A 663,173-nucleotide genomic window follows, 5' to 3' on the forward strand; every position below is an offset into this window, starting at 1 on the left:
GTTGAATGCCATTGGGCCAGCGGACGGGGTTGCAAAATTGCCGATCCTCTGGCCCTTTTGCGTCCAGATTTATCGACGGACCAACCCAAGGAATTCCCCCATGCGCGCCATGCAAGTCACCGCCTATGATCAGCCGCTTAGCCTGCAAGACCTCAAGGTGCCGACGCCGGGCTCCGGTGAAGTCTTGGTTAAGGTTGAAACCTGCGGCCTGAACTTTGGTGATTTGCTGCTGATCAAGGGGACTTATCAGGAAAAGCCCGCCTTGCCGTTTACCTTGGGCATGGAATTGGCCGGAACGGTGACGGCTGTGGGCGAGGGGGTGCAGGGCCTAGCAGTAGGCCAGCGCATCGCGGCCTATAGCGGTTTTCACGGGTTGGCGGAATACGCTGTGGTGTCTGCTGACATCTGCGTGGCGATCCCGGACGAAATGAACGCGGTCGACGCCGCTGCCTTTCTGATTGCCTACGGGACCAGCCATGTCGCGTTGGAATATAAGGCGCGGTTGCAGCCCGGTGAACGGCTATTGGTTCTGGGCGCATCGGGCGGCGTGGGTCTGACGGCGGTTGAGCTGGGCAAGCTGATGGGGGCCGAGGTGATCGCCTGTGCACGTGGTCAGGCCAAGCTGGATATCTGCCGTGCTGCGGGCGCGGACCATCTGATTGATTCCGAAGTTGATGACATCCGCGAAGTCGTCAAATCACTGGGTGGTGCCGACGTGGTCTATGACCCGATTGGCGGTGATCAGTTCAAGGCCGCGATGCGCGCTTGCAACCCCGAGGCACGGTTGTTGCCGCTTGGCTTTGCCTCGGGCGAGGTGCCGCAAATCCCCGCGAATATCGTCATGGTGAAGAACCTGAATATCCTTGGCCTGTTCTGGGGCGGTTATAAGAAATTCAAACCCAAGGTGCTGACTGACAGCTTTAGAACGCTGATCGACTGGTATGTTGCGGGCAAGTTGAAACCCCATGTCAGCCATGTGTTGCCGTTGGAACAGGCGAACGAGGCACTGGACCTGCTGCGCACTCGCAAGGCAACCGGCAAGGTCATCGTGCGCGTGTCAGATTAAAGACCGCGCAGGGGCTGCCTGCGCAAGGATGCGCGGGCCTTTTGACGTTCGCGCAGAAACACGAACAACCCCGACCCCAAGATCAACGCGATGCCAACCCAGACTTCCCACACAGGCAAGTCGCCAAAGATCACCAGCCCCCAGAACACTGCCAGCGGCAGGCCGATGTATTCAAAGGGTGCCACGGTGGCAGCGTCGGCAATGCGATAGGCTTGGCTGAGGCAATAGCCGATTACGGCGGCGTTCAGGCCCAGACCCAAGAACACCCAGATGTCGCCCTGTGCGGGCCAAACCCACGCCCGCAGCAAGAACTGCATCGACGGGGCGCTGTCTTGCGTCGCAAAGCGGCCATCGCCTGCGAATAGGAAAAACCCGATCGAGACGACCAGAAACGTGCCCTGAATATAGATAGCCAACGCCGATGCCTTGCTGTGCACGCCAAGCTTGCGGGTCATCAGTTGGTTCAAGGCATAGGTCAGCGCCGCCACGACGGGCAGCAAAAGCACGAGCCGCGAGGCTTGCAGGCTTTCCGCATCGGCCCACGGACGCTGCATAATAATGACCCCTAAAAAGCCGACCGCCACGGCACCCAATCGCATGATGCCAACTTTCTCACCCAAGATCGGGATCGACAGCAATGTGATGAACAGCGGTGCCACAAAAAACAGCGCGGTCGCATCGGCCAAGGGCAGGGCAGCCAAAGCCAAAAAGAACGTCATATTGGCGATGACCACGAGCAAGCCGCGTAGCAGGTGCCAGTGCCACTGCGACGTTTTCAAAATGCGCCACCCGCCCTCGAGCTGAACAAGGGCAAGGCCGAACAGGATACCGATAAAGGCGCGTGCAAAGACGATTTCATGCAAAGGATAGCCGCCCGACAATTGCTTGATCAGCATGTCGTTGATCGAAATTGCGAACACCCCGGCAAAGATAAAAGCGATGGCTGCGCTGGACTGGCTGTGTGCATTTGCATTCATATCGAAGACCTATCAGCTATATGCATCCTGTCCAGCGTGTTTCCGTCTTGGCGCGCGCATTGTAACTGCGCTAGGCTGGTGGAAATATCGCCTCAGGAGGATACACCGATGCAAATGTCAGACACGCGCCAGATCGCCGCCACCCCCGAAGAGGTTTACGCCGCATTGCTGGACCCTGATATGCTGATCAAATGCGTGCCGGGTGCGACCGAAGTCACCGGATCGCCGGAAGAAGGCTTTGAGGCGACTGTGGTGCAAAAGGTCGGGCCGGTCAAAGCGACCTTTAAGGGCCAAGTCGTAATGTCCGAACTGGTGCCGGGGCAATCGCTGAAAATCAGCGGCGAGGGCAAAGGCGGCGCAGCGGGATTTGCCAAGGGCGGTGCAGATGTCCGGCTGTCGGCCAAGGATGGCGGCACCGAATTGACCTATGATGTGGAGGCCAAAGTAGGCGGCAAGCTGGCGCAGCTTGGCAGCCGGATCATTGACGGCTTTGCCAAGAAAATGGCCGATCAGTTTTTCAACAACCTGCAAGAAACCCTTGAAGGGCCAGTGGATTCGGATGCGGCGGACGGGGATGAGGTCGCGGCCGAGGCCCCAAAAAAGAAGGGGTGGTTCGGTCGGGAAAAGTCCTGAACTAACCCCCTGTTATCTCGGCCCTAATCAGTTTAGCTTTCGGAAAAATTATCCGGAGGCTGTGATGCCAGATATTGTCGAAATTCATAACTTGCGCAAAGCCTATGATGACGGGTTCGAGGCCCTTAAAGGGGTCACGCTAAACATCAAGAAGGGCGAAATTCTAGCCCTACTTGGCCCAAATGGCGCGGGAAAAACAACACTTATTTCAACGGTTTGCGGGATTACCACAGCAAGCGGCGGGTCGGTCAAAGTGGGCGGTCACGACACGGTTGCCGATTACCGCGCGGCCCGTACGATGATCGGTTTGGTCCCCCAGGAAATCAACCTGGAGCCGTTCGAGACGGTGATGAGCACCGTACGGTTTTCACGCGGCTTGTTTGGCAGGCCCAAAAATGACGCGGCGTTGGAAAAGATCCTCAAGCAACTGTCGCTGTGGGATAAGAAAGACACTCAGATCCGGGCATTGTCAGGCGGGATGAAGCGCCGCGTGTTGATCGCCAAGGCGCTTGCCCACGACCCGCGCGTGTTGTTCTTGGACGAACCCACCGCCGGCGTCGACGTCGAATTGCGCCGCGATATGTGGGAGATCGTGGCCGAGCTGAAAGCCGACGGTGTGACGATCATACTGACCACCCACTATATCGAGGAAGCCGAAGCAATCGCAGACCGTATTGGCGTGATCGCCCATGGTGAATTGCTGCTGGTCGAGGATAAAGACAAGCTGATGGCGCGCATGGGCAAAAAGCAACTGACCGTGCAACTGTCCAAGCCGATTAAGAAACTGCCCGCCAGTCTGACCTCTGACGCGTTGGTGCTGTCACCGAATGGCGAAAGTCTGATCTATACATATGACACACGCGCCGAACGTACGGGCATCACCAAGTTGCTGTCCGACGTGGCAGCGGCTGGTCTTGTGTTGACCGATATTGAAACGTCCCAAAGCAGTCTGGAAGACATCTTTGTGGATCTGGTAAAGGAGGATGCAGCATGAACTGGATCGCTGTTTCATCCATCTATAAATTCGAAATGACCCGCTTTTTCCGGACGATCACGCAAAGCTTTGTATCGCCGGTCTTATCGACATCGCTGTATTTTGTCGTCTTTGGTGCCGCCATTGGCAGCCGCATCCAAGAGGTCGAAGGCATCAGCTATGGGGCGTTCATCGTGCCGGGCCTGATCATGCTAAGCGTCATCACACAGTCGATTTCGAACGCGTCCTTTGGCATCTACTTCCCCAAATTTATCGGCACTGTGTTTGAGCTGCTGTCGGCGCCGATCAACTTTATCGAGATCGTGTTGGGCTATGTCGGGGCGGCTGCGACCAAGGCGCTGTTCATCGGGGTTATCATTCTGGGAACGGCGTTCTTCTTTGTCGATATCACCATTCAGCACCCTGTTTGGATGGTGCTGTTCTTGGTGCTGACCTGCATCAGTTTTGCCCTGTTCGGATTTATCATCGGGATTTGGGCGGGTAATTTTGAACAGCTTCAATTGGTGCCGTTGTTGATCATCACGCCGCTCGTGTTTTTGGGCGGCTCGTTCTATTCGATCTCGATGTTGCCGCCGGTGTGGCAGGTGATCTCGCATTTCAATCCGGTGGTCTATCTGATCTCGGGTTTCCGCTGGTCTTTCTTTGGGGCCGCTGATGTGCCGATTGTCACCAGCCTCTTCGCGATTGCTGGTTTCACCGCGCTGTGTCTTGCCGTGATTTGGTGGATTTTCCGCACCGGGTGGCGGATTAGGCAATAACTATCGTGAGGTCCTTCTTGTTTGGGAACGATACGCGTTCTACATGGAGGAGTATGAGAACATACATTCCCTTCCTGAAGTCGCATCCAATCGTTGCGGTCGTCCGTTTGTCTGGCGTGATCGGCGGTCGTGGCCGTACTGGCCTAACCGACGAAAGCATTGGACCCGTCCTTGAAAAAGCATTCCGTCGCGGGAAACCAGCGGCGGTCGCCCTCGAAATCAGCTCTCCCGGCGGGAGCCCGGTGCAGTCATCGTTGATCGGGGCGCGGATCAGACGTTCGGCAGCGGAAAAGAACATTCCCGTCATCGCCTTTGTCGAAGATGTGGCCGCTTCGGGCGGGTACTGGCTGGCCGCGGCGGCGGATGAAATTTATGGCGACCCAAGCTCAATCGTCGGCTCAATCGGCGTTATCTCGTCCTCCTTCGGAGTGAACGAACTGATCAACCGCCACGGCATCGAACGCCGCGTCTATACGGCGGGGCAATCGAAATCGATGCTTGACCCGTTCCGCCCCGAAAAGGCCGAAGACGTCGCGCGACTGAAAGCCTTGCTTGGCGATATTCACACCAATTTCATTGATCACGTTCAAGAGCGGCGCGGCGACAAGCTGGATACAGAAACGGATTTGTTCACCGGCGAAATCTGGTTGGCAAAACGTGCCACCGAATTGGGGCTGATCGACGGCATTGGCCACCTGCAGCCCATTCTCAAAGAACGCTTTGGCGACAAGGTGAAATTCGCACGCTACGGCAACAAAAAAGGTCTGTTGTCACGCTTTGGTGCGCAGATACTCGGCGACGCCGTTGACGGCATCGAAGAACGCGCTGCCTATGCGAAATTCGGCCTGTAAGTATGGTTCTTAAGATCGTCCTGCTGTTTCTGGTCGCAATGGGTGTCCTTGCCTGGTTTGGTAAAATGCACTGGATTGGCGGCAAAAGATTCAGCCAGTCAAAGTGTAAGTCTTGCGGTCGCTACCGCATCGGTAAAGGCCCCTGTGGCTGTGGGGGTAAAAGCGGATGATCATGCCATGGCTGCTAAGTATTCTGGGGCTGGTAATCCTGCTTTTGTCGGGTGACGCTTTGGTTAAAGGGGCGGTCAACCTGTCGCTGCGATTGGGCGTTCCTGCGTTGATCGTTAGTTTGACGATTGTCGCATTCGGCACCTCTGCGCCGGAACTGCTCATCTCGATCAAGGCGATATTGGACGATGCACCGGGCATCGCGCTTGGGAATGTGGTCGGGTCGAACACCGCCAATATTCTTCTGGTGCTTGGGGTGCCTGCGTTGCTGGCCACGATGCACACGTCTGAATGCAATACACGTAAGACGTATAATATGATGATCGGCGCATCGATTATCTTTATCTTGCTCGCCTTGCGTGGCGTGTATGATTTCTATGCTGGTGCCGTTTTGCTCGCTTGTCTGGCCTATGTCTTGTTCGACGCGGTTTGCGACACCCGCAAACACCGTCGCGATAGCAAAGGCGCGTGTCCAGCTGATATGGAAGAACCCGAAGGCGCGGACCCCGATATGCCGGGCTGGCGCATTGCTGTGTTCCTCGTGCTGGGTCTGATTGGTCTGCCCTTGGGCGCGGGCTTGTTGGTGGATAATGCATCGGTGATCGCGCGGGCATACGGCATCAGCGATACGGTGATCGGCTTGACCCTTGTTGCGATTGGTACGTCCCTGCCGGAACTTGCGACCACGGTCATGGCCGCGTTGCGCCGTCAGGCCGATGTGGCACTGGGCAATGTCATCGGATCGAACATGTTCAACCTGTTGGGCATCATTGGCGTGGCTAGCTTGGTAGGCCCGATTGAGGTTGATCCGCAGTTCATGCGCTTTGATTTCTGGGTGATGCTGGGCGCGTCTTTGCTGCTGATCCCCTTTGTCTATTTGCGAAAAGATATCACACGGGTTTGGGGTATCGTGCTTTGCGGACTATATGTGCTGTACTTGGGCGCTATTCTGATCTGAGAGAGGCCGCATGATGAAGACTGCATTGGTAACGGGTGCCGGTGCGCGGCTGGGCCGTGCTATGGCGCTGTATCTCGGTGGGCGCGGCTATGATGTGGCTGTGCACTACAATACGTCCTCCGAAGGCGCGGATGAAGTCGTTGCGGCGCTAGAGGCGATGGGCCAGCGCGGCGTTGCTGTTCAAGCGGACCTGCTGAACGAGGATGAAACCCAGAGCCTGTTTTCCCGCGCTGTGGCGGGTTTGGGCGCGCCGATTACGTGTTTGGTCAATAACGCATCAATCTTCGAATACGACAACGTCACGACCGCAACGGCCGAGAGCTGGGACCGCCACATCGGCAGCAACCTGCGCGCGCCGTTTATCCTGACACAAGCGATGGCCCAGCAGGGGCTTGCCCCGCTGGCCGACCAGAACGGCGAGCCGAAAGCGTGCGGGTTGATCGTGAATATGCTGGATCAAAAGGTGCGCAAGCTGAACCCGGAATTCATGACCTATACCATCGCCAAAATGGGGTTGTGGGCCATGACACAGACCACGGCACAAGCCTTGGCCCCTGCCATCCGGGTGAACGCCATCGGCCCGGGCCCGACGCTGCAAGGTGCCCACCAAACAGCTGAGACTTTTGCAAAACAGCGCGCGCGGGTCCTTTTGGCACGCGGCGCAAACCCCGAGGATATTACGGCTGCACTAGGCTATTTTCTGGACGCACCATCGGTAACAGGGCAGCTGTTATGCGCGGATGGCGGAGAGCACTTGGCGTGGAAGACGCAGGATGTACATGGGTTTGAGTAGACCAAACCGTGAAAGTTTTGCACTTTGTCACATACGTTTACAAATCTGTAACAAATAATGTCGTGTTTTCAGTAGTTTGGGAAGTGACGGCAGAAATGTGGCGCAATTACAGGCATTTGAGGGTGTGCCTAAAAAATAGGCGTTCGGTGGAAGTCTGCTGAAAACAAGGAAAAACACGGCTTCGCAGAAAGTTATCTGCAAGGTTATCCACAGGAGTCGGGGGTATGTTTCGTCTTGTCCCTGATCGCCAACCATTGCAGCACAGGACCTAGAGTTTAGCGAATCGATGACGGATAAATCTGAAACACCAAAGACCGGCTATGAGGTCATCCAAAGCTACCTGAAGACCATTGACGGGTCTCCGGGGGTGTATCGCATGCTGGATTCCGAAAGCCGGGTTTTATACGTGGGCAAGGCGCGCAACCTGCGGGCGCGGGTCAGCAATTACGCGCGGCCGTCGGGGCATTCGGGGCGCATCACGCGGATGATATCGAACACCGCGTCGATGATGTTTCTGACCACCAAAACCGAAACCGAAGCGTTGTTGCTGGAACAAAATCTGATCAAGCAGCTCAAGCCCAAGTTTAACGTTCTGCTGCGCGACGATAAAAGCTTTCCCAATATCTTGGTCACGGACGATCAAGACTATCCGCAGATCAAAAAGCATCGCGGCGCGAAGAAAGAAAAGGGCAGCTATTACGGCCCCTTCGCCAGCGCGGGGGCGGTGAACCGCACATTGAACCAGTTGCAACGGGTGTTTTTGCTGCGCGATTGTTCCAACGCGATGTTCGAGAGCCGGACGCGTCCCTGTTTGCAACATCAGATCAAGCGGTGCTCGGCCCCGTGCGTGGGCAAGATCAGCCCCGAGGAATACCAAAAAACCGTTCAGGACGCGCAGAAGTTTCTGAATGGAAAATCCACGGATATCCAAGGTCGGCTTGCCGCCGAAATGGCCAAGGCGTCCGAGGAGATGGAGTTTGAACGCGCGGCCGCCCTGCGCGACCGGATCAAGGCGCTGACACAGGTGCAGACGGCGCAGGGGATAAACCCGCAAGGGGTATCCGAGGCGGATATCATCGCCTTGCATATGGCGCAGGGGCAGGCCTGTGTTCAGGTGTTCTTTATCAGGGCCAATCAGAACTGGGGCAACCGCGACTATTATCCGCGTGTCGGCCCCGATGTGGACGCCGCCGAGGTGCTGGAGGCCTTTATCGGGCAGTTCTACGACACCCGCGAACCACCCCGTCAGTTGATCCTGTCAAACGAGGTCGAGAACATGGATCTGATGGCAGATGCCTTGTCGGGAAAACTGGGGCGTAAGGTTGAGCTCCTCGTTCCCAAGCGCGGCGAAAAGGCCGAGCTGGTCGATGGTGCGTTGCGCAATGCGCGCGAATCCCTTGCGCGCAAGATGGCCGAAACCGCGACGCAGGCAAACCTGTTGAAAGGCTTGGCCGAGGCGTTTGATCTGGACGGGCCACCCCAGCGGATCGAGGTTTATGACAACTCGCATATTCAAGGGACCAATGCCGTGGGGGGCATGATTGTCGCCGGCCCTGACGGGATGATGAAAAACCAGTACCGCAAGTTCAACATTCGCGGCGAGGACCTGACCCCCGGCGATGACTTTGGTATGATGAAAGAGGTTCTGACACGGCGGTTTAAACGGCTGCTGAAAGAAGACCCGGATCGCAGTCTGGGCATGTGGCCCGAACTGTTGCTGATTGACGGCGGGGCAGGGCAGGTCAGCGCGGTGGCGTCCATCATGCGCGAATACGGGGTCGAGGATATCCCGATGGTGGGGGTCGCCAAGGGCGTGGATCGCGATGCGGGTAAGGAAGAATTCTACCGCGTTGGCAAACGCCCCATGGCGCTGCGGCACAATGATCCGGTGCTTTATTTCATCCAGCGGCTGCGGGACGAGGCGCACCGTTTTGCAATCGGGACACACCGCGCCAAACGGGCCAAGGCCGTCGGGGCGACACCGTTGGACGATGTGCCGGGCGTTGGTGCTGCGCGCAAGCGTGCTTTGCTGGCGCATTTCGGATCGGCCAAGGCGGTGGGTCGCGCAAATCTAAACGATTTGTTGGCGGTCGACGGGGTTTCGCGCGCCTTGGCCGAGCGCATATATGCATTTTTTCATGAGGGCGGTTGACCAGATTGCAGGTTGGTTGCTGTATCTGCGGTGGGACGCTCCGCGGGGAGTTTATTTGGCAAAATGAAGAAGATATGTTGGTGCTTCCCCCCCGCTGGTTCGCGCTGTAGGGTGCGGATATGAAGTGGAATATTCCAAATACGCTGACGTTGTTACGTCTGATCGCTGCGCCCGGTATTGCGGTGCTGTTTTTGTTCTTGTCGCGGCCCTATGCCGACGCTTTTGCGATGTTTTTGTTCATCGCCGCGGCGGTGACGGATTGGTTTGACGGCTATCTGGCGCGCGCATGGAAGCAAGAAACAAAGCTGGGTGCGATGTTGGACCCGATTGCCGATAAGGCGATGGTGGTGATTGCGCTGATGGTGATCGTTGCATTTTCCAGCTGGTCGCCGTGGCTGGTGCTGCCTGCGACCGTGGTTTTGTTCCGCGAAGTATTCGTGTCAGGCCTGCGTGAGTTTCTGGGCGATGTTTCAGGAACGTTGAAAGTGACCAAGCTGGCCAAGTGGAAAACCACCGCGCAGATGGTCGCGATTGCGGTATTGTTCAGCCAGGGCGTTTTTGAGCATTACTTTGGTATCTCTGACATCGGGATCGATATGATTTCGGGGGAGCCGACAGGTATCGGGCTTGAGTATGAGCTGATCGGTCATGATATGGACCTTGAGATCTGGGCCGGTCGGGTCGGGTTGGTTCTGTTGTGGATTGCTGCCGCACTGACGGCGATCACGGGGATCGATTATCTGCGCAAGGCCTTACCGCATTTGACGGAGCCGAAGTAATGGACGTTCTGTATTTTGCCTGGGTGCGAGAACGGATCGGTGTTCCCCGTGAGCAGATCGACACGTCTGCCGCCACGGTGATGGATTTGGTGGCAGAGCTGCGGGCGCGCGAAGAACGTTATGCGTTGGCGTTCTCGGACCTTGCCAGCCTGCGGGTCGCCGTTGATCAAGAGCTGTCTGATTTTGATGCGCCACTGGTCGGTGTGCGCGAGGTTGCGTTTTTTCCACCGATGACCGGGGGCTGACATGCATATCTCGGTTCAGCAGGGGGCCTTTGATCTGGGTGCTGTGTCGGCTGAATTCGCAGGCGGTCACAAAGACATGGGGGCCATCGTCACCTTTACCGGCATCGTGCGCGACCTGCCCGATGATCCGTTGCAAGCGATGGAGATCGAGCATTACCCCGGCATGACTGAAACTGCGCTGCGTGGCATGGCCGAACAAGCGATAGAGCGGTTTTCGCTGGGCGACGTTTTGGTCATTCACCGGTATGGGACATTGGTGCCCGGCGAGATGATCATGATGGTCGCAACAGCTGCGCGGCACCGCAAAGACGCGTTCGAGGCGGCCGAATTTTTGATGGATTACCTGAAATCCCGAGCGCCATTCTGGAAACGTGAAATCACCAAAAGCGGTTCGGAATGGGTGGCGTCGAAAGACGAAGACGAGGACGCATTGGCCCGCTGGTGATCAGCTGGCCCGTTCGCGTTCGATAAAGGCACGCATTTCTTCGGCCTCTTGGCGTGCATCACGCAATCCATCCATTGCCGCGCGCAATTCCGCCTCGGTCTGGCTAAGCTGGTTGGTCAGCTCTGCCTCGCGTTGCTGTAGATAGGTGATCGCCTGATCGCGGGTTTCTTCGGCTTCGTGCAGTTCTTGGCTCATCCGGTCGAGTTCGGCCACATCGCCTGCGGCGACGCGTGTAAACCTGTGCAGCAGCCAATTGGCAAACCAGCCCAAGCTAAAGGCAACGAACAGGACAATCGCAGTGGCGATAATAAACTCGGTTCTGCTCATGCTACTTGCCTTCCTGCGTGGTCGTTGATGCGTCGGGATTTGTATCGCCTGTATCTTCGGCGTTTTCCAGCGCTGTTTCGCCTGTTTCGGGGCGGATCAGGCGGAACTCGATCCGACGGTTGGCTTCGCGGCCCTCTTCGGTGTTGTTAGGGGCAATCGGGTTCTCTTCGCCAAAGCCCTTTGCGACAAAGGATGCTGTGAGCACGCGGCGGGCGCGCAGTTCGTTCAGCACCGACTGGGCGCGCGACTGGCTCAGGGCAAGGTTCATTTCCTCGCGGCCCTGACTGTCGGTATAGCCTTGGACCTCTAGCGCGATACCGCCGCATTCTTTCAGGATCTCGGCGATCTGGTCCATCGTTCCCAAGGCGGAGGCGTCGATGGTCGCACTGCCCGGTTCAAAGGTGATCTTGCCCTTGGCAATCACGGCAGCAATTTGGGCTTCGCATTCTTCGGGGGTTGGCAGGCTTAGCACCGGGTCGAGCCGTTCCTGATAGACAACCGCCACATCGTAGTCTTGGCTTTCGCCCAGCTTTCCGGCCAGCAAGGTCGCGATTTGCGATCCGGCGTCGGGGTTGCCCGTGTTGCCCGTCACGCTGATGGTGTCGGGGCTGACGATCACGGTGCCATTTGCCAGCTTCGCCAGGGCATCAAGCCCGGACAACACCCGCGTGGGCCAATCACTGGGCAGCCCTTCGACGACGCGGGCGGCGGTATATACCTTGTCCGAGCCGAAGTTGGCCTTGGCATAGCTGTCGGCCAAATTGCGCAGCGCCTCGTTGCTGAGGCGGCCGCGCAGTTGCACATCGCCTGTGGGCGACAGGGTTGCGACGAATTCCGGCGGCCCAGCATTGGGGTCGGCTGCGACGGGCAGCTTGGCGGTCAGGGCGAAAACATCGGGGAGCGAGGTTTCAAGCTCTCCGATCACGCGGTCGAACAGCGCCTGATCGGCCCCTTCTTCTGCGATCAGGTGAATGTCGGCATCAACAAAGCTGACCGACCCGCCACCAATTTCGGCAAGCGCAGCAATCGCGGTTTCAACAGCATCGGCCCAACGGGGCGTTGGCACACCCATCCCCACGGTGCAGCGTTGCCCTTCGGGGGCCCCTGCGTTTACCGCCGCCGTCAGGATTTGATCGCGGGCGGCTTCGGTATCGGCGCTACAAGCGTCAAAGTCCGTCTCTTCTTCGCTGATCTGAAAACGCAGGGTAAAGGGCGTGATGACCGGACGGGGGGCCGAGATGTTCAGTGTCACGTTCAGGCCGGGCGGGGTCGCGCGGCGCAACTGGGTCTCAAGCCGCGCCTTGGCCTCCGCGCTGTCAGAGATCGCCGTGATAATCACCCGGCCTGCAGAGACGGATACCTTAGCGCGAGGCAGTTTCGCCATCGCCGATATCGCAAATCCAAACGCATCTTCCCAACCGTGCGGCGACGGGTAATTCGCGGATTCAAGGAAATCGGCGACATGATCCTTACCAGCCATCGCATTAAAGCTTTCGATGGCGGCGTCGCGGTCAGTGGTGGTCGGGATCAACCCGCTGATGGACACGCCGGAATCGTTGCGCAGAATTTCAGCCGAAAACCGCGGTGCAGCGATTGCAGCCTGCGATTCAACCGACATCAGATCAATCACACGGGCCGCATCAACAACCGTTCCAGCAGCGCTCAGCGCGTTAAAACGGACCACCTCGTTTGGCGCAGTCCCCGAAAGCGTTACCTGAAGCCCGTCTGCCTCGACCTCTGCCCATGTCATGCCTTGTTCATCCAACACGTCGCGGACACCGATTTCAGAATTGTCTTCGATCAGCGTGACCGAGAAATTTGCAGCAACCAGCGACAGCGTTGCTGCGACTGAAAACGTCAGCGCGATGATCAGAATGGCAGACAAACGCATAAGTTCATTTCTAGGATCGTTAATGTTAAACAAGGTGATACGCGGGGGGGCTGGTCTGTGCAATCAGGCCAGCAGCGCGGCTGCAAAAAATAGCAGCGGAATTATGCCGGTATCGCGGTTAACGTGAAACAGCTTCAACAATTTATCGTTATCGTTGATATCCAAGCCCCGTAATTGCCATGCCATATGCCAGCCCATCGCCCACGGGCCTGCAATCGCCAGCACCATCGCGAGGAAAGAACCATTCTCGCGTAGGGCAAAGATGACGGCGAGGCCCATCAATCCGACTGTGGCCGTCAAAAAACGGCGCATCCATTGTGGCGTTTCGTCGCCAAACAGCCGTGCCGTGGATTTGATCCCGATCAAGGCGTCGTCCTCGGTATCAAGATGGGCATAGATCGTGTCGTAAAAAAGCGTCCATGCGATGCCTGCCACATACAGCAGGACGGCAGGGGCCCCCAGCGATCCGGTGTGCGCAGTCCATGCGAGCAATGCGCCCCAGTTGAACGCGATGCCCAAGAACACCTGAGGCCACCATGTAAACCGCTTGGCGAAGGGATAGATTGCAACCGGTAAGAGCGCGAGAATGCCCAAGGCAATTGCGGCGGTGTTAAAGCTTAGCAAAATGCCAAAGGCGATCAGGGCTTGGGCGGCCATCCACGCAACGGCTCCTTTTACGCTGACCTGCCCAGACGGGATCGGGCGAGAGCGTGTGCGCGCCACCTGCGCATCAAACTCGCGATCGGTGATGTCGTTCCACGTGCAGCCGGCCCCGCGCATCAGCCACGCGCCCAAGGCGCAGCCAATGAAAATCCACAGATCAAACCAGCGCGGCTGTTGATCTGAAAGCATGGCCAGCATTAACCCCCACCAACAGGGCAGCAACAGCAGCCACGTTCCAATCGGGCGATCTGCACGGCTCAGCCGCAGATAGGGGCGGGTAAAACCCGGTGCAAAACGATCAACCCAGTTGCCAGCGACCGCATCTGCCACAGGTTCATTTTCGGTGCCATCTGGTACAGTTGGGTCGTCTTGCATATATCCGTGCCTATGAATGCGAAAATCAGACTTTATGTAGTGCATGCCTTGGGTCAGGGGCAATCGGTTCCTTTGGACAAGGCGCAGGCGCATTATCTTTTCGGGGTGATGCGACAGACCGAAGGTGCGCATGTGTTGCTGTTCAACGGCACCGATGGCGAATGGTTGGCGCAAGTCAGCCAAGCGGGCAAACGTGGCGGGGTTCTAACCTGCGTCGAGGCGACCAAGCCTTTGCAGATGCCGCCCGATCTGTGGTTGATCTTTGCGCCGATCAAAAAGGCGCGGACAGATTTCATTGTCGAGAAAGCCACAGAAATGGGCGCGCGACGGATTGTGCCTGTGCAGACCGATTTCACCAATTCGGGCCGTGTTCAACGCGAGCGGTTGCAGGCCCACGCGGTCGAGGCGGCAGAGCAATGCGGCGGGACATTCGTGCCGGAAGTGGCCGAGATGATCAAACTGGACCGCCTGTTGGATCAATGGACGCCGGAGCGGCCCCTGATGTTCTGCGACGAGGCATTGGTGGGACAAGACGCAGGGTTAGGCGCGGCAAAGACCGGACCATGGGGCATTCTGATCGGTCCCGAGGGCGGGTTTTCGGATCGCGAACGCACACGGTTGCGAGGGCTTGACTATGCGCAATCAGTTACCTTGGGGCCCCGTATCCTGAGGGCCGACACGGCTGCGGTTGCTGCGATGACAGTGTGGCAGCAAGTTCTGGGGGATTGGTCTTGAGCGTGAAACCTGTGTCGACCGATACCCAAGTGGGGGTTGCACACCCCCACACCCCCGTGGAGTTTACTTGGCAAAATGAAGGTGGAATGAAACCATGAGTTTTTTGCGCCCTGAGGCGAAAGCGGAGTTATGGCGGTGGCGCGAAGTTCTTGGCGGCGCGGCCGTTATCCTGCTGGGATTGTGGTTGGTTGCTGGCCCCGGTCTTTTGCTGGCGGTACCTGGATACGCGTTGATTGCGGGCGGCGTGGCGTTTGTCTGGCTGGGTGTGCAGCGGGTTCGGTTTCGTAAATCGGGCCATGGGGCCGGTGCCGTGCAGGTAGACGAAGGGCAAATTGCCTATTTCGGGCCCCTGACCGGCGGGATCGTAGCGCTGCGCGAGATGGAACGGCTGAGCCTTGTGCGTGGATCCTATCCGGCCCATTGGAAGTTGGAGCAGCCCGGACAAAATGCCGTGATGATCCCGGTCGATGCGGCAGGTACAGACGCGTTGTTTGATGCCTTTGCGGTTTTGCCGGGGTTGAAAACCGAACGGATGTTGGCCGAGCTTGCCGATGACAAGACGCTTTCGGTGGTGATCTGGGAACGACAATCAATGCGCCCCACAAGCACCCTGTTGCATTGACACCCCCGAGAATTCGAACCATCCCTAACGAACACTTGAATTAATTTTGCCCTGACACCTAGCGAAACAATCCCGGAGCCACCCCCTTATGTCTATCCCTCAATCCGGCGGCGGCCCGATCGAAAACCATGCACAGCTGGCGCAGTATCTAGCAGATGGCTGCAAGCCCAAAGAAGATTGGCGCATTGGTACAGAACACGAGAAATTCGGCTATAATAAAGAAACTCTTTTGCCGTTGCCCTATGAGGGGGCATGTTCCATCCGTGCAATGCTTGAGGGTTTGCGTGACGGTCATGGTTGGGCCCCCGTTGAAGAGGGTGGCAAGCTGATCGGTTTGGTCAAGGACGGCGCGAATGTATCGTTGGAACCGGGCGGCCAGCTTGAGCTGTCTGGCGCACCTGTTGAGACCATCCACGAGACATGTGACGAGGTAAACGTGCATCTGCGCGAGGTTCGCGATGTGGCGGACCGTATCGGCGCAGGGTTTATCGGGCTGGGCGCGGCACCTGAATGGACCCACGAGCAGATGGATCTGATGCCCAAGGGGCGTTACAAATTGATGAACGAATACATGACCAAGGTTGGCACGATGGGCCGGGTCATGATGCGCCGGACCTGTACCGTGCAGGTGAACCTTGATTTCGGATCAGAGGCGGACATGGTCCAAAAACTGCGCGTTGCCTTGGCATTGCAGCCGGTTGCGACGGCGCTGTTTGCGAATTCCCCGTTCTTTGAGGGCAAGCCAAACGGCCATAAATCCTGGCGCAGCCGGGTGTGGCGTGATCTGGACCCCGCGCGCACCGGCATGTTGCCTTGGGCGTTCGAAGACGGCATGGGGTTTGAGCGTTGGGTCGAATACGCGTTGGATGTGCCGATGTATTTCGTCTACCGCGACGGGCAGTACATCGACGCATTGGGGCAGTCGTTCCGCGATTTCCTGAAGGGCCAGCTGCCTGCATTGCCGGGTGAAATGCCAACGCTCAGCGATTGGGCGGATCATCTGACGACGGCCTTCCCCGAGGCGCGGATCAAGAAATTCATCGAAATGCGCGGCGCGGATGGCGGCCCTTGGCGGCGGCTATGTGCCTTGCCCGCGTTCTGGGTCGGCTTGATGTATGACCAAACCGCGCTGGATGGCGCGTGGGATTTGGCCAAGGGTTGGGATGCAGAGACGCGCGAAGGGTTGCGGGTTGCGGCATCTGTCGACGGCTTGCAGGCTGAATTCAACGGCGTGAAAATGCATGATCTGGCCCGCGAAGTCGTCGCGCTGTCCGAGCACGGGTTGAAAGCCCGCGCACGAACCGGTGCTGGTGGCATGGTCCCGGATGAGACGCATTTCCTGAACGCGCTGAAGGAAAGCATCGAGACCGGCAAAGTGCCAGCGGATGAGTTGCTGGACGACTACAACGGTAAATGGAATGGCGATCTAAGCCGGATTTACGCTGAGTATTCCTACTAAGGGACAGGGGCCGCAGGCAGCGTTGTCTGCGGTTTCGAGCCGAGGATGTGTCAGCGAATGTCTGTCCGCAATCGCGCCTAAGCTTTATTTGCGCCGATCTTGGGCTCGGTGCCTGCTCTGATCCGTTTGATGTTTTCGCGGTGCCGCCAAAAGATCAGCAGGGTCAAAATGACGCCGAGGATAAATGCGCTTCCGTAGCCGAGGATGACCAAAAAGATGGTCGACGTGGATGCCGCAGCAATCGCGCCCATCGACGAAATACGTGTGACCAGCGCGCCAATCAGCCACGCCAGACAGCAGGCCAGACCGGCGGGCCATGCCAGTGCCAAGATCACGCCAAGGAATGTCGCGACGCCTTTGCCACCTTTGAATTTCAGCCAAATGGGGTAGCAATGCCCGATCATTGCAGCCAGACCAGCGACCTGTGCGGCGTCTTCGCCAGCAAAGAAACGGGCCAGCAGGACGGCAACGGCCCCTTTGGCCCCGTCCAGGACCAAGGTCAGGGCAGCGGCGGTTTTATTTCCGGTGCGCAAGACATTCGTCGCCCCGATATTGCCCGATCCAATCGTGCGCAAATCACCCAAATTCATGGCGCGCGCCAATAGCAGGCCAAAGGCGATTGAGCCGATAAGGTAACCAAACACAGCCCAGAGAGAGAGCACGGCGAGCGATGAATCGATGATGGGCATAGTTACGAGGCCTTATAAATACATTTACCGGAAACATAGGTTTCCAAGACCTTACCCTGCATGCGCATCCCGTCAAAGGGCGTATTGCGCGATTTCGAGCGCAGGGTTTCACGGTCCATCACAAAGGGCGCGCCATCGTCAAACAGCACCAGATCGGCGGGCGCTCCGGCACTCAGGCGACCGCCCGGCAGGCCCAGCCGTTTAGCGGGGTTAAACGACAAGGCCCGCCACAGGGTCGCGATGTCCATCATATCGGAATGCACCAACCGCAGGGCGGCAGGCAGCAAAGTCTCGAGGCCCACGGCACCGGAGGCGGCTTCCTCGAACGGGAGACGTTTGGATTCCTCATCCTGTGGGGTGTGCATTGAGCAGATGATATCAATCAACCCAGAGGCAACAGCCTCGACCACGGCGATGCGGTCGTCTTCGTCACGCAATGGGGGCTTGAGCTTGAAGAATGTGCGGTAGTCGGCCACGTCGAGGGCATTCAACGTCAGGTGATGAATGCCAACACCTGCGGTAATATCCAGCCCGTTCTTTTTCGCACGCTCAAGCGCGGGCAGGGCGCGGGCCGTGGTGATTTGATCGGCGTGATAACGGGCACCGGTCATCTCGACCAGGGCGATGTCGCGGTCCAGCCCCATGCGTTCGGCCATCGGGGATACGGCGGGTAGCCCGCGCAGGGACGCGAACTTGCCCGAAGTGGCTGCCGCGCCTTTGCTGAGGATCGGTTCTTGAGGGTGGGCGATAACCAGCGCGCCCAGACTGCGCGCATAGGTCAAGGCGCGCGAGAATACTTTGGTGTCGGTGATGACGCGGTCACAATCGGTAAAGGCGATTGCACCTGCATCCATCAGAAACCCGATCTCGGTCATCTCGCGGCCTTCGCGGCCTTTGGTCAGGGCGGCCATGGGCACGACATTCACCGGTGCGGCCTCGTTCGCGCGGCGGGTGACAAATTCCAAAACTTCGGGGCTGTCGATTGACGGATCGGTGTCGGGGCGGGTGATCATCGTGGTGACACCGCCCGCCGCTGCCGCCAATCCGGCAGAGCGAAAGCTTTCCTTATGACGTTCGCCCGGCTCGCAGACCTTGACGCCCAGATCGACGATGCCGGGGGCCAGATATTTGCCGCGACAATCGACAATCGCGCTGTCACCGGGGATGGGCGCGTCTTCGGCCAATACGGCCGTGATCTGGCTGCCCTCAACCCGCAGGGTGCCGTGGGTCACAGTGCCCGCTTCGGGGTCGATCAGTTTCGCGTTCACAAAGTGCAGCATGACGTTACTATCTTTCACAAAGGGCTATCAGCCGATCCACACCATCATTGCTACGACGCCAAAGGCGACAAGCAGGGCAACGGTGGCCACGCGGCCGGACATTTTCGGATCAGGTTTGGGTTCTTTCACAGCAGCCACCATAGGATCAGGCCAAGCGCGACGATCAGCGCCAGCAGTATCACGGCCCCACCCGCGCGGCCACGTGGCGGCGTTGTGGGTGTCAGGTTCGGCACACCGGTATAGGGTTGTGCCGCATCGGCGGTCAGGGGCGGGGCCGCCATCGCGGGCTGTTCTTCGCCATAGGTGCCGATCAGCGTCAGGTCAGGCCCGATGTGCAGCGTGGTTTCAGCCCCGTCAAAGGCGGATGAAAACAGCAGTAGAACATAGCCTTCCAAGGCATCAAGGCGGGCGCGGTCCGCGCTAATCTGCGCCTCGGTCACGGTATAGCCGTCCATCAGATAGCGTGGCAGCCCCACGCCCGTTAGATCGGAGACGGCAAACAGTTCAGCCGACCCGGACGGCACGTCAAAGCCGACGAGATCGGAAATAACGGCCGATTTGTCATTCTCTTGCAACGTGCGGGCCATGGCATCGATAGGCCGGTTCACGGCGAACAGCCTGATCTGGCCATGCTCATGTGGGGGGATGGTAAGTGTTGTCATTGTTTTGCACCTTTATACGCGGTTGCCATCAGACTACATAAACTGGCGCTGTCCTGAACATATTCAAACCCTAGATGGGCGGCGAGGGCCGGATTGTCATCGCGTTCCTGCCGGATAAAAAACACCGATGGCGGGCTGGTCGGTTTGACATCAGGGGCAGTCTCAAGGCTGCGGGAAAACGCTTTGACGCGGGTTTCGCCCTTTTGCATACGAAAGAACAGCGCGCGGTGATTTGTCAGCGCATAGCGCGTGCGCGTCAGTTCAGCCCAGCGGTTCAGCCCTTTGACCAGCGACAAGACGACCAAGCCAATCACAACCGCCAACACCACAGATTGCGAGACCGGAAGGCTGTTATACGTGAGCAACACGCCACCTGCGATCACGGTGCCCACAGCGCCGATAAACGGCCCCAGTAGTTGAAAGTTGCGCAGGGAGATACGCGGAGTGGGCCGACCTGTCCAAAGCAGCTTTTCGTCATCCTCAAGCACATTTTGCCAAAAGTCATCGGTCATAGTGCTGCCTCTCGTGCGGCGGCGATCCGTGCTTTGGTCTCGCGCAGGTTTGGCACCAGCGGCAGGGTGATGCTTTGACGGTTGGGCAACCGCAAGGTGATCGACCACAGCGACAGTTTGCCGATGGCCGCGATATCGGTCAGCGCCAATTCCAACGGGGCGACAACATCGGGTTCATCGATGTAAAGCGCGCGATTGGTCAGACGCCAGACGGTTTTGCGGTTTGCGTACCAGATTTGAAACTCTTCAAAAATCCACATGTAAAACAAGGCGGTTATGGCCGAGACAACTGTCCAAGTCAGGACATCAAAGTACGGCAGGATCGGAGAGCAGACCAGCATCGTCAAAACCATCAACACGGCGGTGCGCGACACAAATGCGCCCCACGAAATGCGCCAGCTTAGCAATTCACGCTCGTCCGAGGGCGCGGCGGTCACGCGGCCCCCTTGCGGTGGTCGCTTAGGTTTTGGGCCAAAAGATCCATTGCGGCCATGCGCACGGCGACGCCCATTTCGACCTGATCCTGAATGACGCTGCGGTTAATATCGTCAGCAAGCGTGCCGTCAATCTCAACGCCACGGTTCATCGGGCCGGGGTGCATGACGATGGCATCTGACTTGGCGTGTGACAGCTTTTCTGCATCCAAGCCAAAGCGGTGATAATATTCACGCTCAGACGGGATGAAACCGCCGTCCATCCGTTCCTTTTGCAGGCGAAGCATCATCACCACGTCGACGTCTTTAAGCCCCTCTTCCATGTCATCGAACACCTCGACGCCGAATTCGCCGATTTGCGAGGGCATCAGCGTAGGCGGGCCGATCAGACGAATGCGGTTCTCCATCTTGCCCAGCAGCATGATGTTGGACCGTGCCACGCGGCTGTGGGCGATGTCGCCACAAATCGCGATGGACAGACGGTGCAACCGGCCCTTGGCGCGACGAATGGTCAGCGCGTCCAGCAGCGCCTGTGTCGGATGTTCGTGCCGCCCGTCGCCTGCGTTCAGCACAGCGCAGTTTACCTTTTGCGCCAGCAGATCAACGGCACCGGATTGCGGATGGCGTACGACCAGCAAATCGGGGTGCATCGCGTTCAGGGTCATCGCCGTATCAATCAGGGTCTCGCCCTTTTTGATCGAAGACGCCTGCATCGCCATGTTCATCACATCCGCGCCAAGACGTTTGCCCGCGATCTCAAAGCTGGCTTGCGTCCGGGTCGAGTTTTCAAAGAACATGTTGATCTGGGTCAGACCCTTGAGCGCATCGCTGTGCTTGTGAGGTTGTCGGTTCAGATCGGCATAGGTATCGGCCAGATCGAGCAGCGTTGTGATGTCATCTTGCGACAGCGGCTCAATACCAAGAAGATGTTGGTGTGCGAAACTCATAAGGCGACCCCACGCTATTTGTGGCGTTATAGGCGGCGGGGCGGGGCTGGGCAAGTCAACAGGCGGCCCATGTGATCGTGATGGAGGAATGGATTTAAGACCATTTGGAAGTTGGGATTTTTATTAGCCACGTCAGCGCGTAAGTTGGGACCATGGAATCAGTGGAATATCATCAGGCGCTCGCGCTTTTGCATTGGCAGATCGAACTTGGCGCGACCGAGTCGATTTGTGATGCGCCCGTCAACCGCTACGAAGTACCTGCCGCGGTTGAGAAACCAAAGGCGGCCAAGAAAGGCGACCCGCGCATTGTTCCAATGGCAGCGGGTGTTGATCCTGTGGCCGAGGCCACGCGTATCGCGGCGGGTGCCGGATCGCTGGAGGAACTGCGCGCCGCGATGGAGGGGTTCGAGCATTGCGAGTTGAAACGCGGCGCACGCAATATGGTATTCAGCGACGGGACACCGGGTGCGCGGGTGATGATTGTCGGCGAAGCACCGGGCCGAGACGAGGACCGCGAAGGTCGCCCCTTTGTCGGGCGCGCTGGGCAGTTGCTGGACAAGATGTTGGCCGCGATCGACATGGGCCGGTCTCATGGAACAGCACCAGTGTATATCACCAACGTGTTGCCGTGGCGGCCGCCGCAGAACCGCGACCCAAAGCCAGACGAGATCGCGATGATGAAGCCGTTTCTGGCGCGGCATATTGCTTTGGCCAAGCCTGAGGTTTTGGTGATTGTTGGCAATTGGTCGGCGCAGGCCTTGCTGGGCAAGCGCGGCATCACACGGTTGCGCGGCCAGTGGACCGAAGCGCAAGGCCTGCCCGCGTTGCCGATGTTTCACCCGGCTTATTTGCTGAGAAGCCCGGAGTTTAAACGCGAGGCCTGGGCGGATTTGCTAGAGCTGAAGGCAAAGTTGAACCGTGGTTGATCCCCTGACGCTTTTGGCCTTCGTGCCTGCCGCCTTGGCGCTGAACCTGACGCCGGGGGCGGATATGATGTTTTGTCTGGGGCAAGGCATGCGTTTTGGCCCTAAGGCATCCGTCGCGGCGAGCGCGGGTATTTCGCTAGGCGGTATGGTGCATGTCACGCTTGCGGGGCTGGGGTTGGGCGCACTGGTGGCTGCGGTGCCTTGGGCCTTTGACGTGATCCGCTGGATTGGGGTCGCGTATCTGTTGTGGCTCGCGGCGCAGACGTTTCGCGGGGGGCGGAATACCCAAACCGGTGCCGTGCCCCCATCCGCATTTCGCGGGGCCTTGATCGTCAGCCTGACTAACCCAAAGGTGATTTTGTTTGTGCTGGCCTTTGTGCCACAATTCGTGGTGCCCGAAGCCGGACCCGTTTTGATGCAATTCCTGATCTTTGGGGCGGTTCTGTCGCTTGGCGGATTTGTGATCAACGCCTTGGTCGGCGTGTTCGCCGGTGGTGTGGGGCGCAAACTGGCCAAAGGTGGCCAAGCGCTGCGCTGGATCAGCAGTGGCATATTCGTCGCACTCGCCGCGCGGCTAGCAGTATTGGAGCGGGCATGAGCCGTATCGATGAGAGCAAAGAGTTTATTCCCGTGCGCATTGCGGTTTTAACCGTTTCGGACACACGCGGCTTGGCGGAGGACCGGTCTGGCGATGTCTTGGCCGCGCGGATTTCCGAGGCGGGGCATGAACTGGTGCATCGCGCGATCATCCGCGATGAGCGAGCCCAGATCGCCGATCAGCTGCGCACATGGTGTGCGGATGACGCGGTTGACGTGATTATCAGCACGGGTGGCACGGGATTGACGGGCCGCGATGTCACGGTCGAGGCGCACCGCGATGTCTATGAGAAAGAGATCGATGCCTTCGGGACGATCTTTACCATTGTGTCGATGCAAAAGATCGGCACCTCGGCGGTGCAAAGCCGCGCGACCGCCGGTGTGGCCCAAGGCACGTATCTATTCGCGCTGCCCGGATCGCCGGGTGCTTGCAAGGACGCGTGGGATGAGATCCTGCTGAAACAGTTGGATTACCGCCACAGGCCCTGCAATTTCGTAGAGATCATGCCCCGTCTGGACGAGCATCAGCGGCGAAAATAGAAAAACGCTATTTTTTCTGCCCGCCGCGCGACGGAAAGCAATAGTGCATCCGTATCATAACTGTGATTTTGTATGTTTATTGGGTGGGTTACCATTGCGGCAAAGTGGTTTTGAGATCGGACAAAGATGCGTTTTCTAAGACAGAGTATGATTGGGTTGTTTCTGGCTGCGACTGCCTTGGGTCTGTTGGTGTTTGCTGCCGATATGATTGGCGGCGCTGTGCAAAAACGTATGGCTGACGCGCCGCCGCCGCAGGCCCCGCGTGAACGGGTTTTTTCGGTTAACGTGGTCCGAGCAACGCCGAGCGATGAAATACCTGTTTTAGAGAGTTTTGGGTCGGTGCAAAGCCGTCGCCAGCTTGAGCTGCGCGCGGCTGTTGGCGGTCGTGTGGTCGAACTTGCCCCCGAGTTTGAGGACGGCGGCAAGGTGCGCGCAGGTCAGGTTCTGGTCAGGCTAGACCGCGCCGATGCGCTGGCCGAGGTCGAGCGCGCCAAAAGCGATGTGCAGGATGCCGAGGCAGAGGGGCGCGACGCTGCACGGGCGCTGGAACTGGCCCGTGACGAACAAGCAGCCGCCGAGGAGCAAGCCGCACTGCGGACCCGCGCCTTTCAACGTCAAAGCGATTTGGCGGACCGCGGTGTAGGCACCGCGACTGCAACCGAAACGGCCGAGCTTGCAGCATCCAGCGCGCGGCAGGCCGTCTTGGCGCGTCGTCAGGTCGTGACCCAAACCGAAGCGCGCATTGATCAAGCCGCCAGCCAGTTGTCGCGCAGCCGGATCGCGCTGGCCGATGCGCAACGCCGTCTGGACGAGACAACAATTTCTGCGCCCTTTGACGGTACCCTTAGTGGTGCTTTGGTGGTGGAGGGGCGGTTGGTGTCGGCCAATGAACGTCTGGCCGAATTGATTGATCCGAACGATCTTGAGGTGTCCTTTCGTGTCTCCACCGCGCAATATGCGCGGCTGATTGATGTGGATGGTAACCTGATCAAGGCCGATCTTACCGCGACGTTGGATGTGGCCGGGCTGGACCTTGAGGCGATTGGCAAGATCACCCGCGCAAGTGCCGCAGCGGGCGAAGGGGCCAGCGGGCGGTTGATTTTTGCGACGTTGACGCAGGCACCGGGGTTCAAACCGGGTGATTTCGTGACGGTGCGCATCAGCGAGCCCGAGCTTAAAAACGTCATCCGCCTGCCCAGTTCGGCGCTGGATGCGCAGGCGCGTGTCTTGGTCGTGGGTAGCGAAAACCGGCTTCAGGCCGTGAGTGTCGAGCTTTTGCGCCGCGTCGGGGACGAGGTATTGGTGCGCGGCGATATCGCAGGTCGCGACGTGGTCGAGGCCCGTTCGCCACTGTTGGGGGCTGGTATCGCGGTCAAGCCGCTGCGCAAAGGGGCAGCCCCCCGCGAAGAAAACCCAATGGTCGCACTGACCGACGAACGTCGGGCCAAGCTGATTGCTTTTGTCGAGGGGAACACCCGTATGCCAGAGGCCGCCAAAGCACGCGTGCTGGCACAACTGGCAGAGCCACAGGTGCCCGCGCAAATGGTCGAGCGTCTTGAAAGCCGGATAGGGGGATAGGCGATGGCCCGCAGCATGTCGCGTAGCACCGGGGGCATCCTGTCCTATTTTGTTCGTCACAAGACGGCGGCGAACCTGTTGCTCGTCATGCTGCTGGTGTGTGGTGCCGCTGCCGCGCCAAACATGCGGGCGCAGTTTTTTCCTGATGTGGTTATCGATAATGTCAGCGTGACCACGGTCTGGAGCGGGGCTGGGGCCGAAGACGTGGATGGGGCCATCATTCAGGTGCTAGAGCCCGCGCTTTTGACAATCGAAGGGATCGAAAGCTCTGCGGCGGCGTCGCGCGAGGGGAGCGGGACGATCACGCTGGATTTCGAACCGGATTGGGATATGGCGCGCGCTGCTGCTGATGTGCAAACGGCCATCGACGCGATCACGACCTTGCCAGAAGACGCCGAAGACCCCGTTGTGCGGCGCGGTGTGTGGCGGGACCGGGTGACCGACGTGGTTATTACCGGCCCGATCAGCCCCGAACAGCTCGGCCGTTTTGCAGATGAATTTGTCACGCGGCTGTTTGCCGAAGGGGTGACGCGCAGCACGATCCAAGGGGTGGCATCGCCGCAAACATTGATCGAAGTGCCGTCCACCAAGCTGATCAGCTATGACATCACGATGTCGGAAATCGCCTCCGTCATCGCAGCCGAGGTTGATGCCGACCCTGCGGGCGATGTGACCGGCGCGAATGCGCGGGTCCGAACGGGCACAGCCAAACGCAGCGCCGAGGCGCTTTCCGGTGTGGTGTTGCGGACGAATGCAGATGGGTCGGCCTTGACCGTTGGCGATGTGGCGCGTGTGATCGAAAAAGGCTCCGACCGCGATGTCGGTTATTTCGTGGGGCAGGACCCTGCGATTTCGGTGCGTATTGACCGGTCTGATCGGGGCGATGCCATTGGCATTCAGCGGAGCGTCGAAGACGTCGCTGCCGAGATGGCCGTGATGCTGCCCCAAGGTGTCACGATCGAGCTGATACGCACCCGTGCCGAGGCCATTACCGGCCGTCTTGATCTGTTGATCGACAATGGGCTGGTGGGCTTGGCGCTTGTGGTGGGGCTGCTGTTTTTGTTCCTGAACGCCCGCACGGCGTTTTGGGTCGCGGCGGGTATTCCCGCGTCAATGGCGGCAGCGATTGCATTGATGTATGCGGGCGGGATCACCATCAACATGATCTCGCTTTTTGGGTTGATCATTACCTTGGGGATCGTCGTTGATGATGCCATCGTGGTTGGTGAACATGCCGATTACCGGCACAAGGAACTGGGCGAAAGCCCGTTGGTCGCGGCGGAGAATGCCGCGCGCCGCATGGCGCTGCCGGTGTTTGCGGCGACCATGACGACGATCATCGCGTTCTTTGGCCTGTTGGCCGTGGGGGGACGTTTTGGCAGTTTGATCGGCGATATCCCCTTAACGGTGATTGCGGTTTTGGCGGCGTCCTTGGTCGAATGCTTTTTGATCCTGCCCAACCACATGGCCCATGCCATGGCCGCCGGAGCCAAGGAACATTGGTACGATCTGCCCAGCCGCGTGGTGAACAAAGGCTTCCTCTGGGCGCGCGAAACCTTGTTCCGGCCGTTTATGGCGGGGGTGATTGCGGGCCGCTATGTGGTGTTGGCTGGGGTGGTGGCCGTGCTGGCATCGCAGGTTGCATTGTTTGTCCAAGGCGACGTCCAGTGGCGGTTCTTTAATGCGCCGGAGCGCGGGTCGGTTACCGGTAACTTTGCCATGGTCGAAGGGGCCACCCGAGAAGACACCTTGGACATGATGCGCGAGATGCAGCGCGCGACAGAAAGCTTGGGCCAAGAATACGCCGAGCGCTATGGCACGAACCCGATTGATTATGTGATTGCCCAAGTTGGCGGGAATGCGGGCCGGGGTTTGGACGGGGCCGATAGCAAAGACGCCGATCTGCTGGGCGGTATTTCGATTGAACTGATTGACGCCGATCTGCGCCCCTATTCCAGCTTTGCTTTTGTGGCCGAACTGCAAGACGCGGTTGTAAGCCACCCCTTGGCCGAAACGGTCAGCTTTCGCGGGTGGCGGTCTGGTCCCGGCGGTGATGCCTTGGATGTGCAGTTTTACGGGGCCGAGACGGATGTTTTGAAAGCCGCGTCAGAAGACCTGCAAAACGCCCTGCGCCGCTATCCCGAGGTCAGCGCGGTGCAAGACAATCTGGCCTATGATAAGGAAGAGCTGATCCTTGATTTGACGGCGCAGGGGCAATCGCTTGGCTTTACCATCGACACGCTTGGCCGCGCGCTGCGCAACCGCTTGGGCGGGATCGAGGCGGCAACATATCCCGACGGGCCGCGGTCTGCGACGATCCGGGTGGAACTGCCCGAGGGCGAATTGACGGCTGATTTCCTCGACCGTACCCAGATGCGCACGCCGAACGGGCAATACGTGCCGCTTGCCGATATTGTGAGCGTTGAGCGGCGCACAGGGTTCAGCACGGTGCGGCGTGAAAACGGGATCAGATTGATTTCGGTAACGGGCGATATTTCCGAAGACGATCCCGCCCGCGCAACCGAGATTACGACGGCCTTGCAAGAAGAAATCCTGCCCACCATCGCGTCGGAGCGGCAGGTTGAATTCCGCATCAGCGGGCTAAGCGAGCAGGAAAATACGTTTCTATCCGACGCCTTGACCGGGCTGATATTGGTTCTGACGGGCATCTATCTGGTGTTGTGCTGGGTGTTTGGCAGCTGGACCCGCCCCTTGGTGGTGATGTCGATCATTCCCTTCGGGCTGGTAGGCACCATCTATGGCCATGCCGTCTGGGATGTACCGCTGAGCATGTTCACCGTTGTGGGGTTGTTGGGGATGACCGGTATTATCATCAACGATTCCATCGTTTTGATTGGTACGATTGACGAATACGGCGAAACGCGCGGGGTGATCCCTTCGATCATCGATGGCGCGTCTGACCGGTTGCGGCCAGTCATGCTGACGACGCTGACCACCGTCTTGGGGATGGCCCCGCTGCTGTATGAGCAAAGCCAACAGGCGCAGTTCCTGAAACCAACGGTGATCACATTGGTTTACGGCCTTGGATTCGGGATGTTCCTCGTGCTGCTTGTGGTGCCTGCGTTGATCGCGGCGCAGCATGACATTTCGCGGCAGGTGCGGGCGATGCGGCGCGGTCTGGCTGCGCGGGCACCGGGTTTGCGCCTTGGTCTGATGGCGCTTTGGGCGGTGATGATCGGTTGGGCGGCGCTGACGCTGGGCTGGGCCGGTTGGCAAGGCAGCTTGCATCCGGTGCTGCTGTCGCTGGCACCGGGAATGGCTGCCATGTCACCACTTACGGCCGCATTGATCCTGTTTATCGGGGGCGCAGCGGTGTTGTCGTTGGGCGGGTATGTCGTGGGTGCTATCGTCTTCGCAGCGTCACAGCGGAAACGCCCCGCCTGATCAGCCGGGCGTACAGCCCTGAATATCGACCGCGTGTTTGCTGCCCAAAACCGTCATGCGAATATGCGCGCGGTTCAGGGCAATTGGCCCACCGGTCGAATGGGCCACATCAACCTTGGACGTAAGGGTGTTGCCGTGCCGCGTTGTGTCTGCTTCGCTGACCCATAAATCAGGGTGGCCAGTCTCAATCACGACCAGCTCCGGCCCGCCTGTATTTGGCAAGGTAATGGTTGTTTCCAGCTCAAGATCGCCATCGTTAAAGCGGATTGCGCAGGTGGCTTTGGCCACGCGGCCCTCTTTCGCGGTATAGGGACGCTGGGCAAGGGACGCGGCAATCGCAGGTTCTGCACGGGTTGCGTCAGTGTCGATCACGCCGTCCAGATGCAATTGCGCTGGCACGCAGACATCCAGACACACGCCCATATCGATTGTTGTCTTCAGGTGAACGGGGGCACCTTTCGTTGGAAGGGTGATAACCAAAGGCAAAACCACCTGATCCTTATAGCCAATCGTTGTCAGGTTTTCCACGCGAAACACGGTCGGGGTTGGCCATTCCACGGCGACGGCCGACAAGTTCTGTGATCCGGCCCAGTCGAAATGCGGCGGAATGCCCATATCACCGGGCGCGCGCCAATAGGTTTTCCACCCCGGGGCCATCGTCATTCGGATTGCTGCGACGCGGTTGCCGTCGGGCCGCACCCAGCCTTGCAGGATCTCGCCCTTGATAACATCCATGGCGGATGCCGGAAGCGGCGCAAGCAAAGCGGAGAGGATCAGCGGGATCAGTGTTCTTTTCATCCGCCTTTCATGGGCCAAAGGCGGATGCCTGCCAAGTCACTATTGTATTATGAAACGTTACAACGTGGCGGGGTTGAAAGGAACGGGACCACAGGCCATGCTGATCGGGCAGGATATTATCGGGGGTGAAAGAGGATGGAAATGGATCTTACGGGGCAATTGCTGGTGGCGATGCCTGGTATGGGCGACCCACGGTTTGATCATTCTGTCATCTTTATTTGCTCACATTCTGCCGAGGGGGCGATGGGGCTGATCGTCAACAAGCCCGCCCCTGATCTGAAACTTACAGATGTTTTGGACAAGCTCAGCGATGTTGAATTTAACGATACATCAGGCCTGGGCGTGCATTTTGGCGGCCCGGTCGAGACGTCGCGCGGTTTTGTTTTGCACAGCTCTGAATATCAATCGGTGTTGCACACCCTGAACGTCGCAGACGGGTTCGGGATGACTGCCACCCTTGATGTGCTAGAGGATATCGCCCGCGGCAAGGGGCCTGCAAAGGCCTTGCTGATGTTGGGCTATGCCGGTTGGGGCGAAAGCCAGCTTGAGAACGAGATCGCCCAAAATGGCTGGCTGACCTGCGATGCCAAGCGCGAGATCGTGTTCGATCTGCCGGACGCAGATAAATGGGCGGCGGCGTTGTCTTCGCTGGGGATTGATCCGCTGGGCCTGAGTTCGGCTGCGGGCCGTGCATAGCTAGCGCGGCGCGGCGGCGCGGCGCAGGCGGTCATTGATGGCCCTGCCAAGCCCGTGATCGGGAATGGGGGCCACGGCGATGGGTTTGCCCATCGCATCAAGCGCATGCAGATAATCGAACAGATTGGCCGCCGCTTGGGTCAGGTCACCGCTGGGCGACAGGTTCAGGTCGCCGGAAACTTCGCCGAAACCCAGCAAAACTTCACCCTCCAAGGCCGTTTGCGCGTTCAGGCGGACGTGGGCGGCAGGGGCGTAATGCGACGTCATTTGCCCCGGTGCGATAATCTCTGCGCCATCGGCGACGTCGATCCGCATGCCAAGGGCGGCTTCGATCGCCTCAATCGGCAGGCCCCCTGCACGCAGCAGAATGGGGGTATCTTGGGTCAGCCCGATGATGGTGCTTTCAAGCCCGACGGCACAGGGACCTTCATCGACAACAGCGTCAATGCGCCCGTCCAGGCCAGCCATCACATGGGCGGCGGTCGTTGCACTGATGCGTCCCGACGGGTTCGCGGACGGTGCAGCGATAGGGCCGTCAAACGCTTGCAAGATCGCGTGGGATGTCGGGTGGGCGGGCACACGCAGGGCAACGCTGTCGAGCCCTGCGGTGACGAGCGAGGACAGAGCGTGATCATCAGCCAATGGCAAAACCAGCGTCAGCGGGCCGGGCCAAAACGCGGATGCAAGGATTTGGGCGTTGTCAGACCAGATGCCATAACGCTGCGCGTCTTCAGCCTGTGCCAGATGCACAATCAGCGGGTTAAAGCTGGGCCGGCCTTTTGCTTCATAAATGCGGGCCACAGCCGCGCCATTGCGGGCGTCGGCGGCCAGCCCGTAAACCGTTTCGGTCGGCAACGCGACCAATCCGCCAGCGGCCAGAATCGTGGCGGCGCGGGCGATCCCTTGGGGGTCAGGCTGCAGTATATCGGTCATCTGTTCGCTCGAAGCCTTTGTGACGCTGTGTTTCGGGTTGCGGTGGCGGGCCAGTCACAGCATCCTTGCGAAACTGCCCCCGGTTTTATGTTTGAGGGCTTATCAGGTCGATGCTCTATTTGCCAAGCAGACGCGCACGCCCAAGGAGGAAATACGATGCCATACCGCGCCCCCGTCGAGGATTACAATTTTCTATTCAACCATATTGTCGGGCTTGAGGACGTGCGTGCGACCGACAAGTTTGCAGAGGCCACAGATGATGTGACCCGTGCGATTTTGGAAGAGGCGGGCAAGTTGTGCAACGATGTGATGGCACCCTTGCAAACCCCTGGTGATTTGCACGCGGCCAAGCTGGAAAACGGTGTCGTGCGCACATCGCCCGGTTATGGGGACGGTTTCAAGGCTATCGCGGAAGGCGGCTGGATCGGTATCAGTGCGGACCCTGAATATGGTGGCATGGGCCTGCCGTTGACCATGGCCAGCGCGGTAAACGAGATGATGAGCGGTGCCTGTCTGTCGCTGCAATTGGCCCCGTTGATGAGCCAAGGCCAGATCGAAGCGCTAGAGCACCACGCGAGCGACGCCATCAAAGAGCTGTATTTACCGAAGCTGATCAGCGGTGAATGGACCGGCACGATGAACCTGACCGAACCGCAGGCCGGATCGGACGTGGGCGCGCTGTCCTCCAAGGCTGAAGACAACGGCGACGGGACATTCAGCATCTCGGGCCAAAAGATTTACATCAGCTGGGGCGACAATGATTTCGCCGAAAATATCTGCCATCTTGTGCTGGCGCGTCTGCCCGGTGCCCCAGCGGGCACCAAGGGGATCAGCCTGTTTTTGGTGCCTAAGTTCCTGCCGAACGAAGATGGCAGTCTGGGCGCGCGAAACAGCCTCCAAGTCGTCAGTCTAGAGCACAAGATGGGCCTGCACGGATCGCCCACATGTGTGATGCAGTATGACAAGGCCGTCGGTTGGTTGGTTGGCCCTGAACAGGGCGGCATGGCGGCGATGTTTACCATGATGAACAACGCGCGGCTTGGTGTTGGTGAGCAAGGGATCGGCGTTGCCGAAGCGGCCTATCAACATGCGCTGTCCTATGCGCTGGACCGCAAGCAGGGCAAAAACATCCGGCCCGACGGGTCTGGCACCATCGTTGATCATGCGGACGTGCGCCGCATGCTGATGACAATGAAGGCCGAAACCTTTGCCGCGCGGGCCATTGCGGCCAGCTGTGCGGTGGCCATCGACATGACCAACGCCACCGGCGAGGCCGAGTGGAAGTCGCGCGCGGCCTTCCTGACCCCGATCACCAAAGCGTTCGGAACGGACGTCGGGATCGACGTGGCGCAGATGGGTGTGCAGGTGCATGGCGGCATGGGCGTGATCGAAGAAACCGGTGCGGCGCAGTTCTGCCGTGATGTCCGCGTGACGGCCATCTACGAGGGGACCAACGGCATCCAAGCGATGGATCTGGTTGCGCGCAAGATGATGGATGGCGGCGAGGCGGCGAACCGCTTGATGGACGAGATCGAAACCCACGCCGAAGCGGCACGCGATGCGTTCCCGAACATGGCGGATGCGGTTTGGCAGGCGACTGAAACGCTGCGCGAGGCCACAGAATGGTTGGTCGCCCAAGACAATATGGATACGCGTTTCGCAGGTGCCGTGCCATATCTTCGCGCTTTTGCGCGCGTGTTGGGGGGGCATTTGCACCTCAAGGCGGCCTTGGCTGACAAGGGCGGCCCGCGCGAAAAACTGGCGCGGTTCTATATCCTGCGTCTGCTGCCGGAACACGCGGGTCTGCTGGTGCATGCGCAGTCGGGCGCGGATGACCTGTTTGCCTTGACCACTGATGAGTTGGCCGCCTGATGACTGATATGAAACCTGTGGGCTTGCGCTATCCTTGGGATACACCGCCCGCTCATGATGAGGCGATCGAGGTCGCGCCGGGTGTTCTTTGGCTGCGCTTGCCCCTGCCGATGAAGCTGGACCACGTGAATGTCTATGCCTTTGACGAAGGCGATAGTTGGACAATCATCGACACCGGGTTTTCATCCAAGAAAGCCAAGGCCATCTGGGCTGACCTGATGGCAGGCCCTCTTGGGGGCAAGCCGGTTTCGCGTGTGATTGTTACCCACCACCACCCCGATCACATCGGGTTGGCAGGGTGGTTTCAGACTGAACACGGGGCAGAGCTGGTCACCACACGCACCGCTTGGCTGACGGCGCGCATGCTGACCTTGGACGCCCAAGAAACCCCGGCGGCCGAGACCTTGGCATTCTACAAGATGTCAGGGATGGACCGTGATCTGTACGACAAACGCGCGTCCGAGCGGCCCTTCAACTTTGCTGATATTGTTGATCCACTGCCCTTGGGCTTTACCCGGATCAAGCAGGACGACCAAATCACCATCGGCGGGCGCGTTTTTGACGTGCATATGGGCAATGGCCATGCGCCCGAACACGCGACGTTCTGGAGCAGGGATGACAATCTGGTTATTGCGGGCGATCAGATTTTGTCGTCGATCAGCCCCAATGTGGGTGTCTATGCCACAGAACCCATGGCCGATCCGATTGGTGAATGGCTGGAGGCCTGCGAACGGCTTGCCCCGATGAGCCGTGAAGATCATCTGGTGCTTGGCGGGCACAAGCTGCCGTTCACCGGATTGCCGACGCGTATGCGCCAGCTGATCGATAACCATCACGGTGCGCTGAAACGGTTGGTTAAATATATCGACACGCCGAAATCTGCCTCGGAATGCTTTCCGACCTTGTTCAAACGCAAGATCGGCGAAGGTGAATATGGTCTGGCCTTGGTCGAGGCCGTCGCACATCTAAGTCATCTGTATCAAACCGGTCTTGCCACGCGCGAATTGCGGGCAGAAGATGGGGCCTGGGTGTATCAGGCAACGGAACAAGCCAATGGATGATCTGATCAGAACCGCAGCCGAGGCCGCCGAAGCGGATGCCTTGCCACGCGTGCACGAGGTGCATTGCGATGAAACGCAACGCAATGCCGCCCAGCAAACGGTGCCAAAGGGCATGACAGACACGCCTGCGTCCAAGAAATCCCCTGCGCAATGGGCCTATGAGCGGGTCGTGCTGTACCTCAAGAATTTTGAAGAGCAGCTGGACGGGGACCAAGAGGTTGCAATGGGGTTCACGGGCGGCGACGCCGGCGTCTTGCGGATCGAAGGGATGGGGTATTTCGACCCTGATATCGTCACCTTTTACGGTCAGGACGGCGGGGGTGGACGGATGCAATTGGTGCAACACGTCAGCCAGTTGAACGTCGCCTTGCGTGCCTTGCCCAAGGCCAAGCCCGAAAAGCCCGCGAATCGGATCGGCTTTCGCCTGGTCGAGGATATCGAAGCGGATGCAGCCCTGACGCAGAGAAAAAACACGTAAGATCGTGTTCTTTGATATCGTGACATGCCCGCGCGAATGCAGTAACCACGTTTTCAAATTGGAACGAACACCAGTCAAAGGATTACGCAAATGGCCAAACACGAACACGGCTCCATGGATACAACGTCACAGGAAAAGACCTTTGACAACTTCATGAACTGGGTAAAATGGTCGTCGATTGTGATCATTGCTATCCTCGTCTTTTTGGCACTTTTCGCCCGCTAAGACCTTAGGCTCTTACCCGACAGGACGATAACTATGCGTATTTGGATGGCACTGGCCTGTGTCGCAATCGTTGCGGCATGTGCGAACGATACCGGCATTGATAACTCACCGGCCGAAGTTGCCGCTGCAGCCTATTCTGCGCCGGGCCCTAAATCACTGACATTGCTGACCATGGTGAACAACCGCTCGGGCGGCGGCGCGCATACGGCGCTGCTGGTGAACGGGTCGCAGCAGGTGATCTTTGACCCGGCAGGGTCGTTTCGCGACCCACGGGTGATTGAACGGGGTGATGTGCTCTATGGTATGTCGCCGAACTGGGTCGAGGCCTATAAATCCTCGCACGCCCGTAAAACCCACCACGTGCGCAGTCAGACCATTCAGGTGACCGAACAGCAGGCCGAACAGGTTCTAAAAGCGGTGATGACAAACGGGCAGGTCCCCGCGGCCTATTGCGCCAGCGCGACATCAAGCTTGCTGTCGGACGTGCCGGGTTTCGAAGAAATCGGCAAAACCTACTATCCCGCTAAGTTGTCCGAGAGATTTGCAGCGCTGCCAAATGTCACCACGACGCAGTACTATGAAAATGACGCAGGTCACGTGCTTGATGGTGTGCAGGCGGCCCTGTTAGCCGAGTAACCAAAGCAATCCATATAGCGTGGCACCGCCACTTATAATCGCCAGCAAAACGTTCTTGGTGATGATCCCCACAGTCAGCGCAACAGCAGCCGCCGCAAAGCGCGCGGGGTCGAACTGCCCGCCGGTTGCGGCGGGGGCGAACACTTGCGGGACCACCAAGGCAGGCAGAATGGCAACGGCTGTATAACGCAGATGGCGCAGCAGCCATGCCGGCATCTCGCGGTCGCCCACCAATCCGGTAAAGACAAAGCGCAAGCCAAAGCTGCCGATGCCAAGGGCGATGATCACAAACCACAATGTCCCCTTGTCGATCATCATGCTGCGCCCTCCGACCGGCGATCAAGCCAAAGTTCGGTTTGCGCACCGGCCATCATGCCGACCATCCCCGCCACGATCAAACCCAGCGAATAGGGCATGCCTGCCGTTGCTAACGATGCAACTGACGCGACCAGCGCCGCCATCACATGTGCAGGTGTGCGGAACATCGGCGCGATCATCGCCAGAAAGGTGATGGGCAGGGCGAAATCCAACGCCCAGCTGTCGGGGATTTGCGCCCCCACCAAGGCACCGATCAGCGTAAACAAATACCAAAGCGGTACAATCGGTGTCACGCAGCCAAAGAAATACGACATCCGCTGCGGCACGGTCATGTCCGGTTGTTTTTCGTATTGAGCCATCGAACAGACATAGGATTGATCGACCGTCAGATAGGCCGCAAAGGCACGTTGCCACAGCGGCGCTGCACCGATGTAGGGCGTCAGAGACGCGGAATACATCGCCATGCGCAGGTTCACCGCCAGCGCCGAGGCCAGAACAATCGCTGTTGGCGCATGTTCCTGCATTAGTTGCAGCGCGGTAAACTGCGCGGCACCCGCGATCACGACGACAGAAAACGCCAACGTTTCAAACACGCTCAACCCTGCCTCGGTCGCGAGAATGCCGAACAGGGATGAAAACGGAATGATCACCAAAACAAACGGGGCCGCATCGGCCAGGCCCTTGCGAAAGGCCGATTTCGTGGTGGTGATGGACATGCTTTACCCCTAGGCTATCCTCATATCCTTAGCCGTGGTCCGAAGGGGATGCAATTGCCTGTAAACAGTGACACCGACACCTATCTGATCGCCCCGCAGCCGGGGGCACCGCGCCTGACCCGTGCCGTCAAAGGGCGCGATCACACCGGGGCGGAATTGACCATCAATGTCGTCGAAGAACGCCCGCTCACGATCTTTCTGAATGCGCAGGAAATCGTGACGGCCATGACCATCGGCGACTACCCCGAATATCTGGCGCTTGGGTTCCTGCGCAACCAAGGCATGTTGCGCGACGGCGAGGAAATTACCCGCGTTGATTACGACGAAGATCTTGAGGTCGTCGTGGTTCGCACCGCCCGAAAAACCGATTACGAAGACAAGATGCGCAAGAAAACCCGCACAAGCGGTTGCGCCGTCGGCACGGTTTTCGGCGATATGATGGAGGGGCTGGAGGGCGTTAGCCTGCCCGCCACGCCGGTGCATACCTCGTGGCTTTACCGTCTAAGCGCGCAGATCAACCGCACACCCAGCCTGTATCTTGAGGCCGGTGCCATTCATGGAACGATTCTGTGTCAGGGTGATAAGCCCTTGGTTTATATGGAAGACGTGGGCCGTCATAACGCGGTCGATAAGATCGCTGGTTGGATGTTGTCTGAGAACGTGCGTGCCGATGACAAGATCCTGTACACTACCGGGCGTCTGACCTCAGAGATGGTGATCAAGACCGCGATGATGGGTATTCCGGTGCTGGCGTCGCGGTCCGGATTTACCGCATGGGGCGTTGAAATCGCGAACCAGGTTGGCCTGACATTGATCGGCCGGATGAAGGGAAAACGTTTCATCTGCCTCGCCGGAGAAGACCGCCTTGTGCGCGACGCTGACCCTGATTTGGTGGTGGATGAACCCAAACGGGCAGGGCGGAAGGGATCGGAATGAAACAACCACTTGGGGTTATTCTTGCTGGTGGGCAGGCCACGCGCATGGGCGGCGGCGACAAGGGGTTGCTGACGCTGGACGGGCGCACATTGCTGTCTCATGTGGTGGAACGCTTGTCGCCGCAGGTCGCGGAACTGGCGTTGAATGCCAATGGTGATGCGGCGCGATTTGACGGTCTTAAACTGACGGTTCTGCCTGACAGTATCGACGGTTTTGTGGGCCCCTTGGCGGGTGTCCTTGCGGGGATGGATTGGGCCGCTGAACGCGGTGCCGATACCATCGTCACCGCCGCTGCGGATACGCCTTTTTTCCCGGGCGATTTGGTGCCACGGTTGCTGCTGGCCAGCGAGGGGATGACCCATCCGCTGGTGTTGGCAGCAACACCGGACGACACGCGCGGAACTGCGCGGCATCCGACGTTTGGCCTGTGGCCCGTTGCGTTACGCGATGATCTGCGCGCGGCACTGAACGGCGGGCTGCGCAAGGTGGTGATGTGGACCCAACAACACGAGGGGCGCGAGGCATTGTTCCCCCACGAGGCCGCGTTTTTCAACGTCAACACGCCGGATGACCTGAAAACCGCCGAGGGCATGCTATGAGGGTTTACGGCGTCACGGGCTGGAAAAACGCAGGTAAAACGGGGCTGATGGAACGGCTGGTCGCCGAGATCACCGCGCGGGGTTTCAGCGTGTCGACGGTTAAACATGCGCACCACACGTTCGAGGTGGATCATCCGGGCAAGGACAGCCACCGCCACCGCGTCGCCGGTGCCCGCGAGGTTCTGCTGGCCTCGCGCAACCGCGTCGCGCTGATGCACGAACTGCGCGACGAGGAAGAACCGACGCTAGAGGCGCTGCTGGCGCGGTTAAGTCCCGTCGATCTGGTGTTGATCGAAGGCTACAAACGCGACGCTCACCCCAAGATCGAGGCGCACCGGACTGAGCCGGGCAACCCTTTGATCGCGCCGGGTGATGACACCATTAAGGCGGTTGCCAGCGACACCCCGCTTGACTTGGACCGCCCGGTTTTTGATTTGAATGATACCGTCGCGATTGCTGATTTCATTTTGGCCGAGGTCGGGCTGTGAGCGGTTTCGATACATTTGTGGTGATCGATTGGTCGGGTGGCAATGATACCGGTGCCAGCCCGCGCAAGGATGCGATCTGGGCCGGAGTGACCCGCAACGGGCAAGCGCAAGATCCGGTATATTTGCGCAACAGAACTGTGGCCGAGGCGTGGATCGTCGATTTGATCCGGGCCGAGCTTGAGGCAGAGCGCCGTGTGATGATCGGCTTTGATTTCCCCTTCGGCTATCCTGCCGGTTTTGCCGAGGCTTTGACCGGTTATGCGGACCCCCTTGTGCTGTGGGATTGGTTCGAGGCGCGGATCGAAGACAGCCCCGAGACCAACAACCGCTTTGATCTGGCGGCTGAGATGAACCTTGGGCTTGGCGATGGGGAAGGCCCCTTTTGGTTCAATGGTTTGTCCAACCGCGATATTCCCGGTTTGCCGCGCACAAAGGATGGATATGCGAACCAGTTTCCTGAGAAGCGGCAGGCGGAAAGCCGGGCCAAAGGCTCGTTTTCCTGCTGGCAGATGGGCGGGGTCGGGGCCGTCGGATCGCAGGTGCTCATGGGCCTGCCGGTGCTGTCGCGTCTGCGCAAACGGTTTCATGGAATGATCAACGTATGGCCCTTTGAACAACTTAAGCGCCCTGTAGCCTTTGTTGAGGTCTGGCCATCGTTGACGGTTGGTGACGCGCCGGATGGAGTGATCAAGGACGCGTGGCAGGTGCAAGAGCTTGCACGTCAGATGAGTGCATTATCAGATGCGGCATTGGCCGAAATGCTGGACGTGTACGCCCCCGAAGAAGGCTGGATTTTCGGGTTAGGTTTCGAGGACCGTATGAAATCCGCCCCTCCGCTGCGTAATGACTGCTTTGCGCTGCCGCCGGGTGTGCATTGGACGCCTGTGGACGAGGCGCTGTCGTTGCTGAGGTCCCGATTGTCGCCCGTGGTGTCGGTTGAAACCGTGCCGCTTGGTGCCGCGTTGGGGCGCGTTGTGGCGCAGGACGTGAGCGCCAAGCGCGCGAACCCGCCGCTGCCAAATACTGCGGTTGATGGCTATGGTTTTGCAGGTGGGCGGGGCGTTGGACCGCATGAATTGCCCTTGGTGGATGGCCGCGCTGCAGCTGGGGATGCGCCGGGAACCGTGCCAGGAGGGCAGGCCATCCGTATCCTGACAGGTGCCGCGCTGCCCACAGGCGTTGATACCGTGGTGCTACAAGAGGACGTCCGGATCGAGGGTGGTGCCGTGTTGTTCAACGGCCCGATCAAGCAGGGCGCAAACACCCGCAAGGCGGGCGAGGATGTTCTCCAAGGCCACGTTGTTACGCGCGCGGGACGTCGCGTTACCGCAGCCGACTTGGCGCTTATGGCGGCGACGGGAAATGATGCGCTGGAGGTCTACCAGCCGCTGCGGATTGGTGTCATTTCAACGGGCGACGAGATCGTGGAACCGGGCGCTGCCGCCTCTGAAGGGCAGATTTATGACGCCAACCGGCCGATGCTTTTGGCGCTGGCCCAGCAGTTCGGACATAGGGCCGTTGATCTGGGCCATGTCGGTGACGACCGCGCGGCGCTGCGCGCCCGCCTGAACGGTGCCAAAGGCCAAGTGGATGCGATCCTGACCAGCGGTGGTGCCTCTGCTGGGGACGAGGATCACGTATCAGCCCTGCTGGAAGAGGCGGGTGCGCTGTCGCTTTGGCGGGTGGCGGTGAAACCGGGGCGGCCCTTGGCACTGGGGATGTGGCAGGGCATGCCGGTCTTTGGCCTACCCGGAAATCCGGTCGCCGCAATGGTGTGCACGCTGATTTTCGCGCGGCCGGCGTTGTCCGTGATGGCAAGGCAAGAATGGACCACACCGCAAGGATTTGACGTGCCTGCAGCGTTTGAAAAACGCAAAAAACCGGGGCGCCGGGAGTTTCTGCGCGCGCGGATGCGCGATGGCCGGGTCGAGGTTTTCGCCTCGGAAGGGTCGGGCCGGATCAGCGGGCTAAGCTGGGCGGAAGGTCTGGTGGAATTGCCGGACGCGGCTGTGCATGTGCGCCCGGGCGATATGGTGCGGTATATCCCCTACGGATCATTCGGGATTTAGGGCGTTAGTCGAACGTCCCGGCCACACGGCCCAACAACATGAACGCACGCGCCGTGCGGGTTTCGGCAAGCGCCGAGATTTCACCGTCGGATGCCTGTGCCTCGAACCCGGAAAAGACGCGATCAAAGCGGCGCAGGAAATGATGTGCCGCATCGCGAAAAATCGGGTCTTGTTTCATCCGGGCATTGGTCAGGGCGAGGGACGACCGATCGCGCACCCCACCGAGGGCCGCGATGGTGCGCCCGCGCGCGCCTTGGGCAAATTCGCGCCAGACTTCGGGGCGGGCACGGTCTGGGTGCAGGTCGTCCATGTAAATGCCGTCATGGCTGAGCAGGGTCAGCACGTCTTGGGCGGCTTGCACCAATTGCGATGCGTTGCGGTCTTTCAATGCTTTGCGCAGGGCGGTGAAGCCTTCGGTATCTTCTGCCGTTTCCGGAAAGTTCAGCGCGCGAATGAAATCATCATGGGACAGTGCTGGCACCATATCGCTGGCTTGGGTGCCAAGCGCCAAAGTCGGTTGATCATCTGACTGTGCTGGCGCGGCGACGGGGGCCGTCGCACGTGGTGGTGCATCGCGGCGGGTTTGGAATGTGGCAAGGGCCGTTTCGGTCTTACGCGCGGCGGCGGCGATTTCGTCCAGCTTGCGGGTGACCGATGCATCTGTCTCAAAGGTTTTGCCGTGCTGCTGGGCAATATACGCTTGGCGAATGGCATCAATTGCAGCCTGTAAACGCTGGCTTTCTGTACGCATCACTCGGCTGGCACGCGCGGCGGTGGCCGCGACCCAAATCATCGCAAGCGGCATGAAAATGGCCAAGGTGGTCATTACGAACCTTAGGCCGCGATCACCGGTGTCCGGTGCGGTGTCAGAGGGTTGCATCAAAAAGAAGATGCCACAGCCCAACAGCCACAGCACACTCAGCGCAATGGCAATGACTTCGATGCTGGAAATCGCTTGGTCATTCGGACGTGAATAAACGCCAAAAGGGGTCGAGCGCGCGGGTTGGCGCTGCGACTTTGGTGGGGTGGCAGGCGTGGTATCGGTCATGTCGATTGCCCCGGATCAAGCGTAGATGATCTTGAGTACCTCATACGATTTTTCGCCTCCCGGTGTACGCACCGTGACGCTGTCGCCTTCTTCTTTGCCGATCAGCGCACGTGCAATGGGGGATTTGATGTTCAAAAGACCCTTTTCAATGTTGGCCTCGTATTCACCAACAATCTGATAGGTTTTTTCTTCATCGGTGTCTTCGTCCACCAATGTCACCTTGGCACCAAACTTGATAGAGCCGGACATTTTCGATGGATCAATAACATCCGCCAGCGAAATCGCGCCTTCAAGCTCTTTCACGCGGCCCTCGATAAAGGACTGTTTTTCCTTGGCGGAATGGTATTCGGCGTTTTCGGACAGATCACCATGTTCGCGCGCTTCGGCAATCGCCTTGATGATTGCAGGACGTTCAATCGTCTTCAGGTGCTTTAGTTCAGTTTCCAAAGCAGTGTGACCGGCGCGGGTCATCGGGATTTTTTCCATTGTGGTCGTCCACGCAATGAGGGTCACAGCCCCGGAGCGGATCCGAGGGTGCAACCGATTTAAATTAGCCCTTACCTGACCTAAACTGGCGCGTGATTGCAAGGGCCGAGTGCGCGTAGCTGCGCCAATGCGCGCTTATTCACCGTATTCAACAAGCTCGTATTCGATCCCGTCATTGTCGTGAAAGTAAAACCGCCGCCCCGGCTCATAGTCGGCATGGTTTTTAGTTTCGAATCCTTGCGCTTTGACGGCGGCCTCTGCTGCGTCCAAATCATCGACGACCACGCCGATATGATTAAGTCCCCCAATTGTCGTATAGCTGCTTGGGGCTGATTTCAGCCCCTCTTTCTGGGTATAAAGGGCGATATACTGGTCCTGCGTGCCGACATGGACGCTGCGGCCCCCGGCAATCGCATCGCCTTGCCAACGGACATGCCATCCGAAAATTTGAAGCATCCAGGCGGCGGTGTCATCGGGGTTTTTTACAGTGATATTTGCGTGTTCAATCTGAGCGGACATGGTGGGTCTTTCCTTGTTGTTGTGTTGACCCTGTTGTTTCTAATTTCTAAACCTAACTTTAGGTCAAGGGGTTATTTACGAGGGGAATTATGGCTGTAAATGATGGGTTATCTATTGGGGCGCTGGCGCGGCGCACGGGGCTGGCCGTGTCGGCTATCCGCTATTACGAGGCGCAAGGGCTGATCAGGCCGTGGCGTAATGCCGGTGGGCAGCGGCGATTTGAACGTGCGGATTTGCGGCGGCTTAGCTTTGTGATGATTGCCCAGCAGTTTGGTTTCACCCTGCCGCAGATCAAAACCGAGCTTGACCGTTTGCCCGGCGGGCGCACCCCGACCAAGGCTGATTGGGCGCGTATCAGCCAATCCTTTCGCGCCGGACTGGATCAGCGGATTGCCACATTGACCCGGCTGCGCGACGATCTGGACGGCTGTATCGGCTGTGGTTGCCTAAGCCTCAAAGCCTGCGCGCTCTATAATCCCAAGGACAAGGCGGGCGAAAACGGCCAAGGGCCGCGCTATCTTATGGGCGACCCGCGGGTCTGATCCATTTCGCGTTGCGAAACATTATGACGGCTGGCGCATTATATTGTTACGAAACTGTCGCGACCCTTCATTTTAACGTCGTGTCGCGATTGCAAAGCAAGCCATGCTGGTTTAGCCAAATCCAAACCCATTTTCTGCCCGAAGAGGAGCCCCAAATGGCCGAAGTTGAACGCGAAGCAATGGAATATGACGTCGTTATTGTTGGCGCTGGTCCTGCAGGCCTGTCAGCCGCGATCCGGTTGAAACAACTGGATGCTGACTGCAACGTGGTTGTGCTGGAAAAGGGCTCCGAAGTCGGGGCGCATATCCTGTCGGGTGCCGTATTGGACCCGATCGGTCTGGACGCGTTGATGCCGGACTGGAAAGAAAAAGGCGCGCCGATCAAGACCAAGGTCAAGGAAGACAACTTTTACATGTTGGGCGAGGCGGGCAAAATCCGTGTGCCAAACTTCCCCATGCCGCCGCTGATGAACAACCACGGCAACTATATCGTGTCGATGGCGAATGTTTGCCGCTGGATGGCCGAGCAGGCCGAAGAAATGGGCGTCGAGATTTTCCCCGGTATGTCCTGCTCCGAACTGGTCTATGGCGAGAATGGCGAGATCAAAGGCGTTGTTGCTGGCGAGTTTGGGATCAACCCCGATGGCACCAAAGGCGACAATTACGAACCCGGCATGGAACTGCACGGTAAGTATGTCTTCCTGTCCGAAGGTGTGCGCGGCAGCCTGTCCAAGCAGGTGATCGCGAAATACGATCTGGATGCCGGTAAAGAGCCGCAGAAATACGGCCTTGGCATGAAAGAAATCTGGGAAATCGACCCGGCCAAGCACAAAGAAGGCACCGTGACGCACACGATGGGCTGGCCTTTGAACAGCAATGCCGGTGGTGGTTCGTTCATCTATCACATTGAAAACAATCAGGTCTATGTCGGCTTCGTTGTGCACTTGGGGTATAAAAACCCGCATGTGTTCCCCTATATGGAATTCCAGCGTTTCAAACATCACCCGATGGTCGCCGAGCTGCTGAAAGGCGGCAAACGCGTGGCGTATGGTGCGCGCGCGATCACCGAAGGTGGCTATCAGTCGATGCCCAAGATGGTCGCACCCGGTGTGGCGCTGCTGGGCTGTTCCGTGGGTATGGTCAACGTGCCGCGCATCAAGGGCAACCACAACGCAATGCTGTCCGGCAAAGCGGCCGCCGAAGCGGCGTTCGCGGCCATTCAAGCAGGTCGTTCAGGCGATGAACTGTCTGAGTATGAAGCAGACGTACGCAGCGGTGAGATCGGCAAAGACCTGAAAAAAGTACGCAATGTCAAACCATTGTGGAGCAAATATGGCCTGATGACATCGCTGGCCGTGGGTGGGTTCGATATGTGGACCAACACGTTGGGCTTTTCCCTGTTGGGCACAATTGGCCACGGAAAATCCGATGCCGAGGCGACCGAGAAAGCCAGCAAGCACAAAAAGATCGACTATCCCAAGCCCGATGGCAAATTGTCCTTTGACCGTCTGACCAACGTTGCGTTTTCATTCACGAACCACGATGAAAACCAGCCTGCGCATTTGACATTGAAAGACCCGTCCATACCGGTTGATGTGAACCTGCCGGAATATGCTGGCCCGTCTGCGCGCTATTGCCCCGCGGGCGTGTACGAGTTCGTCGAGGAAGAGGGCAAAGACCCGCGCTTTGTCATCAACTTCCAAAACTGTGTGCATTGTAAAACCTGCGACATCAAAGACCCGTCGCAGAATATCGTTTGGACCACGCCACAAGGCGGCGACGGCCCGAATTATCCAAACATGTAAACCAATCTCTAACGTAATGATGAAAAGGCGTGCTTCGGCGCGCCTTTTTGCCTTTGGAAAGGGCCGATTGTCGCTCACGCCTGCGTGCGCCGCCGCGGGGTGCCATTGCGCCTGAGGGTGAACGTGATAGCGTTAAACAAACAAGATAAGGCCTGAATATATGATCCGTAATCTGTTGTTTTCTGCCAGCGTCATCGCTGTGGGTGTCGTCGGCGCACTGCCTGTGGGCGCGCAATCGGTGTCGGGTGCGTATCTGGCCGGGCGTCATGCTGCCGTGCGCAGTGATTTTGCCGAAGCCGCCGATTATTATGGCCGTGCGTTGGCGCGTGACAGTATGAATGTCGAGCTGCTGGAAAGCACGATCCTTGCCTATCTGTCTTTGGGTGACATCGCCAAGGCGGTTCCCTTGGCCAAGGTGCTAGCGGCAAACAACCAAACCTCTCAGGTCGCGCATCTGGTGACCACCGCCGACAATGCGCAAAGGGGTGATTACGAAGGGTTGCTGGCGCAAACAGGCGACAGCGCGGGCATTGGCCCTTGGGTCGATGGGTTGGTCAAGGCGTGGGCTTACGTTGGCAAGGGCGACATGACCCAAGCCGTGGCCGAGTTTGACAGCCTAAGCCGGGAACCCGGGATGCAGGGTTTTGTGATGTATCACAAAGCACTTGCACTGGCGTCGGTCGGTGATTTTGAAGGGGCCGAGCGTATCTTTGCCTCGAACGAGGCAGGGGCCGCAGGGAATACCCGTCGCGGGGTGATCGCGCGCGCCGAAATTTTGGGCCAGCTTGATCGCAACGCCGAGGCGCTTGCGCTTCTGAACTCCAGTTTCCGGGGGAGTACGGACCCCGAGCTTGAAGCACTGATTTCGGCGCTGGAGAGCGGGGAGCCGGTCAAGTTCACACAAATCAATGATGCCAAAGCGGGCATCGCCGAGGTGTTCTTTACCTTTGCGGCGGTGTTGCGCAGTGAATCGGCGGGCGATCATTATGTGCTGCTATATGCGCGGATCGCGCGCTATCTGAACCCTGATCATATTGACGCGTTGTTGCTGACTGCCGATTTGCTTGAAAGCCTTGGGCAATATGATCTTGCGATTGCCGAGCTTGCAAATGTCCCCGCCAGTGATCCGGCATATCACGCGGCTGAACTGGGCCGCGCGGCGGCTTTGCGTCGATCGGGTAAACCCGGTCGCGCGATTGAGGTCCTGCAACAATTGACGCGCAGCCACGGTGAACTGCCGTCTGTGCATTCCGCCCTTGGCGACGCGCTGCGTGCAGAAGACAAGTTTGACGAAGCGATTGCAGCCTATGATATGGCGATCACCAAGACGTCAGAGACGAACCCGCAACGCTGGGTTTTGCTTTACGCGCGCGGCATATCGGAAGAACGCAGTGGTGATCTGAAAGACGCCGAAGCAGATTTCCGCGCTGCGCTGGCGATCAACCCCGACCAGCCGCAGGTGTTGAATTATCTGGGCTATTCCCTTGTTGAGCAGGGGCGCAATCTGGACGAGGCGCTGAACATGATCGAGCGCGCTGTCGCGGCCAGCCCGGGATCGGGCTATATCGTCGATTCACTGGGTTGGGTTTTGTACCGCCTTGGCCGCTATGAAGAGGCCGTGTCGCAGATGGAGCGCGCGGTTGAGCTGGTTGCCGTCGATCCTGTGGTGAACGACCATCTGGGGGATGTCTATTGGGCCGTTGGCCGCGAACGCGAGGCTGAATTCCAATGGCGTCGGGCGTTGTCCTTTGTCGATCCGCAAGACACCGACAGCGAGGCAGACCCCGACCGTATGCGCCGCAAGCTTGAGATCGGTTTGGACGCCGTGCTGGCCGAAGAAGGCGCAGACCCGTTAACCAAGGTTTCGGCGGACTGATGCGCACAAACAGTGCCGCATTTGGTTCAGCTGTATCCGAACCAGCTTGGGCCAAGATCAACCTGACACTGCATGTGACCGGCCAGCGATCCGACGGGTATCATCTGTTGGACAGTCTGGTTGTGCGCGCCGCCGTTGGTGACACGCTGAGCGTTGCCGCCTCATCCGAATTGGAGCTGTATGTCGACGGCCCCTATGCCGACGCGGCCCCCTTGGATGACCGCAACCTTGTGATCCGCGCGGCGCGGCTGCTTGATCCGGATGGCACGCGGGGCGCGCGGTTGCTGTTGACCAAGGTGTTACCGGCGGCGGCAGGCATCGGCGGTGGGTCTGCGGATGCGGCGACCGCGCTAAAGCTGCTGAGCCATCACTGGGACATTCCGTTGCCAAAGGATGTCGCCAGCTTGGGTGCTGATGTGTCCGTCTGTTTGCACGATGGCCCCCAGCGTATGCGCGGCGTCGGAGAGTTGCTGACACCAGTGCCGCCGCTACCGCCCTGCTGGCTGGTTCTGGTGAACCCGAATAAATCCGTGTCAACGCCCGACGTCTTTAAACGGTTGGTATCGCGGCACAACGAGCCGATGCCCGACAGCATTCCAGCCTTTGATTCTGCGCAAGGGTTTGCCGCGTGGCTGTCGACGCAGCGCAACGATCTGGAACAGGCCGCGCTTGGCGTTGTGCCTGACATCGCCGCCTGCCTTGCCGCGCTGGATGATGCGTTGCTGGCGCGTATGTCAGGATCGGGGGCGACCTGCTTTGGCCTATACGCTAGTGAACAGGCTGCAAACCACGCGGCTGGCCGGATTGACCACGCGCATCCTGATTGGTGGGTTACTGCGGCCGAAGTCCTTAGGTGAGACGCGCCACGACATAGTCGGCGAGGTCATGCAGCATTCCACGCAGCGGGTGATCGGGCAGTGCGTGCAAAGCGTCCTTGGCCTGTGCCGCCCATGCCATGGCATCGGCGCGGGTTGCCGATAGCGTGTCATGCTTGTTCAGTAGGGCAAGCGCGTGGTCCAGATCGCCGTCTTCCTGACGCCCTTTTTCAATCGTCCGGGTCCAAAAGGCGCGTTCTTCGTCGTCTGCCTTGGCGATGGCTTTGATCACGGGCAGGGTCAGCTTGCGTTCGCGGAAATCATCGCCAACGTTCTTGCCGGTCGCATTGGCGTCGCCTTGATAATCCAGCAGGTCATCTGCGATTTGAAACGCGATGCCCAAGGCATCACCATAATCATACAGCGCCTTGATCTGGGCTGCAGGGGCACCGGCCATAACGCCGCCGACCTCGGTCGCCGCCGAAAACAGGGCTGCTGTCTTTCCCCGCACGACTTTTAGATAGACGGATTCGTCGGTGGCCAGGTTTTGTGCTGCCGTCAGCTGTAGCACCTCGCCCTCGGCGATGGTCGCGGAGGCGTTGGACAGGATCGCAAGCACGCGCATGTTATTCGTTTCGGTCATCAACTGGAAACTGCGCGCAAACAGATAGTCGCCCACCAGCACCGATGATTTGTTGTCCCACAGCAGGTTCGCCGTGGGGCGCCCGCGCCTCTGACCGCTTTCGTCGACAACATCATCATGCAGCAAAGTGGCCGTGTGAATAAACTCGACAGTGGCGGCAAGGTGGATGTGATAGGGGCCGTCATAGCCACAGATATGGGCCGCCGCCAAGGTCAGCATGGGGCGCAGACGTTTGCCGCCTGCCTCGACCAGATGCGCCGTTACTTCGGGAATTCGGGGCGCATGTTCGGAGGCCATGCGATCGCGGATCAGATCGTTGACCGCTGCCATGTCGGCAGCAAGATAGCTGGCCATCTGGTCATGCGGTTTTTGACTTGCGTCGTTCTTCATTTACATGACCCCATCTGAAGGCTCGACAATCTTGCGCGATTGCACTTACATCTCTGTTATGAAGGAACTTTTGCGCACGACCGACCCGACGATCATTGCTTTTGCCAGCGCCCTTCTTCAGGGCGAGGATATAGACTGCTTTCCTTTGGACGTAAATATGAGCGTGCTTGAAGGCGGTATCGGGATTTTCCCGCGCAGGTTAATGGTTCACGAGGATAAGCACAGCGCGGCCCTGCGGGTGCTGCGGGATAACGATATTCCCACCGGTTTGCCTGACTGACCCCGTGCAAAGTTTTCCCACCGATGAATTGACCCACGATGCCTTTTTAGGCGGTAAAGTGCATCTTTGGCAGCCGCGCAAAGGGTATCGGGCGGGCGTCGACCCCGTTCTGCTAGCAGCAACTGTACCGGCGACACCCGGTCAACGTGTGCTAGAGCTGGGCTGCGGTGTGGGGGCTGCGTCACTTTGTCTTGGGGCGCGGGTGTCGGGGCTATCGCTAACCGGGGTCGAGGTTCAGCCAGCCTATGCCGAATTGGCGCGGCGCAATCATTCGGAGTTCGAGGTGATCGAGGCCGATCTTGCCACGCTGCCCTTACCCCTGCGGCAGCGGCAGTTTGATCACGTATTGGCGAACCCGCCATATTTTGACCGTGCTGCATCTATCGCCTCGCAGGACAGTGTACGCGAGACCGCATTGGGTGAACAAACCCCGCTGGCCAAATGGGTCGAAATCGCTGCCAAACGGCTGGCCCCGAAAGGGCAGGCGCATTTCATCCATCGGGCGGAACGGCTTCCGGATCTGATCCGCGCCTTGCCACATGATATGGGCAGCATCGAGGTGCTGCCGATTGCCCCGCGCATCGGACGTATGGCAGAGCTGATTATCTTGCGGGCGCGCAAATCGGGCCGCGGGGCTTTTCGGCTTTGTGCGCCTTTGATCATGCATGAAGGGGCAGCGCATGTTTCTGATGGTGACAGCTATGTCCCCGCGATCCGCGCTGTTCTACGCGAAGGCGCGGCGCTGCCATTCTAGGCATCAACCAGCCGATAATTCGACTTGTTCGTAAACTTGCTGCGCCGCCGCGTGACAGGTGATTTTTTTCGTGGTTCACTCGGAAGACGCAACCCAACAAAGGAGAGTTAAGTGGCATTTGACGCACATCTTGAAGCTTTGAAGCGGAAACACATGGCGGTAAGCAACGCTGTAGAGGAGGCACAACGCGCGCCGGGCATCGACGATCTGAAAGTTGCGACGATGAAGAAAGAAAAGCTTCGATTAAAAGAAGAAATTGTCAGACTAACCGCTTAAAAACTTAAGCCAGACTTACCACAGCTGGCGCGCGCCGAGAATAGAGCGCCGCCAGCGATCAGGCAGCCCCCCATCAGGTGGCCCCACCGCATTTATCATTCACATCATTGGCTGAAAGAACGGGGTTTTGGGGCCATTCCCGCGATTTTCTATGCCGTAGGGCGGCCTGCTAAGAGACCCAAAACATTCACGTTATCTGGGTGGTCGCGCGATGATCGGCATAGCATCTGCGACGTCCGATGTCTTGCTGATCTCGTCTATCATCCATTGCCTGAACGCCACGATTTGGGGGCGGTCTTGGGCTGATTTGGGGCATAGAAACCAAAACCGCGCACCGGTGGCCAGCGCGGCGTTATAGGGCGCGACCAGCCTGCCTTCGACCAGATCCTTGATGACCAGCGCACGCCGTCCCATCACCACACCGACGCCTGCGAGCGCTGCATCTGTTGCGTGGTCCGCTTGCGAAAACCTTGGCCCTAGGGCATCGGGCGGGGCAAGACCCATCGCCGCGAACCAGGTGTTCCAGTCCACCGGCGGGTCCAGAAAGGCAATCGAATCATCCACGATCAAGGGGGCGTTCCGCAGGCTGGCCGGTGTCGGATAGCGCGCGGCCATTTCCGGGGTCATGACCGGCGTCACCCATTCATCAGCGAGGGGCAGCGCATAAAGGTCCGGATCAACGGAGGACCCAAATCGGATCGCCACATCAATATTGTCACGGGCCAGGTCCACTTTGCGCAGGGACGCAGAAAACCTCAGCTCAATCTCTGGATGGGCTTGGGCAAAGTCAAAAAGCCGTGGTGCCAGCCACTTTGCCGTAAACGCGGGGCCAGCGGTCACCGTAAGCGATTGATGGTCTTGGGTACGCTGTGCGGCGCGCCACGCGGCGGCCAGCGTTTGAAACCCGTCCGTGGCCCCCGGTGCAAGGGCAATGCCTGCCTCTGTCAGCTCGACAGCGCGATTGAGGCGCCTAAAAAGCGGCGCACCGAAATGTGCCTCAAGCGATTTGATCTGAAAGCTTAGCGCGGCTGGCGTGACGTTAAGCTCTGCCGCTGCCGCTGCGAACGACAGGTGTCTTGCTGCGGCCTCAAAGGCGCGCAAAGCGGTTAATGGTGGCAGGCGGTCAGTCACATCAATTCAATTTTTCTTAAGTGAAGCAAAGAAAGTCTCGTTTGTACAATGTGCAGTATAGGACCATCTTAAGGAAAGAACAGAAATTCTTGATCTCAGGAGGCTGGAAATGATCGAAGCGACAACAAACCGCGCAGCACGTAATGCAATGGAAATGGCACACCGCGAACGGGCGCGTGCAACACTTGAGTTTTGGGGGTGGCTTTTCAGGTCGGCTGATAAAACCAGAACTATCTAAAAAGAACGCAAAAAGGCCAGCGCATCGTGGCGCTGGCCTTTCGCATAATATCGAGCGGTCACATTACGTGAGGTACTGCGCACCGTTCGCTGTGATGGTGGAGCCGTTGATAAAGCTGGCGTCATCTGAGGCCAAGAACACAACCGCGCGTGCGATGTCTTCTGGCTCACCCAATCGTCCGGCCGGGATCTGCGCAATAATCGATTCGCGCACTTTTTCAGGCACGGCCATAACCATGTCCGTGGCGATATAGCCCGGGCAAATCGCGTTAGCGGTGATGCCGGCGCGCGCGCCTTCCTGTGCAAGGGATTTCACAATGCCCAGATCACCCGCCTTGGTCGCGGCATAGTTTACTTGTGCAAACTGACCCTTTTGCCCGTTGATCGAGCTGATGACCACGATACGACCGAACTTGCGTTCCCGCATGCCGGGCCAGATCGGGTGAATGGTGTTGAAGACGCCGGTCAGGTTGGTGTCGATCACCTGATGCCATTGCTCGGGCGTCATTTTATGAAACGGTGCGTCGCGCGTGATACCAGCATTGGCAACGACAACTTCGATCGGGCCAAGGTCCGCTTCGACCTGTGCAATGCCTGCCTTGGAGGCGTCATAATCCGCGACGTCCCATTTATAGGTCTTGATACCGGTGCTTTCGGTGAATTTTGAAGCGGCTTCATCATTGCCAGCATAGGTGGCAGCGACGTTATATCCGGCATCCTTGAGTGCGGTTGAAATGGCGGCCCCGATTCCTCGGCTACCTCCGGTCACAAGTGCGACACGTGACATGGTTATCCTTTCCCTTGCGGCAATGTTATTTCGTTTGCGATAACAATTTCGTAATTTTATTACGTGCTGAATTGATAGGACATCACATACAGGCTTTGCAACCGTTTTGGCCGGGATTTGGGAAATGATTTAGATGGGAAGTGCACGGCGCATGGGGACGCGCCGTGCCAGTGTTTATTAGGGGCGTTCAAGACACATTGCGACGCCCATACCGCCACCGATGCACAAGGTGGCAAGACCCTTTTTGGCACCGCGACGCTGCATTTCGAACAACAGGGTGTTAAGGATTCGCGCACCAGAAGCGCCGATAGGGTGGCCAATCGCAATGGCACCGCCATTCACGTTTACGATTTCCGGATCCCAGCCCATGTCCTTGTTCACGGCGCAGGCTTGCGCGGCAAAGGCTTCGTTCGCCTCGACCAGGTCCAGATCCTCTGGCTTCCAGCCCGCTTTTTCGAGCGCTTTGCGGGATGCGTAGATGGGGCCGGCACCCATGATGCTTGGGTCCAGACCAACGGTTGCGTAAGACGCAATGCGCGCCAAGGGGGTGATGCCCCGTTTTTCAGCGTTGTCCGCAGACATCAGCAGGGCACCAGCGGCACCATCGTTCAGACCCGAAGCGTTCGCCGCGGTTACGGAACCGTCCTTGGTGAAAGCGGGGCGCAGTTTTTGCATCGCTTCCATCGACGCACCGTGGCGAATGTATTCATCGCTATCGACAACCGTCTCGCCTTTGCGTGTTTTGATCGTATAGGCCACGATCTCATCCGCGAATTTACCGGCTTTTTGCGCGGCTTCGGCCTTGTTCTGGGAACGGACGGCGAATTCGTCTTGTTGATCGCGGCTGATTTGCCATTTTTCTGCGACGTTTTCAGCGGTCTGGCCCATGTGATAGCCGTTGAATGCATCCCACAGACCGTCTTTGATCATGGTATCAATGAACTGCAGATCGCCCATTTTTTGGCCGGGGCGCAGGTTTTGTGCGTGGGGGCTCATCGACATGTTTTCCTGGCCACCGGCGGCCACGATGTCGGCGTCGCCCAGTTGAATGTGTTGAGCGGCCAAGGCAACAGCGCGCAAACCGGAGCCGCACACCTGGTTAATGGACCAAGCGGCGGATTCGATGGGCAAGCCCGCGTTCACATGAGCCTGACGTGCGGGGTTTTGCCCCTGTGCTGCGGTGAGAACCTGACCCAGAATGGTTTCGGACACTTCAGATGCGTCAATCCCTGCGCGTGCCACAATCTCTTTCAAGACGGCCGCGCCCATGTCGTGGGCTGGTGTATTTGCAAAAGATCCGTTGAAGCTGCCTACGGCTGTACGCGCCGCGGATGCGATGACAACATTCGTCATGTGTATTTCCTCAGGTTATTGACCAAAGGGGTACCTCTCGCAGAGCATCTGCGATCCCCTAGCCTTCTACGGTCTGATATACTGCATCGCAGCACAAGCGGCAATCTTGACGTGTTTAACCTGATTTTTCGACTTCGGGATTGATCGCCCAATAGGGCCGTGTGGTCGGCCCGCCGAACAGATACCCTTGTTGGCAATCGACCCCTAGCTGGCGCAACGCTTCGGAATCATCCTCGTTTTCGACCTGTTCTGCGACCGTGACCATGTCAAAGTTCTCGGCAATCGATACCATGACCGTGATCAATGCGCGGTTTTCGGCGTTTTTAGAGATTCCGCGCGTGAACTGTCCGTCAATTTTCAGGATGTCAAAGTAAAGCTCTTTGAAATAGCGGATGGCAGTATAGCCAGAGCCGAAATTATCCAAGGCAAAGCAAACACCCTGATCCTGCATACGGTTGATAAAATCTGCAACAAGTTCCGGCATGAGCATTGCCGATTGTTCGCTCATCTCAAGGATCAGGCGTTCGCCGATTGTGGGATCGCGCGCAAGCCACCTGTTCATCATGCTGGTCCAGGCCCTGAACCCGATCGACCGCGCGGACATATTGATTGAAACGCGCAAATTCGGGTTGTGTTGCAGCGCCATCATTCCGGCGCGCAGGGATAGAACATCGATTTCGCGGCCAAGCTGGGTTGTTTCGACGATTGGCATAAAGTCGCGCGCTGGAATAACGCGGCCGGTTGCATCCAGCAAACGAATGAGCCCTTCGTAAAATGCGATACTTTTGCTGGTCACGTCGCGTATGACGGGCTGGTATGCCATCAACGTCTGCTTGTGTTCGACCGCCTCTCGCACCATCGAGATCGTCGTTTTATCGCGCTGTGTCACCGCATATTGCAGCGGATTTTCCCCACCCCGGGGGAGGTTGGCGAAGCGATGTTTGGACCGCTGTTGCACGTGGCAGGTTCCTTTGCCCTAGGTTCAGGGGCGTTAGTGCATGATATTTCCATAAGGGCGGGTTAAACGACTAATGAGAGAATATTTTTACAGATAACAGCCAAGCTGGTGTTGCCAGCTGGAAAAGGATGAAGATGCATCGTTGCGATTGGGCCGGCCCGGAACAAATCTACCTTGATTATCATGACACTGATTGGGGTGTGCCCGAATATGATAGCCGTGCGCTGTGGGAAAAACTGGTGCTCGACGGGTTTCAGGCGGGGCTTAGCTGGATCACAATCCTTAAAAAACGAGAGAACTTTCGCGAGGCCTTTGCTGGGTTTGACCCCAATGTGATCGCAGATTGGGGCGAGGCCGAGGTTGAAACATTACTGCAAAATCCCGGAATCATCCGCCACCGTGGCAAGATCGAAGCGACGATCACCAATGCGCGAGTTTGGCAGAAGATCGAGGCTCGGGAAGGGTTTGATACGTATCTGTGGAACTACGTCGGCGGGTCGCCTTTGCAAAACCGTTTTGCGTCTCAGGCCGATGTCCCGCCGTCGACGGCACTGTCCGCGCAGATATCAAAAGACCTAAAGAAAGAAGGCTTCAAATTCTGCGGCCCTACAATCGTTTACGCGTTTATGGAGGCCGTGGGCATGGTGAACGATCACCTTGTCACCTGCCACCGACACGACGTGGTCGCGTCGATGACAAAGGAATAAGGCAAAGCCTTAACCGCGTTATTTTGCTTTTCTGGCCTGCGCAAATGACAGCAGCCGTTTGCTGCTTTCATCCCACAAATGCAGGCGCGCGTTTGCAAAGCTTTCTCGCAGTGTCAGGGTGTTGATCTGCGCCAACGCGTTATGATCGCGCAACACTTCGGGCAGGCGATAGAACGGAATGCGGCTGTACAGGTGGTGCACGTGATGGATGCCGATATTCGCGCTCAGCCATTGCAAAGGTGCAGGAAGCTTGTAGTGGGAACTGCCGTTTAGCGCCGCCTCGTGAATGTCCCATGTGGGGTCTACATCCCATAGGGTGGTTTCAAACTGATGCTGAACGTAGAACAGCCAGACGCCAGCGGTTGCCGCCAAAAGGGTCGTGGGCAAGAAAATCAGCAAGATTGGCTTGATGCCGCCAAAGTAGAAAACGATCGACAGCGCAACAAGGATTGCCGCGTTGGTGCACATTGCGCTGACCCAATAGCGGGCGTGCTTGGTCAGCCCCATGGGAACCCGTTGTTGGATAAAGAACAGGTACAGCGGCCCCAAGCCAAACAGCACGAGCGGATGGCGATACAGGCGGTAATACAGGCGCTTTTTCGGGGTAAGTGCGCGGTATTCGGCAACAGTAAGGGTGTCGATATCACCAATGCCGCGGCGCGTTAGATTGCCTGACGTACTATGGTGCATCGAATGCGAACGTTTCCAGACATCATATGGTGTCAAAGTCAGAACGCCCAGAACACGGCCCAGCCAGTCGCTCAGGGATCGGTTTGAATAAAATGCATAGTGGCCGCAATCATGTTGAATTGCGAACAGGCGCAGCAAAAACGCCGCGTTGCAGACCGAGATAGCGAGGGTCAGCCAAGGCGTGATGGACAATGATGCCCACGCCAAAGACCACAACGCGATAAATGGCACGACCGTTACCGCCAGCTCGAAAGTGCTTCTTACAGCATCGGGATCGCGGTAGTTCGAAAGGACCTTGATCCAGTCGCGCGCCGGAATGGCGTTCGCGGATTGCCCGAAAACTTTGGAATCGTCGTTCATATGCCTGCTTTTCTTATTATTTTCCCCGCCGCCTTGATAAACGAATGTGCGATTTAGACAACGCATAAAAACTGGACGTATATACGGTGCAGCCCCAAGGGATACCTATTGCTACTTTGGCGCAGTAGCAGGGCAGTCCCTAACGCCGGCGACCGTAAGGGTTATTTGGCTAATACATCGTTAATTTGATGGAAAATCGGATCGATTGGGGTGGGCGACTACGTCAAAGTCGCCTTTGGCCCCATATTCAAACTTCTCGCATTGACTCCGCGCTGAACCCTCGTATAAGCGCGGCTTCATTGGTGTTGGTGGACCCTGCAAGGGGAACCCTGTCAGGCTTTATGCCAGAGGACAACGCCCTTTACCGCCCGCAAGGGCCATAAAAAGGAGAACAGCCGTGACTAAACGCACCGCTGCCAAGCACAAAATTGACCGCCGCATGGGCGAAAACATCTGGGGCCGTCCTAAATCCCCAGTAAACCGTCGCGAATATGGCCCCGGCCAGCACGGTCAGCGCCGCAAGGGCAAGATTTCCGACTTCGGTATTCAGCTGCGCGCCAAGCAAAAGCTCAAGGGCTACTACGGCGACCTGACCGAAAAGCAATTCCGCCGCATCTACGGCGAAGCCGAGCGTGTAAAAGGCGATACAGGTGAAAACCTGATTGGTCTGCTCGAGCGTCGTTTGGACGCGGTTGTGTACCGTGCCAAGTTCGTTGCGACTGTTTTCGCTGCGCGCCAGTTCGTGAACCACGGCCATGTCAAAGTGAACGGCAAGAAGGTTAACATCCCTTCCTACCGCGTAAAAGAAGGCGACGTGATCGAAGTACGTGATCGTTCCAAGCAGATGACAGCATTGCTGGAAGCCACTCAACTGGCCGAGCGTGATGTCCCTGATTACATGGACGTCGATCATTCCAAAATGACAGCAACATTCGTGCGCACCCCAACTTTGGGCGATGTACCTTACCCTGTCGTGATGGAACCGAACCTCGTGGTCGAATTCTACGCGAAGAACTAAGGTTCCTCGCATATCTATTGCCAAGGGGCCGCGCTGGAGAATACCGGCGCGGCCCTTTTCCGTTTGATCAAGGTGCAGGCGTCGGGCATATCGCAAGTGACGCAGGGCCAACATCATAGGTGGCGCTGATTAGGGTGCGGGTCTATGGTCCGCCCGACAGGAGATTTAACAGATGACAACCGCAATTCGTCCGCAGCCCGGCATTATGGACATCGACCTTTACCAAGGCGGGGCGTCGCATGTGGATGGGCTTGATAACGTGATCAAGCTTAGCTCGAATGAAAACCCGTTGGGGCCATCCGAGGCCGCGATCAAGGCGTTTCGCGATGCGTCCTATGATTTGCATCGATATCCGACGTCTGATCACAGCCGTCTGCGTCAGGCGATTGCAGCTGTTCACGGGTTAGATGCGGATCGCATCATTTGCGGTGCCGGTTCGGACGAGATCATTGCCTTTCTTTGTCAGGCGTATTCCGGCGAAGGCACAGAAGTGCTGCACACCGAACACGGGTTCGGCATGTACCGCATTTCCGCCCTCGCGAACGGGGCGACGCCGGTCGAGGTTAAGGAAAACGAGCGGGTCACAGATGTGGATGCGTTGCTGGCGGGCTGCACTGACAAAACCCGGCTGGTGTTCATCGCCAACCCCAATAACCCCACAGGCACAATGATCGGCCTAAGCGAGATTGAGCGGCTGGCGAATGGCATTCCAAAGAAGGCCATTCTGGTGCTTGACGGTGCCTATGCCGAATATGTCGAAGGGTATGATGGCGGTGCGGCGCTGGTTGATGCGCATGAAAATATCGTGATGACGCGCACGTTTTCCAAGCTTTACGGCTTGGGTGGTTTGCGCGTCGGCTGGGGCTATGGGCCCGCGCATATCATTGAGGTGCTGAACCGCGTGCGGGGGCCATTTAACCTGTCCCAAGCTGCTGTAAATGCTGCCGAAGCCGCGATAAAGGATGTCGATTATGCAGACCACTGCCGGATCGAGAATGCGCGGTGGCGGAACTGGATGGCGGACGCTTTGGCTGAAATCGGCGTGCCGTCGGATGTTTCCTGTGCCAACTTCATCCTCGCGCGGTTCAAATCAAAATCAGAGGCCGAGGCCTGTGATGAGTATCTGAAAACCCAAGGGCTCATCGTGCGTCGCGTGGCAGGCTACAAACTGCCAACCTGTCTGCGGATTACCGTGGGCGATGAAAGCGCGTGCCGCCGTGTCGTTCATGCCATCCGCCAGTTTAAGGGCGATTGATATGCCTGTGATTTACAACAAAGTCGCCCTGATCGGGCTTGGCCTTATCGCGTCCTCAATGTTTTGGGGGATGAAGCGGGCCGGACTTGCCGGAACCGTGTCGGGCTTTGCCCGCAGTGCTGAAACCCGCGACACGGCGCGCGAAATTGGCCTGTGTGACGAGGTTTGTGATTCTATTGCCAAGACCGTCGAAGATGCGGATTTGGTTGTGCTCTGTGTTCCGGTCGGTGTCATGGGGTCCGTCGCGGCCGAGATGGCAGGCTTTTTGAAGCCGGGCTGTACGGTCACCGATGTGGGATCGGTCAAGGCGGATGTGATCGCCCAAGTCGGGCCGCTTTTGCCCGAGGGCGTGCATTTCATTCCGGCACACCCTTTGGCGGGGACAGAACATTCCGGCCCGCGCAGTGGCTTTGCGGAACTGTTTGATAACCGCTGGTGCCTGTTGGTGCCGGTGCCAGACAGCAACGCCAATGCGGTGTCGCGCTTGCGGAACCTTTGGGAGGGTCTGGGTGCCAATGTCGAGGAAATGGATGCAGAGCATCATGACCTTGTCTTGGCCGTCACTAGCCATGCCCCGCACCTGATCGCCTACACGATGGTGGGTGTCGCAGATGATTTGCGCCGCGTGACCGATAGCGAAGTTATCAAATATTCCGCCGCTGGTTTTCGGGATTTCACCCGGATTGCAGCGTCTGATCCGACCATGTGGCGCGATGTGTTCCTCACGAACAAGGACGCGACGCTTGAGATTCTTGGGCGGTTCACGGAAGAACTCTTTGCCCTGCAACGCGCCATTCGCACGGGGGATGGCGACCACTTGCACGCTTATTTCACCCGCACACGTGCCATCCGCCGCGGTATCATTGAGGCGGGGCAAGATACGGACGCCCCGAACTTTGGTCGCCAACCGGCCAAGAAATGATCCGCTGGGCATGTATATGCCTTTTGCTGTCCGGCGCAGCCGTGGCAGGGCCAGACAGATCGCTGCGTCCTGTATTGCGCGGTAATATTCTGACGCTTGAGCCATCTGGTAGCATCCGGCCCAACCTGCGCGCTGATGTGACTGAAACCGCAATCACGCGTGATAACGGGATCGTGGTATCGCTGCGGCCCAACTTGCGCAGCAGGCGCGTTGAAAAACAGGCTCAAACGCAGCGCGCATTGCTGGCCAAAGGGGCGGTGTGCGGTGACATCGCAATTCAAGGCAAGGCAATTGGCCGCGTGAAACCCAAGCTTAGGGGCTGTGGGATCGATAATGCCGTGCAGGTCGAATCGGTTTCAGGTGTCAGGCTAAGCCAGGCGGCAGTGATGGATTGCACCACAGCAACGGCCCTTAAGGGGTGGATCGAAGGATCGGCAAAGCCCGCCTTTGCCAAAAAGGGTGGGCTGCGGGGGTTGCGTGTGGCCGCGCATTACGCCTGCCGGACGCGGAACAATCTGCCGGGCGGCAAGATATCGGAACACGGGCGCGGCCGCGCCATTGATATTTCGGCGTTCCAACTACACAGCGGTGCCGAGGTGACCGTGCTGAACGGTTGGAACGCTGCCCAAAGCAGGAAAGCGATGCGGCGCGTGCACAAGGGGGCCTGCGGGCCGTTCGGCACCGTTTTAGGCCCGAACGCCGACCGGTTTCATCAGGACCATTTCCATTTTGATACGGCCCGGTATCGCAACGGATCTTACTGCCGGTAACCCTAGCGCAGGATAATGCGGGGCGCGCGGCCCAGCGGAATGAATCCCATCGACATGCGCCCTTCGTTAAAGCTGAGCGTGAGGTCGAGGCCCGTTGTCTTGCCGGTCATTTGCGCCAGCCCTTTTAGCATTTGTTCGGCCTGTGGGCGCATATTGGGCGGCAGGTATCCGGCACTTTCCACCATATCCAGCAGGGCGGGCCAGTTCTCGGCCTTCACGGCCAGCTCGCCCCCGATGAGTCCGTCTTCGTTCACGGTCAAATCACCGGTGGCCAGAATTTCGATGTCGCCCCAAGTGACATGCGCGCGCTTTAGATCGATCACGCGGGGCTGCGGGCGGCGGCGCTCAAGCGCGCGACGGTCCCACATGCTGTCAAAGGTGACTGTCAGATCGGCGGTGAAAGCGTCAAATGTCGCCGGCCAGTCGTCGGACAACCCCACAAAACTGCGCGAAGACGTGCCGGGGGCAAGGTTGTCTGCGTTCATATTCAGCGCATAAACCGGCGTGTTGGCCGCTTGCTGGATCATCGTCAAATCAATCGTGTCCGCTGCAACGATACTGTCTGATCCCTTATCCAGCGACCATGCGCCACCGGACAAGCCTAGGCTTTCCAACTGCAGCGACGTGCCGGGGCGCAGGCGTAAATCAGCGACGGCCTTTTTCGCGGTCAAGGTGGCGCGCAAATTTGGGTTGGCCAAAGTGATCGGTGTTTCCGGCAGCGCCACGGTGACATATCCCGGCCAATAGGTCGGCGTTGAAATATCCAGCCGGTCCATGCTGACCGCGACGCCCGTGGTAGGGTCCGCAACAGCGACATCGTTCAATCGGCTGTGCAAGCGCAGGGGGAAGCCAAGTTTTTGCACATCTTTAACGTCAGCCTGCCAGCCCAAGCCACGGCGCGCATCCAGCCATTTGACAATGCCGCGCTGCATACCGGCAGAGGCAATCGCCCACCACCCGCACCAGATAACGGCGACAACAACGACTATTCCGATCAGCTTGCCCATGGCGACAAAAACCTTATTAACACGACAGATGAACCCGCTTTAACCATGCGGGAGACAAAGGACCAGTAGGATGGAAATGTGGGTGTTCGGATACGGCAGTTTGCTGTGGAAACCGGGGTTTGACGTCGCGGAAAGCGTGATCGGCCGCCTGCCGGGATATGCCCGGTCGTTTTGCATGCGCTCGATCCACCATCGCGGCACGGTTGATCATCCGGGCTTGGTGCTGGCGCTTGATGCGATGACAGGCAGGGCGTGCGATGGCATGGCGCTGCGCGTCGCACCGGGGCAAGAGGAACAGACGCTTGAATACCTGCGCGAACGCGAACTGATCTCTTCGGCCTATGTGGAAAAAACCCTTGATGTTCAGTTGACGGACGGGCGTACCGTTGCGGCGTTGGTCTATGTGATTGATGCGGATCACGACCAGTATTGCGGCGGCATGCCCTTGGAAGAACAGGCCCAAATTATCACAACCGCTGTGGGGGGCATGGGCCCCAATACGGAATATTTGTTCAACACGGCCAGCCACCTGTCGCAAATCGGGCTGCATGACGCGTCGCTCGAGTGGTTGCACAACCGTGTGAAGCAGCTTTGCGCATAAATCCTTGGCATAATGGTCGGGGTTGGGTGTAAGGTACCACAATAGAAGCACAAAAGTGTCAGGATCAATGAGGCATGGCGCAGTCAGACCGCGAGTCTAAACCACAATTTTCCCAGCCGGTACGGCAGATTACGTTGATGCTGATCGCACTGGGGCTGACCGGGGCGGGTGCGTTTTTGGCACTGCCCAGCGTCTTGCCCATTTTTGCCGCAAACCCCTATCTGAATGGCGTCATTATTGCGGTGTTTTTCATCGGTGTGATCGCCTGTTTCTATCAGGTGTTACAACTGATCGGATCGGTGCGCTGGATCGAAAACTTTGCCTCGGACGCGCCGGACCCTGATACGGTTGCCCCGCAGTTGCTGGCTCCGCTTGCATCGCTTTTGCGCACACGCGGCGCACGGATGCAGGTAAACGCGACATCAACCCGATCGATCTTGGATTCGGTAAGTACCCGCATAGACGAGGCGCGCGAAATTACGCGCTACATCGTCAACATGTTGATCTTCCTTGGCCTTTTGGGGACCTTTTACGGATTGGCGACGACTGTTCCGGCGGTGGTTGAAACCATTCGCAGCCTCGCCCCGCAAGAGGGCGACGGTAGCACCGATATGTTCGCGCGGCTCATGACCGGACTTGAATCGCAACTGGGCGGTATGGGCGTTGCCTTTGGGTCGTCCTTGCTGGGCTTGGCGGGGTCGCTGGTTGTCGGACTGCTCGAACTATTCGCAGGGCACGGCCAAAACCGGTTCTATCAAGAACTGGAAGACTGGCTCAGCTCGATCACGCGGATCGGTTTTTCAGCCGGGGAAGACGGCCCTTCAGATCAGGGTGCGGTCGCAGGTGTGCTGGACCACATTACCGAACAGATGGACACGTTCCGAGAACTGATCGGCCAGTCGACAGAAAGCCAGATGGCTTTGAACACGCGTCTCGGGATGCTTGCCACGGCCGTTGGGGCGCTGACGGAACGCAATACGCAGGGCGACATAACCAACGACAGCCTGGACCGGATCGCCAAAGGCCAAGAACGCATGATCGCAGTGCTGGAAGGGCAAGAAACCGACGATCAGGTTGATGCCGAAAGCCGCATGCGCCTGCGGTCGATCGACGTTCAGATGCTGCGGATACTCGAGGAAATCTCGGCCGGGCGGCAAGAAACGATGGCCGAGCTGCGCAAAGATATCTCCTTGCTGGCCAAGGCGCTGTCCGCACCGCGCGCCCCAGAACCACGCCGCATGCGCAGCCCGGATAAGCCCACGTCCGAGGACAGCTAGGATGGCGCTTTCCCGACGCTCAGGATCACGGTTTCAATCCTCCATCTGGCCGGGTTTCGTCGATGCGATGACGGGGCTTTTGCTGGTGCTGATGTTTGTGTTGACCATTTTTATGGTACTGCAAGCGGTGCAAACCCAACGGATCAGCGGACAGGAAGACGAATTGAATTCCCTCTCGGGTGAGGTCGCTGCCCTTGCGCAAGCCCTTGGGATGGAACGCCAGACCAGTGCCGATCTTGAGGCACGGGTGGGGGCGTTGAACGCTTCGCTTACATCGGCTCAGGATCGGGCGGCAGAGCAGGCGGCGTTGATCGCATCGCTGACATCAACCGCGCAAGCGCAGGCCGCGCAGTTGCAGGATGCGCAGGCACAGATCACGTCGTTCGAGGCACAGGTAGCGAGTTTGCTGTCGCAACGCGACGACGCGCAGGCGCGTGTCACCTCGCTTGAAGGTGAACAAGCCGATTTGCTCAGCGCGCAAGAGGCGCTCAACCTTGCTTTGGCTCAGGCGCGCAGCGAAACAGATGCGCAGGCCGAAGCGGCACGGCTGGCCGCTGCGCGCCGCGAAGCGCTGGATGCACTGGTTGCCGATCTGCGCGCCCGCAATGCCGACGTGCAGTCGCAACTGGCCAGTGCAGAAAAGGCCAATGCCGCAGCCCTCGCACAAGCGGAAGCTGACCGGTTGGCAACCGTTGATGCGCTGTCAGATGCTGAAGCTGCCAAGCTGGCAGAGGCCGCAGCGGCAGAGTTGCTGCGGGCCAAGTTGCAGGATGCGGATGCAGAGCTAACCGCCATGACGCTCGCGCTTGAGGCGCAGCGCAAAGATGCCGAAGACACGTTGACGTTGTTGGCCGCCGCCCGTGCCGCCGAGGCCGAATTGAATGCGCAGCTGGATGCGTCCGAAGCGGCGCGGCAGGAGGCCGCTGCACAGGCCGCCGCGCAAATGACAGATGCAGAAAAGCGGGCCGCACTTTTGGCGGTGGCGCGGACTGCGTTGACCGAGGAGCAAGAGATCAGCGCCAAAGCGCAGCGTCAGACAGAATTGTTGAACCAGCAGGTCGCGTCCTTGCGTGGGCAGTTGGGTGAATTGCAGGCCTTGCTGGATGACGCCGTGGCGCGCGATGCCGCGAAAGAGGTGCAGTTGCAGTCGCTTGGATCAGACCTGAACACGGCATTGGCCCGCGTCGCCGCCGAAGAACGCCGCCGCGCGGAGCTGGAAGCCGCTGAACGCAAGCGCCTGGAGGCAGAAACGAAAAACCTTGAGCAGTATAGATCAGAGTTTTTTGGCCGCCTGCGTAATCTATTGGGCAATCAGGCCGGCGTGCGTATCGAAGGGGACAGATTTGTATTTTCGTCCGAGGTGTTATTCCCGCCCGGGGCCGCCACGCTGTCGGACGATGGCCGGAATGAAATTGCCAAGGTCGCAAGCATCCTGCGCAATGTAGCGTCAGAGATCCCACCCGAGATCGACTGGGTCATTCGGGTGGACGGTCACACCGACAACCAACCGCTTTCGGGGCTGGGGGAGTTCGAGGACAACTGGGAACTTAGCCAAGCCCGCGCTTTGTCCGTGGTGAAATATATGATCAACTTCTTAGGGATATCGCCGAACAGACTGGCCGCAAACGGGTTCGGACAATACCAGCCCGTCGCGACCGGTGATACCGAAGAAGCCCGCGCACAAAATCGCCGGATCGAGCTGAAGTTTACCGAAAAATAGAGTTACCGGACGTCGATTTGGACCGTCTCGTGACCCAGGGTATCTGTGCCGCGCATCAGGGTCACTTCGCCGCTATAGCTGCCCATGGGCCAAGGTTTGCCCCGGCGCTTTTTACCGATAGCGCGAAAGGATTGTGCCTGTGTCTTGGTCAATGTGACGTCATCCGCGATTACCACGCCTTGGGGGCCGGTGATCGACAGTTTTAGGATGTCGCCGGGTTGGCTGCCAAACAGATACCCCCAAATCACCAAGGCGGGCGCATCGGTCGGCAGTGTCTGCGCATCGACTGTACCGGCTTTGATGTCATCAAACGTAGGGATTTCCCGCGCAAATCCGGCACCGATCAAGCCACCGGGCCGATAGTCTGGGCGATCCTTCCACAGGTTGCTGTCGCCCGGGGTGGCGCAGGTCGCGATGCCATCGGGGTCAAAGGGATCAATCACCTTGCCATCTTTGCGCACGGACAGGTGCAGATGCGGGAATGCGGCCTTGCCGGATTGGCCCACAAAGCCCAATTCCTGCCCCTGCCACAGCTGTTGGCCAAGTTTTACAATCACCGACCCCTTTTTCAGGTGGCAATATTGGGTTTCCCAACCGTCCCCATGATCAATAACCACGCCGTTTCCACATTCACGGCCAGTAATGTCATCTGCGTGGGCAGCGGAATAGCTGACATCGTCCATACCGTCCCGCACGCCTTTAACACGCCCGGCGGCGCTGGCTAAAACGCGGATGTTACGCCTGATATCGCGGCGGCTGGTCAGGGCAAAATCGGTGCCTTTGTGACCGTTATAGCTGAGCGTGGAACAGGTGAAATCCGAGGCGACGGGCGACGGGTCGCTGTCGACATATTGCTGAATATAGCAGTCAGTGGCGAGATCGCAGTCGATGGGCAATGAAAGCAAAAAGGCCTCTGCCAGCGCGGGGCTGGCAGAGGCCATGGCGAGGCTGAGCGCCGCGCCGGTTAGCTTCATTCTGCCGTTAAGAGCGGCGGCTTGTTTCCTGTCAGCTTGGGGTTTTCTGCCCCCAGAACCGTCAGGTCCAATTCGCCTTTCTTGACGCCAACTTTGACGACACCACCCTTGGCCAATTTGCCGAACAGCAATTCTTCGGCCAGCGGCTTTTTGATGTATTCTTGGATCACGCGGCCCAAAGGACGTGCACCCATTTTCGCATCATAGCCTTTGTCGCCCAGCCATTCAGCGGCTTTGGTGGACAGCTCAATCGTGACATTGCGGTCCATCAATTGTGCTTCAAGCTGCAGAACAAACTTCTCGACCACACGCATGATGACTTCTTTGGGCAGTGGCGCAAAGCTGATCACGGCATCCAGACGGTTGCGGAATTCCGGCGTGAACGTCCGCTCGATTGCGGCAGTGTCCTCTCCGGTGCGGCGATCACGGCCAAAGCCGATTGCCTCTTTCGCTTGTTCGGATGCACCCGCGTTGGACGTCATGATCAGCACAACATTGCGGAAATCGACAGTCCGGCCATTGTGGTCGGTCAGCTTGCCGTGGTCCATCACCTGCAACAGAATGTTGTAGACGTCCGGGTGTGCTTTCTCCATCTCGTCAAGCAACAGCACGCAATGCGGGTGTTGATCGACGCCGTCGGTCAGCATGCCGCCCTGATCAAACCCGACATAGCCGGGAGGGGCCCCTATCAACCGCGAAACGGCGTGCTTTTCCATATACTCGGACATGTCAAAGCGCAGCAGCTCTACACCCAGGGTGTCGGCCAATTGTTTTGCGACCTCGGTTTTACCCACGCCGGTTGGACCCGCGAACAGGTAGTTCCCGATGGGTTTTTCCGGCTCGCGCAGACCCGCACGGGCCAGCTTGATCGCTGACGCCAACGCATCAATCGCTTTGTCTTGACCGAACACAACACGCTTAAGCGATGCTTCGAGATCCTTGAGGACTACAACATCGTCTTTCGACACGTTCTTAGGCGGGATGCGGGCGATTTTGGCGACCACAGCCTCGACCTCTTTCGTACCAATCGTTTTGCGCCGCTTTGAGGCGACGACGAGATGTTGTGCGGCCCCGGCTTCGTCGATCACATCGATGGCCGAATCCGGCAATTTGCGGTCGTTGATATAACGGTGTGCCAGTTCCACAGAGGTACGGATCGCGTCAGCAGTGTATTTGACCGAATGGTGATCCTCGAAGTAAGGCTTGATACCGCGCAGAATTTTCACCGCATCTTCGACAGACGGCTCGTTTACGTCGATCTTTTGGAAACGACGTGCAAGGGCGCGGTCTTTCTCAAAATGCTGGCGGAATTCTTTGTAGGTTGTTGAACCCATGGTGCGCAGTTTGCCGCCCGCAAGCGCAGGTTTCAGCAAGTTAGACGCATCCATTGCGCCGCCTGATGTCGCGCCAGCGCCGATGACGGTGTGAATTTCGTCAATAAACAACACAGCGTTTTTATGCTCTTCAAGCTCGGTTACGACGGCTTTCAGACGCTCTTCGAAATCACCGCGGTAGCGCGTACCGGCCAACAGGGCCCCCATGTCGAGGGAATAGATGGTGGTTTCGGCAAGCACTTCGGGTGTTTCGCCCGCAACGATTTTGCGCGCCAGACCTTCGGCGATGGCTGTTTTACCAACGCCCGGATCACCGACCAAAAGTGGGTTGTTCTTGCGGCGGCGGCACAGCACTTGAATGCACCGCTCGACCTCGGCTTCGCGGCCGATCAGCGGATCAATGTCGCCTTCGCGCGACTTGGCGTTCAAATCCACGCAATATTTCTCAAGCGCGGTTTCTTTCTTGTCGCCGTCGGTCACGCCTTGGGTTTCTTCCTCGTGTTCGGGGGCACCCGAGACAGAGCGTGGTTCACCGAATGCAGGGTCTTTTGCCACGCCATGGGCGATGAAATTCACCGCATCATAGCGGGTCATATCCTGTTCTTGCAGGAAGTAGGCGGCGTTGCTTTCGCGTTCGGCAAAGATCGCGACAAGCACGTTCGCGCCGGTCACTTCGGTGCGGCCCGAGGATTGCACATGGATCGCGGCGCGCTGAATAACCCGCTGGAACGCAGCGGTTGGCACGGCCTCAGAACCGTCGATATCGGTCACCAGATTGCTCAGGTCCTCGTCGACGAATTCAACGAGGGTTTCGCGCAGTTCCGTCATGTTGACCGAACAGGCTTTCATGACTTGAACCGCATCTGGTTCATCAATCAGGGCCAGCAGCAAATGTTCAAGCGTTGCAAACTCGTGCTTGCGCGCGTTTGCTAGCGCCAAAGCGGAGTGGATGGCTTGTTCTAAAGTAGACGAGAATGAAGGCACGGGCGTGCTCCTTTTCGATCTGTGTCGGTTCGGTGCCTACGGGATAGGCGTACCTGAGCCGAACATGGCCTCATAGTATTAGAGTTTGGTTGATCATGGCAAAGCTTCAAGGCTTTTTTGTAGTATTCTCGTCACAATTAACGTGAACGGGTGGTTTTGACCATGATTGCGGCGCTCAGAACCTGTCTTTGCGGGCGCGAATTTCAGCAAACACATCAGTGTCGGTGGCGTTTACCATTCCCAGTTGTGCGCGAATGCCCGGATCGGCGGGGCGCAAAAACGGATTGGTTTGAAGTTCCGTTGAAAGCGTCGAGGGCACCGTCGGCACGCCATCCTTGCGCGCCTGATCGATTTCTCTTGAACGAGATATAAGTGCCTGATTTTCAGGATCAACCGTTAACGCAAATTTTGCGTTTGATTGGGTGTATTCGTGGCCTGAGCAAACGATGGTATCTGCGGGCAGTTTCATCAGCTTTTGCATGCTGTCCCACATCTGCGCGGGCGTGCCTTCGAACAGGCGACCACAGCCAAGCGCCATCAGGCTATCGGCGGTAAAGACGCATTTCGCATCAGGGACATAAAGCGCGATATGCCCGACCGTGTGGCCAGAAACGTCCATCACTTGCACATCATGGCCCGCGAATTGGAAGGTTTCACCGTCGTTGAGCGCATGATCCAGCGCGGGCAGACGATGTTCATCTGCTTTGGCCCCTAAAATACGTGCCGGATGTTCGGCGGTCAGATCAGGTACCCCTTGGATGTGGTCGGGGTGGTGGTGGGTCAGCCAAATCTCCGACAACGTCCAGCCAAGTTCCTTTAACTTGGCTGAGATGGGGGCGGCTTCGGGCACGTCGATCAGCGCGACTTGCCCGCTGTCTTGCTCGCGCAACAGAAAGGCATAATTGTCCGACAGGCAGGGAATGGTCACAAGATCGAATGGCATTAGGTGGCTCCTGTCTGGGTGGTTTAGTTAATAGTAGCTGGCGCAGACTGGGGGGCAAGGGGATAACGGGCGATCCGGCGGCAAGGGTTTATGTGTCCGAACTGCGCGGGAATTGAATCGGGGGTGCCATGTCTCTTTTGCAAATGAACGGTTCCGGCTAAGGTCCGACCATCAGCTCCGTCAAAAGGCTCGCCTCATGCATCTTGATGTACAAGATTTGCGCAACTTTTATTATCGCAGCGCGCTTGGTCGTGCCGCGCAGTTCTCGTTGCGCAGCCGTATGCTCGAGCTGTGGCCCGAAGCGAAGGGTCAGACCGTGGTGGGTTTCGGCTTTGCGGCTCCGTTGCTGCGGCCCTATCTGGCGGATGCGCGCAGGGTGATGACCCTGATGCCCGGCCCGCAAGGGGTGATGCCGTGGCCGGCTGGAATGGCAAACACATCTGTCCTGACCGAAGAAACGCTTTGGCCGATTGAAACAGGCCATGTGGACAAGCTGGTTTTGCTGCACGGGCTAGAGACATCGGACAGGCAGGGTGATCTGCTGGAAGAATGCTGGCGCGTTCTGGGGCCGGGGGGCAGGGCGCTGTTTATCGTGCCCAACCGCGCGGGCCTGTGGGCGCGGCGTGATCTTACGCCGTTTGGCTATGGGCGGCCCTATTCGCCCGGCCAGCTTGAGACGCAGTTGCGCAAACACCAGTTTCTGCCCGAACGCCAATTGGGTGCCCTATATCAAATGCCGTCACCGCGGCGCATCTGGATGCGATCCGGCAAGCTGTTCGAGAAAGTCGGCAGACATGTCCCGACAATGATGGCGGGGGGCGCCGTCATGGTCGAGGTCACAAAACTGGTCTATCCGCCCAAGGGCAAAGTGGAACGCCGCGCCGCGCGCCGGTCGATCCGCGTGCTTGAAGGGGTCGGGTCGCCAATCGTCAAACCAGTGTGAGAAATACACGTACTGGTTAAAGGGCTGGCTAGAATCGTTTCCAAATGGTTAATGGTGCTGCACCCTTGTGGATAGGGCGGTTTGACACGGGTCAAAGCGTCGCAGTTCATGAGGGCGCTAAGAATAAGGGGCGGTTTCCGGTCAGAACCTCACTATACTGTGTTGCGGGTCGCAAACCTGTCTGCTACATCGGCCCTGATTTTGACGTCTTGGGTTAATTCAAGCCGCGCCAACACCCCGGTGACGCGAGTTATTCGCATATCCGGCACTGACGTACGAGAGGATGGACGTGTCCGAAACAGCATCGATCTCTACAGGTATCGCAAAGCGCTATGCGACTGCCGTGTATGAACTGGCCTCTGAGGCCAAAACCCTTCCACAGATTGAAAAAGATCTTGATGCGCTGCAAGCCTCTTTGGCTGACAGCGAAGATTTCCGGGACCTGATCCATTCGCCGATCTACACGCGCGAACAGCAGGCTTCCTCGATCAGCGTCATCGCTAAAAAGATGGGCCTGTCTGATACAATGTCTAAAACGCTAGAGCTCATGGCAAACAAGCGTCGCTTGTTCGTTATGCCCCAGCTGATCCAGAACCTGCGCGAGATCATCGCGGTGGAAAAGGGCGAAGTCACCGCTGACGTGATTTCGGCCAAGGCGCTTACCAAAGCGCAATCTGATAAATTGTCCAAGTCGCTTGCTGCGACAACCGGCAAAAAAGTAACGTTGAATGCGACTGTTGATGAATCCCTCATCGGTGGTCTTATCGTCAAAGTGGGCTCTAAGATGATCGACACGTCGATCCGCGCAAAGCTCAATTCCCTCCAGAATGTAATGAAAGAGGTCGGATAAATGGGTATCCAAGCTGCAGAAATTTCTGCGATCCTTAAGGACCAGATCAAGAACTTTGGTCAAGAAGCAGAAGTCGCCGAAGTTGGCCGCGTTCTGTCCGTTGGCGATGGTATCGCTCGTGTTTATGGTCTGGACAACGTCCAAGCCGGCGAGATGGTCGAATTCCCCGGTGGCATCATGGGCATGGCCCTGAACCTTGAAACCGACAACGTTGGTGTTGTTATTTTCGGTTCCGACCGTGACATCAAAGAAGGCGACACAGTCAAGCGCACCAACTCCATCGTGGACGTGCCAATCGGCAACGGCCTGCTGGGTCGTGTTGTTGACGGTCTGGGTAACCCCATTGACGGCAAAGGCCCCATCGCATCCACCGAGCGTGGCCTTGCAGATGTTAAAGCCCCCGGCATTATCCCACGTAAATCGGTTCACGAACCAATGGCGACAGGCCTCAAGTCTGTTGACGCGATGATCCCTGTTGGCCGTGGCCAGCGCGAATTGATCATTGGTGACCGTCAAACTGGTAAAACAGCCGTCGCACTTGACGCGATCCTGAACCAACAGCAAGTCAACGCCGCCGCTGGCGACGACGAGAGCAAGAAAATGTACTGCGTGTACGTTGCGATCGGTCAAAAACGTTCGACTGTTGCCCAGCTTGTTAAAAAGCTCGAAGAAACCGGCGCGATTGAATATTCCATCGTTGTTGCCGCAACCGCGTCCGAGCCTGCACCAATGCAGTACCTCGCACCGTACTCTGCGACAGCCATGGCGGAATTCTTCCGCGACAACGGCCGCCACGCTTTGATCATCTATGATGACTTGTCCAAGCAGGCTGTTTCTTATCGTCAAATGTCCCTGCTGCTGCGTCGTCCACCCGGCCGCGAAGCTTACCCAGGTGACGTTTTCTATCTTCACTCCCGGTTGCTTGAGCGTTCCGCAAAGCTGGGCGATGCGGCTGGTAACGGCTCGTTGACTGCTCTGCCGATCATTGAAACCCAAGGCGGCGACGTTTCGGCGTTTATTCCAACCAACGTGATTTCGATCACCGACGGTCAGATCTTCCTTGAAACCGAACTGTTCTACCAAGGCATCCGCCCTGCTGTGAACACCGGTCTGTCGGTTTCGCGCGTTGGCTCCTCGGCTCAAACCAAAGCAATGTCTTCTGTTGCTGGTCCGGTTAAACTGTCCTTGGCTCAGTACCGCGAAATGGCGGCCTTTGCTCAGTTCGGTTCCGACCTTGATGCGTCCACACAGCAGTTGCTGGCCCGTGGTGCACGTCTGACAGAACTGATGAAGCAGCCACAGTACTCCCCACTGACCAACGCCGAGATCGTCTGCGTTATCTATGCGGGTACAAAGGGTTTCCTTGACAAAATCGACGTTAAAGAAGTCGGCCGCTTTGAAGCTGGTCTGCTGGCGCACCTGCGCAGCAAGCACGCTGATCTGATGAAAGACATCACCGAAAACGATCGCAAGGTTAAGGATGAGCTGGAAGACAAGATCAAAGCTGCCATCGAATCTTTCGCCGCTGACTTCGCTTAAGGGAGGGAAGGCACATGCCAAACCTCAAGGACCTAAAAAATCGGATCGCGTCGGTGAAAAACACCCGCAAGATCACGAAAGCTATGCAAATGGTTGCCGCGGCGAAACTTCGCCGCGCGCAGGAAGCTGCCGAGCAGTCACGCCCCTACACAGAGCGTTTTAACGCTGTGATGTCGCGGCTGGCCGCGTCGGTAGGTGGATCGGATTCCGCGCCCAAACTGCTTAGCGGTACAGGCGAGAATAAGGTACACCTGCTGGTGGTCATGACCGCAGAGCGCGGTTTGTGCGGTGGTTTCAACGCCAACATCGCAAAGCTTGCCAAAATCCATGCCCGCCGTCTGATTGACGCGGGCAAGGAAGTCAAAATCTTGACTGTTGGTAAAAAGGGCCGCGACAGCATTCGTCGCGAGTTCGCCAAGAACTTGGTGGGTCACGTTGACCTGACCGAAGTTAAGCGTATCGGTTATGCCGACGCGCAAGGCATCGCAAAAGATGTGCTTGGTCGCTTTGACGCGGGTGAATTTGATGTCGCAACGATCTTTTATGCAAAGTTCGTGAACGTCGTCAGCCAGACCCCAACGGCGCAGCAGATTATCCCTGCCTCCTTCGTCACCGAAGAAGGCGCGGGCGAGGTGACAACATTGTTCGACTACGAGCCCAGCGAAGAGGCCATCTTGGCCGACCTGCTGCCGCGCGGTGTCGCAACAGCGATCTTCTCGGCTCTGCTGGAAAACGCGGCTTCTGAACAGGGCGCGCGGATGTCTGCAATGGACAACGCGACACGTAACGCCGGTGAGATGATCGAAGATCTGACCATCGAGTACAACCGTTCCCGTCAGGCCGTCATCACCAACGAGCTGATCGAAATCATTTCCGGCGCGGAAGCGCTGTAAGGTATTGGAGAAAAACGACATGGCAAACGCAGTCGGCAAAATTACACAAGTCATCGGCGCCGTCGTCGATGTGCAGTTCGAGGATCACCTGCCAGAGATCCTTAACGCTGTAGTAACAGACAACCACGGCAGAAAGCTGATCCTCGAAGTGGCTCAGCACCTTGGCGAAAACACAGTGCGCACCATCGCGATGGACGCGACCGAAGGTCTTGTTCGTGGCCAGAAGGTTGAAGACACAGGCGCGCCGATCTCGATCCCCGTGGGTAACTCCACTTTGGGTCGCATCATGAACGTTGTAGGCGAGCCTATCGACGAAAAAGGCGAAATCGTTTCGACCGAGCGTCGCTCGATCCACGCGGATGCGCCCGAGTTCTCCGAGCAGTCCACAACATCCGAAGTTCTGGAAACAGGCATCAAAGTTATCGACCTTTTGGCCCCATACGCCAAAGGTGGTAAAATTGGTCTGTTCGGCGGTGCTGGTGTTGGCAAAACCGTTCTGATTATGGAACTGATCAACAACATCGCCAAAGTGCACTCTGGCTACTCGGTTTTTGCCGGTGTGGGCGAGCGTACACGTGAAGGTAACGACCTTTACCACGAGATGATCGAATCCAACGTTATCAACCCTGATGACCTGGAAAAATCGCAAGTGGCACTGGTGTACGGCCAAATGAACGAGCCTCCAGGTGCGCGTATGCGTGTTGCCCTGACAGGTCTGACATTGGCCGAACAGTTCCGCGACCAATCCGGTACAGACGTTCTGTTCTTCGTCGACAACATCTTCCGCTTTACACAAGCAGGTTCCGAAGTTTCGGCTCTGCTTGGCCGTATTCCTTCGGCGGTTGGCTACCAGCCAACACTGGCGACCGACATGGGTGCCATGCAAGAACGTATTACATCGACCAAATCCGGTTCGATTACATCGGTGCAAGCCGTTTATGTTCCTGCGGATGACCTTACCGACCCTGCGCCTGCGACATCGTTTGCGCACCTTGACGCGACAACCGTTCTGGACCGTTCGATTTCGGAAAAGGGTATCTACCCTGCTGTTGATCCGCTTGGTTCGACTTCGCGCTTGATGGACCCGTCCATTGTTGGCGAAGAGCACTATAACGTTGCCCGTGACGTCCAAGGTGTTCTGCAGCGCTACAAGTCGCTTCAGGATATCATCGCGATCCTCGGCATGGACGAATTGTCAGAAGACGACAAACTGGCCGTGGCCCGTGCTCGCAAGATCGAACGTTTCCTCAGCCAGCCTTTCGACGTTGCCAAAGTATTCACCGGCGCCGACGGCAAGCAGGTTCCTTTGGAAGAAACAATCCAGTCGTTCAAGGCTGTTGTTTCGGGTGAATACGATCACCTGCCCGAAGGTGCTTTCTACATGGTTGGCGGCATCGAAGAAGTGAAGGCGAAAGCCGAAAAAATGGCGGCAGACGCCGCTTAAGGAGCGCTGACAATGGCAGACACAATGCAATTCGACCTCGTTTCGCCAGAGCGGCGGCTGGCCTCGATGCAGGTGACGGCCGTTCAGATTCCTGGGTCCGATGGGGACATGACAGCAATGCCTGAGCATGCCCCTACCATCACCACGTTGCGCCCCGGTGTGCTGCGTGTTGAGGGCCCCGGAGGTGCTACGGAATACGTTGTGACCGGCGGTTTTGCCGAAATCTCAGCCAATGGTGTGTCGGTTCTTGCCGAACGCGCCGTGCCCAAGGGTGACATGACCCAAGAGCATCTGGACGAGATGATGGAAGAAGCCAAAACAATGTACGCGACGGCCAAAGACAACTTTGTCAACGAGCCGGGCCCTGTTGATGACGCAGCCAAGCTGTTGTCTGACATGGTCGCCCTTGGGGATCACATCGGGTTGTCGAGCAAGCAACCTAACCTCTGATCTTCTGATCGCATAAAAATGATTAAAGGGCCTCGCAATGCGGGGCCTTTTCTATTTCAGATGATAACACTAAGCTTAGCTAACCTATTGGATTATCAAGCTAAGGCGAAGTGGCACTGCATGAAACGGATGGATGGAAATACTGTAGGCGTCGAAAGCGGGGACACGTTGCTTTTCTCGGATTTCGAAGATGGCGGCGAGATGTGGACCGGCACTGGCGAACGTGAACGCCGCCAACGTATTTTCTTTTCCACGCCGTTTAAATCACCCCCAACCGTTCATGCAGCACTGTCCTTGTGGGATGTTGATGCCGGTACGGTGATGCGCGGTGATTTAAGCTCTGAAAATATTGCGGAAGAGGGTTTTGATCTGGTGTTCAAAACGTGGGGTGACACGCGCTTTGCCCGTGCAAAGGTTTCGTGGCTTGCGATCGGGCCGTTGCCCCGCGAGGATGATTGGGACCTTTACTAAAGGCCCCAACAGTCGCCCGCCCGCTTAGTTGGGGTTGTACATACCGTCATAGATCGGTTCGAGGGATTCTGCGTCAAACAGCGACGACACAGATGTGCCGTTCCAGATGTTAAGGATCGCTTGGGCAAAGATCGGTGCCGTTGGCACGATCCGAATGTTTTCGGCCTGTTTGACGGCATCGGTCGGCTGGATGCTGTCGGTGATGACCAGCGATTTCATGACCGAATCCTTGATCCGTTGAACGGCAGGGCCGGACATGACGCCGTGGCTGATATAGGAATGTACTTCCTTGGCACCGGCTTCCAGTAGTACTTCGGCGGCCTTACAGAGGGTACCAGCCGTGTCGCAGATGTCGTCGACGATCAGACATACCTTGTCAGTAACATCCCCGATCACGGTCATTTCTGACACTTCGCCGGCTTTCTCGCGGCGCTTGTCGACGATGGCGAGGGGAGAGTTGATGCGTTTGGCCAATTCCCGGGCGCGCGCAACGCCGCCCACATCGGGCGAGATGACCATCAATTCGTCCATGCGATCCTTGAACTCGTTCTTGATATCAAGGGCAAACACCGGCGACGCGTAAAGGTTATCCACGGGGATGTCGAAGAACCCCTGAATTTGCGCGGCGTGCAGGTCCATCGTCAGGATGCGTTCGATGCCTGTGCCGACCATCATATTCGCCACCAGCTTGGCTGTGATGGGGGTGCGGGCCTTGGTGCGGCGATCTTGGCGGGCGTAGCCAAAGTACGGCAGGACAGCCGTGACACGTGCCGCAGACGACCGGCGCAGCGCGTCGGCCATGACCAGCAGTTCCATCAGGTTGTCATTGGCAGGGTTCGATGTCGGCTGGATGATGAACATATCCTCGCCGCGGACGTTTTCGAAAACCTCGACGAAAACCTCGCTGTCGTTGAACCGTTCCACCCGCGCATTGACCAACCCGACGTTCACACCGCGGTGCAGCGACATCCGCCGTGCGATCGCTTTGGCCAGTGGCATGTTAGCATTACCTGAGATCAGTTTCGGTTCGGTTGTTTGAGCCATGTGCAAAGAGTCCCCGGTTGCATAACATGTGACAGAATCGTGACGTTGACACCGCTTAACATGACCTTACGGTCTGGCAAAGCTACCCGGGACTGGATCGGAGACCTTAATGCCCCATATCGACTATTTTTTCGCGACTCTTTCGCCATATGCCTATTTGGCGGGAAACCGTCTGGAAGAAATCGCGTCAAAGCATAATGCGACGATTACCTATAAGCCGTTCGATCTGATCACGGTATACGGGCGTACGGGGGGGCAACTGCCCAAGGATCGCCATCCCAGCCGTCAGGATTACCGCGCGGTTGAACTGCCTCGTCAGGCCAAGAAATTGGGCATGCCGTTCAAGCTGCAACCGGCATTTTGGCCCACAAATGGTGCGCCGTCTTCCTATGCGATTATTGCAGCGCAAAACGAAGGTGGCGGTGATGTCGGAAAACTGTGTCAGTTGATCATGCACGCCGTCTGGGTCGAAGACCGCGATATCGCTCAGGATGACGTGGTGCGCGACTGCCTGACCAAGGCCGGATTTGACCCCGCGGTCGCGGACAAAGGAATGCTGCAAGCGGCCGACACCTATGCCCGCAATCTGGAAGAAGCGATGGACAAAGGCGTGTTCGGCGCGCCGTTCTATATCCTTGATGACGGTCAGAAATTCTGGGGCCAAGACCGCCTAGAAGACCTTGAAATGTGTTTGGATGGCCGTTTGTGACGCTTAAGACTTTTTCGCGCAGCTTTGGGCATGGGCCCCGCCGCGCATTGGCAATTCACTGTACGCTGGCCCATTCCGGCGCGTGGCGCGGCGTGTCCGAGGCATTGTCTGATGATATGACGCTGCTGGCCTATGACCTGCCCTCGCACGGGAAGTCAGGCGACTGGGACGGGCAGGGCAATGTGCATGACGTCGCCACCGATATGGCCCGTGCGCTGCTGACCGAACCGATGGATATCATCGGCCATTCCTTTGGCGCGACCGTGGGCCTGCGTCTGGCCATTGAAAGCCCCGAGCTGGTGCGCAGTCTGACCATGTTCGAACCGGTTTATTTCGCCGCCGCCCTGATCGATGATCCTGAACGCGTGCGCGCAGGTGATCGCAACAGCGCCGCCTTCAACGCCGCCTACGAGAGCGGTGACACGATGGGGGCTGCGCGCGTTTTCAACACCGGTTGGGGCGATGGCAGCGGCTGGGCAAAGACCCCCGAAAAGCTGCGTCAATACATGGCCGACCGCATCCATTATGTGCCGGCAAGCCAGCCGTTCCTGCGCGATGACAGCGCGGGTTTGCTAAAGCCGGGAATGTTTGACCGCGCCACCATGCCAGTGCTGCTGATGGATGGCGAAACGTCGGGCGATATGGCCTTTGCGATCAATGAATCCTTGGCCAAGCGGTTGCCGAATGTCACCTGCCGGACGATTGCAGGGGCAGGGCACATGGCCCCGCTGACGCATCCGGCGGCGGTTGCCGATGAGATCCGGACGTTTCTGGCGGAAACCTAGCGGTTAGAAATGCGAAAGAAACTGGTCGATCGCAGGTTTGCCGATTGACCAGTCGCAGACCAGCCGCGCGCCAAGGAATTCTTCGGGATCATCGCTCTCCAGCGATCCGTTCCAGATGTAATATTTGGCCCCTGCGTCATGCAGTTTTTGATGAATACGGCGCGGCCAGCTGGCGAAAATCATATTGGCATCTGGTTGGTGCAAGAACGTCGCCCCCGCCGCGCGCAACCCAGCGACAAGATGCGCCGCGTTGTCATTGGCCTGCTGTGCCATCGTCATCCACAGATCATCCTGCATGTAGCCGGCCATTTGCGCCGATAGATAGCGGTGCTTGGAAAACAGATGCGCCCCGCGTTTGCGGCGCAATTCGAATTCCCACGCTTTGGCGGGATCAAAGAACACCACCGCCTCGACACCCATGCAGCCGTTCTTGGTACCGCCAAAGCTGACAACGTCAACGCCCGCTTTCCATGTCATCTCGGCCGGGGTGCACCCCAATGCCACCAGCGCGTTGGCAAAACGTGCCCCATCCAGATGCACGGGCAGGTCATAGCCTTTCGCCACGGCCGTCAACGCGCGGATCTCGTCCAGTGTATGCACCGACCCGCGCTCGGTCACTTGGGTGATCGACACCGGCCCGCGCTGCGCGCCATGCACATTGCCGTCGGGGTGTTTTTCAATGGCGCGGCGCAGGGCGTCCGGCGTCATTTTGTCGTCCGTGTCAATCACGGTCAGTTTGGCTGCCCCTGCATAGAATTCAGGCGCATTGCATTCGTCTTCGTTGATGTGAGAGGTCGTTGAGCAAAAAATCGTTTGCCACGGTTGGGTATAGCAGGCCAGCGCCAGCGCATTGGCAGCCGTGCCGGTGGCGACCAGATATACCTCTGCCTGAGGGGCCTCAAACGCGGTGCGAATGGCGTCGCGCACCTCGTCCATGATCGCATCCTTGCCATAGGGCATCGCGTGCCCCTCGTTGGCCTGCGCCAGCCGCGCCATGATCTGCGGATGAACGGGGCCTGCGTTGTCAGAGGCAAAAAACATCAGGTCGGCTCCTCAATAATGTGATCTTCCCATTCCTCGAACGGGGTGTCGAATTCTGAAACGGTGTCATATTGCACCGAAATACCGGCGGCATGCACGCTGTCCGGATCGCCGGAAATCAGCGGATGCCAATCATACAGCGGCTTGCCCTGCCACAGCAGGCGATAGGCGCAGGTCAGCGGCATCCAATAGGCATGGGTGTCCAGATTTTCAGGCTTAAGCACGATGCAGTCGGGCACAAACTGATGGCGGTTTTCATAATGGGTGCAGCGGCAGGTGGAATCGTCCAGCAACCGGCAGGCCACGCGCGTCAAGGCGACCTCTTGCGTGTCCTCGTCCTCCAGCTTGTTCAGGCAGCATTTGCCGCAGCCATCACACAGTGCTTCCCACTCGGCGGGGGACATCTTGGCAAGGGGTTTTTTCTCCCAAAACCGTTTGGCCAAGCCTTTGGCGGCAATCGGATCGGTCATAGCGCGGCCAAAATGGCACGGGCCTGGGCACTGTCAGCATCCATTTGCGCGATCAGCGCATCAAGCCCGTCAAACTTTTCCTCGCCGCGCAAATGTTCAACCAAGGCAACAGATACATGCTTGCCATATAAATCACCCGAGAAGTCAAATATGAACGTTTCAAGGTTGGCTTTGTTTTCACCAAACATCGGTCGCACCCCAAGGCTGGCCACCCCGTGATAGCGGCCGGCTTGCGGCCCCTCCAGCACATCGACCAACACGGCATAGACGCCAAAGGCAGGCGGATGCAGACCGTCGATTGACATATTTGCCGTGGGATAGCCCAATTCGCGGCCCCGCTTTTCGCCGTGCAAAATGGGCCCTTCAACACGGTGCCAATGTCCCAGCATGGCGGCGGCCTCACGGGGTTTACCTGCCGATAATGCAGCGCGGATTGCGGTCGATGACACTGTGCTTTCGCCCTTGGCCATCAACGGGGCGACGGTCACCCCAAACCCCATCTCGGCCCCGAAATCACGCAGCATCTCGGCGGTGCCGGCACGTTTCTTACCAAAGCAAAAATCAGCGCCGATCACGACATGGCGCAAGCCCAACCCATCGACCAAAACATCTTTTGCAAAGCCGCGCGGGCTTAGCGCCGACAATGCCGCGTCGAACTGCAACTCATACAGCTTTTTCACCCCAAGCTTTTCCAACTGATGCGCCCGCGCTTCGGCACTCATCAAGCGAAAGTGCGGGGCAGAGGCGGCGAAAAACTCGCGCGGATGCGGCTCGAAGGTGACAACGCCCAAGGGGGCATCGGGGCAGGCATCACGGGCAAGGTCAATCACAGACCGATGCCCCAGATGTACGCCGTCAAAATTCCCGATCGCCGCCGAGGCCCCACGATCAGAAGTACTTACAAATTGATAATCTCGAATGATATCCATGGCCAAGGTCGTAGCCCCGTCTGACCTGACTGACAAGCGGCGGCCCTGCTTCTCTGGCTCAAAATATCCCGGGGGTGCGGGGGCTGGCCCCCGCCCGGCGCAGAATTTGCGAAACGGTCCTTAAACGACCTTGGTCGCGATCAGTCGAATTTACGCGATGGTGCCAGAACCGTTGCTTCGCCCACCAGAACCTTCTTGCCCTCAACGGCACAATGGCAGTCCAGCCTGACCCGGCGCTTGGCGACATCAATGTCGATCACCTTGACCTCGGCATATACCATGTCACCGGGGCGCACGGGGGCCAGAAACTTCAGCGACTGGCCCATGTAAACCGTGCCATGACCGGGCAGTTGTTCGCCAATCACGGCCGAGATCAGGCCAGCGGTCAGCATCCCGTGGGCGATACGCCCCTCAAAGATCGTGTCTTGGGCATAGTCGTCATCCAGATGCACCGGGTTCCGGTCGGTGGAAATCTGCGCGAACATTTCGATATCTTCGTCGGTCACCACCTTTTGCAGGTAGCGGGACATGCCCATTTCGATGTCTTCGATACAGATCGTTCCGCGCGGAAGGTTATCCAACATGCTACACCCTTCAAGTAATAAAGTGACGCGCCCAAGGGCGTTTGAGACACTTAATTACTTTGCAGGCGCAGAAAAGCAAGCGAAAAATGGCTTAGCGCAGGTGCCCTATGGTATAGGTCGGCGATGACATTTCTTTTTCCAGATAGCTGTTCAACGCCTCAGGATCTGGCTGGGTTTTGGTTTTCGTCTCGGTTGCAGCCAAACCGCCCGAGATGAAAAGCGAATCGATATCTTCGCCCATCGCCCCTTTGACGTCGGTTTGGGCACCATCACCGATGGCCAGAATATCCTTGTCGGAAATATCGCCTGCCACGGTAAACAGCCTGCGCCGCGCCAGATCATAGATGGGCGGGTGGGGCTTGCCAAAATACAGGCTCTCGCCGCCCATTTCGGTATAAAGTGCTGCAACAGCGCCGGCGCACCATTCACGCACATCACCGCGGTCCACCACGATATCAGGGTTTGCGCAAAGGAGCTTCAGGCCCTTTTGCTTAGCGTACAACAGCTGTGGGCGCAGCACGCTGGGGTCTTCCATCGGGTCAAACGGCCCTGTGCAAACGATCCCTTCGGCCTCTTCAAGTGGGACTTTGTTGATCGTCACGGGGTTTTCGAGAATGGCGATGGGATCAAAGAAATGTTTGTCCTGTGGCGGGCCAAGGTGCCAGATATTATTGCCCACGGTGCCACGGTACATTGCTGCACGTGCGGAATCGCCCGAGGTGGCGATGTCATCCCATGCATCATGAGGGACGCCAAACTCGGTCATCTGTTTTTCCACACTGGCGCGGGGCCGGGGGGAGTTTGTGACCAAAATCACCTTGCCCCCGCCCTTGCGGTACGCCTGAAGCGCTGCAACGGCATCTGGCAGTGCTTTGACCCCGTCATGGACGCAGCCCCACAGATCGACAAACAGCGCCTCGTAGCGGTCCGAGATTTCGAAGAGGTTGTTGATGATCTGGGTCATTTGGGGCGTTCCGATCTGCAATGTATTTTTACCGCAGAAAGCATACATACCAAGGCGGGGCAACAAGATGTGCGGGCCTTGGGGTCAGAGTGTCGCCAGATTATCCGCGATCTCGGTTGCGATAGCGTTGGCATCCACGCCGTCGCGTTCCGCCGAAACCCGCAAACCCAGAACGTCAGATTGATACCTGCGCGCCAAACTGCGTGGATCACGTGCCGCGCTAATGTCGCCAGCAGCCTGTGCCTGTTCAAACAGCTTCGCGAAAAGCTGCTCCATCTTTAACAAATGTTGGTTCGCCTCTTGGGCGAGGGGGTGATTGTGTGACTGAAGCTCCAACAGTGTTTTGGATAGCATACAGGCCTTGGCCGGGGCTTTTTCGTTGCCAATTGCCATGGCCGGAAAACGCTGTAGCGCCTCAAGGGGTCCGTATTCCTGGGCGAGTTGTTTCAGGCGGTCGGTCCCATCCGAGGCATATTTACCCAGTGCCAGCGCGAACAGGGCGTCCTTTGATCCGAACGCTGCGTAAAAGCTGCCGGGTTTCATTTTTAGTGACGCTTCTAGGTCCTTGAGGGACGTGCCCGCCCATCCGCGCTGCCAAAACAGATCGCGGGCGCGGTCGATAAGGTCGTTGCGGTCGTAGTTTGGTTTGCGTGGCATCAAATCACCTAATTTTGAATGATCACTCAATTATATACTTGAGTGATCGCTCAATAAAGCCTAAATGGACATAACCGACATAAATTAAAGGATGCCGCAAAATGACTTTCCCATCTCACGATCTTGAAACTGCCCCCGAAGCGTCCAAACCGCTGTTGGAACAATCGCAAAAGGCGTTCGGCCGTTTGCCCGGTCTGCACAAGGTTCTGGCCGAAAGCCCGCAGGCCTATGAAGGCTATCAGGTGCTGCACAAGCTGTTCACCGAAACCGATTTCGATGCCGAGGAACTGACCGTTGTTTGGCAGGCGATTAACGTCGAAAACGAATGCCACTACTGCGTTCCCGCCCACACTGGCATCGCGAAGATGATGAAAGTGTCCGGGGAGATTTCCGAAGCGCTGCGCAATGAAACACCGCTGCCCACGCCCAAGCTTGAGGCGCTGCGCACCTTTACGGTTCAGATGTTCCGTGAACGTGGCAATGTGACGGATGCGCAAATGCAGGCGTTCTTTGATGCGGGTTATGGCCACCGTGCGGTGCTGGACGTTATTTTAGGCATGGCGCAGAAAACCATGTCTAACTACGTCAACCACGTTGCACAAACGCCCGTCGATGAGGTGTTCAAACCCCTCGCATGGACCCGTGGCGATACACCGCTGAAGGTCTAATTTCAGTGATTTAGCTGCGCTAGATAAACAAAAGGCCCCTTCGATCCGAAGGGGCCTTTTGCGCTTAAGTCGTCGACATGTCTTTGATATCAGACCTTAAGGTTCGGGATGATCTGCTTTTTGCGGCTCATGATGCCGGGCAGAACGACCGTGTCGCCGGTGACTGTCGCGCCAAAGCTTTTCTCGGCCACGGATTTTGTCAGCTCGTTCGGGATCAACATTGTGGCTTCTTCGTTCAGGATATCGACCACAAACAGCAACACTTGATCGGCACCATCTTGGGTGGCCACGCCGGGCATTGCCGCCATCAAGGCGTCTTTGCGGTCCAGCACAGTCTTGGGTGACGTGGTTTCCAGAACCGAAACGCGGAACTGCTTGCCGCCAACTTCGTATTCCTTGCTGTCCATGCGCAGCAATTCAGCCTCGGAAAACGAAGAGACGTCGGATTTCGCGGCAAACATCTGTGCGGCATATTCTGCAATGTCGATGCCCAGATCCTTGGCCAGCGCATGGGCGATTGCCTTGTCTTCCTGCGTCGTGGTCGGGCTGCGGAATTCCAGCGTGTCGGACAGGATGCAGGTCAGCATCGCGCCTTTGATGTTTGTGGGCATCCGCGCGATGTCGTCGCCGATCAGCTTGTACATGATCGTGGCGGTGCAGGCCAACGGCTCCATCGTGATGCTGATCGGGCCTTTGGTCTCAAGCCCGCCCACCAGTTTGTGGTGGTCGATGATGGCCTTGATGTCCGCGTCATTGATGTTGTCGGGCAGCTCGGCTGGGTTGTTGGTGTCAACGATCACGACGGGCTGGTCGGCTTCGACGCCCGAAATGATCTGTGGCTTGTCCAGCTTCCAGTGGTCCAGCATGAACAACGCTTCGGTGTTGGGTTCGCCCAGCAGGGCGGGGGCGGCATCGACGCCTGCGACCTCGTTTAGGTACCACGCCCAGATGATCGGGCTGCCGGTGCTGTCGGTGTCGGGGGATTTATGGCCAAAAACAAGCGTTGTCATATGCGGTGTCCTGCAAAGGGGAGGGTTGGATTTTCGCGCCTTATAGGGGCAGGCCGTGCACTTGTCACCACCTTGAGCATCGCGCGTGTCTTGGGGGTTCTCAGCACCAATGGAATACTGCTAGCAATAGCGTCATGAGCACCCCGCGCGAAACCGACCTTTACCTGCCCGTGAAATCCTTTCTTGAGGATCAGGGATATGTGGTGAAAGCCGAGGTTGGTGCCGCCGATGTCGTCGCGATCCGGGGCGAAGAGCCACCTGTGGTGGTAGAACTGAAACTGGGGTTTTCGCTGGCACTGTTTCATCAATGTGTTGAACGGCTCAAGGTTAGCGACGATGTGTATCTGGCCGTCGCGCATAAATCCGGCAAACCGTTTTATAAAGCGGTCAAGGCGAACACCATGTTGGCGCGGCGATTGGGGCTGGGGCTGATGACCGTGCGGTTGTCGGATGGGTTGGTATCGGTGCATTGCGATCCGGGGCCTTATGCGCCGCGTAAGAACGCCAAACGCAAGGCGTCGCTGTTGCGGGAATTCGCCCGGCGGCAGGGTGATCCGAATGACGGTGGGCAAACGCGCGTCGGGTTGATCACGGCATACAGGCAAGACGCGTTAAAGCTGGCGATATACCTGTTCGAAGTTGGTGCCAGTAAAGGGTCAGACGTCGCCCGCGAGACCGAGGTAAAGCGCGCAACAGCCATGATGCGCGACAACCACTATGGCTGGTTCGAAAAGGTCGAAAAAGGCATCTATGGCATTTCGCCCGAGGGGGCCGAGGCCGTTGCGACCAGCGGCCGTGTTCTGGGGTCCGGCTGATAATGGCCGTTCGATCCGGCCCGTTACAATTTTTCACAACACAATGGTTGACTAGGGCAGGGGACATCCTTAGCTAAACGTCGTTAGCACTCACGGCTACTGAGTGCTAATGGCCGCTTCCTCGAACGGGGGAACGTGGCTTGGGAGAATAACTTTGAGCCTTAAGGAGCTGAAAGATGGCATTAAAACCGCTTCACGACCGCGTGTTGGTGCGTCGCACCGAAAGCGAAGAAAAAACCAAGGGTGGCTTGATCATCCCTGATTCCGCAAAAGAAAAGCCTGCTGAAGGCGAAATCGTTGCTTGCGGCGAAGGCGCACGCAAAGACAGCGGTGAACTGATCGAGATGGCTGTAAAAGCCGGTGACAAAGTTCTGTTCGGCAAATGGTCCGGTACCGAAGTCACGCTCGACGGTGAAGAGCTTCTGATGATGAAAGAAAGCGACATCATGGGGATTCTGTCCTGATCCTAGGGCAGACGGGTCATTTCTGACCCCTCACATGACGCTGACATCAAAACAAGAATTTAGGAGAAGACACTATGTCTGCTAAAGACGTAAAATTCGGGACCGACGCCCGTAACCGTATGCTCAAGGGTGTGAACATCCTTGCCGACGCGGTAAAAGTCACGCTGGGCCCAAAAGGCCGTAACGTGGTTCTGGACAAATCCTTTGGCGCACCGCGCATCACCAAAGACGGTGTATCCGTAGCCAAAGAAATCGAACTGGAAGACAAGTTCGAAAACATGGGCGCACAAATGGTCAAGGAAGTTGCTTCCCGGACCAATGACGAAGCAGGCGACGGTACAACAACCGCAACTGTTTTGGCCCAAGCCATCGTTAAAGAAGGCATGAAATCGGTCGCCGCTGGCATGAACCCGATGGACCTGAAGCGCGGCATCGACATGGCGACATTGAAAGTCGTCGAAGCGATCAAAGCAGCAGCACGCCCTGTCAACGACAGCGACGAAGTTGCTCAAGTTGGTACGATCTCTGCCAACGGCGAATCGGAAATCGGTCGTCAGATCGCTGATGCGATGCAAAAAGTCGGTAACGAAGGCGTTATCACTGTCGAAGAAAACAAAGGTCTGGAAACAGAAACCGATGTTGTTGAAGGCATGCAGTTCGACCGCGGTTACCTGTCCCCTTACTTCGTCACCAACTCCGACAAAATGACTGTCGAGCTGGAAGACGCGATCATCCTGTTGCACGAGAAAAAACTGTCCTCGCTGCAGCCAATGGTTCCTCTGCTCGAGCAGGTCATCCAGTCGCAAAAGCCACTGTTGATCATCTCGGAAGATGTTGAAGGCGAAGCGCTTGCGACACTCGTTGTGAACAAACTGCGCGGCGGTCTGAAAATCGCAGCGGTCAAAGCACCTGGTTTCGGCGATCGCCGCAAAGCCATGTTGCAAGACCTTGCAATCCTGACAGGCGGTCAAGTGATCTCCGAAGATCTGGGCATGAAGCTTGAGTCCGTTACAATGGACATGCTGGGTTCCGCCAAGAAAGTAACCATCACCAAAGACGAAACAACAATCGTTGATGGCGCTGGCGAAAAGGCCGAGATCGAAGCACGTGTTGCTCAGATCCGTAACCAGATCGAAGAAACCACTTCCGATTACGACCGTGAAAAGCTGCAAGAGCGCGTTGCCAAACTGGCCGGCGGTGTTGCTGTGATCCGCGTTGGCGGCATGTCCGAAATCGAAGTGAAAGAGCGCAAAGACCGCGTTGACGATGCATTGAACGCGACACGTGCCGCTGTTCAAGAAGGTATCGTTGTTGGTGGTGGTGTTGCCCTGGTTCAAGCCGGTAAAAAGCTTGAAGGTCTGACAGGCGACAACGCTGATCAAAACGTTGGTATTGCTATCGTGCGCAAAGCACTGGAAGCACCGCTGCGTCAGATCGCTGAAAACGCTGGTGTTGACGGTTCCGTAGTGGCCGGCAAAATCCGCGAAAGCGACGACCTGAAGTTCGGCTTTAACGCCCAAACCGAAGAATATGGCGACATGTTCAAATTCGGCGTTATCGACCCTGCCAAAGTTGTCCGCACCGCGCTGCAAGATGCAGCATCCGTTGCTGGCCTGTTGATCACAACAGAAGCCATGGTTGCTGATCGTCCGTCGAAAGACGGCGGCGCAGCAGGCGGCATGCCCGATATGGGTGGCATGGGCGGCATGGGCGGCATGATGTAAATCACGCCGTAGGGTTCACGAACCCTTCGCTGACAGAATTAAGGGGCGCATCGTTTGATGTGCCCCTTTTTCGTTGGCACGTGCCGCGCGGCTGGCCTAAGCAGTCGGCATGCGTATTTTCCTTTTGACCGCCCTTGTGATGATCGCCTTTGCCGCGAACTCTGTCCTGACGCGCTTTGCCATTGCAGGCGGGTATATCGACCCCACAGGTTTTGCCGTGGTGCGGGTCGTTTCCGGGGCTGCGATGCTATGTCTCGTTCTGCTGCTGCAAGGCGCGCGGGTGCAGCTATTAAACCGTCAACGTGCCTTTGGCGCGCTGACATTGGCGGTTTATATCATCGGGTTTTCGCTGGCATATCTGACGCTGGACGCGGGGCTGGGCGCGCTGATCTTATTCGGCGTGGTGCAAATTGCGATGTTCGCCCATGGCGCGCTGTTTGGCGTCACGCCAACGCTGCGCAAGATGATCGGGGCCGCTGTCGCCTTTGCCGGCTTGGTGCTGGTGTTGTGGCCCAGTGCCGCGGTGCAGGTCGATCCGCTTGGCGCGGTGCTGATGATCGCGGCGGGGTTGGGGTGGGCGGCCTATACGATTATCGGCAAGGGTTCGGCTGATCCGCTGGCGAACACCGCTGGAAATTTCCTGATCTGCGCGCCGATTGTGGCGCTGCTGATGCTTGTGCAACCGACGTTTTACACCCCGACGGGCCTTGCTGTCGGTATCCTGTGCGGCGCTGTGACATCGGGGCTGGGCTATGCGCTGTGGTACGCGGTTTTGCCGAAACTGATGCAATTTACGGCGGCGGTCGTTCAGCTTTCGGTGCCGGTGATCGCGATTCTGGCAGGGGCGGTGATCTTGGCTGAACCGCTTGATATCAAGGTGATCGTGGCGACCGTGCTTGTCCTTGGCGGGATCGGGTTGGCGGTCAGCGCACGATCAGCTCAAGCGGGTCGTAGCTGATCGGGGCATCGCCGAATGCGATATCAATCAAGCTGTCAGGTTTCACCCTAAGCTGCGCCATCTCGCCTTTCGTGACCCAACGCCTGTCCGACACGATATTTTCAATGTCCTGCCATGCGGGGTCGATCTGGGGTGATCCGATCACGGTGCAGCGGAAATAGAAATCGACCTGATGAAATCCACGTGTCGGGTCGTGGAATTCGTTCACCAGACAAGGCGCGCCCACATCAATCCGCAGGCCCGTTTCTTCAAACACCTCGCGGGCCAAGTTGTCGGGCAAGGATGCCCCCACCTCGACCCCGCCGCCGGGTGCGCACATCAGATCGCTTATGCCGTCAGGATAGGCATTAACCAGTAACAAACGACTTTCGTGCATAATCACAGCTCGTACCGCCAGACGCGGGCCATTTTTCGCCATTTCACGCTCTTTCCGTTATCGCTGCTGTCAAAGCATTTCACATGTCGGAATTTCAGTCTATCTGCACAGACATGAAAATCGTTCTCGCCCTCTTTATTCTGCTCTTCGGGTTCAGCGGTTGCGCATCTGCGCAATCTGATCTGGCGCGGGCCGGTGAGGGGCGCTGCGTTGTGCTGTTGCACGGGCTTGCACGCACCGAAACATCGTTCGCCGTCATGGAAGCCTCGCTGGAAAGCGAAGGCTACAAGGTCGTGCGCCCCGGCTATCCGTCGACCGAGGCCCCGGTAGAAGAGCTGACCCGTCGCACGTTGCCCGACGCGGTTGCGGCCTGCGGCACCGACAAGGTGGATTTCGTGACCCATTCCATGGGCGGTATTTTGCTGCGGCAATGGGTGTCTGAGGTTGGCGATGTGCGGGTCGGTCGTGTGGTCATGCTGGCCCCGCCCAATCAGGGGAGCGAGGTCGTCGATGCCTTGGGGAATATTCCGGCCTTTGACTGGATGAACGGACCTGCAGGCGCGCAAATGGGGACGGGTGAAAACTCACTCCCGCGAAGCTTGCCGCCGGTCACATTTGATTTGGGCGTGATTGCGGGCACCCAATCCCTGAACCCGTATTTCTCGTCGATCTTGCCGGGTCGTGATGATGGCAAGGTGTCGGTGAAATCGGCGCGGGTCGATGGTATGCGTGATTTTCTGATGCTGCCGGTCACCCATACATTTATCATGATGAACCCGACGGTGATTGCGCAGACGATGATTTATCTGGACACCGGCAAGTTTGACCGTTCGCTGACCTTTATCGATGCGGTGTTGGATTCAATTGGATGTCCCGAAGGGGGCTGTTTGCCGGGGGTTGATGATGTTGGACCTTGAATTAGTCGGGGCGAGAGTGCTGGGGGTTAGCGGTCTTGAGGATCGCCCCTTGTCCGTCTCAGGCGGGGTGATTGTGGACGCCGCACAGCCACGTCAGATTGATTTGAGCGGCTATATGATCCTGCCGGGTATCGTTGATGTGCATGGCGACGGGTTCGAGCGTCATCTGGCCCCACGTCGTGGCGCGATGAAGACACTCTCCGAAGGGATGGTCGCGGCCGAGGCTGAACTGGCTGCCAACGGGATCACGACCGCTGTGCTTGCGCAGTTCGTGAGCTGGGAAGGCGGGCTGCGCGGCCCTGAATTTGCCAAACAGGTGTTTGATGCGATGCGCAAAACGGCACCGGGGCTGGTCACAGACCTGCGCGGGCAATTGCGGTTCGAGACCCATATGCTTGATCTTTACGCAGAAATTCCCACGCTGATGCAGGAATATGGGCTGTCTTATATCGTCTTTAACGATCACCTGCCGCATGGGCGGCTGGCCGAGGGGCGCGCGCCGAAACGGATGGTGGCCCAAGCGCTCAAGGCCGGGCGCAACCCCGATGCACATCTGAAACTGATGCAGGAATTACATGGGAACCGCGATGCGGTGCCAGCGGCCTTGGATGATCTATGTCGCACACTGGCCGCTATAGGAATTCAGATGGGCAGCCATGATGATACTACCGCGCAAGGCCGCGCTGATTGGCGCGCGCGGGGCGTTCAGGTGGCGGAGTTTCCCGAAACATTAGAGGCCGCCGAAGCGGCGGCAGAAGCAGGTGACCTTGTGGTGCTGGGATCCCCGAATGTGGTGCGCGGCGGGTCGCATAACGGCAATGTGTCTGCCGTCGATTTGATCACAATGGGGATCGGCGCGGCCTTGGCGTCGGACTATCACTATCCGTCGCCCAGACGTGCTGCCTTCATGTTGGCCGACAGCGGCGTTTTGCCCTTGCAGGATGCATGGCGGTTGGTATCCGCCGGGCCCGCTGGGGTTTTGGGGCTGGCTGATCGCGGCGATCTGAGCCTTGGTAAAAGGGCCGATCTTGTGGTGCTGGATGCAAAAATGCGCCGTGTCGCCATGACGATGTCAGGCGGGCGCGTTAGCTATATGTCAGGCGATATCGCGCAGCGCTTTACCGCTTGATAATATTGACGTGGCCCATTTTACGGCCCGCTTTTACGTCCGTTTTGCCATATAGGTGCAGCGCTGTATCACGCTGTTTCGCCAGTTCTGGCACGCGGTCCATGTCGTCGCCGATCAGGTTTTCCATCACCACGTCGGCATAGCGGCTGCCGTCGCCCAAGGGCCAACCCGCGATGGCGCGAATGTGCTGTTCGAACTGGTCAATGGCGCATCCATTTTGGGTCCAATGGCCGGAATTATGCACCCGCGGGGCGATTTCATTCACGATAAACCCTTGCCGCGTCACGAATAATTCGACGCCTAACACGCCCACGTAATCAAGCGCGTTCAGGATTTTGGCCGCCATCAACACCGCATCCATCCGCAAGGATGCGGACAGCTTTGCAGGCACAGTTGTCGTGTGCAGGATGCCATCGCGGTGGACGTTCTCACCGGGATCAAAGCAGGCGACGTCGCCCGATGGGCTGCGGGCCGCGATGACAGAGACTTCGCTGGTGAAGTTGACGAACCCTTCCAAAACCGCAGGGCTGCCTGCCATATCATCAAGCGCCGTTTGCGCATCGTCGGCAGAGCGCAGCCGCGATTGGCCCTTGCCGTCATAGCCAAAGCGGCGGGTTTTCAGGATCGAAGGCGTGCCGATGGTTTGCATGGCGGCATCAAGGTCAGCGGCGCTGGCAATATCGGCAAAAGGGGCGACGCGCAGTCCCAGCCCCTCAAGAAAGGTTTTTTCGGTCAGGCGATCCTGACTGGTGCGCAAAGCCTCGCGGTTGGGGTGGATGGTGCGGATGGTTTCAATCACATCCAACGCTTCGGTCGGGATGTTCTCAAACTCATATGTGACGACGTCCACGGCATTGGCAAAGGCCTTGAGCGCGTCGATATCATCATAGCCTGCGGTGGTCACATGATGGGCAACATCTGCTGCGGGCGGGTTCGCGCCGGGTTCAAAGATATGCGTGCGAAACCCCAGACGTGCAGCCGCGACAGACAGCATACGGCCCAGTTGTCCGCCGCCCAAAATGCCGATGGTCGCACCGGTCGCCAAAGGATCAGTCATCAACAGGCTCCTGCGGGATAGAGGCGCTGAGCGCGTCGCGCCAATCTTCGAGGCGTTTTGCCAGCGCATTGTCCCCAAGCGCCAGAATACCAGCGGCCATCAGTGCGGCATTTGCTGCACCGGCTGCACCAATTGCCATGGTCGCAACGGGAAACCCGCGTGGCATCTGCAGTATGGAATACAACGAATCGACACCCGACAAAGCTTTGGTCTGGACCGGAACGCCAATGACCGGCACGCGGGTTTTTGACGCCATCATGCCGGGCAAATGCGCGGCCCCGCCAGCCCCTGCAATAATCACCTGCAATCCGCGATCAACGGCTGTTTTGCCGTAATCCCACAACCGGTCAGGCGTGCGATGGGCCGACACGATCTTGGCTTCATAGGCGATGCCCAATTCATCCAGCAGGTTCGCGGCCTCGCGCATCGTGCTCCAATCGGATTGAGAGCCCATGATGATACCGACGGGGGGATTTTCCATATTGGATATGCCTTTGCTAGGTCGCCTAAGAAGCGCGTACTATAGCCATCATAGGTGGGGTGGCAATCGGATCAGGCCGTAATATCGGGAGTAAGGCGATCTTCGATCTGGGCAATCAAATCTTTCAGGCGCAGCTTGCGCTTTTTCAGGCGTTGCAGCGTTAAGGCATCCGCCGTCCCCTTTTCGCCAAGCGCTTGGATGGCATCATCAAGATCGCGGTGTTCACGGCGGAAAACAGCAAGCTCGACGCGCAGAACGTCGTCGTTTTTCATCGACAGGTCAGTTGGGGCATTCATATGGCTAGGCGATTCTTCATTTGATCAGGTCTTATAACATAAGCGTTAGCCAATCATTGGCATAGCCCTTGCTTATGCCACGTCTGCTCCCCATATTTAGGAGGTAGGTCGCCGCTATAGGGGCCGCAATGACTGACTGTCGCTTGACTTAAGGACGTGTCTTATGACGAAATTAACACTAGCTTCGTACCCGCATATGCTGGGTTTCGAGCAACTGGAACGGGTGTTGGAGCGTACTGCAAAAGCAGGAAACGAAGGGTATCCCCCTTTCAACATCGAACAGACATCTGATTATAGCTATCGCATCACGCTTGCGGTTGCAGGATTTGCCGAGGACGATCTGTCGATCACCGTCGAAGACCGGCAATTGGTGATACGAGGCCGCCAAACCGATGGGCCGGATGACCGAATTTTCCTGCATCGCGGGATCGCAGCGCGGCAATTTCAACGGTCATTCGTATTGGCCGACGGGGTCGAGATTGGCGAAGCCTTGATGGAGAACGGTTTGCTTCATGTGGATCTAAGCCGTTCGAAGCCGGAAAAAGTAGTTCAGACGATTAAAATCAGAAAAGGGGAATAAAATGCACAATACAGAAACGCATCTTAAGGACCGGACCGTATACGTGAAAACGATTGCTGTCTCGGACCTGCCCCTTGAAGTGCGCGAACAGGCCGAAGGGCTTGAGCAGCTTTATGCGGTTCACGATGCAAAAGGTCAGCAATTGGCGCTGGTTGGCGATCGTAAGCTGGCGTTTAGCTTGGCCCGCGACCACGATTACGCGCCGGTGATGGTACACTAAACCCCATTGCTAACTGCACAAACGGAAGGGCCGCGCATCTGCGCGGCCTTTTCTATTTGTGATGCTGTGGTTAGGTATGCGGGAATGTATCTTGAGGTGCCGCGATGACTGAACCTGCAATAGCTGTTTTGCCCTATGGCAGCAAATTGGGAAAAGCGTTGGCAAACCGCAATCTTGACGATCTGGTTTGGCCGTTGGGCCGCCCCGAAAGGCTGGCACAGGGGACGGTGGCATCACTGGATGCAACAGATCACCTGATTATCTTTCCCAAAACCAACATGCATTTTCTGCCTAACCTAGGGACAAAGGCGCATATTTCGCCCCTTGTTGTTGAGCCGGCGATTATTCACGCGCGCCATTTATGGTGGTTGCGCTGGACCTATCGGCGTTTCTTTAAGGTCTTGGCGTTTCATCAAGAGCTTTTGGATCGCATTCCAAACGGGTTGTTTTTGGCTTTTGGAACGACTTGGGTGCCCGAATACAAAGAAATATCCGTCGCCAAAAACAAACATATGTCACTGATTGCCTCAGGAAAGCGCGACTATGAAGGGCATATTTTGCGCCATGACCTGGTTGAGTATGTTCAGAAAAAAGGTCTGGATGTGACGGTTCTGGGCAGGGGCTATGCACCGTTCGAGGCGAAAAGCGATGGGCTGGCCCCATACAGGTTCTCGGTTGTGATCGAAAACATCCGCGAACCAAATTATTTCACCGAAAAGCTGGTTGATGCTGTGCTGTGTGAGACGGTGCCGATCTATTGGGGCTGCCCGAATATCGGCGACTTTATCGATACGGATGGGATGATCATCTGCGACAGCTAAGAAGACCTCGAGCGCGCCGTCGAGGCCGCATCGGATGAGCAATATGAACAGCTTGTGCCCGCATTGCGTGCCGCAAAATCACAGGCTGCATCCTTTGCCGATCTTGAAAAACGCGCGGCTGAAACGTTGAAGGCCAGCCTGTAGCGGCTGGCCTTCTGAATTTTTAGCTCTACCAAGTCCGGTACGCTTAACCTTTAATCAGCCCCATGCTTTCCAGCTTGAGCAACACCTGATGGGCACAGTTGTCGACGTCGACGTTTTCCGTCTCGACGGCCAGTTCCGGGTTCTCGGGCACATCGTAAGGGTCTGAGATGCCGGTAAATTCCTTGATCTTGCCTTCGCGTGCCAGCTTGTACAGGCCTTTACGGTCGCGGCGTTCGCATTCCTCGATGGAGGTTTCGACGTGGATTTCCACGAAAGCGCCAAAGGCTTCGACGTCTTCGCGTACCGCGCGGCGTGTGGTGGCGTAGGGGGCGATGGGCGCGCAGATCGCGATGCCGCCGTTCTTGGTGATCTCGGATGCGACATAGCCGATGCGGCGGATGTTCAGGTCGCGGTGTTCTTTGCTAAAGCCCAGCTCAGACGACAGGTTTTTGCGGACGATATCCCCATCCAGCAGCGTGACGGGACGGCCGCCCATCTCCATCAGCTTGACCATCAAAGCGTTGGCGATGGTGGATTTGCCCGAGCCTGAGAAGCCGGTGAAGAACACCGTAAAGCCTTGCTTGTTCCGCGGCGGACGGGTGCGGCGCAGCTCTTCGACGACCTCGGGGAAGGAGAACCATTCGGGGATTTCCAGCCCTTCCTGCAGGCGGCGGCGCAATTCGGTGCCCGAGATATTCAGGATGGTGATGTCATCCTTGTCTTTAATCTCGTCAATGGCCTCGTATTGGGCGCGTTCCTGCACCCAGACCATGTGTTTGAAATCGACCATTTCGATGCCCATTTCCTCTTGATGCTCGCGGAACAGGTCCTGCGCATCATAGGGGCCATAGAAATCTTCGCCTTTGGAGTTGTTGCCGGGACCCGCGTGATCGCGACCGACGATGAAATGCGTACAGCCGTGGTTTTTGCGGATCAGACCGTGCCAGACAGCCTCGCGCGGGCCAGCCATGCGCATGGCAAGGTTCAGCAGGCTCATCGACGTGGTCGCGGCGGGGTATTTGTTCAGAACCGCCTCATAGCAGCGCACGCGGGTAAAGTGATCGACATCGCCGGGCTTGGTCAGGCCAACAACGGGGTGGATCAACAGGTTCGCCTGTGCTTCACGCGCGGCGCGGAACGTCAGTTCCTGATGCGCGCGGTGCAGGGGGTTGCGGGTTTGGAACGCCACAACCTTGCGCCAACCCATCTTGCGGAAATAGGTGCGCAGTTCATTGGGCGTGTCGCGACGCGCCTTGAAATCATAGTGAACAGGCTGCTGGATACCCGTGATCGGACCACCAAGATAGACGTTGCCCGCGGTGTTGTGCAGATAGTTCACGGCAGGGTGGGCGCTGTCGTCGGCCCCGAACACCTTTTCCGCCTCGTTCGCCTTGTTTGGCACCCAACGGTCGGTGACGGTCATGATGGCAAGAATAACGCCTTCCTGATCGCGCAGGGCGATATCCTGACCAATCTCAAGCCCTTCGGCGAATTTTTCGGACACATCCAGGTTGATAGGCATCGGCCACAGTGACCCATCCGCCAAACGCATGTTTTCGACGACGCCGTTATAGTCTTCTTCGGTCAAGAAACCCTTAAGCGGGTTGAAGCCACCGTTCATCAACAGCTCAAGATCGCAAATTTGGCGTGGCGTCAGGTCATGGCTGACCAACTCGCCCGCTTCCACTTTCAGCTTTTGCGCCGAATCGTAAGAGACATAAAGTTCGGGGATCGGAGCTAGGTTCGGCGTCTGCATATGAGTCTCTCAATATATTAGTACAAATGGCTGTTTTGCCGGGGTTTAGACCGGTGCGTTTGGCCTAATCAAGGCTTGCGGGCTTTTTGCGTTAAATTACGGACAGTAACGTGATTTTTGTTGCGAAACAGCAATTGTTTCCCAACAAACCATCACCAACCCGAAAGTTAGACGCCCTCTTTTACTTCAGCACCGTATCCCAAGGGCAACGACGTGTCTTTACCTTCGTCATCGCCGACCTCGGCGAGGAAACGTTCCGCCTCGAGCGCGGCCATACATCCCATTCCTGCGCTGGTCACAGCCTGCCGATATTTGTGATCGGTCAGATCGCCTGCGGCAAAAACACCGGGGATCGAGGTTTCGGTGCTGTCAGGTTTCGTGACGACATAGCCGCCCATGTGGGTTTCCAGCACATCTTTAACCAACTCATTCGCGGGGGCGTGACCGATGGCGACAAAGACGCCCTTGGCCGGAATGTCCGTGATTTCGCCGGTTTTGACGTTCTTGACCTTAACGCCTTCGACGCCGAGCGGCATGTCGCTACCATACACTTCGTCAAGCTGATGAAACCACATCGGTACGATTTTCGGGTTCTTCTCAAGACGGTCAATCAGGATTTTCTCGGCGCGCAGTTTATCGCGGCGGTGGATCAGCGTTACTTTCGATGCAAAGTTAGTTAGGAACAACGCCTCTTCGACAGCGGTGTTACCGCCGCCGATGACCACAATCTCTTGGTTGCGATAGAAAAAACCGTCGCAAGTGGCGCAGGCAGAGACGCCGAAACCTTTGAATTTTTCCTCGGTTTCAAGCCCCAGCCATTTCGCCCGTGCACCCGTGGCAAGGATCACAGCATCAGCGATATAGGTGGTGCCGCTGTCGCCCTTGGCGTGAAAGGGGCGGCTGGACAGATCAAGATCGTTGATGATGTCGCCGATAATCTCGGTACCCATCGCTGCCGCGTGCTCTTGCATGCGGATCATCAGGTCGGGGCCTTGAACTTCGCTGTCACCGGGCCAGTTCTCGACCTCGGTTGTTGTGGTAAGCTGGCCGCCCGGTTCAATCCCCTGAACAAGGATGGGGTTCAACATGGCGCGGCTGCCATAGACCCCGGCGGTATATCCCGCAGGGCCTGAGCCAATAATCAAAAGCTTGGTTTTGCGTGTCTCGGCCATGATAAGCCCCCTGAATTGAGTGATCAAAAATTGTTAAGCGTAATATAGCGACGCCAAGGAGGGCCTTAAACCCCATGATTACATAACGGTCGGTAACTGTTTGCTATTTCCCGGCGATGCAACGAAAAGCACGAACAGACATCAGAATCATATTGTTGCGTGCTGGCGAAAGAATATTGCGCCTTACTGCGTGGGTGTTATAACAATCGGAAATAAACTGGGGGTTTTATGGCGGGTACGCGGCTTGATCCGATCGACCGGAAAATTTTAGCCGAATTGCAGGCAGATGGTCGCATGACCAACGTTGAGCTTGCGAAACGTGTTGGCATATCTGCGCCCCCCTGTTTGCGGCGTGTGCGTACGCTTGAGGAAAGCGGATATATTCGTGGCTATCATGCGGATGTGAATGCACGCGATCTGGGTTTTGAAGTGCAGGTGTTTGCGATGGTCGGGCTTGCCAGCCAAGCCGAATCAGACCTGACCACATTCGAGGAAAAATGCCGCGGTTGGCCGCTGGTCCGCGAATGTCACATGTTGAACGGTGAAGTGGATTTCATCTTGAAATGTGTCGCACCAGATTTGTCGAGCTTTCAAAGCTTTCTCACGGGGCAATTGCTGACCACACCAAATGTTGCCAGCGTCAAAACCAGCCTTGTGATACGGCCTGCCAAGGATGAACCCGGCGTGCCCTTTGACGTGTTGGAAGATAGATTAAGCACTAGCCCCTAAAGAGGTTAACCCCTTAAGCGGACAGCGCCATGTCTGATCTGGCCGGCGCACGCGGGTGGCATAGCGCGCCAAAGTCAACTTCGCTTCGGATATGTGGAAACATTCCCAAAAATTGGTCGCGGTGACGTATTGGGACCTCGCGCAGAAAATCCATGCCAGGGTGGAATGTTTCAACGTGCAAGCCACCCACAGTGATGGTCGCATGATCCTCAAGGCAAAGATGGTACAGGCGGACGGGCGTCGGCGGCGTAATCTCGATCACATTCACACCATCAACCAGATCGCGCACCGACGTAAGCACTTCAGTCTGGGAGCCGTCGCCGCGCATGTCCAATGGCGTGTGCAAAATCCGTGCAGCGGGACCAAAGGTTAAGAAACCCGCGGGACGTCCCGCCCCAAGGCTGTCAGCCATGACCCGCACCAATGGCGTGCGCTGACCGGTATCAGCCGGTACGAATGAACTGGACCCGATCCAAAGCAGGGGTGCCGCAGTGCCATCGCTTTTCATGATCATGTCACCGGGGTGCAGGTCTTCGACGGGAATGTCCCCGTCGGTCGTGAGGACAGGGGACCCATGGGCAAAAGCAGCAAACGCGTTCTCAAAAACTGGCAGGGCAGGTGCCTGATCTTGACCGATAAACACAGTTCCATCGGCGCGCTTGGCAACGATTTCATAGCTTCGGCAAGGCTGTTTTATCTGCATTTTCGGCCCTCGTGTTAGGTAAGAGGTATAATAGCCTCGTGCGCTGATGTCATTAGAGAGCGAAATTCGTTTAGATACGATTGAGGGGGATGTGGTGTTCTGTATCATTGTGTCACTTTCGATTTAGGCATCGCATGGCTTAGGCCCGCGCGGGATCGCACGTTAAGAAATATGCATAAAATGGTGCTGGCTCTCGCCTTCGACCCCAAGGCAATTGCGCGGGGCGCAGTGCATTGGTGTCGAAGTACAGATGGCTTTTCAGCCGATGCGCCAAACCTTGATCCAACTGCGCCTTGCGCGGCGTGGGTGGTTTAGCGCCTTAGCGGGTGTAGTAACTTAGGCTGTCTTGCGCACAGGTTGGGGTGCAGTTCGTGAGGCAATAAAGGCTGCCCGGCGTGCACCGCGTGCCCAAGGCATTTGCGTTGTTTCTTTGGCTGCGGCAGCAACTACGGATTTGATAAAGCGTGTGTTCGTCTTCATGATCGTATCCCCTTCGATTGGTGGCGTCTGTTCGTTGGGATCAATATGCAAAGGCTTTTGGGCAGGGATAGGGCGTGAAAAAAGTTCTTTTTCTGCAATTGAAACGCCCGCAGTTAGATTTGTGACGATTTCGCCCCAATCGGTTTGATCACTATGTTTTGTAGGTGATTTCGTCGCCTGCGGTCGTCGGGCTGCGGATTGTCGAGGGCAGGGGGAGCAGAAACTGATGGGGTATCTGGCAAAACCATGGCAGGTATCCGCCGCATTTTCGTCAAATTGTTCCTGCTCAGAGGGTGATCGCCGCGATCAATCGACCATAGTCCGCTTCTTTTGAGTGAGTCGTGCGGCGGTAAGAATAGAATCGGTCGGGATCACCATAGGTGCAGTGGTGCGTCCATTCGGCATGGCCCACCCCTGCGGCGCGCAATCGGTTCAAGCCAAAGCCAGGCAGATCAAATTGCATGCGATCATCTGCGCCATTGGCGAAATATCGGGCATAGTCTGGATCTTCTGCAAGGAAATCCTCGATGAACTCGGGCCCGACCTCGTAGGCACGTTGGCTGATGCAGGGGCCGATGACGGCGCTAATGTTGGCGCGCTGCGCGCCCAGAGCCTCCATCGCTTCGACGGTGGCCGCCAGAACCCCATCCAGCGCCCCGCGCCAACCGGCATGGGCGGCCCCGATCACGCCTGCGTCACGGTCGGCAAACAGCACCGGTTGGCAGTCGGCCGTCAAAACCGAAAGCGCAATCCCCGGGGTGGCAGTGACCAAAGCATCCGCCTGCGGCTTTTCGTCAAGCGGCCCATCGACGGTGATCGCCGTTGCTGAATGTATCTGATGCACACCAACCAAATGGGTTTCTGGCACGCCCATGGCTTCTGCTACCCGGCCCCGATTGATCTGCACGATCTCGCGCTGGTCCGAACTGCCATAGCCGCAGTTCAAGCCAGTAAAGACGCCAGAAGACGCCCCGCCGCGGCGCGTGAAAAAGCCGTGTCGCAGGTCACCCAGACAATCGGATGTTAGAATTTCAAGTGTCATGGTTCCAATCCCGGTGGCGGTATCTGTGTCGGTGGATACACCCCGATTACCTTGAACAGGTTTCCCATTTCAGCCGGGTGCGTCAAGCGCCGATGTGCGGCAATATGCGCCTCAAGCGTGGGGCCGTCCATCGTCTTGGCTAAATCTTGCGCACGCTGCGTAATGCCAAGCCTTTCAAGGAAAACACCCTGTGGGGTCACGCGGGTATGCAGGGCGGGGGATACGGCTGCGGCCAACTGCTCAAAGTCGACATGCGCTGTCAGATCACTGGTGCCGGGGGCCGTCAGCGGGTTGGTCTTTTCATGGGCGCGAAGTGCTTGGAACGTATCCCCCAAGCTGCGCCAATCGCCATAGTCTATAATAAGGGCCGCCCCACCACGCGTGGCAATACGGGTCGAGAGTGCGTGCATGATCGGCGCAATTTGTGCGCAGTCTTCGATCAGGTCACCCTCGGCGGTATCGTCAAGGCGCTGGGCAAGGGCGGGTTGTGGCATGACCGGACCCAGCCCAAAGCTAAGTTTACCGTCTGTCACACCGATTTGCCGTTCGCGCCAGCCATCGCTGCCGCGGATGAATTGACGGATGGGCAATGCGTCAAAGAATTCGTTGGCCACCAGATAGAGAGGTTGATCGGGCAGAGCATCTGCGGCGTCGGCCCAACTGACCTTGTACCCTGCCAATGTGGCGGCTTGGATGTCGCGCAGTTTGGGCGATGCTTCGACCAGCGTAATCTGGGCCGCGTCAACAAAGCCGGGCACATTCCGGCTCGCGCGCAAGATGTCTGCCATCAACGTGCCGCGTCCGGGGCCCAGCTCGGCCAAGGTGAATCGCTTGGGCGCGCCTTGTGCCAGCCATGTCTGGGCAAGGCAGAGGCCGATCATTTCGCCAAACATCTGGCTGATTTCAGGGGCGGTGGTGAAATCGCCCTGCACGCCGAATGGATCGCGTGTGGTGTAATAACCATGGGTCGGGTGCAGCAGGCAGGTGGCCATGTATTCGTCGACACGCATGGGGCCATTGGCGTGTATCTGGGCCTTTATGTGATCCAGCAGGTCGGTCATATGGCGCGTCTGGCCCGCATGATGAAAAAGACCCCGACGGCGATCATTGGCAGACACAGGATTTGCCCCATGGTCAGGCCATAGCCGCCGATTTCCCAAGCAAGACCCAGCGGATTACCGGGGGTGATGAACTGCGCATCCGGCTGGCGGACGAATTCGACCATGAAGCGCGCGATGCCATATCCGGCCAGAAACGTGCCGCCGATCAGGCCGGGGGATTTCAAGGCCCCGCGCCGCCACGCCATGTACAATAGCAACGCGCCTAGGATCAGCCCTTCGAGCAGAGCCTCGTAGAGTTGCGAGGGGTGGCGGGCGCAGATACCAAGCACATCAGGACAGTCTTGTGCAGCAACGGTTGGGAATGGCACGCCCCATGGCAGATCGGTCGGGCGGCCCCAAAGTTCTGCATTGATGAAATTGGCCAACCGTCCCAAAAGCAACCCCGGTGCGAGACCAAGGGCCACCATATCACCGGTCGATATTTTGTTCAGACCGTGACGGCTGGTGAAGGCCAGCAAGGCCACGATGACGCCAATTGCGCCCCCGTGGAAGGACATCCCGCCCTCCCAAATTCGCAGGATCTGGAACGGGTTTTGCAGATAATAGGCAGGCTGATAAAACAGCACATAGCCAAGCCGCCCACCCAAGATCACACCCAGAATGACCCAGAACAGCAGGTCCTCGACCCGCTCTTTGGTCATGACGGGGGTCGCGTCTTTCCAATATTCGGGGTGGTTGACGGTGCGCACAACGATGCGCCACCCGATCAGGATGCCTGCAATATACGCAAGCGCATACCAACGCAGGGCAAAGGTCATGCCAAATAATGAAATCGAGAAAATCTCGGGCGATATATTCGGGAAGTCGATCATTGCGTTCATGGAGGCGATTGAGCCTGCCCGTGCGGCGAAGTCAACCTTGCGAGAACATGAATTGAACACCATATAGAGAGTAACCGCTGATCAGGAGAGACCAAAATGCAAACCCGCAATAAGATTTTCGACGATATTTCGCAGATGATGACCAATGCCATGGGCGTTGCACAAGGGGCCAAAACCGAGGCGGAAACCGCCATGAAAGGTATGATGGACCGTTGGCTGGCCGACCGGGATTTCGTGACCCGTGATGAATTTGATGCGGTACGTGCGATGGCGCAGAAAGCCCGTGAAGAGAACGAGGCCCTCAAGGCCCGTCTGGACGCGATGGAAGCCAAAGGCTAATCGCCGCTTTCAGTTCGGTTTGAATTCAGCAAAAGGCATCCGGATTTGCGTTCGGGTGCTTTGATTATTTTGTGGGCAGGGCGGTTTCGCGGCGTATCTGGTCCACATCGGCGCGCAAACCTTTGTTAACCATGAAATTTTTGTGACGTTATCCACAAATAACTGCGGTTATCCCCCAGCTTTTGCATCTATCCCCAGAAAAAGACTTGCCAGACCGGCATCATATGCGCACCATATCTTGTATAGGGTGTGGAAATATTCCCCACCCTATAGTGAACTCACCCAAGTATAGAGGTGCCATTGGTGCCGATATACCCAAGAAGATACGAGGTGGTAACATGGCCCTAAGCGAGCAATACCTTGACGACGAAATCCATCCCATCGACATCGTCGAAAATCTGGCTGCTTTCAACGACTGGGATTTTGACAGAATATCCGATGAACAAATCGCAATGGCTGTCGAGGGCCAGTGGCGGACGTATTCGATCACGCTTGCATGGTCTGCCTATGACGAAACGCTGCGGTTGATCTGTTCGTTCGAAATGGACCCACCAGCCGAAAAACTGCCCGAGCTGTATCATCTGTTGAACGATATGAACGATCAATGCTGGGCGGGTGCCTTTACCTATTGGTCCGAGCAAAAGACGATGATCTATCGCTATGGTCTGGTGCTGACAGGCGGGCAAGAGGCGTCTGCCGAACAGATCGACACGATGATTGGTGCTGCTGTTCTAAGTGCTGAGCGTTACTATCCTGCTGTTCAACTTGTGCTCTGGGGTAATCAAACGCCCAAGCAAGCGCTTGAGGTTGCCATTGCAGAGGCCTACGGCCACGCGTAAGTGTTGCCCCCAAATGTAAAAAATTGGGGGCTATCGCGATGAAATATACACGTATTGCTAAAGACGGCTTGGTTCTGCTGGGTTGCGGCAAGATGGGTTCGGCGATGCTGGCCGGTTGGCTGGCACGTGGTTTGCCGAAATCATCGGTTTGGGTCGTCGACCCTTATCCGTCTGACTGGCTGAAAGATCAGGGCGTTCAACTGAACGTCGATCTGCCTGCCGCACCGGCCGTCGTTCTAGTCGCTGTGAAACCGCAGATGATGGGCGATGCCTTGCCAACATTGCAGGCGATGGGCAACGGTAAGACCGTGTTCGTCAGCGTTGCAGCAGGGACCACAATCGCAACCTTTGAAAAAACGTTGGGGGCGCAAACGCCGATCGTGCGCGCCATGCCCAACACGCCCGCCGCCATCAGCCAAGGTATCACCGCCATTGTTGGCAATGATCACGTCGGGGCCAAGGGGATGGACGAGGCCGAAGAATTGCTAAGCGCCGTCGGCGATGTGGTTCGATTGGACGAAGAGGCGCAGATTGATGCGGTCACTGGCGTCAGCGGCTCTGGCCCGGCCTATGTGTTCCACATGATCGAAACCATGGCGGCTGGCGGTGTGGCCCAAGGGCTAAGCCCGGAACTGGCGTTGCAACTGGCAACCGCAACTGTGGCGGGGGCAGGGGCCTTGGCCAAAGCGGCAGACGAAGACCCCACACAATTGCGCAAAAACGTGACCAGCCCGAATGGCACCACACAGGCCGCGCTCGAAGTGTTGATGGATGAGGAAAACGGTTTTCCGGCCTTGCTAAAGCGCGCTGTCGCTGCTGCAGCTGATCGGTCGAGGGAGCTGGCCCGTGACTGAGATCAGCTTTGACGACTTTATGGCGGTGGATATCCGGGTTGGCACGGTGACACGTGCCGAACCTTTCCCTCAAGCGCGCAAACCCGCCATCAAGATGTGGATCGATTTCGGGCCTGAGATCGGCGAGCGTAAGACATCTGCGCAGATCACGGCCCACTATACGCCCGACGGTCTGGTCGGCACCCAAGTCATGGGAGTCGTGAATTTTCCACTACGCCAGATCGGGCCGTTCATGTCCGAGGTGCTGGTGCTGGGACTGCCTGATGAGACAGGGGAAATTGTGCTGACGCGGCCCGCGCAGCCTGTCCCAAACGGAGGGCGCATGCATTGACCAAACTCTTGATTGCCCGCCCCGCCCCTGACGAAGTGCGTGCCGCACTTGCTGATTTTGATGTGACATACCGCGATATCGACACGCCGATGTCGGCTGATGAAATGCGCGCGGCCTTGCGCGACTATGATGGTGTGCTGCCAACATTGGGAGACGCGTTTTCGGCAGAGCTGTTCGCACAGGTGGAAAGCCCGCGCTGCAAGATCCTTGCCAATTTTGGGGTCGGTTATAACCACATCGATGCGGCGGCCGCCAAAGCGAGCGGCGTTCAGGTCTCCAACACACCCGGTGCCGTGACGGACGCCACCGCAGATATCGGCATGACGCTGATGCTGATGACTGCGCGCCGCGCCGGCGAAGGTGAACGGTTGGTACGGTCCGGCGCGTGGACGGGGTGGCACCCGTCGCAGCTGTTGGGGATGCATTTAACGGGCAAGACCGTTGGCATCGTCGGCATGGGCCGGATCGGTCAAGCCGTGGCACAGCGTTGCCATTATGGGTTTTCGATGCCGGTGAAATATTTTAGCCGCAGCGCCAAGGACTTGCCCTATGAGGCCGAACATATCAGCGACCTAAAGGCGTTGGTCGCCGCCGTTGATGTGGTCGTGATTGCGGTTCCGGGGGGCGATGAGACGCATCACCTGATCAACGCCGATGTGCTGGCGGCGATGCAACCTCATGGCCTGCTGATCAATATTGCCCGCGGTAATATCATCGAAGAAAGCGCGCTGATTGACGCCTTGCAAGCGGGCGCAATCGGCGGTGCGGGTTTAGACGTGTACGAGTTTGAACCACAGGTTCCAGACGCGTTGCGCGCCTTGGACAACGTGGTTCTGTTGCCGCATTTAGGCACAGCGTCCCACGAGGTGCGTTTGAACATGTGGATGATGGCGGTCGATAATCTAAAGGCCGGTGTCGCAGGGCAAACGCCCCCGAACGCAGTTTAGCGCCCGACGGCCGCGCGCCAGTGACGGCGGCAGAGCGAGACATAGGTCTCGTTCCCGCCAATCTGCACCTGTGCACCCTCTTTGATGGCCTGTCCTTGTGCATCCTGACGGACCACCATCGTGGCCTTCTTGCCGCAATGGCAGATGGTGCGAACTTCGCGCATCTCATCCGCGAGCGCGAGCAACGTCGCCGAACCGGGGAACAACAACCCCCGAAAATCGACCCGCAAACCATAGCACATGATCGGCACGCCCAAGTCATCGACGGCGCGGGCCAATTGCCAAACTTGTTCTTCGCCCAAGAACTGCGCCTCGTCGATAAAGATGCAGGCGCAGGGGCCTGCCTCCAGACGAGTCTTGATCTTTTCAAACAGGTCTTCGTCGGTGCCGAATGTATCTGCCTCTTGGCCGATGCCAATGCGTGACGCGATACGCCCGTTGCCCGCACGATTATCAAATTGCGCCGTCAGCAAATACGGCACCATGCCGCGCTCCACATAGTTGTGGGCGGCTTGTAGCAGCACAGTGGATTTGCCTGCATTCATGGTCGAATAGTGGAAATAAAGCTTTGCCATGGGTCCCTTTACAGGCAGTCGGGTCGGGCGTTCAAGATGGGGTTGGCGAATTGGCGCGTTGGTGACTTGCGGTCACAAAAACCGTAGATATACGCCACGCTTACCCGTGGCGTTCAACCAGTACAGAGCCGACGGAATATCCAGCACCAAATGAGCAGATCAACCCGACATCACCTTCGGCCAGATCGCTGGAATATTTGGAAAACGCGATGATGGATCCGGCGGATGATGTGTTTGCATAGTCCTGCAGGATGTTGGGCTGTTCGCCTGCCTCTGGTGCGCGGCCAAGCACTTTGCGCCCGATGAAATCATTCATCGATTTGTTCGCCTGGTGCAGCCACAGCCGTTTCAGATCAGCGGCCTCGACGCCATCGTCCGCCATATGGCCCGCGATATGTTCCGCGACCATCGGCAGCACTTCCTTGAACACTTTGCGCCCGTTTTGCATGAACTGCATATCACGGCGATCCGCAACACCATCGGGGCGCGACCGGCGCAGGAAGCCGTTGTTGTTTCGGATGTTGTTCGAGAACTGCGTGGCACAGCGGGTCGATTTGATCTCGAAATAGGGGCCGGTGGCATCCTCGGCCCGTTCAATCAAAACGGCGGTTGCCACGTCACCAAAGATGAAGTGACAATCACGGTCGCGCCATTCCAGATGGGCGGAACAAATCTCGGGGTTCACGACCAGCGCCGACCGGATCGAACCGGACCGTATCATGTCGGCTGCGGCCTGAATGCCAAAGGTCGCCGATGAACAGGCGACGTTCATGTCAAAGGCAAAGCCGTTGATTTCCAACAGGTCCTGAATTTCAATCGCCACCGCAGGATACGCGCGTTCAAGGTTCGACGCGGCGCAAATCACCGCATCCACATCCGCCGCCGTCTTGCCCGCATCGGCCAGCGCCTTTTGCGCGGCGTCCAGTGCCATTTCGGCCATCAACCCGGGCTCATCATCCGACCGTTGACGCAACAGCGGGTGCATAATCTTTGGGTCCAAGATGCCGGTTTTGTCCATGACATAGCGTTGTTCAATGCCCGACGCCTTAACGATAAACTCTTCCGAGGAATGATCCTTGGCTGCAAGGGTGCCCGCCGCGATCTCGTCGGCGTGTTCGACATTATAAAGATCGGCATAGGCGTTAAAGGCGACAACCAGCTCGGCGTTGGTGATAACCTGATCCGGCGTGAAAATCCCGCTACCGGTAATGGCTGGTGTGTACATGATGAACCCTTTCTTGCAGACCACCGATAAAGCCTAAAACAAGCAGTAAGGTCAAGCTGAAGCGCCCCGCTTTGCGCCCGTATTCGTGATAAACGGTTGTCATATCGGGGGCTTGATTGCACTGTCGTCGAAACCCACCCAGACCGGAGCCGCCATGACCCTGCCATCGCCTGCCCGCCCCACGGGTAGGCGATTTATCATGGCTGGGCATGCCTTGGATAACACACATCATGGCAGCGGGCATAAAGTGGTTAGATCGATAGTTGCATCGCCTTCTCGCAGGCAGGCGATGCCCCTTGGATTACCCCTGCAGTGACTTCACGCCAATCTCGTCTTCGGCCTGTGCTTTGATCGCCAGCGCGGCCGCGTAAGAACCCGCAGCGGTCGTGAAATACGGGATCTTGTCATACAGCGCGATGGAGCGGATGGATTTGCTGTCTTCGACCGCTTGCGCGCCTTCGGTGGTGTTCATCACCAGATGGATCGCCTCGTCCTTCATCATGTCGGTGATGTCGGGGCGGCCTTCGTAGACTTTGTTGACGATCTGGCACGCGATATCGTGGGATGTCAGCCAATCGGCGGTGCCACGGGTCGCGACGATGGTAAAGTCTTGCTCGAGCAGGATACGCGCGGCGCTTAGCATGTCGTCGGTTTTGTCCATGTCCTTGATCGACAGGAAGGCACAACCGTTGCGGGGCAGCGGGTTGCCTGCGCCCATTTGCGCCTTGAGGAAGGCGCGGGGGAAGTCGCGGTCCCAGCCCATGACTTCACCGGTAGAGCGCATTTCCGGCCCCAGCAGCGTGTCGACACCGGGGAAGCGGGCGAAGGGCAGCACCGCCTCTTTCACCGAGAACCACGGCATGTTCGGGTCGGCCAGCGTCATCGGATCACCAAGCGGCAGCACGTCGTCATAGGCGGCATCGGCGTTATAGGGTGCCCGCAGCGGGAAGTTCGACAGCGGTTCGCCCGCCATAATCCGCGCGGCGATGGATGCGATTGCTGAATCCGTCGCTTTGGCCACGAATGGCACGGTGCGCGAGGCGCGCGGGTTGACCTCGATCAGGTAAATCTCGCCGTCTTTGATCGCGAACTGGATATTCATCAAGCCGACCACGTTAAGCGCAAGGGCCAGCGCCTTGGTCTGTTTTTCGACCTCTGTGATGATGTCGCGCGAGAGCGAATAGGGGGGCAGCGAACAGGCGCTGTCACCGGAGTGAACGCCCGCCTCTTCGATGTGTTGCATGATGCCCGCGACGTGGACGTTTTTGCCGTCGCACAGCGCGTCAACGTCCAGCTCGACCGCGCCGGACAGGTAGTTGTCCAGCAGCACGGGGCTTTTGCCCGAAACGACAACGGCCTCACGGATGTACCGCTCGAGGCTGGCTTGGTCGCGCACGATTTCCATCGCACGGCCACCCAGGACGTAGGAGGGGCGGATCACCAGCGGGAAGCCGATGTCGGCCGCGATTTCCAGCGCCTCGGCGTCGGAATGGGCGATGCCGTTGTGGGGCTGTTTCAGGCCAAGCTTTTTGACCAGATCGGCAAAGCGTTCACGGTCTTCGGCAAGGTCGATCATGTCGGGTGTGGTGCCAAGGATCGGGATGCCCGCATCTTGCAAGGCTTGAGCGATTTTCAGCGGGGTCTGGCCGCCGAATTGAACGATGACACCGTGCAGCGTGCCGTTTTCCTGTTCGACGCGCATGATTTCCATGACGTGTTCAAAGGTCAGCGGCTCGAAATACAAGCGGTCCGAAGTGTCATAGTCGGTCGACACGGTTTCGGGGTTACAGTTGACCATGATGGTCTCGTAACCTGCGTCGGTCAGCGCATAGCAGGCGTGACAGCAGCAATAGTCAAACTCGATACCTTGGCCGATGCGGTTCGGGCCACCGCCCAGGATCACGACCTTTTTGCGGTCGGACGGGCGCGCTTCGCATTCGACTTCGTCAAAGGCGGGGGATTCATAGGTGGAATACATATAGGGCGTTTGCGCCTCGAACTCGGCGGCGCAGGTGTCGATGCGTTTGAACACGGCCTTGACGCCAAGGTTCAGGCGGGCGCGGCGCACGTTGTCTTCGTCGCGGCCTGTCAGTGTCGCAAGGCGCGCGTCGGTAAAGCCCATCATCTTGAGCTGGCGCATGCCGGTTTCTGTCAGTGGCAGACCGTTGTCGCGTACGGCTTCTTCGGCCTCGACGATCTCGCGGATACGGGCAAGGAACCACGGGTCGAACATGGTAACACCGTGGATGTCCACATCGGACATGCCGTGGCGCATCGCTTGGGCGATGGTGCGCATGCGGTCGGGGGTTTGCTTGCTGATTGCTTTGATCAGGGCGGCCTGCTCGGGGGCACCGGGAATGTCGATTTCGTCAAAGCCGGTCAGGCCGGATTCCATCGATGCCAGTGCTTTTTGCAGGGATTCGTGGATGGTCCGGCCAATCGCCATCGCTTCGCCCACGGATTTCATAGCAGTGGTCAAATAGGGTTCGGAGCCGGGGAATTTCTCAAACGCGAATTTAGGGATCTTGGTGACGACATAGTCGATTGTCGGCTCGAAAGACGCAGGGGTGACGCCGGTGATGTCATTATCAAGCTCGTCCAGTGTAAAGCCAACGGCCAGCTTGGCCGCGATCTTGGCAATCGGGAAACCGGTCGCCTTGGAGGCCAGAGCAGAGGAACGCGACACACGCGGGTTCATTTCGATCACGACCATGCGGCCATCGGCAGGGTTCACGGCCCATTGCACGTTCGATCCGCCGGTTTCCACGCCAATCTCGCGCAGGACGGCGATCGAGTGGTTGCGCATGATCTGGTATTCTTTGTCGGTTAAGGTCAGCGCGGGTGCGACGGTAATCGAATCGCCCGTGTGTACGCCCATTGGATCGACGTTTTCGATAGAACAGACGATGATGGCGTTGTCGGCGGTGTCGCGCACGACCTCCATCTCGTATTCTTTCCAGCCCAGCAGGGATTCGTCTATCAGGATTTGACCCATCGGAGATGCGTCCATGCCCGAGCGGCAGAAGAATTCATAATCGTCGCGGTTATAGGCGACACCGCCGCCCGTGCCGCCCATGGTAAAGGCGGGGCGGATGATGGCGGGCAAACCGACATATTCAAGCGCCTCAAGCGCGATGGCCACACCCGCGGCAAGGTCTTTTTTGCCCGCAGCATTCTTGGGCGCGGTGACGATGGTAGCCTTGGGGTTTTCGATGCCCAGGCGATCCATCGCTTCGCGGAAAAGCTGGCGATCTTCTGCCATTTCAATGGCTTCGCGCTTGGCCCCGATCATCTCGACACCGTATTTTTCCAACACACCCATTTCTTCGAGGGCAAGGGACGTGTTCAGCCCGGTCTGGCCACCCATGGTCGGCAGCAGCGCGTCGGGGCGTTCTTTTTCGATGATCTTGGCGACGATTTCGGGGGTGATCGGTTCGATATACGTGGCGTCTGCCAGCCCCGGATCAGTCATGATGGTGGCGGGGTTGGAGTTGACGAGGATGACGCGGTAGCCTTCCTCTTTCAGGGCCTTACAGGCCTGAGCGCCAGAGTAGTCGAATTCGCAGGCCTGACCAATCACGATGGGCCCCGCACCAATGATCATAATCGATTTGATGTCGGTTCTTTTTGGCATGGTTCAGGCCCCCGGATATTTGCAAATTCTCCGCGTTATAGGCTTTGGGGGGAGAGGTGCAAGGGGGGATGGCTGCTATCTGGTCGGGTTTTGGTTTTGGGAATGGCTGATTGGGGCGCTGCCCCAAACCCCGGGATATTTAAGAGCCAGAGAAGGAGGGGCGTTTGGCCGGGCGGCAGCGGGCGTGTTTGAGTTTAGCTGTGATCCAAGAAGGCGCGCACTGAGGCCTCGAACGCACGGGGGTTTTCGGCGTGCAGCCAGTGGCCTGCGTTCGGGATTTTTGCGAAATGGGCATTGGGGAATAGGGATTTGATCAGGGGGCGGTATTCGGCTTGTACGTAATGCGACGCCGCGCCTGACAAAAAGAAGGTCGGGCCGTTGAACGGACCTGTGACGTTTTCGGGCCATCCGACGATTTGGGGCATCTCGGCCTCGAGCACATCAAGGTTCAGTTTCCATGCCTTGTTGGCCACGTCCAGCGATTGGGTGAAAAAGCTTTGCAATGCGGGTTCGACCCCGGCGGCGGCAAGCTGGTCTTGGGCGTCAGATCGGCGCGTGAGCGTGGAAAGATCAACGCTGCGCATGGCGTCGATAAAGCCCTGTTGGTTGTGATCATAGGCGACGGGGGCGATGTCTGCGACGATCAGGCGGCGCACCAGTTCCGGATGCTGAAAGGCCAGAACCATTGATGCCTTGCCGCCCATTGAGTGGCCGCACACATCCATAGGTGCGCCGATGTGGCGAATAAGTTCTGCCAGATCGGCGGCCATGTCGAGATAGGTGTGCGTGTCTGCGCGCGGGCTGTCGCCGTGGTTGCGCATATCAACGGTGATCACCCGGCGGGTGTCGGACAGCCGTTTGGCGATCACACCCCAATTCCGGCCAGAGCCGAAGAGGCCATGAACAATCAAAAGGGCGGGGGCATCTGTTACGGTGCCATATTCTGAGAAGTTAAGCATGGTGGGAGATTTAGGGCCATTGCGGCGGATAGACCAGAGTGTTTAGGATATCGAATGCTGAGCCAAAAAGACATTCGCAAGAAAACGCATGTGGTGCGCCGCCAGTTGGAATTGAAGCTGGGTGTGCGGGGCCGTGACCTGGAGCATACGTTACGCAAGGCGCGGCGTCGTTTGCCTGTCGCGATTCATACGCAGGCAAGCGCCTTGGCCGAGGCTGAATTTTTCGCGGAAAACCCGAAGATGGCGCGGCGTTTGGACGGGCGTGAGGCGCAGGCCGCGTTTGACAGCGTGATGACGCATTTGCGCGGCATTAATGTGGCGGAGGCCCGCAAGGATCGCATCCTTGGTGTCGCTGGGAACGTTGCCTTTAACCTGTTGCTCGTGGCGGCAGCGTTTATCGGTTTTCTTTGGTGGCGCGGTTACGTTTGACCGGCGTATTGCGCGTCAGTGACATGCTCTAGCCAGTCTACGGCTTTTCCGTCCAAGGCCTCTTGAATGGCAAGATGGGTCATTGCGCAGTCCGGTGCAGCCCCGTGCCAGTGTTTTTCGCCGGGCGCGAACCAGACGGTATCGCCGGGCCGCAAGGGTTTGATCGGCCCGCCGTGGGATTGGGCCAGACCGGCACCTGAAATCACCACAAGCGTTTGGCCCAAGGGGTGCGTATGCCATGCGGTGCGCGCACCCGGTTCAAACGTCACGGTCGCTGCGCGGATGCGGGCAGGGTCGGGGGCGGAGACGACGGGGTCAAGGCGCACATGTCCGGTGAAATAGTCTGGTGATCCTGCTTCGGACGGGCGGGTGCCTGTGTGCTTGATATCCATGGGGGCCTCTTTGTCATAGGAATGAGTATCGGAGGATCACGGCAGATCGCGCGAATTGCAAGGTGGATGATATGTGCCCCGGCGGCTGATGCGGCCGGGGCTGGTTTGATGAGGGTGAGGGGGCGCTGCCCCCGCCCTGACGGGCCCCCCGGGATTTAAGTCCATTTGGAAATGGAAGGGGGGGCAGAGAGGTTTAGAGGTTTGGGTAAATGGGGAAGCGGGCGCAGAGCGCTTCGACTTCGGCTTTTACTTTGGCTTCGACGTCGGCGTTGCCATCGGCACCATTGGCGGCAAGGCCATCGACGACTTCGATAATCCAATCGGCGACTTGGCGGAATTCAGCCTCGCCAAAGCCACGGGTTGTGGCAGCAGGGGAACCGAGGCGAATGCCCGATGTGATCGTTGGTTTTTCAGGGTCGAAAGGCACGCCGTTTTTGTTGCAGGTGATATGGGCGCGGCCAAGGGCCTTGTCCACGATGTTACCTGTCACGCCTTTGGGGCGCAAATCGACCAGCACGACATGGGTGTCGGTGCCATGGGTCACGGTATCAAGCCCGCCTTTGATCAACTGATCGCTCAGCGCTTGGGCGTTTGCGATGACTTGTTTGATGTATGTTTTGAACTCTGGTTGCAGCGCTTCACCAAAGGCGACGGCTTTGGCGGCGATGACGTGCATCAGCGGGCCACCTTGGATGCCGGGGAAGATCGCGGAGTTGAATTTCTTCGCCAGCGCCTCGTCATTGGTGAGGATCATGCCGCCGCGCGGACCGCGCAGGGTTTTATGGGTGGTTGTCGTTGCAACATGGGCATGGGGGAAAGGCGAGGGGTGTTCGCCTGCCGCAACCAGACCCGCGAAATGGGCCATGTCGACATGCAGATACGCGCCAACCATATCGGCGATCTCGCGCATGCGTTTGAAATCGATCTGGCGCGGGATGGCCGAGCCACCGGCGATGATCATCTTTGGTTGGTGCTCTTTCGCAAGCTCTTCGACTTGATCATAGTCGAGCAGGTTGTCCTGTTTGCGCACGCCGTATTGAATGGCGTTGAACCATTTTCCCGATTGGTTCGGCTTGGCACCATGGGTCAGGTGGCCGCCTGCATCAAGGCTCATCCCGAGGATGGTATCGCCTGGCTGCAAAAGAGCCTGAAACACGCCTTGGTTCGCCTGAGATCCGGAGTTTGGTTGCACGTTTGCAAAGCCACAGCCGAACAATTCCTTTGCACGGTCAATGGCCAGGTTTTCAGCGACGTCGACAAATTCGCACCCGCCGTAATAGCGACGGCCCGGGTAGCCTTCCGCGTATTTGTTGGTCATCACCGAGCCTTGCGCCTCCATCACGGCGGCAGAGACGATGTTTTCGGACGCAATCAATTCGATCTCGCTGCGCTGGCGGCCCAGCTCGTCTGAAATGGAGCCGAAAATGGCAGGGTCTGCTTGCGACAAGGATTTGGTGAAGAAACCGGACATTTGGTGTTCCTTTTGGAATGGGTATGAGTTGCGCGTTGTCTATCCCAAACCATTGACGGGGTGAAGGTCGTATTCCGTCGGACGGGACGACATAAACGGCAAAGCTGGTAGAGCGGTGGATAATGTGGTTCTTTCGCGTCAGAATATCCTCGATTGGAAACATGCACCGATGAAAATCGCCTTTACCGCCAGCCGCGCTGATGTCGCCCAAACCGCGTTGCACGCGCTGAGCAAGCGGTATGGCAATGTGCCCGCGGCCGAGGCCGAAGTGATCGTGGCGCTGGGCGGCGATGGTTTCATGTTGCAAACCCTGCATGACACGCAGGCGTTGAAAGTGCCGGTCTATGGTATGAACCGGGGCACCATCGGGTTTTTGATGAACGAATACACCGAGGACGCGCTGATCGAGCGGTTGAAGGCGGCGGAGGAAGCCGTGATTAACCCGCTGGTTATGGTCGCGACCCACGCCGATGGCACCACGTCCATGGGACTGGCGTTGAACGAGGTGGCGCTGCTGCGCGAGGGGCCGCAGGCCGCGAAACTGCGGATCAGCGTGGATGGGCGCGTGCGCATGGAAGAGCTGGTGTGTGATGGTGCACTTTTGGCGACGCCAGCAGGGTCGACGGCATATAATTATTCAGCACATGGGCCGATTTTGCCGATTGGGGCCGATGTGCTGGCGCTGACTGCTGTGGCTGCTTTCAGGCCCAGACGGTGGCGTGGCGCGCTTTTGCCGAAAACCGCAACGGTGCGGTTTGATGTGCTTGAGCCCGAAAAACGGCCCGTGATGGCCGATGCTGATGGCATTTCCCACCGCCATGTTGTGTCGGTCGAGATCAGATCGGACCCAGCGATTTCGCATAGCATCCTGTTTGATCCGGGCCACGGATTAGAAGAGCGGCTGATCAGCGAACAATTCACCTAAGGTCGGCTTTCCGCGGGAACTAAACCAGCGACCAGACGTTTGTGTGATGAGACGCGAAAGGCACCCTGATGGTGCTGGGAACGCCACTAAACATGATGGAGAACCGCTATGAATTGGGATACAGTCAAAGGCAATTGGAAACAGATGACCGGCAAAATCAAAGAGGAATGGGGCGACCTGACCGACGATGATTTGACCGAAGCCGCTGGCGAACGCGATCAGTTGGTTGGCAAAATCCAAGCCAAATACGGCGTGGCCAAAGACGAAGCCGAAAAGCAAGTCGACAATTTTTTGGCAAAGCATAACTAAGCCGATTTGAACGATGTGGAAAGGCGGTCCTTGGGGCCGCCTTTTTTATGCGCGGGGCCGTGATTTTTTAGATCAAGAAATACCGCGCGATGCCGTACACATAAAGCGCCGAAAACATCATGTTGAGGTATTTAAGCTGTGGTTCGGTCCGCAACCAACCACAGTAGACCCAAATCAGGCAAAAGGGCAGGCTGAACAGCATCGCTGCCAATTGCCACCCTTGTACCAGACTGATTGTGCTGAAAATGCCCAAGCCGACCGCAGTCCATTTCAACTGCTGTTCAAAGGCGGCAAGCCGTAAAAGTATCATCGTGAAAGCTCTCTGGAAACCAGCGCCGTGAACCCGGCGATCTGATGCGTTTTTGGTAGTCCAATGCGCTTAAGATCGCAATAACGGTTTTCCAGGGGTCGGGGGATTGGAAAATCCGGCGCTCACGGTGTAGCTTTGCGATGAAGATGCTTAGGAAGGGACCGATTTATCGTGACACCTTTTGGCTCAAAGCTTTGGCTTTTTGATGGTCCGGCGGTCACGGGTGCCGCAGGGTTCAAGTTTCCCACGCGCATGGCTGTCATTGAACTGCCGGGGGACGCCGGGCTGTGGGTTTGGTCGCCGGTTGCCTTGACGCAAGATATTCACCATGCTGTTGATGCCCTTGGGCCCGTCCGCCATTTGGTGGCCCCCAATACCTTGCACCATAGTTTCCTAGCGGAGTGGGCGGCGGCCTATCCTGGTGCACGGGTGTATGCGGCACCCAGCCTGACGGAAGAGGTTGCCGGAACGGCAATTCACTCAACGATCAGCGACGAACCCGAAGCAGCTTGGGCCGGCGCGGTGGACCATGTGATTGTGCGCGGAAACAAGATCACGACCGAGGTGGTGTTTTTCCATAGGGAGTCGGCGACGGTTTTGGTGACGGACCTTGTTCAGCAGATTCCACAAGGATGGTATCGCGGCTGGCGCGCAGTGGTGGCGCGCCTGGATATGATGACAGCCGCCGTTCCGTCGGTTCCGCGCAAGTTCCGTATGGCAACAACGGACAAAGATGCGGCGCGTGATGGCATTCGGCGCGTTTTGGAATGGCCATTCGAGCGCCTTGTGATGGCGCATGGTGCGCCGATACCGTCTGGCGGGAAAAAGGCGTTGCGGCAGGCATTTGACTGGCTCATGCGGTAGGCTTGGTTGCCTAACCGCTTTGTGCAAACAGCAAGGCGGCCCTCTCTGCCCTGTCTATTATTCTTTCGCGTATCCGATTGTCTGGAGCGCTGCTTTGATCTCGTCCAGAATGGCGGGGTCGTCGATGGTGGCGGGCAGTTTGAATGGCTCCCCATCCGCGATTTTGACCATGGTGGCGCGCAGGATTTTTCCGGACCGGGTCTTGGGTAGGCGGTCCACGACGAGCGTCAGTTTATAGGCGGCGACCGGGCCGATCTGGTCGCGCACCATCTGAACGCATTCGGCGGCGATCTCGCTATGCGGGCGGTTCACGCCTTTGGACAGGCACACAAAACCCATCGGGGCTTGGCCCTTCAGCGCGTCGCTGACACCGATCACGGCGCATTCCGCCACGTCGGGATGCGCGGCAAGGACTTCCTCCATCGCGCCGGTGGACAGGCGGTGCCCTGCGACGTTGATCACGTCATCGGTGCGGGCCATGATATACAGATAGCCATCTTCGTCGATCATACCTGCATCGCCGGTTTCGTAATATCCGGGATAGGTGGTCAGATAGCTTTTGCGAAACCGGTCTTCGGCATTCCAAAGCGTGGGCAAGGTGCCGGGGGGCAGGGGCAGTTTGATCGCGATGGACCCCAGCGTGCCTGCGGGTTGGGCATGACCGGCCTCGTCCAGAATTTGCACGTCATAACCGGGCATCGGTACGGTGGGCGATCCGACCTTGACCGGCAGCGCCTCGAGCCCGGCTGGATTGCCCGCGATGGTAAAGCCCGTTTCAGTCTGCCACCAATGGTCATAAACGGGCAGGCCCAGTTTTTCCTGCGCCCAGATAACAGTATCGGGGTCCGCGCGTTCGCCGGCCAAGTACAATCCGCGCAGGCACGAGATATCATATTTAGCGATTTCCAGCCCGTCCGGGTCTTCGCGTTTGACGGCGCGAATGGCGGTTGGCGCGGTAAAGAAACTGCGCACGTTATGTTCTTCGATGATCCGCCAAAAGGTGCCGGCATCGGGGGTGCCGACGGGCTTGCCCTCGAACACAATCGTCGTGTTGCCGTGGATCAGCGGACCATAGCAGATATAGCTGTGGCCCACGACCCAGCCCACATCAGACGCCGCCCAAAAGACATCGCCGGGATCGACGTTATAGATGTTTTTCATCGTCCAGTTCAGCGCGACCAGATGGCCCGCCGTGTGCCGTACGACGCCCTTGGGCGCGCCGGTGGTGCCGGAGGTATACAGGATATAGGCGGGGTGGTTGCCGTCGACGGGCACACAATCGGCGGGGGCAACGCCGTCTTGGGCCGCGTGCCAATCCAGATCGCGGCCTGCGATCATATCGCAGGGGGATTGGTCACGTTGCAGGATCATGCAGAAATCAGGCTTGTGATCCGCTTGCTCAATCGCGCTGTCCAACAGGGGTTTGTACTTAACGATACGGTTTGGCTCCAACCCGCAGGACGCGGCAAGGATCGCCTTGGGGGTGCAATCATCGATCCGCACGGCCAGTTCGTGGGCTGCAAAACCGCCAAAGACAACGGAATGCACCGCGCCGATCCGGGCACAGGCCAGCATCGCCTCCAGCGCCTCGGGGACCATGGGCATATAGATGATGACGCGGTCGCCTTTGGTCACGCCATTGGCCTGTAATGCCCCGGCGACTGCGGCCACACGGGTTTGCAATTCGGCGAATGTGATCTTGGTCTGGGTGCCGGTGATGGGGCTGTCGTGGATGATTGCCACCTGATCGGCGCGGCCGTTTTCAACATGGCGGTCCACGGCGTTATAACAGCCGTTCACCTTGGCCTCGGCGAACCATTCATACAGGCCGTTGCCCTTGTCGAACATCGCTTGGGTGGGGGGCTGATCCCAGTCAATCGCTTTGGCTTGGTCCAGCCAATAGGCCTCTGGATTGTCCTGCCAGTTTTTATAGGTGTCTTGATACCCCATGTGCGGCTCCCTCCCGTGATCGCTTGGTCCTTGTGTTAGGCCACAGTCGCAGGGCAGAGCAAGGTTCTTGGCAGGGCTAGGCGGCCATTGTGAAAGAAAGTTTACAGGTTTTGACAGGGGAACGTTGTAGGGATTTACAAACCACCGTGATAATTGATGTCGAAAACAGGCGCCTTTGTCGAATCTGTATCAGTATTGCGCAACCGTGCATCTAAGGTGATCCGTAGGGGCCGTATCCCACTGGCCCCTCGTCTTTAATCAAAGGTTTAGGACAATGGGTGACAAGATCGCCAACAAAAAGAAAAAGGCCAAAGCAGACGCGCGGCCTGCCAAGCAGCCAGTTGCAGCAATGGCTGATATCAAACCGGTTTTTGCAGCCAAGGGTGGTAAATCTGCAAAGTAACCCGGCCTGATTGATGGAATGCACGCCGCCCCAAACCGGGCGGCGTTTGTCGTTTCAGGCTTAACCGTATTCGGTGACCGGCGTGCCGGCAATTGCGCCGACGTTCAGCAAACCGCGCGCGGTAATCGACGAGGATACGATATGCGCGCGGTTGCCCATACCCATCAGGATCGGCCCGACCTCTAGGCCGCCACCCTTGATTTTCAATATGTTACGCACGCCCGAAGCCGCATCGGCATGGGCAAAGACCAGTACATTCGCGGCCCCTTCCATCCGGTTGGACGGCAACAGGCGGTTGCGCAGATCCGCATCAAGCGCGGTGTCGATGTTCATCTCGCCCTCGTAGCAGAAGTCGTGGTTGCCTTCGTCCAGCATGCGAATGGCAGCGCGCAGACGTTTGCCGCTGCCTTCACCTTGGTTGCCGAACTGGCTTTGCGAACAGAACGCGATTTTCGGCTCGATCCCAAAGCGGCGCACGTGGCGGGCGGCCCCAATAGCGATCTCGGCGATTTGTTCGGGGGTGGGGTGCAGATGCACCTGCGTGTCGGCGATAAACAACGGCCCGTCTTCGAGGATCATCAAAGACAACGCGCCATGCGGCCGTCTGCCGTCGCGGCCCAACACCTGTTCGATATAGTTCATGTGCCAGCGGAATTCGCCGAAGGTGCCACAGATCAGACTGTCGGCTTCCTCGCGGTAGACCATGACCGCGCCGATGGCGGTGGTGTTGGTGCGCATGATCGCGCGGGCAATATCGGGCGACACGCCACGGCGCGCCATCAGGTGGTGATATGTTTCCCAATAATCGCGGTAGCGCGGGTCGTTTTCTGGATTCACCAGATCGACGGTTTCGCCCAGCTTGATGGTCAGGCCGGCCTTTTCTATGCGCCGCTCAATGACCTCGGGGCGGCCAATCAGGATCGGGCGTTCGCTGGTTTCTTCGACCATGGCTTGGGCTGCACGCAACACGCGCTCGTCCTCGCCTTCGGCAAAGACGATGCGGCGGGGGGCGGCACGCGCGGCCTCGAATACCGGACGCATCAGGAGGGCAGACTTGAACACCGAACTGTCCAGCTTGTGACGGTAGGCGTCCAGATCCTTGATCGGGCGGGTTGCCACGCCGGTTTCCATCGCGGCCTTAGCGACAGCCGAGGATACCACCCCAATGAGGCGCGGGTCGAAGGGTTTGGGGATCAGGTAATCGGCCCCAAAGGTCAGCTGTTCACCCTGATAGGCCGCCGCAGCCTCGGCCGAGGTGGTGGCGCGGGCGAGGGCGGCAATACCGTCAATGCAGGCGATTTTCATCTCGTCATTGATGGTGGTGGCCCCCACATCCAACGCACCGCGAAAGATAAACGGAAAACACAGCACGTTATTGACCTGATTGGGGAAATCAGACCGGCCCGTTGCAATGATTGCATCCGGGGCCACGCTGCGCACAAGGTCAGGCATGATTTCGGGGGTGGGGTTCGCAAGGGCAAAAATAATCGGTCTGGGTGCCATTTTCTGCACCAGTTCAGGGGTCAGAACGCCGGGGCCGGAGAGGCCAAGAAACAGGTCGGCACCGCCAATCACGTCTTCCAAATTGCGCAGATCGGATTTTTGCGCGTATTCGGTTTTGATCGGGTTCATGTCGATCTCGCGGCCCTCGTATACCAGACCGTGAATGTCGCACAGCCAGACGTTTTCGCGTTTGACGCCGAGTTTCAGCAGCATGTTCAGGCAAGCAATGCCTGCCGCGCCGCCACCGGTTGAAACAATTTTGATGTCTTCGAATTTCTTTTTGGCCACGAAAAGCGCGTTCTTGACGGCGGCACCCACAACAATCGCCGTGCCGTGCTGGTCGTCATGGAAAACCGGAATGTTCATCCGCTCGCGGCAGATTTTTTCGACGGTAAAGCAATCGGGGGCTTTGATGTCTTCGAGATTGATCGCCCCAAAGGTGGGCTCTAGCGCGCAGACCAGTTCAGCCAGCTTTTCGGGGTCGTTTTCGTTCAGCTCGATATCAAAGCAGTCGATATTCGCGAATTTCTTGAACAGGACGGCTTTGCCCTCCATCACCGGTTTGGAGGCCAGCGCGCCGATGTTGCCCAAGCCTAAAACAGCGGTGCCGTTGGTGACCACACCGACCAGATTGGCGCGTGTGGTATAAAGTGCCGCGGTGGAAGGATCCGACTTGATCTCGAGACAGGCCTCGGCGACGCCAGGGGAATAGGCGCGGGCCAGATCACGACCATTGGCCAAGGGCTTGGTCGCGCGGATTTCCAGCTTTCCGGGTTTTGGAAAGGCATGATAATCAAGCGCGGCTTGGCGCAGGTTGGGCGCATCGGTCATAATTTTCGGTCCTTTTGGCGAATGGTTTAGCGTTAAACTATATTTTCAGCCGCGCCAACATGGCATTTGACGTGGCGTCGTAAAGCGATGGAAAAGGGGGCCAGCCCCCTTCGCGGCAAGCCGCTCATCCCCCGGAGTTTTTTTGGCAAAATGAACGGGAAAGGTTTTTATTCTTTTGCCATCGCAACTTTGAACAAAGCTTTTTATACTTTCGTGAACGGAGGCCCGATGACACAAGATTTACGAGATAAAGCCAGCGCAGTTCAGGCAAATGCTTATGCGCCCTATTCAAATTTCAAAGTGGGGGCGGCGCTGCGCGGGCTTTCCGGTGCGCTTTATGTGGGCTGCAATGTAGAGAATGTCGCCTATCCCGAGGGTACCTGTGCGGAAGCAGGTGCGATAGCGGCAATGGTGGCTGCCGGCGAGACAGAGTTTACCGAAGCCTACGTAATTGCGGGCAGCCCGATGCCGATCACGCCCTGCGGCGGGTGCCGGCAAAAGCTGGCAGAATTTGGCAAGGGCGATGCGCGTGTCACCATGGCTACGCTTTCAGGTGTGGAAGAGGTCATGTCGCTGGCTGAGTTGCTGCCGGGGGCATTCGGTCGCGCCCATATGGAAACGTAACGCATGGATGCGCGTGGAATTCTAGGCAAGCTGCGGCACCAGCAGTCGCCCGATCATGATGAATTGGTGTGGTTTGCGCGGGCTTTGGCCGACGGGCGCGTCAGTGATGCGCAGGCGGGTGCCTTTGCGATGGGGGTGTGTCAGGTCGGGCTGAGCGATGCGGGCCGTGTGGCGCTGACCCTTGCGATGCGCGACAGTGGTCAGGTTCTGTCGTGGGATGTGAACGGGCCGGTGTTGGACAAGCATTCCACCGGCGGCGTGGGCGATTGCGTCAGCTTGATTTTGGCCCCGGCCCTGGCGGCCTGCGGTGCTTATGTGCCGATGATTTCGGGGCGTGGGCTGGGCCATACAGGCGGCACGCTGGACAAGATGGAGGCCATTCCGGGCGTATCGACGCAGATGGACGAGGCGCAGTTACGGCAGATCATTGACCGGACCGGTTGTGCGATTGTCGGGGCCACCGGCGATATCGCGCCGGCGGACAAACGGTTGTACGCGGTGCGCGACGTGACATCGACTGTGGATAGCATGGACTTGATCACGGCATCGATTTTGTCAAAGAAACTGGCCGCCGGTTTGCAGGGTCTGGTGCTGGACGTCAAAGTTGGCAGCGGTGCGTTCATGAAAGATATTAAGCAGGCGCAGATGTTGGCCAATGCCCTGACCAAGACCGCCAATGCCAGCGGGTGCAAGACAACAGCGATCATCAGCGATATGAGCCAGCCCTTGGTGCCAAGCCTTGGCAACGCGCTGGAGGTGGCTGAAGTGATGCAGGTGCTGACGGGTCAAACCGAAGGCCCGATTGTTTCAGTCTGTGCGGCTTTGGGCGGTGTTTTGTTGGCCAATGCAGGCCTTGCCGACGACGTCGAAAAGGGCGCGGACGCCATTTGCCGCGCCATCCGAGACGGCCGCGCGGCCGAGCGGTTTGGAAAGATGATCACCGAAATGGGTGGGCCTGTGCAGTTTGTAGAAAACTGGACCCGTTTTTTGCCGGAGGCCACAATCATCGTCGCAATCCCAGCGTCGGAGGCTGGCTATGTGTCGGCGATAGATGGCGAGGCGTTGGGCATGGCTGTGGTGGCGCTTGGCGGTGGGCGTATGTTGGAAACCGACCAGATCAACACAGCCGTGGGGCTGTCGGAAGTGGTGCGGCTGGGGACAAAAGTGGCCAAGGGTGATCCTTTGGCCGTCATTCATGCGGTCCGGTCAGAGGATGCCGAAAAAGCGGCTAAAGCCGTGCGCAGTGCCATTACACTGTCGGACAAGCCTGTTGCATCCCCCGAGTTAATTATTGAGCGGGTAGGCTGATGGCACGTGCATTTTTGGTAGTGATGGATTCGGTTGGCATTGGCGGCGCGCCAGACGCTGATGCGTTTTTCAATGGTTCCGTGCCCGATACCGGGTCCAACACCCTTGGACATATTGCGCAGGCCTGTGCCGAAGGTCGCGCAGAAGAGGGGCGGTCCGGCCCCTTGAAGCTGCCCAATCTTGTATCATTGGGTTTGGGGGCGGCGACCAAGCTGGCCAGCGGGCTTGAGGTGGAGAGTCTGGCCGGAGAGGTCACCGGAACTTGGGGTGCCGCGACAGAGGTGTCGCGCGGTAAGGATACGCCGTCGGGCCATTGGGAGCTTGCCGGTTTGGTCGTCCCTTGGGAGTGGCATTACTTTGAGGATGTCAGCAATTCTTTTTCACCTGAGTTGGTGGCGCAATTGGCGGCACTGGCCGGGGTCGACGGAATATTGGGCAATTGCCATGCGTCGGGAACTGCCATCATTCAAGAATGCGGTGCCGAGCATATCGAGACCGGTTACCCGATTTGCTATACGTCAGCGGATAGCGTTTTACAGATCGCGGCGCATGAGGAGCATTTCGGCCTGGACCGGCTGATTGAGCTTTGTGCAAAGGTTGCGCCGATTGCCCATGAAATGAAGGTTGGGCGTGTGATCGCGCGCCCCTTTATTGGCGACGCCGAGACCGGATTTACTCGCACCGCCAATCGCCGCGACTTTGCCATTGAACTGCCTGCGCCTGTGCTGAGCAATTGGGTTCAGGGTGCGGGGCAGCGCGTCTATGCGGTTGGTAAGATCGGCGATATTTTTTCGATGTCGGGTTTTGACGAATTGCGCAAAGGGCCGGATGAAACCTTGATGCGGCATCTGGCGGATTTGGTCGACAGCGCGGTGGATGGCAGTCTGACCTTTGCCAATTTTGTCGAGTTTGACAGCCTTTATGGCCATCGGCGCGACGTGTCGGGCTATGCGCAGGCGCTGGAGTGGTTTGACGTCGAGATTGGCAAGATCAGGTCGAAACTGCGAGACGGGGACATTCTGGTTCTCACAGCCGATCATGGGAATGACCCGACATGGGTGGGAACCGACCACACCCGGGAACGCGTGCCGGTCCTGGTGGACGGTCTTGGCCAAGGGCATTTGGGGGTAATCGGGTTCACGGATGTCGCAGCGTTGGTGGCAGAGCATTTGGGCGTGAACGTACCAGACTAGCGTTGGATGGGGGCCAGCCCCCATCGTGGCAGGCCACGATTCCCCCGGAGTTTATTTGGCAAAATGAACCCAGAGGGCCGCGCTGTGGTTGCGGGTCGTGGCATTTCAAGGCAAGAGTCTGGGCAAGCAAAATGGAGAGCGCAGCTATGCCCGATACATCTGAACATCTTACCGTGGTGAACCATCCGCTGGTGCAGCACAAGCTGACCATCATGCGTGACAAGGAAACGCCGACAGCCGTGTTCCGTCAATTGCTGCGCGAGATTAGCCAGCTATTGGCGTACGAAGTGACGCGCGGCTTGCCGATGACCACAAAGCGGATCGACACACCGATGCAGCCGATGGATGCGCCCACGCTTGATGGTAAGAAGCTAGCATTGATATCGATCCTGCGGGCGGGCAATGGTTTGTTGGACGGCGTTCTTGAGCTGATCCCATCGGCGCGCGTCGGCTTTGTCGGGTTGTATCGCGATGAAGAAACGCTGAAGCCGGTGAAGTATTACTTTAAGGTGCCCGAAGGCATGGATGACCGGTTGGTGATTGCGGTGGATCCGATGTTGGCCACGGGCAATTCATCTGTCGCGGCAATCGACATGTTGAAGGAAGCCGGTGCCACCAATATCCGTTTCCTGTGCCTGTTGGCGGCCCCCGAAGGCATCAAGCGCATGCAAGAAGCCCACCCTGATGTGCCGATTGTGACGGCTGCGGTGGATGAGAAGTTGAACGAATTGGGCTATATCGTACCCGGGCTTGGGGATGCAGGGGACCGGATGTTCGGCACGAAATAATGACGTAAATGTGGTGCGGCCGCTATAGGGAGCTTTACTCTGACTAGGGGATGACGCATTATTTAAACTATATGTTGTGTTTTGGGGGCGCGGATGAAGTTTAGAAATGTTGTCGCAATCGCTATCGTTTTCGGAACTGTCAGCATCGGCGCAGTGCAGGCCCAGTCCTTTCGGGAGCAACCCAAAGAGTTTCCCCCGGCTTCCTATAAGGGCAAGCAATATGTGGACAGTGCCGGCTGTGTTTTTATCCGTGCTGGCATTGATGGGAATGTGACATGGGTGCCGCGTGTGACACGCAAGCGCGCTGGCGTCTGTGGTTTTAAACCGACGAATGTTGGCACTGCTATGGCGTCGCCCGCGCCGCAAGCGACTGGTGTCGCCCAGATCGCGTTAAATACGCCGTCGACGCAGGCGACCACCGTCGCTGTAAAACCGCGCCCCGTTCCCAAAATCCGCCGCGCCGCGCCGGTTGCTCAGCAGACAGCGCCGACCGTGGTGCGCCAAACTGCGGCACGTCCGGTTGTTGTTGCGTCGGTACCCCCTCAAACTGCTAGCGTCTGTCCCGACAGATCACCCCTTGCGCAGCGGTATATGGCCGGTGCCAAAATGCCCGTGCGGTGCGGCCCCCAGACAGAGCGGATTGCACCCGTACCGCCCCAAGCGACCCGCAAGACATCGCAGCGCAAAATGCCGGCAGGTACTGTGACGGTGACCCCGAACACCCGCATCGTCCCCAAGCACGTCGCGGTGAACCGCATCAACACCTACAACACCGTGCAGGTCCCGAAAGGGTACAAGCCAGTTTGGGATGACGACCGGTTGAACCCGAAACGGGCCGAGCAAACGCTTGCCGGTCGGGCGCAGATGAATTTGATGTGGACCAACACCGTGCCGCGTCGTTTGATCAACCAGTACACAGGGCAGGATGTGACGGCGAAAATGCCGTTGATTTACCCCTATACGTCGATTGATCAGCAACGCCTTGAGATGGGGAAAGTAACATTGTCCACGCGCGATGGAGTGGTGGTCAAGCGGGTCGTGCGAAACCGTGGTGTGGCCCCTGCCGTGCGCAGGCCAACCTATTCCAGCCGTTCTGCTGCCAAGTCCGATACTGCCGCCTCGGTGCCAACACGTAGTGGTGCCAGCGCTTATGTGCAGGTGGGGGTCTTTCAAAATGCGGCGAATGCGCAGCGGGCAGCCAAGCGTATTGCGGGCATGGGCATGGGCGCGCGCATCGGAAAATCAACGCGCGGTGGCAAGACCTATCTATCGGTTCAGGCCGGGCCATTTGCCAAAGCATCAGCGCCCCAAGCGTTGGGAAAGCTGCGTGGCAGCGGGTATGGTGACGCCTATATCCGCTAGGGCTTAGGTCTGATTTGAAACAAGTGGCCAGTCGGTGTTGATCCGGCTGGCCATTTCTTTTGCCCAAATCGCATAGATTTCAGGGCCGGGATGGAACCGGTCAGCGGCCATTTGTGTGGGGTCCAACGGCAGGTCGAACCCGATGTGATGCCAGTGCTTTTCAGCGGCAAGTGTTGTGGCCAAAGCCGCGTTAAAGCGGTCCGCCTGCCTGCCCAAGGTCCAGCGCAAGGGTTGTGGCAGGATCGGGAAAAGACCCAGCGGTGGCACGCCTGTCATATACACAAGACGCGGCGCAAAAAGCTGGTTGATGCGCGCCCGCAATGCCTGTTGGCGTTGCTGCCAAACCTTGAAGGGGACAGCATGGGTGACATCATTCACGCCCAAGGCCGTCACAACAATATCGAAGCGGGAGGGGGCTTGCCCCTCAAGATGTTTAAGGGTGCTGGCGGTCGTCGCGCCGGTTTTTGCAATCAAGCGCCAGTTGAGGGTGTAATTCTGCGAAAGCTCATTGGATAATTGGCCAGCCAATGCCTGATCTTGATGGGTGACGCCCACGCCCGCCGCAGATGAATCGCCCAATATGAGCACGGATAACGCAGGGCCGCTGCCGATTGTACCTTCTCTGGGGCCGCTTGCCTCGGGCAGTTGCAGGGCACGGGCGCGCACGGTGGCGGCTTGCATCAGCAACACAGGTGACAGGGCAATGCGTAGGCTCGTATCCAGCATGAGTTTCCTTTATCCGCCGCAGATGTTTTGCAGGCGCAGCCAATCGGCGTCATTGATCAACGGGGCAGTATCCTGGCCCGCCATTGGATCACCCTCGATCAAGGCCAATGTGGTTTCGCCAGTGATATCAAGCGCTTCTGCATAGGGGGTGCTGTGCAACCGTTCTTCATTGAAGCGCGCCAGCAGTTGATCGACCGGCGCAGGGGTGTCCTGCGCGGCCATCAGGATCTCGGCATAGCTTTTGAGGGCGGGTTCAGAGATTTCGCCGGTCGTCAGCAGGCGAAAGTTTTCGCGCAAGCTCAGGTCGGTCAGCATGTCCCGCAGCGGGTCGCTTTGTGCGCGTTTGACGACTTCGGACAGGATGAAACCGGCGGCAACATCAGGGGATTCATAGTCTTCGAATATCGTTTTGTTCAACACGATCAACCCGCCGGGCAGGTGGATGCTGTCACGGGTCATCGCGGGCAATACGGTCAACGGCCCCGCTGACAGTCGGGTGCCAAGCTTGGCCAGCGCGGTGCGGCCACGCGGATTGGAACAGGCCACACCGGAAACCCGTTCGATCTGGCGCAGCAATGACACCCCGATGGAGGCGCGTTTCACCTTTGGCACGACTTTCAGGGTGTGGTCCTGCATGGCACCGGGCAGCCAGAACAGCGCCAAGGCAACCACGGTAAAGATTGACCCCAACACACCGATCAGTCGCAAGCGACCGGGGTGCGGGCGGCCGCGTTCAACAGCGCGGCGCAGGGTTTCAATGGCGTCAATCATCTCGCTGTGGGTGTCTGCGATCTCGAGCGTTTCGGCCGGGTCGCCGTCGGGGTGAAATATCGCAGGCCGGATGCCGGGGTTTGCGCGGGCGACAGCGGCCAGCGACCAATGCGCAATGGCTTGGTCCTTCATGTCGGAAATCACCAGCGTCGCGTCCCCGATCGACACGATAACCTCGCGGCGTTGATCTTTGGGATCGGCACGCCAAAGGCCCGTCGCTTCGATGCGCGCGTATTTCGTTAGGGCCGTCATGAGCTGTGATATACTGCCTAGTTATTTTGCTGTACTTTAGCATTTGATAAGACTTGAGCAATGGGCTGCGCGGGTCAGCATGGTCCAATCGCGCCGGAGATCAACTTAATGGATGTAAAAACTGCGGTATCTGCCGACGTCCCCGTGATTGCGGCGTTGTGGCGCGAGGGGTGGATGCAGGGGCATGGTGCTGCGGCACCGAAATCCCTGATCCAGCAGCGCACGGCAGGCGAGTTTTTGACGCGGACCAAAGCGCATGTGCAACAGACGCAGGTCGCGTGGATTGATGGCCAAATGGCCGGGTTCTTTATGATCGAGGGCGACGAGCTGTATCAGTTCTACGTCGCGCCGGATTTCCAAGGGTCAGGCGTCGCGCGCGCGTTGATGGAAGAAGCGGAGGCCGCATTGGGTGACGGATTGAAATGGCTGGCCTGTTTGGTGGGCAATGACCGCGCGGCACGTTTCTATGAAAAGTCCGGCTGGGTTCTAGCCGCGACAGTTCCATATCAGGTCGAAACCGAAGAGGGGCCTCAAGTAATCAATGCGTGGCGCTTTGAAAAACGTCTAGGCGCGGCGCGCTAGAACGAAAAAAGGGCGGCACGACGCCACCCTTTTCTCTTAACATTTCCGAAGGGTTTAGCCTTCGACGCGTGTCAGGTTGATCTCGCCCACACCTACAGCAAGGTTTATGCCGTTTTGCGTGTTCACGCTTACTGGCTGCAGGGCCAATGTGTTTTCCGAACCACCGGTCATGACGTTTGCACCAAGGCCGACACCGAATGTCACTTCGGCAGATACGCCTTTGTACGAGCCGTTCAGGCCACCTTCGCTATACTCGGATTCAGTTGGTGCAAGAACAAGCCAAGACATCTGGCCGTTTTGCGTCTCGCCGATATCCAGACCCCAGCGGTTGATCTCGCCGACATATTTTTCGTCTGCTTGACCTTCTTCAACGGGGTTAAAGATACAGGTCAGTTCGCGGCTTGAGCCCACGATGAAACCGCTGCCGTCGCCAACATCGCAGCTTAGCGATCCGACCTCTGTATGATCCACTGTTTCGTTATCCGCAGCCAAGGCCGCGCCGCCAAACATCGTGCCAGCCAAGATTGCAGTGCTTAGGGTGAATTTCGAAATCCGTGTCATGTTATTCGCTTTCCGTCACTCGTTAAAGTGTCTGTTACTGAGTTATCAGGCAGCGAACTGTCGTCCGCGAGCGCCCTTCGTTACAGGGAGACAACGAGCGCGATCGCCGTTTGTTCCAAGGAATTTCAAACAGGTCTATGGGAACGGCGACCACTTGGGCCCGGCCGAACAGTGCATTGCTGTGATACGCAGACCAATCGCTAAAGCGTGGCTGCTTTCTTGCGCAGTTCGAATTTCTGGATTTTGCCAGTCGATGTCTTTGGCAGCTCTTGGAACACGACCTTTTTGGGGGCTTTGAACCCTGCCAAGGTTTCGCGTGCAAAGGCGATCATCGCAGCCTCGTCCCCGGTTTGGCCGGGTTTCAGCTCAACAAAAGCGCAAGGCACCTCGCCCCATTTGTCATCGGGTTTGGCAACAACGGCGGCAAGGTTCACATCCGGATGCCCCATCAGCACGCCTTCGATCTCGACCGAGGATATGTTTTCACCGCCCGAGATGATGATATCCTTGGCGCGATCAGCGATCTGCATATAGCCGTTCGGATGCTGCACCGCCAAATCACCTGAATGGAAATAGCCGCCTTCAAACGCATCTTTCGTGGCTTCGGGGTTCTTGAAATACCCTTTCATCACGGAATTCCCACGGATCATAATCTCGCCCTGTGTCGCCCCGTCTTTGGTGACTTGGGTCATATCGGGGTTCAATACGGTGATGTCCTCCATCATTGGCATCGGCACGCCTTGGCGGGCTTTCACGGCTGCGCGGTCTTCGCCTTGCAATGCGTCCCACTCAGCGCTCCACAGGCATTCGGTGACATGGCCATAGGTTTCGGTCAGGCCGTAAACTTGGGTGACGTTGAACCCCAACGCCTCAATCTTGCTTAGGGTCGCGGGGGCGGGGGGCGCACCGGCGGTAAAGACTTCGACAACATGATCGAACGCACTGCGTTCAGCGTCGGGCGCGTTAACAATCATGTTCAACACAATCGGCGCGCCGCCGAAATGGGTCACCCCTTCGCCTGCAATCGCGTCATAGATGGCGCTGGCAGTGATGTCGCGACAACAGACCAAGGTGCCGCCCAGCAGGGGCATCATCCACGCATGGTTCCAGCCGTTACAATGGAACAGCGGCACAATCTGCATAAAGACCGGACGCATCACCATACGCCAGCTGACAACGGTGCCCATCGTCATCAAATACGCGCCGCGGTGATGGTAAACGACGCCCTTGGGCCGGCCCGTGGTACCGGACGTATAGTTCAAGGCAAGGCTTTCCCATTCGTCTTGCGGCATGACCCAAGCATAGGCGGGATCGCCCTTGGCCAGCAGATCATCATAGGTCGGGTGCCGTCCGGTCGCGGGAAAACCGGCATGGGCGTCCGGGACTTCGATCAGGGTCGGCGGCGTGTCTAGTGCGGCACAGGCGGCTTCGGCTAAGTCGATAAACTGGGTATCAACCAGCGCGACCTTAGCCTCACCATGGTCAAGGATATAGGCGACGGTATCGACGTCCAAACGGGTGTTGATGGTGTTCAAGACGGCCCCGCAGGCGGGCACGCCGAAATGCGCCTCGGCTTGGGCAGGGATATTGGGCAAAATGGTCGATACCACGTCGCCGGGCAACACGCCCATATCCGCCAGCGCCGATGCCAAGCGGCTGCATCTGGCGTGATACTCGGCATAGGTCGTGCGGTGCGAACCATAGGAAACGGCCACAACATCCGGGAACACATGGGCCGCGCGTTGCAGGTGCGACAGCGGGCTAAGCGGCACATAATTGGCGCGGCACTTTTCCAATCCGTCTTCGTTTGTCATCCAACCCATGATGTATCCTTTGGCCTTGCGGTTTTTCTGCTTGAGTATTGCGCCAGTTGCGTAAAGTTAAAAGTATGAAACACAGCCAACCAAAAGATGATGTCGCACAACGCGCCGCGATAGGCGCGCAAAGGCCCGTGCAATGATCATCAGCCGTGGCCGCAATTACATCTTTGTGCACATCCCCAAAACCGGTGGCACGTCGCTGGCGCTGGCGTTGGAAGGGCGCGCGATGAAGGATGACATCATGCTGGGCGACACGCCCAAGGCGTTAAATCGCCGGAAGCGGATGAAGGATGTACCCGCGGCAGGACGACGGTGGAAGCATTCGACGCTGGCCGATATCGAAGGGGTGGTGACGCGCGACGAGATTGCGCAGATGTTCTGTTTCACCTTGGTGCGCAACCCGTGGGACCGGATCGTAAGCTATTATCACTGGCTACGCGGGCAGTCCTTTGATCACCCCATGGTCCGGCTTGCGCAACAAAGCAGTTTCGCCGCATTCCTTGAAACACCCGCGTTACAAGCCAGCCTGCAAAACGCCCCATATGGCAGCTATCTGCAAGACGGCGCGGGGGATGATCAGGGTAATCTGTTCATCCGGCTTGAGCATTTTACGCAAGACGCCCAGCCCCTTTTTGATCATCTGGGGTTCGAATTAACGCTGCCGAATGAAAATGCCTCTGACCGCGATGCCGCGTACCAAAGCTATTATACGGACGCGCTTTCGCAGATCGTTGCACGGATTTGTGCCGCCGATATTTCGCGGTTTGGCTACCGCTTCGAGGACGCGCATTAGCCCCAGCCAGCGAACCAGTACGATAGATGCAAAAACGGCCAGCAGTCACCTGCTGGCCGTATGTGTTTTAGATGTGCTGCCGATCAGGCGGCTTTGGCATCCGGTCCGAAGCGGCCATAGAATGTCTGACCTTTGTCTGCCATCTCGCGCAGCAGGGCAGGGCATTCGAAACGATCGCCAAACTTGGCCTGCAGCTGGTCACAACGTTCGGCGGCATAAGGTGCGCCGATGATGTCGAGCCAGCTGAACGGACCACCGGACCAAGGCGCAAAGCCCCAACCAAGGATCGCGCCAACATCGCCTTCGCGGATGTCTTCCAACACGCCTTCTTCCAACGCGCGCACAGCTTCAAGCACTTGAACGAACATCAGACGGTCCTGCACATCGCGCAGATCGGGCTGTTCGTCGGCCAGCGGGAACTTGTCGTGCATGCCCTTCCAATAACCCTGACGCTTGCCTTTCTCATCATAGTCAAAGAACCCAGCCTTGGCTTTGCGGCCCAGACGGCCCAGATCTTCCATCCAGAAAATCAGATCGTCGGCTTGGGACGCAGGATAGGCATTGCCCATCGCAGCTTTGGTCGCGCGGGCAATCTTGGCACCCAGATCAATGGAGGTTTCGTCGGTCAGTTGCACGGGCCCAACGGGGAAGCCCAGCAATTGCGCCGCGTGATCCACCAGCTGGGGTGCGACACCTTCGGTGATCATCCGTGCACCTTCGTTGGCATAAGGGATGATGCAGCGGTTGGCATAGAAGAACCGCGCGTCGTTCACCACGATGGGCGTCTTACGGATCTGGCGCACGTAATCGAGCGATTTGGCTACGGCACGATCACCGGTTTCCTTGCCTTTGATGATCTCGACCAGCAGCATTTTCTCAACAGGAGAGAAGAAGTGGATACCGATGAACTGATCCGCGCGTGAGGACGCTTTGGCCAGTTCCGTGATCGGCAGGGTCGAGGTGTTGGAGGCGAAAATGCAATCCTCGGGGATCACAGCTTCGACCTTTTTGGTCATCTCGGCCTTGACGGCAGGGTCTTCGAACACCGCTTCGATAATCAGATCGCAGCCTTTCAACGCGTCCAGATCGGTGGTCGCGGTGATCAGGTCCAAAGCGGCCTGCTTTTTCTCTTCGGTGGATTTGCGACGTGCAATGCCCTTGTCAAAGAAGCTGGCGGAATAGGCTTTGCCCTTGTCTGCCGCTTCTTGGGTTTGGTCGATCAGGACCACCTCGATACCGGCCTGAACCGATACCAGCGTGATGCCTGCACCCATCATGCCAGCGCCCAATACGCCCAGCTTTTTGACGCGTTGATCTGGCACACCTTCGGGGCGCACAGCGCCTTTTTCCAAGGCTTCCTTGTTCAGGAACAGCGACTGGATCATGGCGGATGACGATGGGTTCATCAGGATGTTGGTGAACCAGCGGGCTTCGATTTTCAGCGCAGTATCAAACGGGACCAATGCACCCTCATAGACGGCACTCAGCAACGCTTTGGCGGCAGGGAATGCGCCTTGGGTCTTGCCGTTGACCATCGCGTTGGCACCGACAAACGTCATAAAACCAGCGGGGTGATAGGGCGCGCCGCCGGGCATTTTATAGCCCTTGGCATCCCATGGTTTCAGGATGTCCGCGTCTTTTGCGTTCAATACCCACTCTTTCGCGGCGGCAACCGGATCGGCTACAACCTCGTCGATCAAGCCCGCAGATTTCGCCGCAGCAGGGGCAACCATCTTGCCTTCAAGCAAGAAGGGCGAGGCACCCATCGCGCCCAGCTTGCGTGTCAGACGGGTTGTGCCGCCCGCACCCGGGAAAATGCCAACCATGATTTCTGGCAGGCCAATGCGGGCCTTAGGATTGTCAGCGACGAAAATGCGATGTGTGGCCAGTGGCAGTTCCAGACCAATACCGGCAGCCGTGCCGGGCAGGGCCGACGCAATCGGTTTGCCGCCTTTATTGGTCTTTGGGTCCATACCAGCACGTTCGATTTTGCGCAGCAGGGCATGCATTTTCATGGTGCCGTCGAACAGGCCTTGGGCCGGATCGTCGCCCGCGTCTTCGCGCATTTTGGCCAGCAGGTTCAGGTCCATACCGCCCGCAAACGATCCTGCCTTGCCGGATGTGACAACGGCACCCTTGATGCTGTCGTCGGACAAAACGGTGTCGATGATCGCGTCCAGTTCGGACAGCCCTTCGATCGACATGACGTTCATGGATTTACCGGGGACGTCCCAGGTGATGATGGCGACGCCGTCGGCGTCCTTGGTCATTGTGAAATCGGTCATTTATCTCTCCCTGATTTGGAGTGTGTTACGAGCGCTGAGGTGTGTAATCAGCGAATTTTTCAAGCAGTGATCTGATCAAAGCAATCGTGGCCTCTGGGCCATCGGCGCAATCCTCTTCGCTTAGCAATATCCGTTTGAAGTCGTTGAAACTCTCGCGGTCAAAGCTGTCGCTGGGATCATTGCGATGCTTAAAGAACAGCGGCGGCGTGTTCTGATACAGGCGCACATAGGCCCCGCCGCGTTCTTCCTTGATCTTCAGATCTTTCAGCCCACGTCTTGTCGCCAATTCGGCGACAGCGTGGAACGGATGGGGTTGATCGCCCATTAGACCCGCTCGATTATTGTGGCGGCACCCATGCCGGATGCGATGCAAAGCGTGGCCATGCCGACTTCTTTGTCGGACCGCTCAAGCTCGTCCAGCAATGCGCCGATAATCATGGCACCGGTCGCACCCAAGGGGTGACCCATCGCGATGGACCCGCCGTTGACGTTCACCTTGCTGTCGTCGACGTCAAACGCTTGCATGAAGCGCATAACAACGGCAGCGAATGCTTCGTTAACCTCGAACAGATCGATGTCGCTGATCTTCATGCCGTTGTCGGCAAGGATTTTCTCGGTCACGGGCACGGGGCCGGTCAGCATGATCGTTGGATCGGTGCCGATCTTGGCTGTGGCGCGGATACGGGCGCGTGGCTTAAGGCCGTATTTCTCGCCGAATTCCTTGTTGCCGATCAGCACAGCCGCCGCACCATCAACAATACCCGAGGAGTTACCCGCGTGATGGATGTGGTTGATTTTCTCAAGATGCGGATACTTCATCAGTGCGATCTTGTCGAAACCGGGCATGACTTCGCCCATCTGCTGAAACGCAGGGTTCAACGACCCAAGCGACTGCATGTCGGTTTGGGGGCGCATGTATTCATCATGGCTCAGGATCGACAGGCCGTTCTGATCCTTGATGTCGATGACGGATTTGGCAAAGCGGCCTTCGTCCCATGCCATTTTTGCGCGTTGCTGGGATTTAACGGCCAGCTGGTCGGCTTCTTCGCGGGTGAAACCGTATTCGGTGGCAATAATGTCCGCCGAAATACCCTGCGGCACGAAATACTTTTCCATTGCCAATGTTGGGTCAACGGCAATCGCGGCGCCATCGCTGCCCATCGGCACGCGGCCCATCATCTCAACACCGCCCGCGATATAGGCCATGCCGGCCCCGCCTTTGATTTGGTTTGCGGCGAGGTTAACGGCCTCCATACCGGACGCGCAGAAGCGGTTGATCGCAAGGCCCGGAATGCGTTCGTCCAGATCGGACGCCAATACGGCAGAGCGCGCAAGACAACCGCCCTGTTCCATCACTTGGGTCACGTTGCCCCAGATCACGTCCTCGACCGCGTGACCTTCAAGGTTATTGCGGTCTTTCAGGGCGTTCAGTGTCAGCGCGGACAGGCGCAGCGATGTCAGCTCGTGCAGCGCGCCGTCTTTGCGGCCCTTGCCGCGCGGGGTGCGCAATGCGTCATAAATATAGGCTTCGGTCATTAGGTGTCTCCCTTTAAGTCAAGCGCGGTCAGCGGGGCTGCCGGGCATCAGGTCATACGGGGCTTTCCAGCCCGGTGTTTCGCTCAGACGCGTGAGCCACGCGTCGATATTGGGCCAATCCTTGCGGTTGAAGCCGAAAGGTTCGGGGTAATAGAGGTAGCCGCAGCAGCTCAGATCGGCGTTGGTGATCCCATCGCCCACGATCCAGTCGCGCCCCTCAAGATGATCGTTAAGCACGGCATAAGCAGCGGTCAGACGCCCCTGCATAAAGCCGATGACCTCTTTGGGTTGCTTGTCTGCGGGTAGGAAATTCATCAGAAAACGGGTCATGCCGGCAATTGAGCTAAGCTTGTGATTGTCCCACAGAACCCACCGCAGAATTTCGCGGCGTTCCGTGGAATCTTTGCCGCCAAACTTGCCGGATTTTTCGGACACGTAGTCTTGGATCACGCCGGATTGGGTCAGGCGGACATCGCCGTCGATCATCACAGGTGCTTCGCCCATCACATTTGTGGTGTTGCGATAGTCCGGCGTGCGCGTTTCACCGCCAAAGAAATCGACTTTGACCGGCTCCCAGGCAAGGCCTGACAGTTCCAGCGCAAGGGCTGCTTTGTAAGCGTTTCCGCTTTCTCCGAAGCAATGCAATTTGATGGTCATTTGAACCTCCCTAAGGTCGTTTTCTGTCTCTCTGGTCGACGTGGGGGTTTCACACCCCCACACCCCCGTGGAGTTTATTTGGCAAAATGAAATCAAAAGGTTTCAATTTTAATATCTTCTTAGTGGCTATCTTTTATCAAACAGACGCGCCGCAGGCTGGAGAGCTGAGCAGCGTGCAAAGTGAAACCCTGTCTCTTTCTTGGTTTAAACTAAGGTTGAGGCAGGGCCTTGCCGCCCGTTTCATTTTGCCAAGTAAACTCTCCCCGAAGGGTCGGTATCATCCTTTTTGCCGTTATTTTTTACGATCATCTATTTCGGCGTTAAAGAGCCGTAGGCGTGCTGTCAGATTTTCCTCGTTCATCACACTGTTGAAGTTTTCAAACAGAAACGACAGCGCTTCGCCTTCATCCAATCCCGCCTCGGCCGAGAATTTTTTGAGCCGTCTATAGCCGTCTTCGGTCATGGCGACGGGGAAACGGCGGGTAAGGCGAAAGCGTTTGGGCATCGGGAACCTTTCAAAAAGCATGAGGTGGGGTTGCCCCCACCTCGGGTAGCTTAGAAGTTTGCCGCGTCCAGCGCCATCACCGTATCCGCGCCGGTTTGGATGCGGGTCAGGTGCAGGGCGGTAGCGGGCAATTGGCGCGCCATGTAGTAGCGGCCCGTGGCCAGTTTGGTCTCATAGAAGGCGGCGTCGCCTGTGCCTTCTGCAAGCGCCTTTTTCGCGGCCAGACCCATTTTCGCCCACATGTAGCCCAAGCATACTTGGCCAAACATGTGCATGAAGTCAGTAGAGCCAGCCAAGGCGTTGTTGGGGTTTTTCATGCCGTTTTGCATGAAATACATGCCAGCGGCCTGCAGGTCCTTGCTGGCGGCTTTCAGTGGCTCAAGATAGGCCGCGTCGAATTCGGCATCTTGGCCTGCGTTTTCCTTGATAAAGGTTTTGAGCATATCAAAGAACGCCATCACGTGCTTGCCGCCGTCTTGCGCCAGTTTGCGGCCCACAAGGTCAAGCGCTTGAACGCCATTGGCCCCTTCATAGATCATTGCAATACGGGCATCGCGGGTGAACTGGGACATGCCCCATTCTTCGATATAGCCGTGGCCACCATAAACCTGCTGCGCCTTTACCGTCATGTCATAGCCGACATCGGTCAAGAAGCCCTTGATCACCGGCGTCATCAGGGACACCAGCCCGTCGGCGTCTTTATCGTTTGACCGGTGTGCGGCGTCGATCAGGTTTGCACCCCAGAGGATGAAGGCGCGTGCACCTTCGACAAAGGATTTTTGATCCATCAGGCTGCGGCGGATATCGGGGTGAACAATCAGCGGATCAGCCGGACCATTGGGGTTTTCGGTCCCTGTCACGGCACGGCCTTGCAGGCGGTCCTTGGCGTAGTCCAGCGCGTTTTGGTAAGCCACGTCGGCTTGGGCCAACCCTTGCATGCCAACGCCAACGCGGGCTTCGTTCATCATGGTGAACATGGCGCGCATGCCTTTATGCTCTTCCCCCAGCAGATAGCCGACAGCGCCATCATAGTTCATGACACAGGTGGAGTTGCCGTGGATGCCCATTTTCTCTTCGATGGAACCTACGGAAAGGCTGTTGCGATCACCAAGCGAGCCGTCTTCGTTGACCATAAACTTGGGAACGATGAACAGCGACACGCCTTTGATGCCTTCGGGGCCGCCTTCGATTTTGGCGAGCACAAGGTGGATAATGTTATCGGCCATGTCGTGATCGCCGGAGGAGATAAAGATTTTCTGGCCGGAGATTTTATAGCTGCCGTCTTCTTGGGGGGCTGCTTTGGTGCGCATCAAGCCCAGATCGGTGCCGCAATGCGGTTCGGTCAGGTTCATTGTACCGGTCCATTCACACGATACCATGTTCGGCAAGTAGGTGTCCTTTTGCGCATCCGACCCGTGGGCCAGAATTGCAGAGGCCGCGCCGTGGGTCAGGCCCTGATACATGGTGAATGCTTGGTTGGAGGCCGAGAACATCTCGCCCACGGCAGTGCCCATGACGTAGGGCATGTTTTGACCGCCGTATTGTTCTGGCATGTCCAGACCGGGCCAGCCGCCTTCTTTGACCTTGGCAAAGGCGTCTTTAAAACCGGTTGGCGTATAGATCACGCCATTTTCCAGACGGCAGCCTTCTTTGTCGCCCACGGCGTTCAGCGGGGCCAGCACTTCCGAGGTCAGCTTGCCAGCTTCCTCAAGAATAGCCGAGGTGAAATCGGCCTCAAGCTCGTCATAGCCTGGGATGGTCTGCTCGGTGACCTTTAGCACGTCGTGAAGTACGAATTGCATGTCTTTGATGGGGGCTGTGTAGCTAGGCATGTTGGTTTCTCCCTTGGGCGGATGTCTGAGTATCTGTTGCTGTTTATTCTGCCGCTTTGCGCGGGCTGTTGATTGAGGCGATCATCTTTTCACCCCATTTTAACTGGTTGCGCAAATCGTCGATGGCTTCGTTAATTTCGTCGCGCTGTGCCTCAAGATCGGCCAACCGATCGCGGGCGATGTCATAGGTGCGGGCCAGTTGTGTCTGTTGCTGGTCACCCATGTGATACAGGTCAAGCAACTGACGGATTTCTTCCAGGCTAAAGCCAAAGCGCTTGCCGCGGATGATCAGTTTCAACCGCGCGCGGTCGCGTTTGGTGAAAAGACGTTTTTGCCCGTGGCGTTCGGGAAACAACAGTTCCTTCGCCTCGTAAAAGCGCAATGTTCGCGGGGTCACATCAAATGTGTCGCACATCTCGCGGATGGTCATTGTTGTGGTGTTCATCTGTCGCTGCCACTCTCGCATCATAGGTCGTTCGAGACCGATTTGGGGGTTTCGAGGACGCATTACAACAGACAGTGTGGTTGACGTAGTAGTACGTCACGTCACTTTTAAGTTTACCTAAGGTAAATTAACGTCAACTTTTAAAATGATCGTCAAAAGGCCCACCGGTGTAGAGTATTTCACACGGGTGCGCATGTTTTGCGACAGAAATATCGGGCGGATTTGAGAGAGCTAGTACGGATGCTGCTGGCATGATACCGGTGCTAAGGGGCGACGCCTTCACCGGTGTTGCTGGCTACATGTCTTTTAGGGCATCTGCCGTGTCATCGCGCAGACGTTGCAGTTCGTCTATTGCGTCATCAAGTTGGGCACGTTGGTCTGCCAGTTCTAGCAATTGCCGGTCGGCGCTGACGACCCATGCGCGCATTTGTGCCTCGGTGCCTTCTTTTTCATAGATCAGCAACCACTGGCGGATGCCTTCCAGAGAGTAGCCGAATTTGCGGCCCCGCATGATCAATTTCATACGTGCAATTTCCCGTGGTCCATAGCTGCGGGACCGGCCATCGCGTTCGGGATGCAGCAATTCGATATACTCGTAATACCGCAAGGTACGCGGCGTTACATCGAACTCGGCACACATCTCCTTAAAGGTCAGGCGTTTCTCGGACATTGCTTTCTCCTTGGTTCGGGAAACTAAGCGCAAGCTGAGGCGAGCGCAACAGGCGGGGTTGCTCTTTGCGACGCGGATGGTTGATATATGCGCAAGGTTTATGAAAAGGGACTGACAAATGTCAGACAAAGCACGGATCGCCGGACAATTCATCTCAGCTTTGCCCTTTAGCGAGGCGCTGAACATGTCCCTCGAGGACCTAAGCGATGGCGTTGCGGTTATTTCGATGCCGTACGATTCCAAGCTTGTCGGGGACCCGCGCACAGGGGTTATCCATGGCGGGGCGGTATCGGCGCTGATGGACACCTGCTGTGGCGCTGCGGTGATGAGCCATCCCAGCAACCCCGGTGGCACCGCGACGATTGACCTGCGTATCGAATATTTGCGGGCGGCCAAACCGGGCCAAAAAATCACCACGCGCGCAGAATGCTATCACGTCACACGGTCCGTCGCCTTTGTGCGCGCGACTGCCCATGACGAGGAAGACGGAAGCCCGGTGGCAACGGCCACAGGCAGTTTTGTAGTAGAGGGTAAACGATGAGCGGACGTACCAAGCCAGAGACCGTTCAGGTCATCAAAAAGCGCCGTGACGGGGCATTGAATGCGTTGGTCAGTGGCGTGCCCTATATCAATTTTCTGGGCATTGAATTTGATCGTCGCGGGGATGAGTTAACTGCGATTTTGCCGTTTTCGGAAAAGCTGATCGGGAACCCGATCATCAAAGCCATTCACGGCGGGGCCACCGCGTCGTTTCTTGAGGTGACATCGATTATCACCCTCAGCTGGAGCTACCTTTGGGAAGACCTTGAATCCGGTGCGCTGGACGTCGACAAGATGGACAGCGAACATATGCCGCGCTTGCCAAAGACCATTGATTTCACCGTTGATTATCTGCGCTCTGGTTTGCCGCGCGACGCCTATGCACGGGCCACCATTAACCGGTCCGGGCGGCGCTATGCATCGGTTCATGTCGAGGCGTGGCAAGACAACCGTGCCAAACTGTTCGCGCAGGCGACAGGGCATTTCCTGATGCCGCACAATCGTGGCTGATCCCACGTCGCCTGCCGATGATCCTGTAGGTGTTTCGGGTAAAGCCGATGCACGCGCGGTGGTGACCCATCGGCGGGTTCTGAACATTGCCATTCCGATTGTGATTTCCAATGCAACGGTCCCGATCCTGGGGGCTGTGGACACGGGTGTTGTGGGGCAGATGGGCCTTGCGGCTCCCATCGGTGCGGTTGGCATCGGTGCCATTATTCTGTCAGCGCTGTACTGGATATTCGGGTTTCTACGGATGGGGACCGTCGGGCTGACGGCCCAAGCCGCCGGTCATGGCGACGATGCCGAGGTCGCGGCGCTACTGACTCGTGGCTTGCTGATCGGCGGGGTGGCAGGGCTGGTCGTTATCCTGCTGCAGATCCCGCTATTCTGGGCGTCCTTTCAGGTGTCCCCCGCCAGTGCAGAGGTGGAAGGTCTTGCCCGCTCGTACATGCAGATCCGCATCTGGTCGGCCCCTGCTGCGATTGCGATTTATGCCATCACCGGCTGGCTGATTGCCCAAGAACGCACCCGTGCGGTGCTGGTCATTCAGGTCTGGATGAACGGGCTGAACATCCTGCTGGACCTGTGGTTTGTTCTGGGGCTCGACTGGGGCGTCGAAGGGGTGGCCTTGGCCACGTTCCTTGCGGAATGGACGGGGGCCGCCTTGGGCCTTTGGTTCTGTCGCGCGGCCTTTGCCGTGCCAGCATGGCGCGATTGGCCGCAGGTGTTTGATGGCCCTCGCTGGGTTAATATGACGAAGATCAACGGGGATATCCTGATCCGGTCATTGCTGCTGCAAGCGATCTTTATCTCGTTCCTGTTCCTCGGATCAGGCCTTGGCGATGTAAAGCTGGCGGCCAATCAGGTGTTGCTACAATTCTTGATGATCACCTCATATGCGCTGGATGGCTTTGCCTTTGCAGCCGAGGCGCTGGTCGGGAATGCCATGGGCCGCAAGCAACGCGACATCTTGCGGCGCAGTGCGCTGCTGACCAGCGGTTGGGGCTTGCTGGCCTGCGTACTAATGACGGTCGGATTTGCGCTTGGCGGGGGCGCGGTCATTAAACTGATGACGACGGCCCCCTTGGTCCGGGCCGAGGCATTGGCGTTTCTACCCTACGTCATAGCGGTGCCGGTTCTGGGCTGGGCGTCATGGATGCTGGACGGGATTTTCATCGGGGCCACGCGATCGCGGGACATGCGCAACATGATGGTGGTTTCATTCGCCGTATATTGCGTTTGCGTGGCGGCTTTGCTGCCTATGCTGGGCAATCACGGGCTGTGGATTTCGCTGTTGATCAGCTTTGTCGCGCGCGGCGTGACGCTTGGGCTGCGCTATCCGGCGCTTGAGCGGGCCGCGGGGTAGCGCGTTTTCTTTGAAAGAAACGGTCCGGAATTTTTGAAAAATTCCGTCTCAGCCCGCTAGCAAAGCATTTACCGCTTCCGGCGGGCGGCCCATTACGGCTTTACCGCCCTTAAAGACGATAGGGCGCTCAATCAGGATTGGGTTGTCGGCCATGGCTTGCAGCAGAACCGCATCCTCACTGTCTTTGCTCAGCCCCAATTCTTTGAACCTTGCCTCGCCCTTGCGCATCATCTCGATGGGGCGCAGGCCAAGCGCGGTGGCTGCCGCTTTCAGCTCTGCCAGTGTGGGCGGGCTGTCCAAGTAGCGCCGAACGGTGACCTCAGCCGCAGCGGCCTCGATCAGCGCCAAGGTCTGGCGCGACTTTGAGCAGCGCGGGTTGTGCCATATAGTGATCACAGCCAGTCCTCGCGTTTGGTGCCCACGGCCTCCGCCACTGATGCAAAGCCGTCGCGGGCCAGCAGATGATCCAAGCCCCGCGCGATATCAGCGGCAAGCGACAGGCCGCCGTAAACCAAGGCGGTGTAAAGCTGAACGGCCGATGCGCCTGCGCAAATCTTGGCATAGGCATCTTGGGCCGATCCGATACCGCCCACACCGACCAGAGGGATATCGGTCAATGTCGATAACCGCGCCAAGACGCGGGTTGATTTCTCGAACAACGGCGCACCCGAAAGCCCGCCCATTTCATCGCGGTGCGGGCTGTGTAATCCGGCGCGGTCTAGGGTCGTGTTCGTCGCAATGATCGCAGCGACACCGGCCTGATTGGCCACGTCGGCGACATCCGCGATTTCGGCTTCGGTCAGGTCAGGCGCGATCTTCAGGAACACGGGTGTTGATCCGCGCACGTCCATCACGCCTGCCAAAAGTGCGGCCAGCGCTGCCTTGCCCTGCAAGTCGCGCAGCTTTTCGGTGTTGGGGGATGACACATTGACCGTCGCAAAATCTACATGATCGCGGGCTTGCTCCATCACGCGCGCGAAATCGGCGGCGCGGTCTGTGCTGGTTTTATTGGCCCCAAGGTTCAGACCGACGGGAATGCCGGGCGCGCGGTCGCGCAGACGTGCGCAAATCGCGTCCATCCCTTCGTTGTTGAACCCGAAACGGTTGATCGCGGCACGGTCTTCGGTCAGGCGAAACAGGCGGGGTTTGTCATTTCCGGGCTGGGGCAGGGGCGTGGCGGCGCCGACCTCGATAAACCCAAAGCCCGCTTTTGACAGCGGCGCAATCGCGGTCGCGTTTTTATCAAATCCGGCTGCCAGCCCCACGGGGTTGGGCAGCGCCATTCCGGCTAATGTGGTTTTCAGCCGGTCCGAGGTGACAGGCCCCGGCATAGGTGCCAGCCCCATCCGCAAGGCCGAGATGGCGAGGCCATGCGCCGCCTCTGGGTCAATCTGGCGCAGGGCGCGCAGGCCGATGGTTTCCGCGAAGCGTTTCATGCAAATTCATCCGTTATGGGCAGCGGTCCGCTGCGGATCAGCCGCGAGGTGATGACAGCGGCCTGACGGTGGACCACGGCCTGCTTGTAGCGGGGGTCTGTTATCATTTGCAAAAATGCATGGGCGTTGGGATAGTGGGCGATAAACATGATATCCCATGCTTCATCGCTGGGGCCGATCAACGTCGCCTCGAACTGACCGCGCCAGATGATGGACCCACCAACGTCAGCCAACACAGGGCCGCTTGCGGCACCGTAGTTCTTATAGGCTTCGCCACCGCTCAGCCCCTCGCCCGATAGCGCATGATCGCTTGGGTAATCGGCAACATCGCGCAATCGGACAAGGTTGAGCATGTTCAAAGGCGTGTCGCGGTCCAGCCCTTTAAAGGCATCAAATTGCGCGCGGTCAGGATCCAGATAATCGGTCACGCTGTTTCAAACCCCGCCGGAAATTGATGTGCGCCGTCGTGCAGGGGTAAAGGTTGCGCCCAAGCGACGTCGGACAATAAAAGATCGCGGTAGAGATGGGGGAATTCGGCACCGCCGCGCGACACCTCCCATTTCAGGGCGTCACCCAACCGGTCCGTTTCCACGGCAAGCAGGAATAAGCCTTCCTCGCCCGCGAAATGTTTCGCTGCCGTTTCGGCGGCTTGAGACGCGGTTGAGAAATGGACATAGCCATCGGCCACGTCAATCGGTGCGCCTTGGGTCTTGCCCGCGTTGCGCAGTGTTTGCCATTCGTCGCTACGAAAGATTTTGTATATCAACATGGATGCCGTGATGCCTTGGTGGCGGCAAACGGTCAAGACCTGTGCAGGATAGGGTGTCTTGTGCGCCTTGACCTTGGGGCAAGCCATGGTTGGTGCAAATGATCTTTGACAGATGGCAAGACGGAGGCCACGATACAGCATAATTACAACTCTAAGGGGACCACCATGAAACGATTCCTGACCGCCACCGCCGCGCTTGCTTTGACAGCGGGTGTTGCGCAGGCCGATTACAATCTGACCATTCTGCACACCAATGACTTTCACGCCCGGTTTGAGCCGATCAGCAAATATGATGGCCCGTGTTCATCAGATGACAACGCCGAGGGCAAATGCTTTGGCGGTACGGCCCGTTTGGTCAACGCGATCAAAGATGCCAAGGCGCGGACCAACAACTACATTCTGGTAGATGGCGGCGACCAGTTCCAAGGCTCGCTGTTCTATACCTATTACAAAGGCCAGATGGCCGCCGAGATGATGAACAAGCTGGGTTATGATGGCATGACCGTTGGCAACCACGAATTCGATGACGGCCCAGAAGTGCTGGCCGGATTTATGGACGCGCTTGAATTCCCGATCCTGATGTCCAACGCCGATATTTCCGCTGAACCGCTTTTGGCGGGTAAGCTGGCAAAATCAGCAGTGCTTGAGCGCGGCGGCGAGAAAATCGGCCTGATTGGTCTGACGACCGAAGATACGAGCGAACTGGCCAGCCCCGGTGAAAACGTGATCTTTACCGATTCCGTCGCAGCCGTGCAGGGCGAAGTCGATATGCTGACCGCACAAGGCGTGAACAAGATCATCGTGCTCAGCCACTCCGGCTATAGGGTCGATCAGATGGTCGCGGCAAACACCACCGGTGTTGATGTGATCGTGGGCGGGCATTCGAACACGTTGTTGTCCAACTCCAACGACCGTGCCGAAGGGGCGTACCCCACGATGGTCAACGAAACGGCCATCGTGCAGGCCTATGCCTATGGTAAATATCTGGGCGAATTGAACGTCACCTTTGATGACGACGGCAACCTAATAGAAGCATCAGGTGAACCTGTGTTGATCGACGCGGCTGTTGTCGAAGACGAAAGCACCGTGGCGCGCATCGCTGAATTGGCGCAGCCGCTGGATGAGATTCGCAACAAGGTCGTGGCCGAAACATCCGAGATGATCGAAGGTGATCGTTCCGTTTGCCGCGTTATGGAATGCGCAATGGGCAACCTGATCGCCGACGCGATGCTGGCCCGTGTGGCCGACCAAGGCGTGCAAATCGCGTTCCAGAACAGCGGTGGTATCCGGTCCTCGATCGACGCGGGCGAGGTTACTATGGGCGAAGTGCTGACGGTGCTGCCGTTCCAGAACACGCTGTCCACGTTCCAGGTGACGGGTGCGACCGTAATCGAGGCGCTTGAAAACGGCGTAAGCCAGATCGAGGAGGTCGCAGGCCGTTTCCCACAAGTTGCGGGCATGACCTATGCCGTTGATGCAAAAGCCGAAGTTGGCAGCCGCATCAGCGACGTGATGGTCGCAGGCGAACCGATTGATCCGGCCAAGGTCTACGGCGTTGTGTCCAACAACTACGTGCGCAATGGCGGCGATGGCTATGCGATGTTCAAGACAGCCGAAAACGCCTATGACTACGGCCCGGATGTTGCAGATGTCACGGCTGAATTTATCGCGGCGAACGGGGCCTACACGCCCTATGTCGATGGTCGCATCACGCTGAAATAATATAGTCTACACAAGTTTAAAGGCGCGCCATTTCGCGATGGCGCGCCTTTTTTTTGTGGGCGTTTCTGCCCCCTATGCTCAGGCTGAAAGCTCTGCCCGCAGCCACAGCAGATAGTCGTCGATACCTGCCTCATCCCGTTTACAATACGACCATTTCTGGTGCTTCTGAACCGTGATGAAACCGGCCTGTTTTAATAGGTCTAAATGCCTGCTGGCGGTTGGTTGCGCGACAGATAGCGCCTCTGCGATCAGTGTCATGCAAACGCCAAATTCCACAGGATCCGCCGACCACTGATCTCCAAAATGCTGCTGCGGCTCTGACAGCAGACGCAGGATTTTCATCCGCGTCTCACTCGCCATCGCTTTTATCTGTATTGATCTATTCATTTCACCATCATATCGTAAGTTAGCTAAATGACAATGTGATGGTGAAAGATGTGCCAATGCTGGAATTGCCGAATACATCAATCATTGACAATAATACGGTGAAATGGGGCGTCTGCGGCTCCGGCCCACCGCTTGTTGCGATCCACGGGACGCCGTTTTCATCGCAGGTCTGGCGCAGGATCATTCCGCAGCTGGCCGATCTAAGAACCGTCTACTTTTTTGATCTGGTCGGCTATGGGCAGTCCGAGATGCGCGAAGGCCAAAATGTATCATTGAGTGTGCAAAACCGGGTTCTGGCCGCACTTTTTAAGGAGTGGGGCATAAGCCGCCCCGACGTGCTAGCCCATGATTTCGGCGGCGCGACGGCCTTGCGCGGCTATTATATCGACCAGCTGCGCTATCGCTCTTTGACGATCTTTGATGCTGTGGCCATGGCCCCTTGGGGCTCGCCCTTCGTTCAGCATGTGCGCAAACACGAGGCCGCATTCGCTGGTATGCCTGACTATATGCACCGCGCATTGCTGGCGTCATATCTGCAGACCGCAGCCCATAATCCGCTCTCGAAAGAGGCGTTGGAAATATACAGCGCCCCGTGGCTCGGTTCGATAGGGCAACCCGCCTTTTATCGGCAAATCGCGCAGATGGACCAGAAATTTACCGATGAGGTTCAAGGGCTATATGCGCCGCTGGACTGTCCCGTCACCGTCCTGTGGGGCGAGAACGATGATTGGATTCCCTATGCAAAGGGGGAGGCGCTGGCCGGTCTGATCTCGGATCGCCCTTGCGTTCCGGTCAAGAACGCAGGGCACCTTGTTCAAGAGGACCGGCCGGAAGCTATCGTGGCTGCTGTGTTAAAGCAGATAATGCCGGCGCCGCAGTAACTTTATGCCCTGCAACGAAGGTTCATCAGCAGTATCGTGACCTAGTTACTTAGAGGCGGTTCATCAAAGCTGATCGTGCCCTCAAAGGCACCGTTACCCGTGGAGCTGGTGAAAACCAGTGGCGATGCTGCATCAATGACAAAGCTAAAGGTGCTACCCGTGCTCAACGCTTCTGACTGCCAAGATTCATCGGCCGCTTTTACCGTTCTTGAACCCTCGGAGTTGTTGGTAAAGTTGATTGTATCGCCGGCATCAACATAGGTGACAGCGGGAAAGAACGCCTGATCTAGAATCATAACGTCATGTGTCTGGGCAAGAACGGCAGTGCCGCTCGTTGCCAAAGTGAATGCTGCAAAGGCTGCGGCGGCCTTGCGAAAAGAAATAGGCATAGTGAATGCTCCTGACAGCGGCCCCACCCGGTTACAGTTAAGTATCGCTTAAAATGGAATTGTGACGGAAATAGGGCGATGTGTGCTGTTGCTCCTAAAGGTTTTCGCCCGTCTGGGTGGCGAGCCACGCCTTGAACGACCGCAGTGCAGCGGTTTCCACGCGATCCTCAGGCCAGACCAGATAATAATTACCAATGCTTTGTGTGGTCTGGGTCGACGCCAGAACCAACTGTTTCGTGCGCAAATAGGGATCAGCCGAAAAAGTGGGCAGCAAGGCAACGCCAAGCCCATGCACCGCCGCCTGCGCCATGGTCGAAAACTGGTCGAATATCATTCCGGACGGGGGGGCATCTGTGACGCCGAGTGCCTCAAGCCAACGCGCCCAACCCCTTGGCCGGGTCTCAAGATGCAACAGCGGAAAGCGCAGGATGTCGGCAGGGCTGTCCAGCGGCGCATCCAGCAATTCGGGCGCGCAAACCGGCACGACGGTTTCTGGCATCAGGTGCAGATAGGCCGCACCGGGCCAGTCTTCCTTGCCGAAATGTATGGCCGCATCAAAGGGACTGCTTTGGAATGAGAACGGGTTCAGCCGCGTGCTCAGGTTCACGGTGACCTCTGGATGGGCTTGGGCGAAATCGCGCAAACGCGGTGCCAGCCAATGCATGCCAAACCCGGGCAGGATGGCAAGGTTCAGCGCCCCGGCCATTGGGTTTGTACGTGCCGAAATAGACGCCTGCGCCAGCCTGTTCAGGATTTCGCGCACCTGAACGACATAACTTTTCCCGGCCTCTGTCAGCACCAACTGCCTGCCTTGCCGGTCCATCAATGCGACGCCAAGCTGGTCCTCAAGGGTTTTCAGTTGCCTGCTGATCGCGCTTTGGGTCAGGGACAGCTCAAGCGCCGCTTGGGTTGCGCTGCCCAGCCGTGCAACAGCCTCAAAAGCCAGCAACGCATTGATCGAGGGTAGAAAGCGACGTGGGGCTATCATATGACTAAAACTCATAAGGCTAGGATAAAGCAGCGATAGTATTCCGCGCCGGTTTTTGCAATAGTTCGCCCAAACCTACACCCCTTGGGAGGATACAGAATGAACGCCGAAGCCCCAGTTCTTAAGGCCAAAGACGCCCCAAACATGAGCAGCTTTGATTGGACGGACCCGTTCCGTCTGACCGACCAGCTGACCGAAGACGAACGCATGATCCAAGAGAGCGCGCGCGCCTATGCTCAAGAAAAGCTTCAGCCCCGCGTAATCGAAGCCTTTGCGAACGAAAGCACAGACCCTGCGATTTTCAAGGAAATGGGCGACATGGGCCTGTTGGGCGTCACAGTGCCTGAGGAATACGGCGGCTTGGGCGGTAACTATGTGTCCTACGGTCTGGTCGCACGCGAAGTTGAACGTGTGGACAGCGGATACCGGTCGATGATGTCGGTGCAGTCCAGCCTGGTGATGTACCCGATCTATGCATACGGGTCCGAAGCACAGCGCAAAAAGTACCTGCCCAAACTGGCAAGCGGTGATTTCATTGGCTGCTTTGGTCTGACCGAACCGGATGCCGGGTCTGACCCCGCAGGTATGAAAACACGCGCCGTGAAAACGGCAAATGGCTACAAGCTGATCGGGTCCAAAATGTGGATTTCGAATGCGCCGATCGCAGATGTGTTTGTGGTCTGGGCCAAGTCCGAAGAACATGGCGGAAAAATCCGCGGCTTCATCCTTGAGAAAGGGATGAAAGGTTTGTCCGCGCCAAAGATCGGCAACAAGCTGTCGCTGCGCGCATCGATCACTGGTGAAATCGTCATGGATAATGTCGAAGTCGGCGAAGACGCGCTGTTGCCCCATGTTGAAGGCCTCAAAGGGCCGTTCGGCTGTCTGAACCGCGCGCGCTATGGCATCAGCTGGGGTGTTCTGGGCTCGGCCGAGTTCTGCTGGCACGCGTCGCGTCAATATGGCTTGGACCGCAAACAGTTCAACAAGCCGCTGGCGCAAACCCAGTTGTTCCAGAAGAAACTGGCCGACATGATGACGGAAATATCGCTCGGGCTTCAAGCGTCCTTGCAGGTTGGCCGCTTGATGGATCAAGCCAATGCCGCACCCGAGATGATCTCGATCGTGAAACGCAACAACTGCGGCAAGGCCTTGGACATCGCGCGCATGTCGCGTGATATGCACGGCGGCAATGGTATCAGCGGCGAATACCAGGTGATCCGCCATATGATGAACCTTGAGACGGTCAATACCTATGAAGGTACACATGACGTCCATGCTTTGATCCTGGGCCGTGCCCAAACCGGCCTTCAGGCGTTTTTCTAAATTCGGAATGAGGGGGCTGTCTGCCCCCTCAAACTCCCCCGAGGATATTTTAAAGCCAGAGAAGAGCGGAAGAGGTTCCCTTTTCTCTGGCTCTTAAATATCCCCGCCGGAGGCACCTTTTGGAGGGGCCTTTGGCAAACTCGGAAGGGTGACAATGGACCGCGTACAGATTGTTCATGACAATTTCCTGCGTCGCGTTGCGGCGCAGGATTTTCCTGTTGGCGGGGCTGTGACCCCCGGGTTGGATAACGCGTCGGCTATTGGGCTGTATCGTGCGCAGGTTTTGTCCCGTGCGTTGGATCTGCAAAGCCGTGTGATGCAAGCAAATAAGCAGGGTTTTTATACCATCGGGTCCAGCGGGCACGAAGGTATGGCCGCCGTTGCCCATGCGCTGCGGCCCGATGATATTGCGTTTCTTCATTACCGGGATGCCGCGTTTCAGATTGCGCGGGCTGATCAGGTTGGCGGGCAGGACATGTTGCGCGACATGTTGTTGTCGTTTGCTTGTTCCTCGGATGATCCCACCAGTGGTGGGCGTCACAAGGTGCTCGGCAGCCGTCGCCTGATGATCCCGCCGCAGACCTCGACTATTGCCAGCCATCTGCCCAAGGCGGTTGGCGCGGCCCATGCGTTGGGGCTGGCCCGGCGTAATCCGCCTGAGCATCGATTGCTGCCCCATGATGGCATTGCGATGTGTAGTTTCGGGGATGCGTCGGCCAATCATTCTACTGCGCAGGGGGCTATCAATGCTGCCTGTTGGACTGCCGTTCAGGGTGTCCCTTTGCCTTTGCTCTTCGTGTGCGAGGATAATGGCATTGGCATTTCCACCAAAACCCCAACCGGGTGGATCAAGGCTTCCATGTCGGCGCGCCCCGGTCTTACGTATTTTGAAGCAGACGGATTGGACCTGTTCGCGGCCTATTCCGCTGCCAAAGCGGCGGCTGATTTCGTCCGCAAGCACCGCAAGCCTGCCTTTCTGCATCTGCGCACTGTGCGGCTTTATGGGCACGCGGGCGCAGACATCGCGACGAGTTATCTGCCGAAATCCGAGGTCGAGGCCGATGAGGCGAATGATCCGTTATTGCACAGTGTCCGTCTGTTGATTGATGCTGAAGCGTTGAATGCAGAAGAAGCACTGGCGATTTATACCGAAACATTGGGTGCCGTCGCAAAGGCTGCAGATGATGCGGTGACCCGCCCTCATCTGAAATCAGCCGCAGATGTGATGGCCAGCATTGTGCCGCCCAAACGCGCCTGTGCGCGGGTCAATGGCCCATCCGACGCGCGCCGAGCAGAGCTGTTCGGAGGTGAAATTAACCAGATGACGGCCCCGCAACCGTTGTCCAAAATCATCAACTGGGCGCTGCATGATCTGATGTTGGCCCATCCTGAAACGCTGATTATGGGCGAGGACGTGGGCCGCAAGGGCGGCGTTTACGGCGTCACGCAAAAGCTGCAATCGCGCTTTGGTCCGGCCCGCGTGGTGGATACATTGCTGGACGAGCAGTCGATCTTGGGATTTGCCATTGGCGCCGCGCATAATGGCTTTGTCCCGATGCCCGAGATTCAGTTCCTGGCCTATCTGCACAACGCCGAGGATCAGTTGCGCGGCGAGGCTGCGACCTTGCCGTTTTTCAGCAATGGGCAGTGGACCAACCCGATGGTGCTGCGCATCGCGGGGCTGGGCTATCAAAAGGGGTTTGGCGGGCATTTCCACAACGACAATTCCTTGGCCGTGTTGCGCGATATTCCGGGTATCATCATTGCTTGCCCTTCGACCGGTGCAGATGCCGCGATGATGCTGCGCGAGGCTCATCGTCTTGCGCGTGAAGAGCAGCGGGTCGTGGTCTTTGTTGAGCCGATCGCGCTTTATCCCATGCGGGACCTGCTGGAAGCTGGTGATGGCGGCTGGATGACGTCTTATCCCGAGACAGGCCAGCGCATTGGTTTGCACGACATTGGCGTACAGGGGGATGGCATGGATTTGGCAATCGTGACCTATGGCAATGGTCACTACCTTAGCCGGCAAGCTCAGGCCGATTTGGCTGCTCAAGGTGTGGCCGCAAGGGTGATCGACATGCGCTGGCTTGCCCCCTTGGCCGAAGATGCGATCATCGCCGCCATTGGCGACCGCCCCGTTCTGATCGTGGATGAATGTCGCCGAACAGGTGCCCAAGCCGAAGCCATCATGGCGCTGATGCAGGAACGCGGCGTTGCCCGTTTTGCGCGCCTGACGGCCGAGGATAGCTTTATCGCGACAGGCCCCGCCTACGCGGCAACACTTCCGTCACGCGAGGGTATCGTTGCTGCGTCAATGGCACTGCTGGAGGCGTGATCGGGCCTAATAAGTGCCCAGCTCTGCGCCAATCGCGGTGCGCAATGATACATCGGTGCTTTTGACCCGCGTGCCGTGTTTGCGATTGAAGAGCTTGAGTGCCAGTTGTTTTATCATCGCTCATGTTCCTTTTTGATCCACAGGCGCGCCGCCCTGAAATGCGTTCCCATTGGCGTAATCGCAGGGGGCTTCTTGCATCTGCAGATGCAGATCCGACCCCTTATAGGGATGCGCGCGGGCTAGTTTCTCATCTACACCAATCCCTAGGCCGGGGGCGGTAGGGGCGTCGATGAAACCGTCGTTGACGCGTATGCTCCCTTTGATCAGCTGATCGTGGAATGGCGTTTCGATGCATTCGCACATGAGGATGTTGGGAATTGAAACGGCAAGGTGGATGTTGGCGGCCCATTCAACCGGGCCAGCATAAAGATGCGGCGCAACTTGCGCATTATACACTTCGGCCATAGCTGCGATTTTCTTGGTTTCCCAAATGCCCCCTGCGCGGCCCAATGCGGGCTGCAAGATTGCGGCGGCCCCGGACCGCAACACTGGCGCGAATTCCGCCTTGGTGGTCAGGCGCTCTCCTGTCGCGATGGGGATGCCGACGCTACGGGCCACGACGGCCATTTGCTCGACCGCGTCTGGCGGGATCGGCTCTTCGTACCACAGCGGGCTATAAGGCGCGATGGCTTGACCTAAACGGATGGCACCGGCGGTCGTGAATTGCCCGTGTGTGCCAAACAGCAGATCGGCCTTGTCGCCCACTGCATCGCGGATGGCTTTGCAAAACGCGACCGACCGGCTGATGTCGGTCATCGCAGGCATATGCCCGCCACGCAGGGTGTAGGGACCGGCAGGGTCAAACTTAATCGCGGTATAGCCCCGTGCCACGCAATCAAGCGCGGATTCCGCGGCCATCTCGGGCGAGGTCCAGAAGGTCGCGATATCATGATGGGGCAGCGGGTATAGATAGGTATAGGCGCGCACGCGGTCATTCATCTTGCCACCAATCAGCGCATAAACCGGTCGGTCGCGGTCTTTGCCCAAGATGTCCCAACACGCGATTTCAAGCCCGGAAAACGCGCCCATCACCGTCAAATCAGGCCTCTGGGTGAAACCCGACGAATAGGCCCGGCGAAACATCAGCTCTATGTCTTCGGGGTTCTGACCTTGCATATGCCGCTCGAACACATCGGCGATCACCGCGCGCATCGCCTCTGGCCCGACCGAGGACGCATAACATTCGCCCCAGCCCACAATACCTGTATCGGTCGTCACCTTGACCAAAATCCAATACCGCCCGCCCCAACCTGGTGCAGGGGGTGCCGTTACAATCACATCCAAATCCTGAAGCTTCATTTTGCGGCCTTATCTTCCAAATGGATTAAAATCCCGGGGGTGCGGGGGCTGGCCCCCGCTTTTGGTGTGTGTGGGGGGGCAGCCCCCAATTGGCGATGTCATTACGGCAAAGGTGGCCGGGCTTGGCCCAAGACGCAAGCGTGAACCTACGCGAGATGAACCCTCACGCGTTAATCGATGGCGCGCGCCACCGCATGAAAATTGCCACAGCAATAAAGGTCAGCAGGACCGATAGTAGAAATGGCGCGCCGGGGAAATAATACGCCGTGTCGGGCGCGGTAAAGGCCGCAAATGTGCCAGTCATCACCAGCGGTGCGATTACCATCGCCAAGGCCGATGCTGAGGTCAGCACCCCTTGCAGTTCTCCTTGGGCGTTTTGGGTCACAGACTGCGACATGATCCCTTGCAAGGCGACAGGGATTACCCCGGCAACCGCCGCCATTGGCGTCAGGATCAAAACGGCTGTGCTGGATGTCACCACCGCGATCAAAAAGAACGTCACCACGCTAAAAACATATCCGAACAAAACGGTGCCGCGTTCGCCTAGCTGTTTCAGTACCGGGCGGATGATACCGGCTTGTACGATGGCGATGGATAGCCCGAACAGCGCAAGCGACCCGCCGATCATCGACGGGGACCAGTTGAACTGTGCCTTGCCAAAATAGCTCCAGACCGACGGATACACGGCAAAGGCGAGGTGATAGAGGAAGTAGACCAGCAACAGACGTTTGATACCCGGCAATTGGCCCAGATGCTTGACTGCGCCCAAGGGGTTGGTGCGGTGCCATGACAGGGGCCGCGCGTTTTCACGCGTTACGGTCTCTTTCAGCACGAACCAGCCAAAGGCGACGTTGCTGGTGGCCAGTACGGCGGCGGCCCAGAATGGTGCGCGGGTGCCGAACTCGGCCAGAAAACCGCCTGCGACGGGGCCCAATACAAACCCGATGCCAAATCCCGCACTCACCAGCCCAAAATTTGCCGCGCGGTCTTTCGGGGCGGAAATATCGGCCATATAGGCGCTGGCCGTGGCCGCGGTTGCCGCTGAAATGCCACCGATCACACGGCCCAAAAGCAGCAACCAAATCGACCCGGCCAGTGCCATCAACACATAATCCAAGGCCATCACTGTCAGCGAGGTCAGCAAGATCGGGCGGCGTCCGAACCGATCCGACAGGCTGCCGACCAAGGGGCTGAAAAGGAACTGCATAACTGCAAAGGTGGTTGCCAAAACCCCGCCCCACAGCGCTGCTTGGGATAGATCAGCGGCGCGGACTTCTTCGATAAGATCGGGCATGACGGGGATGATCAGGCCGATGCCCATGGCATCGATCATGACGGTCGCCAGAATGAATAAGGCTGCCGGTCGCACGAAGTCAGAGTGCCTGCGCGCGTGCAACAAAGGCTTGGGCATCAGCGGCGGCATGGCCCATCTGCTGGGCGGGGTCGAACAGGTCAGCTGGCAGCGCGGGGTAATCGGCGCGGGCCAAATCGCCCAGGGGCACCTGTTTGTCCTGCGCGTCGCGGCACAACCGTTTGGTCACGGCCTGCGCTTCGGGGCGTGGCATCAGCTCTGCCAAGGCAAAGCTGAGCGCCTCGGCGTGGATAAGACCCAGCCCGCCGGTCAACGCGTTGTGCATCTGAACCGGATGCGGCGCGACGCCATCGACCAAGGTTTTTGCATGGTGCAGGGCAGACGCAAGGCACAGCGCCAGTTGCGGCACCGCCATCCATTCGGCGAACCACGCTCCGCCATCGCGCTGGTGCTGATGGGCCGCAGCGGCCTGCAATGTGGCGCGTTGGCCGGTGAATTGATGGCCCAGTGCGATGATCGCCGACGGCCCAACGGGGTTTTGCTTTTGCGGCATGGTCGATGACGCGCCTGGCGCACCAAGGGCGATTTCCCCAATGCCGGTCATTGTCAAACCCACCATAGATTGCGCCATATGCGACAGTGCCGCCATGACCCGCCCTTGCCAATCCGCGATGCGCAGGATTGGGCCGCGATCAACGTGCCAGCTGCGTTTGGGGTCATTCAGGCCAAGCGCCTTGGCCAGTGCGGCGCGGGTTTCGGCGGCTTGGGGGCCAAGCGCAGAACCCGTACCTGCAGCGCCGGACAGAGAGACAAACAGAGATGTGGCGCGCAAGGCGTCCAGTTCCTCAATAGCGTCGATCAGTGGCATGCCCCATTCGGCCAGAACCGCGCCCCAGCTGGTGGGTGTGGCGTGCTGCCCATAGGTGCGCGCGGGCAGGGGCAGGGTTTTGTGATCCTCAGCCGCCGCCGCAAGGGATGCGACGAGGGTGCGCAGGTCGGCTTCGGCCAGCCCCAACGCCTGACGCAGGCGCAGCATCAGCGCGGTGTCGATGATATCCTGGCTGGTCGCCCCCCAATGCACGTGCTGCGCAAATTCGGGGGCCTGCATTTCGGCTCGGAACTGCGCCAGCAGTCCCGGTACGCTGACCCCGTTTTCGCCCGTGGATTTGGCGATGGCACCGGGGTCGACCTGAATTTCCAATGACGCACGGTGGATCGCCGCCGCGCTCATCTCGGGGATCACCCCAAGCGCGCCTTGCACCTTTGCCAGCGCCCCTTCGACCAGCAGCATCGCTCGGATCGCGGCGGTGTCTGAAAACAAGCGTCCGGCATCCCCCGTCGGGAAAAGTTGCGCATAAAGGGGGCTGTCGAAAACGCTGGCGGCCATGGGTTACCTCTTGAGGATCGTATCAATAATCTGCGCCAGCCCTTTGGGGGCAGCAAAGAACGGCGAATGTCCTGTCGACATCTCATAGACATCCGCGCTTGGCCAGTCTTTGGTCATGGTCACCTGATAGACGGGGGGAATGGTCCGGTCGTCCATACAGCGGATATAGCTGCGCCGTTTGGCGTCGGCGCGGCTGGTATCGGGCAGGGCGGCAGTCGTCGGGGCCACGGCCTGCGCGCATAATCTTGGGTTGGCAAAATCGGCGATACCATCGGGGCAGTCATTATAGAACAGCCCTGCAGTCATGGTTGGATCAAGTGTAAAGCTTTTGCCATCCTCGCACATCCGCACAGCAGGCATCAACGGCTGGCTGGGGGCCTGTTTGCGCATATCGGCCAGTGTCAGGCCGGGGGCGGCGACATAGGCGCAAAGATAAATCAACTGCGCCATCGCATCGGGGTTCTTTTGCGCGGCTGCACTGATCACAAAGCCGCCCATGGAATGGCCCAAGACAACGGTGTCTGGCGTGCATGCAGCCAGCACGGCATCTGCATAGCTGTCCAGCGTCACGTCATTCACGGGCGTCTGATCCGCCCCATGGCTGGGCAGATCAATGGCACGGGGGCTGTGGCCTAGCGCTGTCAGTTCGGGGATCAGATCGCGCCAGCACCATGCGCCGTGGCACGACCCGTGCACCAAAAGGATATCAGACATGTCCGACGCTTTTCAGGAAATCGGTCAAAACCTGCGCGTATTCCACCGGGTTCTCGACGCAGGGTAAGTGGCCGGTTTTGCGGATGATGTGGAATTTCGACCCCGGTATCAGATCAACGGTTTCGCGTACCAAATCGGGCGGGGTCGAGCCGTCTTCGGACCCTGCGATGCCCAGACATGGCAGTCGCAGACCGGCTGTGGGCGTGTAGAAATCCGTACCGGAAATCGCGGCAGAGCATCCTGCATAGCCATCCCGTTCCTGACGGGTCACCATGTTGCGCCACAGCTCAAGTTCCGGCGTGGCGCGGAAATCGGCGGCGAACCAGCGCTCCATGATCGTATCGGCAAGGCTTTCGATACCGTTTTCCTGCACGTCTTTGATGCGGCTGGCCCACATTTCGGGCGTGCCGATTTTGGCGGCAGTGTTGGACAGCACCATCGCGCGGATCAGGTCCAGCCGTTTGGTCGCCAGCCCTTGGGCGATCATGCCGCCAATCGAGAGACCGACAAAAACGCTGTCTTTGACGCCCAGAAAATCCATCAGCTTTTCGGTGTCCGAGACAAGCGCGCCCATCGAATATGGCGCAGGCGGACATGTCGAAAGACCATGCCCGCGCTTGTCAAACCGAATGATCCGCAGCCCCTTGGGCAGCAGTGGCAGGATCGGATCCCACAGGCGCATGTCGGTGCCAAGCGAATTGGCAAACACAACGGGCGCGCCATCATCGGGGCCATCGACGCGGTAATGCAGGCGGACATCGCCAGTATCAAAAAGCTTCATGGGGCAGGGTCCTTTTTTAGGTCACGTAAGGGTGGCAAGGGCGCGGGCGAACATATCGGCATCCACGTTCCCGCCGGAAATCGTAACGATGACATCATCACCTTCGATCTGATCGTGGCGGAACAGGGCGGCCGCAAGGGCAATCGCCCCGCCGGGTTCAGTGACCACCTTAAGTCGGTTGAACGCTTGGCCAACGGCCTGCAGCGCCTCGTCATCCGTGGCGACAAGGCCGGGGCCACACAGCCGTTGCATGATCGGAAAGGTCAGATCGCCGGGTTGCGGCGTGACAATCGCATCGCAGATCGACCCAGACGGCGCAGCATTCCGCACGACGCTGCCTTGGGCCAGTGACCGCGTGACATCATCAAAACCAGCGGGTTCGGCGGGGCGCACGCGCAGACCGGGGGCATCCGCCTCAAGTGCCAGCGCAATGCCCGAGGTCAGCCCGCCACCACCGCAACACACGACCACGTCAGCGGATGTGATGCCCAGTTCGGCGGCTTGCTGCGCAATCTCAAGGCCGGTGGTGCCTTGGCCCGCAATCACTTGCGGATCGTCATAGGGTTTGATCAGTGTTAATCCGCGCTCGGCGGCTATTTTCGCACCGATGGCGTCACGGTCTTCGGTTGCGCGGTCATACAGCACCACCTCGGCCCCGAGGGCGCGGGTGTTTTCGACTTTCAGACGCGGCGCATCGGAGGGCATGATAATAACGGCTGTCACCCCATGCCTTTGCGCGGCCAAGGCGACACCTTGCGCGTGGTTGCCGCTGGAAAAGGCGATCACGCCCTTTGCGCGGGTGTCGGGGTCAAGCGCCGACAAAGCCGACCATCCGCCGCGAAACTTAAAGCTGCCGGTGTGTTGCAGGCATTCGGGTTTCACCCAGACGCGGCGGCCCGCGATTTCATCCAGAAACGGCGAATTCAGCAGCGGTGTGCGGCGCGCGTGGCCGTCAAGCCGTTTCGCAGCGGCGCGGATCATCTCGATATTCATGTCATGGCCTCTATCCATTTATGCAGGGCAGCAACTGCTTCGGGTTCGTCCAGAAACGGGATATGCCCCCGCCCCGGTATGCGGCCCACGATCATATCAGGGCGACGTTTTTCCATCTCTGCCAAGGTTTCTTCGCTTAGCAGGTTGGAATTCAGCCCTCGAATACATGCCACTGGCAGCCCTTCAAGCGCATCGAAATAGGGCCATAAATCAGGCGACCGGGCGCTGAACGCTTTCGCCACCGCCTCGCGCAGGTGTTTGTCATAGGTGATCTTTAGGCCCGTATCGGTCTGGGTGTAGTGCTTAACCGCTTCGGCCATCCAGCGGCTGTCTGGCACGCCCTCGAAATCGGCGAACAGGCCGGGCATGGCCGCAGCCAGTTCGGCATGGGATTTAGCGGCAGGGTTCCGGCCAATGAACTGCATGATGTCATCCAGCCCCATCGTTTCGATATGCGGCCCCACGTCATTGAACGCGACGCCCAGCAGGCGGTCCTTTGCCCCCATCGCCAAGCCCATGGCGTTCAGCCCCCCGCGTGATGTGCCAAGGATCGCGACCTTGTCTAACCCCAGATGCGCCAACAGTTCCAACGCGTCGCGGCACTCAACGGGCGGCGAATAATGCGACCAGTCAGGATCGAAATCCGATTGCCCGCGCCCGCGATAATCCATCTTTATCAGACGATTGCCCGCCAGATGCGGCGTGACATAATCGAAATCAGCCGAGGTGCGTGTCAGCCCAGCCAAGCATAAGATCGGCAGGCCCGCGCCTTCGTCGGTGTAATATAGGCTTAGCCCGTCGGAAGAGGTGAAATGCGGCATCAGGCACCCGCCAACGCTGGAATCTCGCTAAGCTCTTTGAGGGTGTGCACGGGCGTCCATGGCACACGGTCCACAGGCTCTGCATTCCGGTTCACCCAAGCGGTGGTAAACCCGTAACCTGTGGCAGCGGCAGCATCCCAGCCGTTGGACGACACAAACAGTACCTCGTCTTTGGCGCAGCCGAAATGCTGGCTGACCAGATCATAGACCCGCGCGTCGGGTTTAAAGACGCCAACGCTTTCGACGGACAAGAGCGCATCCAAACTGTCCTGAACACCGGCGGACTTCACCGCACCTTCCAGCATTTCCGGCGATCCGTTCGACAAAATCGCGGTGTTCAGCCCGGCCGCTTTCAACTGACGCAGCATGGCGGGCACCTCAGGAAAGGCCTGAAGCTCCCAATACAGCGCCAACAGACGGGCACGCAGCGCCGGATCGCCGTCATGCCCTGTTTTCTCTAGGGTCCAATCCAAGGCATTTTGGGTCACCTCCCAAAAATCGACATGGGCATTTGCGACGGCGCGCAGCCATGAATACCCCAACTGCTTTTGCCGCCAATAGTCTGCAACCTCTGGCCAGCTGTCCTTGAGGGCTGCGAAATCCGGCTCGCTTGCGGCCTGACGTGCAGCAGCGGTTACATCGAATAATGTGCCATAAGCGTCAAAAACGCAGGTGGTGATCGGCATCCTACCCTCCCTTGGTATGTCCAAATCCAAGATTGGCACGGGCGGGGGGGACAGAAAAGGCCGAAAACTGGCCCAATAAGGGTTTACGCCAGCGCGCAGGCTTGAAACACTGGGCACCGAACCCCAGAGCACCCGCGCAGACACGCGGCCTCTTGCATTTATCCCCATCCAGATCGGAGAGTTTTATGACGCAGGTTAAATCCGGCGATACCGTTGCTATTCATTACACAGGCACGCTGCTGGACGGCAGCACCTTTGACAGCTCGGACGGTCGCGAACCGTTGGAGTTTGTGGTCGGTTCAGGCCAGATCATTCCCGGCCTCGACGTGGCGCTGCCCGGCATGGAAGTCGGCGACAAGAAAGTTGTCAAAATTGCCAGCGAAGACGCCTATGGCCCGCTGAACCCCGAAATGCGCCAAGCCGTGCCGCGCGAAGGTATCCCCGCCGATATCCCGCTTGAGGTTGGCACACAGTTGCAGATGCAAACACCCGATGGCCAAGCCATGCCTGTCATGGTGGTCGAAGTGGACGACGCGACCGTAACCTTGGATGCGAACCATCCTTTGGCGGGCAAAGACCTGCAATTTGATATCGAGCTGATGAAAATCGCCTAAGATATCCCATGCCAGCGCGGGCATCCTGCGCTGGCATCGCAAAATTCGTTTATTGCGACCCAAGCCAACAGGCACCTGTTCAAAAGAAACCGCTCGAACTGTGCGACGCAGCACAGTAAGCAGCGTCTATGAACCCAGATACCAGCTTTGATATATTCCTCGTCGCGACACCCGGCCTAGAAGACATGCTCTTGGCCGAGGTCGTTGAAAAAGGCTTTGCCAATCCAACGCTGTCGCCCGGTGGTGTGACGGTGCAAGGCGGTTGGCCCGAGGTCTGGCGCGCCAATCTGGAACTACGCGGCGCATCGCGTGTCTTGGCGCGGATCGGATCGTTTATGGCGTTCCATCTGGCACAGCTTGATAAACGCGCGCGCAAGTTTCCTTGGGCTGATGTGCTGCGCGCCGATGTACCTTTGCGGGTTCAGGTGACAACCAAAGCGTCCAAGATTTACCACGCCGGTGCCGCGACCCAGCGGATCGAAACAGCCCTGCGCGAAAGCCTTGGTGCGGCGATCTCACCCGAGGCTTCGCTGGTCCTCAAGGTACGCATCGACGATAACGTCGTAACGCTCAGCCTCGATACTTCGGGTGAATCCCTGCACAAGCGCGGCCACAAGGAAGCCATCGGTAAGGCACCGATGCGCGAGACCTTGGCCTCCCTGCTGCTGCGCCAAGCGGGCTATAGCGGAACCGAGACCGTGGTGGACCCCATGTGCGGATCAGGGACATTTGTGATCGAAGCGGCCGAGATCGCCATGGGCATGAACCCGGGCCGCAGCCGCAGCTTTGCCTTCGAAAGCCTTGCCAGCTTTGATCCACAAGCATGGGAGGAAATGCGCACCAAACCTCCGGTCGCAACTGACCTTCGTTTTTACGGATCAGACCGCGACGCAGGTGCCATCCGGATGAGCAAGGCTAACGCCGAGCGGGCAGGGGTCGCAGACGTCGTGCATTTTGAAAACCACGCCGCGGGCGAGCTGACCCCGCCTGACGGCCCACCGGGCCTCGTGATTGTGAACCCACCTTATGGCGGCCGCATAGGCAATAAGAAACTGCTGTACCCGCTTTATGGAACGCTGGGCCAAACGCTGCTGACCCGCTTCAAAGGCTGGCGTGTCGGCCTTGTCACGTCCGAACCAGCCTTGGCCAAAGCAACGGGACTACCGTGGAAACCCCAAGGCCCGGCGATTGCCCATGGCGGCATGAAGGTCTGGTTCTACCAAACCCCACCGCTACGCTAAGCGCGGCACCCTATTTCCAAATGGTCTAAAATCCCGGGGTCCGGGGCAGCGCCCCGGTCCACCAGTATAATCTGGTACGCCTTTACAGGTTTTCCGCCTGCGGCATCCCCAGAACATGAAATCCACCATCAACGCGAATAATCTCGCCCGTGGTGCAGGCCCCCGCATCCGACGCCAGATAGACCGCCGTGCCACCCACAGCGTCAAGCGTGGCGTTTGACCGCAACGGCGCGTTCATGTCGGTGTGCTTGTAGGTCTTGCGCGCCCCGCCGATTGCAGCACCGGCAAGGGTTTTCATCGGGCCGGGGCTGATCGCATTCACGCGGATGCCTTCGGGACCCAGATCATTAGCCAGATAGCGTGTCGCAGATTCCAGCGCCGCCTTAGCCACACCCATGACGTTGTAATTGGGCACAACGCGGTTTGACCCTTGATAGGTCAGCGTCATCAAGGTGCCGCCGTTTTCCACCATCAAGGGATGGGCGCGGCGGGCGATTTCGATGAACGAATAGGCCGAGATATCCAGCGAATGTTTGAAATTCGCACGGGACGTGTTCAGGAAACGGCCCGTAAGCTCGGATTTATCGGAAAACGCGATGGCATGGACAACGAAATCAATCGTCGGCCAACGTGCGCCAAGCTGTTCAAATGCGGCATCCAGGGACGCATCATCGGTCACGTCCACATCGACCATGAAATCCGACCCGACGCTTTCGGCCAGTGGTTTCAAACGCGAGCCAAAGGCCTCGCCCTGATAGGTGAACGCCAGTTCGGCACCGGCTTCAGCCATGGCTTTCGCGATACCCCAAGCGATGGAGCGTTCGTTCGCGACGCCCATGATCAGGCCGCGTTTTCCCTTAAGTAGATCTGACATCTGCTGTCCTTACTCTTTAAACTTGGAAAGGATCATCGACCCGTTGGTGCCGCCAAATCCGAATGAGTTGGTCATCACAGAATCCAGACCTGCATTATCAACCCGCTCCAGCGCGATCTCAGACGCGTCCAGCTTGGGATCCAGTTCGACCACGTTGATGGATTTGGCGATAAAGTCATGCTTGAGCATCAACAGACAGAACACGGCTTCAAGCGCGCCAGCGGCCCCTTGGGCGTGGCCCGTCATGGATTTGGTCGAACTCACCGGCGGCGTGCTGCCCTGGCCAAAGACGCGGCGTACCGCTTCGATCTCGCCTACGTCGCCGACGGGGGTCGAGGTGCCATGGGCGTTGATGTAGCCGACCTTGCGGCCTTCGGGCAGGGATTGCAGCGCCAGACGCATGGCGCGTTCGCCGCCCTCGCCGGACGGGGCCACCATGTCGTGGCCGTCGGACGTGGCCGCATATCCGGTCACTTCGGCATAGATCGTGGCACCGCGCGCCTGCGCGTGTTCCAATTCCTCAAGCACCAGCATGCCGCCGCCGCCCGAGATAACGAACCCGTCGCGGTTGGCGTCAAAGGCGCGGCTCGCGGTTTCGGGGGCGTCGTTATATTTGCTGCTCATCGCGCCCATAGCGTCGAACAGGCAGGACAATGTCCAATCCAACTCCTCGCCGCCGCCGGCGAACATCACGTCCTGCTTGCCCATCATGATCTGTTCGGCCGCGTTGCCGATGCAGTGCAGGGAGGTAGAGCAGGCGCTGGTGATGGAATAGTTGATGCCTTTGATCTTGAACGCCGTGCTCAGGTTGGCACTGACGGTCGAGGACATGCATTTAGGCACAGCAAACGGCCCGATCCGTTTGGTCGCACCAGTGTCACGCACCACGTTATGCGCGGTGAACAGCGCCGATGTCGACGGCCCGCCGGAACCCGCCACAAGGCCGGTACGCGGGTTGCTGATCTGGTCCTCGCTCAGGCCCGCGTCAGCGATGGCTTGGGCCATGGCGATATAGGCATAGGCAGCACCGGCACCCATGAACCGCAACGCGCGTTTGTCGATGTGATCCGCGACATTGATCTTAAGCGTGCCTGCAACACGGCTGCGAAACCCGTGTTCGGCCATTTCGGGGCTCGCAACGATCCCGCTGGTCCCTGCCTTGAGCGATGCAAGCACCTCTTCAGCGTTGTTTCCGATGGATGAGACAATCCCCAACCCTGTGACGACGACGCGGCGCATGGCGCACTCCCTTAGTCCTACTGGGCGTATCGCCCTCGTTTAGCGGCCCCCATGCAGATTGTGGGGCAAGGGGCCGCGTTGTTCTTTCGTTTGCCGCCAACATGGCGACAAATCAAGTCATCTCTCGGATCAGCTTTCCGACAGGGCGACTTTCATGTCTTTGACCATATAGATCACTTCGCCGTCTGCCTCGACAATGCCGTCGGCCACACCCATGGTCAGGCGGCGGGTTTGGATCGCTTTGGTGAAATCAATCTTGTAGGTCAGCATCTTGCGCTCGGGGCGCACCATGCCGGTCAGTTTGACCTCGCCCACGCCCAAGGCGTAGCCACGCCCCTGCCAGCCGCGCCAGCCAAGGTTAAAGCCGGTCAGCTGCCACAAGCCGTCAAGGCCCAGACAGCCGGGCATGATCGGGTTGCCGGGAAAGTGACAATCGAAAAACCACAGGTCCGGCGTGATGTCGAATTCAGCCGTGATATGACCCTTGCCATGCGCGCCGCCATCGGCGGACACATCCGTGATCCGGTCCATCATCAGCATCGGCGGGGCAGGAAGCTGTGCGTTTCCGGGGCCAAAAAGTTCACCGCGGGCGCATTTCAGCAATGCCTCTTTGTCGAAACTGGTGGGGTAATCGGCCATAATTCTGCGGCTCCTGCTGGCTATAATCAAAGTCGCGTTTGGTCTAGCATTGTGCCCGCTATGCCTGCAAGGGTTGTAGCGACATGGCCATTTCGGGTTTTTGTTTGAAAAGAGGGTGGTTTGCGCATTATATACATCCTTGAACAGACAATGAGTATGTAATGAACAAAGCGATGCAAGAGACCAGTTCCAAATGGCTCGCCACGGCGGGCCTGCGTCCGACACGGCAACGCATGACGTTGGCACAGTTGCTTGTGGGCGACGGTCATCATCGCCATGTCACCGCAGAAAGCCTGTTTGACGCGGCCAAAGGGCAGGGCGCTGCGGTATCGCTGGCCACGGTGTACAACACATTGCGCGCGTTCTGCGAAGCGGGTCTGTTGCAAGAAGTCACCGTTGACGGATCAAAAAGCTATTTCGACACCAACACCCACGACCACCCCCATTTCTTTTGGGAGGACGAGGCCCGCCTGACCGACGCACCGTCCGACCAGTTGGTGATCGCACAATTGCCCGACGCGCCCGAAGGCGCGGAAATCGCATCGGTTGATGTTGTGATCCGGTTGCGCCGCAAAAGCTAAACCGCTGGACGGTTCCTGCGGCGCTGCTTAGGCTGATGCAAAACAGCAGCGGGCGGGCAGATGCATCCTTTAGTTTCTCAAGACGATATCGACAGCTACCAGCGGGATGGCGTGGTGCTGATCAAGGGGCTGTTTGCCGATCACGTGGGCGCCTTGCGTGCAGGTGTCGCGCGGAACATGGAAAACCCCGGCCCCTATGCGTCAAACAACGACAAGCCGGGCGAAACCGGACGCTTTTTCGACGACTATTGCAATTGGGAACGGATTCCCGAATTCGCCCAAGTTATCCACGGGTCGGACGTGGCGCAGGTGGCAGCCGATCTGATGCAAAGCAAAACGGTGCAGCTGTTTCACGATCATGTGCTGGTCAAGGAACCCGGCACATCCATGGCAACCCCGTGGCATCAGGACGGGCCGTATTACTTTGTCGAAGGGCGGCAGAACGTCAGCTTTTGGTCGCCGCTTGATCCCGTGACCGAGGCCACGCTGCGCTGCGTTGCCGGATCACACCTGTGGGAAAAACCGGTGCTGCCAACGCGGTGGGTCAAGGGCGACGCATTTTTTGACCCCGCGCCCTATATGCCTGTCCCTGATCCCGATGCCGAAGCGATGGACATCCGCGAATGGCAGATGGAGCCGGGGGACGCCGTGGCGTTCAACTATGGCATCCTGCACGGTGCACGCGGCAACCAGTCAACCACCCGCAGACGCGCCTTTTCGCTGCGGCTGCTGGGCGACGACGCAACCTATACCAAACGCCCCGGCCCCACATCGCCGCCCTTTCCGGGGCACGATATGGTTCAGGGCCAACGCCTGAGGGAAGATTGGTTTCCGATGTTGATGGGGTGAGTGGGGGGCTGCGCGGACTTTCCTGCCTTTCGAACACTCCACCGCAATGTCAGGTTTAATACACACAGCGGATTTTAGTCACCGGAAAATTTCGGACATACTTCTCCACATTACTTCGCTGGCGAATGGTTTATTGTAGCAAAACGAACGCCAAATGGACACAACATCCTCTACCGAAAAAATCTCGTCTGCACGCGCCGTTATCTGACCAGCTCCGCATGTGATAACCTGTAAACTATCTGACGTTGCGCTGACCGGTCTCCAATAAGCACGCCAGTGCGCTTGGTGAGGCATATCACGCTTTTCGATGAGGCATTTCTCTTTGCCACCAGCGACTTGAACGTAAGATCCATCTTGCCGGGTCAAAGTGGCAAACGAATGTGGGCCAGACGCGTCTAGCTCCCTCAGAGCAGTTTCAACTTTTGAAAACCCTCTAACCTGTTCCGGTCGTTTCCCGTCAACTTTAAGGAGCAAAATCATGACGAACCTTTTCAGTTGTTTGTTTCCTTGCAGAAGATGGCTGTCTAGTACTGTCGGCTTTGACGATCAAGTCTGGTGCTTAAGTCGTTCAGCTCACATGATAAATAGTAGACATTTGTGCGCATCACAGCATCTGATACATTTGGGCTCGAAGCAGACCTTCGCCACTCTCACCTTCACACACCCACTTAAAACCACTGCCCCGGCTCTATCAGCCCCAGATCCAGCAATTGGCGTGAATGCCATTCAAAGGCGGCGGAGTTGTGCCATTTGAAGGTTTCGATGTCGAACGTGCTGCCGGGGTTCTTTTTCAGGGCTTTGGCGGTGCGGAACGAACAGACGGCAGCGGTGATATTGTGGTGCCACGGGCAGGAATAGGTATTATATTCCTCGTCATTAAACGTGTGATCGGCGCGGATGCGCAGGCCGGGCTTGGCGCGGAATAGCGAAATGCGGTCGATCTTGCGGCGGGCAGGGGGCACGTGCTCTTCAAAGCGCCAGCGCAAGCCGCCAAAGAAATCCAGCTGGCGTTCTTTTGGATGGTTTGACGGCGTGCCATCGGGGCGGGCCTGCGCGTAATAGCCCGAGCGGTCCAGATGGGCGAAATCCAGCGACACGGCGTCGGGTTGGGCCGTCAGATCATCGGCATATAGGTCGATCACATAGGACAGCATCGCATCGCGGCGCTCTTCGCTGTGAAAGGCCAGCATTTCGATGACATTGCGGGTCTCGCAAAACGGATAGAACAGGTATTCGGCGTTGTAGCAGTAATACAGCCATTCGCCGTTGGCGGCCTCGATCATCCGGTTGATCACCGTCTCCATCGCGTGGTCCTGGGCCATGGAATAATCCACCCGGATCACCAGTTCCTTCACATCGCGGGCCAGACCGAATTCCGCGGGCATGAAGGCGATGATCGTGGCAAAGCCCAATTGATGATGGTGGCGCAGGGCAGTGTCGATTTCGACGTCATCTTCGACCAGAACCATCGCAATCGGCCCTTGGGCCAGCGCGTCTTTGCCATCGGTCAGAAAATGATCAAGGCTGCGATAGTGCATGGGGACCTATTCGTTTATGCGATCCTTTCTAAATCAGCCAAATCGGCACGCATTGCAAGAGAACGCTGGCGCTGCTAGACCGCGATTTTGCATATCGTAACAACGGACCTTGCCATGACCGCGCCAAAAAAGCTGTTCATCAAAACCTATGGGTGCCAGATGAACGTCTATGACAGTGAACGCATGGCCGAGGCCTTGGGCGACAGCTATGTCGAGACCAAGACGGCGGATGACGCCGATATGATCTTGCTGAACACCTGCCACATCCGTGAAAAAGCCGCCGAAAAGGTGTATTCCGAGCTGGGGCGTCTGAAGCCGCTCAAGGCGTTGAACCCCGATCTGAAAATCGGTGTGACTGGCTGTGTCGCGCAGGCCGAAGGGGCCGAGATCATGCGCCGTCAGCCCGCCGTTGATCTGGTGGTCGGGCCGCAGTCGTATCACCGTTTGCCCGCGATGGAGGCCCGCGTGCGCAGTGGCCAAACCGCGCTCGACACGGACTTCCCCGAAGAAGACAAATTCGAAAAGATGAAAGGCCGTGGCAAAGCGGCCCGCGCGCCGTCTGCATTTTTGACCGTGCAAGAAGGCTGCGATAAATTCTGCGCCTTTTGCGTTGTTCCCTATACCCGTGGTGCCGAAGTTTCCCGCCCTGCGACGCGTATTTTAACCGAGGCGCGCGAGTTGGTCGAAAACGGCGTGCGCGAGATCACCCTGCTGGGCCAGAACGTCAACGCCTATCACGGGGCGGGGTCCGAGGGCGCGGATTACACGCTGGCCCGCCTGATCCGCGAGCTGGCCAAGGTCGAAGGGTTGGAGCGGATCCGCTATACCACCAGCCACCCCAACGACATGGATGACGCGCTAATCGCCGCCCATGGCGAGGTCGACAAGCTGATGCCGTATTTGCACCTGCCTGTGCAATCCGGGTCTGACCGCATTTTGAAACGGATGAACCGCAGCCACACCGCCGATAGCTATCTGCGCCTGATCGAACGCATCCGCGAGGCGCGGCCAGACATCGTGATGTCGGGTGATTTCATCGTGGGCTTCCCCGAAGAAACAGATGCCGATTTCGAGGCGACGATGGATTTGGTCCGCGAAGTCAAATACGGCTATGCGTATTCGTTTAAATATTCGACCCGCCCCGGCACCCCCGCTGCAGAACGTGAACTGGTCGATGCCGCCGTGGCCGATGAACGCTTGCAACGGTTGCAAGGGCTGATCACCGAACAGCAGCGCAGCATCCAGAATGCAATGGTCGGGCGCGATCTGTCGGTTCTGGTCGAAAAATCCGGGCGTGAAGCAGGGCAGATGGTCGGTAAGTCGGAATATCTGCATTCGGTCCATATTGATGATGCCACTGCTAAGGTCGGCGAAGTGGCCCGCGTAAGAATCGTCGATGCGAAAACCAACTCTCTCACCGCGGTTCAGCTGTAGATCACGCCATTGTCCGCAGTTTTGCAGTAAACCCTGCGGATAGGGCTGTATTGTAGCGCATTACGTCTGAAATTGCCCAAACATGGCCGAAATATGGCGCATGTTTCGGTTTTCAGCCTTCACAGGCTTAGTTTTACCTCCTATCCTCACCACATATAGCGAGGGGCCATGCCGCGTTGCGCAGCGATGGTATCTTTCGCGAAAGCATAAGTTAAAGAATAAAATAGGGAACGAGGGCTGTGTTACACACAATTTCCAAAGCACTTCGGCTGGTCGCGGGGGCATTTGTTGCCGTGGCTTTCGTACTGCAAGCGTCTGCCGCTGATGCACAAACACGATCACAAGCGGGCCGTGACAAAGGACAATACATACCGACAATCTGGGTCGACCCCGATGGCTGTGAGCACTGGGTGATGGATGACGGTGCCGAAGGGTACATGACACCCCACGTCAGCCGGCAGGGCATTCCTGTATGTCGTCGGGGCAATATGTGCGGTGTGATGAATACCGATCAGTTCTTTGCGACCGACAGCTACCGCATCAGCGCGCCGGGCAAGCAACGCTTGGCTGAATTCTTTCAGTCCACCGGTGCGATTTCCTATATCATCACCGGCCACACAGACAGCCGCGCCTCTGACGCGTATAACATGCGTTTGTCACAGAACCGTGCCAATGCTGTTGCATCCGTCGCGGCGCAAACCGGTGCGCGGATCGCAGATGTGAGGGGGTATGGTGAACGCATGCCCGCTGCATCAAATGGTACAGCGGCAGGCATGGCAAAGAACCGCCGTGTCGAGATTATCTGCATTCGCTAAGGGGATATGAAAGTGTTTAGAACGAAAATTATATTGGCAACAGCCTGCGCCTTTGGCCTGACAGCCTGCGCTGATGTTAGCGATGTTTTTGGTAAATCGGCCGATAAAACCTACGATGGCGGCTTTGATCGCAAGCATCTCAGCCAACTTCAGGCGGGCATCTGGGTGGATCCAAACGGCTGTGACCACTGGATCATCGATGACGGCGTCGAAGGGTACCTGAGCCAGCGATTGGATAAATACGGCAAACCCGTTTGCTCCGGCGTGGCGCAGCCCACATATACCGCGGGCGACTTTAAAAGCGGCTCGAAAATCGGGGATCCGAACTGATTTCTTGTCATAGATACATCAATTTGGGCCGGGGCGTTTACGCTCCGGCCTTTTTTGTCTCTAACCGGGGTATTCAACCTGCCCATAAGCCCCATATAGATAAACAGACACTTCAAAATAGGAATTGGCATTGACGTCCACCGATATCTCCCCCCCGTCTATGAACAGCGCGCGTTTGTTGGAATTCCAAGACAACCGTTTGCTGATTGATCTGTGCGGCGCATATGATGCGCATCTGGCCGCGATCGAAAAGACACTCGGCGTGCAGATTGTGCGACGGGGAAACCAGCTGTCGCTCATCGGTGATGATGATGCGACCGCGCGCGCCGAAACCGTCTTAAACGCGCTTTATGCACGTTTGGAAGGGGGGCGCACCGTCGAACCCGCCGATGTGGAAAGCATGTTGCGGATGGGCGATTCCGCCGCTGGCACAGGTGTGCGGGCGGGTGACCAGATCGAAATGCCGATATTGGACGGTATCGAAATCCAGACCCGCAAGAAACGGGTTGAGCCGCGCACGGCGGCACAAAAGGACTATGTCCAATCCCTGTTCGATAACGAACTTGCCTTTGGCATCGGCCCTGCGGGGACGGGCAAAACCTATCTCGCCGTTGCTGTGGGCGTGTCGATGTTCATCGGGGGACATGTCGATAAAATCATCCTGTCGCGCCCCGCCGTCGAAGCGGGTGAAAAGCTGGGGTATCTGCCGGGCGATATGAAGGACAAGGTCGATCCCTACATGCAGCCGCTGTATGATGCGCTCAATGACTTCCTGCCGGGCAAACAGCTTGCCAAACTGCTTGAGGATAAGAAAATCGAAATCGCGCCGCTCGCCTTTATGCGCGGCAGAACCCTGTCGAACGCCTTTGTGGTGCTGGACGAGGCGCAGAACGCCACGTCGATGCAAATGAAGATGTTCCTGACCCGTCTGGGCGAAGGGTCGCGGATGGTGATCACCGGGGACCGCACGCAAATCGATTTGCCGCGCGGCGTCCCGTCAGGCCTGCAAGACGCCGAACGCCTGCTGAAAACGATTCCCAAAATCAGCTTCAACTATTTCACTTCCAAAGACGTGGTGCGCCACCCGCTGGTTGCTGCGATTATCGAAGCCTACGAAGCAGATACCGGTCACAGCTGATGCCCGCCTTTGCTTTCATTTTGCCAAATAAACTCCGGGGGTCCGGGGGCTGGCCCCCGGTCCGCCCTTTATGAACGCGCTCGACATCGCGGTGGAAGATCCCCGTTGGCACGACTTAGGCCTCGAAACCCTTGCCGACCGTGCAATTACCGCTGCCCTGACGCATCTGACCATTGATCCGGAACTGGCCGAGGTTTCCATTCTGGCTTGTGACGATGCCCGCATTGCGGAGCTAAACGCCGATTTTCGCGGCAAGCCTCAGCCCACAAATGTTCTGAGCTGGCCCGCCGATGAGCGCGGCGCGGAGCATGACGGCGACAATCCGCTGCCGGTGGAACCCGACTTTGATGGCGCTTTGGAGCTGGGCGATATCGCGATTTCCTACGACACATGCGCGGCCGAGGCTGAAACGGCAGGGAAAACAATGGCCGATCACGTCTCGCATTTAACCGTTCATGGCCTGCTTCACCTTTTGGGCTACGATCACGAGCGTGACGCGGATGCAACGCTCATGGAACGGATCGAAGTCGAAATACTTGGCAAATTGGGCATTGATGACCCATATAGGGATCATGCAAGCGCCTAGCTTGCCTTAACAAATAAAGACAGGACCCGATGGGCGATACAGACGGATCATCTGAGGCGGCGCAGAGCGCGCGGTTCGAGGACGAATTTGACAGCATAGAAACCGTTGAAGAAGACGCACCAAAGTCAGGTGGTTTCTTTTCCCGCGTTATTGGCGCGCTCAGCGCGCCCGAGGCCCCCGAAGAGGACGATACCGTTTCTCCGCAGGCGGATCGGTTGTCGGCGCGCGGTATGATGAATCTGCGCCGCATGCGGGTGGATGACGTGGCCATCCCCAAGGCGGATATCACGGCGGTGCCCATTACATCGACGATGGACGAACTTGTGGCGGTGTTCAAAGACAGCGGTCTGACCCGTTTGCCGGTCTATGATGGCACGCTTGATACGCCGGTCGGCATGGCGCACCTCAAAGACCTTGCCTTGACCTATGGCTTTAATGCCAAGACGGATGATTTCGATTTACGCTCGATGCTGCGTCCGCTTGTGTTTGTGCCGCCCTCAATGACGATTGGCGTGTTGCTGACCAAGATGCAGGCGGAACGGCGTCACATGGCGCTGGTGATCGATGAATATGGCGGCGTCGACGGGCTTGTCACCATTGAGGATCTGATCGAACAGGTCATCGGCGAGATTGAAGACGAACACGACGTGGACGAAGGTAAAAACTGGACCCTTGAAAAACCCGGTTGCTACATCGCCCTAGCCAAGACCCCGTTGACAGATTTCGAGGCCGAGATCGGCCATTCCCTGACCGACCATGATGACGTCGACGAAGAGGAAATCGACACATTGGGTGGGCTTGTCTTTATGTTGTCGGGGCGGGTTCCCACACGCGGCGAAATCGTTGTGCATCCTGACGGGCCCGAATTCGAAGTGATCGACGCCGATCCGCGCCGTATCAAGCGCCTTCGGGTGCGTGTCTCCGGATCAGCGTAATGTCACCCCAAGCGGCTGCTTGGCTGCGTTTCGCGGCAGCTGTCGGGGCAGGGGCTGTGGCCGCATTTGGCCAAGCACCCTATGACCAACCGCTTTTACTGTCGGTGGGGTTGGTGGTCGCAATCACCCTGTTCCAACGTTGCGCGCGCCCAAGGCAAGCCGCTGCGATTGGCTGGGGTTTTGCCTTTGGCTATTTCCTACACGGCTGGGTCTGGCTGGTATCGCCTTTTATGGTCGATCCTGAACGATACGCGTGGATGGCCCCTTTCGCGCTGATCGGCATGTGTGGCGGGCTGGCACTGTTTTGGGCGGTGGCCTTTGCTCTGTCGCGCTGGGCGTCTGACCGCGTCTGGCCGCTGATTTTTTTCCTGTCCGCTGCCGAAATACTGCGGGGTTATCTGTTTACCGGCTTTCCTTGGGGCATGTTCAGCCAAAGCTTGGTCGACGTCTGGCCGGGTCAGGGGCTCGCCCTTATTGGCCCCTATGGCATGACGCTGGTCTTTGTCGCGGCTGCGGCTGTGTTTGTGCGTCCGGTACGGCCAGTTTTCACAAACCGCTTTGCACTGTTGGGTCTCCGCCTCGTGGTTCTGATGGCATTAACGGTTCCGTTCAGCACTGCGCCATCTGCCGTCACCGAACATACGGTCCGGTTGGTCCAGCCCAACGCGGCGCAAAAGGACAAGTGGGACCCCGTTATGATTACGGAGTTTTACGAACGGCAATTGGCCTATACCAGCGCTCCACCTGTGGAACCCTATGCCGCGCCTGACCTGATCCTGTGGGCTGAAACCGCGATCCCTTGGCCCTTGGACATGGCCGATGGGGCGCTCAGTCAGATCAGCTTTCACGCGGGCGGCACCCCGGTTTTTCTTGGGGTCCAGCGTCGCGACGGGATGCAATATTATAACTCAGCCGTTTTGCTGGGGCCATCGGGCGAGGTCATCCAGACCTATGACAAGCACCATTTGGTGCCGTTTGGCGAATATATCCCCTTTGGAAATGTCATGGCCAAATTCGGCATCCGCAGTTTTGCCGCACAGCTTGGAAACGGCTATTCTTCGGGTGTTGGTCCGGCACTGATCGATTTGGGCGGGCTTGGCATGGCATTGCCGTTGATCTGCTACGAGGCCGTGTTCGCGCGCGATGTGAACGGCGCACCAGAGCGCCCCGCATTCCTGATGCAACTGACCAATGACGCATGGTTTGGAAAAGGGCAGGGGCCGTTGCAACATCTGGCACAGGCCAGAATGCGCGCTATTGAGCAAGGCCTGCCAATGGCGCGTGTCGCCAATACCGGTGTGTCCGCGATGATCGATCCCAAGGGGCGGCTCACCGGCAGCCTTGCCCTGAATACGGCGGGCTTTTTGGACGCCGCTTTGCCGCAACCGCTCGTACCGACGCCTTATAGCCGGTTTGGAGAATGGCCGTTTTTGGTGGTGTTGCTGATTGGCTTGGGCTGCGCGCTCTTGTTACGGGATCGAAAGTAACTATTTGACCCTCACTACGGGCAAAGTTAAGTCCGATGCACCGGCCACAACGGCTTCCTGACGTGGCTATGAAATCTATTGGAGCACTACATGTCCCGGAAAAACTATACATTTACTTCGGAATCCGTTTCCGAAGGCCATCCTGATAAGGTGTGCGACCGTATTTCGGATGCCGTTTTGGATGCATTCCTGACGGAAGAACCCGAAGCGCGCGTTGCGGCAGAAACATTTGCCACCACCAACCGGGTCGTTATCGGCGGCGAGGTAGGCCTGTCGAACAAAGATAAGCTTCACGAATATATGGGCAAGATCGAAGATATTGCGCGCGCCTGTATCAAAGACATCGGCTATGAGCAGGACAAGTTTCACCACGCCACATGTGAAATCACCAACTTGTTGCACGAACAATCCGCCCACATTGCGCAGGGCGTTGATGCGTCCAGCGACAAGGAAGAAGGCGCTGGCGATCAAGGCATCATGTTCGGTTTCGCAACCACCGAAACGCCCGAATTGATGCCAGCCCCGATCCATTATTCCCACGCGATCCTGCGCCGTCTTGCCGAAGTGCGCAAAGATGGCACCGAGCCAACGTTGCGCCCTGACGCGAAAAGCCAGCTGTCGGTGCGCTATGAAAATGGCAAACCGGTTGGTGTGTCGTCGATTGTTCTGTCGACACAGCACGCGGATGAGACGCAAACAAGCGCCGATATCCGCGATATTGTTGAACCTTATATTACCGAAGTCCTGCCCGAAGGGTGGATCACGGCTGACACGGAATGGTGGGTGAACCCGACCGGCAAGTTCGTCATTGGTGGCCCTGATGGCGACGCTGGTTTGACTGGCCGTAAGATTATCGTCGACACCTATGGCGGCGCAGCTCCCCATGGCGGCGGCGCATTTTCTGGCAAAGACCCGACAAAGGTTGACCGGTCTGCAGCTTACGTCGCGCGCTATCTGGCCAAGAACGTCGTGGCTGCCGGTCTGGCTGAAAAATGCACCATCCAGCTAAGCTATGCGATTGGGGTGTCCAAACCGCTGTCGATCTATTGTGATACCTTTGGCGGCGACGCTGATGTCGCAGACTCCGCGATTGAACGCGCGATTGGCAAGATCATCGATCTGACCCCACGCGGCATCCGCGAGCATCTGCAACTGAACAAGCCGATCTACGAGCGCACGGCGGCTTACGGCCACTTCGGCCGCGCGCCCGAGGCCGACGGCGGGTTTAGCTGGGAAAAGACCGATCTGGTTGATGCGCTGAAAGCCGCGATTTAACGGCTGACGCGATAAGTCTGACCTAGTATGAAACGGACCGCTGACCCGATCAGCGGTCCGTTTTCGTTTGGGGCATATTGTCGTGGGCCCTTTGCCGTGGGCCGTTGCGTTGGCGCAGGTGTCACGCTAAAGGCAAGCGCATGACAGATCCGATACGCCCCCGCAGAAACTTCTATGGTCGCCTCAAAGGCAAATCCCTCAAGCAAAGCCAAAAGGGCTATATTGAGGAAGACCTTGATGCGCTGTCGCCTGGCCCCGTCGATTGGGAGGCCAACCCGTCACGCACGCCGCTTGATTTGCCCGCACTGTTCGATGGCAAACCCGTCTGGCTTGAGATCGGATTTGGCGGTGGTGAACACATGGTGCATCAAGCCGCCCAGAACCCGGATGTCGGGATCATCGGCTGCGAACCATACATCAACGGCGTTGCAATGCTGTTGGGAAAAATCCGGCGTGCCGGTGTCAGCAATGTTGCGATTCATCCCGGGGATGCCCGTGATATTTTTGATGTGCTGCCCGAAGCATCTATCGACCGGGCGTTTCTGCTCTACCCTGATCCTTGGCCAAAAACACGCCATCACCGGCGCCGCTTTGTCACGCCAGAGCATCTGGAGCCTTTGGCGCGGGTACTGAAACCCGGCGCGATCTTTCGCGTGGCCACGGACATCGAAGACTATGTGCGCCAGACGCTGGAACAGGTGCCGCGCCACGGTTTTGAATGGCTGGCCGAGCGCCCTGCCGATTGGAAAGAGCCGTGGGACGACTGGATTTCCACGCGCTATGAGCAAAAGGCCCTGCGCGAAGGCCGGGTGCCGCATTACCTGACGTTCCGCAAACGTTAAGCGTTGCGCAGCGGGGGCTGATTGCCCCCGGACCCCCATGGATATTTAAGAGCCAGAGAAGATAGGCCCCGCGGTTATGGACGGCACCTGCGGGCTGGTTTATGACGTCGGTCAGAATTCAGATTGAGGTTGCACCATGTCCAGTCACGCCACGCCTATTCCTATGACCTCGTCTGCTTGCGGCCCCTTGAGCGGGGTGGCCGAGGTGCCGGGGGATAAATCAATCTCGCACCGGTCGCTGATCTTGGGGGCGATGTGTGTGGGCGAGACGACGATTAGCGGTTTGTTGGAAGGCGATGATGTGTTGGACACGGCCCGCGCGATGCGTGCGTTCGGGGCCGAGGTGACGGATTTGGGCGGCGGCAACTGGTCGGTGCACGGCGTTGGTGTTGGTGGCTTTGCCGAGCCTGAGAGCGTGATCGATTGCGGCAATTCCGGCACCGGCGTGCGGTTGATCATGGGCGCGATGGCGACATCGCCGATCACCGCGACATTTACCGGAGATGCAAGTTTGAACGGGCGGCCCATGGCGCGGGTCACAGACCCGTTGGCATTGTTTGGTACGCAGGCCGTTGGGCGCAAGGGCGGGCGACTGCCGATGACCATCGTTGGCGCGGCGGAGCCTGTTCCGGTACGCTATGTGGTGCCAGTCCCATCGGCGCAGGTGAAATCGGCGGTCTTGCTGGCGGGGCTGAACGCACCGGGCAAGACTGTGGTGGTCGAGGCCGAGGCGACGCGCGATCACACGGAACGCATGTTGGCGGGATTTGGGGCCGAGATCACGGTTGAGGATACGGACGAAGGCCGTGTTATTACCTTGACCGGCCAGCCGGAGCTGCAAGCCCAACATGTGGATGTGCCGCGCGATCCGTCGTCGGCCGCGTTTCCGGTCTGTGCGGCGCTGATCGTGCCGGGGTCGGATGTCTTGGTGCCGGGTATCGGCCTGAACCCGACGCGGGCGGGGTTGTTCACCACGCTGCGCGAGATGGGTGCCGATCTGACCTATGAAAACGAACGGACTGAGGGTGGCGAGCCAGTTGCCGATCTGCGGGCCAAGTTTTCGCCTGATATGAAGGGTATCGAGGTGCCACCTGCGCGGGCCGCGTCGATGATTGATGAATACCCTGTGCTGTCCGTGGTTGCGTCCTTTGCCCAAGGCAAGACTATGATGCGAGGCGTCAAAGAGCTGCGGGTCAAGGAAAGCGACCGGATTGATGCGATGGCCAAGGGTCTGCGCGCCAATGGTGTTGAGGTTGACGAGGGGGCTGATTGGTGGGCCGTGACGGGGCTGGGCCATGGCAATGTTCCGGGTGGCGCGACCTGTGCCAGCCAGTTGGATCACCGTATTGCGATGTCCTTTATGATTATGGGCATGGCGGCGAATGCGCCTGTCAGCGTTGATGACGGTGCGCCGATCACCACCTCGTTCCCGATATTTGAGCCGCTGATGGCGCAGCTTGGTGCCAATGTGACGCGAGGCACGGCGTAATGGACGGCTTTACGGTTGCCATCGACGGGCCTGCGGCTGCCGGTAAGGGTACGGTGTCGCGCGCCGTGGCCGAGCATTTCGGCTTTGCGCATCTGGATACCGGGCTTTTGTACCGTGCCGTTGGTGCAAAGGTGCTTGAGGGGATGACGGCGGAAGAGGCGGCATTGACCTTGGTCGCGGGTGATCTTGAGAATGACCAGTTGCGCACAAATGCTGTGGCCGAGGCCGCCAGCCGTGCCGCCGCCATTCCGGAAGTGCGGGCCGCCTTGGTGGATTTCCAGCGCAGTTTTGCCATGCGCGCCGGTGGTGCCGTGTTGGACGGGCGCGACATCGGGACGGTGATTTGCCCCGACGCGCAGGTCAAACTGTTTATTACGGCCACGCCCGAGGTCCGCGCAGAACGCCGCTTTGCCGAACTGACGGCGAATGGGTTCGACGTCACGCTTGCTGATATTCTGGCCGAGGTCGAAGCGCGTGACTTACGTGACAGCACCCGCGCCGAGGCCCCGCTCAAGCCCGCCGAAGACGCCGTTGAAATGGACACATCGACCATGGACATAAACACCGCCGTGGCCCGCGCGATCGAGCTGATCGCTGCGCGCATGGTGGGATAGGCCCGCGGGGGCAAAGTAATTCCGCGACAATGGAACGGTATGAGAAACTGGCGCGTTCTTACAGTGAACGCCGCGATATCCGAGAACACGGCACACCGAATTATAAGGATCATCCCAATGAAAACCGCACAAGATTACCTAGATGCTGCCAATGCAGTTGTCCCGAAAATGGATGCTAAGGACGCGATTGCCAAACATGCCGAAGGCAACGGCGTGTTTATCGACGTTCGCGATTCATCTGACATTGCCAATAGCGGCACCATCAAAGGCGCGCACCGTGTGCCACGCGGCATGATCGAATTCCGCGCTGATCCGAAGGTGGAGGCGCTGTACAACCCGATCTTCCAAAAGGACGCCGAGATTTATTTGATCTGTGGCGCAGGCGGTCAGGCGGCGCTGTCGGGCAAGACTTTGCACGACATGGGCTATTCTAATGTGACCAACATCGGCGGCTTTGCCGGCTGGAAAGACGCGGGCGGCCCGACTGAGGCTTAATACAGCTCGGCTCAGCGCCCGCTTGGGGCGCTGAGAGCATCCAGTTTGTCGCCTTCATAGCCTATTGATGCATCTAGGTTTCGGTCGGGTCCTTTTCTCCCTTATGGGGAAGAAGGTAGGAAGCCATGATGGACGCTGATGTCAGGGGATACCTGACGCTTAACCACCCTTGCCATTCGCGGAAAACAGGCCTATACGCGCGACTGTCTAAGGGGCGGATACACGTTTCGGGCGCAATATATCAGGCAGGGTCGGTTTTATCCGGCCCTCTTTGCTTTGCGTACGGAATCCATCACGGATGACAATTTTAATCACAGACCGGCGGAGACAACCGCGCGGCCAGAAACCAAATGCTAAAGGAAAATCAAGCTACATGGCTATGAACTCAATGGAAGACTTCGAAGCACTTTTGGAAGAAAGCTTTGAAATGGACACGCCCGAAGAGGGCTCTGTTGTCAAAGGCAAGGTAATCGCGATTGAAGCGGGCCAAGCCATCATCGACGTAGGCTACAAAATGGAAGGCCGCGTCGAGCTGAAAGAATTTGCCGAGCCAGGCGAAGCTCCCAAAGTTGAAGTCGGCGACGAAGTCGAAGTGTTCCTTCGTCAGGTCGAAAACTCCCGTGGCGAAGCTGTTATCTCTCGTGAGATGGCGCGCCGTGAGGAAGCTTGGGACCGTCTGGAAAAAGCCTATGCAGCAGAAGAGCGCGTTGAAGGCGCAATCTTTGGCCGCGTTAAAGGTGGCTTTACTGTTGATCTGGGCGGCGCTGTTGCGTTCCTTCCCGGTTCGCAAGTCGATGTGCGCCCCGTGCGCGATGCTGGCCCATTGATGGGTCTGAAGCAGCCGTTCCAGGTTCTGAAAATGGACCGTCGCCGTGGTAACATCGTTGTATCGCGTCGTGCGATCCTTGAAGAATCCCGTGCCGAACAGCGTGCCGAAGTTATTGGCAACCTCACTGAGGGCCAAGAAGTTGACGGCGTGGTCAAGAACATCACCGAATACGGTGCGTTCGTTGATCTGGGCGGCGTTGACGGCTTGCTGCACGTCACAGACATGGCATGGCGCCGTGTGAACCACCCATCCGAGATCCTGACAATTGGCGAGACCATCAAGGTTCAAGTCATCAAGATCAACAAAGAGACGCACCGCATCTCCTTGGGCATGAAGCAATTGCAAGAAGATCCATGGGATCTGGTTGCTGGCAAGTACCCACTGGAATCCACGCACACCGGTCGCGTTACCAACATCACCGACTACGGTGCATTTGTTGAGCTTGAGCCCGGCGTTGAAGGTCTGGTGCACGTGTCCGAGATGTCTTGGACCAAGAAAAACGTACACCCCGGCAAGATCGTGTCCACTTCGCAAGAAGTCGAAGTCATGGTTCTGGAAATCGATGGTGCCAAGCGCCGCGTTTCCCTTGGTCTCAAGCAGACCATGCGCAACCCATGGGAAGTGTTTGCAGAAACACACCCTGAAGGCACCGAAGTCGAAGGCGAAGTCAAAAACATCACCGAATTCGGTCTGTTTGTTGGTCTGCCAGGCGACATCGACGGCATGGTTCACCTGTCCGACCTGTCCTGGGACGAACGTGGCGAAGACGCCATCCAGAACTACCGCAAGGGCGACATGGTTCAGGCTGTTGTGTCCGAAGTCGACGTTGAGAAAGAGCGCATCAGCCTCTCGATCAAAGGTGTTGGCGGCGACAAGTTTGCAGAAGCAGTGGGCGGCGTTAAGCGCGGTTCCGTTGTAACTGTGACAGTGACCTCCATCGAAGACGGTGGCATCGAAGTCGAATATGAAGGTATGAAAGCCTTCATCCGTCGCTCCGATCTGTCGCGTGACCGTGCCGAACAGCGCCCCGAGCGTTTCTCGGTTGGTGACAAGGTTGATGTTCGCATCACCAATGTTGACACCAAAGCGCACCGTTTGGGCGTGTCGATCAAAGCACGTGAAATCGCAGAAGAGAAAGAAGCAGTCGAGCAGTATGGCTCCTCTGACTCAGGCGCATCCTTGGGTGATATCCTTGGTGCCGCTCTTAAGGGCGACGAATAAGCCTAAGCGCTTAATTCACAAAATTACGGGGCCTCGCAATGCAAGTTGCGGGGCCCTTTTTCATGCGAATCGGGGTGGCCGTGTTAGGGGCTGTCAGGTGGTTAAGGATGGGTTTAATACCCTCAAAGCGTGATTATGGTGAAAAAATGACCATAAATCAGCGGGTTCGCGCCGGTAAATGCGCCAATGGTTGATTTGTGAGACTTCACGAACGCGTTGGAGTTGGTATAGTCAGCTGAATAATAAAACGCATCGCGGGGGAGAATATTACATGATCCGGTCGGAACTGATTCAGAAAATCGCAGACGACAATCCACATCTTTACCAACGTGACGTGGAAAGAATTGTGAATACCATCTTTGAAGAGATCACCGGCGCGATGGCCCAAGGGGATCGTGTCGAGCTGCGTGGATTTGGCGCGTTTTCTGTCAAGAAACGTGATGCCCGTGTTGGCCGGAACCCTCGCACTGGGGAAACAGTTCATGTAGAAGACAAGCACGTGCCGTTCTTCAAGACCGGTAAGTTGCTTCGTGATCGTTTGAACGGGAATTCCTAATGCGTTACGTCCGCTACCTTTGCATTGCGATCTTTGCCTTGGCATTGATCGCTGTCGCCTTGGCCAACCGGTCAATGGTGTCGCTCAGGCTGTTGCCAACAGAGGTGTCGGGCTTTTTCGCGATGAACCCCGAAATTAACGTGCCGCTGTTCATTGTGATTTTGGGCAGCATCATCGCTGGCCTGTTGGTGGGGTTCGTCTGGGAATGGATCCGCGAATATAACCAACGTGCCGAAGCCGCGCGTCAGGCCCGCGAAATGCGCCGTCTTGAGCGCGAGATTGCGCGCCTGAAAGGCGAGAAATACGAAGGCCAAGATGATGTTCTGGCCTTGTTGGATCGCGCCAGCTGATTATCTGTCTGTTCTGGCGACCCAAGGAAATTCAATGTCGACAAAAGTGCATGTAAAGTTCTGCGGTCTGCGCAGTGCGGCTGATATTGCCGCGGCTGTGGCGGTGGATGCTCGCTATGTCGGGTTTGTCTTTTTCCCCAAATCCCCTCGCAACGTCAGTTTTGAAGAAGCGACCGCGCTGGCGCTTGAGGTGCCTGACGGCATTTGCAAGGTCGCCCTGACCGTCAATGCCGATGATGCGTTTCTGGATGCCCTGCTGGCCGTTGTGCCAATCGATATGTTGCAACTGCACGGTTCCGAGACACCCGCGCGCGTGCGCGAGGTCAAAGTACGCTATGGCCTGCCAGTGATGAAGGCGGTGGGGGTCGCGGATGCGGGTGATCTGGATCAGCTCGATCAATACATGGCTGTAGCGGATCAGATATTGGTCGACGCAAAGCCGCCCAAGGGGGGCGATCTGCCCGGCGGGAATGGTTTGGCGTTTGATTGGCGTTTGATTGCCGGTCGTAAATGGCCCAAGCCGTGGATGCTGGCAGGGGGGCTGACATCCGAAAACGTGGCCGAGGCGGTGCGCATGACCGGCGCGCGTCAGGTTGATGTGTCATCTGGTGTAGAATCTGCACCCGGCATCAAAGACGCCGGGTTGATCGCGGCCTTCGGCCAAGCGGCGCAAAAGCCCGCGAAAGCTTAGATTTCGATCGGGTCGGCCTTGGCCAGCGCATCAAACTTCATCAGCGATGCGATCAGCGCTGGCATCTTATCCAGATAGATCATGTTCGGACCGTCCGAGGGCGCATTATCCGGGTCTTCGTGGGTTTCGATGAAGACCGCACCCACACCAATCGCGACCGCCGCACGGGCCATGACGGGCGCAAACTGACGTTGTCCGCCGCTTGATCCGCCCATGCCACCGGGTTGTTGTACGGAATGGGTCGCATCCATCACCACGGGGTAACCGGTTGCGGCCATCTGGGGCAGGCTGCGCATGTCGGCGACCAAAGTATTATAGCCAAAAGACGTGCCGCGTTCGGTCAGCATAATACGTTTGTTGCCCGTCGATTCGATCTTGGTCACGATATTGGGCATTTCCCACGGGGCCAGAAACTGACCCTTCTTAACATTCACGACCTTGCCGGTGTTGCCAGCGGCCAACAGCATGTCGGTTTGACGGCACAGGAAGGCGGGGATCTGTAAAATGTCGACGGCTTCGGCGGCGATGGCGCATTGCGCTTCGGTATGCACGTCGGTCAATACAGGCACGCCGTTGGCTTTGCCCACCGATTGCAGCACGCGCAAACCTTCTTCGATCCCCAGACCGCGCTTGCCGCCCAGCGAGGTGCGGTTGGCCTTGTCATAGCTGGCCTTGAACACATATTGCGCGCCAACGGCGTCGCAGGCTTCCTTCATCTGGCCGGCGATCATCTGGGCGTGCGTTTCGCTTTCCAACTGGCAAGGGCCCGCGATTACGGTCAACGGGCGATCATTCCCGATGACGACATTACCCACAGTGACTTGGATCATTTTGTTACCTGTTCCTTAAGGATCGACGCGGTCAGCGACAGCATGAGGTAGATGCCCGCAAAGATCAGGAATGTCAAAATCGTGTTCTCGAACTTGCGCGGATAAGAGGCCGATTGCGACGCAACAGGGCGCACCGCGATGGTCAGATAGCGGACCTGACGTTGTGCTTCGGTGCGGGCCTGTTCCATCTGCGTTTGCGAGGACTGCAACGCCATGTCCGCCGCTGCAAGGTCGGCTTGGGCCAGTTGCAAACTCACGGCTTGCTGCGCCAGTGAATTGGTGCCTTCGGTGGCATTGTTCATCCGCTCATTTAGCCGCTCAAGCTGCACGCCAATACGGCGCACGTCGCCTTTAACACCATCTACCTTGGCTTGATTAGGCCGTGGGTTGTCCATCAGGGCCGCCAGCTCAAGCTCTTTTTCAAGCAAAACCGTTTCATAGGTGCTAATCTGGCCGCGGATCGACGCAATTACCGCTTCGGGGTCCACGCCGTTTTCGACCTGTAGCTTGATCAACGCCTCTTGCGCGGCGCGTCGCTGGTCGACGGTTTGCTCATAGGCAATCCGCGCATCGCGCATCCCGTCTTCGCGTTTTTGCTGGGACAGCCCGTTCACGCGCTCTTCTGCATAGGTCAGCAGGTGTTCGGAATACACGGCCGCGACTTGGGGATCGGCGGCGATCACTTCCATGCGGATCATGCCTTCGGTGGGGTCGTAGCCGATTTTGACGTTCTTTTTATAGAATCTATACGCCTCTTCGTTCGACGCATCAGGGTCCAGCCGCTGGATCGGATCAATGCTATCCTGCGAGAAATGCGAGACGAACCCGACATCTTTGTTGAGGCGCAGCATCGCATCCTTGGACTGTAGATAGCTTTGGGTGGCGATACTGTCGGCCGAGTTCGCAAATTGCGTGGGCAGCAGCCCCCCCAAGGGACCAACCCCGCCGCCGCCTTCGTTCTGGATGATCAGGAACTGGCTTTCTGTGGCGTACATGGGGGTGGCGACGTTATAGAAATAGTAACCGCCCATGATCGTGGGCAGGCCGACGAAAAACATCAGACGCACCACAAGCAGCATCATTTTGCGACGGCGGCGACGGCTGATATCTGACTGAATGTCAGATATCTCGCGCATCCGACGTTCCATCGGTTTAACCTCGGTCGAGGGTAGGTTGCCAGCGCCACCGACGGGCACGGTTTGCGGCAGTTGGACCCGATCGGTGCCGGGGCTACCGCCGGCTTGTGGCACGACCAGCTCTAGCATGTTGGAACGTTGGAAGGGATCAATGCCCGCATCCCGCAGCAAGCGCACCGCGTCAAAATCCGAGGTCGGGGCCAGCCCGTGCTTCTGGGCCACGCGGCGGGCCATTCGCAACTGGCGGCCTGTCAGGCCTTCGCGACGGATCGCGTCGATGTCTTGTTCGCCCCTCACCTGAGTTGAGGAGGAAACCTCGCCCGCTTGTGGTGGTGTCCGGGGGGGCGTTGCCGCCGATGGTGTGGTCTGTGCGGCGGAAGGGGGCCCCGATGGTTTAGCGGTCGAAGGCGTCGCCTGATCCGCAGACGCAGCAGCAGATGCTGGCGCGGCTGATGGCTGCGTGGGCGTTGGCTTGGCAGGGCCTGCACTGACGGGGCGGCGGCGATCAACGGGTGCCTCGCCGTCACCTGACGGCGCGGCTTTGCTGGGGGCCGCAGCTGCCGGAGTGCTTCGCTTGATGCGAAATTTTCTAGCTTTGGGTTTCGTAGTCATAAACCTGCTTAGCCTCTTCCAGCGTGTCGAATAAGTGAAGCTTTCCGCCCAGTAGCACGCCAGCGGAGCGCGCATATTTCTCAAGCGTCTCTGCCTGGTGTGATACGATAATGATGGTCGTTGTGCGCAGCCGCTCTCTCAGGATTTCGCCCGCTTTGCGGTTGAACTCAACATCTGTTGTGCTCGGCATGCCTTCGTCGATCAGATAGATATCGAAATCCAGCGCCAGCAACAACGCAAAGGAAAACCGCCCGCGCATCCCGGCGGAATAGGTGCCAACCGGCTGATCGAAATATTCACCCAACCCGCACAGCCAGCGGCAAAAGCTTTCCACATAATCAGGGTCCAGCCCGTAAAGCCGCGCAATATAGCGGGCGTTTTCCATGGCCGAAACCTTGCCGACCACACCGCCCATAAAGCCAAGCGGAAAGCTGATTTTGCAGCCGCGCCGGATTTCGCCTTCGTCGGCTTTTTCCAGACCTGCCATCATGTTGATCAGGGTCGATTTTCCGGTGCCGTTTGGTGCCAAGATCCCCAACGAATTACCCAATTCCACACGGAATGACACATGGTCCAGAATGACCTTGTGCTGTGTGCCCGTCCAAAAGGACTTGGATACATTGTCGAATTCCAGCATGACTGCTCCGGTTGCGCCGAAAGATGTTGGCTCCTCCTTGTAGGCCGGAGGTATCGCCGTCACCTATCGGATGAATTAGGCCATATTATGTCGCATCGTGAAACAGATGTACAACCAAGACTGCCGTGCAGGACCCGCAGGTTTGCGTTTGCGGCGATCACAATTTGGCGCGCGGCTGTGTCTATATCTTCCGCACCCAGCTTTCGCTTCCGCTTGGCCTGACCCGCGACGGGGCAAACGTTAGTGGCCAATAATTACGGGATCGATACAGCGGTCCGTTTCGGTCTCAAGCTCAAGCGTGGTGTGGTGCAAATCAAAGCTTTGCAGCAGATGTGCCTTTATGGCTTTTCGCAGCACGCCGGCGTCGGTTCCTGTGGCAGCGACGATATGCGCGTCTAGCGCGTTGCCATGCTCTTGCATGATCCACAGATGAACATGGTGCACATCAATGACACCGGGCACCGCGCGCATCGCGGCAATGACATCTTCGGTTTCCATACCTGCGGGACGTGCCAGCATCAAAATGCGAGCCACTTTGGGCAGTTCCGTGGCCGATAGCCACAGAATGTAGCCCGCGATCATCAGTGTCACCAGCGGATCAACCCACGTCCAGCCGAACAGCAGAACCAGCGTTCCCGCCACCATGACCGCCACAGACCCCAAGGCGTCGGCAACATTGTGCACGAACGCCGCGCGGATGTTCACGCTGGATTTCGACGCGCGATAGGTCAATGCCGCTGTGCCCATATCAACCAGCAAGGCAAACCCTGCCACGGTAACGATAATCCACCCCGTAACCGGTTCGGGTTCGGCAAATCGCATGATGGCCTCATAGGCCAGATACAGCCCGATCACGATCAAGGTGGTATAGTTGATCAGGGCGGCCACCGCCTCGATCCGGCCATAGCCAAAGGTCATATCCGCATTCGCCGGACGTCGGGCAATTTTGCGGGCACCAAAGGCGATGATCAGCGAAATGGCATCGCTAAAGTTGTGCAGCGCATCGGCGATAAGCGACAGGCTGCCTGAAACCAAGCCACCAATGATCTGCGCCAGTGTTAGGCCAAGGTTAATCGCAACCGCTGCGGCGATTTTGCCGTCGCCTGCATCGGGGTCAACGTGGTGATGATGAGCGTGTGACATCGGGCGCTTTCTAAGGATGGGGATGGTCGGGGCAGGGCGTATCGGCGTCTGCGCAGCATTCGGTCAATAGAAACTGCGACATCTCGTTGATCGCGGCATGGGCGACAGCGGCACAGATGATATTTCGCCCCTGTTTTTGCTGCTGCACCAGACCTGCGGCGACCAGCAATTTCACATGATGGGTCAGCGTTGATCCGGTGATGGCCGATCTTTCGCCAAGCGCGCCAATCGTCAGCCCCTTTGGGCCAGCCCGCACAAGGGTACGCATCACGTGTAAACGTTGCTCGGACCCTAGGGCCGCAAAACGTGCAGCGGCAAGAGTGAGGTCGGAAGGCGGGGCCGGTAATGTTTCCATATTTTTAGAAGTATCGAAATAAGGCTCTGCGTCAAGGTCATTTCGACAAAGCTCGAAATGAATTTGCCCAACCAGATTGAAACCTGCGTTTACGCTGTTATCTCGGATATATGACTGACATCCGCCCCCAGCTGCGCGCCTGTACACTATGTGCTGACCGCTTTGCCCAGACGGCAACGGCGCATCGGCCCAATCCGGTGGTCTGGTTCCAGCCGGGTGCACGTTTGTTGATCGCGTCGCAAGCACCGGGGGTGCGCGTGCATGTGGCGAATACGCCGTTTTGGGATGCGTCGGGCAAGCGCCTGCGCGACTGGCTGGGGCTGGACGAATACGCATTTTACGACCGCAGCCGCGTGGCGATCATTCCGATGGCGTTTTGCTTTCCCGGCTATGACGCCAAAGGCAGCGATCTGCCGCCGCCGCCGATCTGTGCCAAAACATGGCGGGCAGGGGCCTTGGCAACCGTGCCTGACGTGCGGCTGACGGTGCTGATTGGCGGGCACGCCATGCGCTATCATTTGCCGGGTTTCACCACCGTGACCCAAGCCGTCGCCGATTGGCAAAGCCATCCGCCGGGCGTCTTTGCCTTGCCACATCCGTCTTGGCGCAATACCGGTTGGCTCAAGAAAAATCCGTGGTTCGAGGAAAACGTTCTTCCTGAGCTGCGTAAAGCTGTAAGGGATGTGATGCATGACTGACCCAACACCATTGGACACCGCACATGCCGCTATGATGGCGGATGATGGGGACGACGCCGCGCGTTTGCGTTTTTATGAACGTATGGCCGATGTGGAACTGTTCATGCTGCTTGAGGACGAGCCGGACGACGATCAGGTCAACCCGGTGTTGCTGCAAGATGCCTATGTTCTGGTTTTTGATCGCATCGAACGGCTGGCCGCTTATGTCGGCCATGCGGCCCCTTACGTGGCGCTGTCCGGTCGGGCCATTGCTGGTATGCTCGAAGGGCAACCGCTTGGCATGGCTGTGAATATGAATGTCGCACCGTCCGCCATTTTACTACCCGACACTGCGGTGGCGTGGCTGCGCGATACGCTGGCCCACACGCCCGGGCAGGTCGAGGCCAAGATCACCCGCGTCATCCCGCCCAAGGGGCTGCCCGAAACCCTGATCGCCGCGATTGATGCCAAGCTGGCCACCGCCACCGGCATGGCTGCGGGGGCATGGTTGGTCGGCGTCGAATACGAAGGCGGCGCTCGCGGGCATCTGCTGGGATTTGTCGGCGCGATCCCGCGTGCCCAAGATGCGCTGGTGCGCGCCGCCTCCGAAGCGCTGACATTCTCGGGGATCGAAGCGGGGGCCATGGACGTCGGATTTTTCGCACCCTCTGACCCGACTGTTGAAAAGCTGTCCAAGGTGGGCCTGCGGTTCGATCTGCCCCAGATGGAGCCGCTGCAAAAGACCCCCCGGATGGAGGCACCGGGGTCTGACCCGTCAAAGCCGCCGATCTTGCACTAGAGGTGATGCCATGAAGCTAGAGTTCACGTCAGATTTCGCGGGCCGTGAGTCCGAGATAGCACGGTTATGCACCGATAGCTTCACGGTGTCCGATAGTGTGGAAGAGGGCAGGATGGTGGGTCAACTCGCCCGCGACCTGCTGGTTGATACTCCGCGCGATGACGTGATCATGTGGGCGGCTTTGGAGGACAACAAAGTCGTCGGTTGCGTGTTCTTCTCTCGCCTGCGCTTTGATGGCGACGACCGAACGGTCTTCATCATGGCACCTGTGGCCGTTAAAACGGAATCCCAAAACATCGGCGTCGGGCAGAAAATGATATCGCGTGGGCTGGACGATTTACGCCAAAGAGGCGTTGATTTTGCCCTCTGCTATGGCGATCCGAACTACTATATCAAAACTGGCTTTGAACCGATTACCGCAGACATGGCGCAACCGCCGCTGCCGCTTAGCATGCCATTCGGCTGGCTGGGTCAGCGGCTGTCGACCAAAGGTGATTGGCCACTGGTCGGCCCGTCACACTGCGTGCCCGCGCTCCACAAACCGGCGCTTTGGTAACCCTTTGGCCCTACCTTGGGGCACCCCTGCGGCATAATTCCTAACGACAGATGGCACATTTGCGGTATCCTTTTGAGATCAAAGGAGGTCCGCCCATGTTGTTTCGTTTGATACTTGCCCTGTCGCTGCTGGCCCCGATGGCCCATGCGCAGATACATACGCGCACCCCCAGCCATTGCATCGCCTTGGCCGAGGCAACGCCGGGGATGGCATATCTGACCCTCGCCAATCTGCCCGATGTCGCGACTGAAACGGTGCATCTACACTACATCGCCCATGCCAGTTTCCTGATCCGCAGTCATGGCGGGCTGAATATGGTCACTGATTTCACCGGGTTCACGGGCACGCTGCCGATGATCCCCGATGTGGTCACCATGAACCGCGCCCATGAAAGCCATTTCACGCAATTCCCCGATCCCGCGATCCCGCATGTCCTGCCCGGCTGGGGTGAGTTTGGCCAAGGCATCGATCATTCCCTCGACTTGGGCGAGGTTCTGATCCGTAATGTTTCTACCGATATCCGGTCGCAATTCGCAGGGGTCGAGGTCAAAGGAAACTCGATCTTCATCTTCGAAATGGCAGGCCTGTGTATTGGCCATTTGGGGCATCTTCATCATGAACCCGATGCGGCCCAATATGCGGCGATTGGACGGCTTGATGTGGTGATGGCCCCGGTCGATGGTGGCTATACGCTTGATCTGCCCACCATGATCCGCATTCTAAAGCGCCTGAAATCATCGGTTGTGATCCCCATGCATTGGTTTTCGGATTTCGGACTAAGTGACTTTCTGGCGGCCATGTCGGACGAATTCACAGTAATCAACGTCGAAGGGCCCGCATTGCAACTGTCACGCGACCGGCTGCCGTCACAGCCCACGATCATGGTGCTGCGCCCGCAATATTTACGCAGTGACAATTAAGCAGCTTGCAAGTTTTGTGCGCCAGCGCGATCAATGCACCATGAAATTAAACGCCGCTGATCCCGCATTCGAGGCCGCCTTGCGCGCCGATCTTCCCTCCGACGTGTTTCGCCCCGTCGAGCCGCGATATCTGGAAGAACCCCGCGGCCTCTATACCGGGCAATCCGCCATTCTCGCGCTGCCCCGTGATGTGCAAGAGGTCGCAACCCTGATCCGCCATGCAAATGCCGCCCGTGTCGGCGTGATCCCTTACGGCGGCGGCACCGGGCTGGTTGGGGGGCAGGTCGCGGAACATGGCCCCGCCCCTCTGATCCTGTCGCTAGAGCGGATGAACAAGGTGCGTGCCGTCTATCCGGATGAAAACGTACTGGTGGCCGAGGCGGGTGTGATCCTCTCCGATGTTCAGGACGCTGCCGAAAACGCCAACCGGTTGTTCCCGCTCAGCTTGGCCGCCCAAGGGTCGGCCCGTATCGGTGGCAATCTTGCAACAAATGCCGGGGGCACAGGCGTTCTGCGCTACGGCAATGCCCGCGATCTGTGTCTGGGGCTCGAGGCAGTTTTGCCCGACGGGCAAATCTGGAACGGTCTGACGCGGCTGCGCAAAAACAACACGGGCTATGACCTGCGTCATTTGCTGATCGGGGCCGAGGGCACCTTGGGCGTAATCACGGCGGCCGCGCTCAAGCTGTTCGCGCGCCCTGCCAAATCAGGGACGGCGTTGCTGGTGGTGCAATCGCCCGCCGCAGCGTTGAAGCTGTTGTCGATGGCGCGGGATCAACTGGGCGAAATGGTCAGCGCCTTCGAGATTGTGAATAAGATGGGCTTTGATTTCCTTTCTGAGACCATGCCCGAAGTACGTCAACCGTTCGATATGCCGCCCGAATGGTGCGTGTTGATCGAACTGGGTCTTAGCGGCGATCTTGATCCTGCCACCTCGCTTGAAACCCTGTTTGAACACGCGATGGAAGCTGATCTGGTCACCGACGGGTTGATCGCACAAAGCCAACAGCAATCAGATGATTTCTGGGCAATCCGCGAAATGATCCCCCACGCAAATCGCAAGGTGGGCTCGATCTCAAGCCATGATATTTCTGTGCCGCTGGGGGCCATCCCCGAGTTTATCACCAAAGCCGGTGAAAAAATCGCGGCCTTGGGGGATTTCCGGATTAACTGCTTCGGCCATGTGGGCGATGGCAACCTGCACTACAATATCTTCCCGGTCATAGGAAAATCGCGCCAGGATCACGAAGCCGAGCGCGAACAGATCAAAACAACGATCCACGATCTGACCCACGCACTGGGCGGATCTGTCAGTGCCGAGCACGGTATCGGCCGTCTCAAGGTTAAAGACCTTGAACGCTACAGCGATCCGGCCAAACTCTCTGCCATTCATGCCATCAAAGCCGCACTAGATCCCAACGGCATCATGAACCCCGGCGCAATCGTCCCTGCACCGAACTGATCCGTATTCTCTGGCTTTAAAATATCCCGGGGGACGGCCCGCAGGGACGGGGGGCAGCGCCCCCAAACCTGCTACATACCGTCAAACGCACAAAGCGCGTGAACATCCATACCCATGGCTTCCAAACGCTTGCGCCCGCCCAGTTCCGGCAGATCAATGATAAACGCGCAGGACACGATTTTGCCGCCCAGCTTTTCGATCAACTTGATCCCCGCTTCGGCAGTGCCACCGGTGGCCAGCAAATCATCCACCACCAGAACCCGCTCACCGGGCTGGATCGCATCGTCATGGATTTCAACCGTCGCCTCGCCATATTCCAGGACATAATCCTGCGCGATGGTCTTGCCGGGCAGTTTGCCTTTTTTGCGGATCGGCACAAACCCGACCGACAATTGGTGCGCAATTGCCCCGCCCAGGATAAACCCGCGCGCCTCAAGGCCCACCACCTTATCAATCGCAATCCCGGCATAGGGATGCAGCATCTGGTCAATCGCCATGCGAAACCCGCGCGGATCAGCGAAAAGCGTGGTCACGTCGCGAAACATGATCCCCTCATGGGGGAAATCAACGATGGTGCGAATATAGTCCTGAACCTGTTTCATCTGGTTCTCCCAAAACCCTAAGGGCGGCGCAAAGGGTATCCCCTTCGTCTTCACCCTTTTAAAAATACTCATAACCCGGGCAGCCGGGCCTTGATCGGTTTAATGCTTAAATCACCCTGCCTGCAACCGCATCCAGTTTCGCCATCAACGTGGGGTCACGCATTTCGGGCTGCGTCAGGATCGCGTATTCCAGCGCGCGGTCACAACCATGGGGGCAGGCATCCCGCTCGGCTCCCAGCAGCGCTGGCAAACGCGCGACCATTTGGCGGCCCTTGTCGGCATTGCCCATCAGGGTCTGAATGATTTTGGTGACGTCCACTTCGCCGTGATCCGGGTGCCAGCTGTCATAGTCTGTGATCATCGCGACGGACGCATAGCAAAGCTCGGCCTCGCGGGCCAATTTCGCTTCGGGCATATTGGTCATCCCGATCACATCTGCGCCCCAGCTTTCGCGGTACATCTTGGATTCGGCCAGCGTCGAAAACTGCGGGCCTTCCATTGCCAGATAGGTGCCGCCCCGGTGCACATTGATACCAGCGTCCCGCGCGGCGGTTTCGCAGGCATCGCTTAGACGCGGGCAGGTGGGGTGTGCAACGCTCACATGGGCGACACAGCCGGTGCCAAAGAATGATTTTTCCCGTGCAATGGTCCTGTCGATGAATTGGTCCACGATCACGAAATCCCCCGGGGCCATTTCGTCGCGAAAGGACCCGCAGGCCGATACGCTGATCACATCCGTGCAACCCAACCGTTTCAGCGCGTCGATATTGGCGCGGTAGGGGACGGTTGATGGCGCATGCACATGTCCGCGTCCGTGACGCGGCAGGAACGCCATTTCCACCCCATCCAAGGTCCCGGTCAGGATCGCATCAGATGGCGCGCCCCACGGGCTTTCAACGGTCAGCCATTCAGCGCTCTCAAGCCCGTCAATATCATAGATGCCCGATCCGCCGATCACAGCGATTTTTGTCTTTGTCATGGGGAAGCCCTTGGATTGATTTACGGGCAGAGTATCAAGGATCACCGTGATGAAAACCCCGAAACCTGCGCCGCGCCGGGCTTGCGCACCCGCCCTGCCTTTTCTTCTGCTGTGCTTTGGTCTAGTGAGCGCGAAATAATACCCTATCCCTTACCCCGACTCCCAAATATGAAGGATGCCCCCATGGCGCGTTCCACGTTCCGCAGTTTCGCCAAGAACCTTAATGTGACCGACTTGCGCTGGATGCCCGGCGAGGGGCTGTCGCCGTCGCGTCTGCGGATTGAGCTGCTGTCGGGGCTGACTGTTGCCTTGGCCTTGGTGCCCGAAGCGGTGGCGTTTGCCTTTGTTGCGGGGGTTCACCCGCTGGTCGGTTTGTATGCTGCATTTTTGGTGGGGTTGATCACAGCGTTGATCGGGGGCCGTCCGGGGATGATTTCGGGGGCCACGGGGGCCTTGGCGGTTGTCATGGTGGCGCTGGTCGCTCAGCATGGTGTCGAATACCTGTTTGCCACCGTGGTGTTGATGGGCCTCATCCAGATTTTCGCCGGCGTGATGCAATGGGGTAAGTTCATCCGATTGGTGCCGCATCCGGTTATGTTGGGCTTTGTGAACGGCCTTGCGATCGTTATTTTCCTGGCGCAATTGGGCCAGTTCAAGGTGCCCGGCACAATGGTTGATACAGGCCACGGCATGGGCGGCGGTGAATGGCTGTCAGGCCAGCCCTTGATGCTGATGCTGGCGCTGGTGGCCGCGACCATGGCGATCATCTGGGTCATGCCGCGCATCACCAAGCTGGTTCCGGCACCGCTGGCAGGCATTGGTATTGTGGCGGCTGTGGTTATTGCCTTTGGTATGGACGTGCCGCGCGTCGGTGACCTTGCCTCGATCGAGGGTGGCTTCCCAACTTTCCACATGCCCTTTGGCGAAGGTCTTGGCCTCTATGGCACAGCGCTGGCCCCGTTCAATCTTGAGACGTTCTATATCATCCTACCCTACGCAGTAATCTTGGCCGCCATTGGCCTGATTGAATCGCTGCTGACCCTGAACCTTGTCAGCGACATGACCAACACCCGTGGTGGTGCCAGCCAAGAATGTATCGCCCAAGGCGTTGCAAATACGGTTACCGGCTTCTTTGGCGGTATGGGCGGCTGTGCAATGATCGGTCAGTCGATGATCAACGTGAAATCAGGCGGCCGGACCCGCGTGGCTGGTATCGCAGCTGCGGTATTCTTGCTGCTGTTCATCCTTGTAGGGTCTTCCATTATCGAGCTGATCCCGCTGGCCGCATTGGTGGGCGTGATGTTCATGGTGGTGATCGGGACCTTCGCGTGGAACTCACTTACCATCCTGCGCAAAGTACCGCTGATGGATGCCTTTGTTATTCTGCTGGTGACGGTTGTGACCGTCTACGAAGACCTTGCGGTGGCTGTGGTCGTCGGGGTGATCGTGTCGGCATTGGCCTATGCGTGGAACAACGCGCGGCGCATCCATGCCAAAACCTATACCACGCCTGAAGGGGCCAAGGTCTATCAGGTGCAAGGGCCGCTGTTCTTTGGGTCGTCCGAAGGGTTCGCAGAACTGTTTAACGTCCGCGAGGATCCGTCTGAGGTGATCGTGGATTTTGCCGATAGCCGGGTCGTGGATCAATCGGCGCTTCAAGCGATTGAGACCATTGCCGGGAAATACGAGGCGGCAGGCAAGCGGGTGCAACTGCGCCACCTCAGCCGCGATTGTCACCGTCTGCTTAAGAAAGCGGGTCACCTTACGATCGATAGCGACGACGATCCCGATTATCAGGTCGCCGTCAACTATCAGGTGCGCACCGGTATTCTGGGCGGTCACTGATCCGGCGTCACCGTTTTCTTTCAAAGAAAACGAACCGGAATTTTAAAAATTCCGCCCGCGCGTTAATCGTCCGGGCGGATTATTTCAAACACATCTGTGACTCGCGCGTAGTCGCGATAGCCCAACCGTGACAGCGGTTGATAGGTGGTCACGTCGAAACGGCCATCTTTGATGCAATCGTCGCGCATGTGCACGCCCACGACCTCGCCAAACACCACGAAATTGCTTTCGCCCTCGATCTTGACCATTTGCGTCATGCGGCATTCAAGACTGGCGGGCGCGTTTGCCACGCGGGCGCAGGCGATTTCATCGCATTCCGCCTTTTCAATGTCAGCGTGGCCAAATTCATCCGTCCCATGTGGCAGCGTCGCCGAAGACGCGTTCATCGCGTCGCGCATCGCATATTCTACAACATTCACGCAAAACACGCCGGTGTCGCGGATATTGGCCATGCTGTCCTTGGTCCCGTCCACATCGGCTTTGGTCCCGGTAGAGGCAAACATCACCTGCGGCGGCACATAGGCGACTCCATTGAAAAACGAATAGGGGGCCAAATTATCACGCCCTTGCGCATCACGGGTTGATATCCAGCCAATGGGGCGCGGAGTGACAATGGCATTAAACGGATTGTGTGGCAGGGAATGGCCATCTTTCGGGCGATAGAACATCAAACTCTCCTCAAGGTTTGCACCCATGGCTAGCGTCATGTTAGAGGCTTTGCTACCTCAAATCCGCCGACAGGGCCGCGATACGTGTACCAGATGAAACCAGAATCGGCGGCTGACCATTGGGAAGTCGAAGCACTTTATGACACATGCTTTGCCCCCGGTCGCGAGGCGTTGTCGTCTTACCGCCTGCGCGATGGCGTGCCGCCTGTTGTGGGGCTCAGCCATGTCGCACGCGATGCGGATGGCATTCTAGCGGGGGCGATCCGGTATTGGCCTGTGCGCATCGGGGCGGCTGACGCCTTGTTGCTGGGCCCCGTGGCCGTCCACCCCATACGTCAGGGCGAAGGATTGGGCGGTATGCTGATCGAAGGCAGCCTGAGCCAAGCCGTGCCATTGGGCTGGTCGCGGGTGATGCTGGTGGGCGATGCACCCTATTACAAACGGTTCGGATTTTCGCTGCTGGACCATGTCGTCATGCCCCCGCCGACCAACCCCGCCCGCGTCTTGGGCCGTGCATTGGTCGACGGCGCTTGGGACAGCATCGCCGGTGATGTCACCGCCTGGACACATTGAAACGGCACGCAGGTCGCACCACATCTATAGCGAACAGCCGGAGAGACCCTATGCAAATCGAAAGCGACCTGCCCAAGACCGTGGATGTCGAGGCGCGGCTTGACCAGCTTGCTGCGCGCTATAAAGGCGCGGGCGGGGTGGGCATTAATGTGCTGAACCTGATCGGCGGCAGTGCCGAAGGGTTGATCGACAAGCTGCCCGGTGCCGTGCGCCGCAATCTGGAAACCGCGACGATCAAAGCACTGGGTCAGGCGATGAAGGCCGCAACATCGACGCGGTCGATGGTGCCGGATCAGAAAAGCTGGCTGAACCAAGCGGTGAGTGCCGCGATGGGGGCGGCTGGCGGCGCAGGTGGTTTGCCCACGGCGCTGGCCGAACTGCCGGTGACCACGACATTGCTGTTGCGGGTGATCCAAGGGGTCGCAGTGGAACACGGCTTTGATCCGCTGGCCGAGAATGTGCAGTTTGATTGCGTGCAGGTCTTTGCCGCTGCCGGGCCATTGTCCGACGATGATGGTGCCGATCTGGGCTTTCTGTCGGCACGCATCGCGCTGAGCGGTCGGGCGATGCAGGCGGTGATTGCCAAGGTCGCGCCAAAACTGGCTGTGGTACTGGGGCAAAAACTGGCCGCGCAAGCGGTGCCTGTGTTGGGGGCCGTCGCCGGTGCTGCGACGAATTATGCTTATACCAGCTATTACGAAGACATGGCACATGTGCATTTCGGCCTGCGCAAGCTCGCGATTGACGCGGATATCCCGCACGAAGATCTGATTGACCGTTTCCGCGACAAGGTCGGGCGTAAACAGCTGCCGCAACGCCCTAAAGTCTAAACGCGCTAAATCCTAACGCCCGATGCTGCCCGGTGCGACGGTTGTGGCCTTGAGGATAGCAAAGCATTGCGTTCCCTTTGAAAGGCCCAATTCGGAAACGGCACGTGCTGTGACGCGGGCCAATAGCCGATCTGTCCCGGCACGCAAGGCAATGGCGGCACCGGGGCCATCACCGGGGTGAATATCCTCGACCTGAACCGGCAAGACATTCACGGAACTTAACCCTTCAGGGCGGGTGAGCGAGAGGATCACATCCTGCGCCAAAACCCGCAACCGCACCCGCGCGCCGATGGGGGCCTGAACCCCGGGCAATTCGATCTCACCGGCGCTGATCCGCAAGGTGGAAATGCCGTCAGTCCCGTGGGCAATGACATCGGCCTCGATCACCGCGCCAGCCTCGCGGACACCCAGTAGGGGGACAGCTGCGGGGTTGGACATCACCTCGAACAGCGGGCCTTGGGCTTGGACCTGACCGTTCTGGATCAGCACCAGCCGGTCGGCGAGGCGGGCAACCTCGTCCACCGCGTGGCTGACATAAAGGATGGGCAGGCCAAGCGGCCCGTCGCGCAGACGTTCGAGAAAAGGTAAAATCTCTTGCTTGCGGGGGCCGTCAAGGCTGGCAAGGGGTTCATCCATCAACAACATACGCGGATGGCTCAGCAACGCGCGGCCCAAGGCGACGCGCTGTTTCTGGCCGCCCGACAGGGTTGCCGGCGCACGGGTTTGCAGCCCCTCAAGGCCCAACAGGGACACCACGTCGGATAGCTCGGGCCCAACGCTGCCCTTGGGTGCATAACGCGCGCCGAACATCAGGTTTTGCGCGACGGATAGATGCGGAAACAGGCGGGCGTCTTGGAACACCGTGCCAAGGCGGCGCTTGTGGGGGGGGACGAAAATGCCACGGGACGTGTCCAAAAGGACTTCGCCATCGACGGCAATGGTACCGCTGTCGGGGCGTAGCAAACCGCCGACGGCGTTGATGACCGTGGTTTTGCCCGCACCCGACCGCCCGAACAAAGCGGTAATGCCGGGCCCCGCCTCGAGCGAGATATCAAGGGTGAATTCCGCAAAGCGGTGCGAAAGGGACAGCGACAGGGTCATGTGCCCGCGATCCTTGCAGCGACGCGGCGGGCCAGCATTTCCGACAATAGAACAGCCGATACGGCCACAGCACTTGCCATCAGCACCATGACCACCGCCTGCCCTTCACCACCCGGGATTTGCAACGCAGACCAGATGGCACTGGGCAGGGTCTGGGTCTGGCCGGGGATGTTGGCGACAAAGGTGATTGTCGCGCCAAATTCACCCATAGCCTTGGCAAAACCCATTACCGTTCCGGCCAGTATACCCGGCAAGATCAGGGGCAGGGTTACGCGGCCAAAGACCGATTGCCGCGATGCGCCGAGGGACGCGGCGGCTTCCTCAAGCTTGGGATCAACCGCTTCGATGGCAAGGCGCATGGCGCGCACCATCAGGGGAAAGCCCATGATCATGGCTGCCAGCACGGCGCCGGACCAGTGAAAGGCCAATTGCAGGCCGATGGCTTCGAGGGCGCGGCCAAGCGGTGCGCTGCGCCCAAAGGCCATGAGCAGTAGATAGCCGGTGACCACAGGGGGCAGGACAAGCGGCAAATGCACGGCTGCATTCAGCAGCGATTTCCCCCAAAAATCGCGCCGCGCCAGCAGCCACGCGACCCACAGTGCCAGCGGAATGGCCAAAACGGTCGCCCATATGGCCACCCGAAGCGACAGGCGTAACGCGTCCCATGCGGCGGCGTCGGGCGTCATGGGGCAGGCACCGGCGTAAATCCATAGCCGGCAAAAACAGCGCGGCTTGCAGGCGTTTCCAGGTGGGCCAGAAAGGCGGCTCCTGCCTTGGTCAATGCCGCTGCAGGATAGGTGATGGGGCTGTGCAGGTCGGCGGGTATTTCATAGGCGATACGCACATCGGGTTCGGCCAGCGCATCGGTGCGGTAGACGACACCCAAGGGCGCATCACCGCGCGCAACAAGGGCCAAGGCACTGCGGACATTGTCGGTTTCCGCCAAGTGATCCCGCAGGCCGTTCCACTGGCCGGTGGCCCGTAGCCATTCAGCCGCGTAAATTCCGGCGGGCACGGCATCGCGTTGTCCCATTGCCAGACGGCCGCCACCCAGAAAACCCGCGATATTCGTGGGATCGGGGACCGTTGTGGTGGATTTAGGGGCGATTAAGACCAAGCTATTGCCGAGCAAATCGATCGGGGCACCTTGGGAGGTCGGGCCGTTTTCAACCAGCCAGCCCATCCAGATAGGATTGGCCAGAATGACCACATCGGCCGGGGCACCGGCTGCCACTTGGCGGGCCATCGTGCCGGAGCCGCCGAAAGATAACGCAACCGGCGCACCAAAGTCATTGGCGACCTGATCTAATGCGCCGCGCAGGCTTGCGGCGGCAAATACCGTGACCTCTGCGGGCTGCGCCTGTGCCGTAAGCGGCACCAAAAACGCCAGAATGATAAGCAGTTTCTTGATCATTCCCGCACTATCCGCCAAGCCTATAACACACGCAAGGGGATCACTGGCCATAGTCGGCACAAGACAGTAGATAACAGAGGAAACACAGCGCCTTATTTCGAGACCAAGATGATCAAACAACTGCCAATTTCGCTGCAAGGTGCCCGCAAAGGCGAAGCCCGTTCGCAATTTGCCGCACTGTGCTATCGGATCCGGCAGGGCAAACTGCAGTTCTTATTGATCACATCGCGCAAATCCAAACGCTGGATCGTGCCCAAAGGCTGGCCGATGCATGCCAAAACACCCGAGGCCGCAGCCTTGCAAGAGGCTTGGGAAGAGGCGGGCGTTCGCGGGCGTGTTACGGGGGGCTGTCTGGGCGTCTATTCCTATGCCAAGGAAATGGGCGATGATACGTTGTTGCCGGTCATCGCGATGCTGTACCCGGTCGAGGTAAAGGTGAAGGCGAAACAATATCCCGAAGCGGGTCAGCGGCGTCGCGCGTGGATGTCGCGCAAGAAAGCAATGAAAATGGTCCGAGAGCCGGAATTGCGCCGCATGATCCGCGACTTCGACCCGCGTCCGGGCCTGCCTGACGCTTGAACCTGCCAGTGCGCGCACCATCTTTTATGTTATGCGTTGTTTATAATGACGAAAAAGGGCAAACTGCAGGAAGATGATCCAATTTACCTTGAAATGTGACCAAGACCACCGCTTTGACAGCTGGTTCAAATCAGCTGCGGCTTTTGATGCGCTGGCCCAGGCCGGGCATATCAGCTGCGCCGTCTGCGGGTCGTCGCAGGTCACCAAGGGGATGATGGCACCGCGGGTGTCGACCGGAAAATCGCAGATAGAGGCCGATCCGGTGGTGAAGGATGCCGCGACGACCCCGGTTCTTTCTGAGCCAAAAGGCGAGGTTGAGGCGGCCATTAAAGCCTTGCGCGAGAAGGTTGAAGCGACATCGGATTACGTCGGTGCTGATTTCGTTAAGGAGGCACGCGCCATGCATGCGGGCGACGCACCGGAGCGGTCAATCTATGGTGAGGCGCGGTTGGATCAGGCCAAAGAGCTGGTTGAGGAAGGCGTGCAATTGATGCCGCTGCCGTTTCGCCCCAAGCGGTCAACACAGTAGATTTATGCCACACGCCGGGGCTTTGCCCCGGACCCCAGGATATTTGTAAGCCAGAGAAGCAGCGGTGTGCTTGGGATCGGTGCGCGCGGGCTTGCTAAGGCTGACGCTTGCGCGTAAACCGCGCCGGAGTTTTGCAACGGGGGACCTATGCCTGTTCTGGTGATGAAATTTGGTGGCACATCCGTGGCCACATTGGACCGAATCCGCCGCGCCGCCAAGCGCGTCGGCGTTGAGGTGTCCAAGGGCTATGATGTGATTGTGATCGTATCGGCCATGTCGGGTAAGACGAACGAGTTGGTCGGCTGGGTGAACGAGACATCCCCGTTATATGACGCACGTGAATATGATGCGGTCGTGTCGAGCGGTGAGAATGTAACCGCCGGTCTGATGGCGTTGACGTTGCAAGAGATGGAAATTCCTGCGCGCAGTTGGCAAGGCTGGCAGGTACCGGTCAAGACGACCTCGGCGCATTCGTCGGCCCGGATCGAAGATATTCCGCCCGCGAATATCATGGCAAAGTTCGGCGAAGGTATGAAGGTCGCGGTGGTTGCAGGCTTCCAAGGGGTTAGCCCCGAGGGTCGGATTACCACGCTGGGGCGCGGTGGGTCTGACACGACTGCTGTCGCCTTTGCCGCCGCGTTCGACGCGGAACGTTGCGATATTTATACGGATGTGGATGGTGTTTATACCACTGACCCGCGTGTCAGTGCCAAGGCGCGCAAACTGGACAAGATCGCATTCGAAGAGATGTTGGAGTTGGCATCGCTGGGGGCAAAGGTTTTGCAAACCCGGTCGGTCGAGCTGGCAATGCGGTATAAGGTCAAGCTGCGCGTGCTGAGCAGTTTTGAGGAACAGTCAGACGAAGCTGGAACGCTGGTCTGCGATGAGGAGGAAATCATGGAAAGCAATGTCGTTTCAGGGATCGCGTTTTCACGTGACGAAGCCAAGATGACCCTGGTGTCTGTGGCGGACCGTCCGGGCATCGCGGCGGCCATCTTTACCGCGCTTAGCGAGGGCGGCGTGAACGTCGATATGATCGTTCAGAACATCGCCGAGGAAGGTCGCACCGATATGACCTGGTCTTGCCCTGTTGATCAGATCAAGCGCGCGGAAAAAGCCATGGATGCGGCCAAAGAAACTGGCGACATCAACTTCCATGAACTGATTGCTGATACGGATGTGGCCAAGGTTTCGGTGGTTGGCATCGGCATGCGCAGCCATACAGGCGTTGCGGCCAAGATGTTTCAGGTGCTGTCCAACGAGGGCATCAACATCAAGGTTATCACCACCTCCGAGATCAAGATTTCCGTGCTGATCGACCGCAAGTACATGGAGCTGGCTGTTCAGGCGCTGCATGATGCGTTCGAGCTGGATAAAGCTGCCTAAAATCTGTGCATCCTTGGGAACGGGGGCAGGGGACTGGCAGCTTTTGTGGTTGCCAGGCCTTTTCGTGACGTCAACGCTGGAAGACAAGCGTTTATGACAACAGGCGTTTCATTTCGCCATGGCCTGTGGTCTAAGCTGGCCTTGCGGAGGAGAAACTTACGATGGCCGATGGGTTTGAAACAGAAAGTCGCAAGCTGCTGGGGCGATTGCGCGATGCGATGGCCAGCGATGACGCAGGCCAGGCGCGGCTGGACAAGATCACACATCTGATTGCGACATCCATGGGGTGCGAAGTGTGTTCGATATACCTTTTCCGAGACGAAGATACGCTTGAGCTGTGCGCCACAGAAGGTCTGAAAGCCGACGCGGTACACGAAACGCGAATGAAGCTGGGCGAGGGTCTGGTCGGACGCGTCGCAAAGCGCAAACAGATCGTGAACACACCTAACGCGCCGCAGGCCCCCGGTTTCCGGTTCATGCCGGAAACAGGCGAAGAGATTTATTCGAGCTTTCTGGGTATCCCCGTGCAGCGTCTTGGCGAAATGCTGGGCGTTTTGGTCGTGCAGTCCAAAGCCGCAAGGGAGTTTTCCGCCGACGAAGTCTATGCGCTTGAGGTCGTTGCCATGGTGTTGGCTGAAATGACCGAGTTGGGCGCCTTCGTGGGCGAAGGGGCCGCAATGTCGGCCCGTCACAGCCAGCCGGTTCTGGTGCGCGGGACAGTCGGCCAAGAGGGCGTTGCAGATGGCCATGTCTGGCTGCACGAACCACGTGTTGTGGTGTCGAACCCTGTGGCAGACGACCCGGTTCGCGAAAAGGAACGCCTGAACGAAGCGGTGGATGAGCTGCGCGTCAGTGTCGATCAGATGTTGTCGATGGCCGGGGGCGACAAGGACCAGCGCCAAGTGCTGGAAGCGTACCGGATGTTCGCCAATTCCAAAGGCTGGATGCGCCGGATGGAAGAAGACATCGACCGTGGCCTGTCAGCCGAAGCCGCTGTTGAAAAAGAACAATCCTTGGCCCGGTCGCGCATCGGGCAGGCCAGCGATGCCTATCTGCGGGAACGGCTGTCGGATCTGGACGACCTGAGCAACAGATTGCTGCGTATTCTGACCGGGCAAGGGTCCGATACAGGGGCGGAAATGCCGGCTGACCCGATATTGGTCGCGCGCAATATTGGCCCTGCTGAGCTGCTTGAATACGGGCGGTCGTTGCGCGGGATCGTGTTGGAAGGCGGATCGGTTGGCAGCCACGCGGCAATTGTGGCGCGGGCCTTGGCCATTCCGTTGATTGTGCATGCGTCACATATCACTAACGACGCGCTGAATGGCGACCGGATCATGGTCGATGGCGAACAGGGTATCGTGCATTTGCGGCCTGACGAAACCGTGGCGTCTGCGTTTCGCGACAAGATTGCGATGCAGGCTGCGGCGCAGGAACGCTATGCCTCGATCCGTGATAAACGGGCAGAGACGCGGTGCGGGACGGTCGTGGGTCTTCAGATGAATGCGGGTCTGATGGCCGACCTGCCATCGCTTGAGGGGTCGGGTGCCGAGGGCGTTGGCCTGTTCCGGACGGAGCTGCAATTTCTTATCCGCAGTAAAATGCCCAAAAGGTCCGAGCTATCCGCGCTTTACGCGCGTGTCTTGGATGCGGCAAATGGGAAACGCGTCGTGTTTCGGACCCTCGATATCGGGTCGGACAAGGTGTTGCCCTATATGAAAGCTAATGACGAGCCTAACCCCGCTTTGGGGTGGCGCGCCATTCGTGTGGGCTTGGATAAACCGGGTATCATGCGCATGCAGTTGCAGGCGTTGATCCGCGCGGCAAATGGACGACCGTTGACGGTGATGTTCCCCTTTGTGGCGCAGTTCGAGGAATACCGTGCCGCGCGTGCCGAGATGGACAAAACGTTGGCCCGCGAGGCGCGGCTGGGGCACAAATTGCCCTCGCATCTTGAGGTTGGCGCGATGCTCGAGACGCCATCACTGGCCTTTGCGCCAAAGAAGTTTTTCGAGGAAGTTGAGTTTTTATCCATTGGTGGTAATGACTTGAAACAGTTCTTCTTTGCCGCTGACCGCGAAAACGAATTGGTGCGCCGGCGTTATGACACGTTGAACGTTAGTTTTCTGACGTTTCTTGAAGGTATCGTTGAACGGTGCCGTGAAACCGGTACGCCGCTTTCATTCTGTGGCGAAGATGCGGGTCGTCCGGTTGAGGCGCTGTGCTTTGCAGCGATTGGGATTACCAACCTGTCGATGCGCCCGGCGTCTATTGGCCCCGTAAAAAACCTGTTGCGCCGGTCCAATCTGGATGAGGTGCGCAAGGTGATCTATGAGGCGCGCGACCGCGGCGACCAATCGGTGCGGGCTGCGGTCATGGATTATTTGCGCCATCAAACGCCCGAGCCGCGTAAGCTGCCATAAGGTTTGCCCGTTAACCAAGTTCGTTAATTCTCATCCATCGCTTGAGCTTTTCTTGCGAGGGTATTGGATTTGCTGTGCTTTCTATCAAGCAGGTGCTGACTAACTGCGCGCACTTGACGGATGCGGGTTGAAAAGGGTCTGCTGACGGTCGTACGGGTGCCGATCACTGCGTGGGGGAGATTGACGCGCATGGCGGCTTTCCGGGCGATGTCGCGGCACCGCATGGTGCAAAAATGCAGGGGGGCTGGGCATCAACGCACCTAATTCGCGACGCGAGGCCATTGTAATTCGGTCCAAACCGCTCAGATATCACAGAACTGACAAGACGGAGCTTGCGATGAAGATGTTTTTGGCACGGCGCTTAGGAGCGGCTTTGATGGTTGCGGTCTCGGCGCAAGCCTTGTGGGCGCAAGAGGCTGACTTGCAACGCGTCCCAAGCGTGACGGTCGCAACGGCAACGCAGGCAGAGGTGGTGAACCGCGTGTCGATTTCTGGCACGTTGGAACCCTACCGCGAGGTGTTGGTCTATCCGCTGGTCACGGGCTTCCCAATTGAGGCGTTGATGGTGGACGTGGGCGCAGAAGTCGCGAAGGGCGATACATTGGCCCAGTTGAACGTCGACACGCTGAACGCGCAACTATCGCAGGCCAAAGCCGAATTTGCCCGCGCCGAAGCGGGTGTTCGCCAAGCACAAAGCCAGATAACGTCGGCCAAAGCCTCCGCCGCGCAGGCGCGTAGTGTTCTTGAACGTAATCAGCAGCTTGACCGGTCGGGCAACGTAACTCAGGCGGCGCTTGATCAAGCTGTTGCGAATAGTCAGACAGCTGATGCCGCCGTGGCATCGGCTGAAGACGGGCTTGAGGTCGCCAGGGCGCAGGTCTTGCAGGCGCAGGCGCAGTTGGACATTGCACAGCTGGATTTGGATCACGCCACGATCAAGGCCCCCACCGCAGGCATTATTTCGGCCCGCAACGCGCAGGTCGGCGCGATTGCCAGCAACAGCGCGGAGCCGTTGTTCCGCATGATCCAAGACGGCGTGATCGAAGTGCAGGCCGACGTGATCGAAACCGAATTGGCGCAGATATCCGTGGGCGACCCCGCGCAGCTTGAGATCCCAGGCGCAGGCACTGTTGAGGGCACCGTGCGGCTGGTCGCCCCGACGGTGGATGCCACCAACCGGCTGGGCGACGTGCGTGTGTCCCTTGAGGGGAGCAACATGTTGCGCACCGGGCTTTTCGCGGGGGGCTGGATCATCACAGACCGGCACGAGGGGCTGACTGTACCGACAACCGCAATCCTGACCGACGCCAAGGGCGATTATCTGCTTGAGGTGCGGGACAACACCTTGATCAGACGCGATGTCACTGCGGGGTTCATCTGGAATGATATCCGCGAGGTTATATCCGGTCTGGACGATGGGGCCGCTGTCGTCGCCCGCGCCAGTGCGTTTTTCTCGGACGGGGATAAGGTGAACCCGGTCCCGCAGAAGGTTGATGTAGAATGAATATGTCGACATGGGCCATCCGGTCCCCCGTGCCGTCCATGGCGCTGTTCTTGGTGCTTTGCGTGGTTGGTATCGTAGGGTTCTTACGGCTGCCGGTGACGCAATTTCCCAACGTCGACATCCCCATTGTGACGGTCACGATTGGGCAATCGGGGGCGGCACCGACCGAAATCGCGACCCAGATTGTCAAACCCGTTGAAAGCGCCGTTTCCGATGTCACGGGGGTCAAACATGTGACAGCCGTTGCGGCGGACGGCACCGCAACCCTGACCATCGAATTCGAGCTTGAGACCGACAGCGCCACCGCCCTGACCGACGTAAAAGACGCCGTTGCGGGCGTGCAGGGCGATTTGCCCGAAAATGCGACGGAACCATTGGTCAAGCGACTTGATGTGACCGGGCAGGCGATCCTGACCTACGCGGTGTCGGACCCGACGCAATCCATTCAAGAGCTGTCCTATTTCGTGGACGAGATCGTCGCCCGCGAGCTGCAGGTCGAAAAGGGGGTCGGCAAGGTGACCCGCATCGGTGGGGGCGACCGCGCGATTGAGGTTGAATTGGATCCGGATCGTTTGCTTTCCTTGGGATTGACCGCGACAAATGTGAACAATCAGCTGCGCCAGAACAACATCGATTTGGGCGGTGGGTCGGGTGATCTGGGCGGGCAGGAATATTCCATACGCGCCCTAGGCAGTGCCGATACCGTGGCGCAATTGGCCGCGACACCGATCACCACGTCGCCGGGCCGTACCGTGCGTTTGGATGATCTGGGCACAGTGTTCGACGGGTCCACCGAAACAACCAGCTTTGCCATGCTGGACGGGCAGCCTGTGGTCGCTTTTGGTATTTTTAGGTCCACGGGTGCCAGTGATCTGACGGCGGGGGATAATGCCAAGGAACGATTGGCCGAATTGGGCGAAGAATACCCGAACGCCAGTTTTTCGCTGATTGACGACGCTACCACCTATACCGAAGGCAATTACCATTCCGCGATGGATACCCTGTACGAAGGGGCCGCTTTGGCGATCATCGTGGTGTTCTTGTTCCTGCGCAATTGGCGGGCCACGATCATCACGGCGGTCGCCTTGCCGCTGTCGATCATTCCGACCTTCATGGTCATGCAATATCTTGGGTTTTCGCTGAACACGGTAAGCTTGCTGGGCATCACTTTGGTGACGGGCATTTTGGTCGATGACGCGATCGTCGAGATCGAAAATATCGTGCGCCATATCCAGATGGGCAAGCCCGCCTACGAGGCGTCCGAGGAAGCCGCGTCAGAGATCGGTCTGACCGTGATCGCGATCAGTTTCACCATCGTTGCAGTGTTTGCGCCGGTCAGCTTTATGTCCGGTATCGCGGGGCAGTATTTCAAGCAGTTTGGCCTGACGGTTGCCGTGGCGGTGCTGTTTTCGCTGCTGGTCGCGCGTTTGATTACGCCGATGATGGCCGCCTATTTCCTGCGCGACGGGATCGCCCCGGAGGAGGAAAAAGACGGCTTTCTGATGCGCCAATATATGGCGTTGCTGGGGTGGACCCTGCGCAACCGTACGGTGACCTTGTTGTTGGGGTTGGGTATCTTTGCTGCGTCGATTTTTTCGGCCACACTTTTGCCCACCGAATTCGTGCCGGCCTCGGACCAAGGGCGGTCGACGGTGTCGCTGGAGTTGCCACCCGGTTCGACGCTTGACCAAACCCGCGCAACAGGGCGCGAGGTGTCGATGATCCTTGGCCAGATCGACGAGATCACCAATGTGTTTGTCGAAGGCGGGACATCTTCGGACACCAAGGCGAATGTCGTCGTAAACTATGGGCAAAAAGACACGCGCGAGCGGTCATCCTTTGCCATTGAGGACGAGATGAAGGCGCTCTTGCAGGACATGCCCGACGTCAAGATCAACGTGTTGGCCGAGAACGGTCAGCGGGACATCCAGTTAAACGTGCTTGGCGATACCGAGGCGGCTGCGTCCGCCGCAGCGATTGAGCTGGCCAATCAGATGAACGGCCTGCCGGATGTTTTGAACGCCGCCACAACCGCATCCTTGGTGCGCCCTGAAATCCAGATCACGCCGCGCCCGCAACTGGCGGCGGAAATGGGTGTGACATCATCCGATTTGGCCAGCACGATCCGGATCGCAACCTTGGGCGAAACCGATAGCAATGTCGCCAAGTTTAACGCCGGCGACAGGCAAATCCCGATTTTGGTGCGCCTGAAAGAAGACGTGCGCAATGACCTAAGCCGCATGGCAGGGCTGCGCGTGGCGTCCACGACAGGCAGCCCTGTGCCCATTAGCGTTCTGGCGGATATGAAGCTGTCGTCCGGTCCCAGTACCATCGAACGCTATGACCGCCAGTACCGCACCAGTGTAGAGGCGGACCTGGCTCCCAGTGCATTGCTGGGCCCGGCGACGCAATCCGTGATGGCATTGCCGATTGCGATGGATATGCCCGAAGGAACCGCAATCCAAAGCGCGGGGGACGCCGAGGTGATGGGCGAGGTTTTCACTCAGTTCGGTCTGGCCATGGGCGCTGGTATCTTGCTGGTTTACGTCGTTCTGGTGCTGTTGTTTGCCAGCTTTGTCACCCCGGTGACGATCCTGCTGTCGCTGCCCTTGGCGATTGGTGGGGCGATCTTTGCGCTGTATCTGAACGGGTCGGCAATTGGCTTATCCGTGGTGATTGGTTTCCTGATGTTGATGGGGATCGTGACCAAGAACGCAATCATGTTGGTCGAATTCGCGATCGAGGCGATGAAGGACGGGGCCACGCGATCTGAAGCGATGCTGGAAGCCGGGCATAAACGCGCGCGGCCTATCATCATGACGACCGTGGCGATGACGGCGGGCATGGTGCCGTCGGCCCTTGCCATCGGGGCGGGCGGCGAATTCCGCGCGCCTATGGCGGTGGCGGTGATTGGCGGGCTGTTGCTGTCGACGATGCTGTCGCTGCTGTTCGTTCCGTCACTGTTCAGCGTGATCGACGGGCTTAAGGAACGGATTCGCTGGGGCTTGGTTGCTGTGCTGGGCGCAAACCGTCCGCGTGACGCTGCGTCTGACCCTTAAAGCGCGCACCATTTTGCAGCGTAAAAGAAATTTTAAAACAAAGCGCTAGGCGCGGCGGGTAATATTGCCTTTAATGACGGGTGTCTTTGTACGGACGTGCAAGGATACCCAGATTTTGAAAAAGGCCGTTTCACGTGACCCCATTTGTCTTCAACACCACCAAATCAGTCGTCTTTGAAAACGGTGCCGCCCTGCGCCTTGCCGAACTTGCGGGCGGGCTGCTGGGGCAGAACTGCCTGCTGATCACCGACCCTGGCCTGCGGGCCTTGGGCCTGTGCGATCCGGCGATTGCAGCACTGGAAACGGCTGGACACACGGTCACGATATTCGATGCGGTTGAGGCCGACCCATCCCGCGAAACATTGATGCAAGCGGTCGAGGCGGGCAGGGCGGCAGGCACCACCGGGGTGACCGGCTTTGGCGGCGGGTCGTCGCAAGACGTGGCCAAGCTGGTGGCGCTGCTGTTGGGATCAAACGAAGACTTAGACAGCGCGTGGGGCGTGGCACAGGCCAAGGGGCCACGGCTGCCGCTGGTCTTGATCCCCACGACCGCTGGCACAGGGTCCGAGGTAACGCCAGTGTCGATCATCACCGTCGGGGCCGAGGAAAAGCGCGGCGTGTCCTCGCCCGTGATCCTGCCCGATATGGCCATTCTGGACGGTGAACTGACTTTGGGCCTGCCTGCACATATTACCGCCGCCACAGGCATCGATGCGATGGTCCACGCGATCGAGGCCTATGCCTCGAAAAACGCGAATAACAATCCTGTCTCCAAGCTGCTCGCCCGCGAGGCATTGCGGCTGCTCGGGGCCAATATCGAGGCGGTCGTGGCGGATGGGTCGAACCTTGAGGCGCGCGGCGCGATGCTGCTGGGGTCGATGCTGGCGGGGCAGGCTTTTGCCAATTCGCCGGTCGCCGCTGTCCATGCGCTGGCCTATCCTATCGGTGGGACGTTCCATATCCCGCACGGGCTGTCGAATGCGCTGGTTCTGCCTCATGTGCTGCGCTTTAACGCGCCGGATGCTGGCACGCTATATGCCGAGATCGCCGCCGATGCTTTCCCTGAGCTGGCGTCGGTCGAAGGTACGCAGGCCCGCACGGCGGCCTTTATTGACGCGCTGGCGGACCTGTCGGCGCGTGTCGGGTTGCAGACCCGCCTGCGCGATGTGGACATACCCAAAGACGCTATCGACAAAATGGCAGCTGATGCCATGCTGCAAGGCCGTTTGCTGGTAAACAACCCGCGTGACGTGACCCAAGCAGATGCGCATACGATCTATACGGCGGCGTGGTAATGTCAGACCGCCCCGTCGCCCCAACCCGCGCTGATTTCAACGACTTCTACCCGCTGCAAACCCGCTGGAACGACAATGACGCCTATGGGCACATGAATAACGTCGTCCATTATGCGCTGTTTGATACGGCTGTGAACGGCTGGCTGATTGAACGCGGCTTGCTGGACCCGCTGACCAGCCCTGTGTTCGGATTGGTCGTGGAAACGGGATGTCGTTATTTTGGCGAAATGCAGTTCCCGGATCGCGTGACCGCAGGGTTGCGCGTTGCCAAACTGGGCCGCAGTTCCGTCCGGATGGAGCTGGGATTGTTCCGCAACGACGACGATACGGCGTCGGCCGAAGGGTTCTTTGTGCATGTCTATGTCGACCGCACGAACCACCGGCCAGCGCAATTGCCAGACGCCACTCGTGCGGCCCTAGAAAGCTTGCAATAGGCCGGCACCTGCTGGCCGCTGTCTGCCGGTGTTTGGGTTAGCCGGTTGCATCTTGTGCTTGTCCACATGTTATAAACCCGCGAATCACACCAATTTTCTGCTGTGCAGCAATTCATGCTGCGCCCGCATGTTGTGTTAATTATTGAACAACCGGAGCGTATTCCCCGTGGCCAAGAAGAAACGTATCGTCGTCAAAATCGGATCCAGCCTGCTGGCAAACGAAGAGAAGCTTACTTTGCGTTTTGCCTTTATCAACGGCTTGTTGGCGGACCTCGCCGAATTGCAGACCCAAGGCTACGATATCATTCTCACGTCCTCGGGCTCTGTCGCGTTGGGTCTGAACATGATCGGGAAACGCCCCGAAGACGCGGGCATTCTGGATAAACAGGCCGCCGCTGCTTGTGGTCAGCCGTTGCTGATGAATGCCTATCGTCAGGTTGCCTCGGAATATGACATGGGCGTGGCGCAGATGCTGGTCACCGTCGAAGACATGGAAGAACGCCGCCGGTTTTTGAACATCAAAAACACCATGCTGCGGCTGTTTGAAAACAACATCCTACCGATCATTAACGAGAACGATTCAATTGCGACGACTGACCTGAAGGTTGGTGATAACGACCGTTTGTCCGCGAAAGTGGCACAGATGATCGAAGCCGACCAACTGATCATCCTGACCAGCGTCGAAGGCCTGTATGACCGCGACCCTTCTGAGCCGGGCGCGCAGTTTATCGAAGAGATCGAGGACGTCAGCGAACATCTGGAATCCACCAAAAGCGTGAGCGAGCTGGGCAGTGGCGGCATGATGACCAAGATGCTCGCCGCGAACATGGCGCAAAATGCCGGGGTTGAAACGATCATTGCCGAAGGCTTGATCGAGGCACCGGTATCCTCCGTGTTGCGCCGCGAACGCCGTCACACGCGCTGCTTGGCACGTGACAAAACCGGATCGCCGCTGATGATCTGGCTCAGCAACCGTTTGCAAGTGGCGGGCACGCTTGTCGTATCCAACGCCGCTGTTGCCGCGATTTCGTCCAAAGAGCGCGGTCTGGCGCGCAATGATCTTGTGTCCATTCAGGGCGAGTTTTCTAAGGGTGATGTGCTGCACGTCTATGATGAAGAGGGCAACGAATTCGCCCGCGGCCTGACGAATTTCTCGTCCGAGGAAACGATCCTGATGGCACGCAACCCTGACATGCTGGTCGAAGACGTGATCGGCTATAAGACAAAAAGCGATATTATCGGGTCAGAAAACATCCTGATCCTCGAAGATCACCACCTGCAACTAAACGCGCCCATAGACGACGCGCAGCCGGTGATATCGGTCTAAACTCACCCTCCGGGCCTTGGCCCGTCTGCACCATTAAGATCACGGCGCGTTTGTCGCAAACTGGGCTAGACAAACCCCGCAAAAGTCGGGATAAGCCGACACGCATCAGGAACTGACCACCTTGATGGCAACACCGCGGCAACGCGGTCGAGGCGAGTTGGCGGAGTGGTTACGCAGCGGATTGCAAATCCGTGTACACCGGTTCGATTCCGGTACTCGCCTCCAATAAAATCAATGGGTTATGAATTTCTTTGCTCATTGGGTATCACCTCGGGTATCAGTTTCTCGTTCTGTGCTTGTTCTGTTCGGGGTCATTTGCGCTTTGCTGCTGCCTGCCGCGCGCGCATGATCTGACGGGCCTCACCCGCATATTTGATGATCATCTCTTTGGATGTGTGGCCGCTGTAGCTGGCGATTTCATCGTCCGTGCAGCCCGCCCACGCCAATTCCATCACGCCGCGATACCGCAAGGCGTGTTGGTCATAGGCCATCAGGCCTAACCGCTTACGTTCGCGCACCATGACACGGGCCATTGCATGGTAGTCCATCTTCGAGCCATCAGCGCGCGTCAGGATGTGGCGCGATGGGTGCGGCGCGAATCCCAGATCGGCCTTTGCGCTGTCCAGTGCGGCCTTGAGCGCAATCGTGCAGGGCAGTGAAAGAAAAGTATCTGTCTTGTTCTGCCGCAACTTGAGGGTATCGCCGTCATAGTCGCCCCATTGGAAGTCAACCCAGTCACCAGGACGCTGCACACTCCCCACGCCAATCTCAAAAATCAGGCGAGGCAATGGCGCACCCTCTTCCCGCATCTTTTCGACCGCCCAATCTGTCCACGGCAAATGCGGTTTCTTGCGGTCCTTCGGAACCCTCAAAGGCTCGATATCAATCGCGGGGTTATCTTTGCGCCAGCGCTTGCGCATCGCCATTTTGGATAACATGCTGATCGCGGTCGGGATGTAGTTGGCGAACCTGACCCGATGCCGGTTCTTTTCCATGGCGTCATAAATGTCGGCTTGGGTCAGGCGTGCCACGTCAGCGCGCCCTATCTTTTCGGTCAGATACTCAAAAACTTGCTCAAGGTCGCGCCGATAGCGGGGCGAAAAATCCCTCCATTTGTCGGTCTCACGCAGAGCGTCAATCAAAGCCCCCCATGACGTCTTTGAACCCGCTTTCTTCCCGCTGACGATCTCCCAGTACTGCTGATCAAACTCTGCCGTACCTTCTTCTGCCGTGATCCGCCCGAGATAGAACATCTTGCCGTTGACGCTCTTGCGCACATACCAACGGCCAGACGGATGCTGCCAAAGGTATTTCTTGCGCCGGCCTACCACTGAATTTGATCCCATAGCCCTGTCACATCTCCACCTGAAATTCGCTTGAGCGTTTCAGTATCCCAACGAACAACGCCCGGTGCAATTTCATGCCCGGGCGGGAGGTGACCTTCATCGACCAAAGCCTTGAACTCGTTCGTACGCAGGTCGAGCAAGCGGGCTGCGGTCGTCTCGCTGGCCATGATGGGGGTGTGGCGCGTCATTTTTCCGACCCCATTTCTTCTCCCACTTTGCGCCGCGCACCCTTTTGCGCTTTTACCGTGAATTGAGAGACATACTTTTCCCACGCGCCGCTCGGAATCTTGGGGTTACGCTGCCCCGGCGCGGTGTAGATATGATCCAGCATATCCTCGCGGATCAGATATCGGATGTTCGTCACGGGCAGACCTACACGCTCAGCCAGCTCCTTTGGTGTTTCGAGAGGTTTGGTCACGGCTCACCTTTCCGTTGGATTTCAGTTGAAAACACTGCAAGAGTGAACAGAAATGCTCACAACTCACCATAAGTGCAGCTTTATACACTTTTAGTTACCCAAGGTGCACCTTGTCAACAAACTTGTCTGGAATAGGCCTTCGCCTTCGAGAAATTCGCAAGAATAACGATCTGACCCAGCCTGTCATGGCTGCTGCAATCGATGTGTCCGATCGGACTTACAAGTATTACGAGCAAGAGAAGCGTGAGCTTCCAGCCCTAGCAGCGGTCAAGATTAGCGAAGGGTTCGGCGTTACCCTTGAATGGCTGCTGACCGGGCGCGGCAAGGTCCATAAGAGCGACGATCCCGAACTGGCTGAGGCCAGCGCCATCGCTGTCTTATCCGAGGCTGACCGGCGGGGAACAAACTTGCCTATAGCCAAGCTCGGCAAAATCATCGGCTTTGTCGCCGCGCAATCTGCGCAAACCGGCGAAACACCGGCACAGGTTGCCAGCCATTACTTTGACACGCTTTGAGCAGGAGAACCGTTATGACCGATACATATCAACCACTGAAGTCCTCAAAGTCGGACTTGGACCCTTGCGATCAAGAAGTGTTCACCTTCGCCCGCCAGATCGGCGTAGCGGGCGCGATTTCGCTTTTGGTCGGCGGCACTGGAATGATTGCGACATCAGGTCAGCCCGACTGGAACATCGCGCGGTCCCTTTACCTCGCGCTGGTCGTACTCGGTCCGATGGCCATCCTAATCGCACAGAAATTCCTGCGGATTTTGATGAAGCATCGGCACAGAGAGCTAAACATTTTCGACAACTAGCGAGCTGCAGACCTTTAGAAACACCTGCAGGGAAGATCGAATTCGGCCTATCATCTCTGCACGCAAATTTTGCACGCGCCAAGCAACTGATATCTTTGGGTAGTTAAAAGCGTGCACAAATTTTGATTTATGCACGGCAAGGCGTGGCAATGCTATCGTAAGGCCGCGCGAAGCTGTTTGTGGAAGTCCAAAGCCTCCGACTTCCGGACTTGGACACGTCGATCTTCGGTCAACGCCTCCCGCATTCGACGGTTCATAACCGTTTCTGTTTGCTTCGAATATTGGCAATAAAGATCAATGTGCTGATCCGTATGCAGTGCAGGCCACTTCTCAAGGTAGCTGGGCAAGATCACATAGGTCTCTGAAAAACTTGCCATACGAAACCCCTTTTCCGAACCTACGCCAATTTCCCATGGCACCCACCACGAGTCTTTGGTGGTACTTGAGACAACAGCGATCAACTGCTGGCACTCGTTCATCCGGCGAAGAAGATGGTCTGCGAGATCCGGGCCATCCTTGAGCAAAGCATCGTCAACTGTGTCCAAATATGTCTCTAGGCCGTTGGCTCTTACTCGGCGCGCGACTCTTTCTGCAAGTAATGAGTCTGTATTTTTGTGTGAAACGAAAACCTTGGCCATTAGAAGTTCCTAAATCTTTTTCTTCTCTGCCAATCGACGGAAGTGTGCGCCCGTCGCCGTCAACTTACATCCCCCCGAAAAAACAGCCGAGTGCCACATGTGCTCATGCTCCGTTGGCACAACTAGACCATGCCGATTACATTGCTGAAGCTCCCGATATATTCGTTCGTTGTCTGGCTTCACAGGAATATCCTTCAGCTTCTCCGCTTCCTCGCCACGATCAGGCTCAAACGATGGGTCAAGCGCAAAAACATGGGCATCTGTTGGGAAATATTTTGGAAGTCGCCGCAGGACCTCTTTTGGTACCTTCGGGCTGACTTCCCTGAGGAAAACGAAGCTTTGAACGTTGGCCTTATAGATCGGGCGCTGCTCCCAAGCTCCCAAGGTTTGGTCAACATGAGCATAAAGCGATGCGGGCGTCACTCGACCAAGTATGTCACTGGCCGCTCCACTAAGACCATCAAGCATAATATCAGTAAATTTGCCATGACCGTTGGCTTCCGCCGCAAATCCATCCTTGTGGCATGCAGTCAGTATTGTCACCCCATTCCCAATCACCGACACATTGCTTTTTCCTAGTCCCGGTACTTCCCCCGCAAAGCCAGATTGACAGCTATCAAGCAGAATAACAGTTGATTTGATCTTCGGGTGGGCTTCGTTCGCTTGCTGCAAAATGCCGCTGAGGCTCACCCCCCAATTAGGATTAGACCCATCCTGGGTGACTAAGAAACCGTTGTTGGTCTCATCATTCAAAATTCCATGACCAGCAAAATAAAGAAGAGCTGTTTCAGCTTCACCACTGAAAAGGTCAGAAATTGCCTCATGTAGATTCTTGCTCGTGATCGTCCCTTCGCTACTTATCATCCTCCGAACATCAAAATTCGGAGAGCCATCGCCGTTGGTTTCCAGCAAGGCAGCGAGCTCGATAGCATCGTTTACACAGCCGGTCAGTTCGTTTGGCGGATCATAGTCATCGATTCCGACAACAAGAGCTTTCTTCACTGGTCGCCTCCTACAGCCTATCCAAGAAAGAAACGATGTTAGCTTCCGTCCAATTATATATTCTCCTACCTGTGATGGGCGCGGGCAATGTAGTAAGGCGCTTTGAAGCGTCGCCATGACCGTGGATCAACATCAAGGGCACACCTTCATCTATGGCACACTTCAGCTCCCAAAGTTGTCCATCTGCCTTGGGCGTGTTCTTGGTGATGATTCCTATCATACCGGCACACCCTTTGATGCGCGCACGACAGTTCGTCTTCCATTGGGAAGACCATGGTTCCTTCACAGAATAATCTGTGAATTCAATGAAGTTCCTTGAGTTCTTCTTCTGGCCAACGAGAAAATCTCGAAGCACTCTGTCTTCTATTGCAAAACTAATAAAAACGCGCGCCATGTCGATTTTCTCCACAAATTATGGGGTCTTGTGAGCAAGCTACCACAAAATAAGCCATCCATTCAACCTAAGGGGATAATTCCATACACATAGAACACTTTGAATTCACAGGGCTCTTTGGCTGCCTTGCTCTACTGCTCACTACGCCGCTTTAGCTTCGCCGCTGTGGGGTCGTAGACGTAGCTGGAAATCGTCCCGTCCTTGATCCGCTCGACGGCCTCCTTGATCGCAAACAAGGGCACGAGAAACCACTCGCGCGGCACAACCGGCCGCCCGAAACGATCCATGATCTCGATCTCAAGCCGTGCAGGCTCAAAGATGCGATGGATCAGGTTTTCCAACTTCGTTCGGTTAATGTTGTAGAGTTCGTAGGTTGCCACGATCTCGACATTGGCCATCAAGAATGTCGGCTGAAGGTGAGCACCCGCGATGCGCTTTTCCACGCTCATGTTGGTCACGCCGATCTTATGCACCAGCTCTCGATTTTCCGCTACAAGCGGATGATCGGCCTTGCTGCGTAGCACATAGATCGTGCCGCTTGCCTCATCCCCGTCGATCGTCTGATCAGAGAACAAAGGACCGGCGGTCGGCTCGGTTATCCGTCTCCCTGCCTCGTCCTTGTTCAAGGCACGCTGAAGCGATCGCATGAGCATGTTGCTCTCGGTGCCGTTATCAAAGATCACTCGTAGGCGGGCGTCTGTGCGCCCCTGGTCGGTGATTGTCGTCTCGCCCTTATCCGCAACGTAGGCTTTCTGTCCTCCGACAATAAAAAAGCGCCCCTTCTCGATCTCAGCCTTCATCTCGAAAGGTCGCGTGTCACGTAGGCCGCTATCCAGCTCCTTCTGTACCTGCTCAAAGAGCGGTTTGAAGGAATCGAAGTCCTCGCATCTGTCACGGCTCGCAACTTCTTCAGCGGCCTTCTTCTCCGCGGTCGATCGAACGTGCTTCAGCTCCGTGATCGGGGGGGCTTCAACCTCGATCCCCAACTCGGCCAAAAGAGCATCATCGTCGAGCTCTTCCGCGTCAGCCAAGGGCACTTTGGCTGCGCCGGTCAAAAGCCCCGTCTCGTCCAAAGGTTCGACCAGCTCGCGGCATTCCTGAAGCTCACGAATGCGATCTAGTCGAACGGCGTAAAGGCGTTCGAAGATATCACGCTCTTCACCGTGCTGTGGCGCGGAACCATGTTCCTCGGCGAAGCGCTGAATCTCTTCAAAACCTGCAATGATGCGCTCTTCGCGTGGTGTGCGCGTGACGGCTTTCCTGGTTTCGACCTCGACGCCAAGCTCAGCCAGAAGTTCATCGTCTTCTTGAGTGAATTCTTTAGCCATTGGCGGCCTCCTGCTTCATGCGCACAAGGTAAGCCACGCCTTCGGCCATCTTCTTTTCCCAGGCGTCCGGCGAAGTGATGTCTGGCAAGCGCCCTCGCTCTTGCTTGAACTTTGCAGCGCGGCGCGCCAGATCACGCGCCTCTTCAGGAGAGAGCTGCACCTTCTTCGCTGAGATCACCGCCTGCACCTGCTTCAGACTTTCCTCGCTCATGGTCTTGGCGAGGATCGAATATGCTTCGCCGAACGGATTGATCCGGTCGATCAGGTCGATGTCGAGCTCACGCACGTCCATCGCAAATTTTCGCACACCGTCAATCAACGCCGTGTTGCCGCTCGCCTGCGCATCATCAGGATCGGAAAGCGCCACCTCCTTGGCCTTTTGAGTCAGGTTCAAGGCGGCGACCGCATGCTGGCGCACGGCCTCTTGATCCTCTGCATCGAGCTCGGGAAACTTCGCCCCGACGATTTTGCCCATGCGAACCTGCGTAAGCTCCTCGGGAACAATCTCTTCGTCAAAGAGCCCGCGCTCAATGGTCGTTTTGTCCTGAACAAAGGCGGTGATCACCTCGTTCAGGTCTTCGTCACAAATTCGGCGTGCGAATTCGCTTTTCGGCTCAGCAAGGCCTCTGATCTCCATCTGGATTTGTCCTGTGGCTGCATCAAACCCGACGTTCTCCTTGTTCGGATCATAGCCGCCTTCACCATAGTCAAACCCTTCGACAGGGCCGCTCGTCGGCGTCTTGGGCGTGAAGTTGAAACGCGGTGCTAGAACTTGCTCCATCAGCAGGCTTGCCGCGATGGCCTTGAGTGTATCGTTGACAGCCTCTGTTACGGCCTCCTCACCGGCATCGGGCTCCGCGATCAGGTTAGTGAAGCGCGCCTTCGTCTTGCCCTTCGCATCGCGGGTAGCGCGGCCGATGATTTGCACGATCTCGGTCAAGCTCGCACGATATCCAACGGTCAAGGCATGCTCACACCAGATCCAGTCAAACCCTTCTTTCGCCATCCCGAGTGCGATGATGATATCCACGTGGTCGCGGTCGTTCTTATGCGCCGGATCCTTCAGGGCGCTGGCCACCTTGTCACGCTTCGCCGCCTCATCATCGACCAGATCGGCAATGCGCAACACCCGGCCCTCTGGCGTCTCGACCAACTGGAAACCCGTCTCAGGGTCGAGGCCTTTCCACTCACCCAAGCTGTCGATTATGTGCTCGACCTCTTTGTGTTTGTCCTTGGTGCTTTCGCGCGAATTCACGTTCGGGATGTGGAGGATGGTTTTCTCATTCGGGTCCAGAACCTCCAGAATGCTGTCAGCATAGGACCCTGTGTAAAAGAAATAGCCGATATCGAGCGTCTTCAGATGCTCATATCCGTTGAGCTGCTCGTAGTAGGTGTAGGTGACCGTCTCAAACCGGGATTCATCCTCGGGGGACAAGACGGCTTCGGCGTCGCCCCGGAAATAGGACCCCGTCATCGCGACCAGATGAACCTTGTCGCGCGCAATGAACGTGCCCAGATGCGCGCCGAGCTTGTTGTCCGGATTGGCTGAGACGTGGTGGAATTCATCCACTGCAATCACCCGATCGTCAAAGGCCTCAATCCCAAACTTGTCTACGGCGAAGCGGAAGGTCGCGTGAGTGCAGACCAGCACCTGATCGTCGCTTTCCAGAAACCGCCCGACTGCGCCAACCTTGCCATCATCCCCGCCGGGGGCATTACACAGGTTCCATTGCGGCTCAACGTGCCAATCGGCCCAAAAGCCGAACTTGCTCAGCGGTTCGTCGTTGAAACTTGACCCGATCGACTTCTCCGGCACCACTACGATCGCCTGTCTCAGGCCCTGATTGCGCAGCTTATCGAGCGCGATGAACATCAGCGCCCGCGATTTCCCCGATGCGGGTGGTGACTTGATCAGAAGATACTGCTCGCCCCGCTTTTCAAAGGCACGCTCCTGCATAGCCCGCATGCCAAGCTCGTTCGATTTGGTCGAACCGCCGTTCTGGGCGTAGGTGACCGAAACGGAAGGGACATTTTTGGTCATTTTGAACTCTCCTCGCTTCCGTGGCTTGCAAAGCTAGGCAGAACGACTGCAACAGCTTCGATCTCAGGCTGGAAGGACTTGAGAGCTTTCTTAATCGCATTCGCGATTTGATCGTGATCATGCACGTCATCTACGGGGAAGAAGTTCTTTTTAAAAAATTTGGAGTACTTCTTCCCTTCGTCCGCCGCGCCCCGTTGGAACCCGATCCGTTTCAACCCATTTTCGCTCGCGGTTTCTTTGATCGCTTTGATCAACTCGCCCCGGAAGTCATGATCGCTGAGCGGGCCGACTTCCGCATAGAGCCGCACCTGCCCGCCGCCACCATCTCCATCGCCCGTCAGTTGTACCCACATGATCAAGGGAAACCCTGCCCACCAGTTCTCGCAGCCGTGCCAGTAGAACTCATCTTCACCCAGAGCATCGAACCAGCTCTTGGGCAAAAAGCTGAAAGCATTTGCATCTGAATGATTGAAGACGAAACTCTGTTTTCCGATGTCGATTACATCGCCATATTCCGGCTCTTCACCAAAAATGGCTTCACATGCGATGATAAAGTCGGTGCTTTTTCCATGTTCTACGACAAAATCCAGAACCCGGCGGTGATCGCGATAGAGCTGCCGAGCCAATTTTTCCATCGCTGCTTGTGTATCGCTCATGCCTGTGGCCTCCAAAATCACGTCCAAATAGTGCCGCAGGAAAGTTTCCACCTCAGGCGACAAGGGTATCCTCCCCGACAAGGCGATTTGATCCAACAACTCGCAGATCGTTGCGTATTCGATCGGCGCATATCTTTCATCCGCAGGGTCTTCGTCCCACAATGTAAGGAAAACGCCGCGAAGGGCGGTGTAGCTTTCTCCACCCATCAGAGATGTGTTCACGATATCCATATACCGCTTCAACTGGTTGCTGTGTTGGCCGCTGTCGAACTTATTCTCGATGATGAAGACCCAGCCGTTGCGTGGGCTCAGAACCAACAGGTCGATGTGCCGCCACTCCCTGCGTACCTCTGCATCCATCAAATCGGCCTGAGACACCTCCAAAGCCGTTGGGCGCAACATGCTGTCATGCCCCCGCAGCGCCTGCGAAAGAAATGCCTTTAGGAAAGTATCCCCAAGCCCGTGCGTCTCTTGCGGGCTTAGCAACCAGCCGAGAATGGCGGAGTGTCGGATTTCCATCCGTTCCATTCCCATGGTCTTGATCGGATTGAAACGGCTCAGGTGGCTTCGGATCGCATCGAGGTCAGCATTATTGACGAACAGGCTTTCCAGATCGTCCAGCGTCGGTATTTCAGCAACTTCTGTCACGCGCTCACCTTCGTTGTCATCTTGGTGTAGATCTCGGTGGTCGCCGCCTCCTTAACAATGTCGTTGCGGAAGCGGCGGCCTATGTATATGCGTTCTAGGACTTCGTCGTTGCGGTCGTGGGCGGCGCGGAGGTTTTCGGGCATGGCGTCGGGTTTATAAAGGTCGGCGATGGTGGCGGGGAAATGCGCCTCGCGGGCCAGCAGGATATCCTCGGCGCAAGCCGTCAGGTCCTCTTTGTTTTTCTCGGTCAGCCTGGGGACGGGAAAGGTATTCCAGCCGAGGGTGTTGGAATAGCTGAAATCGGTTCGCATCCGGACGCAGACCGTGCCGATCCAGACCCAGTGCAAGCGCGAGGCAATCAGCGCCATGTTCCAGAGTGGGGCGTCGTAAAGGGCGAATAGTTTGTTTGAGATAATCGTACCCTTGGGGAGTAAGCCACACGGTAGATAGTCACGATTTTCAGAGCTTATCGCCGCAACAGCGACAACCGTTTCGTCACCCGTTTGGCGTTTCTCGTCGAACCTATAAGGCCACTCCGCGCCTCGTTGCGTGGCAACCTTGGTACTCGAAGAACGCATTTTTTGCACTGCATCAAAGCGATTGGCCAGTGCCGGGATCGCCATGGCATCCTGAACGTCTTGGTCTTTCACCCAAATGCAGAAGCGTTGCTTGCCACCAATAAACTCGTCCGACCCCAACAGAGGACGAATAAAATGCGACTTTTGTGACGCTGACAATTTCAAATCGTGAACCTCGGTCGCAGATAGCAGGAGGTTCCCGCCATCGACTGGCTTACTGCCGAAAGTCATCTCATCGCAGCCATTTAACGGTTTACTCGCCTTCTGAACCGTCAAATCTGGCGCAGCCACCAAGTAAGCATTGATGTTCTCCACCTCTTTCATCACCGCCTCGCCCTCGGCGTTCAGACTATAAAGCCTGCGCGTCTGGTTCGTCATGTTCGACACGGCAATGATCGCCACGGTGACGCCCGCGTTATGACTGGCAAGGTTGGCCCATTTGAAGGATGTATGGGCAAAGGCGATATGATGTCCCGTGGCAAAGATCGCGGGCCAGAGGATCGGCACCTGTTGCCCCTGACAGATCGAATTGGTGGACACGAAAGCGGCGGTGCATTCGGTGTGCTGTCCAAAGTCAGCCGCCTTCATGAACCAGCCCGCCACATAATCCAGCGACTTCCAGCTTTTCACCCGACCGTCAAAGATCGCCTTCAGGTCTTCTTTCTGTTCCTTGCTCTGCCATGTGGAGCCAAGATAGGGCGGGTTGCCGCAGATATAGGTCTCGCCGCCCTCGTTCTTGAAATCCATTTGCGCCTGTTCCAGCGGGGACATGAACAGGTCATCCGCGCGGAACTTCACGGCCTTTGACGTGGGCGGACAGATGCTGAGCCAGTCCAACCGCAAGGCGTTGCCTTGGGTGATCCAGTTCTCTGCGTCGAGCGGCAAAAACGCCGCCAGCGCGTCCTTGTGTCCGCGATAGGTCACGTCGCACTGGTATTCCGCGATGATCAGCGCAAGACGGGCGATCTCAGCCGGGAAATCGCGCAACTCGATCCCGCGAAAGTTAGTGAGCGGGATTTCCGTGCGCCGATCGGGTTCGCCGGTAAAAGCGTTGATCTTGGCCTCAATGGCGCGCATTTCCTTATAGGCGATGACAAGGAAGTTGCCCGATCCGCAGGCCGGATCAAAGACGCGGATTTTCGAGATGCGTTTGCGCAGGTTGTCGAGTTTGCGCTTGTTGTCCCCCGACGCCTCAAGCTGGGCGTTCAGGTCATCAAGGAAAAGCGGGTTCAGCACCTTCAGGATGTTGGGCACAGAGGTGTAGTGCATCCCCAGTGCACCGCGTTCTTCATCATCCGCCACGGCTTGGATCATGGAGCCGAAGATATCAGGGTTGATCTTGGTCCAGTCGAGCGAGCCGATGTGCAGCAGGTAGCTGCGCGCGATCTTGGAGAATTTAGGGGCCTCGGTGCTGCCCGAAAACAGCCCGCCGTTCACATAGGGAAAGGTGTCGGCCCAACGGGGGAGGTTTGCGGTGGCGCGATCCTCGATCTTGGTGTTCATCGCGCGGAAGAGTTCCGAGATCACCTCATGCGTGTTCGCGCTGTCCTTGTCCGACATCTGGGTGACGGTGGCGGTGAAGAGATCCTCGCCATTCAGGATCGACGTGTCTTCGGCAAAGAACAGGAAGATCAGCCGCGCCATGAAGTGGTTCATGTCATGGCGGCGCTCAGCCGTGCCCCAATCGGGGTTGGTTTTTAACAATTCGACATAAAGGCGGTTCAGGCGGCCCGTGGCCTTGATGTCAAACGAGCTTTCGCGGATTTGCTTGACGGTCGAGATGCCTGCAAGGGGCAGAAAAAAGCCGAAGTGATCGGGAAAATCTTTGAAGTCGCAGGCGATGGTCTCGCCGCTGGTCAGGTCCTCGGCCTCTAGCGTCTGGCCATCTGTGGCGAGGATGAATTTCGCCTTTGCTTTGGAGGTGGCAGGGCTGGATTTAAGCGCCGCCAGAGTCTCAGACACGGTGCCCGCTGCGCAGGACTTCAGGTGGATGTTGTTCGTTTGCAGAACGCCTTCCAGGTCGGATTTGTTCGAGGTGCCGGAGCGAAGGCGTTTGAGCGTGGTCTCTTTGTTGCCGAAGGCGAGCAGGAAGGCATAGGGGAATTCGGCGGCATCAAAGGGCTGCCCGGCCAATGCTGAAATGGCCTCTTCGATTTCTACGGCGTTCATGCCTGCTCCCCCACTCAATCAAATTCTTATTTTTTGAAATAGTAACAGTCAGTTACAATCGCTGCATTAGAAAACGCGCATGTCGTGCGCTAGGCCCCCCATTTGCGCATGCAGGCCTACGGTGCGCCAGGTCCAAAACGCTATGCGTGCAGTCTGTCGTTCCGGGTGATTGAAAACGACACGCCCTCGCGCTGCTTCAGGCGGGCGACCATCGCCAGCAGATTGTCTGCGCGCGGGTTGCCCTTGGCGCTGAGCATACGCATCAGGCTCTTTGGGTCCTTGTCCATGTCTTGCGCCAAGGCCTCGAAGCCAACTGTGGCGTTCACGTAGTCGCGCAGCAGCACCTTGCCGGTTTCCAGATCATCGCTGAGCATCGCCTCAACGGCTTCGCGGAACAGACCCGCCCGAAACTCAGGATCACGCTCAGCGCGTGCTTTGATCGTGTCTTTGAAGTCTTTAGTCAGTGGCATGTCAGTCGCCTTTCTCTTTGCGGGCCTTGTAGTCGTCCCAATATGCTTTGGCCTGCTCTATATCCTTTGATTGGCGCTTCTTGGTTCCACCACAAAGCAGGATCACAAGCGTATCGCCGTCCTTGCCAAAATAGACGCGGTAGCCGGGGCCGAAAGTGATGCGCCGCTCTGACACGCCTTGCCCAACCGGCTTAACGTCGCCAAGGTTGCCGGTCTCGATCCGTGCAAGCGCCGTGCGCACCTTCAATGCTGCCGCCGTATCCAGACCATTGAACCAATCGTCGAACGGTGTTTTCCCCGCCTCAGTGACATAGACAACAAGCTTATTCATTGCGACCATTGGTGACATATACGTTACCATATGTCAATCAAATTTGCCACCTCAATGCGTCATCCCTCGGTCCATCTCGACCTCCCGCTCCGCTAACTCTGTCTCAACCTCTCTTCGGCGGCTTTCACTAATTTCAAGCTGGTCTCGAGTTGCGTGCGCAGCTTCCCGTAGTTCGAGCCCTCGCTCAACAAGCCGTGCAACGCAGCCACGGACGCCGTTTGCGATTGAATGAGCACTGACACGCAGGCGGCCAAACCATCCATCTGGCTCTGCATCCTGGTCGTCGAGCGTGCCTCTAACCCGCTCAATTCCTTTGCTGAGACCTCGCAGGCCGTCACCAACCGCTCGACGCAGGCGAGCAAGTCGCGTTCCAAGGCTGTCAGGGGTGTCGTCATCTACTGCTCCTCGATCTTGATGCAGGTCACTGATCTGCCGCCCAGCGTGCAGGTCCTCAGGCGCGTTATCGTCGGGTCCAGCACCAGCCATGTCCCGTCCTCCCTGTCGATCCGCGTCAGGCCCAAGTCCGTCATCTCCGAGTTGGCCAGCAACATCGTCCAAAGCAAGCTCGCGCCCATCATCGAGACGATCCCCAGCAAGAGCGTCCCCGTGATCAGCCAGGGCGAGATCGTCAGCCAGCTCTTGTTCTGCCGCAGAAAGGTGCGGATATCGCTCTCGATTGTAAGCTGCGCGTTGGTCGCAATGCTGTTCAAATCGGTCCTGAAGCTCTCGAGCTGGGATGCCATCGAGACGGCGTAGTCCTGCCGTATCGTGTCCAGTTCCGCGTTCAGCTTCTCGCTCAGCCGGGTCGGCTTGCCAGTCTTCATGGAAAATCTCTCCTTTCAAACGCCAGCGTTCGCCGGTGTCGGGGTCTTGGGCGGTCAGGTAGGCTTTTCCCGCACGGGGAATGTCGAAGCCCGCGTCTGTGAGGGCGTCGAGCATGCTGCCACGGTCGGTGATCAGACCGACGCTGACCTGATCCAGAATCCACGCATGTAACTCTTCGCGCCCCTGCGCGCGGGTTGGGGTCTCGATGGTGTCGCGGACCTCTTGGGTGCGCTCCAACTCCATCGGATCGGCCCAGCCGTGGCGCTGGTTCATCACGTCGCGCAGGCTGTCGAAGGCCTTCTCATAGCCGGGCGGTGCAATGTTTAGGCTGCGACCCGAGGTCAGCTCCAAGCGAGGCGTGCAGAAGTGAAGCTCGACGCGGCCTTCGTGGGTATGCCGGACCCAGAGCACCTCATATTGCTCGGGGTCCAGCCCCGCGAAGGCCAGACGCTCGAACTGATCCATGACTTCGGCCTGCTGCTCCTCGGTCGGGGCATCCTCGGCGGCAAAGCTGATCACGCCCGCGCGGTAGGTCCATTGGTGGCGGCTGGCGTCGATCAGGGCCTCGGTGCGGTCGGGGTTGCCGCGCAGGACCTCGGGCAGTGGGTCCCGGGTGACGGTTATAGGCTGGCCCTCGGCATCGCGGATCAGGTCGCGATTGCCGTCATAGGCCAGCACGCGCTCGGCCACGAGGTAGCCGACCGGCCCCGCGCCTGCGCCTTTGCCGTTGGGGAAGAATTTGATCAGCACCGCCGCGCCTCATCAAGGAGAGCAGCGAGCTGGCGTTCGATCACGACAAGGCGGCGCGCAACGGTCAGGGTGTCGAGGTCTGTGCGTCCGACCTTCAAGGCGTGGTTCAGCCAGCGGGCGATCTGGTTGAGATTCCCGCCGATGCGCCCAACGGCCAGCACAAGCGCCGGATCGATGCGGGGGATGGGCTTGCGGCGACGGGCTTCAGTGAGGCCCAATGCCTCACGCAGAAGCGTCGAAGCAGGCAAACCAGCGGCCTCGGCCTTGGCGCGCAGCTGGGCCTTCTCGGACGCGGTGCAGCGGAAGACGAAGGTCTCGTTCAGCGGCTCTTTGGCGGGGGCTTTGCCCGCGCCGGAGGGGTTCGAAGGGGAGGCGTGCCGCCCCTCGCAAGGTCCCGTGTCAGCAGCGCCAGCGTATGACATGGGTCGCCTTGCTGTTTGCTCTTCGGTCGGATCGGTCGTGGTCATGTTCTGAGGCCTGCGGCTTGGATTTGGTCCTGCGTCACCAGCTTTGAGGCGAGCAATCCGTCGATTTGCTTGGCCGTTATGTGTTTGCACATCGGGTTGCGATCACTAATCCAGCAAGCCAGCCGCGCTTGATGATCAGCCTGCAACGCTGCCGCCTTCTCTCGGTCTTCCGCTTGCTTCTCGACATAGGTCTGCCAGCGCCGTGACTGAAACCAGTTGTCGGAAAAGCAGACCTTGGAGCGGGTGAACCCTGCGCTGTCGGTGGCGTAAGCTTGGACGGCTAGCAACAAATCCTCCGGCCTGATCCCTTCCTTCATGGCCTCGTCGATCTGGACAAGGCAGGCCGCTTTGCCCCGCAACCGATCGGGCGGATATGCTGACAAAATCTTCTCAGCCTCCCCCGCCTCGCGCCCGCGCGAAGGCGGTTCTTTCTTAGGTTCAATGGTAAGGTTCCTGTCCCGATTTGAGACTACCCCCGTCTCACCCTTGGGACTTTTCCCCCGCTTTTTTGAGACGTTTCCCCCCGTCTCATTTTGAGACACAACCCCATCAGGAGCGCTGCCCCCACCCTTGGGGCGCGCGCTCGGACCAAAGCTAATGTCGAGGTGCAGCTCGTACTGGTTGGCACCGCGCCCGCCGTCGCCATCCCCACGGGCATGCCGCGTGACAAGGCCACACTCCTCCAAGGTGGCCATATGCCGAAACAGCGTTGCGCGGCCCATTTCGCATTCGTCCGCCAAACGCTGTGCGCTTGGATTGCACTGGCCGGTTTCCTTGTTGTGGAAGTCCGCCAGTTGAATCAGCACAATCTTGGCGGCGGGCTTGAGACCTTTGACGTTCGCAGCCCAGATCAGCGCCATGCCACTCATGGCTTTGAGCCTGCCAAAACACGAGTATCAGGTTCGTTTATTGTTCGACAAATGTCCTGATACTTTTTCGCCCCTAAGTTCTTGTTTTTGTGACGAAATACACTGGATTGCAAATCCGTGTACACCGGTTCGATTCCGGTACTCGCCTCCAAATTACCTCTCTAGACGAGCAGCCTACCTTCACTGCTTCCATTCAATTATTGCGCTAGATGCTTTGGCGGTGTCTAATTGGCTAAAACAAGGGCCTTTGCGGGTCCGAAACATGGGCAGGGCGATGGGCACAAGCACCAAGAATGATGTTGTCGCGACCTATCATGGGGTCGAGGTGTTGAGTGCGCCGCATCTTGGGCCGAACATGATCATTAATATGGGCTTAGGTAAGTATGAACGGCGGGAGGTTCTGTCTGCGCTCAAGTTCATCGAAGAAGGTGATGTCGTTGTCGAGATGGGGGCCGGTGCGGGGCTTGTGGGCGCTGCAGTTGCCAAAAATTGCGGGCCTGAAAAAATCATCTCGTTCGAGGCCAACCACAAGCTGATCACTTCGATTAACGCGCTTTATGAACATAATGGGATTGCGGACAAAATTGAGGTGCACAACCAGATTGTGATCTCTGATCCTGAGGCACCGCGGGCCGTAGATTTCTTTATTAGGGGCAATTTTCTGGGCTCTGGGATGACGATCACCAAGGGGATTGAGCGCGCTGAAAAGGTCTCGGTTCCGGTGGTGGCTTGGGCGACGATAAAAGAGCAATTCAAGCCGACGGTCTTGTTGATGGATATCGAAGGGGCCGAGCTAGAGTTTTTCCGCCATGCAGATCTAGGTGATATTCGCGTGATTATTGCCGAGCTGCATCGCCATATCTATCATCGCCCCGGCATGCGTGAAATCCGCGAAGGTATTGCTGCAAAAGGATTTATTGAGGACAGGGAGGCCTCGGGCGGTGGCGTGTTCGTGTTTACGGCAGTTTAACATTATACTGACTTGATAGCCGTAACCCTGCTGGAGAAAGCCTGCTGCGGTACACAGCCCGTAGCGCGAATATGCATCATTCTCAAATGAATTTGCTCAACTTCAAGTGAAACGGGCATCTTGGCGTTGCTGATAGGCTTGGGCTATGGCATTGCATACACCTATATATGAACGAAAGAGTTTAGCCGATGTCCGACTTTTCCGCCCGCCGCACGATGATGGTTGATACGCAGGTTCGCCCCTCTGATGTGACAAAGTTCCCAATCATCGATGCGATGCTGACTGTCGCCCGCGAAGATTACGTGCCCGCTGCACAGCGTGAAGCGGCGTATCTTGGTGAAAACCTGAACCTGGGCGAGGGGCGTATTCTGCTTGAGCCGCGGACGCTGGCAAAAATGCTGGACGCACTGGCCATCGGCAACGACGATCTGGTTCTCGATATCGGCTGTGCCTACGGATATTCAACGGCGGTGATCGCCCATATCGCCGAAGCTGTGGTTGCCGTCGAAGAAGACGAGCAGATGGCGAAAGAGGCACAGGAAACCCTCACAACATCCGGCGTGGACAATGCGATTGTGCACATGGGGCCATTGGTCGAAGGTGCGGCGAAGCATGGCCCTTACGATGTTATTTTGATCCAAGGCGGGATCGAGGTCGTGCCAGATGCGATTTTGGACCAGCTCAAGATCGGCGGCCGCATTGCCTGCATCTTTATGGAAGGTGTGCTGGGCGAGGTACGCATAGGATATAAGAGTGAACACGGCGTCAGTTGGCGCGCAGACTTTAATGCCGGTGCGCCGGTGCTAAGAGGCTTTGTTCGTGAAAAGGCCTTCCAACTTTGAGAGCATGAATTAACGGTCCCCGCGAATAGAGGGCCGGATTGAGGGAGTGGGTTTTGATGAGACAGGAAAAGCAAGCATACGGTTTGCGCCGTACATTTGCGGCAGGCGTGATGGGGATCGGTTTATTGTTCCCCGCCGCGTCTTGGGCCGAGACTTTGGCCGACGCTTTGGTGGGCGCCTATAATAATTCGGGTCTGCTGGATCAGAACCGCGCGGTATTGCGCGCCGCGGATGAAGACGTGGGCATCGCCAAATCGGCGCTAAAGCCGGTTGTGCAGTGGACAGGTACCATAACGCAGAACATTAACCGGTCGGTGAGCGCTGGATCCACGTTTGTCACTGCGGGAACCGTCACAAATACGGATTCGCTGACAACAACCGCCAACTTGATCGCATCGCTTTTGGTCTATGATTTCGGTGCCACACGCTATGGCATCGAAGCGTCCAAAGAGACGGTTTTGGCAACACGCGAAAATCTGGTCAGCGTTGAACAGCAAATCCTGCTGCGCGCCGTTGATGCCTACATGAGCGTGATCCAATCCCGCGAACTGGTGTCGCTGCGCGAAAACAACGTGCGCTTGCTGACCCAAGAATTGCGCGCCGCGCGTGACCGCTTTGAAGTTGGCGAAGTCACACGGACCGACGTCGCCCTAGCCGAAGCACAGCTTGCACAAGCCCGCAGCGGTCTGGCTGGCGCGCAGGGTGATCTGATCTCGGCAAAGGCCTATTTCAAGGTTGCTGTTGGCCGCGAGCCGGGCAACCTGAGCGCACCGCCCAGCTTGCCCAGCATCTCTGACATCAACACTGCCAAAGCATTGGCCGTGCGCCGTCACCCCGATATCTTGGCTGTGCAGCATCAGGTTGCCGCCGCCGAGCTGTTGATCCGCAGAAGCGTCGCCGCGATGGAGCCGCAGGTTTCCGTTCAGGGTTCCTTGGGCGTGACTGAGACATTTGATACGCCATCTTCGACCCGTAGCGGGGCGGTGGCGCTGCAGCTTAGCCAGACGATTTACCAAGGTGGGGCATTGTCTGCTGGCGTTCGCAAAAGCCAAGCGCAACGTGACGCGCAACGCGGCAATCTGCATGTGGTCGTCAAAGATGTCGAACGTGCGGTCAGTGACGCCTATGCGGGGCTTGCCGCCGCGCGTGCGCAGATCGAAGCATCCCAACGCCAAGTCCGCGCGGCAAGAATCGCGTTTCAGGGCGTGCGCGAAGAGGCCGCCTTGGGGGCCCGCACCACACTTGACGTGCTGGATGCAGAGCAATCCTTGCTGGACGCGCAATCCAGCAGTGTGACCGCGCAAACCCAGATTTATGTCGCGGCCTATTCGGTTTTGCAGGCGACAGGCCAGTTGACGGCCCGCAATCTAAAACTGCCTGTGCAGGTTTATGATCCCGCGGCCTATTACAATCTGGTCAAAGACAGCCCAGCCAAATTGTCTAAAGAAGGCAAGCAGTTGGACCGCATTTTGCGGGCGCTGCAAAAGGACTGACAATTTTGACGATGGTGTTGTGAGAATCTGCACCATCGCCTAAGTTGATTGTTAAGAATGAATGGTTAGTAGAAAATATGTCTGATGCTGTGTCCAACGCAGAGGTAGAGGATGTGCTGTCTTCCATACGCCGATTGGTGTCCGAAGACCGCCGCCCAGTGAGCAAGGTAACCCAAAGCGCTCCTTCGGAGGAGAAGCTGGTGCTGACCCCGTCGTTGCGGGTGTCTAACGACGCCCCCGTGGCTGATGCGCGACGCAAAGCTGACCCTGTTGACGTTTCGGGCCATGATAATGGCGCTCAGGGGGAGGGCGATCCGGTTTCAGCGGATACCGGTACCACGGATACCGCATCGCAATCTGACACCGTGACCAATTTCAAGCAGCGTTCCGACATCCTGAATCTTGGCGCGTCCGAACTGGTGGATGACAATGTGAAATCCAGCGGGTCCGACCGGTTAAGCGCCAAGATCGCCGCGCTTGAGACCGCCATTGGACGTATTTCTGACGGCTGGGATGCGGAAGAGCGTGAGGTAGACGATTTCATGTCACCTGAACCGCTTGCCATGGCTTGGGAAGACGATGTCGAGCTGGACGCCACCGGCGCGCCGATCGCCGCATCACAGAATGAAGAACCGACCGAGGCGACAGCTATGCGCGATGAAACAATCGTCGAGGCCGGATCATATGTGGAGGAGGAGGCTGCTGCCCCTCAGGACGCAGCCAAAGGTGCCACTACAGACGAGTATTTGGACGAGGACATGCTGCGCGAGATGGTCGAAGAGATCGTGCGCAAAGAGCTGCAAGGCGTGTTGGGCGAACGCATCACACGCAATGTACGCAAGCTTGTACGCCGCGAAATCCACCGCGCTATGACGGCGCAAGACCTCGAATAACGCTATCATCATGGTCTATGTATAAGGGCGGCATCTGCGGGGGCAGGTGCCGTTTTTATTTGCAACACGGATTTTGATGACCACCGTCGGGCGGCAATAAAAAACGCGGCCCAAGGGCCGCGTTTTTTAACACTGAAATCTTCAGGTTAATCAGGCTGCTTCGGCCTGTTGTGCCGCGTGGCGACGTTCTGACTCTTCACGAGACAGGGCAACAGATGTACGCACACCTTTACCAACAAAATCCATCAGGCCAGACACGACGCGTTCGTTCGGGTCGATACCGGCACAGCTCAACACTTCACGGCCGTCGCGCGAACGCGCCCAGCGTGCAATCTGCTCAGGACCATTGCCATATTTCTTGTCATCGGCAATTGCATCGTCCAATGCGGCCAGTACCACGGCAGCAAAAAGTTTGCGGGCACGGTTACCTTGCTCATTGTTAAAGGCAGTGCCATCAACGAAATCTTTCATCTCGTCGTCCTTTCTATTATTCTTGCTCTTGTCATTTAGGCGAGGCGTTCCTTATGACTGAAAGAGCGCGATTCGGATACACATATTTCGCATAGCACCTATGCGTCTTCTGCATGGCTCTTTGCGCTTTTGGCAGGCGCTTGGCTGCCTTGCGTGGCCAGTCCTTAGAAGATATAGGTCGCCTGAATTAATCTTCAACATTTTGCAATGGTGTCCCCACATGCCTAAGATCAATGGAAACGAAATTCGTCCCGGAAACGTGCTTGAACACAACGGTGGTCTATGGGCTGCGGTTAAGGTTGATCACGTCAAACCGGGCAAGGGCGGTGCCTTTGCACAAGTCGAGATGCGCAACCTGCGCAACGGGTCAAAACTGAACGAACGCTTTCGCAGCGCCGATAAGGTTGAAAAGGTCCGTCTTGAGCAGAAAGACCAACAATTCCTATACGAAGACGCCGGCATGCTGGTCCTGATGGACACGCAAACCTACGATCAGGTGCAGCTGTCGGCAGAGCTTTTGGGCGAACGTCGCCCGTTTTTGCAAGACGGTATGATGGTCGTTGTCGAGTATCACGAGGACGAAGCGTTGAACGCGTCCTTGCCACAAAAAGTGACCTGCAAGATCGTCGAGACAGAGCCGGTCGTCAAAGGCCAGACAGCGGCGAATTCTTTCAAGCCAGCGATCCTAGATAATGGCGTCAAAGTAATGGTGCCGCCGTTCGTCGGCCAAGACGAAGACATCATCGTGAACACCGAAACGATGGAATATTCCGAACGCGCCTAAGGCCCAGAATTGACCCCACGTCATGACTGCACAGTTTTGAAAAGCCTTGGGTCTTCCGGGGCTTTTTGCTGTCGCGGCATCGGGGTGCGGCACGCAGATCCCCGATATGGGGCGGTGTGTGTTGCCGTTCCGCAACGCTCTTTTCTCGTTAAAGGTGTGAACCTGCAGCGGGGTGCGGGGCGGTAAAACTATTCTTCCGCAGAACCAAGCTGTTATAGCTGTTTGGGGATATAGGGGGAATCATGTCAGACATCGTTGTTTTTGCCGCCAAAAAGATCATCACAATGGACATCAACCGGATGGAAGCGACCCATGTCGCCGTCCGTGGCGGAGAGATACTGGCCGTTGGCGACGCGACATGCGCCGACCAATGGGGCGCTGTGACCCATGATGACAGCCTGAAAGACGCGGTGCTGATGCCCGGCTTTATCGAAGGGCACGCGCATATGATGGCGGGTGCGATGTGGGAATATGCCTATGCGGGGTATCACGACCGGATCGACCCCAATGGCAAGCTGTGGCGCGGTATGGCCGATAATGATGCGGTGATTGACGGGCTGCGCGACTATGCCGAAACGCTGGAGGATGACGCCCCGCTGGTCGGCTGGGGCTTTGACCCGATTTTCCTGACGTCAGAGCGGCTGAGCAAAAAGCATCTGGATCAGATCAGCCCAACGCGGCCCATCGCGATCATTTATTCGAATTTTCATCTGATGTGCGTGAACTCTGCCGCGCTTGAGCTCGCCGGGTTCGATCAGACCACGAATGCCGAAGGCGTGATCAAAGGCGATGACGGCCAGCCCACGGGCGAGCTGCAGGAAATGGCGGCCATGTTCCCGGTCATGCGGCGCTTGGGGATCGATTTTCGAGGCCTAAGCCAGAAAGAAGCCTCCATTCGCGCCTATGCAGATGTGGCGCGCCGGGCCGGGGTGACCACGGTCACCGATCTGTATTCCCAGATGGAGGAAGACGACCTGACGACCATGCTGCGGGTCACCGGCGCGGATGATTTCCAACTGCGCATCGTTCCAGCATTGGGCGCGATGGAGGGGCCAAGGGCCATCGCTGATAAGGCGCAGGCCCTTGCCAAACGCAGCACTGACAAGCTGCGGCTGGGGGCGGTTAAATTGATGACAGACGGCGCGATCCAAGGCTGGACGGCACGGGTCAAAAGCCCCGGCTATGTGGGTGGGCAGCCCAATGGCATCTGGAACACCCCGCCCGAGATGATCTTTGCGCTGGTCGAAGAGCTGAACAGCCGTGGCATCCAGATGCATATCCACGTCAATGGCGACGAGGCTGCCGAGGTGACGTTGAACGCGATCGAGGCGGCGCTGCGCAAGAACCCTTGGGCTGGGCACCGCCATGTCCTTCAGCATTGTCAGTTGATGGGCCGCGACCTGTTTACGCGGGCCGCTGATATGGGCGTGTGCTGCAACATTTTTGCGAACCACGTCCATTACTTTGGCGATCAACACGTGGCACTGACCATCGGCAGCGACCGCGCTGAACGCATGGACGGGTCGCGCAGCGCGATTGATGCGGGCGTGAACATCGCGATCCACTCAGACGCCCCGGTCACGCCCATGGCACCGCTGTTCACCGCATGGTGTGCCGTGAACCGGCGGACGATGTCGGGGCGCACCTTGGGGGCCGCGCAATGCATCGACGTCGAAGAAGCGCTGTTCGCGATCACCATGGGGGCCGCCTATACGTTGAAGCTGGACAGCGAGATTGGCAGCATCGAGACCGGCAAGCGCGCGGATTTCGTGGTGTTGGGGGATGATCCCTTGGCCGTTGATCCGCTGACGTTAAAAGACGTCCCGATACTGGGAACGGTCTTTGGGGGCCGTGTTCACCTGCTATGAAGCCACGCCTGCCACTGACCGTAATCTCGGGCTATTTGGGCGCGGGTAAAACGACGTTGATCAACCGGTTGCTGGCCGAGGATCACGGGTTGCAGCTGATGGTGATGGTCAATGATTTCGGTGCAATCAACATCGACGCGGCACTGATTGCTGAGGCGGGCGAAGACACCATGACCCTGACCAACGGCTGCGTGTGCTGCACGATGGGGGCCGATTTGTTTATGGCCATCGGCGATGTTCTGGACCGTTCACAGCGACCGGACCATCTGGTGATCGAGGCGTCCGGTATCGCAGACCCCGCGCGCATTGCCCAAGTGGCGCAGGCAGAACCGGATTTGGCCTACGGCGGTATCGCGACCGTGGTCGATGGGCAAAGCTATGATGTCTTGGCCCGAGATGAGCAGATCGGCGCGCAGGTGGCGGGGCAGGTCAGCGCCGCTGATCTGGTGCTGGTCAGCAAGCTGGCTGCGCCCGATCCGGGGCTGGCATTGCGGCTGCAGGTGCAGTCACGGGCGTTGGTGGTCGATTTGGCGCAGGTGAATGCTGTGGCCCCGATCATTTTCGGCGTGGCCGAGCGAGCGGTGCCAAATGTATCGCTGGCCCAGCACGCCGCATATGTCGGGTGGAGCGATACCAGTGACGTAAGGCTGGAATACTCCGCGTTGATGACCAAGCTTGATGCGCGGCCCAAAGGGCTGTTCCGTTTCAAAGGGTTTGTCAGCCACGATGCATCCAGCGCTTGGGAAGTGCATTGCGTGGGGCCCAGCGTGAATGTGAAGCCGATAAAGGCAGCGCAGGAGACCCAGGTGGTCGGGATTGGATTGAAGGCCGAAATAGGGGCAGATGAAATTTCAGCGTGGTGGCACAGTTGACGCGCAGACGGAGTTTTTCAAAAACTCCGAGCCAAAATTTTTGAAAAATTTTGATCCCCGCCTTAGCCGTCTGTCACCATTGTGACGGTTGCGCCATCTGCCTGCATTGCTGCCTTCGCGCGGTCATAGCGCAGATAGGCCAACGCCTCGGTGCCCGCTTGGGTGAACACCGTGCCTGCCGGTTTGCCGTTCACTGAAATCTCGGTACCTGCATCGACAGGCGCGCTGATATGAACCTTGGCCAGCCCTTTGCGCAGCTCTGTTTTGTGCTTCATCCGCGCGGTGACTTCTTGGCCTACATAGCAGCCTTTGCGGAAATCAACGCCCTTCAGCCGTTCAAATCCCATCTCAAGGATAAAGCTGTCTGGCGTCAACTCGGCCCCGGTTTCGGGGATCATATACGCCACGCGCAGGGCGTCCCAATCCGTTGTATCATCGTTTTGTGGCGCATCGCGGTAGGCGCGCCAGCCCATATTCGGGTCGCGCGGATCGGCATAGCCATCGGCGGGCGCGTCACCCAGCCCACGGTGCACATGCAGGCCGGTGGCCTCGATCTTCACATCGGCGCGCAGTTTGTACATGTTCAGCCGTTGCACCAGCGCGTCGGCGCTGGCGTCTGTGACGTCCAACAACACGGCATCGCCGTCTGCGGACAAAAAGAAATCAACGATGAACTTGCCCTGCGGCGTCAAAAGCGCCGCGTAGATCGGCCCTTGGTCCAGCTTGGTAATGTCATTGGTCACAAGCCCCTGCAGAAAGCTGCGGGTGTCTGCACCGGAGAGTTTCAGGATGCGGCGGTCGTTCATATCGCGTTTCCTTGCATTTGATATCATGACATATATCAGGCCGACCAGAAGCCGAAAGGGGCAACCATGCCTGCGCCAATAACCGTGATCATTCCGACCTTGAATGCGGAGCACAGCCTGACCGGCTGTTTGACCGCGTTGATGGAAGGCGTCGATGCTGGCCTGATCTGCGAATTGATCGTGTCGGATGGCGGATCGCAGGACGCGACCCGGGTTGTCGCGGATGCGTGGGGGGCTGACATCATCGAAGGTGACGCATCGCGCGGCGGGCAATTGCGCCGGGGCTGCGCCAAGGCCAAGGGTGAATGGTTGCTTGTGTTGCACGCTGATACGCAGCTGGATCAAGGCTGGACCGGCCCGGTGATTGCACATCTTAAGGGGCGCAAGGCCGGGTGGTTTAAGCTGCGTTTTGACCGGGGTGGCTTTGCCGCGCGCTTTGTGGCGGGCTGGGCGCATCTGCGCAGCCTCATGGGGCTGCCTTACGGTGATCAGGGTCTGTTGATGCCACGGGCGCTGTACCAATCTGTGGGCGGATACCCAGACCAGCCGCTGATGGAGGATGTGGCAATGGCGCGGCTGCTCAAGGGGCAGCTGACCCGCATTGACTGTGCTGCGATCACATCGGCTGACAAATATCACAAGGCCGGATGGTTGCGCCGGGGTGGGCGCAATATCTGGACATTGATCCGCTATTTCGCAGGGGTATCACCGCAAAAGCTGGCCAAGGCCTACGCCAAATAGCGCGCCGTTGATCTAGCCGAACAACCGCTGTCCGATCCGTTGCAACAGGTTCGGCTCGGTTGGCTTTAGACCCTTCTCCAGCGCGCGCAACGCCCGTGAATTACGACCGTCCGAGATGATTTTGCCATCCTCGAACTGCAATCTGTACAGATCGGCATAGATGCCGCCACGGGCCAACAGCTCTTCGTGTTTGCCTTGGTCCATGATCTGGCCACGGTCCATCACCACGATCTTGTCTGCGCCACGAATGGTCGATAGCCGGTGTGCGATAACGATGGTGGTGCGCCCTTGGGACAGACGGTCCAACGCTTGTTGCACCACCTTTTCCGACTGGGCGTCCAGCGCGCTTGTGGCTTCGTCCAGCAGCAAGATTGGCGTGTTGCGCAGCAAGGCGCGGGCAATCACAACCCGTTGGCGTTGCCCCCCAGACAGGGCCGACCCGCGTGGGCCAACGCGGGTCTCAAGGCCATGCTCTAGCTTGGGCAGGAAATCAGCGACATGGGCGGCCTCAAGCACAGATTGCAATTCCGCATCCGATACGTTCTCGCGGCCCAAGACAATGTTTTCGCGCAGGGTTTCATCAAACAACAGGGCCTCTTGTGTCACCACAGAAAACAGGCCGCGCAGCGCGTTGATATCCATATCCTTCAGGGGCACGTCGCCAATGGTGACGGTCCCGGATTGCGGATCGATCAGACGTGTCAGCAGGTTAAAGATCGTTGATTTACCAGCACCAGAGGCCCCCACCAGCGCCGTCGTTTGCCCGGCTTTTGCGACCAGCGATAAATCATCCAACACCTTGGCGTCGCCATAGGACAGGCTCACGTTGCTTAGCACGATATCCGTAGATCCGGCAGGCGTGGCCACAGGGTTCTTGGGTGATTTCAACGTAACCGGCGCGTCCATCAATTCCTTGATCCGCTCAAGCGCTGCGGCGGCCGTTTGCCACAAACCACTGATGGCACCCAACCGGCGCAGCGGGTTAAAGGTGAACCCCATCGCGGTGAAAAAGGCCATGAACTGGCCGATGGTTTTGTCACCGGAAATAATCTCGGACCCGCCATAGAGGATCACGGCCATGAAACCGACGCCCGACATGATGTCGATCATGCCCGGAATGGCCGAGTTGCCAAAGGCGGCGCGGACTTCGGTTTTGACATATTTCTTGGTCAGGTCGCGGTATTGGCGCGATTGATACCGCTCAAGCGCGTTCAGTTTGATCTGGACAATGCCGTGGAACACTTCGTCCAACCGTGTCGACAGATGTGCGCCCAGATCGCGCGCCTCGCGGGACCGCGCGCGCACAAAACGTTGTGCAAGGGCTGCGGGCATGACCATCAACGGCACACCGATACAGGCCAGCAGCGCCCAAACCGGATCGATTGAGATTGCCACCCCGAGCAAGACAATCAAGCCGACCAGATCGCGCCCGGTGCCTGTGATGATCGCGCGCCATACATCATTGACCGCGTTCACATCGGACTGGACCCGCTGGATCAGAAACCCCGGTGGGTGTGCCTGATGAAACGCGCCGTCCTGCATCATCATGCGGTTCAGCATATCGATCCGCATATCTGCGGCGGAGGTTTGTGCGATCCGCGTCAAAAGCACCTTTTGCGCAATGCTTGCCACGGCGCGCAGCACGAAAATACCCACCAAGATCAGACCAACCCAGATCAGCGCGGATTCCTGACCCGCGACGAAAACCTGATCGAACATCGGTTGCATCAGTTTGGCCAACGCCCCAAGGGTCGCCCCTTCGATGGCCATGAAAACAACGGCCAATCCAAGCATCCAAATGTGCTTTTTCAGGTAATCGCGCCAAAGCCATTTCAGCAGCTCTTTGGAAGTATAGGTGACATCACTCATGAATGCGCCGGGGTCCTTTGGTCAAATATTTGACTGGTGTACGCAGCCCGGCGGGGCAGGGCAAGCATGACGGCCTGCTTTGGGTGGCGGATTGTCCGATTGACGCCGCGCCGCACGGGGATAAGTTGGCCCGGAATACTGTTGTTGAAAGGCGTATCGTTCATGTCATCCCGCACAAATCTATCGCATGGGCGCGGTTATCTCGCCATTCCCGGCCCCTCTGTCATGCCAGAGGCCGTGTTGAACGCGATGCACCGCCCCGCGCCCAACATTTATGCGGGTGAATTGGTCGATATGATGCCGCCGCTTATGCAAGACCTGCGCGACGTCGCCAGAACACAGCACCACGTTGCTATGTATATCGGCAACGGCCATGCAGCGTGGGAGGCGTCGCTTTCCAACGTCATCCGCCCGGGGGACAAGGTGCTGGTGCCTGCGACGGGGCGCTTTGGCATCGGCTGGGGTGAAATGGCGACAGGTCTGGGTGCCGATGTCGAGGTCATGGATTTCGGCAAACAATCCGCGATGGATCTGGACCGCATCGAAGAGCGCCTGAAAGCGGATACTGCACATGAGATCAAAGCCGTGCTGGCCGTGCATGTGGATACCTCGACCTCGGTTGTGAATGACATTGCCGGGGTGCGCGCCGCATTGGACAGCGCGGGGCATCCGGCGCTTTTGATGGCTGATTGCATTGCATCACTGGCCTGCGACCGCTTCGAGATGGACGCCTGGGGTGTCGATATCATGGTAACGGGCTGCCAAAAGGGGCTGATGGTGCCCCCGGGCGTCAGCTTTGTGTTTTTCAATGACCGTGCGGCGGCTGTGCGGGCATCCATGCCCCGCGTCAGCACGTTCTGGGATTGGGAACCACGCGCCAACCCCGACGACTTTTACCAATACCACTGCGGTACCGCCCCCACGCACCATATTTACGGCCTGCGTGCAGCACTGGATATGATCAAGGCCGAAACGATCGAGGCCGTGTGGGACCGTCACACGGTTCTGGCACGGGCCGTTTGGGCGGCCTGCGATGCGTGGGGCAGCGAAGGGCCGCTGGCGTTGAATATCGCCGACCCCGCCTTGCGCAGCCACGCGGTCACGTCGCTGCACCTAGAGGCGCCGCAGGCCACGCAACTGCGCGAATGGGTGCAGGAAAACATCGGCCTAACCTTGGGCATTGGTCTGGGCATGGCCGCACCGGGCAGTCCCGAAAGCCATGGTTTTTTCCGGTTGGGCCATATGGGGCATGTGAACGGCCAGATGATCATGGGGATGCTCGGTGGGATGGAGGCCGGGATGGCATCGCTCGGCATCAAGCGTGGCTCAGGCGCATTGGACGCCGCAGCCAAGGTGATCGGCGGGGTTTAACCCTCGCCGCTAATCGGCCGTTCTCTAGGCTGGCTGAGGCTATGCTTTTTGCGCATCCGCTAGAGCTAGGGGCAGCGCAGCGGCGAATGCATCGAGATCAGCGGGCGTGCCACAGCTGACCCGAATACAACGGTTTTGCGGGGCGGCAAAAGGCATGCGCACGAAGATGCCCCGCGCCACCAACCCATCAAGGACAGCTTTGGCAAAGGCCCCATCACGCCCGCAATCAATCGCCACAAAATTTGCCGCAGAAGGCAGCGGCGTCAGGTCGTTGTCGCGGGTAATCTCGGCGATCCGGTCGCGGGCGGTGGCGATTTGCGTTTTCACATGTGCAAGCCAATCGGTATCTTTCAGCGCCGCCAATGCGCCAGCCTGACCCGCGCGGTTCATGCCAAAGTGGTTGCGCACCTTGCCAAAGGCCGTGATCAGTTCAGGGGCGGCAATGGCATAACCGACCCGCGCACCCGCCAGCCCATGCACCTTTGAAAACGTCCGCATCCGTATCAGCCGCGGATCATCGGCATCCAACACGGGGGCGGTGCCATCCGGGGCGCAATCGACATAGGCCTCGTCCAACACCAACAGGCAACCCTTGGGCAGGGCCTCCATCGCCTTGACCAGATCAGCGCCCGAATGCCAACTGCCCATCGGATTGTCGGGGTTCGCCAGATATACCAGCTTTGCGTCGACTTCGGCAGCCTTGGCAAACAGCGCGTTTTGGTCCTCGTGATCGCCAAGATAAGGGACCTTGTGCAACACGCCGCCAAACCCTGCGACATGGTAATTAAACGTCGGATATGCGCCATCTGACGTGACCACCGCATCGCCCTGCGCCACCATCAGCCGCACCAAATAGCCCAATAGGCCATCAATGCCTTCGCCCACGATGATGTGGTCCGGGGCGATGCCGTGATGCGCGGCCAAGGCCTGACGCAAATCATAGCTTTCGGGATCGCCATACATCCACTGCTGCGTGGCCGCCATCGCCTCAACCGCGCGGGGCGAGGGGCCGAATACATTCTCATTCGCGCCCAACCGCGCGTCAAACACCCGGCCAGCGGCGCGTTCTTGGGTTTCAGGGCCCACAAACGGCACGGTCGAGGGCAGGGATTGGGCAAGCGGGGTAAGGCGAACATGTGTCATGCCACCCGATTACTGCATCCCTATCGGTCTGGGCAAGCATTGAAAAAGCAGCTCTGCGCCCCTAAGTAATAATCATTCGCAATTGGAGGCTCTATCATGGCCAAACTCACCCGACGCAGCTTTGTCGCAACAGCACTGGCTGCCAGTGCCATCCGTACGGTCCCCCTTGCCGGGACCAAGCTGGGCGGGCGGCGTATTCTAACGCTGGCCTATGATAAATCCCTTGGCATGATGCGGGCAGTTGAACGCTGGGTGCCGTAGCGTTTTGCTTTGCACGGGCGATGATATAGGTCCAGATGGTGAAAATTACCGGAGGAACCCATGGCTCGCGTCACAATCACCTATGAAAATCACATCGCCCATGTGCGCCTGACCCGCGCCGATAAAATGAATGCCGTGGATCAGGATATGATCGACGCAATCATCGCAGCCGGCAACGAAGTCGCCGCATCTGACGCACGGGTTGTTGTGCTGTCGGGCGACGGCAAAGCATTTTGCGCCGGCATCGACATCAGCGCGATGGGTGCGCTGGCCGGGGGCGATCCCAAAGAGCTTATGATGCCACGTACCCACGGTGATGGCACAACAAACCAATGGCAAGAAGTCCCGATGATCTGGACACGCGTTGGTATTCCGGTGATCGCCGCGCTGCATGGCAAGGTCTATGGCGCAGGGCTGCAACTGGCCCTTGGGGCGGATATCCGCATTGCCGCACCCAATGCTGAACTGGCGGTAATGGAGATGAAATGGGGCATCGTGCCCGACATGGGCGGCATGGTGCTGCTGCCTAAACTGGTGCGCGGCGATGTGCTGCGGCTGATGACCTACACAGCGCAGCCCATCGACGCGACGCAGGCCGAACGCTGGGGGCTGGTCACGCAGCTTGCCGATGACCCGCTGGCCGCCGCAATGGACCTTGCCGCGACCATCGCAGGCAAAAGCCCAAGCGCGATAAAAGCCGCAAAACGCCTGACAGCTTTTGCTGAAACGAACGGAGCCGATGAGGTGTTGCTTGAGGAATCCCGCGAGCAGGCCGAATTGCTAGGCCGTCCGCACCAAATGGAAGTGATTGCGGCTGAGTTCGGCAAACGCCCCGCTGTTTTCAAAGATTGAAAAATGGTCAGCCCCGCCTGAGCTAACAGACGGGGCTTTCCAAATGGACGATCTTCGCTTCCCAGCTAGGACCGCAGCGCTAAGATCACCGATCTTGGTTTCCAAATGGTAAAAAATCCTCGCCGAAGGCGTTAAAACTCTTTTGATGGTCCAGAAGAGAAGAATGCCTTCGGCGAGGATTTAAGTCCATTTGGAATAAAGACCCGTATTACCCCAACTCGGCCAAGCGATCCAAAGCGGCCTGAAGCTGGTCTGCTTCTTCCTGACGCGCGTCCAGATTCCCTTGGGCTTCGGCAACGACTTCGGCAGGGGCCGAGGCGGCGAATTTGGGGTTGTTGAGACGCCCCTTTAGGCCACCGATTTCCTTGCCCAGTTTATCCAGCGATTTTTGCAGGCGTGATTTTTCGGCGTCGATGTCAATTAACCCGGCCAAGGGCAGGCCGAAGGTCGCACCGGGGGCTGCGATGGATACGGTGCCTTTGGGAAAATCATCTGTCTTTTCGATGCTTTCCACCCGGGCTAGGCGTTTGATCATCGCCTCATTCCCATCCCAAGCCGCTTGGGCAGCGTCGTCCATCGAGGTGCAGAGCATCGGCACTTTGAGCCCCGCGGGCACGTGCATTTGTTGGCGGGCGGAGCGGATGGATTCAATCAGGCCGATCACCCAGTTCAATTCGCGGTCGGCATCTGCGTCCAGCATGTCAGCCACGGTATAGGTGGGCCAGTCGCCGTGGATCAGCATCTTGCTGCGCGCATCCGTGTTTTGCCACAGCTCTTCGGTGATGAAGGGCATGATCGGGTGCAACAGGGTCAGGCATTGGTCCAGCACCCATTTCAGGGTCTGGCGGGTTTCTGCGGCCTCTGGCGCGTCGTCTTGCAGCAGGGGTTTTGACAGTTCCACATACCAGTCGCAGACCTTGCCCCAGACAAAGGCGTAAAGCGCGTTGGCGGCATCGTTGAAGCGGTAGTTTTCAAGGGCGGCGTCGACTTCTTCGCGGACGCGGGCGGTTTCGCCGATGATCCATTTATTCAACGTGTGATCGACATCCGCGTGGCTGGTGTAGTTCACCGCAGGCACGTTATCCTCGAACACGCCGTTCATTTCCGCAAAACGGTGGGCGTTCCAGATCTTGGTGCCAAAGTTGCGGTAGCCCGCGATGCGCGCGGTATCGAGTTTCAGCGCGCCACCCAAGGATGCCATGGCGGCGTTGGTAAAGCGCAGGGCGTCGGCACCGTATTCGTCAATGATTTCCAGCGGATCGATGACATTGCCGACGGATTTCGACATCTTCTTGCCCTTGGCATCGCGGACGAGGCCGTGGAGATAGACGGTATCGAATGGGATTCTGCCCACGGTATCAAGCTGCATCATCATCATGCGGGCGACCCAGAAGAACAGGATGTCCTGGCCCGTGATCAGATCAGAGGTGGGGAAGTATTTTTTGTAGGCTTCGGTTTCTTCGGGCCAGCCGAGGGTGCCGATTGGCCAGAGGCCGGAGGAGAACCATGTGTCGAGGACGTCGGGGTCGCGCGTCAGTTGAACATAGAAACCGTCGGAGAAAAATTTCTCCTTGTCGGGGCCGTACAGTGGATATGTCGCGTTCCCATACCGATAAGCTGGTTGCCTATCAGATACCTCACGTGATTCATCCATGCCATCGAAGTAATAACCAACATCGACGTTATCCCCATAGTACTCTTCAGCTTTTGCTTTGACTGCCTCGAGTGAGGCCCCCACGAACTCTTTATAAGTTCGAATATTGTGGGCCGTACCGCTAGTATTCTTTGGTGTTGATAACAACTCCTCTTTGGTTGGCCCGTACCAAACCGGAATCTGGTGCCCCCACCACAACTGGCGCGAGATGCACCAGGGCTCGATGTTGTCGAGCCAGTTGTAATAGGTTTTCTCGCCGCTTTCGGGCATGATTTTGACGTCGCCATTGCGCACGGCATCCAGTGCGGGGCCGACGATCTGGTCGGTGTCCACGAACCATTGGTCGGTCAGCATTGGCTCGATCACGACCTTTGAACGGTCGCCAAAGGGCTGCATGATCGGTTTGTTTTCGACGTAGGGGATGAGCGCGGGTTCTTCGTTTTCGGCCTCATCAGGTGGGTTGTCACCCACCCTACGGGGGTTTTCTGTCATGACGGCGAGGCCTTCGGCGGTGATAGCCTCTACGACCTTTTTGCGGGCTTTGAGCCGATCAAGGCCACGGTAGTCTTCGGGCACAAGGTTCATCGCGGCGATCATTGCCTCGTCGAACTCCAGCTCTCCGTTCGCGATCTTTTGGGCGGTCGCGGCTTCTTCGGCATAGGGTTTTCCGTCGGCGCGCATGGCGGCCTTGGTGTCCATGAGGTTGTACATGGGGATGCCGTTGCGCTTGGCGACTTGGTAGTCGTTAAAGTCATGCGCGCCGGTGATCTTGACCGCGCCCGAGCCGAAATCCTTGTCTGGGTATTCATCGGTGATGATCGGGATCAGGCGGCGGTGCTCTTTGGGGCCAACGGGAATTTCGCAGAGTTTGCCGATGATGGGCGCATAGCGTTCATCGGACGGGTGCACGGCAACAGCGCCGTCGCCCAGCATGGTTTCGGGGCGGGTCGTTGCGATGGCGATGTAATCGCGGGTCTCGCGCAGGGTCTCGTTGCCGTCTTCGTCTTTTTCCACATATTCATAGGTGGCACCGCCCGCGAGGGGGTACTTGAAGTGCCACATGTGACCGGGGACTTCGATGTTTTCGACCTCAAGATCGGAAATCGCGGTTTCAAAGCGCGGGTCCCAGTTGACCAGCCGTTTGCCGCGATAGATTTTGCCGGCGTTGTACATGTCAACGAAGACTTTGATCACGGCGTCATGGAAGTTGGGCGAGTTTTCATGGCCCACGCGGGTGTCGCCGGGGGCACCGGACATGGTGAAGGCGTTGCGTGACCAGTCGCAGGAGGACCCCAGACGCTTGAGCTGGCCCACGATGGTGTCGGCGGTGGCCTCTTTGTACGCCCATGCGTGGCCGAGGAATTCTTCGCGCGTCAGGTCCGTGCGTTTAATCTGGCTTTCGGCGAGCTTGTTTTCGACGGCCAGTTGCAAGGCAATGCCTGCGTGGTCTTGGCCGGGCTGCCACAGGGTGTCGAAACCGCGCATGCGGTGCCAGCGGACCAGAATGTCCTGAAGCGTGTTGTTGAAGGCGTGGCCGACGTGCAGCGATCCGTTGACGTTGGGGGGCGGGATCATCACGCAATAGGTGTCATCACGGCTGGCATTTGCACCGGCTTTGAAGGCACCTGCGGTCTCCCATGCTTCGTACAAACGGGCTTCGGCCTTGGCGGCGTCAAAATTCTTATCAAGTGCCATGATCAGCGTCCTTCTTTAAACTTGATGATGATCTAGCGGAGCAAGGCGCAAAGGGGAAGGCTGGCGGGCGGAAAACTTGGGCGCGGGGGCCGACGTGGTGTTTTGCCGGTGGGCGGCTGGACATCAGGTTTTTCGGGGCTAATGTCGGCATCAACAGATGATGGATTTCCAAAGGATGCGCGCAGATGGATAAGTTCGGAAAAAGCCAGCCGGTCAAGCGGGTTGAAGATCTGCGGTTTCTGACGGGCGAAGGGCGCTATGTCGATGATATTGCGCCTGAAAATTCGCTGCATGCTTATTTCTATCGCTCGCCCGTCGGGCATGGGGTGATTGCATCGCTGGACGTATCTGATGCGCGCGAGGCCGATGGCGTACACGCGGTGCTGACCATTGATGATCTGGAAGCGTCTGGCATGGATATTTCCATGGATGGTGCAATTTTGAAAAACCGCGATGGCACGGACGGTGCCAAGCCGCTGCGCCCGATGCTGGCCAAGGGGCGTGTCCGCTTTGTGGGCGAACCGGTGGCCGTCGTGATCGCAGACACGCTGGATCAAGCCCGCGATGCGGCTGAATTGATCCTGCTGGATGTGGATGATTTGCCCACACATATGACGCTGGAGCGGGGCGGCGAGGCCCTGCACGAAGAAGCGCCTGATAATCTGGCCTTTGATTGGGGGCTGGGCGATGAAGAAGCCACGCAAAAGGCATTCGATGCGGCGGCCAAGACCGTCAGCCTTGATGTGGGCGACAACCGGATCATCGTCAATTCGCTTGAACCGCGCGGCTGCTATGCCGAGTGGGAAGACGGTAAGCTGCATGTGTCCAACAATGGCCAGGGGGTTTGGGTCCACAAGGGCAACCTGAAACGCGTTTTCGCGCTCGAAGACGAACAGGTGCGGGTGACGAACCCCGATACCGGTGGCGGCTTTGGCATGAAGGCGATGGCCTATCCTGAATATTTCTCGGTCGCGCAGGCGGCGCGGGTTGTGGGACGTCCGGTGCGCTGGATGTCGGACCGGACCGAGGCGATGCTAAGCGATAATGGCGGGCGCGATCTGACGTCGCTGGCGGAATTTGCCTTTGATGAGAATAACAAGATCACCGCCTACCGCGTCAGTACGAAATGTAACCTTGGGGCCTATAACAGCCAGTTCGGCCAACCCATTCAAGCGACCCTGTTCAGCCGGGTGTTGATGGGCGTTTACGACGTGCAGACCACATGGCTGCAGGTCGAAGGATATTATACTAACACGGTGCAGGTTGACGCCTATCGCGGTGCCGGCCGGCCCGAGGCGATCTATGTCTTGGAGCGTCTGATGGACCGCGCCGCGCGCGAGCTGGGCGTGGACCCATGGGAATTGCGCCGCATCAACTTTATCAAGCCGGACCAGTTCCCCTATACCTCTGCCACCGGCGAGACCTATGACGTGGGCGAATTTGACCGCCTGCTGACCCGCGCCGCGGTCGAGGCTGACCGCGACGGTTTTGAGGCGCGCAAGGCTGCGGATGCGGCCAAGGGGCTGCTGCGCGGGCAGGGGCTGTGCTATTACATCGAAAGCATCCTGGGCGATCCCTCAGAGGGCGCGAAGGTCGAGTTTAACGAAGATGGCACCGTGTTCATCTATGTGGGCACGCAGTCGAACGGGCAGGGCCACGAGACGGTTTATGCGCAGTTCCTGTCGGATCAGACGGGTATCCCAGCCGAGCTGATCCACGTGATCCAAGGCGATAGCGACTTGATCAAGCAAGGCGGCGGGACTGGCGGGTCACGGTCTGTGACCACGCAAAACACGGCGACATTGGCAACGGTTGCCAAGATGACCGAAGTCTTTACCGCGTTTCTGGCCGATGAAATGGGCGTGCCTGCATCCGAGATCAGCTTTGACGATGAACGGTTCCGCGCCGAGGGGTCCAACATGACACCCACAATGCTGGAGGTCGCCGATCTGGCCCGCGAAAAAGGCCGCGACGACCTGTTGGTACATCATGAACGCGCGACCTTGCCCGGGCGCAGCTATCCCAACGGCGCGCATGTGTCAGAGGTGGTCATTGACCCCGAGACGGGCGTGGTGACGGTGGACAGCTATACTGTGGTCGATGATTTCGGCAATCTGATCAACCCGATGCTGGCCGCGGGCCAAGTGCATGGCGGTGTTGTCCAAGGCATCGGGCAGGCCATTCAAGAGCATGTCGTCTATGACGAGGACGGCCAGTTGCTCACGGCGTCCTTTATGGATTATGCGATGCCGCGCGCGGCGGATGTGCCGTTTATCACGTTCAACTCTGAGCCCGTGCCCTCGACCGCGAACCTGATGGGGATGAAGGGCTGTGGCGAGGCCGGCACAGTTGGCGCATTGGCGGCGGTGTCGAACGCGGTGCAAGATGCACTGTGGGACCGTGGTGTGCGTCAGGCAGATATGCCGTTTACGCCGCATAAGGTTTGGGCGCTGCTGAAGGATCAGGCCATCGCGGCAGAGTAAGGTCGCGGTTTGGTTGGATGAAAGGGGGAGGGGGCGCTGCCCCCGGCCCTGACGGGCCACCCCCGGGATATTTTTGAGCCAGAGAAGCGGGCGGGCTATTTCACGATTTGCATGACGATGCAGGTGGTGGAGCCTGTGGCGTAGAGTTTGCCATCGTCGACGCCACGGATTTCGCCATGGGCGATGCCGGTGGAGCGGCCCACGTGGTCAACCGTGCCGATGCATTCGATCTGGGTGCCCAGTGGGATGGCGCGCAGAATGTTGATTTTATATTCGAGCGTTGTGTAGATCGAGCCGCGCGGGACCTTGGTTTGCACAGCGCAGGCCATCGCGGAATCGAGCAATGTGCCGTACCAGCCGCCATGCACCGTGCCCAAGGGGTTTGTCACGTTGAACTCGGGCGCACCGCGGAATACAGCGCGGCCTTCGGCAACTTCGTGAATGAGATAGCCCATGGTTTGGCCAATGGGCGGGCCGGGGTTGGTGCCATCCAGAATTTTCTGCATAAACTCAAGACCCGACAGCTTGAGCGCTTCTTCTCGGGGGAGCAGGTCTTGGGGGCAGTTGGCGACACGTGGCATAAAAAATCTCCGGCAGTTGCGTGCCGGAGAAGCTTGTTGAATTTGGAGGTCTAGGGCAAGACGTCTTTGGTCTTACGCAACGTCCGACAGGGTTGTTTGGGCTGTGACGTCCAAGGCGCGGCAGACGCTGCGGGTCAGCTCGGGGCGGTTGAGTGTGTAGAAATGCAGGTTCTCGACGCCCTCATCCACCAGCGCGCTGCACATCTCGGTGCACAGCGCAGTCGACAGTAGATCGTGGCGGTCATCGCGGATCGCGGTTTCAAAGGCATCGTCCAGCCAAGCAGGCACTTGGGTGCCGCAGCGTGTGGCAAAACCCCTTGCGGATTTCCAGTTGGTGATCGGCATAATGCCCGGTGTGATGGTTTTGGTGATGCCAGCCGCAGCGCAGTCATCGCGGAACCGCAGGAAGGTGTCGGCGTCAAAGAAGAACTGGGTAATCGCCTCGTCCGCGCCGGCGTCGAACTTGCGTTTAAGCCATTCGATGTTTTGCGCCTGATCCACGCTTTCGGGGTGCGGTTCAGGATAGGCCCCGACGCGCAGGGTGAATTTGCCCGTGGCGGCCAAAGCTTCGATCAGTTCGACACTGTTGGCGAAACCGTCGGGATGCGGGGTAAACACCTTGGCCCCGTTTTCAGGGTCGCCGCGCAAGGCCACAATATCGGTCACGCCGATCTCGGCAAAGCTGTTGGCGACTTCCATGGTTTCGGCCTTGCTGGCCCCGACGCAGGTCAGATGTGCGGCCACGGGCAGGCCCGAGGTGCGGCGCAGAACGTGGGCGGAATCATGGGTCAGATCGCGGGTTGTGCCGCCCGCGCCATAGGTGACGGAAAAGAAACGCGGTGACAAAGGGGCCAGTGCCTGCGCGGTGTCCCAAAGCCGGAACGACGCATCGACGGACTTGGGTGGGAACACTTCGAAAGAGACGGCGGGGCTGGGCATTTTTAGGTTCCTGTTCTGGCTTTCATGTCTTGTCGCACAGATTTAGTTGTGAAACAAACTCATAACTTTCATCTTCAACATGAGGAACGCCTCATATGCATATTGAGTTCCGCCATCTGCGTACCATTCAGGCCATTCATAAGGCAGGTGGGCTGGCGCGTGCTGCCGAGCAGATGAACATCACCCAATCGGCGCTGTCCCATCAGGTGAAGGGGCTTGAGGATCAAGCCGGGGTGGAGCTGTTTGTGCGGCGGTCCAAGCCGCTTAAGTTGTCGCCGGCGGGATTGCGATTGCTGAAGCTGGCGCAGCAGGTGTTGCCGCAGCTAGAGGCGGCACAGGCGGAGTTTATGGGGCTGCGCGCGGGCAGCACAGGCCGGATGCATATCGCGATTGAATGCCACGCCTGTTTTGAATGGCTGTTCCCGGTTCTGGAGCAGTTTCGCAAGCTATGGCCGGATGTAGATGTCGATATTCGCCCCGGTCTGGCCTTTGATGCCTTGCCTGCATTGCTGCGCGAAGAGGTTGATCTGGTGGTATCATCTGATCCCGAAGATTTACCCGGCGTCGAATTTGTTGAGCTGTTTGATTACAGCCCGGTGTTTGTCGCGGCCAGCACGCACCCGTTGGCCGCAAAGCCCTATGTCGAGGCGCAGGATTTTCGTGCCGAAACATTGATCACCTATCCGGTGGAGCGGACGCGCCTGGATGTGTTCAGTCAATTGCTGATCCCGGCGAAGGTCGAGCCACTGGCGATCCGGCAGGTGGAATTGACGGCGGTGATTTTGTTGCTGGTGGCGTCCAATCGCGGGGTGGCCGTGTTGCCGGACTGGGTGGTGCGCGAGGTGAAATACAGCAGCGATTATGTCACGCGGCCGCTGACCGAAAACGGGATCACGCGCAGGCTGTATGCAGCGGTGCGGCAGGATGATCTGGGCAAGCCGTATATGGAAAAACTGCTGAAGCTGGCGGGGCAAGAGGCGCGCAAGCTTCAGCAGAGCTAGGTATCGGGTGGGGATGAGCCCCACCCGACAGGCTTAGACAACCTTGACGATGGCCTTGCCGTTGTTGCCACCGGTCAGCAGATCCATGAACGCTTGCGGCGCGTTTTCCAGACCTTCGGTGATGTCTTCCTGGACGGCGATTGAGCCATCCGCCACTTTTGGTGCGACTTCTTTGAGGAAGTTGGGGAAGTTGCCCCAGTGGTTCGAGATGATAAAACCGTTCACGCTGAGGAAGTTCACCAAGATCGTGCGCCACAGTTTGGGGGCGGTCAGCGCTTCTTCGGCTGCGTTGGCACCCAAGCCACCGGCATTGTACCAAGCGATCATGCCGCAGATCGGGATGCGGCCATGGGGGTTCATCAGGGGCATCACTGCTTCAAGCACTTTGCCACCGACATTTTCGAAATAGATGTCGATGCCTTTGGGGCAGGCCTCTTTCAAGGCGGCGCGCAGGGATTTTGCATCCGGATAAGCGCGGTGATCCAGACATTCGTCAAAGCCGAAATGGTCTTTGGCCGTGGCGCATTTATCTGCACCGCCTGCGATGCCAACCACGCGCAACCCGTGCGCTTTGGCGATCTGACCGACCATGGACCCGACCGGGCCGGTAGCAGCCGCAACGACCAGCGTTTCGCCAGCCTTGGGGCGGCCATATTCCATCAGACCCTGCCAGCCGGTAAAGCCGGGCATGCCCAAGACACCCAGTGATGTGGTGATCGGGGCCTGTGCGGGGTCAACCTTGCGCAGCATTTTGGCAGGCTGCACGCCATGGGTGGACCAGCCGAACATGCCGAAGACAAAATCGCCCGGTTTGAAGTCGGGGCTGTTGGAGGTGATCACTTCGCCGACGGAACCGCCTTCCATGGTGCCGCCGATGGGCACGGGGGCGGCATAGGATTTAGCATCATCCATGCGGCCGCGCATATAGGGGTCAAGCGACATGTAATGTACACGCACCAGCACTTCGCCGTCGCCCGGCGTTGGTACGGCGGATTCCTCTAGACGAAAGTTATCGGCTGTTGGCGCGCCATCGGGGCGCGATGCCAAGACGATATGTTTCATTGTATCGGTCATTTCGGGGTCCTCCATTTAAATCCTCAGGGGTACCGTATCTGGAAACCCTAACGGCGCAAGGCGGGTTCAACTGGCACGTTGCGTCAGAGCGTTGTTTACCCTGACGGTCCTTTGACAATGAGGCCCTTGGCAATCTGGGCTTGCGGGCTTAAAGGGAGGGCTGATTGAATGAAGGGCGCGGAAAATGGTTGGCAGTGCAAATCTAAATATCATGATCAAGGCCGCGCGGCGCGCTGGCCGTGGGCTGGTCAAGGATTTCCGTGAGGTAGAGAACCTTCAGGTGTCCAGAAAAGGGGCCGGTGATTTTGTCAGCCGCGCCGACATTCAGGCCGAAAAGATCATCAAAGAAGAATTGATGGGCGCACGCCCGACCTATGGCTGGTTGGCCGAGGAAGGTGGCGAAGACGAGGGCCAAGACCCCACACGCCGCTGGATCGTTGACCCGCTGGACGGCACGACGAACTTCCTTCACGGTTTGCCGCATTGGGCGATTTCGATTGCGTTGGAGCACAAAGGCCAGATCGTTGCGGGCGTTGTGTTTGATCCGGCCAAGGACGAAATGTTCTTTGCTGAAAAAGGGGCTGGTGCCTGGATGAATGACATGCGTTTGCGTGTGTCTGGCCGTCACCGGATGATCGAATCCATTTTCGCCACGGGCCTGCCCTTTGCCGGGCGTTCCGATTTGCCTGATACCCTGCGTGAATTGGGGCGCATGCTGCCCGTCTGCGCCGGTGTGCGTCGCTGGGGGTCTGCTTCGCTGGATTTAGCCTATGTCGCTGCGGGCCGTTTTGACGGCTATTGGGAACGTCGCCTGAATTCCTGGGATCTGGCTGCGGGCATGCTGATCGTGCGCGAAGCCGGTGGTATGGTTGAACCGCTGAACCCGGCCGGTGACATCCTTGCCGACGGCGAGATCGTTTGTTCGAACGAGGCGCTGTTCAACGGATTTGCAAAAGTCGCACGCGGCTGATTGCGCTGCCGGGGGCGGGATGCCTTCGGCGAGGATTTAAGTCCATTTGGAAGACCGACGTTGATTTACCTATCAACTGATGGGGCGCGTTATTTGCGCTTCACCTTTGGGATATGGCTGCGCCGTGTTCGATAGGTTGCATCGGGGTGGGGCGGATGTCCTTGGGTCTGTGACCAGAACTGAGGCCCGCCCAAGCGCAGCCAGATCGGGATGGTCAGCACCACACCCACGATAAACCCGCCTGCATGCGCCCAATAGGCCACGCCGCCTGACGATGGGTCGGCACCGACGCCGCCGATGAATTGCATGCCCAACCACAGGCCCAGCATGATCCACGCGGGGATCGGCAGGATGCGGAAAAACACGATAAAGATGATTAGAACATCGACTTTGGCCTTGGGGTAGAGCAGCAGGTAGCCACCCATCACGCCCGCAATGGCCCCCGACGCGCCCACGGTCGGCACGCCCGACATCGGGGCCGAAATCACATGGGCCGCCGCCGATAAGATACCGCAGGCAAGATAGAAACCCAGATATCCCATATGGCCCATCTCGTCTTCGATGTTGTCGCCAAAGATATACAAAAACAGCATGTTACCGGCCAGATGCATCCAGCCGCCGTGCAGAAACATCGACGTTATGACGCCAGTATATCCGCCGCCCATGGTCACGCGTTCCGGCAAAAGCGCCCAGTTATAAAAGAAAAGGTTGATCGCCCGGGGATCGTTCATCAAGCTGACATAGCTTAGAAATACGCCGATGTTCACCGCCATCAGCAGGTAGGTCACATAGGGTGTGCGCCCGGATGGGTTATGGTCGCGGATTGGAAACATGACGCGACCCTTAGCCATCGCTGGGGCAGGGTCAAGAGTTTGGATGAGGCGGGGTATCGAATGACGATCACATGTTTGCATACGGGCCAAAGCCACGTGGACGGGTTCACCCGGCTTTTCGCCGCCGAAGGGTGGGAGGGCGCTGTCGAACATATCGTCCGCGACGATTTATTATCGCGCGCCCAGACCGACGGGACCGAGGCTGTGGCGGCAGATGTGGCTGCACTGATTGCGTCGTTTACGCAGGAGGACACGGTGCTGTGCACCTGTTCGACATTGGGCACGCTGGTTGAACGCTTGGGCGGCGACAACGTGTTGCGCATCGACCGACCCGCGATGGAGGCGGCCGCGTCATACCGGTCCGTGATGCTGGCGATTTGTCTGGAAAGTACGCGTGGCCCGAGTGTCGCGTTGTTTCAGGACTGCGCCAAAGGGCGCATGCCGGATGTCGTGTTTTGCGAGGATGCGTGGCTGTATTTCGAAGCGGGTGATATGCCCGATTTCAACCGTGCGATTGCGCAGTCGGTTGGGGCGGCCATGATTGCAGCGCCCCAGACGGACTGTATTGTTTTAGCGCAAGCGTCGATGCAGGGCGCGGCCCCCTATTTGATGGATATTGGCGTGCCTGTGCTGGCAACGCCGCCATTGGCTGTGCGGCGGGCAATCAAGATCGCCCGCCGGTAGACGTTTTATCCGGCAGCGCCCAGCAATTTTGCGTTGCCACCAGAAGCGGTGGTATCCACGCACAGATGCCGTTCGGCGCGGACATGGGCCGTATCCGGCAGGCCGCGGATCAAAGGCACAATCGGGCCGTCCCGTTTGGCCAGCGCCTGTTCGATGGCGCGGGCAGTTTCTGCGTCGCCCCACCACAGGATACCGCCATAGCTGGGCCCCTCCGCAAGAGATGCGATGTCGATCTGGCCTGTCAGTTCGAGCGTGTCGCCGCCAAGCGCGGAAACCGCGCGGGCCTGTTCGGTGGCTGTGGCTGTGCCCGGCCCCATGCACAACAATGCCGGCCGCGGCATTGAGCTGAGACGGTTCGTTTCGCCCGTGGGTCCGGGCAAGGTGACCGTGTCAATCACAGCGCCGATATGATCTGGCAGCTTTGGCAGGGTTGATTGCGACCCGCCCCATGTTTCATCGACCGATTTCATGTCTGGTACATCGAAACGAAGCAGATAGTTCGGACCGCCCGCTTTGGGGCCTGTGCCAGAAAGCCCTTCGCCGCCAAAGGGTTGAGAGCCGACGATGGCACCGATCTGGTTGCGGTTCACATAGATATTCCCCGCCTCGATCCGTTCAGAGACATGCTGCACCCGGTCATCAATGCGGGTTTGCAGGCCAAAGGTCAGGCCGTAACCGGTGGCGTTGATGTCATCGATCACCTTGTTCAACTGCGTGGATTTGAAGGTTGCGATGTGCAGCACGGGGCCGAAAATCTCGCGCTTCAGGTCCGAGATGCTGTCGATGCGGATCATGGTGGGCGGAATGAATGTGCCCTCGGTCGGGGCCACCGTTTCGGCAATCACACGACCCTCGGTACGGGCCGTGTCGATGTGGTCGGCGATGGTTTTGCGGGCGGCCTCGTCGATGACGGGGCCGATATCGGTCGAAATAGCCCAGGGGTTGCCCATGACCATGACCTCAATCGCGCCTTCAATCATCTCGATCAGCTCTTTGGCGATGTCCTCTTGAACATAGAGGCAGCGCAGGGCCGAACAGCGTTGCCCGGCGGATTGGAACGCGCTTTCCACGATGGCTTGAACGGCTTGTTCGGGCAGGGCGGTGCTGTCGACAATCATGGCGTTAAGCCCGCCGGTTTCGGCGATCAGCGGGGTGCCGGGGGCGCAATTATCTGCCATGGATTGGCGGATTTTCAGCGCTGTCGCGGTCGAGCCGGTAAAGGCCACACCATTTACCCGAGGATCAGAGGTAAGCGCCGCGCCCACATCGCCGCCGCCGGGCAGCAGTTGCAAGACATCGCGCGGCACGCCAGCCTCGTGCAGCAGCGATACGGCCAGAAACGCGATCAGCGGGGTTTGTTCAGCGGGTTTCGCCAGCACGGCGTTGCCAGCGGCCAAGGCGGCGCTGACCTGCCCACAGAAAATCGCCAGCGGGAAGTTCCACGGCGAGATGCAGGTAAAGATGCCAGCGGGCGGCACGTTGGTGGCTTGCGAGGCATAATAGCGCAAGAAATCAACGGCTTCGCGCAGCTCGCCAACGCAGTCGGGCAGGCTTTTGCCAGCTTCGCGGGTCAGCAGCGCAAAGATTTCGCCATAATGCGCTTCGAGCATATCAGCAGCTTTCAGCAGCACCTCTTGGCGGGTTTGCAGCGGGGCATCCCAGATCTGCGCCTTGTCAAAGGCGGTTTTCACATCGGCCTCTGATGCATTGCGCACGGTGCCGGGGCTGCGGCCAGCGGCGGCAGGGTTTTGCAAACGCACGGCTTTCTTTGGCTTTGCCTCGGCTGCGATCAGCGGGGTGGCGGCCCAGCGATGTGCTCTCCACGGGGCGCGGGCGGATTCAATCATATCCAGCGTGGGGGTGTGGGTCAGATCGAACCCCATCGAGTTACGGCGCGTCGGCTGGAACAGGTCGGGTCCGGTCGGGATTTGCATAGCGGCGTCGGACAGGTTTTCGAACGGGTCGGCCGCGACTTCTTCGGGGGACACATCTTCGTCAACGATCTGGTTCACAAAGCTGGAGTTCGCACCGTTTTCCAGCAAGCGACGCACGAGATAGGCCAGCAAATCTTTGTGTGCCCCCACAGGGGCATAAACCCGGCAATGGGTGCCGTGTTTTTCCATGACAATGTTATGGAGCGTTTCGCCCATGCCATGCAGGCGCTGGAATTCGAATTTTTCCTTGTCTTCCGCCATGTGCAAAACGGCGGCGACCGTATGCGCGTTGTGGGTGGCGAACTGCGGATAGATCCGGTCGGTCATGTTCAACAATTTGCGCGCATTCGCGATATAGGACACGTCAGTTGCGGCTTTTTGGGTGAAGACAGGAAAACCATCGACGCCTTTGACTTGGGCGCGTTTAATCTCGGTGTCCCAATAGGCCCCTTTCACCAGACGGACCATGATTTTGCGGTCGTGGCGGATGGCCATGTCATAGAGCGCGTCAATCACCACACCGGCGCGCGGGCCATAGGCCTGAACAACAACACCAAAACCCGCCCATCCGGACAACGCAGGCTCGGACAGCACTTTTTCGATAACATCCAAGGACAGACCCAGTCGGTCGGCCTCTTCTGCGTCGACATTCAGCCCCATGCCTGCGGATTTGGCCAGCAGGGCCAGCGCACGCAGACGCGGCACCAGATCGCGCATAACGGATGCTTCCTGTGCGACCTCATAGCGGGGGTGCAGCGCGGATAGTTTGACAGAGATACCGGGGTTTTTGCGGCTGTCCTTGTGAGTGCAGGCCACCGCAATGGCCGAAATCGCGCGGCTATAGCTTAGGTGATAACGCTTGGCATCGGCTTCGGTACGGGCCGCTTCGCCCAGCATGTCATAGGAATAGGTATATCCCTTTTTCTCCATGCCTTTGGCGCGTTCCATCGCGGCATTTATGTTTTCACCCAGAACAAACTGGCGGCCCATTTCCTTCATCGCGCGGCTGACTGCTGTGCGGATCACGGGTTCGCCCAGACGTTTGATCGCGGCGCGGATGTGGCGCACGGGGCCGGGCTGTTCATCATCCAAAACGCGCCCCGTCAGCATCAGCGCCCAAGTCGATGCATTCACCAGCGGTGATGTTGAATGCCCCATGTGGCGCCCCCAGTCTGAGGGGGCGATTTTATCCTCGATCAACGCATCAATGGTATCGGCATCAGGCACGCGCAACAGCGCCTCGGCCAGACACATCAGGGCCACGCCTTCATCCGTGGACAGGCCGTATTCAGCAAGGAATACTTCCATCAGGCCGGGGGCGGTGTGGTTGCGAATGGCGCGCACAATGTCAGCAGCGTCTTTGGTGATCTCTACCCGATCCTCAGGTGATAGCTGGGTGTTGCGGATCAGTTCACGCAGAACATGTTCCTGATCGGCGTAGGTGCCTGCATCGATCTGATGACGCAAAATCGGGGAAGAATCACGTGCCATTTTAGGCTCCTATGTTTAATTGGACTAGTCTAGCGCGCAATTTGAAGTAAGAGTGACTGATTGCCGGCATTTTGATAGGCAAACCGATTTAAAATTGGGTGTTCGACGTGACAAATGATGATTTCAAGATGGACCGCTTTGACGCGGCGATTCTAACGGTTCTGGCCGAAGACGGGCGGATTAGCATCACTGACCTTGCCAAGCGGATCGGTCTGTCGAAATCCCCCACTCAGGCGCGTCTGCGCCGGCTTGAGATTGCAGGCGTTATTCTGGGCTACCGCGCGCTGCTGGATCCGATCCGGCTGGGGCTTGATCACGTTGCATTTGTCGAGGTCCGCCTGAGCGACACGCGGGAAGTCGCGCTAAAGGCGTTTAACGCCGCCGTCCTTAAGGTGCACGAGATTGAACAGGTTCACATGATCGCGGGCAGCTTTGATTATCTGCTAAAGGTGCGGACCCGCGATATGGCGGCCTATCGGAATTTTCTGGGCGAAACGATCACCACGCTGCCCTATGTGTCGAACACATCGACCTATGTGGCGATGGAAGCCGTTAAGGAAATCATGCTCGCAGATGTGACTTGACTGAAACGGCGCTACTGCGGTTCACTGTCGTATGCGCCTTTCATTCGCCCTTGTTTTGATCTGTGGCCCTGCTTTTGCTGCCTGTCCCGCCCCGCCTGATATCGCAGGCGCGCTGACGCAGCTTTTTGAAAAATCCCGATCCGCCCGTGATTTCCAACAAGGGCAATCCCTATCAAACAAGATGTGGGAGGTGTGGTTGCGCGCCCCTGATGATGCCGCCCAAGAAGTGTTGAACCGCGGGCTGCGCAAGCGCGATGCTTTCGACTTTGTTGGCGCGCTGGCTGACTTTGATCGTCTGGTGACCTATTGCCCTGCCTACGCCGAAGGCCACAACCAGCGCGCCTATATCCTTTACCTGCGCGAAGACTATGAAAACGCGCTGGTTGATCTGGATATTGCCTTGAAACTACAACCTTTGCACGTCGCGGCACAGTCGGGCAGGGCGCTGACCCTGATGAAGCTTGGCCGCATCCCCGAGGCCCGCGCGCAGCTGCTAGTAGCCGTTGAAAATAACCCGTGGCTGTCAGAAGCAGCCCTTTTGGCCAAAGGCGCACCACTTGGACCGGTCGGAGAAGACATCTGACCATTTACACCGCCAAGAACCAAGCTATTGTGCGCGGCGTTGCGGGCGTGATGGAATGGTAGACATACCAGACTTAAAATCTGTTGGGCCTTGTGCCCGTGTGGGTTCGAGTCCCACCGCCCGCACCACTGTTCCTTGGCCTACCGCCTTCGGCTACTTGAGGCCGGTTTGCTTCTTGGGTTTCTCATCCTCTACGCCCTTCCCAGAATTAACGACCCGCTTGTGCAAAAGCCTATTGCGATCTTGGAAAAGCCGAACTAGCGTCCGCCCTTGAGTGTAGTCGGCGCGTTCTAAGGTCGTCAGCTACCAGAAATATTATCCGTCGGGGGGCCTTAGGGCTGAGAGGTGTACGCACCGACCCGTCGAACCTGATCCGGGTCATACCGGCGTAGGGAACGGGTATTCTGCGAATGACATCGCAGGCTCTTTCTTGCGTCCGTACGTCCCGCCCAAACGGAGACACGTGCGCAATGATACCCAAAACCCCCATCGCCCTGACAATCGCCGGATCAGATAGTGGCGGCGGTGCTGGCGTTCAGGCTGATATCAAGGCGATGGCGGCGAACGGTTGTCATGGTGCCAGCGTTATCACCGCCATCACCGCGCAGAACACGACGACCGTCACCGCCATCCACGAGGTGCCCGCTGATTTGGTGGCGGCCCAGATCGAGGCAGTTCTGTCAGACATTGATGTGCGCGCGATCAAGCTGGGCATGCTGTTTTCGGCCTCTATCATCGACGTGGTTGCAAAGGGCATTGCGGGGTTCGACGGGCCGATTGTGGTTGATCCGGTGATGGTTGCCAAATCGGGTGACACGCTGCTGCAGCGGTCGGCCATCGACGCGATGATCGACAAGATATTACCGCTTGCGACGCTGGTGACCCCCAACCTGCCCGAAGCAGCGCAGCTGTTGGGCGAGGCACCAGCCCGCACGGCAGATGACATGGCCGCGCAAGCGATGCGGTTGCTCGGCATGGGGCCCGGCGCGGTTTTGATGAAGGGTGGCCATACCGAGGGCAACACCTGCACAGATGTTTTGGTCGACGAAAGCGGCATCTTGGCGACGCTGGCCGCAGACCGGGTGGCGACGCGTAATACCCACGGGACAGGGTGCACCTATTCCGCGGCGATTGCGGCGAACCTGTCTAAGGGGTTGGAGCTGGACGTCGCGGTGTGGGTCGCGCACCGCTATTTGCAGGGCGCAATTTCAGCGGCTGACCAGTTGCAGATCGGCAAGGGGCACGGCCCCGTGCACCATTTTTACGGCCAGTGGTGATGGGGCAGATTACGATCATAGGCGCGGGCGTTGCGGGGCTATGCGTGGCTCGCGCGCTGTTGGATCGCGGGGCCGATGTCAGGGTGGTGGATCGCAACGCGGCGCTGGGCCGGCAGGCGTGTTCGTGGTGGGCCGGCGGCATGCTTGCCCCGTTTTGCGAGGGCGAAAGCGCGGAAGAACCCGTTGTGCGTCTGGGCCAAGAAGCTGCGGATTGGTGGGCGGCTCAATCAAGCGCCGTGCACCGCTGTGGGACGCTGGTTGTGTCACCGGCCCGAGACAGGGCAGACCTGAACCGTTTTGCACGCCGCACCCAAGCGTTTCGCGAAGTTGACGCGGATGAGATATCGCTGCTGGAACCTGATTTGGCGGGCCGTTTTACAAAAGGGTTGTTCTTTGAGAGCGAGGCGCATCTGGCCCCGCGCGCGGCGTTGGCACAATTGCGCGCGGGGCTGGTTGCGGATGGTACAGCGTTTGAGGTCGCGGATGCGGATCCGGATGATTTTGCGCAGCGCGGGTTAACCATAGATTGTCGCGGGTTTCAGGCGCGCGACGGGGTCTCTGACCTGCGCGGCGTTAAGGGCGAGATGCTGATCCTGTCCTGTCCCGAGGTCACACTCAACCGTCCCATACGCATGCTGCATCCGCGTGTGCCGCTGTATGTCGTGCCGCGCGGGGATGGTGTGTTTATGGTCGGGGCAACGATGATCGAAGCGGGCCATAGCCGCCGTATCACCGCCCGATCCCTGCTTGAAATGCTGAGTGCCGCCTATGCGCTCAACCCTGCGTTTGGAGAGGCGGAGGTGGTCGAGATCGGCGTCGATAGCCGCCCGGCCTTTCCAGACAACCTCCCCCGTATCAGCCGCAGGGGAAATCTGATCTGTGCCAACGGGCTGTACCGGCACGGGTTTCTGCTGGCCCCTGCGATGGCGCGGATGGTGGCCGAGCTGATTTGTGACAATAAAATACCGGAGATATTGCATGAAACTGCTGCTTAATGGCGAAGCGGTCGAGGTCGAGGTCGAGGCCGCGACCTTGGCTGACCTGCTGGAACGAACCGGCTTTGGCGGTGCCAAGGTTGCAACGGCGGTGAACGGCAGTTTTGTCGCCGCACCGGCGCGCGCCGGTCATGTCTTGGCCCAAGACGACCGCGTTGAAGTCCTCGCTCCGATGCAGGGGGGCTAGGGGATGCGTGATTTTTACGGCACGACGCTGGCCAACGGCCTGATGCTGGGCACGGCGCAATACCCGTCGCCCGCGATTTTGGCCGATGCATTCACACGCAGCGCGGCAAGCGTGGCGACGGTATCCCTGCGCCGCGAAAGCGGGCGGGACCGCGGGGGGCAGGATTTCTGGACCTTGGTGCAGGGCCTTGGCGTTCACATTCTCCCCAACACGGCAGGGTGCCATTCGGTGAAAGAGGCTGTGACCACCGCCCATATGGCCCGCGAAGTATTCGATACCAAGTGGATCAAGCTCGAGGTGATCGGCGAGGAAGACACCCTGCAACCTGATGTGTTCGGTTTGGTCGAAGCGGCGCGCATTCTGACCGAAGACGGTTTTCAGGTGTTCCCCTACACGACCGAAGATTTGGTGGTCGCGGATAAGCTGTTGCAGGCGGGATGCGAGGTTTTGATGCCTTGGGGCGCGCCCATCGGATCGGGCTTGGGGCTGAACAATGTTTTCGGGCTACGGGCCATGCGGGCGCATTTCCCGGATGTGCCTTTGGTGATCGATGCGGGTCTTGGGCTGCCATCGCAGGCCGCGCAAGCGATGGAAATGGGGTTTGACGCGGTATTGCTGAACACCGCCGTGGCCAAGGCGGGCGATCCTGCGGCAATGGCCGAGGCTTTTGCGATGGCGGTCAGCGCCGGGCAGCTTGCCCATGCCGCTGACCCGATGGAACCGCGCGATATGGCGAGCCCATCCACGCCCGTGATTGGAAAGGCGTTCCTGGAATGATGCTGGATCGGTTTTACCCCATTTTTGACAGTGCCGATTGGCTGGAACGTCTTGTGCCGCTTGGGATCAAGCTGGTGCAACTGCGGATGAAAAACGTCAGCCCAAAAGTGCTGCGAGACCATATCCGCCGCGCCAAAGCGATCTGTGCTGAGCATGGCTGTACGCTGGTTATCAACGATCATTGGCGTACAGCGATTGACGAGGGATGCACCTATATCCATCTGGGTCAGGAAGACCTTGATGATGCGGATATGGCAGCCATTCAAAGTGCAGGCCTGCGCCTTGGGATCAGCACCCATGACAAGGCCGAGCTTGCCCGCGCGCTGGATCTGCATCCCGATTATATCGCGCTTGGCCCGATATACCCCACGATCCTGAAACAGATGAAATGGCATCAGCAAGGTGTGGAAAAGCTGACGACGTGGCGCGCTGTAATCGGGGATACGCCGTTGATTGCCATTGGCGGCATGAACACCGATCGCGCGGCGGGGGCCTTTGCCGCGGGTGCGGATGTTGTGGCGGCGGTAACGGACATCACATTGAATGACAGCCCCGAGGCTCGGGTTCGCGCATGGCTGGTGGCGACACGATGAGCAGATATATCCGCCAAGAAACCCTTGCCGAGGTTGGCACTGCCGGACAGGCGCGCCTGCGCGCGGCTAGCGTGTTGATCGTGGGGGCAGGCGGGCTGGCCGCGCCAGTGCTTCAGTATTTGGTGGGGGCGGGCGTCGGGCACCTGACGCTCGTGGACGGGGATCACGTATCGCTCAGCAATCTGCACCGTCAAGTTCTGTTTCGCGAAACCGATATCGGCGCGCTGAAGGTTGACGCCGCAGCGGCAAGCCTGCGCCGTCTGAATGCTGAGTGTGAGATACAGACCGTTCCGCAGTCACTTGACCCCGCAAATGCGCCGCAGCTGGTGGCGGGTAGCACGCTTGTGCTGGATTGCGCCGACAGTTTCGCCGTCAGCTATATTCTGTCTGATACTTGCCGCGCGGCGGGTGTCCCGATGATCAGCGCGTCGGTGTTGGGGTTTGCGGGCTATGTCGGCGGATTTTGCGGCACGGCCCCGTCGTTGCGCGCTGTGTTTCCCGACCTGCCGGACCGCGCGGCCAGCTGTGCGACGGCGGGGGTCATGGGGCCAACGGTGGGGCTGATCGGGGCGGCGCAGGCGCAAATGGCGATTGCCTGTCTGATCGGCCAATCACCGTCCCCGCTGGGGCAATTGATCAGCTTTGACATGCACAGCTTTCGCACGGGCGGCTTTCGTTTTGATACCGCACCCGAGCCTGACGACGCGCTTGGCTTTATCGCTGCTTCGGACATATCGGCGTCTGACTTTGTCGTGGAATTGCGTGATGAGGCTGAGGCCCCGACGGCTATTGTGCCCTTCGCGCAGCGCATGACTGTGGCGCAATTCACCCAGCAAAGCGCTGCCCCAAAGGCGGGGGTGCGCGCCGTCTTTGCCTGTCGATCCGGTCTGCGGGCCTGGCAGGCTGCCACACATCTGCGGTCCTATTGGGCTGGCGAAATCTCCCTTGTTGCCGCTGGCGACACAGTACACTTCGAAAGGCAAACCACATGAAACTACCCTCGTTTACCGTCGCACTATCGCTGGCGGCATCCCCCTTGATCGCTGCTGATGAAATGACCGTGCTGCTGGATTGGTTCGTGAACCCCAACCACGGCCCCATCATTATTGCGCAGGAAAAAGGTTATTTTGCCGATCAAAATCTGGACGTGACGGCCATCGCGCCAGCCGACCCGTCCGACCCGCCCAAGCTGGTGGCCGCTGGCAAGGCGGATCTGGCGATTTCCTATCAGCCGCAACTGCACCTGCAAATTCACGAAGGTCTGCCCCTGAAACGGGTCGGCACCTTGGTGGCGACGCCGCTTAACTGTCTTTTGGTGCTGGCAGATGGCCCGATCAAATCCCCTGCGGATTTGGCTGGTAAAAAGGTCGGCTTTTCCGTGGGCGGCGTGGAAGAGGCGGTTCTAGGCGCGATCCTGCGCCATAACGACGTCGCGCCGGATGATGTTGAACTGGTGAACGTGAACTGGTCGCTGTCACCCTCGCTGATGTCTGGTCAGGTGGACGCGGTCATTGGCGCGTTCCGGAACTTTGAGCTGAACCAGATGCACATCGAAGAGATCGAAGGCACCTGTTTCTTTGTCGAGGAAGAAGGCCTGCCATCCTATGACGAGCTGATTTATGTCGCGAATAGCGACGGCATGGACAAGGATATGATCGCCCGTTTTCTGACTGCGACCGAACAGGCGACTCAGTATATCGTGAACAACCCCGAAGAAAGCTGGGCGCTGTTTTCCGGCACCTCGACTGAATTGCAAGACGAGCTGAACGCATTGGCATGGGCCGATACCATCCCACGTTTCGCGCTGCGCCCTGCCGCCATGGACGCCGGTCGCTATGCCGCATTCGAGACGTTTTTGAATGAAGCCGGGTTGATCCCAAGCCAGAACCCCGTGTCACAAATTGCCATTGATGTGACGGCTGACTGATGGCCCCCGATTATGGCAAAACCTTTGCCCATTGGCGGGCCAAGGCGGCAGGGCCGTGGCGGAACTATACCCACCATCCCTTTGTCGAAGGGCTGCGTGACGGGACGCTGCCGCGCCATGCGTTCCTGTATTATCTGGTGCAGGACTATGTCTTTTTGGTGCATTTCGCGCGGGCGTGGTCGCTGGGCGTGGTAAAGTCCGAAACGCTGGATGAGATGAAGGTTTGTTCCGCAACCGTTGATGCGCTCGTCAATCACGAGATGGCGCTGCATGTTCAAACCTGCGCCGCAGAGGGTATTGATGAACAGACGCTGTTTGACGCGGCTGAGGCGTCCGAAAACCTAGCCTATACGCGCTATGTGCTGGATGCGGGGCATCAGGGCGATTTCCTTGATCTGATGGCGGCATTGGCCCCTTGCGTGATGGGGTATGGCGAAATTGGTCTGCGCCTCTCGCGGGATAAGAACCCCGATACGCCTTATGTCGATTGGATCAACACCTATGCTGATCCGGATTATCAATCGCTCTGCGCATCGGTCGGCGCGATGATCGATGACGCTGTTGCGCGGCGCATCGGTGACCTTGCGACTTCCCCCCGCGCTGCTGTGCTGCAAAACCGGTTCACGACGGCCACGACGCTAGAGATCGGGTTTTGGCAAATGGGATTGCGCGGCCAATGACCGTGCCGCCGGGGATCAGCTTTGCAGGGCAGCACCACATTGACGGGCGGTTGTTGTTTGATGCCGATATCCAACTGCCCGGCGGCCAGTGGACCTGTCTGCTGGGGCGGTCTGGCGTGGGAAAATCCACCATTCTGCGGTTGATCCTTGATCTGAAAACAGGCGGGCAGTTTGCGGGTAGTATCGCGGCCACGGATGGCGCGGCGTTGGCGGGGCGTATCAGCTATATGGCGCAATCGGATCTGCTGCTGCCATGGCTGTCGGTGCTCGAAAATGTCGTTATCGGTGCCCGCCTGCGCGGTGAGGCTCCAGACACAGCCCGTGCCGCTGATCTGTTGGCACGGGTCGGGCTGGCAGATCACCTAGGGAGCAAGCCAAACACATTGTCTGGCGGGATGCGCCAGCGCGCTGCCCTTGCGCGGACCTTGTTCGAGGATCGCCCGATTGTGTTTCTGGACGAGCCTTTTTCAGCCCTTGATGCAGGGACGCGCGCAGATATGCAGGACTTGGCCGCCGAGGTTCTGCACGGGCGCACCGTACTTTTAGTGACCCACGACCCGTCAGAGGCGACCCGTTTGGGGCACCGGATTATTATCATGTCCGCCCAAGGGGCAACATGCTGGCCAGTGCCGGACACGCCAGCCCCGCGCGCTATTGACGACCCGCAAACCCTTGCCTGCCAAACCCGCCTGTTGGCACATTTACGCGGGGTCGCCGCATGAGGGGCCGCGACATTTTCATTGCGGTCTTGCTGGGGCTGGCGCTGTGGCAGGCCGTTGTGATGCTGACAAACGCGCCGCATTTCATCCTGCCTTCGCCGTGGCGCGTGGCGCAGGCGGCCTATCACAGCCGTGCAATCATTGCGGAAAACGCGTGGGTGACCATCGTCGAGGTTCTGCTTGGCCTGACGCTTGGCACCGTGCTGGGGGCGGCGACCGCGATCCATCTGGCGCTGTCGAAAACCGCAGAGCGGCTTATGCTGCCTCTTCTCGTTTTCACTCAAGCGGTGCCGGTTTTTGCGCTGGCCCCGTTGCTGACGCTTTGGTTCGGCTACGGCATGGGGTCAAAGATCGTGATGACGGTTCTTATCATCTATTTCCCGGTGGCCTCGGCCTTTCATGATGGTCTGACGCGTATTGATCGCGGCTATCATGATTTGTCGGTTACGATGGGGGCGGGAAAGTACCACTTTATGCGCCATGTCCAGATACCAAGCGCGCTGCCCAGCCTTGGTACAGGGCTGCGGTTGTCTGCGGTCTATGCCCCGATCGGGGCTGTGATTGGCGAATGGGTGGGCGCATCCAAGGGGCTGGGATATCTGATGCTGCTCGCCAATGGTCGCGCCAAAATTGATCTGATGTTCGCCAGTTTGATCGTGTTAGCCTGTCTGACTGTGGTGCTGCACATCGCCGTGGGCCGTGTGGCGGATCGTTTGACAAATTATGCCCACGGGTCCGGCCATCCTTAACGTGCTGCGCAAATCTGCTGTCTTGGCGGTTGTCGTTTCATGCCCAATGATCAATATGGCTTGATCTTGATAAGGTAGTTCTGATTTGAGCAATCACATGCAGATGTTTAGCGAAAACACTCAGCCAATCGGGCATACTGGCAGGGCTGCTGGGCATTTCGGTGAATGGTTGCAGGGGCGGCTTGGGCCGGACGGGCCGGTGGTTGTGATAACGATGACCTGCGATGTGCTTTATGCGCAAGCAACCTACACACCTGCCGCGGATTTGCGGTTGCACCATTCGGGCGTGGCTGCGGTGACCCAAGACCAGTTGAAAGCTTTGCTAGCCGCTGTTGGAAAGCCGCTGCGCGGTGATTTTAGCCTATCTGGAAATGTGGTGCCGGGCGTGGGGGCCGGGTCATCCACGGCCAGCCTGATTGCACTTGCGCGGGCGACGGGCGCGGATGAGGCGTTGCTTCCCGCGGCGTGTTTGCGGGTCGAAGGGGCGACGGATCCTTTGATGCTGTCCCAGCCGGATACGGTGCTTTGGTCCTCTCGTCGTGCGGAGATTTGTGGGGAGTTTAAGGCCCCGCCAAGATGCGAAATTGTCGGTGGCTATCTGGGCGATCCGATTAGAACCGATCCGGCGGATAGCGATTTTGCGGATATTTCTGACCTCGTGCCGCTTTGGGCGGATGCCGCAAACAGGTTTGACTTGGCCAAGCTTGCGGCGCTGGCCAGTGAAGCGGCTGATCGCACGACCCGTCTGCGCGGTCCAACGGATGATCCAAGCGCTGCACTCGCGGGGGAGTTGGGCGCGTTGGGATATGCGCGGGCGCATACAGGGTCAGCACGTGCGTTCATCTTTGCGCCGGGAACTGTTCCTGAGGCGGCTGAAACCGTATTGACGCGCGCAGGGCTGTCCGGCGCATTCCGGTTTTCAACGGGGTTAGATTGTTGACCTTTGCCGCCGCCCTATTGATCGGTTTTATGATCGAAGCCGCGCTCGCATGGCCCGCGCCGCTGTTTCGCTTGATCGGCCATCCGGTGACGTGGCTGGGGCGTGCGATCACCCTGCTTGAGGCGCGCATGAACGATGCCCGCCAATCTGTCCGCGCGCAAAATCTGCGCGGTGCGGGGCTGGTTTCTATTATCCTTGCGGGCACCGTTCTGCCGTGTATTTGGATCAGTTCCGTTCTGCCAGACGGATGGGCCGGCGTCGTGATCGGCGGCCTTTTGGCGTGGCCGTTCTTGGCCGCCAGATCGCTTTATGATCACGTGGTTGCCGTCGCTAAGCCGCTTGGCCGAGGGGATACGGACGCGGCCAGACATGCGGTGTCCATGATCATCGGACGCAATCCCGAAACCTTGGATGACGCTGCTATTGCCCGCGCATCTTTGGAAAGTCTGGCAGAAAACGCATCGGACGGGATCGTCGCGCCAGTGTTCTGGGGCTTGGTCTTTGGCCTGCCGGGGCTGGTGGGATACAAGGCGATCAACACGATGGATTCAATGATCGGGCACCGGTCCGAACGTTACGAGAATTTCGGAATGGTCGCCGCACGGCTGGATGATCTCGTCAACTTGATCCCCGCGCGGCTGACAGGGCTGCTTTTTGCGCTGTGCTCGGGTACGGCTTCCCATTCCTTTCGCGTTATGCTGCGCGATGCGGGCCATCACCGGTCGCCGAATGCAGGCTGGCCCGAATCCGCAATGGCGGGCGCGCTGAACGTGCGGCTGTCTGGCCCGCGGATTTATGGTGATAGAATAGCGGACGAGCCTTGGCTGAACGCCTCGGCCCCCGATGCGGATGCAGGGTCTATCGCGCGCGGGCTTACGCTTTACCTGCGGAGTATGGTTGGGCTTGCGGCTATCATTGCGCTGTTTGCGATTGTTTAAGGATCACGGAATGCGAGACCACGGCGGTAATATGGGCATGGCCATAGCGGAGTTTGGCGGCGATCCTGCGGATTGGATCGATTTGTCGACCGGTATCAATGCGGCCCCTTATCCCGTGGGACAGGTATCGGCGGCGGCATGGGCGCGGCTTCCTGAGCGGGGCAGTATGATCGGGCTTGAGCGTGCCGCGCAGCGGGCCTATCGCACGTCCCTTGATGTTGTGGCCGTGGCGGGGGCCCAAGCGGCGATCCAGTTGGTGCCGATGTTGAAACCCGTCGGGCGCGCCGCAGTTCTGACGCCGACCTATAATGAACACGCGGCGGCCCTGCGGTCAGGCGGTTGGGACGTGCACGATGTCACAGCGTTTGAGGCGCTTCAGGGGTATGACCTTGCCGTGGTGGTGAACCCCAACAACCCTGATGGCAATGTTTACACACCCGACGCCTTGCTGGCGCTTGCCGCGCAGGTCGGCCTGTTGATCGTCGACGAAAGCTTTGCCGACCCTGCGCCGGACATGTCATTGGCCAGCACGGCCCAAGACCTGCCCGAGAACGTGGTTATCCTGCGGTCGTTTGGGAAATTTTATGGGCTGGCCGGTGTGCGTCTTGGCTTTGTGCTGGGGACGCCGGCGGTGGCGGATAAGATCAGGGACATGGTTGGCCCTTGGCCGGTATCGGGCATGGCCATCGAAGTTTGCAAACGGGCGTTTGAAGATGACGCTTGGGCGGATCGGACGCGGGCACAGCTGCAGCGCGACGCTGACCGCCTTGATCTGTTGGCGCAAGATGCGGGATGGACCCTCGTCGGGGGAACACCCTTGTTTCGGACCTATGCAACACCGGACGCGGCCAAGGCGCAGCGCGATCTGGCCGCCTGCCATATATGGACCCGGATTTTTCCATACTCGGAGACATGGATACGGCTAGGCCTGCCCGGGACCGAGGCTGATTGGTCACGGCTTGAGGCGGCGCTGAAGACGTCCGCACCCGTCGCGACATAGCCTTTTATCGGTGCGGTGCTGCTGCAACGCTGGTCCCACGCCGCACTTCACATCAACAAATGCCGTAAGGGATTAAGCCGTTTACGCGGCTAACGTCACCGGATGTTCCGGTGCGGCAGCGTCGTTTTGTGCTGTCCGATGGCCCCGCGCCCATTCGGGGAGACAAGTCAAGACGCTTACTCATCATACCTGTTGACAATATGACCAAACTGTAAAAAAGTGAAGGCCAGCTCGCTTACTTCAGTAAAGCTGGCATTTTGGGAGGAGAGATAAAATGAATACGAACCGCCGCGTTTTTGTGTCCGGTCTTGCAGCCGCAGTGACACTGGCATCCACGTCTATCGTGCGTGCACAAGGCAAAGGTCTGATCGCAATTATCACACCAAGTCATGACAACCCGTTCTTTAAAGCCGAAGCCGTAGGTGCCGAAGCGCGTGCGCAAGAACTGGGATATGAGACCATCGTGCTGGTGCATGATGATGATCCAAACAAGCAATCCGAACTGTTTGACACGGCCATCGCCCGTGGCGCGGACGCGATTGTGCTTGATAATGCTGGTGCCGACGCAACTGTCGCCGTTGTAAAACGTGCGCTTGATGCGGGTATCCCGTCGTTCCTGATTGACCGCGAAATTAAGGAATCCGGTATTGCCATCAGCCAGATCGTTTCAAACAACTACCAAGGTGCGCAGTTGGGTGCCGAAGAGTTCGTGAACATCATGGGCGAAGAGGGCAACTATGTTGAGCTTGTGGGCCGCGAAGCGGACACGAACGCGGGCATCCGGTCCTCTGGCTATCACGACATCATCGACCAATACCCCGATCTGGTGATGGTCGCGCAGCAATCTGCGAACTGGTCCCAGACCGAAGCCTTTGAAAAGATGGAATCTATCCTGCAGGCAAACCCAGACATCAAGGGTGTGATCTGTGGCAACGACACGATGGCGATGGGCGCATGGGCCGCACTTGAAGCCGCTGGCCGCAGCGAAGTGATCGTTGTCGGGTTTGACGGCTCTAACGATGTGCGCGACAGCATCCTTGCAGGTGGTATCAAGGCGACTGTTCTACAGCCCGCGTACCGTCAGGCGCAGATCGCGGTCGAGCAGGCCGATCAGTATATTCGCACCGGGTCCACTGGCCTGGAAGAAAAGCAGCTGATGGACTGTGTTTTGATCAACGCCGATAACGCTGCCGATCTCGAGACTTTCGCGCTAAGCTCGTAACCAAAGAAGATAATCCATGAAAATATGGGGTCCGCCGCCGCAAGGCGGGCTCCTTCTTGGGGGAGTCCGCATGCGTCGCACGCTACACATTTCTGTTTTTCTGCTGAGTAGCCTTGTGGCGTTGGGCGGCTGTAAAATCGTTAAAAATCCCGATCCGGACGCGGCAGGTCAGGCCCAAGAGGCGCAGACTGATCAGGCCCGTATGGCCGCCTTGGCCCGCGAGATTTGGGAGCCGCAGGTGCTGCCAGCCGTTGCCGCGCTATTGGCACCGCTGGACGACGTGCGCGCCGCGCTTGCGCAAGATGTCGACGCTGCCGGTGCAAAATATGGCTACAAACCCGTGGGCGAGGCCAGCGCATGGAACTTTGGCGTGACCGGCACCGGGGTGATCGTCGAGACAAAGATGAAAAGCCGCGCGGCGAAGCTGCAGGTTGATACGGTTGGCGATGGCAAGGCGGATGTGACAATCCAGCTTGGTCCGATCATTCGCGGAACCGCCCTGCGCGACGCGATGTCGTTCCTGAGCTTTAGCGATTTCCGCGACCAGATCGAATTCGCAAAGCTGGCTGGCGGGTTGAACGCGATGGCCCATGAAAACCTGACCATCCCCACCGAAGACCCGATTGGGAAAACGGTCACCTTTTCCGGGATTTATACGTTCAAGGATGTCGAAACCCGCCCCGAAATTGTTCCAACCGACCTATCCTTTGGTGCGCCATGACTGCCCATGAGATTGGTCTTTCAATCCGCAGCGGCACCAAGGTGTACCCCGGTACGGTTGCGCTGAAGGCGGCAGATTTCGACCTGCATATGGGGGCGGTTAATGTCCTTGTCGGTGAAAACGGCGCAGGTAAGTCCACGATGATGAAGGTCATTGCGGGCGTTGAACAGCTGACGGACGGCAAGATTATTATCGACAACCAAGAGGTTACATTTCGCACCACAGAAGAGGCGGCGCGCAGCGGTATTGGCATCGTGTTTCAGGAGCTGAACCTGTTTCCAAACTTGACCGTTGCCGAAAATATCTTTGTGGCCCGCGAAAAGACCCGCGGCGGCGTTGATATCGACAAGGCCACGCAGCGGGCCAGAACCCGCGAGTTGATGAAGCAGCTGGAGCAGGACATTGACCCCGATGATCTGGTTGGTGATCTGCGCGTCGGTCAGCAACAGATCGTCGAAATCGCCAAATCGCTGGCCCATGACGCCCGCATTCTGATTTTGGATGAACCCACCTCAGCCCTGTCTGCCGCCGAGGTCGAGATTTTGTTTCGGGTCATTGCTGATCTTAAAAAACGCGGGGTCGGGCTGGTTTATATTTCGCACCGGTTGGAGGAACTGATCAAAATCGGCGACTATATCACCGTGCTGCGCGACGGTGTGATCACCGGCGCGCGATCCATGGAAGGGGTCGATATCGATTGGATCATCCACAACATGATCGGCGAAAGCGGCAAGGATTTTGCCAAGGAAATTGAACATCCCTTTGGGGATGAAGTATTTCGCGCCGATCACGTGTCGCTGCCCGGTGCAGGCGGTGATCTGGTGGTAAACGATGTGTCCATGTCCTTGCGCAAAGGCGAGATTTTGGGTGTTTACGGGCTGATGGGCGCGGGCCGGTCAGAGTTTTTGGAATGTGCGATCGGACGGCACCGCTATGCCACGGGAAGCTTTGCGATTGATGGCGTGCCCCTAAAGGAAAAAGGCGTCGCGGCACGGATCAGCCGTGGCCTTGCCCTGATCCCCGAGGACCGCAAGAACGACGGGCTGGTGCAAATTTTGTCGATCCGCGAGAACATGACGATGTCCAGCTTGTCACGCTTTACCAAGGCAGTGCACCTAAGCGTTGTACGCGAAAAGCAGACGGTCGCGGATTTTGTAAAACGCATGACGATCAAAATCGCATCCCCCGAACACGAGGTTTCATCCCTGTCGGGCGGCAACCAGCAAAAGGTGGTCATCGCCAAGGCGCTGATGACCGACCCGAAGGTGCTGCTGATGGACGAGCCATCGCGCGGCATCGACATTGGTGCAAAGGCCGAAGTGTTTCGCGTAATGCGCCAGCTGGCTGCCGAGGGGCTTGGTATCATCTTTGTTACCTCTGATCTGGACGAGGTCATGTCACTGTCGGACCGAATTCTGGTCATGTCAAACGGCCGTATCACCGGTGAATTCACCCGCGACGAGGCAACCAATGCCAAGCTTATCGAAGCCTCGGCTGTCGGGCACAAAACAGAAAATAAAAGTAAGGAACCCGTCTGATGGCTGATCAAACCACCAACATGTCATCATGGTCAGGATCGGATGCATTGCTTGTGCTGCTAAAGGCGCGGACGTTCATCGCACTGATTCTGGTCTTTGTGTTTTTCGCGCTGAATGCGCCTAATTTCATGTCCACCGCCAATATGGTGATCATGTCAAAACACGTGGCATTGAATGCGTTTTTGGCGATTGGCATGACCTTTGTCATTGTGTCGGGGGGGATCGACCTGTCGGTCGGGTCCATCGTGGGGCTGTGCGGTATGGTCGCGGGTTATCTGGTTCTGAACGGGATCGACGTCGGGCTGGGTTGGTCTATCCAGTTCAACACGTTCGAGATTTGCCTGCTGGTGATCCTTGTCGGGGTTGCGATCGGGGCCTTGAACGGGTTCTTGATTACGCAGCTTAACGTGGCCCCCTTTATTGCAACGCTGGGCACGCTTTATGTGGCGCGCGGTGCGGCGATGCTCAGCTCGGACGGGCGGACCTTTCCAAACCTGAACGGCAATCCTGAATACGGATCAGATACATTCCGCTGGATTGGGACGGGCGATATTTTCGGCATTCCGTTTTCCATTGCCTTGCTGATCGTTGTTGGATGTCTTGCCGGATATATCGCTGCGCGGACGCCGTTGGGCCGGCACATCTATGCTGTGGGCGGCAATGAACGCGCGGCAGGTCTTTCGGGAATCAAGGTCAACCGGACCAAGTATTTCGTCTATATTTTCTCGGGCTTCTGCGCGGCTTTGGTGGGGCTTATCATCTCGTCCCAGCTGGTTGCCGCGCATCCCGCGACGGGCGACACGTTCGAGCTGAACGCCATTGCGGCGGCTGTTCTGGGCGGCACGTCAATGTCTGGCGGGCGCGGGCGCATTATTGGAACGATCATCGGTGCTTTCGTGATCGGGGTGCTGTCGGACGGGCTGGTGATGATGGGGGTTTCGTCGTTCTGGCAAACCGTCATCAAGGGCCTTGTGATCATCGCGGCTGTGGTCATCGACCAAGCCCAGCAAAAGGTTCAGGCCCGTGTTGTGCTGCGTGCCCAAGCGGCCATGGATAAGTAGGGGGTTCGGATGAAGGGTGCATTGATCGGCTGCGGGTTCTTCGCGCAAAACCAACTTCATGCATGGCGAGACATCGACGGGGTCGAGATTGTCGCCCTGTGTGATCAAGACGCGGAACGCTTGGCGCAAACGGCTGCGGATTTCGACATTACGCGTACCCACAGGGATGCCGCCGAGATGTTTGCCAAAGGCGGGTTCGATTTTGTTGACATCGCCACCACGGTGCCATCGCATTTGCCGCTGGTGAAAATGGCGGCAGAGGCGGGCGTTCACATCATTTGTCAAAAACCCTTTGCCGAAAACCTGACGGACGCGCGCGCGATGGTGGCCGCTGCGGATGCGGCTAAAAAGACACTTATGGTGCACGAGAATTTCCGCTGGCAATCGGCCATTCAAGCAGCCCTTTATGTGGTGAAATCCGGATCAATCGGGGATCCGTTCTTTGGCCGCTTCAGTTTCCGCTCCGGCTATGATGTGTTTTCCGGTCAGCCCTATCTGGCTGAAGGCGCGCGTTTCATTATCGAGGATCTGGGCATTCATATTCTGGACATCGCCCGTGCCTTTCTGGGCGATGCGGATCGCATTGCCGCGACAACCAAGCGCATAAACCGCAACATCAAGGGGGAGGACGTCGCGACGATGTTGTTGACGCATAAGGGCGGGGCCACCAGCGTTGTTGATTGTTCCTATGCCACCCGCCGCAAACCGGAAACCTTTCCGCAAACCTTGTTAGAGATTGACGGCACCGAGGGCACGGTACGCTTGGATGCGGGGTATCAATTGACGGTGACGGGTAAGGAAACTCATAGCGTGGATGTGGCACCGCCCGTGCTGCCTTGGGCCCAAAAGCCTTGGCATAATATCCAGGAAAGCGTGCTAACAATCCAACAGCATTTCGTCGATTGCGTGTCCAAGGGCCGCGCGCCCCAGACATCGGGGGCGGATAACCTGCAAACGCTGGCCTTGGTCGAGGCTGCTTATCTATCCGCTGCTGAGGGCCGGACAGTACGGCTGTCAGAGCTTTGAGCGAGAACGCCATCCTATACGGGACCGACCAGCCTGCGGTGGCCAGCACGCCATTGGCCCGCGCGCCGTGGTCCTTTACATTCGAGGCGGGCAGCCTGCGCCATATCAAGCTGAACGGGGCAGAGGCGATCCGCAGTATCGCGTTTTTGGTCCGCGATCGCGATTGGGGCACCTTGGTGCCGCAGATCCAAGACGAGGTCACCAGCCAAACCGAAACCGCCCTGTGCATCGCATATACCGCCACATACGAAAGCGGCAGCGCGCAGTTGATCGTTGATATTGAGGTCGAAATCACCGAAGGCCGCTTGTCCATGCGCGCCGAGGGCATCACCAAGGGCGATTTTGAAACCAACCGCGCGGGCTTTACGGTTTTGCATCCTATCGACGGGGTGGCGGGGCAGCCTGTGCATGTCGGCCATAGCGATGGCACGATTGAGGAAGCCACCTTTCCAATGCTGATCGAGCCGTGGCAACCTTTCATGGATATCGTGTCGCTGACCCACACCGTTGGCAACAATTCTGTGACCTGTCGCTTGGTGGGCGACACATTCGAGATGGAAGACCAGCGGCAGTGGGGGGATGCCTCTTACAAGACTTATAACCGCCCGCTTGCGAAACCTTGGCCTTATCAGATCGCCGATGGTAACGGGTTGTCACAATCCGTGGTGCTCAGCATCGGCGCACCGTTGCCTTATGCCCCGGCCCGGTCAAAGGGGCACAAGGCGGCGAATGCCATTTTCCCCGATATGGCGCTGGTGCTCACGCCGGATGACGCGCGGCGGCTTGCGGCATCCCCCAGTGATCTGGACCGGGTAAATCCGCAGCGGTTGCTTTGCCATCTGGATATGGATCTGGGCGGGCTGGACGCGCAAGTACAGGCCTTTGCTGCGGCGCAACTGGCCTGTCCGGATGTGGTCTATGATCTAGAGCTTATTCTGGCCTGCGCTGATCCGCCCGCAGTTGAGCTGGGTGCGGTGGCCGCGCGGATGCAGGCCTTGGGGTTCGTTCCCGCCAGTGTGATGGTTTGCCCATCGGTTGACCGGCAGTCGACACCGCCGGGGTCGGATTGGCCAGATTGCCCACCGCTTGAGGACATCCACAATGCGGCGGCTGACCCCTTTCCCGACGTTGCGCGGGGTGGTGGCATGGTCAGCTTTTTCCCCGAGCTGAACCGCAAACGCCCGCCGTTGGAGACGCTGGATTTTGTCAGCCACGGGCTGTGTCCGATTGTCCACGCTGCGGATGATCTTTCGGTGATTGAGACATTGGAAACGATCCCCCACATTACCCGATCTGCACGGGCGATTTTCGGCGATATGCCCTATCGCATTGGCCCGGCCACGATTGCGATGCGGCAGAACCCTTATGGTGACCGGGTCATCCCGAACCCCGATGCACAGCGCGCTTGCATGACCGATGACGACCCGCGCCATCGCGGTCAATTTGGTGCGGCCTATGTTATGGGGCTTGCCACAGCGCTGGCGTCCGCGAATATCGCGGTCTGGACACCCGCGGCGGTCTATGGCCCGCGCGGTATCGGGGGCACGGACGGGGAAGGGGACGCGGATTGGCCCATCGCGCAAGCATTGGCGATGTTGGCAACGCTTGCCGGTCAGCGGGTAAAAAGCGCGCAGATCAGCGACGGCATGGCGCAGCTGTCCGTCGGCGATACCGTCGTCAGGGCCAATTTAACGCCTAATGATAACGGCGGTCTTGGCCCGTTCAGGTGGCAGGCGACGGGCGAGACCAGCGATTAGGTTTGGTTCGTGGATGAGAATTTGGAATCCGCACGGCTCAGGTGGTCTTCCAACGCGCGTTCCGTGCCGTCGGCATCGTTCGCCCTAAGGCGTTCCACGATAACCGCATGTTCGCTAAGCGTCGTTTCTTCGCGTCCCGACCACAGAAGCAACGAGGAATGGTATTCAAACAGCCACGTCAGCATCATTTCGGTGATCGCCTTGATCAGCGGGTTGCCGGTGATTTCAGCAAGCCTTGTATGAAAGGCGATATCGGCCTTCATAAAGGCGTCGGCGTCGCCAAGTTGCGCGCGCTGAAGCTCGATCAGTTCAGACAAATCATTGGCGTCTTTCGACGTGCATTTGGCGGCGGCAAGCCGGGCAGTGCCACGCTCAAGAATGTGACGGATGACTTTCAGGTGGTCGATGTTGGCCGGTTCGCTTGACAGCAGCAGCTTGGCGATGTCGTCCAACTGGCTGAACGCCACGCCAGCGGTCAGCGCGTTCACGCGGCTGCGGCCGCCGTGGGTGATGGTGATCAACCCCTTGCTTTGCATGGCTTGCAAGGCCTCGCGCACCGCTGGGCGCCCCACGCCAAACCGTTCCATCAATGTCCGCTCAGATGGTACAAAGTCGCCGGGGGCCAGCTCTCCGCTTGCCACCAGTTCGCGTAAACGTTCGAAAACCTGATCAGACAGCTTCAGCCGGACAATCTTACGGTCCTGAGCACCTTCTTTGTTCATGTCGCAACGCTTCCTTGTTAGGATATGCGCCAACTGTAAAAGTTATTCACTGGTGCTACAAGTGGATAGCTTTGGTGCCTTAGGTGATCCGTTCGATGCTGGCGGCGATTTCATCGGGCTCGAACACGCGCTTCCAGTCATCGCGCATGAGCACCGGTTTTCCGAACTCGATCGCCTTGTTGCACGCATCCGAGAATACGCCGTCGACCTCCTTGAAAATGACCGCGCCCAGAATGTTCATATGGCCGAGTAGGAAATCGCGTGCAGCTTCTTTGGGAACGCCGCGCGCCACCACTTCGTCCATGGCTTCGCGCATGATGTCCAGCAAGGATGCACAGACCGTTTCGGACAAGCCGGGTTCCAGCAGCGCCATTTGTTCAACGGTCACCCTGTGGGACCGCGCAACGGGTGCATAAATCGCTTTGCCAACGGCTTCGCCAAGGGCGTAATCGGCTTCGGGGCCCTGCATCAGTGCGTTTACAATACCTTGCTGTGCAGCCACCCCGCCAAAGTAATCCTTGCGGCCTGCCTCGGTTTTTTCGTCGTTAAAGATCGGGGGATGACAGGGGTGACTGACGAAATACGTGACATCATCGCGCTTGGGCAAATGACCGGCAAAGGGGGCAGCCGCATCAAGGCAGATGATCATGGCACCGGATTTCACCTTGTCGATGATGCCCGCAGTCACCTTGCCAATTGCCGTATCGGGAACGGCCAAAACGATCACATCGGCGTCTTTCAGGGCGGTATCAGGGTCTTGGCAGTCAAAGCCCAGCTCGGTCTTTAGCCGCTCTTTACCGATGTCGGAGACCTCGACATGGGCGGTCTGAAATTCCGTTGCCGCGAGGTTGCGCGACAAGCGAACCCCCATTTTTCCGCCGGCCCCAAATAATGCGATTTTCGTCACGCTCGTCCTCCCGAGAATATCGTAAGCGCCAATTCTACGCTGAATTAGCAACTGGTATAATAAGGTACTAAGCACACCGATAAGTCAAGAGCGTCGAGGACAAAATACGGGCGTGAAATCACGGCTGGCACCAAGGGGGGAATTGGGTCGTTTTTGGTGAGCGTCTTATGTGAGATTGCGCGGCTAAAGTGTGGGCGTGAGCGGTCTCATGCAGGCGCACGTAGCTGGGCGGCTACATGCCACCTCAGGATTTAGCGATTGATTGACGAGCCGGACTTTGATCCGCAACGCCGGGAACGAAACCCGCCCTGCGCCTATCAACTAGGTCGCAGGGCGCACCGTTTAGCGTGGCGGTGTTGCTGGTTCTGTTCCTGCCGTATTCATCGGGCACGTTTTCGACGCTCTGCGGTGATCGCGAATGCGTTGCGCGGTGCAGACCCATAGCTTGAACAGCAGTGCGACTATCGAGGTTGCAGCGGCACCACCAAGCCAGAAAACCAGCAGTCCCTGCCAAATGGGTTGATTGATTGCGTAAATACCGCTGGCGACAGCACCAAAAGCATATCCGATTGCGAGAACTATTACGTGTCTGTCCACTATTACCAATTATCCACTACTACCAACAAAACTCATTACACTCCCATCGTAATCCGGCGCGAAACAATCTCGCCTGATCTACTCGTCCATTCTCGTGCTAGGTGGGTCAGCGATCACGCCACCCTGAAATCTGGGCGGCGTTAATCTATCAGCCATATAACCCTGCTGAGAAGTGACGCGAAATTTATGAAAGCCCTTTTTTATTCGTCTGACTGTTAAAAGCTTCACATAAAAGCGTTCACTGGATCGTATTTTCGCATAATTTGCAGAATATTCAACCCATAATGGAAATTTTAGGTGCTGAGTATCGGTATGCGGATATAATCCTGTGGCACCCATGCGGTGGTCGGGTCGGCTCGAGCGCGTCGAAATTGGCATTATCGCGTAAATCGCAGCGCTAATGCCGATATCAAAGCGCAACTAATGGGGTATGATTGCATCATAAATACCAGCCCATGCGGGAATTTCAATCCTTTTCACGCCCAATTTCGGCCATAATTGCTTTTACAAACAATTCAGTTGAGGTTCAACCGGACATTTGTCAGGATTACGTTACGGGAGGAACGCCCGCCGGGCATTTTGGCGGGTTAGACGGGCCAAAAAAGCGGCTCGTAGAATTATGAAATCAACGGGAGGAAGACATGACAAAAGAAAATATGAAGCTGAACCGCCGGTCCATGCTGCGCGGCGCGGCTGTTGCGGCCGTCGCATCGCCAGCGTTTGTCGGCAAAGCGATCGCCGCGGGCGAGGTGACTTGGCGCGTTCAGGCGCATTGGCCCAAAGCATCCAGTTCGTTTACCGACAGCTTGGGCGTTGTCGCGTCGCAGCTTGAGGAAAAGACCGAAGGCGCATTCAAGCTGGAACTGCTGGGCGCGGGTGAGTTCGCCAAAGGACCCGACATTTATAACATCGTGCGCAAAGGCGTTGTGCCGATGGGGACAATCAGCCCGTCCTATATTGCCGATCAGGCAGAAGCCGCGACATTTGCCTACGGTATCCCCGGCACCCTTCGCCAAGCTTGGGAAATGGAACATGCGATCAAGAACCTTGGCGTCGAGGCACTGGTGAATGAGGACCTGAACGCAGACGGCGTGCATATGATGTGCGAAAAAGTCCTGCCGACGGAAATGGTTCTGTCCAAAAAGATCGAATCTGCTGCCGACTTCCAAGGCCTCAAGATCCGGTCCTCTGGCGCGATGCTGGATTATCTGGCCGCTGCCGGTGCGGCACCGCAATACATCCCCGGATCAGAGCTGTATCAATCGCTGAGCTCGGGTGTTGTGGATGGCGCGCATTGGGGTGCTGCCATTGGGGCGCAATCCATGTCGCTGTGGGAAGTGTGCAAATATCACTACAAACCGGTTCTGGCGCAAACCACCGACGCGTTCATCCTTAACCAAGAGGCGCTTGAGGGGCTGCCGGATGATCTGCGCAGCGCCTTGGTCGATACGATCACAACGCGGTTCTTCCTGCGGTCGGCCGAGTATCAACATTTCGAAGCGATTGCACTGACCGAAGGTGTGGCCAACGATGGCGTCGAAGTGATGCACTTGCCGGATGATGTGTTGGAAATGCTCGCGGCTGCCTCAGCGCAGATCCTCGAGACCGAAGGGCAGAAGGGCGAGAAAGCAGCAAAGGCAGCTGACATCTATCGCACGCTGATGAAGGATATGGGCTACGCCTAAGCCCCGTTTCCTGTAGCTTTGAAAAATAGGGCGGCGCGCATGTGGTGCGCCGCCCCCTTTTCGCACTAAAGGAGCATGCCGCCATGATGCAACTGGCCCGTACTATAACGCGTGTGAACCAATTTATCGGGCGATGGGTATCGCTGGGTGTCTTGGTGATTTTTGTCCTGCTTCTGGCGGATGTCGTGATGCGATATCTGGTGGGAAGCCCGACAATCTGGACAGCAGAACTGGCCACCTTGATCTTTGGTGTCTACGCGATCATCGGCGGCGGCTATCTGCTGACCGAGCGCGGGCATGTGAACGTCGATATCTTCTATGGTCGCATGACGCGCAGACGCAGGGCGTCGGTGGACATACTAACATGGCCGCTGTTTTTACTGTTTGTGGGCGTGTTGCTTTGGCAAGGCTGGGACATCGCGTCCGAGGCGATAGCCGATATGGAGCGGTCAAACTCCGTCTGGAAGGCCCCGCTATGGCCGACCAAAGCACTGATCCCCGTCGCCGCCATCTTGCTGTTGTTGCAAGGCATCGTGCGCCTGTGGTCAGACATCCGCGTGTTGCGTGGTTTGCCGATCCCCGAGGATGTGTTCGGTAAACCCGGTGATCCGGACCGAGATGAAATAAATACTCAGGAGAAGCAAACATGAGCGTCGAACTCCTTACCTTGCTGTTTTTCGGCGCATTGCTGTTGTTTTTGATGCTAGGAACGCCGCTGGCCTTTGTGCTGGGCGGTGTTTCGGTGGTGTTTTTGTACTTTGAGATGGGCACAATCGGTTTCTATCTGCTGGCCTCCAAGATGTGGGAGACGATGCAATCACCGACCCTGATGGCGGTGCCGCTTTTCGTGTTCATGGCGATTTTGCTGGAAAAATCGGGGGTCGCGAATGACCTTTACGATATGATGCACCAATGGTTTGGTGGCCTGCGCGGCGGCTTGGCCATTGGTACGGTTCTCATCTGCGTGATCTTTGCTGCCATGTCGGGAATTTCCGGTGCTGCTGTTGTGACAATGGGCACCATCGCGCTGCCCAAAATGCTAGAGCGGGGGTATGATAAAAAGCTCGCCCTCGGGGCCATTAATGCGGGGGGCGGATGGGGTATCCTGATCCCGCCCTCAATCTTGATGGTGCTTTATTCGCTGTTGACCGAAGTATCGGTCGGCCGTCTCTTTGCGGCAGGCATCGGGCCGGGGTTAACCCTGTTCGTGCTGGTGTCGCTGTACATCGGCGGGCGCTGCTGGCTTCAGCCGCATCTGGGGCCAGCCTTGCCCGTCGAAGAACGCGCCGATTGGTCGCAAAAGATCAGATCGCTCAAGGCGGTGATCCTGCCGATTATGATTGTTGTGATCGTTCTGGGTGCGATCTTTGGCGGTTTCGCCACCCCAACCGAGGCTGCGGCGATTGGTGTCTTCGGGTCGCTGGTTGCGACCTTGATCAATGGGCAACTGACTTGGAGGGTGCTGCACGACGCGTCGATTGCCACGCTCAAGCTGACCGCGTTGGTGATGTGGATCTTGTTCGCCGCACATGCGTTTTCGACAGCCTATACGGCATTGGGCGCGCAAAGCCTGATCTCTGATCTGATGGGCTATATTCCCGGCGGGCGTTGGGGCGCGCTGTTCTTTATGCTGGTCTTGCTGTTCTTTTTCGGGATGGTTCTGGACCCTGTCGGCATTATGCTGATCACCTTGCCGGTGTTTTTGCCCGTGGTGCGGGACGCAGGGTTTGATCCGATCTGGTTTGGCATCTTGTTCATCATCATGATGGAGGTCGGATATATGACGCCGCCCTTTGGCTTTAACCTGTTCTACCTCAAGGGGGTGGCCCCGCCCGATGTCACGATGGGCGACATCTATGCATCGGTGTTCCCCTATGTCGTGGTGACGCTGATCGGGGTCGCGCTGATCATCCTGTTCCCGGAAATCGCGCTGTATTTCCCAAGGCTGTTCTACGGCTGATCTGGGCGAAAATGCTTCTTGAGACTGAAAACGCCGGCCCGAGATAACTCGGGCCGGCGTTTTCATACGCCCCTATGCGACGTCCACACCGCTTGGTAAGAACCTGCGCCAGTCGGGGTGTCGCCCGGCGGCATAGTCCATGCCGATCTTGACCCAGTCGATATCGCCTGCTTGATGCACAGCAGTCGCGCCCACGGCACCATAACGCACATCGCGGGTACCTTCCTCGAACGCGTCGAGCGACTGCGCCCAAACCTCGCCATCCCAATGCAGGGTCATCTGGCGACGCAGGGGTTCGTATTCTGCGGTAAACAGCGTGCCAAACCCTTCAGCATAGCGATCCTGTTTCAGCGGGGCTTGGGTGAATTGACCCACGAGGGTGGCGGGCGCGGCCCCGTCGGACAAGACGCCGTTCAGGTGTTTTGACCGCTCAAACGTACGGGTAAAGGCACCGCGATCAGGCGTGCTGCCATCTGTCTGGTGGTTGGTGGCAACAAGGCGCGGCTGCACCTTGGCACCGCCACCAGCATACATCTCGACGCTCGCCGCCGCCCCCGATGCATCTGCAACCACTACGTTATAGGGCATGTGCGATGGTACGCGTTGTAAAACCCGCAAGGCCTGAGGAACTGTTTCACAGGTCTCGAGCACGTAGCGCAGGATCGTGGTGATGCCGAAACCGCGCCCGGTTTCCTGCCGCCCGCCATAGGCCAGCGCGATGCTAAGGCCCGCATCATTGATCCCGTCGGACAGCCCCCACAGAAATTCAACCATGCCCATGACGCGCCGACCGGTCCAGGCGCTGTGGAACAACAACCCTTCGTTCAGGTCGGGCGACAGATCGTAATTGCGCACAAGGCGGATGTCGTCGCGGGACGTGGCGACGGCCAGCGAACAGCCGCCAAGATAGCTGGGCGGGCACCATGTGGACAGGAACCGCGCCACGCGGTCCGATCCGCCAGCCAGCTTGGTCAGCTTGGCGTGTACGGGTGCAAGCTCTGGCATGTGCTCGCGCAATGCGGCCTCGCAGGCGGCGCGGTCGGGGCCGTTGTCGCCACCACGTGCGGTGAACCATGCCTCGTAAGCGGGCCAGGACCTCTGCCAACGGGCCGTCCATTTGGGGCCGGGGGTTGCTTCGCTGATGGCGTCAAAGGTCAGGGAATGGGTCACGTTATGCGCCTTTCATAGGCAAGTTAAGGAAGAACCGCACCATTTCGGCGCTGGCAACGGGGCCGTCGGGGTCGGTGTAGGAGCCCGTGCTGTCGCCGCCTGACCACGCGTGCCCAAGCCCGGCGATTGTCCAATGTTCCATCACGGCATGGCCTTCGGGGGATAGGGTCGTGCTGCGAGTGTAGGCGCGATTTTTGATGCTGCCATCGTCGACCACTTGCGCGCCAGTTGCGGCGTCTTCGGCGATATGCTGGCCGTTTTTCACATGCACCGTGGCATCAGCATCGCCGTGAAACACAATCGACGGGATCGGTTGCGTGTCATGGTTGCGGTTGCTGCCCGTGCCCATTGCGGCAAAGGCCGATGGCACGTCATGCGCGGCCTTATAGGGCAGGCCGGAATGGGCACCGATAGCGCTGAAAACGTCAGGATGGGTCTGTCCCAAAACAACCGACATCGCCGCACCGGCAGACAGACCCGCGACGAAAACGCGGCCCTTGGCCACGCCATGATCGGCCTGCATCTGACGCGCCAAACCGGCAAGGATCGCGGGTTCGCCCGCATCGCGCGTCTGGTCGCTGGTGGCATACCAGTTCCAGCAGGATTGCATATTCGCGCCGCGTGATTGCGCAGGGTACACCACGATCAGCCCGTGGGCATCAGCCAGCTGGTTCATTCCCGTCCCCTTGGCAAAATCAACGGGCGATTGTTTGCAGCCATGCAACATCATGATCATAGCCGCGGGTTTGCGCCCTTTCAGGTCAGGGATGTAAAGCCGGTAGTCGCGGGTGCCTTCGGGACACTCAAATGTAGCTGCTTCAAAACGCGCGCCCGGTGTCAGTGGCGGTTCTGTCACGTCTGCCGCCGTTGTGGCAGATCGCGCCATACCCGCGTTAAGACTGGCAAGCGTGTCGCGCAGGCTTCGCCCGACCCTCGGTCTCCCGAACGGTTTTTTCGAGGATTTTGCCATTTCATCCAGCGCGGCCATCCCACCACCCCGCAACGCGGTTTGTATGGTTTTTGTCGCATCCACCGGGTTTCCTGCGCGGACCAGTTTGGTCGCGCGACGCAGGGCAGACGTTAATTTATTTGTCATTTGGTTTCCTTAAAAGAATGAGACAGGGGCTAGCTGATCCGCGCGCCAAGGGCTTTTTTCACCTCGGGGCTGGCTTGCAGCGCACCCATCACATTGATTGAACCGATGGTGGCCAGCGCAAGTTCCGGTGTTACATCATCAGCGATCCGGGCAAGGCCCACGACCTTGATGTGCAGCAGTTCATTGGCGGCGCGCACAGCCTCAAGATCGGCGGCGGTATAGTCGCGCAGGCCCATTTCCATGGTGTGACGGTCAATCGATTGGGTCACGCTGTCGGACTGGTGATCCAGCTGCTTGCGAATGGCGGTGCGAATGAAATCGCTGCGGTTGGAATAGAACCCTTCCTGCACCAACAGATCGATCCGGCCCAGGTCGACAAAGCCCAGATTGATAGTGATCTTCTCGTTGTCCGGCATCTTGTCCCGGAGCTTTCTAACAGTGCTCATGATGTTTCTCCATCCATGTGGATGGTATATGGATGTCATCTGAGTTTTTGCAACCGGTGTTCAGGATTTAATGCTGGCTAGGCCAACATCCGCACAGCCATGCGCAGATCATCCCTGAACTGTGCGGTGGCGTCTGCTTTGGCCTGTGGGTCGGGTACGCGCAGCAGGTACGACGGGTGCAGGGTCAGCAGAACCGGCGTGCCGGATTGTGTGGCCTCGACCTTGCCACGACGGGCAAGGATTGCGTCGCGCCTGCCGGTCAGTGCTTCGGCGGCGGTGGCCCCCATGCCAAGGATCAGCTTGGGCCGCACTTGGGTCATTTCCGCGTTCAGCCACCAGCGGCAGTGGTCAATCTCTGACGTGTTGGGGCGCTGATGGATGCGGCGTTTGCCGCGCGGTGTGAATTTGAAATGTTTCACCGCGTTGGTGACATAGGCTTGCGTCCGGTCCAGGCCCGCCTGTGCTGCGATCTGATCAAAAAGCTGCCCTGCCGGGCCGATAAAGGGCCGCCCGCTCAGGTCTTCTTGGTCACCGGGTTGTTCGCCGACAATTATCAGCTTGGCCTCCATCGGCCCTTCGCCCGCGACGGCTTGGGTCGCGTTGCAATGCAGCGGGCAACGCGTGCAAGCGGCGATGGCGGCGGGTAACGCATCCGTCGGCCCGTCCCACGCCGATTGGTGCGCGGCCAGTTGCGCCTGAACCTGCGCCATGCGGGCAGGGGGCAGGGATGGGGCAGCTTCGGCCATCGCGCGGGCACGGGCTGGGGCGTCCGCGATCATCTGGGGGATGAACGCGGCCTCGGGCATGTTTTTCCAGTATTTCTTGGGCATCTCCGATTGCATGGCTTTGACCATCAACCGCGCAGGGTTGAAGATGTTTTGGAAATAAGTGATCCACAGTTGCTCGCTGGCGTCTTCGGGCAAGGCCGGTTTTTCTTGCCCCTCGCGGAACGACAGTTTCCCGTCTTCGAAAATCGCGCAAACGTCCGGTGTTAGAATGCGCCAATCCATATCGCTGAACCGTCGTACGAAAAAATCCGCCGTGGGTTCTACCGTGTGATAGGTCGGCTCGAACCACGCGGCAAAGGACCGGCGGGGGGCGTTGGGCTGACTGATCTCGCGGAAACGCACGAATGCCTTCATCTTGTGCTGGCAGCGATGCACGTTCTTTTCCATCGTCCGCAGGCGCGACAGGTCGGCATCGCCACGGTCTGTCATCAGATGCGGCGCGTCTTTCAGCCGCCAGAGAAACGCATAAAGCCGGGCAAAGCGTTCGGGATCGCTGTGCCAGACCACGCTGCTGGCCATGCTAATAAAACTGCGCGGCACGGTGACCTGGCGGTTTGGCCGCAGGGGCGTATCGGTGCCGAACAGATCAGGCGCGGTGGCGGTATCCCCCCACAAGATATCCTCGGGCCGGATGCCCGCCGCTAGAAACTTCCGTGCTGCGTCACGCCACGCCTGCGCTGTGCCGATTTGCGGCATGATCGCGCGGTGCATCAGAACAAGGTCAGCTGTTCAGGCGGCGGCGCGAAACGCGCGCGCAGGTCAATGCTGTCGGTCAGGCCACCGGGCGACCAACCGCCCGCCGTGACAAAGCTGCGCGCCTTTTTCATCGACGCGCCCATGCGCAACAAATCCTCGTAGCGCAGGGTGCGGTGGCGGCGGGTGGACAGAATGCGGGTGACAGTTTTCACCCCGAACCCCGGAACCCGCAACAACATCTCGCGGGTGGCGCGGTTAACGTCCAAAGGGAACACTTCGCGATGCACCAAGGCCCAGGCAAGTTTGGGATCAACCTCAAGATCAAGGTTCCCGTCGGCAGTCACTGACGTGATTTCGTCCAGCTGAAAATCATAGAAGCGCAGCAACCAATCCGCTTGATAAAGCCGGTGTTCGCGTTGCAACGGCGGTCGGATCAACGGGAGCTTTGAGGAACTATCCGGAATAGGCGAGAAAGCGGAATAATAGACGCGCTTGAGCTTATAGCTGGAGTAAAGCCGCGTGGACTGGCCCAAGATCGCGGCATCGTTCGACCCGTCCGCCCCGATGATCATCTGGGTCGACTGGCCTGCGGGGGCAAAGCGGGGCGGGCGTTTTCCGGTGTGGGACGTGTCCTTTGACACCTCCTTGCGCAGTCGGAAGTCGGCCATCGCCTTGCGGATCTGGTCGGGCTTTTTTTCGGGCGCATATTGTTGGACCGCGGCATCGGTCGGCAGTTCGACATTGATCGATAAACGATCCGCCAGCAGCCCGGCCTCGGCGATCAGTTCGGGGGCTGCATCGGGGATGGTTTTCAGATGGATATAGCCGCGAAAGTTTTCCTCGTGCCGCAGCTTGCGCGCGATCTGCACCATGTCCGACATCGTGGCATCCGGCGACCGGATCACGCCCGAGGACAAAAACAGCCCTTCGATATAATTACGGCGGTAGAATTCGATGGTCAGCTTCACCACCTCATCCACGCTGAACCGCGCACGGGTCACGTTCGAGGACGCGCGATTGATGCAATAGCTGCAATCATAAATGCAGAAATTGGTCATCAGGATTTTCAGCAAGCTGATGCAACGCCCGTCGGGCGCGTAGGCATGACAAATGCCGCTGCCTTCATTTGATCCCAAGCCCTTGCCATCGCGCGAGTCGCGTTTTGTCGACCCCGAAGAGGCGCAGGACGCGTCATATTTCGCTGCATCGCTTAGGATTGCGAGCTTTTGTTCTACTGTTTGCTTAACCATATGTTCACTATATGTTCTTATCGCTATAGTGTCACGCAAATAGGCCACGACGTGATGTCGCGGCCTATCAATTACGGCTCAATTTTCGGTGATTAGACCCAGGTGCGTTACGTTTCGAGGTTGGGGTACACGCGGCGCAAGGTTTCAATCAGTTTTTGGCTGCTGACCGGCTTTTTCACCACGCGGTCGTCGGGGCCCAAAAAGCTGATCTGATCCGCATCATAAGCGGTGATAAACACAAACGGGATATTGCGTTCGCGCAGGATGTCCGCAACCGGTTTGGAGGTTTTGTTATTCCCCAAATTCACGTCAAGAAAGGCAATGTCGATGTCGCCTTCGCGTGCCTTGGTTTTCGCGTCTTCAAGATGAATAGACGGGCCAATCACGTTAAAACCAATATCCTCAAGGATATCCGTCATCTCAAACGCCACAACGACCTCGTCTTCGACGATAAAAATATTCTGCGGTGTATTGCTCATTAGTTTGCCCGGTCTTCCGTATGTTCCGGCATTCTGAGATGCCATTTATATCCGTCAGGCCCGAAATCAGTTATGATTTCTCCGCCTGTTTCCATTTGCAATGCGCGGCCCGTGATAAAGCTGCCAAAACCGGTTTCACTTGGTTTTTCCGCAGCGGGTCCGCCTTCCTCATTCCAGTGGAGTTCTATAACTGAACCATCCGCAGTATCAGTTTGTTCCCAAGACAAATTGACGCGGCCGTCGGGTACGGACAGTGCGCCGTATTTCATGGCGTTGGTTGCGAGTTCGTAAAACGCCATCGAGAAGGATAATGCCTGCCGCGATGGCACCTCGACCTTGGGGCCGCTGAGCACGATGCGGCCGTTTCCGATTGGGTCTAGAACATCTGCGGCAACGGCACCGATTTCGGCGCGGTCCCACGATGTGCCGACCAATTTGGAATGGGCCAAGGCATAGGCATTTAGCCGTTGATCAATGGTTTCACGCAGCCCGCGTTGAATGCTCATCTTGCGCAAAGACTGGCTGACGATGGATTTGACCACGCTAAAGGCGTTTTTCACGCGGTGGTTCAGCTCGGCGATCAGGATGTTCTGCGCCTCGCGCAGGCGGCGTTCCTCGTCAATGTCGATAAGTGCTACCGACGCACCAATGCGGGTGCCGTTGGCGTCGATGACCGGCTTGCCGATGATGCGCATCCAGAACCGCGTGCCATCGCCCCGTTGGTAATTCACGTCGATCTCAGAATGCGCTTCGCCATCGCGGATAACGCGCGACAGGGGGTATTCGTGGCTTTCGACCTTGCGGCCATCTTCGTGGAAAGACACCCAGGCACCGTAGTCTTCGGTGTCTTCGGAATGTATAACCGGGTGGCGCACCATCTTTTCGACATGGCTGTTGCCATAGATGATCTGGCCGGTTTCATCCGCCATTACGACGCCGACCGGCACGGTTTCCATCATCGCCTCAAGAAAGGTCAGGCGAAGGGATTTGCTACCGGAGTTATCCTTGGCTTTTTCAGCTTCTATGGCTGCCAATGCGTCTTGCAGGTGCACAAGTTCTGCGGCCATCTCCTCAATAGATCGTGTAGGCATTTTATCCCCAGGCCCTTTCGCTGTGTTTCATGTGACATAAGGCGCGTTAACGATCTGTCCAACGCAATGATGGGCAAGTGGACCGAAAACGATACGTTTTTATCGGGCGTTTTCGCTAACTGACTGAAAGCGCCCGATATTCAATTTTCTAACTTGTAAAGACCCAAGCTGTTTTTTGCCCGCGCCACTGGTTAAAGCGGCGCGTGGCAATCAAATCTAAGGGTTGGATCGGATGTTTTAGGTGCGCACGCCCGCGAATCGTTCAGCCCATTCGTCACGCTGTTCATCGGTAATTTTGGCGAACAGAACCTCTGGAACGTCAAAGGCATGGCCGGGCGCAAGCTGGCCCAGTGCGGCGGGGACATCATCAGGCCATTGGGCATTTTCCACATGCATGCTTTCCAACATGCTGGCCGCGGCGGTCGGGATAAACGGTGCTGACAGCACCGCGTAAAGCGGGATCAGATTCAGCGCCAAACGTACTTGGGCGGCGGCCTTGTCGGGGTCGGTTTTGAAGGTGGTCCAAGGGGCCTCGGCCTGAAGGTATTCGTTGCCAGCGGCCCAGATCGCGCGCAGTTCGGCGGCGGATTTGCGGACTTCCATCGCCTCCATCGCGGTTTGATAGCGGGCGACGCGTTCGGTCAGGTCCGCGATCAGCGCATGTTCAGCAGGGCCGTATTCGCCTGCTGCTGGCACGTCTTCGCTGAATTTCGAGCGGCAGAATTTGGTGATCCGGCTGATGAAGTTGCCCAACACATCGGCAAGGTCTTTGTTGACGGACGCTTGGAAGTTTTCCCACGTGAATTCCGCATCGGATGTTTCCGGCGCGTGGGACAGCAGCCACCAGCGCCATGTGTCGGCAGGCAGGATTTCCAGCGCCTGATCCATAAACACACCGCGCCCGCGCGAGGTTGAAAACTGCCCGCCGTCATAGGTCAGGTAGTTGAAGGATTTGATGTAATCGACCAGTTTCCATGGCTCGTTGCTGCCCATGATCGTGGCCGGAAAGCTGAGCGTGTGGAAGGGCACGTTGTCCTTGCCCATGAACTGGGTATAGCGCACGTCGTCCGCACCCTTGTCGGTGCGCCACCAGCTTTCCCAATCGCTGCCTTTGCCTGCATCGACCCATTCTTGGGCGCAGGCAATGTATTCGATCGGCGCGTCGAACCAGACATAGAACACCTTGCCCTCCATCCCCGGCCAATCTTCGTCGCCGCGTTTGACGGGCACGCCCCAGCTTAGGTCACGGGTGATGCCACGATCCTGAAGGCCGTCACCATCATGCAGCCATTTCTTGGCGATGGATGTGGTCAGCACGGGCCAGTCGGTTTTCGAATTGATCCATTCGTCCAGACGGTTTTTCATCTGGGACTGTTTTAGAAACAGGTGTTTGGTGGCGCGCATTTCCAGATCGGTGGCACCGGACACGGTCGAGCGTGGATTAATCAGGTCTTCGGGGTCCAACTGCTTGGTACAGTTGTCGCATTGATCGCCGCGCGCATCCTCGAACCCGCAGTTGGGGCAGGTGCCTTCGACATAGCGGTCGGGCAGGAAGCGGCCATCGGTCTCGGAATAGATCTGGCGCTGCTCGACTTCTTCAATCAGGCCTTGGTCGTACAAAGCACCTGCGAAATGCTGGGTCAGCTTTTGGTTCTGGATACTGGACGACCGCCCGAAATGGTCAAACGACAGGCCGAACCCTTCGGCAATGCGCGCCTGAACCTCGTGCATCTCGGCGCAGTATTCTGCGACCGGTTTACCGGCTTTGGCGGCGGCCAATTCGGCGGGTGTGCCGTGTTCATCTGTGGCGCATAGGAACAGCACCTCTTGGCCGCGCGCGCGCAGATAGCGGGCGTATAGATCGGCGGGCAACTGGCTGCCCACAAGATTGCCAAGGTGCTTGATCCCGTTGATGTAAGGGATGGCTGAGGTGATAAGGTGGCGTGTCATGGTAAGGGGCCCCGAGAATGCTTTGGGATGTCTCTAACGCAGGGACGCGCCAAGGGCTAGGGGGCGTTGTTGCTGCTGCCGTCGCGCTGGCGGCGCATCAGGCGGCCAATGGTAAAAGACGTGCGCGGCGCATAGACATAAGGCGTGCGTTTGCGTGCCGTGGGGCGGGCGCGCATCCGGGTCAGGCCAAAGATCACCAAGACGCCATGGCCGACCGATATCATCGTGAACAAGGCCGCCGGGCCATAGCTGTCGATCAGCACCGACGCCAGATAGGGCGCAAAGATAGCGCCCACAGCAAACCAGAACATCAACGCGGCAGATAGTTCGACCCGCTCTTCGCTTGTAGCAAAGTCGTGGGCGTGGGCAGCGGCGACAGAATAGATCGGGAATGTGGTCAGACCAAAGAATGTCGCCGCGAAAAACACCGCTTGGGTGCCCATGCCTGCGGACATGACAGTGACGGCGCAGCTGACGATGGACGCGGCTGACAGCCAGATCAGCACCCAACGTCGGTCGAATTTATCGGCCAGCCAGCCAATGGGGAATTGTGCCAACGCCCCACCCAGAACAAAGGCCGACAGGAACCACGCGATTTGCCCAGCGCTTAGGCCGACCTCTTGACCATAAATAGGGCCGACCATGCGAAACGATGCGCTGGACAGCGCCGCGACAACCACCGCAGCGACGGCGAGGGGGGACCGGTCGATCGCCAGCCGTGGGCGCAGGCGCGGCTGCGCTGGTGTTTCGGGTTGCGGCAAAGTGGTAAGCGTTAGCGGGATCAGCGCGGCACAGCACAAGATCGCCAGCAGATTATATGATACATAGGATGCAGGGGCCAAAACGCCGATGATCATCTGCGCCGCCAGTGATCCGCTCATGTCGACGACGCGGTACGCCCCCATGGTGCGGCCCCGCGTTTCATTGGTGACTTTGGCATTCAACCAAGCCTCAACCACGGTATAGCAGCCCGCGACACACAAGCCCGATGCCACGCGCATCAGCGCCCATGCATAGGGATCAAGCACCAGCATATGGGCCATTAGCCCGATGGCACCCGATGCAGTGAACGCGGCAAAGGCGCGGCTGTGGCCGACGCTGCCCATCAGCCGTGGGGCCCACCAACAGCCAATGAAAAAGCCCACGAAATGCGCCGAGCCCAACAGGCCGATCTCTTGGTTGGAAAACCCGATCATGGTGCCTGAAAGAACGTCCAACGGCCCCACACCGCCCGATGACAGCTGTAGCAAGATAACGGACAGAAACAGGGCGGCAAAGGAAATGAGCAAACGCATGGTTTGTACTGTGTCGTCATACAATCGGGAAACCAACGGTCAAAACGACATTGCTTTGGAAAAAACGACGCAAATGGTGTTTTGTTGCGCAGTGCTGAAAATGCGCTTGCGATGGGGCAGTCGAAACGAGAGGGTGGCCCAAACCAAGACGGGGACAAATGGATGAAGATGAACAAACTGGGCCGCACAGATATTGAGGTGTCGGATTTCTGCCTTGGCTCAATGACATGGGGCACACAGAACACGCCCGAGGAAGGTCACGCACAGATCGACCGCGCCTTGGCCGCTGGCATCAACTTTGTCGACACGGCCGAGATGTATCCGGTGAACCCGATCAAGGCCGAGACCGTCGGCCTGACCGAAGAAATCATCGGCCAATGGATCGCGAAAACGGGCAAGCGCAAGGAATTCGTGCTTGCCACGAAACACTCGGGCGCGGGGGCCGCCCCGCGTGACGGTGCACCTATTTCGTCAAAGACGATCCGCGAAACCCTTGAGGGGTCGTTGAAACGTTTGCAGACCGATTACGTCGATTTGTACCAGTTTCACTGGCCTAATCGCGGCAGTTATATGTTTCGCAAGAACTGGGACTATGACCCGTCCTCGCAAAACCGAGCCGAGGTTGTCGCCCATATGGAAGACTGCATGGGCGCGCTTCAAGACGAGGTGCAGCGCGGCACGATCCGCAGCTTTGGCCTGAGCAACGAAAGCGCGTGGGGGTTGACGCAATGGGCCAATGCTGCTGAGCGCACAGGCGGGCCGCGCCCGGTATCGGTGCAGAACGAATATTCGCTGCTGTGCCGTCTGGCCGATACTGATCTGGCCGAAACCTGCCATAACGAAGACATCGGTTTGCTGTCCTTTTCGCCCCTCGCGGCGGGGATGTTGACGGGTAAATACCAAAACGGCGCGGTGCCCGACGGGTCGCGCATGGCGATCAACGGTGATCTGGGCGGGCGCAAATCCGACCGCGTGTTTGACGCGACAGCCGCCTATCTGGCCATTGCGCAGAAACACGGGCTGGACCCGACGCATATGGCGCTGGCTTGGGCACGGCAGCGGCCGTTTATGACGTCAATTATCTTTGGCGCGACGTCTTTGGACCAGCTTGATGTCGCCCTCGGTGCCATTGATCTGGAACTAAGCGAAGACGTCATGGCTGACATCGCTGTCGCGCATAAAGCGCATCCAATGCCCTATTAACCCGATCCAAAGGAGCAACCAAATGCCACTCACCATGAGCAAAGACGTGTTTATCACCTGTGCTGTGACCGGATCGGGCGCAACGCAAGACCGCAGTCACCATGTGCCGCGCAGCCCTGAACAGATCGCCAACAGTGCGATTGCAGCGGCCAAGGCGGGGGCAGCGGTTGTGCATTGCCACGTGCGGGATCCGGAAACCGGCGCGCCAAACCGCCGTCTGGATTTGTTCCGCGAAGTCACCGAACGCATCCGCGAGTCCGAGACCGATGTGATCTTGAACCTGACGGCGGGCATGGGCGGGGACATCGTCTTTGGCCCCACCGAACACCCGCTACCGCCCATCGAGGGGACAGATATGGCTGGCGCGTCGGAACGCGTACAGCACATCGCCGAATGCCTGCCCGAGATTTGCACCCTTGATTGCGGCACCATGAACTTTGCCGAAGCCGATTACGTCATGACCAACACGCCCGGCATGCTGACCGCGATGGGCCGGATGATGACGCATCTGGGGGTGAAGCCCGAGATTGAAGCCTTTGATACAGGCCATCTTTGGTACGCCAAGCAGTTGGTCAAAGACGGCGTGCTGGACAGCCCTGCCTTGGTGCAGCTTTGCATGGGCGTGCCATGGGGCGCACCGGATGATCTGAACACATTCATGGCGATGGTGAATAACGTGCCCGACGACTGGACGTTCAGTGCCTTTGGTCTTGGGCGCAACCAGATGGCGTATGTCGCGGCATCTGTGTTGGCAGGCGGGCATGTGCGCGTGGGTCTTGAGGATAACCTGTGGCTGGACAAGGGCGTTTTGGCCGAAAACTGGCAATTGGTCGAACGTGCGGGCACCATTGTTGAAAATATGGGCGCGCGGCTGATGACGCCCGCGCAGGTCCGTGAAAAGCTGGGCCTGACCAAACGAGCACCGAAGTGAAGCGTGCGCTGCTGGCGTTAATATTGCTGGCGGGCTGCGGGGCGCAGGGGCCGGCACTGAACGAAGGATACCGCGACCCGTCGGCATTGATCGGATCCACCAGCCGCTATGATGCGGTGCGGTTCAAAGGCACATGGGTTGTGCGCGGTAGCTTTGAGGCAGAGGCACCGGCGACGATTGCTCTCGTTGACAGCACCGGCGGGCCTGCCTTTCAGGTCTGTGATGACGGCGGCAGCTGCGATGCCCTTTGGTTAGCCACGTCCACAGGGCAGGGGCGTTATTCCCTGACCCGACCAAACGGCGAAACACAGTCGCTTTGGCTACTTTGGGTCGACGAAGGATTTCGTACCGCTGCTGTCGGCAACCCTGCGGGGGATTTCGGCTGGATACTGGATCGCAAGCCCACGGGCGGCGCGGACCGGGTCAAGGCGGCACAAGAGATATTGGATTTCAACGGCTATGACATCAGCCAGTTAAGGATGCGAAAATGACAAAGATTGCAGCAGTTATTGGCGGTGGTGTGATTGGTGGCGGATGGGCCGCGCGGTTTGCGCTGAATGGGTGGAACGTGCAGGTCTTTGACCCCGATCCCCAAGCCGAACGCAAAATCGGTGAAGTCATGGCAAATGCGCGGCGGTCGATGCCCGGCCTGACCGATGTGGCCTTGCCAGACGAAGGTGCGATCAGCTTTCACGACAGTATTTCGGACGCGGTGCAGGGCGCGTCGTGGATCCAGGAAAGCGTACCGGAGCGGCTTGAGATCAAGCACACGACTTTTGGTGCGATCCAACAGGCCTGTGATCCGGATGCGGTGATCGGGTCTTCGACCTCGGGGTTCAAACCATCCGAGCTGCAAGAGGGCATGGCGCGCCCGGATCAGATCATGGTCGCGCATCCGTTCAACCCTGTGTACCTTCTGCCGCTGGTCGAATTGGTGCCCGGCAATGGCATTGACGGACCGCTGGTGGACAAGGCCAAGGAGACCCTGACGTCGATCGGGATGTACCCGCTGCATTTAAAGAAAGAGATCGACGCTCATGTGGCGGATCGGTTCCTTGAGGCCGTCTGGCGCGAGGCCTTGTGGCTGGTCAAAGACGGCATTGCCACGACCGAAGAAATCGACAACGCCATCCGCTATGGTTTCGGTATCCGTTGGGCGCAGATGGGTCTGTTTGAAACCTACCGCGTTGCGGGTGGAGAGGCCGGGATGAAGCATTTCATGGCACAATTCGGCCCCGCGCTGAAATGGCCGTGGACCAAATTGATGGACGTGCCCGAGTTCAATGACGAGTTGGTCGATCTGATTGCGGGGCAGTCTGACGAACAGTCCGGCGCTTACGGCATCCGCGATCTGGAACGCATCCGTGACAACAATCTCGTGTCGATGATGCGGGCGCTAAAGCAGCAAGACTGGGGCGCTGGGCGGTTGATGAAAGCACACGAGGCGACGTTGCGGGCGGGCACCGTTTTGGCCGCACGGGCTGACGATATCGCAGACGCGAGCCAGCCTGTGTTGACCGTGCGCCGCGCTGTGCCGCTGGATTGGACCGATTACAACGGCCACATGACCGAGGCGAAATACCTGCAAGCCTTTGCCGATGCGACCGACCGGTTTATGGAGCTGATCGGCTGTGATGCCGACTATATCGCCTCGGGCGGCAGCTATTTCACCGCCGAAACCCATATCCGTCACGTGGATGAAGTACACGCCGGTGCGCTGATCGAAATACGCACGCGGGTGTTGATGGGGGCGGGCAAAAAGATGCACCTGTGGCACGAGATGTATGAGGGCGACCGGTTGCTGGCCACGGGGGAGCATTTCCTGCTGCACGTTAGCTTGCAAACGCGCAAGCCGTCTGACCCCAGCCCTGAAATAGAGGCGGCACTGGTGCGGTTCGCCCAAGGCCACGCGAGCTTGCCGATGCCAGAAGGCGTTGGCCGTTTTGTTGGTGCACCGCGTTGAAACGGGTTCTGATTACCGCCGGTGCCTCTGGCATCGGGCGCGCCATGGGCGACGCGTTTGCCGCGGCAGGGTTCGAAGTTTGGGTGACCGACACCGACCGCGCGGCGCTGGATCATTGTCCGGCGCAGTGGCATCACCGCTTGGCCAATGCCACCGACGAGGCCGCGATGGCGTCGATCATCGCCGAGATGGGGCATATTGACGTGCTCTGCGCCAATGCGGGGATCGCGGGGCCGACCGCGTTGATCGAAGACGTGGCACTGGATGATTTCCGCGCCTGCGTCAGTGTCAATCTGGAGGGCGCGTTTATCGCGGCGAAATACGCCGCACCGCTGATGAAGGCGGCAGGCAGGGGCGCAATCATCGTCACGTCGTCAACGGCGGGGATCTATGGCTATCCCAATCGCACGCCCTATGCGGCGGCGAAATGGGCGATGATCGGGCTGATGAAAACCCTCGCGATGGAGCTGGGACCGTTCGGCATTCGCGCCAATGCAATCTGCCCCGGCGCGGTCGAAGGCCCGCGCATGGAACGGGTGCTGAACCGCGAGGCTGCTGCCAAGGGAATGACCCGCGACCAAGTCTATGACGGATACGCGGCGGGCACATCGATGCGCAGCTTTGTCGAGGCGCGTGATATCGCGAACATGGCAGTATTTCTGGGATCAGACGGCGCACGGCTGGTATCGGGGCAGGTGATCGCGGTGGATGGTCACACGGAAAATCCCGATCCCAAGGTCTGATTGAAGGCTGGCACGCGGCAAAGAATAGCGCATAAGGTGCCGCATGACATTCGTATTGCCCGATCTTTGGATCCTCGTCACCCTTGCCGCCGCGATCTTTCAAACCGCGCGGTTCATGCTGCAAAAATATCTGGCGACAGCCACGCTGTCGGCGGCAGGGGCGACGTTTTCGCGGTTTCTATATTCTGCGCCGTTTATCGTCGGCGGGCTGGCGGCCTATCTGGGGGCCAGCGGCACGCAGCTACCGCAGATCGGGTCGGGGTTCTGGGCCTATGGCTTGCTGGGCGGTACGGCGCAGATATTGGCGACAGTCTGTGTTGTTTTGCTGTTCAAGCAACGCAATTTTGCCGTCGGTATTACCTTTAAAAAGACCGAAGTCATCCTGACCGTTCTGACCGGTTGGCTGATCTTGGGCGAAGGCGTGACGATCTGGGGCTTTGCCGCGATCGGATTGGGCGTTGTCGCGCTGCTGCTGTTATCCGCCAAGAAAGGTGAAAACGGTTTCCGTCTGCGCGATCTGGGGAACAAGGCGGCGGGCTTGGGCATTGCATCCGGCTTCTTGTTCGCGATTTCGGCGGTGACCTACCGCGGGGCGACATTGGCGGTTTTGTCGGACATGCCGGTGCTGCGGGCGGGGGTGACGCTTGCGGCCGTGGTGTGCATGCAGGCGGCTATCATGGCGGTGTATCTAAGGCTGCGCGAACCGGGGCAGATGAGCGCGGTTTGGCACGCGCGCAAGGTGGCCGTATGGATCGGGCTGATGTCCTTGGGCGGATCGCTGTGCTGGTTTATCGCCTTTACGCTGCAAAACGCGGCCTATGTCAAAGCGTTGGGACAGGTTGAGTTGATCCTGAGCGTTGCAGCATCCACACTGTTCTTCCGTGAAAGGATCACAAGGCGGGAATGGGCAGGCATGGCGATCTTGGTGGGGTCGATCCTGATGTTGGTGCTGATCACCTAAGGGCGCGGGCGGAATTTTCCAAAAATTCCGGTCCGTTTTCTTTGAAAGAAAACGATGCGCCGCGCGACGTTAACCCGTCATTGGCCGTCCACGCAGTCGCAGGAACAGGCTTTCCTCGTCGTTGTTTTTGAAGAACGGAACGGATTCTGGCGGGGTCAGCTCTTTTGCGCGGGCTTCCACCTCGGCCAGGACGACTTCGGTGATAAAGGGCATGTCGAAAGACCGCGCATCCGACAGGGCAACCCACTGCAAATGAGAAAGCTCGTCACAGGCGGCATCGAAATCATCAAGGTTCGTGGCCACATCATCGGCGTCGACCAAAAAGAACCGCGCATCAAAACGGCGGGGCCTGCCGGGGGGCGTCAGCGCGCGGAACACGAATTGCATGGGGGCGGCATTGGGCAGGTATCCGCGCTGTGCGAAGGTCTCCCAATCTGCGGGGGGCGTGCCCTGCCATTCGCCTTTTTCACCCAAGATAAGCCCGGTTTCCTCCCACAGCTCGCGAATACCTGCGACCGCTAAAGCATGCGCAAGGGACGCATCCGCATCTTCGGCCAGACGGTTTCGGCAGGTGTCGGGCAAGGGGCTGGCCAGTGGAATATGCGCATCGCCTACATCTAGCGCGCCGCCGGGAAACACGAACTTGTTGGGCATAAAGACCGCCTGCGCGCCGCGCTGCCCCATCAGGATACTTGGGTTTTCATGGCGGTCGCGGATTACGATTACCGTGGACGCGTTGCGGATCTGGCTTTTGTCGATGCTCATCTAGTGGCCCTTATTCTTGTACTCAGTCGGGCCGAAAAGCGTGCTGCGCGTTATTCGCGACCAAACCCGCCCATGCCCTTTGCCCATTGGAAACCAATCAAGGCCCCCTTTAGTCTGGGCAGAAGGTAGAGCGACAAGCCGACACAGCCAACCGCAAACATTGTAAACAGCGTCAAAGGTTCAGGGCGCCATGTCGCAAATACCACGTGCAGCATCGGGGCCATCAGGTGACCTACGATCAGAATGGTCAGATAGGCAGGGCCGTCGTCTGCCCGATGGTGAAAGAATTCCTCGCGGCAGACGGTACAGCTGTCATTGACCTTGAGGTACCCCTTGAGCAGGGGACCAGCCCCGCAGTTCGGGCATTTGCGTCGCCAACCGCGCAAAAGCGACGGGGCCATCATGCGCTGGTCTGTATCTGTGTGGGCAATATCGGTGCTGTGATCTGTCATGTTCTCAATCCTGATGCCCTACTCATATGCGGGCGTTTGGATGCAATTGAAAGGTGGCATACCCGTATTGCGTCGCGATGTCGCAAATTGATCCGTGAAAGTTTTTCACATTTTTTGCGACGGAAGTTTCCAGTCCCGACGTTTGACCCAGTATCACCACGCCAAAAGGGTGGGTGAAACTGAGATCACCAAAGGAAAAACAAATGACAAACCGAGCAAATTTCCAAATCGCATTGTTGACTGGCTTGATTGCCTTGGGCGGTACCGCCTTGGTGGCGCAGGAAACGCCAAAGCAGGATCGTTTTGTTCAACTGGATACAAACGGCGACGGTCAATTGACGCAGGAAGAAATGAAAGCGCATGCCGAGGCACGTTTTACCAAAGCTGACACAGACGGTGACGGCTTTCTGAGCGAGACTGAAATGCAAGCTGCCGCTGCAGAGCGCCGCACGGAACGTGCCGAGCGTATGCTGACCAAGCTGGACACAGACGGTAATGGTTCTTTGTCCGCAGACGAGCTGGAAGCTATGGGCAAAGGCAAAATGGGCAAGCGGTCCGGCAAAATGATGAAGCGGATGGATGCCGACAAAGATGGCAAACTGTCGATGGAAGAAATGACGGGCCGCCGCTCGCCAGAGAAAATGTTCGCCAAGCTGGATACTGACGGCAATGGCACCCTAAGCGCAGAAGAGTTCGAGAAAGCGCGGATGGGCGGCAAGCACGGTAAACACCGCAAGCATGACGATCATGGCAAGCGCCACGGCGACAAGTCCGAGTGATCTAGTGGCGCGGGCGCGCTTGAATGGTGCGCCCGCAGCCGTTAGCCCTAAGCTTATGAGCTTTGACGCCTCCATCGACGATATGGTCGACGACCCTAATGCCGCGCTTTTGGTGCGTTATGCAGAGGGCGACGAGGCTGCCGCGCGTTTGTTGACAGTACAACTGTCGCCGCGTGCGTTTGGCCATGCATTCCGGGTATTGGGCGACCGGGCCGAGGCCGAGGATGTGACCCAAGAGGCGCTGATGCGGCTGTGGAAAATAGCGCCGCAGTGGCGTACGGGCGAAGCCAAGGTTTCAACCTGGCTGTACCGGGTGGTGGCAAATCTATGCACGGACCGGCTGCGCAAGCGCCGCGGCGGTGTCCCGCTTGAGGATATCGCTGAACCGGCTGACCCCGCCGAGAGTGCCGAGGCCAAACTGCAACGCGGCGCGCGTGAAGATGCGCTTCAGACCGCATTGGGCGCCTTGCCGGAACGCCAAAGACAAGCGGTTGTGCTGCGCCACATCGAAGGTTTGGCCAATCCGGAAATCGCCGAGATCCTTGATATTGGGGTCGAAGCCGTGGAAAGCCTGACAGCGCGGGGCAAACGCGCTTTGACTGCTCTGTTGTCCGGACAGCGCGACGCATTAGGATATGATGATGACAAAACCTGACACAGATATGCTTGAGGCCCTGTTTCAAGATGCGCGGGCGACCCCGCCTGCCATGCCCGACGGGTTGATGGATAGGATCATGGCGGATGCCGTGGCGCAGCAGCCCAAGGCCAAGTCGGGCGGTTGGCGTGCCATCTGGCAGGCCATTGGCGGCGCACCTGCATTTGGCGGGTTGGTCACGGCGACGGCTGTCGGGTTCTGGATCGGGGTGGCCCCGCCCAGCAATCTGCCAGATATCGCGACGCAAATTATTACGGGAACGGAGTATGCATCGTTTGATGACACCTCGTTGCCCGACTTCTCAGCCTTTGGCTGGGACATTGAAGAAGGATAGACCATGGCATCGGAAAAGACAGGAAACGGCAGATGGATGCGGTGGGCATTGGGGCTTTCCCTTGGGGTGAACCTTTTGATTGCTGGACTGGTTGTCGGGGCGGCGTACCGCTTTGACGGGCCGCATGGCGGGGGCGGTAGCAGCATGCGCGCCTACGGCACCCCGTACATCATGGCGCTTGAGGACGAGCGCAGGCGCGATCTGTTCAAGGAACTGCGGCAAAACAAGCCAGCAGGTCATTTGACCCGGCGTGCCCGGCGCGCGCTTTACGAGGAAGTGGTGTCGGCCATTCGCGCGGAACCGTTTGACGTTGCCCGTGTCCGTTCGGCGCTTGATCAACAGGCCAACGCAAGTGTTGCGGTTCAACAGGCCGTGCAGGATGTGTGGTTGAAAGAGATCGAGACCATGGATGACGCCGCGCGCGCGGCTTATGCAGATCGCCTGCAAGATGTGCTGTCCCGCCCGCCCAAAAGACAATCGGACCGCCGCAAGCCACCAATCAGAGATTAAGCCGGTCAAGCGACCAATAGGCTTGCCAAACAGGGACAGGGCAAGGTACGCAAAGCGACCCGAACCGGAGGCTTTGCCATGACGCTTGAATTCCCTGAAGACGACACTGTTCTGGCCACTGCGCGCGCCTCGTCGGGGCGGCGGTTGATTGGGCTGGTTTCGCTTGGATTTCTGGGCATCTTCCTGATCTATGTGGCGTTCACGTCATCGCCGGGTTTGGGCTGGCAGCTGTTTTTGCTAGTTGCTGGTGGTGGCGCAATCTGGATGGCCGAGTTTATGCGCCGCGCGACCGAAGGCACGATAGAGCTGACGGCGACTGTGTTGCGCGGCAGCGATGGCACGTTGATCGCCCGGGTCGAAGATATCGAACACATCGACCGCGGCGTTTTCGCGTTCAAACCATCCAACGGTTTCTTGCTGCGTACAAAACCGGGCACAGGTACTGACCGAGTTTGGCGTCCGGGTCTTTGGTGGCGGATGGGCCGCCGGATTGGCATCGGCGGGATGACACCGGGCAATCAGACCAAATACATGGCCGAAGTTATTTCAACGATGATGGCCGTGCGTGACCAGCCGGACGAAACAGGCAGGCTCTAGCTGATCATCGCAAAACACTAGGACATGTGCCCAAGTGTCCCGCGCGGTGATGGATGATGACGCAGAAAGTGGGTCTGTAACCCAAAATCCCCCCACTAGCATTTATCCGGAATTAGAGATAAACATCTTGCACGGGTAAAATTTTGCAACTTAAAGCAATACCTTAACAGTTATGAGTTCTCAATTCTTCTATCGAGGAGTCCAGACATGCCCATAAATACGTTTCAAATGTATACGGCAGGTGCGCTCAATATCACTGGGTCCACGATAACGCTTTCTTCCTCGTACGATGATACGACGGATGTATTGCTTGAAATCAACGACGATGACAACGTTCTAGAGGGTGACCGGAACAGGAACGAAGACGGCGACGATAGGAACCAATTCGGGACGGTAACGGACTTGAACGGTAACTATATTTCCGGCGGATCGAACACGACGGTATACTCCGAATTCCAATATGAACTCACTGCATCAGATGGTACCCAAATCACGGTCTACTATATGGAGATGGATTCAAATCCGAATTCAACTTCTGGCGACGGCATTTTCATTGGGTATTTGCCATCCGCACCGCTCGTCCCAGGCGTAACTTATACATATTCATCGGCCAACACCGTCTCTGGGAACTCCCCCCAGTATGACGATATTGAAGGCGCTATTTGTTTTTCATCAAGCTCTTACATTCAGACGGACGAGGCAATCGTCCAGATATCTGAGCTTGAGCCGGGCATGCGCATCAGGACCCGTGACAATGGGTTTCAAAAGCTTCTTTGGGTTTACAAGCGCGTCATTTCCGAGGGTGAGATGGCCGAGAACCCGTGCTTGCGACCCGTGAAGATCAAAGCAGATGCATTTGGCCCCGGCAAACCGCGTCGGGACATGCGCCTGTCGCAACAGCACAGGCTGCTACACAGCGATCAGAACAACGAAATCCTATTTGCGCAATCTCATCTGCTGGTGCCGGCCAAAGGCCTTATTAATGACGATACCATCGCGATTGATCACGAGGTTTCAACGATCGAATACGTGCATCTTTTGTTTGATGCGCACCAAATCGTCTACGTGGATGGTATTGAGGCAGAGAGCTTTGCCTTGGGTAAATGGTCGTATGACAGTCTGACTGAAGAGGCGCGCGAGGAGATCAATACAATCTTCCCTGAGCTTTCCAGCGATGTGATGAAGCATTTCGAAACGGCTTATCCGACGCTTACCGTTAATGAAACGGTTGTGTTGCCATCAGTGTCTGCGTGACCTTGGTGGGCTTTGGCTGGGGGTTAGAAATGGCCATTTCTATCTGACAAATACCGCATGCCCGCCTAGTTTCCGCTGAACAGAACGCGGGGGGCATAGCGGGGGCGGGTGAAGACAAAGTTCATGATCTCCGGTTGGCCAATGCCGATGTTGAACGGCGGCGTGAACTTGGTCATCGTTTCGGTCACCACAATATATTCGTCGTCGGGGATGCTGGGCAGGCGGTCTGTCCATGCGGCGACGTCTGCGTTTGTCACGGCGGGCTCTGCTCCGCGTGCGCGGGACCAATGCACATAGAACCTGTTTTGTCTTTGGTCATACTGAAGCGAGGTGACCCGCAACGTTGATGGCCCCTCAGACTGGGTAACGTAATCCAAAAGGTCATGCGCGCCGTCCAGATAATCACCGTCGATGGGCAAGGTCTCGCGCGAGATCATATCGCCGATTGTATAGGCTGCTTTTTGGTTCAAGCTGTATTCTTCGTAGGTCTCGAAGATCGAAAACATCGCGGCATAAATCCACAACACCAGCGGCGTCAGGATCAACGCTTCCAAGGAGACGCTGCCGTCGTCTTGGCGGACGAAGCGGCGCAGGTTCGGGATGGCTAGGCGTCTCATACCCATTACCCTGGCTCCTGCACAAAGGCCGAAATGGCATACATGGCCGACTGACCCGATCCATCTGCCGCGAATTTGAACCCCAGACGCGACGTGGGAAGCATCGGATCAAATTTCAGGCACGCGCGTAGAACCATCAGGTCATGCTGCTGGCCAAGGCTAAAACCGCGCTCTGGCGTCACGGGTTCTGATCGGTCAATGCAGTCGATATCTGTGGGCAGTCTTTGAAAGTTACGCGGATCGACGCTGACCATTTCAAGGCGCAGTGTTTCGCTGCAATTCGGCAGGTTACCGGCCTTTTCGCAGATCAAATTTTTGATCTTTGCATGGTTCATCTCGGCGCGGGTGTTCAAACGCACATAACGTACGGCGTCCTCTAGCCCGCGGTTCAAATACACCTGACGCAAGGAATACAGGCTCATCTCGATCGAGGCGAGGAGGATGCCAAACATCAGCGGAAACAGGATCACGAACTCGATCATGAAAACCGCCCCGCTTTCATCTTTGCGAAAACGCCGGATGGATTTTTGCATGCGGCGGCTCATTCGATCAGCCTCAGTTGGTTGATCTGGCGGGCAATGGCGCGGAACGCTTCGGACAGTTCCACCCCGTCAACGTCAAAGAAATGGCTTGGCGACGAGGCGCAGTTGCGCATGACATCGGCCCCGTCATCGTTGCTATAAGGGTTGTCGTCGACCTCGAACCCGATCGTCCAGATCACAATGCGTTTTTCCTTGGCGGCGGTGCAGATGTCGTTCAGCAATCTGTTCCCGATCGACCGGTCGTATTTGCGCCAGTGGAAATCGTCGCGGTCCCGATAGGATACATATCTGTTCAGGTACCAGTTCAGATTGTACCTGTTCCATTGCACATATTCGCTGTCGCTGTTGTAGTAGCGGCCGGTGATCCGGTTGGAGGTAGCATTTTCGCCGTCGGTCATCAGGATGACGGTCTTGAGCGTTTCCACATCGTCGTAATCGACGGGGCGGCCTTGGAATTCACGGTCGATTTCACCTGCGGACACCAGCGAATTGCTGATCGTGCGGAAAGACGGGTCAAGCATGGCAGCGGCCCATTTCATCCCGATAAAGATCGACGTACCTGCGCGGGGCTTTAGATCATCGATCTGGTTTTTCAGCGACCGGCTGTTTTGCGAAAACGGTTTGATACGCTCATAATCGAAGCGTGGGCAGACGGTATCGTCGCGGTCATTGTTCCGACCATCATAGTTCCACTGAAAATGTTGGGCTTGGTCGTGCCACTTGTTCATGTCCAAGGCCGCATTTTTGAATTCGTCGTCGTCAAATTCAACGCAGTACGAAAAATCGTGTTTTTTGTACATTTTCATGCGGCTGGTAATCAGCGGACCAGCGTTCACATGTTCTGAATAGGGGATCAAGGATATCGAAATCAGGTCCTCGTTCTCGTCGCGCAAGACCGTGTCGACAAAGACCTTGGCCGCATCGCGCATGTCTGAGATGCGCGATCCTTGCGCCATCGACCCCGAGATATCCAGCACCAGCGAGATTTCGACATTTGCAACGCGCTCTTCGGCCTTGCTGTGGGCGGGGACGTCCAAGGTATCAAAGCCGAACTTGCGCAGGTACGGCGTGTCGAGCGGCTTGGTGGCATCAACTGTGACAGTGCGATAGTTCAACCCGTCGTCGACTGTGACCTTGGACAGATAATCCGTCATGCCCGATTTGGCGAAATAGTCTTTTACAACGTCTTCGGGGTCTAACGTCTGGTCCAGATCGGATGCCGCCAGAACAGCGCGATCCGACACGGCCTGAAGCTTTGAACGTTCAAGTTCGTGGCGCATAAAGTCCAACTGGATGCCGCCCACCATGATCATCATCAAGACCATGAAAAGCACCCAGATCGTCATGATCCCGTCTTCTTCGCGGGCAAAGCGCCCTGTTCGGGCGGCAATTCCATTTTGCAGCGTTTTCATCGTCAGCAATACAGGCGGCATTTCAAATCCCTTTTAACCCATTCGGCATCAGCGCATGTGTCCATACCGAAGGCCTTGTTCATTGTCATGTAGAGTTGGAACATGGCCCAAATGGGGCGGAATTTTCTGCAAATTAAGGCGATTTTGTGGGTTTCGGGGGCAAACAGGCCTGTGGAGGGCTATTGTTTCTAATTATAGCGCGCGGCGCTGCATCCCGTTTTTCGAAGAATTTGCACGAGAAAAGTTTTCATTATGCCTATTTTATATGCATATTTTAACCTTTGAGGGTTCTAAAATCACGTGGTCCGTGCTCAAGGTAGAGCTAGTGATATTTTACCTTAGGTCACATTGCCAAATAGGAGCACTCTATGACCCCCGTAAATGAACCCAGCTTTCGCGACAGTGTTGACATCATGTTTAACAGGGCCGTTGCCCTGATGGACCTGTCCCCCGGTCTTGAGGAGAAAATACGGGTCTGTAACGCGACCTATACCGTGCGTTTCGGGGTGCGTCTGAGGGGGCGTATACAAACCTTCACCGGATATCGGTCGGTCCATTCGGAACATATGGAACCGGTAAAAGGCGGCATTCGCTATAGCCTTGGCGTGAACCAGGACGAGGTTGAGGCGCTGGCGGCCTTGATGACTTATAAATGCGCGCTGGTCGAAGCGCCCTTTGGCGGGTCCAAAGGCGGGTTGTGCATTGATCCACGCGAATACGATGAAAACGAGCTTGAGCTGATCACCCGCCGCTTTGCCTATGAGCTAATCAAGCGCGACATGATCAATCCGGCGCAAAACGTACCTGCGCCCGATATGGGCACCGGCGAACGGGAAATGGCGTGGATCGCGGACCAATATAAGCGGATGAACACGACCGACATTAACGGGGTTGCCTGTGTGACCGGCAAGCCGATCAATGCGGGTGGTATTCAGGGCCGGACAGAGGCGACGGGCCGCGGTGTTCAATACGCGCTGCATGCGTTTTTCCGCGATGCCAAGGGCCTTGCGAAGGCAGGATTGGAAGGCAAGCTGATCGGCAAGCGGGTGATCGTTCAGGGTTTGGGGAACGTGGGCTATCACGCGGCCAAGTTCCTAAGCGAAGAAGACGGGTGCCTGATCACTGCGATCATCGAACGCGACGGCGGGCTGCATAACAGCGCTGGTCTGGACGTCGAGGCGGTTCATCAGTGGATTGTAAAGCACGGCACGATCAAAGGTTATCCAGACGCCAAAATGGTCGAAGACGGGGCGTCCTTGTTGGAGCAGGAATGCGACATTCTGATCCCTGCGGCGCTGGAAGGTGTGATTAACCTTGGCAATGCGGATAAAATCAAAGCGTCCCTGATCGTTGAGGCTGCGAACGGGCCCGTCACCGCCGGTGCCGATGAAATTCTGTGTGCCAAGGGCGTGGTGATCATTCCGGATATGTACGCAAACGCGGGCGGTGTGACGGTATCCTATTTTGAGTGGGTCAAAAACCTAAGCCACATCCGGTTTGGTCGCATGCAGCGTCGCAACGAAGAAAGCCGCCACCAGTTGCTGGTGGACGAGCTTGAGCGCCTAAGCTCGGACAGCGGTGTCGGTTGGCAGCTAAGCCCGAATTTCAAGGATAAGTACCTGCGCGGGGCGGACGAACTGGAACTGGTGCGTTCGGGGCTCTACGACACGATGGTTGAGGCCTATTGGTCTATGGCGAACATCTGGCACAGCCGTGATGATGTGACTGATTTGCGCACCGCCGCCTATCTGGTGAGCATCACCAAGGTTGCCGCAAGTTACCGCGCAAAAGGTCTATAGGCCGACGAGCGCCTAAAAGACTGTCGCGGACGGACCTGTCCGCGGCGCAAAATGCCCCCCATTGGTTTTCCGGCCATTGCACCTTTGCAATGGACTTGATTGAGTAGACCAAAGGCACTGTCATCACGGCAGATGAACTGGGGGACGTAATGCGGTTTTCAGGATTGCGCGTGCTGCGCGAAGGATTGACCGGAAACAAGGGATGGGCACCGCATTGGCGTGATGCCGAACCCAAGGCCGAATATGATGCGATCATCATTGGCGGCGGCGGTCACGGTCTCAGCACCGCGTACTATCTGGCCAAAGAGCACGGGCTTACCAATATCGCCGTCCTCGAAAAGGGCTATCTTGGCGGTGGCAACGTCGGGCGCAACACGACGATTGTGCGGGCGAATTACTTCCTTCAGGGCAATTCCGAGTTTTATTCCCATTCCTTAAAGCTGTGGGAGGGGCTTGAAGAAGACCTGAACTACAACGTCATGCATTCGCAGCGGGGGCTGATCAACCTGTTCCATTCCGACGGCCAGCGCGATGCCTTTGCGCGGCGCGGCAATAGCATGATCAACCAGGGCGATGATGCCGTGCTGCTGGACCGCGAAGGCGTGCGTAAATACCTGCCGTACCTCGATTTCGACAATGTGCGGTTTCCGATCTACGGCGGGCTGCTGCATCCGCGGGGCGGCACCGCACGCCATGATGCCGTCGCTTGGGGCTATGCGCGCGGCGCGTCAGATCGCGGTGTCGATCTGATCCAGCAATGCGAAGTCACCGGGATTGATATCGAAAACGGTCAGGTGCGCGGTGTGCAAACCACGCGCGGGCCGATCCGTGCCAAGAAGGTCGGCATTGTCGTTGCTGGCCGGTCTGGTCAGGTGGCGGCCATGGCGGGCATGCGCCTGCCGATTGAAAGCCATGTTTTGCAAGCCTTTGTCACCGAGGGGCTAAAACCCTGCATCGATCATGTGGTCAGTTTTGGCATGGGGCATTTCTATATTTCACAATCCGACAAGGGCGGTTTGGTCTTTGGCGGTGACCTGGATTTCTATGCCTCCTATGCCAGTCGGGGCAATCTGCCGATGGCTGAGCACGTGATGGAGGCGGGCATGACGCTGATGCCGATGATCGGCAAAGCCAAGGTGTTGCGCAGTTGGGGCGGGATCATGGACATGACGCCCGACGGCAGCCCGATCATCGACAAGACGGATACCAAGGGTTTGTTCATCGACTGCGGCTGGTGTTACGGCGGGTTCAAGGCGGTGCCCGGATCGGGGTTCAGTTTGGCGCATCTGATGGCAACTGGAAACCACCATGAGCCTGCGGCGAAATTCCGGTTGGACCGGTTCCGAACCGGGGTTGGTTTGATGGATGAAGAAGGCACCGGTGCGCAGCATAACCTTCATTAGGGGGTGTTGGTTGCGATGTCGGAATTGAGTATTTTTAAAAGGGTGAAGGGGCAAAGGCCCGTTCAGGGGGAGTTGGCATGAGACTGGACTGTCCGATTTGTGGGAGCCGCGACCGGCGCGAGTTTTATTATCAGGGCGATGCCGTGATGTTGGCGCGCCCCGCTGTGGACGCGGGGGCGGATGCTTGGGACAGCTATTTGCATTTGCGCGATAATCCGGCGGGTCAGACGCGCGATTTGTGGCACCACGAGGCGGGCTGCGGCGCGTGGCTGGTGGTGACGCGCGATACGGTGACCCACGCGGTGTCGGCGGTCGAGCTGGCGTCGGATGTAAAAGGGGCCATGGCATGAGGATCGCGGGGAAGGGGCTGATTGATCGGTCGAATACCGTCACATTCAATTTCGACGGGCGCAGCTATGACGGGTTTGCGGGGGACACGGTCGCGTCGGCCCTGTTGGCCAATGATGTGACCTTGATGGGGCGTTCGTTCAAATATCACCGTCCGCGCGGGGTTTTGACCGCAGGCAGTGAAGAGCCGAATGCGCTGGTCACGGTGGGCCGCGGTGCCGCAGCTGACCCCAATGTGCGGGCCACCATGCAAGAGGTATATGACGGGTTGCAGGTGCGCAGCCAGAACGCCTGGCCGTCTTTGGACTTTGATGTCATGGCGGTGAACAATCTGGTCTCGCCGTTTTTGGGGGCGGGGTTTTATTACAAGACTTTCATGTGGCCCCGCAAATTTTGGGAACGGGTCTATGAGCCGGTCATCCGGCGGGCGGCTGGTTTGGGGGGGCTAAGCGGTGCACATAACTCGGATACCTACGAGCGGGCTTTTGCGTTTTGTGATGTGTTGGTGATTGGCGCGGGGCCTGCAGGGTTGATGGCGGCATTGACTGCGGCGCGCGGTGGCGCGGATGTGATCCTAGCCGATGAAGACGCGCTGATGGGCGGGCGGCTGAATGCCGAGACCTATGAGATTGAGGGCAAGCCAGGTCATGTCTGGGCAGCCGAGGCTGTGGCCGAGTTGGCGGGGATGGACAATGTTCGGTTGATGTCGCGGACGACTGTGACCGGGGCTTATGATCAAGGTACATTTGGCGCGTTGGAACGGGTTGGTCACCATCATGGCATGCGGGACGAGGGCGCACCGCTTGAGTGTTTCTGGCGCATTGTGGCCAAGCACAGCATCTTGACCGCTGGTGCGTTGGAGCGGCCCATCGCCTTTCAGAACAATGACCGGCCCGGGATTATGACTGCAGGGGCAGTGCGTGCCTATCTGAACCGTTGGGGCGTGAGCCCCGGCAAAGCGCTGACGGTCTTTGGCAATAACGATGATGCGCATCGTACGGCACGGGATTTGGCTGAAGCGGGTGTGCGCATTGCTGCGGTGGTGGATAGCCGGACTGACGCTGATATTGAGGGGGATTTTCCGGTTTATCGCGGCGCGCAAGTGTTCAACACAAGTGGCGGTAAAGCGTTGGAGAGCATTTCCATCCGGACCGTCAGCGGCGTCGAAAAAATCCAGACCGATTGTCTGGCGATGTCGGGGGGCTGGAACCCGACGGTGCATCTGACCTGTCACATGAACGGGCGGCCCACATGGCGATCTGACATTCAGGCCTTTGTGCCCAGCGAAGGGACCATTCCCGGCATGGTCACGGCGGGGGCATGTAACGGTACGTTTTCGACCCATGGCTGTTTGGCCGAGGGGGCGCAGGTCGCGGGTAAGGTGCTGGAGATGCTTGGCAAGACCGTGCCCGATGTGGCATTGCCGCAGTCCGAGGATGCGCCGTACCGGATGGCACCGCTGTGGGCCGTTGCGGGCAAGGGGCGTGCTTGGTTGGATTTCCAAAACGATGTGAGCGTTAAGGACATCAAGCAGGCGGCGGTCGAAAACTTCCGCTCGGTCGAGCATATGAAGCGCTATACCACCCAAGGCATGGCAACAGATCAGGGCAAGAATTCGAACGTCGGGGCCTTGGCGGTGTTGGCCGATGCGACCGGGCGCGGGATACCCGAGACGGGGACGACGACATTCCGCCCGCCGTATTCTCCGGTCAGTATCGCGGCGATGGGGGCAGGTGCGCAAGGCAAGGGATTTGCGCCCGAACGGTTTACCACATCTCACAGTGCCAGCGTTGAGGCGGGCGCGCCGATGATCGAGGCCGGGTTGTGGTATCGCCCGAGCTATTTCCCCAAGCCGGGGGAAAGGACCTGGCGGCAATCTTGTGACCGCGAAGTAGGCTATGTCCGCAAGGCGGTCGGGGTCTGCGATGTGTCGACGTTGGGCAAGATCGACATTCAGGGACCGGATGCGGCGGCCTTGCTGGATTTCGTTTACACCAACATGTTTTCAACGCTCAAAGTCGGGCGCGTCCGCTATGGTTTGATGCTGCGCGAAGACGGCACCGTGATGGATGACGGCACCTGCGCGCGGTTGGGCGAGACGCATTTCGTGATGACCACGACAACGGCGGCGGCAGGTGCGGTGATGAAGCATCTGGAGTTTGTCGCGCAGTGTCTGCACCCCGAATGGCGGGTTGCGATGACATCGGTCACGGAGCAATGGGCGCAGTTTGCCGTGGCGGGGCCAAAGTCGCGCGACTTGTTGAACGGGGTCTTGGACGCGCCCATTGATAATGACAGTTGGCCGTTTATGGCGTGTGGCGACACGTCGGTTCTGGGCGTCAAAGGGCGGCTGTTCCGGATATCCTTCTCGGGCGAGCATGCCTATGAAATCGCCGTGCCAGCGCGATATGGCGAGAGCCTGTTTCGCGAGCTTGTGGCCCGCGCCCAAGGGGTGGGCGGTGGGGCCTATGGGGTGGAGGCACTGAATGTGCTGCGCATCGAAAAAGGCTTCATCACCCATGCGGAAATTCACGGGCGGACGACGGCCTTTGATGTGGGGATGGCAGGGATGATCAGCGACAAAAAGGATTGCATCGGCAAGGTGATGGCGGCGCGGCCAGGATTGGTTGCGGCGGATCGTGAGCGGTTGGTGGGGATGCGGCCCGTGGGGGCAGTAAAACTGCTAAGTGCGGGCGCGCATATTTTCGCCAAAGAGGCGGAAGCGGTGCGGGAGAACGATCAGGGCTATGTCACCTCCGTCTGTTTTTCGCCCGAGGTTGGCACCTATATCGGGCTAGGGTTCGTGAAAAACGGGCCAGAGCGTTACGGCGAGGTGATGCGCGTGGTGGATCATCTGCGCGAATTGGAAGTCGAGGTGGAAATCTGTCCGCCGGTTTTCTTTGACCCTGAGGGAGGGCGTGCCCGTGGCTGAGTTGAAAGCGAGAACAGCTTGTGGTGATGAACTGCCGCTTGAGATTGGATCGGTGGAACTTACCGAGCTTGATCTGGGGCCAGTGACATCGGTCATGGTGTGGGGGTCAGAGAAGGAGCTGTCCGCAGCGATGAAGGAAGCGCATGGGATGGCATTTCCAAAACCCAACCGGAGCAGCGGCAAGGATGCAACCCGCTGCATCTGGTTCGGGCGCAATCAGGCGCTGCTGATCGGGACTGCTGCGGATGCCGGTCTGCGGGACTACGCAGCGATCGTGGATCAAAGCGACGCGTGGTGTGCTGTGTCGCTCAGTGGTGAGGCGTCGGAGGATGTCTTGGCGCGGTTGGTGCCGGTGGATTTACGTCGTGCGCAGTTCAAACGGGGGCATACGGTGCGCACGCAGGTCGGGCATATGATGGCGTCTGTCACGCGGACAGGGCCGGACAGTTTTATGATCCTTGTCTTTCGGTCGATGGCGGCTACCTTGATCCACGAGCTGAAACAGGCGATGCAGTCTGTTGCTGCGCGCCGTGCATAAAGCGCCTGCCGCGGCGCTAGAAAGACTTGGAGACGTAGAATGAAGATTGTGACAGTTGCGATGATGGCCGGGCTTTTAACTGCTGGTGCCCCGGTTCTGGCGCAGACGGCGAAGGAGACCGATTGCGCCTATCAGGCGGATGTCGTCAATGCGGTACGCCAGGCGCGGCTGGCGCGGGTCAAAGAACGCAAAGTCGCAGCACATGTTCAGGATAATGCGCCAAGCTGGCCCGAGAAATATTCGGCGATCGTGCCTTTGGTGACCCCATGGGTTTACGAGATGAAAATGCGCGACGTCAAAGCCAATGATCTGGGCGCTGCCTGGAAAGAAATGTGTATGGGCCGATAGGCCTGATATCTTGGCTGAGGTCCCTTGGGGGCCAGCCCCATCGCCCTGACGGGCGATCCCCCCGGAGTTTACTTGGCAAAATGAAACAGCTGTTTCACGCAGTGGGTTCTGGACTCTGTCCATGCTGGGCCAATATATAGTGTTATGAGCCTGCCCCCTGGATTTTTAGATGAATTGCGAAGCCGTTCCAGCCTGTCACAGGTGGTGGGGCGCAAAGTCATGTGGGATGCGCGCAAGTCCAATCAGGGCAAGGGTGATATGTGGGCACCGTGCCCGTTCCATCAGGAAAAATCTGCCAGTTTTCATGTGGATGACCGCAAGGGGTTTTATTATTGCTTTGGCTGTCACGCCAAGGGAGACGCGATAACCTTTATTCGTGAAACCGAGAACGTGAGCTTCATGGAGGCGGTCGAGATTTTGGCGCGCGAGGTCGGGATGCCTGTGCCGAAACAGGACCCACGTGCGCAGCAGAAAGCCGATAAACGCACCCAGCTGGCCGAGGTGATGGAGCAGGCGGTTCAGTTTTTCCGCTTGCAGTTGCAAACCGGTGCGGCGGGTGCTGCGCGGGATTATCTGGCGCGGCGCGGGTTGTCTGCACAGGCGTTGGAGCGTTGGGAGATCGGCTTTGCTGCGGATCAGTGGCAGGGATTGTGGGATCATCTGAAGGCAAAAGGCGTCGAGGATGATCTGATTTTCGGCGCGGGGCTGGCCAAGCCATCGACCAAGGGCGGGCGGCCCTATGACACGTTTCGGGGGCGGATTATCTATCCGATCCGCGATGCGCGGGGGCGTGCGATAGCCTTTGGCGGCCGTGCCATGGACCCAAGCGATAATGCGAAATACCTCAATTCGCCCGAGACCGAGTTATTCGATAAGGGCCGCAGTCTGTACAACGTGAAAGAGGCGCGCACGGCGGCGGGGCAGGGTCAGCCACTGTTGGTGGCCGAAGGGTATATGGACGTGATCGCGCTGGTCGAGGCCGGGTTTGGCGCAGCGGTTGCGCCACTTGGCACTGCGATCACCGAAAGCCAGTTGCAGATGCTGTGGCGGATATCGCCCGAACCGATCATCACGATGGACGGAGATACAGCCGGCCAGCGTGCCGCATTACGTTTGATTGATCTGGCACTGCCATTGTTGGAGGCGGGGCAATCTTTGCGATTTGCCATGATGCCCGAGGGGCAAGACCCTGACGATCTGCTGCGAGCCCATGGTGCGCCGGCGTTGCAGCGGCTGTTGGATGGGGCCATGCCCATGGTGCGGCTGTTGTGGCAGCGCGAGACCGAAGGGCGCGTCTTTGACAGCCCCGAACGCAAGGCCGCGTTGGACAAGGCGCTGCGCGAGAAGATCAAACTGATCAAGGATCCATCAATCCGCAGTCACTACGGTCAGGAAATTAAGGACCTGCGCTATCAGCTGTTCCGGCCGCAACAGGCGAAAAAGGCGTTTACGCCGGGCGGGCGCAGCGGCGGGCAGGGGCGTTGGAACGCCACACCGCAGGGGCCATCGCCCAGTGCGAAGTCATCGATGTTGGTGACCGCCGCAGGGCTGGGCGCGACCGAGCATCTGCGCGAGGCGGTGATCCTTTGCGCCCTGCTGGAATGCCCCGAGCTGGTCGAGGAATTCGAAACCGGGCTTGCGGCGATGCAGTGTCAGGACAGCCATCACGGGCGGATCAGGGATTTGATGTTGCGCCACATGCATCTGGAGCCCGCAGCGTTGCGCGAAAAGATATACGGCGCACTGGGCGAGCAGACCCTTGAAAATATGCGGTCGCAACGCCACGTTGCAGTGACGCCGTGCATTAGGACCCCCGGTAATTCCGACATGACCCGAATGACCGTTGCCGAAGAGCTGGGCAAGCTGGAAGCCGTGCGCGGGTTGGATGCCGAGATTGCCGATGCCATGGAAGATCTAACCGGCGTCGCCGACGAAGGGCTGACGTGGCGGTTAAGTGAAGCGGCGCGAAATGCCGACCGTGCGCAGCGCAGCGGACAAGAAGATACGGCGGAATATGACATCGCGGAAAACGGTGCGCATATCAGCCGAGACGAGCGCAGCGCCTTTGACGCGTTGCTTGGGGCGATCCGTGGAAAGGGCGCTGAGGAAGATAAATGACCCCTGCGTGGCTTTTTCGCCGGGATGTTTAATAAAAAGCAGGGTAACGGGTTTAAGAATCGCCCAGAACCCCGCATGATTCGGAAAATTTCGAATCACTATGTGTGATTCGCTTATGTTCGCTGGAGGAAGCTTAATGGCCGCCAAAGATACTAATGAAGACGCTAAGTCTGACGATCAGGATGCCGGCCACTCGCTCGACATGAGCCAAGCTGCCGTCAAGAAGATGATCGGTGACGCCCGTGAAAAAGGCTATATCACCTATGATCAGCTGAACACGGTTTTGCCGCCCGAGCAGGTGAGCTCGGAACAAATCGAAGATGTGATGTCGATGCTGTCCGAAATGGGCATTAACATCATCGAAGACGAAGACGCCGAGGAAGAAGAAGCCAAGGGCGGCACGGATGTTGCCACCACGGACAGCAACCGCGATGTAACGCTGTCGGCCTCTACCTCGGAAAAGCTGGACCGTACCGATGACCCTGTGCGCATGTATCTGCGTGAAATGGGGTCTGTCGAACTGCTAAGCCGCGAGGGCGAGATTGCCATCGCCAAGCGGATCGAGGCAGGGCGCAACACCATGATCGCGGGGCTTTGTGAAAGCCCGCTGACATTCCAAGCGATTACAATCTGGCGCGACGAACTGTTGTCCGAAGACATTTTGCTGCGCGATGTGATCGACCTTGAGGCGACGTTTGGCACCCAGATGGGCGAGGAAGAAACCACGCCGGTTGTGCCCGTCGTTCCCGGAGCCGAGGCCAAGCCGGCCGAGGAAACAAGCGAAGTCGATGCAGACGGAAACCCGATTGCAAATGACGATGACGACGATGAAGATGAACAAGCCAACATGTCGCTGGCCGCGATGGAAGCCGCGCTTAAGCCACAAGTGCTTGAGGCGTTGGATATCATCGCTGACGATTATGTTCGTCTTAGCGAAATTCAGGACAGCCGGATTTCTGCGACCCTGAATGAAGACGGCACATTCTCGAAAAAAGACGAGGAAGAGTATCAGAAGGTTCGGTCGGAAATCGTTTTGCTGGTGAATGAACTGCACCTGCACAACAACCGTATCGAAGCGTTGATTGACCAGCTTTACGGCATCAACCGTCGCATCATGCAGATCGATAGTGCGATGGTGAAACTTGCCGACCAAGCGCGGATTAACCGTAAGGAATTCGTCGATAACTATCGCGGTTACGAGCTTGATCCGAACTGGATGGAGCGGATGTCCGAGAAATCCGGTCGCGGCTGGCAGATGTTCATCGAACGCTCGTCCGACAAAGTAGAAGAATTGCGCGCTGACATGGCCCAAGTCGGTCAATATGTCGGTCTTGATATCTCTGAATTCCGCCGCATCGTGCAGCAGGTTCAGAAGGGCGAAAAAGAAGCGCGTCAGGCCAAGAAAGAAATGGTCGAGGCGAACCTGCGTTTGGTTATCTCGATCGCCAAGAAATACACCAACCGCGGCCTGCAATTCCTTGATCTTATTCAAGAAGGTAACATCGGCCTGATGAAGGCCGTTGATAAGTTTGAATACCGTCGCGGTTATAAATTCAGCACCTATGCGACGTGGTGGATCCGTCAGGCAATCACCCGGTCCATCGCGGATCAGGCGCGCACCATCCGTATTCCTGTGCACATGATCGAAACGATCAACAAACTGGTCCGCACAGGCCGTCAGATGTTGCACGAGATCGGCCGCGAACCAACGCCCGAGGAATTGGCAGAAAAGCTGCAGATGCCTTTGGAAAAAGTGCGCAAGGTGATGAAAATCGCCAAGGAACCGATTTCGCTGGAAACACCGATTGGCGACGAAGAAGACAGCCAGTTGGGCGATTTCATCGAGGACAAGAATGCCGTGCTGCCGCTCGACAGTGCCATTCAGGAAAACCTCAAGGAAACCACCACGCGGGTTTTGGCGTCGCTTACCCCACGCGAAGAACGTGTGCTGCGGATGCGTTTTGGTATCGGTATGAACACCGACCACACTTTGGAAGAAGTTGGCCAGCAGTTCAGCGTGACGCGCGAACGTATCCGCCAGATCGAAGCCAAGGCGCTGCGCAAGCTCAAGCACCCCAGCCGGTCGCGCAAGCTGCGGTCGTTCCTGGATCAGTAAAACTGCATTTCAGAATTTTGCGTAAGGGGCGGGGTCATTACTTCGCCCCTTTTGCGTTGTAGGGCGGGCCGCGAACTGGGGCTGTAACCTTGGCGGAGGATATCCGCCACATGCTGACCTCCCGCGTATCAGACCCTTTCAAGCGGCAGATAGGGTTTTTTGGGGTAAACGGACTGGATGACATCCCCTGCCTTCACCATCCCTCCAGCCTTAACCACCGCCATAATGCCGGACTTTCGCACAATTTCGCCCCGCTCACCTTTTGACAATACGGCGGACAGAAGCCCCGGTTGAAAGTCATTGATCTGTTGGCAGGGGTTTCTTAGGCCCGTTACTTCAAGCTCTACCCCGTCGCCAAGCCGCAAAATGGTACCTCGGGGCAGCGCCAGTAGATCGATGCCGACGGTTGTAATGTTTTCGCCCAGATCAGCAGGATGCACGTTAAACCCTTTTGCGCCGACCTCCTCGAACAGCTCTGAATGGATCAGATGGACCTGTCGAAGGTTGGGTTGCGCTGGATCAATCGCAACACGAGAGCGGTGTTTTACAGTTCCCCCTAGATGCGCATCACCTTCGACGCCCAGGCCGTCGATAATGCGAATTTCAGAGACCACTTTTTTTGAAAAGTGGTGAACACTATCCTTTGCCACGGCAACGACTTTTCCGGTTAACAAAGCGCCTCCGATCTATGTCAAACTGAACAGACGAACATTCGCTGCCGTACCAAGGGATGTCAAATAGGGCCCAAACCGCCCGCCCACAGCTGCAAGGCACCAGTCACCGAGCTGTGATTTGTTATTTGTATCGCGGCACTATCTTAAAAGGAAAGCCGCTGAATAGGAGATGTCCAAATGCGTTCAATTCTTGCTGCCGTAATCTGCGCCACGGTGCCCTTCGCGGCCCATGCGCAAAGCTATGAGACGATCAACCGTTTGAATGTTATTCCGCTTGGCGGATCAAGCTTTGAGGTGATCGAGGCGAGAGGCGAAGGCCCGAGTGGTATTTGGTGCGCTGCGGCAAGCTATGCACAGGATCGGGTCGGGATGACCAATTCAACGCGGATATATATCAAGACCCCGCGCGGCCCGTCGATCAGCGGCGCGGGCAGTATCGGCGTTGTTTTCACCACCGACCCCAACGATCTGCCAAGCCCGCCACGGAAATCGTATTCCATCAGTGTCGACCAGCAAAGCATTAGCCTGACCATCGGGCATAGCATCCAGTATTGCAAAGATTACATTATCGAATTGAAAGACCTGTAAGGGATGGAGCCTGTTATGAAACGCAATATCGCAGCAGTCGTCATAGCCTCGGCGATGGCGGGCCCTTTGGCGGCCCAAGGGTATCCGGCAAACGGTGGGCTCGTGTTCACGCCACTGGAAAACGGCGTCCGGATCGAAGGCGACACGGGCCATGGTGCGCGCGGTATTTGGTGTGCCGCTGCGGATTATGCCCGTGATGAACTTGGTGCGCGCAGCGACCAAGACATCTATGTCAGCGCGCCGCAGGTTCGCGGGTTTGGCCAACCTAACGCTGTGTCATTTACGCTTGATCCTAAGGGGCTGACGCCGGTGAACGTGTTCATCGTTGGTCCATCGCTTAACCGACAGGGCTCGCGGCTGTCTGTGGGGCACGCGTTGTCGTTTTGCCCTGATCTGTACCTGCCCAGCCGCTGACCGGCGGTTGTCTGTACCAGATTGCGCGCCTAAGCTGCGCTGATGATTACCGAGTTTCAGATTTCGACCCGCGGGCAGGGCCTGTACGAGTTTACGGCCGACGTAGCGCGCTGGCTGAATACCTCGTCTGACGGGCTGCTGACGTTGATGGTGTGCCACACCTCTGCGTCATTGTTGATCCAAGAGAATGCCGATCCGGATGTTCAGCGCGACTTGCTAGCGTTCTTTAGCCGTGCCGTCCCGCGCGGCGATGATCCGTCGATGTCGTATCTTACCCATACCTTGGAGGGACCAGATGATATGCCTGCCCATATCAAGGCGGCAATGTTGCCCATCAGCCTGTCTATCCCCGTTCAAGCTGGGGTGATGATGCTGGGCACATGGCAGGGTATCTATCTGTTCGAACACCGCGACGCACCCCATGTCAGGCGCGTCGCGGCACATTTTGCGGCCTCTTAGCCCAGCCTCTTAGATCAGGGGTTTAACCCACTGGCATCAGATAGATTTCACGCACGGCAGCATGGGCCGGGGCCTCAAGCGCGTGCATAACAGCCGATGCGACATCATCGGGTTGCAGCTTGTCTGGCTTGGCCTCGTCAAAGAATGCGGTGTTCACCATGCCGGGGGATACCACCATGCAACGGCCACCCCATTCGGCCATCTCATCCGCCAGATTGCCTGCAAACCCGTGGATAAAGAATTTGGTCGCGCCATAGATCGATCCCTTGATATGGCGACGCCCTGCCGCCGAACCGGTCACGACGTATTGGCCGGTCGTTTTACGCAGATGCGGCATGGCGGCATGTGCGGTATAAAGCGCGCCCATCACGTTCAGATCGACCATGGATTTCCAATCCTCCGGATCGCCCTTTTCGGTGCCGCCCTGCGCTGTGCCGCGCCCGGCATTGGCAAACACGGCGTCCACTTGCCCGAACTTTTCCGCCAGCTTGTCCAGCGCATCCTTTTGCGCCTCGTAAGATGTGGCGTCGCCGGGCAGGGCGATCGCTTGCGCGCCAATCTCTGCCACCAGATCGTTCAGCTTATCTTCGCTGCGCGCGAACAATCCGACGTTCCAACCGGCCGCTGCGGCCGCCTTGGCAGTTGCGGCACCGATGCCGCTGGATGCGCCTGTAATAAATAGGGTCTTGGTCATGATGATCTCCTGAATTCTGTTTCGTTCCGGAGACAACGCACGGGACAGCTGTTGGGTTCATGCCACTTTTCAAAACACAACATTTAGCGATGTAATTCGCCCCTACCCAAAACCCTGCGGGTATCCTATAGTTCTAGACAAGAGGGTGAACAGCCCCACTATTGAGGCGGATCAGAAAATAAAGGGGAACGGCAATGCGCTGCCCGTTTTGCGGAAATATAGATACCCAAGTCAAAGACAGCCGTCCGGCAGAGGATCACGTGTCCATCCGCCGCCGCCGTTTTTGCCCGGCCTGTGGCGGCCGTTTTACAACGTATGAACGTGTGCAGTTGCGCGATCTTGTTGTCATCAAAAGCTCTGGCAAACGCGAAGACTTCGACCGTGACAAGCTCGAACGCTCCATCCGCATTTCGATGCAGAAACGCCCGATTGATCCCGAACGGATTGACCAGATGATTTCAGGCATCGTGCGGCGTCTGGAAAGCATGGGCGAGACCGACATCGGGTCCAAGCAAATCGGCGAGATCGTGATGGAGGCCTTGGCCCGCATCGACACCGTCGCCTATGTGCGGTTCGCAAGCGTCTACAAGAATTTCCAAGCGGCGGATGATTTCGATAAATTCGTTCAGGAATTGCGCCCCGACGTTCCGCCAGAAGAGTGACAACCGCAAACGACACTCGGTTTATGGCGCTTGCCCTGTCTTTGGGTAAACGGGGGGAGGGGGCCGTCTGGCCCAATCCCGCCGTGGGCTGTGTCATCGTGCAAGGCACCCGTGTCATAGGGCGCGGCTGGACCAAGCCCGGCGGGCGTCCTCACGCTGAAACCGAAGCTTTGCGCCAAGCGGGCAGCGCAGCCAAAGGCGCAACAGCCTATGTCACGCTTGAACCTTGCGCACACACCGGCAAAACACCCCCCTGCGCGCAGGCCTTGATTGATGCGCAGATCGCGCGCGTGGTCATTGCCTGCACCGATAGCGACCCGCGTGTAAGGGGCCAAGGGGTTGCGATGTTGCAAGACGCAGGTATCGCGGTCGAGGTCGGCCTGTCCGAGGATCAGGCCCGCGCCGATCACATCGGCTTTTTCTCAAAGGTGGATCAAGGCCGCCCCATGGTCACGCTAAAACTGGCCAGCAGCTTTGACGGGCGCATCGCGACTGCGACAGGGGACAGCCAATGGATCACAGCAGCCCCGGCACGTCGCTTGGTTCATGCCATGCGCGCGCGTCATGATGCGGTGATGGTCGGCGGCGGCACAGCGCGCAAAGATGATCCCAGCCTGAATGTGCGAGATCTGGGCGTCTCCCATCAACCGGCGCGCATCGTGATCAGCAAACATCTCGATCTGCCCTTGGGCGGCAAACTGGCGCAAACGGCGTCAGAAATTCCGCTGCTGCTGTGCCACGCGCGCACCGCCGATCCGCAACTGGTCAAGGCGTGGCAGGGCATCGGGGCAACCCTGATCCCTTGCGCCACCCATGCCGGTCAAATCGACCCGCATGACCTTTTGCAAAACCTAGGCACCCATGGCCTGACCCGGATCTTTTGCGAGGGTGGCGGCGGGCTCGCGGCCACCTTGCTAAACGCTGGCCTGGTCGACCGTCTCGTGGGCTTTACCGCCGGCGTCACGATCGGGTCTGACGGAGTACCTGCGATTGGCCCGCTTGGCATAACCCGCCTCGCCTCCGCGCCACGCTTTACGCTCCACTCGACCCAAACAATCGGCCCCGACGTGCTGCACATCTGGGACCGCACTCAAACCTAATATTCCAAATGGTCCAAAATCCCGGGGGTGTGGGGGCTGGCCCCCAATCCAACGCTTACCCCTTGCGCCACAAATGCGCTTTACTGGCAAAGACCCCCTGCAGCTTGGCCAGCAAACGGTTTGCCATACCGGGATGCGGCAGATCGCCATCGCGCAACCGCTCAACGACCATCTCAACAGGGCAGGCGCTGCCTGTGCGCGGATCAAAATAGCGCGGATAATCAATCAAACTCGCGTGAACCAAGCCTTCTAATGTCACCTTGGCGCGGCGGCGGGCGGGTACGTCCCCGCGGTCGTCCGTTAGGCCCCAGCCCGCATAAAACGGCGCGCCCAGTGTGACGACCTTGATCCCCCGCACCAGCGCCTCGAACCCTAAAAGCGAGGTCATGGTCCAAACTTCATCAACATGGGCAAGTGCTGCGATGGGGTCAGCATGGCTTAGCACGACATCCGCCAGATCAGTCGCATCAACAGCGCCGCTGCGCAGGCCAGCCTCGACATCGGGATGCGGTTTATAGAAGATCACAGCATCCGGATGCGCCGCCCGTACCGCCTGCAACAGCCCAAGATTGGTCGATACTGCGTCCGTACCGGTTTTGATCGACGCGTCATCCTCGACTTGGCCGGGCACCAATATGCGGTGGCCTTTTGTCAGCCCTTTTAGATCGGCAGCATTGCCAAGGTTATATTTGCTCAACCCGCTGGCACGCAACGCAGCGATCAAACGTTCGGCGCGCAGATGTTGATCCGGGCGCAGGCTCTGCCGCGTCTCGATCCACTTTTCCAACCGACTGGGCTGGCGAGGATCATAGTAAATGCCCAGATCATCACACACCAACGACAGGGGCGGTACCAGATCGGCCCCCAACCCGCGCGAGCGCAAGAAGCCGTCTTCGACCCGGATCGCGCCGTCATGATCGCTGCCCGCTTTGCCAGCCCACACCATCCATGGCTTGCCGGCCTCGCGTGCCCGCGCGGCGTCATCTTTGAATATGACCGGTGACCACGCGCCAAAGAACCGTTGCAGGGGGCGGCGTTTCCACAGCCGCATGGCAGATGCGGTCCAGCCCTTGTGATCCTCGCGCCACGCGCGGGTTTGTGCGGCCAATGTTTCGATGGCGGTTTCCAGATCGCAAAGCTGGTCGCGGTGCGGGTCGTACCATGTGGGATATAATATCATCGCCGCGGCAAACAGCTGGGCGCGGGTGAGAGTACGTTGGCGGCGTTGCACCGGAAATTCGTCATCCGTCAGGCCCCAGCCTGCATAAAACGGCTGGCCAAAGACGCGGGGTTTATGGCCGGCAAAGATCGCCTCGAACCCCATTTGCGACGACACGGTATAGACGCGCACCGCCCCTTCAAACAGGGCCCACGGGCTGATGGGGTCGCTGAGCAGCGTGATCCGGTCATTGGCGTCTTCTGGGCCGAAATGCCCGGCGCGGTATCCTTTGGCCGTCTCGGGGTGGGTTTTGATGATAATGCGCGCGCCGGGGTTTTCCTGCTGGGCAAACACCAGCATTTCCAAGAACCGAGACCGGTCAGCACCGGAGGCAGTCACGGACGCATCGCCGCGGGTCTGGTCGATCACCAGCACATAGCCGGGGTCTGGGGCGGGCAGGTCTGTGTCAAAGCCGCTGTATTTGGTCAGTTGCGCCTCGATCATGCGGGCGATGCAGCCGCGTGCGCGGTTCAGCAGGGCCGTATCATCCAGCGGATGGGTGGCCAGCAGGGTTTCCAGATCGGACGGGCGGGACGGATCAAAATGCGCTGCTTTGCTGTCGATCAGCAGTCCCAGCGGCGGCTCCCCTGCGCGGCCGGGAAACAACGAGCGCAGCAGCGCGTCCTCAACGCGCACAACCGGCACGTCACGTTTGGCGGCAACCGCAAGGCCGCGATGTGCGGTGGGGGAATTGCCCCAAATTGCAACGGCATCGCCCTTGCGGGGCAGGCCAAGATGGATGGAATATCCTGACAGCTGCAAAACCCGGCGCAGGCGTTTTTGCCGAAGAAACCCGCCATTATACACAAAAAGCCGCCGGTCCTGTTGAGGTCCGGCGGCGGGGCTGTCGTATATCTCAGGCCCTAAAGCCATTTTTGCGATCAGTTGCTCGAGGTAAGGTTGCTCAAGCTGTTGAGCGAGCCTGCAGGGCCAGTGATCGACGAGATGACTTTGCTCCACTGGGTGAATGGCGCTTCGGTAACGTAAAGCGTGTCGCCATCGCGGATCACAAAGTCGCGGGCCATGAACATGCCGTTGGGCTTGGTCAGGTTCAGCACGTAGATAAGGCGTTGCGCGCCTTGCAGATCGCTGCGGCCCAGAACCTGTGCGGCGACCTCTTGGGGTTCATTACGGAACACAAATACGCCCGTCGGATCGGCCGAGCGTGCATTCAGGCCGCCAACCTGCGCAATGCCTTCTAGCGCGGACAGGTTTTGCGATTCAAACGGCACCCGTTGTTGGGACCCGGTTGCACCAAGTGCGGTGAACGACCGTGTGTCTTCCTCGACCAAGATGCGGTCGCCGCCGCGCAGGGCGATGTCCAGTTCGGGGTGCTCGTACAAGTCTTCAAACCAGATTTTGCCACGTTGGCCGCCACGCAGAACGGTGACCTGCGCGATTTCCGGTGTGATGGAGACACCGCCGGCGCGTGCCAGCATGGTCGACAATGTGCGAGTTGGACGTTCAATGGCGTAAACGCCTTGCGCCCCCACCGCACCGATCAGGGATACTGTTGCCCCGTCGCCCGCAATGCGGCGCACTTGAACCTGCGGATCAGGTGTCTGTTCGGACAGGCGTTCGGTGATGATGCGGCGGATTGCTTCGGGCGAATTGCCTGATGCTTTGATGCGCCCGGCATAGGGCACAAAGATAAAGCCAGCGCCGTCCACTTGGACCTCTTCGAGCATGGTTGCGTTGCTGGCTTGGCTTGCCAGCAGGCCGTCATCGACGTTTTCCCAGATCGTCAGGCCCAGCGTATCACCGGCATTGATCGTGTCCGACCCGATTTGCCCTGCATTAATAAAGGCCTGGCTGAAACCCAATGCGGGGGTCACGGCGGTGGCACGGGACACGCGATCATTGACTTCGACAATGAATGCGTCGCCTTCGCGCTGCACGGAACCGGAAAATATTTGACGTTTATTAGGGCCAACTTGCGGCAAGCCACATGAAGATATCACGGCGATTGCCGCAAGAACTGCGATGGGACGTGCCCACCGAAAAGATACGGATTTCACTGCCCGGTCTCCTCGACCTATTCAAATTTCTGCCTCAAGATCGCCGATTGTTTCGACGTAATTTGGGACAACCTATCGCAGTTCTGATCAAAAAGCTACTGTTTGGAAGGGATTGGCCTAAGTTACAGCGCGCAACTGTTGCCGAGGGGCCGCGGTGCCCTGTTCCAGTGCGTCGTAAGGGTCGTGATCGGCCAGCATCATGTCCACCACTTGGCGCAATAACTGGGTGCGGCCGCGTGCGGCATAGAACCCACCAGGCAGCTGAGATGTTTCCAACAGATAGCGCCGGTAGTCCTTGTAGGCCTTGTTGTCGGGACGCGCAGCACCTGCAAAGAATTCATGCAACGGCTGATCGGATACAAATTCGGGCTTGGCATAGACGGCGTGGCCAAACACCTTAAGGGGGATACCCCGCCAAAGCACTTGCTGGCCGGCGGTGGAGTTCACAGTCACCCCCGTGCGCGCATCGTTCAGAAGTTGCGCCAGCTTGCCGCCGCGTACGTAATGCACGCGGTCTGACACGCCCAATTCGCGGGCGATGCGTTTAAGATCGCCGCGCACCGGCGTGCGGCCGTCTTCCAGCGGATGTGCTTTGACCACCAGATGATGATGGCGCGGCGCGCCGTTGGCAAAGCCTTCGACCACGAGACGCAGAAAATCTGACATTGTATCGAATTTGGAATGTTCCTGAAATGAACTGTCATGTTCCAACTGCAACAGGGCCAGATGATAGGGGAACCCGCCCAACCGGATACGCATTGTCGCAATCAACCGGTCCAAGGCCAGCACAGGCATCAGCAACAGCCGCTTGATATACAGGCTGAACTCTTTGGTGACCGGAATGCTGCGGTGGGGGCGGAAATTACGATAGTCGCCGTTCCGCGCCAGAATAAACCAGTGATAGAGCGCGCCATAGAACACATGCTGGCGCATGTCGCCCCAATGGCCGGGCGGCAAGGGGGCTTCCATATCGGAATTGGCCAGCGCCGCCTGCATCTGGTCGATGGTCATGTCCATCAGCCGCGAATTGCCGTTTGATCCGCCGCGTTCATAGGTGACCCAGTAAGGCCGCATATAGCCTTCCTCGAACACATGCACGGTCAGGCCGCGGGCTTTGGCCTCGGCCACGGCCTGCGCGTGGATAGGGCGCGTGTCGCCGTATAGCACAATATCAGTGACACCTTTGTCGGCGAGCAGTCCAACAAAGGTGTCTTTCCAGGCGTCTGCCTTACCCCGAAACGGGATATAGCTGGCCGGATGAAACCAGAATGCCCGGTCGCCTGCATTAAAACCCACACGCCACACCTCGGCCCCGGCAAGCCGGAGCATTTTTCCCAATCTGTTAAAGAAGGGGCCATGGGGACCTTGCAAAAACAAGAAAACCCTATGTTCTGAGGGGGCGGAATTCATCTCGGCTTTCGGTTCATACTGATTAACTCAGGTATATTCATTCAATTGGGGCTAAAATGGGGCGGCGACGCGGACTTGTCATGATCGGGGCGGGCGGCTAACTCCTTAGAGGATACAAAAAGGGCTGCGCATGTTTACAGGAATTATCACAGACGTCGGAAAAATCGCAACGCTTACGCAAGAAGGGGACCTGCGTGCGCGCATTGAAACCGGATATGACACAAGCCGGATCGATATGGGGGCGTCCATCGCCAGCGACGGCGTTTGCCTGACTGTCGTGGATCTGGGGCCCAATTGGTACGAGGTCCAGATTAGCGCCGAAACCGTCGAGAAAACCAACCTTGGCGATTGGAAATTGGGGCGGCGGGTGAACTTGGAACGGGCGCTGAAGGTCGGTGATGAACTGGGCGGGCATATTGTATCGGGCCATGTTGATGGCGTCGCCGAAGTGATCGCGATGCAGGATGACGGGGACAGCACCCGCGTTACCTTGCGCGCGCCGCTTGCCCTTGCGCGGTTCATCGCGCCCAAAGGATCGGTTGCGCTGAACGGTACCTCCCTGACGGTGAACGAGGTGAACGGTTGTGATTTTGGCATCAACTTTATCCCCCATACCAAAGAAGTGACGACATGGGGCGATGTGGCCATCGGCGACCGCATCAACCTCGAGATTGATACCTTGGCGCGTTACGTCGCGCGGCTGGCGGAAATGTCATGAGCGCGGGGATCGGCCATAACAACGGCCCCAGCATGGAGAGCGGCCATAAATGGCGCAGCTTTCAATGGCAAAAGGCCCGCGAAGCGGCAATGCCAAAGACGATCCCGCTGATGGTCGTGAAAATGCGCGTCAAACGGGCGCGCGAGCTGGGGTTGGATTACAAGGCTTATGCGGCAATCCGTCAGGCCACGGGGCGTGATATTCTGGCGCTGCTGTTTTCAAACAATGCGCTGCGGGTGGTGCGTGCAGATGCGCCGCAGATGCCGGTACGTCAGGCCGATGTGTTGAACACCGTTCAAGGGGCGCAAAAGCTGGCGCTGGTGCACCGTCCGCTTGTTCCTGCAACGATTGCTGGCGCGAACCCCGCGCTGGATTTTGCAGGTCAGGCCCCGAAGTTCACCGACAGTTGGTCCGACATGCGCGATCATCTGAATGATGCGGTGCAGGGCCGCAGGCTGGCCGGCGATCAAGTGCTGATCATCGGCGACACCGCGATTGAACGCGACTGGTCTGCCGCAAGCAAGGCTGCCGGGTATCTTGAGGCAGGGCGTTATTTCGGGGCAGGGGCCTAACGCGAGCACCTGCGCGCGGATGACGCGGCGGAATTGAGTTTATTTGGCAAAATGAAGCAGGGGCGTTGGTGCCCCTGCTCTAGCAAAGTCGCGTGTGGTGGGCTATGTGCCAGAACACGCGACACAAGAGGAATGCCCCATGCAATTTGAAACGCCCGGCCCGGTTGAAACTGAATTGTCATCGGCCATCTCTCCTATTGATGAGATCATCGAAGAGGCCCGTCAGGGCCGGATGTTTATTCTGGTCGATCACGAAGACCGTGAAAACGAGGGCGATTTGGTGATCCCTGCGCAGTTTGCCGATGCGGCTGCAATCAACTTTATGGCCACTCACGGGCGCGGATTGATCTGTTTGCCACTGACGGAAGCGCGGATTGATAAGCTGGGATTGCCGATGATGGCGGTCAATAACTCGGCCCGGCATGAGACCGCATTTACCGTGTCCATCGAGGCCCGTGAGGGCGTGTCCACCGGCATTTCTGCAGGCGACCGTGCGCTGACCGTGAAGGCGGCCATTGACGAAGATATTGGCCCTGCGGATATCGCCACACCGGGGCATGTGTTCCCCCTGCGCGCACGCGATGGCGGTGTGCTGGTGCGCGCGGGCCATACAGAGGCTGCGGTTGATATCTCGCGGCTTGCGGGGCTGCACCCGTCGGGCGTGATTTGCGAGATCATGAAGGAAGACGGCACCATGGCGCGGCTGCCGGATCTGGTTGAGTTCTGCAAAGAGCACGACATGAAGATGGGCACCATCAGCGATTTGATCGCCTACCGCCACAAACACGACAACCTGCTGGTTGAGCGCACAAGCCGCATGGTGACATCGGCCTATGGCGGCGACTGGAAGATGCAAATCTTTACCGACGAGATCAGCGGCACCGATCACGTGGTATTGTCCAAGGGCGATCTGACCACGGACGCGCCTGTGTTGGTACGCACCCACGCGATTAATGCGCTAGAGGATATCTTGGGCCTTGGTCCAAGCCCAGCAGACGAATTGCCCCGCGCGATGCAGATCATCGCCGACGAGGGGCGCGGTGCCGTGCTGCTGTTCCGCGACCCCGATCCGCGCCTGCGGTTCGAAGACGAGGAAGACGAGCGCCCCCGCACCATCAAACGCACCGGTCTGGGGTCACAGATCATGGCGACGCTGGGCCTGCACAAGCTGGTTTTGCTGACGGACAACCCCGACACGCGCTATCTGGGTCTGGACGCCTATGACCTGAGCATCGTGGGCACACGCCCCATCACAACGGAGTAATCCCAATGGTAGCTACAAATCACACCACATTGGTCACGCCGCAGTTTGACAAGCCCGTTAAGGTTTTGATCGTGATATCGCCCTATTATTCCGACATCGCGGATGGGTTGCTCAAAGGGGCCAAGGCCGAATTGGAAGCTGCTGGCGTTGAATGGGATGTGGTTGAAATGCCCGGCGCGTTGGAAATTCCCACCGCCATCGGCATCTCTGACCGCAAAAGCAACTTTGACGGTTATGTCGCCCTTGGCTGTGTGATCCGTGGGGAAACAACCCATTACGAGACCGTGTGCAACGACAGCAGTCGCGCGCTGCAATTGCTGGGCTTGCAGGGGCTGTGCATCGGCAATGGCATCCTGACTGTGGAAAATCACGAGCAGGCAGCCGTCCGTGCTGATCCAGCCGGGCAAAACAAGGGGGGCGGCGCTGCTGCTGCGGCCTTGCATCTGATCGCGCTCGCCCGTAAGTGGGGCGAAATTCGCAAAGACATCGGTTTCAAGCCCCGCTCGGATGAATATCTGATGGCGGGCGACAATGACGGACCCAAGACAGCATGACACCTACCGCCGGCCTTTCGGGCAATCAAAAACGCAAGATGAAATCAGCCTCGCGACTTTACGCGGTGCAGGCGCTGTTCCAGATGGAACATTCATCGCAAAGCTATGACACCGTGAAGGTAGAGTTCCTGAACCACCGGTTCGGGGCGACTTATGATGGCGAGGAAATGATCGACGGCGACATCCGCCATTTCTCTCAGGTGCTTGAGACGGCTGTGAACGATCAAGCCGCGATTGACCAGATGACCGACCGCGCCTTGGTTGCGAAATGGCCGATTGCGCGCATCGACCCGACATTGCGCGCCTTGTTCCGTGCCGCGGGTGCTGAGCTGCGCGATCAGGACACGCCGCCAAAGGTCGTGATCACCGAATACGTAGACGTGGCACGCGCGTTCTTTGAAGGCAGCGATGAGCCGAAATTCGTAAACGCGGTTCTGGATCACATGGCCCGCGAAGCGCGTCCCGAAGCGTTTTAATCCAAGTTTATGAAATCTGGTGCTGGCGCGCGTTCAGCGCGCTTGCAAAGTGTGACGGAACCACCACTGCCGTACCGTTGTATATTCCCGAGGACCTGTATGTACAGGTGGGCGCCAGGTAAAAGAACCAGGGTTCGAACAGAGCCAGCTCCCTCGGATTTGCTTAAGGCCACTGGAATGTAACTTTTACAAACAGGGCAGAACCGTCACAGCCAACAGGTAGGCCCGCGCTGGCCCCACGACAAGGGGCTATCTTAGCTGTCGCTCGGTTTTTCTATAAAACGGTAGCGTTCCAGCTCTTGCGGAAGCAGCACATAGATTTCATCGGGCGGGGTGACCAATGCATGCTGCATCACCAGCGGATCGATGCCCATGTCATCCAGATATGTCATGACTTCGCCCTGACCCCGCTGGATATCTTCCACCGCGACAAAGGCGGGCAGCAGCGTGCTTTCCCCGAAATAATGCTGGTGTACACCGACGGAGGCATCATCGGGAACGGTGCGACCTATCCCTGCCGCCAGCAAATAGGGGCAGGCGGAATAGCAGATATCGCCAGAGCGCAATGCCGTTGTCAGATCCGCATCGCGCAGATAGCGGCCCAGCAATAACGCGTCCTGCACTGACCCGCCGGGGGAGTTCAGGATCACGCCTTGAGGCTTGGGGGTAAGCTCGGCCAGTTGCTTCTCGATCCGGTCGGCATCGCCCGGTACGATGCCACCCTCCAGCAGCACCCTTTGCCCGCCCTCAACCACGGTCAGCGTCAACCGGTCGGGCAGGGGCGATGATGGCATGGGTTGGCCGCCGGGCGGCGCGCGGTCAGGACGGAATCGCCTTGTTTGGTCACCGGGGCGCACGGGTTCAGTCAGTTCCGGCGCGCGCGGGCCAAAACCGGGCAGGCGCAACCCGTCACGCAGGTCGCCCCAAAACAGCAACCCCGCCAACCCCAGTTGAAAGATCAGCACCCAAGCCAGCACCCTGCCAATCGGGTTGCGTTTGGGTGTGTCGGCCGTGTCGCTCATGATGATTTCAACGGGGTGACGCGGGGCGGGCTTTCGGTGGTGGCCTCCGCAATCTCTACCGTGCCTTTCATCGACGCTTCGACGTCACGCATGGCGTTCACGGCGGCGCGCAGCTCGGCCAGCGTCAGGGTTTCTTCGATAGATGTGCCTTCGCGCCCCTCGCGGATCGCGCCGTGGGTGATGGCAAGGATGAACACCAAAACGGCCGGCAACAGATCAATCGCGATGGCACCAGCCCAGGATGGCACAAAGTTGCGCGCGTATTTGATCACCGCATCGGCGCTGGAAATGGGGGTATAGGTCGTCTCGTTCGGCGGTGGCATGGCCAGCACGGCTTGCGCTGCGCGCTCCAATGTGGTGGCGCGTTGGGCCAAGACCTCAAGCACCGATGTGATTGTCGACGCCTGATTGCCGCGCTGCTCTTCTGAATTGCCGTCCAGCTCTGGCAGTACAACCGAAGCAGACAAATCCTGTGCTGCACGCTCAACCAAGGATGCAACGGAAAGCTGGCGCAATTGGGCGATCAGACCGGCAAGCCGCACGGCCTGTTCTGAAAACTCGACCGAACGCGCCTCAACCGGGCCGGGTTCAACCGTCAGCGCGCGCATCCGGCTGAGCAATTGGTTACCTTCGGCAAAGGCGGCCTCGACCAGCGGGGTTTGCGTGGCAATCTGCGCCTCAAGCCCGGCCAGTTCGGATGATTTTTGCCGCAACACCCGGAACACCGCCCCGCGCCCGGCAAGCCCGGACAGCCCGCCACTGGCTTCTTGCTCGCTCAGGTCTTCAAAACTTTGGCGGACGCGGGTCACGTCACGTTCCAGCCCTTGGGCGGACAGGGCAATCTCGTGGGCGCGTTCCAGCGATCCCTGATATTCCTGCACCGTGACGGCCAGATGCTGCTCGACCGCCGCCGAACCGGCAAGGGCCGCAGCATTCAGCCAACTGGACATCGCGATGATTGCAAATGACCCGAGGCCCATGGCCCCCAACAATCCGACCCGCGCCCGCGCGCTGCGCACAGCGGGAAACAGACGCAGCATGTAGGACCAGAACACAAAGATGCCGACAGAGACAGCGATGGAATAGGCAATCGCGGCAAAGGCCGACATCGCGCCATTGTCATCCAGCAAGGACGACACCCCTAGATAGGTATAAATCCCCGATGCCACGGCCAGAACACCCAAGGCCGTGCCGGAAAATGTATCCAGCCAGCTTAGATGCGCCTCAAGCTCTAGGGCATAGCGCGCCCCGCGCTGGTTGCCCGACGTATGGGTTGTTTCATCTGTCATGGATCGCCCCTTTATCACAGGCTCCAAAGATAGGGCGGCACAGCAAGATTACCAAGCCGCAAGGTCAGGACTTGCCTCATGTTCACCTATTGTTCATAGTTGCGCGTATGATGCTTGACGACACCAAACAACTTCAGCCCGGTCAAGTTCTGGCCCGCGGCGTGGCGCGCCACCTGTCTGCCCTTGGCTTTGTCTGCGTCGAGGAACTGGTCCCCACCCGCGGCCTGCGCGTCGATGTGATGGCCCTTGGCCCCAAGGGCGACATCTGGATCGTCGAATGCAAATCCAGCCGAGCTGATTTCATGACCGACAGCAAATGGCAGGGCTATCTTGAATGGGCAGACCGCTTCTTCTGGGCCGTTGATGCGGATTTCGACACAGATCTTCTGCCAGATAATTCCGGCCTGATCATCGCCGATGGCTACGGCGCCGAAGTCCTGCGCATGGGCGCGGAAACCCGCCTTGCGGCCGCCCGCCGCAAGGCCATGACCCATAGGTTTGCCACCCACGCAGCACGCAGGCTCCATCATCTGCGTGATCCACACATGACCCCGCATTGGGACTGATCTTGAATTCCAAATGGATTTAAATCCCGGGGGGCCGCGCCTTGGCGCGGTGGGGGCTGGCCCCCTTATCCCCGGCTCAACACGCTTAGCGCTTTTTGTTGCCGGCTTTACCGGCGCGGTGGGCCGCTGCCATGATTTCTTCGGCGATCTCTACAGCTTCGTCTGGCGTGAAATCCATCGGAATCTCAATGCCGCCCTCGGCTTCAATAAATAGCCGAACCATGCCTGCATCGGTCGGGCCGATTTGCAGATTTGCTTCGATGTCGCGTTCAGTGTCGATACCCATAGGTCCCTCCGAAATGTTGTCGCCAGCCCTAGCGCGGGTGCAGATGAAAGGCAAGTTTGGCCAAATAGGCCGTGAACACGAACAAATCAAATTCCCGCGTCTTAGGGTATTGCAATCTTTTTGCTTGGACGTTAGATCGGCGCAAGTGCCGCCTTAGCTCAGTTGGTTAGAGCGCCTGATTGTGGATCAGGAGGTCCCTGGTTCGAGACCAGGAGGTGGTACCATCCCCCCCCCTTCAGCTATTTAATAATGACCCTACTATTCGATATCGACGGTTTGTCGTAAATTTCCGCTTGTCCGGTCGAAAATCAAAATCTGATTATCTTGCGTCACAATGGCATACCAATCAGGGCCTTGGGTAAACGCCGTCGCTTTTTCACCGCTTGGCAGTGCGATCACTTCCGGTAAATCTGGGGCCGTACTCGAGAAGCGGATGACAAGCAGGCCAATCACGACTAGAAGGCCGAAAATCATTGTGGCGGTCAGCACCGTCACCAGTCTCCGCAGGAATTTGATGTTTGGGGGCTCGGAAGGATCAGTCATGTCGCACCGCCGTATTAGCTTTGTCATCGCGGACACACCGCCGCCGCGCCTTGATAAGGCGCTTGCCCGCGATGTGCCAGAGGATGCGAACCTGTCGCGCACCCGTTTGCTGCGGCTGATCACCGATGGGGCCGTGCAAATCGACAGCTTTGTCGTCACAGACCCGCGTGCACGTGTCATGGAAGGGCAGGAAGTCACCATCGACGTTGAAGAGGCCGAGGAAAGCCACATCGCCGCCGAATCCATCCCACTTGATGTGATCTTTGAGGATTCCGATCTGATCGTGATCAACAAACCTGCGGGCATGGTCGTGCATCCGGCCCCCGGCAGCCCGTCTGGTACCTTGGTCAACGCGCTGTTGGCGCATTGTGGTGATGATCTATCTGGCGTTGGCGGTATGAAGCGCCCCGGTATCGTGCACCGCATCGACAAAGACACCTCGGGCCTTTTGGTGGTGGCAAAATCCGACGCGGCCCATCACGGGCTTGCGAAACAATTCGAAAAACACACGGTCGAACGCTATTATCAGGCGCTTGTATATGGTGTGCCCGACGCCAATGACCCGCGCCTGCGCGGCGTCAAAGGGGCGAGCTTTGAGCCGGGCAATATCCTCAAGATGACCACGCAACTGGCGCGCCACCGCACCGATCGGCAACGTCAGGCGGTGCTGTTTCAGGGCGGTCGTCACGCTGTAACCCGTGCGCGGACGATCCACCGCTTTGGCAATCCTCCTGTGTTGGCGCTGATGGAATGCTGGCTGGAAACCGGGCGCACGCATCAGATCAGGGTGCATATGGCCCATGCGGGGCATTCACTGGTCGGGGATCAAACCTATGGGGGTAAACGCAAACTGCCCAAGGCGGCCTTGCCTGAAATCGCGTCCGACGCCGTGCGGGCCTTTCCACGGCAGGCGCTGCACGCTGCGGTTTTGGGGTTTGAACATCCCGTCACGGGCGAAATGGTCCGGTTCGAGGCCCCTTTGCCGCGCGATATGACGGAACTGCTGGAACTGGTCGGGCTGGCGCAGACGTAATCGTCACAAACTGCACGTCCGCGTGAGCATCGCCGTGTAAGCTTTCCTTCATTAAGATTAACGCCATATTAAGAAACTGACGATAGAGAGCACTTGAAATCAGTGTTAGCGCTCTCCATATCTATGTTAAGCCCAATAACATGGGCCCCTAAAACTAGGGAAAGGGACAAGAAAATGGCTAATTACGCAAATCTGCCAGCACCAACACCAGAGGGCGGTCTAAACCGCTACATGCAGGAAATCCGCAAATTTCCGCTGTTGGAACCTGAAGAAGAATACATGCTCGCCAAACGTTGGGTTGAGGAGCAAGACACCGAAGCCGCGCATCGGATGGTCACATCTCACCTGCGCTTGGCGGCGAAAATCGCCATGGGCTATCGTGGCTATGGCTTGCCACAGGCTGAAGTGATCTCCGAGGCCAACGTCGGTCTGATGCAGGCCGTGAAACGTTTTGATCCTGAAAAAGGTTTCCGTCTGGCGACCTATGCCATGTGGTGGATTCGCGCCTCGATCCAGGAGTATATCCTGCGCTCGTGGAGCTTGGTCAAACTCGGCACCACCTCGGGCCAAAAGAAACTGTTCTTTAACCTGCGTAAGGCGAAAAACCGTATTGGTGCGTTGGAAGAGGGCGACATGCGCCCTGAAAACGTTGCCCGTATTGCGACCGATTTGGGTGTGACCGAAACCGAAGTCATCTCGATGAACCGTCGTATGTCGGGCGGCGATGCGTCCTTGAACGCGACCGTCGGGTCCGAGGGCGAAGGCACCATGCAATGGCAGGATTGGCTCGAGGATGAAGATGCCGATCAAGCTGGTGACTACGCCGAACGTGACGAGTTGGAAACACGCCGCGAGATGCTGGCCGAGGCACTGGACGTGTTGAATGACCGCGAAAAGGATATTCTGACACAGCGCCGTCTGTCCGATGAAACCATCACGCTCGAAGATCTGAGCAGCCAGTATGATGTCAGCCGCGAACGCATACGCCAAATCGAGGTGCGCGCGTTCGAAAAGCTGCAACAGCGCATGCGCGAATTGGCCCGCGAAAAAGGGATGATGGCGAACGCCTAACGCCCCATCCTTGTCGAAAACGCGCCCCCGCATAGCCCCGGCTATTGCGGGGGTTTCTCATTCCCCCTCGTCTTGTCTGCCGATCCTGCCTAAACTGCGCCAAAACAGGAGGCTGGACATGAAAACATTGAACTGGGGCATCATCGGCGCGGCAAACTTTGCCTACGAACATATGGGGCCTGCGATCCATGCCGCGCGGGGCGCACGTCTTGCGGGACTCGCCACCTCTAGCACCGAAAAAGCCGAAGGTTTCAAGACTTTCGCGCCGGATATTAAGGTTTATTCCGATTACAGCGCATTGCTGGCTGATCCAGAGATTGACGCGGTCTATATCCCGCTACCCAACCACATGCATGTCGAATGGACCCTCAAGGCACTTGAGGCAGGAAAGCATGTGCTCTGCGAAAAACCGATGACGATGCAGGCGTCGGACTTTGACCAGTTAATCGCCGCACGCGACGCGTCAGGTCTGCTCGCGGCCGAGGCGTTTATGATCGTCCACCACCCGCAAATGATCCGCGCCCGTGATATCATCGCCTCTGGCAACATCGGCCGCGTGCGCCATGTTGGCGCGACGTTCTCGTTTTACAACGGGGATATGGATAACATCCGTAACAAACCCGAGGCAGGTGGCGGCGGGTTGCCCGATATCGGCATCTATACCTTTGGCTCCGTGCGGTTTTTGACAGGGCAGGAACCTCTCTCGATCCCTTACGCGAAAATCGACTACGAAAACGGCGTTGATGTCTTTGCCCAAGTCGCCGCAGAGTTTGACGGTTTTGGCTATTCCGCAACGGTGTCGATGCGCATGTTCCCGCGCCAGGAAGTGGTCGTTCACGGCGAAAAGGGCGTCTTGCGCCTAAGCTGCCCGTTCAATCCAACCGTTCATTCACAGGCCGAGCTGCACCTAGAAACGGAAAAGAATACAATCACCACGGAACGTTTCCCCGGCACAAATCATTATATTGAACAGGTCGAAGCCTTTGGCCGCTCGGTCACGACGGGCGCTGCCTATCCGTGCCCGCTCGAATTCAGCAAAGGCACACAAGCAATGATCGATATGGCCTATGCAGCACGCTAGGCCCAGGTAACCCGAGAGGAGGCGTAAAATGGCCGGAGGTTGGGCAAAAGACGGCGCAGTAAGCGAACAGATCGAGGCGTCGATCAACGACGAGCTGGCCCGCCTCAAGGCGCGCAAGTTACCGCAGGGCGAAAGCCGCACCCACTGCGCCGAATGCGAAGAGCCGATCCCCGAAGCGCGCCGCGCGGCATTGCCCGGGGTAAAGCTATGTATCGACTGTGTGAATGAACGTGACAACCGCCCCGAAACACGCGGCGGCATCAACCGTCGCGGCAGTAAAGACAGCCAATTAAAGTAAAACGAAAAAACGGGCCTCTGAATATTCAAAGGCCCGTTCAATACTTCACGTCTTTATTTCCAAATGGTAAAAAATCCTCGCCGAAGGCATTCTTCTCTTCAGCGCAGCATCCGCCTAGTCTTCCATCGCTTCCAATTCATCGATGAAGCCTGAAATCATCGAAAGACCCTTGTCCCAGAACGCCGGATCTGATGCATCCAACCCAAATGGGGCCAGCAGCTCTTTGTGATGCTTCGATCCACCGGCTTTCAGCATATCAAAATACTTGTCCTCAAAGCCCGGCTTGCCCTCGGCATAAACCGCATAAAGCGCGTTCACCAACCCGTCGCCAAAGGCATAGGCATAGACATAGAACGGCGAATGAACGAAGTGGGGGATATAGGCCCAAAAGGTCTCATAGCCGTCCATAAACTCGAACGCCGGTCCAAGGCTCTCGGCTTGTACGGACATCCACAGGGCGTTGATATCATCGGGGGTCAGCTCCCCACCACGCCGCCCGTCGTGCAGCTTGCACTCGAAATCATAGAACGCGATCTGACGGACGACCGTGTTGATCATATCCTCGACCTTGCCCGCCAGCAGAACTTTGCGCTCGGTTTTGGTCTTGGCATTGTCGAGCATCTTGCGGAAGGTCAGCATTTCGCCAAACACCGATGCGGTTTCGGCCAAGGTCAACGGCGTGGACGACAGCATTTCACCCTGACCAGCGGCCAGAACCTGATGAACGCCATGGCCCAACTCATGCGCCAGCGTCATCACATCACGCGGTTTGCCAAGATAGTTCAGCATCACATAGGGGTGCACATTGGTCACCGTCGGGTGGGCAAAGGCACCCGGCGCTTTGCCCGGCTTTACGCCCGCATCGATCCAGCCATCGGTAAAGAACGGTTTGGCAATTTCGCCCATGCGCGGATCGAACGCGTTATAGGCATCCATCACCATGCTTTGGGCGCGGTCCCAATCCACGATTTTGGGGTCTTCCATCGGCAGCGGGGCGTTACGGTCCCAGACCTGCATCACGTCCAGACCCAACCATTTACGCTTCAGCTCGTAATAGCGGTGGCTCAGCTTGGGATAGGCGTTGACGACGGCGTTCCGCAAGGCCTCGACGACCTCGGGTTCGACATCGTTGCTCAGGTGGCGGCCGGTTTGCGGGGTCGGCATGCCGCGCCAGCGGTCGATGACCTCTTTTTCCTTGGCTTGGGTGTTGTGAACCCTTGCAAAGGTTTTGATATTGCTTTGAAATACATCGGCCAGCTCGCGCGCGGCGGCTTCGCGAATCTCCCGGCCGGGATCGGTCAGCAGGTTCAGCACCCCTTCGATGTTCAGCGGCTCGCCATCGACCTCGAATTCCAGTCCAGCAATCGTTTCATCAAACAGGCGTTCCCATGCGTCGCCGACGACACCCAGATCATGCAGGAACTTTTCCAACTCATCGCTCAGCTGGTGATCCTTCATCGCACGGATGCGGTCGAACACCGGCTTATAGCGTGCAAGATCAGCATTCTGGGCCAAGAGCTTGCTCAGATGATCATCTTCCAGACGGTTCAGTTCCAGCGTAAAAAACACCAGTGGTGTGGTGAAATTCGTGATGCTTTCCTGCATGTCGGACATGAATTTGGCCCGGCCCGCATCGGTGGTGAGTTGATAATAACGCAGGCCCGCAAAGGACATGATGCGCCCGGCGATCTGGTTGATCTTTTCGTTGCGCAGCACGCAGTCCAGAAAACCCGCGGCGTCTAAATCTGCCAGCTTACCTTCATAATCAGCGGCAAAGCTGCGGCAGGCCTCCTCCAGCCAGTCCAGATCGCGCTTTAGTTCGGGCGCGTTTTCACCGGTATACAGATCATCAAGATTCCATTCTGGCAGGTCCCCGAAAGGAGAGGTGCCAGCACCAGCATTTGCATCACGGACGGGGAAGGGGAGTTGGAACATCATATACCTCTTTTTAACGTCTAAAGTACCTAGGCGCGCCACCGCGTCAAAGCAAGCGGGGCAGGCCCGCGATTAGCCGTAAATGCGCAATAACTCTTCCAGATCGGCCAATGTGTTGGCTTCTTGCAGGGGTTTATCCTGCCGCCACCGCAGCATGCGGGGAAACCGCAAGGCGACGCCGGATTTATGGCGCGGGCTGCGCTGGATACCCTCAAACGCGATTTCAAAGACGTGATACGGGGTGACTTTGCGCACCGGGCCGAACCGTTCGAGGGTATTTTTCCGCACCCAAGCCGTGATTTGGCGGAATTCCGCGTCGGTCAGGCCGCTATAGGCCTTGGTAAACGGGACCAGATCGTTGCCATTCCAGACGGCAAAGGTGAAATCGGTGAACAGATTGGCGCGGCGGCCAGACCCTGATTGGGCATAGATCATCACCGCATCAATCGTCAGCGGGTCCAGTTTCCATTTCCACCAATCGCCCTTTTTGCGCCCAGCCAAATAGGGGCTGTCGGCACGCTTGAGCATCAGCCCTTCGGCTTGTGCCGTGCGGGCATTGGCGCGGATCGTGGCCAGATCATCCCAAGTGGTGAAATCCAGCTGTGGCGACAAGCGCACCGGGGCCTCGGGTGGCAGGGTTGCGCAGGCGTTTTCCAACAGCGCCCGCCGCGCGGCAAAGGGCGTGTCGCGCATGTCCTGACCTTGCCATTCAAGTAGATCATAGGCGTGCAGCACCACAGGGGACTCGGTTAGCAGCTTTTTCGGCACGGTTTTTCGGCCAATGCGGGATTGCAGCGTATTGAAGGATGACGGGGTTGGTTGACCGGATGGCCAGACCAGCAGTTCACCGTCCAGCACGGTGCCATCAGGCAGGTAATCCACGGCGCGCGCCAATTCGGGAAAGCGGTCAGTCATCAACTCTTCGCCGCGGGACCAGACGAAATACTGCCCATCGCGCAGGATCAACTGGCCACGGATGCCGTCCCATTTCCATTCTGCGCGCCAATCTGATGTGTCGCCTAGGGCGTGCGGCGTGCCCTCAAGCCCGTAGGCCAGATAAAACGGATAGGGCCGCGAGGCGTCGGCAGAGGCATCTTCGGCGATGACAAGCGTGTGCCATGTGGTGTCGTCTGGGTGCCAGTTCCCCATCAGCCGATGTGCCAGCTCGGCCTCGGGTTTTTGGGTGGCACGGGCCAAGGCGCGGGTCATCAGTTTTTGACTGATACCAACCCGAAAACCGCCTGTAATGAGTTTGTTAAAGATAAACCGCTCTGTCCCGCCAAGCTGATCCCATGCGGATAGAACGAAGGCTTTGCGCGCGTCTTCGTCTTGGGTATAGACCTCGCGCAGTGCGGCGATCCATTCTGAAAGGGTGCGGGTGTCTTGGCTGGTGTTTGGCGGCAGGACGAGCGCGATGGTTTCGGCCAAATCACCAACGATGGAATAGCTTTCCTCGAACAGCCACAGCGGGATATTCGCCCGCTCAGCCGCCCATTCGCGCAGTTTGCTTGTGGTGACTGCGCGCTTAGGCCGCCGACCAGAGAACAGCGCGATGGTCCACAGCCGGTCGGTATCGGGCGCGTCCTGAAAATAGGTTGAAAGGGCAGCGACCTTGACGTTCGTCTTGGTGCTTTGGTCGATGGTGTTGAACAGTTGGGCAAAGCGTTTCATTCGCTGGCATCCTTGTCCAGGCTTTCTCCTTCGAACTGCGTCGGCACCACCTGCGCGTTCCAACCGTTAATATTCAAGTATCGGCTGAAGATATCCGTATAACCATGCGTGACATATATATTTTCAGCCTCTGTTTGTTTGATCGCTGACAGCAGTCCGTCCCAATCTGCATGGTCCGATATGACAAAGCCACGATCCCCTGCGCGCCGCCGCCGGACACCACGAATGGCCATCCAGCCGCTGGCAAAGGCCGTTTCTTGCGGGCCAAATTTCTTGGCCCATGCGCTACCCAATGCCGAAGGCGGGGCCAGCACGATTGCGCCGGGGTGGTCCTTGGGTTTCAGGTCCGCATTTGCCAATATCGTATCGGGCAGGCTGATCCCTTGGTCGCGCATCACCTGATTGGTGTTTTCCGTCGCGGTATGGGTCAGGATCGGGCCAATGTCGGGGTCCAGCATGGTCAGCAACCGCTGCGCCTTGCCCAAGGCATATGCGCCGAGGAAGGCGGTTTTCCCCTCGGCCGCGCAGGCCGCCCACCAACTATTGATCTCTGCGGCCACACTTGCTTGACCGGCCCAATGGAACACCGGCAGGCCAAAGGTACTTTCAGTGATAAAGTGGTGACATTTTATGGGGTTAAATGGCTCAGATAACCCGTCATCGACTACCTTGTAGTCCCCCGATGCGACCCAGACCTCGCCGTCTACTTCGACCCGTATCTGGGCCGAGCCGGGAACATGACCGGCAGGATGAAAAGACACGTCAGCACCACCGATCCGTCGTGTTTCGCCATAGGCGATGCCTTCGGCTGTGATGTCGCCCAAACGGTGACGCATGACGGGCAGGGCAGCATGGGTGGCCAGATAGCGGCCCATGCCCCACCGCGCATGGTCGGAATGGCCATGCGTGATCAACGCGCGATCCACGGGCCGCCACGGATCGATATAGAAATCCCCTGCCGCGCAGTAGATCCCGTTTTCGGTAAAGCTGAGAACCGGTTTTTTGGTCATCCAAGACAGATAGCGGCGTCTTGCGTTTTGAACAGGGGGCAGGCGAATGAAACGATTGTTGGATTTTCAAATCTGTTACAGATCAAAGCAATAGCGTGCAAAGATCATGTAGCACATGAATTTTAATCTTTTGCATTCCCAAGGAAAAGCCGCGCAATGTCATCTATCGCGGTGTCACGCAGCGCCGGTGTTTCCATCAAAATCTCATGCTCGGCCCCTTGGACCATCTGCAACTGACCGTTTTTCCAGTTTTCCATGCGTTCCTTGATCCGCCCGATGTGGACGATCCGTTCATTCGATCCAAGAAACGTTATGCAGGGCAGACTGGGCGCGGCGCGAAGCGATAGATGTTTGGTCTCGGTCAGTGCCTCGCGCAGCCAGACATAGCTGGGACCGCCCAAAGACAGATCCGGATGCGCGATAAGCTGGTCACGCATCATATCGTACATTTCTTCGTCGGTGGTAAGCATGTTGTCGTCAAACGGCGCGTCCGCGACGTATGGATTTAGGGACGTTCCCATCGGCAGACGGTGCCCCTGGCCGATTTTAGGCATCAGATGCGACAAAACGGTGGCGATCGGGCGCAAATGCGGGGCAATCCGGATGCCCCACATGGGCGCGGTAAAGGCAGCCGCTTGAACCGACAGCCCTTCCATCACGGCGCGCAGGCCGATGCAGCCACCCATCGAATGGGCAAGCAAAAAGAACGGGCGCGGCAATTGCAGCCCGCGTGCCGCGCGCATCAGGGCGGCGACGTCTTTTTGATAGTCGGAAAATACGTCGACATATCCGATACGCCGGTCGGGCAACATGCGATCCGCCAGCCCCTGACCGCGCCAGTCAATCGTAATCACAGCCAGCCCGCGTTTGGCGAACTCGGCGGCAGTTACCCCATATTTTTCAATGTATTCGGTCCTGCCGGGGAACAAGAGGACAGTGCCCCTTGCCCCTTCGGCAGGCCAATGTGCAATCCGCACGCGCTTACCATCAGAGGTGTCGACCCAATGGGCCACGCCAGTGTCCGGCCCCGGATGGATGTCGGTAAATAGCGGTGCGGAAACCAGGTTCATTAGGCCAGTACAGATGCCAGTTTCATGGCCATACCCATGTCGCCGTCGATCTTGAGCTTGCCGCTCATGAATGCGCCGGTTGGGTTGGTGTCGCCCGAAAGGATCGCCTGAAAGGTTTCCGCGTCGGCGGACAGGGTAACGTCTGCCGGCTCGTCTGCGGCACGCGCGCCGGCGGCGTCCATCATCACGCAGCCTTCGCCTTCGATGTCGAATTTCGCTGTGCCGTCAAAATCAGCGCCTGCCAGCTTTTCATTCAATACGGTTACCGCTTCGTTCAAAATATCACTCATAGTGGGCCCTTTTTTGGCAAATGGAGCCGTCACATCTGGAAAAGTGGCGGCAGCCTGTTACATTCAACATTGTTATGGTCAATCACATCGTCAACCTCAAACATACCGTAGCGGCACTTGGTTTGTTGGTGTTGCTCGCAGGTACATGTTTTGCGCAATCCGCCCCGTCACAAGCGGATGAGTTGCTGGAAAAACTGCGCAGCGCGCCTGCCGAAGAGGCCGCACGAATCGAGCGTGACGTTCAGGCCGCATGGCTGCGGTCCGGATCGGCGACGATGGACTTGCTGCTCAAGCGGGGGAGCGAGGCCTTGCGCGCCGGAGATACGAAGCTGGCGATTGAACATTTCACCGCCCTGACCGACCACGCACCAGAGTTCGCCGAAGGCTATCATCTGCGCGCACAGGCCTATTTTCATGCTGATCTATATGGCCCAGCGATTGACGATCTAGAATCAACTTTGACGTTTAACCCGTTGCAATATGATGCGATTTTCGGGTTGGGCGCGATCTTGCAAGAGTTTGGGAACCTGCGGTCCGCCGCGCAATTGTATCGCCGGGTGTTAGAGATTAACCCTCACCATGAAAACGCGCAAAAAGCGCTGGACGGGCTTCGGCGCGACGGCATCGGGCGCACAGTTTAACACGTCGGGAATATTCTGGTGACAGGCGAAGGTAGGGTCGTGGCCGTTTTAGGCCCGACCAACACGGGCAAAACGACATATGCCATTGAACGTATGCTGGCGCATCGCACGGGGATCATCGGTTTGCCGCTGCGGCTGCTGGCACGCGAGGTTTACGACCGCATTGTCGCGCTGCGTGGCCCCTCTGTGGTGGCATTGGTCACAGGCGAGGAACGGATCGTGCCGCCGCGCACGCAATATTGGGTCTGCACCGTCGAGGCGATGCCCGAAGGCATGGGCGCGGATCTGGTTGCGGTGGATGAAATCCAGCTCTGCGCCGATCCGGAGCGGGGGCATGTCTTTACCGACCGTCTGTTGCGGTCACGTGGCCTGCACGAGACGCTGTTTATGGGATCGGACACCATGCGTGGGACGATAGCGGCATTGGTCCCCAAGGCGCAATTCATCAAACGCGAGCGGATGTCAGAATTGACCTATGTAGGTCAGAAAAAGATAAGTAGAATGCGCCCACGTAGTGCAATTGTCGGATTTTCGGTTGAGAATGTATATGCGATAGCTGAGCTGATCCGCCGTCAAAAGGGTGGTGCCGCAGTGGTTATGGGGGCGCTGAGCCCGCGCACGCGTAACGCGCAGGTGGAAATGTATCAAAACGGTGAGGTTGATTATCTGGTGGCCACGGATGCCATCGGGATGGGGCTGAACCTTGACGTAGACCACGTGGCCTTTTCAGCTTTGAGCAAATTTGACGGTCGCCGCATGCGCCCCTTGGCCCCCAACGAGCTGGCGCAAATTGCCGGGCGGGCAGGGCGCGGGTTTAAAAGCGGGACATTTGGCGTAACCGGCGATGCCCCGCCGCTAGATGATGGCGTGGCCCAAGCCATCATGGACCACAACTTTACCCCGCAAAACAAAATCAACTGGCGCAACCCGTCGCTTCAGTTCGGGTCAATTGACCGGTTGATCAAGACGCTTGAGATGTCGCCGGATAACGAGCGTCTGTTCAAAGCGCGCGAGGCCGACGACCTGCGGGCGCTGAAAACACTGGGCGAGGATGCCGAGGTTATGGCGCGCTGCACGGACGGGCCATCGGTCAAGCTGTTGTGGGATGTTTGCCGGATTCCCGACTTTCGTGGTATAAGCCACGCAGAGCACGCGAGCCTGCTTGAGGTGATCTTTAACTACCTTCATCAGCGTGGTTCTATCCCGGATGATTGGATTGCGCGACAAATTCAGCGCATAGATCGAACCGATGGCGACATTGATGCGTTGTCCAAGCGACTGGCCTTTATCCGCACATGGACCTATGTCACCCAACGCAAAGGGTGGACGGGTGACGAAAACCATTGGCGAGACGAAGCGCGTGTCGTAGAAGACAGACTGTCGGACGCGCTGCACGAGCGTTTGACCCAAAGATTTGTAGATCGGCGCACATCCGTGCTTTTGCGCCGACTAGGACAGAAGGAAGCCATGGTGGCCGAAGTAAACGAGACCGGTGAAGTAACCGTTGAAGGCGAATTTGTAGGCAAGTTGGACGGGTTCCGCTTCCGGCAAGACAAAGGCGCTGGCGTCGCGGAAGACAAAACGATCAAAACCGCGTCATTGCAGGCTTTGGCCCCGCAATTCCATTTGCGTGCAGACCGTTTTTATAATGCACCCGATACCGAGATTGATTTCACAGAGCAGGGCGGCCTGATGTGGGGCAGTGCGGCTGTGGGCAAGCTGGTTGCTGGCCCTGACGCGCTGAAACCCGGGATCGAGGTTTTCGTTGACGATGTCGCGGGCCCGGAGGTCGCGCAAAAAGTGCAGCGGCGTTTGCAGCACTTTATTGATCGCAAAGTTGCCGCACTGTTCGAGCCGCTGGTCGCCTTGTCCAAGGATGAGGCGCTTACGGGTCTTGCCCGTGGCTTTGCGTTCCGCATGGTTGAAAACCTTGGGATTATTCCACGTGCTGACATCGCTGATGACGTCAAGGCGCTGGACCAAGACGCACGCGGTGCCCTGCGCAAGCACGGCATTCGCTTTGGTCAGTTCACCATCTTCATGCAAGCGCTGCTAAAGCCCGCGCCGACGCGCCTGCGCCTGGTGCTGTGGTCGCTGTCGAAAGGCCTGCAAGAATTTCCTGAATCGCCCCCACCCGGTTTGGTGACGATTCCGGTTGATGCCGGTGCCCCAGCGGGTGCCGATACCATGTCGGGCTACCGCAACGCTGGTACGCGCGCGATCCGCATCGATATGCTTGAACGTCTGGCAGATATGCTGCGGTCCGAGGATTCTCGCGGCGGGTTCGAGGCCAAGGCTGACATGCTGTCGATCACTGGCATGACGCTTGAACAGTTCGCAGCCCTTATGGAAGGGTTGGGCTACAAGGCCGAAAAGGCAGAGCGTACCAAGGTTAAACCCGTCGATACGGTGATGCCGCATGACGATTCCCCGTTTGCTGCCGGTACCGATGAAAATGCGGACACGCCCGTTATGGACATCGCCGCTGAACAACCCGCCGGCGGCATCGTTGCTGATCCAGAACCCGCGCAACCTGCTGATATTGTGGCTGAAACCGCGGGCATGATCGACGAAGGCATCGCGCCGATGATCTCGGAAGAAGCCGAAAGCACCGAAGTGTCTGACCACATCGGCGATACGGCCAAGGGCGAAACCCCGCAGGGCACAGCGCCCGACGCATCCCTTGCTGGGGCCGAGACAGAGGTGTTCTATATCTTCACATGGGGCCGTGCCCCCCGCGCCAATCAAAACGCGCGCCGTGGTGGTGGTGATCGTCCACAAGGTAAGGGCAAACCCGCCCAACGTGGGAAAAAAGGTGGCCCGCGCGGTGATAAAGGCGGCAATAAATCGCAGAACTTTAGCGCGCGTCCACCAAAAGCTGAAAAGCCTATCGATCCTGACAATCCCTTTGCTGCGGCCCTGATGGGTCTCAAGAACAAGTAATTGTCTGAAGCGGCCACAAAGCTGCGGCTGGATAAATGGCTGTGGCATGCGCGGTTCTTTAAGACACGATCACTGGCGGCGGCACGCGTGCAAGCGGGTGCCGTCCGGGTGAACGGCAGTGTCGCGCAAAAAAGGGCAACGATCATTGTGCCCGGTGACGTTTTGACCTTTGCGATGGGCGATGACATTCGTGTGATACAAATCGACGGGATCGGCACACGTCGCGGGCCAGCCCCCGAAGCGCAGGAACTTTATACCGATCTGTCCCCACCTGCGCCCAAGTCCAAGAAAAAACCGCCTGAAAATCCAGCTTTTGAGGGAAAAGGGCGCCCCAGTAAGCGCGATAGGCGTGTGCTTGATCTTTCTCGGGCGCGCCATCTTGAATGATGTGCTGCGCTGATTTAGCAATGCGCCAAATCCGTTATAAAAGATGACCCTATGACCTATATCGTTAACGACGCCTGCATTGCGTGCAAATATACCGACTGCGTCGAGGTATGCCCCGTGGATTGTTTCTATGAGGGCGAGAACATGTTGGTCATCCATCCCGATGAATGCATCGATTGCGGCGTATGTGAACCTGAATGCCCGGCCGATGCGATCCGCCCCGATACAGAGCCGGATATGGAAAAATGGGTCGAATTTAACCGCAAGTATTCCGAACTGTGGCCGGTCATCATCACCAAGAAAGATCCGCTGCCCGAGGCAGAGGAACGCGACGGCGAAGAGGGCAAGCTTGAGAAATACTTCTCTGAGGTGCCAGGCGAGGGCGGTTAAGCGATTCGCAAGACGCGCCATTGGTGGGTGAATTTGTCAGTTAATTGATGTAAAATACCCCTACGGCGCGATAATTTGATCAAGAACTGCCTTGCCATCGCTTTCGGTAGGGCCGTTTTTGTGGTATATTCTATCCAATGAACTTACATCTTTACCATCTCTCAACCACTTCGCTGCGGTTGAAATTGTAATTCTGAAGTTATGAATCTTAGCTGTCGGCCTTTTCGGGCCGGGCAGCTTTTGTCTTTGTGAAAAGACAATCTACCCCTGCGGGTTATGTCCCGCGACCAAGGAGCCATGTTTATGAGCAAGTCGAAAAAGCTAGATTTCCGCCCCAACGAATTCGTCGTCTACCCCGCGCATGGCGTTGGGCAAATCGTATCGGTCGAAGAGCAGGAAGTCGCGGGCATCACGCTGGAACTTTTCGTGATTGCCTTTGTAAAAGACAAGATGACGTTGCGCGTGCCAACCCACAAGGCGATCGAGATCGGGATGCGCGCGCTAAGCAGCCCTGACACGATCACCCACGCGATGAAAACCCTCAAGGGTAAAGCCAAGGTAAAGCGTGCCATGTGGTCGCGCCGGGCGCAGGAATACGAGCAAAAGATCAACTCGGGCGATCTGATTGCCATTGCCGAGGTCGTGCGCGACCTGCACCGCACCGATGATCAACGCGAGCAAAGCTATTCCGAGCGTCAGCTTTATGAAGCCGCACTTGAGCGTTTAACACGCGAAGTGTCTGCCGTTGCCGGTGGCGATGAATTGGCTGCTGCCAAGCAAATTGGTGACGTGTTGGAAAGCCGCGTCGCCGCCGCCTAACCGACCCGATCAAGCATTAAATAAAGCCGCGGCAGGTTTCCCTTGCCGCGGCTTTTGCTTGTCTGGCGTCAGGCCTGTTTCTTTTCCTCTTCCTCGATCCGGTTCATGAACGCGGTCTCGAGATCCTTTTGCAGTTCTTTCGCGCGGCTGACATAGGCCTTGTTCTCGCTCGGTGGAACACCGGGCCGCCACAGTGCCGCCAGTTCACGCACCGATGCACGGTCATGGCTATAGAACATGCGCTGCGCCTCTGCGGCCTCGTAATCGGACAGACCCAGATTTTCTAGCACATAGCGCCCCGCACGCAGCGAGCTGTCGAACATCTCGCGCACGATGTCATTGGCCCCGGCCTGATACTGAAGGTACACATCCGTGCGGTCATGGGCGCGGGAGACGATATGCAAATCGGGGCATTCCTTGCGGGCATAAGCAATCAGCTGAAGCGCTGATTTGGGGTCGTCCAACGCCACCACCAGCACCTTGGCATCGCGCAATCCGGCCTTGCGCAGGATGTCGGGGCGCGTCGGATCACCCAGGAACGCCTTGAACCCAAAGCGGCGCATCACGGCGATTGTTTCGGGGTTGTGGTCCAGCACCACGGTGCGAAAGCCCGAGGCCTGAACCAAACGGTTCACGATCTGACCGAACCGGCCAACGCCTGCGATGATAACAGTGCCCTGTTCGTCAATCTCATCGGCGACGATGGGGCCGGCCTTGGTGTCAAAACGTTTGCTGATCTGATCGTATAGAATGAACAACAGCGGTGTGATCAGCATCGACAGGGCGACCACCAGCAGCAGAACCTCTGCAACGTCGTTGGGCATCACGCCGGTCGCAACCGAGAAGCTGACCAGCACAAAGCCAAACTCACCCGCCTGCGCCAGCCCCAAAGCCAGCAACCACCTGTCGCGCCCGCGCAGTTGGAACAAGCTGCCCAAGCCAAACAGAATGATCCCTTTGACGATGATCACCAGCAGGGCCATGCCCATGATAATTACCGTATCTGCATAAAGCAGCTCAAAGTTGATGCCCGCGCCGACGGTGATAAAGAACAGCCCCAGCAGCAGTCCTTTGAATGGTTCAAGGTCGGTTTCCAGTTCGTGGCGGAATTCGCTGCTGGCCAGAACCACGCCCGCCAAAAACGCGCCCAATGCGGGGGACAGGCCGACAAGCTCCATCAGAAACGAAATCCCGACGACGATCAGCAGGGCAAGTGCGGTGTACATCTCGCGCAATTTGGCGGCGTGGATAAAGCGGAACACGGGCCGGGTGAAAAACACCCCCGTGATGATGATGCCCGCGATAGCACCGATGGTCACAAGGGTAATGCCCCAGCCGGGCAACCCCTGAATGAGCGAGATCGCGGCATAGGCGACCTCGGCCCCTTGGCCCACATGTTCGCCGCCGCCATGGCCCGCAGCCGCTGCCGCGTGATCATTCCCCGCGATTGAGATAGACCCGTCGGGCAAAACCTCAGCCGCCATTTTCGTGACCAAGAGCGGCAGAAAGGCAAGGATCGGGATCACCGCGATGTCTTGTGTCAGCAGGACAGAGAACACAGACCGCCCTCCGGCGGTTTGCATCAACCCCTTTTCCGACAGGGTTTGCAGCACGATCGCGGTCGATGACAGCGACAGTGTCAGACCGATTGCAATCGCCACACCCAAGGGTTGGTCATAGGCCATCGCAATGCCCATAAGTGCGGCTGCGGAGATCAGCACCTGCAAGCCACCAAGCCCCAACAAGCGATGCCGCATGTTCCAAAGGGCGCGGGGTTCCAGCTCAAGCCCGATCAGAAACAGCATCATAACCACGCCGAATTCCGCGAAATGCTGAAGGTCTTTCGTCTCGGACCCAACAAGGCCCAAGGCAGGCCCGATCAGGATACCCGCCGCCAGATAGCCCAGCACCGACCCAAGCCCCAACCGCGAGGCAATGGGCACCGCAATAACCGCAGCGGCCAGATAGATCGTGGCTTGGAACAGGAAACCTTCCATGGGATGTCTTCTTTCATAGGGCCGGTGGTTCGCCGGCTAGGGGGCGTTAGGTGGGCAGGGGTCCGTCATGCTTTAGTTGGTCCATAACGATCTGACTATGTACTTTCGCAACAGCGCCATGGGGCAGCAATACATCATGTATCAACCGGTTAAGGCTGGACAGGTCTGTGCAATAAACCCGCAAAAGGTAATCCGCATCCCCGGTCATGGTCCAGGCGCTCACGATCTCGGGTCGGGTGGCCAAAAGCCGCGCAAAGCTGGCCGAATGGTCCGGTCCGTGGGTGCCAAGATGCACTTGGATAAAGCCTTGAACCGCCAACCCCAACCGGATCGGGTTCAGCTTGGCACGGTAACCTTCGATATATCCTTCGCTCTCAAGCCGTTGGCGTCTGCGCCCAGCCTGTGAGGGTGACAGATGCAAGCGTTCGCCCAACTCCTGCGCCGTTAGATGCGCATCCTTTTGCAGGGCTTCCAGCAGGCGGCTATCTGTTTCGTCCAATGTCATGCGGGTTTCTCGCTTGGTTTTATCTCAATATGCGGGTTTCGCGCGTATACTTCCATAACATAGGTCATTTTTGCGCAAATCCAGCGGGGTTATGCCGATAGGTTGGGCAAAATATCCCAGCTATAGGAGAATCCCCATGGGTCCGTTTCCCCACGATGCAGAAAAGTCCCAGATCACAGATGAAAATCCGGCTGGTACCGATGGCTTTGAATTCGTTGAATTCGCCAGCGAAAACCCGCAGGAATTGCGCGACCTGTTTACGCGCATGGGTTATGCCCATGTGGCCAATCACAAAAATCAGGCGGTCGAACTGTGGCAGCAGGGTGATATCACCTATGTGCTAAACGCCGACCCCAACAGCTTTGCCGCGAATTTCGTGCAAGAGCACGGCCCTTGTGCGTCATCCATGGGATGGCGCGTTGTCGATGCGCAGCACGCATTGGCGCATGCGGTGTCGAAAGGGGCCACAGAATACACCGGGCCGGGCAAGGTTCTGGATGTCCCCGCCATCGAAGGGATCGGCGGCTCGCTGATCTATTTCGTGGATCAGTATTATGACACCTCCCCCTATAACGAGGAATTCGATTGGATCGCCCAGTCGAAACCGGCCGGCGTCGGGTTCTACTACCTCGATCACCTCACCCATAATGTGTTCAAGGGGAACATGGATGTGTGGTTCAAGTTCTACGGCGATTTGTTCAACTTCCGCGAAATCCGTTTCTTCGATATCGAGGGCAAGTTTACCGGCCTGACATCGCGCGCTTTGACATCGCCCTGCGGTCGCATCCGTATCCCGATCAATCAGGATCGCGACGAAAAAGGTCAGATCGTCGCCTATCTCAAAAAATACAAAGGCGAAGGCATCCAACACATCGCCGTGGGCGCGCGTGACATCTATGACGCCACAGACAAAATCGCCGACAACGGCCTCAAGTTCATGCCCGGGCCCCCTGATACCTATTACAAACTCAGCAAGGACCGCGTGAAAGACCACCAAGAGCCGCTGGACCGGATGAAAAAGCACGGGATCCTGATCGACGGCGAAGGCGTTATCGATGGCGGCGAAACGCGCATCCTGTTGCAGATATTCTCGAAAACAGTGATCGGTCCGATCTTCTTTGAATTCATCCAACGCAAAGGCGACGACGGATTCGGAGAGGGCAATTTCAAAGCCCTGTTCGAAAGCATCGAGCAAGAGCAGATCGACAGCGGCGAGTTGACATCAGCCTGATCAAAACCATTCGGGGCCGCACCTTACCGTGTGGCCCCATTGCTTCTCTGGCTCTTAAATATCCCGGGGGAGCCGCCGTAAGGCGGCGGGGGCAGCGCCCCAAAACTGCACCACCCTTAGCCGCGCGGCATTTTTAGTACGACGTCGCGCCCGCTTCTGCGATAGCGCAGCTCGCTCTCGCCAATGGCAGACACACGGCCCCCATCCAGACGGTCGCCAACGGTCACTTTTTGGTAGCGGCCATTGGCAAGCCGAACCAGCGCGCGGCGGCTGGACGGCTGGCCATATACCCCGATCAAGTTAATTTTGCGCAGCTTAATGGCGTTTTTAACCGTGGCTTGCTTGGCGACTGAGGCCTTTGACGGCAGATCGGGCTTTACAGTGCGCGGCACCAAAGACGCAGTCGTGGCCACTTGGGTGGGTTCAGGCGTGGCGCGTTCTGCACGCTGTACAATCGCTGAAAAACCTTTTGGCCGCGTATCAGGGCGCAGCGACGTTTCAATCGCATTCGGGGTGGCATTATTAAACAAGGGGACCGTTGCTAATGTTGGCACTGAGGGTCTTGCCGACGCTGCGGCAAGGGATGCTGATGCAAGCGACGCACGGGCTGACACCGGGCCCGCGAGGGATTCGGGCGTTTCTTGGGTCGCAGCGGCAGCAGCTTGTTGAAGGGATACGGGGCGCAATACCGGGCGCAGGCTGGCCAGTTCGTTGCGTGTGAGCCCGCCGAGGTTTGAACGCTCGTTGCTTTCGATCAACCCCTCTGGCCGCACCACGGGTCTGACCCCAAGCAGGGCCTGCCGTTGCGGCGCGTCGTCTGCGCTTTCGGGTGCTTGTGCACTGCGTATCACGGATGGGGGCGGCGCAACGGGGGGGCGACCTGCAATCACTTTGACGCCATCAGCATTCAACGCCCCCTCAGGGGTTGGAATGACCAAGCCGCTGTCATCCAGCGCAAATGTGGTGCCCGAGGGCGCGGGTGACGATGGTGCGAAATCCAATTCATCCCCGCCAAAAGATGCCAGCGCGGGCAGCGCGACCGCGTCGTTCGCTGTGCTGACCGGATCGATGCTGGTCATATACAGGTCATCAAGGGATACCATCGCGGGGACGGTCGGCGTGTCGGGTGCCAGCGGCCAGATGCCGGATGTGGCATATCGCGCTTCGATTTCTTGTTGGGACAGCGCGCGCGGTTCGGGCCGCTCTGGCACACGCAGCGCGTCGAGCACTGCGCCGTCTTCGTCCGTCAGGCTGCTGTCTAACGCGGCAACGCGTTCCTCGTCAGGTTGGGGCGTGGGGGCAGGTACCAATACGGCCTGCACTGCGGGTGGTTCGATTGTCGCTTCAACCGCTGGGGCGGTGACGGCGGGATCAGCGGCTTTAAGCGGTGCCGATGCGACGGCCGTGGTGTCACGGTTGGAAAACAGGCGCGACAGGGAAATGCCGTCGTCCAAGAACACCGACGCCCAAGCGGCGACGCCGGCAAGGAAAACCAGCAAGACGGCGGTCAGCAAAAGCCCAAGGAATCGCGGCTTGCCGCCCACGTCATTGGATTTGCGCGCGCCAAAGATCGTCATCTGTTCGGCTTCAGACGCGGGCTTGCCTGGGGTGTAGGGTACGTCCTTGACGGCGGTCGCGGTCGCGGTGGCTGGCTGGCGCTTTGTCCGCCGGCTCAGGAATCGAAGCTTTTTGAGCGAAGCTGCTTCATCCGCTGCCGTGCTGAGTGACCTGCTGTCCGGTACAGGGTTGGGAAAGATATCGGCGGATATTGCCGGTTTAGCAGCGGCCCTTTCCCCTGAAACCGGCGTGTAACCGGGCGGGGCAGGCATCGCTGTTGCGCCGCGCGTGGCGGCACCCGCAGATGGCGCTGTGGTCGATGGCGCGGTGGCCGCGCGGCGGCTTGCGAATGTAGTGGGTACAGGTGCGGGTTCTTCAGATTCTTCTGCCTCTGGGGCTTCTGGAACAGAGTCCGCCACAGGTTGCTGCGTCTCGGCTGGCTCAGCCTCTAGCTCCACCTCTGCCGCCGGCTCAGCTTCCTCTGGTGTGTCCGTTGGTGAGGTCTCTGCCTCATCGCCATCTTCATCCTCGGCCTGAGGATCGGACGCCTCCGCAACAGGCTCCGGCGTTTCTTCATCCTCCACAGGTGCTACGCCCGGACCAAGGACAACGACGGCATCCTCATCCGGTTCTACGGTATCTCCGGGCTCAAGCAGGGTTTCAGCCGCCTGCGTCTGGCCAAAAAACGGCTCGCCTTGAAACACATCGCTGTCAGGCTGCGCGACAAAACTTACGGGATGGAAACGGTGCGACGTTGCAAAGGCTTCGGCCTCGGCCAAGGTTTCGCGCGCCACGGCGGCGATATGTGTCTGCGTGCCGTCACTGCTGATATCAAATGCCAGATCTTCGACGGCATAGGGGGTTGCCCCTTCCAGCGCGCGGCGCGCTTCGGACAGGCGGTCTGCGTCGGAAAGATCAGGCGTCTCAAGCGTCATAAACTTGATCTGATCGTTGGGGATCAGCACCTTTGTCCGAACCCCGCCGGGTTCCAGTGCCGCTGCCGTTTTGCGCAGCATGGCCAGTTCGGCGGGCATGTCCTCGGCGTCAAAAGGCACATTGCCAATGCTATGCCAGCCCCCGGCAGAGCGGTGCAATAGCCTGATGCCATTGACGGACAGGGACAGTGCAAAATTTGGCTTCATATCGACGCTTTTTGACCGGGCGGTTGTGAGAGAAGTTTTAGCATGTACACGCTCATTAAAACAGAGCGCCTGAACTTCACCAAGATTATAGCAGTAGTTTGCCTATGGAAAGGGCCGCGGGGCGACGGGGCTTGCGGTATAGGCATTGGACCGCCAAACATTGGCTAGGATGAACTTATCAAACCAAAGGTTGAAATAATGCGAATTTTGCAATGGGTTGCTGTGATGTGGATCGCGTTGGCCACAGGTGCTGTGGCTCAAGACGGTGCGCGGGGAATCAGTGTTACCGGTGAGGGGGTCGTATCCATGGCCCCGGACATGGCGACAATCCGGCTGGGCGTGTCGGAACGCGCGGCGACCGCATCTGACGCCATGCGTCAAACTTCGGAAAAGGTACGCGGCATTCTGGATCAGTTGGACAGCATTCAAGTGGCAGGGTTGGATCGGCAGACCAGTGGCCTGTACCTGCGGCCCGTCTATGACAATCGTCCCCGCGAGGATAACGGTCCGGCCCAAGTGGTGGCCTATGAGGCGGGCAACACGGTCAGCATCACCGTGCGAGACCTAAGCAAGCTGGGCGCGCTACTGGACGCCGTGGTGGCTGAAGGGGCGAATAACTTCAACGGGTTGGAGTTCGGGCTGCAAGACAACGCCAAGGCCTTGATCGAGGCGCGCAAAGGTGCGGTCGCTGATGCGATGGCGCGCGCCAATCAGCTTGCCGATGCGGCGGGGGTTAAGTTGGGGGATGTCCTGCAGATGTCAGAATCCAGCCAAGGATACATGCCGATGGAAATGAAGGCGTCGCAGATGCGCAGTATGGATGTGCCAATCGAGTCAGGCGAGGTCAGCGTGCGCGCGCAGGTGAATATGCAGTTTGCCATCGCGCAAGACTAGACGCGCGATAACCATCTTTGAAAATGCAAAAGCGCCCGAAAGACGATTGTCCTTCGGGCGCTTTTTATTGTCGGTATCGCTAGATCAGCTGGTCGCTTTGGCCAGCGCCTGATCCAGATCCGCGATCAAATCATTTGCATCTTCGGTACCGATGGACACACGCACAACGTTCGCGCCCGCGCCTGCGGCCTCTTGCTGTTCCGCGCTAAGCTGGCGGTGCGTGGTCGAGGCCGAGTGGATGATCAGTGACCGTGTATCGCCAAGGTTGGCGACGTGGCTAAAGATTTCCAAGGCGTTCACCAGCTTGACGCAGGCGTCATAGCCGCCCTTGACCGCGAAGGTGAACAAACCACCAGCACCCTTGGGGCAGACGGTTTTGACGCGTTCGAAATACGGAGAGGATTCGAGCCCGGCGTAGGTCACGTAATCGACGCGGTCGTCGTTCTCGAGCCATTGCGCGATCTTCATGGCGTTTTCAACGTGACGCTCCATCCGCAGGGACAGGGTTTCGGTGCCCATCAACGTGTAATGCGCGGCTTGGGGGTTCATGGTCATGCCCAGATCACGCAGGCCGATAGCAATGCCATGGAAGGTAAAGGCAAGCGGGCCAAAGGTCTCGTGGAACTTGAGGCCGTGATACGCAGGCTCTGGCTGGCTGAGCGACGGGAATTTGTCGTTTGCGGACCAGTCGAATTTGCCTGAATCGACGATACAGCCGCCGGTGACGGTGCCGTTGCCGGTCAGATATTTGGTGGTCGAATGCACCACAAGCGTCGCGCCATGTTCAATCGGGCGGCACAGATAGGGCGTGGCAGTGGTGTTATCGATGATCAGCGGAATGCCAGCGTCATCGGCCACATCGGCGATGGACCGTACGTCCATGATATAACCGCCGGGGTTTGCAATCGCCTCGCCAAAGATGGCGCGGGTGTCGTCATCAACGGCAGCCTTAACCGCGTCAACATCATCGAAATCAACAAATTTACAGGACCATCCGAAACGCTTGATGGTTTGGCTGAACTGGGTGACGGTGCCGCCGTACAGACGGGTCGAGGCGATGATGTTCTTGCCGGGGCCCATCAACGGGAACAGCGCCATGATCTGCGCCGCGTGACCGGAGGAGCAGCAAACCGCGCCAACGCCACCCTCAAGCGTGGCAATGCGTTCTTGCAGCACAGCAACGGTTGGGTTGGTCAGGCGGGAGTAGATAAAGCCGACTTCTTGCAGGTTGAACAATGCGGCGGCGTGGTCGGCGTCGCGGAACACATAGGCGGTGGTTTGGTAGATCGGCGTCTGGCGCGCGCCAGTGGCTGGATCAGGCTTGGCCCCTGCGTGAATTTGCAGCGTGTCAAAGCCGTATGTTGGGCCGTCAGTCATGGTCATCCTCCCGTGGATTGTTTGTGAAAGAGATATTGGAATGGGCATTGCGGTACAAGTGATTGTACAGCGGTGGCGAGAGGAGACGGAATTTTCAAAAAATTCCGGCCCGGAAAATTCGAATTTTCCGTCGCCCGATGTGGGTCTAGCGCATCCAATAACCGTTGGATTTTAGACGGTTCCGGATCGCTTGTTCCTTGCGGGGCAAGTTGTCTTGGTCAAACAGCGCCCGCGCTTTCTGACCGCGCCCTTGATAGATCATCCGTTTGATCGGGTCGTGGCCTTTTAGGACCTTCTTTAACTTGTTCGGTGCCGCGACTGTCTCCAGAATATCAACCGCGCTTTGGCTTTCGCGCGCATACAGCAGGGGCAGAAACCTGTAGTGACAGCTTACGCTGCCGTCCAGCAAACCGCCGGGCAGGGTATCGCGCCCGCCGCCCAATGCGTGGATGACCAGTGGCAAGGCGACTTGGTCCAGCCACGGGTCAAAGCTTTGGGCGCAAAGCTCCTCCGGCGGCGTGTCGCGGATCGCCAGCGCATATTTCAAAAACTTGGCACCGAATTCATGCGGGCAGCGGTAAAAGAAAAAGCCGGCGTTGAAATAGAGGTATCTTTGCCAGTACTCGTCGGGTTGGCTGAGATCGAGGCTGCTTTCGAAATCCAGCTCAAACATGTCGTAAAGCGATTTCCACAGCCCCGTATATTGCGGCCCGTATAGCTGTGGCACCGGCCACGTGTTGGTCCGGCGCAGCGATGCGGTGGGGCGGTCAAAATCAAACGGAACTTGGGTGATATCGCCGGTGATCAGCGTATCGGTGTCGAAAAAGACAAAGGGTTCGCCTTTGGGCAGGGCGCTCAGCATCTCGATCTTGTTGCCATAGGGATAGGACGCACCGAAATGTTCCGAGTGAAACGGGATAATCTCAGCGCCCAAATCGGTCAGCGCGGTACGAATGTCATCGCTTTTGATATTGGGGTCGTTTGGCCATTGGTGCCCGGGTTGCGGTTCGGCCACCAGAAGACGTCCGCGAAAATCGGGGCTGCTGTGGCGCAGGGACGCGGCAAAAAGCAATGCTTCGTAAGCCAGACGGCCCTGTTGCCCGACGATGACGATATTAAAGTCCTGCGATGGGGCGGGGGTATTGGTCAACGCGCTGCCTCTTGCCATTTTGTCGAACTATAGGGGCAAAGGGCGTTTCGCAAAAGATGCCAAATAAATGCGGCGGTTACACCGCCCATAGCGGCGGGGTTTGACCCCATTGCGCATCTAATGTGAAAGTGGTGGGCGACCCTGGAATCGAACCAGGCGTGCGTCTCCGCGAGGGAGTTACAGTCCCCTGCCACACCTTGCGGCCTGTCGCCCACTTTCAGCCAGTGCATTGCACCGGATGTGAAGGCGTGATTACAAGCGGTCCTGATAGGCGTCAAGGCGAAAACCTAGGCGAAAGGCAGGGAAATGATCCTTGCAGCATATGATAGAGGGTCTGGGCATGAAAAAACCGAAGTGGGTCGTGCAAAAAGAGCAAGATAAAAAGGTCGAGGCGAACCAAACCGTGTGGTTGTTCGGCTTGCACGCTGTGCGTGACGCGCTGGAGAATCCCAAACGCGAGAAGCTAAAGCTGATGGTCACGCCAAATGCGCAGATCAAGCTGGAAGAGGCGATTGCAAAAGCGGGAATCGAGCCAGAGGTCGTGGACCCGCGCAAATTCCGCCCGCCGCTTGATCAAGGGTCGGTGCATCAGGGCGCTGTGCTTGAGGTCAAGCCGCTGGCATGGGGATCCTTGGCCGAGGTATGCATCGGGGCAGAGGCACCGCGGGTGTTGCTGCTGGACCGGGTCACCGATCCGCATAACGTTGGGGCAATCTTGCGCTCGGCCGAGGTTTTGGGCGCGTCTGCTGTGATCGGCATGCGCCACCACGCGGCCCCCGAAACCGGATCGCTGGCGAAATCGGCCAGCGGTGCCTTGGAGCGTCAGCCCTATCTGCGGGTGCGGAACCTGGCGGATTCGATCAAAGAGCTGCAAAATATGGGGTATTTGGTGCTTGGGCTTGATGGTGAGGCCGATGTGACGGTTGAGGCCGCATTGGAGGGCAAGCGGGATCGCCCCGTTGCGCTGGTGTTGGGGGCCGAGGGGCCGGGCCTGCGTGAAAAGACCAAAGAAACGGTGGATATGCTGGTGCGGATTGACGCAGATGGCGGATTTGGCTCGCTCAACGTCTCGAACGCGGCGGCAATCGCCCTATATGCGTCACGTCCGCACGGGTAACTCCGGCGCTAGAGGAAAGACGCAATGGCCTATCCAACAAAGATCGCAACCTGCTGTTTTTGCGGCAGCAAAGCGGCTTTGACGCTGGATGTGGGCCGCCACGAACTGTCCTGCGCGCAATGTGGCGCGCCGTTGCATGATTTAAAGAAAATTCCTGTTCCCAAGGCTAAAACCACGGGTGTCAGTGCGTCGCCAGCCGTGCAGCGCTTTCCGGCTGCGAAGCCTGTCAAACGGGCATCCAAACCGAAGGTGAAGCATTCGAAACGGCGTAAATCTTGGCTGAAAGAACTTGCCGGCGAGATTTTTGACGTTGTCGAAGACATTTTCGACTGAGGCGATGTCTCGGGCAGTGGGCGGTATTCTGCTCAAATCTTTAGGTTTTATTCACGGATTTGTTAGACGGTCTTTGAATAGCGCAAAGAGTTCTTACTTCATGTGTAAGGCGGCGGGTCTGGAACACCTGCTGATCTGTAACTGTCCCTCGTTCCATACCTTAGCGCCCTCGGACCTTTGTCTGACGGGCGCTCTTTTTTTCGCCCGAATCGGTGTAGATGTAGGCGATGATGTATTCAGATGCCCTTTTGAAAGACGTGCTGACCCGGACCAAGCGGATTGCGGTTGTCGGCGTGTCGATGAACCCCGTGCGCCCCAGCTATTTTGTGGCGCGTTATCTGTCGCTTAAGGGGTTCGAGGTGATTCCCGTGAACCCTGGCCACGCGGGTGAGACGCTGTTTGGTGCCAAGGTTGTCGCAAAGCTGTCTGACATCGAAGGTGATGTGGATATGGTCGATATTTTCCGCCGCTCAGAGGCCGTGCCCGAGATAGTAGACGAGGCGTTGGCGGTGTTTCCCAAGTTACAGACGATCTGGATGCAAATTGGTGTCGAACATGCCGAGGCTGCGGCCTTGGCAGAAGCGCGTGGGGTGACCGTGATCCAGAACCGCTGTCCGAAGATCGAATATCAGCGGCTGTTTTCCGAGTTGCGCATGGGCGGTTTTGCGACGGGGATGATCTCGAGCAAGCTGTAATAGCGTCATAGTGCCTGCGGCGGCGGGGAAGGGGGGCTTGCCCCCCAAGCCGAAATATCGGCTTTCCCCCCAGGATATTTAAGAGCCAGAGAAGCTTAGCGGGACGCTTTTTCTGCGATACCGCTTTGGTTTTGGCGGCGCGTGAGTTCATCCAGCACATCTGTGAGCGGGACATCGCGTGACGCGAGCATGACCAGCAGGTGGTAAAGCACATCGGCGGCCTCTGATGTGAGCGCTTTTTTATCGTCCTTCACGGCTTCGATAATGGCTTCTATTGCCTCTTCCCCGAATTTCTCGGCACATTTTTCAGGGCCTTTTGCCAAAAGCTGTGCGGTCCAACTGCTGGACGGGTCGGCGGTTTTACGGGCGCTGATGGTGGCGTAAAGGTCATCTAGGGTCATGTCAGCCTCATCGGGATGCCGGCGGCGGCCATATGTTGCTTGGCTTGCGCGACCGTATATTCGCCAAAGTGAAAGATCGAAGCGGCAAGCACGGCAGAGGCCCCGCCTTTGGTGACGCCGTCAACGAGGTGGTCGAGATTGCCAACGCCGCCCGAGGCAATAACCGGCACGCTGACCGCGTCGGAGATGGCGCGGGTCAGGGTGAGATTGAAGCCTTGTTTGGTGCCGTCGCGGTCCATCGAGGTGAGCAGAATCTCACCTGCACCTTTGGCGGTGACGAGTTTGGCAAATTCCACGGCGTCGATGCCTGTTGGTTTGCGCCCGCCGTGGGTGAATATTTCCCATTTGCCGGGGCTGACGGTTTTTGCGTCGATGGCGCAGACGATGCATTGGCTGCCGAATTGGTCGGCGGCGCGCGCGATGACATCGGGGTCAGCGACGGCGGCAGAGTTAAAGCTGACCTTGTCGGCACCGGCCAGCAGCAGGGCGCGCACATCGGCCACGGTGCGCACACCGCCACCCACGGTTAGGGGGATGTAGCAATGTTCAGCGGTGCGGGTGACCAGATCAAACATGGTGCCGCGGTTTTCATGGGTGGCATGAATGTCGAGAAAGCATAGTTCATCCGCGCCGGCAGCGTCATAGGCGATGGCCGCATCAACCGGATCGCCCGCATCGCGCAGGCCGACGAAATTCACGCCTTTGACCACACGGCCATCGGCGACATCTAGGCAGGGGATGATACGGGTTTTAAGCATGGGTATTCTTTAGATGGCGCATGTGCAGGTGGCAAGCGGCTGGAGGGCTGTCTGCCCTCCAGACCTCTCGAGGATTTTGAGCCATTTGGAACATCAGGCGAGCGCTTTGAGGGCTTCTTGGAGATTGATGGCACCATCGTAGAGCGCACGGCCAGAGATGGCCCCGGAGATGACGTTTGTGGCTTTGAGTGCTTTGAGGTCGTCAAGGGAGCTGACGCCGCCGGAGGCGATGACCGGGATATTGACCGCGCGGGCAAGATCGGCGGTGGCATCAATGTTTGGCCCGCCCATGGCCCCGTCGCGCAGGATGTCGGTGTAGATGATTGCCGCAACGCCTGCATCTTCAAAGGATTTCGCCAGATCAGTGACCATCACATCAGTCTCTTCTGCCCAGCCCTTGGTTGCGACGCGGCCATTGCGGGCATCGATTCCTACGGCAACTTTGCCGGGGAAGGCGCGGGCGGCCTCGCGGACCAGATCGGGGTTTTCAACGGCCACGGTGCCAAGGATGACGCGGGCCAGCCCCTTGTCCAGCCACGCTTCGATCGTGGCCATATCACGGATGCCGCCGCCCAGTTGGGCGGGAACATTGCAAGATTTCAAGATCGCTTCGACCGGGGCCGCGTTGACCGGAGTACCTGCAAACGCGCCGTTCAGGTCTACTAGGTGCAGCCAAGTGCAACCAGCGTCGACGAAAGCGCGGGCTTGGGCTGCGGGATCGTCATTGAAAACCGTGGATTTTTCCATGTCGCCATGTACAAGGCGCACGGCTTGGCCGTCTTTGAGGTCGATTGCGGGGTAAAGGATCATGTGGCTCGCCTTGGGTTGCGGGTGTTGGGAGGTGAAATCGCATGATGGGCGGAAATGTGCAACGCAGCAGGTGCGGCCCTTACGTCAACCTTGCCTGAAGAGACAAATATGCGCCAGACTATCCGCGTATCGGGAGGATATATCATGAAAAGAGTAATTTTGGCAGCGGCACTAAGTGTCATGGCAGCAGGCGCTGCGATGGCAGCGGATCCGGCTGTTGGCGTTTGGAAGACACAACCGGACGACGGGGCCTATGCGCATGTGAAAATGGCGCCGTGCGGCGCAGAAATTTGCGGCACGATGATGCGTACGTTTAACGACGAGGGCGAATATAAGTCGCCTAACCTTGGTAAACAGCTGGTCATCGGTATGGTGCCGGATGGCAAGGGCAACTATGCGGGCAAGGTCTGGCGGCCCTCGAACGACAAAATCTATATCGGAAAGATGACCGTCGCAGGCGATAACCTGAAGCTGTCCGGTTGCATTGCGGGCGGTTTGCTGTGTTCAAAGCAAAGCTGGAGCCGGCTTAAGTAAGCTGGGCTGCCGTATAGCGCACCCGGCCCCAGATAGCGGGCCGGTGCCGTAAACCTATGGTCGCCACTTCAAGAAGTTGGCGATCATACGCAAGCCGGTGGTTTGGCTTTTCTCTGGGTGGAACTGCATGCCCAGCATGGTGTCACGGCCAATCACGGCGGTGACATCGCCGGCGTAATCGACATGGGCCAGACGTTCGTCGGGGTTGGTCACGGCCATATGATAGCTGTGGACGAAATAGGTGTGATCGCCAGTGTTTATACCGTCGAAGACCGGGTGCGGATGGTCGATGATCAGATCATTCCAGCCCATATGGGGTACTTTGAGCGTGGGGTCGGCGGGGGTGATTTTGGTCACTTCGCCCTCGATCCAGCCCAACCCTTGGGTATCTTCGTATTCGCGGCCCCAAGAGGCCATTAGCTGCATGCCCACGCAAATGCCCAAGAAGGGGCGGCCTTTGACCTCGACTGCCTCGACCATGGCGGCGTAAATCCCGCTGTGCCCCTTGAGGGATGCCATGCACGCCGGGAACGCCCCGTCGCCGGGCAGCACCAGGCGATCGGCGCGGGCGACCACATCGGCGTCGGCGGTGACGACAACATCGCCTGCGTCGCCTTCGCGGGCCATCCGTTCAAACGCCTTGTGAGCGGAGTGAAGATTGCCGGATTCGTAGTCAATAATAGCGGTTAACATGCCCTACAGCGCGCCCTTGGTGGACGGGATATCGCCTGCCTTGCGGGTGTCGACCTCGACCGCCTCGCGCAGCGCACGGGCCACGGATTTGAACGCCGCCTCTGCAATGTGGTGGCTGTTGAGGCCGTGCAGCATATCAACATGCAGCGTGATGCCGCCATGGGTGGACAGCGCCTGAAAGAACTCGCGCACCAGTTCGGTGTCAAAGCTCCCGATCTTGGCCGAGGGCAACGCCACGTTCCAGATCAGAAACGGGCGGGCAGACAGATCAAGCGCGGTGCGCACCAACGCATCATCCATCGGCAACAGGCATGCGCCGTACCGGCGGATGCCACGTTTGTCGCCCAAGGCCTGAGTTAGGGCCTGACCCAATGCGATACCCACATCCTCGACGGTGTGGTGGTCATCAACATGCAGATCGCCCTTGGCCGTGATCTTCATATCAATCAGCGAGTGCCGCGCCAATTGATCCAGCATGTGGTCAAAGAAACCTACGCCAGTGTTGTTGTCATAGGCCCCGCTGCCATCAAGGTTAATCTCGACAGCGATCTGGGTTTCGGCAGTGGAACGGCTGATGGTGGCTTGACGCATTGGGAATTCTCCGGCTGTTGGTGCCCTTATAGCAGTGCGCGCGGCCACGCCAAGGCCTGCAAAACGGATTTGCGTGTCATAGGGGATTGCGGCCCTTTCCCTGCTATGACAGCGTGTTGGCATCGCAACCAGCCGAAGGCCTTTTCATGTCCACCTGCGTCTTTATCCAGATCCGGTGCCGCCCTGGCACAACTTACCGCGTTGCCGAAGAAATCGCCCTGCGCGAAATCCATTCAGAGCTGTATTCCACATCTGGCGATTTTGACCTGCTGATGAAGCTGTATATCCCCAAAGGGGAAGATGTCGGCGTCTATATCAACGATCATTTGCTGGATATCGACGGGATCGAGCGGTCTTTGACGACGATGACCTTCAAAGTATTTTGAAAACGCTGATCGCCATGTGTGTGGCGCTGTTATGTGCCACCCCGAGTTTTGCTGCCCGCACCTATGAAGGCGAGGAAGCCGCGGCTTTGCGCTGTGCCAATATGCTGGCCTATACGGCTGTGACGTTGGCGCGTGCGGATATGATCGACGAGGATCAAAAGAACGTCATGCTTAGCATCACCGTTCTGATCCTCGAACGCCATGTCACCGGTACACGGGCCGAAAAGAAGGCCGCGATGGGCATCGTGCGCGATCGGCGCGACATCGATGCCACGCTAGAAGATTATCGCCTGAATGCGGCCAAATGTTTGGTCCAGTTTCCGATTAATTAGACTTCACGGCGACGGATGCCTTGTTCGACGCGCGCATTTCCGCGCGGCAGATCGCGCGGGTAAACGTGTTTTTCACGCGCTGTGTCCGGTTCGCATTGGGCACAATCGGGGTGCCGACCGACACTGTGATCGCGATGTGATCATCCGCTTTCAACCCATATGACGTCTCTTCGATGCGGCGCTGGATTTCAGTTTCCAGCACCTCCCAATCGGGGAGCTCGGTCTCGCGGTTGATGCAAATGAATTGCCCGTTGCCCACGTAAGACATGAGCAGATGCTGGCTTTCGACGACGCTATAAATGCTTTCACCCAGATCAGACAAGAGCTTCGCAAAATCAGCCGAGGTCGTAGTCTCGTACACCTGTTCCGCGGAATCGAGCGACACGCAAAACACTTTGCATCCGTTCAAGGTTTTCCGGTCAAGTTGGGTAAGGTAGTTGCCCAGCGAAAAGGACAGGATCAGCCGGTCTACATTGGAGAAATACAGCTTTTCGGCCAGGTCAAAGGGGTGCGTCCCAATTGGATTTTCATCAGAAATATCAAGCGCGTCGATGGTGACCACAGTTTTCGCAGCTTCGCTAAGCCGTTCTGCAACGCGAATACGGTTATAGACGTCTTTCAGGTTAAACGGCTTCGAGATATAGTCATTCGCGCGCGCGGCAAAAGCGCTTTCGATCGAAACAGCATCGGTGCGGGCGGTAAGCATCAAGATCGGGGTCATGTCGTGGCCGGGCAGGGCGCGGATGCGGCGGCACAGCTCGATTCCGTCCATCTCGGGCATATCAACATCCAAGACAAAGCAATCAAACGGCTGCTTTTCAGATGCGATCAGTTCCAAGGCCTGAGGCCCACCAACGGCAGTGTGGATATCCGTTAGGTCGGCCAGCTCAAAAATCTCGGGGAACAATTCAAGAATGAATGGATCATCGTCTACCACTAGAATTTTCATGACTCGCCTCGTCCTTGATTTGCCGCTTTTGCATCGAATTTGACACAAGTGTTACTGGGTAGTGTCGACGCTAGATTTCAATCTAGGCAAGAATATGACAAAGGCCTGTTTTCTTACTGTTTTATAGGGCTGCTGTCGCCACGTAACCGGCCGAAGAAACATTCGTGCCCTACACATAGTGCATTATTTAACGGGGCCAAGAACGGGCGCGTTTTTCCGCCGATTGGTTCAGGGCATAGGGTGGCGGGCGGTTGCACGAACCAAAACCTGCGAGGCAGTGCACGGTGCATTTAGGTCCGCTGTACGGTTTCATTCTCACGTACCACCTATGGTCCGGCTGTGGGGAAGGGGGCGTTTCTGCGTCGAAAATATCTGTCGCTGAAAACACAAAGGCCGCCCGAAGGCGGCCTTGTTTTTATCTGCTGGGGTTGCAGAAACCAGTTGGAGCGGGCGAGGCGATTCGAACGCCCGACCCTAACCTTGGCAAGGTTATGCTCTACCCCTGAGCTACGCCCGCATCCTCTGGTAGGGCGTGAGATACCCATAGGGCGCTGTGTCTGCAAGAGGGAAATCAGCTTTGAATGCACTTTTTTCAAAGTTTTTTTCAGCGGTCGTTTTTGCGGCCTGTTAAAACAGTGCATGGCCCAAAAGCCCCAGGGCCGCGAAGGTGATCATGGCAATGTTCATCGCCATCCCAAGCTGACGCAGAATGATTTTCTGCGGGGTGGAGGCAAAACCAATGGCATGCAGCGCACGCCCCGCAACCAACAAGATGCCCAGTACATGTAGGGCCAGTGACGGTGCACCTGCCAGTTCGCTAAGCATCAAGAGGATCAAGGCCAACGGTGCATATTCGGCGCAGTTTGCTTGGGCGCGCATACGTTTCAGCAAGTTCTTGTCGCCGCTATCGCCAAGCGAAATGATGTTGGCGCGGCGATAGATAATAACGCGGATACTGAGGGTCAGAAAAATCAAAGCGGTTAATGCCGCGTAGATCGATGTGATTGGTAAGGGCATAAGAGATGTCCATTTGGGTCAGGTTCAAATGGTACTTTAGGGCAAAAACCGGTTTGCAAAAGGGTTTGCTGTTTATGTCGTCGGGCAGGGCCTGCATTCGGGTGAAGCTTGGGCATGAAAAAGGGGCCCCAACCGCCGTTGGAGCCCCTTGTATTTTAAGGCCTTACCTTAGTGGCTTGGCTGTTTGTCCCATTCTTCCTGCTTTGGCAGGGTTTCGAATGTGTGCTCTGGGGGTGGGCTTGGCAAAGTCCACTCAAGCGTATCTGCATATTCGTTCCATGGGTTTGCAGCCGTGCTCCGTGCGCCTCGGGTCAATGTGTACAAGATGACGCCGAAGAAGAAGATGAAGGATGCAAAGCTGAGGAACGCGCCGATCGAGGACCACAGGTTCCAGTAGGCAAATGCCTCTGGGTAGTCGATGTAGCGACGTGGCATGCCCTGACGGCCCAAGAAGTGCTGTGGGAAGAAGGTCAGGTTTGCACCGATGAACATCGCCCAGAAGTGCAGCTTGCCGGCCCATTCAGGGTACATGCGGCCCGACATCTTGGGCAGGTAGAAATAGATACCTGCAAAGATCGCGAATACAGCACCCAGCGACATCACATAGTGGAAGTGCGCAACCACATAGTAGGTGTCGTGGTAGTAGCGGTCGACGGCTGCTTGGGACAGAACGATCCCTGTAACCCCACCAACGGTGAAGAGAAACAGGAAGCCGAAGGCCCAAAGCATTGGCGTTTTGAATTCAATGGAACCGCCCCACATGGTGGCAATCCAGCTGAACACTTTGACGCCTGTCGGCACCGCGATGACCATGGTCGCAAGCATGAAATATGCCTGTTGGTTCAGGGTCAGACCGACTGTGTACATGTGGTGCGCCCACACAACAAAGCCCAATGCGCCGATGGCGATGATCGCCCAAACCATTGGCAGGTAGCCAAAGATCGGTTTGCGGCTGAACGTGGCGATGACGTGGCTGATGATACCAAAGCCGGGCAGAATGATAATGTACACTTCGGGGTGACCGAAGAACCACAAAATGTGTTGGTACAGTACCGGATCGCCGCCGCCTGCTGGGTCAAAGAACGCAAAACCAAAGTTACGGTCCATCAGCAGCATGGTGATTGCGCCAGCCAAAACAGGCAGGGACAGCAAGATCAGCCAGCTGGTGACAAAGATCGACCAGCTGAACAATGGCACCTTGAACAGGGTCATGCCGGGGGCACGCATGTTCAGGAAGGTGGTGATCATGTTGATCGCACCAAGGATCGAGGACGCACCGGATACGTGAACCGCAAAGATCGCGAAATCCATCGACATCCCACCCTCTCGGACGGACAGCGGTGGATACAGAACCCAGCCAACGCCGGACCCCAGCTGGCCATTGCCACCCGGTGTCAGAACCGAACAGATTGCCAGCGTTGTACCGCCGACATACAGCCAGAAGGACAGGTTGTTCATACGGGGGAACGCCATGTCAGGCGCGCCGATTTGCAGCGGCATGAAGTAGTTACCAAAACCACCGAAAAGGGCGGGGATAACCACAAAGAACATCATCAGGATGCCGTGACCGGTGATCAAAACGTTCCAGAGATGGCCGTTTGGCGTACATGTTGCCGAACTATCAGCAATAAAACGCGCACCTTCCATACACATGTACTGAACACCTGGGTGCATCAGTTCCAGTCGCATATAGATGGTAAAACAGACAGAAACAAAGCCAACGAGGGCTGAGACGATCAGATATAGAATACCGATGTCTTTGTGGTTCGTGGACATAAACCAGCGTGTGAAAAATCCACGCTCGTCGTGATGGTCTTGCCCGTGAATGGCTGCGTCGGCCATGCGGTGCCTCCTGAGATTGGTTGGTCAACCCACGCCCCGACAGGGAACGCGCGCTGGATTATCATTCGTTTTAGTGCGCCTTGCCCAAAGGGGCAATGGCCCCCATTGCCGCAGGGGCGGTATTTTCTCAAAAAAGCAAGCGCGTGGCAGGTAGGCCGGTTTTGGAATTCGCGGCTGTTATAACTGCGTTTTTCAGACCTTTCATCTGACAAGTAAGATGAAAGAAGTGAAACATATGTAAACTTCGGAATATCTTTTCCTCAAAAAGATGCTGCGTGCGCTATTTTACGGGGTGCGTGCGTGGCAACTTTGTGGGGAATGACCGTGGGTGGCCAGATATCGCTCGGGGAGTACTTCCCGCGAATCGAAAGCCTTATTCTTGGGTTTCGAAAACTGTCTCGAACGCCGCGCGCAATGCAACGTCGAGGGTATCCATCGTAACGGGCAACCCAAGATCAACCAGCGACGTGACCCCATGGCCGCTGATCCCGCAGGGCACGATGCCATCAAAGTGGCTTAGGTCGGGATCAACGTTGATGCTGATGCCGTGAAAGCTGACCCATTTACGCAACCGTATGCCGATGGCTGCGATTTTGTCTTCCGATATATTACCATTCGCCATCAGTGGTTTATCAGGTCGTTCGACCCAGACGCCAACCCGACCTTCGCGTATTTCGCCGGTGACGTTAAAGCTGTCGAGGGTGGCGATCACCCAAGCCTCAAGCTCTTGGACAAAGCGGCGCACGTCGCGGCCCCGTTTGCCCACGTCCAACATAACATAGACGACCCGCTGGCCCGGCCCGTGATAGGTATATTGCCCACCGCGGCGGGTATCATAGACGGGAAATCGATCAGGGTCAGTCAGATCATCGATTTTGGCCGAGGTGCCTGCGGTATAAAGCGCCGGATGTTCGACCAGCCAAATGCATTCGTCAGCCGTGCCCGCCGCAATCTGGGTCGCACGGTCTTCCATCCACGCCTCGGCGGTTCTGAAATCGTTCAAGCCATCAGAGATGATCCATTCCACCATTTTCAGCTGCTTTGCGCCCCGCTTTCGATTTGCATGATCAGGCGGCTGTCTTTTCCGCCATGATTTGCTGGATGACTTGGCCGTAGTTCTCGGCACCTTGTGCGCCGGTTACCAGATATTTGCCTTCGAACACCATCGCGGGCACGCCAGTGATTCCCTGACCCGTCCACGTGCCTTCAAGCTCGCGCACGGCATCTGCGTGGCTGCTGCTTTCCAAAACCTCGACGGCCTGCGCGCGGTCAAGGCCCACTTCTTCGGCGACGTCGGCCAAAACATCCAGATCAGACACATCACGCCCTTGGGTGAAATGCGCCTCGAACAGCGCCAGCTTCAACGGGTGCTGAAGGTTGTGTTCCTGGGCCCAGTGCAAAAGCTGATGCGCGGCAAAGCTGTTCACCATGCGGCTGTCGGGGGTAAAGTTGAAATCAATACCCAAGCCTTTGCCAATTTGCACCAGATGCGCGCGGTTCTGTGCTGACTGCTCGGCGCTCGCGCCGTACTTTTCCATAATATGCTCGGCCGTGTTCTGACCTTCGGGTGGCATCTGGGGGTTCAGCTCGAACGGATGCCAGCGAATGAAAGCACCCACACCGGTTTGCGCAAGGGCCTGTTCCAACTGACGATACCCGACAATGCACCAAGGGCACATCACATCAGATACGATGTCGATTTGCAGGGCAGGGGCGGTTTGTGGGGGCACATCATTGGGCACGGGGCATCACCTGTTTTAATTTCTAGCCCCTAAAGTCAGGTTTTGTGCCCGTATTTCAAGGGGGGCCGCCAAATTTAGGCTGGGGTGCCTGCAGAAAATGCCGTTGTTCAAAATGATGAGGATTGCCTCTTCACAAGGGGATCATCTTTGTCTAAACGAGCGACACCATCCATGGCGTGCGGTCGTGGCGGAATGGTAGACGCGCAGCGTTGAGGTCGCTGTGGGGTAACACCCGTGAGAGTTCGAGTCTCTCCGACCGCACCAATTCATCAGACCGTCGATCTAGACTGTTTGGGTTCCATGGTTGCCCTCTCGTAACTCCCCCAATTTCATTATTCGTCTGTGCGCAGCAGGTTTTCGATGCGCGCCGAAGCCGAATGCCATTTCGGAACCTTTCGCAGTTCCTTGGGTTGTCCAACTAGGCAAGCTTTGGAGAGTGATGATGACCGAGAAGAAAAATGTTCCCCCCACAACAACCGATGCCGGTATCAGGGTTCAAAGTGATGAACATTCACTGACCGTTGGCCCCGACGGTCCGATTGTGTTGAATGATCACTATCTTTTGGAACAGATGGCGAATTTTAACCGCGAACGTATCCCCGAGCGGCAACCCCACGCCAAAGGGTCCGGCGCGTTTGGGACGTTCGAGACGACCCAAGATGTGTCGCAATATACCAAAGCCAAGATTTTCCAGCCCGGTGCGAAATGTGACGTGGCGATGCGTTTTTCGACCGTTGCCGGTGAACGCGGCAGCCCGGACACATGGCGTGACCCGCGTGGTTTTTCCGTTAAAATGTATACCGAAGACGGCAATTTCGACATGGTCGGGAACAACACGCCGATTTTCTTTATCCGCGACCCGATGAAGTTCCAGCACTTTATCCGCAGCCAAAAGCGCCGCGCGGATAACAACATGCGCGACCATGACATGCAGTGGGATTTCTGGACGCTGTCACCAGAAAGCGCGCATCAGGTAACCTATTTGATGGGCGACCGTGGCATTCCCAGAACGTGGCGCGAGATGAACGGCTATTCCAGCCACACCTATTCGCTGATCAATGCCGAGGGCGAAAAATTCTGGGTGAAGTTCCACTTTCACACCGATCAGGGCGACGGCAATGCGTATTTAAGCCAAGATGAAGCCGATAAAATGGCAGGCATGGATGGCGACTACCACCGCCGCGATCTGTTCGATTCTATCCACGAGGGCAATTACCCCAGCTGGACCCTCAAATGGCAGATCATGCCCTATGAGGATGCCAAGACCTATGACATCAACCCTTTTGATCTGACCAAAGTTTGGCCGCATGACGACTATCCGCTGATCGAGGTTGGGAAGCTGACGTTGAACCAGAACCCCACCGACTTTCACACCCAGATCGAACAGTTGGCGTTCGAGCCGAACAATATGGTGCCGGGCATTGGCCTGTCCCCGGACAAAATGCTGTTGGCGCGCGGATTTTCCTATGCGGATGCGCACCGTGCCCGTTTGGGTGTGAACTATAAGCAGATTCCGGTGAACACGCCGAAATCACCAGTTCACAGCTACTCAAAAGATGGCGCAGGGCGGACCGTGCCGGTGGCCGATCCTGTCTATGCGCCTAACTCCTATGGCGGTCCGGCAGCCCAGCCCGAGCCGGGCGGCGAGGCCGGCCTTTGGCATGCTGACGGTGACATGGTGCGCCAAGCCTATACCCTGCGTCCCAAGGACGACGATTGGACCCAAGCTGGCATTCTCGTGCGCGAGGTGATGGACGACGATGCCCGCGAGCGTCTGGTTGGCAACGCGGCGGGCCATCTGGCTGACGGGGTTAGCGAAAAGGTTCTGGTGCGGGCGTTTGAATATTGGCGCAATATCGACGGCGAAATCGGTGACCGGATTGAAATCGCCGTTCGTGAAAAGATTGGCGGCGAATCCAAAGCCCCCGGTATGGCGTCGGCCAAAAGCATCGCCGGTTAATTTCGACCGCATTGAAAAACAAGAGAAAGCGGAGCCAGCAGGCTTCGCTTTTTCTTTTGCATCAAGGGTGTGAATGCACCTGCGTCTGGGTCTTCTCGCGAAGCTGCGATGTTGCAAGCCAGCTGAAAAAGATCATGCCAGCTGCCGTACCAAGGCACAGCGGAAGCCCGCCAAGTTGGTAGGTGAGCCCGGACAGCATCGTGCCAGTCAAACGGCCTGCGGCATTGGCCATATAGTAAAAGCCCACATCCATCGTGACCCGTTTTGCATCGGTAAAGCTGAGGATCAAAAAGGAATGCAGAGCCGAGTTTACTGCGAATATTCCGCCAAACACCAAAAGCCCCAAGATGATCGTTACCGTCAGCGGGGTGGAGGGCGTGGGCGTGATCCAGACGATGGCGGCCAGTAAGGCGGGGACCGCCATCAGCATGCCCACCCATATTCTGGCCTGCGCCAGAATTTCGGCCTCGCCGCGGGATGATGCGCGCAAGATGCGGGGGGCCCAGCCTTGGACAAAGCCATACAGGATCGTCCAGACTGCCATGAATGACCCGATCATAAAGAATGCGGCGCGGTTTCCGGCCTCGGACCCGTCAGACAACACCGCATAGAAATAGATCGGGATGCCGACGACGAACCACACATCGCGCGCGCCGAACAGAAACAGCCGTGCCAAGCTTAGCCAGTTGATGTTGCGGTTCTTGGAAAACACCTCGGAAAACTTCGCGCCCCTGCGCCCGACGGGCAGGCCTCTGGGCATGCCAAGTACGACACCGATCAGGATGATGAACAGGATCGCCGCCATTGCCTGCACCGCGGGGACAAAGCCAAGAACGGCCAACAGCGCCGCCCCCAGCAGGAAACCGAAGCCTTTGACGGCGTTCTTTGATCCGGTCAGCAGCGCGACCCAGCGAAACAACCCGCTACCGCCCGTCGGGGCAAGGATTTTCACCGCGCTTTTTGCGCTCATCTTGGCCAGGTCCTTGGCAACGCCGGACATGCCTTGCACCAGCATGACAAAAACCACGGACGCCGTGATGCCCCATGCGGGATCAAGCTGTGCCAAGGCCAGCAATGCAACGACCTGCAACGCAAGCCCCGCATAAAGCGTTTTGGTCAGCCCGAACCGCGCGGCGATCCAGCCCGCCGACAGGTTGGTTACGACCCCTGCGACTTCATACAAGACAAACAGATAGGCCAGTTGTACGGGCGAAAAACCGAGCGTGTGAAAATGCAACAACACCAGCATGCGCAAGGCACCATCGGTCAGCATGAAGGCCCAATATGCCGCCGTTACCGTGATATATGCTGCGAAACCTGCCGGACGTGTCACAGCTTGCCACCAACCATCAGGGCCACATCCACCAGCCGGTAGGCATAGCCATATTCATTGTCATACCACGCATAGATTTTGACCTGCGTGCCGTTCACCACCATGGTTGATGGCGCATCGATGATGCTGCTGCGGGTATCATTGGTGTAATCCGACGACACCAAAGGCCGTATTTCATAGCCCAAGATGCCTTTCAGCGGGCCATTGGCGGCAGCTTCGAACAGGGCGTTGACCTCCTCAACAGTGGTTTCGCGCGCCATCTCGAACACGCAATCGGTGATGGAGGCGTTTAGCAGCGGCACGCGCACGGCGTGGCCGTTCAGCTTTCCGGTCAGTTCGGGATAGATCAGCGTTATGGCTGTTGCCGATCCGGTCGTCGTAGGGATCAGGTTGGTCAAGGCCGACCGCGCGCGGCGCATGTCCTTGGCCGGGCGATCCACGATTGTTTGCGTGTTGGTCACGTCATGGATGGTCGTGATCGACCCGTGTTTAATGCCGATCCCCTCTAGCAGCACTTTGACCACCGGGGCCAGACAGTTTGTCGTGCAACTGGCTGCGGTCACGATGTGATGGGCGTCGGGCTGATAGACATCGTCGTTAACGCCGTAAACGATATTGGCAGTCGGGCCGTCTTTGACCGGGGCTGATACGATGACCTTTTTCACGCCTGCCGCAAAATACGGGGCCAGCTTGGCCTCGGTCTTGAACGCGCCGGTGCAGTCGATCACCACATCAACGCCGTCCAATGGCAGCTCAGACAGATTGCGGGTGCTGGTGACTGGGATGCGCGTGCCGTCGATGCTGATCGAATTGGCATCGGCCTCGAATTTGGCAGGCCAGCGCCCGTGGATGGAATCAAACTCCAGCAGATGCGCGTGCATGGCCGGATCGCCCACGGCGTCATTGATAAACGCGATCTTGGCACCGCGTTCCAGCAGCGGGCGCAGGGCAAGTTTACCGATCCGGCCTAGGCCGTTAAGTGCATAAGTCGTCATGATTTAGTCCCCTGTGGGTTTGGTTCTGCCGATGTCATCGACGTGTTTTTGCAAGGTGGCGCGGTCCAGCGCTTCGAACGACAGCGAGGTGAAGGCGCTGATCCGGTTGTGCAGCGCGCCATAGGTTTGCTGAAAGGCCAGACGTTTTTCGGCATCGGTCCCTTGGGCCTTTACCGGGTCTGCCATGCCCCAGTGGCCCGAAACGGGCTGTCCGGGCCAGGTTGAACATTCTTCGTTCGCGGCGTGGTCACAGACGGTAAAGACGAAATCCATTTTCGGCGCATCCGGCACTTGAAGTTCGCTGATGTTTTTTGACCGAAGGGGGCTGATATCATGCCCTTTGGACTTCAGCATTTCCACGGCAAACGGGTTCAGCGCTGATTGGTGTTTGGTGCCTGCGGAATAGGCGGTGAATTTGTCGCCAGCCATGTCGCGCAGAATGGTTTCGGCGAAAATCGACCGGGCAGAGTTGCCCGTGCAGATGAACAGGACGTTATACTTCTTGTCAGACATGAGAGAGATGCTCTTGAGAAGATCAGAAAATTGAGGCGGGCAAACGTCGGCACGCCCCCGACAGCAATCAAAAAACAGGTCCGAGACGACCTCTCGGGTGGCGTCAAGGTTCACGGAGTACAAAAGCCGCGTGCCATCGCGCCGCTGAGAGATCATGCCGGCTTGGGTCAGGGCGGCAAGATAGACAGACGCCGTGCTGGGCTTGAGGGTTAATGCTTGGGCGATTTCCCCCGCGGGCAAGGCATCAGGACAGCGCCGCATGAGCAAACGAAACACTGCCATCCGTTGCGGATGGCTGAGGGTCGAGAGGCGGTTTATGAGTGTTATTTCCATATTTCATGAATATTTAAAATAAAGAGGCAGAGTCAACCGATATGTGCTCTTTGAATGTGATAGTTTCATGACAGTTAGGAAGAGGGGGGCTCGCCATTCATGCACAGGCGTCGCCGAATGACGAAAGGCCCCGATCATTCCAGAGCGGGGCCTTAGTTGTGGTTAGTCGTCGTTGCGACTTTCCGCGATTGTTGGATAGAGCAGGTTGCGGAAAATCAGCCGCAGTGGCCCTCGGTTCGCGGGGGACTGGATCATCAACAACGCGATCATGTTTTCCTTGGGGTCGGTGTAATAGCCGGTGCCAGCAGCACCACCCCAATTGTAATCGCCAGCCGTTCCGAACGACGGGGCGTTGCCATCGTCCAGACGCACCGCATAGCCAAGGCCGAACCCGTACCCCGCGCCGGGTAGATAGTATTTGCCGGGCTTGATCCCCTTCAAGTGGTCCGAGGTCATCAACTGCACCGTTTTCGGTGACAACAGCCGCGTGCCGTTCAGCTCGCCTCCGTTCAGCATCATTTGCGCGAACTTGGCATAATCCTGCGCGGTGGACATCAAACCGCCGCCACCGGATTGGTTGGGTTTGCGCACACGCGGGTCGAACAGGGGGCTGCCGCCAAGCGTGCCTTGATCGGCAAAGGGTTCCGCGATGCGGTCAAAGTCAGCCTCGTCATCCACGTAGAACGCGGTATCGGTCATGCCCAAGGGATCGAAAATCCGCGCTGTCATAAAGTCTTCAAGGCTTTGCCCGGACACGACTTCGACCACGGCACCCAAGACATCCGTCGCACGGGAATATTCCCAAACGGTGCCGGGATCATGTTCCAACGGCAGGCTGGCCAGCAGGTTCGCCTGCTCGATCCCTGTGTTTTCCGCACTGGCGACTTCGGCCGCTTTATATGCCTCGCGGGCGGGGCCGGCCCCGAAAAACCCATAGGTCAGGCCGGATGTGTGGCGCAGCAAATCTTGCACCGTCATGGCCCCTTTGGCGGGGCGCGTGACCGCATTGCCATCTGCGTCTTTTTCACCTGTCACCACGGTCATGTTCTTAAACGCGGGCAGATAGGTCGCCACTGGGGCGTTCAGGATTAAGCGGCCTTCTTCAACCAGCATCATCGCGGCGACCGATGTGATGGGCTTGGTCATCGAATAGATGCGAAAAATGCTGTCCTCGGTCATCGCGTCGCCATCAGGCGTGCGTTTTCCCATGGCCGATAGATGCGCAACCTGACCGTCGCGGATCACCATAATCACCGCGCCCGGTGTCATGCCTTTTTCGATCAATGCGCCGAATGTTGCGTCCATCCGCGCCAGCCGCGCGGGGTCAAACCCCAGTTCTTTGGCGTCGCCGCGTGGCAAGTCTTGGGCCCAAGACCCCGTAACACTGGCCAGCACCGCAGCAATCGCAATTGCCCCGACCGACAGGCCTGATTTCAACCGTTTCATAATAACTCCTCCCAGATGTTATTGCCCGTTATGCGGACAGCATCAGGTTAGAAGGGGGGATTTACGGGTGGCAACCGCTGCAATGGCGATGACAGCGCCAAGATGTGTAATTGACGTACCGTAACTCTACTTAGGCGGTACTTCGGCAAACCTATGTCGTGGGGCCGCGCCGGGTGGGGCTACCCTGTACCAGCTTAGCCGCGCGACCAAAGCGTGCCGCTTTTCCCGCGTTCTAGCCCGTATTCAAACAGCTCAGTCATATAGGGCAGAGAAAACCGGTTGGACGGATCATAGACGATCCCTGATTTGGGATCGATCGATGTCACGAACAAGTCCAACCCGTTTGCGCGGGCAAACAAGCTGGTGGCGTTGATGGATGACAGGGCGCTGGCGCGTGCGAATGTCGTTAGCGCCTGCTGCGAGATCGCCAGCGGATTGCGGGCCACGGCGACAGGGGCAGGGTCAAGGGTGTTGTTGATCAGCAAATAAATCTCCCCATCGGGGAACTCACGATGGTGTGCGGTAGTAAAGGCAAAGGCCGGAATGGCCAGAAACTGCATATGAACGCCGCCGTCCACATGGGTTTCGCTATAGGTCACGCCATTTGCGGTGAATTTCAGATCGACCGGCGAAAACAGCCCCGGCAGCGCGGCCGAGGCCCGCATGATCGCCCGGAACAATGTATATTCGCCCGCCAGTGCAATTTCGCCCATATCCCAGACCGAGGCGCGCGCGGTTTCCAGTTCGGATGTCACAATGAACAGTCGCGACCCGCTGGCGTGCCGTGCCGCGACGCGGTCGATGAATTCAATCGGCGTCGACCGCGTGATCAACTGGTCCAGCTTGGTCGTGTCATACAGCGCCTGACGGAACAGACCATTAAAGGGACTGAACTTTACGATGTCCTCGGTGCCAAAATCGGTGAAAATGCGCTTTAGCTCAGCATCGACGGAACTGCCGATAAACCCAAAGGGCGCGATCAGCGCCCCGATTGAAATACCCGTCACGATGTCAAAGTCGGGGCGCGTACCGGTCGCTGACCACCCGACCATCGCGCCAGCCCCGAACGCGCCTTCTTCGCCACCGCTGGACAGGGCCAACACGCGCAGCTTGAGCCCGGCGGCTGGCTTTGCCAGATGGTCCTCCCATTTTTGCTGGCTGGCATCGGCGAACAAACGGAACCGCGCCAATGGATCGCGGTCAAGGGGCGGGCGCTTGATGGCAGCCCGCCGCGCTGTGCCGGAACAGGCCCCCAAAGCGGCTGTCGCCCCGAACCCCGCTAAAAGCTGCCGCCGGCCCAAGAAATTGGGCATTTCGCTCGAAGTGTTCATTTTGGCCCCATGGTTCGTCTGCGCAAAACTGCCTGCAAAGCCCGTGCTCCTTGCCTGCAGGTTTCAGTTTAAATGCAGCGCGCCGAGATTTGCAATGAACCGTCCAGCGATGAACGCGTTCAGGCGCTTTGTAAAATGCCCCCCGGTCTAGACGGCCAAGGCTTGAACCAGGTCCGCCTTCAAATCCTCAACATCTTCGATCCCGACTGAGACACGCAACAACCCTTCGGGAATGCCCGTATGCGGTTCAATCGTGTGGCGATGCTCCACCAGACTTTCGACCCCGCCAAGCGAGGTTGCACGGTGGAACAGGTTCAGCTTGCCAGCGACCGCCAATGCGGCGTCGGCCCCCCCCTTCACGACAAAGGACAACAGCGGCCCAAAGCCACCGTTCATGTGGCGCGCGGCGATGTCATGGCCGGGGTGCGCAGGCAGGCCGGGATAGAGCACGGCTTCCACCTGATCATGTTGGTCCAGAAATTCGGCCAGTGCTTGCGCGTTGCGCGACATTTCCCGCATCCGCAAGGGCAGGGTGCGCATGCCACGCACCAACAGCCATGCTTCAAACGGTCCGATAACCGCGCCCGCATCGTGACGGTCGGCTTTGATGTCGGTCCAGATCTGCGCTTCAGTATCATTGGTCGCCAACACACCCGCCAAGACATCCGAATGGCCGTTGATGCCCTTGGTCGCGGAATGCATGACAATGTCGGTGCCGGATGCCAGCGGCTTTTGCAACACTGGCGTTGCTGCGGTGCTGTCGACCATCAGCAACCCGCCAACGGCATGAACCGCCTTTGCGGCAGCTTCAACGTCCGTGACCCGCAACCATGGATTCGACGGTGTTTCGATCAAGACCAGCGATGGTTTGTACGCGGCGCAGGCAGCCTCAAAAGCGGCTGCATCCGATGCCTCCACCTCGTGCAAGACAATCTCGCGCCGGGTGCAGAAATCGCGCAGCCATTTGGTGGTGCCCCAATAAATCTGCGATTGCACCAGAACGCAGCCGCCATTGGGGACCGTGCGAAACGCCGCCGCAATCGCGGCCATGCCTGAGGGGAACAGCAAGGCCTCCGCGGCACCTTCAAGCTGCGCCAGAACGGTTTCGGCCACACGGACGATATCGCTTTGGTCGCGCAGATAGATATTGTCGGGGCGCAGCGGCGCGTATTCGGTGTCGCGCAAATAGGTGGTGGCCATTTGCAACGGGGGCACAACACCGCCGCTTTGCAAATCAACGGCTCCGGCGGCCTGTGCCGCGATGGTGGCTGGGTTCAATCGAGACGTATCAGACATGGCGCACGCCGCTCCTCAAAGATGACCTGTTTTCAATCCCCTACACCTAAACCGGACCCTTGTGAAACTGCCAGCCCGTAAATGAATGAACGCCACGTTCCCTTTCATTTTGCCCAATAAACTCCCGCCGGAGGCGCCCGACCCTCGCGCCACATGCCGCTTCTGCAGGCTCCAAACCCCTGTTGAGCCTTGTTCTTCAGCCCTTTGCGGTCTATGCCGCGCCCGAACCCTCACGCCCCTAGATAAAGGTATCACCACATGATTCCCCGCTATTCCCGCCCCGAGATGGTCGCAATCTGGTCCCCCGAAACCAAGTTCCGCATCTGGTTCGAGATCGAGGCACATGCCTGTGATGCCATGGCCAAGCTGGGCGTAATCCCGCAGGCCAATGCCGACGCGGTGTGGAAAGCCAAGGACGTTGAATTTGACGTGGCCCGGATTGACGAAATCGAAGCGGTCACCAAACATGACGTTATCGCGTTCCTGACCCATCTGGCCGAACATGTGGGCAGTGACGAGGCGCGTTTTGTGCATCAGGGCATGACATCGTCCGATGTGCTCGATACCTGTTTCAACGTTCAACTGACCCGCGCCGCCGACATCCTGATCGCAGACATGGGCCTGCTCTTGGCCGCGCTGAAACGCCGCGCGATTGAACATAAAGACACGTTGCGCGTGGGCCGCAGCCACGGCATCCACGCAGAGCCGACCACAATGGGTCTGACGTTCGCGCGTTTCTACGCCGAAATGGACCGTAACCTTGCCCGCCTGAAAACCGCGCGGGATGAAATCGCCACAGGTGCAATCTCGGGCGCTGTTGGTACATTCGCCAACATCGACCCCCGCGTAGAAGAGCACGTCTGCGAACAGCTGGGCCTGACCCCCGAACCGATCAGCACCCAAGTGATCCCGCGCGACCGTCACGCGGCGTTCTTTGCTGCCCTCGGTGTTGTTGCCAGCTCCATCGAAAACGTCGCCACCGAAGTGCGCCACATGCAGCGTACCGAAGTGCTGGAAGGGGCCGAATTCTTCTCGGCGGGCCAAAAAGGTTCGTCGGCAATGCCGCATAAGAAGAACCCTGTTCTGACCGAAAACCTGACCGGTCTGGCGCGCACCATCCGCATGGCTGTGATCCCTGCGATGGAAAACGTCACCTTGTGGCACGAGCGTGATATTTCGCATTCCTCGGTCGAGCGTGCGATTGGGCCGGACACCACCATCACCCTTGATTTCGCCCTGCACCGTTTGACCGGCGTGATCGACAAAATGCTGATCTATCCTGACAACATGCTGGCCAACATGAACAAGTTTAGCGGTCTTGTGATGTCTCAGCGGGTATTGCTGGCCTTGACGCAGGCCGGCGTCAGCCGCGAAGACAGCTATAAGCTGGTGCAGCGCAATGCGATGAAGGTCTGGGAAGAAGGCAAGGATTTCAAAACCGAACTGTTGGCTGACCCAGAAGTGTTGGCCGCGCTCAGTGTCGAGGAAATCGAAGAGAAATTCGACCTTGGGTACCACACCAAGCATGTGGACACGATCTTTGCCCGCGTCTTTAAAGACTGAAATATTGGCCGGTTAACCGACCGGCCAACGTGATTTACGATATTCCTTTGAGAATGCACCAAGCCATTGTACGCTTATGCTGCATCTCAAAGGAGTAGTATGATGAAACTTAGAATTGCACTTTCTGCAGTGGTCCTTGTGGCCCTTCCGGCGGTTGGCTTTGCCAAATGCGGATGGGAACAACATGCGATGTCTTGCGCCGAAGGCAGCGTGTATGACCCCCAAACGGCAAGCTGCGTAGCTGCGGCCACATCCTAGGCAACATGCAAAGTTGAACCCGCGCCGCTTTAATTGGTCTGCGCGGGTCTTAACATCCGACCCTCATCTGATCGGGAGAGTACGATGCGTGTCCTATTAATATCAGCCCTTGCAGCCGTTTTGCCTGGCAGCCTTTTTGCCAACGGGCCTGAACCGGCCGCCCCAAAGCCCACGGTCACCTGTGAGCAGGGCATGGTTTACGACAAGAAAACCAAGAAATGCGTTTCGGCGCAGGATAGCCGATTAACTCCGGACGACTTGTTTCAAACTGTTCGTGAATTGGCCTATGCGGGTGATTATGTGGGTGCGCAGATCATTCTCGCCGCGATGCCGCAGGACGATGACCGCACCCTAACCTATATCGGGTTTACCAATCGCAAGATGGGTAATGCCGCAGCGGGTATGGTGTTCTATACCCGCGCTTTAGCAGTTAATCCCGCCAATATTCTAGCGCGATCCTATATGGGCCAGGGCATGGTCGAGGAGGGCAATATCGCCGACGCATTGGAACAGCTGCGCGCGATCAGGGCCTATGGTGGCACCGGAACATGGGCCGAAACATCCCTGCGCACGGCCATCGCAACTGGACAGACTTTTAATTATTGAACGGGTTTTTATTCGTTCTTTGTTTATCTCTGACTGCCACAACGCTGACAGGCATTGTGACAGTCAGAGATGATATTTTATGAATGAACTCGCAACGTTAGGGCAAATTCAGCCGGTTCAGATGCCTAGACCAGGCATGACGGCAGGGCCCGGACTTACCCGGCGTGCAAAGGCCGCGATTGTGGTGCGCCTGCTGTTGAACGAAGGGGCCGATATCCCGCTTGAGGAATTGCCCGAGACGCTTCAGGCCAGCCTGACGCAGCAAATGGGGGCAATGCGGACGGTTGATCGCCACACGCTTGCCGCTGTCGTCGATGAATTCGCACAAGAACTGGACAGCATCGGCCTGTCGTTCCCGGGCGGGATTGCCGGTGCGATTTCGGCACTGGATGGCAAAATCAGCAAACAAACCGCTGAACGCCTGCGCAAGGAGGCGGGCGTGCTTGAGATGGGCGATCCGTGGGACCGGTTGCGCGGTCTTGAGGCGGCCAAGCTTTTGCCGATGATCGAAAACGAAAGCATCGAAGTGGCTGCTGTTGTTTTGTCAAAGCTCAAAGTCGGGCTGGCCGCTGAACTGCTGGGGTTGCTGCCCGGACCCAAAGCGCGCCAGATCACCTATGCGGTTTCCCTCACCAGCACGGTGACACCCCAAGCCGTTGAACGCATTGGCCTTTCACTGGCAAGCCAGCTTGATTTCGTGCCGGTTATGGCGTTCGACACAGGGGCGGTGGAAAGGGTCGGTGCGATCTTGAACTCGTCGACGACACTGACCCGCGACGATATGTTAAGCGGATTGGAAGAGACCGACGAAGGGTTTGCAACCGCCGTGCGCAAGGCGATCTTTACCTTCGCGAATATCCCGGGCCGGATCATGCCCCGCGACATTCCCGCCATTCTGCGCCGCGCCGACCAACCACAGTTGGTGATCGCCCTTGCCGGGGCAGAGGCGGCAGGGATGCAAACCGTCGCTGACTTCATCCTTGAAAACATGTCGGGCCGTATGGCGGACCAACTGCGCGAGGATATTACCGACGCAGGCACCGTAAAACCCGCCGATGCAGAGGAGGCAATGGCCGGTTTCGTCTCGGTCATTCGCGAGATGGAGGCGGAGGGCGACTTGCAATTGGTCGTTGAGGAGGAGGAAGACGCCTGATCATGCTTGTTGCTTGCGTGCGGTCGCTGTAAGCAGCACCACGCGATGCAGTCATCTGGCAGAGGTATATGGCCGATCCCAAGCTTCCCCCAAAAGATCCGCTGGCCCGCCGCACCGGTCACTATCTGACCAACGCGCTGATTGTCGGAATCATCAAATTCGCCTTGCTGATCCCCTTTCGGGCGCGGCTTGCGTTTGTGGGCTGGGTTGTGCAGCACATTATCGGCCCCGCCGCAGGATATCGCCGCCGCGCGCTGCAGAACGTTGCCATGGTCTGGCCCGATGTACCCGAAAAGCGCCGGAACGAAATTGTTGCGGGATGTTTGAACAACGTCGGCCGCACCTTTATCGAAAATTACTCGACCGATGATTTCCCTGCCCGCATGGCGCTAAACACCCCCCAAGGGCCCGGTTTTGAGGCCTTGGAGGCAGCCGCGAAAAAGGGGCAGGCGGTTATCCTGGTGACGGGGCATTTTGGTAATTACGAGGCGACCCGCGCCTGTCTGGTCGCACGGGGCTATGACATCGGCGGTTTGTACCGCGATATGAAAAACCCGTATTTTAACGCGCATTACGTAAAAACGATGGAAGCTTTTGGTGGGCCGGTTTTCCCGCAGGGGCGGCGCGGCACTGCCGGTTTCGTGCGCCATCTCAAGGACGGTGGGCAGCTTGTTTTGCTGTTCGATCAACATGTCTTTGGCGCACCAAAACTGGATTTTCTGGGCAAACCCGCCAACACGGCGCTTTCAGCCGCTGAGCTTGCCTTGCGTTATGACGCGCTTTTGATCCCGTTTTATGGGATCAGGCAGGCAGATGGCGTGTCCTTTGACGCAGTGCTTGAGGCACCAATCCCGCATTCTGATGCAACAACCATGACGCAAGCGCTGAATGACAGCTTGGCCGCGCGGGTAAAGGCGCATCCGGAACAGTGGTTTTGGGTGCACCGGCGTTGGCGCCCGAACGAAGATTAAAGTTTGTACGCGGTTATTTCACACGGGCGGCTGCCACGATGGGCCCCGCACCGCTTTGCTGAATAATCACAACGGCTGGCAGGCCGCCGTCGATCGGGGTGGTTAGGGTCAGCGGAGCATTCGCCGGCCAGTCGCCCAAAATCGACCAGTCTTTGGCGATGTTATGATAGGAAAAGGCGTGACCTGCGTTTTCACCGCGTTTGATATGGATTTTTTGCGCGGGGATGTATTGCAACAAGTTCACCGTGAACGGCCCCTTGGCACCGGGCAGCGTTTCGGCATTGATTTGCAAGCTATCGCCGCTCCGCGTCAGGGTTAGATCAACAAGTGCTGGATCATTTTTATGGTCAACGATGGCCTGGGCCACGGCCATGGGTTTGGCCCCCACGATATCCGTTATACCATTGATAATCATTTCGGGCGTATAAATCGATTTCCTGCCACCAGCCACTGCATAGGCCCGCTGGCGCGTGGCATGATCTGGGTCGCCAAACTGGTCCTTCCAGCCGATGTAATCCCAGTAGTCGACATGCAGCGCCAGCGCGATCACGTCGTCGCGCCCGGCAAGTTCGGCCAATATTTCATCTGCTGGCGGGCAGGAGGAACAACCTTGCGAGGTAAACAGCTCGACCACCACGGGGCGATCTTGGGCATGTACCGGTGCCGTACACGCAAGGCCCAAAACGAGGAGGGAGGAAAACAGGAATTTCATCGATCAGGCCACTTTCACAAGGTGGTTTTTTGTAGACCGGGTGCGAATTAATTACCACTCAAGCTTTGTTGAAGCGCTGTAACGTCAGGTTTTATCGAATTTGCGTCAATTTCTGTACACAATGGTATACAAAAGCGATTTACATGATGGATAACTGTTGAAACGCGCCGCGCAATACTGCATTTAGGCCCCAAGCCACCAATCTTATCAACCCACCGAAGGGAGCTTCCATGACCATTATTGTTGGGCAGGACACCGCCAAGACACGCAAGACGCTGACGTCAGGCGATCAATCTATCGCCTATTATTCGATTCCTGCCGCGCAGGAAGCCGGGCTTGGTGATTTCTCGAAACTGCCTGCTGCGTTGAAGGTGGTGTTGGAAAACATGTTGCGTTTCGAGGATGGTAAAACTGTCACCGTCGACGACATCAAGGCATTTGCCGAATGGGGTGCCAAGGGCGGCCAGAACCCGCGCGAGATTGCCTATCGTCCGGCGCGCGTTTTGATGCAGGATTTCACCGGCGTTCCGGCGGTTGTTGACTTGGCCGCGATGCGTGACGGTCTGGTTGCCTTGGGCGGCGACGCTGACAAGATTAACCCGCTGAACCCTGTTGATCTGGTCATCGACCACTCGGTCATGATTGACGAATTCGGTAACCCGCGCGCGTTCCAGATGAATGTTGACCGCGAATACGAGCGTAACATCGAACGCTATACCTTCCTCAAGTGGGGCCAGAAGGCGTTTAACAACTTCCGCGTTGTGCCCCCCGGCACCGGCATTTGCCACCAGGTGAACCTTGAATATCTGGCGCAAACCGTTTGGACCGACAAAGACCAAAACGGCGTCGAAGTTGCCTATCCTGATACGCTTGTGGGTACAGACAGCCACACCACCATGGTGAACGGCATGGCCGTTCTGGGTTGGGGCGTTGGCGGGATCGAGGCTGAGGCCGCGATGCTGGGCCAGCCGATTTCGATGCTGATCCCCGAAGTTGTGGGTTTCGAGCTGACAGGCCGCATGATGGAAGGCACCACCGGTACCGACCTTGTGTTGAAAGTCGTCGAAATGCTGCGCGAAAAAGGCGTGGTTTCCAAATTCGTCGAATTCTACGGCGAAGGTCTGGATCACCTGCCACTGGCAGACCGTGCGACCATCGCCAACATGGCCCCTGAATATGGTGCTACCTGTGGTTTCTTCCCGATTGACGGCGAAACCCTGCGTTACCTGCGTACCACGGGCCGCGAAGAGGACCGCATTGCGCTGGTCGAAGCCTATGCCAAGGAAAACGGCATGTGGCGCGACGCGGATTACGCACCAATCTATACCGACACGTTGTCGCTGGACATGGGCACCATCGTGCCTGCGATTTCCGGCCCCAAGCGCCCGCAAGATTACATCGCGCTGACCTCTGCGCACACCGCATTTGCGGATTACGTCAAAGGTGTCCGCGAAGGCAAAGATGCGTCACACGCTGCCGAGGTGCGTTGGGAAGGCGAGGGCGGTCAGCCAGAGCCACAGGATATTCCCGGCGACGAGGGCAACCACAAGCGCGGCTATGTGATGACAGACGATGGTCATTACCAGCTGCACGACGGTTCCATCGTGATCGCGTCGATCACATCCTGCACCAACACATCGAACCCTTACGTGATGATCGGTGCCGGTCTGGTTGCACGCAAAGCGCGCGCGCTTGGTTTGACCCGCAAGCCTTGGGTCAAGACGTCGCTGGCTCCTGGTTCCCAGGTTGTTTCTGCCTATCTTGAGGCCGCAAACCTGCAAGAAGATCTAGACGCCATCGGCTTTAACCTTGTTGGCTATGGCTGCACGACCTGCATCGGTAACTCTGGCCCGCTAGAGCCTGCGATCAGCAAGGCGATCAACGATTACGACCTGATCGGTACCTCGGTCCTGTCGGGTAACCGCAACTTTGAAGGCCGGATTTCGCCCGACGTGCGCGCCAACTATCTGGCGTCACCGCCACTGGTTGTGGCCTATGCGCTGGTGGGTGACATGAACGTCGATTTGGCGCATGCACCTTTGGGTCAGGATCAGGACGGCAATGATGTTTACCTGAAAGACATCTGGCCAACCACACAGGAAGTCGCTGAACTGGTTGAAAAGACCGTGACGCGCGAAGCCTTCCAAGAGAAATACGCCGACGTGTTCAAGGGCGACGAAAAGTGGCAGGCGGTCGAGACAACGGATGCCAAGACCTATGACTGGCCACCTGCGTCGACCTACGTTCAAAACCCGCCATATTTCCAAAACATGTCGCCAGAGCCGGGCGTGATCACCAATATCGAAGGGGCCAAAGTACTGGCCGTTTTGGGTGACATGATCACAACCGACCACATCAGCCCGGCTGGTTCGTTCAAGGAAACCACACCCGCCGGTCAGTACCTGCTTGAGCATCAAGTGCCCGTGCGCGAATTCAACTCCTATGGCTCGCGCCGCGGTAACCACGAAGTCATGATGCGTGGCACATTCGCCAACATTCGCATTAAGAACGAGATGCTGGATGGGGTCGAAGGCGGCTATACCAAGGGGCCCGACGGCGAACAAACGTCGATCTTTGACGCGGCAATGGCCTATCAGGATACTGACACGCCGCTCGTGATCTTTGGTGGTGAGCAATACGGTGCCGGGTCCTCGCGTGATTGGGCGGCCAAAGGCACAGCATTGCTGGGCGTCAAGGCCGTGATCGCCGAAAGCTTTGAGCGTATTCACCGCTCCAACCTTGTTGGTATGGGCGTTATCCCGTTCGAATTCACCAACGGCGACACGCGCAAAACTTTGGGTCTGACCGGCGATGAAACCGTTTCGATTTCCGGTCTGGATACGATCAAGCCGCTGCAAGAAGTGCCGTGCACGATCACAATGGCCGACGGTTCGGTCAAAGAGATCATGATCAAGTGCCGCATCGATACCGCGATCGAGATTGAATACATCGAACACGGTGGCGTTTTGCACTATGTTCTGCGCGATCTGGCCAAGTCTGCCTAATCGGTCTGAACGATACCTTTTAGAACGCCCGCCAAGCATCGCCTTGGCGGGCGTTTTACGTTCTAAACCTGTCTAAAATGGTGCGTATCTGCAGGAACCCGCCCATCCGACGACAAATAACAGATTACGCGTTCACAATTGTGATTTGGCCCAGCAGAGTGTTTGCTGCCAGCAGTTCGTTTGAACTATGAAGCAAAGTATTATTTCACGAGATGCTGACGCGCCGGTTTATCGGACTAGCTGTTGCTTATCAGGTTTCGGTCTTCGCAAACGAGGGGGGCGCATGGCGCGTTCAACATCAGACGGTTTTTTCAGGGGCTTGCGGGCTGCCGGCACTGCTGTGGCAATTGTCTGGGGCAGCTCGGTCGGTCATGCCGCGTCGCTGGGCGTGACCGGTATCGAAAAAGGGTCTGACCTTTACGATGCGGTGCTGGGCGGGTCGCTGCTGCGTGAACAAACCGCAGAAGACGCATCCCCATCGACCCAAGAACTGCTCGCCGCCGCGCAAGCCGACTATGCCAGAGTGTTGGCTGTGCTTTATGATCAGGGCTATTTCGCCCCTGTCATCAAGATCACTGTCGATGGCGTCGACGCGTCTGCCATCGCGCCCGTATCGCCACCTGCACAGATCAACCGCGCGGTGATCGCCATCCAGCCCGGCAAGAAATTCACCTTTTCCAAGGCCGATATCGCGCCTGTCGCCCCGGATACCGAACTGCCCGAAGGGTTCGCTGTGGGCCAGCCTGCGCGTTTAAGTATTTTGCAAACCACGGTCGAAAGGGGCATCACCGGCTGGCGCGACCAAGGGTACGCCAAGGCGGCTTTGACCGAACAACAGCTGACTGCGCGGGTCACCGACAGCACCATCAGCGCACGGTTGCGATTGGACCCTGGTCCGCGCCTACGCTTTGGCGCGCTGACGGTCAAAGGCGAAAGTGCGGTACGCCGCAACCGTATTCTCAAGATCGCCGGCCTGCCCACGGGCAAGGTATATTCCCAAGAACAGCTTGATCTGGCGGCCACAAGGTTGCGCCGCACCGGCGCGTTTAGTTCGGTCGCAATGATTGAGGCGGACCAGATCACGGCGCCTGACATTCTGCCAATCACTGCTCAAATCGCCGACGCACCTCCACGCCGGTTTGGCTTCGGGGCCGAGCTTTCCTCCCTCGAAGGGTTGAGCGTCAGCAGCTATTGGATGCATCGCAATCTGCTGGGCGGCGCGGAAAACCTGCGGGTCGAGGGCGAAGTATCTGGCATTGGCGGCAGTTCAGGTGGCACGGATTACCGGCTGTCGACACGGTTTGAACGCCCCGCGACCTTTAATGCCGACACGAATTTCTATGCCTTTGCCGAGATCGAACAGCTGGACGAGGAATTCTATTTTTCCCGTCAGCTTGATCTTGAGACGGGGATCGAACGGATCGCCAGCGCCGAGCGGACCTATACCTTGGGCGTGGGCCTGCGCACGGCGGAAACGCGTGATGCGTTCGGTACGCAAAAATACACGCTTCTGACGCTGCCCCTGACCGCCGAGCATGATTACCGCGACAACCGCTTGGACGCCAAAGACGGGTTTTATGCCAAGGCAAGCGTGACCCCGTTTGTTGCCCTGTCGGGATCGGCGAACGGCGTGCGCAGCTATGTTGATCTGCGCGGTTATAAAACTTTTGGCACCACACGCCCGGTGACATTTGCCCTGCGCGGGCAGCTTGGGTCGGTTTACGGGCCAACGTTGTCGCAGTCGCCGGCGGATTACCTGTTCTACTCGGGCGGGGGCGGCAGCGTGCGTGGGCAACCCTATCAGACGCTTGGCGTTGATCTTGGGGGTGGTAACACCGTCGGCGGGCGCAGTTTCGCGGGTTTGTCAGCCGAGGCACGCGTGGCCCTGCGCGACAAAATCGGCGTCGTGGCCTTTGTCGATGCGGGCTATGTCGGGTCCGAACAAGTCATTGACGGCTCGGGCCGGTGGCATTCGGGCGCGGGGATCGGTCTGCGCTATGCCACGGGCATCGGGCCGATCCGCGTCGATTTCGCAGTGCCCACATCCGGGCCCGAAACGGACGAAAATTTTCAGGTTTATATCGGCATTGGACAATCGTTTTGATCCATTTTTTGCGCAGCTTAATCTTCACCTGCATGATGCTTTTGGCCTCGGGGGTTGCCGCCCAAGAGGATGACAAAGGGTTTTTGACCCGCACCATCCAGAACGCGCTGAGCGGGGCGGGCCGGACAGTCAGCATCGATGGTTTTGCAGGCGCGCTTAGCTCGCGGGCGACATTCGATCAGATGACGATTGCCGACGATCAAGGGGTGTGGCTGACGCTCGAGGGCGTCGAGCTGGACTGGAACCGGTCTGCGCTGCTGCGCGGGCGGCTTGAGGTTCAAGCCTTGACCGCCAAGCGCCTGTCGGTGCCGCGTTTGCCCACGGCCCAAGACGACACATTGCCCGATCCTGAGGCGAAACCGTTCAGCTTTCCAACGATCCCTGATCTGCCCGTCGCCGTTGATGTGGCGAATTTCGAGGTGGCAGAGATTTTGCTGGGGGCACCTATTCTGGGCGAGACTGCGCAGATGAGCTTGCGGGCCACAGCGAAATTGAACGACGATGTGGCGACCATTGATGTTGACGCGGTGCGCACCGATGGCAAGCAAGGCGCGTTCCAGATTTCGGCAAATTTGAACCGCAGCGACAGATTGCTGGACCTTCTGATTAACCTCTCGGAAGAGCAACAAGGCATCCTTTCACGGTCCCTTAACATCCCGGGCGAGCCGTCGGTTGAGCTGACGGTTGCGGGGCAGGGACCGCTGTCGGATTTCAACGCTGATATTAACCTGTCGACCGATGGGGCCGCGCGTCTGGCGGGCCAGGTCAACGTGGCCGAACAAGGCGCGGCGGATAATCCCGATCGCCGTATTCAGGCCGATCTGCGCGGCGATGTGACGGCATTGATCCTGTCGCAATACCGCGATTTTTTTGGTGCCGATGTGGGGCTGACCTTTGATGCGGTGGTGCAGGCAGATGGCGGGTTTGAGGTCAGCGATTTCGCCCTGAACGCCCAAGCGGCGCGGCTGCGCGGCAAGGTCACCCTGAACAGCAACAAATGGCCAAGCGTGATTGATATTACGGGGACCGTGGCCGCGACGGATGGTGAACGTGTGTTGCTGCCTGTGGCAGGGGCCAGCACCTATGTCCGGCGCATGGATTTGGACGTTAAGTATAACGCCGATGATGGTGATGCGATCACGGCGGTGTTTGACGTGGATGGGTTGGCGACAGACGCGCTGGCCATTGATCGCAGCCGTCTGGATCTGACCGGAACGCTGGCGGAACAATCCGGCACGGTTGGGGCTTTCGACGGCGATGTGGGCTTTTCCACTTCGGGGCTGACCCTGACCAACGCGGCCATTTCCGAAGCTTTGGGCCAAACCCTAAATGGTCGCGTCAACATCGCCTATACTACCGGCCAGCCGGTGCAGATCAGCGGGCTTGATCTGGCAGGTGACGATTATGGCCTGTCGGGCGATGCCAGCATATCCGGCCCGGCTGACAAGTTTTTGACCCAGTTGAAGATGCGGCTTGAAGCCGATGATATAAGACGTTTTTCCGCCCTTTCCCGTCGTGATCTGGGCGGCGCGGCACATGTTGATCTTGCGGGGCAGATCAAGCCGCTGGATGGCATGTTTGATTTGAATATTAGTGGTTTAACGCGTGATCTGAAGGTTGGGATCGACCAAGCTGATGCCGTGCTGGTCGGTGAAACGACCCTAAGCGTTGCAACCTCGCGCGATGAGACGGGCACATTCATGCGGGATTTATCGCTTGAGAACGCGGCGCTGACAGCCACCGGCGGTGCGGAACTACGCAGCAATAATTCCCAAGCGCGGTTTATGGCCGAACTGACGGACATCGCGTTGATTGCGCCGCAGTATTCCGGCCCCGTGACACTAAATGTCAGTGCTGATCAAGACACCCGTGGTTGGACCGTCGATGCCAGCGCCGACGGCCCCTATGATACAACTCTTACGGCCAAGGGGTTGGCAACAGGGCCGAATGCGGTGCTTAACTTTGCCGCCGAAGTGCCTGAAATCAAAGATTTCGTTCCTGACGCACCAGTCGGGGGCAAGGTCATCCTAGACGGTATGGTGCGCCAAACGCCCGCAGGCTGGCAGGTCGATGCCAATGCCGCAGCGCCCGAGGATGTATCGGCCACGGTCAAGGGCTTGCTGACGCCGCTTGATATAGATTTCAAGGCAAACATCCCGCGCGTGCAGGCCTTTGCGCCGCAGGTGAGCGGCCCGCTGACCGCGACAGGTAATCTGAAGCAATCGGATGTGGGTTTTGTGATCGATGCACAGGCGTCGGGCCCCTATGCCGCGCAGCTTGCTGTGCAGGGTGCATTGACCCCGATGATCGATATTTCATTTGATGCGGCGCTGCCCGATGTGAACCGCGTGGTGCCACAGGTGAATGGCGCGTTGAATGCAACGGGACGGCTGCGCCAGACCGACAAAGGCTTCTTTATTGATACGTCTGCCACGGGCCCTTATGGCGCGCGGGCAATGGTTGAAGGCTTGGCAACCGGCCCTGAGATGTCGCTGACCTTTGATGTATCTGTGCCGGATGTGCAGCCTGTGGTGCCCAGTGTATCTGGCCCGCTGGCCGCCACCGGATCGATCCGGCAAACGCCGGATGGTATTGCGGTCGATACCAATGCAACCGGGCCATATGCCGCCCGCGCGTCGATCCAAGGGCTAGTGACCGGCGCGGCACCGGCATTAACCTATGATGTCACGATCCCCAACTTGGCCGCCTTGGTGCCCCAGTTAAACGGCCCGCTGAATGTCACCGGCACCGCACAGCAAGAGGATGCAGGCTGGCGGTTGAATACCAATGCCGATGGTCCCGCTGGCACGCAGGCGACAATTGCGGGCGTGGTGGGCAGCGATGGCACGGTGAACATCGATATCAACGGGAATGCCCCGCTGGGCCTGTCCGCCCCCTTTACCGCGCCGCGTATCCTGCAGGGGCAGGCGACATTTGATCTAAGCGTGAATGGCCCGCCGCAGCTGGGGTCGGTGACGGGCACGATCCGTACCTCGGATGCGTCCCTTTCTGCGCCAAACCTGCGGGTTGCGCTGCAAAATATTGCCGCCAGTATCGATATTGGCAACAACCGCGCGCAGGTTGATCTGTCGGCTGACAGTGTGGAGGGCGGCCAGATCACGGTCGGTGGCGCGGTGATCTTGACCGGGTCCATGACGGCGGATTTGCAGATTGCGTTGAGCAATCTGGTGCTGATTGATCCCTCACTTTATCGCACCTCGCTGAATGGGGCCTTGCGATTTACCGGCCCTCTGAGCGGCGGCGCGCGGATCGAAGGACAAATTGATGTGGGCGAAACCAGTGTGACCGTCCCATCGACGGGCCTGACCAGCATTGGTGATATCCCGCAGATCGAATTTATCGGCGCACCGGCTGATGTGATCGCGACCAGACATAAGGCCGGTTTGAACGGCGCTGACGCAGGCTCTGACGCGACCGAGACCAGCAGCGGGCCGGGCTATGCCATGAACGTGCAGATCAACGCGCCGAACCGGATTTTCGTGCGTGGGCGCGGCTTGGATGCGGAACTGGGCGGCAGCCTTTTGCTGACCGGCACCACCAACCGCATGATTTCGGCGGGCCGTTTCGACCTGATCCGGGGGCGGCTGGATATCTTGGGCAAGCGGTTCGATCTGACCGAGGGCGCGGTGCAGTTTCAGGGCGATCTGGTGCCTTATCTGCGCTTTGTCACCGCCACGACCACGCAAACCGGCGAGGTGCGGATTATCATCGAAGGCCCTGCGACATCGCCCGAGGTGTCGTTTGAATCGACCCCGGCATCGCCGCAAGACGAGGTGTTGGCGCAATTGCTGTTCGGGCGTAATATATCCGAGATTTCCGCCTTTCAGGCGCTGCAATTGGCCAATGCCGTCGCGACCCTTGCAGGCCGTGGCGGGGCGGGCGTGATTTCGAACTTGCGGGCCGGGTTTGGTCTGGATGATCTGGATGTGACCACCACGGACGATGGCGCAACCGCTGTGCGCGCAGGGAAATACATCTCGGATAACGTCTATACTGATGTGACGGCGGCGTCGGACGGGTCAGCAGATATTTCGATCAATCTGGACATCAGCAAAAGCCTGACCGCCAAAGGGACGGTCGGATCAGATGGCAATACCGGTATCGGGATATTCTTTGAAAAAGACTATTAAGTCAGGCGGTTACTGGCGCTGAAACTGCCAAATCTGCTTTGTTCAAACAGCAGCGCAGGCGCATTGAGGTCGGTGTTATACGACCCATGGGTGACCTGCCCCAAGATCACCGAATGATCGCCAGCGGGATGTACCGCGAATGTATCGCAGTGAAACGTGGTCAGGCACCCGCCGAGGGTCGGCGCGCCATTCGGCCCCGCGGACCAGTCGAACTGATCGAACCCGTCGCCATTTGCGGCGAAATGATCTGCCAAGGCTTGCTGATCTGCGCCCAAGATATGCACGGCGAAATGCGATGCTGCGGCAAAAGCATCATGGCGTTTTGACGATATCGCGGGCGACCACAGCACCAACGGGGGATCCAGCGAAACCGACGAAAATGAATTCGCGGTCATTCCCAACGGGCCCTGTGGCGTTTGAACCGTTACGACTGTCACACCTGTGGCAAACCGCCCAAAGGCGCGGCGCAGGTCTGCCGTGTCGTTCGTGGCGGGGTCAAAGTGATGCAAGCGATCTGTCATGACGCAGCGGTGCCACGGGCAGGCGCGATTGTCCAGACGACAAAACATCAGGGGCGGGGGTGCGTCGGGGCAGCTGTAACCAACGAAATATTAACTGTGACGGCTTAGCTGAATGGCGAACCATCGTTGGAACAGCCATCCAGTTGCTGAAGGGAACCGCGTGTCGATTATCGAAAAGTACCGTCTGGCCTTTGATATTTCCCCTGTGCCGATGCTCTTGGTTGCCAGCGATGGCAAGCTGCTGCTGGCGAATGACGATTTTCTAGAGCTTTTTGAATATACGATAGAGGAAATTCGCGAGCTTAGCGTCGAGGCGTTGGTGCCTGAATCGATCCGCGCCCATCATCCCGAACTGCGCAATGCCTATAGCCGCGCATCGACCAAACGCAGCATGGGTGCCGGGCGCGACCTGTATGGGGTGACCAAATCCAACAAGGTGATTCCGCTTGAACTGGGGCTTGAACCTGTCACCGACGGGGTTGAGACGATGGCACTGGTTGCTGCCATCGACATCCGGCATCGCAAAATCCACGAAGAACGGATGCACCGCGCAATGGATGCTGCTGCCTGCGCCATGGTGATGGTCGACGGGCGCGGCACAATCGTTTTCGTCAACAAAGCCGCGTCAAGGTTGTTCGGATACGAGGAAAACGACCTGCTGGGCCACACCGTCGAAATGCTGATCCCCGAAGAATTCCGCCGGGCCCATCCGGTTTATATCGAAAGTTTTATGAACAACCGCACGGAACGGTTTATGGGGCTGGGCAGGGACCTATTTGCGCGGCGCAGTGACGGCACCCGCTTTCCCGTTGAAATTTCACTGACCCCTGTTGATGCCCCCACGGGCACCTTGGTGATGAGCACGATCGTGGATTTGTCAGAGCGTGTGGCCGCCGCCGAGGAAGTCGCAGAGAAAAGCGCCGAACTGGCCGCCTTGAATGTCGAGCTGTCCCATTTCGCTTATAGTGCCAGCCATGATCTCAAGGCGCCTTTATCCTCAATCACCGGGCTTTTGACCCTATGTATCGAGGATTTGGACGAAGGGAGCATCGAGGACGTACGCGAGAACCTGTGCAAGGTCGTTGAAATCAGCCGCCGAAGTGCCAGCAAAGTCGAAGGTGTTTTGCAAATTGCCCGCGCGGGCCGCGATGGGATGCCTGCAACAGCAGTTTCGCTTAGCACGATTATTCAGGAAATCTGGGTCGATCTGACAGGCGATACCAGTGACACAGAACTGCTGCTTGATTTCACCCATCAAGGGCCGGTCGTGACTGAATTACCAACACTTAAGGTGATCGTCGAAAATATGCTGTCCAATGCGCTGCGCTATGTTGATGCGTCGAAACCAAAGCATCAGGTTTGCGTGAAAAGCGAACCCGATCCTTGCGGTGTTAAGATTTCTATTTCGGATAACGGCATTGGCATTTCGCAAGCGAATTTGCCCAAGGTCTTTCAAATGTTCAAAAGGCTGGATGACCGCAGCGGCGATGGTTTGGGGCTTTCGTTGGTCCAAAAACAGGTCGAACGGCTGGGCGGGTCGATTGATATAACCAGCGTCGAAGGGGACGGAACCACGATTACCTTTACCCTCCCAATCATGGAGCCTGCCTGTGACTGACATTCCGGTGGTCATTGTCGATGACAACGTAACGGATCGCTATATCGTGCGCAGGCGTTTGGCCAAGGCCGGTGGTTTTGGCAAGATATTCGAGGCGGATAACGGCGACGATTTTTTGGAGCAGCTCAAGAACGGCGATTTCCAGGCGGAGGTGCGAGACACCCCTTTGCTGATCTTGATGGACGTCAACATGCCGCGCAAAACCGGCTTTGAAACGATAGTCGAGCTTGAAAGCTTGATCGAGGCCGGTACCCAGCGACCAAGCATGGTTGTGATGATGCTGACATCCTCTAGCAACCCGCGCGATATGGAGCAGGCAGAGCAGCTGGCGTCGATCAACGGCTATGTTTTCAAACCCCTCGACGATGAAGGGGTCCATAAAATTCACGCGCTTTATCGCTGACCATTCGGCGGCTTGAGCATCGCTGACATGCCAAGGGGCACCCGATAAGATGCCCCTTGTGGTCTAGATGAATGATTTGGCGCGCCGCAAAAACGGCGTTAGCGGTTCATCCGGTTTTCGATCAGCTCGTCGACAACTTCGGGTTCTGCCAGCGTCGAGATGTCGCCAAGCGCGCCAAAGTCGTTTTCGGCGATCTTGCGCAGAATACGGCGCATGATCTTGCCGGACCGTGTCTTTGGCAAACCCGGTGCCCATTGGATCAGGTCGGGTGATGCAATGGGGCCGATTTCGGTGCGGACCCAATTGCGCAACTCGGTGCGCAGCTCTTCGCTAGGCTCTTCGTCCGCCATCAAAGACACATAGCAATAGATACCTTGCCCTTTGATATCATGGGGGTATCCGACGACTGCTGCCTCGGCCACCTTGGGGTGGGCAACCAGCGCGCTTTCGACCTCGGCCGTGCCCATGCGGTGGCCCGACACGTTGATCACGTCATCGACGCGGCCAGTGATCCAGTAGTCGCCGTCATCGTCGCGGCGGCAGCCGTCACCGGTAAAGTAGTAGCCTTTGTAGTCGCTGAAATAGGTCTTTTCGAACCGTTCATGATCGCCCCAAACGGTGCGCATCTGACCGGGCCAGCTGTCGGCAATGCATAGCACACCTTCGACGCCGTCCCCTTCGACAATCTCGCCCGTCGTGGGTTCAAGAACGACCGGTTCGATGCCGAAAAACGGCTTCATCGCGGCACCGGGTTTTGTGGCGTGGGCACCGGGCAGGGGGGTCATCAAATGGCCGCCGGTTTCGGTTTGCCACCACGTGTCAACGATGGGGCATTTGCCCTGGCCGACGACATAATTGTACCAGTTCCATGCCTCGGGGTTGATCGGCTCGCCCACAGTGCCAAGCAGTTTCAAGCTGCTTAAATCGCACCCTTCGACAAATTCAGCGCCTTTGCCCATCAACGCGCGGATTGCGGTGGGGGCGGTGTAGAATTGGTTAACCTTATGCTTTTCGCAGATTTGCCAGAAACGGCTGGCGTCCGGATAGGTCGGCACGCCCTCAAACATCAGCGTGGTCGCGCCATTGGCCAAGGGGCCATAGACGATATAGCTGTGGCCCGTGACCCAGCCGACATCGGCCGTGCACCAGTAGATATCACCGTCGTGGTAATCGAACGTAATCTCGTGGGTCATTGCAGCATAGACCAGATAGCCGCCGGTGGAGTGGACCACCCCTTTGGGCTGACCGGTTGAGCCCGAGGTATAGAGGATGAACAGCGGGTCTTCGGCGTTCATGGCTTCGGGCGCGAAGGTGTCGGCGGCATCCTTGGCCAGCGCTTTATAGTCGAAATCGCGCCCTTCGGTCCATGTCGTCTGACCACCGGTACGTTTGACGACCAAGCATTTAACGCTGTCCTTGCAATGCAAAAGCGCCTGATCGGCATTGGTTTTCAGCGGTGTGGCCTTGCCGCCGCGCGGGGCGTAGTCGGCTGTAATAACGACCTTGGCCTCTGACCCATTGACCCTTGAGGCCAAAGCATCGGGCGAAAACCCTGCAAACACGATCGAATGAATGGCACCGATCCGCGCGCAGGCGAGCATGGCATAGGCCGCTTCGGGGATCATCGGCAGATAGATGACAACCCGGTCGCCTTTGCCCACGCCCAAGTCGCGCAGGATATTGGCCATCTTGCAGGTCTGTGCGTGGAGTTCGCGATAGGTGATGTGTTGCGCGGCTTCTTCTGGGCTGTCGGGTTCCCAGATGATCGCTGTCTGATCGCCGCGGGTTTCAAGGTGGCGGTCAATGCAGTTGGCGCTGACGTTCAGCTCTCCATCCGCGAACCAGTTAATTTTCACCTGACCCAAGGTGAAATCCACATCTTTGACGGTCGAAAAGGGGGTCATCCAGTCAACGCGCTGCGCTTGCTCGCGCCAGAACCCGTCTGCATCCTCGATCGACGCCTTGTACATCGCGTCGTATTTTGCCGCGTTTACATGAGCACCCTCAGCCATTTCGGTAGACGGCGGATAGGTTTTGGCTGCATTGGACATCGTTTCCTCCCTCAAGGATCTTAACACTCAAATGACCGATTTAGCCTGACGGCTTGTCGGTCCTCCCGGGTCGGATCATAGCGGCAACTGAAAAGAAGGGAATAAGTATCTGTAATGGCGGGCTTTGTCTGTAAAGTTTTTTCCGTATCAGGCGGGTTTTTGTAAATTATCGACGGCTGCGCGGCAAAATCTTGCGGTTTTGCCGCCGATTACATGTTAACAATATCCGGTGGCTTTACCTGCGCAAGGGGCCGCGAAAACCTCAACCATGCAAACCATGTATGCTGGCAAGCGCGTGCTGGTGTTCTGGGGTTGGCAGACCTGCCATGGGCGGTTAATGTTTTCGCAAGCGGAACACATAGGTCCGCATCAAGGGAGAAACCATATGAACAAGCTTTTGAACGGCGCAGCTGTCTGCGCCCTGACTTTTGCATTTGCATCGCAAGCAGCCGCAACCGAATGGAACGCGTCGGTTTGGGGCAAGCGCCGCGCCTTTACCGAGCATGTTGAAAAAATCGCAGAGCTGGTATCGGAGAAAACCGGCGGCGAATTCACCATCAACGTCAGCTATGGCGGCCTGTCCAAGAACCGCGACAACCTGGATGGTATTTCCATCGGTGCCTTTGAAATGGCCCAGTTCTGTGCCGGCTACCATGCGGATAAAAACCGCGCGATCACCGTGCTTGAGCTGCCATTCTTGGGTGTAAGCAATCTGGAAGAAGAAGTCGCCGTATCCCGCGCCGTCTATGCGCATCCTGCCGTGACCAAAGAGATGGCACAGTGGAATGCACGTATGTTGATGACGTCGCCAATGCCGCAGTATAACCTTGTGGGCACGGGCGAGCCACGCGACACATTGGCCAAGTTTGACGGCATGCGCGTGCGCGCAACCGGCGGTTTGGGCAAAGCGTTCGAAGCTGTTGGCGCGGTGCCTACATCCGTGACATCGTCCGAGGCGTATAACGCGATGGAATCCGGTGTTGTTGACACAGTGGCCTTTGCCCAGCACGCGCATCTTAGCTTTGGCACGATTAACAAAGCCGACTGGTGGACCGCGAACCTGAACCCCGGCACCGTGAACTGCCCGGTTGTTGTGAACATCGACGCCTATGACGCGTTGTCTGACGCTGAAAAAACTGCGCTCGACAGCTCGGTCGATGAGGCGCTGGATCACTACCTTGCCAACTACGGCGAATTGCTGGCGCGTTGGGATTCCGTTCTGGAAGAAAAAGGCGTTGAAAAGGTGATGTTCGCACCTGAAGTCATCGCTGAATTCAAAGCCAAGGCTGCCGATCCTGCCCGCGAAGCATGGATCAAGGACATGGAAGCCCAAGGCATCCCGGGTCAGGAACTGTATGACCTTGTGATGACCACATTGGAAAAAGAGCGCGCCTCTAACTAAGGTGTGTCACGGGGGCTGCGCACAGGCGCGGCCCCTTTTTGCGTTTTATTCCCCGTTTTGAAAGGAAAGCATCATGGCCGGTTCCTCTGCCGTGCTCGAAGATGGCAGCTTGCTCAGCCGTCTCGACAAGGGTCTTTTGCGACTTGAAACTGCCTTTGCCCTCGCGTCGGGCATCGCGGTTTTTATGCTGATGGTGCTGGCCGTTTGGTCGGTGGGCGGGCGCAAATTTTTCGCGACGCCCTTGGCCGGTTATGTGGATTGGATCGAATTTGCCATGCCGCTGATCGCCATCATGGGGATTTCCTATACTCAGCGAAACGGCGGCCATGTGCGGATGGATATTCTGATCGGCCAGCTTAAAGGCCGCGCGCTTTGGGCGGCCGAGTTCTTTTCGGTGGTGTTGATTTTCATCCTGATGCTGGCGCTGATCTGGGGATCTTGGGCGCATTTCCAACGCAGCTTTGATTTCGCGGCACCGTTCTGGAGCAGGGATAGTTCGATTGATATCGGCCTGCCGATCTGGCCCGCGAAACTGATTGTGCCGCTTGCGTTCAGCGTCCTTGCCTTGCGATTGCTGCTGCAAATCTGGGGATACGGGCGCGCGTTCGTTTTAGGGCTGGAACGCCCCGTTGCTGTACCGCTGGTACAATCTGCCGCTGAACAGGCTATGGCCGAAGCTGAACATTTGGATGGGCGAGACTGATCATGGATTCTATTGAAATCGGCCTATGGGTTTCCGGCGGCATGTTGTTGATGGTCGTTCTTGGCATGCGCGTGGCCTTTGCTGCGGCATTGGCGGGGGTGGTCGGCCTTGTTTGGATATTTTGGGCCAAAAAGGGCATGCAATGGTCCGAGCTGGATTGGGCGCTGACGGTTGCGATCAAAACCGCAGGGCAGGTGCCTCATTCCAAAGTGTCGAGCCAAACACTAAGCCTGATCCCGACGTTCATCCTGATCGGGTTTCTGGCCTATTACGCGGGGCTGACCCGCGCCTTGTTCGAGGCCGCGAAACGCTGGATCGCGTGGCTGCCGGGCGGCTTGGCGGTTTCGACCGTGTTTGCGACCGCCGGTTTTGCCGCCGTGTCCGGCGCATCGGTTGCGACGGCTGCGGTGTTCGCCCGGATCGCTATTCCCGAGATGTTGGCCATCGGCTATAACAAGAAATTCGCGGCGGGCGTGGTTGCTGCTGGCGGTACATTGGCGTCGCTGATCCCGCCGTCCGCTATTTTGGTGATCTACGCGATCATCGTCGAACAAGACGTGGGCAAGCTGTTGTTGGCGGGCTTTATTCCCGGTGCGTTTTCCGCAGTGATCTATGCGATCTTGATCGTTGGTATTGCGACCATCTGGAAGAACGTCGGCCCCCCCGTGGGCGGTTTCACTTGGCGGCAGCGGTTTGAATCCGTGCCTGCGGCCTTGCCGATCTTTGCCGTTGTCATCATCATTATTTTCTTTGTCTACAACCCGTTTGGCGACGCATGGGGCACCCCGACCGAAGGTGGTGCCGTGGGTGCGTTCATCGTGTTCTTGATGGCGCTTTATCGCGGTATGCGCTGGACCGAGCTCAAGGACGCCTTGCTGGAAACCGCCAAGCTTACGGTGATGATTTTCACCATCATCTGGGGCGTTCTGATTTATGTGCGTTTCCTTGGCTTTGCTGATCTTCCCGGTGCTTTTTCCGATTGGATTTCCGGGCTTGAGGCGTCACCGACGCTGATCTTGATCTGTATCCTGTTGGCCTATGCCGTACTGGGCATGTTCATGGATGCCATCGGCATGCTGCTGCTGACCTTGCCGGTGGTGTATCCTGCGGTTATGGCGCTGAACGGGGGCGAATTTGTTTCGGCCGCGGACAGTGCGTTTGGCATGTCTGGCCCAATGTGCGCGATCTGGTTCGGTATTCTGGTGGTGAAAATGGCCGAGTTCTGTTTGATCACGCCACCCATTGGGTTGAACTGCTTTGTCGTCGCGGGTGTCCGCCCTGATCTAAGCGTTCAGGACGTGTTCAAAGGTGTCATGCCGTTCTTTGTCGCCGATGCTGTGACGATTGGCTTGCTCGTGGCCTTCCCGGCTATCGTACTTTGGTTGCCCTCACTCGCTGGCTAAACCGGCGCGTTGTTGTTCCCTGCTATCCTCGGGTTTGACCTGTTCTGCGGACAGGAAATGCCCGATGGTATGCAGGGGCTCAAAGTTCTCACAGATGACTTTGAACACCACCAAAAACGGCACGGCGACCAATGCACCTGCAATGCCCCACAGCCAGCCCCAAAACACGACCGTCAGAAACACCGCGACTGTGTTCATCTCAAGCCGCCGGCCGACCAGCCACGGGGTGACAATCTGCCCTTCGATCATGGTTAGCATCAAATAGCCCAACGGGGCGAGCAGGGCATAGCCAAGGCTGTCAAAGGTCACGATTGAAAAGCCGGCCACCAGCAACACGCCGCCAAACCCGCCGATATATGGCAAGAAGTTCAACATAAACGCGGCAATCCCCCAGATATAAGCCGAGGGCAGGCCTAGGGCGGTTAGGTACAGCCCGACGCAAATCCCAAGCCCTGCGTTGATCGATGCAATAGTCAGCAGATAGCGGGACACGCGTTTTTCCACGTCATACACAGTTTGCAGCGCACGTTTCTTGCCGGTCATGGTCGGCATGGATTGCACGAGCTTGAGGTAAAACATTTCCCCAGACGACAGCAGGAACAGCGCAAGGATCAAGATCACAGCCAGCGATGCGCCGGTGGTGCTGACGGTATCCATCGCCGTATCCAGCAGGCCGGGCTGGCGGACGACAACCTCTTTTGGGTCCTCAACACCGCCATTGCCGATTTTTTCCACCTCTTCGCTGGCCGACCGCATGTTTTCGACCGCTTCGCTCACACCGCTCAGCTTTTGTTTGATCTCGGTGCCCATTTGCGGAATTTCGTCGCTCCATAATGCGACTGTCCCGGCGGATAGAACCACGATCGACATGATGACCAGCGCGGTTGCCAGCACCAAAACGAATGCCGAAACCACATGGGGCACGCCAATGCGGTATAGGCCGCGCGATACCGGGCTAAGGGTCAGGGCAAGCAAAAAGCCCAGCAAAATCGGCAGGATAAGGTCTTTGGCAAAATAGGCCGTCACAAATAACGAGATCAGGACCAGCATTTGCAAAGAGCGCCGGATCGAGGGCAGGTGTTCCACAAGGTTTTCCAATGCATAGAGGATTACCGATCAAACGCCCCAACTGGGCAAAAGGTTCACGCCAGCGTGAGCGATTTTGCCCGCGCACCATATTCCCCCCTCGCGAAGCCCGCCAATCTGTGCTGATGTGCGCGTGAATGTCTGAATACGGAGAAACCACAATGCCCATCACGCCCCTCGGTCTGGACCCGACGCTTTGTTTTATCGGGGGGGCATGGGTGCCATCACTTGAGGCGGGGCGCGTGTCGCTGCTGAACCCGTCCGATGGGTCGCATCTATGCGAGATCGCGCGCGGTTCAGATGCGGACATCGACCGTGCTGTTCAGGCCGCGAGCGCAGCACTGGTGGGTGATTGGGGCCGCGCAACGGCTGCGGAGCGAGGGCGGGTTCTGGCTAAGATCGGGCAGGGCGTTCTGGATCACGTCGATGAACTGACCCAGCTTGAGGCGTTGGACGTGGGCAAGCCGCTGAAACAGGCGCGCGCCGATGTTTTGGCGCTGGCCCGCTATATGGAATTTTACGCAGGCGCTTGCGATAAATTGCACGGTGAAACGATCCCTTATCTGGATGGCTATACCGTCTATACCTTGCGTGAACCGCATGGGGTGACGGGGCATATCATCCCGTGGAACTATCCGATGCAGATCATCGGGCGCTCGGTCGGTGCCGCGCTGGCGATGGGCAATGCGGCCGTCTTAAAGCCGGCTGAGGAAGCCTGCCTGACAGCGTTTGCCTTTGCCCAGATCGCCCATGCCGCAGGGTTGCCAGCCGGTGCACTGAATGTGGTGCCGGGACTGGGGGCCGAGGCCGGTGCCGCGCTTACCCGTCATCCCGGTGTGCATCATGTATCATTTACCGGCTCGGTTGGTGTTGGGAAGTTGATCCAGGAAACCACGGCCCGCAATGTGGTGCCTGTCACGCTTGAACTGGGGGGCAAGTCGCCGCAGCTGGTGTTTGATGATGCCGATATTGATGCAGCACTGCCATTTTTGGTGAATTCAGGCATTCAGAATGCGGGCCAGACCTGCTCGGCTGCGTCGCGGATATTGGTGCAGCGCGGTGTTTATGATCGCGTCGTGGCGCAGATGGGCGAACGGTATAACGCGCTGCGCGTCGGGCCAGCCTTGGCCGATCTGGACGTCGGGCCGCTGATCTCGGCCCGGCAGAAAACCATCGTGGGCGGGTATCTGGACCAAGGCGACGGGCTTGAGGTTGTTGGCCGTGGGCAGATCATGCCCGACGCCCCCGAAAACGGTGCATATGTCGCGCCAACGCTCTTTGCCGGTGTCGCCCCTGATCATGTGCTGGCCCAGCAGGAGATATTCGGACCCGTTCAGGTGATCATCCCCTTCGATACCGAGGAAGAGGCCGTGCGCATCGCCAATGGCACAGAATTCGGCCTTGTCGCGGCGGTTTGGTCGCAAAATGGCGCACGTCAAATGCGGCTGGCCAAGCAATTGCGCGCCGGACAGGTGTTTCTGAATAACTACGGTGCTGGTGGCGGCGTCGAGCTGCCCTTTGGTGGCGTCGGCCTGTCCGGCCATGGCCGTGAAAAGGGGTTCGAGGCACTTTATGGTTTTTCGACATTGAAAACCGTCGCGGCGTTCCACGGCTAACCTGCCTGTGCGGTACGACCTAAAAAAAATCACTCCAATGTGGCGCGATCGACCGCGATCAAACCCAATTGCCGTGCGGTGCTTAGCGCCAAAATCGGGCTGTCCGGCCCGCCCGCACTGATCTGATATGCGCGCATCGCGGCGCGTGTCGGCGCATCGTAACTGCCTGAAACCGGACCTTTATATATGCCACGCGCCTCAAGCGCGCGCTGCAAGGTCTCGACGAATTGCGGTGTCATTTGCGCGGCGCAGGGGGTTTCGAACCAGTTGTCGATGCGGGGCTGTACGATCTGCTGCCGGGTTTCTGTGCGATAGATGGGAAAGGCCTGAACCTCTCCGGTTGAGCTAATCTGCGCCGGCTGGACCTGCACCTGCTCGGTCACGGTTTCAATCACAGCGGGGGAAACGGTGCGCCCCCAGCACGACCCCGGCTGTGCGCCTGCGGGGCCTTGGGTGGTTGCCTCGATCACGCCCGGCTCTGGCGGCGCGGTATCAGCCGGCGAAACATCGCAGCCGGACACCGCAATACAGCACAGTGCGCCCATGCAGCCCATCAACATGTTTGACCCTGAAATCACCTGTCTGCCCTGCCTTTACCGGTCTTGGGTTTCGTCGCAATCTAGCCCGTTTTTCCGGCGATGCCTAGCGCAATGCCCAAACGCTGCGGGTTTGACAAATACGTGCATGAACTGACGCGCAAAAGGGGGTGGCGAAGGGGGGCAGGGCTGGCTACATATACAGCGATATTTATTGCACAGGGGGTCAAGATGGCCAAAATCACCTACGTAGAACACAGCGGCACAGAGCATGTGGTGGATGTGGCCAATGGCATGACCGTCATGGAAGGTGCGCGCGACAACAATATTCCGGGGATTGAGGCCGATTGCGGCGGGGCCTGTGCCTGCTCGACCTGTCACGTCTACGTGGACCCTGCATGGGTCGACAAAGTACCGGCCAAGGACGACATGGAAGAAGACATGCTGGATTTCGCCTATGAGCCCGATCCAGAACGCTCGCGCCTTACCTGTCAGATCAAAGTCACAGACGCACTGGACGGTTTGCGCGTGCAGATGCCAGAAAAGCAGATCTGATGCTGGCGGGGGCGCGGCGTCAGCTGGCGCACCTGCCCAAAGGTTTCACACGCCACGCGCAGCGGCTGTTGTGCGTGGCGCTGATGGCGCTGGCACCCGGCTTGGCTGCGGCGCAAACCATTACTGCCGCACGCTATGCCGACCCGACGACGCGCTATGATCACGGCGTGCTGGGCGACGCCATCGAATGGGGCACGCTTGAGATCACGCTCGACGGTGGCACGACACGGCGCTTCATCCTGCCCGAAACACTGGTGTTCGAAGATACGGCCCCAAGGCTCGCCGATCTGGACACTGATGGTTCACCCGAAGTGATCGTGGTCGAAAGCAGCCTAACCGCTGGCGCGCGATTGACCGTCTATGGCCCCAACGGCCGCCTCGCTATGACCGACTACATAGGGCGCAAGAACCGCTGGCTTGCCCCCGTCGGTGCCGCTGATTTCACCGGCGATGGTCGGTTGGAAATCGCAATGGTAGTGACACCGCATCTTGCTGGCAGGCTTGACTTACTGGCCTATGACGGCAGCAGCCTGACCCTCATCGCACGCACCAGCGGCCTGACCAATCATCGCATCGGCGACCCGGATATCGCCGGTGGCATTCGCATCTGCCAAAACACCCCGCAGATGATTTTGGCTAAAATGCCGTGGCGTAAATCGGGGGACAGCGAAATGGTTGCGGTCAGCCTGTCCAACGGATCGCTTGAGGTATCACCGTTCAAAGAACCCTTTTCTCCCCAGAACGTAGAAAAAGCCAAAACCTGCGCAATCCACCCGGAATAGGCTCAGCCCCAGCTCATTTTCCAAATGGTCCAAAATCCTGGGGGTCCGGGGGCTAGCCCCCGGGCCGACACCGGATTACGTCAGCGCACGCCAGCCAATATCGCGCCGGTAAAACCCACCGGGCCAATCAACCGCTTCAACCATCTCATAGGCCCGCGCCTGTGCTTCGGCCAGGCTGTCGCCCCGCGCGGTCACGTTCAACACACGTCCGCCCACGGCGACGATCTGGCCGTCTTTCTCCGCTGTGCCTGCATGAAACACCATGTTGCGGCTGTCCTCGGGCAATGCATCCAAACCAGCGATCACGCTGCCTTTGTCATAGCTGCCGGGATACCCCAATGCGGCCATCACCACTGTCACCGCATGATCATCGGCCCAGTTCACTTTCATCTCTGACAGACGGGCTTCAGCAGCCGCATGCAGCAGGTCAAGTACCTGCGCACCCAGCCGCATCATCAGCACCTGACATTCAGGGTCGCCAAAGCGGGCGTTATATTCCACCAACCGTGGCGCGCCGTCTTTGATCATCAGCCCCGCATAAAGCACGCCTTGATAGGGCATCCCGCGTTTGGACATCACGGCCATGGTGGGGCGAATGATCTCGGCCAGGGCGCGTTCGGCGATTGCGTCGCTCAAAACCGGTGCGGGGGAATAGGCCCCCATGCCGCCGGTGTTGGGGCCGGTATCGCCGTCGCCCACGCGCTTGTGGTCTTGGGCGGTGCCGATGGGCAGCACGGTGTCGCCATCACACAGCACAAAGAATGATGCCTCTTCGCCGTCCATAAACTCTTCGATCACCACTTCGGCACCCGCATCGCCAAAGGTGCCATCGAACATCGTATCAACGGCGGCCAGCGCTTCGGCGTCGGTTTCGGCGATGATCACGCCTTTGCCAGCGGCCAGACCGTCGGCCTTGATTACGATCGGGGCAGGGTGATCGGCCAGATAGGCGCGCGCCGATGCGGCATCGGTGAAATGGCCATAGGCAGCAGTGGGGGCATTCGCGGCGTCGCAGATTTCTTTGGTGAAAGCTTTGGACGCCTCAAGCGCTGCGGCCGCTTTGGACGGGCCAAACACCAGAAAACCTGCGTTGCGCAAATCATCCGCAACACCAGCGGCCAGCGGTGCCTCGGGGCCGATGATTACAAAATCGATGCTGTTTTCATCCGCAAACCCGACCACGGCCGCACCATCATTGATGTCCAGGGTCGCGCATTCGGCAATTGCGGCGATGCCTGCATTGCCCGGTGCCACGATCAGCTTGTCGCATTTGGGATTTTGCAAAACGGCCCAGGCAAGGCTGTGTTCACGCCCGCCGCTGCCCAAAATGAGGATATTCATGAATGCGCTCCCTTGGCCTTGGTTGCTGCGCGTTCTAAGCTGGGACAGGTAAAGACACAAGCCGGACGCGAGCCCAGACACGAGCGCAGACCCAAAGGACACCCGCATGGACCTGATCGACGACCCTCGCGAGGGTCAAAACAGCCCCGAATTTACCGTGACCGAGCTTTCTGGCGCGATCAAGCGGGTGATCGAGGGGGAATTCGCCCATGTACGGATTCGCGGCGAGGTCGGGCGGGTCAGCCGCCCGCGGTCGGGGCATATCTATCTGGACCTCAAGGATGACAGTTCGGTGATTTCCGGCGTGATCTGGAAAGGCGTGTCCGCGCGGCTGGAAACCCAACCTGAAGAGGGGATGGAGGTGATTGCGACCGGGCGCATCACCACGTTCGGCGGGCAGTCCAAATACCAGATCGTCATCGAAGACATCAAACCGGCGGGCATGGGCGCGCTGATGGCGCTGCTGGAAAAGCGCAAGGCGGCACTGGCGGCAGAAGGGTTATTCGCACCCGAACGCAAACGCGCGCTGCCCTATTTGCCCGATGTGATCGGGGTCGTTACCTCGCCCTCAGGCGCTGTGATACGCGATATTTTGCACCGGTTGCGCGACCGGTTCCCGCGCAAGGTGCTGATTTGGCCCGTGGCCGTTCAGGGGGCGAAATGCGCGCCAGAAGTTGCGCATGCCATCGAAGGGTTTAACAAACTGACGCCCGGGGGGGCGATCCCGCGACCTGATTTGCTGATTATCGCACGCGGTGGCGGCTCGGTCGAAGACCTTTGGGGCTTTAACGAGGAAATCGTGGCGCGGGCTGCGGCCGCATCGGATATTCCCCTGATTTCAGCCGTAGGCCATGAAACCGATACAACCCTGATCGATTATGTGTCGGACAAACGCGCGCCGACGCCGACCGCTGCGGCGGAACTGGCGGTGCCTGTGCGCCATGAACTGGTCGCTTTGCTCGACGGTCAAGAAGCACGCATGACCCGCGCGCTTAGCCAAGGGCTGTTGCGGCGCGATCAGCGGTTGCGCGATATGGCGCGGGCCTTGCCACGGGCCGAAACCTTGCTGGATGGGCCACGTCAAAAGCTGGATGTTCTGGGCGGGCGGTTGGGGCCTGCGCTGACCGCTGGCGTTCAGAAACGCAAAGTGAGGTTGGCAGATATCTCGGGCGTGCTGCGCCCCGGTACGTTGACGCGCAGCTTGCAGTCTGAACAGCGGCGGCTGGCGGCATTGTCATCCCGGTTCCGGCCCGAGGCACTGGTACAAGATCACAAGCGCAAAGCCGATGCGTTTCAAGCGCTTGCGCTGCGTCTTTCAGTTGCGGGTCAACGTCAAACCCAAGGCTGGCGCAAGCAGATTGCGGGGCTGGACCGCTTGCATGAAATGCTGAGCTATAAATCGACCCTCGCGCGCGGCTATGCCGTGGTGCGCGGCGATGGCGGGTTGGTCACCACTAAAAAGGCTGCCCAAGACGCCACATCGCTTGAGATCGAATTCGCCGATGGCCGCATGCAAATCGGCGGCAAGGCGGGGCCGCGCAAGGCCGCGAAAAAACCGCCAGAGCAAGGCAATTTGTTTTAAGCGCCGATATTAGACGCCAATTCTGGGGCCGAGGCACAGCAGCTTTTCGTCGATATCTTCGGCCTCATATAGCTCGGTCGTTGCGGGGTCATTTTCGAACCGTGCGATCAGGCCTTGGGCGGATTTCTCGAATGTCCAACACTGCGGATCGGGGTTGTCGTCGTAGGTGAAACAAATCTGGCCATTGTCTTCGAACCACGACCCGGGCTTGCATTCGCCATCCAGAAACGACCATTCAACGCGGCGGTTGCTGAGATAGCGTTCAGCGCCATAGGCCTGACCATTGCTGTTGTAGAACAATGTTTTACCGCGGGTATACTCATCAAATTCCTGTGCCGTCATCGCGGTTTGCGCCGCCAGCGGGGTGGTGATGACAAGGGCAAGGGACATAAGCACATGTTTCATAGGCCAAGCTTGCCAGAAACGATGCGGCTGATCCAGCGGTTACGCGGTTTGTTGCCAGCGGGCGACACGCCGGTCCATGACGCGCCGCCAGATCGGCGGCACCAGCGCCAGCGCGGCCATCACCGGCAAGGATCGCGGCAAGATGGGCATGCTGTCCGGGGTGACCTCAAGCGCGGGAAAGGCGCGGGCAGGGCGCATGTGGTGGTCGGAATGGCGCGGCGCGTTCAGCATCATCGCGGATGAATACCATTGCGGTGCGTTCCAGCTGTGCTGGGGGCCAACGGGTTCGATACGGCCATCTGCACGGGGTTTTCTGCGCAACCCGTAATGCTGCACATAGTCGGACAGCAGCAATTGCATCTGCGCATAGGCTGCGAGGGCCAGCAGCTGCACCACACCGCCCCATCCGGCGATGATCGCGGCAATGCCGAGCGTCAGCGCGGCCCCTGAAACATAGCCCACATAGGGATGCGACCAGATCGGCAGCGCTGCGGCGCGCGCGCGATGCTTGGTTTCGGCGCGCAGGCCCGACGTGAATTCCCCTCGCAGCGCGCGCAGGGCGAAGGCATAGAACCCTTCGCCCAACCGGGCCGAGTTCGGATCGGCATCGGTGGCGACGTGAATGTGATGCACCCGCAGATGCGCGGAGACGTGATGCCCGTAGAGCAACGAACAATAGATCGCCGTACCGACGCGCCGGGTCCAGCGGTTGCCCGTGTGGATCAGCTCATGCGCGTTGGAGTTTGAGACCTGCCCAAAGTACATCCCCAAGCCTAGGAAAATCAGTACCTTATCCGTGGTGCCTAGATCGTTGCCCGCCAAGGCCCACACGCCCAATGGCAACAGCACAAAATGTGCGGCGGCCAAGGTCAGGCTGATGCCGCGTCCCGATGTATCACGCGCAGGGACGCGCCGCGTGATGCGGTCCAGCGCAAACACCAGCAGCGTGATCGACAGCAACGCGGCCAGCGGCCAGGCCCCGCCAAAAAGGCAGGCCAGCGCCAAAAGCACGGCGGGGGTCAGGCTGGCAATGGCGTACCAGATCATCAGGGCGGCTCCCTTTGTGGGTTACAAGTTTCTTATAAGCGAAATGCGGGCGCGCAAAAGGGTGCAACCTGTCACAAGCACCGCGCAAAGTATTAGGGAAGGGTCGCTTTTTGATTATGAGGGGCGGTGCAAGTTTGCTAGCTTAGCCGGAACATCAAGGTGAGGGGGCCGATATGGCATTGGATGAACACAAAAAATCGGGCGGCAAAGGCCCCGAAAAAGGCGTGTGGAAATCCGGCAAAGGCAAGGGGCGCACCCACACCAAAGGTCGCCAGTTGGATGACACAGCGTGGGATGAAGTGCGCGCGTTGTTGGGGGAAAAGCCCCGCCGCGCCGATTTGCTGATCGAACATCTGCACCTGATCCAAGACGCATATGGCCACCTGTCTGCCGCCCATCTGCGCGCATTGGCCGAAGAGATGCGGATGAGCATGGCCGAAGTGTACGAGGTCGCGACCTTTTATGCGCATTTCGATGTGGTGAAAGAGGGCGAGACACCGCCGCCTGCTTTGACAATCCGCATTTGCGATTCACTGGCCTGCGAAATGGCGGGCGCGCAAGCGTTGAAGACGGCGCTTGAGGATGGCTTGGATGCGACCGAGGTGCGTGTTGTACGCGCGCCCTGCATCGGCCGCTGCGATACGGCACCCGCGCTTGAGATCGGCCATAACTTTGTCGACAACGCAACCTTGGAAAAGGTCGAAGCCGTGATTGATGCGGGTGACACCCATGTGCATTTGCCCGATTACGAAGTGTTTTCCGATTATGTAGAGGCTGGCGGGTATGAAGCCCTCAAGACCCTGCGCAGCAGTGGAAATTGGGAAGCGGTACAAGACCAACTGCTTGAGGCCGGCGTGCGCGGTCTGGGCGGGGCTGGTTTCCCGTCGGGCAAAAAATGGGGCTTTGTGCGTGCAAATCCGGGCCCACGCTATATGGCCGTGAACGGCGACGAGGGCGAGCCGGGCACGTTCAAGGACCGCTGGTATCTGGAACGCGTGCCGCATCAATTCCTTGAGGGGATGCTGATCGCCGCATGGGCGGTCGAGGCGGAAAAAGTGTTCTTGTACATGCGCGACGAATATCCGCAGGTGCTGGCGCTTTTGCGGATAGAAATCGAGGCACTCGAAGACGCGGGACTGGTTGAACCGGGCTACATCGATCTGCGGCGAGGGGCGGGCGCCTATATCTGCGGCGAAGAATCCGCGATGATCGAAAGCATCGAAGGCAAGCGCGGTATGCCTCGCCACCGTCCGCCCTATGTGGCGCAGGTTGGCATCTTTGGCCGTCCGACATTGGTGCATAACATTGAGACATTGCACTGGGTCACGCGGGTGTGCCGCGAGGGGCCGCAAGTGATGAACAGCACGGAAAAGAATGGTCGCAAGGGGCTGCGCAGTTTCTCTGTCTCGGGGCGCGTGGCGAAACCGGGCATGTATGTCATGCCAGCAGGGTCCACCATCACCGACATCATCAGGGTGGCGGGGGGCATGGCCGTTGGTCATGTGTTCAAGGCGTATCAACCGGGCGGGCCGTCATCAGGTCTGTTGCCCGCATCGATGGCTGATATCGCGATGGATTTTGATGTGTTGCAAGAACACGGGTCGTTCATTGGCTCGGCGGCGGTTGTTGTCTTGTCCGAACATGACAGCGCCAAAGCGGCGGCACTGAATATGCTGCGGTTCTTTGAGGATGAAAGCTGTGGCCAGTGCACGCCCTGCCGGGTGGGCTGCGAAAAGGCGGTCAAGCTGATGCAAGCGGACCGCTGGGATCAACCGCTGCTTGAGGAACTGTCGCAAGCCATGGTCGATGCGTCGATCTGCGGGCTGGGGCAGGCTGCACCCAATCCGATCCGGTTGGTGATGAAGCATTTCCCCGACGAGGTATAGCGCCTTAGACCGCGCCGAACATGGCCGCGACGGATGAAGAGAATGGCTCATTCAGCGGGTCTGCACTTGCGGCTTGGTTGGTGTCAGCGGAACGACAGGAATGGTCGCAACTGCACAAGATTTACCTGTTCGTTACCATAGGATGACCATTCGTCGCAGAAAGTTGCATTTTGAAGGTCTTTGGGGCAATTTGGCGCTGAAACTTGCCTTGAATACGTCTCTTTGGCGAGAGTTACTTTGCGGAGATGTCGTAATAATGGTGACCCCCTTGCGCTTGGCCACATCCTACCTGCGCGCTGACAGGGGGGCAGGGCCAATTGCGGCGCTGTCATTTTGCGCGCGTGCCATTGTTCTTGCGCTGTGTTGCACAGCTTGGCTTGCGGTGCCGGCAGCGCAGGCATCGGACCGGCATCTAAACCTTGCCGCAGCGCCATATCCGCCCCTGACCACCGTCGCGAAAGACGGATATCTGGACCGTATCGTGCAAGAAGCCTTTGCCCGCGCGAGTATTGGGCTGACCTATCAGGCCACGTCGCCCGCGCGCGGATTAATGGGTAGCCTTACCGGCGAATTTGACGGCTACTTTGCCACGCCAGAGCTGGACGTTCCTATACTGGCCCCGTTGGTGCGTGTCCCCGAGCGGATTTATACCGGCAAGGCGGGCGGCGTGTATCTGCGCGACGACATCATGATGATGAACAAGGAGTACCTAAAATCGTACCGCGTTGGTTATGTCGAAGGCTGGAAACAGGCCGAGGATGATTTGCATGACGTTCCAGATACTTACGCGGCCGACAGCTCGGGCCGGTTGATGGACATGCTGATAAAGGGCCGCATTGATGTGGCTTATATGTATTTTTTGCAGGCACGCTATCAGGCCCAACAACATGAGGTTACGGGTCTCAAATTCTCGGAACACACCTTTGATACGGATCTGTTTATCCATCTAAGCGCAGAGCACGCTGATCTGGCGCTTGATCTGGCGACGGCGATCCGCCTGATGAAGGCGGACGGAACACTGGAAAATATTTTGGCCCCTGCAATGATGAAGTGGGGCCCGAAATGAAACTGCGCAGTTTTACAACGGGCATCAGGCGCGAAATCTGGCGGGCGATACTTGGCCCGATGCTGGGTCTGCTTATGGTGGCCTGCCTGCTGCCCTCGCTGATCTATTTCAGTATCGCCGAGGCGCGGCTGAAAGAGCGGGTTGATAATCTGGCCAATGCCACCTTGGCCACGATGCAAGACCACGTCTGGCAATACGACCTTGAGGACGCGCAGCAATTGCTGGACAGCTATGTGAAATTCGGGGCCGTCACGGGTGCCAAAGTGTCAGATGGCAAGTTTATCGATCTGACGGCGGGCACCTTGGGCGATAACGTGGCGGGGTATGTCCTTGAACTGCCGCTTTATGGGGGCGGGGAATCGGGTGATGTCGAAATCGGTACCTTGCGCCTCGAAGTCTCTAAATCCGAGATTTGGGAATTCATTTTGGTGCGTATCGCTGCCACCATTCTGACCTCGGCCATTTTTGTGTTTTTCACGGCATTTTTGACGTTACGATTGCTGGATCGAACCCTGTTGCAGCCGGTGCTTACCATCTCGGACACGCTCAAGGACCATTCGGGGGATTGGGGCGCGCTTAACATCGACTTGAATGACGGGCCGTCGCCGCGTGGGCGCGATGAACTGACGGGGCTTGTGGATGCGATCCACGGGATGCGTGATCAAATTTTATCCTCTCAAGAGGTGCTTGAGGCGTCGATGACCAAGTTGACCCATGTGGCGCTCTTTGCGCGGCTTGGCTATGCGACGCTTAACTCCACGCAAGACAGATTCACCGAATGCGACCCCGCCTTTGCCAGCGCTTTCAATATGACTGTCCCAGAGGTCCTTGACGTTGATGTGCGGGGCGAATTTTTGGGCACATTCCTACGGGATGAGGACCCTGAAAAATTGGCCTCTATCCGTGCGGTTCTTAACCAAGGGAAAATGTCCGAAGGGGTGCTGAAATTCACGTTAAAGAACGACGAGATACGGTATTTCAGACATATTGTGCAGCCTTATATTGATCAGGTGACGGGCGATGGCGTGCTTGAGATTATTATTCTGGACGTGACCGAGCAGAAGATCGTCGAAGAACAATTGCTTCAGGCGCAAAAGCTGGATGCGATTGGCATGCTGACGGGCGGGGTTGCGCATGATTTCAACAACTTGCTGGCGATTATCTCGGGCAATATTGAACTGACGCTTTTGGCGCTAGACAGCCCGCAAGAGCGCGAATTTCTGGAGGTGGCGCTATCGGCGGTGGGCAGTGGCGCGACATTGACCCAGCAATTGCTGTCATTCGCGCGCAAGCAACCGCTGTCGCCAACGCATTTTGATGCGGCTGAATTGATGCGGGATTCCAGCGCGTTGCTGGGGTCGTCTGTGGGCGAAGCGATTGATTTGGAAATCGTCGCGGATGACGATCTCTGGGGCACCTTTGCGGATCCGGAAAAGCTGAAGACGACGCTTTTGAATTTGGTGGTGAACAGCCGGGATGCGATGCCAGACGGGGGGCTGCTGACGATTGAGATCACCAATTGCAAACTGGACGAGGATTACGCCGCCAGCCATGTTGATGTGGTCCCCGGCGAATATGTGCGCATTTCGGTCAACGATACCGGCTGCGGCATGTCCGAAGAGACGATCCAACACGCGATTGAACCGTTTTTCACGACCAAAGGGGTTGGCAAGGGAACCGGGCTTGGCCTGCCGATGGCCTTTGGGTTCGCGAAACAATCGGGCGGCCATCTTGAGGTGTATTCCGAACTGGGGATCGGCACCTCGGTCAAGCTTTACCTGCCGCGTTCAGCCGAAGAAAACGCAACACTGGATGACCGCGAGCGGAGCAAACAGCGCCCGGATTTCACCGGGATGGTGGTGTTTTTGATCGAAGACAACAAAGATTTGCGCGCCATGTTCAAAACCATGCTCGTATCGATGGGCTGCGTCGTCCATGACGCCGAGGATGGGCCAGAGGCGTTGAGAATGGCGGAAACGCTTTCTGATGTTGATCTGATCCTAAGCGACGTGATCCTACCGCGCGGCATGGACGGTAACGAAGTGGTCAAACGCCTAAGCCCGCTGTACCCGAAGGCGGCCGTGATCTTTATGTCGGGCTTTAGCGAAAACTCGATCATTCAGAACGGGCGCTTGAACCCCAAGGTGACCTTGCTGCAAAAACCATTTGGTGCGGATGATCTGGTGAAGGCGATTGTTTCGGCGCGGGGCATCAAACGTAAATCGTCCAAAGAATAAGCCCTGAGCCCTATCAGAAAAGACGGAAATACCATGTCCGGATGCCAGTTCGATTGGGGCGATGGGCATAGAAATGGGCAATTCGGGCGGGTGCCCTTCCCTCTGGCCATATGAGCCTATAGATCATAGCAAACGCCTGACACTTTTCGCGGAGACGACGCTTGGCCTTTTTCAAGAAACTGAAAAGCAAACTGTTCAAATCATCGTCAAAGATCGACGAAGGCCTTGAGGCCATCGTTGAGGAAGGCGGCGCTGTTGACGCAGTCGAAACGATTGACGAACTGCCCGTAGATCAGGTGATGGACACGCCAGACATCGCGGTTGAGGCATTGCCCGAGGCCGTCGATGATGAACCCGCACCGCTGCCCGCTGATGTTCCGGAGGAGGAGGCACCAACGCCCGAACCCGTCCCGCTTCGTGAAACCATCCAGCCTGCGGTCACGGATTTGCCATCGCCCGCGCCAGCCAAGCCCGAGGCCGCAAAACCCAGCTTGATGGGCCGTTTGATGGGGCGCAGCGCTGCTGCACCGGTCGTGCGCCGCGTGCTGGACGACGAGATGCTCGAACAGCTCGAAGAGCTGCTGATCTCGACCGATATGGGCGTTGATACGGCGCTGCGCGTTACGGCAAACATGGCCGAAGGGCGCTTTGGCAAACGTTTGTCGGTTGAGGAAATCAAACGTCTGTTGGCGGCCGAGGTCGCGCGGATCATGGAGCCGATTGCCAAGCCCTTGCCGCTTTATGCGAAGACGCCACAAGTTGTGCTGGTTGTGGGCGTGAACGGGTCCGGCAAAACCACCACGATTGGCAAGCTGGCCAGCCAGTTCAAGGCGGCGGGCAAGAACGTTGTGATTGCAGCGGGCGATACATTCCGCGCCGCTGCTGTTGAACAATTGCAGGTCTGGGGTGACCGCGCGGGCGTGCCTGTGCTGACCGCAGCCCAAGGGTCGGACCCGGCCAGCCTTGCCTTTGATGCAATGGGGCAGGCCGAACGCGATGGCGCTGATCTGCTGCTGATCGACACGGCAGGACGGCTGCAAAACCGCGGCGACCTGATGGAGGAGCTGGCCAAGATCGTGCGCGTGATCCGCAAGAAAGATCCATCAGCCCCACATAACACGCTGTTGGTGCTGGACGCGACGACGGGCCAGAACGCGTTAAATCAGGTCAAGGTGTTTCAAGAGATTTCGGATGTCTCCGGTCTTGTGATGACCAAGCTGGACGGCACCGCCAAGGGCGGTGTTCTGGTGGCGCTGGCCGATAAATTCGGCCTTCCCATCCATGCGATTGGCGTAGGCGAACAGATTGATGATCTACAGCCCTTTGATCCACAGGAATTTGCGGATGCGTTGATGGGGTTGGACCCTCAGTGAATACTCTCAAGCGGGGCACATGCCCGTGACCGAATGGCTTGCCCAGATCGAAGGCACACCGACGGGGCATCAGGTGGCCCTCATGCTGGCGTTGCTGGCGGCATTTTTGCATGCGGTGTTTGGCGCGTTGCAAAAGGGGCGGCATGACCCGTGGCTGACGCGCGGCGCGATTGATTTTTCCTATGGCATGATGGCGGCCCCCTTTGCGCTGTTTGTCGTGCCTTGGCCCGAACCGCATATGTGGGTGATCTTTGCCGGCGCGTTTGCGATCCATGTCGTCTACAAAGTGCTGCAGGCATGGGCCTATACCAAGGGGGCCTATACCGTCGTTTATCCCGTGGTGCGCGGCACGGGGCCGTTGTTCACGGTGATCGGTGCCTATCTGATTTTCAACGAAAGCTTTACCCTGGTGCAGTGGATGGGCGTGGGGGTGCTGATGGCAGGCATTTTTGGGCTGGCGCTGTATAATATGATCTATCTTGTGTCCGAACGGGACACGTTGAACGTGGCGCTTGCGCTGGCGGTTCTGACCGGACTGTTCGTGGCGCTATATACAACCTTTGACGCCTACGGCATTCGCGCGACGCAAAGCCCGTTCACCTTTTTGGCGTGGTTTTTCATGATCGACGGGCTGGTGATGCCGGTTATCGCATGGCGGCGCTATGTGACCATGCCCAACCCGCCCGCGCTTGGCCCGCTGATGACACGTGGTGTCGCGGGCGGATTTGTGGCGTTCTTTAGCTTTGGATCAATCATGCTGGCCACGCGGCTGGATAAGGTGGGCGAGGCCGCAGTGCTGCGCGAAACCTCGACCGTGTTTGCGGCCGTCATCGGCTGGTTGGTCCTGAAAGAAACTGTAGGCCCGCGCCGTGTGGCGTTGATGGCATTGATCGCGGCAGGTGCCGTGATCGTCGAAATGGGCGGATAATTGGAGAGTAAGATGACCGAGAAACGCCAGATTAACCCGCTGCTGAAATCGGCCCTAGAGTTCGGGCCCGTGCTGATCTTTTTCGTGGCCTATCTGCGTTATAAGGATGATGTGTTCACGGTCTGGGGCACGGAATACAGCGGCTTTATCCTGATTACGGCGGCTTTTGTTCCGCTGCTGATCTTGGCCACCGGTGCGCTTTGGGCGCTGACTGGCAAGCTGAGCCGGATGCAGGTGGCCACGGTGATTTTGGTCACTTTGTTTGGCGGGCTGTCCGTCTGGCTGAATGACGAGCGGTTTTTTAAGATGAAACCAACCGCGATCTACCTGCTGTTCGGCGGTTTACTGGCCATCGGTCTGGCGCGCGGGCAATCCTATCTGAAATACGTGATGGAAGAAATGATGCCCCTACAAGACGCGGGTTGGATGATCCTGACCAAGCGGTTGATGTTCTGCTTTTTCGGGCTGGCGCTGGCGAATGAAGTGATCTGGCGTTTTGCCAGTACCGAAACATGGGTTTATTTCAAGACCTTTGGCCTGACGGCGGCGGTGTTTGCGTTTTTCATGGCGCAGGGCAAGTTGTTTCAAACTTACAGCATCGAACAGGACGAAACCTGACGCGCGCCCTGCGGCGCATCATTTGGTTTTGAACAAGGTCGATTGCGCGTCTTTATCGGCGCGGAAATCAGCACGTTTTTCCGCGTAAAGCGCGCGGCCTGCCTGCACGCCCTTGCGCGCGCCCATGAGGTCCAGCCAGCGGGCCATATGGGGTTTGTCATCCAGCGTTTGCTGCTGACCTTCCCACAGCGACGCCCAGCCCCAAATCGCGAAATCCGCGATCGAGATGAAATCGCCTGCGACGAATTCGTTGTTAGCCAGTTGCCGGTTCAGCACGCCGTATAGCCGCGCCGTTTCGCTGCGATAGCGGTCTTTGGCATAGGGGATATCGTTGGGCGGATCCATGTGCGGGGCGTATTTCAGGAAATGATGCGCTTGCCCCGCCATCGGCCCCAGCCCGCCCATTTGCCACATCAGCCATTCCTCGACCGCGATCTTTTCACGCTCGGTCGTGCCGCCGAACTGGCCGGTTTTGCGGGCAAGGTATTGCAGGATCGCACCGGATTCAAAAACCGAGATGGGCGCGCCATCGGGCCCGTCGGGGTCGACAATCGCGGGCATGCGGTTGTTGGGCGCGATCTTTAGAAACTCTGGCGCGAATTGATCGCCTGCGCCGATATTGATCAGATGGGTGGCATAGGGCAGGGCCATTTCCTCGAGCGCGATAGATATCTTCCAGCCGTTCGGCGTGGGCCAGTAATACAGATCAATCGGTGCGGACATGGCATAGGTACCTTTTAGATGCGGTGTTTGGCCCATACTGCCGGTTTCGGTGGCACCCGCAAGGGAAAGCGCGGCCTGCTATAACGCAGGCTGTTGACGTGGCGCGCGCACAGGCGTAGCAGATGTCGCGTGGCGATTTGTTACCGGATTGCGGGCCACGGGCAGGGCGACTTGCTGAAATACCGCTAAAAGGTCAGGATGAAAGCCCCCTTTCGCTTGACCGCGTCTGGGGTTTTTTTATGCCCGAACTGTCGGGCCGGAAGGATGATAAAGATGAGCAACGATTGGAAGCCACGCACCAAGGCCATTCACATGGGCACCCGCCGCAGCCAGTATAACGAACTGTCCGAAGCGATGTTTCTGACCCAAGGGTTCGTCTACGAGAGTGCCGAACAGGCCGAGGCACGGTTCCAATCGCTGGGTGATGATGAATTTATCTATGCGCGCTATGGTAACCCCACTGTGCGGATGTTCGAAGACCGTATCGCTGGAATGCTGGGATACGAGGATTGCTTTGCCTGCACATCCGGGATGGCGGCGGTTAACGGGGCGCTGACGGCGTTGCTGAAGGCTGGTGATCACGTGGTTGCCGCCCGCGCGCTGTTCGGCTCGTGCCTGTATGTGCTTGAGGACATCCTGGCGCGGTTCGGGGTTGAAATCACATTGGTTGACGGCACCGATAATGCGGCATGGGATGCAGCGATCCGGCCCGACACGCGGATGGTGTTCTTTGAAAGCATCTCGAACCCGACATTGGAAGTCGTGGACATGCGCCATGTGGTGGCCAAGGCCCATGCCGTTGGTGCATTGGTGTTGGCCGATGATGCCATGGCCACGCCGGTCTATTCCTATGCGCGGGAATGTGGGGCTGACATCGCGATCATTTCGACCACAAAACACGTGGACGGGCAGGGGCGTTTGCTGGGCGGTGCGATCTGCGGCACCAAAGACCTGATCCGCGGCCCGATCGAGGCCTATATGAAACACACAGGCGGGGCGATGAACCCGTTCACCGCCTGGACACATCTGAAAGCGCTTGAAACCATCGACCTGCGCGTGCGGGCGCAATCTGACGCCGCGCTGAAACTGGCCAATGCGCTGGACGGCCATCCACGCCTGCATGCCGTGCGCTATCCGACGCACCCGTCGCACCCGCAGCACGACCTTGCACTGACGCAAGCGCCGTCCGGCGGTACCGTTTTCGCGATTGAGGTAAAGGGCGGCAAAGACGCCTGTTTCAAGTTCCTGAACGCGTTGGAGCTGGTGACGATTTCCAACAACTTTGCCGATGCGAAATCGATTGCGACCCACCCGGCCACAACGACGCACCAGCGGTTGCCGCAAGACCAAAAAGACGTGTTGGGCATCACCGATGGCCTCGTGCGCATGTCAGCAGGGCTTGAGGACGTGGATGATCTGATCGCGGATATCAAACAGGCATTGGACCGCTCGGCGTAAAATTCGGACGCGGCTGCGCACTATTGTCAGCAGTTTCATGGAAACGGTACGGTGATTGCCCTATATAAAGTCCAGCTACCAAGGGGGGCTTATCATGAATGTCATCGCACCTGGGTCCACACAGCCTGACCGCGCGGCCGCCACGGCGGCGCTGGATACTTTACGCGCCTGGGCGGCAGCGGCCAGTCAATCGGAGATGGACGCGCTGGACCCTGCATTGGCGCGGCTGTTGACTAAGGTCGATGATTACCCCGAATTCAACCGCATTTACCCTGACGATTTCGCCGTTGGCGACAATTACAAGGCGACCTTGCCTGATTTGCAAAATGGCCCGTCCAGTCTGATCCGGGGGGCCAAACAGCAGATCCAGCACGTGGGAATTTCGAACTTCCGCCTGCCGCTGCGGTTTCACACCCGTGATAATGGCGATCTGACGCTTGAAACCTCGGTGACCGGATCGGTCAGCCTTGAGGCGGATAAAAAGGGCATCAACATGTCCCGCATCATGCGCAGCTTTTATAAACATGGCGACCAGACATTCAGTTTTGAGGTCATGGAAGCAGCGCTTGATGACTATAAAACCGATCTGGAAAGCTTGGATGCGCGCATTCAGATGCGGTTTTCCTTTCCGATGAAGATCGAAAGCCTGCGCTCTGGTCTGTCGGGCTACCAATATTATGACATCGCGTTGGAGCTGGTCGAAATCGCAGGTGTGCGTAAAAAGATCATGCATCTGGATTACGTCTATTCATCAACCTGCCCCTGTTCGCTGGAACTGTCCGAACATGCGCGCGCCACACGCGGGCAGTTGGCCACACCGCATTCGCAGCGGTCGGTGGCACGCATTTCGGTCGATGTGAAATATGACGCTGATTGCCTGTGGTTCGAAGACTTGATCGAGGCCGCGCGCCGCGCTGTGCCTACCGAGACCCAAGTGATGGTCAAACGTGAAGACGAACAGGCCTTTGCCGAGCTGAACGCCGCAAACCCGATCTTTGTCGAAGACGCGGCGCGCCTGTTCTGCGAACAGTTGCAAGCGGACCCGCGCATTGGTGATTTCCGTGTCGTGGCAAGCCACCAAGAAAGCCTGCACAGCCATGATGCGATCAGTATTCTGACCCAAGGCGACACATTTGCCGCCCAAAGCATCGACCCCAAGCTGTTCACCACGCTGTTTCACGTCGGGTAGATTCGCGCCCAAAATAGCCCAAGTTTTCACACTGCCCGCGTTTTGGGCGGTGTTTTGGTGCCTCTGTCGCATTTTTGGCAATCTTTATGCTGCGCTGCAGCGCAATCGGGATGCTGCTATGCAGAATGGTCAGTTCTCATTCCGACTGAACGCTATATATTGAAGTCAACAGAGCGTAACAGGCGGAAATGCCTAGCAAAGAAAGGTCTATCATGGCTTATAGCAGCACAATTTCCCACACCGGTGGCTTCTCCCTGAAAACACCATTTGCGGCAATCGGGGCATTCTTTGCCGCCATTGGTAACGCAATGATCGCAGCCAGCAGCAACTCTGCCCGCTTGCAAAAGGTTGAGATGCTGAACGCAAAATCCGACGCAGAGCTGGCGGAAATGGGCATCAAGCGCGATGATATCGTGCACCACGTGTTCCGTGACCTGTATTACATCTAAACAGGTTCACCACGGCAGAAAATGCGGCCCCGCTGACATCAGCGCGGGCCGTTTTCGTTTTCAGGTGTCCTGATCCTTGACACCGCCGCTTTGCCGCGCCAACGCTGCCCCTATGTTGGACATGCGACCAGTTGGATATGTGATCGGGCTTTTGCTTGCCGTGCTTGGCATCGCGATGATTGTGCCGATGCTGGTCGACATCGCCGAGGGGCGCGGTCACTGGCCCGTGTTTGTCGAGTCGGGATTGATTACCTTTTTAGGGGGCAGCATGATTGCGCTGGCCTGCGCCAATGGCGTCAAAGAAGGCCTGACAATCCAACAGACATTTTTGCTGACCACCGGCGTTTGGGTGATGCTGCCGCTGTTTGGGGCCTTGCCCTTTATGCTGGGCGCGACCGAGGCACGGTTTGTCGATGCGGTGTTCGAGGCGATGTCGGGCCTGACCACCACAGGGTCGACGGTTTTCACCGGCCTTGATGACCTGCCCAAGGGGCTTTTGCTGTGGCGCGGTATCCTGCAATGGCTGGGCGGGATCGGTATCATCGTGGTCGCGATGGTGTTCCTGCCCGAATTGCGGGTCGGTGGTATGCAGATCTTTAAATCCGAAGCGTTTGATACCTTTGGGAAAATCCTGCCGCGTGCTGGGCAGATCGCCAGCCAAATCTCGGTTATCTATGTCTGGCTTACCTTTGCCTGTACGCTGACCTATCTGGCGCTTGGGATGGAGCTGTTTGATGCGACGGTACATGCTTTGACGACTGTATCGACGGGCGGATTCTCGAACTATGACGCGTCTTTTGGTGCGTTCTCCGGGTCAGCCGAATATGCGGCATCGTTCTTTATGATCCTCGCGGCGTTGCCCTTTGTACGCTATGTGCAGCTGCTGAACGGTCACCCCATGGCGCTGCACCGCGATCCGCAGGTGCGCGGGTTTATCATGGTGGTGTTTGTGCTGGTGGTCTTGATCTTCATCTCGATCCAAGGGGTATTTCCGCAGCATTGGGAACAATCCCTGCGCGAAGCCCTGTTCAACATTACCTCTATCATTTCGGGCACGGGCTATGCTTCGGTGGACTATATGCAGTGGGGGTCGTTTCCCATCGCGCTGTTCTTTTTCACCGGATTGATCGGCGGCTGCGCGGGCTCGACCGCCTGTTCGATCAAGATTTTCCGCTATCAGCTGCTTTTCGCGTCGATCCGCGCGCAGTTGCAGCGTATCCGTTCGCCACACGGCATCTTTACCCCACGCTATGACGGGCGCCCGATCAGCGGCGATGTTATGATATCGGTGATGTCGTTTTTCATGTTCTTCACGCTGACGCTGGGCCTTGTTGCGGTTGCGCTTAGCATGACGGGTCTGGATTTCGTGACCTCGGTATCGGGGGCAGGGGCCGCACTGGCAAATATCGGGCCGGGTCTGGGCGATATCATCGGGCCTGCGGGCAATTTCAGCACGCTAAACGATCCGGCCAAATGGATCCTGACCGCCGCAATGTTGTTCGGACGGCTCGAACTGATGGCGGTTTACGTCATCCTCACCTTTAAATTCTGGAGAGCCTGATGGCCAAGACGACGACCGCGCAAACGCGCCCCTTGGGTGCGCAGATTTCGCATATGCTTAAGGATCGCGGGGTCGAGGTGATTTTTGGCATTCCCGGCGTGCACAATCAGGAAATGTACCGCGGGATCGAAGAATCCGGCCTGACCCATGTGCTGGCCCGCCACGAGCAAGGGGCCGGCTTTATGGCGGATGGCTATGCGCGGGCGACGGGCAAACCGGGTGTGGCCTATGTGATCACCGGGCCGGGGCTGTGCAATATCATGACGCCCATGGGCCAAGCCACCAGCGATTCCGTGCCCCTGCTGGTGCTGTCGTCTTGTCTGGATGAAACGGCGGCCCGCAAAGGCCAGTTGCATCAGATGAAAGACCAGCAAGCCGCCGCCGCGACCGTTTGTGACTGGTCCGAGGAAGCGCGCACCGCCAGCGCGGCCTACACGCTGATCGACCGCGCGCTGAGCGAATTTGCGACCCAGCGCCCCGGCGCAAAGCACATTCAGGTGCCCATCGGAGTGCTAGAAGCCTCAGCGCAGGGCCATGCCCCATCAGGGGACAAAACAACGCGCCCCTTGGGCCCAACGCCGCAGGATATTGCAAAGGTCTATGATCTCTTGATGGCCGCCAAACGTCCGCTGTTTGTTTTCGGCGGCGGGGCAAAGGGGGCTGGTGACGTGAATGCCCTGCTGCGTCGCACAGGGGCTGCGTCGTTCACCACCTACGCCGGTCGCGGCGTGGTGGCACCGGATGCGCCTTTGCACTTTGGGTCGACCTTGGCACGGCCCGGCAGCGCCGATGTGATCGCCAGCGCCGATCTGGTGATCGCCGTCGGCACCGAACTGGCCGAGGTGGATATTTGGCGCGCGCATTTGGGGCATACAGCGCCCTTGGTGCGGGTCGATCTTGACCCCACCGTGCTGACCGACGCTCAAAGCGCGCAGGTTCAGGTGCAAGGGAACGCCGCCGCGTTTGTGTCTGGCTTGTGCGAGATGAGTATTGATCGCCCTCGGTTGGGATGGACCCAGCAAGAGGTCGCAGCCGCACGCACGCGCTGGCGGTCTGAGATCAAGGCCGAGCGCCCCGGGCTGCTGCCGGTCATCGATGCGCTGAAAGCGGCGTTGCCCAAGGATGCGATGATCTATTCCGACATGACCCAATTTGCCTATGCCGCCAAAGAAGTGTGGGATATGGACGCGCCGGGCCATTGGCATCACCCCTATGGGTTCGGCACATTGGGCTATGCGACCCCCGCTGCCATTGGTGGCGCGATCGGGCGGCCTGATGCACCCACGTTGGCTATTATCGGCGATTACGGGTTTCACTACACCATGCAAGAGCTCGGCGCGGCGGTCGAACTGGGCCTGTCGCTGCCCATTATCCTGTGGGACAACGGCAAGCTGGGCGAGATCGAAGACAGCATGGTCCGTGCCCAGATCGCGCCCAATGCTGTGGTCGCGCATAATCCGGATTTCTGTAAATTGGCCGAGGCCTTTGGTGCCTTGTCGGTGGCCCCCAAGACGCTGAGTGATCTGCCAAAGGTGCTCAAAGAAGCGTTCAGCGCCGGTCGTCCGACGCTGATTTATCTGACACCTGCCATCACAGGCTAAGACGTTGTCTTTGAAGAAAACGGGCCGGAATTTTTGAAAATTCCGCGCCCCGTCGCGTGTGTTACTCCCAGCAGTTGACCAACACGGTCATGCCTTTGGCCTTTGCGCGCAAATCTTCGGGGTGCAAGGTGCCTGACCCTTGGGTCGTTTGCACGGCAATGCCTGCCTGTTGCGCAACATCGCTGATCTGCGCGGCATCAACGGCAAAGTTTACGTCCTCGGGCAGTTGTTGTGCGCCATCGTTGCGGGGCAACAGCATACCCAACACCTGACCATTGCTGTCAAAAACGGGTCCACCCGCATCGCCAGATTGCGCGACAAGTTCAAGCCTGACGACATTATCCTCGCCCTGCAATCCGCGCACATCGGCCAGCGCGCCGTATGTCACAGTCGCCGTGCCCAACACGCCCTTATAGGGAAAGCCGGCAACCGCGATTTCGGATTTCAGACGGGGCAAAAGCGGGTTGAACATCGCGACTTCCATCGGTGCCAAACGGTCGCTGGGTTTGAGCAGGGCAATGCCATTGGCGGTGTCATTCACAACCACGCTTAGCTCCGTTTCATCCTCCAGCGTCATGCGACCACAGTTCTGTACCGCTTGCGATGTGGTCGCGATAATCCCCGCACCATCGATGAAAAAGCCCGAGCTTGAGAGCTTGGGCAGGCGCACCTGTAGGCCGGACACCAGATCAATCGCCTGATCGTCCCCGCCACCCGCAGCTGCATCCAGCACGCCGGGGATGCGGGTAAAGCTTTGAGACAGCTCAGACATGACGCGGCGGCGGCGGTCTTCGTCACCTGCGGGCCAAACAAGGGTAAAGCCTTTGATCTCGCCGTCTTCCAGCGACACTTGGGTCTGGCTGATGATGCTGCCATTTTCCCCGATCAGTTCAAAGCTGTTGGATTTGCGTTCGCGCGGCCCGTCTTGGGGGATGATTTCCAAGGTTTGCATGATCTCGTAAAGACCGGCCAGCGTGTCTTGATCGCCAGCTTGGCTGATCAACAAAACACGTGCGTCGATGTCTCCGGTCGCGTTGTACTGCACAAACGGCGGCTCCAGCTTTTCAAAGGCCACAACCTCGGTGGGCAAGAGCATCTCGATACCCGCGTCCGCGTTGCTGACCCGTTTCAGGCCAAGCCCTTCAAGCACGGCGTTATATTGTTTGTTCAGCGCGGCACGTTGCAATGTGGTCAGCACGCCTGTGGGGTCATAGCCGTTGACGGCTTGCCAGTCGGACATCGACCCGCGCGTGCCGCGTCCGAATGCGCCGTCAATGGCACCGTCGTAGAATCCTGCCCATTGCAGCGCGATTTGCAATTGCTGACGCTCCTCGCGCGACAGCGCCCGCTCGCTGCGGCGTGCTTCCGATACCGTCTCGTCTACCGGTGGCGCGGGTTGGGAAACCTCTGCAACGGTGGGGGTCTCTTCGCTGACAGGGGGCAGGGTCGTCTCGGTAATGCGGGCTGTGGGCGCTTCGGCTGTCACTTCTGGCGCGACCGGGGCAATCAGCGGGATGTTCAGTACATTCGCACCGACCGGCCAGAACTGCTGTTGGAACCGGCTTGAGATTTGCACAAAGCTGTCACCGGGCACCAATCCCTCGCGGCGATACCGGCGCAGCAGCAGCTCTGCATCGTCGCGGCGATAGGGGCCCACGACAATCGCATACCAGCCACCGCCCAGCGAAAACCCGTTCACATCCTCGAGGTTGTTACTATAGGCCTGCGCCCGCTGGGTCGCGGCCGATAGGGTGGGCTGTGCTTCAACCTGAAGCCACACCACGTCGTTCGCGGATTGGGCCATCAAGGAATAAGGTGTCAGAAGTAGGGTGGCAAACAGGGCCGCGATCAATCGCTTCATGGTGAAATTGCTCTCGTGCATTTAAATTCAAAGCAGATAAACAGGAACGCGGGTAAAATGCCATGGCCGTTGGGTATGAAATCATCATAAAGCTGCCAATTGACCCTTGGCCGAGCGCGCCGTAGGAAAGGCGCGCAGTAGTAAAGGCTCTTATCCCATGTCCGACCCGGTTCAGCGTCCCCGTTCCTTTCAGGAAATCATCCTTGCTCTCCAAACCTATTGGGCGCGGCAGGGCTGTGCAATCTTGCAACCCTACGACATGGAAGTCGGCGCAGGCACGTTCCACCCGGCGACCACATTGCGGTCCTTGGGGACCAACCCGTGGGCCGCGGCCTATGTCCAGCCATCGCGCCGCCCGACCGATGGCCGCTATGGTGAAAACCCGAACCGCTTGCAGCATTATTACCAGTATCAGGTGCTGATCAAACCAAGCCCGCCCAACCTGCAGGAACTGTATCTGGGGTCGCTTCAGGCGATTGGCATCGACATGGCGCTGCACGATATCCGCTTTGTCGAGGACGACTGGGAAAGCCCGACGCTGGGCGCATGGGGCTTGGGCTGGGAAGTCTGGTGCGACGGCATGGAAGTGTCGCAATTTACCTATTTCCAACAGGTCGGCGGGCATGACTGCGACCCGGTATCGGGCGAGTTGACCTATGGTCTGGAACGCCTTGCGATGTATGTTCTGGGCGTCGATCACGTGATGGACATGCCGTTCAACAGCCCTGACGCGCCGATCCCGCTGACCTACGGCGACATCTTCAAACAAACCGAAGAAGAATTCGCGCGCTGGAACTTTGACGTAGCTAATACCGAGGTGCTGCTGGATCACTTTGTCGAGGCGGAAAACGAATGTAACGCGATCCTGTCGCAAGAGGCCCTTGACCCCAAAACCGGCAAACGCATCATCATGGCGCACCCGGCCTATGACCAATGCATCAAGGCCAGCCATATCTTTAACTTGCTCGACGCGCGCGGTGTGATCTCGGTCACGGAACGCCAGGCCTATATCGGGCGCGTGCGGACCTTGGCCAAAGCCTGCGCTGACGCGTTCGTTCAAACCCGCGCTGGCGGCTGGACCGAGGACGCAGCATGAACGGTAAAATTGTCGGGGGCGCTATCCTGGCCGCAGCGGCCATTGCGGGCATGACGCTCTATTACGTCCAAATCTACGGCTACTATCACGATGCGCCAACACCCGAAAACGGGGTCGAGTTGGTGTCGCTCTCAACAGGCCAGCCTGAACCCATCGCGACAGAAAACTTCCGCGCCATTGACGCGGACAGCTCTCCGATCCGGTATCGTGCTTGTTTCGATACCACGCTCAGCCTTACAACGCTGTCCGACACCTATGTGGCGACCGACAAGATCGAGCCACGCAATGCGCCGGGTTGGTTTGACTGCTTCGATGCCAAATCCATCGGCGCAGCACTTGACGCGGGCACCGCCCAGACGTTCCTAAGCCAAAAGAACGTCCACTTTGGCGTGGACCGGGTTGTCGCCATCACATCAGACGGCCACGGCTATATCTGGCACGAGCTGAACGATTGTGGCGAAAAATCTTATGATGGCACCGTTGTCGGCGAAACTTGCCCGGAACAGCCCAGCCAATAGGGCCTTCTCTGGCTCTTAAATATCCTCGCGCGAAGCGCAAAAAAAATCTTAGCCGTGCTATGTAATACGGCAACCGAAAGGTACCACTGATGCCCGACCTGCTGATTGAGCTTTTCTCAGAAGAAATTCCCGCCCGGATGCAGGCGCGGGCTGCGGATGATTTGAAAAAACTGGTAACGAACGGCTTGGTCGAAGCGGGGCTGACCTATGCCTCGGCCGCCGCGTTTTCGACGCCGCGCCGTCTGACCCTGACGATTGAAGGTATGCTGGACGCAAGCCCGTCGATCACCGAAGAACGCAAAGGTCCCAAGGCCGACGCGCCTGAAAAAGCCATCGAAGGGTTCTTGCGCGGTGCCGGTCTGACCCGCGACCAACTGGAAGAACGTGAAACGCCCAAGGGCAACATCCTGTTTGCGATGATCAAAAAGCCGGGCCGCCCCGCCGCCGAGATCGTGGCGGAGGTGCTTGAAACCACCATTCGTAACTTCCCGTGGCCGAAATCCATGCGCTGGGGCACCGGTTCCTTGCGTTGGGTGCGCCCGCTGCATTCCATCCTGTGCATCCTGACAGCCGAGGACGGCGCGCAGGTTGTGCCCATGAACGTCGGCGGGATCGAAGCAGGGGCCACCACGCGCGGCCACCGTTTCCTTGCGCCTGATACGATCACCGTCAGCAATTTCGACGACTACGCTGCCAAACTGAAACGCGCCTTTGTGGTGCTGGACCCGACCGAGCGCCGCGATGCGATCTGGCATGACGCGACCAATATGGCCTTTGCCAACGGGCTTGAGGTGGTCGAGGACGCCGGTCTGCTGGCCGAGGTCGCAGGGCTGGTCGAATGGCCCGTGGTGTTGATGGGGCGGATCGGCGATGATTTCCTTGATCTGCCGCCAGAGGTTTTGCAGACTTCGATGAAAGAGCATCAAAAGTTCTTTTCCGTGCGCGACCCCAAGTCTGGCCGGATTGAGCGTTTCATCACCGTCGCCAATCGCACCACTGCTGATGACGGGGCTACAATTCTGGCGGGCAATGAAAAGGTGCTTTCCGCACGTCTGTCGGACGCCAAATTCTTTTGGGAAAACGATTTGCGCATCGCCAAATCTGACGCGGGCATGCAGACATGGGTCGACCGTCTGTCGAACGTCACCTTCCACAACAAGCTGGGCACACAGGCCGAGCTGATCTCGCGCATGGAAGCACTGGCAGGCGAATTGGCCCCTATGGTCGGTGCCGATACAGACGAGGCCCGCGAAGCCGCACGGTTTGCTAAGGCCGACCTGTCGTCCGAAATGGTCTATGAATTCCCCGAGCTTCAAGGGCTGATGGGCAGCTATTACGCGAAAGCGGCGGGCAAATCCGACGCCATCGCAGCCGCCGCACAAGACCACTATGCGCCGCTTGGCCCGTCGGACGATGTGCCGACCGCGCCGGTTTCCATCGCCGTGGCATTGGCCGAGAAAATCGACAAGCTGACAGGGTTCTGGGCGATTGATGAAAAGCCGACGGGGAGCAAGGACCCCTTCGCCCTGCGTAGGGCGTCTTTGGGCCTAATTAGAAGCGCAAACGAAAATGAACTCAACTTAGCACTCTCAAGCATTCTGAAAGTATCGTTTATCAATGTGGCAAGGTCTCTTGCTATGACGTTTCAATGCGGCGCTCTGCTGGGCGAAGGCAATATCGCGCTCGTAGCTAGGGACAATGAGCCGAGGCCCGACGACACCTATATATATGGTCTCGATGATGTTGAAGAAATTCTATCAGACGGTAACTTCGTAGTATTGAAAGAGAAAGGCTCTGACTGGGAGGTCGACTTTAAGATATCGGCTCTTCACGATTTAGTCTCGGACCTCCTCTCCTTCCTCCATGACCGCCTCAAGGTTTACCTCAAAGACCAAGGCGTCCGTCACGACATCATCGATGCTTGCATTGCGATGGAGGGGAACGACGACCTAACCCTTCTGGTCAAACGCGCCAAAGCCCTTAGCGAAACGCTGAAAACCGACGATGGCGAAAACCTGATCCAAGGCTTCAAGCGCGCCAATAACATCCTGTCCCAAGCGGAAGCGGCGGATGGGGTCGAATACTCCTATGGTGCGGACATCAAATTCGCTGAGACTGACGAAGAACGCGCATTGTTCGACGCGCTTGATAAAGCCGAAGCACAGATTAATCCGGCGATGGCAGCGCAAGACTTTACAGCCGCTATGTCCGCCATGGCATCCTTGCGCGGCCCGATTGATGCGTTTTTCAATGCGGTTCAGGTCAATTCCGACAACAGCACCGTGCGGCGCAACCGGTTGAACCTGCTCAGCCGTATCCGCACCATCTGTTCCTCGGTCGCGGACCTGACCAAAATCGACGGCTAACAGTCTGCTTCTTTGGTCTGGCAGGGCGCATCAAGCCTTGCCAGACAACACCGAAAGCCTATGCTGCGGACAAACCAAAAAGGTGCCGCAGTGCAGAAAACGCCCATGACAACGCTGGTGACCCAGACCGCCCCAATCGCCACGGAAACCCATGGCGGGCGGGCAAAGTGTTTGCAACGTCTGGTGCGTCTTGATCTGCCGGTGCCGCGTACGGTCACGCTGCCCTTTAATGTGGTGCACGAGATCGCGAATGGCCGGATGCCGGATTTGCAGGCCGTTGCGGATGAATTTCCCAAGGGCGCGTTGCTCTGTGTGCGCCCGTCCAGCCAAGACCCTGATTGGGGCGGGCCGGGGGCGGTGTTGAACATCGGTATGAACGACGCCCGCTTCAAAGATTACTGCGACCGCATGGGCGAGGGGCCAGCATCTGCGCTTTATACGCGGTTCGTGCAATCCTATGCCGTCAACATTGCGCGGCTTGACCCTGATATGTTCGACGATGTGATCGGCGACGGGCGCGAGGCGTTGGAGCAGTCCTTGCGCGCCTACGAGCTTGAGACCGAAGAGGCATTCCCCCAAGACCGCGTAACGCAGTTAACGGCGGTGCTAAGCTCCATGGCCCGCGCATGGGAGGGGACGTCGGCACGGCTGTTGCGGCAGGCCAAAGGTGCGCCTGCTGATGCGGGTCTGGGGTTGATTGTGCAGGAAATGGCATTTGGCGTTGGCACGGGTCTGTGCGGGTCGGGCGTGTTGCAACTGGTCGACAGCGACACCGGGCTGCCGCAGATCACGGGTCGGTATCTAAGCCAGTCCCAAGGGCGCGACGCGTTGCAAGGCGATGCAGACGCGATGTATCTGACCCGCGATCCACGTGGGCCTTCGCTAGAGGAACACGCGCCGGAAGCCTTTGAAACGTTGAAGCAAAACGCCGAATTGATGCGGGTGCGGTTGCGTGCCGAAATGCAGTTGGAATTTGTGATCTCGGACGGAGAGCTGTTTATCCTTGACGGTGTGCGGGTGTCGCGGTCGTCGCGCGCGTCCGTCAGGATTGCGGTGGCGCTGGCCGAAGAAGGCATCATTTCGCGCGAAGAAGCATTGATGCGGGTGCAGCCGCGCACATTGACGGAATTGCTGCACCGGCAGGTCGATCCGCGGACCAAGCGGGATCTGATCGGGCGCGGCATCGCTGCAAGCCCCGGTGCCGCGACGGGTAAGATCGTGTTTAACGCAAATGATGCGCAGGCCAGTGCGGCGCGGGGCGAGAAATGTATCTTGGTGCGGCGCGAAACATCGCCCGAGGACATTCGCGGCATGCACGCGGCCCAAGCGGTGTTGACGGAACGCGGCGGGATCACTAGCCACGCCGCCGTGATCGGGCGCGGTATGGGCTTGCCCTGTGTTGTGGGCGCGTCGTCGATGACCTTTGATCTGGTCAAAGGGCAAATTACCGCCCCCGATGGTCGCGTGTTCAAAGCCGGTGACGAGATCACGATTGATGGCACCAAGGGCGAGGTTCTGGCGGGGGCCGCGCAGATGCTTGAGGCGCTGTTGGATGCCACGTTCCAAAAACTGATGGATTGGGCGGAAGATGCGGCGGATATCGGCATTCGCGCCAATGCCGACACCCCCGCCGATGCGCAGACGGCCCGGAATTTTAACGCCCATGGCATCGGGCTGTGCCGGACAGAACATATGTTCTTTGATCCCAGCCGATTGACCGTGATGCGCGAGATGATCTTTGCCGACAGCAGTGAAGAGCGCCGCGCGGTGTTAGAACGTCTGTTGCCGATGCAGCGCGATGATTTCATTCAGCTTTTCCGCATTATGCAGGGCCAACCCGTGTGCATCCGGTTGTTCGATCCGCCCTTGCATGAATTCCTGCCCGCCAACCGGTCAGGGCAGCGTGATCTGGCCGAAGCGTTGGATTTGCCCTTGTCTGACGTGATCCGCCGGATCGAGGCGATGTCGGAATATAACCCGATGTTGGGTTTGCGCGGCGTGCGTCTTGGGGTGACCGTGCCCGAGATTTACGAAATGCAGGCGCGCGCAATTTTTGAGGCGACGATCGAGGCGAGCCGCGATGGCGACCCAGTGGTGCCCGAAATTATGATCCCGCTGGTTTCGGCCAAGCGCGAGGTTGAACTGGTTAAGGCCAGTATCGACAAGATCGCCACGGATGTGCGCAACGAACGCGGTGCGAGTTTTACCTATCGTCTGGGGGTCATGGTCGAAACGCCACGTGCCGCCCTGCGGGCCGGTGAAATTGCGCCACATTGTTCGTTCCTCAGCTTTGGGACAAACGACCTGACGCAGATGACATACGGCCTAAGCCGCGATGACGCGGGGCGGTTCATGTCGACCTATGTGCAGCAAGGGGTATTCCCCGAAGATCCGTTCCATATGTTGGACCAAGACGGGGTGGGCGAGCTGTTGCAACTGGGCGCATCGCGCGGTCGGGCGGCCCAACCGGGCATCACTTTGTCGATCTGTGGAGAGCACGGCGGCAACCCCGAATCGATTGCATTCTGCCGAGAAGCGGGATTCGACTACGTTTCTTGTTCACCTTTCCGGGTTCCCGTGGCCAGACTCGCGGCGGCTCAACTGGCAATTGAACACAAGATAGGGTAGTTTTTAGAATTATCGCATCAATATGTGGTATTGTTGGGCGGTAAGTCGCGCAATTGCCGTGCTTAGGGTTTACGTAAGGGGCTGCATTGTCTAATCGGCGTCTCTGAAATTACCTGCGAGGCGCTCAATGCGTTATTCTACCTTCCTATCCCTTTGCGCTGCTGCAGCGCTGTCCATTTCGACACCATTGGCCGCTTACGCCAATTCTCAACAGGCCGAAACACTGGCCGAGATTGAGTCGAAAGGATTGCAAGCAGTCGGATCAGAGCGGCTGGAACGTATGATCGCAGAGAGTGCATCGGCAAACGAGATCGAATTTACCCGCAGCTGGCTGGCAGAGCAGCCAAAGGCATCTGGCGGTGAACAGTGGAAATGCTTGTCTGAGGCGCTGTATTTTGAGGCGCGGGGCGAGACGGTCAAGGGCCAGTTCGCTGTCGCCGAGGTGATCTTGAACCGCGTCAAATCCGATGATTTTCCCGGGTCATTGTGCAACGTGATCCATCAGGGAACGGGCAAAAAGTACCAGTGCCAGTTCACCTATACCTGCGACGGCTATGCCGAAGTAATTTCAGAGCCGCGCGCCTATGACCGCGTCAGCAAGATCGCCCGCGCAGTGCTTGACGGCAAAGTGCCATCGCTGACGGATGGGGCCACCTATTACCACACCACTGCCGTAAGCCCGCGTTGGTCGCGTGTCTTTACCCGCACTGCGAAAATCGGCGTTCACCTGTTTTACCGCGATGGCGTGCGTACCGCCTCTAACTAAGCGTTGGCCACCGTCGCCTTTGGGGTCTGGCCAGCCGCAACTGGCTTTGTTACATCCGGGCAAACGGTCTAGGATCGTGTTGACCGTCGAAACGTAAAGGCCCGCATGATGACCACCGACACAAGGCTTGCCTTTGCGCACCCGTCCGAGCGCGCTGCCGCCACAGCTGGGCCGGAACCGTTAGACCGCATTTCCCTGCGCGACCATATCGTCGAGGTCGAGATCGGCGCCTTTCAAGCCGAGCGCGGTGTGACGCAGCGCATATGCTTTAACGTCGTGGTCGAGGTGCAGCCGTTGACCGGCCCTGTGGACGACGACGTAGACCGCATTCTGTCCTATGATCGCGTGACCGAAGCCATTGCCCATGAATTGTCGGACGAACGGCTAAACCTGCTGGAAACCCTTGCCGAACGCGTGGCCGACCGGATTTTGCTGGAACGTCAGGCGATGCGCGTCTTCGTACGTATCGAAAAACTGGACCGGGGCCCGGGTGCCTTGGGCGTTGAAATTGCCCGCGCCCGCGACGATGCCCCCGACGCGCGGTCCGAAGCCGCCGAGGTGCCGCACCCCGAGCTGGTATATCTGTGCAATACCGCAATTACCTCGCCCTATCTAACCGGGTGGCTGGACCAGCTTGAACAGTTGGGCCGTCCGTTGATCCTGTGTGTTGGTGCGTCCGATACCCCCGCACCGCAAGTCGCGCATAAGATGGCGCAGCGGCGCATTGATTTGCTTGCGATTGAACAGAACGCATGGGTTTTGGCGTCCAAGGACAAGCGGTGCGTTGTTGTATCGACCCGCACGGAGCTGGACTGGGCGATGAAGAATGGCCAGACCAGCGTTTGGGCCCCGTCGAAAATCGTGTTGGACAGTGTTGATACCCCATCTGCGCAACCACGCGACGCAGTTGCCTTGGCCGCTTGGTTTGCCGCAACATTCGACGCGACCGAGATGCTGGTGTTCGGCAGTGACCTGCCCAAACAGGCATCCGTGCCCCTGCGCATGGTGGCTGTCGATCAGGAACAAATTTAGCGCCATGACCGATTATTTCAGACCGCTTGTTCAGATCGGGCCCGCACGGCCCGAAACGTCTGTGCAACTGGCTGGCGGTTGGGGCTGGTTTACCCATGTCGAGGTTCTGTCACGCGATGCGCCAGCGCAGGTGATCCCGGCAAATGAACTGCCCGCAGATGTGGCCCACCGCCTGACGGCACCACGGCCCCCCATTGCAGGCATGTCCTTGGATCGGCCCCGCATCATGGGCATATTGAACACAACGCCTGACAGCTTTTCCGACGGGGGCCAGCACGAGGGCGTCGCGGATGCTGTTACTGCCGGGCTGGCGATGGCGCAAGCGGGCGCTGACATCATCGACATCGGCGGTGAATCCACGCGCCCCGGCGCGCAGACCGTCCCGATCGAGGTCGAGATCAACCGCACCGCGCCCACCATAAGCGCCCTGCGCGCCGCCGGGCTGACCCAGCCGATCTCAATCGATACGCGCAAGGCGGCGGTTGCCGAGGCCGCCGTGGCCATGGGGGCCGATCTGGTGAATGACGTCTCTGGGTTTACCTATGACCCGGCCCTTGGCCCGTTTTGCCAAAAGCATCAATTGCCCGTCTGCGTGATGCATGCGCAGGGCGATCCTGAAACAATGCACCTGAACCCCAGCTATTCAAACGTGGTGCTGGACGTTTATGACGCGCTTGAGCGTCAGATTAGCATGCTTGAGATCGGCGGAATGGCGCGCAGCGCGATCCTTGCTGATCCGGGGATCGGGTTTGGTAAAAATCTGGATCACAATCTGGCGTTACTGTCGCGGATCAGCTTGTTTCATGCGCTTGGCACGCCGCTTTTGCTGGGGGTGTCACGGAAAAAGTTTATCGGTACGCTGGGCAATGCACCCGAGGCCAAAGACCGCACAGCCGGGTCAATTGGCGTCGCACTTGCAGGGTTGGCGCAAGGTGTGCAATTGGTGCGTGTACATGACGTGGCTAAGACCCGCCAAGCTGTTTCGCTGTGGCATGCTGCATATTCTGGGAGTATTTTATGACGAAGTTATTTGGAACAGACGGTATTCGCGGCACGGCCAATGTTCACCCTATGACCGCCGAGGTCGCCCTTAAAATCGGGGCAGCGGTGGGCCGCTATTTCAGCAGCAGCCGTGGCGGGGCACATCGGGTTGTGATCGGCAAGGATACGCGGTTGTCGGGCTATATGTTCGAGAGCGCGCTGACCGCTGGGCTGACATCATCGGGAATGAATGTTTTGCTGCTTGGTCCCGTGCCGACCCCTGCGGTCGGTCTTTTGACACGGTCGATGCGCGCGGATCTGGGTGTGATGATTTCGGCCAGCCACAACCCCGCCACCGACAACGGGATCAAGTTTTTCGGCCCCGACGGGTTCAAGCTCAGCGACGCGGTCGAAGCCGAGATCGAGCATCTGATCGCCAATGGTGTCGAGCTGATCCCCTCGGACAAGATCGGGCGGGCGAAACGGATTGACGACGGGCGGTTTCGCTATGTTGAGCGTGTGAAATCGTCCTTTCCGCGTCGCATGCGGTTAGACGGGCTAAAGGTGGTCATCGATTGCGCCAATGGTGCCGCGCACCGCGTGGCCCCCGAAGCGTTGTGGGAGTTGGGCGCGGAGGTCGTACGGATCGGGGTTGAGCCGAACGGCTTTAATATCAACGACAATTGCGGGTCGACGCACCCCGAACGGGCGGCGGCAGCCGTGATCGAGCATAAGGCGGATGTCGGCATCTGTCTGGACGGCGATGCGGACCGGGTCATCTTGATTGATGAAAACGGGAAAGTCGGTGATGGCGATCAGTTCATGGCGCTGATGGCGTCGCGTTGGGCCGCCGAAGAGCGGTTAACGAATAATGCGCTTGTGGCCACGGTCATGAGCAACCTCGGGCTCGAGCGGTTTTTGCAAGGCCAGGGCGTGCAATTGGAACGCACAGCCGTCGGTGACCGCTATGTCGTGGAACGGATGCGCGAAGGCGGGTTCAACTTGGGTGGGGAGCAGTCGGGTCATATCGTCATGACCGATCATGCGACCACGGGCGACGGGCTGATGGCGGGCTTACAGTTCTTGGCCGAAATGATCCGCTCGGGCAAACCATCGTCGGAACTGCTGAACAGCTTCGATCCGGTGCCGCAGCTCTTGAAGAACGTGCGCTTTGCCGCAGGGCAGACACCACTGGATGACGCGCAGGTCAAGGCGGCGATTGCACAAGCCGAGGCTGATCTGGCCGGGCAAGGGCGTTTGTTGATCCGCAAATCGGGCACAGAGCCCTTGGTGCGCGTGATGGCCGAGCATGAAGATGCGGCGCTAATGGCGCGGGCGGTCGATATGGTCGTCGACGCCGTGACCCAATCGGTACGGACCTAAAGGCGCGCAAAAGCGCATTCGATTAATTTGGGCGGGGTTGGGGCGGCGTTGTCGTGCCGGTTCAGACGGTTGGTCCGTGCCTCGCGTGCGGATGCCTTCGGCGAGGATTTTAGTCCATTTGGAATTAGGCCTGACGGTTGGTGAACAACCTGCGGAGCGCGCCGTATTGGCTGAGCGCGACGCCTGCCAAAATCAGGGCGAGGGACCAGATGAGCGAGGCGGGCAGGGGTTCGCCCAAAATCAGCGCGCCGAGGCAGACGGACCATACCGGGACTTGGTAGTTGACCAAGGACATGAAAACCGGGCCTGCGCTGCGGACCACCAAGACGCGCAGAAAATTTGCGGCGGCTGTGGGGATGAGGCCGAGAAATGCGAGCACGCCGAGGATCTTGGCGGACGGTAGCGGTGGTAGCCCTTCGATCAGGAATGCGAGGGGGATTGTGATGACACTGGCGATGACGAGCAGGATCGTCGCAAGGCCTATGGCGTCGACTTGGGGTAGGCGGCGCATCACGAGGGAGCTGAGGGCGTAGCAGCTCGCCGCACCGAGGCAAGCGAAGCGGCCAGCGGTTTCAAAGGCGGCCCCTGTGCTTTCGAACGCTTGGGAACCGATCAGAATGGTGACGCCGATAAAGCCGATGACGAAGCCAAGTGTTTTGCGCGGCGTCATTCGTTCGCCTTGCACGAAGAAATGCGCCAGCGGCAGAATGATCAGGGCAACGGCGGCCATGGAGACACCGGCAAAACCGGATGTCACGTATTGCTGACCCCAAGCCAGCAGGCTGAAGGGGACGGCAGAGCTGGCGGCACCGACGAAGATGAGGGCCGTGAGGTCTGTTTTGGTTGTCGAAACGGCGAAGAGATGGAAGCCGCGCAGGGACCAGATTGCGGCCATCACGAGGGCGGCGAGGCTGACGCGGCTGGCGGCGATCCAGAACGGGGGCATGCCAGTCAGCGCGATTTCGGTGACCATGAACGTCCCGCCCCAGATGAACGCCAGCAAGGCGATCATCACCCAGCTGCTGGCGGTGATGTTGGGGGCGTTATGCATGGGCGACCTTTGGTGGGCAAAGCCAAGCTTTCGTCGCGGACTTGGGACCTGCAATGACGTGTCGTTTTAATGTTGGCCCTGAGGGGCGCGGGTAGAAAGAAAAAGGCCCGGAGGAACACCCCCGGGCCTTTTGAATTTTAGTTCTTGGCTTTGTCGACCATTTTGCCTGCGGAGATCCACGGCATCATGTCGCGCAGTTTGCCACCGACGATTTCGATCTGGTGTTCGTCGTTGGAGCGACGCGATGCTTTGAGTGTGGGCTGGCCCACTGTGTTCTCAAGCATGAAGTCGCGCACGAATTTACCGGACTGGATGTCGCTGAGAACATCCTTCATGCGGGCTTTGGTTTCGGCGTATGGCAGGATGCGCGGGCCGGAAACGTATTGGCCATACTCGGCTGTGTTAGAGATGGAGTAATCCATGTTGGCGATGCCGCCTTCATAGATCAGGTCAACGATCAGCTTGGTTTCGTGCAGGCATTCGAAATAGGCCATTTCGGGCTCGTAGCCTGCTTCGACCAGTGTTTCAAAGCCCATGCGGATCAGTTCAACGATACCGCCGCACAGAACGGCCTGTTCGCCGAACAGGTCGGTTTCGCATTCTTCGCGGAAGTTGGTTTCGATGATGCCGGAGCGACCGCCACCGATGGCGGAGCAATAGGACAGACCGATTTCCAGCGCTTTGCCGGAGGCGTCTTTGTCCACGGCGACAAGGCACGGCACGCCGCCGCCTTTGGAATATTCGCCGCGCACGGTGTGACCGGGGCCTTTTGGTGCCATCATGATCACGTCAACGCCGGGTTTTGGTTCGATCAGGCCGAAGTGGACGTTCAAGCCGTGGGCGAATGCGATGGCGGAGCCTTCGCGGATGTTGTCGTGCACGTATTTTTTGTAGGTTTCAGCCTGCAATTCGTCGGGCATGGTGAACATGATGACGTCGGCCCAAGCGGCGGCTTCGGCGATGCCCATTGTTTTCAGGCCTTCGCCTTCGGCTTTGGCGATCGAGGCAGAGCCTTCGCGCAGAGCAACGACGAGGTTTTTCGCGCCGGAATCGCGCAGGTTCAGGGCGTGGGCGTGGCCTTGGGAGCCGTAGCCGAGGATGGCGACTTTTTTATCCTTGATCAGGTTAACGTCGCAGTCACGGTCATAATAAACGCGCATTGGGGCGTCCTTTCGGGTTCGTTGAAATCTGAATGTATTATAGCTGATGGATCGGGTGGTGCCATTGTCGGATTATGAGTTTATTTGGCAAAATGAAGATGGTAATGCGTGGTTTAGTAAGAATATGGAAAAATCATGCTTGATGATGAGGATCGGCGCATTTTGCGTCATTGGCAGGGCGATGCAGGGCTAAGCCCGGGCGAGTTGGCAGATCGGGTTGGGTTAAGCCCCGGCAAGGTCGCGCGGCGCATTGTGCGCATGCAAGAGGCTGGGATTGTCGAGGGTGTGGGCATGATCGTGGATTGGCCCGCCCTTGGCTATACCGTCGAAGTGTCATTGCGGATCACGCTGGATAAGACGCAAGGCAATGCGTTTGATGTGTTTCTGGTCGCGGCGCGGAAGGTATCAGAAGTGATCGAAATCCAGACGTTTTTGGGGCGCGTTGATGTGCGGCTGTCGATTATCGCCCGTGACATGGCCCATTATCAGGCGATTTACCGCGGCAAGATCCTGACCCTGCCGCATATCGCTGATATCGAGGCGTTGATGCATGTGGCGCGGATCAAATCGGACGAGGCGCTGCCGTTATGATTACGCTGGACGAGATTGATCATCACCTGATCCGGTCACTGGCGCGCGACGCGACGCAAAGTGCCGGGGCCTTGGGGCGGCATTTGGGGTTGTCGCAGCCGGCCACATGGCGGCGGATCAAACGGCTAGAGGATGCAGGTATCTTGCGCGGCAAGCGATTGCGGCTGAACCGCGAGGCGTTGGGTTTTGGCGTGACGGTGTTTTTGGGCGTCAAACTGGCCACCAAAGGGCGTGTGAGCCTTGAGGATTTCGAGCGTGCGGTCAGCGCGATCCCGGAGGTGCAGACGGTCGAGCATGTTTTAGGGCTTTATGATTACCGGTTGCGGGTTGTTGCGCGGGATTTGGCGGATTTTGAACGGGTCTTGCGGCGGCGGATTATGACCTTGCCGGGGGCAGGGGCGGTCGAGGCCAATGTGCTGCTGAGCGAAGAACGTCTTGCGGGGCCATTGGGCCTATAACTTTGGCAGGCGGCGCTGTATCTTGCGCCCAAAGGAAAAGGAGACCCCCATGCCAGCTTTGCTGAATACTGTTGACCCGCAAGGGCTTGAAGAATTCTCGGTCGTCTTTACCGACCGGTCGTTGAACCACATGTCGGCGGCGTTTCAAGGCGTGATGCGCGACATCAGCGCCATGCTGAAAGAGGTGTATAACGCCGATGCCGTGGCGATTGTGCCCGGTGGTGGGACGTTCGGGATGGAGGCCGTGGCCCGCCAGTTCGCCCGCAATGCCGAGGTGGTTGTCGTGCGCAACGGCTGGTTTTCCTACCGTTGGAGCCAGATCATCGAAAGCGGTGATCTGACCGGAAACACCACCGTTCTCAAGGCGCGGATGCAAGGTAACAGCACGCCTGCGCCCTTTGCGCCATGCCCGATTGATGACGTGGTCGATACGATCCGGACCCAAAAGCCGCAGGTGGTATTCGCGCCCCATGTAGAGACCAGCGCGGGCGTGATCCTGCCGGATGACTATATCACGCAGATGGCGGATGCTGCCCATGAAGTTGGCGCGTTGATGGTGCTGGATTGTATCGCGTCGGGCTGTGCTTGGGTTGATATGAAGGCGCTTGGCGTGGATGTGTTGATCTCGGCCCCGCAAAAGGGGTGGAGCGCGTCGCCCTCTGCCGGATTGGTGATGATGTCGGAGCGTGCCGTGGCACTGCTGGCCGAAACCAAATCGGACAGCTTTTCGCTCGATCTGGGTAAATGGCATAGCATCATGAAAGCCTATGAAGACGGCGGGCATGCCTATCATTCGACCATGCCCACCGATGCGCTGCGCGGTTTCCGCGACACCATGAAGGAAACCCAAGCCTATGGGTTTGCACGGCTGAAAGAAGCCCAGTGGCGTTTGGGCGAAGGGGTGCGCAAGATGCTGGCCGATCGCGGTGTGGTGTCGGTTGCCGCTGAAGGGTTTGGCGCGCCGGGCGTTGTGGTCAGTTATACCACGGACCCGTCGGTGCAAAACGGCAAGGCGTTCGCCGCCGAGGGGATGCAGATTGCCGCAGGCGTGCCGCTGATGTGCGACGAGCCCGATAATTTCCAGACATTCCGCTTGGGGCTGTTCGGCTTGGACAAGCTGTATGATGTGGATGCGACCTTGGCGCGTTTGGCACGCGTGGTCGATAAGGTTCTATAAAATCGGGGCGTTGCGGCGGGGCTTACCCTTGCCGCATGCCCAACCCCATCTCCATCAACATTTTGCGCACCGGGGCCATGGCGTATAGTGCATTCAGCCCTGTCGCGCGGGCATCGCGTGCAATCGGCGCGCTGGCCTGACTGGCGCGGTTCAGCAGATCAATGCCCCTCACCCGCAGCATAATGTCGGCAAAGCGCGCCTTGTGATAGGCATCCAGCATTTTCTGGCTACCCAGATCGGCTGGGTTTGCCTGCGCCAGTTCAAGCAGGGTCGCGACGTCTTGCAACGACATGTTCAGCCCCTGCGCGCCAATCGGGGGCATGACATGGGCCGCTTCTGCGATCAGGGCGATGCGTTCGCCGGACAGACGCGCGGCATGTTGGGTGATGATCGGCCAAACGTTGCGTGCGGTGGCCAACGTCAGCGGGCCGAACAAGTGACAGCTGCGCAGGGTGGCTTCGTCTGAAAATGCATCCGCATCCAGCGCCATGCGCCGCTTGCATTCAGCGGCGCTGTCCATCCAGACCACGGCAGAACAGGGCATCCCGTCACGGTCGGGCAGGGGCACCAAGGTGAACGGCCCGCCAGTGCGGTGGATTTCCGTCGATACATTGTCGTGAGGCACGGGATGCGTGACCGCGAAGACGACCGCGCTTTGTCCATAGCCGGAAGTGGTCACATCGATGCCCGCCGCCTCGCGCATGGGGCTGTTGCGGCCATCTGCGGCAATCACCAAAGGGGTTGTAATGCGGCTGCCGTCGCTAAGGCCGACGCGGGCCTCAGCGGTGCGGGTGAACAGGGATGTGGTGCCGGTGCCGGGGCGAAAATCGACGTTGGGCAGATCGGCCAACCGTTCAAGAAGCGCGCGGCGCAGCAGCCAGTTCGGGAAATTCCACCCGAAAGGCTGATCCGAAATCTCGGCCGCGTTGAATTCGCGGGTGACGCGGGGCTCCGCTTCGGCACCGCCTGCGTCGACAATCCGCATGATCTGCAAGGGCGCGGCGTGGTCCGCAAGATGGGTCCAGATGCCAGCGGCCTCAAGCACGCGGCGGGCCGGCTGCAGCATCGCGGTGGAGCGTAGATCGGCCCCGTCGGCATCGCCATCGGTGATCGGCGGGGTGGGATCAACGCAGATCACCTTGAAACCGGCGCTGCCAAAAGCCGCTGCCGCCGTTAGCCCGGCGATGCCGCCGCCCGAAATCAGAATGTCACAATCCATGGTCATCCCCGAAAGCTAGCCCGTGATCCGCCCAAGAAAAGTGCTTAGATCATCGGTGTGGAAATGAATGTGGTCCGCGGCCTCAGGCTCTGGGGCGACATGGACCGTGCCCATGCCCATGGCATGCGGTTCCGCCAGATTGCGCGGGTCATCCTCGAACATCACGGCCTTGGTGGTGTCCAGTTTGTCTGTGGTGAAAACATGCTCGAACGCGGCGCGTTCGGGTTTGGGCAAAAACTGAGCATGTTCAACGCCATAGATGGCATCAAATACCCCGTCCAAACCGCGCGCCGCGACCACGCGTTCGGCATAGGGCGCGGTGCCGTTGGTGAAAATAATGCGCCGACCGGGCAGGGCGCGGATGCGGTCGGCCAACAACGGGTCGGGCATCAGCGCGTCAAATGAAATATCGTGCACGTCGTGCAGATAGGGGCCGGGGTCCACGCCATGTTCACGCATTAACCCGGCCAGCGTGGTGCCGTAGCTGTGCCAGTAATGTTTGCGCAGATAATTGGCGCGGGCATGGTCCACATCAAGGGCGTTCATCACCCAACTGGTCATCCGCTGTTCGATCTGGTCAAACAGGCGGGCCGAGGGCGGGTAAAGCGTGTTATCAAGGTCAAAGACCCATGTATCCACGTGAGAAAAAGCGTGCTTTGGCATATGCCCTAGCTACGCTTCGTCGCAGCCATGCGCAAGATCGCGGGCTTGCGCAAATGGACGCGGGGGATAGAGTGCACCCAACCAAAATGAAAGTGACCCGATGAGCGCGCCCAGACCCGGACCGACAGATGCCTATGCCATGATCCTAGAGGCGATCGATTTGGGCACCTACAGGCCGGGGGATCGTTTGGTGGAAAGCGAGTTGGCGGAACGGTTCGGTGTCTCGCGCACGCCCATTCGCGAGGCATTACAACGGCTTGAGACACAATCATTGCTGGCACGCGATGGTCGCAGCCTGATCGTGGCATCGCTGGATCATAACCAAACGGCGGAATTGTATGTCGTGCGCGGAGAGCTGGAGGGGCTGGCCGCGCGGCTAGCAGCACGCCATGCCACCGTCGAAGAAGTTCGCGTGCTGCGCGATATGGTCGAGGCGGATAATGACCTGCGCGATGATCCGGCGGCATTGGCGCGGGCAAACCGACGGTTTCACAAACAAATTCATCTGGCGTCGCACAATAGATATTTGGTGCAGCAATTGGATTTGGTGCACCGATCCATGGCGTTGATGGCGACATCATCCCTCGCGGTCGAGGGGCGCGGTCACATCGCGCAGGCAGAGCATGACAAAATCGTGCGTATGATCGAACAGCGCGATGAGGATGGTGCGGACGAAGCGCTGCGTTTGCATATCTCGGTCGCCTTCACGACCCGCCTCAAGCAAGAGGCAGCGCGGCGCGAAGAAGAAGGTTAACCGGTGGGGGCAGGGCTTGCGAGCTTGGTCTTTTCGTCCGTTTTATGGGGTACGCCGTGTTCGGTTTTGTCCCAATAAAACGGGTGAAAGATGAATTCGTACAAGGCCTTATAAGCCGCGAATGTTCCTAGTATGAAATAAAACGGCAAACTGAACGACCAAGGTATCAAATGCCTGTGTTCTTTGCCGCGTACCGCGCAAAGCGCGATTGAGATGTTTATAAGCTCGGCAAAGATAAAGTAATAGAACAACCCCAAAAGCATTGGCGTGCCAAGGACGGTTTCGACCGGATGGGATAGGCCAATCAAGGTGACGCAAAGTGTCCATAACAGCGGCGCGCAGAGGAATTGGCTGACCGTTGCCAAGAACAGGATCTGCAGGCCGAGAAAACGCAGAAACCCCACCTGTTTGATCAGCTTGAGCGGTTGCCGCATGTGCACGCACCACGTGGTCAAAAACCCCTTGAGCCAGCGGGAGCGTTGTTTGACCCAAGGCCAAGCGCGAAAATTCGCCTCTTCATAGGTGACGGTGGGCAAAAGGTCGGTTTTGTAGCCGTGCCGGGCGAGCCTGACGCCCAAATCGGCGTCTTCGGTCACGTTATGGGCGTCCCAAGCGCGCAGTTCCTCAAGCGCGGTGCGGCGGAAAAAAAGCGTCGTCCCACCCAAAGGGACGATAAACCCAAGCCGCGCAATGCTGGGCAGAACAACCCGCCACCACGCGGCATATTCGATGGTAAAGCAGCGCGAAATCCAATTGGTGCGCGCGTTGTAATAGTCCAGCATTCCCTGAACACAGACGACATTCTTGGGCGCGTTGGCAAAATGGCTCACGACACGGTCAATTTGATCTACTTCGGGTGCGTCCTCGGCATCCCAAACGCCAATAATGCTGCCTTTGCAAAAGTCCAAAGCATAGTTCATCGCGCGGGGTTTTGTGCGCAGATTATTCGCCTGCGGCACCTCGATCACGTCAAACCAGACGGGCAGTGTGGTGCGCGCAATGGTGTCGCGGGTCATATCATCGCCTTCCTCAAGCACCAGCACGATCTGGAGCAGCGATTTGGGATAGGTCAGTTTTACAAGCCGCGTGATCAACGCCCCGGCGATTTCCTTTTCACGGAATAGGGGCACCAGCACGGACACATGGGGATGAAAATTACGACCCGGTTCGTGTGCCGGCGGGGGGCGCGGCGGAATTTTTTGCAAGAAGACATGGGTGAACAGGGCGACTGTGCGCAACGATACTATCATCACGCTGCTGCACAGGGCCCACAACAGGATCAGGGTAAAGCCCCAAGCCGGTTCCAACACCAACACGATGGCCATTAACGCGAGAATACCCATGGCCCATGCGCGCCGGCTTTTGGCATCTGCACGCCAGGTGCGGCAGCTTTCAATCGGGGGCACACGAATGGCCGCACGTTGGGCAAGCTCGGTACCGTAAAGCGCTGTAATGCTTTCGGAAATTTGTCTTTTGTCGGCGACCACTGGCAGCAGGCTAACCCCCGCACGGGTCAGCGATGGGGCGATGTTTTCAAATTGATCGGGATTGCTGATGGCGACCATGATCGTGTCGCCCAAGGATCGCCACGGCACGATGCCGTATATCAGACAGTCATGGGGATCCAGATGCTGCGCCATGGCGGGTTTTGGCGGGTCAACGGCTAGATCAATATGTTGCAGGTTATGTTGCGCGGCCAGCGCGGCGCATAGCTGTGCAGGGGAAATGGCACCGCTTGCAATCAGGCATTCGCCCAAAGGCACGTTCAGCCGTTCCTGATCTTGCAGGGCGCGCATAAGATCGGCCTGATCAATCGCGCCTGAGTTCACCAGTATCCGGCCCAACGGCAGCTGCGCTTGGGCAGGTGCCGCCGGTTCGGGCGTGGTAAATTGCAGATGTAGATCGCTCAACCGCGAATCCCCCTAGATACAAGGGGTCAGGATGCAGCGGGTAGGCTTAATCAGCCCTTAACAGCAGATAAACTAGGCGGTCTGAAGGTCGCGTTCGGCCATCGCAGCGGCAAAACGTTCAAACAGATAAAAGCTGTCTTGGGGGCCGGGGCTTGCCTCGGGGTGGTGCTGGACAGACCAGACAGGGCGGCCTTCCATGCGGATACCGCAGTTCGATCCGTCAAACAGCGACCGATGGGTTTCGACAACGCCATTTGGCAGCGACTGCGCATCAACCGCAAAGCCGTGGTTCATCGACGTAATCTCGACCTTGCCGGTTTCCATGTCTTTAACAGGATGGTTGGCACCGTGATGGCCGTGGCTCATCTTGGTGGTTTCGCCGCCCAGAGCGAGCGCAAGCATCTGGTGGCCAAGGCAAATCCCGAACACTGGCAGATCGGTTTTCGCAATGACTTCCTTGATCATCGGGACGGCATACACGCCTGTTGCCGCCGGATCACCGGGGCCATTGGACAGAAATACGCCATCGGGATTATGGGCCATCACGTCTTCATATGTGGCGGATGCAGGCAACACAGTCACGTCGCAGCCAGCCGAGGCGAGACAGCGCAGGATGTTACGCTTGGCACCATAGTCCACGGCAACAACCTTGTATTTTGCCTCGGTTTGCGGGGCATACCCGTCGGGCCAAGCCCACCGCATCTCGTTCCAGCGGTACGACTGGGCGCAGGTCACGTCTTTGGCCAGATCGGCACCTTCAAGGCCTGCAAAGCCGCGGGCCGCTGCGACCAATGCTTCGATGTCGAAATTGCCGTCAGGGTCATGGGCTAGGGCGGCATGGGGTGCGCCTTGCTGACGGATGGCGCGGGTCAGGCGGCGGGTATCGATACCGCCGATTGCGATACGGTCCCGGCTGGCCAGCCATTCGGATAGCGGCTGAACCGAGCGCCAGCTGCTGGGGTCGGTCGGCATCCACTTAACAACCATGCCCGCCGCGACCGGATCACCGGTTTCGTCGTCTTCGGGATTGGTGCCGGTGTTGCCGATATGGGGGAAGGTAAAGGTGACAATCTGCCCAGCATAGGACGGATCGGTCATGATTTCCTGATAGCCGGTCATGGCGGTGTTAAAACACAGCTCTGCCACGGTTTGCCCGGTTGCACCAAACCCCATGCCGTAGAAAATCGATCCGTCCGCAAGTGCTAGGCAGGCGGTCGGGCGGGTGGATACTGGCGCAGTCATGGGAGGGGCCTCCGAAGGCAGATAGGTGGGGCTAAACGGGTGCAATCTAAAGCCGTGGGCGGGCCGGGTCAATACCATGCGAAAAATGATATATCGTTTTAAAACAGTGGCTTACCTGAGGTCTGAACCATTGCCTGTTTTGTGGGAATTGTCTATGTTGGGCAGCTTACACCGCATTGGTCGAAGGACGATAGCAATGGAACTGCGCACACGCATCACGGACGCGATGAGACAGGCGATGAAAGACAAGGCCGCCGACCGGCTGTCTACGTTGCGTTTGATCAACGCTGCCATCAAGGACAAAGACATCGCTGCGCGCGCAGATGGTGGGGATGACGGTGTCGGCGACCCTGAGGTTCTGGCGATCCTTGGCAAGATGGCCAAACAGCGGATGGAATCGGTGCGCGCCTATGAGGAAGGGGGTCGTTTGGACCTTGCTGACCGCGAGCGCGAAGAAATTGCGATCATCGAAGAATTCCTGCCCCGTCAGTTGTCCGAGGAAGAAAGCGCCAAAGCTGTGGATGATGCCATTGCCGAAGTTGGCGCAACTTCGATCCGTGACATGGGTAAGGTGATCGGCCTGCTTAAGGGCAAATACACCGGCCAGATGGATTTCGGCGCTGTTGGCCCCAAGGTCAAAGACCGCCTGAGCTAAGCCCGCAGCAGCGCGCGGTTCAGTTCGTCAAACAGGGCGATCCGCTCTTCCTCGCTTAGGAATTTGCCGATCTCGACCTCACGCCCCTTGCCGCGCAGGGTGACATAATGGGGCACGGGGCCGTCTTTCTCGTATTTCGTGACAACCGTCCAATAGCGGTTGCAGTCCCATTCTTTGACATCGCCCTTTGGCGTGGTGTGGGTCAGGTGAACCGTGTCGTCGGTGAGGGTAAACACCTCCTCGATCTGGCGGGATTTATGGTTGCCTTGCAGGGCGAAATACATGCCCGCCACCGCCGCCAGCACAAAGGGTAGCAAGCCCCATAGCAGCGCTGTGCCCAGCAAGGGCAGCGTCGGGATCAGGATCAGCGTAAATGTCACCAGAATGAACGCGGCAAACCCTTTGGGCGGCAGTGACTGGTGCGGCCAAAGCCGCAATTCCTGCCGGTGGGCCGTTGGCGCAGTTTTCCATTCATAGGGCATGGGGCGGGTCCGGTTAGCCTGTGGTACATTCCTAATTTAGGGCAGATCGGGCACCAAACAATGCGACAGATTGCATCTGACCGGTCGGGAAGGGGTGTGGACCACTTCCAAGCAATGTTCAGCGCGGTTCGATCAGATCCCAGCGGTTGCCAAAAGCGTCGCGAAAGACGGCAACGGTACCATAAGGCTCATGGCGAGGCGTTTCTTCGAAGACCACTCCAGCGGCCAAAAGGCGCGCGTGGTCACCGGCGAAGTCTTGGGTTTCCAGAAACAGCCAGACGCGACCGCCACCTTGGTTGCCGATGGCCGCCCGTTGCGCAGCGTCCCCCGGCTGGGCCAGGATAAACCCCGTGTCGCCACCTGGTGGGGTGACGCGGACCCAGCGTTTGTGGCCTTGGTCCTCGTCTTGGGTCAGCTCAAACCCCATAACACCACAGTAGAATGCGATGCCTTCGTCATAGCTGGGAACGATCAGAGTGAGGGCGGAGAGGCGCATGGCACCTACTCCAACTCTACCAGCAGATCCTTGGCGTCGATCTGGCCGCCGGGGGTGACATGCACCGCTTTGACGACGGCATCACGTTCGGCGTGGATGCCGGTTTCCATCTTCATCGCTTCGATGGTCAGCAGCAAATCGCCCGCTTTAACGTGCTGCCCCACGACTGCCCCGACCGAAGCTACAACCCCGGGCATTGGTGCGCCGATGTGGTTGGGGTTGCCGGTTTCGGCCTTGGGCCGCTGTGCCGTGGTTGCTTTGACCAGACGGTTTGGCACACGCACGACGCGGGGCTGGCCGTTCAGTTCAAAGAACACTTTGACCTCGCCATCCTCGTTGGTTTCGCTCAGCGCTTGCAGGCGGATTTCTAGCGTTTTGCCGGGGTCGATTTCGGCGGTAATTTCCTCGCCCGGTTCCATGCCGTAAAAGAACGTGCGCGTGGGCAGGACCCGCACGGGGCCATAGGTGCGGTGGCGGCCCATGTAATCAAGGAACACCTTGGGATACATCAGATAGCCCGACAGATCGTCGTCTTCGATATCGACCCCTTCAAGCTGTTTTTTCAGGTCGGCGCGGGTTGCCTCAAGATCGGTGGGGGGCAGATGCGCGCCGGGGCGGTCGGTGTTGGGTTTCTCGCCCTTCAGGATCTTGTCGACGATGCTGGCAGGGAACCCACCCGGAGGTTGGCCCAGATTGCCGCGCATCATGTCGATGACACTATCAGGAAAGGACATTTCCGCATCGGGGTCTTCGACTTGGTCACGGGTCAACCCTTGGGACACCATCATCAGCGCCATGTCGCCCACAACCTTCGACGATGGCGTGACCTTAACAATATCGCCAAACATCTGGTTCACGTCAGCATAGGTCTTGGCGACCTCGGGCCAGCGGTCATCCAGCCCCATCGACGCGGCCTGCGCCTTGAGGTTGGTGAACTGGCCACCGGGCATTTCGTGCAGGTACACTTCGGAGGACGGTGCCTGCATACCGGTCTCGAATGCCGCGTATTCGCCGCGGACTTCTTCCCAATAGTTTGAAATCTCGCGCACTGCGCCCATCGACAGGCCAGTGTCGCGGTCGGTGTGCTTCAGCGCCTCGACAACAGAACCCAGCGTGGCCTGAGATGTATTCCCCGACAGCGCGTCCATCGCGCAATCGACAGCATCAACGCCCGCCTCGGACGCTGCCATGATCGTGGCGATGGCAACGCCAGCCGTGTCGTGGGTGTGGAAGTGGATCGGCAGGCCAACCTCGGATTTCAGCGCCTTTATTAGTACTTTGGCCGCGTTCGGTTTCAACACGCCGGCCATGTCTTTAAGACCCAAGACATGGGCACCGGCGGCTTTGAGCTCTTTGGCCATAGAGACATAATATTTCAGGTCGTATTTGGAGCGATCCGGGTCAAAGATGTCGCCGGTATAGCACACCGTGCCTTCGCAGATTTTGCCGTTATCAATCACGGCATCCATGGCCACGCGCATGTTCTCAACCCAGTTCAGGCTGTCAAAAACGCGGAAGACATCCACGCCTTCGGTCGCGGCGACGCGCACGAATTCTTGCACCACATTGTCAGGGTAGTTGGTGTATCCGACGCCGTTCGATCCGCGCAGCAGCATTTGCGTCATGACGTTCGGGATTGCGGCGCGCAGGTCGCGCAGACGCTGCCACGGGCATTCTTGCAAGAAACGATAAGCCACATCAAAGGTCGCACCGCCCCAGCATTCCATTGAGAAAAGCGTTGGCAGATTGGCCGCATAGGCAGGGGCCACCTTGATCATGTCATGGCTGCGCATCCGGGTCGCCAGCAACGACTGATGCCCATCGCGCATGGTGGTGTCAGTGATCAGCAATTGCCGCTGCTGGCCCATCCAATCGGCAACGGCTTGTGGGCCTTTTTGCTCTAGCAGGTTGCGGGTGCCCATCTGCGGCTCGGCATTTGGCGCGGGGGGCATGGGGGCACGCACGGTGGCGGCGGGGCGTTCAAAGCCCTTGGTTTCAGGATGCCCGTTCACGGTGATGTCGCCAATATAGGTCAGTACCTTGGTCGCGCGGTCGCGGCGCTTTTTAAAGGTGAAGAGCTCCGGCGTCTGGTCGATGAATTTGGTGTGGTAGGTGTTGTTGAGGAACGTCGGGTGCTTCAGCAGGTTCTCGACAAAGGCGATGTTGGTGCTGACGCCACGGATACGGAATTCGCGCAGGGCGCGGTCCATGCGGGCGATGGCCTGTTCGGGCGTTTGCGCCTTGGCGGTAACCTTGACCAGCAAACTGTCATAATAACGCGTGATCACGCCGCCGGAATAGGCGGTGCCGCCGTCCAGACGGATACCCATGCCGGTTGCCTCGCGAAAGGCGGTGATGCGGCCATAATCGGGAATAAAGTTGTTTTGCGGGTCTTCTGTCGTGATCCGCGTTTGCAGCGCGTGGCCGTTCAATTGCACATCCGCTTGGCTGGCTTTGCCCGTCGCTTCGGCGATGGTTTTGCCTTCGGCAATCAGGATTTGTGCCTGCACGATGTCGATACCGGTGACTTCTTCGGTGACGGTGTGTTCGACCTGAACGCGGGGATTTACCTCGATAAAGTAGAATTTGCCGTCATCCATATCCATCAGGAATTCGACCGTACCCGCACATTCGTAATTCACATGGGCGCAGATTTTGCGCCCCAATTCGCAAATCTCGGCGCGCTGTTCTTCGGTCAGATAGGGGGCAGGGGCGCGTTCAACGACCTTTTGATTGCGGCGCTGCACGGAGCAATCGCGCTCAAACAGGTGGTAAATCTCGCCGTGTTTATCGCCCAGAATTTGCACCTCGACGTGGCGGGCCTTGAGGATCATCTTTTCCAGATAGCCCTCGCCATTGCCAAAGGCGGCTTCGGCCTCGCGGCGGCCTTCAAGGACTTTTTCCTCAAGCTCTGCCTCGGAATTGATCGGCCGCATGCCGCGCCCGCCGCCGCCCCAAGACGCCTTGAGCATTAGGGGATAGCCCACTTCGGCCGCTTGTTTGCGCACCAGATCCATGTCGTCGCCCAAGACTTCGGTGGCGGGGATAACGGGCACGCCCGCCTCGACCGCGACGCGGCGCGCGCTGGCCTTGTCGCCAAGGGCGCGCATGGTTTCAGCGCGTGGCCCGATAAAGGTGATGCCGTTTTGTTCGCAGGCGTCCACGAAATCAGGGTTTTCTGACAGCAGACCATATCCCGGATGGATCGCATCCGCACCGCAGGCTTTGGCGACGCGAATAATTTCATCAATGCTCAGGTATGCCGCCACGGGTCCCAACCCTGCGCCAATCCGGTACGCTTCGTCAGCCTTGAAACGGTGAAGCCCAAGTTTGTCTTCCTCGGCAAAGACGGCAACTGTCTTTTTACCCATCTCATTTGCCGCGCGCATGATGCGAATGGCAATTTCACCACGGTTAGCAATCAGAATTTTTTTGAAGTCGGTCATCGGGCCTCGCCTTGGTTACGCTGACTGGGGCGCGGCCGGAGGGGCCGGGCCCGGGTTGGTTTTTGCGGCAGTGCAGCATAGTTGCGTTTGTTTGCCGCAAGGTGCAAGGAAGTTTATGCCTCCGGCGGGGATTTTAGGCCATTTGGAAACAAGTCGAGCTGCGCAAGATCGACAGGCTGAGGCAAATCGCGCAGTGTTTTACTGCCCATTTGGCCCATGTTTGCGATCAGATCCTTGGTAAAGATATCAATCAGGTGATCGATGCCTTGTGGCCCGAGGGCCGCCAACGCGTAGTGGAACGCGCGGCCCATCATCACGAAATCCGCCCCCAAAGACAAGGCGCGCAGAATATCGAGGCCGGTTTCAACGCCGCTGTCAAAGACGATAGGCAGGGTGGTGGCAGCGCGAATGGCGGGCAGCATATCGATAGAAGCCGGGGCCGCATCGAATTGCCGTCCCGCGTGGTTGGACACCCAAATGGCGTCTGCGCCGATGGCTTCCAGCGCGGTGGCGTCTTCAGGGCGCAGCACACCCTTTATGATGAACGGCCCCTCCCATGCGTCGCGCAGCCATTTGACATAGTCCCAATCCGGCGAGGTGCGCAGCAGATATCCAACATGCGCGGTTGAGGACAGGCCCTCGGTGCTGGTGCTTTTGTATTTATCGAGCATCCGCATATGGGGCATCCCGCGTCGTGCCATGCCCGCAGCCCAAGTAGGCCGCATCGCAACCTGCGCCATCAAGCGTGGCGTCAGACGGGGCGGATTGGTCAGGCCGGAGCGTGTTTGCCGTTCGCGGCGGCTGGCGACGGGGACATCGACGGTCAGGATCAGCCCGTTGAAACCTGCCGCTTTGGCGCGGTTCAGCATGTCGGTGCGAATGTCCGGATCGCGGGGCGGGTACATCTGAAACCACGCGTTTTCGCCAATATGGGGGGCAAGGTCTTCGGGGCTTTGGGTGGCGACTGTGGACAGGCAATAGGGGATACCCGCGCGGGCGGCGGCACGGGCCAGATGCCCTTCGGCATCGGGCCAGATCAGGCCGGACATGCCGATGGGTGCAATGCCAAAGGGCAGGGGAAAGTCGTTCCCAAACAAGGGGGTTGTCAGGTTGGGGGTGAATTCGCCATGCAATATCGATGGCATAAACCCGATGTGGTCCATCGACTGCCGGTTGCGCTGTTTGGTGGCCTCAGCCCCTGTGGCACTGTCCAGATATTCCCAGACGAATTTCGGGATACGCCGTTTGGCGCGGCGGCGCAGGTCAGCTAATTCAGGGTAGTTTGCGTGTAAATCCATGGGCGTATTTGCTCAGGGCGTGGGGCTATTGTCCAGCCGCCTTTTGCAAGGAAGGGGGCTGGATGGCACCGGATAATGGGGGCACCATTGCGCATATTCTTACCCAGAACATTTTGCGAACGTGTCTTTCATTTGGCGGTTTTGCGCGCTAGGTTATGGCCCATGAATGATTTCGACGAAATGGACGCCTTTGAGGGCGCATCTTTATCAGCGCGTGCCATGGCCGCGCGCCCGCAACCCTATCTGGACGGGCTGAACCCGGCACAACGCGCCGCCGTTGAGCAGATGGATGGCCCGGTGTTGATGTTGGCGGGGGCGGGCACCGGCAAGACCAAGGCGCTGACCGCGCGGATCGTGCATCTGATGAACACCGGTCGCGCGCGCCCGAACGAGATTTTGGCGGTGACCTTTACCAACAAAGCCGCACGCGAGATGAAGAACCGCGTTGGCGGCATGTTGGGGCAAAACATCGAGGGCATGCCGTGGCTGGGCACCTTCCACGCGGTTTGCGTCAAGCTGCTGCGCCGTCATGCGGAACTGGTGGGGTTGAAATCGAACTTTACCATTCTGGATACGGACGATCAGTTGCGCTTGCTCAAGCAGTTGATCAGGGCCGAGGATATCGACGACAAACGTTGGCCCGCGCGCCTGTTGGCGGGGATTATCGACGGTTGGAAAAACCGCGCGCTGACGCCAGAAAAGGTACCAAGTGCGGATGCGGGATTGTACAACCACCGCGGCACCGAGCTTTATGCGCAGTACCAAGCGCGGCTGAAAGAGCTGAACGCCTGTGATTTCGGCGATCTGCTGCTGCACATGGTGACGATTTTCCAGACCCACGAGGACCTGTTGAAGCAATACCAGCGCTGGTTCAAATTCATTCTGGTGGACGAATACCAAGATACCAACGTGGCCCAATATCTGTGGCTGCGCTTGCTGGCGTCGGGGCATAAAAATATCTGTTGCGTGGGCGATGACGATCAGTCGATCTATGGCTGGCGTGGGGCCGAAGTGGGTAATATCCTGCGGTTCGAGACGGATTTTCCCGGGGCTCATGTGGTGCGGCTGGAACAGAACTATCGGTCCACCCCGCATATTCTGGCCGCTGCATCCGGCGTGATTGCGGGCAACGAAGGGCGGTTGGGCAAGACGCTGTGGACCGAAGCGCAGGACGGTGAAAAGGTCCGACTGATCGGCCATTGGGATGGCGAGGAAGAGGCCCGCTGGATCGGCGACGAGATCGAATCCATGCAGCGCGGCACCCGTGATTTGCGACAGTATTCGCTGGACGATATGGCGATTCTTGTGCGTGCCTCGCATCAGATGCGCGCGTTTGAAGACCGGTTTTTGACCATCGGTTTGCCCTATCGCGTCATCGGTGGACCGCGCTTTTACGAGCGTTTGGAAATCCGCGATGTGATGGCCTATTTCCGCGTCGTGACATCGCCTGATGATGATCTGGCGTTTGAGCGGATTGTGAACACGCCCAAACGTGGGCTAGGCGACAAAGCGCAGCAGAATATCCAGAAGACCGCCCGTGAAAACGGCGTGAACCTTGTCGAAGGCGCTCGGATCTTACTGGCCAATGGCGGGATCGGTGGCAAGGGGGCCGCACAGTTGCGCCTGCTGATTGACGGCATCGAACGCTGGGGCGAGATGGCGCGTGGGCCGCGCATCCGCACCGAGATTGATGATAATTCTGTGATTGATGATGGCGCGCCGACCACCCGCTATGAATACGGCCCGCCCGAGATGAGCCATGTCGAGTTGGCGCAGGTTATTCTGGACGAATCCGGCTATACGGGGTTCTGGCAGAACGACAAAACGCCCGAGGCACCGGGGCGGCTTGAGAACCTCAAGGAATTGGTCAAGGCCTTGGAACAGTTCGAAAATCTGCAAGGGTTCCTGGAGCATGTCAGCTTGATTATGGACAATGAACAGGACGGTGAGGGCGAGAAAGTGTCGATCATGACGCTGCACGCCGCCAAGGGCCTCGAGTTCCCCGCCGTGTTCCTGCCGGGATGGGAGGACGGGCTGTTCCCCTCGCAACGGTCCATGGATGAAAGCGGTATCAAGGGCCTCGAGGAAGAGCGCCGCTTGGCCTATGTCGGCATCACGCGGGCCGAGGAGATTTGCACCATTTCATTCGCGGCGAACCGGCGGGTGTTTGGGCAATGGCAAAGCGCGATGCCGTCGCGGTTTATCGACGAACTGCCCGAAGAGCATGTGGAGGTACTGACCCCGCCCGGCCTTTATGGTGGGGGGTATGGTGCTGCCATGCCGAAATCCGACCTGCATGAAAAGGTCGCCGAGGCGAATGTCTACAATTCCCCCGGTTGGCGGCGTCTGCAATCGCGCAGCAATGATCGCGGGATGAGCCAGCCCAAGGAAACGCGCAATGTCACCATTGATATGGCGGCGGTCAGCAGTTTCACCATGGGTGAACGCGTGTTCCATCAGAAATTCGGATATGGCGCGGTGATCGGGATCGAAGGCGACAAGTTGGAGGTCGAGTTTGAAAAAGCCGGGATCAAAAAGGTCGTGTCGCGGTTTTTGACCGGATCGGACGACGTACCGTTTTAAAGGATTGGATCATGGGGCGCGGTCGATGCCACGCCCCATGAAGATGTCAGCGCAAGTTTAGCCCAGAACGGACGTCACGGCCTGATGGGTCGCGGTAACGACTTGGTCAGCCTCTTCTTTGGTCAGGCAGAACGGCGGGGCAAAGCCCAGAATGTCCCCTTGGGGCATGGCGCGGGCGATGACATTGCTTTGCTCTAGCAGTTTACCAGCGATCTGCGGCCCGATCTTGTCGGCGGCGGCATAGAAGGTGCGGCTGTCTTTATCGGCCACAAATTCGACAGCGCACAGCATCCCTTCGCCACGGATGTTGCCCACATGGGGGTGGTCGGCAAGGGCGGCGCGCATTTGCGTGTTCAGATATGTGCCGACGCTACCAGCGTTTTCGATCAATCCCAGCTTGTCGATCAATTCGAGGTTTGCCACACCCGCAGCGGCCCCGATGGGGTGTGCGGAATATGTCCAGCCGTGGCCGATGGGACCGTTCTCATCGGTGCCTTTTTCCAGCACTGCCCACATTTTGTCAGACACAATCGACCCGGACAGCGGCGCATAGGCCGACGTCAGGCCCTTGGCAATCGTGATCAGATCGGGGCGCATGCCATAGTGATCGGACCCGAACATCGTGCCCAAACGGCCAAAACCGGTCACAACTTCATCTGCAACCAGCAGAATGTCGTGACGGTCCAGCACCTCTTGGATGGCGGGCCAATAGCCGGCAGGGGGCGGTACGATGCCGCCGGTGCCCAAAACGGGTTCACCGATAAAGGCGGCGATGGTGTCGGCCCCTTCGGCGTGAATCATCGCTTCAAGTTCGGCCACGCAATGGGCGACGAATTCGCTTTCGCTTTGCCCCAGATCCTTGCGCTGGAAATAGAACGGTGCCTCGGTGTGAATCACCTGCGCGAGGGGCAGATCGAACTTCTTGTGAAACAGATCCAGACCCGTCAGCGATCCGGTCATCAGGCCCGAACCGTGATAGCCACGCCAGCGCGAGATGATCTTTTTCTTCTTCGGGCGACCCAGTATGTTGTTGTAATACCAGATCAATTTTACATTGGTCTCGTTCGCATCGGACCCGGACTGACCAAAATACACCTTGGACATGTGATCGGGCGCGCGGTCCATCACCATTTTCGCAAGGGTGATCGACGCCTCGGTGCCGTGGCCGACATAGGAATGGTAATAGGCGAGTTCCTTGGCCTGATCGGCAATCGCCTCGGCGATCTCGGGGCGGCCATAGCCGACGTTCACGCAGTACAATCCGGCGAAAGCATCCAGCATCCGGTTGCCATCGCGGTCCTCGATATGCACGCCGGAAGCGGTTTTGATCACGCGCTGTGGGATGTTGCCCCGTGCGAATTCAGCAAGATGGGTGGAGGCGTGAAAGAAATTCTCGCGGTCCCATTGTTCAAGATTATCGTTGTGTAGCATGATTTTACCCTTCGACTTTGGCGGCGCGCCGCCTGATGACATATGAAAGGAGCCAGTTGCACGCGCGGGGCCGGTAAGGGCCGGAGTGTGAGCAGAAAGGCTCCGCTCACCCAAGCAGCAGCGCGCAATGCCTTTATTGCCAAGGTAATATGCAGGTTTAACCACGGCTGACGGGCAAAACCAACAGATTTTTCCGCGGGTGTAGTTTTTTGGATCGGTGTTGGCCGGGGTTGCCTAGCAAACGTGCTGAACGGGGGTAGGGGGAAGCCGGCGCTGGCTTTCTGATCTGTTACCGGGTTCACTTGATTTTCCGCGGATTGTGAAGGTCAGGTTTGAGCCCCACATTGACATTTTTACCCAAAGACCAAACACATCACATATGAGAACCGAAAACACATGCTCCCATTGGATCAGCTCTTCCGGAAATGAAGGCAGCAGAGGGTCTCAGTCAGCCATATTTCCTTACTGGAGTTTCACTAAAACGACGATTGCGATTTGCGCACTGAAGTTGTGCGAAGATTCCGTGTTAGATTTGGATGCGCCAATTAAAGGCGCTGCCTATACATGTCGTCAACTTCTAGCGCATACATCCGGCCTGCCAGACTATGGCCAATTTCCGGAATACGGACGAGCAGTGCGCGCACATGAAGCTCCTTGGTCCCGCGAAAAAATGCTGGATTTGTCTTTGTCCAAAGGGATGCTATTCGAGCCGGAACAAGGGTGGTCTTATTCAAACATTGGCTACATGTTTGTCCGGGACATGATCGAAGATGCAACCGGGCAATCGCTTGGGCAGGTTGTTTCTTCCATGATCTGTAGGCCTTTGCACCTCGATAGCATTGAGTTTGCAGATACGCGTGAGCAGTTTACAAAACTACATTGGCACGCGGCTGCAAATTACGATCCTCTCTGGGTGTACCATGGTTGTCTTATTGGCAATGCGGCTGATGCCGCGCGCCTGCTTCACGGTTTGTTCTCAGGTGACCTGTTGCGGCGCGATACTCTGAGACTGATGATTGACACAAAGCTGCTTGGTGGCCCACTGCCCGGTCGGCCGTGGTCCCAATGCGGATACGCTCTGGGGCTTATGTCGGGGTCCATTGATGGTATCGGCCGTTCAATTGGCCACTCTGGAGCCGGACCGTTTTGCGTCAATGCCGTTTATCATTTTCCAGATGTAGATGACCCAATTACGGTTGCTAGTTTCACGGGTGGCATTGATGAGGGCAAAGCAGAGTTCGCAGCTGTAGCGCTCGTCCGATGAATGGCAGTAGTGTCCCGCACAGCAGACCCTACACCGACACATAAATGACGGGCTCAAAGCGAAACGCAGGGAATATGCATCCTCCAGATACAAGAACGGCGGTGCTTTGGGAGGAAAGCACCGCCGACTTTATCGACGTCTCCAATCCAATCGGGAGGAAAGGAGGAAGGAGACGTTTATAAAGGCCTTTGGTTTCAGGGAGGAGGAAGAAACCGCGGGCCTTTTACAGACACACATCCGGGAGGAAGCGTGTGTCCGATCTCAATTCATTTAGGCAGCGTTGCGGCCTGTTTCCAGAGCGATGCTGCGGATTTGCGAACGCGACATGCCGAGGTCGGCCAATTCGCGGTTCGACAAGGAGCTCAGCTCGTTGAAAGTGGCGCGATAAACACGAGCCTGCTTGCGGCGCGTGGCGATCATGGACATGACGGCGTTAAAGCGATCTGCCAGGGAAGGAGCGGTAGTTGCGTTAAGGTATGCCATCTCAGCACCTCTTTCATTTGATCTGCGTTTCGTTCTGTTGTGACCAATATGTAGGAAGATGCTGCACCTGCACAATAGACAGATCGACAATGCTGCTATGCAGCAAATGCATACGAAAAGTTGACGTAACGTCCTGAAAATTTGCGATAAAATAAAAAAATGGCGACGACACCAGGGAGGAGGAAGGTGTCGCCGCCTAAACAGAAACATCCGGGAGGAGGATGGATGCGTCTGGTCTTTCTGTTGGTTAGCGACTAGCGCTTTCCTGAAACCTTTTTGACCTAATTGCTGCATCTGCACAATAAAAAATTTTGCAATGCTGCTATGCAGCACAAACATTGCGGAAATGGCTAATTTTTAGGCGAAATTTGGCGGGTTTGCTGGCGATATGCGCAGTACTGTGACGCCCTCTTGTGATTTACGTAGAAACTGCCATGTCAAAGCTGTTGTTTAGAAGGAAAAGTCGATGCCGATCACCAAAGCCCAAGTCGAAGCGGAACTGCAGCGAGTCACCTTGCCGGATGGGAAATCCATCCTTGCGCATGATTTGGTCCGCGCTTTGACGGTTGAGGGTGATGCCGTCCGGTTTGTGATCGAGGCACCGAATGCGCAAGTCGCCGCGCAGATGGCCCCCCTGCGCGACGCGGCAGAGCAGGTGGTGAAGGCGATAAAGGGTGTGGGCACAGTTACCGTTGCCCTGACGGCCCACGGCCCGGCCCCCAAGGCACCGGCACCCAGCCTCAAGATCGGCGGCCATCCGAAGCCTCAAGACGGACCAACCAAACCGACGGGGGTAAAGCGTATTCTGGCCATCGGGTCCGGCAAGGGTGGCGTTGGCAAATCAACCGTCAGTTCCAACATCGCCGTGGCCTTGGCGCGGGCAGGGCGCAAGGTCGGGTTGTTGGATGCAGATATTTACGGGCCCAGCCAGCCGCGCATGATGGGGGTGAATAAACGCCCCGCGTCGCCGGATGGTAAGACGATCATTCCCCTGCACGCCCATGGCGTCACTTTGATGTCGATCGGCTTTATGATGGAAGAGGGTAAGGCCGTTGTTTGGCGTGGCCCGATGTTGATGGGCGCGCTTCAGCAGATGTTGGGGCAGGTCGAGTGGGGCGAGCTTGACGTATTGTTGGTTGATCTGCCGCCCGGTACGGGCGACGTGCAACTGACCCTTTGTACCAAGTCGGAATTGTCGGGGGCCATCATTGTGTCGACGCCGCAGGATGTGGCGCTGATTGATGCGCGCAAGGCCATCGACATGTTCAACACCCTCAAGACTCCCGTGCTTGGCCTGATCGAGAATATGTCGATGTTCGTTTGCCCCGATTGCGGGTCCGAGCATGAGATTTTTGGCCATGGCGGTGTCGCGGACGAGGCCAAGAAGATTGGCGTGCCGCTTTTGGGTAGTTTGCCCATTGATCTGGAAACGCGGCTTGCAGGTGACGCGGGTACGCCGATTGCAGCGGGCGATGGCCCGATGGCGCAGGCCTACGCCCGCATCGCAGACGGGTTGATCAAGGGCGGGATGGCTTAAGAGGGCCGTCGCCCCTGCAGGCGGTTATATTCGCTTTATAGCGCCGCGCATCGCCACTGATCCGCGTAACACCTCTATACCGTAAATTTTCTCACTTTATGGCTTCCGGTGATCCCCCTCGTGGGACTTCATGGGAATTATCGACGTGCCTGCTTTGCCGGCGGTCAGGTGATTCGGCCATAAGCCGCCGATTTGCATGAGAATTGATGTATTTACCCCTGAAAGCGGTTGCACAGTATTGCCTAATTCAAGAACAAGGCACGAACATTCCTTGTGGATAAATCTGAGGGTTTATTTTTATTGGGATTTGATGGGAAATTTTGGATCAATTCAGGTATCACTACATGTTGTGCCTAAATGTGAAGTTCTCCCATCATGAAGTGATATTTTGGCCTTAAAGATATCCTACATGTTGTTTTGTAACCCTGTGCAAAACCATATCCTGTGTCTTTTCCCAAAGAAAACTATAGACGCCCATGAATTCCCATGGCATCCCTAGTGCATCGGATGAGAACGAGACAAGGGGCACCAAACGACCCCATCGACCAAATAAAACTCTAGCAGGTTCATACAGGCACCTCGCTTTCATCAGACCAAGAATCCGGCGCGTGAGCGAGCAGACATCCCCCCAGGTGGCGCGCGCAGTCGGACTTCCCCGCAAAGCGGGACGGCGGCGGGTTGATCAGTGGCAGCAGATCAACCCGCCGTTTTTACATTTACCGCCGGGGAAACGAAATTTTAGGCGCAAGGCGCGTCATAGTCAGGGACACACACGTGAGCCGCAGGTTCAGAGGCGAAAGCCAACACAAGGTCGATACGAAGGGGCGGGTGTCTATCCCAGCCTCTTTTCGTCGTGTGTTGGAAGCCGGTGACCCGAATTGGCAAAACGGCGGCACGCCCGAGCTGGTAATCGTCTATGGCGACAGCCGTCGCAGCTATCTTGAATGCTATACCATGCAGGCGATTGACGAGGTCGACGATAAAATCGACGCGCTGCCGCGTGGATCGATGGAACGCAAAATGTTGCAACGTCTGTTCCACGGCCAATCTTTCCCGACATCTGTTGATGAAACCGGCCGTCTGGTCCTGCCTGCCAAACTACGCAGCAAAATTGATCTGGAAGGCGAGGCGTTTTTTATCGCTGCCGGTGACACGTTCCAGATTTGGAAGCCCGAAACCTATGAGACCGAGGAAAAAGCCCGCGAAGAAGAATGGCTGGATGACCTGCCAGAAGACTTCGATCCCATGGCCTTCCTGGACGGTAAGCCGGGGGCATAAGCGATATGACCGCTGCCTCTGATACCCCCTCAGCCCCTCACACGCCGGTTCTGCTACGCCCCCTTTTGGCAGCAGTTGCCCCCGTCACGGGGCGCTGGCTGGATGGCACATTTGGTGCAGGCGGCTATACCCGTGGTTTGATCGATGCCGGTGCGGATCAGGTAATTGCCGTGGACCGTGACCCGCTGGCCTTCGAAATGGCGCAAAGCTGGGCGGCGGCATATGGCGACAAGATCGTCATGCAGCAGGGCGTGTTTTCCAAAATGGACACCTATGCCCAAGACCTTGACGGGGTTGTGCTGGATCTGGGCGTGTCATCAATGCAGCTTGATCTGGCCGAACGCGGCTTTTCCTTCATGCGCGACGGCCCGCTGGACATGCGGATGAGCCAGCAAGGTCCGTCCGCCGCTGACATCGTCAACGAGGCCGAAGAAGAAACCATCGCGAATATTCTGTTCCAATACGGTGAAGAACGCGCCAGCCGCCGCATTGCCAAGTCGATTGTCCGCGCCCGCGAAGATGCGCCAATTACCACGACCTTTCAATTGGCAGGGCTGGTCGAGGGATGCTTGCCCCGTTCAAAACCCGGTCAATCGCACCCTGCGACCCGCAGCTTTCAGGCGCTGCGCATCGCGGTGAACAACGAATATGGCGAATTGTTCGAGGGGCTTATGGCCGCAGAACGTGCGCTGAAACCCGGCGGGCAACTGGCTGTGGTGACCTTTCATTCGGTCGAGGACCGGATGGTCAAACGCTTCCTTACGGCGCGTGCAGGGGCAGGGGGCAACGCCAACCGCTTTGCGCCCGAGGCGACGCACGTGCCGCCGCAATTCAAGATACTCAAACGCAAGGCCATCGGGCCTGACGCGCAAGAGCTCGAGGAAAACCCGCGCAGCCGGTCGGCCAAATTGCGGGTTGCCATTCGCACCGATGCGCCTGCCGGTTCGGTTGATGCTAAATCGCTCGGCATGCCCATGGTCAAAGGAATACAGTCATGAGAGCCGTGCTTTACGTTCTGACCACTTTGTCTGTCATTGGCTTGGCCTTTTGGGCCTACCGCGAAAACTATGCCACGCAACAAGCGCTCAGCGATACGGACGAATTGCGCCAGGAAATCCGCCAAGCCCATAGCAGGCTGGCGGTATTGCGTGCCGAATGGGCCTATCTGAACCGGCCAGAGCGTCTGCGCGATCTATCCGAGCTGAACTTTGACCGGCTGGGCCTGTTGCCGCTGCACCCCGATCAGTTTGGCGCGATTGATCAGGTCGGCTATCCGCCGCTGCCCGAACTGCCGCTGTTTGAAATCACCCAAGGCGTCGATGTCTCAACGATGGAGGCCACCGAATGATCCGCACACCGCTGCGTCCATTGGCCCGTATCCTTGAGGCCCGCCAAAAAGGCGAAAACCCCGACGCGATCGAACGTGAAAACACACGCATTCGCCATGAACAGATGCGCGACAGCGCCCGCCAGCGCGCCGAAGGGCGGTTGCTGGTGCTGGGCGTGTTCTTTTTCTGCGCCTTTACTGTTGTCGGCGCGCGTATGGGCGTCATGGCGACGACCGACCCGACAGAACCGCGCGCGGCGGCCCCCGGTTCCGTCATCTCGGCCACCCGTGCCGATATCGTTGACCGCAACGGCAACCTGCTGGCCACGAATTTTGAGACCCACGCGCTATACGCGCAACCGCATCACATGATTGATCCGGAACGCGCGGCGAAAAAACTGATGAAGGTGTTCCCGGATCTGGATCAGGAACGGCTGGTGCGTGATTTTACCGGGAAACGTAAGTTTCTGTGGATCAAAAAGAAAATCAGCCCCGAGCAAATGCAAGCCGTGCATGAAATCGGTGAACCGGGCCTGCTGTTTGCCCCGCGTGACATGCGTCTGTACCCCAACGGTGCCTTGGCCGCGCATATCATGGGCGGTGCCAGCTTTGGCAAAGAGGGCGTACACGGGGCCGAGGTGATCGGCGTTGCCGGTGCGGAAAAATACTTTGACGACTATCTGCGCGACCCCGCAAACGGAAACAAACCGTTGGAACTGTCGCTGGATATGACGGTTCAGGCCGCGTCTGAACGCATCTTGTATGGCGGCATGAAGCTGATGAACGCCAAAGGCGCGACATCGGTTTTGATGGATGTGCGCACGGGCGAGGTGATCAGCGCCGTGTCCTTGCCATCGTTTGACCCAAATGACCGCCCGCATGCGGCCATCACCGGGGACGCGTCGGACAGCCCACTGTTCAACCGTTCGGTCCAAGGGGTGTACGAACTGGGATCGGTGTTCAAGATTTTCGCCGCCGCACAGGCGATTGATCTGGGATTGGTGACGGCTGACACGGTTATTGATACCTCTGGCCCGATGAAAGTCGGCGGCTTCCGGATCGGTGAATTTCATAATAAAAACTACGGCGAACAGACGGTTACCGGCATCATCGTAAACAGCTCAAACCGCGGTTCGGGGCGTCTGGCCTTGCAAATCGGCGCAGAGCGGCAACAAGAATTCCTGAAAAGCCTTGGTTTCTTTGAACCCACCCCGTTCGAGATTGTCGAAGCATCAGGCGGCAAGCCCTTGCTGCCCAAACGCTGGGAAGAGCTAAGCTCGGTCACGATTTCATATGGGCACGGTCTGTCCTCCAGCCCCATGCATCTTGCCGCTGGATACGCAACCATTGCCAATGGTGGCCGCAAAATCGTGCCGACCTTGCTGAAACAAAATGGTCCAAAACTGGGCGAACGGGTGATGTCTGAACGCGCCGCCGCCGACGCCCGGATGATGCTGCGCGCCGTCGTGACCGAAGGCACCGCCAGCTTTGGCGAGGTGCCCGGCTATCAGGTGGGCGGCAAGACCGGTACGGCGGATAAACCCGGCCCCCGTGGTGGATACCTAGAAGACAAGGTGATCAACACCTTTGCCAGCATGTTCCCCGCGCATGATCCCAAATATGTGCTGATCGTGACCTTGGACGAACCTGTTGAAACATCGGGTGAAAAACCACGCCGCACGGCAGGCTGGACGGCTGTGCCCGTCGCCGCCGAGATGATCCGCCGGATCGCGCCCTTGCTGGGGCTTCGACCAACTGTTGAACCGGGCAGTGTCGCTGATATAACGCTGTCCAGCAGCAACTGATAAAAAGAGCGTCCCCCATGGGCACACAGGCCGTCCCCCTTTCTTCACTTGGTCTGACCGCGAGGGGAGAGGCCAACCCCGACATCACAGGCATCGCCGTGGACAGCCGTCAGGTCAAAGACGGGTATTTGTTCGCCGCTATGCCCGGCAGTACGGTGCACGGGGCCGAGTTCATTCAATATGCGCTGCGCATGGGCGCAGCAGCCGTGCTGACCGATGCCAAAGGTGCTGCGATTGCAGCGGATGTGATGGCCGACGCAGGCGTTGCCGTGGTGGTCACCGATGCCCCGCGCGAGGCGCTGTCACGCTCTGCCGCCCTGTGGTTTGGCGCGCAGCCTGCCACGATGATCGCAGTGACGGGCACGAACGGCAAAACATCCGTCAGCACTTTTGTCCGCCAAATCTGGATCGAAATGGGCCTGTCTGCCGTCAACCTTGGCACCACGGGGGTCGAAGGGGCATGGACCGCCCCGTTGGCCCACACCACGCCAGAACCGATCACCCTGCACCGTGCCTTGGCCGAAGCAGCAGCCAACGGCATCACCCATGCCGCGATGGAGGCGTCGAGCCACGGCTTGGACCAGCGCCGCCTTGATGGTGTGACGCTAAAGGCTGCGGGGTTCACGAACTTCACCCAAGACCATCTGGACTACCACGAGACATTCGAGGCGTATTTCGACGCCAAGGCGGGCTTGTTCTCGCGCGTGTTGCCCGAAGACGGCACGGCGGTCATCAACATTGACGATCCCAAGGGCGTCGATATGGCCGCCATTGCCCGTGCGCGGGGTTGCGATGTCATCAGCGTCGGTCGGGATGGTGGCGACCTGCATCTCACGGGCCAACGCTTTGACGCCACAGGGCAGGACCTGCGGTTCGACTGGCGTGGCAAAACCTATCAAAAGCGGCTGAACCTGATCGGCGGTTTTCAGGCCGATAATATCTTGCTGGCCTGCGGGCTGGTTATCGCTTGCGGGTCCAATCCTGCCGATGTGTTCGACACGATCCCGCATCTGACAACCGTGCGCGGCCGCATGCAGCTGGCCGCGACCCGCGACAATGGCGGGGCGGTGTTTGTGGATTATGCCCATACGCCCGATGCCATCGCCACGGCGCTTCAGGCGATGCGACCACATGTGATGGGCCGTTTGGTGGCGATTGTGGGCGCAGGCGGCGACCGTGATACGACCAAGCGCCCCTTGATGGGACAGGCGGCGGCGGAACATGCCGATGTGGTATTTGTGACCGATGATAACCCACGCTCGGAAGATCCGGCGCTGATCCGCGCGGCGGTGATGACCGGCGCACCGGACGCGACCGAGGTTAGCGACCGCGCCGAGGCGATCTTGCGCGGGATCGATGTCATCGGCCCCGGTGATGCCTTGTTGATCGCGGGCAAGGGCCATGAAACCGGGCAGATCATCGGCGATGATATCCTGCCCTTTGATGATGTGGAACAGGCCAGCGTTGCCGTTGCGGCACTGGACGGGAGACTAACATGAGCTTGTGGACAGCAGCAGAGGCAGCAAAGGCCACCGGAGGTCACGCAATCGGCGATTGGGCCTGCGATGGTGTGTCTATTGATACGCGCACAATCCAGGCCGGTGATCTGTTTGTGGCACTCAAAGATGTGCGCGACGGTCATGATTTCGTAGCAATGGCGCTGGAAAAGGGCGCAGGGGCGGCTTTGGTTAGCCACGTGCCCGACGGTGTGGCCGCTGATGCACCCTTGCTGATCGTTGATGATGTGCTGAAGGGGCTTGAGGCGCTTGGGGCTGCTGCCCGCGCCCGCACGCAGGCCAAAGTGGTCGCGGTAACGGGCAGTGTCGGAAAAACCTCGACCAAGGAAATGCTGCTGGCGATATTCGCGGATCAGGGGCGGGCGCATGCGTCAGTGGACAGCTATAACAACCATTGGGGCGTGCCGCTGACATTGGCGCGGATGCCGATGGATACCGAATTTGCGGTGATCGAGATCGGGATGAACCATCCCGGTGAAGTCTCTCCGCTGGCGATCCTGACCAAGCCGGACGTGGCCATGGTGACGACGGTCGCTGCCGTGCATCTTGAGGCGTTTGATAATGTCGCGGCTATTGCCGTTGAAAAGGCCGCGATCTTTGACGGGCTGGAACCGGGTGGCGTCGCCGTGATCAACGCCGACATTGAACATGCGGCGATCTTGATGGCCAAAGCCGTTGATTGCCGCCTGCGCGAGGTTGAGTTCGGCGAACACGGCTATCAGTTCAAATTGCTGGACGTGCAGGTTCAAGGCGATGTGACGGTTGTGCAAGCCGATGCCGATGGCACCCCGTTGCTGTTCAAGATCGGCACACCGGGGCGGCATTTCGCGATGAACGCCCTTGGCGCGCTTGCTGCGGCACAGGCGATGGGGGCTGATCTGGCGCTGGCGGCGGCGTCCTTGGGGCGCTGGACGCCATACAAGGGGCGCGGCGTGCGCGAGGTGATCCACTTTGATCCCGTCGAGACACAGATGACGCTGAACCTGATCGATGACAGCTATAACGCCAACCCGACCTCGATGGCCGCAGCACTTGAGGTGTTGGCCGCATCGGACGTGACCCATGATATTGGCCGTGTCAGCAAGGGCCGGCGGATCGCCTATCTGGGCGATATGAAGGAACTGGGCCCGGACGAGATCGCGCTGCACGCCGGGTTGGCCCATCTGGACGCGACCAAGAAGCTGGACGTGATCCATTGTGTGGGGCCGTTGATGCGGTCGCTTTATGATCTGATCCCCCCGCATCAGCGGGGCGAATGGGCCGAGACATCGGCGGAGTTGCTGCCCGGATTGGCAAGCCATCTGGACAGCGGCGACGTGGTACTGGCCAAGGGATCATTGTCTATGAAATTAGGCCTGATCGTTGACGCGATCCGTAAAATGGGCCATCCGGTGGAAAACAAAGAACAGGGCTAAGGCCCATAATATTTTGAGTGAGGACGCGCAAAATGCTCTATTGGTTGACCCTGCTGTCGGATGGCGGCGATTTCTTCAACCTTTTCCGCTACATCACGTTTCGGGCGGGTGGCGCATTTATGACGGCGCTGATTTTCGGTTTCCTGTTTGGCAAGCCGCTGATCTCGGTTCTGCGCAGACGTCAGGGTAAAGGCCAGCCAATCCGCGATGATGGCCCCGAGGGGCATTTTGTCAAAGCGGGCACGCCGACCATGGGCGGGCTGCTGATTGTGGGGGCATTGTTGACCTCGACGCTGCTGTGGGCCCGGTTGGACAATCCCTTTGTCTGGATGATCCTTTTCGTCACCATCAGCTTTGCCGCGATTGGATTTGCGGATGATTACGCCAAGGTCAGCAAGCAGACCGTGGCGGGTGTATCAAGCAAGCTGCGCCTTTTGCTGGGCTTTATCATCGCCGGTATCGCCGCTTTCTGGGCCGCACAGTACCACCCTGTTGATCTGCAAAACCAGCTGGCGTTGCCGGTGTTCAAGGACACGCTGATCAACCTTGGCTATCTGTTTATCCCGTTTTCGATGATCGTGATTGTGGGGTCTGCCAATGCGGTGAACCTGACCGACGGTCTGGACGGACTGGCGATTATGCCGGTGATGATCGCAGCAGGGGCTTTGGGCGTGATCGCCTATGCGGTGGGGCGGGTCGATTTCACCGAATATCTGGATGTGCATTATGTACCGGGGACAGGCGAAATCCTGATCTTTACCGCCGGTATCTTTGGCGGTGGCCTAGGGTTTTTGTGGTATAACGCGCCGCCTGCTGCTGTGTTCATGGGCGACACCGGTTCGCTGGCCTTGGGCGGCGCGTTGGGCGCAATTGCTGTCGCCACCAAGCACGAGCTGGTTCTGGCCATCGTCGGCGGGCTGTTCGTGGTCGAGGCATTGTCGGTGATCATTCAGGTGCTGTATTTCAAACGCACGGGCAAGCGGGTGTTCCTGATGGCCCCGATCCACCACCACTATGAGAAAAAAGGCTGGGCCGAGCCGCAGATCGTGATCCGGTTCTGGATCATCTCGTTGATCCTGGCGATGATCGGGTTGGCGACGTTGAAAGTGCGCTAGGCGCAGGCCGTTCGCATATTTTCGGGGGGAGGAGGGGGCCAGCCCCCATCGGCCTTTGGCCGATCCCCCCGGAGTTTATTTGGCAAAATGAAACGGCTTTAGAAGATGGACCAGCCCATGTCGCGGGCGAGGCTGGCCATGGCTTCGGTGCCCTTTTTCGAATTGCCATAGCGGTTGAGGCCAGGCGACCAGACTGCCACGCTGGCGACGCCGGGCACAATGGCAAGAATACCGCCACCCACGCCTGATTTGGCAGGCAGGCCGACGCGGTAGGCAAAATCGCCGGAGCCATCATAATGCCCGCAGGTCAGCATCAGCGCATTCAGCCGCCGGATGCGTTGGGGCAGGATCATCCGAGGCAGTTTTGTGGTTTCGATCAGGAAACGCCCCGACATGGCGAGCTGGCGGGCCGACATTTCGATTGCGCAGTGGTGAAAATAGGTGCCGAGGGTTTTGTTGGGCGTGTTGTTGAGATTGCCGCAGGAGGCAAGAAAATGCGCCAGCGCGAAATTGCGGTGGCCGTGGGCTTTCTCGGAACTGGCGACGGCGTTGTTGATGTGGATGTTGTCATCGCCCGCTGCGGCGCGGACGAATTGCAGGATTTCGGCCAGTGCTTCGCGGGGGAGGCGGCCGGTGAGGATTTCATCGGTGGTGACAATCGCGCCTGCATTGATGAAGGGATTGCGCGGGCGTCCGTTTTCCTGTTCGAGCTGGACGATCGAATTGAACGCCCTGCCCGAGGGTTCGCGCCCCACGCGCCGCCAGAGTTGGTCGCCCGAGCGGCCCAAAGCGATGGCGAGGGTGAAGACCTTGGTGATGGATTGCACAGAAAACGGCGTGTCGGCATCGCCTGCGGTAAACACCTCGCCATCGGGTGTGGTCACGGCGATGGCAAATTGCGCGGGGTCAATGTGGGCGAGTTCGGGGATATAGCTGGCTACAGCGCCCCAGTCATCATCGCGGCGCATGTCATCGTTGAGCTGGGACAGAATATCTGGCAGAGGGGACATATCAGGCTCCTAAGGCGCATTCAGGGGCATCGCTAGCAGGAGATCGGGCATGATACCAGTTCAGGGTTTGACGGGCGCACGGGTCGCTATTTTGGGCCTTGGGCGGTCGGGGCTGTCTGCGGCGCGGGCTTTGGTCGCGGGCGGGGCGGTGCCGGTCTGCTGGGACGACAACCCGGCGGCGCGTGAAAAGGCGCAGGCCGAAGGGTTTGAGTGTCTTGACCTGCTGAAGACTGGGGCCTTTGACGATGTGGCGCGTTTGATTGTCAGCCCCGGTATTCCGCATCTTTATCCTGCTCCCAATCCGGTGATTGTCGCGGCCCAAGATGCGGGCGTGGCGGTTGATAATGACATCGGGCTGTTTTTCCAAAGCTTTGCCACACAGAGCTGGGACAACTTTGATCAGATGCCCAAGGTGATTGCGATCACGGGGTCGAACGGGAAATCGACGACCTCGGCGTTGATCCATCACATTTTGCAGCATGCAGGGCGGCCCACGCAATTGGCGGGCAATATCGGGCGCGGTGTTTTGGATATCGATCCTGCGATCGATGGCGAGGTCGTGGTGTTGGAACTGTCAAGCTATCAGACCGATCTGGCGCGCAACCTGACGCCGGATGTGGCAGTATTTACCAACCTCAGCCCCGATCATCTGGACCGTCATGCGGGGATGGGCGGTTATTTTGCGGCCAAGCGGCGTTTGTTTGCAGAAGGTGGCCCGGATCGGGCAATTATTGGCGTGGACGAGGCGGAGGGGCGTTTTCTGGCCGGCCAGCTGAGCGAGGGGGCGGCGGATGACCGCGTGATCCGCGTGTCGGTGGATCGCAAGCTGGCGGGTTTGGGGTGGAATGTCTTTGCGCGCAAAGGGTTCTTGGCCGAAATGCGCAATGGCAAGCAGGTCGCATCGATTGATCTGCGCAAGGTTGAAGGCCTGCCGGGGGCGCATAACCACCAGAATGCCTGTGCCGCCTATGCGGCGTGCCGGACCTTGGGATTTGCGCCCAAGGTGATTGAGGCGGCATTCCACAGCTTTGGGGGGTTGCCGCATCGCAGCCAGACGGTGGGCGAGCTGCGGGGCATTCGCTTTGTGAATGACAGCAAGGCCACCAATGTGGATAGCGCGGTCAAAGCGGTTGCGGCATTTCAGAACATCCGCTGGATTTGTGGCGGGCTTGAGAAAGAGGGCGGCTTGGGCGATTTGGCCAAGCCGCTAGAGACCGTGCGCAAGGCCTATGTGATCGGGCGCGAGGCGGCGCAGTTTGCGATGAAACTGGGGGTCGAGGCCGAAGTTTGCGGCACCATGGAGGTTGCCGTGGCGCGCGCCGTGGCCGAGGCGGAGGCGGGGGATGTGATCCTGCTGGCCCCTGCGGCGGCGAGCTTTGACCAATATGACAGTTTCGAGCGGCGCGGGGATGATTTCGTCGCACAGGTGCAGAAGTTTTTGTGAGGTCGGATGGGGGCGCTGCCCCCGCAGCCCATGGCTGCGCCCCCGGGATTTTAGTCCATTTGGAAATTAAGTGCGTTTTGCGATGTGGCGGGCGGCGGCCATGCCCGATGACCATGCCCATTGGAAGTTATACCCGCCAAGCCAGCCTGTGACATCCACGGCTTCGCCAATGAAATAGAGGCCTGGCGTGGTCTTGACCTCCATAGTTTTAGAGGACAGCGCGTCGGTGTCGATGCCGCCAAGGGTAACCTCGGCGGTGCGGTAGCCTTCCGTGCCCGACGGGGTCATTTCCCAGTTTGCCAGCGTGTCGCAGAGGGTTTGCAGCCGGACATCGGACCAGTCGGCAAGGTTGCCGGTCAGGTCGAATTGGGTGGCGAGGTGGTCGACCAGCCGCGAAGGCAGGTGTTTGGCCAGTTCCGTCGTCAGGTTGCGGCGGCCATAGGTTTGGCGCTGGTCGCGGAGTTTGGCGAAGAGATCGTTTTGCGGCAGCAGGTTGAGGGTGATGGGGTCACCATCGTGCCAATAACTGGAGGCCTGAAGGACAGCGGGGCCCGACAGGCCGCGATGGGTGAACAACAGCGCCTCGACAAACGACGTGCCACCAGCGGTCACCCGCGCCGGAGTGGCGGTGCCAGAGATCGGGGCAAAGCGGGCATCTGTAAAGGTAAACGGCACAAGGCCCGCGCGGGTGGGCGTGACGGGAATGCCGAAGCTTTCAGCGATCTCGTAGGCGCGACCGGTGGCCCCCATCTTAGGGATCGATTTACCGCCCGAGGCGATGACCAGATGGGCGGCGGTGATTTTGGTGCTGGCGTCGGGCGTGGTCAGCGTCATCGCATAGCCGCTGTCGGTTTTGGTGATGCCGCCCAGCGTGCTTTGCAAGCGCAGATCCACGTGGGCCTGATCCATCAACCCGCGCAGCATGGCGACGATTTCCTTGGCCGAGGTGTCACAGAACAATTGCCCTAGGGTTTTTTCATGCCATGCAATGCCGTGGGCGTCGACGAGTTCAATAAAATCCCACTGGGTATATTTGGCCAATGCCGATTTGGGGAAATGCGGGTTGGCGCAGATGAAAGCATCAGCAGTGCAGTGCATGTTGGTGAAATTGCAGCGCCCGCCGCCGGAAATGCGGATTTTTTCGCCGGGGGCCTTGGCGTGATCGACCAGCAGCACCCGCCCGCCCGCATGGGCCGCGCACATCATGCCGGCGGCCCCGGCGCCAAGGATCACGGTATCATACTGCATGTACCGCGCTTTGCCTGAGGCGGACAGGGCGGTCAAGACCCAGACCCCATGGGCAGCTTTGCGCAGGCGACATGAAAACAGGCTAGCGCCGTTGGGCAATTCACGCTATGATTATAGGCAGACCCCGAAAAGGGGCGTGTTGAGGCAGTGTAAGGCAGTAACCATGACAGAAATGGTCTATGGCGCGGTTCCGGTACGGGACGGCGAACCCATTCTTCCAAAATGGTGGCGGACAATTGATAAATGGGGCATGTTCTGCATCCTCATGCTGTTTGCCGTCGGGATGCTGCTTGGCTTGGCGGCGTCACCGCCACTGGCTGCCAAAAACGGATTTGATTCCTTTCATTATGTTCAACGTCAGGCCGTGTTCGGATTTCTGGCGATTGTGGCGATGTTGCTGACATCGATGATGACGCCGACCATGGTGCGCAGGCTGGCTGTGATCGGGTTTCTGGTGTCCTTTGTGGCCTTGGCGCTGTTGCCGTTTTTCGGAACGGATTTTGGCAAGGGGGCAATGCGGTGGTATTCGCTGGGCTTTGCATCTTTCCAGCCGTCCGAGTTTTTGAAGCCCGGTTTTGTGGTTGTGTCGGCTTGGATGATGGCCGCCTCTGTTGAGATTAACGGACCACCGGGCAAGACATGGTCCTTTGCGCTGTGTATTTCGATTGTGTTGATGCTGGCGTTGCAACCCGACTTTGGTCAGGCCTGTCTGGTCTTGTTCGGTTGGGGCGTGATGTATTTTGTCGCCGGTGCGCCGCTGGTGTTGTTGGTGGGGATGGCCGGAATGGTCGTGGTTGCGGGCACCGTGGCCTATTCGAATTCTGAACATTTTGCGCGTCGGATTGACGGGTTTTTGTCGCCTGATGTAGATCCGCGCACGCAGCTTGGCTATGCCACGGATGCGATCCGCGAGGGCGGGCTGTTCGGTGTTGGTGTCGGTGAGGGGCAGGTGAAATGGTCGCTGCCTGACGCGCATACGGATTTTATCATCGCGGTGGCCGCCGAAGAATACGGGCTGATCTTGGTGATGGCCGTGATCATCCTTTATGCGGTTGTTGTGGTCAGGTCGCTGCTGCGGTTGGTGCGTGAGCGTGATCCGTTTACTCGTCTGGCAGGCACCGGTCTGGCGTGCATGTTTGGCGTGCAGGCCATGATCAACATGGGTGTTGCGGTGCGGCTGCTGCCGGCCAAGGGGATGACCTTGCCTTTTGTCAGCTATGGCGGGTCATCCGTGATTGCGTCAGGCATTGCCGTTGGCATGTTGCTGGCCTTTACCCGAACACGGCCACAGGGCCAGATTTCTGATCTGTTGGGCCGGGGGCGTGGCCGATGAATAAACGTGTTCCGCTGTTAACGATTGCTGCTGGTGGCACCGGGGGGCACATGTTCCCCGCGCAGGCCCTGGCCGAGGTGATGCTGGCGCGCGGCTGGCGGGTCAAACTGTCAACGGATGCGCGCGGCGCACGCTATACGAGCGGTTTCCCGGATTCGGTTGAAATTCAGCAAATCAGCAGTGCCACCTTTGCCCGCGGTGGGCTGATGGCCAAGGCGCTCGCACCGTTTCGTATTTTCGGCGGCGTCGTTGGTGCTGTCTTTGGCATGCTCCGCGACAGGCCGTCTGTGGTTGTGGGCTTTGGCGGGTATCCGTCGATCCCGTCTTTGACGGCCGCGTGGATTTTGCGCAAGCCGCGGATGATCCACGAACAAAACGGCGTTTTGGGGCGGGTGAATACGTTCTTTGCCAAACGCGTTGATGCGGTTGCCTGTGGCACCTGGCCTACGACCCTGCCCGAGGGTGTCGAGGGGTATCACGTGGGCAACCCTGTGCGCGCCTCCGTGTTGGACCGTGCCGGTGCCGGCTATATTGAACCGGGTGATTACCCGATGGAAGTGTTGGTGATGGGCGGCAGCCAGGGTGCGCGGATCCTAAGCGAAGTCGTACCGCCCGCCATTGCGCAGTTGCCGATGGACATGCTGCGCAATATCCGCGTCAGCCATCAGGCGCGTGACGAAGATGCGCAGCGCGTGTCAGAGTTTTATGCAGAGAACGGTATAAATGCCGATGTGCAGCCGTTTTTCCACGATGTGCCCCGTCGCATGTCAGAGGCGCAGTTGATTATCAGCCGTGCGGGCGCATCGAGCGTTGCCGACCTGTCGATCATTGGCCGCCCGTCGATCCTGATCCCCTATGCGGCGGCGACAGGCGATCACCAAACCGCGAATGCGCGCGGGCTGGTTTCTGCTGGTGCCGCTATTTTGGTGCCCGAAGACATGGCAGAGCCAGAGCGCCTGACCAAACAGATTGAGATGGTGTTGTCGAACCCGCCCGGCGCACAGCAAATGGCCAAGGCGGCCCTGTCAGCGGGCAAGCCTGACGCGGCAGAAGAACTGGCAGAAATGGTAGAACACTTGGGACATAAAGGATCCGCAACATGAACGCAGCCACCAAGCTTCCTACCGATGTGGGGCCGATCCATTTTGTCGGCATTGGGGGCATTGGCATGTCCGGTATCGCCGAGGTGTTGCTGAACCACGGCTACCGTGTGCAGGGGTCCGACCTGAAGGCGACCAAGATCACCGACCGTCTGGTCGAACTGGGCGCAACCGTGTTCGAAGGGCAAAAGGCCGAGAATATCCAAGGGGCCGAGGTCATTGTGATCTCCTCCGCGATCAAACCGGGTAATCCCGAACTGGACGCCGCGCGCCTTGCCGGATTGCCGATTGTGCGCCGCGCTGAAATGCTGGCCGAATTGATGCGGTTGAAATCCAACATCGCGATTGCGGGCACCCACGGCAAAACGACGACCACCACGATGGTTGCCGAATTGCTGGTGCATGGTGGCATTGACCCCACTGTCGTGAACGGCGGGATCATTCACGCTTACGGATCAAACGCGCGTATGGGGCAGGGCGAATGGATGGTGGTCGAGGCGGATGAATCCGACGGCACCTTTAACCGTTTGCCCGCGACCATTGCGATTGTGACCAACATCGACCCCGAACATATGGAACATTGGGGCGACTTCGATAAGTTGCGCCAAGGGTTCCTTGATTTCGTGTCTAATATTCCGTTTTACGGTCTGGCGATCTGCTGCATTGATCACCCCGAAGTGCAGGCGCTGGTCGGCAAGATCACTGACCGTCGCGTAATGACCTATGGGTTTAACGCGCAGGCCGATGTGCGCGCCGTGAATTTGCATTACAAAGCAGGTGTTGCGCATTTCGATATCCAGTTTCAGGCCGAAGATATCGTGATCAAGGATTGCACCCTGCCAATGCCCGGCGACCACAACGTGTCAAACGCCTTGGCCGCCGTCGCCGTGTCGCGTCACCTGGGTATGAAGGTCGAAGAAATTCGTACCGCCCTTGCCGAGTTCGGGGGCGTCAACCGCCGCTTTACCAAAGTGGGCGAAGTGGACGGCGTGACGATCATTGATGACTACGGCCACCATCCGGTCGAGATTACCGCCGTGCTAAAGGCCGCGCGCCAAGCGACCGAAGGGCGCGTGATTGCCGTGCACCAACCGCACCGCTACAGCCGCCTGCACCACCATTTCGAAGAATTCTGCGCCTGCTTTAACGATGCCGATGTGGTTGGCATTGCCGAGGTTTACGCCGCTGGCGAAGACCCGATCGAAGGGGCCAGCCGCGATGATCTGGTGGCGGGGCTGATCCGTCACGGTCACCGCCACGCCCGCGCTGTGCAAAGCGAAGACGACCTTGCCCGCCTTGTGCTGGAGCAAGCAGGGCCGGGTGACATGGTTGTCTGCCTTGGGGCCGGTACGATCAGCACTTGGGCCAACGGCTTGCCCGCTGCGCTGGAAGCAATAAAAAAGGGTGCGGCCTGAATGGCGCGCTTGCCCAAGTGTAGGGCGGTGCAATGACGCTGGCGTGGCTGTGTCTGATCTGGGTGTTCCTGTCAGCGACCGTCGCGACCTTGCCCTTGCGGATGCAGTTTATACCGGGTGCGATCCTGTTGGTCGCGGGGCTGGTGTTGATCGTTGTAATTGGTTTTGAAGTCGGGTTTGTTTTTAGTGTGATTGCTCTTGCTGCCTATGTGTCCATGTTCCGCAATCCTTTGCTGTTTCTGCTGGCAAAGCTGCGCGGACGTAAACCCGAGGTGCCAAGATGACCCTTTCCCTGACGCTTGCCTGTCTATGGGCTGTGATTGCGAACATCATCGCCATGACCCCCAGTTCGGATAACCATTGGCGCAATGCCTATGGCTTGATCGCGGTCGGTATCCCCATTCTGGGCTATGTCACGATGCAGCACGGGCCATGGATCGGCATGTTGGTGTTGGCGGCGGGGTGTTCGGTGTTGCGCTGGCCAGTCGTCTATCTGATGCGCTGGCTGCGGCGCACAGCGTTTCAAGGCCCCGCTGAATAACGTCTGACTGCGCATTCTGATCCGCGAGTGGCACGTTGGCCCCGTTCCAGAAAACCCGCCGGTTTGACGGCAGCCGAAAACAGCGATACCTCGCAAAGCATGACAGATATTTCATTTCCCGACATGCGCGGCAAGCTGACGCCGCAACGCCCGCTGAGCGATCTGACATGGCTGCGTGTCGGCGGTGTGGCGGATTATCTGTATCAACCTGCCGATGCCGATGACCTATCCGCATTCATGCGCGCACTGCCTGACACTGTGGCGGTGTTTCCGATGGGCGTGGGGTCTAATTTGATCGTGCGCGATGGCGGGTTGCGTGCGGTGGTGATCCGGCTTGGCCGTGGCTTTAACCAGATCGAGATTGACGGCGACCGCGTTGTCGCAGGGGCGGCGGCGCTGGACGCCCATGTGGCGCGCAAGGTGGCGGATGCTGGGTTGGATCTTACGTTTCTGCGCACAATCCCGGGCAGCATTGGCGGTGCCGTGCGCATGAATGCCGGGTGCTACGGCAGCTATACCGCTGATCATTTCGTGAGTGCGCAGGCGATTACGCGCAGCGGCGATCAGATCACGCTGACAGCGCAAGACCTTGATTTCAATTACCGCCAAACCACGCTGGACGATGGCTGCGTTGTCATTTCGGCCACGTTCGCGCCGCCAAAGCGCGATCCTGAAACGCTGCATGCCCGCATGGAAGATCAACTGCGCAAGCGCGATGAGACGCAACCGACCAAAGACCGCAGCGCCGGTTCCACCTTTCGCAATCCGGCTGGGTTTTCCAGCACTGGGCAGGCCGATGATCGCCATGATCTGAAGGCGTGGAAGGTGATCGACGACGCCGGAATGCGCGGGGCCACCTTGGGCGGGGCGCAAATGAGCCCCAAACACCCGAACTTCTTGATCAACACCGGTGGCGCAACTGCCGCAGAGTTGGAAGGATTGGGCGAAGAGGTGCGAAAAAAGGTTTACGATTCCAGCGGTATCACGCTAGAGTGGGAAATTATGCGTATCGGCGAAAAATAAACGCGCGAACGCTCAGGCACGGTGCCGCGTTGCGGCAAACTACATAATAAATAGGGTCAATAAGACCCAGTTAAAAAGGCACATTGAGTGGGCATGTCGAGCAGGACAGACCCGAAAGTGGTGGTATTGATGGGCGGCCCTTCCGCAGAGCGGGATGTGTCGCTCTCGACAGGGCGCGCCTGCGCAGCTGCTTTGCGGGACAGAAAATTCAACGTGATCGAGGTCGATGCAGGCCCCGATCTATACGCTGATCTGCGCGCCGCGTCCCCCGACGTTGTGTTGAACTGCTTGCACGGCCGTTGGGGCGAAGACGGCTGCGTGCAGGGCATCCTTGAATGGATGGGCATTCCTTACAGTCATTCGGGCGTGCTGGCCTCGGCGTTGGCTATGGACAAACAACGCAGCAAAGAAGTGTTCCGGTCTGCTGGGTTGCCGATTGTGGAAAGCATCATTGCCTCTGCCGCCGATGTGCGCGCGCGCCATATGATGGACCCGCCCTATGTCGTTAAGCCCAATAACGAAGGGTCGTCTGTCGGTGTCTATCTGGTCGATATCGAAAACAACGGCCCACCGCAGCTAGACGCGGATATGCCTGCCGAAGTTATGGTCGAACGTTTTGCTGCCGGTCGCGAGCTGACGACCACGGTGATGGGGGAACGCCCGCTGACGGTGACGGATATCCTGACCACCGGCTGGTATGACTATGACGCGAAATACAAAGAAGGCGGATCAACCCATGTGGTGCCCGCCGACATTCCCCAAGAGATTTTTGAACTGTGCATGGATTACGCCCTGCGCGCCCATAACGCGCTTGGCTGTCGCGGTGTCAGCCGCACGGATTTCCGCTGGGATGAAAGCCGCGGTGCCGAAGGTCTGATCCTGCTTGAGACAAACACCCAGCCCGGCATGACCCCCACATCGCTGTCGCCCGAACAGGCGCAGGCGGTTGGCATTTCCTTTGGCGAGCTTTGCGCCTGGATGGTGGAGGACGCATCATGCAATCGCTGATAAACCGCGTCAAACCTGCCAGAGCGCTCAAGTCTGATCCGGCCCCGTCCCGTTGGGCGTGGCGCATGCAGCGTTTGATGCTGACCCCCGCATTTCTGTTTGGTCTGCGCTTTGGTGTGCCGTTTTGCTTGGCGCTGCTGGCCGGTACGGTCTATCTGGCCGATGATGCGCGGCGCGGACGGATCACCGATGGCTATGCCAGCCTGCGGTCCAGCATTCAGCAGCGTCCCGAGTTTATGGTCAAACTGATGGCGATTGACGGGGCAGGGCCGGAACTGGCCGCGAATGTCCGTGCGGCGGTGCCGATTGATTTTCCCACCAGTTCCTTTGACCTTGATCTGGAAGCGATGCGGTCAACGATCATGCAATTGCCGGGCGTCCAGCAAGCAAGCTTGCGGGTAAAGCCGGGCGGGTTGTTGCAGATCGAAGTACAGCCGCGCGTTGCCGTTGCGGTTTGGCGCAACCAAGACGGTTTGGCGCTGATCGACGCAAGCGGCACTTATATCGGCCGATTGGCACATCGCACGGATCGTACCGACTTGCCGCTTGTTGCAGGTGAAGCGGCAAATGTAAGCGTTTCAGAGGCGCTGGACCTTTTGCGGGTTGCGGCCCCCTTGGGTGACCGTTTGCGTGGCTTTGTCCGCATGGGCGCGCGCCGTTGGGACGTGGTGCTGGATCGCGAACAGCGCATTCTGCTGCCCGAAACCGGTGCAATCCAAGCGTTGGAGCGCGTCATTGCGCTGGAAGGCGCACAAGAGGTTCTGACCCGTGATGTTGCGCGGGTCGACATGCGGTTGGCACAAAGACCAACCGTACAAATGAATAAAGAGGCCACCCAAGAATGGTGGCGCATCAGGCAAATTTCGGGACAGTAACGTTATGGATCTTTACGACAGTCAACGGTCGATGCGCCACATGCGCAAGCTTGCTATGCAGCGCGGCGTTGTGGCTATTTTGGATGTGGGTAGCTCGAAAATCGCCTGCCTTGTCCTGCGGTTTGACGGGTCCGGCCCCCTTTCGGACGAGGGCGAGATCGGATCGCTGGCCGGGCAATCCGGTTTCCGCGTCATTGGTGCTGCAACAACCCGTTCGCGCGGTGTGCGCTTTGGCGAAATCTGTGCGATGCAAGAAACCGAACGTGCCGTGCGTACAGCGCTTCAGGCTGCGCAAAAGATGGCGAACATCCGTGTGGATCACGTGATCGCCTGTTTCTCGGGGGCCGAGCCGCGCAGCTATGGCTTGGATGCGCAGATCGATCTGGAAGGGCAGGTCGTGTCCGAGCAGGACGTGGCACAGGTTCTGGCCAGTTGCGATGTCCCTGAATATGGCGAGAACCGCGAAGTGCTGCACGCGCAGCCCGTGAACTTTGCCATTGATAACCGGTCGGGCCTGTCTGACCCGCGCGGGCAGTTGGGCAACGCGCTGTCGGTAGATATGCATATGCTGACCGTCGATGCCGCCGCCGTGCAACATCTGGCGCATTGCATCAAACGCTGTGACCTCGAACTGGCGGGGATCGCGTCCTCGGCCTATGTGTCGGGCATCTCGTCGCTGGTGGAAGACGAACAGGAACTGGGCGCTGCTTGTATCGATCTGGGGGGCGGGTCCACGTCAGTGTCGATCTTTATCCGCAAACACATGATCTATGCCGATAGCGTTCGGATGGGCGGGGATCACATCACATCGGATATCTCGATGGGATTGCAGGTGCCGACCAACAATGCGGAACGGATCAAGACGTTCTATGGCGGGGTTCATGCCACGGGGATGGACGACCGCGAGATGATCGATATCGGCGGCGACACGGGCGATTATGAGCATGACCGCCGCACCGTGAGCCGTGCCGAACTTATCGGCATTATGCGCCCCCGGGTGGAAGAGATTTTGGAAGAAGTGCGCGCCCGTTTGGACGCGGCTGGGTTCGATCATTTGCCCAGCCAGCAGATCGTTTTGACCGGTGGCGGCAGCCAGATCCCCGGCCTAGACGGGCTGGCAAGCAAGATTTTGGGGCATCAGGTACGCCTTGGCCGTCCGTTGCGTGTGCACGGGCTGCCGCAGGCGGCAACAGGGCCGGGGTTCGCCTCGGCTGTGGGGTTGGCGCTGTTCGCAGCGCACCCCCAAGACGAATGGTGGGATTTTGACATTCCCGCCGACCGCTATCCGGCGCGGTCGCTAAAGCGCGCCGTCAAGTGGTTTAGAGACAACTGGTGATCGCAAGATGCAGTGCATCGGGCAAAATCCGGTAAGAATAGGCAAAAAAACGCCCAGATAGTGTGTCAAAACTGTGTTTTTTGGGTGACGCATGGCGTTAACCTCTATACGTTAGGGGCAAATTGAACGAATTAAATGCCCCGTAAGCGGGCAAACAATACAGGCGGATGGCACAATGACATTGAATCTTTCCATGCCCGGACAGGGTGACCTGAAACCCCGGATCACCGTTTTTGGTGTGGGTGGCGCAGGTGGTAACGCCGTGAACAACATGATCGAGAAGAACCTCGATGGTGTTGATTTCGTAGTTGCAAACACGGACGCGCAAGCGTTGCAACAAGCCAAGGCCGAACATCGCGTTCAGCTGGGCATCAAGGTTACCGAAGGTTTGGGTGCCGGGGCACGGGCATCTGTTGGGGCCGCCGCTGCCGAAGAAAGCATCGAACAGATCGTTGATCATCTGGCCGGCGCGCACATGTGCTTTATCACGGCTGGTATGGGCGGGGGCACCGGGACAGGTGCCGCACCGATCATCGCACAAGCCGCGCGCGAATTGGGCGTTCTGACCGTTGGTGTTGTGACCAAGCCGTTCCAGTTCGAGGGCAACAAACGCATGCGTCAGGCCGAAGAGGGTGTCGAAGCCCTGCAAAAGGTCGTTGATACGCTGATCATCATTCCGAACCAAAACCTGTTCCGTCTGGCGAATGAAAAAACCACATTCACCGAAGCGTTCTCCATGGCGGATGACGTTTTGTACCAAGGTGTTAAAGGCGTGACCGATCTGATGGTTCGCCCCGGCCTGATCAACCTCGACTTTGCTGACGTTCGCGCCGTAATGGACGAAATGGGCAAGGCGATGATGGGCACAGGCGAGGCCGAAGGCGAAGATCGCGCGATCCAAGCCGCCGAGAAGGCCATCGCCAACCCGCTGCTGGACGAAATCAGCTTGCGCGGTGCCAAGGGTGTCCTGATCAACATCACCGGTGGCCACGATCTGACCCTGTTCGAACTGGACGAAGCGGCAAACCGCATTCGCGAAGAAGTCGATCCAGACGCAAACATCATCGTCGGTTCCACGCTGGACACCGAACTGGGTGGCATCATGCGCGTCAGCGTTGTTGCAACCGGTATCGATGCGGTTGACGTGAATACGGAAATGCCTGTGCCGCGCCGGTCCATGTCGCAGCCATTGCAGCAAAAGGTAGCCGCACCTGCACCCGCAGCCGAGGAAGCCCCTCAGCCTGTTGCGGCGCAAGAAGAGTATGAAGACGAGCAGCCACAGCTATTTAAAGAGGCCGCGTCGGCTGACATGAACGATCAAGGCAACGATATCTTTGCCGAAGACGCAGCAGATGATCTGCCGCCCCCTGCCTACCGCCCCGAGGTTGCATCCTTTCAGCCGCGCCGCGACGATGTCCGTCACGAGCCGGAGCAAGAAGCGTTTGTGGCACCCCGTGCACCGGCCCCCGGGACACCATCGCCAGAAGCCCTCGCGCGTTTGCGTGCAGCTGCACAGAAAACACCTCCGGCACCGACACAGCAGCGTCCACAAGAGCAGCGCCCACAAGCGGCACCCGAGCAGAGCGAAAAGCGTTTCGGGATCAATTCGCTGATCAATCGCATGACAGGCCACAGCGAGCCAGAGGCGCAACAGCGTCCGGCACGCCACCAGCCACAAGTGCAAACACGGGCCTCGTCGGCGGCACCACAGCCACGCGATTCCCATGACGAAGATCAAGAACGCATCGAGATCCCTGCGTTCCTGCGCCGGCAGGCGAACTAAGACCACCAAGACGACCTTGTAAACGATCGGAAAGGCCACCCTTTGGGGTGGTCTTTTCGCGTTTTCAGGTGCGAATCCAAGGAATCAACGGGCCTGCACGGGACCGGATTCTTGTAACGTTTTACGAAAACCTGTGAGGATTTTTGATTAAAACCGATCACAGTTTAATTGGCTGGTGCTGATTGCAGACCCGTATTCAGTCAATAAAATAAGGGCTTGCCGCATTGTGGGCGCAATTGCGCCGAATTGTAACATTCATGTTTCAGACCGTAGCAATGATTGAATTGAGCATCCGGAACCCCGCCGATAGGAGATTGTTCACCTTACACAGACGATTTTTTGACCACTGGGGTTTCATTGTGCAGACAACGATAAAGACGGCAATCAGCTTTACCGGAAAGGGCCTTCACTCGGGCCTTCCCGCGACTGTGACGATCCGTCCGGCTGGCGCACATCATGGTATCTGGTTTTCCCGGTCCGATCTTGAGGTTGGTGATCGTCTGATTCCCGCACGTTGGGACGCCGTAAACCGGTCCCCCTTGTGTACCAAGCTTGAGAACGCATCTGGTCTGCAGGTGTCGACTGTCGAACATTTGATGGCGGCGATTGCAGGCTGCGGTATTCACAACGCCCTGATCGAGATTGACGGCCCCGAAGTGCCGATCCTTGACGGGTCGGCGGCCCCGTTTGTGCGCGGTATCATGCAACGTGGTGTGCGTGTGCTGTCTGCACCTGTCATGGCATTCGAAGTGTTGAAACCGGTCACCGTGACCGACGGCGACGCATCGGCAACGATTGCGCCCAGCGACACGCTGCGGATCGACTTTGAGATTGATTTCGTCGACGCGGCGATTGGCCACCAGCAAAAATCGCTGGTGATGAACAACGGTTCATTCGCGCGCGAACTTTGCGACAGCCGTACCTTCTGCCGCCAGGCCGATGTCGATACGATGCAGGCCAACGGTCTGGCCCTTGGTGGGAATTCCGGCGAAAACGCTGTCGTGTTTGACGGTGACAAGGTTGTCAGCCCGGGCGGTCTGCGCCATGCGGATGAACCTGTGCGCCACAAGATGCTGGATGCGTTGGGCGACCTTGCGCTGGCAGGGGCCCCGTTGATCGGCCACTATACTGGCGTGCGCGCTGGCCATTCGTTGACCAACACGCTTTTGCGGGCGTTGTTCGCAACCCCCGATGCCGTCCGCTTGGTTGAATGCGATACCGAGATGGCGCAGCAATTGCCGGGTCATGGCCTTGTTTGGGATGAAATTCCCGCGGTTGCCTGACCCCGACCTGTTGAAGAGTTGAAACTCCTCTTCAGCTTAGTTAATCCTATCTTTGAAAATCAGGTTGGCGACGGTAAGACTTTGTCTTGTGGATTTAATCATCGTTTTGTTGCGTGATCTATTGTGGTAGTCACATGCAAAGTCGTATCACAATGCGTGGCTTGAAAAATGAAGCGAGGGTGTAGGGCATGACAATTGCAAAGTCGCGCAAGCGGTTGATTGGTGCGGTGGTTGTGATTGCTGTGTTGGGTGCATGCGGCAACCAAAACACCGGTCGTTTGACGAACAGCTTTTTCAATCCCCAAGAAATCCCGCTGGAAACCTATAGCGCCGAACAGATTTACGAGCGGGGCGAGTTTGAACTGAACCGCAAACGCCCGGCCGAAGCGGCCGAATATTTCTCTGAGATCGAGCGGCTGTACCCCTATTCCGAATGGGCCAAGCGCGCCTTGATCATGCAGGCCTTTGCCTTTCACCAAGATCAGGACTACCCCAACAGCCGGTCCGCCGCGCAGCGGTTCATCGACTTTTTCCCCGATGATGATGACGCGGCCTATGCCAGCTATCTTCTTGCGCTCAGCTATTATGACCAGATCGACGAAGTTGGCCGTGACCAGGGCCTGACCTTTCAAGCGTTGCAAGCCTTGCGTCAGGTGATCGAGGTTTACCCCGACAGTGAATATGCACGCGCCGCCGTGTTGAAATTCGATCTAGCGTTTGACCATCTGGCGGGCAAGGAAATGGAAGTGGGGCGCTATTACCTGCGCCGTAATCACTACACCGCTGCTATCAACAGGTTCCGCGTCGTCGTCGAAGATTTCCAGACAACAAGCCACACCGCCGAGGCACTGCACCGCTTGGTCGAGGCATACCTGTCACTGGGCCTGACGAACGAGGCACAGACGGCGGGCGCGATCTTGGGCCATAACTACCAGTCTACGGAGTGGTATGAGGCCAGCTATAAGCTGCTCACCGGCAAAGGCCTGCAAATGCGGTCGTTCGGGGACAACTGGCTGACCGCTATTTATCGCCAAACGATCAAGGGCGAATGGATCTGACGGACGCGATCCTAGCGTCCCATACGGAAGTGGACCCATGTTACGCGGCCTAGACATTTCGAATATGTTGATCATCGACCGGCTGGAGCTTGCGTTCCAGCCGGGTTTGAATGTTCTGACGGGTGAAACCGGGGCCGGTAAATCGATCTTGCTCGATAGCTTGGGGTTCGTATTGGGCTGGCGGGGTCGTGCCGATCTGGTGCGCCAAGGTGCCGATCAGGGCGAGGTTACAGCATGGTTTGATCTGGGTGGGGATCACCCCGCCCATGCCGTGTTAGACGAAGCAGGCCTGCCCGGCGGCCCCGAGCTGATCCTGCGCCGGATCAACGCGTCGGATGGCCGTAAAACCGCATGGGTCAACGACCGGCGCTGTTCTGGTGAAGTGTTGCGGGCGCTGTCCGAAACATTGGTTGAACTACACGGCCAGCATGACGACCGTGGCTTGTTGGACCCCAAAGGCCACCGCGCAATTTTGGATGATTTTGCCAAGACATCGGGCTTGCGCGACAAGGTACGGCAGGCCTGGTCTGCGCTTGCTGCCGCGCGCAAGGCGGCGACCAAAGCCGCACAAGAACGCGATGCCATTGCCGCCGAAGAAGAATTTTTGCGCCATGCGGTGGCCGAGCTGGACAAGCTGAACCCCCAAGAGGGCGAAGAGGCACAATTGGATGTCCGTCGTCGTTCGATGCAGGGTGCCGAGAAAATCCGCGCCGACGTGGTGAACGCCTACGAGATGCTGGGGCAGGGCGGTGCCGAAACCCAGTTGGGCGATGCGTTGCGTTGGCTGGATGGTGTCGCTGATCGCGCTGATGGCACGCTCGAGGCACCGATGGCAGCGCTGTCACGGGCCATGGTCGAACTGGACGAGGCCATGGAAGGTGTCGTCGCTGCGATTGATACGATGTCGTTTAACCCGCTCGAGTTGGAAGAAACCGAAGAGCGCCTGTTCGCCATCCGGGGCCTGGCCCGCAAGCACGATGTCCAACCAGACGATCTGGCGGGTTTTGCCGATACATTACGTGGCAAGCTGAATGCGCTGGATGCGGGTGAAGTCGCACAGGCCGAGCTGGAAAAGGCCGTGCGCGAAGCGCAAAGCGCCTATGACGCGGCAGCTGATGCCCTATCAGCGGCCCGGTCCAAGGCGGCTGGCAAGCTGGACAAGGCGGTCGGCGCAGAACTGGCCCCGCTGAAAATGGAACGCGCCGTATTCCAGACCCAGATCACCCCCGAGGCCGCAGGCCCTGAGGGCCGTGATGCCGTGTCATTCACCGTGGCAACCAACCCCGGTGCCCCCGCTGGCCCCTTGGGCAAGATCGCATCAGGTGGGGAGCTGAGCCGCTTTTTGCTCGCGCTGAAGGTTGTGCTGACAAAGGGCCAAAGCGGGCTGACAATGATCTTTGACGAAATCGACCGGGGCGTTGGCGGCGCGACTGCGGATGCGGTCGGGCGCAGGCTGGCCGCGCTGTCGCAAGGTGGGCAGGTGTTGGTCGTCACCCATTCACCCCAAGTTGCCGCCCTTGGCGCGCATCACTGGCGGGTGTCCAAGGCCGTTTCAAAGGGCATGACACTCTCTACCGTCACGCCCTTGTCGGATGGCGAACGGGTGGACGAAGTTGCGCGCATGCTGTCTGGCGATACGATTACAGAAGCGGCACGCGCCGCCGCCCGTGTGCTCTTGGGCGATCAATTCGCAGCCTAAGGCACCAAGACAGGATGCGGGGGTTTTCCTAACGGCATCTGTGTCTTAGACAGGGTATAGCCTTTATCAAAAGTAGCCATGCCCGTGAACCCGCGCCCCTATCTGACCCAGCAATATGACGTCGCATGTATCAAGGCGCGATCTGGCTGGGACGTGTTGCGCGAAAAGGGCCCCGGCAAGATCACATTCTGGTTTATCGCCTTGGTCGTGGGCATCGCCGCAGGGTTTGCAGCGTTGTTTTTCCGCAAGGGAATCAACCTGATACAGGCGTTTCTTTACGGGACCGAAGACGTTGAACACCTGCACAGTTTTATTGGCAGTCTTGATTGGTATTGGGTCGTTCTGATCCCGACCATCGGGGGGCTAACCGTCGGGGTGATCTTGCATATTTTTACCCGCGATGCCCGTGTGCGCAGTGTCGGCGACGTCATCTTGGGGGCCGCGATGCATGATGGCAGGGTGGAAACCCGCGCCGGTCTTGCGTCGGCCTTGGCATCACTGATCACGCTAAGCACGGGTGGGTCCTCGGGGCGCGAGGGGCCGGTCGTGCACCTTGCGGGGGTTATCTCTACCCTGATCAGCCGCCGGATCAATGCCAGCGGCATCACGGGGCGTGATCTGTTGGGCTGCGCTGTGGCGGCGGGCGTGTCGGCCAGCTTTAACGCCCCCATCGCAGGCGCGCTTTTCGCGCTCGAGGTCGTGCTGCGGCACTTCGCCGTGCATGCCTTTGCGCCCATCGTCATTGCCTCGGCTGCGGGGACGGTCATCAACCGGATTGAATTTGGCGGTCTGACCGAATTTGCCCTGCCCACGGTCGGGGATGTGGCGTTTTACGCGGAATTACCGGCATTTTTGTTGTTGGGTCTGACCTGCGGGTTGGTGGCTGTGATCCTGATGCGCAGCATTTTCTGGGCCGAAGACATCGGCAACTTTATCCAAGAGAAATCCAAGCTCCCCCGCTATCTGCGCCCGGCTGTTGCGGGGGCGCTGTTGGGGTGCATTGCCCTTTGGTATCCGCATATTATCGGGGTCGGGTATGAAACAACGACCCGTGCCCTGGCGGGCAATATGGTGCTGAACGAAGCACTGGTTTTTGTCGTACTCAAGATCGCCGCGGTGTCGATCACCTTGGGGGGCCGGATGGGCGGCGGGGTGTTTTCCCCGTCGTTGATGCTGGGCGCACTGACGGGGCTGGCGTTCGGGTTGATTGCGACCAGTGTCTTTCCTAACGTGTCCGGTGTTACGTCGCTCTATGCCTTGGCGGGGATGGGGGCGGTTGCTGCCGCCGTCTTGGGCGCGCCTATTTCCACGACCCTGATCGTTTTTGAGCTGACCGGCGATTGGCAAACCGGTTTGGCGGTGATGATCGCGGTCAGCATGTCCACGGCCTTTGCGTCGCGCATCGTCGATCGCAGTTTTTTCCTAACGCAGATGGAACGGCGCGGGGTGCATTTGGCAGCAGGGCCGCAAGCCTATCTGCTGGCGATGTTCATGGCCGCGCGGATCATGCGCAGCCGTGATGATCCGGGTGCGGCAAATGACGATGTCTGCTGGGAGTTGATCGGCGAGGGCACATATATCGACGGCACCGCCACGCTTGAGGCGGCGATGCCGATCTTTGAGCAGTCCGGAAGGCCCTTTATTCCCGTCGTCACGCTTAAGGCTGATTCCCCGCCTGAACTGCTGGGCGCATTGTTCCATGTTGACGCGCTAAAGGCCTATAACCGCGCACTGGCCGAGACTGCCGCCGAAGAACACTCCTAAAAAGCCGAACCGGGGTAACCCCTTAAACTGTACCCATTTTGGATACAGTGCTTTGCCATGCATTCTATTATCCGCAGGAGGGCCGCAATGTCTGAAATATGGCGGGAATAAGGCTTAACAGATGGTTAATAACCGCGTAGCTTTGAGCCAAGGTTTTTCAGTGGAGATATTTTGATGCTTAGCTTGCTTTTATTACCGGCACTCGCCCTTTTTGGCGTGTCAGGCCTCGTTGATACCACAGAGGCAGAAGACGAGGATTTCGATCCTGCCGATCTGGATTTTGAAACGCAGACGGGCACTGGCGGTGGTGACCTTTTGAACGGCACCGGTGGCCTTGACCTTTTGGACGGGCTTGCGGGCGATGATACGCTGAATGGCTATGGCGATGACGACCTGCTGCTGGGCGGCACTGGCAATGACAGCCTTTCGCTGGGGGGCGGAGATAACCTGGCTTACGGCGATGATGGCGACGACACGATCAACGGTGGCCCCGGCGTCGATATCATGGCCGGTGGCAACGGTGCGGATGTTCTGACCGGTTATGGCAATAATGATGGCTTGGCGGGCGGAGAAGGCGACGATCTGCTGCGCGGCAATGCTGGCAACGATACCCTGCTGGGCAACAACGGGGCCGACACATTGGATGGCGGTTCGGGGGATGATGTTCTGCAAGGCAACTATGGCGACGATAGCATCGGCGGTTTTGGCGGCAACGACTCACTGACTGGTGGCCGGGGCGTTGACAGTCTTGATGGTGGCAGCGGCGACGATACGTTGTTCGGAAACCTTGGGGAGGACACGTTGCTTGGCGGCAAGGGCAATGATGTTCTGCGTGCCGGACCTGACAATGATCTGGCGAATGGCGGTTCGGGTACCGACGACATTCAAGGCAACGCTGGTGATGATACTGTCTTTGGTGGTCGCGGTGACGATACGCTGTCAGGGGGTATCGGCGCTGACTATGTTGCGGGGAATGACGGCAACGATGCGATCTATGGCAACGATGGAAACGACGGGCTGAACGGCGGCTCTGGCAACGACAGTTTATGGGGTGGCATTGGCGATGACACCCTCAGCGGCATGAAGGGCGATGATCAACTGGACGGTCAGGGGGGCAATGACTTGCTGAACGGCAATGTAGGGAATGATACCTTGCTGGGCGGCGGGTTGAACGACACGCTGAACGGCGGTGGCGGCAATGACGTGCTGGACGGCGGCACGCAAAACGACCTGCTCAGCGGTGGCGGCGGCAACGACAACATGACGGGTGGCAGCGGTGCCGATACGCTGAACGCCGGACCGGGCAATGATACGCTTGCCGGCGGAGACGGCCCTGACAAGTTGGCGGGCAACAAAGGGGACGATCTCATTGCCGGCGGATCGGGCAATGACGCGATCTTTGGCGGGCCGGGCAATGACACCATGTTCGGCAATGATGACAACGACTTTATTCTGGGGGGTACTGGCGCTGACAGCATTGACGGCGGTGCTGGAAATGACGTCATCCGCGGCTATGATTTTAACTTTGCCGGTGATGTGACAGGTACATCCGATACGCTGGCCGACACGATTATGGCGGGTGACGGCAATGACACGGTCAGCGCCAATAACGGCGACATTGTTACCGGTGGCGAAGGCGCAGACGTGATCAACGCCATCGGCTATGATCAGGTGGGCACAGAGCCCGTGATCGTGACTGATTTCGATCAGGCCGAAGACGGGTTGTATCTGCAAGAAACCCAAAGCTCCCCCGCCAAGTTCGCACCCGGCGATGGCACGTTCGAAATCCGCGCCGCGTCAAACGGCACGGACAGCGAGATCGTCGTTGAAGGGAATGTGGTGGTGATCTTGCAAAACACCGATGCCGCCGCCCTAAGCGCCGACACCAGTTGGTTGCTGAACGTCTAAACGTTTAAATCTGCTCGACGGTGACTTCGGGCAGGTTGTAAAAGGCAAGATGTCCTTTGATCTCAGCGACTTGGTCGCTGGGGTCTTCATATGACCACGCAACATTTTGCAACGTGCGGCTTTTGGTGACGACGGAGTAATAGGTCGCATCGCCTTTGTGCGGGCAATGGGTCGTCTTGTCGGTCTTGTCCAGAAAGGCCATCGCGATGTCACTGCGCGGGATATAGATCACCGCATTCATATCGCCTTCGCGCAGTTCAAGCGCATTCTTTGTTTCGGCCAGCACGGCACCACCGGCGCGGACTGTCCAGGTGCCATTGGCTTTCAAGATTTTGATATGGTCTGACATTCTCGGACCGGCCTCCCTAACGTTACAGCATTATGCGGCGCTCAGATCGGCGCAGTTGCAGCATCCAACCATAATTTTGCCTCAGGCGATAGGCGCGGCCCGATCTTTTCCGCGACGTCGCGGTGATAGGCATTCAGCCAGTCGCGCGTGGCGCTGTCCAGCATATCCGCGATAATCAACCGTGTATCTATGGGCGCAAAGCTGAGGGTTTCCCAATGCAGCATCTTGCGATGTGCGTCGCCGCCCGGCAGATCGGGCGCAGGGCGCACCACCAGCAGGTTTTCCAACCGGATGCCAAAGGCCCCCTCGCGGTAATATCCCGGCTCGTTGCTCAGGATCATACCGGGCATCAACGGCACCGTGCTGACCTTGCTCAGCCGTTGCGGCCCCTCATGCACGCTTAGATAGGCACCAACACCGTGGCCCAACCCGTGGTCGAAATCTTGTCCGGCCATCCACAGGGGCAGGCGGCCTATCGCCTCGATATCGCGCCCGGCAAGGCCCTGCGGCCAGCGCAGGCGGCTCATCGCGATCATGCCAGCCAGCACACGGGTGAACGCTTGTTTCGCCTCCAACGGGGCGGCACCGATGGGGATGGTGCGGGTGATGTCGGTGGTGCCGTCCAGATATTGCCCGCCAGAATCCAGCACCAGCAAGTGGCCGTTCTCTAGCGTGCTATCGGTTTCCTCGGTCACCCGGTAATGCATGATCGCGCCGTTGGGGCCGGTGCCCGCGATGGTCTCAAAGCTGATGTCCTGCAACGCGTTGTCCCGTCGGCGGCAGGCCTCAAGCTGCGCGACCACTTGCGTCTCGGTCACGCTGCCGGGCGCTTGGGCATCCAGCCAGGCCAGCAATTCAACCAGCGCCGCCCCATCGCGCAGATGCGCAGCGGCTGATCCTGCCACTTCGGCCTCGTTTTTGCAGGCTTTGGGCAGGGCGCAGGGATCATCGCCCCATGATGCACGGTCGCCTACGGCGTCAGCCACAGCAACCGGAACGGTGGTTTTATCCAACCGGACCGGCCCTTCGAGGGTTTTAAGATACCCCAGCAAGGCATCGGGTTTGTGTACTGTGACACTGTCGCCTAAATGATCGGTCAGATCGGCAACTTTCTGGGGCGCAACAAACAGATCAACCGCCCCGCTCCCGTGCAAAACAACAAAACCATGCACAACCGGATTGCGGGCAATGTCAGCGCCGCGGATGTTCAACAACCAACACAGGCTGTCAGGCAGGGTAATCACGGCCGCCGCTTCGCCCTTTTTACGCAGCTCTGCAGCCAAACGCGCGCATTTGTCGGCATGGGATTCGCCAGCGAATTCCAACGGGTGCACCTTGGCGGGGAACATGGGTGGCGCGGGCTGGTCCGCCCAAATCCGGTCCACCAGATTGGCACAGCGCCGCATCTCTATCCCGCTGCCCGTCAGCGCCGCCTCCAATTGCTCGATCTGCCCCACGGCATGCAACCACGGGTCAAACCCAACGATGCCGCCGTTTGGCAGCTCAGCGCGCAGCCATTCGGCCAAGGACACTTCGGGCCAAGCCACGGGGGTATAGACATCGGCCACCTGCGCCTTGACCTGCGTGCGATAGCGCCCGTCGATAAACACGCCCGCCACATCCATCAGCGCGGCGCAAAAGCCCGCCGATCCGGTGAACCCGGTCAGCCAGCTTAGCCGTTCATCATGGGGGGCAACGTATTCGCCCTGATGCGCATCGGCGCGCGGCACCAGAAAGCCGTCCAGCCCTTCGGCCTTCAATTCAGTACGCAATGCGGCCAAACGTGGCGGCCCCTGTTCAGGCCTCGATGTCACCTCAAACGATTGAAACATGACGCAAGTCCTTCTTCATTTTGCCAAATAAACTCCCCGCGGAGCGTCCCGCCGTCTCAGCTTGCGCGGCGCATGCCCATGACGCGGGCCCGTGCACGGGGATCGGTATCAAACAGCGCTGCCAGTTGTTCGGTCATGGCCCCGGCCAGTTGATCAACATCCGTAATCGTGACCGCGCGGTCGTAATAGCGGGTCACGTCATGGCCGATACCAATCGCAAGCAATTCAACGGCTTTGCGCTTCTCGACCATGGCAATCACATCGCGCAGGTGTTTTTCCAGATAGTTGGCAGGGTTCACCGACAGGGTGCTGTCATCGACGGGTGCGCCGTCACTGATCACCATCAAAATTTTGCGCGATTCGTGGCGGGCGATCATCCGGCGGTGTGCCCATTCCAGTGCCTCGCCGTCGATGTTTTCCTTGAGCAATCCTTCCTTCATCATCAGACCCAGATTGGGCCGCGTCCGTCGCCATGGGGCGTCGGCGGATTTATAGATGATGTGGCGCAGATCGTTCAAACGGCCGGGCTGCACGGGGCGGCCTTCGTTCAGCCATGCTTCGCGGGCTTGGCCACCTTTCCACGCGCGGGTGGTAAAGCCCAAAATCTCGACTTTGACGTTGCAGCGTTCCAGCGTGCGCGCCAGAACATCGGCGCAAATCGCCGCGATGGAGATCGGCCGCCCGCGCATAGAGCCGGAGTTATCCAACAACAACGTCACGCAGGTGTCGCGGAATTCGGTGTCTTTTTCCATCTTGAACGACAGCGGCGTGGTGGGGTTCGCCACGATCCGCGCCAGACGGCCCGCGTCCAGCGTGCCTTCTTCGAGGTCAAACTCCCACGACCGGTTTTGCTGTGCCTGAAGACGGCGTTGCAGCTTGTTGGCAAGGCGGCTCACGGCACCTTTTAACGGCTCAAGCTGCTGATCCAGATAGGCGCGCAGGCGTTCCAGCTCAGCGGGTTCGGCCAGATCTTCTGCGCCGATAACCTCGTCATTCTCGCTGTTATAGACCAGATAATTGGGATCCGCGTCTGACGCTTGCGGCGGGGCAGGTGGCTCCATCGGGGCGTCGCCATCGGGCATCTCGGCTTCGTCGCCCAGCTCTTGATCGGCCATGTCATCCATCGACACTTGCGCTTGGGATTCGTCTTGCTGTTGTTCCTGCGACTGCTCGGGCGAGGCTTCGGCCTGCTCGTCGTCGTCCTCATCCTGACCGGTGCTATCTGGGTCTTGCTCTTCTTCGGTGCCTTCTTCCTCGGCGCTGTCTTGGTCGTCGTCCGACTGATCCGGGTCGTCGCCCAGCTGGTCGCCATAGCCCAGATCAACGATCATTTTGCGCGCAAACCGAGCAAAGGCCGCCTGATCGTCCAAGGTCTCGTTCAAGGTCTCAAGCGTGCCACCAGCCTGATCCTCGATATAGCCGCGCCATAGTTCCATCGCCTCGGAGGCACCAGGGGGCAGATCGCGGCCCGTGGCCAGATGGCGGACAAGGTACCCGGCGGCGGTGGCCAGTGGCACATCGCTGGGCTGTTTGGCCTGATCGTATCCCTTGCGCAGGGCGTCGTATTTGATTTTGGCGTCGATATTGCCTGCGGTGCCGGGCATGTCGCGCGCGCCCACGGCCTCGCAACGGGCGGTTTCCATGGCCTCGTACAGATCGCGGGCCATGTCGCCATTGGGCAGGTATTTCGAATGGGTCTGGCCGTTGTGATAGCGCCGGTTCAACGCCAGCGCGTCAGCGGTGCCACGGGCTAGCAACACTTCGTCACGGGTCATGCGGCGGCTGACCTGCGGCAAACGCATCGCGTCGCCGGACATGCCCGAAGGATCAACGGAATAGGTGACCGTTACGTCCGGATCATGGGACATGACCTTGGTCGCTTCGGCCAGCGCCTTTTTGAACGCGTCGGCGGGGTTGTCGGAAGGTTTAGACATCTGGTTTCCCCATGGCCTGTTCTAAAGTGATATGCCCTGTTGCCAGTCGCGCCAGAATATCCACGTGAACATCTAACGCATCAATCACGGTATAATCGGTGGCGCGCCCATCAAAGGCAAGGTTCAGGTCGGTGCCTGCCAAGACAACTGCATCGGCACCGCGATCAGACACCAGCCGTGCGCCTGCGTCCATAAACAATGCACGTTGTTCATCGGTACAATGACCCGCGACGGCAAGATCCTGATAGCTTTGCGCCAAGTGTTCAATCTCGTCTTCTAGGGCCACTGCCTTGGTCTGGTGCAATTGACCATAAAGGCCCGTCTTCATCACAACCTTTGTCCCAAGAATACCCACCGTGCCGATGCCGCGCTTTTGGAAATAAGCATCTAACGGTGCCACCCCAGAGATCAGAGGCAGTGCCGAGATCGCTTGGGTTTCTTCAAAGCAAAAATGCCCCCCAAGCGAGGTAATCGCCACACAATCCGCACCTGCGGCTGCAAGTTGGTCAATCGCCTTGGCATAAACCTTGGCTTGGGCGTCCCTATTATCCGCAAGATTATTGCGGATCAGGGTTTGGACGTCGCCATGCGAAATGGTCAGTTGCAACGGGCCGCCCAAGGCTTGGGCAGCCGCAGTGAGCCGCTGGTAATAAACAACTGTTGCTGCAACTCCGATGCCGCCGATTAATCCGATGTGCATGGGGGCTCCTTTTGGGGTCACCCCAAGCTCACGCTGGCCGCTGATTCAGGCAGTTCTTCGTCGAACAGACGCTGATAGAACTCGGCAACCGTTTGGCGCTCAAGCTCGTCGCATTTGTTGAGGAAGGACAGGCGGAAGGCATAGCCGACGTTGCGGAAAATCTCGGCGTTTTGGGCCCATGCGATGACGGTACGCGGTGACATCACGGTGGACAGATCGCCGTTCATGAAGGCCGTGCGGGTCAGGTCGGCAACGGTGACCATCTGCTTGATCGTCTTGCGGCCCTTGTCGGTGTTGTAATGTGGGTTCTTGGACAGAACGATCTGGGTCTCGGCCTCGATCGACAGATAGTTCAGCGTGGCGACCAGCGACCAACGGTCCATCTGACCTTGGTTGATTTGCTGGGTGCCGTGGTACAGGCCCGTGGTATCGCCCAAACCAACGGTGTTGGCGGTCGCGAAAATGCGGAAATAGGGGTGTGGCTCAATCACTTGGTTCTGGTCCAGCAAGGTCAGCTTGCCGTCGACCTCAAGAACACGTTGGATCACGAACATCACGTCGGCGCGGCCTGCATCATATTCGTCGAACACGATTGCGGTCGGGTTGCGCAAGGCCCAAGGCAGGATGCCTTCTTGGAACGTTGTGACCTGTTTGCCGTCCACCAGTTTGATCGCGTCTTTACCGATCAGGTCGATCCGGCTGATGTGGCTATCAAGGTTGACGCGCACGCAAGGCCAGTTCAGCAGGCTTGCGACTTGTTCGATGTGGGTGGATTTACCCGTGCCGTGATACCCCTGAACCATAACGCGGCGGTTGTGGTTAAAGCCGGCAAGAATGGCCATCGTGGTGTCAGGGTCAAACTTATAGGTGCTGTCCAGATCGGGCACGCGGGATGTGCGTTCCTCGAACCCGTGAACGACCATGTCTGTGTCGATGCCAAAGACTTCGCGAACGGAGATCTCTTTGGTGGGTTTCGCGTTAAGATCCAATGAGGTCTCGGCCATGCTGTGTCGTCCTTCATAATCATACGCGCCTGCGGGTCAGGGCGGTTTCGTTAGGCAACATATCTTTCTTAAGCCTGAGGGAAAGGCCCAATTCGCATCTGCGGCAATGACAGCGCGCCGCATCTGCGCAGATAAGGGGATTTGGGGGCACGTCGTGCAAACCGCGCGCCGGTGGTTCATGCCAGACCACGGGCGCGCGGGTATAGATTTATTTGTCTTTGAAGTTGCGGCTGACTTTGATTTGGTCCCAAGCCCATACGACCTCTTGCAGCTGTTCTTCTTGGCTGCGGTCGCCGCCGTTCATGTCAGGGTGCAAGACCTTGATCAGCGCCTTATAGGCTTTGCGCACCTCGGGCTTGGTCCAGTTGTCCTTGGCCTCGAGAATCTCGATGGCGCGGCGTTCTGTCGGGGGCAAACGGCGGCCTGCGGCGGGGCCTTTGCCTGGATTTTGCGTGGCGTTTTTGCCCAGCACTTGATGAGGGTCTTCGATACCCAAACGGGCCCAGGCGCGTGCCTCGGGATCGCCAAGCGGCTTGGTTGTGCGTTCCCAAACTTTGTCCTTGGATTGCTGCGCGTTCAGTTCCGCCTCGGTGGTGCCGTCAAAGAAGTTCCACTTGAGGTTATATTCGCGCACATGCTGCTGGCAGAACCAGAAATAGTCGTCCAGCACATCCGGGGCCTTAGGCGCGCGGTATTTACCGGGCTCTTGGCATCCCTCGTGGGAACACAGCCGCTGCGATGTCTCGGATGCACCGGACATACCCCTGCGGCCACGGGGGTTTTTCTTTTTGGAGGACGACACGGACATGTCGAATCCAAAGGGATCAGGCTTGGGCATGATATGGACCTTTCCGACTCAGGACGATCACTCTAAAGATTGCAGCGCCAGATTGAAGGGGGCTTTGCGAAAAAATGTCAGTAACACAAGAAATTGCCGACCGTTTAGAAGCCGCCTTTGCGCCAACTGAATTGAATGTGGTGGATGATAGTGAAAGCCATCGCGGGCATGCGGGCTTTCAAGAGGGGGGCGAAAGTCACTTTAACGTAAAAATCAGGTCTGCAAAATTCAAGGGCTTGAGCCGGATTGCCCGCCACCGCGCTGTGCACGACGCCTTGGGGGCCGAGCTGATCGGCCGCATTCACGCGCTGGCGCTGGACCTCGACGTTTAGCCTATTTTAGGCTGGGGTGCCGTGGGGGCCGGCGCAGTGGGTTTCTTTGCGTCGTCCGCTTTTTCACCTTCACCGCTAACCGCATCGCCGTTTTGCGGGGCGGCTTTGGCTTCAGCTTTGTCTTGCACCGGTGCTTCGTCTTGCGGTGCGGGCAGCAGTTCGGGCTGAAACGCATCTACATCGCTTGCGTGCGGACGGCGGAACACCAGCACATTGCGCCATTCATTTTTGGTCCCGGTCAGGCCAGCACGTTCCGTGGATGGCAATGTTTCCGCGCGCTGATATTCCCATCCCTCGCTTGAAAGGCTGTTCATAAGGTCTTCTAATGCATGGGAAAAGCGGGCTTCGGCCCCTTTGACGTCTTTGCCCTTCAGGCCCTTTTTAGGCGCGGGAACGACTTTGTATTCGTAGCGGGGCATGACCGTCCTTTGGCGTTGTTTGAAGCGTCTTAGCCTATCAATAACTGCCGCACAACGTGTCGTGCAGGTTGAATTTACAACTTATCAGGCTGTGCTGGCGATCGTGTTACTTCTTCAACCCGATTTTACGTCCGGCACGTTCAGGATAGGGCAGGCTGCTGTGCGCCTGCTTCATTGCGTCAAGTTTGGACAGGATTGGTTGCGGCATCGGCGCGACGCGGGGGCCGGACTGATCAACGTGCAGGGTTAATGCCTCGCCCGTGGCGGCAAGCCAGCCGTCTTCGTGCCTCAGCTCGGTAAAGCTGTGAAACCGCTTTTCGTCATAATCCAGCAGTTGAAAGGTGCAATACGTCCGGGCACCTTCGTGCAATTCGCGCACATAGCAGATGTGGAATTCGGCGACATAGGTGGTGCAGCCCTGTTTTTGATATTCGGGGCCAAAGCCGATCTGCCCATAGGCATCATCAACGGCGTTATCCATGAGGACGGAATAATAGGCCATGTTCAAATGGCCATTAAAATCAATCCATTCAGGTTTCACGACCCGCAGCGATGACCGAAAAGGGGTATCCATCATAAAGCCTTTCAAAATATGGGGCTATGGGGGCGGAACGCGCCGTTTTCTTTCAAAGAAAACGGGCCGGAATTTTTGAAAAATTCCGCGCGCGCCGTCAGCCTTGCAGCTTTTTCGCTACGATTTGGTTTACCGCTTTCGGATTGGCTTTGCCGCCGGTTGCTTTCATGGTCTGACCGACAAACCAGCCGGCAAGTTTTGGGTTCTCGCGGGCTTTGGCAACCTGATCGGGGTTGGCGGCAATAATCTCGTCCACGGCGGCCTCGATGGCTGCGGTGTCTGTGACCTGCTTCATGCCACGCTCTTCGACGATCACGGCAGGGTCGCCGCCTTCGGTATACACGATCTCAAACAGGTCCTTGGCGATCTTGCCGGAAATGGCGTCAGACGCGATCAAATCGACCACACCGCCCAGCTGCGCCGGGGTGACGGGGCTGTCGTTGATCGTCTTTTCATCCTTTTTCAGGCGGCCGAACAATTCGTTGATCACCCAGTTCGCAGCCATCTTGCCGTCGCGGCCTTTGGCCGTTTCCTCAAAATAACGCGCGCTATCCAGATCAGCCGTCAAAACTGATGCGTCATAATCGCTTAGCCCAAAGTCGTTGATAAAACGTGCTTTCTTGGCGTCGGGAAGTTCGGGCAGGGTCGCGTTGATGTCATCGACCCACGCCTGTTCAATCACCAAGGGCAGCAGGTCGGGATCGGGGAAGTAGCGATAATCATGCGCTTCTTCCTTGGACCGCATGGAGCGGGTTTCCATCTTGTCGGGGTCAAACAGCCGGGTTTCTTGCATGACTTCACCACCGCCTTCAACGATGGCGATTTGGCGTTTGGCTTCGACTTCGATCGCTTGCTGGATAAACCGCATGGAGTTCATGTTCTTGATCTCGCAGCGGGTGCCCAGATGGCTGAAATCTTGGGTCGCTTGGTATTTTTCGTATTGGCCGGGCAGGCAGATCGACACGTTCACATCGGCGCGCATGGCACCCGATTGCATATCGCCGTTACACGTCCCCAGATAGCGCAGGATCTGGCGCAGTTTGGTCAGATAGGCAGCAGCCTCTTCCGGGCCACGGATGTCGGGCTTGCTGACGATCTCCATCAGGGCGACGCCCGTGCGGTTCAGGTCAACGAAAGACATGTTCGGGTCCATGTCGTGAATGGATTTGCCGGCGTCTTGTTCAAGGTGGATACGTTCAACGCGCACCAGACGTGCCGTGTTGTCACCCATTTCAACCAACACTTCGCCTTCGCCCACGATGGGGTGGTAAAGTTGGGAAATCTGATAGCCTTGCGGCAAATCGGGGTAGAAATAGTTTTTGCGGTCGAACGCGCTTTCGAGGTTGATCTGCGCCTTGAGGCCCAGCCCCGTGCGCACGGCTTGTTCAACACAGAATTCGTTGAGCGTGGGCAGCATGCCCGGCATGGCGGCATCAACGAAGGACACGTTGCTGTTCGGTTCGGCCCCGAATTTGGTAGAGGCGGCCGAGAACAGCTTGGCGTTGGAGAGCACCTGAGCGTGGACTTCCATCCCGATCACCAGCTCCCAGTCATGTTTGGCACCGGCAATTGTGCGGACTTTGGGGGTGTCATAGGTCAGGTCAAGCATCAGGGCACCTTTGGCATCTTGGGTAACATCGCTTGGTCATAAGACAGGGGGCGGGGTGCTGCAAGAGGGCGCTTGGCCATAGCCCGTCAATCACAGCGGATCGGACGGGCCGGGGCAGGTTGGGCGCGGCGATTGGTTGGTATGCGACTTAGACCCCTACACGCCCTATACGGCGTTTGCTTGCGGCCCGTTTTCAGTGAACACGATACGCTTGCCTGCGGCGATTTCGGATTTGAACAGACCAGCCATAATGCGCATGGCATCATCGCGACCGGCCGCTGCAAATTTACGCGGGGAGCTGATGCGCAGGTTGTTGTCGAACCCATGCGCCGCATGGGCCCAGACCATCGGGTGCAGTTCCGTCAGATGCTCGCGCACGATCCATTCGGTGCAGCCCGCAATCTGGGCCCGCACGCTGTCGGCCTTGTCGTTTCCGGTAAAGCCCTGACCGATGGTATTGGCGCAATAGGCGGCAAGAAGATTGGCGGTATAGGCGTCCGAATTGCGGCTTAGGATGTCGCGCAACCCTTCGATGAAAAACGGCAGGTCAAGGTTTGCGCAGGCTTCGTCATCGCAGGAAATAGCGTCAAACTGGACCCAAGTGTAACCGCCCGCACCCCAAATATGTTCTGTGCGCGCAGCGGTGCGCCGTGCCTCAAGCTCTAGCTGGGCATAGCTGCCGAACCAACGCGGCAACAGATGATTGCCCATGGCGCGCATCGGGCCGGGGTTCAGCGGGTTGAGGTTGATCAGATGCTCGTATTTATCGGCCACTTGTTCCTTGCGGTTGGCGGGGCCGTTGACTTGGGCGCAATGGGTGGCGGAAAGCAGGGGGCTGTTGGCATGGCGCGCCAGAAACGGTTCGATAATGTCGTCGGCGCGGGCAAGATGCGCCTCAAAAGCGTCGCGGTTGCGCTTGGGTACGTCCTTGTCCCAGCCGTTGCCGCGCCACGCCCAGCCGATATCGATATGGGCCTGCGCGACGATGCAGGCGACGATATAATCATCTGGATATTCTTCGAGCACATGTTCAAACGCTTCGATGCCGGTCAGCACTTCCTTGGCGACGCGGTGGTCGCTTTCGCGGATTGCATGTTCTGCGGCCAAGACCACATCGGCGCGCGCGCCAAAGGCGATCAGATCGGCGACCGGCATTGATCCCGTGGTTAAGGTGCCAGCAAGGTCGTATTTGCGAATGGCTTCGCTCAGCGCGGGCCAGTTTTCCTGACGTACCAGACGTTGCCCGGTTTGTTGAAAACCATCGCGTGCGCTTTCCTCGGCGGTGGGGTTGGGACAGTCGATTTTCAGCATATCCTTGAACGCGTCATGGTTGACTGTACTGGGGGTCTGACGGGCGCTGCGCGGCCGCCTTGGCGCGGGCGTTGCTTTTTCAGCAAATCCCGACTCCGAAAAGCCCGCAGCGGAAGGCATAGCGGCACTGTCTGCAGTGTCTTGCGACGTAAACGACGTGTTCTTGCGTTTAAAGAAGTTCATGATCTGCAGCATTTATTGTCCAATTTCCCGTTCGCCAAGCTTTGTTGGTCGCTTTGTATTGGAACAATCTGGTCTGAGATTCGGGCGCAATCATGGCTTTGCCAAGGTTCATCTGAGAATTATTTACATCTACAACGTGTGTTTTTGACTTATTTCGGGCAAGGTTTGAAACGGCCGAAAACGCAGGAAAACACATGGCTGGGCTGGCCGGACGGATGAAACGCAGGCCTTTGCGATGGGTGCAGCTGCGGGATGCCTTCGGCGAGGATATTTAGGAGCCAGAGAAGCGAGGGGTCATTGCCTGAGGCTGAAGTGATGGCGTTCGGTTTTAATGTCGCGGGCGTTCAGCGCATGCTCAAAGGTTTTGTGCGGTGGTGTTGCCTCGAACGGGATACGGAGTTTCCGGCCCGAGTTGAGAATCACCGTGGCGCGGACTGAAAAATCGAGCCGGGTATCGAGGCGGATATGGTTGATTTCTGACAGGCGGACCTGCGCGGTGCGGCGACCGCTATACCAGTCGAGGCTTGTTTCGCTGAGGCTGAGGCCCGCGGCGGGATTAACGATCACATCATAGAATGCGGGGAGGGAGCAGGCCCCGATAATACCGATGATCAACGGTGCCGCGTCAAGCATCACCCAAGCGTAGAGCAGCGCGGCCCAGATAATCACAAGAACGGCGACCGCAGGGGCGCTGCGCCCCTGCCGTTGGTATGTATAGCTCTCGGCCACTAGGTGCTGCCGCCAGATACACGTGTTCTCTGGCGGGCAGCGTACATCTGTTACGCGCCCCGTATGCGGGTCAGCATTTCAGTTGTGTCGCGTGAAAGGTCCGGTTGCGCGAGAATACGGTCGAGTTCGGTTTTGATCATGGCCTGACGGTCCGTGTCATAGCGTTTCCATGTCTGGAAGGCAGAACACATGCGCGCCGTGGTTTGCGGGTTCACCGGATCAAGCTTGATCAGCCAATCGGCCAGCAAGCGGTATCCTGCGCCCGACGCATGGTGGAACCCGGCGTGATGCGCGGCAAAGGCCCCCAACACCGACCGGAACCGGTTGGGGTTCTTCCAGTTGAAATCGGCATGTTTGGTGAGCGTTTCTACGACCTCGTGCGCGTCTTCAGGGTCGGCTTCCATGACTTGCAGGCCGAACCATTTATCCATCACCAGACGGTCTTTTCGCCATTGCGCCTCAAAGACTTGCAAGGCGGTGCTGCCTTTGCCCGCGCGGATAAGATTGGCCAAGGCGTTAAGCTGCTGGGTCATGTTATCGGCGGCGTCATATTGCTTTTGCGCCATGGCACCGTCGTCGGTGCGGGTCAGCAGGGATAAGGCGGCATTGGCCAGCGACCGTTTGCCAGATTGCGCGGCGTTGGGCTCGTAAGCGTCTGTCACGGTGTGGCGCATATAGAGCGTCGGCACCAGATTGGCATAGGATTTGGCCATCGCGTCGCGGGTGGCCTCGACCGCCGCATAGATGATGTCGGGGTCGGGTGTGTGGCCGTCTTCGGCCAAGGCGCGCGCCAGATCGGATTGCGAGGGCAGGCCCAGCATCAAAGCGCGGTAGGCGGGATCAAGATGTTCGTCACTGATGACGGAACGGATGCCTTTCAGCCAATCCTTATTGGGTTTCTTACCCTCAAGGATCATCGCGATCAGCGACTTGCGGGCCAAGATGCGGCCCTGTTCCCAGCGGTTAAATGGATCGGTGTCATAGGCCAGCAGATGCGCACGGTCGGCATCGCTTAGGTCTTGGGTCAGGACAACGGGGGCGGAAAAACCGCGCAGCACGGATGTGATGGGGCGGGTCCCGAGGTTGTCAAAGACAAAGCTTTGTTCGGCTTGGGTCATTTCGAGCACCACGGTCGGTTCAACCTCGTCGCCGTCTTGGTCGATCAGGCCAACGGCGATGGGCAACACGTGGGGCTGCGGGTCTGGCGTGGCAGCACTAGGCGGGGTGTGTTGTTTAAAGTTCAACGTCAGCTTGCCGTGATCCCAGTCTTCGGTCACCGACAGACGCGGGGTGCCGGCTTGGGAATACCAGCGTTTGAACTGCGTGAGGTCGCGGCCCGTGGTGTCTTCGAACACTTTCAGCCAATCCTCGATGGTGCAGGCCTGACCGTCGTGGCGGTCAAAGTAGAGATCAAGCGCATCTGAATAGGCTTTATCGCCGACCAACGATTTCAGCATGCCAATGACTTCGGCCCCTTTTTCATAGACCGTCGCGGTGTAGAAGTTGTTGATTTCCTGAAAGCTTGCCGGGCGCACGGGGTGGGCCAGCGGGCCTTGGTCTTCGGAGAATTGGCGCGCGCGCAGGTCGATCACATCACCGATGCGTTTCACGGGAGCCGAGCGCATGTCGGAGGTGAACTGGCTATCGCGGAAAACGGTCAGTCCTTCCTTGAGACACAATTGGAACCAGTCACGGCAGGTGATGCGGTTGCCGGTCCAGTTATGGAAATACTCATGGGCGATAATCGCCTCGATCCGTTCGAAATTCATATCGGTCGAGGTTTCGGGCGAGGCCAGCACAGCAGATGAGTTGAAGACGTTCAGCCCCTTGTTTTCCATGGCACCCATGTTGAAATCATCCACGGCGACGATGTTGAACAGATCAAGGTCATATTCGCGGCCATAGACCTCTTCGTCCCATTTCATTGAATCCTTCAATGCCTGCATGCCAAAGGCGCATTTGTCTTCGTCACCGGGGCGCACATAGAGGTTAAGTGCGACATCGCGGCCGGATTTGGTGGTGAAACTGCCCGGATGTGCCACCAGATCGCCGGCAACAAGGGCGAACAGATACGCAGGCTTGGGCCATGGGTCATGCCACTGGGCGCTGTGGGTGTCTGTGCTGACCGGGTTGCCGTTAGACAGCAGTACCGGATGCGGGCCGTTAACGGTGACGGTGAACACGGCCATCACGTCGGGGCGGTCAGGGTAATAGGTGATCTTGCGAAACCCTTCCGCCTCGCATTGGGTGCAATACATGCCGTTCGACATATAAAGCCCCTCAAGCGCTGTATTGCCGGTCGGGTCGATCTCGACCTCGGCCTCCCATAAAAACGGCCCATCAGGCACGTCGCAGGTCAGCCCCTCTGCGGTAAATTTGGGGGTGACGGGCTTGCCATCAATTTTTGCGCTGATCAGTTTCAGGTTTTCCCCGTTCAGCAAGAACGTGCGGTCGGTGGCATCGGGGTTAGGGCGAAAGGCGATGGCGCTTTTGACGCGGGTGATGTGCGGGTCAAGGTCAAATTGCAGCGAGACACTGTCGATCACAAAGCCGTAAGGCGTGTAATCGGCTAGGTATATCGTCTGGGGGGCGTCATCGCGCATGCTTTTTCCTTTATGTCGGAACTTAGTGTTCGGGTGGGACGTTAATCCTGCAACCACCCACCCGCAAGGCGGGAATGTGAAGCATTAACCGGAGAATGATCATGTCAGCACCCGACACAAATATCGACAAGCAAGAAAAGCAACATAAGCCAGCCCTATTGGGGATCAGAGGGGCCATGATATTTGGCGTCTTGATGGTGCTTTTGCTGTTGTTCTTTGTTGTGGACAACGGGCGCGAGGATATGGCGACTGAGGATACAGCGGTCGAACAAGACGCAGGTGCTGCGAGCGTGGATGCAACCGCCGATCCGGTGGGGACGACAGCTACCGACAGCAACTAAAACGCCTAAGTTTTAGGTGCCAGTTTGAGGGCGGGTTCTGGAGACGGAGCCCGCCTTTTTCTATGTCTGATCAAAACTGTTTTAGGGATCGCGTCGGGGCGGTGCGCAGGATTGGTAATATAATTTTACCAATACAGCTTGCCCAAGGGGGTGTTACCTCTTAAGAATTTGCCAAAGCGATTGCAGACGAAACCCAAGGAGCATTCAATGACCCAACGCACAGATAAGAACGGCTTGCAGGTCGCGGACGAATTGGTCCGCTTTATCGAGACCCAAGCATTGCCCGGCACCGGCGTGAATGCCGACAGCTTTTGGGCGGGTTTTTCTGATCTGGTGCACGGGCTAGGCCCCAAGAACCGCGATCTGCTGCAGGTACGAGAAGACATGCAGGCCAAGATCGACGCGTGGCACAAAGAACGAGCAGGGCAGGATCACGACGCCGAAAGCTATACCGCGTTTCTGCGTGACATCGGGTATCTGGTGCCGGAAGGGCCCGCGTTCTCAATCGATACGGCTGGCGTTGATCCTGAAATCGCGTCGGTGCCCGGCCCGCAGTTGGTGGTGCCGATTACGAATGCCCGCTTTGCCCTGAATGCCGCCAACGCCCGCTGGGGTAGCTTGTATGATGCGTTCTACGGCACCGATGCCTTGGGCGATCTGCCGCAGGGCAAAGGCTATGACGCGGCGCGCGGCGCACGGGTTGTGGCTAAGGCCAAGGCGTTTCTGGACGAGGCTGCACCGCTGGCGTCGGGCTCTTGGGCGGATGTATCGGGGATCGCGGTTTCGGACGGTGCTTTGGCCTTGTCAGGTGCAGGCACCCTTGAGGACGCGGCGCAATTTGCGGGCTACCGTGGTGCCGCGGATGCGCCGACGGCAATTTTGCTGAAGCATAACGGCCTGCATATCGAGGTTCAGATCGACGCGGATCACCCGATTGGCAAAACTGACCCTGCCCATGTGTCCGACGTCTTGATGGAATCCGCACTGTCCACGATCATGGATTGCGAAGACAGCGTTGCCGCCGTGGATGCCGAAGACAAGGTTGTTGCCTATGGCAATTGGCTGGGCCTGATGAAGGGCGATCTGTCAGAGACCTTTGAAAAGGGCGGCCAGCAGGTCACCCGCGCCATGAACCCCGATCGGGAATACACCGCGCCGGATGGATCGACGCTGACCCTCAAAGGGCGGTCGCTGATGTTGATCCGCAATGTGGGCCATCTGATGACCAACCCCGCCGTGCTGGACCGTGATGGTCTGGAAGTGGGCGAGGGGCTGATGGATGCGATGATCACAACGCTGATTGCGATGCATGATCTGCAAAAGACCGGCGGGATGCGCAATTCGGTCGCTGGATCGGTCTATGTGGTTAAACCCAAGATGCACGGCCCTGCCGAGGTCGCCTTTGCCGACGAGATTTTCACCCATGTCGAAAACACGCTTGGCCTGCCTGCCAACACCGTCAAGCTGGGTATCATGGACGAAGAACGCCGCACCTCGGCCAACCTGGCCGAATGTATCCGGGCCGCAAAATCGCGGGTGGCATTTATCAACACCGGTTTCCTGGACCGCACAGGCGACGAAATCCACACCTCGATGGAGGCGGGGCCAATGGTGCCGAAAGGCGAGATGAAGAACGCCGAATGGATCGCGGCCTATGAAGATCGCAATGTTGATATCGGTCTGGCCTGCGGCTTGCAGGGCCGGGCGCAGATTGGCAAAGGTATGTGGGCCATGCCTGACCTGATGGCAGCCATGATGGAGGCCAAGATTGGCCACCCCAAAGCCGGTGCAAACTGTGCTTGGGTGCCATCGCCCACCGCCGCGACCTTGCACGCGATGCATTACCATCAGGTCGACGTGCTGGCGCGCCAAGAAGAGATCAAAGCGGGCGGTCCCCGTGCGACGCTGGGCGCGCTGCTGCACATTCCGGTGCTGACCGGGCGCAACCTGTCCGATGCCGAAATCACCCAAGAGATTGAAAACAACGCCCAAGGTATCCTTGGCTATGTGGTGCGCTGGGTCGATCAGGGCGTGGGCTGTTCCAAAGTGCCCGATATTCATGATGTGGGCCTGATGGAAGACCGCGCGACCTGCCGGATTTCCGCGCAGGCGCTGGCGAATTGGCTGCATCACGGGGTGATTTCCGAAGATCAGGTGATGGCGGGGCTGAAAAAGATGGCCGCCGTTGTGGATGGGCAAAATGCGGGTGATCCGCTGTACCGTCCGATGGCACCAGGGTTTGACGGGATCGCGTTTAAAGCGGCCTGTGATCTGGTGATGAAGGGACGTGTGCAGCCGTCGGGCTATACCGAGCCTGTGTTGCACGCGCGGCGGCTTGAGTTGAAAGCCGCGCAAGGTTGACGGGACGGGAGCGAGGGGCCAGCCCCTCGCGCTCCCCGGAGTTTAATTGGCAAAATGAAAAGGGTTTAGGATGATGGTTTCCTTGGAGCAGGCGCGGATTATCATCGCGCAGACGTTTAAAAAGGGCCGCGAGATGGGATTCAAACCCTTGTCGGTCGTTGTTTTGGACGCGGGCGGCCATGTGCAGGCGTTCGAGCGCGAGGATGGGGCCGCACCGGGACGCTTTGCGATTGCCCATGGTAAGGCTTACGGCGCGGTGATGTTGGGCATGGCGGGACGTGCGCAAATGGCGCGGGCCGAGGCGCAAGCCTATTTCATGACGGCGGTGAATGGTGTTTTCGGGGGTGCGGTTGTTCCGGTGCCGGGCGGGATTTTGTTGCGCGGTGAAAGCGGTGTCGTGATTGGCGCGGTTGGTATCACGGGGGACACATCAGATAATGACGTCGAGGCCGGATTGGCCGGAATTGACGCCGCCGGGTTGACAGGGGAAGCCTAAAAATAGGGCTTTAAGGGGTGTTGAGGTCGTTCAAAGGACGCGCTAAGCTTTACGCTATTCGCTAGTTTGAGGCTGTAGCTGTATATGTCACGTCCTGTCGTCGGTATCATTGGCAATACAAGCCTTTTGAACGATCAGTACCCAATCCATGCCGCTGGCACGATGAACACTGTCGCGGTGGCACAGGTGTCGGGCTGTATGCCGTTGATTATCCCCAGTGATCCGGCGTTGGTGTCCGTGGATGAGTTGTTGGAGACCTGTGACGGTTTTCTGTTCACCGGCGGCCGCCCGAATGTCCACCCTGAGGAATACGGCGAGGCCGAGACCGAGGCGCATGGCACTTTTGACCGGGCGCGCGATGCGATTGCATTGGGCCTGATCCGCAGATGTGTCGACCGTGGGCAGCCGTTTTTCGGCGTGTGCCGCGGTTTTCAAGAGGTCAATGTCGCGATGGGCGGGTCGCTATACCCCGAGATTCGCGACTTGCCCGGGCGGATGAACCACAGGATGCCCCCGGATGGCACGATCGAAGAGAAATTCGAGCTGCGCCATGATGTGACCTTTACCCATGGCGGTATTTTCCACGATGTTTTGGGCGCGACTAAGGTGCGGACCAACACCTTGCATGGACAGGGGATCAAGGAACCGGGCGCACGGATTGTCATTGATGGTTTTGCCGATGATGGCACGCCTGAAGCGATCTATGTCAGGGGGGCTGCTGGCTTTACCCTTGCTGTGCAGTGGCATCCTGAATGGGACGCCGCCAATGACCCCGTTTCGCGCCCATTGTTCGAGCGCTTTGGCGCGGCGGCACAGGCGTGGGCCGAGGGCAGACGGCAGGGATTGTTGCAGTCAGCCTGATGCTTGGCGCGTGCGTTGGCCAAAACTGAAATCAAATGTATGACGGGGCGCGGGGGCGGCGGATGTGCGCCGCGAGCGCCAGACAAACCCGGGCGGGTTTTGATGGGGCCGCTGTAGCGGCGGGAATGCTGCGCCATGGCTGCCCGATTTGGCGGATTTGCGGCGGCTTTTGAAGCAAAGTGTCATCCTGCGCACGCCCCGTTTAAATAACAGGGTGCACGCAGGAGACAGGCGGGGACCGTGGAGTAATTAACCATGTCCAAAACGTAGCAGGATAATGGTTAACGAATCCTGAATCCCTTTTACATATGACCGCCGGTGATCTGGATGCACTGACCGTTGATGCTTTGCGATCCGGGACCGGTCAGCCATGCCGCAGCGGCGGACACTTCGGATACGTCAATTAACCGCTTGTGGGGATTGGAATTTACCATGATCGCACGGGCTTTTTCCTCGGAAATTCCAGCGCGTTCCGAGATTGAGGCCGTGTTGCGGGTGATGATCGGCGTGTCCACATAGCCGGGGCAAATCGCATTGAACGTATAGGGTTGGCCCATGTAATCCTCGGCCAGCGACCGTACCAGCCCGATCATGCCGTGCTTGGACGCGGAATAGGCGGCGGCACCGGGCAGCCCGCGCAAGCCTGCCATCGAGGATATCGCGATCACGCGGCCCCAGTCGGTTTCGCGCATGGATTTCAACGATTCGCGGATGGTTAGGAACGCGCCGTCCAGATTGGTCGACATCATATTGCGCCAGAATTCCATATCGGTCTTATGTACGGCTTTGCCTTCGGCGATGCCGGCGTTGGGAATGCAAATCTGGATCGGGCCATGGGCTGCAACGGCGGCGGCGATCTTGGCGACCACGTCTTCTTCATTGCGCACGTCCATTGCGATGCCGGTCATGTTCGGGCCTGCGACCTCGTCCAGCACCGCTTGGCGGCGGCCGGTAATGGTGACATGCGCGCCTTTCGCGGCAAGGTCTTGGGCAATCGCCAGACCGATGCCTGTGCCGCCGCCTGTGATAAATGCGTGTTTTCCGTTCAGGTTCATGGTGTCCTCCCTTTGAATTTCGACCATGCTGGCGGCAGGGTGGGGCAGGCGCAAGCCATGGCGCTTTGTCACGCAACGTCGCGGGACCAGAAAACGGGCTTTTAGCGCTAGCGGGGGGCAGAATGGGCCTTCTATCCGGGGCCACATCTTGTACTATTGGAACCCAAGCGGTACTGCTCAGCGTAATAATGTTGCGCCACGGTGGACGCAACACTGCAACACGGGGGATTCTGGATTGAAGATCGGGACGCCAAAGGAAGTATTTGAAGGGGAACGCCGCGTTGCGATGACCCCTGAGTCAGCGCTTCAGCTGCAAAAACTGGGTCATGAGTGCATGATCGAAACGGGTGCTGGTCTGGCATCAGGTTTCGACGATGCAGCCTATACCGCAGCAGGTGTAAAGGTCGTCAAAACGGCAACGGCACTTTGGAAAGCTGCCGATGTGGTTGCCAAGGTGCGCGTACCCGATGACGCAGAGATGAAGAAACTGCGCAGCGGTCAAACGCTGATCTCGTTCTTTAGCCCTGTCGCGGACGAAGCCAAAATGAAGGCGGCGGCCGAAAAAGGGGCCACCGTTGTCGCGATGGAAATGATCCCCCGGATCAGCCGCGCGCAAAAGATGGATGCATTGTCGTCTATGGCCAACATCGCAGGCTACCGTGCAGTGATCGAGGCGGGCAATAACTTTGGTCGCTTCTTTACCGGTCAGATCACGGCGGCGGGCAAAGTGCCCCCAGCCAAGGTTCTGGTGGTTGGCGCTGGTGTTGCCGGTCTTGCCGCGATTGGGACTGCGACCAGCTTGGGTGCGATCACCTACGCGTTTGATGTGCGGCCCGAAGTGGCCGAGCAGGTCGAATCCATGGGCGCAGAATTCGTTTACCTTGATTTCGAGGAAGAACAGCAAGACGGGTCTGCCTCTGGCGGCTATGCGTCTGTGTCTTCGCCGGAGTTCCGCGAAGCACAGTTGGCCAAGTTCCGCGAATTGGCCCCCGAAGTTGACATCGTGATCACCACCGCGTTGATCCCCAACCGCGAAGCGCCAGAGCTGTGGACCGAAGACATGGTCGCCGCGATGAAGCCGGGTTCGGTAATCGTCGATTTGGCGGCGGAAAAGGGCGGCAACTGCAAGCTGACCAAGATGGACGAAAAGTTTGTCACGGATAACGGCGTAACCATCATCGGGTATACTGATTTTCCAAGCCGGATGGGTACGCAGGCGTCGACGCTGTATGCGACAAACATCCGTCACTTGTTGACCGATCTGACGCCGGAAAAAGACGGTGTGATCAATCACAACATGGAAGACGACGTGATCCGTGGCGCGACGATTGCCCACGCAAGCGAAGTGACCTTCCCGCCGCCACCACCCAAAGTGGCAGCAATTGCGGCTGCCCCGAAAAAGGCACCGGTCAAAGAACTGACAGCCGAAGAAAAGCGCGCGGCTGAAACTGCAGCGTTCAAAAAGCAGACCAAGTCGCAGGTTACATTGCTGGCCATTGGCGGCGCGTTGCTGCTGGCGGTTGGTCTGGTGGCCCCGGCCAGCTTTATGCAGCACTTTATCGTGTTTGTTTTGTCGGTGTTTATCGGTTTCCAAGTCATCTGGGGCGTGGCGCACAGCTTGCACACACCTTTGATGGCGGTGACGAATGCGATCTCGTCGATCATCATTCTGGGCGCGCTGATGCAAATCGGATCCGGGTCCTTCTTGGTGATTATTTTGGCAGCTTTGTCGGTCTTCATGTGTGGGATCAACATATTCGGCGGCTTCCTCGTGACACGGCGCATGCTCGCCATGTTCCAGAAATCTTAAGGGGGCAGAGATCATGGATTTTGGTTTCACAACAGCGGCTTATGTTGTCGCAGCAATCCTGTTTATCCTGTCGCTTGGCGGGCTAAGCGGGCAGGAAAGCGCAAAGCGCGCGGTGTGGTACGGTATCGTAGGTATGGCTTTGGCCGTGGCTGCAACGCTGATCGGGCCGGGCTCTGGTTATTGGCTTTTGTCGATCATCCTGATCGCGGGGGGCGGTGCCATCGGCTATCAACTGGCCACCAAGGTGCAGATGACGCAAATGCCCGAACTGGTTGCTGCGATGCACAGCCTTGTCGGTCTGGCAGCGGTGTTCGTCGGCTTGATCGCACATTTCGAGATTGGCCGCGTCGGTGGGTTTATCGCGGATGGCGGTGACGTCAAAGAATTGGGCACTTTCGCGGCGTTGATCGCCAAGAAATCCGGTGTCGAGCTTAGCATCCTGCGGGTCGAGCTGTTCTTGGGCGTGTTCATCGGTGCGGTGACCTTCACCGGTTCCGTCATTGCCTATGGCAAGCTGGCAGGTCGCGTGTCGTCCACTGCGGAAAAACTGCCCGGCGGTCACATGCTTAACATCGCGGCGGCGGCTGTCGCTGTGCTGACGTTGATCTGGTACTTTAACACGGGTGGCTTCCTGCCGCTGTTGCTGATGACGTTGGCGGCCTTGTTCATTGGCTACCATCTGATCATGGGTATCGGTGGTGCGGACATGCCGGTGGTTGTGTCCATGCTAAACAGCTATTCCGGCTGGGCCGCGGCGGCAATCGGCTTTAGCCTTGGCAATGATCTGTTGATCGTTGTGGGCGCGCTGGTGGGTTCGTCGGGTGCGATCCTGTCTTACATCATGTGTAAGGCGATGAACCGGTCCTTTGTCAGCGTGATCTTGGGCGGCTTTGGTGGCCCTGCGGGCGAACAGATGGCCGTTGAGGGCGAACAGGTCGCTATCGAGGCTGACAGCGTTGCCACGATGCTGAACGAAGCGGATAGCGTCATCATCATCCCCGGTTACGGGATGGCGGTTGCCCAAGCACAGCAAGCGGTCAGCGAGCTGGTCAAAAAGCTGCGGGCCCAAGGCAAGAACGTGCGTTTCGCCATTCACCCCGTTGCGGGTCGTTTGCCGGGTCACATGAACGTGCTGCTGGCCGAGGCCAAAGTGCCCTATGACATCGTGATGGAGATGGACGAAATCAACGACGACTTCCCCAACACGGATGTTGCCATCGTGATCGGCTCCAACGACATCGTGAACCCTGCGGCACAAGACGATCCAAACAGCCCCATCGCCGGTATGCCGGTTCTGGAATGCTGGAAGGCCAAGAACGTGATCGTTTCCAAGCGCGGACAGGGCACGGGCTATTCGGGCATCGAAAACCCGCTGTTCTTTAAGGACAACACGCGGATGCTCTATGGTGATGCCAAGGCCAGCTTGGACAAGCTGCTGCCGATGATCGACTGATAGCTCAGTCAGGGTTGCGGCCCTGCTGATACCGATCTGAAACGCCCTGTCAGAAATGACGGGGCGTTTCGCGTTTGACCGCTGCGCCCCCTTTGGCGGGGTGTTGTTCTTCGCGCTTCGTGAATGACACGCGCAGAAATTGACGAAGCCAACGGGCCGTTCGCGCAACATGGCTGGAAATGACGCGGCGAGCTGTCAGGTGTTCTTTCCATCAACCAGTCGTGAAAGGACTTTCGACATGACCCGCCTGATTACCGATGCCCCGCTGTGGGTTTGGCCCCTTTTTGCGTTGCTCTTGCTTGTCGGATTACGTGCGCGGCGTGATCGCGAGGTTCCTGTCTTTATGATCTATGCCTTACCCCTGTTGAGCATTCTTTCCCTCCGCTCGATCTATGTGACGGGGGCAACCGGCTGGGTATGGGGTATATTCATTGCGGCATCCACTTTAGGGGCCGTGGCGGGCCACCGCATGCAAGAAGGGTGGGTGCTGGCGCGCACAGGCCGCACGGTCCACCTTGCAGGAGAGAGCGTGACCCTGCTGGTGATCATGACGCTGTATTGGTCGAACTTTGCAGGGGGCGTTTTGCGTGATCTCGCGCCCGAAGTATACGCCAACGCGGGGTTCCATGCGGCGCTTTCAGTGGTGTTGGGGTTGTTCTCGGGCAGCTTTCTGGGGCGTGCTTTTCGTGTTTGGCGCATGCCCTAAGCGCGCCAGCTTTCGGTAAGCCTTGCCGCTGCAAATCAACCACTGCCCGCCCCTCGCATCTGTCCAAAGGACTGGCGAGGGGCAGGTTTTCGTGGTCACCTAGCCGGTAAACTTTCGGATGGCGTTGTAAGCAGATGGCGGAAACACCATGCGAAGGGCCGCTTGGTATTCAACGGTACACCGTAAGGCGCTGGAACCATTCAATGTTTTTCTGTCTTTTGCCGCTGATTGTTGTATCTTGGCCCCAACTACCGTTTGGATGGACAAGGACACGGAATGGCTGCGATCAAGGATCATCCCCTGCGCTATGCGCTCAACAGCGAATTACACGCGCGCCCGTTCCCGTCGCTCAGCGCGCCGCAAGTCGCGGCCTATATCGCGCTGCGACCCCCGGGCGACGCGGCCACTCGTGACAGATCCGTTGATCTTGAACATCTCACGGCGCTCCTGAAACACTACGGCGCGCCGCTGCCCGCTGAACACGCCACTCATTACTATGGCCCCATGGGGAAATACGCGTTGAAGTGGGAACAGCACACAGAATTTGTCACGTACACCGTGTTCTCCGACCAGATCGGGGATCGCCCCTTTGACCCCGTTGAATTCGATGTCTTTCCCGCCGAATGGCGCAGGGGCCTGAACGCGGAGCGTATCACCTCGATCCTGCTGCGGCTGGTGGATCGGCCTGAAACCGACGATCAGGTCGCCGACGCCCTGCGCGACTGGTTCGTCCCGGAAAGCCTCGCTGTCGCCAATGTGCTGGACCATGCCGCCGTGGTGGCCAGCGATTTCCGCATCGATTCAGCTGGTCACATGCGCATGGCGGTCTTTGCCGCGCCCCAAACCGGTGAACGGCGTTTGGGGCGCATTGTCCAACGGATGTGCGAGATTGAAACCTATAAATCCATGTCGATGCTGGGCTTTGCCAAAGTGCGTGATTTTGGTGGGCAGTTGAACGATCTGGACACGCAGCTGAACAACCTGATGGCGGGAATGCGCGCGTCAGATGCGATGGCCGAAGACACCTTGCACAAGCTGCTCGACATCTCGGTGCAGCTTGAAACCCTGTCGGCTGAAACCTCCTACCGTCTTGGCGCGACCGAGGCCTATCAGGCCATCGTCAATCAACGCATTTCGGCGCTGCGCGAAACACGGTTTATGTCACGGCAAGGGTTTGATGAATTTATGATGCGCCGCTACGAGCCCGCCATGCGCACGGTCAAATCATCCGAGACGCGGTTGCAATCGATGGCGGCCCGGGCCATCCGCGCCTCTGAATTGCTGCGCACGCGGGTGGATGTGGAGCGATCTGCCCAGAACCAAGAGATACTGGCGAGCATGGACAAGCGCTCGGACCTGCAACTGCGCTTACAGCACACGGTCGAGGGGTTATCTGTGGTCGCGATCAGCTATTACGCCGTGTCGCTGGCCAGCTACATGCTCTATCCGCTGGCGGAACCCTTTGGCGTCAGCAAGGGCCTTTTAACGGCCCTCGCCGTACCAGTTGTTGTCGTATTGGTATGGGGAATGTTGCGACGCCTGCGCCGCAAAATCCAATAGCCGGTCAGCCGTGGGCAACACGCCCGGCAAAAGCACCGCGCAGAACAGCGTTCATGGCCAAGACGCCAACGCCGATCATCACGATCGCCAGGATCGCGGCCAGTGATAGGGTAGGGACGCCAGACAGGCCCGCGCCCAAGGTACAGCCACCCGCCAGTACACCACCAACGCCCATCAGCGCGGCACCCGCCATATAGCGGCCGGTCTGGGCGGGGCTTTCAAAGCTCTGCCAGCCGAACCCGCCAAAGCTCAGGCTGGCGATCAACGCCCCAACCAAAACGCCGCCTACAAGGCCGACACCAAAACCGGCCGGTATCGCGCTGCTTGCAACGACCCAAAACAGGCCTTCGGCAGCGGGAGATGTGAAAGACAGGCTTTCCATCGCAATGGGGTCAAATTCGTCGAACAGGATAAACCCGGTCCCAACCCACGCCAGTGGCGCTAGCAGACCGATGATGGCGGCCATGATCAAAGTGCCAACACCATTGCCCGACCGCAGTGCATAGACCAGCGCAGGCACGGCAATCACAGCGGTCCACAGCCAGGCACCACCGGGCAGGGCGGCAAGGCTGATGTTCTCACCCATGTCCACGGTCACGCGGCCCAAGGCCACACGCATAGGGGCCAACACGCCTTTCAGCGTGGCATGGGCAACAATGGCAAAGACGACGACGACCAGCGCGGCACGCAGGTTACCTGAGCCTGCCAGAATGGTCAGACGGGACACACAGCCACGGGTCAACACCATGCCCGCGCCAAAAATCAGACCGCCAATTACAATGGCCGCAATCGGCAGCTCTGCGATCATAAAGCGATGCTCGGCAAAACTAATCCAACCCATCGACACAGCTGCCTGCGTTCCAACAACGGCAAGGGCGAGGGCGGTCAACCAGACGCCCGCCGCTGAAACGCGATCTTCCCCAATCAGGGACCGACGGAAACAGAACTTGGTGATCTGGCCAAAGATGCCAAAAAGCACACCGATGATGATGGCAAGCAGAACAGATGCCTGCTGTGGCGTGGTATTTTCAAAACCGAATGACTCAAACATCGCCTGTTCCCCTTGGAAATGGAATAATTTCCCAATTGGCGCGAAAAATCTTTAATATCAAGCAATTCATATATGTAATATCACAGTGCAATCGGAACATTGTTCTGCAAGCGGCGCGATAAGTGGTCGTAATTTCCGCGCTGCGGCCAACTTGAACGCCTACATTCCAGCAAACCGGTACTTCAGCCTGATACTATCCTTATTCACCAAAGGAAAAAGGGAGGACCAACATCCCCCCTTCGCCCTTTCTTAAATACTCAAATCCACCATCAGCCCAGCAAACCCAAACTTGCGTCGGCTCACCGCCCCCGCAAGCGCGGATCCAACGCATCGCGTAAACCGTCACCAAGATAGTTCACACTCAGCACCGTCAGCGAAATCGCGATGCCCGGCAACAAGACCCGCTCGGGGAATTCCTGCATCCGGCTGACCGCATCCGACAACAGCTTGCCCCACGTGGGGAAGTCAGATGGGAAACCCACACCCAGAAAGCTTAGCGCGCTTTCGGTGATGATCGCGGTGGCCAGACCCAATGTCGCGGAGACCATGATGGGCGAGATGACGTTGGGCAGCAGGTGCCGCCGGATAATCTTGCCCGACCTTGTGCCGATGGACCGTGCGGCCAAAATGAACTCGCGTTCTTTCAATGCCAGAATATCGCCGCGCACGATCCGTGCGGTTTGCATCCAGGATGTCAGACCAATGATGCCGACGATCAGAATGAACATGCCACCTTCGGGGCCGAAACGGGAATTAAGCGGTTGGCGGAACAGTGTCACGGCCAGCAATGTCAGCGGCAGGATCGGCAAGGACAGTACCAGATCGGTGAAACGCATCAGCCAGAAATCAAGCTTTTTGAAGTAGCCCGAGATGACGCCAATCGCGGAACCGATGACCAGTGCCAGCGCCATGGCCAACCAGCCCACGGCCATCGACACCTGACCGCCTGCAATCATCTGCGCCATGATATCGCGGCCCAATTGGTCTGTGCCAAAGGGATGCGCCCAGCCGGCCTTGGCCTCGCTGTCGAACAACAGCTGATAGATGGGTCGCCAGTTCTTGTTGCGGATGTCCAGCGCCTTGGGGTCCACATCCCACAGGAAGGGGCCAAAGATTACCGCCAGCGTAATGAACAGCAAAAAGCCGCCACCGAACACAGCGCCTTTGTGTTTGCGGAACTGCTGCCAGACGTCGATCCACTGGCTTCGCGGTGGTTTGGACGGTTCTTTGTCAACCAGCGCACCAAAGGTTTCGATGTCAGCCTCGATGGGGCTTGCGGGAATGGCTTGCTCAGTCATAGCGGATCCTTGGGTCAAGCAGGCCGTATAGAACATCGGCAATCAGGTTAAACAGAACGATGAGGATGGCGAAGATAAAGGTCAGTGTCATCACCATCGGCAGGTCATTGGCGAACAGGGCGGTCAGCAGCAGCTGGCCGATGCCGTTCACCTTGAACACGCTTTCGGTGATGATTGCGCCGCCAAAGATCGCGGGCATGCCAAGGGCAATCACGGTCACAACGGGGATCATCGAATTGCGCAGCACGTGCACCATCACGACCGAGGATTCTTTGAGGCCCTTGGCCCGCGCGGTGCGCACGTAATCTTGGTTCAGGTTATCCAGCATGGCGCCGCGCATATATCGGCTGATCTGGGCCGTGGTTTGCAGTGCCAGCACCATGACGGGCATGATCATTTGCATGAACTGCACCTTAAAGCTGGCCCAGTCGGTGACCACATGGGTGGTATCATATATCGATGGCAACCAGCCAAGTGTGACCGAGAACACAACAATCAGAAGCGGGCCGGTAAAGAAGGGCGGGATCGAAAAACCGACCATGGTAATAAACGTACCTGCCTGATCGAACAGCGAATAATGCCGGTAGGCTGAATAGATGCCGATTGGAATGGCGATCAGAATGCCCACAATATAGCTTAGCCCAACGACCCAGAGGGTTTGCGGCATCCGCTGGACCACAATGTCCATGATCGGACTGCGGGTCTGCCAGCTGATGGCGCGCTGTACGGGGCGCACGGAACCGGAATCGGGGTCAATAAAGGTCGAGAAATTGGTATCCGGCAACCAGCCCAGCAGGAAGGTTTCGCGCGTCGCCCAGTCCAGGAACACCTGCGGTTCAACCCAGAAAAACTGGATCAGCCACTTGTAGTATTGCACATAGATCGGCTGACCAAGGCCAAGCGCCTCGCGCATCTTTTGTTTTACTTCGGGGGGCACGGTCAGGGGCACCTGTGCCATCGGGTCGCCAGGGGCAAGTTGGAGCAGCAGGAATATAACCATACTGATGAACAAAAGCGTCGGGATCGACAATAGCAGTCGTCGAATGGTGAAAGTCAGCATGCGCGGCGCCTTTGCAGGTCAGTCTGTTGTAGATTTAGTCTTGGTTTTTGGTCGGTACGAGAGAGGGGAGCGTAATACACGCTCCCCTCCAGAAGGAAAGTATTAATCCTTCATGCGGTACCAATCTGCGGCATTCCAAAGCTCGGAATCCCAAGTATTAAGCACAACGCCGCCCAAAGTGGTGGAAGCAGCGGATACACGACCACGGTCAACCAGTGGAACGATTGTCATGGTTTCTTTGGTGATGATGTCGTTCAGGCGCTTGGCGATTTCGCCACGCTTGGACAATTCACCTGTGCGGGACAGTTCGTCCAGCAGTGCATCATACTCTTCGTTACAGAAGCGGTTGATGTTCTCACCCTGCCATTGGCTGGATGGTTTTGGTTCGCCACCACAACGGTAGGCCGACAGATATGCCTGTGGGTCTGTGCCGTCAAAGTTGTTGGCGTACATTTCAACGTCCGCATAGAACTTTTGGAACGTGTCAGGCGAACCTGGGTCACCGCCAAAGAAGACCGACGCGTCAAGGTTGCGCAGTTCGACTTCGACACCGATTTGGTTCCACCAGTCTTTGATCAACGCTTGGAAATCCTGACGGACAGCGTTGGTCGAGGTTTGGTACAGAACCGACAGCTTAACGCCGTCTTTTTCACGGACACCGTCGCCATCGCTATCGGTGTAGCCTGCTTCGTCCAGCAGGGCCTTGGCACCTTCGATGTCTTGCGTCAGGCATTCGGTGTTGTCGGATGCATAAAGCGCAGGAGCAGGAACAAGGTTACAGGTCGGACGACCGGCCTGGCCATAGCCAACTTCAACCAGAAGTGGGCGGTCGATTGCCATGGAAAGCGCCTTGCGGACTTTGAAATCCGACAAGAATGGATGCGGGTGCATCACAGTCGAACGCTCGCCTTCGGGCAGGTCTGCCGACGGGTTGGTCATGTTCATCTCAAGACGCTCAACCAAGGTGCCGAATGCAGAGATAGGTACACCTTTGCCGCCTTCGGCCATTTTCGCCAACACGTCAGGTGCCAGTTGCATGTTCCAGGCGTAATCGTATTCACCGGTTTCCATAACCGCACGGCCCGCCGCTGTTGCGTCGCCGCCACCTTTGAAGGTCAGGGATGCAAATGCAGGTTTGTTGGGATCACGGTAGTTCGGGTTCGCAACCATCTGGATAACGTCGTTTGGACGGAAATCCGTAACCATGAACGGGCCAGTGCCGATCGGGTTAAAGTTGGCGTCGGTACATTCAGGTGCTTTTGCGCCCAAGCATTCTGCGAATTGTGCCGCTTGAATGATCGGGGATTGCGCACCCATGAATGGGCCGTATGGGTTTGGTTTGGCGTCGGTGAAGTTCACGGTCAGCGACAGGTCGTCGATGATGTCGATGCTTTCCACGCCGTCAAATTTGGATGCCTGTGCGCAACCGCCTTCGGGGTGCATACAGTATTCAGCAGTGAACTTGACGTCCGCTGTTGTCACTGGTGTGCCATCGGACCACAGCAGGCCCTCTTGCAGCTTCCATGTGATGGATTTCAGGTCTTCCGAAACACCACCGTTTTCAACGGTCGGGATTTCAGCGGCCAGATATGGAACCAACGCGCCGTTTTCGTCGTACCGGCCCAAAGGTTCAATCACGAGGCTCGCGGCCTCGAGGTCCTTGGTACCGCCCGACAGATATGGCGTCATGATCGAAGGCGCTTGCCAATAGATGATCTTGACCTCGCCGTCGCGTCCGCGCTCGCCTTCATGGGCGGCTGCGAATGCAGCGGGGGCAAGAGCCGTAAAGGCAACTGCACCCATCAAAAGGGTTTTCAACTTCATAACTTACTCCTTGTTGGGCACCGGTGATATCTTTGTTGGTGCCAGTCTTTTTGTTCGTCGGATGCCATTTTTTGACATGGCCGCGACTTTCTTATGATCGCGAAGGAAAGGTCAAGGGGACGAAACACAACTGTTCAATTAAATGTTCGTTACGGTTCGTCACATTGCGTTTCCTGTCGCGGGTGCCGCTATCGAAGCAGAATTTGCGCAAAATGCAAGCACTGAGAAAGCGCAAGCACGTGCGGGTCCTGTCCCGTTTGACACTGGGGGAAGAATGGTCTTAGCGTCTGCGGAACAATTACATCACCAGCGCTGGATACCCGAATGCTTGACGACAGCACATCTACACCAATTGCACAAATACAAGGGCTTAGGGTCGAATTTCAAACCCAAGACGGTCCTGTTTTGGGGGTCGAGAATGTAAGTTTCGACATCAATTCGGGTGAAACCGTTTGTGTGGTCGGCGAATCTGGTTCCGGAAAATCGGTATCGTCGCTGTCTTTGATGCGTTTGGTCGAGTTTGGCGGCGGAAAAATTGCTGGCGGTCGCCTATTATTTGAGCGCAAGGACAAGCCGGCCGTCGACCTGGCGCAGACCGATCAAGACTTGATGCGCGAAATTCGCGGCAATGAAATCGGGATGATCTTTCAAGAGCCGATGACGGCGTTGAATCCCGTCTTTACCGTGGGCCGCCAATTGACCGAAGGCTTGCGTTTGCACAAAGGCATGACCAAGGCCGAAGCCGAAGCCCGCGCATTGGAATTGCTGACCCAGGTGCGCATTCCCCAGCCTGACCAGCGGCTTAAGCAATACCCCCATGAATTGTCCGGCGGCATGCGTCAGCGTGTCGTGATTGCGATGGCCTTGGCCTGCTCGCCACGTTTGCTGATCGCTGATGAACCGACGACCGCGCTGGATGTGACCATTCAGGCCGAGATTTTGGCCCTGATCGACCGGCTGAAACGTGAAACCGGTACTGCCGTGATGTTCATCACCCATGACATGGCCGTTGTGGCGCAAATGGCTGATCGCGTGGTTGTTATGTTCCGCGGCAACAAGGTTGAAGAGGGCACCGTCGAGGAAATATTCGAGAACCCGCAGCACCCCTATACCAAGGCATTGTTGGCCGCGGTTCCAAAGCTGGGTGAAATGACCGGCAAAGCCTATCCCGAGCCGATGAAGCTGTTGGGCAGCAAGGACAAGGAAATCATGCCGATCAAAGGCACGACAGAAACCTTGCTGACTGTGAAAAACCTGACAACCCGCTTTCCGGTCAAGGGTGGATTTTTTCGCCGCACCATCGCCAATGTCCACGCTGTGGAAGACCTGTCTTTCACCATCAACAAAGGCCAGACCCTAAGCCTTGTTGGCGAATCCGGTTGCGGTAAATCCACTGCCGGCCGGTCGATCCTGCGTCTCGTTGAACCGCTCTCGGGCGAGATTGATATCGGGGGCAAGGATATCATGGCGCTCAATGCCCATGACCTGCGCGAAGCACGGCTAGATATGCAGATGATCTTTCAAGATCCGTTTGCCTCGCTCAACCCGCAAATGCAACTGTCCGATCAGGTCGCTGAACCGATCCACAACTACGGCACGCTTAAAGGTGCAGACCTGACCAAACGGATCGAAATGCTGTTTGACCGGGTCGAATTGCCCCGCAGCTTTATGCGCCGTTTCCCCCATGAATTGTCTGGTGGCCAACGCCAGCGCGTCGCCATTGCCCGCGCCTTGGCCCTGAACCCCAAGCTGATTATCGCGGACGAGGCCGTGTCGGCGCTTGATGTGTCCGTGCAGGCGCAGGTCGTGAACCTGATGCTCGAACTGCAACAAGAGCTGGAGCTGTCGTTCCTCTTTATCAGCCATGACATGGCCGTGGTGGAACGGGTCAGCCATCAGGTTGGCGTTATGTATCTGGGCCGCATTGTTGAACTGGGGTCGCGCCAGCAGGTGTTTGAAAACCCGCAGCACCCCTATACCCAAGCGTTGATGAAGGCCGTGCCCATCGCCGATCCACGCAAGCGCAAAAAGGAAAGCGAGCTGAACTTCAAGCCGATCCCGTCGCCGATCCATCCGGTCAGCTACACGCCCGAACCCTCCGTCTACAAAACCGTATCCCCCGGCCATCAGGTGCTTTTGACGGATAGCGGATACTAAAGGATCGCCCCATGGCTGAACGTATGACCCCCTTTGCGCTGATGGAAAAGCTGATCAGCTTTCCTACGGTGTCCCGCGATACCAATATCCCGCTGATCGATTGGGTGGCTGACTATCTGGCAAGCCACGGCATCGAAAGCCACCGCTATATAGACCCCGATCAACCCAAACACGCGCTTTTCGCCCATGTCGGCCCTTGGGTCGAAGGGGCGGTGGTCTTGTCGGGTCACACCGATGTGGTGCCCGTTGACGGCCAGCCATGGGACACCGACCCGTTTACCGTCGTTGAACGCGATGGCCGCTACTACGGGCGCGGTACTTGCGATATGAAAGGCTTTGACGCCCAGGCCATCTGGGCACTGGTCGAGGCAAAATACGCCGATATCAAACGCCCGCTTCAGATCGCGCTCAGCTTTGACGAAGAAATCGGCTGCACCGGTGCGCCCCCGATGATCCAAGCCATGCAACCGGTGCTGCCCAAGGGCGATCTGGTGATCGTGGGCGAACCTTCGATGATGCAGGCGGTCACAGGTCACAAGGGCGGCAGCGGCTTTAACACCCATGTGGTCGGGTTCGAGGTGCATTCATCGCTGATGCACACCGGCGTGAATGCGATCATGGCGGGTGCCAAGCTGATCGAATGGGCCAATGAAATGAACACCGAAAACTTTGCGCGCAAACCGTCCGAGCTTGCTGCGATGTTCGATCCGCCCTTTACCACCTGCCACGTAGGCCAGATTTCCGGCGGCACTGCCCATAATATCACGGCCAAGGATTGCTACTTTGCAATGGATTTCCGCGTGGTCCCGGGCGAGGATAAAGACGCTTGGGGCACCGCCTATCTGAAAAAGGTGCGTCAGGTCGAAAAGCAAATGCAAGAAGTCGTGCCCGAAACCTATATCGAAGTCACGCCGCGCTTTGACGTTCCCGCATTGCAGCCTGAAAAAGACGGGCTTGCCGAAACCTTTGTGCGCCAAATCACCGGCGACAATGCCAGCCACAAGGTCAGCTACGGCACCGAGGCCGGCCAATTCCAAGAAGCAGGCTACAGCGCTGTGATCTGCGGTCCGGGCGATATCGCGCAGGCCCATCAACCGAATGAATATATCGAAGTCTCGCAATTCGAGGCGGGACATCAATTCATGCGAGACTTGGTTGAACGTCTGAAATGACACAGATGGCCCCTCCCACGCTTTTCATTCCAAATGGAAATAAATCCCGGGGGAGGGGCCGCAGCGCGGCACCGGGGGCTGGCCCCCAACCCCGGTCCCTCACATATAGAACGCGCGCATGATGCAATTCCCCATCAACACCACGACCCCCATCACCTATCCCGGCCCGCACAGTACCCAAGCCGATTTTGTCGTTATCGGTGGCGGCGTGATCGGTGTCTGCACCGCCCTGTTTTTGGCGCGCGACGGTGGCAAAGTCATCCTGCTGGAAAAGGGCCGCATCGCGGGCGAACAATCCAGTCGGAACTGGGGCTGGATACGTCAGCAGGGCCGCGACCCTGACGAGATGCCGATCATGGCCGAGGCACAGCACCTTTGGCGCGAATTGGCAGGGCAAACCAACCTCGACATCGGTCTGCGCCAAGGTGGGATAACCTATTTCGCGGACAAGCCCAGCCATGTCGCCGGTTACGAAGAATGGCTGCCCCATGCGCGGGCCAATAACGTAGACAGCAAAATCCTGTCCTCTGCTCAGGTCAAGACGATGTTCCCCGGCATGTCTAAACCAGCCTTGGCCGCCTTGGTCACGCCGTCGGATATGCGCGCAGAACCATGGGTGGCTGTGCCTGCCTTGGCTGCCATTGCGGCGCGTGACGGGGTCGAGATCGTTGAAAACTGCGCTGTGCGCGCGCTGGATATCGCTGGGGGGTGCGTCGCTGGCGTGATCACCGAAACCGGCCGGATCAGTGCTCCGCAGGTGGTGCTGGCGGGGGGCGCGTGGTCCTCGATGTTCTTGCGCAATCACGGTGTCAGCATCCCGCAGCTTTCGGTGCGTGAAAACGTGGCGGCCACTGAACCCTTGCCCGAAATTTATGCAGGTGCCGCCGCCACACGAAAAGTTGCGTTCAGACGGCGCGAGGATGGCGGCTATACGCTGGCCCCGCCCGGCGCGCCGGATCTGTTCATTGGCCCTGACGCCTTTCGCAGTTTCCCCCATTATCTGACCCAGCTTAGGGCGAATCCCTTTGGCCAAGTGTTGTACCCTTACGGTCCCAAAGGGTTTCCAGACGCATGGGGCACCAAACGCCGCTGGCGCGGCGATGAAACCACCCCGTTCGAGGCGATGCGCATCCTGAACCCGGCCCCGAATATGCGCAAAATCAACCGGCTTTTGCGTAATTTTTCAGCACTCTTTCCCGATCTGCCGCCAGTCCGGCTCAAGGCTGCTTGGGCGGGTATGATTGATACGATGCCAGATATCGTGCCAGTCGTGGATCATGTGTCCGCGTTGCCGGGGTTAACCGTTGGCACGGGCATGTCAGGCCATGGGTTTGGCATCGGTCCGGGCATGGGGCGCGTCTTGGCGGCACTGGCCATGGGGCGCGATGTCGGGCATGATCTCACACGGTTCCGCCTGTCGCGCTTTAGCGATGGCAGCCCAATTGTTTTGGGCCCAAACGTTTAATTTTAGTACCGGAGTAACCATGCCGATCAAGAACCGCTTTGCCGAAACCCATGCCGATATTACCGCATGGCGCCGCCACCTGCACACGATCCCAGAGCTGCAGTTCGACCTGCCCAAAACCGCGGCTTTCGTGGCTGATAAACTCCGCAGCTTTGGCATCTCCGACATCACCACGGGCATCGCGCAAACCGGTATCGTTGCGGTGATCGAAGGGAAAACAAACACCTCCGGCCGCACCATCGGGTTGCGCGCCGACATGGATGCGCTGCCAATTTCCGAGGCGACGGGCCTTGAATACGCATCGACCCACCCGGGCAAGATGCATGCCTGCGGCCATGACGGCCATACGGCGATTTTGTTGGGCGCAGCACAGTATCTGGCTGAAACCCGCAATTTCGACGGCCGCGCTGTGCTGATCTTTCAACCCGCCGAAGAAGGCGGCGGTGGCGGCAATATCATGGTCCAAGAAGGCCTGATGGACCGCTGGTCGATCGACGAGGTATATGGATTGCATAATATGCCCGATTATCCGGTCGGCGAATTTGCAATCCGCAGCGGTGCCTTGCTGGCCTCGGCCGATGAATTTGACATCACCATCACAGGGCAGGGCGGTCACGCCGCCGCCCCGCACGAGGCGATTGATACCAACCTTGCTGCTGCTCATATCGTGGTTGCCCTGCAATCCATCGCCAGCCGCAATGTTGACCCGATGAAACAGGTGGTGGTGTCGGTGTGCACCCTGCGGTCTGACACCGATAGCCATAACGTTTTGCCGCAAACTGTGCGGTTGCGCGGCACGGTGCGTACGTTGGATGCAGGTATTCGTGATCTGGCCCAAGAACGGCTAGAGGCGATTGTGACCCACACCGCTGCCGCATATCAATGCAGCGCCGATATCACTTACGAACGCGGCTATCCCGTGACCGTCAATGCCGAGGATAACACCCATTTCGCCGCGGAAGCTGCCGAAAAAGTGACCCCTGGCGTGGACCGTGACACCCCGCCGATCATGGCGGGCGAGGATTTTTCCTATATGCTGAACCAGCGCCCAGGGGCCTATATCATGCTGGGCAATGGCGATGGCCCGACGGTCCATCACCCCATGTATAACTTTAACGACGATGCCATCCCCGCCGGTTGCAGCTGGTTTGCCGAGATGGTTGAAACACGACTACCCAGCGTGGGCTGAACTGCCCCCGCATCACAGATCAAAACCTCCCAAAAAGGACCTACAATGCCTGTTAAAAACCGCTTTGCGGAACTTCACGATGATATCACTGCGTGGCGACGTGATTTGCACGAACATCCTGAGATTTTGTTTGAAACCCACCGCACATCCGCGACCGTCGCCGAAAAACTGCGCGCTTTCGGCTGCGACGAGGTCGCCGAGGGTATTGGCCGCACGGGCGTGGTTGGCGTGATCAAGGGCAATTCAACCAAGTCGGGCAAGGTGATCGGCCTGCGCGCCGATATGGATGCGCTGCCGATCCATGAACAAACCGGCGTTGAATATGCGTCAAAAACACCGAACGCGATGCATGCTTGCGGCCATGATGGTCACACTGCGATGTTGCTGGGGGCCGCGCAATATCTGGCCGAAACCCGTAATTTTGACGGCACCGTCGTCGTGATTTTCCAGCCTGCCGAAGAAGGTGGCGGCGGTGGGCGCGAGATGTGCAAAGACGGCATGATGGAACGTTGGGGCATCCAAGAAGTTTATGGCATGCACAACTGGCCGGGCATGCCAGCGGGCAGTTTCGCCATCCGTCCCGGCCCGTTTTTCGCAGCAACCGATCTGCTTGAGATCGAAGTTGAGGGCCTAGGCGGTCACGCCGCCAAGCCGCACGAGACCATTGATACCATGGTGGTCACCGCCCAAATGATCACCGCGCTGCAAACCATCGTCAGCCGCAATGCTGATCCGATTGGCAATATCGTGGTGTCCATCACCTCGATTGAATCGTCGTCCAAGGCGTTCAACGTGATCCCGCAGCGGGTCAATCTGCTGGGCACCGTGCGGACGTTGTCAAACGATCTGCGCGATCTGGCGGAAAAGCGTGTGAGCGAGATTTGCGAAGGTATCGCTGCAACATTCGGGGCGACGGCCAAGGTGAACTACATCCGCAACTATCCGGTGATGGTAAACCATGACGAACAAACCGAATTCGCCGCCGATGTGGCGCGCGGTATTTCCGGTCAATGTGACGAGGCCCCGTTGGTGATGGGCGGCGAAGACTTTGCCTTTATGCTCGAAGAGCGTCCCGGCGCGTATATTCTGGTGGGCAATGGCGACACGGCGATGGTGCACCATCCGATGTATAACTTTAACGATGACGTTATTCCGGTCGGGTGCAGCTGGTGGGCAGGTCTTGCTGAACAGCGCATGCCAATGAGCTAAGTCATGCTTTGGGTGCGGGGGTTATCCTTGCGCCCAAATCATCTGATAGACCGCGTCGATCCCGTCAGCCTCGGCCTTGGCGCTAAAGTTTTCGATCACGTGCGCGCGGGCGACATCGCCTATCGCGTCAACCTTGCCATCTAGAATATCACAAGCGGCGCTTGCAGCAGCTTCTGGGGTGTCGACGATCATACCTGCGCGGCCTTTGGCGCTAAAGCTGCGGTAATACCCGGCATCATAGCCAATGAAGGGCACGCCAGATGCCATCGCCTCTAGCGGGACCATGCCATAACCCTCGTATTGCGGCAGTTGCACGACTAGCGACAGGCCCCGCATCAGCGCGGGCAGGTCTTGGGCCGGGATTTCGCCGGGGAACAGGATGCGGTCGGTCAGACCGGCGGCATTCACCTGATCCTTGAGCGTCGCAAGAAACGCGCGATGTTCGCGAGTGGCCTTGCCTAATACCAATGCGACCGCGCCGGGCTGGTCTGGCAGCAGATCAATCATCGCTTTGACAAAGTGGTTGGTGCCTTTTTCCGGGCGAATACGGCCAATGGTGGCGATGCCAGTGGTGCCGCCGTACCCCAAGGCTTGCCACGCCTCTGCCCGATCTGGGGCAGGATGAAACAGGGCGGTATCCACGCCGTGCGGCACCACGGCGCGGACATGGGGCACGAAATCGGCGGCTTTTTCGGTGGTGGCGATCACGGCATCCATGCGGCTGATCAACCAACGGGGATAGGCTGAATGCCGGCGCTGCGCAGCCGAGGTGAAAACGATTTTTATGGGCAGGCGCAGAACGTCGCGGGCCCAAAGGGCGGCGCGCATTTCCGTGTTGCGCCGCACATGCCAAATCGCGCCGTCGGTTGATGTGGCACGGGCCTGTTTTACGGTGATCGGATCAGGGCACCCGGGCAAGGGGCGGCCCACAAGCGCCAGATCATAACGATCCATCTGCGCGCGGATCACATTGGCGGCCGTCGCCGAGACGCCGGTGAAGTTCTTGTTAAAGTTGGTGACGAACAGCTTTTTTTTCATCCCGCGTCCAGCCCCAGAACAGAAATAAGCCGCGCGGCGATCCCATCAAGCTGATCATCTTGCGTCGCGACAAAGCGTTTGGCGGCGTCGGTCATCTTGGCTAAATCTTCAGGGGTCGACAGCAGCTTGGAAAGCGTTGCGGTCAGATCGTCGCTATCCTCAACGAGTTGCGCCGCCCCTTCGGTTTCTAGCTGGGCATAGGTTTCCGCAAACGCCGTGACATGTGTACCTGACAGAACTGCCGCACCCGCTTGGGCGACCTCGAACGGGTTATGCCCGCCGATGGGCAGCAGCGAGCCGCCCAAAAATACAATATCCGACATCGCATACCACAGGCCCAATTCGCCCAACGTATCGGCCAAATACACCTGCGCGCCGGGGGCGTCGCCGCGGCTGCGCCGGTTGCAGGTCAGGCCCGCCGCGGTCACCAGCTCTTCGACAGTATCGCCGCGTTCGGGGTGGCGCGGGGCAAGGATCAGACACAGGTCAGGGATTTCCGTTAACAACGCTTTATGCGCCTGCAAAACGGCGTTTTCTTCGCCGTCATGGGTCGAGGATGCAACCCAGACAGGTCGGTGCCCCAGTGCCGCACGGGCGTCAAACAGCGCGTCTTCCTCCACGGGCAGGGGGCCAGCCATTGATTTCAAATTGATGCCCCGCGCAACACGGTCTGACGGCGCGTGCATGCTGACCATTTTATGGGCCATTGCGTCGTTCTGGGTCAGGATTAGATCAAAGACACCAAACAGATAGCGCGCCATTTTCGGATGCTTGCGCCATGTCTCGACCGATTTGTCCGACAGGCGGGCGTTGACCAGCGCCATTTTCGCACCCGTCGCATGGGTCCGGCGCAGCATCTGCGGCCACAGTTCGCTTTCCACAAAGATCGCGGCATCAGGCTGCCAGTGACGCAAAAACAGTTTCAGCGGCCCGGGAGCATCAAGGGGGGCAAACTGATGCTGGGTGCGCGGCGGCATGCGTTGGGCCACCAGCGCGGCCGAGGTGGCCGTGCCTGATGTGATCAGAAACTGCGCGCGGGGTAAAATTATCCCCATACGTGTGATCAAGGCCAGCACGGACAGGCTTTCGCCGACGGAAGCTGCGTGCAGCCAGATCAGCGGGCCTGAGCCCTGACGGTCTTGGGTGGCATGCCCCAGCTTTTCATGGGCGCGGCGCACCGGCACGCCTTGTTCGCGCAGCTTGGCGGTTTGGGATCGCGCAAAGAACGGGACCAACCCCATGCTGGCAACGACCCATGCACGATAGAGAAAGGGGACAGACATGAGCCTGTCAGCCGCCTGTGTGGCTCATGTGGCGGGGCATTTGCCCGTCGAGCTTTTGGCGGGAATAATCGAAATCGTGGCCCTTGGGTTTCAGATTGATCGCCGCGCGAATGGCGTCTTTAAGCGGCGCGTCATCCTCGGGGTTATCGCGCAAGGGCGCGCGCAGATCGGCCACGTCTTCTTGACCCAGACACATGTATATCTCGCCTGTGCAGGTGATGCGCACGCGGTTGCAGCTTTCGCAGAAATTATGGCTAAGCGGGGTGATGAACCCGATTTTCTGGCCCGTTTCCTCAAGCCGCACATAGCGGGCGGGGCCACCGGTGTTTTCCAGCAAATCAGTCACCGTATAGTTGTCTTCATAGGCGCTGCGCACATCTTTGAGGGACCAATACTGGCCCAGACGGTCCTCGTTGCCCAAGTCGCCCATGGGCATCACTTCGATCCAAGTGAGGTCAATGCCGCGATCCGCACACCATGCGGTCATGCTGGGCAGCTCGGATTCGTTAAACCCTTTGAGGGCGACGGCGTTAATCTTCACCCGCAAACCCGCGGCCTGCGCCGCATCAATGCCGCGCAACACTTGGGGGAGACGGCCCCAGCGGGTGATGTCGGCGAATTTCTGATCATCCAGCGTATCAAGCGACACATTCACGCGGCGCACGCCCGTAGCATAGAGATCGGTCGCAAAGCGTTCGAGCTGGCTGCCATTGGTAGTTAGGGTCAATTCCTTGAGCGTGCCCGCGTCCAGATGACGGGTCATGCTGTCAAAGAAGGTCATGATGCCCTTGCGCACCAAGGGCTCCCCACCAGTGATGCGCAGTTTCTGCACGCCGAGATCAATGAAATTGGTGCACAGCCGGTCCAGTTCCTCGAGCGTGAGGAGCTCTTTCTTAGGCAAGAAATTCATATTCTCTGACATGCAATAGACGCAGCGGAAATCGCAGCGGTCCGTCACAGAGACACGCAGATAGGTGATCGCGCGGGCAAATGGGTCAATCAAAGGTGCATTCATACCCAATAGGTAAACATCGGCTCATCGCGGGGCAAGGGACAATAAGGTGATTGAAGCAGCACCAGCGGGCGGCTATCCAACACCCTATGAAACATTGTCTTATTCTTTGTACGATTTGCCTTGGGCTTTCTGCCTGTGGTGCGACGACAGAACGGCTGGGTCTTGGGTGGCCACGGCCGGATAATACGGCGGCTTTGCCGGAGCCTGCGGAGGTGGATCAAGCAACGTATGATCCCGTAACATCCGCGCCGCGCCCCCCCGCAGCGGCCCGCACAGCCGAAACATTGGACACTACAACCGCCGAACAACGCGCGGCAGCGGTCGCTCCTGCGGCGGCTGGGGCGCGTGTTTTGGGAACAACCGTTGCGTCGCTGGGCAGCGCGACAGAGCCGGGGCTGTGGATCAAGACCCCTTTGGTTCAAAGCGAAATGCAAGGCCGGGTGACGAACCCCGCAACGGGTAAATCATCCACTGTGATGCTGATCCCGATCGAAGGGCCTGTAACGGCAGGAAGCCGCATGTCCCTTGCCGCATTGCGTCTGATTGGGGCGTCGTTGACCGATCTGACCAGCGTCGAGATATCTACGTCAAACTAAATGCGAACGGAGCGTGATTGCCGCGAGGGGCGGGGGGCCAGCCCCCCGGACCCCCCCGGGATATTTATGAGCCAGAGAATGCGGGTTAGGCTTCGGGCGTGGTTTCAGTGTTTTCTGCTACAGCGGGCAGGTGGCGCGAGGCTTCCTTGACCGCGTAGGGTTTCATGTGGTGGCTGTTTTCATCAATGAAAAGTTGAGCGCGGGCGGGGTCATGGCGGCTGAGGTCGCGGACCCACCAAGCGATGGCCTTTTGCATGATACCGTTTTTGACCGGGAGATACCCTGCGGCCCAGCCCAAGATGCGGTCGCGCGCGGCCAGTTCCTCGGGTTTTGGATTGTTTTGCTTGGTCCAAGGCAAGGTCGCCACAAGGGCGGCGCGTTTGGTCCAAAGGTGATCCGAGGTTGTCCAGTTTTCGATCGTGTCGAGACGAGAGGGATCGGCGATCAGACGTTTTTGGATCGCCATGCAAACATGATCGGCGATGGCCCAGCTGTCAAAATCGGGTACCCAGCTTTGCAGCATTTGCCATGCGGCTTCGTCATCGGGGCGCAGGCGTGCTTGGGTCAGCAGTTTCGCGGCGGCAACGCGGGCCTCGAATATATCGGTTTGCCAAAGTGCATCGGCAAGGGTGATGCGGTCTGCCAGCTCCAGCTCGGCTCGCCATGTTTTGGTCAGCTCGTTTATGTCGGGATTGGTCACGCCCAGATAGGGGCGGTCAATCTTGTGATAGGCGTGCATCTGTTCAATGCGGGCCGGATTGGCAAGTGCGCTGAGTTGCGCCAGATAGGGCTCATGCATCGGGTGTGTCCTGAGTAATATATGTGGGCAAGCCGTCAATCGTGGTGTGATTGCGTTCGCCCCAATAGGTTTCAATCGCGCTTGCGCCTTTGTCGTCGGCCCATTTCTTGAGAACGTCGCGGTCGCCAGCGTGGTCGTAAAACGGCACGGCATAGCCGCAGCTTGTCTGCAGCATATCAACGTTCATGTCATAGATCTGCCGGGTGCCAAGTGCCGCCGGAAACAGATCTTGCAACGATGCGAAATCAGCGTCGCGGGGGTGTAGCGCCCGCGCGGTGCCATAGGCGCGCATGATCATCGGGCGTGTCTCGAACCCGCACCACATCAATGTCATGCGGTTGACGCGGGCCAGATGACCGGCCGTTTCATTTCCCGATCCCGTCATATTGCGCCAAATGATGCGGTTCGGCCCCAGCACGCGCAGGCTGTCCATCCCCTTGGGCGAGATGTTAACGCGCCCATCCTCGGCCGCTGTTCCGCAAAAGAACATGTGCTGCGCCTGGATAAAGTCGCGTTGGTCATCGCTGATGTGGTCGAACTGCTTGGCCATTATTCAACTGTCACAGACTTGGCCAGATTGCGCGGTTGGTCGACATCCGTGCCTTTGGCGATGGCAGTGTGGTAGGCCAGCAATTGCGCGGGAATGGCATACAGGATCGGTGCCAACGCATCGGCGACGGGGGGCATTTCGATCTGCGCCCACGTGCCCTCAGCGGCCTCATCAAGCCCCTTGCGGTCAGAGATCAGAATGACTTTGCCTTTGCGCGCCATCACCTCTTGCATGTTGCTGACGGTTTTGTCGAACAGGGTGTCCTTTGGGGCCATAACGACCACCGGCACGTTTTCATCTATCAAAGCGATGGGGCCGTGTTTAAGTTCACCTGATGCATAAGCTTCGGCATGTATATAGCTGATTTCTTTTAGTTTTAATGCGCCTTCGAGGGCGAGCGGGAACATCGCCCCGCGCCCTAAGAACAGCACGTCGCGGGCAGAGGAGAGTTTTTGCGCGGCATCGCGGATCGTGTCGTTCTGCTCAAGCGCTGTGTTGATCAGCGAGGGCATCGAGCGCAGCGACGACATGTGATCTGCAAACTGCTCTTGGGTGATGGTACCGCGATCAAATGCCGCTTTTAGGGTCATCAGGAAGAGGACTGTAAGCTGGCAGGTAAATGCCTTGGTCGATGCCACGCCGACCTCGACCCCGGCATGGATTGGCAAGGCCAGATCGCTTTCCCGTGCAATCGAGGATTCAGTGACATTGACGACCGACGCAATCTTATCAGCCTTGCCCTCACAATAGCGCAGGGCGGCGAGGGTATCGGCGGTTTCACCGGATTGACTGACGAACATGGCCAGCGTGCGGCCCGGAATGGGCGGTTCGCGGTAGCGGAATTCAGAGGCGAAATCGACCTCGACCGGTAGGCGCGCGATTTGTTCGAACCAGTATTTCGCAGTTAGACAAGCGTAGTAGGCCGTGCCGCAGGCGACCATGGTGATGCGGTCAAACTGTGTGAAATCCAGACCGGGGTCGGGCAGCGAAATGGTGTTATCGGCACTTACATAGTGGCTTAGGGCTTCGCCAATGACGCTTGGCTGCTCCGCGATTTCCTTGGCCATGAAGTGTTTATGCCCAGCCTTGTCGACGCGGGTGCTGTCCAGGCTGATGGTTTTGACGGCGCGGTTGGCGCGTGATCCATTTGCATCGAAAATCTCGACCGAGTTGCGCGTGAGGATCACGCGGTCGCCTTCCTCGAGATAGGTGATGCGGTTGGTCATCGGGGACAGGGCGATTGCATCGCTGCCCAAGAACATTTCATTGTCGCCATGCCCGACAGCCAGTGGCGCACCTTTGCGCGCGCCGATCATCAGGTCTTCTTCGCCATCGAACAGGAACGCCAAGGCAAAGGCCCCTTGCAAGCGGCTTAGCGTCTTGGTTGCCGCGTCAACGGGGCTTAGCCCTTGGGACATGTGGTGTTGGGTCAGCAGCGCAACGGTTTCGGTGTCTGTTTCGGTGACAAATTGGGCACCAAGTTCGGACAGTTCAGCGCGCAGTTCGCGGAAGTTTTCGATGATACCGTTGTGCACAACTGCGACAGGGCCGGCCTGATGCGGGTGGGCATTGGTGACAGAGGGCGCGCCGTGGGTGGCCCAGCGGGTGTGACCGATGCCAGACTTGCCAGCCAGCGGTTCATGCACCAACAAATCCGACAGGTTCACCAGCTTGCCCACCGCGCGGCGGCGGTCAAGGTGACCGTCATTAATCGTTGCAATACCGGCGCTGTCATAGCCGCGATATTCCAGACGTTTTAGCGCTTCAACAAGGATGGGCGCAGCTTCGTGCTGACCGAGGACCCCTACAATACCGCACATAATTAGCTGCCTCTCTGCTGTTTTGCCTTTTTGGCCTTTAACATTTCGAACAATTTCCGTGCCATGCCTGGTTTTTCAACCTGCGGTGCGCGCGACAGGGCCAAAGCGTCGGCTTCGACGTCGGATGTAATAACAGACCCCGACCCGGTCATTGCCCCGTCGCCAATATGGACGGGGGCCACCAGCATGGTGTTGGACCCGATAAAGGCATTCGCGCCGATATGGGTGTGGTGCTTCATCACGCCATCATAATTGCAGGTGATCGTCCCAGCACCGATGTTTGATTTTTTACCAATCGTGGCATCGCCGATATAGCTCAGGTGGTTGACCTTGGCCCCTTCGTCGATCTGGGCGTTCTTAACCTCGACGAAATTACCGATGCGGACATCTTCGGCCAGTTCGGTGCCGGGGCGCAGGCGGGCGTAGGGGCCGATAATGCCGCCGCGCGACACATGGCAACCTTCAAGATGGCTGAACGCGCGGATCGTGGCACCGTTTTCGATGGTCACACCGGGACCAAATACGACATTGGGTTCGATCACCGTGTCGCCGCCAATATACGTATCGCGGGCGAAATACACGGTTTCGGGGGCCATCAAGGTGACGCCGCTTTCTAGCATGGCGGCGCGGGTGCGCGCCTGAAACGCGGCATCTGCAGCAGCAAGATCAGCGCGGGAGTTTACGCCCATCGTCTCTGCCTCGCTACAGGTCACTGCCGTGGCTTTCAAACCGCGCGCGCGGGCGATGCTGATAATGTCGGTCAGATAGTATTCTTTGGAGGCATTGTCGTTTTCAACCGCATCAATGAGATCAAACAACAGCTCGGATTTACAGGCAACAACGCCGCTATTACATAGGGTTATGGCGCGTTCTTGATCCGTGGCATCTTTGAATTCGACAATCCGGTCCAGACTGTCACCTTGCATCACCAGACGGCCATAGCGCGCAGGGTCAGCGGCCTCGAACCCCAAAACAACCACGTCATTTTGCTTCAGCGCATCGCACATCGCCTCAAGCGTTTCGGGCTGAACAAAAGGGGTGTCGCCATATAGGATAATCGCTGTGCCTTCAAAACCCGATAGCGCCTCGCGGGCCTGTCCAACGGCATGGGCAGTTCCCAGCTGTTCCTCTTGCACAACGACTTGCGCATCTTCGTCAAACGCTTGGGCTGCAGCGCGCACTTGATCGGCCCCGTGTCCGGCAACGACAACCGTGCGGGCCGGCGATAGCGCGGCCCCGGAAGCCATGGCATGCTCTAGCAACGGTGCTTGGGCAACGGGGTGCAGCACCTTTGGTAGATCGGATTGCATCCGCGTGCCTTTACCAGCGGCCAGGAGGATGAGTGCGACTTCCATATAAATCTCTTTAATAAATTGACTGAGGGTCTCTTTACCTTGTTGGCGTTTATGCGCAAGGCTAGCGCCGATCAAAGATGATTTCGGCCTGCAACATGACTAAGCGAAGGAGCGCCGATGAAAACGGTTGTATTCGACCTGGACGGCACATTGGCAGACACCAGCGGTGATCTGATTGCAGCCGCCAACGCCTGTTTTCGCGACATGGGGGCAGGTGACCTGCTGGACCCGTTTCAGGATGCGGGTACCGCCTTGAAAGGCGGGCGTGCGATGCTGCGATTGGGGATGGACCGGCTTGAGCACGCAGACGGTGCCGCAATGATAGATCGGTATTATCCATTTCTCATTAAGGCTTATGGTGAAGACATCGACACGCATACGGTGCTGTATCCCGGCGCGATGGACGCCGTGGAGGCCTTGAAAACTGCGGGCTACCGCGTGGCGATTTGCACCAACAAACCCGAAGGCTTGGCGCATACATTGCTGACCCGTCTGGGCGTGCGCGACGCATTCGGGGCGATGTTGGGGGCCGATAGCTTGGCGGTGCGAAAACCTGACCCGGAACATCTGTTTGAAACGGCGCGGCGCGCGGGGGGGGACCCTGCGCAATGCTGTCTGGTCGGTGACACTGCCACAGACCGTGATACCGCCGCCGCGGCAGGTGTGCCCAGTATTCTGGTCACCTTTGGCCCCTCGGGCGAGGATATGGCCGCCCTCAAACCCGAAGCATTGCTGCACGATTACGCGCATCTGCCCGCCTTGGTTCCCAGCCTGATCGGGGAAATCTGAGCGCATGGAGGTGTTCAAAGGCAGCTTTACCCAGCAGGAACCCATTCCAGAAGACGCAATCGAGGCCGCCATCGCGGTGATGCGCCACGGCCGCTTGCACCGCTACAACACCGCCGGCGACGAAATCGCCGAAACAGCCCTGCTGGAGCAGGAATTCGCGGCGCTGGTGGGGGCGAAATACTGCGTGGCTGTTGCGTCGGGCGGGTATGCGATGGCGACGGCATTGCGCGCGGTGGGCGTGAAGCCGGGCGATCGTGTGCTGTCAAACGCCTTTACGCTGGCCCCTGTGCCGGGGGCGATTGCTGCTGTCGGGGCCGAGCCTGTGTTTGTGGATGTGACCGACGGGTTGGTCATTGATCTGGATGATCTGGCCAGCAAGCTGGATCAAGCGGATGTTCTACTGCTGAGCCATATGCGCGGGCATATCTGCGATATGGACGCGCTGATGGCGCTGTGTAACGCAGCGAACGTGACGGTGATTGAGGACTGCGCCCATACGATGGGGGCCGCGTGGGGCGGTGTCGCATCTGGGCGTCATGGCACATTGGGTTGTTATTCCTGCCAGACCTACAAGCACATCAATTCGGGCGAGGGCGGTTTGCTGGTCACCGATGATGCGGACGTGGCGGCGCGCGCGATCATGCTGTCGGGGTCGTATATGCTTTATGAAAAGCATCTCGCAGCCCCTCCGCCAGAGGCATTTGCAGAGATCAAATACGAGACGCCCAATATTTCGGGGCGCATGGATAATCTGCGCGCCGCATTGCTGCGGCCACAGCTGCGCGACCTGAACACGCAGGTGGCCCGCTGGAATGAGCGTTATTTTGCGGTCGAGAATGGATTGCGCAACACGCCCGGATTGACCGTGATCGAACGGGCGGCAAAGGAAAGCATCGTGGGATCGTCCATTCAGTTCCTGTTGCAGGGGTGGCTGCCTGAGAAGGTGCAAGAAGTGTTGGCCCGTTGCTTGGCCCGCGGGGTCGAGCTGAAATGGTTCGGCGCGGCAGAGCCGTTGGGCTTTACCAGCCGCTATGACAGTTGGCGTTATGCGCCCGTCGCGCCGCTGCCCCAAAGCGATGCCGTGTTGGCCGGACTGATCGACATGCGTGTGCCGCTGACCTTTAGCATCGAGGATTGCACGTTGATTGCGCGTATCATCCGTGAAGAAGTCAGCGCCGTATTCCAGCAGGCGTAAAAGGAAAAAGGGCGCTCGAAAGCGCCCTGATTTTACCGTTTTAGGTATGACCGCTTAGAACCGGATGGTGCCATGCTGACCCATATCGGGTTTTTCATCGGTGATCTGCGCCTTGGCTATCTCGTACAAGAATGACAGGCTGCCGCCTGTGGCCCAAACTTCGGCCTGCGACAGGTCAAAGCGCACCAGTTGCACATCATCGTCTTGACGCCCATCCTCGAACCACGCGCCTGCAACGGCTGACCACAATTCGTCCAGCTTGGCAGGGTCGGTGACGGCTTGCACCTTGCCATCAATGCGCGCGTATAGGTGTTCGTCATTGCTGATCACGACATATTCAGCCGACGCGCCCGTTTGCGCAGCTTTGGACAGATCGGTGCCATTGGCCGTGATGAACCACAGCACGTTTGCGTCCTTGTCGACATAATGGGTCATGGGAACAGCGCGTGCGCTGTCGGTGCCCAACATCCCGGTGCGGATGTCTTCGATGCGGTCCCAGAATTCTTCCTTCAACGTGTCGGCCATGGTAAATATTCCTTTATATTTTCTTTCCATGTCCAACGATCAAAGCGGCTTGGGGGTTCCCGCCAGCTTTAGATTTGCTTGACTGAATCATCTGGGGGTGTAAAGTAATGAACAACTGTTCAATAAACTCTGGGAGGGGTCCATGTTCAACGCCAGCATGAAATTTGATTTGGGCGACGATGTGAATGATCTGCGCGATATGGTGCATCGTTGGGCGCAAGAGCGGGTTAAGCCGATGGCCGCCAGCATCGACCAGAAAAACGAGTTCCCGCCCGAGCTTTGGGAAGAGATGGGCAGCCTTGGTCTGCTGGGCATGACTGTGAACGAAGAATTCGGCGGCACCGGCATGGGCTATGTCGCGCATACCGTCGCGGTCGAGGAAATCGCGCGGGCGTCGGCCTCGGTCTCCTTGTCCTATGGGGCGCATTCCAACCTATGCGTCAATCAGATCAGCCTAAATGGCACCGCCGAGCAAAAAGCGAAATTTCTGCCCGGTCTGTGTTCCGGTGCCCATGTGGGCGCGCTGGCCATGTCTGAACCATCTGCGGGCAGCGATGTGGTGTCGATGAAGCTGCGCGCCGAAAAGCGTAACGATCATTACCGCCTGTCGGGCAATAAATACTGGATCACCAACGGCCCGGATGCCGATACGCTGGTGGTCTATGCCAAGACCGACCCAGATGCGGGGTCCAAAGGGATAACTGCGTTCCTGATCGAGAAATCGATGAAGGGTTTCACAACCAGCCCGCATTTCGACAAGCTGGGCATGCGCGGATCGAACACTGCCGAGCTGATCTTTGACGATGTCGAGGTTCCGTTCGAGAACGTGCTGGGCGAAGAGGGACGCGGCGTGCGGGTTCTGATGTCGGGGCTTGATTATGAACGCGTCGTTTTGGCGGGCATCGGTCTGGGCATCATGGCCGCGTGCTTGGATGAAATCATGCCTTATATGGCGCAGCGCAAGCAGTTTGGTCAGCCCATCGGGAGCTTCCAGTTGATGCAGGGCAAGATGGCGGATATGTACACCGCGATGAATTCGGCCCGCGCCTATGTGTACGAGGTCGCCAAGGCTTGCGATCGTGGTGATGTGACCCGCGCGGATGCCGCGGCTTGCTGTCTTTATGCCAGCGAAGAAGCAATGAAGCAGGCGCACCAAGCGGTGCAAGCCATGGGCGGTGCCGGCTATCTGTCTGACAATCCCGTGGGCCGTATTTTCCGCGATGCCAAGCTGATGGAAATCGGCGCAGGCACCTCTGAAATTCGCCGGATGTTGGTGGGCCGCGAGATGATGGGATCGATGGCGTGATCCGGCTGGCTGCCGTCTTGGCGCTGGTGGCATCACCTGCTGTTGCGCAGGAATTGAAGTATTCGGACGCAAGTACGCAATCTTGTCTGGAAGAGGCCGAAAGCTATGGCGCAAAGATTGATTGCGCCGGTGCATCGGCAGGCCAGTGCATGGATGACACCCCCGGCGGACATAGCACGGTTGGAATGGGCGGCTGTCTAGATCGGGAACTGGCGTATTGGGATGGCCTGCTGAACAGCCATTACAAGGCGGCAATGACGCAGGCCAAAAACCTTGATGCCGACCGCCCCGCATCGATGAAAGATGTACCAGGTGCGGCGACCGCGTTGCGCGATATGCAGCGCGCCTGGATACCGTTCCGCGACAAGGCCTGCGGATACGAGGCGTCGCTTTGGGCGGGCGGCACGGGTCAGGGGCCTGCAACACTAAGCTGCCTGATGCAGCAAACCGCCAAACAGGCGCTTGTTCTTGAGCCTTGGGGCTAGGGGTGGTTGGCTCTTTACCCGGTTTGGATGACGATGGCGCGTGGGATATTCCTGCGCGGCTGAATATGGCGGCGCAATGTCTGGACCATGATGCGGGGCAAACTGCAATCATCGATCTGACGGGCGGCGCGCGTCGTGATGTAACCTATGGCAAGCTGTCCGAAATGGCCGATGGTTTGGCGCGGTTTCTGATGCCGCGTGTTCAGGCGGGTGCCCGTGTCGGCGTCTTGCTTAGCCAAAGCCCATGGTGCGCGGCGGCCCATCTGGCGATCTGGAAAATCGGCGCGATTTCAGTGCCTTTGTTCAAGCTCTTCAAGTATGACGCGCTAAAGTCGCGGGTGCTGGATGCGGGCATTAACCTTGTTCTGACCGATCCCGAGGGGCGCGATCTGCTGGGCGATCTGGCCGAGGCCTGGATGGCTGACAGCGTGGGTATTGCGGGTGATCCCATTCCCTATGCCAATACCGAAGCGGATGATCCGGCGGTGCTTATATATACCTCAGGCACAACGGGCAGCCCCAAGGGCGCGGTGCATGGGCATCGCGTGCTGACGGGTCATTTGCCCGGCGTATCGCTAAGCCATGATATTTTGGGCGCGCCGGATGATTGCCTGTGGACCCCCGCAGATTGGGCGTGGATCGGCGGGCTGTTTGATGTGCTGATGCCGGGGCTGGCCTTGGGCGTGCCGGTTGTGGCGGCGCGAATGGCTAAATTCTCGGCCCAAGACTGCGCGCGCATTATCGCCGACGGTGCCGCGCGCAACGTGTTCTTCCCGCCGACAGCGCTGCGTATGCTCAAGGCGGCAGGGGTGGATCTGCCCGGTTTGCGGTCCGTCGCATCGGGGGGCGAACCGCTTGGCGCGGAAATGCTGGCATGGGGGCAGGGCGCGTTCGGCCTCGCGATTAATGAATTTTACGGCCAGACCGAATGCAACATGGTGGCGTCCAGCTGCGGCAGCCTGTTCCCCGCGCGCCCCGGATGTATTGGCAAGCCCGTACCGGGGCATGATGTGGCCGTGATCGATGAAACTGGCAATCCCACGTCCGAAGAGGGCGACGTCGCGATCCGGCGTGGATCGGCGGCGATGATGCTGGGCTATTGGCATCGCCCCGACGCCACGGCCGAGAAATTTCGCGGCGACTGGATGGTCACCGGCGATCGTGGCATTTGGGAGGGCGAGTATCTGCGCTTTGTCGGCCGCGAGGATGATGTGATTACCTCAAGCGGGTACCGCGTTGGCCCGGCCGAGATCGAAGATTGCCTGCTGACCCATCCGGGCGTCGCGACCTGCGGCGTTGTGGGTAAACCCGATGCCCTGCGCACCGAAATCGTCAAGGCCTATGTCGTGCGCAAACCGGGCAGTGATGTGACGGGTGACGCCCTGCAAACATGGTGCAAAACCCGTTTGGCCAGCTATTCTTACCCGCGCGAGATTACATTTCTGGACGCGCTGCCCATGACCGTGACCGGCAAGGTGATCCGCAAAGACCTCAAAGCGCTTGCCATAGGCGAGCTGGCCCCATGACCGCCGCCCCCTTTAGCCACCCAAGGAGACCGACATGAAGTTGACCTCGCAGGCGTTGCCCTCATCCGAAGGCTTCAAAGCCAACGAAGCCGCCCATCTTGAAGCGTTGCAAACCGTGCGCGACGCATCTGACGCCGCCGCGTTCGGGGGTGGAGAGAAATCCCGCGCCCGCCATGAAAGCCGGGGCAAGATGTTGCCGCGTGAACGGGTGGCGAATTTGCTCGATCCCGGATCGCCCTTCCTTGAGGTCGGCGGGCTGGCGGCACATGGCCTTTATGGCGGGGCGGCCCCTTGTGCGGGCGTGATCGCGGGCGTGGGGCAGGTGCATGGCATCGATTGCATGATCGTGTGCAATGACGCGACGGTAAAGGGCGGCACGTACTTTCCGATGAGCGTCAAAAAACACCTGCGCGCCCAAGAGATCGCCGAGGAAAACCATCTGCCCTGCATCTATCTGGTCGATAGCGGCGGCGCGAACTTGCCCAACCAAGATGAGGTGTTCCCCGACCGCGATCACTTTGGCCGGATTTTCTATAACCAAGCGCGGATGAGCGGTAAGGGCATCCCCCAGATCGCCGTCGTGATGGGCTCGTGTACGGCGGGCGGTGCCTATGTGCCTGCGATGTCCGACGTGTCGATCATCGTTAAAGAACAGGGCACAATCTTTCTTGCCGGTCCGCCGCTGGTCAAGGCCGCGACCGGAGAGGTCGTAACCGCCGAAGACCTTGGCGGCGGCGACGTGCACACCCGTCTGTCCGGTGTGGCTGATTATCTGGCGGAGGATGACGCCCATGCGCTGGCCCTTGCACGCCGTGCCGTCGCGGGGCTGAACCGAGCTAAGCCCGCGACAGTGCAGTGGCAGTCAAGCGAAGAACCCGCTTATGACCCCGCCGAAATGCTCGGCGTGGTGCCTGCCGATCTGCGCACGCCTTACGATATTCGCGAGGTCATCATGCGGCTGGTCGATGGCAGCCGTTTCGACGAATTCAAAGCGCGCTATGGTGAAACGCTGGTCTGCGGCTTTGCCCATGTCAAAGGTTGCCCCGTGGGGATCATCGCCAACAACGGTGTATTGTTTTCGGAATCCGCCCAAAAAGGTGCGCATTTCGTCGAGCTGTGTTCGCAGCGCAAAATACCGCTGGTGTTCTTGCAAAATATCACCGGTTTCATGGTGGGTCGCAAATACGAGAACGAAGGCATCGCGCGGCACGGCGCCAAGATGGTGACCGCAGTGGCATCGACCAATGTGCCGAAAATCACCATGCTGGTGGGCGGGTCATTCGGCGCGGGCAACTATGGCATGGCCGGGCGGGCCTATTCCCCGCGCTTTATGTGGACATGGCCCAATTCGCGAATTTCCGTGATGGGCGGCGCGCAGGCGGCGGGGGTTTTGGCCACGGTTAAACGCGACGCGATTGAACGCGCTGGCGACAGCTGGAGCGCCGAGGACGAGGCCAAGTTCAAGCAGCCGACGATTGATATGTTCGAGGAACAGTCGCATCCGCTTTATGCTTCGGCACGGCTTTGGGATGACGGGGTGATCGACCCGCGCAAAAGCCGCGATGTGTTGTCGCTGTCGCTGCGGGCCAGTTTGAATGCACCGATTGAGGATACACGCTTTGGCGTGTTCCGGATGTGAGGGGATCGCTATGACCAAGACATTGCAAGAGATCGTCGATGCCAACCCAGACGCGGAAACATTCCGCTTTGGCGACAACCCGAAGCTCTGCGCGGATATCATCGCGCTGGTGCGTGCGGGCAAGAAAACAGCCACCTGCGAGGCCGCGTCGGCTTACGGCGCGGGCGGTGATGCCTACCCCGAGGTGGGCCGCCGCGATATCGCGCTGAATTGGGACGGCACGCCTGCCTTTATGATCGAAACAGTCGAGGTCTCGACCCGGCGTTTTAACGAAATGGACGCCGAGTTTGTTGCCGCACAGGGGGAGTTTCGTGATCTGAACGACTGGCGCGCCAGTTACGAGGCGTATTTCCATCGCACCTGCGGGTTCAAACCGGACATGAAACTGATGTGCGAACGCTTCACCTTGATCGAGGATTACGCCTGATGTTTGATACAATTTTGATTGCGAACCGGGGCGAGATTGCCTGCCGCGTGATGGAAACGGCCCAAGCGATGGGCGTGCGCTGTGTGGCGGTGTATTCGGACGCGGACCGAGGGGCGAAACATGTGGCGATGGCGGATGTGGCCGTACATATTGGCGGGTCGGCCCCGGCGGATAGCTATCTGCGTGGGGATGTGATCATTCAGGCGGCGCTGGACACAGGCGCGCAGGCGATCCACCCGGGCTATGGTTTTCTGTCAGAGAACCCCGATTTCGTCGACGCTGTCGAGGCAGCGGGTCTGGTGTTTATCGGACCATCAGCATCGGCGATCCGCGCGATGGGATTAAAGGACGCCGCTAAGGCGTTGATGGTAAAAGCAGGCGTGCCGGTTGTTCCGGGCTATCACGGGGCGGATCAGGACGATGCATTACTGGCAGCCGAGGCCGACAAAATCGGCTATCCGGTGTTGATCAAGGCCGTCGCGGGCGGCGGTGGCAAGGGCATGCGTCTGGTCGAAGCGGCGGATGGTTTTCAAGCGGCGCTGGATAGCGCGCGGTCCGAGGCTAAAACCGCCTTTGGCAATGCCGATGTGCTGGTCGAGAAATTCGTGACCAAGCCGCGCCATATCGAGGTGCAGGTGTTTGGCGATGGCACAAGCGCTGTGCATCTGTTCGAACGCGATTGTTCGCTGCAACGCCGCCACCAAAAAGTGATCGAGGAAGCACCAGCCCCCGGCATGACGCCTGAAATGCGCGAGGCCATGGGGCAGGCGGCAGTGACGGCAGCCGAGGCGATTGGCTATGCTGGTGCGGGCACCATCGAATTTATCGTGGACGGGTCCGATGGTCTGCGCCCCGACGGGTTTTTCTTTATGGAGATGAACACGCGGTTGCAGGTCGAACATCCCGTAACCGAGGCGATCACTGGCGTTGATCTGGTCGAATGGCAATTGCGCGTGGCGGCGGGGGAAAGCCTGCCAATGCGTCAGGATGAGTTGAGCATTCAGGGCCACGCCTTTGAGGCGCGGCTGTACGCGGAAGACGTGCCAAAAGGGTTCCTGCCCGCGACGGGGACATTGTCGCATCTGGCATTTGAAAAAGGTTGCCGTGCCGATAGCGGCGTGCGCGCGGGCGATACGATCAGCCCATTTTATGACCCGATGATTGCCAAGATCATTGTCCATGGACCGACGCGGGAAATCGCCTTGTCCAAGCTGCGGTCGGCGTTGAATCACTGCGAAGTGGGTGGCACCGTCACGAACCTTGCGTTTCTCGGGGCACTTGCAGGGCATGACGGCTTTGGCGCGGGCGATGTCGATACCGGGCTGATCGGCCGTGAGATCGACAGCCTGACCGTCGCGCCTGATGTGCAACCGCGTCACGCGGCGCTGGCGGGGATGGCGGCGTTGGGTTTGTTGGACCCGGCGGAGGATGCGGGTTTCACCTTGTGGCAACCTTTGCTGCGTCAGGTCGGTTTGACCTGGGGCGGCGAGGATCATCTGTTGAAGGTGCAGGTCATGTCGCCGCGTGAACAGATTTGGCAGATAGATGGCACCGAGGTGACTGCGCAGCGGGTCGGCGCCGGCTGGCAAGTTGGCGGGCAAACCGCAGCGTCAGTTGCGGTGCATCCGGGGCAGGTCACGGTCTTTGACGGCTACGGGCTTGTCTTTGATGTGATCGACCCGCTGGCGCGCGCTGCCGGTGGCCATGGTGATGGCAATCTGGTCGAGGCACCGATGCCGGGGTTGGTGCGCAGTGTTGATGCCGTTGTCGGGCAATCTGTTGCCAAGGGCGACCGTCTGGCCGTGCTTGAGGCGATGAAGATGGAGCACAGCCTGCTGGCCGCGCGCGATGGAGTGGTGGCAGAGGTGCTGGCCATTGCGGGCGATCAGGTCGAAGCGGGGGCGGCTTTGGTTCGGCTAGAGGCCGAAACCGAGGAAGGCACCGCATGATCACGCTGCATCACGCGGAACAGACCCGCTCCATGCGTACGCTATGGCTGCTGAACGAGCTGGACGTGCCGTTCGAAGTGGTCGTGCACCCGTTCGACAAATCCCTGCGCGATCCCGCCTATCTAGCGATTTCGCCCGCGGGGCGGGTGCCATCGCTGGAAATCGACGGGCAGACGATGTTCGAAACAGGGGCCATTGGCGAATATCTGTGCGAACGGTTCAGCTCGGACGGCCTTGGCCGGATGCCCGGATCAGAGGATCGCATGGCGTGGCTGACATGGATGCATTTCGCCGAAACCCTGTCGCAACATTGCGCAGCACTGACCCAGCAGCATATCGCCCTGCGCGATGACAGCATGCGCAGCCCGATTGTAATGAAGCTGGAAGCCGCTAGGGTGGTGAAATGCTATGATGCAATTGAGGCGCGGCTGGAGGGGCGCGATCATTTGCTAAGCAGTGGCTTTACGGCGGCGGATATCGGAGTGGGGCAGGCGGTCTATATGGCGCAACATTTTGCCAAACTGGACGCGCATCCACGGGTGGCGGACTGGTACCAGCGCATTTCAGGGCGCGCGGGTTTCCAGAAATCACTGCCCCAAGGGGCACCTTTGTTTGCGCAGTCGTTCTTTGAACCTTGGCCGATCGTGTGAGGCCAATGGCGTTACTTTGAGTTTATTTGGCAAAATGAAGGGGAGGGACGGAGATGAACAAAGGCGTTTGTGAGATATTCGAGGTGGGGCCACGCGACGGGCTTCAGAACGAGGCGCGCGAAATTCCGGTGGCCGAGAAGATTGCCTTGGTTGATTTGCTAAGTCGGGCGGGGTTTTCGCGGATCGAAATCGCCAGCTTTGTCAGCCCCAAATGGGTGCCGCAGATGGCAGGATCGGGCGAGGTGTTGGCCGGGATCAAACGGGCCAAGGGCGTCCGCTATGCGGCGTTGACGCCGAACATGCGCGGGTACGAGGATGCGGTGGCGGCGAAAGCCGACGAGATCGCGATCTTTGCGTCCGCCAGTGAAGGGTTCAGCCAGAAGAATATCAACGCCAGCATCGACGAAGCGTTCGAGCGTTTTGCCCCCATTCTGGAAGAGGCGCGTCATGTGGACATGCCTGTGAGGGGGTATGTGTCTTGCGTTATTGAATGCCCCTATGACGGGGCCATCGCGCCTGCGCAGGTTGCGGCTGTAGCGGACAGGTTGTTTGCAATGGGCTGTTATGAGGTGTCGCTGGGCGATACCATCGGGGCAGGGACGCCGGACACGATTGCAAAGATGTTGCTGGCGGTGCGCGATGTGGTGCCGGTTGGGCGGCTTGCGGGGCATTTTCACGACACCAACGGGCGGGCGATCGATAACATCGATGCGTCGCTGTCCATGGGGGTGCGTGTGTTTGATGCGGCCGTGGGTGGGCTTGGCGGCTGTCCCTTTGCCCCCGGTGCTGCGGGCAATGTGGCGACCGAAGCGGTGAACGCCCATCTGACGGCATTGGGATATGAAACGGGGCTGGATCAAGCATTGATCGAGGAAGCCGCGGCCTTGGCACGGCAGATGAGGAACGGTTGATGTTCGAGACGATCAAGATTGAAACGGGCCCGCGCGGGGTCGCCACGCTGACCCTTGCGCGGGAGGAAAAGCACAACGCCATGTCGGCGCAGATGATCGCGGAGCTGACACAGGCGGCGGCGCAGCTGGGCGCTGATGATGCGGTGCGGGTGGTTGTGTTGACCGGTGCCGGCAAAAGCTTTTGCGCAGGTGGCGATCTGGGCTGGATGCAAGCGCAGCGCGATATGGATGCCGCCACGCGGTCGGCCGAGGCAGGCAAGCTGGCCACGATGCTGGGCGCGCTGAACACGCTGCCGAAGCCGTTGATCGGGCGGGTGCAGGGCAATGCCTTTGGCGGCGGGGTTGGCATGGCGTCGGTCTGCGATGTGGCGATTGGTGTCGATACCCTCAAGATGGGGTTCACCGAGACACGGCTGGGCATCATTCCCGCGACTATCGGGCCATATGTGCTGGCGCGCATGGGCGAAGGGCGCGCGCGCCGTGTGTTCATGTCGGCGCGGCTGTTTGATGCGCAAGAGGCCGTCGATCTGGGGCTGTTGGCGCGGATCGTTCCGGCAAACGATCTGGATAGCGCAATCGAGGCTGAAGTCGTGCCGTATCTGTCTTGTGCGCCCGGTGCCGTGGCCGCAGCAAAGCAATTGGCACGCGATTTAGGTCCCCGCATTGACGCCGATGTGGTCGCGCACACCATCGCAGCATTAGCCGCAAGATGGGAGACCGAGGAAGCCGCCGAAGGCATTGGTGCCTTTTTCGACAAGCGCAAGCCAGCTTGGGCCTCGGGTTGATTTAACCGTGCATTAAGTTACGTCGCCCTTGAGCGGGAGTATTGAGGGAAATATCATGCGGATTTTGTTTACTGGCGGCAGCGGCAAGGCGGGGCGGCATGTGGTGCCCTATCTGATCGACCAAGGGCATCAGCTGTTGAATGTCGACCTTGAACCGCTGGATCACCCCGGCGTCGATAACCGCATTGCGGACATCACCGATGCGGGGCAGATGTTTGACGTGATGCAAAGCTATGCCAATCTGGCCGAGCTGGAACCGGGCAAGGGCATGCCTGCGTTCGATGCCGTTGTGCATTTTGCAGCGATCCCGCGCATTCTGATCCGGTCTGACAACGAGACATTCCGCGTTAACACCATGGGCACCTATAATGTCATCGATGCGGCGCTCAAGGCAGGGGTGCGCAAGGTGATCTTTGCCTCCTCCGAGACGACTTATGGCATCTGTTTCGCGGATGGAGAGATGAAGCCGCAGTATATTCCCATAGATGAGGAACACCCGACCGTTCCCCATGACAGCTATGCTATGTCCAAGGTCTGCAACGAGGCGACAGCGCGCAGTTTTCAGGCGCGGACGGGGGCCGATATCTATGGGCTTCGAATCAACAACGTGATCGAGCCTGATGAATATGCGCGTATTTTTCCCGATTTTATCGACGACCCCGACCAGCGTCGCCGCAATATATTTGCCTATATCGATGCGCGTGATCTGGGGCAGATGGTGGCGCGGTGTTTGGCGACCGATGGCTTGGGCTATGAGGTGTTTAACGTCGCCAATGACGACCATTCGGTGGACCGCACAACAGACGAGCTGATCCAGCACCATTATAAGGATGTGCCGAAAACCCGCGAGATGGGCCAAAACGAGACATTTTTCACCAATAAAAAGGCGCGCGATATGCTGGGCTTTGCCCCGGAGCACAGCTGGCGCGACTATGTCGATCCACCCGGAAAATAACACGCTGCACGTTTATTGATCTGACCGTGATCGCGCCATAATCGCGTCTGGAAATGGATGCTTCAAATGTGGCGGGTTCTGTTGACCCGGACGTAGCAGGGGGGTAAACCCCAATCAGTTGGGTTTGCCGCCTGACAGGTAAGGCGCATTGTCGCCCCCCATACGCAAAGGAGCTTCCCCTTGGACGAGATGATGCGGGAATACCTGCCAATCCTTATTTTCTTGGCCGTGGCCATTGGTCTTGGCCTTGTTTTAATGTTGGCAGCCGTGGTGATCGCGGTGCGCAATCCAGACCCTGAAAAAGTGTCGGCGTATGAATGTGGCTTTAACGCATTTGACGATGCGCGGATGAAATTTGATGTGCGGTTCTACCTCGTGTCGATTCTTTTCATCATTTTCGATCTCGAAATTGCATTTCTCTTTCCCTGGGCGGTCGCCTTTCAGGATGTGAGCATGGCCGGTTTCTGGTCGATGATGGTGTTCCTGGCCGTGCTTACCGCCGGCTTTGCATATGAGTGGAAAAAGGGAGCTTTGGAATGGCAGTAGCAGCCGCGGGGGCCAATACGGCCGGGATGGACCGTGATGTGGCCACCCAAAACCTGAACAAGGAATTGCAGGACAAGGGTTTTCTGCTGACCTCGACCGAGGATCTGATCAACTGGGCGCGTACCGGTTCGCTGCATTGGATGACATTCGGTCTGGCCTGCTGTGCGGTCGAGATGATGCACACCTCGATGCCACGCTATGACCTTGAACGCTTTGGCACTGCGCCGCGCGCTAGCCCGCGTCAGTCCGACTTGATGATCGTTGCGGGGACCTTGACCAACAAGATGGCACCGGCCCTGCGCAAGGTCTACGACCAGATGCCCGAACCACGCTATGTGATCTCGATGGGGTCCTGCGCCAATGGCGGTGGCTATTACCACTACAGCTATTCTGTCGTGCGCGGCTGTGACCGGATCGTGCCGGTTGACATCTACGTACCCGGCTGCCCCCCAACGGCAGAGGCGCTGTTGTACGGCATCATGCAATTGCAGCGCAAAATGCGCCGCACCGGCACAATTGTTCGCTAAGGGGCTGATATGTCAGAACAACTGAACGAACTTGGCGCGTATATCGAGGCAAAACGCCCCGATTGCATCTTGGGCTGGGAAATCGCCCATGGTGAGCTGAACATGGATGTGACCCAGGCCAATCTGCCGGGTCTGGTGGAATTTATCAAAAGCGATGCAACCTGCCGTCTGACGTCTTTGGTCGACATCACCGCTGTGGATTACCCCGGTCGGGCCAAACGCTTCGACGTGATCTATCACTTCCTGTCGATGTTCCAGAACCACCGCATTCGGCTGCGCGTCGCCGCCCGCGAAGAAGACATGGTGCCGTCTATTGTCGCCATCCACCCTTCGGCCAACTGGTTCGAACGTGAAGTATTCGACATGTTCGGCATCCTGTTCGCAGGGCACCCCGATTTGCGCCGTTTGCTGACCGATTATGGCTTCCGCGGCCATCCGCTGCGCAAGGATTTTCCGACAACTGGCTATACCGAAGTTCGCTATGACGAGGTTGAAAAGCGCGTCGTTTATGAACCCGTGTCCCTGGTTCAGGAATACCGCCAGTTTGATTTCATGTCCCCATGGGAAGGCGCTGAATACATCCTTCCGGGTGACGAAAAGCCGGAGGCCAAATAATGGGAGGCCTGTGGTGGTTCATTCTTTCGGCCCTGACAATCATCCCGATGGTGAAGATTTTGCCGTTTTTCGGCATCAACAAATATTGGTCCGTGGCCTGCGTGGTCCCCTTTGGCACGATTGCGTTGCTGTGGTGGGTGGGCCTAAAACTGACCGAGTTGGAGCGTAAATGATGGACGGCACCAAAGGTTTCGAAGACGCCCTGACCGGCGAACAGAAAATCCGCAATTTCAACATCAACTTTGGCCCGCAACACCCGGCGGCCCACGGCGTTTTGCGTCTGGTGCTTGAGCTGGACGGCGAGATTGTCGAACGTTGCGATCCGCATATCGGTCTGCTGCACCGTGGTACCGAAAAGCTGATGGAAAGCCGGACCTATCTGCAAAACCTGCCGTATTTCGACCGGCTGGATTATGTGGCCCCGATGAACCAAGAACACGCCTGGTGTCTGGCCATTGAAAAGCTGACTGGCGTTGTTGTGCCACGCCGCGCGTCGCTGATCCGCGTACTCTATTCCGAAATTGGCCGGATCCTGTCGCACCTGCTGAACGTGACCACGCAGGCGATGGACGTTGGCGCGCTGACCCCGCCGCTGTGGGGCTTTGAAGAGCGCGAAGATCTGATGATCTTTTATGAACGGGCCTGTGGTGCGCGTCTGCACGCGGCCTATTTCCGCCCCGGCGGTGTTCATCAGGATTTGCCGCCAGCCTTGCTGGACGATATCGAAACATGGTCGCATAAATTTCTGTCGGGCTTCATGGTCGACATCGACGAATTGCTGACCGAAAACCGCATTTTCAAGCAACGCAATGTCGATATCGGCGTTGTCAGTGCTCAAGACATCCAAGACTGGGGTTTCTCGGGCGTGATGGTACGCGGCTCCGGCATGGCATGGGATTTGCGTCGCGCAGAACCCTATGAATGTTATGATGAATTTGAGTTCCAAATCCCGACCGGCGTGAATGGCGATTGCTATGACCGCTATCTGGTCCGGATGGAAGAAATGCGCCAATCCACCTACATCATCCAGCAGGCGATCGCGAAATTGCGCGAACCCGAAGGGCAGGGCGATGTGTTGGCACGTGGCAAGATCACACCACCCAGCCGGTCCGCGATGAAGACCGATATGGAAAGCCTGATCCACCACTTCAAACTCTATACCGAAGGGTTCCACGTCCCCGCCGGCGAAGTCTATTGCGCGGTCGAAGCGCCGAAAGGCGAATTCGGCGTGTATCTTGTCGCGGATGGCACCAACAAACCCTACCGCGCGAAACTGCGCGCACCGGGCTATTTGCACCTGCAAGCGATGGATTACCTGGCCAAGGGCCACCAGCTGGCGGATGTCGCGGCGATCATCGGTACCATGGATATCGTCTTTGGCGAGGTTGACCGTTGATCGGACCCGCCATTTTCATTTTGCCAAATAAACTCCCGCCGGAGGCGCCTGCCGTCTCTGCCAGAACGAAAGCCTGATCTGATGCTGCGCCGTCTACACCCTGACCAACCGACAAGCTTTGCCTTTACCCCTGACAACCAGGTATGGGCCGAAGCGCAGATCACCAAATACCCCGAAGGCCGTCAGGCTTCGGCAATCATTCCACTGCTCTGGCGCGCGCAAGAGCAAGAGGGCTGGCTCAGCCGTCCTGCGATTGAACATGTGTCTGAAATGCTGGGGCTGGCCTATATCCGCGGTCTCGAAGTTGCGACGTTCTATTTCATGTTCCAGTTGCAGCCCGTGGGCGAAGTGGCTCATTTCCAGATTTGCGGCACGACGTCTTGCATGATTTGCGGTGCCGAAGACCTGATCAAGGTCTGCAAAGACAAGATCGCAGCCCAACCGCATCAAATCAGCGCAGATGGCAAATTCTCTTGGGAAGAAGTTGAATGTCTGGGCGCGTGTTCAAACGCGCCGATGGCCCAGATCGGCAAAGACTATTACGAAGACCTGACGACCGAAGGCTTCGCTACAATGATCGACGAGATGGCAGAGGGGAAAGTTCCTGTTCCCGGCCCTCAGAACGGTCGCTACGCGTCCGAGCCCTTGTCGGGTTTGACCAGCCTCACAGATCACGACAGCGGTAAAACCCAATATAACGCAAGCGTGCAGCTGGCGGTGGATATTGGCGATACTATCAAACGGATTGACGGGACCGAGGTGCCATTTACAGCACCTTGGCAAGGCAAAGCCGCTGGTAAGGTCTCCAAAAAAGCGACAGCACGCGATGATCAAATGCCCCCAAGCGGCCCCGATGGCGCGCAAGGCGGACGCACTGCGGCAGAAAAATCTGCACCGCGCAATGTTGGCGACAGCTCTGACCAAAAGTCAGAGGCACCGGGCGAAGCCAAGGGCGACAAGGCCATCGCCAAACCCGCTCAAGGCAGCGTCGCACCCGAACCCAAGACACCTGCGCCCAAACCCGGCATTGCTGTCTCGGCGGAAAAGAATGCTGATGCCATGGGCACCAAACCTGCAACTCTGGACGCCCCGCGCGGCGGTGCTGCGGATAACCTCAAGCTGATCAAGGGCGTCGGTCCCAAGCTTGAAAAGCTGGTGAATGACCTTGGTTTCTTCCACTTTGACCAGGTCGCAAGCTGGACAGCGGATGAGCTGGCTTGGGTGGATCAGCACCTTGCCGGGTTCAAAGGACGTGCGAGCCGTGATGGCTGGATTGACCAAGCTAAAAAGCTGGCCGCAGGCGAGGAAACAGAATTCTCGTCCCGCGCCAAAAAAGATGATATCTATAAAGGATAATTAATCATCTTGAATGGTATGAAGGGACGAACATGACAAGTTTAACGGAAAAAGAAGAGTGTAAACGTGGGTGCACGCGGTGGGGGGCTGGTATTGGCCTTGTTGCCGCTCTTTTGTTTTGGTTGGTTTTCGGCTGGGGCTTCTTCATGTCGTTGATCTTGGGCATCGTCCTGGGTCTTATCGCGTATTTCGTGCTTGTGACTATGTGGTGTAGCAAGGTCGTTGATGCACCTGCTCAAGCATCGGCACCAGCGCCTGCGCCGACACCCGCACCTGCAGCGCCGGTATCTGCGGCACCTGCATCCGGATCCCACGCCACTGCATCTGCCGATGTTGGCGGTGCCGCGTCCGAGGCCACAGCCGGTACATCTGCTGCCGCAGTGACAGAAAAGGCAGCGTTTTCAGGTGTCAAACCTAGCAAACCCTTGAAGGGCCAAGAAGAACTGGCCGCGCGCAAGGGGAGCTATAAATACGAGGCCCCTAAAGCCGAGAAAGCAGCGCCCAAAAAAGCAGCGACCAAAAAAGCACCTGCTAAAAAGGCCGCTGCGCCTAAGAAAGCCGCACCAGCGGCGTCGGCGGATATTCCTGCCGCAGCCGTTGAAAACCAGCCTGAGACCTTGACGCAACCACGGGCAGGTGGGGCGGATGACCTCAAGCTGATCAGCGGTGTTGGACCCAAGCTGGAACAGACCTTGAACGAACTTGGCTTCTATCACTTTGATCAGATTGCCAAATGGGGACCCGATGAAATTACGTGGGTCGATGCGCGGGTACGTTTCAAGGGCCGTATTCAGCGGGACAATTGGATGGCGCAGGCGGCAACCTTGGCCGCTGGCGGGGAAACCGAATTCTCTGCTCGCAAAAAGAAAAGCTAAAGCCTGATATGGTGCCTGACAGATGACCGAAGAAGAAAACATCGCACTTGCCCGCAAGGGTCGGATGGTGGCGTTGGTTATTGCAGGCACCATGTTGCTTTGGATCGCATTGCAATGGGCCGCGCCGTATTTCGGTTTGCCGGGGCGCTATGCATTGTTGTTTGATTTTGCGGCCCTAGCTGCCCTGATCTGGGCGATGGTGAATATCTACCAGATGCGCAAGGCCCGAACGGCCAGCCGCGACGGTTAAAAGAAAACGCGGTACGCCGCACAGGAATAGAACAGTAAGCGCAGCACGGCTGCGAGACATAAAGGCAAGCAATATGCTCCAGGATCAAGACCGCATCTTTACCAATATCTATGGTATGCACGACCGGACGCTGAAAGGCGCGCAGGCGCGTGGCCATTGGGATGGCACTGCGAATATCCTGAAGAATGGCCGCGAATGGATCATTGACCAGATGAAAGCGTCTGGCCTGCGTGGTCGTGGTGGTGCGGGCTTCCCGACTGGTCTGAAATGGTCCTTCATGCCCAAGGAAAGCGACGGTCGCCCCAGCTATTTGGTGGTGAATGCGGATGAATCCGAACCCGGCACCTGTAAAGACCGTGAAATTATGCGCCACGATCCGCACACGCTGATCGAAGGGTGTCTGATCGCCAGCTTCGCGATGCAGGCCAACGCATGCTACATCTACATCCGTGGCGAATATATCCGCGAGCGCGAGGCGCTTCAGGCCGCGATTGACGAGGCCTATGATGCCGGTCTGGTCGGCAAGAATGCCTGCAAATCCGGTTATGATTTCGACATTTACCTGCACCACGGGGCGGGGGCCTATATCTGCGGCGAAGAAACCGCATTGCTGGAAAGCCTTGAAGGTAAAAAAGGCATGCCCCGTATGAAGCCACCATTCCCTGCGGGGGCTGGCCTTTATGGTTGCCCGACCACAGTGAACAACGTGGAATCGATTGCCGTTGTGCCCACGATCCTGCGCCGTGGGCCCGAGTGGTTTTCGAGCTTTGGACGCCCGAACAATGCGGGCACCAAGCTGTTTGCGATTTCCGGCCACGTAAACAACCCTTGCGTCGTCGAAGAAGCGATGAGCATCGGTTTTGAAGAGCTGATTGAAAAGCATTGCGGCGGTATTCGCGGCGGCTGGGACAACCTCAAGGCGGTTATTCCGGGCGGGTCGTCCGTTCCGATGATCCCCGGCGCGCAGATGCGCGACGCGATTATGGATTTCGATTACCTGCGCGAGCAACGGTCCGGTCTGGGTACGGCGGCGGTGATTGTCATGGATAACTCCACCGACGTGATCAAGGCGATCTGGCGTTTGGCCAAGTTCTACAAGCACGAAAGCTGTGGCCAATGCACGCCCTGCCGCGAAGGGACCGGCTGGATGATGCGTGTGATGGATCGTCTGGTGACCGGCGATGCCGAACCGGCTGAAATCGATATGCTATTGGACGTGACCAAGCAGGTTGAAGGTCACACGATCTGTGCCCTTGGCGATGCGGCAGCCTGGCCAATTCAGGGTCTGATCCGCCACTTCCGCGACGAAATCGAAGATCGTATCAAGCACAAGCGAACCGGCCGCGTCAGCGCCGTCGCAGCGGAGTAAAAACACTATGGAAGCCTTCGCCACCTATAGCCACGCCATCACATCGCTTGCCCTTTGGGCACTGATCGTCAACGTATTGGGTATGATATCAATCCGTGGCCGCACGCCCGAGGGGCGCTGCGACTGTGGCAAGCCCAAGCGGAACTATGACGACCCTGTCTACCGCAGTGAACGCGCATTCATGAACGCCGTTGAAAACAGTGGCCCGTTCATCGCGGCGACGGTTGCGGCTATTTTGATCGGTGCATCGCCGTTCTGGGTGAACCTGCTGGCGTCGATCTTTATCGTGGCACGTATCGGGATGGCGGTTGTCCATATACGCACAACAAATCAGCCCGCGCGGTCGGCATGTTTTGCGACAGGGATGTTTTGCATTTTCGGGTTGGTGATTATGACAATCGTGGCGGCATTCTAGGCAGGGGTCGCGGGGTTTTATCCCTAGGCCATCATGTGTCGTCCGGGCAAACGTTGGATGATGTGGTGCCCCTCGCAAGATAGGAGACGGTGATGAAAGACATGCATCTGGCAGAATTGAACGTAGGCCGGCTTTTGGCCCCCACGGATGATCCGCGTGTTGCTGAATTCATGGACAACCTTGACCGGATCAACAGTTTGGGCAAACGGATGCCCGGTTTTGTGTGGATGATGGAAGGGTCGGGCGAGCCGGGCACCGGCAACACCGAGGCCAAGATAGGCGACGATCCCCAGCATGTGTCGAACCTGACCGTTTGGGAAGATGTCGAAACACTTGAGCAATTTGTCTGGGGGACGATCCACAAGCAGTTTTATGCCCGTCGCGCTGAATGGTTCGAGGTTTTGGGCAAGATGCATTTCGTAATGTGGTGGGTGCCAAAGGGCCACCAACCTACCCTAGAAGAAGCGTTGGCGCGTTTGGACCATCTGCGCGAACACGGCGACAGCGACCATGCTTTTGGCTGGGCGCATCTGAAACAGGCAACCCGTTGGCGCACCGACGGATGCCAGGCCATTGCGGCGGAGTAATAAGATGAGATTTTTTGTAATTGCTTTGACAATAGTTGCTGCTGTGGCCGGGTGCTCTTCCCGAGAGGACCGGATCGCGTTTGACGGCATATATTTCAATACCAAGCTAAGTAAAGTTGACGGTCAACGTGATGTATTCACGCTGTTGGTCAAGAACGCATCGCAGTCTATCGATGGTGCCCGAGAGGCGGCCCGCTATGACGCGACCTCCTATTGTGTGAACAACTATGGCAGTTCCGACATCGCTTGGGTCGTTGGCCCCGACAGCCCTGCCGATGATCTTGTCCTTGTTGATGATAGTTTGACCTTTTCTGGGTCTTGCCCTTCTTGATGGATTGCGCGACACACCGCATGCAAATGGCTGATTTCGGGATGTTATTGTATAACAACGGCGTCAGTTCCCATATGCAGAAGGGGCATTCTGCCCCCCTGCATGAGGAGAGTAAAATGCGTAACGTTTTAACTGCTGTATTATCTGTGGCGCTGCTGGCCAGCCCGGCTGCCGCCAAGCCTGCTTTGCGTGATGTGCCTGCCGTGGATGACGCGCTGCTGGATTTGGGCTTGGCCGACCAGATTCGCAAAGAGTGCCCCGATATTTCCGCCCGCTTTCTGCGCGCCATCAGCTATTTGAATAATATTCACCAAACAGCGAGAACCTTGGGCTATACAGAAGCCCAAATTGATGCATACCGGAAAAGCCCGGCGGAAAAAGCGCGTATGAAAGCCCGTGGCGCTGCATATTTAGAGGCAAATGGGGTCGATACTTCGGACCCACAAAGCTATTGTACGCTTGGGCGTGCAGAAATCCAAAAATCGAGCCGTATCGGTTCGTTACTGAGAGCGAAATAAGCATATGAGCGATATCCGCAAAATCATCATTGACGGTAAAGAAGTCGAAGTCGAAGGGGCGATGACGCTTATTCAGGCTTGCGAGGAAGTGGGCGTGGAAATTCCGCGTTTCTGCTATCACGAGCGGCTGTCGATCGCGGGTAACTGCCGGATGTGCCTTGTTGAAGTTGTGGGCGGCCCGCCCAAGCCTGCCGCATCTTGTGCGATGCAGGTGCGCGATTTGCGCCCCGGCCCCGAAGGCCAGCCGCCTGTCGTTAAAACCAATTCGCCCATGGTTAAAAAGGCCCGCGAGGGCGTGATGGAATTTTTGCTGATCAACCACCCGCTGGATTGCCCGATCTGCGACCAGGGCGGCGAATGTGATTTGCAAGATCAGGCGATGGCCTACGGCGTTGATTTCAGCCGCTACCGCGAACCCAAACGCGCGACCGAAGACCTTGATCTGGGGCCACTGGTCGAAACCCACATGACGCGCTGCATTTCCTGCACCCGCTGCGTGCGTTTCACCACCGAAGTTGCCGGTATTCACCAGATGGGCCAGACGGGCCGTGGTGAAGACGCCGAGATTACAGCCTATCTAGGTCAGACCCTTGATTCGAACCTGCAGGGCAATATCATCGATTTGTGCCCCGTTGGTGCGTTGGTGTCGAAACCCTACGCCTTTACCGCCCGTCCCTGGGAATTGTCCAAGACCGAATCCATTGATGTGATGGACGCGCTTGGGTCGAACATCCGCGTTGATACCAAAGGCCGCGAAGTCATGCGCATGTTGCCGCGCAACCATGATGGCGTGAACGAGGAATGGATTTCCGACAAAACGCGTTTCGTTTGGGACGGCCTGCGCCGCCAGCGTTTGGACACACCCTATATCCGTGAAAACGGCAAGCTGCGCAAAGCTGAATGGCCCGAAGCATTGGCCGCCGCCGCGGCTGCCATGAAGGGCAAAAAGGTTGCGGGCCTGATCGGTGATCTGGTTCCGGTTGAGGCTGCATTCGCGCTGAAGCAGCTGATCGAGGGGCAGGGTGGCGTTGTCGAATGCCGCACCGATGGTGCAAAACTGCCTGCTGGAAACCGGTCCGGCTATGTTGGTACCGCGACCATCGAAGACATTGATACGGCTAAGGCGATCATGTTGATCGGCACGAACCCGGCTGTTGAGGCTCCGGTTCTGAACGCCCGCATTCGCAAGGCTTGGGCTCGCGGCGCTGATATTGGCCACGTCGGCCCCGCCGCCGATCTGACCTATGATCACGCGCATCTGGGCAATGGTCCTGCGGTTCTGAATGATCTGCTGACACGCGATCACTCTGACGTTGCTGAGAAACCTTCGCTGGTAATCGTTGGCATGGGCGCTTTGGCCCGCGAAGATGGTGCTGCTGTTCTGGCCGCCGCGATGGCACTGGCCGAGGCAACGAAATCCGGCTTTATGGTGCTGCACACCGCCGCGTCCCGCGTGGGTGCAATGGATATCGGCGCTGTGACAGACGGCGGTGTTACCGACGTCGTGGCCGCTGATGTTGTCTATAACCTTGGTGCGGACGAGGGCGATGTGCCTGCTGGTCCTTTCGTGATCTATCAGGGCAGCCATGGCGATCGGGGTGCACATCGCGCCGACATCATCCTGCCGGGTGCCGCCTATACCGAGGAAGCCGGGTTGTTCGTCAACACCGAAGGGCGTCCTCAATTGGCGGCGCGTGCCAGCTTTGCGCCCGGTCAGGCCAAGGAAAACTGGGCCATCCTGCGCGCGCTGAGCGCCGAGATGGGCGCGACCTTGCCGTTTGATTCCCTGGCAGCCTTGCGCAAGGTGTTGGTGGCAGAGGTTCCTCATCTGGGCGATATCGATCAGGTTGCTGCAAACGACTGGGCCGCTTTGCCACAGGCCGAAATGGACAGCGCGGCGTTCCAGCCTGCGATTACCGATTTCTATCTGTCCAACCCCATCGCGCGGGCCAGCGAGCTGATGGCGGAACTTTCGGCGAATGCCAAAGCCCGCCGCGAAGCGCCCATGGCGGCGGAGTGAGGGTTTTGGGGATGATGATGATCCCTGTTATGATGGCCGGCTGCGAGGCGCAGGCCCCCATGGCAGAGGATTTCATTCCCGATTATCAGGGCGTGGAAACCAAATTGCTGGATGGTGATTTGGTGCAGTTTAACGTGGCCATGACCAAGGCGCGGTCGGCCGAGAATGTGGCGGACTATGCGGAATGCGCTGCGGCGCGGTATACCTTGATCCGGGGCTTTGGATTTGCCCGCCATGTGCGTACAAATGTTGAGATCGTGGGTGGCGTCTGGCACGCAGATGCTGTTTACACCATCTCGCCAAGCCTGCCACGGGGCTTGAAGACAATTGATGCCGAAGTGACCGTGCAAAACTGCATGGAACGCGGCATACCGACGGTGTGAGGACCTATGGCTGACTTCTTTTTTAACACCACGCTTGGCACGATCCTTCTGATCATTGGCCAGATTCTCTTGATCGTAGTGCCGTTGCTGCTGGCGCTGGCCTTCTTGATGTATGCAGACCGCAAGATCTGGGCGAGCGTTCAGCTGCGCCGCGGGCCGAACGTGGTTGGTGTGTACGGCTTGCTGCAATCCTTTGCGGATTTCGGCAAATACATCGTCAAAGAGATCGTGGTGCCCGCCGGTGCAGACCGGCCCGTATTTTTCATGGCCCCCATGGTCACTTTGGTCATGGCGCTGGTTGCCTGGGCCGTGATCCCGTTCAATGACGGTTGGGTGTTGTCCGACATCAACGTGGCGATCCTGTTTGTCTTCGCAGTTTCCTCACTCGAGGTATATGGTGTGATCATGGGCGGCTGGGCCTCGAACTCCAAATACCCGTTCCTTGGCAGCTTGCGTTCTGCGGCGCAGATGATCTCTTACGAGGTGTCTATCGGGTTGATCATCATCGGTGTGATTATCTCGACGGGTTCGATGAACTTTAGCGGGATCGTTGCGGCGCAAGACAGCAATTACGGATTGCTAAGCTGGTATTGGTTGCCACACTTCCCGATGCTGATCTTGTTCTTTATCAGTGCCTTGGCCGAAACAAACCGCCCCCCGTTCGATCTGCCGGAAGCGGAATCAGAATTGGTTGCGGGCTATCAGGTTGAATACTCCTCGACACCATTCCTGCTGTTCATGATCGGCGAACTGGTTGCCGTCGTTCTGATGTGCGCGCTGATCTCGTTGATGTTCTTTGGCGGTTGGTTGTCCCCCATTCCGGGTCTGCCCGATGGCATCTTCTGGATGGTCGCCAAAATGGGTCTGGTGTTCTTCTTCTTCTCCTTGGTCAAGGCGATTACACCACGCTACCGCTATGACCAGCTGATGCGTTTGGGCTGGAAGGTCTTCCTGCCGTTCTCGCTGTTCTGGGTGGTTTTCGTGGCCTTTGCGGCAAAATTCGAATGGTTCTGGGGTGTTTACGCACGCTGGACAGTAGGGGGCTGATCCGATGACAGACTACACCCGTCACGCCAAATATTTCCTGTTGCAGGATTTCTATCACGGTCTGAAGCTGGGCATTAAGTATATGTTCAAGCCCAAGGCGACGATCAACTACCCCCATGAAAAGGGGCCATTGTCGCCGCGTTTCCGTGGTGAACATGCCCTGCGCCGCTATGCCAATGGCGAAGAGCGTTGCATCGCGTGCAAACTTTGCGAGGCGGTATGCCCGGCGCAAGCGATTACAATTGACGCGGAACCGCGTGAAGACGGCAGCCGCCGCACAACGCGCTATGACATCGACATGACAAAATGCATCTACTGTGGCTTCTGTCAGGAAGCCTGCCCCGTCGATGCGATTGTTGAGGGCCCGAATTTTGAATTCTCGACCGAAACCCGCGAAGAGCTGTATTATGACAAGGCCAAGTTGCTGGAAAACGGCGACCGCTGGGAAGCCGAAATTGCGCGCAATCTTGAGATGGACGCACCCTACAGATGACCCAAACGCCCAACCCTTTTGAAGAAATGATGCGTCAGATGCAGGAAATGGCCAAAGCCTTTCCGGCGATGGATGCCTTTTCGACCAAAGGGTTCGAGGCGATGATGGGCAAGATGCCCAAAGACATGATGGAAACGCTGTTTGGCAACACGATGAACCCTGACGGGTTGGATGCCAAAACGCGGATGTTGCTGACGATTTCGGGCCTGACCATGCAGGGCGCGCAGAACGAAATGGCGCTAAGACAGGCTGTTGTGCACGCGATTGAAGCGGGCGCACATAAGCAGCAAGTGATTGAGACGATTGGACAGATGGCGGTTTTTGCCGGTATCCCCGCCATGACCCGCGCGATGCAAATTGCGCAGGACGTGCTGGATGACAAGGAAGGTGACGCATGAGCGTTTTTGCATTTTATCTTTTTGCGATCAGCGTGATTGCAGGCGGGCTCTTTACCGTGATCAGCCGTAACCCGGTGCATTCGGTACTGTGGTTGATTTTGGCCTTCCTCAGCGCGGCAGGTCTGTTCGTGATGTTGAACGCTGAATTCGTGGCGATGCTGCTGATCATCGTTTATGTGGGCGCGGTTGCGGTCTTGTTCCTGTTTGTCGTCATGATGCTGGACGTTGATTTCGCTGAGCTTAAGGCGGAAATGGCGCGCTATATGCCGCTGGGTTTGCTGATCGGGTTGATCGTTTTGATGCAATTCGTGATGGCTTTTGGCGCATGGGATGCCAACGCCGCCGCCGAAGGGCTGCGCACCCAAGTGGTTAGCGACGAGGTGCAAAACACTGCCGCTTTGGGTTTGATCCTGTATGACGAATATTTCCTGCTGTTCCAGCTGTCCGGCTTGATCCTGCTGGTTGCGATGATCGGGGCGATCGTCCTGACGCTGCGCCATCGTGGTGATGTGAAACGCCAAGACGTGGTTGCGCAGATGATGCGCGATCCGGCCAAGGCGATGAAATTGAATGATGTGAAACCGGGGCAGGGCCTGTAAGGGCTGCCCGAACAAGGATGTGATCCGATGTCGCGAACTACAATTGTTGTGTTGGTTGTCGTGCTGATCGTTGTTTTCGGCGGCTACAATATCATCGGATAACGGCTGGATAAGGGGCTAAGCCCCACCGCCAAGAACTAAAGAACGCCCGATCCGGGCAAAGAACCGAGGGACGACATGATCGGAATTGAACATTACCTGACAGTGGCGGCGACGCTTTTTGTCATTGGCATTTTCGGGCTATTCCTGAACCGCAAGAACATCATCATCATGTTGATGTCGATCGAGCTTATGCTGCTTGCGGTGAACATTAACTTCGTCGCGTTCTCGCATTTCTTGGGCGATTTGGTGGGGCAGGTCTTTACCCTTTTCGTTCTGACAGTCGCCGCTGCCGAAGCTGCGATTGGTCTGGCCATTCTGGTCTGCTTCAACCGCAACCGTGGATCTATCGCGGTTGAAGACGTCAACGTGATGAAGGGCTAAGATCATGGAAAGCATCATTCTTTTCGCGCCGCTTGTTGGTGCCTTGATCACAGGTTTCGGTTGGAAGCTGATTGGCGAAAAGCCGGCGCAATGGTTTGCAACGGCCATGCTGTTTCTGGCGGCTTTGCTAAGCTGGGTCGTCTTTCTGACCTTTGATGGTGAGACACAGCATATCCAGCTGCTGCGCTGGATCGAAAGCGGCAGCCTGTCGACAGATTGGGCGATCCGCATGGACCGGCTGACCGCGATTATGATGATCGTGATCACCACCGTGTCCAGCCTCGTGCATTTGTATTCTTTCGGCTACATGGCCCACGACGAAAACTTTAGCGACGCCGAGCCCTATCGCGCGCGCTTCTTTGCCTATCTGTCGTTCTTTACCTTTACGATGTTGATGCTGGTGACGGCGGATAACCTTGTTCAGATGTTCTTTGGCTGGGAAGGCGTGGGCGTTGCCTCGTATCTGTTGATCGGCTTTTATTACAAAAAACCCTCGGCCAATGCCGCCGCGATCAAGGCGTTTGTGGTCAACCGTGTCGGTGACTTTGGTTTCGCGCTCGGTATCTTTGGGCTGTTTTACCTGACCGACAGCATCAAGTTCGATGATGTTTTCGCCGCCGCACCTGAGCTCGCGAACACGACCCTGCATTTCTTGTGGGCGGATTGGAACGCGGCGAACCTGCTGGCATTCTTGTTGTTTGTCGGTGCCATGGGTAAATCGGCGCAACTTTTCTTGCACACTTGGTTGCCCGACGCGATGGAAGGGCCGACCCCTGTGTCCGCCCTGATCCACGCCGCGACAATGGTTACTGCGGGTGTTTTCCTTGTCTGCCGCATGTCGCCGCTGATGGAATTCGCGCCCGAGGCGATGATGTTCGTGACCTTTATCGGTGCGACCACTGCATTCTTTGCTGCAACTGTGGGTCTGGTTCAGACCGACATCAAACGGGTTATCGCATATTCGACCTGTTCGCAGCTGGGCTATATGTTCGTGGCGGCGGGCGTTGGCATGTATTCCGCCGCGATGTTCCACCTGCTGACGCACGCGTTCTTTAAGGCGATGTTGTTCCTTGGGGCAGGGTCCGTCATTCACGCGATGCACCACGAGCAGGACATGAACAACTATGGCGGTCTGCGCAAAAAGATCCCTTATACGTTCTGGGCCATGATGATCGGCACGCTGGCCATTACCGGTGTCGGCATTCCGCTGACCCATATCGGTTTTGCCGGGTTCCTGTCCAAGGACGCGATTATCGAAAGCGCTTGGGCCGGTGGCACATCCTATGCATTCTGGATGTTGGTAATTGCCGCGGCGATGACCAGTTTCTACAGCTGGCGCCTGATGTTCATGACCTTCTTTGGCAAGCCACGCGGTGACAAGCACACCCATGACCACGCGCATGAAAGCCCGATGGTTATGTTGATCCCATTGGGTGTTCTGAGCCTTGGTGCGATCTTCTCGGGGATGGTGTTTTACAACAGCTTCTTTGGTCATGCTGAAGATATCGGTGAGTTTTACGGTATTCCGATGGCCGAAATGGCTGCCGATGGTCACGCCAAGGTTGAGGGTGCCGAGGACAGCCACGCTGATGCAGGTCATGCTGACGCAGGCCACGGCGATGATGCCCACCACGGTGCCAGCTTTGCTGGTGCACCGGGCGAGGGCGCTTTGTTCTTTGGCCCTGAAAACACTGTCTTGGACGATGCCCATGCGGCCCCGACTTGGGTTAAGGTTAGCCCGTTTATAGCGATGTCGTTGGGTCTGCTGATGGCGGTATGGTTCTACATCTGGAACCCGAGTTTGCCGGGTCGTTTGGCGGCGAACCAACGCCCCTTGTACCTGTTCTTGCTGAACAAATGGTATTTTGACGAACTCTATAACGTGATTTTCGTCAAACCGGCCTCGGCCATCGGTCGTTTCTTTTGGAAGCGCGGCGACGGCAACATCATCGACGGGACGCTTAATGGCATCGCCATGGGCATTATTCCCTTCTTCACGCGGCTCGCGGGGCGTGTGCAATCTGGCTACATCTTTACCTACGCCTTCGCCATGGTGATCGGGATTGCGGTCCTTGTGACTTGGATGACGATGAGCGGGGGGGCAAACTAATGGACCATCACTTGCTTTCCATCATTACCTTTATGCCAAGCTTTGCGGCGCTGATCTTGGCCGTTTTCCTGCGCGGCAACGACGAAGCCGCGGCACGCAATGCGAAATGGCTGGCGTTGATCACGACGTCGGTTACCTTCCTGATCTCGCTGTTCATCCTGTTCGACTTTGATCCATCCAACACCGGCTTTCAGTTCGTGGACGAGGCGACATGGATCATGGGCCTGAAATACCGCATGGGCGTTGATGGCATTTCGATCCTGTTCGTGATGCTGACCACATTCATGATGCCATTGGTGATCGCCGCCAGCTGGAACGTGACCACGCGGGTCAAGGAATACATGATCGCCTTCCTGCTGCTGGAAACGCTGATGTTGGGCGTGTTCATGGCCTTGGACATGGTGCTGTTCTATCTGTTCTTCGAGGCAGGCCTGATCCCGATGTTCCTGATCATCGGTATCTGGGGCGGCGCGAACCGGATTTACGCGAGCTTTAAATTCTTCCTCTATACCTTCCTTGGGTCGGTGTTGATGCTGGTGGCCATGGTCGCGATGTATGCGGATGCGGGCACCACCTGTATCGGCGGTTGCGAGGTCAGCCTGCTGACCCACACCTTTGCCTCCGAGACATTCTCGATTGCCGGCATAACTGTGGTTGGCGGTTTGCAAACCATGCTGTTCCTGGCCTTCTTTGCCAGCTTTGCGGTGAAAATGCCGATGTGGCCTGTGCACACTTGGTTGCCGGACGCACACGTTCAGGCCCCGACGGCCGGTTCTGTTGTACTGGCCGCGATCCTGTTGAAAATGGGCGGCTACGGTTTCTTGCGCTTCTCGCTGCCGATGTTCCCGGTCGGGTCTGACGTTCTGGCCCCGCTGGTGCTTTGGATGTCTGCAATCGCGATTGTCTATACATCGCTGGTGGCGCTGGTTCAGGAAGACATGAAAAAGCTGATCGCTTATTCATCCGTCGCCCACATGGGTTTTGTGACGATGGGGATCTTTGCCTTTAACCAACAAGGCCTTGATGGTGCGATTTTCCAAATGGTCAGCCACGGCTTTATCTCGGCTGCGTTGTTCCTGTGTGTGGGCGTGATTTACGACCGCATGCACACCCGCGAGATTGACGCCTATGGCGGTTTGGTGAACCGGATGCCCGCCTATGCGCTGGTGTTCATGTTCTTCACCATGGCCAATGTTGGACTGCCGGGGACCTCCGGGTTTGTCGGTGAATTCCTGACATTGATGGGGATTTTCCAAGTGAACACCTGGGTGGCTGCGGTTGCGACGACCGGGGTAATTTTCTCGGCGGCCTATGCGCTGTGGCTGTATCGCCGCGTTGTCATGGGCGACCTGATCAAGGAAAGCCTGCGCACAATCACCGATATGTCGACCCGCGAGCGTTGGATTTTCGCACCGCTGATCGTCATGACCCTTCTTTTGGGCATCTATCCGGCACTGGTCCTTGATATTATAGGACCGTCAGTTTCCGCCCTTGTTGCTAGCTATGATACGGCCCTGGAGGCGGCAAATGCCGCTGTCCAGATGGCCTCAGAATAAAGGACCGCGCGATGATTTCCGCTGATCTGAATGTCATCCTGCCCGAAATCGTGCTGTCGCTTTTCGCGATCTTTGCGCTGCTAGGGGCGGTCTATACGTCAAAGGATAAAACCGGCACATTGCTGGTCTGGGCGACGTCTGTGGTGATGATCATGCTCGCGATCTGGATCGGCATGACCGGCACAGGCGAAACGCGCATCGCGTTCAACGGGCTGTTCATCGAAGACGGCTTTGCCCGTTTTGCCAAGGTGACGATCCTGCTAAGCGCCGCTGCGGTGCTGATTATGTCGAATGACTATATGCGCGCACGTGGCTTGCTGCGGTTTGAATACCCCGTGTTGATCGCGCTGAGCGTGGTCGGCATGATGATGATGGTCAGCGCGGGCGATCTGATGTCGCTTTATATGGGCCTCGAGCTGCAATCGCTGGCGCTGTACGTGGTTGCGTCCCTGCGCCGTGACAGCATCAAATCCACCGAAGCCGGCCTGAAGTATTTCGTTTTGGGGGCGTTGTCCTCGGGGATGCTGCTGTACGGTATATCGCTGGTTTATGGGTACGCAGGCACCACGCAGTTTGCAGGCGTGATGAGCGTTGCACAGTCAGGCAGCACGTCGCTGGGGCTGTTGTTCGGGATCGTATTCATGATGTCGGGCTTGGCGTTCAAAGTATCTGCCGTGCCGTTTCACATGTGGACACCTGACGTATACGAGGGCGCACCAACCCCGATCACGGCGTTCTTTGCCACCGCCCCGAAAGTGGCGGCGATGGGATTGTTCGCCCGCGTGATGCATGACGCCTTTGGCAATGCCGTTGCGGATTGGAGCCAGATCGTTGCGGTCTTGTCCGTATTGTCGATGTTTCTGGGCGCGATTGCAGCGATTGGTCAAACCAATATCAAACGTCTGATGGCCTATTCTTCGATTGCGCATATGGGGTATGCTTTGATTGGTCTGGCGGCTGGCACGCAATTGGGTGTCAAGGCGATGCTGGTCTATATGGCGATCTATGTGACGATGAATATCGGTACCTTTGCGTTTATCTTGAGCATGGAAAAAGACGGCCAACCCGTCGCAGATATTTCCGCGCTGAACATGTATTCCAAGCGCGCACCGGGTAAGGCGTTGGCCATGCTGGTGTTGCTGTTCTCGTTGGCCGGTGTGCCGCCGATGCTGGGCTTTTTCGCCAAATTCGGCGTGTGGCAAGCGGGCATTGATGCCGGTTTGATCTGGCTTGTCACGGCAAGCGCTGTCGCATCGGCAATTGGTGCCTATTATTACCTGCGCATCGTGTTCCTGATGTATTTCGGTGAAGAAGGCGATGATCGTCTGGACGGCGGTAAAAACGGATTGCTGACCGGATTCTTGATTGCCTCCGCTGTCACTATGGTGGTCGGTATCGCCAATATGTTCGGTGTCGAGGAAGCTGCCATCCGGGCGGCGGCGACGCTGGTCAATTGATCTGATGGTGGGGCCCGTGAGCGAGGGAGCCTCCGGCGGGGATATTTATAAGCCAGAGAAGCAGGGGGCGTCGTGGCCGGAAGGCTACGGTCGGCTTGTGTTTGAAACCCTCGATTCAACGCTGAGCGAGGCGGCACGCCGCGCGCCTGATCTAACCGGTCCGGTATGGATATCGGCCGAAGAGCAGACGGCGGCGCGTGGCCGGCGAGGGCGGTCTTGGGCTACGCCAAAGGGCAACTTTGCAGGTACCTTGATGATGCGCCGGATCGAAGCGCCGGGTGTTGCGGCCCTACGCAGTTTTGTGGCGTCATTGGCATTGCGGCGCGCCTTTGTCCGGGTGACGGGCGATGACGGGGCATTTACTTTGAAATGGCCAAATGACGTGCTGCTGAATGGTGGCAAAGTGGCCGGAATATTGCTTGAGAATATCGGCGATCATCTGGCCATTGGCATTGGTGTGAACCTTGCCCACGCGCCAAGCGCGGATCAGGTTGAACCCGGGGCCGTGCACCCTGTATCGGTGATTGGCGAGACCGGGCGGACGGTATCGCCCACTGCTTTTCTTGACGCATTGGCCGCCGAATATGCTGTGCTTGAGACACAGTTCCAGACCTTTGGCTTTGCCCCGATCCGCACGGCCTGGCTGGCCCATGCGGCGCGTTTGGGCGATGAAATTCTTGCACGGACCATGCGTGAGGAAACGCGTGGCGTTTTTGAGGATGTGGATGAGAACGGCAGTCTGATCTTGCGCACCCCTAAGGGGCGGGTGCCGATCACTGCAGCGGATGTATTTTTCTAAACACAAGGGAGGGTCGTTTTATGCTATTGGCGGTTGATTGCGGCAATACGAATACGGTTTTTTCCATCTGGGATGGGACGCAGTTCATTGGAACGTGGCGCACATCGACAGAATGGCAGCGCACGGCGGACCAGTATTATGTCTGGCTCAGCACCTTGATGAAGTTTCAAAAGGTCGAAGCCGATATCACCGATATGATCATCAGCTCGACAGTGCCGCGCGTTGTGTTCAACCTGCGGGTTCTGGCCGACCGGTATTTTCACACGCGGCCCATCGTTGTGGGCAAGCCTGAATGCAAGCTGCCGGTGGATGTGCGTGTGGATGCGGGCACTGCCGTGGGGCCGGACCGGTTGGTGAATACCGTTGCTGGATATGATCTGTTTGGTGGCGATCTGATTGTAGTGGATTTCGGGACGGCCACCACCTTTGATGTTGTCGACAGTGACGGGGCCTATATTGGCGGGGTTATCGCGCCGGGCGTTAATCTCAGCCTTGAGGCATTGCATAATGCGGCGGCGGCCTTACCTCATGTGGATATCTCCAAACCACAGGCGGTGATCGGCACAAACACTGTGGCCTGCATGCAATCGGGTGTTTTTTGGGGTTATGTCGGCCTCGTTCGTGAGATATGTGCGCGGATAAAGGCGGAGCGTGAGCGCGAAATGCGCGTGATCGCCACCGGCGGGCTGGCCCCGTTGTTTCAACAGGCTGTGGACCTGTTCGATGCCTACCAAGATGATCTGACAATGCACGGTTTGACCGTGATTTATAATTATAACAAGGACACCGCTTAATAATATGAGCAGCGAAAGATTGATCTATCTGCCCCTCGGTGGGGCAGGTGAAATTGGCATGAATGCCTATGTGTATGGATACGGGAAACCCGGCAAGGAACGACTGATTGTTGTCGACCTAGGCGTGGCATTCCCCGACATGGACACCAGCCCCGGCGTGGATTTGATCATCCCCGATATCGCCTGGCTGGAAGAACGCCGCAACCAGATTGAGGCGATTTTCATCACCCACGCACACGAAGACCACGTGGGCGCGGTTGCGCATACCTATGACCGTCTGCGCGCGCCGATCTATACGCGCAAGTTTACGGCGAACATCGCCAAGCGCAAGATGAGCGAATATAACCACCCCGATGACGCGGTAACGACCGTGGCACCGTGGCCTGCAACGACCACCGTTGGCCCGTTCACCGTTGGTTTCCTGCCGATGTCACACTCGATCCCGGAATCGTCATCGCTGGTGATTGATGTGGCCGGTGAACGTTTGATTCACTCGGGCGATTTCAAAATCGACATGACACCGGGTGTGGGCGAAGCCTATGACCCAGAGCTGTGGGCCGATGTGTCCAAGAATGGCGTCAAGGCGTTGATCTGCGACAGTACCAACGTGTTTTCGCAGCACCCAGGCCGGTCCGAAGCGACCGTTGGGCCTGAGATCGAAAAGCTGCTTGGCTCAGCCCAAGGCATGGTTGTCGCGACGACATTTGCGTCGAACGTTGCACGTGTGAAAACGCTGGCCGATGCGGGCGAGCGGGCAGGGCGTTCTGTCGTTCTGCTGGGCCGCGCGATGAAGCGGATGGTTGAAGCGTCGCTTGAAACTGGCGTGATGAAAGATTTTCCTGCGGTAATCAGCCCCGAGGATGCGCGCGGCGTACCACGGGAAAACCTGATGCTGCTGGTGACCGGATCGCAAGGCGAACGCCGTGCGGCGTCGGCCCAATTGGCACGCGGGAAATACATGGGTCTTGAGATGAAGGAAGGGGACATGTTCCTGTTCTCGTCCAAGACCATTCCCGGCAACGAGCGCGGCGTGATCAAAGTGATCAACGCGTTCTCCGAGATGGGCGTTGATATCGTCGACGACAGTTCCGGCCTGTACCACGTGTCGGGCCACGCCAACCGTCCTGATCTTGAGACGCTGCATGATGTGGTGAAACCACAGATCCTGATCCCGATGCACGGCGAACACCGTCACCTGCGTGAGCACGTGAAGATCGCCAATGGCAAAGGCATGAAGGGTGTTTTGGCCGTCAACGGCATGATGATCGACCTGTCTGGCAATGAACCCAAAGTCGCGGAATATGTCGACAGCGGGCGCACCTATCTGGATGGCTCGACGCAGATTGGCGCAATGGACGGGGTCGTGCGCGACCGTATCCGTATGGCGCTGAACGGGCATGTCACCGTTACCGTCATTCTTGACGAAAACGACGAAGCCTTGGGTGACCCGTGGGTCGATGCCATGGGTCTGCCCGAACATGGCCGGTCCAAAGCGTCGCTTGTCGAGGTTCTAGAGGCTGATCTGGGTCAGTTCATGGGCCGCGCCAACGCCAAGACATTGCGCGACGATGACAAGCTGCATGACGGGCTAAAGCGCGTCGTGCGCCAGTCGGCAAATGATGAGATTGGCAAAAAACCAGAGGTTACGATCGTGGTGAGCCGCCTAAGCTGATCGCCTGAAAACATTGCATTTGCGCCGCGTGGATCGTTTGATCTGCGCGGCGTTTTTGTTTGTGGGGGGGGGTAAGCTGAACGAAAAGGGGCCGAACGAAAAACGGGCGTAAGGTTCCCCTCGCGCCCGTTTTTCTCGAATGTTTGCCTGCGTTTAGTCGCGGCGTTCCGCAAAGCTGAGGCCGATAAACTCGGGGGTATGTTCACCCAAACCGACAACTTTGTTATCATTACGATTGTTCTGATTGCGGTTTTCGTTGCGGTTGTTTCCGCGTCCGCCGCGACGGTTTTGCTGTTGCTTGTCGTCTTGCGGTTTTTCTTCCGGCGTTGCTGCCTTGGGCTCTGGCTGCTTTTCGGCCTTTACCTCTGGCGTTGCTGCTGGTGCATCTGCAACGGCGGTTTCTGTCTCAGCCTTTGCCGCCTCAGGCTTTTTACGGCTGCGGCTCCGCGTGCGCTTGGGCTTTTCTGCCTTGGGCGCATCGTCTTGTGCTGCATCTTGAACCGCTGGTTTTTCTGTTTTCACAGGCTCTTGCGCGGCGTCATTGGCCGGTTTTGCAGGGGCTTTGTTGCCAAGCGGGTTTTCAAGGCGCGGAATCTCGCGCTGAACTAGACGTTCAACATCGGCAAGGTTCTTTTCGTCGCGTGGAACGCAGATCATGATCGCCTTGCCATCACGGCCGGCACGACCTGTGCGACCAATACGGTGCACATAGTCTTCGGCGTGGGAAGGCACATCGAAGTTATAGACGTGGCTGACCGACGGTACATCAAGACCGCGCGCCGCAACATCTGACGCCACAAGAAAGCGCAGATCGCCGTTCCGGAACCCTTCGAGGGTTTTTGTGCGTTGGCTTTGGTCCAGATCGCCGTGGATCGGGGCCGCGTCATAGCCGTGTTTTTTCAACGACTTGGCGACGGTGTCCACGTCCATCTTGCGGTTGCAAAAGATGATGGCGTTTGTGCATTTGTCGCCTTCGGCGTCAATCAACGCACGCAAGACATTGCGTTTTTCCGTTGCTTCGCGGTCCTTGCGGGACGCGGTCAGCATCAGAACGCCTTGTTCGATATTCTCGCCTGTGGTGGCCTGACGTGCGACTTCGACACGTGTGGGGTTCGACAGGAAGGTGTTCGTAATACGCTCGATCTCTGGGGCCATGGTGGCCGAGAAGAACAGCGTTTGTCGCGTGAAGGGCGTCATCTGGAAGATGCGTTCGATGTCGGGGATGAACCCCATGTCCAGCATCCGGTCAGCCTCGTCGACGACCATGATCTTAACGTCGGACAAGATCAGCTTGCCGCGCTCAAAATGGTCGATCAAGCGGCCCGGGGTTGCGATCAGAACGTCAACGCCTTTGTCGATCAGCTTGTCCTGCTCACCAAAGGATACGCCGCCAATCAGCAGCGCCTTGGTCAGTTTCAGGTGCTTTGTGTAGGTGTCAAAGTTTTCGGCAACCTGCGCGGCCAACTCCCGTGTCGGGCACAAAACCAAGCTGCGCGGCATGCGTGCACGGGCACGGCCACGGGCAAGCATTGTAATCATGGGCAGGGTAAAGCTGGCAGTTTTGCCGGTACCGGTTTGGGCGATTCCCAAGACGTCTTTGCCTTCAAGCGCGGGTGGGATTGCGCCTGCTTGAATCGGCGTCGGGGTTTCGTACCCGGCCTCTTCAATAGCTTTCAGTACTTTTGGATTTAGATTGAGATCAGTAAATTTTGTCATGTGTGTCCGATGGTAGCGGACATAAATCTCGGCCCGCGGCAGCATTCATGTCGGCCCGCATGGCCCAAGGGGCGGAGGGACTCCGCGACATGTTGTGCACCCATTAACAAAGACTCTGCAGCAGGTCAAATGGGTGCGCTAAACGCCTGTGTAATCTGGGAAATGCTGGCTAAGATGTGACACAAGGTCCAGTTCTACCTCACGTAGAAAGCCATGCTTAGCAAGACGTTTGCGCAGGGCAGGGCTGTCGGCACAAACCTCGTCAAAGAAAGCCCGCAAACCGGCTTCTCCGGCTTCGTTTTCGATCCGCGTGAAAAGCGCGTGCATGGATAACCCCCCTTTTTCGTGGGGTTTGTTGGGGGCCAGCGCGGGTCGGTAGCTGCCCTTGGTCACGCGGTAATGGTAGGCGGCGATCCAATCCTCCCATGATTTTGCATGGGCATGGGCCAAATCAATCCCGTCTTGCGGGTCATGGCAGTCCAACATTTCGCCGTCCTGAAACACGTTATGGATTCGGACGTGGATTTTCGGCAGCCCTGTACGCACGAAAACTTTGCCCGCCAGATGGCTTAGGAAGCCGCCTTTCACGTCCTTGCCATAGGTCGGGTATAGTTGGGCGGTGATCCGGGCGCGGTCTGGCCCGCTGGGGATGAACGTCTTGAACGCGGATGCGTTGCCCGACAGTTGCTCCATCGGGCGGATGCGTGTGGCGGGGGGATCGGCGGCGCGTTCGGCCAGAATTTCCGCAATAGGACGGTCGGCGACCAGATATTCGTCGACGTCCATGTGGATCAGCCAGTCCACCTCGGCCCGCTTGTTATAGGCGTGGGTGGCGTTGGCGGTCTGGCGCACTTGATGCATGTCGGGGCGGTCGCGCTTGCGTTGCTTCCAGTATTTATCGTCGCAGGTGATCACCCGGATCTTGGGGTGCGCGTCCAGATGTTCAAACGCCTGCGGGTTCGGGGCATCGAGATAGATATAAATGCGATGCGCGCCTGCCGACAGGTGATACGCGGCGAACTGCAAAATGTCGCGCGTGGGCGCAAGAATGGTCGAGGCGATGCCCCATGTCACGTCAGTCATGGGGCGAGTTTGCGGTGTCCAAGGTGCGCTGGCAAGCCAAAGCTAGACCATCATTTCCTTGGTCGCGGTCAGACGCACATCGGGATAATCACGGTCGACGCGGTCGATGTCCCATTGCAGACGCGTCAGATAAACGATGTCACCATCATGGTCATGCGCGATATGCTGTTTGTTGGCTTCGATAAATTTATCAACGGCTTGGCGGTCGCCGTTCACCCAACGGGCCGAGGTGAATTGTGATTGCTCAAACCGTACAGGCAGGCCGTATTCCAGCTCGATCCGGCTGGCGAGCACTTCGAACTGCAATTGCCCGACAACGCCCACAACAAAACCCGACCCGATGGATGGTTTGAATACCTTGGCGGCACCTTCTTCGGCGAATTGCATCAGCGCCTTTTCCAGATGTTTGGATTTCATCGGGTCGCCTGCGCGCACGCCTTGCAGCAATTCGGGCGCAAAGGACGGGATGCCGGTCACGCGGATCGCTTCGCCCTCGGTCAGGGTGTCGCCGATGCGCAATTGGCCGTGGTTGGGAATACCGATGATGTCGCCGGCCCAAGCTTCCTCGGCCAGTTCGCGGTCGGCGGCAAGGAACATCACAGGGTTGGTGACGGACATCACTTTTTTCGACCGCACATGGGTCAGTTTCATGCCGCGGGTAAAGTGCCCCGAGGCAAGGCGGACAAAGGCCACGCGGTCGCGGTGCTTGGGGTCCATGTTCGCTTGGACCTTGAAAACAAAACCGGACACGTTCTTTTCTTCGGGCAGAATCTCGCGGGGTTCGGCCTTTTGGATTTGGGGTTCGGGGCCATAGGTCGCGATGCCGTTCATCAATTCTTTGACGCCAAAGGAATTGATCGCAGAGCCGAACCAGATCGGAGTAAGCGATCCTTCGGCCATCAATTCGGCATCCAGCGGTGGCATCAATTCGCGGACCATTTCCAGGTCTTCGCGCAGTTTTTCCAACAGATCGGCGGGCACGTGTTCGGCCAGTTTCGGGTCATCCAACCCTTCGATGGCGATGCTTTCCGACACCTTGTTCCGGTCGGCACGGTCCATCAGTTCGAGCCGGTCGCGCAGGATGTCATAGCAGCCGATAAAATCGCGCCCGACGCCGATGGGCCAGCTGGCTGGGGTCACATCAATGGCAAGGTTTTGCTGAATTTCATCGATGATCTCGAACACATCGCGGCTTTCGCGGTCCATCTTGTTACAAAAGGTCAGGATCGGCAGGTCGCGCATGCGGCAAACTTCGAACAGCTTTTGCGTCTGGCTTTCCACGCCCTTCGCCCCGTCAATCACCATAACAGCAGCATCCACCGCCGTTAGCGTGCGATAGGTGTCTTCGGAAAAGTCCGAGTGACCGGGCGTATCGACGAGGTTAAACCGGAAATTCGTGTCTTTGGTCATGAAATCGAACGACATGGCCGATGCGGAGACCGAGATGCCCCGGTCTTTCTCCATCGCCATAAAATCCGACCGCGTGCGGCGTGCTTCGCCCTTGGCGCGGACTTGGCCCGCCATTTGGATCGCCCCGCCAAACAACAGAAATTTTTCCGTCAACGTGGTTTTGCCCGCATCGGGGTGCGAGATGATCGCGAATGTGCGACGCCGTGCGATTTCGGCGGGCAATGCGGGGCGGTTTGAGGGGGTATCTAACATGGATTGGCATATATCCATGCCCAGACATACGCGCAAGAGTGCGCACAGCAGCGGTTGCAGCTATTGTCTATGGCGTTCGCCGAAACGGGTGTAGACTGGTCTGGCGCAAGCAATAGGGAGAGTTCGAAATGGAGCTTAAGGAAATTGCCGACGCGCTGGTTGCGGGCTGCCGCACCGGACGCGAAGTTGAAAATCTAGATAAACTATATGCAGCCGATGCAGTTTCGGTCGAAGGCGCGGATCATGGAAATGGCCGCGAGACCAAAGGCCTAGACGGGATCAAGGGCAAGCACGCCTGGTGGGACAGCTCGATGGAGGTCACCCGCCAAGAGGTCAGCGACCCGATGCTGCATGGCGATGATCGTTTCGCAGTGATCTTTGACGTTGCGGCGCGCGACAAGGAAAGCGGCCAAAGCATGGAGATGAAAGAAGTCGCGATCTATCATGTCGCAGGCGGCAAGATCGTCCGAGAAGAGTTCTTTGGCTGACGGATCGCGCTTAGCGCATGCTGGCCTTGCGCAAAATTTCCGCCGCGTCGGGGCGGTTCAGCAGGGGTTCGCTGACATCCAAGCCGTCATGGCGACGGTCCGAATGGCCCGGGATCATGTCGCCCATGGCCTCGGTTAGCTCTTGCGGGAGCACGGGCTTGGTCCGGCTGTCGATCAGCATGGATTCTGCTGCGATCCCTTCGGCATAGATGATCTGGTGGCCGTCAAACAGCAGTTGGAAATAATCGACAAAGCCGCCATCCTGAACACGCACGGTATAGCCGTTTACCAGATGGCGCGCCTTGACCAGCAGCTCGGAACGGCCCGCGCCGATACTGTCTTCGCGTTGATAGATGAACAGGCGGTGATCGGGGCTGACGATCAGATCGTTGGCGTTGTTCAGGGTTCCGGCCGCGATAAAAATCGGGGCGAATTCGCCCACAGCGCGCACGGTGCTTTGACTGATCCAGCGCACCGCTTTGATTCCGTCGTCGCGGGTCAATACACGGTCACCGACTTTTAACTCTTCAATGGGGCGCTGTTCGCCGGACGCCATCGTAATATGGGTGCCGCGGGTAAAGGAAACACAAGCGACCTGCGCGAATTTCTTATGCGCGGTCACCGTATCAATGCCCACCAGCCGGTATTCGATCTGCGAGGACAATGCGCTGAACGGCAGGATATAGATTTCAGCGGCGTGATTGCTTTCATCCACCTCGACCAGAACAATCGCATCCGTTGTTTGCCCATCGGGGGTCATAAAGGTCAGGGCGCAATCCAGATAAAGCTGCGCACCGGCAGTACCAACCTCGGAATCAGAAGCGATTTTAAATGTTTGGGCGGCGGTCGTCAGCATCGAAAGGCGTTGCGGCTTTGACTCGTAGGTCAGCTCGTAAACATCATCGAGCAATAGTTCTGAGGCAAAGGAGATCGCATCACCCATATTGGCACCATCGGTCGCGACAAGCTGCGTTGCCCGGTAAACCGGAACGCTTTGTGGCGGGGATGGGCGGGTCGGTATCATCGGTGAATTATGCCTTTTTCGTGACGTTAATGTGCCTAGAATCCACTTTGCAATATGATTGTGGCGGCAACGGGTCAAGCCCGTGGTCATTTGCTGGCATTGGTCCCGTTAACGTTTGCTGGCATTGACCTAGTTAACAATGGTACGAGCGATCTGAAATCAGGAGGGACAAAACATGGATCTGGGAATCAAAGGTAAGCGCGCATTGGTATGTGCATCGTCCAAAGGCTTGGGATTGGGCTGCGCCGAGGCATTGGCCGAAGCAGGTGTTGATCTGGTGATGAACGCACGCGGCGGTGACGCGCTGCAGGCGGCAGCCGAGCGGATCAGACAGGATTACGGGGTCGAAGTGACCACCGTTGTCGCCGATATCGCCACGGAAGACGGGCAAAAAATGGTGCTGGACGCCGCAGGGCAGATCGACATTCTGGTCAACAACGCAGGCGGACCACCCCCCGGCATGTGGCAAGACTGGGACCGTGATGATTTTATCAAAGCGTTGGATGCCAACATGTTGGCCCCGATTGCGATGATCAAAGCACTGGTTCCCGCCATGATGGATCGGGGTTGGGGCCGTGTGGTCAACATCACCTCGCAATCCGTGCGCGCGCCAATCGGTGTACTGGGGCTCAGTAATTCGGCACGCACCGGCCTGACCGGCTATGTCGCGGGCACGTCGCGTCAGGTGGCGGGCAAGGGCGTGACCATCAACAACCTGCTGCCCGGCATTCACGCCACCGACCGCGCTGATGCGCTGGACGGCGCTGTCGTCAAGCAAAAGGGCATCACGCTGGACGAAGCACGCATCGAGCGGGCGCAAGGCATCCCTGCAGGGCGCTATGGCACACGCGGTGAATTCGGCGCGGCTTGCGCGTTCCTGTGTTCGCAACATGCGGGTTTCATTGTGGGTCAGAACCTGCTGCTGGACGGTGGCGCGACCAACCTGACGATGTAAGCCTTTGGCGGCAGCGGGGCCATCGGGGCACCGCTGCCGTTCCATCTGCAATTGCTACAGGCGATCACAATCACGACAGGCAAGATGTGACCAGATGGCGTGGGGCAGGTGCCTCGGTTAAGTTTTTCCAAAGCATCTGATTAAAGGTATTCCCCCAATGGCCCCCGTTATCCTCATCGCCGTTTTCGGTGCCATCGTCGTGGCCAGCCTGCTGGTCGCACCGCGCCGCGTGTCCATCGAAGGGTTCTTTGGCGGGGTGACGTCGGCGGGCCGTGCGCCCGGACTTTGGACATTGGTACTAAGCCAGGTCACCACATGGATTTTTGCCCGTTCGCTGATGAACGCGGCCATTTTGGGATATTACTACGGTATCGCGGGCACCTTGGCCTATGCGGCCTATTACGGATCGTTTCTGACGGGCGGCTTTATCGTGGACCGTCTGCGCGAAAACGGGTCAATGTCGGTGCAAGACTGGCTTGGCGGGCGGTTTGGGACGGCTGGTAATGGCTGCTATAATCTGGTCATCGCGCTGCGCCTCTTGTCCGAAGTCTTTGCCAACCTGCTGGTCGTCGGGCTGATTTTTAACGCCGTATTGGCAGGCAGTGGCACGACCGCGATCCTGATCGTCGCGCTTATGGGCCTTGTCTATTCCGCTTGGGGTGGCTTGTCTGCGGCGCTGCGCACGGACGTGTTGCAGATGCTGGTGTTTCTGGTCGTCTTTGGCGTGGCCTTTGTATTTCTGGTCGTCAGCCCCGGTTTCGATCTGGGCGCAGTTGTCACGGCTCCGGGCACAGCGGGCAGCTATAATGGCTGGGTTTTGCTGGCGGTGGCGTTGTTGCAGGTGTTCTCATACCCCGCGCATGACCCGGTGATGATGGACCGTGGCTTTATCGCCGACCGGGCCACGACGCGGCGATCATTCCTGCATGCGTTCTGGATATCGACGCTGTGCATCATCGGTTTCGGCTTTTTCGGCATTCAGGCCAGCCTTGTCGGGGCCGAATACGAGGGCGAATTGATCGGCACATGGGCCAAGATGTTTCCGGCTTGGGTCTTTGGTGCGTTGATGATTTCATTGCTTGTCTCGGCGCTAAGCACGTTAGATTCCGCGCTGGCATCGGCCGCACGGCTGGTGGTGGAAGAATTGAAACTGGCCCCGCGCAGCCTGAATGGCGGTCGCGCCGTGATGGTGGTCTTTATGGTCGCGGGTGCCGCGTTGACCTTGTGGGGGAATGCGACCCTGTTTGATGCGGTGGCCGTGTCTGGCACCGCGTCGATGTTCCTGACACCCGTGCTGATCGTGGGGCTGGTGACGGGCCGTCAGATCGCAAGCTGGTCCTATTTCGCGGCCTTTGGTGCGGCGATGTTGGGTGCCGTGGCCTATTTCGGGCGGGGCTGGGCCATGTTCGCCGCGATCTTGCCCGAGGGGCATAAATACGAACAATTGCTGGTGATCTGTCTGGTCGTTTTGGTCGCAGGCTTTGCGGCGGTGCTTGCGGGCGCGCGGCGAGGCTGATAGCGGTTTTCCGAGCGGATTGATCGGATAAGACAGCAGCCCATGACGGAAATTCAGCCTCGGCTTGAAATCAAAAACCTCAAGCGTAGCTATGGCGGGCGCCCTGTTGTGGACGACGTCAGCCTGAAAATCATGCCCGGGCAAGTGACCTGCCTGTTGGGGCCATCAGGTTGCGGGAAATCAACCACCTTGCGGATGATCGCGGGCGTTGAGATGCAAGACAGCGGCACGATCCATGTGGATGGCAAACTGATTTGCGACACCATGTTTCGCGTCCCACCAGAGCGGCGCGAAATTGGCCTGATGTTTCAAGATTTTGCCCTGTTTCCGCATCTTACTGTTGCTGGCAATGTCGGATTTGGCCTGAAAACCGACACCAAAGCCGAGCGCCGCGCGCGGATCGAAGAACTGCTGGAGCGGGTTGACCTGCTGCGGTTCATTGACGGTTATCCGCATCAGCTGTCGGGCGGCGAACAGCAGCGTGTGGCGCTTGCCCGCGCCTTGGCACCGCGCCCCAAGATTATGCTGATGGACGAGCCGTTTTCCGGGCTTGATAACCGTCTGCGCGATGACATCCGCGATGAAACGCTGGGTATTCTCAAGGAAGAGGGGACCGCCGTTTTGCTGGTCACCCATGAGCCTGAAGAAGCGATGCGCATGGCGGATGAAATCGCCCTCATGCGGGACGGCAAGATCGTACAGCAAGGCGCGCCCTATAATGTTTACACACGCCCGATTGATCGGGCTGCGGTCGCGTTTTTTTCGGATGCGAATGTATTGCGGGCCGAAGTTTCCGGCGCGCTGGCACACACGCCTTTCGGTCGGTTTCTGGCCCCCGGTGTTCCTGATGGCACCCAAGTCGACATTGTGTTCCGCCCCCAGCATGTTCGGATTGATTTCGACCGCGCTGGCAAAGGGCCATTGCCCACGGCGACGGATGGTACGGCGGCGCGGGCGGTGGTCGCGCGGGCGCGGTTTATGGGTAATGAAAGCCTTGTGGAATTCGTGATGGATCACGATGGCAGCACGCTTCGTGCGACCGTGCCGAACGTGTTTCTGCCCCCCGCCGGCGCGGTAATGTGGTTGACCGTCCGGCGTGACCGCTGTTTCGTATTTCCAGCAAGCTGAAAGGGGCCCCATGATGCAAACACTGATGGTGGAATTCGGCATGGGATCATCCTTGCGCCGTGCCGATTATACCCAGGCGGCCGAACGCGCGGTGCGCGATGCGCTGTGGCATAATTCGATCAATCTGGCCGAGCTGTTTGGCTTCGATAAATCCGCGATGAAAATCAGACTGGATGTGGGGGTGCAGCAGCCAGATCAGGTTGACGTTGATGTGCTGCGCGCGGTTTTTCCTTATGGGGATGTGACGGTGAATGTGCAACGCGGCGGCCTTGATGTTGCGCGCCCTGACGGGGATGGCAATCCGACGATCATGGCGAATGTGGCGCTGTCTGTGTCCTTTGATATGGAGCGTGCCGATGACTGAACAACGCATTATTATCGAGATGGGCATGGGCAACGATCTGCACGGCATGGATTACACCAAAGCCTGCGCCCGCGCGATTGAAGACGCGCTGCGCCATTCATCCTTGCCGCTGTTTGGCGTGTTGGACCTGCCTCATGACGCGATGCGCGTGCAGGTCACCGTGGCGGTGCAAGACCCCGATCAGGTGGATATCGACGCGTTGGTGGCCAAGTTGCCCCGCGGTCGCGCGCAGGTGCGGGCGGTTTTTGGCGGGCTGAACGTGCCCAGCGGGGACGAGGTGATTGTCGTCGCCCAAGCCAGTGTTGAGGCGTTTTTGCCCAAGCAGGATGGCTGGCGTTTGCGGGACCCGTCGTAAAAGAGTTTCTATGCCTTCGGCGAGGATTTTTTTCCATTTGGAATTACACCCGTGGGGTAAACAGCTCTGGCAGTGGGTCGGCATTTTCGATGAGGTCCAGGCGGAGCGCGATATTGTCGTTTTGACCTTCGTCCCAGCCTTTCAGAATCCAGCTGCGGGCGTGGTGTTGCAGGGACGCCGGGTGCAAGATCAGGCTGCGCAGGGTCGCGTCGGGGTTGTTATAGACGATCTTGAGCTTTTGGCGGGCGCGGATGGCGGCGCGCAGGATCGGTAGGTGCCCCATGCCGCGCGCGGCATTGGCAAAGGGGTGTTCGATCTGCTGCCAATCGCTGGTCGGTGGCGTGGTTTCCAGCGGCAGGCTTGCATCGATTTTGGCCGTCAGCGAGGTGGCCGCTGATTTCAGGGCAGGGTCGGTGGTTTCCAGCACAATGGCGAGGGCAAGCTGCAAGGCCTCGATCTCCGGATCGGTCAGGGTCAGCGGCGGTAGGGTCGTCGCGCGGGTAAGCCGGTAGCCTGCGCCGCGCGTGCCGGTCACGGGCACGCCCGAGGATTGCAGCCGCCCGATGTCGCGGTAGAGCGTGCGCAGCGACACGCCTTGCGCGGCGGCCAGATCCTCGGCGCGGTGCAGGGCGTAATCGCCCAGCGTGTCGAGCAGGGCAAAGAGGCGATTAGAACGGTTCATAGCGCTTTGTGGCATAAAATCGCGGGGTGGCCAAGGTAACTGCCAAAAAACTGTCAGTAGTTGGGGCGCGTTCGTTCTGATGACCTGAAAGGGGCGCAAATGCCTGTGTTCTGAGGTGTTTCCCACTTCAAGCCGGTCCCGGTCGCGCCTAAACAGAATGGGATTTGGACGCATATGGTGCGTTCGCCTGTTTTGGATGTGGAGAAAACTATGTTTAATAATATCGGCCTTCCCGGCCTTCTGTTGATCGCTGTTGTTGTGTTGGTCCTGTTCGGGCGCGGCAAGATTTCCAGCCTGATGGGTGAAGTCGGCAAAGGCATCACCAGCTTTAAAAAGGGCATTAATGAGGGCGAAGAAGACATCAAGAACGCCAGCGACGACACCGCCGAGCTGTCTGATGATGCGGCCGCTGTGACCGAGATCAAGACCGACAAGGACAAGGTATAACCTGCCATGTTTGATATGGGGTGGTCGGAGTTATTGGTCGTGGGCGTCGTGGCCTTGATCGTGGTAGGGCCCAAGGACCTGCCTGTCTTGTTTCGCAAGGTGGGGCAGTTTGTGGGCAAGGCCAAAGGCATGGCGCGCGAGTTTAGCAGCGCGATGAATGACGCCGCAGACGACACCGGTATGCGCGAGATTTCATCGGGGTTGAACAAGTCGCTTAAGGCGGCCACCAACCCGCTGGGCACCGCGATGGACGAGGTCAAATCGGCGACCAAATCCTTGACCAACATCGACCCGGACAGCGAGACCGGGAAACTGGCCGCCAAGCGGGCAGAAGACGCCAAAAAGATGCAGGCCGTGCGCGACCGTACCATTGCAGAGCGTAAGCAACGCGAGGCGAAAGAGGCTTTGGCCGCAGCGGATGCGGAAGTATCGAAGCTGGCCAAACCTGCCGCACCTGCAGCCAAGAAAGCCCCCGTCAAGAAAGCGGCGGCAAAGCCTGCTGCCGCGAAAAAAGCGCCGGCCAAAAAGCCAGCAGCCCCCAAAGCGGCTGCCCCGAAAAAGCCAGCGGCGAAACCGGCGGCCAAGAAACCTGCGGCGAAAAAGCCAGCGGCAAAAAAGAGTGACACATGAGTGCTTCTGACGATATTGACGACAGCGCTGCCCCGCTGATCGAGCATCTGGCAGAGCTGCGCACGCGGCTGATCCATTCCGTGATCGCGTTTATCATCGGCATGGTGATCTGTTTTACCGTTTGGAATCCGATATTTAACTTTCTGACGCACCCGCTGTGTTCGGCCATGGCCGAGCGGGGCCAAGAGGATTGCGGGCTGATCCTGATCAAGCTGCAAGAAGGTTTCTTTGTCGCGATTTCGATCTCGCTTTTGGGCGGGTTGGTTTTGGGCTTCCCCTACATCAGCTACCAGCTGTGGCGGTTTGTGGCACCGGGGCTTTATAAAAATGAAAAAGGCGCGTTTCTGCCGTTCCTGATTTCTAGCCCGTTGATGTTTTTCTTGGGCGCGGCATTTGCGTTTTATGTGGTCACGCCACTGGCGTTCGATTTCTTCCTTGGCTTCCAGCAAGCCGGTACTTTGGTGGGGGACGCGGGGCCTGATGGTCAGGGTATTGCCGCGATTGCCTTTCAGGGGTCAGCGCAGGAATACCTTAGCCTGACGATCAAATTTATCGTCGCTTTTGGCCTGTGTTTCCAACTGCCTGTGTTGCTGACGCTGATGGGCAAGGCCGGGTTGGTGAGCGCCGAAGGCCTGGGCAATGTGCGTAAATATGCTGTTGTTGGCATTCTCGTGCTGGCCGCTTTGGTGACGCCCCCGGATGTGATTACGCAGGTCATTTTGTTCGTCGTTGTGTACGGGCTCTATGAAATTTCGATCATGCTGGTCCGTCGTGTGGAACGTAAGCGCGAAGAGAAACTGCGCGCCGAAGGCTACTACGACGACGAAGACGAAGATCCGATGATGTCGGAGTTCGACGAGGATGACGACAAGTGATCGATGACCCGTTAGATCGCATTGCAGCGGCGCTTGAGAGGATATCTCCTGCGCCGCTGAAAGCCCCTGATTTTGATGCGGCCGGGGCCTTTGTCTGGCAGACCGGGCCGGATCATCTGGTGCCTGTGCCAAAGGTCAGCAAGATTGATCTGGATTTACTGGTGGGCGTGGACCGTGCGCGCGATACGCTGTTGGCCAATACGGTGCAATTCGCCGCTGGTTTGCCTGCCAATAACGCGTTGCTTTGGGGCGCGCGGGGCATGGGGAAATCCAGCCTTGTCAAAGCGGTACATGCCCATGTTCAGGCAACCCATGACGGGCTGCGCATTGTCGAACTGCAACGTGAAGATTTGCCATCGGTGGGCCGTTTGCTGGCCCATCTGCGCGACGCGCCGTATCAGTTTATTCTGTTCTGCGACGATCTGAGCTTTGGCAATGATGATGCGCAGTACAAATCGCTAAAGGCGGTATTGGACGGCGGGATCGAGGGGCGGCCTGATAATGTGGTGCTTTATGCCACGTCGAACCGCCGCCATCTGATGCCGCGCGATATGATTGAAAACGAACGCGGTTCTGCGATCAACCCAGCCGAAGCAGTCGAGGAAAAGGTTTCCCTATCTGACCGGTTCGGGCTGTGGCTGGGCTTTCATGCCTGCGACCAGCAGCAATATCTAGAGATGATCCAGGGCTATTGCGATGCGCATGGTGTCGAGATCGACCCGGCCACATTGCATGCCGAGGCCATCGAATGGCAGGCGACGCGCGGATCGCGGTCGGGCAGGGTGGCGTGGCAATATTTCGTCGATCTGGCAGGCCGTCGCGGCGTGACGTTGTAGTCACGCTTGCGCGCACAGGGCTAATCCTGAGGCGCTCGTTTACGCCTCAGAACTTTATATCAGTTCAGATAGGGCGATGGGTCCACGCTGTCAAAGCCGTTGCGCACTTCGAAATGCACGAATGCATCCTCGCCGCTACGTAGCTTGGCGATGGGCGCGCCTTTGGCCACGTTATCGCCCTTGGCCACGCTGACATCCGTGACGTTTGCGTAAACGGTCAGCAGGTTATCGGGGTGGCGGACCACGACGATTGGAACGCCTTCGGCGCTTTTCGTAATGGCGGCGACGGTGCCGCTATCGGCGGCCTTAACTGTTGTGCCGGGGGCCGCCTTGATGTTGATCCCCTCGTTTTTACCCTTTGAATAGGCGCGGATAATGCTGCCTTGGACCGGCGGCATCATGCGGCCTTGCGTTGCTGGCTTGGTGGTTTTGCCAACATCCGCCACGGGCTCTGCCGGTGCAGGGGTCGCTGCGGTGGGCTTGGGGGCAGGTGGTTCGGCCGGCGGCAAGGGTTTTGCAGCGCTCGGTGGCGTGGGCGTTGGTGATCCCGTACCGGGCAGCGTCGTGACCACCGGTGTGGCGGTTGCCGTTTGGGGTACAGGGGTTTCACGTTTTGGCGCGGCCTGTTGCGGGACGGGGATCAGTAGGAACTGCCCTTCGCGGATCGAGAAATCCGGCCCCAAGCCATTCCATTCGGCCAATGTTTCGACGGGTACAGCATAAAGGCGCGCGATGGTATAGGCGGTTTCGCCGCGTTCGACCCTGTGGCGTACAGGTTCGCGGCCCGTCTGTTTAAGAGGGTTCTCGCGGGTTTGTGCGGCTGGCAAGGCGGCCGTCTGTACGGCAGAGGATTCAGGCGCGCGGTTGATCGCACTGCCTGCAAGTGTCTGGATATCAACGGCCTGCGTGGTGATCGGGCCGGTGCCGGATGCACCTGTGGCGGGCGATGGTTCTTCGACGCGGGTTTCAAGGGCGATAATCTCGCCTTTGCGCAGGGGAATGTTGGGATCGATACCGTTAAAACGCGACAGGGCGTTCACATCTGTGCCAACCCGGCTGGCCACATCGGCCAGCGTGTCGCCGCGACGGGCCACCACGACTTGATAATTGGGATAAGAGATAACACCGCGATTGTCGGGTTGGGGTCTGACCGCCAATGCGCCGGTTGCAGCATCAGCGGTGGTGAAACCATCGCCGAAACCGCCGCGCAGATCATAATCAAGGGGGCGGTTACACGCGGCCAACAAAAGCGCACTGCTTCCTGCCAGAACCGTCAACCTAAGGGTTCGGGTCGCCATCGAATGGGTCATCTGCTCGTCCTCATGTCTTGCACGACGTGTCGTCTTCGGTCTCCATGTGGTCTGGAGTTACCCTGTCTATACAGCATTTAGCTGTCTTTGCCCATTCCTTCAAGCAAAGGGACAAAGCGCACCTTGCGCAGCTCGTCGTATTCAAGGCCGGTTTCGGTCTTTCGCACCCGTATCAGATGCTGGACGGCGTCGGACTGGCCGACGGGCACCACCATGATACCACCGATTTTCAACTGCGCGACCAAGGGGCCCGGGGGGTCCTCGGCGGCGGCAGTGACGATGATACGGTCAAAGGGGGCCTGTTCGGGCAAGCCAAAGCTGCCGTCGCCGACTATGGCCGTGATATTGGTCAGATCAAGCGCCTCAAAGATTTCGCGCGCTTCATGGACCAACCGGCGGTGGCGGTCGATGGTATAGACCCGCCGCGCTAGTTTGCTGAGGATCGCGGCCTGATAGCCGGAACCAGTGCCAACCTCGAGAACCTTATCGCGGGGTGAGACCTCGAGCGCTTGGGTCATCAGGGCCACAACGGAGGGCTGGCTGATGGTCTGACCGCAGGCGATGGGCAGGGGCATATCCTCGTAAGCGCGGGCCGCGAATAGACCACGGATAAACGGTCCGCGGTCGATCTGCTCCATCGCGTTAAGGACGCGCGCATCCGTCACGCCCTTCGAGCGTAATGCATATAGAAACTGCATTTTGCGTTCCGCGACCGAGATGTCCTCTTCGTCGTTCATGTGTTGAGGGCTTCCAGAGCGGCAAAGCTGTCATGGGCGGTAAAGTCCGCGCGCATGGGGGTCACGGTGATATAGCCGTTCAGGTTCAAGGCTGCGTCGGTATGGGCGGCGGTCGGTATCTGCTGGTCGGCCCCTTGGATCCACAAATAGCGCCGACCTTGGGGCGAGACATGCGGGGTGGTGGAAAAACTGGTGTCGCTACGGATGCCTTGCGGGGCGAGGCGGATACCTTGCACGTCAGCGGCTGCAGTGGGCGGAAAGTTAACGTTATAAAACAAACGGTAGCCGTCAGTATGCGCCGGCGTGGCGTCGAGAATGCGGCGGATCACATCCGCGCCATGCTCTGCTGCGGCCTCGAACGCGTCGTCAAGCACCCGGTTGGCGGGGCCGAAATATTGCGACATGGCAACGGCGGGGATGCCTTGCAGGGCCGCTTCCATTGCGCCGCCGATTGTGCCGGAATACATCGCGTTTTCAGCGGCATTATTGCCCCGGTTGACGCCGGACAGCACCAGATCGGGGGGGCTGTCCTTCATTGAATCGTGCAGGGCGGCGAGAACGCAATCGGCGGGGCTGCCCTCGACCGAAAAGGCGTGTTTGCCGATCCGTTCAATCATCATCGGACGGGTGTAGCTGATGCAATGGGCCACGCCGGATTGTTCATAGGCGGGGGCCACTGTCCACACTTCGCCCTGGGGGCCTGCAAGGGTGGTGGCAATGGCATGGAGCGTCTTGAGGCCCGGTGCGTGGATGCCATCATCGTTGGTAATTAGAATGCGCATAATATCCCCTTTGCGCCTTGATAAGCGAGGGATGTGGGCGCGGCAAGGCAGGAGCCTTCGGCGAGGATATTTTTAAGCCAGAGAAGCGGACAGAGCGGCCAAAATGTCAGCCGCTTGGGACTGTGGGCTGGACAGATCATCGCGGGATTCACCGGGGTGGAACCGTGCGCGGGTTGCCGTGGGCATGGGGGCCGGTGTCATGATGTGAACCTTGGGCCCGATTTTGGCGGCCTCGGACTGCCATGATCGGGCAAGGGCGATTTGGGCCGCTTTGGTGGCACCGTAGGTCCCGTAAAACTTGGACCCGACAACGGGATCGTCGAAAAACACTGCTTGGCCCGATTGCGCCAGCAAAGGCGATACATAGGTGATCAGAGTCGAGGTGGCAGTGATGTTGCAGGCCACGGATTTGGCCATGTCTTTGGCGTCGATATGATCCGTGGGGGCAAGGGGGGCTGCGTGGATCGCGCTGTGCATCCACAAATCAAGACTGCCCCACCGGTCGTAAATGCCACGGCACAGGGTCGCCATGGCATCGGCGTTTGTGATGTCCATGGGAGCCAAGGTGGCACTGCCGCCACGGGCTTGGATGCGGTCATCCAATTCCTCAAGCGCGCCGGTGGTTTTCGCCACGGCGATGATGTGATGGGTGTCGCACAGCGCTTCGGCCAAAGCAGCCCCAAGGCCGCGCGAGGCGCCTGTGATCAATGCAGTTTTTTGTGTCATGGGTGGGGATATGCGCGGGGGAATGCGCCGCGTCAAGGGGGCGCTTGGCACTGTGGTGCGTGGCCGTGCCCCGTTAGCCTTTGCGGTGGTAGGTAAAGGTCAGCCGCGCAAGGTGATCAATCGCTTGGGTGGGCAGGGGCGCGCCGATGGTCACGCGCAATGCACGGTTGGTTTCATAGACAAATTCGGTTGGATAGATGTCGCGCATTATGGCGGAGATCGTTGTTTTACAATCAACATACAGCGCAAGGGTTTGCGGTGCGCTGTCTTGCCAGTTCAGCCGCAGCGTGCTGCCTTGGCGCGGGCGCCGTGGCCGCCATGCCGGTTGCCCCCATTTGAGACTTTCGTCGAGGGGGCCCACATCTGCATCTTGCGCGGCCTTTAGAATAAGTGCGCGCATGTCGTTAAACTGATCGCGAACAGGGGCGGGCCAGGGGGCGAGCGTGCTGTCGAAAGGTGTGGTCATATCATCAGCTTGCACGGGGCGGGGCGGATGATCAAGCGTGGCTTTGGTTTATGAGGTCAGGGGGGCTGCCATCAAGACGCGGGCAGTTGCAGAACCTTGGCTTTTTGGCCGATGCCGACCACGATTGCGTTGTCGCTGATCGCGGCGACCGTGCCACCCGCAATCGGGTCGCCAATTTTAACCCGCTTGATCCGCCCGTTGCGTTCGCGGACCAAGGCACCGGGGTCGGCCAAACTGCCGAAAATCCCGATCAGGGACACGGCGGGCAGGGCGACCTTTTGCGTCGCGAGCGTCATTACTTTGGCCGGGGTTGGTGTGCCGGTATCATCTGTGGACATGTCAGCCTCTCTTGTTTCCCCGCGATCTGGTGGCGGGGTTTTCAAGCCTGTTAACAAAGAGGGTTCGGGGCAGGAAGCCACCCTGCCAGCGGCAAGCAAAGACCGGCCTACGGCGTCGGCAAAGCCTTGCCATCAGGGGAGACGCAAAAAGCGCAGGGGCTTTGAACCTCTGCGCTTTTGCTGTTGGTATTGGGCGGATATGCCTATTCGGCGGCGGGCTTCATCTCAAACCCTTGGTCAATTTGATCTGCCGGACGGACCGGGTAGTCACCGGTAAAGCACGCGTCGCAATATTGCGGGCATTTGGCGTTGCGGCCTTTGGCTTCGCCCACGGCGCGGTACAGGCCATCGATTGAAATGAACTTCAGGCTATCCACCTGTAAATGATCGCGCATTTCTTCTTCGGACATGGTCGCGGCGAGCAGTTTTTCGCGCTGCGGTGTATCGACGCCATAGAAACACGGCCATGCGGTGGGGGGCGAGGCAATGCGGAAGTGAACTTCCTTAGCGCCGGCATCAAGGATCATTTCCTTGATCTTGCGGCTGGTCGTGCCGCGCACCACCGAATCGTCGACCAAGATCACGCGCTTGCCCTTGATCAGCGCACGGTTCACGTTCAGCTTGAGCCGCACACCCATGTTGCGGATCTGTTCGGTGGGTTCGATAAATGTCCGGCCCATATATTGGTTGCGGATGATCCCCATGGCATAGGGAATGCCCGATTGCAGGCTGAACCCGATGGCCGCAGGGGTGCCGCTGTCAGGAACGGGGCAGACCAGATCGGCATCGACCGGGCTTTCCTTGGCCAACTCGCGGCCAATCGCCTCGCGGGTTTCATAGACGGATCGGCCACCCAGAATGCTGTCAGGACGGCTGAAATACACATGTTCAAAGATGCAGAACCGTGGCGCTAACCGGCGGAAGGGGAAATGGCTTTCCACGCCTTTGTCGGTGATCACGACCATCTCGCCCGGTTCAATCTCGCGGACGAAATCGGCACCGATGATATCAAGCGCGCAGGTTTCCGAGCTAAGCGCCCAGCCTTCACCGACCTTGCCCAGTACCAGCGGGCGCACACCCAAAGGATCGCGCACGCCGATCAGCTTGGTGCGGGTCATGGCGACGACGGAAAACGCGCCCTCAACCCGGCGGAGGGCGTCTTCCATGCGTTCAGGGATATTGCGCTGCAAGGAGCGGGCCATCAGATGGATGATGCATTCACTGTCCGAGGACGATTGGAAAATCGAGCCGCGTTCAATCAGCTCGCGGCGCAGGGCGTTGGCATTGGTGATGTTGCCGTTGTGGGCAATCGCCGCACCGCCCATGGCGAATTCGCCAAAAAACGGTTGCACGTCGCGGATCGCCGTCGGCCCCTTGTTGCCGGAGGTGGAATAGCGCACATGCCCGATGGCCAATTCGCCGGGCAGGGTTTCCATGATCTTTTGCGAGGTAAAGTTATCGCGCACATAACCAAAGCGGCGCGCGGATTGAAAACCGTCTGTCGGATCATAGCTGACGATGCCGCCGGCCTCTTGTCCGCGATGTTGCAGCGCGTGCAGGCCAAGGGCCACAAAGTTCGATGCGTCGGCGACACCGACAACGCCGAAAACCCCGCATTCCTCTTTCAGTTTATCGCCGTCATCGGCGTCTCGTAGATACGAGGTGTCAAAAGGATGTGCGGGAGGCATGATCTTGGACAACGGGGCAGCTCCGATTCCGGGAAGAAGACACGCACTATGTAGGCGCTTGAACGGAGCTTGTCACCCCGCTGTCACATTATGAGACGCCTAAAAGGGTGGCACAGTCGTGATATGGGGTGGGTCGCAACTTTTGCGTGTGGGAAGAGTGGTGGATGAGTACGGAACGAGCCTAAACGTCTGCCAATTCCGAAATCACGCCAAACGCGATCTCCCGCAGTGGGTCTCTTACTGCTGGATGGCAATTTGATCTGACGGGATACCAAGCCGTTTGAACGTTTGTGCATAACGTTCAACACATTGGCGCTTTGCTCCTTGGGTGTTTAGCTCAAAGTCGTATCGCCGTAGATATGCAGCATAGACAAGCGGGGCATCATTAATTGTAAAAAACTCCAGCAAAGTATCCCATAGCTCCCTGCAAACTGAATTTGGCGTTGCATCCGCAGGGAAAGTGCCGCGTTGAAGCGACGCGAGATAGCTCCGAAGAGTTTCATATTGTTTTGCACCTATTGCGTCTTCGAAGGAAAGCGAAGCCGATGATACGCCAACAACGGCGAACGGTAATGTTCTCGCAAAATCGACTGACTCGAATTTGTTATCGGCAAATTCCTTGTACAGAGATCTCTCAGTTTCGAAGGTTACGCTGATATCGATTCCATTCAGGAAGGGTTCATTGCGGTTAAGTGAACCACGGACTGAGAAAATAATCTCAGACGGCGCATCCGTTCCGGTGTCTATGAAACGCATCGCCACGTCATTGGATATATCTACGTCTTCGTTGGAATTAACGACCTTTGACATTACGCCAAGGGCAGTTTGCATGCTTGGCAATAACTCCAAAGCCGGCTGTAATGTCTCAAACGATAGGAGCGAAACTTGCTCACTGAAGTCATTGAAGGTTTCGGTTTGAACGAAAGCGGTCGAGTTCTTTTGAAGCCTCAATTGTGTGTTCAATACATTGTTGCTTGCGGTGATGGGGAAATTATCGGTTAGCACGCCGGAACGGGAAAGGTTGCCTGTTATGGTTGAATCCGTTGTGAAGAATAGAAAGTTCTTTTCGCTGTACGAAAACGACAGGATCGCCTTCTTCGCGATCTCGCGAGAGCCTGAGAGAATACTAAGAGTCAGAACATAGTTTCCGCTTTCCCCACCAAAAGCTCTGGTAACACTGTCGCGTAGAAAGCTCTTTAAACTGCTTTCGACACTCGGCAAATGTGGGGGGGTGTTTGGGATCTCACTGTCGACTGCATAGTCAACTTTATAAGATATTCGACCATAGGCTTCCCGGATGCCGGCATCTGACGTTTCGAACGCGGTTGTTTTATAGGGGAGCAGCAGAGAGGTCTGGGCATTTGCTGAAACAACGGGGATCAGGACACCAACAGCCGCTAAAAAAACTACCGATAATTTTTGAAGAAATCTCATATTTTACTCCATCTCAAAAAACCAAATCGACGAATTTACCCAAGATAATACATGAAGCTGTACGCATTTTGGAGAAATTTTTGCGAACTGATATCTTGAATCCTATCCAGCACCACGTCCGGTATGAATATGAACCTCCGTCCAGAGGGGCGTGAAAACTGGCCTCGGCCACATTGCGGAGATAGTGTGTGCGGCACATCTGCGTAGAACATTGAGGCTGCGGATGTCGGTTTTGCCACGCATCACGAAAGCTGACCAACCAAACCAGCACGCAAACACCAAGGGCCGCCCTTTTCACGGGGCGGCCCTTTTGCGTCGTCTAATTATATCAGGCGTTATTCGCCGCAGCTGCCGACGAGGGCTTCGTAACGGGACGTGATCCAGCCAAGGGCTTCTTCGGGGTTTTGCTCTTCGATCTGGCCGGTGAACTTGCCAAATACCTGGGCAGAGCGGCTTTCGTCGACGATGGTATAGGTCTGGCCGGTGATCACGGTGTCATAGACAAAGAACGCAATCGCCACGAGCAGGATGCCGCGCGCGACGCCGAACAGAAATCCAAACCCCTGATCAAGGCCGCCCAGCACCGACCGTTGCACCAGCGACGAAAACAGCGGGGTGAACAGGGACACCACGATCAAGGCGATGGCAAAGACGATGGCAAATGCGCCGATGATCGACAATTCGCAGCTGTCGGCCAGAAACTCGCCCACGACCGGGATTTCGGACACCAGCGGTTCGACTTGGGGCGCGAATAGAAATGCCACGACGGCGGCGGCGATCCAGCCGAGGATGGCCATCAGCTCGCGGACCAGACCGCGGCTATATGCCAAGAGCGCAGACAGGACGATGACAAGCGCCACAACCCCGTCAATGATGGTAAAACCTTCCATGATCGTTTTGCCTTCCTTGTGGGGGCGGTTAGCCAGCCCCGAATATTTCGCCTACAAATCCGGTTAGATCGCTCATGGTATTAAGCGTTATGCCGTTTTTGCCCACGGGTTTTCCCCCTGCGGGCGCAATGGCGCTGGTAAAACCAAGTTTTTGCGCTTCTTTCAACCTATTTTCCGTCTGGGTGGCGGGTCTTAGGGCACCTGACAGGCTTATTTCCCCGAAAACAACAGTTTCCGCAGGCAACGCTACGTCTTCGCGCGCGCTCAGCAATGCGGCGGCCACGGCCAGATCGGCGGCGGGTTCGGAAATCTTCATCCCGCCTGCCACGTTCAGATAGACATCAAGCCCGGCAAAGGGGATGCCGCAGCGCGCCTCGAGCACGGCCAGAATCATCGCCAGACGCCCGCCATCCCAGCCCACGACCGTGCGCCGCGCCTGCGAATGGGGCGAGGGCGCAACGAGGGCCTGTAATTCGCACAAAACGGGCCGCGTCCCTTCGATGCCCGCGAACACCACGGAGCCCGCAGCAGGTTCGCCGCGTTCAGAAAGGAAATGCGCGGAGGGGTTGGTAACCTCGGCCAGCCCTTGGCCGGTCATTTCGAATACGCCGATTTCGTCCGCGGGGCCAAAGCGGTTTTTGACGGCGCGCAGAATGCGGAACTGGTGGCCGCGCTCGCCCTCGAAATAAAGCACGGTATCGACCATGTGTTCGACGACGCGGGGGCCTGCGATCTGGCCGTCTTTGGTGACGTGGCCGACAAGGATCACCGACACGCCCGTGCGTTTGGCAAAGCTGGTCAGCTCATGCGCCGAGGCGCGGACCTGAGACACCGACCCGGGCGCGCTTTCGACATTATCGGCCCACATGGTCTGGATCGAATCGATGATTGCCAAATCCGGGCGTTCGGCCTCGAGCGTGGTCAGGATATCGCGCAGGTTGGTTTCAGCGGCCAGTTTCACCGGCGCATCCGCCAGCCCCAACCGCTGCGCGCGCATGCGCACCTGGGCGGAGGCTTCTTCGCCGCTGACGTAGATGGTTTTCAATCCGCTACGGGCAAAATGCGCGGCGGCTTGCAACAGCAGTGTGGATTTACCGATGCCCGGATCACCGCCCACCAGAATGGCCGATGCAGCCACCAGACCACCGCCCAACACGCGGTCAAGTTCGTCAATGCCCGATCGGCTGCGCGGTGGCGGGGATTCTTTGGTGCTTAGGTCGGTCAGCACCATGGCCGATCCGCGCTTGGCCCCCAGCGATTTGCTGGGCGGGCCGGCCGAAATGCCTTTGTCTTGCTCGATGGTGTTCCATTCGCCGCAACCATCGCAGCGGCCGGACCACTTGTTAAAACTGGCACCGCAAGACGTGCATGAAAATGTGACGGGAGATTTTGCCATGCGCCTTTTTGGCTGACAGCGCGGGCGAGGTCAAAGCAAAAACACAGGCTAGGTGGCGGCTTCTCGCGCGGATTGGATTTGCTGGGTTTTCCAACTGATCCAAAGGGACACCAGAATGCAGGCGGTGAAGAGATAAAGACCCCAAGCGACCTCGATCCGGCCAAAGCCGATGCCTTTGGCCAGCGTGATATAAAGCGCGATCAAAAACACATCTGCCATGGCGAGTTTACCGATGAATGCAAGCGCGGGCAGGACGTGGGGGCCGAGCAGGTTGAATTGCACCAAGGCCAGCCCCAAGGTTTTCAAGTAGGGGGCGATGAAGGCGAAGAATGTGACGACCAATGCCAGAAAGACGTCGGATGCCCAGAGCGCCCGCACCCCGCTGAAAACCGAGATTTCGGTTAGGCCAAACAGTGGAAGCACCCCCGCCCGCATCAGCGGTGCGGCCCAAGCGACGGGGTAGAGGATGAGCAAGGACAGGTTCAAGACGCGCAGCATGGGAGGGTTCTAAGACAGGAGGCGCGTGCGCGCCATTCGATTTTGCGATCTGCGGGGCGCAGATCGGGGCCTCCGGCGAGGATATTTAAGAGCCAGAGAAGAGGAAGGCCTGAAGTTGGTCGTCTTGGGCGGTGGCCATTTGGGCGGGTGTGCCGTGCCAGCGAATTTTGCCCTTGTCCAGCAGGGCGACCTGATCGGCGATGCTGTGCACGGTGGTCATATCGTGGGTGATGGTAAGGGTGGTCGCGTTTGTTTCAGAGACGATGTCGCGGATGAGGGTGTTGATGGTGCGGGCCATGATCGGGTCCAGACCGGTTGTGGGTTCGTCAAAGAAAATCACCGATGGGTCCGTGGCGATGGCGCGGGCAAGGCCGGCGCGTTTTTGCATGCCGCCGGAAAGTGTGGCGGGCAGGCGGTCGGCGACGTCGGCATCCAGCCCCACGCGGTCAAGCTTTTGCAGGGCGATGGCGCGGGCGCGTGCTTTGGGCATTTGGCGCAGCAGGCGGAAGGCCACATTTTGCCATATGGGCAGGCTGTCAAACAGGGCGGCCCCTTGGAACAACATACCAAAATCGTTGAGGAAGGCCTTGTGATCGAGTGGGGCGTTTTGGTGGGTGATGCTACCGCTGTCTGGGGTGACGAGGCCGAGGATGGAGCGCATCAGCACGGATTTGCCACTGCCGGAGGCACCGATAACAACCGTCGATTTTCCTTGCGGCAGGGTCAGGTTCACGCCGCGCAGGATGGGTTTGCCGTCGAAGGTTTTATGTATGTCGGTCAGGGTAATCATAGGGCAAAGATCAAGGCTGTGAGGATAAAGTTTGCCGCGAGGATCAGCACGGCGGCGGCCTCGACAGCGGATTTGGTGGCGCGGCCCACACCGCGCGCGCCGCGATCTGCGTGCATCCCGAAATAGCATCCCATGGTGGCGGCAATCATCCCGAAAGCGGCCCCTTTGATCAGCGACGACGCAATATCGAGGGGTTCGAGGAAATCGACGGTGTTACGCAGATAGGCCGTCGGGTTGAAGCCAAGCGAGCCGGTGGCCACTATATATCCGCCCAGAATGCCGATCACATCGCCCACGGCCACCAACAGCGGCACCACCAGCAGGGCGGCAAGCACGCGCGGCACTGTCAGATAGCGCATCGGATCGGTTGAAAGGGTGATCAAGGCGTCGAGCTGTTCGGTGACCTTCATCGTGGCGATTTCGGCGGCGATGGCGGCGGTGACGCGGGCGGCGACCATCAGGCCAACCAGCACGGGGCCGAGTTCACGGACCATGCCGATGGCGACGATCTGCGGCACGACGGCTTGGGCGTTAAAGCGCGCACCCCCTGCATAGATTTGCATGACCAAAGCACCGCCGGTGAACAATGCGGTCAGCCCCACGACAGGCAGCGACAGCCAGCCGATTTGCACCAGCGACGTCAGGAACTGCCCCAGATAAAACGGCGGGCGAAAGATGTGCAGTATGGCTGAGAACGCGAAAATCGTGATCCGGCCCAAAGCGGCGAGGATGCCAAGCACCACGCGCCCCAGTGCAGCAAGATAGGTCACGTTAGATACACACGGTCATAGCGCGCGCCAAGCGAGGTCAGGATTTCATACCCGATGGTACCTGCAAAACTGGCAATCGTATCAACGGATTGATGCTGTCCGATAAGCTGCAGGTGCGAGGGGGTATCTTCTAGCTCTGTGACATCGGCGGTGATCAGGTCCATCGACACACGGCCCACCACAGGCAGTTTGCGCCCGTCGTGGGTGAGGGTGGCACCGTTGCCCATGGCGCGGATCAGACCGTCGGCATAGCCGCCCGAAACGGTGGCAATCTGCGACGGGCGCGCTGCGGTCCAACCACAGGCATAACCGACCGAGGCCCCCTGATCCACATCGCGGACCTGAATGATAGGCAGGTCGAGGGTGACCACTGGCAGGGCGTCAATGAAGGGCAGGCCGCCATATAATCCGATGCCCGGACGGGTCAGATCGAAATGATAGTCGTCGCCCAGCAGTAGGCCGCCTGTCGCACTTAGGGACAAGGGCACCTCGACGCCTGCTGTCATCTCGCGAAAGATTTCGAGCTGGGCGGCGTTCATCGGGTGGTCGGGCTCATCGGCACAGGCCAGATGGGACATGACCATGGTGGGGTTCTGCGACAGGGCGATGTCGCGCAGCGCGCTCCATTCGGCGGGGTCCATGCCCAGACGGTTCATGCCTGTGTTCAACTGGATGCCAAAGGGGTGACCGGGCAGGGTTTCGACATGGCCGATCATCTGATCGACGGAATTGATCATCGGGGTCAGGTTGGCCTGACCAATCATATCGGCGTCGCCGGGCATGTGGCCGGAAAATATGTTGATGCGGGGGCCGGGGCCCAGCACATCGCGCAGGGCAACGCCTTCCTCGGCGACGGCGACAAAGAATTCGCGCGCCCCTTCGGCAGCCAGCACGGGGGCCACGCGGTCAATGCCCAAGCCATAGGCGTTGGCCTTGACGACAGCGCCGGTTTCGCACCCGCTTAGGCGGTTGAGCGCGTGCCAATTGGCGGCAAGCGCCTTGAGATCGATGGTAAGTTTAGCTGTTGTCATGGTTTTTGTTTCGACCGGATGCGCGCCCGCGTCAAGCACCTGCGCGTGTGTGCTGCGTGAAATAGCCCAGATTATGTTACATTGCCTTTGCGTGAACGAGCACAGGGTGCCGGCGGTTTCACCGCGCCAAGACATAAAACTGCAATGGTTGGGGTGATAAGCGGGCCAAAGAAACAGTGGGCACCAACCCTCAACCGGGTTCTAGCAGAGGCGGGCAATCTGACGAAAACGTGCCGCAGCGGCACTTCCGGGTTTGTCTTGCAAGATGCACCGAACCGGGTAGCTTGTTCCTGACAATAGTCAGGGCGCGGGAAAGTGCCCGATTTTACAAATGGGAGAAGTCACCGATGTTGATCAAAGGATCTAAATTCATTCCAGCTTTAACGGTTGTTGCAGGTGTTGCTGCGCCGATGGCTTGGGCAGAAAACCGCGTTGATACGCAATTGCCAAACGCGCCGGAACTGGCCGCGTATGGCGATATGGCGGTTGGCGTGCGCCAGATTGATCTGGTTCATGCCGATCAGATTAACATCCTGGCCATTGATCCATCGGCAGACAAGCCCGAGACATTGCCAACCTACGACCGCCCGCTAGCCGTCGAAGTTTGGTACCCTGCGGCTGATGGGGCCACCGGCGACACAGCATTCAAAGCATACCTGCGCGATGGCACAACCGAGGTTGCGCTGAACGGTCAGGCAATGCGCGATGCAGACCCGGCGGCAGGTGCGGCCTACCCATTGGTGATTGTATCGCACGGCTATCCGGGCAACCGCTTTTTGATGTCGCATTTGGCCGAAAACATCGCCTCCAAAGGCTATGTGGTCGCGGCGATTGATCACACGGATTCGACATATCGGACCAAGGCGGCCTTCGGATCGACATTGGTCAACCGGTCCTTGGACCAGTTGTTCGTGCTGGATGAAATGGCGCGGCTGTCCGCCGAAGACGGATCGTTCCTGAACGGTTTGGTTAACACTGATACCGCAGGCATCGTGGGCTATTCGATGGGCGGCTATGGGGCCATCATCACCTCGGGCGGGGGCGTGACCGAAGCGTCGGTTGCCTATAGCTGGGGCGGTCCACATGGCACCTTGGCGATCCATCAGGCCGGGTCTGAGACGCATAACGCATTGCCTGATCCACGCATCAAAACAGCCGTGGCGATTGGCCCATGGGGGATGAACACCGGGTTCTGGAACGCCGAAGGATTGTCGGGCATTAAAATTCCGATGCTGTTCATGGCCGGCTCGCAAGACATGACGTCGCTTTATGAAAAAGGCGTGCGCGCGATTTGGGAGAACGCCAGCAACACAAACCGCAGCCTGCTGACCTTTGAAAACGCGGGTCATAATGCGGCGGCACCGATCCCCGCGCCTGCGGAATCCTACCGTCATGACGAAGCACTAGGTTATAACGTGTCGGGCCATTACACCGATCCGGTTTGGGATCAGGCGCGCATGAACAACATCGCCCAGCATTTCGTGACCGCATGGATGGATAACCACCTCAAGGGGAACGAGGCGGCTGGCGAATACCTTGATCTGGTTGAAAACTCCAACGATGGCGTCTGGTCGATGAACGAAGACGGCACGCCAAAGGAAGACCACAGCTATTGGAAAGGGTTCGACAAGGACACTGCCAAAGGTCTACGCTTTGAGGTCAAAGCACCTGAGTAAACCTGAAAAGGAAAAGCCGATGATGCGACTGCGCATCATGTTTTCGCACGCTGCCGTCGCCTTATTGGCGGTGGCGTGCGGTGTTGGCGTGATCGCGCTGGCGATGTACGCCCCGGTCTGGGTTTGGGCGCTGGTCCCCTTGGGCATCGCCGCGCAGATGCTGAATGAATACAATCTGCACCGCTATGTGTTTCATCTGCCGCCGCCGACACGGCAGTGGGCGTTTGATCTGCTTTATGTCGCGCATTACGGCCACCATGATTTTCCCACAAACACGCGGCTGTTTTTCGTCCCGATCTGGGTCGCCTTGCCGATGTTGGTGGTGAACAGCTTGGCTTTATGGGCGGTGTTGGCGCTGCTTGGTGTCGCGCAGGCGCTTTGGATCGCGGTTGCCGTTGTGCCCGTGGGCGGGGTGCTGACGTTTCTGACCTATGAATGGTTTCACATGACAGCGCATTTGAACCTGCCCAAAACGCGGGTTGAACGCTATGTGACCACGCTGCATAACCAGCATCATTTTCGTGACTTCAGCAAATGGTTCCACGTCAGCCCCGGCGGCGAAGTGATCGACCGCGCAATGGGCACCGCGATTGACCGCGATGCTTTGAAACACCAGCAACGTATTGAGTTTATCCGAACCTTGGGTCTGCGCCCCGACGATCCGCGCCTTGTTGCGGCGCGGGGCCGGTTTGCGGCGAAATATAATCTATCAGACGCAGAAATTGCCCGCGCGGCGACGGTGTGATTCAGAGTTTAAACTGGGGGAGCAAGTAAGCTGACGATCAGAATTCCTGATCGTCGCCATCGTTGTTTTGCCATGGCTTCACCAAGTTGCCAAAGCGGGTAAAGCGCCCCTCAAAGCTGAGATCGACCGTGCCAATCGGCCCGTGCCGCTGCTTGCCGATCACAACCTCAGCGCGGCCGTGCAGGCGCTCCATCTCTTCTTGCCAGATCGCCATCTTGTCCAGCTCGTGATCGCCGGGTTTTTCACGCTCTTTGTAGTATTCTTCGCGGAACACGAACATCACGACATCGGCGTCCTGTTCGATCGATCCAGATTCACGCAAATCCGACAGCTGCGGGCGTTTATCTTCGCGGTTTTCCACCTGACGTGACAGCTGGGACAGCGCGATCACAGGGATGTCCAATTCCTTGGCAATCGCCTTGAGGCCCATCGTAATCTCGGAAATCTCGTTCACGCGATTTTCGTTTTTGCCGGTGCCGCGCACCAGTTGAAGATAGTCGATGATCAACACGTCCAGCCCGTGCGTCCGTTTAAGCCGCCGCGCACGTGCGGCCAATTGGCTGATCGGCAGGGCGGGCGTATCATCGATATACAGCGGGCAGGCCTCCAGCGCCTTGGCCGCATCCACGAAACGGCGGAATTCGGCTTCGGTCATGTCACCGGATCGGATTTGCTGCGATGGGATCTCTGACGCTTCCGACAGAATCCGCGCGGCAAGCTGCTCGGCGCTCATCTCAAGGCTATAAAAGCCCACAACGCCGCCATCTACAGCGCCCTCTGTGCCATCATGCAAGGTGCCGCGGCGATAGGCCTTGGCCACGTTAAAGGCGATGTTGGTGGCCAGCGACGTTTTACCCATCGAGGGACGACCGGCGAGGATCAAAAGGTCAGAGCGGTGCAAGCCGCCCAGCTTTTTATCCATATCAATCAGGCCGGTGGAGACGCCCGACAGGCCCCCGTCGCGCTGATAGGCGGCGTTGGCCACGTTAACCGCATCGGTGACGGCCTTAAGAAAGCTTTGAAAGCCGCTTTCGGTCTGGCCTTGCTCTGCCAGCTTATACAGCTGTTGTTCCGCTTCGACGATCTGCTCGCGCGGTTCTGACATGACATCGACCTGCGCGGCCTTGGCGGAAATATCACGGCCCAGCTGGATCAAATCGCGGCGCACTGCCAGATCATAGATCATCTGCGCATAATCACGTACCGCAAAGGCGCTGATCGCAGCACCTGCAAGACGCACCAGATAGGCGGGGCCGCCCAATTCTTTCAGCCCCTCGTCATCCTCCATAAACGCCTTGAGCGTCACGGGGGAGGCAAGGTTGTTTTTCGCAATCCGCGCGCTGGCAATTTCGAAAATGCGGGCGTGAACGGGGTCATAGAAATGCTTGGGTCCAATGATCGACGCCACGCGGTCATAGATGTCGTTATTGGTCAGAATCGCGCCCAGCAACTGCTGTTCCGCCTCGATCGAATGAGGCATGGTTTCAGGGGCTTGGACTGTCAGATCGTTGGTGTTGATGCTGGAAATCTCGTTCACGTACCTTGTACCCCACTGATTGCTGCCCCGAGCCTCGGACTTAACCGAACGGGCAGGGTTGCTGCAAATTGTATAACTTGTGGATAACCCTGCGCTGGCCGAATACTACAGGATTTTGCGGAAAAATATATATCATCTACCAGATAGAGTAAAAAAATCACGAATTTTTCCGCGCGTCCTGCCATTCCTTCGGCGCATTCAGGAATGCTTCAACCTCGTTTAAGGTTTCAGCATCGAATGCTTTTTGGGCTTTGGCCTCGGCCAGAACATCCCACCATGTGCACAGGCTGTGCAGGCTAACGCCATGGTCGCCCAAGGTCTTTTCGGTTTGCGGAAAGATGCCGTAATAAAAGATCACTGCCGTATGCGCGCAGGTGGCGCCGGTTTCCCGAATCGCGTCTACAAAACTGATCTTGGATCCGCCATCTGTGGTCAGGTCCTCGACCAGCAGCACGCGCTGGCCTTCGGTCATTTCACCTTCGATGCGAGCGTTCCGGCCATAGCCTTTGGGCTTTTTGCGCACATAGGTCATGGGCAGCGCCATCCGTTCCGCCACCATTGCGGCAAAGGGGATGCCCGCCGTTTCGCCGCCTGCGATATTATCAAACGCCTCAAATCCGGCTTCGCGCATCACAGTGACGGTCAAAAAATCCATCAAGGTTGCGCGAATGCGCGGATAGCTGATCAGCTTGCGACAATCGATATAGGTCGGGCTCGGCAAGCCAGAGGCCAGGGTAAACGGCTCGGCTGCGTTAAAATGCACGGCCTTGATCTCAAGCAGCATCCGCGCCGTCAAACGCGCCATTTCGGTCGAATCGGGATAGCTGGTCGGGATCATTTGGGTCTCTTCCTTCTGGGGTGGCCTATGGCTTCTCTGGCTTTCAAATATCCTCGCCGAAGGCATAAAGTCTATGCCAATGGCAGGTCAATCTAACGCGGCGCTCCAATTTAGCGGCATCATCGGATCAAATACAGTCACAGGCCCTTCGGGTGTGTCTATGTGGTCGGGATATGTGGCGGGCGTGCGGGTCAATGTCATGGTTTGGGTATTTGCGGGCAGGCCATAGAACGCGGGACCATTCAGCGATGCAAACCCCTCAAGCTTGTCCAGCGCGCCGTCTTGTTCGAACACTTCTGCAAGGATCGACATGGTGTTTGGCGCGGTAAAACACCCTGCACAGCCGCAGGGCAACAGTTTGTTGGCATCCGTATGGGGTGCCGAATCCGTCCCGAGGAAAAACCGCGTATCGCCCGAGGTCGCGGCTGTGCGCAGCGCCAGCCGGTGGGTTTCGCGTTTGGCGACAGGCAGGCAGTAGTAATGCGGCTTGATCCCGCCTGCGAGGATGTGATTGCGGTTGATGACCAGATGATGGGTGGTGATCGTCGCACCCAGATTTTCGCTGGCCGAGCGTACATAGTCAGCGGCATCCGCTGTGGTGATATGTTCCATCACCACTTTCAGACCCTGATGGCGCTTACGGATCGGATCCATGACGCGCTCGATAAACACGGCTTCGCGGTCAAAGATATCGACGGCAGGGTCCGTCACTTCGCCATGGGTGCACAGGGGCAGACCGATTTCTGCCATGCGCTCCAGTACAGGGGCGACCTTGTCGAAATCCGTCACACCGCTGGCCGAATTCGTCGTTGCGCCGGCGGGGTACAGCTTTACGGCGGTGATCAAACCGCTGGCATGGGCCGCCGCGACGTCGTCTGGATCGGTATCCTCGGTCAGGTACAGCGTCATCAGCGGCGTGAAATCGGCACCTTGGGGCAGGGCGGCCATGATCCGGTCGCGGTAGGCTGCGGCATCCGCCCCGCGCACGACTGGCGGCACGAGGTTCGGCATGATGATTGCGCGGGCAAAATGGGCAGCAGTATGCGGCAGTACCGCGCGCAGCATATCGCCGTCACGCAGGTGCAGGTGCCAATCATCGGGGCGTCGAAGCGTCAGTGTTTGTGTCATGGGCGATCAGCTACCACAGGGGTCTGATCCGCACCAGAGGGGCATGTAATTTACCGGACCAAAACCGGATCTGCGCTTACACTGCTTTTGACTCTTCGGCGCTGTCGTTCAAGGCGTCTGGCGTATCCGCATCTTGCTTGGGCGCAACTGCAGTATCTTCGGCATCGGTTGCGTTTTGTGCGGCTGCCTGCTGCTTGAGCTCGGCCTCAATCGCCCGTTGCTTGCGGGAAAAACGTGGCGCTTGCATCCGCGCATTCACATAACGGCAAAGATGGAGGATCAATGTGGTACGACCCTCTGCTTCTAACGTGCCCAATAGTGACTTCAAATATTTGCGATAATCACGCCGCGCGCGGTAAAGTTTGGCAAAGCTGAACGTGTTCAACTGGCCGTCGGCCGCAAGCTTCAGCAACGCTTCAAGTTGATCCATATGCAGCAGCTCGCTTTGAAGGGCGAGACCCATGTTTGGCATGCGCAGCTTGGTCACATTGGCGCGGGTGAACAGGGCGGCATGCATGGCATCCAGCGACACTTTGGGGTCATATAGAACAAAGGCTTGTTCGGCAGCATCCAGCATATCGGGCGCATAGCCAAAGCGTGACGTAAAATCGGTGCGGCGCATTTCGACAAAGCGATCATCCCATTCAGCGACCCGCGGGTCCAACGTCGCTTGGGGCTGGATCATCACGACCTGCGCACCCGGGGACGCTACCGAATAGGCCGCCGCGGCATAGCCACCGGGGCCAGCACCATAAAAAACAACCCGCTCGAATTTATCAAAAAAACCGTCGTCAATCAGCTTGTCGAAAAAGTCATAGACCGCCGGATCGCGAAACCATGTGTCGCCTTCGCTGGCGATACACAAATGCGACCAGCCATAGCTGCGTACCATTTCCCATCCCAACGGGTGCGACATCTCCGACAGGGCGCGCATGCCGTTTACGGTCTCGAATGTGACCAGCAAGGTGGGTTTGCGTTCCACAAAGATCGCGTAATGCTTATCGCCCAGGTTTTCAAAAAAACCGTCCTCGTCGGCCACTTCGGACACGGCGAGCAACCAGTCATCTTTTTGTAGGCCCGTCAGGGGGGCGTCGATCGTGAAGGGTGCGTCGATCATTAGTGCGTCCTCATTCGATTTAAGCGCGTGTTTTGCGTTGTTAACCAAAATTAGCGGTTCAATACGGCATAAATGCGGTAAATGCATGGGCATTTGGGGCAAAACTGGGCCCATTTCACCCTCGGAACGCGTACAGAAACCATGGTGAACAGGCCAGAGTTCAGGGGCCAAAACGGCCTTGGCTCTTGACCATAAGGCGACAGAATGCACCTTTGGTGGTCCAAGGGGGACGCCATGACAGATTTATCGTCGATCGACGCCGTACAAACCATGCTTGAGGGGCAGGGCTATGTGTGTGGCCGCGCGCTGGGCACGGTGGTTTTCCTAAGCCTGACCCTTGGCCGCCCGTTGTTTTTGGAAGGGGAGGCAGGCGTCGGTAAGACCGAGATTGCCAAGGCTCTGGCCACGGGGCTGAACCGTAAATTGATCCGGCTGCAATGCTACGAGGGGCTCGATGCATCGTCAGCCGTGTATGAATGGAATTTCCCGGCGCAGATGGTGGCAATCCGCACCGCCGAAGCCGCAGGCGATGCCTCGCGCAAGGCGTTAACGACCGAGCTTTTCAGCGATGATTTCCTGATCGAACGACCCCTGCTTGAGGCAATGCGCCCCGACGACCGCGGCGCGCCGATCTTGCTCATTGACGAAGTTGACCGGACCGATGCCCCGTTCGAGGCATTTTTGCTCGAGGCGCTCAGCGACTTTCAGGTGACGATCCCGGAACTGGGCACGATCAAAGCGCCCGAACCGCCCATCGTGATCCTGACCTCGAACCGGACCCGCGAGGTACATGACGCGCTCAAGCGCCGCTGCCTGTATCATTGGGTCGACTACCCTGATTTCGACCGTGAAATGGAAATCCTCGCGGCCCGCGCCCCCGAAGCCTCCACATCCCTCAGCCGCGAAGTGGTTGCCTTCGTTCAACAATTGCGCACCGAAGACCTCTTCAAGAAACCCGGCGTGGCGGAAACCATCGACTGGGCGAAATGCCTGCTGGCATTGGATGTGATCAACCTCAGCCCCGAGGTGATCGCTGACACCCTCGGCGCGATCCTCAAATACCAAGACGACATTGCCAAACTCCACGGCTCAGAGGCCAAGCGCATCCTCGACCAAGCCCAAGCGTCACTCGACCCCGCAAAATGATCTCTTGTCCTATTCCAAATGGAGATAAATCCTCGGGGGTTTGGGGGCAGACAGCCCCCATGACGTAACAATTATGGTCGAACTTCCTGAACTTGAGCTCCCCGATAACCCCAAACTTGCGGGCAACATCACCCATTTCGCCCGTGCCTTGCGCCGCGCAGGGCTACCCATCGGGCCGGGCCGCGTCATTGATGCTATTCGCGCGGTCGAGGCAGCAGGTTTTACCGATAAGGTCGATTTTTACTGGACGCTTCATGCCTGTTTCGTGAACCGCCCTGAACACCGCCGGGTGTTTGCACAATTGTTCCGGCTCTATTGGCGCGATCCGCGCTACCTTGAACATATGATGGCCGCGATGCTGCCTGCCATTCGCGGCGTGCAGGAAGACCGCCCCGCCCAAGCCGCGGAAAAACGCGCGGCGGAGGCGTTGCTGGACGGCGCGCAAGCCCCGCAGAGCGAGGGCGAGGAAAAAGAGCCGGAGGAAACACTGGTCGAGGTTGACGCCAGCCTGACCATGTCCACCCAAGAACGCCTGCGCACATTGGATTTCGAACAGATGAGCCTTGCCGAGATGGCAGAGGCCAAGCGCATGCTGGCGCGGCTGACCTTGCCGGTGAAACCCATGCTATCGCGGCGCAGCATGACCGCCCCTAATGGCCGCATAGACGTGCAAAAAACCATGCGGGCCGCCCTGCGGCGCGGGGGCGAGATGGACAAGCTGGCGTTTAAACAACCGCGCCCGCGCTATCCCAACTTGGTTGTACTTTGCGATATCTCAGGCTCGATGAGCCAATATTCCCGCGTTGTGCTGCATTTCCTGCATGCGGTCAGCAATGCCAAAGGGGCGGGCTGGGCCAAGGTGCATGCCTTTACCTTTGGCACGCAGCTGACCAACATCACCCGCCATCTGGCCACCCGCGATGTGGATGCCGCGCTCAAGGCTGCCGGCGCGCAGGCGCAAGATTGGGAAGGCGGCACGCGCATCGGATCTTGTATCGAGGCGTTTAACCGCGACTGGTCGCGGCGCGTGATGGGGCAGGGTGCCGTGGTGTTGTTGATCACCGACGGGTTGGATCGCGATAATCCTGATGATCTGGCGCGTCAGATGCAGCGGCTACACCTGACGGCGCGGCGGTTGATCTGGTTGAACCCTCTGCTACGTTGGGACGGTTTCGCGCCCAAGGCCGCGGGCATCCGCGCGATGCTGCCGCATGTGGACAGTTTTCGGGCGGGCCATTCCATTGCGTCGCTTGAAGAACTGGCAACCGTGATTTCCCGCCCCGATGATATGGGCGAGAAAGCACGGCTTGTGGGAATGATGGATTAGGCAAAGGTCTCGGCAAATGCACCACGATAGGTCGCGCTCAGCTCGGCCAGCGGGACTGTGACACCGCCAAGGCTCACTTGGTCACCGCCGAATTTACCGACGCTTTCCAGATGCAATCCGGCCTGAGACGCGGCTATCATTAGCGCCTCGGCTTGGTCAAAGTTGCAGGCGATCAGATAGCGTGCCTGATCTTCGCCGAACAAGGTTTGCGTGTCAGCGGAATCAAGCGAGACACCGATACCAGCCTCTTCGGCCAGTTCGAACGCGGCGAGGGCAAGGCCACCGTCGGACAGGTCGGTACAGGCTTTGATCATCTCGCGGTTGTTGCGGATGAATTCACCGTGGGCTTTTTCAGCGGCCAGATCGACCTTGGGTGCGTCGCCGTCGCGGCGGTTGAACACCTCTAGCAGCAGGGCAGATTGGCCCAAATGACCCTCTGTCGCGCCCAGAACCAGCGCCACATGGCCGTCGCGCACGTCTTTGCCGATGATGTCGTCGATATGGTTCAGCAGGCCCACAGCGCCGATTGTGGGCGTGGGCAGGATGCCTTTGCCGTCGGTTTCGTTATACAGCGACACGTTGCCTGACACGATGGGCATGTCCAGCGCCGATACCGCCTCGCTGATGCCTTTGATCGCGCAAACGAACTGGCCCATGATCTCGGGCTTTTCAGGGTTGCCAAAGTTCATGTTGTCGGTGGTTGCCAAGGGCAGGGCCCCAACAGCGCAAAGGTTACGATAGGCTTCGGCGACGGCCTGTTTGCCACCCTCGAATGGGTTCGCTTTGACATAGCGTGGCGTCACGTCCGACGTGAATGCGATGGCTTTGTCGGTGCCGTGCACGCGTACGATACCAGATCCCAGACCGGGGGTACGGGCGCTGTCGCCCATGACCATGGTGTCATATTGTTCGTAAACCCAAGCTTTGGACGCATAGTTTGGGCTGGCCAGCAGGGCGCGCAGCCCGTCAATCGGATCAATGCCCGGCACATCCGACAGCGGTTCGGCCGCAGGGGTTTCGACCCAAGGGCGGTCATATTCCGGCGCGGTGCCAGAAAGTGCTTTTAGCGGCAGGTCGGCTTTGACCTCGCCATTATGCACGATCAAGAAGCGGTCTTCTGCGATGGTTTCACCGACGATGGCAAAATCAAGGTCCCATTTGTCGAACACGGCTTTGGCTTCGGCCTCAAGCTCGGGGCGCAAGACCATCAGCATGCGTTCTTGGGATTCGGACAGCATCATTTCATAGGCGGTCATGTTCAATTCGCGGGTCGGTACCTTTTCAAGGTCCAGACGCACACCAAGGTTGCCCTTGTCGCCCATTTCCACGGCGGAACAGGTCAGGCCAGCAGCGCCCATATCCTGGATCGAGATCACAGCACCCGTGGCCATCAATTCAAGCGTCGCTTCCATCAGGCGTTTTTCGGTGAAGGGGTCACCGACTTGGACAGTGGGGCGCTTGTCTTCGATTGTGTCGTCAAATTCGGCCGAGGCCATGGTCGCGCCGCCGACACCGTCGCGGCCGGTTTTCGCACCAAGGTAAACGACGGGCATGCCGACGCCGGAGGCTGCGGAATAGAAAATCTTGTCGGTGTCGGCCAGGCCGGCGGCAAATGCATTCACAAGGCAGTTGCCGTCATAGGCCGTGTCAAAGCGGACCTCGCCCCCAACGGTTGGTACGCCAAAGCAGTTGCCATAGCCGCCGACGCCCGCAACGACACCATGCACCAGCTGGCGCGTCTTGTGGTGTTCGGGGGAGCCGAAGCTGAGGGAGTTCATCGCCGCGATGGGGCGCGCGCCCATGGTAAAGACGTCGCGCAGAATGCCGCCAACGCCGGTTGCTGCACCCTGATAGGGTTCGATGTAGGAGGGGTGGTTGTGGCTTTCCATTTTGAAAACCAGCGCCTGACCGTCGCCGATATCAACGATCCCGGCATTTTCGCCCGGCCCGCAAATAACCTGTGGGCCCTCGGTCGGCAGCGTGCGCAGCCATTTCTTGGAGGATTTATACGAGCAATGCTCGTTCCACATCGCCGAGAAAATCCCAAGCTCTGTAAAACTGGGTTCGCGTCCGATGATATCAAGCAGGCGCTTGTATTCTTCGTCGTTGATCCCGTGGCTTGCGATAAGTTCTGGCGTGATGGCTGGTTCGGTCATAGTGCGGATATCCCCCTAGCAGATATGGCGGTACTCTTAGAGTAAGGCTGGCGCGGGGAAAAGGCCAAAGGACCGTTGAGCCATAGCCAAAAAAAAGGCCGAGCATAAAGCTCGGCCAAGTCCAACAGGGAGGTATGAAGTGACAGCCCAAAGGCGTCGGTCTTCATACTGCCCAATTAGGTGGCACATCTGCACGGATCAAGACAGAAGTTTGAAAAATTCGGCATGCCCGCTATGCGAAAAACGCATAGCTATTCTGCGCGGCGGTCCCGCAGGTGTTTGCGGTGGGTGATGATCTCGTCTTGGACAAAGTCCTTGAACGCCGCGACACGCTTTGAGGCGCGTAATTCTTCGGGGTAGGCTAGAAATACCGGAACATCCGCCGACTCGGTATCGGGAAGAACCTGCACAAGGTCTGGGAAGTCTTCGGTCAGGTAATTGGGCAGAACGCCGATGCCCAAATGATGAATGACGCCCTGAAGCACCCCAAAGTAGTTGTTGACCGTCAGCATCGACCGGACGTCATGCATCATAAGCCGTTGAACAAGGGTCAAACCGGCATTTACCTGATCGCTTTCGGTGTTTTGGCAAATCAGGCGGTGTTCCGACATATCCTCAAGCCGTTGGGGTGTGCCGTGTTCGGCCAGATATTCGGGCGAGGCAAAAAGGCGCATCTTGATCATCATCAGCTTTTTGCGGACCAGATCAGCCTGAGAGGGTTCCTTCATGCGGATTGCGACATCGGCCTCGCGCATGGGCAGGTCCAGCACGCGTTCTTCTAGCATCAGGTCCACTTTGAGGTCTGGGTATTTCTCGTATAATTTGGGCAAGCGCGGGGCGAGCCATAGGGTGCCGAAGCCCGTGGTCGTGGTGACGCGCAGTTCGCCGAACACTTCTTCTTCGCTGTCGCGAATGCGGGCGGCGGCGGTGTCGAGCCGTTTGCTCATCGCGACGGTGGCATCGAACAACAGTTCGCCCTGTTCGGTCAGAATCAGGCCACGGGCGTGACGGTGGAACAGATTGGTGTTTAACTGTTCCTCAAGCCCGCGAATTTGCCGACTGACAGCGGATTGCGACAGGTTCAACTTATCACCGGCATGGGTCAGGCTGCCGGCATCTGCGACAGCGTGAAAAATCCTGAGCTTGTCCCAATCCATGAGGACTTCCTTTTTTAAGGATGATCTTTATCAAAGAGCACCGTTTTTGCGCCAAGTGCTCTTTAAAAACAACCCTTAGCAATGGTGCAGTGCAAACTAGCGCAGGAAAGATGAATATCCCATTGTTTATGTCGATTATTTCATCGTTTCGTCTAAGGGGCATCGGAAGACGACGCTAGACAGGTCAGCTTTTATGACCTAGATTGATGTAAATGGATCAATCGCTCGTACGGGAGGACGCGCTATGGGTACTCAAAAGATTTCTTTGAATGATCGGTTCGACTTGGAAAAGTCCCCCGTTTTGCTGAACGGTACGCAAGCGTTGGTGCGTATGATGATGATGCAAAAGGCGCGTGACCGGGCCGCTGGTTTGAACACCGCCGGATATGTGACCGGCTATCGCGGCTCGCCGCTGGGTGCCGTCGATTTGCAGATGGAGCGCGCGGCAAAACCTTTGGCCGAATATGACGTCTTGTTCGAGGCCGGATTGAACGAAGATTTGGCGGCGACAGCCCTTTGGGGCACCCAGCAGGCCGAATTGCGCGGTGAGGGTAAATACGACGGTGTCTTTGGCCTGTGGTACGGCAAGGGGCCAGGGGTCGACCGTTCGGGCGACGTCATGCGTCACGCCAATATGGCCGGGTCGTCCAAACATGGCGGCGTGCTGATGGCGATGGGCGATGACCACACCGGTGAATCCTCGACCGTGCTGCATCAATCCGAATGGGCGATGGTCGATGCCTATATGCCCGTGGTCAGCCCGGCAGGCGTGCAAGAGATACTGGACTACGGCATCTACGGCTGGGCACTCAGCCGTTTCAGCGGCCTTTGGGTCGGCCTTAAGACGATGAAAGACACGGTCGAGGCAACGTCGGTCGTGAATGGTGATCCGAACCGAATGAAATTGGTCACGCCGCAATTCGACATGCCAGAAGGCGGGCTGAATATCCGTTTGGTTGATACGCCGCATCTGCAAGAAGCGCGGATGATCGACCACAAACGCTATGCCGCCGAGGCGTTCAGCCATGCCAACAAGATGGACAAACGCATGTGGGGCAAGGCGGGTGCCAAGATTGGCATCGCGGCAGCGGGCAAAAACTGGCTGGACGTGATCCACGCCATGAGCTTGCTGAACATCGACGAAAACGAAGCCGAACGTCTGGGGATCACCCTTTACAAGATCGGCCAGACCTTCCCGTTGGACATGAAGGGTTTCCACGCCTGGGCCGAGGGCCTTGATCTGGTGATCGTGGTCGAGGAAAAGCGCAAGCTGATCGAGGTCCAGATCAAAGAGGCGTTGTTTTCCGACACCCATCGGCGTGTCTATGGGTGGCACAAAGGCGGCGGTGCCGGGATGGAGCATGGCGAAGAGCTGTTCCCGACCCGCGGCGCGCTTGACCCGATCTGGATCGCTGAAAAGCTGGGCGGCATCTTTATCGAAGAAGGCCGCAACACCGATGGCATCAAAGCCGGGATGGAGGCGCTGGACACAGCGCGCCGCGCCGATAACGCCGAAGATATCGCCGCGCGTGTGCCGTATTTCTGCTCGGGCTGTCCGCATAACTCGTCCACCAAATTACCGGATGGCAGCCGCGCCTATGCGGGCATTGGGTGCCATTATATGGTGCAATGGATGGACCGCGAAACCACAGGCTTCACCCATATGGGGGGCGAAGGCGCGAACTGGATCGGTGAATCGCGTTTCTCAACCCGTGAACATGTGTTCCAGAACCTTGGCGACGGCACCTATAACCATTCCGGCATTCAGGCGATCCGCGCCGCTGTCGCGGCAAAGACCAACATTACCTATAAAATCCTTTATAATGATGCGGTTGCCATGACCGGCGGCCAGCATAACGAAGGCGATCTGGACGCGCCGCGCATTGTCGCCGAATTGCAAGCAATGGGCGTACAGAACATCGCCGTGGTCTATGACGAGAAAGAAGACGTGGACCCGGCAGCCTTTAAGGGCGTTCCAATGTTCGAGCGTGCCGAGCTGCAAACGGTTCAGGAAAACTTTACCAAGCATAAAGGCGTCAGCGCCATCGTCTATATCCAGACCTGTGCGGCCGAAAAACGCCGCCGTCGCAAACGCGGGCTGTTTCCTGACCCCGACAAGCGCGTGTTTATCAATACGGATGTCTGCGAGGGCTGTGGCGATTGCGGGGTGCAATCCAACTGCGTGTCTATTGTCCCGGCCGAGACCGAGTTGGGGCGCAAGCGGGCGATTGATCAATCCTCCTGCAACAAGGATTTTTCCTGCGTCAAAGGGTTTTGCCCGTCTTTCGTAACGCTTGAGGGCGCGAAAATCCGCAAGGACCCGACGACCGAGGTGAAAATTCCCGATCTGCCCATGCCCACGCTGCCAGCGATTGATGGCACGTTCAACGTTGTGATTACGGGTGTCGGCGGTACTGGCGTTGTGACCATTGGTGCCGTGCTGGCACAGGCCGCACAGATCGACGGCAAAGGTGCCGGCATGATGGAAATGGCGGGCCTTGCTCAAAAGGGTGGTGCTGTGCACATCCACTGCCGTCTGGCCAACCGCCCCGAAGATATCAGCGCCATCCGCGTGGCAACAGGTGAAGCAGATGCGCTGATTGGTGGCGATCTTGTGGTGTCTGCGGGGACCAAAACGCTGGGCCTGACCCGCGCTGGGCGCACAGGCGCGGTGGTGAATTCGCATCAGATCATCACGGGCGATTTTACCCGCGATACCGAATTCCAGATGCCCTATGACCGCCTGACCCTCGCGCTTGAAGCACGGCTAAAGGACGACGTGGCGCTGTTTGATGCATCCGATCTGGCTAAGGCGACGCTGGGGGATTCGATATACTCCAACATGATGATCTTTGGTGCGGCGTGGCAAAAAGGGCTGGTCCCGCTGTCGCTAGAGGCGCTGCAAGACGCAATACGGCTGAACGGGGCCGCTGTTGAGCGGAACCTGAGGGCGTTCGAGCTGGGCCGCTGGGCGGTTTTACACCCCGCAGAGGCCGCGCAGGTCATAACGCCCAACGTGGTGCAAATGCCCAAAACGCTGGACGACCGCATTGCCTTTCGGATGGATCATCTGAAGGCCTATCAAGGCAAAGGACTGGCCAAACGCTATGCCAAGATGTTGGAGCCGGTCACGGACAAATCTCTGAAAGAAGCGATGGCCTTGGGCTATCACAAGCTGTTGTCTTATAAGGATGAATACGAGGTTGCGCGGCTGTTGAAAACAACCCGCGACAAGGTGAATGCCGAGTTTGATGGCGATCCCAAAATCACCTTTAACCTTGCGCCACCGATGCTGTCCAAGACCGGCGCGGATGGTCGCCCGATGAAACGTGCGTTTGGCGAATGGCTGGAAATGCCGCTTGCGGTGTTGAAACGGTTCAAGTTTCTGCGCGGCACGCCATTTGACCCCTTTGGCCGGACGGAAGAACGCCAGATGGAACGCGCGCTGATCAAGCAGTATGAGGCCGATATGAAAGACGTGCTGCCTAAACTGACGGACCAAACCCGCGATGCAATCGTCGCACTGGCCGAACTGCCCCTGCAAATCCGTGGCTTTGGCCCGGTGAAACAGGCGAACGAGGCCAAAGCCGCCAAACGTCGCGAGGAACTGCTGGCCGTGATCCACGCCGGGGGCACGACAACGTCCAAGGCGGCTGAATAACGGGTTGTCATCTGGCTGTCATGAAGGTGGTGTACGGCAGGGCCGTTATCCAAGAAGGAGCCTGAAATGGGTCAGCTCAAGCCGCTTTCTGCCCGCGAGATCAGTTATGCCTATTCGGCCCGCAGCAAACCGGGCCGAGCTTTTATCCGGTTGATGGAAAATTCTACGGGCAGATTGGGGCTGATCAAGCGCGCGTGGGGCTATGAGCAAGACATGGCGGCGGGTGGATGCTTTTTTGAAGTGATGGCGCGCCGCTATGGGCTGAGCTTGGATATCGCGGGCGGTGGCTTGGACAGTATTCCCGCCACGGGCCCGGTGATTTTTCTGGCGAACCATCCCTATGGCATTCTTGATGGCTTGATGCTGGGCCATATCATGTCGCGCACGCGGCCTGATTTTAAGATCATGGCGCATTCGGTTTTCAACCGCGCGCCGGATTTGAACCAGCATCTGCTGCCCATCAGCTTTGACACAACCAAAGAGGCGCTTGCGCTAAACCTGCACACCCGCAAGACCGCGCTGACGTATCTGGGGCAGGGCGGGGCCGTGGGTATCTTTCCGGGTGGGACGGTCAGCACCGGCGCTCGGCTGTTTTCGAAACCGATGGACCCAAGCTGGCGCAGCTTTACCGCGCGGATGATCGCCAAGTCACAAGCCGTTGTTGTGCCTATCTATTTCGACGGTCACACCAGCCGCATGTTCCAGATTGCCAGCCATTTGCACAGCAGTTTGCGCATGGGGCTGCTGATCAAGGAGTTCCGCAAACGCGTCGATACGCCCGTGCGTGTCGTGATTGGCGACCCGATTGGCAGAAACGTGCTGAACCCTTTGTCAAAAGACGCAAAAGCGATGATGGATTTCCTGCGCAAAGCCACGTATGACTTGTCTCCGGACCCGGGCAAAATTTTTGATCTGGGATTTGAGTTTGAAGATCGGCATCGCGCCGACAGGTGACGGCAAGAGAACATGGCAGTTGGTATTTTCGATTCGGGCCTTGGCGGGCTGACCGTTTGGGACGCTGTGCAGGCGCAGTTGCCCGATGTGGATTTCGTGTATCTGGCCGATAGCGCCCATGCGCCTTATGGCGTGCGGACGGCGGATGACATCTATAATCTGACGGTTGCCGCGACCCAGCGGTTGTTTGATGCGGGCTGTGATCTGGTGATTTTGGCCTGCAACACCGCCTCGGCTGCCGCATTGCGGCGGATGCAGGAATCGTGGGTGCCGTCGGATAAACGCGTTTTGGGTGTTTTCGTGCCCCTGATCGAGGCGATGACCGAACGCGAGTGGGGCGATAATTCCCCCCCGCGCGAGGTGAATTTGAAACATGTGGCGCTGTTTGCAACGCCTGCGACGGTCGCAAGCCGGGCGTTCCAACGTGAACTGGCATTCCGGGCGATCGGCGTTGATGTTGAGGCACAGGCCTGCGGAGGCGTTGTTGATGCGATCGAGGATGGCGATTTCATCTTGGCGGAGGCATTGGTGCGCAGCCATGTGGATGCTTTGCAGCGCAAGATGCCACATCCGCAGGCGGCCATTCTGGGCTGTACGCATTATCCGCTGATGGAGGAAACCTTTCGCGATGCGCTTGGGCCCGATGTCAAAGTGTTCAGTCAGGCCAATCTGGTGGCGCGCAGTCTGGGTGATTACCTGAAACGGCATCCCAATATGATGGGCACCGGCACGGGCGCGTTTCTGACCACGGGTGACCCCAAGAAAGTCAGCAGCCGCGCGACGCAATTCTTGCGACGACCGCTGACATTTCAGGCCGCATAACACTTTTACTTCTTTTCCAAACGGAACCCGACATATGTATAATATCGCAATTCTTGGTGCCTCTGGGTACACAGGTGCCGAACTGATCCGGTTGATCGCTGGACATTCATCCATGAAAATCAAGGCTTTGGGGGCGAACTCTAAAGCGGGGCAATCGATGGCCGAGGTGTTCCCGCATCTGCGCCATCTGGATCTGCCAGCGCTGGTGACCATCGACGAGATTGATTTTTCAGATATCGATCTGTGCTTTTGCGCATTGCCGCATAAAACCAGCCAAGAGGTCATTGCAGCCCTGCCAAAAGACCTGAAAATCGTGGACCTGTCCGCCGATTTCCGGCTGCGTGACCCTGAGGAGTATACCAAATGGTACGGCAACCCCCATGCCGCACTTGAGCAGCAGAAAGAGGCGGTTTACGGGCTGACCGAATTCTACCGTGACGAGATCAAGAAGGCGCGGTTGGTTGCTGGTACGGGCTGTAATGCCGCCACTGGCCAATTCGCGCTGCGGCCCCTGATTGAAAAAGGCGTGATTGATCTGGATGATATTATCCTCGATCTGAAATGTGCCGTTTCTGGTGCGGGTCGGGCGCTTAAGGAAAACCTGCTGCATGCGGAATTGTCCGAAGGGTATCACGCATATGCCGTTGGCGGGACGCACCGGCACTTGGGTGAATTTGATCAGGAATTTTCAGCCGTCGCTGGCCGCCCTGTAAAAGTGCAGTTCACCCCGCATCTGATCCCCGCCAACCGCGGTATTCTGGCAACCGTCTATGTCAAAGGCGATGCGCAGGTGATCCATGATACGTTGGCAGTTGCCTATGCAGACGAGCCGTTTATCGAGGTGCTGCCCATGGGCGAGGCCCCCAGCACGCGGCATATTCGTGGATCGAACTTTTGTCATATCAGCGTTGTGGCCGACCGGATCGAAGGGCGCACAATCGTGATTGCCGCGCTGGATAACCTGACCAAGGGGTCAAGCGGGCAGGCGTTGCAAAATGCCAATCTGATGTTAGGTATTGAAGAGACCGAGGGGCTGATGATGGCCCCGCTATTTCCCTGAGGGTGCATGAAAAGTCTTAAAAAGCAGCGTCGGATTCAGGTGATCGCAGTGGCGGTGGTGGCATTGGTGCTGTCCACCGTGCTGATCGGCTATGCGATGCGTGACGGCATTAACTTTTTTCGCGCCCCAAGTCAGGTGATTGCAGAACCGCCCGGCCCGAACGAGGTGTTTCGCATCGGTGGGCTGGTCGTCGAAGGGTCGCTGATCCGTGGCGACGGCGAGACAATCCGCTTTTCGGTGACCGATGGTGGGGCGATTGTTCCTGCGACTTATACCGGCGTTCTGCCCGATTTGTTTGAGGAAAACCAAGGGATGGTTGGCACGGGACGCTACATTAACGGCGTCTTTGAAGCGACTGAAATCCTTGCCAAACATGACGAAACATATATGCCCAAGGAAGTCATAGACGCGTTGAAAGACCAAGGCGTTTATGTGGAGCCCGAGAGCTAGGACCGAACGGACCGCTTTTCATACGTTAACGAAAGACCCTGCACCTTTGCGCCACTGAAACGCGCAAGGGGGTATGCAGATGAGCTCGGTCAAAGACATCGCAAGGGGCATCGTTGTCCGTGAGGGCGGCTTTGTGAACGACCCGGATGATCCGGGCGGGGCCACGAATTTTGGCGTCACGATCCACACAATGCGCCGCTTGGGTGTTGATTTGAACGACGACGGTGTGGTGGATCAGCGTGATCTGCACCGCCTGACGCAAGACGATGCCGTCGACATATTTATCCAACATTATTTCCATGCGCCCCAGATCGCAGGCCTGCCCGAGGCGCTGCATGCAAGCGTGTTCGATATGTATGTGAACGCCGGGGCCAATGCGGTGAAAATCTTGCAGCGGCTTTTACGGACCATGGGCTATGATATCGCCGTTGATGGCGCGCTTGGGCCGCAAAGCCATACTGCGGCCCATGACGCCTATGCGCGGGGACCAAAGGAAATGGTGGACGCCTACGGCATTGCGCGGCGGAACTATTATCTACGACTGGCCGATCAACGCCCCGCCAGTCGCAAATACGCGCGCACAAGGGCGGGGGGCAAAGGCGGGTGGATCAAACGGGCCGAGGAATTTATCGCCCCGAAATACCATCTGAGCCAGTCAGCATTCAGCGAAAGGACAGCGTCATGGGGGTGATCGACAAGGTGATCGGGCTGGTATTCGGCAACAGCGGCGAAATGGTGCGCGACACGGTCGAAGTGTTTCGCGAAAACGCCGAAAAAGGCGCGCAGCGGTCTGCGGAGGCACAGGATCAGGCGATGGCGCAATATGCCGCCGAGTTTGCGATTGAACGTAAGGGCGGGTTTGACCGCTTTATGGACGGGTTGAACCGGCTGCCACGCCCCGCGCTGGCGCTTGGCACGCTGGGGTTGTTTGTAACGGCGATGGTCGATCCGATCTGGTTTGTGGCGCGTATGCAAGGGATTGCGCTGGTGCCCGAGCCGTTGTGGTGGTTGCTGGGTGTGATCGTATCGTTCTATTTCGGCGCGCGGCATCAGGTGAAAACCCAGGAATTCCAACGTTCTATCGTGCGCACGATTGCGCAGGTGCCTCAGGTCGTCGGCAATATCCGGTCGATCAATGCCCTGCGCCACGATTCTGTTCAGGGGGCCGCGACCGGGGCGGATTCAGCGCTGTCCTTGGCGGTGATCGAGGATGCGGAAAACCCCGCGCTTGAGGATTGGCGCAAAGCAGCGGTCTAGCTGCGACGCTTTGCGCGCCAAGGGGGCGTGAATGGGCATGGCAAGGTGCGCGTTTGCGGCCTATAATGCGGCATGATTACAGAACTCGGACATTTCGCGCTTATCCTCGCCTTTGGCGTTGCCATTTTTCAGACGGTTGTTCCGCTGATCGGTGCCTATAAACGCTGGCCCGGCTGGATGGCCGCCGCCGAGCCCGCGGCTGGCGCGCAATTTGCCCTGACGGCACTGGCCTTTGGTGCGCTGATGTGGGCGTTTATCACCTCGGATTTCTCGTTGCGTTTGGTGGTGCTGAACAGCCATTCGATGAAGCCGATGTTGTATAAAATCAGCGGCACATGGGGCAACCACGAGGGGTCGATGCTGCTGTGGGTGCTGATCGTATCGCTGTTTGGCGCAATGGCCGCGTGGTTTGGCGGGAACTTACCGCAAAGCCTGCGCGCCCGTGTCTTGGCGGTTCAGGCTGCCATCGGCGTGGCGTTCTTTGCCTTTATTCTATTCACCTCGAACCCGTTTTTACGCCTTGCGACACCGCCCTTTGACGGGCAGGATTTGAACCCGCTGTTGCAAGACCCCGGTTTGGCCTTTCACCCGCCGTTCCTTTATTTAGGGTATGTTGGCCTGTCGATGACCTTCAGCTTTGCCGTTGCCGCCCTGATCGAAGGGCGCATTGACGCCGCATGGGGCCGTTGGGTGCGCCCTTGGACATTGGCGGCCTGGATTTTCCTGACTATCGGCATCGCGCTTGGGTCCTGGTGGGCCTATTACGAGCTGGGCTGGGGCGGTTTCTGGTTCTGGGATCCGGTTGAAAACGCGTCCTTTATGCCATGGCTTTTGGCGGCTGCATTGTTGCACTCGGCCGTTGTGGTGGAAAAACGCGAAAGTCTTAAAAGCTGGACGATCCTGCTGGCGATCCTTGCGTTTGGGTTTTCGCTGATCGGCACATTTATCGTGCGCTCGGGCCTGCTGACCTCCGTCCATGCCTTTGCCAATGATCCGGAACGCGGCGTTTTCATTTTGATGATTATGGCGTTCTTTATGGGCGGCGCTTTGGTGTTGTTCGCGATGCGCGCATCGGCGTTAGAGGCGAAGGGCGTGTTTAGCATCGTCAGCCGCGAATCTGCTTTGCTGGTGAATAACGTGCTGCTCGCTGTTGCGTGTTTTGTTGTTTTCATCGGGACGATGTGGCCGCTGCTGGCCGAGATGTTCTTTGACCGCAAGCTAAGCGTGGGACCGCCGTTCTTTAACGCGGCATTCACGCCCTTCATGGTACTGCTGGGGCTGGTGTTGCCCATCGGTTCGGCCATGCCGTGGAAACGCGCGCAGATCGGCCGTGCGTTGAAACCGTTGCGCTATGTTTTCGTGCTGGCGCTGGCGCTTGGCGGCTTGGCCTATGTGATCCAGACGGGCCGCAGCCTTTTGGGGCCGGTTGGCATGTTCTTGGGTGCCTGGATTGTGATGGGCACCGTGGTTGATCTGTTGGGCCGCACCGGGCGTGGGCAGGGGCGGTTGCGCCGCCTATTGCGTTTGCCGCGCGCTGATTGGGGCAAAATGACCGCCCATGCCGGGCTTGGCGTGACGATGGCAGGGATCGCTGGCCTGATGGCGTGGAACATTGACGATATTCGCGCCGTGCCCATTGGCGGGACAATCGATGTGGGCAGCTATACCGTTCAGCTTGATAATGTTGAGCGGTCTCAGGGGCCGAATTATGTGGCGACCACCGGCTATGTGACCTTGTTCCAAGACGGCAAAGAAATCGCACAACTCCGCCCCGAGAAACGGTTTTACCCCGTGGCGCAGATGCCCACGACGGAGGCCGCGATTGATTACAACCTGCTGCGCGACGTCTATGTGGTGATCGGGGATGAACAAGACACGGGCGGTTGGGTTATTCGGACCTATGTCAAACCTCTGACAAACTGGATCTGGATCGGCTGCGCGCTGATGGCCTTGGGTGGTTTGCTTAGCCTGACGGACAGACGGTTTCGGGTGGCTGCGGGGGCGGCCAAACGCGCAACAGCGGTGCCAGCAGAATGAGGGCGCTTTTGATTGCACTCATGTTGTTGGTCACGCCCGCCTTGGCGGTGCAGCCCGATGAAATCCTGTCAGATCCGGTGCTTGAGGAAAGGGCGCGCGATCTTTCCAAGGGGCTGCGCTGCCTTGTGTGCCGTAATGAGAGCATCGACGAAAGCAACGCCAGCCTTGCCCGCGACCTGCGGATATTGCTGCGCGAACGGTTGGTCGCGGGGGATAGCGACCAAGAAGCCGTTGATTTCATTGTTGATCGCTATGGCGAATACGTTCTGCTTAATCCCCCCGCGTCGGGGTCGACGTGGCTGTTGTGGGGGGCTGGCCCGCTGATGCTGCTGCTGGCTGCCGGGCTGGGCTATGGCTATTTGCGCGGACGATCGCGTGCCCCGGCACCGGATCAAACCCCGCTTAGCCCCGAAGAACAGGCCCGTCTGGACGAAATTTTAAAAAGGTAACGCGTGGTTTTACTGGTCCTGTGGGCAGCATTGGGTACAGTGCGCGCAAACCTGCAGATTGGACCTGACCGATGGATTACCAGACCTTAACCTTTGACCTGACCGACGGCCTTGCCGTTATCACGCTGAACCGTGCCGATAAGATGAACGCGCTGACCTCGCAGATGCGCGCAGAGATCGAACATGCCTTTACGCAGGCGGGCAAGCTGGCACGCTGTGTGGTTGTAACGGGGGCAGGGCGCGCGTTTTGTTCGGGCCAAGATCTGGGCGATAGCAACGGCGGCGCTGCCATGGATCTGGAGCGGACCCTGCGTGACGAATACGCCCCCATGCTGCGTGCGATTTCGAATTGCCCGGTGCCGACGATTGCCGCCGTCAACGGTGCGGCAGCGGGGGCGGGGGCAAACCTCGCGCTGGCCGCCGACATCGTGATCGCCACTGAATCGGCCTATTTCTTGCAGGCGTTTACCCGTATCGGTTTGATCCCGGATGCAGGCGGCACATACACATTGCCGCGTCAGATGGGCATGGCCAAGGCCATGGGGGCCGCGCTGTTCGCGGATAAGATCAGCGCCCGTCAGGCAGATAACTGGGGCATGATTTGGGAAGCCGTCCCCGACGCGGAATTTGACGGGCATTGGCGTGCCAAGGCGGCACAATTGGCCAGTGGCCCAACCATGGCCTATGCATCAACCAAGAAAGCCATCCGTGAAAGCTGGGATAACTCCTTTGAGGATCAACTGGCGTTGGAGGCACGCGAACAAGGTAAATGCGGCCAATCGCGTGATTTCAAGGAAGGCGTTATCGCGTTCCTGCAAAAGCGGATTGCCAAATTTGAAGGGCGGTAACTGCGACGCCTAAATCGAGCGTTCGATCAACAGAACGTCGTCTGGGCGCAGTGTAGGGCGCGATGTGCAGGCCACCACAGCCACCGCGACACCATCGGCCCACACCGTCTGAACAGAGCTGGACACCTTTTTCACCGTGATGTGCGGAGGTGTCTGGCCTTTGTTATAAATCACGGCAATCTGGTCGCAGTTTTGATGATTGTCGCGCACAAAAGACCCCTGCGGGCAGTTCTGTTTCAGCGCCTCAACCGATTTCAGGCTGGTCGCATTGTCCCACTGAAGATCGGCCTCTTTATCTAAAACTGCCATCGCTGCAATCCTCTGTCTCTTATTGTGGAATGCCTGCACGCCGTTGAAAATCTGCTCGATTTTCAGAAAAGACAGATGTGCGGCCCCCACCGATTTCCCCCAGTTTATTGGTGCCCGCTGATGTCGGTCAATCAAGTTCGCTAATTGTTCAATGTGGGGAAACAAAAGCACAGAACCGCCGCAGTCTGGGCGGTTTGGTTTCGAAATGTCGAAAAATGGATGGAAACAATCGGGGCGTGGGGGCGTGTTTGATCACGCGCGCTGCCTTGGGTTGATTCTAATTGAGCGTATTATGCGCCTATTTGGAGCATGGGCCGATCGCAATTCCGCTGGATGCACTGCAGGCGCAAAAAAAAACGCCCCGCCATATGGCGGAGCGTTAAAATCAAATTCGCGCTGATATCAGCGGTTTTCGATGTCGATGTAATCGCGCTTGTTTTCACCCAGATACAGCTGGCGTGGACGGCCGATTTTAAGCTGTGGATCGCTAATCTGTTCTTTCCACTGAGAAATCCAGCCAACGGTGCGCGCCAATGCAAAGATTGGCGTGAACATTGAGGTTGGAAAGCCCATGGCCTCAAGAATGATGCCGGAATAGAAATCGACGTTCGGGAACAGTTTCTTTTCTGCGAAATACGGATCTTCCAGCGCCTGTTTCTCAAGTTCTTTGGCAACTTGCAGGATTGGGTTGTTTTCAACGCCAAGTAGTTCAAGAACCTCGTCGGCGCTTTCCTTCATCACGGTCGCGCGGGGGTCGAAGTTTTTGTAAACGCGGTGACCAAAACCCATGAGGCGGAACGGATCGTTCTTGTCCTTCGCCCGTGCGATAAACTCTGGAATGCGGTCCGGCGTGCCAATTTCCTTGAGCATTTCAAGGCATGCTTGGTTCGCACCACCGTGTGCAGGGCCCCAAAGACAGGCGATCCCGGCAGCAATACAGGCAAACGGGTTCGCACCCGAGGAAGACGCCAAGCGCACAGTCGATGTGGACGCGTTTTGCTCGTGATCGGCATGCAGGGTAAAGATACGATCCATCGCGCGGGCGAGGATCGGATCAACCACATATTCTTCGGCAGGGACGGCGAAACACATGCGCAGGAAGTTCCCGGCATAATCGACATCATTGCGAGGATAAACAAAGGGTTGGCCGATGGTGTACTTATACGCCATGGCCGCGATTGTTGGCATCTTGGCGATCAGACGGATCGTCGCGACCTCGCGCTGATGCGCGTCATTGATATCTGTGCTGTCATGGTAGAATGCAGACATTGCGCCGACGACACCGACCATGATGGCCATTGGGTGCGCGTCACGGCGGAAACCACGGAAGAAATTAATCATCTGTTCGTGGATCATGGTGTGGTTGGTCACCAGATTTTCAAACTCTTCCAGCTTCGTTGGCGAAGGCAGCTCACCATAAAGCAGCAGGTAGCAGACCTCTAGATAGTGCGACTGGCTGGCCAGTTGATCGATGGGGTATCCGCGGTGCAGCAACACACCTTCGTCGCCATCGATGAACGTAATGGTGCTGTCACAGGCAGCGGTCGACGTAAAACCAGGGTCATAGGTAAAGACGTTCGCCTGCGCGTAAAGCTTGCGAATATCCATGACATCGGGGCCAGCCGTTGGGGAATGAATGGGTAATTCATAGCTTTTTCCGTCGATGGTCAACGTTGCTGATTTTGTACTCTCGGCCATGAAGTCCCTTTCTACCGTTGGCGGTGTGCGTTTTGCCCACCGTCCGGCACTTGCCTGAATTGGCGTGTGCGTTGTGTTATCTCGCGTTTGGTTGAGATTTGCTTAAGCATCCCTCAAACCGCTGCGTCCTGCAATCTGGCAAGGCTTTCATCACGACCCAAAACCAGCAACATATCAAATACCGATGGGGTAGCTGCCCGACCGGCAAGGGCCGACCGCAAAGGTCCGGCCAGTTTGCCAAATTTGGTATCATGTGCGGCGGCAAAGCCGTTCAGCGCGTCTTCCAGCGTTTCTCGATCCCAGTTAACATTCTGCAACTGCGGCGTCAATTCTCTCAGTATACCACGGGATACATCATCTAGATTTTTCGCCGCTTTTTCATCCGGTACGATGGGGCGACTGGTCAAGACAAACTGTGCTTTTTCAAGGAGTTCGGGGAAGGTTTTTGCCCGATCTTTCAGGCAATACATCGCCCGCTCCAGCCCATCACCTTGTTGCGACGTTAGGGCAGGAAGGCCCGCAGCACTCAGGTATGCCTCGATCTCTTGCCGCAACGCAGCGTCATCGGCGACGGCAATATGCTGGCCGCAGATATTTTCCAGCTTTTTAAGGTCAAACTGGGCAGGGCTTTTGCGGATACCGTCCAGATCGAACCATTCTTTTGCCTGCGCATCGGTGAAAAATTCGTCGTCACCATGGCTCCACCCCAGACGGGCAAGATAGTTGCGCATGCCAGCGGCAGGATAGCCCATGGCCTGATATTCCTGCGCGCCCAAGGCACCGTGACGTTTCGACAGTTTCTTGCCGTCAGAGCCATGAATCAGCGGGATATGCGCCCAAACCGGCACGTCCCATCCCATTGCATTATAAATCATCATTTGACGCGCGGCGTTGTTCAGGTGGTCATCCCCGCGGATTACATGGGTCACGCCCATATCATGGTCATCAACGACAACGGCCAGCATGTAGACGGGGCTACCATCGGAACGTAACAAAACCATGTCATCCAGCTGGTCGTTGCCGATCTTTACATCGCCCTGAACGCGGTCGTGAATGATCGTCTCACCACTTTGCGGCGCTTTGATGCGCACGACATAAGGCGCGTCAGGGTGGGTGGCTGGGTCAGCGTCACGCCAGGGCGAATGATACAGCGTGCTGCGTCCTTCGGCCTTGGCGGTGTCGCGGAACGCGGCGATTTCTTCTTGGGTCGCGAAACATTTATAGGCCCTGCCAGCGGCAAGCAGTTCAAGTGCGACCTCCGCGTGACGGGCTGCATTCTCGAACTGGCTGACCACTTCGCCGTCGTGATCCAGCCCCAGCCACGCCATGCCTTGCAAGATCGCATCGGTGGCCTCGGGCGTATAGCGCACGCGGTCTGTGTCTTCGATCCGCAGCAGGAACTTGCCGCCACGGCCCCGCGCATACAGCCAGCTGAACAGCGCTGTGCGTGCACCGCCAATATGCAGATAGCCGGTCGGCGAGGGGGCAAAACGGGTGACGACAGGCTGTGTCATGGGCGGCGTCCTTTCAGAAGAAATGGCACGGAAATCCCCTTGGGCGGGGGGCCGTTTATCATTTGCTAACCATGCTGCGGCTAGCGTCAGGGTCTATCTATCTAGTGCGGGGATCGGGGGCAAGTATGGGCCTGATACAAGGTCTATCGCAGATGATGTTGCAACAGCGCGGGCACCTGTTCGGCTGGGTGCCGGTCTGCCTTGCCTGCGGTATCGGCTGTTATTTTATGCTGACGGTCGAACCGGCGCTGCCCGTTCTGATCGGGTTGACCGCGGGCGCGGTGGCGCTGATTTGGGTACAGCGGTTTCTGCCCGAAGGCATCAGCCCCGTTTTCGTGGCCATCGCCTTGGGAATGATCGGGTTCGATTTGGCCGCCTTACGCGCGCATGCTGTGGGCGGGCCGGTCTTGGGCTGGCGCTATTACGGTGCGATCGAAGGGCGCATTGTAGGGATTGATCGCAGTCAGTCTGACGCCTTGCGCCTGACCTTGGACCGTGTGGTTTTGGAACGGGTTTCCGACGCCCGCACCCCGACGCGGGTGCGCGTGTCGCTGCACGGCGATCAAAGCCACAGCATTACCCCAGAACCGGGGATGCGGGTGATGACGACGGGGCATTTGTCGCCGCCCAGTGGTCCGGTGGAGCCGGGCGGTTTTGACTTTCAACGCCACGCGTGGTTCGCGCGGCTCGGCGCTGTGGGCTATACCCGCAATCCGGTTCTGGGGGCCGCCGCAGCATCGCAGGGTCGTGCGGGCCTGCTGGTTTTGCAGGTGCGCATGGTGGCATCGGCGCGCGTGCAGGCAGCCCTTGAGGGGGACATTGGCGGATTTGCGACGGCGATCACAACGGGGGATCGCAGTGCCATCAGCCAAACCGCATTGTTTGATCTGCGCGCCAGTAACCTCGCGCATTTGCTGGCGATTTCCGGCCTGCACATGGGGTTGCTCAGCGCCGTTGTTTTTGGCGCGCTGCGGCTGGTGCTCAGCCTGATCCCATGGGTTGCCCTGCGTTGGCCCACCCGCAGTATTGCGGCGGCGGGCGCGCTGGTTGCTGCCACTGGCTATCTCGCGCTTTCGGGTGGGAACGTGGCGACCGAACGCGCATTCGTGATGGTTGCCGTGGCCTTGGGCGCGCTGATGCTGGGGCGGCGCGCGCTTAGCCTGCGGGCGGTTGCCATTGCTGCGACGATTGTTTTGACCCTCAGACCCGAGGCGTTGATGGGGCCGGGGTTTCAGATGTCGTTCGCCGCGACCACAGCACTGGTGGCGGTCTTCGGCTGGCTGCGCGAGGCAGAGCTGTCATTGGGGCCAAAATGGCTCGCCCCGGCGGTCGCGACCTTTATCTCATCTGCTGTGGCGGGCGTCTTTACGGCCCCTGTGGGCGCGGCGCATTTCAATTCGATTGCGCATTTCGGGCTGATCGCGAACCTTTTGTCGGTGCCATTGATGGGCCTGTTGGTCATGCCAGCGGCAGTTGGCGCGTTGGTTATGGCCCCCTTCGGTCTGGATCATTTGGCGTTGTGGATCATGGGCTTGGGCCTGCGTTGGATATTGGCCGTGGCGGCATTCGTGGCCGATCTTGACGGGGCGCAGGGCCATGTCAAAGGGCCGGGTGTCTGGGTGCTGCCGCTGATGGCGCTTGGGTTTTTGTGGCTTTTGCTGTGGCAGGGGCGTTTGCGTTTTGCGGGCCTTGCGGTTGTCGTCGCGGCATTCGCCTTGTGGCATCAGGCCGCGCGGCCGACGGTCTTAATCGCCGATACGGGCAATTTGGTTGGCGTCATGACAGCCCAAGGTCGCGCGTTGAGCAAGGCCAAGGGGGCAGGGTTCGTTGCCCGAAACTGGTTAGAGAATGACGGCGACGGTGCAGAACAGGCAGACGCTGCCGCGCGGTGGGGGCCAAATATGCGTATCGGGGGGCAAGAGATCATCCACTTGTCCGGCAAACGCGCGGTTGCTGCCTTTGCTGGATGTACGGTGGGGCAGATTGTCGTGTCATCGGTTGAGATTGATCGCGCCATCGGTGATTGCGTAATTTTTGACCCGCCCCACCTGCGCAAAACCGGCGCAATCGCCATGTCTGTGAACGACGGTCAGCTTAAAATGCAAACGGCCCGCCAAAGGGCGGGCACGCGGTTGTGGGCGCAATGGCCAGACATGTAGTCTGGCCAATAGGTGCGATTAATATGTGCGGATCAAACCCACCAGACGCCCCTGAATCTTGACCATATCAGACGGGAACACCCGCGTCTCGTAAGCCGGGTTTGCGGCCTCTAGCGCGATTGAACTGCCGTGGCGTTTAAAGGTCTTGAGCGTTGCCTCGTGATCCTCGACCAGAGCGACCACAATATCACCGTCATCGGCGACAGATGTTTCGCGGATCACCACAACATCGCCGTCGTTAATGCCCGCCTCAATCATCGAATCGCCTTTAACCTCAAGGGCATAGTGTTCGCCGCTGCCGCTGATCATATTCCCCGGCACCGCCACGGAATGGGACATGGTGGAAATCGCCTCGATCGGGACACCGGCGGCAATCCGGCCCATCATCGGGATATCAGTCGACGATCCGGACACCGATTGCGCGGCGGCGGGGGGCGGGCTGTCGGGCCGGTCGCCATCAATAATGCGGGGGGTAAACCCGGGCTTTGGCAGGCCGCCCATGCTATCTGGTAATTTTACCACTTCGATGGCGCGGGCACGGTGGGCCAGACGGCGGATAAACCCGCGTTCCTCAAGGGCTGTAATCAGACGGTGGATGCCGGATTTAGATCGCAGGTCCAATGCTTCTTTCATCTCGTCAAAGCTGGGCGGCACACCGTCGCGCTGAACGCGCTTGTGAATGAAAGCCAGCAGGTCGAGTTGTTTTTTCGTCAGCATCCGAACATTCCCTGAGATTATTGGTTTGGGTTTGTTCTAGTGATGTTCTTGTTTTGTGTCAACGCTACAGCGCGATACAGTCCATCATATCGCCAGATTTCCGCGCCGGATCATCTGCTGGCCGGATCATCAGCACGTCGGCCTGCGCCAGAACGCTGAGCAATGAACTGTCTTGATTAGTCTCTGGGTGGACCGCGCCACCCTTGACCAAAGCACGCATATAATGGGCGCGCGGCCCGCCTTGGGGCAGATCCACGGCCAGGGGCAGGGAGACGCGGGGCGCAGGCTCGGCCGGAAGGCCCAGCATTTTGCGTACCACGGGGGCCACAAACACCACACCGCAAACCATCGCCGACACGGGGTTGCCGGGCAGGCCGATCATCGGCGTATCTGCCAGCTTTCCCGCCATGAGCGGTTTGCCGGGTCGCATCGCGACCTTATAAAACGACTGCTCCATCCCCATTTCGGCCGCGACAGGGGCAACCAGATCATGATCCCCGACCGACGCCCCGCCAATAGTGATAATCAAATCGGCCCCTTGGGCGATCTTGAACGCCTGGGTCAGTGACGGCACCGTATCGCGCGCAATCGGGATCATCCGGCATTGCGCGCCGAGTTGTTCCAGCATGGCAGCAAGGCCATAGGTGTTGGAGGCGATAATCTGATCGGGTCCCGGCGTTTCACCCGGCTGCACCAGCTCATCCCCGGTTGCGATAATCGCGATCTGGGGCGCGGTGTGAACGGGCACCTCGGCAAGATTCATCGCGGCGAGCAAGGCAATATCGGCAGGGCGCAACACACGCGGCGCGGACATCACATCGCCCGCCTTAAAGTCGCCGCCTGCGGGGCGGATGTTGGTTTTACCGTCGATGTCATGCCCGAGCATGAGGAGGTCGCCGCGTCGGGTCGTATCCTCTTGAATGACAACGAAATCGGCCCCCTCGGGGATCGGCGCACCTGTGAATATCCGCACGGCCTGACCGGGTTTTACGATGCCGTCAAAACGGTGCCCCGCAGCCGCTTCGCCAATCACCTTGAACATGGCGTCGGGCTCAACCTCCGCCCGGTGCAGCGCATAGCCATCCATCGATGACACATCGAACGGGGGCTGCGATCTGTTGGCCGTGACGTTTTCTGCCAATACCCGCCCTGCGGCATGGCGCAAACCGACCCGCTCAACGCCCATGGGGGCGACAAGATCAAACAGATTTGACAGGGCGTCTTCGACCGAGATCATGATGCCTCGAACCGGCCTGATTTGCCGCCGTCTTTGAGCAACACGCGCAGGCCGCCGATTTCCATCGCTTTGTCCACCGCTTTGGCCATGTCATAGACGGTCAGTGCGGTGACGGACGCGGCGGTGAGGGCTTCCATTTCGACACCGGTTTGGCCGGTTGTTTTGACCGTCGCCTCGATCCGGATGCCGGGCAGGTCGGGGTCGGGTATCAGTTCGACGGAAACTTTGGTGATCGGCAGGGGGTGGCACAGCGGGATCAGGTCGGCTGTCCGCTTGGCGGCCATGATCCCGGCGAGACGTGCAACACCTAGAACGTCGCCTTTTTTTGCACGGCCTTCGGTAATGATATCAAAGGTTTCGCGCTGCATCTTGATGTGGGTTTCTGCCACTGCGATCCGTGATGTCACAGGTTTGTCCGAGACATCAACCATATGGGCATCGCCCTTGCCGTCAAAATGCGTAAGGGCCATTTACATGCCTCCGGGGCGCAGGGGATTGGCAAGCAGCGTGCGGGTTGCGGCCTCGACATCGTCTTGGCGCATCAGGCTTTCGCCGATCAGGAAAACACGCGCACCGAATTTGGCCATCTCCGACAGATCGTCAGGGGTGTTCAGCCCGGATTCCGACACGATCATTTTGTCCATCTCGACGTATTTTGACAGGCTGCGGGTCGTATCCAGCGAGGTCTCGAATGTCTTGAGGTTGCGGTTGTTAATCCCGATCATCCGGCTTTTCAGCAAGGCGGCACGGTCAAGTTCGGCTTTGTCATGCACTTCGATCAGGGCATCCATGCCCCATTCGGCGGCAGCTTCCTCAAGCTCAAGCGCCTGCGCGTCACTGACCGATGCCATGATGATCAGGATACAATCGGCCCCAAGGGCGCGTGCCTCGGCGACCTGATAGGTGTCGTACATGAAATCTTTACGCAAAACGGGCAGGGTGCAGGCCTCGCGGGCGGCAACCAGATAGTCTTTGGCCCCTTGAAAACTGGGGGTGTCGGTCAAGACAGATAGGCATGTCGCCCCACCTGCGGCATAGGCTGCGGCCAGTGCAGCGGGGTCAAAATCGGCGCGGATCAGACCCTTGGATGGGCTGGCTTTCTTGATCTCGGCGATCAGGCCATATCCTTCGCGGGCGGCGTCAAACAGCGCGTCGGCAAAGGGGCGCACCGTGGGCGCGGCACGGGCGTCTGCCTCCACGGCCTCAAGCGGTTTTGCGGCTTTGTCGGCGGCGACCTCTTCCAGTTTATAGGCTTTGATTTTGTCTAGGATTGTATCTGTCATGATGCCTCCGGGGTTGCCCAGTTTATGGCGGTTTGGCCTTGGGCCTGCAACCAGTCATTGCTGCGCGAAAAGGGGCGCGATCCGAAAAAGCCGCGCCGTGCAGACAGGGGGGACGGGTGCGCAGTTTCGATTTTAAGGTTTGCCTGCGGGTCGACGTCTTTGCCGACTTTCTGCGCATGTGCACCCCATAGCAGATAGACGCGGGGGCGATCCGACAGACGGTGCAAAATTTGCGTGGTCAGGGTTTGCCACCCGAGTTTCGCATGTGCGCCTGCAGTACCTGCGGGCACCGTCAACGTGGTGTTCAGCAATAGCACCCCCTGTTGCGCCCAAAAATGCAGGTCTGCATTGGTGGGTGCATCGCCGATATCTTCGCGCATCTCTTTAAAGATATTGGACAAAGATCGGGGAAAGGGGCGTGTGTCAGCCTCGGCCGAAAAGGCCAACCCATGTGCGTGACCCGGCGTGGGATAAGGGTCTTGGCCCAAGATAACCACACGCACATCATCGGGCTGGGTCTGTTGCAAGGCTGCAAATACCTGATGACGGGGCGGCAGGATCAGCCGGTCGTCTTGTGCCAATGCAGCTTCGATCGCGGGCAGGGTGTCGTCAAAAAACGGCAGATCGCGCCATGCGCCAAGGGCGGACAGATCAAACATCAACCGGCGTTCGAAATGCGGGCCACTTCGGTGATCTTGTCGCGGGCGGCCCCGCTGTCGATGCTGGTGCGGGCCATTTCGACACCCGTTTTTAGGTCGGGGGCCGCATCTGCAACGACCAAAGCAGCGGCAGCGTTCAGCAGCACCGCATCACGGTAGGCAGAGGGCGCGCCGTCCAGCAAGGCATTGAACGCAATCGCGTTTTCTTCGGGTGTGCCGCCAACGATATCCTCGAACGGATGCACGGGCAGGCCTGCCTCTTCTGGGGTGATCTCGAACTCTGTCACTGTGCCATCAGGGTTCAGGGCGGCAACCCAGCTGACGCCGGTGATCGTCAACTCGTCGGTGCCGTCAGACCCATGGACCAGCCATGCCTTTTCCGAGCCCAACGCACCAAGGGTCTCGGCCATCGGGCGGATCAGGTCGCGGCGATAGGCACCGGTCAACTGCCGTTTAACGCCAGCCGGGTTGGTCAGGGGGCCGAGGATGTTGAAAATCGTGCGGGTGCCCAGCTCGGACCGCGTTGGCATCACGTGGGCGATGGCAGGGTGGTGCATCGGGGCCATCATAAAGCCGATCCCGGCCTCGTTCAGACAAGCCTCAACCACTTTGGGGCCGACCATGACCTTGAGGCCCATCTGCGTTAGCGCATCCGCCGCGCCGGATTTCGATGACAGATTGCGGTTGCCATGTTTGGCCACAACAACACCAGCCCCAGCCACGACAAAGGCGGTCGCGGTGGAAATATTCAACGTGCCCTTGCCGTCGCCGCCGGTGCCGACGATGTCCATCGCGCCCGCAGGGGCCACAACTGCGTTGCATTTCGCGCGCATGACATGGGCGGCGGCGGCGTATTCATCCACCGTTTCACCGCGCGTGCGCAGGGCCATCAGGAAACCGCCGATCTGGCTTGGCGTTGCTTCGCCGTCGAACAAGATACCAAAGGCTTCCTCGGCCTGATCGCGGGTCAGGGGGCCGTTCGCCGCGGCGTCGATCAACGGTTTGAGACGTTCGCTCATGCGGGCACCTTTACGAGATCAAGGAAGTTTTGAAGCATCTTATGGCCATGCTCTGACCGGATGGATTCGGGGTGGAACTGAACCCCGTGCAAGGGCAGCTCGCGGTGTTGCAGGCCCATGATGGTGCCGTCTTCCAGCTCGGCTGTGATCTCCAGACAGTCTGGTAATGTCGCGCGCTCAACCACCAGCGAATGATAGCGTGTCGCGGCAAAGGGCGAGGGCAGGCCGGCAAACACGCCTTTGCCCGTGTGGTGCATTTGCCCCATCTTGCCATGCACAATGTCATCGGCGCGCACGACCTTGCCGCCGAATGCCTGGCCCAACGTTTGATGCCCCAAACACACCCCGAATAACGGAATGCCAGCGCCTGCGGCAGCCTTGGTCAGCGACAGACAGATGCCCGCCTGATCGGGGTCACAGGGGCCGGGCGACAGGATAATGCCCGCGGGGTTCAGCGCGATTGCGTGTTGAACCGAAATGGCGTCATTTCGCCGAATATCGACGTCGGCCCCCAAATCGCCTAGATAATGCACAAGATTGTAGGTGAAACTATCATAGTTATCTATCAGTAGCAGCATAAGGCAATTCTTTGTATTCAGGCGGGGTTTTGGGGCTAGAGGAACGCCGCTAAACCACAGTACAATGTTCGCCAATACATGTTCAGGCTTAAGAGCCATCGTCAAGGGTGCCAGGCCCGCGTAGGGGCCAATGCAAGAACAAATAGCAGGAGTATTTCAGCCATGATCCGCGGATTTCTAGGGGGTATCTTGATCGGCGGCGCGTTCAGCGTTGTCTTGGCTGGAATCGTATCGTTTTTTATCCCGATCAGCACCGCGCCGGAAATTTCCGATACAGGACCCGCTGAAATCGACAGTGCCGAAGCGGCTGCTGTTGTGGCCGTTCTGCCTGAAATGGACGACCCCCAACCTGCGGCAGAGCCTGTGACGGCGATGGAACCCCCAGCGGAGGATGGTCTGGGTGATGTGGCCCCCGAAATGTTGACTGCGCCGCTGACGCCGCCCGAGATGGTTCAATCGGTCGAAGCGCCGACACCTGCTGCCGTAAGCACAGCGCCAGAGATTTCCGGCGATGATCCTGTACTGCCCAACCCCATGGCCCTGGCCCCGATGGAGCCGCAAGCCCCTGATGTAGTAGAGGTGGAAACCCAAGCCGCTGAACCCGTTGCAGTCGTCGCAACGGACCCCGAGGCGGATGAAGCGGTTGTTGAGGCACCCGGGCAACCCGCGCCAAACACCGCTGACGCACCGGCCGAGACTGAACCGACCGTCGCGCCCATGCCGCTGCCCAAGATCAAGACCGTTGTCGTTGAGGCGGAAGAAACCCCCGCCGAGGAGCCTGAGACGCGCCGCGCCTATAGCGCCTTGCCCACCGTCACCCCGAATGCGACAGACGCGGATGCGGACCTGCCGCAAACCGGCAACAAGGTCACCGTAAACCGTTTGCCCACTGCCAATTCCGGGGATCAGGTGCAGGCGGATGCAAGCCCGCTGCCGGTACTTCGCCCGATTGATCTGTACGCTCAGGATTTTGTGAACGAAGACCAAAAGCCGTTGATGAGCATTTTGTTGATTGATCAAGGCAGTGACCTTGAAGGCGGAGAAGTAGGGATCGCGGCTTTGCGCAGCTTTCCTTATCCGATCAGTTTTGCGGTTGATGTTGCCTTGCCAGACGCTGCTGAGCGGATGGAGATTTACCGCGCCGAAGGGTTCGAAGTCTTGGCGATGGTTGACCTGCCCGAGGGCGCAGAACCGTCAGATGCCGAAACGACCCTTGCCGTCGCGTTCCAACGCATGCCGCAGGTGGTCGGCGTGTTAGAGGGGCAGGGCGCAGGGTTGCAGCCAAGCCGCGATGTCGCGGATCAGGTGACCGAGATTTTGGCCCAAGGTGGGTATGGGTTGGTCAGCCAAGATAAAGGGTTGAACACCATGCCAAAGCTGGCGGTCAAAGAAGGCGTGCCTGCCGCCCCGATTTTCCGCGACTTTGACAGCAAAGATCAGACATCCACAGTGATCCGCCGCTTTTTGGACCAAGCCGCGTTCAAGGCAGGGATCGAAGGATCGGTGATCATGTTGGGCCGGATGCGCCCCGAGACAATCTCGGCATTGCTGGTCTGGGGCTTGCAAGACCGTGCGGGTCAAGTCGCCCTTGCGCCAATCTCGGCTGTGTTGCTGGCCGCAAACGGCGAATAACGCTAGATAATTTCGTCTTCGTCGAACAGCGGGTCGCTTTCCAACTGGGTGATCATATCCTCAACCGTGTCGGCAACGGCCCGTGGCATCAGCTTGGCGAGGTGAAATACCGCGTCGCCCTCATTCACCACAGGCAGGATCGCGCGACCAATCAGGATGCCGTCAAACGGGGCTAGAATGTCTTCCTCGGTCTTGCCAAAGGGATCGGATACCGTGGCAAGCGCATCGCCTGCCTTGACGGTTTCCCCCTCCGCACGAAAGGTGCGCAGCAGCCCGCCCACGGGCGCGCGCAGCCAGGTAGAGCTGGAACAGACATGCGACTGAGGGCGCGATTGCGCGATGCCTTTGGCGGGCAACATGTCTTCGGCGCGCATCACACGCAAAATACCAGCGACACCGGCACGTACCGCCATTTCGTCAAACCGCAATCCTTCGCCCGCCTCGTACAGCAGCACCGGCGTGCCCTTGGCCGATGCAACGGCGCGCAACGATCCGTCGCGCAGCGGCGATGTCAGCACAACAGGGGCGGCGAAATTGATCGCCATGCGCCGTGTTACCGGGTCGGAGGGCGAAATGCGCACCTGTGGCAGGTTGGTGCGGTGTATTGCGGCGGAATGCAGATCGATCCCGAAATCACAGCGCAGCACCACATCATTCAGGAATATATGCGCCAGCCGTGACCCCAGTGACCCGGATGGATGGCCGGGAAAGCACCGGTTCAAATCGCGGCGGTCGGGCAAATAACGCGACCGGTTCAGAAAGCCGAAGGAGTTGACCACGGGGATCACCAACAACGTCCCGCGCAAGGACTTAAGCTGGGGCGTGCGCAGCAGACGGCGCACGATCTCGACCCCGATCAGCTCATCGCCATGCACGGCGGCGCTGACGAACATAGTGGGGCCTGAGCGTTTGCCATGGATGACTTCAAGCGACAGGCCAACCGGCGTGTGATCAGGCAGGATGGAAATCGGCAGATCGACTTGTTCACGGGTGCCGGGGGCAACCTTTTGACCTGCGATTTCAAAAGGCATTTGGTTCGGCATCGTCAGTTATTACCTTGTCCCGAGAACCGCGCCGCATCGGCAGCCGCACGGCGGATCGCGTCGGATTTATGGACGGTTTCCATATATTCAGCCTCGGCATCGCTGTCATAGACCACGCCACCACCTGCCTGAATATAAAGGGTTTTATCCTTTATCACGGCGGTGCGCAGGGCGATGCACATGTCCATATCGCCGCCTGCGCTGAAATAGCCGACACCGCCGCCATAAAGCCCGCGTTTTTCGGGTTCCAGCTCGTCGATAATCTCCATGGCGCGGACCTTGGGTGCACCTGAAACAGTGCCCGCAGGCATGCCCGCAAAAAACGCATCCAGCGCATCACGGTCGTCGCGCAATTCACCCACCACATTTGAGACGATGTGCATCACGTGGCTATAGCGCTCTACGATAAATTCCTCGGTCGGGCGCACGGTGCCGATCTTGGCGACGCGGCCCACATCGTTACGGCCCAGATCCAGCAGCATCAAATGCTCGGCCAGTTCTTTTTCGTCGGCCAGCAGATCGGCCTCTAGCGCGCGGTCTTCCTCGGGCGTGGCACCGCGACGGCGGGTGCCTGCGACGGGGCGAATGGTGATTTCTTTGCCAAATACGCGGACAAGAATTTCAGGGCTGGCACCGACAACATGGAAGTCGCCAAAGTTGAAATAGAACATGAACGGCGACGGGTTGGTACGTCGCAGACTGCGATACAGCGCGAAGGGCGGTTGCGAGAACCCCTGTGCCCAGCGTTGTGACGGCACCACCTGAAAGATGTCGCCCGCAACGATATAGTCGCGCGCCTTTTCGATGGCCGATTTATATCCGTCGCGGGTGAAATTGCTGACGGGGGCGGATTCCTCGTGGGCCTCGCCCAGATCGCGGCTGGTGCCGGGCATGGACCGCTCCAGATCACGCACGGCATCCATCACCCGCTCGCCCGCTTGGGCATAGGCGGCCTTGGCAGACTGCCCATCTGACACCCACGCGGGTGACACAATTGTAACCTCGCCTTTGACACCGTCCAGCACGGCAATCACCGACGGGCGCACCATCATGGCATCGGGCAGGCCCAGGGTGTCAGGGTTCACATTCGGCAGGTGTTCAACCAAGCGGATCATGTCATAGCCGAGATAACCAAACAGGCCAGCCGCAGCTTGGGGCAGGTCATCGGGCAGGTCGATTTTCGATTCCGCGATCAGCCCGCGCAGGGTATCCAGCGGGTTGCCGGGGACGTCCTCGAACGCGTCGCTGTCATAGCGCGCGGCGCGGTTTACGGCCGATGTCGTGCCGTTGCAGCGCCAGATCAGATCAGGCTTCATCCCGATGATAGAATAGCGCCCACGCACCTCGCCGCCTGTGACGGATTCAAGCACAAAGGCGTTTTCCGCAGCCCCTGTCAGCTTGAGCATCAAAGATACAGGCGTATCCAGGTCAGCGGCCAGACGCGTGTAAACGATCTGGTTTTTGCCTTCCGCATATCCTGCGGCAAAGCTGTCATAGTCAGGGGTCAGTGACATGGGCGGCCTTCGTTATGGGAAGTTCACATGGACGGCGTTGATCGCCTGTTGATCGACCGTCGGACCTGCACGGCGCACGACATCGCTTGCGTAAATCGCAAAGATATCTTGGCCAAGCTGTTGATCCAGCTGACCGGAAAGCTGCGCCAGAAGCTGCTGATTTTGCGCGTTTTCCTGAGGGTCGGCAATCGCGTCAACACGCAGGATTACGACAGCACCGTCGCCGTCGATCACGCGAATATCACCGATGCTGGCGTCAAAAACGGCCGTCATCATGTCGGCAGGTGCCCCGTTGATCAGCGCATCGCGGGTCAGGTCGGTCTGCACTGTGGGCGTTAGGCCCAAGCTTTCGAAATCTGCACCGCTCTCAAGCTCGGTCTTCAACGCCTCGGCCTGCGCGTGCAGCGCTTGCGAGACCTGATCGGCGGTCCATGCGGCCACAACATCGGCGCGCGCGTCGTCAAAGGGATTGGCGCGTTCTTCTAGTGTACCGTCCAGACGCATGGCAAACACGCTGCCGTCTTCGAGCTGATCGATCTTGGGGAAATCATCAGCGGTCAGCGCGGCGGCGGCCTCGCGGAAACCGGCATAGGCGGCGATGTCTTCGTCGCTGTCTTGGGTCCAGTCGATCTGGCCAAGGGTCATTTTGGTTTCTTCGGCCAGTTGCTCAAGCGTGGCACCCCCGGCAAGCTGGTCGTCCAGATCGCGGGCGCGGACTTCGACCTGACGGATGGCGCGATCACCGGCAAGGTCCTGTTGTAGGGCAGGGCGCGCTTCCTCGAATGTGGTGTTTAGGGATGGCAAAACGCCATTGATGCGGAACAAGGCAGGGCCAAGGTTTGTGGGCACAGGCCCGATCACATCATTCACGTCGCCCGCAAATATCGCCTCACCAGCGGCACCAAGATCCTGCTGGGCCACATCGCCCAGATCCACATCCTCAAGGTTCAGGCCGCGGTCCAGCACAAGGGCTTCAAAAGTTGTGCCATTGACCTCAAGCGCTGCGGCAGCTTGATCGGCGCTGGCCTGATCGCCAAACACAAGCCGTTCTACCAAACGCCGCTCAGGCTGAATGTATTCGGCGGCACGGTCCTCATAGGCCTTTTGCAGATCATCATCCGACACTTCGATCTCATCCAGCACATCACCGGGGGTCATCTGGACATAGGTGATGGATTTGCTGGCAGGGAGCATAAACTGATCTGTGTTTTCATCATAATAGGCCTGCAATTGCGCGTCAGTGGGGGCAGGCACAGGCTCGGCCAGATCAACCTCGTTCAGGGCGGCCCAGGTAAAGCTGCGTTTCGCGCCAACATAATCGACAAGGGTCTTGGCATAGGCGTCAGGCATGGCAACGCCGCCCATGATCGCGTTTTGCAACAGGGTGCGGCCCGCTTCTTCACGCAAAGACACCTCGAATTCGGCTTCGGTCAGGCCAGATTGCTGCAGGGCAAAACGATACCCCTCGCGGTCAAAACCACCGTTGATCCCTTGGAACGCGGGGATTTCGACGATCCGTTCGCGCAGGTTTTCATCGCCAATCGACAGACCCATCTGGTCGGCCTCGTTATCAAGGGCGCGCAGGCGGACAAGACGCTGCAAAACGGCGCGGTCCAACCCGATGGCCTGGGCCTGCTGAAAGGGCAGCGTTTCGCCGGTTTGGGATTCAATCGTGCGGATCTGCTGTTGCAGTTCGCGGGCATAGTTATCGACCGAGATTTCCTTGTCGCCGACGGTGCCGACGGTGCGCACATTCCCGGACAAATTGACCGCGCCAAAGCCGCCAAGGCCAAGGATCAGCAGGCCCATCAGTATCCAGACTGCGGTTTTCGTGAGGCTGTTGCCTTTGGCTTTCATGATCTTACCCTTTTAGCGCGTTTCGACCTTACTATGCGGTGCGCGGCAGGGGGGCAAGAGGGCCGTTAAAGCTGGGCCATTCTGTCAAACAGCACGCCAATACCGTTCGCATCCAGATTGGCAAATGCGATCCGCAGTTGCCGTGCTCCGCTGGGGTCGTTTTGGGGGCAAAACATCGTGCCGGGCAGGCATAGAATGCTGGCCTCGCGCACCATGCGCTGCGCCAATTGATCCGATGGTTCGTCAAACGGATGCTCAAGATAGGCGAAATAGCCACCTAGCCCCAACAGCTTCCATCCCTTGGCGGTCAGCTTGGGCATGTTGTCGGTGATTGCGCGGCGACGCGCCAGTATTTCATCGCGCTCGCCGGCCAGCCATTGCGACAGGTTCTGCATCCCCCACAAGGCCGCATGTTGGCCGATTTGGCCCGGGCAAATGGCGACCGTGTCCAGAAACTTTTCAACCTCGGCCAGTCGCGATTGCGATGCGATCAGCGCGCCGACCCGGTGGCCTGTCAGGCGGTAGGCCTTGGAAAAGGAATAGAGATGGATCAGCGTGTCATGCCAATCGGGGTCTTGGAACAGGGCGTGCGGCGGGCCGGAACGGCTGTCAAAATCGCGATAGGTCTCATCCACAATCAGGGCAATGCCACGGGCGCGGGCCAGATCAAAGAACGCCTGTACCAGCGTGGCCGGGTATTCGGCCCCGCCGGGGTTATTCGGCGTGACAATCGCAATCGCCCTTGTGCGATCGGTGATTAACGCAGCAGCGGCGTCGGGATCAGGCAGCAAATCAGGCCCGGTTTTCAACGCAACCGCGTTCACCCCCGACATATCAAGCCACATTTTATGGTTGAAATACCAAGGGGTTGGCAAAATGACCTCATCGCCCTCGCTACATAGCGTTGCGATGGCGGCGGCAAACGCCTGATTACAACCCGACGTGATCGCAACCTGGGCGGGGTCGATTTGGCCCGCATAATGGGCCGAGGTTTGCGACGCCAACTCTGCTCGCAGCTCTGACAAACCTAGCACAGGGCCATAAAGATGCGCATCGTCATTGGTCAATGCAACATGCGCCATCGCTTCGCGCAAGGGCTGCGGGGGCGGATCGACGGGGGCGGCCTGACTGACGTTGATTAAGGGGCGGTCTGCGGGAAACTCTACGCCGTCCAACCAACGGCGGGCTTCCATGACAGGTGGGGCAAAAGTGGAAGCGGTGCGCGTCAACATCGGGTGGGGGTTCCTGTGATCAAGGGCGGATGCCTTCGGCGAGGATATTTAAGAACCAGAGAAGAGACCTGCGGTGCGCGTCTTCATTCCAAATGGTCTAAAATCCCCGCCGAAGGCATAGAGTCTTTTTTGGCTCAGTCCTTGCCGCGGTAGGGTTCGACATATTGCAGGGCCATGTCCCATGGAAAGAAAATCCATGTGTCTTGGCTGACTTCGGTGATGAAGGTATCGACCTGCGGGCGGCCTTTGGGTTTTGCATAGACCGTGGCCAGATGCGCGTTGGGATAAAGCCTGCGCACCACTTCGAGGGTTTTTCCGGAATCGACCAGATCATCGATGATCAAGATGCCGGTGCCGTCGCCCATCAGTTCAGCGTCTGGCGCTTTAAGAACGACAGCGTCGGATTGATCTTGGTGGTCGTAGGATTTGATCGAAATCGTGTCCACGGTGCGAATGTCCAGTTCGCGGGCGGCGATCATGGCGGGGGCCATGCCGCCGCGTGTGATGGCAACCACTGCGCGCCAGGCACCATTATCCGGGCCCATTCCGTCCAACCGCCAGGCCAATGCACGGCTGTCGCGGTGGATTTGATCCCAGCTGATGTGAAAACCTTTTTCGTGGGGCAGGCGCGAGGGGTCTTTGCTCATCCGTTCAATCCTTTGCCATATCGGGGGCGTCGACGGCTTTCATGCCGACCACATGGTAGCCTGCGTCCACATGCAGGTTTTCACCCGTGGTGCCTGACCCCAGATCGCTGAGCAGGAACAGGGCCGATTTGCCGACTTCGTCGATCGTAACATTGCGGCGCAGGGGCGAATTATATTCGTTCCACTTCATAATATAGCGGAAGTCGCCGATGCCCGAGGCCGCAAGCGTTTTGATCGGGCCAGCGCTGATCGCGTTGACGCGAATACCGTCTTTGCCAAGGTCTTCGGCCAGATATTTCACCGATGCCTCAAGTGCTGCCTTGGCGACACCCATGACATTATAATGCGGCATGACTTTTTCAGCACCGTAATAGGTGAGGGTGACGGCGCTGCCGCCTTTGTTCATCATCTTTTCCGCACGCTGCATGACGGCGGTAAAGGAATAGACCGAAATATCCATCGACATGGCGAAATTGCCACGGCTGGTGTCAACATAACGGCCGCGAAGTTCGTTTTTATCAGAAAAACCAATGGCGTGGACGATGAAGTCGATAGTGTCCCACCGCTTTTTGATACCGTCAAACAGCGCGTCAATCGACTCTTCCGATCCGACGTCGCAGGGCAAAACCATGTCGCTGCCCAATTGCGCGGCCAATGGATCAACACGTTTTTTCAGCGCATCGCCCTGATAGGAAAAAGCCAGCTCGGCACCCGCGTCTGCCAAGGCGCGTGCGACGCCCCAGGCAATAGACTTGTCATTCGCAAGACCCATGATGAGCCCACGCTTGCCTGCCATCAGGTCATTTGCCATTCTATTTCCTTCGAATTGCGCATTAAGTTTACGATGGTTTATGCGATTGATTGTTTTTCGGCAAGGCTGTGCATCCACAGTGTGTTGCAAGCAACCCATGCGAGCATTTATTGTTTTACGCGCGGCTTTTCGTTGTTTGGCTTTGTCAAATGTTATAGACGGCTGCTAATACCGGCCTGGGCCTAGGGAGTGAGAGTTCATTGGGAGATATGGAGACACGCAAAGGCAAATTTGCGGGTGATAATCCGTTTGAATTGGCGCGCCGTTGGCTGGCTGAAGCAGACGCAGTGGAAATCAACGACCCCAACGCGATCGCGCTGTCCACGGTGGATGCGCAGGGCATGCCGAATGCCCGTATGGTGCTGTTGAAAGAGATCGAAGACGATGCGTTTGTCTTCTACACCAATTACACAAGCGCCAAGGCCGGCGAATTGGATCATGCTGGGAAAGCCGCGTTCGTCATGCATTGGAAATCGCTGCGTCGCCAAATACGGGCGCGTGGTATTATTACCAAAGAAGACGGACCGAAAGCGGATGAATATTATAAGTCCCGGTCACTCAAAAGTCGTTTGGGGGCCTGGGCTTCGGACCAATCCAGCCCGCTTTCAAGCCGCGCAGCCTTGATGGCCGAGGTGGCAAAAGTGACTGTAAAACAAGGGACTGACCCACAGCGGCCACCCTTTTGGGGCGGCTATCGGTTGGCACCGTTAGAGATTGAATTTTGGGCGGATGGTGAATTTCGTCTACATGATAGGTTCGTTTGGCGACGCCCAAATTTAGGATCAGACTGGACTGTCGCGAGGTTAAGTCCATAATAAGGCTTAAATGAGACAGAAAGTTAATTGATCCGCAGGGCAAGAATTTAGAGTACCAAAGGGCATTTGTGTCAGATTTAGATAATACCGCCCCCGTTGTTTCGGGAACAGTGAAATGGTTCGACCCTGCTAAGGGTTTCGGATTCGTTGTCTCCGATGAAGGCGGCGCTGATATTTTGCTGCACGTCAATGTTTTGCGAAACTATGGCCAAAGTTCGATTGCGGATGGGGCGCGGGTTGAGATTACTGCGCATGAAACCAGCCGCGGCGTTCAAGCCACGCAGGTTCACGCCATTCATCCGCCTGAGTCCGGGCAATCGGGCCCGCTGGAAGAGATCGTCGGCGTTGATCCCGCGATTGTGAAAGCCGCACCGATTGAACCGGCGCGGGTGAAGTGGTTTGATAAATCCAAAGGGTTCGGCTTTGCCAATGTGTTCGGCAAGAACGATGATATCTTTTTGCATGTAGAAGTCTTGCGGCAGTCGGGGTTGTCGGATGTACAACCGGGTGAAGCATTGGCATTGCGCGTCATATCAGGTGAACGCGGCAAGATGGCGGCAGAGGTATATGCATGGGAAACGGTAATTCTAAACAACTCGGACGCCGGATAGCTCAATCCCTCTTTTCAATGGTTCTCGCTGGCTGCTTTGCGGGGCAGGCGGCAGCCGCGTGTTCCGAAGACACGGTTATGGTGCGTGGCGATTGGGGGCAGGCGCGATTCTCGGTCGAGGTTGCGGATGACGATGCAGAGCGCGCCCAAGGTCTGATGTTTCGCGAGTCTATGCCCAGCAGTGCAGGCATGTTGTTCGTTTACAAGCGTCCGCAGACGATGCGGTTCTGGATGCGCAACACGCTGATTCCATTGGATATGCTGTTCGTTGATTCCCGCGGGGTGATTCAACATATTCACGAAAATGCCGTGCCGTTGGATGAAACGATGATCTACGGCGGTAAAAACTTGCTGTCTGTGCTTGAGATAAATGGCGGTTTGGCCCGACGAATGGGCATTAAAACAGGGTCGGAACTGCGTCATCCGGCCTTTGCGGCGCACAACCCGGCATGGCCCTGCTAATTCGGTCGATTTCTGTGAAGTTAGGGCTTTTCAATCAGATCACTTGTAGCTAAGTAGGCCGCAGTCGGGGCGTGGCGCAGCCTGGTAGCGCACCTGTTTTGGGTACAGGGGGTCGGAAGTTCGAATCTTCTCGCCCCGACCACTTTAAGAACCAACCACATATAGTGTTCCTGATCTGCTTTATGCAGATCAGAACGCTGTATTTGTGTGCGGTTGGTATCGCTTCGGTTGTGATCATCGACCGTCGGGCGGAAAACGCACCCCTCATCTTGTGTGCCGAATGTTTTTTTACACCGCATGCTGATCTTTGAAATATCCCCAAGGGGGTGTGTGGTTCTTTGTGGATATCTCAAGTGATGGATGAGAGGTCGCTGCTAAACCTGCGCGTTTATTGACTTATCCACAGGTCGGGCTTTGCTTCCGAAATAATGAACATGTGTGCATATCTGCGCTCTGAATCACCGCAGGGCCGGTCGCCTCAAACAATCCCAGTTCGGTCAAGTCTCAAGTTCGAAAAATTTGCGAAAATTTTCGTTGACCGAATAGGGTCTTCTACGTCAGTTTGTGTGAATTGACGGTCACGCCACTATATCTAGTGATTGACATTAGGCGGCGGACCGATGAGGCAGATGAGGCAAACGCAGCTTTCGCGCATGTTTGGACGCTTGTCACGGGCCCCCAATGGTCCTCATGTGATGCGTCCTCTGTTTTGGTCAATGGTGTTGGGGCGGGCTGCAATGTCAGACGCTGCCTTGTGTAGATGAGCTGAGAAAATGGGGCGACAGATATGAAAATCGAAAGAAAATTCACGACTTCCGGGCAAGACGCATACGCAAAGCTGGATTTCGTGAGCACAGTTTCCGAAATTCGCAACCCGGACGGATCGGTGGTTTTCCATCTCGATAACGTCGAAGTCCCCTCCAGCTGGAGCCAAGTCGCCTCTGACGTCATTGCCCAGAAATATTTCCGCAAGGCCGGCGTGCCGTCTGCGACCAAAAAGATCAAAGAAAAGGGCGTGCCAGAGTTCCTGTGGCGCTCTGTTCCCGCCGATGATGCCACCATGGGCGGCGAGACGTCCTCCAAGCAGGTGTTTGACCGTCTGGCAGGCGCATGGGCCTATTGGGGTTGGAAAGGTGGCTATTTCACCACCGAAGAAGACGCCCAAGCCTATTACGACGAAATGCGCCATATTCTGGCGTCCCAGTCGGGTGCCCCGAACAGCCCGCAGTGGTTCAACACCGGTCTGCACTGGGCCTATGGCATCGATGGCCCCGCCCAAGGTCACTATTATGTGGACTACAAGACCGGCAAGCTGACCCGCTCGAAGTCGTCCTACGAACACCCGCAGCCCCACGCCTGTTTCATTCAATCGGTTGCCGATGATCTGGTGGGCGACGGCGGAATCATGGATCTGTGGGTCCGCGAGGCACGTTTGTTCAAATACGGCTCCGGCACAGGCACCAACTTTTCCAGCCTGCGCGGCGCGGGCGAGGGGCTGTCGGGCGGTGGTAAGTCGTCGGGCCTGATGGGTTTCCTAAAAATCGGTGACCGCGCTGCTGGCGCGATCAAATCCGGTGGCACCACGCGGCGTGCGGCGAAAATGGTAATCGTCGATGCGGACCACCCCGATATCGAAGACTTTATCAACTGGAAGGTCATCGAAGAGCAAAAGGTAGCCTCCATCGTTGCCGGTTCGAAAATGCACGAACGCGAGCTGAACAAACTGTTCGCCGCGATCAAAGCGTGGGATGGCGTTCAGGCGGATGCCTATGACCCTGCCAAGAACGAACAACTTAAGGCGGCAATCAAGGACGCAAAGAAATGCGCGATCCCAGAGACCTATGTGAAGCGCGTGCTGGATTATGCCAAGCAGGGCCACACGTCGATTGAATTCCCGACCTATGACACCGATTGGGATTCCGAGGCCTATTCCTCCGTGTCCGGCCAAAACTCCAACAACTCGATCCGGGTGACCAACGCATTCCTGCATGCCGTTGAAAAAGACGCTGATTGGGAGTTGCTGGACCGTACAACTGGCCGCGTGTCGAAAACCATCCGTGCCCGTGACCTGTGGGAACAGGTTGGCCATGCCGCATGGGCCTGTGCCGATCCGGGCATCCAGTACCACGACACTGTCAACGAATGGCACACATGCCCCGAAGACGGCGCGATCCGTGGGTCAAACCCTTGTTCCGAATACATGTTCCTTGACGACACGGCCTGTAACCTCGCGTCGATGAACCTACTGACTTTCCTCAAAGACGGCGAATTCCAAGTCGAGGACTACATGCACGCCTCGCGTCTGTGGACTGTGACGCTGGAAATCTCGGTGATGATGGCGCAGTTCCCCTCCAAGGAAATCGCGCAGCGGTCCTATGACTTCCGCACGCTGGGTCTGGGCTATGCAAACATCGGTGGCTTGCTGATGAACATGGGCTATTCCTATGACAGCGACGAAGGCCGCGCGCTTTGTGGTGCTTTGACGGCGATCATGACCGGCGTTTCCTATGCGACCTCCGCCGAAATCGCGGGCGAGCTGGGCGCATTCCCCGGCTACAAGAAAAACGCCGACCACATGCTTCGCGTCATCCGCAACCACCGCAATGCCGCGATGGGAAAATCCGATGGCTACGAGGCCCTCGCCGTAAAGCCGGTGCCCTTGGACCACGCCAACTGCCCGCAGCAAAACCTGATCGCCGTTGCGACCTCCACCTGGGACGAAGCACTGCGCCTTGGCGAAAAGCACGGGTATCGCAACGCCCAAGTGTCGGTGATTGCCCCAACAGGCACCATCGGTCTGGTGATGGATTGTGACACCACAGGGATCGAGCCTGACTTTGCCCTCGTGAAATTCAAGAAACTTGCCGGTGGCGGCTATTTCAAGATCATCAACCAATCCGTACCAGCTGCGCTTGAAAAGCAGGGCTATGGATCTGCCCAGATCGAAGAAATCGTGGCCTATGCCGTGGGTCACGGCAGCATCGGCAACGCGCCGGGCATCAACCACACCACCTTGGTGGGCCATGGTTTTGGCGCGAACGAATTGGCCAAGATTGACGCCGCATTGGCGCAGGCCTTCGACATCCGTTTCGTTTTCAACCAATGGACATTGGGCGAAGAATTCTGCACCCAAGTTCTTGGCATCCCTGCTGAAAAGCTGAACGATCCAACATTTGACCTGCTCAAGTCCCTTGGTTTCTCCAAGAAAGACGTGGATGCGGCCAATGACCATGTTTGCGGGACCATGACGCTGGAAGGTGCGCCGCATCTGAAAGAAGAACACTACAGCATCTTCGATTGCGCCAATCCCTGCGGTAAGAAGGGCCAGCGTTACCTGTCGGTCAACAGCCACATCTACATGATGGCCGCCGCTCAATCGTTCATCTCGGGCGCGATCTCCAAGACGATCAACATGCCCAACGATGCGACCATCGAAGATTGCCAAAAGGCCTATGAATTGTCTTGGTCCTTGGGTGTGAAAGCCAACGCGCTCTACCGTGACGGATCGAAACTGTCGCAACCTTTGGCCGCGTCCCTTGTCGAAGATGATGACGACGCCGCCGAAACGCTTGAATCCGGTAACATCCACGAAAAAGCCGTGGTTCTGGCAGAAAAGATCGTCGAGAAAGTCATCGTCAAAGAGATCATCAAATCGCACCGCGAAAAGATGCCTCAGCGCCGCAAGGGCTATACCCAAAAGGCCATCGTCGGCGGTCACAAGGTCTATCTGCGTACGGGCGAATATGGCGACGGGACACTGGGCGAAATCTTTATCGACATGCATAAAGAGGGTGCCGGTTTCCGCGCGATGATGAACAACTTTGCCATCGCCGTGTCCGTGGGCCTGCAGTACGGTGTCCCGCTCGAGGAATTCGTCGACGCCTTCACCTTCACCAAGTTCGAACCCGCAGGCATGGTTCAGGGCAACGACAGTATCAAGAATGCAACCTCGATCCTTGATTACATCTTCCGCGAATTGGCCGTGTCCTATCTGGACCGCACCGATCTGGCGCATGTGAAACCCGAAGGGGCCACATTCGACACCATCGGCCGCGGCGAGGAAGAGGGCGTGCGCAACGTTTCCGAGATCTCCGAAAGCGCCGCAAACCGGTCTTTGGAAGTGCTCAAGCAGATCAGTTCGACCGGGTATTTGCGCAACCGCATGCCGCAAGAGCTGGTGATGATGCAAAGCGGGCAGGGGATGGCTGATGTCGCGGTGATGGATGCCGGAACGGCAACCGTCGCCCAGTCCGTCACCACATCGGTGGAATCAACCACAGCGATCTCAAGCGGCGCGGTCGGTATCGACGCGCGCACCAAGGCCAAGATGCAAGGCTATGAGGGCGAAGCCTGCGGCGAATGCGGCAACTACACGCTGGTCCGCAACGGCACCTGCATGAAATGCAACACCTGCGGCGGCACGTCCGGCTGTAGCTGAGGAATTGGCGGGGCTTTTCAAATGAAATGCCAAGCATATATAGCCCATTTCGGGGTGTTTCGGCGGCCATTTACAAGGTGATTAGCGCCCACTTCATGTAAGTTATTGATTTTATTGACTCGAACTGGGAGCCGATCCTTTTTGGAATTTGATGGTCTAGTACAGCGGTCAAGTAAGGGAAACGAGACTTCTAAAGGGGGGCATGAGCCTGAATCCCGCATGGCATTGCACACCATGCGGGGTTCTAATTTTTAGAAGTCGCGGGCTGAGTGAGGAGGAGTTTTCCTCGCTCAATCCATCAATAGGAGGCCGGTGCGCTAGCCCCTAACGAAGGCCAAGCCACAGGCGTAAAACAAACGAGCGGTTAACGATGAGCTTGGTCATCCGAAACTTAGGGTGCCCCTTGGACGCCCTTTTTTCTTTGATACACTTCTTCATCGAGCTGTGGAGTCATAATCCATTGCAGCTGCAAGAGATTTTCGGCAGGTGTTTTGGGGAGTTTTGCTGCGAATTGCGCCGCCTTCAGACTCACGCGTGCGACATTATCGGTGTCGGCATAAATCCCTGCATAGATACGCGGCCAAAGCATTGGGTACGCATTTGCTTTAGAAGATGGAAAATTCTCCACCGCAAAACTTACCTCGGAGCCGTTTTGTAGAAAATGTTCGATAGGTGTACTTTCGGCTGCGGACTGAACTGGCGAAGATCTCGTCACCAATCTGTCTCCAAAAGTATTTTGTGCTAATTGCGTCATTTCATTAAGAGCTGTGGCGATGCCTCCCGGCGAGCTCGAGGTAGACATAATGTAGTGAGAAGTTTGTCAGCAATCATAACTTCGAGCTGCTTCTACGACTGACAAGCGTCTTGGGTGAAAACGGTGTATGGTTATGTGAAGTTTGAAGACTTATTTGAGGCGCTCTGCAGAAATTCTCGGCTTCTGGCTTCCTGCCTAAATGAGGTATTATATGGGTACTTGAGACGCTCACAATGCACTAAAATGTACCCATATAAGGTACATTGAAGACTGTGGAATGCCCATTAAGAGCAAAGCCCCATTAGACGCTATCAGTGCCCCCGCACAACGCTTCATCAGCGGTCGTGCGCGGGTGAGCTAATGCTCCCAGAAGCCGTCAAGGAAATGTGGACATGTCACGCTTTTGTGCCGCCCCATGTGCTCGTTTAAGCCACCTTTCGCTCGAAGGCGACCGGGCTTTTCCAGCCCAGTGCTGAGTGGCGTCGACGCGGATTGTAGAAGCCATTGATGTATTCGAAGATTGCCATCTCAGCTTGTCGCCGTGTTGCCCATGATCGCCGCCAGATCAGCTCGGCCTTGATGGTTTTGAAGAAGGTCTCGACAGCGGCGTTGTCGTAACAATTACCCTTTCCGCTCATCCTTGAGAATTCGGTTCTCGCGCCGAAGCCGGTCATTCTCTTGAGCGAGGCTCATATTCTCCTTTGGCACCACATCCGTGTCTCAATGCGCTGTGATCCATTTGTTCAGCGCCGACATCCTAACACCCACCTTCTCGGGACATTGCTGCGCAATACCCTGTCAGGCAGTGAATCGTCAGCGAACTGCTTGCGCCCCTATCATCGAAACAGCGTTTCGATTGTCGGGCAACGGTCAGCCCGCTGGTCAGTGCGATACGCAGCGCATCCAGGCGGAATTCGTCTGTACGTTTCAGTCCCATAGTCAGCCTCCTTTGCTGCAGGAAATGCTATCATAGGAGCGGTATCAAACCGCGACAGGTACAGTCTCAAGTCGAGCGATATAATCATCCCAACTATCCTCGCCACCGAAATGGTCTTCGAAGATTGTCCCAGGGCTATGAATGTGAGGATCCCAGCGTCGCCAGTTTGATCCTGACTCATCGTAACGCTGTTCAACTTGTGAATTCCTTTGAGTAACAATGCCTATAGGAAATTTGCAATTTGGCAAGAGATACCCTATTTTGTGTCAAAAGGCAAAGCTAGGAGTTCGTCATGCCTCAGTTTCAACTTGTTAAGAAGACCACTTACCAGCCGACTGCGCCCGAGATCACTGATGCTGAAGGCGCTGCCATGGCGCGCGCAGTCGTCAACCTCTTTCGACGGTGGGAAATCACGGATGGGCAGGCTTCGGTATTACTGGGAGGTCTTTCTGCTCGTACGTGGGCACGGTGGAAGGTCGGAGAGGTTGGTCGCATACCCCGTGACCTTAAGAGCCGGCTTTCAAACCTAATGGGTATACACAAAGCGCTCAGGATCATCTTCACCGAAGCTGATCGGTCATACAGCTGGGTGAAAAAGCCGAATGATGTATTTGGTGGTTCATCCGCTCTCGAGATTATGTTGGGCGGTGAGCTGACGGATGTCATGCGCGTGCGCCGTTACCTTGATGCTGTGCGGTGCGGCTAAACTTGGAAGAGCCGTCGGTTGCTAACGTCAAATGGGCCAAAACACATCGGATCATCCAATCCCGAATTCCGCCCATCGACTTGTTCGAAGACATTGCGGACCCAGCTGATTGGGATGCAATCCTTTCAGCAGAATCCAAGACCAACCCTCGCATCGCCAAAAGCGTCGGCATGTTAGACCTTGTGCCTCACGACCGTCGTGTGGCGGGAGATGGTGCTTCATGGGCTATGGCACCGTTCACTCATACATCGACCGACCGACCAAGTCGGTTCACCGATGGCTCTTTTGGTGTGTACTATGCGGGCGACAGCATCGAGGTGGCGCTATTCGAAACCATGCATCACCACGGTAAATTTATGGCGGCGACGTCAGAGGAGCCAGGATGGGTATCAGACTTCCGTGAGTTGATCGGGACGTTGAATGCAGACTTTCACGACATCAGCGATTTACCACAATCAGATCCCATTTACGACCCGAACGATTACAGCCTCTCTCAAACGATGGCCGGCATCCTTCGTGCCCAAAATTCGAATGGCATAATCTATAGAAGCGTCCGTTATCCTGATGGGCAGGCCGCCGCGATCTTCTGGCCTGATATTGCAGGCATAACTAACCAAGGCCAGCACTTCTCTTACTATTGGGATGGAAATACTGTTTCGAAGGTGAAGAACCTGACCACTGGCGACGTATTTTCGGTGGTGGAGTGATCCGCTTTGTCGAAAGGCGATATCAGAAAACAGTTCTACCACCTGATTGGAGACCAGCTCACAAACCTAGTTGAGCAGCATCTGCGATTGGTCTTACCCAACATCAAACTGAGGTGCCCCTATTTTCCGAGCACTTGTCTCGTTCACTTTCTTTTGTTCCGTTTCATAGTCAATTGGTGACAGCATACCGTTCTTGGCGCACTGCGCCGCAGCGTCGAGACCTTATGTGAATGGCAGCTTCGCGCCGAATTTCAGAGTATCCTCTGACTGTTTCTTGAAACCCGACTTTGGTCGCGATGCAGAAAAACGGTAAAGTGGGCTCTTTCCAGCCATTAGATCGACTACAGCATCCGTTGACATCTGACCTGATCGCATCGTCAAAGACGGAACAAATCGGACTTCCATTCGCTGATCCAATGTTGCGCTACAGCCCATGGAAGCGGCCATTCGAGCATCGCGCAGCATACCATGTTCGCGGCTTGCGTTATTAACGCATCTCGATTTGGTCTGGCGAACGGAGAATGATTTGCGGTTTACCCTTGTAAAGATCGACTGTTCCACTGATTGCGACGGCTCTACCTTCTAGTGCGTGGACTCTGGAAAATTGATCTAAATTTTTTCTGAAGATAACCGCATAGAAGACATGGTTAGGAAAGCGCCCGCCAAAGTTGATGAATGTCGTTCCGCTGCCGCTCGTCGAGACCTGACTGACCACGCCTTCGACAGTAACTACGGACCCTACATAATGAGATGCCTCTTTTGGAAGGATTGTCTCAGCCTGCGCGGAGATGGCAAGAAGCAGGGCAAGCCCTGCCGCTGTAAGCAAGTTTACGATATAGCGCATAGAATTCTCAATTTAATTGTAACTAATCGTTAAAGCATATCCCCTTGTTTGGGCCATTAAAAGACGCCCCGGGCGTCTTGTTGATATGTTGGATCGAGGCCGGGTTCATTACGTCCTCTCGACGCATCCGGCCCAGACCAGCCATTGACGATTGGTCTCCACGCCGCAGTGCAGCTTCCCTCAAGCGGACGTTGGTGGCCAGCGCAGTATCTAAGCTGTCATTCGTCCGCCGTGAAATCGATGTGGATGTGGTTGCCATCGGGGTCGCGCAGATGGAATTGTATAAGCCCGACCGTGTCCAACACGAATCGTCGATGTGGAATGGACTCTTTGATTAGAGTTTCTTCAAATGCCACGTAGTCTGTCGCGGTCAGTGCGAAGTGCTCGAGTTTCAACTTCACTTCGGAGCCAACCGCAGGGTCGCCCCTTTGCCCCACAAGATGGATCACGGCCCTATCGCCCGCATAAAGCCACGCGCCCGGAAATGGAAAATCCGGACGCGGGCCGGTGCGCATGCCTAAAACGTCGCGATACCAAGCCACCATTTTTTCGACTTGGGTGGTTTGGATATTGACGTGATCAAGTCTGCGCACCTGCATTTCAGAAACCTTCCAATGTGATTTTGCCCTTGACCTTGCCGCTTTCAATCAGCGCATGGGCACGTTTGAGGTTTTCGGCATTGATCGCCCCGAAGCTTTCTGTCGCGGTAGAGCGGATCTTGCCCGCGTCGATCAGACCCGCCACGGTATCAAGGATTTCACCCTGACGTGCGATGTCGTCGGTGGTGAACAAAGACCGCGTGAACATCAGCTCCCAGTGGATAGAAACTGCCTTGCCTTTGAACGGCATGATGTCAAAGCCCTTGGGATCATCAATCAAACCAAAGCGGCCCTGCGGAGCGATAAATTCAGCGATCTGCGTCACATAGGTTTCAGAATAGTTGGTCGAGAACACAAAGGCTGGCGCGCCGATGTTTAGGGCTGCAATCTGTTCCGGCAGTGGTTTGGAATGGTCCACAACGTGATGCGCGCCTAACTCTTTCACCCAATCTTGCGTTTCAGGGCGCGAGGCCGTGGCGATGATCGTCAGGTCGGTCTGCTCGCGCAAAAGCTGGATCGCGATGGAGCCAACGCCGCCCGCGCCGCCGATGATGACGATGGCGTTGGCAGCACCCGGCACCGGATTTGTGACGTTCAGACGATCAAAGATCATCTCTTGCGCTGTCAGTGTTGTCAGTGGCAGAGCCGCTGCCGCAGCGGTGTCGATAGATTTGGGCGCGTGGCCGACGATACGTGCATCTACAAGGTGGTATTCGGCGTTGGTGCCGGCGCGGTTGATCGCGCCTGCATACCAGACCTTGTCACCGGCTTTGAACTGGGTGACTTTATCGCCAGTTTCAACAACCTCGCCCACGGCGTCCCAGCCGAGGATCACAGGCGCATCGCCTTCTGCTGGGCGATTTTGACGGACCTTAACATCGACAGGGTTGACCGAAACGGCGGCGACCTTGACCAGAATGTCATGGCCTGTCGCTGTTGGTTTATCGATCTCAAGATCGATCAGAGCATCAGCGCGGTCAATAGCGCCGTTTGTGGTGTAACCGATGGCTTTCATTATTTATTCTCCGAATGTGTGTGGGGCTACGCGGCGCCCATGTTAGACGCCACGCGATGTTTGATTACGGCTGGGTTGTTAGGATGACATAGGCGTGGTCGCTGCCATCGGTCCCCATGTTTAGTGCAGGGTGCGTGTGCAACTGGTTGGCGACGATATAAAGCGTGCCGTCTGGCGCAAAGGCAAAGCCATCGGCCCACCGCAACAGCGTGTCGTCTTGGGCGAAGACCTTAAAGCTGTCGGGTGTGGAGACCGTCACAGCATTGCGGGTGACATCTCCTGAGAACACGCGGCCCTCACCGTCAATGATAAAGCCGTCATTCGGGCCTTTCTCAGCGTAGCGGGTGATCTGTGCGGCCAGCGCGGTATCGTCTTGTGATGCGTCCGCCAAAGCAGCAGCAGGGATGGACCATATATCGCGGCCATTCATCGTGCCGAAGTAGACATTTTCAAATGCCGGATCGATTGAGATGGCGTTCATCGACAGGTGCCACGGGGTGGCGTTGCCGTCCGCATCTTTGAACCCGACAAGATTACCGTCGATCACCACATCTTCGTCAGAGGGCATGAAACGTTTCGTGGCCTCCAACACGCGGCGTGCCGCACCTGTTTCTATATCGATCACAATGAACGCGGGCTTCAGGTCGGAAGCAGGTGCAGTGAAGGTCATGTCGGCGATGTAGATCTGACCGCGTTCTTCATCGAGGGCAAAGTCTTGAAGGAAAGAAATCGGGGTCACAACGTCGGACGGAATGTCGATGATCTTGTGCAACGCATCGGCTTGTGTGTCCCAACCGACCAGTTTCGGCGCGCTGTCTGCGCCGCCCATATCAAGAATCCAGACGATGCCGTTTGCATCCGATTTGATCCCGATTGAACCAGCAATACCGACTTCGCCAGTTTCGGGGCCGTCGGCCCAGTCCTCCGTTGGGAACGGAACCTTCTTGCCGTCTTCAAGAACTTCAACAACCCGCAATGTCGGACCATCCAACGGTTGCTGGGTGATGATGACGCGGTTGTCGGGTGTCACAGTGATGTTGCCGGGGCGCGTGTCGCTGACTTCTGCAAAGGTTGTCAGATCAGCGCTGGTGTCCGCAGATGTTTGCGCGGCGAATGCGAAGGACAATGCAATCGCGGATGTGAGCAGTTTTGTCGGTGTCATGAGGGCGCCTTTCAGGGGTGCGAATGGGATTTAGGAATGGGGCAGCGTGGGGCACACCTCCCCCGTGATCCGGCAAGCAAATGCCAGATTTCTGATATTCACGGAAAAGGGTTTTGGTGTTGGTCGGTCGGAGGGTTACTTGCGAAAGATGCGTCGTAACCACCCGGCCAGATCGACGGCGGATGCCGCCGAGCCATGGTTCCGGATTCCAGCCAGATCATGTGGCGACAGCCGCACCACTGGGCGTTTTACGTCCTTTGGTTGGACATCTTCTGAGGTGGCGTGGGTCGTTTTCATGATGCGGTCTCCGGTTGTTGTAACGTGGCTCAGTCGATCTGGGACATCTCGTTCAGAATGAATTCGGCAACAGCACCGTTAGTGGCTTCCATATAGGCAGCGAGGTGTGGCGCGTTCATGTGTGTCTGCCACAGCTCACGGCTTTCCCAGTTTTCATAGAACGTGAAATGCGCAGGATTTTCGTTGTCTTGGTGCAGGTCGTAGTTGATGCAGCCTTCTTCGGCGCGGGTGATCGGGACGAGCTTCAGAAGCTCGGCTTTGACCAGTTCGATTTTGTCTGCGTTGGCTGTGATGTTGGCGACGATTGTAAGCTTGGACATTGTTGTGTTCCTTTGAATGTCTGTTCTGATGAAAAACATATACATCGCAGGCATATACGGATAAACAGACATCGTTCGAAATGATAATCCGAGAAATCCGTTTAATGCTGATCGACAATATACGACTGTTTTTGACCATCACTGAAAAGGGAAGTCTCGTCGCTGCAGGCCGCGAGGTTGGGCTTTCGGCGACCACGGTTTCCGAACGGTTGGCAGCACTTGAGGCCCATTACGGCGTGGTTCTGTTCAACCGCACGACGCGTTCCCTCAGCCTGACGGACGAAGGCCGGACGCTCCTCAGCGGGGCCAAGGTCGTGCTGGGTGAAATCGAAGACCTTGAAACACGCATCCGGCACGGGGCTGAAACCTTATCTGGCCCAATCCGGGTCAGTGCGCCGATCGACATTGGCCGTAGCATCGTGTCGGACGTGATATCGACCTTCACGGGCGAGCACCCGGCGATTTCAATCGAGCTGCTGCTGTCGGACGGCTACGTCGATATCGTCGGACAAGGTTTCGATCTGGCTCTGCGGTTTGGTGCCGTGACGGACAGCACCCTGCGCACCCGCAACCTCGGCCACTTCCGCCGCATCGTTTGCGCCGCGCCATCCTACATCGCACAACATGGCGCGCCACAAACGCCCGCCGATCTGGCGCACCACAACTGTCTGATCATGCGGTTCGGGACGACCCTCGACAACGTCTGGCGCTTCGGCTCAGGCAAGAAACCGCAAGCCGTAACCGTCCGAGGCAACAAAACCGTGAACGATGGATCACTGGTGCGGCAATGGGCGCTGGACGGGCATGGGATCATTCTAAAATCTGAACTCGATGTCATCGGAGACGTGGAGTCAGGCAAGCTTATCGCTCTGCTTGAAGATTTCGCGCCACCGCCCAATCCGCTTCAAATGATGTTCCCCCCTGGAAGAGCACAGCCACGGCGTGTCCGCGTCTTGGCCGATGCATTTTCGCAAGCATTGGCAGCACGGACGTCAAAATAGCGCGCTGAAAGAACCCGAAGCCGTGCCTCCATCTATTGATGTCTGATATAACAACTCAAATTATTTCGCGATCGTTGCGCAGCGAACGACCGCTTCCCGCCGATTTTGTTGAAAAACTCTTCCTTGATCGGCAGGTGAACTGCTGATTCAATT

638 protein-coding genes, 7 tRNA genes, 1 other RNA gene, 1 pseudogene and 2 riboswitches are annotated in these 663,173 nt (G+C 58.1%); of the genes and pseudogenes, 373 read left to right on the forward strand and 274 right to left on the reverse strand.

Going from position 1 to position 663,173, the window contains the following annotated elements:
- The first annotated feature begins 100 nt into the window (after positions 1–100).
- On the forward strand, positions 101–1,066 hold the full coding sequence (locus AADJ11_RS07320) for an NADPH:quinone oxidoreductase family protein (protein WP_341233874.1): 966 nt from the start codon (positions 101–103) through the stop codon (positions 1,064–1,066).
- Here the strand turns inward: AADJ11_RS07320 and AADJ11_RS07325 are convergent.
- Positions 1,063–2,043: a DMT family transporter gene (locus tag AADJ11_RS07325; RefSeq protein ID WP_341233875.1), complete on the reverse strand. Its 981-nt coding sequence runs from the start codon at positions 2,041–2,043 to the stop codon at positions 1,063–1,065. The two genes, AADJ11_RS07320 and AADJ11_RS07325, sit on opposite strands and share 4 nt — an antisense overlap.
- A 108-nt stretch (positions 2,044–2,151) precedes the next feature.
- On the opposite strand from AADJ11_RS07325, the gene AADJ11_RS07330 reads away from it, so the two are divergent.
- From AADJ11_RS07330 to AADJ11_RS07375, 10 genes are all read left to right on the forward strand, one after another.
- On the forward strand, positions 2,152–2,676 hold the full coding sequence (locus AADJ11_RS07330) for a carbon monoxide dehydrogenase subunit G (protein ID WP_341233876.1): 525 nt from the start codon (positions 2,152–2,154) through the stop codon (positions 2,674–2,676).
- 64 nt (positions 2,677–2,740) lie between these two features.
- Positions 2,741–3,670: an ABC transporter ATP-binding protein gene (locus tag AADJ11_RS07335; RefSeq protein ID WP_341233877.1), complete on the forward strand. Its 930-nt coding sequence runs from the start codon at positions 2,741–2,743 to the stop codon at positions 3,668–3,670.
- Positions 3,667–4,428, forward strand: coding sequence for an ABC transporter permease (locus tag AADJ11_RS07340; RefSeq protein ID WP_341233878.1), 762 nt, complete (start codon positions 3,667–3,669; stop codon positions 4,426–4,428). Before AADJ11_RS07335 ends, AADJ11_RS07340 begins: the two co-directional genes overlap by 4 nt.
- Positions 4,429–4,481: 53 nt before the next feature.
- Complete coding sequence (locus AADJ11_RS07345) at positions 4,482–5,279, forward strand: S49 family peptidase (protein ID WP_341233879.1); 798 nt, start codon at positions 4,482–4,484, stop codon at positions 5,277–5,279.
- Positions 5,280–5,451: 172 nt separating this feature from the next.
- Complete coding sequence (locus AADJ11_RS07350) at positions 5,452–6,405, forward strand: calcium/sodium antiporter (protein WP_341233880.1); 954 nt, start codon at positions 5,452–5,454, stop codon at positions 6,403–6,405.
- 13 nt (positions 6,406–6,418) lie between these two features.
- Positions 6,419–7,198 carry an SDR family oxidoreductase gene (locus AADJ11_RS07355; RefSeq protein WP_341234470.1) on the forward strand — a complete coding sequence of 260 codons (780 nt, stop codon included), beginning with the start codon at positions 6,419–6,421 and terminating at the stop codon, positions 7,196–7,198.
- Positions 7,199–7,484: 286 nt separating this feature from the next.
- Entirely contained in the window at positions 7,485–9,350 is a 1,866-nt protein-coding gene (gene uvrC / locus AADJ11_RS07360) for an excinuclease ABC subunit UvrC (RefSeq protein WP_341233881.1), read from the forward strand.
- Between the two features lie 119 nt (positions 9,351–9,469).
- Positions 9,470–10,129, forward strand: coding sequence for a CDP-diacylglycerol--glycerol-3-phosphate 3-phosphatidyltransferase (gene pgsA / locus AADJ11_RS07365; RefSeq protein WP_341233882.1), 660 nt, complete (start codon positions 9,470–9,472; stop codon positions 10,127–10,129).
- Positions 10,129–10,374 carry a molybdopterin converting factor subunit 1 gene (gene moaD / locus AADJ11_RS07370; protein ID WP_341233883.1) on the forward strand — a complete coding sequence of 82 codons (246 nt, stop codon included), beginning with the start codon at positions 10,129–10,131 and terminating at the stop codon, positions 10,372–10,374. Before pgsA ends, moaD begins: the two co-directional genes overlap by 1 nt.
- A gap of 1 nt (position 10,375) precedes the next feature.
- Positions 10,376–10,819: a molybdenum cofactor biosynthesis protein MoaE gene (locus tag AADJ11_RS07375; RefSeq protein WP_341233884.1), complete on the forward strand. Its 444-nt coding sequence runs from the start codon at positions 10,376–10,378 to the stop codon at positions 10,817–10,819.
- Here the strand turns inward: AADJ11_RS07375 and AADJ11_RS07380 are convergent, their stop codons facing one another.
- From AADJ11_RS07380 to ubiA, 3 genes are all read right to left on the reverse strand, one after another.
- The gene (locus AADJ11_RS07380; protein ID WP_341233885.1) at positions 10,820–11,146 is read right to left on the reverse strand and encodes a hypothetical protein; all 327 of its coding nucleotides are present in this window, start codon (positions 11,144–11,146) and stop codon (positions 10,820–10,822) included. It abuts the gene before it with no gap.
- 1 nt (position 11,147) lies between these two features.
- The gene (locus tag AADJ11_RS07385; protein WP_341233886.1) at positions 11,148–13,037 is read right to left on the reverse strand and encodes an OmpA family protein; all 1,890 of its coding nucleotides are present in this window, start codon (positions 13,035–13,037) and stop codon (positions 11,148–11,150) included.
- A 63-nt stretch (positions 13,038–13,100) separates the two neighbouring features.
- Positions 13,101–14,075, reverse strand: a complete 975-nt coding sequence (gene ubiA, locus AADJ11_RS07390) for a 4-hydroxybenzoate octaprenyltransferase (protein ID WP_341233887.1) — start codon at positions 14,073–14,075, stop codon at positions 13,101–13,103.
- Between the two features lie 12 nt (positions 14,076–14,087).
- Here ubiA and AADJ11_RS07395 point away from each other — a divergent pair, with 12 nt between their 5' ends.
- From AADJ11_RS07395 to AADJ11_RS07405, 3 genes are all read left to right on the forward strand, one after another.
- Entirely contained in the window at positions 14,088–14,810 is a 723-nt protein-coding gene (locus AADJ11_RS07395) for a 16S rRNA (uracil(1498)-N(3))-methyltransferase (RefSeq protein WP_341233888.1), read from the forward strand.
- Positions 14,811–14,904: 94 nt separating this feature from the next.
- The gene (locus AADJ11_RS07400; protein ID WP_341233889.1) at positions 14,905–15,432 is read left to right on the forward strand and encodes a hypothetical protein; all 528 of its coding nucleotides are present in this window, start codon (positions 14,905–14,907) and stop codon (positions 15,430–15,432) included.
- Between the two features lie 88 nt (positions 15,433–15,520).
- Positions 15,521–16,891: a glutamate--cysteine ligase gene (locus tag AADJ11_RS07405; RefSeq protein WP_341233890.1), complete on the forward strand. Its 1,371-nt coding sequence runs from the start codon at positions 15,521–15,523 to the stop codon at positions 16,889–16,891.
- Positions 16,892–16,968: 77 nt separating this feature from the next.
- On the opposite strand, the gene plsY is transcribed toward AADJ11_RS07405, so the two are convergent.
- From plsY to AADJ11_RS07435, 6 genes are all read right to left on the reverse strand, one after another.
- Complete coding sequence (gene plsY / locus AADJ11_RS07410) at positions 16,969–17,580, reverse strand: glycerol-3-phosphate 1-O-acyltransferase PlsY (protein ID WP_341233891.1); 612 nt, start codon at positions 17,578–17,580, stop codon at positions 16,969–16,971.
- Between the two features lie 2 nt (positions 17,581–17,582).
- A complete protein-coding gene (gene pyrC / locus AADJ11_RS07415) occupies positions 17,583–18,860 on the reverse strand; it encodes a dihydroorotase (RefSeq protein ID WP_341233892.1) in 1,278 nt (425 codons plus the stop codon).
- A gap of 125 nt (positions 18,861–18,985) precedes the next feature.
- Positions 18,986–19,522 (reverse strand): hypothetical protein, encoded by a 537-nt coding sequence (locus tag AADJ11_RS07420; protein ID WP_341233893.1) that lies wholly within the window; start codon positions 19,520–19,522, stop codon positions 18,986–18,988.
- Positions 19,519–20,034, reverse strand: a complete 516-nt coding sequence (locus tag AADJ11_RS07425; RefSeq protein WP_341233894.1) for a hypothetical protein — start codon at positions 20,032–20,034, stop codon at positions 19,519–19,521. Before AADJ11_RS07425 ends, AADJ11_RS07420 begins: the two co-directional genes overlap by 4 nt.
- Positions 20,031–20,471 carry a hypothetical protein gene (locus tag AADJ11_RS07430; protein ID WP_341233895.1) on the reverse strand — a complete coding sequence of 147 codons (441 nt, stop codon included), beginning with the start codon at positions 20,469–20,471 and terminating at the stop codon, positions 20,031–20,033. The genes AADJ11_RS07425 and AADJ11_RS07430 overlap by 4 nt, the downstream gene beginning before the upstream one ends.
- Positions 20,468–21,415: an aspartate carbamoyltransferase catalytic subunit gene (locus tag AADJ11_RS07435; RefSeq protein WP_341233896.1), complete on the reverse strand. Its 948-nt coding sequence runs from the start codon at positions 21,413–21,415 to the stop codon at positions 20,468–20,470. Before AADJ11_RS07435 ends, AADJ11_RS07430 begins: the two co-directional genes overlap by 4 nt.
- A gap of 152 nt (positions 21,416–21,567) precedes the next feature.
- On the opposite strand from AADJ11_RS07435, the gene AADJ11_RS07440 reads away from it, so the two are divergent.
- From AADJ11_RS07440 to AADJ11_RS07460, 5 genes are all read left to right on the forward strand, one after another.
- Positions 21,568–22,341 (forward strand): uracil-DNA glycosylase, encoded by a 774-nt coding sequence (locus tag AADJ11_RS07440; protein WP_341233897.1) that lies wholly within the window; start codon positions 21,568–21,570, stop codon positions 22,339–22,341.
- Positions 22,334–22,939, forward strand: a complete 606-nt coding sequence (locus AADJ11_RS07445) for a LysE family translocator (RefSeq protein ID WP_341233898.1) — start codon at positions 22,334–22,336, stop codon at positions 22,937–22,939. The genes AADJ11_RS07440 and AADJ11_RS07445 overlap by 8 nt, the downstream gene beginning before the upstream one ends.
- Positions 22,936–23,478: a molybdenum cofactor biosynthesis protein B gene (gene moaB / locus AADJ11_RS07450; RefSeq protein ID WP_341233899.1), complete on the forward strand. Its 543-nt coding sequence runs from the start codon at positions 22,936–22,938 to the stop codon at positions 23,476–23,478. The genes AADJ11_RS07445 and moaB overlap by 4 nt, the downstream gene beginning before the upstream one ends.
- 126 nt (positions 23,479–23,604) lie before the next feature.
- A complete protein-coding gene (locus tag AADJ11_RS07455; protein ID WP_341233900.1) occupies positions 23,605–25,056 on the forward strand; it encodes an efflux RND transporter periplasmic adaptor subunit in 1,452 nt (483 codons plus the stop codon).
- A 3-nt stretch (positions 25,057–25,059) separates the two neighbouring features.
- Complete coding sequence (locus AADJ11_RS07460; RefSeq protein WP_341233901.1) at positions 25,060–28,461, forward strand: efflux RND transporter permease subunit; 3,402 nt, start codon at positions 25,060–25,062, stop codon at positions 28,459–28,461.
- Here AADJ11_RS07460 and AADJ11_RS07465 read toward each other — a convergent pair whose 3' ends face one another.
- Positions 28,462–29,259 (reverse strand): protein-disulfide reductase DsbD domain-containing protein, encoded by a 798-nt coding sequence (locus AADJ11_RS07465; protein WP_341233902.1) that lies wholly within the window; start codon positions 29,257–29,259, stop codon positions 28,462–28,464.
- 141 nt (positions 29,260–29,400) lie between these two features.
- Between AADJ11_RS07465 and AADJ11_RS07470 the strand changes: the two genes are divergently transcribed.
- On the forward strand, positions 29,401–29,955 hold the full coding sequence (locus AADJ11_RS07470) for a YqgE/AlgH family protein (RefSeq protein WP_341234471.1): 555 nt from the start codon (positions 29,401–29,403) through the stop codon (positions 29,953–29,955).
- Here AADJ11_RS07470 and AADJ11_RS07475 read toward each other — a convergent pair whose 3' ends face one another.
- Positions 29,956–30,888: an L-threonylcarbamoyladenylate synthase gene (locus AADJ11_RS07475; RefSeq protein WP_341233903.1), complete on the reverse strand. Its 933-nt coding sequence runs from the start codon at positions 30,886–30,888 to the stop codon at positions 29,956–29,958.
- A 156-nt stretch (positions 30,889–31,044) separates the two neighbouring features.
- Here AADJ11_RS07475 and AADJ11_RS07480 point away from each other — a divergent pair, with 156 nt between their 5' ends.
- The 5 genes from AADJ11_RS07480 (at position 31,045) to AADJ11_RS07500 (ending at position 35,160) form a co-directional block, all read left to right on the forward strand.
- A complete protein-coding gene (locus AADJ11_RS07480; RefSeq protein ID WP_341233904.1) occupies positions 31,045–32,760 on the forward strand; it encodes an acyl-CoA dehydrogenase in 1,716 nt (571 codons plus the stop codon).
- The gene (locus AADJ11_RS07485; protein WP_341233905.1) at positions 32,760–33,821 is read left to right on the forward strand and encodes an MBL fold metallo-hydrolase; all 1,062 of its coding nucleotides are present in this window, start codon (positions 32,760–32,762) and stop codon (positions 33,819–33,821) included. The genes AADJ11_RS07480 and AADJ11_RS07485 overlap by 1 nt, the downstream gene beginning before the upstream one ends.
- Complete coding sequence (locus tag AADJ11_RS07490; protein ID WP_341233906.1) at positions 33,814–34,299, forward strand: DUF6173 family protein; 486 nt, start codon at positions 33,814–33,816, stop codon at positions 34,297–34,299. Before AADJ11_RS07485 ends, AADJ11_RS07490 begins: the two co-directional genes overlap by 8 nt.
- A 90-nt stretch (positions 34,300–34,389) precedes the next feature.
- Positions 34,390–34,524: an aa3-type cytochrome c oxidase subunit IV gene (locus tag AADJ11_RS07495; RefSeq protein WP_341233907.1), complete on the forward strand. Its 135-nt coding sequence runs from the start codon at positions 34,390–34,392 to the stop codon at positions 34,522–34,524.
- A gap of 33 nt (positions 34,525–34,557) precedes the next feature.
- Complete coding sequence (locus AADJ11_RS07500; protein WP_341233908.1) at positions 34,558–35,160, forward strand: hypothetical protein; 603 nt, start codon at positions 34,558–34,560, stop codon at positions 35,158–35,160.
- Here the strand turns inward: AADJ11_RS07500 and AADJ11_RS07505 are convergent.
- Positions 35,149–35,475: an AzlD domain-containing protein gene (locus AADJ11_RS07505; protein WP_341234472.1), complete on the reverse strand. Its 327-nt coding sequence runs from the start codon at positions 35,473–35,475 to the stop codon at positions 35,149–35,151. The genes AADJ11_RS07500 and AADJ11_RS07505 overlap by 12 nt on opposite strands.
- Positions 35,475–36,194: an AzlC family ABC transporter permease gene (locus AADJ11_RS07510; RefSeq protein ID WP_341233909.1), complete on the reverse strand. Its 720-nt coding sequence runs from the start codon at positions 36,192–36,194 to the stop codon at positions 35,475–35,477. Before AADJ11_RS07510 ends, AADJ11_RS07505 begins: the two co-directional genes overlap by 1 nt.
- Before the next feature lie 48 nt (positions 36,195–36,242).
- On the opposite strand from AADJ11_RS07510, the gene AADJ11_RS07515 reads away from it, so the two are divergent.
- From AADJ11_RS07515 to glp (AADJ11_RS07530), 4 genes are read left to right on the forward strand one after another with little or no spacing between them, the layout of a single operon-like run.
- Positions 36,243–37,130, forward strand: coding sequence for a formate dehydrogenase accessory sulfurtransferase FdhD (locus AADJ11_RS07515; RefSeq protein WP_341233910.1), 888 nt, complete (start codon positions 36,243–36,245; stop codon positions 37,128–37,130).
- On the forward strand, positions 37,127–37,729 hold the full coding sequence (mobA, locus tag AADJ11_RS07520) for a molybdenum cofactor guanylyltransferase MobA (protein ID WP_341233911.1): 603 nt from the start codon (positions 37,127–37,129) through the stop codon (positions 37,727–37,729). The genes AADJ11_RS07515 and mobA overlap by 4 nt, the downstream gene beginning before the upstream one ends.
- A complete protein-coding gene (gene mobB, locus AADJ11_RS07525) occupies positions 37,726–38,217 on the forward strand; it encodes a molybdopterin-guanine dinucleotide biosynthesis protein B (protein ID WP_341233912.1) in 492 nt (163 codons plus the stop codon). The genes mobA and mobB overlap by 4 nt, the downstream gene beginning before the upstream one ends.
- Positions 38,214–40,286, forward strand: a complete 2,073-nt coding sequence (gene glp / locus AADJ11_RS07530; protein ID WP_341233913.1) for a gephyrin-like molybdotransferase Glp — start codon at positions 38,214–38,216, stop codon at positions 40,284–40,286. The genes mobB and glp (AADJ11_RS07530) overlap by 4 nt, the downstream gene beginning before the upstream one ends.
- A 4-nt stretch (positions 40,287–40,290) precedes the next feature.
- Here glp (AADJ11_RS07530) and AADJ11_RS07535 read toward each other — a convergent pair whose 3' ends face one another.
- From AADJ11_RS07535 to AADJ11_RS07545, 3 genes are all read right to left on the reverse strand, one after another.
- Complete coding sequence (locus tag AADJ11_RS07535; RefSeq protein WP_341233914.1) at positions 40,291–41,334, reverse strand: hypothetical protein; 1,044 nt, start codon at positions 41,332–41,334, stop codon at positions 40,291–40,293.
- Positions 41,335–41,349: 15 nt separating this feature from the next.
- Positions 41,350–41,820 (reverse strand): transcription elongation factor GreA, encoded by a 471-nt coding sequence (gene greA / locus AADJ11_RS07540; RefSeq protein ID WP_341233915.1) that lies wholly within the window; start codon positions 41,818–41,820, stop codon positions 41,350–41,352.
- Positions 41,821–41,955: 135 nt separating this feature from the next.
- Positions 41,956–42,339: a VOC family protein gene (locus AADJ11_RS07545; protein ID WP_341233916.1), complete on the reverse strand. Its 384-nt coding sequence runs from the start codon at positions 42,337–42,339 to the stop codon at positions 41,956–41,958.
- 89 nt (positions 42,340–42,428) lie between these two features.
- Between AADJ11_RS07545 and soxR the strand changes: the two genes are divergently transcribed.
- From soxR to AADJ11_RS07565, 4 genes are all read left to right on the forward strand, one after another.
- Positions 42,429–42,881 carry a redox-sensitive transcriptional activator SoxR gene (gene soxR, locus AADJ11_RS07550; RefSeq protein WP_341233917.1) on the forward strand — a complete coding sequence of 151 codons (453 nt, stop codon included), beginning with the start codon at positions 42,429–42,431 and terminating at the stop codon, positions 42,879–42,881.
- A gap of 155 nt (positions 42,882–43,036) precedes the next feature.
- Positions 43,037–44,686: an electron transfer flavoprotein-ubiquinone oxidoreductase gene (locus AADJ11_RS07555; RefSeq protein ID WP_341233918.1), complete on the forward strand. Its 1,650-nt coding sequence runs from the start codon at positions 43,037–43,039 to the stop codon at positions 44,684–44,686.
- A gap of 160 nt (positions 44,687–44,846) precedes the next feature.
- A complete protein-coding gene (locus AADJ11_RS07560) occupies positions 44,847–46,562 on the forward strand; it encodes a tetratricopeptide repeat protein (RefSeq protein WP_341233919.1) in 1,716 nt (571 codons plus the stop codon).
- Positions 46,562–47,419 carry a 4-(cytidine 5'-diphospho)-2-C-methyl-D-erythritol kinase gene (locus AADJ11_RS07565; RefSeq protein ID WP_341233920.1) on the forward strand — a complete coding sequence of 286 codons (858 nt, stop codon included), beginning with the start codon at positions 46,562–46,564 and terminating at the stop codon, positions 47,417–47,419. Before AADJ11_RS07560 ends, AADJ11_RS07565 begins: the two co-directional genes overlap by 1 nt.
- Here AADJ11_RS07565 and AADJ11_RS07570 read toward each other — a convergent pair.
- Complete coding sequence (locus AADJ11_RS07570; protein ID WP_341233921.1) at positions 47,412–48,410, reverse strand: polyprenyl synthetase family protein; 999 nt, start codon at positions 48,408–48,410, stop codon at positions 47,412–47,414. The two genes, AADJ11_RS07565 and AADJ11_RS07570, sit on opposite strands and share 8 nt — an antisense overlap.
- 58 nt (positions 48,411–48,468) lie before the next feature.
- Between AADJ11_RS07570 and AADJ11_RS07575 the strand changes: the two genes are divergently transcribed.
- The 3 genes from AADJ11_RS07575 (at position 48,469) to AADJ11_RS07585 (ending at position 49,720) form a co-directional block, all read left to right on the forward strand.
- Complete coding sequence (locus AADJ11_RS07575) at positions 48,469–48,690, forward strand: DUF2007 domain-containing protein (RefSeq protein ID WP_093916049.1); 222 nt, start codon at positions 48,469–48,471, stop codon at positions 48,688–48,690.
- Between the two features lie 4 nt (positions 48,691–48,694).
- A complete protein-coding gene (locus AADJ11_RS07580) occupies positions 48,695–49,444 on the forward strand; it encodes a methyltransferase domain-containing protein (protein WP_341233922.1) in 750 nt (249 codons plus the stop codon).
- Positions 49,445–49,555: 111 nt separating this feature from the next.
- Positions 49,556–49,720 carry a DUF465 domain-containing protein gene (locus tag AADJ11_RS07585; RefSeq protein WP_341233923.1) on the forward strand — a complete coding sequence of 55 codons (165 nt, stop codon included), beginning with the start codon at positions 49,556–49,558 and terminating at the stop codon, positions 49,718–49,720.
- Between the two features lie 192 nt (positions 49,721–49,912).
- On the opposite strand, the gene AADJ11_RS07590 is transcribed toward AADJ11_RS07585, so the two are convergent.
- The 4 genes from AADJ11_RS07590 to AADJ11_RS07605 form a co-directional block, all read right to left on the reverse strand.
- Complete coding sequence (locus AADJ11_RS07590) at positions 49,913–50,851, reverse strand: transcriptional regulator GcvA (protein WP_341233924.1); 939 nt, start codon at positions 50,849–50,851, stop codon at positions 49,913–49,915.
- A 301-nt stretch (positions 50,852–51,152) separates the two neighbouring features.
- Entirely contained in the window at positions 51,153–51,875 is a 723-nt protein-coding gene (gene phbB, locus AADJ11_RS07595; RefSeq protein ID WP_341233925.1) for an acetoacetyl-CoA reductase, read from the reverse strand.
- 177 nt (positions 51,876–52,052) lie between these two features.
- A complete protein-coding gene (locus AADJ11_RS07600; protein ID WP_341233926.1) occupies positions 52,053–53,228 on the reverse strand; it encodes an acetyl-CoA C-acetyltransferase in 1,176 nt (391 codons plus the stop codon).
- Positions 53,229–53,343: 115 nt separating this feature from the next.
- Positions 53,344–54,186: an EAL domain-containing protein gene (locus tag AADJ11_RS07605; RefSeq protein WP_341233927.1), complete on the reverse strand. Its 843-nt coding sequence runs from the start codon at positions 54,184–54,186 to the stop codon at positions 53,344–53,346.
- A gap of 134 nt (positions 54,187–54,320) precedes the next feature.
- On the opposite strand from AADJ11_RS07605, the gene AADJ11_RS07610 reads away from it, so the two are divergent.
- Complete coding sequence (locus tag AADJ11_RS07610) at positions 54,321–54,893, forward strand: DNA-3-methyladenine glycosylase I (RefSeq protein WP_341233928.1); 573 nt, start codon at positions 54,321–54,323, stop codon at positions 54,891–54,893.
- Between the two features lie 18 nt (positions 54,894–54,911).
- Here the strand turns inward: AADJ11_RS07610 and AADJ11_RS07615 are convergent, their stop codons facing one another.
- Positions 54,912–55,943 carry a fatty acid desaturase gene (locus AADJ11_RS07615; RefSeq protein WP_341233929.1) on the reverse strand — a complete coding sequence of 344 codons (1,032 nt, stop codon included), beginning with the start codon at positions 55,941–55,943 and terminating at the stop codon, positions 54,912–54,914.
- Between the two features lie 397 nt (positions 55,944–56,340).
- Here AADJ11_RS07615 and rpsD point away from each other — a divergent pair, with 397 nt between their 5' ends.
- The 4 genes from rpsD (at position 56,341) to AADJ11_RS07635 (ending at position 59,908) form a co-directional block, all read left to right on the forward strand.
- Entirely contained in the window at positions 56,341–56,961 is a 621-nt protein-coding gene (gene rpsD, locus AADJ11_RS07620) for a 30S ribosomal protein S4 (RefSeq protein ID WP_341233930.1), read from the forward strand.
- Positions 56,962–57,133: 172 nt separating this feature from the next.
- Positions 57,134–58,216 (forward strand): histidinol-phosphate transaminase, encoded by a 1,083-nt coding sequence (gene hisC / locus AADJ11_RS07625; RefSeq protein WP_341233931.1) that lies wholly within the window; start codon positions 57,134–57,136, stop codon positions 58,214–58,216.
- A gap of 1 nt (position 58,217) precedes the next feature.
- Entirely contained in the window at positions 58,218–59,138 is a 921-nt protein-coding gene (locus tag AADJ11_RS07630; protein WP_341233932.1) for a prephenate/arogenate dehydrogenase family protein, read from the forward strand.
- Positions 59,135–59,908, forward strand: a complete 774-nt coding sequence (locus AADJ11_RS07635; RefSeq protein ID WP_341233933.1) for an extensin family protein — start codon at positions 59,135–59,137, stop codon at positions 59,906–59,908. The genes AADJ11_RS07630 and AADJ11_RS07635 overlap by 4 nt, the downstream gene beginning before the upstream one ends.
- A 2-nt stretch (positions 59,909–59,910) precedes the next feature.
- On the opposite strand, the gene AADJ11_RS07640 is transcribed toward AADJ11_RS07635, so the two are convergent.
- On the reverse strand, positions 59,911–60,915 hold the full coding sequence (locus AADJ11_RS07640) for a DUF2125 domain-containing protein (RefSeq protein WP_341233934.1): 1,005 nt from the start codon (positions 60,913–60,915) through the stop codon (positions 59,911–59,913).
- 70 nt (positions 60,916–60,985) lie between these two features.
- On the opposite strand from AADJ11_RS07640, the gene AADJ11_RS07645 reads away from it, so the two are divergent.
- From AADJ11_RS07645 to AADJ11_RS07655, 3 genes are all read left to right on the forward strand, one after another.
- Positions 60,986–61,516, forward strand: a complete 531-nt coding sequence (locus tag AADJ11_RS07645; RefSeq protein WP_341233935.1) for a gamma-glutamylcyclotransferase — start codon at positions 60,986–60,988, stop codon at positions 61,514–61,516.
- Positions 61,517–61,590: 74 nt separating this feature from the next.
- Entirely contained in the window at positions 61,591–62,793 is a 1,203-nt protein-coding gene (locus AADJ11_RS07650; RefSeq protein WP_341233936.1) for a biopolymer transporter ExbB, read from the forward strand.
- Between the two features lies 1 nt (position 62,794).
- A complete protein-coding gene (locus AADJ11_RS07655) occupies positions 62,795–64,513 on the forward strand; it encodes a peptidoglycan -binding protein (protein WP_341233937.1) in 1,719 nt (572 codons plus the stop codon).
- A gap of 2 nt (positions 64,514–64,515) precedes the next feature.
- Here the strand turns inward: AADJ11_RS07655 and AADJ11_RS07660 are convergent, their stop codons facing one another.
- The 3 genes from AADJ11_RS07660 to gloB form a co-directional block, all read right to left on the reverse strand.
- Positions 64,516–65,487 (reverse strand): M23 family metallopeptidase, encoded by a 972-nt coding sequence (locus AADJ11_RS07660; RefSeq protein WP_341233938.1) that lies wholly within the window; start codon positions 65,485–65,487, stop codon positions 64,516–64,518.
- Complete coding sequence (gene clpA, locus AADJ11_RS07665; protein WP_341233939.1) at positions 65,484–67,805, reverse strand: ATP-dependent Clp protease ATP-binding subunit ClpA; 2,322 nt, start codon at positions 67,803–67,805, stop codon at positions 65,484–65,486. The genes AADJ11_RS07660 and clpA overlap by 4 nt, the downstream gene beginning before the upstream one ends.
- Positions 67,806–67,980: 175 nt before the next feature.
- Complete coding sequence (gene gloB, locus AADJ11_RS07670; protein ID WP_341233940.1) at positions 67,981–68,748, reverse strand: hydroxyacylglutathione hydrolase; 768 nt, start codon at positions 68,746–68,748, stop codon at positions 67,981–67,983.
- A gap of 196 nt (positions 68,749–68,944) precedes the next feature.
- Here gloB and AADJ11_RS07675 point away from each other — a divergent pair, with 196 nt between their 5' ends.
- The 7 genes from AADJ11_RS07675 to AADJ11_RS07705 all read left to right on the forward strand — a co-directional run bounded on the left by AADJ11_RS07675 (position 68,945) and on the right by AADJ11_RS07705 (position 75,338).
- Complete coding sequence (locus AADJ11_RS07675) at positions 68,945–69,691, forward strand: hypothetical protein (protein ID WP_341233941.1); 747 nt, start codon at positions 68,945–68,947, stop codon at positions 69,689–69,691.
- A gap of 289 nt (positions 69,692–69,980) precedes the next feature.
- Positions 69,981–70,541 (forward strand): F0F1 ATP synthase subunit delta, encoded by a 561-nt coding sequence (locus AADJ11_RS07680; RefSeq protein ID WP_341233942.1) that lies wholly within the window; start codon positions 69,981–69,983, stop codon positions 70,539–70,541.
- Positions 70,542–72,080: a F0F1 ATP synthase subunit alpha gene (gene atpA, locus AADJ11_RS07685; RefSeq protein ID WP_341233943.1), complete on the forward strand. Its 1,539-nt coding sequence runs from the start codon at positions 70,542–70,544 to the stop codon at positions 72,078–72,080.
- Positions 72,081–72,094: 14 nt separating this feature from the next.
- Positions 72,095–72,973: a F0F1 ATP synthase subunit gamma gene (locus AADJ11_RS07690; RefSeq protein WP_341233944.1), complete on the forward strand. Its 879-nt coding sequence runs from the start codon at positions 72,095–72,097 to the stop codon at positions 72,971–72,973.
- Between the two features lie 19 nt (positions 72,974–72,992).
- Positions 72,993–74,417, forward strand: a complete 1,425-nt coding sequence (atpD, locus tag AADJ11_RS07695) for a F0F1 ATP synthase subunit beta (protein WP_341233945.1) — start codon at positions 72,993–72,995, stop codon at positions 74,415–74,417.
- A gap of 12 nt (positions 74,418–74,429) precedes the next feature.
- Positions 74,430–74,867 carry a F0F1 ATP synthase subunit epsilon gene (locus AADJ11_RS07700; protein ID WP_341233946.1) on the forward strand — a complete coding sequence of 146 codons (438 nt, stop codon included), beginning with the start codon at positions 74,430–74,432 and terminating at the stop codon, positions 74,865–74,867.
- A 129-nt stretch (positions 74,868–74,996) separates the two neighbouring features.
- Positions 74,997–75,338, forward strand: coding sequence for an H-type lectin domain-containing protein (locus AADJ11_RS07705; protein ID WP_341234473.1), 342 nt, complete (start codon positions 74,997–74,999; stop codon positions 75,336–75,338).
- Between the two features lie 24 nt (positions 75,339–75,362).
- Here AADJ11_RS07705 and AADJ11_RS07710 read toward each other — a convergent pair whose 3' ends face one another.
- Positions 75,363–76,382 carry a ribose-phosphate pyrophosphokinase gene (locus tag AADJ11_RS07710; protein ID WP_341233947.1) on the reverse strand — a complete coding sequence of 340 codons (1,020 nt, stop codon included), beginning with the start codon at positions 76,380–76,382 and terminating at the stop codon, positions 75,363–75,365.
- Between the two features lie 109 nt (positions 76,383–76,491).
- Between AADJ11_RS07710 and AADJ11_RS07715 the strand changes: the two genes are divergently transcribed.
- Positions 76,492–77,091 (forward strand): 2-hydroxychromene-2-carboxylate isomerase, encoded by a 600-nt coding sequence (locus tag AADJ11_RS07715; RefSeq protein ID WP_341233948.1) that lies wholly within the window; start codon positions 76,492–76,494, stop codon positions 77,089–77,091.
- Positions 77,088–77,876 carry an alpha/beta hydrolase gene (locus AADJ11_RS07720; protein WP_341233949.1) on the forward strand — a complete coding sequence of 263 codons (789 nt, stop codon included), beginning with the start codon at positions 77,088–77,090 and terminating at the stop codon, positions 77,874–77,876. The genes AADJ11_RS07715 and AADJ11_RS07720 overlap by 4 nt, the downstream gene beginning before the upstream one ends.
- A gap of 3 nt (positions 77,877–77,879) precedes the next feature.
- On the opposite strand, the gene AADJ11_RS07725 is transcribed toward AADJ11_RS07720, so the two are convergent.
- The 6 genes from AADJ11_RS07725 to AADJ11_RS07750 all read right to left on the reverse strand — a co-directional run bounded on the left by AADJ11_RS07725 (position 77,880) and on the right by AADJ11_RS07750 (position 82,521).
- Entirely contained in the window at positions 77,880–78,917 is a 1,038-nt protein-coding gene (locus AADJ11_RS07725) for a beta-eliminating lyase-related protein (protein ID WP_341233950.1), read from the reverse strand.
- Complete coding sequence (locus AADJ11_RS07730) at positions 78,917–79,387, reverse strand: YcgN family cysteine cluster protein (protein WP_341233951.1); 471 nt, start codon at positions 79,385–79,387, stop codon at positions 78,917–78,919. Before AADJ11_RS07730 ends, AADJ11_RS07725 begins: the two co-directional genes overlap by 1 nt.
- The gene (locus AADJ11_RS07735; protein ID WP_341233952.1) at positions 79,384–80,316 is read right to left on the reverse strand and encodes a bifunctional riboflavin kinase/FAD synthetase; all 933 of its coding nucleotides are present in this window, start codon (positions 80,314–80,316) and stop codon (positions 79,384–79,386) included. Before AADJ11_RS07735 ends, AADJ11_RS07730 begins: the two co-directional genes overlap by 4 nt.
- A 140-nt stretch (positions 80,317–80,456) precedes the next feature.
- Positions 80,457–80,900, reverse strand: coding sequence for a MaoC family dehydratase (locus tag AADJ11_RS07740; protein ID WP_341233953.1), 444 nt, complete (start codon positions 80,898–80,900; stop codon positions 80,457–80,459).
- Between the two features lie 91 nt (positions 80,901–80,991).
- Entirely contained in the window at positions 80,992–81,864 is an 873-nt protein-coding gene (locus AADJ11_RS07745) for a TIGR01459 family HAD-type hydrolase (RefSeq protein ID WP_341233954.1), read from the reverse strand.
- Positions 81,865–81,948: 84 nt separating this feature from the next.
- Positions 81,949–82,521 carry a TetR/AcrR family transcriptional regulator gene (locus tag AADJ11_RS07750; protein ID WP_341233955.1) on the reverse strand — a complete coding sequence of 191 codons (573 nt, stop codon included), beginning with the start codon at positions 82,519–82,521 and terminating at the stop codon, positions 81,949–81,951.
- A 101-nt stretch (positions 82,522–82,622) separates the two neighbouring features.
- On the opposite strand from AADJ11_RS07750, the gene AADJ11_RS07755 reads away from it, so the two are divergent.
- Complete coding sequence (locus tag AADJ11_RS07755; protein ID WP_341233956.1) at positions 82,623–83,189, forward strand: carboxymuconolactone decarboxylase family protein; 567 nt, start codon at positions 82,623–82,625, stop codon at positions 83,187–83,189.
- Between the two features lie 89 nt (positions 83,190–83,278).
- On the opposite strand, the gene AADJ11_RS07760 is transcribed toward AADJ11_RS07755, so the two are convergent.
- Positions 83,279–84,199, reverse strand: coding sequence for a manganese-dependent inorganic pyrophosphatase (locus AADJ11_RS07760; RefSeq protein WP_341233957.1), 921 nt, complete (start codon positions 84,197–84,199; stop codon positions 83,279–83,281).
- A gap of 134 nt (positions 84,200–84,333) precedes the next feature.
- On the opposite strand from AADJ11_RS07760, the gene AADJ11_RS07765 reads away from it, so the two are divergent.
- From AADJ11_RS07765 to AADJ11_RS07780, 4 genes are all read left to right on the forward strand, one after another.
- Positions 84,334–85,014: a DUF2161 family putative PD-(D/E)XK-type phosphodiesterase gene (locus AADJ11_RS07765; RefSeq protein ID WP_341233958.1), complete on the forward strand. Its 681-nt coding sequence runs from the start codon at positions 84,334–84,336 to the stop codon at positions 85,012–85,014.
- Positions 85,015–85,190: 176 nt separating this feature from the next.
- Entirely contained in the window at positions 85,191–85,478 is a 288-nt protein-coding gene (locus tag AADJ11_RS07770) for a co-chaperone GroES (RefSeq protein ID WP_093915555.1), read from the forward strand.
- Positions 85,479–85,552: 74 nt separating this feature from the next.
- The gene (groL, locus tag AADJ11_RS07775) at positions 85,553–87,202 is read left to right on the forward strand and encodes a chaperonin GroEL (RefSeq protein ID WP_341233959.1); all 1,650 of its coding nucleotides are present in this window, start codon (positions 85,553–85,555) and stop codon (positions 87,200–87,202) included.
- Positions 87,203–87,311: 109 nt separating this feature from the next.
- A complete protein-coding gene (locus AADJ11_RS07780) occupies positions 87,312–88,160 on the forward strand; it encodes a DMT family transporter (protein WP_341233960.1) in 849 nt (282 codons plus the stop codon).
- Here AADJ11_RS07780 and AADJ11_RS07785 read toward each other — a convergent pair.
- Positions 88,126–88,578 (reverse strand): NUDIX hydrolase, encoded by a 453-nt coding sequence (locus tag AADJ11_RS07785; RefSeq protein WP_341233961.1) that lies wholly within the window; start codon positions 88,576–88,578, stop codon positions 88,126–88,128. The genes AADJ11_RS07780 and AADJ11_RS07785 overlap by 35 nt on opposite strands.
- Before the next feature lie 71 nt (positions 88,579–88,649).
- On the opposite strand from AADJ11_RS07785, the gene AADJ11_RS07790 reads away from it, so the two are divergent.
- Complete coding sequence (locus AADJ11_RS07790) at positions 88,650–89,453, forward strand: alpha/beta fold hydrolase (RefSeq protein WP_341234474.1); 804 nt, start codon at positions 88,650–88,652, stop codon at positions 89,451–89,453.
- The gene (locus tag AADJ11_RS07795; protein ID WP_341233962.1) at positions 89,440–90,582 is read left to right on the forward strand and encodes an alpha-D-ribose 1-methylphosphonate 5-triphosphate diphosphatase; all 1,143 of its coding nucleotides are present in this window, start codon (positions 89,440–89,442) and stop codon (positions 90,580–90,582) included. Before AADJ11_RS07790 ends, AADJ11_RS07795 begins: the two co-directional genes overlap by 14 nt.
- Here the strand turns inward: AADJ11_RS07795 and AADJ11_RS07800 are convergent.
- The 3 genes from AADJ11_RS07800 to AADJ11_RS07810 all read right to left on the reverse strand — a co-directional run bounded on the left by AADJ11_RS07800 (position 90,572) and on the right by AADJ11_RS07810 (position 92,416).
- Positions 90,572–91,639, reverse strand: coding sequence for a 5-(carboxyamino)imidazole ribonucleotide synthase (locus AADJ11_RS07800; RefSeq protein ID WP_341233963.1), 1,068 nt, complete (start codon positions 91,637–91,639; stop codon positions 90,572–90,574). The genes AADJ11_RS07795 and AADJ11_RS07800 overlap by 11 nt on opposite strands.
- Complete coding sequence (gene purE, locus AADJ11_RS07805) at positions 91,632–92,120, reverse strand: 5-(carboxyamino)imidazole ribonucleotide mutase (RefSeq protein ID WP_341233964.1); 489 nt, start codon at positions 92,118–92,120, stop codon at positions 91,632–91,634. Before purE ends, AADJ11_RS07800 begins: the two co-directional genes overlap by 8 nt.
- A gap of 71 nt (positions 92,121–92,191) precedes the next feature.
- Complete coding sequence (locus AADJ11_RS07810; protein ID WP_341233965.1) at positions 92,192–92,416, reverse strand: DUF465 domain-containing protein; 225 nt, start codon at positions 92,414–92,416, stop codon at positions 92,192–92,194.
- A 163-nt stretch (positions 92,417–92,579) separates the two neighbouring features.
- Between AADJ11_RS07810 and AADJ11_RS07815 the strand changes: the two genes are divergently transcribed.
- From AADJ11_RS07815 to AADJ11_RS07825, 3 genes are all read left to right on the forward strand, one after another.
- Positions 92,580–92,996 (forward strand): Hsp20 family protein, encoded by a 417-nt coding sequence (locus AADJ11_RS07815; protein ID WP_341233966.1) that lies wholly within the window; start codon positions 92,580–92,582, stop codon positions 92,994–92,996.
- A gap of 1 nt (position 92,997) precedes the next feature.
- The gene (locus tag AADJ11_RS07820) at positions 92,998–93,216 is read left to right on the forward strand and encodes a DUF1150 family protein (RefSeq protein ID WP_219579607.1); all 219 of its coding nucleotides are present in this window, start codon (positions 92,998–93,000) and stop codon (positions 93,214–93,216) included.
- Positions 93,217–93,320: 104 nt separating this feature from the next.
- On the forward strand, positions 93,321–94,037 hold the full coding sequence (locus AADJ11_RS07825; RefSeq protein ID WP_341233967.1) for a glycosyltransferase family 10: 717 nt from the start codon (positions 93,321–93,323) through the stop codon (positions 94,035–94,037).
- Positions 94,038–94,224: 187 nt separating this feature from the next.
- On the opposite strand, the gene AADJ11_RS07830 is transcribed toward AADJ11_RS07825, so the two are convergent.
- On the reverse strand, positions 94,225–95,937 hold the full coding sequence (locus tag AADJ11_RS07830) for a bifunctional sulfate adenylyltransferase/adenylylsulfate kinase (RefSeq protein ID WP_341233968.1): 1,713 nt from the start codon (positions 95,935–95,937) through the stop codon (positions 94,225–94,227).
- A 167-nt stretch (positions 95,938–96,104) separates the two neighbouring features.
- Positions 96,105–97,109 (reverse strand): thioredoxin-disulfide reductase, encoded by a 1,005-nt coding sequence (gene trxB / locus AADJ11_RS07835; protein WP_341233969.1) that lies wholly within the window; start codon positions 97,107–97,109, stop codon positions 96,105–96,107.
- Positions 97,110–97,337: 228 nt separating this feature from the next.
- Here trxB and AADJ11_RS07840 point away from each other — a divergent pair, with 228 nt between their 5' ends.
- A complete protein-coding gene (locus tag AADJ11_RS07840; RefSeq protein ID WP_341233970.1) occupies positions 97,338–97,838 on the forward strand; it encodes an Lrp/AsnC family transcriptional regulator in 501 nt (166 codons plus the stop codon).
- A gap of 13 nt (positions 97,839–97,851) precedes the next feature.
- On the opposite strand, the gene AADJ11_RS07845 is transcribed toward AADJ11_RS07840, so the two are convergent.
- The 4 genes from AADJ11_RS07845 to lgt form a co-directional block, all read right to left on the reverse strand.
- Complete coding sequence (locus tag AADJ11_RS07845; protein WP_341233971.1) at positions 97,852–98,541, reverse strand: Hint domain-containing protein; 690 nt, start codon at positions 98,539–98,541, stop codon at positions 97,852–97,854.
- A gap of 766 nt (positions 98,542–99,307) precedes the next feature.
- On the reverse strand, positions 99,308–100,063 hold the full coding sequence (pgeF, locus tag AADJ11_RS07850) for a peptidoglycan editing factor PgeF (protein ID WP_341233972.1): 756 nt from the start codon (positions 100,061–100,063) through the stop codon (positions 99,308–99,310).
- Complete coding sequence (locus AADJ11_RS07855; RefSeq protein WP_341233973.1) at positions 100,060–101,124, reverse strand: SAM-dependent methyltransferase; 1,065 nt, start codon at positions 101,122–101,124, stop codon at positions 100,060–100,062. The genes pgeF and AADJ11_RS07855 overlap by 4 nt, the downstream gene beginning before the upstream one ends.
- Positions 101,121–102,005: a prolipoprotein diacylglyceryl transferase gene (gene lgt / locus AADJ11_RS07860; protein WP_341233974.1), complete on the reverse strand. Its 885-nt coding sequence runs from the start codon at positions 102,003–102,005 to the stop codon at positions 101,121–101,123. The genes AADJ11_RS07855 and lgt overlap by 4 nt, the downstream gene beginning before the upstream one ends.
- Positions 102,006–102,101: 96 nt before the next feature.
- On the opposite strand from lgt, the gene AADJ11_RS07865 reads away from it, so the two are divergent.
- The 5 genes from AADJ11_RS07865 to AADJ11_RS07885 all read left to right on the forward strand — a co-directional run bounded on the left by AADJ11_RS07865 (position 102,102) and on the right by AADJ11_RS07885 (position 105,315).
- Positions 102,102–102,344 carry an accessory factor UbiK family protein gene (locus AADJ11_RS07865; RefSeq protein WP_093915572.1) on the forward strand — a complete coding sequence of 81 codons (243 nt, stop codon included), beginning with the start codon at positions 102,102–102,104 and terminating at the stop codon, positions 102,342–102,344.
- A gap of 338 nt (positions 102,345–102,682) precedes the next feature.
- Positions 102,683–103,183, forward strand: coding sequence for a YbjN domain-containing protein (locus AADJ11_RS07870; protein ID WP_341233975.1), 501 nt, complete (start codon positions 102,683–102,685; stop codon positions 103,181–103,183).
- Between the two features lie 38 nt (positions 103,184–103,221).
- Complete coding sequence (proC, locus tag AADJ11_RS07875) at positions 103,222–104,037, forward strand: pyrroline-5-carboxylate reductase (protein ID WP_341233976.1); 816 nt, start codon at positions 103,222–103,224, stop codon at positions 104,035–104,037.
- On the forward strand, positions 104,030–104,368 hold the full coding sequence (locus tag AADJ11_RS07880; RefSeq protein WP_341233977.1) for a tRNA-binding protein: 339 nt from the start codon (positions 104,030–104,032) through the stop codon (positions 104,366–104,368). The genes proC and AADJ11_RS07880 overlap by 8 nt, the downstream gene beginning before the upstream one ends.
- Entirely contained in the window at positions 104,365–105,315 is a 951-nt protein-coding gene (locus tag AADJ11_RS07885) for a D-glycerate dehydrogenase (RefSeq protein ID WP_341233978.1), read from the forward strand. Before AADJ11_RS07880 ends, AADJ11_RS07885 begins: the two co-directional genes overlap by 4 nt.
- On the opposite strand, the gene AADJ11_RS07890 is transcribed toward AADJ11_RS07885, so the two are convergent.
- The 4 genes from AADJ11_RS07890 to AADJ11_RS07905 form a co-directional block, all read right to left on the reverse strand.
- Entirely contained in the window at positions 105,312–105,890 is a 579-nt protein-coding gene (locus tag AADJ11_RS07890; RefSeq protein ID WP_341233979.1) for a thymidine kinase, read from the reverse strand. The two genes, AADJ11_RS07885 and AADJ11_RS07890, sit on opposite strands and share 4 nt — an antisense overlap.
- Positions 105,891–105,990: 100 nt before the next feature.
- Positions 105,991–107,115 carry a beta-ketoacyl-ACP synthase III gene (locus tag AADJ11_RS07895; protein ID WP_341233980.1) on the reverse strand — a complete coding sequence of 375 codons (1,125 nt, stop codon included), beginning with the start codon at positions 107,113–107,115 and terminating at the stop codon, positions 105,991–105,993.
- Positions 107,116–107,416: 301 nt separating this feature from the next.
- On the reverse strand, positions 107,417–110,749 hold the full coding sequence (gene carB / locus AADJ11_RS07900) for a carbamoyl-phosphate synthase large subunit (protein ID WP_341233981.1): 3,333 nt from the start codon (positions 110,747–110,749) through the stop codon (positions 107,417–107,419).
- Between the two features lie 194 nt (positions 110,750–110,943).
- On the reverse strand, positions 110,944–111,708 hold the full coding sequence (locus AADJ11_RS07905) for an alpha/beta fold hydrolase (RefSeq protein ID WP_341233982.1): 765 nt from the start codon (positions 111,706–111,708) through the stop codon (positions 110,944–110,946).
- 54 nt (positions 111,709–111,762) lie between these two features.
- On the opposite strand from AADJ11_RS07905, the gene AADJ11_RS07910 reads away from it, so the two are divergent.
- Positions 111,763–112,137, forward strand: coding sequence for a hypothetical protein (locus AADJ11_RS07910; RefSeq protein ID WP_341233983.1), 375 nt, complete (start codon positions 111,763–111,765; stop codon positions 112,135–112,137).
- On the opposite strand, the gene AADJ11_RS07915 is transcribed toward AADJ11_RS07910, so the two are convergent.
- Complete coding sequence (locus AADJ11_RS07915; RefSeq protein WP_341233984.1) at positions 112,128–112,529, reverse strand: cupin domain-containing protein; 402 nt, start codon at positions 112,527–112,529, stop codon at positions 112,128–112,130. The two genes, AADJ11_RS07910 and AADJ11_RS07915, sit on opposite strands and share 10 nt — an antisense overlap.
- A 193-nt stretch (positions 112,530–112,722) precedes the next feature.
- Positions 112,723–114,000 carry a serine hydroxymethyltransferase gene (gene glyA / locus AADJ11_RS07920; protein WP_341233985.1) on the reverse strand — a complete coding sequence of 426 codons (1,278 nt, stop codon included), beginning with the start codon at positions 113,998–114,000 and terminating at the stop codon, positions 112,723–112,725.
- A gap of 169 nt (positions 114,001–114,169) precedes the next feature.
- On the opposite strand from glyA, the gene AADJ11_RS07925 reads away from it, so the two are divergent.
- Both AADJ11_RS07925 and AADJ11_RS07930 read left to right on the forward strand, forming a co-directional pair.
- Positions 114,170–114,925: an NAD kinase gene (locus tag AADJ11_RS07925; protein ID WP_341234475.1), complete on the forward strand. Its 756-nt coding sequence runs from the start codon at positions 114,170–114,172 to the stop codon at positions 114,923–114,925.
- Positions 114,926–115,033: 108 nt separating this feature from the next.
- Positions 115,034–115,234, forward strand: a complete 201-nt coding sequence (locus AADJ11_RS07930; RefSeq protein WP_341233986.1) for a CsbD family protein — start codon at positions 115,034–115,036, stop codon at positions 115,232–115,234.
- 67 nt (positions 115,235–115,301) lie between these two features.
- Here AADJ11_RS07930 and AADJ11_RS07935 read toward each other — a convergent pair whose 3' ends face one another.
- Positions 115,302–115,544 carry a peptidase gene (locus AADJ11_RS07935; protein ID WP_341233987.1) on the reverse strand — a complete coding sequence of 81 codons (243 nt, stop codon included), beginning with the start codon at positions 115,542–115,544 and terminating at the stop codon, positions 115,302–115,304.
- A gap of 171 nt (positions 115,545–115,715) precedes the next feature.
- Here AADJ11_RS07935 and AADJ11_RS07940 point away from each other — a divergent pair, with 171 nt between their 5' ends.
- Positions 115,716–116,408, forward strand: coding sequence for a DUF4336 domain-containing protein (locus AADJ11_RS07940; RefSeq protein ID WP_341233988.1), 693 nt, complete (start codon positions 115,716–115,718; stop codon positions 116,406–116,408).
- Positions 116,409–116,465: 57 nt separating this feature from the next.
- Here the strand turns inward: AADJ11_RS07940 and AADJ11_RS07945 are convergent, their stop codons facing one another.
- The gene (locus AADJ11_RS07945; protein WP_341233989.1) at positions 116,466–118,358 is read right to left on the reverse strand and encodes a propionyl-CoA synthetase; all 1,893 of its coding nucleotides are present in this window, start codon (positions 118,356–118,358) and stop codon (positions 116,466–116,468) included.
- A 274-nt stretch (positions 118,359–118,632) separates the two neighbouring features.
- Here AADJ11_RS07945 and AADJ11_RS07950 point away from each other — a divergent pair, with 274 nt between their 5' ends.
- Positions 118,633–118,761: a malic enzyme gene (locus tag AADJ11_RS07950; RefSeq protein ID WP_341233990.1), complete on the forward strand. Its 129-nt coding sequence runs from the start codon at positions 118,633–118,635 to the stop codon at positions 118,759–118,761.
- 60 nt (positions 118,762–118,821) lie between these two features.
- On the opposite strand, the gene AADJ11_RS07955 is transcribed toward AADJ11_RS07950, so the two are convergent.
- Positions 118,822–121,095, reverse strand: a complete 2,274-nt coding sequence (locus tag AADJ11_RS07955) for an NADP-dependent malic enzyme (protein ID WP_341233991.1) — start codon at positions 121,093–121,095, stop codon at positions 118,822–118,824.
- 228 nt (positions 121,096–121,323) lie between these two features.
- Here AADJ11_RS07955 and AADJ11_RS07960 point away from each other — a divergent pair, with 228 nt between their 5' ends.
- The 5 genes from AADJ11_RS07960 to AADJ11_RS07980 all read left to right on the forward strand — a co-directional run bounded on the left by AADJ11_RS07960 (position 121,324) and on the right by AADJ11_RS07980 (position 126,370).
- Positions 121,324–121,719, forward strand: coding sequence for a cytidine deaminase (locus AADJ11_RS07960; RefSeq protein ID WP_341234476.1), 396 nt, complete (start codon positions 121,324–121,326; stop codon positions 121,717–121,719).
- A 3-nt stretch (positions 121,720–121,722) separates the two neighbouring features.
- Positions 121,723–123,027, forward strand: a complete 1,305-nt coding sequence (locus AADJ11_RS07965) for a thymidine phosphorylase (RefSeq protein ID WP_341233992.1) — start codon at positions 121,723–121,725, stop codon at positions 123,025–123,027.
- Positions 123,027–124,220: a phosphopentomutase gene (locus AADJ11_RS07970; protein WP_341233993.1), complete on the forward strand. Its 1,194-nt coding sequence runs from the start codon at positions 123,027–123,029 to the stop codon at positions 124,218–124,220. The genes AADJ11_RS07965 and AADJ11_RS07970 overlap by 1 nt, the downstream gene beginning before the upstream one ends.
- Positions 124,221–124,366: 146 nt before the next feature.
- Entirely contained in the window at positions 124,367–125,008 is a 642-nt protein-coding gene (upp, locus tag AADJ11_RS07975; RefSeq protein WP_341233994.1) for a uracil phosphoribosyltransferase, read from the forward strand.
- Positions 125,009–125,101: 93 nt separating this feature from the next.
- Complete coding sequence (locus AADJ11_RS07980) at positions 125,102–126,370, forward strand: SPOR domain-containing protein (RefSeq protein ID WP_341233995.1); 1,269 nt, start codon at positions 125,102–125,104, stop codon at positions 126,368–126,370.
- A gap of 3 nt (positions 126,371–126,373) precedes the next feature.
- Here AADJ11_RS07980 and AADJ11_RS07985 read toward each other — a convergent pair whose 3' ends face one another.
- Both AADJ11_RS07985 and AADJ11_RS07990 read right to left on the reverse strand, forming a co-directional pair.
- Positions 126,374–127,096, reverse strand: a complete 723-nt coding sequence (locus AADJ11_RS07985; RefSeq protein WP_341233996.1) for an SGNH/GDSL hydrolase family protein — start codon at positions 127,094–127,096, stop codon at positions 126,374–126,376.
- 9 nt (positions 127,097–127,105) lie between these two features.
- Positions 127,106–128,119 carry a hypothetical protein gene (locus AADJ11_RS07990; RefSeq protein WP_341233997.1) on the reverse strand — a complete coding sequence of 338 codons (1,014 nt, stop codon included), beginning with the start codon at positions 128,117–128,119 and terminating at the stop codon, positions 127,106–127,108.
- A gap of 108 nt (positions 128,120–128,227) precedes the next feature.
- Here AADJ11_RS07990 and AADJ11_RS07995 point away from each other — a divergent pair, with 108 nt between their 5' ends.
- Positions 128,228–128,701, forward strand: a complete 474-nt coding sequence (locus AADJ11_RS07995) for a GNAT family N-acetyltransferase (protein WP_341233998.1) — start codon at positions 128,228–128,230, stop codon at positions 128,699–128,701.
- Between the two features lie 54 nt (positions 128,702–128,755).
- Here AADJ11_RS07995 and AADJ11_RS08000 read toward each other — a convergent pair whose 3' ends face one another.
- Positions 128,756–129,262 carry a DUF992 domain-containing protein gene (locus AADJ11_RS08000; RefSeq protein ID WP_341233999.1) on the reverse strand — a complete coding sequence of 169 codons (507 nt, stop codon included), beginning with the start codon at positions 129,260–129,262 and terminating at the stop codon, positions 128,756–128,758.
- 200 nt (positions 129,263–129,462) lie between these two features.
- Entirely contained in the window at positions 129,463–131,085 is a 1,623-nt protein-coding gene (locus tag AADJ11_RS08005; protein WP_341234000.1) for an AMP-binding protein, read from the reverse strand.
- A 133-nt stretch (positions 131,086–131,218) separates the two neighbouring features.
- On the opposite strand from AADJ11_RS08005, the gene AADJ11_RS08010 reads away from it, so the two are divergent.
- Positions 131,219–131,875 carry a sulfotransferase family 2 domain-containing protein gene (locus tag AADJ11_RS08010; protein ID WP_341234001.1) on the forward strand — a complete coding sequence of 219 codons (657 nt, stop codon included), beginning with the start codon at positions 131,219–131,221 and terminating at the stop codon, positions 131,873–131,875.
- An 83-nt stretch (positions 131,876–131,958) separates the two neighbouring features.
- On the opposite strand, the gene AADJ11_RS08015 is transcribed toward AADJ11_RS08010, so the two are convergent.
- From AADJ11_RS08015 to AADJ11_RS08050, 8 genes are all read right to left on the reverse strand, one after another.
- Positions 131,959–134,160, reverse strand: coding sequence for a 3-hydroxyacyl-CoA dehydrogenase NAD-binding domain-containing protein (locus AADJ11_RS08015; RefSeq protein ID WP_341234002.1), 2,202 nt, complete (start codon positions 134,158–134,160; stop codon positions 131,959–131,961).
- 25 nt (positions 134,161–134,185) lie between these two features.
- Complete coding sequence (locus AADJ11_RS08020) at positions 134,186–134,485, reverse strand: acetyl-CoA acetyltransferase (RefSeq protein ID WP_341234003.1); 300 nt, start codon at positions 134,483–134,485, stop codon at positions 134,186–134,188.
- The gene (locus AADJ11_RS08025; RefSeq protein WP_341234004.1) at positions 134,485–135,696 is read right to left on the reverse strand and encodes an acetyl-CoA C-acetyltransferase; all 1,212 of its coding nucleotides are present in this window, start codon (positions 135,694–135,696) and stop codon (positions 134,485–134,487) included. The genes AADJ11_RS08020 and AADJ11_RS08025 overlap by 1 nt, the downstream gene beginning before the upstream one ends.
- A gap of 18 nt (positions 135,697–135,714) precedes the next feature.
- A complete protein-coding gene (locus AADJ11_RS08030) occupies positions 135,715–136,353 on the reverse strand; it encodes a glutathione S-transferase (protein ID WP_341234005.1) in 639 nt (212 codons plus the stop codon).
- Between the two features lie 292 nt (positions 136,354–136,645).
- Complete coding sequence (locus tag AADJ11_RS08035) at positions 136,646–136,858, reverse strand: hypothetical protein (protein WP_176250467.1); 213 nt, start codon at positions 136,856–136,858, stop codon at positions 136,646–136,648.
- A gap of 50 nt (positions 136,859–136,908) precedes the next feature.
- Positions 136,909–138,690 (reverse strand): acyl-CoA dehydrogenase C-terminal domain-containing protein, encoded by a 1,782-nt coding sequence (locus tag AADJ11_RS08040; protein ID WP_341234006.1) that lies wholly within the window; start codon positions 138,688–138,690, stop codon positions 136,909–136,911.
- A 43-nt stretch (positions 138,691–138,733) separates the two neighbouring features.
- Positions 138,734–139,135, reverse strand: a complete 402-nt coding sequence (locus tag AADJ11_RS08045) for a MerR family DNA-binding transcriptional regulator (RefSeq protein ID WP_341234007.1) — start codon at positions 139,133–139,135, stop codon at positions 138,734–138,736.
- A 295-nt stretch (positions 139,136–139,430) separates the two neighbouring features.
- The gene (locus AADJ11_RS08050) at positions 139,431–139,805 is read right to left on the reverse strand and encodes a MerR family DNA-binding transcriptional regulator (protein ID WP_341234008.1); all 375 of its coding nucleotides are present in this window, start codon (positions 139,803–139,805) and stop codon (positions 139,431–139,433) included.
- A gap of 118 nt (positions 139,806–139,923) precedes the next feature.
- Here AADJ11_RS08050 and AADJ11_RS08055 point away from each other — a divergent pair, with 118 nt between their 5' ends.
- The 3 genes from AADJ11_RS08055 to AADJ11_RS08065 are packed head-to-tail and all read left to right on the forward strand — an operon-like array spanning position 139,924 to position 142,212.
- Positions 139,924–140,346 carry a PaaI family thioesterase gene (locus AADJ11_RS08055; RefSeq protein WP_341234009.1) on the forward strand — a complete coding sequence of 141 codons (423 nt, stop codon included), beginning with the start codon at positions 139,924–139,926 and terminating at the stop codon, positions 140,344–140,346.
- A complete protein-coding gene (locus AADJ11_RS08060; RefSeq protein WP_341234010.1) occupies positions 140,343–140,855 on the forward strand; it encodes a PaaI family thioesterase in 513 nt (170 codons plus the stop codon). The genes AADJ11_RS08055 and AADJ11_RS08060 overlap by 4 nt, the downstream gene beginning before the upstream one ends.
- Positions 140,856–140,913: 58 nt before the next feature.
- A complete protein-coding gene (locus tag AADJ11_RS08065) occupies positions 140,914–142,212 on the forward strand; it encodes an MATE family efflux transporter (RefSeq protein WP_341234477.1) in 1,299 nt (432 codons plus the stop codon).
- A 48-nt stretch (positions 142,213–142,260) separates the two neighbouring features.
- Here the strand turns inward: AADJ11_RS08065 and arsC are convergent, their stop codons facing one another.
- From arsC to AADJ11_RS08085, 4 genes are read right to left on the reverse strand one after another with little or no spacing between them, the layout of a single operon-like run.
- Positions 142,261–142,608 carry an arsenate reductase (glutaredoxin) gene (gene arsC / locus AADJ11_RS08070; protein ID WP_341234011.1) on the reverse strand — a complete coding sequence of 116 codons (348 nt, stop codon included), beginning with the start codon at positions 142,606–142,608 and terminating at the stop codon, positions 142,261–142,263.
- A complete protein-coding gene (locus tag AADJ11_RS08075) occupies positions 142,605–143,648 on the reverse strand; it encodes a quinone-dependent dihydroorotate dehydrogenase (protein WP_341234012.1) in 1,044 nt (347 codons plus the stop codon). The genes arsC and AADJ11_RS08075 overlap by 4 nt, the downstream gene beginning before the upstream one ends.
- Complete coding sequence (locus AADJ11_RS08080; RefSeq protein ID WP_341234013.1) at positions 143,645–144,076, reverse strand: DUF1330 domain-containing protein; 432 nt, start codon at positions 144,074–144,076, stop codon at positions 143,645–143,647. Before AADJ11_RS08080 ends, AADJ11_RS08075 begins: the two co-directional genes overlap by 4 nt.
- The gene (locus tag AADJ11_RS08085) at positions 144,073–144,417 is read right to left on the reverse strand and encodes a DUF952 domain-containing protein (protein ID WP_341234014.1); all 345 of its coding nucleotides are present in this window, start codon (positions 144,415–144,417) and stop codon (positions 144,073–144,075) included. Before AADJ11_RS08085 ends, AADJ11_RS08080 begins: the two co-directional genes overlap by 4 nt.
- A 165-nt stretch (positions 144,418–144,582) precedes the next feature.
- Here AADJ11_RS08085 and AADJ11_RS08090 point away from each other — a divergent pair, with 165 nt between their 5' ends.
- Positions 144,583–146,139, forward strand: coding sequence for a bifunctional metallophosphatase/5'-nucleotidase (locus tag AADJ11_RS08090; protein ID WP_341234015.1), 1,557 nt, complete (start codon positions 144,583–144,585; stop codon positions 146,137–146,139).
- A gap of 78 nt (positions 146,140–146,217) precedes the next feature.
- Here the strand turns inward: AADJ11_RS08090 and AADJ11_RS08095 are convergent, their stop codons facing one another.
- Positions 146,218–146,526, reverse strand: coding sequence for a winged helix-turn-helix domain-containing protein (locus AADJ11_RS08095; protein ID WP_341234016.1), 309 nt, complete (start codon positions 146,524–146,526; stop codon positions 146,218–146,220).
- Positions 146,527–146,564: 38 nt separating this feature from the next.
- Here AADJ11_RS08095 and AADJ11_RS08100 point away from each other — a divergent pair, with 38 nt between their 5' ends.
- A complete protein-coding gene (locus AADJ11_RS08100) occupies positions 146,565–147,407 on the forward strand; it encodes an alpha/beta hydrolase (protein WP_341234017.1) in 843 nt (280 codons plus the stop codon).
- 41 nt (positions 147,408–147,448) lie between these two features.
- Here AADJ11_RS08100 and AADJ11_RS08105 read toward each other — a convergent pair whose 3' ends face one another.
- Positions 147,449–147,796, reverse strand: a complete 348-nt coding sequence (locus AADJ11_RS08105; RefSeq protein WP_341234018.1) for a hypothetical protein — start codon at positions 147,794–147,796, stop codon at positions 147,449–147,451.
- A 94-nt stretch (positions 147,797–147,890) separates the two neighbouring features.
- The gene (locus tag AADJ11_RS08110) at positions 147,891–148,784 is read right to left on the reverse strand and encodes a LysR substrate-binding domain-containing protein (protein ID WP_341234019.1); all 894 of its coding nucleotides are present in this window, start codon (positions 148,782–148,784) and stop codon (positions 147,891–147,893) included.
- Between the two features lie 99 nt (positions 148,785–148,883).
- On the opposite strand from AADJ11_RS08110, the gene AADJ11_RS08115 reads away from it, so the two are divergent.
- Both AADJ11_RS08115 and AADJ11_RS08120 read left to right on the forward strand, forming a co-directional pair.
- Positions 148,884–150,107 (forward strand): acyl-CoA dehydrogenase, encoded by a 1,224-nt coding sequence (locus AADJ11_RS08115; protein WP_341234020.1) that lies wholly within the window; start codon positions 148,884–148,886, stop codon positions 150,105–150,107.
- A gap of 154 nt (positions 150,108–150,261) precedes the next feature.
- Positions 150,262–152,442, forward strand: coding sequence for a thiamine pyrophosphate-dependent enzyme (locus AADJ11_RS08120; protein WP_341234021.1), 2,181 nt, complete (start codon positions 150,262–150,264; stop codon positions 152,440–152,442).
- Between the two features lie 120 nt (positions 152,443–152,562).
- Here the strand turns inward: AADJ11_RS08120 and AADJ11_RS08125 are convergent, their stop codons facing one another.
- From AADJ11_RS08125 to AADJ11_RS08160, 8 genes are all read right to left on the reverse strand, one after another.
- Complete coding sequence (locus AADJ11_RS08125) at positions 152,563–153,801, reverse strand: mandelate racemase/muconate lactonizing enzyme family protein (protein WP_341234022.1); 1,239 nt, start codon at positions 153,799–153,801, stop codon at positions 152,563–152,565.
- A gap of 163 nt (positions 153,802–153,964) precedes the next feature.
- Positions 153,965–155,170, reverse strand: a complete 1,206-nt coding sequence (locus tag AADJ11_RS08130) for a TCR/Tet family MFS transporter (protein ID WP_341234478.1) — start codon at positions 155,168–155,170, stop codon at positions 153,965–153,967.
- Between the two features lie 4 nt (positions 155,171–155,174).
- The gene (locus AADJ11_RS08135) at positions 155,175–156,500 is read right to left on the reverse strand and encodes a lyase family protein (protein ID WP_341234023.1); all 1,326 of its coding nucleotides are present in this window, start codon (positions 156,498–156,500) and stop codon (positions 155,175–155,177) included.
- A 3-nt stretch (positions 156,501–156,503) separates the two neighbouring features.
- Complete coding sequence (locus tag AADJ11_RS08140) at positions 156,504–157,214, reverse strand: alpha/beta fold hydrolase (RefSeq protein WP_341234024.1); 711 nt, start codon at positions 157,212–157,214, stop codon at positions 156,504–156,506.
- Positions 157,207–157,995 carry a 3-oxoadipate enol-lactonase gene (gene pcaD, locus AADJ11_RS08145; protein ID WP_341234025.1) on the reverse strand — a complete coding sequence of 263 codons (789 nt, stop codon included), beginning with the start codon at positions 157,993–157,995 and terminating at the stop codon, positions 157,207–157,209. The genes AADJ11_RS08140 and pcaD overlap by 8 nt, the downstream gene beginning before the upstream one ends.
- A 21-nt stretch (positions 157,996–158,016) precedes the next feature.
- Entirely contained in the window at positions 158,017–158,988 is a 972-nt protein-coding gene (locus tag AADJ11_RS08150; protein ID WP_341234026.1) for a threonine/serine dehydratase, read from the reverse strand.
- Entirely contained in the window at positions 158,985–159,809 is an 825-nt protein-coding gene (locus tag AADJ11_RS08155) for an alpha/beta hydrolase (RefSeq protein WP_341234027.1), read from the reverse strand. The genes AADJ11_RS08150 and AADJ11_RS08155 overlap by 4 nt, the downstream gene beginning before the upstream one ends.
- On the reverse strand, positions 159,809–160,495 hold the full coding sequence (locus AADJ11_RS08160) for a haloacid dehalogenase type II (protein ID WP_341234028.1): 687 nt from the start codon (positions 160,493–160,495) through the stop codon (positions 159,809–159,811). The genes AADJ11_RS08155 and AADJ11_RS08160 overlap by 1 nt, the downstream gene beginning before the upstream one ends.
- A 185-nt stretch (positions 160,496–160,680) precedes the next feature.
- Between AADJ11_RS08160 and AADJ11_RS08165 the strand changes: the two genes are divergently transcribed.
- Positions 160,681–161,109 carry a peptidylprolyl isomerase gene (locus AADJ11_RS08165; protein WP_341234029.1) on the forward strand — a complete coding sequence of 143 codons (429 nt, stop codon included), beginning with the start codon at positions 160,681–160,683 and terminating at the stop codon, positions 161,107–161,109.
- Positions 161,110–161,237: 128 nt separating this feature from the next.
- Positions 161,238–162,350 (forward strand): class I SAM-dependent RNA methyltransferase, encoded by a 1,113-nt coding sequence (locus AADJ11_RS08170; RefSeq protein WP_341234030.1) that lies wholly within the window; start codon positions 161,238–161,240, stop codon positions 162,348–162,350.
- Positions 162,351–162,432: 82 nt separating this feature from the next.
- Here AADJ11_RS08170 and AADJ11_RS08175 read toward each other — a convergent pair whose 3' ends face one another.
- From AADJ11_RS08175 to fabA, 3 genes are all read right to left on the reverse strand, one after another.
- The gene (locus tag AADJ11_RS08175) at positions 162,433–163,224 is read right to left on the reverse strand and encodes an enoyl-ACP reductase (protein ID WP_341234031.1); all 792 of its coding nucleotides are present in this window, start codon (positions 163,222–163,224) and stop codon (positions 162,433–162,435) included.
- A gap of 9 nt (positions 163,225–163,233) precedes the next feature.
- Positions 163,234–164,463: a beta-ketoacyl-ACP synthase I gene (fabB, locus tag AADJ11_RS08180; RefSeq protein ID WP_341234032.1), complete on the reverse strand. Its 1,230-nt coding sequence runs from the start codon at positions 164,461–164,463 to the stop codon at positions 163,234–163,236.
- 129 nt (positions 164,464–164,592) lie between these two features.
- Positions 164,593–165,102, reverse strand: a complete 510-nt coding sequence (fabA, locus tag AADJ11_RS08185) for a bifunctional 3-hydroxydecanoyl-ACP dehydratase/trans-2-decenoyl-ACP isomerase (RefSeq protein ID WP_341234033.1) — start codon at positions 165,100–165,102, stop codon at positions 164,593–164,595.
- Positions 165,103–165,263: 161 nt separating this feature from the next.
- Here fabA and irrA point away from each other — a divergent pair, with 161 nt between their 5' ends.
- Both irrA and AADJ11_RS08195 read left to right on the forward strand, forming a co-directional pair.
- The gene (gene irrA / locus AADJ11_RS08190) at positions 165,264–165,683 is read left to right on the forward strand and encodes an iron response transcriptional regulator IrrA (protein WP_093915628.1); all 420 of its coding nucleotides are present in this window, start codon (positions 165,264–165,266) and stop codon (positions 165,681–165,683) included.
- 60 nt (positions 165,684–165,743) lie between these two features.
- Complete coding sequence (locus tag AADJ11_RS08195; protein ID WP_341234034.1) at positions 165,744–166,532, forward strand: phytanoyl-CoA dioxygenase family protein; 789 nt, start codon at positions 165,744–165,746, stop codon at positions 166,530–166,532.
- A 668-nt stretch (positions 166,533–167,200) separates the two neighbouring features.
- On the opposite strand, the gene AADJ11_RS08200 is transcribed toward AADJ11_RS08195, so the two are convergent.
- On the reverse strand, positions 167,201–168,070 hold the full coding sequence (locus tag AADJ11_RS08200; protein ID WP_341234035.1) for a hypothetical protein: 870 nt from the start codon (positions 168,068–168,070) through the stop codon (positions 167,201–167,203).
- A 114-nt stretch (positions 168,071–168,184) separates the two neighbouring features.
- On the opposite strand from AADJ11_RS08200, the gene miaB reads away from it, so the two are divergent.
- The 16 genes from miaB (at position 168,185) to AADJ11_RS08280 (ending at position 183,157) form a co-directional block, all read left to right on the forward strand.
- Positions 168,185–169,504 carry a tRNA (N6-isopentenyl adenosine(37)-C2)-methylthiotransferase MiaB gene (gene miaB / locus AADJ11_RS08205; RefSeq protein WP_341234036.1) on the forward strand — a complete coding sequence of 440 codons (1,320 nt, stop codon included), beginning with the start codon at positions 168,185–168,187 and terminating at the stop codon, positions 169,502–169,504.
- A gap of 239 nt (positions 169,505–169,743) precedes the next feature.
- Positions 169,744–170,319, forward strand: a complete 576-nt coding sequence (locus AADJ11_RS08210; protein ID WP_341234037.1) for an OmpA family protein — start codon at positions 169,744–169,746, stop codon at positions 170,317–170,319.
- 6 nt (positions 170,320–170,325) lie between these two features.
- Positions 170,326–170,649, forward strand: coding sequence for a hypothetical protein (locus AADJ11_RS08215; RefSeq protein WP_341234038.1), 324 nt, complete (start codon positions 170,326–170,328; stop codon positions 170,647–170,649).
- A gap of 160 nt (positions 170,650–170,809) precedes the next feature.
- Positions 170,810–171,787 (forward strand): PhoH family protein, encoded by a 978-nt coding sequence (locus AADJ11_RS08220; protein WP_341234479.1) that lies wholly within the window; start codon positions 170,810–170,812, stop codon positions 171,785–171,787.
- Positions 171,788–171,857: 70 nt separating this feature from the next.
- On the forward strand, positions 171,858–172,373 hold the full coding sequence (ybeY, locus tag AADJ11_RS08225) for an rRNA maturation RNase YbeY (RefSeq protein WP_341234039.1): 516 nt from the start codon (positions 171,858–171,860) through the stop codon (positions 172,371–172,373).
- Between the two features lie 29 nt (positions 172,374–172,402).
- A complete protein-coding gene (locus AADJ11_RS08230; protein WP_341234040.1) occupies positions 172,403–173,308 on the forward strand; it encodes a hemolysin family protein in 906 nt (301 codons plus the stop codon).
- Positions 173,308–174,795 (forward strand): apolipoprotein N-acyltransferase, encoded by a 1,488-nt coding sequence (gene lnt, locus AADJ11_RS08235; protein WP_341234041.1) that lies wholly within the window; start codon positions 173,308–173,310, stop codon positions 174,793–174,795. The genes AADJ11_RS08230 and lnt overlap by 1 nt, the downstream gene beginning before the upstream one ends.
- A 38-nt stretch (positions 174,796–174,833) precedes the next feature.
- A riboswitch (SAM-SAH riboswitch) is annotated at positions 174,834–174,881 on the forward strand.
- A gap of 4 nt (positions 174,882–174,885) precedes the next feature.
- Complete coding sequence (metK, locus tag AADJ11_RS08240; RefSeq protein ID WP_341234042.1) at positions 174,886–176,070, forward strand: methionine adenosyltransferase; 1,185 nt, start codon at positions 174,886–174,888, stop codon at positions 176,068–176,070.
- Positions 176,071–176,210: 140 nt separating this feature from the next.
- Positions 176,211–176,912 carry a tRNA (guanosine(46)-N7)-methyltransferase TrmB gene (gene trmB, locus AADJ11_RS08245; RefSeq protein ID WP_341234043.1) on the forward strand — a complete coding sequence of 234 codons (702 nt, stop codon included), beginning with the start codon at positions 176,211–176,213 and terminating at the stop codon, positions 176,910–176,912.
- Positions 176,913–177,048: 136 nt separating this feature from the next.
- Positions 177,049–178,401 (forward strand): 3-phosphoshikimate 1-carboxyvinyltransferase, encoded by a 1,353-nt coding sequence (gene aroA / locus AADJ11_RS08250; protein WP_341234044.1) that lies wholly within the window; start codon positions 177,049–177,051, stop codon positions 178,399–178,401.
- On the forward strand, positions 178,401–179,015 hold the full coding sequence (locus AADJ11_RS08255; protein WP_341234045.1) for a d(CMP) kinase: 615 nt from the start codon (positions 178,401–178,403) through the stop codon (positions 179,013–179,015). The genes aroA and AADJ11_RS08255 overlap by 1 nt, the downstream gene beginning before the upstream one ends.
- A gap of 117 nt (positions 179,016–179,132) precedes the next feature.
- Complete coding sequence (locus tag AADJ11_RS08260) at positions 179,133–179,510, forward strand: rhodanese-like domain-containing protein (RefSeq protein ID WP_341234046.1); 378 nt, start codon at positions 179,133–179,135, stop codon at positions 179,508–179,510.
- A gap of 373 nt (positions 179,511–179,883) precedes the next feature.
- On the forward strand, positions 179,884–181,560 hold the full coding sequence (rpsA, locus tag AADJ11_RS08265) for a 30S ribosomal protein S1 (RefSeq protein WP_341234047.1): 1,677 nt from the start codon (positions 179,884–179,886) through the stop codon (positions 181,558–181,560).
- Positions 181,561–181,831: 271 nt separating this feature from the next.
- Positions 181,832–182,116, forward strand: coding sequence for an integration host factor subunit beta (ihfB, locus tag AADJ11_RS08270; RefSeq protein WP_176249680.1), 285 nt, complete (start codon positions 181,832–181,834; stop codon positions 182,114–182,116).
- Positions 182,116–182,466: a LapA family protein gene (locus AADJ11_RS08275; RefSeq protein ID WP_341234048.1), complete on the forward strand. Its 351-nt coding sequence runs from the start codon at positions 182,116–182,118 to the stop codon at positions 182,464–182,466. The genes ihfB and AADJ11_RS08275 overlap by 1 nt, the downstream gene beginning before the upstream one ends.
- A gap of 34 nt (positions 182,467–182,500) precedes the next feature.
- Entirely contained in the window at positions 182,501–183,157 is a 657-nt protein-coding gene (locus tag AADJ11_RS08280; RefSeq protein WP_341234049.1) for a phosphoribosylanthranilate isomerase, read from the forward strand.
- Here the strand turns inward: AADJ11_RS08280 and kdsA are convergent.
- The 5 genes from kdsA to AADJ11_RS08305 form a co-directional block, all read right to left on the reverse strand.
- Positions 183,154–183,987 (reverse strand): 3-deoxy-8-phosphooctulonate synthase, encoded by an 834-nt coding sequence (gene kdsA / locus AADJ11_RS08285; protein WP_341234050.1) that lies wholly within the window; start codon positions 183,985–183,987, stop codon positions 183,154–183,156. The genes AADJ11_RS08280 and kdsA overlap by 4 nt on opposite strands.
- Complete coding sequence (locus AADJ11_RS08290) at positions 183,984–185,735, reverse strand: capsule biosynthesis protein (RefSeq protein WP_341234051.1); 1,752 nt, start codon at positions 185,733–185,735, stop codon at positions 183,984–183,986. The genes kdsA and AADJ11_RS08290 overlap by 4 nt, the downstream gene beginning before the upstream one ends.
- Positions 185,713–186,372 (reverse strand): ATP-binding cassette domain-containing protein, encoded by a 660-nt coding sequence (locus tag AADJ11_RS08295; RefSeq protein WP_341234052.1) that lies wholly within the window; start codon positions 186,370–186,372, stop codon positions 185,713–185,715. The genes AADJ11_RS08290 and AADJ11_RS08295 overlap by 23 nt, the downstream gene beginning before the upstream one ends.
- Positions 186,373–186,612: 240 nt before the next feature.
- Positions 186,613–187,515 carry a cation diffusion facilitator family transporter gene (locus AADJ11_RS08300; RefSeq protein WP_341234053.1) on the reverse strand — a complete coding sequence of 301 codons (903 nt, stop codon included), beginning with the start codon at positions 187,513–187,515 and terminating at the stop codon, positions 186,613–186,615.
- A gap of 10 nt (positions 187,516–187,525) precedes the next feature.
- Positions 187,526–187,870, reverse strand: a complete 345-nt coding sequence (locus tag AADJ11_RS08305; RefSeq protein WP_341234054.1) for a MarR family transcriptional regulator — start codon at positions 187,868–187,870, stop codon at positions 187,526–187,528.
- Between the two features lie 110 nt (positions 187,871–187,980).
- On the opposite strand from AADJ11_RS08305, the gene AADJ11_RS08310 reads away from it, so the two are divergent.
- The 5 genes from AADJ11_RS08310 (at position 187,981) to AADJ11_RS08330 (ending at position 192,284) form a co-directional block, all read left to right on the forward strand.
- Positions 187,981–188,568, forward strand: a complete 588-nt coding sequence (locus AADJ11_RS08310) for a uracil-DNA glycosylase family protein (protein ID WP_341234055.1) — start codon at positions 187,981–187,983, stop codon at positions 188,566–188,568.
- The gene (locus AADJ11_RS08315; protein ID WP_341234056.1) at positions 188,561–189,346 is read left to right on the forward strand and encodes an SseB family protein; all 786 of its coding nucleotides are present in this window, start codon (positions 188,561–188,563) and stop codon (positions 189,344–189,346) included. The genes AADJ11_RS08310 and AADJ11_RS08315 overlap by 8 nt, the downstream gene beginning before the upstream one ends.
- Positions 189,347–189,356: 10 nt before the next feature.
- Positions 189,357–189,902, forward strand: coding sequence for an N-acetyltransferase (locus AADJ11_RS08320; protein WP_341234057.1), 546 nt, complete (start codon positions 189,357–189,359; stop codon positions 189,900–189,902).
- Positions 189,903–189,997: 95 nt separating this feature from the next.
- On the forward strand, positions 189,998–190,822 hold the full coding sequence (locus AADJ11_RS08325; RefSeq protein ID WP_341234058.1) for an MBL fold metallo-hydrolase: 825 nt from the start codon (positions 189,998–190,000) through the stop codon (positions 190,820–190,822).
- Positions 190,823–190,862: 40 nt separating this feature from the next.
- Positions 190,863–192,284, forward strand: a complete 1,422-nt coding sequence (locus AADJ11_RS08330) for an FAD-binding oxidoreductase (RefSeq protein ID WP_341234059.1) — start codon at positions 190,863–190,865, stop codon at positions 192,282–192,284.
- Between the two features lie 71 nt (positions 192,285–192,355).
- On the opposite strand, the gene AADJ11_RS08335 is transcribed toward AADJ11_RS08330, so the two are convergent.
- Positions 192,356–192,886, reverse strand: a complete 531-nt coding sequence (locus AADJ11_RS08335; RefSeq protein WP_341234060.1) for an adenine phosphoribosyltransferase — start codon at positions 192,884–192,886, stop codon at positions 192,356–192,358.
- A gap of 106 nt (positions 192,887–192,992) precedes the next feature.
- Positions 192,993–193,865 (reverse strand): S-methyl-5'-thioadenosine phosphorylase, encoded by an 873-nt coding sequence (locus AADJ11_RS08340; RefSeq protein ID WP_341234061.1) that lies wholly within the window; start codon positions 193,863–193,865, stop codon positions 192,993–192,995.
- A 183-nt stretch (positions 193,866–194,048) separates the two neighbouring features.
- Between AADJ11_RS08340 and AADJ11_RS08345 the strand changes: the two genes are divergently transcribed.
- Entirely contained in the window at positions 194,049–195,710 is a 1,662-nt protein-coding gene (locus AADJ11_RS08345; protein ID WP_341234062.1) for a SulP family inorganic anion transporter, read from the forward strand.
- Between the two features lie 62 nt (positions 195,711–195,772).
- Here AADJ11_RS08345 and AADJ11_RS08350 read toward each other — a convergent pair whose 3' ends face one another.
- On the reverse strand, positions 195,773–196,378 hold the full coding sequence (locus tag AADJ11_RS08350) for a flavin reductase family protein (RefSeq protein WP_341234480.1): 606 nt from the start codon (positions 196,376–196,378) through the stop codon (positions 195,773–195,775).
- Between the two features lie 93 nt (positions 196,379–196,471).
- Here AADJ11_RS08350 and AADJ11_RS08355 point away from each other — a divergent pair, with 93 nt between their 5' ends.
- Together AADJ11_RS08355 and AADJ11_RS08360 are read left to right on the forward strand one after the other, a co-directional pair.
- Positions 196,472–196,951 carry an N-acetyltransferase gene (locus AADJ11_RS08355; RefSeq protein WP_341234063.1) on the forward strand — a complete coding sequence of 160 codons (480 nt, stop codon included), beginning with the start codon at positions 196,472–196,474 and terminating at the stop codon, positions 196,949–196,951.
- A gap of 50 nt (positions 196,952–197,001) precedes the next feature.
- The gene (locus tag AADJ11_RS08360) at positions 197,002–197,781 is read left to right on the forward strand and encodes an EcsC family protein (RefSeq protein WP_341234064.1); all 780 of its coding nucleotides are present in this window, start codon (positions 197,002–197,004) and stop codon (positions 197,779–197,781) included.
- Between the two features lie 12 nt (positions 197,782–197,793).
- Here the strand turns inward: AADJ11_RS08360 and modC are convergent, their stop codons facing one another.
- The 3 genes from modC to modA are packed head-to-tail and all read right to left on the reverse strand — an operon-like array spanning position 197,794 to position 200,296.
- The gene (gene modC, locus AADJ11_RS08365; RefSeq protein WP_341234065.1) at positions 197,794–198,882 is read right to left on the reverse strand and encodes a molybdenum ABC transporter ATP-binding protein; all 1,089 of its coding nucleotides are present in this window, start codon (positions 198,880–198,882) and stop codon (positions 197,794–197,796) included.
- On the reverse strand, positions 198,879–199,568 hold the full coding sequence (gene modB / locus AADJ11_RS08370) for a molybdate ABC transporter permease subunit (RefSeq protein ID WP_341234066.1): 690 nt from the start codon (positions 199,566–199,568) through the stop codon (positions 198,879–198,881). Before modB ends, modC begins: the two co-directional genes overlap by 4 nt.
- Positions 199,565–200,296, reverse strand: a complete 732-nt coding sequence (gene modA / locus AADJ11_RS08375; protein ID WP_341234067.1) for a molybdate ABC transporter substrate-binding protein — start codon at positions 200,294–200,296, stop codon at positions 199,565–199,567. The genes modB and modA overlap by 4 nt, the downstream gene beginning before the upstream one ends.
- 108 nt (positions 200,297–200,404) lie before the next feature.
- Here modA and AADJ11_RS08380 point away from each other — a divergent pair, with 108 nt between their 5' ends.
- The 10 genes from AADJ11_RS08380 to AADJ11_RS08425 all read left to right on the forward strand — a co-directional run bounded on the left by AADJ11_RS08380 (position 200,405) and on the right by AADJ11_RS08425 (position 213,057).
- On the forward strand, positions 200,405–200,875 hold the full coding sequence (locus AADJ11_RS08380; RefSeq protein ID WP_341234068.1) for an NUDIX hydrolase: 471 nt from the start codon (positions 200,405–200,407) through the stop codon (positions 200,873–200,875).
- Positions 200,876–200,948: 73 nt separating this feature from the next.
- Entirely contained in the window at positions 200,949–201,404 is a 456-nt protein-coding gene (locus tag AADJ11_RS08385; protein ID WP_341234069.1) for a DUF1178 family protein, read from the forward strand.
- Between the two features lie 147 nt (positions 201,405–201,551).
- Positions 201,552–202,790, forward strand: coding sequence for an aspartate kinase (locus tag AADJ11_RS08390; RefSeq protein ID WP_341234070.1), 1,239 nt, complete (start codon positions 201,552–201,554; stop codon positions 202,788–202,790).
- Positions 202,791–202,951: 161 nt separating this feature from the next.
- Positions 202,952–205,213: a phosphoenolpyruvate--protein phosphotransferase gene (gene ptsP / locus AADJ11_RS08395; protein ID WP_341234071.1), complete on the forward strand. Its 2,262-nt coding sequence runs from the start codon at positions 202,952–202,954 to the stop codon at positions 205,211–205,213.
- Between the two features lie 337 nt (positions 205,214–205,550).
- Positions 205,551–206,717, forward strand: a complete 1,167-nt coding sequence (locus AADJ11_RS08400) for an efflux RND transporter periplasmic adaptor subunit (protein WP_341234072.1) — start codon at positions 205,551–205,553, stop codon at positions 206,715–206,717.
- Positions 206,714–209,776 (forward strand): efflux RND transporter permease subunit, encoded by a 3,063-nt coding sequence (locus tag AADJ11_RS08405; RefSeq protein ID WP_341234073.1) that lies wholly within the window; start codon positions 206,714–206,716, stop codon positions 209,774–209,776. Before AADJ11_RS08400 ends, AADJ11_RS08405 begins: the two co-directional genes overlap by 4 nt.
- Before the next feature lie 134 nt (positions 209,777–209,910).
- On the forward strand, positions 209,911–211,071 hold the full coding sequence (locus AADJ11_RS08410; protein WP_341234074.1) for an iron-containing alcohol dehydrogenase: 1,161 nt from the start codon (positions 209,911–209,913) through the stop codon (positions 211,069–211,071).
- On the forward strand, positions 211,071–211,505 hold the full coding sequence (locus tag AADJ11_RS08415) for a thioesterase family protein (protein ID WP_341234075.1): 435 nt from the start codon (positions 211,071–211,073) through the stop codon (positions 211,503–211,505). Before AADJ11_RS08410 ends, AADJ11_RS08415 begins: the two co-directional genes overlap by 1 nt.
- Positions 211,506–211,671: 166 nt before the next feature.
- Complete coding sequence (gene proB, locus AADJ11_RS08420) at positions 211,672–212,832, forward strand: glutamate 5-kinase (protein ID WP_341234076.1); 1,161 nt, start codon at positions 211,672–211,674, stop codon at positions 212,830–212,832.
- 151 nt (positions 212,833–212,983) lie between these two features.
- Positions 212,984–213,057, forward strand: a tRNA-Cys gene (locus tag AADJ11_RS08425).
- 86 nt (positions 213,058–213,143) lie between these two features.
- Here the strand turns inward: AADJ11_RS08425 and AADJ11_RS08430 are convergent.
- From AADJ11_RS08430 to AADJ11_RS08440, 3 genes are read right to left on the reverse strand one after another with little or no spacing between them, the layout of a single operon-like run.
- Positions 213,144–214,178, reverse strand: coding sequence for a tyrosine-type recombinase/integrase (locus AADJ11_RS08430; protein ID WP_341234077.1), 1,035 nt, complete (start codon positions 214,176–214,178; stop codon positions 213,144–213,146).
- On the reverse strand, positions 214,157–214,366 hold the full coding sequence (locus tag AADJ11_RS08435) for a hypothetical protein (RefSeq protein WP_341234078.1): 210 nt from the start codon (positions 214,364–214,366) through the stop codon (positions 214,157–214,159). The genes AADJ11_RS08430 and AADJ11_RS08435 overlap by 22 nt, the downstream gene beginning before the upstream one ends.
- On the reverse strand, positions 214,363–214,596 hold the full coding sequence (locus AADJ11_RS08440; protein WP_341234079.1) for a hypothetical protein: 234 nt from the start codon (positions 214,594–214,596) through the stop codon (positions 214,363–214,365). Before AADJ11_RS08440 ends, AADJ11_RS08435 begins: the two co-directional genes overlap by 4 nt.
- Positions 214,597–214,718: 122 nt before the next feature.
- On the opposite strand from AADJ11_RS08440, the gene AADJ11_RS08445 reads away from it, so the two are divergent.
- Positions 214,719–215,111, forward strand: coding sequence for a helix-turn-helix transcriptional regulator (locus tag AADJ11_RS08445; protein WP_341234481.1), 393 nt, complete (start codon positions 214,719–214,721; stop codon positions 215,109–215,111).
- Between the two features lie 14 nt (positions 215,112–215,125).
- The gene (locus tag AADJ11_RS08450; RefSeq protein ID WP_341234080.1) at positions 215,126–215,410 is read left to right on the forward strand and encodes a hypothetical protein; all 285 of its coding nucleotides are present in this window, start codon (positions 215,126–215,128) and stop codon (positions 215,408–215,410) included.
- 152 nt (positions 215,411–215,562) lie between these two features.
- Here the strand turns inward: AADJ11_RS08450 and AADJ11_RS08455 are convergent, their stop codons facing one another.
- The 12 genes from AADJ11_RS08455 to AADJ11_RS08510 form a co-directional block, all read right to left on the reverse strand.
- Positions 215,563–216,048 carry a toll/interleukin-1 receptor domain-containing protein gene (locus tag AADJ11_RS08455; protein ID WP_341234081.1) on the reverse strand — a complete coding sequence of 162 codons (486 nt, stop codon included), beginning with the start codon at positions 216,046–216,048 and terminating at the stop codon, positions 215,563–215,565.
- 9 nt (positions 216,049–216,057) lie between these two features.
- Positions 216,058–217,050: a caspase family protein gene (locus AADJ11_RS08460; RefSeq protein ID WP_341234082.1), complete on the reverse strand. Its 993-nt coding sequence runs from the start codon at positions 217,048–217,050 to the stop codon at positions 216,058–216,060.
- A gap of 10 nt (positions 217,051–217,060) precedes the next feature.
- On the reverse strand, positions 217,061–217,459 hold the full coding sequence (locus tag AADJ11_RS08465; protein WP_341234083.1) for a hypothetical protein: 399 nt from the start codon (positions 217,457–217,459) through the stop codon (positions 217,061–217,063).
- Between the two features lie 116 nt (positions 217,460–217,575).
- Positions 217,576–218,772, reverse strand: coding sequence for a GIY-YIG nuclease family protein (locus AADJ11_RS08470; protein WP_341234084.1), 1,197 nt, complete (start codon positions 218,770–218,772; stop codon positions 217,576–217,578).
- Positions 218,765–220,813: a DEAD/DEAH box helicase family protein gene (locus AADJ11_RS08475; RefSeq protein WP_341234085.1), complete on the reverse strand. Its 2,049-nt coding sequence runs from the start codon at positions 220,811–220,813 to the stop codon at positions 218,765–218,767. Before AADJ11_RS08475 ends, AADJ11_RS08470 begins: the two co-directional genes overlap by 8 nt.
- A complete protein-coding gene (locus tag AADJ11_RS08480) occupies positions 220,810–222,117 on the reverse strand; it encodes a PD-(D/E)XK nuclease family protein (protein ID WP_341234086.1) in 1,308 nt (435 codons plus the stop codon). The genes AADJ11_RS08475 and AADJ11_RS08480 overlap by 4 nt, the downstream gene beginning before the upstream one ends.
- Entirely contained in the window at positions 222,114–224,864 is a 2,751-nt protein-coding gene (locus tag AADJ11_RS08485) for a DNA methyltransferase (RefSeq protein ID WP_341234087.1), read from the reverse strand. Before AADJ11_RS08485 ends, AADJ11_RS08480 begins: the two co-directional genes overlap by 4 nt.
- 140 nt (positions 224,865–225,004) lie before the next feature.
- Entirely contained in the window at positions 225,005–225,334 is a 330-nt protein-coding gene (locus AADJ11_RS08490; protein ID WP_341234088.1) for a transcriptional regulator, read from the reverse strand.
- Between the two features lies 1 nt (position 225,335).
- Positions 225,336–225,665, reverse strand: coding sequence for a type II toxin-antitoxin system RelE/ParE family toxin (locus AADJ11_RS08495; RefSeq protein ID WP_085631393.1), 330 nt, complete (start codon positions 225,663–225,665; stop codon positions 225,336–225,338).
- Between the two features lie 51 nt (positions 225,666–225,716).
- Positions 225,717–227,240: a relaxase/mobilization nuclease domain-containing protein gene (locus AADJ11_RS08500; RefSeq protein WP_341234089.1), complete on the reverse strand. Its 1,524-nt coding sequence runs from the start codon at positions 227,238–227,240 to the stop codon at positions 225,717–225,719.
- Positions 227,234–227,662: a plasmid mobilization relaxosome protein MobC gene (gene mobC / locus AADJ11_RS08505; protein WP_341234090.1), complete on the reverse strand. Its 429-nt coding sequence runs from the start codon at positions 227,660–227,662 to the stop codon at positions 227,234–227,236. Before mobC ends, AADJ11_RS08500 begins: the two co-directional genes overlap by 7 nt.
- A gap of 41 nt (positions 227,663–227,703) precedes the next feature.
- Positions 227,704–228,576: a helix-turn-helix domain-containing protein gene (locus AADJ11_RS08510; RefSeq protein ID WP_341234091.1), complete on the reverse strand. Its 873-nt coding sequence runs from the start codon at positions 228,574–228,576 to the stop codon at positions 227,704–227,706.
- On the opposite strand from AADJ11_RS08510, the gene AADJ11_RS08515 reads away from it, so the two are divergent.
- The 4 genes from AADJ11_RS08515 to AADJ11_RS08530 all read left to right on the forward strand — a co-directional run bounded on the left by AADJ11_RS08515 (position 228,566) and on the right by AADJ11_RS08530 (position 232,774).
- On the forward strand, positions 228,566–229,546 hold the full coding sequence (locus AADJ11_RS08515) for an FkbM family methyltransferase (RefSeq protein WP_341234092.1): 981 nt from the start codon (positions 228,566–228,568) through the stop codon (positions 229,544–229,546). The two genes, AADJ11_RS08510 and AADJ11_RS08515, sit on opposite strands and share 11 nt — an antisense overlap.
- Before the next feature lie 188 nt (positions 229,547–229,734).
- Positions 229,735–230,388: a protein-L-isoaspartate O-methyltransferase gene (locus AADJ11_RS08520; protein ID WP_341234093.1), complete on the forward strand. Its 654-nt coding sequence runs from the start codon at positions 229,735–229,737 to the stop codon at positions 230,386–230,388.
- A gap of 56 nt (positions 230,389–230,444) precedes the next feature.
- Entirely contained in the window at positions 230,445–231,881 is a 1,437-nt protein-coding gene (locus AADJ11_RS08525) for a TolC family outer membrane protein (RefSeq protein WP_341234094.1), read from the forward strand.
- A 77-nt stretch (positions 231,882–231,958) separates the two neighbouring features.
- Positions 231,959–232,774 carry a hypothetical protein gene (locus AADJ11_RS08530; RefSeq protein ID WP_341234095.1) on the forward strand — a complete coding sequence of 272 codons (816 nt, stop codon included), beginning with the start codon at positions 231,959–231,961 and terminating at the stop codon, positions 232,772–232,774.
- A 150-nt stretch (positions 232,775–232,924) separates the two neighbouring features.
- On the opposite strand, the gene AADJ11_RS08535 is transcribed toward AADJ11_RS08530, so the two are convergent.
- Complete coding sequence (locus tag AADJ11_RS08535) at positions 232,925–233,245, reverse strand: DUF6280 family protein (RefSeq protein ID WP_093915679.1); 321 nt, start codon at positions 233,243–233,245, stop codon at positions 232,925–232,927.
- 220 nt (positions 233,246–233,465) lie between these two features.
- Between AADJ11_RS08535 and efp the strand changes: the two genes are divergently transcribed.
- The 3 genes from efp (at position 233,466) to AADJ11_RS08550 (ending at position 236,769) form a co-directional block, all read left to right on the forward strand.
- On the forward strand, positions 233,466–234,029 hold the full coding sequence (gene efp, locus AADJ11_RS08540) for an elongation factor P (protein ID WP_093915680.1): 564 nt from the start codon (positions 233,466–233,468) through the stop codon (positions 234,027–234,029).
- Between the two features lie 242 nt (positions 234,030–234,271).
- Complete coding sequence (locus AADJ11_RS08545) at positions 234,272–235,897, forward strand: amidohydrolase (RefSeq protein ID WP_341234096.1); 1,626 nt, start codon at positions 234,272–234,274, stop codon at positions 235,895–235,897.
- Positions 235,894–236,769 carry a GTP-binding protein gene (locus tag AADJ11_RS08550; RefSeq protein WP_341234097.1) on the forward strand — a complete coding sequence of 292 codons (876 nt, stop codon included), beginning with the start codon at positions 235,894–235,896 and terminating at the stop codon, positions 236,767–236,769. The genes AADJ11_RS08545 and AADJ11_RS08550 overlap by 4 nt, the downstream gene beginning before the upstream one ends.
- Positions 236,770–236,831: 62 nt before the next feature.
- Here the strand turns inward: AADJ11_RS08550 and AADJ11_RS08555 are convergent, their stop codons facing one another.
- On the reverse strand, positions 236,832–237,575 hold the full coding sequence (locus AADJ11_RS08555) for a folate-binding protein (RefSeq protein ID WP_341234098.1): 744 nt from the start codon (positions 237,573–237,575) through the stop codon (positions 236,832–236,834).
- Between the two features lie 66 nt (positions 237,576–237,641).
- Between AADJ11_RS08555 and AADJ11_RS08560 the strand changes: the two genes are divergently transcribed.
- Positions 237,642–238,316: a TIGR04283 family arsenosugar biosynthesis glycosyltransferase gene (locus AADJ11_RS08560; protein WP_341234099.1), complete on the forward strand. Its 675-nt coding sequence runs from the start codon at positions 237,642–237,644 to the stop codon at positions 238,314–238,316.
- 12 nt (positions 238,317–238,328) lie between these two features.
- On the opposite strand, the gene AADJ11_RS08565 is transcribed toward AADJ11_RS08560, so the two are convergent.
- Positions 238,329–240,185 (reverse strand): ABC transporter ATP-binding protein, encoded by a 1,857-nt coding sequence (locus tag AADJ11_RS08565; RefSeq protein ID WP_341234100.1) that lies wholly within the window; start codon positions 240,183–240,185, stop codon positions 238,329–238,331.
- A gap of 162 nt (positions 240,186–240,347) precedes the next feature.
- On the opposite strand from AADJ11_RS08565, the gene AADJ11_RS08570 reads away from it, so the two are divergent.
- Entirely contained in the window at positions 240,348–241,556 is a 1,209-nt protein-coding gene (locus AADJ11_RS08570; RefSeq protein WP_341234101.1) for an aminotransferase class V-fold PLP-dependent enzyme, read from the forward strand.
- Positions 241,557–241,595: 39 nt separating this feature from the next.
- Here the strand turns inward: AADJ11_RS08570 and AADJ11_RS08575 are convergent, their stop codons facing one another.
- The gene (locus AADJ11_RS08575) at positions 241,596–242,699 is read right to left on the reverse strand and encodes a pyridoxal phosphate-dependent aminotransferase (protein ID WP_341234102.1); all 1,104 of its coding nucleotides are present in this window, start codon (positions 242,697–242,699) and stop codon (positions 241,596–241,598) included.
- Positions 242,700–242,795: 96 nt separating this feature from the next.
- On the opposite strand from AADJ11_RS08575, the gene AADJ11_RS08580 reads away from it, so the two are divergent.
- Positions 242,796–242,960: a Tat pathway signal protein gene (locus AADJ11_RS08580; protein WP_341234103.1), complete on the forward strand. Its 165-nt coding sequence runs from the start codon at positions 242,796–242,798 to the stop codon at positions 242,958–242,960.
- 60 nt (positions 242,961–243,020) lie between these two features.
- Positions 243,021–243,812 (forward strand): crotonase/enoyl-CoA hydratase family protein, encoded by a 792-nt coding sequence (locus AADJ11_RS08585; protein WP_341234104.1) that lies wholly within the window; start codon positions 243,021–243,023, stop codon positions 243,810–243,812.
- Between the two features lie 208 nt (positions 243,813–244,020).
- Here AADJ11_RS08585 and AADJ11_RS08590 read toward each other — a convergent pair whose 3' ends face one another.
- Positions 244,021–247,161: a valine--tRNA ligase gene (locus AADJ11_RS08590; RefSeq protein ID WP_341234105.1), complete on the reverse strand. Its 3,141-nt coding sequence runs from the start codon at positions 247,159–247,161 to the stop codon at positions 244,021–244,023.
- A 185-nt stretch (positions 247,162–247,346) separates the two neighbouring features.
- Between AADJ11_RS08590 and AADJ11_RS08595 the strand changes: the two genes are divergently transcribed.
- Complete coding sequence (locus tag AADJ11_RS08595) at positions 247,347–249,644, forward strand: xanthine dehydrogenase family protein molybdopterin-binding subunit (RefSeq protein WP_341234106.1); 2,298 nt, start codon at positions 247,347–247,349, stop codon at positions 249,642–249,644.
- A 95-nt stretch (positions 249,645–249,739) separates the two neighbouring features.
- On the opposite strand, the gene AADJ11_RS08600 is transcribed toward AADJ11_RS08595, so the two are convergent.
- On the reverse strand, positions 249,740–250,225 hold the full coding sequence (locus AADJ11_RS08600; protein WP_341234107.1) for a PaaI family thioesterase: 486 nt from the start codon (positions 250,223–250,225) through the stop codon (positions 249,740–249,742).
- A gap of 72 nt (positions 250,226–250,297) precedes the next feature.
- Positions 250,298–251,164, reverse strand: coding sequence for a methylenetetrahydrofolate reductase [NAD(P)H] (metF, locus tag AADJ11_RS08605; RefSeq protein WP_341234108.1), 867 nt, complete (start codon positions 251,162–251,164; stop codon positions 250,298–250,300).
- A gap of 95 nt (positions 251,165–251,259) precedes the next feature.
- Here metF and AADJ11_RS08610 point away from each other — a divergent pair, with 95 nt between their 5' ends.
- The gene (locus tag AADJ11_RS08610) at positions 251,260–252,165 is read left to right on the forward strand and encodes a LysR family transcriptional regulator (RefSeq protein ID WP_341234109.1); all 906 of its coding nucleotides are present in this window, start codon (positions 251,260–251,262) and stop codon (positions 252,163–252,165) included.
- Positions 252,166–252,198: 33 nt separating this feature from the next.
- On the opposite strand, the gene AADJ11_RS08615 is transcribed toward AADJ11_RS08610, so the two are convergent.
- Complete coding sequence (locus AADJ11_RS08615; protein ID WP_341234110.1) at positions 252,199–253,239, reverse strand: NADP-dependent oxidoreductase; 1,041 nt, start codon at positions 253,237–253,239, stop codon at positions 252,199–252,201.
- Between the two features lie 184 nt (positions 253,240–253,423).
- Here AADJ11_RS08615 and AADJ11_RS08620 point away from each other — a divergent pair, with 184 nt between their 5' ends.
- Positions 253,424–254,209 (forward strand): inositol monophosphatase family protein, encoded by a 786-nt coding sequence (locus AADJ11_RS08620; protein ID WP_341234111.1) that lies wholly within the window; start codon positions 253,424–253,426, stop codon positions 254,207–254,209.
- 89 nt (positions 254,210–254,298) lie between these two features.
- Here AADJ11_RS08620 and AADJ11_RS08625 read toward each other — a convergent pair whose 3' ends face one another.
- A complete protein-coding gene (locus AADJ11_RS08625) occupies positions 254,299–255,042 on the reverse strand; it encodes a rhomboid family intramembrane serine protease (protein WP_341234112.1) in 744 nt (247 codons plus the stop codon).
- 60 nt (positions 255,043–255,102) lie between these two features.
- Between AADJ11_RS08625 and AADJ11_RS08630 the strand changes: the two genes are divergently transcribed.
- Positions 255,103–255,726, forward strand: a complete 624-nt coding sequence (locus AADJ11_RS08630; protein ID WP_341234113.1) for a hypothetical protein — start codon at positions 255,103–255,105, stop codon at positions 255,724–255,726.
- A gap of 5 nt (positions 255,727–255,731) precedes the next feature.
- On the opposite strand, the gene putA is transcribed toward AADJ11_RS08630, so the two are convergent.
- Positions 255,732–259,151: a bifunctional proline dehydrogenase/L-glutamate gamma-semialdehyde dehydrogenase PutA gene (gene putA, locus AADJ11_RS08635; RefSeq protein ID WP_341234114.1), complete on the reverse strand. Its 3,420-nt coding sequence runs from the start codon at positions 259,149–259,151 to the stop codon at positions 255,732–255,734.
- 128 nt (positions 259,152–259,279) lie between these two features.
- Between putA and AADJ11_RS08640 the strand changes: the two genes are divergently transcribed.
- From AADJ11_RS08640 to AADJ11_RS08745, 22 genes are all read left to right on the forward strand, one after another.
- Positions 259,280–259,735 (forward strand): Lrp/AsnC ligand binding domain-containing protein, encoded by a 456-nt coding sequence (locus AADJ11_RS08640; protein WP_341234482.1) that lies wholly within the window; start codon positions 259,280–259,282, stop codon positions 259,733–259,735.
- Positions 259,736–259,766: 31 nt separating this feature from the next.
- Entirely contained in the window at positions 259,767–260,318 is a 552-nt protein-coding gene (locus tag AADJ11_RS08645; RefSeq protein ID WP_341234115.1) for a hypothetical protein, read from the forward strand.
- A gap of 41 nt (positions 260,319–260,359) precedes the next feature.
- Positions 260,360–260,446: transfer RNA gene (locus tag AADJ11_RS08650), tRNA-Leu, on the forward strand.
- Between the two features lie 185 nt (positions 260,447–260,631).
- Positions 260,632–260,730, forward strand: a riboswitch (TPP riboswitch).
- A 58-nt stretch (positions 260,731–260,788) separates the two neighbouring features.
- Complete coding sequence (gene thiD / locus AADJ11_RS08655; RefSeq protein WP_341234116.1) at positions 260,789–261,595, forward strand: bifunctional hydroxymethylpyrimidine kinase/phosphomethylpyrimidine kinase; 807 nt, start codon at positions 260,789–260,791, stop codon at positions 261,593–261,595.
- Positions 261,595–262,590 (forward strand): glycine oxidase ThiO, encoded by a 996-nt coding sequence (thiO, locus tag AADJ11_RS08660; protein ID WP_341234117.1) that lies wholly within the window; start codon positions 261,595–261,597, stop codon positions 262,588–262,590. Before thiD ends, thiO begins: the two co-directional genes overlap by 1 nt.
- Positions 262,574–262,777, forward strand: a complete 204-nt coding sequence (thiS, locus tag AADJ11_RS08665) for a sulfur carrier protein ThiS (RefSeq protein ID WP_341234118.1) — start codon at positions 262,574–262,576, stop codon at positions 262,775–262,777. The genes thiO and thiS overlap by 17 nt, the downstream gene beginning before the upstream one ends.
- A 3-nt stretch (positions 262,778–262,780) precedes the next feature.
- Positions 262,781–263,554, forward strand: coding sequence for a thiazole synthase (locus AADJ11_RS08670; protein WP_341234119.1), 774 nt, complete (start codon positions 262,781–262,783; stop codon positions 263,552–263,554).
- Positions 263,551–264,147, forward strand: a complete 597-nt coding sequence (locus AADJ11_RS08675; RefSeq protein ID WP_341234120.1) for a thiamine phosphate synthase — start codon at positions 263,551–263,553, stop codon at positions 264,145–264,147. Before AADJ11_RS08670 ends, AADJ11_RS08675 begins: the two co-directional genes overlap by 4 nt.
- On the forward strand, positions 264,144–265,139 hold the full coding sequence (locus tag AADJ11_RS08680; protein WP_341234121.1) for a HesA/MoeB/ThiF family protein: 996 nt from the start codon (positions 264,144–264,146) through the stop codon (positions 265,137–265,139). Before AADJ11_RS08675 ends, AADJ11_RS08680 begins: the two co-directional genes overlap by 4 nt.
- Positions 265,136–266,074: an ABC transporter substrate-binding protein gene (locus AADJ11_RS08685; RefSeq protein WP_341234122.1), complete on the forward strand. Its 939-nt coding sequence runs from the start codon at positions 265,136–265,138 to the stop codon at positions 266,072–266,074. Before AADJ11_RS08680 ends, AADJ11_RS08685 begins: the two co-directional genes overlap by 4 nt.
- The gene (gene tenA / locus AADJ11_RS08690) at positions 266,074–266,754 is read left to right on the forward strand and encodes a thiaminase II (RefSeq protein WP_341234123.1); all 681 of its coding nucleotides are present in this window, start codon (positions 266,074–266,076) and stop codon (positions 266,752–266,754) included. Before AADJ11_RS08685 ends, tenA begins: the two co-directional genes overlap by 1 nt.
- Positions 266,751–267,476 carry an ABC transporter ATP-binding protein gene (locus AADJ11_RS08695; protein ID WP_341234124.1) on the forward strand — a complete coding sequence of 242 codons (726 nt, stop codon included), beginning with the start codon at positions 266,751–266,753 and terminating at the stop codon, positions 267,474–267,476. The genes tenA and AADJ11_RS08695 overlap by 4 nt, the downstream gene beginning before the upstream one ends.
- Entirely contained in the window at positions 267,473–268,222 is a 750-nt protein-coding gene (locus AADJ11_RS08700) for an ABC transporter permease (protein ID WP_341234125.1), read from the forward strand. The genes AADJ11_RS08695 and AADJ11_RS08700 overlap by 4 nt, the downstream gene beginning before the upstream one ends.
- A gap of 85 nt (positions 268,223–268,307) precedes the next feature.
- The gene (locus tag AADJ11_RS08705) at positions 268,308–269,162 is read left to right on the forward strand and encodes a hypothetical protein (RefSeq protein ID WP_341234126.1); all 855 of its coding nucleotides are present in this window, start codon (positions 268,308–268,310) and stop codon (positions 269,160–269,162) included.
- Positions 269,159–270,100 carry an adenosylcobinamide-phosphate synthase CbiB gene (cbiB, locus tag AADJ11_RS08710; protein WP_341234127.1) on the forward strand — a complete coding sequence of 314 codons (942 nt, stop codon included), beginning with the start codon at positions 269,159–269,161 and terminating at the stop codon, positions 270,098–270,100. Before AADJ11_RS08705 ends, cbiB begins: the two co-directional genes overlap by 4 nt.
- Positions 270,101–270,110: 10 nt before the next feature.
- On the forward strand, positions 270,111–271,100 hold the full coding sequence (cobD, locus tag AADJ11_RS08715; RefSeq protein WP_341234128.1) for a threonine-phosphate decarboxylase CobD: 990 nt from the start codon (positions 270,111–270,113) through the stop codon (positions 271,098–271,100).
- Positions 271,101–271,374: 274 nt separating this feature from the next.
- Positions 271,375–272,322, forward strand: a complete 948-nt coding sequence (locus tag AADJ11_RS08720; RefSeq protein WP_341234129.1) for a D-ribose ABC transporter substrate-binding protein — start codon at positions 271,375–271,377, stop codon at positions 272,320–272,322.
- A 70-nt stretch (positions 272,323–272,392) separates the two neighbouring features.
- The gene (locus AADJ11_RS08725; protein ID WP_341234130.1) at positions 272,393–273,043 is read left to right on the forward strand and encodes a DUF2291 domain-containing protein; all 651 of its coding nucleotides are present in this window, start codon (positions 272,393–272,395) and stop codon (positions 273,041–273,043) included.
- Complete coding sequence (locus AADJ11_RS08730; RefSeq protein WP_341234131.1) at positions 273,040–274,581, forward strand: sugar ABC transporter ATP-binding protein; 1,542 nt, start codon at positions 273,040–273,042, stop codon at positions 274,579–274,581. The genes AADJ11_RS08725 and AADJ11_RS08730 overlap by 4 nt, the downstream gene beginning before the upstream one ends.
- Positions 274,581–275,642: an ABC transporter permease gene (locus tag AADJ11_RS08735; RefSeq protein WP_341234132.1), complete on the forward strand. Its 1,062-nt coding sequence runs from the start codon at positions 274,581–274,583 to the stop codon at positions 275,640–275,642. Before AADJ11_RS08730 ends, AADJ11_RS08735 begins: the two co-directional genes overlap by 1 nt.
- A gap of 9 nt (positions 275,643–275,651) precedes the next feature.
- Complete coding sequence (locus AADJ11_RS08740) at positions 275,652–276,668, forward strand: Gfo/Idh/MocA family oxidoreductase (RefSeq protein WP_341234133.1); 1,017 nt, start codon at positions 275,652–275,654, stop codon at positions 276,666–276,668.
- Positions 276,665–278,425 (forward strand): hypothetical protein, encoded by a 1,761-nt coding sequence (locus tag AADJ11_RS08745; RefSeq protein WP_341234134.1) that lies wholly within the window; start codon positions 276,665–276,667, stop codon positions 278,423–278,425. The genes AADJ11_RS08740 and AADJ11_RS08745 overlap by 4 nt, the downstream gene beginning before the upstream one ends.
- On the opposite strand, the gene nanR is transcribed toward AADJ11_RS08745, so the two are convergent.
- Positions 278,422–279,147: a transcriptional regulator NanR gene (gene nanR, locus AADJ11_RS08750; RefSeq protein ID WP_341234135.1), complete on the reverse strand. Its 726-nt coding sequence runs from the start codon at positions 279,145–279,147 to the stop codon at positions 278,422–278,424. The genes AADJ11_RS08745 and nanR overlap by 4 nt on opposite strands.
- 79 nt (positions 279,148–279,226) lie before the next feature.
- The gene (locus tag AADJ11_RS08755) at positions 279,227–280,054 is read right to left on the reverse strand and encodes a phosphogluconate dehydrogenase C-terminal domain-containing protein (RefSeq protein WP_341234136.1); all 828 of its coding nucleotides are present in this window, start codon (positions 280,052–280,054) and stop codon (positions 279,227–279,229) included.
- A 1,238-nt stretch (positions 280,055–281,292) separates the two neighbouring features.
- On the opposite strand from AADJ11_RS08755, the gene dctP (AADJ11_RS08760) reads away from it, so the two are divergent.
- The 3 genes from dctP (AADJ11_RS08760) (at position 281,293) to AADJ11_RS08770 (ending at position 284,296) form a co-directional block, all read left to right on the forward strand.
- Positions 281,293–282,336 (forward strand): TRAP transporter substrate-binding protein DctP, encoded by a 1,044-nt coding sequence (gene dctP, locus AADJ11_RS08760; protein WP_341234137.1) that lies wholly within the window; start codon positions 281,293–281,295, stop codon positions 282,334–282,336.
- A gap of 83 nt (positions 282,337–282,419) precedes the next feature.
- Complete coding sequence (locus AADJ11_RS08765; RefSeq protein WP_341234138.1) at positions 282,420–282,986, forward strand: TRAP transporter small permease subunit; 567 nt, start codon at positions 282,420–282,422, stop codon at positions 282,984–282,986.
- A complete protein-coding gene (locus AADJ11_RS08770; protein WP_341234139.1) occupies positions 282,983–284,296 on the forward strand; it encodes a TRAP transporter large permease subunit in 1,314 nt (437 codons plus the stop codon). The genes AADJ11_RS08765 and AADJ11_RS08770 overlap by 4 nt, the downstream gene beginning before the upstream one ends.
- A gap of 72 nt (positions 284,297–284,368) precedes the next feature.
- On the opposite strand, the gene AADJ11_RS08775 is transcribed toward AADJ11_RS08770, so the two are convergent.
- The 9 genes from AADJ11_RS08775 to AADJ11_RS08815 all read right to left on the reverse strand — a co-directional run bounded on the left by AADJ11_RS08775 (position 284,369) and on the right by AADJ11_RS08815 (position 294,557).
- The gene (locus tag AADJ11_RS08775) at positions 284,369–285,466 is read right to left on the reverse strand and encodes a C45 family peptidase (protein WP_341234140.1); all 1,098 of its coding nucleotides are present in this window, start codon (positions 285,464–285,466) and stop codon (positions 284,369–284,371) included.
- 1 nt (position 285,467) lies between these two features.
- Positions 285,468–286,562 (reverse strand): PHB depolymerase family esterase, encoded by a 1,095-nt coding sequence (locus AADJ11_RS08780; protein ID WP_341234141.1) that lies wholly within the window; start codon positions 286,560–286,562, stop codon positions 285,468–285,470.
- A gap of 29 nt (positions 286,563–286,591) precedes the next feature.
- Positions 286,592–287,008, reverse strand: a complete 417-nt coding sequence (locus tag AADJ11_RS08785) for a CopG family transcriptional regulator (RefSeq protein WP_341234142.1) — start codon at positions 287,006–287,008, stop codon at positions 286,592–286,594.
- Positions 287,009–287,085: 77 nt separating this feature from the next.
- Positions 287,086–288,507, reverse strand: a complete 1,422-nt coding sequence (locus tag AADJ11_RS08790; RefSeq protein ID WP_341234143.1) for a UdgX family uracil-DNA binding protein — start codon at positions 288,505–288,507, stop codon at positions 287,086–287,088.
- A complete protein-coding gene (locus AADJ11_RS08795) occupies positions 288,507–289,742 on the reverse strand; it encodes a putative DNA modification/repair radical SAM protein (protein WP_341234144.1) in 1,236 nt (411 codons plus the stop codon). Before AADJ11_RS08795 ends, AADJ11_RS08790 begins: the two co-directional genes overlap by 1 nt.
- 107 nt (positions 289,743–289,849) lie before the next feature.
- Positions 289,850–290,221 carry a response regulator gene (locus AADJ11_RS08800; RefSeq protein WP_341234145.1) on the reverse strand — a complete coding sequence of 124 codons (372 nt, stop codon included), beginning with the start codon at positions 290,219–290,221 and terminating at the stop codon, positions 289,850–289,852.
- Positions 290,221–291,288, reverse strand: a complete 1,068-nt coding sequence (locus AADJ11_RS08805; protein WP_341234146.1) for an HWE histidine kinase domain-containing protein — start codon at positions 291,286–291,288, stop codon at positions 290,221–290,223. Before AADJ11_RS08805 ends, AADJ11_RS08800 begins: the two co-directional genes overlap by 1 nt.
- Positions 291,289–291,549: 261 nt before the next feature.
- A complete protein-coding gene (gene metG / locus AADJ11_RS08810; protein ID WP_341234147.1) occupies positions 291,550–293,262 on the reverse strand; it encodes a methionine--tRNA ligase in 1,713 nt (570 codons plus the stop codon).
- A 56-nt stretch (positions 293,263–293,318) separates the two neighbouring features.
- Positions 293,319–294,557, reverse strand: a complete 1,239-nt coding sequence (locus tag AADJ11_RS08815) for an MFS transporter (protein WP_341234148.1) — start codon at positions 294,555–294,557, stop codon at positions 293,319–293,321.
- 162 nt (positions 294,558–294,719) lie between these two features.
- On the opposite strand from AADJ11_RS08815, the gene AADJ11_RS08820 reads away from it, so the two are divergent.
- From AADJ11_RS08820 to AADJ11_RS08845, 6 genes are read left to right on the forward strand one after another with little or no spacing between them, the layout of a single operon-like run.
- On the forward strand, positions 294,720–295,760 hold the full coding sequence (locus tag AADJ11_RS08820) for an aldo/keto reductase (RefSeq protein ID WP_341234149.1): 1,041 nt from the start codon (positions 294,720–294,722) through the stop codon (positions 295,758–295,760).
- Positions 295,761–295,782: 22 nt separating this feature from the next.
- Positions 295,783–296,691, forward strand: coding sequence for a 3-keto-5-aminohexanoate cleavage protein (locus tag AADJ11_RS08825; RefSeq protein ID WP_341234150.1), 909 nt, complete (start codon positions 295,783–295,785; stop codon positions 296,689–296,691).
- Positions 296,688–297,182, forward strand: a complete 495-nt coding sequence (locus tag AADJ11_RS08830; RefSeq protein ID WP_341234151.1) for a lipocalin family protein — start codon at positions 296,688–296,690, stop codon at positions 297,180–297,182. The genes AADJ11_RS08825 and AADJ11_RS08830 overlap by 4 nt, the downstream gene beginning before the upstream one ends.
- The gene (locus AADJ11_RS08835) at positions 297,179–298,654 is read left to right on the forward strand and encodes a carnitine 3-dehydrogenase (RefSeq protein ID WP_341234152.1); all 1,476 of its coding nucleotides are present in this window, start codon (positions 297,179–297,181) and stop codon (positions 298,652–298,654) included. The genes AADJ11_RS08830 and AADJ11_RS08835 overlap by 4 nt, the downstream gene beginning before the upstream one ends.
- Positions 298,651–299,397, forward strand: a complete 747-nt coding sequence (locus AADJ11_RS08840) for an SDR family oxidoreductase (protein WP_341234153.1) — start codon at positions 298,651–298,653, stop codon at positions 299,395–299,397. Before AADJ11_RS08835 ends, AADJ11_RS08840 begins: the two co-directional genes overlap by 4 nt.
- 43 nt (positions 299,398–299,440) lie before the next feature.
- Complete coding sequence (locus AADJ11_RS08845) at positions 299,441–300,358, forward strand: DMT family transporter (protein ID WP_341234154.1); 918 nt, start codon at positions 299,441–299,443, stop codon at positions 300,356–300,358.
- Positions 300,359–300,427: 69 nt separating this feature from the next.
- Here AADJ11_RS08845 and AADJ11_RS08850 read toward each other — a convergent pair whose 3' ends face one another.
- Both AADJ11_RS08850 and AADJ11_RS08855 read right to left on the reverse strand, forming a co-directional pair.
- Positions 300,428–301,123 (reverse strand): NUDIX hydrolase, encoded by a 696-nt coding sequence (locus AADJ11_RS08850; protein ID WP_341234155.1) that lies wholly within the window; start codon positions 301,121–301,123, stop codon positions 300,428–300,430.
- A 50-nt stretch (positions 301,124–301,173) separates the two neighbouring features.
- Positions 301,174–301,575, reverse strand: coding sequence for a DUF983 domain-containing protein (locus tag AADJ11_RS08855; RefSeq protein ID WP_341234156.1), 402 nt, complete (start codon positions 301,573–301,575; stop codon positions 301,174–301,176).
- Between the two features lie 203 nt (positions 301,576–301,778).
- Here AADJ11_RS08855 and AADJ11_RS08860 point away from each other — a divergent pair, with 203 nt between their 5' ends.
- The 6 genes from AADJ11_RS08860 to AADJ11_RS08885 all read left to right on the forward strand — a co-directional run bounded on the left by AADJ11_RS08860 (position 301,779) and on the right by AADJ11_RS08885 (position 305,704).
- Positions 301,779–302,354: an EF-hand domain-containing protein gene (locus tag AADJ11_RS08860; RefSeq protein WP_341234157.1), complete on the forward strand. Its 576-nt coding sequence runs from the start codon at positions 301,779–301,781 to the stop codon at positions 302,352–302,354.
- Positions 302,355–302,409: 55 nt separating this feature from the next.
- Entirely contained in the window at positions 302,410–303,009 is a 600-nt protein-coding gene (locus AADJ11_RS08865) for an RNA polymerase sigma factor (RefSeq protein WP_341234158.1), read from the forward strand.
- On the forward strand, positions 302,996–303,343 hold the full coding sequence (locus AADJ11_RS08870; protein ID WP_341234159.1) for a hypothetical protein: 348 nt from the start codon (positions 302,996–302,998) through the stop codon (positions 303,341–303,343). The genes AADJ11_RS08865 and AADJ11_RS08870 overlap by 14 nt, the downstream gene beginning before the upstream one ends.
- Positions 303,344–303,346: 3 nt before the next feature.
- Positions 303,347–303,853 (forward strand): periplasmic heavy metal sensor, encoded by a 507-nt coding sequence (locus AADJ11_RS08875; protein ID WP_341234160.1) that lies wholly within the window; start codon positions 303,347–303,349, stop codon positions 303,851–303,853.
- Positions 303,854–303,931: 78 nt separating this feature from the next.
- Positions 303,932–304,450 (forward strand): hypothetical protein, encoded by a 519-nt coding sequence (locus tag AADJ11_RS08880; protein WP_341234161.1) that lies wholly within the window; start codon positions 303,932–303,934, stop codon positions 304,448–304,450.
- A 207-nt stretch (positions 304,451–304,657) separates the two neighbouring features.
- Complete coding sequence (locus tag AADJ11_RS08885; protein ID WP_341234162.1) at positions 304,658–305,704, forward strand: Hint domain-containing protein; 1,047 nt, start codon at positions 304,658–304,660, stop codon at positions 305,702–305,704.
- A gap of 65 nt (positions 305,705–305,769) precedes the next feature.
- Here AADJ11_RS08885 and AADJ11_RS08890 read toward each other — a convergent pair whose 3' ends face one another.
- The 3 genes from AADJ11_RS08890 to AADJ11_RS08900 are packed head-to-tail and all read right to left on the reverse strand — an operon-like array spanning position 305,770 to position 308,296.
- Complete coding sequence (locus tag AADJ11_RS08890) at positions 305,770–306,321, reverse strand: hypothetical protein (protein WP_341234163.1); 552 nt, start codon at positions 306,319–306,321, stop codon at positions 305,770–305,772.
- Positions 306,322–306,326: 5 nt separating this feature from the next.
- Complete coding sequence (locus AADJ11_RS08895; protein WP_341234164.1) at positions 306,327–306,866, reverse strand: TadE/TadG family type IV pilus assembly protein; 540 nt, start codon at positions 306,864–306,866, stop codon at positions 306,327–306,329.
- The gene (locus AADJ11_RS08900; protein WP_341234165.1) at positions 306,863–308,296 is read right to left on the reverse strand and encodes a pilus assembly protein TadG-related protein; all 1,434 of its coding nucleotides are present in this window, start codon (positions 308,294–308,296) and stop codon (positions 306,863–306,865) included. Before AADJ11_RS08900 ends, AADJ11_RS08895 begins: the two co-directional genes overlap by 4 nt.
- Before the next feature lie 347 nt (positions 308,297–308,643).
- Here AADJ11_RS08900 and AADJ11_RS08905 point away from each other — a divergent pair, with 347 nt between their 5' ends.
- The 8 genes from AADJ11_RS08905 to rpoD all read left to right on the forward strand — a co-directional run bounded on the left by AADJ11_RS08905 (position 308,644) and on the right by rpoD (position 319,877).
- Positions 308,644–310,074 carry a Glu/Leu/Phe/Val dehydrogenase gene (locus AADJ11_RS08905; RefSeq protein WP_341234166.1) on the forward strand — a complete coding sequence of 477 codons (1,431 nt, stop codon included), beginning with the start codon at positions 308,644–308,646 and terminating at the stop codon, positions 310,072–310,074.
- A 149-nt stretch (positions 310,075–310,223) separates the two neighbouring features.
- Positions 310,224–311,477, forward strand: a complete 1,254-nt coding sequence (locus AADJ11_RS08910) for a sarcosine oxidase subunit beta family protein (RefSeq protein ID WP_341234167.1) — start codon at positions 310,224–310,226, stop codon at positions 311,475–311,477.
- Positions 311,478–311,554: 77 nt separating this feature from the next.
- On the forward strand, positions 311,555–311,827 hold the full coding sequence (locus tag AADJ11_RS08915) for a sarcosine oxidase subunit delta (protein ID WP_341234168.1): 273 nt from the start codon (positions 311,555–311,557) through the stop codon (positions 311,825–311,827).
- Positions 311,824–314,757, forward strand: a complete 2,934-nt coding sequence (locus AADJ11_RS08920; RefSeq protein ID WP_341234169.1) for a sarcosine oxidase subunit alpha family protein — start codon at positions 311,824–311,826, stop codon at positions 314,755–314,757. Before AADJ11_RS08915 ends, AADJ11_RS08920 begins: the two co-directional genes overlap by 4 nt.
- Positions 314,750–315,295 (forward strand): sarcosine oxidase subunit gamma, encoded by a 546-nt coding sequence (locus tag AADJ11_RS08925; RefSeq protein ID WP_341234170.1) that lies wholly within the window; start codon positions 314,750–314,752, stop codon positions 315,293–315,295. The genes AADJ11_RS08920 and AADJ11_RS08925 overlap by 8 nt, the downstream gene beginning before the upstream one ends.
- A gap of 39 nt (positions 315,296–315,334) precedes the next feature.
- Positions 315,335–315,643 (forward strand): hypothetical protein, encoded by a 309-nt coding sequence (locus AADJ11_RS08930; protein WP_341234171.1) that lies wholly within the window; start codon positions 315,335–315,337, stop codon positions 315,641–315,643.
- 144 nt (positions 315,644–315,787) lie between these two features.
- On the forward strand, positions 315,788–317,761 hold the full coding sequence (gene dnaG, locus AADJ11_RS08935; RefSeq protein ID WP_341234172.1) for a DNA primase: 1,974 nt from the start codon (positions 315,788–315,790) through the stop codon (positions 317,759–317,761).
- A gap of 136 nt (positions 317,762–317,897) precedes the next feature.
- Positions 317,898–319,877, forward strand: coding sequence for an RNA polymerase sigma factor RpoD (gene rpoD, locus AADJ11_RS08940; RefSeq protein WP_341234173.1), 1,980 nt, complete (start codon positions 317,898–317,900; stop codon positions 319,875–319,877).
- Between the two features lie 128 nt (positions 319,878–320,005).
- On the opposite strand, the gene AADJ11_RS08945 is transcribed toward rpoD, so the two are convergent.
- A complete protein-coding gene (locus AADJ11_RS08945) occupies positions 320,006–320,551 on the reverse strand; it encodes an MOSC domain-containing protein (protein ID WP_341234174.1) in 546 nt (181 codons plus the stop codon).
- A 177-nt stretch (positions 320,552–320,728) separates the two neighbouring features.
- Between AADJ11_RS08945 and AADJ11_RS08950 the strand changes: the two genes are divergently transcribed.
- Genes AADJ11_RS08950 through AADJ11_RS08960 form a run of 3 tightly spaced genes read left to right on the forward strand, consistent with a single transcriptional unit; the run spans position 320,729 to position 322,012 of the window.
- Positions 320,729–321,139 (forward strand): hypothetical protein, encoded by a 411-nt coding sequence (locus AADJ11_RS08950; protein ID WP_341234175.1) that lies wholly within the window; start codon positions 320,729–320,731, stop codon positions 321,137–321,139.
- Between the two features lie 15 nt (positions 321,140–321,154).
- On the forward strand, positions 321,155–321,553 hold the full coding sequence (locus tag AADJ11_RS08955; RefSeq protein WP_341234176.1) for a hypothetical protein: 399 nt from the start codon (positions 321,155–321,157) through the stop codon (positions 321,551–321,553).
- A 42-nt stretch (positions 321,554–321,595) separates the two neighbouring features.
- Entirely contained in the window at positions 321,596–322,012 is a 417-nt protein-coding gene (locus tag AADJ11_RS08960) for a secondary thiamine-phosphate synthase enzyme YjbQ (RefSeq protein ID WP_341234177.1), read from the forward strand.
- A gap of 22 nt (positions 322,013–322,034) precedes the next feature.
- Here the strand turns inward: AADJ11_RS08960 and AADJ11_RS08965 are convergent, their stop codons facing one another.
- Entirely contained in the window at positions 322,035–322,706 is a 672-nt protein-coding gene (locus tag AADJ11_RS08965; protein ID WP_341234178.1) for an SDR family oxidoreductase, read from the reverse strand.
- A 194-nt stretch (positions 322,707–322,900) separates the two neighbouring features.
- On the opposite strand from AADJ11_RS08965, the gene nrdR reads away from it, so the two are divergent.
- Positions 322,901–323,368 carry a transcriptional regulator NrdR gene (gene nrdR, locus AADJ11_RS08970; RefSeq protein ID WP_008225048.1) on the forward strand — a complete coding sequence of 156 codons (468 nt, stop codon included), beginning with the start codon at positions 322,901–322,903 and terminating at the stop codon, positions 323,366–323,368.
- Positions 323,365–324,468: a bifunctional diaminohydroxyphosphoribosylaminopyrimidine deaminase/5-amino-6-(5-phosphoribosylamino)uracil reductase RibD gene (gene ribD, locus AADJ11_RS08975; protein ID WP_341234179.1), complete on the forward strand. Its 1,104-nt coding sequence runs from the start codon at positions 323,365–323,367 to the stop codon at positions 324,466–324,468. Before nrdR ends, ribD begins: the two co-directional genes overlap by 4 nt.
- Before the next feature lie 55 nt (positions 324,469–324,523).
- Here ribD and AADJ11_RS08980 read toward each other — a convergent pair whose 3' ends face one another.
- The 3 genes from AADJ11_RS08980 to AADJ11_RS08990 form a co-directional block, all read right to left on the reverse strand.
- The gene (locus AADJ11_RS08980) at positions 324,524–326,560 is read right to left on the reverse strand and encodes a capsular polysaccharide biosynthesis protein (protein ID WP_341234180.1); all 2,037 of its coding nucleotides are present in this window, start codon (positions 326,558–326,560) and stop codon (positions 324,524–324,526) included.
- 8 nt (positions 326,561–326,568) lie between these two features.
- Positions 326,569–327,705, reverse strand: a complete 1,137-nt coding sequence (locus tag AADJ11_RS08985; RefSeq protein WP_341234181.1) for a polysaccharide biosynthesis/export family protein — start codon at positions 327,703–327,705, stop codon at positions 326,569–326,571.
- Positions 327,706–327,822: 117 nt separating this feature from the next.
- Complete coding sequence (locus AADJ11_RS08990) at positions 327,823–329,115, reverse strand: capsular biosynthesis protein (protein WP_341234182.1); 1,293 nt, start codon at positions 329,113–329,115, stop codon at positions 327,823–327,825.
- Positions 329,116–329,245: 130 nt separating this feature from the next.
- Here AADJ11_RS08990 and AADJ11_RS08995 point away from each other — a divergent pair, with 130 nt between their 5' ends.
- The 5 genes from AADJ11_RS08995 to nusB all read left to right on the forward strand — a co-directional run bounded on the left by AADJ11_RS08995 (position 329,246) and on the right by nusB (position 332,699).
- Positions 329,246–329,833 carry a riboflavin synthase gene (locus AADJ11_RS08995; protein WP_341234183.1) on the forward strand — a complete coding sequence of 196 codons (588 nt, stop codon included), beginning with the start codon at positions 329,246–329,248 and terminating at the stop codon, positions 329,831–329,833.
- Positions 329,830–330,405 carry a hypothetical protein gene (locus AADJ11_RS09000; RefSeq protein WP_341234184.1) on the forward strand — a complete coding sequence of 192 codons (576 nt, stop codon included), beginning with the start codon at positions 329,830–329,832 and terminating at the stop codon, positions 330,403–330,405. Before AADJ11_RS08995 ends, AADJ11_RS09000 begins: the two co-directional genes overlap by 4 nt.
- Before the next feature lie 139 nt (positions 330,406–330,544).
- The gene (gene ribB / locus AADJ11_RS09005) at positions 330,545–331,669 is read left to right on the forward strand and encodes a 3,4-dihydroxy-2-butanone-4-phosphate synthase (protein WP_341234185.1); all 1,125 of its coding nucleotides are present in this window, start codon (positions 330,545–330,547) and stop codon (positions 331,667–331,669) included.
- A 5-nt stretch (positions 331,670–331,674) separates the two neighbouring features.
- Entirely contained in the window at positions 331,675–332,223 is a 549-nt protein-coding gene (locus AADJ11_RS09010) for a 6,7-dimethyl-8-ribityllumazine synthase (protein WP_341234186.1), read from the forward strand.
- On the forward strand, positions 332,220–332,699 hold the full coding sequence (nusB, locus tag AADJ11_RS09015) for a transcription antitermination factor NusB (RefSeq protein ID WP_093915775.1): 480 nt from the start codon (positions 332,220–332,222) through the stop codon (positions 332,697–332,699). Before AADJ11_RS09010 ends, nusB begins: the two co-directional genes overlap by 4 nt.
- Before the next feature lie 53 nt (positions 332,700–332,752).
- Here nusB and ssrS read toward each other — a convergent pair.
- The 3 genes from ssrS to AADJ11_RS09030 all read right to left on the reverse strand — a co-directional run bounded on the left by ssrS (position 332,753) and on the right by AADJ11_RS09030 (position 335,010).
- Positions 332,753–332,906: non-coding RNA, 6S RNA (gene ssrS / locus AADJ11_RS09020), on the reverse strand.
- 47 nt (positions 332,907–332,953) lie between these two features.
- Positions 332,954–333,721, reverse strand: a complete 768-nt coding sequence (locus AADJ11_RS09025; protein WP_341234187.1) for a hypothetical protein — start codon at positions 333,719–333,721, stop codon at positions 332,954–332,956.
- Positions 333,718–335,010 (reverse strand): hypothetical protein, encoded by a 1,293-nt coding sequence (locus tag AADJ11_RS09030; RefSeq protein ID WP_341234188.1) that lies wholly within the window; start codon positions 335,008–335,010, stop codon positions 333,718–333,720. Before AADJ11_RS09030 ends, AADJ11_RS09025 begins: the two co-directional genes overlap by 4 nt.
- A gap of 107 nt (positions 335,011–335,117) precedes the next feature.
- Between AADJ11_RS09030 and AADJ11_RS09035 the strand changes: the two genes are divergently transcribed.
- On the forward strand, positions 335,118–335,576 hold the full coding sequence (locus AADJ11_RS09035; RefSeq protein ID WP_341234189.1) for an MmcB family DNA repair protein: 459 nt from the start codon (positions 335,118–335,120) through the stop codon (positions 335,574–335,576).
- Between the two features lie 85 nt (positions 335,577–335,661).
- Here AADJ11_RS09035 and AADJ11_RS09040 read toward each other — a convergent pair whose 3' ends face one another.
- Positions 335,662–335,862: a DUF6324 family protein gene (locus tag AADJ11_RS09040; RefSeq protein WP_341234190.1), complete on the reverse strand. Its 201-nt coding sequence runs from the start codon at positions 335,860–335,862 to the stop codon at positions 335,662–335,664.
- A 147-nt stretch (positions 335,863–336,009) separates the two neighbouring features.
- Here AADJ11_RS09040 and AADJ11_RS09045 point away from each other — a divergent pair.
- Positions 336,010–336,086 (forward strand) — tRNA-His (locus AADJ11_RS09045).
- A 34-nt stretch (positions 336,087–336,120) separates the two neighbouring features.
- Here AADJ11_RS09045 and AADJ11_RS09050 read toward each other — a convergent pair.
- Positions 336,121–336,405 (reverse strand): DUF6476 family protein, encoded by a 285-nt coding sequence (locus AADJ11_RS09050; protein WP_341234191.1) that lies wholly within the window; start codon positions 336,403–336,405, stop codon positions 336,121–336,123.
- On the opposite strand from AADJ11_RS09050, the gene AADJ11_RS09055 reads away from it, so the two are divergent.
- The 4 genes from AADJ11_RS09055 (at position 336,404) to AADJ11_RS09070 (ending at position 339,888) form a co-directional block, all read left to right on the forward strand.
- On the forward strand, positions 336,404–337,438 hold the full coding sequence (locus AADJ11_RS09055; protein WP_341234192.1) for an RluA family pseudouridine synthase: 1,035 nt from the start codon (positions 336,404–336,406) through the stop codon (positions 337,436–337,438). The genes AADJ11_RS09050 and AADJ11_RS09055 overlap by 2 nt on opposite strands.
- Positions 337,439–337,612: 174 nt before the next feature.
- Positions 337,613–338,509 (forward strand): RNA polymerase sigma factor RpoH, encoded by an 897-nt coding sequence (rpoH, locus tag AADJ11_RS09060; protein ID WP_341234193.1) that lies wholly within the window; start codon positions 337,613–337,615, stop codon positions 338,507–338,509.
- A gap of 118 nt (positions 338,510–338,627) precedes the next feature.
- Positions 338,628–339,590 carry a Gfo/Idh/MocA family oxidoreductase gene (locus AADJ11_RS09065; protein ID WP_341234194.1) on the forward strand — a complete coding sequence of 321 codons (963 nt, stop codon included), beginning with the start codon at positions 338,628–338,630 and terminating at the stop codon, positions 339,588–339,590.
- A 28-nt stretch (positions 339,591–339,618) separates the two neighbouring features.
- Entirely contained in the window at positions 339,619–339,888 is a 270-nt protein-coding gene (locus AADJ11_RS09070; RefSeq protein WP_093915784.1) for a DksA/TraR family C4-type zinc finger protein, read from the forward strand.
- A gap of 114 nt (positions 339,889–340,002) precedes the next feature.
- On the opposite strand, the gene AADJ11_RS09075 is transcribed toward AADJ11_RS09070, so the two are convergent.
- The 5 genes from AADJ11_RS09075 to AADJ11_RS09095 all read right to left on the reverse strand — a co-directional run bounded on the left by AADJ11_RS09075 (position 340,003) and on the right by AADJ11_RS09095 (position 345,864).
- Positions 340,003–341,823 (reverse strand): M3 family oligoendopeptidase, encoded by a 1,821-nt coding sequence (locus tag AADJ11_RS09075; RefSeq protein WP_341234195.1) that lies wholly within the window; start codon positions 341,821–341,823, stop codon positions 340,003–340,005.
- A gap of 72 nt (positions 341,824–341,895) precedes the next feature.
- Entirely contained in the window at positions 341,896–343,494 is a 1,599-nt protein-coding gene (locus tag AADJ11_RS09080) for an ATP-dependent DNA ligase (protein WP_341234196.1), read from the reverse strand.
- Positions 343,491–344,504, reverse strand: a complete 1,014-nt coding sequence (locus AADJ11_RS09085) for a ligase-associated DNA damage response exonuclease (RefSeq protein ID WP_341234197.1) — start codon at positions 344,502–344,504, stop codon at positions 343,491–343,493. The genes AADJ11_RS09080 and AADJ11_RS09085 overlap by 4 nt, the downstream gene beginning before the upstream one ends.
- Positions 344,505–344,626: 122 nt before the next feature.
- Positions 344,627–345,574: an alpha/beta hydrolase gene (locus AADJ11_RS09090; RefSeq protein ID WP_341234198.1), complete on the reverse strand. Its 948-nt coding sequence runs from the start codon at positions 345,572–345,574 to the stop codon at positions 344,627–344,629.
- Positions 345,574–345,864 carry an SCP2 sterol-binding domain-containing protein gene (locus tag AADJ11_RS09095; protein WP_341234199.1) on the reverse strand — a complete coding sequence of 97 codons (291 nt, stop codon included), beginning with the start codon at positions 345,862–345,864 and terminating at the stop codon, positions 345,574–345,576. Before AADJ11_RS09095 ends, AADJ11_RS09090 begins: the two co-directional genes overlap by 1 nt.
- A 20-nt stretch (positions 345,865–345,884) precedes the next feature.
- On the opposite strand from AADJ11_RS09095, the gene AADJ11_RS09100 reads away from it, so the two are divergent.
- From AADJ11_RS09100 to AADJ11_RS09120, 5 genes are all read left to right on the forward strand, one after another.
- Positions 345,885–346,505: a tetratricopeptide repeat protein gene (locus AADJ11_RS09100; RefSeq protein ID WP_341234200.1), complete on the forward strand. Its 621-nt coding sequence runs from the start codon at positions 345,885–345,887 to the stop codon at positions 346,503–346,505.
- A gap of 18 nt (positions 346,506–346,523) precedes the next feature.
- A complete protein-coding gene (locus AADJ11_RS09105) occupies positions 346,524–349,448 on the forward strand; it encodes a helicase-related protein (RefSeq protein ID WP_341234201.1) in 2,925 nt (974 codons plus the stop codon).
- Positions 349,449–349,835 (forward strand): RNA-binding S4 domain-containing protein, encoded by a 387-nt coding sequence (locus tag AADJ11_RS09110; RefSeq protein ID WP_341234202.1) that lies wholly within the window; start codon positions 349,449–349,451, stop codon positions 349,833–349,835.
- 51 nt (positions 349,836–349,886) lie between these two features.
- Positions 349,887–350,225, forward strand: coding sequence for a ferredoxin FdxA (fdxA, locus tag AADJ11_RS09115; protein ID WP_341234203.1), 339 nt, complete (start codon positions 349,887–349,889; stop codon positions 350,223–350,225).
- Positions 350,226–350,528: 303 nt separating this feature from the next.
- Positions 350,529–351,044, forward strand: coding sequence for a CarD family transcriptional regulator (locus AADJ11_RS09120; protein WP_176249559.1), 516 nt, complete (start codon positions 350,529–350,531; stop codon positions 351,042–351,044).
- 68 nt (positions 351,045–351,112) lie between these two features.
- Here the strand turns inward: AADJ11_RS09120 and AADJ11_RS09125 are convergent, their stop codons facing one another.
- Together AADJ11_RS09125 and AADJ11_RS09130 are read right to left on the reverse strand one after the other, a co-directional pair.
- Positions 351,113–353,041: a cation:proton antiporter gene (locus tag AADJ11_RS09125; RefSeq protein WP_341234204.1), complete on the reverse strand. Its 1,929-nt coding sequence runs from the start codon at positions 353,039–353,041 to the stop codon at positions 351,113–351,115.
- 46 nt (positions 353,042–353,087) lie between these two features.
- Positions 353,088–353,546, reverse strand: coding sequence for an Lrp/AsnC family transcriptional regulator (locus AADJ11_RS09130; protein WP_341234205.1), 459 nt, complete (start codon positions 353,544–353,546; stop codon positions 353,088–353,090).
- 136 nt (positions 353,547–353,682) lie between these two features.
- On the opposite strand from AADJ11_RS09130, the gene hppD reads away from it, so the two are divergent.
- Entirely contained in the window at positions 353,683–354,777 is a 1,095-nt protein-coding gene (hppD, locus tag AADJ11_RS09135) for a 4-hydroxyphenylpyruvate dioxygenase (protein ID WP_341234206.1), read from the forward strand.
- 116 nt (positions 354,778–354,893) lie between these two features.
- Here hppD and AADJ11_RS09140 read toward each other — a convergent pair whose 3' ends face one another.
- The gene (locus AADJ11_RS09140) at positions 354,894–357,476 is read right to left on the reverse strand and encodes a hypothetical protein (protein WP_341234207.1); all 2,583 of its coding nucleotides are present in this window, start codon (positions 357,474–357,476) and stop codon (positions 354,894–354,896) included.
- 198 nt (positions 357,477–357,674) lie between these two features.
- Here AADJ11_RS09140 and AADJ11_RS09145 point away from each other — a divergent pair, with 198 nt between their 5' ends.
- Entirely contained in the window at positions 357,675–358,370 is a 696-nt protein-coding gene (locus AADJ11_RS09145; RefSeq protein ID WP_341234208.1) for an SIMPL domain-containing protein, read from the forward strand.
- 84 nt (positions 358,371–358,454) lie between these two features.
- Here AADJ11_RS09145 and AADJ11_RS09150 read toward each other — a convergent pair whose 3' ends face one another.
- From AADJ11_RS09150 to AADJ11_RS09160, 3 genes are all read right to left on the reverse strand, one after another.
- Positions 358,455–359,747 carry an O-acetylhomoserine aminocarboxypropyltransferase/cysteine synthase family protein gene (locus tag AADJ11_RS09150; protein ID WP_341234209.1) on the reverse strand — a complete coding sequence of 431 codons (1,293 nt, stop codon included), beginning with the start codon at positions 359,745–359,747 and terminating at the stop codon, positions 358,455–358,457.
- A gap of 145 nt (positions 359,748–359,892) precedes the next feature.
- A complete protein-coding gene (locus AADJ11_RS09155; protein WP_341234210.1) occupies positions 359,893–360,915 on the reverse strand; it encodes a hypothetical protein in 1,023 nt (340 codons plus the stop codon).
- Positions 360,916–361,026: 111 nt separating this feature from the next.
- Positions 361,027–361,110 (reverse strand) — tRNA-Tyr (locus AADJ11_RS09160).
- Between the two features lie 127 nt (positions 361,111–361,237).
- Between AADJ11_RS09160 and rlmB the strand changes: the two genes are divergently transcribed.
- The 3 genes from rlmB to AADJ11_RS09175 all read left to right on the forward strand — a co-directional run bounded on the left by rlmB (position 361,238) and on the right by AADJ11_RS09175 (position 363,042).
- Positions 361,238–362,014, forward strand: a complete 777-nt coding sequence (rlmB, locus tag AADJ11_RS09165) for a 23S rRNA (guanosine(2251)-2'-O)-methyltransferase RlmB (protein ID WP_341234211.1) — start codon at positions 361,238–361,240, stop codon at positions 362,012–362,014.
- Positions 362,015–362,038: 24 nt separating this feature from the next.
- The gene (locus AADJ11_RS09170; protein ID WP_341234212.1) at positions 362,039–362,347 is read left to right on the forward strand and encodes a hypothetical protein; all 309 of its coding nucleotides are present in this window, start codon (positions 362,039–362,041) and stop codon (positions 362,345–362,347) included.
- A 227-nt stretch (positions 362,348–362,574) separates the two neighbouring features.
- Entirely contained in the window at positions 362,575–363,042 is a 468-nt protein-coding gene (locus AADJ11_RS09175) for a CoA-binding protein (RefSeq protein ID WP_341234213.1), read from the forward strand.
- Positions 363,043–363,137: 95 nt separating this feature from the next.
- Here the strand turns inward: AADJ11_RS09175 and AADJ11_RS09180 are convergent, their stop codons facing one another.
- From AADJ11_RS09180 to hisA, 3 genes are all read right to left on the reverse strand, one after another.
- The gene (locus tag AADJ11_RS09180; RefSeq protein WP_341234214.1) at positions 363,138–363,443 is read right to left on the reverse strand and encodes a phosphoribosyl-ATP diphosphatase; all 306 of its coding nucleotides are present in this window, start codon (positions 363,441–363,443) and stop codon (positions 363,138–363,140) included.
- Positions 363,440–364,201: an imidazole glycerol phosphate synthase subunit HisF gene (gene hisF, locus AADJ11_RS09185; RefSeq protein WP_341234215.1), complete on the reverse strand. Its 762-nt coding sequence runs from the start codon at positions 364,199–364,201 to the stop codon at positions 363,440–363,442. Before hisF ends, AADJ11_RS09180 begins: the two co-directional genes overlap by 4 nt.
- Positions 364,202–364,294: 93 nt before the next feature.
- Positions 364,295–365,011, reverse strand: coding sequence for a 1-(5-phosphoribosyl)-5-[(5-phosphoribosylamino)methylideneamino]imidazole-4-carboxamide isomerase (gene hisA / locus AADJ11_RS09190; RefSeq protein ID WP_341234216.1), 717 nt, complete (start codon positions 365,009–365,011; stop codon positions 364,295–364,297).
- Positions 365,012–365,155: 144 nt separating this feature from the next.
- Between hisA and AADJ11_RS09195 the strand changes: the two genes are divergently transcribed.
- Positions 365,156–365,545, forward strand: coding sequence for a DUF2147 domain-containing protein (locus AADJ11_RS09195; protein ID WP_341234217.1), 390 nt, complete (start codon positions 365,156–365,158; stop codon positions 365,543–365,545).
- Positions 365,546–365,599: 54 nt separating this feature from the next.
- Here AADJ11_RS09195 and hisH read toward each other — a convergent pair whose 3' ends face one another.
- Together hisH and hisB are read right to left on the reverse strand one after the other, a co-directional pair.
- Entirely contained in the window at positions 365,600–366,238 is a 639-nt protein-coding gene (hisH, locus tag AADJ11_RS09200; RefSeq protein WP_341234218.1) for an imidazole glycerol phosphate synthase subunit HisH, read from the reverse strand.
- A gap of 3 nt (positions 366,239–366,241) precedes the next feature.
- Positions 366,242–366,829 carry an imidazoleglycerol-phosphate dehydratase HisB gene (hisB, locus tag AADJ11_RS09205; protein WP_341234219.1) on the reverse strand — a complete coding sequence of 196 codons (588 nt, stop codon included), beginning with the start codon at positions 366,827–366,829 and terminating at the stop codon, positions 366,242–366,244.
- 146 nt (positions 366,830–366,975) lie between these two features.
- On the opposite strand from hisB, the gene AADJ11_RS09210 reads away from it, so the two are divergent.
- Together AADJ11_RS09210 and AADJ11_RS09215 are read left to right on the forward strand one after the other, a co-directional pair.
- Positions 366,976–367,215 (forward strand): Lrp/AsnC ligand binding domain-containing protein, encoded by a 240-nt coding sequence (locus tag AADJ11_RS09210; RefSeq protein ID WP_176249542.1) that lies wholly within the window; start codon positions 366,976–366,978, stop codon positions 367,213–367,215.
- Positions 367,212–367,547: a hypothetical protein gene (locus AADJ11_RS09215; RefSeq protein ID WP_341234220.1), complete on the forward strand. Its 336-nt coding sequence runs from the start codon at positions 367,212–367,214 to the stop codon at positions 367,545–367,547. Before AADJ11_RS09210 ends, AADJ11_RS09215 begins: the two co-directional genes overlap by 4 nt.
- On the opposite strand, the gene AADJ11_RS09220 is transcribed toward AADJ11_RS09215, so the two are convergent.
- The 6 genes from AADJ11_RS09220 to AADJ11_RS09245 form a co-directional block, all read right to left on the reverse strand.
- Positions 367,540–368,496 carry a response regulator gene (locus tag AADJ11_RS09220; protein ID WP_341234221.1) on the reverse strand — a complete coding sequence of 319 codons (957 nt, stop codon included), beginning with the start codon at positions 368,494–368,496 and terminating at the stop codon, positions 367,540–367,542. The genes AADJ11_RS09215 and AADJ11_RS09220 overlap by 8 nt on opposite strands.
- Before the next feature lie 442 nt (positions 368,497–368,938).
- A tRNA-Gly gene (locus tag AADJ11_RS09225) sits at positions 368,939–369,013 on the reverse strand.
- Positions 369,014–369,123: 110 nt separating this feature from the next.
- A complete protein-coding gene (locus tag AADJ11_RS09230) occupies positions 369,124–369,513 on the reverse strand; it encodes an MAPEG family protein (RefSeq protein WP_341234222.1) in 390 nt (129 codons plus the stop codon).
- Positions 369,514–369,681: 168 nt separating this feature from the next.
- Complete coding sequence (gene ctaD, locus AADJ11_RS09235; RefSeq protein ID WP_341234223.1) at positions 369,682–371,355, reverse strand: cytochrome c oxidase subunit I; 1,674 nt, start codon at positions 371,353–371,355, stop codon at positions 369,682–369,684.
- A 373-nt stretch (positions 371,356–371,728) separates the two neighbouring features.
- Entirely contained in the window at positions 371,729–372,391 is a 663-nt protein-coding gene (lipB, locus tag AADJ11_RS09240; protein ID WP_341234483.1) for a lipoyl(octanoyl) transferase LipB, read from the reverse strand.
- Positions 372,392–372,422: 31 nt separating this feature from the next.
- Positions 372,423–373,097 (reverse strand): DsbA family oxidoreductase, encoded by a 675-nt coding sequence (locus AADJ11_RS09245; protein WP_341234224.1) that lies wholly within the window; start codon positions 373,095–373,097, stop codon positions 372,423–372,425.
- A gap of 178 nt (positions 373,098–373,275) precedes the next feature.
- Between AADJ11_RS09245 and AADJ11_RS09250 the strand changes: the two genes are divergently transcribed.
- Both AADJ11_RS09250 and AADJ11_RS09255 read left to right on the forward strand, forming a co-directional pair.
- Positions 373,276–373,361, forward strand: a tRNA-Leu gene (locus AADJ11_RS09250).
- A 178-nt stretch (positions 373,362–373,539) separates the two neighbouring features.
- Entirely contained in the window at positions 373,540–375,057 is a 1,518-nt protein-coding gene (locus AADJ11_RS09255) for a catalase (RefSeq protein WP_341234225.1), read from the forward strand.
- 61 nt (positions 375,058–375,118) lie between these two features.
- Here AADJ11_RS09255 and arsJ read toward each other — a convergent pair whose 3' ends face one another.
- The 6 genes from arsJ to AADJ11_RS09285 all read right to left on the reverse strand — a co-directional run bounded on the left by arsJ (position 375,119) and on the right by AADJ11_RS09285 (position 382,304).
- Positions 375,119–376,390 (reverse strand): organoarsenical effux MFS transporter ArsJ, encoded by a 1,272-nt coding sequence (arsJ, locus tag AADJ11_RS09260; protein WP_341234226.1) that lies wholly within the window; start codon positions 376,388–376,390, stop codon positions 375,119–375,121.
- Complete coding sequence (locus tag AADJ11_RS09265) at positions 376,387–377,385, reverse strand: ArsJ-associated glyceraldehyde-3-phosphate dehydrogenase (RefSeq protein ID WP_341234227.1); 999 nt, start codon at positions 377,383–377,385, stop codon at positions 376,387–376,389. The genes arsJ and AADJ11_RS09265 overlap by 4 nt, the downstream gene beginning before the upstream one ends.
- Positions 377,386–377,388: 3 nt before the next feature.
- Positions 377,389–378,231, reverse strand: coding sequence for a helix-turn-helix domain-containing protein (locus tag AADJ11_RS09270; protein ID WP_341234228.1), 843 nt, complete (start codon positions 378,229–378,231; stop codon positions 377,389–377,391).
- Positions 378,232–378,393: 162 nt separating this feature from the next.
- Entirely contained in the window at positions 378,394–379,677 is a 1,284-nt protein-coding gene (locus AADJ11_RS09275) for a serine hydrolase domain-containing protein (RefSeq protein ID WP_341234229.1), read from the reverse strand.
- Positions 379,678–379,871: 194 nt separating this feature from the next.
- Positions 379,872–381,008 (reverse strand): patatin-like phospholipase family protein, encoded by a 1,137-nt coding sequence (locus tag AADJ11_RS09280; protein WP_341234230.1) that lies wholly within the window; start codon positions 381,006–381,008, stop codon positions 379,872–379,874.
- A gap of 147 nt (positions 381,009–381,155) precedes the next feature.
- Positions 381,156–382,304 carry a PLP-dependent transferase gene (locus tag AADJ11_RS09285; RefSeq protein ID WP_341234231.1) on the reverse strand — a complete coding sequence of 383 codons (1,149 nt, stop codon included), beginning with the start codon at positions 382,302–382,304 and terminating at the stop codon, positions 381,156–381,158.
- A 258-nt stretch (positions 382,305–382,562) separates the two neighbouring features.
- Here AADJ11_RS09285 and purB point away from each other — a divergent pair, with 258 nt between their 5' ends.
- The 5 genes from purB (at position 382,563) to AADJ11_RS09310 (ending at position 386,855) form a co-directional block, all read left to right on the forward strand.
- Positions 382,563–383,867 (forward strand): adenylosuccinate lyase, encoded by a 1,305-nt coding sequence (gene purB / locus AADJ11_RS09290; RefSeq protein ID WP_341234232.1) that lies wholly within the window; start codon positions 382,563–382,565, stop codon positions 383,865–383,867.
- Positions 383,868–383,969: 102 nt separating this feature from the next.
- Entirely contained in the window at positions 383,970–384,125 is a 156-nt protein-coding gene (locus AADJ11_RS09295; RefSeq protein WP_341234233.1) for a hypothetical protein, read from the forward strand.
- Between the two features lie 84 nt (positions 384,126–384,209).
- On the forward strand, positions 384,210–384,731 hold the full coding sequence (locus tag AADJ11_RS09300; protein WP_341234234.1) for a hypothetical protein: 522 nt from the start codon (positions 384,210–384,212) through the stop codon (positions 384,729–384,731).
- A gap of 79 nt (positions 384,732–384,810) precedes the next feature.
- Positions 384,811–385,884, forward strand: a complete 1,074-nt coding sequence (locus tag AADJ11_RS09305) for a FliG C-terminal domain-containing protein (RefSeq protein ID WP_341234235.1) — start codon at positions 384,811–384,813, stop codon at positions 385,882–385,884.
- Positions 385,885–385,952: 68 nt separating this feature from the next.
- Positions 385,953–386,855 (forward strand): lysophospholipid acyltransferase family protein, encoded by a 903-nt coding sequence (locus AADJ11_RS09310; protein WP_341234236.1) that lies wholly within the window; start codon positions 385,953–385,955, stop codon positions 386,853–386,855.
- A 13-nt stretch (positions 386,856–386,868) separates the two neighbouring features.
- Here AADJ11_RS09310 and AADJ11_RS09315 read toward each other — a convergent pair whose 3' ends face one another.
- Positions 386,869–387,567, reverse strand: a complete 699-nt coding sequence (locus tag AADJ11_RS09315; protein ID WP_341234237.1) for a DUF1223 domain-containing protein — start codon at positions 387,565–387,567, stop codon at positions 386,869–386,871.
- Between the two features lie 230 nt (positions 387,568–387,797).
- On the opposite strand from AADJ11_RS09315, the gene acnA reads away from it, so the two are divergent.
- From acnA to AADJ11_RS09330, 3 genes are all read left to right on the forward strand, one after another.
- Positions 387,798–390,572, forward strand: a complete 2,775-nt coding sequence (gene acnA / locus AADJ11_RS09320; protein ID WP_341234238.1) for an aconitate hydratase AcnA — start codon at positions 387,798–387,800, stop codon at positions 390,570–390,572.
- Between the two features lie 283 nt (positions 390,573–390,855).
- Complete coding sequence (locus AADJ11_RS09325; RefSeq protein ID WP_341234239.1) at positions 390,856–392,676, forward strand: autotransporter assembly complex family protein; 1,821 nt, start codon at positions 390,856–390,858, stop codon at positions 392,674–392,676.
- On the forward strand, positions 392,673–396,827 hold the full coding sequence (locus AADJ11_RS09330; RefSeq protein ID WP_341234240.1) for a translocation/assembly module TamB domain-containing protein: 4,155 nt from the start codon (positions 392,673–392,675) through the stop codon (positions 396,825–396,827). Before AADJ11_RS09325 ends, AADJ11_RS09330 begins: the two co-directional genes overlap by 4 nt.
- On the opposite strand, the gene AADJ11_RS09335 is transcribed toward AADJ11_RS09330, so the two are convergent.
- Positions 396,824–397,348 carry a flavin reductase family protein gene (locus AADJ11_RS09335; RefSeq protein ID WP_341234241.1) on the reverse strand — a complete coding sequence of 175 codons (525 nt, stop codon included), beginning with the start codon at positions 397,346–397,348 and terminating at the stop codon, positions 396,824–396,826. The genes AADJ11_RS09330 and AADJ11_RS09335 overlap by 4 nt on opposite strands.
- 112 nt (positions 397,349–397,460) lie before the next feature.
- On the opposite strand from AADJ11_RS09335, the gene AADJ11_RS09340 reads away from it, so the two are divergent.
- Both AADJ11_RS09340 and AADJ11_RS09345 read left to right on the forward strand, forming a co-directional pair.
- Positions 397,461–398,966, forward strand: coding sequence for a PAS domain-containing sensor histidine kinase (locus AADJ11_RS09340; RefSeq protein WP_341234242.1), 1,506 nt, complete (start codon positions 397,461–397,463; stop codon positions 398,964–398,966).
- A complete protein-coding gene (locus AADJ11_RS09345) occupies positions 398,959–399,369 on the forward strand; it encodes a response regulator (RefSeq protein ID WP_341234243.1) in 411 nt (136 codons plus the stop codon). Before AADJ11_RS09340 ends, AADJ11_RS09345 begins: the two co-directional genes overlap by 8 nt.
- A gap of 98 nt (positions 399,370–399,467) precedes the next feature.
- Here the strand turns inward: AADJ11_RS09345 and acs are convergent, their stop codons facing one another.
- On the reverse strand, positions 399,468–401,420 hold the full coding sequence (gene acs / locus AADJ11_RS09350; RefSeq protein ID WP_341234244.1) for an acetate--CoA ligase: 1,953 nt from the start codon (positions 401,418–401,420) through the stop codon (positions 399,468–399,470).
- A 385-nt stretch (positions 401,421–401,805) separates the two neighbouring features.
- On the opposite strand from acs, the gene dctP (AADJ11_RS09355) reads away from it, so the two are divergent.
- From dctP (AADJ11_RS09355) to AADJ11_RS09365, 3 genes are all read left to right on the forward strand, one after another.
- Positions 401,806–402,822: a TRAP transporter substrate-binding protein DctP gene (dctP, locus tag AADJ11_RS09355; RefSeq protein ID WP_341234245.1), complete on the forward strand. Its 1,017-nt coding sequence runs from the start codon at positions 401,806–401,808 to the stop codon at positions 402,820–402,822.
- Positions 402,823–402,895: 73 nt separating this feature from the next.
- Entirely contained in the window at positions 402,896–403,525 is a 630-nt protein-coding gene (locus tag AADJ11_RS09360; protein WP_341234246.1) for a TRAP transporter small permease, read from the forward strand.
- A gap of 2 nt (positions 403,526–403,527) precedes the next feature.
- Positions 403,528–404,928 (forward strand): TRAP transporter large permease, encoded by a 1,401-nt coding sequence (locus tag AADJ11_RS09365; RefSeq protein WP_341234247.1) that lies wholly within the window; start codon positions 403,528–403,530, stop codon positions 404,926–404,928.
- On the opposite strand, the gene AADJ11_RS09370 is transcribed toward AADJ11_RS09365, so the two are convergent.
- Complete coding sequence (locus tag AADJ11_RS09370) at positions 404,914–406,014, reverse strand: AI-2E family transporter (protein ID WP_341234248.1); 1,101 nt, start codon at positions 406,012–406,014, stop codon at positions 404,914–404,916. The genes AADJ11_RS09365 and AADJ11_RS09370 overlap by 15 nt on opposite strands.
- Positions 406,015–406,175: 161 nt before the next feature.
- On the opposite strand from AADJ11_RS09370, the gene AADJ11_RS09375 reads away from it, so the two are divergent.
- The gene (locus AADJ11_RS09375) at positions 406,176–407,630 is read left to right on the forward strand and encodes an aldehyde dehydrogenase family protein (protein ID WP_341234249.1); all 1,455 of its coding nucleotides are present in this window, start codon (positions 406,176–406,178) and stop codon (positions 407,628–407,630) included.
- A gap of 29 nt (positions 407,631–407,659) precedes the next feature.
- Here AADJ11_RS09375 and AADJ11_RS09380 read toward each other — a convergent pair whose 3' ends face one another.
- On the reverse strand, positions 407,660–408,208 hold the full coding sequence (locus AADJ11_RS09380) for a peptidoglycan-binding domain-containing protein (RefSeq protein ID WP_341234250.1): 549 nt from the start codon (positions 408,206–408,208) through the stop codon (positions 407,660–407,662).
- Positions 408,209–408,397: 189 nt separating this feature from the next.
- On the opposite strand from AADJ11_RS09380, the gene AADJ11_RS09385 reads away from it, so the two are divergent.
- On the forward strand, positions 408,398–408,721 hold the full coding sequence (locus AADJ11_RS09385; RefSeq protein ID WP_093916110.1) for a 2Fe-2S iron-sulfur cluster-binding protein: 324 nt from the start codon (positions 408,398–408,400) through the stop codon (positions 408,719–408,721).
- Positions 408,721–409,503, forward strand: coding sequence for a VCBS repeat-containing protein (locus AADJ11_RS09390; RefSeq protein WP_341234251.1), 783 nt, complete (start codon positions 408,721–408,723; stop codon positions 409,501–409,503). The genes AADJ11_RS09385 and AADJ11_RS09390 overlap by 1 nt, the downstream gene beginning before the upstream one ends.
- A 75-nt stretch (positions 409,504–409,578) precedes the next feature.
- Here AADJ11_RS09390 and purD read toward each other — a convergent pair whose 3' ends face one another.
- Positions 409,579–410,844, reverse strand: coding sequence for a phosphoribosylamine--glycine ligase (purD, locus tag AADJ11_RS09395; protein ID WP_341234252.1), 1,266 nt, complete (start codon positions 410,842–410,844; stop codon positions 409,579–409,581).
- Between the two features lie 106 nt (positions 410,845–410,950).
- Here purD and xseA point away from each other — a divergent pair, with 106 nt between their 5' ends.
- On the forward strand, positions 410,951–412,426 hold the full coding sequence (gene xseA / locus AADJ11_RS09400) for an exodeoxyribonuclease VII large subunit (RefSeq protein ID WP_341234253.1): 1,476 nt from the start codon (positions 410,951–410,953) through the stop codon (positions 412,424–412,426).
- Between the two features lie 9 nt (positions 412,427–412,435).
- Here the strand turns inward: xseA and AADJ11_RS09405 are convergent, their stop codons facing one another.
- Positions 412,436–412,831 (reverse strand): hypothetical protein, encoded by a 396-nt coding sequence (locus tag AADJ11_RS09405; protein ID WP_341234254.1) that lies wholly within the window; start codon positions 412,829–412,831, stop codon positions 412,436–412,438.
- A gap of 39 nt (positions 412,832–412,870) precedes the next feature.
- Entirely contained in the window at positions 412,871–413,878 is a 1,008-nt protein-coding gene (locus AADJ11_RS09410) for an alkane 1-monooxygenase (RefSeq protein ID WP_341234255.1), read from the reverse strand.
- Positions 413,879–414,051: 173 nt separating this feature from the next.
- Here AADJ11_RS09410 and AADJ11_RS09415 point away from each other — a divergent pair, with 173 nt between their 5' ends.
- From AADJ11_RS09415 to AADJ11_RS09440, 6 genes are all read left to right on the forward strand, one after another.
- On the forward strand, positions 414,052–415,764 hold the full coding sequence (locus AADJ11_RS09415) for an NAD(P)H-dependent oxidoreductase subunit E (RefSeq protein WP_341234256.1): 1,713 nt from the start codon (positions 414,052–414,054) through the stop codon (positions 415,762–415,764).
- 256 nt (positions 415,765–416,020) lie between these two features.
- Complete coding sequence (locus AADJ11_RS09420; protein WP_341234257.1) at positions 416,021–416,830, forward strand: transporter substrate-binding domain-containing protein; 810 nt, start codon at positions 416,021–416,023, stop codon at positions 416,828–416,830.
- A complete protein-coding gene (locus tag AADJ11_RS09425) occupies positions 416,827–419,067 on the forward strand; it encodes an ATP-binding protein (protein WP_341234258.1) in 2,241 nt (746 codons plus the stop codon). Before AADJ11_RS09420 ends, AADJ11_RS09425 begins: the two co-directional genes overlap by 4 nt.
- A 161-nt stretch (positions 419,068–419,228) precedes the next feature.
- Positions 419,229–420,440 carry a signal recognition particle-docking protein FtsY gene (gene ftsY, locus AADJ11_RS09430; RefSeq protein ID WP_341234259.1) on the forward strand — a complete coding sequence of 404 codons (1,212 nt, stop codon included), beginning with the start codon at positions 419,229–419,231 and terminating at the stop codon, positions 420,438–420,440.
- A gap of 25 nt (positions 420,441–420,465) precedes the next feature.
- Entirely contained in the window at positions 420,466–421,368 is a 903-nt protein-coding gene (locus tag AADJ11_RS09435) for a DMT family transporter (RefSeq protein WP_341234484.1), read from the forward strand.
- A gap of 12 nt (positions 421,369–421,380) precedes the next feature.
- Positions 421,381–421,986, forward strand: coding sequence for an inner membrane-spanning protein YciB (locus AADJ11_RS09440; protein ID WP_341234260.1), 606 nt, complete (start codon positions 421,381–421,383; stop codon positions 421,984–421,986).
- Positions 421,987–422,004: 18 nt separating this feature from the next.
- Here the strand turns inward: AADJ11_RS09440 and AADJ11_RS09445 are convergent, their stop codons facing one another.
- Entirely contained in the window at positions 422,005–422,709 is a 705-nt protein-coding gene (locus AADJ11_RS09445) for a glutathione S-transferase N-terminal domain-containing protein (protein WP_341234261.1), read from the reverse strand.
- Between the two features lie 273 nt (positions 422,710–422,982).
- Between AADJ11_RS09445 and AADJ11_RS09450 the strand changes: the two genes are divergently transcribed.
- The 5 genes from AADJ11_RS09450 (at position 422,983) to AADJ11_RS09470 (ending at position 428,967) form a co-directional block, all read left to right on the forward strand.
- Complete coding sequence (locus AADJ11_RS09450; protein WP_341234262.1) at positions 422,983–424,167, forward strand: aminotransferase class V-fold PLP-dependent enzyme; 1,185 nt, start codon at positions 422,983–422,985, stop codon at positions 424,165–424,167.
- 94 nt (positions 424,168–424,261) lie between these two features.
- A complete protein-coding gene (folE2, locus tag AADJ11_RS09455) occupies positions 424,262–425,356 on the forward strand; it encodes a GTP cyclohydrolase FolE2 (protein WP_341234263.1) in 1,095 nt (364 codons plus the stop codon).
- Between the two features lie 212 nt (positions 425,357–425,568).
- A complete protein-coding gene (locus AADJ11_RS09460) occupies positions 425,569–425,805 on the forward strand; it encodes a hypothetical protein (protein ID WP_341234264.1) in 237 nt (78 codons plus the stop codon).
- Positions 425,806–425,917: 112 nt separating this feature from the next.
- A complete protein-coding gene (locus AADJ11_RS09465) occupies positions 425,918–427,366 on the forward strand; it encodes a TrkH family potassium uptake protein (protein WP_341234485.1) in 1,449 nt (482 codons plus the stop codon).
- The gene (locus AADJ11_RS09470) at positions 427,366–428,967 is read left to right on the forward strand and encodes a 5-guanidino-2-oxopentanoate decarboxylase (protein ID WP_341234265.1); all 1,602 of its coding nucleotides are present in this window, start codon (positions 427,366–427,368) and stop codon (positions 428,965–428,967) included. Before AADJ11_RS09465 ends, AADJ11_RS09470 begins: the two co-directional genes overlap by 1 nt.
- 61 nt (positions 428,968–429,028) lie before the next feature.
- On the opposite strand, the gene AADJ11_RS09475 is transcribed toward AADJ11_RS09470, so the two are convergent.
- Positions 429,029–430,828: a serine protease gene (locus AADJ11_RS09475; protein WP_341234266.1), complete on the reverse strand. Its 1,800-nt coding sequence runs from the start codon at positions 430,826–430,828 to the stop codon at positions 429,029–429,031.
- Between the two features lie 157 nt (positions 430,829–430,985).
- Here AADJ11_RS09475 and AADJ11_RS09480 point away from each other — a divergent pair, with 157 nt between their 5' ends.
- The 8 genes from AADJ11_RS09480 (at position 430,986) to glmM (ending at position 441,598) form a co-directional block, all read left to right on the forward strand.
- Positions 430,986–431,924: a glycine--tRNA ligase subunit alpha gene (locus AADJ11_RS09480; RefSeq protein ID WP_341234267.1), complete on the forward strand. Its 939-nt coding sequence runs from the start codon at positions 430,986–430,988 to the stop codon at positions 431,922–431,924.
- Complete coding sequence (locus AADJ11_RS09485; RefSeq protein WP_341234268.1) at positions 431,921–432,442, forward strand: DUF6446 family protein; 522 nt, start codon at positions 431,921–431,923, stop codon at positions 432,440–432,442. Before AADJ11_RS09480 ends, AADJ11_RS09485 begins: the two co-directional genes overlap by 4 nt.
- An 89-nt stretch (positions 432,443–432,531) precedes the next feature.
- The gene (glyS, locus tag AADJ11_RS09490) at positions 432,532–434,808 is read left to right on the forward strand and encodes a glycine--tRNA ligase subunit beta (RefSeq protein WP_341234269.1); all 2,277 of its coding nucleotides are present in this window, start codon (positions 432,532–432,534) and stop codon (positions 434,806–434,808) included.
- A 60-nt stretch (positions 434,809–434,868) separates the two neighbouring features.
- Complete coding sequence (locus AADJ11_RS09495; RefSeq protein WP_341234270.1) at positions 434,869–437,436, forward strand: putative PEP-binding protein; 2,568 nt, start codon at positions 434,869–434,871, stop codon at positions 437,434–437,436.
- A 127-nt stretch (positions 437,437–437,563) separates the two neighbouring features.
- The gene (locus AADJ11_RS09500) at positions 437,564–438,202 is read left to right on the forward strand and encodes a cell wall hydrolase (protein WP_341234271.1); all 639 of its coding nucleotides are present in this window, start codon (positions 437,564–437,566) and stop codon (positions 438,200–438,202) included.
- Positions 438,203–438,310: 108 nt separating this feature from the next.
- Positions 438,311–439,234 carry a dihydroneopterin aldolase gene (locus AADJ11_RS09505; RefSeq protein ID WP_341234272.1) on the forward strand — a complete coding sequence of 308 codons (924 nt, stop codon included), beginning with the start codon at positions 438,311–438,313 and terminating at the stop codon, positions 439,232–439,234.
- 4 nt (positions 439,235–439,238) lie between these two features.
- On the forward strand, positions 439,239–440,255 hold the full coding sequence (gene folP, locus AADJ11_RS09510; protein ID WP_341234273.1) for a dihydropteroate synthase: 1,017 nt from the start codon (positions 439,239–439,241) through the stop codon (positions 440,253–440,255).
- Positions 440,252–441,598 (forward strand): phosphoglucosamine mutase, encoded by a 1,347-nt coding sequence (glmM, locus tag AADJ11_RS09515; protein ID WP_341234274.1) that lies wholly within the window; start codon positions 440,252–440,254, stop codon positions 441,596–441,598. Before folP ends, glmM begins: the two co-directional genes overlap by 4 nt.
- A 124-nt stretch (positions 441,599–441,722) precedes the next feature.
- Here the strand turns inward: glmM and AADJ11_RS09520 are convergent, their stop codons facing one another.
- Together AADJ11_RS09520 and ilvC are read right to left on the reverse strand one after the other, a co-directional pair.
- Positions 441,723–442,649: a DMT family transporter gene (locus AADJ11_RS09520; RefSeq protein WP_341234275.1), complete on the reverse strand. Its 927-nt coding sequence runs from the start codon at positions 442,647–442,649 to the stop codon at positions 441,723–441,725.
- A 137-nt stretch (positions 442,650–442,786) separates the two neighbouring features.
- Positions 442,787–443,809 carry a ketol-acid reductoisomerase gene (gene ilvC / locus AADJ11_RS09525; RefSeq protein WP_219578063.1) on the reverse strand — a complete coding sequence of 341 codons (1,023 nt, stop codon included), beginning with the start codon at positions 443,807–443,809 and terminating at the stop codon, positions 442,787–442,789.
- 135 nt (positions 443,810–443,944) lie between these two features.
- Between ilvC and AADJ11_RS09530 the strand changes: the two genes are divergently transcribed.
- Genes AADJ11_RS09530 through AADJ11_RS09540 form a run of 3 tightly spaced genes read left to right on the forward strand, consistent with a single transcriptional unit; the run spans position 443,945 to position 446,035 of the window.
- The gene (locus AADJ11_RS09530; RefSeq protein ID WP_341234276.1) at positions 443,945–444,400 is read left to right on the forward strand and encodes an Lrp/AsnC family transcriptional regulator; all 456 of its coding nucleotides are present in this window, start codon (positions 443,945–443,947) and stop codon (positions 444,398–444,400) included.
- Complete coding sequence (locus AADJ11_RS09535) at positions 444,397–444,858, forward strand: Lrp/AsnC family transcriptional regulator (RefSeq protein WP_341234277.1); 462 nt, start codon at positions 444,397–444,399, stop codon at positions 444,856–444,858. Before AADJ11_RS09530 ends, AADJ11_RS09535 begins: the two co-directional genes overlap by 4 nt.
- 49 nt (positions 444,859–444,907) lie before the next feature.
- Positions 444,908–446,035 (forward strand): aminotransferase class V-fold PLP-dependent enzyme, encoded by a 1,128-nt coding sequence (locus AADJ11_RS09540; protein ID WP_341234278.1) that lies wholly within the window; start codon positions 444,908–444,910, stop codon positions 446,033–446,035.
- Positions 446,036–446,057: 22 nt separating this feature from the next.
- Here AADJ11_RS09540 and AADJ11_RS09545 read toward each other — a convergent pair whose 3' ends face one another.
- Complete coding sequence (locus AADJ11_RS09545; protein WP_341234279.1) at positions 446,058–447,260, reverse strand: UbiH/UbiF family hydroxylase; 1,203 nt, start codon at positions 447,258–447,260, stop codon at positions 446,058–446,060.
- A gap of 9 nt (positions 447,261–447,269) precedes the next feature.
- On the reverse strand, positions 447,270–447,917 hold the full coding sequence (locus tag AADJ11_RS09550) for a pyrimidine 5'-nucleotidase (RefSeq protein ID WP_341234280.1): 648 nt from the start codon (positions 447,915–447,917) through the stop codon (positions 447,270–447,272).
- Between the two features lie 100 nt (positions 447,918–448,017).
- Here AADJ11_RS09550 and AADJ11_RS09555 point away from each other — a divergent pair, with 100 nt between their 5' ends.
- Complete coding sequence (locus AADJ11_RS09555) at positions 448,018–448,671, forward strand: GntR family transcriptional regulator (protein ID WP_341234281.1); 654 nt, start codon at positions 448,018–448,020, stop codon at positions 448,669–448,671.
- Here AADJ11_RS09555 and AADJ11_RS09560 read toward each other — a convergent pair.
- Both AADJ11_RS09560 and carA read right to left on the reverse strand, forming a co-directional pair.
- Complete coding sequence (locus AADJ11_RS09560; RefSeq protein ID WP_341234282.1) at positions 448,668–450,581, reverse strand: glycosyltransferase family 2 protein; 1,914 nt, start codon at positions 450,579–450,581, stop codon at positions 448,668–448,670. The two genes, AADJ11_RS09555 and AADJ11_RS09560, sit on opposite strands and share 4 nt — an antisense overlap.
- Positions 450,582–450,653: 72 nt before the next feature.
- Positions 450,654–451,823 (reverse strand): glutamine-hydrolyzing carbamoyl-phosphate synthase small subunit, encoded by a 1,170-nt coding sequence (gene carA / locus AADJ11_RS09565; protein ID WP_341234283.1) that lies wholly within the window; start codon positions 451,821–451,823, stop codon positions 450,654–450,656.
- 196 nt (positions 451,824–452,019) lie between these two features.
- On the opposite strand from carA, the gene AADJ11_RS09570 reads away from it, so the two are divergent.
- Positions 452,020–452,478, forward strand: a complete 459-nt coding sequence (locus AADJ11_RS09570) for a GatB/YqeY domain-containing protein (protein WP_341234284.1) — start codon at positions 452,020–452,022, stop codon at positions 452,476–452,478.
- Here the strand turns inward: AADJ11_RS09570 and AADJ11_RS09575 are convergent.
- The 4 genes from AADJ11_RS09575 to AADJ11_RS09590 form a co-directional block, all read right to left on the reverse strand.
- A complete protein-coding gene (locus tag AADJ11_RS09575) occupies positions 452,475–452,960 on the reverse strand; it encodes a DUF2244 domain-containing protein (RefSeq protein WP_341234285.1) in 486 nt (161 codons plus the stop codon). The two genes, AADJ11_RS09570 and AADJ11_RS09575, sit on opposite strands and share 4 nt — an antisense overlap.
- Before the next feature lie 118 nt (positions 452,961–453,078).
- The gene (locus tag AADJ11_RS09580) at positions 453,079–453,456 is read right to left on the reverse strand and encodes a VOC family protein (RefSeq protein WP_341234286.1); all 378 of its coding nucleotides are present in this window, start codon (positions 453,454–453,456) and stop codon (positions 453,079–453,081) included.
- Positions 453,457–453,461: 5 nt separating this feature from the next.
- Positions 453,462–456,902: a pyruvate carboxylase gene (locus AADJ11_RS09585; protein WP_341234287.1), complete on the reverse strand. Its 3,441-nt coding sequence runs from the start codon at positions 456,900–456,902 to the stop codon at positions 453,462–453,464.
- A 113-nt stretch (positions 456,903–457,015) separates the two neighbouring features.
- Positions 457,016–458,200 (reverse strand): alpha-hydroxy acid oxidase, encoded by a 1,185-nt coding sequence (locus AADJ11_RS09590; protein WP_341234288.1) that lies wholly within the window; start codon positions 458,198–458,200, stop codon positions 457,016–457,018.
- 162 nt (positions 458,201–458,362) lie between these two features.
- Here AADJ11_RS09590 and AADJ11_RS09595 point away from each other — a divergent pair, with 162 nt between their 5' ends.
- The gene (locus tag AADJ11_RS09595; protein ID WP_341234289.1) at positions 458,363–460,783 is read left to right on the forward strand and encodes a UvrD-helicase domain-containing protein; all 2,421 of its coding nucleotides are present in this window, start codon (positions 458,363–458,365) and stop codon (positions 460,781–460,783) included.
- Between the two features lie 57 nt (positions 460,784–460,840).
- Here AADJ11_RS09595 and AADJ11_RS09600 read toward each other — a convergent pair whose 3' ends face one another.
- Complete coding sequence (locus tag AADJ11_RS09600; protein WP_341234290.1) at positions 460,841–462,214, reverse strand: aspartate aminotransferase family protein; 1,374 nt, start codon at positions 462,212–462,214, stop codon at positions 460,841–460,843.
- Positions 462,215–462,593: 379 nt separating this feature from the next.
- Here AADJ11_RS09600 and AADJ11_RS09605 point away from each other — a divergent pair, with 379 nt between their 5' ends.
- On the forward strand, positions 462,594–463,478 hold the full coding sequence (locus AADJ11_RS09605; protein ID WP_341234291.1) for a serine hydrolase domain-containing protein: 885 nt from the start codon (positions 462,594–462,596) through the stop codon (positions 463,476–463,478).
- 270 nt (positions 463,479–463,748) lie between these two features.
- On the opposite strand, the gene AADJ11_RS09610 is transcribed toward AADJ11_RS09605, so the two are convergent.
- Positions 463,749–463,961, reverse strand: coding sequence for a DUF1127 domain-containing protein (locus tag AADJ11_RS09610; RefSeq protein WP_093915878.1), 213 nt, complete (start codon positions 463,959–463,961; stop codon positions 463,749–463,751).
- A 466-nt stretch (positions 463,962–464,427) separates the two neighbouring features.
- On the opposite strand from AADJ11_RS09610, the gene AADJ11_RS09615 reads away from it, so the two are divergent.
- From AADJ11_RS09615 to mraY, 8 genes are all read left to right on the forward strand, one after another.
- Positions 464,428–465,498 carry an Mrp/NBP35 family ATP-binding protein gene (locus AADJ11_RS09615; protein ID WP_341234292.1) on the forward strand — a complete coding sequence of 357 codons (1,071 nt, stop codon included), beginning with the start codon at positions 464,428–464,430 and terminating at the stop codon, positions 465,496–465,498.
- A gap of 774 nt (positions 465,499–466,272) precedes the next feature.
- Positions 466,273–466,776 carry a division/cell wall cluster transcriptional repressor MraZ gene (gene mraZ / locus AADJ11_RS09620; RefSeq protein WP_341234293.1) on the forward strand — a complete coding sequence of 168 codons (504 nt, stop codon included), beginning with the start codon at positions 466,273–466,275 and terminating at the stop codon, positions 466,774–466,776.
- Positions 466,777–466,781: 5 nt separating this feature from the next.
- Positions 466,782–467,774 (forward strand): 16S rRNA (cytosine(1402)-N(4))-methyltransferase RsmH, encoded by a 993-nt coding sequence (rsmH, locus tag AADJ11_RS09625; RefSeq protein WP_341234294.1) that lies wholly within the window; start codon positions 466,782–466,784, stop codon positions 467,772–467,774.
- Positions 467,771–468,124, forward strand: coding sequence for a cell division protein FtsL (locus tag AADJ11_RS09630; RefSeq protein WP_341234295.1), 354 nt, complete (start codon positions 467,771–467,773; stop codon positions 468,122–468,124). Before rsmH ends, AADJ11_RS09630 begins: the two co-directional genes overlap by 4 nt.
- On the forward strand, positions 468,121–469,908 hold the full coding sequence (locus AADJ11_RS09635) for a penicillin-binding protein 2 (protein ID WP_341234296.1): 1,788 nt from the start codon (positions 468,121–468,123) through the stop codon (positions 469,906–469,908). Before AADJ11_RS09630 ends, AADJ11_RS09635 begins: the two co-directional genes overlap by 4 nt.
- A 17-nt stretch (positions 469,909–469,925) precedes the next feature.
- Positions 469,926–471,407 carry a UDP-N-acetylmuramoyl-L-alanyl-D-glutamate--2,6-diaminopimelate ligase gene (locus tag AADJ11_RS09640; RefSeq protein ID WP_341234297.1) on the forward strand — a complete coding sequence of 494 codons (1,482 nt, stop codon included), beginning with the start codon at positions 469,926–469,928 and terminating at the stop codon, positions 471,405–471,407.
- Entirely contained in the window at positions 471,404–472,840 is a 1,437-nt protein-coding gene (murF, locus tag AADJ11_RS09645) for a UDP-N-acetylmuramoyl-tripeptide--D-alanyl-D-alanine ligase (RefSeq protein ID WP_341234298.1), read from the forward strand. The genes AADJ11_RS09640 and murF overlap by 4 nt, the downstream gene beginning before the upstream one ends.
- A gap of 32 nt (positions 472,841–472,872) precedes the next feature.
- Positions 472,873–473,955, forward strand: coding sequence for a phospho-N-acetylmuramoyl-pentapeptide-transferase (gene mraY, locus AADJ11_RS09650; protein WP_341234299.1), 1,083 nt, complete (start codon positions 472,873–472,875; stop codon positions 473,953–473,955).
- 98 nt (positions 473,956–474,053) lie between these two features.
- Here mraY and AADJ11_RS09655 read toward each other — a convergent pair whose 3' ends face one another.
- Positions 474,054–474,965 (reverse strand): glutaminase, encoded by a 912-nt coding sequence (locus AADJ11_RS09655; RefSeq protein WP_341234300.1) that lies wholly within the window; start codon positions 474,963–474,965, stop codon positions 474,054–474,056.
- Between the two features lie 49 nt (positions 474,966–475,014).
- Here AADJ11_RS09655 and murD point away from each other — a divergent pair, with 49 nt between their 5' ends.
- A complete protein-coding gene (gene murD / locus AADJ11_RS09660; RefSeq protein ID WP_341234301.1) occupies positions 475,015–476,409 on the forward strand; it encodes a UDP-N-acetylmuramoyl-L-alanine--D-glutamate ligase in 1,395 nt (464 codons plus the stop codon).
- A 66-nt stretch (positions 476,410–476,475) separates the two neighbouring features.
- On the opposite strand, the gene AADJ11_RS09665 is transcribed toward murD, so the two are convergent.
- Complete coding sequence (locus tag AADJ11_RS09665) at positions 476,476–477,657, reverse strand: NAD(P)/FAD-dependent oxidoreductase (protein ID WP_341234302.1); 1,182 nt, start codon at positions 477,655–477,657, stop codon at positions 476,476–476,478.
- 163 nt (positions 477,658–477,820) lie between these two features.
- On the opposite strand from AADJ11_RS09665, the gene ftsW reads away from it, so the two are divergent.
- The 15 genes from ftsW to AADJ11_RS09740 all read left to right on the forward strand — a co-directional run bounded on the left by ftsW (position 477,821) and on the right by AADJ11_RS09740 (position 495,783).
- On the forward strand, positions 477,821–478,990 hold the full coding sequence (gene ftsW / locus AADJ11_RS09670) for a putative lipid II flippase FtsW (protein WP_341234303.1): 1,170 nt from the start codon (positions 477,821–477,823) through the stop codon (positions 478,988–478,990).
- Positions 478,987–480,093: a UDP-N-acetylglucosamine--N-acetylmuramyl-(pentapeptide) pyrophosphoryl-undecaprenol N-acetylglucosamine transferase gene (locus AADJ11_RS09675; RefSeq protein WP_341234304.1), complete on the forward strand. Its 1,107-nt coding sequence runs from the start codon at positions 478,987–478,989 to the stop codon at positions 480,091–480,093. The genes ftsW and AADJ11_RS09675 overlap by 4 nt, the downstream gene beginning before the upstream one ends.
- A complete protein-coding gene (gene murC / locus AADJ11_RS09680) occupies positions 480,090–481,505 on the forward strand; it encodes a UDP-N-acetylmuramate--L-alanine ligase (RefSeq protein ID WP_341234305.1) in 1,416 nt (471 codons plus the stop codon). Before AADJ11_RS09675 ends, murC begins: the two co-directional genes overlap by 4 nt.
- A gap of 32 nt (positions 481,506–481,537) precedes the next feature.
- The gene (locus AADJ11_RS09685) at positions 481,538–481,789 is read left to right on the forward strand and encodes a DUF2484 family protein (RefSeq protein ID WP_341234306.1); all 252 of its coding nucleotides are present in this window, start codon (positions 481,538–481,540) and stop codon (positions 481,787–481,789) included.
- A complete protein-coding gene (locus AADJ11_RS09690) occupies positions 481,786–482,046 on the forward strand; it encodes a DUF2484 family protein (RefSeq protein ID WP_341234307.1) in 261 nt (86 codons plus the stop codon). The genes AADJ11_RS09685 and AADJ11_RS09690 overlap by 4 nt, the downstream gene beginning before the upstream one ends.
- Before the next feature lie 99 nt (positions 482,047–482,145).
- Positions 482,146–483,069, forward strand: a complete 924-nt coding sequence (gene murB, locus AADJ11_RS09695; RefSeq protein WP_341234486.1) for a UDP-N-acetylmuramate dehydrogenase — start codon at positions 482,146–482,148, stop codon at positions 483,067–483,069.
- Positions 483,070–483,162: 93 nt separating this feature from the next.
- A complete protein-coding gene (locus tag AADJ11_RS09700; RefSeq protein WP_341234308.1) occupies positions 483,163–484,077 on the forward strand; it encodes a D-alanine--D-alanine ligase in 915 nt (304 codons plus the stop codon).
- A complete protein-coding gene (locus tag AADJ11_RS09705; protein WP_341234309.1) occupies positions 484,065–484,952 on the forward strand; it encodes a cell division protein FtsQ/DivIB in 888 nt (295 codons plus the stop codon). The genes AADJ11_RS09700 and AADJ11_RS09705 overlap by 13 nt, the downstream gene beginning before the upstream one ends.
- Positions 484,953–484,983: 31 nt before the next feature.
- Positions 484,984–486,288, forward strand: coding sequence for a cell division protein FtsA (ftsA, locus tag AADJ11_RS09710; RefSeq protein WP_341234487.1), 1,305 nt, complete (start codon positions 484,984–484,986; stop codon positions 486,286–486,288).
- 175 nt (positions 486,289–486,463) lie between these two features.
- Positions 486,464–488,071, forward strand: coding sequence for a cell division protein FtsZ (gene ftsZ, locus AADJ11_RS09715; protein WP_341234310.1), 1,608 nt, complete (start codon positions 486,464–486,466; stop codon positions 488,069–488,071).
- A 359-nt stretch (positions 488,072–488,430) separates the two neighbouring features.
- Positions 488,431–489,354, forward strand: coding sequence for a UDP-3-O-acyl-N-acetylglucosamine deacetylase (gene lpxC / locus AADJ11_RS09720; protein WP_341234311.1), 924 nt, complete (start codon positions 488,431–488,433; stop codon positions 489,352–489,354).
- 188 nt (positions 489,355–489,542) lie between these two features.
- Entirely contained in the window at positions 489,543–490,412 is an 870-nt protein-coding gene (locus AADJ11_RS09725) for an outer membrane protein assembly factor BamD (RefSeq protein ID WP_341234312.1), read from the forward strand.
- Between the two features lie 37 nt (positions 490,413–490,449).
- A complete protein-coding gene (gene recN, locus AADJ11_RS09730; RefSeq protein ID WP_341234313.1) occupies positions 490,450–492,111 on the forward strand; it encodes a DNA repair protein RecN in 1,662 nt (553 codons plus the stop codon).
- 78 nt (positions 492,112–492,189) lie between these two features.
- Positions 492,190–493,875 (forward strand): chloride channel protein, encoded by a 1,686-nt coding sequence (locus AADJ11_RS09735; RefSeq protein WP_341234314.1) that lies wholly within the window; start codon positions 492,190–492,192, stop codon positions 493,873–493,875.
- Between the two features lie 174 nt (positions 493,876–494,049).
- Positions 494,050–495,783 carry a calcium-binding protein gene (locus tag AADJ11_RS09740; RefSeq protein ID WP_341234315.1) on the forward strand — a complete coding sequence of 578 codons (1,734 nt, stop codon included), beginning with the start codon at positions 494,050–494,052 and terminating at the stop codon, positions 495,781–495,783.
- 4 nt (positions 495,784–495,787) lie between these two features.
- On the opposite strand, the gene AADJ11_RS09745 is transcribed toward AADJ11_RS09740, so the two are convergent.
- The 6 genes from AADJ11_RS09745 to AADJ11_RS09770 form a co-directional block, all read right to left on the reverse strand.
- The gene (locus AADJ11_RS09745; RefSeq protein WP_341234316.1) at positions 495,788–496,132 is read right to left on the reverse strand and encodes a DUF427 domain-containing protein; all 345 of its coding nucleotides are present in this window, start codon (positions 496,130–496,132) and stop codon (positions 495,788–495,790) included.
- A 41-nt stretch (positions 496,133–496,173) separates the two neighbouring features.
- Positions 496,174–497,964 (reverse strand): aminopeptidase P family protein, encoded by a 1,791-nt coding sequence (locus AADJ11_RS09750; RefSeq protein ID WP_341234317.1) that lies wholly within the window; start codon positions 497,962–497,964, stop codon positions 496,174–496,176.
- A gap of 56 nt (positions 497,965–498,020) precedes the next feature.
- Positions 498,021–499,898, reverse strand: a complete 1,878-nt coding sequence (gene cobT, locus AADJ11_RS09755) for a cobaltochelatase subunit CobT (protein WP_341234318.1) — start codon at positions 499,896–499,898, stop codon at positions 498,021–498,023.
- Positions 499,891–500,598 carry an aspartate/glutamate racemase family protein gene (locus AADJ11_RS09760; RefSeq protein ID WP_341234319.1) on the reverse strand — a complete coding sequence of 236 codons (708 nt, stop codon included), beginning with the start codon at positions 500,596–500,598 and terminating at the stop codon, positions 499,891–499,893. Before AADJ11_RS09760 ends, cobT begins: the two co-directional genes overlap by 8 nt.
- Before the next feature lie 17 nt (positions 500,599–500,615).
- Entirely contained in the window at positions 500,616–501,602 is a 987-nt protein-coding gene (gene cobS, locus AADJ11_RS09765) for a cobaltochelatase subunit CobS (protein WP_341234320.1), read from the reverse strand.
- Between the two features lie 208 nt (positions 501,603–501,810).
- Entirely contained in the window at positions 501,811–502,440 is a 630-nt protein-coding gene (locus AADJ11_RS09770) for a J domain-containing protein (protein ID WP_341234321.1), read from the reverse strand.
- Between the two features lie 74 nt (positions 502,441–502,514).
- On the opposite strand from AADJ11_RS09770, the gene AADJ11_RS09775 reads away from it, so the two are divergent.
- Positions 502,515–502,772: a BolA family protein gene (locus tag AADJ11_RS09775; RefSeq protein ID WP_341234322.1), complete on the forward strand. Its 258-nt coding sequence runs from the start codon at positions 502,515–502,517 to the stop codon at positions 502,770–502,772.
- Here AADJ11_RS09775 and AADJ11_RS09780 read toward each other — a convergent pair.
- The 6 genes from AADJ11_RS09780 to pepN form a co-directional block, all read right to left on the reverse strand.
- Positions 502,769–503,191, reverse strand: a complete 423-nt coding sequence (locus tag AADJ11_RS09780) for a DUF4177 domain-containing protein (protein WP_341234323.1) — start codon at positions 503,189–503,191, stop codon at positions 502,769–502,771. The genes AADJ11_RS09775 and AADJ11_RS09780 overlap by 4 nt on opposite strands.
- Positions 503,192–503,297: 106 nt before the next feature.
- Positions 503,298–503,765 (reverse strand): thioesterase family protein, encoded by a 468-nt coding sequence (locus AADJ11_RS09785; protein WP_341234324.1) that lies wholly within the window; start codon positions 503,763–503,765, stop codon positions 503,298–503,300.
- Positions 503,766–503,862: 97 nt separating this feature from the next.
- Positions 503,863–505,374, reverse strand: a complete 1,512-nt coding sequence (gene gatB / locus AADJ11_RS09790; RefSeq protein WP_341234325.1) for an Asp-tRNA(Asn)/Glu-tRNA(Gln) amidotransferase subunit GatB — start codon at positions 505,372–505,374, stop codon at positions 503,863–503,865.
- 165 nt (positions 505,375–505,539) lie between these two features.
- On the reverse strand, positions 505,540–506,880 hold the full coding sequence (locus AADJ11_RS09795; protein WP_341234326.1) for a hypothetical protein: 1,341 nt from the start codon (positions 506,878–506,880) through the stop codon (positions 505,540–505,542).
- Positions 506,881–507,162: 282 nt separating this feature from the next.
- Complete coding sequence (locus AADJ11_RS09800) at positions 507,163–507,597, reverse strand: hypothetical protein (protein WP_341234327.1); 435 nt, start codon at positions 507,595–507,597, stop codon at positions 507,163–507,165.
- Between the two features lie 50 nt (positions 507,598–507,647).
- Positions 507,648–510,200 (reverse strand): aminopeptidase N, encoded by a 2,553-nt coding sequence (gene pepN / locus AADJ11_RS09805; protein ID WP_341234328.1) that lies wholly within the window; start codon positions 510,198–510,200, stop codon positions 507,648–507,650.
- Between the two features lie 101 nt (positions 510,201–510,301).
- Between pepN and AADJ11_RS09810 the strand changes: the two genes are divergently transcribed.
- From AADJ11_RS09810 to AADJ11_RS09825, 4 genes are all read left to right on the forward strand, one after another.
- Positions 510,302–510,541, forward strand: coding sequence for a hypothetical protein (locus tag AADJ11_RS09810; RefSeq protein WP_341234329.1), 240 nt, complete (start codon positions 510,302–510,304; stop codon positions 510,539–510,541).
- A 207-nt stretch (positions 510,542–510,748) separates the two neighbouring features.
- A complete protein-coding gene (locus tag AADJ11_RS09815) occupies positions 510,749–512,902 on the forward strand; it encodes a malate synthase G (protein WP_341234330.1) in 2,154 nt (717 codons plus the stop codon).
- Between the two features lie 70 nt (positions 512,903–512,972).
- Complete coding sequence (locus AADJ11_RS09820; protein ID WP_341234331.1) at positions 512,973–513,398, forward strand: heme-binding protein; 426 nt, start codon at positions 512,973–512,975, stop codon at positions 513,396–513,398.
- An 84-nt stretch (positions 513,399–513,482) separates the two neighbouring features.
- Entirely contained in the window at positions 513,483–514,259 is a 777-nt protein-coding gene (locus tag AADJ11_RS09825; RefSeq protein WP_341234332.1) for a gamma-glutamyl-gamma-aminobutyrate hydrolase family protein, read from the forward strand.
- Between the two features lie 302 nt (positions 514,260–514,561).
- On the opposite strand, the gene AADJ11_RS09830 is transcribed toward AADJ11_RS09825, so the two are convergent.
- Positions 514,562–515,314 (reverse strand): SDR family oxidoreductase, encoded by a 753-nt coding sequence (locus AADJ11_RS09830; protein ID WP_341234333.1) that lies wholly within the window; start codon positions 515,312–515,314, stop codon positions 514,562–514,564.
- A gap of 235 nt (positions 515,315–515,549) precedes the next feature.
- Between AADJ11_RS09830 and AADJ11_RS09835 the strand changes: the two genes are divergently transcribed.
- The 4 genes from AADJ11_RS09835 (at position 515,550) to AADJ11_RS09850 (ending at position 520,843) form a co-directional block, all read left to right on the forward strand.
- Positions 515,550–517,124, forward strand: a complete 1,575-nt coding sequence (locus AADJ11_RS09835) for a Re/Si-specific NAD(P)(+) transhydrogenase subunit alpha (RefSeq protein WP_341234334.1) — start codon at positions 515,550–515,552, stop codon at positions 517,122–517,124.
- 13 nt (positions 517,125–517,137) lie between these two features.
- On the forward strand, positions 517,138–518,577 hold the full coding sequence (locus tag AADJ11_RS09840; RefSeq protein ID WP_341234335.1) for an NAD(P)(+) transhydrogenase (Re/Si-specific) subunit beta: 1,440 nt from the start codon (positions 517,138–517,140) through the stop codon (positions 518,575–518,577).
- 238 nt (positions 518,578–518,815) lie between these two features.
- Positions 518,816–519,283 (forward strand): hypothetical protein, encoded by a 468-nt coding sequence (locus AADJ11_RS09845; RefSeq protein WP_341234336.1) that lies wholly within the window; start codon positions 518,816–518,818, stop codon positions 519,281–519,283.
- Positions 519,284–519,559: 276 nt separating this feature from the next.
- Entirely contained in the window at positions 519,560–520,843 is a 1,284-nt protein-coding gene (locus AADJ11_RS09850) for a DUF3422 domain-containing protein (protein ID WP_341234337.1), read from the forward strand.
- Between the two features lie 4 nt (positions 520,844–520,847).
- Here AADJ11_RS09850 and AADJ11_RS09855 read toward each other — a convergent pair whose 3' ends face one another.
- From AADJ11_RS09855 to AADJ11_RS09870, 4 genes are all read right to left on the reverse strand, one after another.
- Positions 520,848–521,894 carry a YeeE/YedE family protein gene (locus tag AADJ11_RS09855; protein WP_341234338.1) on the reverse strand — a complete coding sequence of 349 codons (1,047 nt, stop codon included), beginning with the start codon at positions 521,892–521,894 and terminating at the stop codon, positions 520,848–520,850.
- A 299-nt stretch (positions 521,895–522,193) separates the two neighbouring features.
- Positions 522,194–523,192: an ABC transporter permease gene (locus tag AADJ11_RS09860; protein ID WP_341234339.1), complete on the reverse strand. Its 999-nt coding sequence runs from the start codon at positions 523,190–523,192 to the stop codon at positions 522,194–522,196.
- Positions 523,185–524,252, reverse strand: coding sequence for an ABC transporter permease (locus AADJ11_RS09865; RefSeq protein ID WP_341234340.1), 1,068 nt, complete (start codon positions 524,250–524,252; stop codon positions 523,185–523,187). The genes AADJ11_RS09860 and AADJ11_RS09865 overlap by 8 nt, the downstream gene beginning before the upstream one ends.
- 102 nt (positions 524,253–524,354) lie before the next feature.
- A complete protein-coding gene (locus AADJ11_RS09870; RefSeq protein ID WP_341234341.1) occupies positions 524,355–526,076 on the reverse strand; it encodes a peptide ABC transporter substrate-binding protein in 1,722 nt (573 codons plus the stop codon).
- A gap of 324 nt (positions 526,077–526,400) precedes the next feature.
- Here AADJ11_RS09870 and AADJ11_RS09875 point away from each other — a divergent pair, with 324 nt between their 5' ends.
- From AADJ11_RS09875 to AADJ11_RS09895, 5 genes are all read left to right on the forward strand, one after another.
- Positions 526,401–528,233 carry an ABC transporter ATP-binding protein gene (locus tag AADJ11_RS09875; protein WP_341234342.1) on the forward strand — a complete coding sequence of 611 codons (1,833 nt, stop codon included), beginning with the start codon at positions 526,401–526,403 and terminating at the stop codon, positions 528,231–528,233.
- 11 nt (positions 528,234–528,244) lie between these two features.
- Entirely contained in the window at positions 528,245–529,405 is a 1,161-nt protein-coding gene (argE, locus tag AADJ11_RS09880) for an acetylornithine deacetylase (protein ID WP_341234343.1), read from the forward strand.
- Positions 529,406–529,523: 118 nt separating this feature from the next.
- Entirely contained in the window at positions 529,524–530,870 is a 1,347-nt protein-coding gene (locus AADJ11_RS09885) for an FAD-binding oxidoreductase (RefSeq protein WP_341234344.1), read from the forward strand.
- A 19-nt stretch (positions 530,871–530,889) separates the two neighbouring features.
- Positions 530,890–532,059, forward strand: coding sequence for a M20 aminoacylase family protein (locus AADJ11_RS09890; RefSeq protein WP_341234345.1), 1,170 nt, complete (start codon positions 530,890–530,892; stop codon positions 532,057–532,059).
- Positions 532,060–532,104: 45 nt separating this feature from the next.
- Positions 532,105–533,268, forward strand: a complete 1,164-nt coding sequence (locus tag AADJ11_RS09895) for a M20 aminoacylase family protein (RefSeq protein ID WP_341234346.1) — start codon at positions 532,105–532,107, stop codon at positions 533,266–533,268.
- Positions 533,269–533,289: 21 nt separating this feature from the next.
- Here AADJ11_RS09895 and AADJ11_RS09900 read toward each other — a convergent pair whose 3' ends face one another.
- From AADJ11_RS09900 to moaA, 3 genes are read right to left on the reverse strand one after another with little or no spacing between them, the layout of a single operon-like run.
- Positions 533,290–534,306, reverse strand: coding sequence for a glycosyltransferase family 4 protein (locus AADJ11_RS09900; RefSeq protein ID WP_341234347.1), 1,017 nt, complete (start codon positions 534,304–534,306; stop codon positions 533,290–533,292).
- Entirely contained in the window at positions 534,303–535,589 is a 1,287-nt protein-coding gene (locus AADJ11_RS09905) for a 3-deoxy-D-manno-octulosonic acid transferase (protein ID WP_341234348.1), read from the reverse strand. The genes AADJ11_RS09900 and AADJ11_RS09905 overlap by 4 nt, the downstream gene beginning before the upstream one ends.
- A gap of 7 nt (positions 535,590–535,596) precedes the next feature.
- On the reverse strand, positions 535,597–536,604 hold the full coding sequence (gene moaA, locus AADJ11_RS09910) for a GTP 3',8-cyclase MoaA (protein ID WP_341234349.1): 1,008 nt from the start codon (positions 536,602–536,604) through the stop codon (positions 535,597–535,599).
- 212 nt (positions 536,605–536,816) lie between these two features.
- On the opposite strand from moaA, the gene AADJ11_RS09915 reads away from it, so the two are divergent.
- Positions 536,817–537,200, forward strand: coding sequence for a hypothetical protein (locus AADJ11_RS09915; RefSeq protein WP_341234350.1), 384 nt, complete (start codon positions 536,817–536,819; stop codon positions 537,198–537,200).
- 85 nt (positions 537,201–537,285) lie between these two features.
- On the opposite strand, the gene AADJ11_RS09920 is transcribed toward AADJ11_RS09915, so the two are convergent.
- From AADJ11_RS09920 to glmU, 4 genes are read right to left on the reverse strand one after another with little or no spacing between them, the layout of a single operon-like run.
- Positions 537,286–537,999, reverse strand: coding sequence for a DNA alkylation repair protein (locus AADJ11_RS09920; RefSeq protein WP_341234351.1), 714 nt, complete (start codon positions 537,997–537,999; stop codon positions 537,286–537,288).
- Positions 537,992–538,549 carry a pyridoxamine 5'-phosphate oxidase family protein gene (locus tag AADJ11_RS09925; protein WP_341234352.1) on the reverse strand — a complete coding sequence of 186 codons (558 nt, stop codon included), beginning with the start codon at positions 538,547–538,549 and terminating at the stop codon, positions 537,992–537,994. Before AADJ11_RS09925 ends, AADJ11_RS09920 begins: the two co-directional genes overlap by 8 nt.
- Entirely contained in the window at positions 538,549–540,369 is a 1,821-nt protein-coding gene (gene glmS / locus AADJ11_RS09930) for a glutamine--fructose-6-phosphate transaminase (isomerizing) (protein ID WP_341234353.1), read from the reverse strand. The genes AADJ11_RS09925 and glmS overlap by 1 nt, the downstream gene beginning before the upstream one ends.
- Positions 540,370–540,371: 2 nt before the next feature.
- Positions 540,372–541,724 carry a bifunctional UDP-N-acetylglucosamine diphosphorylase/glucosamine-1-phosphate N-acetyltransferase GlmU gene (gene glmU / locus AADJ11_RS09935; protein WP_341234354.1) on the reverse strand — a complete coding sequence of 451 codons (1,353 nt, stop codon included), beginning with the start codon at positions 541,722–541,724 and terminating at the stop codon, positions 540,372–540,374.
- A 117-nt stretch (positions 541,725–541,841) separates the two neighbouring features.
- Between glmU and AADJ11_RS09940 the strand changes: the two genes are divergently transcribed.
- Both AADJ11_RS09940 and AADJ11_RS09945 read left to right on the forward strand, forming a co-directional pair.
- Positions 541,842–542,513, forward strand: coding sequence for an HAD-IA family hydrolase (locus AADJ11_RS09940; RefSeq protein WP_341234355.1), 672 nt, complete (start codon positions 541,842–541,844; stop codon positions 542,511–542,513).
- Positions 542,514–542,517: 4 nt separating this feature from the next.
- The gene (locus tag AADJ11_RS09945; RefSeq protein ID WP_341234356.1) at positions 542,518–543,708 is read left to right on the forward strand and encodes an aminotransferase class I/II-fold pyridoxal phosphate-dependent enzyme; all 1,191 of its coding nucleotides are present in this window, start codon (positions 542,518–542,520) and stop codon (positions 543,706–543,708) included.
- Positions 543,709–543,762: 54 nt separating this feature from the next.
- Here the strand turns inward: AADJ11_RS09945 and AADJ11_RS09950 are convergent, their stop codons facing one another.
- Positions 543,763–544,233, reverse strand: coding sequence for a pyridoxamine 5'-phosphate oxidase family protein (locus AADJ11_RS09950; protein ID WP_341234357.1), 471 nt, complete (start codon positions 544,231–544,233; stop codon positions 543,763–543,765).
- 142 nt (positions 544,234–544,375) lie between these two features.
- Between AADJ11_RS09950 and AADJ11_RS09955 the strand changes: the two genes are divergently transcribed.
- The 36 genes from AADJ11_RS09955 to AADJ11_RS10130 all read left to right on the forward strand — a co-directional run bounded on the left by AADJ11_RS09955 (position 544,376) and on the right by AADJ11_RS10130 (position 577,462).
- Positions 544,376–545,539, forward strand: coding sequence for an isovaleryl-CoA dehydrogenase (locus AADJ11_RS09955; protein ID WP_341234358.1), 1,164 nt, complete (start codon positions 544,376–544,378; stop codon positions 545,537–545,539).
- The gene (locus AADJ11_RS09960) at positions 545,536–546,024 is read left to right on the forward strand and encodes a lysozyme inhibitor LprI family protein (protein ID WP_341234359.1); all 489 of its coding nucleotides are present in this window, start codon (positions 545,536–545,538) and stop codon (positions 546,022–546,024) included. Before AADJ11_RS09955 ends, AADJ11_RS09960 begins: the two co-directional genes overlap by 4 nt.
- A gap of 2 nt (positions 546,025–546,026) precedes the next feature.
- Positions 546,027–547,550, forward strand: a complete 1,524-nt coding sequence (locus AADJ11_RS09965) for an AMP-binding protein (RefSeq protein ID WP_341234360.1) — start codon at positions 546,027–546,029, stop codon at positions 547,548–547,550.
- A gap of 34 nt (positions 547,551–547,584) precedes the next feature.
- On the forward strand, positions 547,585–549,189 hold the full coding sequence (locus AADJ11_RS09970; protein ID WP_341234361.1) for a carboxyl transferase domain-containing protein: 1,605 nt from the start codon (positions 547,585–547,587) through the stop codon (positions 549,187–549,189).
- A gap of 10 nt (positions 549,190–549,199) precedes the next feature.
- A complete protein-coding gene (locus tag AADJ11_RS09975) occupies positions 549,200–549,616 on the forward strand; it encodes an ASCH domain-containing protein (RefSeq protein WP_341234362.1) in 417 nt (138 codons plus the stop codon).
- Positions 549,616–551,565, forward strand: coding sequence for an acetyl/propionyl/methylcrotonyl-CoA carboxylase subunit alpha (locus tag AADJ11_RS09980; protein WP_341234363.1), 1,950 nt, complete (start codon positions 549,616–549,618; stop codon positions 551,563–551,565). The genes AADJ11_RS09975 and AADJ11_RS09980 overlap by 1 nt, the downstream gene beginning before the upstream one ends.
- Positions 551,562–552,215 carry a glutathione S-transferase family protein gene (locus AADJ11_RS09985; protein ID WP_341234364.1) on the forward strand — a complete coding sequence of 218 codons (654 nt, stop codon included), beginning with the start codon at positions 551,562–551,564 and terminating at the stop codon, positions 552,213–552,215. The genes AADJ11_RS09980 and AADJ11_RS09985 overlap by 4 nt, the downstream gene beginning before the upstream one ends.
- Positions 552,216–552,268: 53 nt before the next feature.
- Positions 552,269–553,126 (forward strand): hydroxymethylglutaryl-CoA lyase, encoded by an 858-nt coding sequence (locus tag AADJ11_RS09990; RefSeq protein WP_341234365.1) that lies wholly within the window; start codon positions 552,269–552,271, stop codon positions 553,124–553,126.
- The gene (locus AADJ11_RS09995) at positions 553,126–553,911 is read left to right on the forward strand and encodes a crotonase/enoyl-CoA hydratase family protein (protein WP_341234366.1); all 786 of its coding nucleotides are present in this window, start codon (positions 553,126–553,128) and stop codon (positions 553,909–553,911) included. Before AADJ11_RS09990 ends, AADJ11_RS09995 begins: the two co-directional genes overlap by 1 nt.
- Positions 553,912–553,966: 55 nt before the next feature.
- On the forward strand, positions 553,967–554,866 hold the full coding sequence (locus AADJ11_RS10000) for an NAD(P)-dependent oxidoreductase (protein ID WP_341234367.1): 900 nt from the start codon (positions 553,967–553,969) through the stop codon (positions 554,864–554,866).
- Positions 554,867–555,046: 180 nt separating this feature from the next.
- Positions 555,047–555,412, forward strand: a complete 366-nt coding sequence (locus tag AADJ11_RS10005) for an NADH-quinone oxidoreductase subunit A (protein ID WP_093915956.1) — start codon at positions 555,047–555,049, stop codon at positions 555,410–555,412.
- Positions 555,403–555,939, forward strand: coding sequence for an NADH-quinone oxidoreductase subunit B family protein (locus tag AADJ11_RS10010; protein ID WP_341234368.1), 537 nt, complete (start codon positions 555,403–555,405; stop codon positions 555,937–555,939). The genes AADJ11_RS10005 and AADJ11_RS10010 overlap by 10 nt, the downstream gene beginning before the upstream one ends.
- Before the next feature lie 9 nt (positions 555,940–555,948).
- The gene (locus tag AADJ11_RS10015) at positions 555,949–556,554 is read left to right on the forward strand and encodes an NADH-quinone oxidoreductase subunit C (RefSeq protein ID WP_341234369.1); all 606 of its coding nucleotides are present in this window, start codon (positions 555,949–555,951) and stop codon (positions 556,552–556,554) included.
- Positions 556,554–556,727, forward strand: a complete 174-nt coding sequence (locus tag AADJ11_RS10020) for a hypothetical protein (protein WP_175498533.1) — start codon at positions 556,554–556,556, stop codon at positions 556,725–556,727. Before AADJ11_RS10015 ends, AADJ11_RS10020 begins: the two co-directional genes overlap by 1 nt.
- A complete protein-coding gene (locus AADJ11_RS10025) occupies positions 556,727–557,950 on the forward strand; it encodes an NADH-quinone oxidoreductase subunit D (protein WP_341234488.1) in 1,224 nt (407 codons plus the stop codon). The genes AADJ11_RS10020 and AADJ11_RS10025 overlap by 1 nt, the downstream gene beginning before the upstream one ends.
- A gap of 81 nt (positions 557,951–558,031) precedes the next feature.
- Positions 558,032–559,306 carry an NADH-quinone oxidoreductase subunit E gene (locus AADJ11_RS10030; protein ID WP_341234370.1) on the forward strand — a complete coding sequence of 425 codons (1,275 nt, stop codon included), beginning with the start codon at positions 558,032–558,034 and terminating at the stop codon, positions 559,304–559,306.
- A 32-nt stretch (positions 559,307–559,338) separates the two neighbouring features.
- Positions 559,339–560,181 carry an endonuclease gene (locus AADJ11_RS10035; protein WP_341234371.1) on the forward strand — a complete coding sequence of 281 codons (843 nt, stop codon included), beginning with the start codon at positions 559,339–559,341 and terminating at the stop codon, positions 560,179–560,181.
- Between the two features lie 22 nt (positions 560,182–560,203).
- Positions 560,204–560,431 carry a DUF5337 domain-containing protein gene (locus tag AADJ11_RS10040; RefSeq protein WP_341234372.1) on the forward strand — a complete coding sequence of 76 codons (228 nt, stop codon included), beginning with the start codon at positions 560,204–560,206 and terminating at the stop codon, positions 560,429–560,431.
- 73 nt (positions 560,432–560,504) lie between these two features.
- Complete coding sequence (gene nuoF, locus AADJ11_RS10045) at positions 560,505–561,800, forward strand: NADH-quinone oxidoreductase subunit NuoF (RefSeq protein ID WP_341234373.1); 1,296 nt, start codon at positions 560,505–560,507, stop codon at positions 561,798–561,800.
- 7 nt (positions 561,801–561,807) lie between these two features.
- Positions 561,808–562,215 (forward strand): MAPEG family protein, encoded by a 408-nt coding sequence (locus tag AADJ11_RS10050; protein ID WP_341234374.1) that lies wholly within the window; start codon positions 561,808–561,810, stop codon positions 562,213–562,215.
- Between the two features lie 92 nt (positions 562,216–562,307).
- Positions 562,308–562,802, forward strand: coding sequence for a DUF3291 domain-containing protein (locus AADJ11_RS10055; RefSeq protein WP_341234375.1), 495 nt, complete (start codon positions 562,308–562,310; stop codon positions 562,800–562,802).
- Between the two features lie 4 nt (positions 562,803–562,806).
- Positions 562,807–563,133, forward strand: a complete 327-nt coding sequence (locus AADJ11_RS10060) for a hypothetical protein (protein ID WP_341234376.1) — start codon at positions 562,807–562,809, stop codon at positions 563,131–563,133.
- Positions 563,134–563,249: 116 nt separating this feature from the next.
- Entirely contained in the window at positions 563,250–563,651 is a 402-nt protein-coding gene (locus AADJ11_RS10065) for a DUF5333 domain-containing protein (protein ID WP_341234377.1), read from the forward strand.
- Between the two features lie 4 nt (positions 563,652–563,655).
- On the forward strand, positions 563,656–565,671 hold the full coding sequence (gene nuoG / locus AADJ11_RS10070; RefSeq protein WP_341234378.1) for an NADH-quinone oxidoreductase subunit NuoG: 2,016 nt from the start codon (positions 563,656–563,658) through the stop codon (positions 565,669–565,671).
- A 14-nt stretch (positions 565,672–565,685) separates the two neighbouring features.
- Positions 565,686–566,054 carry a hypothetical protein gene (locus AADJ11_RS10075; protein WP_341234489.1) on the forward strand — a complete coding sequence of 123 codons (369 nt, stop codon included), beginning with the start codon at positions 565,686–565,688 and terminating at the stop codon, positions 566,052–566,054.
- Positions 566,055–566,060: 6 nt separating this feature from the next.
- On the forward strand, positions 566,061–567,101 hold the full coding sequence (nuoH, locus tag AADJ11_RS10080) for an NADH-quinone oxidoreductase subunit NuoH (protein WP_341234379.1): 1,041 nt from the start codon (positions 566,061–566,063) through the stop codon (positions 567,099–567,101).
- 4 nt (positions 567,102–567,105) lie between these two features.
- The gene (nuoI, locus tag AADJ11_RS10085) at positions 567,106–567,594 is read left to right on the forward strand and encodes an NADH-quinone oxidoreductase subunit NuoI (protein ID WP_093915968.1); all 489 of its coding nucleotides are present in this window, start codon (positions 567,106–567,108) and stop codon (positions 567,592–567,594) included.
- On the forward strand, positions 567,591–567,992 hold the full coding sequence (locus AADJ11_RS10090) for a carboxymuconolactone decarboxylase family protein (RefSeq protein ID WP_341234380.1): 402 nt from the start codon (positions 567,591–567,593) through the stop codon (positions 567,990–567,992). Before nuoI ends, AADJ11_RS10090 begins: the two co-directional genes overlap by 4 nt.
- On the forward strand, positions 567,989–568,591 hold the full coding sequence (locus AADJ11_RS10095) for an NADH-quinone oxidoreductase subunit J (RefSeq protein WP_341234381.1): 603 nt from the start codon (positions 567,989–567,991) through the stop codon (positions 568,589–568,591). Before AADJ11_RS10090 ends, AADJ11_RS10095 begins: the two co-directional genes overlap by 4 nt.
- 177 nt (positions 568,592–568,768) lie before the next feature.
- The gene (gene nuoK / locus AADJ11_RS10100; RefSeq protein WP_093916121.1) at positions 568,769–569,074 is read left to right on the forward strand and encodes an NADH-quinone oxidoreductase subunit NuoK; all 306 of its coding nucleotides are present in this window, start codon (positions 568,769–568,771) and stop codon (positions 569,072–569,074) included.
- 4 nt (positions 569,075–569,078) lie between these two features.
- Complete coding sequence (gene nuoL / locus AADJ11_RS10105; protein ID WP_341234382.1) at positions 569,079–571,184, forward strand: NADH-quinone oxidoreductase subunit L; 2,106 nt, start codon at positions 569,079–569,081, stop codon at positions 571,182–571,184.
- On the forward strand, positions 571,184–572,740 hold the full coding sequence (locus AADJ11_RS10110) for an NADH-quinone oxidoreductase subunit M (protein ID WP_341234383.1): 1,557 nt from the start codon (positions 571,184–571,186) through the stop codon (positions 572,738–572,740). Before nuoL ends, AADJ11_RS10110 begins: the two co-directional genes overlap by 1 nt.
- A gap of 11 nt (positions 572,741–572,751) precedes the next feature.
- Complete coding sequence (gene nuoN / locus AADJ11_RS10115; protein ID WP_341234384.1) at positions 572,752–574,197, forward strand: NADH-quinone oxidoreductase subunit NuoN; 1,446 nt, start codon at positions 572,752–572,754, stop codon at positions 574,195–574,197.
- 16 nt (positions 574,198–574,213) lie between these two features.
- On the forward strand, positions 574,214–574,996 hold the full coding sequence (locus AADJ11_RS10120; protein WP_341234385.1) for a biotin--[acetyl-CoA-carboxylase] ligase: 783 nt from the start codon (positions 574,214–574,216) through the stop codon (positions 574,994–574,996).
- A gap of 20 nt (positions 574,997–575,016) precedes the next feature.
- On the forward strand, positions 575,017–575,790 hold the full coding sequence (locus AADJ11_RS10125) for a type III pantothenate kinase (RefSeq protein WP_341234386.1): 774 nt from the start codon (positions 575,017–575,019) through the stop codon (positions 575,788–575,790).
- Between the two features lie 4 nt (positions 575,791–575,794).
- Positions 575,795–577,462 carry a ribonuclease J gene (locus AADJ11_RS10130; protein ID WP_341234387.1) on the forward strand — a complete coding sequence of 556 codons (1,668 nt, stop codon included), beginning with the start codon at positions 575,795–575,797 and terminating at the stop codon, positions 577,460–577,462.
- A gap of 153 nt (positions 577,463–577,615) precedes the next feature.
- On the opposite strand, the gene AADJ11_RS10135 is transcribed toward AADJ11_RS10130, so the two are convergent.
- The 3 genes from AADJ11_RS10135 to AADJ11_RS10145 all read right to left on the reverse strand — a co-directional run bounded on the left by AADJ11_RS10135 (position 577,616) and on the right by AADJ11_RS10145 (position 581,923).
- Positions 577,616–579,178, reverse strand: a complete 1,563-nt coding sequence (locus AADJ11_RS10135; RefSeq protein ID WP_341234388.1) for a DEAD/DEAH box helicase — start codon at positions 579,176–579,178, stop codon at positions 577,616–577,618.
- A gap of 138 nt (positions 579,179–579,316) precedes the next feature.
- Positions 579,317–580,261, reverse strand: coding sequence for a glycosyltransferase family 2 protein (locus tag AADJ11_RS10140; protein ID WP_341234389.1), 945 nt, complete (start codon positions 580,259–580,261; stop codon positions 579,317–579,319).
- 42 nt (positions 580,262–580,303) lie between these two features.
- Entirely contained in the window at positions 580,304–581,923 is a 1,620-nt protein-coding gene (locus AADJ11_RS10145) for a peptide chain release factor 3 (RefSeq protein ID WP_341234390.1), read from the reverse strand.
- A 128-nt stretch (positions 581,924–582,051) separates the two neighbouring features.
- On the opposite strand from AADJ11_RS10145, the gene AADJ11_RS10150 reads away from it, so the two are divergent.
- A complete protein-coding gene (locus tag AADJ11_RS10150) occupies positions 582,052–582,411 on the forward strand; it encodes a nuclear transport factor 2 family protein (RefSeq protein ID WP_341234391.1) in 360 nt (119 codons plus the stop codon).
- Between the two features lie 10 nt (positions 582,412–582,421).
- Here the strand turns inward: AADJ11_RS10150 and AADJ11_RS10155 are convergent, their stop codons facing one another.
- Complete coding sequence (locus AADJ11_RS10155; RefSeq protein ID WP_341234392.1) at positions 582,422–583,435, reverse strand: Hint domain-containing protein; 1,014 nt, start codon at positions 583,433–583,435, stop codon at positions 582,422–582,424.
- 175 nt (positions 583,436–583,610) lie between these two features.
- Between AADJ11_RS10155 and AADJ11_RS10160 the strand changes: the two genes are divergently transcribed.
- The 5 genes from AADJ11_RS10160 (at position 583,611) to AADJ11_RS10180 (ending at position 587,753) form a co-directional block, all read left to right on the forward strand.
- The gene (locus tag AADJ11_RS10160) at positions 583,611–584,390 is read left to right on the forward strand and encodes an SDR family oxidoreductase (protein ID WP_341234393.1); all 780 of its coding nucleotides are present in this window, start codon (positions 583,611–583,613) and stop codon (positions 584,388–584,390) included.
- 157 nt (positions 584,391–584,547) lie between these two features.
- Complete coding sequence (locus AADJ11_RS10165; protein ID WP_341234394.1) at positions 584,548–585,906, forward strand: sodium:proline symporter; 1,359 nt, start codon at positions 584,548–584,550, stop codon at positions 585,904–585,906.
- 42 nt (positions 585,907–585,948) lie between these two features.
- Positions 585,949–587,034 (forward strand): ABC transporter ATP-binding protein, encoded by a 1,086-nt coding sequence (locus tag AADJ11_RS10170; RefSeq protein ID WP_341234395.1) that lies wholly within the window; start codon positions 585,949–585,951, stop codon positions 587,032–587,034.
- 13 nt (positions 587,035–587,047) lie between these two features.
- Complete coding sequence (locus AADJ11_RS10175) at positions 587,048–587,398, forward strand: Lin0512 family protein (protein ID WP_341234490.1); 351 nt, start codon at positions 587,048–587,050, stop codon at positions 587,396–587,398.
- The gene (locus AADJ11_RS10180; RefSeq protein ID WP_341234396.1) at positions 587,391–587,753 is read left to right on the forward strand and encodes a Lin0512 family protein; all 363 of its coding nucleotides are present in this window, start codon (positions 587,391–587,393) and stop codon (positions 587,751–587,753) included. Before AADJ11_RS10175 ends, AADJ11_RS10180 begins: the two co-directional genes overlap by 8 nt.
- Positions 587,754–587,796: 43 nt before the next feature.
- Here AADJ11_RS10180 and AADJ11_RS10185 read toward each other — a convergent pair whose 3' ends face one another.
- Positions 587,797–588,435 carry a WYL domain-containing protein gene (locus AADJ11_RS10185; protein WP_341234397.1) on the reverse strand — a complete coding sequence of 213 codons (639 nt, stop codon included), beginning with the start codon at positions 588,433–588,435 and terminating at the stop codon, positions 587,797–587,799.
- A gap of 210 nt (positions 588,436–588,645) precedes the next feature.
- Between AADJ11_RS10185 and tatA the strand changes: the two genes are divergently transcribed.
- From tatA to AADJ11_RS10205, 4 genes are read left to right on the forward strand one after another with little or no spacing between them, the layout of a single operon-like run.
- Positions 588,646–588,882: a twin-arginine translocase TatA/TatE family subunit gene (gene tatA, locus AADJ11_RS10190; protein ID WP_341234398.1), complete on the forward strand. Its 237-nt coding sequence runs from the start codon at positions 588,646–588,648 to the stop codon at positions 588,880–588,882.
- Positions 588,883–588,888: 6 nt separating this feature from the next.
- On the forward strand, positions 588,889–589,512 hold the full coding sequence (gene tatB / locus AADJ11_RS10195; protein ID WP_341234399.1) for a Sec-independent protein translocase protein TatB: 624 nt from the start codon (positions 588,889–588,891) through the stop codon (positions 589,510–589,512).
- On the forward strand, positions 589,509–590,387 hold the full coding sequence (gene tatC / locus AADJ11_RS10200; RefSeq protein ID WP_341234400.1) for a twin-arginine translocase subunit TatC: 879 nt from the start codon (positions 589,509–589,511) through the stop codon (positions 590,385–590,387). The genes tatB and tatC overlap by 4 nt, the downstream gene beginning before the upstream one ends.
- Positions 590,384–591,223: an ATP-binding protein gene (locus AADJ11_RS10205; protein WP_341234401.1), complete on the forward strand. Its 840-nt coding sequence runs from the start codon at positions 590,384–590,386 to the stop codon at positions 591,221–591,223. Before tatC ends, AADJ11_RS10205 begins: the two co-directional genes overlap by 4 nt.
- A 59-nt stretch (positions 591,224–591,282) precedes the next feature.
- Here AADJ11_RS10205 and AADJ11_RS10210 read toward each other — a convergent pair whose 3' ends face one another.
- The 14 genes from AADJ11_RS10210 to alr form a co-directional block, all read right to left on the reverse strand.
- Positions 591,283–592,533 carry a LysM peptidoglycan-binding domain-containing M23 family metallopeptidase gene (locus AADJ11_RS10210; protein WP_341234402.1) on the reverse strand — a complete coding sequence of 417 codons (1,251 nt, stop codon included), beginning with the start codon at positions 592,531–592,533 and terminating at the stop codon, positions 591,283–591,285.
- A 77-nt stretch (positions 592,534–592,610) separates the two neighbouring features.
- On the reverse strand, positions 592,611–593,270 hold the full coding sequence (locus tag AADJ11_RS10215) for a protein-L-isoaspartate(D-aspartate) O-methyltransferase (protein ID WP_341234403.1): 660 nt from the start codon (positions 593,268–593,270) through the stop codon (positions 592,611–592,613).
- A complete protein-coding gene (surE, locus tag AADJ11_RS10220) occupies positions 593,267–594,052 on the reverse strand; it encodes a 5'/3'-nucleotidase SurE (protein ID WP_341234404.1) in 786 nt (261 codons plus the stop codon). Before surE ends, AADJ11_RS10215 begins: the two co-directional genes overlap by 4 nt.
- A gap of 72 nt (positions 594,053–594,124) precedes the next feature.
- Entirely contained in the window at positions 594,125–594,778 is a 654-nt protein-coding gene (locus AADJ11_RS10225) for an SDR family NAD(P)-dependent oxidoreductase (protein WP_341234405.1), read from the reverse strand.
- 73 nt (positions 594,779–594,851) lie between these two features.
- On the reverse strand, positions 594,852–595,244 hold the full coding sequence (locus AADJ11_RS10230) for a hypothetical protein (protein ID WP_341234406.1): 393 nt from the start codon (positions 595,242–595,244) through the stop codon (positions 594,852–594,854).
- A gap of 71 nt (positions 595,245–595,315) precedes the next feature.
- Complete coding sequence (locus AADJ11_RS10235) at positions 595,316–595,582, reverse strand: pilus assembly protein PilZ (RefSeq protein WP_341234407.1); 267 nt, start codon at positions 595,580–595,582, stop codon at positions 595,316–595,318.
- Between the two features lie 203 nt (positions 595,583–595,785).
- The gene (purF, locus tag AADJ11_RS10240; protein WP_341234491.1) at positions 595,786–597,270 is read right to left on the reverse strand and encodes an amidophosphoribosyltransferase; all 1,485 of its coding nucleotides are present in this window, start codon (positions 597,268–597,270) and stop codon (positions 595,786–595,788) included.
- 237 nt (positions 597,271–597,507) lie between these two features.
- Positions 597,508–598,704, reverse strand: a complete 1,197-nt coding sequence (locus tag AADJ11_RS10245; RefSeq protein WP_341234408.1) for a hypothetical protein — start codon at positions 598,702–598,704, stop codon at positions 597,508–597,510.
- A gap of 335 nt (positions 598,705–599,039) precedes the next feature.
- Entirely contained in the window at positions 599,040–599,594 is a 555-nt protein-coding gene (locus AADJ11_RS10250) for a CvpA family protein (RefSeq protein WP_093915998.1), read from the reverse strand.
- A 28-nt stretch (positions 599,595–599,622) separates the two neighbouring features.
- Entirely contained in the window at positions 599,623–600,990 is a 1,368-nt protein-coding gene (radA, locus tag AADJ11_RS10255; protein ID WP_341234409.1) for a DNA repair protein RadA, read from the reverse strand.
- Between the two features lie 48 nt (positions 600,991–601,038).
- Positions 601,039–601,488 carry a paraquat-inducible protein A gene (locus tag AADJ11_RS10260; protein WP_341234410.1) on the reverse strand — a complete coding sequence of 150 codons (450 nt, stop codon included), beginning with the start codon at positions 601,486–601,488 and terminating at the stop codon, positions 601,039–601,041.
- 85 nt (positions 601,489–601,573) lie between these two features.
- A complete protein-coding gene (locus tag AADJ11_RS10265) occupies positions 601,574–602,278 on the reverse strand; it encodes an ATP-binding cassette domain-containing protein (protein WP_341234411.1) in 705 nt (234 codons plus the stop codon).
- Positions 602,275–603,048 (reverse strand): ABC transporter permease, encoded by a 774-nt coding sequence (locus tag AADJ11_RS10270; RefSeq protein WP_341234412.1) that lies wholly within the window; start codon positions 603,046–603,048, stop codon positions 602,275–602,277. Before AADJ11_RS10270 ends, AADJ11_RS10265 begins: the two co-directional genes overlap by 4 nt.
- On the reverse strand, positions 603,045–604,079 hold the full coding sequence (gene alr / locus AADJ11_RS10275) for an alanine racemase (protein WP_341234413.1): 1,035 nt from the start codon (positions 604,077–604,079) through the stop codon (positions 603,045–603,047). The genes AADJ11_RS10270 and alr overlap by 4 nt, the downstream gene beginning before the upstream one ends.
- Positions 604,080–604,426: 347 nt before the next feature.
- Here alr and AADJ11_RS10280 point away from each other — a divergent pair, with 347 nt between their 5' ends.
- Together AADJ11_RS10280 and AADJ11_RS10285 are read left to right on the forward strand one after the other, a co-directional pair.
- Positions 604,427–605,755, forward strand: coding sequence for a dienelactone hydrolase (locus tag AADJ11_RS10280; protein WP_341234414.1), 1,329 nt, complete (start codon positions 604,427–604,429; stop codon positions 605,753–605,755).
- A gap of 19 nt (positions 605,756–605,774) precedes the next feature.
- Positions 605,775–606,500, forward strand: a complete 726-nt coding sequence (locus AADJ11_RS10285; protein ID WP_341234415.1) for a sterol desaturase family protein — start codon at positions 605,775–605,777, stop codon at positions 606,498–606,500.
- A 37-nt stretch (positions 606,501–606,537) separates the two neighbouring features.
- On the opposite strand, the gene AADJ11_RS10290 is transcribed toward AADJ11_RS10285, so the two are convergent.
- The 4 genes from AADJ11_RS10290 to AADJ11_RS10305 all read right to left on the reverse strand — a co-directional run bounded on the left by AADJ11_RS10290 (position 606,538) and on the right by AADJ11_RS10305 (position 611,120).
- Entirely contained in the window at positions 606,538–608,037 is a 1,500-nt protein-coding gene (locus AADJ11_RS10290; RefSeq protein ID WP_341234416.1) for a replicative DNA helicase, read from the reverse strand.
- Positions 608,038–608,194: 157 nt separating this feature from the next.
- Positions 608,195–608,875 carry an orotate phosphoribosyltransferase gene (locus AADJ11_RS10295; protein ID WP_341234417.1) on the reverse strand — a complete coding sequence of 227 codons (681 nt, stop codon included), beginning with the start codon at positions 608,873–608,875 and terminating at the stop codon, positions 608,195–608,197.
- Between the two features lie 87 nt (positions 608,876–608,962).
- Positions 608,963–610,003: a dihydroorotase gene (gene pyrC, locus AADJ11_RS10300; RefSeq protein WP_341234418.1), complete on the reverse strand. Its 1,041-nt coding sequence runs from the start codon at positions 610,001–610,003 to the stop codon at positions 608,963–608,965.
- Positions 610,004–610,079: 76 nt separating this feature from the next.
- Positions 610,080–611,120, reverse strand: coding sequence for a phosphoadenosine phosphosulfate reductase (locus AADJ11_RS10305; protein ID WP_341234419.1), 1,041 nt, complete (start codon positions 611,118–611,120; stop codon positions 610,080–610,082).
- A 234-nt stretch (positions 611,121–611,354) separates the two neighbouring features.
- Here AADJ11_RS10305 and AADJ11_RS10310 point away from each other — a divergent pair, with 234 nt between their 5' ends.
- Both AADJ11_RS10310 and AADJ11_RS10315 read left to right on the forward strand, forming a co-directional pair.
- The gene (locus AADJ11_RS10310; RefSeq protein WP_341234420.1) at positions 611,355–612,266 is read left to right on the forward strand and encodes a MoxR family ATPase; all 912 of its coding nucleotides are present in this window, start codon (positions 611,355–611,357) and stop codon (positions 612,264–612,266) included.
- 73 nt (positions 612,267–612,339) lie between these two features.
- Positions 612,340–613,593, forward strand: a complete 1,254-nt coding sequence (locus tag AADJ11_RS10315; RefSeq protein WP_341234421.1) for a VWA domain-containing protein — start codon at positions 612,340–612,342, stop codon at positions 613,591–613,593.
- Here AADJ11_RS10315 and purL read toward each other — a convergent pair.
- Both purL and AADJ11_RS10325 read right to left on the reverse strand, forming a co-directional pair.
- Positions 613,590–615,749 (reverse strand): phosphoribosylformylglycinamidine synthase subunit PurL, encoded by a 2,160-nt coding sequence (purL, locus tag AADJ11_RS10320; protein WP_341234422.1) that lies wholly within the window; start codon positions 615,747–615,749, stop codon positions 613,590–613,592. The two genes, AADJ11_RS10315 and purL, sit on opposite strands and share 4 nt — an antisense overlap.
- 251 nt (positions 615,750–616,000) lie before the next feature.
- Positions 616,001–616,906 (reverse strand): LysR family transcriptional regulator, encoded by a 906-nt coding sequence (locus AADJ11_RS10325; protein ID WP_341234423.1) that lies wholly within the window; start codon positions 616,904–616,906, stop codon positions 616,001–616,003.
- Between the two features lie 244 nt (positions 616,907–617,150).
- Between AADJ11_RS10325 and AADJ11_RS10330 the strand changes: the two genes are divergently transcribed.
- The 10 genes from AADJ11_RS10330 (at position 617,151) to AADJ11_RS10375 (ending at position 628,444) form a co-directional block, all read left to right on the forward strand.
- Complete coding sequence (locus AADJ11_RS10330) at positions 617,151–620,567, forward strand: indolepyruvate ferredoxin oxidoreductase family protein (protein ID WP_341234424.1); 3,417 nt, start codon at positions 617,151–617,153, stop codon at positions 620,565–620,567.
- 66 nt (positions 620,568–620,633) lie between these two features.
- The gene (locus AADJ11_RS10335) at positions 620,634–621,521 is read left to right on the forward strand and encodes a lysophospholipid acyltransferase family protein (RefSeq protein WP_341234425.1); all 888 of its coding nucleotides are present in this window, start codon (positions 620,634–620,636) and stop codon (positions 621,519–621,521) included.
- 12 nt (positions 621,522–621,533) lie between these two features.
- Complete coding sequence (locus tag AADJ11_RS10340) at positions 621,534–622,343, forward strand: aspartate/glutamate racemase family protein (RefSeq protein ID WP_341234426.1); 810 nt, start codon at positions 621,534–621,536, stop codon at positions 622,341–622,343.
- A 34-nt stretch (positions 622,344–622,377) separates the two neighbouring features.
- Positions 622,378–623,403 carry an N-acetyl-gamma-glutamyl-phosphate reductase gene (argC, locus tag AADJ11_RS10345; protein WP_341234427.1) on the forward strand — a complete coding sequence of 342 codons (1,026 nt, stop codon included), beginning with the start codon at positions 622,378–622,380 and terminating at the stop codon, positions 623,401–623,403.
- Positions 623,404–623,409: 6 nt separating this feature from the next.
- On the forward strand, positions 623,410–623,853 hold the full coding sequence (gene ccmE, locus AADJ11_RS10350) for a cytochrome c maturation protein CcmE (protein WP_341234428.1): 444 nt from the start codon (positions 623,410–623,412) through the stop codon (positions 623,851–623,853).
- Positions 623,854–623,932: 79 nt separating this feature from the next.
- Entirely contained in the window at positions 623,933–624,544 is a 612-nt protein-coding gene (locus AADJ11_RS10355; RefSeq protein ID WP_341234429.1) for a holin-associated N-acetylmuramidase, read from the forward strand.
- On the forward strand, positions 624,535–625,110 hold the full coding sequence (locus AADJ11_RS10360) for a holin family protein (RefSeq protein ID WP_341234430.1): 576 nt from the start codon (positions 624,535–624,537) through the stop codon (positions 625,108–625,110). Before AADJ11_RS10355 ends, AADJ11_RS10360 begins: the two co-directional genes overlap by 10 nt.
- Before the next feature lie 72 nt (positions 625,111–625,182).
- Positions 625,183–627,147, forward strand: a complete 1,965-nt coding sequence (locus AADJ11_RS10365) for a heme lyase CcmF/NrfE family subunit (RefSeq protein WP_341234431.1) — start codon at positions 625,183–625,185, stop codon at positions 627,145–627,147.
- Positions 627,144–627,596, forward strand: a complete 453-nt coding sequence (locus tag AADJ11_RS10370) for a cytochrome c-type biogenesis protein (protein ID WP_341234432.1) — start codon at positions 627,144–627,146, stop codon at positions 627,594–627,596. The genes AADJ11_RS10365 and AADJ11_RS10370 overlap by 4 nt, the downstream gene beginning before the upstream one ends.
- Positions 627,597–627,667: 71 nt before the next feature.
- On the forward strand, positions 627,668–628,444 hold the full coding sequence (locus AADJ11_RS10375; RefSeq protein ID WP_341234433.1) for an enoyl-CoA hydratase-related protein: 777 nt from the start codon (positions 627,668–627,670) through the stop codon (positions 628,442–628,444).
- A gap of 9 nt (positions 628,445–628,453) precedes the next feature.
- Here AADJ11_RS10375 and AADJ11_RS10380 read toward each other — a convergent pair whose 3' ends face one another.
- The 3 genes from AADJ11_RS10380 to gltX form a co-directional block, all read right to left on the reverse strand.
- Positions 628,454–628,753, reverse strand: coding sequence for a hypothetical protein (locus AADJ11_RS10380; protein ID WP_341234434.1), 300 nt, complete (start codon positions 628,751–628,753; stop codon positions 628,454–628,456).
- A 402-nt stretch (positions 628,754–629,155) separates the two neighbouring features.
- Positions 629,156–630,451, reverse strand: coding sequence for a citrate synthase (gene gltA, locus AADJ11_RS10385; RefSeq protein ID WP_341234435.1), 1,296 nt, complete (start codon positions 630,449–630,451; stop codon positions 629,156–629,158).
- Between the two features lie 113 nt (positions 630,452–630,564).
- On the reverse strand, positions 630,565–631,965 hold the full coding sequence (gene gltX / locus AADJ11_RS10390; protein ID WP_341234436.1) for a glutamate--tRNA ligase: 1,401 nt from the start codon (positions 631,963–631,965) through the stop codon (positions 630,565–630,567).
- A 125-nt stretch (positions 631,966–632,090) separates the two neighbouring features.
- On the opposite strand from gltX, the gene AADJ11_RS10395 reads away from it, so the two are divergent.
- On the forward strand, positions 632,091–634,124 hold the full coding sequence (locus AADJ11_RS10395) for a ComEC/Rec2 family competence protein (RefSeq protein ID WP_341234437.1): 2,034 nt from the start codon (positions 632,091–632,093) through the stop codon (positions 634,122–634,124).
- A gap of 18 nt (positions 634,125–634,142) precedes the next feature.
- On the opposite strand, the gene lexA is transcribed toward AADJ11_RS10395, so the two are convergent.
- From lexA to AADJ11_RS10430, 7 genes are all read right to left on the reverse strand, one after another.
- Complete coding sequence (lexA, locus tag AADJ11_RS10400) at positions 634,143–634,841, reverse strand: transcriptional repressor LexA (RefSeq protein WP_341234438.1); 699 nt, start codon at positions 634,839–634,841, stop codon at positions 634,143–634,145.
- A gap of 64 nt (positions 634,842–634,905) precedes the next feature.
- On the reverse strand, positions 634,906–636,078 hold the full coding sequence (glp, locus tag AADJ11_RS10405) for a gephyrin-like molybdotransferase Glp (RefSeq protein ID WP_341234439.1): 1,173 nt from the start codon (positions 636,076–636,078) through the stop codon (positions 634,906–634,908).
- Complete coding sequence (moaC, locus tag AADJ11_RS10410; RefSeq protein WP_341234440.1) at positions 636,075–636,548, reverse strand: cyclic pyranopterin monophosphate synthase MoaC; 474 nt, start codon at positions 636,546–636,548, stop codon at positions 636,075–636,077. The genes glp (AADJ11_RS10405) and moaC overlap by 4 nt, the downstream gene beginning before the upstream one ends.
- The gene (gene trpC / locus AADJ11_RS10415) at positions 636,549–637,361 is read right to left on the reverse strand and encodes an indole-3-glycerol phosphate synthase TrpC (protein WP_341234441.1); all 813 of its coding nucleotides are present in this window, start codon (positions 637,359–637,361) and stop codon (positions 636,549–636,551) included. It abuts the gene before it with no gap.
- The gene (locus tag AADJ11_RS10420; protein WP_341234442.1) at positions 637,358–638,020 is read right to left on the reverse strand and encodes a uracil-DNA glycosylase; all 663 of its coding nucleotides are present in this window, start codon (positions 638,018–638,020) and stop codon (positions 637,358–637,360) included. Before AADJ11_RS10420 ends, trpC begins: the two co-directional genes overlap by 4 nt.
- Positions 638,020–639,039: an anthranilate phosphoribosyltransferase gene (gene trpD / locus AADJ11_RS10425; RefSeq protein WP_341234443.1), complete on the reverse strand. Its 1,020-nt coding sequence runs from the start codon at positions 639,037–639,039 to the stop codon at positions 638,020–638,022. Before trpD ends, AADJ11_RS10420 begins: the two co-directional genes overlap by 1 nt.
- Entirely contained in the window at positions 639,036–639,617 is a 582-nt protein-coding gene (locus AADJ11_RS10430) for an aminodeoxychorismate/anthranilate synthase component II (protein ID WP_341234444.1), read from the reverse strand. The genes trpD and AADJ11_RS10430 overlap by 4 nt, the downstream gene beginning before the upstream one ends.
- A 162-nt stretch (positions 639,618–639,779) precedes the next feature.
- On the opposite strand from AADJ11_RS10430, the gene AADJ11_RS10435 reads away from it, so the two are divergent.
- On the forward strand, positions 639,780–641,249 hold the full coding sequence (locus AADJ11_RS10435) for a divergent polysaccharide deacetylase family protein (protein WP_341234445.1): 1,470 nt from the start codon (positions 639,780–639,782) through the stop codon (positions 641,247–641,249).
- Positions 641,250–641,251: 2 nt separating this feature from the next.
- Here AADJ11_RS10435 and AADJ11_RS10440 read toward each other — a convergent pair whose 3' ends face one another.
- From AADJ11_RS10440 to fabI, 6 genes are all read right to left on the reverse strand, one after another.
- Complete coding sequence (locus tag AADJ11_RS10440) at positions 641,252–642,292, reverse strand: succinylglutamate desuccinylase/aspartoacylase family protein (RefSeq protein ID WP_341234446.1); 1,041 nt, start codon at positions 642,290–642,292, stop codon at positions 641,252–641,254.
- A 2-nt stretch (positions 642,293–642,294) separates the two neighbouring features.
- A complete protein-coding gene (trpE, locus tag AADJ11_RS10445; protein ID WP_341234447.1) occupies positions 642,295–643,806 on the reverse strand; it encodes an anthranilate synthase component I in 1,512 nt (503 codons plus the stop codon).
- Between the two features lie 12 nt (positions 643,807–643,818).
- Complete coding sequence (locus tag AADJ11_RS10450) at positions 643,819–645,663, reverse strand: peptidyl-prolyl cis-trans isomerase (protein WP_341234448.1); 1,845 nt, start codon at positions 645,661–645,663, stop codon at positions 643,819–643,821.
- 65 nt (positions 645,664–645,728) lie between these two features.
- Positions 645,729–646,895, reverse strand: a complete 1,167-nt coding sequence (locus AADJ11_RS10455) for an aminotransferase (protein ID WP_341234449.1) — start codon at positions 646,893–646,895, stop codon at positions 645,729–645,731.
- A gap of 134 nt (positions 646,896–647,029) precedes the next feature.
- Complete coding sequence (gene gpt, locus AADJ11_RS10460) at positions 647,030–647,542, reverse strand: xanthine phosphoribosyltransferase (RefSeq protein WP_341234450.1); 513 nt, start codon at positions 647,540–647,542, stop codon at positions 647,030–647,032.
- Positions 647,543–647,546: 4 nt separating this feature from the next.
- Positions 647,547–648,353, reverse strand: a complete 807-nt coding sequence (gene fabI, locus AADJ11_RS10465) for an enoyl-ACP reductase FabI (RefSeq protein WP_341234451.1) — start codon at positions 648,351–648,353, stop codon at positions 647,547–647,549.
- Between the two features lie 209 nt (positions 648,354–648,562).
- Here fabI and pdxH point away from each other — a divergent pair, with 209 nt between their 5' ends.
- From pdxH to AADJ11_RS10490, 5 genes are all read left to right on the forward strand, one after another.
- Positions 648,563–649,168, forward strand: a complete 606-nt coding sequence (gene pdxH, locus AADJ11_RS10470) for a pyridoxamine 5'-phosphate oxidase (RefSeq protein WP_341234452.1) — start codon at positions 648,563–648,565, stop codon at positions 649,166–649,168.
- 68 nt (positions 649,169–649,236) lie between these two features.
- Complete coding sequence (locus AADJ11_RS10475) at positions 649,237–649,779, forward strand: cold shock domain-containing protein (RefSeq protein ID WP_341234453.1); 543 nt, start codon at positions 649,237–649,239, stop codon at positions 649,777–649,779.
- Positions 649,780–649,796: 17 nt separating this feature from the next.
- Entirely contained in the window at positions 649,797–650,240 is a 444-nt protein-coding gene (locus AADJ11_RS10480) for a DUF192 domain-containing protein (protein WP_341234454.1), read from the forward strand.
- Between the two features lie 65 nt (positions 650,241–650,305).
- Positions 650,306–650,382, forward strand: a tRNA-Pro gene (locus AADJ11_RS10485).
- 645 nt (positions 650,383–651,027) lie between these two features.
- Complete coding sequence (locus AADJ11_RS10490; protein ID WP_341234455.1) at positions 651,028–654,678, forward strand: vitamin B12-dependent ribonucleotide reductase; 3,651 nt, start codon at positions 651,028–651,030, stop codon at positions 654,676–654,678.
- A 391-nt stretch (positions 654,679–655,069) separates the two neighbouring features.
- Here AADJ11_RS10490 and AADJ11_RS10495 read toward each other — a convergent pair whose 3' ends face one another.
- The 3 genes and pseudogenes from AADJ11_RS10495 to AADJ11_RS10505 form a co-directional block, all read right to left on the reverse strand.
- Positions 655,070–655,432 carry a hypothetical protein gene (locus AADJ11_RS10495; protein WP_341234456.1) on the reverse strand — a complete coding sequence of 121 codons (363 nt, stop codon included), beginning with the start codon at positions 655,430–655,432 and terminating at the stop codon, positions 655,070–655,072.
- A gap of 425 nt (positions 655,433–655,857) precedes the next feature.
- A pseudogene (locus AADJ11_RS10500) lies at positions 655,858–656,070 on the reverse strand (IS3 family transposase); the annotation flags it as partial.
- A gap of 119 nt (positions 656,071–656,189) precedes the next feature.
- A complete protein-coding gene (locus AADJ11_RS10505; protein WP_341234492.1) occupies positions 656,190–656,369 on the reverse strand; it encodes a hypothetical protein in 180 nt (59 codons plus the stop codon).
- A 292-nt stretch (positions 656,370–656,661) separates the two neighbouring features.
- On the opposite strand from AADJ11_RS10505, the gene AADJ11_RS10510 reads away from it, so the two are divergent.
- Positions 656,662–657,075 (forward strand): MbcA/ParS/Xre antitoxin family protein, encoded by a 414-nt coding sequence (locus tag AADJ11_RS10510; RefSeq protein WP_341234457.1) that lies wholly within the window; start codon positions 656,662–656,664, stop codon positions 657,073–657,075.
- A gap of 2 nt (positions 657,076–657,077) precedes the next feature.
- Positions 657,078–657,782: an RES family NAD+ phosphorylase gene (locus AADJ11_RS10515; protein ID WP_341234458.1), complete on the forward strand. Its 705-nt coding sequence runs from the start codon at positions 657,078–657,080 to the stop codon at positions 657,780–657,782.
- Positions 657,783–658,269: 487 nt separating this feature from the next.
- Here the strand turns inward: AADJ11_RS10515 and AADJ11_RS10520 are convergent, their stop codons facing one another.
- The 6 genes from AADJ11_RS10520 to AADJ11_RS10545 all read right to left on the reverse strand — a co-directional run bounded on the left by AADJ11_RS10520 (position 658,270) and on the right by AADJ11_RS10545 (position 662,019).
- Entirely contained in the window at positions 658,270–658,626 is a 357-nt protein-coding gene (locus tag AADJ11_RS10520) for a nucleotide-binding protein (protein ID WP_341234459.1), read from the reverse strand.
- 218 nt (positions 658,627–658,844) lie between these two features.
- Positions 658,845–659,225: a VOC family protein gene (locus tag AADJ11_RS10525; RefSeq protein ID WP_341234460.1), complete on the reverse strand. Its 381-nt coding sequence runs from the start codon at positions 659,223–659,225 to the stop codon at positions 658,845–658,847.
- Between the two features lies 1 nt (position 659,226).
- Positions 659,227–660,240, reverse strand: a complete 1,014-nt coding sequence (locus AADJ11_RS10530) for a zinc-binding alcohol dehydrogenase family protein (protein WP_341234461.1) — start codon at positions 660,238–660,240, stop codon at positions 659,227–659,229.
- Between the two features lie 64 nt (positions 660,241–660,304).
- Positions 660,305–661,402, reverse strand: a complete 1,098-nt coding sequence (locus AADJ11_RS10535) for an L-dopachrome tautomerase-related protein (RefSeq protein WP_341234462.1) — start codon at positions 661,400–661,402, stop codon at positions 660,305–660,307.
- 135 nt (positions 661,403–661,537) lie between these two features.
- Positions 661,538–661,699: a hypothetical protein gene (locus AADJ11_RS10540; RefSeq protein ID WP_341234463.1), complete on the reverse strand. Its 162-nt coding sequence runs from the start codon at positions 661,697–661,699 to the stop codon at positions 661,538–661,540.
- 29 nt (positions 661,700–661,728) lie between these two features.
- Positions 661,729–662,019: a putative quinol monooxygenase gene (locus AADJ11_RS10545; protein WP_341234464.1), complete on the reverse strand. Its 291-nt coding sequence runs from the start codon at positions 662,017–662,019 to the stop codon at positions 661,729–661,731.
- Between the two features lie 104 nt (positions 662,020–662,123).
- Here AADJ11_RS10545 and AADJ11_RS10550 point away from each other — a divergent pair, with 104 nt between their 5' ends.
- A complete protein-coding gene (locus AADJ11_RS10550) occupies positions 662,124–663,020 on the forward strand; it encodes a LysR family transcriptional regulator (RefSeq protein WP_341234465.1) in 897 nt (298 codons plus the stop codon).
- Positions 663,021–663,173: the final 153 nt, after the last annotated feature.

It is taken from the genome of uncultured Sulfitobacter sp. (genome assembly GCF_964021855.1).
Lineage (GTDB): Bacteria > Pseudomonadota > Alphaproteobacteria > Rhodobacterales > Rhodobacteraceae > Sulfitobacter.

What these genes read in the sequence shown, in the direction of transcription:
- AADJ11_RS09475 (WP_341234266.1), bottom strand. Translation starts at nt 430,828, where the DNA reads ATGAAGCGATTGATCGCGGCCCTGTTTGCCACCCTACTTCTGACACCT.
- AADJ11_RS09585 (WP_341234287.1), bottom strand. Translation starts at nt 456,902, where the DNA reads ATGACCGACTTCAAAAAAATTCTGATTGCTAACCGTGGTGAAATTGCC.
- AADJ11_RS07645 (WP_341233935.1), top strand. Translation starts at nt 60,986, where the DNA reads ATGGAAATGTGGGTGTTCGGATACGGCAGTTTGCTGTGGAAACCGGGG.
- AADJ11_RS07895 (WP_341233980.1), bottom strand. Translation starts at nt 107,115, where the DNA reads ATGTACACACCAGCCATTACCGGTAGCGGGATTTTCACGCCGGATCAG.
- AADJ11_RS10095 (WP_341234381.1), top strand. Translation starts at nt 567,989, where the DNA reads ATGAGCGTTTTTGCATTTTATCTTTTTGCGATCAGCGTGATTGCAGGC.
- phbB (WP_341233925.1), bottom strand. Translation starts at nt 51,875, where the DNA reads ATGTCACGTGTCGCACTTGTGACCGGAGGTAGCCGAGGAATCGGGGCC.
- AADJ11_RS09075 (WP_341234195.1), bottom strand. Translation starts at nt 341,823, where the DNA reads ATGTTCCAACTCCCCTTCCCCGTCCGTGATGCAAATGCTGGTGCTGGC.
- lexA (WP_341234438.1), bottom strand. Translation starts at nt 634,841, where the DNA reads ATGCTGACGAAAAAACAACTCGACCTGCTGGCTTTCATTCACAAGCGC.
- AADJ11_RS09950 (WP_341234357.1), bottom strand. Translation starts at nt 544,233, where the DNA reads ATGGCCGACACGTTGAAGGAAGAATTCTGGGACCGCATCGAAGACATC.
- AADJ11_RS08040 (WP_341234006.1), bottom strand. Translation starts at nt 138,690, where the DNA reads ATGCCTAGCTACACAGCCCCCATCAAAGACATGCAATTCGTACTTCAC.
- AADJ11_RS07710 (WP_341233947.1), bottom strand. Translation starts at nt 76,382, where the DNA reads ATGGCTCAAACAACCGAACCGAAACTGATCTCAGGTAATGCTAACATG.
- AADJ11_RS10145 (WP_341234390.1), bottom strand. Translation starts at nt 581,923, where the DNA reads ATGTTAGATACCCCCTCAAACCGCCCCGCATTGCCCGCCGAAATCGCA.
- AADJ11_RS10055 (WP_341234375.1), top strand. Translation starts at nt 562,308, where the DNA reads ATGAAAGACATGCATCTGGCAGAATTGAACGTAGGCCGGCTTTTGGCC.
- nuoL (WP_341234382.1), top strand. Translation starts at nt 569,079, where the DNA reads ATGGAAAGCATCATTCTTTTCGCGCCGCTTGTTGGTGCCTTGATCACA.
- AADJ11_RS08295 (WP_341234052.1), bottom strand. Translation starts at nt 186,372, where the DNA reads ATGCTGGAATTCGACAATGTATCCAAGTCCTTTTGGACGGGCACACAG.
- AADJ11_RS07610 (WP_341233928.1), top strand. Translation starts at nt 54,321, where the DNA reads ATGCATCGTTGCGATTGGGCCGGCCCGGAACAAATCTACCTTGATTAT.
- tatA (WP_341234398.1), top strand. Translation starts at nt 588,646, where the DNA reads ATGTTTAATAATATCGGCCTTCCCGGCCTTCTGTTGATCGCTGTTGTT.
- AADJ11_RS10040 (WP_341234372.1), top strand. Translation starts at nt 560,204, where the DNA reads ATGACCGAAGAAGAAAACATCGCACTTGCCCGCAAGGGTCGGATGGTG.
- AADJ11_RS10140 (WP_341234389.1), bottom strand. Translation starts at nt 580,261, where the DNA reads ATGACTGACGTGACATGGGGCATCGCCTCGACCATTCTTGCGCCCACG.
- AADJ11_RS10245 (WP_341234408.1), bottom strand. Translation starts at nt 598,704, where the DNA reads ATGAGATTTCTTCAAAAATTATCGGTAGTTTTTTTAGCGGCTGTTGGT.
- AADJ11_RS07840 (WP_341233970.1), top strand. Translation starts at nt 97,338, where the DNA reads ATGGCGGGTACGCGGCTTGATCCGATCGACCGGAAAATTTTAGCCGAA.
- AADJ11_RS07755 (WP_341233956.1), top strand. Translation starts at nt 82,623, where the DNA reads ATGACTTTCCCATCTCACGATCTTGAAACTGCCCCCGAAGCGTCCAAA.
- AADJ11_RS07490 (WP_341233906.1), top strand. Translation starts at nt 33,814, where the DNA reads ATGGATGATCTGATCAGAACCGCAGCCGAGGCCGCCGAAGCGGATGCC.
- AADJ11_RS08115 (WP_341234020.1), top strand. Translation starts at nt 148,884, where the DNA reads ATGAACGCCGAAGCCCCAGTTCTTAAGGCCAAAGACGCCCCAAACATG.
- AADJ11_RS10265 (WP_341234411.1), bottom strand. Translation starts at nt 602,278, where the DNA reads ATGATTACCCTGACCGACATACATAAAACCTTCGACGGCAAACCCATC.
- xseA (WP_341234253.1), top strand. Translation starts at nt 410,951, where the DNA reads ATGGACCTGATCGACGACCCTCGCGAGGGTCAAAACAGCCCCGAATTT.
- AADJ11_RS10495 (WP_341234456.1), bottom strand. Translation starts at nt 655,432, where the DNA reads ATGACGCAATTAGCACAAAATACTTTTGGAGACAGATTGGTGACGAGA.
- AADJ11_RS07455 (WP_341233900.1), top strand. Translation starts at nt 23,605, where the DNA reads ATGCGTTTTCTAAGACAGAGTATGATTGGGTTGTTTCTGGCTGCGACT.
- AADJ11_RS08215 (WP_341234038.1), top strand. Translation starts at nt 170,326, where the DNA reads ATGAAAGTGTTTAGAACGAAAATTATATTGGCAACAGCCTGCGCCTTT.
- AADJ11_RS09340 (WP_341234242.1), top strand. Translation starts at nt 397,461, where the DNA reads ATGGCGAACCATCGTTGGAACAGCCATCCAGTTGCTGAAGGGAACCGC.
- AADJ11_RS08585 (WP_341234104.1), top strand. Translation starts at nt 243,021, where the DNA reads ATGGCTCGCGTCACAATCACCTATGAAAATCACATCGCCCATGTGCGC.
- AADJ11_RS10510 (WP_341234457.1), top strand. Translation starts at nt 656,662, where the DNA reads ATGCCTCAGTTTCAACTTGTTAAGAAGACCACTTACCAGCCGACTGCG.
- AADJ11_RS08320 (WP_341234057.1), top strand. Translation starts at nt 189,357, where the DNA reads ATGAAGCTAGAGTTCACGTCAGATTTCGCGGGCCGTGAGTCCGAGATA.
- AADJ11_RS08615 (WP_341234110.1), bottom strand. Translation starts at nt 253,239, where the DNA reads ATGACCGATACAATGAAACATATCGTCTTGGCATCGCGCCCCGATGGC.
- AADJ11_RS10535 (WP_341234462.1), bottom strand. Translation starts at nt 661,402, where the DNA reads ATGACACCGACAAAACTGCTCACATCCGCGATTGCATTGTCCTTCGCA.
- AADJ11_RS07465 (WP_341233902.1), bottom strand. Translation starts at nt 29,259, where the DNA reads ATGAAAAGAACACTGATCCCGCTGATCCTCTCCGCTTTGCTTGCGCCG.
- AADJ11_RS07505 (WP_341234472.1), bottom strand. Translation starts at nt 35,475, where the DNA reads ATGATCGACAAGGGGACATTGTGGTTTGTGATCATCGCCCTTGGCATC.
- AADJ11_RS07375 (WP_341233884.1), top strand. Translation starts at nt 10,376, where the DNA reads ATGCATATCTCGGTTCAGCAGGGGGCCTTTGATCTGGGTGCTGTGTCG.
- AADJ11_RS08490 (WP_341234088.1), bottom strand. Translation starts at nt 225,334, where the DNA reads ATGCCACTGACTAAAGACTTCAAAGACACGATCAAAGCACGCGCTGAG.
- AADJ11_RS09725 (WP_341234312.1), top strand. Translation starts at nt 489,543, where the DNA reads ATGACAATTGCAAAGTCGCGCAAGCGGTTGATTGGTGCGGTGGTTGTG.
- AADJ11_RS07495 (WP_341233907.1), top strand. Translation starts at nt 34,390, where the DNA reads ATGGCCAAACACGAACACGGCTCCATGGATACAACGTCACAGGAAAAG.
- fabI (WP_341234451.1), bottom strand. Translation starts at nt 648,353, where the DNA reads ATGGCAAATGACCTGATGGCAGGCAAGCGTGGGCTCATCATGGGTCTT.
- AADJ11_RS08545 (WP_341234096.1), top strand. Translation starts at nt 234,272, where the DNA reads ATGTCAGACATCGTTGTTTTTGCCGCCAAAAAGATCATCACAATGGAC.
- AADJ11_RS08435 (WP_341234078.1), bottom strand. Translation starts at nt 214,366, where the DNA reads ATGACGCGCCACACCCCCATCATGGCCAGCGAGACGACCGCAGCCCGC.
- AADJ11_RS09095 (WP_341234199.1), bottom strand. Translation starts at nt 345,864, where the DNA reads ATGAGTGATATTTTGAACGAAGCGGTAACCGTATTGAATGAAAAGCTG.
- AADJ11_RS10395 (WP_341234437.1), top strand. Translation starts at nt 632,091, where the DNA reads ATGGGCCTGATACAAGGTCTATCGCAGATGATGTTGCAACAGCGCGGG.
- AADJ11_RS09415 (WP_341234256.1), top strand. Translation starts at nt 414,052, where the DNA reads ATGGCATTGGATGAACACAAAAAATCGGGCGGCAAAGGCCCCGAAAAA.
- AADJ11_RS08740 (WP_341234133.1), top strand. Translation starts at nt 275,652, where the DNA reads ATGAAGGGTGCATTGATCGGCTGCGGGTTCTTCGCGCAAAACCAACTT.
- AADJ11_RS07350 (WP_341233880.1), top strand. Translation starts at nt 5,452, where the DNA reads ATGCCATGGCTGCTAAGTATTCTGGGGCTGGTAATCCTGCTTTTGTCG.
- AADJ11_RS07475 (WP_341233903.1), bottom strand. Translation starts at nt 30,888, where the DNA reads ATGACCGATATACTGCAGCCTGACCCCCAAGGGATCGCCCGCGCCGCC.
- AADJ11_RS07700 (WP_341233946.1), top strand. Translation starts at nt 74,430, where the DNA reads ATGGCAGACACAATGCAATTCGACCTCGTTTCGCCAGAGCGGCGGCTG.
- AADJ11_RS09035 (WP_341234189.1), top strand. Translation starts at nt 335,118, where the DNA reads ATGATGCTTGACGACACCAAACAACTTCAGCCCGGTCAAGTTCTGGCC.
- AADJ11_RS08105 (WP_341234018.1), bottom strand. Translation starts at nt 147,796, where the DNA reads ATGCCTATTTCTTTTCGCAAGGCCGCCGCAGCCTTTGCAGCATTCACT.
- putA (WP_341234114.1), bottom strand. Translation starts at nt 259,151, where the DNA reads ATGGCACGTGATTCTTCCCCGATTTTGCGTCATCAGATCGATGCAGGC.
- AADJ11_RS08595 (WP_341234106.1), top strand. Translation starts at nt 247,347, where the DNA reads ATGGATAAGTTCGGAAAAAGCCAGCCGGTCAAGCGGGTTGAAGATCTG.
- AADJ11_RS10430 (WP_341234444.1), bottom strand. Translation starts at nt 639,617, where the DNA reads ATGCTGCTACTGATAGATAACTATGATAGTTTCACCTACAATCTTGTG.
- mobB (WP_341233912.1), top strand. Translation starts at nt 37,726, where the DNA reads ATGAGGGTTTACGGCGTCACGGGCTGGAAAAACGCAGGTAAAACGGGG.
- AADJ11_RS07335 (WP_341233877.1), top strand. Translation starts at nt 2,741, where the DNA reads ATGCCAGATATTGTCGAAATTCATAACTTGCGCAAAGCCTATGATGAC.
- AADJ11_RS09975 (WP_341234362.1), top strand. Translation starts at nt 549,200, where the DNA reads ATGACCAAGACATTGCAAGAGATCGTCGATGCCAACCCAGACGCGGAA.
- irrA (WP_093915628.1), top strand. Translation starts at nt 165,264, where the DNA reads ATGAACAAAGCGATGCAAGAGACCAGTTCCAAATGGCTCGCCACGGCG.
- AADJ11_RS09220 (WP_341234221.1), bottom strand. Translation starts at nt 368,496, where the DNA reads ATGAAAATTCTAGTGGTAGACGATGATCCATTCATTCTTGAATTGTTC.
- uvrC (WP_341233881.1), top strand. Translation starts at nt 7,485, where the DNA reads ATGACGGATAAATCTGAAACACCAAAGACCGGCTATGAGGTCATCCAA.
- thiO (WP_341234117.1), top strand. Translation starts at nt 261,595, where the DNA reads ATGGGGCAGATTACGATCATAGGCGCGGGCGTTGCGGGGCTATGCGTG.
- AADJ11_RS08095 (WP_341234016.1), bottom strand. Translation starts at nt 146,526, where the DNA reads ATGAATAGATCAATACAGATAAAAGCGATGGCGAGTGAGACGCGGATG.
- AADJ11_RS09520 (WP_341234275.1), bottom strand. Translation starts at nt 442,649, where the DNA reads ATGCATAACGCCCCCAACATCACCGCCAGCAGCTGGGTGATGATCGCC.
- modA (WP_341234067.1), bottom strand. Translation starts at nt 200,296, where the DNA reads ATGATCAAGAAACTGCTTATCATTCTGGCGTTTTTGGTGCCGCTTACG.
- AADJ11_RS07980 (WP_341233995.1), top strand. Translation starts at nt 125,102, where the DNA reads ATGAAGTTTAGAAATGTTGTCGCAATCGCTATCGTTTTCGGAACTGTC.
- AADJ11_RS10375 (WP_341234433.1), top strand. Translation starts at nt 627,668, where the DNA reads ATGGATTACCAGACCTTAACCTTTGACCTGACCGACGGCCTTGCCGTT.
- AADJ11_RS08475 (WP_341234085.1), bottom strand. Translation starts at nt 220,813, where the DNA reads ATGACCAAAAATGTCCCTTCCGTTTCGGTCACCTACGCCCAGAACGGC.
- AADJ11_RS07460 (WP_341233901.1), top strand. Translation starts at nt 25,060, where the DNA reads ATGGCCCGCAGCATGTCGCGTAGCACCGGGGGCATCCTGTCCTATTTT.
- AADJ11_RS09100 (WP_341234200.1), top strand. Translation starts at nt 345,885, where the DNA reads ATGGAGCCGTCACATCTGGAAAAGTGGCGGCAGCCTGTTACATTCAAC.
- AADJ11_RS09500 (WP_341234271.1), top strand. Translation starts at nt 437,564, where the DNA reads ATGCGTTATTCTACCTTCCTATCCCTTTGCGCTGCTGCAGCGCTGTCC.
- AADJ11_RS10480 (WP_341234454.1), top strand. Translation starts at nt 649,797, where the DNA reads ATGGTTCTCGCTGGCTGCTTTGCGGGGCAGGCGGCAGCCGCGTGTTCC.
- AADJ11_RS07800 (WP_341233963.1), bottom strand. Translation starts at nt 91,639, where the DNA reads ATGACTGATCCTTTGGCGACCGGTGCGACCATCGGCATTTTGGGCGGC.
- purL (WP_341234422.1), bottom strand. Translation starts at nt 615,749, where the DNA reads ATGACCGAACCAGCCATCACGCCAGAACTTATCGCAAGCCACGGGATC.
- AADJ11_RS08825 (WP_341234150.1), top strand. Translation starts at nt 295,783, where the DNA reads ATGCCACTCACCATGAGCAAAGACGTGTTTATCACCTGTGCTGTGACC.
- AADJ11_RS09065 (WP_341234194.1), top strand. Translation starts at nt 338,628, where the DNA reads ATGAAAACATTGAACTGGGGCATCATCGGCGCGGCAAACTTTGCCTAC.
- AADJ11_RS09545 (WP_341234279.1), bottom strand. Translation starts at nt 447,260, where the DNA reads ATGACCATGGATTGTGACATTCTGATTTCGGGCGGCGGCATCGCCGGG.
- AADJ11_RS10020 (WP_175498533.1), top strand. Translation starts at nt 556,554, where the DNA reads ATGGGAGGCCTGTGGTGGTTCATTCTTTCGGCCCTGACAATCATCCCG.
- AADJ11_RS07950 (WP_341233990.1), top strand. Translation starts at nt 118,633, where the DNA reads ATGGGTGACAAGATCGCCAACAAAAAGAAAAAGGCCAAAGCAGACGCG.
- AADJ11_RS08135 (WP_341234023.1), bottom strand. Translation starts at nt 156,500, where the DNA reads ATGGCCGCCAGCGTTTTCGACAGCCCCCTTTATGCGCAACTTTTCCCG.
- AADJ11_RS09980 (WP_341234363.1), top strand. Translation starts at nt 549,616, where the DNA reads ATGTTTGATACAATTTTGATTGCGAACCGGGGCGAGATTGCCTGCCGC.
- AADJ11_RS09850 (WP_341234337.1), top strand. Translation starts at nt 519,560, where the DNA reads ATGGCTGCGATCAAGGATCATCCCCTGCGCTATGCGCTCAACAGCGAA.
- AADJ11_RS07555 (WP_341233918.1), top strand. Translation starts at nt 43,037, where the DNA reads ATGGCCGAAGTTGAACGCGAAGCAATGGAATATGACGTCGTTATTGTT.
- AADJ11_RS09505 (WP_341234272.1), top strand. Translation starts at nt 438,311, where the DNA reads ATGACCACCGACACAAGGCTTGCCTTTGCGCACCCGTCCGAGCGCGCT.
- AADJ11_RS08325 (WP_341234058.1), top strand. Translation starts at nt 189,998, where the DNA reads ATGTTGTTTCGTTTGATACTTGCCCTGTCGCTGCTGGCCCCGATGGCC.
- AADJ11_RS10075 (WP_341234489.1), top strand. Translation starts at nt 565,686, where the DNA reads ATGATGATCCCTGTTATGATGGCCGGCTGCGAGGCGCAGGCCCCCATG.
- AADJ11_RS07320 (WP_341233874.1), top strand. Translation starts at nt 101, where the DNA reads ATGCGCGCCATGCAAGTCACCGCCTATGATCAGCCGCTTAGCCTGCAA.
- AADJ11_RS07825 (WP_341233967.1), top strand. Translation starts at nt 93,321, where the DNA reads ATGACTGAACCTGCAATAGCTGTTTTGCCCTATGGCAGCAAATTGGGA.
- AADJ11_RS09555 (WP_341234281.1), top strand. Translation starts at nt 448,018, where the DNA reads ATGAGCGCGCCCAGACCCGGACCGACAGATGCCTATGCCATGATCCTA.
- AADJ11_RS08350 (WP_341234480.1), bottom strand. Translation starts at nt 196,378, where the DNA reads ATGTTCTATCGCCCGAAAGATGGCCATTCCCTGCCACACAATCCGTTT.
- AADJ11_RS08385 (WP_341234069.1), top strand. Translation starts at nt 200,949, where the DNA reads ATGATCCAATTTACCTTGAAATGTGACCAAGACCACCGCTTTGACAGC.
- AADJ11_RS08865 (WP_341234158.1), top strand. Translation starts at nt 302,410, where the DNA reads ATGAGCTTTGACGCCTCCATCGACGATATGGTCGACGACCCTAATGCC.
- AADJ11_RS08060 (WP_341234010.1), top strand. Translation starts at nt 140,343, where the DNA reads ATGAGCGGACGTACCAAGCCAGAGACCGTTCAGGTCATCAAAAAGCGC.
- AADJ11_RS07385 (WP_341233886.1), bottom strand. Translation starts at nt 13,037, where the DNA reads ATGCGTTTGTCTGCCATTCTGATCATCGCGCTGACGTTTTCAGTCGCA.
- AADJ11_RS08855 (WP_341234156.1), bottom strand. Translation starts at nt 301,575, where the DNA reads ATGACAGATCACAGCACCGATATTGCCCACACAGATACAGACCAGCGC.
- AADJ11_RS07820 (WP_219579607.1), top strand. Translation starts at nt 92,998, where the DNA reads ATGCACAATACAGAAACGCATCTTAAGGACCGGACCGTATACGTGAAA.
- AADJ11_RS08000 (WP_341233999.1), bottom strand. Translation starts at nt 129,262, where the DNA reads ATGACACGGATTTCGAAATTCACCCTAAGCACTGCAATCTTGGCTGGC.
- AADJ11_RS09465 (WP_341234485.1), top strand. Translation starts at nt 425,918, where the DNA reads ATGTTGGACATGCGACCAGTTGGATATGTGATCGGGCTTTTGCTTGCC.
- AADJ11_RS09175 (WP_341234213.1), top strand. Translation starts at nt 362,575, where the DNA reads ATGATGTATTCAGATGCCCTTTTGAAAGACGTGCTGACCCGGACCAAG.
- AADJ11_RS08560 (WP_341234099.1), top strand. Translation starts at nt 237,642, where the DNA reads ATGCCTGCGCCAATAACCGTGATCATTCCGACCTTGAATGCGGAGCAC.
- AADJ11_RS09810 (WP_341234329.1), top strand. Translation starts at nt 510,302, where the DNA reads ATGTCAGCACCCGACACAAATATCGACAAGCAAGAAAAGCAACATAAG.
- surE (WP_341234404.1), bottom strand. Translation starts at nt 594,052, where the DNA reads ATGCGCATTCTAATTACCAACGATGATGGCATCCACGCACCGGGCCTC.
- AADJ11_RS07960 (WP_341234476.1), top strand. Translation starts at nt 121,324, where the DNA reads ATGACACAAGATTTACGAGATAAAGCCAGCGCAGTTCAGGCAAATGCT.
- metF (WP_341234108.1), bottom strand. Translation starts at nt 251,164, where the DNA reads ATGCCCAGCCCCGCCGTCTCTTTCGAAGTGTTCCCACCCAAGTCCGTC.
- cobT (WP_341234318.1), bottom strand. Translation starts at nt 499,898, where the DNA reads ATGTCTAAACCTTCCGACAACCCCGCCGACGCGTTCAAAAAGGCGCTG.
- AADJ11_RS09000 (WP_341234184.1), top strand. Translation starts at nt 329,830, where the DNA reads ATGAGCGCGGGGATCGGCCATAACAACGGCCCCAGCATGGAGAGCGGC.
- AADJ11_RS09580 (WP_341234286.1), bottom strand. Translation starts at nt 453,456, where the DNA reads ATGCGCCTCTCCGCCCTCACTCTGATCGTTCCCAGCTATGACGAAGGC.
- AADJ11_RS07565 (WP_341233920.1), top strand. Translation starts at nt 46,562, where the DNA reads ATGCGCACAAACAGTGCCGCATTTGGTTCAGCTGTATCCGAACCAGCT.
- hisA (WP_341234216.1), bottom strand. Translation starts at nt 365,011, where the DNA reads ATGATCCTTTACCCCGCAATCGACCTCAAAGACGGCCAAGCCGTGCGC.
- AADJ11_RS08920 (WP_341234169.1), top strand. Translation starts at nt 311,824, where the DNA reads ATGAGGATCGCGGGGAAGGGGCTGATTGATCGGTCGAATACCGTCACA.
- AADJ11_RS07790 (WP_341234474.1), top strand. Translation starts at nt 88,650, where the DNA reads ATGAAAATCGTTCTCGCCCTCTTTATTCTGCTCTTCGGGTTCAGCGGT.
- AADJ11_RS07905 (WP_341233982.1), bottom strand. Translation starts at nt 111,708, where the DNA reads ATGCTTAACTTCTCAGAATATGGCACCGTAACAGATGCCCCCGCCCTT.
- AADJ11_RS09010 (WP_341234186.1), top strand. Translation starts at nt 331,675, where the DNA reads ATGGTAGCTACAAATCACACCACATTGGTCACGCCGCAGTTTGACAAG.
- AADJ11_RS07545 (WP_341233916.1), bottom strand. Translation starts at nt 42,339, where the DNA reads ATGTCCGCTCAGATTGAACACGCAAATATCACTGTAAAAAACCCCGAT.
- AADJ11_RS10370 (WP_341234432.1), top strand. Translation starts at nt 627,144, where the DNA reads ATGAGGGCGCTTTTGATTGCACTCATGTTGTTGGTCACGCCCGCCTTG.
- AADJ11_RS07420 (WP_341233893.1), bottom strand. Translation starts at nt 19,522, where the DNA reads ATGACAACACTTACCATCCCCCCACATGAGCATGGCCAGATCAGGCTG.
- mraY (WP_341234299.1), top strand. Translation starts at nt 472,873, where the DNA reads ATGCTCTATTGGTTGACCCTGCTGTCGGATGGCGGCGATTTCTTCAAC.
- AADJ11_RS10335 (WP_341234425.1), top strand. Translation starts at nt 620,634, where the DNA reads ATGGGTCAGCTCAAGCCGCTTTCTGCCCGCGAGATCAGTTATGCCTAT.
- glyA (WP_341233985.1), bottom strand. Translation starts at nt 114,000, where the DNA reads ATGTCCGGTTTCTTCACCAAATCCTTGTCGCAAGCAGACCCTGCCATT.
- rsmH (WP_341234294.1), top strand. Translation starts at nt 466,782, where the DNA reads ATGACCGCTGCCTCTGATACCCCCTCAGCCCCTCACACGCCGGTTCTG.
- AADJ11_RS10545 (WP_341234464.1), bottom strand. Translation starts at nt 662,019, where the DNA reads ATGTCCAAGCTTACAATCGTCGCCAACATCACAGCCAACGCAGACAAA.
- AADJ11_RS10285 (WP_341234415.1), top strand. Translation starts at nt 605,775, where the DNA reads ATGATGCGACTGCGCATCATGTTTTCGCACGCTGCCGTCGCCTTATTG.
- AADJ11_RS09845 (WP_341234336.1), top strand. Translation starts at nt 518,816, where the DNA reads ATGACCCGCCTGATTACCGATGCCCCGCTGTGGGTTTGGCCCCTTTTT.
- AADJ11_RS08160 (WP_341234028.1), bottom strand. Translation starts at nt 160,495, where the DNA reads ATGCCGATCACCACCTGCGTTTTTGACGCTTATGGCACATTATTCGAT.
- gltX (WP_341234436.1), bottom strand. Translation starts at nt 631,965, where the DNA reads ATGACACAGCCTGTCGTCACCCGTTTTGCCCCCTCGCCGACCGGCTAT.
- AADJ11_RS08950 (WP_341234175.1), top strand. Translation starts at nt 320,729, where the DNA reads ATGCGTTCAATTCTTGCTGCCGTAATCTGCGCCACGGTGCCCTTCGCG.
- AADJ11_RS08795 (WP_341234144.1), bottom strand. Translation starts at nt 289,742, where the DNA reads ATGGTTAAGCAAACAGTAGAACAAAAGCTCGCAATCCTAAGCGATGCA.
- pyrC (WP_341233892.1), bottom strand. Translation starts at nt 18,860, where the DNA reads ATGCTGCACTTTGTGAACGCGAAACTGATCGACCCCGAAGCGGGCACT.
- AADJ11_RS08055 (WP_341234009.1), top strand. Translation starts at nt 139,924, where the DNA reads ATGTCAGACAAAGCACGGATCGCCGGACAATTCATCTCAGCTTTGCCC.
- AADJ11_RS07340 (WP_341233878.1), top strand. Translation starts at nt 3,667, where the DNA reads ATGAACTGGATCGCTGTTTCATCCATCTATAAATTCGAAATGACCCGC.
- AADJ11_RS09675 (WP_341234304.1), top strand. Translation starts at nt 478,987, where the DNA reads ATGAATAAACGTGTTCCGCTGTTAACGATTGCTGCTGGTGGCACCGGG.
- mobA (WP_341233911.1), top strand. Translation starts at nt 37,127, where the DNA reads ATGAAACAACCACTTGGGGTTATTCTTGCTGGTGGGCAGGCCACGCGC.
- pgsA (WP_341233882.1), top strand. Translation starts at nt 9,470, where the DNA reads ATGAAGTGGAATATTCCAAATACGCTGACGTTGTTACGTCTGATCGCT.
- AADJ11_RS09825 (WP_341234332.1), top strand. Translation starts at nt 513,483, where the DNA reads ATGTCACGTCCTGTCGTCGGTATCATTGGCAATACAAGCCTTTTGAAC.
- AADJ11_RS10065 (WP_341234377.1), top strand. Translation starts at nt 563,250, where the DNA reads ATGCGTAACGTTTTAACTGCTGTATTATCTGTGGCGCTGCTGGCCAGC.
- AADJ11_RS09955 (WP_341234358.1), top strand. Translation starts at nt 544,376, where the DNA reads ATGTTCAACGCCAGCATGAAATTTGATTTGGGCGACGATGTGAATGAT.
- AADJ11_RS09865 (WP_341234340.1), bottom strand. Translation starts at nt 524,252, where the DNA reads ATGCTGACTTTCACCATTCGACGACTGCTATTGTCGATCCCGACGCTT.
- AADJ11_RS09745 (WP_341234316.1), bottom strand. Translation starts at nt 496,132, where the DNA reads ATGTCAGACCATATCAAAATCTTGAAAGCCAATGGCACCTGGACAGTC.
- AADJ11_RS09040 (WP_341234190.1), bottom strand. Translation starts at nt 335,862, where the DNA reads ATGGGTATCGACACTGAACGCGACATCGAAGCAAATCTGCAAATCGGC.
- AADJ11_RS08150 (WP_341234026.1), bottom strand. Translation starts at nt 158,988, where the DNA reads ATGAATATCGAGATGATCCGCGCCGCTGCGAAACGGCTTGACGGCCAC.
- trpC (WP_341234441.1), bottom strand. Translation starts at nt 637,361, where the DNA reads ATGACAGATACAATCCTAGACAAAATCAAAGCCTATAAACTGGAAGAG.
- AADJ11_RS08520 (WP_341234093.1), top strand. Translation starts at nt 229,735, where the DNA reads ATGTCCGACTTTTCCGCCCGCCGCACGATGATGGTTGATACGCAGGTT.
- purF (WP_341234491.1), bottom strand. Translation starts at nt 597,270, where the DNA reads ATGCCTCCCGCACATCCTTTTGACACCTCGTATCTACGAGACGCCGAT.
- AADJ11_RS09750 (WP_341234317.1), bottom strand. Translation starts at nt 497,964, where the DNA reads ATGTTTCAATCGTTTGAGGTGACATCGAGGCCTGAACAGGGGCCGCCA.
- AADJ11_RS10505 (WP_341234492.1), bottom strand. Translation starts at nt 656,369, where the DNA reads ATGGGACTGAAACGTACAGACGAATTCCGCCTGGATGCGCTGCGTATC.
- fabB (WP_341234032.1), bottom strand. Translation starts at nt 164,463, where the DNA reads ATGCGCCGCGTCGTCGTCACAGGGTTGGGGATTGTCTCATCCATCGGA.
- AADJ11_RS07810 (WP_341233965.1), bottom strand. Translation starts at nt 92,416, where the DNA reads ATGAATGCCCCAACTGACCTGTCGATGAAAAACGACGACGTTCTGCGC.
- AADJ11_RS10160 (WP_341234393.1), top strand. Translation starts at nt 583,611, where the DNA reads ATGGATCTGGGAATCAAAGGTAAGCGCGCATTGGTATGTGCATCGTCC.
- ccmE (WP_341234428.1), top strand. Translation starts at nt 623,410, where the DNA reads ATGAAAAGTCTTAAAAAGCAGCGTCGGATTCAGGTGATCGCAGTGGCG.
- AADJ11_RS07345 (WP_341233879.1), top strand. Translation starts at nt 4,482, where the DNA reads ATGAGAACATACATTCCCTTCCTGAAGTCGCATCCAATCGTTGCGGTC.
- ilvC (WP_219578063.1), bottom strand. Translation starts at nt 443,809, where the DNA reads ATGCGCGTTTATTATGACCGTGACTGCGACGTTAACCTGATCAAGGAT.
- AADJ11_RS07965 (WP_341233992.1), top strand. Translation starts at nt 121,723, where the DNA reads ATGGATGCGCGTGGAATTCTAGGCAAGCTGCGGCACCAGCAGTCGCCC.
- AADJ11_RS09690 (WP_341234307.1), top strand. Translation starts at nt 481,786, where the DNA reads ATGACCCTTTCCCTGACGCTTGCCTGTCTATGGGCTGTGATTGCGAAC.
- AADJ11_RS09590 (WP_341234288.1), bottom strand. Translation starts at nt 458,200, where the DNA reads ATGGATTTACACGCAAACTACCCTGAATTAGCTGACCTGCGCCGCCGC.
- thiD (WP_341234116.1), top strand. Translation starts at nt 260,789, where the DNA reads ATGATACCCAAAACCCCCATCGCCCTGACAATCGCCGGATCAGATAGT.
- AADJ11_RS07635 (WP_341233933.1), top strand. Translation starts at nt 59,135, where the DNA reads ATGATCCGCTGGGCATGTATATGCCTTTTGCTGTCCGGCGCAGCCGTG.
- AADJ11_RS07915 (WP_341233984.1), bottom strand. Translation starts at nt 112,529, where the DNA reads ATGGATATCAAGCACACAGGCACCCGCCCGTCCGAAGCAGGATCACCA.
- glyS (WP_341234269.1), top strand. Translation starts at nt 432,532, where the DNA reads ATGCCCGACCTGCTGATTGAGCTTTTCTCAGAAGAAATTCCCGCCCGG.
- AADJ11_RS08335 (WP_341234060.1), bottom strand. Translation starts at nt 192,886, where the DNA reads ATGAAACAGGTTCAGGACTATATTCGCACCATCGTTGATTTCCCCCAT.
- rpoH (WP_341234193.1), top strand. Translation starts at nt 337,613, where the DNA reads ATGGCTAATTACGCAAATCTGCCAGCACCAACACCAGAGGGCGGTCTA.
- lgt (WP_341233974.1), bottom strand. Translation starts at nt 102,005, where the DNA reads ATGAACGCAATGATCGACTTCCCGAATATATCGCCCGAGATTTTCTCG.
- AADJ11_RS07485 (WP_341233905.1), top strand. Translation starts at nt 32,760, where the DNA reads ATGACTGATATGAAACCTGTGGGCTTGCGCTATCCTTGGGATACACCG.
- hisH (WP_341234218.1), bottom strand. Translation starts at nt 366,238, where the DNA reads ATGTTAACCGCTATTATTGACTACGAATCCGGCAATCTTCACTCCGCT.
- AADJ11_RS10490 (WP_341234455.1), top strand. Translation starts at nt 651,028, where the DNA reads ATGAAAATCGAAAGAAAATTCACGACTTCCGGGCAAGACGCATACGCA.
- AADJ11_RS10280 (WP_341234414.1), top strand. Translation starts at nt 604,427, where the DNA reads ATGTTGATCAAAGGATCTAAATTCATTCCAGCTTTAACGGTTGTTGCA.
- AADJ11_RS08305 (WP_341234054.1), bottom strand. Translation starts at nt 187,870, where the DNA reads ATGGAAACATTACCGGCCCCGCCTTCCGACCTCACTCTTGCCGCTGCA.
- nuoF (WP_341234373.1), top strand. Translation starts at nt 560,505, where the DNA reads ATGCTCCAGGATCAAGACCGCATCTTTACCAATATCTATGGTATGCAC.
- AADJ11_RS08870 (WP_341234159.1), top strand. Translation starts at nt 302,996, where the DNA reads ATGACAAAACCTGACACAGATATGCTTGAGGCCCTGTTTCAAGATGCG.
- AADJ11_RS07515 (WP_341233910.1), top strand. Translation starts at nt 36,243, where the DNA reads ATGCAATTGCCTGTAAACAGTGACACCGACACCTATCTGATCGCCCCG.
- AADJ11_RS09285 (WP_341234231.1), bottom strand. Translation starts at nt 382,304, where the DNA reads ATGTCTGATACGTCTCGATTGAACCCAGCCACCATCGCGGCACAGGCC.
- AADJ11_RS09145 (WP_341234208.1), top strand. Translation starts at nt 357,675, where the DNA reads ATGCGAATTTTGCAATGGGTTGCTGTGATGTGGATCGCGTTGGCCACA.
- AADJ11_RS08885 (WP_341234162.1), top strand. Translation starts at nt 304,658, where the DNA reads ATGCCCATAAATACGTTTCAAATGTATACGGCAGGTGCGCTCAATATC.
- lnt (WP_341234041.1), top strand. Translation starts at nt 173,308, where the DNA reads ATGTCACCCCAAGCGGCTGCTTGGCTGCGTTTCGCGGCAGCTGTCGGG.
- AADJ11_RS10420 (WP_341234442.1), bottom strand. Translation starts at nt 638,020, where the DNA reads ATGTTTGATCTGTCCGCCCTTGGCGCATGGCGCGATCTGCCGTTTTTT.
- AADJ11_RS10215 (WP_341234403.1), bottom strand. Translation starts at nt 593,270, where the DNA reads ATGAACGACGAAGAGGACATCTCGGTCGCGGAACGCAAAATGCAGTTT.
- AADJ11_RS07330 (WP_341233876.1), top strand. Translation starts at nt 2,152, where the DNA reads ATGCAAATGTCAGACACGCGCCAGATCGCCGCCACCCCCGAAGAGGTT.
- AADJ11_RS10125 (WP_341234386.1), top strand. Translation starts at nt 575,017, where the DNA reads ATGCTATTGGCGGTTGATTGCGGCAATACGAATACGGTTTTTTCCATC.
- AADJ11_RS08555 (WP_341234098.1), bottom strand. Translation starts at nt 237,575, where the DNA reads ATGAACGACCGCCGCATCCTGAAACTCTCCGGTGCAGACACCCGCAGC.
- ihfB (WP_176249680.1), top strand. Translation starts at nt 181,832, where the DNA reads ATGATCCGGTCGGAACTGATTCAGAAAATCGCAGACGACAATCCACAT.
- upp (WP_341233994.1), top strand. Translation starts at nt 124,367, where the DNA reads ATGCCCGATACATCTGAACATCTTACCGTGGTGAACCATCCGCTGGTG.
- AADJ11_RS07955 (WP_341233991.1), bottom strand. Translation starts at nt 121,095, where the DNA reads ATGACCGATGCGCCCAACCTGCGCCAAGCCGCGCTTGATTATCATGCC.
- AADJ11_RS07405 (WP_341233890.1), top strand. Translation starts at nt 15,521, where the DNA reads ATGTCTATCCCTCAATCCGGCGGCGGCCCGATCGAAAACCATGCACAG.
- AADJ11_RS10520 (WP_341234459.1), bottom strand. Translation starts at nt 658,626, where the DNA reads ATGCGCTATATCGTAAACTTGCTTACAGCGGCAGGGCTTGCCCTGCTT.
- AADJ11_RS08515 (WP_341234092.1), top strand. Translation starts at nt 228,566, where the DNA reads ATGCCACTCATGGCTTTGAGCCTGCCAAAACACGAGTATCAGGTTCGT.
- AADJ11_RS08700 (WP_341234125.1), top strand. Translation starts at nt 267,473, where the DNA reads ATGAGGGGCCGCGACATTTTCATTGCGGTCTTGCTGGGGCTGGCGCTG.
- AADJ11_RS08580 (WP_341234103.1), top strand. Translation starts at nt 242,796, where the DNA reads ATGGCCAAACTCACCCGACGCAGCTTTGTCGCAACAGCACTGGCTGCC.
- AADJ11_RS09575 (WP_341234285.1), bottom strand. Translation starts at nt 452,960, where the DNA reads ATGCCCTATGAATGGAAAACTGCGCCAACGGCCCACCGGCAGGAATTG.
- AADJ11_RS09615 (WP_341234292.1), top strand. Translation starts at nt 464,428, where the DNA reads ATGCCGATCACCAAAGCCCAAGTCGAAGCGGAACTGCAGCGAGTCACC.
- modC (WP_341234065.1), bottom strand. Translation starts at nt 198,882, where the DNA reads ATGACCCTGTCGCTGTCCCTTTCGCACCGCTTTGCGGAATTCACCCTT.
- AADJ11_RS09080 (WP_341234196.1), bottom strand. Translation starts at nt 343,494, where the DNA reads ATGAAACGCTTTGCCCAACTGTTCAACACCATCGACCAAAGCACCAAG.
- AADJ11_RS10365 (WP_341234431.1), top strand. Translation starts at nt 625,183, where the DNA reads ATGATTACAGAACTCGGACATTTCGCGCTTATCCTCGCCTTTGGCGTT.
- AADJ11_RS09665 (WP_341234302.1), bottom strand. Translation starts at nt 477,657, where the DNA reads ATGCAGTATGATACCGTGATCCTTGGCGCCGGGGCCGCCGGCATGATG.
- AADJ11_RS07435 (WP_341233896.1), bottom strand. Translation starts at nt 21,415, where the DNA reads ATGAGTTTCGCACACCAACATCTTCTTGGTATTGAGCCGCTGTCGCAA.
- murD (WP_341234301.1), top strand. Translation starts at nt 475,015, where the DNA reads ATGATACCAGTTCAGGGTTTGACGGGCGCACGGGTCGCTATTTTGGGC.
- AADJ11_RS09770 (WP_341234321.1), bottom strand. Translation starts at nt 502,440, where the DNA reads ATGCCCAAGCCTGATCCCTTTGGATTCGACATGTCCGTGTCGTCCTCC.
- AADJ11_RS08045 (WP_341234007.1), bottom strand. Translation starts at nt 139,135, where the DNA reads ATGAACACCACAACAATGACCATCCGCGAGATGTGCGACACATTTGAT.
- pyrC (WP_341234418.1), bottom strand. Translation starts at nt 610,003, where the DNA reads ATGACACAAACACTGACGCTTCGACGCCCCGATGATTGGCACCTGCAC.
- AADJ11_RS07760 (WP_341233957.1), bottom strand. Translation starts at nt 84,199, where the DNA reads ATGACAACGCTTGTTTTTGGCCATAAATCCCCCGACACCGACAGCACC.
- AADJ11_RS09870 (WP_341234341.1), bottom strand. Translation starts at nt 526,076, where the DNA reads ATGAAGTTGAAAACCCTTTTGATGGGTGCAGTTGCCTTTACGGCTCTT.
- AADJ11_RS09195 (WP_341234217.1), top strand. Translation starts at nt 365,156, where the DNA reads ATGAAAAGAGTAATTTTGGCAGCGGCACTAAGTGTCATGGCAGCAGGC.
- AADJ11_RS09055 (WP_341234192.1), top strand. Translation starts at nt 336,404, where the DNA reads ATGTCGCACCGCCGTATTAGCTTTGTCATCGCGGACACACCGCCGCCG.
- proC (WP_341233976.1), top strand. Translation starts at nt 103,222, where the DNA reads ATGAAATATACACGTATTGCTAAAGACGGCTTGGTTCTGCTGGGTTGC.
- AADJ11_RS10135 (WP_341234388.1), bottom strand. Translation starts at nt 579,178, where the DNA reads ATGACAAAATTTACTGATCTCAATCTAAATCCAAAAGTACTGAAAGCT.
- AADJ11_RS09210 (WP_176249542.1), top strand. Translation starts at nt 366,976, where the DNA reads ATGTCCACCTGCGTCTTTATCCAGATCCGGTGCCGCCCTGGCACAACT.
- AADJ11_RS09390 (WP_341234251.1), top strand. Translation starts at nt 408,721, where the DNA reads ATGCTGGCGGGGGCGCGGCGTCAGCTGGCGCACCTGCCCAAAGGTTTC.
- AADJ11_RS08390 (WP_341234070.1), top strand. Translation starts at nt 201,552, where the DNA reads ATGCCTGTTCTGGTGATGAAATTTGGTGGCACATCCGTGGCCACATTG.
- AADJ11_RS08340 (WP_341234061.1), bottom strand. Translation starts at nt 193,865, where the DNA reads ATGACAAAGACAAAAATCGCTGTGATCGGCGGATCGGGCATCTATGAT.
- AADJ11_RS07725 (WP_341233950.1), bottom strand. Translation starts at nt 78,917, where the DNA reads ATGTTTTTTGCCTCTGACAACGCAGGCCCCGTTCATCCGCAGATCATG.
- AADJ11_RS07925 (WP_341234475.1), top strand. Translation starts at nt 114,170, where the DNA reads ATGAAAATCGCCTTTACCGCCAGCCGCGCTGATGTCGCCCAAACCGCG.
- AADJ11_RS09405 (WP_341234254.1), bottom strand. Translation starts at nt 412,831, where the DNA reads ATGAAACATGTGCTTATGTCCCTTGCCCTTGTCATCACCACCCCGCTG.
- AADJ11_RS09940 (WP_341234355.1), top strand. Translation starts at nt 541,842, where the DNA reads ATGAAAACGGTTGTATTCGACCTGGACGGCACATTGGCAGACACCAGC.
- AADJ11_RS09535 (WP_341234277.1), top strand. Translation starts at nt 444,397, where the DNA reads ATGATTACGCTGGACGAGATTGATCATCACCTGATCCGGTCACTGGCG.
- AADJ11_RS08645 (WP_341234115.1), top strand. Translation starts at nt 259,767, where the DNA reads ATGCGCCTTTCATTCGCCCTTGTTTTGATCTGTGGCCCTGCTTTTGCT.
- AADJ11_RS10310 (WP_341234420.1), top strand. Translation starts at nt 611,355, where the DNA reads ATGACAGATTTATCGTCGATCGACGCCGTACAAACCATGCTTGAGGGG.
- AADJ11_RS08355 (WP_341234063.1), top strand. Translation starts at nt 196,472, where the DNA reads ATGAAACCAGAATCGGCGGCTGACCATTGGGAAGTCGAAGCACTTTAT.
- AADJ11_RS07380 (WP_341233885.1), bottom strand. Translation starts at nt 11,146, where the DNA reads ATGAGCAGAACCGAGTTTATTATCGCCACTGCGATTGTCCTGTTCGTT.
- aroA (WP_341234044.1), top strand. Translation starts at nt 177,049, where the DNA reads ATGTCCAGTCACGCCACGCCTATTCCTATGACCTCGTCTGCTTGCGGC.
- AADJ11_RS08850 (WP_341234155.1), bottom strand. Translation starts at nt 301,123, where the DNA reads ATGAGCATCGACAAAAGCCAGATCCGCAACGCGTCCACGGTAATCGTA.
- AADJ11_RS10450 (WP_341234448.1), bottom strand. Translation starts at nt 645,663, where the DNA reads ATGAAAGCCAAAGGCAACAGCCTCACGAAAACCGCAGTCTGGATACTG.
- AADJ11_RS08680 (WP_341234121.1), top strand. Translation starts at nt 264,144, where the DNA reads ATGAGCAGATATATCCGCCAAGAAACCCTTGCCGAGGTTGGCACTGCC.
- AADJ11_RS07745 (WP_341233954.1), bottom strand. Translation starts at nt 81,864, where the DNA reads ATGACCCAGATCATCAACAACCTCTTCGAAATCTCGGACCGCTACGAG.
- AADJ11_RS09385 (WP_093916110.1), top strand. Translation starts at nt 408,398, where the DNA reads ATGGCCAAAATCACCTACGTAGAACACAGCGGCACAGAGCATGTGGTG.
- AADJ11_RS09925 (WP_341234352.1), bottom strand. Translation starts at nt 538,549, where the DNA reads ATGGCCAAGCAGTTCGACCACATCAGCGATGACCAACGCGACTTTATC.
- AADJ11_RS07740 (WP_341233953.1), bottom strand. Translation starts at nt 80,900, where the DNA reads ATGTTGGATAACCTTCCGCGCGGAACGATCTGTATCGAAGACATCGAA.
- AADJ11_RS08455 (WP_341234081.1), bottom strand. Translation starts at nt 216,048, where the DNA reads ATGGCCAAGGTTTTCGTTTCACACAAAAATACAGACTCATTACTTGCA.
- AADJ11_RS09640 (WP_341234297.1), top strand. Translation starts at nt 469,926, where the DNA reads ATGGGCACACAGGCCGTCCCCCTTTCTTCACTTGGTCTGACCGCGAGG.
- mobC (WP_341234090.1), bottom strand. Translation starts at nt 227,662, where the DNA reads ATGTCATACGCTGGCGCTGCTGACACGGGACCTTGCGAGGGGCGGCAC.
- AADJ11_RS08770 (WP_341234139.1), top strand. Translation starts at nt 282,983, where the DNA reads ATGAGCGTCGAACTCCTTACCTTGCTGTTTTTCGGCGCATTGCTGTTG.
- AADJ11_RS08980 (WP_341234180.1), bottom strand. Translation starts at nt 326,560, where the DNA reads ATGGCTTTAGGGCCTGAGATATACGACAGCCCCGCCGCCGGACCTCAA.
- AADJ11_RS08015 (WP_341234002.1), bottom strand. Translation starts at nt 134,160, where the DNA reads ATGACCGATTTCACAATGACCAAGGACGCCGACGGCGTCGCCATCATC.
- AADJ11_RS08020 (WP_341234003.1), bottom strand. Translation starts at nt 134,485, where the DNA reads ATGGGCGATCAACCCCATCCGTTCCACGCTGTCGCCGAATTGGCGACA.
- AADJ11_RS09325 (WP_341234239.1), top strand. Translation starts at nt 390,856, where the DNA reads ATGGCGCGTTCAACATCAGACGGTTTTTTCAGGGGCTTGCGGGCTGCC.
- AADJ11_RS09470 (WP_341234265.1), top strand. Translation starts at nt 427,366, where the DNA reads ATGGCCAAGACGACGACCGCGCAAACGCGCCCCTTGGGTGCGCAGATT.
- AADJ11_RS07995 (WP_341233998.1), top strand. Translation starts at nt 128,228, where the DNA reads ATGGATGTAAAAACTGCGGTATCTGCCGACGTCCCCGTGATTGCGGCG.
- trpE (WP_341234447.1), bottom strand. Translation starts at nt 643,806, where the DNA reads ATGTCACTGACCCCTGACTATGACAGCTTTGCCGCAGGATATGCGGAA.
- AADJ11_RS09155 (WP_341234210.1), bottom strand. Translation starts at nt 360,915, where the DNA reads ATGGCAAGAGGCAGCGCGTTGACCAATACCCCCGCCCCATCGCAGGAC.
- AADJ11_RS08110 (WP_341234019.1), bottom strand. Translation starts at nt 148,784, where the DNA reads ATGATAGCCCCACGTCGCTTTCTACCCTCGATCAATGCGTTGCTGGCT.
- tatB (WP_341234399.1), top strand. Translation starts at nt 588,889, where the DNA reads ATGTTTGATATGGGGTGGTCGGAGTTATTGGTCGTGGGCGTCGTGGCC.
- AADJ11_RS10435 (WP_341234445.1), top strand. Translation starts at nt 639,780, where the DNA reads ATGATCCGCGGATTTCTAGGGGGTATCTTGATCGGCGGCGCGTTCAGC.
- AADJ11_RS10330 (WP_341234424.1), top strand. Translation starts at nt 617,151, where the DNA reads ATGGGTACTCAAAAGATTTCTTTGAATGATCGGTTCGACTTGGAAAAG.
- AADJ11_RS09605 (WP_341234291.1), top strand. Translation starts at nt 462,594, where the DNA reads ATGAGAACCGAAAACACATGCTCCCATTGGATCAGCTCTTCCGGAAAT.
- AADJ11_RS09540 (WP_341234278.1), top strand. Translation starts at nt 444,908, where the DNA reads ATGCCAGCTTTGCTGAATACTGTTGACCCGCAAGGGCTTGAAGAATTC.
- AADJ11_RS09895 (WP_341234346.1), top strand. Translation starts at nt 532,105, where the DNA reads ATGCCTGTTAAAAACCGCTTTGCGGAACTTCACGATGATATCACTGCG.
- AADJ11_RS08565 (WP_341234100.1), bottom strand. Translation starts at nt 240,185, where the DNA reads ATGAGTGATGTCACCTATACTTCCAAAGAGCTGCTGAAATGGCTTTGG.
- AADJ11_RS09900 (WP_341234347.1), bottom strand. Translation starts at nt 534,306, where the DNA reads ATGAAAAAAAAGCTGTTCGTCACCAACTTTAACAAGAACTTCACCGGC.
- AADJ11_RS07690 (WP_341233944.1), top strand. Translation starts at nt 72,095, where the DNA reads ATGCCAAACCTCAAGGACCTAAAAAATCGGATCGCGTCGGTGAAAAAC.
- purE (WP_341233964.1), bottom strand. Translation starts at nt 92,120, where the DNA reads ATGGAAAATCCCCCCGTCGGTATCATCATGGGCTCTCAATCCGATTGG.
- AADJ11_RS08610 (WP_341234109.1), top strand. Translation starts at nt 251,260, where the DNA reads ATGCATATTGAGTTCCGCCATCTGCGTACCATTCAGGCCATTCATAAG.
- AADJ11_RS10295 (WP_341234417.1), bottom strand. Translation starts at nt 608,875, where the DNA reads ATGATCCCGACCAGCTATCCCGATTCGACCGAAATGGCGCGTTTGACG.
- AADJ11_RS07400 (WP_341233889.1), top strand. Translation starts at nt 14,905, where the DNA reads ATGAGTTTTTTGCGCCCTGAGGCGAAAGCGGAGTTATGGCGGTGGCGC.
- AADJ11_RS07865 (WP_093915572.1), top strand. Translation starts at nt 102,102, where the DNA reads ATGCAAACCCGCAATAAGATTTTCGACGATATTTCGCAGATGATGACC.
- AADJ11_RS08910 (WP_341234167.1), top strand. Translation starts at nt 310,224, where the DNA reads ATGCGGTTTTCAGGATTGCGCGTGCTGCGCGAAGGATTGACCGGAAAC.
- gpt (WP_341234450.1), bottom strand. Translation starts at nt 647,542, where the DNA reads ATGAGCAAAGACCCCTCGCGCCTGCCCCACGAAAAAGGTTTTCACATC.
- AADJ11_RS07575 (WP_093916049.1), top strand. Translation starts at nt 48,469, where the DNA reads ATGAAGGAACTTTTGCGCACGACCGACCCGACGATCATTGCTTTTGCC.
- AADJ11_RS09460 (WP_341234264.1), top strand. Translation starts at nt 425,569, where the DNA reads ATGGCTTATAGCAGCACAATTTCCCACACCGGTGGCTTCTCCCTGAAA.
- AADJ11_RS07945 (WP_341233989.1), bottom strand. Translation starts at nt 118,358, where the DNA reads ATGGGGTATCAAGACACCTATAAAAACTGGCAGGACAATCCAGAGGCC.
- AADJ11_RS07560 (WP_341233919.1), top strand. Translation starts at nt 44,847, where the DNA reads ATGATCCGTAATCTGTTGTTTTCTGCCAGCGTCATCGCTGTGGGTGTC.
- AADJ11_RS08330 (WP_341234059.1), top strand. Translation starts at nt 190,863, where the DNA reads ATGAAATTAAACGCCGCTGATCCCGCATTCGAGGCCGCCTTGCGCGCC.
- AADJ11_RS08820 (WP_341234149.1), top strand. Translation starts at nt 294,720, where the DNA reads ATGAAGATGAACAAACTGGGCCGCACAGATATTGAGGTGTCGGATTTC.
- AADJ11_RS09425 (WP_341234258.1), top strand. Translation starts at nt 416,827, where the DNA reads ATGAAACTGCGCAGTTTTACAACGGGCATCAGGCGCGAAATCTGGCGG.
- AADJ11_RS09995 (WP_341234366.1), top strand. Translation starts at nt 553,126, where the DNA reads ATGTTCGAGACGATCAAGATTGAAACGGGCCCGCGCGGGGTCGCCACG.
- AADJ11_RS10000 (WP_341234367.1), top strand. Translation starts at nt 553,967, where the DNA reads ATGCGGATTTTGTTTACTGGCGGCAGCGGCAAGGCGGGGCGGCATGTG.
- AADJ11_RS08905 (WP_341234166.1), top strand. Translation starts at nt 308,644, where the DNA reads ATGACCCCCGTAAATGAACCCAGCTTTCGCGACAGTGTTGACATCATG.
- nuoI (WP_093915968.1), top strand. Translation starts at nt 567,106, where the DNA reads ATGACAGACTACACCCGTCACGCCAAATATTTCCTGTTGCAGGATTTC.
- AADJ11_RS07730 (WP_341233951.1), bottom strand. Translation starts at nt 79,387, where the DNA reads ATGACCGATCCGATTGCCGCCAAAGGCTTGGCCAAACGGTTTTGGGAG.
- acs (WP_341234244.1), bottom strand. Translation starts at nt 401,420, where the DNA reads ATGTCCAATGCAGCCAAAACCTATCCGCCGTCTACCGAAATGGCTGAG.
- AADJ11_RS10110 (WP_341234383.1), top strand. Translation starts at nt 571,184, where the DNA reads ATGGACCATCACTTGCTTTCCATCATTACCTTTATGCCAAGCTTTGCG.
- AADJ11_RS07855 (WP_341233973.1), bottom strand. Translation starts at nt 101,124, where the DNA reads ATGACCGACCTGCTGGATCACATAAAGGCCCAGATACACGCCAATGGC.
- AADJ11_RS10550 (WP_341234465.1), top strand. Translation starts at nt 662,124, where the DNA reads ATGCTGATCGACAATATACGACTGTTTTTGACCATCACTGAAAAGGGA.
- AADJ11_RS07935 (WP_341233987.1), bottom strand. Translation starts at nt 115,544, where the DNA reads ATGATACTTTTACGGCTTGCCGCCTTTGAACAGCAGTTGAAATGGACT.
- AADJ11_RS09125 (WP_341234204.1), bottom strand. Translation starts at nt 353,041, where the DNA reads ATGGAAGGTTTCCTGTTCCAAGCCACGATCTATCTGGCCGCTGCGGTT.
- AADJ11_RS10180 (WP_341234396.1), top strand. Translation starts at nt 587,391, where the DNA reads ATGACTGAACAACGCATTATTATCGAGATGGGCATGGGCAACGATCTG.
- AADJ11_RS08725 (WP_341234130.1), top strand. Translation starts at nt 272,393, where the DNA reads ATGCGTCGCACGCTACACATTTCTGTTTTTCTGCTGAGTAGCCTTGTG.
- AADJ11_RS09130 (WP_341234205.1), bottom strand. Translation starts at nt 353,546, where the DNA reads ATGACATTGGACGAAACAGATAGCCGCCTGCTGGAAGCCCTGCAAAAG.
- ribB (WP_341234185.1), top strand. Translation starts at nt 330,545, where the DNA reads ATGCAATTTGAAACGCCCGGCCCGGTTGAAACTGAATTGTCATCGGCC.
- AADJ11_RS09990 (WP_341234365.1), top strand. Translation starts at nt 552,269, where the DNA reads ATGAACAAAGGCGTTTGTGAGATATTCGAGGTGGGGCCACGCGACGGG.
- AADJ11_RS10305 (WP_341234419.1), bottom strand. Translation starts at nt 611,120, where the DNA reads ATGATCGACGCACCCTTCACGATCGACGCCCCCCTGACGGGCCTACAA.
- ctaD (WP_341234223.1), bottom strand. Translation starts at nt 371,355, where the DNA reads ATGGCCGACGCAGCCATTCACGGGCAAGACCATCACGACGAGCGTGGA.
- AADJ11_RS08125 (WP_341234022.1), bottom strand. Translation starts at nt 153,801, where the DNA reads ATGAAGCTTCAGGATTTGGATGTGATTGTAACGGCACCCCCTGCACCA.
- AADJ11_RS08220 (WP_341234479.1), top strand. Translation starts at nt 170,810, where the DNA reads ATGAACAGCGCGCGTTTGTTGGAATTCCAAGACAACCGTTTGCTGATT.
- ptsP (WP_341234071.1), top strand. Translation starts at nt 202,952, where the DNA reads ATGGCCGATGGGTTTGAAACAGAAAGTCGCAAGCTGCTGGGGCGATTG.
- hisC (WP_341233931.1), top strand. Translation starts at nt 57,134, where the DNA reads ATGACAACCGCAATTCGTCCGCAGCCCGGCATTATGGACATCGACCTT.
- AADJ11_RS07770 (WP_093915555.1), top strand. Translation starts at nt 85,191, where the DNA reads ATGGCATTAAAACCGCTTCACGACCGCGTGTTGGTGCGTCGCACCGAA.
- kdsA (WP_341234050.1), bottom strand. Translation starts at nt 183,987, where the DNA reads ATGATCCAAGTCACTGTGGGTAATGTCGTCATCGGGAATGATCGCCCG.
- AADJ11_RS07630 (WP_341233932.1), top strand. Translation starts at nt 58,218, where the DNA reads ATGCCTGTGATTTACAACAAAGTCGCCCTGATCGGGCTTGGCCTTATC.
- AADJ11_RS07815 (WP_341233966.1), top strand. Translation starts at nt 92,580, where the DNA reads ATGACGAAATTAACACTAGCTTCGTACCCGCATATGCTGGGTTTCGAG.
- AADJ11_RS08155 (WP_341234027.1), bottom strand. Translation starts at nt 159,809, where the DNA reads ATGCCGCATTTCACCTCTTCCGACGGGCTAAGCCTATATTACACCGAC.
- AADJ11_RS10355 (WP_341234429.1), top strand. Translation starts at nt 623,933, where the DNA reads ATGAGCTCGGTCAAAGACATCGCAAGGGGCATCGTTGTCCGTGAGGGC.
- AADJ11_RS10025 (WP_341234488.1), top strand. Translation starts at nt 556,727, where the DNA reads ATGGACGGCACCAAAGGTTTCGAAGACGCCCTGACCGGCGAACAGAAA.
- AADJ11_RS09265 (WP_341234227.1), bottom strand. Translation starts at nt 377,385, where the DNA reads ATGACGACTTATGCACTTAACGGCCTAGGCCGGATCGGTAAACTTGCC.
- AADJ11_RS08730 (WP_341234131.1), top strand. Translation starts at nt 273,040, where the DNA reads ATGACTGCCCATGAGATTGGTCTTTCAATCCGCAGCGGCACCAAGGTG.
- soxR (WP_341233917.1), top strand. Translation starts at nt 42,429, where the DNA reads ATGGCTGTAAATGATGGGTTATCTATTGGGGCGCTGGCGCGGCGCACG.
- AADJ11_RS08590 (WP_341234105.1), bottom strand. Translation starts at nt 247,161, where the DNA reads ATGGCACTTGATAAGAATTTTGACGCCGCCAAGGCCGAAGCCCGTTTG.
- AADJ11_RS10035 (WP_341234371.1), top strand. Translation starts at nt 559,339, where the DNA reads ATGACAAGTTTAACGGAAAAAGAAGAGTGTAAACGTGGGTGCACGCGG.
- AADJ11_RS08430 (WP_341234077.1), bottom strand. Translation starts at nt 214,178, where the DNA reads ATGGGATCAAATTCAGTGGTAGGCCGGCGCAAGAAATACCTTTGGCAG.
- gloB (WP_341233940.1), bottom strand. Translation starts at nt 68,748, where the DNA reads ATGCCATTCGATCTTGTGACCATTCCCTGCCTGTCGGACAATTATGCC.
- AADJ11_RS08260 (WP_341234046.1), top strand. Translation starts at nt 179,133, where the DNA reads ATGAAAACCGCACAAGATTACCTAGATGCTGCCAATGCAGTTGTCCCG.
- AADJ11_RS10155 (WP_341234392.1), bottom strand. Translation starts at nt 583,435, where the DNA reads ATGATACCGACCCGCCCATCCCCGCCACAAAGCGTTCCGGTTTACCGG.
- AADJ11_RS08780 (WP_341234141.1), bottom strand. Translation starts at nt 286,562, where the DNA reads ATGACAAATAAATTAACGTCTGCCCTGCGTCGCGCGACCAAACTGGTC.
- AADJ11_RS07930 (WP_341233986.1), top strand. Translation starts at nt 115,034, where the DNA reads ATGAATTGGGATACAGTCAAAGGCAATTGGAAACAGATGACCGGCAAA.
- AADJ11_RS08165 (WP_341234029.1), top strand. Translation starts at nt 160,681, where the DNA reads ATGACGCAGGTTAAATCCGGCGATACCGTTGCTATTCATTACACAGGC.
- folE2 (WP_341234263.1), top strand. Translation starts at nt 424,262, where the DNA reads ATGAATGTCATCGCACCTGGGTCCACACAGCCTGACCGCGCGGCCGCC.
- AADJ11_RS08310 (WP_341234055.1), top strand. Translation starts at nt 187,981, where the DNA reads ATGACTGACATCCGCCCCCAGCTGCGCGCCTGTACACTATGTGCTGAC.
- AADJ11_RS10230 (WP_341234406.1), bottom strand. Translation starts at nt 595,244, where the DNA reads ATGACCACACCTTTCGACAGCACGCTCGCCCCCTGGCCCGCCCCTGTT.
- AADJ11_RS09600 (WP_341234290.1), bottom strand. Translation starts at nt 462,214, where the DNA reads ATGCTACACAACGATAATCTTGAACAATGGGACCGCGAGAATTTCTTT.
- AADJ11_RS08405 (WP_341234073.1), top strand. Translation starts at nt 206,714, where the DNA reads ATGAATATGTCGACATGGGCCATCCGGTCCCCCGTGCCGTCCATGGCG.
- atpD (WP_341233945.1), top strand. Translation starts at nt 72,993, where the DNA reads ATGGCAAACGCAGTCGGCAAAATTACACAAGTCATCGGCGCCGTCGTC.
- AADJ11_RS10440 (WP_341234446.1), bottom strand. Translation starts at nt 642,292, where the DNA reads ATGCCGAACCAAATGCCTTTTGAAATCGCAGGTCAAAAGGTTGCCCCC.
- AADJ11_RS08030 (WP_341234005.1), bottom strand. Translation starts at nt 136,353, where the DNA reads ATGACCATCAAATTGCATTGCTTCGGAGAAAGCGGAAACGCTTACAAA.
- AADJ11_RS10165 (WP_341234394.1), top strand. Translation starts at nt 584,548, where the DNA reads ATGGCCCCCGTTATCCTCATCGCCGTTTTCGGTGCCATCGTCGTGGCC.
- AADJ11_RS09180 (WP_341234214.1), bottom strand. Translation starts at nt 363,443, where the DNA reads ATGACCCTAGATGACCTTTACGCCACCATCAGCGCCCGTAAAACCGCC.
- AADJ11_RS10380 (WP_341234434.1), bottom strand. Translation starts at nt 628,753, where the DNA reads ATGGCAGTTTTAGATAAAGAGGCCGATCTTCAGTGGGACAATGCGACC.
- cobS (WP_341234320.1), bottom strand. Translation starts at nt 501,602, where the DNA reads ATGGCCGAGACCTCATTGGATCTTAACGCGAAACCCACCAAAGAGATC.
- AADJ11_RS08525 (WP_341234094.1), top strand. Translation starts at nt 230,445, where the DNA reads ATGAGACAGGAAAAGCAAGCATACGGTTTGCGCCGTACATTTGCGGCA.
- efp (WP_093915680.1), top strand. Translation starts at nt 233,466, where the DNA reads ATGCCTAAGATCAATGGAAACGAAATTCGTCCCGGAAACGTGCTTGAA.
- AADJ11_RS08625 (WP_341234112.1), bottom strand. Translation starts at nt 255,042, where the DNA reads ATGTTTCCAATCCGCGACCATAACCCATCCGGGCGCACACCCTATGTG.
- AADJ11_RS10225 (WP_341234405.1), bottom strand. Translation starts at nt 594,778, where the DNA reads ATGACACAAAAAACTGCATTGATCACAGGCGCCTCGCGCGGCCTTGGG.
- purB (WP_341234232.1), top strand. Translation starts at nt 382,563, where the DNA reads ATGATTCCCCGCTATTCCCGCCCCGAGATGGTCGCAATCTGGTCCCCC.
- dctP (WP_341234137.1), top strand. Translation starts at nt 281,293, where the DNA reads ATGACAAAAGAAAATATGAAGCTGAACCGCCGGTCCATGCTGCGCGGC.
- AADJ11_RS09090 (WP_341234198.1), bottom strand. Translation starts at nt 345,574, where the DNA reads ATGAACCTGGTTTCCGCACCGCTATTTACCGACATCCATCCGGGGCCG.
- trpD (WP_341234443.1), bottom strand. Translation starts at nt 639,039, where the DNA reads ATGAGCGAACGTCTCAAACCGTTGATCGACGCCGCGGCGAACGGCCCC.
- AADJ11_RS08290 (WP_341234051.1), bottom strand. Translation starts at nt 185,735, where the DNA reads ATGACTACGAAACCCAAAGCTAGAAAATTTCGCATCAAGCGAAGCACT.
- AADJ11_RS09855 (WP_341234338.1), bottom strand. Translation starts at nt 521,894, where the DNA reads ATGTTTGAGTCATTCGGTTTTGAAAATACCACGCCACAGCAGGCATCT.
- AADJ11_RS07660 (WP_341233938.1), bottom strand. Translation starts at nt 65,487, where the DNA reads ATGAAGCTAACCGGCGCGGCGCTCAGCCTCGCCATGGCCTCTGCCAGC.
- AADJ11_RS09295 (WP_341234233.1), top strand. Translation starts at nt 383,970, where the DNA reads ATGAAACTTAGAATTGCACTTTCTGCAGTGGTCCTTGTGGCCCTTCCG.
- AADJ11_RS08495 (WP_085631393.1), bottom strand. Translation starts at nt 225,665, where the DNA reads ATGAATAAGCTTGTTGTCTATGTCACTGAGGCGGGGAAAACACCGTTC.
- AADJ11_RS07705 (WP_341234473.1), top strand. Translation starts at nt 74,997, where the DNA reads ATGGATGGAAATACTGTAGGCGTCGAAAGCGGGGACACGTTGCTTTTC.
- AADJ11_RS10015 (WP_341234369.1), top strand. Translation starts at nt 555,949, where the DNA reads ATGTCAGAACAACTGAACGAACTTGGCGCGTATATCGAGGCAAAACGC.
- AADJ11_RS07750 (WP_341233955.1), bottom strand. Translation starts at nt 82,521, where the DNA reads ATGCCACGCAAACCAAACTACGACCGCAACGACCTTATCGACCGCGCC.
- AADJ11_RS08575 (WP_341234102.1), bottom strand. Translation starts at nt 242,699, where the DNA reads ATGACACATGTTCGCCTTACCCCGCTTGCCCAATCCCTGCCCTCGACC.
- glmM (WP_341234274.1), top strand. Translation starts at nt 440,252, where the DNA reads ATGACGAAGTTATTTGGAACAGACGGTATTCGCGGCACGGCCAATGTT.
- AADJ11_RS08995 (WP_341234183.1), top strand. Translation starts at nt 329,246, where the DNA reads ATGTTTACAGGAATTATCACAGACGTCGGAAAAATCGCAACGCTTACG.
- AADJ11_RS09315 (WP_341234237.1), bottom strand. Translation starts at nt 387,567, where the DNA reads ATGAAATTCCTGTTTTCCTCCCTCCTCGTTTTGGGCCTTGCGTGTACG.
- alr (WP_341234413.1), bottom strand. Translation starts at nt 604,079, where the DNA reads ATGACAACAGCTAAACTTACCATCGATCTCAAGGCGCTTGCCGCCAAT.
- AADJ11_RS08860 (WP_341234157.1), top strand. Translation starts at nt 301,779, where the DNA reads ATGACAAACCGAGCAAATTTCCAAATCGCATTGTTGACTGGCTTGATT.
- AADJ11_RS10010 (WP_341234368.1), top strand. Translation starts at nt 555,403, where the DNA reads ATGGCAGTAGCAGCCGCGGGGGCCAATACGGCCGGGATGGACCGTGAT.
- radA (WP_341234409.1), bottom strand. Translation starts at nt 600,990, where the DNA reads ATGGCAAAATCTCCCGTCACATTTTCATGCACGTCTTGCGGTGCCAGT.
- AADJ11_RS09795 (WP_341234326.1), bottom strand. Translation starts at nt 506,880, where the DNA reads ATGCTGCAGATCATGAACTTCTTTAAACGCAAGAACACGTCGTTTACG.
- cobD (WP_341234128.1), top strand. Translation starts at nt 270,111, where the DNA reads ATGCGAGACCACGGCGGTAATATGGGCATGGCCATAGCGGAGTTTGGC.
- AADJ11_RS09905 (WP_341234348.1), bottom strand. Translation starts at nt 535,589, where the DNA reads ATGTCTGTCCCCTTTCTCTATCGTGCATGGGTCGTTGCCAGCATGGGG.
- groL (WP_341233959.1), top strand. Translation starts at nt 85,553, where the DNA reads ATGTCTGCTAAAGACGTAAAATTCGGGACCGACGCCCGTAACCGTATG.
- AADJ11_RS09685 (WP_341234306.1), top strand. Translation starts at nt 481,538, where the DNA reads ATGACGCTGGCGTGGCTGTGTCTGATCTGGGTGTTCCTGTCAGCGACC.
- AADJ11_RS09885 (WP_341234344.1), top strand. Translation starts at nt 529,524, where the DNA reads ATGATGCAATTCCCCATCAACACCACGACCCCCATCACCTATCCCGGC.
- AADJ11_RS08100 (WP_341234017.1), top strand. Translation starts at nt 146,565, where the DNA reads ATGGTGAAAGATGTGCCAATGCTGGAATTGCCGAATACATCAATCATT.
- AADJ11_RS08765 (WP_341234138.1), top strand. Translation starts at nt 282,420, where the DNA reads ATGATGCAACTGGCCCGTACTATAACGCGTGTGAACCAATTTATCGGG.
- AADJ11_RS08890 (WP_341234163.1), bottom strand. Translation starts at nt 306,321, where the DNA reads ATGAGACGCCTAGCCATCCCGAACCTGCGCCGCTTCGTCCGCCAAGAC.
- AADJ11_RS08075 (WP_341234012.1), bottom strand. Translation starts at nt 143,648, where the DNA reads ATGAAACGCTTCGCGGAAACCATCGGCCTGCGCGCCCTGCGCCAGATT.
- AADJ11_RS09700 (WP_341234308.1), top strand. Translation starts at nt 483,163, where the DNA reads ATGTCGAGCAGGACAGACCCGAAAGTGGTGGTATTGATGGGCGGCCCT.
- AADJ11_RS10340 (WP_341234426.1), top strand. Translation starts at nt 621,534, where the DNA reads ATGGCAGTTGGTATTTTCGATTCGGGCCTTGGCGGGCTGACCGTTTGG.
- pdxH (WP_341234452.1), top strand. Translation starts at nt 648,563, where the DNA reads ATGGAGACACGCAAAGGCAAATTTGCGGGTGATAATCCGTTTGAATTG.
- AADJ11_RS09985 (WP_341234364.1), top strand. Translation starts at nt 551,562, where the DNA reads ATGATCACGCTGCATCACGCGGAACAGACCCGCTCCATGCGTACGCTA.
- AADJ11_RS07395 (WP_341233888.1), top strand. Translation starts at nt 14,088, where the DNA reads ATGAATGCGAAAATCAGACTTTATGTAGTGCATGCCTTGGGTCAGGGG.
- moaC (WP_341234440.1), bottom strand. Translation starts at nt 636,548, where the DNA reads ATGGCCCTTACGCATTTTGACGGCAAGGGCGATGCCCATATGGTTGAT.
- AADJ11_RS08640 (WP_341234482.1), top strand. Translation starts at nt 259,280, where the DNA reads ATGGACCGCTTTGACGCGGCGATTCTAACGGTTCTGGCCGAAGACGGG.
- recN (WP_341234313.1), top strand. Translation starts at nt 490,450, where the DNA reads ATGTTACGCGGCCTAGACATTTCGAATATGTTGATCATCGACCGGCTG.
- AADJ11_RS08880 (WP_341234161.1), top strand. Translation starts at nt 303,932, where the DNA reads ATGACGCTTGAATTCCCTGAAGACGACACTGTTCTGGCCACTGCGCGC.
- AADJ11_RS09495 (WP_341234270.1), top strand. Translation starts at nt 434,869, where the DNA reads ATGCTGCGGACAAACCAAAAAGGTGCCGCAGTGCAGAAAACGCCCATG.
- ybeY (WP_341234039.1), top strand. Translation starts at nt 171,858, where the DNA reads ATGAACGCGCTCGACATCGCGGTGGAAGATCCCCGTTGGCACGACTTA.
- AADJ11_RS10130 (WP_341234387.1), top strand. Translation starts at nt 575,795, where the DNA reads ATGAGCAGCGAAAGATTGATCTATCTGCCCCTCGGTGGGGCAGGTGAA.
- argC (WP_341234427.1), top strand. Translation starts at nt 622,378, where the DNA reads ATGTATAATATCGCAATTCTTGGTGCCTCTGGGTACACAGGTGCCGAA.
- AADJ11_RS10170 (WP_341234395.1), top strand. Translation starts at nt 585,949, where the DNA reads ATGACGGAAATTCAGCCTCGGCTTGAAATCAAAAACCTCAAGCGTAGC.
- murF (WP_341234298.1), top strand. Translation starts at nt 471,404, where the DNA reads ATGAGCTTGTGGACAGCAGCAGAGGCAGCAAAGGCCACCGGAGGTCAC.
- AADJ11_RS08815 (WP_341234148.1), bottom strand. Translation starts at nt 294,557, where the DNA reads ATGCGTTTGCTCATTTCCTTTGCCGCCCTGTTTCTGTCCGTTATCTTG.
- AADJ11_RS08550 (WP_341234097.1), top strand. Translation starts at nt 235,894, where the DNA reads ATGAAGCCACGCCTGCCACTGACCGTAATCTCGGGCTATTTGGGCGCG.
- AADJ11_RS07655 (WP_341233937.1), top strand. Translation starts at nt 62,795, where the DNA reads ATGGCGCTTTCCCGACGCTCAGGATCACGGTTTCAATCCTCCATCTGG.
- AADJ11_RS09270 (WP_341234228.1), bottom strand. Translation starts at nt 378,231, where the DNA reads ATGGAAATAACACTCATAAACCGCCTCTCGACCCTCAGCCATCCGCAA.
- AADJ11_RS09740 (WP_341234315.1), top strand. Translation starts at nt 494,050, where the DNA reads ATGCTTAGCTTGCTTTTATTACCGGCACTCGCCCTTTTTGGCGTGTCA.
- AADJ11_RS08785 (WP_341234142.1), bottom strand. Translation starts at nt 287,008, where the DNA reads ATGAGCACTGTTAGAAAGCTCCGGGACAAGATGCCGGACAACGAGAAG.
- AADJ11_RS09570 (WP_341234284.1), top strand. Translation starts at nt 452,020, where the DNA reads ATGGAACTGCGCACACGCATCACGGACGCGATGAGACAGGCGATGAAA.
- AADJ11_RS07890 (WP_341233979.1), bottom strand. Translation starts at nt 105,890, where the DNA reads ATGGCAAAGCTTTATTTCCACTATTCGACCATGAATGCAGGCAAATCC.
- AADJ11_RS07355 (WP_341234470.1), top strand. Translation starts at nt 6,419, where the DNA reads ATGAAGACTGCATTGGTAACGGGTGCCGGTGCGCGGCTGGGCCGTGCT.
- AADJ11_RS08695 (WP_341234124.1), top strand. Translation starts at nt 266,751, where the DNA reads ATGACCGTGCCGCCGGGGATCAGCTTTGCAGGGCAGCACCACATTGAC.
- AADJ11_RS08450 (WP_341234080.1), top strand. Translation starts at nt 215,126, where the DNA reads ATGACCGATACATATCAACCACTGAAGTCCTCAAAGTCGGACTTGGAC.
- carB (WP_341233981.1), bottom strand. Translation starts at nt 110,749, where the DNA reads ATGCCAAAAAGAACCGACATCAAATCGATTATGATCATTGGTGCGGGG.
- AADJ11_RS09375 (WP_341234249.1), top strand. Translation starts at nt 406,176, where the DNA reads ATGCCCATCACGCCCCTCGGTCTGGACCCGACGCTTTGTTTTATCGGG.
- trmB (WP_341234043.1), top strand. Translation starts at nt 176,211, where the DNA reads ATGACAGATCCGATACGCCCCCGCAGAAACTTCTATGGTCGCCTCAAA.
- AADJ11_RS10235 (WP_341234407.1), bottom strand. Translation starts at nt 595,582, where the DNA reads ATGTCCACAGATGATACCGGCACACCAACCCCGGCCAAAGTAATGACG.
- nuoN (WP_341234384.1), top strand. Translation starts at nt 572,752, where the DNA reads ATGATTTCCGCTGATCTGAATGTCATCCTGCCCGAAATCGTGCTGTCG.
- AADJ11_RS09420 (WP_341234257.1), top strand. Translation starts at nt 416,021, where the DNA reads ATGGTGACCCCCTTGCGCTTGGCCACATCCTACCTGCGCGCTGACAGG.
- AADJ11_RS07600 (WP_341233926.1), bottom strand. Translation starts at nt 53,228, where the DNA reads ATGACGAATGTTGTCATCGCATCCGCGGCGCGTACAGCCGTAGGCAGC.
- ftsW (WP_341234303.1), top strand. Translation starts at nt 477,821, where the DNA reads ATGACAGAAATGGTCTATGGCGCGGTTCCGGTACGGGACGGCGAACCC.
- AADJ11_RS08005 (WP_341234000.1), bottom strand. Translation starts at nt 131,085, where the DNA reads ATGGGTTGGATGACAAACGAAGACGGATTGGAAAAGTGCCGCGCCAAT.
- AADJ11_RS10325 (WP_341234423.1), bottom strand. Translation starts at nt 616,906, where the DNA reads ATGGATTGGGACAAGCTCAGGATTTTTCACGCTGTCGCAGATGCCGGC.
- rpoD (WP_341234173.1), top strand. Translation starts at nt 317,898, where the DNA reads ATGGCCGCCAAAGATACTAATGAAGACGCTAAGTCTGACGATCAGGAT.
- AADJ11_RS10260 (WP_341234410.1), bottom strand. Translation starts at nt 601,488, where the DNA reads ATGCTGCGCGTCTTGAACCTGTCCTTGCTCATCCTCTACCCCGTCGCT.
- acnA (WP_341234238.1), top strand. Translation starts at nt 387,798, where the DNA reads ATGACCATTATTGTTGGGCAGGACACCGCCAAGACACGCAAGACGCTG.
- metK (WP_341234042.1), top strand. Translation starts at nt 174,886, where the DNA reads ATGTCCCGGAAAAACTATACATTTACTTCGGAATCCGTTTCCGAAGGC.
- AADJ11_RS09890 (WP_341234345.1), top strand. Translation starts at nt 530,890, where the DNA reads ATGCCGATCAAGAACCGCTTTGCCGAAACCCATGCCGATATTACCGCA.
- AADJ11_RS09310 (WP_341234236.1), top strand. Translation starts at nt 385,953, where the DNA reads ATGGCCGATCCCAAGCTTCCCCCAAAAGATCCGCTGGCCCGCCGCACC.
- AADJ11_RS08535 (WP_093915679.1), bottom strand. Translation starts at nt 233,245, where the DNA reads ATGAAAGATTTCGTTGATGGCACTGCCTTTAACAATGAGCAAGGTAAC.
- fabA (WP_341234033.1), bottom strand. Translation starts at nt 165,102, where the DNA reads ATGGCCGATTACCCCACCAGTTTCGACAAAGAGGCATTGCTGAAATGC.
- AADJ11_RS08280 (WP_341234049.1), top strand. Translation starts at nt 182,501, where the DNA reads ATGTCGACAAAAGTGCATGTAAAGTTCTGCGGTCTGCGCAGTGCGGCT.
- AADJ11_RS10360 (WP_341234430.1), top strand. Translation starts at nt 624,535, where the DNA reads ATGGGGGTGATCGACAAGGTGATCGGGCTGGTATTCGGCAACAGCGGC.
- AADJ11_RS09360 (WP_341234246.1), top strand. Translation starts at nt 402,896, where the DNA reads ATGGCCGGTTCCTCTGCCGTGCTCGAAGATGGCAGCTTGCTCAGCCGT.
- AADJ11_RS08930 (WP_341234171.1), top strand. Translation starts at nt 315,335, where the DNA reads ATGAAGATTGTGACAGTTGCGATGATGGCCGGGCTTTTAACTGCTGGT.
- trxB (WP_341233969.1), bottom strand. Translation starts at nt 97,109, where the DNA reads ATGGCCGAGACACGCAAAACCAAGCTTTTGATTATTGGCTCAGGCCCT.
- AADJ11_RS09920 (WP_341234351.1), bottom strand. Translation starts at nt 537,999, where the DNA reads ATGCATGAGCCCTATCTGGCGCAACTCAGCGCACTTGCCAATCCGGCC.
- AADJ11_RS08720 (WP_341234129.1), top strand. Translation starts at nt 271,375, where the DNA reads ATGAATACGAACCGCCGCGTTTTTGTGTCCGGTCTTGCAGCCGCAGTG.
- murC (WP_341234305.1), top strand. Translation starts at nt 480,090, where the DNA reads ATGAACGCAGCCACCAAGCTTCCTACCGATGTGGGGCCGATCCATTTT.
- AADJ11_RS07440 (WP_341233897.1), top strand. Translation starts at nt 21,568, where the DNA reads ATGGAATCAGTGGAATATCATCAGGCGCTCGCGCTTTTGCATTGGCAG.
- AADJ11_RS08955 (WP_341234176.1), top strand. Translation starts at nt 321,155, where the DNA reads ATGAAACGCAATATCGCAGCAGTCGTCATAGCCTCGGCGATGGCGGGC.
- AADJ11_RS09275 (WP_341234229.1), bottom strand. Translation starts at nt 379,677, where the DNA reads ATGAAACGGTTGAAATCAGGCCTGTCGGTCGGGGCAATTGCGATTGCT.
- AADJ11_RS09480 (WP_341234267.1), top strand. Translation starts at nt 430,986, where the DNA reads ATGTCCGACCCGGTTCAGCGTCCCCGTTCCTTTCAGGAAATCATCCTT.
- AADJ11_RS09140 (WP_341234207.1), bottom strand. Translation starts at nt 357,476, where the DNA reads ATGAAGCCAAATTTTGCACTGTCCCTGTCCGTCAATGGCATCAGGCTA.
- AADJ11_RS08670 (WP_341234119.1), top strand. Translation starts at nt 262,781, where the DNA reads ATGCGTGATTTTTACGGCACGACGCTGGCCAACGGCCTGATGCTGGGC.
- gatB (WP_341234325.1), bottom strand. Translation starts at nt 505,374, where the DNA reads ATGCTTGACCTGACCTATGACACCCCCAAAGTCCGCACAATTGCCGGT.
- AADJ11_RS08200 (WP_341234035.1), bottom strand. Translation starts at nt 168,070, where the DNA reads ATGCACTATCGCAGCCTTGATCATTTTCTGACCGATGGCAAAGACGCG.
- rpsA (WP_341234047.1), top strand. Translation starts at nt 179,884, where the DNA reads ATGGCTATGAACTCAATGGAAGACTTCGAAGCACTTTTGGAAGAAAGC.
- AADJ11_RS09050 (WP_341234191.1), bottom strand. Translation starts at nt 336,405, where the DNA reads ATGACTGATCCTTCCGAGCCCCCAAACATCAAATTCCTGCGGAGACTG.
- AADJ11_RS09025 (WP_341234187.1), bottom strand. Translation starts at nt 333,721, where the DNA reads ATGAGCGACACGGCCGACACACCCAAACGCAACCCGATTGGCAGGGTG.
- AADJ11_RS08835 (WP_341234152.1), top strand. Translation starts at nt 297,179, where the DNA reads ATGACAAAGATTGCAGCAGTTATTGGCGGTGGTGTGATTGGTGGCGGA.
- AADJ11_RS07470 (WP_341234471.1), top strand. Translation starts at nt 29,401, where the DNA reads ATGGATCTTACGGGGCAATTGCTGGTGGCGATGCCTGGTATGGGCGAC.
- AADJ11_RS07870 (WP_341233975.1), top strand. Translation starts at nt 102,683, where the DNA reads ATGGCCCTAAGCGAGCAATACCTTGACGACGAAATCCATCCCATCGAC.
- AADJ11_RS09875 (WP_341234342.1), top strand. Translation starts at nt 526,401, where the DNA reads ATGCTTGACGACAGCACATCTACACCAATTGCACAAATACAAGGGCTT.
- AADJ11_RS07425 (WP_341233894.1), bottom strand. Translation starts at nt 20,034, where the DNA reads ATGACCGATGACTTTTGGCAAAATGTGCTTGAGGATGACGAAAAGCTG.
- AADJ11_RS09630 (WP_341234295.1), top strand. Translation starts at nt 467,771, where the DNA reads ATGAGAGCCGTGCTTTACGTTCTGACCACTTTGTCTGTCATTGGCTTG.
- AADJ11_RS09610 (WP_093915878.1), bottom strand. Translation starts at nt 463,961, where the DNA reads ATGGCATACCTTAACGCAACTACCGCTCCTTCCCTGGCAGATCGCTTT.
- AADJ11_RS08255 (WP_341234045.1), top strand. Translation starts at nt 178,401, where the DNA reads ATGGACGGCTTTACGGTTGCCATCGACGGGCCTGCGGCTGCCGGTAAG.
- AADJ11_RS08470 (WP_341234084.1), bottom strand. Translation starts at nt 218,772, where the DNA reads ATGGCTAAAGAATTCACTCAAGAAGACGATGAACTTCTGGCTGAGCTT.
- fdxA (WP_341234203.1), top strand. Translation starts at nt 349,887, where the DNA reads ATGACCTATATCGTTAACGACGCCTGCATTGCGTGCAAATATACCGAC.
- tatC (WP_341234400.1), top strand. Translation starts at nt 589,509, where the DNA reads ATGAGTGCTTCTGACGATATTGACGACAGCGCTGCCCCGCTGATCGAG.
- AADJ11_RS08380 (WP_341234068.1), top strand. Translation starts at nt 200,405, where the DNA reads ATGATCAAACAACTGCCAATTTCGCTGCAAGGTGCCCGCAAAGGCGAA.
- AADJ11_RS09705 (WP_341234309.1), top strand. Translation starts at nt 484,065, where the DNA reads ATGCAATCGCTGATAAACCGCGTCAAACCTGCCAGAGCGCTCAAGTCT.
- AADJ11_RS09735 (WP_341234314.1), top strand. Translation starts at nt 492,190, where the DNA reads ATGCCCGTGAACCCGCGCCCCTATCTGACCCAGCAATATGACGTCGCA.
- nusB (WP_093915775.1), top strand. Translation starts at nt 332,220, where the DNA reads ATGACACCTACCGCCGGCCTTTCGGGCAATCAAAAACGCAAGATGAAA.
- moaB (WP_341233899.1), top strand. Translation starts at nt 22,936, where the DNA reads ATGAGCCGTATCGATGAGAGCAAAGAGTTTATTCCCGTGCGCATTGCG.
- AADJ11_RS08345 (WP_341234062.1), top strand. Translation starts at nt 194,049, where the DNA reads ATGGCGCGTTCCACGTTCCGCAGTTTCGCCAAGAACCTTAATGTGACC.
- AADJ11_RS08195 (WP_341234034.1), top strand. Translation starts at nt 165,744, where the DNA reads ATGCATCCTTTAGTTTCTCAAGACGATATCGACAGCTACCAGCGGGAT.
- AADJ11_RS07735 (WP_341233952.1), bottom strand. Translation starts at nt 80,316, where the DNA reads ATGGATATCATTCGAGATTATCAATTTGTAAGTACTTCTGATCGTGGG.
- plsY (WP_341233891.1), bottom strand. Translation starts at nt 17,580, where the DNA reads ATGCCCATCATCGATTCATCGCTCGCCGTGCTCTCTCTCTGGGCTGTG.
- AADJ11_RS09815 (WP_341234330.1), top strand. Translation starts at nt 510,749, where the DNA reads ATGACCCAACGCACAGATAAGAACGGCTTGCAGGTCGCGGACGAATTG.
- AADJ11_RS09530 (WP_341234276.1), top strand. Translation starts at nt 443,945, where the DNA reads ATGCTTGATGATGAGGATCGGCGCATTTTGCGTCATTGGCAGGGCGAT.
- AADJ11_RS09595 (WP_341234289.1), top strand. Translation starts at nt 458,363, where the DNA reads ATGAATGATTTCGACGAAATGGACGCCTTTGAGGGCGCATCTTTATCA.
- purD (WP_341234252.1), bottom strand. Translation starts at nt 410,844, where the DNA reads ATGAATATCCTCATTTTGGGCAGCGGCGGGCGTGAACACAGCCTTGCC.
- AADJ11_RS07970 (WP_341233993.1), top strand. Translation starts at nt 123,027, where the DNA reads ATGGCACGTGCATTTTTGGTAGTGATGGATTCGGTTGGCATTGGCGGC.
- AADJ11_RS09410 (WP_341234255.1), bottom strand. Translation starts at nt 413,878, where the DNA reads ATGATCTGGTACGCCATTGCCAGCCTGACCCCCGCCGTGCTTTTGGCG.
- AADJ11_RS10315 (WP_341234421.1), top strand. Translation starts at nt 612,340, where the DNA reads ATGGTCGAACTTCCTGAACTTGAGCTCCCCGATAACCCCAAACTTGCG.
- AADJ11_RS09305 (WP_341234235.1), top strand. Translation starts at nt 384,811, where the DNA reads ATGAATGAACTCGCAACGTTAGGGCAAATTCAGCCGGTTCAGATGCCT.
- AADJ11_RS09120 (WP_176249559.1), top strand. Translation starts at nt 350,529, where the DNA reads ATGAGCAAGTCGAAAAAGCTAGATTTCCGCCCCAACGAATTCGTCGTC.
- AADJ11_RS08620 (WP_341234111.1), top strand. Translation starts at nt 253,424, where the DNA reads ATGGTTGGCAGTGCAAATCTAAATATCATGATCAAGGCCGCGCGGCGC.
- modB (WP_341234066.1), bottom strand. Translation starts at nt 199,568, where the DNA reads ATGACGCCCGACGCCGCCGCATGGGACGCGTTACGCCTGTCGCTTCGG.
- AADJ11_RS09255 (WP_341234225.1), top strand. Translation starts at nt 373,540, where the DNA reads ATGACCGAGAAGAAAAATGTTCCCCCCACAACAACCGATGCCGGTATC.
- AADJ11_RS10050 (WP_341234374.1), top strand. Translation starts at nt 561,808, where the DNA reads ATGGAAGCCTTCGCCACCTATAGCCACGCCATCACATCGCTTGCCCTT.
- AADJ11_RS08630 (WP_341234113.1), top strand. Translation starts at nt 255,103, where the DNA reads ATGACGATCACATGTTTGCATACGGGCCAAAGCCACGTGGACGGGTTC.
- AADJ11_RS08050 (WP_341234008.1), bottom strand. Translation starts at nt 139,805, where the DNA reads ATGTCCGAGAAACGCCTGACCTTTAAGGAGATGTGTGCCGAGTTCGAT.
- ubiA (WP_341233887.1), bottom strand. Translation starts at nt 14,075, where the DNA reads ATGCAAGACGACCCAACTGTACCAGATGGCACCGAAAATGAACCTGTG.
- nuoH (WP_341234379.1), top strand. Translation starts at nt 566,061, where the DNA reads ATGGCTGACTTCTTTTTTAACACCACGCTTGGCACGATCCTTCTGATC.
- miaB (WP_341234036.1), top strand. Translation starts at nt 168,185, where the DNA reads ATGACCGCGCCAAAAAAGCTGTTCATCAAAACCTATGGGTGCCAGATG.
- AADJ11_RS08895 (WP_341234164.1), bottom strand. Translation starts at nt 306,866, where the DNA reads ATGAGCCGCCGCATGCAAAAATCCATCCGGCGTTTTCGCAAAGATGAA.
- AADJ11_RS10150 (WP_341234391.1), top strand. Translation starts at nt 582,052, where the DNA reads ATGGAGCTTAAGGAAATTGCCGACGCGCTGGTTGCGGGCTGCCGCACC.
- AADJ11_RS08805 (WP_341234146.1), bottom strand. Translation starts at nt 291,288, where the DNA reads ATGGCCGCAGAACTTGTGCACCTGCAAGACGCATTGGCAGCCATAGAA.
- AADJ11_RS10540 (WP_341234463.1), bottom strand. Translation starts at nt 661,699, where the DNA reads ATGAAAACGACCCACGCCACCTCAGAAGATGTCCAACCAAAGGACGTA.
- AADJ11_RS07795 (WP_341233962.1), top strand. Translation starts at nt 89,440, where the DNA reads ATGTTGGACCTTGAATTAGTCGGGGCGAGAGTGCTGGGGGTTAGCGGT.
- AADJ11_RS09280 (WP_341234230.1), bottom strand. Translation starts at nt 381,008, where the DNA reads ATGAACACTTCGAGCGAAATGCCCAATTTCTTGGGCCGGCGGCAGCTT.
- AADJ11_RS07845 (WP_341233971.1), bottom strand. Translation starts at nt 98,541, where the DNA reads ATGCAGATAAAACAGCCTTGCCGAAGCTATGAAATCGTTGCCAAGCGC.
- AADJ11_RS08900 (WP_341234165.1), bottom strand. Translation starts at nt 308,296, where the DNA reads ATGCCGCCTGTATTGCTGACGATGAAAACGCTGCAAAATGGAATTGCC.
- AADJ11_RS07985 (WP_341233996.1), bottom strand. Translation starts at nt 127,096, where the DNA reads ATGCTGGATACGAGCCTACGCATTGCCCTGTCACCTGTGTTGCTGATG.
- AADJ11_RS07500 (WP_341233908.1), top strand. Translation starts at nt 34,558, where the DNA reads ATGCGTATTTGGATGGCACTGGCCTGTGTCGCAATCGTTGCGGCATGT.
- AADJ11_RS08845 (WP_341234154.1), top strand. Translation starts at nt 299,441, where the DNA reads ATGACATTCGTATTGCCCGATCTTTGGATCCTCGTCACCCTTGCCGCC.
- murB (WP_341234486.1), top strand. Translation starts at nt 482,146, where the DNA reads ATGACAGATATTTCATTTCCCGACATGCGCGGCAAGCTGACGCCGCAA.
- AADJ11_RS08530 (WP_341234095.1), top strand. Translation starts at nt 231,959, where the DNA reads ATGTCTGATGCTGTGTCCAACGCAGAGGTAGAGGATGTGCTGTCTTCC.
- AADJ11_RS08010 (WP_341234001.1), top strand. Translation starts at nt 131,219, where the DNA reads ATGATCATCAGCCGTGGCCGCAATTACATCTTTGTGCACATCCCCAAA.
- atpA (WP_341233943.1), top strand. Translation starts at nt 70,542, where the DNA reads ATGGGTATCCAAGCTGCAGAAATTTCTGCGATCCTTAAGGACCAGATC.
- AADJ11_RS09450 (WP_341234262.1), top strand. Translation starts at nt 422,983, where the DNA reads ATGAGCAACGATTGGAAGCCACGCACCAAGGCCATTCACATGGGCACC.
- pepN (WP_341234328.1), bottom strand. Translation starts at nt 510,200, where the DNA reads ATGCGCGATGACGCCCCCCAGACGATATACCTAGCCGATTACACGCCT.
- nuoG (WP_341234378.1), top strand. Translation starts at nt 563,656, where the DNA reads ATGAGCGATATCCGCAAAATCATCATTGACGGTAAAGAAGTCGAAGTC.
- AADJ11_RS07535 (WP_341233914.1), bottom strand. Translation starts at nt 41,334, where the DNA reads ATGACCGATACCACGCCTGCCACCCCACCAAAGTCGCAGCGCCAACCC.
- metG (WP_341234147.1), bottom strand. Translation starts at nt 293,262, where the DNA reads ATGACACGCCACCTTATCACCTCAGCCATCCCTTACATCAACGGGATC.
- AADJ11_RS09945 (WP_341234356.1), top strand. Translation starts at nt 542,518, where the DNA reads ATGGAGGTGTTCAAAGGCAGCTTTACCCAGCAGGAACCCATTCCAGAA.
- glp (WP_341234439.1), bottom strand. Translation starts at nt 636,078, where the DNA reads ATGATCTCGGTCGAAGACGCCCTGTCAAATCTGTTTGATCTTGTCGCC.
- AADJ11_RS08675 (WP_341234120.1), top strand. Translation starts at nt 263,551, where the DNA reads ATGATGCTGGATCGGTTTTACCCCATTTTTGACAGTGCCGATTGGCTG.
- AADJ11_RS08120 (WP_341234021.1), top strand. Translation starts at nt 150,262, where the DNA reads ATGGACCGCGTACAGATTGTTCATGACAATTTCCTGCGTCGCGTTGCG.
- AADJ11_RS08960 (WP_341234177.1), top strand. Translation starts at nt 321,596, where the DNA reads ATGATTACCGAGTTTCAGATTTCGACCCGCGGGCAGGGCCTGTACGAG.
- moaA (WP_341234349.1), bottom strand. Translation starts at nt 536,604, where the DNA reads ATGAATGCACCTTTGATTGACCCATTTGCCCGCGCGATCACCTATCTG.
- AADJ11_RS09300 (WP_341234234.1), top strand. Translation starts at nt 384,210, where the DNA reads ATGCGTGTCCTATTAATATCAGCCCTTGCAGCCGTTTTGCCTGGCAGC.
- AADJ11_RS08315 (WP_341234056.1), top strand. Translation starts at nt 188,561, where the DNA reads ATGACTGACCCAACACCATTGGACACCGCACATGCCGCTATGATGGCG.
- thiS (WP_341234118.1), top strand. Translation starts at nt 262,574, where the DNA reads ATGAAACTGCTGCTTAATGGCGAAGCGGTCGAGGTCGAGGTCGAGGCC.
- AADJ11_RS09635 (WP_341234296.1), top strand. Translation starts at nt 468,121, where the DNA reads ATGATCCGCACACCGCTGCGTCCATTGGCCCGTATCCTTGAGGCCCGC.
- nanR (WP_341234135.1), bottom strand. Translation starts at nt 279,147, where the DNA reads ATGAACAAAGAAGGTGCTCAGGACCGTAAGATTGTCCGGCTGAAGCTG.
- AADJ11_RS09085 (WP_341234197.1), bottom strand. Translation starts at nt 344,504, where the DNA reads ATGACCAAAAAACCGGTTCTCAGCTTTACCGAAAACGGGATCTACTGC.
- AADJ11_RS09070 (WP_093915784.1), top strand. Translation starts at nt 339,619, where the DNA reads ATGGCCGGAGGTTGGGCAAAAGACGGCGCAGTAAGCGAACAGATCGAG.
- AADJ11_RS09445 (WP_341234261.1), bottom strand. Translation starts at nt 422,709, where the DNA reads ATGTCCGCACCGATTGATCTGTATTACTGGCCCACGCCGAACGGCTGG.
- AADJ11_RS07640 (WP_341233934.1), bottom strand. Translation starts at nt 60,915, where the DNA reads ATGGGCAAGCTGATCGGAATAGTCGTTGTTGTCGCCGTTATCTGGTGC.
- ftsZ (WP_341234310.1), top strand. Translation starts at nt 486,464, where the DNA reads ATGACATTGAATCTTTCCATGCCCGGACAGGGTGACCTGAAACCCCGG.
- pgeF (WP_341233972.1), bottom strand. Translation starts at nt 100,063, where the DNA reads ATGACACTTGAAATTCTAACATCCGATTGTCTGGGTGACCTGCGACAC.
- AADJ11_RS08140 (WP_341234024.1), bottom strand. Translation starts at nt 157,214, where the DNA reads ATGTCTGATATCCTTTTGGTGCACGGGTCGTGCCACGGCGCATGGTGC.
- AADJ11_RS07785 (WP_341233961.1), bottom strand. Translation starts at nt 88,578, where the DNA reads ATGGCGAAAAATGGCCCGCGTCTGGCGGTACGAGCTGTGATTATGCAC.
- hisB (WP_341234219.1), bottom strand. Translation starts at nt 366,829, where the DNA reads ATGCGTCAAGCCACCATCAGCCGTTCCACTGCCGAAACCCAGATCGCT.
- AADJ11_RS10090 (WP_341234380.1), top strand. Translation starts at nt 567,591, where the DNA reads ATGACCCAAACGCCCAACCCTTTTGAAGAAATGATGCGTCAGATGCAG.
- AADJ11_RS08085 (WP_341234014.1), bottom strand. Translation starts at nt 144,417, where the DNA reads ATGTTGATATACAAAATCTTTCGTAGCGACGAATGGCAAACACTGCGC.
- AADJ11_RS10250 (WP_093915998.1), bottom strand. Translation starts at nt 599,594, where the DNA reads ATGGAAGGTTTTACCATCATTGACGGGGTTGTGGCGCTTGTCATCGTC.
- AADJ11_RS07675 (WP_341233941.1), top strand. Translation starts at nt 68,945, where the DNA reads ATGCATCTTGATGTACAAGATTTGCGCAACTTTTATTATCGCAGCGCG.
- AADJ11_RS09970 (WP_341234361.1), top strand. Translation starts at nt 547,585, where the DNA reads ATGAAGTTGACCTCGCAGGCGTTGCCCTCATCCGAAGGCTTCAAAGCC.
- AADJ11_RS07830 (WP_341233968.1), bottom strand. Translation starts at nt 95,937, where the DNA reads ATGCAGACGCCGAACCTAGCTCCGATCCCCGAACTTTATGTCTCTTAC.
- AADJ11_RS07325 (WP_341233875.1), bottom strand. Translation starts at nt 2,043, where the DNA reads ATGAATGCAAATGCACACAGCCAGTCCAGCGCAGCCATCGCTTTTATC.
- AADJ11_RS09860 (WP_341234339.1), bottom strand. Translation starts at nt 523,192, where the DNA reads ATGACTGAGCAAGCCATTCCCGCAAGCCCCATCGAGGCTGACATCGAA.
- AADJ11_RS10530 (WP_341234461.1), bottom strand. Translation starts at nt 660,240, where the DNA reads ATGAAAGCCATCGGTTACACCACAAACGGCGCTATTGACCGCGCTGAT.
- AADJ11_RS08485 (WP_341234087.1), bottom strand. Translation starts at nt 224,864, where the DNA reads ATGAACGCCGTAGAAATCGAAGAGGCCATTTCAGCATTGGCCGGGCAG.
- AADJ11_RS08025 (WP_341234004.1), bottom strand. Translation starts at nt 135,696, where the DNA reads ATGACCGAAGCCTATATTTATGACGCATTGCGCACCCCGCGCGGCAAG.
- AADJ11_RS07650 (WP_341233936.1), top strand. Translation starts at nt 61,591, where the DNA reads ATGGCGCAGTCAGACCGCGAGTCTAAACCACAATTTTCCCAGCCGGTA.
- folP (WP_341234273.1), top strand. Translation starts at nt 439,239, where the DNA reads ATGACCGATTATTTCAGACCGCTTGTTCAGATCGGGCCCGCACGGCCC.
- AADJ11_RS09440 (WP_341234260.1), top strand. Translation starts at nt 421,381, where the DNA reads ATGACCGAGAAACGCCAGATTAACCCGCTGCTGAAATCGGCCCTAGAG.
- glmU (WP_341234354.1), bottom strand. Translation starts at nt 541,724, where the DNA reads ATGGAAGTCGCACTCATCCTCCTGGCCGCTGGTAAAGGCACGCGGATG.
- AADJ11_RS09840 (WP_341234335.1), top strand. Translation starts at nt 517,138, where the DNA reads ATGGATTTTGGTTTCACAACAGCGGCTTATGTTGTCGCAGCAATCCTG.
- AADJ11_RS08915 (WP_341234168.1), top strand. Translation starts at nt 311,555, where the DNA reads ATGAGACTGGACTGTCCGATTTGTGGGAGCCGCGACCGGCGCGAGTTT.
- AADJ11_RS10030 (WP_341234370.1), top strand. Translation starts at nt 558,032, where the DNA reads ATGCTGCGCCGTCTACACCCTGACCAACCGACAAGCTTTGCCTTTACC.
- AADJ11_RS08685 (WP_341234122.1), top strand. Translation starts at nt 265,136, where the DNA reads ATGAAACTACCCTCGTTTACCGTCGCACTATCGCTGGCGGCATCCCCC.
- AADJ11_RS08990 (WP_341234182.1), bottom strand. Translation starts at nt 329,115, where the DNA reads ATGAATTCCGCCCCCTCAGAACATAGGGTTTTCTTGTTTTTGCAAGGT.
- AADJ11_RS08035 (WP_176250467.1), bottom strand. Translation starts at nt 136,858, where the DNA reads ATGCCCAAACGCTTTCGCCTTACCCGCCGTTTCCCCGTCGCCATGACC.
- AADJ11_RS10060 (WP_341234376.1), top strand. Translation starts at nt 562,807, where the DNA reads ATGAGATTTTTTGTAATTGCTTTGACAATAGTTGCTGCTGTGGCCGGG.
- AADJ11_RS08415 (WP_341234075.1), top strand. Translation starts at nt 211,071, where the DNA reads ATGTCAGACCGCCCCGTCGCCCCAACCCGCGCTGATTTCAACGACTTC.
- ftsA (WP_341234487.1), top strand. Translation starts at nt 484,984, where the DNA reads ATGCGCCACATGCGCAAGCTTGCTATGCAGCGCGGCGTTGTGGCTATT.
- AADJ11_RS10175 (WP_341234490.1), top strand. Translation starts at nt 587,048, where the DNA reads ATGCAAACACTGATGGTGGAATTCGGCATGGGATCATCCTTGCGCCGT.
- carA (WP_341234283.1), bottom strand. Translation starts at nt 451,823, where the DNA reads ATGACTGCGCCAGTATCCACCCGCCCGACCGCCTGCCTAGCACTTGCG.
- AADJ11_RS09485 (WP_341234268.1), top strand. Translation starts at nt 431,921, where the DNA reads ATGAACGGTAAAATTGTCGGGGGCGCTATCCTGGCCGCAGCGGCCATT.
- hppD (WP_341234206.1), top strand. Translation starts at nt 353,683, where the DNA reads ATGGGTCCGTTTCCCCACGATGCAGAAAAGTCCCAGATCACAGATGAA.
- AADJ11_RS08800 (WP_341234145.1), bottom strand. Translation starts at nt 290,221, where the DNA reads ATGAGCAATACACCGCAGAATATTTTTATCGTCGAAGACGAGGTCGTT.
- AADJ11_RS09150 (WP_341234209.1), bottom strand. Translation starts at nt 359,747, where the DNA reads ATGACTGACGGCCCAACATACGGCTTTGACACGCTGCAAATTCACGCA.
- AADJ11_RS08170 (WP_341234030.1), top strand. Translation starts at nt 161,238, where the DNA reads ATGAACCCAGATACCAGCTTTGATATATTCCTCGTCGCGACACCCGGC.
- AADJ11_RS07480 (WP_341233904.1), top strand. Translation starts at nt 31,045, where the DNA reads ATGCCATACCGCGCCCCCGTCGAGGATTACAATTTTCTATTCAACCAT.
- AADJ11_RS08300 (WP_341234053.1), bottom strand. Translation starts at nt 187,515, where the DNA reads ATGTCACACGCTCATCATCACCACGTTGACCCCGATGCAGGCGACGGC.
- AADJ11_RS07990 (WP_341233997.1), bottom strand. Translation starts at nt 128,119, where the DNA reads ATGACGGCCCTAACGAAATACGCGCGCATCGAAGCGACGGGCCTTTGG.
- AADJ11_RS07510 (WP_341233909.1), bottom strand. Translation starts at nt 36,194, where the DNA reads ATGTCCATCACCACCACGAAATCGGCCTTTCGCAAGGGCCTGGCCGAT.
- hisF (WP_341234215.1), bottom strand. Translation starts at nt 364,201, where the DNA reads ATGCTTAAAACCCGTATCATCCCCTGCCTAGATGTCGCCGATGGCCGT.
- AADJ11_RS08790 (WP_341234143.1), bottom strand. Translation starts at nt 288,507, where the DNA reads ATGCACCGCGCGATCATGCCGCAAATCGGCACAGCGCAGGCGTGGCGT.
- AADJ11_RS10525 (WP_341234460.1), bottom strand. Translation starts at nt 659,225, where the DNA reads ATGCAGGTGCGCAGACTTGATCACGTCAATATCCAAACCACCCAAGTC.
- AADJ11_RS09365 (WP_341234247.1), top strand. Translation starts at nt 403,528, where the DNA reads ATGGATTCTATTGAAATCGGCCTATGGGTTTCCGGCGGCATGTTGTTG.
- AADJ11_RS09030 (WP_341234188.1), bottom strand. Translation starts at nt 335,010, where the DNA reads ATGACAGATGAAACAACCCATACGTCGGGCAACCAGCGCGGGGCGCGC.
- AADJ11_RS07765 (WP_341233958.1), top strand. Translation starts at nt 84,334, where the DNA reads ATGAGCACCCCGCGCGAAACCGACCTTTACCTGCCCGTGAAATCCTTT.
- AADJ11_RS09820 (WP_341234331.1), top strand. Translation starts at nt 512,973, where the DNA reads ATGATGGTTTCCTTGGAGCAGGCGCGGATTATCATCGCGCAGACGTTT.
- moaD (WP_341233883.1), top strand. Translation starts at nt 10,129, where the DNA reads ATGGACGTTCTGTATTTTGCCTGGGTGCGAGAACGGATCGGTGTTCCC.
- AADJ11_RS10185 (WP_341234397.1), bottom strand. Translation starts at nt 588,435, where the DNA reads ATGAACCGTTCTAATCGCCTCTTTGCCCTGCTCGACACGCTGGGCGAT.
- dctP (WP_341234245.1), top strand. Translation starts at nt 401,806, where the DNA reads ATGAACAAGCTTTTGAACGGCGCAGCTGTCTGCGCCCTGACTTTTGCA.
- AADJ11_RS10210 (WP_341234402.1), bottom strand. Translation starts at nt 592,533, where the DNA reads ATGACCCATTCGATGGCGACCCGAACCCTTAGGTTGACGGTTCTGGCA.
- AADJ11_RS08090 (WP_341234015.1), top strand. Translation starts at nt 144,583, where the DNA reads ATGAAACGATTCCTGACCGCCACCGCCGCGCTTGCTTTGACAGCGGGT.
- AADJ11_RS08735 (WP_341234132.1), top strand. Translation starts at nt 274,581, where the DNA reads ATGGCTGATCAAACCACCAACATGTCATCATGGTCAGGATCGGATGCA.
- AADJ11_RS10455 (WP_341234449.1), bottom strand. Translation starts at nt 646,895, where the DNA reads ATGTTGACGCGCACCGCTTCCACTTTTGCCCCACCTGTCATGGAAGCC.
- argE (WP_341234343.1), top strand. Translation starts at nt 528,245, where the DNA reads ATGGCTGAACGTATGACCCCCTTTGCGCTGATGGAAAAGCTGATCAGC.
- AADJ11_RS07910 (WP_341233983.1), top strand. Translation starts at nt 111,763, where the DNA reads ATGCTGAGCCAAAAAGACATTCGCAAGAAAACGCATGTGGTGCGCCGC.
- AADJ11_RS08275 (WP_341234048.1), top strand. Translation starts at nt 182,116, where the DNA reads ATGCGTTACGTCCGCTACCTTTGCATTGCGATCTTTGCCTTGGCATTG.
- AADJ11_RS07570 (WP_341233921.1), bottom strand. Translation starts at nt 48,410, where the DNA reads ATGAAGAACGACGCAAGTCAAAAACCGCATGACCAGATGGCCAGCTAT.
- AADJ11_RS08510 (WP_341234091.1), bottom strand. Translation starts at nt 228,576, where the DNA reads ATGAGTGGCATGGCGCTGATCTGGGCTGCGAACGTCAAAGGTCTCAAG.
- AADJ11_RS08875 (WP_341234160.1), top strand. Translation starts at nt 303,347, where the DNA reads ATGGCATCGGAAAAGACAGGAAACGGCAGATGGATGCGGTGGGCATTG.
- glmS (WP_341234353.1), bottom strand. Translation starts at nt 540,369, where the DNA reads ATGTGCGGTATTGTAGGGGTCCTCGGTCAGCACGAAGCTGCGCCCATC.
- AADJ11_RS09785 (WP_341234324.1), bottom strand. Translation starts at nt 503,765, where the DNA reads ATGGATACCCCTTTTCGGTCATCGCTGCGGGTCGTGAAACCTGAATGG.
- AADJ11_RS08965 (WP_341234178.1), bottom strand. Translation starts at nt 322,706, where the DNA reads ATGACCAAGACCCTATTTATTACAGGCGCATCCAGCGGCATCGGTGCC.
- AADJ11_RS09760 (WP_341234319.1), bottom strand. Translation starts at nt 500,598, where the DNA reads ATGCACATCGGATTAATCGGCGGCATCGGAGTTGCAGCAACAGTTGTT.
- nrdR (WP_008225048.1), top strand. Translation starts at nt 322,901, where the DNA reads ATGCGCTGCCCGTTTTGCGGAAATATAGATACCCAAGTCAAAGACAGC.
- AADJ11_RS09775 (WP_341234322.1), top strand. Translation starts at nt 502,515, where the DNA reads ATGTCAGTAACACAAGAAATTGCCGACCGTTTAGAAGCCGCCTTTGCG.
- AADJ11_RS09550 (WP_341234280.1), bottom strand. Translation starts at nt 447,917, where the DNA reads ATGCCAAAGCACGCTTTTTCTCACGTGGATACATGGGTCTTTGACCTT.
- dnaG (WP_341234172.1), top strand. Translation starts at nt 315,788, where the DNA reads ATGAGCCTGCCCCCTGGATTTTTAGATGAATTGCGAAGCCGTTCCAGC.
- tenA (WP_341234123.1), top strand. Translation starts at nt 266,074, where the DNA reads ATGGCCCCCGATTATGGCAAAACCTTTGCCCATTGGCGGGCCAAGGCG.
- AADJ11_RS07615 (WP_341233929.1), bottom strand. Translation starts at nt 55,943, where the DNA reads ATGAACGACGATTCCAAAGTTTTCGGGCAATCCGCGAACGCCATTCCG.
- rlmB (WP_341234211.1), top strand. Translation starts at nt 361,238, where the DNA reads ATGAAAAAACCGAAGTGGGTCGTGCAAAAAGAGCAAGATAAAAAGGTC.
- AADJ11_RS09655 (WP_341234300.1), bottom strand. Translation starts at nt 474,965, where the DNA reads ATGTCCCCTCTGCCAGATATTCTGTCCCAGCTCAACGATGACATGCGC.
- AADJ11_RS08230 (WP_341234040.1), top strand. Translation starts at nt 172,403, where the DNA reads ATGGGCGATACAGACGGATCATCTGAGGCGGCGCAGAGCGCGCGGTTC.
- AADJ11_RS09230 (WP_341234222.1), bottom strand. Translation starts at nt 369,513, where the DNA reads ATGCCCTTACCAATCACATCGATCTACGCGGCATTAACCGCTTTGATT.
- AADJ11_RS08570 (WP_341234101.1), top strand. Translation starts at nt 240,348, where the DNA reads ATGTCATCCCGCACAAATCTATCGCATGGGCGCGGTTATCTCGCCATT.
- AADJ11_RS08400 (WP_341234072.1), top strand. Translation starts at nt 205,551, where the DNA reads ATGAAGATGTTTTTGGCACGGCGCTTAGGAGCGGCTTTGATGGTTGCG.
- gltA (WP_341234435.1), bottom strand. Translation starts at nt 630,451, where the DNA reads ATGGCCGAGAGTACAAAATCAGCAACGTTGACCATCGACGGAAAAAGC.
- AADJ11_RS09170 (WP_341234212.1), top strand. Translation starts at nt 362,039, where the DNA reads ATGGCCTATCCAACAAAGATCGCAACCTGCTGTTTTTGCGGCAGCAAA.
- AADJ11_RS07715 (WP_341233948.1), top strand. Translation starts at nt 76,492, where the DNA reads ATGCCCCATATCGACTATTTTTTCGCGACTCTTTCGCCATATGCCTAT.
- AADJ11_RS08175 (WP_341234031.1), bottom strand. Translation starts at nt 163,224, where the DNA reads ATGTCAGATCTACTTAAGGGAAAACGCGGCCTGATCATGGGCGTCGCG.
- pcaD (WP_341234025.1), bottom strand. Translation starts at nt 157,995, where the DNA reads ATGAAGCTTTTTGATACTGGCGATGTCCGCCTGCATTACCGCGTCGAT.
- AADJ11_RS08360 (WP_341234064.1), top strand. Translation starts at nt 197,002, where the DNA reads ATGCAAATCGAAAGCGACCTGCCCAAGACCGTGGATGTCGAGGCGCGG.
- AADJ11_RS09830 (WP_341234333.1), bottom strand. Translation starts at nt 515,314, where the DNA reads ATGAACCTGAACGGAAAACACGCATTTATCACAGGCGGCGGCACAGGC.
- AADJ11_RS08600 (WP_341234107.1), bottom strand. Translation starts at nt 250,225, where the DNA reads ATGCCACGTGTCGCCAACTGCCCCCAAGACCTGCTCCCCCGAGAAGAA.
- greA (WP_341233915.1), bottom strand. Translation starts at nt 41,820, where the DNA reads ATGGAAAAAATCCCGATGACCCGCGCCGGTCACACTGCTTTGGAAACT.
- AADJ11_RS09780 (WP_341234323.1), bottom strand. Translation starts at nt 503,191, where the DNA reads ATGCCCCGCTACGAATACAAAGTCGTTCCCGCGCCTAAAAAGGGCCTG.
- nuoK (WP_093916121.1), top strand. Translation starts at nt 568,769, where the DNA reads ATGATCGGAATTGAACATTACCTGACAGTGGCGGCGACGCTTTTTGTC.
- AADJ11_RS09335 (WP_341234241.1), bottom strand. Translation starts at nt 397,348, where the DNA reads ATGACAGATCGCTTGCATCACTTTGACCCCGCCACGAACGACACGGCA.
- AADJ11_RS07780 (WP_341233960.1), top strand. Translation starts at nt 87,312, where the DNA reads ATGCGTATTTTCCTTTTGACCGCCCTTGTGATGATCGCCTTTGCCGCG.